Source organism: Serratia sp. JSRIV001 (assembly GCF_019968745.1).
GTDB classification, from domain to species: domain Bacteria; phylum Pseudomonadota; class Gammaproteobacteria; order Enterobacterales; family Enterobacteriaceae; genus Chania; species Chania fonticola_B.
The window spans coordinates 1,035,789-1,958,534 of sequence record NZ_CP074147.1 but is presented as its reverse complement, the minus strand read 5'-3'; the positions used below and the strand labels follow the sequence as shown (position 1 = coordinate 1,958,534).

The 922,746-nt window shown below is 54.2% G+C and carries 825 protein-coding genes, 20 tRNA genes, 3 rRNA genes, 1 other RNA gene, 12 pseudogenes, 2 riboswitches and 2 other annotated features (2 of these 865 running past the window's edge); of the genes and pseudogenes, 392 read left to right on the top strand and 469 right to left on the bottom strand.

Annotation, left to right across the window (positions count from 1 at the left end):
- Both KGP17_RS08935 and araD read left to right on the top strand, forming a co-directional pair.
- Positions 1 to 388 carry the end of an L-ribulose-5-phosphate 3-epimerase gene (locus KGP17_RS08935; protein WP_166734589.1) on the top strand. Its footprint begins 482 nt before the window's first position, so only the last 388 of its 870 coding nucleotides appear in the window; the start codon falls outside the window, past its left edge; its stop codon occupies positions 386 to 388.
- Positions 382 to 1,074 carry an L-ribulose-5-phosphate 4-epimerase gene (gene araD / locus KGP17_RS08930; protein ID WP_021805046.1) on the top strand — a complete coding sequence of 231 codons (693 nt, stop codon included), beginning with the start codon at positions 382 to 384 and terminating at the stop codon, positions 1,072 to 1,074. The genes KGP17_RS08935 and araD overlap by 7 nt, the downstream gene beginning before the upstream one ends.
- Positions 1,075 to 1,282: 208 nt before the next feature.
- On the opposite strand, the gene KGP17_RS08925 is transcribed toward araD, so the two are convergent.
- From KGP17_RS08925 to udk, 4 genes are all read right to left on the bottom strand, one after another.
- Entirely contained in the window at positions 1,283 to 2,287 is a 1,005-nt protein-coding gene (locus tag KGP17_RS08925; protein ID WP_059200312.1) for a LacI family DNA-binding transcriptional regulator, read from the bottom strand.
- 154 nt (positions 2,288 to 2,441) lie between these two features.
- On the bottom strand, positions 2,442 to 4,283 hold the full coding sequence (gene asmA / locus KGP17_RS08920; protein WP_223499185.1) for an outer membrane assembly protein AsmA: 1,842 nt from the start codon (positions 4,281 to 4,283) through the stop codon (positions 2,442 to 2,444).
- A gap of 34 nt (positions 4,284 to 4,317) precedes the next feature.
- On the bottom strand, positions 4,318 to 4,899 hold the full coding sequence (gene dcd, locus KGP17_RS08915; protein ID WP_021805049.1) for a dCTP deaminase: 582 nt from the start codon (positions 4,897 to 4,899) through the stop codon (positions 4,318 to 4,320).
- A 126-nt stretch (positions 4,900 to 5,025) separates the two neighbouring features.
- The gene (udk, locus tag KGP17_RS08910) at positions 5,026 to 5,667 is read right to left on the bottom strand and encodes a uridine kinase (RefSeq protein ID WP_021180590.1); all 642 of its coding nucleotides are present in this window, start codon (positions 5,665 to 5,667) and stop codon (positions 5,026 to 5,028) included.
- Between the two features lie 256 nt (positions 5,668 to 5,923).
- Between udk and KGP17_RS08905 the strand changes: the two genes are divergently transcribed.
- Positions 5,924 to 6,565, top strand: a complete 642-nt coding sequence (locus KGP17_RS08905) for a phosphatase PAP2 family protein (protein WP_021805050.1) — start codon at positions 5,924 to 5,926, stop codon at positions 6,563 to 6,565.
- A gap of 202 nt (positions 6,566 to 6,767) precedes the next feature.
- Here the strand turns inward: KGP17_RS08905 and apbC are convergent, their stop codons facing one another.
- Entirely contained in the window at positions 6,768 to 7,880 is a 1,113-nt protein-coding gene (gene apbC, locus KGP17_RS08900) for an iron-sulfur cluster carrier protein ApbC (RefSeq protein WP_021805051.1), read from the bottom strand.
- Positions 7,881 to 8,040: 160 nt separating this feature from the next.
- Here apbC and metG point away from each other — a divergent pair, with 160 nt between their 5' ends.
- Positions 8,041 to 10,071, top strand: a complete 2,031-nt coding sequence (metG, locus tag KGP17_RS08895) for a methionine--tRNA ligase (RefSeq protein ID WP_071682555.1) — start codon at positions 8,041 to 8,043, stop codon at positions 10,069 to 10,071.
- A 343-nt stretch (positions 10,072 to 10,414) separates the two neighbouring features.
- Here the strand turns inward: metG and KGP17_RS08890 are convergent, their stop codons facing one another.
- Positions 10,415 to 10,732: an endonuclease domain-containing protein gene (locus tag KGP17_RS08890; protein ID WP_371822130.1), complete on the bottom strand. Its 318-nt coding sequence runs from the start codon at positions 10,730 to 10,732 to the stop codon at positions 10,415 to 10,417.
- 276 nt (positions 10,733 to 11,008) lie between these two features.
- Here KGP17_RS08890 and KGP17_RS08885 point away from each other — a divergent pair, with 276 nt between their 5' ends.
- From KGP17_RS08885 to sanA, 7 genes are all read left to right on the top strand, one after another.
- On the top strand, positions 11,009 to 12,082 hold the full coding sequence (locus KGP17_RS08885; protein WP_223499184.1) for a sugar ABC transporter substrate-binding protein: 1,074 nt from the start codon (positions 11,009 to 11,011) through the stop codon (positions 12,080 to 12,082).
- A 135-nt stretch (positions 12,083 to 12,217) separates the two neighbouring features.
- Positions 12,218 to 13,441 carry an MFS transporter gene (locus KGP17_RS08880; RefSeq protein WP_223499183.1) on the top strand — a complete coding sequence of 408 codons (1,224 nt, stop codon included), beginning with the start codon at positions 12,218 to 12,220 and terminating at the stop codon, positions 13,439 to 13,441.
- Positions 13,442 to 13,580: 139 nt separating this feature from the next.
- A complete protein-coding gene (locus KGP17_RS08875; protein ID WP_021805056.1) occupies positions 13,581 to 13,988 on the top strand; it encodes a CidA/LrgA family protein in 408 nt (135 codons plus the stop codon).
- A complete protein-coding gene (locus KGP17_RS08870) occupies positions 13,985 to 14,680 on the top strand; it encodes a CidB/LrgB family autolysis modulator (RefSeq protein ID WP_223499182.1) in 696 nt (231 codons plus the stop codon). Before KGP17_RS08875 ends, KGP17_RS08870 begins: the two co-directional genes overlap by 4 nt.
- Positions 14,681 to 14,817: 137 nt before the next feature.
- Positions 14,818 to 15,702, top strand: coding sequence for a cytidine deaminase (gene cdd, locus KGP17_RS08865; protein WP_021805058.1), 885 nt, complete (start codon positions 14,818 to 14,820; stop codon positions 15,700 to 15,702).
- A gap of 157 nt (positions 15,703 to 15,859) precedes the next feature.
- The gene (locus KGP17_RS08860; protein WP_223499181.1) at positions 15,860 to 17,557 is read left to right on the top strand and encodes an NAD-dependent malic enzyme; all 1,698 of its coding nucleotides are present in this window, start codon (positions 15,860 to 15,862) and stop codon (positions 17,555 to 17,557) included.
- Positions 17,558 to 17,722: 165 nt separating this feature from the next.
- Positions 17,723 to 18,475: an outer membrane permeability protein SanA gene (sanA, locus tag KGP17_RS08855; protein WP_074028798.1), complete on the top strand. Its 753-nt coding sequence runs from the start codon at positions 17,723 to 17,725 to the stop codon at positions 18,473 to 18,475.
- A 99-nt stretch (positions 18,476 to 18,574) separates the two neighbouring features.
- Here sanA and KGP17_RS08850 read toward each other — a convergent pair whose 3' ends face one another.
- The 8 genes from KGP17_RS08850 to KGP17_RS08815 all read right to left on the bottom strand — a co-directional run bounded on the left by KGP17_RS08850 (position 18,575) and on the right by KGP17_RS08815 (position 28,651).
- Positions 18,575 to 19,729 carry an IS481 family transposase gene (locus tag KGP17_RS08850; RefSeq protein WP_371822129.1) on the bottom strand — a complete coding sequence of 385 codons (1,155 nt, stop codon included), beginning with the start codon at positions 19,727 to 19,729 and terminating at the stop codon, positions 18,575 to 18,577.
- 460 nt (positions 19,730 to 20,189) lie between these two features.
- The gene (gene mglC / locus KGP17_RS08845) at positions 20,190 to 21,200 is read right to left on the bottom strand and encodes a galactose/methyl galactoside ABC transporter permease MglC (RefSeq protein WP_021805061.1); all 1,011 of its coding nucleotides are present in this window, start codon (positions 21,198 to 21,200) and stop codon (positions 20,190 to 20,192) included.
- An 11-nt stretch (positions 21,201 to 21,211) separates the two neighbouring features.
- Positions 21,212 to 22,720, bottom strand: coding sequence for a galactose/methyl galactoside ABC transporter ATP-binding protein MglA (gene mglA / locus KGP17_RS08840; RefSeq protein WP_209555385.1), 1,509 nt, complete (start codon positions 22,718 to 22,720; stop codon positions 21,212 to 21,214).
- 127 nt (positions 22,721 to 22,847) lie between these two features.
- A complete protein-coding gene (gene mglB, locus KGP17_RS08835) occupies positions 22,848 to 23,840 on the bottom strand; it encodes a galactose/glucose ABC transporter substrate-binding protein MglB (RefSeq protein ID WP_021180577.1) in 993 nt (330 codons plus the stop codon).
- 257 nt (positions 23,841 to 24,097) lie between these two features.
- Complete coding sequence (gene galS / locus KGP17_RS08830) at positions 24,098 to 25,135, bottom strand: HTH-type transcriptional regulator GalS (RefSeq protein WP_059200304.1); 1,038 nt, start codon at positions 25,133 to 25,135, stop codon at positions 24,098 to 24,100.
- A 129-nt stretch (positions 25,136 to 25,264) separates the two neighbouring features.
- The gene (gene yeiB / locus KGP17_RS08825; protein WP_094983263.1) at positions 25,265 to 26,446 is read right to left on the bottom strand and encodes a DUF418 domain-containing protein YeiB; all 1,182 of its coding nucleotides are present in this window, start codon (positions 26,444 to 26,446) and stop codon (positions 25,265 to 25,267) included.
- Between the two features lie 67 nt (positions 26,447 to 26,513).
- On the bottom strand, positions 26,514 to 27,179 hold the full coding sequence (gene folE / locus KGP17_RS08820; RefSeq protein ID WP_223499180.1) for a GTP cyclohydrolase I FolE: 666 nt from the start codon (positions 27,177 to 27,179) through the stop codon (positions 26,514 to 26,516).
- A 314-nt stretch (positions 27,180 to 27,493) separates the two neighbouring features.
- Positions 27,494 to 28,651, bottom strand: a complete 1,158-nt coding sequence (locus KGP17_RS08815) for a YbfB/YjiJ family MFS transporter (RefSeq protein ID WP_223499179.1) — start codon at positions 28,649 to 28,651, stop codon at positions 27,494 to 27,496.
- A gap of 105 nt (positions 28,652 to 28,756) precedes the next feature.
- Here KGP17_RS08815 and KGP17_RS08810 point away from each other — a divergent pair, with 105 nt between their 5' ends.
- Genes KGP17_RS08810 through fghA form a run of 3 tightly spaced genes read left to right on the top strand, consistent with a single transcriptional unit; the run spans position 28,757 to position 31,681 of the window.
- Positions 28,757 to 29,659 carry a LysR family transcriptional regulator gene (locus KGP17_RS08810; RefSeq protein WP_223499178.1) on the top strand — a complete coding sequence of 301 codons (903 nt, stop codon included), beginning with the start codon at positions 28,757 to 28,759 and terminating at the stop codon, positions 29,657 to 29,659.
- Between the two features lie 39 nt (positions 29,660 to 29,698).
- Entirely contained in the window at positions 29,699 to 30,823 is a 1,125-nt protein-coding gene (locus KGP17_RS08805; RefSeq protein ID WP_021805067.1) for an S-(hydroxymethyl)glutathione dehydrogenase/class III alcohol dehydrogenase, read from the top strand.
- A gap of 15 nt (positions 30,824 to 30,838) precedes the next feature.
- On the top strand, positions 30,839 to 31,681 hold the full coding sequence (gene fghA / locus KGP17_RS08800) for an S-formylglutathione hydrolase (RefSeq protein ID WP_115159877.1): 843 nt from the start codon (positions 30,839 to 30,841) through the stop codon (positions 31,679 to 31,681).
- Positions 31,682 to 31,986: 305 nt separating this feature from the next.
- Here fghA and gsiD read toward each other — a convergent pair whose 3' ends face one another.
- From gsiD to KGP17_RS08770, 6 genes are all read right to left on the bottom strand, one after another.
- Positions 31,987 to 32,892: a glutathione ABC transporter permease GsiD gene (gsiD, locus tag KGP17_RS08795; RefSeq protein ID WP_024485755.1), complete on the bottom strand. Its 906-nt coding sequence runs from the start codon at positions 32,890 to 32,892 to the stop codon at positions 31,987 to 31,989.
- A gap of 12 nt (positions 32,893 to 32,904) precedes the next feature.
- Entirely contained in the window at positions 32,905 to 33,825 is a 921-nt protein-coding gene (gene gsiC, locus KGP17_RS08790; RefSeq protein WP_094982927.1) for a glutathione ABC transporter permease GsiC, read from the bottom strand.
- Between the two features lie 58 nt (positions 33,826 to 33,883).
- Entirely contained in the window at positions 33,884 to 35,419 is a 1,536-nt protein-coding gene (gsiB, locus tag KGP17_RS08785) for a glutathione ABC transporter substrate-binding protein GsiB (RefSeq protein ID WP_223499177.1), read from the bottom strand.
- 25 nt (positions 35,420 to 35,444) lie between these two features.
- Entirely contained in the window at positions 35,445 to 37,322 is a 1,878-nt protein-coding gene (locus KGP17_RS08780; protein WP_021805072.1) for a dipeptide ABC transporter ATP-binding protein, read from the bottom strand.
- A 19-nt stretch (positions 37,323 to 37,341) separates the two neighbouring features.
- A complete protein-coding gene (locus KGP17_RS08775; RefSeq protein ID WP_021805073.1) occupies positions 37,342 to 38,301 on the bottom strand; it encodes an isoaspartyl peptidase/L-asparaginase family protein in 960 nt (319 codons plus the stop codon).
- Between the two features lie 340 nt (positions 38,302 to 38,641).
- A complete protein-coding gene (locus tag KGP17_RS08770; RefSeq protein ID WP_021805074.1) occupies positions 38,642 to 39,178 on the bottom strand; it encodes a DUF924 family protein in 537 nt (178 codons plus the stop codon).
- A gap of 118 nt (positions 39,179 to 39,296) precedes the next feature.
- Here KGP17_RS08770 and moeA point away from each other — a divergent pair, with 118 nt between their 5' ends.
- From moeA to KGP17_RS08755, 3 genes are all read left to right on the top strand, one after another.
- Positions 39,297 to 40,535: a molybdopterin molybdotransferase MoeA gene (gene moeA / locus KGP17_RS08765; RefSeq protein WP_115159242.1), complete on the top strand. Its 1,239-nt coding sequence runs from the start codon at positions 39,297 to 39,299 to the stop codon at positions 40,533 to 40,535.
- Between the two features lie 2 nt (positions 40,536 to 40,537).
- Positions 40,538 to 41,347 carry a molybdopterin-synthase adenylyltransferase MoeB gene (moeB, locus tag KGP17_RS08760; RefSeq protein WP_223499176.1) on the top strand — a complete coding sequence of 270 codons (810 nt, stop codon included), beginning with the start codon at positions 40,538 to 40,540 and terminating at the stop codon, positions 41,345 to 41,347.
- A gap of 302 nt (positions 41,348 to 41,649) precedes the next feature.
- Positions 41,650 to 42,804, top strand: coding sequence for an IS481 family transposase (locus KGP17_RS08755; protein ID WP_371822128.1), 1,155 nt, complete (start codon positions 41,650 to 41,652; stop codon positions 42,802 to 42,804).
- A 97-nt stretch (positions 42,805 to 42,901) separates the two neighbouring features.
- Here KGP17_RS08755 and KGP17_RS08750 read toward each other — a convergent pair whose 3' ends face one another.
- The 3 genes from KGP17_RS08750 to cynR form a co-directional block, all read right to left on the bottom strand.
- Positions 42,902 to 44,494: an ABC-F family ATPase gene (locus KGP17_RS08750; protein WP_021180561.1), complete on the bottom strand. Its 1,593-nt coding sequence runs from the start codon at positions 44,492 to 44,494 to the stop codon at positions 42,902 to 42,904.
- Between the two features lie 378 nt (positions 44,495 to 44,872).
- Positions 44,873 to 45,532, bottom strand: a complete 660-nt coding sequence (locus KGP17_RS08745; protein WP_223499175.1) for a hypothetical protein — start codon at positions 45,530 to 45,532, stop codon at positions 44,873 to 44,875.
- Between the two features lie 448 nt (positions 45,533 to 45,980).
- Positions 45,981 to 46,868 (bottom strand): transcriptional regulator CynR, encoded by an 888-nt coding sequence (gene cynR / locus KGP17_RS08740; protein WP_223499174.1) that lies wholly within the window; start codon positions 46,866 to 46,868, stop codon positions 45,981 to 45,983.
- A gap of 118 nt (positions 46,869 to 46,986) precedes the next feature.
- Between cynR and KGP17_RS08735 the strand changes: the two genes are divergently transcribed.
- On the top strand, positions 46,987 to 47,640 hold the full coding sequence (locus KGP17_RS08735; protein WP_021180560.1) for a carbonic anhydrase: 654 nt from the start codon (positions 46,987 to 46,989) through the stop codon (positions 47,638 to 47,640).
- Between the two features lie 25 nt (positions 47,641 to 47,665).
- On the top strand, positions 47,666 to 48,136 hold the full coding sequence (gene cynS / locus KGP17_RS08730; protein WP_223499173.1) for a cyanase: 471 nt from the start codon (positions 47,666 to 47,668) through the stop codon (positions 48,134 to 48,136).
- A 70-nt stretch (positions 48,137 to 48,206) separates the two neighbouring features.
- Here the strand turns inward: cynS and KGP17_RS08725 are convergent, their stop codons facing one another.
- The 13 genes from KGP17_RS08725 to KGP17_RS08665 form a co-directional block, all read right to left on the bottom strand.
- Positions 48,207 to 49,226: a fimbrial protein gene (locus KGP17_RS08725; protein ID WP_223499172.1), complete on the bottom strand. Its 1,020-nt coding sequence runs from the start codon at positions 49,224 to 49,226 to the stop codon at positions 48,207 to 48,209.
- A gap of 34 nt (positions 49,227 to 49,260) precedes the next feature.
- The gene (locus KGP17_RS08720; RefSeq protein ID WP_223499171.1) at positions 49,261 to 49,881 is read right to left on the bottom strand and encodes a hypothetical protein; all 621 of its coding nucleotides are present in this window, start codon (positions 49,879 to 49,881) and stop codon (positions 49,261 to 49,263) included.
- A 58-nt stretch (positions 49,882 to 49,939) separates the two neighbouring features.
- Positions 49,940 to 50,461 carry a fimbrial protein gene (locus tag KGP17_RS08715; RefSeq protein WP_223499170.1) on the bottom strand — a complete coding sequence of 174 codons (522 nt, stop codon included), beginning with the start codon at positions 50,459 to 50,461 and terminating at the stop codon, positions 49,940 to 49,942.
- A gap of 15 nt (positions 50,462 to 50,476) precedes the next feature.
- A complete protein-coding gene (locus tag KGP17_RS08710; protein ID WP_223499169.1) occupies positions 50,477 to 50,965 on the bottom strand; it encodes a fimbrial protein in 489 nt (162 codons plus the stop codon).
- A gap of 35 nt (positions 50,966 to 51,000) precedes the next feature.
- Complete coding sequence (locus tag KGP17_RS08705) at positions 51,001 to 51,546, bottom strand: fimbrial protein (protein WP_223499168.1); 546 nt, start codon at positions 51,544 to 51,546, stop codon at positions 51,001 to 51,003.
- A gap of 41 nt (positions 51,547 to 51,587) precedes the next feature.
- Positions 51,588 to 52,307 carry a fimbria/pilus periplasmic chaperone gene (locus KGP17_RS08700; protein ID WP_223499167.1) on the bottom strand — a complete coding sequence of 240 codons (720 nt, stop codon included), beginning with the start codon at positions 52,305 to 52,307 and terminating at the stop codon, positions 51,588 to 51,590.
- A gap of 15 nt (positions 52,308 to 52,322) precedes the next feature.
- Positions 52,323 to 54,806 carry a fimbria/pilus outer membrane usher protein gene (locus KGP17_RS08695; RefSeq protein WP_223499166.1) on the bottom strand — a complete coding sequence of 828 codons (2,484 nt, stop codon included), beginning with the start codon at positions 54,804 to 54,806 and terminating at the stop codon, positions 52,323 to 52,325.
- Positions 54,807 to 54,874: 68 nt separating this feature from the next.
- The gene (locus KGP17_RS08690; protein WP_223499165.1) at positions 54,875 to 55,381 is read right to left on the bottom strand and encodes a fimbrial protein; all 507 of its coding nucleotides are present in this window, start codon (positions 55,379 to 55,381) and stop codon (positions 54,875 to 54,877) included.
- A gap of 78 nt (positions 55,382 to 55,459) precedes the next feature.
- Positions 55,460 to 56,017 (bottom strand): fimbrial protein, encoded by a 558-nt coding sequence (locus KGP17_RS08685; protein ID WP_021805087.1) that lies wholly within the window; start codon positions 56,015 to 56,017, stop codon positions 55,460 to 55,462.
- Positions 56,018 to 56,373: 356 nt separating this feature from the next.
- Positions 56,374 to 56,862: a hypothetical protein gene (locus tag KGP17_RS08680; protein WP_223499164.1), complete on the bottom strand. Its 489-nt coding sequence runs from the start codon at positions 56,860 to 56,862 to the stop codon at positions 56,374 to 56,376.
- Positions 56,863 to 56,864: 2 nt separating this feature from the next.
- On the bottom strand, positions 56,865 to 57,683 hold the full coding sequence (locus KGP17_RS08675) for a winged helix-turn-helix domain-containing protein (protein ID WP_223499163.1): 819 nt from the start codon (positions 57,681 to 57,683) through the stop codon (positions 56,865 to 56,867).
- Between the two features lie 206 nt (positions 57,684 to 57,889).
- Positions 57,890 to 58,237: an antibiotic biosynthesis monooxygenase gene (locus KGP17_RS08670; RefSeq protein WP_209524092.1), complete on the bottom strand. Its 348-nt coding sequence runs from the start codon at positions 58,235 to 58,237 to the stop codon at positions 57,890 to 57,892.
- A complete protein-coding gene (locus KGP17_RS08665) occupies positions 58,218 to 59,195 on the bottom strand; it encodes a cytochrome P450 (RefSeq protein ID WP_223499162.1) in 978 nt (325 codons plus the stop codon). Before KGP17_RS08665 ends, KGP17_RS08670 begins: the two co-directional genes overlap by 20 nt.
- Positions 59,196 to 59,274: 79 nt before the next feature.
- Between KGP17_RS08665 and KGP17_RS08660 the strand changes: the two genes are divergently transcribed.
- From KGP17_RS08660 to KGP17_RS08645, 4 genes are all read left to right on the top strand, one after another.
- Positions 59,275 to 59,958, top strand: a complete 684-nt coding sequence (locus KGP17_RS08660; RefSeq protein ID WP_059200291.1) for a helix-turn-helix transcriptional regulator — start codon at positions 59,275 to 59,277, stop codon at positions 59,956 to 59,958.
- A 77-nt stretch (positions 59,959 to 60,035) separates the two neighbouring features.
- Positions 60,036 to 60,743 carry a glutathione S-transferase N-terminal domain-containing protein gene (locus KGP17_RS08655; RefSeq protein ID WP_021805092.1) on the top strand — a complete coding sequence of 236 codons (708 nt, stop codon included), beginning with the start codon at positions 60,036 to 60,038 and terminating at the stop codon, positions 60,741 to 60,743.
- Between the two features lie 138 nt (positions 60,744 to 60,881).
- Positions 60,882 to 62,294 carry an alkaline phosphatase gene (gene phoA, locus KGP17_RS08650; protein WP_223499161.1) on the top strand — a complete coding sequence of 471 codons (1,413 nt, stop codon included), beginning with the start codon at positions 60,882 to 60,884 and terminating at the stop codon, positions 62,292 to 62,294.
- 219 nt (positions 62,295 to 62,513) lie between these two features.
- A complete protein-coding gene (locus KGP17_RS08645; RefSeq protein WP_021180553.1) occupies positions 62,514 to 62,957 on the top strand; it encodes a helix-turn-helix domain-containing protein in 444 nt (147 codons plus the stop codon).
- 99 nt (positions 62,958 to 63,056) lie between these two features.
- Here KGP17_RS08645 and KGP17_RS08640 read toward each other — a convergent pair whose 3' ends face one another.
- From KGP17_RS08640 to KGP17_RS08625, 4 genes are all read right to left on the bottom strand, one after another.
- The gene (locus KGP17_RS08640; RefSeq protein ID WP_059200288.1) at positions 63,057 to 64,088 is read right to left on the bottom strand and encodes a fimbrial protein; all 1,032 of its coding nucleotides are present in this window, start codon (positions 64,086 to 64,088) and stop codon (positions 63,057 to 63,059) included.
- Positions 64,085 to 66,643 (bottom strand): fimbria/pilus outer membrane usher protein, encoded by a 2,559-nt coding sequence (locus KGP17_RS08635; protein WP_059201996.1) that lies wholly within the window; start codon positions 66,641 to 66,643, stop codon positions 64,085 to 64,087. The genes KGP17_RS08640 and KGP17_RS08635 overlap by 4 nt, the downstream gene beginning before the upstream one ends.
- A 74-nt stretch (positions 66,644 to 66,717) precedes the next feature.
- On the bottom strand, positions 66,718 to 67,449 hold the full coding sequence (locus tag KGP17_RS08630) for a molecular chaperone (protein WP_021180550.1): 732 nt from the start codon (positions 67,447 to 67,449) through the stop codon (positions 66,718 to 66,720).
- A gap of 167 nt (positions 67,450 to 67,616) precedes the next feature.
- Positions 67,617 to 68,174: a fimbrial protein gene (locus tag KGP17_RS08625; RefSeq protein ID WP_021180549.1), complete on the bottom strand. Its 558-nt coding sequence runs from the start codon at positions 68,172 to 68,174 to the stop codon at positions 67,617 to 67,619.
- A 471-nt stretch (positions 68,175 to 68,645) separates the two neighbouring features.
- Between KGP17_RS08625 and KGP17_RS08620 the strand changes: the two genes are divergently transcribed.
- The gene (locus KGP17_RS08620) at positions 68,646 to 69,362 is read left to right on the top strand and encodes an EAL domain-containing protein (protein WP_223499160.1); all 717 of its coding nucleotides are present in this window, start codon (positions 68,646 to 68,648) and stop codon (positions 69,360 to 69,362) included.
- A gap of 21 nt (positions 69,363 to 69,383) precedes the next feature.
- A complete protein-coding gene (locus tag KGP17_RS08615) occupies positions 69,384 to 69,974 on the top strand; it encodes a LuxR family transcriptional regulator (protein WP_037375072.1) in 591 nt (196 codons plus the stop codon).
- Positions 69,975 to 70,051: 77 nt separating this feature from the next.
- Here KGP17_RS08615 and KGP17_RS08610 read toward each other — a convergent pair whose 3' ends face one another.
- The 3 genes from KGP17_RS08610 to KGP17_RS08600 are packed head-to-tail and all read right to left on the bottom strand — an operon-like array spanning position 70,052 to position 71,801.
- The gene (locus KGP17_RS08610) at positions 70,052 to 70,342 is read right to left on the bottom strand and encodes a pentapeptide MXKDX repeat protein (RefSeq protein WP_021805098.1); all 291 of its coding nucleotides are present in this window, start codon (positions 70,340 to 70,342) and stop codon (positions 70,052 to 70,054) included.
- Positions 70,343 to 70,402: 60 nt separating this feature from the next.
- On the bottom strand, positions 70,403 to 71,191 hold the full coding sequence (locus KGP17_RS08605) for a molybdopterin-dependent oxidoreductase (protein ID WP_115159220.1): 789 nt from the start codon (positions 71,189 to 71,191) through the stop codon (positions 70,403 to 70,405).
- A 10-nt stretch (positions 71,192 to 71,201) separates the two neighbouring features.
- Complete coding sequence (locus KGP17_RS08600) at positions 71,202 to 71,801, bottom strand: cytochrome b/b6 domain-containing protein (protein WP_021805100.1); 600 nt, start codon at positions 71,799 to 71,801, stop codon at positions 71,202 to 71,204.
- A 150-nt stretch (positions 71,802 to 71,951) separates the two neighbouring features.
- Here KGP17_RS08600 and KGP17_RS08595 point away from each other — a divergent pair, with 150 nt between their 5' ends.
- The gene (locus tag KGP17_RS08595) at positions 71,952 to 72,665 is read left to right on the top strand and encodes a response regulator transcription factor (RefSeq protein WP_223499159.1); all 714 of its coding nucleotides are present in this window, start codon (positions 71,952 to 71,954) and stop codon (positions 72,663 to 72,665) included.
- Positions 72,666 to 72,668: 3 nt separating this feature from the next.
- Positions 72,669 to 74,135, top strand: a complete 1,467-nt coding sequence (locus KGP17_RS08590) for a HAMP domain-containing sensor histidine kinase (protein WP_059200285.1) — start codon at positions 72,669 to 72,671, stop codon at positions 74,133 to 74,135.
- A 77-nt stretch (positions 74,136 to 74,212) separates the two neighbouring features.
- Here KGP17_RS08590 and KGP17_RS08585 read toward each other — a convergent pair whose 3' ends face one another.
- From KGP17_RS08585 to ygbI, 10 genes are all read right to left on the bottom strand, one after another.
- Entirely contained in the window at positions 74,213 to 76,306 is a 2,094-nt protein-coding gene (locus KGP17_RS08585) for a fimbria/pilus outer membrane usher protein (protein WP_223499158.1), read from the bottom strand.
- 89 nt (positions 76,307 to 76,395) lie between these two features.
- Positions 76,396 to 76,884: a hypothetical protein gene (locus tag KGP17_RS08580; RefSeq protein ID WP_021805103.1), complete on the bottom strand. Its 489-nt coding sequence runs from the start codon at positions 76,882 to 76,884 to the stop codon at positions 76,396 to 76,398.
- Positions 76,885 to 77,296: 412 nt separating this feature from the next.
- Positions 77,297 to 77,962 (bottom strand): LuxR C-terminal-related transcriptional regulator, encoded by a 666-nt coding sequence (locus tag KGP17_RS08575; protein WP_021805104.1) that lies wholly within the window; start codon positions 77,960 to 77,962, stop codon positions 77,297 to 77,299.
- 100 nt (positions 77,963 to 78,062) lie between these two features.
- Positions 78,063 to 78,722, bottom strand: a complete 660-nt coding sequence (locus KGP17_RS08570) for a fimbria/pilus periplasmic chaperone (protein ID WP_021805105.1) — start codon at positions 78,720 to 78,722, stop codon at positions 78,063 to 78,065.
- 9 nt (positions 78,723 to 78,731) lie between these two features.
- On the bottom strand, positions 78,732 to 80,375 hold the full coding sequence (locus tag KGP17_RS08565; protein WP_115159217.1) for a hypothetical protein: 1,644 nt from the start codon (positions 80,373 to 80,375) through the stop codon (positions 78,732 to 78,734).
- Positions 80,365 to 82,848 (bottom strand): fimbrial biogenesis outer membrane usher protein, encoded by a 2,484-nt coding sequence (locus tag KGP17_RS08560; protein WP_218520411.1) that lies wholly within the window; start codon positions 82,846 to 82,848, stop codon positions 80,365 to 80,367. Before KGP17_RS08560 ends, KGP17_RS08565 begins: the two co-directional genes overlap by 11 nt.
- Before the next feature lie 115 nt (positions 82,849 to 82,963).
- A complete protein-coding gene (locus tag KGP17_RS08555; protein WP_021805108.1) occupies positions 82,964 to 83,632 on the bottom strand; it encodes a hypothetical protein in 669 nt (222 codons plus the stop codon).
- A gap of 77 nt (positions 83,633 to 83,709) precedes the next feature.
- On the bottom strand, positions 83,710 to 84,300 hold the full coding sequence (locus KGP17_RS08550; protein ID WP_021805109.1) for a common pilus major fimbrillin subunit EcpA: 591 nt from the start codon (positions 84,298 to 84,300) through the stop codon (positions 83,710 to 83,712).
- 943 nt (positions 84,301 to 85,243) lie between these two features.
- A complete protein-coding gene (locus KGP17_RS08545; protein ID WP_223499157.1) occupies positions 85,244 to 86,032 on the bottom strand; it encodes a winged helix-turn-helix domain-containing protein in 789 nt (262 codons plus the stop codon).
- Between the two features lie 728 nt (positions 86,033 to 86,760).
- Positions 86,761 to 87,525 (bottom strand): DNA-binding transcriptional repressor YgbI, encoded by a 765-nt coding sequence (gene ygbI / locus KGP17_RS08540; RefSeq protein WP_021805110.1) that lies wholly within the window; start codon positions 87,523 to 87,525, stop codon positions 86,761 to 86,763.
- A gap of 260 nt (positions 87,526 to 87,785) precedes the next feature.
- On the opposite strand from ygbI, the gene ltnD reads away from it, so the two are divergent.
- The 6 genes from ltnD to KGP17_RS08510 all read left to right on the top strand — a co-directional run bounded on the left by ltnD (position 87,786) and on the right by KGP17_RS08510 (position 93,489).
- On the top strand, positions 87,786 to 88,700 hold the full coding sequence (ltnD, locus tag KGP17_RS08535) for an L-threonate dehydrogenase (RefSeq protein WP_021805111.1): 915 nt from the start codon (positions 87,786 to 87,788) through the stop codon (positions 88,698 to 88,700).
- On the top strand, positions 88,700 to 89,962 hold the full coding sequence (otnK, locus tag KGP17_RS08530) for a 3-oxo-tetronate kinase (protein ID WP_305801148.1): 1,263 nt from the start codon (positions 88,700 to 88,702) through the stop codon (positions 89,960 to 89,962). The genes ltnD and otnK overlap by 1 nt, the downstream gene beginning before the upstream one ends.
- A 2-nt stretch (positions 89,963 to 89,964) precedes the next feature.
- A complete protein-coding gene (gene otnC / locus KGP17_RS08525; protein ID WP_037375203.1) occupies positions 89,965 to 90,597 on the top strand; it encodes a 3-oxo-tetronate 4-phosphate decarboxylase in 633 nt (210 codons plus the stop codon).
- 3 nt (positions 90,598 to 90,600) lie between these two features.
- On the top strand, positions 90,601 to 91,377 hold the full coding sequence (locus KGP17_RS08520) for an HPr family phosphocarrier protein (protein ID WP_223499156.1): 777 nt from the start codon (positions 90,601 to 90,603) through the stop codon (positions 91,375 to 91,377).
- Between the two features lie 111 nt (positions 91,378 to 91,488).
- A complete protein-coding gene (locus tag KGP17_RS08515; RefSeq protein ID WP_021805115.1) occupies positions 91,489 to 92,859 on the top strand; it encodes a GntP family transporter in 1,371 nt (456 codons plus the stop codon).
- Between the two features lie 99 nt (positions 92,860 to 92,958).
- Positions 92,959 to 93,489: a GNAT family N-acetyltransferase gene (locus tag KGP17_RS08510; RefSeq protein WP_179246102.1), complete on the top strand. Its 531-nt coding sequence runs from the start codon at positions 92,959 to 92,961 to the stop codon at positions 93,487 to 93,489.
- Here the strand turns inward: KGP17_RS08510 and KGP17_RS08505 are convergent.
- Positions 93,472 to 94,347, bottom strand: a complete 876-nt coding sequence (locus KGP17_RS08505) for a LysR family transcriptional regulator (protein WP_223499155.1) — start codon at positions 94,345 to 94,347, stop codon at positions 93,472 to 93,474. The genes KGP17_RS08510 and KGP17_RS08505 overlap by 18 nt on opposite strands.
- A 94-nt stretch (positions 94,348 to 94,441) precedes the next feature.
- Between KGP17_RS08505 and KGP17_RS08500 the strand changes: the two genes are divergently transcribed.
- The gene (locus KGP17_RS08500) at positions 94,442 to 95,443 is read left to right on the top strand and encodes a nitrilase family protein (protein ID WP_223499154.1); all 1,002 of its coding nucleotides are present in this window, start codon (positions 94,442 to 94,444) and stop codon (positions 95,441 to 95,443) included.
- A gap of 118 nt (positions 95,444 to 95,561) precedes the next feature.
- On the opposite strand, the gene ompX is transcribed toward KGP17_RS08500, so the two are convergent.
- On the bottom strand, positions 95,562 to 96,080 hold the full coding sequence (ompX, locus tag KGP17_RS08495; protein ID WP_021180522.1) for an outer membrane protein OmpX: 519 nt from the start codon (positions 96,078 to 96,080) through the stop codon (positions 95,562 to 95,564).
- A 393-nt stretch (positions 96,081 to 96,473) separates the two neighbouring features.
- Between ompX and rhtA the strand changes: the two genes are divergently transcribed.
- Together rhtA and nanQ are read left to right on the top strand one after the other, a co-directional pair.
- Positions 96,474 to 97,361, top strand: a complete 888-nt coding sequence (gene rhtA, locus KGP17_RS08490) for a threonine/homoserine exporter RhtA (protein ID WP_059200273.1) — start codon at positions 96,474 to 96,476, stop codon at positions 97,359 to 97,361.
- 133 nt (positions 97,362 to 97,494) lie between these two features.
- A complete protein-coding gene (gene nanQ, locus KGP17_RS08485) occupies positions 97,495 to 97,962 on the top strand; it encodes an N-acetylneuraminate anomerase (RefSeq protein ID WP_021805120.1) in 468 nt (155 codons plus the stop codon).
- Between the two features lie 44 nt (positions 97,963 to 98,006).
- On the opposite strand, the gene KGP17_RS08480 is transcribed toward nanQ, so the two are convergent.
- From KGP17_RS08480 to KGP17_RS08455, 6 genes are all read right to left on the bottom strand, one after another.
- Positions 98,007 to 99,212 (bottom strand): aldose 1-epimerase family protein, encoded by a 1,206-nt coding sequence (locus tag KGP17_RS08480; protein ID WP_223499153.1) that lies wholly within the window; start codon positions 99,210 to 99,212, stop codon positions 98,007 to 98,009.
- Positions 99,213 to 99,482: 270 nt separating this feature from the next.
- Entirely contained in the window at positions 99,483 to 100,016 is a 534-nt protein-coding gene (locus tag KGP17_RS08475) for an AAA family ATPase (RefSeq protein ID WP_094982948.1), read from the bottom strand.
- Between the two features lie 66 nt (positions 100,017 to 100,082).
- Entirely contained in the window at positions 100,083 to 101,045 is a 963-nt protein-coding gene (locus KGP17_RS08470) for an aminoimidazole riboside kinase (protein ID WP_115159212.1), read from the bottom strand.
- 23 nt (positions 101,046 to 101,068) lie between these two features.
- A complete protein-coding gene (locus KGP17_RS08465) occupies positions 101,069 to 102,436 on the bottom strand; it encodes a carbohydrate porin (protein WP_037375082.1) in 1,368 nt (455 codons plus the stop codon).
- A 180-nt stretch (positions 102,437 to 102,616) separates the two neighbouring features.
- Positions 102,617 to 104,050, bottom strand: coding sequence for a glycoside hydrolase family 32 protein (locus KGP17_RS08460; RefSeq protein ID WP_223499152.1), 1,434 nt, complete (start codon positions 104,048 to 104,050; stop codon positions 102,617 to 102,619).
- A gap of 18 nt (positions 104,051 to 104,068) precedes the next feature.
- Complete coding sequence (locus tag KGP17_RS08455) at positions 104,069 to 105,310, bottom strand: MFS transporter (RefSeq protein ID WP_037375204.1); 1,242 nt, start codon at positions 105,308 to 105,310, stop codon at positions 104,069 to 104,071.
- Positions 105,311 to 105,555: 245 nt separating this feature from the next.
- Here KGP17_RS08455 and KGP17_RS08450 point away from each other — a divergent pair, with 245 nt between their 5' ends.
- From KGP17_RS08450 to KGP17_RS08440, 3 genes are all read left to right on the top strand, one after another.
- Positions 105,556 to 106,563, top strand: coding sequence for a LacI family DNA-binding transcriptional regulator (locus tag KGP17_RS08450; RefSeq protein ID WP_223499151.1), 1,008 nt, complete (start codon positions 105,556 to 105,558; stop codon positions 106,561 to 106,563).
- A 365-nt stretch (positions 106,564 to 106,928) separates the two neighbouring features.
- On the top strand, positions 106,929 to 107,432 hold the full coding sequence (dps, locus tag KGP17_RS08445) for a DNA starvation/stationary phase protection protein Dps (RefSeq protein ID WP_021180512.1): 504 nt from the start codon (positions 106,929 to 106,931) through the stop codon (positions 107,430 to 107,432).
- Positions 107,433 to 107,585: 153 nt separating this feature from the next.
- Positions 107,586 to 107,900: a DksA/TraR family C4-type zinc finger protein gene (locus KGP17_RS08440; RefSeq protein WP_223499150.1), complete on the top strand. Its 315-nt coding sequence runs from the start codon at positions 107,586 to 107,588 to the stop codon at positions 107,898 to 107,900.
- Here the strand turns inward: KGP17_RS08440 and KGP17_RS08435 are convergent.
- Positions 107,862 to 109,334 (bottom strand): IS1182 family transposase, encoded by a 1,473-nt coding sequence (locus tag KGP17_RS08435; RefSeq protein ID WP_223499149.1) that lies wholly within the window; start codon positions 109,332 to 109,334, stop codon positions 107,862 to 107,864. The two genes, KGP17_RS08440 and KGP17_RS08435, sit on opposite strands and share 39 nt — an antisense overlap.
- Positions 109,335 to 109,809: 475 nt before the next feature.
- Between KGP17_RS08435 and glnH the strand changes: the two genes are divergently transcribed.
- From glnH to KGP17_RS08415, 4 genes are all read left to right on the top strand, one after another.
- Positions 109,810 to 110,553 (top strand): glutamine ABC transporter substrate-binding protein GlnH, encoded by a 744-nt coding sequence (gene glnH, locus KGP17_RS08430; RefSeq protein ID WP_021805128.1) that lies wholly within the window; start codon positions 109,810 to 109,812, stop codon positions 110,551 to 110,553.
- A 113-nt stretch (positions 110,554 to 110,666) separates the two neighbouring features.
- Positions 110,667 to 111,326: a glutamine ABC transporter permease GlnP gene (gene glnP, locus KGP17_RS08425; protein ID WP_021805129.1), complete on the top strand. Its 660-nt coding sequence runs from the start codon at positions 110,667 to 110,669 to the stop codon at positions 111,324 to 111,326.
- On the top strand, positions 111,323 to 112,045 hold the full coding sequence (gene glnQ / locus KGP17_RS08420; RefSeq protein WP_223499148.1) for a glutamine ABC transporter ATP-binding protein GlnQ: 723 nt from the start codon (positions 111,323 to 111,325) through the stop codon (positions 112,043 to 112,045). The genes glnP and glnQ overlap by 4 nt, the downstream gene beginning before the upstream one ends.
- 134 nt (positions 112,046 to 112,179) lie before the next feature.
- Positions 112,180 to 113,540 (top strand): IS3 family transposase gene (locus KGP17_RS08415; protein ID WP_371822183.1). Its coding sequence is split into 2 segments (ribosomal slippage): positions 112,180 to 112,695 and positions 112,698 to 113,540, totalling 1,359 coding nucleotides; the frame shifts between segments, so codons are not numbered across the junction.
- 69 nt (positions 113,541 to 113,609) lie between these two features.
- Here KGP17_RS08415 and KGP17_RS08410 read toward each other — a convergent pair.
- The 12 genes from KGP17_RS08410 to KGP17_RS08355 form a co-directional block, all read right to left on the bottom strand.
- Entirely contained in the window at positions 113,610 to 114,914 is a 1,305-nt protein-coding gene (locus tag KGP17_RS08410; RefSeq protein WP_223499147.1) for a PAS domain-containing methyl-accepting chemotaxis protein, read from the bottom strand.
- 283 nt (positions 114,915 to 115,197) lie between these two features.
- Complete coding sequence (gene rlmF, locus KGP17_RS08405; RefSeq protein WP_172413989.1) at positions 115,198 to 116,163, bottom strand: 23S rRNA (adenine(1618)-N(6))-methyltransferase RlmF; 966 nt, start codon at positions 116,161 to 116,163, stop codon at positions 115,198 to 115,200.
- Positions 116,164 to 116,256: 93 nt separating this feature from the next.
- Positions 116,257 to 117,276 (bottom strand): glycosyl hydrolase family 8, encoded by a 1,020-nt coding sequence (locus KGP17_RS08400; protein WP_371822125.1) that lies wholly within the window; start codon positions 117,274 to 117,276, stop codon positions 116,257 to 116,259.
- Positions 117,277 to 117,278: 2 nt separating this feature from the next.
- Positions 117,279 to 117,764, bottom strand: coding sequence for a cellulose biosynthesis protein BcsD (gene bcsD / locus KGP17_RS08395; protein WP_021180504.1), 486 nt, complete (start codon positions 117,762 to 117,764; stop codon positions 117,279 to 117,281).
- Positions 117,765 to 117,766: 2 nt separating this feature from the next.
- A complete protein-coding gene (locus tag KGP17_RS08390) occupies positions 117,767 to 121,756 on the bottom strand; it encodes a cellulose biosynthesis protein BcsC (RefSeq protein WP_209555301.1) in 3,990 nt (1,329 codons plus the stop codon).
- Positions 121,757 to 121,792: 36 nt separating this feature from the next.
- Positions 121,793 to 124,219 carry a cellulose biosynthesis cyclic di-GMP-binding regulatory protein BcsB gene (bcsB, locus tag KGP17_RS08385; RefSeq protein ID WP_223499146.1) on the bottom strand — a complete coding sequence of 809 codons (2,427 nt, stop codon included), beginning with the start codon at positions 124,217 to 124,219 and terminating at the stop codon, positions 121,793 to 121,795.
- Positions 124,216 to 126,327 carry a UDP-forming cellulose synthase catalytic subunit gene (gene bcsA / locus KGP17_RS08380; protein WP_059200259.1) on the bottom strand — a complete coding sequence of 704 codons (2,112 nt, stop codon included), beginning with the start codon at positions 126,325 to 126,327 and terminating at the stop codon, positions 124,216 to 124,218. Before bcsA ends, bcsB begins: the two co-directional genes overlap by 4 nt.
- Positions 126,328 to 126,344: 17 nt before the next feature.
- Complete coding sequence (bcsQ, locus tag KGP17_RS08375) at positions 126,345 to 127,151, bottom strand: cellulose biosynthesis protein BcsQ (protein ID WP_037375089.1); 807 nt, start codon at positions 127,149 to 127,151, stop codon at positions 126,345 to 126,347.
- Complete coding sequence (locus KGP17_RS08370; protein ID WP_223499145.1) at positions 127,142 to 127,675, bottom strand: cellulose biosynthesis protein BcsO; 534 nt, start codon at positions 127,673 to 127,675, stop codon at positions 127,142 to 127,144. Before KGP17_RS08370 ends, bcsQ begins: the two co-directional genes overlap by 10 nt.
- A gap of 443 nt (positions 127,676 to 128,118) precedes the next feature.
- A complete protein-coding gene (gene ybiB / locus KGP17_RS08365) occupies positions 128,119 to 129,072 on the bottom strand; it encodes a DNA-binding protein YbiB (protein WP_223499616.1) in 954 nt (317 codons plus the stop codon).
- 37 nt (positions 129,073 to 129,109) lie between these two features.
- Entirely contained in the window at positions 129,110 to 129,742 is a 633-nt protein-coding gene (locus KGP17_RS08360; RefSeq protein WP_059200256.1) for an FMN-binding negative transcriptional regulator, read from the bottom strand.
- A 225-nt stretch (positions 129,743 to 129,967) separates the two neighbouring features.
- Complete coding sequence (locus KGP17_RS08355; RefSeq protein ID WP_223499144.1) at positions 129,968 to 131,386, bottom strand: MFS transporter; 1,419 nt, start codon at positions 131,384 to 131,386, stop codon at positions 129,968 to 129,970.
- Positions 131,387 to 131,484: 98 nt separating this feature from the next.
- Here KGP17_RS08355 and KGP17_RS08350 point away from each other — a divergent pair, with 98 nt between their 5' ends.
- On the top strand, positions 131,485 to 132,315 hold the full coding sequence (locus KGP17_RS08350; RefSeq protein WP_021180495.1) for a helix-turn-helix transcriptional regulator: 831 nt from the start codon (positions 131,485 to 131,487) through the stop codon (positions 132,313 to 132,315).
- Here the strand turns inward: KGP17_RS08350 and dinG are convergent, their stop codons facing one another.
- Entirely contained in the window at positions 132,316 to 134,517 is a 2,202-nt protein-coding gene (dinG, locus tag KGP17_RS08345) for an ATP-dependent DNA helicase DinG (RefSeq protein ID WP_059200254.1), read from the bottom strand. It lies immediately after the preceding gene.
- A 363-nt stretch (positions 134,518 to 134,880) separates the two neighbouring features.
- Here dinG and ompC point away from each other — a divergent pair, with 363 nt between their 5' ends.
- Both ompC and KGP17_RS08335 read left to right on the top strand, forming a co-directional pair.
- Positions 134,881 to 135,975: a porin OmpC gene (ompC, locus tag KGP17_RS08340; protein WP_021805140.1), complete on the top strand. Its 1,095-nt coding sequence runs from the start codon at positions 134,881 to 134,883 to the stop codon at positions 135,973 to 135,975.
- Between the two features lie 192 nt (positions 135,976 to 136,167).
- On the top strand, positions 136,168 to 137,004 hold the full coding sequence (locus KGP17_RS08335) for a GNAT family N-acetyltransferase (protein ID WP_179252484.1): 837 nt from the start codon (positions 136,168 to 136,170) through the stop codon (positions 137,002 to 137,004).
- 45 nt (positions 137,005 to 137,049) lie between these two features.
- Here the strand turns inward: KGP17_RS08335 and KGP17_RS08330 are convergent, their stop codons facing one another.
- The 4 genes from KGP17_RS08330 to KGP17_RS08315 all read right to left on the bottom strand — a co-directional run bounded on the left by KGP17_RS08330 (position 137,050) and on the right by KGP17_RS08315 (position 140,466).
- Complete coding sequence (locus KGP17_RS08330; RefSeq protein WP_021805142.1) at positions 137,050 to 137,361, bottom strand: AzlD domain-containing protein; 312 nt, start codon at positions 137,359 to 137,361, stop codon at positions 137,050 to 137,052.
- Complete coding sequence (locus KGP17_RS08325; protein WP_021805143.1) at positions 137,358 to 138,065, bottom strand: AzlC family ABC transporter permease; 708 nt, start codon at positions 138,063 to 138,065, stop codon at positions 137,358 to 137,360. The genes KGP17_RS08330 and KGP17_RS08325 overlap by 4 nt, the downstream gene beginning before the upstream one ends.
- 70 nt (positions 138,066 to 138,135) lie before the next feature.
- Positions 138,136 to 138,981, bottom strand: coding sequence for an AraC family transcriptional regulator (locus KGP17_RS08320; protein WP_021805144.1), 846 nt, complete (start codon positions 138,979 to 138,981; stop codon positions 138,136 to 138,138).
- Between the two features lie 30 nt (positions 138,982 to 139,011).
- A complete protein-coding gene (locus KGP17_RS08315) occupies positions 139,012 to 140,466 on the bottom strand; it encodes an MFS transporter (protein ID WP_223499143.1) in 1,455 nt (484 codons plus the stop codon).
- A 103-nt stretch (positions 140,467 to 140,569) separates the two neighbouring features.
- Between KGP17_RS08315 and KGP17_RS08310 the strand changes: the two genes are divergently transcribed.
- The 3 genes from KGP17_RS08310 (at position 140,570) to KGP17_RS08300 (ending at position 142,637) form a co-directional block, all read left to right on the top strand.
- Positions 140,570 to 141,223, top strand: coding sequence for a metalloregulator ArsR/SmtB family transcription factor (locus KGP17_RS08310; RefSeq protein WP_021805146.1), 654 nt, complete (start codon positions 140,570 to 140,572; stop codon positions 141,221 to 141,223).
- Between the two features lie 141 nt (positions 141,224 to 141,364).
- Positions 141,365 to 142,276, top strand: coding sequence for a drug/metabolite exporter YedA (gene yedA, locus KGP17_RS08305; protein WP_021805147.1), 912 nt, complete (start codon positions 141,365 to 141,367; stop codon positions 142,274 to 142,276).
- 184 nt (positions 142,277 to 142,460) lie between these two features.
- On the top strand, positions 142,461 to 142,637 hold the full coding sequence (locus KGP17_RS08300; protein WP_021805148.1) for a hypothetical protein: 177 nt from the start codon (positions 142,461 to 142,463) through the stop codon (positions 142,635 to 142,637).
- Positions 142,638 to 142,643: 6 nt separating this feature from the next.
- Here KGP17_RS08300 and KGP17_RS08295 read toward each other — a convergent pair whose 3' ends face one another.
- The 7 genes and pseudogenes from KGP17_RS08295 to KGP17_RS08265 all read right to left on the bottom strand — a co-directional run bounded on the left by KGP17_RS08295 (position 142,644) and on the right by KGP17_RS08265 (position 149,446).
- Complete coding sequence (locus KGP17_RS08295; protein WP_094982965.1) at positions 142,644 to 143,426, bottom strand: phosphate/phosphite/phosphonate ABC transporter substrate-binding protein; 783 nt, start codon at positions 143,424 to 143,426, stop codon at positions 142,644 to 142,646.
- A 5-nt stretch (positions 143,427 to 143,431) separates the two neighbouring features.
- Entirely contained in the window at positions 143,432 to 144,202 is a 771-nt protein-coding gene (locus KGP17_RS08290; protein ID WP_094982966.1) for an ABC transporter permease, read from the bottom strand.
- Entirely contained in the window at positions 144,199 to 145,134 is a 936-nt protein-coding gene (locus KGP17_RS08285; RefSeq protein WP_021805151.1) for an ABC transporter ATP-binding protein, read from the bottom strand. The genes KGP17_RS08290 and KGP17_RS08285 overlap by 4 nt, the downstream gene beginning before the upstream one ends.
- The gene (locus KGP17_RS08280; protein WP_235784848.1) at positions 145,131 to 146,285 is read right to left on the bottom strand and encodes an ABC transporter permease; all 1,155 of its coding nucleotides are present in this window, start codon (positions 146,283 to 146,285) and stop codon (positions 145,131 to 145,133) included. Before KGP17_RS08280 ends, KGP17_RS08285 begins: the two co-directional genes overlap by 4 nt.
- A 100-nt stretch (positions 146,286 to 146,385) precedes the next feature.
- Entirely contained in the window at positions 146,386 to 147,315 is a 930-nt protein-coding gene (locus tag KGP17_RS08275; RefSeq protein WP_021805153.1) for an ABC transporter substrate-binding protein, read from the bottom strand.
- A 29-nt stretch (positions 147,316 to 147,344) separates the two neighbouring features.
- Entirely contained in the window at positions 147,345 to 148,376 is a 1,032-nt protein-coding gene (locus KGP17_RS08270; RefSeq protein WP_223499142.1) for a fatty acid desaturase, read from the bottom strand.
- Between the two features lie 178 nt (positions 148,377 to 148,554).
- Positions 148,555 to 149,446 (bottom strand): annotated as a pseudogene (locus KGP17_RS08265) (LysR substrate-binding domain-containing protein).
- A gap of 139 nt (positions 149,447 to 149,585) precedes the next feature.
- On the opposite strand from KGP17_RS08265, the gene KGP17_RS08260 reads away from it, so the two are divergent.
- The 3 genes from KGP17_RS08260 to KGP17_RS08250 all read left to right on the top strand — a co-directional run bounded on the left by KGP17_RS08260 (position 149,586) and on the right by KGP17_RS08250 (position 152,734).
- Positions 149,586 to 150,230, top strand: a complete 645-nt coding sequence (locus KGP17_RS08260; RefSeq protein ID WP_059200242.1) for a hydrolase — start codon at positions 149,586 to 149,588, stop codon at positions 150,228 to 150,230.
- Positions 150,231 to 150,305: 75 nt separating this feature from the next.
- On the top strand, positions 150,306 to 150,851 hold the full coding sequence (locus KGP17_RS08255) for an antibiotic biosynthesis monooxygenase (RefSeq protein WP_094982970.1): 546 nt from the start codon (positions 150,306 to 150,308) through the stop codon (positions 150,849 to 150,851).
- An 11-nt stretch (positions 150,852 to 150,862) separates the two neighbouring features.
- A complete protein-coding gene (locus KGP17_RS08250) occupies positions 150,863 to 152,734 on the top strand; it encodes an amidohydrolase (protein WP_223499141.1) in 1,872 nt (623 codons plus the stop codon).
- A gap of 87 nt (positions 152,735 to 152,821) precedes the next feature.
- Here KGP17_RS08250 and KGP17_RS08245 read toward each other — a convergent pair whose 3' ends face one another.
- Positions 152,822 to 153,952: a Gfo/Idh/MocA family protein gene (locus KGP17_RS08245; protein ID WP_223499140.1), complete on the bottom strand. Its 1,131-nt coding sequence runs from the start codon at positions 153,950 to 153,952 to the stop codon at positions 152,822 to 152,824.
- A gap of 256 nt (positions 153,953 to 154,208) precedes the next feature.
- Between KGP17_RS08245 and KGP17_RS08240 the strand changes: the two genes are divergently transcribed.
- Positions 154,209 to 154,721 carry a DUF523 domain-containing protein gene (locus KGP17_RS08240; RefSeq protein WP_021805160.1) on the top strand — a complete coding sequence of 171 codons (513 nt, stop codon included), beginning with the start codon at positions 154,209 to 154,211 and terminating at the stop codon, positions 154,719 to 154,721.
- Here KGP17_RS08240 and KGP17_RS08235 read toward each other — a convergent pair.
- Positions 154,692 to 155,114: an NUDIX hydrolase gene (locus tag KGP17_RS08235; protein ID WP_179252476.1), complete on the bottom strand. Its 423-nt coding sequence runs from the start codon at positions 155,112 to 155,114 to the stop codon at positions 154,692 to 154,694. The genes KGP17_RS08240 and KGP17_RS08235 overlap by 30 nt on opposite strands.
- A 94-nt stretch (positions 155,115 to 155,208) precedes the next feature.
- On the opposite strand from KGP17_RS08235, the gene sseA reads away from it, so the two are divergent.
- A complete protein-coding gene (gene sseA / locus KGP17_RS08230) occupies positions 155,209 to 156,069 on the top strand; it encodes a 3-mercaptopyruvate sulfurtransferase (RefSeq protein ID WP_021805162.1) in 861 nt (286 codons plus the stop codon).
- 13 nt (positions 156,070 to 156,082) lie between these two features.
- On the top strand, positions 156,083 to 156,595 hold the full coding sequence (locus KGP17_RS08225; protein WP_223499139.1) for a GNAT family N-acetyltransferase: 513 nt from the start codon (positions 156,083 to 156,085) through the stop codon (positions 156,593 to 156,595).
- On the opposite strand, the gene KGP17_RS08220 is transcribed toward KGP17_RS08225, so the two are convergent.
- From KGP17_RS08220 to KGP17_RS08185, 8 genes are all read right to left on the bottom strand, one after another.
- Positions 156,590 to 157,528 carry a cation diffusion facilitator family transporter gene (locus tag KGP17_RS08220; RefSeq protein ID WP_021805164.1) on the bottom strand — a complete coding sequence of 313 codons (939 nt, stop codon included), beginning with the start codon at positions 157,526 to 157,528 and terminating at the stop codon, positions 156,590 to 156,592. The genes KGP17_RS08225 and KGP17_RS08220 overlap by 6 nt on opposite strands.
- Before the next feature lie 136 nt (positions 157,529 to 157,664).
- Positions 157,665 to 158,129 (bottom strand): DUF1456 family protein, encoded by a 465-nt coding sequence (locus KGP17_RS08215; protein WP_021180467.1) that lies wholly within the window; start codon positions 158,127 to 158,129, stop codon positions 157,665 to 157,667.
- 130 nt (positions 158,130 to 158,259) lie between these two features.
- Entirely contained in the window at positions 158,260 to 159,147 is an 888-nt protein-coding gene (gene phnE / locus KGP17_RS08210) for a phosphonate ABC transporter, permease protein PhnE (protein WP_021805165.1), read from the bottom strand.
- Positions 159,147 to 160,010 carry a phosphonate ABC transporter, permease protein PhnE gene (gene phnE, locus KGP17_RS08205; protein WP_021805166.1) on the bottom strand — a complete coding sequence of 288 codons (864 nt, stop codon included), beginning with the start codon at positions 160,008 to 160,010 and terminating at the stop codon, positions 159,147 to 159,149. The genes phnE (KGP17_RS08210) and phnE (KGP17_RS08205) overlap by 1 nt, the downstream gene beginning before the upstream one ends.
- Positions 160,011 to 160,238: 228 nt before the next feature.
- Positions 160,239 to 161,171 carry a phosphonate ABC transporter substrate-binding protein gene (gene phnD, locus KGP17_RS08200; protein ID WP_021805167.1) on the bottom strand — a complete coding sequence of 311 codons (933 nt, stop codon included), beginning with the start codon at positions 161,169 to 161,171 and terminating at the stop codon, positions 160,239 to 160,241.
- Positions 161,172 to 161,208: 37 nt separating this feature from the next.
- Positions 161,209 to 162,042: a phosphonate ABC transporter ATP-binding protein gene (gene phnC / locus KGP17_RS08195; protein ID WP_021805168.1), complete on the bottom strand. Its 834-nt coding sequence runs from the start codon at positions 162,040 to 162,042 to the stop codon at positions 161,209 to 161,211.
- A 168-nt stretch (positions 162,043 to 162,210) separates the two neighbouring features.
- Positions 162,211 to 163,668 (bottom strand): tagaturonate reductase, encoded by a 1,458-nt coding sequence (locus KGP17_RS08190; protein ID WP_209555409.1) that lies wholly within the window; start codon positions 163,666 to 163,668, stop codon positions 162,211 to 162,213.
- Positions 163,669 to 163,738: 70 nt separating this feature from the next.
- Positions 163,739 to 164,764: a zinc-binding alcohol dehydrogenase family protein gene (locus tag KGP17_RS08185; RefSeq protein WP_223499138.1), complete on the bottom strand. Its 1,026-nt coding sequence runs from the start codon at positions 164,762 to 164,764 to the stop codon at positions 163,739 to 163,741.
- A gap of 149 nt (positions 164,765 to 164,913) precedes the next feature.
- Here KGP17_RS08185 and KGP17_RS08180 point away from each other — a divergent pair, with 149 nt between their 5' ends.
- Together KGP17_RS08180 and KGP17_RS08175 are read left to right on the top strand one after the other, a co-directional pair.
- A complete protein-coding gene (locus KGP17_RS08180) occupies positions 164,914 to 165,819 on the top strand; it encodes a GntR family transcriptional regulator (protein ID WP_021805171.1) in 906 nt (301 codons plus the stop codon).
- A gap of 339 nt (positions 165,820 to 166,158) precedes the next feature.
- Complete coding sequence (locus KGP17_RS08175) at positions 166,159 to 167,388, top strand: MFS transporter (protein ID WP_371822123.1); 1,230 nt, start codon at positions 166,159 to 166,161, stop codon at positions 167,386 to 167,388.
- 36 nt (positions 167,389 to 167,424) lie between these two features.
- On the opposite strand, the gene trpS is transcribed toward KGP17_RS08175, so the two are convergent.
- The 4 genes from trpS to KGP17_RS08155 form a co-directional block, all read right to left on the bottom strand.
- Positions 167,425 to 168,432 carry a tryptophan--tRNA ligase gene (gene trpS / locus KGP17_RS08170; RefSeq protein ID WP_094982980.1) on the bottom strand — a complete coding sequence of 336 codons (1,008 nt, stop codon included), beginning with the start codon at positions 168,430 to 168,432 and terminating at the stop codon, positions 167,425 to 167,427.
- A gap of 203 nt (positions 168,433 to 168,635) precedes the next feature.
- Positions 168,636 to 169,163: a cysteine hydrolase family protein gene (locus KGP17_RS08165; protein WP_021805173.1), complete on the bottom strand. Its 528-nt coding sequence runs from the start codon at positions 169,161 to 169,163 to the stop codon at positions 168,636 to 168,638.
- A gap of 46 nt (positions 169,164 to 169,209) precedes the next feature.
- A complete protein-coding gene (locus KGP17_RS08160) occupies positions 169,210 to 170,313 on the bottom strand; it encodes a suppressor of fused domain protein (protein WP_094982981.1) in 1,104 nt (367 codons plus the stop codon).
- A gap of 126 nt (positions 170,314 to 170,439) precedes the next feature.
- Positions 170,440 to 171,324, bottom strand: a complete 885-nt coding sequence (locus tag KGP17_RS08155; RefSeq protein ID WP_094982982.1) for an oxygenase MpaB family protein — start codon at positions 171,322 to 171,324, stop codon at positions 170,440 to 170,442.
- Between the two features lie 101 nt (positions 171,325 to 171,425).
- Between KGP17_RS08155 and KGP17_RS08150 the strand changes: the two genes are divergently transcribed.
- Positions 171,426 to 171,869 carry an acetyltransferase gene (locus KGP17_RS08150; protein ID WP_094982983.1) on the top strand — a complete coding sequence of 148 codons (444 nt, stop codon included), beginning with the start codon at positions 171,426 to 171,428 and terminating at the stop codon, positions 171,867 to 171,869.
- A 47-nt stretch (positions 171,870 to 171,916) separates the two neighbouring features.
- On the opposite strand, the gene KGP17_RS08145 is transcribed toward KGP17_RS08150, so the two are convergent.
- Positions 171,917 to 172,564 (bottom strand): TetR/AcrR family transcriptional regulator, encoded by a 648-nt coding sequence (locus KGP17_RS08145; RefSeq protein WP_021805177.1) that lies wholly within the window; start codon positions 172,562 to 172,564, stop codon positions 171,917 to 171,919.
- 433 nt (positions 172,565 to 172,997) lie between these two features.
- Between KGP17_RS08145 and KGP17_RS08140 the strand changes: the two genes are divergently transcribed.
- Positions 172,998 to 173,255, top strand: a complete 258-nt coding sequence (locus tag KGP17_RS08140) for a YdgH/BhsA/McbA-like domain containing protein (protein WP_094982984.1) — start codon at positions 172,998 to 173,000, stop codon at positions 173,253 to 173,255.
- A 51-nt stretch (positions 173,256 to 173,306) separates the two neighbouring features.
- Here KGP17_RS08140 and KGP17_RS08135 read toward each other — a convergent pair whose 3' ends face one another.
- Positions 173,307 to 174,605, bottom strand: coding sequence for an SLC13 family permease (locus KGP17_RS08135; protein ID WP_059200226.1), 1,299 nt, complete (start codon positions 174,603 to 174,605; stop codon positions 173,307 to 173,309).
- A gap of 247 nt (positions 174,606 to 174,852) precedes the next feature.
- Between KGP17_RS08135 and amyA the strand changes: the two genes are divergently transcribed.
- Together amyA and KGP17_RS08125 are read left to right on the top strand one after the other, a co-directional pair.
- Complete coding sequence (gene amyA, locus KGP17_RS08130; RefSeq protein WP_094982985.1) at positions 174,853 to 176,343, top strand: alpha-amylase; 1,491 nt, start codon at positions 174,853 to 174,855, stop codon at positions 176,341 to 176,343.
- A 123-nt stretch (positions 176,344 to 176,466) separates the two neighbouring features.
- The gene (locus KGP17_RS08125; RefSeq protein ID WP_021805181.1) at positions 176,467 to 177,318 is read left to right on the top strand and encodes a PA4780 family RIO1-like protein kinase; all 852 of its coding nucleotides are present in this window, start codon (positions 176,467 to 176,469) and stop codon (positions 177,316 to 177,318) included.
- Positions 177,319 to 177,520: 202 nt separating this feature from the next.
- Here KGP17_RS08125 and KGP17_RS08120 read toward each other — a convergent pair whose 3' ends face one another.
- Positions 177,521 to 177,985 carry an isoprenylcysteine carboxylmethyltransferase family protein gene (locus KGP17_RS08120; protein WP_094982987.1) on the bottom strand — a complete coding sequence of 155 codons (465 nt, stop codon included), beginning with the start codon at positions 177,983 to 177,985 and terminating at the stop codon, positions 177,521 to 177,523.
- 76 nt (positions 177,986 to 178,061) lie between these two features.
- Here KGP17_RS08120 and KGP17_RS08115 point away from each other — a divergent pair, with 76 nt between their 5' ends.
- The gene (locus tag KGP17_RS08115; RefSeq protein WP_094982988.1) at positions 178,062 to 178,877 is read left to right on the top strand and encodes an AraC family transcriptional regulator; all 816 of its coding nucleotides are present in this window, start codon (positions 178,062 to 178,064) and stop codon (positions 178,875 to 178,877) included.
- Here KGP17_RS08115 and KGP17_RS08110 read toward each other — a convergent pair.
- Positions 178,853 to 179,446, bottom strand: a complete 594-nt coding sequence (locus KGP17_RS08110; protein WP_094982989.1) for a LysE family translocator — start codon at positions 179,444 to 179,446, stop codon at positions 178,853 to 178,855. The genes KGP17_RS08115 and KGP17_RS08110 overlap by 25 nt on opposite strands.
- Positions 179,447 to 179,677: 231 nt before the next feature.
- On the opposite strand from KGP17_RS08110, the gene yajD reads away from it, so the two are divergent.
- From yajD to KGP17_RS08095, 3 genes are all read left to right on the top strand, one after another.
- Entirely contained in the window at positions 179,678 to 180,019 is a 342-nt protein-coding gene (gene yajD, locus KGP17_RS08105; RefSeq protein WP_021180444.1) for an HNH nuclease YajD, read from the top strand.
- Between the two features lie 336 nt (positions 180,020 to 180,355).
- Positions 180,356 to 180,991: a division plane positioning ATPase MipZ gene (locus KGP17_RS08100; RefSeq protein WP_021805185.1), complete on the top strand. Its 636-nt coding sequence runs from the start codon at positions 180,356 to 180,358 to the stop codon at positions 180,989 to 180,991.
- Positions 180,988 to 181,293, top strand: a complete 306-nt coding sequence (locus tag KGP17_RS08095; RefSeq protein ID WP_021805186.1) for a hypothetical protein — start codon at positions 180,988 to 180,990, stop codon at positions 181,291 to 181,293. The genes KGP17_RS08100 and KGP17_RS08095 overlap by 4 nt, the downstream gene beginning before the upstream one ends.
- Before the next feature lie 121 nt (positions 181,294 to 181,414).
- Here KGP17_RS08095 and KGP17_RS08090 read toward each other — a convergent pair whose 3' ends face one another.
- From KGP17_RS08090 to KGP17_RS08060, 7 genes are all read right to left on the bottom strand, one after another.
- On the bottom strand, positions 181,415 to 182,146 hold the full coding sequence (locus KGP17_RS08090; RefSeq protein ID WP_037375101.1) for a substrate-binding domain-containing protein: 732 nt from the start codon (positions 182,144 to 182,146) through the stop codon (positions 181,415 to 181,417).
- Positions 182,139 to 182,918, bottom strand: coding sequence for an ABC transporter ATP-binding protein (locus KGP17_RS08085; protein ID WP_037375102.1), 780 nt, complete (start codon positions 182,916 to 182,918; stop codon positions 182,139 to 182,141). The genes KGP17_RS08090 and KGP17_RS08085 overlap by 8 nt, the downstream gene beginning before the upstream one ends.
- Positions 182,911 to 183,909 carry an iron ABC transporter permease gene (locus tag KGP17_RS08080; protein ID WP_021805187.1) on the bottom strand — a complete coding sequence of 333 codons (999 nt, stop codon included), beginning with the start codon at positions 183,907 to 183,909 and terminating at the stop codon, positions 182,911 to 182,913. Before KGP17_RS08080 ends, KGP17_RS08085 begins: the two co-directional genes overlap by 8 nt.
- Positions 183,906 to 184,946: an ABC transporter substrate-binding protein gene (locus KGP17_RS08075; protein WP_223499137.1), complete on the bottom strand. Its 1,041-nt coding sequence runs from the start codon at positions 184,944 to 184,946 to the stop codon at positions 183,906 to 183,908. Before KGP17_RS08075 ends, KGP17_RS08080 begins: the two co-directional genes overlap by 4 nt.
- Before the next feature lie 99 nt (positions 184,947 to 185,045).
- Entirely contained in the window at positions 185,046 to 185,969 is a 924-nt protein-coding gene (locus KGP17_RS08070) for a dihydrodipicolinate synthase (RefSeq protein ID WP_021805189.1), read from the bottom strand.
- A 92-nt stretch (positions 185,970 to 186,061) separates the two neighbouring features.
- Positions 186,062 to 188,359: a beta-glucosidase BglX gene (gene bglX, locus KGP17_RS08065; protein WP_037375104.1), complete on the bottom strand. Its 2,298-nt coding sequence runs from the start codon at positions 188,357 to 188,359 to the stop codon at positions 186,062 to 186,064.
- 96 nt (positions 188,360 to 188,455) lie between these two features.
- Entirely contained in the window at positions 188,456 to 189,382 is a 927-nt protein-coding gene (locus KGP17_RS08060; protein ID WP_039995865.1) for a LysR substrate-binding domain-containing protein, read from the bottom strand.
- Positions 189,383 to 189,522: 140 nt separating this feature from the next.
- Here KGP17_RS08060 and KGP17_RS08055 point away from each other — a divergent pair, with 140 nt between their 5' ends.
- Both KGP17_RS08055 and KGP17_RS08050 read left to right on the top strand, forming a co-directional pair.
- Positions 189,523 to 190,677 carry a pyridoxal phosphate-dependent aminotransferase gene (locus KGP17_RS08055; protein ID WP_021805192.1) on the top strand — a complete coding sequence of 385 codons (1,155 nt, stop codon included), beginning with the start codon at positions 189,523 to 189,525 and terminating at the stop codon, positions 190,675 to 190,677.
- A gap of 33 nt (positions 190,678 to 190,710) precedes the next feature.
- Positions 190,711 to 191,493, top strand: a complete 783-nt coding sequence (locus KGP17_RS08050) for an ABC transporter substrate-binding protein (RefSeq protein ID WP_223499136.1) — start codon at positions 190,711 to 190,713, stop codon at positions 191,491 to 191,493.
- A 51-nt stretch (positions 191,494 to 191,544) separates the two neighbouring features.
- On the opposite strand, the gene ddlA is transcribed toward KGP17_RS08050, so the two are convergent.
- On the bottom strand, positions 191,545 to 192,651 hold the full coding sequence (gene ddlA / locus KGP17_RS08045; protein ID WP_094982991.1) for a D-alanine--D-alanine ligase: 1,107 nt from the start codon (positions 192,649 to 192,651) through the stop codon (positions 191,545 to 191,547).
- A 171-nt stretch (positions 192,652 to 192,822) separates the two neighbouring features.
- Between ddlA and KGP17_RS08040 the strand changes: the two genes are divergently transcribed.
- The 4 genes from KGP17_RS08040 (at position 192,823) to KGP17_RS08025 (ending at position 197,165) form a co-directional block, all read left to right on the top strand.
- Complete coding sequence (locus KGP17_RS08040; protein ID WP_024527427.1) at positions 192,823 to 193,026, top strand: ParD-like family protein; 204 nt, start codon at positions 192,823 to 192,825, stop codon at positions 193,024 to 193,026.
- The gene (map, locus tag KGP17_RS08035; RefSeq protein ID WP_021180434.1) at positions 193,023 to 193,817 is read left to right on the top strand and encodes a type I methionyl aminopeptidase; all 795 of its coding nucleotides are present in this window, start codon (positions 193,023 to 193,025) and stop codon (positions 193,815 to 193,817) included. Before KGP17_RS08040 ends, map begins: the two co-directional genes overlap by 4 nt.
- Before the next feature lie 43 nt (positions 193,818 to 193,860).
- On the top strand, positions 193,861 to 195,558 hold the full coding sequence (dld, locus tag KGP17_RS08030) for a D-lactate dehydrogenase (RefSeq protein WP_021805196.1): 1,698 nt from the start codon (positions 193,861 to 193,863) through the stop codon (positions 195,556 to 195,558).
- 233 nt (positions 195,559 to 195,791) lie between these two features.
- The gene (locus KGP17_RS08025) at positions 195,792 to 197,165 is read left to right on the top strand and encodes an NAD-dependent succinate-semialdehyde dehydrogenase (RefSeq protein WP_223499135.1); all 1,374 of its coding nucleotides are present in this window, start codon (positions 195,792 to 195,794) and stop codon (positions 197,163 to 197,165) included.
- Between the two features lie 56 nt (positions 197,166 to 197,221).
- On the opposite strand, the gene KGP17_RS08020 is transcribed toward KGP17_RS08025, so the two are convergent.
- The 4 genes from KGP17_RS08020 to KGP17_RS08005 all read right to left on the bottom strand — a co-directional run bounded on the left by KGP17_RS08020 (position 197,222) and on the right by KGP17_RS08005 (position 201,709).
- Positions 197,222 to 198,400, bottom strand: coding sequence for a MalY/PatB family protein (locus KGP17_RS08020; protein WP_223499134.1), 1,179 nt, complete (start codon positions 198,398 to 198,400; stop codon positions 197,222 to 197,224).
- The gene (gene nhaC, locus KGP17_RS08015) at positions 198,387 to 199,835 is read right to left on the bottom strand and encodes a Na+/H+ antiporter NhaC (protein ID WP_021805199.1); all 1,449 of its coding nucleotides are present in this window, start codon (positions 199,833 to 199,835) and stop codon (positions 198,387 to 198,389) included. The genes KGP17_RS08020 and nhaC overlap by 14 nt, the downstream gene beginning before the upstream one ends.
- 142 nt (positions 199,836 to 199,977) lie before the next feature.
- Positions 199,978 to 200,982: a LacI family DNA-binding transcriptional regulator gene (locus KGP17_RS08010; protein ID WP_223499133.1), complete on the bottom strand. Its 1,005-nt coding sequence runs from the start codon at positions 200,980 to 200,982 to the stop codon at positions 199,978 to 199,980.
- 136 nt (positions 200,983 to 201,118) lie between these two features.
- Positions 201,119 to 201,709, bottom strand: coding sequence for a Yip1 family protein (locus KGP17_RS08005; RefSeq protein WP_021805201.1), 591 nt, complete (start codon positions 201,707 to 201,709; stop codon positions 201,119 to 201,121).
- Between the two features lie 207 nt (positions 201,710 to 201,916).
- Here KGP17_RS08005 and KGP17_RS08000 point away from each other — a divergent pair, with 207 nt between their 5' ends.
- The 7 genes from KGP17_RS08000 (at position 201,917) to KGP17_RS07970 (ending at position 206,687) form a co-directional block, all read left to right on the top strand.
- Complete coding sequence (locus KGP17_RS08000) at positions 201,917 to 202,384, top strand: acyltransferase (protein ID WP_037375107.1); 468 nt, start codon at positions 201,917 to 201,919, stop codon at positions 202,382 to 202,384.
- Entirely contained in the window at positions 202,385 to 202,927 is a 543-nt protein-coding gene (locus KGP17_RS07995; protein WP_021805202.1) for a GNAT family N-acetyltransferase, read from the top strand.
- Positions 202,928 to 203,006: 79 nt separating this feature from the next.
- Positions 203,007 to 203,840, top strand: a complete 834-nt coding sequence (locus KGP17_RS07990) for a DUF1460 domain-containing protein (RefSeq protein WP_021805203.1) — start codon at positions 203,007 to 203,009, stop codon at positions 203,838 to 203,840.
- Positions 203,841 to 203,958: 118 nt separating this feature from the next.
- The gene (locus KGP17_RS07985) at positions 203,959 to 204,771 is read left to right on the top strand and encodes a MetQ/NlpA family lipoprotein (RefSeq protein WP_021180425.1); all 813 of its coding nucleotides are present in this window, start codon (positions 203,959 to 203,961) and stop codon (positions 204,769 to 204,771) included.
- A gap of 287 nt (positions 204,772 to 205,058) precedes the next feature.
- Complete coding sequence (locus KGP17_RS07980; RefSeq protein ID WP_218519664.1) at positions 205,059 to 205,607, top strand: GNAT family N-acetyltransferase; 549 nt, start codon at positions 205,059 to 205,061, stop codon at positions 205,605 to 205,607.
- Between the two features lie 365 nt (positions 205,608 to 205,972).
- On the top strand, positions 205,973 to 206,512 hold the full coding sequence (locus tag KGP17_RS07975; RefSeq protein WP_223499132.1) for a hypothetical protein: 540 nt from the start codon (positions 205,973 to 205,975) through the stop codon (positions 206,510 to 206,512).
- Positions 206,496 to 206,687: a hypothetical protein gene (locus tag KGP17_RS07970; RefSeq protein WP_021805206.1), complete on the top strand. Its 192-nt coding sequence runs from the start codon at positions 206,496 to 206,498 to the stop codon at positions 206,685 to 206,687. The genes KGP17_RS07975 and KGP17_RS07970 overlap by 17 nt, the downstream gene beginning before the upstream one ends.
- Before the next feature lie 121 nt (positions 206,688 to 206,808).
- On the opposite strand, the gene KGP17_RS07965 is transcribed toward KGP17_RS07970, so the two are convergent.
- The 6 genes from KGP17_RS07965 to KGP17_RS07940 all read right to left on the bottom strand — a co-directional run bounded on the left by KGP17_RS07965 (position 206,809) and on the right by KGP17_RS07940 (position 213,007).
- A complete protein-coding gene (locus KGP17_RS07965; RefSeq protein ID WP_223499131.1) occupies positions 206,809 to 207,729 on the bottom strand; it encodes a DUF808 domain-containing protein in 921 nt (306 codons plus the stop codon).
- Between the two features lie 176 nt (positions 207,730 to 207,905).
- Entirely contained in the window at positions 207,906 to 208,835 is a 930-nt protein-coding gene (pbpG, locus tag KGP17_RS07960) for a D-alanyl-D-alanine endopeptidase (RefSeq protein WP_037375110.1), read from the bottom strand.
- Positions 208,836 to 208,991: 156 nt separating this feature from the next.
- A complete protein-coding gene (locus KGP17_RS07955; RefSeq protein ID WP_021180419.1) occupies positions 208,992 to 210,095 on the bottom strand; it encodes an adenosylhomocysteinase in 1,104 nt (367 codons plus the stop codon).
- Between the two features lie 227 nt (positions 210,096 to 210,322).
- On the bottom strand, positions 210,323 to 211,006 hold the full coding sequence (locus KGP17_RS07950) for an outer membrane protein (RefSeq protein WP_024485774.1): 684 nt from the start codon (positions 211,004 to 211,006) through the stop codon (positions 210,323 to 210,325).
- Between the two features lie 109 nt (positions 211,007 to 211,115).
- Entirely contained in the window at positions 211,116 to 211,739 is a 624-nt protein-coding gene (locus KGP17_RS07945; protein WP_021805210.1) for a response regulator transcription factor, read from the bottom strand.
- Entirely contained in the window at positions 211,739 to 213,007 is a 1,269-nt protein-coding gene (locus KGP17_RS07940; RefSeq protein ID WP_223499130.1) for a sensor histidine kinase, read from the bottom strand. Before KGP17_RS07940 ends, KGP17_RS07945 begins: the two co-directional genes overlap by 1 nt.
- A 204-nt stretch (positions 213,008 to 213,211) precedes the next feature.
- Between KGP17_RS07940 and KGP17_RS07935 the strand changes: the two genes are divergently transcribed.
- Complete coding sequence (locus KGP17_RS07935; RefSeq protein ID WP_209523512.1) at positions 213,212 to 213,775, top strand: DedA family protein; 564 nt, start codon at positions 213,212 to 213,214, stop codon at positions 213,773 to 213,775.
- Between the two features lie 2 nt (positions 213,776 to 213,777).
- On the opposite strand, the gene KGP17_RS07930 is transcribed toward KGP17_RS07935, so the two are convergent.
- Together KGP17_RS07930 and KGP17_RS07925 are read right to left on the bottom strand one after the other, a co-directional pair.
- Positions 213,778 to 214,404, bottom strand: a complete 627-nt coding sequence (locus KGP17_RS07930) for a LysE family translocator (RefSeq protein WP_021805213.1) — start codon at positions 214,402 to 214,404, stop codon at positions 213,778 to 213,780.
- Between the two features lie 107 nt (positions 214,405 to 214,511).
- A complete protein-coding gene (locus tag KGP17_RS07925) occupies positions 214,512 to 215,399 on the bottom strand; it encodes a LysR family transcriptional regulator (protein ID WP_223499129.1) in 888 nt (295 codons plus the stop codon).
- A gap of 119 nt (positions 215,400 to 215,518) precedes the next feature.
- Here KGP17_RS07925 and KGP17_RS07920 point away from each other — a divergent pair, with 119 nt between their 5' ends.
- Positions 215,519 to 215,956: a PACE efflux transporter gene (locus KGP17_RS07920; protein ID WP_021180412.1), complete on the top strand. Its 438-nt coding sequence runs from the start codon at positions 215,519 to 215,521 to the stop codon at positions 215,954 to 215,956.
- A gap of 160 nt (positions 215,957 to 216,116) precedes the next feature.
- Positions 216,117 to 217,583, top strand: a complete 1,467-nt coding sequence (gene ansP / locus KGP17_RS07915) for an L-asparagine permease (protein WP_223499128.1) — start codon at positions 216,117 to 216,119, stop codon at positions 217,581 to 217,583.
- 56 nt (positions 217,584 to 217,639) lie between these two features.
- On the opposite strand, the gene KGP17_RS07910 is transcribed toward ansP, so the two are convergent.
- The 3 genes from KGP17_RS07910 to KGP17_RS07900 form a co-directional block, all read right to left on the bottom strand.
- The gene (locus tag KGP17_RS07910) at positions 217,640 to 220,741 is read right to left on the bottom strand and encodes an efflux RND transporter permease subunit (protein ID WP_223499127.1); all 3,102 of its coding nucleotides are present in this window, start codon (positions 220,739 to 220,741) and stop codon (positions 217,640 to 217,642) included.
- 10 nt (positions 220,742 to 220,751) lie between these two features.
- The gene (locus tag KGP17_RS07905) at positions 220,752 to 221,840 is read right to left on the bottom strand and encodes an efflux RND transporter periplasmic adaptor subunit (protein ID WP_223499615.1); all 1,089 of its coding nucleotides are present in this window, start codon (positions 221,838 to 221,840) and stop codon (positions 220,752 to 220,754) included.
- Between the two features lie 159 nt (positions 221,841 to 221,999).
- The gene (locus KGP17_RS07900; protein WP_021180410.1) at positions 222,000 to 222,752 is read right to left on the bottom strand and encodes an SDR family NAD(P)-dependent oxidoreductase; all 753 of its coding nucleotides are present in this window, start codon (positions 222,750 to 222,752) and stop codon (positions 222,000 to 222,002) included.
- A 975-nt stretch (positions 222,753 to 223,727) separates the two neighbouring features.
- Here KGP17_RS07900 and KGP17_RS07895 point away from each other — a divergent pair.
- Entirely contained in the window at positions 223,728 to 224,489 is a 762-nt protein-coding gene (locus tag KGP17_RS07895; protein WP_059201991.1) for an arylamine N-acetyltransferase, read from the top strand.
- Here the strand turns inward: KGP17_RS07895 and dusC are convergent.
- The 3 genes from dusC to rhlE all read right to left on the bottom strand — a co-directional run bounded on the left by dusC (position 224,486) and on the right by rhlE (position 227,894).
- Positions 224,486 to 225,415: a tRNA dihydrouridine(16) synthase DusC gene (dusC, locus tag KGP17_RS07890; protein WP_021180408.1), complete on the bottom strand. Its 930-nt coding sequence runs from the start codon at positions 225,413 to 225,415 to the stop codon at positions 224,486 to 224,488. The two genes, KGP17_RS07895 and dusC, sit on opposite strands and share 4 nt — an antisense overlap.
- 74 nt (positions 225,416 to 225,489) lie before the next feature.
- Positions 225,490 to 226,449, bottom strand: a complete 960-nt coding sequence (locus KGP17_RS07885) for a D-2-hydroxyacid dehydrogenase family protein (protein ID WP_223499126.1) — start codon at positions 226,447 to 226,449, stop codon at positions 225,490 to 225,492.
- Between the two features lie 71 nt (positions 226,450 to 226,520).
- Complete coding sequence (rhlE, locus tag KGP17_RS07880) at positions 226,521 to 227,894, bottom strand: ATP-dependent RNA helicase RhlE (RefSeq protein ID WP_021180406.1); 1,374 nt, start codon at positions 227,892 to 227,894, stop codon at positions 226,521 to 226,523.
- 323 nt (positions 227,895 to 228,217) lie between these two features.
- On the opposite strand from rhlE, the gene cecR reads away from it, so the two are divergent.
- The 6 genes from cecR to dinQ all read left to right on the top strand — a co-directional run bounded on the left by cecR (position 228,218) and on the right by dinQ (position 234,361).
- Entirely contained in the window at positions 228,218 to 228,916 is a 699-nt protein-coding gene (gene cecR, locus KGP17_RS07875) for a transcriptional regulator CecR (protein ID WP_021805219.1), read from the top strand.
- 27 nt (positions 228,917 to 228,943) lie between these two features.
- Positions 228,944 to 229,930, top strand: coding sequence for a secretion protein HlyD (gene hlyD / locus KGP17_RS07870; RefSeq protein WP_021805220.1), 987 nt, complete (start codon positions 228,944 to 228,946; stop codon positions 229,928 to 229,930).
- Between the two features lie 9 nt (positions 229,931 to 229,939).
- Positions 229,940 to 231,676 (top strand): ATP-binding cassette domain-containing protein, encoded by a 1,737-nt coding sequence (locus KGP17_RS07865; protein WP_021805221.1) that lies wholly within the window; start codon positions 229,940 to 229,942, stop codon positions 231,674 to 231,676.
- On the top strand, positions 231,673 to 232,809 hold the full coding sequence (locus tag KGP17_RS07860) for an ABC transporter permease (RefSeq protein WP_021805222.1): 1,137 nt from the start codon (positions 231,673 to 231,675) through the stop codon (positions 232,807 to 232,809). The genes KGP17_RS07865 and KGP17_RS07860 overlap by 4 nt, the downstream gene beginning before the upstream one ends.
- Positions 232,810 to 232,818: 9 nt before the next feature.
- Positions 232,819 to 233,925, top strand: coding sequence for an ABC transporter permease (locus tag KGP17_RS07855; RefSeq protein WP_223499125.1), 1,107 nt, complete (start codon positions 232,819 to 232,821; stop codon positions 233,923 to 233,925).
- Positions 233,926 to 234,277: 352 nt separating this feature from the next.
- Positions 234,278 to 234,361: a damage-inducible type I toxin DinQ gene (dinQ, locus tag KGP17_RS27965; protein WP_363136641.1), complete on the top strand. Its 84-nt coding sequence runs from the start codon at positions 234,278 to 234,280 to the stop codon at positions 234,359 to 234,361.
- A 562-nt stretch (positions 234,362 to 234,923) separates the two neighbouring features.
- Here dinQ and KGP17_RS07850 read toward each other — a convergent pair.
- The 7 genes from KGP17_RS07850 to moaA form a co-directional block, all read right to left on the bottom strand.
- Positions 234,924 to 235,355 carry a DUF2628 domain-containing protein gene (locus tag KGP17_RS07850; RefSeq protein WP_059200189.1) on the bottom strand — a complete coding sequence of 144 codons (432 nt, stop codon included), beginning with the start codon at positions 235,353 to 235,355 and terminating at the stop codon, positions 234,924 to 234,926.
- 198 nt (positions 235,356 to 235,553) lie between these two features.
- Complete coding sequence (locus KGP17_RS07845) at positions 235,554 to 236,261, bottom strand: Bax inhibitor-1/YccA family protein (protein ID WP_021180400.1); 708 nt, start codon at positions 236,259 to 236,261, stop codon at positions 235,554 to 235,556.
- Positions 236,262 to 236,386: 125 nt separating this feature from the next.
- Entirely contained in the window at positions 236,387 to 236,839 is a 453-nt protein-coding gene (moaE, locus tag KGP17_RS07840; protein WP_021805225.1) for a molybdopterin synthase catalytic subunit MoaE, read from the bottom strand.
- Between the two features lie 2 nt (positions 236,840 to 236,841).
- Positions 236,842 to 237,087, bottom strand: coding sequence for a molybdopterin synthase sulfur carrier subunit (moaD, locus tag KGP17_RS07835; protein WP_021805226.1), 246 nt, complete (start codon positions 237,085 to 237,087; stop codon positions 236,842 to 236,844).
- Positions 237,084 to 237,563: a cyclic pyranopterin monophosphate synthase MoaC gene (moaC, locus tag KGP17_RS07830; RefSeq protein WP_021180397.1), complete on the bottom strand. Its 480-nt coding sequence runs from the start codon at positions 237,561 to 237,563 to the stop codon at positions 237,084 to 237,086. The genes moaD and moaC overlap by 4 nt, the downstream gene beginning before the upstream one ends.
- A gap of 3 nt (positions 237,564 to 237,566) precedes the next feature.
- On the bottom strand, positions 237,567 to 238,079 hold the full coding sequence (moaB, locus tag KGP17_RS07825; RefSeq protein WP_021805228.1) for a molybdenum cofactor biosynthesis protein B: 513 nt from the start codon (positions 238,077 to 238,079) through the stop codon (positions 237,567 to 237,569).
- A 138-nt stretch (positions 238,080 to 238,217) separates the two neighbouring features.
- Complete coding sequence (gene moaA / locus KGP17_RS07820; protein WP_021180395.1) at positions 238,218 to 239,201, bottom strand: GTP 3',8-cyclase MoaA; 984 nt, start codon at positions 239,199 to 239,201, stop codon at positions 238,218 to 238,220.
- Positions 239,192 to 239,334, bottom strand: a riboswitch (molybdenum cofactor riboswitch). (Overlaps the previous gene by 10 nt.)
- Positions 239,335 to 239,597: 263 nt before the next feature.
- Between moaA and yvcK the strand changes: the two genes are divergently transcribed.
- Complete coding sequence (gene yvcK / locus KGP17_RS07815; protein WP_021805230.1) at positions 239,598 to 240,515, top strand: uridine diphosphate-N-acetylglucosamine-binding protein YvcK; 918 nt, start codon at positions 239,598 to 239,600, stop codon at positions 240,513 to 240,515.
- Here the strand turns inward: yvcK and KGP17_RS07810 are convergent.
- Both KGP17_RS07810 and uvrB read right to left on the bottom strand, forming a co-directional pair.
- Positions 240,512 to 240,757 (bottom strand): VF530 family DNA-binding protein, encoded by a 246-nt coding sequence (locus tag KGP17_RS07810; RefSeq protein WP_021180393.1) that lies wholly within the window; start codon positions 240,755 to 240,757, stop codon positions 240,512 to 240,514. The two genes, yvcK and KGP17_RS07810, sit on opposite strands and share 4 nt — an antisense overlap.
- A gap of 102 nt (positions 240,758 to 240,859) precedes the next feature.
- On the bottom strand, positions 240,860 to 242,872 hold the full coding sequence (uvrB, locus tag KGP17_RS07805) for an excinuclease ABC subunit UvrB (RefSeq protein WP_021805232.1): 2,013 nt from the start codon (positions 242,870 to 242,872) through the stop codon (positions 240,860 to 240,862).
- Positions 242,873 to 243,934: 1,062 nt separating this feature from the next.
- Here uvrB and KGP17_RS07800 point away from each other — a divergent pair.
- Positions 243,935 to 244,645 carry an ABC transporter ATP-binding protein gene (locus KGP17_RS07800; protein ID WP_223499124.1) on the top strand — a complete coding sequence of 237 codons (711 nt, stop codon included), beginning with the start codon at positions 243,935 to 243,937 and terminating at the stop codon, positions 244,643 to 244,645.
- 25 nt (positions 244,646 to 244,670) lie between these two features.
- On the opposite strand, the gene bioD is transcribed toward KGP17_RS07800, so the two are convergent.
- The 4 genes from bioD to bioB are packed head-to-tail and all read right to left on the bottom strand — an operon-like array spanning position 244,671 to position 248,283.
- The gene (bioD, locus tag KGP17_RS07795; RefSeq protein ID WP_059200186.1) at positions 244,671 to 245,351 is read right to left on the bottom strand and encodes a dethiobiotin synthase; all 681 of its coding nucleotides are present in this window, start codon (positions 245,349 to 245,351) and stop codon (positions 244,671 to 244,673) included.
- Positions 245,344 to 246,111, bottom strand: a complete 768-nt coding sequence (gene bioC / locus KGP17_RS07790) for a malonyl-ACP O-methyltransferase BioC (protein WP_094982705.1) — start codon at positions 246,109 to 246,111, stop codon at positions 245,344 to 245,346. Before bioC ends, bioD begins: the two co-directional genes overlap by 8 nt.
- The gene (gene bioF, locus KGP17_RS07785) at positions 246,095 to 247,246 is read right to left on the bottom strand and encodes an 8-amino-7-oxononanoate synthase (protein WP_218519675.1); all 1,152 of its coding nucleotides are present in this window, start codon (positions 247,244 to 247,246) and stop codon (positions 246,095 to 246,097) included. Before bioF ends, bioC begins: the two co-directional genes overlap by 17 nt.
- Positions 247,246 to 248,283 carry a biotin synthase BioB gene (gene bioB / locus KGP17_RS07780; RefSeq protein ID WP_021805237.1) on the bottom strand — a complete coding sequence of 346 codons (1,038 nt, stop codon included), beginning with the start codon at positions 248,281 to 248,283 and terminating at the stop codon, positions 247,246 to 247,248. Before bioB ends, bioF begins: the two co-directional genes overlap by 1 nt.
- Positions 248,284 to 248,374: 91 nt before the next feature.
- Between bioB and bioA the strand changes: the two genes are divergently transcribed.
- Entirely contained in the window at positions 248,375 to 249,649 is a 1,275-nt protein-coding gene (bioA, locus tag KGP17_RS07775; protein ID WP_223499123.1) for an adenosylmethionine--8-amino-7-oxononanoate transaminase, read from the top strand.
- A gap of 75 nt (positions 249,650 to 249,724) precedes the next feature.
- On the top strand, positions 249,725 to 250,207 hold the full coding sequence (locus KGP17_RS07770; protein ID WP_021805239.1) for a kinase inhibitor: 483 nt from the start codon (positions 249,725 to 249,727) through the stop codon (positions 250,205 to 250,207).
- A gap of 43 nt (positions 250,208 to 250,250) precedes the next feature.
- Here the strand turns inward: KGP17_RS07770 and pgl are convergent, their stop codons facing one another.
- Positions 250,251 to 251,246, bottom strand: coding sequence for a 6-phosphogluconolactonase (pgl, locus tag KGP17_RS07765; RefSeq protein ID WP_059200183.1), 996 nt, complete (start codon positions 251,244 to 251,246; stop codon positions 250,251 to 250,253).
- A 155-nt stretch (positions 251,247 to 251,401) separates the two neighbouring features.
- Between pgl and KGP17_RS07760 the strand changes: the two genes are divergently transcribed.
- Positions 251,402 to 252,223, top strand: a complete 822-nt coding sequence (locus KGP17_RS07760; protein ID WP_223499122.1) for a pyridoxal phosphatase — start codon at positions 251,402 to 251,404, stop codon at positions 252,221 to 252,223.
- A gap of 217 nt (positions 252,224 to 252,440) precedes the next feature.
- On the opposite strand, the gene modC is transcribed toward KGP17_RS07760, so the two are convergent.
- The 4 genes from modC to KGP17_RS07740 form a co-directional block, all read right to left on the bottom strand.
- Positions 252,441 to 253,544: a molybdenum ABC transporter ATP-binding protein ModC gene (gene modC / locus KGP17_RS07755; RefSeq protein WP_059200181.1), complete on the bottom strand. Its 1,104-nt coding sequence runs from the start codon at positions 253,542 to 253,544 to the stop codon at positions 252,441 to 252,443.
- On the bottom strand, positions 253,545 to 254,234 hold the full coding sequence (gene modB, locus KGP17_RS07750; RefSeq protein WP_021180337.1) for a molybdate ABC transporter permease subunit: 690 nt from the start codon (positions 254,232 to 254,234) through the stop codon (positions 253,545 to 253,547).
- Positions 254,231 to 255,004, bottom strand: coding sequence for a molybdate ABC transporter substrate-binding protein (modA, locus tag KGP17_RS07745; RefSeq protein WP_021805243.1), 774 nt, complete (start codon positions 255,002 to 255,004; stop codon positions 254,231 to 254,233). Before modA ends, modB begins: the two co-directional genes overlap by 4 nt.
- A gap of 149 nt (positions 255,005 to 255,153) precedes the next feature.
- Positions 255,154 to 255,297: an AcrZ family multidrug efflux pump-associated protein gene (locus KGP17_RS07740; protein WP_021180335.1), complete on the bottom strand. Its 144-nt coding sequence runs from the start codon at positions 255,295 to 255,297 to the stop codon at positions 255,154 to 255,156.
- Positions 255,298 to 255,476: 179 nt separating this feature from the next.
- Between KGP17_RS07740 and modE the strand changes: the two genes are divergently transcribed.
- The 9 genes from modE (at position 255,477) to gpmA (ending at position 264,619) form a co-directional block, all read left to right on the top strand.
- Positions 255,477 to 256,268, top strand: coding sequence for a molybdenum-dependent transcriptional regulator (gene modE, locus KGP17_RS07735; protein ID WP_021805244.1), 792 nt, complete (start codon positions 255,477 to 255,479; stop codon positions 256,266 to 256,268).
- Positions 256,269 to 256,358: 90 nt separating this feature from the next.
- A complete protein-coding gene (gene modF / locus KGP17_RS07730) occupies positions 256,359 to 257,828 on the top strand; it encodes a molybdate ABC transporter ATP-binding protein ModF (protein ID WP_021805245.1) in 1,470 nt (489 codons plus the stop codon).
- A gap of 120 nt (positions 257,829 to 257,948) precedes the next feature.
- Positions 257,949 to 258,521 (top strand): cysteine hydrolase family protein, encoded by a 573-nt coding sequence (locus KGP17_RS07725; protein ID WP_094982690.1) that lies wholly within the window; start codon positions 257,949 to 257,951, stop codon positions 258,519 to 258,521.
- Positions 258,522 to 258,737: 216 nt separating this feature from the next.
- Positions 258,738 to 259,556: a CPBP family intramembrane glutamic endopeptidase gene (locus tag KGP17_RS07720; protein ID WP_223499121.1), complete on the top strand. Its 819-nt coding sequence runs from the start codon at positions 258,738 to 258,740 to the stop codon at positions 259,554 to 259,556.
- Between the two features lie 264 nt (positions 259,557 to 259,820).
- Complete coding sequence (gene galT / locus KGP17_RS07715; protein ID WP_223499120.1) at positions 259,821 to 260,870, top strand: galactose-1-phosphate uridylyltransferase; 1,050 nt, start codon at positions 259,821 to 259,823, stop codon at positions 260,868 to 260,870.
- Positions 260,870 to 262,021 (top strand): galactokinase, encoded by a 1,152-nt coding sequence (galK, locus tag KGP17_RS07710; RefSeq protein ID WP_021805248.1) that lies wholly within the window; start codon positions 260,870 to 260,872, stop codon positions 262,019 to 262,021. Before galT ends, galK begins: the two co-directional genes overlap by 1 nt.
- A complete protein-coding gene (gene galM / locus KGP17_RS07705; RefSeq protein WP_223499119.1) occupies positions 262,015 to 263,058 on the top strand; it encodes a galactose-1-epimerase in 1,044 nt (347 codons plus the stop codon). The genes galK and galM overlap by 7 nt, the downstream gene beginning before the upstream one ends.
- Before the next feature lie 187 nt (positions 263,059 to 263,245).
- Positions 263,246 to 263,584, top strand: a complete 339-nt coding sequence (locus tag KGP17_RS07700) for a PsiF family protein (protein WP_021805250.1) — start codon at positions 263,246 to 263,248, stop codon at positions 263,582 to 263,584.
- A gap of 282 nt (positions 263,585 to 263,866) precedes the next feature.
- Complete coding sequence (gpmA, locus tag KGP17_RS07695) at positions 263,867 to 264,619, top strand: 2,3-diphosphoglycerate-dependent phosphoglycerate mutase (RefSeq protein ID WP_021180326.1); 753 nt, start codon at positions 263,867 to 263,869, stop codon at positions 264,617 to 264,619.
- Between the two features lie 52 nt (positions 264,620 to 264,671).
- Here the strand turns inward: gpmA and KGP17_RS07690 are convergent, their stop codons facing one another.
- The 3 genes from KGP17_RS07690 to aroG all read right to left on the bottom strand — a co-directional run bounded on the left by KGP17_RS07690 (position 264,672) and on the right by aroG (position 268,318).
- Positions 264,672 to 265,706: a M48 family metallopeptidase gene (locus KGP17_RS07690; RefSeq protein ID WP_223499118.1), complete on the bottom strand. Its 1,035-nt coding sequence runs from the start codon at positions 265,704 to 265,706 to the stop codon at positions 264,672 to 264,674.
- Positions 265,707 to 265,716: 10 nt separating this feature from the next.
- Positions 265,717 to 266,895 (bottom strand): YjgN family protein, encoded by a 1,179-nt coding sequence (locus KGP17_RS07685; RefSeq protein ID WP_094982684.1) that lies wholly within the window; start codon positions 266,893 to 266,895, stop codon positions 265,717 to 265,719.
- A gap of 367 nt (positions 266,896 to 267,262) precedes the next feature.
- A complete protein-coding gene (gene aroG / locus KGP17_RS07680; protein WP_094982683.1) occupies positions 267,263 to 268,318 on the bottom strand; it encodes a 3-deoxy-7-phosphoheptulonate synthase AroG in 1,056 nt (351 codons plus the stop codon).
- 209 nt (positions 268,319 to 268,527) lie between these two features.
- Here aroG and zitB point away from each other — a divergent pair, with 209 nt between their 5' ends.
- On the top strand, positions 268,528 to 269,466 hold the full coding sequence (gene zitB / locus KGP17_RS07675; protein ID WP_223499117.1) for a CDF family zinc transporter ZitB: 939 nt from the start codon (positions 268,528 to 268,530) through the stop codon (positions 269,464 to 269,466).
- Positions 269,467 to 269,499: 33 nt separating this feature from the next.
- Here the strand turns inward: zitB and pnuC (KGP17_RS07670) are convergent, their stop codons facing one another.
- The 26 genes from pnuC (KGP17_RS07670) to sdhC all read right to left on the bottom strand — a co-directional run bounded on the left by pnuC (KGP17_RS07670) (position 269,500) and on the right by sdhC (position 292,413).
- Complete coding sequence (pnuC, locus tag KGP17_RS07670) at positions 269,500 to 270,225, bottom strand: nicotinamide riboside transporter PnuC (RefSeq protein WP_021805254.1); 726 nt, start codon at positions 270,223 to 270,225, stop codon at positions 269,500 to 269,502.
- Between the two features lie 30 nt (positions 270,226 to 270,255).
- Positions 270,256 to 271,317 (bottom strand): quinolinate synthase NadA, encoded by a 1,062-nt coding sequence (gene nadA / locus KGP17_RS07665; protein WP_037375120.1) that lies wholly within the window; start codon positions 271,315 to 271,317, stop codon positions 270,256 to 270,258.
- A gap of 773 nt (positions 271,318 to 272,090) precedes the next feature.
- A tRNA-Lys gene (locus tag KGP17_RS07660) sits at positions 272,091 to 272,166 on the bottom strand.
- A 77-nt stretch (positions 272,167 to 272,243) separates the two neighbouring features.
- Positions 272,244 to 272,319, bottom strand: a tRNA-Lys gene (locus KGP17_RS07655).
- Between the two features lie 166 nt (positions 272,320 to 272,485).
- Positions 272,486 to 272,561, bottom strand: a tRNA-Lys gene (locus tag KGP17_RS07650).
- Positions 272,562 to 272,568: 7 nt separating this feature from the next.
- Positions 272,569 to 272,644 (bottom strand) — tRNA-Val (locus KGP17_RS07645).
- Positions 272,645 to 272,797: 153 nt separating this feature from the next.
- Positions 272,798 to 272,873: transfer RNA gene (locus KGP17_RS07640), tRNA-Lys, on the bottom strand.
- Positions 272,874 to 273,066: 193 nt separating this feature from the next.
- Positions 273,067 to 273,870, bottom strand: a complete 804-nt coding sequence (cpoB, locus tag KGP17_RS07635) for a cell division protein CpoB (RefSeq protein ID WP_021805256.1) — start codon at positions 273,868 to 273,870, stop codon at positions 273,067 to 273,069.
- A 9-nt stretch (positions 273,871 to 273,879) separates the two neighbouring features.
- Positions 273,880 to 274,389 carry a peptidoglycan-associated lipoprotein Pal gene (gene pal / locus KGP17_RS07630; RefSeq protein WP_021805257.1) on the bottom strand — a complete coding sequence of 170 codons (510 nt, stop codon included), beginning with the start codon at positions 274,387 to 274,389 and terminating at the stop codon, positions 273,880 to 273,882.
- 47 nt (positions 274,390 to 274,436) lie between these two features.
- Positions 274,437 to 275,729 carry a Tol-Pal system beta propeller repeat protein TolB gene (gene tolB / locus KGP17_RS07625; RefSeq protein WP_021805258.1) on the bottom strand — a complete coding sequence of 431 codons (1,293 nt, stop codon included), beginning with the start codon at positions 275,727 to 275,729 and terminating at the stop codon, positions 274,437 to 274,439.
- 133 nt (positions 275,730 to 275,862) lie between these two features.
- Positions 275,863 to 277,068: a cell envelope integrity protein TolA gene (gene tolA / locus KGP17_RS07620; protein WP_024483138.1), complete on the bottom strand. Its 1,206-nt coding sequence runs from the start codon at positions 277,066 to 277,068 to the stop codon at positions 275,863 to 275,865.
- Between the two features lie 78 nt (positions 277,069 to 277,146).
- Positions 277,147 to 277,575, bottom strand: a complete 429-nt coding sequence (tolR, locus tag KGP17_RS07615) for a colicin uptake protein TolR (protein ID WP_021805261.1) — start codon at positions 277,573 to 277,575, stop codon at positions 277,147 to 277,149.
- A 16-nt stretch (positions 277,576 to 277,591) separates the two neighbouring features.
- Entirely contained in the window at positions 277,592 to 278,275 is a 684-nt protein-coding gene (tolQ, locus tag KGP17_RS07610) for a Tol-Pal system protein TolQ (protein WP_024483139.1), read from the bottom strand.
- The gene (gene ybgC / locus KGP17_RS07605) at positions 278,272 to 278,679 is read right to left on the bottom strand and encodes a tol-pal system-associated acyl-CoA thioesterase (protein WP_021805263.1); all 408 of its coding nucleotides are present in this window, start codon (positions 278,677 to 278,679) and stop codon (positions 278,272 to 278,274) included. Before ybgC ends, tolQ begins: the two co-directional genes overlap by 4 nt.
- Positions 278,680 to 278,812: 133 nt before the next feature.
- Positions 278,813 to 279,109 (bottom strand): cyd operon protein YbgE, encoded by a 297-nt coding sequence (ybgE, locus tag KGP17_RS07600; protein WP_021805264.1) that lies wholly within the window; start codon positions 279,107 to 279,109, stop codon positions 278,813 to 278,815.
- Positions 279,109 to 279,222, bottom strand: a complete 114-nt coding sequence (gene cydX / locus KGP17_RS07595; protein WP_021805265.1) for a cytochrome bd-I oxidase subunit CydX — start codon at positions 279,220 to 279,222, stop codon at positions 279,109 to 279,111. Before cydX ends, ybgE begins: the two co-directional genes overlap by 1 nt.
- Before the next feature lie 17 nt (positions 279,223 to 279,239).
- A complete protein-coding gene (gene cydB / locus KGP17_RS07590) occupies positions 279,240 to 280,379 on the bottom strand; it encodes a cytochrome d ubiquinol oxidase subunit II (protein ID WP_021805266.1) in 1,140 nt (379 codons plus the stop codon).
- Between the two features lie 15 nt (positions 280,380 to 280,394).
- A complete protein-coding gene (cydA, locus tag KGP17_RS07585; RefSeq protein WP_021805267.1) occupies positions 280,395 to 281,963 on the bottom strand; it encodes a cytochrome ubiquinol oxidase subunit I in 1,569 nt (522 codons plus the stop codon).
- Positions 281,964 to 282,725: 762 nt separating this feature from the next.
- A complete protein-coding gene (gene sucD / locus KGP17_RS07580; RefSeq protein ID WP_021805268.1) occupies positions 282,726 to 283,598 on the bottom strand; it encodes a succinate--CoA ligase subunit alpha in 873 nt (290 codons plus the stop codon).
- On the bottom strand, positions 283,598 to 284,764 hold the full coding sequence (gene sucC, locus KGP17_RS07575; RefSeq protein WP_218519684.1) for an ADP-forming succinate--CoA ligase subunit beta: 1,167 nt from the start codon (positions 284,762 to 284,764) through the stop codon (positions 283,598 to 283,600). Before sucC ends, sucD begins: the two co-directional genes overlap by 1 nt.
- A gap of 119 nt (positions 284,765 to 284,883) precedes the next feature.
- The gene (gene odhB / locus KGP17_RS07570) at positions 284,884 to 286,101 is read right to left on the bottom strand and encodes a 2-oxoglutarate dehydrogenase complex dihydrolipoyllysine-residue succinyltransferase (RefSeq protein WP_021805269.1); all 1,218 of its coding nucleotides are present in this window, start codon (positions 286,099 to 286,101) and stop codon (positions 284,884 to 284,886) included.
- Between the two features lie 10 nt (positions 286,102 to 286,111).
- The gene (sucA, locus tag KGP17_RS07565) at positions 286,112 to 288,928 is read right to left on the bottom strand and encodes a 2-oxoglutarate dehydrogenase E1 component (RefSeq protein ID WP_021805270.1); all 2,817 of its coding nucleotides are present in this window, start codon (positions 288,926 to 288,928) and stop codon (positions 286,112 to 286,114) included.
- 254 nt (positions 288,929 to 289,182) lie between these two features.
- The gene (locus KGP17_RS07560; RefSeq protein WP_021805271.1) at positions 289,183 to 289,899 is read right to left on the bottom strand and encodes a succinate dehydrogenase iron-sulfur subunit; all 717 of its coding nucleotides are present in this window, start codon (positions 289,897 to 289,899) and stop codon (positions 289,183 to 289,185) included.
- A 16-nt stretch (positions 289,900 to 289,915) separates the two neighbouring features.
- A complete protein-coding gene (gene sdhA, locus KGP17_RS07555; protein ID WP_021805272.1) occupies positions 289,916 to 291,682 on the bottom strand; it encodes a succinate dehydrogenase flavoprotein subunit in 1,767 nt (588 codons plus the stop codon).
- Complete coding sequence (sdhD, locus tag KGP17_RS07550; RefSeq protein ID WP_021805273.1) at positions 291,683 to 292,030, bottom strand: succinate dehydrogenase membrane anchor subunit; 348 nt, start codon at positions 292,028 to 292,030, stop codon at positions 291,683 to 291,685. It lies immediately after the preceding gene.
- A complete protein-coding gene (gene sdhC, locus KGP17_RS07545) occupies positions 292,024 to 292,413 on the bottom strand; it encodes a succinate dehydrogenase cytochrome b556 subunit (protein WP_024483149.1) in 390 nt (129 codons plus the stop codon). The genes sdhD and sdhC overlap by 7 nt, the downstream gene beginning before the upstream one ends.
- Before the next feature lie 646 nt (positions 292,414 to 293,059).
- On the opposite strand from sdhC, the gene KGP17_RS07540 reads away from it, so the two are divergent.
- Positions 293,060 to 294,349 (top strand): citrate synthase, encoded by a 1,290-nt coding sequence (locus tag KGP17_RS07540; protein WP_021805275.1) that lies wholly within the window; start codon positions 293,060 to 293,062, stop codon positions 294,347 to 294,349.
- 86 nt (positions 294,350 to 294,435) lie between these two features.
- On the opposite strand, the gene nei is transcribed toward KGP17_RS07540, so the two are convergent.
- From nei to KGP17_RS07480, 12 genes and pseudogenes are all read right to left on the bottom strand, one after another.
- A complete protein-coding gene (gene nei / locus KGP17_RS07535; RefSeq protein ID WP_223499116.1) occupies positions 294,436 to 295,227 on the bottom strand; it encodes an endonuclease VIII in 792 nt (263 codons plus the stop codon).
- Between the two features lie 72 nt (positions 295,228 to 295,299).
- Complete coding sequence (pcp, locus tag KGP17_RS07530; protein WP_021805277.1) at positions 295,300 to 295,944, bottom strand: pyroglutamyl-peptidase I; 645 nt, start codon at positions 295,942 to 295,944, stop codon at positions 295,300 to 295,302.
- Between the two features lie 8 nt (positions 295,945 to 295,952).
- Positions 295,953 to 296,960 (bottom strand): DUF979 domain-containing protein, encoded by a 1,008-nt coding sequence (locus KGP17_RS07525; protein WP_223499115.1) that lies wholly within the window; start codon positions 296,958 to 296,960, stop codon positions 295,953 to 295,955.
- Positions 296,957 to 297,688, bottom strand: coding sequence for a DUF969 domain-containing protein (locus KGP17_RS07520; RefSeq protein ID WP_021805279.1), 732 nt, complete (start codon positions 297,686 to 297,688; stop codon positions 296,957 to 296,959). The genes KGP17_RS07525 and KGP17_RS07520 overlap by 4 nt, the downstream gene beginning before the upstream one ends.
- A gap of 66 nt (positions 297,689 to 297,754) precedes the next feature.
- Positions 297,755 to 298,492 (bottom strand): 5-oxoprolinase subunit PxpA, encoded by a 738-nt coding sequence (gene pxpA / locus KGP17_RS07515; protein WP_115158774.1) that lies wholly within the window; start codon positions 298,490 to 298,492, stop codon positions 297,755 to 297,757.
- A complete protein-coding gene (pxpC, locus tag KGP17_RS07510) occupies positions 298,489 to 299,415 on the bottom strand; it encodes a 5-oxoprolinase subunit PxpC (protein ID WP_218519687.1) in 927 nt (308 codons plus the stop codon). The genes pxpA and pxpC overlap by 4 nt, the downstream gene beginning before the upstream one ends.
- A complete protein-coding gene (gene pxpB / locus KGP17_RS07505; protein ID WP_024483155.1) occupies positions 299,409 to 300,065 on the bottom strand; it encodes a 5-oxoprolinase subunit PxpB in 657 nt (218 codons plus the stop codon). The genes pxpC and pxpB overlap by 7 nt, the downstream gene beginning before the upstream one ends.
- 224 nt (positions 300,066 to 300,289) lie before the next feature.
- A complete protein-coding gene (locus tag KGP17_RS07500; protein WP_024529338.1) occupies positions 300,290 to 301,033 on the bottom strand; it encodes a type 2 GTP cyclohydrolase I in 744 nt (247 codons plus the stop codon).
- A 17-nt stretch (positions 301,034 to 301,050) separates the two neighbouring features.
- A complete protein-coding gene (locus KGP17_RS07495) occupies positions 301,051 to 302,031 on the bottom strand; it encodes an MBL fold metallo-hydrolase (RefSeq protein WP_223499114.1) in 981 nt (326 codons plus the stop codon).
- 22 nt (positions 302,032 to 302,053) lie between these two features.
- Complete coding sequence (phrB, locus tag KGP17_RS07490) at positions 302,054 to 303,478, bottom strand: deoxyribodipyrimidine photo-lyase (RefSeq protein ID WP_223499113.1); 1,425 nt, start codon at positions 303,476 to 303,478, stop codon at positions 302,054 to 302,056.
- Positions 303,479 to 303,501: 23 nt separating this feature from the next.
- Positions 303,502 to 303,667 (bottom strand): annotated as a pseudogene (locus KGP17_RS07485) (DUF1722 domain-containing protein); the annotation flags it as partial.
- A 128-nt stretch (positions 303,668 to 303,795) separates the two neighbouring features.
- Positions 303,796 to 304,002, bottom strand: coding sequence for a YbfA family protein (locus tag KGP17_RS07480; RefSeq protein WP_021805287.1), 207 nt, complete (start codon positions 304,000 to 304,002; stop codon positions 303,796 to 303,798).
- A gap of 431 nt (positions 304,003 to 304,433) precedes the next feature.
- Between KGP17_RS07480 and KGP17_RS07475 the strand changes: the two genes are divergently transcribed.
- The 6 genes from KGP17_RS07475 to kdpE all read left to right on the top strand — a co-directional run bounded on the left by KGP17_RS07475 (position 304,434) and on the right by kdpE (position 312,372).
- The gene (locus tag KGP17_RS07475; protein ID WP_037375124.1) at positions 304,434 to 304,523 is read left to right on the top strand and encodes a K(+)-transporting ATPase subunit F; all 90 of its coding nucleotides are present in this window, start codon (positions 304,434 to 304,436) and stop codon (positions 304,521 to 304,523) included.
- Positions 304,523 to 306,211: a potassium-transporting ATPase subunit KdpA gene (kdpA, locus tag KGP17_RS07470; RefSeq protein ID WP_218519688.1), complete on the top strand. Its 1,689-nt coding sequence runs from the start codon at positions 304,523 to 304,525 to the stop codon at positions 306,209 to 306,211. Before KGP17_RS07475 ends, kdpA begins: the two co-directional genes overlap by 1 nt.
- Before the next feature lie 25 nt (positions 306,212 to 306,236).
- Positions 306,237 to 308,306 carry a potassium-transporting ATPase subunit KdpB gene (gene kdpB, locus KGP17_RS07465; RefSeq protein WP_021805289.1) on the top strand — a complete coding sequence of 690 codons (2,070 nt, stop codon included), beginning with the start codon at positions 306,237 to 306,239 and terminating at the stop codon, positions 308,304 to 308,306.
- A gap of 18 nt (positions 308,307 to 308,324) precedes the next feature.
- Entirely contained in the window at positions 308,325 to 308,894 is a 570-nt protein-coding gene (gene kdpC, locus KGP17_RS07460; protein ID WP_094982674.1) for a potassium-transporting ATPase subunit KdpC, read from the top strand.
- A 76-nt stretch (positions 308,895 to 308,970) separates the two neighbouring features.
- A complete protein-coding gene (gene kdpD, locus KGP17_RS07455) occupies positions 308,971 to 311,664 on the top strand; it encodes a two-component system sensor histidine kinase KdpD (RefSeq protein ID WP_021805291.1) in 2,694 nt (897 codons plus the stop codon).
- 18 nt (positions 311,665 to 311,682) lie between these two features.
- Complete coding sequence (kdpE, locus tag KGP17_RS07450; protein WP_223499112.1) at positions 311,683 to 312,372, top strand: two-component system response regulator KdpE; 690 nt, start codon at positions 311,683 to 311,685, stop codon at positions 312,370 to 312,372.
- On the opposite strand, the gene KGP17_RS07445 is transcribed toward kdpE, so the two are convergent.
- The 4 genes from KGP17_RS07445 to seqA all read right to left on the bottom strand — a co-directional run bounded on the left by KGP17_RS07445 (position 312,369) and on the right by seqA (position 315,784).
- Positions 312,369 to 312,677 (bottom strand): DUF3861 domain-containing protein, encoded by a 309-nt coding sequence (locus KGP17_RS07445; protein WP_021805293.1) that lies wholly within the window; start codon positions 312,675 to 312,677, stop codon positions 312,369 to 312,371. The two genes, kdpE and KGP17_RS07445, sit on opposite strands and share 4 nt — an antisense overlap.
- The gene (locus KGP17_RS07440; RefSeq protein WP_037375215.1) at positions 312,677 to 313,330 is read right to left on the bottom strand and encodes a PadR family transcriptional regulator; all 654 of its coding nucleotides are present in this window, start codon (positions 313,328 to 313,330) and stop codon (positions 312,677 to 312,679) included. The genes KGP17_RS07445 and KGP17_RS07440 overlap by 1 nt, the downstream gene beginning before the upstream one ends.
- A 190-nt stretch (positions 313,331 to 313,520) precedes the next feature.
- Positions 313,521 to 315,164: a phosphoglucomutase (alpha-D-glucose-1,6-bisphosphate-dependent) gene (gene pgm, locus KGP17_RS07435; RefSeq protein WP_071682262.1), complete on the bottom strand. Its 1,644-nt coding sequence runs from the start codon at positions 315,162 to 315,164 to the stop codon at positions 313,521 to 313,523.
- A gap of 77 nt (positions 315,165 to 315,241) precedes the next feature.
- Positions 315,242 to 315,784, bottom strand: a complete 543-nt coding sequence (gene seqA, locus KGP17_RS07430) for a replication initiation negative regulator SeqA (protein ID WP_021805296.1) — start codon at positions 315,782 to 315,784, stop codon at positions 315,242 to 315,244.
- Between the two features lie 241 nt (positions 315,785 to 316,025).
- Here seqA and ybfF point away from each other — a divergent pair, with 241 nt between their 5' ends.
- The 4 genes from ybfF (at position 316,026) to fur (ending at position 318,858) form a co-directional block, all read left to right on the top strand.
- Complete coding sequence (gene ybfF, locus KGP17_RS07425; RefSeq protein WP_172413983.1) at positions 316,026 to 316,808, top strand: esterase; 783 nt, start codon at positions 316,026 to 316,028, stop codon at positions 316,806 to 316,808.
- 247 nt (positions 316,809 to 317,055) lie between these two features.
- Positions 317,056 to 317,343, top strand: coding sequence for a LexA regulated protein (ybfE, locus tag KGP17_RS07420; RefSeq protein ID WP_021805298.1), 288 nt, complete (start codon positions 317,056 to 317,058; stop codon positions 317,341 to 317,343).
- 203 nt (positions 317,344 to 317,546) lie between these two features.
- The gene (fldA, locus tag KGP17_RS07415) at positions 317,547 to 318,086 is read left to right on the top strand and encodes a flavodoxin FldA (protein ID WP_021805299.1); all 540 of its coding nucleotides are present in this window, start codon (positions 317,547 to 317,549) and stop codon (positions 318,084 to 318,086) included.
- A gap of 325 nt (positions 318,087 to 318,411) precedes the next feature.
- Entirely contained in the window at positions 318,412 to 318,858 is a 447-nt protein-coding gene (gene fur / locus KGP17_RS07410; RefSeq protein WP_021805300.1) for a ferric iron uptake transcriptional regulator, read from the top strand.
- A 182-nt stretch (positions 318,859 to 319,040) separates the two neighbouring features.
- On the opposite strand, the gene KGP17_RS07405 is transcribed toward fur, so the two are convergent.
- The 16 genes from KGP17_RS07405 to nagE form a co-directional block, all read right to left on the bottom strand.
- Complete coding sequence (locus KGP17_RS07405) at positions 319,041 to 321,704, bottom strand: beta-N-acetylhexosaminidase (RefSeq protein WP_223499111.1); 2,664 nt, start codon at positions 321,702 to 321,704, stop codon at positions 319,041 to 319,043.
- Positions 321,705 to 321,722: 18 nt separating this feature from the next.
- Positions 321,723 to 322,049: a ChiQ/YbfN family lipoprotein gene (gene chiQ / locus KGP17_RS07400; protein WP_021805302.1), complete on the bottom strand. Its 327-nt coding sequence runs from the start codon at positions 322,047 to 322,049 to the stop codon at positions 321,723 to 321,725.
- 51 nt (positions 322,050 to 322,100) lie between these two features.
- On the bottom strand, positions 322,101 to 323,489 hold the full coding sequence (locus KGP17_RS07395) for an OprD family outer membrane porin (protein WP_115158764.1): 1,389 nt from the start codon (positions 323,487 to 323,489) through the stop codon (positions 322,101 to 322,103).
- Positions 323,490 to 324,088: 599 nt separating this feature from the next.
- Entirely contained in the window at positions 324,089 to 324,823 is a 735-nt protein-coding gene (locus KGP17_RS07390) for an SDR family oxidoreductase (RefSeq protein WP_223499110.1), read from the bottom strand.
- Between the two features lie 4 nt (positions 324,824 to 324,827).
- The gene (locus tag KGP17_RS07385; protein ID WP_021805305.1) at positions 324,828 to 325,076 is read right to left on the bottom strand and encodes an acyl carrier protein; all 249 of its coding nucleotides are present in this window, start codon (positions 325,074 to 325,076) and stop codon (positions 324,828 to 324,830) included.
- Positions 325,077 to 325,093: 17 nt separating this feature from the next.
- Complete coding sequence (locus KGP17_RS07380) at positions 325,094 to 325,894, bottom strand: MaoC/PaaZ C-terminal domain-containing protein (RefSeq protein ID WP_223499109.1); 801 nt, start codon at positions 325,892 to 325,894, stop codon at positions 325,094 to 325,096.
- Positions 325,895 to 325,896: 2 nt separating this feature from the next.
- Complete coding sequence (locus KGP17_RS07375; protein ID WP_179248209.1) at positions 325,897 to 327,147, bottom strand: beta-ketoacyl-[acyl-carrier-protein] synthase family protein; 1,251 nt, start codon at positions 327,145 to 327,147, stop codon at positions 325,897 to 325,899.
- On the bottom strand, positions 327,140 to 328,546 hold the full coding sequence (locus KGP17_RS07370; protein WP_223499108.1) for an efflux transporter outer membrane subunit: 1,407 nt from the start codon (positions 328,544 to 328,546) through the stop codon (positions 327,140 to 327,142). Before KGP17_RS07370 ends, KGP17_RS07375 begins: the two co-directional genes overlap by 8 nt.
- Complete coding sequence (locus KGP17_RS07365) at positions 328,543 to 330,498, bottom strand: ABC transporter permease (RefSeq protein WP_223499107.1); 1,956 nt, start codon at positions 330,496 to 330,498, stop codon at positions 328,543 to 328,545. The genes KGP17_RS07370 and KGP17_RS07365 overlap by 4 nt, the downstream gene beginning before the upstream one ends.
- Complete coding sequence (locus KGP17_RS07360; RefSeq protein ID WP_094982727.1) at positions 330,491 to 331,642, bottom strand: efflux RND transporter periplasmic adaptor subunit; 1,152 nt, start codon at positions 331,640 to 331,642, stop codon at positions 330,491 to 330,493. The genes KGP17_RS07365 and KGP17_RS07360 overlap by 8 nt, the downstream gene beginning before the upstream one ends.
- A gap of 8 nt (positions 331,643 to 331,650) precedes the next feature.
- The gene (locus KGP17_RS07355) at positions 331,651 to 333,789 is read right to left on the bottom strand and encodes a peptidase domain-containing ABC transporter (protein ID WP_223499106.1); all 2,139 of its coding nucleotides are present in this window, start codon (positions 333,787 to 333,789) and stop codon (positions 331,651 to 331,653) included.
- A 24-nt stretch (positions 333,790 to 333,813) separates the two neighbouring features.
- On the bottom strand, positions 333,814 to 334,761 hold the full coding sequence (locus tag KGP17_RS07350; RefSeq protein ID WP_223499105.1) for an ABC transporter: 948 nt from the start codon (positions 334,759 to 334,761) through the stop codon (positions 333,814 to 333,816).
- Positions 334,761 to 335,429 (bottom strand): thioredoxin domain-containing protein, encoded by a 669-nt coding sequence (locus KGP17_RS07345; protein ID WP_179250926.1) that lies wholly within the window; start codon positions 335,427 to 335,429, stop codon positions 334,761 to 334,763. Before KGP17_RS07345 ends, KGP17_RS07350 begins: the two co-directional genes overlap by 1 nt.
- A gap of 208 nt (positions 335,430 to 335,637) precedes the next feature.
- Positions 335,638 to 335,826, bottom strand: coding sequence for a DUF4762 family protein (locus KGP17_RS07340; protein ID WP_021805314.1), 189 nt, complete (start codon positions 335,824 to 335,826; stop codon positions 335,638 to 335,640).
- A 517-nt stretch (positions 335,827 to 336,343) separates the two neighbouring features.
- Positions 336,344 to 338,008 carry a glutamine--tRNA ligase gene (gene glnS / locus KGP17_RS07335; RefSeq protein ID WP_021805315.1) on the bottom strand — a complete coding sequence of 555 codons (1,665 nt, stop codon included), beginning with the start codon at positions 338,006 to 338,008 and terminating at the stop codon, positions 336,344 to 336,346.
- Positions 338,009 to 338,200: 192 nt separating this feature from the next.
- Positions 338,201 to 340,234, bottom strand: coding sequence for an N-acetylglucosamine-specific PTS transporter subunit IIBC (gene nagE, locus KGP17_RS07330; RefSeq protein WP_037375135.1), 2,034 nt, complete (start codon positions 340,232 to 340,234; stop codon positions 338,201 to 338,203).
- Between the two features lie 336 nt (positions 340,235 to 340,570).
- Between nagE and nagB the strand changes: the two genes are divergently transcribed.
- From nagB to KGP17_RS07275, 11 genes are all read left to right on the top strand, one after another.
- Complete coding sequence (gene nagB, locus KGP17_RS07325) at positions 340,571 to 341,371, top strand: glucosamine-6-phosphate deaminase (RefSeq protein WP_021805317.1); 801 nt, start codon at positions 340,571 to 340,573, stop codon at positions 341,369 to 341,371.
- Between the two features lie 18 nt (positions 341,372 to 341,389).
- Positions 341,390 to 342,529, top strand: a complete 1,140-nt coding sequence (gene nagA, locus KGP17_RS07320; protein ID WP_094982651.1) for an N-acetylglucosamine-6-phosphate deacetylase — start codon at positions 341,390 to 341,392, stop codon at positions 342,527 to 342,529.
- A 26-nt stretch (positions 342,530 to 342,555) separates the two neighbouring features.
- A complete protein-coding gene (locus tag KGP17_RS07315; protein WP_147281002.1) occupies positions 342,556 to 343,776 on the top strand; it encodes an N-acetylglucosamine repressor in 1,221 nt (406 codons plus the stop codon).
- A gap of 67 nt (positions 343,777 to 343,843) precedes the next feature.
- The gene (locus KGP17_RS07310) at positions 343,844 to 344,596 is read left to right on the top strand and encodes an HAD-IIA family hydrolase (RefSeq protein ID WP_021805320.1); all 753 of its coding nucleotides are present in this window, start codon (positions 343,844 to 343,846) and stop codon (positions 344,594 to 344,596) included.
- A 476-nt stretch (positions 344,597 to 345,072) separates the two neighbouring features.
- Complete coding sequence (gene asnB, locus KGP17_RS07305; RefSeq protein WP_223499104.1) at positions 345,073 to 346,737, top strand: asparagine synthase B; 1,665 nt, start codon at positions 345,073 to 345,075, stop codon at positions 346,735 to 346,737.
- A 217-nt stretch (positions 346,738 to 346,954) separates the two neighbouring features.
- Positions 346,955 to 347,031: transfer RNA gene (locus KGP17_RS07300), tRNA-Met, on the top strand.
- A gap of 9 nt (positions 347,032 to 347,040) precedes the next feature.
- Positions 347,041 to 347,125: transfer RNA gene (locus KGP17_RS07295), tRNA-Leu, on the top strand.
- 29 nt (positions 347,126 to 347,154) lie between these two features.
- Positions 347,155 to 347,229, top strand: a tRNA-Gln gene (locus KGP17_RS07290).
- A 42-nt stretch (positions 347,230 to 347,271) separates the two neighbouring features.
- Positions 347,272 to 347,346: transfer RNA gene (locus KGP17_RS07285), tRNA-Gln, on the top strand.
- A gap of 35 nt (positions 347,347 to 347,381) precedes the next feature.
- Positions 347,382 to 347,458: transfer RNA gene (locus KGP17_RS07280), tRNA-Met, on the top strand.
- 18 nt (positions 347,459 to 347,476) lie between these two features.
- A tRNA-Gln gene (locus KGP17_RS07275) sits at positions 347,477 to 347,551 on the top strand.
- Between the two features lie 89 nt (positions 347,552 to 347,640).
- On the opposite strand, the gene ubiF is transcribed toward KGP17_RS07275, so the two are convergent.
- A complete protein-coding gene (gene ubiF / locus KGP17_RS07270; protein WP_223499103.1) occupies positions 347,641 to 348,822 on the bottom strand; it encodes a 3-demethoxyubiquinol 3-hydroxylase in 1,182 nt (393 codons plus the stop codon).
- A 176-nt stretch (positions 348,823 to 348,998) separates the two neighbouring features.
- Between ubiF and miaB the strand changes: the two genes are divergently transcribed.
- The 13 genes from miaB to KGP17_RS07205 all read left to right on the top strand — a co-directional run bounded on the left by miaB (position 348,999) and on the right by KGP17_RS07205 (position 361,910).
- Positions 348,999 to 350,423, top strand: coding sequence for a tRNA (N6-isopentenyl adenosine(37)-C2)-methylthiotransferase MiaB (gene miaB, locus KGP17_RS07265; protein WP_223499102.1), 1,425 nt, complete (start codon positions 348,999 to 349,001; stop codon positions 350,421 to 350,423).
- Positions 350,424 to 350,517: 94 nt separating this feature from the next.
- Entirely contained in the window at positions 350,518 to 350,853 is a 336-nt protein-coding gene (locus KGP17_RS07260; RefSeq protein ID WP_021179990.1) for a zinc ribbon domain-containing protein YjdM, read from the top strand.
- Between the two features lie 224 nt (positions 350,854 to 351,077).
- Positions 351,078 to 352,133, top strand: a complete 1,056-nt coding sequence (locus KGP17_RS07255; RefSeq protein WP_223499101.1) for a PhoH family protein — start codon at positions 351,078 to 351,080, stop codon at positions 352,131 to 352,133.
- A complete protein-coding gene (gene ybeY / locus KGP17_RS07250) occupies positions 352,130 to 352,603 on the top strand; it encodes an rRNA maturation RNase YbeY (RefSeq protein ID WP_021179992.1) in 474 nt (157 codons plus the stop codon). Before KGP17_RS07255 ends, ybeY begins: the two co-directional genes overlap by 4 nt.
- An 81-nt stretch (positions 352,604 to 352,684) precedes the next feature.
- Complete coding sequence (gene corC / locus KGP17_RS07245; protein ID WP_021179993.1) at positions 352,685 to 353,563, top strand: CNNM family magnesium/cobalt transport protein CorC; 879 nt, start codon at positions 352,685 to 352,687, stop codon at positions 353,561 to 353,563.
- A gap of 7 nt (positions 353,564 to 353,570) precedes the next feature.
- Positions 353,571 to 355,100, top strand: a complete 1,530-nt coding sequence (lnt, locus tag KGP17_RS07240) for an apolipoprotein N-acyltransferase (protein ID WP_223499100.1) — start codon at positions 353,571 to 353,573, stop codon at positions 355,098 to 355,100.
- A gap of 363 nt (positions 355,101 to 355,463) precedes the next feature.
- Positions 355,464 to 356,360 carry an amino acid ABC transporter substrate-binding protein gene (locus KGP17_RS07235; RefSeq protein WP_223499099.1) on the top strand — a complete coding sequence of 299 codons (897 nt, stop codon included), beginning with the start codon at positions 355,464 to 355,466 and terminating at the stop codon, positions 356,358 to 356,360.
- A 208-nt stretch (positions 356,361 to 356,568) separates the two neighbouring features.
- Positions 356,569 to 357,309, top strand: coding sequence for an amino acid ABC transporter permease (locus KGP17_RS07230; protein ID WP_021179996.1), 741 nt, complete (start codon positions 356,569 to 356,571; stop codon positions 357,307 to 357,309).
- A complete protein-coding gene (gltK, locus tag KGP17_RS07225; protein ID WP_059200136.1) occupies positions 357,309 to 357,983 on the top strand; it encodes a glutamate/aspartate ABC transporter permease GltK in 675 nt (224 codons plus the stop codon). The genes KGP17_RS07230 and gltK overlap by 1 nt, the downstream gene beginning before the upstream one ends.
- Positions 357,983 to 358,708, top strand: a complete 726-nt coding sequence (locus KGP17_RS07220; protein ID WP_021179998.1) for an amino acid ABC transporter ATP-binding protein — start codon at positions 357,983 to 357,985, stop codon at positions 358,706 to 358,708. The genes gltK and KGP17_RS07220 overlap by 1 nt, the downstream gene beginning before the upstream one ends.
- Positions 358,709 to 358,812: 104 nt before the next feature.
- Positions 358,813 to 359,745, top strand: a complete 933-nt coding sequence (rihA, locus tag KGP17_RS07215; protein WP_021805328.1) for a pyrimidine-specific ribonucleoside hydrolase RihA — start codon at positions 358,813 to 358,815, stop codon at positions 359,743 to 359,745.
- A gap of 248 nt (positions 359,746 to 359,993) precedes the next feature.
- Entirely contained in the window at positions 359,994 to 360,953 is a 960-nt protein-coding gene (locus KGP17_RS07210; protein ID WP_059199085.1) for an IS110 family transposase, read from the top strand.
- A 561-nt stretch (positions 360,954 to 361,514) separates the two neighbouring features.
- Positions 361,515 to 361,910: a hypothetical protein gene (locus tag KGP17_RS07205; RefSeq protein ID WP_223499098.1), complete on the top strand. Its 396-nt coding sequence runs from the start codon at positions 361,515 to 361,517 to the stop codon at positions 361,908 to 361,910.
- Positions 361,911 to 361,963: 53 nt separating this feature from the next.
- Here KGP17_RS07205 and KGP17_RS07200 read toward each other — a convergent pair whose 3' ends face one another.
- Positions 361,964 to 362,446 (bottom strand): zinc ribbon-containing protein, encoded by a 483-nt coding sequence (locus KGP17_RS07200; protein WP_021180000.1) that lies wholly within the window; start codon positions 362,444 to 362,446, stop codon positions 361,964 to 361,966.
- A 268-nt stretch (positions 362,447 to 362,714) separates the two neighbouring features.
- On the opposite strand from KGP17_RS07200, the gene leuS reads away from it, so the two are divergent.
- The 13 genes from leuS (at position 362,715) to lipA (ending at position 376,205) form a co-directional block, all read left to right on the top strand.
- Positions 362,715 to 365,297 (top strand): leucine--tRNA ligase, encoded by a 2,583-nt coding sequence (gene leuS, locus KGP17_RS07195; protein WP_065686404.1) that lies wholly within the window; start codon positions 362,715 to 362,717, stop codon positions 365,295 to 365,297.
- 14 nt (positions 365,298 to 365,311) lie between these two features.
- Positions 365,312 to 365,875 carry an LPS assembly lipoprotein LptE gene (lptE, locus tag KGP17_RS07190; RefSeq protein WP_223499097.1) on the top strand — a complete coding sequence of 188 codons (564 nt, stop codon included), beginning with the start codon at positions 365,312 to 365,314 and terminating at the stop codon, positions 365,873 to 365,875.
- Positions 365,872 to 366,906, top strand: coding sequence for a DNA polymerase III subunit delta (gene holA / locus KGP17_RS07185; RefSeq protein ID WP_223499096.1), 1,035 nt, complete (start codon positions 365,872 to 365,874; stop codon positions 366,904 to 366,906). The genes lptE and holA overlap by 4 nt, the downstream gene beginning before the upstream one ends.
- Entirely contained in the window at positions 366,896 to 367,558 is a 663-nt protein-coding gene (gene nadD, locus KGP17_RS07180) for a nicotinate-nucleotide adenylyltransferase (RefSeq protein WP_223499095.1), read from the top strand. The genes holA and nadD overlap by 11 nt, the downstream gene beginning before the upstream one ends.
- A gap of 183 nt (positions 367,559 to 367,741) precedes the next feature.
- Positions 367,742 to 368,059 (top strand): ribosome silencing factor, encoded by a 318-nt coding sequence (gene rsfS / locus KGP17_RS07175; RefSeq protein WP_021180005.1) that lies wholly within the window; start codon positions 367,742 to 367,744, stop codon positions 368,057 to 368,059.
- Positions 368,060 to 368,062: 3 nt separating this feature from the next.
- Positions 368,063 to 368,533 carry a 23S rRNA (pseudouridine(1915)-N(3))-methyltransferase RlmH gene (gene rlmH / locus KGP17_RS07170; RefSeq protein WP_004949595.1) on the top strand — a complete coding sequence of 157 codons (471 nt, stop codon included), beginning with the start codon at positions 368,063 to 368,065 and terminating at the stop codon, positions 368,531 to 368,533.
- A gap of 38 nt (positions 368,534 to 368,571) precedes the next feature.
- Complete coding sequence (gene mrdA / locus KGP17_RS07165) at positions 368,572 to 370,467, top strand: peptidoglycan DD-transpeptidase MrdA (protein ID WP_037375141.1); 1,896 nt, start codon at positions 368,572 to 368,574, stop codon at positions 370,465 to 370,467.
- An 8-nt stretch (positions 370,468 to 370,475) separates the two neighbouring features.
- Positions 370,476 to 371,588 carry a peptidoglycan glycosyltransferase MrdB gene (gene mrdB / locus KGP17_RS07160; protein WP_021805334.1) on the top strand — a complete coding sequence of 371 codons (1,113 nt, stop codon included), beginning with the start codon at positions 370,476 to 370,478 and terminating at the stop codon, positions 371,586 to 371,588.
- A 10-nt stretch (positions 371,589 to 371,598) separates the two neighbouring features.
- Positions 371,599 to 372,678, top strand: a complete 1,080-nt coding sequence (gene rlpA / locus KGP17_RS07155) for an endolytic peptidoglycan transglycosylase RlpA (protein ID WP_179248219.1) — start codon at positions 371,599 to 371,601, stop codon at positions 372,676 to 372,678.
- Positions 372,679 to 372,862: 184 nt separating this feature from the next.
- Positions 372,863 to 374,074: a D-alanyl-D-alanine carboxypeptidase DacA gene (gene dacA, locus KGP17_RS07150; RefSeq protein ID WP_021805336.1), complete on the top strand. Its 1,212-nt coding sequence runs from the start codon at positions 372,863 to 372,865 to the stop codon at positions 374,072 to 374,074.
- A 102-nt stretch (positions 374,075 to 374,176) separates the two neighbouring features.
- Complete coding sequence (gene ybeD, locus KGP17_RS07145; protein WP_021180010.1) at positions 374,177 to 374,443, top strand: DUF493 family protein YbeD; 267 nt, start codon at positions 374,177 to 374,179, stop codon at positions 374,441 to 374,443.
- 135 nt (positions 374,444 to 374,578) lie between these two features.
- A complete protein-coding gene (gene lipB, locus KGP17_RS07140) occupies positions 374,579 to 375,247 on the top strand; it encodes a lipoyl(octanoyl) transferase LipB (RefSeq protein WP_037375143.1) in 669 nt (222 codons plus the stop codon).
- Positions 375,240 to 376,205: a lipoyl synthase gene (gene lipA, locus KGP17_RS07135; protein ID WP_021805338.1), complete on the top strand. Its 966-nt coding sequence runs from the start codon at positions 375,240 to 375,242 to the stop codon at positions 376,203 to 376,205. The genes lipB and lipA overlap by 8 nt, the downstream gene beginning before the upstream one ends.
- Before the next feature lie 95 nt (positions 376,206 to 376,300).
- On the opposite strand, the gene tatA is transcribed toward lipA, so the two are convergent.
- Positions 376,301 to 376,507 (bottom strand): Sec-independent protein translocase subunit TatA, encoded by a 207-nt coding sequence (gene tatA, locus KGP17_RS07130; RefSeq protein WP_021180013.1) that lies wholly within the window; start codon positions 376,505 to 376,507, stop codon positions 376,301 to 376,303.
- Between the two features lie 219 nt (positions 376,508 to 376,726).
- Between tatA and adrA the strand changes: the two genes are divergently transcribed.
- Together adrA and crcB are read left to right on the top strand one after the other, a co-directional pair.
- Complete coding sequence (gene adrA / locus KGP17_RS07125) at positions 376,727 to 377,791, top strand: diguanylate cyclase AdrA (protein WP_021805339.1); 1,065 nt, start codon at positions 376,727 to 376,729, stop codon at positions 377,789 to 377,791.
- Between the two features lie 187 nt (positions 377,792 to 377,978).
- Positions 377,979 to 378,042: riboswitch (Fluoride riboswitch) on the top strand.
- A gap of 72 nt (positions 378,043 to 378,114) precedes the next feature.
- Positions 378,115 to 378,498 (top strand): fluoride efflux transporter CrcB, encoded by a 384-nt coding sequence (gene crcB / locus KGP17_RS07120; RefSeq protein WP_021805340.1) that lies wholly within the window; start codon positions 378,115 to 378,117, stop codon positions 378,496 to 378,498.
- A 247-nt stretch (positions 378,499 to 378,745) separates the two neighbouring features.
- Here the strand turns inward: crcB and cspE are convergent, their stop codons facing one another.
- Positions 378,746 to 378,955: a transcription antiterminator/RNA stability regulator CspE gene (gene cspE / locus KGP17_RS07115; RefSeq protein WP_002210315.1), complete on the bottom strand. Its 210-nt coding sequence runs from the start codon at positions 378,953 to 378,955 to the stop codon at positions 378,746 to 378,748.
- 347 nt (positions 378,956 to 379,302) lie between these two features.
- On the opposite strand from cspE, the gene KGP17_RS07110 reads away from it, so the two are divergent.
- Together KGP17_RS07110 and KGP17_RS07105 are read left to right on the top strand one after the other, a co-directional pair.
- Positions 379,303 to 379,785 carry a cold-shock protein gene (locus tag KGP17_RS07110; protein ID WP_021180015.1) on the top strand — a complete coding sequence of 161 codons (483 nt, stop codon included), beginning with the start codon at positions 379,303 to 379,305 and terminating at the stop codon, positions 379,783 to 379,785.
- A 73-nt stretch (positions 379,786 to 379,858) separates the two neighbouring features.
- Positions 379,859 to 380,020 carry a YnfU family zinc-binding protein gene (locus tag KGP17_RS07105; protein WP_021180016.1) on the top strand — a complete coding sequence of 54 codons (162 nt, stop codon included), beginning with the start codon at positions 379,859 to 379,861 and terminating at the stop codon, positions 380,018 to 380,020.
- A 4-nt stretch (positions 380,021 to 380,024) separates the two neighbouring features.
- Here KGP17_RS07105 and KGP17_RS07100 read toward each other — a convergent pair whose 3' ends face one another.
- The gene (locus KGP17_RS07100; RefSeq protein WP_223499094.1) at positions 380,025 to 381,464 is read right to left on the bottom strand and encodes a GGDEF domain-containing protein; all 1,440 of its coding nucleotides are present in this window, start codon (positions 381,462 to 381,464) and stop codon (positions 380,025 to 380,027) included.
- Positions 381,465 to 382,569: 1,105 nt separating this feature from the next.
- Between KGP17_RS07100 and KGP17_RS07095 the strand changes: the two genes are divergently transcribed.
- The 10 genes from KGP17_RS07095 to dcuC all read left to right on the top strand — a co-directional run bounded on the left by KGP17_RS07095 (position 382,570) and on the right by dcuC (position 391,770).
- Positions 382,570 to 383,238: a DUF3313 domain-containing protein gene (locus KGP17_RS07095; protein WP_021805342.1), complete on the top strand. Its 669-nt coding sequence runs from the start codon at positions 382,570 to 382,572 to the stop codon at positions 383,236 to 383,238.
- 232 nt (positions 383,239 to 383,470) lie between these two features.
- Positions 383,471 to 384,172, top strand: a complete 702-nt coding sequence (locus KGP17_RS07090; protein WP_021180018.1) for a Crp/Fnr family transcriptional regulator — start codon at positions 383,471 to 383,473, stop codon at positions 384,170 to 384,172.
- A 44-nt stretch (positions 384,173 to 384,216) separates the two neighbouring features.
- Positions 384,217 to 384,969: a nucleoside phosphorylase gene (locus tag KGP17_RS07085; RefSeq protein ID WP_059200126.1), complete on the top strand. Its 753-nt coding sequence runs from the start codon at positions 384,217 to 384,219 to the stop codon at positions 384,967 to 384,969.
- The gene (gene pnuC / locus KGP17_RS07080) at positions 384,969 to 385,712 is read left to right on the top strand and encodes a nicotinamide riboside transporter PnuC (RefSeq protein ID WP_059200125.1); all 744 of its coding nucleotides are present in this window, start codon (positions 384,969 to 384,971) and stop codon (positions 385,710 to 385,712) included. Before KGP17_RS07085 ends, pnuC (KGP17_RS07080) begins: the two co-directional genes overlap by 1 nt.
- Positions 385,713 to 385,784: 72 nt before the next feature.
- The gene (locus tag KGP17_RS07075; protein ID WP_021180021.1) at positions 385,785 to 385,991 is read left to right on the top strand and encodes a hypothetical protein; all 207 of its coding nucleotides are present in this window, start codon (positions 385,785 to 385,787) and stop codon (positions 385,989 to 385,991) included.
- A gap of 445 nt (positions 385,992 to 386,436) precedes the next feature.
- Entirely contained in the window at positions 386,437 to 387,483 is a 1,047-nt protein-coding gene (locus KGP17_RS07070; protein ID WP_094983100.1) for a porin, read from the top strand.
- A 22-nt stretch (positions 387,484 to 387,505) separates the two neighbouring features.
- Positions 387,506 to 388,411, top strand: coding sequence for a hypothetical protein (locus KGP17_RS07065; RefSeq protein ID WP_223499093.1), 906 nt, complete (start codon positions 387,506 to 387,508; stop codon positions 388,409 to 388,411).
- 160 nt (positions 388,412 to 388,571) lie between these two features.
- Entirely contained in the window at positions 388,572 to 389,429 is an 858-nt protein-coding gene (locus KGP17_RS07060) for a MurR/RpiR family transcriptional regulator (RefSeq protein ID WP_021805347.1), read from the top strand.
- A 133-nt stretch (positions 389,430 to 389,562) separates the two neighbouring features.
- Positions 389,563 to 390,390: an alpha/beta fold hydrolase gene (locus KGP17_RS07055; protein ID WP_223499092.1), complete on the top strand. Its 828-nt coding sequence runs from the start codon at positions 389,563 to 389,565 to the stop codon at positions 390,388 to 390,390.
- A gap of 9 nt (positions 390,391 to 390,399) precedes the next feature.
- Complete coding sequence (gene dcuC / locus KGP17_RS07050; RefSeq protein ID WP_223499613.1) at positions 390,400 to 391,770, top strand: C4-dicarboxylate transporter DcuC; 1,371 nt, start codon at positions 390,400 to 390,402, stop codon at positions 391,768 to 391,770.
- Between the two features lie 566 nt (positions 391,771 to 392,336).
- Here dcuC and mhpE read toward each other — a convergent pair.
- From mhpE to hcaE, 10 genes are all read right to left on the bottom strand, one after another.
- Positions 392,337 to 393,347 (bottom strand): 4-hydroxy-2-oxovalerate aldolase, encoded by a 1,011-nt coding sequence (mhpE, locus tag KGP17_RS07045; RefSeq protein WP_223499091.1) that lies wholly within the window; start codon positions 393,345 to 393,347, stop codon positions 392,337 to 392,339.
- Entirely contained in the window at positions 393,344 to 394,294 is a 951-nt protein-coding gene (locus KGP17_RS07040) for an acetaldehyde dehydrogenase (acetylating) (protein ID WP_223499612.1), read from the bottom strand. Before KGP17_RS07040 ends, mhpE begins: the two co-directional genes overlap by 4 nt.
- Positions 394,294 to 395,088 carry a 2-keto-4-pentenoate hydratase gene (gene mhpD / locus KGP17_RS07035; protein WP_021805352.1) on the bottom strand — a complete coding sequence of 265 codons (795 nt, stop codon included), beginning with the start codon at positions 395,086 to 395,088 and terminating at the stop codon, positions 394,294 to 394,296. The genes KGP17_RS07040 and mhpD overlap by 1 nt, the downstream gene beginning before the upstream one ends.
- A gap of 14 nt (positions 395,089 to 395,102) precedes the next feature.
- Complete coding sequence (locus KGP17_RS07030) at positions 395,103 to 395,972, bottom strand: alpha/beta fold hydrolase (RefSeq protein ID WP_059200118.1); 870 nt, start codon at positions 395,970 to 395,972, stop codon at positions 395,103 to 395,105.
- A gap of 21 nt (positions 395,973 to 395,993) precedes the next feature.
- Positions 395,994 to 396,938 carry a 3-carboxyethylcatechol 2,3-dioxygenase gene (gene mhpB / locus KGP17_RS07025; protein ID WP_223499090.1) on the bottom strand — a complete coding sequence of 315 codons (945 nt, stop codon included), beginning with the start codon at positions 396,936 to 396,938 and terminating at the stop codon, positions 395,994 to 395,996.
- Between the two features lie 172 nt (positions 396,939 to 397,110).
- A complete protein-coding gene (gene hcaD, locus KGP17_RS07020; protein ID WP_223499089.1) occupies positions 397,111 to 398,310 on the bottom strand; it encodes a 3-phenylpropionate/cinnamic acid dioxygenase ferredoxin--NAD(+) reductase subunit in 1,200 nt (399 codons plus the stop codon).
- An 8-nt stretch (positions 398,311 to 398,318) separates the two neighbouring features.
- Entirely contained in the window at positions 398,319 to 399,131 is an 813-nt protein-coding gene (gene hcaB / locus KGP17_RS07015; RefSeq protein ID WP_021805356.1) for a 3-phenylpropionate-dihydrodiol/cinnamic acid-dihydrodiol dehydrogenase, read from the bottom strand.
- Positions 399,131 to 399,448, bottom strand: coding sequence for a 3-phenylpropionate/cinnamic acid dioxygenase ferredoxin subunit (gene hcaC, locus KGP17_RS07010; protein ID WP_037375150.1), 318 nt, complete (start codon positions 399,446 to 399,448; stop codon positions 399,131 to 399,133). Before hcaC ends, hcaB begins: the two co-directional genes overlap by 1 nt.
- Complete coding sequence (hcaF, locus tag KGP17_RS07005; RefSeq protein WP_071682298.1) at positions 399,448 to 399,969, bottom strand: 3-phenylpropionate/cinnamic acid dioxygenase subunit beta; 522 nt, start codon at positions 399,967 to 399,969, stop codon at positions 399,448 to 399,450. Before hcaF ends, hcaC begins: the two co-directional genes overlap by 1 nt.
- Complete coding sequence (hcaE, locus tag KGP17_RS07000) at positions 399,966 to 401,327, bottom strand: 3-phenylpropionate/cinnamic acid dioxygenase subunit alpha (RefSeq protein ID WP_223499088.1); 1,362 nt, start codon at positions 401,325 to 401,327, stop codon at positions 399,966 to 399,968. The genes hcaF and hcaE overlap by 4 nt, the downstream gene beginning before the upstream one ends.
- Positions 401,328 to 401,463: 136 nt before the next feature.
- Between hcaE and hcaR the strand changes: the two genes are divergently transcribed.
- Positions 401,464 to 402,345 carry a DNA-binding transcriptional regulator HcaR gene (hcaR, locus tag KGP17_RS06995; protein WP_223499087.1) on the top strand — a complete coding sequence of 294 codons (882 nt, stop codon included), beginning with the start codon at positions 401,464 to 401,466 and terminating at the stop codon, positions 402,343 to 402,345.
- A gap of 66 nt (positions 402,346 to 402,411) precedes the next feature.
- Here hcaR and KGP17_RS06990 read toward each other — a convergent pair whose 3' ends face one another.
- Positions 402,412 to 403,356: a DMT family transporter gene (locus KGP17_RS06990; protein WP_021805361.1), complete on the bottom strand. Its 945-nt coding sequence runs from the start codon at positions 403,354 to 403,356 to the stop codon at positions 402,412 to 402,414.
- Between the two features lie 160 nt (positions 403,357 to 403,516).
- Here KGP17_RS06990 and KGP17_RS06985 point away from each other — a divergent pair, with 160 nt between their 5' ends.
- Positions 403,517 to 404,005: a YbaK/prolyl-tRNA synthetase associated domain-containing protein gene (locus tag KGP17_RS06985; protein WP_059200112.1), complete on the top strand. Its 489-nt coding sequence runs from the start codon at positions 403,517 to 403,519 to the stop codon at positions 404,003 to 404,005.
- A 1-nt stretch (position 404,006) separates the two neighbouring features.
- On the opposite strand, the gene KGP17_RS06980 is transcribed toward KGP17_RS06985, so the two are convergent.
- The 7 genes from KGP17_RS06980 to nrfA are packed head-to-tail and all read right to left on the bottom strand — an operon-like array spanning position 404,007 to position 410,321.
- Complete coding sequence (locus KGP17_RS06980) at positions 404,007 to 404,588, bottom strand: hypothetical protein (RefSeq protein ID WP_059200111.1); 582 nt, start codon at positions 404,586 to 404,588, stop codon at positions 404,007 to 404,009.
- Complete coding sequence (nrfF, locus tag KGP17_RS06975) at positions 404,585 to 404,971, bottom strand: heme lyase NrfEFG subunit NrfF (RefSeq protein WP_223499086.1); 387 nt, start codon at positions 404,969 to 404,971, stop codon at positions 404,585 to 404,587. The genes KGP17_RS06980 and nrfF overlap by 4 nt, the downstream gene beginning before the upstream one ends.
- Entirely contained in the window at positions 404,959 to 406,656 is a 1,698-nt protein-coding gene (gene nrfE, locus KGP17_RS06970) for a heme lyase NrfEFG subunit NrfE (RefSeq protein WP_223499085.1), read from the bottom strand. The genes nrfF and nrfE overlap by 13 nt, the downstream gene beginning before the upstream one ends.
- A gap of 31 nt (positions 406,657 to 406,687) precedes the next feature.
- Positions 406,688 to 407,635 (bottom strand): cytochrome c nitrite reductase subunit NrfD, encoded by a 948-nt coding sequence (gene nrfD, locus KGP17_RS06965; RefSeq protein ID WP_202670896.1) that lies wholly within the window; start codon positions 407,633 to 407,635, stop codon positions 406,688 to 406,690.
- The gene (nrfC, locus tag KGP17_RS06960) at positions 407,632 to 408,303 is read right to left on the bottom strand and encodes a cytochrome c nitrite reductase Fe-S protein (RefSeq protein ID WP_021805367.1); all 672 of its coding nucleotides are present in this window, start codon (positions 408,301 to 408,303) and stop codon (positions 407,632 to 407,634) included. Before nrfC ends, nrfD begins: the two co-directional genes overlap by 4 nt.
- Complete coding sequence (nrfB, locus tag KGP17_RS06955; RefSeq protein WP_021180037.1) at positions 408,300 to 408,869, bottom strand: cytochrome c nitrite reductase pentaheme subunit; 570 nt, start codon at positions 408,867 to 408,869, stop codon at positions 408,300 to 408,302. The genes nrfC and nrfB overlap by 4 nt, the downstream gene beginning before the upstream one ends.
- Before the next feature lie 42 nt (positions 408,870 to 408,911).
- Positions 408,912 to 410,321: an ammonia-forming nitrite reductase cytochrome c552 subunit gene (gene nrfA, locus KGP17_RS06950; RefSeq protein ID WP_314733033.1), complete on the bottom strand. Its 1,410-nt coding sequence runs from the start codon at positions 410,319 to 410,321 to the stop codon at positions 408,912 to 408,914.
- A gap of 455 nt (positions 410,322 to 410,776) precedes the next feature.
- Here nrfA and KGP17_RS06945 point away from each other — a divergent pair, with 455 nt between their 5' ends.
- The 3 genes from KGP17_RS06945 to KGP17_RS06935 all read left to right on the top strand — a co-directional run bounded on the left by KGP17_RS06945 (position 410,777) and on the right by KGP17_RS06935 (position 413,087).
- Positions 410,777 to 411,415: a TetR/AcrR family transcriptional regulator gene (locus KGP17_RS06945; RefSeq protein WP_021805370.1), complete on the top strand. Its 639-nt coding sequence runs from the start codon at positions 410,777 to 410,779 to the stop codon at positions 411,413 to 411,415.
- A 3-nt stretch (positions 411,416 to 411,418) separates the two neighbouring features.
- The gene (locus tag KGP17_RS06940; protein ID WP_223499084.1) at positions 411,419 to 412,213 is read left to right on the top strand and encodes a CPBP family intramembrane glutamic endopeptidase; all 795 of its coding nucleotides are present in this window, start codon (positions 411,419 to 411,421) and stop codon (positions 412,211 to 412,213) included.
- Between the two features lie 100 nt (positions 412,214 to 412,313).
- Positions 412,314 to 413,087 (top strand): MipA/OmpV family protein, encoded by a 774-nt coding sequence (locus KGP17_RS06935; RefSeq protein ID WP_223499083.1) that lies wholly within the window; start codon positions 412,314 to 412,316, stop codon positions 413,085 to 413,087.
- A gap of 242 nt (positions 413,088 to 413,329) precedes the next feature.
- Here the strand turns inward: KGP17_RS06935 and KGP17_RS06930 are convergent, their stop codons facing one another.
- Positions 413,330 to 413,536, bottom strand: coding sequence for a hypothetical protein (locus KGP17_RS06930; RefSeq protein ID WP_141234325.1), 207 nt, complete (start codon positions 413,534 to 413,536; stop codon positions 413,330 to 413,332).
- Between the two features lie 143 nt (positions 413,537 to 413,679).
- On the opposite strand from KGP17_RS06930, the gene KGP17_RS06925 reads away from it, so the two are divergent.
- The gene (locus KGP17_RS06925; RefSeq protein ID WP_166734408.1) at positions 413,680 to 414,606 is read left to right on the top strand and encodes an AEC family transporter; all 927 of its coding nucleotides are present in this window, start codon (positions 413,680 to 413,682) and stop codon (positions 414,604 to 414,606) included.
- A 63-nt stretch (positions 414,607 to 414,669) separates the two neighbouring features.
- Entirely contained in the window at positions 414,670 to 416,334 is a 1,665-nt protein-coding gene (locus KGP17_RS06920) for an acetolactate synthase large subunit (RefSeq protein WP_094981144.1), read from the top strand.
- A gap of 77 nt (positions 416,335 to 416,411) precedes the next feature.
- Here the strand turns inward: KGP17_RS06920 and KGP17_RS06915 are convergent, their stop codons facing one another.
- Entirely contained in the window at positions 416,412 to 417,341 is a 930-nt protein-coding gene (locus KGP17_RS06915; RefSeq protein ID WP_021180041.1) for a LysR substrate-binding domain-containing protein, read from the bottom strand.
- A gap of 375 nt (positions 417,342 to 417,716) precedes the next feature.
- Between KGP17_RS06915 and KGP17_RS06910 the strand changes: the two genes are divergently transcribed.
- The 7 genes from KGP17_RS06910 (at position 417,717) to KGP17_RS06880 (ending at position 426,412) form a co-directional block, all read left to right on the top strand.
- Positions 417,717 to 418,322: an ankyrin repeat domain-containing protein gene (locus tag KGP17_RS06910; RefSeq protein ID WP_021805376.1), complete on the top strand. Its 606-nt coding sequence runs from the start codon at positions 417,717 to 417,719 to the stop codon at positions 418,320 to 418,322.
- Positions 418,323 to 418,466: 144 nt separating this feature from the next.
- Positions 418,467 to 419,255, top strand: coding sequence for a DUF2877 domain-containing protein (locus KGP17_RS06905; RefSeq protein WP_371822120.1), 789 nt, complete (start codon positions 418,467 to 418,469; stop codon positions 419,253 to 419,255).
- Positions 419,215 to 420,762 (top strand): acyl-CoA synthetase FdrA, encoded by a 1,548-nt coding sequence (gene fdrA / locus KGP17_RS06900; RefSeq protein ID WP_223499082.1) that lies wholly within the window; start codon positions 419,215 to 419,217, stop codon positions 420,760 to 420,762. The genes KGP17_RS06905 and fdrA overlap by 41 nt, the downstream gene beginning before the upstream one ends.
- On the top strand, positions 420,762 to 422,180 hold the full coding sequence (locus KGP17_RS06895; protein WP_223499081.1) for a DUF1116 domain-containing protein: 1,419 nt from the start codon (positions 420,762 to 420,764) through the stop codon (positions 422,178 to 422,180). The genes fdrA and KGP17_RS06895 overlap by 1 nt, the downstream gene beginning before the upstream one ends.
- A gap of 121 nt (positions 422,181 to 422,301) precedes the next feature.
- Positions 422,302 to 423,921 (top strand): xanthine permease, encoded by a 1,620-nt coding sequence (locus tag KGP17_RS06890; protein ID WP_223499080.1) that lies wholly within the window; start codon positions 422,302 to 422,304, stop codon positions 423,919 to 423,921.
- Between the two features lie 132 nt (positions 423,922 to 424,053).
- Positions 424,054 to 425,004 carry a carbamate kinase family protein gene (locus KGP17_RS06885; protein ID WP_223499079.1) on the top strand — a complete coding sequence of 317 codons (951 nt, stop codon included), beginning with the start codon at positions 424,054 to 424,056 and terminating at the stop codon, positions 425,002 to 425,004.
- Between the two features lie 13 nt (positions 425,005 to 425,017).
- The gene (locus tag KGP17_RS06880; protein WP_115158726.1) at positions 425,018 to 426,412 is read left to right on the top strand and encodes an amidohydrolase family protein; all 1,395 of its coding nucleotides are present in this window, start codon (positions 425,018 to 425,020) and stop codon (positions 426,410 to 426,412) included.
- A 107-nt stretch (positions 426,413 to 426,519) separates the two neighbouring features.
- On the opposite strand, the gene KGP17_RS06875 is transcribed toward KGP17_RS06880, so the two are convergent.
- The 4 genes from KGP17_RS06875 to murQ all read right to left on the bottom strand — a co-directional run bounded on the left by KGP17_RS06875 (position 426,520) and on the right by murQ (position 431,591).
- Entirely contained in the window at positions 426,520 to 428,820 is a 2,301-nt protein-coding gene (locus KGP17_RS06875) for a hypothetical protein (RefSeq protein WP_223499078.1), read from the bottom strand.
- An 84-nt stretch (positions 428,821 to 428,904) separates the two neighbouring features.
- Positions 428,905 to 429,096, bottom strand: coding sequence for a hypothetical protein (locus tag KGP17_RS06870; RefSeq protein ID WP_223499077.1), 192 nt, complete (start codon positions 429,094 to 429,096; stop codon positions 428,905 to 428,907).
- 132 nt (positions 429,097 to 429,228) lie between these two features.
- On the bottom strand, positions 429,229 to 430,680 hold the full coding sequence (gene murP / locus KGP17_RS06865; RefSeq protein ID WP_209523161.1) for a PTS N-acetylmuramic acid transporter subunit IIBC: 1,452 nt from the start codon (positions 430,678 to 430,680) through the stop codon (positions 429,229 to 429,231).
- Positions 430,681 to 430,682: 2 nt separating this feature from the next.
- A complete protein-coding gene (gene murQ / locus KGP17_RS06860; RefSeq protein ID WP_223499076.1) occupies positions 430,683 to 431,591 on the bottom strand; it encodes an N-acetylmuramic acid 6-phosphate etherase in 909 nt (302 codons plus the stop codon).
- Between the two features lie 228 nt (positions 431,592 to 431,819).
- On the opposite strand from murQ, the gene KGP17_RS06855 reads away from it, so the two are divergent.
- The 4 genes from KGP17_RS06855 to KGP17_RS06840 all read left to right on the top strand — a co-directional run bounded on the left by KGP17_RS06855 (position 431,820) and on the right by KGP17_RS06840 (position 437,297).
- Entirely contained in the window at positions 431,820 to 432,680 is an 861-nt protein-coding gene (locus KGP17_RS06855) for an SIS domain-containing protein (protein WP_059200098.1), read from the top strand.
- Positions 432,681 to 432,959: 279 nt separating this feature from the next.
- A complete protein-coding gene (locus KGP17_RS06850; protein ID WP_071682319.1) occupies positions 432,960 to 434,825 on the top strand; it encodes a glycoside hydrolase family 3 protein in 1,866 nt (621 codons plus the stop codon).
- Between the two features lie 18 nt (positions 434,826 to 434,843).
- Positions 434,844 to 435,929 carry a hypothetical protein gene (locus KGP17_RS06845; RefSeq protein ID WP_223499075.1) on the top strand — a complete coding sequence of 362 codons (1,086 nt, stop codon included), beginning with the start codon at positions 434,844 to 434,846 and terminating at the stop codon, positions 435,927 to 435,929.
- A 36-nt stretch (positions 435,930 to 435,965) separates the two neighbouring features.
- Positions 435,966 to 437,297 (top strand): exo-beta-N-acetylmuramidase NamZ domain-containing protein, encoded by a 1,332-nt coding sequence (locus KGP17_RS06840; RefSeq protein WP_223499074.1) that lies wholly within the window; start codon positions 435,966 to 435,968, stop codon positions 437,295 to 437,297.
- A 216-nt stretch (positions 437,298 to 437,513) separates the two neighbouring features.
- On the opposite strand, the gene KGP17_RS06835 is transcribed toward KGP17_RS06840, so the two are convergent.
- On the bottom strand, positions 437,514 to 437,753 hold the full coding sequence (locus KGP17_RS06835; RefSeq protein ID WP_115158721.1) for a DUF1127 domain-containing protein: 240 nt from the start codon (positions 437,751 to 437,753) through the stop codon (positions 437,514 to 437,516).
- Positions 437,754 to 437,918: 165 nt separating this feature from the next.
- On the opposite strand from KGP17_RS06835, the gene KGP17_RS06830 reads away from it, so the two are divergent.
- A complete protein-coding gene (locus KGP17_RS06830) occupies positions 437,919 to 439,370 on the top strand; it encodes a PLP-dependent aminotransferase family protein (protein ID WP_021805391.1) in 1,452 nt (483 codons plus the stop codon).
- A gap of 96 nt (positions 439,371 to 439,466) precedes the next feature.
- Here the strand turns inward: KGP17_RS06830 and KGP17_RS06825 are convergent, their stop codons facing one another.
- From KGP17_RS06825 to KGP17_RS06800, 6 genes are all read right to left on the bottom strand, one after another.
- A complete protein-coding gene (locus KGP17_RS06825) occupies positions 439,467 to 440,039 on the bottom strand; it encodes a helix-turn-helix transcriptional regulator (protein WP_094981152.1) in 573 nt (190 codons plus the stop codon).
- Positions 440,040 to 440,180: 141 nt separating this feature from the next.
- A complete protein-coding gene (locus KGP17_RS06820) occupies positions 440,181 to 441,362 on the bottom strand; it encodes a fimbrial protein (protein WP_021805392.1) in 1,182 nt (393 codons plus the stop codon).
- Between the two features lie 76 nt (positions 441,363 to 441,438).
- On the bottom strand, positions 441,439 to 444,093 hold the full coding sequence (locus KGP17_RS06815; protein ID WP_371822119.1) for a fimbria/pilus outer membrane usher protein: 2,655 nt from the start codon (positions 444,091 to 444,093) through the stop codon (positions 441,439 to 441,441).
- Between the two features lie 77 nt (positions 444,094 to 444,170).
- The gene (locus KGP17_RS06810) at positions 444,171 to 444,872 is read right to left on the bottom strand and encodes a fimbria/pilus periplasmic chaperone (RefSeq protein WP_021805395.1); all 702 of its coding nucleotides are present in this window, start codon (positions 444,870 to 444,872) and stop codon (positions 444,171 to 444,173) included.
- Positions 444,873 to 444,928: 56 nt separating this feature from the next.
- Entirely contained in the window at positions 444,929 to 445,480 is a 552-nt protein-coding gene (locus KGP17_RS06805) for a fimbrial protein (protein ID WP_021805396.1), read from the bottom strand.
- Between the two features lie 113 nt (positions 445,481 to 445,593).
- Positions 445,594 to 445,974 carry a helix-turn-helix domain-containing protein gene (locus tag KGP17_RS06800; protein WP_223499073.1) on the bottom strand — a complete coding sequence of 127 codons (381 nt, stop codon included), beginning with the start codon at positions 445,972 to 445,974 and terminating at the stop codon, positions 445,594 to 445,596.
- Positions 445,975 to 446,642: 668 nt separating this feature from the next.
- Here KGP17_RS06800 and KGP17_RS06795 point away from each other — a divergent pair.
- From KGP17_RS06795 to KGP17_RS06780, 4 genes are all read left to right on the top strand, one after another.
- Positions 446,643 to 447,575 (top strand): GGDEF domain-containing protein, encoded by a 933-nt coding sequence (locus KGP17_RS06795; protein ID WP_059200094.1) that lies wholly within the window; start codon positions 446,643 to 446,645, stop codon positions 447,573 to 447,575.
- A gap of 320 nt (positions 447,576 to 447,895) precedes the next feature.
- Positions 447,896 to 448,231, top strand: a complete 336-nt coding sequence (locus KGP17_RS06790) for a helix-turn-helix transcriptional regulator (RefSeq protein ID WP_094981214.1) — start codon at positions 447,896 to 447,898, stop codon at positions 448,229 to 448,231.
- Complete coding sequence (arsH, locus tag KGP17_RS06785; RefSeq protein ID WP_037375253.1) at positions 448,228 to 448,941, top strand: arsenical resistance protein ArsH; 714 nt, start codon at positions 448,228 to 448,230, stop codon at positions 448,939 to 448,941. The genes KGP17_RS06790 and arsH overlap by 4 nt, the downstream gene beginning before the upstream one ends.
- Positions 448,942 to 449,411: 470 nt before the next feature.
- Positions 449,412 to 450,884 carry a SulP family inorganic anion transporter gene (locus tag KGP17_RS06780; RefSeq protein ID WP_218519742.1) on the top strand — a complete coding sequence of 491 codons (1,473 nt, stop codon included), beginning with the start codon at positions 449,412 to 449,414 and terminating at the stop codon, positions 450,882 to 450,884.
- Positions 450,885 to 450,963: 79 nt separating this feature from the next.
- Here the strand turns inward: KGP17_RS06780 and arsC are convergent, their stop codons facing one another.
- The 11 genes and pseudogenes from arsC to KGP17_RS06725 all read right to left on the bottom strand — a co-directional run bounded on the left by arsC (position 450,964) and on the right by KGP17_RS06725 (position 460,019).
- The gene (gene arsC / locus KGP17_RS06775; protein ID WP_021805401.1) at positions 450,964 to 451,389 is read right to left on the bottom strand and encodes a glutaredoxin-dependent arsenate reductase; all 426 of its coding nucleotides are present in this window, start codon (positions 451,387 to 451,389) and stop codon (positions 450,964 to 450,966) included.
- Between the two features lie 12 nt (positions 451,390 to 451,401).
- Complete coding sequence (locus KGP17_RS06770) at positions 451,402 to 452,691, bottom strand: arsenic transporter (RefSeq protein WP_094981156.1); 1,290 nt, start codon at positions 452,689 to 452,691, stop codon at positions 451,402 to 451,404.
- A gap of 46 nt (positions 452,692 to 452,737) precedes the next feature.
- Complete coding sequence (arsA, locus tag KGP17_RS06765) at positions 452,738 to 454,489, bottom strand: arsenical pump-driving ATPase (RefSeq protein ID WP_094981157.1); 1,752 nt, start codon at positions 454,487 to 454,489, stop codon at positions 452,738 to 452,740.
- Positions 454,490 to 454,506: 17 nt separating this feature from the next.
- Complete coding sequence (gene arsD / locus KGP17_RS06760) at positions 454,507 to 454,869, bottom strand: arsenite efflux transporter metallochaperone ArsD (RefSeq protein WP_021805404.1); 363 nt, start codon at positions 454,867 to 454,869, stop codon at positions 454,507 to 454,509.
- A gap of 48 nt (positions 454,870 to 454,917) precedes the next feature.
- Complete coding sequence (locus tag KGP17_RS06755; protein WP_094981158.1) at positions 454,918 to 455,268, bottom strand: transcriptional regulator; 351 nt, start codon at positions 455,266 to 455,268, stop codon at positions 454,918 to 454,920.
- A gap of 265 nt (positions 455,269 to 455,533) precedes the next feature.
- Entirely contained in the window at positions 455,534 to 456,475 is a 942-nt protein-coding gene (gene pfkB / locus KGP17_RS06750; RefSeq protein ID WP_021805406.1) for a 6-phosphofructokinase II, read from the bottom strand.
- Positions 456,476 to 456,923: 448 nt separating this feature from the next.
- Positions 456,924 to 457,757, bottom strand: a complete 834-nt coding sequence (locus tag KGP17_RS06745; protein ID WP_223499072.1) for a DUF4942 domain-containing protein — start codon at positions 457,755 to 457,757, stop codon at positions 456,924 to 456,926.
- A 114-nt stretch (positions 457,758 to 457,871) separates the two neighbouring features.
- Positions 457,872 to 458,192 carry a TA system toxin CbtA family protein gene (locus KGP17_RS06740; RefSeq protein WP_305801145.1) on the bottom strand — a complete coding sequence of 107 codons (321 nt, stop codon included), beginning with the start codon at positions 458,190 to 458,192 and terminating at the stop codon, positions 457,872 to 457,874.
- A gap of 36 nt (positions 458,193 to 458,228) precedes the next feature.
- On the bottom strand, positions 458,229 to 458,552 hold the full coding sequence (locus KGP17_RS06735) for a type IV toxin-antitoxin system YeeU family antitoxin (RefSeq protein WP_223499071.1): 324 nt from the start codon (positions 458,550 to 458,552) through the stop codon (positions 458,229 to 458,231).
- A 12-nt stretch (positions 458,553 to 458,564) separates the two neighbouring features.
- Positions 458,565 to 458,855: pseudogene (locus KGP17_RS06730) on the bottom strand (JAB domain-containing protein); the annotation flags it as partial.
- Between the two features lie 16 nt (positions 458,856 to 458,871).
- Positions 458,872 to 460,019 (bottom strand): IS3 family transposase gene (locus tag KGP17_RS06725; RefSeq protein ID WP_223499070.1). Its coding sequence is split into 2 segments (ribosomal slippage): positions 458,872 to 459,782 and positions 459,782 to 460,019, totalling 1,149 coding nucleotides; the frame shifts between segments, so codons are not numbered across the junction.
- Between the two features lie 159 nt (positions 460,020 to 460,178).
- On the opposite strand from KGP17_RS06725, the gene KGP17_RS06720 reads away from it, so the two are divergent.
- Positions 460,179 to 464,210, top strand: coding sequence for a helix-turn-helix transcriptional regulator (locus KGP17_RS06720; RefSeq protein WP_223499069.1), 4,032 nt, complete (start codon positions 460,179 to 460,181; stop codon positions 464,208 to 464,210).
- 408 nt (positions 464,211 to 464,618) lie between these two features.
- On the opposite strand, the gene KGP17_RS06715 is transcribed toward KGP17_RS06720, so the two are convergent.
- Positions 464,619 to 465,737, bottom strand: a complete 1,119-nt coding sequence (locus tag KGP17_RS06715) for a hypothetical protein (protein WP_223499606.1) — start codon at positions 465,735 to 465,737, stop codon at positions 464,619 to 464,621.
- Positions 465,738 to 466,352: 615 nt separating this feature from the next.
- A complete protein-coding gene (upx, locus tag KGP17_RS06710; protein ID WP_223499068.1) occupies positions 466,353 to 470,177 on the bottom strand; it encodes an anti-phage protein Upx in 3,825 nt (1,274 codons plus the stop codon).
- A gap of 326 nt (positions 470,178 to 470,503) precedes the next feature.
- Between upx and KGP17_RS06705 the strand changes: the two are divergent.
- Together KGP17_RS06705 and KGP17_RS06700 are read left to right on the top strand one after the other, a co-directional pair.
- Positions 470,504 to 470,760 (top strand): annotated as a pseudogene (locus KGP17_RS06705) (integrase); the annotation flags it as partial.
- Between the two features lie 25 nt (positions 470,761 to 470,785).
- Positions 470,786 to 471,451, top strand: coding sequence for an HNH endonuclease (locus KGP17_RS06700; RefSeq protein ID WP_223499067.1), 666 nt, complete (start codon positions 470,786 to 470,788; stop codon positions 471,449 to 471,451).
- Positions 471,452 to 471,465: 14 nt separating this feature from the next.
- Here KGP17_RS06700 and KGP17_RS06695 read toward each other — a convergent pair.
- The 5 genes and pseudogenes from KGP17_RS06695 to KGP17_RS06675 all read right to left on the bottom strand — a co-directional run.
- Positions 471,466 to 471,654, bottom strand: a pseudogene (locus KGP17_RS06695) (hypothetical protein); the annotation flags it as partial.
- 345 nt (positions 471,655 to 471,999) lie between these two features.
- The gene (locus KGP17_RS06690) at positions 472,000 to 473,214 is read right to left on the bottom strand and encodes an integrase arm-type DNA-binding domain-containing protein (RefSeq protein WP_223499066.1); all 1,215 of its coding nucleotides are present in this window, start codon (positions 473,212 to 473,214) and stop codon (positions 472,000 to 472,002) included.
- Between the two features lie 195 nt (positions 473,215 to 473,409).
- Positions 473,410 to 473,486: transfer RNA gene (locus KGP17_RS06685), tRNA-Arg, on the bottom strand.
- 142 nt (positions 473,487 to 473,628) lie between these two features.
- The gene (locus tag KGP17_RS06680) at positions 473,629 to 473,940 is read right to left on the bottom strand and encodes a hypothetical protein (RefSeq protein WP_209528426.1); all 312 of its coding nucleotides are present in this window, start codon (positions 473,938 to 473,940) and stop codon (positions 473,629 to 473,631) included.
- Positions 473,937 to 474,149 carry a hypothetical protein gene (locus tag KGP17_RS06675; protein WP_223499065.1) on the bottom strand — a complete coding sequence of 71 codons (213 nt, stop codon included), beginning with the start codon at positions 474,147 to 474,149 and terminating at the stop codon, positions 473,937 to 473,939. Before KGP17_RS06675 ends, KGP17_RS06680 begins: the two co-directional genes overlap by 4 nt.
- A gap of 228 nt (positions 474,150 to 474,377) precedes the next feature.
- Between KGP17_RS06675 and folD the strand changes: the two genes are divergently transcribed.
- A complete protein-coding gene (folD, locus tag KGP17_RS06670) occupies positions 474,378 to 475,244 on the top strand; it encodes a bifunctional methylenetetrahydrofolate dehydrogenase/methenyltetrahydrofolate cyclohydrolase FolD (RefSeq protein WP_021805409.1) in 867 nt (288 codons plus the stop codon).
- Positions 475,245 to 475,255: 11 nt separating this feature from the next.
- Entirely contained in the window at positions 475,256 to 475,468 is a 213-nt protein-coding gene (gene ybcJ, locus KGP17_RS06665) for a ribosome-associated protein YbcJ (RefSeq protein ID WP_021180059.1), read from the top strand.
- Positions 475,469 to 475,538: 70 nt separating this feature from the next.
- Here the strand turns inward: ybcJ and KGP17_RS06660 are convergent, their stop codons facing one another.
- Genes KGP17_RS06660 through KGP17_RS06650 form a run of 3 tightly spaced genes read right to left on the bottom strand, consistent with a single transcriptional unit; the run spans position 475,539 to position 478,329 of the window.
- Entirely contained in the window at positions 475,539 to 476,252 is a 714-nt protein-coding gene (locus KGP17_RS06660; protein ID WP_094981159.1) for an MgtC/SapB family protein, read from the bottom strand.
- 8 nt (positions 476,253 to 476,260) lie between these two features.
- The gene (locus KGP17_RS06655; protein WP_021180061.1) at positions 476,261 to 477,496 is read right to left on the bottom strand and encodes an MFS transporter; all 1,236 of its coding nucleotides are present in this window, start codon (positions 477,494 to 477,496) and stop codon (positions 476,261 to 476,263) included.
- Positions 477,497 to 477,507: 11 nt separating this feature from the next.
- Positions 477,508 to 478,329 (bottom strand): MBL fold metallo-hydrolase, encoded by an 822-nt coding sequence (locus KGP17_RS06650; RefSeq protein ID WP_223499064.1) that lies wholly within the window; start codon positions 478,327 to 478,329, stop codon positions 477,508 to 477,510.
- 367 nt (positions 478,330 to 478,696) lie between these two features.
- Between KGP17_RS06650 and KGP17_RS06645 the strand changes: the two genes are divergently transcribed.
- Positions 478,697 to 480,874, top strand: coding sequence for an extracellular solute-binding protein (locus tag KGP17_RS06645; RefSeq protein ID WP_223499063.1), 2,178 nt, complete (start codon positions 478,697 to 478,699; stop codon positions 480,872 to 480,874).
- Between the two features lie 108 nt (positions 480,875 to 480,982).
- Here the strand turns inward: KGP17_RS06645 and KGP17_RS06640 are convergent, their stop codons facing one another.
- Complete coding sequence (locus KGP17_RS06640) at positions 480,983 to 481,708, bottom strand: ankyrin repeat domain-containing protein (protein WP_223499062.1); 726 nt, start codon at positions 481,706 to 481,708, stop codon at positions 480,983 to 480,985.
- 295 nt (positions 481,709 to 482,003) lie between these two features.
- Positions 482,004 to 483,389: a cysteine--tRNA ligase gene (gene cysS, locus KGP17_RS06635; protein WP_021805415.1), complete on the bottom strand. Its 1,386-nt coding sequence runs from the start codon at positions 483,387 to 483,389 to the stop codon at positions 482,004 to 482,006.
- Positions 483,390 to 483,675: 286 nt separating this feature from the next.
- On the opposite strand from cysS, the gene ppiB reads away from it, so the two are divergent.
- From ppiB to purK, 4 genes are all read left to right on the top strand, one after another.
- Entirely contained in the window at positions 483,676 to 484,170 is a 495-nt protein-coding gene (gene ppiB / locus KGP17_RS06630; RefSeq protein WP_021180066.1) for a peptidylprolyl isomerase B, read from the top strand.
- 10 nt (positions 484,171 to 484,180) lie between these two features.
- A complete protein-coding gene (gene lpxH / locus KGP17_RS06625; protein WP_209528419.1) occupies positions 484,181 to 484,903 on the top strand; it encodes a UDP-2,3-diacylglucosamine diphosphatase in 723 nt (240 codons plus the stop codon).
- Positions 484,904 to 485,034: 131 nt separating this feature from the next.
- Positions 485,035 to 485,559, top strand: a complete 525-nt coding sequence (gene purE / locus KGP17_RS06620) for a 5-(carboxyamino)imidazole ribonucleotide mutase (RefSeq protein ID WP_021805417.1) — start codon at positions 485,035 to 485,037, stop codon at positions 485,557 to 485,559.
- On the top strand, positions 485,556 to 486,623 hold the full coding sequence (gene purK, locus KGP17_RS06615) for a 5-(carboxyamino)imidazole ribonucleotide synthase (protein WP_223499061.1): 1,068 nt from the start codon (positions 485,556 to 485,558) through the stop codon (positions 486,621 to 486,623). Before purE ends, purK begins: the two co-directional genes overlap by 4 nt.
- A gap of 58 nt (positions 486,624 to 486,681) precedes the next feature.
- On the opposite strand, the gene ybbP is transcribed toward purK, so the two are convergent.
- Both ybbP and ybbA read right to left on the bottom strand, forming a co-directional pair.
- Complete coding sequence (gene ybbP / locus KGP17_RS06610) at positions 486,682 to 489,114, bottom strand: putative ABC transporter permease subunit YbbP (RefSeq protein WP_223499060.1); 2,433 nt, start codon at positions 489,112 to 489,114, stop codon at positions 486,682 to 486,684.
- Positions 489,111 to 489,797, bottom strand: coding sequence for a putative ABC transporter ATP-binding protein YbbA (gene ybbA / locus KGP17_RS06605; protein ID WP_037375255.1), 687 nt, complete (start codon positions 489,795 to 489,797; stop codon positions 489,111 to 489,113). Before ybbA ends, ybbP begins: the two co-directional genes overlap by 4 nt.
- Here ybbA and tesA point away from each other — a divergent pair.
- The 3 genes from tesA to KGP17_RS06590 all read left to right on the top strand — a co-directional run bounded on the left by tesA (position 489,768) and on the right by KGP17_RS06590 (position 492,148).
- On the top strand, positions 489,768 to 490,406 hold the full coding sequence (gene tesA, locus KGP17_RS06600; protein ID WP_051363221.1) for a multifunctional acyl-CoA thioesterase I/protease I/lysophospholipase L1: 639 nt from the start codon (positions 489,768 to 489,770) through the stop codon (positions 490,404 to 490,406). The genes ybbA and tesA overlap by 30 nt on opposite strands.
- 25 nt (positions 490,407 to 490,431) lie before the next feature.
- A complete protein-coding gene (locus KGP17_RS06595) occupies positions 490,432 to 491,208 on the top strand; it encodes an SDR family oxidoreductase (protein WP_021180073.1) in 777 nt (258 codons plus the stop codon).
- A gap of 85 nt (positions 491,209 to 491,293) precedes the next feature.
- A complete protein-coding gene (locus KGP17_RS06590; protein WP_021805422.1) occupies positions 491,294 to 492,148 on the top strand; it encodes a co-chaperone YbbN in 855 nt (284 codons plus the stop codon).
- A 43-nt stretch (positions 492,149 to 492,191) separates the two neighbouring features.
- Here KGP17_RS06590 and KGP17_RS06585 read toward each other — a convergent pair whose 3' ends face one another.
- The 5 genes from KGP17_RS06585 to KGP17_RS06565 all read right to left on the bottom strand — a co-directional run bounded on the left by KGP17_RS06585 (position 492,192) and on the right by KGP17_RS06565 (position 498,239).
- The gene (locus KGP17_RS06585; RefSeq protein WP_059200055.1) at positions 492,192 to 493,418 is read right to left on the bottom strand and encodes an MFS transporter; all 1,227 of its coding nucleotides are present in this window, start codon (positions 493,416 to 493,418) and stop codon (positions 492,192 to 492,194) included.
- Positions 493,419 to 493,461: 43 nt separating this feature from the next.
- On the bottom strand, positions 493,462 to 494,364 hold the full coding sequence (locus tag KGP17_RS06580) for a carbamate kinase (protein WP_021805424.1): 903 nt from the start codon (positions 494,362 to 494,364) through the stop codon (positions 493,462 to 493,464).
- A gap of 70 nt (positions 494,365 to 494,434) precedes the next feature.
- Positions 494,435 to 495,253: a DUF2877 domain-containing protein gene (locus tag KGP17_RS06575; protein WP_223499059.1), complete on the bottom strand. Its 819-nt coding sequence runs from the start codon at positions 495,251 to 495,253 to the stop codon at positions 494,435 to 494,437.
- Between the two features lie 43 nt (positions 495,254 to 495,296).
- Positions 495,297 to 496,562, bottom strand: a complete 1,266-nt coding sequence (locus KGP17_RS06570) for a DUF1116 domain-containing protein (RefSeq protein ID WP_223499058.1) — start codon at positions 496,560 to 496,562, stop codon at positions 495,297 to 495,299.
- 9 nt (positions 496,563 to 496,571) lie between these two features.
- Positions 496,572 to 498,239: an acyl-CoA synthetase FdrA gene (locus KGP17_RS06565; RefSeq protein ID WP_166734380.1), complete on the bottom strand. Its 1,668-nt coding sequence runs from the start codon at positions 498,237 to 498,239 to the stop codon at positions 496,572 to 496,574.
- Between the two features lie 364 nt (positions 498,240 to 498,603).
- On the opposite strand from KGP17_RS06565, the gene allD reads away from it, so the two are divergent.
- The 4 genes from allD (at position 498,604) to allE (ending at position 503,125) form a co-directional block, all read left to right on the top strand.
- Complete coding sequence (gene allD / locus KGP17_RS06560) at positions 498,604 to 499,653, top strand: ureidoglycolate dehydrogenase (RefSeq protein ID WP_021805428.1); 1,050 nt, start codon at positions 498,604 to 498,606, stop codon at positions 499,651 to 499,653.
- A gap of 120 nt (positions 499,654 to 499,773) precedes the next feature.
- Positions 499,774 to 501,021, top strand: a complete 1,248-nt coding sequence (gene allC, locus KGP17_RS06555; protein WP_021805429.1) for an allantoate deiminase — start codon at positions 499,774 to 499,776, stop codon at positions 501,019 to 501,021.
- Positions 501,018 to 502,295 (top strand): MFS transporter, encoded by a 1,278-nt coding sequence (locus KGP17_RS06550; protein ID WP_059200049.1) that lies wholly within the window; start codon positions 501,018 to 501,020, stop codon positions 502,293 to 502,295. The genes allC and KGP17_RS06550 overlap by 4 nt, the downstream gene beginning before the upstream one ends.
- A gap of 44 nt (positions 502,296 to 502,339) precedes the next feature.
- Positions 502,340 to 503,125 carry a (S)-ureidoglycine aminohydrolase gene (allE, locus tag KGP17_RS06545; RefSeq protein WP_021180083.1) on the top strand — a complete coding sequence of 262 codons (786 nt, stop codon included), beginning with the start codon at positions 502,340 to 502,342 and terminating at the stop codon, positions 503,123 to 503,125.
- A 267-nt stretch (positions 503,126 to 503,392) separates the two neighbouring features.
- On the opposite strand, the gene KGP17_RS06540 is transcribed toward allE, so the two are convergent.
- The 9 genes from KGP17_RS06540 to KGP17_RS06500 all read right to left on the bottom strand — a co-directional run bounded on the left by KGP17_RS06540 (position 503,393) and on the right by KGP17_RS06500 (position 514,320).
- Positions 503,393 to 504,739 carry an MFS transporter gene (locus KGP17_RS06540; RefSeq protein ID WP_094981170.1) on the bottom strand — a complete coding sequence of 449 codons (1,347 nt, stop codon included), beginning with the start codon at positions 504,737 to 504,739 and terminating at the stop codon, positions 503,393 to 503,395.
- Between the two features lie 131 nt (positions 504,740 to 504,870).
- Complete coding sequence (locus KGP17_RS06535) at positions 504,871 to 506,178, bottom strand: uracil/xanthine transporter (RefSeq protein WP_059200047.1); 1,308 nt, start codon at positions 506,176 to 506,178, stop codon at positions 504,871 to 504,873.
- Between the two features lie 71 nt (positions 506,179 to 506,249).
- Entirely contained in the window at positions 506,250 to 507,611 is a 1,362-nt protein-coding gene (gene allB / locus KGP17_RS06530) for an allantoinase AllB (protein WP_223499057.1), read from the bottom strand.
- 74 nt (positions 507,612 to 507,685) lie between these two features.
- Positions 507,686 to 509,140, bottom strand: a complete 1,455-nt coding sequence (locus KGP17_RS06525) for a putative allantoin permease (protein ID WP_223499056.1) — start codon at positions 509,138 to 509,140, stop codon at positions 507,686 to 507,688.
- Positions 509,141 to 509,345: 205 nt separating this feature from the next.
- On the bottom strand, positions 509,346 to 510,227 hold the full coding sequence (gene glxR / locus KGP17_RS06520; RefSeq protein ID WP_021180090.1) for a 2-hydroxy-3-oxopropionate reductase: 882 nt from the start codon (positions 510,225 to 510,227) through the stop codon (positions 509,346 to 509,348).
- 10 nt (positions 510,228 to 510,237) lie between these two features.
- Positions 510,238 to 511,017: a hydroxypyruvate isomerase gene (hyi, locus tag KGP17_RS06515; RefSeq protein ID WP_071682986.1), complete on the bottom strand. Its 780-nt coding sequence runs from the start codon at positions 511,015 to 511,017 to the stop codon at positions 510,238 to 510,240.
- An 11-nt stretch (positions 511,018 to 511,028) separates the two neighbouring features.
- Positions 511,029 to 512,810, bottom strand: coding sequence for a glyoxylate carboligase (gene gcl / locus KGP17_RS06510; protein WP_115158685.1), 1,782 nt, complete (start codon positions 512,808 to 512,810; stop codon positions 511,029 to 511,031).
- Positions 512,811 to 512,944: 134 nt separating this feature from the next.
- A complete protein-coding gene (gene allR, locus KGP17_RS06505; protein ID WP_021805438.1) occupies positions 512,945 to 513,760 on the bottom strand; it encodes an HTH-type transcriptional repressor AllR in 816 nt (271 codons plus the stop codon).
- 68 nt (positions 513,761 to 513,828) lie between these two features.
- The gene (locus KGP17_RS06500; protein WP_209528403.1) at positions 513,829 to 514,320 is read right to left on the bottom strand and encodes an ureidoglycolate lyase; all 492 of its coding nucleotides are present in this window, start codon (positions 514,318 to 514,320) and stop codon (positions 513,829 to 513,831) included.
- A 352-nt stretch (positions 514,321 to 514,672) separates the two neighbouring features.
- Between KGP17_RS06500 and allS the strand changes: the two genes are divergently transcribed.
- The 3 genes from allS (at position 514,673) to KGP17_RS06485 (ending at position 517,146) form a co-directional block, all read left to right on the top strand.
- The gene (gene allS / locus KGP17_RS06495) at positions 514,673 to 515,596 is read left to right on the top strand and encodes an HTH-type transcriptional activator AllS (protein WP_209528400.1); all 924 of its coding nucleotides are present in this window, start codon (positions 514,673 to 514,675) and stop codon (positions 515,594 to 515,596) included.
- Positions 515,597 to 515,779: 183 nt separating this feature from the next.
- Entirely contained in the window at positions 515,780 to 516,685 is a 906-nt protein-coding gene (locus KGP17_RS06490; RefSeq protein WP_021180096.1) for an SPFH domain-containing protein, read from the top strand.
- A 2-nt stretch (positions 516,686 to 516,687) separates the two neighbouring features.
- The gene (locus KGP17_RS06485) at positions 516,688 to 517,146 is read left to right on the top strand and encodes an NfeD family protein (protein WP_021180097.1); all 459 of its coding nucleotides are present in this window, start codon (positions 516,688 to 516,690) and stop codon (positions 517,144 to 517,146) included.
- On the opposite strand, the gene cueR is transcribed toward KGP17_RS06485, so the two are convergent.
- Positions 517,143 to 517,544, bottom strand: coding sequence for a Cu(I)-responsive transcriptional regulator (gene cueR / locus KGP17_RS06480; protein WP_209528395.1), 402 nt, complete (start codon positions 517,542 to 517,544; stop codon positions 517,143 to 517,145). The two genes, KGP17_RS06485 and cueR, sit on opposite strands and share 4 nt — an antisense overlap.
- A 395-nt stretch (positions 517,545 to 517,939) precedes the next feature.
- Between cueR and KGP17_RS06475 the strand changes: the two genes are divergently transcribed.
- From KGP17_RS06475 to ybaK, 4 genes are all read left to right on the top strand, one after another.
- On the top strand, positions 517,940 to 518,503 hold the full coding sequence (locus KGP17_RS06475) for a DUF1440 domain-containing protein (RefSeq protein ID WP_021805442.1): 564 nt from the start codon (positions 517,940 to 517,942) through the stop codon (positions 518,501 to 518,503).
- Between the two features lie 235 nt (positions 518,504 to 518,738).
- Entirely contained in the window at positions 518,739 to 521,450 is a 2,712-nt protein-coding gene (copA, locus tag KGP17_RS06470) for a copper-exporting P-type ATPase CopA (RefSeq protein WP_223499055.1), read from the top strand.
- A gap of 149 nt (positions 521,451 to 521,599) precedes the next feature.
- Positions 521,600 to 522,403 (top strand): TraB/GumN family protein, encoded by an 804-nt coding sequence (locus KGP17_RS06465; RefSeq protein ID WP_223499054.1) that lies wholly within the window; start codon positions 521,600 to 521,602, stop codon positions 522,401 to 522,403.
- Positions 522,404 to 522,624: 221 nt separating this feature from the next.
- Positions 522,625 to 523,104 (top strand): Cys-tRNA(Pro)/Cys-tRNA(Cys) deacylase YbaK, encoded by a 480-nt coding sequence (gene ybaK, locus KGP17_RS06460; protein WP_021805445.1) that lies wholly within the window; start codon positions 522,625 to 522,627, stop codon positions 523,102 to 523,104.
- Between the two features lie 41 nt (positions 523,105 to 523,145).
- Here ybaK and ushA read toward each other — a convergent pair whose 3' ends face one another.
- A complete protein-coding gene (gene ushA, locus KGP17_RS06455) occupies positions 523,146 to 524,798 on the bottom strand; it encodes a bifunctional UDP-sugar hydrolase/5'-nucleotidase UshA (protein ID WP_223499053.1) in 1,653 nt (550 codons plus the stop codon).
- 251 nt (positions 524,799 to 525,049) lie between these two features.
- On the opposite strand from ushA, the gene KGP17_RS06450 reads away from it, so the two are divergent.
- A complete protein-coding gene (locus KGP17_RS06450; RefSeq protein WP_223499052.1) occupies positions 525,050 to 526,270 on the top strand; it encodes an MFS transporter in 1,221 nt (406 codons plus the stop codon).
- Positions 526,271 to 526,495: 225 nt separating this feature from the next.
- Positions 526,496 to 528,187 (top strand): YbaL family putative K(+) efflux transporter, encoded by a 1,692-nt coding sequence (ybaL, locus tag KGP17_RS06445; RefSeq protein ID WP_024484415.1) that lies wholly within the window; start codon positions 526,496 to 526,498, stop codon positions 528,185 to 528,187.
- Between the two features lie 50 nt (positions 528,188 to 528,237).
- Here the strand turns inward: ybaL and KGP17_RS06440 are convergent, their stop codons facing one another.
- The 12 genes from KGP17_RS06440 to KGP17_RS06385 form a co-directional block, all read right to left on the bottom strand.
- Complete coding sequence (locus KGP17_RS06440; protein WP_223499051.1) at positions 528,238 to 529,542, bottom strand: inosine/guanosine kinase; 1,305 nt, start codon at positions 529,540 to 529,542, stop codon at positions 528,238 to 528,240.
- A 111-nt stretch (positions 529,543 to 529,653) separates the two neighbouring features.
- Positions 529,654 to 530,616, bottom strand: a complete 963-nt coding sequence (hemH, locus tag KGP17_RS06435; protein WP_024484413.1) for a ferrochelatase — start codon at positions 530,614 to 530,616, stop codon at positions 529,654 to 529,656.
- Between the two features lie 127 nt (positions 530,617 to 530,743).
- Positions 530,744 to 531,892: a glycerate kinase gene (locus KGP17_RS06430; protein ID WP_059200035.1), complete on the bottom strand. Its 1,149-nt coding sequence runs from the start codon at positions 531,890 to 531,892 to the stop codon at positions 530,744 to 530,746.
- A gap of 135 nt (positions 531,893 to 532,027) precedes the next feature.
- Entirely contained in the window at positions 532,028 to 533,161 is a 1,134-nt protein-coding gene (locus KGP17_RS06425; protein ID WP_223499050.1) for a sugar diacid recognition domain-containing protein, read from the bottom strand.
- A gap of 112 nt (positions 533,162 to 533,273) precedes the next feature.
- Positions 533,274 to 533,918: an adenylate kinase gene (gene adk / locus KGP17_RS06420; protein ID WP_021805452.1), complete on the bottom strand. Its 645-nt coding sequence runs from the start codon at positions 533,916 to 533,918 to the stop codon at positions 533,274 to 533,276.
- A gap of 247 nt (positions 533,919 to 534,165) precedes the next feature.
- On the bottom strand, positions 534,166 to 536,031 hold the full coding sequence (gene htpG, locus KGP17_RS06415) for a molecular chaperone HtpG (protein ID WP_037375256.1): 1,866 nt from the start codon (positions 536,029 to 536,031) through the stop codon (positions 534,166 to 534,168).
- 142 nt (positions 536,032 to 536,173) lie between these two features.
- Positions 536,174 to 536,779 (bottom strand): recombination mediator RecR, encoded by a 606-nt coding sequence (recR, locus tag KGP17_RS06410; protein WP_024484410.1) that lies wholly within the window; start codon positions 536,777 to 536,779, stop codon positions 536,174 to 536,176.
- Positions 536,779 to 537,108 (bottom strand): YbaB/EbfC family nucleoid-associated protein, encoded by a 330-nt coding sequence (locus KGP17_RS06405; RefSeq protein ID WP_021180123.1) that lies wholly within the window; start codon positions 537,106 to 537,108, stop codon positions 536,779 to 536,781. The genes recR and KGP17_RS06405 overlap by 1 nt, the downstream gene beginning before the upstream one ends.
- Before the next feature lie 40 nt (positions 537,109 to 537,148).
- A complete protein-coding gene (gene dnaX, locus KGP17_RS06400; protein ID WP_223499049.1) occupies positions 537,149 to 539,101 on the bottom strand; it encodes a DNA polymerase III subunit gamma/tau in 1,953 nt (650 codons plus the stop codon).
- Positions 537,752 to 537,816, bottom strand: a sequence feature (DnaX frameshifting element). It overlaps the preceding gene by 65 nt.
- Before the next feature lie 324 nt (positions 539,102 to 539,425).
- The gene (locus tag KGP17_RS06395; RefSeq protein ID WP_166734316.1) at positions 539,426 to 540,388 is read right to left on the bottom strand and encodes an Rpn family recombination-promoting nuclease/putative transposase; all 963 of its coding nucleotides are present in this window, start codon (positions 540,386 to 540,388) and stop codon (positions 539,426 to 539,428) included.
- Between the two features lie 190 nt (positions 540,389 to 540,578).
- Positions 540,579 to 541,130, bottom strand: coding sequence for an adenine phosphoribosyltransferase (gene apt / locus KGP17_RS06390; protein WP_021180126.1), 552 nt, complete (start codon positions 541,128 to 541,130; stop codon positions 540,579 to 540,581).
- 147 nt (positions 541,131 to 541,277) lie between these two features.
- On the bottom strand, positions 541,278 to 541,658 hold the full coding sequence (locus tag KGP17_RS06385) for a DUF454 family protein (RefSeq protein WP_059200032.1): 381 nt from the start codon (positions 541,656 to 541,658) through the stop codon (positions 541,278 to 541,280).
- Between the two features lie 147 nt (positions 541,659 to 541,805).
- On the opposite strand from KGP17_RS06385, the gene priC reads away from it, so the two are divergent.
- Both priC and rsmS read left to right on the top strand, forming a co-directional pair.
- A complete protein-coding gene (gene priC / locus KGP17_RS06380) occupies positions 541,806 to 542,342 on the top strand; it encodes a primosomal replication protein PriC (RefSeq protein WP_059200031.1) in 537 nt (178 codons plus the stop codon).
- Between the two features lie 132 nt (positions 542,343 to 542,474).
- The gene (rsmS, locus tag KGP17_RS06375) at positions 542,475 to 542,654 is read left to right on the top strand and encodes a pleiotropic regulatory protein RsmS (RefSeq protein WP_021180129.1); all 180 of its coding nucleotides are present in this window, start codon (positions 542,475 to 542,477) and stop codon (positions 542,652 to 542,654) included.
- A gap of 30 nt (positions 542,655 to 542,684) precedes the next feature.
- On the opposite strand, the gene mscK is transcribed toward rsmS, so the two are convergent.
- From mscK to acrR, 3 genes are all read right to left on the bottom strand, one after another.
- Complete coding sequence (mscK, locus tag KGP17_RS06370; RefSeq protein WP_223499048.1) at positions 542,685 to 546,077, bottom strand: mechanosensitive channel MscK; 3,393 nt, start codon at positions 546,075 to 546,077, stop codon at positions 542,685 to 542,687.
- 97 nt (positions 546,078 to 546,174) lie between these two features.
- Entirely contained in the window at positions 546,175 to 546,528 is a 354-nt protein-coding gene (locus KGP17_RS06365) for a DsrE/DsrF/TusD sulfur relay family protein (RefSeq protein WP_021805459.1), read from the bottom strand.
- 21 nt (positions 546,529 to 546,549) lie between these two features.
- Positions 546,550 to 547,197: a multidrug efflux transporter transcriptional repressor AcrR gene (gene acrR, locus KGP17_RS06360; RefSeq protein WP_021180132.1), complete on the bottom strand. Its 648-nt coding sequence runs from the start codon at positions 547,195 to 547,197 to the stop codon at positions 546,550 to 546,552.
- Between the two features lie 142 nt (positions 547,198 to 547,339).
- On the opposite strand from acrR, the gene sdeX reads away from it, so the two are divergent.
- The 4 genes from sdeX (at position 547,340) to ykgO (ending at position 552,254) form a co-directional block, all read left to right on the top strand.
- Positions 547,340 to 548,521, top strand: a complete 1,182-nt coding sequence (sdeX, locus tag KGP17_RS06355) for a multidrug efflux RND transporter periplasmic adaptor subunit SdeX (RefSeq protein ID WP_223499047.1) — start codon at positions 547,340 to 547,342, stop codon at positions 548,519 to 548,521.
- A 17-nt stretch (positions 548,522 to 548,538) separates the two neighbouring features.
- Positions 548,539 to 551,685 (top strand): multidrug efflux RND transporter permease subunit AcrB, encoded by a 3,147-nt coding sequence (gene acrB, locus KGP17_RS06350; protein WP_094981187.1) that lies wholly within the window; start codon positions 548,539 to 548,541, stop codon positions 551,683 to 551,685.
- Between the two features lie 158 nt (positions 551,686 to 551,843).
- Positions 551,844 to 552,101 (top strand): type B 50S ribosomal protein L31, encoded by a 258-nt coding sequence (locus KGP17_RS06345; RefSeq protein WP_021180135.1) that lies wholly within the window; start codon positions 551,844 to 551,846, stop codon positions 552,099 to 552,101.
- A gap of 12 nt (positions 552,102 to 552,113) precedes the next feature.
- Complete coding sequence (gene ykgO / locus KGP17_RS06340) at positions 552,114 to 552,254, top strand: type B 50S ribosomal protein L36 (protein WP_021805462.1); 141 nt, start codon at positions 552,114 to 552,116, stop codon at positions 552,252 to 552,254.
- Between the two features lie 106 nt (positions 552,255 to 552,360).
- Here ykgO and KGP17_RS06335 read toward each other — a convergent pair whose 3' ends face one another.
- From KGP17_RS06335 to KGP17_RS06325, 3 genes are read right to left on the bottom strand one after another with little or no spacing between them, the layout of a single operon-like run.
- On the bottom strand, positions 552,361 to 553,239 hold the full coding sequence (locus KGP17_RS06335) for a metal ABC transporter solute-binding protein, Zn/Mn family (RefSeq protein WP_059200029.1): 879 nt from the start codon (positions 553,237 to 553,239) through the stop codon (positions 552,361 to 552,363).
- Positions 553,240 to 553,264: 25 nt separating this feature from the next.
- Positions 553,265 to 554,122 carry a metal ABC transporter permease gene (locus KGP17_RS06330; RefSeq protein ID WP_094981189.1) on the bottom strand — a complete coding sequence of 286 codons (858 nt, stop codon included), beginning with the start codon at positions 554,120 to 554,122 and terminating at the stop codon, positions 553,265 to 553,267.
- Positions 554,122 to 554,814: a metal ABC transporter ATP-binding protein gene (locus tag KGP17_RS06325; protein WP_223499046.1), complete on the bottom strand. Its 693-nt coding sequence runs from the start codon at positions 554,812 to 554,814 to the stop codon at positions 554,122 to 554,124. The genes KGP17_RS06330 and KGP17_RS06325 overlap by 1 nt, the downstream gene beginning before the upstream one ends.
- Before the next feature lie 379 nt (positions 554,815 to 555,193).
- Here KGP17_RS06325 and KGP17_RS06320 point away from each other — a divergent pair, with 379 nt between their 5' ends.
- The 3 genes from KGP17_RS06320 (at position 555,194) to KGP17_RS06310 (ending at position 556,326) form a co-directional block, all read left to right on the top strand.
- A complete protein-coding gene (locus KGP17_RS06320) occupies positions 555,194 to 555,547 on the top strand; it encodes a hypothetical protein (protein ID WP_094981218.1) in 354 nt (117 codons plus the stop codon).
- A gap of 156 nt (positions 555,548 to 555,703) precedes the next feature.
- Positions 555,704 to 556,072 (top strand): Hha toxicity modulator TomB, encoded by a 369-nt coding sequence (gene tomB / locus KGP17_RS06315; RefSeq protein WP_021180141.1) that lies wholly within the window; start codon positions 555,704 to 555,706, stop codon positions 556,070 to 556,072.
- Between the two features lie 50 nt (positions 556,073 to 556,122).
- The gene (locus KGP17_RS06310) at positions 556,123 to 556,326 is read left to right on the top strand and encodes an HHA domain-containing protein (protein ID WP_021180142.1); all 204 of its coding nucleotides are present in this window, start codon (positions 556,123 to 556,125) and stop codon (positions 556,324 to 556,326) included.
- 81 nt (positions 556,327 to 556,407) lie between these two features.
- On the opposite strand, the gene KGP17_RS06305 is transcribed toward KGP17_RS06310, so the two are convergent.
- Entirely contained in the window at positions 556,408 to 557,334 is a 927-nt protein-coding gene (locus KGP17_RS06305) for a LysR family transcriptional regulator (protein WP_059200026.1), read from the bottom strand.
- A gap of 137 nt (positions 557,335 to 557,471) precedes the next feature.
- Here KGP17_RS06305 and KGP17_RS06300 point away from each other — a divergent pair, with 137 nt between their 5' ends.
- Positions 557,472 to 559,259 (top strand): adenine deaminase, encoded by a 1,788-nt coding sequence (locus KGP17_RS06300; protein WP_223499045.1) that lies wholly within the window; start codon positions 557,472 to 557,474, stop codon positions 559,257 to 559,259.
- Positions 559,260 to 559,333: 74 nt separating this feature from the next.
- On the opposite strand, the gene ffs is transcribed toward KGP17_RS06300, so the two are convergent.
- Positions 559,334 to 559,430, bottom strand: an RNA gene (gene ffs / locus KGP17_RS06295) — signal recognition particle sRNA small type.
- A gap of 209 nt (positions 559,431 to 559,639) precedes the next feature.
- On the opposite strand from ffs, the gene KGP17_RS06290 reads away from it, so the two are divergent.
- A complete protein-coding gene (locus KGP17_RS06290) occupies positions 559,640 to 559,954 on the top strand; it encodes an MGMT family protein (protein WP_021180150.1) in 315 nt (104 codons plus the stop codon).
- 53 nt (positions 559,955 to 560,007) lie between these two features.
- On the opposite strand, the gene KGP17_RS06285 is transcribed toward KGP17_RS06290, so the two are convergent.
- Positions 560,008 to 560,496, bottom strand: a complete 489-nt coding sequence (locus KGP17_RS06285; protein ID WP_021180151.1) for a YbaY family lipoprotein — start codon at positions 560,494 to 560,496, stop codon at positions 560,008 to 560,010.
- A gap of 235 nt (positions 560,497 to 560,731) precedes the next feature.
- Here KGP17_RS06285 and tesB point away from each other — a divergent pair, with 235 nt between their 5' ends.
- Entirely contained in the window at positions 560,732 to 561,595 is an 864-nt protein-coding gene (tesB, locus tag KGP17_RS06280) for an acyl-CoA thioesterase II (RefSeq protein ID WP_021805471.1), read from the top strand.
- 53 nt (positions 561,596 to 561,648) lie between these two features.
- Here tesB and amtB read toward each other — a convergent pair whose 3' ends face one another.
- The 5 genes from amtB to KGP17_RS06255 form a co-directional block, all read right to left on the bottom strand.
- On the bottom strand, positions 561,649 to 562,935 hold the full coding sequence (gene amtB, locus KGP17_RS06275) for an ammonium transporter AmtB (RefSeq protein WP_223499044.1): 1,287 nt from the start codon (positions 562,933 to 562,935) through the stop codon (positions 561,649 to 561,651).
- A gap of 37 nt (positions 562,936 to 562,972) precedes the next feature.
- The gene (gene glnK, locus KGP17_RS06270; RefSeq protein WP_004949337.1) at positions 562,973 to 563,311 is read right to left on the bottom strand and encodes a P-II family nitrogen regulator; all 339 of its coding nucleotides are present in this window, start codon (positions 563,309 to 563,311) and stop codon (positions 562,973 to 562,975) included.
- 273 nt (positions 563,312 to 563,584) lie between these two features.
- On the bottom strand, positions 563,585 to 565,363 hold the full coding sequence (locus KGP17_RS06265; protein WP_218519775.1) for a SmdB family multidrug efflux ABC transporter permease/ATP-binding protein: 1,779 nt from the start codon (positions 565,361 to 565,363) through the stop codon (positions 563,585 to 563,587).
- A complete protein-coding gene (locus KGP17_RS06260; RefSeq protein ID WP_059200020.1) occupies positions 565,356 to 567,131 on the bottom strand; it encodes a SmdA family multidrug ABC transporter permease/ATP-binding protein in 1,776 nt (591 codons plus the stop codon). Before KGP17_RS06260 ends, KGP17_RS06265 begins: the two co-directional genes overlap by 8 nt.
- Before the next feature lie 80 nt (positions 567,132 to 567,211).
- Positions 567,212 to 567,673, bottom strand: a complete 462-nt coding sequence (locus KGP17_RS06255; RefSeq protein ID WP_021180156.1) for an Lrp/AsnC family transcriptional regulator — start codon at positions 567,671 to 567,673, stop codon at positions 567,212 to 567,214.
- 122 nt (positions 567,674 to 567,795) lie between these two features.
- Here KGP17_RS06255 and KGP17_RS06250 point away from each other — a divergent pair, with 122 nt between their 5' ends.
- Positions 567,796 to 568,845: a PLP-dependent cysteine synthase family protein gene (locus KGP17_RS06250; protein ID WP_223499043.1), complete on the top strand. Its 1,050-nt coding sequence runs from the start codon at positions 567,796 to 567,798 to the stop codon at positions 568,843 to 568,845.
- An 87-nt stretch (positions 568,846 to 568,932) separates the two neighbouring features.
- Here the strand turns inward: KGP17_RS06250 and cof are convergent.
- Positions 568,933 to 569,754: pseudogene (gene cof / locus KGP17_RS06245) on the bottom strand (HMP-PP phosphatase).
- A gap of 131 nt (positions 569,755 to 569,885) precedes the next feature.
- Here cof and KGP17_RS06240 point away from each other — a divergent pair.
- Positions 569,886 to 571,592, top strand: coding sequence for an SgrR family transcriptional regulator (locus KGP17_RS06240; protein WP_115158620.1), 1,707 nt, complete (start codon positions 569,886 to 569,888; stop codon positions 571,590 to 571,592).
- 163 nt (positions 571,593 to 571,755) lie between these two features.
- Positions 571,756 to 572,454 carry a 7-cyano-7-deazaguanine synthase QueC gene (gene queC / locus KGP17_RS06235; protein WP_021805478.1) on the top strand — a complete coding sequence of 233 codons (699 nt, stop codon included), beginning with the start codon at positions 571,756 to 571,758 and terminating at the stop codon, positions 572,452 to 572,454.
- Positions 572,455 to 572,490: 36 nt separating this feature from the next.
- On the opposite strand, the gene KGP17_RS06230 is transcribed toward queC, so the two are convergent.
- From KGP17_RS06230 to bolA, 9 genes are all read right to left on the bottom strand, one after another.
- The gene (locus tag KGP17_RS06230; protein ID WP_223499042.1) at positions 572,491 to 572,904 is read right to left on the bottom strand and encodes a thioesterase family protein; all 414 of its coding nucleotides are present in this window, start codon (positions 572,902 to 572,904) and stop codon (positions 572,491 to 572,493) included.
- Positions 572,905 to 573,100: 196 nt separating this feature from the next.
- Positions 573,101 to 573,478 (bottom strand): ComEA family DNA-binding protein, encoded by a 378-nt coding sequence (locus tag KGP17_RS06225; protein WP_071683011.1) that lies wholly within the window; start codon positions 573,476 to 573,478, stop codon positions 573,101 to 573,103.
- 210 nt (positions 573,479 to 573,688) lie between these two features.
- On the bottom strand, positions 573,689 to 575,569 hold the full coding sequence (gene ppiD / locus KGP17_RS06220; RefSeq protein WP_223499041.1) for a peptidylprolyl isomerase: 1,881 nt from the start codon (positions 575,567 to 575,569) through the stop codon (positions 573,689 to 573,691).
- Positions 575,570 to 575,739: 170 nt separating this feature from the next.
- A complete protein-coding gene (gene hupB, locus KGP17_RS06215; RefSeq protein ID WP_004954599.1) occupies positions 575,740 to 576,012 on the bottom strand; it encodes a nucleoid-associated protein HU-beta in 273 nt (90 codons plus the stop codon).
- A 217-nt stretch (positions 576,013 to 576,229) separates the two neighbouring features.
- On the bottom strand, positions 576,230 to 578,584 hold the full coding sequence (lon, locus tag KGP17_RS06210; RefSeq protein WP_021805482.1) for an endopeptidase La: 2,355 nt from the start codon (positions 578,582 to 578,584) through the stop codon (positions 576,230 to 576,232).
- A gap of 193 nt (positions 578,585 to 578,777) precedes the next feature.
- Positions 578,778 to 580,049 carry an ATP-dependent protease ATP-binding subunit ClpX gene (gene clpX / locus KGP17_RS06205; protein ID WP_021180166.1) on the bottom strand — a complete coding sequence of 424 codons (1,272 nt, stop codon included), beginning with the start codon at positions 580,047 to 580,049 and terminating at the stop codon, positions 578,778 to 578,780.
- 207 nt (positions 580,050 to 580,256) lie between these two features.
- Entirely contained in the window at positions 580,257 to 580,880 is a 624-nt protein-coding gene (gene clpP, locus KGP17_RS06200; RefSeq protein ID WP_021180167.1) for an ATP-dependent Clp endopeptidase proteolytic subunit ClpP, read from the bottom strand.
- Between the two features lie 421 nt (positions 580,881 to 581,301).
- Entirely contained in the window at positions 581,302 to 582,606 is a 1,305-nt protein-coding gene (gene tig, locus KGP17_RS06195; RefSeq protein WP_021805483.1) for a trigger factor, read from the bottom strand.
- A gap of 364 nt (positions 582,607 to 582,970) precedes the next feature.
- Entirely contained in the window at positions 582,971 to 583,285 is a 315-nt protein-coding gene (gene bolA / locus KGP17_RS06190) for a transcriptional regulator BolA (RefSeq protein WP_021805484.1), read from the bottom strand.
- Positions 583,286 to 583,638: 353 nt separating this feature from the next.
- Here bolA and KGP17_RS06185 point away from each other — a divergent pair, with 353 nt between their 5' ends.
- The 8 genes from KGP17_RS06185 (at position 583,639) to KGP17_RS06150 (ending at position 592,587) form a co-directional block, all read left to right on the top strand.
- Positions 583,639 to 584,217 carry a lipoprotein gene (locus KGP17_RS06185; protein WP_021180171.1) on the top strand — a complete coding sequence of 193 codons (579 nt, stop codon included), beginning with the start codon at positions 583,639 to 583,641 and terminating at the stop codon, positions 584,215 to 584,217.
- Between the two features lie 48 nt (positions 584,218 to 584,265).
- Positions 584,266 to 585,744, top strand: a complete 1,479-nt coding sequence (gene ampG, locus KGP17_RS06180) for a muropeptide MFS transporter AmpG (RefSeq protein WP_115158615.1) — start codon at positions 584,266 to 584,268, stop codon at positions 585,742 to 585,744.
- A gap of 445 nt (positions 585,745 to 586,189) precedes the next feature.
- Positions 586,190 to 587,143, top strand: a complete 954-nt coding sequence (cyoA, locus tag KGP17_RS06175) for a cytochrome o ubiquinol oxidase subunit II (RefSeq protein ID WP_037375261.1) — start codon at positions 586,190 to 586,192, stop codon at positions 587,141 to 587,143.
- 4 nt (positions 587,144 to 587,147) lie between these two features.
- Positions 587,148 to 589,139 (top strand): cytochrome o ubiquinol oxidase subunit I, encoded by a 1,992-nt coding sequence (gene cyoB / locus KGP17_RS06170; RefSeq protein ID WP_021180174.1) that lies wholly within the window; start codon positions 587,148 to 587,150, stop codon positions 589,137 to 589,139.
- Entirely contained in the window at positions 589,129 to 589,743 is a 615-nt protein-coding gene (locus KGP17_RS06165; RefSeq protein WP_071683015.1) for a cytochrome o ubiquinol oxidase subunit III, read from the top strand. The genes cyoB and KGP17_RS06165 overlap by 11 nt, the downstream gene beginning before the upstream one ends.
- On the top strand, positions 589,744 to 590,082 hold the full coding sequence (locus tag KGP17_RS06160) for a cytochrome o ubiquinol oxidase subunit IV (protein WP_021180176.1): 339 nt from the start codon (positions 589,744 to 589,746) through the stop codon (positions 590,080 to 590,082). It abuts the gene before it with no gap.
- Between the two features lie 17 nt (positions 590,083 to 590,099).
- Positions 590,100 to 590,990 carry a heme o synthase gene (gene cyoE, locus KGP17_RS06155; RefSeq protein WP_021180177.1) on the top strand — a complete coding sequence of 297 codons (891 nt, stop codon included), beginning with the start codon at positions 590,100 to 590,102 and terminating at the stop codon, positions 590,988 to 590,990.
- A gap of 232 nt (positions 590,991 to 591,222) precedes the next feature.
- On the top strand, positions 591,223 to 592,587 hold the full coding sequence (locus tag KGP17_RS06150; RefSeq protein ID WP_024483938.1) for an MFS transporter: 1,365 nt from the start codon (positions 591,223 to 591,225) through the stop codon (positions 592,585 to 592,587).
- A gap of 33 nt (positions 592,588 to 592,620) precedes the next feature.
- Here KGP17_RS06150 and KGP17_RS06145 read toward each other — a convergent pair whose 3' ends face one another.
- The gene (locus KGP17_RS06145; RefSeq protein WP_021180179.1) at positions 592,621 to 593,112 is read right to left on the bottom strand and encodes a YajQ family cyclic di-GMP-binding protein; all 492 of its coding nucleotides are present in this window, start codon (positions 593,110 to 593,112) and stop codon (positions 592,621 to 592,623) included.
- Between the two features lie 169 nt (positions 593,113 to 593,281).
- Here KGP17_RS06145 and panE point away from each other — a divergent pair, with 169 nt between their 5' ends.
- Positions 593,282 to 594,193, top strand: coding sequence for a 2-dehydropantoate 2-reductase (gene panE, locus KGP17_RS06140; RefSeq protein ID WP_021805488.1), 912 nt, complete (start codon positions 593,282 to 593,284; stop codon positions 594,191 to 594,193).
- Positions 594,156 to 594,746 carry a protein deglycase YajL gene (gene yajL, locus KGP17_RS06135; protein ID WP_021180181.1) on the top strand — a complete coding sequence of 197 codons (591 nt, stop codon included), beginning with the start codon at positions 594,156 to 594,158 and terminating at the stop codon, positions 594,744 to 594,746. Before panE ends, yajL begins: the two co-directional genes overlap by 38 nt.
- A gap of 40 nt (positions 594,747 to 594,786) precedes the next feature.
- Here yajL and KGP17_RS06130 read toward each other — a convergent pair whose 3' ends face one another.
- Entirely contained in the window at positions 594,787 to 595,578 is a 792-nt protein-coding gene (locus KGP17_RS06130; protein ID WP_094981201.1) for a DUF4198 domain-containing protein, read from the bottom strand.
- Between the two features lie 178 nt (positions 595,579 to 595,756).
- Positions 595,757 to 597,205 (bottom strand): tRNA uracil 4-sulfurtransferase ThiI, encoded by a 1,449-nt coding sequence (gene thiI, locus KGP17_RS06125; protein WP_223499040.1) that lies wholly within the window; start codon positions 597,203 to 597,205, stop codon positions 595,757 to 595,759.
- A gap of 284 nt (positions 597,206 to 597,489) precedes the next feature.
- On the opposite strand from thiI, the gene xseB reads away from it, so the two are divergent.
- The 4 genes from xseB to KGP17_RS06105 all read left to right on the top strand — a co-directional run bounded on the left by xseB (position 597,490) and on the right by KGP17_RS06105 (position 601,640).
- Positions 597,490 to 597,753: an exodeoxyribonuclease VII small subunit gene (xseB, locus tag KGP17_RS06120; RefSeq protein WP_024483932.1), complete on the top strand. Its 264-nt coding sequence runs from the start codon at positions 597,490 to 597,492 to the stop codon at positions 597,751 to 597,753.
- A gap of 5 nt (positions 597,754 to 597,758) precedes the next feature.
- The gene (gene ispA, locus KGP17_RS06115) at positions 597,759 to 598,661 is read left to right on the top strand and encodes a (2E,6E)-farnesyl diphosphate synthase (RefSeq protein ID WP_059200010.1); all 903 of its coding nucleotides are present in this window, start codon (positions 597,759 to 597,761) and stop codon (positions 598,659 to 598,661) included.
- 21 nt (positions 598,662 to 598,682) lie between these two features.
- Positions 598,683 to 600,545, top strand: coding sequence for a 1-deoxy-D-xylulose-5-phosphate synthase (gene dxs / locus KGP17_RS06110; RefSeq protein ID WP_209528349.1), 1,863 nt, complete (start codon positions 598,683 to 598,685; stop codon positions 600,543 to 600,545).
- Positions 600,546 to 600,665: 120 nt separating this feature from the next.
- Positions 600,666 to 601,640 carry an aldo/keto reductase gene (locus tag KGP17_RS06105; RefSeq protein ID WP_094981202.1) on the top strand — a complete coding sequence of 325 codons (975 nt, stop codon included), beginning with the start codon at positions 600,666 to 600,668 and terminating at the stop codon, positions 601,638 to 601,640.
- 148 nt (positions 601,641 to 601,788) lie between these two features.
- Here KGP17_RS06105 and thiL read toward each other — a convergent pair whose 3' ends face one another.
- The 5 genes from thiL to nrdR all read right to left on the bottom strand — a co-directional run bounded on the left by thiL (position 601,789) and on the right by nrdR (position 605,410).
- The gene (gene thiL, locus KGP17_RS06100) at positions 601,789 to 602,769 is read right to left on the bottom strand and encodes a thiamine-phosphate kinase (protein ID WP_223499039.1); all 981 of its coding nucleotides are present in this window, start codon (positions 602,767 to 602,769) and stop codon (positions 601,789 to 601,791) included.
- A 45-nt stretch (positions 602,770 to 602,814) separates the two neighbouring features.
- Entirely contained in the window at positions 602,815 to 603,231 is a 417-nt protein-coding gene (nusB, locus tag KGP17_RS06095) for a transcription antitermination factor NusB (protein WP_021180188.1), read from the bottom strand.
- A gap of 21 nt (positions 603,232 to 603,252) precedes the next feature.
- Positions 603,253 to 603,723 carry a 6,7-dimethyl-8-ribityllumazine synthase gene (gene ribE, locus KGP17_RS06090; RefSeq protein ID WP_021805495.1) on the bottom strand — a complete coding sequence of 157 codons (471 nt, stop codon included), beginning with the start codon at positions 603,721 to 603,723 and terminating at the stop codon, positions 603,253 to 603,255.
- Positions 603,724 to 603,843: 120 nt separating this feature from the next.
- A complete protein-coding gene (gene ribD, locus KGP17_RS06085; protein WP_094981204.1) occupies positions 603,844 to 604,950 on the bottom strand; it encodes a bifunctional diaminohydroxyphosphoribosylaminopyrimidine deaminase/5-amino-6-(5-phosphoribosylamino)uracil reductase RibD in 1,107 nt (368 codons plus the stop codon).
- A gap of 10 nt (positions 604,951 to 604,960) precedes the next feature.
- On the bottom strand, positions 604,961 to 605,410 hold the full coding sequence (gene nrdR / locus KGP17_RS06080; RefSeq protein WP_021180191.1) for a transcriptional regulator NrdR: 450 nt from the start codon (positions 605,408 to 605,410) through the stop codon (positions 604,961 to 604,963).
- Between the two features lie 196 nt (positions 605,411 to 605,606).
- Here nrdR and KGP17_RS06075 point away from each other — a divergent pair, with 196 nt between their 5' ends.
- Positions 605,607 to 606,149 (top strand): DUF3251 domain-containing protein, encoded by a 543-nt coding sequence (locus KGP17_RS06075; RefSeq protein WP_037375327.1) that lies wholly within the window; start codon positions 605,607 to 605,609, stop codon positions 606,147 to 606,149.
- 50 nt (positions 606,150 to 606,199) lie between these two features.
- On the opposite strand, the gene ttrA is transcribed toward KGP17_RS06075, so the two are convergent.
- Genes ttrA through ttrB form a run of 3 tightly spaced genes read right to left on the bottom strand, consistent with a single transcriptional unit; the run spans position 606,200 to position 611,065 of the window.
- Positions 606,200 to 609,283: a tetrathionate reductase subunit TtrA gene (gene ttrA, locus KGP17_RS06070; RefSeq protein WP_223499038.1), complete on the bottom strand. Its 3,084-nt coding sequence runs from the start codon at positions 609,281 to 609,283 to the stop codon at positions 606,200 to 606,202.
- The gene (ttrC, locus tag KGP17_RS06065; protein ID WP_021805499.1) at positions 609,276 to 610,334 is read right to left on the bottom strand and encodes a tetrathionate reductase subunit TtrC; all 1,059 of its coding nucleotides are present in this window, start codon (positions 610,332 to 610,334) and stop codon (positions 609,276 to 609,278) included. Before ttrC ends, ttrA begins: the two co-directional genes overlap by 8 nt.
- Positions 610,331 to 611,065, bottom strand: coding sequence for a tetrathionate reductase subunit TtrB (gene ttrB / locus KGP17_RS06060; RefSeq protein WP_021805500.1), 735 nt, complete (start codon positions 611,063 to 611,065; stop codon positions 610,331 to 610,333). Before ttrB ends, ttrC begins: the two co-directional genes overlap by 4 nt.
- A gap of 171 nt (positions 611,066 to 611,236) precedes the next feature.
- Here ttrB and ttrS point away from each other — a divergent pair, with 171 nt between their 5' ends.
- Positions 611,237 to 612,976 (top strand): tetrathionate respiration histidine kinase TtrS, encoded by a 1,740-nt coding sequence (gene ttrS / locus KGP17_RS06055; protein WP_371822179.1) that lies wholly within the window; start codon positions 611,237 to 611,239, stop codon positions 612,974 to 612,976.
- Positions 612,951 to 613,565 carry a tetrathionate respiration response regulator TtrR gene (gene ttrR / locus KGP17_RS06050; RefSeq protein ID WP_223499036.1) on the top strand — a complete coding sequence of 205 codons (615 nt, stop codon included), beginning with the start codon at positions 612,951 to 612,953 and terminating at the stop codon, positions 613,563 to 613,565. The genes ttrS and ttrR overlap by 26 nt, the downstream gene beginning before the upstream one ends.
- A gap of 56 nt (positions 613,566 to 613,621) precedes the next feature.
- Here ttrR and secF read toward each other — a convergent pair whose 3' ends face one another.
- The 5 genes from secF to queA all read right to left on the bottom strand — a co-directional run bounded on the left by secF (position 613,622) and on the right by queA (position 619,107).
- Positions 613,622 to 614,590: a protein translocase subunit SecF gene (gene secF, locus KGP17_RS06045; RefSeq protein ID WP_024483920.1), complete on the bottom strand. Its 969-nt coding sequence runs from the start codon at positions 614,588 to 614,590 to the stop codon at positions 613,622 to 613,624.
- Between the two features lie 10 nt (positions 614,591 to 614,600).
- A complete protein-coding gene (gene secD / locus KGP17_RS06040) occupies positions 614,601 to 616,448 on the bottom strand; it encodes a protein translocase subunit SecD (protein ID WP_071683027.1) in 1,848 nt (615 codons plus the stop codon).
- Between the two features lie 25 nt (positions 616,449 to 616,473).
- Complete coding sequence (gene yajC, locus KGP17_RS06035) at positions 616,474 to 616,806, bottom strand: preprotein translocase subunit YajC (protein ID WP_021180200.1); 333 nt, start codon at positions 616,804 to 616,806, stop codon at positions 616,474 to 616,476.
- Positions 616,807 to 616,839: 33 nt separating this feature from the next.
- Positions 616,840 to 617,964, bottom strand: coding sequence for a tRNA guanosine(34) transglycosylase Tgt (tgt, locus tag KGP17_RS06030; RefSeq protein WP_021805505.1), 1,125 nt, complete (start codon positions 617,962 to 617,964; stop codon positions 616,840 to 616,842).
- A 72-nt stretch (positions 617,965 to 618,036) separates the two neighbouring features.
- The gene (gene queA / locus KGP17_RS06025) at positions 618,037 to 619,107 is read right to left on the bottom strand and encodes a tRNA preQ1(34) S-adenosylmethionine ribosyltransferase-isomerase QueA (protein WP_021805506.1); all 1,071 of its coding nucleotides are present in this window, start codon (positions 619,105 to 619,107) and stop codon (positions 618,037 to 618,039) included.
- Positions 619,108 to 619,224: 117 nt separating this feature from the next.
- On the opposite strand from queA, the gene KGP17_RS06020 reads away from it, so the two are divergent.
- The 3 genes from KGP17_RS06020 (at position 619,225) to ggt (ending at position 622,630) form a co-directional block, all read left to right on the top strand.
- Positions 619,225 to 619,806, top strand: coding sequence for an ACP phosphodiesterase (locus KGP17_RS06020; RefSeq protein ID WP_037375264.1), 582 nt, complete (start codon positions 619,225 to 619,227; stop codon positions 619,804 to 619,806).
- Positions 619,807 to 620,036: 230 nt separating this feature from the next.
- On the top strand, positions 620,037 to 620,639 hold the full coding sequence (locus KGP17_RS06015; protein WP_037375265.1) for a peroxiredoxin C: 603 nt from the start codon (positions 620,037 to 620,039) through the stop codon (positions 620,637 to 620,639).
- Positions 620,640 to 620,866: 227 nt separating this feature from the next.
- Positions 620,867 to 622,630: a gamma-glutamyltransferase gene (ggt, locus tag KGP17_RS06010; protein ID WP_179250780.1), complete on the top strand. Its 1,764-nt coding sequence runs from the start codon at positions 620,867 to 620,869 to the stop codon at positions 622,628 to 622,630.
- A gap of 46 nt (positions 622,631 to 622,676) precedes the next feature.
- Here the strand turns inward: ggt and malZ are convergent, their stop codons facing one another.
- Positions 622,677 to 624,500 (bottom strand): maltodextrin glucosidase, encoded by a 1,824-nt coding sequence (malZ, locus tag KGP17_RS06005; protein WP_223499035.1) that lies wholly within the window; start codon positions 624,498 to 624,500, stop codon positions 622,677 to 622,679.
- A 238-nt stretch (positions 624,501 to 624,738) separates the two neighbouring features.
- Here malZ and KGP17_RS06000 point away from each other — a divergent pair, with 238 nt between their 5' ends.
- Together KGP17_RS06000 and KGP17_RS05995 are read left to right on the top strand one after the other, a co-directional pair.
- Entirely contained in the window at positions 624,739 to 626,004 is a 1,266-nt protein-coding gene (locus KGP17_RS06000) for a mechanosensitive ion channel family protein (protein ID WP_021805510.1), read from the top strand.
- A gap of 133 nt (positions 626,005 to 626,137) precedes the next feature.
- Positions 626,138 to 626,401, top strand: coding sequence for a hypothetical protein (locus KGP17_RS05995; RefSeq protein WP_059199996.1), 264 nt, complete (start codon positions 626,138 to 626,140; stop codon positions 626,399 to 626,401).
- Between the two features lie 97 nt (positions 626,402 to 626,498).
- Here KGP17_RS05995 and KGP17_RS05990 read toward each other — a convergent pair.
- The 7 genes from KGP17_RS05990 to phoB form a co-directional block, all read right to left on the bottom strand.
- Positions 626,499 to 627,859 (bottom strand): IS3 family transposase gene (locus KGP17_RS05990; protein ID WP_179254119.1). Its coding sequence is split into 2 segments (ribosomal slippage): positions 626,499 to 627,364 and positions 627,364 to 627,859, totalling 1,362 coding nucleotides; the frame shifts between segments, so codons are not numbered across the junction.
- A gap of 79 nt (positions 627,860 to 627,938) precedes the next feature.
- Positions 627,939 to 629,342, bottom strand: coding sequence for a proline-specific permease ProY (proY, locus tag KGP17_RS05985; protein WP_021805512.1), 1,404 nt, complete (start codon positions 629,340 to 629,342; stop codon positions 627,939 to 627,941).
- Positions 629,343 to 629,415: 73 nt separating this feature from the next.
- The gene (gene brnQ / locus KGP17_RS05980) at positions 629,416 to 630,735 is read right to left on the bottom strand and encodes a branched-chain amino acid transport system II carrier protein (protein WP_037375329.1); all 1,320 of its coding nucleotides are present in this window, start codon (positions 630,733 to 630,735) and stop codon (positions 629,416 to 629,418) included.
- A gap of 498 nt (positions 630,736 to 631,233) precedes the next feature.
- The gene (locus tag KGP17_RS05975) at positions 631,234 to 632,337 is read right to left on the bottom strand and encodes a cobalamin-independent methionine synthase II family protein (RefSeq protein ID WP_179248286.1); all 1,104 of its coding nucleotides are present in this window, start codon (positions 632,335 to 632,337) and stop codon (positions 631,234 to 631,236) included.
- Between the two features lie 188 nt (positions 632,338 to 632,525).
- Positions 632,526 to 633,464 (bottom strand): PstS family phosphate ABC transporter substrate-binding protein, encoded by a 939-nt coding sequence (locus KGP17_RS05970; RefSeq protein ID WP_094983241.1) that lies wholly within the window; start codon positions 633,462 to 633,464, stop codon positions 632,526 to 632,528.
- A 13-nt stretch (positions 633,465 to 633,477) separates the two neighbouring features.
- Positions 633,478 to 634,794 carry a phosphate regulon sensor histidine kinase PhoR gene (gene phoR, locus KGP17_RS05965; RefSeq protein ID WP_223499034.1) on the bottom strand — a complete coding sequence of 439 codons (1,317 nt, stop codon included), beginning with the start codon at positions 634,792 to 634,794 and terminating at the stop codon, positions 633,478 to 633,480.
- Between the two features lie 24 nt (positions 634,795 to 634,818).
- Positions 634,819 to 635,508, bottom strand: coding sequence for a phosphate response regulator transcription factor PhoB (gene phoB, locus KGP17_RS05960; protein WP_179248288.1), 690 nt, complete (start codon positions 635,506 to 635,508; stop codon positions 634,819 to 634,821).
- A 224-nt stretch (positions 635,509 to 635,732) separates the two neighbouring features.
- On the opposite strand from phoB, the gene sbcD reads away from it, so the two are divergent.
- The 3 genes from sbcD (at position 635,733) to licT (ending at position 641,274) form a co-directional block, all read left to right on the top strand.
- On the top strand, positions 635,733 to 636,962 hold the full coding sequence (sbcD, locus tag KGP17_RS05955; protein ID WP_021805516.1) for an exonuclease subunit SbcD: 1,230 nt from the start codon (positions 635,733 to 635,735) through the stop codon (positions 636,960 to 636,962).
- Positions 636,959 to 640,210, top strand: coding sequence for an exonuclease subunit SbcC (gene sbcC / locus KGP17_RS05950; protein ID WP_223499033.1), 3,252 nt, complete (start codon positions 636,959 to 636,961; stop codon positions 640,208 to 640,210). The genes sbcD and sbcC overlap by 4 nt, the downstream gene beginning before the upstream one ends.
- 206 nt (positions 640,211 to 640,416) lie before the next feature.
- Positions 640,417 to 641,274, top strand: coding sequence for a BglG family transcription antiterminator LicT (gene licT, locus KGP17_RS05945; protein ID WP_021805518.1), 858 nt, complete (start codon positions 640,417 to 640,419; stop codon positions 641,272 to 641,274).
- A gap of 49 nt (positions 641,275 to 641,323) precedes the next feature.
- Here the strand turns inward: licT and mak are convergent, their stop codons facing one another.
- Positions 641,324 to 642,232, bottom strand: a complete 909-nt coding sequence (gene mak / locus KGP17_RS05940) for a fructokinase (protein ID WP_223499032.1) — start codon at positions 642,230 to 642,232, stop codon at positions 641,324 to 641,326.
- Positions 642,233 to 642,472: 240 nt separating this feature from the next.
- Between mak and rdgC the strand changes: the two genes are divergently transcribed.
- Entirely contained in the window at positions 642,473 to 643,384 is a 912-nt protein-coding gene (rdgC, locus tag KGP17_RS05935; RefSeq protein ID WP_021805520.1) for a recombination-associated protein RdgC, read from the top strand.
- 76 nt (positions 643,385 to 643,460) lie between these two features.
- On the opposite strand, the gene ppnP is transcribed toward rdgC, so the two are convergent.
- The 6 genes from ppnP to KGP17_RS05905 form a co-directional block, all read right to left on the bottom strand.
- On the bottom strand, positions 643,461 to 643,751 hold the full coding sequence (gene ppnP / locus KGP17_RS05930; protein ID WP_021180225.1) for a pyrimidine/purine nucleoside phosphorylase: 291 nt from the start codon (positions 643,749 to 643,751) through the stop codon (positions 643,461 to 643,463).
- Between the two features lie 184 nt (positions 643,752 to 643,935).
- Entirely contained in the window at positions 643,936 to 644,865 is a 930-nt protein-coding gene (locus KGP17_RS05925) for a DUF1177 domain-containing protein (RefSeq protein ID WP_223499031.1), read from the bottom strand.
- A gap of 60 nt (positions 644,866 to 644,925) precedes the next feature.
- Positions 644,926 to 646,494: an OPT/YSL family transporter gene (locus KGP17_RS05920; RefSeq protein ID WP_179248293.1), complete on the bottom strand. Its 1,569-nt coding sequence runs from the start codon at positions 646,492 to 646,494 to the stop codon at positions 644,926 to 644,928.
- A gap of 213 nt (positions 646,495 to 646,707) precedes the next feature.
- On the bottom strand, positions 646,708 to 647,481 hold the full coding sequence (locus tag KGP17_RS05915) for an IclR family transcriptional regulator (RefSeq protein WP_071683039.1): 774 nt from the start codon (positions 647,479 to 647,481) through the stop codon (positions 646,708 to 646,710).
- A gap of 404 nt (positions 647,482 to 647,885) precedes the next feature.
- Positions 647,886 to 648,080 carry a YaiA family protein gene (locus KGP17_RS05910; RefSeq protein WP_071683040.1) on the bottom strand — a complete coding sequence of 65 codons (195 nt, stop codon included), beginning with the start codon at positions 648,078 to 648,080 and terminating at the stop codon, positions 647,886 to 647,888.
- A gap of 58 nt (positions 648,081 to 648,138) precedes the next feature.
- Positions 648,139 to 648,528, bottom strand: coding sequence for a nuclear transport factor 2 family protein (locus tag KGP17_RS05905; protein ID WP_166734280.1), 390 nt, complete (start codon positions 648,526 to 648,528; stop codon positions 648,139 to 648,141).
- Positions 648,529 to 648,626: 98 nt separating this feature from the next.
- Between KGP17_RS05905 and KGP17_RS05900 the strand changes: the two genes are divergently transcribed.
- Positions 648,627 to 649,349 (top strand): AraC family transcriptional regulator, encoded by a 723-nt coding sequence (locus tag KGP17_RS05900; RefSeq protein ID WP_179250792.1) that lies wholly within the window; start codon positions 648,627 to 648,629, stop codon positions 649,347 to 649,349.
- 105 nt (positions 649,350 to 649,454) lie between these two features.
- On the opposite strand, the gene aroL is transcribed toward KGP17_RS05900, so the two are convergent.
- A complete protein-coding gene (gene aroL, locus KGP17_RS05895; protein WP_021805524.1) occupies positions 649,455 to 649,979 on the bottom strand; it encodes a shikimate kinase AroL in 525 nt (174 codons plus the stop codon).
- Positions 649,980 to 650,098: 119 nt separating this feature from the next.
- A complete protein-coding gene (locus KGP17_RS05890; RefSeq protein WP_021805525.1) occupies positions 650,099 to 650,617 on the bottom strand; it encodes a GNAT family N-acetyltransferase in 519 nt (172 codons plus the stop codon).
- Positions 650,618 to 650,836: 219 nt separating this feature from the next.
- On the opposite strand from KGP17_RS05890, the gene KGP17_RS05885 reads away from it, so the two are divergent.
- Positions 650,837 to 651,298: a GNAT family N-acetyltransferase gene (locus tag KGP17_RS05885; protein ID WP_021180230.1), complete on the top strand. Its 462-nt coding sequence runs from the start codon at positions 650,837 to 650,839 to the stop codon at positions 651,296 to 651,298.
- Positions 651,299 to 651,575: 277 nt separating this feature from the next.
- Here the strand turns inward: KGP17_RS05885 and KGP17_RS05880 are convergent, their stop codons facing one another.
- Both KGP17_RS05880 and KGP17_RS05875 read right to left on the bottom strand, forming a co-directional pair.
- Positions 651,576 to 651,857 (bottom strand): DUF1471 domain-containing protein, encoded by a 282-nt coding sequence (locus KGP17_RS05880; protein WP_021805527.1) that lies wholly within the window; start codon positions 651,855 to 651,857, stop codon positions 651,576 to 651,578.
- Between the two features lie 335 nt (positions 651,858 to 652,192).
- Entirely contained in the window at positions 652,193 to 653,554 is a 1,362-nt protein-coding gene (locus KGP17_RS05875; protein ID WP_223499030.1) for an esterase-like activity of phytase family protein, read from the bottom strand.
- 423 nt (positions 653,555 to 653,977) lie between these two features.
- On the opposite strand from KGP17_RS05875, the gene aqpZ reads away from it, so the two are divergent.
- Complete coding sequence (aqpZ, locus tag KGP17_RS05870; RefSeq protein WP_223499029.1) at positions 653,978 to 654,673, top strand: aquaporin Z; 696 nt, start codon at positions 653,978 to 653,980, stop codon at positions 654,671 to 654,673.
- A gap of 42 nt (positions 654,674 to 654,715) precedes the next feature.
- On the opposite strand, the gene KGP17_RS05865 is transcribed toward aqpZ, so the two are convergent.
- Complete coding sequence (locus tag KGP17_RS05865) at positions 654,716 to 655,486, bottom strand: class I SAM-dependent methyltransferase (protein WP_209528309.1); 771 nt, start codon at positions 655,484 to 655,486, stop codon at positions 654,716 to 654,718.
- 119 nt (positions 655,487 to 655,605) lie between these two features.
- On the opposite strand from KGP17_RS05865, the gene KGP17_RS05860 reads away from it, so the two are divergent.
- Positions 655,606 to 656,391 (top strand): helix-turn-helix transcriptional regulator, encoded by a 786-nt coding sequence (locus KGP17_RS05860; protein WP_223499028.1) that lies wholly within the window; start codon positions 655,606 to 655,608, stop codon positions 656,389 to 656,391.
- Between the two features lie 34 nt (positions 656,392 to 656,425).
- On the opposite strand, the gene KGP17_RS05855 is transcribed toward KGP17_RS05860, so the two are convergent.
- Positions 656,426 to 656,680, bottom strand: a complete 255-nt coding sequence (locus tag KGP17_RS05855) for a hypothetical protein (protein WP_021805531.1) — start codon at positions 656,678 to 656,680, stop codon at positions 656,426 to 656,428.
- A 179-nt stretch (positions 656,681 to 656,859) separates the two neighbouring features.
- The gene (locus tag KGP17_RS05850; RefSeq protein ID WP_209523069.1) at positions 656,860 to 657,747 is read right to left on the bottom strand and encodes a pirin family protein; all 888 of its coding nucleotides are present in this window, start codon (positions 657,745 to 657,747) and stop codon (positions 656,860 to 656,862) included.
- 125 nt (positions 657,748 to 657,872) lie between these two features.
- Between KGP17_RS05850 and KGP17_RS05845 the strand changes: the two genes are divergently transcribed.
- On the top strand, positions 657,873 to 658,781 hold the full coding sequence (locus KGP17_RS05845; RefSeq protein WP_094983233.1) for a LysR family transcriptional regulator: 909 nt from the start codon (positions 657,873 to 657,875) through the stop codon (positions 658,779 to 658,781).
- On the opposite strand, the gene KGP17_RS05840 is transcribed toward KGP17_RS05845, so the two are convergent.
- Together KGP17_RS05840 and KGP17_RS05835 are read right to left on the bottom strand one after the other, a co-directional pair.
- On the bottom strand, positions 658,782 to 659,165 hold the full coding sequence (locus KGP17_RS05840) for a VOC family protein (protein WP_021805534.1): 384 nt from the start codon (positions 659,163 to 659,165) through the stop codon (positions 658,782 to 658,784).
- A 2-nt stretch (positions 659,166 to 659,167) separates the two neighbouring features.
- Positions 659,168 to 659,950 (bottom strand): DeoR/GlpR family DNA-binding transcription regulator, encoded by a 783-nt coding sequence (locus tag KGP17_RS05835; RefSeq protein ID WP_059199979.1) that lies wholly within the window; start codon positions 659,948 to 659,950, stop codon positions 659,168 to 659,170.
- A gap of 199 nt (positions 659,951 to 660,149) precedes the next feature.
- Here KGP17_RS05835 and KGP17_RS05830 point away from each other — a divergent pair, with 199 nt between their 5' ends.
- Positions 660,150 to 660,755 carry a hypothetical protein gene (locus tag KGP17_RS05830; protein WP_021805536.1) on the top strand — a complete coding sequence of 202 codons (606 nt, stop codon included), beginning with the start codon at positions 660,150 to 660,152 and terminating at the stop codon, positions 660,753 to 660,755.
- Positions 660,756 to 660,768: 13 nt separating this feature from the next.
- On the opposite strand, the gene KGP17_RS05825 is transcribed toward KGP17_RS05830, so the two are convergent.
- From KGP17_RS05825 to pagP, 3 genes are all read right to left on the bottom strand, one after another.
- On the bottom strand, positions 660,769 to 661,029 hold the full coding sequence (locus tag KGP17_RS05825) for a DUF333 domain-containing protein (RefSeq protein WP_037375272.1): 261 nt from the start codon (positions 661,027 to 661,029) through the stop codon (positions 660,769 to 660,771).
- A gap of 51 nt (positions 661,030 to 661,080) precedes the next feature.
- Complete coding sequence (locus tag KGP17_RS05820; RefSeq protein ID WP_223499027.1) at positions 661,081 to 661,578, bottom strand: DUF2501 domain-containing protein; 498 nt, start codon at positions 661,576 to 661,578, stop codon at positions 661,081 to 661,083.
- Positions 661,579 to 661,707: 129 nt separating this feature from the next.
- The gene (gene pagP / locus KGP17_RS05815) at positions 661,708 to 662,298 is read right to left on the bottom strand and encodes a lipid IV(A) palmitoyltransferase PagP (protein ID WP_059199975.1); all 591 of its coding nucleotides are present in this window, start codon (positions 662,296 to 662,298) and stop codon (positions 661,708 to 661,710) included.
- A gap of 258 nt (positions 662,299 to 662,556) precedes the next feature.
- Between pagP and KGP17_RS05810 the strand changes: the two genes are divergently transcribed.
- The 4 genes from KGP17_RS05810 (at position 662,557) to KGP17_RS05795 (ending at position 667,666) form a co-directional block, all read left to right on the top strand.
- Positions 662,557 to 663,264, top strand: coding sequence for a DUF554 domain-containing protein (locus KGP17_RS05810; protein ID WP_021805540.1), 708 nt, complete (start codon positions 662,557 to 662,559; stop codon positions 663,262 to 663,264).
- Between the two features lie 388 nt (positions 663,265 to 663,652).
- A complete protein-coding gene (locus KGP17_RS05805; protein ID WP_021805541.1) occupies positions 663,653 to 665,332 on the top strand; it encodes an alpha-keto acid decarboxylase family protein in 1,680 nt (559 codons plus the stop codon).
- A 129-nt stretch (positions 665,333 to 665,461) separates the two neighbouring features.
- Complete coding sequence (gene tehB, locus KGP17_RS05800; RefSeq protein WP_223499605.1) at positions 665,462 to 666,061, top strand: tellurite resistance methyltransferase TehB; 600 nt, start codon at positions 665,462 to 665,464, stop codon at positions 666,059 to 666,061.
- Positions 666,062 to 666,172: 111 nt separating this feature from the next.
- On the top strand, positions 666,173 to 667,666 hold the full coding sequence (locus KGP17_RS05795) for an aldehyde dehydrogenase family protein (RefSeq protein ID WP_021805543.1): 1,494 nt from the start codon (positions 666,173 to 666,175) through the stop codon (positions 667,664 to 667,666).
- 446 nt (positions 667,667 to 668,112) lie between these two features.
- Here the strand turns inward: KGP17_RS05795 and tynA are convergent.
- Both tynA and KGP17_RS05785 read right to left on the bottom strand, forming a co-directional pair.
- Positions 668,113 to 668,724 (bottom strand): annotated as a pseudogene (tynA, locus tag KGP17_RS05790) (primary-amine oxidase); the annotation flags it as partial.
- A 108-nt stretch (positions 668,725 to 668,832) separates the two neighbouring features.
- Positions 668,833 to 669,030, bottom strand: coding sequence for a DUF4762 family protein (locus KGP17_RS05785; protein WP_021805545.1), 198 nt, complete (start codon positions 669,028 to 669,030; stop codon positions 668,833 to 668,835).
- Positions 669,031 to 669,476: 446 nt separating this feature from the next.
- Between KGP17_RS05785 and KGP17_RS05780 the strand changes: the two genes are divergently transcribed.
- Together KGP17_RS05780 and alr are read left to right on the top strand one after the other, a co-directional pair.
- Positions 669,477 to 669,848 (top strand): VOC family protein, encoded by a 372-nt coding sequence (locus KGP17_RS05780; protein ID WP_021805546.1) that lies wholly within the window; start codon positions 669,477 to 669,479, stop codon positions 669,846 to 669,848.
- 591 nt (positions 669,849 to 670,439) lie between these two features.
- Positions 670,440 to 671,672: an alanine racemase gene (gene alr, locus KGP17_RS05775; protein ID WP_223499026.1), complete on the top strand. Its 1,233-nt coding sequence runs from the start codon at positions 670,440 to 670,442 to the stop codon at positions 671,670 to 671,672.
- Positions 671,673 to 671,725: 53 nt separating this feature from the next.
- On the opposite strand, the gene KGP17_RS05770 is transcribed toward alr, so the two are convergent.
- From KGP17_RS05770 to evgA, 5 genes are all read right to left on the bottom strand, one after another.
- Positions 671,726 to 672,847 (bottom strand): cupin domain-containing protein, encoded by a 1,122-nt coding sequence (locus KGP17_RS05770; protein ID WP_094983047.1) that lies wholly within the window; start codon positions 672,845 to 672,847, stop codon positions 671,726 to 671,728.
- Between the two features lie 232 nt (positions 672,848 to 673,079).
- Entirely contained in the window at positions 673,080 to 674,618 is a 1,539-nt protein-coding gene (gene gadC / locus KGP17_RS05765; protein WP_115158583.1) for a glutamate:gamma-aminobutyrate antiporter, read from the bottom strand.
- A gap of 102 nt (positions 674,619 to 674,720) precedes the next feature.
- Positions 674,721 to 676,121 (bottom strand): glutamate decarboxylase, encoded by a 1,401-nt coding sequence (locus KGP17_RS05760; protein WP_094983045.1) that lies wholly within the window; start codon positions 676,119 to 676,121, stop codon positions 674,721 to 674,723.
- Positions 676,122 to 676,351: 230 nt separating this feature from the next.
- Positions 676,352 to 679,948, bottom strand: a complete 3,597-nt coding sequence (locus KGP17_RS05755; RefSeq protein ID WP_223499025.1) for a response regulator — start codon at positions 679,946 to 679,948, stop codon at positions 676,352 to 676,354.
- Positions 679,949 to 679,952: 4 nt separating this feature from the next.
- Entirely contained in the window at positions 679,953 to 680,567 is a 615-nt protein-coding gene (gene evgA, locus KGP17_RS05750; RefSeq protein ID WP_037375334.1) for an acid-sensing system DNA-binding response regulator EvgA, read from the bottom strand.
- A gap of 414 nt (positions 680,568 to 680,981) precedes the next feature.
- Between evgA and KGP17_RS05745 the strand changes: the two genes are divergently transcribed.
- From KGP17_RS05745 to KGP17_RS05710, 8 genes and pseudogenes are all read left to right on the top strand, one after another.
- Positions 680,982 to 682,151, top strand: coding sequence for an EmrA/EmrK family multidrug efflux transporter periplasmic adaptor subunit (locus KGP17_RS05745; protein ID WP_021805554.1), 1,170 nt, complete (start codon positions 680,982 to 680,984; stop codon positions 682,149 to 682,151).
- 3 nt (positions 682,152 to 682,154) lie between these two features.
- Complete coding sequence (locus KGP17_RS05740; protein ID WP_209524237.1) at positions 682,155 to 683,690, top strand: DHA2 family efflux MFS transporter permease subunit; 1,536 nt, start codon at positions 682,155 to 682,157, stop codon at positions 683,688 to 683,690.
- Positions 683,691 to 683,935: 245 nt separating this feature from the next.
- Positions 683,936 to 684,292 carry a YdiL family protein gene (locus tag KGP17_RS05735; RefSeq protein ID WP_223499024.1) on the top strand — a complete coding sequence of 119 codons (357 nt, stop codon included), beginning with the start codon at positions 683,936 to 683,938 and terminating at the stop codon, positions 684,290 to 684,292.
- A gap of 193 nt (positions 684,293 to 684,485) precedes the next feature.
- On the top strand, positions 684,486 to 685,694 hold the full coding sequence (locus KGP17_RS05730) for an MFS transporter (RefSeq protein ID WP_179249101.1): 1,209 nt from the start codon (positions 684,486 to 684,488) through the stop codon (positions 685,692 to 685,694).
- Positions 685,695 to 686,362: 668 nt separating this feature from the next.
- Positions 686,363 to 687,598, top strand: coding sequence for an MFS transporter (locus tag KGP17_RS05725; RefSeq protein ID WP_094983038.1), 1,236 nt, complete (start codon positions 686,363 to 686,365; stop codon positions 687,596 to 687,598).
- A gap of 62 nt (positions 687,599 to 687,660) precedes the next feature.
- On the top strand, positions 687,661 to 688,527 hold the full coding sequence (gene ydiB, locus KGP17_RS05720) for a quinate/shikimate dehydrogenase (protein ID WP_059199959.1): 867 nt from the start codon (positions 687,661 to 687,663) through the stop codon (positions 688,525 to 688,527).
- A 76-nt stretch (positions 688,528 to 688,603) separates the two neighbouring features.
- Positions 688,604 to 689,356, top strand: coding sequence for a type I 3-dehydroquinate dehydratase (gene aroD, locus KGP17_RS05715; RefSeq protein ID WP_115158787.1), 753 nt, complete (start codon positions 688,604 to 688,606; stop codon positions 689,354 to 689,356).
- Between the two features lie 180 nt (positions 689,357 to 689,536).
- Positions 689,537 to 690,037, top strand: a pseudogene (locus KGP17_RS05710) (CoA-transferase); the annotation flags it as partial.
- A gap of 303 nt (positions 690,038 to 690,340) precedes the next feature.
- On the opposite strand, the gene KGP17_RS05705 reads toward KGP17_RS05710, so the two are convergent.
- Positions 690,341 to 690,883 carry a helix-turn-helix domain-containing protein gene (locus tag KGP17_RS05705; RefSeq protein WP_223499023.1) on the bottom strand — a complete coding sequence of 181 codons (543 nt, stop codon included), beginning with the start codon at positions 690,881 to 690,883 and terminating at the stop codon, positions 690,341 to 690,343.
- A gap of 147 nt (positions 690,884 to 691,030) precedes the next feature.
- On the opposite strand from KGP17_RS05705, the gene KGP17_RS05700 reads away from it, so the two are divergent.
- The 44 genes and pseudogenes from KGP17_RS05700 to KGP17_RS05480 all read left to right on the top strand — a co-directional run bounded on the left by KGP17_RS05700 (position 691,031) and on the right by KGP17_RS05480 (position 723,392).
- Complete coding sequence (locus KGP17_RS05700) at positions 691,031 to 691,300, top strand: helix-turn-helix domain-containing protein (RefSeq protein WP_223499022.1); 270 nt, start codon at positions 691,031 to 691,033, stop codon at positions 691,298 to 691,300.
- Positions 691,301 to 691,357: 57 nt separating this feature from the next.
- The gene (locus KGP17_RS05695) at positions 691,358 to 693,364 is read left to right on the top strand and encodes a Mu transposase C-terminal domain-containing protein (RefSeq protein WP_245398323.1); all 2,007 of its coding nucleotides are present in this window, start codon (positions 691,358 to 691,360) and stop codon (positions 693,362 to 693,364) included.
- Positions 693,365 to 693,374: 10 nt separating this feature from the next.
- Positions 693,375 to 694,262 (top strand): AAA family ATPase, encoded by an 888-nt coding sequence (locus tag KGP17_RS05690; RefSeq protein ID WP_223499020.1) that lies wholly within the window; start codon positions 693,375 to 693,377, stop codon positions 694,260 to 694,262.
- 19 nt (positions 694,263 to 694,281) lie between these two features.
- Entirely contained in the window at positions 694,282 to 694,560 is a 279-nt protein-coding gene (locus KGP17_RS05685; protein ID WP_223499019.1) for a hypothetical protein, read from the top strand.
- Between the two features lie 12 nt (positions 694,561 to 694,572).
- A complete protein-coding gene (locus KGP17_RS05680; protein ID WP_223499018.1) occupies positions 694,573 to 694,791 on the top strand; it encodes a hypothetical protein in 219 nt (72 codons plus the stop codon).
- Positions 694,781 to 695,410: a DUF3164 family protein gene (locus KGP17_RS05675; protein ID WP_223499017.1), complete on the top strand. Its 630-nt coding sequence runs from the start codon at positions 694,781 to 694,783 to the stop codon at positions 695,408 to 695,410. The genes KGP17_RS05680 and KGP17_RS05675 overlap by 11 nt, the downstream gene beginning before the upstream one ends.
- Positions 695,411 to 695,691: 281 nt before the next feature.
- The gene (locus KGP17_RS05665; protein WP_223499015.1) at positions 695,692 to 696,408 is read left to right on the top strand and encodes a DUF2786 domain-containing protein; all 717 of its coding nucleotides are present in this window, start codon (positions 695,692 to 695,694) and stop codon (positions 696,406 to 696,408) included.
- Positions 696,405 to 696,806 carry a DUF4406 domain-containing protein gene (locus KGP17_RS05660; RefSeq protein WP_223499014.1) on the top strand — a complete coding sequence of 134 codons (402 nt, stop codon included), beginning with the start codon at positions 696,405 to 696,407 and terminating at the stop codon, positions 696,804 to 696,806. Before KGP17_RS05665 ends, KGP17_RS05660 begins: the two co-directional genes overlap by 4 nt.
- Positions 696,793 to 697,011, top strand: a complete 219-nt coding sequence (locus KGP17_RS05655) for a hypothetical protein (protein ID WP_223499013.1) — start codon at positions 696,793 to 696,795, stop codon at positions 697,009 to 697,011. The genes KGP17_RS05660 and KGP17_RS05655 overlap by 14 nt, the downstream gene beginning before the upstream one ends.
- On the top strand, positions 697,008 to 697,712 hold the full coding sequence (locus KGP17_RS05650; protein ID WP_223499012.1) for a 3'-5' exonuclease: 705 nt from the start codon (positions 697,008 to 697,010) through the stop codon (positions 697,710 to 697,712). Before KGP17_RS05655 ends, KGP17_RS05650 begins: the two co-directional genes overlap by 4 nt.
- Positions 697,693 to 698,061, top strand: coding sequence for a hypothetical protein (locus KGP17_RS05645; protein WP_223499011.1), 369 nt, complete (start codon positions 697,693 to 697,695; stop codon positions 698,059 to 698,061). The genes KGP17_RS05650 and KGP17_RS05645 overlap by 20 nt, the downstream gene beginning before the upstream one ends.
- Positions 698,062 to 698,331: 270 nt before the next feature.
- Positions 698,332 to 698,748, top strand: coding sequence for a gp16 family protein (locus KGP17_RS05640; protein WP_223499010.1), 417 nt, complete (start codon positions 698,332 to 698,334; stop codon positions 698,746 to 698,748).
- Positions 698,726 to 699,184 (top strand): mor transcription activator family protein, encoded by a 459-nt coding sequence (locus KGP17_RS05635; RefSeq protein ID WP_223499009.1) that lies wholly within the window; start codon positions 698,726 to 698,728, stop codon positions 699,182 to 699,184. Before KGP17_RS05640 ends, KGP17_RS05635 begins: the two co-directional genes overlap by 23 nt.
- A 144-nt stretch (positions 699,185 to 699,328) precedes the next feature.
- A complete protein-coding gene (locus KGP17_RS05630; protein ID WP_223499008.1) occupies positions 699,329 to 699,517 on the top strand; it encodes a hypothetical protein in 189 nt (62 codons plus the stop codon).
- A 126-nt stretch (positions 699,518 to 699,643) separates the two neighbouring features.
- Complete coding sequence (locus tag KGP17_RS05625) at positions 699,644 to 699,985, top strand: phage holin, lambda family (protein WP_223499007.1); 342 nt, start codon at positions 699,644 to 699,646, stop codon at positions 699,983 to 699,985.
- Positions 699,969 to 700,439 carry a lysozyme gene (locus tag KGP17_RS05620; protein WP_223499006.1) on the top strand — a complete coding sequence of 157 codons (471 nt, stop codon included), beginning with the start codon at positions 699,969 to 699,971 and terminating at the stop codon, positions 700,437 to 700,439. Before KGP17_RS05625 ends, KGP17_RS05620 begins: the two co-directional genes overlap by 17 nt.
- On the top strand, positions 700,430 to 700,828 hold the full coding sequence (locus KGP17_RS05615) for a hypothetical protein (protein WP_223499005.1): 399 nt from the start codon (positions 700,430 to 700,432) through the stop codon (positions 700,826 to 700,828). Before KGP17_RS05620 ends, KGP17_RS05615 begins: the two co-directional genes overlap by 10 nt.
- 185 nt (positions 700,829 to 701,013) lie before the next feature.
- Complete coding sequence (locus tag KGP17_RS05610) at positions 701,014 to 701,217, top strand: hypothetical protein (protein ID WP_223499004.1); 204 nt, start codon at positions 701,014 to 701,016, stop codon at positions 701,215 to 701,217.
- Positions 701,217 to 701,717 (top strand): DUF1804 family protein, encoded by a 501-nt coding sequence (locus tag KGP17_RS05605; RefSeq protein ID WP_223499003.1) that lies wholly within the window; start codon positions 701,217 to 701,219, stop codon positions 701,715 to 701,717. The genes KGP17_RS05610 and KGP17_RS05605 overlap by 1 nt, the downstream gene beginning before the upstream one ends.
- A 51-nt stretch (positions 701,718 to 701,768) precedes the next feature.
- Positions 701,769 to 702,509, top strand: a complete 741-nt coding sequence (locus tag KGP17_RS05600) for a DNA methyltransferase (protein WP_223499002.1) — start codon at positions 701,769 to 701,771, stop codon at positions 702,507 to 702,509.
- 1 nt (position 702,510) lies between these two features.
- Positions 702,511 to 704,154: a phage terminase large subunit gene (gene terL, locus KGP17_RS05595; protein WP_223499001.1), complete on the top strand. Its 1,644-nt coding sequence runs from the start codon at positions 702,511 to 702,513 to the stop codon at positions 704,152 to 704,154.
- Positions 704,154 to 705,737, top strand: a complete 1,584-nt coding sequence (locus tag KGP17_RS05590; RefSeq protein ID WP_223499000.1) for a DUF935 domain-containing protein — start codon at positions 704,154 to 704,156, stop codon at positions 705,735 to 705,737. The genes terL and KGP17_RS05590 overlap by 1 nt, the downstream gene beginning before the upstream one ends.
- Positions 705,724 to 706,887, top strand: a complete 1,164-nt coding sequence (locus KGP17_RS05585) for a phage minor head protein (RefSeq protein ID WP_223498999.1) — start codon at positions 705,724 to 705,726, stop codon at positions 706,885 to 706,887. Before KGP17_RS05590 ends, KGP17_RS05585 begins: the two co-directional genes overlap by 14 nt.
- Positions 706,884 to 707,423, top strand: coding sequence for a phage virion morphogenesis protein (locus KGP17_RS05580; protein ID WP_223498998.1), 540 nt, complete (start codon positions 706,884 to 706,886; stop codon positions 707,421 to 707,423). Before KGP17_RS05585 ends, KGP17_RS05580 begins: the two co-directional genes overlap by 4 nt.
- 208 nt (positions 707,424 to 707,631) lie before the next feature.
- Entirely contained in the window at positions 707,632 to 708,726 is a 1,095-nt protein-coding gene (locus KGP17_RS05575; RefSeq protein WP_223498997.1) for a phage protease, read from the top strand.
- A gap of 4 nt (positions 708,727 to 708,730) precedes the next feature.
- Positions 708,731 to 709,129: a hypothetical protein gene (locus KGP17_RS05570; RefSeq protein ID WP_223498996.1), complete on the top strand. Its 399-nt coding sequence runs from the start codon at positions 708,731 to 708,733 to the stop codon at positions 709,127 to 709,129.
- A 14-nt stretch (positions 709,130 to 709,143) separates the two neighbouring features.
- Positions 709,144 to 710,052, top strand: coding sequence for a Mu-like prophage major head subunit gpT family protein (locus KGP17_RS05565; RefSeq protein ID WP_223498995.1), 909 nt, complete (start codon positions 709,144 to 709,146; stop codon positions 710,050 to 710,052).
- A gap of 3 nt (positions 710,053 to 710,055) precedes the next feature.
- Positions 710,056 to 710,469 (top strand): HI1506-related protein, encoded by a 414-nt coding sequence (locus KGP17_RS05560; protein ID WP_223498994.1) that lies wholly within the window; start codon positions 710,056 to 710,058, stop codon positions 710,467 to 710,469.
- A gap of 2 nt (positions 710,470 to 710,471) precedes the next feature.
- The gene (locus KGP17_RS05555) at positions 710,472 to 710,903 is read left to right on the top strand and encodes a gp436 family protein (RefSeq protein ID WP_223498993.1); all 432 of its coding nucleotides are present in this window, start codon (positions 710,472 to 710,474) and stop codon (positions 710,901 to 710,903) included.
- Positions 710,900 to 711,568, top strand: coding sequence for a DUF1834 family protein (locus KGP17_RS05550; RefSeq protein WP_223498992.1), 669 nt, complete (start codon positions 710,900 to 710,902; stop codon positions 711,566 to 711,568). The genes KGP17_RS05555 and KGP17_RS05550 overlap by 4 nt, the downstream gene beginning before the upstream one ends.
- Positions 711,549 to 711,800, top strand: coding sequence for a DUF2635 domain-containing protein (locus KGP17_RS05545; RefSeq protein WP_223498991.1), 252 nt, complete (start codon positions 711,549 to 711,551; stop codon positions 711,798 to 711,800). The genes KGP17_RS05550 and KGP17_RS05545 overlap by 20 nt, the downstream gene beginning before the upstream one ends.
- Positions 711,793 to 713,214 carry a phage tail sheath C-terminal domain-containing protein gene (locus KGP17_RS05540; RefSeq protein WP_223498990.1) on the top strand — a complete coding sequence of 474 codons (1,422 nt, stop codon included), beginning with the start codon at positions 711,793 to 711,795 and terminating at the stop codon, positions 713,212 to 713,214. Before KGP17_RS05545 ends, KGP17_RS05540 begins: the two co-directional genes overlap by 8 nt.
- 13 nt (positions 713,215 to 713,227) lie before the next feature.
- Entirely contained in the window at positions 713,228 to 713,602 is a 375-nt protein-coding gene (locus KGP17_RS05535) for a phage tail protein (RefSeq protein ID WP_223498989.1), read from the top strand.
- Positions 713,599 to 713,997, top strand: a complete 399-nt coding sequence (locus tag KGP17_RS05530; RefSeq protein ID WP_223498988.1) for a hypothetical protein — start codon at positions 713,599 to 713,601, stop codon at positions 713,995 to 713,997. The genes KGP17_RS05535 and KGP17_RS05530 overlap by 4 nt, the downstream gene beginning before the upstream one ends.
- Positions 713,997 to 714,152, top strand: a complete 156-nt coding sequence (locus KGP17_RS05525; protein ID WP_223498987.1) for a hypothetical protein — start codon at positions 713,997 to 713,999, stop codon at positions 714,150 to 714,152. The genes KGP17_RS05530 and KGP17_RS05525 overlap by 1 nt, the downstream gene beginning before the upstream one ends.
- Positions 714,142 to 716,382, top strand: a complete 2,241-nt coding sequence (locus tag KGP17_RS05520; protein WP_223498986.1) for a phage tail tape measure protein — start codon at positions 714,142 to 714,144, stop codon at positions 716,380 to 716,382. Before KGP17_RS05525 ends, KGP17_RS05520 begins: the two co-directional genes overlap by 11 nt.
- Positions 716,382 to 717,734 carry a DNA circularization protein gene (locus KGP17_RS05515; protein ID WP_223498985.1) on the top strand — a complete coding sequence of 451 codons (1,353 nt, stop codon included), beginning with the start codon at positions 716,382 to 716,384 and terminating at the stop codon, positions 717,732 to 717,734. Before KGP17_RS05520 ends, KGP17_RS05515 begins: the two co-directional genes overlap by 1 nt.
- The gene (locus KGP17_RS05510; RefSeq protein ID WP_223498984.1) at positions 717,718 to 718,920 is read left to right on the top strand and encodes a phage baseplate assembly protein; all 1,203 of its coding nucleotides are present in this window, start codon (positions 717,718 to 717,720) and stop codon (positions 718,918 to 718,920) included. Before KGP17_RS05515 ends, KGP17_RS05510 begins: the two co-directional genes overlap by 17 nt.
- 10 nt (positions 718,921 to 718,930) lie before the next feature.
- The gene (locus KGP17_RS05505; protein ID WP_223498983.1) at positions 718,931 to 719,593 is read left to right on the top strand and encodes a phage baseplate assembly protein V; all 663 of its coding nucleotides are present in this window, start codon (positions 718,931 to 718,933) and stop codon (positions 719,591 to 719,593) included.
- A gap of 53 nt (positions 719,594 to 719,646) precedes the next feature.
- A complete protein-coding gene (locus KGP17_RS05500) occupies positions 719,647 to 719,997 on the top strand; it encodes a phage GP46 family protein (RefSeq protein ID WP_223498982.1) in 351 nt (116 codons plus the stop codon).
- The gene (locus KGP17_RS05495; RefSeq protein WP_223498981.1) at positions 719,997 to 721,067 is read left to right on the top strand and encodes a baseplate J/gp47 family protein; all 1,071 of its coding nucleotides are present in this window, start codon (positions 719,997 to 719,999) and stop codon (positions 721,065 to 721,067) included. The genes KGP17_RS05500 and KGP17_RS05495 overlap by 1 nt, the downstream gene beginning before the upstream one ends.
- On the top strand, positions 721,064 to 721,636 hold the full coding sequence (locus tag KGP17_RS05490) for a YmfQ family protein (protein ID WP_223498980.1): 573 nt from the start codon (positions 721,064 to 721,066) through the stop codon (positions 721,634 to 721,636). The genes KGP17_RS05495 and KGP17_RS05490 overlap by 4 nt, the downstream gene beginning before the upstream one ends.
- 506 nt (positions 721,637 to 722,142) lie before the next feature.
- Positions 722,143 to 722,829: pseudogene (locus KGP17_RS05485) on the top strand (phage tail protein); the annotation flags it as partial.
- Positions 722,829 to 723,392: a tail fiber assembly protein gene (locus KGP17_RS05480; RefSeq protein WP_223498979.1), complete on the top strand. Its 564-nt coding sequence runs from the start codon at positions 722,829 to 722,831 to the stop codon at positions 723,390 to 723,392. The pseudogene KGP17_RS05485 and the gene KGP17_RS05480, both read left to right, overlap by 1 nt.
- On the opposite strand, the gene KGP17_RS05475 is transcribed toward KGP17_RS05480, so the two are convergent.
- Positions 723,385 to 723,780, bottom strand: coding sequence for a DapH/DapD/GlmU-related protein (locus KGP17_RS05475; protein ID WP_223498978.1), 396 nt, complete (start codon positions 723,778 to 723,780; stop codon positions 723,385 to 723,387). The two genes, KGP17_RS05480 and KGP17_RS05475, sit on opposite strands and share 8 nt — an antisense overlap.
- Before the next feature lie 555 nt (positions 723,781 to 724,335).
- On the opposite strand from KGP17_RS05475, the pseudogene KGP17_RS05470 reads away from it, so the two are divergent.
- Positions 724,336 to 725,439, top strand: a pseudogene (locus KGP17_RS05470) (CoA-transferase); the annotation flags it as partial.
- 13 nt (positions 725,440 to 725,452) lie between these two features.
- A complete protein-coding gene (locus tag KGP17_RS05465; RefSeq protein WP_021805562.1) occupies positions 725,453 to 726,604 on the top strand; it encodes an acyl-CoA dehydrogenase in 1,152 nt (383 codons plus the stop codon).
- Positions 726,605 to 726,674: 70 nt separating this feature from the next.
- On the opposite strand, the gene KGP17_RS05460 is transcribed toward KGP17_RS05465, so the two are convergent.
- Positions 726,675 to 727,559, bottom strand: coding sequence for an AraC family transcriptional regulator (locus KGP17_RS05460; RefSeq protein WP_094983036.1), 885 nt, complete (start codon positions 727,557 to 727,559; stop codon positions 726,675 to 726,677).
- Between the two features lie 361 nt (positions 727,560 to 727,920).
- Here KGP17_RS05460 and KGP17_RS05455 point away from each other — a divergent pair, with 361 nt between their 5' ends.
- The 5 genes from KGP17_RS05455 (at position 727,921) to fadK (ending at position 733,247) form a co-directional block, all read left to right on the top strand.
- A complete protein-coding gene (locus tag KGP17_RS05455) occupies positions 727,921 to 728,685 on the top strand; it encodes an electron transfer flavoprotein (protein ID WP_094983035.1) in 765 nt (254 codons plus the stop codon).
- A 22-nt stretch (positions 728,686 to 728,707) separates the two neighbouring features.
- Positions 728,708 to 729,658, top strand: a complete 951-nt coding sequence (locus KGP17_RS05450; RefSeq protein ID WP_223498977.1) for an electron transfer flavoprotein subunit alpha — start codon at positions 728,708 to 728,710, stop codon at positions 729,656 to 729,658.
- Between the two features lie 59 nt (positions 729,659 to 729,717).
- On the top strand, positions 729,718 to 731,007 hold the full coding sequence (locus KGP17_RS05445) for an FAD-dependent oxidoreductase (protein WP_059199954.1): 1,290 nt from the start codon (positions 729,718 to 729,720) through the stop codon (positions 731,005 to 731,007).
- Positions 731,004 to 731,297 (top strand): ferredoxin family protein, encoded by a 294-nt coding sequence (locus KGP17_RS05440; RefSeq protein WP_071681226.1) that lies wholly within the window; start codon positions 731,004 to 731,006, stop codon positions 731,295 to 731,297. Before KGP17_RS05445 ends, KGP17_RS05440 begins: the two co-directional genes overlap by 4 nt.
- 264 nt (positions 731,298 to 731,561) lie before the next feature.
- Positions 731,562 to 733,247 (top strand): medium-chain fatty-acid--CoA ligase, encoded by a 1,686-nt coding sequence (gene fadK / locus KGP17_RS05435; RefSeq protein WP_094983033.1) that lies wholly within the window; start codon positions 731,562 to 731,564, stop codon positions 733,245 to 733,247.
- Between the two features lie 4 nt (positions 733,248 to 733,251).
- Here fadK and KGP17_RS05430 read toward each other — a convergent pair.
- Both KGP17_RS05430 and KGP17_RS05425 read right to left on the bottom strand, forming a co-directional pair.
- Positions 733,252 to 733,324, bottom strand: a tRNA-Glu gene (locus KGP17_RS05430).
- A gap of 42 nt (positions 733,325 to 733,366) precedes the next feature.
- A complete protein-coding gene (locus KGP17_RS05425; protein WP_021805569.1) occupies positions 733,367 to 734,686 on the bottom strand; it encodes a hypothetical protein in 1,320 nt (439 codons plus the stop codon).
- Positions 734,687 to 734,895: 209 nt separating this feature from the next.
- On the opposite strand from KGP17_RS05425, the gene KGP17_RS05420 reads away from it, so the two are divergent.
- Complete coding sequence (locus tag KGP17_RS05420; protein ID WP_021805570.1) at positions 734,896 to 735,447, top strand: phospholipase D family protein; 552 nt, start codon at positions 734,896 to 734,898, stop codon at positions 735,445 to 735,447.
- 198 nt (positions 735,448 to 735,645) lie between these two features.
- Here the strand turns inward: KGP17_RS05420 and KGP17_RS05415 are convergent, their stop codons facing one another.
- The gene (locus tag KGP17_RS05415) at positions 735,646 to 736,470 is read right to left on the bottom strand and encodes a hypothetical protein (protein WP_021805571.1); all 825 of its coding nucleotides are present in this window, start codon (positions 736,468 to 736,470) and stop codon (positions 735,646 to 735,648) included.
- A 455-nt stretch (positions 736,471 to 736,925) separates the two neighbouring features.
- Between KGP17_RS05415 and KGP17_RS05410 the strand changes: the two genes are divergently transcribed.
- The 6 genes and pseudogenes from KGP17_RS05410 to KGP17_RS05385 all read left to right on the top strand — a co-directional run.
- Positions 736,926 to 737,483: a fimbrial protein gene (locus KGP17_RS05410; protein WP_115158575.1), complete on the top strand. Its 558-nt coding sequence runs from the start codon at positions 736,926 to 736,928 to the stop codon at positions 737,481 to 737,483.
- A 222-nt stretch (positions 737,484 to 737,705) separates the two neighbouring features.
- On the top strand, positions 737,706 to 740,072 hold the full coding sequence (locus KGP17_RS05405; protein ID WP_245398322.1) for a fimbria/pilus outer membrane usher protein: 2,367 nt from the start codon (positions 737,706 to 737,708) through the stop codon (positions 740,070 to 740,072).
- Between the two features lie 18 nt (positions 740,073 to 740,090).
- A complete protein-coding gene (locus KGP17_RS05400; protein ID WP_021805574.1) occupies positions 740,091 to 740,831 on the top strand; it encodes a molecular chaperone in 741 nt (246 codons plus the stop codon).
- Positions 740,832 to 740,847: 16 nt separating this feature from the next.
- Positions 740,848 to 742,074, top strand: coding sequence for a hypothetical protein (locus tag KGP17_RS05395; RefSeq protein WP_179253319.1), 1,227 nt, complete (start codon positions 740,848 to 740,850; stop codon positions 742,072 to 742,074).
- A gap of 21 nt (positions 742,075 to 742,095) precedes the next feature.
- The gene (locus KGP17_RS05390) at positions 742,096 to 742,602 is read left to right on the top strand and encodes a fimbrial protein (protein ID WP_223498975.1); all 507 of its coding nucleotides are present in this window, start codon (positions 742,096 to 742,098) and stop codon (positions 742,600 to 742,602) included.
- A gap of 330 nt (positions 742,603 to 742,932) precedes the next feature.
- A pseudogene (locus tag KGP17_RS05385) lies at positions 742,933 to 743,062 on the top strand (aldo/keto reductase); the annotation flags it as partial.
- Here KGP17_RS05385 and KGP17_RS05380 read toward each other — a convergent pair.
- Positions 743,023 to 743,175 (bottom strand): hypothetical protein, encoded by a 153-nt coding sequence (locus KGP17_RS05380; protein WP_021805577.1) that lies wholly within the window; start codon positions 743,173 to 743,175, stop codon positions 743,023 to 743,025. The pseudogene KGP17_RS05385 and the gene KGP17_RS05380 overlap by 40 nt on opposite strands.
- Positions 743,176 to 743,586: 411 nt before the next feature.
- On the opposite strand from KGP17_RS05380, the gene KGP17_RS05375 reads away from it, so the two are divergent.
- The 5 genes from KGP17_RS05375 to KGP17_RS05355 all read left to right on the top strand — a co-directional run bounded on the left by KGP17_RS05375 (position 743,587) and on the right by KGP17_RS05355 (position 747,114).
- The gene (locus KGP17_RS05375; protein WP_115158572.1) at positions 743,587 to 743,910 is read left to right on the top strand and encodes a DUF3302 domain-containing protein; all 324 of its coding nucleotides are present in this window, start codon (positions 743,587 to 743,589) and stop codon (positions 743,908 to 743,910) included.
- Between the two features lie 4 nt (positions 743,911 to 743,914).
- Positions 743,915 to 745,051, top strand: a complete 1,137-nt coding sequence (locus KGP17_RS05370) for an HlyD family secretion protein (RefSeq protein ID WP_021805579.1) — start codon at positions 743,915 to 743,917, stop codon at positions 745,049 to 745,051.
- 168 nt (positions 745,052 to 745,219) lie between these two features.
- Complete coding sequence (locus tag KGP17_RS05365) at positions 745,220 to 745,792, top strand: DUF1349 domain-containing protein (RefSeq protein WP_094983028.1); 573 nt, start codon at positions 745,220 to 745,222, stop codon at positions 745,790 to 745,792.
- A 307-nt stretch (positions 745,793 to 746,099) separates the two neighbouring features.
- On the top strand, positions 746,100 to 746,357 hold the full coding sequence (locus KGP17_RS05360) for a YjhX family toxin (protein ID WP_223498974.1): 258 nt from the start codon (positions 746,100 to 746,102) through the stop codon (positions 746,355 to 746,357).
- Between the two features lie 10 nt (positions 746,358 to 746,367).
- A complete protein-coding gene (locus tag KGP17_RS05355) occupies positions 746,368 to 747,114 on the top strand; it encodes a cyclopropane-fatty-acyl-phospholipid synthase family protein (RefSeq protein ID WP_021805583.1) in 747 nt (248 codons plus the stop codon).
- Positions 747,115 to 747,201: 87 nt separating this feature from the next.
- On the opposite strand, the gene proA is transcribed toward KGP17_RS05355, so the two are convergent.
- The 5 genes from proA to gpt form a co-directional block, all read right to left on the bottom strand.
- Complete coding sequence (proA, locus tag KGP17_RS05350; protein WP_223498973.1) at positions 747,202 to 748,455, bottom strand: glutamate-5-semialdehyde dehydrogenase; 1,254 nt, start codon at positions 748,453 to 748,455, stop codon at positions 747,202 to 747,204.
- 9 nt (positions 748,456 to 748,464) lie between these two features.
- A complete protein-coding gene (gene proB, locus KGP17_RS05345) occupies positions 748,465 to 749,568 on the bottom strand; it encodes a glutamate 5-kinase (protein ID WP_021805585.1) in 1,104 nt (367 codons plus the stop codon).
- Between the two features lie 109 nt (positions 749,569 to 749,677).
- Positions 749,678 to 750,079: a sigma factor-binding protein Crl gene (gene crl / locus KGP17_RS05340; protein WP_021805586.1), complete on the bottom strand. Its 402-nt coding sequence runs from the start codon at positions 750,077 to 750,079 to the stop codon at positions 749,678 to 749,680.
- Between the two features lie 60 nt (positions 750,080 to 750,139).
- On the bottom strand, positions 750,140 to 751,387 hold the full coding sequence (gene frsA / locus KGP17_RS05335) for an esterase FrsA (RefSeq protein ID WP_223498972.1): 1,248 nt from the start codon (positions 751,385 to 751,387) through the stop codon (positions 750,140 to 750,142).
- 167 nt (positions 751,388 to 751,554) lie between these two features.
- Entirely contained in the window at positions 751,555 to 752,013 is a 459-nt protein-coding gene (gene gpt, locus KGP17_RS05330) for a xanthine phosphoribosyltransferase (RefSeq protein WP_021805588.1), read from the bottom strand.
- A gap of 336 nt (positions 752,014 to 752,349) precedes the next feature.
- Between gpt and pepD the strand changes: the two genes are divergently transcribed.
- On the top strand, positions 752,350 to 753,810 hold the full coding sequence (gene pepD / locus KGP17_RS05325; RefSeq protein WP_021805589.1) for a beta-Ala-His dipeptidase: 1,461 nt from the start codon (positions 752,350 to 752,352) through the stop codon (positions 753,808 to 753,810).
- 64 nt (positions 753,811 to 753,874) lie between these two features.
- Here the strand turns inward: pepD and KGP17_RS05320 are convergent, their stop codons facing one another.
- The 10 genes from KGP17_RS05320 to KGP17_RS05275 all read right to left on the bottom strand — a co-directional run bounded on the left by KGP17_RS05320 (position 753,875) and on the right by KGP17_RS05275 (position 763,413).
- Complete coding sequence (locus KGP17_RS05320) at positions 753,875 to 754,888, bottom strand: MFS transporter (protein ID WP_094983025.1); 1,014 nt, start codon at positions 754,886 to 754,888, stop codon at positions 753,875 to 753,877.
- An 88-nt stretch (positions 754,889 to 754,976) separates the two neighbouring features.
- On the bottom strand, positions 754,977 to 756,035 hold the full coding sequence (gene dinB, locus KGP17_RS05315; RefSeq protein WP_021805591.1) for a DNA polymerase IV: 1,059 nt from the start codon (positions 756,033 to 756,035) through the stop codon (positions 754,977 to 754,979).
- Positions 756,036 to 756,299: 264 nt separating this feature from the next.
- Positions 756,300 to 756,527: a (Na+)-NQR maturation NqrM gene (gene nqrM, locus KGP17_RS05310; protein WP_021805592.1), complete on the bottom strand. Its 228-nt coding sequence runs from the start codon at positions 756,525 to 756,527 to the stop codon at positions 756,300 to 756,302.
- A gap of 5 nt (positions 756,528 to 756,532) precedes the next feature.
- Positions 756,533 to 757,546, bottom strand: coding sequence for an FAD:protein FMN transferase (locus tag KGP17_RS05305; protein WP_371822112.1), 1,014 nt, complete (start codon positions 757,544 to 757,546; stop codon positions 756,533 to 756,535).
- Between the two features lie 24 nt (positions 757,547 to 757,570).
- Entirely contained in the window at positions 757,571 to 758,794 is a 1,224-nt protein-coding gene (gene nqrF / locus KGP17_RS05300) for an NADH:ubiquinone reductase (Na(+)-transporting) subunit F (RefSeq protein ID WP_021805594.1), read from the bottom strand.
- Between the two features lie 15 nt (positions 758,795 to 758,809).
- The gene (gene nqrE, locus KGP17_RS05295; protein ID WP_021181925.1) at positions 758,810 to 759,406 is read right to left on the bottom strand and encodes an NADH:ubiquinone reductase (Na(+)-transporting) subunit E; all 597 of its coding nucleotides are present in this window, start codon (positions 759,404 to 759,406) and stop codon (positions 758,810 to 758,812) included.
- A 6-nt stretch (positions 759,407 to 759,412) separates the two neighbouring features.
- A complete protein-coding gene (locus KGP17_RS05290) occupies positions 759,413 to 760,042 on the bottom strand; it encodes an NADH:ubiquinone reductase (Na(+)-transporting) subunit D (RefSeq protein ID WP_021181926.1) in 630 nt (209 codons plus the stop codon).
- Positions 760,035 to 760,829, bottom strand: a complete 795-nt coding sequence (locus KGP17_RS05285; RefSeq protein WP_223498971.1) for a Na(+)-translocating NADH-quinone reductase subunit C — start codon at positions 760,827 to 760,829, stop codon at positions 760,035 to 760,037. Before KGP17_RS05285 ends, KGP17_RS05290 begins: the two co-directional genes overlap by 8 nt.
- Positions 760,819 to 762,060, bottom strand: coding sequence for an NADH:ubiquinone reductase (Na(+)-transporting) subunit B (locus tag KGP17_RS05280; protein ID WP_021181928.1), 1,242 nt, complete (start codon positions 762,058 to 762,060; stop codon positions 760,819 to 760,821). The genes KGP17_RS05285 and KGP17_RS05280 overlap by 11 nt, the downstream gene beginning before the upstream one ends.
- A 3-nt stretch (positions 762,061 to 762,063) precedes the next feature.
- Positions 762,064 to 763,413, bottom strand: coding sequence for a Na(+)-translocating NADH-quinone reductase subunit A (locus KGP17_RS05275; protein WP_223498970.1), 1,350 nt, complete (start codon positions 763,411 to 763,413; stop codon positions 762,064 to 762,066).
- A gap of 546 nt (positions 763,414 to 763,959) precedes the next feature.
- Between KGP17_RS05275 and dpaA the strand changes: the two genes are divergently transcribed.
- Complete coding sequence (gene dpaA / locus KGP17_RS05270) at positions 763,960 to 764,730, top strand: peptidoglycan meso-diaminopimelic acid protein amidase (RefSeq protein WP_021805598.1); 771 nt, start codon at positions 763,960 to 763,962, stop codon at positions 764,728 to 764,730.
- Here dpaA and KGP17_RS05265 read toward each other — a convergent pair.
- Together KGP17_RS05265 and lpcA are read right to left on the bottom strand one after the other, a co-directional pair.
- The gene (locus KGP17_RS05265; RefSeq protein WP_024483642.1) at positions 764,668 to 765,468 is read right to left on the bottom strand and encodes a class II glutamine amidotransferase; all 801 of its coding nucleotides are present in this window, start codon (positions 765,466 to 765,468) and stop codon (positions 764,668 to 764,670) included. The two genes, dpaA and KGP17_RS05265, sit on opposite strands and share 63 nt — an antisense overlap.
- Before the next feature lie 84 nt (positions 765,469 to 765,552).
- On the bottom strand, positions 765,553 to 766,134 hold the full coding sequence (gene lpcA / locus KGP17_RS05260; RefSeq protein WP_021181931.1) for a D-sedoheptulose 7-phosphate isomerase: 582 nt from the start codon (positions 766,132 to 766,134) through the stop codon (positions 765,553 to 765,555).
- A gap of 256 nt (positions 766,135 to 766,390) precedes the next feature.
- Between lpcA and fadE the strand changes: the two genes are divergently transcribed.
- Positions 766,391 to 768,847, top strand: coding sequence for an acyl-CoA dehydrogenase FadE (fadE, locus tag KGP17_RS05255; RefSeq protein WP_037375284.1), 2,457 nt, complete (start codon positions 766,391 to 766,393; stop codon positions 768,845 to 768,847).
- 75 nt (positions 768,848 to 768,922) lie between these two features.
- Here fadE and mtnK read toward each other — a convergent pair whose 3' ends face one another.
- Positions 768,923 to 770,122 (bottom strand): S-methyl-5-thioribose kinase, encoded by a 1,200-nt coding sequence (gene mtnK / locus KGP17_RS05250; RefSeq protein ID WP_021805600.1) that lies wholly within the window; start codon positions 770,120 to 770,122, stop codon positions 768,923 to 768,925.
- A 143-nt stretch (positions 770,123 to 770,265) separates the two neighbouring features.
- On the opposite strand from mtnK, the gene mtnA reads away from it, so the two are divergent.
- Positions 770,266 to 771,294: an S-methyl-5-thioribose-1-phosphate isomerase gene (gene mtnA, locus KGP17_RS05245; protein ID WP_059199925.1), complete on the top strand. Its 1,029-nt coding sequence runs from the start codon at positions 770,266 to 770,268 to the stop codon at positions 771,292 to 771,294.
- Positions 771,295 to 771,305: 11 nt separating this feature from the next.
- On the opposite strand, the gene KGP17_RS05240 is transcribed toward mtnA, so the two are convergent.
- From KGP17_RS05240 to KGP17_RS05230, 3 genes are read right to left on the bottom strand one after another with little or no spacing between them, the layout of a single operon-like run.
- A complete protein-coding gene (locus tag KGP17_RS05240) occupies positions 771,306 to 771,848 on the bottom strand; it encodes an acireductone dioxygenase (protein ID WP_223498969.1) in 543 nt (180 codons plus the stop codon).
- A complete protein-coding gene (gene mtnC / locus KGP17_RS05235; RefSeq protein ID WP_166734229.1) occupies positions 771,848 to 772,534 on the bottom strand; it encodes an acireductone synthase in 687 nt (228 codons plus the stop codon). Before mtnC ends, KGP17_RS05240 begins: the two co-directional genes overlap by 1 nt.
- Positions 772,531 to 773,145 carry a methylthioribulose 1-phosphate dehydratase gene (locus KGP17_RS05230; protein ID WP_021805604.1) on the bottom strand — a complete coding sequence of 205 codons (615 nt, stop codon included), beginning with the start codon at positions 773,143 to 773,145 and terminating at the stop codon, positions 772,531 to 772,533. The genes mtnC and KGP17_RS05230 overlap by 4 nt, the downstream gene beginning before the upstream one ends.
- A gap of 105 nt (positions 773,146 to 773,250) precedes the next feature.
- Between KGP17_RS05230 and KGP17_RS05225 the strand changes: the two genes are divergently transcribed.
- Positions 773,251 to 774,408: a pyridoxal phosphate-dependent aminotransferase gene (locus KGP17_RS05225; RefSeq protein WP_094983023.1), complete on the top strand. Its 1,158-nt coding sequence runs from the start codon at positions 773,251 to 773,253 to the stop codon at positions 774,406 to 774,408.
- Positions 774,396 to 775,169 carry an amidohydrolase gene (locus tag KGP17_RS05220; RefSeq protein WP_209528247.1) on the top strand — a complete coding sequence of 258 codons (774 nt, stop codon included), beginning with the start codon at positions 774,396 to 774,398 and terminating at the stop codon, positions 775,167 to 775,169. The genes KGP17_RS05225 and KGP17_RS05220 overlap by 13 nt, the downstream gene beginning before the upstream one ends.
- Here KGP17_RS05220 and hpxK read toward each other — a convergent pair.
- From hpxK to KGP17_RS05205, 3 genes are all read right to left on the bottom strand, one after another.
- Positions 775,112 to 776,431, bottom strand: coding sequence for an allantoate amidohydrolase (gene hpxK, locus KGP17_RS05215; protein WP_071784843.1), 1,320 nt, complete (start codon positions 776,429 to 776,431; stop codon positions 775,112 to 775,114). The genes KGP17_RS05220 and hpxK overlap by 58 nt on opposite strands.
- Positions 776,431 to 777,672 carry an alanine--glyoxylate aminotransferase family protein gene (locus KGP17_RS05210; protein WP_209523797.1) on the bottom strand — a complete coding sequence of 414 codons (1,242 nt, stop codon included), beginning with the start codon at positions 777,670 to 777,672 and terminating at the stop codon, positions 776,431 to 776,433. The genes hpxK and KGP17_RS05210 overlap by 1 nt, the downstream gene beginning before the upstream one ends.
- 191 nt (positions 777,673 to 777,863) lie before the next feature.
- Positions 777,864 to 778,703: a MurR/RpiR family transcriptional regulator gene (locus KGP17_RS05205; RefSeq protein ID WP_021181942.1), complete on the bottom strand. Its 840-nt coding sequence runs from the start codon at positions 778,701 to 778,703 to the stop codon at positions 777,864 to 777,866.
- A 178-nt stretch (positions 778,704 to 778,881) separates the two neighbouring features.
- Here KGP17_RS05205 and KGP17_RS05200 point away from each other — a divergent pair, with 178 nt between their 5' ends.
- Positions 778,882 to 779,061: a transcriptional regulator gene (locus KGP17_RS05200; RefSeq protein ID WP_179249124.1), complete on the top strand. Its 180-nt coding sequence runs from the start codon at positions 778,882 to 778,884 to the stop codon at positions 779,059 to 779,061.
- Between the two features lie 191 nt (positions 779,062 to 779,252).
- On the opposite strand, the gene KGP17_RS05195 is transcribed toward KGP17_RS05200, so the two are convergent.
- Both KGP17_RS05195 and KGP17_RS05190 read right to left on the bottom strand, forming a co-directional pair.
- Complete coding sequence (locus KGP17_RS05195) at positions 779,253 to 780,131, bottom strand: siderophore-interacting protein (RefSeq protein ID WP_179249125.1); 879 nt, start codon at positions 780,129 to 780,131, stop codon at positions 779,253 to 779,255.
- Between the two features lies 1 nt (position 780,132).
- Positions 780,133 to 781,359, bottom strand: coding sequence for an MFS transporter (locus KGP17_RS05190; protein ID WP_115158555.1), 1,227 nt, complete (start codon positions 781,357 to 781,359; stop codon positions 780,133 to 780,135).
- Between the two features lie 133 nt (positions 781,360 to 781,492).
- Here KGP17_RS05190 and KGP17_RS05185 point away from each other — a divergent pair, with 133 nt between their 5' ends.
- The 11 genes from KGP17_RS05185 to KGP17_RS05135 all read left to right on the top strand — a co-directional run bounded on the left by KGP17_RS05185 (position 781,493) and on the right by KGP17_RS05135 (position 796,306).
- The gene (locus KGP17_RS05185) at positions 781,493 to 783,223 is read left to right on the top strand and encodes an IucA/IucC family siderophore biosynthesis protein (protein ID WP_223498968.1); all 1,731 of its coding nucleotides are present in this window, start codon (positions 781,493 to 781,495) and stop codon (positions 783,221 to 783,223) included.
- Positions 783,220 to 784,170: a GNAT family N-acetyltransferase gene (locus KGP17_RS05180; RefSeq protein ID WP_223498967.1), complete on the top strand. Its 951-nt coding sequence runs from the start codon at positions 783,220 to 783,222 to the stop codon at positions 784,168 to 784,170. Before KGP17_RS05185 ends, KGP17_RS05180 begins: the two co-directional genes overlap by 4 nt.
- A complete protein-coding gene (gene iucC, locus KGP17_RS05175) occupies positions 784,167 to 785,915 on the top strand; it encodes an aerobactin synthase IucC (protein ID WP_223498966.1) in 1,749 nt (582 codons plus the stop codon). Before KGP17_RS05180 ends, iucC begins: the two co-directional genes overlap by 4 nt.
- On the top strand, positions 785,912 to 787,237 hold the full coding sequence (locus tag KGP17_RS05170) for a lysine N(6)-hydroxylase/L-ornithine N(5)-oxygenase family protein (protein ID WP_209523802.1): 1,326 nt from the start codon (positions 785,912 to 785,914) through the stop codon (positions 787,235 to 787,237). Before iucC ends, KGP17_RS05170 begins: the two co-directional genes overlap by 4 nt.
- A gap of 22 nt (positions 787,238 to 787,259) precedes the next feature.
- Entirely contained in the window at positions 787,260 to 789,455 is a 2,196-nt protein-coding gene (locus tag KGP17_RS05165) for a TonB-dependent siderophore receptor (RefSeq protein WP_223498965.1), read from the top strand.
- A gap of 573 nt (positions 789,456 to 790,028) precedes the next feature.
- The gene (locus KGP17_RS05160; RefSeq protein WP_223498964.1) at positions 790,029 to 790,484 is read left to right on the top strand and encodes a helix-turn-helix domain-containing protein; all 456 of its coding nucleotides are present in this window, start codon (positions 790,029 to 790,031) and stop codon (positions 790,482 to 790,484) included.
- Between the two features lie 125 nt (positions 790,485 to 790,609).
- Complete coding sequence (locus KGP17_RS05155; protein ID WP_223498963.1) at positions 790,610 to 791,188, top strand: fimbrial protein; 579 nt, start codon at positions 790,610 to 790,612, stop codon at positions 791,186 to 791,188.
- A 72-nt stretch (positions 791,189 to 791,260) separates the two neighbouring features.
- The gene (locus KGP17_RS05150; RefSeq protein ID WP_223498962.1) at positions 791,261 to 791,995 is read left to right on the top strand and encodes a molecular chaperone; all 735 of its coding nucleotides are present in this window, start codon (positions 791,261 to 791,263) and stop codon (positions 791,993 to 791,995) included.
- A 48-nt stretch (positions 791,996 to 792,043) separates the two neighbouring features.
- Complete coding sequence (locus tag KGP17_RS05145; RefSeq protein WP_223498961.1) at positions 792,044 to 794,602, top strand: fimbria/pilus outer membrane usher protein; 2,559 nt, start codon at positions 792,044 to 792,046, stop codon at positions 794,600 to 794,602.
- Between the two features lie 29 nt (positions 794,603 to 794,631).
- Positions 794,632 to 795,750, top strand: a complete 1,119-nt coding sequence (locus KGP17_RS05140) for a fimbrial protein (protein ID WP_223498960.1) — start codon at positions 794,632 to 794,634, stop codon at positions 795,748 to 795,750.
- Positions 795,751 to 795,763: 13 nt separating this feature from the next.
- Positions 795,764 to 796,306 carry a fimbrial protein gene (locus KGP17_RS05135; protein WP_021805622.1) on the top strand — a complete coding sequence of 181 codons (543 nt, stop codon included), beginning with the start codon at positions 795,764 to 795,766 and terminating at the stop codon, positions 796,304 to 796,306.
- A gap of 61 nt (positions 796,307 to 796,367) precedes the next feature.
- Here the strand turns inward: KGP17_RS05135 and speD are convergent, their stop codons facing one another.
- The 7 genes from speD to fepB form a co-directional block, all read right to left on the bottom strand.
- On the bottom strand, positions 796,368 to 797,141 hold the full coding sequence (gene speD / locus KGP17_RS05130) for an adenosylmethionine decarboxylase (RefSeq protein ID WP_223498959.1): 774 nt from the start codon (positions 797,139 to 797,141) through the stop codon (positions 796,368 to 796,370).
- A 36-nt stretch (positions 797,142 to 797,177) separates the two neighbouring features.
- Entirely contained in the window at positions 797,178 to 798,317 is a 1,140-nt protein-coding gene (locus tag KGP17_RS05125; protein ID WP_223498958.1) for a YncE family protein, read from the bottom strand.
- A complete protein-coding gene (locus KGP17_RS05120) occupies positions 798,314 to 800,542 on the bottom strand; it encodes a condensation domain-containing protein (protein WP_223498957.1) in 2,229 nt (742 codons plus the stop codon). Before KGP17_RS05120 ends, KGP17_RS05125 begins: the two co-directional genes overlap by 4 nt.
- A 52-nt stretch (positions 800,543 to 800,594) precedes the next feature.
- A complete protein-coding gene (locus tag KGP17_RS05115) occupies positions 800,595 to 802,616 on the bottom strand; it encodes a TonB-dependent receptor (protein WP_371822177.1) in 2,022 nt (673 codons plus the stop codon).
- Between the two features lie 333 nt (positions 802,617 to 802,949).
- Positions 802,950 to 803,936: an iron chelate uptake ABC transporter family permease subunit gene (locus KGP17_RS05110; RefSeq protein ID WP_223498956.1), complete on the bottom strand. Its 987-nt coding sequence runs from the start codon at positions 803,934 to 803,936 to the stop codon at positions 802,950 to 802,952.
- Positions 803,933 to 804,928, bottom strand: coding sequence for an iron ABC transporter permease (locus KGP17_RS05105; protein ID WP_021805628.1), 996 nt, complete (start codon positions 804,926 to 804,928; stop codon positions 803,933 to 803,935). The genes KGP17_RS05110 and KGP17_RS05105 overlap by 4 nt, the downstream gene beginning before the upstream one ends.
- A 1-nt stretch (position 804,929) precedes the next feature.
- Complete coding sequence (fepB, locus tag KGP17_RS05100; RefSeq protein WP_223498955.1) at positions 804,930 to 805,898, bottom strand: Fe2+-enterobactin ABC transporter substrate-binding protein; 969 nt, start codon at positions 805,896 to 805,898, stop codon at positions 804,930 to 804,932.
- 188 nt (positions 805,899 to 806,086) lie between these two features.
- On the opposite strand from fepB, the gene KGP17_RS05095 reads away from it, so the two are divergent.
- Positions 806,087 to 810,442, top strand: coding sequence for an amino acid adenylation domain-containing protein (locus KGP17_RS05095; RefSeq protein WP_223498954.1), 4,356 nt, complete (start codon positions 806,087 to 806,089; stop codon positions 810,440 to 810,442).
- A 43-nt stretch (positions 810,443 to 810,485) separates the two neighbouring features.
- Here KGP17_RS05095 and KGP17_RS05090 read toward each other — a convergent pair whose 3' ends face one another.
- The 3 genes from KGP17_RS05090 to dnaQ form a co-directional block, all read right to left on the bottom strand.
- Complete coding sequence (locus tag KGP17_RS05090; protein ID WP_223498953.1) at positions 810,486 to 811,808, bottom strand: condensation domain-containing protein; 1,323 nt, start codon at positions 811,806 to 811,808, stop codon at positions 810,486 to 810,488.
- 314 nt (positions 811,809 to 812,122) lie between these two features.
- Positions 812,123 to 812,199: transfer RNA gene (locus KGP17_RS05085), tRNA-Asp, on the bottom strand.
- A 154-nt stretch (positions 812,200 to 812,353) separates the two neighbouring features.
- A complete protein-coding gene (dnaQ, locus tag KGP17_RS05080; protein ID WP_021181966.1) occupies positions 812,354 to 813,100 on the bottom strand; it encodes a DNA polymerase III subunit epsilon in 747 nt (248 codons plus the stop codon).
- On the opposite strand from dnaQ, the pseudogene rnhA reads away from it, so the two are divergent.
- A pseudogene (gene rnhA / locus KGP17_RS05075) lies at positions 813,054 to 813,640 on the top strand (ribonuclease HI). The gene dnaQ and the pseudogene rnhA overlap by 47 nt on opposite strands.
- Here the strand turns inward: rnhA and KGP17_RS05070 are convergent.
- Complete coding sequence (locus KGP17_RS05070) at positions 813,637 to 814,356, bottom strand: class I SAM-dependent methyltransferase (RefSeq protein ID WP_094983000.1); 720 nt, start codon at positions 814,354 to 814,356, stop codon at positions 813,637 to 813,639. The pseudogene rnhA and the gene KGP17_RS05070 sit on opposite strands and share 4 nt — an antisense overlap.
- Positions 814,357 to 814,399: 43 nt before the next feature.
- On the opposite strand from KGP17_RS05070, the gene gloB reads away from it, so the two are divergent.
- Together gloB and mltD are read left to right on the top strand one after the other, a co-directional pair.
- Positions 814,400 to 815,155: a hydroxyacylglutathione hydrolase gene (gene gloB, locus KGP17_RS05065; RefSeq protein ID WP_021805639.1), complete on the top strand. Its 756-nt coding sequence runs from the start codon at positions 814,400 to 814,402 to the stop codon at positions 815,153 to 815,155.
- Between the two features lie 71 nt (positions 815,156 to 815,226).
- The gene (gene mltD / locus KGP17_RS05060) at positions 815,227 to 816,600 is read left to right on the top strand and encodes a murein transglycosylase D (RefSeq protein ID WP_115158538.1); all 1,374 of its coding nucleotides are present in this window, start codon (positions 815,227 to 815,229) and stop codon (positions 816,598 to 816,600) included.
- Between the two features lie 55 nt (positions 816,601 to 816,655).
- On the opposite strand, the gene KGP17_RS05055 is transcribed toward mltD, so the two are convergent.
- Both KGP17_RS05055 and KGP17_RS05050 read right to left on the bottom strand, forming a co-directional pair.
- Positions 816,656 to 817,429, bottom strand: a complete 774-nt coding sequence (locus tag KGP17_RS05055) for an endonuclease/exonuclease/phosphatase family protein (protein ID WP_021181971.1) — start codon at positions 817,427 to 817,429, stop codon at positions 816,656 to 816,658.
- 250 nt (positions 817,430 to 817,679) lie between these two features.
- On the bottom strand, positions 817,680 to 818,855 hold the full coding sequence (locus KGP17_RS05050) for an MFS transporter (RefSeq protein WP_179249142.1): 1,176 nt from the start codon (positions 818,853 to 818,855) through the stop codon (positions 817,680 to 817,682).
- A 105-nt stretch (positions 818,856 to 818,960) separates the two neighbouring features.
- On the opposite strand from KGP17_RS05050, the gene yafC reads away from it, so the two are divergent.
- Complete coding sequence (gene yafC, locus KGP17_RS05045) at positions 818,961 to 819,851, top strand: DNA-binding transcriptional regulator YafC (protein ID WP_021805641.1); 891 nt, start codon at positions 818,961 to 818,963, stop codon at positions 819,849 to 819,851.
- Here the strand turns inward: yafC and KGP17_RS05040 are convergent.
- Positions 819,848 to 820,720: a hypothetical protein gene (locus KGP17_RS05040; protein WP_223498952.1), complete on the bottom strand. Its 873-nt coding sequence runs from the start codon at positions 820,718 to 820,720 to the stop codon at positions 819,848 to 819,850. The genes yafC and KGP17_RS05040 overlap by 4 nt on opposite strands.
- 178 nt (positions 820,721 to 820,898) lie before the next feature.
- Here KGP17_RS05040 and KGP17_RS05035 point away from each other — a divergent pair, with 178 nt between their 5' ends.
- The 5 genes from KGP17_RS05035 to KGP17_RS05015 are packed head-to-tail and all read left to right on the top strand — an operon-like array spanning position 820,899 to position 825,231.
- Entirely contained in the window at positions 820,899 to 822,185 is a 1,287-nt protein-coding gene (locus tag KGP17_RS05035) for a PTS sugar transporter subunit IIC (RefSeq protein ID WP_021805643.1), read from the top strand.
- 1 nt (position 822,186) lies between these two features.
- Positions 822,187 to 823,152: a N(4)-(beta-N-acetylglucosaminyl)-L-asparaginase gene (locus KGP17_RS05030; protein ID WP_021805644.1), complete on the top strand. Its 966-nt coding sequence runs from the start codon at positions 822,187 to 822,189 to the stop codon at positions 823,150 to 823,152.
- Positions 823,145 to 824,605 (top strand): M17 family metallopeptidase, encoded by a 1,461-nt coding sequence (locus KGP17_RS05025; RefSeq protein ID WP_223498951.1) that lies wholly within the window; start codon positions 823,145 to 823,147, stop codon positions 824,603 to 824,605. The genes KGP17_RS05030 and KGP17_RS05025 overlap by 8 nt, the downstream gene beginning before the upstream one ends.
- Position 824,606: 1 nt before the next feature.
- Positions 824,607 to 824,918 (top strand): PTS sugar transporter subunit IIB, encoded by a 312-nt coding sequence (locus KGP17_RS05020; protein ID WP_021805646.1) that lies wholly within the window; start codon positions 824,607 to 824,609, stop codon positions 824,916 to 824,918.
- 1 nt (position 824,919) lies between these two features.
- Positions 824,920 to 825,231 carry a PTS lactose/cellobiose transporter subunit IIA gene (locus tag KGP17_RS05015; protein ID WP_223498950.1) on the top strand — a complete coding sequence of 104 codons (312 nt, stop codon included), beginning with the start codon at positions 824,920 to 824,922 and terminating at the stop codon, positions 825,229 to 825,231.
- A gap of 47 nt (positions 825,232 to 825,278) precedes the next feature.
- Here the strand turns inward: KGP17_RS05015 and dkgB are convergent, their stop codons facing one another.
- The 9 genes from dkgB to rluD form a co-directional block, all read right to left on the bottom strand.
- Positions 825,279 to 826,082, bottom strand: a complete 804-nt coding sequence (gene dkgB / locus KGP17_RS05010) for a 2,5-didehydrogluconate reductase DkgB (protein WP_223498949.1) — start codon at positions 826,080 to 826,082, stop codon at positions 825,279 to 825,281.
- Positions 826,083 to 826,297: 215 nt separating this feature from the next.
- Positions 826,298 to 826,374: transfer RNA gene (locus KGP17_RS05005), tRNA-Asp, on the bottom strand.
- Positions 826,375 to 826,468: 94 nt separating this feature from the next.
- Positions 826,469 to 826,584: ribosomal RNA gene (gene rrf, locus KGP17_RS05000) — 5S ribosomal RNA — on the bottom strand.
- 104 nt (positions 826,585 to 826,688) lie between these two features.
- Positions 826,689 to 829,596: ribosomal RNA gene (locus tag KGP17_RS04995) — 23S ribosomal RNA — on the bottom strand.
- Positions 829,597 to 829,838: 242 nt separating this feature from the next.
- Positions 829,839 to 829,914: transfer RNA gene (locus tag KGP17_RS04990), tRNA-Glu, on the bottom strand.
- Between the two features lie 145 nt (positions 829,915 to 830,059).
- Positions 830,060 to 831,600: ribosomal RNA gene (locus KGP17_RS04985) — 16S ribosomal RNA — on the bottom strand.
- The 16S, 23S and 5S rRNA genes sit together here with 2 tRNA genes alongside, the layout of an rRNA operon.
- A gap of 551 nt (positions 831,601 to 832,151) precedes the next feature.
- Positions 832,152 to 834,725: an ATP-dependent chaperone ClpB gene (gene clpB / locus KGP17_RS04980; RefSeq protein ID WP_223498948.1), complete on the bottom strand. Its 2,574-nt coding sequence runs from the start codon at positions 834,723 to 834,725 to the stop codon at positions 832,152 to 832,154.
- 130 nt (positions 834,726 to 834,855) lie between these two features.
- A complete protein-coding gene (gene yfiH, locus KGP17_RS04975) occupies positions 834,856 to 835,587 on the bottom strand; it encodes a purine nucleoside phosphorylase YfiH (RefSeq protein ID WP_223498947.1) in 732 nt (243 codons plus the stop codon).
- On the bottom strand, positions 835,587 to 836,564 hold the full coding sequence (gene rluD, locus KGP17_RS04970) for a 23S rRNA pseudouridine(1911/1915/1917) synthase RluD (protein ID WP_021182199.1): 978 nt from the start codon (positions 836,562 to 836,564) through the stop codon (positions 835,587 to 835,589). The genes yfiH and rluD overlap by 1 nt, the downstream gene beginning before the upstream one ends.
- A 132-nt stretch (positions 836,565 to 836,696) precedes the next feature.
- Between rluD and bamD the strand changes: the two genes are divergently transcribed.
- The 4 genes from bamD (at position 836,697) to pheA (ending at position 839,577) form a co-directional block, all read left to right on the top strand.
- On the top strand, positions 836,697 to 837,428 hold the full coding sequence (gene bamD / locus KGP17_RS04965; RefSeq protein WP_021808131.1) for an outer membrane protein assembly factor BamD: 732 nt from the start codon (positions 836,697 to 836,699) through the stop codon (positions 837,426 to 837,428).
- 312 nt (positions 837,429 to 837,740) lie between these two features.
- Positions 837,741 to 838,085 carry a ribosome-associated translation inhibitor RaiA gene (raiA, locus tag KGP17_RS04960; RefSeq protein ID WP_021182197.1) on the top strand — a complete coding sequence of 115 codons (345 nt, stop codon included), beginning with the start codon at positions 837,741 to 837,743 and terminating at the stop codon, positions 838,083 to 838,085.
- A gap of 124 nt (positions 838,086 to 838,209) precedes the next feature.
- Positions 838,210 to 838,335, top strand: a sequence feature (Phe leader region).
- Positions 838,211 to 838,258, top strand: a complete 48-nt coding sequence (gene pheL, locus KGP17_RS04955; RefSeq protein ID WP_192958309.1) for a pheA operon leader peptide PheL — start codon at positions 838,211 to 838,213, stop codon at positions 838,256 to 838,258. (Overlaps the previous feature by 48 nt.)
- Before the next feature lie 84 nt (positions 838,336 to 838,419).
- Complete coding sequence (gene pheA, locus KGP17_RS04950; RefSeq protein WP_021182196.1) at positions 838,420 to 839,577, top strand: bifunctional chorismate mutase/prephenate dehydratase; 1,158 nt, start codon at positions 838,420 to 838,422, stop codon at positions 839,575 to 839,577.
- A gap of 39 nt (positions 839,578 to 839,616) precedes the next feature.
- On the opposite strand, the gene tyrA is transcribed toward pheA, so the two are convergent.
- Both tyrA and KGP17_RS04940 read right to left on the bottom strand, forming a co-directional pair.
- A complete protein-coding gene (gene tyrA, locus KGP17_RS04945) occupies positions 839,617 to 840,738 on the bottom strand; it encodes a bifunctional chorismate mutase/prephenate dehydrogenase (RefSeq protein WP_021182195.1) in 1,122 nt (373 codons plus the stop codon).
- A gap of 6 nt (positions 840,739 to 840,744) precedes the next feature.
- Positions 840,745 to 841,818 (bottom strand): 3-deoxy-7-phosphoheptulonate synthase, encoded by a 1,074-nt coding sequence (locus tag KGP17_RS04940; protein WP_021182194.1) that lies wholly within the window; start codon positions 841,816 to 841,818, stop codon positions 840,745 to 840,747.
- Between the two features lie 664 nt (positions 841,819 to 842,482).
- Between KGP17_RS04940 and KGP17_RS04935 the strand changes: the two genes are divergently transcribed.
- From KGP17_RS04935 to KGP17_RS04910, 6 genes are all read left to right on the top strand, one after another.
- The gene (locus KGP17_RS04935; protein ID WP_021182193.1) at positions 842,483 to 843,829 is read left to right on the top strand and encodes an anaerobic C4-dicarboxylate transporter; all 1,347 of its coding nucleotides are present in this window, start codon (positions 842,483 to 842,485) and stop codon (positions 843,827 to 843,829) included.
- 203 nt (positions 843,830 to 844,032) lie between these two features.
- Positions 844,033 to 844,797 (top strand): YdiY family protein, encoded by a 765-nt coding sequence (locus KGP17_RS04930; RefSeq protein WP_021808133.1) that lies wholly within the window; start codon positions 844,033 to 844,035, stop codon positions 844,795 to 844,797.
- A gap of 279 nt (positions 844,798 to 845,076) precedes the next feature.
- A complete protein-coding gene (locus KGP17_RS04925; protein ID WP_021808134.1) occupies positions 845,077 to 845,295 on the top strand; it encodes an HP1 family phage holin in 219 nt (72 codons plus the stop codon).
- Positions 845,279 to 845,833, top strand: coding sequence for a lysozyme (locus tag KGP17_RS04920; protein ID WP_059199889.1), 555 nt, complete (start codon positions 845,279 to 845,281; stop codon positions 845,831 to 845,833). Before KGP17_RS04925 ends, KGP17_RS04920 begins: the two co-directional genes overlap by 17 nt.
- Positions 845,834 to 845,889: 56 nt before the next feature.
- Positions 845,890 to 846,108, top strand: coding sequence for a DNA-binding transcriptional regulator (locus KGP17_RS04915; protein ID WP_021182189.1), 219 nt, complete (start codon positions 845,890 to 845,892; stop codon positions 846,106 to 846,108).
- A gap of 119 nt (positions 846,109 to 846,227) precedes the next feature.
- Positions 846,228 to 846,875: a helix-turn-helix domain-containing protein gene (locus KGP17_RS04910; protein ID WP_051363788.1), complete on the top strand. Its 648-nt coding sequence runs from the start codon at positions 846,228 to 846,230 to the stop codon at positions 846,873 to 846,875.
- Here KGP17_RS04910 and KGP17_RS04905 read toward each other — a convergent pair.
- The 6 genes from KGP17_RS04905 to ffh all read right to left on the bottom strand — a co-directional run bounded on the left by KGP17_RS04905 (position 846,872) and on the right by ffh (position 851,067).
- Positions 846,872 to 847,252 carry a VOC family protein gene (locus tag KGP17_RS04905; protein ID WP_223498946.1) on the bottom strand — a complete coding sequence of 127 codons (381 nt, stop codon included), beginning with the start codon at positions 847,250 to 847,252 and terminating at the stop codon, positions 846,872 to 846,874. The genes KGP17_RS04910 and KGP17_RS04905 overlap by 4 nt on opposite strands.
- 193 nt (positions 847,253 to 847,445) lie before the next feature.
- Positions 847,446 to 847,802: a 50S ribosomal protein L19 gene (gene rplS / locus KGP17_RS04900; RefSeq protein WP_004712521.1), complete on the bottom strand. Its 357-nt coding sequence runs from the start codon at positions 847,800 to 847,802 to the stop codon at positions 847,446 to 847,448.
- Positions 847,803 to 847,879: 77 nt separating this feature from the next.
- On the bottom strand, positions 847,880 to 848,623 hold the full coding sequence (gene trmD / locus KGP17_RS04895) for a tRNA (guanosine(37)-N1)-methyltransferase TrmD (protein WP_021182185.1): 744 nt from the start codon (positions 848,621 to 848,623) through the stop codon (positions 847,880 to 847,882).
- A gap of 52 nt (positions 848,624 to 848,675) precedes the next feature.
- The gene (gene rimM, locus KGP17_RS04890; RefSeq protein WP_021182184.1) at positions 848,676 to 849,224 is read right to left on the bottom strand and encodes a ribosome maturation factor RimM; all 549 of its coding nucleotides are present in this window, start codon (positions 849,222 to 849,224) and stop codon (positions 848,676 to 848,678) included.
- A gap of 18 nt (positions 849,225 to 849,242) precedes the next feature.
- A complete protein-coding gene (rpsP, locus tag KGP17_RS04885; protein ID WP_004932501.1) occupies positions 849,243 to 849,491 on the bottom strand; it encodes a 30S ribosomal protein S16 in 249 nt (82 codons plus the stop codon).
- Positions 849,492 to 849,705: 214 nt separating this feature from the next.
- Positions 849,706 to 851,067 carry a signal recognition particle protein gene (gene ffh / locus KGP17_RS04880; protein WP_021182183.1) on the bottom strand — a complete coding sequence of 454 codons (1,362 nt, stop codon included), beginning with the start codon at positions 851,065 to 851,067 and terminating at the stop codon, positions 849,706 to 849,708.
- Between the two features lie 166 nt (positions 851,068 to 851,233).
- Here ffh and KGP17_RS04875 point away from each other — a divergent pair, with 166 nt between their 5' ends.
- Both KGP17_RS04875 and KGP17_RS04870 read left to right on the top strand, forming a co-directional pair.
- Complete coding sequence (locus KGP17_RS04875; protein ID WP_024530732.1) at positions 851,234 to 852,028, top strand: inner membrane protein YpjD; 795 nt, start codon at positions 851,234 to 851,236, stop codon at positions 852,026 to 852,028.
- 64 nt (positions 852,029 to 852,092) lie between these two features.
- A complete protein-coding gene (locus KGP17_RS04870) occupies positions 852,093 to 853,382 on the top strand; it encodes an HlyC/CorC family transporter (RefSeq protein WP_021808138.1) in 1,290 nt (429 codons plus the stop codon).
- A 253-nt stretch (positions 853,383 to 853,635) separates the two neighbouring features.
- On the opposite strand, the gene luxS is transcribed toward KGP17_RS04870, so the two are convergent.
- From luxS to pncC, 13 genes are all read right to left on the bottom strand, one after another.
- Complete coding sequence (gene luxS / locus KGP17_RS04865; protein WP_021182180.1) at positions 853,636 to 854,151, bottom strand: S-ribosylhomocysteine lyase; 516 nt, start codon at positions 854,149 to 854,151, stop codon at positions 853,636 to 853,638.
- A gap of 164 nt (positions 854,152 to 854,315) precedes the next feature.
- The gene (gshA, locus tag KGP17_RS04860; protein ID WP_223498945.1) at positions 854,316 to 855,878 is read right to left on the bottom strand and encodes a glutamate--cysteine ligase; all 1,563 of its coding nucleotides are present in this window, start codon (positions 855,876 to 855,878) and stop codon (positions 854,316 to 854,318) included.
- Between the two features lie 81 nt (positions 855,879 to 855,959).
- Complete coding sequence (locus KGP17_RS04855) at positions 855,960 to 856,388, bottom strand: YqaA family protein (protein ID WP_039996317.1); 429 nt, start codon at positions 856,386 to 856,388, stop codon at positions 855,960 to 855,962.
- Positions 856,385 to 856,951 carry a fructose-1-phosphate/6-phosphogluconate phosphatase gene (gene yqaB, locus KGP17_RS04850; RefSeq protein ID WP_223498944.1) on the bottom strand — a complete coding sequence of 189 codons (567 nt, stop codon included), beginning with the start codon at positions 856,949 to 856,951 and terminating at the stop codon, positions 856,385 to 856,387. The genes KGP17_RS04855 and yqaB overlap by 4 nt, the downstream gene beginning before the upstream one ends.
- Positions 856,952 to 857,266: 315 nt before the next feature.
- Positions 857,267 to 857,343 (bottom strand) — tRNA-Arg (locus KGP17_RS04845).
- 52 nt (positions 857,344 to 857,395) lie between these two features.
- Positions 857,396 to 857,472, bottom strand: a tRNA-Arg gene (locus tag KGP17_RS04840).
- A 61-nt stretch (positions 857,473 to 857,533) separates the two neighbouring features.
- Positions 857,534 to 857,610 (bottom strand) — tRNA-Arg (locus KGP17_RS04835).
- Positions 857,611 to 857,613: 3 nt separating this feature from the next.
- Positions 857,614 to 857,706, bottom strand: a tRNA-Ser gene (locus KGP17_RS04830).
- 331 nt (positions 857,707 to 858,037) lie between these two features.
- Positions 858,038 to 858,223 carry a carbon storage regulator CsrA gene (gene csrA / locus KGP17_RS04825; RefSeq protein ID WP_004091602.1) on the bottom strand — a complete coding sequence of 62 codons (186 nt, stop codon included), beginning with the start codon at positions 858,221 to 858,223 and terminating at the stop codon, positions 858,038 to 858,040.
- Between the two features lie 254 nt (positions 858,224 to 858,477).
- Positions 858,478 to 861,105, bottom strand: a complete 2,628-nt coding sequence (gene alaS, locus KGP17_RS04820) for an alanine--tRNA ligase (RefSeq protein WP_071682370.1) — start codon at positions 861,103 to 861,105, stop codon at positions 858,478 to 858,480.
- 131 nt (positions 861,106 to 861,236) lie between these two features.
- Positions 861,237 to 861,770 carry a recombination regulator RecX gene (gene recX, locus KGP17_RS04815; protein ID WP_024485176.1) on the bottom strand — a complete coding sequence of 178 codons (534 nt, stop codon included), beginning with the start codon at positions 861,768 to 861,770 and terminating at the stop codon, positions 861,237 to 861,239.
- Positions 861,771 to 861,828: 58 nt separating this feature from the next.
- Positions 861,829 to 862,893 (bottom strand): recombinase RecA, encoded by a 1,065-nt coding sequence (gene recA / locus KGP17_RS04810; protein WP_024485175.1) that lies wholly within the window; start codon positions 862,891 to 862,893, stop codon positions 861,829 to 861,831.
- 112 nt (positions 862,894 to 863,005) lie between these two features.
- The gene (pncC, locus tag KGP17_RS04805; RefSeq protein ID WP_059199884.1) at positions 863,006 to 863,494 is read right to left on the bottom strand and encodes a nicotinamide-nucleotide amidase; all 489 of its coding nucleotides are present in this window, start codon (positions 863,492 to 863,494) and stop codon (positions 863,006 to 863,008) included.
- Positions 863,495 to 863,697: 203 nt separating this feature from the next.
- Here pncC and KGP17_RS04800 point away from each other — a divergent pair, with 203 nt between their 5' ends.
- From KGP17_RS04800 to KGP17_RS04780, 5 genes are all read left to right on the top strand, one after another.
- Entirely contained in the window at positions 863,698 to 865,089 is a 1,392-nt protein-coding gene (locus KGP17_RS04800; protein WP_223498943.1) for an MFS transporter, read from the top strand.
- A gap of 685 nt (positions 865,090 to 865,774) precedes the next feature.
- The gene (locus tag KGP17_RS04795; RefSeq protein ID WP_223498942.1) at positions 865,775 to 887,074 is read left to right on the top strand and encodes an Ig-like domain-containing protein; all 21,300 of its coding nucleotides are present in this window, start codon (positions 865,775 to 865,777) and stop codon (positions 887,072 to 887,074) included.
- 186 nt (positions 887,075 to 887,260) lie between these two features.
- A complete protein-coding gene (locus KGP17_RS04790; protein ID WP_223498941.1) occupies positions 887,261 to 888,658 on the top strand; it encodes a TolC family outer membrane protein in 1,398 nt (465 codons plus the stop codon).
- 25 nt (positions 888,659 to 888,683) lie between these two features.
- Entirely contained in the window at positions 888,684 to 890,822 is a 2,139-nt protein-coding gene (locus KGP17_RS04785; protein ID WP_209528804.1) for a type I secretion system permease/ATPase, read from the top strand.
- A gap of 10 nt (positions 890,823 to 890,832) precedes the next feature.
- Positions 890,833 to 892,002, top strand: coding sequence for an HlyD family type I secretion periplasmic adaptor subunit (locus tag KGP17_RS04780; protein WP_094981414.1), 1,170 nt, complete (start codon positions 890,833 to 890,835; stop codon positions 892,000 to 892,002).
- Between the two features lie 222 nt (positions 892,003 to 892,224).
- On the opposite strand, the gene mltB is transcribed toward KGP17_RS04780, so the two are convergent.
- Positions 892,225 to 893,304, bottom strand: a complete 1,080-nt coding sequence (mltB, locus tag KGP17_RS04775) for a lytic murein transglycosylase B (RefSeq protein ID WP_223498940.1) — start codon at positions 893,302 to 893,304, stop codon at positions 892,225 to 892,227.
- Positions 893,305 to 893,569: 265 nt separating this feature from the next.
- On the opposite strand from mltB, the gene KGP17_RS04770 reads away from it, so the two are divergent.
- The 4 genes from KGP17_RS04770 (at position 893,570) to KGP17_RS04755 (ending at position 898,587) form a co-directional block, all read left to right on the top strand.
- Entirely contained in the window at positions 893,570 to 894,307 is a 738-nt protein-coding gene (locus tag KGP17_RS04770; protein WP_059199878.1) for a carbonic anhydrase, read from the top strand.
- A 201-nt stretch (positions 894,308 to 894,508) separates the two neighbouring features.
- Entirely contained in the window at positions 894,509 to 894,982 is a 474-nt protein-coding gene (locus KGP17_RS04765) for a (2Fe-2S)-binding protein (RefSeq protein WP_021179470.1), read from the top strand.
- Positions 894,979 to 897,249, top strand: coding sequence for a molybdopterin cofactor-binding domain-containing protein (locus KGP17_RS04760; protein WP_371822109.1), 2,271 nt, complete (start codon positions 894,979 to 894,981; stop codon positions 897,247 to 897,249). Before KGP17_RS04765 ends, KGP17_RS04760 begins: the two co-directional genes overlap by 4 nt.
- Positions 897,250 to 897,255: 6 nt before the next feature.
- Positions 897,256 to 898,587, top strand: a complete 1,332-nt coding sequence (locus tag KGP17_RS04755; RefSeq protein ID WP_223498938.1) for a cytochrome c — start codon at positions 897,256 to 897,258, stop codon at positions 898,585 to 898,587.
- A 212-nt stretch (positions 898,588 to 898,799) separates the two neighbouring features.
- On the opposite strand, the gene KGP17_RS04750 is transcribed toward KGP17_RS04755, so the two are convergent.
- The 3 genes from KGP17_RS04750 to KGP17_RS04740 are packed head-to-tail and all read right to left on the bottom strand — an operon-like array spanning position 898,800 to position 902,065.
- Positions 898,800 to 900,143, bottom strand: a complete 1,344-nt coding sequence (locus KGP17_RS04750) for a sigma 54-interacting transcriptional regulator (protein ID WP_115160342.1) — start codon at positions 900,141 to 900,143, stop codon at positions 898,800 to 898,802.
- The gene (locus KGP17_RS04745) at positions 900,130 to 901,902 is read right to left on the bottom strand and encodes an ATP-binding protein (protein ID WP_094983204.1); all 1,773 of its coding nucleotides are present in this window, start codon (positions 901,900 to 901,902) and stop codon (positions 900,130 to 900,132) included. Before KGP17_RS04745 ends, KGP17_RS04750 begins: the two co-directional genes overlap by 14 nt.
- The gene (locus KGP17_RS04740; protein WP_209528809.1) at positions 901,892 to 902,065 is read right to left on the bottom strand and encodes a hypothetical protein; all 174 of its coding nucleotides are present in this window, start codon (positions 902,063 to 902,065) and stop codon (positions 901,892 to 901,894) included. Before KGP17_RS04740 ends, KGP17_RS04745 begins: the two co-directional genes overlap by 11 nt.
- A gap of 153 nt (positions 902,066 to 902,218) precedes the next feature.
- Between KGP17_RS04740 and KGP17_RS04735 the strand changes: the two genes are divergently transcribed.
- The 3 genes from KGP17_RS04735 (at position 902,219) to KGP17_RS04725 (ending at position 905,063) form a co-directional block, all read left to right on the top strand.
- Entirely contained in the window at positions 902,219 to 902,671 is a 453-nt protein-coding gene (locus KGP17_RS04735) for a periplasmic heavy metal sensor (RefSeq protein WP_223498937.1), read from the top strand.
- Between the two features lie 322 nt (positions 902,672 to 902,993).
- Positions 902,994 to 903,461, top strand: coding sequence for a glycine zipper 2TM domain-containing protein (locus tag KGP17_RS04730; protein WP_059199873.1), 468 nt, complete (start codon positions 902,994 to 902,996; stop codon positions 903,459 to 903,461).
- A gap of 147 nt (positions 903,462 to 903,608) precedes the next feature.
- A complete protein-coding gene (locus tag KGP17_RS04725; protein WP_223498936.1) occupies positions 903,609 to 905,063 on the top strand; it encodes a carboxylesterase in 1,455 nt (484 codons plus the stop codon).
- Between the two features lie 44 nt (positions 905,064 to 905,107).
- Here the strand turns inward: KGP17_RS04725 and KGP17_RS04720 are convergent, their stop codons facing one another.
- The 8 genes from KGP17_RS04720 to KGP17_RS04685 all read right to left on the bottom strand — a co-directional run bounded on the left by KGP17_RS04720 (position 905,108) and on the right by KGP17_RS04685 (position 914,319).
- The gene (locus KGP17_RS04720; protein WP_223498935.1) at positions 905,108 to 906,277 is read right to left on the bottom strand and encodes a fimbrial protein; all 1,170 of its coding nucleotides are present in this window, start codon (positions 906,275 to 906,277) and stop codon (positions 905,108 to 905,110) included.
- Positions 906,278 to 906,527: 250 nt separating this feature from the next.
- Entirely contained in the window at positions 906,528 to 907,106 is a 579-nt protein-coding gene (locus tag KGP17_RS04715) for a helix-turn-helix transcriptional regulator (protein ID WP_223498934.1), read from the bottom strand.
- A 122-nt stretch (positions 907,107 to 907,228) separates the two neighbouring features.
- Complete coding sequence (locus KGP17_RS04710; protein WP_059199869.1) at positions 907,229 to 908,413, bottom strand: fimbrial protein; 1,185 nt, start codon at positions 908,411 to 908,413, stop codon at positions 907,229 to 907,231.
- A gap of 122 nt (positions 908,414 to 908,535) precedes the next feature.
- On the bottom strand, positions 908,536 to 909,735 hold the full coding sequence (locus KGP17_RS04705; RefSeq protein ID WP_223498933.1) for a fimbrial protein: 1,200 nt from the start codon (positions 909,733 to 909,735) through the stop codon (positions 908,536 to 908,538).
- A 60-nt stretch (positions 909,736 to 909,795) separates the two neighbouring features.
- Positions 909,796 to 912,444 carry a fimbria/pilus outer membrane usher protein gene (locus KGP17_RS04700; protein ID WP_223498932.1) on the bottom strand — a complete coding sequence of 883 codons (2,649 nt, stop codon included), beginning with the start codon at positions 912,442 to 912,444 and terminating at the stop codon, positions 909,796 to 909,798.
- Between the two features lie 75 nt (positions 912,445 to 912,519).
- Positions 912,520 to 913,221: a fimbria/pilus periplasmic chaperone gene (locus KGP17_RS04695; protein WP_209524124.1), complete on the bottom strand. Its 702-nt coding sequence runs from the start codon at positions 913,219 to 913,221 to the stop codon at positions 912,520 to 912,522.
- 53 nt (positions 913,222 to 913,274) lie between these two features.
- On the bottom strand, positions 913,275 to 913,820 hold the full coding sequence (locus KGP17_RS04690; protein ID WP_059199865.1) for a fimbrial protein: 546 nt from the start codon (positions 913,818 to 913,820) through the stop codon (positions 913,275 to 913,277).
- A gap of 118 nt (positions 913,821 to 913,938) precedes the next feature.
- A complete protein-coding gene (locus KGP17_RS04685) occupies positions 913,939 to 914,319 on the bottom strand; it encodes a helix-turn-helix domain-containing protein (protein WP_059199864.1) in 381 nt (126 codons plus the stop codon).
- Between the two features lie 719 nt (positions 914,320 to 915,038).
- Between KGP17_RS04685 and KGP17_RS04680 the strand changes: the two genes are divergently transcribed.
- A complete protein-coding gene (locus KGP17_RS04680) occupies positions 915,039 to 915,857 on the top strand; it encodes a winged helix-turn-helix domain-containing protein (protein WP_223498931.1) in 819 nt (272 codons plus the stop codon).
- A 149-nt stretch (positions 915,858 to 916,006) separates the two neighbouring features.
- Here the strand turns inward: KGP17_RS04680 and KGP17_RS04675 are convergent, their stop codons facing one another.
- From KGP17_RS04675 to KGP17_RS04665, 3 genes are all read right to left on the bottom strand, one after another.
- A complete protein-coding gene (locus tag KGP17_RS04675) occupies positions 916,007 to 916,396 on the bottom strand; it encodes an SHOCT domain-containing protein (RefSeq protein WP_021179454.1) in 390 nt (129 codons plus the stop codon).
- Between the two features lie 880 nt (positions 916,397 to 917,276).
- Entirely contained in the window at positions 917,277 to 918,236 is a 960-nt protein-coding gene (locus tag KGP17_RS04670; RefSeq protein ID WP_059199085.1) for an IS110 family transposase, read from the bottom strand.
- Positions 918,237 to 918,479: 243 nt separating this feature from the next.
- Positions 918,480 to 918,731: a DinI-like family protein gene (locus KGP17_RS04665; RefSeq protein WP_059199862.1), complete on the bottom strand. Its 252-nt coding sequence runs from the start codon at positions 918,729 to 918,731 to the stop codon at positions 918,480 to 918,482.
- Positions 918,732 to 919,162: 431 nt separating this feature from the next.
- On the opposite strand from KGP17_RS04665, the gene KGP17_RS04660 reads away from it, so the two are divergent.
- Complete coding sequence (locus KGP17_RS04660) at positions 919,163 to 919,738, top strand: tyrosine-type DNA invertase (protein WP_059199861.1); 576 nt, start codon at positions 919,163 to 919,165, stop codon at positions 919,736 to 919,738.
- A 111-nt stretch (positions 919,739 to 919,849) separates the two neighbouring features.
- Here the strand turns inward: KGP17_RS04660 and KGP17_RS04655 are convergent, their stop codons facing one another.
- The 5 genes from KGP17_RS04655 to KGP17_RS04635 form a co-directional block, all read right to left on the bottom strand.
- A complete protein-coding gene (locus KGP17_RS04655; RefSeq protein WP_059199860.1) occupies positions 919,850 to 920,464 on the bottom strand; it encodes a helix-turn-helix transcriptional regulator in 615 nt (204 codons plus the stop codon).
- Complete coding sequence (locus tag KGP17_RS04650; RefSeq protein ID WP_223498930.1) at positions 920,461 to 921,126, bottom strand: hypothetical protein; 666 nt, start codon at positions 921,124 to 921,126, stop codon at positions 920,461 to 920,463. Before KGP17_RS04650 ends, KGP17_RS04655 begins: the two co-directional genes overlap by 4 nt.
- Positions 921,127 to 921,192: 66 nt before the next feature.
- Positions 921,193 to 922,110, bottom strand: coding sequence for a fimbrial protein (locus KGP17_RS04645; RefSeq protein ID WP_059199858.1), 918 nt, complete (start codon positions 922,108 to 922,110; stop codon positions 921,193 to 921,195).
- A 13-nt stretch (positions 922,111 to 922,123) separates the two neighbouring features.
- Positions 922,124 to 922,624: a fimbrial protein gene (locus KGP17_RS04640; protein WP_137751119.1), complete on the bottom strand. Its 501-nt coding sequence runs from the start codon at positions 922,622 to 922,624 to the stop codon at positions 922,124 to 922,126.
- A gap of 21 nt (positions 922,625 to 922,645) precedes the next feature.
- Positions 922,646 to 922,746, bottom strand: the 3' end of a protein-coding gene (locus KGP17_RS04635; protein ID WP_223498929.1) for a fimbrial protein. It continues 427 nt past the right edge of the window; the window shows 101 of its 528 coding nt (coding positions 428–528); its start codon lies off the right edge, out of view — the gene reads right to left on this strand; the stop codon is at positions 922,646 to 922,648.

Here is a 922,746-nt window from a genome sequence, read left to right as displayed (position 1 = left end):
CTTTATCAACAGCATCAGCAAATGGCGCGAGTTTGCCCGGCAGATTGCAAGCCCGTGGTTTACCGTCTATCCCGATATCGGCAACCTCAGCGCCTGGGGCAATGACGTCGATTTTGAGCTGGAGCAAGGCATCGACAAGATCACCGCCATCCATTTAAAAGATACCTTACCGGTGCTGCCTGGCACCACAGGGCAATTCCGCGATGTGCCTTTCGGCAGCGGCTGCGTGGACTTTGCCCATACGTTTGGCGTGTTAAAACGGCTCAACTATCGCGGCCCATTCCTGCTGGAAATGTGGACGCGCAACGATGGTCAGGATATCCAACATATCACCCAGGCCAAGAGCTGGATCGAGCAGCAGATGAAACAGGGAGGCATCACATGTTAAGCGAGTTGAAGCAGCAGGTTTTGGCGGCCAATCTCAGCCTGCCGGGTTATGGTTTGGTGACCTTTACCTGGGGTAACGTGTCGGCGATCGATCGCCAACAGGGGCTGGTGGTGATCAAACCTTCGGGGATCGCCTATGAGGTGATGACGGTAGACGATCTGGTGGTGGTGGATTTGGACGGTGTGATCCAGGAAGGGCAGCGTAAACCGTCTTCGGATACCGATACCCATTTGGCGCTGTATCGCGCCTTTCCCGAGATTGGCGGCATCGTCCATACCCACAGCCGTAATGCCACCATCTGGGCACAGGCTGGCCAGGCGATCCCGGCTCTGGGCACCACCCATGCCGACTATTTTTATGGTGACATTCCCTGTACCCGCCCCATGCGTGAGGACGAGATTGCTGGCGACTATGAGCGGGAAACCGGCCAGGTGATTATCGAGACGTTCCAACAGACGAAGCGCGATCCGCAACAGGTGCCGGGGGTGTTGGTCTATTCTCATGGGCCGTTCGCCTGGGGAAAAACGGCGGCGGATGCGGTGCATAATGCGGTGGTGATGGAGGAAGTGGCGGCAATGGCGATGGCCACGCGGCAATTGACTCCGACGATCCCGCCCATGCAACCCGCGCTGTTGGATAAGCACTTTTTACGCAAGCACGGTAAAAATGCTTACTACGGGCAGTAACAGGATGCGATTAGCCTGATAATTCAGATAATGACCCCTCACCCTAACCCTCTCCCACAGGGAGAGGGGACCGATCGAGTTCGTTGATTGCCCTGAGTAAGACCTTGCCTTTCTTGTTTTTACTCCCTACTTTCCGAAGCTACGCGGGCTACGTATGTGCACCGTACAGCTCCCTCTCCCTGTGGGAGAGGGTTGGGGTGAGGGGCCATCACTCGACAAGCAACATCCCGGTAAAAAATTCCCGTCTTAATGGTTGATCGCTGTGATTATTTTTAATCGCATTAAACAATAACTCCGCCGCGATTTCCCCTAACACCTGCGTATCGTGATAAACCCCGGCAATATGCTGCCCATAATCCCGCGCCTTGGGCGGTTCATCGATCGAGAAGAATTTCACCCGATGGTAAATACCCAGCTGATGGCATAAAGAAATAGCACCCAGCGTGATAATACCGTTGAGGCCCACGATATAATCCGGCTGATGCCGTTCATCGGCAAGATATTCTTTCACCCGTGCCTCTTGTGAAATAAAATCATAGTCGCCATTGATAATGGTGATTTTACTCCCCTTCTCCTCCAGAGCATCAATAATCCCCTGGGTTCGCGCCAAGGTAATTTCCGAGTCGGCCGGACCACCCAGGATCAGGATATTACTTTCCGGCTGCTCGGCCAGATATTTCCCGGCCAGTTTGCCAATCTCTTGGTTGTTGAGGAAAACGCCACTAAGCTGTTGATTATAAATGTCCCTGTCGATCAGGATCAGCGGAGTGTGATAGCGTTCGGCCTGATCAAGGTAGGCGGGTTGATAGTGCCGATCGTCGCGTACGGCAGAGAGCAAGATGCCCCGAGCCTTATAACCGAACAGCGCCTGTACCGCCTGCATTTCAGCTTCTTCACTGCCGTCGGTATCAAACAGCATAATCTGATAGCCCTGCATGCGGGCAATACGCGATACGGTTTGGATCAGGTTGGAATAAAAAGGGTTATACATGCTACTGGTAACAATGCCGATAATTTGGCTGCTGCTTTTCTTTAATCCCTGAGCGAAAGCATTGGGAACATAATTAAGCTCTTTGGCAATAGCGTGAATTTTCTCGAGCGTTTCAGACTTGACCAGTTCGGGTTTATTAAAAGCACGGGAGACAGTGATATTGGTCACGTTGGCTCGGCGGGCAATATCCACAATGGTGGCATTAGAATTCGCTTTTGACACCGTCAATCCTTGCTTTATTCATTAACAGATCCCTTATTGTAGGGAAGCCATCAGCAGTATGCCAGATGAATATCAAAGGTATTGATTTTGTCGTCCGGGGGGCAAACCCGCGCTCATCCAACCTAAAGAGAGCGCGGGCAGTGTTTGATAAGGTTTACAGCTTATCGAGCAGTTTTTTCAGATCCTGGCCATCCTGGGACCCTTTATTCTTCTCCGCCCACTTGTTCAAGGCGTCTTTGGCACGATCCTGCAGCTTTTTACGCAATAGCTGATCGACCTGCAGTTGATAATTGAGCTGATCCCAAGGGCCATAGACGCGCAGAGGGATCGGCGTTTCGCGCAGTTGTGCGATTAACGCATTGTTGCCCTGCCAACCTCCCGTGACCAGAACGTTCATGGTTAAATCGCACTGTTTGCCAGGCATATTGAGCGTACCGCTGCCGGTCAGGTTCATCACCGGTGATTCTGCCTGTAACTCGCTGAGCGTGATCTGCCCCTTGCTCAAGCTGGCCTTGGCGCTCATTTGTTGCACCGCGGTGTAGCGCTGGTTGTTATCCTCACCACGCACGCTACTGTCATTACGCGCCACGGCTTGCTGGATAAGCTGTTGAATATTCAGGCCATGAAGCTGCGCATTCTGCATGGACAACTCCGCCGTTCCTTGCCAACGATGTTCGAAAGCCTTGGCATTGAGGCGGTCGCCGCTCAAATCGCCCTGCATGTTGAACGTGCCGGTCAGCGCCAATGGCATGTCGAAGGCCTTGAGTACCTCGCCCAGCTCAATGTGCCGTAACTGCGGCTGCAGTTTAATCAGCGGCTTATCAGTTCGCGCATCCATCGAACCAGGCAGGGAGAAATCACCGCCGGCCAACTTACCAGACAGCGTACCCACCGTCATTAATCCCTGTTGGTTGCTTGCCTGCACCGCCAACTGACTAATCAACATCCCACGGTAGGTAACCTGGTCCGCCTTCAGCTTGAGCTGTGCGTTGAAGTCACGTAACACCTGTAAATTCTGTTGTGGATCGTCCGCCTGATTGGCGATTACCGGGGATGCGGTCACCGGCTGCGGTAGCTTCTCCTCATCAGGGGTTTTTGTCTGCCAGCCCGAGAGCGCATCCAGATTGAGTTGTGTGGCACTGAGATCCAGGGTGTAAGCAGGCACGGGGCCGAACTGCGCGCTAGCACTCCCCGTCAACTGGCTATCATTGGCACTGAGCATCAGTTGGCTCAAGACAATCTGCTGCGAAGCCTGCTGATAAACCGCCTGTACGCTCCCTTCCCCCTTGATGGCACCGGCAAGAATATCTGCGCCCTCAAGCTGGTAGCTAAACTGCGTGACCTGTGCACCTATCTGGCGGGGAAACTGTTGTAGATCGAGATTAGCCGCCAGGTTGAAGCTCAGATCGCGTTGGTCGCGATTCACCCGACTGGAAAGCTCGATCTGCGCCTGATGCTTTTCATTTTGCTGCAGGGTTAAATTGATATCGCGAACGTTAATCTGCTCGTTGTTGGCTCGTTGCCAGATCAGCAGGCTGTCCACCACCCGCAGGTTGTCGATATCAAATTTCCACAGGGATCCCGAGCCATCATCCGCCTGGTTACCACCGGGGGCGATAGGGGCATCGGGCTGGTTTTGCTCTGCGCTGTCGGGGGTCAGGCGGATAACGGCATTTTTCAGCATCACCTGCTTAACGTAAAGCTGGTGGGAAAGGAGCGGCAGCAGTTTGACATCCAGACGCATATTATCTGCGCTGACCGCCGGAGCCGCTGCCCCTGGCGCCGTCAGCGTCATTCGCCCGGCAAGAATGCTCAACTGTGGCCAGACGTGCCAACGAAGGTCGCCTTCCAGCGTCAGATGATAGCCACTGCTCTGCTCAACCTTCTTGATCATATAGCCGCGGAAATCATTCGGATTAACCAACAGCACCAAGGCAGACATCCCCGCCACCAGCACCACCAGCAAAATCACCAAAGTCGTCAGTAGTCTTCTCATGCCATCCTCGTGTCAGCGTAATACCGGTTCGCTGTTAATCCTTGTCAATACGACTGGCCACGGCCCCTTGCTGATCCCTGTATTTCGCGTCCTGGCGGCTATTGTATGGCCGTGACGCAGGCCCGGAAAGCGGTTCAAAACTCAGCGCACCGATCAACATGCCAGGGCGTAATGCCAACGGCAGCTTACCTGAATTATAGAACTCCAGCACAATACAGCCTTGCCAGCCTGGATCGATACGGTGTGCGGTAACGTGCACCATCAATCCCAGGCGGGCTAACGAAGAGCGGCCATCGAGCCAGCCAACCAGATCGTTGGGGATGGTGACCGACTCCAGCGTCACCGCCAGCGCCAGTTCACCCGGATGGAGGAAGAAAGCTTCGCCTTCCGGCAGCACGATTTCATCGCTCATTACGCGGTCTAGAGCGGCGCTCACTTCATCCTTTGGGCCACTGAGATCGATAAACGCAGCGGTATGGCCACGGAACACGCGGAACTGATTGCCCAGACGGACATCCACTGTGGCCCCGTTAATGCGCTCAATGGGAGGACGCGGTGAAATCACCAGTTTTCCGTTATCCAGCCAGGCTTCGATATCGCGGTCGCACAGTCTCATTATTTTCTCCATTCCATCAAGGCGCATAAACTTATACGAAAATTGCCACACAACGGGCTCAAGGTCTATGTCGGGACTCAAATAGTTCGTTAAAGACCAGCAAAAACAGGCTGGCCTGTTAAGGACTTATTCAAAGAATTGGCTGATTTTTGCCTTCAGGATATCTATCGCGATACGGTTTTTACCCCCGCGCGGTACGATAATATCGGCGTATTGCTTCGAAGGCTCAATAAACTGCAGGAACATTGGGCGGACGGTTTTCTGGTACTGCGCCATTACGGAATCCATGGAGCGGCCACGCTCATTCACGTCGCGCTTCATGCGGCGCATCAGGCAAATATCCAGTGGGGTATCGACAAAAATCGAGAAGTTCATTTCCTGGCGCAGGCGGATATCCGTCAATAACAGGATCCCTTCCAGGATGATGACTTTCTTGGGTTCGAGATGGATCGTCTCTTTCTTACGCGTATGTTCGGTGTAGCTATACAGCGGCAACTCAATCGCCTGGCCGGATTTCAGCATTTGCAGATGCTGGAACAACAGGTTGTGATCCATGGCGCTGGGGTGGTCATAGTTGGTTTTGACCCGCTCTTCCATGGTCAGGTGCGTCTGGTCTTTGTAGTAACTGTCTTCCGGGATCACACCGATATGTTGATCGCCAACCTGATCGCGGAGTTCGCGGTATAACGTACTGGCAATAAGGCTTTTTCCGGAGGCTGATGCGCCAGCTATACCAATAATGACGCACTGATGCGACTTGTCAGTCATAAAATTAAAGACCTGATTTCATATGTGGGGAAAGGGGGTATAAAACAGGTCAATTATAGGGAGTTAGTGCTCTCGGCGCCAGCGTTTAGACGGTAAGGCGGGAGATTATCCCCACAAACCGGCGTAATTGACATACAGAGTATCTTTTGCCGGAGGATTTAAGATTTTTTACGCTACTGCAAATCGGCGACTCAGGGTACAATTCACGCCATCATCAAGACCGTCTTCGATCCTATTTCTTAGAGTAAAACCATACATGAACTGGCATTTCCTGACATTCTTTGGTGACAGCATGCTGCTGCTGCCCTGCGCAGCCATCGTCTTTATTATTTTACTCCTGTCCCCTACCAGCAGAAAACCGACCTGGCAATGGATGCTGCTGTTTGGTGGCGTGGGTGCCGTAGTTTGCGTATCGAAGCTGGCGTTTATGGGCTGGGGTATCGGCAGCAGCCACTGGGATTTTACCGGGTTCAGCGGCCACTCGGCCCTGTCTGCCAGTATCTGGCCGGTGTTGCTGTGGTTGCTCTGTGGGCGTTTCTCGTCGCCGGTCAGGCGCACCGCGGTGATCGTCGGCTATCTGTTGGCCGCCGCGGTAGGGTATTCACGTTTGGTGATACACGCCCATTCCACTTCTGAGGTGATCACCGGTCTGGCACTCGGCTTTATTGTCAGCAGCACCTTCTTAATGCTGCAACGTGGCACGCAGCCACCACGGCTGTCCTACCGCAAAATTGCCGTTACGCTGGCTCTGCCCCTGGTCCTGATCAATTCCGGCACTGCAGCACCGACCCAGGGGTTACTGGAAAGGATTGCCGTGACTATTGCGCCAGTAGAAAAACCTTTTGTGCGGGCTGATTTGCACAAAAAACCACAGGTTTCAGCACCTCAGAGTCGTTAATGCCCCCTCACCCTAACCCTCTCCCACAGGGAGAGGGGACATAACGTGCCACAGCGTTAATTACTACATCTAACCTCAACATCCGTCGAATACGTTTGCCACAGATTGACTCCTGTACGTCAACGCATCTCCATACTGCTCCCTCTCCCTGTGGGAGAGGGTTGGGGTGAGGGGACAAAGCGGGCGCGTAATTCTGGGCGTATTAGAGCGCGCGGAAAGAGATCTCGGTAGGGATGGCTTCCCCCTGCCAGTACATCTGAGCCGCAACGCGCCCCGCCAGTTGACGGTACATTTCGGCAAACTCGCTGTCCGGGCGGCTGACCACGGTCGGTTGCCCGCGATCCAGATCTTCTCGCAACGAGATATGCAACGGCATCTGCCCCAACAGGCGGCTATGGTATTTCTGCACCAGCTTCTCTGCCCCACCGGTACCGAAAATTGGTTCGTGATGACCACAGTTGCTGCACACGTGCATGCTCATGTTCTCAACGATGCCCAATACCGGCACATGCACCTTTTCGAACATCACAATGCCTTTAGCGGCATCAAGCAAGGCGATATCCTGAGGCGTCGTCACCACCAGCGCACCGGTCACCGGGATATTCTGCGACAGGGTCAGTTGGATATCCCCGGTCCCCGGTGGCATATCCAGTACCAGATAATCCAGATCCGGCCACAGCGTATCCTGCAACAGTTGCAGCAGCGCCTTGCTGGCCATCGGCCCGCGCCACACCATGGCGTTGTCGTCGGTCACCAGGTAGCCGATTGAGTTGGTCGCTAAACCGTGCGCCATGATCGGAGCCATATGCTGTCCGTCCGGCGAGGTTGGGCGTTCATGTTCAGTGCCCAGCATGTTGGGGATCGACGGGCCATAAATGTCCGCATCCAGGATACCCACTTTGGCACCTTCGGCGATCAGCGCCAGCGCCAGGTTGACCGCGGTGCTGGATTTCCCCACCCCGCCTTTGCCTGAGCTGACGGCAATAATGTTACGCACACCCTTCACCCCGGCCTGGTCGTTGGCGCGTTTCAAGGTGGTGATATCGTGCTTCAGCTTCCATTCGATAGCCTGAACGCCGGTCACGCGCAGCAGTTCGGCGCTTACCGATTCTTTCAGCGCCTCAAACCCACTTTGCCAGGCAAACGGCATGACTAACTCGATATGCAGGACATTGTCCAGCAGCGTACAGTGGTGAATGGCTTTCAGTGCGGTCAGGTTGTTTTTTAACGTCGGGTGTTCGAAGGCGGCCAATACTCCGGTCACCAGGGCGCGCAGAACTTCAGGGTTGGTCTGCTCAGGGGATTTGGCGTTCATCCCGGCTCCTTGATTTTGAATGGGTAGCAACCCGATAAGCATATCAGAACTGCAGGGTAACTCGCTCGTATAACCCGAAAGAAACCGCCCTAGCAGCAGAGAGCGCGATCGGGTAACATCAAAGACCCTTTTCACTCATTAAAGAAAGCAACTTTTCATTATGGCTCAAGTCGCGAAAAAATTATTGGTGACGTGCGCGCTACCGTACGCAAATGGTTCCATCCATCTCGGCCACATGCTCGAGCACATCCAGGCAGATATCTGGGTTCGTTACCAACGAATGCGCGGCAACGAAGTTCATTTCATCTGTGCGGATGACGCGCACGGTACGCCAATCATGCTCAAAGCACAGCAGATGGGTATCCCGCCAGAAGAGATGATCGCGGAAATGAGCCGCGAGCACCAACAGGATTTCGCCGGTTTTGGCATCAGCTATGAGAATTATCATTCGACCCATAGCGAAGAAAACCGTGAACTGTCAGGTATCATCTATGGCCGCTTGAAAGAGAACGGTCATATCAAGCGACGCACCATTTCTCAGCTTTACGATCCTGAGAAAGGCATGTTCCTGCCGGATCGTTTTGTGAAGGGCACCTGCCCGAAATGTAAATCTCCGGATCAATATGGCGATAACTGCGAAGTTTGTGGCGCAACCTACAGCCCAACCGAGCTGATCGACCCTAAATCCGTGGTTTCCGGCGCCACTCCGGAAATGCGTGATTCTGAACACTACTTCTTCGACCTGCCCGCTTTCAGCGACATGCTGCAGGCCTGGACACGCTCCGGCGCGCTGCAAGAGCAGGTGGCAAACAAGATGCAGGAATGGTTCGAATCCGGCCTGCAACAGTGGGATATCTCCCGCGATGCGCCGTATTTCGGCTTCGAAATTCCGGATGCTCCAGGCAAATATTTCTACGTCTGGCTGGATGCGCCAATCGGTTACATGGGTTCGTTCAAGAACCTGTGCGATAAACGCGGCGATCTGGATTTCGACGAGTTCTGGCGTAAAGACTCCACTACCGAGCTGTATCACTTCATCGGTAAGGATATCGTCTACTTCCACAGCCTGTTCTGGCCAGCAATGTTGGAAGGCAGCGATTTCCGCAAGCCAACCAGCCTGTTTGTGCACGGCTATGTGACGGTGAACGGCGCCAAGATGTCCAAGTCGCGCGGCACCTTCATTAAAGCTGGTACCTACCTCAAGCACCTGGATGCCGATTGCCTGCGTTATTACTACGCCGCCAAGCTCTCTTCACGCATCGACGATATCGACCTGAATCTTGAAGACTTCGTGCAGCGCGTGAATGCCGATATCGTGAACAAAGTGGTCAACCTGGCTTCCCGTAACGCTGGCTTTATCAACAAGCGTTTTGCCGGGCAGTTAGCCGACCACCTGGCCGACCCTGCGCTGTACCAGACCTTTGTGGATGCTGCCACCAGCATTGCGCAGGCCTATGCCAGCCGTGAAACCAGCCGGGCGATCCGCGAAATCATGGCGCTGGCCGATCTGGCCAACCGCTATGTCGATGAGCAGGCTCCTTGGGTAGTGGCGAAAGAAGAAGGCCGAGACGCCGATCTGCAAGCTATCTGTTCGATGGGCATCAACCTGTTCCGCGTGCTGATGACCTACCTGAAGCCGGTTCTGCCTGCGTTGACCGAACGTGCCGAAGCGTTCCTCAACTGCGAACTGAGCTGGGATGGCATTGAGCAGCCGCTGCTGGGCCATCAGGTGAGCACCTTCAAGGCGTTGTTCAACCGTATCGATCTCGACAAAGTGAATGAAATGGTCAATGCATCAAAAGAAGATCTGGCCGCCAGCCAGAAGGTTGTCAGCGGCCCGCTGGCGGACGATCCGATCCAGGACACCATCAGCTTTGACGATTTTGCCAAGGTCGATATGCGTATTGCGCTGATCAAGAGCGCCGAGTTTGTTGAAGGTTCTGACAAGCTGCTGAAGCTGCAGTTGGATCTGGGTGGCGAATCACGCCAGATCTTCTCCGGTATTCGCTCTGCCTACCCTGATCCTTCACTGCTGGAAGGGCGTTTGACGATTATGGTGGCCAACCTGGCGCCGCGTAAAATGCGCTTTGGCGTTTCCGAAGGGATGGTGATGGCGGCTGGCCCTGGCGGCAAGGAGATCTTCCTGCTCAGCCCGGACAGCGGCGCACAGCCTGGTATGCAGGTTAAGTAAACTTCTGTAATATCGAGAAAAGTCCCCTCACCCTAACCCTCTCCCACAGGGAGAGGGGACTGATCGAGTTCGTTGATTTTCCTGAGTCATACCCAACCTTTCTTCTTATTCATTTCTTTCCGATCTAGTAATACCTATCGAGTTCTTTGATTTCTCTGAGTCATACCCAGCCTTTCTTCTTATTTATTTCTTTCCGATCTAGTAATACCTATCGAGTTCGTTGATTTCTCTGAGTCATACCCAGCCTTTCTTCTTATTTATTTCTTCCCGAAGCAGCACGGACTAATTATATGCTCCGGGCAGCCCCCTCGCCCTACGGGAGAGGGTTGGGGTGAGGGATATCTCAGAAGCCAGAATGAGGGGAAACACGATCCTGCAAATGCCATAAAATCACCTGTCTCACACCCTCCCAATTAAGTAAAACCTCATCATTCCAAAAACGAATCACGGTAAAACCTTGCTGCTCTAGAAAATAGGTGCGCTGCTGATCATATGCCACCTGCCCCGAATGCTGACCACCATCCAGCTCAACAATCAGCTTCGCCTGCCAACACGCGAAATCAGCAAAGAAAGGCCCAACCGGAAATTGCCGTCGGAACTTAAACCCCGCCAAGCGGCGATCGCGCAACTGCAGCCACAAAGCTTGTTCTGCCTCTGTCATATCAGATCTTAAACGGCGCGCCTTAATCAGCGTGATTGCACTCTTCATCAGCCAAGATTAGCGCCACCAGCACCGTCGATCTCCCGGTTCCTGCCAAAACTGCGCAACCCATCCAAACCAATCGTTATATCACCTGAGAAAAATTCATAAGCCTGCGGATTCCCAATTGCCAGGCATCTGGTTATGATGCTGCATTGCACCAAATAGACGTCTAGACAGAAAGATATCTAAACATCCAATTTTACCGGGTACTCTTCACCTGCTTCGGAGCCAATAATGAAAACGATAAAGACCTCACTGCTCGCCCTCAGCCTGCTGACCAGCCTGCCCCTGCTGGCCGCTGAAGCCACGCTTGCCCCCGTTCCTGACGCTATTGCTCAGCATCAAGGGCAGATCCGTGTGGCGGTGATCCGTAACCTGGGTTCCGATGACAACACCACCCAGTTTTTGGCCGGAGCAATCCAGGAGGGGCGCAAGCTCGGTTTCAAGGTCGATACCTTCCTGAGCAACGGCGATGACGCGCGTTTTCAGGACTTCGTGAACCAGGCCATCAGCCAGAAATATGACGGCATCATTCTTTCTCAGGGCCGCGCGCCCTATTCCACCGATCTGGTCAAGCGCATCGCTGCGGCAGGTATCGCGGTGTCGGCCTTTGATACCGACGTTAGCGGCGAGATCCCCGGCGTCACCGTTTCCCAACAGGATGATGCCTCGCTGGCCAATCAATCCTTCGGCCAGTTGATCAAAGACTTCGACGGTAAGGCCAACATTATCAAGCTGTGGGTTGCAGGCTTCCCGCCGATGGAGCGCCGCCAGGCCGCTTACCAGCAATTGCTCAAGCAAAATCCAGGCATTCATGAGTTGGAATCGATCGGGGCGGTTTCCTCTGACGTCCAGGGCGATACCGCCAATAAAGTCGGTGCGGTGCTGGCCAAATACCCGAAAGGTAAAATTGATGCCATCTGGGGCACCTGGGATGCCTTCAGCCAGGGAGCCTATAAGGCGCTGCAAGAAAATGGCCGTACCGAGATCAAGCTCTACAGCATCGATATCTCCAACCAGGATCTGCAACTGATGCGCGAAGCCGGTAGCCCGTGGAAGGTCAGCGTCGCGGTAGATACCAAGCTGATCGGAGCCGTCAACCTGCGCCTGATTGCCAACAAGCTGGCGGGTGAGCCAACGCCTGCCACCTATCAGTTTAAAGCCGCGGCCATCCCACAGGCCTTGCTGGTCAGCCAGACCGGTCCAATCAACGTAGCCTCGCTGGGTAAAATTATTCCAGGCTGGGGCAGCAGTGAAGATTTCATCCAACCCTGGTTTGCCACCCTGCAGGCCAAATCCGGCAAATAATGCTGTTTTACCGAGGGGCTACAGACGTAGCCTCTTTTTTTTAAACAATTTTTCCGTTCGCCCCTTCTCAGCACCTCAAAATAAGCTACTGTAGTTGCACTGACGTAATAACTGTATGCATCAACAGGTTTGGTTATGAAGGGATTCCCCCCACTGATTAAGATATTGCTGGCAAGTTCGCTGGTGCTGACCATAGGCCGTGGCGTCACGCTGCCCTTTATCACCATTTACCTGACCGAGCATTTCCACCTGCTGCCGAAAAGCGTGGGGATTATCTTGGGCGTCAGCCTGACTATCGGCATCATCAGCAGCTTTTATGGCGGCTATCTGGTCGATCGCTTTAATAAAAATCCACTGATCCTGCTCGCCATCCTGCTATTTTCACTGAGCTTTTTTGCTATCCCATGGGTCTCGCACCCCGCTGGCGTTATCCTGGTGCTGGCCATCTTACATACCGCCTATGCGGTGCTCAGCATCGCCATCAAGGCCTGCTTTGCCAGTTGGTTGCCGGTAAACCAGCGTATCAAGGCCTTCTCGATCAACTATACGCTGGTGAACGTCGGCTGGGCCGTCGGCTCATCATTGGGCGTGATGGTAGCCGGTTACAGCCCACTGCTGCCGTTCTACCTGTCCGGCGGGTTGGCGTTACTGACTGTGATAACCCTGAGCTTCCGCCTGCGCAGCTATCCATCGCCACCGATAGAAGACACCGGCAACACTCCACCGTCGGTTCTCAACTTCCGCCAGACGTTGAATGTGCTGCGCAGCGATCGGCGGCTGATTTATTTCACTCTTGGCAGCACGTTAGGCGCGGTGGTGTTTGGCCAATTTACCGGCTATCTGTCGCAGTATCTGATCCTCGTTAGCGATGCCGAATTTGCTTACAAAGTGATTGGCGTGGTGATGATCGTCAACGCCTGCATCGTGATCGCCCTGCAGTATCTGCTGAGCCGCGGTATGCGCCAGGACAACATGCTGCGCTGGCTGATGCTGGGCACGCTGTTCTTCGTCCTGGGGCTGATCGGCTTTATGCTGGCAGGGCTTTCGATATGGCTATGGGTGCTGGCCATGGCGATTTTCACCCTGGGGGAAATCATCGTCATTCCGGTTGAATATATGTTTATCGACTTTATCGCCCCGCCGCACCTGAAAGGCAGCTATTACGGCGTACAGAGTCTGAGTAATCTGGGTGGTGCCATCAACCCGGTGATGTGCGGTTTCCTGCTGAGCTATGCGCCACCGCCGGTAATGTTCCTGGTGTTGATCGCCGCCGCGTTGTTCAGCCTGCTGTTCTTCTTCCTCGGCCATCGGTTAGCGGAACAGCAAAAGCCACTAGCCAGCCTGAGCAGCGCGGAATAGCCTGGCCCGCTACACTTAAGGCGGGCCACAATCTTGCCAAAATGGCATGATAGGCATAGCGAGAATTCATGATGCGTTTTGTGGCGTAGCTCACAGTTTAATTGTATGATGAATACGTCAACATCAACGAGAATGCACTATGGGCAACCTATTTAACCTGTGTTGGAAATATGTCAGGGCGATCGTGCTGATCTACCTCAGCCTGTTCGCCGGTAACGCCATTGCGGCGCTGCTGCCGATCGCCATCCCCGGCAGCATTATCGGGATGTTGATCCTGTTTGCCTTGCTCTCCTCACAAATTTTACCGGCCAAATGGGTCAAGCCTGGCTGCCATCTGTTTATCCGTTATATGGTGCTGCTGTTCGTGCCAATCGGCGTCGGCATCATGAAGTATTACGACCAGATAATTGACGATCTGGCTCCGCTGATCGTGTCTTGCCTGATCAGTACGCTGCTGGTGTTTGTGGTGGTTGGCTATACTTCACATTACTTCCATCGCGAGCGTCCCATCCTCGGTAAAGCAAAAAATGCGGAGGATGAACAATGATGCAAAATATCTGGTGGTCCTTGCCGCTGACCCTGGTGGTATTTTACGCGGCACGCAAGCTGGCGCAAAAGCTCAACATGCCATTGCTGAACCCATTATTGGTCTCGATGGCGGTGATTATCCCGCTGCTGTTGCTGACCGGCATTCCTTATGAACGCTATTTTCAAGGCAGCAAAATCCTCAACGATCTGCTGCAACCGGCGGTGGTCGCCCTTGCTTTTCCGCTATACGAGCAGATCCATCAGATCCGCGCGCGTTGGAAATCCATCATCACCGTCTGCTTTATTGGCAGCATGACCGCGATGATCAGCGGCGGTGCCATTGCCCTGCTGATGGGGGCCAAACCTGAAATTGCCGCCTCGATCTTGCCAAAGTCGGTGACGACCCCAATAGCCATGGCGGTAGCCGAGTCGATTGGCGGCATCCCGGCCATCAGCGCGGTGTGCGTGATTTTTGTCGGAATTCTGGGGGCGGTTTTCGGCCATTCGCTGCTTGGCCTGTTACGGATCACCACCAATTCATCGCGCGGTTTGGCGATGGGGACCGCCTCGCATGCGTTGGGTACAGCACGCTGCGTAGAAATGGATTACCAACAGGGCGCATTCAGTTCGCTGGCTTTGGTTATCTGCGGGATTATCACTTCGCTGACCGCGCCGTTCGTATTCCCGATACTGCTGCGGCTGTTTGGTTAACGGCTTAAAACCTGCGATACATCTCGCATTTATAAGTTTCATTGCAGTTGTTTCATTAAAAAATAGATACAAGTCACATTTTGTTGTGGGCCGGTTGCCTAGAATGTTAACCCGTTAACTTGTAGAGAGACTTCCTTATGCATTCTCGCTTTCACTCCGCCTACAGCGAATTGCCTGCGGCCTTGCAATCCGCCCTGCTGCCCTATTTAGATGCGCCTGATTTCGCAGCCATGTTCAAGGCCGAGCAGATTGCGGCGATCAAGCAACAGTGCGGGTTGGATGACGATGCTCTGGCCTTTGCTCTGCTGCCATTGGCGGCGGCCTGCTCGTTAACGCCGATTTCGCATTTCCACGTTGGGGCGGTGGCGCGTGGCGTCAGCGGCAACTGGTATTTTGGTGGCAACATGGAATTCCGTGGTGCACCTATGCAACAAACGGTGCACGCGGAACAGTGCGCTGTCACGCATGCCTGGCTGCGTGGCGAAGCCAAGCTGGTTGCGGTCACCGTCAACTACTCGCCTTGCGGCCACTGCCGCCAGTTTATGAATGAGCTTAACAGCGGCACCGAGTTGGAGATCCATTTGCCTACACGGGCAACCGCCACTCTGGGTGATTACCTGCCTTACTCCTTCGGCCCGAAAGATCTGCAAATCAGCGAGTTGCTGATGGATCCGGTCGATCACGGCTTCCAACTGACGCTGGATGATGAACTGGCGAAAGCGGCTCTGGATGCCGCCAACCGCAGCCATGCCCCTTACAGCACCGCCCATAGCGGCGTAGCGCTGGAAGCCGAAGACGGCAAGGTTTACGCTGGCCGCTATGCAGAAAACGCCGCGTTCAACCCTAGCCTGCCGCCATTGCAGGCCGCACTGATCCTGATGAATGTCTCCGGTGGTGATTGCCAGAAAGTACGCCGTGCCGTATTGGCCGAAGCGGAAGGCGCAATCCTGACCCAGTGGGATGCCACCCGCGCCACCCTGGCGGCCTTGGGCTGCGAAGACGTCCAACGCGTGACCTTCTGATCCCTCAGGCGGAGCCACCGTGCTCCGCCGCAATCCGGCTAAAAAACCAGCAACAAGCGACAATTCCTCATTATTTACTAACAAATGCTGTACATATTTTGCCGATATCTTAGGATCGGCAGTAATAAAGCTTACCCTAGGCAAAGAGTAGAAACTGATGGAACTGGAATACGAAAGCAAACGCCCTCTCTACATCCCCTACGCTGGCCCCATTCTGTTGGAATTTCCGTTGCTGAACAAAGGCAGCGCCTTTTCCGAAGAAGAACGCAGTAACTTCAACCTGCACGGCCTGCTGCCGGAAGCGATAGAAACCATCGAAGAACAGGTGGAACGTGCTTACCGTCAGTATCAGGATTTCAAGAACGATAACGACAAGCACATCTACCTGCGCAATATCCAGGACACCAACGAAACGCTGTTCTATCGCCTGCTGGATTCGCACCTGAGCGAGATGATGCCCATCATCTATACGCCAACCGTGGGCGAAGCCTGCGAGCATTTCTCTGACATCTATCGCCGCGCACGTGGGCTGTTTATCTCCTACCCGAACCGCGATCGCATCGACGATATGCTGCAAAACGCCACCAAGCAGAACGTTAAGGTGATTGTGGTCACCGACGGGGAACGCATCCTTGGCCTAGGCGACCAGGGCATCGGGGGCATGGGTATTCCTATCGGTAAGCTCTCTCTGTACACAGCCTGTGGCGGCATCAGCCCGGCCTATACCTTGCCGGTGGTGCTGGACGTGGGCACCAACAACCCGCAGCGCCTGAACGATCCGCTCTATATGGGGTGGCGTCATCCACGTATTTCTGGCGACGAATATCACGCCTTTGTGGAAGAGTTCATCCAGGCGGTGAAACGTCGTTGGCCGAACGTGCTGTTGCAGTTTGAAGATTTTGCCCAGAATAACGCCACGCCGCTGCTTAATCGTTATCGTGATGAGCTGTGCTGCTTTAACGACGATATTCAAGGCACCGCCGCAGTGACGCTGGGCAGCCTGATCGCCGCCAGCCGTGCCGCTGGCAGCCAACTGCGCGATCAAACCGTCGCCTTCCTGGGGGCAGGTTCCGCAGGCTGTGGGATTGCCGAACAGATCATCGCACAGATGAAATCCGAAGGGCTGAGCGAAGAAGAAGCCCGCTCTCGCGTGTTTATGGTTGACCGTTTTGGCCTGCTGACGGATAAGCTGCCGAACCTGCTCGATTTCCAGAGCAAGCTGGTGCAGAAAAGTGCCAATCTGGATCAATGGCAGGTGGAAAGCGATGCGATCTCCCTGCTGGAAGTAGTGCGCAACGCCAAGCCGACCGTGCTGATCGGCGTCTCTGGCCAGCCGGGGCTGTTTACCGAAGAACTGATCCGTGAGATGCACAAGCATTGCCCGCGTCCGATCGTGATGCCGCTGTCCAACCCAACCTCCCGCGTGGAAGCCCGGCCAGAAGATATCATCACCTGGACCGACGGTGCTGCACTGGTCGCCACTGGTAGCCCGTTCTCACCGGTAACCTATAAAGACCAGCTGTTCCCGATTGCCCAGTGCAACAACTCCTATATCTTCCCGGGGATTGGCCTTGGCGTATTGGCTGCAGGGGCAAAACGGGTCACCGATGCCATGCTGATGGCCGCCAGCCGAGCCCTGGCCGACTGTTCTCCGCTGGCTACCGACGGCCACGGCGCACTACTGCCGAATATCGATGATATTCAAGGCGTATCCAAATGCATCGCGATGGAAGTGGGCAAAGCCGCTCAGTTGCAGGGTGTAGCAGTGGTGACGTCGGAAGAGGCGTTGTCTAAAGCCATCGAGCATAACTTCTGGCGTCCGCAGTATCGTATCTACAAGCGTACCTCGTTCTAAGTTCCTCACCGGGCCTGTTAGTCAGGCCCGGTTATCACGCCAAGACCAGATTTTGCTGAAAAATGCAGCGTAACACCTGCGGTAAACGGCTCATTGCTTGCGTCTGCCGGGCAGGTAAAGTAGCCTTGAGTCTTACTTTAGCCCTCGTTCGCGCAAGGCATCAACATGTGGAAACGCCTGATAATTAGCCTGTTCATCATCATTTCGGTGCTGATGCTGTCGGCTATCGCGCTCGATCGCTGGATAAGCTGGAAAACCGCGCCTTATATTTACGAAGAAATGCAAACGCTACCACATCGTCAGGTGGGGGTGGTGCTTGGCACCTCCAAATATTACCGTACCGGAGTGCTTAACCAATATTACCGCTACCGTATTCAAGGGGCGATCAACGCCTATAACAGCGGTAAGGTGAAGTACCTGCTACTGAGCGGCGATAATGCCCAGCAAAGCTACAACGAACCGATGACCATGCGCCGCGACCTGCTGGCCGCTGGCGTTGCGCCTAGCGATATCGTGCTCGACTATGCCGGTTTCCGTACCCTCGACTCCATTGTCCGTACGCGCAAGGTGTTCGATACCAACGACTTCATCATCATCACCCAGCGATTCCACTGCGAGCGCGCCCTATTTATCGCCCTGCATATGGGTATCCAGGCGCAATGCTATGCGGTACCTTCGCCAAAAAATATGATGACGGTGCGCGTGCGCGAGATCTTTGCTCGCCTGGGTGCCCTGACCGATCTGTATATCCTCAAGCGTGAGCCCCGCTTCCTTGGCCCATTAATCCCGATATCTGCGATGCACAAGGTGCCGGAAGATGCACCGGGTTACCCGGCTGTGTCGCCGGAGCAGTTGGTAGAGCTGGAGCACAAGCTGGCGGCGGAGAAGCTTAAGGCCCAGCAGCAGAAGAAGAGCTGAGTTCACCTCACGCTCCAGCGATTGCCCCTCACCCTAGCCCTCTCCCTGTACAGACCGGGGACATGGTAGACAGGTGTTCAAGGACATGGTGAACACTTTTTAACATCCTTTACCCATGATGATCGACCTATTTCTCAGGTCGATCATCCCCACTTTCGTGCTGTACCACCATATCTCGTAGTAGCCCTCTCTCTCACTTTCCTTCAGCCCGACATATTCACCGATAAAGGCCTTGCCCACTTTCAGACCCATCCCTTTCAGGCTTAGTTTTCCACTGACATCCACTTTCCTGACCAGGACCCCCTCGTCATACTCGGCTGCCGCCGGATTGCCATTGTATTGTCGCGATGAAGGCTGATAACGGGACGCTGGCACCGCCATTGACAGGGCTTCGTGTGGGCGTTCCAGGTTGTAGGTATCTCGCCAGGCGTCGAACACCTCCTGCAACTGCGCGGCATGGGTAAACCACCGTCCCTGCAGGAGCTCTGCCTTCAGGCTGCGGTGGAAGCGCTCCAGCTTACCCTGAGTCTGAGGATGATAAGGCCGAGAGTGACCCACCCGGATACCCTGACGCATCAGCCACAGTTCCAGCGCGGTCCAACTGCCCGTCGTGTCGCCCCAGGGGGCACCATTATCCATGGTCATTCTCTCCGGCAAGCCATAACGTTCGAACACCGCTATCAACTGTGACTGCACGGTGACACGTCGCTCGTCCGGGCAGTGCGCCAGACAGAGCGAGAAGCGCGAATGGTCATCCAGCAAGGTCAGCGGATGACAACGCCCTTCGGCGAAGGGGAAGTGGCCTTTAAAGTCCATCTGCCAGAGTCGGTTCGGGGCGTTATGTTCAAAGCGTCCGACGGTGGGCGCCGGTGACGGACCGCCCGGTAGCAGGTCATGGCGGCGCATGAGGTTATGCACGGTGCTGGCGGCCGGTAACGTATGCCCCTGCATCTCGAGCCACCGCTTGAGCTTGCGTGCGCCCCACATCGGATGGGCCAGGTGTGCAGCGCGGAGATGTTGGACAACGGTGTCAGAGGTTCTGCTGGGGGAATGGTGTGGCACTCGAGAACGTTCGTTCAGACCGGCGCGCCCATCAGAGTGCCAGCGATGTAACCACTTGTATGCGGTAGCAGGCGCTATGCCGAACTGACGGCATAGCGCACGGATATTAGCGCCTTCTTGCGAGGCGAAAAGCACAAACTCGGTACGTAATGACATGGCAGATCTCTCATCCCACGGCATAAGCAACTCCACTCAGAAGTACTCATACCTATGTTGTAAGTGTCTACCATGTCCCCGAACAAGTGTTCATGATGTCCCCGGTCTGTACACTCCCACAGGGAGAGGGGACCGTACGTGCCACAGATTAACTCCTGCGTCTGACCACAACACCGAATGCGTCATGGCCACAAATAAACTCCTGTCCCTGAACGCAGCTCCGTTCTGCCCCCTCTCCTTTTTGGGGAGAGGGGACCGTATGTGCCACAGATTAACTCCTGCGTCTGACCACAACACCGAATGCGTCATGGCCACAAATAAACTCCTGTCCCTGAACGCAGCTCCGTACTGCCCCCTCTCCTTTTTGGGGAGAGGGTTGGGGTGAGGGGGAACAGCGACGAATGGAATAACAGTAAGATGGCATATCTGCCGTGTTACATAGCAAAAGCAAAACGGCCAGCAGATGCTGGCCGTTAACGTAAAGCGCAAAACAGACTTATTTTTTCTTGGCGTACTTCAGGGAGTCCAGCGCTACCGCAAAGATGATAATGCTCCCCTTGATAATGTACTGCCAGTAAGGGTTCACGCCGATATAGGTCAGGCCGTAGTTGATGACGGTAAAGATGATCACCCCGGTCACCACGCCCAGCACCGTACCTACCCCACCGGCGAACGACACACCGCCGACCACACAGGCCGCGATTGCATCCAGTTCATACATAAAGCCGAGGTTGTTGGTGGCGCTACCGATACGGCCTGCCTCCAGTAAACCGCCAAAGGCGTAGAACACCCCGGACAGCGCATAAATCATGATCAGGTTCAGCGGAACGTTGACGCCAGAGACTTTCGCCGCTTCCGGGTTACCACCGATGGCGAAGATATTCTTGCCAAAGCGGGTTTTATTCCACAGCACCCAGACAAAGGCGATCGCAATAATGGCGTAGAAGGTGATATAGGACAGCTTGAAGTCACCGAATCGCAAGAACCCTTGGGCAAAGGTGGAGAATTTCGGATCGAAACCGGCCACCGGTGAAGCCCCCACGTAATCGTAATACAGGGAGTTAATCCCATACACGATGATCATGGTGCCCAACGTAGTGATAAACGGCGTCACGTTGAGATAGGCGATAATCAAGCCGTTGACCAGGCCAATCACCGCGCCCACGGCGCAAACCAGCAAGATCACCAGCGGGATCGACCAGGTTTCCATATGCGGGAACACTTTGTTGACGTTATCCATCGATTGCAGCAGGGTCGCGGCAATTACCGCTGCCAACCCTACCTGACGCCCTGCAGAAAGGTCTGTCCCCTGCGTGACGATCAGCCCGGCCACGCCCAGCGCAATGATAATACGCACCGAGGATTGGGTCAGGATATTACTCAGGTTCATCAGGCTTAAAAAGGTGGGGTCCTGGATAATAATAATCGCCAGTAACACCAACAGGACCAGATAAATGCCACCTTCTTTAAAATAGGTGAACAAGGTTTTTTTATTCAGTGCGCTCATAATTACGATCCTTAAAGATGCAAGGAGGCTAGCCGCAATATTTCATTTTGCGAGGTCTGTTTGGTATTCACAATGCCCGCAACCTGACCATTACTCATCACCAATATTCTGTCGGTAATTCCCAAAAGCTCCGGCATTTCGGAAGAGATTATAATGATCCCCTTGCCCTTCTTCGCCAATTCGGTCATTAACTGGTAAATTTCAAACTTGGCCCCCACGTCGATACCGCGCGTTGGCTCATCCATCATCAGGATTTCCGGCTGTGTCAGTAGCCAGCGGCCAATGATCACCTTTTGCTGATTACCGCCGGAAAGCGAACCGATATTGGTATGGTGGCCCGGCGTTTTCACCCGCATGGCATCGATCACCCATTGGGTGTCGCTTTTCATCCGGTTATTATCCAGCAGGCCCATCTTGTTTTTGTATTGGCGAATATTGGCAATCAACGAGTTAAAGCCAATATTCAGGTAAGCATAAATACCGGTGGAACGACGCTCTTCCGTCACCAGGGCAAAACCGTGGTTGATGGCTTCGTTAGCACTGTTATTGTTGATATGTTTACCGTGCAGCTTGATGGTGCCGGCCACCTTTTCGCGGATGCCAAACAGGGTTTCCACAATATCGGTGCGCTTGGCGCCCACCAGCCCGGCAATGCCCAGGATCTCTCCCTGATGCAGATCAAAGGAGATATCGCGGATCGAAGGCTGGCGCAAAGAGGTCAGGCCTTTCACCTCTAAAATCACCTCACCCGGCGTATTCTGACGATCGGGGAAACGCTGGCTCAGCGAACGCCCAACCATCATTGAGATAATCTTGTCCATATCCAGCCCTTCCAGCGGCTGGGTGGCGATCCATTGGCCGTCGCGCAGAATGGTGATTTCATCGCATAGCTGGAAGATCTCTTCCATCTTGTGCGAGATATACACGATGCCGCAGCCACGTTCTTTCAGCTTACGAATAATGGTGAACAGATGATTCACCTCCTTCTCGGTCAGAGAAGAGGTTGGCTCATCCATAATCACAATTTTAGCGTTGTAGGAGAACGCCTTGGCAATTTCGATCATCTGCATCTGGGATACCGACAGCGTGCCGACTTTGGCACGGGGATCGATATCAATATCCAGTTCGTCGAAAATTTCCTTGGTGTCTTTGTACATCTTGTCCTGATCGACAAACAGCCCTTTGGTGGGATAGCGACCCAGCCACATGTTGTCCATCACGGTACGTTGCAATACCAGGTTCAGTTCCTGATGTACCATCGAAACGCCCTGCTCCAACGCCTCTTTGGAACTTTTGAAATCGACTTCCTGCCCCTGAAACAGAATACTGCCGGAATCTTTATTATAAATGCCAAACAGACATTTTAATAAGGTGGATTTTCCGGCGCCGTTCTCCCCCATTAGTGCATGAATGGAGTTTGGACGTACGCGTAAATTCACTTTGTCTAATGCCTTTACGCCGGGAAACGACTTACTGATATCCGTCATTTCCAGTAGCCACTCACGAGAGTTTTCGGCCATAAATAGTCCTGGCTAATTCTGGAACCAGCACTCTCCCAAGCTGGCTTGCAGCAGTGGAGAATTAACGGGTTCTTCTAATAAGTTCCCCCGCCTAAATACCGGCGGGGGCATTTCTCTCTATCTCGGGTTATTTCACAAACTGAGACAGGTTATCTTTATCTACACCCACGTAAGGAATACGTACGATTTTATCGACGATCTTCCATTGGGTGCCGTCAGCAGCAGGTTTGCCCGCGGCCAGGTTCTTCGCCAGATCGAAGGTCGCCTTTGCCTGATTGTCGGCATCGTTCAGCACGGTACCGGCCATCGCCCCGGACTTCACCATTGCCAGTGCTTCTGGCAGGGCATCGACACCAAAGACCGGAATGCTGCTCTTGTTGTGAGCTTTCAGGGCTTCAACCGCCCCCATGGCCATCGCATCGTTGTTAGCGATTACCACTTCGATCTTGTTGGCGTTAGGGCCAGACAGCCAGGCGTCCATCTTGTCTTTAGCCTGAGCGGTATCCCACATCGCGGTGTCCATCTGCAGTTGCTGAGTCTTATCGCCTTTTTCATTCAGCGTTTTGATCACGTAGGTGGTACGCGCTTCTGCGTCCGGGTGGCCTGGTTCACCTTTCAACAGCACATATTGGATCTGACCGTCTTTGTTCAGATCCCAGGCTGGGTTGGCTTTCCAGTGTTTGGCAATCAGCTCGCCCTGGATCACGCCAGACTCTTTAGAGTCGGTACCAACGTAATAGGCTTTGTCGTAGCTATCCAACGCCTTGCGGGAAGGTTCTTTGTTGTAGAACACCACCGGGATATCGTTGGCACGTGCCTTGTCAATCACCACCGGAGCGGCGGCCGGGTCCACCAGGTTGATCGCCAGCGCTTTTACGCCTTTGGCAATCAGTACGTCGATCTGGTCATTCTGCTTGGACTGGTCATTCTGTGAGTCATTCATCAGCAGCGTGACATCCGGAGAGGCCTTGGCATCTTTTTCGATCGCCTTACGCACCACCGACATAAAGTTGTCGTCATATTTGTAAATCGTGACGCCAATGCGGGTATCAGCATGCGCAGCTGCGCCAAACATCATGCTTGCGGCCAGCGCGGCCAGGGTGAAAACCTTCTTATTCATTGTCTGTCTCCGGTTTGTAGAGGATCGTACTCGGTATTAAGCCTTTAGCCACAATGCACACAGTTGGGCGTGGCAGTTTCAAAAGAATTCCTGTCATCCGTGTTGCTTGTTATTCCTGTGATGCTGTGTCAGCGCCAGATTAAAAGCTTGGCTGGCAAGAGCCTTTGCGCTGGAAAACGACTAGAGCATAGACGGCACTATGTTAATAATCTGTGAATTTTCTCACAGATTGAAAACGGTTACACACTATTAAATGTTCAGAGAGTGACCGAAGCCTCACTTTGCCACGGCGCTACAGAATGGCGGCGTACCAGCGTCGGCATAAACAGGTGTGAAGCCTGAGGTTCAAGCTGCCCGGCAGCGCCCTTCAGCGCCAGCTCGGCAGCCAGGGTGGCCATTGAAACGATCGGATAACGGATGGTGGTCAGCTTGGGGCTGGTATAGCGGGCAATGGGGATATCATCAAACCCCACCAGCGAGAAATGCTGCGGCACTGTGATACCGTTTTCTTTCAGTACCGCCATCGCACCGGCTGCCATGGCGTCGTTATAGGCGAACACGGCGCTAAGGTGCAGGTTGCGACCCAGCAGTTCAACCATCGCTGCCTCACCCCCCTGCAGGTCCGGTGAACCATAGGCACGCCAGCTATCCGGTGGGGAAAAACCTGCCGCGGCCATCGCCTGGCTATAGCCTTGCTGGCGCAGCGGGCCGTCTTCGATGGGGTGATCGGAACCCAGGTAACCGATCCGTTGATGCCCCTGCGAGAGCAGCAAGCGCATGGCAACTTCAGCGCCAAACACATTATTCAGGCCAACGCAGCGGTGCTCGTAGCCCGTTACAATTCTGTTAATTAACACCATGCCCGGGATCTGATCCATAAAGGCGATCAGTTCCGCGTCACCTAACGCTTTTGCATGAACAATCAAGGCATTGCAGCGTTGACGGATCAGCACCTCGATGGCATGGCGCTCTTTGTCCGCCTGATGGTAACTGTTGCCGATAAGCAGGTATTTGTGGTTTTGCTGCGCCACTGTGTCTACCGCTTTCACTAACGCGCCGAAGAACGGATCGGAGACATCCATCACCACCACGCCCAGCGTTTCACTGCTCTGGGTAGCCAAAGCCTGCGCGTTGGCGTTTGGCCGATAACCCAGTTCCGCCACCGCCTTCAGCACCTGTTCGCGGGTCTCTTTGCTGGTCAGGGCACTGTTGTTCAGCACTCGCGAGACGGTAGCGACGGACACACCCGCACGCTTCGCCACATCGCGAATGGTGGTTGAATGCACAGAATTCATGAAACGTCCCGAGGTCGACAGAGTAGACAGTGGCGCTATCCTACCCCGTTTGTCATCCTCCTCAGCGTGAATTACGTCACAGGAAAGAAAACGTTTACATACAATTTTTTAACCTACCTGCGCCAGATCTCATTTTGTCGGCTGACGTAGACTTTCGCCCGCAGCAAGGGAAGTCAGCTTGCGCCATAGCCATTCCATCGGGCCCTGCGCGAAGTACCGCAGCCACAGTGTGGAAAACAGCAGGTTAGCCAGCCACACCAAGGGAACGACCGCCAATAGCTGCAAACGGTCGAGCTGTTGATAGAGGCCAAAATGAAAGAACAGCGTGCTGCAAATCAGGGTTTGTAGCAGATAATTACTTAGCGCCATCCGCCCAACCTGGGTTAACCAGTGGCTGATACGCAGACGGGAAAGCGTTGGCCAAAAACCGTAGACCAGAGCCAGGTAGCCAATAGCCTGCAGCGGCGAGCCCAACTCACGCGGCACCTGCAGCAAAAAGCCACTCCAGCGATAATCCCAATTCAGCTGCCACTGCAGCAGCACACCGGGCAACTGGATCAGCAATGAAAGCGGTATCAGCCAGGCGGCCTGACGGCGGTAATAAGCAGGCGAATAGCTGTTACGCAGCCAACCGCTGCGCATCATGCCTGCACCAAACAGCATCAGCCCGGCCAGTTGCCAGCCATACTGCGCACCGATGGCTATCAGGCTGGAAGAGAGCAGATCCAGACGGCTGCGCCAGGCTTCCGGTCCGCCTTGCAGCTTCCAGAACTTCTCGTACTGCAATTCGGCCACGCTCGGCTGCCAGAAACTGCCCGGCTCACCGTGAGAGATAAACCCTAGCAGCAACAATACCGCCACGCCGATCAGATACAACACCGCCCCTGTTTTCAACAGGGTGAAGGTATTCTGCGCGTCGCGGATCATCCTCCAGCACACCAGGCCGATCAGCCCGTAGGCCAGCAGGATGTCCCCATCCCATAAGAAAATGGCGTGCCCCAAGCCAATCAGGACCAGCCAGGATAACCGGGCACGGATCCAGACTTTGCCCCGCCGTAATAGCAGTTGCAGACCGGCACCAAACAGCAGCGCGAACATGGCCAGGAACTTGACCTGAGCGAACAGATCCAACAGTGCCCAGGTCCAGACATCGCGTGTAGAGGGCATACCCAGATAGGCAGGGTTGAGATAGGCGGCTTTCGGCAGGCCAAACGCGCTGATATTCAGCAACAGAATGCCAAGGATGGCGATACCGCGTACGCAGTCCAGCGTAGCAATGCGTGGTAGCCGGGGAGTTTCGTTAGCGTTCATGTTCTTCCGCTGTATTTCTATCAGTAAAAAGGCGCCCACAGGCGCCTTCATCGTCATAGCTCAGCCATCAACCGTGATGGTGACGCACCGCACGCAGGAACTCCTGGCGCGTATTCTGGCTGGACTTGAACAACCCACCCAGCGACGTGGTGGTGGTAGCACTGGTAGCGTCACGAATACCGCGAGCCTTGACGCAGTAATGTACCGCATCGATCGATACCGCCACGTTGTTGGTGCCTAACAGCGTTTGCAACGCCACCAGGATCTGCTGAGTCAACCGCTCCTGTACCTGTGGGCGACGGGCAAAGAACTGCACGATGCGGTTGATTTTCGACAGGCCAATCACCGAGTCTTTGGGAATATACGCCACGGTGGCTTTACCATCGATGGTGACAAAGTGATGTTCGCAGGTGCTGGTCAAGGTAATATCACGCACCGTCACCATTTCGTCCACTTTCATCTTGTTTTCGATGACGGTGATCTTCGGGAAGTTGACGTAATCCAGGCCGGAGAAGATCTCATCGACATACATTTTCGCAATACGGTGTGGCGTTTCTGCCAGGCTGTCGTCGGACAGATCGAGGTTCAACAGCTGCATGATTTCCGTCATGTGCTCTTTGATACGGCGCTTGCGCGTCTCACGATCCAACACTTCCCCACATAGCGGGGTTTCCAGGCCGCGCGCTTCAAGCGCCGCGTGCACCAGTGCAGCTTCATTACTTAACGATGTCATGGCGATGTATCTCCAGCAGGCGGCCCCGGCAATATCCCCGTGGTCTTTCAAATTGCAGCGTTGTTATCGGCTGTTGGTTACTCGCCCCGAGTGATGAGGAGCAGTATACAGCGCCCCTACAAATCCAGGGAAAGAGCTAACTGCAGCTTGAAAGACGACGGATAGATAACGTGAACCCGATCAATATTTTCCCCCACTCTAGATGAGAGTGAGACGTTTATCCAGTGATTGTGTTTCATCCTGGTATGAAAAATCCGCATCCAGCCCGTAGCAGGCTGGCTGCGGGTATCCCACATTTTTTGTATGTATTTTACTCAAGATAACCTTGGCTTGCTGGCCATGGCCCGCGCCGGGGTATTGATCACCAGCACACCGGCGATCAGCAGCCCCAGCACCGCTACATACAGCGCGGGTTCCAGGCGATGCGTCAGCGCCGTTGAAACCGCCGAGAGCATCGGGCCCACCAACTGACCGATGGCATAACCCGTGGTCAACAGCCCGGCCATATAGCGTGCGTGATTGGGAGCCAACTCCCTACCGTGCTGGATAGATAGCTGGACCACACTGAGGAATCCACCGCCGGTTAGCATGGCCCCTAATGCCAGGCCGGTAACACCCGGCACCACTTCGGCACAAAGCACGCCCAGTGCCTGTACCCACAGCGTGATTGCCAGGCGGGTCTGCGTGGTGAGCCGATGACGGGTTGCAATCCCGATGATAATCCCCAGCACCGCCGCACCGCCAAAAATCGGCCAGACAAACTGGGCGAACAGGCTGTCAGGGAAACGGGCCGCCGCCATCTGTGACAGGAAGGTCGCAGGCAGGATATAGCCAAAACCCGCCAGGCTGTAGCTCCACACCAAACGCCTCAATGCCGGGGTGAGCACCAACGGCTCAGGCTTCACATCGGGGCGATGCAACTCCCCTGCCCTTGGCAAGTTAATGCTTATCGCGGCAATTAACACCAACGCCAATGCGCCATACACCAACCAGGCCTGCGAAGCGCTCAAGCCCCAGCTGTTGATCGCCACCGCCAGCATGCCGCTGATGAATATCCCGGCCCCAGGCCCGGCAAAGACCGCAGCACTTAACGCGGGACGGCCATAATGCGCCAACCGCTCGTTAGTCCAAGCCGCCACCAACACCATCGACCAACCGCTGGCCCAACCAATCGCAAAGCGCACTGCACCATGCAGCCACTCGCCCGACACCAAGGCAGACAGCAGCGTCAGCGCCACTGCTCCCCACACGCCAAGCCACAGACGGCGCTCCACATGGCGGCTGGCACGCATCGCATCATAGGCACCGCACAGGTAGCCCAGGTAGTTCAACGCCGCCACCAGCCCGGCCCCGGTCAGGGTGAACTGGTGCTCAGCAATCATCAACGGCACCTGCGGGGTAAAGGCAAACCGGCCAATCCCCATCGCCACGATCAAAGCAATAAAACCACTCAAGGCTATTTTTAGCGCCATCGCTGTATCCAACCTGTTAAAAGAAAGTTGCGGCTAGCATGCCGCAGTATTACACTCACAAAAACTGAATAATACTCATCAAGTTCATCACGAAAAGAGAAGGTTATGGATCTCACCCAACTGCGCATGTTCTGCTGCGTGGCCGAAACTGGCTCCGTCGCCCGTGCCGCCGAGCAATTGCACCGCGTGCCGTCAAACCTGACCACGCGCCTGCGTCAGCTCGAGCAGGAACTGGGCACCGATCTGTTTATCCGTGAAAAGCAGCGCCTGCGCCTCTCGCCGATGGGCCATAATTTTCTCTGCTACGCCCATCGCATTCTGGCGCTCAGTGAAGAAGCCATGAGCATCACCCATGCCGGGGAACCGGCCGGTAACTTTGCGCTTGGCTCGATGGAAAGCACCGCCGCCACCCGGCTACCTACTTTGCTGGCAGCTTATCATCAGCGATTCCCGCAGGTTTCCCTTTCGCTGGCTACCGGCACCTCAGGAGAAATCATCGAGCGTGTACGCGCAGGAACCCTGGCCGCCGCCTTGGTAGATGGCCCGTTGCAACATGATGAACTGAACGGCTGCGTTGCTTTCCCCGAACGCATGGTGGTGATCACCTGCCTGGACCATCCGCCCATTCACAGCGCCCAGGATGTCAAAGGGGAAACCCTGTTTGCCTTCCGCGCCAGCTGCTCTTATCGCTTGCGCCTGGAGTCCTGGTTCAAGCGTGACGGTTCATTGCCAGGCACCATCATGGAGATCCAGTCTTATCACTCCATGCTGGCCTGCGTGGCCAGCGGTGCCGGGCTGGCGATGATCCCGTATTCGGTGCTCAACCTGCTGCCCGGCTACAAGCGGGTCAAAGTTCATGCACTCCCTGCCGACATTGCCGAAACCGCCACCTGGCTGTTATGGCGGCGTGATGCGTTTGGGCCAAACGTCCGCGCGTTAAAACAACTGATTATAGAACAGGCTGAAAGTTCGGAGGTGGATGCCGACTCCATCCTCCTGACAGAGTAGCCAAAATCTGCACCACTAGAATTTAATGAGGAGAGAATCATGGAATTTATCAAAACCCGTGCTGCCGTAGCTTGGGGACCGAACCAGCCGCTGAAGATTGAAGAAGTCGATCTGATGCCGCCACAGAAAGGTGAAGTACTGGTGCGCATCGTCGCCACCGGCGTTTGCCATACCGATGCCTATACCCTGTCAGGCAAGGATCCGGAAGGCGTGTTCCCGGCGATTTTGGGCCACGAGGGCGGTGGTATAGTCGAAGCGATCGGCGAAGGCGTGACCAGCGTTGCCGTCGGCGACCATGTGATCCCGCTGTATACCCCAGAATGCGGCGAGTGCAAATTCTGTAAATCCGGCAAAACCAACCTGTGTCAGGCCATCCGCGCCACCCAGGGCAAGGGTCTGATGCCAGACGGCACCACCCGCTTCTTTAAAGACGGCAAGCCGATTTTCCACTACATGGGCACCTCCACCTTTGCTGAACGCACCGTAGTACCCGAAATCTCACTGGCAAAAATCAGCAAAGAAGCACCGTTGGAAGAAGTCTGTCTGCTTGGCTGTGGCGTCACCACCGGCATGGGTGCGGTGATCAACACCGCCAAGGTCAAGGCTGGCGATACCGTGGCTATCTTCGGCCTGGGCGGCATCGGGCTGTCGGCGATTATCGGCGCTCAGATGGCCGGTGCCAGCCGCATCATCGGCATCGATCTCAACACCAGCAAGTTCGATCTGGCTCGCAAGCTGGGCGCGACCGATCTGATCAATCCAAAAGATTACGATAAACCTATCCAGGACGTGATCGTCGAACTGACCGACGGCGGCGTCGACTTCTCCTTTGAATGTATCGGCAACGTCAACGTGATGCGTTCGGCGCTGGAGTGCTGCCACAAGGGCTGGGGTGAGTCGGTCATTATCGGCGTTGCCGGCGCCGGTGAAGAGATCGCGACCCGTCCGTTCCAACTGGTGACTGGCCGCGTCTGGCGCGGTTCTGCCTTTGGTGGCGTAAAAGGCCGCAGCCAACTGCCGGGGATCGTGCAGCGTTATCTGGACGGCGAATTCGCACTGAACGACTTTATCACTCATACCATGGGGCTGGAGCAGATCAACGAAGCGTTCGATCTGATGCATGAAGGCAAATCGATCCGTTCCGTGATCCATTTCGATAAATAAGCCAGGAGGCAGAGGATGACGATGTCATTAGAACTTCTCGAAGAGCACCGCATGTTCGGTGGTTGGCAACAACGTTACCGTCACGCGGCGCAGAGCCTGAATTGCAACATGACGTTCAGTATCTATCTGCCACCACCGCGCGACGATAACCCGCCGCCGGTGCTGTATTGGCTGTCGGGTCTGACCTGCAATGATGAAAACTTCACGCTGAAGGCCGGTGCCCAGCGCGTTGCCGCAGAATTAGGGTTGGTGCTGGTGATGGCGGATACCAGCCCGCGCGGCGATGAGGTGCCGAATGACGAAGGTTACGATCTGGGCCAGGGGGCGGGGTTCTACCTCAATGCCACTCAGGCTCCTTGGGATCAACACTTTCGCATGTATGACTACATCAGCGATGAGCTGCCAGCGCTGATTAGGCAGCATTTCAGCGTCAGCGATCGGCAATCCATTGCGGGCCACTCGATGGGCGGCCATGGTGCGTTAATGATGGCAATGCGTAACCCGCAGCGTTTTCGTTCGGCATCGGCCTTTGCGCCGATCGTCAACCCTTGCCAGGTGCCTTGGGGTCGTAAAGCCTTTGCTGCCTATCTGGGGGATGACGAAACGCAGTGGCTGCAATATGACAGTTGCCATTTGCTGGCCAGCGGGGCGGAACCGCTGCCGATGTTGATCGATCAGGGTGATGGGGATCAATTTCTGGCAGATCAGCTGCAACCGGCCAAGCTGGCGGAGTTGGCACGCCAGCGTGACTGGCCGTTAACCCTGCGCATTCAGCCAGGTTACGACCACAGCTACTTCACCATCGCTACCTTTATCGAAGATCATCTGCGTTTTCACGCCGAGCATCTGTTTAAATAGTCGATATCCCCCTCACCCTAACCCTCTCCCTCAAGGGAGAGGGGACCGATCGAGCTCGCTGTTTTTTCTGTGTAATACTCTAACTTTCTTTTTACTTACCAAACACTTACCGAAGCAGCACGATCCCACCCAAGGCTCAGGGCAGCTACCTTTCCCCTCAAGGGGACCGATCGAGTGAGTTTGAAAATGCAGTGACGCACCTTGGATGAAGGAGTGATCGAATTTGCTGAGATAGCCTCTTTAACTTCCAAAAGAGCAGGGACTTTCAGCTCCCTCTCCCTGTGGGAGAGGGTTGGGGTGAGGGGTCATCCCTTCAGCTTCGGATCCAATGCATCACGTAGCCCATCGCCCAACAGGTTAAAGGCCAGCACGGTAAAAAAGATTGCCAGGCTGGGGAAGATCGCCACATGCGGAGCAATCACCATATCCGCCCGCGCTTCATTAAGCATCGCTCCCCATTCCGGCGTTGGCGGCTGCGCCCCCAATCCCAAGAACGACAGGCTGGCAGCGGTAATGATTGAAGTACCGATACGCATGGTGAAATAGACCACGATCGACGAGATGGTGCCCGGCAAGATATGCCGCAGAATGATGGTCCAGTCCGAAGCCCCAATGCTGCGCGCCGATTCAATGTAGGTCAGATGCTTCAGCACCAGAGTATTGCCACGCACCAGGCGCGCAAACGCCGGAATGCTGAAGATGGCCACGGCAACAATCACGTTCGCCATGCCACTGCCCATGATCGCCACCACGCCAATCGCCAGCAGAATACCGGGGAAGGCAAACAGCACGTCACTGATACGCATCACGATGCGATCCCACCAGCCTTCGTAATAGCCCGCCAAGAGCCCGAGCACCGTGCCAATCACGCTGCCAACCAGCACCGAGAACACCCCGGCGGCCAAAGAGATCCGCGCGCCCATCAGAATACGGCTGAAAATATCCCGGCCCAGCGAATCCACCCCGAGCCAGTGCACCAACGAAGGCCCTTCATTGAGCCGATCGTAATCAAAGAAGTTTTCCGCATCAAAAGGCACCAGATGCGGTGCCAGCAGCGCAGCGGCCACCAGCAGCAACACAAACACGCCAGCCACCATTGCGACCTGCTGGCGACGAAAGCGCCGCCAGAACTCATGCCAAGGCGTACGCACCGCGTTGGGATTAATCACCGGCATTGCCTTGAGCGCGGCATTACGTCGCCAATATTTCATCATACGGCCTGCCTATTGGTAACGAATCGAAGGGTTGATTGCCGCATACAGCATATCCACCAACAGATTAATCAGAATAAACTCCAGCGAGAACAGCAGCACTTCGGCCTGGATCACCGGGTAATCGCGCATTTCTACCGAATCCACCAGCAAGCGCCCCAACCCCGGCCAGTTAAACACCTTCTCGACCACGATCGAGCCGCCCAGCAGGAAACCAAACTGTAGGCCCATCATGGTGATCACCGGGATCATGGCGTTGCGTAGCCCGTGTTTGACGACCACCAGTGACTCCGGCACCCCCTTGGCACGGGCTGTGCGCATGTAATCTTCCTGCATCACCTCAACGAACGAGGCGCGGGTGAAGCGTGCCATCACCGCCGCTACCGCAGCGCCCAGCGTGATTGAAGGCAGGATGTAATGCTGCCAGGTATCCGCTCCAACCGTCGGCAACCAACCGAGATTGACCGAGAACACCTGCATCAGCAGCATCCCCAACGCAAAGGCCGGGAAAGAGATGCCCGAAACGGCCAGCGTCATCCCCAACCGGTCCGGCCAGCGGTTACGCCATACGGCGGAAATCATGCCGATCGCCATGCCAAAAATCACCGCCCACACCATGCTGGCGATGGTCAGCCAGAAGGTTGGCATAAAGCGCGAAGCGATCTCTTCACTGACCGGGCGTTTGGACACCATCGACGTGCCGAAATCGCCCTGCAAAATATTGACAAAGAAATGCACAAACTGCTGTGGCAACGGCTTGTCCAGCCCCAGATCCTGGCGCACCAACTGGACGACGGCTTCGTCGGCCTCCGGCCCCGCGGCCAACCGCGCCGGATCGCCCGGCAGCATATGGACAAACAAGAACACCAGCACGGCCACGATCAGCAGCGTCGGGATCAGGCCCAGCAGACGTTTTAGAAAATAATTAAGCATTGCGCATAAATCCCCCTCACACCGCCCTTCCCGTCAGGGAAAGGGCGGCGCTCAGCCCTTATTTCAAATCCGCGTTATCAAAGTTGAACGAGGTGTCCGGCATCACGTAGAAACCGCTCAGCTGTTTGTTGTTGGCAGACAGCAGGCGCTCGGTCACCAGGAAAATCCATGGCGCATCGGCCCAAATGCGATCTTGGGCATCTTTGTATAGCGCCTGCTTCTGGGCACGATCGGTGGTGGCCAACGCTTCGGCCAGATCCTTGTCCACCTGCGGGTTGCTGTAGAACGCAGTGTTGAACTGCTTAGGCGGTGCGGATTGGGTGGCGAACAGCGGCGTCAGCGCCCAGTCGGCTTCCCCAGTTGAGGCAGACCAGCCGGTATAGAACATGCGCACACCGGTATCCTTCACGCCGACGCTCTCTACCTGTGCCGCACGTTGGCCCGCATCCATCGCGGTGACGGTTACTTTAACCCCAACCTGCGCTAGCTGCTGCTGAGCAAACTGCAACACTTTCTGCGCGGTACTGTGGTTATGGGATGACCACAACGTGGTAGTAAACCCGTTCGGATAGCCTGCTTCTTTCAGCAGCTCACGCGCCTTGGCCGGATCGTATGGCCAAGCGTTGTAGAGGGTGGCAAAATCAATGGCCGGAGGCACCGGGCCTTGCGCCGGAACGGCAAACCCAGAAAACGCCACCTTAATCAGCGCGTCCTTGTTGATCGCATAGTTCAGCGCCTGGCGCACCTTCGGGTTATCGAACGGTTTCTGCGTCACGTTCATGCTGATGTAGCGTTGCAGGATCGACGGCGCGGCCACCAGATCCAGCTTGCTGTTTTTCTCCAGCACCTTGGCTTGCTCATAAGGGATGGGGAAGGCAAAGGTCGCTTCGCCGGTTTGCAGCATTGCCGCACGGGTGTTGTTATCCACTACCGGCCGCCAGGTGATGCTGTCCAGCTTCGGTAAGCCCGCTTTCCAGTAGCCGTCGAATTTCTTCACTTTCACATAGTCGGTCTGGTTCCAGGTTTCGAACTGGTAAGGGCCGGTGCCCACCGGGTGGAAACCAATCTCCTTGCCATACTGCTTGATGGCCGCCGGAGAAATCATCGCCGCCGCCGGGTGCGCCAGATTGTTGATAAACGCCGAGAATGGCGCTTTCAGCACGATCTTGACCGTGGTGGGATCGACCACTTCGGTCTTATCGATCATCTTGAACAGGTTATAGCGTTTCAGGCGATTATCCGGGTTACTGGCGCGATCCAGGTTAACCTTGACCGCTTCGGCATCGAATGCGCTGCCGTCGTGGAATTTCACCCCCGGCTGGAGCTTGATGGTGTAGGTCAGTCCGTCTTTGCTGACTTCGTAACTGTCCGCCAAGACGTTCACCAGCTTCATATCCTTATCAAAGCCAAACAGCCCCTGATAGAAGGATTTGGCGACCGCCTGCGACAAGGTGTCGTTGGCATCGTACGGGTCGAGCGTGGTGAAGTTGGACGCTACGGCAATCACCGCATCCTTGGCAGCCCAAGCCGGGCCAGCAGCGGCAGCCAGCAGTACGGCGGCCAAAACATTACGCTTGAATGTGTGCTTAGTCATATTGCTTAACTCTCCTGAGGCAAGGCTAAAAAGCACCGGCGATAGGGTGGCGGGCCACAAAGTGCCCTGGCCCTACCTGCACTAAAGGTGCGGTAACGGGTTCATCGTGCAGCCCACGGATCGGGCTGGGTATTTCATCCACCAGCAACGGCTGGCGTTTATGCGCATGGGTTGGATCGGCCACCGGCACGGCGGCCATCAGCTTACGGGTATAGGCGTGCTGCGGGTTTTCGAACACCGCACGGCGTGGGCCGATCTCCACGATCTGGCCCAGGTACATCACCGCTACGCGATGGCAGACGCGTTCCACTACTGCCATATCGTGGGAAATAAACAGAAATGCGATGCCCAATTCACGCTGTAAATCGAGCAGCAGATTGACAATTTGCGCCTGAATCGACACGTCCAGCGCGGAGACCGCCTCATCGGCAATTACCACTTTCGGATTGAGTGCCAGCGCGCGGGCAATGCAGATACGCTGGCGTTGGCCACCGGAGAACTCATGCGGATAACGCCGCGCATGTTCCGGCTTCAGCCCTACCCGCTCCAATAGCCAGGCGACCCTTTTTTCTGCCTCCGCCCCACGAGCGACATTGTGCACCAGCAACGGCTCCATGATGGAGAAACCAACGGTGAGCCGTGGATCCAGGGAAGCGTAAGGGTCTTGAAAGATAAACTGAATATCACGGCGTAAATGCTGTAAGGCGGAACCTTTCAAGCGGTTGATCTGTTGACCGTTGAAGGTAATGGTGCCGCGTTGGCTGTCTACCAGCTTTAACAGTGAGCGGCCAGTGGTGGATTTACCACAGCCGGATTCGCCGACCAACCCCAGCGTTTCACCGGGATAGAGATCGAAGCTGATATTTTCCACCGCATGCACACGGCGCGTGACGCGGTTGAGAATACCGCTGCGCAGATCGAAGCGCGTAACCAGATTTTCTACCTGCAGGATCGGCGCAGCTCCTGCGGGTATGGTGTCTTGCGGCTGGTCGTTATCGTCAACGCCAGCCAACGGAAATTTTGCCGGGAAGTCTTTATCTGCCATCGCACCCAGCTGTGGCACGGCAGCCAACAAAGCTTGAGTGTAAGGCTGCTGAGGAGCGGCGAACAACGCCCGCACAGCCCCCTGTTCCACTTTTTCGCCTTGATGCATCACCAGAACCCGATCGGCAATCTCCGCCACCACGCCCATATCGTGGGTAATGAAGATCACCCCCATCTGCATTTCCTGCTGCAACACGCGGATCAGTTGCAGGATTTGCGCCTGAATGGTGACGTCCAGCGCGGTGGTAGGTTCATCGGCAATCAGCAGCGCCGGTTTACACGACAGCGCCATGGCAATCATCACCCGCTGGCGCATCCCGCCAGACAGTTGATGCGGATAGCGGCCAAGGACGTTTTTGGCCTCGGGAATGCGCACCAGATCGAGCATACGCAGCGCTTCACGTTTGGCGCTGCGGTGATCCATCCCCTGATGCAGACGCAAAGATTCGGCGATCTGCTCCCCCACCGGAAACACCGGGTTGAGCGAGGTCATCGGCTCTTGAAAAATCATCGCCATATCGGCGCCGCGCAAGGTTCGCAGGGTGCTCTGTTTCGCCTTGGCCAGATCGAGCACCTGGCCGTTACGCCGGCGAAATTGCATTGTGCCGCTGGTCAACTCACCGCCACCCTGCTCTACCAGACGCATCAACGCCAGTGAGGTGACCGACTTGCCGGAGCCGGACTCTCCAACGATCGCCAGCGTTTCGCCACGGTCGACGTCGAAGTCCAGATGACGCACCGCCTCAATGAAGTCGCCTTCTTGACGAAATTGCACGCACAGATCGCTCACTGCCAGTACACGCTCGGGCGGTAAAATCAGCCCACGTTCTGCCTGTGGCTGGATGGCCGTATCGGTCATTTGCCCTCCCGGCAAGCGTTCAGCGGTAGATGCCTACGGAAGGGGCATCGCCGACGTAGCCGAAACCGCGATACATTCCTTCACTGTTAAACGGCAGTGCGACGTTGCCAAAACGATCGATGGCGATCAGCCCACCGCTGCCACCCAGCGCCAACAGCTTTTCCATCACCACTTTATCGCAGGCCTGTTGCAGGGTTAGACCGGCATATTCAATCAATGCAGAAACGTCGTAGGCCGCGACGGTGCGCATAAAGATTTCGCCAGTACCGGTGCTGGAGACCGCTACCGTGGCGTTGTTGGCATAGCAACCAGCGCCAATAATCGGCGTATCGCCAATGCGCCCTGCCGCCTTATTGGTCATCCCGCCGGTTGATGTGGCCGCAGCCAGGTTGCCCAGAGCATCCAGCGCTACCGCCCCCACGGTGCCAAATTTGCGATCGGGATCCAGTGGGTCGCCGCTGAGCGCCGCCGCGCCGTCGTGATCGAGCAACACCCGGCCCTGCTCAGCCTGAGCACGGTGCAGTTGGTCAAAACGTTCCTGGGTAAAGAAGAAATTGGGCTCGACCATTTCCAGGCCATGATTGGCGGCAAATCTTTCCGCCCCTTCGCCGCCAAACAGCACATGAGTGCTGTTTTCCAGCACCGCACGCGCGGCCAGTACCGGGTTGCGTATCCGGCTGACCCCGGCGACCGCCCCTGCATCACAGGTACGGCCATCCATCACGCAGGCATCCAGCTCATGGGTACCCTGGTGGGTAAATACCGCGCCCTTGCCTGCGTTGAACAGCGGGCACTCCTCCAGCAGCCTGACTGCCTCCGTGACCGCGTCCAGTGCGCTGCCGCCTGCGGCCAAAATAGCCTGCCCGGCAGCCACAATGTCGGAAAGCGCCCGGATATAATCTTGTTCTTTCTCTGCACTCAATGCCGCACGGGTAATTGCGCCCGCACCACCATGAATGGCAATCACTGGTTTGCTCATTGACCTGACACCTGTTTCTATCCGCGGCAATTCAAGCAGGTACCGCATGAAAATGGAGAGAGAATTATTATTTCGTGTTTTTCGACTATATTTAGCCCGGCAATCGATGTAAAGCACAAACTGGTCGCCAAGCATTAAGCGTAGCCTGCTTAGACTGTTTTGTGCATAGAAAGAGCTAAACGTTATAAAAACAGTAGGTTATCTGGTTTTTTATTTATCGCTGACAGATTTAACCAGCCTATTGGCGGCAGCAGGAAATAGACCGGTCTGGCTCATGTTTAATAAGCGTTATCCCATGCCCCTTCCCGCTATTCCCCACTTACACGCCAATGAAAAATATTCAGAAACCCGAACCCGGTTGTTGCAGAAATTCCTGCTCCTCAAACGTAGATTCCCGGCCTAATATCTCGTTACGATGGGGATAACGTCCAAAACGATCGATTATGGCTTTATGACGTATTTCAAACTCCAACTGATCACCATTATTTAATTGGCGAAACAGCTCCAACGCCTGCTGGTGGATCAAGGCGGATTCGGAATGCATAAACGGCAAATAAAGGAAGCCGCGCTGCTCAACCGTCAGGTTTTCACATAGCCCAGTGGCGATCGCTTCCTGAGCCAGCACCAGCGCCATTCCGTCACAAGCAAAGGAGCGTGGTGTGTTGCGGAACAGATTACGGCTGAACTGATCGAGCACGATGATTTCCGCCAGTCTGCCTTTGATGGTTGCACGCCAATGTGCCAGTTCCCCCTGGGACGCCGCCTGCCACAGCTGGCCAAAGCGGGTGTGCAGCAAACGGTCGAACTCATCGTCCTTCTTAAACCACATGGCTGGGTCGATCTCTTCGAACCAAAAATCCAGTACGTGCTGATGCATGGCTGTCTCCTGTTATTGATTTCAATGCGTTAACCTGGTTTCTCCACCACGGCGTTATCTGCCATAATAGCCCCACTTTGCCGAAAAATTCGCGCACGCCGATTACGGAGTTTTGTTTATGGATCACTGTCATACTTCTGACCTCATTTCTCTTGAGCAGGCACTGGAGAAAATGCTCTCCCAGATCGCGCCACTGCAACAGAGCGAATCTATCGCCTTGACCAGCGCAGCCGGGCGCATTACTGCCACCCCGGTGGTCTCCCCTATCGATGTCCCGCCCTTCGCCAACTCGGCGATGGACGGCTACGCGGTACGTCTCAGTGACCTGAACGGCAACTCTCCGTTACCGGTAGCAGGTAAAGCCTTTGCCGGGGCTCCGTTTACGGATGCCTGGCCTGCCAACACCTGCGTACGCATCATGACCGGAGCGCCAATTCCCGCCGGTGCGGATGCGGTGATCATGCAAGAACAGGCTGAAGTCACCGAGGCTGGAGTGCGTTTCAACGCCCCGGTAACCGCCGGGCAAAATATCCGTTTGGCGGGTGAAGATATCCTGCGCGGGGCGAGCGTGCTGCCCGCCGGGATCACGCTGGGGGCAGCACAGCTGCCACTGCTGGCTTCTCTAGGCGTGGCCGATGTGCAGGTGATGCGTAAATTGAAGGTGGCGGTATTCTCTACCGGAGATGAATTGCAGCCTGTCGGCCAGCCGCTGCAAGCCGGGCAGATCTACGACACCAATCGCTTTGCCGTACGCCTGATGCTGGAACAGCTGGGCTGTACGGTGATCGACCTGGGGATTATTCGTGATAATCAGGAAGCATTACGCGCGGCCTTTATCCAGGCGGATAGCGAGGCCGACGTGGTGATCAGCAGCGGCGGCGTTTCCGTCGGTGAAGCCGATTACACCAAGCAAATGCTGGATGAACTGGGTAAAGTCAGCTTCTGGAAGCTGGCCATCAAACCGGGCAAGCCTTTTGCTTTTGGCAAACTCCAGAACGCCTGGTTCTGTGGCCTGCCTGGCAACCCGGTCTCTGCGGCTTTGACCTTCTATCAGCTGGTGCAACCGCTGCTGGCCAAACTGGCCGGTCACACCGAATGGCAACTGCCACCCCGCCTGAAAGCTCGCGCCCTGACGCCACTGAAAAAGTCGCCGGGCCGCCTCGATTTCCAGCGCGGCACCTTCACCAGCAATGCCCAAGGCGAGCTGGAAGTGAGCACCACCGGCCATCAGGGCTCCCACGTTTTCAGCTCATTCAGCCAGGGTAACTGCTTTATCGTGCTGGAACGCGAACGCGGCTCGGTGGCCGCTGGTGAGACAGTGGAGATCGAACCTTTCAATGCGTTGCTAAGGAACTGAACATGCTGCCGGAATTAACCGATGCACAAGCGCTGCGCTACAACCGCCAGATCGTACTGCGGGGTTTCGACTTCGAGGGTCAGGAAAAGCTGCAGGCGGCGCACGTGCTGATCGTTGGACTTGGCGGACTGGGCTGTGCGGCGGCGCCTTATTTGGCTGCCGCTGGCGTCGGCCATCTGACGCTGGTTGATTTCGACACGGTTTCCCTCTCCAATCTCCAGCGCCAGATCTTGCACCGGGATGATCGCATTGGTATGGCGAAGGTCGAATCTGCCCGCATTGAGCTGGGCTCCATCAATCCTCATATCCGTATTGACACCCTGGACACTCACCTGGATGACGAGCAAATGGCGGCGCAGATTGCCGCTTGCGACGTGGTGCTGGACTGTACCGATAACGTGGCGACCCGCGATCTGCTCAACCGCCTGTGCCATGCACAGCGTAAACCGCTGGTCTCAGGGGCAGCCATCCGCATGGAAGGCCAGCTCAGCGTCTTTACCTATCAGCCGGAACAACCTTGTTATCGCTGCCTGAGCAGGCTGTTTGGCGAAAATGCGCTGACCTGCGTTGAGGCGGGTGTGATGGCACCTTTAGTCGGCACTATCGGTACGCTGCAGGCGATGGAAGCCATCAAGCTGTTGGCAAACTATGGCCAGCCGTTGATGGGTAAGTTGTTGATGTTTGATGCGATGAGCATGCAGTTTCGCGAGATGAAGCTGCCTAAGGATCCACGTTGTGAGGTGTGTGGTAAAGATGCGGCCCCTCACCCTAACCCTCTCCCACAGGGTGAGGGGACAGATCGAGCTCGTTGATTCTTCTGCGTAATACCTTTCGTTCTCTTACTCATCACGTTCCGAAGCAGTCCAAGCTAATTAATCGCCCTGGACTGCTCCCTCTCCCTGTGGGAGGGTTGGGGGAACAGATCGAGTTCGTTGATTGCCCTGGGTAAAACCTTGCCTTTCTTGTTTTTACTCCCTACTTTCCGAAGCTGCACGGGCTAATTACCTACTCCGGGCAGCTCCCTCTCCCTGTGGGAGTGTACAGACCGGGGACATCATGAACACTTGTTCGGGGACATGGTAGACACTTACAACATAGGTATGAGTACTTCTGAGTGGAGTTGCTTATGCCGTGGGATGAGAGATCTGCCATGTCATTACGTACCGAGTTTGTGCTTTTCGCCTCGCAAGAAGGCGCTAATATCCGTGCGCTATGCCGCCAGTTCGGCATAGCGCCTGCTACCGCATACAAGTGGTTACATCGCTGGCAGTCTGATGGGAGGGCCGGTCTGAACGAACGTTCTCGAGTGCCACACCATTCCCCCAGCAGAACCTCTGACACCGTTGTCCAACATCTCCGCGCTGCGCACCTGACCCATCCGATGTGGGGCGCGCGCAAGCTCAAGCGGTGGCTCGAGATGCAGGGGCATACGTTACCGGCCGCCAGCACCGTGCATAACCTCATGCGCCGCCATGACCTGCTACCGGGCGGTCCGTCACCGACGCCCACCGTCGGACGCTTTGAACATGACGCACCGAACCGACTCTGGCAGATGGACTTTAAAGGCCACTTCCCCTTCGCCGAAGGGCGTTGTCATCCGCTGACCTTGCTGGATGACCATTCGCGCTTCTCGCTCTGTCTGGCGCACTGCCCGGACGAACGACGTGTCACCGTGCAGTCTCAGTTGATAGCGGTGTTCGAACGTTATGGCTTGCCGGAGAGAATGACCATGGATAATGGGGCCCCCTGGGGCGACACGACGGGCAGTTGGACCGCGCTGGAACTGTGGCTGATGCGTCAGGGTATCCGAGTGGGTCACTCTCGGCCTTATCATCCTCAGACTCAGGGTAAGCTGGAGCGCTTCCACCGCAGCCTGAAGGCAGAGCTCCTGCAGGGACGGTGGTTTACCCATGCCGCGCAGTTGCAGGAGGTGTTCGACGCCTGGCGAAATACCTACAACCTGGAGCGTCCACACGAAGCCCTGTCAATGGCGGTACCGGCGTCCCGTTATCAGCCTTCATCGCGACAGTACAATGGCAATCCGGCGGCAGCCGAGTATGACGAGGGGGTTTTGGTCAGGAAAGTGGATGTCAGTGGAAAACTGAGCCTGAAAGGGATGGGTCTGAAAGTGGGCAAGGCCTTTATCGGTGAATATGTCGGACTGAAGGAAAGTGAGAGAGAGGGCTACTACGAGGTATGGTGGTACAGCACGAAAGTGGGGACGATCGACCTGAGAAATAGGTCGATCATCATGGGTAAAGGATGTTAAAAAGTGTTCACCATGTCCTTGAACACCTGTCTACCATGTCCCCGGTCTGTACAGGGAGAGGGTTGGGGTGAGGGGCGTGCGGTAAAGCTCGAAGGGATCAGTTGATACCCTGGCTACGCAGATAGTCTTCGTAGTTGCCGGTAAAGTCGATCACCTTGTTCGGGGTCATTTCCAGAACGCGAGTGGCCAGCGAGCTAACAAACTCACGGTCATGGGAAACAAAGATCAAGGTACCTTCATACATTTCCAACGCCATGTTCAGTGACTCGATGGATTCCATATCCATGTGGTTGGTCGGTTCATCCATGATCAGGATGTTCGGGCGCTGCATCATGATCTTGCCGAACAGCATACGGCCCTTCTCACCACCGGACAGCACTTTTACGCGCTTCTTGATATCGTCCTGGCTGAACAACAGGCGGCCAAGAATGCTGCGTACCGCCTGCTCATCGTCCTTTTCCTGCTTCCACTGGCTCATCCAGTCGAACACGCTCAGGGTTTCATCGAACTCGTATTCGTGATCCTGTGCGTAGTAACCAATTTTGGCGTTTTCGGACCATTTCACCGTGCCGTGATCCGGCTGCAGGTCACCCACCAGCGTTTTCAGCAGGGTAGATTTACCGATACCGTTGGCACCCAGGATCGCCACCTTCTCGCCCACTTCAACCATCAGGTTGAGTTTGCTGAACAGCGGGCCGTTGTCGAAGCCTTTGGCCAGCGCTTCCACTTCCAGCGCGTTACGGAACAGCTTCTTGTCCTGTTCAAAACGGATGAACGGGTTCTGACGGCTAGAGGCTTTCACCTCTTCCAGTTGGATCTTGTCAATCTGGCGGGCACGAGAGGTAGCCTGCTTGGATTTGGAGGCGTTGGCACTAAAGCGGCTAACGAAGGACTGCAACTCGTTAATCTGCGCCTTCTTCTTGGCGTTGTCAGACATCAGGCGCTCACGAGCCTGGGTAGCCGCCGTCATGTATTCGTCGTAGTTACCTGGGTAGACACGCAGTTCGCCGTAGTCCAGATCCGCCATGTGAGTACAAACCATGTTCAGGAAGTGACGGTCGTGCGAAATGATGATCATGGTGCTGTTACGTTCGTTCAGCACCTGCTCCAGCCAGCGAATGGTATCGATGTCCAGGTTGTTCGTTGGTTCGTCGAGCAGCAGGATTTCCGGATCGGAGAACAGGGCCTGAGCCAACAGGACACGCAGTTTGAAGCCGGGAGCGATCTCGCTCATCGGGCCATAATGCTGTTCTACCGGAATACCTACGCCGAGCAGCAACTCACCGGCACGTGCTTCTGCGGTGTAGCCGTCCATCTCGCCATAGGCCACTTCCAGATCGGCCACTTTATAGCCGTCTTCTTCGCTCATCTCCGCCATGGCGTAGATGCGGTCGCGCTCTTCCTTCACCGCCCACAGTTCGGTGTGGCCCATGATCACGGTGTCCAGCACGCTGAACTGTTCAAAAGCGAACTGATCCTGGCGCAGTTTACCCAGGCGCTCATTCGGATCCAGGAACACGTTACCGCCGCTCGGCGCCAGATCGCCACCGAGGATTTTCATGAACGTCGATTTACCGCAGCCGTTGGCTCCGATCAGACCATAGCGGTTACCGCCGCCAAATTTGACAGAGATGTTTTCAAACAACGGCTTACTGCCGAACTGCATAGTGATGTTGTTAGTGCTTAACACAGCGCTCGCTCTTAATTTGATTGGGAATGTGATTTGGCGCGTATTATGCCATAACGGCGTTCAGAGATCGCGAGGATTTTTGGTTGATATTTAAGCACAGTTTTACATTAACCGGAATATGTACAATAACCATACAAGGAGCGATGTCATTATAGGGCTTATTTTTTGTTATTAGCCTATCCCTAGCAGGCAAGCTAATAATTCTTATCAATAGGTATAATGTAAGTTAATGCGATTGAAACAATTATTGTGCCACCGATGTAAAGCACCCTCTCCATTATTGTGTCAAAATGAAAAAAGAAATAAACACATAGCAGAAAACAGATGGAGCCTAGCAAGTGAATCAACGTGTTTGCTATAGTGAAGCACACTTTGTCTTTAAATTTTTTTCCCATTTAGCTCTTTCTCAACAAGTGATACTATTTTATTAAACGGTTCTTGCCCCTGTTTCTGTCTAACAGAGAGCGCATCAATAAACGGATCAACAAATGGTTGAATCAAGAAATAAAGAAAGTCTAAATCGCCTTTATGTCTGAGAGCATAGTACACAGGGAGATTTTTATCTTTCAACTCTTCTGACTTGTAAATGCTTCTTGTCGCCAGGCCACCAGTCAACAAAATAGTGCTAACTGTGCTAATTCTAAACGCTAACAGTCTAGAGTAGACGGCTGTTTTAAGAATTACATTTGCTAATTTACCACTAAGATATGCATTTGTTATCATCCTTCCTGCTATAGAGCCAACAGTTTTTGCATAAATTGAATCTTGTGTTTCTTTAGATGCGTTTTTATCAAATTCATCAAGTACGGTTTTAATGCTTTCTACTAAGTTTTCATTCTCAAGTATACCGCACTTAATAGCTTTCATCATTCGCATCGTGTCACCTTGATTGCGAGATCTATTCTCCGTATCAATGTATCCATAAGCAAGATAACCGTAATCAATAGGTATGCTTGCAACTCCATGTGCTAGTCCTACGAGCATCTCTGGCGTCAGTATCACCTGCACTATTCGCTTAGCTATTGCTTGATATTCCATATCATCTCCTTTTGAAGCGGCCATCATACAATATGATTAATATGTTATCAATTTGTGTCGTTTATCGCATAAACCTGTCTTTATGCCTAGGTATTCACTTTATTTGCTCAGAATAAATTTGTAGTTACCTTCCGAGCATGGACAAACAAGCGAAAATGTTTCGCGAGCAGACTAAGACCATAAAGCATAGCCCTGAAAACATGATATTTATCAGGTATTTTATCTATTATTTTTACATATGAAACAACATTGTGATGTTGTTAGTGCTTAACACAGCGCTCGCTCTTAATTTGATTGGGAATGTGATTTGGCGCGCATTATGCCATAACGCAACACAGAGATCGTGGGAAGTTTTGGTGAAGATTTGCTCGGCGCTCGGGGTGTGGAGATATTCGCCAGCTAAATATCTCCTGCAGAACGAATTAACGGATAACCAAACCAGTCATTTTTACCCCATTTCCTTGACCTGATCTTGCAACATCGCAATAAATGCTCGTGAAGCTGCACTGCGGTAGCCCTCTTTGCGTTGCAACACCACGGCATGGCGTTCGGGCATGGGAACCGACAGCTTGATAGGCAGCAGCAGCGGATTACTCCGCGCTATGGCCTGCGGCAGAATGGTCGCGAGCTGGCCGTGGCGCACAATCTCGACGATGGCGCTAATCGCATTCGCCTCCATGGCAACCTGAGGATAAATCGCGTGTTGCTGGCAATATTCGTCCACGTAATGACGCGTGGCGAAGTCACCGTTGAGTAGCACCAACGGCACCTGCTGCACCTCCGCAACGCTCAAGGCAGCGCGGCGCTTGGCAAGCTGATGCCCCTTCCCCACCATCAGTTGCAGCCGCTCCGTGAACAGCCTGGTCGCGGCTATATCCGCAGAGTGAACCGGCTCGAAGGCAATCCCCAGATCCAATTGGTCATCGCACAATAACGCCTCCATCTTATCCTGCGTCATCTCACGGATGTTGAGCGTAATACCTGGGTAGCGCCGGAAAAAGCCGTCGACCAACGGGCCAATCAGGTAGGAGGTAAAGGTCGGCGTCATCGCCAAACGCAGGTTACCGCGTTGCAACGTCGCGACATCCTGAATGGCCCGCTTGCCTGCATCCAGATCCTGTAACGCCAGCCTGGCATAGCGCATCCACGCCTGCCCCGCATCGGTGAGTTGTACCCTGCGCCCGGAACGGTCGAACAGCTCTACCTGCAGCGTCTCTTCCAACTGCTTGATCTGCTGTGACAAGGTGGGCTGAGAAACATGCAGCACCTCCGCAGCCCGGGTGAAGTTCCCCTGCTCCGCAACCGCCAGAAAGTAACGTATGTGCCGCAGTAACATAACGCCTCAACTATTAGTGATACCTATCGAGGTGATTATAAATGAGTCTTGGACCCTATAGCTAGAAAAGTCCATTCTTGCCTCCATTGAAAGCAAGCCACACATTGATGGAGTCACCATGCAAGAGGTTATTGACGGTTTTCTGAAGTTCCAGCGCGAGGCTTTTGTCGAGCGCACAGAGCTGTTCAAACGCCTGGCCACCAGCCAGAACCCACGCACCCTGTTTATCTCATGTTCCGACAGCCGATTGGTGCCGGAGCTGATCACCCAACGTGAACCGGGCGACCTGTTCGTCATCCGCAACGCAGGCAATATCGTGCCTTCTTTCGGGCCTGAGCCCGGTGGTGTTTCGGCCTCGGTGGAATATGCCGTTGCCGCGCTGGGCGTAGAGGATATCGTGATTTGCGGCCACTCCGATTGCGGCGCCATGACCGCCATCGCCACCTGCAAATGCCTGGATCACATGCCCACCGTAGCCAACTGGCTGCGTTATGCCGATGCCGCCAAGGCGGTCAATCAGGCCAATGAACACGCCAGCGAGCACGATCGTATTAATTCGATGGTGCGAGAAAACGTCATCGCCCAACTGACCAACCTGAAAACTCACCCTTCGGTCGCGCTGGCGCTCGATCGAGGCAATCTGCGACTGCATGGCTGGATCTACGATATCGCTACCGGCTGTATTGATGCATTAGATGGCAATACCCGCCGTTTCGTACCGCTGGCGAGCAACCCAAGCGTCACCGCCAGCCCAGCTATGCAACGTTTCTAATCGACCCAAACCTCTAGGAGTTAACATGACACAATCACTACATAGCGTTTCAGCACGCCAAAGCCTGACCGACGTCATCATGGACGCTAAAGTCCGTAAGGGCCTGACCTTCGAGGCGATTAACCAAGGCACCGGCTTGAGCCTGGCGTTTGTTACTGCCGCGCTGCTCGGCCAGCATCCGTTACCGGAACAGGCCGCCCGTGCAGTAGCGGCAAAGCTGGATTTGGATGAAGATGTGGTGCGCCTGCTGCAAACCATCCCGGTGCGCGGCAGTATCCCCGGCGGTGTGCCGACAGACCCGACCATCTATCGTTTCTACGAGATGGTGCAGATCTACGGTTCAACCCTACGGGCGCTGGTGCATGAACAATTTGGTGACGGAGTGATCAGCGCGATCAACTTCAAGCTGGATATCAAAAAGGTCCAGGACCCCGATGGCGGTGAACGCGCGGTGATCACGCTGGATGGCAAATACCTGCCAACCAAGCCATTCTAGGCCGTTAAGCCACAAAGTAAGCTAAATTCAGCGTCCGGAGAGAGGCGCTGAACTTCCTTTTGGCGCACACTTATTGTACCGACATGATCAAGGTGGCAGATGCCGTGAAACTGCCGGTAATGGACTTGGTCAAATCCCGGGCCACCGGAGCTACCTGTAACTCATCTTGCCCAAAGCCATCAAGCAGCGTAGTACTAAATTTTTGGTTCGGTTTGACCACTTGGCCGTTACGGCTGACCACTATCCCAACGTCATCGGGCAACGTGGTAGCGATCAGCTCTGACGAGAAAGCCGCTGGAGCCGCAATGAGATTAATATCAACATCTTGTGTCACAGCAGTGTTGCAACGGTATTGTAGCGGTATGGTTTTGACATAACGGCTGCCATCGCTGCTAAGCTTGGTATTATCGATATCACCAAAGTCCACCTCAATGGCAGCACCATAGTTAATGGTACATACGACGGGTACTTGAATCAGTTGCCCCGCAGTCGACATACTCATAATTGGAGTGTCATTAACCACAGTCGGTAAGTAATAATCACCTTTACTGACTAAACGGTAGCCTCGGAATAACTTGACCATGGGAGGAACTTGCACCACGCCCCCCAGTTGATCGCGGCGTAAACGCAACGTAATGGTGGATCCCCCGTCACGAGCAAATGTAATCCCTCTGGTATAACGGCGGTTCGGCATGCCATCTCCACCATTCTCTCCATACAGAATTCCTGCCGAGGGAACAACATGATAGCCCTCCCCCAAGAGGTTGATTTTAACATCAAAATCTTCGTTTACCTTATAAAAGCCATTACCAAACTCCGAGGGCGGTAAATCTATCCGAGTAAGGTAATAACTGTATACGGTTGGAGTCGTACCCGCAGCGTAGTTGGACCAGCAATTCACATAATAAAAACTAGGTACGCCACTGTAGTTGAACGCAGCCGTGGCTCCCGCCTTGCTACTAGAAAAACTCCCTTTGGTCAGCGTGACACGGAAATCATTATTCCCATAATATGGCCAACAGGTCTGTTCCACCTCTTTAGCATTCGCTACTATTGGAATAAAGCATAATAAGGCAAGGATCCATTTCACTGATATAGCACCCCTAATGATGTTGGTCATATAGTTAAAGCAACTCTATCGCATTGCGATTATTAAGAATGAAAGAGTAAAGCTCTTTATTATTTTGTAAGTTCAGCTTTTTCATTGCGGTTTTCTTCTGCGTAAAAACGGTCTTGACATTTTTCTTCAATATCCAGGATATGCTGGTTAAAGAGCACTCCTTGGACAGTAGCTTAATAACCTTTATTTCATTAACCGATAGCCGAGACCGACCACAAAAGTGGCATGACTTCGAAACAACACCGTCATGTTCAATGTACTTCATTTTCTCACGGCTTGCCAACTGACGAAAAACTCTTTCCATTACAATGGCCAGGGGCTCATCTCTATATATAACCGGCAGATGTCTTAAGCATTCGCACTCCAGGTTTCTTTCTTTACCATCCTGTTCACGTTCAACAATGGGAAAAAAAATCCCGTTGAAATCATGCTTGATATAAGGCATAGCCAGTAAGCAATCGGCTCTTGGTTCGACTTGGTGAAATATGATATCGGCATGTCGTACTTCACTCGGCCAATCAAAAAATTGAAATAACTTTCCACGACATAAAAGTTCCTGCTCCAGGCAAAGCCTTAGCCCCAATGCAAAGACTGCATTGCTATCCTTTATAATTACTTTCAGCATAATTCCCTCTAGAATGCTACAATGTTAAATTATCCCACTGCAATTTTGTCACCTGTTATTATGGATAAACCAAGGTAAATGCCACATTCGCGGTAAAATCACCCTCAACAATCCCTTGACGTTCAATAGCCACCTCTGATGCACTGACGTAAGCGGCAAATTTCAAGGTACGGCTTCCGTCATGGAGCAAATAAGATTTAACCGTTTTATTAATCTCCAGCGGTTTTCCATCCTCAGTCTCCAAGCCTATCGCAATACCTTCCGCCATCCCGTTTACTGCCAGCAAACCAGGCTGTTGCATGTCCTCAACACCTCTGAAGCCAATCTCAACGCTGTTCCCCAAGCTGATATCACACTCTTCCAAGACAATAGAAAAACCATAACTGTGGGTGCGTTGATGCAGATAAAGCGTATTCTTAATGACATTACCTAATTTAACGGTTTGTTTAACCGATGCCATACTGAGAGTACAGGGTTCTTCGACCAACTCACCGTGTAGATACATATTATGATCCTGCGCCAAACTGACGCTATTGACCCCCACCAGCATCCAGACACAAAATATCATCCGATAAAGCATCACGTTTCCTTCCACTTAAAAGTAGCTAGATACCAATGTTGCCACCGCATTGAATGGCCCTGCCTCCAAAGGCATCGATGCATCCTTTTTTACTGGCACCGCAATAAAACTGAACGTTATTGGGTCTGGTGCATCAAAAAATCGATTTAGAGTAATAGGCTCACCGTGAATATCTTGAATGGCAATACCCAAGTTGTTAACGTTGGTGGTCAATACATTCCCCATTCCACCTAACGTCTCGCCTTGCAGTTGTAAGCGTAATTTTTTATCCCCACCTTGCTTACAATTTAGGGAAACCGCAGTGACTTGTGCATACTTGATACCGTCTACTTTTTTAATCCCCACCCTGTCAAAATTGACGTCAATGGTTTTGCCACCGTTAAATTCACAGGCGGGTTCGAAAATGCGCCCCTTGAAATTCATAACCGTGCCGCCATCGGCTTGTACCTGCGATACGCAAAGCATCAGGAATAGGGATAGCGCAGGCAAAGATTTACATAGCATAGGGCCTCCATCCAGCGTGCGGGATCACAGACTGATTAGTCATAATTCAGCTGAAAATTAACCACTGCGTAAAAAGCGCCGGGAATAAGCCGCTCGGCCGTACGCTGTGGGATAACGTAAAAAGTTAAGCGATTATCACCAGGCATTAATAGTTGAGCCTGACTGGGCATCCCTGGCCATAACTGGCGATGTTGCTCATCCTCCAGTCGTAAAGCCAACCCCCTAGCCTGGCCTGTAACCGCGACCAGCCTCCCTTGCTGCTTTTTGCTGCGCAAGGTGATTGATACCGTTTGCTGGCCCGCTCCCCAGACCAGGTTATTGCCATATGCTGCACGGCGAGTTACCCCACCCCAGTGCCCACAGTCGCGCAACAATAAATGGAATGCTACGGGTGGCGCTTCGTCACCAAACTGGTTTAATGCATGGCTGGCGATCCCCCCCAGGCTGACGGTTTGGTCTTCAGAAACCATCTCGAGCGTACAGGCCGATTCGACGATCGAGCCTTTAACCGCCAATGAAGCAAACATGCCATCCACCTGGGCGTGGTTTTCTGCCAACGTTGGCAATGACCAAGCCGCCATTGTGCTAACCAATCCCCATTTAATGAGATCCAAGGCTTTCATCACCTTGTGCCGTTCACGCTACAGCGCTGCTGCACGCAGGTAAATGCCAGTTCAGGCCGCCCACCGTAATCGTTGATATAGGTGACAACAGGCGCGTCATAGACTGTTGATTTCACATCGGTACGGCTTTTCGGCGCCAAAGTTACCGGCACAAAGCCGTTGTCTTCACGGCCTTTTCCCCGCGCCGCAATCCCCGATACGGTGATGTAGTAAGGCGTCGGGTTTTCAATCTGGTAACCCCTGGCGGTTTTATGCAGCACCAACTGATTTTGCCAAACTGCACCGGGTTTCGTCACAATGGAAGCCGGGCGATAAAACAGCTTCACTTTAGTCTGTAAGGCAATTTGCATCACATTGGATTTATCACTGCGCGGAGGAATTTCGCGTAGATTAAAATAAAATAACGTTTCCCGATCCTGAGGCAACGCTTTAGCCTCAGGCAGGGCTGAAATTCTCACCATACTTTTGGCACCCGGTTCAATACGCTGAATCGGAGGCGTAACCATTAACGGCCCCGCGACTTTCTGCTGTTCATGATCCTCGACCCACGCCTGTGCCAAATAGGGTAATTGCTTATTCTCATTACTGATATTTAAACTAATCGCTTTGCTGCCGCCTTCATAAATCACCCTGGTGCGATCCAGAGCAATCGCGGCATAAGCCGTATGAATAGACGTGATAGAGAGAAAAACAAACGCCATGAAAGCTGATTTACTCATAATATGATCTCTTGATTACTTGATGGTGTGGCACGGTAATAATAAATTCCCTTCAACCAGCAATGGTTTAGGCAGTGATACCTGACACCCTTTTGTGCCATTCCAGTTCACACTGAGCGATTCCCCGGCAGTGATACCCGATAGATAGGCCAGGCCGCCGTCACTGACAATGGCCAGTTCTCGCCCCTTTGGGTTAACCACGCTGGCCCCAAATGGCGGATGCTTGCCGTCTGGCATGACAATTACCGCCAGTGCTTTTTCACCTTTCAGCAAGGAAAAACGCCGATAGCCAATAGCACCCTCGGTTAACGTCGATTCGACCACCCCTTTGCTGACTTCTACATCATCAGCAAGCTGGTTAATATCTACACGGGTATCCGTGCGGTAATAACTATTCATGTTCGCCAAGACGGCGATCCCAAAGCGATTACTGTGAACTGCCCCCCCTTCTATCGGTATACCAGCAATTCCCTCGGTACTTAGCATCAGACGAGTACCACCATTAGTTCCTGCTGGATGCAGTGCAGCCCCTTTTGACGTTGCGGTTAACCCCCCCTGCATGGAAAACCCGGCAGAAGTGGTGCTATTTTGGACGTAAGCCGCATTCAGGCTGATTTCGCTGCTATCACCACGGTGAGTGTAAAAGCCATTCACCTGCGTCGCCGTTTGCTGACCTCCCAGAGTGTTAACCCCGGCGGCAATTCGGTAGTTATTATTGATATCGACGTTATTGGTATAACTCAGCGCCTGATTCAAACGGTTATTTGAACTCTGTCCGCTATACCCCAAACTCTGGCCATTGCCCAACGGCACGGACAGGCTGACAAACACGGCATCGTTATAACGCTGCTGATATTGGCTACGGCTAGCAGACACGTTTAGCGACAGATCCTTATGCCCCATAAAATCAAAGTAACGGCTTACCGACAGGCTATAGCTGTCCTCCGGCTGGCGATCCCAATAGCTTTGGTGGGTATAGGTGGCATACAGGCTCAGTTGGGCAGCCGTAAAGCTTTTATTAGCCGTTATGGTATACATCTCTTTACTGTGTGCGACGGCGCTCCCCCCAAAGCGGCTATCCAGGTATTGCCCCATCGACATAAAATCACGCTCAGAAAAGCGATATCCTGCAAACGTGACCTCACTGTCAAATTCATCAAAGCGCTTGGAATAGCTCAGCCGATAGGACTTGCCTTTCTTCTCGCCGTCTAACCCTGGTAGCCTGGCGATCGACTGGGTCACATCTGCCGACAACGCCCCCAGCATAAACAGATTCCGCCCCAGCCCAACAGAAACGGCCTGATAATCATTTGCCCCAACGGCGCCGCCATAAAGCGACCAGTTGTTGGCTACCCCCCAAGAGAACTCGCCGCTAGCAAACAAAGGCCCTTCTATATGATGCTGATAGGTAGAAGGACGGCCTACGGCGGTTTTATAACGCACCGTCCCCGGCCGTGTCAGATAAGGAACGTTGGCGGTATCCACAGCAAAGGTTTGCTGGGTGCCATCTTGTTCATTCACGCGAACATCCAGCCTGCCGCTGACGGCACGGTTCAAGTCCCGGATACGAAACGGCCCTGAGGCAACGGTAGTTTCATAAATCACCCGCCCTTGTTGAGAAACGGTCACCGTGGCGTTGGTTTTAGCAATACCGCGGACTTCAGGGGCATAACCACGCAGGTTAGGCGGCAGCATACGTTCATCGCTCGCCAAGCCCACACCGGTAAAACGGAATGAATCGAAGATATCGGAATAAAAATAGCTTTCACCCAGCGTCAGCGTGGCATTCAAACGCGGTAACGCCCGGTAAGCGTACCAGCGGCTCCAGTCGAAATGACGTTGCGCCTGACGTGTTGCAGAGGAGAACTCATAGTTACCCTGATAATCTCCCCGAAGCCGCCAAGGCCCGATATTAACCCCTGCGGTACCGCTAAGACTGGCATTTCTTGAGCTTCCCCCCTGGTACATTTTGCTGGTTACTGCGTTGAAGCTATAGTCCAGCAATATTCCCGGAATGCCATTATCCCAGCGGGACGACGGCGACCAATTAGGATCGCTGTATTCCAGAAAGGCCTGAGGAGCACTGACGTAAAGCGTACCGCTGGCGATATCGCCCTTCAGCGTCAAACCCTGTAATGCAGAGAAGTCCGCACACTCTTTCTGGTGCCAAAAAATGACCTTGCTAGCAGCCTCTTCCGTCAGGCCCAGTCGGCCGACCAACTCGGCTGGGAAGCATAGCTTGGTGGTATTGGCAACGTTGGCGTCAGCATAAAAGGGGATGGTTTGTTCACGATCGGCAATATTCTGTTCATTAAGATAAACAGCCATAATATAATTGCCCGGCATCACATAGCCTAGCTGTGAAAATCGTGATAAATCAACGTTATTTCGATCTTCTGCGTCTAACACATCGAGGTTGAATTCTATTGCTTGCGATAGTTTACTGAATCCCAGTAGTGAAATGAAAATCGCCACAGTAATCTTATTGATTCCATTCATAGTTCAATCCAGAAATAAAGGTCCATTTTCAAAATACAAATAAGATTACTTTTAAGAAAAAATGAGGATCATCGATAGCTAACGACTATATTCATCGTGGTGTAGTAGCTCCCTGATGTCACTTCCTTGCCATTAGCCACTAAAAATATATTGTATTTTAATAGCATTTCACCTGAATCAATCGGAATATCAGGCAAAGGAACCCCAGGCGTAATTTTATGGCCTTGTTCATCCTGCACTATGAGTGCAAACCCACGGTCCTGTAAAGGTTCAACATATCCATGACTGCCAGGGCTAAAGGTCACTTCTATTGACTTATTTCCATCCCCGCCATCGTCGGAAAAAACGCAATTAATCAGCCTTATTTTAAATGGATAGGCTTGGCTGATCCCATTGCGCTCAAGCACTTTTAGTGGAATAGTCCCCAATTCAACCGTTTGAAAAGCATTATCCGGAGAGATTGCGCAGGCAGACTCAAAAATAGCCCCTTTTAATTTAACCGTTCCCTGTGCCCATACCGTCGTATTAAAGTTAAACAGGGTCATAAACAACAGAGTCTGGATGACCTTACACATGACAATCCATTGTTAATATCCGCCACTTAAGTCACATAAAATGAAGCATAGGGTATATACCCTATGCTTCCCTATCTATTAAGGGTAAGTCAGCGTAAAGTTGGCAACGCTGGAGAATTCACCTGGCGTTACGGTACCATCGGCTTTATTACCTTGCAGATAAGCAGAGAAGTTCAGTTTGTTATTGCCTGCCAGCAGACCACGTGCCGTAGAAGGCACGCCCAGCGTAATTTGCGTACCGCTGCCATCAGTCAAGGCAACGCCTGCACCTTTGGCAGTACCGGTGATCCCCAGCAACTTATCATTCTCAGTATCTTTAGAACCACCAAAAGTGATGACGACGTTTTTCTTCGTTGTAGTATCACACTTTTCCAAATCAATGGTAAAATTGCGTGGTGTAGAAGTTCCCGCCTTTGCCAATAATGAGTTTGACACCTGGCCAAGATCGACAGTTTGGTTAGAACTCTCAGGCGTAATTGAGCATGGCGCATCAATAATAGAACCGGTAAAGGTAATGTTACCGCTACCCTGATCGGTTTCTTTAACCGGGTCAACTACTGGTTCTGCAGCCATCGCCCCAAACGCAGAAATACCGGAAGCCATCACCATTGCCATTACAATTTTATTCATTTTCATAACTATTTCCATTCAGTTAATTTTGACTTTAAACTTCACTTGATCAAGAAGTGGCCAAGACGCGCACCTTTCTCAATTCATGCACCACAACCGTAATAATCATCTACAAAGCTGCGATGGGGATTATCTTAAGCTGCCAATTATAAAATAGTGCAATGAACTCTTCTTAAAAGATAAAAAGTAAGGTGATTTAATATAAATCACTTTAAAATCAATTACATAGTTAAATTTAAAATGATATTATATCGTTATTTAAGAAAGTTTAAGATACATAAAATAAAAGGCCATGCTCGCGAAATCTGCATGGCCTTAATTGGGGAGTAATAAGCTAATGATAAAAAGGGTTGCGTTTAGGACTACTTAACAAATCGACATAAAAGTTGCGGGATGGGATTCGTCGATATCAGATAGCCATTTTCCCCATTACGTTGAATACCGACATTAGTCCAGCCATTCGGCTCCCTGATATAACTATAAAGAAATTTTTTAGCCAAGGGTTCGGGCAGAGTATCAAATGGCGCAACATTGAGCTTGTCGGTTCGAATGAGAAATGAGTTATTATTGCTCACCGTATAACTTACCTCGGCATCTCGTTTAATGGTATATTCATTGCCTTGGTCGGTGAGTGTTCCACTATAAGAGATTACACCATGTCCATTTGAAAACAAGAAAAATATCCCCGCTTGTATAACAACCGTTTTTTTATCTGAGACATAGTCATATTGCACCTGTGAGTAACAGCTGATGCCTTCCCGAAGCTGTCTTTTATGCATATAGTCAATTAAAATGACAGCTACTGCCGTTAGTGACAGTATAGACGCAATTAAACACCATTTTCTTTTCATGATTAGCTCTCAATAAAGTAGCGATATCTGGACCTACAGCTGCTTCCTTTATCTAAAGCATCACCATCACAAACAATCAAAGACTCTCGCGGCAAACCAGTATAGAGTGAGATATAAACCCGCTCATTATTGTCACAATGTAAATCAGCCTGAATGGGTAAGTTCCCCCCATTGTTTTTCACTTTGTTTATAAAGTAACCATCAACGTATAGCTGACATTCATTATAGTCTCCCCAGTACGAGTAATGATAAAATCTGCTTTGTGTTTTGAGATAGTTACCGTAAGTAAAATCAGTCACTGCGGCAATGACAATAAAAAGTAAAATGCCAAATGAAAATACCAAGCTCACCTTTTTAAGGTTATGATGAAATAGAGTGCCATGACTACTTACATCACCTAGTCCATCATCAGGGGTAGGTGTAGACAACGTGCAACTGGCCATTTCAGCCTCATTGCCTATCCTACTATCAACGCACTCTTCATACTCAGCAATCTCTACCGTATCTGCCACCAGCATACCGCGCCTTGGGATGGTGATAATAATATCCTCCTCAAGACCTAGTTGCCGAAAGGCCTTTCGTATCATGGCAATGTTTTGGTACAGCGTATTGGTGTTAATGGGAATGCCATATTTTTCCCACACTTCCTCAAACAGTTCTTTTTGTGTAGTAATTTCAGGTTTATTTTTTAACAGAATTTGTAAACAGTTATTCGCTGGTGTGGTGAGGACAATTTCATCATGCTTGCTCCCGATATCCGTCAGAGAACCTGAGCTTTTATCGTAGATAACATGATGATTTAAGATGATTTTACTGCTCATGCGCACTCTTCTACATTAGTATTCTTAAAATTTTACTTATACGCATATAGAATAAAGTATGGCTATAGATTAATCAACAATTTACTAGGAAAATTCTCATATCACTATCACGATCTTTAAAGTGTCATTCTGAATATAACAAACCGCGCTGAGCGCGGTTAATTGTGGAGGAGGTATAACGCCAAAGCATAGCTATCAATACGAATTTAATCAGGATGAAAATGGCGGCTATCCGCTGGAGCCTCTTCACGCGGTTCCAACCCATAATCCCGCACCACCTCGGCCACCCGCAGCCGGTAGTATTCCAGCACCTCATGCCTGCCACGCGCCTGGGCCCGACGGTGTTGCTCCAGGTTGCGCCACTGCTGTACCGCCGCCTCGTCACGCCAGAACGACAGCGAGAGCAACTTGTCCGGCTCGCTCAGACTCTGAAAACGTTCGATAGAGATAAAGCCGTCAATTTCTGCCAGCAATGGTTTCAGCTCCGCCGCCAACTCTAGATAGGTTTCCCGCTGCCCAGCGGCAGCCCGTAGTTCAAAAATCACCGCGATCATCATCGTTCTCCTCGGCAGTATAAAATTCGGGTACGCGCGCATTTTGCGAAACGCGCCAACGAAAATGGCTTAACAGTTCGGGCTTAAGGTGGTGATTGAATAAATGGCCGATCCCCTCCAAGGCGATCAACCGTGCCCAACGTTCTCCCGGGCAGCGATGAGCACCATAACCGAAGGCAAAACTTTCCTGCGGCGTTTTCAACTGCACCAATACGCTCTGCCCCACCGCCAGCTCTTGACCATCAAGCAATGTAGCCTGTCGCGCAAACCTGCGGGTAGTCTGGATCGGCGGAGTTTGCTGCAACACCGCCTGGATCAACGCCCATGCCGGTTGATGGCGCTGACTTGTCAGTAACAGCGTCTGGCCGATTAGTCCGGCGGTCCCCTCACAGGCTTGGAACAGTAGCCCGATGGCATTGGCGATCGCCAACGAGCGATCGCCAATGTGTTGGCACAGTTGTTCAAACAACGGTCCATCAGCCAGTTGCATCCGGATCTGCAACTTCCCGGCAGCCGCCGCCCCCACAGCCATCTGCTCTGCGCTGCCGCCAGGAGCAATACAGCGCACAAAGTCCAACACCTCATCCACCAAGACAGATCGATCCTGATGGGCCACGCCCAATAAGTCAGCCAGTACGCAGATCGGCAAAGCGTAGTTAAACCGGGTGAGCTGCTCTGCCGTTGTCAAACTGGCCGCTAACCATTGAGCCACGTAAACCGTGGTCTGGCGGATCTCATCATCGGTGATAGCGGCCAGCGCCACCTCGATCGCTCCCTTTAATTCACGCTGCACGGCACCATCATTCATACGTACCAGAGAGGCGAAAATCGATTGAGCGGGCGTCCCAATTAAAGCTGCGGGCACCGGCTCATCCGTGGGGCGAACGCCGAGTTGAGGATGGGTTAAGGCTTCACGCACCGCTTGCCGCGATGCAACTGAAAAGGGGCAGGCCGTCATGGCAATTTCCTTCCGATAAGCATAGAGAGCAGCCATTGTCGGGTTAGACGAGCAGCAATACTTCGGTTATTCTCGAAGTATGAATGACAATACGCTTGAAGACCGCCTGGCCGCACTGACGGCCGCTATCGCCGATCGCACCCGAGCGCGCATGCTGTGCCTGTTGATGGATGGGCGCGCCTATACCGCAACGGAGCTGAGTGCGGCGGTGGACGTCGCGGCATCCACAGCCAGCAGCCATCTGGCACGCTTGCAGGAACAGAACCTGATCGGCTGCGTCAAACAGGGCCGCAATCGCTTTTACCGCCTGGCGGGCAAACCGGTGGCCGACATGCTGGAAAGCCTGATGGCGTTGGCCGGCGTAGAACGCCCAACGGTCAAAAGCAGCACCCCGGCCTCATTACGTTATGCACGCACCTGCTATGACCACATGGCAGGTGAGATCGCGGTTCAAATACATCATCAGTTGCTGGCGCGGGCCTGGCTAATCGGGGATAACGACTATCAGCTCAGTGAGTCTGGGCAGGCTGCCTTGACACAGTTGGGTATCGACTGCTCCCCGGCCCCGACCCGGCGGCGCTTTGCCTGCGATTGTCTGGACTGGAGCGAACGCAAGGCCCATCTCGGTGGCGCACTGGGCGCTGCCATGTTAGCAGCATTTGAAAAACGCGGATGGGTTCAGCGCCAGCTAGACAGCCGTGAGCTGCAACTGACCGCCACAGGTCGAAAAGCACTGAGCGCACATTTTGGCCTGGCGCTTTGAATACCTGGCGCGCTAGCTTTACTGCCATACTCAATGAGTTTTCCTGTTGACGATCCCGTCGCTTCCGAGGAGTTATCATGTCCGATATTACCCTGTTCCCGATCGCCAAACGTTGGCCCGCCAAACATCCTGAACGGTTACAACTCTACTCGCTGCCGACCCCTAACGGAGTGAAAGTTTCCATCATGCTCGAAGAGATCGGCCTACCCTATGAGGCCCACCTGATCGACATCGGCAAAAATGAAACCTGGACGCCGGAGTTCCTGTCGCTCAACCCTAACGGTAAAATCCCGGCGATCCTCGATCCTGCTGGCCCGGACGGTAAGCCGTTTGCGCTGTTCGAGTCCGGGGCAATCCTGCTATATCTGGCAGAGAAATGCGGCAAGTTGTTACCCAAAGACCCCGCCCAACGTTATGAAACCATCCAGTGGGTATTTTTCCAGATGGCGTCCGTGGGGCCAATGTTCGGCCAGCTAGGCTTCTTCCACAAATTCGCCGGGCGCGAATATGAAGACAAACGGCCGTTTGAGCGCTACCAGAAAGAGTCCAAACGGCTGCTGGGTGTGCTGGAAGAACGGCTGCAAGGGCGTGATTGGATTATGGGGTCGGAATATACCATTGCCGACATTTCTCTACTCGGCTGGGTACGCAACCTGATCGGTTTTTATGAAGCGCGCGACGTGGTGGAGTTCGACAATTTCCCCCTTGTTGGCCAATGGCTGGAACGTGGACTGGCAAGACCAGCCGTACAACGCGGCATTAATATTCCTGCCCGCCAAGTCTGATAACCTATTGGGATTGCCAGGAAAGGCTATCCCTTTTCCCACCTCGCTCGTCATAAAAATGTCACTTTCCTGCTCTACTCTCCGATGTAACAAAATAATGCCAACAATATTTTTGTATTACGACAAGGAGCCCTACCCATGCAACAGTCCGTTTCTCTGATCGCCGGTGCCCTATTATCCGCTCTGTTATGCTCCACCGCCCTGGCTGACAACAATCAACTCAACAACCGCGCGGCTCGTGGCGATATTACCGAACCCGGCGGTGCACGCCGTTTGGCAAGCGATCAAACCGCCGCACTGCAAGCATCGCTGTCGAATAAAACCGCTAAAAACGTGATCCTGCTGATCGGCGACGGCATGGGCGATTCGGAAATCACCGGCGCACGCAACTATGCGGAAGGCGCAGGCGGTTACTTCAAAGGGATCGATGCTTTGCCGCTAACCGGCCAATACACCCACTACTCGCTGGATAAGAAAAGCCATAAGCCGGACTATGTCACCGACTCTGCCGCCTCGGCCACCGCCTGGGCTACCGGCGTCAAGACCTACAACGGCGCGTTGGGCGTAGATGTGAACGGCAAAGATCAACCGACGATTTTGGAACTGGCCAAGGCCGCGGGTAAAGCCACCGGCAACGTCTCTACGGCGGAGCTGCAAGATGCCACACCGGCAGCACTGGTTTCGCACGTAACCTCCCGCAAGTGCTACGGCCCAGAGGAAACCAGTGAGCAATGCGCCAGTAACGCGCTGGAAAATGGCGGACATGGTTCTATCACCGAGCAGTTGATTAAAACCCGTGCCGACGTCACGCTGGGCGGCGGAGCAAAATCCTTCGCTCAGTTGGCGAAAAGCGGTGAATGGCAGGGGAAAACGCTGAAGGCCCAGGCCGCCGCATTGGGCTACCAATGGGTGGAGGATGCCGAAAGCCTGAACGCGATTAACCTCGCCAATCAGCAAAAGCCGCTGCTGGGCCTGTTTGCGCCAGGCAATATGCCTGTACGCTGGAAGGGACCGAAAGCCTCCTACCACGGTAATCTCGATCAGCCTGCGGTGACCTGCGAGAATAACCCAGAGCGCAGCGCCAATGTGCCAACGCTGGCAGCGATGACCGAGAAAGCCATCGAGTTGCTGAAGAACAACCCGAACGGTTTCTTCCTGCAGGTCGAAGGAGCGTCCATCGACAAGCAGGATCATGATGCCAACCCATGCGGCCAATTTGGTGAAACGGTCGATCTGGATGAAGCGGTACAAAAAGCGCTGGAGTTCGCCCGCGCCGACGGTAATACCCTGGTGATCGTCACCGCCGACCACGCTCACTCCAGCCAGATTATTGCCGCCAAAGCTAAAGCACCGGGGCTGACCCAATCATTAACCACCAAAGACGGCGCGGTGATGACCATCAGCTATGGCAATTCGGAAGAAGGCTCCCAGGGTCATACCGGGACTCAGCTGCGCGTTGCCGCTTATGGCCCGCATGCCGCCAACATCGTGGGGCTGACCGATCAGACCGACCTGTTCTTCACCATGCGCGACGCCATGAACATCAAGTGATCCACACGGGCACAGCATGCTGTGCCCCTTCCTATCTCCCTATCCCCCCGCCCAATTCACTATACCCCTAGCCCTTGCGGAGCATTTTTCGCCACGTCAATTATCCAAGTTTACCCTTGCGTAACTGCCGATGCGCGCCTATTATCAAAGAATAATCTTGGATTATTAAGTCCCATTTGACGGTTACCCGAATGTCGTCGCTGCAGGAGAATTAAACCAATGGATCGCGCCAATATCATTCACGATTTGCTGAACTGGATCGAAAACCACCTGGATCAACCGCTGCTGCTGGATAACGTGGCTGCAAAATCTGGCTACTCCAAATGGCATCTGCAACGTATGTTCCGCAGTACCACTGGCCATGCGCTCGGCAGCTATATCCGCGAACGCCGTTTGTCGAAGGCCGCACAGGCATTACGCGCTACCCCCCGGCCGATTCTGGACATTGCCCTGCAGTTCCATTTTGATTCCCAGCCTTCATTTTCCCGGGCCTTTAAAAAGCAGTTTGGTGAAACGCCGGCGGTCTATCGCCGCACGCCGCAGCAAGATGAAGTGGCGCTCTCCTCAGAGCACAGCTATCGGCACAGCACACCGAGCCTGCATTCACTCTACAAACGCCAATGCGTAGACGAAGGCTGCACCAACTGGGTCGGCCAGCGTTAAAAACAAAAAGGCCAACGGGTGTCTAAACCCATTGGCCTTTTCAGCACCCGCTAAACGGGCGCAGCAGCGCTCTTAAGTATTGAACTGGCTGACGTCTTATCAGTTATATTCTAGGGTAAAGGTGGCAATCGACTTGATGGTGCCGCCCTTCATTTTTGCTGCGGTCTGGTAGTAACGCGCCTTGAGCGGCAAGGTGATGGTATTGGTCTGGTTGGCAATGGTATGCCCGGCATATACCGCCGTGCCGCTAGTGATTGGCGTTGAGTTTTTGCCGGTCAGCAGTTGGACACCAACGCCGCTGGCGGCATTGCTATCCTGTACCGGCTGGAGCACACCCGGTGCATTCGAGGTATCGCGGGTATAGTCAAAACGTACGTTCACCAGCCCCTCCCCTGTACCACCAGGCAACAGTTCCGTCCCCGAACCACCTACGCAGTTGATGTTAATCGAAAAGTCCTGCTCTGCGGCAGTACTGCCCACGCCTTTGAACGCCGCAGTAGCTACCGTACTCAGGTTGATCACCTTATTTTTGGAACCGGCGTCCACCGAACAGGATGAGGTGACGATAGTGATACTATTCGCCAATACGTGAGAGATCAGGATCGGTCTGGAAGGCCCCGTCCCATCCGCATAGTAAGAAGAATACTGCCCGGGGGCTAACGAACCGGTACCGGTATTCTGGGCAATTTTGATCACCTCAACCACAAAATACCCCTCAGCCAGATACACCCCGCCGTTGCGGTAGATCTCGTGCGGGTAATAGGCACCTTCCTGCGAGCCGATCTGGCGATAAAGCCGCAGCCCCACCCCCGGTACGTTGGTAGTCCAGATTTTGTCACTGATCGAACTCGGCCCACCTTGTAAAATGCGGCCGTACAACGTGCTATTACCGCTGCAAGAAATATTGTTATCCCGACTGATATCGAATTTGCCAGTGGCCAGGATATCGCCCACCTTGGTATCCGGCGTAATCAATACCCTGCCGACGTTCATGATGATGTCCTGCGGCCTGGTCGTGTTAACCCGGCATTGAGCATAAGCCTGTTGCCCGGCCAACATCAGTAACATAAACAGCATGGCTTGTTTAGGGCGCTGGCGCATGGCGGTGAATTTATGGATAAGGTTGATCATTTGCAGCTCGCCTCGATAATTTCGTAATCAGTGCTGTTTTGTGCTTTGGCCTGGTAGTTCACGGCACACTGTTGTGTCGGCTGAGTCCCCCATTTCACCAATAGCAGCCCCTGTAACGCTTCGGTACGCAGATAGATACGGCTGCCCTGGCCGACGATGCCGACCACCTGGTTACGGGTATCCAATACTTCGGCACCAAAAGGTAACGCCGTGTTGTTCGGGCCTAACGCATGGATAATCAGCGCCTGGCCTTTGATGGTCTTGAACTCCAGCTTGGCAATCGCACCGGCATAAGGCGCAATTTGCTGGCTACTGCTTTCCAGCTCAACATCGCGTGACATGCCGTTAGGATCCAACGTGACGTTGGTCATACGGTAGGGAGCAACATAAGGCACCACCGCATAACCGTTGTCATCTATTCGCACCCCAGGAGAGTTGGTGACGATGGCCCCTGCTGCATCCGGCGCTTCAACCAGCACCATGGTTTGGCCACGCTGAGGCGTCATGGTCACGCCGCCGCTATGGGCCACAATGCTGCCGGAAGCCCCGATCGACGACTGGCGGAAATCTCGGCCATAGCTGTAAGAACCGTTCATGGTGGCGAAACGACTGCGGTATTCCCCATTCACACTGGTATTGGTCCCGCCGCTCTGGTCGTTAGCCAAGGTGGCGCTGTAGCTGATGTTGTTATCCTCCCCGGTGGAGCCGTTAATCCCGATGCGGCTGCTGTCGTAGCCTTGATCGTTGTACGCCAATGCGCTGTTCAGGCTGATGTTTTGCGAGCCAATGTTGAACGGGATCGAGAAGTTCAGGAAGTAACGGGTTTCGTCGTGGTTATAAGTATCGCTGGTACGCATGGCGGACAAACCGTAGGTAACCCGGCCGATGAAGTTGTTGTAACCCACCTGATACTGTTTGGAGGTACCGCCACGGTTCCAGTAATCGCGCACCGAACCGGTGATATACAGCGATCCCAGATTGGCACCCAGCCCCTGGTTCAGCGTGAGCTGATATTCACTGCGCTGGCGGTTAACCGCATCGGCACTTAAGCCCCGGCTCTCGTTATCACGGGCATACACCGCATCACGCAGTGACAGATAGCCGGAAGTCGAGTAGCGGTAGGCCGCAATGGTGAAGTTGGTGTTGGTTTCCGACATCAGCTTGCTGTAGCTGATTTTGTAGCTCTGGCCGGACATATCGCCCTGTTTCAGGCGGGTGTTGGCCTGAGTCACGTCGACGGCAAAAGCCCCCAACGGTGTTGCCACCGCACTCCCCAGCAGCACCGCGCTGTAACCGTCACTCACGGTCGCACCGGTATAGCCGGTCAGAATATTGGTAAACCCGCGCTGATAAGTCGCCTGGAACATCTCGGGCAAGGTATGTAAATTATCATCGCGAACTTGGCCTGCGGTTAACGCATAGCGCTGGATCCCCGGGCGCAACATCTGCGCCACCGAAGCATAGGGAACGCTAAACTGGCGCACTGAACCATCGGCTTCATTGACCGTCACGTCCAGATCGCCGCCGTAGCCGGTAGGGAACAGATCGTTTATCACGAACTCGCCCGGCGCTACCGTGGTTTGGTAGATCAACTGGTTGTTCTGGCGAATTTCTACCAGAGCGTTGCTTTGCGCCACGCCGCGCACTACCGGCGCATAGCCGTTAAGGGAGTCCGGCAACATGCGATCGTCGGTACTCAGTTGCGCACCGCGAAAACCGATCGAATCAAAGAAGTCCCCGCTGGTAAACGCATCCCCCAATGTCAGCATACCGCGCACAGCCGGAATGGCACGCTGCGCATAGGTGGCCGTGTTCTGCCAATGGGTGCTTTCCTGACTACGCCAGTTCACGTTCGAGTCATGGCGCAGTTGCCAACCGGCAATGTTCACCCCGGCGTTCATCGTCAGATAAGCGTTGGTCGAGTCCGAGTTGCCACCGGAATTGGAGCTGTGCGAATTAAAGGCGTTGAAGTTATAGGACAGAAAACCAGCGGTGATGCCGCGATCCCAGAATTTCGGATCGACATAACCCCGTGCGGTACGGCGTAACGCGACCTGCGGAACGCTGACATCCATACGCAAGGTGCTAGTATTGAGGCGGTAAGACGCTTCCGGCACCCATTCCCCCAGCGGCTTGCAGCTGCTGGTCGTCACCGCCGGATCGCTGCCCATTGCCGCAGTATCGACGCCAAACTCTTCCAGAGACAGCAGGTTAAAGCAGGTATCGGCACTGTCTTTACCCGGCACGCTCTTGAATTCGATGTTCTTTTTGCCCTTCCATTCCCCATTGACGTAAACATCCAGAGAATATTTCCCCGCCAATACCGGGTTGCCGTCACGAAAGCGCGAAAGATCCACACCCTGCGCCTGGCCAACCAGGAAATTGCTGTTGAAAGTGGCTTCGACCGGTGCAGCGGCCTGGTTGGCATCGCTTTGAGCCGCTGCCAGGGAAAATGCCGGGGTGGTCAGGCAAAGGGCACTACCGGTCAACAGCAGGATGGATCTGTAATTGAAAAGTGCCGACTTGACGGCGGCAGAGATAGGTAACTCGTTCATATCCATGCATTCCTTTACCAAATTAAGCGTCCCCACCGGCTGACTTCACCTCGTGGCATGGGGCTTTCCAGGAGTTACTTTTGCTGATTTTTGCTGCGTTGAACCCGGCCACCAAAGTCATTGATGGTGGTGTACTCAATATCAGCGATGCGTGAACTGTCACCGGAAAAGGCCAGCGTTTTTTCCTGGCCTGGGGCCAGCATGTCGCCATGCGGTGCCAGCGCGACTTTCTTGCGATTGGCAACGGCATTGATTTCGGTGAAAGAAACATAAAACGGCGTGGGATTTTTCACTTTCACACCGCCCGCCACGAAGCTCCACTGCAGTTTTTCTGGCGCGTCATTGGCTACGCCGCTCAGACCTTCCGGCCGATAGAACAATTTCACACGGGTTCTGAAGGCCACCTGCAGGAAGTTTTCTGGCGTAGTGTCGGCGGCCGTTCCGGTCGGTGCAGGGGGAATTTCCAGCACGTTCAACCAGAACAGAGATTCTTTGTCTTGCGTCAATGCCGAAGTCGTCAGCGAAACACGCAGCGCCTGGCCGCCGTTAGGCTCAATACGGCTGATGGGAGGCGAAATAATAAAGGGAGCCTTGCTGTTTTCTGGCGTCGTTTCCGCGTTGCCCTCATCGATCCAGGCCTGGATCAACGCCGGCGAGGTCCCATTATTGGACAATTGGACGGTCACTTCCCGCTGTTTGGCCGGATAAATAACGCGAGTGCCGTTAACAATAACGCTGGCAAAAGCGCTGCTGCTGAAAAGCACAGCCATCAGCAATACGCTGTATTTCTTAAACGATGTTTTCATTTTAATATCACTACTATAGAAATACAGCGGGGGAAAAGTTTCCACCCGCCAGAATAAATACCCGTGCTTTCACCCCCTGTAATTAGAGGCTATCAGGGCGAAACTATTCGCCCCGAATGCTCACAGGGAGGAAACAACATTTAACTATAAAATGGACGGGTAATAACTTATTGGTAGATGATGGTGTATTGTACGTTTGAGGTTACATCACCGGCGCCCGCAGCGGCAGTTGCGAAATATTCCGCATAGTAGTTCAGGTCTGCTGAATCACCTTCATTGGCAACGGTAACCCACTGGGAGTTGGTCTGTGCGCCGTTGTTGGTGGCAGCCAGAATTGGCAGGAACTGGTTGTTGCTACCCAGCAGCTGGATTTGCACGTTGGTTGCGGCATTGGTTTTGGTTTGGTTATTCAAACGACCCGTTTTGAAATCAACGGTTGAACCTGGTTCGAAATAGGTTGCTACCTGGCCTTTAGAACATTTGGTCAGGTTAATTGCGAATGGAGTACGGCCCGCGGTGGCGCTAACCGCATTCAGGGTAGAAGAAGATACGGTTGGCAGAGTAACGGTAAAATCTTTACCACCTGGGGTGCTGATAGTACAGGTCTGGTCGGTCACTTTACCGTTGAAAGTAATAGTACCATCGGCAGCCTGTGCTGAAAGAGAAGGAATGGCGGTGGCGCATACAGTCAGTGCTAATACAGCGGACAGCTTAGAGATTTTCATATTTTCGACTCTCGGTGAATTAATACATCCGTTAAGTACATTCAACGATGCTACTCCCTGTCAGGAATGAAGCCCGATGAATCCATTGCCCGGCGAAATATAGTCCAAGAACATTCTCATTGATAAATCGTTTAAAACATTCATAACGCCCCTCACGATAGGAAAAAACTATCAACAAATACCTATCGATCGATATTGACGATTTACCCGGTTCGTAATAATCTTAATTAGTCAAGTTTAGCGGTCAAAAAATTCGATAAAACGCCGAAAAACCAGAATATAACTCTGTTAATGCGCTTTCAGCCATCTTGAGCGCAAGCCTGTTCCCTCTGAAATTTCAATCTTTTAGGGGAATTTACCACCAGGTAAGATGATTCTTTTTTTAATAAGATTATTACCAATAAACAGCCATTTTTTTCTTTGTTTATTGTTTAAAATCATACAGATAAATTTCAATCAAAGGATTGAGGAATGCGCAGCGATTTTAACGATAAAAATAACGGCATTAATTATGTTTTTCAGCCTATGTTTGCCAAATCGGGGCAACTGCTGGCCGTTGAATGTTTATCACGCTTCTCTTTTGATAGCGAATTTGCGCATTTCTCTCCAGAACAATTCTTCCAGCAGGCCGACCGGGAAACCCGCGTTGAGATCCTGCATCAACAAATTGAATTGATAGAAAAATACCGAGACTGGTTTCAACAACACCAGATCATTGCCACCATCAATGTCGACGACCATTCGCTGCAGGCGCTGGCAAACGGTGTGTTGGCCGATAAAATCCGCGCGATGAATTACCTGCATTTCGAAATCAACGAGAACGCCAGCAGACTGGTAAAAAACCGTGTCCATAACGATCCTTCTTTGAATAATTATTCATTTTGGCTCGACGATTTTGGTTCCGGCTATGCCGGGTTTTCCGCCTTGTATAACAGCCGTTTCCGCTTCGTAAAACTCGATCGACAACTGCTGTGGGACTTTATGAAAAAGCCCGGCGGTGAAGGGTTGATGCGCGCCTTGCTGCGTTTTTTTCACCTGAATCATTACCGGGTGATTATCGAAGGAGTTGAAACGCATGAACAAAAAAAATGGTTGGACGAAATGCCTTATTATGCACTGCAGGGGAAGTTGTGGCAGGAATCCAGCATCAAAGATTTAAATCAGCTGCTTGCTGCTGAATACTTTTAACTCATTATGGGTATCCCCAATATGTCTAAAAACAATGTCCTGGTGATTAGTGAGTGTAAGTACAGCTATGTCGGGCTTTCAATGCTGTTGAAAAAGCATTATGGCAAGTACGATATCAAGCTGTTTTCGGACTTTATGCACGGTGGTGCGAAGGCGGAGAAAATTATCAAGCATGATATTGCGCTGATTTTCACCTCGCAAAATCTGGAACAAAGCGTCAACGTGATCGAAAGCCTGGTGTCTGTGCATCAGCAACACATGAGCTCAACGCGTATTCTGGTGTTTTATGATGATGAACGGGTGGCCAAACTGTTGGCGATCCTGGGGATCTCGGTGGAACTGGTATCGGCACGTATGCCGCTTTATTTACTAGAAGAAAAAGTGGAAAACCTGTTGGCGAGTGAAGAGTCTGGGCAATTAAAGGTGCAGAAAACCCGCGAGCTCAGCCCAGCAGAAAGCGATGTGATCTTCAACCTGTTGCGCGGCGATAGTCTGCTGAACATTGCGGCCAAGCGAGGCACCCATCCGAAAACCATTTTTTCACAGAAATACAGTGCATTGAAGAAATTGCGTCTGCGAAATATGAGCACTATTTTCGTCGCTGGCAATTGAGCAACAGGGGCGGACTCAGCAATTGAGCGCGCCCCTTGCCGTACCAGAGACAGGATAGCTGGCGGTCATGGCGCCTTTTACTGGCTCATAGCGTCTTTCTTCATACCCTCTTTAGCCATGGAATCTTTCTTCATGCTGTCTTTGGCCATGTGATCCTTCTTCATATCATCTTTGGCCATTGAGTCCTTCTTCACGCAGTCTTTACCCATGCACTCTTTTTTCATGCCCTGTTTAGCCATCCCATCGTGAGACATCTGGCTCATACCGTCCTTTTTCATCGCATCCTTGCCCATGCTATCGGCCGCATTGGCTCCGGTGATACCCAGCATCAGTGCGCTACACATCATCATGGCAAATAACTTTTTCATGGTATTTCCTTTTCTTGGTTAATCGGCACGCGTCGTGCCATGAAACTGCACCGGCGGCAATCAACTACCGCCAAACCAGTTGTAGCCTTGGTCTTCCCAGTAACCACCGGGAAAGTGGTTGGTGACTTCGATCACTTGAATATGTTTGGGATTCTTGTAACCCAGCTTGGTGGGCATCCGCAGTTTCATCGGATAGCCGTATTTACGCGGCAAAATCTGCCCGTCGTAGGTCAGCGCCATCAGCGTTTGCGGATGTAACGCCGTGGCCATATCGATGCTGGTGTAATAGTCATCGGCACATTTAAAGCCGATATAGCGGGCGTTAAGATCTGCGCCAATCGCCTTCAGGAAGGTGGCAAACGGCACCCCACCCCATTTGCCGATGGCGCTCCAGCCTTCGACACAGATGTGCCTGGTGATCTGGCTGATTTGCGTCATCTGGTGCAACTGTGCCAACGTCCAGGGTTGCTTGTGCAGTACCAGCCCCGCCACTTCCAGACGATAATCGTCACCGTTGATATCCGGCGCCTGATCCTCGCTATAGAAGGCATTAAACGGGAATGGCCGAGTGATCATCGATTCGGCATACTCTGGTGCCAGATGGTTGGCATTGAACAGCCAGCCCTGAACCCGATCGTTGAAGCGTGAGATGCGGCTCAAGGCCTGATCTACCTGAGCATTATCACTGAGATCGCAGCCAGTCAGCATCGCCATCCCCCCCAGGGTCAAGCCATTGCGCAGAAAACGGCGGCGCGACGACGATGCCAACTGGCGCGCTAACAGACGTTGCGCTTCTTTAACGATATCCTGGCCTTCGCTCAGGCTGAGAGGTTCTTTTTCCGTTTTCATCGGTGTCTCCTTAGCGTCCACGTAACATGGCCAGCAGCGTACGTGGCACCAGGGCCACCATCACCAGATGGATCACCACGAAGCCAACCAGCGCCGTCATGGCAAAAAAGTGGATATAGCGCGCCGCGTCGTAGCCCCCAAGCAAGGTACGTAGCAGAGGAAACTGCACAGACTTCCACAACACCAGCCCAGAAAGCACCATCAGGATGCTGACCACGATAGCCACCAGATAAGCCACACGCTGCACCATGTTGTAGTGGCGCAGATCGGCGTGTGACAACTTGCCGCACAGTGCGGCCCAGAGATCGGCCACAAACTGCTTGGGGCTGAGCGGCCAGAATTGGCGTTTAAAGCGGCCACTGAACAGGTTGATCAGCAGATAGCACAGGCCGTTGATGCCAAACAGCCACATACCGGCAAAATGCCATTGCAGCGCGCCCCCCAGCCAACCGCCTAGCGTCAGCTCGTTGATAAAACTAAAGTTAAACAACGGGGAAGCGTTATAAATGCGCCAACCGCTGGTGACCATAATCAGCATGGCAAGTGCGTTCAGCCAATGTGTCAGCCTTAGCCACAGCGGGTGGATAAGGGTCTGTTTCGCCGTGATCATCGCTTCTCTCCTGCCCCGTATCGGTTGAATGTCTGCAGTATTCAACGGATTTGTTCCCCAAGACCTCACGCAAAGTTAAATAAAATGTGATCACTTCCAAGGTGGGGGTTGTGTAGACTTCAGGTAGGCCAGTTAACCGCGGTAGAGAAAATGGAAAAGGCAAAACGAATTTTGATCGTCGAAGACGACGGACATATCGCCGAACTGTTGCAACTTCATCTGAGCGATGAAGGCTATGACATCAGCCATGCGGCCGATGGCAATCAGGGTATGGCAATGCTGGAACAAGGGGGTTGGGACGCGCTGATCCTCGATCTGATGCTGCCGGGTATCGATGGCCTGGAAATCTGCCGCCGCGCTCGCAATATGACACGCTATACCCCCATCATTATCACCAGCGCCCGCTCTAGTGAAGTCCACCGGGTACTGGGGTTGGAACTGGGTGCAGACGACTATTTGGCTAAACCCTTTTCCATGCTGGAGCTGGTGGCCCGCGTAAAAGCCCTGTTCCGCCGCCAAGAGGCGATGACCCGTAATCTCCGGATGGAAGCGGGAACGTTAAGCGTGAACGGGCTGGTGATCGATCCCATCGCCCGCGAAGTGTTTCTGAACCAGCAAGCGGTGGAACTAACACCGCGCGAGTTCGACCTGCTGTATTTTTTCGCCCGTCATCCCGGCAAAGTGTTTTCCCGCCTCAGCCTGCTCAATCAGGTCTGGGGCTATCAACATGAAGGGTATGAACACACGGTGAACACCCATATTAACCGGCTACGGATCAAGATTGAGCGCAACCCGGCAGAACCCGAGCACATCCTGACCGTGTGGGGCATGGGCTATAAATTCGCGGCTTCGCCGCAAGGGTAAAAGATGAAAAATCTCACGCTGACACAACGCCTGACTCTGGTTTTCGCCCTGCTGCTGCTCATCTGTTGTTCGATCTCCGGTTGGTTACAGGTGCGCAGCAGCACGCAATATAGCCAGGCGGTGATCCAACAGCTGTCCACCAATCTGGCGCAACATATCGCCACCAGCAACCCCCTGTTGAGTTCGCAGGGCTGGAACGATCGGTCGGTGCATACCCTGTTCGATAAACTGATGGCGGTTAATCCGAGCGTTGAGGTTTATCTGCTGGATAAACAAGGCAATATCGTCGGTAACGCGGCGCCTGCCGGGCACATGAAACGCCAAAAGGTCGATCTGTTACCGATACAGACATTGTTGAACGGGGCCGAAATGCCCCTCTATGGTGACGACCCGCGCAATCTTGATAACCAAAAAGTCTTCAGCGCCGCGCCGCTGCGGGTAAATGGCGAGATTGAAGGCTATTTGTACGTAGTGCTGCTGGGGGAGGATTATGATGCGCTGGCCAATAGCGCCCAGATCAACTCTGCCATTTATACCGCGCTGTGGTCGATGGGGCTGGTGGCGCTGTTCGGCCTGCTGGCTGGGGGCTTTGCCTTCCACTGGGTGACACGCCCGATCCGCCGTCTGACCCAGCAGGTTAGTGCGCTGGATGGCGACGGCATCTCAGCACTGCAAACCTATGCCAATGCCCCTGCGGAGAGTCATAGCCGTGATGAGGTCAGCCAGTTGCAGCAGGCATTCCGCCGTATGGCACAGCGCATTACCGAGCAGTGGCAAGCCCTGTCACAACAGGACCAACAACGGCGCGAGTTTATCGCCAATATCTCTCACGATCTGCGTACTCCATTGACCTCGCTGCATGGTTATCTGGAAACACTGTCGGTGAAATCCGCCAGCCTGACCCCCACCGACCGTCAACGCTATCTGGAGATCGCCCTGGCGCAGAGCCGCAAAGTCGGGCGGTTGGCGCAAGAGCTATTTGAGCTGGCCAGGCTGGAATACGGCGTGGTGAAACCTCAGAAAGAACCTTTCTCTCTCAGTGAGTTGGTGCAGGACGTATTCCAGAAGTTCGAATTGGCCGCCGAGGCTCGCCAGCAGCGCCTGCTTGCCGATATTCAGCCGGGCATTCCCCAGGTGTTTGCCGATCTGAGCATGATGGAACGGGTGCTGACTAATCTGCTGGATAACGCGATCCGCCATACGCCAAGCGGTGGAGAGATCGAAGTGCGCCTGTGGCCGCAGGGTAATAAGGTGATGGTTCAGGTCAATGACAGCGGACCTGGCATTCCCTTGGAACTGCGCCCAGATCTGTTTATCCGCCCGTCAATTCTCAACCATGCCCGCCGCCATGCGGGGGGTTTGGGGCTGATGATTGTCAAACGCATTCTGCAGTTACACGACAGTGACATTACGCTAGTGGATCAGCCGCATGCTGGAGCCTGCTTTCGTTTCTCCGTGTCGGTACTTTAACTAAAGTACCGACGGCCAGTCCCCAGGGAAGGGGGCTTACGGCATGTCGGCGTCCTGTACCTCTTCGGCACAGCGATTTAATTAAGCAACTCATAATAGGATAAGGCCCCTAATGTCGGCACTTTAACGACTTCATTGGCTGGCTCACCAAACTCCCTCTCCTGGCCTATCTCATCATTGACCACGTTGACCTGATAGGGAATGAGATTGGGGATAATGGCATAACCGCGGCTGTCGGTAACCACATCAACCTGCTCAGGGATCGTCGCATTGGGATGCTTTTTGCTATAAACCAGTGCGTTAGTGTCACCTAACGTTGGCCCTAAGGTAATCCCCGCCTGGTGGGCAACCAATGAACCTGAGCTGTTCGCCGAGTAAAGCGCATAGTTTGTTCCAGACTGGTATCTGATCGCAGATTCACCGGCGGCGTAGCGGTAATTGGCACTCGCCTGATAACTTGCCTTGCTCTGTTTGCCCTTGCGGCTAATCACCCGGTAGTTAAGGTTGTTATTTAAATGCCTACCGCTAACGCCAAGCTCAGTTTGATAGTGATCATAGGGGTTATAGCTGTATCCCAGATTCAGACTGGTGTTATCAATCCCCATTCTCTTTAAGGGTACCCTGAAGGTAATACCAAACAGCATTTCATTTTTTTGCGTAGGGTATTGATAGTATGACAGGTCAAGATCATAGGAAACGTTGACGGTGTTTTGCATAAACCTCAGCGAGTAGAACGTCCGCTTGCCTTGATCTTCTTTGTATTTTTCCTGGTTAATATTGAATGACAAGCTCTGTGAAGTATCAATCAACGCACTTATCGAAAAATCAAAACCATATTCTTTTTTATAGTAATCACAGCAATAATAATCTGTTTTAGCATTATAGGCATAACTATTGAAATCATTAAAGTGAGGCTGTAGATAATACTCGCCATTTAACCTGATGCTGGTATTCGCCTTGTTGAAATTAGCCACATACTGTAAACGCAACTTCTCACCGTTTACCTTGCCCTGCTCTGCCGATGTTATACTGCTGTACTGGTGATTAAAGGTGACATCACCGAATTGATTGAGTCTTTGACCAATACCTAATGAGTGGCTGTAGTAATTGGGCGATATCAGCGCTCCGCCAAATAAAGAGCTTTGTGCAGTGAGACCATATCCAGCGCCTCCCTGAAAGAAAATGGGATTAGACTCTTCCATTCTCTCACTACTCATAAACTTGCCGAATGAGACATCATATTTCCACATGTTCTTATCCAGGATATTGTCCAGTCGACTCCAAGGTACATCATAATAAGCGATGCTACCGTCGCTTTCTCTCACCGTCATGGTAATAGAACCCGATTTGTCAAACAGTTTGATATTTCTCAGCACGAAATCCCCAGCTTGAACCATCGTGCGGTAAACCGGTTTGCCGTTCTGCCGGATCTCAACTTCAGCATCACTGGTGGCCACACCATATACCCAAGGCAACACTGGCCCCTGTGACGAAGGAAACATATTATCGTCAGATGACAATTTTATCCCACGATTAGGGAAGGGATCCAGATAGAAAGTATTATTGTAGCCCTCACCAAAATACAGACGAGAGTTTATCGCGGGGATGTCTCTTTCAGCGTAAAGATCGGAAAACCTTATCCGTTTCTGTGGCATACCCTCATTATCATGAAATTGCCGTGATCTTAATCGCCAATGTTGGTAGTTGATGCCAGACTCTAACTCAACGACTAAGTTATCTTTTCTTTTTCTTCTGATATAACGTTCTCCCTGATATTTTTTATAGTTAACATCATAGTTTATCAGGATAGCTGGAATACCCTCATCTCGATACTCGATAGCCAGGCGAGGATCGGCCTTGACCTCCGTTGACTCTAAGAATGTAAAAAAAAGAAAATTCACCTTATCAATTAAGGTAACGGTAATATTTAATGGATAAAGATCTTTAACTTTGATACAGCCGGTTTCTGGTACCTCACTCATGTTTTCTGGTGAGAGGATTTCCCATTCTATAAGCTTTTTTCTATCAAAACACGGAAAACCGTCCTCCGCCATGTCCAATTCAATATGACCGATATCCCGATCCCCTTGGGAGATGTAAAAATACTCACCTGCATGGGCAAAACAGGCTGCCATGAATAGAATAGGAAAAGCGAATAAACTTTTATTCATATTGTTCGGGTGGGAATAATAGAATTTATAAAAATGCACCGGCAGTCATCATTAAACATGCCGGTACATTATTATTGAATTAAAACAGTTTACTTACCTTCGACGGAAGGTAGGATCGCATCCAATTTATCCAACTCACTCATCATGGCACGATAAACATAGAGTTTAGACTGAGCATGGCGCCCATCTAATTTGTTTGTTGCGCCAAGATCACGCAGCTTTTTGAGCAATTTCTGAGTATTTGGTTTGTTGGCATCTGCCTTGGGAATGGCGCTATATTCTGCAAAGAGATCCTGCCACTCTGCTTCCCAAGCCTCTTGCTGGTTGTACCCTGGCGTGATTGCAGTTCTGGTTTTAGCGGCAACGGAACCACAATACTTATGTGCACCACCGCGTGTGCCGTAAATAACCCAGAGAGGCGATTTTTCCCGAGGATCATTGCCATATGACTGGATATCACTGACGCACTTGGTAACTTCATTACGCATATTTTGCTCTTGGCTGCTGATACCAGCAAAAGCATTCGCTGAGAACACCAGAGTACCGAGCATCAAAAGCCCAATTTTGCTTTTATTCATCTATATAGATCCTTCTAGAATAATTAATTAAAAACATGAATACGCCGTTCTTAAAGGCAGAAGGACCTTAATTTATAGCATTTATTAAGACAATAAAATTCAGCTAAAATGTTTTACTTTCGGATCTTTCATGAGAAATTCTTTAATATAACCAGTAAATTCTCAACTTAACACCGGAAATGATAATATTATCACGCTATTAATAACACCAGACTGGTCGTTTTATAGTCACTTGTAATGTAAAACAGCGAACGGTTCGCTTACCAGTGTTATATATATCATTAATATAAATCCTGGAATGAAGAATAAAACCAGAATAAAAGTGATTTGCACTAATTTAAGCCAGGTAGATTGACAGTGGAATTGTTTGAACTAACGCAACTGGCATTACCTGAGAAAGAGCCCTTCTCTCTCAGTGAGGTGGAGCAGGATGTATGCCCGAAATGGCAGTTTCATCCCAGTAGCGGGTTCTGAACGCCAACAGCAGCTGCATAAAGCCAACCTGATTCAGCCCCAACTTGCGCATAATATTCAGCTTATGGGTGCAGACGGTCTTATAGCTGCGCCCGATAACCTGAGCGGCATGCTGTGCATTGGCTCCGGCAACCATCAATCCCAGGATACGCCATTCACAACCTGATAATGGCCGCAGTTCCTGCAACAACAGTTGCCGCATCGCTGGGCTACGATAACTGGCGGTGGGATGAGCCGCCGAAATGGCTGCCAGTAAATAATTCACACTATCGCGCTTGGCCACTAATGAGAGGTGTTTTTGCGTTGCAAGCAGCGACAAAATATCCGGGTTGATGATATCGGTGAAAACCACCAAAGACGCCTTTGGCCAAAGCGTACCGAAGCTCAACACGAATCGCACTACCTGATAAATTTCTTCGGTATGATGGTAGAGCTCCATAATAACCGTTTGCTGTTCATTATCATTGAGTGATGAGACAATATCTTTCAGTCGACTTAGATGGCTGATTTTTTTATTTTTCGGGTCAATCAACGCCTGCAGGCCGATCTTTACCAAAGGATGGGGCTCAAAGAGAATAGACGTCTCGTTATAGAAGGCATACATAATTAATTATCCAATTGAAAATATTTTATTTTTTAGTTTATAAAAACCACCTGAAACCCGCGTTCCTTGCCGAATGGTCAATAAAATCCAATCTGGCTAATTAAATACAACTTTTATCCACGTTGATAAACTTATCGTTATAAATAATAAATTTCTGACCTTGCAGTTTGATACCCGGATGCGACAGCGTATCCCCTGGGCGTAAATACTCGGTGATCCCCTCTTCATCAGTGCTATCACAACCGGGTTTCAGCAGAAACTTAAAAAAGGTATTACCGGTGTTTTTGAGCGTACCGCGCTGCTTGTCAAGCTGGTAGTCAAACAGGGTGACACGCGGTCTGACCACCAGAATGGTATCCATTACCACGATCGGCTCCAGATTGGCACCGGCTTTGTTGCTCTGCCCGGTGGTCAGCAGGTTAGTCGGTACCTCGCGAAATGAGACACGATAATAACGCTCTTTATTATCCTTCGGCCCATGGTAGTAGAACTTGTAATATTCCCCCTGTCCTGCCCGCAGCGTCAGTTGCTTGGGGGCAAACAGCAATTCACCCTCTGCCGGTCGGGTTCGCACCTCTTGCTCCCCTGGCCGATCGATGGCACGAATGGAAACCTGATAAAACCGGGCGCTGGCGTTATTGTTCAACACCCGTTTGGCGACAAAGGACTGATCCTGATCCATCGCAAACGTCATGGTGCCCACGTTGATCGCCCCGGCGGTAAAGGGCAGGAAGATTAGCCATAGCAGCAGAGTTTTCACATCATCCCCTTAATTGATATTGCGCCAGGTTGCCTCAACGTGGATTTCACCGGCGGCATGCACATCACCATACCAGGCGTTACCTTCCACCGTTTTCAGCGAGATCGGTGCGTTCATCGGGATCCTGAACTTGACCTTGGTCTTGTTCATCACCCCCACGTCACCGGAAATATCGTTCCATGGTGTGCTGCTCCACAGGGCGTTGGTCATATCGTGCCACTGGCTGTCACAACCGGCATCAAACACCTGCTCCGTCCCCGTGCTGGTAGTAATACTAAGCTGGGCCGGGAATGGAACCTTCGTGGTATTGTCTGGCGAGGAGAAAATACAGTAGTTGATCCCTCCCAGTGACTGCGTTGGGCCGGTCGCCATAACCCTGACCTGATCGGCATTGGTCTTAGCGCTAGTGGTCACAATATAACCAAATTCCAACGGTGGCTCTGAAGGGCCAACATAGCCTTCCCGGTGCGGGCTGTTATCGAAATCCTCGGAAATAATGCTGATACTGAAATCACGAGGCTTGATGATCAGTTGGTTAGAAGTCGAGAACTCATACCAACCCGATTCCGGCGAGGTGGTGTTCTGGAAACGGAAGTTAATCAGATCGTGCGTACCGCCGTCGGTGATCCCCAGCTTGACCATCTGTTTGAAGAAGTTACTGGCAAAAAACACGTAAACGGCATTGCTGCTCTTCAACTCGTTAAACGTATAGTAGCTGCCGGTACCCGAGGTATTTTTCCAACTGTTGCCATTCAAACTGAATTGCAGATCGGCCGCATTAACCGCCGATGACAGTGCGGCATGGTTGATCGACGGAAAAATATGGATCGAGGTGTTACTGACGCTGCCATCCGTTTGCAGATCGTAGCTGACCATCTTGCACATGATACCGCTGCGGGCACCGACGGTTTGGTTGCGGCAGTCCGCATTACCTTCACCGATGATCGGTATCCCATCGCTGTTGACGAACACTTCCGATACCGCATTGGTATTGATGAAGCGCAGGTGTGCCGCCTTGGCATGGGTGACGGTACGTCGATACCAGGTGCCTGAGCTTTGATCCTTGCAGCGTTCGCCACTGCTGGCACTGTAGACCGCAGAAGTCTGACAGCCGTTGATCTGCATGCTGAATGACTCACCAGCCCCCATCTGCCTGAGGTACTGATAAAAACTCGGTGACATCATGCCGTGCATCCATTTTTGATTCCCGGGAGTAACAACCACCCCATAGAACCCTTTTTCATCGCTGGTCTCTGGCAGGATCAGACTGGTTTCCATATTGCAACCGGTATACCAGTTGATACAGCGCAGGCCAAGAAATGGATTTTTGATCGGCGCATTTTCCAGCCACATATCGTAACGCCAGTTGGCTATCAGACCATAGTTGAAACCATTGTCGACGTAGCCCAGACTTTGTTGATAAATGGTGCCGGATCCGCCATATTTCAGGCCGGTCCATTTATTGGCACCGGTCATACGCGGATCTAGCCCCCCTGCCGGGGTCACAAAGAAGTTATCGTCCGCATTGTTCTCAACAAAGACAAACTTCATCGTGGCGGCATCTCCCAGATTGGTCGGGTTCACCGCCTGCGCCGGGGCGATGCTCAGCAGGCCGCCGATCAACAGCGCCAAACGTATGCTATTAGCCTTCATTGTTCATATCTCCTGGTTGGCCCACTTTGGCGTAGGACTTCAAGCCGCGGCAAACCACGTCGCCTACCCAGACCGCACCCTGTGCCTTGCTCAGATCCAGCGCCACCTCACAGCTTTGATTGTGGCGGTAGGTAAAATCGATTACCGGGAATTTCTTATCCACATCCATCACGAACTCCCCTTTTTCATCCGTACGGGTACGCCCGATATGGTTGTTGATATTGGCGTTGGCCAGCAGCGTGCCATCCTCGGCCTTGATACGGCCAAATACCGTGACCATCTGTTTGATTTGCGGTTCGATGACCGCCACGTTGCCCGGGTACAGCGTCAGGCTGTTCTTACGATTGGTGACGATATCGAAGCTTTCCGCCGAGTTTTTGTTGTTCATCAACTCCACCACATACTGACCATAAGGGGACAGGGGCAGATAGTTCTTGTCGCCGGTCAGCTTGACGACGCGGCCATCCACGCGCGCGGTCAGCATGCCTTCATTTTCCAGGCCGGTATTGATAATAATCCCTGAGTTACCTTCATTGCGTCCACTTGCCGCGATATGACGCCCCTGCCAACCGACGCTGCCGTTAGCGGTCAGGCTGGTATTCACGTAGCCGTCTGCGGAGCTGCTAACGTTGACGGTGCCGGTAGAATACTTGGTGTCAAAACGGGCGTAGGCACCGCCGTTAAAGCTGTTATCCCCGTTGGTATCCCCGGAGATGGCGCGCGACAAATTGGCCCCCACGGTTCGGATCGGCCCATCGGCAATCTCTTTACGCGCCGCAATATTGGCCGTGGTGTAGCCGTTCTGGTTAGAAACCCCGGCGCTGAACCAGTTGCCCAGTGGCAAGGAGAAATCGAGCGCAATGTACTTGCCGGTATTACCGCCGGAATGGCCATTATTGTATCGCTGTACCCCCGCACGTATGCCCAGCGTGCCGTAACGGCCGGTGAACAGATTCTGGTAGTAATCCACGTTGTAATAATGGCTGCTATTTTTCTTGTCGTCGTTATAACTGACGCTGAGCGTGCCGAGGTGAGGCACAATCGCCCCCAAGTTCAGCGAGCCGCCGATCGCCCGGTTATGGGCATCGTTTTGGCGCAGTTTGTTGCCGATCACCGTTTTTTCTTCGTTGGCCCACAGCGTACTGAAACCACCGGGCAGCGTGGCGCTCACGGTGTTGATCAGCGTCCAGGATCGGTCCGTGGCTACCATGCTCTGCGTGCTAACCTGCACCGCATCGATGATCGGTATGCTTAAACGGCCTTCCGCCACCGAAGTACTGTCCAGGGAATAGCCGGACAGCGCCCAGTTAAAGCGAGACAGGTTGCCAGAGGCTGAAGCCCCCAGCAGGTAGCTATCTTTAGCCTCAGCGAAGCGATCGTTGTCGCCATGCCACTCATCCATACGCACCATACCGCCCCAATACTGCCAGAACATCGGCGCACCCGCGGCGTGCAGCGGACTATAGAGTTTGTTAACCCGCTGCATACGGCGGCTGATCACCTGACCATTGACGATCACCTCAACCTGCACATCGTAAATACCGAAAGGCAGCGTGCCGGTATCCACTTCGTGGTTACCCATGGAGAAATTCTGTACGCTGAGCAGGCGGCCATCACGCGACAGGTGAACCTCCCCCGCCGAGGGGAAGAAAGCGACAATCGGCGTTAACGACTGGGTATTATCAAACACCGTCGAATTGGCACGGCTGCCATAGGACATGCCGTAGATTTTGCTCGAATTGATGGTGGTCACTGGACCCAACGATTGCAGGTTCCAACTGTCGAGCATGCCTGCGGCAAAGCGTCGGCCAGCGAAGTCACGCTCATACATCACCTTATACAGCGTCGAATCCTGGTTGCTGCTGCCAATCCCATAGACAGAACCGTTCACTTCCACATGATGCTCACGCAGAGAGGTGACGTTATTCAGCGATAAATAGCTGGAGGTAAAACCTTCACTGGCTTTGGTGCGGTTGTCGTAAACGCCCAGGTTATAGGCTAGCGTGCTGCTTATCTCATCAACACTCGACGCACCAATATCGCTGGCGCGCTCACGCAATACCGTCCCCAGGGCCGATTGCTTCACCACCAATTGCAGGTTCAACTGGCGGAAATCCAACGCCAGCCAAGCATCATCCGACAGCGTGATGCGTTGCTTATCGTCAAAGTTGGCATCATTGAGCGCATTGAGCTGCTTGGTGATCGCGGCGGTCAACTGTGCGCCACCCTCGTTATCTTCCAGGGTAATTTCGCTGATTTTCAGATGGTTATCATCAAGCACCAGCAATGCGCGCCCAATGCGTTGATCGTCTTTCAGGGTGCTGTTTTGTTCAAAATGCAGCAATAACGGGATGCTCATCCCCTCGCGCAATGCCATGCTGAAAGTCTGGGGGATCAACACGCCATCAATTTGGGTTAACCCGGCGGCAAGAGCCGACTGCCCAGGGATCATCACGGCCGGGATAACGCTCATCCCCACCGCTACTGATATCTTGAGTAATGCACTATCCAGTGCTAGTTTCACGTCTAACTCCTTGAACTATTATGCATCCCTTTACTGCAACATCCCGTGGCAGCCCAACTCAGTGTTATTTGACTTGAATAAATTGCTCTCCATACCAAAGCGCAACGTGGCTTTTCTTATCATTGATATCCACTTTGGACAGGCCACGATCTTTACCTGGCATGACAAAATAGTTTTCCTTGCAGTTGCTGCCTTCTTTCTTATTCTTGCAGGGGCCGTAGGCCACCATTTTGAAGGTGGCATTGCCGGTATTGGCGATTTTGTTATTGGCAAACTGATGATTAAAATTAACCTGACGTGGCGTAACCACTAAAATGGTGCCAATACGCGCCGAGGTGGTGGCCACGCCATTGCGTTTGGCGGTATTCTGCCCCGCATCGGTTAATGCCTGATCAAACCAGACAATCCGGTAATAGCGTTCTTGATTATCTTCTGGCCCCTTATAATAAAAACGGATCACGTCCCTGGCGTTGGCTGGCATCATCAGGCTGGCGGGTGACAACAGCATTTCGTCTTTCGTCGCCATCGGGATCACGGTGCCCGATTCCGTCGGGTCGGAAATCCTTTCTATTTTTATATTCACCAGGCGGCCGCTATCCGTCGTATTTTTAATTTCTTTACTTAGCGTCGCGCTATTACTGGGCATAAAGGAACTGATCGCACCAACATCCAGCGCCAAAGCGCTGTGGCACAGAGACAGCAACAGGGGAATAGAAAAATAGAAACGATTCATAGCGGTATTCCAAACTCTTTAGCTGACAAAAACAGGGGGTTTCCCCCCTGTTAGGACGCATTACTCTGGGGAAAAGATTATGCGGTAGTCCAGGTAGCGTTGAACTCTACGCTCACGTCACCACTCCAGATACCTTCAGGCAGGGTGCTGAAATCCGTCACCGCAGTTGTGCCATCAGCAGTTGCGCCGATAATGGTGAAAGTGAACTGGTCCTGCGCGCTGGTACGAACGGCTTTGTCGTAAGCTGCAGACAGTGCGCTCAGGTTACCACCCAGAACACCGGCCTTAACGTCGATCATGGTAGTTTGAGCGGTTTTGCCTACGTTAGCGCCGTTGTAGTCAACGCCGACTTCCAGGGTAGAACCCGAGGTGTCAAGCTGAGTCAGAGTATTGGATACCAACTTGGAGGTCAGTTTAAAATCGGTGGCGGTTCCTTCGCCCTCGATAGTCACGTCGAACAGACCTTTCTGGCTGTTGAAGCCTTTGATGCCTTCAGCATATTGGAAAGACAGGCTGCCGATTGGCGTCACAACCAACTTGCTGGTGGTATCTTTCTTGGCAGTGGCTGACCAGGTAGCCAAGGCTTGTGCGGTAACGTCTGCTGCCTGAGCGGTGCCCACTACTGCGAATGCTGAAACGATTGCCAGAGCAAGTGTGATCTTTTTCATGGTAAAACTCCCTAAGTTATAGATTTCTATTGTCCGTTAAATGTACCGATCTTTGTCATCTCCACTCACTCCGGTATTGCCAGTTGCTAGCGGGATAACGCCAAGTATTGATATGCAACGTGAGTATGCCTCTCGTCCTACTTGGCGAGAAAAATCTTAACCCAAATAAATCTTAAGATAATCATTAACTAGTAAATGTGAAATATTTAGATTTAAATTCTGCATTTAATCTTTTTAATACTCAATTAAGGATAGAAATCCCACCCATGCAAGGCGAGTAGCAGAATTATCCTAGATTAATTCGATCAAACATTAATCACGTTATAACTACCGTTATTCGGCGTCCATTCTGGTGAAAAATCAGCCTGTACAGTTATTGCCTGTCAGTTAAGGCAACCCATTTCCCCTCACCCCACCCCTCTCCCAAAGGGCGAGGGAGCTAGTACGGTGCCGTGTTCAAGTGCAGAGAAAAGCTGCGACAGGGTTGATGCAGAAGCAGTGTGCCGTAATAAAATTGTGGCACGCTCGGTCCCTGCTTCTTTTGGACGAAGGAGCCAGTACGGTGCCACGTTCAAGGTGCAGAGGTGAGCGGAAAGAGGGTTATTGCAGAGACGGTGTGCCGTAATAAAATGGTGGCACGTTCGGTCCCCCTCTCCTTTTGTACGAGGGTGGCGGTACTACAGGTGCAGAAGTGAGCAGAGAGAGGGTTGAGACAGTGTGCCGTAATAAAGTTGTGGCACGTTCGGTCCCCTCTCCTTTTGGGAGAGGGCTAGGGTGAGGGGCATTACTGTTTCGGGATAGTGAGCCAGCGGAATAATAAGGGGGATAAATCACTGTAACGATCGTACTTGAGGGGAGATAACGTTAGTAAAGTGGTTAAATCTCAGGCCACGATGTTCTGGCTGTCGGTCGTTCACCCCGCCAGCCAATCAGCATCATTCAATTACAGGGAGGATTCGCTTTCCAGACCAGAGCAAAGTTCAATCTTATGCTCTCGCAAAATCTTGCAGCGGAGAAAAAATAGCCGTGAGATGCCAGAAATATACGACTTCACCTGATTTCCACGTATCAGCAACAGGTATTCATCCGGCTGGCATTGGATTTTTTGCCTTGCCACCTGCGCCAGCACATCATCGCTGAATACCGGATCTGCCCTAACCGTGGAGTACGACATAAATACCGCGCAGTTACCCGATTTACCCAGATAGCTCTCTTGCCGGATACTTGGATTGAAAATATAGAACGCTATGCCTGCCAACACCACACACACGAAGCCCAGCATCCCCCAACCATAGCGCAAGGAAGCACGGGAGAACACCTTGCCTACCACCACGGGTATGGTTTTAGCGACTGATACCGGCGGTTCGGCACCAAGGATCGGCGTATCCTTATCATCTTCACAAGACACAATCTGGATTTCGCTGTGCAGCATAAAACCCACCTTGGGAACAGTGACGATCACCTCCTCATCAATTCCCAGCGCCTTGATCACTCTACGTAACTTGCTCACGCACTGGTTAAGATTATTGTTACTGGAAATCATCCCATAATCATCCCACACCTTTTTGAAGATCACTTCACGGCTCACAGCATCGCCCTGGTGGACAATAAGTAACTGCAGCAAGCGCTTGGATGGGTTGGAGATGGTGACAGTATCGTCAAACAGATCGCTCAAACTCAGCGTTCCGCTATCGACATCGAAGATAATACGGTCATTAAGCTTATATTTCATTATATTCACGACTTTCACTATAAAAACAGACAGCCCAGGCATTAATCGTTAATAAAATCATTTAATTAAAATTAAAAAAAAGCCTTCGTGAACGTTTTTATCGCTAGTAAATAGACCGCGGGTAATTGTCATTAACTGTGGCATTTTTCCTTCTCCCTGGAATAAGAATTTTCTCATGACCAAAACAAAGATTATCGAAACACGCTGATTATTGATATATTGATTCGTTAAATTTCATAAGGATAGATTTTTATGTTGCCATAAATTTATTTTTAGCGAAAAAATTCACCAAAACACCTTGCAGAGCCTGTTTTAATGTAAAAATATCGCAGATTTAACCATCACTAAGATCTTACAGGACTGGGAAAGTCGATGTTTTCGGCTAGCGTTGATAACCTTTATCATTTAAATCAATGGTTTTAACCTGTCACTCTGCCAGATAACCGCCTTGGCATGACACTGACTTTACATAGCGATATAACCTGGTATTAACCATACTCATTAGGGTGTATATCAGCACCGCATTAAGGTGAATCCATAAAAATAACTCATTAACTTTTTATAGGTAAATATTATGTAGTAGCGGGCTGACGGTGCCACCGGCTGGCACCTGGACGTGATGGAATTATTGCGGCTCAATGCCTGGATTATCTGCTGTGGAGTCTGTAGCCACGATCTTGGGGCAGCGATAACCACCCCGGTGTTTATCAGATTGGCGGGATTGAAAGTCACTGCATCGCAGTAAGCAACGTAATATTTGCCTGCGTAATCGCCTCACGCGCCGCTTCCGGCAGGTGATCGTCAGTGATGATCACCTCAAAGACCGAAATCGGCAGCGCCAGATAGGTGGCCACTTTGCCATATTTGGACGTATCACTTAGCAAAATGCGACGGCGGCTGGCCTCAACGATGGCGTTTTTCACCACCACCTTATCCTCGTTCGGGGTAGACAAACCACGCATACTCCATGAAGAAGCAGAGATAAACGCCAGATCGATAAACAGATTACGTAAAGCCTGAGCCGCAGCGGCCCCCACGCAGGAACGGTTTTCCCGGCATACCGTACCGCCGGTGTGGATCAGCTTGCACTGGCTATGTTCCAGCAGATAGGCGGCAATAACAAAATCGTTGGTCACCACGGTGATATCGTCACGATCGCCGAGCTGACGAGCCAGGGCCAACGTGGTGGTGCCTGCATCCAGGTAGATGCAGCTGTTGGCCGGGATCTGCCGCGCGGCCAGTTGCCCAATGGCAGCTTTCTGCTGGCTGAACATCCCTTCCTTATCCTGATGCGAAGGCTCAATCGCCACTCGTTCGGCCGACTGCACACCGCCAGAAACGGGCAGTACGCTGCCCTGCTCTTCCAGTTTTTGCAGATCGCGCCGGATGGTCATGTGTGAGACCCCGAGCCTTTCGGTCAGTTCAGCTATGCTGACTGCGCCGCGCTCGGACACCAGCGCCAAAATTTGTTGGTGGCGTTCAACAGGTATCACGGTTCCCCCTCTGTGACTACGATGATAATAATTGTGATTTTACGTCAATTTTCGTGCGACGGTAGTAAAGCTTTTCAGGCTGTGAAGTCAGTCATAAACATAAAAAACATTTAAAAGCATTATATTAGCAAGCGTAACCGTTTTTTCGACCGTCTGTTGCATTGTTAATAATTGTGAAGGTGATCACCGATATCCGCGTCAATAACGCTTACATTTAACACATCAAAACAAATAATCACTAAAATTAACAGAGGTGCATCATGGCACAACCAGGAAACTACGCAGTTTGTATCGTCGGTTTAGGTTCAATGGGCATGGGCGCGGCAACGTCCTGCATCAATGCCGGGCTGACTACCTATGGCGTCGATCTCAACCCTCAGGCACTGGCGGCGCTAAAGCAAGCCGGTGCCAAACAGGCCGCCACCAGCGCAGCAGACTTTGCAAACGAACTGGATGCGGTGCTGCTGTTGGTGGTTAATGCCAACCAGGTAAAACAGATCCTGTTCGGGGATAACGGCCTGGCGGCACAGTTGAAACCCAATACGCCGGTGATGGTGTCATCCACCATTGCTGCTGCGGATGCCAAGGAGATCGAACAGAAACTGTTGGCGTATAACCTGCCGATGCTGGATGCCCCGGTTTCCGGCGGTGCAGCCAAGGCCGCGGCTGGCCAAATGACCGTGATGGCCTCGGGCAGTGAGAGCACCTTTGCCCAGTTGCAACCGGTGCTGGATGCCGTCGCCGGGAAAGTGTACCGCATTGGCGACGAGATCGGCCTGGGGGCAACGGTCAAGATCATCCATCAATTGTTGGCAGGCGTACACATTGCCGCCGGTGCTGAGGCGATGGCGCTGGCCGCACGCGCCGGTATCCCGCTGGACGTGATGTACGATGTGGTCACCAACGCCGCGGGTAACTCCTGGATGTTTGAGAACCGTATGCGCCACGTGGTCGATGGCGACTACTCACCAAAATCTGCGGTAGATATCTTCGTCAAGGATCTTGGGCTGGTGGCCGATACCGCCAAAGCGCTGCACTTCCCGCTGCCATTGGCCTCCACGGCGTTCAACATGTTCACCTCCGCCAGCAACGCAGGTTTCGGCAAGGAAGATGACAGCGCGGTGATCAAGATCTTCGCCGGGATCGAACTGCCAAAGAATAAGGAGAACTCATAATGTTACTCGGAGTGATTGCAGACGACTTTACCGGTGCCACCGATATCGCCAGCTTCCTGGTGGAAAACGGTTTACCTACGGTCCAGCTCAATGGCGTACCGCAGGATGATACCCCTGTCGACTCGCAGGCGGTGGTGATCAGCCTGAAATCGCGCTCCTGCCCGGTCGACCAGGCGGTCGAGCAGTCGTTGCAGGCTTTAGCCTGGCTACAGCGCCAGGGTTGCCGCCAGTTCTACTTTAAATACTGTTCTACCTTCGATAGCACAGCCCAGGGCAATATCGGGCCGGTTACTGACGCCTTGCTCGATGCGCTTGGCGAACAGCAAACGGTGATTTCCCCTGCGCTACCGGTAAATGGCCGCACGGTCTATCAAGGCTATCTGTTCGTGATGGACCAGTTGCTGTCGGAGTCCGGTATGCGCAACCATCCGGTGACGCCAATGACCGACAGTAATCTGATGCGGCTGATGGAGGCTCAGGCCAGCGGGCGTTGCGGGCTGGTCAACGCGGCAGAGATGGATCGTGGCGCCGGTGCAGTGCAGGAAAAACTGCAACAACTGGCACAGCTTGGCGTGCGCTACGTGGTATTGGATACCCTGAACGAACAGCATCTGCTGACACAGGGCGAAGCGCTGAAAACCATGAAGTTGGTCACCGGAGGTTCAGGGCTGGCGATCGGCATTGCCCGCCAATGGGCGCAGCCGGGCCAGGAAAAAGCCCAATCTGCCGGAGCACCACAGGGGAAGAAAGCCGTGGTCCTTTCCGGCTCCTGCTCCACCATGACCAACAAGCAGGTAGCACGCTACCGCCAACAGGCTCCGGCACAGAGCATTGATGTCTCTCGCTGCATCACAGCAGGCGAACGCAGCGCCTACGCAGCAGAGCTAAGTTCATGGGTAGAACTGCAGGCCGCACAGCCACTGGCCCCATTGCTGTATGCCACCGCCGAACCGGAGCAACTGCAACGAACCCAGCAGCAATACGGCACCGAAGCCGCCAGCCAGGCGGTAGAAGCCCTGTTTGCCGAAGTGGTTAAACGCCTGCAACAACAGGGTTTCAGCCGCTTTATCGTCGCCGGCGGTGAAACCTCTGGCGTGGTCACCCAGGCATTGGGGATCCGCGGCTTCCATATCGGCCCTTGTATTTCTCCAGGCGTGCCTTGGGTACGCGCAATCGAACAACCGGTATCACTGGCCCTGAAATCGGGCAACTTCGGCGATGAAAACTTTTTCGCCAGAGCACAAACGGAGTTTTCAGTATGACGATGACCGCTGACACTGAACGGCTGGCAAGGGAAGAGATGGTGCGCCTGGGGGCTTCGTTCTTCCAGCGCGGCTACGCTACCGGTTCAGCAGGCAACCTTTCGCTGTTGTTGCCAGACGGTACCCTGCTGGCCACCCCAACAGGCTCCTGCCTGGGGGAGTTGCAGGCAGACAAGCTGTCGAAAGTCAGCCTGAGTGGTGAATGGATTTCTGGCGACAAGCCCTCGAAAGAGATCAGCTTTCACCGCGCGCTGTACCAGAACAACCCGGCGTGCAAGGCGGTAGTGCACCTGCATTGCACCTATCTGACCGCGCTTTCCTGTCTGCAAGGGCTGGATACGGCAAACGCCATCAAGCCGTTCACCCCTTATGTGGTGATGCGCGTCGGCCAGGTGCCGGTGGTGCCTTACTACCGCCCCGGCGATCTGCGGCTGGCGGAAGATCTGGGCAAGCTGGCCCCAAGCTACAAGGCTTTCCTGTTGGCGAACCACGGCCCCGTGGTCACCGGTGAGAGCCTGCGGGAAGCCGCGAACAATACCGAAGAAATGGAAGATGCGGCCAAGCTGATTTTCACCCTCGGCAACCGCCCAATTCGCTATTTAACCGATGATGAAATTGCCGAGTTACGGAGCTGAACCATGCCAAAATTTGCTGCCAATTTATCAATGATGTTTACCGAGCACTCGTTTCTGGATCGTTTTGATGCCGCTGCGGCGGCCGGATTTAAAGCGGTAGAGTTCCTGTTCCCTTATGATTACCCTGCCGATCTACTGGCGGATAAACTGCAACAAAATGGTCTACAGCAGGTGTTGTTCAATACCGCGCCGGGCGATGTGGGCGCAGGCGAATGGGGGCTGGCGGCATTGCCAGGCCGCGAGCAGGATGCCCGTGTGGATATCGATCGCGCTCTGGAATATGCCATCGCCCTCAAGTGCCCTAGCGTTCACGTGATGGCTGGCGTAGTGCCGCCAGGGGAAGATATTGCCCGCTATCGGGAAACCTTTATCAGCAATATCCGTTACGCCGCCGACGCCTTTGCCCCTCACGGCATCAAGGTGTTGATCGAAGCGCTCAGCCCACCGATCAAGCCCAACTATCTGTTCTCCAGCCAGCATCAGGCGGCAGAGCTGGTGGCCGCCATCGATCGCCCGAACGTGTTTATTCAGTTCGACTTCTTCCACGCGCAGCTGGTGGACGGCAATATCGGCAATCTGATCGCCTCATTGGCCGGGCGCTATGCCCATATCCAGATCGCCTCGGTGCCAGACCGTAATGAACCCGATGACGGTGAGCTGAATTATCCTTGGCTATTCGCCCAGTTGGATAAGGTGGGCTACCAAGGCTGGATCGGTTGTGAATATAAACCTCGTGGAGAAACGACGGCGGGTCTGGGTTGGGTGAAACCTTACCTGTAATCAAGCACTCGTAGCGCCAACACCAGTTCCAATAACATAAAAAATAAACGCACCCGTATCGCCCCAGGGCGATCGCGGTGCCGGACTCTTACCTGAATTAAAGGCTATGCTATGTCTCCAACTATGCTACTGATCATTGCCGTACTGGGTGTCGTACTGCTACTATTGATGGTCATCAAGGCGAAGGTTCAGCCGTTTGTCGCCCTGCTGGTCGTTAGTCTACTGGTCGCGCTTGCCAGCGGGATCCCAACCGGTGAAGTCATGAAAGTGATGACCGCCGGGATGGGCGGTGTACTCGGCTCGGTGACCATTATCATCGGCCTGGGTGCCATGCTGGGTAGAATGATCGAACATTCGGGCGGCGCAGAATCCCTGGCGCAGCGTTTCAGCAAAGCGCTGGGGCCAAAGCGCACCATTGCCGCGCTAACCAGTGCCGCATTCGTCCTGGGCATTCCGGTGTTTTTCGACGTCGGCTTTATCATCCTGGCCCCGATCATCTATGGCTTTGCCAAAGTGGCTAAAGTCTCACCGTTGAAGTTTGGCTTGCCAATGGCCGGTGTGATGCTGACGGTCCACGTTGCTCTGCCACCACATCCAGGCCCGGTCGCGGCGGCGGGGCTGTTGAATGCCGATATCGGTTGGCTGACCATTATCGGCCTGGTCATCTGTATCCCGGTGGGCGTTATCGGTTACTTCGCGGCAAAATATCTCAACCGTAAAGCCTACCCCCTCTCCATTGAGGTGTTGGAACAGTTGCAACTGGCAGCCCCTGAGCCAGCACCAGAGGGCAAAGCCCCACTCAGCGATCGGATCAATCCGCCGAGCGCCGGGTTGATTACCGCGCTGATCGTGATCCCTATCGCCATCATTATGCTGGGTACCGTTTCTGCAACCTTGTTACCTGCCGGTTCACCAATCCGTGATGCCTTGTCATTAATCGGCTCACCGGGCGTAGCGTTAATGATCGCCCTGGTGTTGGCGTTCTATCTGCTGGCTATCCGTCGCGGCTGGAGCCTGCAACACACCAGCGATGTGATGGGCGGCGCGTTACCGACAGCGGCAGTAGTCATTATGGTTACCGGTGCGGGCGGAGTGTTTGGCAAGGTGCTAGTCGAGTCTGGCGTGGGTAAAGCGCTGGCAGATGTGCTGACCACCATTGGCCTGCCGTTAATCCCGGCTGCGTTTATCATCTCGCTGGCACTGCGTGCCTCGCAGGGATCGGCTACCGTCGCCATTCTGACGACCGGCGGGTTGCTGTCCGAAGCGGTTATCGGGCTTAACCCGATGCAGCTAGTGTTGGTCACGCTCGCCACCTGCTTTGGCGGTCTGGGGTTATCCCACGTTAACGACTCCGGCTTCTGGATTGTCACCAAATACCTTGGCCTGTCAGTGGCCGATGGCCTGAAAACCTGGACGGTATTAACCACCCTGCTCGGTTTAAGTGGCTTCGTCTTTACCTGGCTGCTGTGGCTGGTAGTGTAACTTCCCGGTATTGCTAGAGCCAAAGCAGTTCGGCTACAGTGGTGAGTATCTTGAGGCGTTGCTCCGGCAGCGCCTTTTCTCTTGTTCAGGAAGCGAGCCATGACCATTCACACCGTTGCCCCCACCTTGATCACCGAACGTCTGATCCTGGATGCCCACCGGCTGGAAGATTTTGACGATTTGGCCGCCATGTGGGCCGATCCTGCGGTGGTGCGCTATATCGGCAGTACGCCACGCGACAAGGAGGACAGCTGGGGCCGCCTGTTACGCTATATCGGTCACTGGAAATTGCTGGGTTACGGCTACTGGGCGGTGCGGGAGAAAAACAGCGGCAGGTATATTGGCGGCATTGGCTTCGCCGATTTTCACCGAGATATTCACCCCGCACTCGATGTCCCCGAAATGGGCTGGACGCTGATCACGGCTGCACACGGTAAAGGCTATGCTACCGAAGCCTTGAACGCCGCGCTGGTCTGGGCCAAAGAGAATTTCTCACAGGACAAAGTCGTTTGTATCATCTCGCCGGATAACCGCCCTTCGCTTGGCCTGGCGAAAAAAGTCGGCTTTGTGGCAAGCCACCGCAGCGAATACCACCAACTGCCAACGGTGGTGTTATACCGACCGCTCTGAGTCCAAGATATCCTGGATAAAATTATCCCGTAGCGCATCAGGCCGCTGCGGGTTCCACGCCAGCCCAACCTGCCACTGCGTCTGCTCGCCGCTCAACGGCAGAATGTCGACCCCAGCCGGAGCAATAAACGCAATGCTATGTGGCAACAGCGCCACGCCTATCCCCGCCGCCACCAGCGCCAGCAAGGTTTGGATGTCCTCTGCCTGCTGCACCACGTTTGCCCGCAGCCCCTGAGCGGCAATAAAACGCAGCGCTTGCTCACTCAACCCTCGGCCACGCGAAGGTTCCAACTGCAACAGAGGCAAACGGTGGAAATCCGCCAACAGGTTCTCCTCCTGCAACGCCATCGTTCGCGGTGCGGCCAGCACCAGCCGATCGTTCAGCAAAGGCAGTGCCTGCAGAGGAGCAACAACGGGCAAACGCACAAAGCCAGCCTGTAGATCGCCACTTAGCAACAATTGGTATTGCCGTTCCGAAGGAAGATCCTCCAGGCCCACCACCACCGTCGGAAAGCGCTGGCGAAAAGCTGCCACCCGTTGCGGGGCCAGATGAAAACTGGAAAGCCCAAAGCCTAAGGCCAGACGCCCGGTTTCCCCCTTCACTACCTGCAACGCATAATGATGAAACTGCTGGTAATGGGTCAATAATTCCCGCGCTCTGGGGAGGAGAGCTGTACCGTTGGCAGTCAGTTGTGCACCTTGCCGGCCCCGTTCAAACAGGCGGGTGCCCAACTGCAGTTCGATGGCTTGAATTTGCTTGCTCAACGCGGGCTGGGTGATGCACAGCCGCTCAGCAGCCAGGTGATAGCGCCCCAGTTCGGCCAAGGCAACAAAGGCACGTAGTTGACGATTATCCATTCCATTAGGTTATCAAAAGAGGATTTTAATTGATTATACAGTAATCGATACGGCTGCTGTAATTAACGGACAAAAAACCCCACAGGAGCTTGCTATGACCACGACCCTTCGTGCTGCGTCGGTACAATTTCAACACCACGCCAACGACAAGAACTACAATCTCGGCGTTATGGAAGACTTTATCGCCCAGGCCGCCGCCGATAACGTGCAGGTCCTCGCCTTCCCGGAAATGTGCATTACCGGCTACTGGCACGTACGCCATCTGGCCGACAGCGAAATCACCGCTTTAGCTGAACCTATCGCCACCAGTCCTTCGTTGGCGCGCATCCGCCCACTGGCAGAACGGTACCAGATGGCCATCGGCGTTGGATTGATTGAGCAGGGTGAAGACGGCCAGCTGTACAACGCTTATGCGGTTTGCCTGCCGGATGGCCAAACCCATGTGCACCGCAAGCTCCATCCTTTTGAACACCCGCTAATCGCTAAAGGCGATAGTTATACCGTGTTTGACACCCCTTGGGGGGTACGCATGGGGATCCTGATCTGCTGGGACAACAACCTGGTGGAGAACGCCCGTGCCACCACGTTGCTGGGTGCCGATATTCTGTTCGCGCCTCACCAAACCGGGGGGACAAATTCACGCAGCCCGCACGGAATGAAGCCGATACCGCTGGCTCTATGGCAGCAACGTAAAGAAAATCCGACGGCTATCGAAGAGGCTTTTCGCGGCGAAACTGGCCGCGGTTGGCTACTGCGCTGGCTGCCTTCTCGCGCCCATGATAATGGCCTGTTTATTTTGTTCAGCAACGGCGTAGGGCGAGACGATGATGAAGTGCGTACCGGCAATGCGATGCTGCTGGACCCTTATGGCCGTATCCTGTCAGAGACCTGGGCGGCGCAGGACGCCATGGTCACCGCCGATCTGGATCTGAGCTTAATCCCCATGAGCAGCGGGCGGCGTTGGATCCACGGCCGTCGGCCAGAGCTCTATGGGCTGCTGACCGAGCCGCAGGGATATGAGCGCGATCCCCGTACGGCGCGTTTTTCATTGCAACCGACCACGGTATTGGGCAAGCCAAATAAATCGATGGATTAACACGTTTGTCTGCAGTTTCAATCTGTTACTGGCAAAAAAAATCCGCCCCTAAGAGGCGGATTTTCATTGAGCATGGCCAGCAAGGCCACGCGCTCATGCCCGAAAGCATGGGGAAATCTTAGAAGCGGTAACCTACGCCCACGTTCCAGGTGCCAACGTCAACGCTGCGGATACGGCTCTGCTCGTAACCCACGTCCAGAGCAACCTGTTGCATTGGGTTGAACTGCAGACCAGCACCGTAGGTGAAGCCGTAGTCGCTGGTGTTGTTGTTGTCAGTACCGTTTTGAGCGTTGGAAGTGAATTTACCATAGCCCACACCGATCACACCGTAGATGCTCGCCCAATCGTTGAAACGATAAGCCGGGCCGGCAGTGATGGAGTTGTATTGTGCTTTGTTGTAGAAGCCGTCTTCAGAACCGTTCTTTTCCAGATGGGTGAAAGAACCGATCACACCCAGTGGGCTGTTGTCGTACTCGTAACGGTACTTCAGGTTGAAACCGTCGGCCTTGTTGGCAACGCCTTGGAGATCGCCCTGGGCATAGCCAGCGGACACGGTGCTCTCACCAGCAAATGCGGTACCTGCTGTTACGGCCAATACACAAGCTGCTACTGCGGAAAGACATGCAATTTTTTTCATAACCACCTCAAACGCGTTTTATTATTAAAGTGCTTCAATTTCTCATACATTGAAAATATAGCAAAAATTAGCGTGAAACTCTGCCTTTAAATGAGTGTCTAAATCTTTGTATCGTGTAACAGAAGATTTCAAGAACACTATAGCATGCTAATTTCCCTACATTTTTCGCGAATTATACTCCTTTTTGTGACGCGAATCACCTATCTGAGTTCCAGAATACTCTTAAAAAAAGCGCACTTATTGCTTGCTTGAACCAAGTTGGCGCATATTTTTGACAGATTCAACTCGGCCCCCCGTTTTTCGCCAACACCTTGCTGCCAATTCCTTTACACTGTGCAACACCTGTACTCAATACCTTCCCAGACGTTGGGGAGCTCCATAAGGCCAGAAAGGATGTCTTCGTCTGTAACCACTAAAGCGTCTTCCACGCTGGTGCCCGTGTGTTTACTGATCATTGCAATGATCTCGATCCAGAGCGGGGCTTCATTAGCCAAAAGCCTGTTCCCGCTGGTGGGTGCCGAAGGCATCACCACCCTACGCCTGAGCATCGGTACGCTGATCCTGTTTATCATTTTCCGTCCGTGGCGCATGCGTTTCGCCGCCGGTAGCCGGTTGCCATTGCTGATCTATGGTCTGTCACTGGGGGCAATGAACTACCTGTTTTATCTTTCATTACGCACGGTGCCACTGGGCATTGCGGTGGCGCTGGAGTTTACCGGTCCGCTGGCGGTGGCAATGTTCTCTTCCCGCCGCCCGATCGATTTTATCTGGGTGGCGCTGGCGATTGCCGGATTGTGGTTTCTGCTGCCGCTTGGCCACGATATGGGCAGTATCGATCCCGTGGGGGCAGCCTGTGCGTTGGGTGCCGGTGCCTGCTGGGCGATATACATTATTTTCGGCCAGAAGGCCGGGGGAGATCACGGACCGGGCACCGTAGCCGTGGGGTCATTGATCGCCGCCATCGTATTCTGCCCGATCGGTGCCTGGCAAACCGGCAGTGCGCTGTTGAACGTGGATATTCTACCGGTAGCGTTGGCCGTCGCGGTGCTGTCTACCGCGTTGCCTTACTCGTTGGAAATTATCGCGTTACCCAAGATCCCCGCCCGTACCTTTGGCACCCTGATGAGTCTGGAACCGGCAATGGCCGCCCTTTCCGGCATGATCTTCCTCAACGAACACCTAAACCAAACGCAATGGTTGGCATTGGCCGCCATCATTACCGCCTCGATGGGGGCCACGCTAACCATCAAACCCAAGCCAAAAGTTGAAAGCCTCTCGTGAGCCCGCTGGCGCCTGGCAGCAAGCCTCCGGCGCCTCGCTCAAAAGGTTGTATGATTGCAAGCCAGTTAACTTTTTTCCTGAACAATAATAGACATACTCTCAGCAGGTCTTTTATTTATTAGGGAGAATCAGGATGATCTATGGCAGTTTGTACAACCCCCGCTTCGGGCGTGGTCTCTCACCCGCTTTAGCCAATATCCTCAATACCGTACGTCAGTATGATTTGCCTAACCTGCCGTTGGGCCGGCACGAGATCGATGGTGATCGGGTGTTTATGAACGTGATGGAGCTAATGACGGAGCCAGCAGAAAGCAAACGCGCCGAGCTTCACCAGGAGTATCTGGATATCCAGATCCTGATCGGCGGCGAAGAGCGGATCGATTTTGGCCTGCCAGACAGTTGGGAAAGCAACGATCCTTACGATGAAAGCAAAGATCTGCAATGGCTGGATATCAAACGCGGCGCGCAAACCCTGAATCTTACGCCGGGCATGTACGTGATCTTTTTCCCATTGGAGCCACACAAGCCCGGATGCCAGATAGCTGGATCAAAAAACATCAAGAAAGTGGTGGTGAAAGTCCACTACGAACTGCTGCTTTGACGCTAAAGAGCCGGTCGCTTGACCGGCCTCCCCCTCACCAGACGCTATTCCACCGCAATTGGAGTATCGACCAGTTTAACGGCACGGTCACCTTGCAGCGTTTTTATCCTGTTTTGGTACTCTTTTACTTGTTCAGCATTTTTCAGCAAAGTGTAAGTCAGCTCGAAATCGGTACTCTTTCCGGGCTGTAACTGTTTGATTCGCCCCTGCTCACGTTCGATTTTTATCGGGTACGCATAGCTGGTCCCTGGCTCGATCCCGGTAACATAGCCCTGACGTTCAGTATCCGTGTTTTTCCACAACGTCAAAACCGGTAACTGGCGGGTATCAAAACCCATTGCCACTCCCCGATCCCCTTTCTTGTTGTTCATCATCGCCAGGGTTTTTCCTTGCGGATCACTGTAAGGCACGATGTTGAACACCATCTCATCGAAGCCTTTGGTAGGCCCCTGGTAAGTATGCCAGTCTTTCAAACCGCCCTTGGCATAATCATTAAACGGAGAAATCTCCTTGATTGCCGCACTGAACACGGCTCCCTCTTCCAGCAGCGGCTTACCGAAGTTACTGTGATAAATAATCTGATAGTCACGCGGATAATCAGCATGATTGGTTAGACGATCGTGAACCGTAAACTGCTGCGTGCCGGGAACGTAACGCAGCTCAGTCCAGGTTTCCAGATTACTTTTCTTAAAGGTATTCTCTTTCAGCAGGCCGCGGATACGGATTTCATACGGCGCTTTTTCAGCAATATCCACCACCACCTTGGAAGCCGGAGTATTTCCTGCACGGCCATGTAACGTATACAGTGTGCCGTTCTCTACGCCCGGATGCCCGGTCCATTCGTAGCCGCAGCGCACCATCATTTCGTTAAAGCCGTCAAGCCAACCCACCCCGTTGCGACTCTCCAGGTTGATATAAGCCGGATTGACCACTTCGGTCACCGGCGAATCCCACCCCAGCCTTACGCCGGAACCGTTGACATGCAGAATATCCATACCGCGCGTTGGGCTAAGAGTGATGGTCAACCCCTCACTCGTCAGGGTAAGGACTTTCGATCCCTCTTGCTTGCCACCATGCAAAATTTGCTGTTGCAAGCTGAAACGCGGAGCGGGAATTTTCAGCTGTGAGCTGTCAATCCGCCAATTGCCAAGTTCAATACCGTTCTCACTGTCGGTCAATACGATAGTTTGAGCACCGGCATAGCCAGAAATCAAGGAGATAGCGAGCGAAAGTACAGTAAGCTTGTTCATTTATTGTTCCTTCCTGGTTAGCTGAATGGTTTTAGCAAAACCATCACAAACTAAGTTCTTAGCCCATTTTAAAATGCGATGAGGGTCACTTTTTCTACAATGAGCATGGAAAAAACAAAATTTGCGTGACTTATAGCGGGAAAAATTATGAATACTGAATCATATCTAACAAATTAATCAGATAAAGATCATGTTTATAGCTGAAGCAATTTCAGCTTAGACAGAGTCACATACCTAGTGAACATAAAAAGCTGAATCGAATAAAGCTCCCTAGCAGAGGCTAGCCAGAAAAGCCGCGGTTTCCGCCGGAGAGCGCAGTTGGATAAAACGAATATGGCGATTGGCGGCATCCTGCTGCTCTGCCAGATACTTTATACGATTCTTGCGGTAGGTTTTGAGGGTCCACAGGATGATCGACTCACGGCTAAAGAAAGACCGGCGAAAGCTCTCGCAATTGCCAGTATCGGGCCATAGCTCAGTCTGGTGCCAAGCCCGCACCGCTGCGCGGCGAACCGCCTGCCACAGCGTGCGACAGAGTCCGTAGTCAACCCAGACAACCCAATCAACGTCCCGCCATTTCACGGCTTTGGTCCGGGTATAGTTGCCATCCAATACCCACCCCGCAGGGGCTGATACCAACGCCTGTTCGACCAGATGCAAAAACTCGTCATCCGAGGCACCTTGCCAGTTTGGCCGCCAGTAAAGCTTATCCATCTCGATATAAGGTACGGCCAGCTTTTGCGCCAATTGGCGGGCAACGGTGCTTTTACCGCTGCCGCTGGTGCCCACCACGTTAATTTTCATGCTTTCCGACGATATCCATTTTAACTGACTTATAGACATCTTATATTACAATAGGTCTGCTGCATTTCACTCAAGAAGGTTTATAGAATTAACCTTAAATGTCAGTCTATGCTCAGATCCAATAAAACGTTTAACCCCCTCCGCATCGGGTAATGCTGATAAAGCTCCTTTTTGTGTCGTCGCCAGCGCGCCACAGGCGCTGGCTTGCGTCAGGGCTAATTTTAATTGTTCAAAATCAAGCAAACCATTTCCAAGAGAGATATTTGCCAATAGCCCAGCGATAAAGGCATCTCCTGCCCCCGTCGTATCTAAACTGTTCACCTTGTACGAGTCTACGTGTATGACCAAGTCTTGCCATAAGACAATAGCCCCTTGGATACCACAGGTGACAATTTTGAGGCTAGAAGGAAATCTCTTTAGTATTTCCAACGCTTTTTCATCATGAGTAGTACCGGTTATCCAGTATAATTCTTCTTCTGAAAGTTTTAAAATATCGGACTGATTAGCAAATTGCGTTACCGTTGCCAGCATCTCCTGTGGGTTTTCCCACATTGTCTCCCGCAGGTTGACATCAAAGCTCAACATGCCACCGCGTTGCTTTATTAAGCTCATCGCCTTGACCAAGGTCTCCCGGCTCTGCTTGGCAACCAGAGCCAACGAACAAAAGTGCAATATATCATCCTCAAAATCGGGTAGATTTTTAGAGGATAAAAACTGGTCGGCAGAAGGATTTACCAGAAATGTAAAACTGCGATCGCCATCATCCCCCAGCGCTACCAGCACGGTACTGGTATGATAGTGCTCATCAAATTGTATATACTGCGTTGCGACTCCCTCTGAATAGAGAGTTTGCTGGAGAAAGTGGCCAAATGGGTCATCACCGACTCTGCCAATAAAACCACAATCACATCCCAAACGAGCTGCACCCACAGCAACATTTAACGGCGCACCACCAGCACAAGCTTTATATTGCCTATCTGGCTGAGGTAATAAGTCGATTACCGCATCGCCAATTGTCCACAGTTTCATAGTGTTTCCTTAACCACCCAATTTTAGAATAAATATTTGAAGCGCACCCTCATGCCATAGCGCATATCGGTGTCACCTGGATTTATCGTCGAAGCATCCAGCCAGGAAGCATAAGCCCCTAGGTAGGTATTAAAGTTTGGCATATCCATAATATTCGGCAGTTGCCAGGAGGTATGAATGGTGTGAATATCGTAGTTTCCCGGTGCCAGGATCGCGCAATCGCTGTCACAGTCAGCATTCACACTGTTCATATTGAAACGGTCGATTTTGTTATGCGCGTAGATATAGCCCAGCTCAACGCGATGCCATAGCGCATTGATACCGGCGCTGAAGTTCTTTTCATCCGTCGCATCAAGATATGCGGTGCTCAGGTTCACCACCGCCCCGTTCTGCGTATCGGTTTTCAGCGTATTCCAGCTCATGGTCATACCGTAGCCGGTACGCCTGGACTGGTCGACCCAAATGCCCTGCTGATTCTGATAGCCGTAGGCATTATTAACGAGGTTGCTCTCCAGCGCTGCAGCCACCGACCACTCGCCGGATTGCCACGCGGCAACAGGGCGCACGTAAACCACGTTTTTACGGCTATCCAGCGCGTTGCCGTGATAGTTCTGGTCGACAAACAGCGAACTGCCGTCCTCCACCAGCGTATTCACTTCAAAATACCAGTTATCAAGTGTTTTACTGAGCAGGAAGTTGCCGCCGCTGCTGCTGCGCCCGCGCCCCTCTTTCATCATGTAAATGTAACCGTAGCCGTCGGAATACAGGTCATTGGCCGTATTACCAGAATATTCAATAAAGGTATCCTGATTAAGCGGAAACATATCAAAGGCCTCAAAACGACCCATTTTAATCTTCCAGTCATCTTGCTGGCCGAAGAAAAATGCCGCATCATCAAGATTCATTTTGCCATTCATATCCGCCAGCGGCTGTACGCTGAAACCGGCATATTTCCCATTCGACCCTTTACGTAATCCATCAAAGCCAAGCAATATACGCCCGTTAATATCCCAGCGTTCTTTATCGCCTGGCGCCCAGTTTTTATTAGCGCTGGTTTTCAACGAGGTCAGGCTGCCGGTACGGCTAGCGCCATCCATATTAAACTCAACGTCACCATAGAATTTTAATTCGCCATAGTCATTAAGCCGTAATGCCGGTTCGGTCGGCGTCGCGCTGGCCACCGTTACCGGTTTGTCCTGCCGTTTCAGCGCACGAATCTCCGTCTCCGCACGGACGGCCCGCTGCTCGGTCTCTTTCAGTCGCTGTTCCAGGTGCGCCAAACGCTCCTCGATAGATAGCGGTGCTTGAGCGTTCGCGCAAGCGCTTGCTAAAAACGTGAGCAAACAGCCGACCCGGACTTTTTTTACCTGTAAACCATCATTATTTTTCATCGTTAATCCATTATTATTTAATTTATATTTATGGGTGAAACTCGATGATGAAGACAATAATTATCCACCCGCTATGACAAACGGGTTGTTAACACATTTAAATCTATGCTTTAAATCGTTCGGGATGCGGTACCAGCATGCGTAATACTTTATTTACCACATCCCTGACATATAAATAGATTATTCGAGCTGCCAGGCCCCCGCATCTGATAGGGAGGCCGAACCGCTCCAGGCAAATAGCATTAGCTCACGGCGCGCAGCGTCCGGGTAAATACGACTGCTGAGGCACGCTTCGCCATCATTAGCAAAAACTTCCACGGAGGAGCTATCAAAGAACAACCGCAGTTTCAGCGATGCTCCGGCTGTCAACGGTACGCTACGTACCCCGCAAAGGCCATACTGCGGATAACGGCGCTCCAGAACCAGACGCTGCATCTGCGCATCGACATAAACGCGCAGCCCCTCGCCGAAGCTGATGCCATACTGTTCTGCGCTGCTGTTAGCACAATCCCAGTTTAGGATCACCTCCATCGCTTCGCAGTTTTCTACCATCGTGGTCTGCTGATTTTTCAACGTACTCACTGGCCATGGGAACCATGCGCCGCGCAGACCTTCTACCTCTTTGGCCGGACGCATTTGCAGACGGTTATCTGCGCCGAGGCTCAGTTCTCGCGGAAGAGAGAGCATTCCCGCCCAGCCATCTTGCTGTTCGGGCAACGGCGATTCCCACATATCCAGCCAGCCGATAACGATGCGGCGGCCATCGGGAGTCAGGAAGCTTTGCGGTGCATAAAAATCGTGGCCGTGGTCGAGTTCAATAAACTCGCTTTTGCGAACAAACGGCTGCCCCGGCTGCCATTCACCGAGCAGATAGCCGCTCTGGAACAGATTACGGTTGTTGAAACCTCCAGCCGCCATCCCCTGAGGAGAAAACATCAGGATGCGTTTATCCCCGAGGGTGAAGAAATCTGGGCACTCCCACATATAGCCCATCTCTTTTTCCGCCTCATCAAGGACACCTGCATCGTGCCACTGATGCAGGTCGTCCGAACGGTACAGGCGCACCTGGCCGGTCTCGCCATCGCGAGCGCCGACTATCATGTACCAGCTATCCCCTTCACGCCACACCTTAGGATCGCGGAAATGGTGCAGACCCGGCGGAGTATCTACCACGATCCCCTGACGCTCAAAGCAGACCCCGTCGCGGCTAGTCGCAAGACACTGCACCTGATAAAGGTTAGCCTCATCGCTGGTGTCGCCATGGAATTTATGCCCGGTATAAATCAACGCCAGAGTATCGCCATCAACAACCGCCGAGCCAGAGAAGCAGCCGTCTTTATCTTCCGGGCCTTCCGGAGCCAACGCGACCGGCAGGTGCTCCCAATGAACCAGATCTTTACTGCGCGCATGGCCCCAGTGCATCGGCCCCCACTGCGTGGAATACGGATGATGCTGGTAAAAAGCGTGATACCAGCCGTCAAACCAGACCAGACCGTTAGGATCGTTAATCCAGCCCGCGCGCGCGGCAAGGTGGTAGCGCGGATACCAACGCAAGTTCAGCGTTTCACGTTTAGCCTGCAGTTCCTGTTCAGCCTTGGATATTGAATACGTCATAGTCTTTACTCTTTTCAATCATATAGCGGAAGGTTGCGACATCAGAGGATCTGAAGATAACTTACTGGAGCGCAACAGGAAGATGGAGATAAAGGTGGTGCAGAACACCAGTAGTCCCATAATCAGATAGGACTGGGCAAAGCCGTATTTTTCGTAGCTATAGCCTGCCAGCGGCGACAGTACCGAGGCGATAACCGAGCTGGTGCAGGCGAACCCCACCAGATAGAGGGTGGCAGACAGGCGTTTGTCGAAATTCAAGCTGTTGTATTTAAAGATAGCGACCAGCAGAATCGGCAGTTCTACCGCGTGCAACAGTTTAGTGATGGAAATCAGCAGCGGCCCTTCGACCAGCCCGGAGGCCACCATACGCAACGCCATCACCATCCCGGCGAAAATCAGGCCATTTTTCGCACCGATGCGGTTAACCAACCACGGGGCGCAGAACATCCCGGCGGCTTCGAGGAATACCTGGAACGAGTTGAGGTAACCGTACATGGCGTTGCCTTCCTGCAACGTGGCGAATTGTGAAGAGAAGTAAACCGGGAACTGCTGATCGTAAACGCCGTAAATACAGGTACCGATGACGAAAAACACCAGCGCCCAGAAGCGCGGTAGCGTCAGCAGACGCAGCACGTCATCCAGCTTCACTTTGCCACCGGACACCGCCTCCTGCATCGCGTGCGGTGCAGAAGACACCCGCAGCCGCGCCAGCAGGATAAAGAACACCAGACCGGCACAGCTGGAGACTGCGAAGTTTAGTTTCGGGTTGATGTTAAACAGAAGTCCTGCGAAGAAGGTCGCTACCGCCCAGCCCAGCGATCCCCACATCCGCGCCTTACCGAATTCGAACTGGCTCTGGCGCGCCACGCGTTCGGTATACGATTCCAGCACGCCGATACCGCCGTTAAAGGTTATGCCGATATAAATCCCACCGAAGAGACTTCCGAGCAATATATTGATTTGTAACAGATAACTAAACAATAAATAGGCTGGTCCGGAAAGGATTAACAACCCGGTAAGGGTCCAGAGCAGGTTTTTACGCAGGCCGAGTTTATCCTGGATAAAGCCGTAGCAGATTTGCGCCAATAGCGCGGAGACGGACAACACCGCGTAGATAATACCGGTATCCCCCGCTTTCAGCCCCACTTCCTGGTGCAACCAGATCGAGAGCAAAGAGCCAGTTGAGGACCAGGACACGAAAAAGAAAAACAGTAATGCACTGAGTAGTGGGTAGCTATGAGAGTGATGCGCTTTCATTATGGCATTCTCGTATTGGAATAATGCTCGCATGGTAACGTTAACAAGTAAAAAACCGCTTGTCGTTTTGCTGAGATTCATGATGTTAATCACAAAAGTTAACGTTAACATCAAAAAAATGAGATCATGATCAAAAATCACTCGCTACGGTTCTTTTAATTTCTACGACAGAATAGCCGCTGAACCTTTTACATCAGCAACGTCGTCGTATAGCCTGTTGCCTGAAGGTAATGACGGGAGTAATAGATATGGCTTCTCTTAAGGATGTGGCGAAACTGGCCAATGTGTCGCTCATGACGGTTTCGCGCGCGCTCAATAGCCCAGAAAGGCTAAAGCCTGAGACCCTGGCACGCGTGCAGGTCGCCATCAAGGAGACCAATTACGTTCCGGACCTGTCAGCGAAAAAAATACGCGGCGCCCATGCCACGCCGAATACTATCGGGGTGCTGGCCCTCGATACTGTGACCACGCCATTCTCGGTGGAAATCACTCTGTCTATCGAAGAGACCGCCCGGGCGTATGGCTGGAACAGTTTCGTGGTAAATATGTTCTCTGACGATAACCCAGATACCATTGTCGACCTTCTGCTTTCACACCGGCCAGACGGCATCATCTACACCACCATGGGGCTACGTCAGGTGCCGCTGCCGACCAAACTACTCACCCTCCCGTGCGTGCTGGCCAACTGTGAAAGTTTGCACGATCCCGTAGCCAGCTATATTCCGGACGACGAACAAGGCCAGTTTGAGGCGGTGCAGGCTCTGCTCGCAGCAGGTAATCGTCAACCACTCTGCCTGCATCTGCCACAACACCATCTTGCCACCTTGCGCCGCCGTCAGGGATTGGAGCGCGCCTGCCGGCAAGCAGGTATCAACCCTGACACTCTCATGCATGTCTATATGGAGCATGGCGATGAGCACTACCTTGATATCCCGGCCATTGTGCTAGCACATATCAAACAGGGTAATCCGATGTTCGACTCGGTCATTTGCGGCAACGATCGTATCGCCTTTATGGTCTATCAGACGCTACTGGCGCAGGGCCTGCGCATCCCGCAAGATGTGTCGATCGTGGGTTACGACAATATGGTTGGCATTGGCGAGCTATTCTTACCGCCGCTCTCGACGGTACAACTGCCGCATTACGAAATAGGTCGCCATGCTGCGCTGCATATTATCCAGGGCAAGACGGAGACTGATACGGTCAAAATACCCGCGCCCTTACTCAACAGAGACTCGATCCATTGCAACCTGTGATGGTACAAAAAAGAGTTACGGCGAACACCCTGGGGATAATTGGCTATCAATATGAATTAATGGGAAAATAATCCCTATTTCGACGTTCAGAAACACTCTGCAATAATTGCGCATTGAAATATCCCTTCAATCGGTGTCTATTATTAGTGGGGGATCTCAACCGTTACCCTCCAAAAGCTTAAAAAACGTTTATTATCAATATCTCACGAATCACCAAATATGTCATACGCCTTTCTGATGAAAATATCCAGCAGTTATCACCTATTTATTTAATCGCCCTTTTCGCCCTGCAAAATAAATTTAAGCTGCTATAATTTCTCCCGTAACAAAATAGGATTACACCCATCAAGAAGAGGATATCTATTATGAGTACCGCTAAACTGGTGAAAACGAAATCTTCTGACCTGTTGTACACACGCAATGATGTGGATGAGAAAACCAAGCAGGCCGCCATCAAGGCGCTGAACCATCAGGTTGTGCAGTTTATCGATCTGTCGTTGATCACCAAGCAGGCGCATTGGAACATGCGTGGTGCCAATTTTATTGCCGTTCATGAAATGCTCGACGGCTTCCGCACCGCCATCACCGACCATCAGGATACTTTTGCAGAACGTGTCGTACAACTCGGTGGCGTTGCGCTGGGTACGGTACAGGTGGTGAATGACAAAACCCCGCTGAAAAGCTACCCGACCAATATTCACAGCGTGCAAGATCACCTGAAAGCGCTGGCCGATCGTTATGCAGCCGTCGCCAACGATATCCGCCAAGCCATCACGGAAGTTCCGGATGAAGACACCGCAGACATGTTCACCGCCGCATCGCGCGATCTGGACAAGTTCCTGTGGTTTATCGAATCCAACATCGAATAAACCAGCCATCCTGGCGCGAAACAACAGGTTGTGGGCCTTGCCCCAGCCTGTTTTTTTATCTGCAAGCAGAGTTGTATAAAAAACAGGCTGGATTACACTGGTTATGATCCAATCAGGATTGCAAGCATTCACAGGTTCAATAGTGAGGTGGGCATGGCAGGCGGATGGACAGCGGACGGCGCGGTGCAGGATCAAATCGACTCAACGGTAGATGATGCCGTACAACGTGCTCGCAAGGCGCTCGGCCACGGCGAAAGCGAACACTATTGCCAGGAATGTGGCACAGAGATCCCCGAAGCCCGACGTCTGGCGCTGCAAGGAGTGCGCTACTGTGTTAACTGCCAGGCGGAAATGGATAAAAAACAGGCTGCCAGCAGCCTGTTCCAGACTGCTGACGAACCCCACATTTTCAGGTGGGGTTCTTCTTTTTTAGCGACCGCAGGTCGCGATCGCGATATTTTTCCATAACCACCTCATTTGCGACGTCTGTTCGCCCAAGGCATCTTGCTGGCCTTCCCAAGAGGCTTTCCACCACCGGTAAAGACAATAAAGTAGCGCCAGTAGCGCTATCTTCTTCATATTCTGCGCCGTGGCCGCAAGCAGGCACTGCATTTGTACTTTCGACAGCCCACGGAACCGCGCATATCGATGACCATGGTGCTGTTTCGCATCCGCGAAGCTTCTCTCCACCGTTTCCTTGCGCCGGGCGTATATCTTTTTGCCCCATTTCGTCAGCCGCAACCTGTTGGCCTCTTCTTTTGACGCCTCCCAGACGTGCCGGGTTATCGTTTTCTGCGCCTTGCTGTTCTGCGTGCACTGTCCTCTCTGCTCGCACCGCTGGCACACTGCCGGGTCTGAACGGTAATGCCGATAACCGTTGCGGTCTGTCGTGCCGTATATCAGCAACTCGTCTGCCGGGCACACATACACATCACGCGCCTCGTCATATCTGAAGTGTTTTTTCTGGAAGTCATTCTGACCTTTGTGCGGTCTGCGATAGCCAGGAACCAACGTGATACCCATTTCCTGCGTCAGATGGCACACCGCTGCGGTGAAGTAACCCGCATCCACACCCACGGCGACCGTATCAAGGTTGAACCGCTCCACCTGCCGTGCCAGCCTGCCGATGAACGGCTGGCTGTCGTGCACATTGCCCGGTGTCACATGCGTATCCATGATGATGCCGTGCTTGCCGTCCACCGTGCGGTGGTCCAGATAGAAGAAGCCCTTTGGCTTGTTGTCCCGGTGCATAAAGCCGCTTTCCGGGTCGGTGGTGCTGACTTTGGTGTTCTTAACGGCGTCGTTTTTGGTTGTTTTTCTTGCGGCGGGTAGCGGCTTTTTTTCGCGTTTCTTCCTGTCGGCCTCCACGGCGTCATTCAACTGTGTGAAGTATTCACTGACCCCTTCAGGGCGCAGTTCATTCACGGCCTTGCGCGGGTTGGCATCGGCTTTCAGGTGGGTACTGTCGGTGTAAAGCACACGCCCGTTGGCCATGCCCTGACCCAGAGCCTGTAACACGATATGGTCAAAAATCTGCTGGAAGACATCGCTGTTGTTGAAGCGACGGATACGGTTCTGGCTGAGAGTTGAGGCGTCCGGGACCTTCTCGGTCAACCCCATACGCAGGAACCAGCGGTAAGCGACATTGACCTGGATTTCCTTGACCAGACGGCGTTCGGAGGGGACCCCGAAGAGGTAGCCCAGCAGCATCATTTTAATCAGGCGAACGGGGTCGATAGCAGGCCTGCCGTTATCGGGGCAATAGAGATGAGCAACGGCATCGCGGATAAATTCAAAGTCGATGGCGGCATCGATTTGACGAACCAGATGGTCTTCGGGAACCAGTTCATCAAGGGTAATGGTTTCAAACTGGTACTGATGGGGAGAAGGTTCTTTGAGCATGGCAGTCAGTCCGTTTTTTGCACTGACCTTATTAGATCAAAGTCCTGGCCTCACGGCCAGGACTTTGTCATCAATCAGAAACAGGCTGCCAGCAGCCTGTTCAATCGCCGGGGCAGCAAAGACAGCCAGCTGCGTTAACCCTACTTCCCTTCAAAACACGCCTGTTTGCACCAAATGAAATCGGACTATGGCTATAAAGTTAGAGTTAGTTATCATTATTGATCGATAATTGTTAATTATCGGTTGTTTCCCGGCTATTGTTTAGTTGATGATAGCTCAATTGCACCACCAAGGTCTCACTGCACCATTTTGGTGCCCGCAAGTGGTGCATAAAAATTATAATTGGCTATCCAAACCCAACATCATAACGCAACCCCTTGTTTTTATAATGATTGCAAACTTGGCACGATTCTTCCATAGCACAAAATGCAACATAAAAAATGGGTAATCCGCAACCTGTACAGGAATTCCTCTCATGAAGTCTATTTTTAAAGTTTCCCTGGCCGCACTTTCCCTGGCCTTCGCCGTTAGCTCTCACGCAGCAGACAAGCTGGTTGTCGCCACGGACACCGCTTTCGTGCCGTTTGAATTCAAACAAGGTGACCAATACGTCGGTTTCGATATCGACTTGTGGGCGGCGATTGCCAAAGAGCTGAAGCTGGATTACACCCTGAAGCCAATGGACTTTAGCGGCATTATTCCTGCGCTGCAGACCAAGAACGTCGATCTGGCGCTGGCCGGTATCACCATTACCGACGAACGCAAAAAAGCGATCGACTTCTCCGATGGCTACTACAAAAGCGGCCTGTTGGTGATGGTCAACGCTAACAATGACAGCGTGAAAGGCATCCAGGATCTGGACGGCAAAGTGGTGGCAGTGAAGAGCGGCACCGGCTCGGTGGATTACGCCAAGCAGCACATCAAAACCAAAGATCTGCGTCAGTTCCCGAACATCGACAACGCCTATATGGAACTGGGCACCAAGCGTGCTGACGCCGTGCTGCACGATACGCCAAACATCCTGTACTTCATCAAGACCGCGGGGGCTGGCAAGTTCAAAACCGTTGGCGACTCCCTGGAAGCCCAGCAGTACGGCATCGCCTTCCCGAAAGGCAGCGACGAGCTGCGTGAAAAGGTGAACGCCGCACTGAAAACGCTGCGCGACAACGGGACTTACAACGAAATCTACAAAAAATGGTTTGGTACCGAACCTAAGTAACTGATGAAGTTAATAAGCCAGTAAGTTATTAATTGAGCACAGGGGAGGTGTACCCGCCCCCTGTGCTTTGTTGTTATTGATCCCCTTGCTTGGGATCACCGGGAGATAACATTATGCAATTCGACTGGAGCGCCATTTGGCCCGCCATCCCAATTTTGTTAGAAGGCGCCAAGATGACCCTGTGGATTTCGGTCCTCGGTCTGATTGGCGGCCTGATCATCGGCCTGGTTGCCGGTTTCGCCCGCACCTATGGCGGCTGGATCGCCAACCATGTGGCACTGGTATTCATTGAAGTGATCCGCGGTACGCCGATTGTGGTACAGGTGATGTTTATCTACTTCGCCCTGCCCATGGCCTTTAGCGATTTCCGCATCGATCCTTTCACCGCCGCCGTGGTCACCATCATGATCAACTCGGGCGCCTACATTGCGGAAATTACCCGTGGCGCGGTATTGTCGATCCACAGCGGTTTCCGAGAGGCCGGCCTGGCGCTGGGGCTGTCACGCCGCGAGACCATCCGCTATGTGATCATGCCGCTGGCACTGCGCCGCATGCTGCCGCCACTGGGTAACCAGTGGATCATCAGCATCAAGGATACTTCGCTGTTCATCGTGATCGGTGTAGCGGAACTGACCCGTCAGGGGCAGGAAATTATTGCCGGTAACTTCCGCGCGCTGGAAATCTGGAGCGCCGTTGCGGTGGTGTACCTGATTATTACCCTGATGCTTAGCTTCGTGCTGCGTCGTCTGGAAAGAAGGATGAAAATCCTGTGATTGAATTTAAAAACGTCTCCAAGCACTTTGGCCCGACCCAGGTGCTGCACAATATCGATCTGCATATCAAACAGGGTGAAGTGGTGGTGATCATCGGGCCTTCTGGCTCCGGTAAATCAACCCTGCTGCGCTGCATCAACAAGCTGGAAGAGATCACCAGCGGTGAACTGGTGGTCGACGGCCTGAGGGTGAACGATCCGAAGGTGGACGACCGCCTGATCCGCCAGGAAGCCGGTATGGTGTTCCAACAGTTCTACCTGTTCCCGCACCTGACGGCGCTGGAAAACGTGGCCTTTGGCCCAATCCGCGTACGCGGTTTGAAAAAGGCCGATGCCGAAAAGCTGGCACACACGCTGTTAGCCAAGGTTGGGTTGGCCGAACGTGCTCACCACTACCCTTCCGAGCTTTCGGGTGGGCAGCAACAACGTGTAGCTATTGCCCGGGCGTTGGCGGTGAAGCCTAAAATGATGCTGTTCGATGAGCCAACCTCGGCGCTCGATCCAGAATTGCGTCACGAAGTGCTGAAGGTCATGCAGGATCTGGCCGAAGAAGGCATGACGATGGTGATCGTGACTCACGAAGTCGGCTTCGCTGAAAAGGTGGCCTCACGCCTGATCTTTATCGACAAGGGCCGGATTGCCGAAGATGGCAACCCTCATGACCTGATCAACAACCCGCCAAGCCCACGCCTGCGTGAGTTCTTGCAGCACGTTTCCTGAAGCGATAATAATAAGCCCCGCAAGGGGCTTTTTATTGATGGCAATGTTGCTCAATTACAGGTTCTGCCGTAGGGGCGCAGCATTGAACTGAACCCCAAATGTTGGACAAACATCTGACATTTGGAGGTACAGTTCTGATGAAGTATTCACTTCAGTTCAAACTTGACGTTGTCCGGTACTATCTTGCCGGACTCGGCGGTCAAAAACAGACCGCTAAGAAGTTTTCTATTGCCCATGTCCAACTACGCAGATGGATTGCCGCTTATCAGCATCATGGGGAACAGGGGCTGCGGTTAGGACGCAAGCAACATTACACACCTGACTTCAGGCTCTCTGTTGTCGAATTCGCGCTTTTAAATCCGCTCTCTTTAGCGACAGTCGCCGCTAAATTCAATATTCCTTCTTACCTTACTGTGGAACGCTGGATTAAACTCTATCGGGAGAATGGGGCTGAAGCCCTCAACCTGAATAAGCGTAGTCGCCAAATGCGTCAGCATCCCAAAACCCCCCATGCCGATAAATCGCCTGATGAGTTGACCCCCGAAGAGATGCGGGAGGAAATCGAGTTTTTACGTGCGCAGAATGATTACATAAAAAAGTTGAGAGCCTTGATGCAACAGAAGGAAGCCCAGACTCGTCGAAAAGGGCAAAAATAATCAGAGCATTGAGGTCAGAACACCGTTTGGAGGTTTTGCTGTGGGCCGGAAAACTGCCGCGCAGTACGTATTACTATTGTTGTAAAAGCCATCAAGCACCGGATAAGTATGGTGAAACCAAGCAGCAAATAATGGCTGTTTTTAACGAGCATAAAGGCCGTTACGGCTATCGCCGGGTGACCAGTGTTCTTCGAAAGATGGGGGCTGTGCTAAATCATAAAACCGTGCAAAAACTGATGGTTGAGCTGCAATTGAAATCGCCCGTTCGCCGTAAAAAATACCGTTCGTACAAGGGACATGTCGGTAAAGTGGCCCCGAATACCTTGCAGCGCGATTTTACCGCTCTGGAGCCTAACCAAAAGTGGGTGACCGATATCACGGAGTTCCGGGTGGCGGATAAAAAGCTGTATTTATCGCCGGTACTCGACTTGTTTAACGGTGAAATCATTGCCTATGAGATGTCCCGTAAACCTGTGTTCAGTCTGGTAAAAACGATGCTGGATAAGGCGCTCAGTACGCTAAAAACGGAAGAAAAGCCGTTGCTGCACAGTGACCAAGGTTGGCACTATCAGATGGCGGCTTATCAGCATCAGTTGCAGGAAAATGGGATAGAACAGAGCATGTCTCGCAAGGGTAACTGCCTGGATAATGCGGTAATGGAAAACTTCTTTGGCCATCTGAAAGCTGAACTGTATTATTTACAACGCTTTGAGAGTGTGGAACAGCTGTCTGAAGAGATAGACATGTACATAGATTACTACAATAACCATCGTATCAAACAGAAGCTCAAAGGCCTGAGCCCTGTGGAGTACAGAACGCAGGCTTTGATGGTTGCTTAATTTTAAACCGTCCAACTTCTTGGGGTCAGTTCACATGTGCACCCGTTTAACCGCATCAGATACCAAACCTCAGTGGATCACATCGCTCTGTTTGACCGAGGTAAACGCCTGCATCAGCTTGACCACGTCCTGCATACCCACATTGACCTGATTGATTACCTCCCCGGCATCCTTGGCTAGCGCCACGCCCCCTCCCGCCTGTTCCACGCAGGTCACCATCTTGTTGATTGCCGCCGTTACCCCTTGCTGAATGGTTTTGGTGACTTGCTCAATCTCGCTGGCCGCTTTACGGGACTGTTCGGCCAAGGTACGCACCTCATTAGCCACTACGGAGAAACCGCGCCCATGCTCGCCCGCATGCGCCGCTTCGATCGAGGCGTTAATCGCCAGTAGATTGGTCTGGGCGGCAATTTTGCGGATCGCCTCAACCATATTGCCAATCTGTTGCGAACAGCGCCCCAAGTCGCTGACTACGTCCGAAGTCTGCCGTGCGGCCATCTCCACCTGCTGCATCCCCTGCACCGCCTGCTGCACAATGATCGCCCCTTGGGCAGCGGTTTTATCGGTCCCCATGGAGAGATGATGGACATTGCGCACCATTTCCTCTTCATGCTGCTGTTGGAAAGTCTGGCGGGTAATGTCCTGGGCGATTTTCACCACCTTTAATACCCGCCCTTCAGTGTCGATGATTGGGTTATAGCTGGCCTCCAGCCATACCCGCTCTCCACGCCGGTTGAGGCGTTCGAAACGCCCGGTCAAAAACTCCCCCTGTGCCAACCGTTGCCAGTGCTGATGATACTCGTCAGAGTCGGCGAACTCTGGCGTACAAAGTATGCTGTGCGCCTGGCCGCGTGCTTCTTCCAGCCGATAGCCCATCAGTTCGAGCATATTGTCGTTGGCATCCAGGATAATGCCGGTTGGCGAGAAGGTGATCATCGCCATTGAGCGATTCAACGCCGCTAACAGACTCTGATGCTCCTGAGCCTGAGTAATACGGCGGGTCACCTCGCTGGCAATCTTGATGATCTCCACCACCTCACCGTGCTTATTTAACACCGGGGTATAGGTTCCCTGCAGCCAGACTACTTCACCATCCTTGCGAATACGCCTGAAATTATCGGTAATAGCTTCGCCGCTATTTAACTTTTGCCAATGCCGCTGATAGGCCGGGCTGGCGACATAGCGTTGATCGCAGAAAATACGATGATGCTGACCAATCACTTCCTGGCGCTCAAACCCCATCGTTTGCAAGAACAGATCGTTGGCACGTATTACGGTGCCGTCGGGCTTAAATACGATCATCGCTACCGCGTCTTCAATGGCTGCCAATTCAGCATGCCACGGGCTATTTGACTGACGGAGGTTTAAAAACATCGGGTAAATCCTTCTGGCAGATGGAGTTAACGGCAAGCACTCTCTATTTTTCTGCATTTCTTGCTCGCCTGTAAGCGCGCTATCGCCCTGAACATTGCGCACGACAATGCTCCAGATTAACTGGATAAAAATGGTTATTAAGCTATGTAATGATTGTTTTTTTAACTAATGAACAGCGTGGGAATTTATTAACAGTATTGAGGATAACGCAAGCCAGACGGAATGAAAGGAACGACAGAATAAATAATCGTTGCCGGCTCGATCGCCGGCAACGGTCGGGCAATTACTGCCAGCGTTCTGCCGCCCAGGCGGCTTGCTGCTCGGCATCAAGGAAGGTCCAGGCCACAAAGCGGCTAATCTTCTGCCCCTGTGCCATTTCGATGGTGCGCACCTCAGCGGCCCCGGCCTGCTTGAGCGCATAATAAATGGCAGGCAGCGTGGTGTTTTTCGAGATCAGCGAGGTGAACCACAGGCAGTTCTTCGCTTTGCCGACGCTCTCTTCCACCATCTTGCGCACAAAGGCCTCTTCGCCCCCTTCGCACCACAGCTCATTGTTCTTGCCACCGAAGTTCTGCACCGGCTTTTCTGCCACCGCCCCTTTGCCCAACTTATGCAACTTGAGGCGGGTGCTGGCGCGCGCTTCCTGCTCGGAACCGTGGAACGGCGGGTTACACAAGGTAGCATCGAAGCGCTCGGCAACGCCGATAATGCCGTTGAAGATACAGTCCTGCTGTTTCTGCTGGCGCAGACGCACGGTATTTTTTAACGTCGGGTTCATGGCCACGATCATCTTGGCAGCCCCCAGCGAGACCGGATCGGTCTCCGAGCCGGTAAAGCGCCAGCCATATTCGCGCTGGCCGATGATTGGATAAATACAGTTGGCTCCCACGCCGATATCCAGGATCGCCACGCCTTTGCCACGAGGGATCTCGCCGCCGTTGCTGGTCGCCAGCAGATCGGCCAGGTGATGCAGATAATCGGCACGCCCCGGGATCGGCGGGCAGAGATAGTCGGCCGGAATATCCCAATGTTCGATGCCATAAAAGTGCATCAGCAAGGCGCGGTTGAGCATTTTCACCGCGGCAGGATCGGCGAAATCCACCGAGATATCGCCCCAGGCGTTGGGCTTCACAAAGGGTTCCAACCCCGGACAGGTGGCGATCAGGGTAGGGAAATCATAGCGTGAGCGATGGCGATTGCGCGGATGCAGGCCGCTTTTCTGCTGCGGGAAACTTTTCTTTTTTTCCACCGTGACGGGCTCTCTGAAAGGGTTTTCTGGCGCGTAAGATAGCATAAAGCCCGGCGAGGCGCTTGCCGCTGAGGTGAAAAGCGCCAAGTTACACTAGAGTTGGCTGCGCTGTGCCCAGTAGGCCAGCAGGTGCAGGCTGGCAGAATAGTAATCCTCATCGGGTGCCAGGCGATCTTTTAGCGGCCCCCGATCCCCCACCGTCAGATCCCTGACCGCCCTCATCCCCTGACTTTGATTATAGTCGGAGCGCTGGCCGCTCAGCACATCCAGCCAGGCCGGTGTCGCCCGGCGATCAAAGCCGCGCCAAAAGCTGGCAAACGGACTCAGTGACAGGCTGTCAGCCTTGTCCCAATAGAGATAGAGCGGAACCCGCACCGCATCAAAACCAAATCTCGGCGCCCAGTCGCTGGCAGGAGCCATTTGCCCATTGGCCTGAAGCGTAACCCAGTCGCTGGGCAGATGCTGTTTGCCAAAGCGCATTCTGCTGACCATCGTCATGCTATCGTCGATGAGCTTTTTCCACGCTGGCAAATGGCTTTCCTGGTAAAACGCGTGCCAGGCAGGAAAGACAAAATAGGAAGGATTAACGATCACCGAACCGTTTTGCCTGAAACCGTTGGCACCAGGTAACATCACCCGATATCCGGCATAGTCGATCACGGTATGTTTGAGCAGGGCTTGCTGAATCTGCGCCGAGGAGGTCAAGTAGGCAGGCACATTCCAGCGTTTCCCCGCCTTCAACAAAGCCCAGGCGATTAAGATATCGCCATCGGTGGCATTATTTTTATCGGCTATCGGCACCGCTTTCCCCGGCTCATAGCGCCAGGAAAACAGGCCGATATCCTGGCGATACAGGGTGTTGCGGGTCCATTGCCAGAGGTTGTCAAACGCGGGGCGGTCGTCATTGTAAACCGCCAGCAGCATGGCGAATCCTTGCCCCTCGGTATGGCTGACATTGTTATTGCCGGTATCGACAATCCGCCCATCAGCTAATAGAAAACGCTGTTTGTATTGCCCCCAACCGCTGTCGGCAGCCTGCGCACCAAGGGAAAACATCAACCCCAGCCAAAGCAGGAGTACGTGGAGCCTACCAAACCTGCTTTTCGTCATCATGTTTACCTGCGTTGCTCGTTTCTGTAGCAAAAGACCAGGGTGTTATCCTTGGCCGGGCTGTGCCAGCGCAGGGAAACATGCGGTTCTCCGCCCTGAGCCAGCAGCCAGGCGTCATAGGCCCCCTCAAGCACCGTGGCAAAAGAGAGTGCCCAGACGTCCTCGTTGGCCGGATCGGCACTGTGCGGGTAGGCATAATGAGTCAGGATCATCTGTTCGCCATTCGCCTCAATCTGCACCCTGCCCCAGTCAAACTGACGTAGTAAGGCATTGAGAGCATCCTCCAACTCTCCCACCGTTTCCGCCTCAGGTAATGGCAGCTTCTTCGCCAGGTTGCTCCCCATCAAACGCAGAAAATCGCGGCTATCCGCAGCATCAGCAGAAGCCAGGATGCCGGAGAACACCACTTCGATCAGATCCTGCCAACCCGCCTTAAACTGACGCTGGCGATAATAATCAAGCTCATACCAGGTAGTGTTAATATCTTGCATGGTTATTTTCCATCTAACAGATATTTAAAATAGAGCAAAGCCGTGCTCTCGGAATAGCTGCCGAAAGTGTCATAACCCAACTGCCCCCCAACCAACACGCTTGGCGTGACCTTATAGGTTCCCCCCGCCTTCAGGCTGTAACCAATGCCACTCTTGTCCTCGCTGGCATATCTGGCCTCTTTGCCGTACCCCTGGCTGACCAGGCTTTCCAGTTGAGACTGGAGATTCGGATCGTTCGGGTAGTACAGGCTTTCCTGATTGTTATAGGTCTGATAACCGACGTTGCCGCTCAGCATATAGGTGAAGTTATTCTGCTTTTTGGTGTACTCCACCGGCAGCGAGATGCTGAGATAGTCCTGCGGGCTGAAGTAACCCCCTTGGCCATAGCTGAAATAGCTGAGGTTTTTGTCAAAATCCATATAGTTGACGTTAACGCCCACCTTCAGCTCGCTATCATCATCCTTATAAGGGCGGATGTAGGCTCCAAGGATGCCGGTCACGCTATGGTTATCTGCCACGTTATCACCCACGTAGCTGTAATATCCCGCGCCACCGTAAGCTCCTAGCACGCCATCATCGTATCCAAGATTTACGCCGCCGCCGTTCTTGGTCACCGCCCCCCATTTCTTGCCGGTGATGGTATCTTCGGTCCCGACATAGGAGAGCAGGCTATCTTTTACCGCGCGGCGTTCAAGCGTCATATCCAGCGTTGAGTGCTCGGTCAGCTTGGGTGACCATTTCACGCCACCCACCACCGAACTGATGCCGCTGCCCATTGGCGTACTGCCCACGTCCAGCTTATAGCTGTCGCCGCTTAACGCTAACGCCAGTTCAACCCCGGTATCTTGCTGCTGTCCCGGTGAGTCGGCATAGATATCGTTAGGGCCAAAGGTTTTCGGCTGCGTCACCAGGCCCGCCAGCGTCTGCCTTTCGTTAAAGGCCTGATCCTGCGCCACCGTGGCGGCGGCGCACTCTGGCGAAGTGGCGTCAATAGAACACAGGCTATCGCGGGTGGCATGCAGTTGCTGATAGCGCAGATCGGCGGCCTGTGCGGCAGCAATCGAGTTCTGTGAGGCAATGACGGAGGCCTGAGTTGCGGCCTCGATAGCCCTGGCCTGTTGCAGCGCCCCGGTACCAAAACGGCTGTTGGCGCTGTCGGATGGCGTCCCGGATTTCAGCATCACCGGCGTCACATCAACACTGAGCCTGCCATTATCGAACGGCATGCCTGACAGAGTGATCGGGCTTCTCACTTCCGTGATATTACTCAGGCCATTTTCACCACTGCTGTTATCGCGCAGAGAAATGTTTCCCTGAACCCAGGTGGCAGTCTTGTCCTGCACCTCGTCCATCAACTTATCAATCTGCTGCAAGGTAGGATTTTTCACCACCGCCGCAGGAGCACTAGTGTAACCCGGGGCAGCAACCTGCCAAGGCAGCACCTCACCGTAAGCCGAGGAGGAGGTATTCACGCTCGACGATACCGTGCTCTGCGAGGCAAACGGGTTATCCGCCAGCCGCAAACCGCCAATCACTGCCGGCCCCCCGCCTGGAGCACCTGTTACGCCATTGACCCGGTTTTTCGCCTCGCGCAGAAACACCATCGCCTGTGGATAGTTGCCGTCCGCTTGAGCAACGCGCGCCGCCAGCAGCAACTGATCCGGCGTTTTAAGCGCAGGCAAGCCGCGCAGCAACTGTTTGGCCCGATCGACATCGCCTTCGGACAATGCGACCCCAACGGCACCTTCGCGCGCCCCCTGGTTCAGACTGTCACGGCTGAGCAGGTAGTTGTAAACCTGCCCGGCCTCTTTGTTCATATTGCCAGACTGATAGAGCCGCCCCATCGCCAGCATGATATCGGTATTTTGCGGGTCATTTTGCAGCGCGCCGATCAGCTTGTCATACGCGGCGCTGTACTGCCCCTGCAAACGCAGTTTATCCGCCTCATTGATCACGCTGCCGTTGCGCAGTTGGCCAATCTCGCGGGTTGAACTGCGCGCCCGCAGCGCCGGGTTATTCAGCCAGGCATCGGCCTCCTGGCTTAACCCAGCCTGATTGAGCACCGCGATCTGGGCCGCGTAATCGCCCGCATTCCCTTTAACCCCCAGGCGCATGTTGTCACGCACCAGTTGGATCGCCGTTGAGGTATCCCCCACCGTCATCAAATCTTTTGCCAGTTCCCCAAGGGCCGCGGGTTCAGTCGGCGGCTTTTGCGCCAACTGCCGCAAGATGACCGCTGCGCTGGCCGTGTTGCCCTGGCGAAGATAACTTTCTGCACTGGCCCGCTGCTGGTTGGCCGATGCAGTGGCCGCCAGAGCCCGCATGCTGCTGTTCTGCCTCCCTTGCGGGATACGCGCCATCAGGGTGGACACGTTCAGCCAGTCGTTACGTTCTGAGGCAAACAGCGCTGCCGCATACAGGCTGTCTGGCGAAGCGCCAACCTGCATCAGCGGGGAGATCAAGGTTTGCGCCTGCAACTCTTGCCCCTGTTTGTTCAGGATGCGTGCCATATCCAGCCGCACCCAAACGTTCGATGGCTGCTTTTCCAGCGCCTGTTGCAGGATCATCATCGCTCGCTGCGGATCGCCATTCTGCATGGCAGCCTCGGCCTGCCTGCGCTGAGGATCGACATTCACTCCCGCCACTGCCTGCGAGACTTTAGGCCGTTGATCGGCTGGAATAGTTTGCAGTATCTGCGCAGCTTCCGGACCTTTATCACGCTGTTGCTGCAACAGATAATACAGCCCCAGCCTGGCATCATTATTCTGCGGATTTTGCGTCAGCAAGCCGCGATACATCTGCTCAGACGCTGTGAAATCCCCTTTCTTGCGAGCCAGGTCGGCCCGGAACAGCGTCGCCGCATTGCCCTTATCCCCGGTGGCTCGGCTCAAGGGCGCACTGATCGCCAAGGCTTCATCCAATTGCCCTGCGTTGGCAGCCTGCTTGGCTTTATCCAATGTCGCATAAAACGCCGCTTCCTGAGCCAACGCTCCCCACTGCGCACTCTGTGGGCCGCCCTGTTTTGCCGCCTGGGTGAGGTAGTTCTCTGCCTGCGCGAAGTCTCCGCTGCGCATCGCCGTAAATCCCATCCCGGCCAAAGCATCCGCATCATTCGGGTTGCTCGCCAGGATAGCGGCAAACTGATCCTTGGCGCCGCCCAGATCCCCTTTATTCAGTTCGGAGAACCCAACGCCTTTGGCCGAACCGGCAATAGTCTGCTGATAATAGCCAGCCACGGCCTTGTCCTCCGGGTGCCGTTGCTGATAGGCATCATACAGCGGCTTGTCTGCCGGCAGCGGAGCCAGCCACAGCAGCGCCTGTTTCAACGCCTGGTCCGCTTCATTATTGTTCGGGGCCATCGCTGCCAACATATCGATCCCCTCACGGCGGGTCGATTCCTGATAGGTCAGCACCTTGCCCAGTACCACGCGAGTTTGCGAGTCATTGGGTTGAATAGTTAGCCGCTGCTTGAGGCCATCAATCGCCTCCTGCCTGCCAGCGGGTGACCCCGCCAAGGTGAGGTAATACTCGTTGGCGAGGTTATCGATTGGTGTCTTGCCGTTGAACACCGCCTGATAGGCCGCAGTTGCCTGGGCAAACTCCCCCTTGGCCGCCAACTGCCGAGCCTGCGCTAACAGATTCTTGGAGACCGATGGAGCGGCTTCGGTGTTACTCAACGCCTGGAGACGGGGATCGTTGGGCGCAACTGCACTCAGTTTTTTGCGCCAGATTTCGGCTTTGGCCTTATCCCCGCCCTGCATGGCATACAGGGATAGCAGATACATTGCCTCGGCGTTGTTCTCGTCGATCAACAGGATTTTCTGCAACGCTCCCTGAGCCAGTTCGTCATGCGATTTGTCATGCCAGTAAGCCGCCTGTTGAAACAGGGCTTTCAGCGCCGGGTTATTGTCATCCGCCAGCGCCGACACCGAAAAAATCGTCAGCCCGGCCAGGGAGACCCAATACAGTTTCTTTTTCAGCAATAGGTTCATTGGCGGCTCCTGTCTAGCTTCTGGTCGAGACGTGCTTTAACGTTCATCTTCTGCATCTCTCCCCAGGCGTTTGGCGGCGTGCTTGCGTAGCAAAATATACAGCCCCAGCCCCAACACCACGGAAATCCCCAAACCAGTCAGGGATAAAAGCACCACATGTTTACTGGCATACCAGATAAAGATCAGATACCAGGGCAGTTCCCCGCTCGGGAACTGTTCGCCAACCTGGAAACTGCGTACGCCGTTCTGATCGGTGATCACCGCCAGATCGCCACGCACCCCAGCGTTGATCCGGGCCGATTTCAGATCGCCATAGATTTTGTTCAAGCCATCGTCGGAAGAGGCGCTAGCCACCACCACCACCCGTTGCGGATCCCAACCGGAACGGAAGCTGAAAAATCCACGCCAGTCCGTCAATGAGGAGAGATAGCGATCGGCGTCGATGCCCTGGGTTCGCCAGTTACCTTTCAGGTAGGACTGCAATTTTTCCAGCGTAGACTGCGCCTTCACCACCAGCCCGCCGCTATCGTTTAGCGCAAAAGGCACCTGTTGCAACAGCCGCTGATAGAAGGCGCTCTGCGCCAGTGAGGCGACCACCAGCACGTCTTTGCCCTTGAAGTCGTCCAACTCGCTCTCGTTGCCCCGCAGGCCAAAGCGGATATCCACGTTGCCAATCGAGCTGCCGGTAGCCGCACCTGAGCGAGCGGTCAGGTTCAACAGCATGCGTACTTCGCTGGCCGTGGGTTTTTCCGCCATTAACAGCACGGTTTGCGAAAAATCTGCCAGCTTGGAGAATGGGAAGGAAGCCCCGACGTAATACGAGAGATTGGGCAACTCGGTGAAATGGTAGGTATCGCTCAGATCAATATACGAGTTGGGCCCGATATGGCTCTTGAGGGTATTACTATCCGCCGGATCGCAGGAGGTACCGTTTTTCGGCACGATAGAGAAATAAAGCTCCAGCATGTTGTCGCCGTAAATCAGATACGGTGGCAGGGCCAAGGTGTATTGTTCCTGGCGAATGTCGCCGCCAAACTGGTGCCACAGCAGCTCCAGCAGTCCGTGTTTGTTCACCGAAAGGTTACGCAGGAAGGTGCCGTTCAGCGTGGCGCTGAGCTGGGATTTATTCTCATCGATCCAGTTGTCGGTGGGGAAACGGTAGTTGATTTGCAGCGGGACGTTTCTGCCATCCCACATAAACAGGTCCGGGGCGGCACGAAAAGCAATGCGCACCGCATCATGGTAAACGCCAGTGACGGTCAGTTCCTCATTACTGGCCACCAGCTTATCAAAGCTGACCGGCTTGCTGGTATCGATCCAGCGCGGGGCGTCATAGGGCTGGCGCAGCGGAATAGTCACCGGCTTCACCGCCAGCGACGCGGTTTTCTCCGGCAACGGCTGGCTGACCAGACGATAGGCGGCCTGGCGCATCTCGGTGGCGTTACGCCCCATTACCAGCAGCAGCTTGTAAACCGGGTTCAGCGGATTATCAATCATCTGGATGGTAGGTCCATCGGCCTGTGGCAGAGTCAACTGGCCAATCTGCTCGCCGGGGCGCGCAAAGATAATGCCGTTCTGCTCAGGCAAGCTGTCCTGCAACACCTGGAAGTTCAGGTTGTTATGGCGCGTAATTTTCCCCAGATAAGAGCTGACGATAGCGGCTGCGGCCACCTCTTCCGGCCGTTTTTCCTGGCCGAAGATCACGTCCACCAGGGTGGGTTGCATGGCCTGAGGATCGAAGAACGGGTTAGGGAATCGGCCAAGGTTCGGGCTGATATTCAGCACCTGGTTTTCCAGATGCAACTGGCTGGTTGGCAGCACCTTGAGCCAATACTTATTGGCCGCCCCCTTTTCGCACAACATGGCCGCATTGCTGCCGTTGCCGATGCTGAAACTCAGGTTGTTGCGCGCCACAATCATCGCGGCAGGGATTGGCACCCGCAAACTCACCTTGGCTTCTTGCAATTGGTTAAGCTTCTGGGTGCTCAAGGGTTGTCCATTGAGCATCAGTTGCAGTTCGGTATCGGTTCCCATCAGCGCTGGGGAGATTTCGAGATCCAGCACCAGATTGCCGTCCGTCACCACCCAATCCGAGGGTAAGGTAAAGGTGAAACCGGACTGCTGCTGCCAGTTGCTCAACGTCAAGCCATTGCTCTGCCCCATCTCGCCCACGCTGAGCGTAGAAGCAACCGACTGGTTGAAAACGGTGGCCGGCGGCGAAGCGATATCAAGCGGAGCTGTTTGCTCAGCACTGCCCGGCACTGCACCCGCTGGTGGAGCATCAGTTGGGCGCGGCAAGGTCGGAAAACCTGGTACCTCAACACTCTCGCTGGCATAAGGCGTTGCAGGCTGCGGATCGGCCGCTATCGCCAGACCAGAAAGCCCCATCCCCAACATCAGGCCGCTGACCAGGGCAATGAACGTAGATCTGCCTGTCGGCAACTTGGTTTTCACCCGACTCATAGGGCTTGTTCCTTATCCCGCTTTAACTCAGGCCGTTTCTGCTGCTTTTTGGCCCGCCGATCGCGCCAGGAAAAATAGAACAACTCGAAAATGCAGCGCAGGACGCCCAGCAACGAACGTAGTGGCCGATCCTGTGGGAAAGGTTTGGTCTGGATCCAGGCATCCGCGCGCGCCAATACCACCCGTACCAACTCCCGCCGTTTTTCAATCGGCATCTCTTTGAACATTAAGCGGGTCACCGACTTGTCGGCATCGATCAGCTCTACCGGGAAACTGACGGCGCCGGACTTGAGCGATATTTCCACCTCTTCGATCGGATCGTTGAGGAAACGTTCGTCCGGCGTTTTCAATTTGACCCCGCCCATCGAAAGATCCAGGGTTTCGGTACGCATCGCCGCGCCGCTGGCAAAATACAGCACCGCAGGCAAAGTGGCATCGATACGGATGGTTTTTCGGACCTGGCGTGTTTCCCGCGCTACGGCAATGGCGGCCAGCAGGATAATCATACTGAAGCTGGCCCAGGCGATGTTCAGCATAATAACCTGCGGGTTGGCTCCATAGTGATCCGGCATCAACAGGCGGATCACCCCCCAGGCGGTACCGATTAACAGCAAGGACACGGCGATAATATGTGGCCGGACAATATGGAAGTCGAAATAGTTAACGTCCAGCAACGCGCCTTTATCCGTCACGTTAAACTTGCCGTGCTTTGGCGAGATCATCGTCAGCAGGGTTGGTATCACCAGATGGAAACACATCACCGTCTCATAGATTTCCCCCCAGAACGAATAACGATAGCGCCCGTTGGCTCTGGAATTGATATAGATAGACATCACCAGATGCGGTAACACATAGGCGAAAATCAGCCCGGCGGAGGAGGCAATGATATTGAGGTTGAACAGCAGATAAACCAGCGGAGCCACGCAGAATATCACCCTGGGTAAGCCGTACTGGAAATGCAGCATGGCGTTCAGATAGCATAAACGCTGCTGCCAGGTCAGGCCGCGCCCCAGCAAGGGATTATCCACCCGGAAGATCTGCGTCATGCCACGCGCCCAGCGGGTACGTTGGATCACGTGCAACCCCAAGCGTTCGGTAGCCAGCCCGGCGGCCAATGGCAATGCCAGGAATGCCGTGTTCCAGCCCCGGCGCTGCATCTTCAAAGCGGTATGGGCATCTTCGGTCACGGTTTCTACCGCAAAACCGCCCACCTCTTCCAGCGCCGAACGGCGGATCACGGCACAGGAGCCACAGAAGAAAGTGGCGTTCCAGTTATCATTACCCTGCTGCACCGGCCCGTAGAACAGTGCGCCTTCGTTAGGGACTTTGCTCGCCTCTGACAGGTTGCGTTCAAACGGATCCGGGGAATAGAAGTAGTGCGGAGTCTGGATCAACGCCAGGCGCTCATCCACCAGGAAGCTGCCGACCGTCGCCTGCAAGAAGGCGCGGGTTGCCACGTGATCGCAGTCAAACACGGTGATCAATTCACCCTGCGTCACTTTCATCGCGTTATTCAGATTGCCCGCTTTGGCATGGTGGTTATTGTTGCGGGTAATATAGCCTACGCCCGCATCGGCACAGAATACGGCAAACTCATTACGTTTGCCGTCATCCAGCACGTAGATTTTCATTTTGTCTTTCGGATAGTCAATGCACTGCGCCGCCAGGATGGTGTCGCGCACCACGTCCATACTTTCGTTGTAAGTAGGAATATAGACATCTACCGTTGGCCATAGCGACGTGTCGTCGGGCAGCGGTTCAATAGTGCGTTTTAATGACCAGGTGGTCTGAATATAACCAAACAGCAATATCACCAGGGCATACAGCTCGGTGATAAACAGGGCAATACCTAGCACAGCCTCCAGAGTACTGTTGAAATGCAGGGTTTCTGTCGCGCGCCAGTAGATGTAACGTAATGACATCAGGGTCGACATCACAATCATTACCAGGGTAACTTTTTTGCTTTTACTTACCCCTAAGATAAATACGATCGCAATGCAGATCAGGCCAAAGATATACTGATTATCACTGCTCATGGGGGCAATGATAATCAACAGGATAAAAGGTAAGGCCAACAGCAGTAAGAAATAAAAGAGTATTTTATTCATAACTAACCAGACAATCCTTACGAAGAGCCATAAATAGACGTAGTATGATGATACGTCCCATCTCCAACACTAAGCCCTAAAATTACTGCGACCTTTTTACTGATCTGCTCAATATCAAATGCAGCAGCCGACACTGGGCTAATATCCATGATCGCCCGTTGCGATGCATTGGCCTCAGGGACACACTCATCGCGGTGGATGGTACCCAGTAGTTTGTCTTGCAAACGCTGCTCAAAGAAATGGGTCACATCCCTGCTCAACGTACGCCGCATGTCACTCTGGTTGACCACATAATACTCGCCGACCTCATTGCTGGCGGGCGCACTCATAAATTTATGCTGCTCAATAGTGGGCAATAAACTGAGCGATGCGGTATCGGCCAGCAACACCATAATGCGCATGTCCGCCGCGACCTGCATGGCCTGTACTGCTGCGTTACGCCCTGGCGGCATATCGGCAATTACCACCATGCCGGGGATCTTCAGCACCGCACTCAGGCCACGTTGGATAAACATTGGCTCATTGAGCAGATTGTCATCGAACTGAAGTCGCTGCTCATCGGTGACGTCACCGTAAGGTAAAACGAACAGGTTCGGCCCAACCTTGAGAATAAATTGGCTCCAATCGGATAAACTCGCCGACTGAGCAACAAAACCTCGGTTATCGGAAATAGGCACGCCAAAATGCAGCCTTAACGCATTCTGCGAGTCGAAGTCGACCACCAACACCTTACTGCCGCTACGGGCCAATGCATAAGCCAAATTAGCAGTAACCGTGGTTTTCCCTACCCCTCCTTTCGGAGAACAAACACAAACTAACGGCATGAGGCAATAGACTCTAAAAGTGGTTTGAGTAATATATTGCGACCGGCATCCATCACCTCACCGGCAGTCGACATTTTCTTGCTGAACATCTGCTTGAAACGTTGATTCTCTGGCTGTGGGGCTGGCGATGGGGTGCTTGCAAGCGAATTAAAAGGGTTACCCTGAGCAGGAAGGGGACGTGAGCTTTCCGGCTGGGCATTTTTGGTAAGCTTAGGCTCCGCCGGAGGAGCGAAACGATCAAAATTATGAGGAATGTGGCCGGGCAAGGCGCTATTTTCTGTTATCACCGTCTTGGGTTGTACAGGTGGTTCGCCCGCTAAAGGTGCGCTGGAAAAAAGATCCGTACCAGCGATCGGCGTTGGCTGCGAGCTGTTGGTAGGGACACCCCCATTGCCTGCTACCTGCTCAACAATAGACCAGCGATACGGCGCCGATGCTACATCGTCTCGGGGAAACTCTTTATAATCAATCCCTTTGAGATTTGTCTTATCTTTAAATCCTTGGACATCATCATATTTACTCATAATCCCGACCTATAAGCTTACGCTTGGCACTGTATGAATACATACAAATCACGAATGTGAAATAGCGTGATCTATAACCCAAATACAGAATGGAAAATCGTCTATGTATTTTAAGCGCTTCTCTTCTTATGATTTAGATAGAGTAGCTTACAAGTCCTTTTTTACAACCAAGATGGAGCAAACCTCCGTCATCGATGGAAAGTCATGCAAGACCCCAAAAGCTGGTGAGCTGAGTGTAATCTACTTCTTTAAAGTTATACACTGAGTTTTAAACGTTTTTATTCCGTCTTATCACATATCCCACCAGCTTATGCCATAATTTAAGTGGTTAGTAATATATAGTCTGGTATTGGAGATTTTTTTACTTAAAATAACCAACATAGCAGTGATAAATACTCGGAGCGAAGGTATTCACCCCGAGTAATAGCAGGTAATAAGGGAGATTATCGCAACCTGACCAGCCCCTGCTCCAATGTCTCCACTTGGCCGGTAGCGACCAGGCAGCAGGCAACCTGCCGAGCGATAGGCTCGGGAATGGCAACCTCACCAGCCAGACAACGCTCCGTCCAACGCGCCGTAGTTGCGGCATCCTTGGCGGCAGGCACCTCAGCCAACGCATCCTGTTCTGGCCGTTCCAGCAAAATCTGCTGCTGACCACCGACGATATAGTGGATTTTTGGACAGCGTTGCGGATTGGCGTAAGCCTCCCCTTCGGTGCCATGCATCAGCAATCCCCGTGCACCGATCTGGCAGAAAAATGAGGCAACGCGCTCGACGTATTCCGGATGAGAAACGCTGGCGATGCGCAGCACGTCCTGCTCACCAAATGGCGTCGCCAATTTTGCCAGGGTGTGGGCACTGTTACGCACGCCCATATTCCAGCGCAGGCCAAGCTGTTTTTCCAACGCTGGCGCCAGCGCCGACACGGGGATAAACACCACATCTCCGCCGTCCAAACGCCGTTGGGCAGTCTGAGGTACTTCAGACCACGGCACCCCAAGCTCACGGAAAATCTCTGCGCTGGTGACACGCGTGCTGTCGTTTACTACGCCGTGAACCACGACCGGCAACCCTACCCTGGCCAGTAACAACGCCAGTAACGGCGTCAGGTTGGCCTGTTTACGAGCGCCGTTGTAACTGGGTAGCACCACCGGCATCGGGCGGCCCTGTGGGGGTTGCAACCGCATCACCTGCTGTTGCATTGCCTGATAGAAGCCAAGCATTTCCTCCTCGGCCTCTCCCTTGATACGCATGGCAATCAGGATGGCTCCCAACTCCAGGGGCGGCACGGCATCGGCCAGCATCGCCTGATAGAGCTCGAAAGCCGTTTGCCGATCCAGATCGCGCGCATGGTTCTTGCCACGGCCTATTTCTTTGATAATTTTGCTGTAATCCATCGTTCGCCCTGCAGATAACATTTGCACTAAGCATACCTTATCCGCGACGGCGCTCAACCTCATCGGCAAGTTGCTGCTGGCAATCGTCACCGGCTCGCAGGCCGTCGATCACCCCGTCGATATCTTCAGCGCTGCGGTTCTGGCTCATTTTCCATTTCCCTTCACGCCGGGTGACGGCGATTTCGATGCCAATAATGCCTTTGATATTGGCGGCAATATACTCCGCAGGCGCATCGTCAAGACGCCAAGGTTGCGGCTGGTTACCTTCATGCACCGCCGTCAGTTCCGTCAGCAACTGACGCAACCAGGCGCTATCTTGCGTGACCGTTGGCGTTCCCCACATGTGTACGGCGGCATAATTCCAGGTCGGCACCGCTTTGCCAGTGCGCCGCTTGGTTTCATACCATCCCGGCGAGATATAGCCTTCGGCCCCTTGGAATACTATCAGGCATTCTTGCCCGGCTTGCAGCACCGACCAATGTGGGTTACCTCGCGATAAATGCGCCCTGAGTGTCAGTTGCCCTTGCTCATCGGTATCTATCAGAAAGGGGATCGGATCCGCCATCAGCCCTTGGGGTCCCTGGCTAATGAGCATCCCCAGTGGGTTGGCACGCACCAAGGCTATCTGGGCGTCCAAATCGTCTTCACGGAATGACGCTATCTGGTACATGGCTGACGTTCTCCTTATTTTATTGCTGAGAGCTTGCGGATATAGCGAGATCTAGTGGATTAAGGAAGTATCCGCAAGCATAAAATAGAATGATGTATTCCCCGTCATACATGGCATGAAAAATGGGGATCTATGTCGCTATAGCAGCGATCGCCGTAGCAGTGGGGTTCCGGTGATAACTGATAAATTACAACGCAGCGCCGGGCAAACCGGCGCAATAATGCTTTAATCGCCCCTAGCTAGCTGCCGATGGGTGAAGATCAGCAAGACCAAAGCAACCAGCATCGCCAACAGGCTGTAACCCATTGCACCAGCAAAGGCGCTGGCATAATGCTGTGGATCTGCGCCCCCGGCCAGCAACGGAACAAAGAACATGCCGCTGGCCGCAATCCCCAGAGCACCGCCTACCTGCTGCACCGTTGACACCAAGCCAGCCGCCATACCGGCCTGATGCTCCTTCGCCAAGCCAAGCACCCAATTAAGCAATGGCGTCATACTCAATGCCTGGCCAAAGCCCAAAATCATCAGGCCGGGTAAAAGTTGTAACGGATGGCTGAACGCTCGCCCCCATAACACCTGTACCACCAGCAATACCATGCCACTGGCGTAGACCACCACCCCGCCTGCCAACACAATATTCCCCCAACGTTGCACCCAGCCCGGAGCCAAAAAGGAGGCCAGCATAAAGGCGGCACTGGCCGGAGCAAACAGGCAACCCGCCTGGAACGGCGTCAGCCCTATTCCGGCCTGTAACAGCAGGGCAAAACAGAGAAAGAATGAGGATGCGGTGGAGTAAATCGCCAGCACAATTACCGTGCCGCGGGCAAAGTGACCTTGGCGAAATAGCGCCGGATCGAGCACCGCATCACCGGAGTGACGGGCAAGTTGCCGTTCCCAACGCACAAACCAGGCTAACAGCGCCACTGCCAGCACCATCATCGGCACGGTCCACCAAGGCCAGTGACGCGATGGGCCTTCCAGTAACGGGAACAGTAGCAGCAGCAAACCGCCAGCGGCCAGCAGCAGACCTTTAGCATCCAGCCGCTGCGCCTGCTCCAGCCTTGACTCCGGAATACGTCGTGCCGCCATCACCGCCAGCACGCCAATCGGCAGGTTGATCAGAAAGATCATGCGCCAACTGCTGCCCAGAATATTGGCCTCGATAATAAAACCGCCCAACACCTGGCCACAAATCGCCGCCAACCCCAGCGTCATCCCCAAACGAGCAAAGGCTCGCCGCCGCTGCTCTTCGCCATACAGTACGCGCAATAAGGCATAAATTTGTGGAAACAGCAGCGCCGCCGCCGCACCTTGCAAAAAGCGGGCAACAATCAGCACCCACAGCGAACCTGCCAAACCGCAAAGCGTCGAGGTCAGCGCAAAAGCCAACATGCCATAGCTAAACATACGCCGCCGACCGAAGCGGTCTCCCAAGCGTCCGCCAGCAATCAGCAAGATGCCGAAGGCCAGTTCATAACCAGCGATAATCAGCCCAACTTCAGCAAAGCTGGCGTTGAACTGTTGCTGGATCACCGGCACCGCTACGTTAACCACAAACAAATCGAACATGGTGACGAACCCACCGAGTAACAACACCGGCAGCCCCGGTAATCCGGCCTTTCTGTCAGACAAGGTATGCTCCATAACGCCTCCTGATAACATGATGGCGGCAGTATGGAACATGCTTTAAACTGTTACTATATAGCCAATTATACTATTACCAAGAGTAACAGGACCCGCCGATGCCACCACGTACCCTTAACCGCACCCGTCAAGAGCTGGCAGATTTCCTGCGTATGAAGCGTGAAAAACTCTCTCCCCAGGCCGTTGGCCTTCCGAGCGGCACGCGGCGGCGTACGCCTGGGCTAAGGCGTGAAGAAGTTGCCGCCTTGGCTGGCGTGGGCCTGACCTGGTACACCTGGCTGGAACAAGGGCGGGAAATCAATGCTTCGGTGGGATTTCTGGAGGATCTGGCGCGGGTTCTGAAGCTGGATGCGACCGAACGCTATCATCTGTTTTTACTGGCGCATCAGCGGCCCCCGGTAATAGCAGGCCACCAGTGGTGCCAGGTCACGCCGTTGGTACGCCGCTTGCTGGACGATCTTACCCTGCGCCCGGCCTATGTGATGAACCTGAGCTGGGATATTATCGCCTGGAACCCGGCGGCAGACCGCCTGTTTGCCATCGCTGAGCGTCAGCCACAGCAGCGCAATATGCTGTGGATGCTGTTTGCCGATCCCGAACTCAATCAACGGTTGATGGGATGGCAGGAGCAGGCCCCGCAAATCCTGGCCAGCTTTCGCCGTGATTACGCCCGCGCCCCGCAAGATGCCACCATGTTGCAACGCATTCAGGCTCTGAGCGAAGTATCCCCTCAATTTCGCCAACTGTGGCAGCAGCACGATATTCATGGCCGCTGCCAGGGGCAACGTACTTTCCTGGTTGCAGGGGCAGGTGAAGTGACGTTTGAACACGCCTCGTTTATTGTCGATGAAGACAACCACCTGCGGTTGGTCATGTACAGCGCACAGCCTGATTGTCCTGCCAGTGCCGCCTTTGAGGCAATGCTGTAATCAGCGGGTACGGCGGCGAGCAAACGGATTCTTACGCTTTTTCTCTTTCTTGGCGGCCTCTGCCGCAGATTTCAATGCCGCCTTGTGGGCTTTGTCCGCTTCCGGCACTTCGCGCTGTTCGATCGGGAACACCGGCAGCGCCGCCAACAGGCGTGAACCATAGCTTTTGGTCAACAGACGGCGGTCATAAATCACGATTTCACCGTGGCACTCGTTGCTTCGGATCAGGCGGCCCACCTGTTGGATCAGGTTAAACGACGCGCTTGGCAGGCTCTGCACCTCAAACGGATAACGATTGAGGGATTTAAGCCATTCGCCCTCGGTGAGGATCACCGGGCTGTCGATCGGCGGGAAGGCAATCTTGTGGATATGCACCTGGGTCAGCAGTTCACCTTTCAGATCCAAGCCTTCGGCAAATGACTGTAGCCCGACCAACACGCTGGCAGTGCCCTTCTCTACCCGCTTACGGTGTTCTTCCACCAGCCGGTAGCGTGGCTGATCGCCCTGCACCAGCAACATCAGACGCAGATCGGTGACATAGCTGAGGAAGGTCTGCATCGCACGGTGGCTGCTGAACAGGATCAGCATCCCTTTATGTTGGCCGCTGGCCTGCTCGCCACGGAAAAAGCGCGCCATCTCTTCCAGATGCTCGGCCTCGTTGGCCATCGCCGGTTCAAAACGCATCTTGGGAATGACGATTTTACCCTGTTCGACGTGATTAAACGGCGAAGACAGCGTTTCGAAGCGATCGCCCGCCTTCTCGCTCAGCCCGCTCATCTCTTGCAGCCGTGAAAAACTATTCAATGAGCGTAACGTTGCCGAGGTGACCACCACGTGTGGCACCTTGCGCCACAGCAGTTTTTCCAACTGATCGCTGACGCGGATGCCCACGCAATGCAGATAAAGATGGGTAACGTTATCGCGCAGTTCACGCGCAATCCATTTGGAGATCGGCGCATTGGAGGATTTATCCATCGCCGCCAGCCGCCACAGCTTGCTCATCGCTTCCAGGTAGCCCAGCGTGCGGCTCATCTGGATGATGGACCGATGCAACCGCACAATATCGTGCTTGCCGGTCTGCTCGGTGAGGTCGTTAAGAATAAATTCGGCCAGGCCGCGCAGGCCGTCCGTCAGTTTGAACAGGCGCGCGCAGATCTCGACCATTTCGGCAGGAAGTTCACCCATTTCGAAGCGATATTCGGCGTTGCCGCTGTCTGGCGGCAGATAGGCGTTGGCCTGGTGCTCAAAAATCTGGATCAGCTCGCGCAATTCTTCACAGTGGTTTTTTAGCCGTTCGCTATTGGCCAACCCCGGCGGGTTCTTTGGCCGGTACTGCGTCATGCACTGTTCCACCTGGCGCACGATCATATCGAGCTGGAGGTTGGTTGACAGCGCGGTGATCTCACCGTCAATCTCCAGCGCATCCCGTGCCACCTCCGGCAGATGATGGCCTTCGTCCAGCACCAGCAGCAACTCTTTCGGGTTCGGCAATACCGACTCGGTTTCCAGCGCCGCCATCACCAGCGCGTGGTTGGCTACCACCACGTCGGCGGTTTCAATTTCTTTGCGGGCGATGTAGAACGGGCATTCACGAATATAGTGGCAGTTGCGCCCCAGGCAGTTGGCCTTGTCGGTACTCAGCTTGCCCCATAGGGGGTCATCGATCGATAGCGGGTAGTGATCGCGCAGGCCATCCCATTCATGGCGCGCCAGGGCTTTCGCCAGCTTTTGGCACAGCGCCTGCTCTTCACCACTGGACGGCGCCAGCTCGTCTTCGTCCAGGTACAGCATCAGATCGCCCTGTTCGACCACGTCGGTGCTCATCGCCGCGAGATTACGCGGGCAAACATAGCGCCCACGGCCAAACGCGCCGGTGAATTTCAGATCGGGAATGATCTTTTTCAACAGCGGTAAATCTTTGCTGTAGATCTGATCCTGCAGCGCCACGTTGGCGGTACTGACCACCAACGGTTTGCTTTCGGCACGGCCAACGGCAATACCCGGTATCAGGTACGAGAGCGTTTTACCCACGCCGGTTGGCGCTTCGATCGCCAGATGGCGAGGGTAATCGCCGGCCAGAGTCTTCGCTACTTCAGCGATCATCTGTCGCTGAGGGGCACGGGAAATAAAATCCGGTATTTGCTGCTGCAGGGCTTTGTACCACTGGCCGATCTGATCTTTAACTGCGGGGGAAAGCGCCATTCAACTCTTATCTATACGAAATGATGGCGCTATTGTCCCACAGACCGCCCGCGGCGTCAGCCCGAGTTACGGTTGGCTTACCAACATTGCGAAACGCACCGCAATGCCCCCCTTCTCTCACAGTGAAACAGTGATTTTTTTGCGTATAACCTCGCATGTTTGCACAATAGGCCCCCCTCCTCTGAAACAAAAAACGCCTCTCCTGGATTATTTTTCACCCTTCGATATCCATTTACCTAACCTGTCATAAATACATCACACAACTGCGGTAAAAAATCTTCGCTGCGCTAACTCCGGCAGTAAAGTAAAACAGCGATACAGCTGATGATAAGCGTCTTTCAATCGTACAAAGCAGGGAACACCATGAAACCTAATCTTCTTGCCGTTATTGCGGCACTTTTTATTGCTCAGACCGCACAGGCAGCAGAGATCTACAATAAAGACGGTAACAAGCTTGATTTTTATGGCCGGGTAAAAGCACTGCACTATTTCTCTGACGATACCAGCAATGATGGTGATAAAACCTACGTACGTATCGGCTTTAAAGGGGCAACCCAGATTAACGATATGCTGACCGGCTACGGCCAGTGGGAATATCAGATCGCCGCCAACCATAGCGAATCGGATGGCACTAAAGACACTAAAACCCGTCTTGGTTTTGCTGGTTTGAAAGTGAAAAACTTTGGTTCATTTGACTATGGCCGTAACTACGGCGTTATTTACGACGTTGCTGCCTGGACGGATATGCTGCCGGAATTTGGCGATGACACCTATATCAAAACCGACAACTTTATGACCGGGCGCGCCAACGGCGTGGCTACCTACCGTAACAACGACTTCTTCGGCCTGGTCGATGGCCTGAAGTTCGCGTTGCAATATCAGGGCAAGAACGAAAACGATGCCCGCGCCAACAGCAAAGCTAACGGCGACGGCTTCGGTCTGTCTTCCAGCTACGAAATCATCGATGGCGTCAGCGTTACGGCCGCCTATGCCTCTTCTAACCGGACTACCGGTCAGAAACAGAGCAGCTATGGCAAGGGGGATAAAGCCGACGTGTGGGCAACCGGCCTGAAATACGACGCCAACAGCGTGTATCTGGCCGCCACCTATGCGGAAACCCATAACCTGACGCCAATTTCCGGCACCGCGACCATTAATAATACCCCTACCTCAGTAAGCGGGTTTGCCAATAAAACCCAGAACGTGGAAGTGGTTGCGCAATATCAGTTCGACTTTGGCCTGCGCCCGTCACTGGCTTATGTCCAATCCAAGGCTAAAGATATTGAAAATATCGGTGACACCGACCTGGTGAAATATATTGATGTGGGTGCTTACTATTACTTCAATAAAAACATGTCCACCTATGTGGATTATAAAATCAACCAACTCGATGACAACAACAAGCTAGGTCTAAAAAACGACGACGTGATTGCCGTGGCTTTGACCTATCAGTTCTGATTTACGCTGTGACACATAACCACTACTGCAATTTATAGCTACGGCTATTTCTGAAGTGACTTCGCCGGGCGAATTCGCCCGGCTTTTTCATCACGATGATTGCTCAAAAATCCGACACAAACAGCTTAATACTTGCCTGATTGGCCAATCGCAGCTAGATATAGAGGTCTCATCGCTGCCTTTGGAACCGCCATGCCTATCGATAGCCAGTTCGAGTTTCACTCCGCCTTGCACTACAGCAGCATGCAGCTGGCGCAAATACTCAGCCACTGTTTCGAGAACTACATTGTTCCCTTTGTGATCGACGGCGAAACCTTTAGCAGCCGCTTTGCCGCCGAAGACCTCAGCCTGAACCACAGCATTGTCGTCACCCACCAGCAGCACCCGGTGGCGCTGGCCCTGATCGCGCGCCGGGGCCAACATAGCCGTGTGGCGGCCTTATCTATCCGCCCGGAAATGCGTGGCAGAGGGTTAGGCAGGACGTTGATGCAACGCATTATTGCGGATGCCCATACGCGAGGCGATCGCCGGCTTTCGCTGGAGGTGATCGCCGGTAATCAAGCGGCTCTGGCACTGTATCAACAGGTGGGCTTAGCCATCACCCGCACGCTATGGGGATTTCACGCCCCCTTGGCAACCCCGGAACCCTCGGCAACCTTGCAACCGATCGACCCGTTGGCACTTGCCCAGCAGATGACCGCCGACGGCCAACATGGCTTGCCGTGGTTAATTGCCCCAGAGTCGCTGTATAAACTGCCCGGCTCCCCGCGCGCCTTCACTCTGGAAAAGCAGGCTTTTGCTTTGGTGATACCGGGCGCACAGCAGTGCCATCTGCGCATGATTTATGTGCCGACAGCGCTTCGCGGCCAAGGCCAGGCACGCCTTCTGTTGCAAGCACTACAAGCACAGTTTGCCCCGCTGGCGCTGTCGGCCAACGTATTTGTTCCGGACGATATCGCCCCCTTCTTCCAGCACCTTGGCTGGCGTGAAGATCCTTTGCGTCAGTTTGAAATGACAATGGCGATCTGATGCTTTCCCCCTGAATTATTCAGGGGGAATATTCTGAGGCACGGGTTATAGCAGTGTACGTAGCAGAATAAACATCAGCATACTCAGCACCACGACCGCCAGCGTATTGCGCAGGAAAACGGCCAGAACAATAGCGAATACGGCTCCCCATAGATAAGGGTTTTCGGGCAGTGCGCGCCACTCATCCCCGTTGAAGGCGATGATTGGTCCGCAGATGGCAGTCAGTACCGCGGGTACCGAGAAGCTCAACAAAGTTCTCATCCGTTGCGATAAGCGCACCGGTAGGCCAGGTGCCAGAAAACAGTAGCGGTTGAAGAAGACGATCACGCCCATTAACACAATGGTCAGCCAGATCATTCTTTCCCCCTGCTGCACAGCAGCCCAACCAACATCGCCACCACGGTGGTAATAATCAAAGCGCCAGGTACCTGATAATGGTGCAAGCCAATCGACAGCACCAAGGATGTCAAGACGCAGGCCAGCACCGGCAGATTACGTATCAACGGCACAATAATGGCGATAAAGGTCGCCGCGATTGAGAAATCAAGACCGTAGCTATCGAGATCAATGCTGCTGGCCGCCACTACGCCGAGCAAGGTGGCCAAGAACCAGCTCAAATAAAACGCCAGCCCTGCCCCCAGTGCATACCAACGGTTAAAGCGCGCTGGACCATGATCCCCCGTCAGAGCAAATAGCTCATCGGTCAGCAAAAACGCCAGTGCTACCCGCCACCGCAGCGGTAGCGGAGCAATACATTCCCGTAGGCGCAGACCGTAGAGGAAATGCTGGGCGGTGACAAAAAAGGTGGAGATCAGGATCGCCAGCATACCGGCACCGGTCTTGATCATCCCCATCGCCACCAGTTGCGAGGCTCCGGCAAACACAATCGCCGACATCCCCAGCCCCTCGGCCGCCGTCAGGCCACTCTGGATCGCCATTGACCCCGCAAGTATCCCCCAGGGCAATACCGCCAGGCACAGCGGCAGAATCGACACGGCCCCTTGCAAGGCCGGACGCAGGCGCAACGTTGGCGGCTCCGTGAGTGTTGATTGGTAAGTCATTCTTTTCTCCTTCGAACGAAGAAGTAGCATAGCGCAGGAAAGAGAGCGAGTATTGTATACGCTTGCGTATTTATCTTAACGATTTGACATAGTCACCGGGCGTCACGCCGATGGACTTGCGGAAATGACGGTGGAAATGGCTCTGATCGTGAAAACCGCAGGCCAGTGCCGTTTCCAGCACGCCATTGCCCGCTTTCAACAGCTGGCGCCCTTTACGCAAACGCGCCTGGATCTGGTAGGCATGAGGCGGTAAACCGGTCACCTGTTGAAACTGACGCAACAAATAATAAGGGCTCAGCCCGGCTTTCTCTGCCAATTCAAGCAGGGAGATATTGGCCTCGGGGAAATCATCCAGAAAGGCTTTGATCCGCGCTATCTGGCTTTGTGCCTTACTTTGCACGGCAGGCACTATGCGGCTTTTGCCGTGGCGCAGCATTAACCAGGTCAGCGCCGAAAACACCAATGTCTCCTTCACCAGACGGTTTTCATTACTGCGCATCATACCAAAGGCTAATCGCAACTGCCCGGCTAGCCCGGCGTCCTGCACCACGGGATTAGGGAAATAGGGCGTAGCCCCGGCGACGGTTTTCAAATCGCGGGATAAGAACGCCAGCAGTTCCGGTTTGGGATACATGGCCTGATAGGACCAGCCGTCTTCGCTGGCAGAGCTGCCGGTATGGATATCATCGGCGTTGACCAGGATCACACTGCCCAACGGCGCGACATGCTCGCCGCCAGTACGGTAAAAACGCTGGGCTCCCTCGTCAATCACGCCTACGCAGAAACCCTCGTGACTGTGGCGGGAGAAGGTCTGGCGGCGATAGGTGGCCTGCAACACTTCCAGCCCGCCGAGATCGTCGACGTGCATGAAATTAGCCTGTTCCTGACGCCCTTTCCGGCTCATGCTCTTCGCCATGCTTACCTTCCCCGCTGAATGAAAAGCATTCTAGCACTCACCTGAACCAGGCGTTTGTACAAAATTGCTCGGATCCTCGGCAGGCTGGCTAATGGCCGCACTGCGCCAGGCGCTGTAGATCGCCAACAGCGGGGCCAAGGCAAACAGCAGGAACAGCCAATGAGCAGCGGAGGACGCGCCCTCGATCCCGCCCGGCGCGGTAAATCCGGCCAGATTGGTGACCATCCCCGCCAATGCCGCGCCAAACGCCGTGGCGAAGAGTTGCACCGTGGTAATGGAAGCCCCGGCAATATCCTTATCGGCCTGAGGGGCCACCTGCAAAATGCGCGTCAGCAGGTGCGGCCAACCAAAACCGATCCCGAAACCGACCAACGTCAAAGCCAGCACGATCGGCCCCAGTGCCTGCCAGTGGCCGTTAGAAGGAATTGGCATCAGCACTGCCAACCCCAGCAAACCAAGCAGCACCAGGATCGGCCCGCTGATTATCGCCAAACGGATCCCCACGCCGCGCCAACCGGAGCTAAGGATTTCTGACAGTGTCCAACCCGCTGCCATTGTGGCGGCAATATAACCGGAAATCAGTGGTGACTGACCATGCAGAGTTTGCAAGAAGTAAGGCACAAAGATCTCGCTGGTCATGCCGATCACCAACAAAGTCACTGTCACGTACAGCGAAGCCAGCGCCGAACCACGACGCAGTGCCTGATGTGGCAACAGACGAGCTCGGGAATGTCCCTCACGCCGGATTAGCCCAATCAACAACAACAACGCCAGCACAATCCCGCCCACGTTTAGCCAACCGCTCTCTGCCAGGCTGCCAGCCGACACCACCAATACCGCGCCAGCCAGCAGCAACAACTGCATCAGCGGTAACGGCGTTGGCCGCTGCTGCGGTTTACCCTTGGGCAGAATACGGAACGTAAAAGCGGCGTACAGCACCATGATCGGCAGCAGAATACCGAACGCCCAGCGCCAGGCGTTCAATTCGGCAAAAATCCCGCCGACGGCTGGCCCCACCAACGTGGCGATCCCCCACATTGCGGAGATCAACGCCATGGCGCGTGGCCAGAGTTTCTGTTCAAACACCAGGTTAATCATCGCGTAGGACAGGGCAAAGATCAGGCCACCGCCAAACCCCTGTACCGTGCGGCCAATCAACATCACCGGCATGGAAGGGGCCAGCGCACACAGCATCGCTCCCACGATGAAGAACAGCGACGCCACCAGATAAGCGCTACGCGCCCCGTAGCCACTCAGCAAACGTGCCGACAGTGCCGAGCCTAATATCGAGGCCACCACAAACAAGGTGGTGTTCCAGGCATAGAGATCCAACCCACCGATGTCCTGCACCACCGAAGGTAAAATGGTGGTCGCCACCAGAATATTGATCGCATGCAAAGCGACGCCAAGCGACAGTGCGATGGCACTGGCGGCATTTTTGCCGGAAAAGAGATCGCTCCAACGGCTGTTCTCATCGGTTATCACGGTTATCGTCCTGTTTTCAGAGGAATGGCATTGAGTTGATCTTGCTATTAGGCTAAATTTAACAAGCAATATCTTGGAATAATTAAGGGCGAGGCGCTGTAATATGTCAAGAATTAACTTGGAAAATGGCGAATGCACCGCACATTCGGTCAGTGACCGCTTGCTGAAGCTGTTGAAAACCCACGGTCCGCAGCAAGCCTCAGAAGCGGGAAAGGTCCTCGGCACCACTGGTGAAGCCGCTCGTCAGCAATTCGTCAAGCTGGCAAAAGAGGGTCTGGTGGAAGCCAAGGCAGAAACCCGTGGCGTTGGCCGCCCGGTACAGCTCTGGCAGTTGACCGCCGCAGGTAACGCCCACTTTCCCGACGCCCATGCCGAATTAACCGCCCAACTGTTGCGCACGGTGCGTGACAAACTGGGTGAACAGGCGATGGACCTGCTGATCGACAGCCGAGAGCAGGAGACCCTAATTAATTATAAACAGGCGATGGTCGGTGCAGCCGATTTACGTGAACGTGTTGCTCGTCTGGCGGCTATCCGTTGCCGTGAAGGGTATATGGCCGAGTGGAGTGAAGAGAAAGACGGCGAGTTTCTGCTGGTGGAAAATCACTGCCCCATCTGCAGCGCCGCGGCGGTTTGCCAAGGATTTTGCCGCGCCGAGCTGAACGTATTTACCGAGGTGCTGCAAGCCAAGGTTGAGCGCAGCGAACATATTCTTACCGGTGCCCGCCGCTGCGCCTACCAGATCTCCCAGTCGTAATCCCTTGATTGTAGGCCAGGGACTGGCAGCCTCCCCCGGTAGCACGACACCACTAAACGAGTAGAAAAGCATTGCTTATCGGCCATGCCTTAAGGTTTACTGAGTGTCCTAACGATTTTTCACCCTACCGAATAATAACCCATGCTGAGCCAACAAAATCGTCATCTCCTGCCGTTAATCGGGGCGCTGTTTACGTTATATATTGTCTGGGGATCGACCTACTTCGCTATCCGAGTGGGGGTGGCAAGCTGGCCCCCCTTGATGATGGCGGGCATTCGTTTTCTGATTGCCGGTATCATCCTGTTCGTTTTCCTGTTGCTGCGGGGCCATGCCCTGCCCACTCTGAAACAGTGGGTCGCCGCTGGCACCATTGGCATTCTGTTGCTGGCCGTGGGTAACGGCCTGGTCACGGTAGCCGAGCATCAGGATGTGCCTTCCGGCATTGCCGCGGTGATGGTCGCTACGGTTCCGCTGTTCACCCTCTGCTTCAGCATGTTTTGGGGGATCCGCAATACCAAGCTGGAATGGACCGGTATCGCCCTTGGACTGGTGGGCATTGTGTTGCTCAACACCGGCAATAACCTGGTGGGCAACCCGACCGGCGCGCTGTTAATCCTGTTGGCTTCCGCCAGTTGGGCCTTTGGTTCGGTACTCGGCTCACGCATTTCACTCCCTGCCGGGCCGATGGCCGGTGCCGCAGAAATGCTGGTGGCCGGCGTGGTGCTGACCATCGCCAGCCAACTGAGCGGTGAGCATTTGGATAAAATGCCCACCTTCAGCGGCTTTATGGCGCTCGGTTATCTGATTGTTTTCGGTTCAATGCTGGCGATCAGCGCCTATATGTTCCTGCTGAAAAACGTACGCCCAGCGGTAGCGACCAGCTATGCCTACGTCAATCCGGTGGTGGCGGTGCTGCTCGGCGTCGGTTTTGCTGGCGAATCCCTGGGCCCGCGCGAGTGGCTGGCGTTGGTGATTATCGTCTCGGCGGTGGTGTTGGTGACGCTGGGTAAATACCTGTTTGCCCGCCCGGCCAAGGCACAACAGGTCAACTAAATGCCCCCCCCTTACCCTCTCCCAACAGGAGAGGGGACCAAATGTGCTACCTATTAACTCCCGCGTCTGAGCACTGCACCGCAACAAAACTTGAAGCAACATACCCCCAATTAAACGAGTGTTGTTTCACCCGCTGAAGGGGCTATAATTCCCGCTGTTCTGGACAACCTGCGAAATCATCATTATGCGGAAAAAAGCGTTCCTCATCGTCATCGCCTTATGCGCCTTCGGCTCTCTGGGCGGCGTGTTTCTGGCCGGGCTGAATATGTACACCCGTTCCACCACGCCACAAGAAGAGACCACAACCACCAGCGATGCCGCTACCGATAGTGCCCCAACGGCCACTATCCAAGCGAAATAACCCGCTTTATAACGCCGTGACGCCAGCGTTGGCCGCCAGCCTTTCAAGCTCGGCCACCCGCTGATAAGCAGTACGCGGCACCAGACTAAAATCGCCGATCAGCAGGCTTTCACTGGCCGTATGGTTGACCATGGCACTGGCCGCGGTGCGCAGGATTGCCAATTGTGAGTCTGGCGTTCCGGCCGCCGTGATCAACGGCAAACCCGGTACCGCAGCGGTACGGCCAATAATCTTCAGGCCAGCAACGGCTTGTGGCCGTGCCCGTTTCAACAGGGCAAAGCTGATACAGTCGATGGCCGCAATATCCGCCTGCCCCTCCAGGATCATCTCCAGTGAACGATAGTGGCTGCCAGAGGCGATCGCCTGGCGGAAAAAATGCCCTTCCTGCGCCAGCGGCGCAATCAAGGCTCGCAGACTGTTATACCCCGACTGTGAATCCCGGCTGTTATACGCCACCACGCGATCGCGGAAATCCTCAAGTCGCTCTGCCGGTTCCCCCTCACGCACCACCAGCCAACTGCTGTAGTTCGCTCCGCTGCAACCTTCCACACGGTAATGGTAAGTCCCCACCAACTGTACCTGTGGTAACACCGTCACCAATGGATAACCGCAAGTCTGGCTAAGTAGCAGATCCGGCCGTTGCCAGTGTTGCGGCAGATCCTGCGGCCAACTCAGCGTCTGGGGAACCTCCGCCATCCCCAGTTGCCGCAGCTTATCGCGTAGCGCCTGCCAGAACGGTTCCACCTGTTGGTGGCTAACGCCGTACATCGGTAAAGAGACTATCGCCATGGAAGTTACCCCGCAGAAGTTGAGACAGTCAGCCGTTGCTGACGCCAGGCGGTGAGGTAGCGTACCCAGCGTTCGAACAGCATGTCGGTAATGATCGCCAACAACGCCACTACCACCGCTCCCTGGATCACATACGCCGTATTGAAGCCACTCAGGCCAATAATGATCGGCGTTCCCAGCGTTTTGGTGCCCACCGTTGAGGCTATGGCCGCCGTGCCGATATTGATAATCACCGAAGTGCGGATCCCCGCGACGATCACCGGGGCCGCCAACGGCAGCTCAACGCGCCACAAAATTTGCCAGCGGCTCATCCCCACCCCTTGAGCCACTTCACGCGTGCCCGCCGGAACCGACTCTATCCCGGTCAAGGTGCCTTGCAGGATCGGTAATAAACCATACAGCACCAGCGCAATAATCGCTGGCTGCTCACTAAAGCCCATTACCGGTACCGCCACCGCCAATACCGCAACCGGTGGAAAAGTCTGCCCAACGGCAACCACGGTTTCCACCAATGAGCGAAACTCCCGCCCGGCACCGCGCGTCACCGCAATGCCAGCGGTTACGCCAATCATTACCGCAATCAGGCTCGATACGGCTACTAGCGATAAATGCGCAACAACCAGCGAGAAAAAGCTGTCCTGCTGATACACCGGCCGCTCCAACTGTGGGAACCAAGCGGCAAACAGGCCGTGCAGATGGTTCATGCCGAAGACCAACGCCACTAGCAGAGCAAATGTCCACGGCAGCGGATCGCGCCACCAGCGCGTGATGTTCATGATAGCGCCTTGTGTGTAATCAAATCGCTGAAATGCAACACGCCAAGCGCTTGCCCCTGTTCGTCAACCACCGGCAAACGTTCGCAGCCTCGGGCAACAAACACCGACAGCGCCTCACGCAGGCTCATCATGGCCTGGATGGGTTCCCCTTCCGCCTCACCCGGCCGCACCCTTTCGGCTACCGTGCCCAACGCCAACAGCTTGATCCCCCTATCGCTGCGGCCAAAGAAGTCACGCACAAAATCATTCACCGGGTTGGTCAGCAACGCCAACGGAGTGCCCTGCTGCACCACTCGCCCCTGATCGAGCAGTACGATCCGATCGGCCAACCCCAGCGCCTCATCGATATCGTGCGTCACCAGTACGATGGTGCGGCCAGAAAGTTGATGAATACGGGCAATCTCAGCCTGCAACGAGGCCCGGGTCACCGGATCGAGCGCACCAAAGGGTTCGTCCATGAGCAACACCTCAGGATCGGCGGCCAGCGCCCGTGCCACCCCAACCCGCTGTTGCTGTCCGCCGGAAAGCTGATGTGGATAGCGGCGGCGGAACAGCTCCGGCTCCAATTGCAGCAGCTCCATCAGCTCAGTCACCCGATCGCGGATCCGTGCTCTTGGCCACTTCAGTAACTGCGGTACCGTGGCAATATTCTCTTCTACCGTCCAATGGGGGAACAGACCGATCGACTGGATGGCATAGCCCATTCGGCGGCGTAAATCCTGCGGTTTGAACTTATGGATCTCCTCACCGGCAAACCTGATCTTGCCTTTATCATGCTCGATCAGGCGGTTGATCATCTTCAACGTGGTGGATTTGCCTGAGCCGGAAGTGCCGATTAGCACGGTAAACTCCCCTTCCGCCATGCTCAACGAGAGATCGTCCACCGCCGGTTTCCCCTGAAAAATTTTGCTTACCCGGTCAAAGTTAATCATCTGGCAGTCACTTCCAACATTGAAATTATGAATTTAAACAGCGAATCGACGATCACCGCCATGGCGATCACCGGGATCACCCCGAGCAACACCAGATCCAGTGCGCTGCTGAGTAATCCTTGAAACACGATCGCACCAAAACCCCCGGCACCAATCAGCGCTGCCACCACCGCCATTCCCACGGTTTGTACCGCCAGGATACGCACGCCGGTCAGGAACAGTGGCATTGCCAGTGGCAGCTGGACGCCAAAGAAAATCTGCCCGCGCGTCATTCCCATGCCGCTGGCGGACTCAATCACGCTGGCGGGCACGCTTTGCAAACCGGCGACCACGCTGCGCACCAGTGGCAACAGGGCATAGAGCACCAATGCCACAATCGCCGGGGCCATGCCGATACCGCTAATGCCTAAGTTCGCCAGCCAAGGTAGCGCCGCCGCCAGCCCGGCCAACGGGGCGATCAACAGGCCAAATAGCGCAATGGAAGGGACGGTCTGGATGATATTCAGCGTGGAGAAGATGGGACCCTGCCAGCGGGTTGAACGAAAACACAGCACGCCCAACGGCACACCAATCAGCAGAGCCGGTACCATGGTAGCCAGCAAGATGGTCAAATGCTGTAGTAATGCAGCGTCAAATACCTCTTGCCGGTTGTGGTACTCCTTCAGCAGGGAAAGCTGGTCCAACTGATGGGTAAACAGCAGCAGCGCGGCAGGTAGCAGCACCAAGACGTTACCCAGAATACGCCACAGGTGCGAGGGAGTGATCCGCATCATGGCATCTGCGGCGATTAGGCCACTCAATGCTGCCATTAGCGCACAGCCGCTGCTCCAGGATGTACGTGCCAGCGGTGAGCCCTGCAATGCCAGTTGCTGCGCGGTATAGCCGCTCAACCAAAAGATCATCGCCAATAGAACAGCGGCAACGCAGGCGGTCAGCAGCGCCCGATTGCGCGTGGGGGTCAACAGGCTGAGCACGGCAAACACCAATAATGGCAGCAGCAGCCACAGCGCGGGGCCGTGCAACAGTGAAATCAGAGAGATACTCTTGCCAGACAGTAGGCGATTAGGAGCATAACTGAGGAACGGCAGGCCAAAGGCCGCAAGCAGCAGCAAAACAAACAGAGTCAGTAATACACGGTTTTTCAAGACAATAATCAAAATCACTCCCCGGTACCCGGGCATCCCCTTGGTCTTTCAGGCGGTAATATTGCCGACTGGGTCGCTCACCGCTGCCCGGTCGGCGGGATCAAGGTTACTTAATCAACCCTTTCTGTTTCAGGTAATTGACCGCCACCTGTTTGGCATCCTGGCCTTCTACGGCGATCTGCGCGTTCAACTGCTGTAAGGTTGGGCCGTCGAGCGTAGCGAATACCGGTTTGAGCAGTTCGGCGATATTGGCGTGCTGTTGCAGCGTTGCCTCACGAACAATCGGAGCCGGGGCGTAAATTGGCTGTACGCCCTGTGGGTCTTCCAACGTTTGCAGGCCCAGCGCGGCCACCGGGCCATCGGTCCCATACGCCATCGCCGCATTCACCCCAGAGGTTTGTTCCGCCGCCGCCTTGATGGTCACCGCCGTGTCACCGCCAGCCAGTGACAGTAACTGATCCTGATTAAGCTTGAAGCCATAAGCATTCTGGAAGGCCGGTAGCGCGTCCGGGCGTTCGATAAACTCTGCCGATGCCGCCAGTTTGAACTTACCACCGTCGTTAATCCACTTGGCCAGATCTGCCAGGGTTTTCAGATGGTTGGCCTGCGCCACGTCCTGGCGGACGGCGATCGTCCAGGTGTTGTTAGCCGGGGCGGCATCCAACCAGACGATCTTGTTCTGGTCATAGTCGAGCTTTTTCACCTTCTCGAACCCGGCCTGAGCGTTTTTCCACGCCGGATCTTTTTCATCGGAGAAGAAGAAGGCACCGTTACCGGTGTATTCCGGGTAGATATCAATCTCGCCGGAAGTGATGGCACCACGTAATACCTTGGTGGTGCCCAATTGCAGTTTATTGGTAGTTTTGATGCCGTTGGCTTCCAGCACCTGCACAATGATATTGCCAAGCAGCGAGCCTTCGGTATCAATTTTAGAACCCACGCGTACCGTATCGGCCGCCTGTACAACACCGCAGGCTCCCGCCAGAACGGTCAATGCCAATGCCAAAAAACGTGCGCGTAATGGGGTAATAGCCATGCTTTATCCTCTTTGATGATACTTTCCGGCTATTTCGCCAGATCGATTGGAAAATCCTGCGCGGTATGGGTCCAGCCTATCACATGCTGCTTCTCGACTCTCTCCTGTTCAAACGGGTGTACTTCAACGGCAATCGGCGTCACGGCATGATCGACAAACCAGTTGCCATAGCCCTGCACCACAAACCCCTGGCTGCGTTGCCGGTAGGCCTGCTGCTCTGCCAGATAGACTTTTCGCAGCCCATACCAAGGCAAACCGGGTAAATCATGGTGCACTAAATGATAGTTCAGATTGAGAAACAGCAGTCGCCAAGGCCAGGAGGCCTCATTAATAATAGAACGTGCCTGCGGAGCGTCCACCGCGCGATGCTCATAAAACGAACGGATCTTGGTCAAACCCAGCGCCGGGTAGCTCACCACCTGCAGATAAAAGGCGGCAGAAATGCCCTGCGTTTGCAGCCAGGCAAGCAGAGCTACCAACAGTGCGCCGTGTACCAGCCACATCGTCAAGGTCCGCAGATCACCAGCCAATATGGCTTTCAGAGCGTTGGACAGCGTGGTGATAATGTCCCAGGCCGGGCCAAGCGTGACCCGGCCAATCAGGGTATTACGCACCTTGGCCAACAGAGGCAGCCAAACAGGAAATCGTTGCCACTGCGCCCGGCTGAAATAGTAACTTTCCGGATCTTCGGCAGGTTGGGTCAGATGATCGTCGCGATGATGCTGAATATGGCTGTCGCGGTACAGCCCGTAGGGATACCACACCGCCAGGGGAAGCAGGCCGAACAGTTGGTTGAGCCGCGGCCACCGGGTGGGATGGCCGTGGATCAGCTCATGCTGCAAAGAGAGATACCAGGTAGTCGCCAACGTCAGCAATGGTGCGCCCAGCCAGGGGCCGAGCAGCTGCCAGTAATGCACCACGCCGAACCAACTACCGTAAACCAGCAGCATAATGCCCCAGGTCGGCAGCTCCAACCGCCAGATCCATTGCCGGTTAAGCTGTTGGATCCAGGCTCGTTGTTCGCCATGCAGATAGTGACTATGGGGTTTGGCTGAGGGCATTTTCCGGCTCGCTGAGGCTATTTTTCTCAGTATCGGCGAAGCGGATCGGCGCTCAAAATAACAAAAGTGGTAAAGCAAAGTTAAAAATCAGCATCATGACGTTAGCTGCGTGGATAACAATCCTGGCGGGCAACAACAGGCTATGCGTTAACCTACCCTGCCTTGCCAACCTTCAGAGTCATTGCCCCGTCACGGCATAAGCTTGCAACCGCTCACGCCACCAGAGGCTGGCCAGGCCGCTGGCACTTTCTCGCCAGCCGAAGTAGGCGGTGTCGCTATCGCGCTCTGCCTCCACGCTTTTCGTGACCAACTGGCCGGTTTTCAGATAAGGTTCTGCCAGATAATGAGGCAGATAGCCACAGCCCAACCCGGCCAGCTGCGCCTGCAATTTGGCCTCAAAACTGAATACCGTCAGTTGATCCTGCTCATCCAGCACGTGCAGACTTTGCGGCGAATTCACCCGCGACGAGTCATGAACCACCACTGCGCGATGCTGGCGGATGCTGCTTTTCTGCAACGGTTCCGGCTGGGCGGCCAACGGATGGTGCGGGGCGACGGCAAACACATACTCCAACTGCCCTAGCGGGCTAAAAGCATAGCCCGCGCGCGAAGGCGGCTCACAAATCGCACCGATGATAATATCGGCACAGCCGTGTATCAGCGCCTCCCAGGAGCCAGCCAGCACTTCGTGGCTGAAACGCAGCCGGGTGTGGTGGTGATTACGGTAAAACTCATCAATCAGCGGTAGCAGCCGGGCAAAAGGGAACGATGCATCTACCGCCAGGGTGAGATCGCTCTCCCAGCCACTTTCCACATAGCGCCTGCTGCTCCAGATCTTGCGCAGCGCGTAGCAATATCCGCCCCTTTTCCAGCATCAGCTTGCCGGTGGCGGTGAACTTGGCCCGGTGGCCGGAGCGATCGAGCAGCGTGATCGCCAGATCGCTCTCCAGTTTCTGCACCATGTAGCTCAGGGCAGAAGGCGTTTTAAACAGCGCGGCAGCCGCTGCAGCAAATGACCCATGACGATCCAGTGCGTCCAGGATCAATAGCGCTTCCAGGTTTAGTCTCACCCCTTTCTCCCATAGATAAAAAAACTTAACAAGAAGGTAAAAATTCTACGCTATCTTTGAAAACGGCACCTACCTACCATTCATTCCATTGATACAGCGCATCCGTCTTATTCACGGTAATACAATTGGAAGGTACATTATGTCGAAGTTTCAACTGCTTGATCCGAAAAATTCCGCACTCATCTTTATCGATCATCAGCCGCAAATGGCTTTTGGCGTGGCCAATATCGATCGCCAACAGCTGAAAAACAACGTGGTAGCGCTGGCCAAAGCCGGCAGCATCTTTAATGTTCCCACTATTTTTACCTCGGTCGAAAGCGAAAGTTTCAGCGGCTATATCTGGCCGGAATTGCTGGCGGTGCATCCAGAACTCACCCCTATTGAACGTACTTCGATGAATTCCTGGGAAGATGCGGCATTCGTTAAAGCCGTCGAGGCCACCGGCCGTAAAAAACTGGTGATCTCCGCCCTGTGGACCGAGGTCTGCCTGACCTTCCCGGCATTGATGGCAATGGAAGCCGGATATGAGGTTTATGTGGTTACAGACACCTCTGGCGGCACCTCAGTGGATGCTCATGAGCGCGCTATCGATCGCATGGTACAGGCTGGGGCGGTTCCGGTGACCTGGCAACAGGTGCTGCTCGAGTACCAACGCGATTGGGCACGCAAGGAAACCTACGATGCGGTGATGGATCTGGTACGTGAACACAGCGGTGCCTACGGGATGGGCGTTGACTATGCTTACACTCTGGTGCATCACGCTCCGGCTCGCAACGGCAAGTAAAACCGCGCAGGGCTCACCTTGACTGACCGCAATACCCTCCCGGCCATGTGCCGGGATTTTTCAGGAGTTGGATCCATGTCCCATCAGCAACACGTTACGCTGGTGATCACTCACCATCTGACACCCGGCCAGGAACCAGCCTATGAAGCCTGGTTAAAACGCATCATGCCCGATGCCGCCCGGTTTGACGGCCATCTAGGCGTTAACGTCATTCGCCCCTCCGGCAGTGAGCAGGCTTATACGGTGCTGGTCCGCTTCGATAATCTGGACAATTTATACCGCTGGATCCACTCGCCGCAGCGTCTGAAATATATCGAAGAAGTCACACCACTGCTGCTGGAGAGCGATCATATTGAGATCCGCCCCGGAGCCGAGTTCTGGTTCACACCTGCCAGCGCCAACGTACGCCCACCGGCCAAATGGAAACAGTTTTTAATCACCCTGCTGGTGATCTTCCCTTCGACCAATCTGGTGCCCTGGTTTTGGGGCAAGTTACTGCCGGGACTGAGCGGCACACTGGCTGGGCATTTACTCAATGATGCCAGCGTTGTCGCCCTGGTGGTCTTCCTGTGGATGCCGTTGGTTACCCGTCTGTTTCACCAATGGCTCACCCGCCATTAAAGGAAAACGTTATGAGTCACACCGCATCATTGATCATCAGCAACGGTAAATTCCATACCGTCGATCGCGAAAATCCCACCGCTCAGGCCGTGGCGATCAAGGACGGTAAGTTTCTGGCCGTCGGTAGTGAGAGCGACGTCATGCAATACGCCGGGCCGGAAACCCAGATCATCGACCTACACGGCCATACGGCGGTACCCGGCCTGAATGATTCACACCTGCACCTTATCCGGGGTGGTTTGAATTACAACCTGGAGCTACGCTGGGAAGGCGTGCCTTCGCTCGCCGACGCCTTACGTATGCTCAAGGAACAGGCGCTGCGTACGCCCAGCCCACAATGGGTCAGAGTGGTTGGCGGTTGGACCGAGTTCCAATTCGCCGAGCGCCGTATGCCTACGCTGGATGAAATCAACGCCGCCGCCCCAGACACGCCGGTATTTATTTTGCATCTGTACGATCGCGCCCTGCTTAACCGTGCTGCGCTGAAAGTGGTGGGCTACACCAAAGATACGCCAAACCCGCCAGGGGGCGAAATCCAACGCGACGGTAACGGCAACCCAACCGGGATGTTAATCGCCAAGCCCAATGCCATGATCCTCTACGCAACCTTGGCCAAGGGGCCGAAGCTGCCGCTGGAACAACAGGTAAACTCCACCCGCCAGTTTATGCGCGAACTCAACCGCCTGGGCCTGACCAGCGCGATTGACGCAGGCGGCGGTTTCCAGAACTATCCCGAGGACTATCAGGTCATCGCGGAACTGCACGATAAACAACAGTTGACCCTGCGTATCGCCTACAACCTGTTTACCCAACGGCCAAAGCAGGAGTTGGAGGACTTCCAGCTGTGGACGGATATGCTCAAACCCGGCCAGGGAACGGACTTTTACCGCCATAACGGCGCGGGTGAAATGCTGGTGTTCTCGGCGGCCGACTTCGAAGACTTCCTGCAACCTCGCCCGGATTTGCCTGAAGGTACCGAGGATGAGCTGGAACGCGTGGTGCGCCATCTGGTGGAACACCGCTGGCCGTTCCGTCTGCATGCCACTTACGATGAATCTATCAGCCGGATGCTGAACGTGTTTGAGAAGGTTAACCGCGAGATCCCCTTTGCCGGTCTGCACTGGATTTTTGACCATGCAGAAACCATCTCAGAGCGTAATATCGAGCGGGTGAAAGCCCTCGGCGGCGGCATTGCCGTACAGCACCGCATGGCGTTTCAAGGGGAATACTTTGCCGAGCGCTATGGCATCGAAGCGACCAAACAGACGCCTCCGGTAGCTAAAATGCTGGCGGCAGAGTTGCCGGTTGGATTAGGCACCGACGCCACCCGCGTCGCCAGTTACAACCCTTGGACAGCGCTGTACTGGCTGGTTTCTGGCCGCACGGTCGGCGGTATGGCAATGTATGACGACCAGGCTCGTCTGGATCGTGAAACGGCATTGATGCTTTGGACACAGGGCAGTGCCTGGTTCTCTACCGAACAAGGCAAAAAGGGCCAGATCAAGGTGGGACAGCTGGCGGATATAGCCGTGCTGTCACAGGATTACTTCAGCGTACCGGAGGAGCAGATCAAGGGAATTGAGTCGGTCATGACCGTGGTGGATGGCAAAGTTGTCTATGCTGCGGGCAGTTTCTCGCCGCTCTCTCCGCCGCCGTTACCGGTATTGCCTGAGTGGTCACCGGTGGTCAACGTATCGGGGCATTATCGCTCAGCACCGCCCGCAACCACCGGCAAGGTGGGTGCATTAAGCCAGGCACACCAGTGTTGCGGCCCTTGTGGCGTTCATGCTCACCAGCATGACATTGCCCGCCGTTCCAGCATTCCCATCGCCAACGAGAATGCCTTCTGGGGCGCATTCGGCTGTTCTTGCTTTGCGTTTTAACCGTTCAAGGGCCTTGCATGTTGCCTAGTGGGTGCAGCAAGCAAGGCCCTACGGGACAGCGCCGCTAGCCGTCTCCCGGTAACAGAGTCAATCGCGGTTGATATCCAACCAGCGGCGCTGTTCGGCAGAGGCGGCAATCGCATCCAGCACGCAGGATACCTTCCAGCCTTCCTCAAAATCTGGCCACATCCGATCACCCGCGGCAATACCATTGACCAGATCGCGGATCTCCACCGTTTTCTGATCGTTAAAGCCGATACCATGCCCGGCGCTGATACAAAACGCAGCGTAATCCGGGTGTTTCGGCCCTACCATGATGGTTTTGAAGCCCTGCCGCTCCGCCGGTTCGTCATGACGATACAGTTTCAGTTCGGCCATGCGTTCCTGAGTGAAACTCAGGGTGCCCTTGGTGCCAGTGACCACATAGGTCAGGCCCATTTTACGCCCGCAGGCAATGCGTGAGGTTTCTATGGTGCCCATTGCGCCATTGGCAAAGCGCACCAGTGCGCTGGCCTGATCTTCGTTTTCGACTTGGCACATCTTGGCCGGGTTGTTCGGATCGGGCCGCTGTTTGATCAGGGTTTGCATATCGCCCGACACCGCGACGATATCCCCCACCAGATAATGTGCCATGTTCACGATATGAGCCGCCAGATCGCCCAACGCCCCCAACCCAGCGGTGGCTTTGCGGCAGTGCCAGTCGATCGGCGTACGAGGGTCGGCCAGATAATCTTCATTATGCGTACCGTAAAAGTGCACCACCTCGCCAATTTCACCGTTGGCGATGATTTCCCGCGCCAGCTGGCTGGTCGGGTTTTTCATATAGTTGAAGCCAACCAGAGTTTTGACCCCTTTGGCGCGCGCGGCCTGCACCATCTCGGCGGCGTCTTGCGCATTCAGCGCCAGCGGCTTCTCGGAATAAACATGCTTGCCCTGCGCAATGGCCGCTAGAGCCATCTCTTTATGCAGAAAGTTCGGGGCACAGATATCCACCACGTCTATGGCGGGGTCGGCCACCAGTTCGCGCCAGTCACCGGTTGAACGAACGAAACCAAACTCCGCCGCACGCTGGGCTGCCAGCTCGGGGGTAACCTCCGCCAGCATCTCCAACACCAACCCCCCTTTCAGAGGGAACACCGTGCCTGCCTGTGCATAGGCGATAGCATGACAGCGGCCAATATAGCCGGTACCGATCAATCCAACGCGCACCTGTTTCATGGTTTTCTCCCTTGCCTGTCATTTGGAAAATAAAAATCATTATGTATTTATATGAAATTTAAATTTCATTAACAAGCCGATAATCAACTTTGCCACGGATCCGTGACTGCCCTCATAAAACGCGGTGGATAAAGAACACAAAGCAAGCAAAGTAGTGGGAAGGTACGGCTGGCATAATGCTAAACCCCGCTGCTATTATAAAGCCGAGCATGTGGCCTTGATGCCACACTTTCGCCCCCTCAACAGAAGACTCCTCATGCCGCCGAAAATCTTGCTCAGTGCCTGCCTGGCCGGTTTCAACGTCCGTTATAACGCCTCCAGCAAAACCGTTATCGATACCACCTTACAGCAGTGGCAAAAGGAGGGACGATTAGTGGTGTGCTGCCCCGAATTGGCCGCAGGTTTCTCTACGCCGCGCCCACCAGCAGAGATTGCGGCCGCAGCTAATGGCGCTGAAGTGATAGCCAACCGGGCCAGAGTGATCGACGCGCAAGGGAACGACGTTACCGACCAGTATCTACTGGGTGCCCATCTGGCGCTGGATACCGCTCGCCTGCATGGCTGCCGCTTTGCCCTGCTGAGCGATCGCAGCCCTTCCTGCGGGAGCCAGACCATCTACAACGGCGCATTCAACGGCCAAACCCAGCCCGGTCGCGGCGTCACCGCTGAGCTGCTACGCCAACATGGCATCGAAGTATTTTCCGAGCACCAGCTCGACGCGTTGATCGAGCGTGTCCGGCTAGTCGAGCTGGGCCAGGCGATCCGCTAGCCGCTGACGCAGATGGGCAATGCCCTGCGGGTGCCGCACAAATTCATCCGCAGGCATCATTTGCCAGCGCTGCCCCTCATTACCGAAGCGGATCGCCGCAATCTGTGCGAGGGTGATTTCCCCCACCATAAACCAGGTAGGCGGCGAGCCAGGGATGATCCCGGCGTAACGCTGCTGCCAGACAATTTGCCGTGCGGGCAATAGAATGCCGAACTCCTCCTCGGTTTCCCGTTGCACACATTGCATCGGGGTTTCATCCCCTTCACGTCCGCCGCCGGGCAAGTCCCAGCAGCCGGGCCAGGGGATTGCCGGGTTGTCATCGCGCAGGTAAACCAGCACCTGGCCGCCGTACAGCAAGGCGATTTTCGCCCCGCCAAAGTCTTGGTCAATCATCTGCCCTGCCCCCTTTCAAACCGCAGCATACCAATATGCAAGATCGTTGAGGTATAGTGAAAACCTTCTTTGTCCTGACAGGCGAACAATAATCATGAACTCTGCTTTTTTAGTGACCGCGCAATGGCTTGAGCAACATATCAACGATGAGAATCTAACGCTGGTTGACGTGCGTATGGCGCCTGTCGGCCAGGTGCCGAAGCAAGACATGTTGGCCGAATTTGAGCGGGGCCATATTCCCGGTGCGGTGTATTTCGATATTGACGACGTCGCGGATAAAAATACGACGCTGCCGCATATGCTACCCACGGCAGAAGCCTTTGCCGCCGCCGTAGGTAAACTGGGCATCAATGACCAGCAGACCATTGTTTTCTATGATGGAGGCAATCAGTTCTCTGCCCCACGCGGTTGGTGGACGTTCCGTAATTTCGGCGCGCAGAACGTATTCGTGCTTGATGAAGGTTTGCAGGGTTGGACATCACGCGGTAACGCCTTGGAGACCGGCCCTGCGCAGCCTACTCCTGCCACCTTCCGCGCGCACTTTAATGCCGAAGCGGTGGTGGATATGCAGCAGGTGGAACAAGCGATGAACGACCAACGGCAGATCCTCGATGCCCGTGCCGCACCGCGTTTCTATGCCCAAGCCCCGGAACCGCGCCCAGGCCTGCACCGTGGCCATATTCCGGGCAGCATCAATATTCCGTATGGCGATCTGCTGGAGAACGGACGTTTCAAATCACTCGAGGCGCTGAAAAAAACCTTCGATGAAAAAGGGGTCGATATCGACGCGCCCACCATCGTCAGCTGTGGTTCTGGCGTCACCGCCGCCGTACTAGCCTTTGGCCTGCAATCACTGGGCGCCAAGCAGGTGAAACTCTATGACGGTGCCTGGAGCGAATGGGGTGCGCTGAGCGGCAAGCAGCCGATCGCCCAAGATGAGTCAACTAACCACTAACAGAGAGGCTGTCGTGTTCAGGATCCGTCAAGCGTTGCCCGCTGACTTAGCAACCGTGAGGGAAATCGGGATTGCCAGCTACCTTGCTCACTTTGCCGAACTTTGGCAAAACCAGCAGGAGTTGCAGGCGTTTCTGTCCAAGGATTTTGCCGAACAAGCGTTGGAGCCCTCATTGCAAGACCGCGATACTTGCTGGCTGCTTGCCTATGAAGAGGAAACACCGGTTGGCTTTGCCAAGCTTAATTTCGACAGCATGCAGGCTGCGACCGCAACCCTCGGGGCCGAGCTGCAGAAGATTTATTTCCTGCCGCAGTTTGCCGGACGCGGCTATGGGGAGCAGCTATTTGCCGAAGTACAGCGACGAGCCGTTGAGAGAGGGCAACCCATCCTGTGGCTGGACGTGCTGAAAAGCAACGTGTCTGGCCAACGCTTTTATCAGCGGCAAGGCATGACGATCGTGGGTGAGGAGAGCTATACCAGCGTCAGCCAATCCGTGGCCATGTGGGTGATGGCAAAAAACCTATAGCCACTTGGCGTTATGGGTAAAGGAGATAGTCAGCCAGCGGTGCGGGCTATCTTCACCAATAGCGTCGGCTATCTGGTCACGGATTTTATCTAGCTTGTGTACGCCGCTGTGTTCCATCTCTGGCGGGATCACGATGTGGATCTCAATAAACAGCCCACGGCCAACGCGGGTGGCGTAATTGGAATAATCCAGGAAGCCATACTCCAGCGTCAGCTGCGCCATGATGGATTCCACCTTGGCATCCAGGTTGTCCGGCGTCATCTGCAATACCTCCTGAATGGCAGATTTTACCGTTTTGATCGGCACCGGGATCAAGACCAGCGTCAACAGTGCCAGCGCGACAGGGTCGGCATAGACGTTGAGGTATTCATAACGGGTGCCTTCCATTAGCCAGGAAAGAATAAAAGCCACTAATAACGCCGAACTGATGCAGGCCGACATCAGCCAGCTTTTGTTATCCAGCGCGATCAGTTCCGATTTAACCTGCTTATTCAGCCGGGTTTGCTTAACGTAGAGGGTAAAGCAGAAAAGGCTGACGGTAACGGCATAGACAATCGCCCAGCCCAGCTCGAGTTCGCGCCCTCCGTCGGCAATGCCTTTGACAGCGTTCACAAAGGCATACAGACACAGCAACGTCAGCAAACTGCCGTTAAATGCCAGCACCAGCGGTTCGACATGCCAGAACCCATACTGAAAACGGCGGCTATGGGGTTGCCCCAACAGGCGGGACACCAGCAAGGATAATGAACACATGCCCGCATCCAACGCCGAGAACATGCCGTCAAACACGATCGACATGGAACCACAGACAATCCCAAACACGATCCCGGCACTGGCAATAAACAGCGTGCAGAAGATCGACCTGCGCAGTATTTTTTGTTCTATTGCCGTGCTGGTTAACACCGGCGGCAACGTGGTGGGTGCTGTCGTCATAATTCCCTCATTTCAGTCGGAAAGTTCGGGCATGTTCTACCGCCAGGCGGCATCGTACTGAGTATGATCGACAAATGCAGGGGGCACAAAAAAAAAGCGCCCTCAATGAGGACGCCTGATGTCGTGATACGCAGGATTATGCGCCGCGTATGCGCTGGGTCAGCCCTTTCAGGAAGTAGCGCAGCATCTGATCGCCACATGGGCGATAGTTTTTGGTGCCTTCTTTGCGGAACAGCGCGCTCAGCTCAGGCTTGGAGATACGGAATTCCACCGCGGTAAAAATCTGGTGCAGATCGACATCTTTCAGTTCAAACGCCACGCGCAGCTTTTTCAGCACCAGGTTGTTGGTGATCGGCAGCTCTACCGCCGGTGCCGGGAATTTATCGTCTTTGCCACGCTTGAAGAACACCAGGCCATTGAGGAAATGCGCCATCACTTCGTCGGGGCAGTTGGCAAAACCCGGCTCGCCTTCCTTGATCATGTAGGTCCCCATGGCTGCGACATCGACGTCAAAACCGTCCAGCTTGACGATCTCTACCATCTTCGCGTCATTAATAGCCAGCATGTAGCGCACGCTGCGCAGCACATCATTGTTAATCATGGAATAGCCTTTCGCTTGTCAATCAGGAGAGGCGTGCAGCGCTGCACACCTTGCATGGCGGCAGTATAGGGATCCGGCGGGGGTTTCTCAATGGAATTTCCACGGGCAAACCAGGGTTTACCCGCAGAGGTTAATGATTTTTCGGGTAAAGCGGAATTTCTTCGCCAACGATATATTTGTTACGTAGCATGGCAGAGATCTTGTCCATCAGCATCACGATCACCACCAGGATCAGGGTGATAAACATCACCACGTCCCAGTTCCACAGCCGCATGTTCTCGGCATAGACCAGGCCGATCCCCCCTGCCCCGACAAAACCTAGCACCGCCGCCGAACGGGTATTGGACTCAATCTGATACAGGCTCAGCGCCAGAAAGGTCGGGAAGGATTGAGTGAAAATGCCGTAACGGTGTTTTTGCAGCCCATTGGCACCCACCGCCGTCAGCCCACGGCTTGGGGATTTATCTACCGCTTCGTGGCCTTCGGCATACAGTTTGCCAAGCAGGCCGATATCCTGCATTACGATGGCCAGCACCCCGGCCAGCGGCCCCATACCGACGGCACGCACGAAAATCAGACCCCAGATGGCCATATCGATGCCCCGCAGAATATCCAGCAGACGGCGTACCAGTGTCGCAATTGGCCGTAGAACAGGCGAGGACATCACGTTGCGCGCGGCAAGAAACGACAGCGGTAAAGCCAGCAGCGTTGCCGTAATGGTGCCAGCAAACACGATCGCCAGGGTGATAAAGATCTGTTGGAAATAATAGCCAAACGGCCAGTTGGCAAAGTCGTGCCAGACAAACATACGCATAAAGTAGCGGCTAATCTGTTGGCAACCGTTGGCAAACTGCGGCCAGGAAATGCCAAACACCAGGAAGAAGAAAACGTAATACAACACAATCGCCACGGTAATCATGCCGAGGGTGCGCAGATAGCGCCCTTGGCGTGAGAAGATTTCCGGGTTCTGCTGCTTGAGCTGCTGCAAATTGGTGGTAGAGATCGGCTGAACGGACATTAGGCTTTCCCCTCGACAACGCGTTTACGTAATTCACCGGAGGCGTAATCCAGCAGCGAAACCACCACGATAATCAGCAGCAGCGTCATGCTGACCTGATCGTAACGGTCGAGTTTGATATTGGTCATCAGTTCCTGACCTATTCCGCCCGCCCCGACCAGGCCGAGGATGGTTGACTGGCGAAAGTTGATTTCCAGCCGCATAAAGCTGTAGGACAGGAAGATCGGTTTGACCTGCGGCCACAGGCCGAAACGCATGCGCTGTAACGGCGTGGCCCCACAGGCGGCCAGCCCGCGCACCGGCTTGTTGGAGGCGGTTTCGATCGATTCATAAAACAGCTTGGTCAGGCTGCCGATGGTGTGTAGCGCCAGCGCCATAAAACCGGGAATGGCACCGATGCCAAACGCCATCACAAACATCACCGCCCAGGCCAGCTCCGGCATGGTGCGCAAGAACGCCACCAGCGTACGAATGGCAAAGCGCAGCGTCGCCGGGCTGTGGGTATTATTGGCCGCCAGAAAGGCCAGCCCGCCCGCCACCAGCACGGAGAGGATGGTGGCCGCCAGCGCCAGCTGTAAGGTTTCCCAAATCAGCGGTAATTGGATATGCAACCGGTAGCCCCAATAGGCGAAGGAGCCTTCGGTATGGCCGTCGGCGAACAGCAGCGGCCAGTGCAGTACCGGGATGGTTTCTGCCAGATAGTCAAAGAAATGGGGGATCGACACCCAGACGGTATGCAGGTTGAACTCGGCAATATTGCCTGCGCCAAGATAAAGCGCTACCAGCCCGAGCGACCAGAGCAAGGTTTCACGCTTCTGCTTACTGCGGATCCGTTGGTAGTAGTGTGCGAAGTCTCTATTCAAAATCGCTTCCAATATTTTATGGCTGGATAAATAGGCCCCTCACCCCAACCCTCTCCCACAGGGAGAGGGAGCTGATTCGGTGACGTAATCAGGGAGGGAGTCTGCCTGTAGCCGGTTTTTCCCTTCAAACCTCGGAGCCACGGTCAGATTCATTAGTCTGGCAGTAGCTCGATCGGTCCCCTCTCCCTTTGGGAGAGGGTTAGGGTGAGGGTCGGGAACGAAGCCGCCTTAGCGATCGCCCTTGGTCAGCTCACGCTTCATATCGATAATGGTCTGGTATTCCGCCAGCTTGACGTCGCCAATGTGCTGCTTGCCGCCCATCGCCTTGATAAAGCACTGATGGTTGTCGGTATCCAGCTTCTTGATGGCGGTAACCACCTTGGCTTTGAAATCCGCAGGCAGGGAGTTGCTCACCAGGATCGGGCCATTCGGGATCAGCGGCGACTGCCAGATAATGCGGATCTGCTTCATCAAATCCGGATGATCCATACGGATCATGCGGTTGAAGGCCCCGCTGGTATAACCGGTGTTGTAATCGCCAATCATCGAGGCCCAGGTGACCGCACCTTCAAACTGGCCGTTCAACACGCCGAGTACGTCCTGCTCATGACCACCGGAGAAAGTGACGCTGGAGAAGAAGTCGTTGTATTTGTTATCCGGCGTGCCGCCAAACTGCTTCTTGAACACCTGGTTTGGCACCAGGAAACCGGAGGTCGAATCCGGATCCGCAAAGCCGAAGGATTTCCCTTTCAGGTCTTCCAGCTTTTTGTAAGGGCTGTCGGCTTTCACCACCACCACCGAGTGATATCCGCGTGACTGATCGGTATCATCCACCGCGATCCCCACCAGATCGACGGCCTTGGGATCCTTGATATACACCGAAGCAAACGACGACGGCGACATGCTCAACACCAAATCGATCTTGCCCCCGAGCAGGCCCTGGATCACGCCAGAGTAGTCGGAAGAGTTACGCAGCTTGGTGTCAACGTTCAGCTCTTTATCGAGAAAATCTTTCACACACTGGTTATCGCCAATCTGTTGAGTGGCGTTCTGCCCACCCAGGATCCCCAGGTTCAACTCTTTCGGCGCATCCGCTGCACCTGCATTAAATACCATCATTACGCCGGCCATCATGGTGGTCAGTGTGAATACTTTTTTCATTGCGCATGCCCTGTGTGTAAAGGTGACGTTCAAGTGATTAATGGATCTGATTGGCTTCTTCGCCATACAGTTGCTGCAAAATACGTTCGTTAAGCTGCGACGGGTGGCCGTCGAAAATGATTTTGCCCTGGGCGATACCAATCACCCGGGTGCAGTATTCCCTCACCAGTTCGACCGAGTGCAGGTTCACCATCACCGCGATATCGTTCTCGCTGACTTTCTGTAGCGCATCCATAATGCGGCGGGTGTTTTTCGGATCGAGCGAGGCGACCGGCTCATCGGCCAGCAGAATTTTGGGGTTTTGCATCAGCGCACGGCAGATGGCGACACGCTGCATTTGCCCACCGGACAGGTTCTCGGCACGTTGCAGCGCATGCGGCAGCATATTCAGCCATTGCAGTAGCTCGATAGCCCGCGCACGGTCAGCATCGTCGAACACTTTGAAGAAGGATTTCAGCGTCGAGGTGTGGCTGAGGCGGCCTAGCAGCACGTTGGTGATCACATCCAACCGGGGGACCAGGCAAAAATCCTGGAAGATCATGCCACAGCGGGCGCGCCACTGGCGCATCTGGCGGGCCGAGAGTTGTGCGATATCCTGTGCCACCCCATCGTCCTCAAAATGCAGCATCTCGCCGCAGCTGGAAGGGATGGTGCCGTTCAGCGTATGCAGCAGGGTAGATTTACCGGCCCCGGAGCGGCCAATCACCGCCACAAACTCCCCGGCGTGCAGATCAAAATTGATGTCGTCGAGGACACGTTGTTGAGATTGGTAAGCCTTACCCAAGCCTTTTACCGCCAATACCTTGCGTAACGGGATGGGTTGCTGACCTGGATAGTCGGTCGGTGCCAGTTTTAACAGTGCCTGCGCCATATGATTTCTCTGATTTCAGTGGCTAATCTTATGGGCACCTATTAACGAATAACTGTATGACACGCAGATGATGGTTTTATGGCCGGGAAATGACGTTCAACGTCATTTCCCGTGATTGGCAGGATTAAAATAAGCGGGTACTCGCTTTTACTGCGAGCCGATTAATTTTTATCGGCGTTCTACTTCGCTCAATGCCGCACGCATCCCGTGGTCAAGAATGGCTTGCAAATCGGTGGTCACGGCAACAGTCAGCCCAGGAACGGCGTTGAGATTTTGCCCCCAGTGCGCCTCATCGGCCAGCACGTTTTCGACCAACGCCGCGAGCGTCATATCGTGATGTTCTACTCCAGCCCACAACGTTGCGAACCTCGTCAGCCAATGGGCATCATCCTGTAATGCATAGCTACCCGCCTGTCGTTCGCCACGATAGAAGGCCAACAACGCGGCCAAGGCAAAGGTCAGCCGTTTCGGCAGCGCGGCATTTTTCTGTTGGCCTGCCAGTAACTGCGGCAAAATACGCGTGCGGAATTTGGTCATGCCGTTCAGCGCAATCGACAGCAACTGGTGCTGAATAAACGGGTTACGGAAACGGTTCTGTACCGCTTCGGCAAATGGCCGTAACTCTTCCTGCGGCAGATCGAGCACCGGCATAATCTCTTCGGCAATGGTGCGTGCCACATAGCCGCCGATCTGCTCGTCGCTCATGGCCTCGCCCACGGTATTCAAACCGGCCAGGAACGCCACCGGCACCAGCGCCGTATGTGCCCCGTTAAGGATCGCTACCTTGCGTTCTTTATAAGGTTTGATGTCATCGACGATGTGGACATTCAGATCCAACTTATCCAGATGCAGCTCTTGCGCCAGCCACTGTGGGCCCTGGATCACAAACAGATAGAAATGTTCCGCCGTGTCGAGGAAGCTATCTTGATATCCCAACTGCCGTTGCCACTGTTCTACTTCATCGCGTGGGTAGCCCGTGACGATACGATCGACCAGCGTTGAGCAGAAGGTGTTGCAATCGTTCAGCCAATCGGTAAAGGCCTGCGGTAACTGCCATTGCTGCGCGTAGCGCAATACGTACTCTTTCAGCGCTTCGCCGTTGTAGTCGATCAGCTCACACGGCAGCAATACCCAGCCCTTGTCTGTAGCACCGTCAAAATGCCTGAAACGCTCAAACAGCAGCCGTGTCAGCTTGGCCGGGAAACTGGCAGCAGGAGCGTCGGTGAACTTATCGTCCGGTAAATAACCGATCCCCGCTTCGGTGGTGTTGGAGAATACGAAGCGGATCGCCGGATCCCGAGCCAACGCCAGATAGCTGTCGTACTGGTGGTAAACGTTGATTTCCCGATTGACCGAGCGGATCAGGCGCGGCTCGCAAACCGCCTCCCCCTGCTCGTTCAACCCACGGATAATGGTGGTGTAAAGGCCATCCTGAGTATTGAGCGAAGGTGGCTGCTGGCTGTCGATTGGCCGCACCACCACCACGCCGGCATTCAGCCCGGTATGCTGGTTTAGCAGGTCGATTTGCCAATCGACAAAGGCGCGCAGGAAATTACCTTCACCAAACTGGATAATGCGATCGGGATATTGCGCACCAGGAAATTCACTACGATTGAGTTGTTTCATTATTGTTCCTTGCATCCGGCGATCCCCCAGGCTGCAAATTACTCTCGGCAAGATCTGGGGAGTCATCGAGTTAGTTAAAATGAATCACGCCTTTAATCAGCTGTTTATTATTAATGACTTCCGCTTCATAAATATCTGCCAGCGTGGAAAACTCGAATTGATGGGAAAGCATCATCCCGGCAGTGATTTTTCCGGCGGCCATTAAGCGCCCAACCTTGATAAAGTCTTCTTTGGTGGCATTGCGGCTCCCCATCATGGTGGTTTCCTTTTTATGGAATTCCGGATCGGAGAACTGCAGATCGCCCTTGAACAGGCCGACAAACGTAATGCTGCCACCATGGCGGATCAGGTTGACGCTATGGTTCATCGCATGCTGATTGCCGGTGGCATCAATGATTTTTGCCGCCAGCATGCCGGAGAATTGGGCTCTTAAGGCAGCGTCAAACCCGGCGTCTGACGGATCTAACGTGGTTAGCCCAAGCATGTTTTCCACATGGCTTCGGCGCTCTGCGCTGGTATCGGCCACGATCACGGTTGCCCCGTCCGCCTTGGCGATAGCCGCAACCCCCAGGCCAATCGGCCCTGCTCCTACCACCAATAGATGATCGCCCTGCTCGATGGCCGCTCGGCGTACGGCGTGAGCACTGATGGAGAATGGTTCAATCAGCGCCGCCGCTTGGGGCTCAACATCATCCACGGCCAGCAGGTTGCTCACCGGCACGCTTAAAAACTCGCTAAAGCCGCCGTCTTGATGCACGCCAATCACCGAGATATTTTCACAGCAATTGGGCCTGCCGCTGGTGCATGCTCCGCAGTGATGACAGGAGACATAAGGGATCACCGCCACACGCTGGCCGACGCGCAATTCACCAACCTGGCTACCGACGCTGACAATCTCGCCGCATATTTCATGCCCCAGCACCCGCGGGTAGCTGAAGAACGGTTGTTGACCAGACCAGGCGTGGATATCGGTACCGCAAATACCTACCGTCAGTATTTTGAGCACCGCTTCATCCGGCGCAGGCTGCGGTATCGGCCTTTGTTGGTAAACCAGCCGGGTCGGCTCCAGACAAACTAGCGTATTCATTGTGGTCATAATCCCTCCTCCTGTGATGTGGCGCTGTTATCCCGCAAAAAGAACAGGTGCATTGCGCTGATGAGGAGAATTTGTGAGTCAGCACAAATTAAACCGGTTTAAATGGGTTTTAAATACTTAAAAAACATCTAAACCCACAGAGGGATCTCATGAGCAGAACGCAAAACCTCCGCCAGAACGTGGTTAATCAGATGATCGACGGCATCATCAAGGGCCATATCCGCTCACCGCTGCCTTCCCAGGCGGGGCTGGCAGAAATGTATAACATCAGTCGCACCACAGTGCGCCACACGCTAACGCATTTGCATCAACGTGGGGTTCTGGAGAAGGTCAAGGATGATTATGTGATCCTGCGTATGCCGCTGGCAGAAGACGGCTTTGAATGCATGAGCCACTCGTTGGACGAGCAAGGCAAGCTGTTTGAGAAAGCGTTCTATCAGATGATTAACCAAAAGCAACTGCGTGCGGGGGATTCATTCACCGAATTGCAGCTTTCACGCGCGGTTAACGTCAGCCCGGTAGTGGTGCGGGAATTCCTGCTGCGCTTCAGCCGCTTTGACCTTATCGACAACGTACGCCGCGGCCAATGGAGCATGAAAAAGTTTGATCAGAACTATGCCGAGCAGCTGTTTGAACTCCGCCAAATGCTGGAAACCCACGCGCTATCACGCTTTATCAACCTGCCCGCACAGGATAGCCGTTGGTTGCAGGCCAAGGAGTTGTTGAACCGTCATCGCGAGTTGCGCGACACCATCAGCGACAATTATCGGCTGTTCTCTCAGCTGGATCGTGACTTTCATACCCTGATCCTGTCGGCCGCCAACAATCCGTTTTTCAATCAGTCGCTGGAAATCATATCGGTGATCTTTCACTTCCACTATCAATGGGATGAAACCGACCTGAAGCAAAGAAATATTATTGCAATTGAAGAGCATATGGCCATTTTAAGCGCCCTGATCTGCCGCAGCGATCAGGAGGCCGCCCGTGAGCTGCACCGCCATCTTGATACTGCCAAACAGTCGATGATCCGTTCCATCAAACAGGATGCCTGCTGATTTTTATTGATAAAAAACCGATGAAAACGGGATTTAAAACCGATTAAAAACAGCAAAATCGTAACCGCCGCACGGAACCGGTTAAAAAAAGCACCATGAGACATTTTCGCCGCCTAGGCTCATTGCCGAAAGACATACCGTTGTTAACACCGAACCAGGGCCATGCCCCGGAAGAATAATTATTATTAATACGGAATATAGAGGCGAGTGATGGAAAAGATAACCACCGTGAGCACTGGGAAAGAACCGGCGGACAGTTATTCAGATAGCATTAATCCTATACCCAAAGGCGGCATAGCGGAGCGCTCAGCAAGAATTAAAAAAATCCAGACTACGGCAATGATCCTGTTATTTTTTGCTGCCGTGATTAATTTTCTCGATCGCAGTTCGCTGTCCGTTGCCAACTCCACCATTCGTGAAGAAATGGGGTTGAGCGGTACCGAGATCGGCCTGCTACTTTCCGCCTTTTCGCTGGCCTATGGGATTGCTCAATTACCCTGTGGACCGCTGCTGGATCGCAAAGGTCCGCGTATCATGCTGGGTCTGGGAATGTTTATCTGGTCTGCGTTCCAGACGATGTCGGGCATGATCCACAACTTTACCCAGTTTATCTGGGTGCGTATCGGCCTGGGGATCGGCGAAGCGCCAATGAACCCTTGCGGCGTGAAAGTCATCAACGATTGGTTCAACATCAAAGATCGCGGCATGCCGATGGGGATCTTTAACTCGGCCTCCACCATCGGGTTAGCCATCAGCCCACCCATCCTCACCGCCATGATGCTCGTGTTAGGCTGGCGCGGGATGTTCATCACCATTGGTTTACTGGGCATTGCCTTGTCCATTGGCTGGTACATGCTGTATCGCAACCGTGAAGACATCAAACTCACCGAGCAGGAGCAAAGCTATCTCAACGCCGGTAGCGTGAGCGCGCGCCGTGAACCAATGAACTTCAAAGAGTGGCGATCGCTGTTCAAGAACCGCACCATGTGGGGAATGATGATCGGCTTTAGCGGCATCAACTACACCGCCTGGCTGTATCTGGCCTGGCTGCCGGGCTACCTGCAGACCACCTACCATCTGGATTTGAAAAGTACCGGTATGTTGGCGGCAATCCCGTTCCTGTTTGGTGCGGCGGGCATGCTGTCAAACGGCTTTGTCACCGACTTCCTGGTGCGCCGGGGCATGGCTCCGCTCAAGAGCCGTAAAATCTGTATCGTCGCCGGTATGCTGCTTTCCGCTGGTTTTACCTCCGTCGTGGCACAGGCCACCACCACCTCCAGCGCGGTGGCATTAATCAGTATGGCGCTGTTCTGTATCCACTTTGCCGGTACCTCCTGCTGGGGGCTGATCCACGTGGCGGTCACGTCCCGTATGACCGCCTCGGTGGGCAGCATTCAAAACTTTGCCAGCTTTGTGTTCGCTTCGTTTGCCCCGGTGATCACCGGCTGGATCCTGGATACCACTAATTCATTCAGCCTGGCACTGACCATTTGTTCCTGCGTTACCCTGATCGGGGCGCTGTCTTACGTGTTTATCGTCAAACACCCGATCACCGACAGCGCGGCCTGATCGTCAGACTTCCCCTCTCCAATCGGAGAGGGATACTCAATCCAAGGCAAAAAAATCCAGACCCAGAGCAGACTTGACCTGTGCCAAGGTGCCCTGGGTCACCTGGTTAGCCCGCTGGCTGCCCTCTTTCAGAATGCGCATCAGCTCGCCCTTATCGGCGCTGTACTCCGCCCGCCGGGTGCGAATAGGCTCCAGCAGCGTTTGCAGGCAATCCTCCAGCAGCCGTTTAATCTTCACGTCACCTAACCCGCCCTGACGATAGTGTTCCTTCAGCTGTGCCACCAGCGCCGCATCCTCGCAAAACGCGTCCAGATAGGTGAACACCATATTGCCTTCCACCTGGCCGGGATCGCTGACGTTCAGGTGGTTGGGATCGGTAAACATGCTCATTACCGCCTTGTGCACTTGGTCAGCGCTGGCCCCCAGCATGATGGTATTGCCGCGTGATTTCGACATCTTGCCCTGCCCGTCCAGCCCCGGCAGCCTTCCTACGCGGCTCAGCAACGGCTGGCACTCCACCAGCACCTCGCGATCGACGATACGGTTAAAGCGCCGGACAATCTCGTTGGTCTGCTCCAGCATCGGCAACTGATCTTCGCCGACTGGCACGTGAGTCGCCCCAAACGCAGTGATATCCGCCGCCTGGCTGACCGGGTAAATCAGGAATCCGGCAGGCAGGCTGCGTGAAAAGTCTTTCTCGATGATTTCGCTTTTCACCGTGGGGTTACGTTCCAAGCGGGCAACAGTGACCAGATTCAGGTAATACATCGTCAATTCGGCCAGCGCCGGAAGCGCCGATTGCAGACACAGCGTGGTCTTGGCAGGATCGATCCCCACCGCCAGATAATCAGCCACCACGTTTAGCACGTTGGCACTGATTTTTTGCGGATTGCTACCGTTATCGGTCAGCCCTTGCAGATCGGCCACCATCACCGTTTGCTGATGATGATGCTGTAGCTCAACACGTTGGCGCAGTGAACCGACATAATGACCCAAATGCAGTGAACCGGTGGCGCGATCGCCAGTCAGAATGGTGTAACTCATAGCCTTGCTCCTGGAAGTAAACAGACCGCCGGATCAACGCTATAAAAATGCCGCCAAAACCGGCGGCATTAAAAAAGAGGGATGAATACCCGTGCCGCCCTTAGAAAAGGCGCCACCAGCTAAAACAAGATGTGAACTGCGGGAAGATATTCATCCGGCTACGGTACACCCCGCTCAGAACCGCGTCAAGGGCGACATCTGGCTCAGAAACTCACTTCGGCTGTAGGCACGGCGCTGATCGCCACGCCAAAACTCTTGATACTCGACAAGGTAGCATTATGGTGAGCACGGATCTGTAACCCACTGGCGTGGGGTTTGTCGTGGCTGGTATGTGCATCTGCCGCCAGCACCACCGGGTAACCCAGGCCAGCGGCCCGGCGGGTGGTGGTATCGACACAGTATTCCGTGGAATAGCCGCAGATCACCAACTGTGTCACCCCTTCAGCAATCAGCAGCTTGCCCAGATTGGTACGTAAAAAGGAGTCTGGCGTGGTTTTATCAACCCGATGATCCCCCGGTTTTACCTGCAATCCCTGATGGATCTGCCAGGCTGCGCTGCCTGCTGATAGCTCTTCATGAGCTGTCTGATGCTGAATAAAAATCACTGGCACACCAGCCTGCCGGGCACGTTCACTCAGCTGATTAATCCGCGTGAGCACCTGCTCGGCCTCTGCTGGCGGGGGATTAAACAAGCCCTGCTGCACATCGATAACTAACAACGCTGACTTCATAGCTGGCTCCAAAAGCGATCGTTAAATAGACAGTACCCCGCCCTCGTTAAACGAGAGGTTGGCGTGGACGGAAGATATGGTCAACGCCCTGTTCACGCAGCCTTGTGACCAAATCGTGGCCACCGTTGGGCGTGGCCTGCGCCAATTCCCGCTCGGTGGCAAACACCGGGCTGGCCCAGAAAATATTCACCGTATCACCGTATTGTTTAGGCAATACCAAGTGCTCACTGTAGGGGTAAAATGACGAAGAGAGCACATAGCCTTCATAGCCCTGCGGAGCCACCGCCGACGCCAGCGTATGCCCTTCGCCAAACCAGGTGATGTTCGCCCAGGGCACATGGGCAAATCCCGCTAACGCGCTGGCCATCTGCACCGCGTTATCTTCGGTCATATACTGCCCATCGATGGCGATTGCCATCTCCATCCTGCGGAACCTGGCGGCATCGTCGTTGAACAGAATCTCTACCCACGGCATCGGCCGGATGCTGGCCCCCATGGTCAGGAAATAGTAAACCCCGTCGCGCTCATGCTGGGTGATGGCCATCGGCGGCCATTTGCCCTGATCGATAGCGTAATACTTCACCGAAGGGCCAAAGTGTTGTTCGTACTGTGCCTGGTACTCACTCTGCATTTTTGGCCAGGGGTTACCCTCTTCCCGCTGCCAGCTACGCCAGAACTGCCGGGTATTTTCCGCCAGCGCATATTGCGTATTGGTAGATGCGGAGCCCAGCGGATAGGCCAATGGATTCTCTTTGATGCAGCTTGCCGAATAGCAGACCGAGTGATCGATGTATAAACTCCAGCCAGGGATCACTGCTAGCAGTTGCCCGTGATACCACAGGGCAGCCCCGTCGTCGCTTTCCGTCCAGATCACCATCAGCCCGGCGGGGTCCAATGGCGCTTCGCCTTCCAGATTACGGCAAAACTCGGCCGCCAACATGGGGGGAAGACCGGCTTCCATAGCGGCGAGATCTTCCTGCTGCGGAGCCGTAGTCAGGTTGCGCAGCCAACAGGCACGTACCTGAAAACGTTCACTGTATTCTTCCGTTGGGTAGATATAAAAATAGGCGGCCCGGCTATCTTGCTGAACCACCGCGACCAGCGTTTGATTCTCGTTATTCACTTCAGCAAGTACGTTTGACTGGTTCATATCACCTCAAGGGGTTGCTGGCGCACAAATAGGCTGCACGCTAAAAATAGAATATTTCTCTGGGCCAGTGTAGAACGCATCATCAATCGGGATCACGGGCAATAGTCTCAAAAGTGGCAGCGCTGGCTAACATTGCGCTGAAGCGCTCTTATTCATACGCCGCATCGCCCGATGGTAGGAGCCATTGCGTACCGAAGCCCGCAGCACCCGCCCAACACCGCCAACGCCAATACGTACGCACCGCCGCCGGGTCACTCCAGGGGTAAATCCCAACTGTTGCTGCGCCCAGTCCGGCAACAGATCGATCCCTGCCTGCATCACCAAAGCGCCGAACGGCCGCGCCAGCGTGCTGGGGGCCGGGGCAGCCAGCAGAATGCGCGCCACTTCCAGTGTGCGTTCATCGCAGACCAACTGAGGGCGCATCTGTTGCAGATAATCGTCAACCGCCGCACAGGATTTTGGGACATCGCGCGCGCCCAAGGCTTCCGCGACGCGAGCCGCTTCACGGTAGTAGGTATCCTGTTGAGCGAGAGACAGATGTGGATTGCGGTAACGCAGGTGCGAGGCCAGGAAACGGCTGCTTTCGGCGACATGGACCCAGGTGAGCAGATGCGGATCGCTGGCGGCATATGGCTGGCCGTTATTGTCGGTGCCGTTGACCTGTAAATGGATGGCTTTGACTTTGGCGATCAGGCGTTGCGCCTCTGCACTGGGGCCAAACGTGGTGACAGAGATAAACTGGCTGGTACGACGCAGGCGCCCCAGCATATCCTCGCGGAAGTTGGAATGATCCCACACGCCCGCCAAGGCCAACGGGTGCAGCATCTGCAATAGCAACGCACTGACGCCGCCGCAAAGCATGGAGGTGAAGTCACCATGCACTTGCCAGGTGACCGACTGCGGGCCAAACAGCCCCGGATCGCCAGCCGGATTTTCAAAATCAATCCCGCCGAGTGCCAGCCCGGTCAGGCTGAGCACCTGTTTCTCTATCGCTGCGCGTATCACTTCCATCCCCCTGTCCACGGCCTATGACGCAGTTTATCATAGTGAGGGGCTGAGTCTGCGCAACTCGCTATGTTGATAGCTTACTTGATAATAGATTGAGAATTTCGATGATAACAATAAGAACCCGCGTGGCTGCGGATAACGCGCAGCTAGTTGAAATCTGGCAGCGTTCGGTGCGCGCCACCCATCACTTCCTGGCCGAAGAGGATATTGCGCACCTGTATCCGCTGATACTCAACGACTATCTCCCGGCGGTCAACGTCTGGGTTGCCGAAGATGCTGCCGGGCAGCTATGCGGCTTTATCGGCCTGGATGGCAACAAAGTGGAAATGCTGTTTATTGATGCCGATCGGCGTGGCGAAGGTATTGGCAAGGCCCTGCTGGCTGAGGTTGAGCCCATGCATCAGGAACTGCTGCTGGACGTCAACGAGCAGAATCCGCAGGCATTGGCGTTTTATCAGCATTACGGTTTTGTGGTGACGGGCCGCAGCGAGCTGGATGGCCAAGGCAAGCCTTTCCCACTACTGCATATGATGCGGACAGCGCGGTAAAAACGGGCCCCTTTCCCGCAATGAGAGAGGGGCTGTCTAGCGGCAGATCAAACTTTGTTACCCACCTGGCTCAAACGCGGCCATACCATCATGGTGGTCTCCAGCAGCCGCAGCAGATCTTCACGGCTGGCCCCTTCACGCGCCTGGGCGGACATGCCTTCAATCAGGCAAATAATATATTTCGCCAACAAGGCTGTATCGGTGCGAGCCAGCAATTCCCCTTGCTGCACCTTACGGTCAAAGCAGGCTTTCAGGCTGGTTTCCTGCGCAAAATGCTTGTTGCGCAGCATCTCGGCCAGATCGTTTGAGGAGGAGGACAAGGCGGCGTTGGCACAAACCATAAAACAGCCGCTAGGGTTTTCCGGATCGGTAAATACCTCTGCCGAGGTGCGCAGATAGGCTTCGACGATATCGGCGATCGGTAACTCCTGGGCCAGCAGGCGGTTGTAACATTCCACGTAGCGGCTCAGATAGCGCTCAACCGCGGCGCGAAACAGCCCCTCTTTGTTACCAAACTCCGCATACAGCGTCGGCGCTTTAGCCCCGGTCGCCTCCACCAGATCGGCCAACGAGGTGGAATCATAGCCATGGCGCCAGAACAGCTCAAGCGCCTGCTCAACGGCCTGATCGCGATCAAACTGCTTCGGCCTGCCGCGTGATTTCTTCGCGCATGCGTCTTCATTATTGATACTCATAGCCCCTCACTTTCCCGGTGGCCCAACTCGGGCGCAATAAATAAATTATCGATCGGTACAAAAAATAGTACGCCGCCGATGATAAGCGAGCAACTTTTAATTAGCGATCGGTAAGCAATGCGGCCAATGGCGCTCCTTACCGGGAAAAAAATAGCATCCAATCCGGGTTGCGTCTGGCTACAAAGCAGGCGAAAGCTATCACCAAATAAAGATAAAGACATTAATTAACAATAATTTATATTGAAATAATGCCATAAACCCCCTTACCTGGCAGCTTACGGCTTAAGTGGAATAGCACGAATTAATTAACGACCACTAAAAAAACATTTGCAATCGCTCGGGCAGGAGCCTAACATTAAGTTATCGACCGTTAAGTAATTAAACGGGCTAACACAAAAATTTTTATTGCTCATCTAGATGATAGGAAACCATTATGAAAAACCTGAAAATGACCCTCACCGCCATCGCACTAGCTTCTGTCTCTTTCGGTAGCTTCGCCGCAGAGTTGGTCAGCAGCCAACCGGCCGATCTGCAACAATCCGGCGTGATCACCGTGAGTGGCGCTTCTGACCTGTCATCGCTGGAAAATAAACTGGCGGCAAAAGCGGATGCAGCCGGCGCCAAATCCTTCCAGATCATCGCAACAACCGGTAGCAATAAACTGCACGGCACCGCGATTATCTATAACTAATCGTTCAACGGTTTTATGCAAAGAGGCGGCCCGGGTGCCGCCTTTTGCTCGTCAGCCAAACCAGCCCAATAACCCGAACCACAGATAATCCAACGGTACCAACAGCCCAAAGGTTAACAGGGCCAGCAGCAGACACAGTTTCAGTCCTTCGCGCGGAGGAACTTTCCCCATCCCCATTGCCACCACAATCGGTGATGCCTGATACGGCAGCAGCGGCGTGGCATAGCCAATCACCTGAGTCATCAGTACCGTGGTTAGCGGCAGGCCGCTCCCCTCTGACAGAACCTGCGCCAGCGGCGTGAACAGCGCGGGTACGCCATTGGCCGTCACCACAAAATTCAACAGCGTCGTAATACCGATCAACATGCCAAAAGCGGTAAATGGCCGATCCTGGGTTTGCGGTATGACGTTCAGCAATGCATTGCCTAACCAATCCCCCAACCCGGAGTGGCTCACTAAAGCCGTCAACCCAAGGATCCCCGCCACATAGAGACAGGTGCGGATGTTGACACCGGCCGCAAACTGCTCACCCGTCAGAAAACCAATACGCGGCAACAGGCAAACGCAGGCGGCAGCCAACCCCACCCAGGCGGGAGCGATGCCGTGCCAGCTATCGGTGATCCACAACAGCACCGTGATCAGCAACAGCGCGATCAACCGCCATTCGGCCACGCTAAGAGCACTCTGCTCAATAGTTTTTTCCACCGGCTGTGGTTTGGCGCGGAACAGCCAGCAGATGCATAACGTGAGCAACGCGCCTTTTGCCAACCCCAGGATCGGCGCATGTAGCAACAAGTAGGACAGATAGGTGAAATGAACACCGTAGGCACTTTCTGCCGCCCCGCTCATCACCAGATTAGGCACGTTGGCCGGCAAAATGCTGGCCGAAAGCTGGAAGGTGCCAAACCCCACCGCTAACGCCAGGCCATAGCGGCCACGCGAGCCTTCCGCCAATCCGGCACGTTCGGCTAACGCCATGATAATCGGCATCAGCAGGGTTATACGCCCCATGTTCGACGGCATGACAAAGGCCAGCGCATAGCTGATGGCCACCACGCCGCCAACCAGCCGTGGCCAGGAACCGGCCAGTAGCGGCAAAATACGGTTGGCCAACCGATCGGCCAGCCCCGTAGAACGAATGGCCGTTCCCAGCACAAAGCCGCTCAATACCAGCCAGAATGCCGATGAGGCAAAGCCGGAAAACACCACGGCCGTCGGCGCTAGCTGCAACACCATTACCGCAGCAAAAAACAGCAGCGCAACCAGATACTCCGGCAAACGCGACGTTGCCCATAAGGCGATCACCACCAAAGTCACCAGCGCGGAAACGCCCATCGGGTAATCCATCATCCCCACTCCCTGTCATCGTTAGCTTTTTGTTATCAACTGGTTATATCTTCACATAACGCAAACGCCCGAACGGTGAAACGGCTCACAGTTCACGGGCGGCGGGTAAATTGGCCATACTCTCCCCGCGCCAAGAGGCTACTCTGCTTACAGGCTGGCGCCACGTATTTTCCCTTTTGCCAAAAGTGGCCCATGCTTAGAGGGGCCGAGCATTTGGCACACGTTTACTGACGAACCGGGGTACTGACTGATGACGAAAAAGACCACGCTGTTACAGTTTTTCCATTGGTACTACCCGGATGGCGGCAAGCTATGGCAGGAAGTCGCCGAGCGTGCCCCTGCCCTGGCCGAGCTAGGTGTGACCGATCTATGGCTGCCACCAGCCTATAAAGGGGCTGCGGGTGGCTATTCGGTGGGGTATGACAGCTACGATCTGTTCGATCTGGGGGAGTTTGATCAAAAAGGTACCCGCGCCACCAAATACGGCGACAAAGAGGCGTTGATACAGGCCGTTAATAGCCTGCGCGAACACCAGATCCGGGTGCTCTATGACGTGGTGTTCAACCACAAGATTGGCGCCGATGAAAAAGAGCAGGTGCACGTCTATAAGGTAGATGAAGATAACCGTAACGATATCGCAGAAGTTGGCATCGACGCGTTAGCCTACACTCGCTTCACTTTCCCAGGACGGCAAGGAGCCTATTCCAAATTTATCTGGGACTACACCTGCTTTAGCGGCGTCGATTATATCGAGCAACCGGATGACAAAGGCATCTTCAAAATTGCCAATGACTACGGCGAAGAGGGGTGGAACGATCAGGTTGACGACGAAAATGGCAACTTTGACTATTTGATGGGCGCTAACGTGGAGTTTCGTAACCACGCCGTCGTCGAGGAGCTAAAATACTGGGCACGCTGGTTGATGGAAATCCTGCCTTGCGACGGGTTCCGGTTGGATGCCACCAAACATATCCCAGCCTGGTTCTTTAAAGACTGGGCAGATCACGTGCGCGATGCGGCACAGCGCGATCTGTTTATCGTGGCCGAATACTGGTCACACGATCTGGCGGCATTACAACAGTATTTAGCACGGGTCGATGGTAAAGTAATGCTGTTCGACGTGCCGCTACAGCTGAAATTCCATCTGGCGTCAAAACAGGGCGATAGTTACGATATGTCGCAGCTGTTTACCGATACGCTGGTCGCCGTCGATCCTGCCCATGCGGTAACTCTGGTGGCAAACCATGATACTCAGCCGTTGCAATCGCTCGAAGCGCCGGTCGAACCCTGGTTCAAACCGCTGGCCTACGCCCTGATCCTGCTGCGTGAACAAGGCGTTCCTTGCCTGTTTTACCCGGATCTGTACGGTGCCAGCTATAGCGATCAAGGTGATGACGGCCAGGAATACCAGATTGACATGCCGGTGATTGCCGAACTGGAGAAACTGATCCAGGCGCGTCAACGCTTTGCCAACGGCGAACAGCACGACTATTTTGACGATCCGCACTGCATCGCCTTCAGCCGCAGTGGCACTGCCGAGCAACCAGGTTGCGTGGTGGTGATGACCAACGGGGCCGAAAGCAGTAAAACCGTCGCACTGGGCGAAAATTTTGCGCATAAATCCTGGCGTGACTTCCTCGGCAACCGCGAGGACGATATCATGACGGATGAGCACGGCAGTGCAGCCTTCCCGGTCAACGGCGGCAGCGTTAGCGTCTGGGTCATGGCCGAAGCAGAGTAAGGACCGCCGGGGAGGCAATGTACCACCCCGGCGGCAAAACCCATTTTTGCCTTTTTGGTCTGATTTTTCATTATGACCATAAGCAAATATTCACAGCGGAGCCTAAATAGGGTACAAGGCTGCATGAAAATTCCAAAACGACTCCAGCCATTGGTAGATGATGGTTTAATCGACGACGTCATCCGCCGTTTGAAAAGTGGCAAAGAAGCCGACGTATTTATCGTGCGTTGCGGTAAAGAGATCCGCTGCGCCAAAGTGTACAAAGAAGCCGATAAACGCAACTTCAAGCAGGCCGTGAACTACCAGGAAGGCCGCAAGGTGCGCAATAGCCGCGACGCTCGCGCCATGAGTAAAGGCTCCAAATTTGGCCGCCAACAGCAGGAAGAGGCCTGGCAAAATACCGAAGTGGACGCGCTATACCTGCTGGCCAAGGCTGGCGTGCGTGTGCCACAGCCGGATATCTGCCTGGACGGTGTATTGCTGATGGAGCTGATCACCGATGAAGAAGGGCTGGTAGCCCCACGCCTGAGCGACGTCACCTTAACGCCGGAACAGGCGTTGAACGATCACGCCTTGATGATGAACTATGCCGTACGCATGCTCTGTGTTGGGCTGGTTCACGGCGATCTGTCAGAGTTCAACGTGCTGATGGATAAAGACGGGCCGGTGATTATCGATCTGCCGCAGGTGGTAGATGCCGCCGCCAACAACCACGCTAAAAGCATGTTTGAGCGCGATATCAACAATATGACTCACTACTACGGCCAGTATGCGCCGCAGTTGCTGGGCAGCAAGTATGCCAAAGAGATTTGGGCGCTGTACCAGGAAGGCAACCTGACGCCGGAGACGGAGTTGACCGGTAAGTTTGTTGAAACCAGCAAGCGGGCCGACGTTGACTCGGTGCTGGAGGAGATCCAGGCGGCCAGTGATGAGCACCAGCGGCAACTGATGGCGCGTAACGAAGAAGAAGATTGATATTCAGCATCAAAATGACCCCTCACCCTAACCCTCTCCCACAGGGAGAGGGGACCGATCGAGTTCGCTATCAGTATAGAAATTTACCTAATCACGGCACTAAATCAGCTCTCTGTTGCAGTGAAATAGCTTGTTCGCAGTACCTGACGACAACGCAGAATCAGCTCCCTCTCCCTGTGGGAGAGGGTTGGGGTGAGGGGCCTCAAAGCCAACGCCTTACCCGCCGGCAAAACGCCTCGTAGTCTTGGCCAAAGTTGGTAAGTAGGAACGCCTCTTCGCGCGGGATCTGCACACGATCCAGGTAGGCAAAAAACAGCCCCCACCATAACCAGACGCCGATACCGCCCAGCAATAGCCCCCAGGCCGCCAACAGCAGGATCTGCCCCAGATACACCGGATTACGGCTGAAACGGAAAACTCCGTTAACCAGCAACGCGCTGACCCGCTGAAATTTTTGTGGATGCAACGTGGTGCCAGCCCGGTGAAAAGCATAACTGGCACTAAACATAATCATCACAGAAGATACCGCCAATACGCCTGCGGCCAAGAGAATAAGCAGGTTATCTTGCCAGTCCCCCTCGGTTAGCCAGCGGGTTGCCGCCATCCCCGCAGCACAAACTGCCATCACTACCGGCGGCAAAGCCAGCCGCTGCAACCACGCTACCATTTTTTGTTCCCTCTCGACCACACAATGCAATTTGAGCTATAACAAGCTCTCCCTGTAATAACGCCAGAGAAAAACAATGAGCCAATATGCCCCACAATTCTGGCGCGATGAACGCCTGCCGTTCGTTGAGGCCCGTCACGTCGAAGATGGCCGCAAGCTTTGTTATGCACTACACAGCCACGAGTTTTTCTGTATTGGCACCATCACCGCCGGTACCAGCACCTATGTTAGCGGCGATCAGCATCTCCAGGTTAACACCGGTGACGTGGTGATCATCAACCCGCAACAGACGCACGGCTGCAATCCCATTGGCGACCAACGCTGGGCCTATACCATGTTTTATATTGACCAGCACTGGTTGGCAACGCTTCAACAGGACCCTGGCGCAGGCTTCGTGCCGTTCAAGCAGATTATGAGCCAGGATAAGACACTGTTTAACGGCCTGAATCAGCTGTATGGGGTACTGACCGATCCGCTCTGTTGCCATCTGGAAAAGCAGATTGCCCTGGTGGATTACTTCAGTAACCTGCCACAGTTACTCGGCGAATCTCCGGTTCCACAGCAGGATATGACCCCTAAATTGGAAATAGCTGCGGCGTTTATCCGCACTCATTGTACCCAGTCGCTGACGTTAGAGGCGATCTGCCAAGCATCGGCCCTCTCCCCTTCTTACCTGATCCGCGCATTCAAGAAGCGCTACGGTATGACGCCTCATGCCTACCTGGTCAATCAACGCGTCCAGCACGGCCAGCGGCTACTGAAACAGGGCTTCTCGATTGCCGCCGCCGCCAACGAAAGCGGGTTTGCCGATCAGGCGCACTTTCAGCGCACCTTCAAACAGCTGCTGGCAGCCACCCCCGGCCAGTATCAGATCCCCTCGGCCAGCAAGTAACAGGCGCTGAACGCCAGCAGCAGCGCCATCAAGCGGTTAAAGCGCCGCAGATTGTGCGCCCGTTGCAACAAGCTGCTCAGCATAGCTCCGGCGTAGGCCCAACAGGCTATCGACAGGTAGCAAATCACAAAATAGAGCCCGGCAAATTGCCACAGCAGCCGCATCTCCCCATCACCGACAAAGGCCCCCATGCTGGCGACAGAAGCCAACCAGGCCTTGGGGTTCAGCCATTGCAGCAAGGCACCATACCAATAAGAAGGGGTTTGCTGCCGATTGCCCTGGCTCAGTGTCCCGTCATCCGCTGCAAGCTGATAGGCCATATAGAGCAGAAAAGCCACGCCAGCCCAAAGGATCACGGTAGTCAGCCCCGGCCATAAGGTAAGCACTTCATGCATTCCCAAACCAACCGACACCAGTAATAACGTGAAACCCAAGGTCGCACCGGTCACATGCCGCAGGCTGGTCGTAAAACCAAACTGCGCGCCACAGCTCAGTGCCACGATGTTCACCGGACCTGGGGTAATGGATGAAGCCAACGCGAAGGCGGCCATAGAGAGGTAAAGCGTCATAGTCAGCACCTGTAGAAGATAATTACAGGTGCCAGCGTGCCGGGTTACAGCGGGAGAGTATTGAACAAAATTGCCCTGCTTCTTCACCTTGATTTTCAGGGAAAGCGTTCAAACTCATAAGACTTGGCGCCGGGAACGGCATCTCTTGTTCATCGGGTGCAGATTGCGCGATCTCCTAGCGGTTTGTGGTAATATTGAGCGCAATATCATTCTGATCCTGTAGGTGCCCACATGGCATACATTCCAAAAAACTACGCGAGACTGGAAACCGGTTACCGCGAAAAAGCACTGAAAATCTTCCCGTGGGTCTGCGGGCGCTGTTCACGCGAATTTGTTTACTCCAACCTGCGTGAATTGACGGTGCATCACATCGATCATGACCACAGCAACAACCCGGAAGACGGTAGCAACTGGGAAATGTTGTGCCTGTACTGCCACGATCATGAGCACTCAAAGTACACCGAAGCCGATCAGTATGGCTCCACAGTGGTGGCAGGTGAAGATGCGCAGAAAGACGTAGGGTTAGCCACACATAACCCCTTCGCCAATCTGAAAAACATGATGAAAAAGTAGCGTTATTCCCCAAGCGGGGCCGCAGCATGCATGCGGTTCCGCCACATCCCTACCTTAATGACTTCACAAAACACCAACCTGTTAAGCTATTAACTTAGTTAAATTCAACGCTCATTTTAGCCCTTTTTCTCAGCCAATAACTCACTAAGCTAGTAAGTTACTAAACAAACAAACCCACAAGTTAAGACTTTCGCTACTTGGCAAGCCACGGCCAATGGGGCATATTGTCGTCATACGCACTTGTTAACTCATTTAACTACCAACCTAGCAAGCGCATTAACTTATTAAGTTAGCTAATTGATAAGTTATCTGCTTGGCAACTTGAGAGATGGCAACATGATTGTTTTGATTGGTTCGCAGAAAGGCGGCGTCGGCAAATCGACCATGGCGGTAAACATCGCCGGATATCTGATCCTGCAACAGAAGAAAACGGCCATTATCGTCGATGCCGACGATCAGAAATCCATCATGACCTGGTTCAACGACCGTCAGAATGTTGAAGGGCTTCCGCAGATCCCGGTGGTGGCAGCCTCAGGCAAGATTAAAGAAACCCTGCTGGAACTGAACCGTCACTACGATTATGTGATTGTCGATACCGCTGGCCGCGACAGCGCAGAATTACGCTCCGGTCTGCTGGCCGCCGATCTGTTCATCTCGCCGTTGCGCCCTTCGCAGATGGACCTGGATACCATCGGCTACCTGTCCGAGATGTTCTCCACCGCCCAGGAATACAATGAAAAGGTAAAAGGCCACATTGTGCTCAACCTGTGCCCAACCAATATCTTCATTAACGAAGCCAACGAAGCGGCCGAAGTGCTAAGCGAATACCCGGAACTGAAGTTGGTGAGCAACCGCCTGTGCGATCGCAAAATTTATCGCGATGCCTGGGGCGAAGCGCTAACCGTGCATGAAGCGCACAATGAAAAAGCGCAGCACGAAATCGAAAGCCTGGTAACAGAGGTGATCCTGTGAAAAAACGTACGCCAACCCACCGCATGTCGGAAGATGAATTTATCAACAGCGCCACTTCGCATACGTTGATTGTTCCCGCTCCTGCCGCCGTTGCCGAAAAGCCCCAGGGCCGTAAGCGCATTTATAAAGCGCTGTCCGTCAGCCTGACGGATAACCACGTGGAGATGATCGACGAAGTGATCGGTCATGCGGCGCGTAACGGCATCGTGCGCATCACCCGTTCTGATGTGATCAAGTTGGCCATCGACACTTTGGCCGACAAGAGCGAGGCGCAGTTGCTGGCCTTGCTAAAGAAGATTTGATCAACTCAATAACTCGCCAGCTTAACAAGTTAACAAACGAGTAAGCTGGCAAGATTAATAAGCAAGTTACCAAGCTGTCACGTTATTAAGCTATTAACTTAATGTTATTGATAGTAAAGCCTTAGTCTAACGCCAACATGCCCATACGCTGTAAAATCCTCTGCCCTCGAACGCCCAGAATAAAGGCTACCAACGCCTGCGCAGCCACGCAGCTTTCATCCAGTAGACACAATCCATAGGTCACTTTGAAGTCGATCACGGCTGGCAATCTACGTACTTTTAGCTGAGCGTAGGAGGCCAAGGTATCTGCATAGCTGGCGTAGCCAAGAAAGATATCTGCCAGACCTTCAGCAAGCAGATATTCCGCCGCCAACCGGCTCGCCGGTATTGGCGCAGAATCTGGCCCACCAACCAACGCCACTGCTCTGCTACGCAATGCGCTCCCCTGCCCCGGCAAGCAATGCTCCAGGCGATCGAACAGCTGTTGCGCATAGTCGCCGGAAGGATCGGCTACCGGTGTCGAGGTGCCAACACGCCATTGTGGGTCGCACAGCAACGTCAGCAAATCCGGCTGCGTTAACTCCGGGGTATTTCGCACCGTGGCGCATAGGCGATTGCGGGTAAACGGCTGTACCGCCTGCGCAAAGCCAAGTGCCACTAACCGCTGTGGATGTTCGAGATTGGCAGAGGCAAACACCTGCGGCCTTTTCCCCCGCTCAATCCGTTCCCGCAGCATCCCTGCCGGGCCAAAGGTGGCCTCGACCCGGTGACCGCTCTCCTGCTCAAACGCCGTCAACAGCGGAGAAAACGCCAGCCTCAGGCTTCCTGCGGCAAAAAGAGTAATGCTATTCACAATTGCGCTCCCGTTGGCTGTGGAAGATGGGCACCAACGTTTCCAACTGGCTGCCTGCAAAGGGAACGGATACCCGTTCAATCGGCAGATGGAACAGCGGCGAAAGATTGTCTGCCGTCAGAACCTGCTGGCAACTGCCCAACTGATGGCTCCCTTCTGCCCCCAGCAAGAGTGCACGGTCTGCCACGGCATGAGCATGATTAGGTTGGTGTGTCGAGAATATCACCGCCATCTGCCGTTCTCGTGCCAGTTGGTCGATCATGGTCAGCACCCGGTCCTGATGATGTAAGTCCAGTGCCGAGGTCGGCTCATCGAGGATCAGCACTTCACAGGCCATCGCCAACGCCCGGGCTATCAACACCAATTGGCGTTGCCCGCCGGAAAGGCTGCCAAACTCACGATCGGCAAATGCCTGCATATCCAGCGAATAAAGGGCCTGTTTGGCTAACTGATGATCCTCAGGCGAAGGCGAACGAAACAGCCCGACATGCCGAGCCCGGCCCATCAACACAATATCCAGCACCTTGTAGGCAAACGGCGGCGTGAAATACTGCGGCACAAACCCTAATCCGCAATGAACGACAACGCTCCCTTGCTGTAACGGCAAAGTGCCCAGCAAGAGTTGCATCAAGGTGCTTTTGCCACGCCCGTTGGGGCCAAGCACTGCCAGCACTTCCCCCCGCTTTAACTGCAAATCAAGTTGTTGGAACAACTTGGGTTGCCCTGGCCAACCAAAGCTCAGGTTGCTGACCTGTAGCAGCGTTTCAACCATTCCAACCCCTTACCTGCGCACGCTTTAACAGCAAGGCAAACAAAGGAGCGCCGATCAGAGCGGTGAGAATACCCAGAGGAATTTCACTGCTGCTTAAGCTGCGCGCCAAATCGTCGATCAGCACCATATACAGTGCTCCAAGGCACATCGCGGCAGGTAATAAACGCCGGTGGTCCGGCCCCACCAGCAGGCGGGCCAAATGCGGGATCAGCAACCCTACCCAGCCAATGCTGCCGCTGACTGCCACCTGTGCTGCCACAATCACCGCACACAGCATCAGGATCAGCCAACGAGTTCGTTCAACGTTAATCCCTAACGCAGCCGCATCCTCATCTCCCAATGAAAGCAGGTTGATACGCCAACGCAGGGCCAATAACAGGCCACCGGCCAGCAGTAGCGGCAGGAATAACATCAGCAACTTATGGCTATCCGCCGTCGCAAAGCTGCCTAGTAACCAGAATACGATGCTAGGCAGCTTCTCTTCGCTATCCGCCAGATACTGCACCAGGCTAACGCAGGCAGAGAAAAAGCCGCTAAGGATCACCCCGGCCAGCACCAAAGAAAGAATATTACGCCGAGCGATGGCGCTGGTGATGGCAAAAATCAGCAACAGCGCCAACATGCCAAAGACGAAAGCACTCAGCAACAGCACCAATACCGGCAGGCCAAGCAGGATCGCCAAAGCGCCACCAAAAGCAGCTCCAGAAGACACGCCGATAATATGTGGATCGACCAATGGGTTACGAAATACCCCTTGCAGTGCCGCTCCACAAAGCGCCAAGGCCGCCCCCGCCCCCATAGCCAACAGCACACGCGGCACACGCACGCCGAGGATCACCTGCCGTTCGATCGCCGTGATATCTGCATGCTGGCCGATAGCCGGTTCCAACAAAATCATCAGGCTATGACCCGCCGTGACCGGATAACGGCCAATACCCAGGGAGAGCAGCGCGCAGCAGGCCGTAAGCAGTAATAACAGCCCCAGTTTCATTTGCCGCTCTGGCAGCAACTGGCGCGGTAATAGCGTTGGTAGTAGGCGTCTACGTGCTGTTGCAGATCAACATCGGTGAAACGCTGTGGGTAGAGCGTTTTTGCCATCCACAATTCCCCAAGCGCCAATGCTTCCGGCATTGGATAGCCCCAGGCTTTAGCATATTCCGGCATCCGGTAAACCCGTTTGTGTTTTACCGCGTCAATCGCCTGCCACTGTGGCGAGGTGAGGATCTGCTGCACCACGTCGGAGTAACGTTCCTGCACAAAGATCACCGCCGGGTTCCACTTCAGCACGTCTTCGATGGAAACCTGCTTAAACCCCTGAATATCTTTGGCCGCTACGTTCACGGCACCGGCATGTTGCATCATCAGGCCGGTGTATTTACCCGAACCGTACGTAGTGAGATCCGGGTTAGCCATATAGACCCGCACCTGTTGATCCTCTGGAATATCATGCAAACGCCTAGCCACCAACGCGCGCTGTTGGAAAACATCTTTCACCATCGCATCCGCCTGCGCCTCACGGCCCATCACCTTGCCAATCAGGCGAATACCATCCTGCAGGCCAAGGTTATAAACCCGATCTTCATTTTCTATTACCGGATTGATTTTCCCAGCCTGAGCCGCTGGTTCACGGCGCAGCGAGATTGCCACCACCGGAATACCGGCACGTTCGATCTGGGCGATCATATCCGCCGGGGCATAGTTGGCCACAAACACGACCTGCGGGTGCAGAGCCAGCAGGCTTTCGATATTGACCGCCGTAAGATCGCCCGGCATGGGCATCTTGGCCAGGCTTGGAGCCAGCCGTAAATAGTTCGGCCCCAGCTGTTTCTGCCAACTGCTGAGCACGCCAACCACTTGCGGCATGGCGTCTAGCTGTACCAGCAGGTTTAACGTCTGATGCTGTAGCACCACGGCACGAGTAATGTGGTCCGGCAACGTCACGGTGCGGTTGAGTTGATCGGTAACCTGGCGATCCGCCAAGGCGGCGGATGAGAAAAGAAGAGCAAGCAGTAATAGACGTTTGAACATGGGCGTTTCCGGCGGGCTATCGTTATATACAAAATAATATAGCGATAGCCGCCATGAAACAATCTACCGGATCAAACAACGCATTGAAAAGGCAAATTGCTAACGGTTAACGGAGCGGGCAATGCGGGTATAGGTGTGGCGTACGCCGCGGATCGCCACGCTGTAGGCAAAGATATTCTCCGGCAACGCCAAGCCAAGATAGCCGGTATCACCAATATGATGCAGATCGGCCCCTGCCATTTTGCTCATCAGAGCAATCTGGCGAATGGTTTGCACATCGGCCCCCTCCTGAGAAGTGCCGATGGCGGTCATCGCCAGCGCGCCCTGTTGCTGAGTAAACGTAATCAGCGAGGCGACCTTTTCCTGCGACATGCCGGGGATGGTGCCCGGTGCTGGCAGCAGAACGATATCAGCTCCATTTTCTACAAACAGTGCGATATCTTGTTCAGTGATCAACTGACTGCCGCTTTCACGCACAATCCCGGCACCGTGCATTTTGCCGGTCACCAGCACCAGCTTATCGCCCACTTCGTCACGAATGTGCTTCAGCGCCTCTGCGATGGCCTGGTTGCTGACGCCGTTATTCGGGTTACCGGTCAAAACCACCATGCGAGCGCCAAGCTCATACAACTTTCGGGCGTTTTCCGCCGTGGCCGCGCGCCCCGCCGTCATCTGCCAGAACTCATTATGCGTGGTGGCAAACGCCGGATCGACGGCTTCCAGATTGACCCCGATGACGCGCCCGGTCAGCCGTTGCAGTTCGCGTATGGCATTCTCAGGCGGCACATCGCCAGGCAGCCCGGCAATGTGCGGCTGATTGACATCAAACAGGTTCAGCAGCAGGATGTCGGCCCCCTGGCTGGCGGCCAGCTCGGCATTGGTAACGTTATTGAGTAGCGGCTGAGTGACCGCGATGCTCTCACTGACCAAGATGCGCCCTTCGCTGGCACGGATGGCGTAGATCAGATCGTCTTTGCTGATGTTGGCCAGATCGCTGGCGCTACAGTCCAGATATCTTTTCATGATGCAATCTCCGGTGATTTTTATCGTGAACCACTTGGTATTTGATGAGGGGACATGGCGTCGGAGCCGGGATACCTTGTCCCCTCACAAACTTATTTCAGGATAAAGCTCTGCTGTTGCAGGTTGTCCGAGTCCAGGCCAACAAACACGTTGAATTTACCCGGCTCCGCGCCCCATTTCAGGCTGGCGTTATAAAACTTCAAATCGTCCTCGGTAATCGGTAATTCCACCCGCTGTTCCTGCCCGGCACGCAACGTCACCTTCTTGAAGTTACGCAGCTCCTTGATCGGGCGGCTGACCGAGGCGGTCACATCCTGCACATACAGCTGCACCACGGTGGCACCGTTATATTTACCGGTATTCTTCAGCATCACGCTGGCGGTGATTTTGCCGTCGCGCGCCATTTCGGGGCTGGAGAGCTTGAAGTCCGACAGGGCAAACTGGCTATAGCTCAGACCATACCCAAATGGATACAGCGGGCCATTCGGCGAATCAAAGTAACGCGAAGTGTACTTGCCCGGGTTTTCCTTGCCGAACGGTCGGCCAGTGTTGAGATGGTTGTAGTAAATCGGGATCTGCCCCACTGAGCGCGGGAAAGTCATTGGCAGCTTGCCGGAAGGGTTGTAGTCACCAAACAGCACGTCGGCGATGGCGTTACCGCCTTCGGTGCCGCTGTACCAGGTTTCCAGCATCGCATCTGCCTGTTCACTTTCCCAGCTCAATGCCAACGGACGGCCATTCATCAGCACCAGAACCAGCGGTTTACCCGTGGCTTTCAGCGCCGCGATCAGGTCACGCTGGCTTTGTGGAATGGTGATATCCGCCCGGCTGGAGGCTTCATGAGCCATCCCCTGCGCCTCACCCACTACCGCCACCACCACGTCGGCCTGTTTGGCGATCTTCACCGCTTCATCAATCATCTGTTGTGGCGGACGCGTGTCAAAGGCTACCGCAGGTTCATACTCGTTCAGATAATCAATAATGCTCTTGTCCTGAGTAATATTGGCCCCTTTGGCGTACAGGATGCTGGCCTTATCGCCCACCGCATTCTGCAACCCTTCACGCACGGTGATCGACTGCTTCACCACGCCTGCGGCTGACCAACTCCCCATAATATCGCGCTGGCTGTCGGCCATCGGCCCGATCAGCGCAATGGTACCCTGCTTTTGCAATGGCAGCGTCTGCTTGTCATTTTTCAGCAGCACCATCGTTTTACGGGCAATCACACGGGCTTCCGCACGGTGCAGACGGCTTTCGGCATTGGTATCCTGCGGGTCGGAACCAACCGGGCCAAGGTGGTTATACGGATCTTTAAACAGGCCCATATCATATTTGGTGTTCAGCACGTCGCGGCAGGCTCGGTCGATCTCACTTTCAGAAACCAAACCCTCCTTCACCAACCCCGGCAAGTATTGGTCGTAATACTCGTCGCTCATGCTCATGTCGACGCCGGAGGTGATCGCCAAGCGCACCGCGTCGCGCGCGTCCGCGGCCACGCCATGCTTAATCAACTCTTTAATCGCGCCGTGATCGCTAATGGTGATGCCTTTAAAGCCCCACTGGTCGCGCAGGAGATCTTTCAGCAACCATGGGTTGGCCGTCGCCGGTACGCCGTTGATTGAGTTTAACGAAACCATCACGCCACCGCTGCCAGCATCTACCGCCGCCTTATACGGCGGCAGGTAATCCTGATGCATACGCAACGGGCTCATATCGACGGTGTTATAGTCACGGCCGCCTTCAACTGCACCATACAAGGCGAAGTGCTTCACGCTGGCCATCACCGAACCCGGCTTGGACGGATCGCCATTCTGGTAGGCATCCACCATCACTTTGGCAATCTTCGATACCAGCCAGGTATCCTCACCGAACCCTTCGGAGACTCGGCCCCAACGCGGATCGCGGGTAATATCCACCATCGGCGAGAAGGTCATGTTCAGGCCGTCATCGCTGGCTTCCTGCGCTGAAACACGTCCGCTCAGGGCGATAGCCTCCAGATCAAAACTCGCCGCCAGCCCCAGGCTGATCGGGAATACGGTACGCTGGCCATGTACCACATCATAGGCAAAAAACAGCGGGATCTTCAGGCGGCTGAGCTGCATGGCCTGATCCTGCATGACGCGGATATCTGGCCGGGTCACGGTGTTGAAGATCGCCCCGATCTGGCCTTTGCTGATGCCGTCACGAATGGCCTCTTTCGGGTTATCTGGCCCAACGCTGATCAAACGTAGCTGGCCGATTTTCTCTTCCAGCGTCATCTGCTTCATCAGGTTGGAGACAAAGGCATCACGCTCCTGAGCATAGATCCCTTGGGTCACACTGCTTTCCTGCGCAAAAACCGGGCTGATAGCCAGGCCAGACAACATACTCACCACACAAAGCCATTTCATAGTTTGATTCTCAGGCACGTCCCCGCCGGCAATGTCGGCCAGGAGGCATTAATAGATGTGAGCACGCAGTTTGCCATACTCTTTTTGTTTGCAGAATCAATTCGTCTGCGTTGTTGTTAGCAGATGATGCAATCTGCTCCGGCTAGCTTGCGCCTCTGCCCCTAGCCACTCCACCAGCCGGGTTAAGGCCGCAGGCACCACCGCATGTTCGGGGTAAACCAGATAATAGGCGGCACCGCTGACCACGCTGATCGGGAACGGCGTAATAATGCGATTGGCCTGAATATCCTCCTCTAGCAGGCACAAATCGCCAATGGCGATACCACAGCCCTGTAATGCGGCGCTCATCGCCAGATCGAGCGTATCAAAATGCTGTGACTTGGCAGAGGGCAACGCCGTCTGCCCCGCCGCTTTCAACCATAGCAACCAATCACGGCGATCGCGCGTAGGATGCAGCAAGGTTGTCTCCGCCAGATCGGCAGGTTCTGGTGGCCGATCCAGGCCAGGCAGATAGTTCGGCGTGCAGACCGGCGTCAGGATCTCATCAAACAGATGGTGCACCACCAGCCGTTTGCCCTGAGGTTTGCCAAACACCACCGCCGCATCAAAATGCTCGCTGCCAAAATCCAGCCCGTGCGATACCGACGCAGTCAGTTCGATATGCATCTCTGGCCGTTCATTCTGCAGGCGAATAATGCGCGGCAATACCCAGCGCATCGCACAGGTTGGGCATTTGACGCGTAGCGTACCCGGCTGCTCCCCGGCCTTGGCCAGCGCTTGCGCCAATTGCTCTAACGCCAGTTGTACCGGTGCCAACAGCAGCGCGCCCTGTGGCGTCAGCGTTAACCCACGCGCGCGGCGGCTAAACAGCGGATAACCCAGTTGCTGTTCCAAACCCAGGATCTGGCGGCTGACCGCGCCCTGCGTCAGATGCAGCGTCTGGGCGGCATGGGTGAAATTGAGACGCTCAGCGACCACCACAAAGGTTTTCAGCACGTCGAGCGACGGTAGCGATGTTTGCATAATAAATCCCGATACCTGCATTTATTTTCACTATCAGCCATGATCTGGCTGCATGGCAAGCATGACGAATTTTCTCTTGTTAGCCCATCCTAACTGATGCTTAATCATTCGACACTCGATTCTTTTGCCAGGAGCCCCCCATGCACAGCGCCTGTTCGCAACGTTCGAAACTGCCGGACGTTGGCACTACCATTTTCACTGTGATTGGCCAACTGAGCGCCGAACATCAAGCCCTGAATCTGTCGCAGGGCGCCCCCAATTTTGCCTGTGATGTGCAACTGGTTGAGGACGTTGCCCAAGCCATGCGTGCAGGTCATAACCAGTACGCCCCGATGAGCGGCGTAGCGGCACTGCGTCATGCACTGGCGGAAAAAGTTGAGCGGCTGTATGGCGCCCACTATGACGCCGACGACGAAATCACGGTGATCGCCAGCGCCAGCGAAGGGTTGTACTCCGCCATCAGCGCGCTGGTCCATCCCGGCGATGAGGTGATCTATTTCGAACCTGCCTTCGACAGCTACGCCCCGATTGTGCGTCTGCAGGGGGCGACCCCGGTTGCCATCAAGCTTTCACTGCAAGATTTAACCATCGACTGGAATGAGGTGGCGGCGGCAATCAACAGCAAAACGCGGATGATCATCGTCAACAGCCCGCACAACCCTACCGGCAGCGTATTCGATGAACACGATATCGAGCGCTTGACTGCCCTGACCCACAATACCGATATCGTCATTCTTTCCGATGAAGTGTATGAGCACGTGGTGTTTGATGGTGGCATTCACCACAGCATGGCCTGCCATCCTGCTCTGGCAGAGCGCAGCGTGATCGTCTCTTCCTTTGGCAAGACCTATCACGTCACCGGTTGGCGCGTCGGTTACTGCATGGCACCGGCAGCGCTGATGGACGAAATCCGCAAGGTGCACCAATTTATGGTGTTCTCTGCCGATACCCCGATGCAATACGCCTTTGCCGCCGCCCTGAATAATCCACAGAGCTACCTGGGGTTGGCGGAGTTCTACCAGCAAAAGCGCGATCTGCTGGCAGCCGCGTTGCAAAAATCACGCTTTGAGTTACTGCCCAGCCGTGGCAGCTTCTTTATGTTGGCCCGCTTTAGCGGTTTCAGTCATGAAAGCGACAACGACTTTGCGGTCCGTTTGATCCGCGAAGCCAAGGTGGCCACCATCCCGCTGTCGGCGTTCTACAGCGACGGCACTGATACCGGCATTATCCGGCTTAGTTTCTCGAAAGATAATGACACCCTGCTGGAAGGCGCTCGCCGTCTGTGTCAGGTGTGATCCATTGATTTTTACCATGGGGAAGCAACAACAATGAAAAAAGCACTGAAAACGCTGATCGCGGCGGGATGTTTACTGGCAGCCGGTTCCACACTAGCGGCAGAGAATAGCCTGCGTTTTGGGCTTGAAGCCCTGTATCCGCCTTTCGAGTCCAAATCCGCCAGCGGCCAGTTGGAAGGCTTTGATATCGATCTGGGTAACGCCGTGTGCGCCGCCGCACAGGTCAAATGCAGTTGGGTAGAAACCTCGTTCGACAGCCTGATCCCGGCGTTGCAGGCCCGCAAATTTGACGTGATTAACTCGGCGATGAACGTCACCGAGCAGCGCAGGCAGGCGATTGCGTTTACCGATTCGATTTATCAGGTGCCAAACCGCCTGATTGCCAAGGCCGACAGCGGCCTGCAACCCGATGCCAAATCGCTGGCGGGTAAGCACGTCGGCGTGTTGCAGGGTTCCATTCAGGAAAACTATGCCAAGGCACACTGGGCACCGGAAGGGATTGATGTCGTATCCTATCAGGATCAAAACCAGGTCTATCTGGATCTGACCGCTGGCCGCCTGGATGCCACCTTGATCATGGCCCCTGCCGGGCAGAGCGGTTTCCTGGCGCATCCGGATGGTAAAGGCTTCGCGTTTGTTGGCGATGCGGTACAGGACGATAAAATCCTGGGCGAAGGGATCGCCTTCGGCCTGCGTAAAGATGACACCGCGACGCTGAAAAAGCTCAACGACGCCATCGCCAAGGTGAAGCAGCAAGGCACCATTGGCGAGCTGTCCAAGAAGTACTTTGGCGATATCGATGTCACGGTGAAGTAAACCGTTGTCTTCTGGCACTCTTCAACTCGGAGAGTGCCAGGAAAACGCCATTTACTTGCTGTCAAATACCGAACTGTTCAACCCGCGATCCTGCTGATGCCGCTCCAGCGCCAGTTCAATCAATATGGTGATCAGTTGGCTATAGCTCACCCCGCTGGCTCCCCACAGTTTTGGATACATGCTGATATTGGTGAAACCGGGCAACGTATTAATTTCGTTGATAATCACGTTATTGTCCGGCGTCAGGAACACGTCGACGCGCGCCATACCCAGGCAATCCAGCGCCTTGAAGGCTTGCAATGCCACCTCGCGGATTTTATCGCTGACGTCCTGATCGATCGCCGCCGGTACCACCACCTGCGCGCCTTGCTCATTAATGTATTTGGTGTCGTAAGAGTAGAACTCATCGCTCAGGACGATTTCGCCACAGACGCTGGCCTGTGGATTGTCGTTGCCCAATACCGCGCATTCGATCTCACGGCCAACAATAGCCGACTCTACCAGCACTTTATGGTCGAAGCTGAATGCCAAGGCGATGGCCTTTTCGAACTCAGCCTGGTCATGCACCTTGCTGACGCCAACGGAGGAGCCCTGGTTCGCCGGTTTAACAAACAGCGGTAACCTCAGGCTCTCACTTAATTGAGCAAAGCTGTACTTGTTGCGGTTGGAACGCGTCAGCGTGACGAACGGCGCTACTGACAGCCCGGCATCCCGCAGCAGACGTTTGGTGACGTCTTTGTCCATGCTGACGGCGGAGCCCAGCACACCCGCCCCCACGAACGGCATATTCGCCATGCGCAGCAGCCCTTGCAGCGAGCCATCCTCCCCCAAGGTGCCGTGGACGATCGGGAACACCACATCAAGCTGCCCCAAAGCACCGGCACCGTCGGCTTCAATCAGTTGCTGTTTCTCATACCCAGGGACCAACGCCACGTTTTTATTCGAGTGGTTCAGCGCGATCAACGCCGGGTTTTCCGCATTCAGCAGGAAGTTGGAGGCATCGTTAAGGTGCCACTGCCCCTGCTTATCAATGCCCAACAGCGTGACGTCAAACTTCTCTTTGTCGATGGCATCCAGAATATTTTTTGCCGACTGCAGCGAAACCTCATGCTCCGCCGATTTGCCCCCAAAGATCACCCCAACACGTAGTTTAGTCACGCCTTAAATCCTTCTTAAAAAAGTCATGGCAACAAAGCCGACGATCACAATAAACGCATTGTGCGACCCCGGCAATGACCATTGGGCCTAAAATGCCTGCGCCACAGAATGCCAAACCCACAGCATCCAAAACGTATACACTCCGTATATTGTTCACTTACGGAGTCGGCTATGGGGATTGTAAAAATCTCGGAGACGCTACATGACGATCTCAGGCTCGCCAGCCTGACCATGTCGCGTTCTATCAACGCACAGGCAGAACACTGGATCAGGATCGGCATGCTGGCAGAGCTGAACCCAGAGCTAACCTATCCTCAACTGGTAAAGAAAATGATGAAAGATAATGCGCTGACGCTGAAGGAGATTGTTGGGTGAAAGATATTGTGATTAAAACGCCGCAGGAGATTGCCATCATGCGCCACTCCGGCGCGCTGCTGGCCAAGGTGTTTGCCATGCTCGATGAGGTGATCCGCGAAGGCATCACCACCATGGAGATCAATGACCGTACCGAAGCCTTTATCGTCAATGAGCTGAAATCACGCCCTGCCAGCAAGGGCCAGTATGATTTCCCCTACGTGCTTAATACCTCGATCGACGAGGTGATCTGCCACGGTATCCCGTCGGCCAGCAAAATTCTGCGCTCGGGGATGATCGTCAATGTCGATATCACTTTGGAAAATAATGGTTTTATTGCCGATTCCAGCAAGATGTATTGCATCGGTCAAACCACCCCGCTCGCCAAGCGCCTGGTCAACAATGTCTACGAGTCAATGTGGCAAGGTATTCGGGCTGTGAAACCCGGTGCTACGCTGGGTGACATCGGCCACGCCATACAGCAACATGCAGAACAGGCGGGTTATAGCGTAGTACGGGAATATTGTGGGCATGGCATTGGCCGTGAAATGCACGAAGGCCCAGCGGTGCTACACTTCGGCCTGCCCGGCACCGGCACGGTGTTGCAGGAAGGGATGGTGTTTACCATCGAACCGATGATTAACCAGGGCGACCACCGCATCAAACAGAAGAAAGATGGCTGGACCGTGGTCACCCGTGATAAAAAACTTTCTGCCCAATGGGAGCACACCGTGGCTGTGACCGCTGACGGCGTGGAGATCCTGACGTTGCGTGCAGAAGAACGTGAGGCGGGATATCAGGAACGCTATTAAACATTAAACCCCGTTGCAACCCGGCGGGGACATGGAGATGGGCATGACGCAGGCATTTATCACTCAGTTGAAGAGTATCGTTGGCAACGCGCAAGTGCTGACCGGCGAGCGTAGCACCGAACGTTATCGCAAAGGTTTCCGCTCCGGCGGTGGCAAGGCATTGGCCGTAGTGTTCCCCACCCGTCTGCTGCAACTGTGGCAGATCCTGCAAGCCTGCGTTGCCGCCGATAAGATTGTCATTATGCAGGCGGCCAACACCGGCTTGACCGAAGGCTCTACCCCCAGCGGCCAGGATTATGACCGTGAGATTGTCATTGTCAGCACCCTGCGGCTCGATCATATTCAAGTATTGGATAACGGCAAGCAGGTGGTCGGCTTCCCTGGCAGCACGCTCAATAAGCTGGAGAGGTTACTGAAACCTTATGGCCGTGAACCGCACTCGGTGATCGGTTCTTCCTGCATCGGCGCCTCGGTGATCGGGGGAATATGCAACAACTCCGGTGGGGCGCTGGTCAAGCGCGGCCCAGCCTATACCGAAATGGCGCTGTACGCCAAGCTGGACGCCGATGGCCAGTTACGGTTGGTCAATCATCTGGGGATTAACCTGGGCGATACGCCGGAAGAGATCCTTACGCGGTTGGAAAAGGGCGATTACCGGCCAACGGATGTTGAACATGGCGAACTGCGCGCTTCGGATAATGAATACGCCAGCCGGGTGCGCGATGTGGATGCCGATACCCCTTCCCGCTTTAATGCCGATAAACGCCGCCTGTTCGAGGCTTCCGGCTGTGCCGGGAAGCTGGCAGTGTTTGCAGTGCGTCTGGACACCTTTGCCAAAGAAGACAAGGAACAGGTGTTCTATATCGGCACCAACGACACCGCAGTTTTGACCGAGCTGCGCCGCCATATGCTGAGCCAGTTTGAAAACCTGCCGGTGGCCGGGGAATATATGCACCGCGATATTTTCGATATCGCCGAGGTGTATGGCAAAGACACCTTTATGATGATCGACAAACTGGGCACCGATCAAATGCCGCGTTTCTTCACCCTGAAAGGCCGGGTGGATGCCACACTGAACAAACTGCCACTGATACCGCACAACCTCACCGATAACCTGATGCAGAAGCTGAGCAAGCTGGCCCCTAACCATCTGCCGCCGCGCATGAAAGAATATCGCCAACGCTTTGAACACCATCTGCTGCTGAAAATGGCCGGCCCAGGCGTAGAGGAAGCCCAGCAGTATCTGCAAAGCTATTTTGCCCAGGCCAACGGTGACTTTTTCGTCTGCACGCCTGAAGAAGGTAAGAAAGCGTTCCTGCACCGCTTTGCCGCAGCGGGCGCCGCCGTGCGCTATCACGCGGTACATGCCGATCAGGTCGAGGACATTCTGGCGCTGGATATCGCCCTGCGCCGCAACGATACCGAGTGGTTCGAAACCCTGCCGCCAGAGATCGACAACCAACTGGTGCACAAGCTGTATTACGGCCACTTTATGTGCCACGTGTTCCACCAGGATTACGTGGTGAAAAAAGGCGCGGACAGCCATGCGCTGAAAGAACAGATGTTGGCGATCCTCAATCAGCGTGGTGCGGAGTATCCGGCCGAGCACAACGTCGGCCATCTGTATCATGCCAAGCCGGATTTGCAGGCTTTCTATCAGGATGCCGATCCTACCAACAGTTTTAATCCCGGCATTGGCAAAACCAGCAAGCAAAAACACTGGGGTAACAACATTCAGTAACATTTTATCCTATCCCCTCACCCCAACCCTCTCCCACAGGGAGAGGGAGCTGGTAGAGCCTGCCCTTTTGGGAGCAAAGGATCATCTCAGCACACTCGTATTAAGCCTCTGCATGCGGGGCGCTAGCGCGTTATCGCTCTTTATGCCCCTGTTCTTCTGCCCAGTCGTCTAGACTTAATGTTCTGAATAAGGCGTCTGTCAGGCGTCAACATGAGCGACGAAAGGAGCACTTCATGCCATACCAGACAGTAAACCCCTTTAACAATCAGCTAATTAAAGAATATACCCCGCATAACGACGATCAGGTGGAGCTGGCGCTGGCCCAGGCCGATGCGCTGTATCATTCCGACTGGGCCAAGGGTGAAATCATCCAGCGCCTACCCGTGTTGCATAAGCTGGCCGATCTCATGGAGAGCCGGGTGGAGGAACTGGCGAACATTGCCAGCGTTGAGATGGGTAAGCTGATCGAGCAAAGCCGTGGCGAAGTAAAACTGTGTGGCCAGATTGCCCGTTACTATGCCAATAATGCGCAAAAATTCCTGGCCCCGGTAAGCTATGAGTCCAGCCTGGGTGAGGCCTGGGTCGAGCATCATCCCATTGGGGTGTTGATGGCGGTCGAACCTTGGAACTTCCCTTTTTACCAACTGATGCGTGTGCTCGCCCCTAACCTGGCGGCCGGTAATCCGGTATTGGTCAAACACGCCAGCATCGTGCCACACTGCGCCGAAGCGTTCGAAAAGCTGGTGCATGAGGCCGGGGCGCCCAAAGGCGCCTATACCAACCTGTATATTTCCCAAGACCAGGTGGCCAATATCATCGCCGACGATCGGGTGCAGGGCGTAGCACTGACTGGCTCGGAGAAAGCAGGTAGCATCGTGGCAGCTCAGGCGGCCAAGAAGCTGAAAAAGGCCACGCTGGAACTGGGAGGTAACGACGTTTTTGTCGTGCTCGACGATTGCGATCTCGAGAAGGCCGTTAAAGTCGGCGCCCAGGCGCGACTGAACAATGCCGGGCAGGTCTGCACCGCCGCCAAGCGTTTTATCGTGCAGGAGAAAGTGGCGAAAGCGTTCCTGCAACAGCTCACGGAGCATTTCAAGAATGTGAAAATGGGCGATCCACTGGATGAAACCACCACCTTAGGGCCGCTATCTTCCAAGTCGGCTCTGGAAGGGTTAACCGAGCAGGTCAATGAGGCGGTGAAACAAGGGGCCAAACTGCACCTGGGCGGCAAGGCGTTACAGCATGAAGGTAACTTCTTTGAACCCACCATTCTCACGCATATCAGCCGCGATAACCCGGCCTATTTCACCGAGTTCTTCGGCCCGGTGGCGCAGGTCTATGTGGTGAGCGATGACGAGGAGATAGTGAAACTGGCCAACGACTCCCACTACGGGCTTGGCGGGGCCATCTTCAGCACGGATATTGAACGAGCCAAAAAGCTGGCCTCACGCATTGAAACCGGCATGGTGTATATCAACTCCTTGACCGATACCGCGCCTGAGCTGCCGTTTGGCGGCGTGAAACGTTCCGGCTTTGGGCGCGAGCTGTCAGATCTGGGGATTAAGGAGTTTGTGAACCAGAAGCTGGTGATGGTAAGCCATAGCTGAGTTTTTATACTCGAGGGACGCTAAGCGGGCGCAGTATCCTGCGCCCACTATAAAAATCAATCAGTTAGTTTAGCCAACCCTGCGACGGCCATTTCAAGATAGGTGCGTGGGCAGCCGAGATTGATGCGGATAAACCCCTCCCCTTGCTCGCCAAATCCACAGCCCATCGAAGGCGCAATTTTGGCCTGTTGACGCATGGCTAGCTGCAAAGCATCATCATCCAACCCCAGCGCACGGCAATCCAGCCAGGCCAGATAGGTGCCTTGTGTTGATATTATCCGGCACCATGGAGCCGCCTGCTCCAATGCCTGTGTAAACCAGCGCCGGTTCTCAGCCAAATAAGCCAACAGGGCATCAAGCCACGGACCGCCCTGCTGGTAAGCCGCCGTTGCTGCCGTCATGGCAAGCGCGTTGAAAACGTCTAACCCATGCGCATTGAGCCGTTCGACAAATTGTTCACGTAGCGCCGTATTCGGGATCAGGAAATTGGAGATGCGCAGCGACGACAACCCAAAGGTTTTACTGGCAGAGGTGGCTACAATCACCCGATCGTGCCACTGCGGCCCCAGGTGTAACACCGAGGTAAAGCGCTCATCTGGCAGGATCAAATCCGCCCAGATCTCATCAGAGATCACCGTCACCCCATGTTGCTGGCATAGCGTCAGCAATTGCGTCAGTTCCTGCGGGTTCCAGCAGCGGCCGGTTGGGTTATGCGGATTGCACAGCACCAGCAACGGCGGCTTTTCCCGCTGCAACATATCGGCCAACTGGATAAAGTCAAAGTGATACTCCCCTTCCCGCTCCTGCAGTGGGTTCTCTAGTACCCGCCGACCATTGAGAGCGATCACCTTCTTGAAGGAGCCATAAAAAGGCCCCTGCACCACGACGCCATCACCGGGCTGGCTGAGCATCTGGATCAGCAGAGCAATCCCCGGCACAACCCCTTCGATCGAGGTAAACCATTGCCGTTCCAGCGGCAGTTGGTGACGTTGGGCAAACCACTCTATAGCCGCCCGGTAGTAAACTTCGTCACGTTCGCTATAGCCAAATACGCCATGATCGACACGCGCATGCAGAGCCTGCTGCACTGCTGGCGGGCAAGGAAAGTCAAAGTCTGATACCCACATCGGCAACAGGTCGGTTTCATGCAATTGCAGATAATGCCCCATGAAATCCCATTTTACCGAGCTGGTATGGTGGCGATCGACCACCTGGTTGAAATCAGGCTGTTTCATTTGGCATCTCCTGCTGTTGAGCCTCTGGCGTCACTCTGGCGATGCCAAAACCGGTAAAGCCGTAAATCAAGGCGAAGAAGACCGCCGCGTAACACTGCACCGCCCAAGGCAGCAGATCCAGCGTGTTCACTCCCAACGTGGTGGCCATATAAACACCGGCCGCTGTCCAGGGAATGAGGGGCTCAATCACCGTACCGGCATCTTCAATGGTGCGTGACAGGTTGGTGTTATCCAATCCCATGCGGCGATAAGCATCCTTATACAGCTCAGCAGGAATGAGCAGCGCCAGTTTGCCGTCGCTGGTCGCTCCGGTGACCAGGATGGTGGTCCCCACCGTGGCGGCAATCAGTTGGCCGGTGGTGCGTACCACTTTCAGCAACCGGTTGATAATCACCGTCAGCGCACCGGTCAAGGTCAGCGCACCGGCAAACGAGAAGGCACAGAGTACCAGCAGGATGGTGCTCATCATTGAGAACATGCCCCCCCGGTTAAGCAAGCGCGGAACATCGGCGATCACACCGCTGATATCATGCCCGCGTTCAGCAAACATCGACAGGTTGAAGCCGTCCATCAGCGCGTTCAGGCCCTGTTTCAGGCTAAAGCCCTGCATCACCACGGCGAGGCCGATCGCTAGCACACAGGCTGCCAGCATGACCGGGATCACCGGTCGTTTGGTTACCGCCCCCCACAGCACCAGCACCGGCGGCAGGATCAGCAGCAGGTTGAAATGATATAGGCTTTCCAGCCCAACAATGATGTCAGTGACCCGCTGTGGCGTGGCAACCGTTCCCACCACGCTGCTATGACCGGCGATCAGGTAAACGGTGGCTGCCAGCACAAAGCTGGGCAGTGTGGTGTACATCAGGTGTTTGATATGCGCATAGAGATCGGTTTCGGCCACGATGGCGGCAAAGTTGGTCGAATCCGACAGCGGAGAGATTTTATCGCCGAAATAGGCCCCGGAAACCACCGCGCCAGCCGCCGCAGCCAACGGCACATCCAGCCCCGCAGCAACGCCCATCAGCGCAACGCCGACGGTCCCCGCAGACCCCCATGAGGTGCCGGTACAGACGGAGATCACGCTGGTGAGGAAAAAGGCCGCGATCAGAATATATTGCGGGCTGATCACTTTCAGCCCCCAGTACACCATATAAGGAATGGTGCCGCTGATCATCCAGGTACCAATCAGCCCGCCGACGCAGATCAGGATCATGATCACCGGCATAGCCTTCGCCAGTTTGCTGACGATCGAGTTGATAATGTCATCCCAGCTGTAGCCCTGCCACAGTGCCAACCCGGCAGCAACGGCCGCCGAAAGCAGTAACAGCGGTTCAATACGTAATTCCCACACCCCATAGCCGACGATCAACAGCGTCAGCATGGCAACGATCGGCAGCAAAGCCAGCCAAAGGTTGAGCGTTTTCTTACCATCCATAGGTCACCCCGAATTGTTATTGATGTGCCGCTAGCGTAGTGAATCCTGATTTCTCGGGGTGTGAGCTAGCGCCTCAAGCCATGTAACCGCTTTCATGACGGATAACTTTGTGAGGCAGATCTCAGAACAACCTCTGGACAAGTTATCCCTGCCAGCGAGTGACCGAATCACGCAGCACCAGTTCAGCGCTAAACATGTTATTTTGCGGCGGCACCCCTTGTTGTTGCTGGCTCAGCAACGCCAGCCTGGCAGCCCGCCTGGCCATACGCTCGATGGGATAATGCATGGTACTTAACGCGGGATACAGATAGCGCGCCAGCACCACATCATCAAAGCCGATAATCGACAGTTGCTGCGGCAAGGGGATTTGGCGCTGGTGCAAGGCTCGCATCATGCCGGCGGCCATCACATCATTAAACGTCACCGCGGCCGTAAAACGATGACGGCTGGAAAGTAACTGCTCTGCGGCCAATTCGCCCCCCTCTTCATCAAAGGGCACGCTGATCACCCATTCACCCGGAACGTCGATTCCCGCCTGTGCCATCGCGTTGCGGTAGCCCTGTAAACGCAGTTTGCGATCGTCGATGGGCAAATCGGCGGTCACACAAGCAATACGCCGATGCCCCTGTTGCAGCAAATGTTCGGTCGAAGCCTGAGCCGCGCTGAGGTTATCCAACCACACGCAGCGGTTGGCAATGGCAGGAAAGTAGCGATTGATGATCACCAAACCGGGGGAATGAGCAGCATAGCGCAGCACATCGGCATCGCTCATGCGGGTGATGTGGGCGACAATCGCCTCACAGCCCTGGTTAATCAGAAAATCCAACCCGGCCTTTTCGCGCTCCGCCTGGTGCCCGCCGCTGCACACCATCAGCTTCGCCCCTTCTTTGCGGGTCACTTCCTCCACACCGCGCGCCAGACGCGAGAAAAAAGGATCGGCCAGATTGCCGGTCAGCAGCCCCAGCATGTTGCCACTGCGTTTGGCTAACGCCAGGGCCGCCGCATTGCGGTGGTAATTGAACTCGCGCATCGCTTTTTCGACACGCTCGCGGGTAACAGGCTCAACATAGGCGGTATTGTTAATCACCCGAGAGACCGTCGCAGCGGAAACTCCGGCTCGCTGCGCCACCTCTTTCATTGTCGCCATCAATTATTCCAGTCGGTATCATTTGATGAGTTGATAATAAGCAGGCGGGAGTAACAAATCCAGATGAGCGAGTTCGGCTCCTTTAAACAAAAGCCCCTCATACCCAAGGATATGAGGGGCAACGATCACGCTAACATCAGAATAACCAGGAACCATATCCCCACATTAATACCGTCAGACCGAGCAACAGCTCAAGCAACAGAATGCCCATAGCCAACGTCGAGCTGGAGAAGATAAATCCCTCTTTACGATCGATATTCAGGAAATGCGGAATGCCGAGATACAGCAGATAGCCCGAATAAGCCAGGCCGATAATCCCGACGAACAGGCACAACCAGACCACCGGGTACAGCGCCACTAATCCGCTGAGGAACATTGGAGTCGCCACATAGCCCGCAAAGACCATACACAGATGCAGACTTGGCCGCGACTCATAACGCCGCGCCATCCAGTGGATCACCTTGCCCATGATCGCCACGCCAGCCAGCATCAACAGATAAAACGCGACGGCGGTGTAGAAAGCGGTGAACATATCCAGGCGAATTGCCTGCCCTTGGCCAGAGAGCCAGCCAAGCTGTGTGGTACCGATAAACGCACTGACCACCGGTATTAACGCCATTAGCAGCACGTGGTGGGTATACAGGTGCGAGACGGATTCATTCTCGCTTTTGATCTGTTTCAACTCGACGTTGGGATGGGTCAGTAGACCCCAGACATGATTGACCATGAGACACCTCCTCACTTCGCCGCCAACCGCGATCGGCGAACGGAAAACACACCACTGGCGGTTCAAACACCGCGCAAGGGTTGCGGCTATCAGGCTCTCTGCCCTGCATCAATTATAGTCTTTGGCTGAAAAAACGTACGCTGTCAGCGGCCTGTGGGTTACTCTGCACTATAATCAATATGTTGCGTTATTTGATGGAGGGAGACCATGACAACCAAGATCCGCACCCGCCAAAGCGGGATTAATAACGTCCAGGCCGGACAGAACGTGATGGTGATAGAACCCAGCAACCTGTATGGCTGCCAGTTGGGGGACGACGTGTTTGTCGGCCCATTTGTCGAGATCCAGAAGAACGTTTGCGTGGGCGCGCGCAGCAAGATCCAGTCGCATAGCTTTATCTGTGAATACGTGACCTTGGGCGAAGATTGCTTTATTGGCCACGGCGTGATGTTTGCCAACGATCTGTTCAAAGGGGGCACCCCAAATGCCGACCCGGCAAGCTGGGGGCACACGCAGCTCGGCAACCGAGTTTCTGTGGGTTCTGGCGCCACCATACTGGCCGTGGAAATCTGCGATGACGTGGTGATTGGTGCTGGTGCAGTAGTCAGCAAAAACATCACCCGCAAAGGTATTTATGCGGGCAACCCCGCCAGGCTGCTAAGGGAGCTGGAATAATTGCATCAGGCGATCGGCATCGAAATTATCAGCGAACTCCCCTTCGGTTACCTGGAATACGGTGATTTTTCCTTTGCCGTCTCCTGTTACGCCCAGCCCTGTTTTGATAAGCCAGTCGAGCTGTGGCCGACCCAGCCAGTGGCTCCTTTCAATAAAGTCTACCCGCTGGCCCCGTTCCTTAATGACGATGGGGAAACCTTCCTCGCTCGCTACCAGGGGGAAGCGGTAGGGCATATCACACTCAGCAAAAACTGGAACGACTATACGCTGATCGAGGAGATTGCCGTTAGCCACCACGCTCGCCGCCAAGGCGTAGCCACGGCGCTATTGGATGCCGCACGTCATTGGGCACGAGAGCAGGACACCGCCGGGCTGATGCTGGAAACGCAAAACAATAATCTGACCGCCTGCCGCTGCTATCAACGCTATGGTTTTGTGCTGGGTGGCATCGATCATTTACTCTATCGTGGGCAACCGGACATTGCCGATCATGAGATCGCGCTGTTTTGGTATCTGCCGTTCAATAATGAAGTGGGCTATTGATCTACCACTTTTTGGGTGACGTTAGGTTTACCTTGCGCACGCCATACTGGCCAAACCAATGATCGCTTGGGAGAGAGGGATGCGTGGCTTGGCCCTGATAATATTGTGTACGACGCTGATGGGTTGCAGTGGTAAACAACCGGCCAAAATCCCGGTAGAATCGCTACCGCAACAGGTGAAACCAATAACAATGGCGATAGCAATGGACGATTACACAGTAAACAAACTGCAGGCAGCGCTGGCTCTGCATGCAGCGGTACCGGAAATCGATAAAGGGCGGGCCATTGAGATGCTCTCGCAGACTTTCCTGGAAACCCCTTACCTAGCCAACCGGCTGATCGGTTCCGCCACCACAGCGGAACAATTGGTGATCGATTTCCGTGGGGTAGATTGCTTTACCTATCTGGATTACGTGCAGGCGCTCAGAACCGCCACCAGCGAAAATGAATTCGTCGAAAATGTGATTCAGACGCGCTATATCAATGGGGACATCAGTTTCCCGCAGCGCAAGCATTTCTTCACCGACTGGGCACACACCCGCCAGATCCTTGCCGATGACGTCACCCCGCAACTCAGCCCGCATACCGTCACCGTGGTAAAACAGCTCAACCGCAAAGCGGATGGCGAGCTCTATCTGCCTGGCATCCCAGTCACCGAGCGCAGCGTCACCTATATCCCTAGCGAATTTATTGATGAGCAGGTGATTAGCCAATTACAGACCGGTGACTATATCGGCATCTATACCAAGCTGCCTGGGCTGGACGTTACCCATACCGGCTTCTTTATCATGACCCCAAATGGGCCGGTACTGCGCCATGCTTCCTCGCGCACGGAAAACCACAAAGTGATGGACTCGGCGTTTGCCAGCTATGTGCTGAATACGCCGGGGATCGTGGTGTTACGACCACGCTGATCGCCGGGTTATGAGCTATAAGAAATTGTGCTTAACCAGGATTTGACTTGGCTACGGCCATAGGTTTAGCTGTTGGCACAACACTGACCGATCTTATTGTTTTTACAGGGAGTCACTCATGGCAATTGTTTGGCGCTGCACCGCTTTGGCCGCAGCATTAGCAGCAACGTTGTTATTACAAGGGTGCGATCAGAAGGCCGATCAAAACCATATCAAGGTTGGCGTCATTAACGGTGCCGAGCAGGACGTGGCAGAGGTCGCCAAACGGGTGGCCAAAGAGAAATATGGCCTGGACGTGGAGCTGATTGGCTTTAGCGGTTCGTTGCTGCCCAATGATGCCACCGACAAAGGGGAACTGGATGCCAACGTATTCCAGCACCGCCCCTTCCTGGAACAGCAAAATAAAGATCACGGCTACAAACTGGTGGTGGTAGGCAATACCTTTGTGTTCCCCATGGCTGGCTATTCGAAAAAGATCAAATCACTGTCAGAGTTGCAGGACGGCGCGGTAATTGCCATCCCGAACGATCCCACCAACCTGGGCCGTGCGCTGTTGCTGCTGCAAAAGGTTGGGCTGATCGAGCTTAAGCAAGGCAAAGGCCTGCTGCCAACCTCGCTGGATATCAGTGCCAACCCGCACAACTACCAGATTATGGAGCTGGAAGGTGCACAGCTGCCCCAGGTATTGGACGATCCGAAAGTCGCGGTAGCGGTGATCAGCACCACCTACATCAACCAGATTGGCCTGACGCCGACCAAAGACGGGATTTTTATCGAGGATAAAGATTCGCCGTACACCAATATCGTGGTGGCGCGCGAAGATAATAAAGATGCACAGAACGTGCAAAACTTCGTGAAAGCCTACGAGTCCGATGAAGTCGCCAAAGCGGCAGAGAAGATCTTCAACGGCGGTGCCGTCAAAGGCTGGTAACTCCCCCGCGATCTGTTGCAGGCGCTGGTTGTTGGTGCCTGCAACGCGCCACAAAAATTCCCCACCTCCCTGCTTGACCCTCACGTAACGTCAGGCTGGCTCGCCAGCTTGGATGAGGGGGTAACACCTAACGCAATGGCATACCTTTCGTCACCTAACACATTTGTCAGCATGAAAATGCCATCATTTTTTCTTATCCCCACCAGACAAAAAGCCAATTTATCTTGTCGCCAGGCGCGGAGCATAATGCCTTGGTACTCTGATTTATCATCATAAAAGGGAGATCTATGTCACTTGCACCCCCACCGCGGGCAACGCTAAGCGTCTCCGATGCCGGCACTGAGGATATGGCTGGCATTCAACAGATATATGCCCATCACGTGCTTTACGGGCCCGCCTCGTTTGAAGAAACGCCTCCGATGCTGGATGAGATGCAACAGCGCCGCCAAAACGTCTTGGCTGCAGGGTTGCCATGGCTGGTGGCGAAGATGGAAGACCGCGTCGTGGGCTATTGCTATGCCACGCCGTATCGGCCGCGACCCGCTTATCGTTATACCATCGAGAATTCGGTCTATGTCGCAGAAGGCCTGCAAGGCCATGGAATTGGCCAGGCGTTACTCGGCGCATTGATTGACCGCTGTGAACACGGCCCGTGGCGGCAGATGCTGGCAACGATTGGCGATGCTGCTGGCAATGCAGGTTCCCTTGCCTTGCACCGCAAGCTAGGCTTCACCAGCATCGGCACCCTAAGCGGCGTCGGGTTTAAATTTGGCGGTTGGCTGGATACTCACATTATGCAGCGGCCACTGAATGGCGGCAGCCATACGCTGCCTTAGGCTCTTTCCGGGCAAGCTGCTGATTTTCATCTATAGTTAATCTTGTCGTGGCTTAGCTATCTCAGCGTGCATTCACGCATTCACTAAACATAAACAGTCGGGAGAGACGGATGAAAATTTTTCTGTGGATTATTGCGATTATCTTTATTGTTGGCCTACTGACCATTACCGGTGTGTTCAAACTGATCTTCTAGTTCTCCCCCCCATTGGGCGCATCAATGCGCCCTGCATCGCTCTGCAGTGATGTAAGCATATCAATGAGCTCAGATTCTTTTCGAGCCGCTTCCCAACTCTCTTATATTATTGTCAAAATCCGCTAAAAATCGTGTTGAATGCCTTCATTGCTACGTTAAAGAGAGCACAGGATGGCCTCAATTCATCACCTAACTCTTCCGTATCCTTTGGAAATCAACCGAGACTACGGAAAGCCCTACGTCACTGGTACCTTTGAAGTTGGAGGCAAGCTATTCCTTGTTGTGTTCAACAAAATAGCCACAGCGACAGAGGCTCGAGCCAAAGGCTACGCTATCAACATGCCTGACATACCTTTTCCGCCCAATGGCATGGTAGAAATCTTTTTCGACGCTCTGAGCGTACCTGAAGAATACGGCCAATTTAGACACGTGCCGTTGCCGGGTGAAAACGGATCCAGGGTCTTGTTCAACGTTGCCAAGCTGGTGAGACTTCATTATAGTGTTTGCAAACCTGGTGGATATTTGTTCTATGCGGCGCCTGATGTTCACAGTGAACGCAAAGTTGATCTGGTCATCATCTATAATAGCCTGCTAGGGTTACGGAACCCGCAAAGAACCCAAAGTGATACCAGACTCTGTCGATTGCCAGCTGGTTGGTACGCTTATAACGGATTGTGTGCAGATGGGAGGGGTTATGTCATTACTTGCTGAAAAACCTGTTGGTAACAAAATATTGGCCCGTCAGCGCCTAATGATGCAGATGGCTGCTACCCAGGTTGTGAACCAGAAATTACTGACCGGGGAGTTTGAGTTGCGTGATGGGAAAATCGCCAAAGGGAAAAACTTCCCTGAGCCCCACCATCCGCAACTTCACCACGAAGGTTAAGCCCACAGGCAAAACGCCGTGTTGCCGACAGCGCCAACGTTAAAAAAGCCCAATCTTTATGAGTTCGCGCTGTCAACACCCGAAAAAACACATTTCGGGTGTTTTTCACTAATCCGCAGTATCAAGCCTTAAAACGAGCCCGCACCGAACCAATCCCAGAGACCACCAGCATCACAACGCCACCTGCGATCAGGCCAAACACTGCATTCAGCAGCGTTGGGGTCAGGCCCCCAAGAATGGCACCAACGCCAGGCACTACCGTAGAATAACTCGCCCAGTCGGTGAACAGGTGATGCACCGGCGGTAAGCCGTGGGTCAAAATACCGCCACCCACCATAAACATGGCCAGGGTACCCACCACCGACAGGGTTTTCATCAGATAAGGTGCCGCACTGACGATACCGCGCCCTAACGATTGTGCTAACGCGCTACTCTTACGGGCCAGGTAGAACCCCAGATCGTCCAGCTTGACGATGCCTGCCACGATGCCGTACACCCCAACCGTCATCACAATGGCGATGCCACACAGCACAATCACCTGCTGACTAAAGGTGGCTCCGGCTACGGTCCCCAGCGTGATGGCAATGATCTCGGCGGAGAGTACAAAGTCGGTACGAATGGCGCCTTTGATTTTGCGCTGTTCATAGACCGCAACGTCCTCACTGGTATCCAGTTCCGCTTTCTCTTCTGCCTCTGCACCCTTGCGGTGCGTCAGGCTGTGGTAAACCTTTTCAAACCCCTCAAAACAGAGGTAAGCCCCACCGACCATCAGCAGCGGCGTAATCGCCCAGGGGGCGAAAGCGCTGATCAGCAATGCCAGCGGTACCAGGATCGCCTTGTTGATAAACGAGCCTTTGGCCACCTTCCACACCACGGGGATTTCGCGATCGGCCTTAACACCACTAACCTGTTGGGCATTGAGCGCCAGATCGTCTCCCAGCACCCCGGCGGTCTTTTTGGCCGCCATTTTCGTCATCAGTGAAACATCATCCAGTAACGAAGCGATGTCGTCGATCAGGGTTAATAAGCTACTGCCTGCCAAAATGCACTTTCCTTATTAAAGGGTGGGATAGCCATACCGGTTTAGCATAGCGGGTTAAAAACATGAAGAGGGGAAATCCTAATGATTTTACTGCAGGTGCAGGCTTAAGTCGTGAATTTTGCACAATGGGAAAGTGATAGCCTGCCGTAACAGACGGCAGACTAATAAGTCACGTTTTATTCCGTGTCGTTCTTCGCCAGGGCGGCATCTTTCTGGCGGCGATAATCCCGCGCCGCCGCGGGGATCGGCGTTACTTTGCCGGTTTCAATCCAGGTGCGCAGGCGGCTAGCATCCGCAAAATGGGTATATTTGCCAAAGGCGTCCAATACCACCAGCGAAACGGATCGGTTGCCGATCACGGTACGCATCGCCAGGCAGTGTCCGGCCTGATTGGTAAAACCGGTTTTGGTCAGCTGGATATTCCATTTCGGGTTGTAGACCAGATGGTTGGTATTGCGAAACGGCAGCGTATAGTTGGGATCCTTGAAGGTCGCCATCCGTTCGGTAGTGGTGCTCAACTGGCCGATCAGCGGGTACTGCTTGGTCGCCAACATCAGCTTGGTCAGGTCACGCGCGGTAGATACGTTATGAATCGATAGCCCGGTCGGTTCAACGTAACGGGTATTAGTCATGCCTAGCGCTTTGGCTTTGGCATTCATCGCCTTGATAAAGGCGTTATAGCCCCCTGGATAATGATGCGCCAAACTGGCCGCGGCCCGGTTTTCCGACGACATCAACGCCAACAGCAGCATATCCTTGCGGCTGATTTCGCTGTTCAACCGCACCCGGGAGTAGACCCCTTTCATTTCTGGCGTCTGGCTGATATCGACCGACAGCATTTCGTCCAGCGGCAGGCGGGCATCCAGCGTCACCATCGCCGTCATCAGCTTGGTGATCGAGGCGATAGGCACCACTTCATCGGGGTTACGTGAATAAATCACCCGATGTGTTTGCATATCCAGCACCATGGCACTGCCAGAAGCCAACTCAGGCTGGGAGGCCTGCACTGCGGCGGTTTTATTGCTGGCTAATGCACTCGGCACCAGGCCAGTACCGGCTTGCAACGCGAGCAGGGTTAGAACCAAAACACGGATTTTCACATGTATTACTCTGTAACGGAGGAGAGAACCGACTGCGTTGAATTATAAGTGAGGGGTATAGAATTGCACTGTGATTGTGAGTAGCTATTTGTGACAAAATCTATCGGCGCAAAATTTATGCAACCCGCGAGCGTACTGGGTTGTACGCCCGCAAGGTAAAAGTTACAGCGCTGGCTGCCAGGCAGATTGCGGCAACAGGTACAATCCGGCAGCATGCTGCTCACCGGCACCGACAATATGTCCGATCCCGGCGGCCATCACGGCCAGGGTCACATCGAAGGCATTCAGGCTGTCGCCGTAGCCTGCCGTCAGGTTGAACATCGACCCGTTGGCCAGCAGATACAGCGTTTTGTCTGCCAGTTGGTAAGCGTTCACAAATGGCATTGGCTCGCTGTGCGGAAGGCCTTGCAGGAAACCGACGTCGATCTCTTCCGCCACATGCCCAACGTTGAGGATAAACACCCCATCCTTGGCCCGTTCCAGATGCCGTGCAGACAGCACGTTTTTGGCTCCGGTGGCCGTGGCAATCACGTCGGCCTGCTCTACGGCAGTGGCTAAATCAACTACCGCCCAACCATCGTAGCGCGCTTGCAAAGCCCGGGCCGGATCGATTTCCGCCACGATAACTTGCCCGCCATAAGCCTTGGCAGAAGCGGCTACGCCCTGGCCCACCAGTCCATAACCAATCACCACCACACATTTTTCATGCAACGTCAGATGGGTGGTCTGGAAGAAGGTATGCCAGGCGGTCAGCCCAACCATGTGGCGATTATGCAGCCCTTCTTTTACCGGCAGGTCATCCCAGTTAAAGATCGGGTAACGCGGTGCAATGCCCCCCAAGCGGCTAATGCCTGAACCGGTCGCTTCCAGCCCAGCCTTGATCTGTGGGCCATTGGCAGATTGATGCAGGCGAGTGGTCAGATCGGCTCCCATCTCACACAGGTGAGTCGGCCCCCAGGCCAGCGCGCGGTCGAAAGATTCAGACCAGTCGGCATCGCTCATATCACGCCAGGCGTGCGCTTGGGCACCGTGACGTTCCAGCCAGGCCACTACGTCATCCTGTACCGTCGTCGGGTTACAGGTGGTGAGATAAATGGCTGCGCCCTTATCCAACAGCCCGGCTACCAGCGGAGCCATTTTCAGATCCAGGTGCATGTTACACGCCAGACGCACGCCGTGCAGGTCCGGTAACGCCGCCACTGCAGCGCGGGTACGCGGCATATGGCGCATGGCCCACTTCAACTCACTGTCAAAATCCTGATACATCGGTTACTCCTCTACTACGCCACGCCGCCAGGGCATGGCAGAATGATTAATCTGCATCGCATGGCGGCTATTATCACTTATCTCGCAGCAAAAAACCGAGGTGACCATCATGGCAGCAGCATGAGTTATGGTTTTTCCGAGCTATCAGGGGGGAGGAACCGCCGAACAGATTGTTCGGCGGTACAGGCCGCGATGGCGCAACTCACGGCCCGATATCAATGATAAGACTAGAAGAGGTAACGCACGCCTAAAGCAAACTCACTGGAAACCAGGCGTGCTTTCATTTGCTCATCTTTTAACCCACGGGCATTGGTAAAGTTATTGTAACCACTTTCAATCTTGCCCATATCCACGTAGCGGTAGCCCAAATCAAGATTGAGCCGCTCCATGGCCGCATAGCTGATCCCTGCGCCAATGGAGTAAGCCAGATTATTTTGCGTGCTTGCCGCGTATTGGCGCGAGGTATTGCCCTGCCAGCCGTCGGATTTTACTTTGGCGATACCCAGGCCAACCGTGCCATAAACCGAGAAGTCATACCCTAGCGCGTAGTCACGATAGGCATTGAGCATCAGGCGCTGAGCGTCCACTTTGTGGTGATTGTAGCTGCTGGCAAAGGTGGTTGAGCCGCTGGTGTATTCGCTTTTCTTTTTGAACACATACTCTGCCTCACTGCGCCAGCCATTGCCAAATTGATAGCCTGCAGCGATAGCCCCGTTATAGAAATTATGTTTTTCGTCACCGCTGACAAAATCACCCACACCTGGGCGGCTGCTGGTATCCATATCTTCTGCGGATTGCCTGGCGTGCAATAGTTTTATCGCCCCATAGTATCCCTCTAAATAATCATCGGCTAAAACATTACCGGAAACAACGGAGAGGGAAACCAGCAGTACCAGAGGTTTAATATTCATGCGTTCCTCGCTTGAAAGGTTATTTATGATGAACAATGAAGGTTCAGCTAAAATAACCAGCACGCAGCGGTGTCGCAATTCGGTTGAATACCTACTGCCCTAGGTATTTTTACTTAACTCTTGGTGGAGAAAACAGCTCACCATAGACTTTCATTAACTTCACCGACGAGTTAATCGCCAGTTTGGCAAATAAATTGGCGCGATGGGCCTCTACCGTGCGCGGCGAAAGCTCTAGCTCCAGAGCAATTTCCTTGCTGGATTTCCCTTGCATAATCAGCCCGGTGACTTCCAGCTCCCGCGCTGAGAGCGTCTTGAGCCTCTCTTGTAACTCGGCGGTTGCTTGCCGCTGTTGTTGCAACGTTCGCTGATGCTCCAATGCCCCAGCGACAGTTTCGATCAGCAGATCGGCATCAATGGGCTTGGTCAGGAATTCAAAAGCCCCGTTTTTGAAGGCCCGCCGGCATAAATCAATATTCCCGTGGCCGGTCATGATGATAACGGGGATATCCAACCCCTGTTGTTGCCACTCTTCCAGTAGCGTGATGCCGCTTTTGCCCGGCATGCGAATATCCAGCAGCAAACAGCCGCACAGCGCCTGCGGCTCCCCCATCCGCTGTTGAAAATCCAGACTATTTTCATAAGCCAGCGTTTGCCAGCCCATGGTTGCCAATAGTGAAGTTAGCGAACTACGGATGGCCCGATCGTCATCAATCAGATAAATAAATTGTTCCATCACTCCTCCTGAGTGTTAAACGGAAACCATAGGGTAAAACGCGCTCCCTGGCCGGCCATATTTTCCACCGTAATAGTGCCGTTCAGGCGCTGAACCAGAGTTTCCGTCAGCGCCATGCCCAGCCCCAATCCCTCTTGGCGAGTCGTGAAGAAGGGAATAAAGACCTGTTGTAATGCGGGTTCAGAAAGCCCTGGCCCACCATCGGTAATCATCAGCTGGATCCCTTGATCCGAGTATTCAGCATCGATTGCCACCCAACCCGGCTCCGGCTGATTGGGCTGTTGTGCCTGAATCGCGTTGGTCACTATGTTATGGAAGATTTGTTCAACCCAGAGAGGATCGGCTCGTAGAGTGGGTAACGCATCGGGCATCCGGTTAACGATCCTGACCTTGCCCTTGTTGATCTCATCTTCCAGCAGCATAGTGACGCGCAACCAGACCTTATGCAGATCGACCTCTTGCAATACTACCTGCTCATGCGCCAACTTTTGCCGAAATTGCAGCAACAAGGTGCTGATGCGTTTGATTTGTATCACAGCCGCATCAAGCAATGGCACGGCTTTATCCTGCTGCTGTTGGTCTAACAGGCGCAGGGCGGCCTGGTTATAACTTAACACCGCAGTCAACGGTTGGTTGAGTTCGTGAACCATACTGGCCGTGATTTCCCCCATAGCGTTAAGCCGAGTCAATTGCGAGAAGTGTTCACGCAAAACGGCAATATTGCGTTGGCGTTTTTGAATACGGTATTGGTCGATAAAATAGACGACAGCAGCCCAGAAAACCGGCAGCAGCAATAACAGCAACCAAGGCAAACGCGCCCAATCAGGGTCGTTTCGGGCGGATAATGCAAAAGGCTGAGAGGCACTGCTGATCCCCTTGTCCCATTGCCAATACGCTGGTTGAGCATGATCCCCCTGCTCAAATAAAGGTTTGTTGTGCCAGCTCAGGCCGATCTGCCGGAAATCATGACGCTGGGGAATGTCCGTAAATAACAGCGCAGGATCGATCAACAGCGCAAAATGTTGGTGGGCCAGCCAGTAAGTTCCCTCTCCCGTTGGCGTCAAGGTCGGGATTGGCTGTGCCTGTGGCATGCGTTTCCATGCCACAATCTGCGGGAATTTTTGCTGGACGATGGCAGGATCGCTGGACACCGACAGTAAGGAAAGCACCGTCTCAAGTTGGGATAATTTAACCGTCACCTCACGATATAAAATACGATAGGTGACTGATTGCTCTTCATATTGCTGTTGCAAAGCATAAATTATCACCCCGCTCCCTGAAAACAGAGATAGAACCAACCAGAGAGCAACCTTGAGCATAATATCTCCATGTCATTGGCAGACGAGTTTATTAATAACGGATTAAACACTATGCGAATGCAAGAATCTATTATTAACATCGGGCCGTTTCAATTCCCCCCGCTGCGGGGACAGGGTGTTATAATCCTATTTCATCGCAATGAAGGAACAACAATGACGGATTTAGCCCACTACATTACCCAATATGGCTACTGGGCACTGCTGATTGGCTGCCTGCTCGAAGGGGAAACCATCACCCTGCTGGGAGGAATTGCCGCACACAACGGATTGCTGCGCCTGCCGCTGGTGATTGCGGTGGTCGCCATTGGCGGCGCCTTGGGCGATCAGGTGCTCTATTTTGCCGGGCGCCATTTTGGTGGACGGGTGCTTGCCCGTATCGAGAGTCAACAAGCACGCATTGAACGCGCCCAAAAGCTGATTGCCAGCCACCCGATTTTATTTGTGATTGGCGTACGTTTTATGTACGGATTCCGGCTTATCGGCCCGGTGCTGATCGGTGCCAGCAAGCTGCCCCCCTCGCGCTTTATCCCGCTGAATATTCTGGGGGCTATCCTGTGGGCCACGCTATTTGTACTGCTCGGCTATTTTGGTGGCCAGGCCATCAGCAGTTTTGTCAGCGGTAGTGACAAAAAGCTGTATAGCCTGCTGTTGTGCGTGGTGGTGATCGCCGCTATTCTGCTGCTTCGCTACTGGTGGCGGCGGCGTCACGCACAATAAGACTATTTGTTGAGCATCAGCTTCAGGCCCAGTAAGGCCAGCACGCTGCCGCCCAGGCGATCGAACCAGGCTTTGAAACGCAGGTAGACGCGGCGCGGGCGCGGTGACGACAGCACAAACGCCACAAAGGCATACCACAGCAGATCGACGGCCAGAGCAATCAACGGCAACACGATATACAGAACCATGGGGATCTTATGGCTAAGCAACGCCGCAAACACGCTGCCGAAGACGATAGCGGTGTTCGGGTTGCCCAGTTGGGTTAGCAGCCCGGTGGTGAACGCCCGGCGAAAGCCTAGCTGCTGGCCGCCAACCGTTTCGATCATCAACGGCTGATTAGCTCCGCGCAGCATTTTGAACGCCAGATAGATCAGATAGGCCCCCCCCAGCATTTTCAGCGTGGTATACAGCCAAGGCAGCGCCAGTAGCAGCGACTGCAGCCCCAACAAGGCGATTAGTGCGAAGATAAAACAGCCGATCCCCATCCCCAATGCCACCGCCATCCCATCGCGCCGTGACGAAGCCACCGCCGTTCGCGCTACCAGAATAAAGCTTTGCCCTGGGCTCATGGCGCCAAGCGTAATAGCCCCGGTAATGCTGAGTACCGATAATAGCGTTTCGTTGATCATGCTCTTTTCCCTTGCCTGATTCCGTTACTCAAATTAACGCGCTGGATAAAATAAAAGCAATAGAAACGTATGGATACGGGAGAAAACTGCGCCACGTTCCCCCCCGGTCAAGCATTGCCCTGCATCATCAACGCCAGCAACTCCCTGGCCGCCTTCTGTTGCGGCTGGTGCTTCAACCAAATCAGGTGCACCGGCAGACGCAGTTCGTTTTTGGTATTTTTAAATTTCAGGCGGATCAACCGGCCCTGCTCCAGCAATGGTGCAGTTAACGACAGCGGAAAGTTGCCCCACCCCAGTCCAGCTTCCACCATGCTTAGCGCCATCGGCAAACTGTCAGTACGCCAGAAGGATTCCGCTACCTGTGGGCGTTTATCGGCCATAGGCAAATCCCCGCTGGCCACCATGATCTGCCGCACGTTGACCAGTTCCTCCAGAAACAACTCGGCACCGCCAGCGTTCAGAGCTGAATGCTGTGCCGCAATGGTTGCCACCAACGACTCGCTACCCACATAGTGAAAATGTTCCTGGCTGTTCACGTCCAGCCCGCCGAATGCCAGGCACAGGCTGACCCGCTGTTGATGCAGCATATGCAAAACATCATCTTGTGGGGCAGTCAGCACCTCGATATCCAACAACGGGTAGCGCTCCGCCAACGCTTTAACCGCCGCCAGTAGACCGCTGCTGTTGATATCCGATGCCACACCGATCGACAGCCTGCTTTCCAGCCCCTGAGAAAGCTCAATGGCGTGGATCTGCAGCTGCTTGAGCTGTTCGGCGATCAAGCGTGCGTGGGGAGCCAGTGCCAATGCCAGCGCGGTGGGCACCGGTTCGCGGTGCGAGCGGTCGAATAGTTGAAAACCCAGCTCCGCCTCCATATTGGCGATCCCCATGCTGACCGCCGAAGGCACGCGCCGCAATGCCCTGGCTGCCGCCGAGAATGATCCGCGATCCAACACAGCCAAAAACAGTTCGATATTGTCACTGGAAAAATTCATCACCTTACCTGTCAGTAAAACTGACAGCTCCTGACTTTTTCTATCAATAGTATTGACGTTATCTTACGCATCGGGTTGCCGGACGTCATCAGGCACGAAAAATAAAGCAGGAGAAAAGCATGCAAGGCGTGAAACGCAAACTGGTCTATGTGACCGCTTATGAAGTTATCGGTATGGTCATTTCGGCCCTTGGTTTGGCACTACTCTCTGGCTCCGCCCCGAGCAGCACCGGGCCGTTGGCGGTGATCATCACCACCATCGCCGTCAGTTGGAACCTGATTTACAACTACTTGTACGAATTCTGGGAAATCCGCCAGGCATCACGCACCCGCACGCTGAAGCGCCGCATTCTGCATGCGGTGGGCTTCCAACTGACGCTGGTGGTTTACCTGATCCCCCTGATCGCCTGGTGGATGGAGATTTCTCTGCTGCAGGCCTTGCTGCTGGATATGGCGCTGATCGTGATTATTCCCTGCTATACCTTTGTATTTAACTGGGCATTCGACAAAATATTCGGGCTACCGACCTCCGCCCTGCCTGCCACCGAATCGGCCTGAGTCAAACACTCTCCCCCTGAACCGCAGTTTTTTTGCCTCAATTCCCTAGAACGGGTAGCATGCCTCGCCGTTATTTAACGGCGCTGGTATCAACCATAAACTGCGGAATGTTGCCATGACCTCATTCCCATGATGCAAACAGACAGGAACAGGACGAATAATGCACTCAGAGAAAACGACTGCACATGACAAGCAGGCGGCCAGAAAACGTTGGTTAGACTCACACGAATCCGGTTACCACAAAAGCATGGGTAAACGGCAGATACAGATGATCGCCATTGGAGGCTCAATCGGCACTGGCCTATTCCTTGGCACTGGCGCACGTCTACAGATGGCGGGTCCGGCACTGGCGCTGGTATATCTGGTATGTGGCGTGTTTTCTTTTTTCATCCTACGCGCCTTGGGCGAGCTGGTATTACACCGCCCATCCAGCGGCAGTTTCGTTTCCTATGCACGCGAATTTCTCGGTGAAAAGGCCTCCTACGTTGCAGGATGGATGTACTTTCTTAATTGGGCGATGACCGGCATTGTCGATATCACCGCCGTAGCGCTGTATATGCATTATTGGGGTACCTTCGCCGAGGTTCCCCAGTGGCTGTTTGCCCTGGGGGCACTTGGGATTGTGGCTACCATGAATATGATCGGCGTGAAATGGTTCGCCGAAATGGAGTTCTGGTTTGCGTTGATCAAGGTTGCCGCCATCTCTCTGTTCCTGGTCGTAGGGGTCATCTTCCTTGGCGTCGGCACACCGGTAGCGGGTAATACAACCGGGATCCACCTGATCACCGATAACGGCGGCATGTTCCCACACGGTCTGTTACCTGCTTTGGTATTGGTACAAGGGGTGATCTTCGCCTTTGCCGGTATCGAACTGATAGGCACCGCCGCTGGCGAGTGTAAAGATCCGGAAAAAATGATGCCAAAAGCGATCAACAGCGTGATCTGGCGTATCGGTTTGTTCTATGTCGGCTCGGTAGTACTGCTGGTTCTGCTGTTACCCTGGAACGCCTATCAGGCTGGGCAAAGCCCGTTTGTCACCTTCTTTTCCAAGCTTGGCGTACCCTACATCGGGACCATCATGAATATCGTGGTGCTGACCGCCGCCCTTTCCAGCCTGAACTCTGGTCTGTACTCAACAGGCCGTATCCTGCGCTCACTTTCCATGGGGGGCTCAGCACCAAAGCTGATGGCTAAAATGAGCAGCCAGCAGGTACCTTACGCCGGTATTCTGGTGACCTGCGGCATCTATGTAATTGGCGTGGTGCTGAATTATCTGGTGCCATCGCAGGTGTTCGAAATCGTGCTGAATATCGCTTCACTGGGCATCATCTGCTCTTGGGCATTTATTATCGTTTGTCAGATGCAACTGCGTAAGGCGATCAAGGCGGGGAAAGCCAAACCGGTGGCGTTTAAAATGCCAGGAGCACCGGTCACCTCGTGGCTGACGCTGTTGTTCCTGTTAGCGGTGGTGATCATGATGGCCTTTGATTACCCGAACGGCACCTGGACTATTGCCACCATCCCCGTGTTGGCCGTGTTACTGCTACTTGGCTGGTTTGGCCTGCGCAAGCGTGCCGCACAGGTGATGCTGGAACAACAGGCTCACGAACAGCATAGCGAGCCTTAACAGCTTCCATTTGCAGGTCTACCCGGCCCCGCGCCGAGTAGACCTGGTCAGCGACTCTAGGCAAACCGTGATTTAACCCATTCGCGCAGCCGTTGAATATGCAGGTACAGCGCAGGAATAAAGAAGATCCCGACCAGGGTTGCCAGTAACATCCCGCCAAACACGGTAATACCGATAATTTGGCGGCTCATCGCCCCGGCACCGGTAGCAAACACCAGCGGCATCACCCCGAGAATAAAGGAAATGGCCGTCATCATCACCGCCCGGAAACGTTGCCGGGCGCCGTCCTGCGCGGCTTCGCGAATGCTGGCCCCCTCTTCACGCCGCGCCTTGGAGAACTCAACGATCAGGATGGCATTCTTGGCCGCCAGGCCGATCAGCAGGACTAGCCCGATTTGGGCGTAAACGTCGTTGGCGAACCCCATCATGCGTAACCCCGCGACCGCTCCTGCCACCGCGAAAATCACCGACAGCATCACCACCAGCGGGATACTCCAGCTTTCATACTGAGCCACCAGGAACAGATAGGCGAACACCAGCGCCGCCAGATAGATCTGCAGGGCTTGGTCACCGGTTTGTTGTTCCTGCCAAGACAGGCCGCTCCAACTATAGCCGTAACCCTTTGGCAACTGCTCGGCCAATAAAGACTCCACGGTTTTCATCGCTTGCCCGGAGCTAACCCCCTCGGCCGCAGAACCGTTCACCGATACCGACGGAAACTGGTTGAACTGGCTGATAAAAGGCGCGCCGATGGAAGGCGTAAGCCGTACCAGATTAGCCAGGCTCACCAGAGCGCCGGTGTCGCTGCGCACGTTCAGGCGATTAATTTGTTCGGTGCGTTGCCGGAAATCCATATCGTTTTGCAACTGCACCCGGAACATACGGTTATTGACCGAAAAATCCCCCACGTTCAGGCCGCCAAGCGAAACTTGCAGCGTATTGAAAATCCGGCTGACCGGCACCTGCAATAGTGCAGCACGTTCACGATCGACCGCTAGATCGATATCCGGCACCACGGCGCTGAAGGTGGTAAATACCCGGCTCAGCTCTGGCCGCTGGTTGGCCGCAAAAATAATCCCCTGGGCCACCTGAGCCATCTGCTGCGGCGTTTGCCCCTCCAGCGCCAGCAGGCGTAAATCAAAACCGGCGGCGTTGCCTAGCCCGGCGATGGCCGGTGGATTAACCACCATGATCATCGCCGAGGGGATTGCTGCCAGCCGGCCCTGAAGATCGGCTAACACCCGGTCAACATGTTCGCGTTGGCCCCAAGGTTTGAGCATCACGATGGCGAAGCCCGCATTGGGCGAATTGCCCCCGCTCAGCAGGCTGAAACCGGTAATTTTGATCACATCTTCCACCGCCGGGTTTTGTATCACCTGCTGATGCATCTGATCCATTACCGCCTGGGTACGTTCAAGGGAAGCTCCATCTGGCAACTGTACGTTGACGAAGAAGTAGCCCTGATCCTCCTCCGGCAGGAAAGAGGTTGGCAGACGGCTATAGCCATACCAGGTGGCCAAGCCAACGACAAAGAGTGCAATCACCGTGGTTAAAGCTCGCTTGCTAGCCAATGCGGTCATGCGAACATAGCCATCGCGCATCCGGTTCATACCCCGGTTGAAACCACCAAAAAAACCGGTTTGCGCCAGCTCACGCCGCCGGATCAGCGTGGCACAAAGCGCCGGGGACAGCGTCAACGCGTTGATGCTCGACAGGATCACCGCCGCCGACAGGGTCACGGCAAACTGACGATACAGCTCACCGGTAATGCCCGGCAGCACCGCAATCGGCACAAACACCGCCATCAGCACTAACGTCGTAGCGACGATCGGCCCGGCAATCTGGCTAATCGCCTTGCGGGTTGCTTCTGCCGGGCTAAGAGCGGGATCTTGGGCCAGCAGACGCTCCACGTTTTCCACCACCACGATGGCGTCGTCTACCACGATAGTCAGCGCCAGGATAATGGCGAACAGGCTCAGGGTGTTGGCGGAGTAGCCGAAAACATACAGCACGGCGAAAGTACCGAGCAATGAAACTGGAATGGTGAGCGCCACGATAAAGGTGGCCCGCAGGCTCTGTAAGAACAGATAAACCACCAGCAACACCACCGCCAGGGTTAACGCCAGCGAAATGGCAATCTCGTGCAGCGTTGCCGTTACCGGGCGGGTAGAGTCATATTTGATGTCATAGCTCATATCGCTGGGGAAGGACTGCGACAAGCGTGCCATCTCCTGGCGTACCGCATTGGCAACATTCAGCGCGTTAGCTCCCGGCGTGGGGTAAACCACCAAAAATGCCGATTCCTGTTGGTTCATTGAAGCATTAACCTGGTAGTTTTGTGCCCCCAACTCGACCCGCGCCACGTCACCCACGCGCACCGTACCGCCATTGGCCCCGCTGCGGATAATCACCCTGGCGAACTCCTGCGGATCGTCTAAACGCCCCTGCCCGCTGATGGTCAAGGTTTGCTGCTGCCGGGAAGGCGAAGGCGCGGAACCGATTTGGCCTGCTGCGGCCTGCACGTTCTGCTGCTGCAACGCTTGCACGATGTCCTGCACGCTGATATTCAGCGACTCCATACGCTGCGGATCGAGCCAGACGCGCATGCTGTAATCCCGGGCGCCAAACACCTGCACATCTCCCACACCGCTGATGCGGGCCAAGGCATCGCGCAGTTGGATACTGGTGTAATTGCTCAGAAACAGCGTGTCACGGCTGCCCTTGGGAGAGAACACGCTAACGCCCAACAACAGATTCGAGGCCCGCTTGCGCACCGAAACCCCGTTGTTATTCACCTCTGCCGGTAGCTGCGCGCTAACCTGTGAAATACGGTTTTGCACCTCCACGGCGGCCATATCCGGATCGGTGCCACTGGCAAAGGTAATGCTCAGTTGATAACCGCCGTTGTTGGCGCTGGTCGATTCCATGTACAGCATGTTGCTGACGCCGTTGACCTGAGCTTCGATGGGCGATGCCACCGCCTGAGCCACGTCACGGGCGCTGGCTCCAGGATAGAGCGCGCTGACGGAAACCACCGGTGGCGTGATATCGGGGTACTGCTCCACCGGGATCACCTTGAGAGAAACGATCCCCACCAGGGTGAACACCAGCGCAATCACGATGGCGAACTTCGGCCGCCGGATAAAGAAATGCAGCATCAACGTCCCCTTATGGTTGCGCGTTGGCGCTGGAAAGAATGGCGTTCACCTGTATTCCGGGCCTGACGTGCTGAACACCGGAGATAATCACCTTTTCGCCAACCTTGAGCCCGGCGTTCACCTGATAATATTGCTCATGCTGTTCACCAAGAGTTACCTCGCGCACCTCCACGATATTCTCCGGGGTGACGACCAACACAAAGTGGCCCTGCTGGTTTTGCTGAAGCGCGGCGATTGGCACCAGCGTGACCGTCTGCGGTTGCTCGGCGGTCAGGATCACGTTCACCACGCCCCCGGGCAGCAGCAGATGATTAGGATTGGCAAAACGGGTCCGTAACGTGACGGTACCAGTGTGGGCATCGATCTGGTTATCTACCGATTCAAAAGTGCCCGGCTCCGGGTAGGATTTGCCGTTGGCCAGTTCAAGACGGGCAGAAAACTGCCCTTCGGCAAGCTTGCCCTCCCCATTCTGACGCTGATAGGCGGCGGTAATATAGTCCCGTTCATTGATGGAGATCGCCACGCGGATCGGATCGAGCTGAATAATGTTGACCAGTGTGCCACTCGCCGCGTTGACCAGGCTGCCCACATGAAAACGGCTGTGGCCGATGCGCCCGGCAATCGGCGCATAAATTCGGGTATAGCTGAGTTGTAACTGCTGCGTATTAAGCAGTGCCCGCGCCTGGGCGACCGCCGCCCTGCTGGTATCACGCTCGGCTGCCGCGGCATCAATATCTGCTCTGCTAACCGCGCGGTTATTGCCTAACTGCTGCAAGCGCGTCAGGTTTACCTGAGCCAGGTTGGCTGTGGCCGTCGCGCTATCCAACTGAGCCTGAGCCTGTGCCACGGCAGAATGGTGTAATGCAGGCTCGATCTCGTACAGTAAATCCCCTGCCTTGACCATTTGCCCTTCGGTAAACGGCCGCTTGGCGATAAACCCTTCGGTACGGGTCTTCACCTCCACGGTTTGTATCGCCTCGATGCGGCCAAGATAGTGCAATGCGCGTTCGGGTTGGCTTTGTTCAATCAGCGCCACGGTCACCGCTGGCAGCGGTGCAGCAACGATCGGTGTGGCTATGGCCAGCAGCCACAGTGCCATAAAACGGGAGAACAGAGATTTTGTCATCGGCAGCAAGATCGCTCATCAATTAATCTAACTTGATGAAAATTATAGTTCACCCATAGCAAGTCAGAATGAGCTCTGCTGACGATTTCTTGCCAAGACGCAAGCTCGCTTACGCCTTAGCCTACCAACGGTTTACTGTGCCGTATAACCACCATCAATGCTGTAAAAGGCCCCGGTGGTGAAACTGCTGTCTATAGAAAGCAAAAAAACCACCGTTTTCGCTACCTCTTCACGCGTAGCCATTCGCCCCATTGGATGAGAGGCCGCCATTTTCTCCCGCACCAAGGCGGGTAATTTGGCCATCGATGGCGTATCGACATAGCCAGGCCCGACGGCGTTGATGCGTATCCCCCGATCGGCAAATTCCAGAGCGGCGGCCCGTGTCAAACCGATAATGCCATGCTTGGCCGCGGTATAAGGTGCAATGCCCGCAATACCGACCATGCCATTGACGGCGGAGAGATTCACTACCGCGCCACCGCCTGCCGCTGCGATAGCGGGTAATCCGTACTTCATCCCATAGAAGGTGCCACTGAGATCGGTTTCAATCACCGCGTGCCAATCTTCGATGGGGTATTCATTCAGCGGCACATCATGCGGCCCGGTGATACCGGCATTATTGACCAGCAGATGCAATTGCCCACCAAGGGCTAGCGTTTGCGCTACCGCACTGCGCACCGATTCAGGATCGCGAGCATCCATAACCAACGGAAATACCGATTTGCCTGTCGGATCTATACGTTGCGCCGTTGCTGCCAGTCTTTCGCTATTTCTGGCGGTGATCGCTACCTTCGCACCGCGATCGACCAACTCTTGAGCAATAGCCTCACCAATCCCGGTGGAAGCACCGGTCACCAGTGCCACTTTACCCGTAAAATCTTGCATAACGCCTCCCGATCGCTTTGAGTTAGGCGTTCAGGCTAAGGCTTGAGCATGACAGTTTCTGGCAGTGGCGTTCCTCCAAAAATGCTGAAGCATCACCCCATTGGCAAAAGGATAAAACGAAAAAGCCCTGACAATATTTGCCAGGGCTTTTAGGTTACTGCATATTTAAAATTCAACATTAATCAACTTACTAACTGGGTACTACTTTCGATACTATTTAAAATGTACTTGTTTATCACAGATAATATTGGGTATTAAAAAGCTAACTACATCCTCCCCTATACTGGCTGATTTACAAATTTTGACTTACCTACCTCATAATAATTAGCCGAGGCAAAGCAAGCTAAACTGGTACATTCCCCCTCGCGATATAAACTATTGACGCATGGCTTTACTTTCATTGCAACAAACTTACAGGATAAAATTAACAAGTTGCAACATTAACACTTGAGAAACAGAGCCTTACATCATCGCGTTATGGTACACACCCTGCGATCGTCGGTACTGACTACGTGGCCTTAAAGCATTGTCCTTGAGCCCGAACTGGCTACTCAACGACGACTTCCCCATACAACAGAACTTCGTGGCCTTTATCGCAATATCACTAAACAACTTATTAAAAGTAATCTTTCAATCTGTTATTTAGCTAAGCAGCTAACTATCAATTTCCTGCTGCTGGATACTAATCTACGACTTTTTCAAACTATGTCAATACTGTTTTTAACAACATACGTTTATTCGCTAAATCGCTAATTTTAAACGGACTGAAATCGATACGCATTTGTCTTTCTGGTTAATTACAGACGGCGTTCACATGCTCGCAAGCTAGGTGGCCACGACCTGTCAGGAAGACGAGTGTATTGCATTGGCACAAGCGGCTTTACGCCAGCGATTTTCAGCACCGCACATATTGCTTCCCCGACTGCCGCAATTCCCGCTAATTTATGCAAAATTTCCCGTCTAGCGAGAATTCTGGTGGACATACCACGCTATCTGCAACACATCGGCTTCACAGGCACACCACAGGCCGATCTGCAAACTCTGCAACAGCTGCATCGCTGCCATATGCTGGCGGTGCCCTTCGAGAATTTGAGCATTATCTATCATCAGGGAATCGATCTCAGCGAGGCCGGGCTGTTCAGCAAAATCGTCGAGCATAATCGCGGGGGGTTTTGCTATGAATTGAACCGGATATTCGCCCTGCTGTTGCAGCAGATCGGCTTTAAGGTGACGTTTATATCCGGGGAAATCCACGCCAGAGACGGCTCTTTTGGTCCGCCATTTGACCATATGGCGCTGGTGGTGACCCTGGATCAGCCGTATCTGGTCGATGTAGGGTTTGGTGATTCTTTCCTCGCCCCGCTGAAAATCACCACCACCGAACAACAACCGCAGGCCAGCGGTACCTTTCATCTTGAGCAAGACGGTGAGTGGTATCATCTCGAGCGCCGCAACGGCGATCGGACCTCCCACGCCAAGACGCTTTATCGCTTTACCCTGCAACCCCGGCAGCCGGAAGAGTTTAGCGACATGTGTCACTATCACAGCACTTCGCCACAGTCGCATTTTACCCAAAAGCTGGTGTGCTCCCGCCCCACAGAGGATGGCCGCATCACCCTCAGCGAGTTAAAGCTGATCGTGACCCAAAACCATCATCGTAAGGAGTCTACGCTGCATTCGGAGGAAGAACGGTTGGAGGCGCTGCGACACTATTTCGCCATTGAAATAAGGAGTTAGCGGCAAATCACCCGTGCAATATCCTTGGAGTTGTTTAACGTGCGGATCTCGGTAAACAGCTCCGTGGCTTCCTGATACTCTTTGCGCAGGTAGCTGAGCCACTGTTTGATGCGGGCGACGTGATATAAACCGGTATCGCCCTGCTTTTCCAGATGCACGTACTTTTGCAATAGCTGCACCACCTGCGGCCAAGGCATACGCGGTTCGTTATATTTCACCACCCGGCTCAGGTTGGGGATGTTCAACGCTCCACGCCCCAGCATTACCGCGTCGCAGCCGGTGGCCTGCATACAGGCCTGCGCACTTTGATAGTCCCAGATTTCCCCGTTGGCAATCACCGGGATGGTCAAACGCTGGCGGATCTCACCGATCGCCTGCCAGTTGATGCGATCGGCTTTATAACCGTCCTCTTTGGTACGGCCATGAATGGTGATTTCGGTCGCCCCCGCTTGCTGCACCGCATCGGCAATTTCAAAGCTGCGGGAATCCGAATCCCAACCCAAGCGCACTTTTACCGTCACCGGCAGATGCGCTGGCACCGCGGCGCGCATCGCTTTGGCACCCTGATAAATCAGTTCGGGATCTTTGAGCAAGGTGGCCCCGCCGCCGCTGCCGTTGACATGTTTGGACGGGCAACCGCAGTTCAGATCGACACCGTAAGAACCCAGTTCAACCGCCTGAGCGGCGTTTTCCGCCAGCCATTCGGGATACTGGCCCAGCAGTTGCACCCGCACCTGGGTGCCGGATGGCGTTCTGCTGGCATGGTGCAGTTCCGGACACAGCCGATAGAAGGATTTGGCTGGTAGCCGCTGATCGATCACCCGCAGGAATTCGGTGATGCAGAGATCGTAATCGTTCACCTCGGTGAGCAATTCCCGCACCAGAGAGTCGAGTACCCCCTCCATTGGAGCCAATAATACGCGCATGCCTACCCCTGCTATCTAAGAGGGCGCAATGATACGGGCGAAAGAGGGAGCCAACAAGCCTCCCGCCGATAAAATTAGCCTAGCTTGCGCAGCGGCTCACCGGCAATAAAGGCCTGGATATCGGCAATCGCTTCCCGGAAATAGGTGCGGTAGTTATCATCCGCGACATAACCCACATGCGGCGTAGCCAGCACGTTGGGCAAACGGCGCAATGGGTGATCGGCTGGCAGTGGCTCTACTTCAAACACGTCCAGCCCGGCACCGGCGATCTGCCCTGTTTGCAGCGCCTCAACCAACGCTTGTTGATCGACAATTGCCGCGCGTGAGGTGTTGATCAGGAATGCACTGGTTTTCATCTGCGCCAGCGCCTGGCGGTCGATCAGCCCACGGCTGCGATCGCTTAACACCAGATGGACCGAAACAAAGTCACTCGCTGCCAACAGCACCTGTTTTGACTCGGCAAGTTGCACACCGAATTCCTGTGCCCTTTCAGCCGTCAGATTTTGGCTCCAGGCCACGACGTTCATACCAAACGCCTGTGCCACCTTTGCCATCTGGCCGCCGATCTTGCCCAGCCCCAGTAAGCCTAACGTTTTCCCATGCAAAGTGATGCCAACATGTTGCTGCCAAGGCCCGTTGGCACGCAATCCGCTGCTTTCAGCCACCAGATGCTTGGCCAAGCCGAGGATCAGCGCCCAGGTCAGTTCCATCGGCGCTTCAGAACCGCTGGCGGTGCCACAAACGGTAATCCCTTGCCGGGTTGCCGCTGGCAGATCGATCGAAGCGTTGCGCATGCCTGAGGTGATCAGCAATTGCAGTTTTGGCAAACGGGCAAGCAATGCGGCGGTGAACGGCGTGCGCTCTCGCATAATCACCACGATCTCGCAGTCGTTGATGCGGCTCACCAGTTGGTCTTCATCATCAATATGCTCGCGCAGGGAGAAGACCTCAACCTGCTCGCCAAGGACGGACCAATCCGCCATCGTCAGCGCTACCCCTTGGTAATCATCAAGAATTGCACACTTCAATTTCATCTGGATCTCCTGAAACAGGCGAAAAAAAACCGCCAATAATTGGCGGTTCAGTATAGATCACTAATCGAGGATCACTCAGAGGGTTTATGGCTACGCGGACGGCGCGATGGAGCACCTGAACGTGGTTTGCCGTCACCCTGCGGGCGAGCACTGCCGCCGCCGCGATTTTCACGCTGACCGCCGCCATTGCCACTACGCTGGCCGCCACCGTTACCGGTACGCGGAGCGCCGCCGCCGTTGCCACGCGGAGCACCACGGCCACCACCAGCCTGACGGCCATTGATGATCGGTTCGGCTTTGATGCTTGGGTCCGGCTCATAGCCTGGCAGCGCAATACGTGGAATTTCACGCTTGAGCAGGCGCTCAATATCACGCAACAGTTTGTGTTCATCCACGCAGACCAACGAGATCGCCTCACCGGTACGTTCGGCACGGCCAGTACGGCCAATGCGGTGGACGTAATCTTCCGGTACGTTTGGCAGTTCGTAGTTCACCACGTGTGGCAACTGATCGATATCCAGGCCGCGCGCAGCGATGTCGGTAGCTACCAGCACACGGATTTTGCCGTCTTTAAAGTCGGCAAGTGCGCGGGTACGTGCGCCCTGGCTTTTATTGCCGTGGATAGCCGCAGCGGTGATGCCATCTTTATTCAGTTGTTCAGCCAAATGGTTGGCACCGTGCTTGGTACGGTTAAATACCAGCACCTGCTTCCAGTCACCTTCGCCGATCATCTGGGAAAGCAGTTCACGCTTACGCTTCTTATCGACAAAGTGAACGCTCTGTTCAATTTGCTCAGATGCGGTGTTGCGGCGAGCCACTTCTACCGAGGCCGGGTTGGTCAGCAGTTTACTGGCCAGCCCTTTGATCTCATCGGAGAAGGTCGCGGAGAACAGCAGGTTCTGACGCTTGGCAGGCAGCTTGGACAGCACGCGGCGGATATCATGGATAAAGCCCATATCCAGCATGCGGTCGGCTTCGTCCAGCACCAGAATTTCAATTTTGGACAGATCAACCGCGTTCTGATGTTCCAGATCCAGCAGGCGACCCGGCGTTGCCACCAGGATGTCGACGCCGCCGCGCAGCTTCATCATCTGCGGGTTGATGCTCACACCACCAAACACCACCAGCGAACGCAGGCGCAGGTGTTTGCTGTAAGCCTCAACGTTTTCACCGATTTGTGCAGCCAGTTCACGGGTTGGCGTCAGGATCAACGCGCGCACCGGGCGGCGGCCTTTGATTGGGTGATCGTGTTTGCTCAGCAGCTGTAATAGCGGCAAGGTAAAACCAGCTGTTTTACCGGTGCCGGTCTGGGCGCTGGCCATCAGGTCACGGCCTGCCAATACCACCGGGATTGCCTGGCGTTGAATTGGCGTAGGTTCGCGATAGCCCTGTTCTTCAACAGCGCGCAGAATTTCAGCACTTAAGCCGAGGGTTTCAAATGACATAGTAGAGAAAAACTCCAGATCCCCCCTAACCTAAACAAATGTTCGGTGCAGTTTCCGGGAGGATGATCAGACGGGGCATAAGGAGGTACTCGCACTTTTTTGCGGCACATCCTCGGCATGACCTCGAGGGATTGGCACAAACTGCAGTGCACCAAGCGCGAGAGTGTAGCAGAAATCGAACAAGAAAAGGCAATTTTACGTGTTCACAGCACTTTTCGCCGAGCAAGCTCACGGAAAAGCAAAATGTTCTGGCCTGTGGTTTACATTTTAGCCCGTCCGGCCTAAAGTTAATCATATGATTGATTAACTTTTTGGGTCAACCTATGTCCTCTGCAGAAAACCCGCCGCTAAGCCCTCTCAAACGGGGTGAGCAAGCGCGCCAACAACTGCTCACCGCCGCGATTGAAGTGTTCGGCGAATATGGCCTTTCGGGTGCCACCACGCGGCAAATCGCCCAGCGTGCCGGGCAGAACATCGCCGCTATCACCTACTATTTCAACTCGAAAGAGGGATTATACCTGGCGGTAGCCCAGTGGATTGCCGACTTTATCCAGCAAAGTTTCCGCCCACTGAGCGAAGAAATCGAACGTTTCTATCAACTGCCCGCGGAGCAACGCCAGCCGGAGCGTTATCTCTACCATCTCAAAAGCGGGTTGCTGGCCTTCAGCCAACTGATGACCGAGCCCCACACGCTCAATCTGAGCAAGATTATGTCTCGCGAACAGCTTTCGCCAACCGATGCTTATCCGCTGATCCACCAGCAAGTGATAGCCCCGTTGCATCACTTACTGTGTCGCCTGTTAGCGGGCTACACCGGCATCGATGAGCGTTCCACCAAAATCGTCTTGCATACCCATGCGCTGATCGGTGAGGTTCTGGCATTCCGCGTTGGCCGGGAAACTTTGCTACGCCAGGCAGGCTGGCATCAGATCGCGGCAGAAGAAGCCGAGCAAATTAGCGAGGTGCTGGCCGAACATATCGACATTCTGGTTAACGGGCTACGCCAGCGTTACGCCGTCTAACTTTCCGTCTTGCAGTCAAGGAACATTATGAACAAGAAAAGAGTTGCCATTGTGGGTATAGCGATCGTGCTGATCGCCGCTGCGGCCTACGGTTTCTGGTCTTACCAACGCCAGCAGGACAAGCCTTTGACGCTGTATGGCAATGTAGATATCCGCACGGTCAACCTGGGTTTCCGCGTTAATGGCCGGTTGGCCTCACTGGCGGTAGACGAAGGGGACAGCGTGCAACAGGGGCAGCTGCTGGGCAAACTGGACGATGCCCCTTACCAGAACGCGTTGCTACAGGCACAGGCCAACGTTGCCAGCGCCAAAGCCAAACTGGATTTATTGCAGGCAGGCTACCGCAACGAGGAGATTGCTCAGGTACGATCCGAAGTGGCGCAACGGCAGTCGGCCTTCAGTTATGCCGACAGCTTCTTCCAACGTCAGCAGGGGCTATGGGCGAAAAAGGCCACCTCTGCCAACGCCCTGGAAGATGCCCGCACCGCGCGTAATCAGGCGCAGGCAAATTTGCAGGCGTCGAAAGACAAACTGTCGCAATACCTGACCGGTAACCGCCCACAGGAAATCGAACAGGCCAAAGCCAATCTGGCACTAGCCGAGGCAGCACTGGCGCAAGCCCAGTTGGATCTGCATGACACCACCCTGCTCTCACCGTCCGTTGGTACGGTAATGACGCGAGCCGTGGAGCCAGGCACCATGCTCAGCGCTGGCAGCACAGTGTTTACCCTATCGTTGACGCGGCCGGTATGGGTTCGTGCCTACATCAATGAAGCCAGCCTGGGTAGCGCTACGCCAGGTACCGAAGTCTTGATCGAGACCGACAGCCGCCCTGGCAAGCCTTATCACGGCAAGATCGGCTTTGTTTCCCCCACCGCGGAGTTCACTCCCAAAAGCGTAGAAACGCCAGATTTGCGTACCGATCTAGTCTACCGCCTGCGGATCATCGTCAACGATGCCGATGATGCCTTGCGTCAGGGGATGCCGGTTACCGTCCATTTCACACAACCGTAAGGAACCGTGATGGCACAGGCACATACGATTGAACTGGTGGCGTTGGAAAAACGCTTTCCATCACTCGATAAACCAGCGGTAGCCAGCCTGACGACCACGTTGCGCAGTGGCGCGGTGACCGGGCTGGTTGGCCCCGATGGCGCGGGCAAAACTACTCTGCTGCGCATGTTGGCAGGTTTGCTGCTCCCCAGCAGCGGCAAGCTGACCGTCGCCGGGTTGGATCCGATCGCACAGGATCGCCAGTTGCACGCCATTCTCGGTTACATGCCGCAAAAGTTTGGGCTGTATGAAGATCTGACGGTGATGGAAAATCTCACGCTTTATGCCGATCTGCGCGGAGTCACCGGCGATCTGCGTAAGCAAACCTTTGAGCGGTTGCTGACGTTTACCGATCTGACCCGCTTTACCGAACGTCTGGCGGGTAAGCTTTCCGGCGGGATGAAGCAAAAGCTAGGGCTGGCCTGTACGCTGCTTGGTCAACCTCAGGTGCTGCTGCTGGATGAGCCCGGCGTCGGCGTCGATCCCATTTCACGTCGTGAACTGTGGCGAATGGTGCATGAGCTGGCCAACGACGGCATGCTGATCCTGTGGAGTACCTCCTATCTAGACGAAGCTGAGCAGTGCCGCGAAGTGCTGCTGATGAACGAAGGTGAGTTGCTGTTCAGCGGCGCGCCACAGGATCTTACCCAGCGCATGGCTGGCCGTACCATTTTGATCGACACCCCAGCCGGTAGCCACCGATCGCTGTTGCAGAGGGCGATCTGCCTGCCTGCGGTTAGCGACGGTGTGATCCAGGGGAAATATCTGCGGCTGATCCTCAAGCCGGGTGAAGATCACCAGCAGGTATTGCGGGATCTGGATCTGCCACAGGCCGAATTAACCGAGGCCGATCCGCGTTTTGAGGATGCGTTTATCGATCTGCTGGGCGGCGGCCCGAACAGCAAATCCGCCCTGGCCGAGATCATGCCTACGGTAACGGGCGACAACTCGGAAACGGTGATCGAAGCACAGGGGTTGACCAAAAAATTCGGCGACTTTGCGGCCACCGATCATGTGGATTTCAAGGTGCAGCGCGGCGAGATTTTTGGCCTGCTTGGCCCCAACGGCGCGGGCAAATCCACCACCTTCAAGATGATGTGTGGCCTGCTGGTACCTAGCGATGGCAAAGCGCTGGTGCTCGGTATGGATCTAAAAACCAGCTCCGGCAAAGCGCGCCAGCATCTGGGCTATATGGCGCAGAAATTTTCGCTGTATGGCAACCTGACGGTGGCCCAGAACCTGAAGTTTTTCTCTGGCGTTTATGGGCTAAGCGGTAAGAGCCAGCGCGATAAAATCGAGGAGATGTCTCGCGCCTTCAACTTCGCCCCGATCCTCAACCAAACGCCGGATTCGCTTCCGCTCGGTTTCAAACAGCGGCTGGCGCTGGCCTGCGCGCTGATGCATGAGCCAGATATTCTGTTTCTTGATGAGCCCACCTCGGGCGTCGATCCCCTGACCCGGCGCGAGTTCTGGCTGCACATCAACGGCATGGTGGATAAAGGCGTGACGGTGATGGTCACCACCCACTTTATGGATGAAGCGGAATACTGCGATCGTATCGGCCTGGTGTATCGCGGCAAAATCATCGCCGCCGGTACGCCAGACGATCTCAAACAGCAGATAGCCAGCGAGCAAAACCCCAACCCTTCGATGGAAGAGGCGTTTATCGAACTGGTGCAGGGTTACGATCGGGAGGAGACAGCATGAGCAGCGACAACGGCTTTTCCTGGCGGCGGCTGCGGGCATTGTGCCTGAAAGAAACCCGGCAGATATTGCGCGATCCCAGCAGCGGACTGATTGCCTTCGTCATTCCGTTGATGCTGCTGTTTATCTTTGGCTACGGCATCAATCTGGATTCCAGCAAGCTACGGCTGGGGATCCTGATGGAGCAGCAAAGCGAAGAGGCTCGCGATCTGGCCAATGCCTTTATCGGCTCGCCCTATATTGAACCGACCGTCAGCGATAACCGCCAGCAGCTGATCCAGATGATGCAGGCTGGCAGCATCCGCGGCCTGGTAGTGATCCCCAGCGATTTTGCCGAGCATTTGGCAAGGCCCAACGACCGCGCTCCGTTGCAGGTCATTACTGACGGCAGCGAGCCCAATACCGCCAACTTTGTGCAAGGCTATACCCAGGGGATCTGGCAAATCTGGCAGCAACAGCGCGCCACCGATCTGGGGCGTGATGACAAGCCACTGATTGAAGTCCAGATGCGCTACTGGTTTAACCCGGCGGCCATCAGCCAGCACTTTATTATTCCGGGGGCCATCACCATTATCATGACGGTGATCGGTGCCATTCTGACCTCGTTGGTAATCGCCCGCGAATGGGAGCGTGGCACCATGGAGGCACTGCTTTCCACCCAGGTCACACGCAGCGAGCTGCTGCTGTCCAAGCTGGTGCCGTACTATTTCCTGGGCATGATCGCCATGGTGCTGTGTATGGTGGTTTCGGTATTTGTACTCGGCGTGCCCTACCGTGGCTCCCTGCTGCTGCTGTTCGTGATCAGTAGCCTGTTCCTGGCCAGCACGCTCGGCATGGGGCTGTTAATCTCGACCATCACCCGCAACCAGTTTAACGCGGCAATGGTAGCCCTGAACGCCGCCTTTTTACCTTCAATTATGCTGTCTGGATTTATCTTCCAGATCGACAGTATGCCCGCCGTGGTGCGTGCGGTGACCTATATCATTCCGGCGCGCTACTTTGTCAGCACGCTGCAAACACTGTTCCTGGCGGGCAACATCGGCACCGTGTTGGTGATTAACCTGCTGTTTTTGATCGCCTCGGCGGTGGTGTTTATCGGCCTGACGGCCTGGAAAACCCAGCGGCGGCTGGATTAAGGGGAAGCCATGTATCACCGTCTCTGGACGTTGATCGTTAAAGAAATGCAGTCGTTGCTGCGCGATCCGCAGACCCGCGCGATCCTGATTATGCCGGTGTTGTTGCAGGTGGTGTTGTTCCCGTTCGCCGCCACGCTGGAAGTCACCAACGCCACCATCGCGGTGTACAGTGAGGACAGCGGCCAGCACTCCATTGAGCTGACTCAGCGCCTCGCCAAAGCCAAAGCCTTTTCTCACGTGCTGTTGTTACGCAGCCCGCAGGAGATTAGAACCACCATTGATAATCAGAAGGCGCTGCTGCTGGTCCGCTTCCCGGCCAACTTCTCACGGGATATCGCCAGCGGTAATACCGCGCCGTTGCAGTTGATCCTCGATGGTCGTAACTCCAACAGCGCGCAGATCGCCGCCAACTATGTGCAACAGATCGTGCAGGACTACCAGAATGAGCTGATTGGGCAGCGTACCAAGCCCAACAACAGCGAACTGGTGGTGCGTAACTGGTATAACCCGAATCTGGATTACAAATGGTTCGTGGTGCCTTCGCTGATCGCGATGATCACCACCATCGGCGTACTGATCGTTACCTCACTTTCCGTCGCGCGTGAACGTGAGCAAGGCACGTTAGAGCAGTTATTGGTTTCGCCTTTAACCACCTGGCAGATCTTTATCGGCAAGGCGGTACCGGCCCTGATCATTGCCACCTTCCAGGCTTCGATCGTGTTGTTTATCGGTATCTTTGCCTATCAGATCCCGTTTGCCGGTTCGCTGCTGCTGTTCTATGGCACCATGCTGGTTTACGGGCTGTCTTTGGTGGGCTTCGGGCTGCTGATTTCTTCGCTGTGCGCGACGCAGCAGCAGGCATTTATCGGGGTGTTTGTGTTTATGATGCCGGCGATACTGCTTTCCGGCTATGTCTCGCCAGTGGAGAATATGCCGGTTTGGCTACAGCATCTTACCTGGGCCAACCCTATCCGCCACTTCACCGATATCACCAAGCAGATCTACCTCAAGGATGCCGGTTTCGGCATTATCTGGCACAGCCTGTGGCCATTACTGGTGATCACCGCCACCACCGGCAGCGCGGCCTATGCCATGTTCCGGCGCAAGATTGCCTGAATTTCGGGCGTAAAAAAACCGACGGGTGAGGTCGGTTTTTTTACTTTCCGGCACTGAGTTGGTGGCTCTAGCCGGAGTGAGGCAGTCCACATCTAACGTAATCAGTATACGCAGGATTTGATTGATTTTCAAACTACCGCATAGACGATATAATCAGCAGGTTAGCTCTGTTTGCTGCGGAACTCTGGTCTGCGAGGGAAAGTATTCAAGTCCTGGCTGGAGTGACGGGTGGTGCCGGTTCTGGTGCTCTAGCCAGAGTGAAGCAGTCCACATCTAACAATGAAGGGCAACCCCTATAACAGGCAGTGTAAGGGCAAGTAGGGGGCTTTCACTCCATTTATGGAGAAAACGGGTGAAAGCTTTAATCGATAAAGTTCTCATCGTTCTGAAAGCGCTGGTTGCGCTGCTGGAACTGATCCGCCGGTTCATCGATTGATGATGGTGGAAACGTAGCTAAGGCCGGGGAGTTAACCACTCTCCGGCTTTTAATATTTCTGTGCAACGGTGAAGTGAAGCGCTATGGAAATGATGTTAAACCGTAAACAGAATGCGTAGAATATGCGTACTGTAATTTAATTGCTTATGGAGGGCGATTTGACGGAATCGGCGGTAGTTAAGGACAACACTTTTGACAGCATGGTCCGTTTTGGGTTGAAGATGGCCTGGTTCAACCTGTTAGCCTTGGTCATTATACTCATGGTAGCCTCTTTCGTGCCTGACGAAACGGCGGAGTGGATCGTTCTCGTAGTGAGTATCCTCTGCTTCATCAATATAACGATGAATATCCTGGTATTTTGCTTTGCTTTGGTTGGACTATTTAAATCCAGATTAAAGTGGTCAGCATTGCTAGCTATGTTTATCGTTTTAGTGAGTTTTGCACTTTATCTTATTGTAATAATAGCATCTTTCCAAACCAGCTAGATTTTAAATATGCAGGGCAATATCTAGCTGATTGCCCTGCTCGCTTAACCTTTCAAATATTCATTAGTTAGTAATGTTTAGGATTGCGCAATTTTTTCAGCCGATTTCTTGGTAAAACCTTCTATCGGGTTCCAACCATCCAACCCTTTGACTTCTTTGAGATAGTAGGCATAGTTGGCAATCATGGCACAAGTACCTGCATAGGCAATATTAATACCGCGGATCGCTGGTTCCAGATTCATTGCTGTCCCAGCATCAATAATTATCAGAATCACATTAAGCACTACAACCGCACCGAATAGCACCAACCCTTTCTTCCATAAACCAAGAATGCAGAAATAAATAATACCAAAGAAAAAAGCATAAAAGTTAAAGACATATTTAGTACGGGCGAGGAATTTCATATTTTTTATCGTGTCTTTGTATTGCTGTGAGTGGATATTTCCAGCCACACTGTCAAACAGAGCAAAACGATCTTTCCATTTTTGACTTAATTCGGTCTTATCCATGATAGCTTTTCACAATCCATATTATTATCATCCTAAGTAAAAGACAGATATGACTTTTACCCTCCCTATCCATCGGATATTAAACAAAAAAAACCTTATAGATGTCAAGGTGATAATTTTTCAACCAGAAACCAGAAAAATCCCATAAAAAAGCCCCGTGTTAAAACGGGGCCAGATATTTATTGCTGAGCTAGCGTATTAGCGGCGGTTGCCGAAGATACGCAGGAGCATCAGGAACAGGTTGATAAAGTCGAGATACAGCGTCAATGCGCCAACGATAGCGTATTTGCGGAAGCTGTCTTTATCATCGGCATTCAGCTGTTCACCCATCGCTTTCAGTTTCTGGGTGTCATACGCCGTCAGGCCCACAAATACCAGCACGCCGATATAGGTGATTGCCCACATCAGCGCCGGGCTTTTCAGCCAGATGTTCACCAGTGAAGCCAGCACAATACCAATCAGCCCCATAAACAGCATACTACCGAAACCGCTCAAATCGCGTTTGGTCGTGTAGCCGTACAGGCTCATCGCGCCGAACATACCCGCAGTGACCACGAAGGTGCTGGCGATCGAGCTATAGGTGTAGGCAATGAAGATGCTCGATAGCGTTAACCCGGTCAGCGCCGAGTAAAGCATAAATAGCCCAGTGGCCATGGTGCCGCTCAGGCGGTTAACCATGCCGGAAATCACAAACACCAGGCCCAACTGCAGGATAATCAGCCCAAAGAAGGTGATCTGGCTAGAGAAAATAAAGTTGATGATCGCAGGCGTATGCGCTGCATACCAGGAAACAAATGCGGTCAACAGCAAGCCACAGGTCATCCAGCCATACACCTGCGCCATATAAGCCTGAATGCCGCTGTTGGCACGTTCAACGATCGAACCATTACGTGGATATCGGTCCATGACGGTTACCTTTTACATGTGAGCCAAGTTTCGGGGAACTTCCCCTGCCAATAGTAAGCGTATCACAGAAAACGCTACGCGAAACGGGCAAAGGTATTGATTTATTTCCGCTGTTGAGGCGCGATTTACCAACGCTTGGCGGCTTGTTTATCCGTATCGCGAGCCTCTACCCAGCGGTCTCCCTGCCCGGTCGCCTCACGTTTCCAGAAGGGAGCTCGGGTTTTCAGGTAATCCATAATAAATTGTGCCGCCTCAAAGGCCATACTGCGGTGGGCGCTGGTCACGCCGACAAACACAATTTCATCACCAGGAAAGAGATCACCGATACGGTGGATCACCGTTACCCGTTGCAATGGCCAACGGGTTCTTGCCTCTGCAACGATCTCTTCAAGGGCTTTTTCAGTCATGCCAGGGTAATGCTCCAACGACAGCGCGCTGACGTCATCCCCCAGATTGTGATTGCGTACCTTGCCGGTAAAGGTCACCACCGCGCCGTCATCATCACACTGTGCCAGCCACTGGTATTCTTCACCTACGCTAAAAGTTGCCTGGCCAACGCGGATACGAGTATTTTCCACTGTTAACCTCCGGTTACCGGTGGAAAGAAAGCCACTTCATCACCGGCTTGCAGCGGATGCTCTGCGGCCACCAGCGATTGGTTGACCGCCGTCAGCAATTTACCGGGCTCCAGCGCCAGCGCCCAACGATCGCCACGCTCGCACAGCGATTTACGCAGCTCTTCAACCGTAAGATACTGCGCTGGCAGGTTCAGCGTGCTGGTGCCGACCAGTTCACGCACCTGGGCGAAAAACAGAATAGTGATCATAATTCCACCTTAAAATCACCGGACTTGCCGCCGCTTTTTGCCAGCAGCCGCACCGGGCCAATGACCATATCTTTCTGTACCGCTTTGCACATGTCGTAGATGGTGAGCGCGGCCACCGAAGCGGCAGTCAACGCCTCCATTTCAACCCCGGTTTTACCGGTCAAACGGCAGCAGGTTTCGATACGCACGCGGTTAAATTCCGGCTGCGCTTCGAGCTGTACTTCCACCTTGCTCAGCATCAACGGATGGCAAAGGGGGATCAGTTCCCAGGTACGCTTCGCGGCCTGAATACCGGCAATACGCGCCGTGGCGAATACGTCGCCTTTATGGTGGCTGCCGTCGATAATCATCGCCAGCGTTGCCGCCTGCATTTCAACAAAAGCCTCGGCACGGGCTTCACGTACCGTCTCCGCTTTGGCAGAGACATCGACCATATGGGCCTCGCCAGCGGCGTTAATGTGGGTTAGCTGCGTCATGGATTATTTCTTCAAATGGGGTAAGAAGTTGCACGGGCGATGGCGCGCGTCCAACTGTTCTTCAATAATACGTTCCCAGGCGGTACGACAGGCGCGGGTGGAACCCGGCATGGCGAAGATCACCGTCTGGTTGGCAATACCGGCCACCGCGCGGGACTGGAGGGTCGCGGTGCCGATCTCTTCGTATGACACCATGCGGAACAGTTCGCCGAACCCTTCCACTTCACGGTCAAACAGCGGCAATAGCGCTTCTGGCGTATTGTCCCCGGAGGTAAAGCCGGTGCCACCGTTAATCAACACGGCCTGCACGTCATCGCTGGCAATCCATGCGGAAACCTGCGCACGGATCTGATAAATATTGTCTTTGACCAAGGCACGAGCCACTACCTGATGGCCGGTTTCCTGCGCGGCTTCCTGTAGATATTGCCCGGAGGTGTCGTCCACTTCAGTGCGGCGATCCGAAACGGTCAGAATGGCAATCTTTGCCGCAATAAATTCACTGCTGATTTGGCTCATTGTGTGTTGTGCTCCTGCTCATTGGATGCTCGGTTAGACTTGGCGTTGCCCCCTCACCCTAACCCTCTCCCACAGGGAGAGGGGACCGATCGAGCTCATATTAATCATCTGGCGTTCCCCGAGGCTATAGGGGACGTGTTAACCGCCGATAAACGATAAGTTCTGCGTGAGACCGCTATTGCCCTGATGCAGGAAGTGGGTCTGCTTTTTGGTTTGCAGCCCGCTTTGAATGCGCATTTTCAGCTGTTCCAACTGGCCGTCATCCGCCAGCAGATCGCGTAGGGTAATCCCTTGCTCACCAAACAGGCACAGATGCAGATTGCCAATGGCGGAAACCCGAAGGCGGTTGCAACTGGCACAGAAATCTTTTTCGTACGGCATGATCAGCCCAATCTCGCCCTGATAATCCGGGTGGCTGAATACCTGCGCCGGGCCATCGCTGCGGCCACGGACTTGGCGCTGCCAGCCCTGCTGCTCCAACTGCAGGCGGATCACTTCGCCAGACACATGGTGCTTGCGGAACAGATCGCTGCCATCGCCGGTTTCCATCAGTTCGATAAACCGCAGTTGGATTGGCCGATCCTTGATCCAGTTAAGGAAGCTGCCCAGCTGCTGGTGATTGACATCACGCATCAGCACCGCATTCACCTTCACCTTGCTGTAACCGGCGGTAAAGGCGGCATCGATGCCCTCCATCACCTGGCGGAACTTGTCCTGGCCGGTGATGGCATGAAACTGGCGTGCATCAAGGCTGTCTACGCTAACGTTAATCGCCGTGAGGCCCGCATCACGCCAACTGGCCACATCACGTGCCAGACGATAGCCGTTGGTGGTTACAGCCAAGGTTCGGATGGCCGGGTTTTCGCGCACGGCGGCAATAATGTCGGTAAAATCGCGGCGTAAAGAAGGCTCACCGCCGGTCAGGCGTACCTTTTCGGTACCCAGTTCGGCAAAGGCACGGCTAACGCGCCGAATTTCATCCAGAGAGAGGAAGGTCTTGGGGCTGCCGCTCGGTTTATAGCCATCCGGCAGACAGTAGGTGCAACGAAAGTTACACACGTCGGTGATCGACAGGCGCAAATAGTAGAATTTGCGCTCAAAAGCATCAATAAGTTGCGGCACCTGTAACACCTTCCAAATACGGGAGATGCGAGCGTTTCCACTCTGCACCCTGGTGGCTGACTTCGCCACGGCCAAGATACCCTATCGCTCCAAAGAACAACGTAGGTACCAAGGCTAGGAGTTTTGATCCCATCCCCGCTACCTCAAGTAGCCGGAACGAAACCGTGGTTTTCCAGAGAATTCTAGCGCTAAACAGCCGCGATAGCCAATGTGGATTAACGCTATATACTTGTGTATACAGCGAATTTTCACCCTCTCAAGTCTGGATAACCATAATAAACAACCGTTACGCCAGCGAATTGACCAGAATCACGCAAATCGCACTCTTTATCGCGTTTTTGTGTCAAATCCGCTACTTTATGCAGGCAGTCTACCTACCCTGAGTTAAGGAATTTTATGCGCAACCGTACCCTGGCCGATCTTGATCGCGTCGTGGCATTAGGTGGTGGTCACGGTCTTGGCCGTGTGATGTCTTCGCTGTCGTCGTTGGGCTCTCGCCTGACCGGCATTGTCACCACGACCGATAACGGCGGTTCTACCGGCCGCATCCGCCGTTCTGAAGGCGGCATTGCCTGGGGTGACACCCGTAATTGCCTCAATCAGCTGATTACCGAGCCTAGCGTCGCCTCGGCGATGTTTGAATACCGTTTTAGCGGCAACGGCGAGTTGGCGGGGCATAACCTGGGGAATCTGATGCTGAAAGCCTTGGATCACCTGAGCGTGCGCCCACTGGAGGCGATCAATCTGGTTCGTAGTCTGCTAAAGATCGACGCGGCGCTGATCCCGATGTCGGAGCAACCGGTCGATCTGATGGCCCACGATCATGAGGGGCACCAGGTCTACGGTGAAGTCAATATCGATCAACTGAGGATCATGCCGCAAGAGCTGATGCTCTCACCGCCGGTACACGCCACCCGTGAAGCGGTTGAGGCAATCGCGCAGGCCGATCTGATCCTGATCGGGCCAGGCAGTTTTCTTACCAGCCTGATGCCACTGTTGCTGCTAGAAGATCTGACTCAGGCCCTGCGACGCAGCAGCGCCAATATGGTGTATATCGGTAACCTGGGCCGCGAGCTGAGCGTCGCCGCAGCCGCACTGACGCTGCAAGACAAACTGGCGCTGATGGAAGAGAAGATCGGCCGTAAAATGATTGACGCCGTGATCGTTGGCCCGGCGGTGGATACCAGCGCCATGCAGGATCGCATTGTGGTGCAACAACCGCTGGAAGCCAGCGATATCCCGTATCGCCACGATCGACAACTATTACGCCAGGCGCTGGATACCGCATTGGAACAGCTAGCTAGCCGCGGTTAATCTTGACCACGGAGCCAAGGATTGTCGCTAACGCTGTCGATGTAGAGATCTTCCACCTGCTTGCGTGCCCACGGGGTACGGCGCAAGAACTTGAGGCTGGATTTGATGCTCGGATCGCTGCTGAAGCAGTTGATGCGAATACGCTCTGCCAGCCCGTTCCAGCCATATTGGGCTACCAGCTTGTTCAGCAGTTGCTCCAGCGTAATGCCGTGTAACGGGTCTTTGGATGGGGTTGCGGTCATGGCGGCTACTCGTCTCAATACTTGGGGCGCACACCTTAATCAGCAAACGGGCGTACGGCAAGAAAATTTACCGGGGCGTGCATACCACGCCCCTTGGGTTCATTATGATAGCGCGATAAATTGCTCGCGCAGCTGGTGAATTTCATCACGCACCGCAGCAGCCTGTTCGAACTCCAGATTCTGCGCATGAGAATACATCTGTGCCTCCAGCTCCTGGATTTTTTGCTCCAGCGCTTTGGGGGTGAGCAGTTGGTATTGCGCCGCGCTCTCTGCCGCTTTGCCCTTCCCTTTGTGCTTGCCACGGCTGCTTGGTTGCCCAAGCTGCAGAATATCCGCAACCTTCTTGTTCAGGCCCTGAGGTACGATACCGTTGGCTTCGTTATGCGCCTGCTGCTTGGCGCGGCGGCGTTCCGTTTCACCGATCGCCTTGGCCATGGAATCGGTGATCCTGTCGCCATACAGGATCGCTTTACCGTTGAGGTTACGCGCCGCTCGGCCAATGGTCTGGATCAGTGAGCGCTCAGAACGCAGGAACCCTTCCTTGTCTGCGTCCAGGATCGCTACCAGCGACACCTCTGGCATGTCCAGGCCTTCCCTTAACAGGTTGATGCCCACCAGCACGTCAAACTCGCCCAGACGCAAATCACGGATGATTTCGACACGTTCTACCGTATCGATGTCCGAGTGCAGATAACGCACCCGCTCCCCGTGCTCTTCCAGGTATTCTGTCAGGTCTTCTGCCATGCGTTTGGTCAACGTGGTGACCAGTACGCGCTCGTTGATAGCCACGCGCTTGCGGATCTCGGAAAGCAGATCGTCCACCTGAGTGGTCACCGGGCGCACTTCCACGATCGGATCCAGCAGGCCGGTTGGGCGCACCACCTGATCGATAATATCGCCGCCGGATTTCTCCAGCTCATATTTGCCCGGCGTGGCGGACACGTAGATGGTCTGCGGTGCCGCAGCGGCAAACTCTTCAAAACGCATTGGCCGGTTATCCAGCGCCGAAGGCAGGCGGAAGCCATATTCCACCAGCGTCTCTTTACGCGAGCGGTCGCCTTTGAACATGCCGCCGATCTGCGGGATGGTGACGTGGGATTCATCTACCACCAGCAACCCGTCAGCCGGCAGATAGTCGAACAAGGTTGGCGGTGGCTCGCCCTCACCGCGCCCTGAAAGATAGCGCGAGTAGTTTTCGATACCGGAGCAGTAACCCAGCTCGTTCATCATTTCCAGATCGAACTGGGTACGCTGCGTCAAGCGCTGTTCTTCCAACAGCTTGTTGTTTTCCAGCAGCACTTTGCGCCGCTGAGCCAACTCCACCTTGATCTCTTCCATCGCCTGCACGATACGTTCACGCGGGGTGACGTAGTGAGATTTGGGATAAATGGTAAAGCGTGGCACCACCTGCTCAATCTGGCCGGTTAGCGGATCGAACAGCGACAGGCGTTCGACCTCTTCGTCGAACAGTTCAACGCGCAGCGCCAGCTCATCCGATTCCGCCGGGAAAATGTCGATCACTTCGCCACGCACGCGGAAGGTGGCGCGCTGGAAGGCCTGATCGTTGCGGGTATATTGCAGCTCGGCCAGACGGCGCAGGATCGAACGCTGATCGATGATCATGCCCTTGGTCAGGTGCAACATCATTTTCAGGTACAGATCCGGATCGCCCAGGCCGTAGATCGCGGAAACCGAAGCCACCACTACCACGTCACGCCGTTCTAGCAGCGCTTTGGTGGCCGACAGGCGCATCTGCTCGATATGTTCGTTGACCGAGGCGTCTTTCTCGATAAAGGTATCGGAGCTAGGTACATAGGCTTCTGGTTGGTAGTAATCGTAGTAGGAGACAAAATATTCCACCGCATTCTCGGGAAAGAACTCTTTCATCTCGCCATACAGCTGGGCCGCCAGGGTCTTGTTGGGCGCCAGCACCATGGTGGGCCGGTTGAGATCGGCGATCACATTGGCGATGGTAAAGGTTTTACCCGAGCCGGTAACCCCCAGCAGCGTTTGGTGCGCCAGGCCGTCTTCCAGCCCCTCTTCCAACTTTTGGATGGCTTGCGGCTGATCGCCGGCCGGTTTGAATTCGGAATGCAGTTTGAAATGTTTGCTCATATCCCCATCATCTTTCAGGTTTGCGGCCAGACGGTAGCGGCCTAATTATGGAAAGACCGGAAGATTTCCGCCAGTGCCCATGATACTGGATATAAAACCAGCTTCAAGCGGATTTACGCTATTACGGCCGTTAACGGGGCGCGAACGCACCGGCAAGGTGACAATACCATGACATTTTTATTGTCAATCACCCTGTTATCCCCAGAATGCGATACAAATTAACTTTTGGCCCGGATTGCGCTGAAAAACTGCCCATCGACACATTAACGATATCCGTTGGCTTGATTTTAATTAACCTGTTGATATTAAATTACTTTAATAAAAAGACGAGAATGCGGACAACCTGCGCACAACCCGCGCCCGCTCTCTGTTCACACCGCTTTTCTAAGTATAATGCACAAGGTTATCCACAGGAATAGTGGATAACTCTCACTACCCCATGGGGGGCGGGAGTTGCGGAAAGAACGCTTTTCCCAATGAAACGTCAACTGAGTCGGTTTTTTAGTTATTTTTTTACAATAATTCTGCTTTGGTTATGCCGATTAATGCTAAAAGCCGTGATAACTAAAACGCTCTTTTCGCTATTTTGCTTTTCAGGGGTTGCAAGTTGCGGCAACAACCTTTAGGGCTTGCACCAACAGTTCGCCGTGCCGCACGGTAACGGTGCAAAAAACGCCCAAGTTAACTTTATTGCCCTGACAGCCCCCTGCATACCGGGCTTAAATCAGTTAACAAAACACTAACAAACCACCTTTTTTGTTGCGCAACACCTGATGGCCTAGGAATTGCATATCCTGGTTCAGGGGCGTTACCTTGCAGAAGAACCGGCAAACTCTGGCGAAAATCGGCCGCAGCCAGCTCGGTTATCTTCGGCGAAAAAGTTCATTGCATACCAAAACCCCCCCCTAGAGCCGCCAAACGACCGGTAGCGGCCATTTTCCAATTTTTAGCCTGAGCCGCGATTAGGGTAATCAGCACAGCATTTTCCACACCCGGGAGAGACACCGCTTGCTGCGGTCAACGTTATCCATACGTGAATATCGGTCTTGGAGGAGATGCCAAATGTTAAGCTTAAGGGCGGTAAACCAATATTATGGGCAACAGCATACGCTGTGGGATGTCAGCCTTGAGTTACCTCGTGGGCAATGCACCCTGTTGCTTGGCCGCAATGGAGTGGGCAAAACCACGCTGATCAATTGCATCATGGGACACCTGCCGATCGTCAGCGGCAGCATGACCTGGCAGTTGGCGGATGAGCCACCGCAAAACCTGTTGCCACAGCCGGTAGAAAACCGGGCGTTACTGGGCATTGGTTACGTGCCACAAGGGCGGCAAATCTTTTCCCAACTCAGCGTTGAAGAGAACCTGCAGGTGGCCTTGCTGGCCGGGCGTGACAAGGTCCGCCGTATGCCACCCATCATTTACAATCTGTTCCCCCGGCTGCAGGCGATGCGTATGCGCCGTGCGGGCGACCTGTGCCAAAGTGAGCAACAGCAGTTGGCATTAGGCCGCGCTCTGATGCTGGAGCCGGAACTGCTGATCCTGGATGAACCCACCGCCGGTATGTCACCTTCCCTGGCGACGGAGATCGGCCAGGTACTCCGTAAGCTGAATCAGGAACTGGGCATGACCATTTTGCTGGTTGAGCACCAACTCCCCTTTGCCCGCCATCTGGCCGACCGCTTCTACTTGATGGATAAAGGCCGTAACGTGGCCAATGGCACGCTGGGGCAGTTGGATGAGGGGCTGATTGATGCCTATCTGACGGAGTGATTTGGCCCCTCCGTGGGCCATCAGGTTAAGGGTTCAACCTGGTTAAATCGAGATACTGTCCCAATGCCTGCTGTTCTACCTGCGGTAAATGTGGGATCTCGCCCAACAGGGGAGCGGGCAATAGGCGGCAAAGAGTGGCAAGGTACTCTTGATGGCGTTTTCCTGGCGGGGTAACGTCATTGGCGATCCAGCCTGCCAGGGTCAGACCTGACTGTTGGATCGCCAACGCAGTCAACAAAGCATGATTGATGCAGCCAAGCTTGATGCCCACCACCAGGATCACCGGCAGCTGCTCCTGCTGTGCCCAGTCGGCAAAGGTTTCATGCTCAGAAAGTGGAGTGAACCAACCGCCGGCACCCTCTACCAACAGCCAGTCCGCACGTTGTTCAAGATGACGTAAACCGGCGGAAAGCCGTGCCAGCGAGATAGGCCGCCCTTCGGCCTGGCTGACAATATGCGGCGAAGTCGGTTCGGCAAAGGTGTAAGGGTTCACTACGGCGTAATCCAGCGCTACGCTGCTGTTTCTCTGCAGCGACAGCGCATCGCCGTTGCGTAACCCTTCATCGGTCATCTCACTGCCTGACGCCACCGGTTTATAGCCAGCACAGCGCCATCCCGCCGCGCTGGCGGCCTGTAGCAAGGCGCTGCTGGCCACGGTTTTTCCCACTTCGGTGTCGGTTCCGGTAACGAACCAGCGCTTAATCACGATAAATCACTCCATAAACCAAATGATAACTGAGAGGAAACTGCCCGTCCCGGCAAGGATAGGCAGCCTGCAATGCGGCAAGCCGCTGGCGGGAAAGCAGGCCAGCCTCGCGTCCTTGATGCAGGTGAGTCGCACCGATGCCCTTTAGCGATCGCATCAACGTCATCACGTCGGGATAACTGAGCGTTTGCCAATTTGCCGTAAGCTGGTGCCGGTAGGGATGACAGGCGGCGGCGATCTGAGTTGGCGGCAGGAAGTCATTAACATGACGCTCGCCATCGACTTGCTGCCAGGCGTCGCCTAACTCGTGCAAAGCCCCTTGTGCCAAAGTAGCGAACAGGATCAGTCCACCGGGCCGCGTCACCCGATACAACTCAGCCAGCGCCAGAGGCAAATCGCTGCACCACTGCACCACCAGGCTGCTAAAACAGATATCCACCGAGGCGGTCGGCAAAGGGATATGTTCGATATCCCCCAGCAAATAGCGATCCGCCGCTTGCTGCTGACGGGCAAATGCCAGCATGCCCGGAGCCAGATCCAGCGCGCTGACCTGCTTGCCCAGCTCGCGCCAGCGACGGCTGAAATAGCCCGTGCCGCAACCGGCATCCAACACCTGTTGGCCTGGATGAGACAGCCCCATCCCCAGTAAGCGTTCACCAACCTCCCGTTGCAGCACGGCTGCGGTATCGTAGCTCGCCGCTGCCCGGCTGAAGGCCGCCGCCACCGCCTGCTTGTTCACCGTATCAATGGCAGACGTCATGCAGTACCTCCAACAAGCGATCGATATCCTGTGGCTGGTGTGCCGCAGTGAGCGTAATACGTAACCGCGCCCCCCCCGGCGGCACCGTCGGCGGACGAATGGCGCTGACCCACAATCCCTGCTCTCGCAGGCGCTGCGCCAAATCCAGCGCCTGTTGGTTATCCCCCACCAGCAACGGTTGGATAGCGGTATCCGACGCGGTTAGCGTTAACGGCAGACCCGCCACCCCGGCACGAAAATGCTGGATGTGTTTTTGCAGCCGACTACGTAGTTCATCCCCTTGCTGAATACAGCTTAACGCGGCCTGCAAGGCACAGGCTTGGGCGGGCGGCATCGCGGTGCTGTAAATCAGATGGCGGGCGAATTGCAGCAGATATTCCGCCAACGGCTCATCGCAGAGGATCGCCGCGCCGCTGACGCCAAATGCCTTGCCAAAGGTGACGACCAGCACTTCCGGGTGCACACCTTGCTGCCAGCAACTGCCGCGCCCCTGCTCGCCACGTACGCCAATCCCGTGCGCATCATCCACCATCAGCCAGGCACCTGCCTGCTGCGTCAACCGATGTAGTTCGACCAACGGTGCGCTATCCCCGTCCATGCTGAACACCCCTTCGGTGATCGCCAACTGTTGGCCTGCACAGTTTTTTTGCAGCAAGGTGGCCAATGCCTGGGGCTGGTTATGCCGAAAACGCCGCAGTTGCGCCGGTGAGTGAGTGGCCGCTTCCAATATAGAGGCGTGGCTGAGCTTATCCGCCAAAATGCGATCGTCGGCCTGCATCAGGGCAGCCAGCAATGCCTGATTGGCCGCGTAGCCGGAAATAAACAGCAGCGCACGCGGGTAGCCGAGCCACTCCGCCAGTTGCTGCTCCAGCTCATGATGAGCATGGCAAAAACCGGTGACGTGGCCGGAACCGCCGCTGCCAACGCCGTAACGCTGCGCCCCCTGCTGCCAGGCGGCAATCACCTCAGGATGTTGGCTCAGGCCCAGATAGTCGTTGCCAGAAAAATTCACATAGCGCTGGCCGTCGAGTTGCAGATAGCGGCCATTACCGCCTTGATTCACCTGACGTTGCCGATAAGCAGCGGCTCCTCGCCGCTCCTCAAGCGCCTGTTCGATCCGTTGCTGCCAGCTCATTACAGCGCCGCGTTGTAGAATTCGGCGGTATCGGCGTGCAGCAACTGCTCGGTCAGCACCTGTTGCTGCTGATTGTCGCCCTGTTCGGTGGCGGTTTGCTGCGGATTCAGGCCCAGCTTGCGGAACAGTTGCAGATCCTTGTCCTCTTCCGGATTAGGCGTGGTCAGCAGTTTGCAGCCATAGAAGATGGAGTTGGCCCCAGCCATAAAGCACATCGCCTGAGTCTGCTCGCTCATCTGTTCACGGCCTGCCGACAGGCGGACGTAGGACGTCGGCATCATGATGCGGGCAATGGCAATGGTGCGGATAAAGTCGAACGGATCGACATCGTCATTATCGGCCAATGGCGTGCCTTTCACCTTCACCAGCATATTGATCGGCACGCTTTCCGGGGGTTTGGGCAGATTGGCCAGTTGCACCAACAACCCGGCGCGGTCACGCACCGTTTCGCCCAGCCCGACAATCCCACCGGAGCAGACTTTGATCCCGGCGTTGCGCACCTTATCCAAGGTATCCAGACGTTCCTGATAGCTGCGGGTGGTGATGATGTTGCCGTAGAATTCCGGCGAGGTGTCCAGGTTATGGTTGTAGTAATCCAGCCCCGCTTCGGCCAGCCGTTCGGCCTGCGCGCCATCCAGCGTGCCCAGCGTCATGCAGGTTTCCATCCCCATCGCCTTGACGCCCTGCACCATCTGTTGCAGATAAGGCATATCGCGCTCATGCGGGTTTTTCCAGGCAGCCCCCATACAGAAACGGCTCGAACCGGCCGCTTTGGCCTTGCGCGCCGATTCCAGCACCTGTTCCACCTGCATCAGCCGCTCGGATTCCAGGCCGGTTTTATAACGCGAACTTTGCGGGCAGTACTTACAGTCTTCCGGGCAGGCACCGGTTTTGATCGACAGCAGCGTACTGACCTGCACCTGTTGCGGATCAAAATGTTGGCGGTGAATAGTCTGTGCTTCGAACAGCAGTTCGAGTAAGGGTTTATCAAACAGGGCCTGGGCTTGCCCCACTGTCCAGCGAATGCGGTCGGCCATTTACGGCGTCTCCAAAAGGGAAAAAAGTGTCGTCAGTGTAGAGTTTGCGATTATACTGTCAACCATTCTATTAAAATTTGGTTTACGGTTAATGTCTGTTTCCCCCTGCGATATTGAATTCGATCGACGCCACATCTGGCACCCTTACACCTCCATGACCCAGCCCTTGCCTTGCTATCCGGTGGTGTCCGCCAGCGGCGTCGAGCTGCAACTGGACGATGGCCGCCTACTGGTGGATGGCATGTCTTCCTGGTGGGCGGCGATCCACGGTTACAATCATCCACAGTTGAATCAGGCAGCCGTACAGCAGTTGGAAAAAATGTCGCATGTGATGTTCGGTGGCATCACTCATCCTGCCGCTATTGAACTGTGCCGCAAGCTGGTAGCGATGACGCCGGAAGCGTTGCAGTGCGTATTCCTGGCAGATTCCGGATCGGTGGCGGTCGAAGTGGCGCTAAAGATGGCGCTGCAATATTGGCAGGCCCGTGGTGAACGGCGGCAGCGCATTCTGACCTTACGCCATGGCTATCATGGTGATACCTTTGGCGCGATGTCGGTCTGCGATCCGGACAACTCCATGCACAGTCTGTATCAGGGCTATTTGGCCACCCACCTGTTTGCCACCGCACCGCAATGCCGTTTTGACCAGCCTTGGGACGAACAGGACATTGCCCCGTTTGCCGAATTACTGGATCAGCACGCCGGGGAAATAGCCGCTGTGATCCTGGAGCCAGTGGTGCAAGGTGCCGGTGGAATGCGCATCTATCATCCAAGTTATCTGCAACGCGTGCGGGAGCTGTGCGATCGCCACCAAATCCTGCTGATTGCCGACGAGATCGCCACCGGTTTTGGCCGCACAGGCAAAATGTTTGCCTGTGAACATGCCGGCGTAGTGCCGGATATTCTTTGCCTGGGCAAAGCGCTGACCGGTGGCTATATGACCCTTTCCGCCACCCTGACCACGCGCCACATAGCAGAAACGATCAGTAACGGAGCCGCAGGCTGCTTTATGCATGGGCCAACCTTTATGGGCAACCCGCTAGCCTGTGCCGTAGCCTGCGCCAGCCTGTCCTTGCTCGAGGAAAATCACTGGCAACATCAGGTCGCCGCCATTGAAACACAGCTTAAACAGCAGCTCTTACCGCTGGTGGCATCACCCAAAGTGGCCGACGTGCGGGTGCTTGGGGCGATTGGCGTGGTGGAAATGCATCAGCCGGTGGATGTGGCGTTGCTACAACGTGGCTTTGTCGAACGCGGCGTGTGGATCCGGCCCTTCGGTAAACTGATCTACCTGATGCCGCCTTATATCATTACGCCAGAGCAGCTCACCCGGCTGACGGCAGCAATCGCCGTGGCGGTGGAGTAACGGTTTTAAGGTTGTATTGTGGCGGCAAACCGATCTAGCTTAGGGGTTCGGTATTTTAGACAACTGGGAGTCATTATGGCTTTTCGTTTGTACAGCAGCGATCTGCAAGACGGCGCAAAAATGCCTGAACGGCAGGTATTTAACGGCATGGGCTACCATGGGGATAACCTCTCCCCTCATCTGGCCTGGGAAGATGCACCGGCGGGCACCAAGAGCTTTGCCATCACGGTTTACGATCCCGATGCCCCTACCGGCTCCGGCTGGTGGCACTGGGTGGTCGCCAATATCCCGGCAAACGTGCATGAACTGCCGCCAGGTGCGGGTTCCGGCAAACCGGGGCTACCCGCTGGCGCAGTGCAAACCCGTACCGATTTCGGTAAGGCCGGTTACGGTGGTGCGGCTCCGCCACAGGGTGAAAGCCATCGTTATCAGTTCACCGTGCATGCGTTGGACGTGGAAAGCATTCCAGTGGACGCAGAAGCGAGTGGCGCGATGGTCGGTTTTAACATCCACTTCCATAGCCTTGGCAAAGCGACGTTGACGGTAAAATACAGCTGAGAAACGTTGAGGGGCGAAGCGCTTCGCCCCGATTTTTAACCCATTATTTTGCCAGTACGCTCACCCACATTGGGCCTTTGCCCACCGGGTAACGCGCCAGATCCGTCAGCTCACCGCTGTTTTGGTCAATCTGATACACGCCGATATGACCAGATTTCTGCCCTGCCGCAATCACGAAGCGACCGCTGTGATCGATATTGAAACCGCGTGGCTGCTCTTCTGTGGCATGGTGGCCAACCACCGCAATCTTGCTGCCGTCTTCCGAGACGCTGAACACGGTTAAAATGCTGGCGGTGCGATCGCTGGTATACAGGAAACGGCCGTTTGGCGTGAGGTGGATATCCGCCGCCCAGCGGGTGCCGGTGAAATCGGCAGGCATCATGTCCAGGCTCTGCACCAGCGTATATTTGCCACCGTTGGCTTCGATAGCGAACACATCTACCGTGCCATCCAGTTCATTGACGCAGTAAGCGAATTTATCGTTACCATGGAATGCCATATGGCGCGGGCCTGCACCGCTTGCCGTGGCTACGGCTTCTTGGCCGTGTGGCGTCAGTTGGCCCTGTTGGCTCAGATTGAACAGACGGATGCGGTCCTCTTTCAGACATGGCACCAGCAGCAATTGATTGGTCGGGTCAATATTGGCCGAATGCGGCGCGGTCAGGCCATCGATCTGCTGGGTAGGCGCAAGCACTACGCCATCATGGCCAATCGGGCTGATGCTGGCACAGTTGCCGCTGTAAGACGCGGAGAACAGATAACGGCCCTGCAAATCGGTGGAAATATGGGTTGGGCTGCCTGGCAGTGGTGCCATCCCTGCCTCATGCAGCGTGCCATCTTCGGCGATACGGTAGCTGACAATGCCAAACGCCGGACGTACCCCAACATACAGATGAGTCTTGTCCGGGTGGATCGCCATCGGCTGTACCTGCCCCGCGACCTCGACCGTTTGCAGCAGCGCCAGTGCGCCCTTGTCGTCTAACTGCCATACGTGGATCTGCTGGCTCTCCGGGCTGGCGACATAAACGATTTGCTTCATTTGCTCTCCTTAATGAGAAAGGGTAACCGGTTTCAGTTTGTTCTAGCTTACGCGACATTTGTGACATGGCAACCCTGGCAGGTTACGCAGTTTTATCGAACGGTTATCCGGTGTACCATCGAGGTAATTTTCTTGCTAACTATAATGAGACCGCTATGAGCTACCGTGTTATTGCCCTCGATTTAGACGGCACTTTGCTAGACAACCAGAAACGTATCTTACCGCAGTCGCTGGCCGCGCTGGAGGAAGCCCGCGCCGCCGGGGTGAAAGTCGTAGTGGTCACCGGCCGTCATCACGTGGCTATCCACCCGTTCTATCAGGCGCTGCAAATCGATACGCCAGCCATTTGTTGTAACGGCACCTATCTGTACGACTTCCAGCAGAAAAAGGTACTGGCGTCCGATCCGTTGGCAAAAGAGCAGGCCAAGCAGGTACTGCAACTGCTCAAGCAAAACGCTATTCACGGCCTGATGTATGTGGACGACGCCATGCTGTATCAGGAAACAAGCGGTCATGTGATCCGTTCGCTGGCTTGGTCTGAGACTTTGCCGGTAGCCCAGCGCCCAACGTTGTTGCAGGTCAACAGCCTGATGCAGGCGGCGGATGACGCGCAGGCCATCTGGAAGTTTGCCACTTCACATAGCGATCTCCCAGCGCTGCGCAGCTTTGCCGAAATGGTAGAAAAAGAACTGGGCCTGGCCTGTGAATGGTCCTGGCACGATCAGGTGGACATTGCCAAAGGCGGTAACAGCAAGGGTAAACGCCTGCAGCAGTGGGTGGAGTCACAGGGGTTGAGCATGGATCAGGTGGTCGCCTTTGGTGACAACTACAACGACCTGAGCATGCTTGAAGCCGTTGGGCTGGGCGTTGCCATGGGTAATGCCGATGATGCCATCAAGGAACGTGCAGACCTGGTGATTGCCGATCACCTGCAGCCGGGTATTGCCGAAGTGATCCGTTCTCGTGTGCTGAATTAACAAAAACGACCCCTCACCCTAACCCTCTCCCACAGGGAGAGGGAACAGATCGAGCCGCTATTAATTACAGAAAACTACCCTACCACGGCCCTGTATCAACTCACTTTTCGTAGGGAAAGGGACCGATCACGTTGGGTTGAAAATTCGGTAACGCACCTTGCATGAGGGAGCGGTCGAGTTTGCTGAAGTGACCTCTTTATTTCCAAACGAGCAGGGGCTAATAGCTCCCTCTCCCTGTGGGAGAGGGTTGGGGTGAGGGGCCATCGCGGCTGATCGACACGCTCTTGACCTGTGCATACAGCCACTGACCGGGCCTGATAGCCAGATCGTCACGTGCCCATGGGGTGATGCGCGCCCAGAGGATGTTTTCCCCGACCATCAGCTTCACTTCAACCTGCCCTGCCACATCCAGACACTCCGCCACCTTGGCGGGCAAAATATTACGAATGCTGCTGTTGGCTGGCGGTTGCAGCACTAAAGAAACGTCGGCAGCGTTGATACGAATACGCATCTGGCTACCGACCGGCGCTTCAATACCGCCGACCCACAGCCGCTGATCGCCCAGTGCCAGCGCGGTCATGGCATAGCGCGGGTGATGTTCAATCACGCTCACGCTCAACACGCTGCTCTGATCTTCTCGCTGTAGCCAAGGCCGCAGCGCGCTGCTGGCCCAAACCTCCTCCAACCCGCCGTACGCACGCACCTGGCCGTGATCCAATACCATCACCTGCTCTGCCAGGCGCAAGATCTCGTCCATGCTGTGGCTGACATAGAGAATGGGGATATTGACGTCCTGCGCCAGCCGCTCCAGATATGGCAGCAGCTCACGCTTGCGTGGCATATCGAGCGAGGCCAGCGGTTCATCCATCAGCAACAGTTCCGGCGCGGTCAACAGCGCCCGACCAATCGCGACACGCTGTTTCTCTCCGCCGGACAGGGTCAAAGGCAAACGGTTCAGCAATGGTGCAATCCCTAACAGCTCGACAATGCTGTCAAACTGGCCGCGCATATTGGCCGCCATACCGTATTGCAGGTTGCCACGCACGCGATAATGCGGGAACAGGCGCGCATCCTGGAAAACATAGCCAACGCGGCGTTTTTCCGGCGGCAAACAGACACCACTGGCGGTATCTACCAGCGTGCGGCCATTAAGCACAATACGCCCCTGCTGCACCAGCGTCAGGCCGCCGATAGCATTGATCAAGGAAGTTTTACCGGCCCCGGAAAGCCCGAAGATCGCGGTGATCCCCTGAGCCGGCAGATTAGCCTGCACGTTGAGATTGAGATCGCCAAGCTGCTGGGAGAAATCCAGTTCTAACATCTATAAGCCCATACGCTTGCGGCCCCAGCGGGCCAGCCATTCGGAAACCATCAGGGCAGCCAGGGCCAGCACGATGGCAATCACGCACAAACGCGCCGCCGCCGCCTCGGCCCCTGGCGTTTCGATCAGGGTGTACATTGCCAGCGGGATGGTACGGGTTTCACCAGGGATATTGGAAACAAAGGTGATGGTGGCGCCAAACTCGCCCAAAGAGCGGGCAAAGGCCAGCACCACGCCAACGATCACACCGGGAAGCGAAAGCGGTAAGGTGATGGTGAAAAATACCCGCCACGGGTTGGCACCCAGGGTACGGGCCGCCTGTTCCAAGCGGATATCTACCGCTTCCAGCGACATGCGGATAGCACGTACCATCAGCGGGAATGCCACCACCGCCGAAGCCAGGGCGGCACCGCGCCAGCTGAAACTGAAGCTGAAACCAAACCAGTTATATAACCATTCACCGATAAAGCCGCGCCGCCCCATGGCAATCAGCAGCAGATAGCCCACCACCACCGGTGGCAAGACTAACGGCAGATGAACAATGCTATCCAACAACGATTTACCGGGGAAATTGCAGCGAACAAGGATCCAGGCCATTAAAATACCTAGCGGCAAACTGCAGATCACCGCCAGGCTGGAGACTTTCAGGCTCAGTTCGACCGCCTGCCATTCATACTCACTTAATATCATTTACGCGGGGTGAATCCATAACGTTCGAAGATAGCCGCAGCGGCCGGAGTCTTCAGGTAATCGTAGAAAGCCGTCACGGCTGGCGTCTGGTGATCTTTAACGATGGCCATTGGATACTCAACCGGCTTGTGGCTGTCTTCCGGGAAGATGGCAATCACTTTGACCTTGTCGCTGGCCACGGCGTCCGAGCCGTAAACGATACCCAGCGGGGCTTCTTCGCGCTCAACCATGGCCATAGCGCTGCGCACGTTATTGGCCCGCGCCAGCTGCGGTTCCAGCGTGGTCCATGCCCCGAGGTTCTGCAACGCTTCTTTAGCATAGATGCCCGCGGGAACATGATCCGGATCGCCTACGGACAGGCGGCCACCGTTGAGCAATTTGGCCCAGTCGGTTTGCTTGTTGATAGTGATTTTATCTTGTTTGGCCGATTTGGCGGCGATCAGCACCAGTTCGTTGCCTAGCAGAGTATAACGAGTGTCTTTCACTATCTGCTGCTTATCAATGGCATAATCCATCCATTGCTGATCGGCAGAGATAAACATATCCGCAGGCGCCCCTTGCTCAATCTGGCGTGCCAGCGTTGAGGAGGAAGCAAAAGAGGAGACGACTTCGACGTCTTTGCCTTTCTGGTATTCGGTGGCGATATCTTGTAAGGCGTTGGTCAGCGAGGCTGCGGCAAACACGGTGATTTTCTCCGCCGCAGAAACCTGTGCCACCAGCCCGCAAGCCAATGCCACACCGCCAACCCAGTTAATCCATTGCTGTTTCATTGTTTTCTCCGCAAGTTAACCATCATCACATCGCTATGTAAAAAATAATATAACGCAGCGAGAACGATTGTCATGCGGTTTATCGGCAAAGCGAGAGATAACTTGAGAAATACCCGCCAAGAGAGCTCGGCGGGCATTTGGGAGGGGGATTAGCTGCGGTTTTCTTTAGGATGGCCAACTTTGGAGAAGATGTTGAACACCTCGCCCAAGCCATAAATCAAGCCTAAAATAATGGCCATCACTACCGGCACCATGACCACGGCAAACAACAGACTTTTCAATAATTCTAACATCGTAGCCTCACTTGACTGCTTTAAACCGCTGCGTAGGCTTCACTGTAAACCAAAACGCAGGCGAAAACGCGGTTATTTTACCGACTGCGGGAAATTTGTAACCGGCTAAACGTGCTCAGTTGGCGCTTTGCGGCAAATCGGCGACAATAGCCTGACTTACTGCCTTATAAGGACCCATCATGCAGGCCGAGATCCTCCTTACCTTAAAGCTGCAGCAGAAACTGTTCGCTGACCCACGCCGCATCGCGCTGCTCAAGCAAGTGGTGCATACCGGCTCGATCAGCCAGGGAGCCAAACTGGCGGGGATCAGCTACAAAAGCGCCTGGGATGCCATCAACGAGATGAATCAGCTGGCCGAGCAGACGGTGGTCGAACGCGCTACCGGCGGCAAAGGCGGCGGCGGCGCGCAGGTGACCCGTTATGGCCTGCGGCTGATCCAACTTTACGATCTGCTGGGCCAAATCCAGCAGAAGGCCTTTGACGTGTTGCAGCAGGACTCTCTGCCGTTGGACAGCCTGTTGGCCGCCATCGCCCGTTTTTCCTTGCAGACCAGCGCCCGCAACCAGTTTTTCGGCACCGTGATTGAACGCGACCATCAGCAGGTCCAACAGCATATCAGCCTGCTGCTGGCCGACGGCAACACCCGCCTGACCGCTGCCGTGACTCAGCAAAGCGCCGACCGGCTACAGTTGACGCCGGGCAAAGAGGTGTTAGCCCTGATTAAAGCGCCTTGGGTGAAACTCAGTACCGATCCGGCTTCGACCGGCCTGGCCGATAATGCGCTGCCGGGAAGCGTAGCCAGTATTCAGCCTGGTAGCGATCACAGTGAGGTTCTGGTCACGCTTAACGGCGGAGAAACGCTATGCGCCACCGTCAGCAACCAGGAACTGGCACAGTTGAAACTGAGCGTCGGCACGCCGGTACACGCCTTGTTCAATGCCGATCGGGTGATTGTCGCGACGTTGTGTTAAACGCAACGTCACGTTGCAGTATTGCCGATTGACATCTTTTCCGCTTGCGCCTATTTCTAAGGAAATTAATTGCAGAATAGGGAACATAGGATGTCGTCGTTGCACATTTCGCAAGGTTCATTTCGTCTAAGCGATACCCGCACGCTGGAGCTGGATCGGCTTGATATTCAGTCCGGCGATAGCTGGGCATTCGTCGGGGCTAACGGCAGCGGGAAATCCGCGCTGGCCCGGGCGCTGGCCGGTGAGCTGACGTTGCTGAAAGGCGAACGCCACAGTGATTTTCGTCAAGTAGTGCGGCTCTCCTTTGAGCAGTTGCAAAAGCTGGTCAGCGACGAATGGCAACGCAACAATACCGACCTGCTTAGCCAGGACGAAGACGACACCGGGCGCACGACGGCGGAAATCATTCAGGAAGAGCTCAACGATCCCGCTCGCTGCACACAGTTGGCTGAGCAGTTTGGTATCACGCCGCTGCTTACGCGCCGTTTCAAATATCTCTCTACCGGTGAGACCCGCAAAACTCTGCTGTGCCGTGCCCTGATGGCCCAGCCCGATTTATTGATCCTCGATGAGCCGTTCGACGGGCTGGACGTCAATTCACGCGCTCAGCTCGCCACTCTGCTTGGCGAACTTTCACAGCAAGGTTATACCGTGGTCCTGGTGCTCAACCGGTTTGATGAAATCCCAGACTTCATTGAGCAGGTCGGCGTACTGGCCGATTGCACCCTCACCAGCCAGGGGCCACGGCAACAGGTGATGGCCGATGCGCTAGTCGCCCAACTGGCGCACAGTGAAAATCTCAACGGCTTGACGCTGCCAGAAACCGAAGATCCCACACAGGTCATCAGGCTGCCGGACGATCGGCCACTGATCGTTCTGCGTGATGGCGTAGTCAGCTACAACGATCGCCCCATCCTCAACCAACTCAGTTGGCAGGTTAACCCCGGTGAACACTGGCAGATCGTCGGCCCGAACGGGGCGGGAAAATCCACCCTGCTCAGCCTGATCACCGGCGATCATCCGCAAGGCTACAGCAACGATCTGACGCTGTTTGGCCGCCGACGCGGTAGTGGAGAAACCATCTGGGATATCAAACGCCATATCGGCTACGTCAGCAGCAGCCTGCACCTGGACTATCGGGTCAGCTCCAGCGTGCGTAACGTGATCCTGTCCGGTTTCTTTGATTCGATCGGTATTTATCAGGCAGTTTCCGATCGTCAGCATCAGTTGACCTCACAATGGCTGGCGCTGCTCGGGCTTGGCGCTATGGGCGATGCTCCCTTCCATAGCCTGTCCTGGGGCCAGCAACGCCTGGCGCTGATCGCCCGGGCATTAGTCAAACATCCGGCGCTGCTGATCCTCGATGAGCCACTGCAAGGCCTGGATCCGCTAAACCGCCAATTGGTAAGGCGCTTCGTAGATGTGTTGATCCAACAGGGCTCAACCCAGTTGCTGTTTGTTTCACACCACGCAGAAGACGCGCCGCAATGTATCACCCACCGTTTCTCCTTCATCCCTGAAGGCGATGGCTACCGCTATCAGCAAGACGTCCTGGCGTAACATACTCGGGATGAGTGCTACAGCGCTCATCCTGAGGACATATCCGGCAACACTTCCTCCACTACGCATCACATTTGGCCTTTTATCCTTAAAGGGTACAGAAACGTTTTGGGAGAAGGTATGTCCGCCGCGCTGATTATGATTGACCTGATTGAAGATCTGGCTGGCCCTAAAGGGCGGGCGAATCACTGCCACGAACAGCTCGTAACGCGTGATGTGATCGCGCACGTCAATGCTGCTGCGGCCTACGCGCGGGTGCGTAAAATCCCGGTGATTTGGTTGCGCACCGGTTTTGCCGACAATTACCACGATATTCCCCGACACTCGCCGCTGTTCAATCAGCTCAAACATATCGGCGCACTGCGTTTAAGTAACGGGGGATGCCATTGGCTGGCCGGTCTGGAGGTAAAAACCGAGGATCTGTGCCTGGAAAAGAAAGGGCTCAGCGCGTTTGCCGGTAACAATTTGTTAGCCTGGTTACAGCAGCACCGCTGCCACCACCTGTTATTGGGCGGTATCAGCACCCCGCTTGCCATTGAGAGTACCGCCCGACAGGCGCACGATGCAGGCTTACAGGTAACGGTGCTACAAGATCTGTGCGCCGCCCCAACGGAAGAGATCCACCAGCAGAGCCTGGAGACCTTGCAGAACCTTGGGGAGGTTATGCGTTCGCAGGCGTGGATGCGCGGTTAAAACCACGACACCATAAGTTTGAGACAGGAGGGAGTCATGCAGCACAATTAGAAACAGCTAGTTAGCCGTTATAAGCACGATTAACTACTGTCCCGACCTTTATATTCATCCTGTTGTGCTACTATCCCATTTAGTGCTCATTTATATTTAACCAGACATTAACACGCCGGATTTCCGGCATTGAGCGCCGTGTATCTATTTAAAGGGATAGCTATTATGTGGGGCGTACTTTCGGCTTCGTTGTTTTTTTTGCCATTTAACCGGCTGATTGCCTCAGTAGTATTGGCGGCGGCTGCTGCAATGGGGGTTTACCATCATGTCCTGACGCCCGTCGGGCTGGGCTATCTGGCGGTTATCGCCATTGCCATCTGGCTTCATCAACACTATCGCCAGCAGCGCAGCATCGCGCTACCGCTGGAGGTATTTTTAGTCGCCTGCTCAATCGCTCTGTTTTATCACCTGATACCGGGCTTCAATAACCAATTGATGGTCGATCAGGTCAAAGTGGGCCCGATGAGCTCGCTGTATTCCATGTATTACAACTTCGATAAGGCACTGGTCCCCTTTCTGCTGTTAGCCTGCCTGCCAACGCTATTTAACGCGGACAAGCCTGACAAACAAGTAGGCGTCAGCGCCTGGCTGATCCTGGTGCTCTGCATACCTGCGGTGCTGCTGTTGGCGGTGGCGCTCGGTGGGCTGAAAGTTGAGCTGCATCTACCCTCCTGGATCCTGGCCTTCATTATGGCCAACCTGTTTTTTGTTTCGATGGCCGAAGAAGCGCTGTTCCGTGGCTATTTGCAGCAGCGTCTGCGCCAGTGGCTGGGTGCCTATCCGGCACTGATTATCACCGCCCTGCTGTTTGGAGCCGCTCACTTTGCCGGTGGCATGTTGATGGTGGCATTTGCCACGCTGGCAGGGGTGATTTATGGCCTGGCCTGGATGTGGAGCGGCCGTCTGTGGGTGCCCATTCTCTTCCACTTTGGGCTAAATCTGGTCCATTTGCTGTTCTTTACCTACCCGGCTTACCAATATTAGTCCCCCTCCAGGCCGGCAAAGTTCTCTGCCGGCCTGTCCAGTGTAATCGCTACCACTTAACCCACCCCGCTGCCTTGCCTACCTCAACCGAATTAAAGCCTCAATCGATGTAAGCGATTCCATTTTTCGCGCTAGATCACCTTTTTCTCACCGCGGCCGTGCTATCTTCTAGCCATTATTTTCCAAAATGCACTCGGCTATAGTCGGTCACGCAGCAGGTGAAAGCGATTACAATTAGCCCCGTCGCTAGATAAAGGAAGCGCAATGCCTGATTTCAATCCTATCGATCATCCACATCGCCGTTTTAATCCCCTTACCGGGCAATGGGTGCTGGTATCTCCGCACCGGGCCAAACGCCCGTGGCAGGGCCAGCAGGAATCCCCCGCTCAGGAAACACTGCCAGCACACGATCCCGACTGCTTCCTTTGCCCCGGCAACACGCGCGTAACCGGTGATAAAAACCCTTACTATCCAGGCACCTACGTGTTCACCAATGATTTTGCCGCCCTGATGCAAGATACCCCGCAGGCGCCGGAAAGTGACGATCCGCTGATGCGTTGCCAAAGCGCCCGTGGCACCAGCCGGGTGATCTGCTTCTCCCCCGATCACAGTAAAACGCTACCGCAGCTGACGCTACCCGCACTGGAACAGGTGATCGCCACCTGGCAGGAACAGACCGCCGATCTGGGGCGCACCTACCCCTGGGTACAGGTGTTTGAAAATAAAGGGGCCGCGATGGGCTGTTCCAATCCTCACCCGCATGGTCAGGTATGGGCCAACAGCTTCTTGCCGAATGAAGCCGAACGAGAAGATCGCCTGCAACAGGAGTATTTCAGCCAGCATCAGTCCGCCATGCTGGTGGACTATGCTCAGCGCGAGCAGGCCGACGGCAGCCGTACGGTGGTGGAAACCGAGCACTGGTTGGCGGTTGTCCCTTACTGGGCAGCCTGGCCGTTTGAAACGCTGTTGCTGCCAAAAGCGCCGGTACAGCGCCTGACCGACCTTAGTGCAGCACAAAGCCGCGATCTGGCCATTGCGCTGAAGAAACTCACCAGCCGCTATGACAACCTGTTCCAATGCTCTTTCCCTTACTCCATGGGCTGGCACGGCGCGCCCTTCAACCAGGCCGATAACCGCCACTGGCAACTGCATGCCCACTTCTACCCGCCGTTACTGCGCAGCGCCACGGTGCGTAAATTTATGGTGGGCTATGAAATGCTGGCGGAAACCCAACGCGACCTCACCGCAGAACAAGCCGCTGAACGCCTGCGTGCGGTCAGTGATATCCATTACCGCGAAGCCGGAGTGAAATAATGAGTCTGAAGCAACTTACCCAAGCCCTGTTTACCGAACACTTTGGCTACGCACCCACCCTGACGATCCAGGCTCCGGGACGAGTCAATCTGATCGGCGAACACACCGATTACAACGACGGCTTCGTCCTGCCCTGCGCCATTGATTATCAAACCGTGATCAGCGGGGCTCCACGTAACGATCGCCAGATCCGCGTATTGGCCGCCGATTACGAGAACCAGCAGGATCAGTTTTCGCTGGATGAGCCTATCGTCAGCCACGCCAATCTGCGCTGGGCCGACTATGTGCGCGGCGTGGTGAAACACCTGCAGACCCGCGATGCCAATTTTGGCGGTGCCGATCTGGTGATCAGCGGCAACGTCCCGCAGGGCGCCGGGCTCAGCTCTTCCGCCTCACTGGAAGTGGCCGTCGGGCAGGTGTTGCAGGCGCTCTATCAATTGCCGTTGGACGGCGTAGCGCTGGCGCTGAATGGCCAGGAAGCGGAAAACCAGTTTGTCGGCTGCAACTGCGGCATTATGGATCAGCTGATTTCTGCGTTGGGCAAGAAAGATCACGCCCTGCTGATCGACTGCCGCTCTTTGGAAACTCGGGCGGTGCCAATGCCAGCCGATGTCGCCGTGGTGATCATCAACTCCAACGTCAAACGCGGCCTGGTCGACAGCGAATACAACACCCGCCGGCAACAGTGCGAAGCGGCGGCTCGCTTCTTCGGCGTCAAGGCGCTGCGCGACGTCAGCCCGGATCTGTTCTTCCCGATCCTGCACGAACTGGATCCGATCGTGGCCAAACGGGCGCGCCATGTGATCACCGAAAACGATCGCACCCTGGCCGCTGCCGATGCCTTGGCCGCTGGCAACCTGAAGCTGATGGGCAAACTGATGGCTGAATCACACGCGTCGATGCGTGATGATTTTGAAATTACTGTGCCCCCTATCGATACGCTGGTCGAGATTGTGAAAGAGGTCATTGGCGATCGTGGCGGTGTGCGTATGACCGGAGGGGGCTTTGGGGGGTGCATCGTGGCCTTGATGCCGCAGGATCTGGTAGAGTCGGTACGTACGGCGGTAGCCCGCGAATATCCACTGCGAACCAACGGCCTGCAAGAAACCTTCTACGTCTGCAAAGCTTCACAAGGATCCGGTCTATGCTGAGTGATAACTCCGCCGTTGCCCCAGACGGCCAGCCCTTTATTCTCACCACCCTGAAAAATGCCGCGGGAATGACGGTCACGTTGATGGATTGGGGCGCAACCTGGCTTTCCGCCTTGCTACCGTTGAAATCAGGAGAGCAACGTGAGCTGCTGCTGGGATGCCAAACCCCGCAGGACTATCTGCACCAGGGGGCCTATCTGGGGGCCACGGTCGGGCGCTATGCCAACCGTATTGCACATGCCAGCCTAAACATCGATGGCAAGCCACACCCGCTGATCGCTAATCAAGGGGAGCATCAACTGCACGGCGGGCCAAACGGCTTCCACGCTCGCCGCTGGCAGATTGTGAATCAGGATGAGCAGCAGGTGGTTTATCAACTCCATTCGCCAGACGGTGACCAGGGCTTCCCTGGCAACCTCGACGTTACGCTGACTTATCGACTCACCGCCGAACACCGGCTGGAGATTGAGTATCAGGCACAGACCGATCGCGCCTGCCCGGTCAATCTGACCAACCATGCTTATTTCAATCTGGATGGCGCAGGCCACGACGCCCGACAACAGCGCTTGCAACTGTTCGCCGACCGTTATCTGCCCGTGGACGGCGATGGCATCCCCAGTGCCGAACTGACGGCGGTTGCAGGAACCGGGATGGATTTCCGCCAGCCGAAAACCCTGCAGCAAGATTTATTACGCGACCGCGATCAGCAACGGGTTAAGGGTTACGACCATGCTTACCTGTTACACGATACCTGCCACGGGTTGGCAAGCCCGGCGGCTCACCTGTGGTCTGCCGACGGCAAGGTCGCGATGACGGTGTTCACCACCGCGCCAGCGCTCCAGCTCTACAGCGGTAATTATTTGGGTGGCACACCGGCGCGCGACGGCGGTAGCTACCAAAATTACGCCGGCATAGCGCTGGAAAGCGAGTTCCTACCGGACAGCCCGAACCACCCGGAATGGCCACAGCCGGACTGTTGGCTACAGCCTGGGCAGCGTTATCAGAGCGCAACGCACTATCAGCTTATTCCTATCTGAGCCGCCACGCCCCTTGTCATGCGGTAAGGGGCGTGATTGTTATAATTGCTTACATTGCACCCCCAGGCCGTTACCTTTCCTTATTGCCAACCCCGCACTAGAATCAGGCTACCGTGGTATACACAAGCCCGTGAGTGATATCACAATTTTCGGCCTGCTGGCCGTTCAATAGCTGAAGGAACACCTAATGCGTCTGATTACTGCACTTCCATTACTGGCAGGTTTATTGCTGAGCACCAACCTGATGGCTGCCGACACCGCAGCAAAAACGCCTTCTCCGGCGCAGGCTGCCCAGCAAAAACGCATGACCGATTGTAATCAACAGGCTACCACCCAATCGCTGAAAGGTTCTGACCGTACCACCTTCATGAGCACCTGCCTGAAGGCCGAAGGCCACCATACCGAGAAGGCCCTGACACCACAGCAGCAGAAGATGAAAGACTGTAATGCCGACGCCGCTAAAAAGAGCCTGAAAGGTGACGAGCGTAAAACCTTTATGAGTAGCTGCCTGAAAAAAACCTCCTGATACATTAACGCTGTGGCGCGGATGAATAGCTCTCGTTCGCGCCCTTCGACCAGCCTGAACGATTCAGCTTTTTCCTTTGCGCCCCTCTTACCTTGCGGCCAAAAATTGGCTATGGTTAACACTATGCCTAGTGGCAGTAAGGGTTAGACAATGTCGCACGTCGTACGAAACCCTCGACTTTTAGTGGATATATTCACGGGTATATCGATTGCCGAGTAAGTAGCAGCAGAATATAATGATATTCGTTATCATTAAACCTTCAGATTATTAAGGAGTTAAGCTATGGCTGTAACTAAGCTGGTTCTGGTGCGCCACGGCGAAAGCCAGTGGAACAACGAAAACCGCTTCACCGGTTGGTATGATGTCGATCTGTCCGACAAAGGCCGTACCGAAGCAAAAGCAGCGGGCAAGCTGTTGAAAGACGAAGGTTTCTCTTTCGATTTCGCTTACACCTCCGTACTGAAGCGTGCTATCCACACTCTGTGGAACATTCTGGATGAGTTGGACCAGGCCTGGTTGCCTACCGAAAAGTCCTGGAAGCTGAACGAACGCCATTACGGCGCGCTGCAGGGTCTGAACAAGGCTGAAACCGCAGAAAAATACGGTGACGAGCAGGTCAAACAATGGCGTCGCGGCTTCGCAGTCACCCCCCCAGAGCTGACCAAAGAAGATGAGCGCTACCCGGGCCACGATCCGCGTTACTCAGCGCTGAGCGAAAAAGAGTTGCCGCTGACCGAAAGCCTCGCGTTGACCATCGATCGCGTTATCCCTTACTGGGACGAAGAGATCCTGCCACGCATCAAGAGCGGTGAGCGCGTGATCGTCGCGGCTCACGGTAACTCCCTGCGTGCACTGGTGAAATATCTGGATAACCTGAGCGAAGACGAGATCCTCGAGCTGAATATCCCAACCGGCGTGCCGTTGGTGTATGAGTTCGATGAGAACTTCAAGCCAATCAAACGTTACTACCTGGGTAATGCCGATGAGATCGCAGCCAAAGCTGCGGCCGTCGCCAACCAGGGTAAAGCGAAGTAAGATTTCGCCTCTGAAATGCAACAAGCCCCCGGTGTTGAGCCGGGGGCTTTTTTTATTGCTCTTTGATCCTCGCTGCTTCGATAGCCTGCAAACGCGCCTGCATCTCTGGATGAGTGCTTAACCACTCCGGCACCTCCAGTGCCACGGTTGACGTGCTTGCCGCCTGCTGCAATGCGCGGTAAAGATCTTCCATCGCCAATAACGAACGCCCCTGGCGCTGCATTTCCGCGATTGCCCAGTCGTCTGCCTCACGCTCCACGCTGCGGGAGAACTGCATTTCATGCATAAATGAGGCCGATTGCAGCAAAGTATCGCCGATGCCGCTGACATCGCCGGTCATCCACATAAACGTCAGTGCCACCAGTGATGAACGCACCACCATGCGCATAGGATGACGGTACGCATGATGTCCCATTTCATGGAGCATCACCGCGGCCAGGCCGTCTTCATTGGTCGCCAACTTGGCAAGATCGTCGGTGATCACCAAAGTCCCGTCAGGTAACATGAACGCATTGGCAACCTCTGGCACCGCCAGTAATTTCAATTTGAGCGGAGTGCGCTCGTGCCGCATCTGCTCCGGCATCACCTGCAAGAATAGCTTCTGTATCGCCTGCTGTTTCTCGGCAGGCAATTGCGACGGCTTGAAGCCACTGGTTTGCAGGAAATCGAACGTATGTTTACCCAGCTTCTGTTCGGCCGCGGTAGGAATGCGCATGGCGATTTCACTGCTCGCCCAGGGGAGAACCAGGAAAACATAGGCCAGGGTCAACAGGACGGTTAGCAACAACGTCAGCAACACGCCACGCTTATAACGCTCTAAGCGGTGCACCAACCCCGGTGAACGGCGTTGATAAAACCACTGGCGGAATGACGCATCATTGGCGGGTACAAACCGGCCACCGTCTGGAAAGGTCAGCGTCAGAGGAATGCGTCCCAATGACTCGGATACGGTAATTTGCGCTAACGAAAAATAGCGATGCTCGCCATCATATTGCAGCGTTACCCCATCGCCCATATCGTTTAACAGCAGCCGGGCCGCCTGTTGGGCGGCCCGGCCAGGGCACTGATAGTGTCCTTCAAGGATCATCAGTCTTTACTCAAAAACTGGTGCCCAGATCGAGCGCCTGTACGGCTTCTTCAGCGATAGCGGTATTGGCCGTATCGTGATGAGCCTGTACCGACAACAGCGACAGATCGCCTTCAACCTGGGTTGACTCAGCAATATAGCGAGCATGACGTACGTGTGCCACCGGAGCTGCAAGGCCCAATGAGAACACGGTGATCAGGCTGTTGGTGATCAACAATCCCATATACGGCAGAGTCTGCATGGAAGAACGCAGTTTAACCTCACCTTGCAAGGTGGTTTGGTTGAACACGTAGTTACGCTGAGCGACAACCATATAACTGCTGGAAACCATCACACCTAGCAACAGCACCAACATCATCATGAACAGGCTACCAATATTATTTGCCATCTGGGCTTGCAGCATTGCATCGGACATACCGCCAAACAGCGCCATTTGGAATAAGCTGACAAAGAACGAGCCAACCAGGACCAAGGCGATGACCAGGAATGGCAAGAAGATCAGCAGGCTGAACAGTGCAATCTTAATGAACTCTGCTTTCTTGAATTCGGCCACAAAAGGTGAAGTACCAAAACGCAGGTTGTTCACATACAGATCATGTTGCAGGGTAGCCAGGATACCATTGATAGCGGCCAGCATCGGTACAAACAGGATGACCGTAATAGCTGCCAGCACAAGGATCGCAGTCGGGCTGCCCAGACTGCTGCCAATCAAACCTAATACGATCATAACCGCATACAGGCCAATCACTAGCAGTATCGGGCAGAACAGTAATACCCAGTAGGCACGCCCGGTCTGGCATAAGTAATTGAAGCGAACACCACGATAGCTAGACATAATAGCGTTATAACGCCAGCTACGGATGATAATCCAAGGGATCAACGCAAGGAGTGCCAGCATGGCAATCATGCCAAGCAATGGGCTGATAAATAAAAGAATATAGAACAGGATCACGGCGCCGATCACCAGCAGACGGCCCTTGAGGATTTGCATTGGCTGCGCGTGGTAATCAAAGCGGTCGCCATTCAATTCGGTATTGCCATAAAAATAACGACGACGGCGCACCGTTGCCCAGGCTGAGTATATTCCCAACGTAATAGCCGTCAGTAATATGTTAACCAACCAGATTGCGAAATACTCCCCACCCGTACCACGAAAATAAATTTGATGCCGAGAACTATTGTTTTCCATCAGCTATTCATCCTGAAATTAAAGTCATTCACCATCATGCCCTTATTTTTAGATTGGGTATTTTGGTTGTAAAAAACGCATCATCATAATCATACCGTGCGGCAAGAGCAAATTGTGTGTGACTAGTAACAGTTACGCGAGATGAAAAACAGCGGCGGACAAATAAGATGTTTCCTGGAAATAAAAATTATGGGCGGTAATACCAACTTATTATCATCAAAAAAGGCCCAACGGAACGAGGAAAGCTCTACGAAATTAGTATAATGTCAGATTTTATTCTGGCGTTATTGTTGCAGGAGTCAATTCTTAAAATCACCCTAAGGGTTGGGCCCCGCAGCAATGCTGCAGGGCCACAAACACGGGTAGCTTATCGGCTACGGCGCGCCTTCACCGCTGCGGCCAGATCGCGCAGTACGGTTTCGGTATCTTCCCAGCCAATGCAGGCATCGGTCACGCTTTTGCCGTAAACCAGCGGCTCGCCGCTTTCCAGGCTTTGATTTCCTTCCACCAGGTGGCTTTCGATCATCACCCCGATAATGGCTTTTTCACCACCACGCAGCTGCTGGCAAACGTCCGCGTTCACCTCCAGCTGTTTTTTAAACTGCTTGCTGCTGTTGGCGTGGCTGAAGTCGATCATCACCTGTGCAGGTAAGCCCGCTTTGGCCAGCCCCTCTTTCACTTCTTTCACATGGGCCGCGCTGTAGTTTGGCTCTTTGCCGCCACGCAGAATAATGTGGCAGTCGCCATTGCCGCTGGTGTTAACAATCGCGGAATGACCCCATTTGGTGACGGACAGGAAACAGTGCGGTGCGCCAGCGGCATTGATAGCATCGATCGCGACCTTGATGGTGCCGTCGGTGCCGTTTTTGAAGCCCACCGGGCAAGACAGGCCAGAGGCCAGTTCACGATGCACCTGGGATTCCGTGGTGCGTGCGCCGATCGCTCCCCAGCTCATCAAATCTGCCAGGTATTGCGGAGTGATCATATCCAGGAACTCGCCCGCAGCAGGCAAACCGCCGTCATTGATATCCAACAGCAGCTTACGCGCCAGGCGCAGGCCTTCGTTAATCTGGAAGCTGTTATCCATTTGCGGATCGTTGATCAGCCCTTTCCAGCCAACGGTGGTACGTGGTTTTTCGAAATAGACGCGCATCACTACTTCCAGCTCACCACTGAGCTCCTGGCGCAGGGTCATCAGGCGCGCGGCATACTCTTTCGCCGCTTTGGTATCGTGAATGGAACAAGGCCCAATCACCACCAACAGGCGATCGTCATTGCCACGCAGGATGTTGTGGATCGATTGGCGAGCCAGTGACACCGTCTCTGCTGCCTGAGCCGAAGCCGGAAACTTTTCCAACAGGGCCACCGGCGGCAGGAGTTCCTTGATTTCTTTAATGCGTAAGTCGTCGTTTTGGTAATTCATCACTTTTCCATTCGGTATCGGGTGTATCGCACAGCGCGTAGAGTAGATTTCACCAATCTAGCTTGTGAGGCTGGCGCTGTAAATCACCTTTAGATCCCATAATCACCATCGGCAAATATTCAGCTCTCTACCAGGGCAGCCTATAATGAGCTAAGTAACGGCCAAGATTGGACTTTGGCACCCGACAAACTTTGCAATAAGGATAAGTAATGACTGGAGCTTCCCATGTCCATCAACCTAAAGACGGCAACAGTAAGCGCCTACTAGCCGCATTTTTAGTCACCACCCTCTTCATGGTTGTCGAGGCCGTGGGCGGGTTGCTTTCTGGTTCACTGGCGCTGCTGGCAGACGCCGGGCATATGCTGACGGATTCCGCAGCCCTGCTCGTCGCGCTGATGGCGGTGCACTTCTCACAGCGAAAACCCAACGCCCGCCATACTTTTGGCTATCTGCGCCTGACCACGTTGGCCGCCTTTATCAATGCTGCCGCATTACTGCTGATCGTCGTATTCATCCTGTGGGAGGCCATACGGCGTTTCTTCGACCCACAGCCAGTGATGGGTACCCCAATGCTGGTGATCGCCGTAGCAGGTCTGCTGGCTAACCTGTTCGCCTTCTGGCTGCTGCACCGCGGCAATGAAGAGAAAAATATCAACGTGCGTGCCGCTGCCCTACATGTTCTTGGTGATCTGCTCGGCTCAGTCGGGGCGATCGCAGCAGCCATCATCATTCTGACAACCGGTTGGACCCCCATCGATCCGATACTCTCGGTCCTGGTTTCCTGCCTGGTATTGCGCAGCGCCTGGCGCTTGCTGAAGGAGAGTTTCCATGAACTGCTGGAGGGAACACCGCAGGAGGTTGATATCAAAAAGCTGCAAAAGGATTTGTGCCTGAATATTCCGGAAGTCCGTAACATCCATCACGTGCATGTCTGGCAGATTGGCGAGCAAAAGCTGATGACGCTCCACGCCCAAGTGATTCCACCACACGATCATGACGGGCTGTTACGCCGCATCCAGGCCTATTTGCTAGAGCATTACCAGATTGGCCATGCGACGATCCAGATGGAGTACCAGCATTGTGATACCCCTGACTGCGGCATTGCGAGTGACCACTCACACTCCAGTCATCTGGGGCATCATCATTAACATCCAGGGGCGCTTGTTGCGCCCCCTGACGTATTAAGGTGCAGAAGAAAACGGCTGGGAGTGATTCTTCGCGGCACTGCGTATCCATAGCCAGGAGCCATTGAGCGCAATCAGCGTCAAAATGACGTATTCCAGCGCCATGGCGTACACGCCCTGGTAAGCAAAGATCGCCACGCTGATCACATCAATCACTACCCACAGTAGCCAGTTTTCGACGTATTTGCGCGTCATCAGGATCATGGCGACGATAGACAGTACCATCATGGCTGAATCCCAGAACGGGAAAGCGTCCGGTTGCAGTTCTGGCATCTGTACGTTAAGACCCAGCCCCTGCATCACCGCCACCGCAATTTGCGTCAGATAGGCAAATACCCGGTCGATATTAAACGTCATCAACGCAATACCAACTACGCACACCGCCCCCCATGCCAATGCTTTAGGCAGCGGCAACCAACGGATCTGCAATTCGGCCTGATTATCCTGCGTCTGGCGGCTCCAGGCGTACCAGCCGTAAATATTGGCCACGAAGAAAAACAGCTGCAACAACAGGCTGGCGTACAGCTGGATCTGAAAGAAGATCACCGCAAACAGCGTGACGTTGATCAGGCCAAACAGATAGTTGATGATTTTCTCTTTGCTGGCATACCAGATACAGAGTAAACCAAACAGCGTGCCGATAGCCTCAATCCACGACAGGTCATAACCCCCTGCGCCAATCGGAATATGGACCAGAATGTTGCCGGTGCTGAAAAAGCTCATGTCTATTCCTTAAAAAACGTAAGCCTGGATTCAGGCGTTGCCTTTAACCTGCATTTTCAACTGCGCTGCAAAGTCCAGCATGCGGTTGAGCGGGATCAGCGCCTGGTCACGCAGTGCGCCATCAACAAAAATCTCATGCTGTGAGCCCCCTTGTTCCAGCCCTTCGGCAATAGCCTTCAGGCCGTTCATCGCCATCCACGGGCAGTGGGCACAGCTACGACAGGTGGCCCCCTCACCGGCAGTAGGAGCTTCAAACAGTTCTTTATCCGGACAAGCTTGCTGCATCTTGTAGAAAATACCGCGATCGGTGGCCACGATCAGTTGCCGGTTGGGCAAGGTTACCGCCGCCTGGATCAGTTGGCTGGTCGAACCGACGGCATCAGCCAGATCGACGATCGCCTGCGGTGACTCTGGATGCACCAGTATCGCAGCCTCCGGGTATAAGGCTTTCATACGTATCAGCGCCTGGGTTTTAAACTCGTCATGGACGATACAGGCCCCCTGCCAGCACAGCACGTCCGCCCCAGTCTGCTTCTGCACATAATTGCCCAGATGGCGATCCGGCGCCCAGATGATTTTCTCCCCCAGGCTATCGAGATGTTCAATCAGCTCAACGGCAATGCTGGAAGTAACCACCCAATCGGCACGCGCTTTGACGGCTGCTGAGGTATTGGCGTACACCACCACGGTCCGATCTGGATGGCTATCGCAGAACGCGGCGAACTCTGCCTCAGGACAACCGAGGTCCAGCGAGCACTCGGCATGCAGCGTTGGCATCAGCACCTGTTTTTCCGGGCTGAGGATTTTGGCCGTCTCCCCCATAAAACGCACGCCAGCAACCAGCAAAGTAGACGCAGGATGTTGGCTGCCGAAACGCGCCATCTCCAGTGAATCGGCGACGCAACCGCCGGTCTCTTCGGCCAGCGCCTGGATCTCCGGATCGGTGTAGTAATGGGCCACCAGGACCGCATCACGCTGCTTGAGCAAGGTTTTGATCTTCTGCCGATAAAAAGCCTTCTCTGCGACGTCTAACGGCACCGGTTTCGGCGGGAATGGATATATCGCCGCATTGACATCAAACATTTCACTCATCGCTGTTATCTCTATGCTAGGCTGTGGGTCTGCTTTTTAGGCTGTATCTTGCCGCTTGCTCAACCGCCTCGTTTTATATACTAAACAAAATACCTAATTTTTGACTAAAAGTCGCTTAACATTTCTTTCTATGGATAGATTTGTTTAATGGGCTGAAATTTTGGTTGAAATGAGAAGCTTTGAGCTCAAAAGATAACGGCTAGGTGCAGTGATTTATAGGAGAGTGGGTCTGGCAGGATGACCGGCCGCCGCCGTTGTCTCGCAAGCGAGACTCGAACCTGAGCGCAGGATCTCACCCACACGACTGGTGCGATATGGTGCGCTGGAGTTTAGAGTTTAGTACTTTGGAATTTTTAAGATGGTGGGTCTGGCAGGATGACCGGCTGCCGCCGTTGTCTCGCCAGCGAGACTCGAACCTGAACGCAGGATCTCACCCGCACGACTGGTGCGATATAGTGCGCTGGAGTTTAGAGTTTAGTACTTTGGAATTTTTAAGATGGTGTGTCTGGCAGGATGACCGGCTGCCGCCGTTGTCTCGCAAGCGAGACTCGAACCTGAGCGCAGGATCTCACCCGCACGACTGGTGCGATATGACGTGCTGGAGTTTGGAGTTTAGTGCTTTGGAATTTTTGAGATGGTGGGTCTGGCAGGATGACCGGCTGCCGCCGTTGTCTCGCAAGCGAGACTCGAACCTGAGCGCAGGATCTCACCCGCACGACTGGTGCGATATGACGTGCTGGAGTTTGGAGTTTAGTGCTTTGGAATTTTTAAGATGGTGGGTCGTGCAGGATTCGAACCTGCGACCAATTGATTAAAAGTCAACTGCTCTACCAACTGAGCTAACGACCCACTGATGTGGTTTACTGCTGAACCGCGTTAGCAACGAAAGGAGCTCGACTGCAATTCTTTACCAACTCATCAAGAATTGGTGGGTCGTGCAGGATTCGAACCTGCGACCAATTGATTAAAAGTCAACTGCTCTACCAACTGAGCTAACGACCCACTGACGTGGTTTACTTCTTAATACAAGAGCAACGAGGAAGGACTCGACTGCACATAATGGTGGGCCTGGCAGGATTATCGGCTTTTGCCGTTGTCTCGCTTCGCTCGGCTCGAACCTCTAACAGTTCTTATCCTCACGATTTGACTCACAATTAAATCTTAAAAATGGTGGGTCGTGCAGGATTCGAACCTGCGACCAATTGATTAAAAGTCAACTGCTCTACCAACTGAGCTAACGACCCACTGTCGTGGTGGGTGATGACGGGCTCGAACCGCCGACCCCCTCCGTGTAAAGGAGATGCTCTACCAACTGAGCTAATCACCCACTGTCGTGGTTACTACTCCACTCTTTACCAATTCGCTATGAATTGGTGGGTCGTGCAGGATTAGCGGCCATGCCGTGGTCTCCCTACGGTCGGCTCGAACCTTTGACGGTTCTCATCCTTCACGATTCCAGCTTTACCAACTCATTAAGAATTGGTGGGTCGTGCAGGATTCGAACCTGCGACCAATTGATTAAAAGTCAACTGCTCTACCAACTGAGCTAACGACCCACTGTCGTGGTTTACTACTAATTTCCTTGCTGCTTTAACATCTTGCAAGTTGTCTTGGCAACGGCGGCATATATTACTAATTTATCTCAGCAGCGCAACCTAAATTTTGGCGCAATAGGTTCAACTGCTTGTTCTTCACGCGAATGAGCCCAGAATTCGGTCAAATCGACTAACTTCTGGGCTCGATTTTTACTTACAAACTCGCTTCGCGTTTCTTGGCCTGCTTGGCCGCATCGCTGGTCGGGTACGATTTGATCACCTGCTGGTAAACGGCTTTGGCTTTATCAGCCTGCCCTTTTTCCTGCATGATCACCCCAACTTTATACATCGCGTCCGGCGCCTTGGGTGATTTTGGGTAACTCTTAACCACCACTGCATAATAGTATGCCGCGTCCTCCTTCTTACCCTTGTTGTAGTACAACTGGCCCAGCCAATAGTTGGCATTAGGCAGGTAAGTGGATTTCGGATACTGCTTTATGAAAGCCTGAAAAGCGGAGATCGCCTGGTCATACTGCTTTTTTTCCAGCGCCAGTGAAACAGCGGCGTTGTAGTCGCTGTTTTCATCGCCCGTACTAGCCGCAGCGGCTGTCGCACCCGCAGGGGCGCTGCCAGCACCGTCAGAGGACGCCGCGGCGGCTGTACCACCTGCGGCCCCCGCTGCTGCACCAGCGGAATTCTGTGCGCCACCCTGGCTAAGGCTATCCATCTGTTGATAGATCTGTTTCTGGCGTTCAACCACCTGATTCAACTGATACTGACTTTCCTGGATCTGCCCACGGAGCGTATCGATATCGCGTTGGTTGTCAGAGAGTTGTTGCTGGAGTTGGTTTAAAAGCTGGCCCTGAGCATTACTGATACGCTCAAGTGATGTGACACGGTCTTCGACCGAGCCGGACCCGACATTACTGATTGGCGCTTGGGCAGTAGCGGCCCATGGGACCGCTACGCCAACCAGTAACGCCAGACTCAACAGGTGACGTCTGAAGTTACTGTTCATGCGATTCTCTTAGTAAACCAGAACGGCACGACGGTTTTTAGCATAGGCTGCTTCGTCGTGGCCCAGTACTGCTGGTTTTTCTTTACCGTAAGAAACGATAGAGATTTGGTCAGCAGAAACGCCTTTGCCTTGCAGGTACATTTTAACTGCGTTAGCACGACGCTCACCCAGAGCGATGTTGTATTCTGGCGTGCCGCGCTCATCCGCGTGACCTTCAACAGTCACTTTGTAGGATGGGTTGTTACGCAGGAAAGCAGCATGCGCATCCAGCATCTGAGCGAACTCAGAGCTGACGTCATATTTGTCCAGGCCGAAGTAAACAATGTTGTTACGTTGCAGTTCTTGCATCTGCAGACGTGCTTGTTCTTCAGAAGACAGGTTGCTGCTGCCGTTTTCTGTACCAGTGCCAGCGCCCATACCGGATTGATCGTTATTAGCGCTTTTGTTAGAACTACAAGCTGCTACAGCCAGAACTGGCAGTGCCAGCAGAAGCCCTTTCAGCACTTTGTTCAGTTGCATTTCTTTGATCCTTTTATAGTTTTTGCCATACATATTTTAAACATGCATCACAGATACGGCGACCAGGCAGGGAATTTGACCTGTCCATCGGTTGCCGGAAGACGCGCTTTGAAGCGCCCATCAGTCGATACCAACTGCAGCACGGAGCCCATACCTTGCGTGGAGCTATAGATCACCATGGTGCCGTTTGGTGCGATACTAGGCGTTTCATCCAGGAACGTGTCCGTTAACATTTGAACGGCTCCCGATCCAAGATCTTGTTTGGCGATATGCTGAACTCCATTGTTGGAGCTCACCATCACCAGGAATTTACCGTCGAAGCTGACATCAGAGTCCTGATTCTGGGCACCTTCCCAGGTCAGACGCTGTGGTGCGCCGCCGTTAGCGCCAACCTTATAAATCTGTGGGCGACCGCCCTGGTCAGAGGTATAAGCCAGAGATTGACCATCTGGGAACCAGCTCGGTTCAGTGTTGTTGCTACGGCCATCGGTGATCTGGCTGATTTGGCCAGAACCCAGGTTCATCACATACAGATTCAGACTGCCACTTTTGGACAGCGCGAATGCCAGGCGGCTACCGTCTGGAGAGAAGGCAGGTGCACCGTTGTGACGAGGGAACGAAGCTACCTGACGGATTGCGCCATCAGACAGGTTCTGGATCACCAGCGCTGATTTACCGCTCTCAAAGGTCACGTAGGCCAGTTTGCTGCCATCCGGCGACCAGGCCGGTGACATCAGTGGCTCTGGTGAACGATGCACTGGAACCTGGTTATAGCCGTCGTAATCCGATACGCGCAGTTCGTACGGGAATTTCCCGCCGTTGGTCTGCACCACGTAAGCGATGCGGGTACGGAATGCGCCCTTGATACCGGTCAGCTTCTCAAACACGCCATCGCTGGCGGTATGAGCCGCATAACGCAGCCACTGTTTGGTCACTTTAAACTGGTTTTGTGCCAATACGGTGCCAGGTGAACCTGAAGTATCGACCAGTTGGTAGGAAACCAGATAGCTGCCGTCGGCACCAGGCTGAACCTGGCCAACCACTACGGCATCGATGCCCAGCGCAGTCCAGGCCGCTGGCGTCACTTCAGACGCGGTGGTAGGTTGCTGCGGCATACGTGCCACATCAATCGGGTTGAATTTGCCACTGTTACGGAGATCTGCACCAACGATCTGGCCAACATCTTCCGGAGGCGTGCCTGGGCCCGCCCATTTAAATGGCACCACGCCAATCGGGCGAGCGGAGTCGACCCCTTGGGTGATTTCAATGCGAACTTCCGCATGCAGCACGGATGCCCACAGAACAATAAGACCTAACGCTACTCGAAATGCCTGCTTCATCTCATCTCCCTTATCCAGGCGGTATGCCTGCGATAATTTAGCAGAATTTTAACAAACCAACGCCAACAACACTACATATTCCCTGTTGGTTACCTTGGTACATCCATGCGTTTAACTCGGTTTAAGACAATCATTATTGAGGCTTAAATGTAAGAGGAGCATTCTTAAACGCCTCATACACCGCCTGGCTAGGTGGCTTTGGAATACGAGCCTGCTTAGCTGCCGCCAATGCGGCCTGACACAAGGCAGGATCCCCACCTTCAGCCTTAACATCAATCAACAAGCCATCCGGTGCCAATTTAATCCGTAAATCGCAGGTCCTTCCTTTGTAAAGATCGGCATCGTAAAACTTGCTCTGTATTGCGGCGGTAATCTGCCCCAGGTAACCATTAATCTCGGCACCGCTTGCCCCCGCAGTTTTGGCATTACCCTGCCCTGCCGGTTTACCGTCACCTTTAGCCTTGGCACCGCCACCTTTCGGCGCATTTTTGCCATCGGCCAAGCTACCGAATAAATCATCTACATCAGCAGACTGTTTAGCTGCTTCAGCAGCGGCCTTCTTCTTAGCGTCTGCGGCTTTCTTGGCGGCAGCAGCCTTCTCGGCAGCGGCGGCTTTTTTAGCTTCCTCTGCTGCCGCTTTCTTCTCGGCGTCAGCAGCGGCTTTCTTCTCTGCGGCTTCAGCAGCCTTCTGTTCTGCGGCAGCGGCGGCTTCTTTCTTCGCCTCTTCCGCCTGCTTTTTAGCAGCGGCGGCAGCGGCAGCTTCTTTCTTGGCTTCCGCTTCGGCTTTCTTCTGTGCGTCTGCCTGCGCCTTGGCTATTTTATCCGCCTCGGCTTTGGCTTTCGCCGCAGCTTGCTCAGCTGCCTTCTGTTGTTCTTTGGCCTTCGCCGCAGCGGCTTCTGCTGCTTTCTGCTGCTCAGCGGCCTGTTGTTGCTGCTCGGCAGCTTTCTTCTGCTGTTCGGCCTGTGCCTTGGCGTCCTGCGCGGCTTTTTCCTGCGCGGCCAAACGCTCTTGTTCCAATTCTTTCAGGCGCTGCTGTTCCGCCGCCTGCTTCTGCTGCAGCTCTTCAGCCTGCTGCTCCGCCTTCTTCTGGCGCTGCTTTTCTGCACGCTGTGCATCGCTGCTCTGTTGCTGTTGGCGATTGTACTGCTCTACCACCGCCCCTGGATCGACCATCACGGCCCCGACCACGGAACCATCACCGCCGCCGCCTGCACTACTCATTTCAGTATTTTCGTACAGCGAACCCCAAATCAACAGGGCAATCAATAGAATGTGCAGAACCACCGATACAATCACGGAGCGGTTCAGCTTATCATTTTGCTCAGTTGCCTTTACCAAAATAGAATCCCAAAAACTGCTGCTTAAACGGGGTTCCTGCGCCACAGGGCAGGAACCGGGTTGCCACTGACCTTACGGTTAGATTGGCTGGGTCATCAACCCTACGGAAGCGACACCCGCCTGATGCAGAATATTCAATGCCTTGATAATCTCATCGTACGGTACTTCCTTGGCCCCACCGATCAAAAACACCGTCTTCGGATTAGCTGCCAGACGCGACTTGGCTTCGGCCGCCACCTGCTCAGGCGGCAACAGCTCCATACGGTTGTGATCCACCACCAGGGTGTACTGACCTACGCCGGAAACTTCAAGGATCACCGGTGGATTATCGTCGCTGGACACCGTCTTGGAATCGGTGGCATCAGGCAAATCAACTTCAACGCTTTGGGTGATGATTGGCGCAGTTGCCATAAAGATCAGCAACAGCACCAACAAGACGTCCAGCAGCGGAACAATGTTGATTTCCGACTTCAGCTCACGCTTGTTACGACCACGAACTCTCGCCATGCTACCCTCCTACTTCTTATTTGCTGTCGCTGGAGAAGGCCTGACGATGCAGAATAGCGGTGAACTCTTCCATAAAGTTGTCGTAATTCTGCTCAAGCTTGTTAACGCGCTGATTTAGGCGGTTATAGGCCATAACGGCAGGGATCGCGGCAAACAGACCGATGGCCGTAGCGATCAACGCTTCGGCGATACCCGGTGCTACCATCTGCAAGGTGGCTTGTTTTACCGCACCCAAGGCGATAAAGGCGTGCATGATCCCCCACACGGTACCAAACAGGCCGATATACGGGCTGATGGAACCCACGGTGCCGAGGAAAGGAATATGGTTTTCCAGCGTTTCCAGCTCACGATTCATCGAAATACGCATCGCACGCGTTGCGCCTTCGATCACCGACTCCGGCGCATGGCTGTTGGCACGGTGTAAACGGGCAAACTCTTTGAAACCGGAATGGAAAATCTGCTCTGAGCCAGTCAGGCTATCGCGACGTGCCTGGCTTTCCTGATACAGACGGGAAAGCTCGATACCAGACCAGAATTTGTCTTCGAAGGCTTCGGCGTCGCGAGTGGCCGCATTGAGGATGCGGGTACGCTGGATGATGATCGCCCAAGAAGCCACTGAAAAGCATATCAAAATCAGCATGATAAACTTGACCAGCAGGCTCGCCTTCAAGAATAGATCTAGGATGTTCATGTCAGTCACTGCTTAAACTCCGCGACAATAGACTTAGGAAGCGCTATCGGCTTCATTTGGTGTGGATCAATGCATGCAATCAATACATCGGCCTGACTCAAGAGAGTACCGTCAGAATTAACAATGCGTTGAGCAAACGTAAGAGAAGCCCCGCGTATTGAGGTGATTTTGCTCTGCACTTCCAGCAGATCGTCAAGACGAGCTGGTGACAGATAATCCACCGTCATACGCCGGACAGCGAAAGCGACATGTTCTTCACTGAGCAGCTGCTGTTGATGAAAGTTATGTTGACGCAGCATCTCGGTGCGCGCTCTTTCATAAAAAGCGACGTAACGGGCATGGTAGACCACACCACCGGCATCGGTGTCTTCAAAGTAAACACGAACCGGCCATCGAAACAACTTATTACTCACGAGACTTCCAAACCAAGGCAATTGAACGATTGCTACTATACGCAAGACGGATCGGGTTGGGAATGGGTTACTGAATGGGAATGAAAATAATTATGGGCCTGAACGGCCCATAACCGGGGGGATGCGTAATAGATTATAAAGAAACGTAAAGTAATCCTGCGGCCAGGATCACAATTGCAGGTAATGGCGCGAAAAATGCACGCCAAAACGTGCTCTGTGATCGGAAGCCGACACCGTGAACAATGCCTGCACATACTGCCCAGATCAGCAAGATACCCTGCCAAATCTCTAATGAGCTGGTACGTGCTGCAAAGCGGCTAGGATCCCAAAAGATACATCCCGCCAAAATCACCGCCAGCACCAATGAAAGGGCCCGAACCGGGCCCTTGTCGGTGATAGCGTACAGCTTATCCACCAGTGACGAACTCATCACTTACCGTCTTGCTGCGCTTTTGAATCTTCACTGTGCTCAAGCGCCAGCGCCGTGATGATACCGAAGGCACAGGCAAGAAGCGTTCCGAGGATCCAGGCAAAATACCACATGGTTTAGCTCCTTTTGCTTAGTACAGCGAATGCTTATTTTTTTCGATGAAGTTCTTATCCAGGCGACCAAACATTTTGTAGTACGCCCAAGCGGTGTACGCCAGAACGATTGGCACGAAGATAATGGCAACAACGGTCATCACCTGCAGTGTGAACAGGCTGGAAGTCGCATCCCACATGGTCAGGCTGACGTTAGGCACGGTGCTTGATGGCATAACGAACGGGAACATGGTTACCCCAGCCGTCAGGATCACACAGGCAATCGTCAGTGATGAACTCAGGAACGCCATCGCAGCTTTGTCCAAACGGGCAAACAGGATAGTGAACAGTGGCAGAACCACGCCCAACGCTGGCAGTGCCCACAGGGATGGATACTTGTTGAAGTTGATCAACCAGGCACCCGCCTGATGAGCGACTTCTTTACGCAGTGGGTTGGATTCCGCTGCCGTATCCAGTGCTGAGGTGATCACGAAACCGTCGATACCTTTCACCAGCCAGATACCCGCCAACAGGAAGCATACGCCCATCACCAGCGCAGAAATCTGCGCTGCAGCGCGTGAGCGCAGGTGAATCTCGGCAGTGGTACGCATCTGCAGGTAGGTTGCCCCCTGAGTCACCAGCATGGTCAGGCTGACAATACCGGCCAGCAAACCAAACGGGTTCAGCAGTTGGAAGAAGTTGCCGGTATAGAACAGACGCAGATATTCATCGATATGGAACGGTACGCCCTGTAACAGGTTACCGAACGCCACGCCGAACACCACCGCAGGCACGAAGCTACCGACAAAGATGCCCCAGTCCCACATGTTACGCCAGGTGCTGTTTTCCAGCTTCGAGCGGTAGTCAAAACCGACCGGGCGGAAGAACAAGGCAGCCAGCACCAGGATCATGGCCACATAGAAACCAGAGAACGCGGCAGCATAAACCATTGGCCAGGCGGCAAACAATGCGCCACCGGCGGTGATCAACCACACCTGGTTACCGTCCCAGTGCGGGGCAATGGCGTTGATCATGACCCGGCGCTCGGTATCGGTTTTACCGATAATGCGCATCAGTATACCGACACCCATATCGAAACCATCGGTGACGGCGAAACCGATCAGCAGGATGCCAACCAGGAGCCACCAGATAAATCGCAGTACTTCGTAATCAAACATATCTTGGACTCCTGTTTAGCGCGCTTCCTGCACGGCGGCAGTCGGTTGTTCAAAGTGGTAGCGGCCAGTTTTCAGGCTGCTTGGACCCAGACGTGCAAACTTGAACATCAGGTACATTTCAGCCACCAGGAACAGGGTATACAAGCCGCATATCAGCCCCATCGAGAACAGAATGTCGCCTGCGGTCAGCGAAGAGGTGGCGACTGCGGTTGGCAGCACCTCACCTATCGCCCACGGCTGACGGCCATACTCCGCCACGAACCAGCCCGCTTCAACGGCAATCCAAGGTAATGGCAGGCCGAACAACGCAGCGCGAAGCAGCCATTTCTTCTGACCGATACGACCACGTACCACGCTCAAGAATGACAGGCCGATAATAAACAGCATCAGCACACCACAGGCCACCATGATACGGAAGGCGAAGTACAGTGGAGCAACGCGCGGGATAGAATCTTTGGTTGCCTGCTGGATCTGTGCTTCCGTTGCGTCGGTGACGTTTTCGGTATAGCGCTTGAGCAGCATGCCGTAGCCCAGATCCTGTTTGGTATCGTTGAATGCGGTGCGCACTGCTGGATCGGTATTACCGCCACGTAGCTCTTCCAGCAACTGGTAAGCTTTCATACCGTTACGGATACGCACCTGGTGCTGTGCCATCAGTTCGCGCAGGCCGATAACCGGGGTGTCGATAGAACGGGTAGCAATCAGGCCGAGCGCCCAAGGAATTTGAATCGCGAAGGAGTTCTCCATTTTCTCCTGGTTCGGGATCCCGAACAGGGTAAATGCGGCCGGAGCCGGTTGAGTTTCCCATTCCGCTTCAATGGCAGCCAGTTTGGTTTTCTGCACGTCCCCCATTTCGTAACCGGATTCATCACCCAGCACGATAACAGAAAGGATCGCAGCCATACCGAAGCTGGCAGCAATGGCGAACGAACGCTTGGCAAAAGCAACGTCACGCCCTTTCAGCAGATAGTAAGAGCTGATACCCAGCACGAACATCGCACCGGTGGTGTAGCCTGAGGCCACGGTGTGAACAAACTTCACCTGAGCGACCGGGTTCAAAACCAGCTCGGAGAAGCTGAGCATCTCCATGCGCATGGTTTCAAAGTTGAAGTCGGAGGCGATTGGGTTTTGCATCCAGCCGTTGGCGACCAGGATCCACAACGCAGACAGGTTTGAGCCGAGGGCAACAAACCAGGTGACCGTCATGTGCTGGATCTTGCTCAGGCGATCCCACCCGAAGAAGAACAGACCGACCAGCGTCGATTCCAGGAAGAACGCCATCAGACCTTCGATAGCCAGCGGGGCCCCGAAGATGTCACCGACGTAATGAGAGAAGTACGACCAGTTGGTCCCGAACTGGAACTCCATGGTCAACCCGGTGGCCACACCCAGAGCAAAGTTGATTGCAAATAACTTGCCCCAGAATTTGGTCATATCTTTATAAATTTGTTTGCCGGACAGCACATATACCGTTTCCATAATTGCCAGCAAAAACGCCATACCCAGCGTTAATGGGACAAATAGGAAGTGGTACATCGCCGTTAAAGCAAACTGTAAGCGCGACAGTTCGACAATATCAAACATCTTGACTCCTTGCTCCTCGCAGGAAGACTCCGACTTGCGGTTATCGGTATTACTCCCGAAAGAGTAGCCGGTAACGCCCCGCAGTGAATGCCCTTAAACACAACAAAATTTGATCCAGCCTCTCCGCTTTCAACCGCACGTTCAGAGCCAGACCACGAGGGACGGGAGCAAAACGCACCAATGAAAACCGACAGCGGGTAACAAATGCAACAAGATCAACCATCCGTAATTACACAATGGCATGATACTCGCCAAAGCCCATACAATAAATAGGTATTTGCGTGACACAGGTTGGACTTTTGGCTACAGGTCAAAAATCAGCCTAAATAGGTAGCCAGGCCAATATTGATCTAAAACAATTTAAGCCTATCTGCATATTATTGCTAGGCTCATTACGCAATTTGCTGTAATTTCCCAGCGCCCATGTTAAGCAATGGTTTAATTGTTTTTTATTGATATCTTTGTGTTAAATAAATGTAATTTAAAATACCCCCAATTGTATTACTTCAGCATTACCATTCGATAGATATTAACTTTTTATTTCCAATGACGATTGCAGTGAGTTAACTCACAAATCTGCTTTTTGCTAAGTAATCATAGACCATGTTGCGAGGTTGATCCCAGAACCTGCAAGCACTGAGTGGTCGGCTCGCACCTCCAGCAACAATGCCTTGCAAAACGCCCTTCTCTCTCAGTGACATACAAAAAAGGCCGCCCAAAGGCGGCCAAACATGTCGAGATATTATTATTTGCTATACGGTACTAACGATTCAGGATCGCCTTCACTGCATCACCGATATCAGCCAGGCTGCGTACGGTTTTCACCCCTGCCGCTTCCAGAGCCGCGAACTTCTCATCCGCAGTCCCTTTGCCGCCGGCAATGATGGCGCCAGCATGGCCCATACGCTTGCCTTTCGGTGCAGTAACACCGGCGATATAGCCGACTACCGGCTTGGTGACGTGCTCTTTGATATAGGCTGCCGCTTCTTCTTCCGCGCTGCCGCCAATCTCACCGATCATCACGATAGCTTCGGTCTGCGGATCTTCCTGGAACAACTTCAGAATATCGATAAAGTTGGAACCCGGGATCGGGTCACCGCCGATACCTACGCAGGTAGACTGCCCCAGACCGGCGTCAGTGGTTTGTTTTACCGCTTCATAGGTCAGAGTACCTGAACGGGAAACGATACCCACCTTGCCTGGCAGGTGAATATGGCCAGGCATGATACCGATCTTGCATTCGCCCGGGGTGATCACACCTGGGCAGTTCGGGCCGATCATGCGCACACCGGCTTCATCCAGCTTCACTTTCACGGTCAGCATATCCAGAGTTGGGATGCCTTCGGTGATGGTGATGATCAGTTTGATGCCTGCATCGATGGCTTCCAGAATGGAGTCTTTGCAGAATGGCGCTGGCACGTAGATAACAGACGCGGTAGCACCGGTCGCTTCAACAGCTTCACGCACGGTGTTGAACACTGGCAGACCCAGGTGCTCAGTACCGCCTTTGCCCGGAGTCACGCCCCCCACCATTTTGGTGCCGTAAGCGATAGCTTGTTCGGAGTGGAAGGTACCCTGGCTACCGGTGAAACCCTGGCAGATTACTTTGGTGTTTTTATCGATTAAAATGGACATTATTTACCCTCCACTGCCGCAACAACTTGCTGAGCCGCATCAGTCAGGCTGGTCGCAGCAATGATATTCAAACCGCTGTCCGCCAGTTTCTTGGCGCCCAGTTCGGCGTTGTTCCCTTCCAGGCGCACGACCACCGGGACGTTAACGCCCACTTCGGCTACCGCGCCAATGATACCGTCAGCGATCAGATCGCAACGCACGATGCCACCGAAGATGTTCACCAACACCGCTTTCACCTTGTCGTCAGACAGGATGATTTTAAAGGCTTCGGTCACGCGCTCTTTGGTTGCACCACCACCCACGTCCAGGAAGTTGGCTGGTTCGCCACCGTGCAGTTTCACGATGTCCATGGTACCCATCGCCAGACCGGCACCGTTCACCATGCAACCGATGTTACCGTCGAGGGCAACATAGTTCAGCTCCCACTGGGCCGCACGGGATTCACGCTCGTCTTCCTGAGAAGGGTCACGCATTTCACGCAGTTCAGGCTGGCGGAACAGGGCGTTGCCATCGGCACCCAGCTTACCGTCCAGGCAGATCAGATCGCCCTGCTTGGTCACTACCAGCGGGTTGATCTCAACCATCGCCAGATCGCGCTCCAGGAACAACGTTGCCAGGCCCATAAAGATTTTGGCAAACTGGCCGACTTGCTTACCGGTCAGGCCCAGTTTGAACGCCAGCTCACGCCCCTGGTAAGGCTGTGGGCCTGCCAGTGGGTCGATGGTCATTTTGTGGATCAGTTCCGGGGTCTCTTCCGCAACTTTCTCAATTTCAACGCCGCCTTCAGTAGAAGCCATAAACACTACGCGACGGCTGGCACGGTCAACTACCGCCCCCAGATACAGCTCTTTGTCGATATCGGTGGCCGCTTCTACCAGGATCTGGTGAACCGGCTGGCCCAGCGCATCGGTCTGGTAAGTCACCAGGCGTTTACCCAGCCAGGCTTCGGCAAAAGCACGGATATCTTCTTTGCTGTTAACGACTTTAACGCCACCAGCTTTACCACGGCCGCCAGCATGAACCTGACATTTTACCACCCACGGGCCGGAGCCGATTTTAGATGCGGCTTCTTCTGCTTCACGCGGAGTGGTACAGGCGTAACCGGTTGGTGCTGGCATGCCATACCGAGCAAACAGCTGTTTTGCCTGATATTCGTGTAAATTCATGATGTTCTATCCATTCAGGTCAGAAAGTTTTAGCCGGGTCACTTTCGCGGTATTCCGCATGACTTATCGGCCACATAGCACAGGGTGTGGGCGCGGCAAAAACCACGCCCTTGCAAGGATTAAACGTCCAGCAGCAGACGAGCCGGATCTTCCAGCATGTCTTTCACCGTTACCAGATAACTCACCGACTCTTTGCCATCGATCAGACGATGATCGTAAGACAGAGCCAGATACATCATCGGCTGGATCACGACCTGACCATTGACCGCCATCGGGCGATCCTTGATGGCGTGCATACCCAGGATGGCGCTCTGCGGTGGGTTGATGATCGGGGTGGACATCAATGAACCGAAGACGCCGCCGTTGGTAATGGTGAAGTTACCGCCGGTCAGTTCTTCCACGGTCAATTTGCCGTCACGGCCTTTGATCGCCAGCTCTTTGATTTTCTTCTCGATGTCCGCCATGCTCATGGAGTCAACGTCACGCAGTACCGGGGTTACCAGGCCGCGCGGGGTCGAAACCGCAATGCTGATATCGAAGTAGTTGTGGTAAACCACGTCGCTGCCGTCGATAGAGGCGTTCACTTCCGGGAAGCGTTTCAGCGCTTCGACTACCGCTTTGATGTAGAAGGACATAAAGCCCAGACGTACGCCGTGGCGTTTTTCGAAGGCTTCACCGTACTGCTTGCGCAGATCCATGATCGGCTGCATGTTGATTTCGTTGAAGGTGGTCAGCATCGCGGTGCTGTTCTTCGCTTCCAACAGGCGCTCGGCCACGCGTTTGCGCAGGCGGGTCATAGGAACACGTTTTTCGCTACGACCGCCCAAGGCTGGCTGAGGTGCCGCCGCTGGGGCTGCTGCAGCCGGTGCCGCTTTCTTGCTGGCAGCCAGGTGCGCTTCTACGTCTTCACGCGTGATACGGCCACCCACGCCGCTGCCTTTGATGGCGGCAGCATCGAGATCGTGTTCGGCAATCAGGCGGCGGATCGCCGGGCTGAGTGCGTCGTTGTTCTCTTCTTCCAGGCTGGCGGTTGCACGCTGTGCCGGAGTTGATTCAACGCTCTGAGCTTTCGCTTCGGTCGGCTTGCCAGAGCTGTCACCCTGACGGATACGCCCGAGAAGCTGACGTGAAGTCACGGTTGCGCCTTCGTCTTCCAGGATCGCTTCCAGTACGCCGGCTTCACTGGCAGGCACTTCCAATACGACTTTGTCGGTTTCAATTTCAACCAGCACTTCGTCACGCTGAACGGTGTCACCCGGTTTTTTATGCCAGGTGGCGACGGTCGCATCGGCAACGGATTCAGGGAGGTCAGGAACCAGAATATCTACGCTACTCATTAGCTTTCCTTTAAATTTTTTCTTCAATATTCAGCGCGTCATTCACCAGAGCCTGCTGCTGCTTCTGGTGTACGGACATATAACCCACCGCCGGAGAGGCAGAGGCTGGACGTCCTGCGTAACGTAAAGAGGCCCCAAACGGGATCACTTCACGGAAATTGTGTTGGCTGCAATACCAGGCACCCTGGTTCAACGGCTCTTCCTGACACCAGACGAAATCATGCACGTGGGCATACTGTTCCAATACCGCTTGAACGGCCTGATGCGGGAACGGATACAGCTGCTCGATACGTACGATGGCCACGTCTTTCTGGTCGTTCTTGCGGCGTTGCTCCAGCAGATCGTAATAAACCTTACCAGAACACAGCACCACGCGTTTTACCGCTTTGGCATCCAGCTCGTCAATTTCGCCGATGGCCGGTTGGAAGGTGCCGTTTGCCAGCTCTTCCAGGGAAGAGACTGCCAGCGGATGACGCAGCAAGGACTTCGGTGACATCACCACCAGCGGACGGCGCATACCGCGCAACGCCTGACGGCGCAGCATATGGTAAACCTGTGCCGGAGTGGACGGGATGCACACCTGCATGTTCTGTTCTGCACACAGCTGCAGGTAACGTTCCAGACGCGCAGAGGAGTGCTCTGGGCCCTGGCCTTCGTAACCATGCGGCAGCAGCATCACCAGGCCACACATACGGCCCCATTTCTGCTCACCGGAGCTGATGAACTGGTCGATCACGACCTGAGCACCGTTGGCAAAGTCACCAAACTGCGCTTCCCAGATGGTCAGGGTGCGCGGCTCTGCGGTGGCGTAGCCATATTCGAATGCCAGAACGGCTTCTTCAGACAGCACCGAGTCCCAGACTTTGAATTCGCCCTGGCCGCTGTGGATATTCGCCAGCGGGACATAGACAGAACCATTTTTCTGGTTGTGCACCACCGCATGGCGGTGGAAGAAGGTGCCACGGCCAGCATCTTCACCGGAAATACGGATTGGGATGCCTTCATCAGCCATGGTGGCGTAAGCCAGCGTTTCCGCTGCGCCCCAGTCAAACGGCTTGTTGCCTGCGGCCATCTCGGCACGATCGCCGTAGATTTTCGCCACGCGCGACTGCATTTCGATCGCTTCCGGTACGCTGCTGATGCGGCGAGCCAGTTCCTGCAGGCGCTTCATCTCAACCTTGCTTGGGTACTCTTCGTCCCACTCATGATTCAGGTATGGCGACCAGGTAAAGGAGTGCAGGTTCATCGGACGCCACTCTTCAACCACGCAGTCACCGCGATCGAGAGCATCGCGATACAGGTTGACCATTTCCGTGGCATCTTCCAGGCTGGCAACCTTCTGTTCGGTCAGTACGTCAGCGTAGATTTTGCGTGGCGTTGGGTGTTTCTTGATCTTCTGGTACATCACCGGCTGGGTAGCACTTGGCTCATCGGCCTCGTTATGCCCATGGCGACGGTAGCAGACCAGATCGATCATCACGTCACGTTTAAAGGTGTTACGGAAATCCAACGCCAGACGAGTGACAAAGGCCACCGCTTCCGGATCATCGGCATTCACGTGGAAGATAGGAGCCTGCACCATCTTGGCAATATCGGTACAGTATTGGGTAGAACGCGCATCCAACGGGTTGGAGGTAGTGAAGCCAACCTGGTTGTTGATGACGATACGCACCGTACCGCCCACTTCATAACCGCGAGCCTGCGACATGTTCAGGGTTTCCTGAACCACGCCCTGCCCGGTGATTGCTGCGTCACCATGAATGGTGATTGGCAGCACCATGTTGCTGCGCGCTTCGTCCAGACGGTCGCGGCGGGCACGTACAGACCCCATGACAACCGGGCTGACGATTTCCAGGTGCGACGGGTTAAACGCCAGCGCCAGGTGAACCATGCCGCCTTCGGTTTCCACGTCGGAAGAGAAGCCCTGGTGATATTTCACGTCACCGGTGCCCAGGTGTTCTTTATGCTTGCCGGCAAACTCGTCGAACAGGTCGGCCGGTTTTTTACCCAGCACGTTGATCAACACGTTCAGACGGCCACGGTGGGCCATGCCCAGCACCACTTCACGCGTGCCGTTTTTGCCTGCGTGACGCACCATTTCTTTCAGCATCGGCACCAGCGCATCGCCACCTTCCAGCGAGAAACGTTTGGCCCCAGGGAATTTGGCACCCAGGTAACGCTCCAGCCCTTCGGCCGCCGTCAGTTCGCTCAGGAAACGGCGTTTCTCATCGGTGGTGAAGCTGGCACGCCCCGCTACCGATTCAATGCGCTGCTGGATCCAGCGTTTCTCTTCGGTGTTGGTGATGTGCATATACTCGGCACCGATCGAACCGCAGTAGGTCTGCTTCAGCGCCGCGTACAGATCGCTCAGCTTCATGGTTTCTTTGCCGATGGCAAAAGAACCCACGTTGAAGGTTTCCTGGAAGTCGGCTTCGGTCAGGTTGTGGTACGCCGGATCGAGATCGGGAACGCGCTCCTGCTTCCACAGGTCTAACGGGTCGAGGTTGGCGTGCTGATGCCCACGGAAGCGGAAGGCGTTGATCAGCTGCAATACTTTGACCTGCTTGGCATCGGTTTCAGGATCGTTGATGGTGGTGTTATAACGAGCAGAATCTTTCGCCAGGCGGCGGAAGTAATCTCGCGTTTGGGAGTGGAGCTGATCGGGTTTGACACCCGCAGTTGGTAGTTGCTGGAAAATCGAACGCCAACTATCTTCAACGGAACTCGGATCGGTTAAAAAGTCTTCATAGAGCTGCTCTATGTAGGACTGGTTCGCGCCCGCCAGATAGGAGGAATCCAGCCAGGCCTTCATTGCGCCGTTCTGCATTTTGATCCCTTAAGCTTTAAAGCTTCAGTTTTCGCCGTGGTTAACATAATTACCGTAATGGTACGCTTAACGGTTCACTAGACGTGCTTATACAAGTGCACGTTCTGTTTTGGACCTTGCGGCCCCATACAAGGAACCTCTAAAAACCGGCGGGACAAACCTGATTGCCTTTAACCACAATCACGGGTCAGTTTTTAGAGATACCCTCTTGGGATGTGCGCCGGTAAAGCCACCGGCGCAGCATCTCGTTCTGTTTATGCGCCTCGTTGCAGCAGCATAGACTTGATATGGCCAATTGCACGGGTCGGATTCAAGCCCTTAGGACATACACTGACACAATTCATAATGCTATGGCAGCGGAAAACACTGAAAGCGTCGTTCAGATCGTCCAATCGTGCTTCAGTTTCCGTATCACGGCTGTCGATCAGGAAGCGGTACGCCGCCAACAGACCGGCCGGGCCAACAAACTTGTCAGGGTTCCACCAGAACGATGGGCAAGAGGTGGAGCAACAGGCACAGAGAATACATTCGTACAATCCATCCAGTTTTTCCCGCTGATCCGGCGTTTGCAGGTGCTCACGCGCCGGAGGATTCTTGCCATCATTAATCAAGAACGGCTTGATTTTTTCATACTGGGTATAGAACTGCCCCATATCCACCACCAGATCACGTACCACCGGTAACCCCGGTAGCGGGCGGATCACAATCTTGTTGTTGCCTTTACGCAACGACGAGACCGGGGTGATACAGGCCAGACCGTTCTTACCGTTCATATTGATGCCGTCTGAACCGCACACGCCTTCACGGCAAGAGCGGCGGAAAGATAAGGTCGGGTCCTTTTCTTTCAGCTGGATCAACGCATCCAGCAGCATCATGTCACGGCCCTCTTCCGCTTCCAGGCTGTAGTCCTGCATGTGCGGGGCGCTATCGACATCCGGATTGTAGCGATAGATAGAGAATTCAAGTTTCATCAATCGAGCTCCGCAATTAGTAAGAACGCACTTTCGGCGGGAATGCCGCGCGCAGCTTCGGTTGCATGTTCACTTCACGACGCGTCATGCTTTCCGATTGCGGCAGATACAGCGAATGGCACAGCCAGTTGGCATCATCACGCTCCGGGAAGTCGAAGCGGCTATGCGCGCCACGGCTCTCGGTACGGAAGTTAGCCGACACGGCGGTGGAATACGCGGTCTCCATCAGGTTATCCAACTCCAGGCATTCGATGCGCTGGGTGTTGAATTCGCTGGAGGTATCATCCAGGCGTGCGTTCTTCAGACGTTCACGGATCACTTTCAGCTCTTCCAACCCTTTCGCCATCGCATCACCTTCGCGGAACACCGAGAAGTTATGCTGCATACAGGATTGCAGTGCCTTACGAATTTCCACCGGATCTTCACCAGAACGGGTGTTGTTCCAACGGTTCAGACGATCCAGTGAAGCTTCGACGTCCGATTCGCTGGCTTCGCGGCTATCGCCCTGCTCTGCCAACGACTCTTGCAGGTGCATACCGGCAGAGCGACCAAATACCACCAGATCCAGCAGCGAGTTGCCGCCCAGACGGTTGGCACCGTGTACCGATACGCAGGCAATTTCACCTACCGCGAACAGGCCCGGGATCACCACGTCTTCGCCTTTCTCATTCACGGTCAGCGCCTGGCCGGTCACTTTGGTCGGAATACCGCCCATCATATAGTGGCAGGTAGGAATGACCGGGATCGGCTCTTTCACCGGATCGACGTGGGCAAAGGTACGGGACAGTTCCAGAATACCCGGCAGGCGGGACTCCAGCACTTCTTTACCCAGGTGGTCCAGTTTCAGCTTGGCATGTGGGCCCCAAGGACCGTCACAGCCGCGGCCTTCACGGATCTCAATCATGATCGAACGTGCCACTACGTCACGGCCCGCCAGATCTTTGGCATTTGGCGCATAACGTTCCATGAAACGTTCGCCATGTTTGTTCAGCAGGTAACCACCTTCACCGCGACAACCTTCGGTGACCAGTACACCAGCCCCGGCAATGCCGGTTGGGTGGAACTGCCACATTTCCATATCCTGCACCGGTACACCGGCACGCAGCGCCATACCGACACCGTCACCGGTATTGATGTGGGCGTTGGTGGTGGATTGGTAAATACGGCCTGCCCCACCGGTAGCCAGAATGGTTGCCTTGGCCTTGAAGTACACGACTTCACCGGTTTCGATACAGATAGCGGTGGTACCGACTACCGCACCATCCTGGTTTTTCACCAGATCCAGCGCATACCACTCGGAGAAGATGGTGGTGTGGTTTTTCAGGTTCTGCTGATAAAGGGTGTGCAACAACGCGTGACCGGTACGGTCCGCCGCCGCAGCGGTACGGGCCGCCTGCTCGCCACCAAAGTTCAGTGACTGGCCGCCAAACGGGCGTTGATAAATGCGGCCATCGTCCAGACGGGAGAACGGCAGGCCCATGTGTTCCAACTCCAGAATCGCTTCCGGGCCGGTTTTACACATATATTCAATGGCGTCCTGGTCACCGATATAGTCGGAACCCTTCACCGTGTCGTACATATGCCATTCCCAGTTGTCTTCGTGGTTATTGCCCAAGGCTACGGTAATGCCACCTTGTGCAGACACGGTATGGGAACGGGTCGGGAATACTTTGGAAAGCAGGGCACAGGTTGAGCCCGCCTGGGAAATCTGCAGCGCCGCGCGCATACCTGCGCCACCAGCACCGATAACAACTGCATCAAACTCTCTGATTGGCAGTTTCATTTATGCACCCCACACGACGATTGTTCCGTACAGTAAATAGACCAGCAACGTGACGACAATCGCCAGTTGCAGCACCAGACGTAACGCCAGTGGCTTGATATAGTCCGTCAGCACCTGCCACATTCCCACCCAGGCGTGAACCAGGATCGACAGCAATGTCAGCAAGGTGAATACTTTCGTAATGGAGGTGGCGAAGAAGCCGCGCCAGATTTCATAGGTGATGTCCGGAGCCGTAACGACGAAGCCCAGGATATAGAGCACATACAGGGTGATGACGATGGCGGAAGCACGCAGTAACAACCAGTCGTGTACGCCGTTACGTCCTAATGCAGAAACGTTGCTTACCATACGAGGACTCCAGCCAGAATTGACAGCACGACGGTCAGACCGAACGCCACCTGGGCAGAACGGGTACCTGCGGCTAAACTCTCTTCGATATAGCCAAAATCCATTAACAAGTGACGAATGCCACCGCAAATGTGATAGGCCAACGCGGTGAGGATCCCCCAGAAAATGAATTTCACGAAGAAGCTATTCATGATGGCGGCAGCGTGCAGGAAGCCCTCTTGAGAAGAGAGAGAGATACCCAGCAGCCAGAGGAGAATGCCCACGGCAACGAAAGTAATTACGCCAGAGACTCGGTGTAAGATGGACGCTATCGCAGTTACAGGAAACCGGATCGTTTGCAGATCCAGATTGACAGGTCTTTGTTTTTTCACGGTTTTGCCCACACAGCTCTTATTATTTTCCTTCCTCCGGGCCTGGGTGGGGATCAGACAGCGTCCAAGAGCTTTCACTCTTACACCTCACGCGCTCAAACATCGACATCCTAGTGCTTAAACGGCGCGTAGTGATAACGCTGGGTGCTCCTACTTCAGGGTAATCCGGAGACCTGGCGGCAGTATAGGAGGTTCACATTCTTATTACAATTCCCATACAATCCCTTTGGTCACATTTCCCCAGAACAGTGATTTAGATCACGATTATTACATTTAGCACGAAATTAATTATCTGATTTGACAAGAGATCAACATTTCCATTACAAATAGGGCAGCAATCAACCCTATGATGCACTAGCGGTCACCGGATACACTTCCCCCTAAGCACAAGTTATGCAACAGTGTAGCGATAGTGTATGTGGTTAACATTCCAAACAGATCGTAGGTAATGATTAAAAGAAAATAACGAATCCCGATGAATCGTTAACGGCTGCTAACCCGTCTTGTTCGCCTGGTGCAAACTCTGTCCCCTACCGGCGCAAATGCGCTGTCGCTCACAGAGTTAGCGTTCGCTCGACTTTATTGCGGGCAACCTGCGGAGATTTAAGGTATTTCAGTTGTTAGAGGTTTTTAAAATAAGGCGTTAAGGAGACTGTAAATGACTGATAAGAAAGCGACGCTAAGCATCAACAACGGCGAAGCTCCGATCGAACTGGGCGTGCTCACCCCTTCACTGGGCCCTGATGTTATTGACGTACGCGCCCTGGGCTCCAAAGGTTATTTCACATTTGATCCCGGCTTTACTTCTACCGCTTCCTGTGAATCCAAAATCACGTTCATCGACGGCGACAAAGGTATCCTGCTGCACCGCGGCTTCCCGATTGAGCAGTTGGCAAAAGAGTCCTCCTACCTGGAGGTGTGCTACATCCTGCTGTACGGCGAAACCCCGAGTGCTGAAGAGTTCGAAACCTTCAAAACCACGGTAACCCGTCACACCATGATCCACGACCAGATCACCCATCTGTTCCGTGGTTTCCGCCGTGACTCGCACCCAATGGCGGTGCTGTGCGGGGTAACAGGTGCCCTGGCTGCGTTCTATCACGATGCGCTGGACGTCAACAATGAACGTCACCGTGAGATCACCGCTTTCCGCCTGCTGTCCAAAATGCCTACCGTGGCAGCGATGTGTTACAAGTATTCCCTTGGCCAGCCGTTTGTTTACCCACGCAACGACCTGTCCTACGCCGGTAACTTCCTGCGCATGATGTTTGCTACACCTTGCGAAGAGTACGTGGTGAACCCAGTGCTGGAACGCGCCATGGATCGTATTCTGATCCTGCATGCCGACCATGAGCAGAACGCGTCCACCTCCACCGTACGTACCGCCGGTTCATCCGGTGCCAACCCGTTTGCCTGTATCGCGGCCGGTATCGCTTCCCTGTGGGGGCCAGCGCACGGCGGTGCCAACGAAGCGGCACTGAAGATGCTCGAAGAGATCAAAACCGTTGAGCACATCCCTGAGTTCATCAAACGTGCCAAAGACAAGAACGACTCGTTCCGTCTGATGGGCTTTGGCCACCGCGTGTACAAAAACTACGATCCACGCGCCACCGTGATGCGTGAAACCTGTCACGAAGTGCTGAAAGAACTGAACAAGAAAGACGACAACCTGCTGCAGGTCGCGATGGAACTGGAACACATCGCGTTGAACGACCCGTACTTCATCGAGAAGAAACTGTACCCGAACGTCGATTTCTATTCAGGTATCATCCTGAAAGCGATGGGTATTCCTTCTTCCATGTTTACGGTGATCTTCGCGATTGCCCGTACCATCGGCTGGATTGCCCACTGGAACGAAATGCATGACGAAGGCATCAAGATCGCTCGTCCACGTCAGCTGTATACCGGCTATGCCGAGCGTGAGTTCAAGTCTCAGGTTAAAAAGTAAGCTTTAGCGGGGCGTCATAGTCGCCCCAACTCGGCTAATGACCCTATCGACTTAACGCTGCCTCACTGGCAGCGTTTTTTTATGGCTTACTGCTGGCAAACCGGGCACCAATAGAACGGCCGCGAAGATAGCGCCGTTTTCTCGATCATCGCGCCACAGCGCGGGCAAGGCTCACCGCTGCGATGAAACACCTTGAAGCTGAACAGCGTACCGTGATGGCGATTTTCATCTACCTGACCACGGGTCTGATATGAAATGCGTGGAATATCCAACAGCGCCTGCGCCAACTGATGCAGCGCATCAGGGGTGAGATCCTGCGGCTTATGCTTGGGTGCCAGTTCTGCCTGCCACAAAATTTCGGCTCGCAGGTAATTGCCCAGGCCAGCCAGAAAAGACTGATCCAGCAGCATTCCGCCCAACTGGCGCTTACAAAACGTCGGCGATAACAGCCGCTGTTCCACCTGCTCTACGGTCAAATCCATATCCAGCACGTCAGGACCAATACGTTTTAAGAACGGGTGTTGCTCGATCTCACCGCGCGGCGCAATGGTGATATCCGAAGCGCTATACAACAAAATCGCCCACTCGGCCGTCTCCAGTCGCACGCGCAGATCGCGCTTGGTTTCTGGTGTTTCGCCCGCTCGCACCACCTTCCACACGCCGTAAAGCTGGTTGTGGCTGTACATGGTCAAACCGTTGGAGAAATCGGTTAACAAGGCTTTACCACGCGGTTCGATGGCAGTGATACGTTCACCGACCAGCTCGGCCTGATAGTGTTTCAGTTGCGGGAAAGCAAACCAGACTTCGGTCAGTGGTTGCTCGATCATCACCGCCGCCAGCTTATCTGCCGCCCGGCGGATCTCCGGCCCTTCTGGCATGGACAACTCCTTGATTGAAAAGGGTCCGGCAAGCCGAACCCTAGGGTTAACATGGAGGTAGCATAAATGACCTTAGTGCGTGGCGCCACCCACCACTTTCAAGTCATGCTCCACCTGCAAGGCGATCGAAATTGCCATTTCCAAAGCAAACAGCACCGTCTGGGCTGCCATACTCGGCGCACCAGGATGCTGTGCCGCCTGCTCAGGCAGGTAAGGGATATGGATAAACCCGCCCTTCACCGCCTGCTGCCCGCTTAAGCGGTGCAACAGACCGTACATCACATGGTTGCAGACATAGGTCCCGGCGGTTTGTGATACCGAGGCCGGAATGCCAGCCTCACGCATCGCATTCACCACCGCCTTGATCGGCAAGGTGCTGAAATAGGCCGCAGGACCATCTGCCACAATGGCCTGATCGATCGGCTGCTGTCCCTGATTGTCGGGAATACGCGCGTCATCGACGTTAATAGCGACGCGTTCCAGTGTGATGTCAGTGCGCCCGCCCGCCTGGCCGATCGCCAGTACCATCGCTGGCTGAACTTCATCAATGGCCGCGTTCAGCACAGTTAATGCCTCACCGAAGACGCAAGGTAGCTGGCGCGCGATAATGTGCGCCCCGCCAAGCTCCAGATCGTTAAGCTGCTTCACCACCTCCCAGGATGGGTTGACACGCTCGCCGCCAAACGGCTCAAAGCCGGTAATCAATACTTTCTGCATGCGTTCTCCTAGAGGAACATCAGGAAATAAAGCAGGAATACGTTAACCAGCAGCAACGTGACCCCGGTCGGTATCTGCGCCTTGATGACCGCATTCTTGTCCGGTAACTCCAGTAACGCTGCCGGTACAATATTAAAGTTAGCAGCCATTGGCGTCATCAACGTGCCGCAATAGCCGGAGAACATGCCGATAGCCGCCATCACCGCGGGGTTACCGCCGTGTTGCAGTACCAGGATCGGGATACCGATACCCGCAGTGACAATCGGGAAAGCCGCAAACGCGTTCCCCATGATCATGGTTAATACGGCCATGCCGATGGCATACACCGCTACGGCGATAAAGCGGTTATCTACCGCCAGGTATTCCTGCGTTAAATGGGAGATGGCAGTGCCAACGCCCGCAACGGTGAACAGCAGGCCAAGAGTCGCCAGGATTTGCGGCAGGATGAAGGCCCAGCCGATGGAATCCAGCAGACGACGAGCTTCCTGCACTGGCTGCGACATTTTCTCACGGGTCATCTTCACCGCAATCACCAGGCCAAGCAAACAGCCGAGGGTCATGGAGAACAAGGTAATCAAGGTGGAGTGGCTACCGCTGCCAAACACCGCCTGTTGCAAGGCCGGGATGTTATTGAACAGCAGCACGCCGATCACCGTGACGACCGGGATCGCCAGCGCCGGGATAAACAGACGGTTGCCCAAGCGTTTGGCACTGGTTTCGCGCTCTTGCTGGCTGCGCTGATGATAGCTACCAAGACGCACACCGCCAAAACCGGCGATCAGAGCCATCACCACCACCAATACGCCCACGGTGATATGCAGTTGACGCTTGGCTTCAGCCCCTGAGCCAAATAGCCCATAGGTCCAATCCCCCACCAGGAAGATCAATCCGTATAAGGCCCAGAACAGGCCGGTAGAAATACGGCGTGGGTTGGCCTTATCGCGAAACGACATTGCGGCGACGATCAGTAATACCGCACCCGCCAGCCAATAGAGATATTGTTGTTGGAATATCATTGGCCTTCTCCCTTGGCCTGCAACGCAGCCTGGTTAAGTTTGCTCAGTTCAGCGTTGAGTTGTTTGTCCATGCGGTACAAACGGAACGAGTGGATCAGAAAGGCAAAGATCGCCGTTGGGATCCCCCACAGCGCAATGTGCAGCGGTTCGGTCTGAATGCCGCCGGATTCCAGCATAAAGTTATGCATAAAGATGATCGCGCCAAAGGCGACAAAAATATCTTCACCAAAGAACAGCCCGACGTTATCGGTCGCGGCAGACATTGCCCGCAGACGATAGCGCACACGTTCCGGCAGTTCCCCATAGCGGTTTTCCGTGGCCCCCTCCGCCATCGGTGCCAACAGCGGACGTACCATTTGAGGTTGGCCGCCCAGGCTGGTCAGCCCCATTGCCGCCGTTACTTCACGCACAAACAGGTAGACGATCAGTAAACGCCCGGCGGTGGCGCTTTTGATTTTGGCAATCCACGCCTGCGCACGTTCTTTCAAACCGTGGCGCTCTAACAGCCCGATAATCGGCAGCGGCAACAGCAGGATCAGCGGCAGGTTACGGGTATTGAGGAAGCCCTCGCCAAGCTTTTCCAAAATGACATCCAGCGGCATCAACGCCGCCAGCCCGGTGATAATACCGGCGGCGATCACCACCAGCACCGGGTTAAAACGTAATACAAATCCAACCACGATGGCAGCGATGCCTATCAGTGGCCAGAGGTTTACCGCTTGTTCCATATTCACTTCCCTCTTGTCGCCCTCGGTCTTGCGGGCAATGTTGTGTTTGCTGTAGTCATTATTTTTTTATGCGGCGCTGACGCCAATCTGCTGCTGAGCAAAGCTCTCTCTCAGCTTCCTGGCATAGGCCAGCGCATGTTCCCCGTCGCCGTGCAGGCAAACGGTTTCAGCCTTGACGGAGGCCCAGCCCCCCTCAACGGTTCGTACACGCTGGTGGCGAACCATTTCCAGCGTCTGTTGCAATGCCAGTTCATCACTGGCAATCAGTGCTCCTGGTTGCCCACGCGGCACCAATGTTCCATCGGCCTGATAGCCGCGATCGGCAAACACTTCCTGCCGCGTCGCCAACCCCAGCTTTTCACCTGCGCGGATCAGTTCACTGCCGGCCAACCCCACCAGACGCAACGAAGGGTCTACCGCCAACACCGCGCGGGCAATGGCTTCCGCCAATTCCGGCTCCACCGCCGCCTGGTTGTAGAGCATGCCATGCGGTTTCACATGGGCCATCACGCCGCCTTCAGCCCGGGTAATGGCGGCCAGCGCCCCCAGCTGATACACCACTTGGGCATACACCGTTTCTACCGGTAACTGCATCCGAGTGCGGCCGAAGTTTTCCCGATCCGGGAAACTGGGATGGGCACCAATCGCCACACCGTATTGCAACGCCCAGCGCACCGATTGGCGCATGGTCTGGGCATCCCCGGCATGGAAGCCGCAGGCAATATTGGCCGAGCTGACCAACTGCAACAGCGCTTCGTCATTGGCGCAACCTTCACCGAGATCGGCATTTAAATCGACGATCATTTAACCCCCCAGGCAATCTGTTGAATAAAGTGATCCTGCTCAGCCTTGGCGCGCTGCGCCTCTGCCAGGGTGCAGGGGATAAAGTGAAGTGCATCCCCCAGACGGATCTGCGCCAAGTGGAAGAGATCCGCCTCGATTACGCAGGCAATTCGCGGGTAACCTCCGGTAGTCTGAGCATCGGCCATCAAGACGATCGGCTGGCCGTTGTGTGGGACCTGGATGACGCCGGGTATCAGGCCGTGGGAGAGCATTTCCCGTTCAGTGGTGCGCGTCAGGGCGCTGCCGCCGTGCAGGCGATAACCCATGCGGTTACTCTGCGGGCTAAGCTGCCAGGCGGTACGCCAGAAGTCGTCCTGCGCCTGTTGGCTGAACTCGTCATATTCTGGCCCGGTCAACACTCTGATCCGGTTGCTGAACAGCGGCTGTTTCACGCCGATGACCGTGGTCGGCAGCGCCTGGGGCTTACCCGCTGGCAACACGTCGCCCTCTTTCAACTGCCGGCCTTCCAATCCACCAAAGCCCGCTTTCAGATCGGTGCTGCGTGAGCCCAGCATCTCCGGAACATTGATGCCGCCAGACACCGCCAGATAGCTGCGCATCCCGCGTTTAGGCATCTTCAGCGTCAGTTGCTGGCCTTTTTTTACCGGATAGCGCCAGCCCGTCCATAAAGATTTGCCGTCCAACTGAGCATCGCAGCCCGCGCCAGTCAGCGCAATCCACCCATTATGGGTAAATTCGGCACTGAATTGCCCCAGCGTGATCTCCAACCCAGCCGATTCGGGCGAATTGCCCACCAGCAGGTTGGCTATTTTCAGCGCGGGGATATCCAGAGCACCGCCCTGGCTGATGCCCAAACGCCGGAAACCGTTACGCCCCAGGTCCTGGACGGTGGTGTAAATACCGGCTCGCAAGATCTTCAGCATACGCCCCCCTTTTGCGGTACAAAGCGCACGTTATCGCCCGGGCGCAGCAGCGTCGGCGGCATTTCATTCGGATTAAACAGCGCCAACGGCGTGCGGCCAATCAGTTGCCAACCGCCCGGCGTGACCAGCGGATAGATCCCCGTCTGGCCGCCACCGATCCCCACAGAACCCGCAGCAACAGACAAACGAGGTTCCGCACGGCGTGGAGTGGCCAGACGCTCCGGCATCCCCCCCAGATAGGTAAAACCAGGTTGGAAGCCCAGGAAATAAACCACATACGCGGTGGACGAATGGCATTCCACCACCTGTTGCGGCGTCATACCGGTATGGCGCGCCACCTCATCCAGGTCGGGGCCATATTCGCCGCCATAGATCACCGGGATATCGACATCGCGGGACTCTGGCACCAGGCTTTCGTTGCCCTCCCATCCTTGACGCAGCAGCTCCAGCATCGCCTCGGCATCAGCCTGCGGCGTATACAGCAACAGCGTCAGGTTATTCATTCCCGGCACCACTTCCCGTACGTCAGTGTGGTGATTCAACTTTTCTGCCAATGCCCAGATGCGCTGCTGACTTTGCAGCGTCACCGGGGGTGCCAATTCAAGCACTACAGCGCGTTCCCCTAGCAGGTAATATTGTGCTCGTTGCACCCCTATCTCCTTATACTCGTCGTGTTTCAAGCCGCAGCATGACTGACCGCTCACGAACGAATGAGCGGGTCACTGGGTAGCAACTTGAAGTTCACAGGGTATTTTATTATTTGAAAAGCGTATCAGTTATGCGGGACGTAACGTCGGCTGTCAAGAGAGCAACCTTCGGGAATATAAGGGATTAGCGGCGCTAAAGGGTTCGTTTTACCGAACCCATAGGCAAATTAGGCCGGATTGGGGATATCGATAAAGGTGACGTCAAAGCCGTGATGTTGCGCTAACCACTCGCCTAACGCCTTGATCCCACCACGTTCCGTCGCGTGATGGCCGGCGGCAAAAAAGTGCACGCCCATCTCCCGCGCCGTATGAATAGTTTGCTCAGAAACTTCTCCGCTGATAAACGCATCAACGCCAAATCGCGCCGCGCTGTCGATAAATCCCTGGCCGCCACCGGTACACCAGGCCACCCGACGGATTGCCTGCGGGGCATTATCGCCACAGTGCAACACCGCTCGGCCAAGACGGCTCTCGATACGCTGTTGCAATTCACCCGCACTGAGCGGTTGCTCAAATTCGCCGTGCGGCACCAAAGGTTCGATCTCACCGATCACGCGGATGCCCAACGCCTTTGCCAACTGCGCGTTATTCCCCAGTTCCGGGTGTGCATCCAGCGGCAAGTGGTAGCCATACAGGTTGATATCGTTGCTCAGCAGAGTTTTCAGCCGGTTACGCTTCATGCCGCGCACCGCGGGTGCTTCGTTTTTCCAGAAGTAACCATGATGCACCACTATGGCATCCGCCTGATGTTCCACCGCCGCATCCAGCAACGCCTGGCAGGCCGTCACTCCCGTCACGATACGCTGCACATGTGCCCGCCCTTCCACCTGTAGGCCATTTGGCGCGTAGTCCTGGAAGGCCGCACAGTTGAGTTCGCTGTTGATCAGATGTTCCAGATCGAGGTTATGCATAGTCATCTCACTCTCATTCAAAATTGTTGCCGATCGCCCTGTTCCATCAGGATAAATTTCACCCCCAGATCGTTGCCCTGATCCAGCTGTTGCTTGATGGTAGCACGCACATCTTCCCCCTGTTTCAGGCTGGGCTTGATGTGGCTGATGATCACCGGCAGATCTTTTAACGATCCCTCTCCGCCGCTGTACTGCTGGAGGTTTTTCAGCTCCTTCAGTAGCCAGGCCGGGGTCAGATGTCCATACAGATGCTTGTCATCCACCTCGTTCGGGTAAGAGGTTTCGATAATCATGCCCTTCAGCTTCTTCTGCTCAATCAGCGGCCCCAGTACGCGCCAGGCGCCATCCAGATTGCGTGACTGTTCCAGCGCATCCGGCCCGGTATCGCCAAAGTAGGCAAATGACCCTTCACGGTCGGCCACCAGCAACATCGAAGAGGGGTAGCGATCGTGGCTAAGTGGGTACATCACCCCGCTCAAACCGGTCAGGCCCAGGGTCACACGCTGCAGCGGGCGCACCGTTTGCAAGCGGTAAGTGCCTAGCCGCGAGCCATTACCGGCATCGGTAAAATTGGGCCAGGCTTTCCAGTTAAAATAATGATTGCGCAGCGTCAATACGGTATCAGCCTGTGCATAAACGGTTTTTTTACTGTCTTCCGGTGAAGCAAGGATCAACCCAGCCACGTGATCCAGATGGCCATGGCTAATGAAGTAACCGCCAATCAGCTGACGGAAAATATAGCCCTGCGGAGTTAAGGGAGCGGCCAGCTCGGGCGTGACCTGCGGAAAACTGCCCTTTTCCAGCCCTTTGGCAATCCCCGGCAGCAACGTCCCGGCATCCAGTGCCAGATACTGCGTCTGGTTATCACTGCGGATCAGATAAGAAGTCAGATTACCGTCACTGACGCCACCGTCGACGCCCAGCGCCACTACGTCAAAACCGGCCACGGCCAATGCGGAATAGCCGCCCAGGCACAAGGCCAGTAGTTTCTTCATCATCAGGAAGCTCCTTGCTGTTACTTTAATGTCCCCCTCGCTTGGCCGCTTCAAAAGCCGCCAACGTCTCCAGCCGAGCCTGCTGGTGTTGGACTATCGGCGGCGGATAATTCAGAACCTGCTGCTGCTTTTCCGCCCAGCGATGGGGTTGATGGAGCTCATTGTCCGGTACATTCGCCAGTTCAGGCAACCATTTACGGATAAAAGTGCCTTTTGGATCAAAACGTTCGCCCTGAGTGGTCGGGTTAAAGATGCGGAAATAAGGTGCGGCATCGGTGCCGGTAGAGGCGGCCCACTGCCAGCCACCGTTGTTGGCGGCCAGATCGCCATCCAGCAATTGGGACATGAAATACTGTTCACCGGCGCGCCAATCGATCAGCAAGTCCTTGACCAGGAAGCTGGCCACGATCATCCGCAGGCGATTATGCATCCAGCCGGTTTGATTGAGCTGACGCATGGCAGCATCGACAATCGGGTAACCGGTATTGCCCTGTTGCCAGGCCAGTAACGCCGCGTCGTTGCGTTGCCAGCATACCTTATCCGTCCAGGCGATAAAGGGACGGTGCTTGCATAACGCAGGATACGCTACCATCAGGTGACGATAAAATTCTCGCCAGATCAGCTCATTAAGCCAACTGAAAGCACCGCTTTGCGGATTTTCCAGCACATCGGGGCACTCGACGCGCAGACGGTTGACACACTGGCGGGGAGAGATAACGCCAATAGCCAGGTAGGGTGACAGATTGCTGGTGCCGGCAATGGCGGGCAAATCGCGCTGTGTCGCATAGTCTTGCACCCGCTCTCGGCAGAAAGCGCGCAACCTGTGTAATGCAGCCTCTTCACCTGCGGGATAGCCCTCTCCCACCTCAGCCAAAGGATAATCGAATGCCACCGCTGCGGTAAAACCAACGGCTTCCCCACGCGGGCGTGGTGCTGGCAGAGAGCTCACGTCGGTCTCGGCCAACCGCTGGAGAAAGGCTTTGCGAAAAGGCGTATACACCTTGTACATCTCGCCGTTGCCGGTTTGCACGCTACCGGGAGGCAACAGCAGGCTATCATCAAAGCTGTGGAACCTCACCTGCCCGGCCAACGCCTGCTCAAGGCGGGCGTCACGTTGACGCTCATTGATTTCATACTGACGATTATAATATAGGGCCGTAACCTGCTGGCGCTGGCAGAACTCCACCAGCCAGTTAACCGAACCGGCAAAATCGTCGCCCTGATGGCAAATCAGTTCAATGCCCCGAGCCGCCAGCACCGCTTGCACCTGCAACAGATTGGCGTGGATAAACGCCGCCTGACGTGGCGCCATATGGTGCTGGCGCCATTGCGCGGGGGTAGCGATAAATACCGCCAGCACCTTGGCTTGCGGATCGCTACAGGCGGCAGAGAGGGCTTTATTGTCGGTAATGCGTAGATCGTTACGCAACCAGACCAGATGCGTGGTCATAACACTCCTTGCAGGTTAATGGCCTAGCGCAGGCACAACGCCTCCGGATAGGGCTCAAAATAGCGCTGTTGCGCCAGATAGCTATCAGGATATTCGGCCATGTCATGTTTTAACAGCGTAATCGGTAATCGGTGCCAGCAGCGGTTGCATCCCCTGGCGATAGTGGTCGATAAGCCTGGCCAGTTCCTGCGCTATATCTTGTCTCCCACCAACGGGTTAATGCTAGAAGTGTAGAGGATTTAGTGCGTTAGTGCGGCCTAAAACGCAAAAACCCCCGCCAAAGGGGCGAGGGTTCGTAGTAGTGCAACGGGCCAGGATTAATAAAAATCGCAGGACGCCGTTTCTGCCTGTTGCAGCCAGACCGGTTTATTGCTGGTTTTTGACCAGACGCGGTGTAAATAGCTGTAAAAACGTGCGCGATCGGCACGGAACAGCATCACCGGCAAGGCAAGAACACCGATCAGAATCACTGCGCTACGGCGCAGGAGGACCCGATGCAACGGATAGGCTTGGTAGTTAGACATACGAACCTCCTTAAAAACATCCGCGCCAGGTTGTCAGGACCCGACGCAATGCGAAACGATAAATGATGACCAAATGGAAACTGAGCAAAATATTACCGCATAGGTTGTAATTTTACAACTCATCCGACCACTAAAATGCGCAAAAAGAGCACAAAAAAGGCCTCCGTAACGTAATTTTGTTACATCAAGGTTAATAACTAACTTAACATTAGTTACATTGTGGTTTCTTGGCGTTGCTGGGATCATTTAACGGATTTTTACGCCAACAACCCATCCGCCCACGCCCTTCCTGCGTATAAAACCGCCAATTTCTGCCGTTATTTCAATCATTTTTATACTTTTTTTACACCCGGCCCCGCTATTTTTTCATCTTCTTTCTACTGCCCTCCCTACACTCAGGCTATCAAAAACAACACCTCTGGAGGTGTCCCGTGAGTTTCAGCGTTATTGGTGGTGCGCTGTTGGTTCTGCTGCTGTTGGGCTATCTGGTTTATGCCCTGTTTAATGCGGAGGACTTCTGATGGCAGCTTCAGCCTTCTTGTTGATCGCCAGCTTTGTGCTGGTGCTTCTGGTGCTGGCTCGTCCCCTGGGCAGCTTTATAGCTCGCCTGATCGAGGGAGAGCCACTACCGGTCCTGCGCCATGTGGAAGCAGCCGTCTGGCGTTGCTGCGGTAATGACACCGCCGAGATGACCTGGTGGCAATACGCACTGGCGATCCTGTGGTTCAATATCCTCGGTTTAGTGCTGCTGTTGGTACTGCTGATGGCACAGGGTTCCTTACCGCTCAACCCACAAGGGTTCCCCGGTTTATCTTGGGATCTGGCGTTCAATACCGCCGTCAGCTTCGTCACCAATACCAACTGGCAGGCCTACAGCGGGGAAAACACCCTCAGCTATCTCAGCCAGATGGCCGGGTTGACGGTGCAGAACTTCCTGTCTGCCGCCACCGGTATCGCCGTTGCCTTTGCCCTGATCCGGGCCTTTGCACGCCGTTCCAGCGCCACCATTGGTAACGCCTGGATCGATATCCTGCGCATTACCCTGTATGTGCTGTTGCCACTGTCTCTGCTGATCGCGCTGTTCTTCGTCAGCCAGGGGACGTTGCAGAACTTCCTGCCTTACCTGCATGTGACCACGCTGGAAGGGGCACAGCAGACCTTGCCGATGGGACCCGTAGCCTCGCAGGAAGCGATCAAGATGCTCGGCACCAACGGTGGCGGCTTCTTCGGTGCCAACTCGGCGCATCCGTTTGAAAACCCAACCGTATTGACCAACTTTGTACAGATGCTGGCGATCTTCCTGATCCCTTGCGCCCTGTGCTTCGCCTTTGGTCAGGTGGCCGGTGAAAACCGCCAGGGTCACGCGCTGATCTGGGCCATGGCACTGATCTTTATCGTTGCGGTGATCGTGGTGATGAATGCTGAGCTGGCTGGCAACCCGCATCTGAGCGCGCTTGGCAGTAGCAGCAACATCAATATGGAAGGTAAAGAGTCCCGCTTTGGCATTCTCGCCAGCAGCATGTTCTCGGTGGTGACCACTGCGGCCTCCTGCGGTGCCGTCAACGCCATGCATGACTCCTTTACCGCGCTGGGTGGCATGGTGCCGATGTGGCTGATGCAGATTGGCGAGGTCGTGTTCGGCGGCGTCGGTTCCGGCCTGTACGGCATGCTGCTGTTCGTGCTGCTGACGGTATTTATCGCCGGGCTGATGATTGGCCGCACGCCGGAATATCTCGGTAAGAAGATCGATGTTTATGACATGAAGATGACCGCGCTGGCGATCCTGGTGACGCCGACCTTGGTACTGCTGGGCACCGCGTTGGCGATTGCTACCGACGCCGGCCGTACTGGCATCCTCAACCCAGGGGCGCATGGCTTCAGTGAAGTGCTGTACGCCTTCTCTTCGGCAGCCAACAACAACGGTAGCGCCTTTGCTGGTCTGAGCGTCAACACGCCGTTCTACAACCTGCTGCTGGCCTTGGCGATGTTTGTTGGCCGCTTCGGGGTGATCCTGCCAGTGCTGGCCATTGCGGGTTCGCTGTGTGTCAAAAAACGCCAACCGGCGGGCAACGGTACGCTGCCAACCTACGGGCCACTGTTTATCGGCCTGTTGGTCGGCACCATCCTGCTGGTCGGTGCCTTGACCTTTGTCCCTGCACTGGCGCTAGGCCCGGTAGCCGAACATTTACAACTGTGGTTGGCCAATTAACAGTCATAACAGAGAGAAGAACAAGATGACTCGCAAACAACGCGCACTGTTTGAACCGGCACTGATGCGTACCGCGCTGATCGATGCGGTGAAAAAGCTGGACCCACGCGTTCAGTGGCGTAACCCGGTGATGTTCGTGGTGTACCTCGGCAGTATCCTGACTTCGGTCATTTGGCTGGTGGTGCTTTCAGGCAACGCCGAAGGTAGTGCGACCTTTACCGGCAGCATCGCCATGTGGCTGTGGTTTACCGTGCTGTTCGCCAACTTCGCCGAGGCGCTGGCGGAAGGACGCAGCAAGGCTCAGGCAGAAAGCCTGAAGGGCACCAAGAAAACCAGTTGGGCAAAGAAACTCGCCACGCCGAAGCGTGATGGCGCTACCGAGAAAGTCTCGGCCGAGAGCCTGCGTAAAGGGGATATCGTGCTGGTGGAAGCCGGTGACACCATCCCTTGCGACGGCGAAGTGCTGGAAGGCGGCGCCTCGGTCGATGAAAGCGCCATCACCGGTGAATCTGCACCGGTGATCCGTGAATCCGGCGGTGACTTCTCCTCCGTGACCGGCGGGACGCGTATTCTGTCCGACTGGCTGGTGGTGCAGTGCAGCGTCAACCCGGGGGAAACCTTCCTCGATCGCATGATCGCGATGGTCGAAGGTGCCAAACGCCGTAAAACCCCAAACGAAGTGGCACTGACTATTTTGCTGGTGGCGTTGACTATCGTGTTCGTACTGGCGACCGCAACCCTATTCCCTTACTCGCAATACAGCGTGGAAGCCGCAGGCAGCGGCAGCATAGTGTCGATCACCGTGTTGGTGGCCTTGCTGGTCTGCCTGATCCCGACCACCATTGGTGGGCTGCTGTCCGCTATCGGCGTCGCCGGAATGAGCCGTATGCTGGGTGCCAACGTGATCGCCACCAGCGGGCGCGCCGTTGAGGCCGCCGGTGACGTTGACGTATTGCTGTTGGATAAGACCGGTACCATCACCCTAGGTAATCGTCAGGCGTCCGAATTCCTGCCGGCACCGGGGGTAAAAGAGCAAGAGCTGGCCGATGCCGCCCAACTCTCTTCGCTAGCCGATGAAACGCCGGAAGGCCGCAGTATCGTGGTGCTGGCCAAGCAGCGCTTCAACCTGCGCGAACGTGATTTGCAGGCGTTGAACGCCACCTTCGTGCCTTTCTCTGCGCAAACCCGCATGAGCGGCGTCAACGTGCAGGACCGGATGATCCGTAAAGGGGCTGTAGATGCCATTCGCCGCCACGTCGAATCCAACAATGGCCACTTCCCACGTGCGGTAGATGAGTTGGTGGAAAGCGTCGCTCGTACCGGCGGTACGCCGTTGGTGGTCGCCGAAGGGCCACGCGTATTAGGGGTGGTGGCGCTGAAAGACATCGTCAAAGGCGGGATTAAAGAACGCTTTGCCGAACTGCGCAAGATGGGCATCAAGACGGTGATGATCACCGGGGATAACCGCCTGACCGCCGCCGCCATCGCAGCCGAAGCCGGTGTGGATGACTTCCTGTCGGAAGCCACGCCAGAGGCCAAACTGGCGCTGATCCGTCAGTATCAGGCGGAAGGACGCCTGGTTGCGATGACCGGCGACGGCACCAACGACGCCCCTGCACTGGCGCAGGCCGACGTGGCGGTTGCCATGAACTCGGGGACGCAGGCGGCCAAGGAAGCGGGCAACATGGTCGATCTCGACTCCAACCCGACCAAGCTGATCGAAGTGGTGCATATCGGCAAGCAGATGCTGATGACGCGCGGTTCACTGACCACCTTCAGTATCGCCAACGACGTAGCGAAGTACTTTGCCATTATTCCGGCAGCCTTCGCGGCAACCTATCCGCAGTTGAATGCGCTGAACGTGATGCAACTGCACTCCCCCGCCTCGGCGATTATGTCGGCGGTGATCTTCAACGCTCTGGTGATCGTCTTCCTGATCCCACTGGCGTTGAAAGGGGTGAGCTATAAGGCAATGAGCGCCGCCGCACTGCTGCGCCGTAACCTGTGGCTGTATGGTGTGGGTGGCCTGCTGGTGCCGTTCGTGGGCATCAAGCTAATCGACCTGCTGCTGACCGCGCTGAATATGGCCGGCTAAGATAACGAGGAATTTATGATGTCTTATTTACGTCCTTCTCTGGTTATGCTGATCCTGCTGACGGCGATCACCGGTATTGCTTACCCATTACTCACTACCGGGCTGTCACAGTTACTGTTCAGCGGTACGGCCAATGGATCGCTTCTCTATCAAGGGGATAAAGCAGTCGGCTCGGCATTGATTGGCCAGAACTTCACCCAACCGGGGTATTTCTGGGGTCGCCCTTCTGCCACCAGCGATTCGGCCTATAATACGCTGGCATCCGGCGGCAGTAATCTGGCCGCCACCAACCCGGCGCTGGATAAAGCGATCGGTGAGCGGGCAACGCAGCTGCGCCAGGCTAACCCGGCGATGAGCGGGCCGATCCCGGTCGACCTGCTGACCGCCTCCGGCAGTGGCCTGGATCCACAGATTTCACTGGCGGCCGCCAAGTACCAGTTAGCACGTGTCGCCAACGCTCGTCAGTTGCCGCAGGAACAGATTGCCAAACTGATTGATGAAAACACCGATCGCGCCACGCCTAATTTTATGGGGGAATCGGTGGTCAACGTGCTGAAGCTGAATATGGCGCTGGATGCGTTGAAATAACGGCAAACGTGATAAAACGTCGCTAAAGGGTTCGGCATTGCCGAACCCGCTTTGCATGGGTAAACAAGGAACTTTGATGGTGGATGACGAACTGCAACGCCCCGATCCAGACAGCCTGCTGGCGTTAGCCAATGAAAAGCCACGCGGCAAACTGAAGGTCTTCTTCGGTGCCTGCGCCGGGGTAGGTAAAACCTACGCCATGTTGCAGGAGGCTCAGCGGCAACGGGCGCAAGGGCTAGACGTGCTCATTGGCGTTGTGGAAACCCACGGGCGCCAGGAAACGGCGGCGTTGCTACAAGGGCTGTCGATCCTGCCAGCAAAACGCATCCAACATCGTGGCCGCCAGGTGCAGGAATTCGACCTCGATGCCGCTTTGGCACGCCATCCGGCCCTGATCCTGATGGATGAGCTGGCACACAGCAATGCCCAGGGTTCACGCCATCCCAAACGCTGGCAGGATGTGGACGAACTGCTGGATGCCGGTATTGATGTGTTGACCACGGTGAACGTCCAGCATCTGGAAAGCCTGAATGACGTCGTCGGCGGCATCACCGGGGTGCGGGTCAGGGAAACCGTGCCTGACCACGTGTTTGACGAAGCGACCGAAGTGGTGTTGGTAGACCTGCCCCCTGACGATCTACGCCAACGGCTCAACGAAGGCAAGGTCTATATCCCCGGCCAGGCCGAACGCGCCATCGAGCATTTCTTCCGAAAGGGTAACCTGATCGCCCTACGTGAGCTGGCACTACGCCGCACCGCCGACCGTGTTGACGACCAAATGCGGGCCTTCCGCGATAACCAGGGGCGTGAAAAAGTCTGGCACACCCGAGACAGCATCCTTCTGTGCGTCGGCCATAACAGCGGTAGCGAAAAGCTGGTGCGCATTGCTGCAAGGCTCGCGGCACGCCTTGGTTGCCACTGGCATGCCGTGTATGTCGAAACCCCCAAGCTGCACCGCCTGCCGGAAAACCAACGGCGATCCATCCTGCGTGCCTTGCGGCTGGCGCAAGAATTAGGGGCTGAAACCGCCACCCTTTCCGATCCTTCTGAAGAACGCGCGGTACTGCGCTATGCCCGGGAACATAACCTGGGCAAAATCATTATTGGCCGCCGTGGCGAACAGCGCTGGAAGCTGCGCGGCAGCTTTGCCGATCGTCTTGGCCAGCTTGGGCCGGATCTCGACCTGGTGATTGTCGCGCTGGAAAACGATACGCCGCAGCCGCAGGCCAAAGAGCATGATAACCGCGCCTTTAGCGAAAAATGGCGATTCCAGCTGCGGGGCTGTGCCGTTGCCGTGGCTTTGTGCGCGATCATCACGCTGCTGTCGCAATGGTTACTGCCGGGCTTTGATTCGGCCAACCTGGTGATGGTTTATCTGCTGGGCGTGGCGATTGTCGCCCTGTTCTTTGGCCGCTGGCCTTCGGTGCTGGCCGCGGTGATCAACGTCGCCAGCTTCGATTTGTTCTTCGTGCAGCCCGAATGGTCGTTCGCCGTCAGTGATATGCAATACCTGCTGACCTTTGCCGTGATGCTGACCGTCGGTATCACCATTGGTAATCTGACCGCCGGGGTACGTTATCAGGCCCGAGTTGCACGCTATCGTGAACAACGGGCGCGGCACCTGTATGAGATGTCCCGTGGGCTCAGCCAGGCATTGAGCAGAGAAGATATTGCCAAAACCAGCCGTCATTTTATCTCCAGCAGCTTCCAGGCCAAAACCGTGCTGCTGCTGCCGCAGGAGGATGGCTCCCTGCAACAGATGGTGGGAGAAGAAGGTGGCTTGCTGTCGGTGGATGAAGCCATCGCCCGCTGGAGCTATGGCAAAGGCTTACCCGCCGGGGCCGGTACCGACACCCTGCCCGGCGTGCCATACCAACTGCTGCCGCTCAGCACCTCCAAACAGACCTTTGGCCTGCTGGCGATTGAACCGAACAATCTGCGTCAGTTGATGGTGCCGGAGCAACAGCGGCTGTTACAGACCTTTGCGGTGCTGATCGCCAGCGCGCTGGAGCGCCTGCATCTGGCCCGCAGTGCCGAAGAGGCCAAGCTGGATGCCGAACGCGAACAGCTACGTAACTCGCTGCTGGCCGCCCTCTCTCACGATCTGCGTACTCCGCTTACCGTGCTGTTTGGTCAGGCAGAGATCCTGACGCTGGATCTGGCCACCGAAGGCTCCAGCCACGCCCCACAGGCCAGCCAAATCCGCCAGCAGGTGCTCAGTACCACCCGCCTGGTAAACAATCTGCTGGATATGGCGCGCATTCAGTCCGGCGGTTTTAACCTGCGCAAAGAGTGGCAATCGCTGGAAGAGATCGTCGGCGCCTCGCTGCATATGCTGGAACCGCTGCTGGTATTGCACGAAATCAAGGTGGAGTTGCCGCAAGAGATGGTGTTGATCAACTGTGATGGCAGCCTGTTAGAGCGGGTGTTCACCAACCTGGTGGAAAATGCCAATAAATATGCCGGTGCCGATGCTATCATCGGGATCCGCGCCCACGCAGTTAAGGACTGGCTGGAAGTGGAGGTTTGGGATAATGGCCCCGGCATACCGGAGGAACAGACCCAACTGATATTTGACAAGTTCTCCCGTGGTAATAAAGAGTCGGCGATCCCCGGCGTCGGTTTGGGGTTAGCGATTTGTCGTGCCATTATTGAAGTACACGGCGGCCGCATCTGGGCGGAGAACCGCGCCGAAGGCGGAGCCAGCTTCCACTTTATGCTGCCGTTGGAAAAGCCACCCGAACTGGATGGAACAGATTTTGACTTATAACCCAAGAGTAGAGGCCCCGTGACCACATCGCCGACTAACATTCTGATTGTGGAAGACGAGAAAGAGATCCGTCGCTTCGTGCGCACCGCGCTGGAGAGCGAAGGGTTACGGGTGTTTGAAAGTGAAACCTTGAAGCGTGGGCTGATAGAGGCCGGCACGCGCAAGCCGGATCTGATCATTCTTGATTTGGGGTTACCCGATGGCGACGGGCTGGACTACATTCGCGATCTGCGCCAATGGAGCGCGGTGCCGGTGATTGTCCTTTCCGCACGCCATGCCGAAGAGGACAAGATTGCCGCGCTGGATGCGGGTGCCGATGACTATCTCAGCAAGCCGTTCGGCATTGGTGAACTGCTGGCTCGGGTGCGGGTTGCGCTACGCCGCCACGCCAATAGCCAACAGGAAAGCCCACTGTTCAGCTTCTCCGATATCACCGTCGATCTGATCAACCGCAGCGTCTTGCGTAACGGTGAAGATCTGCATCTGACGCCCATCGAGTTCCGTTTACTGTCCGAGTTGCTGGCCAACTCCGGTAAGGTGATCACCCAGCGGCAGCTACTCAGCCACGTCTGGGGACCCAATTACGTCGAACACAGCCACTATCTGCGCATCTATATGGGCCATCTGCGGCAAAAGCTGGAAGCCGATCCGGCGCGGCCCAGGCATCTGCTCACTGAGACCGGCGTCGGTTATCGGTTTATGCCTTAATCCTGCGACGATGTGGGCCCTTTCTTCAGTCCGATCATAAACGCCTTAAACGAGTCACGCAGGGGCTCAAACAGCGGATGCTTGCGGTTTTCTATCATCACTTCTGAGAACAGCTTGAGCCCGACGGCAAAGGCCGCGCTGTTCTGTTCGCCAAAGTTCAGATCCTCTCGCCCTTGAATGCGCTCAACAATGGCCAGAATATCGTCGTGATTTTCTACCTCAAACACCAACTCCGGCTTGTCGACGGGTTCGCCTTTACGGTCTGTCAGGGCTTCTACGGTAATGCGGAAACGGTGGCCTGGCATCAGTTATCCTCCTGTGGCTGTTTTGGCGATACCATTTCGGCTTCGATAGCCTCCACGGCGGTCAGCAGTGCCTGATTGATACGCCCGACCTGCTCCTGAGACAAATCCGCACGCATCATGTTGCCGCGCAGCAGATAGCGCAGGCGATTCATCACTTCGGAGATCCCGTCGGCCAGATTACCCTCATGGCGATGATCGCGCCCCGCGCCAGCCAGACGAGCAAAAATCACTTCGATGGCTGCCTGATGCTTTTGCAGTTCCTGCTTGCCGAGTTCGGTAATTTGGTAGCTCTTACGGCCATTGCCAGCCACCGCGGGTTCCAGGAAGTCTTGCTCCTCCAACAGCGTGAGGGTTGGGTAAATCACGCCTGGGCTTGGCACATACAGGCCGGAAGAAGCCTCTTCGATCGCCTTGATCAGTTCGTAGCCGTGGCTAGGTTTACGCTCTACCAGCGCCAGCAGCACCAGGCGCAGATCGCCATGCTCAAACAGGCGATGACGCCCGCGCCCGCCCCGGCCATGTTCTTCACCACCACGGCCGTGTTCCCCGCGGCCAGCAAAATGATGACGGCCGCCACGGCGGTGGTGGCAATGCCCCTCTTCCCGTTGGTCGTGGTGACCATACGAAAGGTGACGTGCAAATCGATTAAACATCATGGTTGTTACCTCTTGATTGATGATATGAGCATCGATGCATTTAGATATATCTAAAATACGTCGATGGCTCTAATCTAGATCGATATATCTAAATGCGCAAGAGGTAACCTGCAATTTAGATATATCTAAATTGCAGGCATAAAAAAAGCGCTGTAAAAACAGCGCCTTTTCATTATCGAAAGAGAGATTACTTGGCTGAAGCTAACACTTCGCTGACGATCTCGACTGCTTCATGCTCGATCTTTTCGCGGTGCTCGGCACCCAGGAAGCTTTCGCAGTAGATCTTGTAGGCCTCTTCGGTACCCGAAGGACGAGCGGCAAACCAGCCGTTGTCGGTCATCACTTTCAGGCCGCCGATAGATGCGCCGTTACCCGGAGCTGCAGTCAGACGCGCGGTGATAGGATCGCCCGCCAGAGTGCTGGCCTTGACCATTTCCGGAGACAGCTTGGACAACGCCGCTTTCTGTGCGGAGGTTGCCGGAGCCTGGATACGGTTGTAGCTTGGCGCACCGAAGCGTTTGGCCAGATCGTTATAGTGATGCTGCGGGTTTTCACCGGTGACCGCGGTGATCTCGGCCGCCAGCAGGCACATGATGATGCCGTCTTTATCGGTAGACCAAGGCGTGCCGTCGAAGCGCAGGAACGAAGCACCGGCGCTCTCTTCGCCGCCGAAGCCGAAGCTACCGTCGAACAGGCCATCAACAAACCATTTGAAACCGACCGGCACTTCCACCAGTTTGCGGCCCAGATCGGCCACAACGCGGTCAATCATCGCGCTGGAAACCAGCGTTTTACCCACGGCAACGTTGGCACCCCATTGCGGGCGATGCTGGAACAGGTAATTGATGGCAACGGCCAGGTAGTGGTTCGGGTTCATCAGGCCCGCAGGCGTGACGATACCGTGGCGGTCATAGTCAGGATCGTTGGCAAACGCCAGATCGAACTTGTCGCGCAGGGCCAGCAGGCCAGCCATTGCCGATTCGGACGAACAGTCCATGCGGATGATGCCGTCATGGTCCAGGTGCATAAAGCGGAAGGTCTGATCGATGGAGTCATTCACCAACGTCAGATCCAGCTTATAGTGCTCGGCAATGCGCTGCCAGTAGGCAATGCCGGAACCGCCAAGCGGGTCGACGCCCAGCTTCAGGCCCGCACGCTGAATGGCTGGCATATCGACAATGTCCACCAGCCCTGCCACGTAAGGCTGCACCAGATCCTGCGCATGCAGATGGCCGCCAGTCCAGGCTTTATCCAGCGATTGACGCTGCACGCCCTGCAGCTTGAGGCTCAGCAGTTCGTTGGCACGCTTTTCAATCACGGAAGTCAGGTTGGTATCGGCTGGGCCACCGTTTGGCGGGTTATATTTGATGCCGCCGTCTTCAGGTGGGTTATGCGAAGGCGTAATCACGATGCCGTCTGCCTGCGCGCCCCCTTTACGGTTGAAGCACAAGATGGCGTGTGACACGGCAGGGGTTGGCGTAAAGCCGTTGTTTTCCTGCACCACCACGTCAACGCCGTTGGCGGTCAGCACTTCCAGCACGGAAATAAAGGCGGGTTCGGACAGCGCATGGGTGTCTTTACCCACGTAGCAAGGGCCAGTGGTGCCCTGTTGACGACGCACTTCGGCAATGGCCTGAGCGATCGCCAGGATATGTGCTTCGTTAAAGCTCTGACGAAGCGCGCTGCCGCGATGCCCTGAGGTGCCGAATTTCACCGCGTGTGCAGCATTACCGGCCTCTGGTTGCAGCACATAATACTGCGACGTCAGCTGGGCTACGTTGATCAAATCACTTTGCTGAGCGGGTTGCCCGGCACGTGGGTCATTAGCCATCGACTACTCCCTAAAATGCCAGTACTGTGGCCGGGCAATGAGTCGCTTACGGCCACCGTGACGGGCTGTTCGCTAAATTAGACGGTGCCGCAAACTTTCTCGATCAGTTCCGCAGGGAACTGCATGGCCTGCATGATGTGTTCGATCATGCTGCGTTTGCGGCCGGTGTTGGTATTGGTGATCACCCAGTAAGGCGTACCTGGCACATGCTTGGGCTTGGTATGCGTTCCGTTGGCCAGCAGCGTTTGCTGATCGCCAGCAAAATAGGTACGGGTACGGCCATGCAACGAATCCGTTGCCGCGGCAAAGCCCGCCGCATCGAGGGTGTACAAGGTGGAAAGTACCAGCATAAAACGATTTACAGCTTTGCTCTGTTCGGCATATTCGTCCGACAGCAGCAGCTCGCGCACCGCACGCACGCGATCGCGCGGACGCTGTGCTGCAACAGCAGCCGCTGACGGCTCTGCCTGGCCACTGGCAACCACAGGGGCCGTGCGCACAGGCTGGCCTGCTGTAAACTTCAACATACGCCGTAAAATATCAGACGCACTTTCACCGATATGTTGCGTGTGGCTGGCAATATAGCGGTAAAGTTCTTCGTCGACTTCAATAGTTTTCATCTTTATCCAGTACGTTTTTTCTACTTATGAACCTGAAGCCAATTGGTGCATTCAAGCCATGGGATTATAAGGTTAAAAGCGCGGGCGCGAACACTACAATGTTCTCCCAAACGGCAAAAGCAGACTTTAGCCAATCGCCCTGGCCGCCAACCCCTCACCATACCATGAAATATCGGCAAAATTCTGCGAACCAACCAATAATCTCTCTGGTCATGTTAACCTAACTCATTATCTCAAGATCATGAACTTCACCATGAAATTACATTATCAATTACTGGCCGCAGAGGCTGCCACGCCAGCGAACCTACCGATCGTGCTGATCCACGGCCTGTTTGGCAATCTGGATAACCTGGGCGTACTGGCGCGCGACCTGAACCAACAGCATACGGTGATCAAGGTCGATCTGCGCAATCACGGGCTGTCACCACGCGCAGCAGAGATGACCTACCCGGCGATGGCGCAGGATCTGTTGACGCTGTTAGACGACTTGCAAATCGAGCGAGCCATCGTGATCGGCCACTCAATGGGCGGCAAAGCAGCGATGGCATTGACCGCGCTAGCCCCGGAGCGGATTGAACGGCTGGTGGCGATCGATATCGCCCCGGTGGATTACGACATCCGCCGCCATGATCAGATCTTTACCGCACTGCAAGCCGTCACCGATGCGGGTATCACCCAGCGTCAGCAAGCTGCGCAGCTCATGCGAGCCACGCTGCATGAAGAAGGCGTGATCCAGTTTCTGTTGAAATCTTTCCATGCTGGCAGTTGGCGGTTCAACCTACCAGTGCTGATCGAGCAATATGAGAACATTATCGGCTGGCAAGAGGTTCCACCCTGGCCGCACCCGACGCTGTTTATCCGTGGTGGCCTCTCGCCTTACGTGCAGGATAGCTACCGCGATGACATAGCCCGCCAGTTCCCGCAGGCACGCGCCTATGTGGTTGCAGGTTCCGGCCACTGGGTCCATGCGGAGAAGCCGGACGCTGTATTACGGGCAATCCACCGCTTTATTGACCAGCCCTGAGCCCAAGTGGCGAAAAAACGCGCTAGAGAGAATAGCTTAGCGCGTTTGTAGCTAAGTTAGGCATTGTCGTCGCTCCATCTGCTGGGGTAATATGGCGCGCTATAATTTTGCCACCCTGTCCAGGTGTGAAGCTGCGCTTGGCTGGGGGTGAATTTGGGTTAGGGTTAATTGGCCCGAATTGTGTAAATCGAACCGTCTGGAAGCGTAAACCGCTTTTTGATGCAAACTCCCTTGCAGTAGCGCAACAATGGCAAAAGAACAAACGGATCGCACGACGCTGGATCTGTTCGCAGATGAACGCCGTCCAGGGCGCCCGAAAACCAACCCGCTTTCCCGAGATGAACAGCTTAGAATTAATAAGCGCAATCAGCTACGACGGGACAAAGTGCGTGGATTACGGCGTGTGGAGCTGAAAATCAACGCAGACGCGGTAGATGCTCTCAACAAACTGGCCGACCAGCGCAATATCAGCCGCAGCGAATTGATCGAACAAATGCTGTTGGCCCAACTGGCAGAAGAACAGCCAGAACACTGATCTCTGCTGCCGCACGCGCGGCACGGCGTTAAGGATGACGCCAGATCGGTTCCACCTCCGCAGAGGCATCGCATAAACGCGATAAAACCTCAGGGCAAATTTCTGGCATGATACGCATTTACGGCTGAGCAAGCCTGCCCTTGGCAGCGCCTCAGGCCGCGTTTACGCAACACATTCATTTGAATTAAAAGGTTATCTTTACTATGGCTCATGTAGGCATTTTCTTTGGCAGCGACACTGGCAATACCGAAAACATTGCCAAGATGATCCAAAAGACGCTTCAGCAAAAATTCGGCAACGACGTGGCAGAAATCCACGACATCGCCAAAAGCAGCAAAGAAGATCTGGCAGCGTTTGATATCCTGCTGCTCGGTATCCCAACCTGGTACTATGGCGAAGCCCAGTGCGACTGGGATGATTTCTTCCCGACGCTGGAAGACATCGACTTTAACGGCAAGCTGGTGGCGCTGTTTGGCTGTGGCGATCAGGAAGACTACGCGGAATATTTCTGCGATGCGATGGGCACCATCCGCGACATCATTGAACCACGCGGTGCGGCCATCGTCGGCCACTGGCCAACCAAAGGCTACCATTTTGAAGCCTCCAAGGGTCTGGCTGATGATGATCACTTTGTCGGGCTGGCCATTGACGAAGATCGTCAACCTGAGCTGACCAACGAACGTGTAGACGCCTGGGTCAAGCAAATCAGTGAAGAGCTGAGCCTGGCCGAGATCGTCGGCTAAGCCTCTGCCCCGGCGGATACGTAGCACATAGTAAGGGCGCCGTAGAGCGCGCCCTTCTGTTATCGGCATCACGGATTAGAGCAATAGAAGCTACAAGTTTGTAACTTCCTACCTCGCCACGGTAGACTGAGATATCGGTTTATCCCATCCATCAAAGCTTTGCATGATTACCCTGTAAACGTGCAAAGATAGGTTTGTTAACAACCGGCGGTTTCTATTTGCAGCAACCGGTTCTATAATGAGACGCAATTAACGCTTTGTGCCAACCGATGCCATAGGCGAGAACGCCTCAACTTGATTAGCATAGTAACAGGACTGAATCCGCATGACTGATAACAACTCCGCATTGAAGAAGGCTGGCTTAAAAGTCACTCTTCCGCGACTCAAAATCCTGGAAGTCTTGCAGGATCCGGCATGCCATCACGTCAGTGCGGAAGATCTGTACAAAAAACTGATAGATATGGGTGAAGAAATTGGCCTGGCCACGGTATACCGCGTGCTGAACCAGTTTGACGACGCAGGTATTGTGACCCGCCACAATTTTGAAGGTGGCAAGTCGGTTTTCGAACTGACTCAGCAGCACCACCACGATCACCTGATTTGCCTGGACTGCGGCAAAGTGATCGAGTTCAGCGACGAATCTATCGAAGTGCGTCAGCGCGATATCGCCAAGCAACACGGTATCAAGCTCACCAACCACAGCCTGTACCTGTACGGCCACTGTGAAACCGGTGATTGCCGCGAGAACGAAACGCTGCACAACAAGAACTGATCCTGGCCCGCCAGAACGCGAAAACCGCCTACACGGCGGTTTTTTTATGCCTAAATGACAGATAAAAAAATCCCCGGACAGGCCCGGGGAAAAATATCCACTCAATTATCACAATTGCAGTTTTCTCTCACCTCGCACTATCTCAGCCCACCTACCGACACGTAGGCGGGCGGAGTTCTCACTTACGCTTTTACTGGCTCGGCACGGCTGAAGCGTTTGCCATCCGGGCTAATCGCGCGGATTTGCACATCTCCCGCTACCGCAGGGCGCGCTTTATCGTCATAACGCTGCCACTGTTTGCCGCCGTCGGTGGAATATTCAATTCCCAGGCCCGGCAGAGCAATATTCGCCTCCAACTTGCCACCGATGATGCGTGCACCTGGGACCGGCAGGCGATAACTCACCCCCGCTTTATCCATCTTGGCCAGCTCACGTTGGCCAATCAGGTTGGCAAAGCGCAGCCAGTCCTGATCCAGGGTTTTGGTATCGACCTGATGGGTTTCGCCACCTTTGTACTCACGGCCAGCTTTGTAATCCTGTTCCCAGCTTGCACGGTGCCATGCACGTTCTGCAAGCGACACGGCACGTGGGTAAATCATGTATTCCATCTGCTGGTCGGTACGTACCACTTCGCTCCACAGCTGGGCGGAAAGACCATATGCGCCCGGCCATGGTTTGTCGCTCTTGGCGGTGAAGTGGTTACCGTCACGGTCCACCGAGGTTTCGGCGTTCTGCGGCAGGTTGTTCGGCGCAAAGCTGAAGATCTTCTGCTCGTCACTGAAACGGGTGCCCCAATAGTAACCATGCTCGTCCGGGCTGACTTCATACGGGAAGTCCATGTAGACGTAGTCCGGGTTAGAGATCACCACGTCATAACCCTTGTTCGCCCAGTCGTTAGCCGAGTCGAAACCACCCCAGTACAGGGTATCCCAGAAGTTCACCGCCACATGGTTGGTCGCGAAGGCCTTCGAGTCTTTGGCATCTTTCAGGCCGTCCTGCCACGCCTGCATTCTGTCAATGCCGTGTGCTTTCACCAACTGGCTGACTTCCAGACCGAAGTAGCTTGGCAAGTGTTCCATATCTTCCACTTTGCCGTCTTTGATGATGGCCTGGCAAACCTGCGACTTGGCCCACGGCTTGTCTTCTTTGCTCAGATCGAGGATGCCCTTGCCCGCTTCCGGGTTTTTCACGTCGGTATAGCCAGCGCCCAGACGGATGTTCTTCGCTTCGTCCCCACCAAAGTGCCAGGTTTTCAGCGGTTGGCCGGCCTCTTTGTGCATCTGGGCCACTTCGCCAATCACTTTGTCCACGAAGTTTTTGGACGAATCCAGGCATGGGTTCAGGTAGCTCTGGCGGTTGAAGTACTGCACCGAGGTGGTATTGGAGGTATCGGTCGGATCCACCAGGCGGAACTCGTTGGCTTCTTTCTCTTTCCCTTCGGCAAGCAGTTTCTTGTAGCGAGCTTCCATGGAAATTATCGCCGCACGGGCGTGCGCCGGCATGTCGATCTCAGGGATCACTTCAATCTGGCGTGCCTGAGCATATTTAACGATGTCGATATAATCCTGACGGGAGAAGAAGCCGCCATGCGGTGCCGGGCCAGAGCCGTATTGTGGCATCAGGCAGGTGGTCTCGCTCAGGTCATGACAACGCTGGCCTCCCACTTCGGTCAACTCAGGCAGGCCAGGGATCTCAATGCGCCAACCTTCGTCATCGGTCAGGTGGAAGTGGAATTTGTTCAGCTTGTAGGCTGCCATTTGATCCAGCAGGCGTAATACGGCGTCTTTTTGGTGGAAGTTACGCGCCACGTCCAGGAAGATGCCGCGGTATTGGAAGCGCGGTGCATCTTTGGCATCCAGCGTCGCGATCTTCTTGCTGCCATCCGAAGGGATTAACGACAGGATGGATTGCAGACCATAGAACACCCCAGTCTGATCGAAACCGACGATCTCGGCACCTTTCTCGCCGATCTTCAGCTGGTAGGCACCAGGCACGGCCTGATCGCCTTTGAATGCCGCTGGCTTGATATCCGTCTTGATTGGATAACCGTTCGCATGGCTCTCAATGCCCAGCAGTGCAAAACGCTCGGCTGCTGCATCTGCCGCTGGCTTGGTCAAGGCACTCAGTTCCAGCGCCACGCCTTTGCTCAGGTCAATATCCTTCGCGTGGACTTTAACTTCCATCGGGGTTGGGATGATTTGCCCACGCAGCGATGCCATCGGCAACACTTTCAGATCCTGGTTCTTGGTGAAGCGGCTTTCCGGCACCATCAGAATGTTGTTGTCATCCTTGGTACGCTTCCACTGGTCGCCGGTGAACGGGGCAACAAACTGGTGAACATCTTCCGTATCGGTATTCGACAGGATCTTCGGCTGAGCATCGCCGGAAGTGGCATACCAGCGCGGCAGGAAGTCGGTGCGGAACAACTGCCAGTATTCAGCGATAATCGGGATTTCCACCGCCTGATTGGCCGGGAAGCTGGTGAATTTGTCCGTCGGTTCCAGCTTATACAGATCGCCGGTAATGTGGGTGATTTTGAACTGGTCGTTATCGACCTTCAGCGTCTGGCGCGGGCTGTGGAAATAGATCGCCCAGTCTTTATCTTTGATTTCCTGATTGCCGTTGGTCAAGGTGATCAGCACCTTGTGGCAGGACGCCCAGTCGGCACCCAGCTTGGCACAGTCTACGCCGTTCTCGGCGGCACGGTTGTCCAACATCTTCAGATTGACCTGCAACTGGCTGAGTTGATCAACCACCTGCTGGTTGGCCATGGCAGAACCCACGCTGCCCAATAACCCAACGGTAGCCGTCAGGGCGGCGAGAGCACTCATCTTAAACTTGTTCATCTGCAACCTCTTGCGTAATCAGTTGTTGTTAGCGCGAATTTCTTTCCACAGCTTGCCGCATTTGGCGTCATACGCCTGGCCATTGCCGGTATGGGCGGCCTGGATGCAGCTTTGGTAATCCAGCACCCGCACGGTTTCCTGCTCAGCGAACTGTTGGTGCTGTTTCTCTTGCTTCAACACGTTCAGCACCGCCTGGCAGGCCTGCAATTTCTCTGGTGAACCTTCCGCGGTATTGATACAGGCGCTGTAAGCCTGGCGCAGCTTGACGTCTTCCGGTGGCGCGGCCGACTGCGAGCAGGCGCTAAGCCCGGCAACCGCGACCATAATCAGCATCAGTTTTTTCATGGTTAAAGTCCTGTGGCATTTCCCCGGCAGCCTGGCCACCGGGGAGGCGCATTAGAAGATGGTGAACGGTGCGATAACGATGAATTTGACGTCTTTCTCGTCCTGGAAGATGTTGCCGTAACCTCCGCCCCAGCTTGGGATATCGGAATGGTTGTCATACTGCGTGAAGTGCAGTTTGAACAGGGTGCCTTTGGCGCGCCCGTCCTGCATGGTGTACATCGCATCCAGGCTGTAAGCGCTCTCTCTCAGACGCTGGCTCTGATCGTATATCGGGTTGGTGCTTGGCTTGGCGTCCCAGGCGTAAACGTAGGAAGCGCCGACGGCCATGCCAGGCAGGTTCCAGTTGCTGAGGTCATACATCACGCCACCGAACACGGCTTTTTCGCCGTTGGCGTTAAAGTCGGAGCGGTTATCCCACCAGATATCGAGGCGGCCGTTTGAGGAGGCGTAGGTCGGGGTCATACGCTGCAGGAAGAAGCCTTGGTTACCTTCCGCCTTGACCATGGTGCCTTCCAGACGCCAGTTGAACTGGCCGGTGGTATAACCGAAGGTCAGCGCCTGCAACCATGCCAGACCATCATAGATGCTGTTCGGATCGCGATTATCACCGATGCGGTCTTCTGCGCCGTAGAACTGGTAGCTGGTGGTCATTGGGTTGCCAGCCAGGTCAAACTTGTAAGACGCCTTGGTGAAATACTGATTCACGTAGCCTTGCGCCTGGCCAAACGCGGCTTCCAGCACCAGGTCGTTTTTGAAATCGTATTTGGCACCCAGCGAGTGCAGGTAGGACACGTTGGTCTTGCGATCGTTCTGACGGAAATCGTCCATCTCGATGTGCCAAGGCGCCTTGTACTTGTTGGTCCACATGTAGGAGAAACTCAACGCACCTGAATCGCCATAGTCAAAATTGGCACCGGCTTCAGCCCCCTGGTAGGTACCCGGCATAAAGCTCCAGTGCGGGGCCAGCAACGTTTGCCCGGTTGGCTGGATATAACCGGCACGCGCCCAGACCGGGCCATACTTGAACTTACCGGCCGCTTTATACAGGCTGATACCGCTTTTATCGCCGGAGTAATCTTCGTCATAGGTACGGTTACGGCTGGAGAACGCGATTTCGTTCGGGTGGCCACTCTCGCTGGATTCGGCCATTTCGATGGCGGTGAACGCCGCCACATCGATACCAAACATGTCCGCCGCATAGCCGGAGGTGAAATCCAGGTTGGCGTTCCAGGTAGAGTGAGAGAGGTTGGTTTTAAAATCACCGGTTTCAACGTCTTTACGATCGCGTTGACGTTGCCAGTAATAGACCCCACCGGTCAGCGTAGAATCGTCGATAAACCCTTCCGCTTGCGCTTCTGGGGCCAGAACGAATCCGCTTCCTAATAGTGCACCCGCGACTGCGAGCGCCAGCGTTTTACGCTGAGCACCGTGCGTACCCATAAGAAAATTCCTCTTTGACTTTGACTTTAAAGTGCGCCCGCCTGCGTTCACCACTGCCCTGCACGGTCGCTAATATAAAAACCCTAATCGGGTAAAATTGTGCCGGGTGATAAAATTCACCTCGGCCTTGATACTGTAGCTAGACTATTTTTCGCGACGCGAATTATCAAATGAAAAGTGAGAGAGATTTGTCAAAGTATGACAAGGTGCACACATTGATGATAATTCGTTACAATAATGAGCAAGGTCACTATTTATAAATAATTTCCAATAAAATCAGATAATAAAATCTTAAAAAAGCTAATTCCCTGTGGATTGAAAGGTTTCAGCAAGCGAAAAACGCCGATTGGCGCTAAAAATGAGAGCGCTCTATAAATGATATTAATTCGCATCGCGAATATATAAGTCGAGATGATGAAAAATGACACGCAGTGATAACCAAGTTAATTCTTAGAAAAAAACAAGCGTGATCACCGCTAACAACACAGCGCAAGGGAGGGTTGGTTTTAGGGATAAAAAAAGCCGAAACGGGCGCAGCCTGTGTGCACGGGACTAGGTGCGGAAATTTGTAGGGGACGAACATGTTCGTCCCAAGTGGGTCAGGCAGTTAACCCTCCGTCGAGGATCAGGCTCTGTCCTGTCATATAACGACTGTCATCGCCGATCAGAAATACAGCCGCCCTGGCGACCTCGCTGGCCTTGCCCAAACGCCGCAGCGGGATTTGTTTGCGCAGCGCCTTCAGCGCCTCCGGTGGGATCGCGTCTGTCATCTCGCTGTGAATGATCCCCGGCAGCAGGCAATTCACCCGGATGTTAAAGCGCGCCACCTCCAACGCCAGCGACTTGGCCAGGCCTATCATCGCCGATTTACTGGCAGCGTATGCCGTCTGCCCCACATTGCCCTTGATCCCCGTTACCGAAGACATCAGTACGATAGCTCCTTCCCCCTGCCCCATCATGGCTGGCAGCAGGTGCCGGTTCCAGTAGAATACGGCATTGAGGTTAGTGTCGAACACTTGCCGCCAGCGCTCGCTAGTTTGTTGGATATGCAAACTGTCTTGGGTGATCCCTGCATTATGGATCACCGCCACAGGCGCTCCGAGGCGGATCAACAGTTCTGGTGCTACAAGGTTCACCGCCTGCTCATCACTGCCATCGCAAACAACGCTTTCCACCCAGCCAGGCAAGCCGGCACAGGCCTCAATCACCTCGGCTGAGGGCGATCGATCGCTACGGCAGGTCAGCACCACGTTCCACCGTTTGGCCAACTCTTCCACCAGCGCGCGGCCAATCCCCCGGCTACCGCCGGTCACTAAAACCCATTGTCTGGTCATAGGCTTATTTATGCTGTTCGGCCAGAGATTGGCACAGTTCACCCAGTGTCATATTGGGTTTATCGATAAACATTTCGGCACTCAACGTGGCGCCAAATTCACGCTTGGCCAGCACCATCAGTTCGACGTAATCCAGGCTATCGAGTTTTAGCTGATGCAAGGGCATCTCTGGCGAGAGGTCGTCCATCTCGAGATCTTTGGCGTCACAGATCATTTCGCTGACGGTGAGGTAAATTTGTTGGTACTTTTCCATGGTATATCCTTATGTTTTTAACTGGCCAACGGCCAGGTTTTCAAGGTGACTGCCGTTGTTATCAGCGGTTGCGACAGCGTGTTAGCCTGGATCTCCGCCCGTAACACCCAGCCGCTGTGTTTATCCCCCATGATCAACATTGGCGAAATCTGGTAGTACAGCCGCTCGGCAAGGTGAAAATGGGGATCGGGAGTAAAAAACTGGGCGCTAAAGTGGGTTTCATGGTGTGTCTGCACCACCGGGATCTGCGCGAACACGTCGAGCAGCGTCTCGGCAGCCAGTTCGGGAAACGCTGCGCTCAGCGTCGCCAGCGTTGCCGGCGATTGCACCAACATCTGAAATAACAGCGCATCAAAGAACCCCCAAGTCTGAGTGATATCCGAGACCTCTCCGGGAAATCGGCGGGCTAATGCCATCACTTCAGCCATCGTCAGCGAGTGTTCCTTCACGCCAACACTCAATGGCAAGAGTGGTGCCGAAGTCAGCGTGCTGCTAAAACAGCGTTCCTGCGTGGTACTGTCCAGCAGCGTACCGGTCACCGAGCTTCCCTTGCTGGCTATCTGCAACTGATAGGACGTCTGGCACAACACTGGCTGGCGCAAACGTGCGCGGAAGGTATAGCCATCCTGATCCGGCGCTGCAGCCAGCAGGGCTGTGCTCAGGTGGCGTTTCATATCCAGCATCGCACGCATCCCATGTACGCTCAGCTGCGCCACACCGATTTTGCGCGCCTGTTGCAGATCAAAATGGATCGGATTGTAATCGCCAGAAAATGCGGCCCAGGCTTCAGCATCTTGCACGGTATAAGTGAGGTCCATACTCATGCCTGCCCGATTACCAAGGCCGCATTGGCACCGCCAAAACCAAAGCTCAGATTCAGCGTATTTTGTAACGATGCAGAGCGATGCCCCTCACCGATGTAATCCAGATCGCATTGTGGATCGGCATTCGTCAGGTGACAGGTCGCAGGCATCACCTGATGCTGCATGGCTTGCAGGCAAATAATGGATTCAAAACTGCCCGCCGCCGCAATCAGATGCCCGGAGTAAGATTTGGTGCTGGAAAGCGGTGTGCTAAAAGCGGCTTCACCGAAGGCCAGTTTGATGGCCTGTGTTTCGTTCAGATCGTTGAGCGGCGTAGAAGTGCCATGCGCATTGATATAGTCGATATCCGCCGCCGCCAATCCCGCCTGATCCAATGCTCGCGCGATAGTCTTGACCCGGGCAAGCTTGTCTTCGGCTGGGGCAGTAAAATCGACGGCATCGGAATAATTACCGTAACCTTTGATTTCGCCAAGGATAGTTGCCCCGCGAGCCAGCGCGGCTTCCCGCTCCTCCAGGCACAAAACGGCCGCCCCTTCGGATAGCACAAAACCGTTGCGATCCAGGCTGAACGGGCAGCAGGCCTTGCGGATATCTTCCTGCTCGCTCGCCAACGCACGAAGGATGTCGATGTTCCACACTGCGGCATCGGTACGCAGCGACTCCCCGGCCCCGGCAAGCATCATGGAGGCGCGACCACTGCGGATCACCTCAAAAGCATCACCGATGGCGATCGTCCCGGTCGCACAGGCCGCAATCGGGCTGTTTTGATAACCGCGCAGGCCCCAGAACAGGCTGCACGCCGCCGTAGCCGCATTCGGCATCGACAGGAAACAGCCAAACGGTGACCCCAAACCCGTGCGCAGATAGCCTTCATAATTCATATGGGTTTCATCCTGCCCCGCCCAGCCGCTGCCCATAATCGTGCCGCACTCCAGCAGATCGTAATGGGCCGCCGGGCTGTCGCCCTGAAACGCCATGCCCATAGCCTCACGGGCCGCTGCCAACACCAGCCGGGCAAAACGCGGCAGACGGCGACGGATCGCCGCAGGAACCCCTTTCAAGCTAGGCTCCTCGTCGATCAGCCCCAGAAAACGCGACTGGATCCCGACGCTGGATTTATCGTAATAACGGTAACCTAGCTGATAATCCATGATCGCCGCCCAGCTTTGCGCTGCATTCATTCCCAGCGGCGTCACCGCCCCGTAACCGGTGACCACCACTCGGCGCGGCATTAAACCTTTATTCATGATTTCCCCTTTCCCTGTCATTGTCTTTTGCCACACCACCACCCAATGCCAGCCAGAGTTTCATGGTGGCATTGAGGTAGCCGTACTGCAGATCCGCCAGATTATTTTCAATGGTCAGCAGGGCATCTTCTGCATCCAGCAGAGTCTGGAAAGAAACGGCTCCCGCCTGGTATTGGCTAGTCGCCAGCGCTAAACGCTGCTGGCCTAGCTGCAGATTCTGCTGCTGGTTTTTTCTTTGCTGCTGATAGCCAAGCCGCTGCGTCATGGCGTTATCCACATCGGATAAGGCGCTGTAGACCGTGCTGCGAAACACAATCGCCGCCTGCCTGACATCCAGATCCGACTTTTCGATGGTCAGTTGTACGGTGTTCCATTCCACAAACGGTAAGGCAGCGTTAGCGCCCAGTGTTCTGGCCGGGTTACTGAACCACTGCTGGAAAACATGACTGGCAGCCCCGAGTGAGGCACTCAGCGAAAGCGTCGGATAAAAGCCAAGGCGGGCCACATCCGAACCTGCCAACGCCGCGCGCAGCTGGCTTTCCGCCGCTTTCACATCCGGGCGGCGGGCGATAACCTCAACCGGCAGCATCTTGGCTATCGGTACATCCTGGTGGGTGTCCAGAGAAGATCGCTCTACCTGACGATCGGTGGGCGAACGGTTGAACAGGATGGCCAACGCGTTGCGGGCCTCCTCGCGCTGTTGTTGCAACAGGCGCAGACGGTTTTCACGCTCGATCACCGATTGCTGAGCCTGCAATACATCAAGTTGCCCAGCCGCGCCTGCTGCGTAACGGGACTGCACCATGTCGAGCGTCTGCTTACTGATTTCCAGCCCGGTTTGCTGTTGCGTGATCTGCTGATTGAAGCTGGCGATCTGCCAGTAATAGCGCGCGGTATCACCGATCAATATCAGCGCGGTGTTTTGCCGATCCTGCTCCGAGGCCTCAACCTGCCACTGAGCCTGCTCTCTGGCCCGCGCCAGCTTGCCCCACAAATCCAGTTCATAGCTCAGATCCAGCGAGGTGCGGTAAGACTCCGTCGGGGTGGTATTGCTGCGCAGGTTTTTTTCATTGCTGGCGCCGCCGCTAACCGCCACGTCCGGCGTCAGGTTGGTATTCGTTAACCCCGCAGCCAGCCGCGCCTGCTGTAGCTGCAATCCGGCAATCGCCAGATCGTTGTTACTGGTCAGCACCCGACCAATCAGTGTCGAGAGCTGTGGATCGTCAAAGCTGTCCCACCAGCGTTGGCTGTGCTGTAAATAACCTGCCCCGCTCTCCTGCTGCCGCCATTCGGAGGGCACAGAAAGCATGGGCTGCTGATAGTCACTTTTGACTAATGAGCCACACCCCGTCAGCAATAAGGGGAATAGCAGTATCCAGGAAAGTTTGCCCATCATCATTCGCGTGCCAGCGCCTCCGTAGGGTGAAGGCGCGCTGCATTACGCGCTGGGAAAAAGCCAAATCCCAGGCCGATCAGCGCCGAGAATCCGCAGGCCAGCACCATCGGTGGCCAGGTAAAGATCATGGAAAACTCCTGCGTTACCCAGGAGAAAATCACCCCGGCCAGCCCGGCACCGATAATGCCAATCAGCCCACCCAGCGAACAGATCACCATCGCTTCGATCAGGAACTGGCGCATAATATCCGCAGGACGCGCCCCAACCGACAGGCGGATGCCGATCTCATGGGTTCGTTCGGTCACGGAGACCAGCATGATATTCATCACGCCAACGCCCCCCACCAGCAGGGAAATTCCGGCGATGGCGGTAATTAGCAGCGTCATGGAGTCCGACGCCTTGCGGATGGCCTGCGTCATCTGGTCATTGGTCTGGGTGAAAAAGTCACGCTGGCCATGCGCCTGCTCCAGTAATGCTTCTACCCGGCCTTGCACCTCACGCAATGAAATACCGTCATTGACCCGCAGGGTTATCGATTCGATCGGCATATTGCCGGACATACGTTCCAGCAACGCGGTGTATGGCATCCACGCCCCAAGCATCATGCCGCTGAACTTGCCGCCTTTACGCTCGGCAATACCGATCACCCGATAAGGCGTCCCCGCCAACTGGATGATCTCCCCCTCGGGCAGTTCATCCGGTTCAAACAGCGTGGCGCGCAGTTCTGGATCGATGATCACCACCGGTTCACGCTCGTCCAGATCGCGCCCGGTAAAGCCGTTGCCGGAGAGGAAATGCAGGCCCTGCACGCGAAAATACGCGTTGCTGATGCCGGAAATCGACACCATGGCCTGCTTGCCTCCCCGTACCGCTTTTACCGTATTGCTGACCAACGGCGACACGCTATCGACATAAGGTTGCTCCGCCAGCAGTTCGACATCGGACACCGTGAGCGCCCGCGCAAAATCGGGGCGGAGATTATCCCAGCCCAGTCCCGGCCGGATCTCCAGCGTACTGGTGCCCAGCTGGCTGATCTCATTGAGAATACTTTGCCTAGCCCCTTCCCCGACCGCCATGGATGACACCACCGAAGAGATACCGATGATGATGCCCAGCATCGACAGAAAGGCCCGGGCGCGGTGCCCCAACAAGGCCCGCCAGGCCATCTTGACGGCCTCTTTCACGCTTTGCCAAAACCTTGTACGGCCAGTAGCCACCGCAACCGGCAGCGCTGGCGGGGCCTCCAACGGCGCGACGGCATGATTGGCCTTATCGGAAATAATCTCACCGTCGCTGATTTCAATGATGCGCTGTGCCTGGTTGGCGATATCACGATCATGGGTCACGATAATCAGAGTGTGTCCTGCCTGGTGCAGCGCGTGCAGGATCCCCATTAACTCCTGGCCGCTGGCACGATCGAGCGCCCCCGTCGGTTCGTCAGCCAGAATGATTTCCGCCCCGTTCATCAGTGCCCGGGCAATACTGACCCGCTGTTGCTGGCCACCGGAAAGCTGGGCCGGTTTGTAATGGATACGCTGCTGCAACCCAAGCCGGGTCAGTAAATACTCGGCCCGTTGCTGACGTTCAGCCGTCGGCATCGCCGTATACAGAGCCGGGATGGCGACGTTTTCAGCGGCGCTGAGGTACGGCATCAAATGATAGCGCTGGAAAATAAATCCAATGTACTGGCTGCGTAATTGAGCCAACTGTTCGCTACTGGCCTGGAGGGTGGAAATACCCTTGATGGACATCTCCCCCTGCGTCGGCTTATCCAGGCAGCCGATAATATTCATCAGCGTGGATTTACCCGATCCGGAAGCGCCAATGATCGCCACCATTTCACCCCGCTGAATGGTGAGTGAGATAGATTTCAACACCGCCACCGTCTGCAATCCGGACACAAAATGGCGGGATACGCCGCGCAGGGCGATCAAAGGCTCATTATGTTCAGCCATGATGATCGCTTCCCGTCACCGAGGAGCTCAACACCACGCGATCTCCCTCGTTGAGCCCTTCTTTGACTTCGGCAAACTGCCGGTCATTAAGCCCAATACGGACCCAACGTAGCTCAAGCTGCTTGCCATTCATCACCTGCACCTGATAGCGGTCTGCATCCCGCTGTGCACCAAAGGCGGCAACCGGCACTCGCAGGATATTCCTGGCCTGTTCGGTGATGATAAACACCTGGGCAGTCATTGAGGTTCGTAGCAAACGCTGGGCGTTGGCGATCACAAATACGCCGTTGTAATACACCGCAGAGGCTTGTTGGCTGGAGGAAGTCGCAAGGCTGTCGTCCAGCAAGGCCTCGCCAGGCGCTTCCTGGATCGATCCCATCACACTCTCATAGCGCTTTTTCGGATCGGCAACCACGTAAAACCACAGGGGCTGCCCAACGCGAACCTTGAGGATGTCCGTTTCTGAAATACGGGTATGCACTGACATGGTATCGACATCCGCCAACACCAAAATGGTGGGTACGGTTTGAGAAGAGACAATGGTTTGCCCCTCTTTGGTGACAATCCCCAACACTTCACCATCAATCGGCGCGACAATGCGGGTAAAGCCCAGGTTGGCGCGGGCCGTTTCCAGCTCCATCTGCGCCTGAACGATTTGGGCATCATTCACCTTTAGCTGGGCGACCTGCGTCTGGAGCTGGGCCTGGGCTTTCTGCAACTCACTTTTTATGCCGGAGCCTTCGCGATCCATTCTGCGCTGCCGGGTCAGTTCCTGCTGATACTGTTTAAGCATCGCCTGAGTGACCTGTTTCTGCGCCTGCGCGCTTTGTAATGCCGCTTCTGATTTACGCAGCGCATTCTGCTGCAACGTAGGATCAATCTCCGCCAACAGTTGCCCGCGAGTGACGCGATCCCCCTGTTTCACATACAGCTTTTGCAGTTGCCCGTTGACCTGCGCCCCGACGCTGACTTGCAGCAACGGTTTAAGTACCCCGGTAGCCAGCACCGTTTTCTCAATGTCACCACGGGTAATTTCGGCAGTATTGAGGGCACCCTCTGATGTTGGCGTCATGAAATACCAGACAACCGCACCGCTCAATGCGGCCAATGCCAATACCACCATCAGCAACTTCGTCCCTGTCATTTTAATTTTCATGAGTATGCTGCCGCTGTCAGGTCTGGTTGCGATGCGAACAGGGTATCAACCTGCGCCATCCCCCCATTGTCCATGCGATAAACCCGATCAAACATCGACAGCACGCTTTCGCTGTGTGTCACGGTGATCAGCGTTTTTTGATGTTCACGGCAATGGGCAAGCAAGGTCGTCATCACCTGATGCGCCGTATTTTCATCCAGGTTGGCCGTGGGTTCATCCAGCACCAGCACCGGGCAGTTGCTGTACATTGCCCGTGCCAGCAACAGGCGTTGGCGCTGCCCCAGGGATAACCCGGCATGGCTTTCACGGATCAGGGCGTTGAGGCCACCCGGCAGTTTTTCAACGACCGAGTGCAGATTCAGCCCCTCAAGGGAACGTTTAATCCGCTGGTGTTGATGCTCATCCACGTTCTCATCAAACAGCGTGATGTTCTCTAGCACCGAGGCATTGAACAAAATATCTTCCTGACTTTGCAGGAAGAACAAGGTGTGTAGCTGCCGATAATCGACCGGTTGACCATCGACCACCACCTCACCTTGCTGCGGAGCCATCAGGCCGGTCATCACTTTCAGCAGCGTGCTTTTGCCCGTCCCCGACTCCCCGACAATGGCAATCCGTTGGCCGGGTTGCAGCGATATCGACAAATCATGCAGCACCGGCAACTGGGCATCGTAGGCAAAGACAATATGGCGAAAACTCAACCGAGAGCTGAACTGCGGGAGCGTTTTAGGTGCCGCTTCATGCTCTGAACTGGAAGGAAACAGATCCCGCGCACGGGTATCAATGACGTGCAGCTGGTTCTTTTGCAAAATGGCGTAGAATATTTTGGTGATATACGAGGTGAAAATCTCCCGCACAAAACTGTAGGCAAAAAACTCCCCCAGCGTCAGGCCCCCCTTTTTCAACAATGGCAACGCCAGCAGCATGAAAAACACCATCTCCAGGCTACCGATCAACTGATACAGGCTGCTTTTGACCTGCTCATAGATCCTCTGCTGCTGCTGGCAGGTAAACAGAGACAGCGCGTAGCGGGCAAACACGCTTTTGCGCTGGCTGTCCAGCCCAGCGGATTTGATGGTGGAAAAACCCTGAATGCTTTCCAGAATAAAATCGCTTTGCTCCGCCGTTTTTACCTGCAACTGCTGGGTGTAATAGCGATCGCGATAGATGGCCCAGATGCTGATCAATCCCATTAGCGTCACGCCAACGCCAGAGACCATCGCCAGCAGCGGGCTCATGTAACACATAACGCCTAACGCGATAGCACCGATAATCCAATCGGTACGCAGGCCGTTATCCAGCTCAATCTTGATGCCGGACGCAAGCTGCCAGTTGGAAAAGCGGCTGAACACGTCGCCCGGTGCGCGTTTGGCAAAGAAGTTGAGCGAATTACCGAGTAACCGCGAGAAACCGGCAACGCTGTTGACCACCACAAAGCGTTTGATAAACCGCTCCGTAACCCAACGCACGGCGAAGGCTAGCAGGGTAGAAACAAAAAACGCCAGCAGGAAATAGAAATACGGGAAGTCGGCGTCACCCGCCGAGGAGTAAACCTGATTGATGGCGCTGCCTACCATCGTCGGCATGATGAACAGGGTTAAGGAAATCAAAAAGGCCAGCACCATCAGCCGATAGATACCCGGCATTCTGGCGGTCTCTTTCAGGCTCATGCACTCCAGGGCTTTAAAACCCGTACTGCGCTTTTTATCAGCCTGTGCCTTTGGGTCGGGTTGTCTTTCACTGTCCAGCACCAGCGCGTAGCCGCTGATTTCCAGTTTTAATGCATCGATGGGCAACAGCTGCTGGCCTATCGCCGGGTTCATCACACAAATATAGTTGCCTTGGCGGTACGCCAACAGCACATAGTGGCTGGCACCGTAGTGTAAAATGGCAGGCAACGGCAGCTCCGCCAGCTCACCATGGTCGAAAATCACCGGGTAAGCGGGTATGGCCAGCTCAGAGAGAATGGTACATAACGTGGTCAACGAGGTGCCATGCTGCGACGCTGGATAGCGTTCACGCAAGTTCTCCAGCGGGGCATCGATGCCCTGCGTCTGCGCCAGCATGGCGATGCAGGCCAACCCACACTCATTGGTTTCACCTTGAAAAACCTGCGTCGGGATTATCTTTTCCATGATCTGACTTCTTCAATTTCCAGATTATTCATTGATAAAAAATAACGAATGCAAGTGCCATAACAGCCAGTCTTCAGGATGCCGAGCTATCGACGCTTCAATGATTTCCGGCAGCCTGGCCTTCAGGCTGCGAGCCTGAACCGGTGGCTCAATATGGATTTTGAGTTCCTGGTCGTAATACAGGTAATAAAAAACCACCTGCGCCGATAACGCCCGGGCAATGCGTATCACTCCGCTGTGCAGATTGGCAGGGCGATCAAAAAGCCGACAAGGTAGTTTTGCCGTTGCTGCCGTATTGGCATTGACGGTGTAATCGGGGGTGATATCAGGGAAGATCATGATGTTCCGCTGATGATCCGCTGCCTCCATGATCGCCGCCATCAGGTTGCCGGCAATTTCCCGGCTATCGTCATGGATCGAACAATAAGCAAGATTGACCTTTCCTAGCTGACGGACTTGTTCCTGATAGATTTCCACACTGCTGGAAACGATCACCGTTGCCTGACCAGGGAAAGCCGCGCCCCCAACCATCCCGGCCAACACATCGGAAACCATATGCAACGGAGCTAGCACCACCGGCGAACCAGCTTGATGCAAAGGCTCCACCACGGCATTCAACTGTGCTTTACAACGCTCCATCTGAGCCTGTATCTGTGGGCTTTGCCCATAGGTAGCGGCCAGATCCAATAGCCGCCGACGATAGCTCATCCCGGCAAAATCCAATTTACGGCCATCGCCAAGCAAGCACTGCTTATTGGCGGCGGCCACGAAAGCACGCCTACGCTCCCCTCGGTCTCCCAGCCGCAACCTTCTGCCCCACGCCGCCAGCACAAGAAACCAACGATAATCACCGTGCTGCAATAACCAACAGACGGCACCTCTCTGTGCTTTGCGCAAGGGCGCCAGACTACGCATCAGCGTTGCCAGGCTATTTCGCCATGCCAGATAGGCCCACACAGCAAAGAAACGCATTAGGGCTCCAGCGGTTTGTCATGCTGTAACAGCGACAACAGGTGGTCAGCAAACTCGGGGAACTCACGATCCTGCAGTGCCAACCATTTCCTGTTGACGATAAAGCTCGGCGTTGCGTCTATGTTGTAATAGCGGGAGACCTCGGTCATATAGCTCAGCAAGGCTTTCACCTGCGGGGTCTGGCTAACACGGACGTACTCCGCGGGATCGATGTTTTGCTCCTGAAGCCAGATATCACGATTTTTAGGGTTACTCAGATCGACCTTGTCCCGGATAATTGCGTCATAAGCGCTTTGACGGTGCTGCGGTTCAATGCCCATTATCGTTAACGTCGCAAACAACGAGGAAAAACTGGCCAAACCATTCATCTGCTCGTTATTGATATGCAAACGGACCAACTTGCTCCCGGCAGGCATCCGCGCTTCCAGCTTATCCAGGTTTTCTTCATTCAGGGCGCAGTAGTGGCAGCCATAAGAGAAGAGTTCGATAAGGGTATTGCCTTCTTTGATCGGACTATTATTAACCTTATTATTATCGAAAGCGATCAGGCTTTGCTGATCGTCATTAGTATTCAATACAAAATAGTGAAAATAGGCTGTCGTCATAAGTGATGAAACAATAATAACCACTAACGTATACAGGGTAATAAACAGAGGGGTTCTGAACATAAAAACTCGTCCTAAAAAGGCCTGCTAATTAGCTTTATCGTTGCGAAACAGGCTGACACGAAAAAGTCGCATCAGCACTGAAATAAACGCTGAATAAGGGTCCACGTTATCCGCCCTTACTGGACACAGGCTTGAGCGTAACTCGGACTCAACACCCCTCTATTCAAAGGTAGTAAGGACGGTGGCAGCAGGAAACCTTTACTCAGTATTACTGCTCAATAATACCGCAATTGGCCAGCGCAGTAGGTTTAGAGTCCTGGCTGATGACTTTACCGGTTTTGTCGGTACAGGTTGTTACCATATTGCACTTAAAACCAGAGGCGACATATTTGGTAGTACAGGTTTTACAGGTACCGCCGACGATTGAGTTGGCTTGAGAAACAGTAAGCTTTTTCACAACATAATCCTTATATAGTGAGTATAAATCAGCCTTGGCATTATCTATCTTGATAGAAAATAACCATGCTTAGTATAAAGACACAATAAAATATGCCTTTATTAAAGCATGCTGATTATTATTTACCACCCTGTATTTCGGGCAAGAATAGCCGATCAACAAACGCAGATCAATGAATTTATGGCTAATACGCAGAGCGCCAAAATATAAGTATAAGTGGTCGCAACCTTTCGTTATTTCGATATTTAGTAATAGGAATAAGCCAAGGTGAGCGACTCAAAATTTACGCAAAATAAAATGCAGGCCAGATAAATCCCGCGAGTTTATTACCCTGATTTTATTATGGGCGTAGAGTGACAGTTAACAGCACGCAGGCCAAATGACCAAAATCAGGGACAGTCAGCGGGAAGGGAAACGACATGAGGGTAGCATTCAAAGCAAAACAGAAGATGTCTCTTGACCAGAAGATCCGATCAAGAGACAAACAGGCAAGGAAACACGCTAGGCTTGGCTAAGCTTAAGCGCCAATCTTGGCCCAGGTGTCACGCAGGCCTACGGTGCGGTTAAACACCAAACGATCGGCCGTAGAATGGCGGCTGTCGGCGCAGAAATAGCCTTCACGCTCGAACTGGTAGGCTTTCTCCGGCTGGGCAGTTGCCAGGCTTGGCTCAACAAAGCCTTGCTTGATAATCAGCGATTCCGGGTTGATGGTGGCGAGGAAGTCCTCTGCCGCCGCCGGGTTAGCCACGCTGAACAGACGATCGTACAGGCGAATTTCTGCCGGTAAGGCGTGTGCAGCAGACACCCAGTGGATCACGCCTTTCACCTTGCGGCCATCGGCAGGATCTTTGCTCAGCGTATCGGGATCGTAGGTGCAGAAAATGGTGGTGATTTCACCCTCTGCATCCTTCTCTACGCGTTCAGCCTTGATCACATACGCATTGCGCAGGCGCACTTCTTTGCCCAGCACCAGACGTTTGTACTGCTTGTTGGCTTCTTCACGGAAGTCTGCACGATCGATATACACTTCGCGGCTGAACGGCACTTCACGGCTGCCCATCTCCGGCTGGTTCGGGTGATTAGGCATGGTCACCATTTCCACGTCTTGCGACATGTTCTCGATGATCACCTTCACCGGATCCAGCACGGCCATGGCGCGCGGTGCGTGCTCATTCAGATCGTCACGAATACAGGACTCCAGCGCCATCATCTCGACGTTATTGTCCTGTTTGGTGACGCCGATACGCTGGCAGAACTCGCGAATGGAGGCGGCCGTATAGCCACGACGACGCAGGCCGGACACGGTTGGCATACGTGGGTCATCCCAGCCTTCAACGATCTTCTCGGTCACCAGCTGGCTCAGCTTACGCTTGGACATGATGGCGTATTCGAGATTCAGGCGTGAGAACTCGTACTGACGCGGATGGCAAGGGATGGTGATGTTATCCAGCACCCAGTCGTACAGACGGCGGTTATCCTGGAACTCCAGGGTACACAGCGAATGGGTGATCCCTTCCAGCGCATCGGAAATGCAGTGGGTGAAATCGTACATCGGGTAGATGCACCATTTGTTCCCGGTCTGGTGGTGTTCCGCAAACTTGATGCGGTAGATCACCGGATCGCGCATCACGATAAACGGCGAGGCCATATCGATCTTGGCGCGCAGGCAAGCGGTACCCTCGGCAAACTCGCCGTTACGCATCTTCTCAAACAGCGCCAGGTTCTCTTCAACCGTGCGGGTACGGTACGGGCTGTCTTTGCCCGGAGCCGTCAGCGAGCCACGGTATTCACGGATTTGCTCGGGAGAAAGCTCGTCAACATAGGCCAGGCCTTTGTTGATCAGCTCAACCGCATACTGGTGCAGTTGATCGAAATAGTCCGAGGAATAACGAACGTCGCCGCTCCAGGTAAAGCCTAACCACTCCACATCGTGCTTGATGGAGTCGACAAATTCGATGTCTTCTTTTACCGGGTTGGTGTCATCGAAACGCAGGTTACATTGGCCCTGATAATCCTTGGCGATGCCAAAGTTCAGGCAAATGGACTTGGCATGGCCGATATGCAGATAGCCATTAGGCTCCGGTGGGAAACGTGTATGAACCGACGTATGCTTCCCTGATGCCAGATCTTCATCAATGATCTGACGGATAAAATTGGTTGGGCGGGCTTCTGCCTCACTCATGTCACTATTCCTCAAATGCAAAGCGCTACACATATAACCTTCTATGTTCCAATAAGCCGCGCCCAGAAACAACCGTTATTCGTCAAGTTCCCGTGCTGCAAAAACAAAAAAAGCGGGAAAAGATCGCTCTTTTCCCGCTGATACTGCTTACCGCCCGTTTAACGCCCGGGCGGAGCCAGGGTTAAACCCAACTTATTTCTGGATCTCAAACAACTTGGTTTGACCAGCAACCACATTGCCGGTTGCCAGCGCCGTCAGGCCAGCATAGTCGTCAGCATTGCTGACCACTACCGGGCTGATCATCGAGCGCGCGTTGGCGTTCAGGTATTCCAGATCCATTTCCAGGATAGGTTGGCCTGCTTTCACCTCAGCACCCTCTTCCACCAGGCGTTTGAAGCCCTGACCGTTCAGCGCCACGGTGTCGATACCCATGTGCACGACGATCTCCGCGCCCTTGTCTGTTTCCAGGCAGAAAGCGTGGTTGGTGTTGAAGATCTTCACCACGGTGCCATCAGCTGGCGCCACGACGGTTTTATCGGTTGGGCGAATAGCCACACCGTCACCGACCGCTTTGCTGGCGAAGGCTTCGTCCGGCACCTGATCCAGAGCCACCACTTCACCGGTTACCGGCGCCACCAGCGCTTCCAACACGGTTTTAGCAACGTTAGGAACAGCCTGCGGTTTAACTTCTGCCGCAGCGGCTGCGGCGGCTGGAGCAGAGGCTGCCGCTACCGGGCCTGCTGCAATCACTTTAGTCATCGCACTGGCAATCAGTTCGGCACGAGTCCCGACAATCACCTGCACGCTTTGCTTGTTCAGACGGATCACGCCAGAAGCACCCAGGCGTTTAGCCAGAGCATCGTTCACCAACGCAGAATCTTTGACGTTCAAACGCAGACGGGTGATACAGGCATCAATCCCGGTCAGGTTGTCAGAACCCCCGATGGCGCTCACATAGCGACGAGCCAGGGTAGTGGTTTCATCTTCGTTTTTACCCGCAGCGGTATCCACGTCATAACCGTCGGTTTCGTCACCGGCAACCGCCAGTTCACGGCCTGGGGTCATCAGGTTGAATTTTTTGATGGTGAAGCGGAACACCACGTAGTAAATAGCGAAGAACACCAGGCCTTGCGGGATCAGCATGTACCAGTGAGTCGCCAGTGGGTTACGCGTTGACAACGCCATATCCACCAGACCGGCACTGAAGCCAAAACCGGCAATCCACTGCATGCTGGCCGCGATGAACACGGAGATACCGGTCAGAATGGCGTGGATCACATACAGCACAGGCGCAACGAACATGAAGGAGAATTCCAGCGGCTCGGTGATCCCGGTGAAGAAGGCAGCAAACGCCCCCGCCATCATGATACCCAACACTTTCGCTTTGTTCTCAGGACGCGCGCAGTGGTAGATGGCCAGTGCTGCACCTGGCAGACCGAACATCATGATTGGGAAGAAGCCTGCCTGGTAACGGCCGGTGATACCGACAGTGGCTTTACCCGCTTCGATAGACTGCGAGCCACCCAGGAAGTTAGGAATATCGTTAATACCGGCAACGTCAAACCAGAATACCGAGTTCAGCGCATGGTGCAGACCGACCGGAATCAACAGACGGTTGAAGAAAGCGTAGATACCGGCACCGGCAGAGCCGAGCTTTTGGATCTGTTCACCGAAGCTGACCAGACCGTTGAACACCACCGGCCAGATGTACATCAGGATGAAGGCAACCAGGATCATCAGGAAGGAGATCAGGATTGGCACCAGACGGCGGCCGCTGAAGAATGACAGCGCTTTCGGCAGTTCAACACCGCTGAAACGGTTGTAGACTTCGGCAGAAATGATACCCACCAGGATACCCACGAACTGGTTCTCAATTTTGCCAAAGGCGGCTGGAACCTGATCGAGAGGGATCTTCTGAATCATTGACACGGCGGCAGGTGAACACAGCGTGGTCACTACCAGGAAGCCGACAAAACCGGTCAGTGCAGCAGCACCGTCTTTGTCTTTGGACATACCGTAAGCCACACCAATGGCGAACAGGACCGACATATGATCGATAATGGCCGCACCAGATTTGATGAACAAGGCTGCCAGAGCATTGTCCCCACCCCAGCTAACCGGGTCAATCCAGTAGCCGACACCCATCAGGATGGCCGCGGCAGGCAGTGTGGCTACCGGAACCATCAAGGCCCGACCCACCTTTTGTAAATAACTAAGAATGTTCACCTTTTCCCCCTATTCGTCCGATGCCGGACCCTATTGGCAGTTTATTGAGATAACTCACTACCTTTTTAGAAATAACGCTTGGCACGTATCACTCATGCGGAGTGTAAAAAAATTATTTCGTATCGCAAATTAAAACCTCCTTTTTTGTGACAAATGTCACCAAAAAGTAGTGTTAAACTGCCACATTGCTAGCCATCGCACAAAACTTATTTTATCATTCAAAAAATCAACGAGCAGTAATCCCGAATACCCGCTTCACAAAGCTGAGTTACGCTTTAAGCTACGGTTGTTGCCCGTACCAGTATAGACACAGTTTATTCTACCTAGAGGTGTACGATGAGACTTATCCCACTACAAGACACTACTCAAGTCGGCAAATGGGCCGCGCGCCATATCGTTCAGCGTATCAACGCCTTCAAACCGACCGCAGATCGCCCGTTCGTCCTTGGCCTGCCAACCGGTGGCACCCCGCTGGAAGCCTACAAACACCTGATCGCGATGCACAAAGCCGGTGAAGTCAGCTTCAAGCACGTCGTGACCTTCAACATGGACGAGTATGTTGGCCTGCCGCAGGAACACCCGGAAAGCTACCACACCTTCATGTACCGTAACTTCTTCGACCACGTTGATATCCCACGTGAAAATATCAACCTGCTGAACGGCAACGCACCAGACGTTGACGAAGAGTGCCGTCAGTACGAAGCCAAGATGAAATCCTACGGTAAAGTTAACCTGTTCATGGGCGGCGTAGGCTTCGATGGCCACATTGCGTTCAACGAACCAGCCTCTTCACTGGCTTCACGCACCCGTATCAAAACGCTGACCGAAGAGACCCGCATCGCCAACTCCCGCTTCTTCGACGGTGACGTGAGCCAGGTGCCAAAATATGCCCTGACCGTTGGCGTAGGTACCCTGCTGGATGCGGAAGAAGTGATGATCCTGGTCACCGGCCGTGGCAAGGCACAGGCGCTGGAAGCCGCAGTGGAAGGCAGCATCAACCACCTGTGGACCATCAGTTGCCTGCAGCTGCATGCCAAAGCCGTGGTAGTTTGTGACGAACCGTCCACCATGGAACTGAAGGTGAAAACCGTTAAGTATTTCCGCGAGTTGGAAGCGGAAAGCGTTAATAGTCTTTAATTTTTTGCAGGGGGCTACATGTTCGCTTTAACCCAATGCCGGATTTTTACCGGCCACGACGTGCTTGATGACCATGCGGTAGTGATTGCTGATGGCCTGATTGAACGAGTCTGCCCACTGGCCGAGCTGCCAGCAGGCATCGAAACGCGCGATCTGGGTGGCGCCATCCTAGCCCCCGGTTTTATCGACGTGCAGCTTAACGGCTGCGGCGGCGTGCAGTTTAACGACTCACTGGAAGCCATCTCGGAAACCACGCTGGAAATCATGCAGCATGCCAACGAGAAATCCGGCTGTACCAGCTATCTGCCAACGCTGATCACCTGCAGCGACGATTATATGAAGCACGGCATCAACGTGATGCGCGCTTATCTGAAGAACCATCCCAATCAGGCCCTTGGCCTGCATCTGGAAGGGCCGTACCTGAGCCTGGAGAAGAAAGGCACCCACAACCCGGCGTTTATCCGCAAGCCTACCAGCGAGATGATCGACTACCTGTGTGCCAATGCCGACGTGATCAGCAAAGTGACCCTGGCGCCAGAAATGGTGGAACCACACTTTATCAAACAGCTGAGCGACGCCGGGATCGTGGTGTCCGCAGGCCACTCCAACGCCACTTACGATCAGGCACGCGTGGGTTTCGCCGCAGGCATTACCTTCGCCACCCATCTGTACAATGCCATGCCGTACATCAGTGGCCGCGAGCCGGGCCTGATGGGCGCGATCTTCGACACGCCAGAAGTGTATACCGGCATCATTGCCGATGGGCACCACGTGGCCTGGGCGAGTATCCGTAACGCCAAGCGGGTAAAAGGTGATAAATTGGTGCTGGTCACCGATGCTACTGCACCAGCAGGCGCGGATATCGATCAGTTTATTTTCGCGGGTAAAACCATTTATTATCGTGACGGCCTGTGCGTTGACGAAAACGGCACACTGAGCGGTTCCGCACTGACCATGATCGAAGCGGTGCAGAACAGCGTAGAGCATGTCGGTATCGCACTGGACGAAGCGCTGCGTATGGCAACGCTCTACCCGGCTCGCGCTATCGGTGTCGAACAGCGTTTAGGCACCATCGAAGCAGGCAAGGTCGCCAACCTGACCGCCTTTACCCGTGATTACCAAATCACCAAGACCCTCGTTAACGGCAACGAGGTTTAATCCATGAACAGCGAGTAGAATTATTGATGAGCACTGGCGGACAAGCACAAATAGGGAATGTTGACTTAGTTAAGCAACTTAACGGCGCAGCAGTATATCGCCTGATCGACCAGCAAGGCCCGATCTCGCGCATTCAGATTGCCGAACTCAGCCAGCTAGCCCCCGCCAGCGTCACTAAAATTACTCGCCAACTGTTGGAGCGCGGGCTGATCAAAGAGGTCGATCAGCAAGCCTCCACCGGTGGCCGCCGTGCCATTTCCATTGTCAGTGAAACCCGCAATTTCCACACCGTTGCCGTCCGCCTGGGCCGCCATGATGCCACCATCACCCTGTACGATATGGGCGGTAAGTCGCTCGGCGAGGAGCACTACCCTCTGCCGGAACGCACCCAGGAGACACTGGAAAACGCACTGCTCAACGCCATTGCGCAGTTTATCGAAAGCTACCAGCGCAAACTGCGCGAACTGATCGCCATTGCCGTGATCCTGCCCGGCCTGGTCGATCCGGCTTTAGGTGTAGTGCGCTATATGCCGCACATCAGCGTCGATAACTGGGCGTTGGTCGAAAGTCTGCAGCAACGCTTCAACGTCACCAGTTTTGTCGGCCACGATATCCGCAGCCTGGCCTTGGCGGAGCACTACTTCGGGGCTACCCGGGATTGTGAAGACTCCATTCTGGTGCGCCTGCACCGGGGCACCGGGGCCGGGATCATCGTCAACGGCAAAATCTTCCTCGGCAATAACGGCAACGTGGGGGAGATTGGTCATATTCAAATCGATCCCCTCGGCGAGCGCTGCCACTGCGGTAACTTCGGCTGCCTGGAAACCGTGGCGGCCAACGCTGCTATCGAACAACGCGTACGCCACCTGCTGAGTCAGGGCTACCCAAGCAAAATGACGCTGGAAGACTGTAGCATTGCCGCCATCTGCAAAGCCGCCAATCGCGGAGATTTGCTGGCCAGCGAAGTGATCGAACACGTTGGCCGCTATCTGGGCAAGGCGGTAGCCATCGCCATCAACCTGTTCAACCCGCAAAAAGTGGTGATCGCCGGTGAAATCACCGAAGCGGACAAAGTGCTGTTACCCGCCATCCAAAGCTGCATCAACACCCAGGTGCTGAAGGATTTCCGCAGAAACCTGCCGGTGGTCACTTCCGAACTCAATCATCGTTCAGCGATCGGCGCTTTTGCCCTGGCAAAACGGGCAATGCTCAACGGTGTACTTCTCCAACGGCTGTTAGAAAGTTAAACTGCCTGTTTGGCAGGGATGCACTTCTGGCTTTTTTGCCCTGCCGTTTATCATGAGACCAGCAACAATGACTATCAAAAACGTGATATGTGACATCGACGGCGTGCTGCTGCATGACAATACCCCGATCCCTGGAGCCGATCTGTTCCTGGCTCGTATTCAGGAGCAGGGAATGCCGCTGGTGGTGCTAACCAACTACCCATCGCAAACCGCCCAGGACCTGGCCAACCGCTTTGCCGCCGCTGGCCTGGACGTGCCAGAAAGCGCTTTTTATACCTCAGCGATGGCGACGGCCGATTTCCTGCGCCGCCAGGAAGGTAAAAAAGCCTATGTGGTGGGCGAAGGCGCACTGATCCACGAACTCTACAAAGCCGGCTTTACCATCACCGATATCAACCCGGATTTCGTGATCGTGGGTGAGACCCGTTCCTACAACTGGGACATGATGCATAAAGCGGCCTTCTTCGTGAACAACGGGGCACGCTTTATTGCCACCAACCCGGATACCCATGGCCATGGTTTCACACCGGCCTGTGGGGCTTTGTGTGCGCCGATCGAGAAGATCACCGGCCGTAAGCCGTTTTATGTCGGCAAGCCTAGCCCGTGGATTATCCGCGCCGCGCTGAACAAGATGCAGGCACATTCGGAAGAGACGGTGATTGTCGGGGACAACCTGCGCACCGATATCCTGGCTGGCTTCCAGGCCGGGTTGGAAACCGTGCTGGTGCTGTCTGGTGTCTCAAACCTGGACGATGTTGAATCCATGCCGTTCCGCCCGAGCCATATCTTCCCTTCCGTGGCGGATATCACCATTTTTTAAGCCGCAAGCAATGGCCCCTCACCCTAACCCTCTCCCACAGGGAGAGGGGACCGATCCAGTTCGCTGATGTTTTGGCGTTCTTCCCTCAGTAGCAAAGGTTCGCCTTAAACATCCCCCTTATTGCAGATCAAACTTCTGCACGTGACAACGACTCTGCGCTGGCTCCCTCTCCCTGTGGGAGAGGGTTGGGGTGAGGGGAAACATCGATCATCAAAATGTCTGAAAATTTATCTCGCCCTCGCCTCATTCGGTAATAAATTAGATATTCGTCAATTTTTACCGCTAAAAAATGCATATCCGCTAATTTTAGCACCCCACCCCAAGACTATTTTTCAGCGTAACGTTAAATCGCTTGCATCTACCTCAGCTTTTGACGCATTTTCATTATCAGAAGGCAGCAAAGCCGCACCGTTACTGAACATGCAGGCACGCTGTACATCACATCACCGCCATAAAATGTCGTTAGGAGAGTTTGTATGTGTTCTATTTTCGGTGTGCTCGATCTGAAGTCCGATCCGGTTGAATTGCGTAAAAGAGCGTTGGAACTGTCGCGCCTGATGCGCCATCGCGGCCCAGACTGGTCCGGTGTTTTCGCCAGCGATAAAGCCATTCTGGTTCACGAGCGCCTGTCGATTGTTGATGTGAATAACGGTGCACAACCGCTGTACAACGCTGCACACACCCACGTATTGGCGGTTAACGGTGAAATTTATAACCATCAGGCCCTGCGTCAGCAACTGGGTGAACATTATCAGTTCCAGACCGGCTCCGACTGCGAAGTGATCCTGGCGCTGTATCAGGAAAAAGGCCCGAACTTCCTGGACGATCTGCAAGGTATGTTTGCCTTTGCCCTATACGACACTGAAAAAGACGCCTACCTGATTGGCCGCGACCACCTCGGCATCATCCCGCTGTATATGGGGCATGATGAGCACGGCAACCTGTATGTCGCTTCTGAGATGAAGGCGCTGGTGCCGGTCTGCCGCAGCATTAAAGAGTTCCCGGCGGGCAGCTACCTGTGGAGCCAGGACGGTGAAATCCGCGAATACTACCAGCGTGACTGGTTCGACTATGACAACGTCAAAGACAACGTCACCGATGCCAACGCCCTGCGCAACGCGCTGGAAGAGTCGGTCAAAAGCCACCTGATGTCCGACGTGCCTTATGGCGTGCTGCTCTCCGGCGGGCTGGATTCCTCGGTGATCTCCGCCATCACCAAAAAATATGCCGCACGCCGGGTAGAAGATGATGAGCGCAGTGAAGCCTGGTGGCCACAGCTGCACTCCTTCGCCGTCGGGCTGGAAGGTTCCCCGGATCTGCGTGCGGCTCAAGAGGTCGCTAACCACCTTGGTACCGTCCACCATGAAATCCACTTCACGGTACAGGAAGGCCTGGATGCCATTCGCGATGTGATCTACCACATCGAAACTTACGACGTCACCACCATCCGCGCCTCCACGCCGATGTACCTGATGTCACGCAAGATTAAAGCGATGGGCATCAAGATGGTGCTGTCCGGCGAAGGGGCTGATGAGGTGTTCGGCGGCTACCTGTACTTCCATAAGGCGCCAAATGCCAAAGAATTCCACGAGGAAACCGTGCGTAAGCTGCTGGCGCTGCATATGTACGACTGCGCTCGCGCCAACAAAGCGATGTCTGCCTGGGGTGTAGAAGCCCGCGTGCCGTTCCTGGATAAAAGCTTCCTGGACGTGGCGATGCGCATCAACCCACAGGATAAAATGTGCGGCAACGGCAAGATGGAGAAGCACATTATTCGCCAATGCTTCGAGTCTTACCTGCCAGCTAGCGTGGCCTGGCGCCAGAAAGAACAGTTCTCCGACGGTGTCGGTTACAGCTGGATCGATACGCTAAAAGAAGTCGCTGCCAAGCAGATTAGCGATCAACAGCTTGAAACCGCACGTTTCCGCTTCCCGTACAACACGCCAAACAGCAAAGAAGGCTACCTGTACCGCGAAATTTTCGAAGAACTGTTCCCACTGCCAAGCGCAGCGGAATGTGTCCCTGGCGGCCCTTCCGTAGCCTGCTCGTCGGCAAAAGCCATTGAATGGGACGAATCCTTCAAAAAGATGGACGACCCATCAGGCCGCGCCGTAGGCGTACACCAATCCGCTTATAAGTAAACCGTCAGCGCTTAACCTTCGGCGGGCCTGATGGCCCGCTTTTTTGTGGATGTTTTCAACCGTTAATGGCCTAATCTGCCGAATTTATCACCATAATGTTCACAACCCAGTCAAACAACCCGTTCAGTCGCTTTTTCGGGAAAAAACTTGTTGACGCAAATCGGCCATATACGCATAATGCGCCCCGCAACGCCGATGAAGGTTGAGCGAAAAAGATGGCTACGTAGCTCAGTTGGTTAGAGCACATCACTCATAATGATGGGGTCACAGGTTCGAATCCCGTCGTAGCCACCAATCTTTTTTGCGGGAGTGGCGAAATTGGTAGACGCACTAGATTTAGGTTCTAGCGCCGCAAGGTGTGCGAGTTCAAGTCTCGCCTCCCGCACCATTTTCTTTCATCGTCGTGCATGCAGCAGGTGGGGTATCGCCAAGCGGTAAGGCACCGGTTTTTGATACCGGCATTCCCTGGTTCGAATCCAGGTACCCCAGCCATCTTTTTCAGGATGGGGCGCTGTAACAATTTGATTGTGTTATTGGGGTATCGCCAAGCGGTAAGGCACTGGTTTTTGATACCAGCATTCCCTGGTTCGAATCCAGGTACCCCAGCCATACAACGCAATTGAAAGTCACAAAGATTAGTGAATGGCTACGTAGCTCAGCTGGTTAGAGCACATCACTCATAATGATGGGGTCACAGGTTCAAATCCCGTCGTAGCCACCATGCTGTCTGTTTTACATTTGGGGTGTCGCCAAGCGGTAAGGCTCTGGTTTCTGATACCAGCATACCCAGGTTCGAATCCTGGCACCCCAGCCAAATTTAGAAAAGCTCGCTTCGGCGGGCTTTTTGCTTTTCTGAGTTCCTACGTTTGGATAAATGGGCGCAACATTCGGCGCCCCATGTCATCACAGACCTAATGCATACTTCAGCGCCCGCTCTTTCAGCTTGCCCGCCCTTTCCGCCACCATCAACGCCAGATTGCGCGCCACGCCCAGCGGAGCCAGGTTATTGCTGAACGCGGTATAAAACAGATCCATGCCGCTTTGCATCAGCAGGTTATCGGTACGACGGCGGCGCTGATAGCGCATCAGCACCTCTTCACTCGCCCAATTTTCTCCCTGCTCACGGGCGTCGGCCACGATCTCCAGTAACGCATCCACATCGCGATAGCCAAGGTTCACCCCCTGCCCGGCCAGCGGGTTGATGGTATGCGCAGCATCGCCGAGCAGCACCAGCCCGGATTGCACATAGCGTTGCGCGTGACGGCGCACCAGCGGGAATGATCCGGCGGCATGAGCCTTCACCGTGCCCAAGCGGGAGGGGAAAGCCGCCGCAATCTCTTGTTCGAGTTGCGCCATAGGTAACGCCTGCAACTGGCGAATACGCTGCGGACTGTCATACCACACCAGCGTTGCCCACTGGTCGTACAACGGCAGAAACGCGCGTGGGCCAGTGGGGAGGAATTGCTGCCAGGTCACATCCTGCTGCGGTTGATCGGTTTCCACGGTGATCAACATGCAAGACTGACGGTATTGCCAACCGCTGGTGCCAATCGCCGCCAACTTGCGCACCTGTGAGTGAGCACCGTCGGCACCCACCACCAAACGCGCCTGTATGGCCTCTGACGAGCTTAATGTCACCTGCCATTGGTCATCGGCTCGATGCATCGCCTGCAGCCTGGCAGGGCAGTACAGCGTTAAATTCTCGCACTGTACCAACTGCTGCCATAGCGCGAGCTGCAAAATACGGTTCTCGACCATAAAACCCAGTTCTGGCAGTCCCAGCGTGGCAGCATCAAACGCCACCCGTGAGGACTCCCATTCCCAGGTTTCCAGCCTGCGGTAGGGTGCCGATCTCATCTGCAACACCGCAGGCCAGGCATCAAGCTGCTTCAACAAGCCAACGGAGGTGCAGCCAATAGCGGAGATCCGCAGGTCCGGCGGGCTTTGGGGATCGAACGTATTGGGAGCCTCATGCTCTAACAAAGCGACCGATAACCCGGCGCGAGCCAGCCCCAGTGCGGCAGCGGCTCCCACCATCCCACCGCCAACCACCACGGCATCAAAGCATTTTTGTGAAGTGTTCATTTTGGCTATACTTTTGGTTAAAAGGGCATCTTGGTTCAGTGTACCGGATTTTTAATCTGGCTTCAGGTCGCATGCTACTGCCACTCCGCTGGTCACCAGCGCGCCAAATGATTACAATGGCCTTCCTGCATGGCGCGTAACGCAACTTTCTCTCCGCACTGAGTAATGGCAAGTCAATGACGAAAAAACTACATATCAAAACCTGGGGTTGCCAGATGAACGAGTACGACTCATCGAAAATGGCAGATTTACTGGGAAGCACACACGGCTTCGAGTGGACTGAAAACGCTGAAGAAGCGGATGTGTTGCTGCTCAATACCTGCTCGATCCGCGAGAAGGCGCAGGAAAAGGTTTTCGCGTTGTTGGGCCGTTGGAAGCAACTGAAAAAGAACAACCCCGATCTGATCATTGGCGTCGGCGGCTGCGTTGCTTCACAGGAAGGGGAACATCTGCGCCAGCGCGCGCCCTGCGTTGACATCGTTTTTGGCCCGCAGACATTGCACCGCCTGCCGGAGATGATCAACCACGTGCGCGGTTCGCATAGCCCGATCGTGGACATCAGCTTCCCGGAAATCGAAAAGTTCGACCGCCTGCCGGAACCCCGTGCCGACGGGCCAACCGCCTTTGTCTCAATCATGGAAGGCTGCAACAAATACTGTACGTTCTGCGTGGTGCCTTACACCCGCGGTGAGGAAGTCAGCCGCCCAAGCGATGATGTGCTGTTTGAAGTCGCTCAGTTGGCCGCCCAAGGCGTACGTGAAGTGAACCTGCTGGGCCAGAACGTCAACGCCTATCGTGGCGCAACCTTTGATGGCGGCATCTGCTCATTTGCCGAACTGCTGCGCCTGGTGGCCTCCATCGACGGGATCGATCGCATCCGCTTTACCACCAGCCACCCGATTGAGTTCAGCGATGACATTATCGCGGTGTATGAAGATACGCCCGAGCTGGTCAGCTTCCTGCATCTGCCGGTACAAAGCGGTTCAGATCGCATTCTGACCATGATGAAACGCGCCCACACGGCGCTGGAATACAAAGCGATTATCCGCAAGCTGCGTCAGGCTCGGCCCAATATCCAGTTCAGCTCCGATTTCATTGTCGGTTTCCCAGGGGAAACCCAGGCCGACTTTGAACAGACCATGAACCTGATTGCCCAGGTGAATTTCGACACCAGCTTCAGCTTTATTTACTCTTCGCGCCCCGGCACTCCGGCGGCAGACATGGTTGACGACGTCAGTGAGGAAGAGAAAAAACAGCGACTGTATCTGCTGCAAGAACGGATCAACCAGCAGGTGATGCAATTCAGCCGCCGTATGCTGAGCACCGTGCAGCGTATTCTGGTCGAGGGCACCTCACGCAAGAGCGTGATGGAACTCTCTGGCCGCACCGAATGCAACCGGACGGTCAACTTTGAGGGCACCCCAGATTTGATCGGCCAGTTCGTCGACGTCGAAATTACTGAAGTGTTAACCAACTCTCTGCGCGGTACCCTGGTCCGCACCGAACAGCAGATGGAACTGCGCGTGCACCAATCCCCTCAAGTGGTGATTGCACGTACCCGTAAGGAAGATGAGCTGGGCGTCGGTAGCTACCAACCCTGATCGCCCCGCCACCTTGGCATTTTCCTTTTTCTCTGCCGGGCAGTCATTGTCCGGTAATTTTGTTTTTTTATTTTGATTATGAGGCGACACAATAATGCAACTCCCACACTGCCCGAAGTGCAATTCCGAATACACCTACCAGGATAACGCCCTGTTCATCTGCCCTGAGTGCGCCCATGAGTGGAGCGACAGCGCGGCCGTTGAAGATGCCGATACCCTGATTGTCAAAGATGCCAACGGTAACCTGCTGGCCGATGGCGATGCGGTGACCGTGGTCAAGGATCTGAAGGTCAAAGGCAGCTCTTCCATGTTGAAGATCGGCACCAAGGTGAAGAACATCCGCCTGGTCGAAGGCGATCACAACATCGATTGCAAAATCGACGGCTTTGGCCCGATGAAGCTGAAATCCGAATTTGTGAAGAAGAGCTGATTTCCGCTGTTAACCTGCTGTTGGGCCAAACTATTTGGCCCAATTCTGCCCCCTCCCCCCTTGAATTCCCTTCGCTGCGCACAGATAGATCAGAGGTAAACTTGCGCCAGTGCGGTACACCATGAATAATTCAGGGTAGAGCTGTTCGGGGGTTGCCCTGAATGCCCGCGCTGAAATCGCGTTACGTGACATCAACCAGGCCCTGTTGAGCCTTGAGGAATCGTTTGAACGTCGCAACACAAGAAATCCTGTTGGAGCCCGCAGACAACCAACGCCTGTTGAGCCTGTGCGGCCCGTTTGATGACAACATCAAACAACTCGAACGTCGGCTGGGGATTGAAATCAACCGCCGTGACAACCGTTTCAAGCTGGTCGGTAAAAACCTGTGCGTGGTTGCCGCCGCCGATATTCTGCGCCATCTGTATGTAGATACCGCGCCGATCCGTGGCGTGACCCCAGATATCGATCCGGAACAGATCCACCTGGCCATCAAAGAGAGCCGGGTGCTGGAGCAGGTGGCAGACAGCGTGCCGGATTACGGCAAATCGGTCACCATCAAGACCAAGCGCGGCATGGTGAAGCCCCGCACGCCGAATCAGGCGCAATACATCACCAATATTTTCGCCCATGACATCACCTTTGGCGTTGGCCCGGCGGGTACCGGTAAAACCTATCTGGCGGTTGCGGCTGCGGTAGATGCGCTGGAGCGCCAGGAAATCCGGCGTATCCTGCTGACCCGCCCGGCGGTTGAAGCTGGCGAGAAGCTGGGCTTCCTGCCGGGTGATCTGAGCCAGAAAGTCGATCCGTATCTGCGCCCGCTGTATGACGCCCTGTTTGAAATGCTGGGCTTCGAGCGCGTGGAAAAGCTGATCGAGCGTAACGTGATCGAAGTTGCGCCGCTGGCCTACATGCGTGGCCGTACGCTGAATGACGCCTTTATCATTCTCGATGAAAGCCAGAACACCACCATCGAACAGATGAAGATGTTCCTGACGCGTATCGGTTTCAACTCGAAAGCGGTGATCACCGGCGACGTGACCCAGATCGACCTGCCACGTAATCAGAAATCCGGCCTGCGCCATGCGGTTGAAGTGCTGTCTGAGGTGGAAGAGATCAGCTTTAACTTCTTCCACAGCGAAGACGTGGTGCGCCACCCGGTAGTGGCCCGTGTGGTGGTCGCCTATGAAGCCTGGGAAGCCGCCGAACAAAAACGCAAAGACGCCATCGCCGAACAACGTAGACGTGAGGCACCGGTTGCCTCTGAACAGGAAACACCATGAGCCAGGTTATTCTGGATTTACAAATTGCCTGCGCCAGCAGTGAAGGATTACCGGATGAAGCCACCTTCCAGCGTTGGCTGGAAGGGGTATTGCCACAGTTCCAGGAAGAGGCCGAAGTCACCATCCGCCTGGTGGATGAGGCGGAAAGCAATGAGCTGAATCTGACCTATCGTGGTAAAGACAAGCCGACCAACGTGTTATCATTCCCGTTCGAGGCACCACCGGAAGTCGAACTGCCGCTGTTGGGTGATTTGATTATTTGCCGTCAAGTGGTTGAACAGGAAGCGGTTGAGCAACAGAAAGCGCTGGAAGCACACTGGGCGCATATGGTTGTTCACGGTAGCCTTCATCTGCTAGGGTATGACCACATCGAAGACGATGAAGCCGAAGAAATGGAATCTTTGGAAACCGAGATAATGCAGGAGATGGGTTACCCAGACCCTTACCTCGCGGAAAAAGATCCCACCTGATGTTAGCTGAGCACCCCGCAGCCCCGATTGGGGCTGTCGCTAATTTTGATAACTCAATAGAGTGATATTAACTAAAACGCCATGAGCGACGACCATTCACAAAGCAATGACAGCCCCAGTCCCAAGAAGGGGTTCTTTACTCTTATCCTTAACCAGCTGTTCCATGGTGAACCCAAAAACCGTGGCGATCTGGTAGAGCTGATCCGTGATTCCGAGCAAAACGACCTGATCGATCCCGATACCCGTGACATGCTGGAAGGCGTGATGGATATCGCCGAGCAGCGCGTGCGCGACATCATGATCCCGCGCTCCCAGATGGTGACGCTCAAGCGTAACCAAACGCTGGAAGAGTGCCTGGACGTGATTATCGAATCCGCCCACTCGCGCTTCCCGGTGATCAGCGAAGATAAAGATCACATCGAAGGCATTCTGATGGCCAAGGACCTGCTGCCGTTTATGCGCGCAGACTCCGAGCCGTTCAGCATCGACAAGGTGCTGCGTACCGCCGTGGTGGTACCGGAAAGCAAGCGGGTTGACCGGATGCTCAAGGAGTTCCGCTCCCAGCGTTATCACATGGCGATTGTCATTGATGAATTCGGCGGCGTCTCTGGTCTGGTGACCATCGAAGACATTCTGGAGCTGATTGTCGGAGAAATTGAGGACGAATATGACGATGAGGAAGATCGTGACGTTCGCCAACTGAGCCGCCACATGTTCACCGTGCGGGCGCTGGCGCCGATCGAAGACTTCAACGACACCTTCGGCACCCATTTCAGCGACGATGAGGTGGACACCATCGGCGGTCTGGTGATGCAAGCCTTCGGCCACCTGCCTGCGCGCGGGGAAACCATTGAAATCGAAGGTTACCTATTTAAAGTTGCGATGGCCGACAGTCGACGTATCATCCAGGTTCATGTCAAAATTCCGGACGACGCCCCGCAACCGAAACTGGAAGAATAACTTATCCATGGCTAAAGCCTTATTACTTGATCGCCAGCGGGTTCGCGCCCTGCTGGCGCTTTTGACCGGTGCCTGTGGCACGCTGGCCTTCTCCCCTTACGATATCTGGCCTGCAGCGATTGTTTCGCTGTGCGGCCTGCTGGCCGTGACCCTCAACCGCACTACCAAACAATCCGCCCTGCTCGGTTTCTGCTGGGGTATGGGGCTGTTCGGTAGCGGCGTGAACTGGGTTTACGTCAGCATTGCCGATTTCGGCGGTATGCCGTTTGCCATCAATATCTTCCTGGTCGTGCTGCTGGCCGCCTATCTTTCGCTTTATACCGGGTTGTTCGCCGGTTTACTGACGCGGATCTGGCCACGTACCACCTGGTGGCGGCTGGCCATTGCCGCTCCGGCGCTATGGCAACTGACCGAGTTCCTGCGCGGTTGGGTGCTGACCGGTTTCCCCTGGTTGCAATTTGGTTATACCCAGATCGACGGTCCGCTGAAAGGCATTGCACCATTGCTCGGCGTGGATGCGATCACGCTGATCCTGATGTCCCTCAGCGGCCTGCTGGTCTTTGCCCTCAATCAGCGGCGCATCACCCCGGCGGTCATTGCTATCGCCATGCTGTTGCTGCCGTGGCCGTTGCGCCAGATCCACTGGTTTACGCCGCAGCCGGATAAAGCGGTGAACGTCGCCATGGTGCAGGGCAATATCGAGCAGTCGATGAAATGGGATCCGAAGGCGTTGCTCAGTACGCTGCAAACCTATCTGGATGAGAGCCGTCCGTTGATGGGCAAAGTGCCAATCATCATCTGGCCAGAGTCGGCTATTCCCGATGTAGAGAGCAATCAGAACGCTTTCCTGACCATGATGGACGATCTGATGCGCGCCAAGAACAGCAGCCTGATCACCGGTATCGTGGACGCTCGCGCTACCCAGCAAGGCACGCAGTTCTTCAACAGCGTGATCGTGCTTGGCGAGGAACAGCCTTACAGCTACCCGGCAGCCAATCGCTATGACAAACATCACCTGGTGCCTTTTGGTGAGTTTGTGCCGTTGGAAACGCTGCTGCGCCCGTTGGCTCCGTTATTCGACCTGCCGATGTCCTCGTTCAGCCGCGGTAACTATGTGCAGCCGCAGCTCAGCGTACGCGGTTATAACCTGACGGCAGCCATCTGCTATGAAATCGTGCTGGGCCAGCAGGTACGCGATAACTTCCGCCCGGATACCAACTTCCTGCTGACCGTGTCCAACGATGCCTGGTTCGGCCACTCCATCGGCCCATGGCAGCACTTCCAAATGGCGCGTATGCGTTCATTGGAACTGGGCAGGCCGTTGCTGCGTAGCACCAATAACGGTATCACCGCCGTCGTTGGCCCAACCGGCGAAGTGTTGGCATCCATCCCACAGTTCACCCGCAAAGTGCTGGAAGTGAAGGTGACACCCACTACCGGCATCACGCCATATGCCCGCTTTGGCTCTGCGCCAGTGTGGATCATCACCGTGCTGCTGGGTGGCATCGCGCTGCTCATTAGCTGGCGCCGCAGATAAGTTCTCTTTGGGCACGGTGCCTTACCGTGCCCTCTTCATTTCTTGTTGCCCCCTCCCTTCTGATGTTTCTGGCATGCTCCTTGCTTTAATTACCCTGTAGAACGTTGCTGATTTACTTTAACTGACATCTTGTCGCATCCGTGCACAACTCCAGCGCAAGTCTCGCACCTCGGTGGTGCATCAGGGGTTTATTGCATTCATTTGGTGCGCGTGATGTCTCAAAAAATGAAACAACTTAGTTTCATCTTGTTCACAATCGGTTATTTTCTATCGTAAATCGGCATTAGGACTATCTTTATAGCTCAGCCGTATAAACTCGCTCTCCCTGAGTGCGGGCAATCACAACAGCATAGGAGTTGGACCATGCAAATGCGCAAATTGGCGTTATCGTTACTGCTGATCGGAATGGCGAGTAGCGAAGCCCATGCGGAAGAACTGACCGGTACGCTGAAGAAAATCAAAGATAACGGCGTGATTGTTGTTGGCCACCGTGAATCCTCAGTTCCGTTCTCCTACTACGATAATCAGCAGAAAGTTGTGGGTTACTCCCAGGACTATTCCAACCAAATCGTTGATGCCATCAAGAAGAAATTGAACGAGCCCAATCTGCAGGTGAAAATGCTGCCGATCACCTCGCAAAACCGCATTCCACTGTTGCAAAACGGCACCTTCGATTTTGAGTGTGGCTCGACCACCAACAACCTCGAGCGCCAGAAACAGGCTGCCTTCTCTGATACCATCTTCGTCGTCGGTACCCGTCTGCTGGTCAAGAAAGGCTCCGACATCAAAGACTTTAAAGATCTGGCCGGTAAAGCCGTGGTCGTCACTTCAGGCACCACTTCCGAAGTGTTGCTCAACAAGCTGAACGACAAAGATCAGATGAAAATGCGCATCATCAGTGCCAAAGACCACGGCGATTCCTTCCGCACCCTGGAAAGTGGCCGTGCAGTGGCGTTTATGATGGATGATGCCCTGCTGGCGGGCGAGCGCGCCAAGGCCAAACAGCCGGATCAGTGGGAAATCGTTGCCACTCCACAGTCCAAAGAAGCCTACGGCTGTATGATGCGTAAAGACGATCCACAGTTCAAAAAGCTGGTGGATGACACTATCGCTCAAGCTCAGACCTCTGGCCAGGCAGCCAAATGGTTTGAGGTTTGGTTCAAACAGCCAATCCCACCAAAAAACCTCAACATGAACTTCGATCTGTCCGACGACATGAAGCAGTTGTTTAAAGAGCCGAACGACAAAGCACTGAACTAATAAAAAAATCAAGCCAGCCAAGCTGGCTGCTGTAGATGACCGTAATAGGACAGACAGGTATGCGGGAGGCCGTTCCCCTCCCGCATTCTTTCCTAGACACGATTCAAGGCACACCAAAAAGCCAGCCTGACTGGCATGCGCCACGATTGCACGGTCATCAAGTTGTAAGGTTTGTAAGGTGTTTTGCACCTGTTTGCCGGAGTTAGTTATGTCAATAGATTGGAACTGGGGTATCTTTCTGCAGCAGGCCCCGTTTGGGAATACCACCTACCTAGGCTGGATCTGGTCCGGCTTTCAGGTTACGGTCGCCCTCTCCGTCTGTGCGTGGATTATTGCCTTCTTTGTCGGTTCACTGTTCGGTATCTTGCGTACCGTGCCCAACCGTTTTCTCTCCTCACTAGGTACCTGTTACGTCGAACTGTTCCGTAACGTGCCGCTAATCGTGCAATTCTTTACCTGGTATCTGGTGATGCCGGAGCTGCTGCCAGCCGATATCGGCATGTGGTTCAAGAGCGAGCTCGATCCCAACGTGCAATTCTTTGTTTCTTCCATGCTGTGCCTTGGGTTGTTTACCGCTGCGCGCGTTTGCGAGCAGGTGCGTGCCGCAATCCAATCCCTGCCCCGCGGCCAGCAGGCTGCCGGGCTGGCCATGGGCCTGACGCTGCCACAAACCTATCGCTATGTGCTGCTGCCCAACGCCTATCGAGTGATCGTGCCACCGATGACCTCGGAAATGCTCAACCTGGTCAAAAACTCCGCCATTGCCTCAACCATCGGGCTGGTGGATATGGCCGCTCAGGCCGGGAAGCTGCTGGATTACTCCGCACACGCCTATGAATCCTTTACTGCCATCACCCTCGCCTATGTCGCTATCAACGCGGTCATCATGCTGTTTATGCGTATTGTCGAGAAGAAAGTGCAGTTACCTGGCCATATGGGGAGTAAATAATGTACCAATTTGATTGGGGATCGATTGTCCCAAGCTTCCCGTATCTGCTGCAGGGGCTGGTCGTCACGCTGAAAATTACCGTGACGGCTATTGTGTTCGGTATCCTCTGGGGCACCGTTCTGGCGGTGATGCGCCTGTCGTCGATCAAGCCGATCAGCTGGTTTGCGGCGCTGTACGTCAACCTGTTCCGCTCCGTACCGCTGGTGATGGTGCTGCTCTGGTTCTATCTGGTGGTTCCAAGCTTATTACAACAAGTTCTTGGGCTGTCACCGAAAACCGATATTCGCCTTATCTCGGCTATGGTAGCCTTTTCGCTGTTTGAAGCCGCGTACTACTCGGAAATTATCCGGGCAGGCATTGAAAGCGTCTCGCGCGGTCAGTCCTCTGCCTCACTGGCGTTGGGCATGACCCAGTGGCAATCGATGCGGCTGGTGATCTTGCCGCAGGCGTTCCGCGCCATGGTGCCGCTGCTGCTGACCCAAGGGATCGTGTTGTTCCAGGATACCTCGCTGGTGTACGTACTTAGCCTGGCCGACTTCTTCCGCACCGCGTCAACCATTGGTGAGCGTGACGGTACACAGGTGGAAATGATCCTGTTCGCCGGTTTGGTCTATTTTGTTATCAGTCTCGCCGCCTCGGCGCTGGTAAGCTATTTGAAGAAAAGGACTGTTTGATGATATCCCTGAAAAATGTTTCTAAGTGGTACGGTCACTTTCAGGTTCTGACCGACTGCACCACCGAAGTCAAAAAAGGCGAAGTGGTGGTGGTCTGCGGTCCTTCCGGCTCAGGCAAATCGACCCTGATTAAAACCGTCAACGGGCTGGAGCCGATCCAGAAAGGCGATATCGAGGTTAACGGTATTCAGGTCAACAACAAGAGCACCAACCTGGCGCAACTACGCTCCAAAGTGGGGATGGTGTTCCAACATTTTGAACTGTTCCCTCACCTGTCGATCATTGAAAACCTGACGCTGGCGCAGGTTAAAGTCCTCAAGCGCGACAAGGCCGCCTCACGCGATAAAGCCTTGAAGCTGCTGGAGCGCGTGGGCCTGTCGGCACATGCCGAAAAGTTCCCAGGGCAGCTCTCTGGTGGCCAGCAGCAGCGCGTGGCGATTGCCCGTGCGCTGTGTATGGATCCGATCGCCATGCTGTTTGATGAGCCCACCTCCGCGCTCGATCCAGAAATGATCAACGAAGTGTTGGACGTGATGGTCAAGCTGGCGCAGGAAGGGATGACCATGATGGTGGTGACCCACGAAATGGGCTTTGCCCGTAAGGTAGCCCATCGGGTGATCTTTATGGATGAAGGGAAGATTGTGGAAGACACCAATAAGGATGACTTCTTCAACAACCCGCAGTCAGAACGTGCCAAAGACTTTTTGGCCAAAATCCTGCATTGATTTACCAGATGCGCCCTGCCCCCCAGGGCGCATCAATAGTGCTTGTTTCTTTCGCACTTTCCCCCGATCCTCAAAGCATAATGATAACGCTGAAGGAGAAAGTGATGTCCCGCCCTATTATTATCGATTGTGATCCAGGCCTTGATGACGCTATTGCCCTTGCCATGGCGCTACGTGCCCCTACGTTGGATGTTAAAGCCGTCACCACTTCCGCCGGTAACCAGACACCGCAAAAAACCCTGCATAACGCACTCGGCCTGCTGACGCTGATGCAACGGCAAGATGTCCTGGTCGCTGGCGGTGCCGCCAAGCCCTTGATGCGCGATCTGGTCATTGCCGATTACGTGCACGGTGATACCGGGATGGGCAACACCCATCTGCCAGTACCGGATTTTCAGCCAGTCAAGCAAACTGCGGTCGAGTTAATTGCCGATCTGCTACGTACCAGCCCAGAGCCGATTACGCTGGTGGTCACCGGCCCGATGACCAATATTGCCTTGCTGCTGTCACAGCACGCAGAGTTGAAAAGCAAGATTGAACGCATCGTGTTTATGGGCGGTGGGCTGAATGCTGGCAACACCACGCCGGTGGCCGAATTCAATATCTACGTCGATCCGGAAGCGGCCGAAATTGTGCTGCAATCCGGCGTGCCTCTAACCATGGCCGGGTTGAACGTCACCCATCAGGCATTGGTGTTACCGCAGGATATCGAACGCATCCGTAGCATTAATAATCCGGTGGCGGCAGCGGTAGCCAGCATGCTCGATTTCTACCTGCCGTTGTATCTCAGCCACCCGCGCGGCCTGCCGGGTGCCGCCATGCACGATCCTTGCACCATCGCCTGGCTGCTGGCCCCGGAGCTGTTTGAAAGCCGTGAGCTGTGGGTGGGTGTGGAGACCCAAGGTCACTACACCGTGGGCATGACGGTAGTGGATGAGTTTGGCCAAAACGGTAAACCGGCGAACGTCGAGGTGTTGACCCATATCAACCGCCAGGGCTTTATCGATCTGATGGTCGAGTGTGTTTCACGTTATTAAATGCCCCCTCACCCTAACCCTTATGTCTTGATCTTCTCCGCCTTAGCGGAGAAGATCCCCGACTGATCATCGGGAGATAGCCGGTGAGCTCCCCCTAACCCTAGTGCCTATGAGCCCGTGGGAGAGATTGTGCCCCGGCTGTCTATTTCCCTGTCGCCTTGTAGACCGAACGGTATCCTGTGCCTATGAGCACCTACATATAAGGATGGTCCGGCGATAAATTTCAGACATGGTTATGGAGTGCCATAATGCGTAGAACCCCTGTCGGCGTTGATATCGCTAAACACAAATTTGATGTCGCCGTACTGCTGGACAATCAGAAGTATAAAACCAAAAAGTTTGCCAATACCCCTTCTGGATGCCGCGAGTTCGCAGCCTGGTTGAGCCGCTTTGGCGACTGTCATGTCTGTATGGAAGCCACCGGGAGCTACAGCACGGAACTGGCCACTTATCTGGCAGACAACAACTACCACGTCAGTCTGATGAACCCGGCGTGTATCCATTCCTTCGGCAATACAGAACTGGCCCGGAACAAAACGGACAAAAGCGATGCAGCGATGATAGCCCGCTACTGCGCACTGCATCAGCCTGCCCCGTGGTTCCCAGCCCCGTTGAGCGAGCGCCAGTTGACCGCGTTGGTCAGGCATCTTAAGAACCTGGAAGAGATGCGTCAGATGGAAGAAAATCGCCTGGAGGTGGCCGAAGCAGTCATCGTCCCTTCACTCAATGAGCACATCGCCACGTTGGATGAACTGATACGAGAAACGAAAAAGAAAATCAGTCAGCACATCGATGATAACCCTGACCTGAAACGGGACAGCGAGTTGCTAAAAAGTATCCCTGGAGTGGGAGAGATGCTGAGCTCCAGCCTGCTGGCCTTCGCAGGAAACCTGCGTCGGTTCACCAGCAGCAAGGCCCTGGTAGCGTATGCAGGACTGAATCCACAGCGATGTGAGTCGGGGATGTTTAAAGGGAAAAGCCGGTTATCGAAAGTGGGGCACGGTGAGCTGCGAAGTGCGTTATACATGCCCGCGGTAGTGGCAGGCCAATACAATGTTGTGGTTAAAGACTTAACAGAAAGGCTGAAGTTGCGTGGGAAGTCGGGCAAAGAAAGAGTGTGTGCGGCGATGCGAAAGTTGCTGCAACTGGCCTATGGTGTGGTGAAATCAGGAAAGACATTTAATGCGGAAATACCGCTTGCCGGATAGCCGACAAGACGGTATCTCTCCCATAGGGAGAGGGAACCGATCGAGTGTGCTGATTGCCCTGTGTAATACCTTGGATTTCTTGTGCTTATGCCCTACTTTCCGAAGCTGCACAGCCTTATCAAAGATGCCGAACAGCCCCCTCGCCCTTTGGGAGAGGGTTGGGGTGAGGGGACAGAACGTGCCACATCCTCAACTACGTTATCTACATCAGTCCTGTAACAAACTAACACCTGCAACTGAGCACAACTCCGAACCCGCTTTTTACCGCTACGCCGAGGCCTCTGGCAGGTGGGGCTCATGCAGGTTAGCCAACCGCTGAGCGCATGGAGGCGCGATTGCGAGCCCCCATGAACGGGTTTACGGCGTGTCGGCGTTCTGCATAATCCCCAGCTGAAGTACCGTCACAATCAGCTACTCACCGTAGACATCATACCGACGTCAAGGTGCTAGCCCATATCAACCGATTGGGCTTTATCTCGACATAGAGCAATAACTCCGGACTGGTTTACTTTCGTCCGATAAAACAAGACAATGCAGCCACAATGATACAGGGAGAGACGAATGAAAGGATATTTTCGCAAGTTACTGATCGGTTTGCTAGCCGTCGTTATTGTGGCCGCGGCACTGTTTTTTTGGGTCCGGTATGAACTTAAGCAGGATGCCACACTAGCTTTTAACCAAAACAGCATCGTCAAAGAACATCTAGGTGAAGTGACCGTGGAAGAACTCGGTCTGAGTCAGTTTTCGGCCCTGCCACAGTGTCAGGATGGTTGCGAGCACTATCTGGTTACGTTAGAGGGTGAAAAAGCTAGCGCTACTGCCGTTATGGACTTTGCAAAAGGGGATACTGAACTCTCCAATGCGATATTGTGTCTGGCTGACGGCACCAATATCGCTCTGACAGAAGATGCAGTGGCTTTGGTACAAAACGACACCGAAGAAACGCACTGCCAGTGATGCTTTCTCAATAAGCTGTAAATTCCCCTCATGCAACATGAGGGGAAATAGCCTTAAGGCTCAAACGGCCGGCGTTGGAACTGATCGTGGCCGCACTTCGGGCACAAAGGCAGCACTTCCGGGGTATAGAAAGCCAGATGGTGATGGCATTTCTCACACACCAGATTGCCCAGCCCGACCACCTCGCCGCTGTGGTAGACGCCGTGATGGCTGACATCCTTAAACACCTCTCGCCACTCTAACTGGGTTTTATCGGTGATATCCGCCAGTTCCTGCCACAGGCTTTCTTTAATCACGCGCATAAACACGCTGTCGGTGAATTCCTCCCGGCTCTCTTGATAGCTGCGGGCGAACTCTTCCAAATCGCGGCGCACCGCCCGGGTCAACTGCTCCACTTCCGTACGGCTGAGTTCCTCCACCTCATTCAAACGTTTCTCGGCGCTGGCGACCAATTGGTCAATGTCACGCTCACCGTTCTTTAAACGTTCCGTCAGTGACGTCACCAACTCGCGGTAATACTGAGCAACCTTGTTCATAGCTTCTCCTCGATGAACTACTGCGACAGGACTTCTCCCCTAAAACTACTCGTTATTATTTTAGTCGTAAATCACTGATGTGGCTTGGCTAGGTGAGGTTTTGGCAGATTGTGAGTCACATCATGGCACAGATATTTTTTTAATACGTCGAGTCAGACCGCTTGGTGTTGTTGCTGGCAGGTCTTATCAGCTATGCTATGCAGATCTAAAGATACTCACAGAATGCTACGGATGTAGCTGTTACACACCTACAGGACCATCGGCCGCCATGCAAGAGCAATACCGCCCCGAAGAGATAGAATCGAACGTACAGCTTCACTGGCAAGAGAAGCAAACTTTCAAGGTTACCGAAGACGCCAGCAAGGAAAAGTATTACTGCCTATCCATGCTGCCATACCCTTCTGGTCGTCTGCACATGGGTCATGTTCGGAACTACACCATTGGCGACGTGATCTCCCGCTACCAGCGTATGCTGGGCAAAAACGTGCTACAGCCAATTGGCTGGGATGCGTTTGGCCTGCCAGCCGAAGGCGCGGCGGTAAAAAACAAAACCGCACCGGCCCCTTGGACCTACGACAACATCGAATATATGAAGAACCAGCTGAAACTGCTGGGCTTCGGCTATGACTGGGATCGCGAGATCGCCACCTGCGATCCTGACTACTACCGTTGGGAACAGTGGTTCTTCACCAAGCTGTACGAAAAAGGCATGGTCTACAAGAAGACTTCGGCGGTGAACTGGTGCCCACACGATCTGACCGTACTGGCCAACGAACAGGTTATCGACGGCTGCTGCTGGCGCTGTGATACCAAGGTTGAGCGTAAAGAGATCCCACAGTGGTTTATTAAAATCACCGATTACGCCGATCAACTGCTCAACGATCTGGACACGCTGGAAAGCTGGCCAGAGCAGGTGAAAACCATGCAGCGCAACTGGATTGGCCGTTCCGAAGGGGTAGAAATCACCTTCGACGTTGCCGACAGCGCTGAGAAAGTCACCGTTTACACCACCCGCCCAGACACCTTTATGGGGGCTACCTATGTCGCCGTTGCCGCAGGTCACCCGCTGGCACAGCAGGGCGCGGTCAACAACCCGGCGCTGACAGACTTCATCGACGAATGCCGCAACACCAAGGTTGCCGAAGCCGAAATGGCCACCATGGAGAAGAAAGGCATGGCCACCGGCCTGTTTGCCATCCATCCGTTGAGCGGTGAGAAGCTGCCAATCTGGGTCGCCAACTTCGTCCTGATGGAATACGGCACTGGCGCGGTAATGGCCGTCCCTGGCCACGATCAGCGTGACTGGGAATTCGCCACCAAATACGATCTGCAGATCAAACCGGTCATTTTGAACCTGGATGGCAGCAAGCCAGACGTCAGCGCCGAAGCGATGACTGAAAAAGGCACCCTGTTCAACTCCGGTGAATTCGACGGCCTGGATCACCTGGCAGGCTTTAACGCCATCGCCGACAAGCTGGTGGCCAAAGGCGTCGGCCAGCGCAAGGTGAACTACCGTCTGCGCGATTGGGGCGTGTCCCGTCAGCGCTACTGGGGGGCTCCAATCCCAATGGTCACTCTGGAAGACGGCACCGTAATGCCAACGCCAGAAGACCAGTTGCCGGTCATCTTGCCGGAAGATGTCGTGATGGACGGCATCACCAGCCCGATCAAAGCCGATCCCGAGTGGGCAAAAACCACCGTTAACGGCCAGCCGGCGCTGCGTGAAACCGACACCTTCGACACCTTTATGGAATCTTCCTGGTACTACGCGCGCTACACTTGCCCGCAGTACGATAAAGGCATGCTGGATCCGGCTGCGGCCAACTACTGGCTGCCGGTCGATCAATATGTTGGCGGGATCGAACACGCCATCATGCACCTGATGTATTTCCGCTTCTTCCACAAGCTGATGCGTGATGCTGGCCTGGTCGATTCAGACGAGCCTGCCAAACGCCTGCTGTGCCAAGGCATGGTGTTGGCCGATGCCTTCTACTACACCGGCACCAGCGGCGAACGCGTCTGGGTATCTCCGGTTGATGCCACCGTCGAACGCGACGAGAAAGGCCGCATTGTCAAAGCAACCGATCCTGAAGGCCGCGAACTGGTCTATGCTGGCATGAGCAAAATGTCGAAGTCGAAGAACAACGGCATCGACCCGCAGGTGATGGTAGAAAAATACGGCGCGGATACCGTGCGTCTGTTCATGATGTTTGCTTCCCCAGCCGAAATGACGCTGGAATGGCAAGAATCTGGCGTTGAAGGGGCAAACCGCTTCCTCAAGCGCGTCTGGAAACTGGCTTACGACCACGTTGAGCAAGGGGCGGTTCAGCCACTGAACGTCAGCGAGCTCAATGAAGATCAGAAAGCCCTGCGCCGCGACGTGCATAAAACCATCGCCAAAGTCACCGACGATATCGGCCGCCGCCAGACCTTCAACACCGCCATCGCCGCCGTGATGGAGCTGATGAACAAACTGGGCCGTGCGCCGCAGGAAAGTGAACAGGATCGCGCGCTGCTGCAAGAGGCCTTGCTGGCCGTGGTACGTATGCTGTATCCGTTCACGCCACACGTCTGCTTCACCCTGTGGCAGGCGTTGAACGCCGAAGGCGACGTAGACACGGCACCATGGCCGGTAGCAGACGAAGCCGCCATGGTGGAAGATTCCAAACTGGTGGTGGTACAGGTTAACGGCAAAGTGCGGGCAAAAGTCACCGTGCCAGCCGATGCTACCGAAGAACAAGTGCGTGAGCGCGCCGCCCAGGAACATCTGGTGGCCAAATATCTGGAAGGGGTCACGGTACGTAAAGTGATCTATGTTCCAGGCAAATTGCTTAACCTGGTTGTGGGTTAACTCAAGGAGGCTTTGTGCGACATCGTATTCTGACGTTGTTGCTGGGGTTGGCGGTGCTTGTCACCGCCGGCTGCGGTTTTCATCTGCGCGGCACCGCGCAGGTGCCCACAGAATTGCATACGCTGATCCTGGATAGCTATGATCCCTTTGGCCCACTAACCCGTGCCGTGCGCGAGCAATTGCGTCTAAGCGGGGCTACCGTGGTCAAATACGATCCGGCCCACAAGGAAGTCCCGTCACTGCGCATCGTCAATTCGACGCAGAGTCAGGATACGGTTTCGATCTTCCAGGACGGTAAAACGGCCGAATTTCAATTGGTGATGACGGTTCAGGCCCAGGTATTGATCCCAGGGCATGATATCTACCCGATCAACGTCAAAGTCTTCCGCTCTTTCTTTGATAACCCGTTAACCGCCTTGGCCAAAGACGCCGAGCAGGACATCATTATGCAGGAAATGCGTGAGCAGGCTGCCCAGCAAATTCTGCGCAAGATGCTGGCGGTGCACGCAGCGGTGCAAGAAACGCAAAAAAAAGCCGCTATCGCTGGTGAAAAAGCGGCCAGTGCCCCAGCACAATGATCCGTCTTTATCCTGAACAACTTGCCGCGCAGCTCCGAGAGGGGCTGCGCGCTTGTTATTTATTGAGCGGTAATGAACCCTTGTTGCTGCAGGAAAGCCAGGATCTGATCCGCCAGGCTGCCCAACAGCAACAGTTCACCGAGCACTACAGCATTTCCCTGGATGTTCATACCGACTGGGATGCCATCTTCAGTATCTGCCAAGCCATGAGCCTGTTTGCCAGCCGGCAAACCCTGTTGCTGATTTTCCCCGAGAACGGCCCAACGGCCCCGATCGGCGAGCAACTGGTCAAGCTGTCCGCTTTGCTGCATGACGATATCCTGTTGGTACTGCGCGGCCCACGCCTGACCAAAGCCCAGGAGAACAGCGCCTGGTTCAAGGCTCTCAGCGCCAATGGCGTCATGGTCAGTTGCCAAACGCCGGAACAGGCACAGCTGCCGCGTTGGGTTGCCCAGCGAGCCAAATCCATGCAGCTGGATCTCGATGACGCAGCCAATCAACTGCTGTGTTACTGCTATGAAGGCAACCTGCTGGCACTATCGCAGGCGTTGGAACGACTTTCGCTGCTGCATCCCGATGGTAAACTGACGTTGCCCCGCGTAGAGCAGGCGGTAAACGATGCAGCCCACTTCAGCCCGTTCCATTGGCTGGATGCCGTGCTGGCAGGCAAGAGCAAACGTGCCTGGCATATCCTGCGGCAACTCCAGCAAGAGGATGTCGAGCCGGTGATCTTGCTGCGTACCCTGCAACGGGAACTGCTGATGCTGCTGAACCTTCAACGCCGCATGGCGCACACCCCACTGCGTACGCTATTCGATCAGCTCAAGGTCTGGCAGAACCGCCGTAGCCTGATTACTCAGGCTCTACAACGCCTTTCGGGTGAACAATTGCGGCAGGCAGTGCACCTGTTGGCGCAAATTGAGCTCACCCTCAAGAAAGACTACGGCCAGTCGGTTTGGCCGGAGCTGGAAACCCTGTCGATGCTGCTCTGCGGCAAACCTCTGGCCACGAGTGTCACCGATGCCTACTAGCCCGCAACAGCCACATACCCTGCACGCCTTTTTCGGTGGCACCTTTGACCCAATCCACTACGGCCATTTGCGCCCAGTGGTGGCCTTGGCTAAAGAAGTCGGCCTTGATAAGGTCACGTTGTTGCCCAACCATGTGCCTCCCCATCGGCCACAGCCGGAAGCCAACGCGCAGCAGCGGCTAGCCATGGTTGAGCTGGCCATCGCAGGTACCCCGTTATTTGCCGTGGACGATCGTGAATTGCACCGCACCACCGCGTCCTACACCATCGAGACTTTCGAAACGATTCGTAAAGAACGTGGCGCCGCAGCGCCTCTGGCGTTTATTATTGGCCAGGACTCGCTGCTGAGCCTGCACAAATGGCATCGCTGGCAAGACCTGTTGCACTTCTGCCACCTGTTGGTGCTGGCGCGCCCGGGTTATAACCAGCAGATGGATACGCCAGAACTGCAACGCTGGCTGGAACAGCACCAAATCACCGATGCCGCCCTGCTCAGCCGCCAGCCGCACGGGTTTATCTACCTGGCAGATACCCCTTTACTGGAGATATCCGCCACCGAGATACGCCAGCGCCGTCACCAAGGCATCAGCTGTGACGATTTACTGCCGCGCCCGGTGCAGCGTTATATCGAGTTACAGGGTTTATATCGATAGGCCGCATGCTATACTGCGCCGCTATTTTTCAGGTATCCGCTGAAAACCCCAAGGATCTTGGCTAGCTGGGCAAAACCAGCAGGCTTTCAGCGGCATCCTGCCGAAACCATCACGATTCAGGCCAGTGACTTTGGGCAGTTGCCCTCAGCTTCCTGATGAACAGAACAACCCGAGGGGGAACCTTTGCAAGGTAAAGCGCTCCAAGATTTCGTTATCGATAAAATTGATGACATGAAAGGCCAGGATATTGTCGCTCTAGATGTTCAGGGCAAATCCAGCATCACCGACTGCATGATCATCTGTACCGGCACTTCAAGCCGCCATGTGATGTCGATTGCCGAACACGTCGTGCAAGAAGCCCGCGATGCCGGTATGGAACTGTATGGCATGAAAGGCCAGGCCGTTTCCGATTGGGTAGTGGTCGATCTGGGCGAAGTGATTGTGCACGTGATGCAGGAAGAAAGTCGCCAATTGTACGAACTGGAAAAGCTCTGGGGTTAAGCGGTGAAACTGCAATTGGTTGCAGTCGGCACCAAAATGCCCGACTGGGTGCAGACCGGCTTTATGGATTACCTGCATCGCTTTCCGAAAGATATGCCGTTTGAACTGACCGAGATCCCGGCGGGCAAACGCGGCAAGAATGCGGATATCAAACGCATTCTGGAAAAAGAAGGCGAGCAGATGCTGGCAGCGGTGGGCAAAGGTAACCGCATCGTTACGTTGGATATCCCTGGCACCCCGTGGGAAACGCCCCAGTTGGCACAACAGCTCGAGCGCTGGAAACAGGATGGCCGCAACGTCAGCCTGTTGATTGGCGGCCCTGAGGGGCTGGCTCCGGCCTGTAAAGCCGCCGCTGAGCAAAGCTGGTCGCTTTCCCCGTTAACGTTACCGCATCCTTTAGTGCGTGTTTTGGTGGCAGAGAGCCTCTACCGCGCCTGGAGTATTACTACAAATCATCCTTACCACCGGGAGTAACCGGTGGTGACAGTAACAGAGTGAAAAAAAGCAGCGGGATGAAAATAGAACGTAACCCTTTTCGCGACTATACGGCCGAGTCCGCCCTGTTTGTACGCCGCGCCGTGGTGGCGTTTTTTATCATTCTGGTGCTGACAGGCATCCTGATTGCCAATCTGTATAATCTGCAAATCGTGCGTTTTGAAGATTACCGCACCCGCTCCAATGAAAACCGCATCAAGCTGCTGCCTATCGCCCCCAGCCGCGGCATAATTTACGATCGTAACGGAACCCCGCTGGCGCTTAACCGCACCATTTACCAGTTGGAACTGATGCCGGAGAAGGTGGACGATCTAAAAGCCACGCTGGAGGCCTTACGCCCGGTAGTCGATCTCACCGACGACGATATCGCCAACTTTGAAAAAGAACGCAAGCGCTCGCGCCGTTTCGTCTCGATCCCGGTGAAAACCCCACTGACCGAAGTGCAGGTGGCCCGTTTTGCCGTCAATCAATTCCGCTTCCCCGGCGCGGAAGTCAAAGGCTATCAACGCCGCTATTATCCTTATGGGTCTGCCCTCACCCACGTGATCGGTTACGTGTCGAAAATTAATGACCGCGACCTCGAGCGCCTGGACAAAGACGGCCAGCTACGCAACTATGCCGCCACCCATGATATCGGCAAGCTGGGTATCGAACGCTATTATGAAGATGTCCTGCATGGCAAAACCGGCTATGAGGAGGTTGAAGTCAACAACCGTGGCCGGGTGATCCGCCAATTGCATGAGCAACCCCCTTCCGCCGGTAAAGACGTTTATCTGACGCTGGATCTCAACCTGCAACGCTATATCGAGCAGTTGCTGGTGGGTAGCCGTGCCGCCGTCGTGGTCAGCGATCCGCGCACCGGGGGAATTTTGGCGATGGTTTCCAACCCTAGCTACGATCCCAACCTGTTTGTTGATGGTATCTCCAACAAGGATTATCAGGGGCTGCTCAACGATCCGAACCGCCCGCTGATCAACCGTGCCACCCAAGGGGTGTACCCTCCGGCCTCCACGGTTAAACCCTATATTGCCGTTTCCGCCCTAAGTGCCGGGGTGATCACCAAAAATACCGTCGTGTTCGATCCGGGCTGGTGGCAATTGCCAGGGTCAGAGAAACGCTTCCGCGACTGGAAAAAATGGGGCCATGGCCGCCTCAACGTCACCAAAGCGCTGGAGGAATCTGCGGATACCTATTTCTATCAGGTAGCGTACGACATGGGGATCGATCGCCTATCCACCTGGCTGACCAAATTCGGCTACGGCGAATATACCGGTATCGATCTTTCCGAAGAGCGTTCCGGCCTGATGCCAACCCGCGACTGGAAATTCAAACGTTACAAGAAACCGTGGTATCAGGGCGACACCATTCCGGTGGGCATCGGCCAGGGCTACTGGACCGCTACGCCAATCCAGATGGCCAAGGCGCTGAACACCCTGATTAACGACGGCAACGTCAAAGATCCGCATCTGCTGCAAAGTACCAAGATCAACGGCGTATTGGTGCCGTTCAAGCAAAAAGAGAGCAAGCAGATCGGCGATATCCATTCAGGCTTCTGGGAAATAGCCAAAGACGGCATGTACGGCGTTGCCAACCGGCCTAACGGCACGGCGCGCAAGTTCTTTGACAAGACACCGTATAAAGCCGCGGCAAAATCGGGTACCGCGCAGGTATTCGGCTATGAAACCTATAACGCCCACAAACTCGCTGAACACCTGCGGGACCATAAATTGATGACCGCCTTTGCGCCCTACGATAACCCAACGGTTTCGGTGGCCATCATTTTGGAGAACGGCGGTTCAGGCCCGGCGGTAGGTACCATTACCCGCCAAATCCTCGACCACATCCTGTTGGGCGACAACAATACGCAATTACCGGATGCAGTACCGCTGCCGCCAGGTATAGAAGGTGATTAAGGTAGAACATGACTGAAAGCCAACAAAAGGGCTCTATCTGGACCAAAATCCATATCGACCCGACATTTCTGCTGTTTATTCTGGCCTTGCTGATCTACAGCGCCGTGGTGATGTGGAGTGCCAGCGGCCAGGATATGGGCATGATGGAGCGCAAAATCGGCCAGATCCTGATGGGGCTGATCGTGATGGGCGTGATGGCGCAAATCCCGCCGCGGGTTTATGAAAGCTGGGCACCCTACCTGTATATTTTCTGCGTGATATTGCTGATCCTGGTGGATGCCTTTGGCCAAATCAGTAAAGGGGCGCAGCGCTGGCTGGATCTGGGCTTTGTGCGTTTCCAGCCTTCGGAAATCGCCAAGATCGCCGTGCCACTGATGGTGGCACGCTTTATGAACCGTGACGTGTGCCCGCCTTCGCTGAAGAATACCGGCATCGCGCTAGTGCTGATCTTCCTGCCCACTTTGCTGGTTGCCGCACAGCCCGATCTGGGCACCTCGATCCTGATCGCCGCCTCTGGCCTGTTTGTGCTGTTCCTGTCGGGAATGAGCTGGAAGCTGATCGCTGTGGCTGCCGTAGCGCTGGCCGCCTTTATCCCGGTGTTGTGGTTCTTCCTGATGCACGGCTATCAGCGTGACCGCGTGATGATGCTGCTCGATCCGGAAAGCGATCCGTTAGGGGCCGGTTACCATATTATTCAGTCGAAAATCGCCATCGGCTCTGGTGGCCTATCGGGTAAAGGCTGGCTGCACGGCACTCAGTCTCAGCTGGAATTCCTGCCGGAACGCCATACCGACTTTATCTTCGCGGTGTTGGCGGAAGAACTTGGCCTGATCGGCGTACTGGTGCTGCTGGTGCTGTATCTGCTGGTGATTATCCGCGGGTTGATGATTGCCGCCCGGGCACAGACCACCTTTGGCCGCGTAATGGTCGGTGGGCTGATGCTGATCCTGTTTGTCTATGTGTTTGTTAACATTGGTATGGTCAGTGGCATTTTACCGGTAGTTGGCGTACCTTTGCCTTTGGTCAGTTACGGGGGGTCGGCGCTGATCGTACTCATGGCTGGGTTCGGCATCGTGATGTCGATCCACACGCATCGGAAAATGTTGTCTAAAAATCTATAAGAGGTGTGCAATGCGTAAGGAATGGCTTTGGGTCGGCGCGGTTGCTGCTGCGGTATTACTTTCCGCCTGTACCACGACGGAAGAAACACAGGCTCCGGTGCAACAAGCCTACAACGGGCCGGTGACCGAAATCGGCGGCGTGGAGCCTCACTATGAACCCTATAACCCTGGTACCCTGCAGGATTATAAGGTTAATGGCGACACTTATCGTATCGTGCAAGATCCGCAGAACTTCTCGCAAACCGGCCTGGCGGCCTGGTACGGTGAAGAGGCCAACGGCAACACTACCGCCATTGGTGAGCGGTTCGATCCCAATGCGCTGACCGCTGCACATCCCACCTTGCCTATTCCTAGCTATGTACGCGTCACTAACCTGGCCAATGGTCGTCAACTGGTGGTACGCGTGAACGATCGCGGCCCTTATACTTCTGGCCGGATTATCGATCTGTCCAAAGCTGCCGCCGATCGCCTCAACCTGTCCAGCAACACCAAGGTGAAGGTCGACTTTATCAAGGTTGCTCCAGACGGCACGTTGAGCGGCCCTGGTACCGTGGGTACCGTCGTCGCCAAACAGAGCTACGCCCTGCCTCCACGCCCGGATCTCAGTTCCGGCAGCGGTATGGATGCACCGATGCAGCAATCAGCACCGATTGCCGCCCCTGCCGCTCAAACGATTGACAACGGCAGCATGAACTACAACGACAACAGCACTACCCCTGCCGCCTCCACTGGTCGTAGCGGTGGTTTCCTTGGTGCGCCGCAGCCGTTAGCCCCTGGCGTATTGGAAGGGACAGAACCCCAACCGGTCATCAGCGCGCCAACTGCAACCCCGGTTGTGGCCACCGCAGCCGCAGCCAGTACCAGCGGTAGCTATGTCGTACAAGTAGGTGCCCTGAGTAATGCCGAGCGTGCGCAAAGCTGGCAACAACAGCTGAGCCAGCAGTTTGGCGTTCCTGGTAAGGTCGCCGCCAACGGCGCCGTCTACCGCGTGCAGCTTGGCCCGTTCAGCAATCGTCAACAGGCCGCACAGCTGCAACAGCGTCTGGCCAGTGAGGCACAACAACAGTCCTTTATCACTGCCGCACCCTAGTCGTGAAACTCGGCAGGCCGATGCCGCCGACAGCAGGTCGTTGACTTATCTGAAACATTTTCTTTCAGGTAAATCTGTGTAAACCCCCTACTGTCGGCCGAATGGCTAATGCCTGCCGGGGCCCCGTCTGCTATAGTGTGACTCGTTTTTTAACTTAACTTTTACGGATGTTGTAGTCCCGATCATGAAACAGGTAACCTCTTTTCGCTTAATCAAAAGCCTCACGCTTGGCACTGCCATCGCGCTCAGCGCAGCGTCAGTTGCCCACGCAGACGACGTTAATATTAAAACCATGATCCCAGGTGTGCCGCAGATTGATGCCGAGGCCTACATCCTGATTGATTACAACTCCGGTAAAGTGTTGGCGGAATCGAACGCCGACGCACGCCGCGACCCTGCCAGCCTGACCAAAATGATGACCAGCTACGTCATCGGCCAGGCGCTGAAATCCGGCAAGATTGGCCAGGACGATCTGGTCACCGTGGGTCAGGATGCCTGGGCTACCGGCAACCCGGTGTTCAAAGGTTCCTCACTGATGTTCCTCAAGCCGGGGGACCGCGTACCGGTCTCCAAGCTGACTCGTGGTATCAACCTGCAATCCGGTAACGATGCCTGTGTCGCCATGGCGGACTACGTCGCAGGTAGCCAGGATGCGTTCGTGAACCTGATGAATACCTACGTCAAACAGCTCGGCCTGCAAAACACCCACTTCCAAACCGTGCACGGCCTGGATGCGGAAGGTCAGTTCAGCTCGGCGCGTGATATGGCGTTGATCGGCCAGGCGCTGATCCGCGATGTGCCAGACGAATACGCTATCTATAAAGAAAAAGAGTTCACCTTCAACAATATCCGTCAGATGAACCGTAACGGTCTGCTGTGGGATACCAGCCTGAACGTCGATGGGATTAAAACCGGCCACACCAATTCGGCGGGTTATAACCTGGTAGCTTCAGCGACGGAAGGCCAGATGCGTCTGATCTCCGCCGTGCTGGGTGGCCGTACCTATAAAGGCCGCGAAACCGAGAGCAAAAAACTGCTGACCTGGGGCTTCCGCTTCTTTGAAACCGTCGCACCACTGAAAGCAGGCAAAGAGTTCGCTTCTGAACCCGTTTGGTTCGGCGATGCCGATCGCGTTGAGCTGGGCGTAGACAAAGATGCCTACCTGACCATCCCACGCGGCCGGATGAAAGATTTGAAAGCCAGCTATGTGCTGAACACCCCGGAAATTCATGCTCCGCTGGCCAAAAACCAGGTCGTTGGTACCATCAATTTCCAGCTGGATGGCAAAACCATCGATCAGCGCCCGCTGGTGGTGCTGAACGAAGTGAAAGAAGGTGGCTTCTTTGGCCGCATCGTGGATTATATCCGCCTGATGTTCCATCACTGGTTCGGTTAACCCTTGAATCGGCTGAGTTCGGCCCCATATAACAATTAACACTAACTCCCGCCCCGGCGGGAGTTATAATTTAGAGATCCGCCACAGCTGGAGCGCACCTACATGCAAAAGACTAAACTGAACGAACTGCTCGAATTCCCTTGTACCTTTACCTACAAGGTAATGGGTCTGGCACACCCCGAGCTGGTAGACCAGGTGGTTGAAGTGGTGCAACGCCATGCTCCAGGGGATTACAATCCTCAGGTCAAACCGAGCAGCAAAGGCAATTACCACTCCGTTTCCATCACCATCACCGCCACCCATATCGATCAGGTGGAAACGTTATATGAAGAGTTGGGCAATATTGAAATTGTCCGTATGGTGCTGTAATTACAGCATAACTCCCTGCCAGCCAACCTGGTTCAGCGCCACCGCTGTCCGGGTTGCTCTGGTTCGCCAGGGATAAATGCTGGTCGCGGGCCAGAGCGCCCGGTATAATGTTTTTACCACTTCTGTAACCTGACGATGCCCCGCTTGCAACACAATAAGATCATTCTCCGTCAGCTAGGGTTGCAGCCCTATGAGCCTGTATCCCAAGCCATGCACAGCTTCACCAATCACCGCGACGAATCCACGCTCGATGAATTGTGGCTGGTGCAGCATCAAGCCGTGTTCACCCAAGGGCAGGCCGGTAAGGCAGAACATCTGCTGATGCCAGGCGATATCCCGGTGATCCAGAGCGATCGCGGCGGCCAGGTCACCTATCATGGCCCCGGCCAGCAGGTGATGTACGTGATGGTGGATCTGAAGCGCAACAAGGTGGGTGTTCGCCAACTCGTCACGGCCTTGGAAGAGACCGTTATCAATACCCTCGCCCATTTCAAGATCGAATCACGCGCGCGCCCGGATGCGCCCGGCGTGTACGTGGGTGAACAAAAGATTTGTTCATTAGGCTTGCGGATCCGCAAAGGTAGCTCATTTCATGGCCTGGCCCTGAATGTCGCTATGGATCTCACCCCTTTCCAACGCATCAACCCCTGCGGTTATGCCGGAATGCAGATGACACAAGTCAGCGCGCTGGCACCAGGTGTCGGGATCGCCGATGTGCATCCCATTCTGGTACAGGAATTTGTACATTTACTCGGCTACCAGACGGTCGAGCTTCGTAACTGGAACCTGCACGATTATGAGTAAACCGATTCAGATGGAACGCGGCGTCAAATACCGCGATGCAGACAAAATGGCGTTGATCCCGGTAAAAACGGTCATCACCGAGCGCCAGGAATTGTTACGCAAACCCGAGTGGATGAAGATCAAGCTCCCTGCCGACTCTACGCGCATTCAAGGCATCAAGGCCGCGATGCGCAAAAATGGCCTGCATTCGGTCTGCGAAGAGGCGTCATGCCCCAACCTGTCTGAGTGCTTTAACCACGGTACCGCCACCTTCATGATCCTGGGGGCCATCTGTACCCGTCGTTGCCCATTCTGCGACGTGGCCCATGGCCGCCCGGTGGCTCCCGATGCCAACGAGCCGGAAAAGCTGGGGCAAACCATTGCCGACATGGCACTGCGCTATGTGGTGATCACCTCGGTTGACCGTGACGATTTACGTGACGGTGGCGCGCAGCACTTTGCCGACTGCATTACCGCCATCAGAGCCAAAAGCCCGAACATCAAGATCGAAACCCTGGTGCCAGACTTCCGTGGCCGTATGGATCGTGCGCTGGAAATCCTTACCGCCACGCCACCAGACGTGTTTAACCACAACCTGGAAAACGTGCCGCGTGTTTATCGCCAGGTACGTCCCGGGGCTAATTACGAGTGGTCATTGAAGTTGCTGGAGCGCTTTAAGGAAGCTCACCCCTCGATCCCGACCAAATCCGGCCTGATGGTGGGTTTGGGTGAAACCAACGCGGAAATCGTGGAAGTGATGCGCGATCTGCGCCGTCATGGCGTAACCATGCTGACGCTGGGGCAGTATCTGCAACCAAGCCGTCACCATCTGCCAGTGCAGCGCTATGTCAGCCCGGCGGAGTTTGACGAAATGAAAGAAGAAGCGATGGCAATGGGCTTTACCCATGCTGCCTGCGGCCCGTTTGTGCGCTCGTCCTATCATGCGGACTTGCAGGCCAAAGGCTTGGAAGTGAAGTAACCGCGGTAATCTTTTGTTACGCTTCCCCCGCGATTAACGCCAAAAAACGGATGTCCTTGCGGCATCCGTTTTTTATGGCTCAACAGCAGGGGCGCTTAAACGTCTTTCTTTTCGACGCTCTGCTGCGCGGTAGGCGTTTCAGCCGTATTCTGTGCAGGAGGGGTGTCATCGCCCACCGCTTTTTTAAAGCCTTTCAGCGCAGCACCCAGATCCGCGCCCAGAGTACGCAGTTTGCTGGTGCCGAACAGCAAGACGATCAACACCGCAATGACCAGCAGCTTGGTAATACTGATACCTTCCATATTCACCTTCTTTATTCATTTATGGCTGCAGGACGCAGCGCTGGAACAAACTTTGTCTATGGGTATTTAGCGACTTTATTTCGGCTATAACAACAACCAGTTGTAACAAGGTGAGATCTACCCAAGATGTTCTATGCTTAGATTATAGGGCATATTCTTAGCTATTCGCTTTTTTCCGGCTCCAGGCCGGCTGCATAATTCATCACAGGGATACATGGGATGCCAACAGCTCTATCGGCTATTAACACCCGGCGTGCGGGCCTCAACTTCGCCAGGCGCCTCTACCTGCCACGTATTGTCGGCCTGGGGATTGGTTTCTTGTGCGTACTGACGGCGCTCTATCCAGTTCATCAGCCGGTTGGCGTGTGGATCTTGCTGGCAGTGAATGGCTTTATCTGGCCACATGTCGCTTATCAATGGTCTATCCGCAGCGAAGCCCCCTACGCCACCGAGATCCGCAACCTGCTCATCGATGCACTGCTAGGTGGGATGTGGGTTGCCATCATGGGTTTCAATGCGCTCCCCGCCGTGGTGATCCTGTCGATGATGGGGATGAATAATATCGCTTCCGGTGGGCCGTCTCTGTATTTCAAAGGCCTGATAGCGCAAATTATCGGGGCGCTGGTGACCAGTGCGATACTGGGCTTCCCCTTTACGCCACAATCCACACCGCTGCAGGTTTATCTGTGTCTGCCGATGATCTTCATCTACCCAGTCTTCCTGGGTTATGTGACCTACCAAACCGCCAAGCGGCTGGCAGAAAAGCAACAGGAGTTATTGCGCATCAGCACGCGTGATGGCTTGACCGGCGTGTTTAACCGCCGCCATTGGGAACACCTGCTGCACAATGAGTTTGATAGCTGCCGGCGCTATAATCATCCGGCTACGCTGATCCTGATGGATATTGACCATTTCAAAGCCATCAACGACACCTTCGGCCATGGGCTGGGGGATGAGGCGCTGATCGTTCTGGCGGAAGAATTGGTGTTAGGGCTTCGGGCGATGGATATCGTGGGGCGCTACGGCGGTGATGAGTTTGGCGCGGTGTTGCCAAATACCAGTGCCGAACAGGCCAGCCTGGCGCTCCACCGCATTCAGGAGCGCCTGAACGAGGTCGTCTTCCGTGAAGCCCCTGGGTTAAAGCTGAATATCAGCGCCGGGGTCGCCGATTACCAGCCCGAAATGCCCGGCTACCAGGAATGGTTGAAGGCCGCCGATACCGCACTGTATCGGGCAAAAAATAATGGCCGCAACCGGCAGGAACTCGCCGTACATCAATGCTAGCCCACTAGTTTATTAAGTTGATAGCTTAATGACTTGATAAATTGGTTGGAGAAATGGCGTCGAGAAATAGCGTAACAGGTGTGCGGCGTTAACTGCGGTTATTGAAGTGAGTCATTCCTGTCTGGCTGAAGCTACTACAAAACCACAGCGACAAGGTGTAAAATCTGCCCCGCGCGATTGTTTCGCGCCAACAAACGGAGATGACATTCCTCCATAACCGCCTTTCACAGGCTGATGATGTCTACGTAACCTCTCAGAGAGGTGCGTAGGCGCTTGCCTGAACCTTTCTGAGCATCTTCCATCTTTAGATAGGGTTTATCACCATGTGGAGTTCTTTACTGGCTGTATTTATTGGCGGTGGTTTGGGTAGCGTCTTGCGCTGGGCAGTGAGCCTTAAGCTCAACCCTGTACATCCTCATATTCCCTTGGGCACTTTGACCGTAAACCTGGTGGGGGGGTTTATCATCGGGCTGGCCTTGGCGTTGTTTATCCGTATGACACACATTGACCCAGTTTGGAAACTGCTGATCACTACCGGCTTTTGCGGCGGGTTGACTACCTTCTCTACCTTCTCGCTTGAAGTGGTTTATCTGTTGCAGGACGGGCGCGTTGTCTGGGCCATCACCAATATGCTGCTCAACCTGGCGGGTTCGCTGGCGATGACGCTGTTGGCCTTTATGCTGGTCAGAGCGTTCTACGGCCAATGAAATCTCGGGGCTTAATGTTTTCTTAATCTGCCATCGGGATAATCCTCGCTCAGTAACCTGTGCTGAGTGAGGAATTGAATGTTTACCCTGCCAAAAACCACTACTGAATGGATTGTCACCCTGACGTGCGTGCTGATCGTCCTGGCCTTCATCAAGGTTTACCTGTTCTCTTAACCTCCCTGGACTGAAAAAAAAGCATAAAAAACCCGCTCATGGAGCGGGTTTTAACAATTTTGGCTACTGTAGCTTAGATAGCGATAACGTTAGCAGCAGATGGCCCTTTGGCACCGTTCGTGATTTCAAATTCTACACGCTGGCCTTCAGCAAGAGTTTTGAAACCATTGCTAGCGATGGCAGAGAAGTGAACGAAAACGTCCTTGCTACCATCTTCAGGAGTAATGAAACCGAAACCTTTAGATTCATTAAACCACTTAACGCTACCTTTAATCTTAGACATCAAACTTACCTTTAACGTGAATGTAAGACACAAAATGTGTGTCCAATACAGTACAGCAATTAGACGGGATTTTGTCCACAACACAGATCACATAAAATCGATAAAAAGTGAAAAAGTCGGTTATTTACCCTGTAAATTGATGTCCGCGGTTACCAGAGACGGCCAAGGCAGCCCAATCAGCCAAAAAACCGTTGAGCGACCGATTAAACACCTATGTGGCCCATTGTTGCCCCTGAACCCGCCGTTTTTAGGTTTTCGTCTTGCTGATGAAACACCGTCCCCCCTGTCACTGCAAGGCATTACGCGTTATCATTAGCGCTGTTACGAACGACCTGATGAGAATGACCATGAACGGCAAGATAACGACTTTTTTTGAAGACAAAGGCTTCGGTTTTATCACCGACGAGAACGGGGAAAATCGTTATTTTCACGTGATTAAAGTGCAAAACCCAGAGCTGATTAAGAAAAACGCGCTGGTAACCTTTGAGCCAACCAACAATACCAAAGGGCCATCGGCCTATGCGGTAAAGGTACAAGCACCAAGCAAGTACATCACCATCGCCAACGAGAGAATCAAAATCTCCAGCATCAAGTCCTTCGATACCTTCACCAAAGAAGTGCCGGTCAAGGTGGAGGTCGATAAAGAGAACACCGTGTTGTCCGTTGGGTTGCTGATGAACCGTATCCGTCCGCAAGTCGCCGAAGCGCCACAAACCGCCACGGAAACGCTGCGTATGCTCTCAATCACCACCTTCCAGAACGCGACTCACGTCTTCTCTGAGCATGAAATCGATATCGATGAAACCGTGCAGGCGTTGAAGACCCTATAGCCCCTGAAAACATTGGAAGCTATTTAATAGCACCTGTGTTAGCGTGGGTTTTCACCTGACACAGGTACGCGATATGTCTGAATCCACCAGCGTTAAAGGTTACAATAACCGCACCACTCAAATTGCCTGCCCAAAGTGTGCTTATGTTACCGAACAGCAATGTTCAAAACTGCGTAAACTCAGTACCTTGATTTGCCCTAACTGCGGCACGCAATTCGCACCAAAACAGGGCTGAAACGCTATTTGAATATGACATGGTTGAGGCTGTTGCCGCTGACCATGTTAAACGATTCGACGCAGTTACGGCCCTGGGACTTGGCACGATAAAGCGCAATGTCGGCCATATTCATCAGCTGTTCCAGTGATTTATCCTCATTCATTGCCAAACTCGCCACGCCCACACTAATCGTGATCCGCAATGGCGCCTTGCCGTTGGGGTTCAGTTCGGCGCTTTCTATCCGCCGGCGCAAATGTTCCCCTAAGGCCACGGCCTGCGTCCCCAGCGCCCGCGGCAGCATAATGGCAAACTCTTCGCCCCCCAGACGGCCAAATAACTGGTCGTGGCGCAGTTCACGCCGCAAAATATGAGCGAATGCCGCCAGGACGTGGTCACCGATGGCATGACCATGGGTATCATTGATCAATTTAAAGTGATCGATATCGATTAACAGCAACGACACCGCCTCTTTCGTACGCTGCTTCTGTTCCAGCATTTCCTTGCCTTTGCGCGTTAAAGCACTACGCGCCAGAGTCCCGGTAAGGAAGTCGTGATTCGCACTGTGTTCCAGCCGGCGCAGCAGTTTACGGCTAACGGCAATCGAGCTGGACAAAATCAGCGGCCCCATCACCAGCATGGCGATGCCCAAACGGGCTGACATCAGGCTGTCCATCACCGCCCCTCGCGCTCCCGGCGTTTCATACAGCATCAGATTGGCAGAAATGCTGACAATCTCCGTCACGCCGGTAAGAAACGTCAGCAAGGTGACGGTAAATAAATGATAACGCACGGCACACCATAACAGTGCAGGGATGGGGAAGGCTATGGCGCCCGGTCCACCGATATACACGCTAAGCGCCAATGAAAGCAACAACGCCAGCAAAGGCAGGCTGGAGCGCAATTGCCAGCCAAATTGCAGGCTCAGCAATTGTTTTAAGCGTGGGGCGGCAAGCACGACCGGCAGGATTAACAGGTTGGTCGAGAACTGTTCGCTAAACCAGGACATCCAGGCAATGATCAGCGTATTGTTGTATTGACTGTCAGTGCGTAACACCGACAGCGTTGCCGACAGCGCGGCCCCAAGCAGACAGGCAGTAAACATATACAAAATTGCCTGGGGCTTGCCCATACGCCGTTGAGACTTGGGCAGCATCGACATCACGGCATAGCCGGTGGCAATCAGCGCCATATTGCAGGCATTTAGCCAAAGTGCCAATGGCCAGTTTTCGCCGGTGCTGAGATCGGCAGCGATCATGCCAAGATAGGTACCTATCCACCCCAACATCGTCGCATAGCTAGGCTTACGCAGCATCAAGCCAAGCAAAATAGCATTCACCGGCCAAAACAGGGAGAGTGACCCTAACGGACGGGTGAAAATACCAAACAAGGAAAGCAGGTAAGCCAATAAAAATACATTGACCAGCAGAACCGTCGCTGGCAAACGCTGTCTTTCTGCGCTCATGAAATAACCTGCGAGGCAATAATAACAACACTGACTATAAGCATGCTTTCTTTCCCCAAAAAAGTCACAACGAACCACAACGCCCATTAAAATGGTCAATTAAATCAATCAAAAACCTTATCTTGTCTTATTAGCTTAATTCGCCGCTGAAAATTTAAAATCCTGTTCGCCAGACTCATCCCTTTAACGAAAGCGATTGTTAACAGCATAGTCTAAATTGTTAACGCTATTGAAATAACAAACTATGAGAAATTATAAGGGTATAAGGTTAAGACTCTTCTTACTTATGGGTTATTTTCCTGCAACGCCAGCAGAAGCGCAATGAGAAAAGCCCGTAAAGCGCTGCGGGCTGGCTGGAGATCGACAACTAAATTGACAGTTACGGCGCAGGCCCACAGGCCAGTACGGGTAGTGATGGTAAAACAGCAAGCTTAAGCAGACCCTAGGGGGAAAAAAGCCCGGCTAGGAACCGGGCATAAAGTAACGAAATGCAGTGTTAGCCCAAACGGGCTAATAACTGGCTTATCATAACCCTCAATTGTGCAGAAAAAGTGGATCACTCTAAGCTCCCCCCTCTCTCTTGAACAGCAAGTCACCTCGCTATCTAACCGCTGCCAGCCGGGGTAATACCTTGAGCACACTGGACGCGCAAAAAAAATCCCGCACAAGGCGGGATAAAATCAAAGGGATGGTAATACACTACAGGACTAACACAACATCATCGGGCTGGAATAACCTTACCAGCGCGAGTGTATAGAAATGTCATGCTTGGGTAAGGATGATGTGCCAGATGTAACGCCTGATAGAAGGCACTGACAAACTAGTAGTTTTACTCTGACAGAACATTAATTGTAACCAATGGCAACATGGTTTTTTATGGTGTGTGCAGCATACCAATCGCCGCTTAACGGGTAAATTGCAGACCTTGCATTACAAACCCCTTGGAAACGCCATTGCGTCAAGGTTTATTAATGAGCTATCTCTGCCGTAATAAAAACCAATCTGTAACAACGCTATTTTTCTGTAAGAGCTCTCCCATGTCCTATTTTGCAAGTTAGTGCTATATTTTTTAGGCCCCCCCCCCCTACTTCATGATGAGAAGTATATGAAAAAAAATCGTTTTGGCGTTGCCGCGGCCGCTTTGGCTGCGGGTATGTTGCTGGCGGGATGTACCTCCAAGGTTGCAGAAACTACGCAGTATTCCGGATTCCTGCAGGACTATAGCAAGCTGCAAAAAACGGAAACCGCCAGCGGGCATCAGGTATTGCGCTGGGTAGCTCCCGGTTTTAAAGAGTCTGACTATCGTGGCATCTATATTACCCCGTTGGTCTTCTACCCACCGGCAAAACCCACTGCTCGGGTGAGTCAGCAAACGCTGGATCAGATCAGAGAATACGCCAGCACCTCACTAAGAAACGCCGTTGCACAACGTACAACGCTATTGCCTACCCCATCAGGCTCACGCGTCCTGGTCGCTAAAGTCGCCATTACTGCGGTAACGGCTGAAAACGAAGGGGTGCAATTCTATGAAGTTGTTCCTATTGGAGCCGTCATTGCCACCACCATGGCCGCCAGCGGACACAGAACGCAAGACACCGCGTTATTCATGGAAATCAAACTGATCGATCAAGATACCGGTAAAACGGTCCTGGCCGTAGTCCGTAAAGGCTTGGGTAAAACGGTCAATAATGAAAATGCCCCAATCACCTTGGCCGACGTGAAGAAAGCCATTGATGATATGGTGACGGATATTGTGAACTTTCCGAAACTATAATTAGTGCTGCAAAAGAGGGGGAAATAGTTTTCCCCCTCTTTTCCCCTGCTCCCTCTTTCCCATTTAATATGTGAGCACCATCACATTCCCCCGTTGTCGATAAACAAGCTGGGACAAATGTCCCGAGCAATATTCTAATATCAGAGCCAGCTTCCAGTTTTACGCCCTTTTTGACATTGCCGTCGGACCGGCGTCCTGTCCTTACCTGCCGAGGAACTTTATAGTTAACGCTATGCAGAACGACAAAAAAAACAGTGAATGGTTGAGCGTTGTCGAGCTGGTTACCGGTGATGCCATACTTTACGACCTGCTGAAATATTGCCCGTTGGCTATTTTACGCCGTTGGCAGTTGCAGCAAGTCAGGCCAGGTACGCTGATATGTCAACAACATGAAATTTGTCATGAATTTCACCTGATAGCGCAGGGTAATGTGGACGTATTTATTCACGCCGACGATGGGCGTAAATATTTACAGGCACGCTACCACGCCGGAGACATGCTGGGTGAGCTCGAGATCTTTGAGCAACGGCCGTATATCTGCTCGGTAGAAGCGACCAGTGAAGTGACGTTACTGACGCTTTCACGCAGCGATTTTTGCCACTGGCTGACGGTCGACAATTACTTCAACCAGAAAATCATTCAGTCGTTCAGCAGCCAGTACTATCAGCTGTCGAAAAAAGCGGGCGAAGACAGTCTCTATTCATTGCACCAGCGCGTCTGCCATGCGCTGTGGCAAAGCTACCAACACCAGGGGGCCAAAAATGAAGGAGAAATCACCATTAATAAACAACAGCTCAGCGAACAGTTTGCCGTGGCCCCACGCAGTATCAACCGCATCCTGTTTGAACTGCGCGAGCAGCAAATTATTACGGTCAACGGTGAACGGATTGCGGTAATCGATCCAGTCCGGTTACACCAACAGGCCGAGTTTTAATTTTTGGCCTTAGTGCCAACCAGTATAAAACACAGGTAAGTTCCATGACTCAACTACAACCGCATATCCGGCTTAGCCGGCAGATGACACACGCCCATTACGCGCTGTTACCGGGCGATCCACAACGCGTCGAACACGTTGCCCGCTTTCTGGAGCAGGTGGAGGATTTTGGCCAAAATCGCGAATACCGGGCGCTGCGCGGTTGGTTTCGTGGTGTGGAAGTCCTGGTGATTTCCACCGGCATGGGTGGCCCTTCTACCGCCATCGCCGCCGAAGAGCTACATCAGATCGGCGTCGACTGCCTGGTGCGTATTGGCAGCTGCGGCGCGATGCAAAGTTCAATGAAGCTGGGCGATCTGGTGATTGCCAGCGCGGCAGTGCGCGATGAAGGCACCGGCAATGCCTATATCCCCGCAGCCTACCCGGCCAGTGCCGACTGCGGCCTGGTTTATCTGCTGCGCCAACAGGCACAAAAACTGGGATACAGTACGCACTGTGGCTATGTGCGTAGCCATGACAGTTTCTACACCGACCGCGAACAGGAGATCACCGATTTTTGGTCGGCCAAAGGTATTCTCGCCGCCGATATGGAAACCGCCCCGCTGATGGTCGTTGGCGCACTGCGTAATATGCGCATTGCCTCTATCCTGAACGTGGTGGTGGAACACCAGGGCTGCCTGGAACAGAGCATCAACGACTATCAACAGCAGGAGCATTCCTGCCAACGTGGCGAGGAACGCGAAATTGTGCTCGCGCTCGAAACGCTGTATCAGGATCATCTTGAGAGGACGCAATAATGGATTTTTTCAGCATCAATAACGTCATGGTCAACATTCCTCTGGGGGAAGGTGGCTATGCGCTGTCATGGATCGAAGCCATAGGTACGGTGTTTGGCCTGCTGTGCATCTGGTTTGCCAGCAAAGAGAAGATTATCAACTACCTGTTTGGTTTGATTAACGTCACGCTGTTTGCCGCTATCTTCTTCCAGATCCAGCTGTATGCCAGCTTGCTGTTACAGGTGTTTTTCTTCGCCGCCAACCTGTACGGCTGGTATGCCTGGAGCCGTCAGAACGAAAATAATGAAGCCGCGCTGAAAATCCGCTGGTTGCCACGGCAAAAGGCTCTCACGCTGCTGGTGGTTTGCGTGGTGGCCATCGGCCTGATGTCGCTGTTTATCGATCCGGTATTCGCCGTGCTGACGCGCATTGCCATCGGCATTATGCAGGGAATGGGGCTTTCGGTGGTGATGCCTGAACTGCAACCAGACGCCTTCCCACTGTGGGATTCCACCATGCTGGTGCTGTCGATCGCCGCCATGGTGCTGATGACGCGCAAATACGTCGAGAACTGGCTGCTATGGGTGCTGATTGACGTGATCAGCGTAGTGATTTACGCCATCCAGGGGGTTTATGCCATGTCGTTGGAGTATATTTTACTGACGGTGATTGCGCTGATGGGGTCGTTTGCCTGGATCAACAGTGCGCGCCAACATGGCTCAAAGCCGTTGCAACAAGAGACAGCACTCAAGGCAATGCCTTGAAAATGGCGGATATCCCCCCCATGTAACCTGTGTTGTCTGCCATTTCGGTAGGTCTAGCGAAAGGAAATGAACATGTTAGAGAATTATTTTGGCTCTGGGATCGCTCCAACGGAAGAGCAAAAACGCAGATTACTGGCGGTGCAGGCAGCACTGGAACTGTTGAAGGCAACGCTGTCTGACACCAACGACGGCAACGGTGTCGAATACCAGTTGAAAACGGCAGAAAAGCACGTCAGCTCTCTGGCAGATGCCATCCAGGCAGCCGTAGAGAAGAAGTAACGTCCTTGCCTTGCCGAAACCCCTGCACAATCCACGTTGTGCGGGGGTTTTTATTGTCTGCTCTCCTCAAAAAAACTGCTTACCTCCCCCCGATGTCTTTATCCGTAATATATATTTGTGCCAGCACTCACATATTTAACCAGGGAATTTTTGATTCCCATTCACAACATATCCCCTCTTCCTATAGTGTAAAAATCAATCACCAAGACGGCGATAACTAAAAAATCAAACCTGGACTTTCTTATCAGCATTAAATCATGTGCGGCGTAGGTTGCTCATTGGCTCGCTATTTTCTGTTTATTATTAAATAAATTACCTCAAGCACAAGTCGTTAGAGAGATTAATGCATCCAGCTCAACTCATTATTTTTTAGTGAGTCGCTTTAGTTCGCCTCATATTAATAAAAAAACAAGAAAAATGACTTACCTTACACAGGATCATAATAATGAAAACAATACCTCTGGCATTACTCCTTCCTGCCCTGCTAGCCACCAGCGCCGCCGAGGCGGTGACGGTCTATAACAGTAAAGGAACACAACTCGATATTTATGGCCGTATCGAGGCACAAACCGGCAATGAATGGACAGATGAACACACCAATGCCACCAACCTGACCGGCCGTCTTGGCTTTGAAGCCAAACAAAAGCTCGATGAGCAATTCGGCCTGTTTGGCAAGTTGGAATGGCAGGTTAATACTCAGAAGAACGATACCGAAGTCGCCGAAGATAACTGGGATATTCGTTATGGCTATATCGGGATTGACGGTAAGGATCTGGGGAAACTGATGGTTGGCCGTACGCGCAACCCGATGTACCAGTGGATGGGCATCACCGATCGTTACATGAACTACACGGCTAACGTTTACTCCAACTGGGTCGGCACGCGTATCGACTCCTCCTATCAATGGAACCGTCAGGACGGCACATTACAATATGAATACACCTATGGCGGGCTGGACGTTCGCACCGCCTACGTGATGGGTAACGGTGCAAGCGATAGCACCGTTGACGATGGTTATATGGCCAGCCTCGGCTACGCTTTTGAATTCCCGGTGATGGGTACGCCACTAAAAATCAAACCGGTGATTGCCTGGCAGAAAATGACCAAAGACCCCAAAAATACCAGCCTAAGCGGCAACTACACCGATTATACCCAAAAAGGGATTGGCATACGCCTCAGCTACGACAAGGCTTATCTTGGTATCAACGTTGGCCGACAAACCTACGAGCAAACCGGCAAGCCAGATAAAGATTATGATGCCTTCGACTCGCTGGCCGAATACTGGTTTACCAGCAAAGTCGCGCTACGTGGTGGCTACTCGCAGTTGATCGAGTCTGAAAATGATTACGCCCACCGCAAACAGTGGATCTCTGAACTGGAATATCGCCTGAAAAAAGATGTGCATCTTTCTGCCACCTACATTTATGACGATCGGCAAAGCTACGATTCGGCAGAAAACCTGTGGGTACTTGGGTTACGTTACGAATTTTAATCACTGCGCAAGGATGGAAAACATGAACAATTTTATCAGTTTATTCGCCGTGTTAGCGTTGAGCGCCAGCGCCAGCCACGCAGCCGTGCTGCCAAAAGAGAGCGGTAGTTTCGATTTTACCGTGCCACAAACCGGCAAGAAGATGGAGGTCTTCAGCTACCAGCCTCCTGGTGCCAATGCCAACACCCCAGTGGTATTTGTCCTGACCGGGCTGAACCGTAATGCCGATGAGTACCGCGACTCGTGGGTAGAAAATGCCAAGAAAAACAAACTTATCGTCATCGCCCCGCTGTTCTCCGAAGCCGATTATCCCGGTAACGACGGCTATAACCTGGGGAATATCGAGAATGCCAAAACCCACCAGGTCAACCCTAAAGGGGAATGGGCTTTCACGGTCATTGACGATCTGTTTGCCGATATGCAAAAACAGGGGATCACCAAACAACAAGACTATTATTTATTTGGTAACAGCGCTGGCTGCCAGTTTGTTCACCGAATGCTGACCTTTGTCCCTGAGGCGAATGTCAAAGCCGCCATTTGTGCGGCAGCCGGATGGTGGACCATGCCAGATGTGGAAAACCCCTGGCCCTATGGCCTGGACAATGCCCCGGTGAAAGTGACGCAAAAACAGCTGGCCGACTACTTTGCCAAACCCGTGCTGATCACCGTCGGTGAAAAAGATAACGATCCGTATCACCCTTTGCTGCGCCGCTCTTATGAAGCCATGGCACAGGGAGATAGCCGGTTAACCCGTGCACAAAGCTATTTCCTGACGGCGCAGCAGAAAGCCAAACGCTATAAGGTCGACTTCAACTGGCGCTTTACGACCTTGCCCGACGTTGGGCATAGCGGCTCGAAGATGTCTGCCTATGGCGCAGAGCAATTTGCCTGGTTTGAACAGCATGGCGAGTTCAAGGTACAACCGTAACTTGAGGAGAACGCGCTACTGCCAAAGCAAGCGGTAGCGCGGGTCAGAAGGGAATGAGAGATGACACACACTTCTGACAAGGGAATTTTTGATTCCCCTTTTTTCTCCCTTGGGTTTTGTTATTAATGAAGGAAGAAATGGCGTAGAGGGGAAAACTGACATGAACAGAGCGGAATTCACTCAACGTATTGCCAGCATTGATAATCTGACCGAAACGGATCGGCGTATCATCGACTATTTTGACAAACACTTTGAGTCCATTCCCTACAGCAAAGTGATCGATGTTTGCCATGAGATCAACATAGCCAAGTCAACCTTGGGGCGATTTATGATGAAGCTCGGCTTCACCGGCTTTCGTGACTTCAAAGAGTCCACCATCGAGCCAGAGCAGCGCAGAAACATCTCCCCCATAGAACGCTTCGACAACAGCAAAAACAGAAAAAACGGCATCGAATTCATAGAAAAACACTGCGGCGAGATCACCGATAATATCAACAATACGTTGAAAAACATCAATCGCCAGCATTTGGAGAAAACCATCGCGCTGATTTGCGATCCGGAAAAAAGGCTGTATGTGATTGGCAGCGCAACGGCACATGCCTTGGCCGAGTATTTTTATCTGCTTGGCCGCTATATCAAAAAAGACATTGTGCTACTGGATGCCAATATTGCCAATTTACCGCATAAGCTAATCGACTCGAGAAAAGGCGATGTGCTACTGGCGATTTCTTATTATCGTTTTTCCAGCGTGACGACAAGGTTGATAAAATGGTTTTATCAACATCGTGGCGATACCATCGTTATCACCGATAATGCCGTCAATCCGTTCAGCCACTTCGCCACGGCGATGTTGCTGATGGAGAGCCAGCATAGCGGGCTGTTCAGCAGCCGCAGCGCGGGCTTCGTATTAATCGAGGCGCTGGTCAATTATATGGGCGAAGTGAAAAGCAACGAATTAAACGAGAACTTCAACGTCATGGAGTCGTTATTCGAGGCATTTAACGTTTTCAATAAATAACACCAACACCAGGCAGTATTAATATTCAACAACCATCTTTATAGCCCTGTTGCTTCAGGGCTAAGCATTGACTTACCAGAATGCCATGTAGCAATCCATCTCTGGCGTTTATTTAATGAAAAGAGGCTTTATCATGAGCAGTGAAAACAGCGCAATCCCTGTTTGCCCTGAGCAGCAAATTCTACGTACCTCACAGGGGAATTTATCTTTCCGCGCCTGCGGTAAGGGCGAAACCCTGATCTTTTTACACGGTATTCTGGGCAGCTCAAAAGCCTGGCCATTCCAGTTTGCCGCCTTTTCTCCCCGCTACCGCGTCATGGCCTGGGATGCACCGGGTTATGCCGACTCCGCGCTGGTTCCGGCAGAGATCGACGCTTTTGTGCTGATGCTGCATGAGTGGGTGCAACACTGCGGGGCAGAGAAAGTCTCCCTCGTCGGGCATTCAATGGGCGGCACCGTTGCCAGCCGCTACGCCGCCCGCTATCCAGAGCGGGTAAAAAACCTGGTGTTGTCCTGCACCCATCCCGGCTATGGCGCGCCAGAGTCGGCCCCAAGTTCGGAAAAGCTGGAAAAGCGGCTGCAAGAGCTTGCCGAAATCGGCCGCGAAGCCTACGGCAGAAACCGCGCTCGAGATCTGCTGCCCTTCCCGGATGTGCCCACAGCGGTGCTGGACTATGCGGCAGACATTGCGGCAGGCACCAATCTGGAAGGCCTGAGGCGTGCCACTCGCATGTTGCAACTCGCCGACAACCGCCCGCTACTGCCCCAGCTCAAGATGCCAACGCTGATCCTCACCGGTGAAAAAGACGCCGTGGTGCAACCACAGCTCAAAGCCGATCTGCTGGCGCTGGTGCCTTATACCCAACATATCGAGATGCCCGGTATGGGCCATGCGCCTTATTTCCAGGCTCCGGATTATTACAACACGCTATTGCATGAGTTTTTTGCCAAACACTCATAAGGGGAAATGATGACTGGATTTATCATCGGGATGATCGTTACCGTATTGGCGGCCTGGTTTATTATCAAAAACTACCAGCCGCAAACCGTGTTACTGCTGGCGGGGCTGAGCCTGCTGCTGATCACGGCGGTGTTCTTCCCCGAGCAATCGATATTGTACGGCAAGGCCAAATCCATCGGCTGGGTTGGCGGGGATATTTTCGCGTTCGTGAAAGAGTCTTTGACCACCCAGGTGGCGGGCATCGGTTTGATCATTATGGCGGCGGGCGGTTTTGCCGACTATATGGATCACATCAAAGCGTCGAACTCGATGGTAAATCTGTGCATCAAACCCTTGCAGATGATCAAGGCTCCTTACCTGATCCTGGCGATCGGCTACATCTTATCCCAGTTGCTGCACGTGGCGATTTCCAGCGCGGCCGGTCTGGCGATGCTGCTGTTAGTCACCTTCTTCCCGGTGTTGGTGCGGCTTGGTGTCAGTAAAGCCGCCGCCGCCTCGATGATCGGCATGTCGGCGTTTATGGATCTCGGCCCGGCGGTGGGCACCGCCAACCTGGCAGCCAAACATGCCGGTATGGAAACCGCCGTCTACTTTGCTCACTACCAACTGCCGGTCGCCACCGGCGTGATGCTGGCGGTAGCGGTACTGATCTTCTTCACCGCACGCTACTTTGACGCCAAAGACGGGCATATCGTCACCCAACAGCAGGTGGAACAGTCAACCAGCGAAGATACAGCCAAGGTACCGGCATTCTACGCTTTCCTGCCGGTGTTCCCGGTGATACTGGTGATCGTCTTCAGCCCGCTGGTGATCAGCAGCATCAAGATTGACGTGGTGACAGCGATGATTATCGGCACTCTGTTGGCATTTTTCTGCGAGTTGCTGGTACGGAGAGATTTCAAAACCGCCTGCAAAGGCATCCAGGTGTTCTTCAAAGGCATGGGCACCATGTTTACCAGCATCGTTTCCCTGCTGGTGTGTGCCGACGTTTTCGCCCAAGGCTTACAGATCATCGGGGCCGTTGACTTCATTATTCACACCGTTCAGGCCGCGGGCTTTGGCTTTGGCAATATGACGATCGTGATGGCCCTGCTGGTCTGCGTGACCGCGGCGCTGACCGGCTCCGGCGTGGCGGCGTTCTTCTCCTTCTCTGGGCTGGCTCCAGGCATTGCCGCCAAGTTTGGCGAAAGCGCCGTCAGCATGATCCTGCCAATGCAACTGATGGCCGGTATGGGAAGATCGATTTCCCCGGTGGCAGGGGTGATCATTGCCGTCAGCAAGGCCGGTGAATGCTCGCCGTTTATGATTGTCCGCCGTACGCTGATCCCCGCTGTAGGCGGGATGATCACCATGCTGGTGCTAAACGGCATCTTGAATTAACACCCTGTTAAAACTCGGGGCAGGGAACTCTCTGCCCTATCATCAAATCCTCGCCAACTGTCCATTTCCTGACCATAAACCTGGTCTTTTCTGAAATGTTTCACCGCCTCTATATCGCCTGGTTTTCCCTCTGTACACTGCCTGAAATTACCCCTCACCCCAACCCTCTCCCACAGGGAGAGGGAGCTGTCTGGAGTCTGCGGTTAGCCCGCGCAGCTTCGGAAAATTGGGTGTAAGAACAAGAAAGGCAAGGTATTACGCAAGGCAATCAACGAACTCGATGGGTCCCCTCGCCCTTTGGGAGAGGGTTAGGGTGAGGGGAACCAAAAACACCAAACCAAAACGTCGAATTTATTAACAAGGAGTGTTGATATCATGTTCTCAAAGATCATGTTTATTCTGTTTGCCGCCACCGTGGTATTGGTGCTGATTAACTGGGAACGCCTGTGGGACTATATCCGCCCAATGGTGTAATTCAACATAACCCTGCCCCTGCAAAAAAGGGGCAGGTAATTCACTGAGCGCTAACGATGGTACAGTCCCATTGCTGGTTTACCTCGCTCTGATTAGCGGGAACGCAGATCTAGCGCCACGTCGACGATCATATCTTCCTGGCCGCCCACCATGCGGCGTTTACCCAGCTCGACCAGAATATCCACCGTGTTGATACCGTATTTCACCGCGGCCACTTCACAGTGGCGCAGAAAACTGGAGTAAACTCCGGCGTAGCCCAGCGCCAACGTTTCACGATCGACACGAACGGGCCGATCCTGCAATGGGCGCACCAGATCGTCAGCCGCATCCATCAAGGCATACAGATCCGTGCCATGGTGCCAGCCAAGTTTATCCGCCGCCGCAATAAACACCTCAAGCGGCGCGTTACCGGCTCCTGCCCCCATCCCTGCCAAGCTGGCATCCACGCGATCGCACCCTTCTTCCACCGCCACCATCGAGTTGGCGACCCCAAGGCTGAGGTTATGGTGCGCATGGATACCGGTATGCGTTTCTGGTTGCAACACCGCTTTCAAGGCTCGGAAACGGGCACGGATATCGTTCATATTCATCGCGCCGCCAGAATCCACCACGTAGATGCAGGTTGCCCCGTAGCTTTCCATCAGCTTGGCCTGGCTGGCCAGATTTTCCGGCGTCGTCATATGGCTCATCATCAGGAAACCCACGGTATCCATGCCCAGCTCACGGGCATAGGCGATATGCTGTTTGGAGACATCGGCTTCGGTACAGTGAGTGGCGACACGCACTACCCGCGCCCCGGCGTTATAGGCATCCTTCAAATCGTGAATGGTGCCAATGCCCGGCAGCAGCAAGGTGGCGATTTTAGCGTGGGTGGTCACGTCCGCCGCCGCCGCAATCCATTCCAGATCGGTATGTGCGCCAAAGCCGTAGTTGAAGCTGGAGCCCTGCAGACCATCGCCATGCGCCACTTCAATCGAATCCACCTTCGCCGCATCCAGCGCCCTGGTAATGTCCTGCACATTTTGCAGCGTATATTGGTGACGGATCGCGTGCATCCCGTCGCGCAGGGTCACATCCGAGATAGTGATTTTTTTCTCGTTCATAGCCGTTCTCCAGCAACGTGTGCCATGGCCTGAGCCATTCGCTCGGCGGTCGCCAGCGCAGCGGAAGTCATGATATCAAGGTTGCCTGCATAGGCAGGTAAGTAGTGCGCCGCGCCTTCAACCTCCAGAAACACCGAGGTTTTCAGGCCAGAAAAACGGCCAATCCCCGGTAAGTTAAGCGGTGCATCGGCAGGGATGACATCAAACTGCACTTGCTGCTTCAGCCGATACCCCGGCACATAGGCCTGCACGGCCGCCGCCATTTCGTTGATTGAAGCTTCAACCTTGGCCTGATCGACGGCTTCACTCAACACATAGACGGTATCGCGCATCATTAAGGACGGTTCCGCCGGGTTCAACACGATAATCGCTTTGCCCCTCTCTGCCCCGCCAACCACCTCGATGGCCTTGCTGGTGGTTTCGGTAAACTCATCGATATTGGCGCGGGTGCCCGGCCCGGCAGACTTACTGGCAATGGAGGCGATAATTTCGGCGTAATGAACTCTGGCCACCCGAGCTACCGCAGCCACCATAGGGATGGTCGCTTGACCGCCGCAGGTCACCATATTGACGTTGACCTGGCTGAGATTTTGCTCCAGGTTCACTACCGGCACGCAATAAGGGCCAATCGCCGCAGGCGTCAGATCGATCAGCCGGATCCCCGGTTTGGCCGCCCGCAGGATGGCATCATTTTTAACATGAGCACTCGCGCTGGTGGCATCAAAGACAAAATCAATGTCGGCGAACTCAGGCATCAGGATCAGCCCGTTAACGCCGGTATGACAGGTTGCAACCCCCATCCGGCGAGCACGAGCCAGGCCGTCCGATTCAGGATCGATCCCCACTATCGCCCCCATCTCCAGATGCTTGGCGTTACGCAGGATTTTAATCATCAAATCGGTACCGATATTACCGGAACCGATGATCGCCACTTTTCTCTTGCTCATCATTGGCTGTCCTCATAGAAGTGGGCAGAAACCGTGCCGACGCCTTCAATTGTTGCCGTAAAACTGTCACCTGCTTGCACCGGCACCATCGGGCCCAGTGCTCCAGTCAGCACAACATCACCCGCTCGTAACGGCGTGCCGAGGCTGGCCATTTTGCGTGCCAACCAGACGGCAGCATTAATCGGATGCCCAAGACATTCACTTCCACGCCCGCTAGACACCACCTCGTGATTGCGCGTCATGCTCATGCCGCAATGTTGCAGATCCACCTCATCGATGCGACGCACCGGGCCACCCAGCACATACACGCCACAGGAAGCGTTATCCGCCACGGTATCGACAAACGCGATCGACCAGTCCTTGATGCGGCTGCCCACCACTTCCAGCGCTGGCAATACCCACTCCACTGCGCTACATAACTCATCGAACGTGGTATCGGCATGCGGTAAATCACGATCCAGCACCAACGCAATCTCCGCTTCGATACGGGGCTGCATCACCCGCGAAAATGGAATGTCCTGGTTGGTGCCGTAGCACATGTCGGCAAACAGGGTGCCGAAGTCCGGCTGGTCAACTCCCAGCTGTTGCTGAACCTTGGGATGGGTGAGCCCTACTTTGCGCCCCACCACTCGGCGGCCAGCAGCCTGCCAATGCTGTACGTTCAACTGCTGGATGGCATAGGCCGCCTCGCCGTTGTCGAGGCCGAGGCGATCGCGCAAGGGCTCAATCACCTTGCCGCTGAACTCGGACTGCCGTAGCGCCGCAGCCAATTGCTCCAAATTGTCATCACTCATCATTTGCTCCCTGATTAATGCTTGAGGAAATCCACGACCATGCGGTTAAAGCTGTCGGCATGTTCCCATTGCGCCCAATGCCCACAGTTGCTGAACACATGCAGTTGTGACCCGGCAATGCCTGCCAGCAGGCGCAGCCCGGTATCCATCGGCACAAAACGATCGTTACGCCCCCAGACGATCAGCGTCTGGGCTTTGATTTCACCCAGGCGCGGGCTGAAATCCGGGAACTGCTTCGGATTGACCGACAGGCTCTTGACGAAGTTCTCCAGGTGGTCACGGTGCGCCAGAATATTGTCGAGGCGGGTTTTGAACAGCGCTTCAGTCAGATCGCTGGGATCGTAAACAAAAATGTTCATCATTTTGCGCAGGTTCTCGATGTTTGGCTCACGGTAGAGCCCCTGCAGCAGCTTGATCCCTTCCGTTGGCATCGGCACAAACGGGCTAGCACCACCGGTGCCGCCCCCCATCAACACCAGTTTGCCAACGCGCTCAGGCCAGCTCAGGGTAAACGCCACGGCGCTGTGGCCGCCCATCGAGTTCCCCAGCAGATGTACCTGCTCCAGATCCAGCGCGTCCACCAGCCCTTTCAAAATGCGGGCATTGAGGTCCGAACGGGAACCGGTACTGACGATCGAATCGCTCTTGCTCCAGCCAGGGAAATCCAGCAGGATCACGCGATAACCCGCCGTCACCAGCGGTTGAATATTACGGCTGAAGTTCGCCCAGCCGCTGGCTCCGGGGCCGGAACCGTGCAGCATGACCACGGTTTGCGCGCCGCTGCCGCAGTCGTTGTAATGGATACGCAGGCTGGCTTCACCCTCTTGGATCTGCACGAAGCGGCTGGTATTTTCTTCAGTAAGGTCAAAAGATTGCGATGTCATGATGGTGTTCCTTTATCGTTATTATTTCCGCGGTGCGGCGCTAATTGAGCCGAACCCGGTGATCCACTCGGGAAGCTCGCGGTAATAGCGCCCCTCGCTCTGATAAGGACCAAACGCCGATAGCGCAGCAAAGGCGGCCATCCAGGCTTTAACCTCATGGGTTGAGCGGCCAGCGATCGCCGACAGTTCGTCATTGCCCAGCCCATCCAGTTCCGCCAACTGTCCGCCGGAAAGAATGTCCATAAACTGGTTGTCCCAGAGCGGGTTGAGAGGATGTAAGGTGCTCTGATCCTGCACAAAAGCACGGGCAGCAGAGATAACGCGGTGCTGGCGTAATTGGCGCTCGTCTGCCGGTAATTGGCGGCCACTGCCCAACAGGCGGTCACGCATATGAGCGTCAGCCTCGGCCAACTGAGGTACCGGCGGCTGGTGCGAAAGCCCACCAGAGCCCAGGATCAATACTCGTTTATCCAGGCCACGGGCAAAACGCCCGATAGCTTCACCCAGCAGGCGCGTTCGCTTGAAGCCAGGCAAGGGTGGCGCGACCCCATTGATAAATACCGGCAGCACCGGGTAGTTCGCCAGGCCACCGAGCAAATACTCCAGCGGCTGGGCAAAACCATGATCCACCTGCATGCAGTAGGAAACCGCAACGTCGACCCCCGCATCCAACACCGATTGAGCGCAGGCCTCAGCCAGCTTCGCAGGCACCGGCAGCTCGCCAGCGGCACTGCTGAAGTCACCTATCGCCGTAGCGGCCATACCAATGCAGAACGGCGGCATGATGTCGTAGAAAAAGCCGTTGTAATGATCTGGCGCGAACAGGATCACCAGTTCAGGATCAAATGCCTGGATCCGCTGCCGTGCGTCGGCAATAGTTTTTTCCACTTCGGCCAGCACCGCTGGGGCCGGATCAACGTAGCCCACTAACGGGGAATGAGAGAGACAATGAAGATAAGCGTTCATATCAAGCCACCTTGTTTTTAATCATTAGCGTGTTTAGCGCGGAACGGCTATTCCAGACGGTCCAGGTTCCGGGCGTAAAAGCCCCCCCTCACCTGCTCGCGACACCAGATCAACTCCCTCTCCTGCGTAAGAGAGTGGGGTGAGGAGGGGAAACCGGTTAGCCATGACAGGGCTAAATCAAGCTCTTTAATGCAACCTGTGGATCAACCAATAGCCTTTCATCTATCTGGCTACCTTGCTGGATCAGCCTGCGAAGATGGCGCATTTCCCGCCCCTGGTTCAGCGTGATGGCCCCCACCAGCCGACCCTCTTGCCACCCAAACCAGATGGCGCTGTGCGCCTCAACGCTGCCGCGCACCAACCAATATTCGCTCTGCATGGCCCCGATAAACTGAATATTGCTGTCGAACTGATCGGTCCAGAACCACACCGGCACCGTGGGCGGTAACGGCTGATCCAACATGGCACAGGCCGCCACCAGTGCCTGCTGGTTGGCGTTATCCCAGGTCTCCAGGCGGACAAGTTGCTCACCCTGACGGCGTAAGGTGACATCTCCAGCCGCATAAATATTGGCAACCGAAGTACGGCAATGGTCGTCGACAATGATGCCGTTGGCAGTCGCTAACCCTGCCTGGATAGCCAGACGATCGTTGGCTTCAATGCCGATGCCATAAATCACCGCGTCACCCATCAGCCGTTCACCGTCCTGCAACGTCAGCACTACGTTTCCCTGTTCCAGAGCGGCGTGCTCAATCTGGGCATTAAGGCAAAGACGCACCTGATGCTGTTGATGCAGGCTCATCAGATAATCGCGCACCGGCGGTGGAGCATTGCGCCCCATCACCATCGCCGCCTGCTCAATCACCGTCACCTCACAGCCACTCTGCTTCGCACTGGCTGCCAACTCGAGGCCAATGGTGCCGGCACCGACAATCAGGATCCGTTGGTTGGCAGTCAGTGCTTCACGTAACCGCCTGGCATCTGCCGCAGTACGCAAGGTATGCGATTTATCACCCAACGCATCCAGCGATATGAGCCGTCGAGCCTTGGCCCCAGTCGCCAACAGCAACCGGTCCCACTCCAGTTCTTCACCATCAGCCAGTAGCACCGTGTGCTGTAAGGTATCGACCGCGACAACCTGCGTATTGCGGCGCAGGACAATGGCATTCTCCTCATAGAAGGAAGCAGGCAGAATGTCTTGCAACTGCGGGGTGGGCGACAGCAACATGGCTTTCGACAAAGGGGGACGTTCGTACGGAATTTCCGGCTCTTCGCCGATCAGGGTGATGCCACCGGTAAACCGTTGTGCGCGTAGGGCTGCGGCCGCCATAGCTCCGGCCTGACCACCGCCGATAATCACTATCTGTTTCATGTTGGCTCCTATAGCTGCAATCCACCCACCACGTGGCGAATACCCCGAATGGCCAGGCCCGCATCGGCATTGATCATCACGCCGCTCAACGTCCGGTTGTTACGGCGCGAGGCCAGCATCAGGTAAGGGCCGGTAAAATCTTCCGGCGCAGGGGAAAATTGCAACGGCAAAATGGCGGCAATCTTTTCCGGCGTCAGCGATTGCATAATCGAGGTGTCGTGCTGCCCAAGCGCCTGTGGACCACGCAAGTCACTGGCCATGCCACAAGGCCCGACGCCATTGACCCGAACCTTGGGGGCCAGTTCATAAGCCAACTGACGGATCAGCCCTACGTCAGCATGCTTGCTGGCGGTATACAGCGGGCCGCCGCCGCCGGGATACCAGGCCGCATTGGAAAGCGTGAAGATCATACTGCCGCAGGAGTGGATCAATGCCGGAGCACTGGCTTTGGCGCCCAACAGATAGCCTTTGACGTTAACGGCAAACAGCTCGTTAAAGCCGGACTCCAACTGCTCCGCCGGTGTCGCCAGCAACGAGGCATTATGATCCCAGATACCGGCATTGCCGATAAAACAGTCCAGACGCCCAAAGCGGGACAGCGCCATCTCCACCGCACGCTGATTATCGGCAAAGGAAGTCACGTCACCCTGCACAGCCACAACCTGCTCGCCAAACTGCTGCTGTAACCGGCTGACCTTTTCCGCTGAACGTTCCAGGGTCGCCACCCTGGCACCCTCCTCGATAAATCGCGCCACCAGAGCCAGCCCCAAGCCTGAGCCGCCACCGGTTATCAGCACTACGTCATCTTTAAGATCGGACATCAGACGCCCTCCGGTAAATCGATAAACACGGCCCCCTCTAACACGGTGACCTGGTAGGTTTGCAGCGACTCCGTGGCGGGCATGCACAATGCTTTACCGGTCTTCAGGCAAAAGCTGGCCGAGTGCAGTGGGCATTCCACGGTCGCGTCATCCTCGATATAGCCCTCAGACATCGACGCATTGCCGTGGCTGCAACGATCGTTGATCGCGTAATATTCACCGCCCACGTGAAACAACGCGATCGTCGGCTCAGTATCGAGCCGGAGAGCTTCCCCCTCCGGCAACGCCCCAACAGCACAAGCATGGATTCGTTTCATCAGAACAGGATGCTCATGTTGTGGGAGGTGATAACCGCCTGATCGAGAATGATTTCACGCCCACACAGTCCCCAGCCCTCTTCGGTTGAACGGCGGCGCAGCAGATCGGTACGGGTGCCAACGTAGATGGTTTCATCACGCTCTTTTTGCGACCGGTAAAGCAGGTAGTTCACTCGCACGGAGAACACATCGGCCTGTGCCGTTTCGCTGATAATGCAGTTGTTGACCATATGGCGAGTGCGGGACGGCGGCTCTTCAGCCCAGGCCATCCCGGTTTCCAGACGCGCGATCCGGCGTTCAAGCTGTGATTTGGTGTCGTTGAAAATCCAGGTGGTCGGTGGTTGAACGCCTTTGCGCCGATCGCGAGTCTGGGCATTGACCCTAGTGCGCATGGTGTAGCTCAAATCATCGTCAAGCAGTTCCAGCCAGGCACGGAACGCCCAATCATCTAACAGGGCGGCTTCGCGGTAGAGAAACTGGGTAATCTGATGCTGGAGTTCCATAGAGATCGGATGGCTCATTTCATCACCTCCTGCTGGTAGGCTGCGGTTTTCTCTTGGACTTCCTGCCAGGTATCGCTGCTCAGCAAATCCGCCCAACGTTGGTACATGCCGCGCGCGGCGGTTTCAGAAAAGATGTAGTTGGTAATACCGGGGATACCGTCTTCACGGCGTTTTTCCTGATTCAGCCCCATCTCCAGGCATAATGGATTGTGACGGGCCTGGTGGCCTTTGAGCAGTTTCTGGATCTCAGCCCAGTTTTCCGAATCATCCTGCTCAAGGAAACCGGCAGGGCCAAAGGCTCGAGTGGCGCTATTTTCAAACGCCGCTTTGGTTTCCGGCGAGGCGGCCTTGTCGGCAATGCAGAACGCCCAAACCTCAACCTGATCTGGCCCACGGGGATGCCAGACACGCATAGTGGCGGTGCCATTGAGCCAGGAAAGCGTAGGGAAAATATTGTTATGCCCGGCCAGGCGCAAAGCACGGATCTTGCCCAGACGCTGCTCGGCTTCGGGGTAGCTTTCCCGGTAGTAGCGCGAGACTTCACCATCAACCCACACGTTGGCGTCCGGCTTTTCGGTAAAGAAGAAGCCGCAGCCGTGGCCATCCTGACCGAATTGCACCGCGTCTTTGGCGGTTTCCCACACCGGGCGTGCGGTCTGGTCATTACCCAGTTTTTTATCGCTGCCATCCTGCATGCCGCCCAGTACCTGTACCGCCGAGACATGGCTGAACAGGGCATGATACTGATCGCTGGCGAACTGCTCGGCCGGGAACTTCCAGTTGCAGTTAATTACCCACTTCTGCACGCCACCGACAATTTCGGTGCCGCCTTCCCGCCGATCCAGCAAACCATCCAGATACCAGGCCATATCACCCAGATACTCTTTGAGTGGCGGAGCACTGGTATCCCAGTTGCCAAATATCAGGCCTTTATAGCTTTCGACACCAGGCACTTCCTTCAGCCCCCAATGCGATTTGCACAAGCCTTGTGGATAGGCGCGCGGCTCCAATGGCACCTCAGTCAATTCGCCATCGATGCCATAAGACCAGCCGTGGTAAGGGCAGGTAAAAGCGCGGGTATTGCCGCTATCTGCGTAGCTGACACGCATCGCACGGTGGCGGCACTGGTTGAGAAACGCCTTGATGGAGCCATCTTTCTGACGGATGACGACTACCGCGTCTTCACCCATGTAGGTGTTAAAGAAATCGCCGGATTTGGGGATCTGACTTTCATGGGCCAGAAACAGCCAGCAGCGGCCAAATATACGCTCAAGCTCTAATTGATAAATGTCCGGATCGGTGTAGAACCGTGGCAGAACTTGTCCATTCCGGGTGTCGATCAGGCTATAAACATCTAATTTTGCGTTGGTGGTCATATTATTTGATCCTCATCCAAGAGATGTATTGACCTTCGTAGGGGTTACGCAAAGGATGTTGCTTTCCAGTTACTATTTTGTGAAATAGTAAAAAACGACCGTACCAGACATTTTTTCTATGATGGGAGAAAAAGGCATGGAGCTAAGACACTTACGTTATTTTGTCGCGGTAGCCGAAGAACTCAATTTCACCCGGGCCGCCGAGAGGCTACATACGTCGCAGCCCTCATTGAGCAGCCAGATAAAAGATCTTGAGGGCTGTGTCGGCGCGCCATTATTAATAAGAAATAATCGTCAGGTTTCGCTAACCCGCGCCGGAGAGGTGTTTTTACATCAGGCGATCAATATTCTTGAATTGTCAGAGCAGGCAAAACAGCTGGCGCGTAAGGCCATGGAGCAACAGGTTCGGCTGATCATTGGCTTTGTACCCTGTGCGGAAGTGAATATCCTGCCCGACGTTCTGCCCCAGTTACGCCTAAGGCTACCGGCGTCCAGTATCGAACTGGTGAGTATCATTACCACTCAGCAAGAAGATAAGTTATTGAAAGGAGAGATTGACGTTGGTTTTATGCGCCGCCCGATTATCAGTAATCAACTGAACTATCGGGTGGTTTATCGTGAGCCCTTGGTAGTGGTGATGCCCATCGATCATCCACTAAGTCAAGAATCGCAGCTAGAACCGCACCATCTTGATGGCGAAAATTTTATCAGCACCGATCCGGCCCACTCCGGCGCGTTACACCAGATGGTGACAGCCTATCTCGCCGAGGCCCGGTGCAAGCCCAATATCGTGCAGGCAGCAACCAATATTCTGGTCACCATGAATCTGGTGGGAATGGGACTGGGCCTGTCCATTGTGCCGCGCTATGTCAGCCATTTTCAGTCATCGAACGTGGTCTTCCGCCCGCTACCGGCCAGTGCACCACAGATCGAATTATTGATGGCGTGGCACAGAGAGAACAGCAGCCCGGCGCTGGCACAAATGATTGACCTGGTGGAAGAGCAACCTGAGGTTTAGCAGCATCCAGACCTTTTTTCTTTCAGTCTCAGAACCCACCACTTGGGGCGGGTCTTTGAGAGATTGCTAGGCGACAGCTTCGCGCTTTTCCTTACGCACCACGTTGACCCGCCAGATGCCAAAGCACACCAGCACCAGCGCCACGGCATAACGCCATTCCATGATGCTTTCCTGTAAGAAAATGGCCGACAGCACCGCGCCGGAAACCGGGATCAGGAAGTTGAACGGCGCAATCATGCCCACGCGGTTATATTTCAGCAGCAGGCTCCAGAGCGCAAAAGCGACCGAGGACAGCAGCGCCAGGTAGCTCAGGATCGCCACCGATGCCCAACCGTGGAACTCTAACCGCCCCCCCGCCAGATATCCCCCTACCGTCAGCATCACGCCGCCGATGGCCAGTTGCCAGCCGGTCATGATAGTCGGATCGACGGTCTGCGAAATCCGCTTGCCATACAGCGTTGCGGCCGAAAGGATAAATGCGGCGATCACCACAAAACCGTCCCCCAGCCAGCTAAAGCTGAAGTCCATCAGTTGACTGTTGAAGTTCACCACCATCACCCCGGCAAAGCCCACCACGCAGCCGACGATTTTATTCATGCTAAGACGATCGTTTTTATAAATGAAATGCGCCAGCAACACGCTAAAGAAGGTGCCGGTCGCGTTCATGATCGATCCTTTTACTCCAGTGGTGTAAGCCAGACCGATATAGAAGAAAACGTATTGCAGCGCCGTTTGCGTGCTCCCTAACACCACCAACTGTGAATACTGGTGCCGTGACAAACGGCCGATGGGTTTACCCTGCAAGATGGCAAACAGCAGCAGCAAGGCCCCGGCAATCACAAAGCGGTAACCGGCAAAAACGATCTTGCCGGGGAGATCGTCGGTGGCAATCTGGAAAATGTCATAACCGTTTTTAATCGCCGGGTAGGCACTGCCCCACAGCAAACAGCAGAAAGCCGCACACAGCCAGACGAACTTCGGCTGGGTAAACAACGACAGGTTAGTCTTCACGCCCCTTTCCTTTCAAAAAATTAAAATCCCGTTTCATAATTGCGTATTATCCGTCAAAACAAAAAAATAGCCCGCTGTTTAATCAATAATTTGGCTGATCTCTTCGCCGTCACAACGCGTTATGATAGGGCAGGATAATCAACACTCAGGAGAACATGGCGTGTCTACCGCAACCTTTAGCCGTTTAACTTCCCTTCTTGACCAACACCAAGCCCGCTATCGCGTGGTTGAGCATCCCACGGCAGGGAAATCAGAAGAAGTCGCCAAGATACGCGGCACCCAGTTGGGGCAAGGGGCGAAAGCGTTGGTGTGCCACGTCAAGGGCAACGGCATCAAGCAGCACGTGCTGGCCATCCTGCCCGCCGACCAACAGGCCGATCTCGGCGCGTTGGCACAGGGTGTTGGCGGGACTCGCGCCTCTCTGGCCAGCCCGGTGGAAGTCGACCAACTGACCGACTGCGTCTTTGGCGCGATCCCGCCGTTCAGCTTCCACCCGGATTTGCTGCTGGTGGCCGATCCGCTGCTGTTTGAGCGCTTTGACGAGTTGGCCTTTAATGCTGGCACGCTGGAGCGTTCGCTGATCCTCAACACTGGGGATTATCAGCGCATTGCTGAGCCTAGACTGGTGAATTTCGTCCGCATGGCGTGATTTATTGTTGGCGCAGTAGCAGCTTGGCCATATTGATGGCCTCAATCAGCTGTGGCCGATTAACCCGTGGTGATTGGCTGTCCAACAGGCGTTGCCACAAGTTTATCGCCTTGGCATATTCCGTATGCAAAAAGGCATCGGCAGCCAGCAGCATCAGCGCCGAGACCTCATCCTTATCCAGTGCCAAGGCCTTTGCTATATTGCTCTCCACCTGTGGGGTAATCCGCTGCCCCGCCTGGTAATAAAGCACCGTTGCCAACGCCGAGTACAGTTCAGCATTCGCCCCCCGCAGAGCCAAAGCCCGCTGATAGGCAACCTGCGCATCGGCAAAATTATCGTTAAACAGATAATATTCTGCCAGCTGCGCCCACAACACGCTGTCTTGCGGTGACTGCTCGATCTGTTGCTGTAACTGCTGTAACTCGCTTTCGGCCTGCTGCTGAGGCGTGAGCGGTTGGACAGGCAAGCTGCGCATATGCTGTTCGGCCAACACGGTGGCCGGGCGGCCGCTGGCCACATACCAACCCGCGGTGAGGCCAAGCACCAGCACGATAAACAGCAGAGGGTAAGAGCGCGATTTCATTCCGCTTTCCTCCGCCGCCATAACACCAGCCCGATCGCCCCCAACATCAGCGGTGGCAGCCCCCAAAGTAACAACGTAGAGGACTCAAAAGCCGGTTGGTAGCGGACAAAGTTGCCGTAGCGTGCCGTCATAAAATTCATGATTTCCGCCTGCGTTTTGCCTTGTTCGGTCATGGCGAACACCTCATGGCGCATGGCGACCGCCGCAGGGGCATTGGACTCCAGCAGGCTCTGATTCTGGCATTGCGGGCAACGGATCTGGCCTGCCACTGCCAGCGCCCGCTCCTGCATTTCCGGCGAGGTGAATGCCCAGGTATCGACGATCTGGGCCGCCAGCGGCAACGTGATGCTCCCCCACAACAGCAGAGCGATTAACCAGCGCATGCTTGCCTCCTTTGGCAACCGGTAGCCAACACGCCAATCATCATCAGCGCCCCTCCCCACCAGATCCAACGGATGCCGGTCTGTACATAAAAACGCATGGCGTAACGCTGCTCGCCGCTTTTTTCACCCATCACCACGTACCAGTCATGGAAAGCGTTCCAGTCGATGCCGGGCTCAAACATCTGTTGGCGGCGGGCGGTATAAAACCGCCTTTCAGGCGTCAACTGAGCCACGGGCTTGCCTTGCTGGGTAACCTCAATCACCGCCTGTTCACTGGTGAAATTAGCCTGAGCCAGTAGATCTACCGAACGCAGCGTAAATTGGTATCCCGCCAGGCTGACCGTCTCACCCACGGTGACGTTCAGGCTGATTTCATGGCGTTGCAGCGCCGAACTGGCGATGCCTAACGCCGTCAGCAGCACTCCGGCGTGAGCGATCCACTGGGCATAGCGCCGCCGCCTAAATCCGCCGTAACACATCAACACCAAACCCAGCAGCCCAAACGGCAGCAGCACCAGATTGAAATAAGGCGCGCCGACCGAGATCTGCCCCCATCCCATCATCCGATAGAGCATCGGGTACAAAGTACCCACCAGCACGATCAGGGCGGCGGAGCTGAGAAGCAACAGCGCGCCGAGCAACGCAGGTTTCACCGGGAACGTAACGGTTTTCCCCCGGTTGGCGCGTAACGCATAGATTAAAAATGACGACCCGCTAAGAAAGGCAAACAGGATAAACAGCGGCAAGGCGCGCTGCTCATCCAGCGCAAAGGCGTGTACTGAAACCAGAATGCCAGAACGCACAATCAGGGTGCCCAACAGGCTGAGAACAAAGGTGCCCAACGTCAGCAATAGCGACCAATGCAGCAATCCTCCAGTACGCTGGCCGACCGCTAAACTGTGTAACAAAGCGGTCGCGGTCAGCCAAGGGAGCAGTGAAGCATTCTCCACCGGATCCCAGAACCACCAGCCGCCCCAGCCCAGTTCGCTGTAAGCCCACCAGGACCCCAAAATGATCCCGGCGGTAAGGAAACACCATGCCGGTTTGGCCCAGCGCAGGCACTGCCCGGCAATCTCGGCGCTAAACTCCCCTTGCAGCAAAGCAGCCAGCATCAGAGCACTACAGGTGGCAAACCCGGCATAGCCCAAATAGAGCAGCGGAGGGTGCAGGATCAGGCCGATATGTTGCAGCATCGGGTTCAGATCGCGCCCTTGAAGCGCGGCGGGAAAGAGCCGAACGAAAGGATCGGAAAAGAACAGGATGAAAAGCAGAAAACAGCCGACGATCAGCGCCAGAATGGCCAGCGTGAGCGGCTGTAGTGAGCATAGTGATTTGGGGCTGAACAAGGTAAAACAGGCAGACCAACCAGCCAGGCACAGCAGCCAGAGCAGCAGCGAGCCTTCGTGCCCACCCCACAGCGCCCCGGCCTTCATCAACGGTGGCAACTGGCTGTGACCATGTTGGGCTACGTACATGACCGAGAAGTCATTACTCAAAAACAGCTGTAGCAGAATGGCGAAAGACAGTGCGATTAACACAAAAATGCTCAGGCTCCAGCCACGCGCTGGCAACAGCCCACCCCAACGGCGATCCATCAACGTCAACAGCGTGATGCCAGCCAGCAGCAGCGACGCCGTGCAGGCCAGCAATAACGCAATAAATCCCAGCTCGGGTAACCACAACACATCTACCGCCTTATTCTGCTACAACATGCCTTCAGGCAACCGTCATCTGCCCGGCATACAGAATGAAATAACGCAGCAACAGCACACCACACAGGCTGGCGCCGCTGATCAACAGGATATGGAAATGCGCTTTCCCCCAGCCCAAGGCCTTCAGCAGCAATGGCATAATCAGCCCACAGCCGACGACGCCCAACCAGAACCACCAGGACCAGAACCCACCGCCAAGCGCGGCCGACAAGGCACGGAGTTTGCCGTCATCCCCCAGCCACAGGCCGATGAAGAACGCCGCCAGCAGGAAGATCTCCAGCCACACCACCGGCGTCTCCAGGCGATGCAGGAAATGCACTTCCCGGCTGTGCAGATGACCTTTAGGGCCGAAGGCCGCCACCAGCAGTGCCACCGCGATCCCGGACGAAACGCCCGAGAACAGGAACAACACCGGTAACAACGGGTTATTCAGCATCGGGTAGGACTTCAGCGCCGAAAGCAGGAAGCCGGTATAAGCCCCCAACAGCACCGCCAACACCAGCATCACCGTTTCTATTGGCCGCAACAACGGCAGCAAGCGCTGCAGCAGGCGCGGGATCACCGCCAACTTTGGCAACCAACGCTGTTGTAGCGCCGCCACCTCGTCACGGAAAATCAGCGCCAGCCAGACCACCAACACCACCATGTAGACCTGGAACAGCATCACCCCCATCGACATCACCGAGGTGAAGCTATAGTGGAACATCAGTTTCCAGAAGGTCCACGGACGGGTCAGGTGGAAAATCAGGATCACCAGCCCAAGCATGACCGAGGTTGGCGCGACAAACAGCGTGGTCAACATTACCCGGCTGTTAGAGGCCCCCTCCTCTGGATGATAGCGGCGCAACAGAATAGCCAGGGTGACCAGACCGGCGGAGATGCCGATCAGGAACAGGTAAATCGCAATGGGCCAGTCCCAGACCAGAGAGTCAAAATGAAAGGCAGAAGTCATTGACTTGTCTCCCCATATTTAAACGGCACGCGATACATTTTTGGCCGTGTCCCTAACGCTATCTTGTAGCGATAAGTGGTCTTTTGCTGCAACAGACGCGAAATATCACTGTGCGGATCGTCGAGATTGCCAAAGGTTAATGCCTTGGTGGGGCACGACAATACACAGGCTGGCTGCTTGCCCTGACGCAGGTTGGTCTTGCGGCAAAAATCGCATTTATCCGCCGTTTTGCTCACCGGATGAATAAAGCGTACCCGGTAAGGGCACGCAGCGATGCAGTATTGGCAACCGACACAGAGATCCGGGTTGACGTCGACAATGCCGCTGGCGGCATCGATAAACGAGGCACCCGTTGGGCAGACATGCACACAGGGAGCGTCATCGCAATGCTGGCACGAATGGCGGAAAAACCGGTACTTCACGTCCGGAAATTGGCCTATCGGTTCGCTACGAACGATCTCCAGGCGTGAAACGCCCACCGGCACCTGATTGACTTCGCGGCAGGCATCGATACAGGCGGTACAGCCGATGCAACGCGATTCATCGTGGATCATGCCGTAACGGATGCCATTGACGTTCATGGTGCGCGCCAACAGCTTTTCCGTCAGGGTCGAGCCAGCCGCCAACACGCCAATGCCTACGATAAAACGGCGCCGTGAGCAGCTCATGGCTGCCCCTTATCCAGCCTTACGGACGCTGGATTAAACGCGGGATCATCCTGTTGTTGACGGTGGCAGTCCACGCAGAGCTTGATCCGCCCCTTGTCGCTCAGGCCTTGTACCTTATCTTGCTGCGGGTGCAACGTATGGCAGCTGGCGCAGCTCACCTTGGCCAAATGCACATCATGTGGCCAGAAGGCTTTTTGCAACGTCTCTGGCAAATGACAGGACATGCAAACGCTGTTTTGCTGTTCCACGCCGAACATGGGCTCGTTGAAACGCATCACATCCTTCACGCCCTCACGGTGATGCAGCGAAGGTGAGCCGTGACAGTTGGTGCAGGTCAGCGGCAATTTGTTATTCGGGTTAATGGCTCCCGCATGTTTACCGTGCATCGCATTCTGTTGCGGCTTGTGGCAGCGCAGGCAGGCCTCATCCGGATTACGTTGCAAGGTGACTTCCGCCGATTGCTGTTGAACCGCGGGGCTGTCGGTCTGGGCCGATACCGGTAATACTGTCAGCCAAAGGCTACAGGCAAGCACCCCGGTAGTTAATAACGAACGCAGTACGCTCATATTGACTCCATTTGTTTACGCCCCACACACGGGGCGGAGGGGTTATTTGCCTAACAGCCCGGTTTTACGTGCCTGTTCTTCCCACTGCGGTACCACCGTCTTGAGGAATTCCTGCTTTTCGGCGTTCAGCTGCGGCATGTCCATACCCAGCGCCAACTGTGCCTTTTCCTTGGTGGAGATGTCCGGCAGCTTGACTTCGGTGGTGATGCCCTTGGTCGCTAACAGACGGATCAACTGAGTACGAGCCTGCGCCGCCTGATCGAGCGCGGTGCCCAAAATGCGCAATGCCACTTCTGGCGCATGCATTTGAATACCGTGGGAAGCGATGGCAAAGTCCCAACGCCACTGTGCATGACGGATATGGGTCAAGATAGGCTTCATCTCGGCTTCGGTCGCTCCGGCATCCCAGGCCGCTTTCGCTTCAAAGTGCGCGTGAACCAGTTGGTCTTCTACCTTCAGCTTGATCTCGTTGATATCCTGCTTACGTTTTTCGACCACCGCCTGCATGCTGGCTTTATCCTGGGTGTGGCAGTTCTTGCAGGTTTGTTCGAAGTTATCGAACGGGTTGCCAATTTTGTGATCGGTATAGATCTTGCCTTGGGCGTTTTGCACTTTCGGCATATGGCAGTCGATACAGGTGACGTTGTTCTTGCCATGAATACCCGCGCTCCAGGTTTCATATTCTGGATGTTGGGCTTTTAGCATTGGCGTCTTGGACAGCGGGTTGGTCCAATCGGAGAATTCGATATTGTCGTAATACACTTCCATGTCATCGACCGTGGTGCCCTTGTCCCAAGGGAATTTCACCGCTTTGTCTTTACCATCAAAGTAATACTCAACATGGCACTGCCCACACACCATCGATTGCTGATCGAAGCGGCCTGCCTTGTCAAACGGCTTACCTATCGTTTCCATGGCACGAGCCGCGTAAGGGCGGGAAAGGTGTAGCGCAGGTTTACCAGCGGCAAAATCAGCGGAAGCGGTATTGTGGCAATCCGCACAGCCGAGGTTATTGACGATTTCCGGCCCGCCACGCGCCCATTTACCGTGGAAGTAGGCCGCTTCGCCCTGTTCGGCGATCACCCTGGCAACGTCCGGGCTTTTGCAGCTCCAGCAGGCCATTGGCAACGGCCCATCTTCTGCCGTTTTCGGTGCACCGGTACGCAAGGATTCACGAATATCCGTGATGGCATAGGCGTGACCACGTGGTTTGTTGTAATCCTTGGCAAACGGGTACCCGGCCCAGAGAATAACCAGGCGCGGGTCGCCAGCCAAAGCATCTACCCGATCTGACTGCTCGGAGGTCGCCTGCCAGGACTTATATTGGTCAGGGTGAGGTGCAGAGAAGGTTTCATTCTTGGCTTCAACCTTCTGCGGTGTGGCGGCAGGTGTCGCCTCTGCCTGTACCGAGAAAGAGAGAAAAACCGCGTACATCCCTGCCAGAAATAGCATCAATAACTTGCTTACCTTATTCATAAGCATCCCATCCATTTTGCCTGCTTGAGAGCAGTGCTTTTATTAGTCGTTAAGTTCTTGTTAGAACAGATTTTCGCCATTACACCGTGCGTAGGGATACCATAGACCACACAAAAAATGTTGTCTTTGGTCAAGTTCCGGCAGGTTGTTCAGTTGTTGATTGAATTTTGCGAGGCAGCGCAAACTCGAACTAACTCTAATGAGTTATTGAAAGATAAGGGGTTGGATGGGGAAACAAAATGATGACACGTACTCGATGTTACTCCTCCCCCCCCCCCCAAAAAAGGAGAGGGACGAGTTCGGATCGGTAGTCAGAATCTGCGGCATGTTGCCCCTGGCCATCGCGTGCAAAAAAACCGCATTTTTTAATTGACTGACCGTCAGTCAATTACTACCGTAGCGCTACTCCATACAAAAAAGAGGGATTTAATATGGTACGTACAGTGAAAACACCAGAGGTGCGCCGGGCTGAAATTTTGCAGGCGGCAAGCGAGCTGTTTCAGGAAATCGGTTATGAGTCGACCTCTGTTGATTCCATCGTCCGCAGCGCAGGTATCGCCAAGGGGACGTTTTATTACTATTTCAAATCCAAAGATGAAGTCCTGGCAGCGCTGGCACAGCAACTGTGTGCCGAGATGGTTACCCGCTCACAAATCATTGCTGACGATCCGCAACTGGGGGCGATTGAAAAGTTCTGCGCCATCATAGCCTCGCAGAATCAAACCGTAGAAGCCGGGCAGGCTTTGGTTGAGGACTTACACCGCCCAGAGAACCGCGCATTGCATGAGCGCAGCAATATTGAAACGGTGTTGGCATTTGGGCCGATCCTGGCAGCAGTGGTGGAGCAAGGAAACCAGGAAGGCGTTTTTCAGGTTGATGATCCGCTATCGACAGTGCAGTTCATTCTCGCCGGTTCGCTGTTCCTGTTCGGCCACCAGATGTTTAGCTGGACGCCAGAAGAGCAAGCCGCACGTATGCAGGCCATGTTGTTGCTGATTGAGCGCGCCTTCGGTGCCGTTGCCGGGTCTTTTGCCGCCGTATTAGGAGCCAGTATCCAAGGAGGGGAATAAGCTATGATCCCGGTGATCCGTTATTCTCCGCTACGCTTTTTTGGTCTGGTTTTTGCGTTTTCATGGTTACCGTGGGCCATAGCAGCCTATCTGAGCCATTCGCCGGATAGGCAGCAGTCGACGCTCTTCGTGGCTCTGCTGGGATTACTTGGCCCAGCCCTGGCAACAGGGGTGATGATATGGACGGCCCAAGACCGGCGGTTGTGGAGGGATATTCGCAGCAGAGTATTTTCTTTGGCAGGGATAACGCTGGGCCGCACGCTAACCCTATTGGGATTAATTCTGCTGCCGTTACTGACGGCCATTTGGCTGTCAGTGCGGCTAGGTTTGGATACCACCCAGTTTGCTTTTTCCAGCGGCTTTCTGCCCATGCTACCGCTGGCACTGATCGCCTCGATGCTGGAGGAACTAGGCTGGCGCGGTTATGGCGTCGATAGCCTGAGGAGCCGTTGGCCAATGCTGTTGCCCACCTCGTTGATATTTTTTGGGCTATGGGCACTCTGGCATTTACCCTTATTCTTTATTGCAGACACCTATCAGCATCAACTATGGCAGGCCGGGGGAATATACGTTACCAACTTTTTTATCAGCATGTTTCCTGCCGCCGTGCTGGCCAATTGGTTCTACTATCGTTGTCAGCGTAGCATTCCGGCAGCCATTTTATTTCACTTTACCCTGGTGATGGCGGCAGAGCTTATGCAGGTTGCACCGCTGACCAAATGTATCTGGACGGCCCTATTATTGTTGATAGCCACTTTACTTATTGCCATTGAACAAGAGCTATTTTTTAAAGAGTAAGTAACATTACGTCATTAACACCTTAAAAAGAATTAAATTTCAGTTGTCAGCTTATTAGCGGCTGATGGCAACCTTTTGACCTAAATCTGGAATATCTATCATGATGGAATATAATATTATATCTGTTCGTAAGCCACTTTTCTCAGTTAATGCCCTATCGCTGGCGGCCATATTATTAACGGGCAATGCCTATGCTGGCGACTGGTCGGTAGGCGCTGCCGTTCTGGCAGAACAGTTACCCTATCGCAACTATGACGCACAATATATACCGCTACCGATTGTGACTTATCAAGGAGAGCAGTTTTTTATTAATAGCCAAGGGATCGGCATTAATCTATTGCGTTCAGAAAAGCACAATCTGCATTTGGCAGTTAACTACTCCCCGCTAAGCTTTAAGCCTGCGGATAGCGACGATCCGGCGATGAAGACGCTGGACAAGCGGCGAGCGACCGCCATGGCAGGCATCGGTTATCAGTATCATGCCGATTGGGGGAGCCTCAACGCTGATATTGCTACCGACGTGCTAGGCTATAGCGATGGGGTGATTGCCGATGTCGGCTATCAGTATCGCTTCCAGTTTGGCAAATTGCAGCTGGTACCCGGTTTCGGCATGCGCTGGCAAAACCGCGCCTTCAATAATTACTATTTTGGTATCAACGAAGGGGAATCACAGCGCAGCGGGATGCCACAATACCGGGCGAAAAGTGGCGTCACATCTTACATTTCTCTCGCCAGCTATTATGCCATTAATAACGACTGGCAGCTGTTCCTGATGGGATTTAATGAGCAGATGAGCAACACGGTGAAAGATAGCCCGATGACCGACCGTGATTATAGTATCAATGCCGTGGCCGGTGTTTTATATAGTTTCTAACAGTCCTGAAAATGCGGCAATATTACTGAATTTGTAGAGACGAACCTATCCGCCTCAAGTTAACCTATGGCTCACTTTACGGGCACAGCATACTGCTGTGCCCCTTGTAGTCAGGTCAACTGATTAATGTCTACAGTCTCGACCTTTACTTATCAGAGATTATGATAAGTTTAAAAATGATTTTTAAGGAAATCTTTCATTTTATCTTTCAACTCAACAAGCTTGGTCTTTGGAGACTGTTTTCACTCGGCAATAATCTTTGGCGTCACCGCGACATCAACCTCATGAAAATTGACGGTATCACCATGTTTGTACTGAGCATCATCATTCAAACCCCAAAACGCAACTGGGGTATAAGAAATTGAAATATAATTAACCGACCGAATGTGTAACAACAATAGAGCAATTGACTTAACACCAACAACAGAGCAATCGGAAATTAATGTCATACAATTCCTACACGTGAAGGCTCCCGCCTACAGCACAATATGAACGAACCGATATCTCCCGCTGCGGCACAACGCTATATTCTCCCACCCGAAAATATTGATAACGACTTTATTTATTCATTAGAGATAACAGAGAGGGTTTAGTGACTGAAACAATTATTGCCGCGCTACTGCCAATTGTCGTGACGCTTATGCTGGGTTTTTTAGCCGGTTGGCATCACGACTTTGACGCCAAGCAGGGCACGATCCTCAATCGCATGGTAATGCTCTATGCACTACCATTGACATTGTTCGCCGGGATGATGGGACTCACACGCTCCGTGTTACTAGAGCAAGGGAGCATGGCGATCGTGATATTGATTGGTATGGTGGGGGGATATGTTGTCATCTATCAACTTGCGCGTCATGTTTTCCGCCAACCGAGTAAGATCGCTGCACTGTTGGCACTGGCGATTAGCGGCCCTGCAGTACCTTTCGTCGGTGTGCCAGTGCTGGGACATTTGTTCGGCGATCTCAGCACTATCCCTATCGCACTATGTAGTATCATCATGAACCTGTTCCAGGTACCGGTAACGATACTGATTCTTTCGTCCGGTAATGCCGATGGCACTAAAACAACGTTCAAAGACAGCCTTATTCATACCTTAAAAGAACCCGTCGTGTGGGCTCCTATTTTGGCGCTGATTTTATTGCTGTGCGATCTGCATATTCCAGCGCAAATCCGTTCGTCTTTACAGCTTCTCGGTGGAGCAACCGGCGGAGTGGCCCTTTTCGCTTCGGGTATCATTCTATATTCCTTCCACGTGGCGTTCAATCGTACGATTGCAATGGCCATTTTGGCAAAAAATATCCTACTCCCGTTAGCAGTGCTAGGGGTGGCATTATTATTTAAAGTTGATACCACTACGTTAAGCCTTTCAGTCATTAGCATTGCGATCCCAACGGCATCTATCTGCGTAATACTGGCTGTGCAATACAAAACAGCAGAACAAGAGATGGCTTCGACACTCTTTTTCAGTACGCTTTTATCCATCCTCACCATGGGCGGATTCTTGTATTACCTTCATTGAGCGCTCAATTATCAATAAATACCAATACATTTAAATTGCCGTTAATTAATCAGGAGTCTTACCATGTTGAATGACCAGCAGAACGTCGCCGAGTTTATTGTTTCCTGCCTTGAAGCCGAAGGCGTTGAGTATGTCTTCGGTATTCCCGGTGAAGAAAATATTAAGTTAGTGCGCGCCATCACTGCGTCTGAAAAAATTCGCTTTATTCTGGTACGTCATGAGCAGGGTGCCTCCTTTATGGCTGATATCTATGGCCGCTTAACCGGGAAAGCGGGCGTATGTACTGCAACGCTTGGCCCAGGTGCCATCAATCTGCTGCTGGGCGTAGCCGATGCACAAACAGACTCCAGCCCTCTGGTCGCCATTTCTGCACAGGTGGGCCTGAACCGTATTTATAAAGAATCACACCAGATCGTCGATCTGGTCGCCATGTTTAAACCCATCACCAAGTGGGCGGATACCATCCTGACGCCAGCTGCGGTGCCAGAAATGGTGCGCAAGGCATTCAGTCTTGCTCAGCAAGAACGTCCAGGGGCCACTTATCTCGCCATCCCGCAGGACATTGAAGCGATGCCCATGCCAGCGGCACTCACCCCAATTCAACCGGGGAACGCGGTTAATACCTATCCCGCACCAGAGCAGATCCAACAAGCCGCTGAACTACTGCGTAATGCGCGTTACCCGGTGATTTTGGCTGGCCATGGCGTGGCCAGAACCAAGAGTTCTGATGCACTCACCGCCTTAGCAACGCGCTACCAGGTTCCGGTTGCCACCACCTTTATGGGCAAAGGCGTTATCAGCGACAAGAGCCCGCATGCGTTGGGCGTGATGGGCTTTATGCGTCACGACTATGAGAACTTTGCGTTCGATAAGGCCGATGTCATCCTGGCCATTGGCTATGAATTACAAGAGTTTGCGCCAGAGCGGATGAATCCGCATGCAGATAAAAAAATCATTCATATCAATACGTTCAGCGCCGATACGGACGAACATTATCGTGTCGATGTCAGTATTGAATCCGATATCGCACAGGCAATCGCGGCGCTGACCGCCGAGCTGGGTAACGCTCCACTGCATACCGTGCCGAGTACATCCAACATTCGCAAACTGCGTCTGGAAGAGCTGGATAAAGGCCAAAAAAGTTGCGATTTCCCCCTGAAACCACAACGTATTGTCGCCGATATCCGCAACGCGATGGATGATAACGACATTGTGTTAGCCGACACTGGCGCAATCAAAATGTGGATGTCACGCCTCTATCCGACCTATCAGCCGCTGACCTGTCTAACGTCAAACGGCCTGTCCACTATGGCCTTCTCTCTGCCAGGTGCGCTGGGTGCCAAACTGGCCTATCCCGAACGTAAAGTGCTAGCGGTAATGGGTGATGGCAGCTTTATGATGAACTCACAGGAAATTGAGACCGCGGTACGTGAAAACATCCCGTTGGTGGTACTGGTTTGGGTGGACGGCAGCTACGGCCTGATTAAGTGGAAGATGGATATCGAAGAAGGCGCGCACGACACCGTCGACTTTGGTAACCCTGATTTCGTGAAGTATGCGCAAAGCTTTGGTGCCAACGGTTACCTTATTAATAGCGCAGAGGAGTTATTGCCAACGTTGAACAAAGCCTTCAGTGAGAGTGGCGTGTCTGTTATTGCCTGCCCGGTGGATTACAGTGAGAACATGAAATTGGTGAGCAAACTCGGTGAACTGACTATTTCACTTTAAGTCTCTGACCGCCCTTGCTCTCGCAGGTTACTGGGGGCAAGGGAAACATTCACTATGGCTCTTGGTTGATACCCACATCACTCCCGATAAAGCAAATCCCCATAAATCCCAGTCAGCACCCCACCCGGAGCAAACTGCTTTTTGATCCACTGGGTCACCTGCCCGGTTGCCGCATGCTGTGTCGCCAGCAACATGCTGGAATCCTGCCGTGGGTTATGAATGGCGCGGGTCGCCAATAGCCCTTCCGCTACCGGCTCACGCGCCATATATTCCGGCAGGAATCCAATCCCCTCCCCTAAAATCTGGCATTGGCACTTGGTGTTAAAGTCCGGCACCAGGATTGCTTCCTGCCCGTGCAGCAACCAGCCCACCTTCTTGTTGATGGTATGCGCAGTGTCTTCCACCATGATGTTGGGATAAAGCCGTAGCTGGCTCTCGGAGATCGGCTCTGGCATAAACGCCAAGGGATGATCGGGCGCAATGGCGAACACCCAACGGATGGCGCCGATTTCGGTGTAATCAATGCCGCCGCCGTCCAGTAACGTATCCGGTGCGCCAATGGCGATATTGGCCTGGTTGTTGATGATGGAATCCCAGACGCCGTTGTATACCTCGGTGGTCACCGTGATATGGCAGGTGGGGAATTGCTTCTTCAGCACCTGTAACAACCGAGCGGTATGCCGTGGGGTATAGAGCAACTGATTGATACAGATGCGCACACGCGCCTCTATGCCCTGAGAGATAGTATCAATACCGCGCTTGATGGCATGGAAGTCGTTGAGCAGGTCGGTCGCTTTACGGTAGAAGTAAAAACCGGACTCGGTGAGTTCGATGCTGCGCGTGCTGCGGTTAAACAGCACGACGTCCAGCCCGGTTTCCATCCGTTTGATGGTATAGCTGATGGCCGAGGTCGTCAGATCCAGCTCTTTGGCCGCCTTGCTGAAGCTGCCAAAACGCGCCGTGGTGGTAAATGCCAATAGGTTTTCTTCGGTAAAAATAGAATTCATGACTCCTCCTCCCCCCTGGGCGCATTGTTGAATGTATTTGTAAATCCTATGACACGCAACCAGTATTGAACAAAATTTAACACTGCCATTACAACTGATTTGAAGACAATCACACTTCTGATTATTAGTTTGGAGCCTGATGTGGCGGGAGGTGACAGCCTATTGCCCGCAGAGACGTTTGCCGCGACAAAAGGCGTAAAACATAAGAGAAAGATTGCGCCGACGCACAGTTTGCCTTTATTGTTGAATTACTTTCAATAATTACACCCTTTGCGATGAATGATTCTTAAGCGGATGTTTTTATCCAGCATCTGTTGCTATTCTCAGTAGCAATGAAAGCATCCAAAGCCCACTGGAAAAATAGGGAGCTAGAATATGTCTGATAAAGCGCTAATCACAGAATTTCTTTTTGCGGCGGAACAGGGCGACAGCGACGCGCTGAAAAGCTGCCTGAGTAAAGGGGCAGATATCAATGCCACCAACCGCCAAGGCCGCACCGCAATTACGCTGGCCAGCCTGAATAAACATTACGACTGCGTGGAATTATTAATCGCTGCCGGTGCCGATATTGATAAGCAGGATCAGACCTGTTTTAACCCCTTCCTGCTGAGCTGCCTGAATAATGACTTAACGCTGCTACGCCTGGTATTGCCAGCCAACCCGGATTTGGATCGCTTAACACGCTTTGGCGGTGTGGGTATTACCCCAGCCAGTGAAAAAGGCCACGTCGACATTGTGCGTGAATTATTGACGCGTACCGAAATTAACGTCAACCACACCAATTTTGTCGGTTGGACGCCGCTGCTGGAAGCTATTGTGTTGAATGATGGTGGTGCGAAACAGCAAGAGATTGTCAAATTACTGCTCGATCACGGTGCCAATCCGCATATGACCGACAAATATGGTAAATCTCCCCTGACGCTGGCCCGTGAAAAAGGCTATCACGAAATTGCTGAACTGCTGGTTGCCGCCGGCGCTTAACAGAGGAGAAATGCCATCGCACAGCCGCAGCGGCAGTGCATTACAGCGTTATCGGCGGAGGTGGCGTTCCCCCGCCAGCGGCTAAGTGGGCAGGTCGAACAGGTTTTTTCTCGCGCGGTAAACCTGTTCGTTCCCGAGCAGAACATGCTCTACACGTTATTAAGCGACGAGTACGATAACGCCCCCAATAGTTGCCGCATAGCGCTCAGGCACTGTGACCAGATATTTAGCCCAGGAGATCGCGTCGAGTTTTCTCAGGGTGGCATTGAAATAGGTCAGCATAGTTGGATTGATTTTTCCCACTGTCAGACATGGCAACAGCCTGACCTGTATTTAACCGAAGCAAGCAGAGCATCTATTGCTTGGCACCAATGGGGGGCATGCATTAACCAACAGGCTTCATCCGGTAATTCGCTGTTTAATTACCGTGGCGAGAATATATTTTATCGGGAAATGGCCAGATTATTACAACTGCATCGTGATGCGTTATTTCTGGCGATACGGCACAATGAAGATCCCTACGAAGCCTTACATTCTCTCATTGGTTTTGGAATTGGCCTGACGCCTTCTGGGGATGATTATCTGGTTGGGCTTTGCTCTATATTACTGCTGCCCGGTCATCCAGCGCAAAAGTATCGCGAGGTTTTTCTGGCGGTGCTGAAAAAAGTACAACATAAAACCACGTTGCTAAGCGCTATTACATTAGAGGCGGCAATCAATCAGCGTTACCGACAGGTGATAAGTCACCTGTTAGAAAAATTAGTGCACGACGATCGTCACCTTATTATCGATACCATTAACAAGATTAAACAGATTGGTTCAAGTTCGGGCTGCGACATGCTGTATGGCATGGCCGATGCCTGCCTCTTGACCTCATATTTTGGAGAAAAATATGTCCATCAGGATAGTGGTAAAAAACAACACCTGGTTTGACTCTGTTTCGCTGATGTCTATTTCCACCAAAGCGAACAAACTTGAAGGCGTTGAACAAGCGTTTGTGGCCATGGCCACGGAGATGAACAAAGGAGTGCTGGAAAACCTGGGCTTGTTAACCCCAGAGCTGGAAGCCGCCAAAAACGGCGATCTGATGATCGTGATTAAGGGGGCCAGCGATGAAGCTAACGAGGCCACCCTACAGGCGATCGAAGCCTTGTTCACCCACAAAGATAAAGGTGGCCGCCACGAAGCGCGCTATGCCACTCTCGCCAGTGCGAAAACTCATATTCCGGAGAGCAACCTCGCGGTGATCTCGGTAAACGGGTTGTACGCGGCACGTGAAGCCCGTCAAGCGCTGGAAAACGATCTCAACGTGATGCTGTTCTCCGATAACGTCTCCATCGAGGATGAATTGGCGCTGAAACAGTTGGCGCATGAAAAAGGCCTGCTGATGATGGGGCCAGACTGCGGCACCGCCATCATTAATGGCACCGCTTTGTGCTTTGGTAACGCGGTTCGCCGTGGCAACATCGGTATTATCGGCGCATCCGGCACCGGTAGCCAGGAGCTGAGCGTGCGTATCCATGAGTTTGGCGGCGGCATTTCGCAGCTGATTGGCACCGGCGGGCGCGATCTGAGTGAGAAGATTGGCGGCCGGATGATGCTGGATGCGATAGCGATGCTAGAGAACGACAACGATACAGAAGTGATTGTACTAGTCTCCAAGCCCCCTGCCCCAGCCGTGGCACACACCGTGCTCGAACGTGCCCGTGCCTGCCGTAAACCCGTAGTGGTTTGCTTCCTTGGGCGCAATGAGCCACCAGCCGATGAGCCAGGATTGCAGTTTGCGCGTGCAACCAAGCAGGCAGCGTTAAAGGCCGTGCTGCTTACCGGCATCAAAGAAGAGTCTCTCGACCTGCATCCACTGAACTGGCCGCTGATTGAAGAAGTGCGTGCCAAACTGACACCGCAGCAAAAATACATTCGCGGTCTGTTCTGTGGCGGCACCCTGTGCGACGAAGCGATGTTTGCCGCACTGGAAAAATACGACGACGTCTACAGCAATATTCAACCTGACCCGGCCATGCGCCTGCAAGACCTCAACCGCAGCGTGGCACACACCTTCCTCGACTTTGGCGATGACGACTTCACCAATGGCAAACCGCACCCGATGATCGACCCAACCAACCGCATCCAACGTCTGTTGCAGGAAGCGCGCGATCCCGAAGTCGGCGTGATCGTGATGGACTTCGTGCTTGGCTTTGGATCTCACGAAGATCCGGTGGGCGTAATGATCGAGGCGATCAAAGAGGCTAAGGCGATTGCGGCCAGCGAGGGCCGACCGTTGGAGATCCTCGGCTATGTGCTAGGTACCGATCTCGATACGCCGTCGCTACAGCAGCAGTGCCAGATGCTCACCGATGCGGGCGTGATCTGGGCTAGCAGCAGCACCAATACCGGATTGCTGGCGCGTGAATTTGTCTGTAAAGGAGGGAAAGCCTGATGAGCCACTCATTATTTAACCAACCGCTGAACGTTATTAACGTCGGTATCGCCATGTTCAGTGATGACCTGAAAAAACAGCATGTGCCAGTAACCCAGCTCGATTGGACTCCGCCAGGCCAGGGCAATATGGCGGTGGTTGAGGCGCTCGATCAGATTGCCTCCCCAAGCCTTGCCGAGAAAGTGGCTGCCGCCAACAAACTGGCGCTGGAACGCATTATTCAGTCGCATCCGGTGCTGGTAGGTTATGACCAGGCGATCAACGTCGTCCCAGGTATGACGCGCAACACTATTTTACATGCAGGCCCGCCGATCACCTGGCAGAAGATGTGTGGTGGGATGAAAGGCGCGGTCACCGGTGCGTTGGTGTTTGAAGGACTCGCAGCCAACCTCGACGAAGCAGCAGAATTGGCAGCTTCTGGCGAAATCATCTTCTCGCCGTGCCATGAGCATGACTGTGTCGGTTCGATGGCGGGTGTGACGTCTGCATCGATGTTCATGCATATCGTAGAAAACAAAACCTACGGCAACCGCGCTTATACCAATATGAGCGAGCAGATGGCGAAGATCCTGCGCATGGGAGCCAATGACCAGAGCGTGATCGACCGCCTGAACTGGATGCGCGATGTGCAAGGACCGATGCTGCGCGATGCCATGAAGCTGGCCGGTGAGATCGACCTGCGGCTGATGCTGGCGCAGGCGCTGCATATGGGCGACGAGTGTCACAACCGCAACAATGCGGGCACCACGCTGCTGATCCAGGCGCTGACGCCGTGGATTATCCAGGCGGGCTACCCGGTTGAGCAGCAGCGCGAGGTCTTCGACTTTGTCGCCAGCAGCGATTACTTCTCCGGCCCAACCTGGATGGCGATGTGCAAAGCGGCGATGGATGCGGCACACGGCATTGAATACAGCACCGTGGTCACCACCATGGCGCGCAACGGCGTTGAGTTTGGTTTGCGCATCAGCGGGCTACCGGGCCAGTGGTTTACCGGCCCGGCACAGCAGGTTATCGGCCCGATGTTTGCAGGCTATAAACCTGAAGACTCGGGGTTGGATATCGGCGACAGCGCCATCACCGAAACCTACGGCATTGGCGGTTTTGCCATGGCGACCGCCCCAGCCATCGTTGCACTGGTAGGGGGCACGGTGGATGAAGCGATCGATTTCTCGCGCCAGATGCGTGAAATCACCTTGGGCGAAAACCCCAACGTCACCATTCCCCTGCTGTCGTTTATGGGGATCCCAACGGCGATCGATATTACCAAGGTCGGCAGCAGCGGCATCCTGCCGGTGATCAACACCGCCATTGCCCATAAAGATGCGGGGATTGGCATGATCGGTGCCGGGATTGTCCATCCACCGTTTGCCTGTTTCGAGAAAGCAATACTGAGTTATCGCGACCACTACTGCCAATAAAAAAATAACGGGGCTAACCCAGCGTTAGCCCCACCTGACACCAGAGAGTTGTTCACCTGCAGGACCAATGGCGATCCCGTGGATCGTCGAGAGTTGTTAAACGACCTGTGAAGGATTTTCCATGAACAAAATGAAATTAGAATGGAAACGCGGTGACTGGGCAGCCTACTTCGGGCTGATGACCAATAACCTGACCAACCTGCTCACCATGATGGGGCTGCTCATCTTCGTAGTGGGTATCCCAAAAGAGATCGTCTACGGGCGCATAGCCCCGGCCTTTGGTCTGGCCGTGATGATGGCCAGTATCTGTTACACCTGGTTTGGGCTGCAAATGGCTCGCCAGACCGGGCGGAGCGATGTGACCGCGCTGCCGTCTGGCCCGAGCGCACCGTCTATTTTTACCGTGACCTTCCTGGTGCTGATGCCGGTATATCAGTCCACCGGCGATGCGGACTTTGCCATTTCGATCGGCCTGGTGTGGTGCTTTGTTGAAGCGCTGATCCTGGTGGGCGGCTCTTTCCTCGGCGAAACCATCCGCAAGATGATCCCGCGCACCGTGCTGCTCTCCTGCCTTTCCGGCTTGGGGCTGTTGCTGCTGGCGATGAACCCGATGCTGCAAGCGTTCGAAGCGCCAACCGTTTCGTTCATCGTGCTGCTGCTGATCTTTATCAACTGGTTTGGCAAAAAGCCCATATTCGCCCGCATTCCGACCGGTTTGCTGCTGCTGATCGCCGGTACCGCGCTGGCGTGGATCTCCGGCCTGCAAAGCCCAGATGCGATTAAAGCCTCGATGTCTTCCTTTGGCTTTAACCCGCCGGGATTCCATGTTGACAGTTTTATGCAGGGTCTGCCACATGCGCTGCCGTATCTGGCCTCCGCCGTCCCGCTGGGGCTGGCGAACTACATCTTTGACCTGGAAAACATTGAGAGTGCCCATGCTGCCGGTGATGAATACAACACCCGTAAGGTAATGATGGCTAACGGGCTTTCCTCCATGTTCGGCTGCCTGCTGGGCAACCCGTTCCCGGTGACCGTGTATGTCGGCCACGCCGGTTGGAAAGCCATGGGGGCCAGCATTGGTTACACCTTGGCTTCTGGCTTGACGATGTTCCTGGTACCGCTGTTCGGGCTGGGTGCCTTTATGTTGGCGGTGATCCCGATGACGGCGATCGTGCCTATCCTGGTGTTTATCGGCGTGGTTACCGCCAACCAGGTGGTGAGGGAAACGCCGAAAATCGAAGTCCCGGTGATCTTCATCTGTCTGTTCCCGTGGATCGCCAACTGGGGTTTAACCGTGGTTAACAGCGTGCTGGGGGCGGCGGGCACCTCGGGAGCCAAGCTGGGTGCAGAGTTGCTGCATAGCAAAGGCGTGTATTACCAGGGGCTGGTGCATTTGGGTAGCGGTGCGCCGCTGGCCAGTATGCTTTGGGGATGTGTCGCGATTTTCGCCATCATCAACAAACCGCTGCGTGGTGCGGTAGCGGCGGCAACCGGTGCGCTGCTGGCGCTGTTCGGCGTGATCCATGCGCCAGCCGTGGGCTTTGCCGAGGGAAGCTCATTGCTGTTCACACTGGCTTACCTGATGATGTCGGCCATGTTTGTACTGAAGCATTTTCTCGATAGCCGTGAAACGGTGGCCGCCCCGGTACAAGAGCCCCCTCACCCCAACCCTCTCCCACAGGGAGAGGGAGCTGCCCCGAGATCACAACTAGTCCGTACAGCTTCGGAAAGTAGGGAGTAATAAAAGCCAGGTATTACACGGGAAAATCAACGAACTCGATCGGTTCCCTCTCCCTGTGGGAGAGGGTTAGGGTGAGGGGCAATCATCAGCTCCCGCCCCTGTTTAAACGGCCTTTTTAATCGGAAAACCCAGATGAAAGAACTCGTCGTCGTCGCCATTGGTGGCAACAGCATTATCAAAGACAACGCCAGTCAGACCGTAGAACATCAGGCCGAGGCGGTGAAAAAGGTCGCAGACTCGGTGCTGGAGATGCTGGCATCGGATTACCACATCGTACTCACCCACGGCAACGGCCCGCAGGTGGGGCTGGAGTTGCGCCGTGCCGAAGTGGCTCACGAACATGAAGGGCTACCGCTGACCCCGCTGGCCAACTGCGTGGCGGATACCCAAGGCGGTATCGGCTATCTCATTCAGCAGGCACTCAATAACCGCCTGGCGCAGCATGGCGGGCAGAAAGCGGTAACCGTCATCACGCAGGTTGAAGTGGATAAACAGGATCCCGCCTTCACCACCCCAACCAAGCCGATTGGCGCTTTCTTTAGCGAACAACAGCGCGATGCGTTATTGCAGCAATACCCAAGCTGGCGGTTTGTCGAGGACTCTGGCCGCGGCTATCGCCGGGTGGTCGCCTCACCGGAACCCATCAGGATCGTGGAAGCCGACGCAATCAAGGCACTCACGCAGCAAGGGTTTGTGGTGATCGGCGCGGGTGGCGGTGGCATCCCTGTCGCGCGTGATCCACAAGGGGATTACCAAAGCGTCGATGCGGTGATCGATAAAGATCTCTCCACTGCCCTGCTCGCCAGGGAAATCCGCGCCGACGTGCTGGTGATCACCACTGGCGTAGAGAAAGTGTGCATTCACTTCGGCAAACCGAATCAGCAGGCGTTAGGCCAGGTGAACGTGGCCGAAATGACCCGCTATATGGCAGAGGGGCACTTCCCTGCTGGCAGCATGCTGCCGAAGATCGTCGCCAGCCTGGCGTTCTTGCGCGATGGCGGCAAACGCGTCGTCATCACCTCGCCGGATTGCCTCCCCGCCGCACTGCGCGGTGAAACGGGCACCCATATCGTTAACCTCTGAGAGGGAAGAACAGATGAATGAGAACAAAAGCCGCCGTGAGTTTTTGAGCCATAGTGGCAAAGTGGCTGCGGCCTGCGCACTATTGGGTGCAACCTCCTCCGTCGGTTATGCTGCTACCCCGGCAACCGCGAACTGTGAGACGGACCAGCGCATGAAAATTAGCGACAAACACTATTATCTGGATAACGTACTGCTGGAGGCGGGTTTCGAATTTGACGGAGCAACGCCGGTCAGTACCCACACCGAACTGAAAACGCTGGAAATCAACCAGGGCAAGATCGTTGCCCTGCGCGATAACCGCCAGCATGCGGACAGTACGCTGCCGGTCTACGACGCTGGCGGCAAACTGATGCTGCCCGCCATGCGTGATATGCACATCCATCTGGACAAAACCTTTTACGGTGGCCCATGGCGTTCGCTGAATCGCCCGGCAGGCACCACCATCAAGGATATGATTCGGCTGGAGCAGAAACTGCTGCCGGAGCTGCAACCTTACACCCAAGAACGGGCCGAAAAGCTGATCGATCTGATTCAGTCCTACGGTTCCACTACCGCTCGCAGCCATTGCAACGTTGAGCCAACCTCCGGCCTGAAAAACCTGGAGAATCTGCAAGAAGTGCTGGCACGTCGCAAGTCTGGCTTTGACTGCGAAATTGTCGCGTTCCCACAGCATGGCCTACTGTATTCAAAATCAGAGCCGCTGATGCGTGAGGCAATGCAGGCAGGAGCACACTACGTCGGTGGCCTGGACCCGACCAACGTCGATGGCGCAATGGAAAAGTCGCTCGATAGCATGTTCCAGATCGCGCTGGATTATAACAAAGGGGTGGACATCCACCTGCACGAAACCAGCCCGGCAGGCATTGCGGCGGTGAACTACATGGTGGCAACCGTCGAGAAAACGCCACAACTCAAGGGCAAACTGACCATTAGCCACGCCTTTGCGTTGGCGATGATGAATGAACAGCAGGTCGATGAAATCGCCACCCGCATGGCGGCGCAGCAAATCACTATTGCCAGCACGGTACCGATTGGCACTATGCATATGCCACTCAGCCAACTGCGCAAGAAAGGCGTGTTCTTGATGACCGGCACCGACAGCGTGATCGACCACTGGTCGCCGTATGGCCTGGGTGACATGTTGGAGAAAGCCAATCTCTATGCCCAGCTCTACATTCGCCCGAATGAGGGAACCTTATCGCGCTCGCTGGCTATCGCCACCGGTGATGTCTTACCGCTGAACGATAAGGGCGAACGCGTATGGCCGAAAGCCCAGGACGATGCCAGCTTCGTGCTGGTTGATGCTTCCTGCTCCGCCGAGGCGGTAGCGCGTATTTCCCCAAGGACCGCCACGTTCCATAAGGGCGAGATGGTTTGGGGCCACGTTGGACAAGGCAGTAAGGCTTGAGGGTTTTTGTGGGATTTTAAATTGCATTAAGCCCCCTTGCCGATAGAGAGGGGGCCACGTCAAAAACCTTAGGACGCTAGTTTTAAAGCGTATTTAAGTTACCCTCATTACGGCTCAGGAACCTGCTGCAATGGCTGATGGTTCCGCCAATCTTTCACCTGACGCAGATCGAAAAAGGTGCAATGGCGCAGATCCGGAGCCCACATCTTCAGATAGTCACCCTGCACGTCATAATCTCCGTATTTGGGAGGAAGGATGATCTCTCCCTGCTCGCTGAATATCCCCAAATGCCGCTCGTTGCTGTCGGGTTGTGAGACCATAATGGCATAACCATCAATTTCAGGAAGATAGCTCAACTGGCTACCGGGATGGTTAAACAGCACTCGTCCTTGCCGATTAATCAGGCTGACCTGTTGTTTTTCCCCAACTACCATCAACTTATCGCTATCCTTAATGATATCAATACGCTTACCCGTTGCCAGTACCTTTCCCTCAACATCGATCAGGTACTGGCGCTCCACATTTCTGGCATACTTGTCTTTGCCAGGGGTGAGATCGTTAGCTATAAAGATACCATCCTGCCATTGCAGTTCGTCCCAAGTGGGCTTCACCAGCCAGCGGAGACGGCTGAGATCATAGAGCCCCAGATTGTCACCCTCGCCAGCAACCATCAGCCGATTATCAATAAGGTCTTCGAAGACTGGCATATGCAGCAGCAGCTTGCCCCGCTCATCAAAGATAAAGCCGTCCGGCGTTTGGCTGTAACTAAAATCCCCATGATCTTGCCATTTCCTGGCTACAATAAAGGACTGATGCTCGCTGAATTCAAAATAACCGTCCGTCGGATTTGGGATCAGCAAGTTACCCCTGCTATCAATCAAGCCTTCATTTATCACAAAAAACCGATCGGTCGGCTCGCCTGGGACATACCGCTTGATACTATACTTAAATAAATTTTTTCGCTCTTCGGCGGGAATTTTTAACAGCGTAGTAGTGTCAAGTTGGCGAAGCACCGATATTAGTAGTATCCGCTCTGCCAAGTTACTTACCTCATTAGGCACGGTAAATTTCAGCGTCAGCCCATTACCCGCATCACGATAATAGTCATAACCTTCTTCGCCTGTATCACCATAAACCAAGATATCTCCGAATTGTTTACCTTCTGGGTGCTCCCGCTGAGCTTCACTCATCAGTTCGGCTACAGGCTTGGCAAACAACGCAATATCAATATCACGCTTAAAGTCTTGAGAGCTAAATTTTATTGCTACCCTCCCCATCGATGACCCAGGATCAACAAATCGCAAGGGTTTTTCCAAATTATTTTCCACGGCTTGGCGAATAGCCTGATGAATCTCAACAATGTCAAACAGCTCACTCACCTTTGCCTGATACTTCTTCTCCAACTCTGCCTGTGGCAGGATGATATCGGCCATCGAAATCAGGTTGTTGCCACGATAACGCCAGTCCATGGTACGTAAAAAAGAAAATGCGGTTGCCGCATCGTTGAGCGATTTTGTATGGCTCAGACCGATAAAATAGCGTTTCGCCACGTCGTCGTATTGAACATAAAGCGATTCCAAAGCGCCAGACTGGTTATAATAAACGGCCCCATTGGCTGACTGGAACACCACCCCACGCTCTTCAGACAACCACGTCACCAAGCTGAAGTCCTCTCTTTTGCCGTTAACCACCATCAGGTCTCCTTGGATCCCCAGCGACGGATCGGCGAAGCTATAGATCAGGGTATGCTTATCATCCTTATCGATAACCAGCCGATTCATTCGTCGCAGGTAGATCCCGGACTCTCTGCGGTTCAGCGACGCTTCAACCTTCAAGGGCAACTTAATGTCAAAACCACCAGAAGGGGAAAACAGCAGCCCAGCAAAATCAGCCATCGGGATTTGCTTGAATTCTTCACGCTCATGATCAAGCTGCACCTGCCAGGCTTTGACCTGCTGTGCAAAATTCTGTTTTAGCTCCACTAATTTTGGTGACGCAGTATCCGCTTTTTTTAACGTTGAGGTAATCTCACAAGAATAAAAACCGCAAGCCCAGGTTTTGTCCGATACTAGCGTGATGGTATGATTACGTCCGGGCTTGATATTGTACCAGACATCGTTTAACTCCACTCGCCCACCCTGCACCTTGCTGCTGGTTTTACGGCCATCCATATACCAAGCTATCTCTTTCGCAGTCACACTGAAATAGACGTCATCCAGAGAGTTCTTCAGTGAAGCAACCATCTGTTTTTGAAACCCATCACGATCGCTGCTATCGTCTTGGTCGTGACTATTATCAAACTTGATTTGAACATCTTCAATCAGGTAATCACCGGCTTCACTATTATTTTCTCCATCGCATCCCGTCAGGAGTAATACTACCATTGCAATAGTTACATACTTCTTCATCACACGCTCCCTATGGACTTCTTTTAAAAATTCACCACGCGTTACTCTGATAAAAAACCGTATGAACGAGGCTAGTCAGGCACATCAATGGAAAAGCCACCAATAGGCCGTACCCAACACGCAAAAAAATGCCGATACCGAGATTAGTATCCGCACCCACATGCGGCCTTTAGTCAAAGAAAAAACGAAATGGGCAATGTTATAAGCTAATTCAACGAAAAATGAAATAACCCCTATAACAAGCCTGAATAATACCTCACCGATAATCTCTAACATTCCATGTCCTTACTATCCAGAAAGGCCACACCGTATCAGCTAGCCGAACAATAAGCCACTAACTGACCGGGAAAAACAAACGCAAAATGGCCCCGCAAGCAGGACCATTCATTACACGACACAAGCAGTAAATCAGCTTAAATCCACATCCTTGCTGCCAAACAGCCAGGTCAGAATAAATCCGGCAATATAGGAGATCAATATACCGGCGACATACACCAGCATGCCCGCGAAAATCCCCTTGGCTGAGGTCATTAATGGAATCGACACCAGACCCGAAGGACCAAACACCGTATTCAGCCCCACCGGCAACCCCATCCAAGCAACCAGACCGATAAAGAAACCACCGACCGCGCCCCCCAGACAGGCGGTAACGAATGGCTTCAGGCGCGGTAAGGTGACACCATAAATCAGCGGCTCACCAATCCCCAGCAGGCCGGGGAAAATGGCCCCCTTAATCTGGGTACGCAGCAGAGAGCCTTTAGGCGAGCGAGCAAACAGTGCCAGCGACGCCCCCACCTGCCCTGCACCGGCCATCGCCAGAATAGGGAACAGCGAGTTAAAGCCCTGCGCATCCATCAAGGCAAAGTAAACCGGCACAAAGCCCTGATGAATGCCAAATACGACGGCAATCAGGAACAACCCGGCCAGAATGGCGGTGCCGAACGGGTTGCCGTTCAGGTGCATAAACAGCCATGACATGCCCTTAAACAACTCACCGCCAACCGGCATGATCACCACAAAGGTAATAGCGCCAGTGATCAGCAGGGTAATTGACGAGGTCAGGATCATATCCAGATTATCGGGGATCACCCGACGTACCTGCCTTTCGATCCATGCGCCCAAGATACAGGCCAGTAGAACCCCAATGATGTTACCGCGTGGGTCGATCGCCAGCCCAAAAAAGTCGCTCATCCCTGCGTAGTAGCCGGTAGTCCCTTCTGGTACATAGCGTAAAACAAACAGCGAAGCGATGATCGCACCGTTAACCCCGGTGCCACCAAAGGCCTTCTGAGTGTTAAAGCCAATCAGGATACTGAGGAAGGTAAACAAACCGATGCTGAACACTTTCATGTAAGCGATCAGACCTTTGAGCCATGCGGCCGGCGCCACGCCCTCCACGATCAGCGTTTGCTGCATCAGGGTAGCGATCCCCAACAACAACCCTGCGGCAATAAAACCTGGGATCAACGGCGTAAAAATCGTGGCAAACTTAGTCAGAAAATTATGCACCGCACTATTTTGCTTGGCTTTCATCTGCTGCTTGTTTTCACTTGCCAAGGTCTGCAAGTCAGCTTGCTCGGCATTTCCCCGTTCCTGCTGCGGCTGCGCCGTTAACAACGCATTCATCATCTCGCTGGCAGTTTGCGCTTTGCCAGGACCAAGGATAACCTGCAGTTGATCGTCGCCGTTAACTACCCCCATTACGCCAGGGATCTTCTTCAACTCATCGACTCGTATTTGCTGACGATCTTTTAACGTCAGACGCAGCCTGGTCATGCAGTTACCGCAGATAATGATATTTTTACTGCCACCCACCAGGAGTAAAATTTGCTCTATCATAGGAACGGTGATTTTCGCCATGGTTATGCCTGTATCCCTTGCAGTGCTTGACGGATAAATCCTTTGTTTTTACTCAAAACCGCGCTGGCCTCAGGTGCAGACAAGCCGCCGAGGATCATGACAATCGCGGTTTTGCAGTGGCGCTGACATTGATTAAGTGCCTCTTCCGCCTCTTCCGGGCTGCACTCCGTGGCTTCGACCACGATATTAACCTGGCGCTGTATAAGCTTGGCGTTGGTGGCCTCCACATCGACCATCAGGTTGCTGTAAACCTTGCCGCTGCGGATCATCGTACCGGTGGTGATCATATTCAGAATTAACTTCTGCGCCGTTCCCGCTTTCATGCGCGACGACCCCGTCACCACTTCTGGGCCCACCACCGGTTCAATGGCGATATCCGCCGCCTGGCTCATTGCGCTATTTGGATTGCATGAGATGGCCACGGCAGTCGCCCCAACGCTACGAGCATACGCCATAGCCCCCAGTACATAAGGGGTGCGGCCACTCGCTGCGATACCAACCAGCACATCACGTGCATTGAAACCGAGATTACGCAGATCCTGTTCGCCCATTTGCGGATTATCTTCGGCATTTTCTACCGCCTGTAAAATCGCGGTATGGCCCCCAGCGATCAGCCCAACCACCTGCTCACGCGGTGTACCGTATGTTGGTGGGCACTCACTGGCATCCAGGATCCCCAACCGGCCAGAAGTCCCCGCACCGCAATAAATCAATCGGCCACCGCAGGCAAAAGCGTCTACCACCAGATCCACTACCCTGGCGATTGCTGGCAAGGTAGCAGCTACCGCCAGCGGCACTTTTTGGTCTTCGCTGTTGATCACGGCGAGCATATCCAGAGTGGGCAACGTATCAATTTGCGAACTGGCCGGGTTGCGGCTTTCCGTCACCATCTGGCTTAAATTTATCTTCATAGGGGCTTCCAATGGGTTAAGATTTTCGACAATGTTAAGGAATTATTTATTCGGCAAATGTGATAATCGTCACGGTAAGTCGATTCCAGGCGCGAGGTAAAGCAGGAATAAAGCGCAAAAAAAACCGCCATTTAAATTTTAATTTTCAACAATTTCAAATGAATAAGTCAAAGGAATGAAAAGACCCCGAACTGGAATAATCTATTACACACAGTGGAGATATTGTTGATGTCAGTCCTGAACGAAATCACCTGGTTGCTGCCAAGCCTGGCCGAAAACCAGCAAAAAATCGCTAAATATATCCTTGATAACCCGGAAGCCGTCCTGAGCATGTCTTCATCCCAGTTTGCTGAAGATGCTGGTGTCAGCCAGTCAGCCATCGTCAAGTTTAGCCAGAAAATCGGCATGAAAGGCTTCCCCGCACTGAAAATTGCCATCAGTGAGGAGCTGGGCAGAAATAACCTGTTCAAGTCCTCTCCGCATAAGGCCTTGCATAACGCCATCTCGTCGGAAGATTCTTTGATGGTGGTGGCACAAAAACTGGCTCATGAGAAAAATACCGCCATCGTAGAGACGACAAAAAGGATCGATTTCCCCATTTTCCAACGGGTGGTTGATATCATCGATAACGCTCAACGCGTGCAGATCGTGGGTATTTGGGGCTCGGGCCTCACCGCCAAAGATTTGAGCTACAAATTACAAAAGATCGGTATCCTGAGCCTGGTGGAAGCCGACCTTCACGTCCAGATCGCCACCGCACAGGCGCTAACCCCCAAAGACGTTCAAATCGTTATTTCTTTCAGTGGCCGCAGGAAAGATATGCATATCGCCGCCTCGATGGCAAAAGCACAGGGAGCGACGGTGGTCGCCATAACCGGCAGCAAGGACAATCCTTTAGCCAAAATAGCCGATTATGTATTGGAAAGTGTCTCTGATGAAAACGAGTGGCGGAGTTCTTCGATTTCGTCCAGAACCGCACAGAATACCCTGACGGATTTGATTTTCCTGGCGTTAATGCAACGACGCAAAGAGATAGCCAAACCTCTGGTGCTGAATGCGAGCATGACCATTAATAATCTGGACGACTGACCAGCAGAAAAAACCGAATACCATTAAAACAATGACAAGAATTATCTTAACTTTTTATGACAGGGTTAAAATAATTACCGCAAGATATTCTTGCCCTTAAAGGGTTATTCTTTGCTCGCCCCCTTTACCAATCAAGCTGGTCGATACAATGCCGGTATAAAAAACCGGCATTATTCCTTTACGCATCACAAACACGAATCGATCAACTGTGATAATTATCACTTTATTACCTGATTTGGAATGTACAATCGCCGGAAATTGATACCTCGGAGTCATCCCATGAAAAAAATAATACCGGCCATCTTTTTATTTAGTGCCGGAAGCTACGCGGCCGCTATTCCAGAAGCCCAACTAAAAGAAATGTGGCTTTCCCCCAAAGACGCGGCTGAAAAGCTCAGTACCGACATGAGTTTTGCAGAAAAACTCGGGCAAATGTTGATGGTTGACATTCGTTCCTGGGATGAAAACAGTAGCGAAAGTAAAACGCCTTTTATTGAGATGAATACCCACGTCAGTAAAATGATGACTGACTATCATTTGGGCTCAGTGATCCTGTTCCGTGAAAACCTGATTAACACCCCACAAACGGTTGAGTTGATTAATAATTTCCAGCATGCACGGACTAATTTACCGCTGTTTATCAGTACCGATCAGGAAGGCGGATATGTTACTCGTCTACGTGTGGGCACCGAGATGCCGGGCAATATGGCCTTGGGGGCTACCGGTGTGGCCGATTTAGCCAAACAGGCTGGGAATATTCATGGTTATGAGTTAACCAGCCTTGGGTTTAACTTTAACTTTGGGCCGGTAGTGGATGTGAATAACAACCAGAATAATCCAGTCATCGGCGTTCGCTCTTATTCCGACGATCCGATTCTGGTTGGGCAATTAGCTCGCAGCTATATCGAAGGTATTCACCAATATCCGGTGCTCACCTCTCTGAAGCACTTCCCTGGGCACGGCAACGTCGCCTCGGATACCCATTTTGCCCTCCCCAGCGTCAACACGGATAAGGCTTCATGGCAACAGACCGAACTGAAACCCTTTGTCGACGTGATGCCCGATACCGATGCCATCATGACCGCCCATGTGGTGGTGCCAGCGCTTGATAGCACCCTCCTGACCAACATCAAGGGAGAGAAAATCGGTACCCCGGCCACCTTATCCAAAGCAATCTTGACCGATACCCTGCGTAATCAACTCAAGTTTGATGGGCTGATCCTGACGGATGCCATGGACATGGGGGCCATTACCGGCAATTTTGACCGTCATTGGTCCATCAAGCAGGCTATTTTAGCCGGTAATGATATTGTCTTGATGCCTATAGGGATTAAAGACAGCGCCAGTATTGAACAACTCGGCGAACTGTATGCTTATTTGCAGGCCGAAGCGGAAAAAGATCCGGTGCTGAAGCGACGCATTGAAGATTCTGCGCAGCGGGTGATTTATACCAAGCTCAGCAAACGCATCTCCCCTGCGCCTCATGATGCTGCCACGGCTGAAACCATTGTCGCCTCCAAGGCGCACAAGGATCTGGAAAACGCCATTTCGGAGCAGGCCATTACGCTGATCAAAAACGACCGGGTGCTGCCTTATGCGCTTAAAGCACAAAACAACATCATGGTCTTTTCGGACGAAGGCCCGCGCAATGAGTTAATCAACAAGCATTTAGCTCAGATTGCCAATGAGTTGAAAGTGGGCTTAAACGTCAAAGATCAGGTGGTTAAACTGGATCAGGACACATTAACAACGGAAGAAATTGAGCAGCAACTGCAAGATCAACAGTTGGTTATCCTGGCCACCTACAACCTGAAGCTCAACCCGGCCAACGCCCAACGCATCATCGACGTCGCCAATAAGCAAAATATCCCTCTGGTGGTGATTGCAACGCGTAATCCCTATGACATCGCTTATTTATCGGGCGTAAAAGCCAATATTGCGATTTATGGTATTACCGGTTTTGATGTGACCAATAACGTCCGTAACAGCCTGGAAACCAACATCCGCAGTGGTTTAAGAACGCTATTCAAGGGGCCAACAGGGGAGAGCCTCGCAACGCCTCACGGTAAATTACCGGTTGATATTAAAACACCAGATAATAATAACGTGCTCTACCCACGCGGTTACGGATTAACAGCATTATAATATCTCTGAAGGTAAAACATGAAGATCTTAACAGGGCTAGTGATTTTCAGTGCTGTTCTCATGGCACAACCGGTATTGGCTGATGAGTCTGAGTCGGATTATGATCAGGAGATCATCAAACTCAATAAACGTATTCAGCAAATCGAAAAAGAAAAGAAAGCAGCACAGGATAAGCTTAAACAGCAAACCTGGCGCTTCGATACCTATATTGGTACCGAGCAGGAGATAGACAGTGACGATCGCTGGAAATATATTCGCGGGAGTGTAGCGACCTCGCCTTATGTCGGTGCCTTTATTTACCAGAATGATTCATTATGGCTGTATGACGTTCAGTTTTTGAAAACCTATCTGGATAATACGCCAGAATATGACCGCACACGTTGGCAAGCAGGCGTCACCAGAACGTTTCCATTCACTCTGGCGGGGAAAAATGGCAACACCAAATTGCGCCTCGGTTATCGTAACGACAACTGGCATTATCCGTCTATCAGCAACCCAGCTCTGGCAGCACCGGAATACAAAGGGGATATCCGCAAGGGCGAGGAGCGGCACGAGATCTGGATCCGTCCACAAGCCTATTACAAGTACTCTGATAGCCTGAGCTTTAATGCCAGCCTCTCCTTCCGCCTGATTGACCGCAAGTTGGATTATGCGCGGGCAAAAGGAGATTATGGGGTTTATAAACGCGATTGGAGCCAGATCAATGAGCACTTCGCGGGGGCGAACCTGACGTTTAACCAGAAAAACTCCCTCTGGCTGAACTATCTGTATATCGATGAGCAACTGGTCAATACGCTGTATAACAAGGAGCATTTCTTGTGGGCGATTTACCGTTACAAGTTCGATAGTGGCGTGATGTTAATGCCTTATACCCGCCAGGCGCTGACCAAAGGGACACAAAGCTTCCGCGACTCCAGAAACCAGGAAACGGTTTATAAAGAGAAAGACCGAAGCCGCTACGGCTTCCAGGCAATCTATCCGTTTACCAAGCAGACGTCGCTGTTTGTCGACAGTTACTACCGCCCGGAACAAACCTGGATGAATGGTGATAAAACCAGCAACAACTTCTGGTTCTGGGCGCTGGAACTGCGGCATAACTTCTGACGGGTATTTGACCCTATTAATGGAGGGAAACAAGGAATGAGACACCTGCTACTGACGGTATTATTCCTGTGCTCGTCGTTGGCTATCAGCGCTGGCTATGCCAGCGCTGTACCAGGCATAGTGCTAGGCGTCGATCGGGAACAAATCTATGGGCCACTGCTTAAAAATAAACGCGTCGGCCTGATGGTGAACCAAAGCTCAATCAATAAACAGGGCCGGCACACCATCGATAAATTGCTCGCCGAGCAGGAGAAATATCAATTTACCGTGACCACCCTGTTCTCGGTAGAACACGGTATCCGTGGTAATGCCGATGCCGGGCTGGGCGACGATAACCATATCGATAAGCACAGCGGCCTGCCTATCGTGTCTTTGTATGGCCGGGATGAGGATGGGCGGTCTCGCGCCCATCCCACCGAGGCACAGTTAGCCAATGTCGATATCGTTATCTACGATCTGCAGGATGTGGGCGTGCGTTTCTTTACCTACACCATTTCCCTGCACCACATGCTGGAAAGCCTGCAAAAATATCATAAGAAAATGATGGTATTCGACCGGCCCAACCCGCTAGGCAGCCATGTGTATGGCCCTATTCTTGAGGAGGCAAATATCTCGGGGATTGGTATGCATCCAATACCAATGGTGCACGGGCTCACCTCGGGGGAGTTTGCCCGCATGATCACCGGCGAGGGTTGGCTGACGAATTTCAATGATACCAACTGGCAGGCCTTTGGCATCAAAGAGTATCAGTTCCCCGCTGAAGACCTGATGGTTATCAGCATGGCTAACTACCGGCATGACACCCCATATTCACTGCCAGTACGGCCATCGCCGAACCTGCGCAGCGATCTGGCTATCCAACTCTACCCTTCTTTGGGGCTGTTTGAAGCCACCAGCGTCAATATGGGCAGAGGTTCAGACCATCCGTTTGAACAACTGGGTTTTCCTACGCGTCAGTTTTACGTCAATACCTGCTATCAGGTGGATATCAACCAGCAGAAAACCGGCTGGCCACAGGCAGGCAAGGAAGTGTGCGGGGAGATTTTGACCGCTACAGATATCAGCCAGGTTAAACCAACGATACGTTACCTGGTCGACTGGTGGTTCAAATTCAAGACTGCGGGCTATGAGATGGTGATCCCTGCGGCAAAAGAAGCGCAGTACCTGGATTATCAGGAGGAGTTCTTCTTGATACGCCCTCAGTGGCTGGCCAAGCTCACCGGCACCAGCAAACTGGTGACGCTGCTCAATGACGCAAGCGAAAGAAAACTGTCTGTTGATGAAACGGTCCAGTTCATCGAGGCCCAGTGGCAACCCGAAGTGGATAGCTATATGCAACTGCGGGAGAAATATAAGCTTTACCCTTAACGAACCTGCAATGACACAAGGGGCGTAGCATGTTACGCCCCTTACAAACTCAGCCATTATCACGTTATCAAGCTTTCCCTTTTCCAATGTCTTTGACTTTTGGTGGCGGTAGTCTTTGCCACCATTTTTTTGTGAGTCACCGTTCAATGGGCGCGTCATGCCATCGAGATGAGGTTTCTATGGCCCCCTCTTATGTTCTACTCACCTTACCCTGACTCAGCGCCAGAACGGACGGCTGTAGTCTCGCTTGATATCATCCCGGCGTAGACCGATATCCTTTAGCTGATCGCTATTCAGCCTTGCTAGCGTATTGGCAGCTTTGCGCCGCTCATTCCATCGATTTGCCCATCTGTATGCTTTTAACCATAAACGGACAAAAATATGACGGCGTTTGTTTTTTGTTCCCTCAGCTGACAAGCAGCCACCATCAATTTGATTTTCAATAACATTACTCATAATCAGCTCCCCGTCAGTCGATGAGCCTTTAGCATGATGCTTGGGTGAAAAACATTACAGATGCAAAGCCCGGCTATTATTTCCATACAGATATGTGCTAAACAGTCTGAATGGTAAAAATCAGCGCCATCTGTACTGGTCCCCTCTCTTTATCAGGTGTTATCTATGACTCGCTACCAACAATTAGCCGATATCCTTAGCCAGCGCATCAAAGAAGGGTTGTATGTGCCCGGAGAGCGGCTGCCTTCCGTTCGGGTGTTGAGTGACGAGCACGGGGTCAGTATCAGCACCGTACAGCAGGCCTATCGGCAGCTTGAAGAGTGCCTGCTGATCGAAGCGCGGCCGAAATCGGGATACTTCGTGCGCTGTAGCTCAAATCTTCCAGCGTTACCCGCGCTATGCAGCCATGCACAAAGGCCGGTCGAGATATCTCAGTGGGAAAATACGCTGGAGTTTTTGAAGGCCAGCGCGCAAGACAATGTGCTACATCTGGGCGTCGGCACGCCGGACCTGTCTGGCCCAGGCCTGAAAATACTCAGCCGTTTGCTGGCCCGTATCAGCCTGCATCAAAGCGAGGAAGTGCTGGATTACGACAGTATTTACGGCACCACGGTGCTACGTGAGCAGATTGCCCGCCTGATGCTGGACAGTGGCAATCATCAATCGGCAGACAATATCATCATTACCTCTGGCTGCCATGGTGCACTGGCTATTGCCTTAGGGGCCGTTTGCCAACCTGGCGATATTGTGGCGGTGGATTCCCCCAGCTTTCATGGCGCGATGCAAACGCTGAAAGGGATGGGGATGAAGGTGATTGAAATCCCCACCGATCCGGTGGTGGGGATCAGCCTGGAGGCGTTGGAAATGGCGCTGGATCAGTGGCCGATTAAAGCCATCCAGCTGACGCCAACCTGTAATAATCCGTTGGGTTACAACATGCCGAATGAGCGCAAGAAAGCGCTGTTGACGCTGGCGCAGCGCTATGACGTGGCGATTATTGAAGACGATGTGTATGGCGCGCTAGCTTATCAATACCCACGCCCGCCGACCATTGCCTCCTTCGATGAGGATGGCCGCGTATTGCTATGTAGCTCCTTCTCTAAAACCGTTGCGCCCGGTCTGCGGGTTGGCTGGATTTCTCCAGGGCGTTACTTAGAGAAAGCGTTACATATGAAGTACATTTCCGCCGGGCGGGTCCCTACCTTACCGCAATTGGCTATGGCTGAATTTATTAAGCAAGGACATTACCTCCAGCATTTACGCCGCATGCGCCGCCAGTATCAACGTAATCGCGACATTATGACGGGTTGGATCATGAAGTATTTCCCGCCGAATACCTGCCTGAGCAGACCGCAAGGGAGCTTTATGTTATGGGTGGAGCTGCCTTATGGATTCGATAGCCTGCGCCTGAACCGCTGCTTGTTGCCACAAGGTATACAGATTGCCGTCGGATTTATCAGCTCTGCGGCAGGAAAATACCGCAATTGCCTACGGCTCAGTTACAGCAAGCCCATGACCCGCGAGATTGAGCATGCGATTCAAAAGGTGGGTAACACGATTTATGAATTGCTGGAGGTGGAACAGCCAGCAATAGCGGCGGAAAAGCAAAACCAATAAGCCAGTTATCAGTAGGATGCTTGGTGCCACCGGCCCACACGGCGATGGCCCATATCGTTGCTAACGATCCGAAAATGGAACTCAAGATGGTAAATATCAATAAATCGCCATCCTGAGCACCTCTTTTCTCACTGGCCATATTTCGAACATATTTCGCCCCCCAAGCTTAATAAAAGCATTCCGCCGGTGTGTATAGACTGTTTTTATCGAGATACATAAAAACTGGCTAATAGAAGTGGCATTCATACCATTAATCGTATGAGTGAGTATGGTTTTTTCTCTTTTGGTTAACTTCCCTTTTTGCAAATCTATCGAAGGTTTCTCATGCTCAAAATCTTCAGTTATCTTATCTAGAATATTTTCAATGTTCGCATAGGGATCCAGTAAAATATTTTTTTCAAAAGCAATGTTGAAGTTTGATCTATTATTTACCGGAATGACAATCAGTCGACCAGGAAGTGGGTTGCTTGAAATTAATAGCAATATTTCATTAATATAATTTGATGTATAGAAAATGTATACATCGTCACTTTTTAAATTATTTCTTGGGATGCTATTCAACTCATGGAAGTCTATATTGCTCACTTCTCTTTCATCGTTTTGGAGATATGCTTTAAGCCCAATGAAGAAATAGTGATTTTCAGTAATGACTTTAATATTCATTGACATGTCATTAGTCCTTATGGTTTATATGTAAAATCCGTTGATATAAACACTTACCGACGGTTTGCCAAGCCCCTAAACAGTATTAATTTTTATAACGGATGACGACGCTCGGGCTGTTTGTTATTTCGGCGTCGTCTTTTATTGTTAATAATAGCTAATGGTAAACGTCACTTTGCCATTCGCTTTGCCCGGTGTAGGCGTTGTCGCCGTTTGAATATAGCGAGCAGCCAGAGGCACACGTATCGTCGAGGTGCCGTCCTTAGGTAAAGTTACGGTTTGTTCAGCCGCAAAATTAAACAGCGTCGGCGTTTGACTGCTCTCTCCCCAACCGAGCTGAATACCTACACCTGAAGCGGCCCCAGCTACCGTCGAATCAATGGCCATAATCCCGTTGGCGGAATCCACAACGGACGTTGCAGGGGTTAATCGCACACCAATAGTGTTATTGAGTGAGGTCGTTGAGGTGCCTGCTCCGGTATTGTAATTCATTAACAATGGCGCATTAGTCGAATTATAAAAACCGTAGAATTTAGGGCAATGAGTCAGGGCAATGGAAGCATCGATCCAGGGGGTTGTTGAATTTAATGCTCTAAAATTCTCAGCGATTGCATAAGTTCCCAATGTCACAGCGACATCCGGCGTCGTGCAGGTTTGCGCTGATACCGTGATTGACCCTTGAAAACTGAAAATCCAATTATATACCGGCAGCCCACTGGTTGCGGCGGCATTAGTGTGGCTGGTTTGTGAAACGTCCATACCCTGCGTAACGGTAGGAAAATTGGCACCACTGGCAGTGTAAATTCCGGGTGTAAGCGGGCCGGTTTTAATCAGCGCGATATTTCGTATATTGCTCTCACCTGATTGGATAAGTAGTCCACCTAATTCTGACCCAAGAAGGTTCTGCGCCTCTGCATAACGCTTGGTTGTTGTTAAGGGGGTTCCCGAGGCACTCAAGATTGCCACGCCGATACCGGGAATACCGGTTTGATAGACTCCGCCTGCATAAGGGCCCGTTGTCAGATTAGCAGAAGGCTGCGGAGTATTTGATACAAACGCTGTGGAAGTATAATAAAGGTATTTTCCAACATCCGACGCTGGCCATTTTATGGTAAAAGTCCCATCTTTCATAATCAGACTCGCCTGGTAGAGCACGGTCCCCACCGGTACATCTACACCGGCAGAAATCTGTGGCGGGCTCAAGGGAACGACTACTGTTTGGACACCGGTGTTTAACGTCACAGTCACAGCGGCCCAGTTAGCAGGGCTGGCTGTCGTTAAAAAAACTCCCCCCAGCACACCTAACAGGTTATTGATCGATAACTTCATACGTCATTCTCCCTCTTTCTGACCGGCCCCACCGGACCTATGTCAGAAAGAAAAAATAGTTGTGATGCTTCGGCGGTTAACCGTTGTCAACGACCGATTCTGTGCTGTTCTTGGCCAATTTCGACTTATGGGTACCGGGGAGGGAACCCGCAGTGCACGGGGAGGTGAATCTCTGTATCTGGCTCTGTTGTTGCCCTTTGACCATGGGCAGCAAGATATAACTGACGGTGCACTGCATCTCACCACCTTCGCCCCATTTCACCCGCAGTTGTCCCTTGTCTTCTGCTACCCGTGCGTACAGTTGCCCCCCCTGTCCAACCGACCCCACGTTATTACCGGTGCTGTCAAAAATATCCGCCCCGAACGGGACCGGCTCCCCTCTATAGGTCGCAATCACCAGGATTGGCGTGCCCTGCTTGGTGTTGTATTTCAGCCTCACCACAGCCCCGAAGTACGGCGCCACTTTCTGACTGGTATTGTCCAACTCCACATTGGCCGCAGTACCTGTCGGATCGATACTGACTTCATTCATCTGGTATGGGTTCAGGTAAGGCACCACCGCATAGCCACGTGAGTCGACACTCACCCCTGGATACGAGGAGACCTTGGCCCCTTCGGCTCCTTTAGCTTCCACCAAGGCAAAGGTGTCCGAACTGTAAGGCGTAAAGGTCACTCCTCCCGCATGCGCAATAACCGTGCCATTCATCCCGGCCGACGCACTCTGGTAACCTTTACCGGTGCTGACCGTGCCGCTCAACGCCGTAGCCGAGCTGCGGTAACTACCGCTCAGCGACCCACTGGAACCCATGCCCTGGTTGGCGTTCATCGCCGTCACGCCATAGCTAAACTGGTTATCCTGCCCTGCGGTACCGGATACCGTAGCCTGCTCGCCATAACGCCCACTGCTGTCATGCGATAAATCCATGCGTAGCTGAGGCGTGTGGGTTTCATCATTACGCCCCAACGGCAGGCTGAAACTCAGCAGATAGTTGGTCTGTGACCCACCCAGACTGGAGAAACTGCGGTTGATACTCAGGCCATACGACAGGTTTTTGTATCGGTTGTTGTAACCCATCTGGTACTGCTTCTCAGTACCGTCTTTGTTCCAATAGTTCTGCAACGATCCGCTGACATACAGTTGGCCCCAGTTTTCTGGCAATCCCTGTGCGGCGGTGACCGTCAGGCGATTTTTCGCCCGCCAGATAGAATCCGGCGAGAACCCCTGCGCTACCGCATCGCGGGTCTGCATCGCAGTCATAAAGTCCATGTAGCCACTGGTTGAGAAGCGGTATGCCGCCAGCGTCAGGTTGCTGTTGGTTTCACTGATCAGCTTGCTGTAACTCACCTGATAGCTTTGCCCACTCAGGCTGTTACCCGGCTGATGCCGGCCACTCGCATTAGTGGCGTTACCCAAATGGGTGCGTGCCTGTGTGGCATCAAAGGCCAAGGCCCCTATCGGCGTCCCCACCGCAGCACCCAGTTGCAACGCATAGTAATCCTGGCTGGCTTGCATGCCGCCATAACCCGTAACCGAGTTGGTCAATCCAAGCTGGTAGGTTGCCTGGTAAAGCGCAGGTTTCTCACGCAGGTTATCGCTGCGTACTTCACCCGCAGTGATCGAATACCGTGATGAACCTGGGCGTAAGAGCTGTGCGACCGAGGCATACGGCACGCTGAAAGTCTGCTCGGTGCCGTCTGACTCACGCACGGTGACGACCAGATCCCCACCGTACCCGGTCGGGTACAGATCGTTGATCAGAAACTCGCCGGGGGTAACGTTGGTCTCATACAGCACCTGCCCCCCCTGGCGTACGGTGACACGAGCGTTGGTGCGGGCAATGCCACGGATATCCGGCGCGTAACCACGCAGGGACTCCGGCAACATCCGATCGTCGGTCGTCAGTTGAATGCCGGTAAACGGCAGCGTATCGAACAGTTGTCCGGTGGTGTTCGACTGCCCCATCAGCACGCGCGCCTTGAGCTGCGGAATATCGCGCTGCAGATAAGTATTGAGGCTGGTGTACTGGCTCTCACCGTTGTCCGTCCGGGTGTAAGAGCCGTTATGGCGCAGGTACCAGGCCCCGACGTTCACCCCGGCATTCACCCCGGCATACATAGAATTAAAGGTGCTACCATGCGACTCACTGGTGTAACCATTGACGTTGTAGCCCAGCAATAATGCCGGTACACCACTGTCCCACAGTTCCGGATTCACGGTGCCCCGGGCCGTACTCAGCGTGTAAGCCTGTGGGATCATGATATCCAGACGCTGTTCATTACTGTCATAATTAACTTTGGACTCCGGCAGTTTACGCACCAGATCCATACATAATTCGCCCTGGCCTTGCGGACCTAAAAAATCCGCCGGCAGCCTATCATAATTGAATGGTATATTTTTAATCAGCTCGCGGGTCAGGCAGGGATACACAGATTTGTCCGCCCGTGCCTTGAATTCAATATCGGTATTACTGACAAGTTGATTGTTAATGTATAAAGCAGTTTTATATACCCCAGGCAATCCCGTAGACCCATTGGCAAAACGGCTAAGATCCACTGACTTCTGATCGTCAACATTCAGGAATGAAGCATCAAACTCCAGATTTTTTGCGATCTCGGTCGGAGGGTTAATGGAATTTTCAGCACTGGCGCCACCCACGATAAACGTCGATAAGATAGCCATCGCGAGAGGGGTTAATTTTCTCTGGGATCCATACTGCAAATTTTTTGACATAACGCATCCCTTCATAACTCATTCCTGAATAGTGACAATCCTGTCACGCCGAATAGAGTATTTATGCAGCGAAACTATTATTTAATGATGGCATTGAAAGAATTAACTGCACCGTAGTCATTAACAAAATTCCCTGTCACGTTATTGCCCGCCTTCACTGGCAACGTAAATGTCTGTGTTCCATGCGGGGCCACCATCTCACCTTCCACCGTTTTCCCATTCACCGTAATGCTCGCAAAGGAGACATGATAAGGGGTTGGATTGATGGCCTGAAGGCTATTTCCTTTTGCACTCCAGGTGACAGCTTTGACGGCATCATTGGCGTTCCCCACCAACCCGACGGGCCGGTAGAACAGCTTGATGCGCGAGCGGAACGCCATCTGCAACAAATTATCCTCGGCTTTGGCCATTTTTTTGGCCGGTATCTCGAGCACGTTGAGCCAGAATACCGATTCTCTGTCCATCGGCAATGCACCGCCGGTGTAGCTGATACGCAAGGTCTGGCCTTTGCTGGGTTCCACACGGTTCATTGGCGGGGTTAACACAAAAGGTACCTGAATAGCGGCGGGTTTAGCCGCGGTATCGCCAGTATCGATCCAGCTTTGTATCAGCACAGGAGAAGGGCCGACATTGTTGAGTTTGACACTCACCTCTTTTGCATCAGACGGATAGATCACCCGAGTGCCGGTGATCACCACACTGGCCAGGCTGCTGGTCGTAAACAGGGCTACGGCTACCAGACAGAAGGCATGGGCGGTGTTCCGGGGAAAAAACGACATGATAAGCTCCTTGCTGACATGCTGAATGGGGGAGGGTTTCCCCTCCCACCAACGTATTACTTGTACTGAATGGAATAAACAACGTTACTCAGTACGGTACCCGCAGTGGTTGCACCGTCTGCATAGTACTCCACGGCATATGGCAGGTTGGCCGTACCCGCAGTCAGGTCATATGGAACATAAGTGGTATTCAGTCTCTGGTTCTGGTTACCCGCCTGGATCACAGCTTGAGTGGAGCTTGAGCCGTCACGCAGTTGCAGGCTGACATTACTCGCCGTACCGCCCATGTTTTTCAGGTGGCCGGTCACCAGATCAACAGAAGTTCCTGCTTCGAAGAAGGCAGAAACCGTCTGCAAGGTACCTGCGCAATTGCTCAGTGCCATGTTGAAGCCTGTACGTCCTGCGGTCTGGGCAGCGGCTGTCAATTGGTTGATCCCGATGGTTGGCAATTTCACGGTTGCGTCTGCCGCTTGACCATCAACAATAACGTCGCAGGTTGTTGCCGTCAGTTCACCATTGAATGTGATAGTCCCAGTAGAAGCAGCCTGAGCCAGGCCAACAGAGCCAAATAAAGCGACGAGAGATGCAACGATTGTTAACTTTTTCATATATATTCCTACATACCTTGTGTTGTTAAACCATTCTAATGTCCATTAGAATGACGGGGTCATCCATGTGATATGGATATATCTATATATGCTTTATCAATTACAGGAGAAACTCATTCGATAATTAAAGACTTGACCCTTTCATTATCTACAGAGTAGCCGATACCACGCACGTTGATTATCAGATTATCACGAAGACCAATTGATAACAGCTTGCTTTTTAGCTTTTTAATTTCTTGCCAAAGTCGTTGATTAGATGATGATAGACCAAACTCATCCCAAACGTTTCTCATAATGTTATTTTTGCTGATGACTTCTATTCTTCTATTCTTAAGTAAAAATGCTAATAATCGGGGTTGCATTTCATTCAAAAGAACAAGCCTGAAAGACAATGGGCGTTCCTCATCTTCATTGATGAAATACATCAGCCTTCTGTGATTTACATTGAAGTAAATATCTTCATCGATTAGGAATCCATGCAAATTATCTTCCATAACTATCTCGGCTAATTTTTAGATTTTAAAAACCACCCATAATGTGGAGCTATTATAGCTGCAAATTGGCGTATAACAATCCATTCTAAATAATGAAAATCCCATCCATTAAAAATGGAAATCGAGATTTTATTTTTAAAAAACCAGGAATAACAGAGTTTATATCTACTTAATTTTTAAAAATGAATCTTTCAACCAATTTCACTTATTCCGTTTTATTAGCTAAATATATTGAATGTACAATCTTATCGGATTTTTCTGCCATGGCGTTGAATTTTATAATATTATTCATATAGATACACCAATTTCATCATTAGGATTTATCTAACACCACCTCCGTCAAAATGAGCAAAATTGCGCATCATGTCGCTATACAGTCCGTGATGGACCAGTAATTTTTGGCGCCTGAATAGCCCGTTAATGAACGGACTACGTTTGGCCATGATCCTGTCTAGCCCCGTACGGCCGTTGTGCTGGGATATTAAGAGCCGGGCGTTGACCCGAGCAGCCGTTATCTCAGTATCTGAACGTTTGTGACAAGGTCAAAAAACGGACATGCACCTTTCTCAACGACTACACTTGTAAAATTGGTTTGATCGCGTGTGTTCTCTTGATGTTGCGTTGTTTACGAACAACGTTCTCCCTACGATCCCACTAACGGACTTGGTATGAAGATTGAAATTCTTAAACAGGCGGTTATGGATTCGCGAGACGGCATCACCATCTCTGACAATGCCATAGACGACAATCCTTTGATTTTTGTAAACCCGGCTTTCGAGAGAATGACCGGCTACTCCTTCGAAGAAATTACCAACATCAACTGCCGATACCTACAAAATAACGATCGGGAACAGCCAGAGCTGGAGATTGTGCGCAACGCCGTTAAAAATGGCGAGTACTGCCTGGTAACCTTGCGAAACTACCGCAAGGATGGAACCATGTTTTGGAATGAGTTAAGCATATCGCCAATTCATGATGAGAGTGGGGCTGTAACCAATTTTATCGGGATCCAAAAAGACGTAACACCAAGAATGATAATCCAGCAACAGCTTCGTGATGAGCATCGGTCCCTCGAGGAAATGAAAATACACTTCGAGCAACTCTCCATAAAGGATGGACTCACCGGGATTTATAATCGTCGCTTTTTTGATACGCAGTTCGACATTCAATGCAAAATTGCCATCCGTAATGGTGACTCATTGATGCTCGCCATGATTGATGTCGATCACTTCAAATCATTCAATGATATTTATGGGCATCAGGCAGGCGATGCCGCGCTAATACGTGTCGCTGATTGCTTGAGTCAGTCTTTCAAGCGGGGGTCTGATTTTGTAGCCAGGTATGGCGGCGAAGAATTTGTCATTCTCTCCAATGGGATGACCAAAGACCAGGCAACGCTGTATGTGCAGACGCTATGCCAACTCGTACGGGATTTGAGAATACCGCACTCCGCATCCAGCACTGGGTACTTGACTATAAGCATCGGTTTTTCAGTTCATACATTTGGCCAACTGCCCTCGCCTAACGTACTACTGACACATGCCGATAAAGCGCTTTACGTAGCTAAAGCCCGGGGCAAAGATCAGTTTTTCAGTCTTTAGCAAAACCCGCCGTAAACCCTCGACAAATACGGACGGGGATATAAGGCAAAAAGCCCGAAGGGATTTAAAGATCGGTCAGGCGTTGACTGACTCTGAATGTAGGCTCCGAGAGTCTAAATAGTTGCCCCTCCTGCGTTACAGACAAAGTACGATCTTGACCACAACAGCCCTGACACTTGCAGAATTTGTGGGCCGACGGCCGGTCACACCGTATCCGCACGACCTCCTCCCTATAACAACGCGGAGCGTTTATGTTCTTGGTCTTTCGAGAGGAACAGGTTATATTTCCATTATTCTGGAAATATAGAATAAAGGTGTTTATGGAGCTTTCAAAAGCAGCGGATACCCTGAAAGAACTGGGGCATCCAACACGTCTGAGTGTGTACAGAGAGCTGGTTAAAGCCGGGCATCAGGGGCTACCTGTAGGAGAACTGCAAAAGCGGCTTGAGATCCCTGCTTCAACATTAAGCCATCATCTGTCAGCGCTGATTTCAGTTTCCCTTGTGCATCAGGAACGGCAAGGACGAATACTTTTTTGCCATGCTCACTATGAAAGTCTGGACGCACTGATCGCCTTCCTTACTGAGGAATGTTGCACTGGTAGCGCTGATTGTTCCACTACTGCCATAAATCTAAAAAATGGAGAGATAAAATGACGGACGAGCTTAAGAACGTTGACAGAGGTTTATTCGACACGTCAATTAACGAGGGGAGATTCGGTGTTCCTGCCATTCAACATCCTGCCCGCATTCTGATGCTTTATGGTTCTGTACGCGAACGTTCATACAGCCGACTGGCAACTGAGGAAGCAGCAAGATTATTGACTGCGATGGGCGCAGAGGTGCGGATCTTCAATCCTTCTGGCTTGCCTCTTCCTGATGATGCACCTGAATCGCATCCTAAAGTGATGGAGCTACGCGAGCTGGTTCGTTGGTCTGAAGGGATGGTGTGGTGCTCACCTGAGCGGCATGGTGCGATGACCGGCATCATGAAGGCCCAGATTGACTGGATACCCCTATCGGAAGGCGCAGTTCGTCCTTCTCAGGGTAAGACGCTGGCCGTTATGCAGGTCTGCGGTGGCTCTCAGTCTTTCAATGCCGTAAACCAGATGCGCATTCTTGGCCGTTGGATGCGGATGATCACCATTCCAAATCAGTCCTCAGTGGCGAAAGCCTGGCAGGAATTTGATGAGGATGGCCGTATGAAACCATCATCTTTTTACGACCGCATTGTAGACGTGATGGAAGAACTGATGAAGTTTACTCTTCTGACCAGAGGGAGTTCAGCTTATCTCGTTGATCGCTACAGCGAACGAAAAGAGTCGGCAGAAGAGCTTTCCCGGCGAGTCAATCAGAGCAAGATTTGAGGCCTGACATGAGTGATTTGATTGCTTTCAATTCGTGTGTGGCGTTTTTTCAGGCGGCAACATGAGACTGGGCTATCCCACGTTTTGACATCAACCCACCGGAAAATGGCGAAGTAACATAAAAAAAAGCAGGGGGGAGTTACTTCTCCCCTATTTTCCTAAGCCTGTAGTTTTGGGTTTGAAATTCCTTGTTTTTTTATTATAGTTCCCGCATAGCTCATGTGACTGGGCTTGATTTGATGGCTGGATGAATGTGTTTTTACTGGCTACACACTCTTCTGAAAGTAACTAAAGCAGACCTGAGGCCTAAATTTTATCATGTGTATTACGCCACCCTGAGTTTTCCCTTCCTTCGTCGTACTGAGCCAGCCTCTGCACGCACTCAATAACGTCCCGTCTGCGGATGTGTTTTACCGTACATAAATTTTTGCCCTCAAGGGCTGACTGTATCTAAAAACCGAGAAATAACCATGTTGCTGTCCTCAACGCGTAAGGACTGGCTGGGTAACGTCCGTGGTGACGTACTGGCCGGAATTGTTGTCGCGCTCGCACTCATTCCAGAATCGATCGCCTTTTCCATCATTGCCGGTGTCGATCCCCAGGTAGGGCTCTACTCTGCTTTCTGTATCCCGGTAGTTATGGCTTTCTTTGGCGGGCGTCCGGCGATGATTTCTTCATCCACAGGTGCAATGGCGCTGCTGATGGTGACGCTGGTTAAAGACCACGGCCTTCAATATCTGTTGGCGGCTTCCATTCTGACGGGGGTCTTCCAACTGATAGCGGGTTATCTGAAATTAGGCAGACTGATGCGTTTTGTCTCACGCTCAGTGGTAACCGGATTCGTCAACGCGCTGGCAATTCTGATCTTTATGGCGCAATTACCTGAACTGACTAATGTGACCTGGCATGTTTATGCCATGACTGCGGCGGGTCTAGGAATTATTTATCTCTTCCCGTACCTTAACAAAACCATTCCTTCACCACTTGTCTGCATCGTGGTGCTGACTGGCATTGCCATGTGGCTGCATCTGGATGTACGAACTGTAGGTGACATGGGTAAACTTCCAGACAGCCTGCCTGTCTTCCTGCTTCCCGACGTGCCGCTAACTATCCAGACACTGCTCATCATCCTGCCATATTCTGCGGGGCTTGCGGTTGTTGGCCTGCTTGAGTCAATGATGACCGCTACTATCGTGGATGACATGACCGATACCCCCAGTGACAAGAACCGGGAATGCAAAGCGCAGGGTATCGCCAATATTTGTGCGCCCTTTGTCGGAGGAATGGCTGGGTGTGCGATGATCGGGCAGTCGGTTATCAACGTAAAATCAGGCGGGCGTGGGCGACTTTCTACTCTCACGGCTGGCTTAGTGCTGCTTTGCCTGATTGTGTTCCTACGTGACTGGGTATCTCAGATCCCCATGGCAGCGCTCGTCGCGGTGATGATTATGGTATCCATCGGAACGTTCTCCTGGCGCTCGATTATCAACCTGCGTACACATCCACTTTCAACCAGCGTGGTCATGCTCGCCACTGTCGCTGTCGTGGTTGCAACACATAATCTGGCCTTTGGCGTGCTGACTGGCGTACTGATAGCCTCTCTCAACTTTGCCACAAAAATATCCCGGTTCATGAGAGTCACTTCTGTTCTTGAGGATTCGAGCCGAACCTATACCGTTACCGGCCAGGTTTTTTTTGCCTCGGCAGACCGCTTTACCAGACACTTTAATTTCCGCGAAACCATTGAGCATGTGGTGATAGATGTTTCACATGCCCATTTCTGGGACATCACATCCGTCAGCGCTCTGGATAAGGTGGTCATTAAGTTCCGCAGAGAAGGCACGGAAGTTGAGATCCGTGGGATGAACGAAGCTACCAGCACCATCGTTGACCGTTTTGGTGTTCACGATAAACCCGAAGCACTCGAAAAAGCAGGCTTCTGATACTTCGTTAACACGGGTCCCCAGAAAAAAGGGCGAGAACTCTCGCCCTTTCATCATCTCGACTATTTTACCTACACAATCAACTTAAGCGATGCCCCTTTTCATCAACCACCTTCTCACCGTCTTCCTTGGTAAACGCACTTTTCTGCGCCTCCGGAAGAATATCCAACACGACTTCTGAAGGGCGGCACAGCCGGGTTCCCAGCGGCGTCACGACAATGGGACGGTTAATCAGGATCGGATGCTGCAACATAAAGTCGATGAGTTGATCGTCAGTAAAACGGTCTTCGGCAAGCCCTAACGTTTCATACGGCTCAACGTTTTTACGCAGCAGAGCCCGTACTGCAATGCCCATATCGGCAATAAGTTTGCCCAACTCATCGCGTGATGGTGGTGTCTCAAGATAATGAATAATAGTCGGTTCGGTGCCGCTGTTACGGATCATCTCCAACGTATTACGCGAGGTGCCGCAGGCCGGGTTGTGATAAATGGTAATGTTGCTCATATCAGGATCTCATTACAGAGTAACAGAGAGACGTAGCGCCAGCGCGGCCAGCGTTACAAACAGCACAGGCAGCGTCATGATAATACCGGTGCGGAAGTAATATCCCCAAGTGATCGTCATGTTCTTCTGTGAAAGTACGTGCAGCCACAACAGCGTTGCCAGGCTACCAATAGGAGTTATTTTAGGCCCCAGATCGCAGCCAATCACATTGGCATAAATCATTGCTTCCTTGATAACCCCTGAAGCGGTGCTGCCATCAATCGACAATGCGCCGACCAGCACGGTAGGCATGTTGTTCATGATAGATGACAGGAATGCGGTCAGGAGCCCTGTGCCAAAGGTTGCGGCCCAAAGCCCTTGGTCTGCCAGTAAACTCAACACGCCAGAGAGATATTCTGTTAGTCCGGCATTACGTAAACCATAGACAACCAGATACATCCCCAGTGAGAAAATCACAATCTGCCAGGGCGCACCGCGCAGCACTTTACCGGTGTTAATGGCATGTCCTCTTTTAGCGACGACAAACAGGATAGCGGCTCCAACAGCCGCAATAGCGCTAACCGGGATCCCTAATGGTTCCAGCACAAAAAAACCGACCAGCAGAAGAAGTAATACAATCCAGCCGGTTCTGAACGTCGTCGGGTCCTTGATTGCGAGTGCGGGTTGTTTCAGACGTTTCAGGTCATAGGTCGGTGGAATATCTTTACGAAAGAACAGATGCAGCATCACCAGTGTGGCAATAATGGCGGCAATATCCACCGGCACCATCACTGAAGCGTATTCAGTGAAACCCAGATGGAAGAAGTCTGCCGAAACAATATTGACCAGGTTCGACACAATAAGCGGTAGGCTGGCGGTATCGGCAATAAACCCAGCGGCCATAACGAAAGCCAACGTAGCGCTTTTACTGAACCCGAGAGCCAGTAGCATAGCGATAACGATCGGTGTCAGAATGAGAGCCGCACCATCATTGGCAAATAGCGCTGCCACCGCCGCACCGAGCAGAACGATATAGGTAAACAACAGGCGACCACGGCCATTTCCCCAGCGGGAAACGTGCAGAGCTGCCCACTCAAAAAAGCCAGACTCATCCAGCAGCAGGCTGATAATAATGACGGCAATAAAGGTTGCGGTGGCGTTCCAGACGATATTCCACACTACCGGGATATCCGCAATGTGTACCACCCCCGACACCAGAGCCAGTATCGCGCCCAGAGTGGCACTCCAGCCGATCCCTAACCCCTTCGGCTGCCAGATTACCAACACGATGGTCAGGATGAAAATTGCTCCTGCCAGTAACATAAAACCTCCTGACAGGGCAGCGTAACTGCCCTGTATCTGTTAAAAATCAACCTGCGAGCTGTTTGAGTTTGTCGATACCTGTTGGCTCTACTGCAAGAACAGGAACCAACGCAACACGGTTAGTATGCTGGCGCTTAACGGCCTCTATTTGAGGTAGCTCCTGCTGCGCACGCTGACGAAGCAGCGGTGAATGAGTTTCCGCGATGGAAAGACTGTTATTGATAATCCAGCCCCAGGGATGGATCCCCGCCCGTTCAAGATCGGCCTGCAAATTTGCCGCCTCCAACACGGGGGTAGTTTCAGGCAGCGTGACCAGTAAGACTTTGGTGCGCTGCGAGTCCTGAAGCTGCATCATCGGCGTCGTGAAATGAGCTTTATCTCCCATTTTCTTTGCTATCTCCCGGTGATATGCCCCGGTGGCATCAAGTAACAACAATGTATGCCCGGTCGGTGCCGTATCCATGACAACGAATCGTTTACCCGCTTCCCGGATCACCCGCGAGAAAGCCTGGAAAACAGCAATCTCTTCAGTACAGGGAGAGCGTAAATCCTCTTCCAACAGATGTTTCCCCGCCTCATCCAAGTCACGTCCTTTGGTTTCAAGGATATGCTGACGATAACGTTCTGTTTCAGCATGAGGGTCTATTCTGCTGACCTGCAGGTTATTTAGGCTTCCATTGAGGGTTGTACTGAGGTGCGCAGCAGGATCTGACGTCGTGAGATGCACATCAAATCCCATCTCGGCCAGCCTGACTGCTATTGCAGCAGCCATGGTTGTTTTACCCACGCCACCTTTGCCCATCAGCATAATCAGGCCATGTTCACTGCGGGCAATCTCGTCAACCAAAGTGGACAGTGACGGGAGCGATGGTTGTTGCAGCGAGTGTTCTTCAGCGAAGGAAACTGTTTCAGGCCCGGAGGCGAGAAGCCCCCTTAGTGCAGGAACGCCAACCATATTTACTGGTTGAAGGAATAAGGTGTCCGTTGGCAGACCGGCCAGACCGACAGGAAGGGTTGCCAATGCCTCCTGCTCCCGGCCCCATATTGCAGCCGCCAATGCATCGTTTACCGCTGCTGTTTCAGGTAAAACACCGTTGATGACCAGATACTGATTTTTGAGGCCAATCGCCGCAAGCTCATTATGAGTACGGGCGACCTCCTGCAGCGTGGATTTTTGCAGTCTTGCCACTAAAACCAACCGCGTACGCTCCGGGTCAGACAAAACCTTAACGGCGTGCGAATATTGCTCACGCTGTTTTTCCAGCCCTGCCATCGGGCCAAGACAGGAAGCCCCGTCTGGATTGCTCTCAATAAAGCCACTCCACGCTCCAGGTAACTGGAGAAGGCGAATGGTGTGGCCCGTAGGCGCGGTATCAAAAATGATATGGTCAAAACGGGTCAATAATGATGCGTCAGTCAGCAACCCGGTAAATTCATCAAAAGCTGCAATTTCTGTGGTACATGCACCTGAGAGTTGCTCGTTAATACTGTTAACGACATCATCAGGCAGAATGCCTTTGATGGGATCAACAATTCTGGCTCGATATTCCTGGGCGGCTGCCTGTGGATCGATTTCCAGCGCTGAAAGTCCTGGTACAGAGATCACAGGCAGAATGGTGTTGCCAATAGTCTGGTCAAAGACCTGGCCGACATTTGAAGCCGGATCGGTGCTGACAAGCAGAACCCGCTTGCCCTGCTCCGCCAGACGGATAGCCGTGGCGCAGGAAATAGAGGTTTTACCGACGCCCCCTTTACCGGTAAAAAACAGGTAAGGGGGAATATTCTGTAAGAATTTCATCTGTCCTCCAGACATGTTCAGCAACAGGAAGTCTTACCGCCACAGCAACCCGTAGGAGCTAATCCTATCTTCTCCAGTGGTATACTAAACCAGCGAGCCAACTCGGCACGTTTCGGGTATCGCCCTGCCATTACCGTTTCTCCGTCCAGTAACAGCAGTGGCAGTCCTTCAGCCCCCGATGCCTCAAGGAACGCTTTAGCTTTCTCGTTTTGTACAAAGTTCATGGGTTGCTGCGCCAGGTTATAACGGTCAACCTGGACGCCTCGCTGTTTCAGCCATTGCACATCCGCAGAAAAATCAACCAGAAACTGCTCGACCTCAGTACCGCAAACGCCGGTACTACAGCACATCGCTGGGTCAAACACCGTTAACGTTTTCATTTTTAACACCTCACATTCGAAAAAACATATGTGTATAGGTAAATTTTTTTAAAGACAAATAGCCTTGCCGCTGCCAGAGCAGTTGGCTGATACCAGCTTGCGAGCAATGCTCTGAACGTCTTCTTGTTGGCTTAACCAGGCCTGCTCGATAACCTGAGCAGCCCAGGAAGGAATATGCGGAGATAATCTGTAGTGAACCCATTTCCCCTGCTTACGATCCAGCAACAGTTCGCTTTCCCGTAACATTGCCAGATGGCGGGAGATCTTGGGCTGCGACTGCTCCAATGCTGCGCAAAGATCGCACACACACAACTCCCCCATCTCCTTGAGCAGGAGCACGATACCCAGACGGGTTTCATCGGATAGGTTTTTGAAGAGCTGTAAGGGGGTAAGCGGCATAGTTATCTCCTGATGATCGACCTTAATCATAATCGGATTGGATATGGAGTCAATTATATATTCGAATTTTCATATGTGAAATCACGAATAACCGCAAACGTTGATGCCAGTTTGCCTTGTAACGTGATAGCACGGCACAATTTTATCACTGGCTGAGCAAAGTAAATGATCCATACCCGCGAATATCCCTGATTGCGTAGGCTTAAGCTTTTTATGGATGATTGATCCTATTGCAAAATAACCCGCGTCGTAGAGTTTTCCAAACTCAGCCACGCGAACTTTTGCAAATGTAGTCATACAGGCGCTGGGTATCCGCCAGTGAACAGAGCCGCGTTCCAAGATTAAGCGTGGCTGCACTGCCTGCTGCAACGCCGAACCGAACCATATCCACCAGCTCTGCCCCGTTCGCCAATTTCAGCACCATCGCGCCTACCATGCTGTCACCTGCCCCGACGGTGCTAAGTTTCTTCACCGGTGGCGGGACTATCTGTATACAGGTATCACTATCAACCGCGAGAGCCCCTTGAGGGCCGAGTGATACAATAACCCGCTCAGCTCCGCCCTGTTGTACCAACGCCTTAGCGGCAGCCCGGACATCATCAGGATGCTCCAATGACCGCCCGATAAGCGCAGACAGTTCATTCTGATTCGGTTTTACCAAAGCCAGCCCCCCTACATCCAGGCAGGCCTGTAAAGCATCCCCGGAACTGTCGACGATACACTGCAATCCCATGGCTTGCGCCTGCTTAATCAGGTCGGTTAATTTTGCCAGCGTGGTGCCCGGTGGCAAGCTGCCACTCACCACCAGAATCGAACCATGGGGGATCTTCTGCACCTTCAACAGAATCTGGTCAAACTCGGCATCATTAACCCTTGCCCCTGGCATAACAAAACGAAACTGTTCACCGCTATTATCCACATGGACATGCAGGTTCTGCCTTGTCCAGTCCTGAGCTTTCAGGGTTTCTGTAACAATGCCTTCCCGATCAAGCAACTCTTTTAAATGCTCACCCGTTGGCCCACCAATGGGAAAAATCGCACTGGCTTGCCCACCAAGATAAACAACGGCACGGGCAACATTGATACCGCCCCCACCAGGTTCAAAAATGGGGGTGGTGCAGCGCAGTTTCCCTTCAGGGTAGATCTTGGGAGTGGTCGTCGCACTATCGAGAGAAGGGGAAAGTGTTAAAGTAAAAATCTGAGTCATGATGGTCAAATCCTCTTTTTCTGATTTTACTTTGTTGATTTGGTTGAGGAGCAAAAGGGAAAATGTGGGTCATGCACCGAAACTGGGAGCATTTATCCGAGCCTGAATATATCCGTACACCACAAGTATATACCCTAGTTGTCTTGAGCATCAGGCGGGCGGGAAACGCTGTTTGAAGAAGCGATATCAGCATCTCTTATCGAATCCATTAGTGTATAAAATTTCATCGAACGGGGAACCCGTCAGTTGGTGTGGATTGATACAGGCAAAATCAGTTAGCGTCTTGACGCGCTAAAATCAGCTAATCCACTGAATTTCAGGCATAAAAAAACCCTACAGGATTCGAATACATCAAGTATTGATATGTTTTATATGGATAAAATCGTGTTCGATAAAATTTGTACCAACATTTATACCAACAGATAAATTTGTTAGAAAATACAGCCTATTATCGCTGGACTAGCATGCCCGGATAATGCTTGGCAATGATATCATTCATTCTCTCAGTCAGCTCAGGTCGCTTGAATGTCAGATGAGCGGTTCCTTTCTGAAAGTAACGAATGCTGAAAAATGCATCTTCGTAAACATCCTTCGAAGGGTTATCACGAATATGCTCCATCAACCGAGTAGTAACATCACCACGGTTGTCAGGGATGGGTTTTCCATCCAACAGAAACAGCATTCGCTCCAGGTCCGCCAGTTGATCCCGCCGCCAGCCCCAGTTCAAACTAAAGCCCCAGCGGCTATGCGTCACCAGATTGTTGACGATGATCTTTTTACCAAAGCTGCAAGGACTATTGGTTTTGTAATCCCACGACAGCCCTTTAAAGACATTGATAATTCCGCGCTCAAATACATCCATTTTGTTCAGATGTAGCTGCTCAAAAGTACTCAGGACATTCGCTTCGCTGATGGCAGGCAGATCCCCCTCCTCCAGGTTCTTATGCCACTGATCGCGAGCCTGAGCATCCATCAAGGCCATAATGCCAGACTTCAACATTAAATCGCGCCAGATACTGCGATCGATATTGCGGGTGATCGCAGGCAGCGCTTTATCAACCTTTTCGGTCATCCAGCTATCGTAACGGTGCCCGGCTTTCATCGCCCAGTCTTGCGCTGTGCCACCGCCAATTTCTGAGGTTAGCCGTGATATGGCATCAAGCTGCTCAATGATCTGTTGAATCTGCATAAGCGCGGAATCGCGACCAGTAACAATGCGCTCGATACTGGTAGAAAGGATGAGTTCATTATGTTCCGTCAACACGTCGGGTTCTGTTTGCATCGTTAATCGCCCATAAAAGCAAACACGCCTGCCAGGAGTAGCAGGCGCATTATGCGATGAATAAAAAGAGTGGAAAGTGCGGAGGTAAAAATCAGGAATGAGGCTCGAAAAAATTTACGTATTCATCAGCCCGGTAGCACGCCTTGCTCTGAGAATATCGGTGGCGGTCAGGAATGGCGTCTGCTCCTGCCAACTGAAACCCTTACGATCAGTGCGCACCAGTTCATAGCGATTCACCAGGAAATTCACTGCATCGGCAAGCGTGATCCCTGCCTCGATATGTTCCTGGATGGCCGTGTCATCATGGAATGGTGTGTCGTTGAGTGTGAGGCCGTAATGGTGCTCCAGCAGATACGTTAACAGTTGCTGCCAGACCTGTACGGGCGACGGGCGTGACGAAACCGGCACCGAGGCCGGTACAGATGAAATCTGCATGAGTTGAGTCCTGATAAAAGAAGAAGAGAGAAGGTGTTACTGGGTTGGATAAATAGAAATGTAAACGTAGCCGCAGCTACCACGGGTATCAGCGATGCAGGTTAAACTCGCAAGCTGAATGGTCACCTGATGTTGCTGACGTGGATTTAGCTCGCCGGAGCGCAGCAAATTTTCCAGTTGTTCTATAAACAGCGGGAAAGCCTGATCCAGTTTCTGTAATTGCTCCGGGCTGAAGCTCCCCGTCAACCCAGCCCTGTCAGTCAGGTAATGCAGCCGGTTACCTTCCTGAACCAATCTTGCGCCAAATTGTGGGGTGATATCGCTTTGTAACCCCCATTCATGAGGTGGTGTTAATGGCATGAAAACCTCCGTTTAAAGCAAACCCTGCTCAGCAAAAGAAACCACTTTATTCCCAACCACAAGATGATCCAGCACTCGCACTTCGACCAGTGCCAACGCTTTTACGATCCGCTGAGTAACATGTTTGTCCTGCTGGCTGATTTCTGTCGTACCTGACGGATGGTTGTGTGCCAGGATTACTGCAGCGGCGTTGTGGCGCAGAGCCGCTTTCACCAGCTCACGGGGATGTACTTCTGTATGGCTGATGGAGCCCGTAAACAACGCTTCGTGCTCAAGCAGGCAATGCTGGTTATCAAGATACTGAATCGCCACGGATAATCTAGACACTTCTGAGCCGTTGATAATATTGATTTTCATATTCCGTCGGTGACATATGATCACTCGAACCATGCCGACGCTTACTGTTATAAAACATTTCGATGTAATCAAAAATATCACTGCGGGCTTCTTCCCGCGTTCCGTAGATCTTTTTCTTTATCCGTTCACGCTTCAGTAGCTGGAAAAAACTTTCTGCAACTGCGTTATCGTGACAGTTACCACGACGGCTCATACTGCCCTCCAGTCCAAGTGATTTCAGGAATGACTGCCATTCATGGCTTGTATACTGACTACCTTGATCAGAATGAACCAGCACCTGTTTTTGAGGATTACGCCGCCACACGGCCATCAGAAGCGCATTCAGGACAATATCTTTTGTCATCCGGGGTTGCATTGACCAGCCGATAACTTTGCGCGAAAACAGGTCAACAACCACGGCCAGATACAGCCAGCCCTCGTGGGTTCGGATGTAAGTTATGTCCGTTACCCAACGTTCATCCGGTGCTTCCGAGTTGAACTGCCGCTGGAGCCTGTTGGGTGTCACGATACTGGCCTCCCCTTTACGAGCTCTTGGGCTTCGGTATCCGACCTGAGCCTTTATCCCGGCACGCTTCATCAGCCGCCAGACCCGGTTAATCCCGCACTGTTGACCGCTATCTCGCAGGTCGAGATGGATCTTACGATAGCCATAAACGCAACCGGACTCCAACCAGAACTGTTTGATTTGTCCTGTCAGCCTCATATCTGTCTGATGCCGTGGTGAATGTGGCTGCTGAAGCCAGGTGTAAAACCCACTTGGATGAACATCCAGCACCCGACAGAGCAGACGAACAGGCCAACAACAGGTGTTATCACGGATAAAGGCGTACCTCAGTCGGACAGCTTTGCGAAGTACGCCGCGGCTTTTTTTAATATGTCCCGTTCGTCAGTAACTCGTTTCAGCTCTTTTTGGAGTCGGCGGATCTCGGCCTGAGCATCTGACTGTTCTTTGTTGGTGGAAGAGTCAGGCCCGTACTTCTTTATCCAGGCGTAAAGGCTGTGGGTGGTGATGTCGAGACGTGTTGCAACGCTGGAAACAGAATGGCCACGATCAACAACCTGTTTGACCGCTTCAATTTTAAACTCTTCAGGATAACGCTTACTGCTCATGTGCACCTCTCTTTAGGCCATTTTAAATGACTCTGAGGTGTCTGTTAAACCCGTGGCGATTCATCGTAACAGGTCTGGCCTACCCCCACCCGATTGTGCATTGACGCTCATCTTTTAGACAGATATTGTGATGTCATATTAAAAATATGAGGTTTTGTAATGAATGAGCTCCTTTTACCAGAGCAAGTTAAAGCTGCAAGAGCTCTTCTCGCTTGGTCTCAACAAGAACTGGCCTCCAAAGCAAATGTGGCAACATCTACACTTGCGGATTTTGAGCGTGGCTTTCGTACTCCAGTAGCAAATAATGCACAAGCTATCCGTGATGCCTTAGAAGCTGAAGGTTTGCAGTTTATAGCTGGTGGGGTAGTTGAAAGGGGTATGTTGCAGCAACCTGAAAATGTAAAACCTGGTTCTTTGATGCGCTGGATTAATGCAACTCACCTTTCACAGTGGGGTGAACGGAGAGATGGTCAGAGTGGTATTCCTGAATTATTACGACGTTTAATTTTTGCAACGGTAGGTCCTGCCGCAAAAGTTCATTTCCCATCAGATGAGAGTGTGCAATATCCTGGTTGGGATGGTGAGTGTAAAACGAATTTGGGTTTGGGCTTTGTTCCTGAGGGTGATTCTGTTTGGGAAATTGGTGCTCAACGTACCTCTATCCGCGCTAAGGCAGAAGAAGATTTTAATAAAAGATCTGGGAATCCACTCGGGTATAGTCCAGACAAAACAACGTATGTATTCGTTACTCCACAACGCTTTCCTGGTAAAAATAAATGGGTAGAGGAGAAAAAATCTCTCAATATTTGGCTGAATATCTGTGCCATTGACGCTGATGATCTTGTCCATTGGTTAGAAATTTATCCTGCGGTCGCTCAGTGGTTGTCAGTAAAAATAGGTCATCGGCCACAAGGATTACGTAATATTGAAGAGTCATGGAACGAGTGGATTCACGCAACGAGAACACCTCTCACTCCTGATGTTATCTTGGCCGGACGTGATGAAGAACAAACAAAAGTCCTTAGATGGTTAAGAGATTCACCGCAACAACTATCGGTGCAAGCCGAAGCTCCCGATGAAGCACTAGCTTTTCTTTATGCATCTATAAGTCCTCTGCCTGAAGAGTATAAGCTGTTCTATTGGAGCAAATGTGTCGTAGTTGACAACGCAACAACAGCCCGGCAACTAGCTGGTTTAGGCACGCCATTAATCATTGTTCTCACTATTTCAGAACCGGGGATTGCACAATCTCTTGTTAATAATGGTCACCATGTCTACGCTATCTATGGTTCAGATGTGTCTCATCTATCCGGTCATTCAATACGCCTCCCCCGCCCCTGGAGATTTGAGCTAAAAATAGCATTAACTCATGCTGGATTAAATGAGGAGGATGCTCATCGTTATGCCCACGCATCAGGTCGCAGCATTACGGTATTAAGGCGTTTAATGCCCATAGCCCCAAACTATAAACCACAATGGGCTGAACATGTTTCATCTGAGCTTATTGCCGCAATGTTCGCGGGGGGTTGGGATGAAACCTCATCTCAAGATCAAAAAATTATTAGTGATTTAGCTGGTTGCTCTTATAAGCAGGTAGAAGAAATCTTGGCACCGTTAGCATCCACTTTTGGTGGTCCATTAATTCGTTCTGGTAATCTTTGGAAAGTAGTTTCATTACGAGATCTTTGGACTCAAGTAGGTAATCAGCTAACTTCCAACCAACTAAAGCGCTTTGAGAATACGTTCCGTTCGGTGATGAGCGCCATTGACCCCCATTTTGAGACTCAACCTAATACCGATACCTTCTATGAAGATAATAGCGTAATGAAACCATCAGGTAGTATCAGACGTGGCTTAACAGAATCGATGATTGCCTTGGCTGTTTTCCCAGAGGTAGCAACGCTTATTACGGATGTATCTTTTCATGTGAATAGTGCGGTGTATAAGTTGCTTAATAATGCAACTGGGCCACTTTGGTGGTCTTTGTCTCAGGATTTCCATAATCTTGCAGAAGCAGCCCCAACGGTATTTCTAGACGCTGTAGAAGCTGGGTTGGAAGGCGATTCACCTCAAATTTTGTCATTATTCCGAAGTGATGAGGGGATAATGCAACCCACAGAGTATCTTTCAAATTTGTTATGGGCATTAGAGATGTTAGCACGTAGCCCGCGTTATCTAATGCAATCTGCACTTTTACTGGCTTGGTTAGATGATGTTGATCCTGGAGGTCGATGGGGAAACCGTCCGGCAGTTTCTTTAAGGCGGATTTTTGTTAGTTGGTCACCACAAACTTATGCTAATTCATCACAACGTATTAAGGTCATTGATCGGATCATCTCGCTGCATCCAATTGCTGGTTGGAAGTTATTGCTCGCATTAGCACCTCGTTCACACGATACTTCAGAACCTTCTTCTATGCCAAATTGGCGTGATTTCACTCCTAATGAGCCGGAGTCGATTACCTGGTCCTCTGTTGCAACAGCAGCATGTGAAATCGGTGACAGATTATTAATGTATATAAATGGGAGGTGCGAACGGTGGTTTGAACTTTTTCACCTTTGGGGGAATTTTGATTCAAACTGGAAATTTTCAGCAACTAAGCAATTAGCTGATTACTCCCTTAACCTCACATCTTCTGATGAAAAAGAAAGGTTGTGGAATGAGTTACGGCGTTTTTTACAGAGAAACCGTGGCTTCAAAGATGCTCCATGGGCTCTGTCTGAAGAAGAATTAACACCGTTGGATGCTATATTTCTTTCACTAACACCAGAAAATGTCGAGGAGCGTTTTCGCTGGCTATTTTGTGCAGGGGCCAATGAGCTAGGCGAAAATTATGATTGGCAAACACAACGAAATAGGCTCGAAGAGAGACAATCGGAAGCAGTAGAATTTTTACTTGCAGAACTTGAAGTTGAACAAATATTTCATTTCTCTTCAACAATTACGCTGCACTACGATTTTGGTCTTGCTTTAGCACGATCCTCAACAAAGTGTGGGTATAAACATATTCTAATGAAAAAAGCCCTAATGTCTGGTGATTCAGATATAGCAAATATTGGTTTAGGCATTCTTTATGGACTCAAAGCCACGAAAGGTTCAGAAAGCGAAACTTGGGTTCAAACATTATGGGAACAAGCTATAACTGCGAATTGGGGGGAATTAGCGGAAGTACGCATTGCCCAAGTATTACCAACTGTAATGTCGCTTTGGCTTAAAATTGAGTCAAGACCAGGCAATATTAGTAAAATATATTGGGAAACGCTCCCTGTATTTATGATTTCCGGAAATGTAGAGGCTAAATATGTCATTGACTATTTACTTTTGGCAAATCGGAGTCACGATGCCCTTGCGTGGCTTGCTAATAATCTAAAAACGAAACCAGATGGTTCGCTTATTATTAGAGCAATGCATGCTGCTGTAAGCGCCAAAGAAAAATTCAATAATGATAATACGATGTCGAGCTATTATATCGGTATTCTCCTGGATTATTTGGAGAGTGATGTAAATACTTCAAAAGAAGAAATTGTGAGGCTCGAATGGATCTACTTCCAAGTCTTACGCCATTCACGACATCCAGCTAGGAACCTACATCAGGCTCTAGCCCAAGATCCTGTATTTTTTACTTCCCTAATGAAATTACTCTACCTGCCTAAAGAAGATAGTGATGTGGTTGAACCTGAACCAACAAATCCTAAGCAAGCCCGTGATATGGCAAGCCAGGCATATCAAGTTTTGCATGATTGGAGCATCGTACCTGGAACAGATCAACACGGGACTATTGACTCTTCTGCGTTGATGTCGTGGGTCAAACAAGCTCGTCAATTATTGAAGGCTGCAGGTCGTGGTGAAATTGGTGATGACAAGATAGGCATGATTCTCTCTGCCGCAAAACGAACAAAAAATGAAGCATGGCCGCCAGAACCTGTTCGAGAAGTTCTTGAGTATGCACGGAGCAGAGCAATGGACGATGGTTTTAAAGTTGGGGTTTACAACCGTCGTGGCGCAACTATACGTATGCCACATGATGGAGGGGAGCAAGAACGAATACTGGTAGAGCGCTATAAACAAGATGCTGATGATCTTCGATTTGAATGGCCTCGTACGGCAGCTTGCCTAGACCATATTGCTGCAAGTTATCAACAAGATGCAATTCGGGAGGATCTCAGTGCGGATCAAGGAGATTGGTTATAAGTTTTTTAAAAATTCCCTAGTTAAAATAATCGAAGGAAATATATATTTTTCAGTAAGATATATATTTTCCAACTGAGAGTTCTCCAGACGCCATTTGAACAACAGATTGACGTTGATACCGTTCTCGAGCTCCAGTTTTGATATGTATCCGTTGGGTTCACAGTAGGGACAACAAGCCGTTGCCTAAATTCAGGAACATAGTTGTACTTGCCACGGACACTGTTCTTATTCGCATGCTTAAGCTGTAAGATGATATATATTAGCTCAGACTTGAGCTGACAGTTTTCTCAGGCAGCGCACAATATAATCTGACAGTTGGTTTTGAGCGAGAAACGGACATTTTCCTCCAAGAGGAGGAGGGAACATATCTAAAAGTGAACGGTGCGGTTTTCATGGATACTTACAGTGTTAATCTGGTAATAAAGATTGCCACCACTTATTCAAAATGGAATGGGTCATAAAGTTGAATGTGTTTAAATTAATAGGAACATCCTCATCCACCCATGTTCCACCTAAGGTTGAACATCCTCTCGCTCGCTCAGCATACCCATCCCATACTTCAGGGTGGGAACACATCGGCTCAGGGAATGGCTGCCCTCCATGTAATGCCTTAGAACGGTAGCTATATATTTTTTTAAAAATCGCTGACAACGATTCTATTTTCCAATCAATTCTTCCTGATTTTGGCCTCGCTTGAGGTTCATCTGGAAGGAAATAGAGGCAAAAATCTACAAACTTCTTTGTCGCCCCAAATGAATCTTTAAACTCGTTAGCAATAATAGGAATTAAATGTCTAAATTCATTGGTATCCAAGTTTTCATATAATTCAGGTTTGGCATGTTTAAATCTTTCTTCTTTAGATGCATTGGATTTTGCCCACTGGCTGGCCGCACATTCTAGGGCTGACACCATCAATAGCCAACTCATGTTTGGAGATGACTCGCATATCCATAATGCATTTTGATAACTTCTGGCTGTTCTAATTAAATGATTGAAATTCCTTTCACTTAAGATATGTAAATCGTTAAGTACCTTAAGGTTATTTATATCAATATCTTTGATAGCATTAGGTACTATGGGTACGTTATGTTTAAACGCTAAGACAGGTGGAAAAGAACTCTCTGCTTGAATCCTTCCGAAATCACCTGTGTGGTTATCATAGTGACGATTAATTGATCCAGCATGAAAACGGACACCAAGTAATAAACTTGAAAGCGCAGCTATTTCATCATTATACCACCCACCATGATAATCCTTTGTATGACTTTGAGAGCTAGAAAGAATCATATTGTTTAGGTTACTATACCACTTTGTGCGCACTGTAATTGAAGATGCAACAGTGGATGGTTTGGTTCTCCTGGGTAGCATATTCAGAAAACAGTAAACAGAATTATCATCAACCTCCCCAATTGGTTGACTGTCGGAATAGAGAGAAAACTCAGTAATACACCATAAGTCACTTCCTTGATGTGCCAAGCTTAAGTTTTTGTAAGATAATAGACTTGCATACATATGATTAATGGGCATTTTCACTAGATTAATTTTTAGTAGGAAGTAGGAGGTAGGAGGTAGGAGGTAGGAGGTAGGAGGTAGGAGGTAGGAGGTAGGAGGTAATCTAAGGGATTGTGTTTACAAACGCAAACAGTAGAGGAAATTATTCCTCCAAACAGTGATTTGCTCCCCACAGATTGATGCAGATAGATGTTAACAATGTCCGCTGGCACAGAGCGAACATTCATTGACGCCATGCCAGTGTCGATGCAATCGCTCGCCTGGACGTTCAGGTTATTCTGTCCAGCGCTGGCAATTCATCACCACCGGCTACGCGGGCAGCTCCACATCTGCTGGCAACCGTTTAAGGGGGTTGGTGGCACACTGTGCCGTCTGATAGTATTTATACCTCCCGGCGTTTCCCCTCCATAATGAGTAATTCGTGCCATGATTTTTTATACCCCTTGAAATCGAAAACGGGATATATGTTTATGAACGCGCTGACCGCCGTGATTTCAGCACTTTTGTCTGTTTTCCTCTCAGTGCAAAAACAAATAATTTTGAGCATGTGAAATCATCCTTGATTTAAAACTATCAGTAGTAGGAACGATTAACTCAGTTGCCAGGGCGTCTTATCGCACAGCATTTGTATCAAAAGTTCAAAAGATCACTTGGGCGGCCAACATTAGTTCCTGCCAAAGCCTCAATTTTGGATTGAGCATAGGCAATGGGAGAGGCACCACTGAAAACGAGCCACGATACAATCTCGGGATTCGCTATCGAAGTGAACTGGGCAAAATTATCGATGTTTTCTTTGGCTAATAATACGCGCTTGAGGTGTTTCTTGAGTTTATCTGGTTTGCCCTTTATGTCATCACCTTGATATTCAGATAGCTGCGAGGCAACTTCTGAGTAATTACGAGCAAGTGAGAGGTCCTTACATTCGATGACGAGAATTTGATTGCGGTCTGAGCGCCAGGCAAGAAGATCAATATCCCCCGGATCACCGGGGAGATTCCTGCGAAGAATTTCAGGAAATCCTATGCCACGTCGAACTGTCCAACCTGTTTCACGAAGTTCTCTCTCCAAAGTTTTTTCGAATGTGTGTCCTTCCCGCGCTCCACCTAACCAAGTGTCTCTCATGCCCTCTGTGCGAAAGAAGTCACGCTTAAATTGCCCAGTGTATGCACCATCGAAAACGTATTTAAGGGACAGGTTCAAGAGTCCTGGTGCGATAACAATTAGTGGATCGTGACTCTCTTCAATCTGTAACAAGGGACGAACAGCAACTGAAAGGCGCCGGCCAAACCTCCAGGGATATATATCAGAAAGGTTAAATCCATCGGGCACCACATCCCATTTCGGACGCGCGCTGAGGGTAAACTGGTTGAGGAACGCATCAATAATTTCATTTGCGAGCCCAGCCGATTTAGCAGCATCCGCTAGTTGGCTTCTTCTCATCTCGAAGATCGCTGATTTTTGCTCTATTCCGATGGACTCAAGGAACTGGATAAATCGCATTCCATCCTCGAGAGTGAAGCCCATTTCTGCTTTCCAGAATGCAAGGAAAATATCGGTTTCGTCCTCGGTCGTTTCAGCCGCAACACTATCTTGTTTGTTATTCTCATCATCCCCTCCGGCAGTTTTCACATTCACATAGTGCTGCTCAAATTGTGCCGCTTGTTCCTCAAACCGTTCGTTAGTAACTTTTGAAAGCATCGGTTCAAGCACCATTTTGCCGAGTTCATCGCGAAAGAGGAGATCACCTAAGGGGGAGATGCGAATATCAGCAGGCAAAGCACCGAAACGTACGGCATCTGACATACCACCTATGCGAAAAAGCAGTGATGCCCGTGCAAGAAGTTTACTGAGTGCCATATCAGAAGGTTCAATTCCGCCGTTTGTCGGGCATACACAGATGGCCAGTTCAATGATTAGCCGGGAAGTTAACGCTGCGCCCGCATAACGACTCATTTCTTGAGCTATCGTCTCTTCGACAGCCTCTTCTCCTGCATGCAACCCAAGGACCGCTGCTGCAGTACTACGCCAGTGCGCCTCTTCACAACGTGCCTTTACAACGTTTTCAAGTAATCGCATTACTGTCTGTTTACGGTCAAATCTTGAAAGTTCGCTTTGTAAGTCTTGGAGCAGCACATCAACCACATCATTAAGGAGCTTTCCAACTGCCTTTTTACCCTGATATCGTGATGGTGCATCTGCCGAAACAGCACGCCATGCTAGCTCAATTCGGGCTGCGGCTGAGTCGATATCTTCAATAGCTAAAAGGCGTTTAGTTAGTGAACGGCCTAAATACTGGTTGAAGTCAGATGCCTGCATTATGTGGAAGCTGCGAGCTCTGTCATTGGGCACCGCTATCTGCTCAACAGCGACCCCTTTGTCTACTGGCTCTTTCATCCGAAGAAGTGTGGCAAACGCCGTACCGAGTGCGCGCACCAGAGCTCGTTCTGCACGGTTATCCGGTAGACGAAAACCTGCAAGATACCCATCTTGAAGAACCACGCGAATCGCCCCATGCTCATGGATTCGTTCAAGTCGCCAAAATGTATTCATATCATCAGGAAATTTCTCACCATCAAATCGGTCGATATTGTCGTTACCATCAAAATGCAGATACACCTTTAATGATTTTTTTATTGGTTGCTTTCTCAAGACCTCCAGTGCCTCGCCAATCCGCCCAATCCATGTTCGAACCATTTTGGCAAGTTCAACGAGGAGCATCCAATCTTCCATTTCTGGGGCTTCGAGCGTTACCCAAAGATTACCCTGCCCCTCATATACACAGGTCAGCCGTTGCGCTTCAAGATCATCAATTGATGCGTAGCACTTGCTCTCACGTTCGGTTGGAAAGAAATCTTCTGCCGAAGGCCTCATCACTCGATGCCATTTACCAGTGTTGTCACTAATGCGATGCCGGTCATACCCTGTGTCTGCCGCTATTCGTATATCACGGAGTAAATTCGTGGGAATCATTAACATTAGCGGGTGTTCCGGCGTGATACGGTCATCTGGTAACTGGCCATGAGGAACCATATGGCCATCATTGGCACGTATCCACCCAAGAAGATTGAGAGTTCCGCTCATATTGATTAACCGAACACCAGCTTGCTTGATCATTTCGACTGCGTCTTGCACACGCCAGAAGGCAATTGGTGACATATCGGGTAATGCCCCGAACCGGACAAAGTCCGCACCAGACATCCATTCAAATTGCCAACCATCTGGCAGTTGGGGGGGCACACCCACAAAACCCGCCCCCCACCCACACTCAACGCGCACGACTATGCCACGCTGGAAGCCGGGTTGTTTGGCGAGGTCAACTGTAATTTGTTCAGCAGAGTTATCTAGAAATTGCGTGGTCTCCTCATCTAGCTGTAGCAAGTTGTTGAAACCGGTATCGGCGTATTGCTGTATAGAAGGCAAGACGAACTGAAGTACCATCAAATGACCAGCATCCACGAAGGAGGTTACCATCGTTGTTCGGCTCATTTTGTACTTCTGCCATGTCAGTCTTCTTAACCTTCTGCCATTGCCGAAGACCGGCATCTCGGAGAAGGTGCGGCTATAGACGTTAGCTAACGCTTTGTCTAGCTCGCTCAATTCTTCTGTGCGCTTTGCAAATGTTATCACTGCCTGGCGAAGTGCAATGGTCATGGCGGTAGGAAGTACAACCACAATACCATCGCGTGTGCGGAGCAATGGCCGTTGTTCAAGCATTCCCTCCCCAGGGACCTGATTTCCAAGCGTACTTATATGAGAGGGTTCAAGAATGAAAGGTGCTAAGTCAGCGACTTTGATCCCCTCAGCTCGAAGAGAACGCTCGGACAACGTTACCCTTGAACTGAGCGTTTTCTCATCAAGACCAGCTGTGTCAAGAGAGTCAGGGAATTCGTCTGTTCCTTCCTGAAAGCGATGAAGGCCAGAGCGAGCACAAATGGCATCTGAGAGACGGAGAATTGCCTGTATAGCGAGTTTCAGCGAGCGATAGCGGTGCGTATCCGGCATGTCGGATACAATTTCGACCATTAATTGTGTATAAAAACCTGCTGCCTCCCAAACCCCCTCTAGCACACGGTAATCACCTTTTTTATTATCAACAAGGGAGACGAAGACGTCCTCAGCAGGATCTTCTCCAACGATACTACTCGACTCGCCAATAGCGACATACCAGCGTTTCACGTCATCGATATTTGCTATCTGCTGACCTTTGCAGTGAATTAGTGCAAGGCTCGCCAGGAGCTCGAAGCGCAAACACTGAGATTGGTGTGCCGGGAGAGTAAGAAGGCTGGCGAGTAAAGCTACTGTGCTGTCACGCTCAAAATTGACAAACTCAGTGACAACCAATGCGTTGCTCTTTGCTATGCCATCAAATGAGCATTCAAGCGTTATTCCATTAGCCTGCTCGTCCATTTCTTCAAGCAAGGTATGTACATCCATATGAGAGAGATGCTCGTTCACGGGAACTCCTGGCTAAACGTTTTTCAACTTGGATTGAGGGCTAATAGCAAAGATGAGAACTTTAAGTCAATGTATAACAGCTTTTTTTTTGATTTTAGTCTCTTTTACCGTACCTTTTAAAGATGACTAATATCCATAAGCAGCATTTTGAAATTTTTTCCGACTCTTGTTGGTTTTAGTTCGTATTTTTAATTCAACCAAACTGCCCCTTCAAAGCAGTACCGGACAATGCCAAGGGTAATGTGCTGCTCTGCTCCCTTACAGTCGACTCAGTGCGGGCTTACTAACGTCCGCTCCTGGCACGGAGCGGACAGAAAACAAGCTCAGAAGGCCAGTTCTACTCTCAAGCGTTCACCAGGCTACGCCGTCGTGCTTTGCCTACCGCTACAGATCGTCAATGCTTTCACAGCTTGCGCGGAATATTCATCACCTGCTTAGACCGTGCAGGAGTGCCAGAACAACGGATCGAAGCCATAACTGGACATACGCGAAAACGGAGGCTTTCAGAACGTACAGTAAAGGAGCAGGGATTATTGAGCTATCGAAGTATGTAGAGTTGGTGAGTTATGACGGGATAATATAGGTAAACGGAATCAAGGAGGTTATTGATGGCTCACGCATTCTACTACGGTAAACGACCTGGTCGAATGGTCGATTTATTGAACCAAGAAGCGGTTAACCATATCAACGATATGGAAACGGGTATGTGTGCTTTCTGGCATCGAGGATTTGTGCGGCTTCGCTATCCAGATGGTTCATGGGTGAGCTTATACCTGAGTAGCAATTTTGGAAGACGGGATGGTTTCTGGTGTGAGCTTCAACCTTCAAATGAGCGTTGGTTCTCTTCTTACTATCTTGAACCAACACTAATGGGAAGCATTCATTGCCAAGCCTTAAATGAAGATTTGGTCAGAAATATTTGCGATGGTGAGTTAGTCCCTGAAGTTCTGGAACTTATTGAAATGCAAGACTCAGAGAAGACAAAGCAAGTAATGGCGAAGCAGCGTATTCAGCAAACAAAATGGGCAAGTGCAGTTAAAGCCCTCGCGGGTTTCAGGTGCCAAGCTACTGGAACTGAATATGCCCTTGAAGCCTGCCATATAAAACCATTCTCGGAGTGTAATAATCAAGAAGCGTGGGATATTATGAATGGCATCTGCCTTACTGCCAGTGTTCACTCTTTGTACGATTCTGGGATTTATGAGGATTTATCTCCTGATGATCCATTAACCACTATTATCGACATAAAAATATTACAAAAAAGCCGGGATTAACCTGGCTCTTATGACTAACCGCCTGAACTGTTTTGACCACTGCTCATTGAAAGTGTGAGTGCTTGGGTGAAGCTGGCTTGTGAGGCTCTCGCCTGAAAATCCACATAATCAGCAAGTCTGCTCGAATCGCTGACGATGGTGAGCGGTACGGATGCCTCAAAGTTTAAGTTAAACACTGGTGCAAGGTTGTATGCTGGCGCATTGCCGCCAAGAGACATAGTACTATCACGCAGAGATTGCCCTGATAGGCCGTATTGATTAGCCGCCGTCCCTGCTTGCTGATTACCAAATCCGAGCCAATCAGCTACAGCTGGGCCAAACGATCTTGTGTCCACCCCTGTTTTTTGTTGTAGCCAATCAGCCACCGCATTCGCAGAACCGCCCACAGCACCATCGTATACCGCCTGAATCGCTGGCTTATCTTTATCAGCAAACCAATCAGAAACGTTTATTTCGTCAAAATTCACAAAAAATAAGCAGCAGAAAAAACCGGCAATACCAGCATCACTACTGGCACTGCCGCTCCCCTTCAGAAAAACCACCTCACCCTAAGCACGACGCCCAAATTCACCATGCACCACATTCCCATCACGCTCCAAGTTATCCATATAATCAGCATACCACTGCATCATTTCACGCCTGTCGTCCAGATACTGCGCATGGTTGTAAGTACCACGAATCGTATTCTTATCGACGTGAGCAAGCTGTAACTCAATCCACGCCGTGTTATAACCCTGTTCATGCAGAATGGTGCTCATCGTGTGGCGGAAACCGTGCCCTGTAGCCTTTCCATGGTAACCAATGCGTTTCAGCACTTGGTTGACACTTGCCTCACTCATTGGCTTTGTAATGTCGTTACGGCCAGGAAAGACAAGCTTAAAACGTCCAGTAATTGCCTGTAGTTGCTTTAACGCATCCTGCACTTGCTCAGATAGCGGGACCATATGCGGGCGTCCCATTTTCATACGTTCGACAGGAACTTCCCAAATACCACGCTCAAGGTCGAACTCTTCCCACTCGGAAGCACGTAGCTCAATAGTCCGAACTCCTGTCAGAAGCAAAATACGTGTTGCAAGCCGAGTAATCGGGCTGCCACTGTATTTAGTTAATGCGTTCAGGAACTCAGGTAATTCGTTAGCCAAGAGGTGAGGATAATGTTTTGACTTCGCGGTGGTAAGTGCTCCCGCGAGCTCTGATGCTGGGTTGTTCTCCGATCTACCGGTAACAATCGCATAGCGGAAAACCTGATTGCAGGCTTGGCGGATTTTCCGGAGCTTATCAAAAACACCCCGCTTTTCCAGCTTGCGTAGGGCTTCCAGCATTTCCAGAGGTTTGATTTCGGCAATCGGTCGTTTACCAACATAAGGAAAAATATCGTTCTCAAACCCTTCCATCAGGTCTTCAGCGTATCCCTTCGACCAGTTAGGACGTTTGTATTCGTGCCACTCTAACGCTATGGCCTTGAAGTTGTTTTCAATACCTGCTTTACGAGTTTGCTTATCAACCTTCTTCTGCTCGCCAGGGTCAATGCCTGTGGCAACCTGCCTTTTGGCCTCATCCCTGCGTTGGCGAGCATCCGAAAGTGTAATTTCAGGATAAACGCCCAGCGCCAATGTCTTCTGCTTCCCATCAAAGCGGTACTGCAAACGCCAATACTTGGAACCATTAGGATGCACCATCAAATGCATACCTTCACCATCAGTAAGCTTGTAAGGCTTATCCGTTGGTTTTGCACTTCTTACCTTCACATCGGTAAGCGCCATTTGCTGCCCTCCGTTGCTGGTTATTGGTATAAGATTTCATTGAACAGGAATGTACCATCACATATACCAACAGATAGTACTTGATGTGTGTTGATACGGGTAGAATCAGGTAGAGTTTCGACGCGCTAAAATCAGCTAATTCACTGAATTTTAGGCATAAAAAAAGACGTCTATTGACGTCTGTTTACTTCAAAATGGTACGCCCTACAGGGCTCGAACCTGTGACCTACGGCTTAGAAGGCCGTTGCTCTATCCAACTGAGCTAAGGGCGCATTGAAATGCGGATGCGGCAACCGAGGTTGCGGAGTTGGATTATACGGTCAGAGGTTATCGAGTCAATGCCTTTTGACAATGTGACGGCGGCAGAGGTGTTTTATGGCGATTTTTCGCACACAAAAGCTATGATAAGTCACCCTAACGCGATGATCTGGCTACGCTAATCCCCTGCCACAATACCTTCTCATCAACCGCTTGTGGTTCAGCCGCCGGTGCCAATAAGCGTGGGCGTGGGTTTGGCCCCTGCCCTGCTTTTTGCGACAAGCAGGCACGAGCCGATCGCACCACGGCGTTAATATCCCCCCAATCGGCCTGCGGAACGTTTAGCACATTACAGGTCCGCGCCAGCATTGCCCTCGGCAACTCACTGGCTGGCAAGACATTCATCGATGCCAGGCAAAGTGGCGTAGCAAGCAGCAATGCCAACAGTAAAAGAGCGCTACGCATCATTGGCGGCCCCTTTTGTAGCACTGCACCATGCGCTGGCTCCAGGAAGGACGGCCCTCTTTCGGCTTACAAAGCCGATGTAATGCCTGCAACAACGCCACCTGCGTCGGATGCAGTGAGGAATCAAACACCGTTTCACCAATATGCCGCTGTTCATCTGGTGGATTTCCACCAGCTTGATGCAATGGATAGAGCCGAGTAATCGTCTGCATGATCCTGCCTCCATAGGCCCCAAACACTAGGGGCAATGGGTAAAGCCTAAAAGACTGTGGGTAAAAAAAGCGTAGAGGATCATTCCGTTGGTGTAAAAAATGTCTAAACCGCGACGCAATCGTGTGCTTATTCTCTGCATTAACCCGATCGAAAGCCTGACAGCGCGCCTCTCTTCTGCCAAAATAGCGCCATCCCCCGCTTTTCTTAAATGATGGATTTCCTCACTGATGGCAGCAAAGATTATTGATGGCAAAACGATTGCGCAGCAGGTTAGAAACGAAGTGGCTGAGCAAGTGAAACAACGTCTGGCAGCTGGCAAGCGTGCGCCGGGCCTGGCGGTGGTACTGGTTGGTGAGAATCCGGCTTCGCAGATTTATGTCGCCAGCAAGCGCAAGGCCTGTGAGGAAGTGGGCTTTATCTCCCGCTCTTACGATCTGCCCGCTTCCACCACCGAGCCTGAACTGCTGGCGCTGATCGACAAATTAAACGCCGATAAAGAGATCGACGGCATTCTGGTGCAACTCCCTCTGCCTGCGGGCATTGATAACGTGAAGGTGCTGGAGCGCATCAGCCCGGATAAAGACGTGGACGGTTTCCACCCTTACAACGTCGGCCGCCTGTGCCAGCGTGCGCCTAAACTGCGCCCTTGCACCCCACGCGGTATTGTCACCCTGTTGGAACGCTATAACATCGATACCTATGGCCTGAATGCCGTGGTAGTGGGTGCCTCCAACATCGTTGGCCGCCCGATGAGCATGGAGCTGCTGCTGGCGGGCTGTACCACCACCGTCACGCACCGCTTTACCAAAAACCTGCGCCACCATGTAGAAAATGCCGATCTGCTGATCGTGGCCGTGGGCAAACCTGGGTTTATTCCAGGTGATTGGATCAAACCGGGTGCGATCGTGATCGATGTCGGCATCAACCGCCTGGAAAGTGGTAAAGTAGTCGGCGACGTAGACTTCGAAGCCGCAAGCGAACGTGCGGCCTTCATTACTCCGGTCCCAGGTGGCGTCGGCCCCATGACCGTTGCTACACTGATCCAAAATACCTTGCAAGCCTGCGAGGAATTTCACGACGTTCAACCTAACTAAGTTAAGGCAGTATGGAAATTTTCAATCTGGAAGGTCACCCTCATGTCGAACTGTGCGATCTGCTGAAGTTCCAGGGCTGGTGTGACAGCGGCGGTGCCGCGAAAGAAGTGATCGCCGAAGGGCAGGTCAAAGTAAACGGTCAGGTCGAAACGCGTAAGCGCTGCAAGATCGTTGATGGCCAGAAGGTCAGCTACAAAGGCATGAACGTCACGGTTAAAGCCTGATTGTTCAAGCGCCAGGAAAAAAATGCCGGGTTGGCTAAGCTACCCGGCATTTTTGATCTACTCAAACCTGTTAATGCTCCAATGCAACGAAGCACACGTGTTGCATAGCACGCAACGTGCCATACAGTTCGTCCAGGGTCGTCCTTTTCCTTACCGTTAGCTTAAAGTTAACTTCAATCTTGTGCTTTTTGACGTCACGTATCGTCATTGCATCAATCAGGTTTCTTTGCTGATTGAGCTGGGCCATCAAGCTGGCTAGCCCTGCCTGCTCATCGAGTATCAGCCGTACTTTGACCTTCCCCAGATAGTGATCCCTCGATTGCAGCAGGAAAATATAGGGGCTGATTTTTATCGCCAGTAAAAACAGTGCAGTAGCCAAGATTGCGTGCAAATAAAAACTGGCTCCGCAGGCAATCCCCACTCCCGCCGATGCCCAAACGATCGCGGCGGTCGTCAGACCGGAAATGGCGTCATCACGGCGGTGCAAGATCACCCCAGCACCCAGGAAGCCCACCCCACTGATAATCTGTGCGGCCAACCGCATGGGATCGCTGCGAATATTGACGGATATCTCGGCGTAATACTCCGCAGACTGAATCGACACCACCGTTAATACGCAGCTGGCGACGGCAATAATCACACAGGTTTTAAACCCAACGGGCTTGCCCTTGGATTCACGTTCCAGGCCAATCACGCCCCCCAGAACAAACGCCGCGACTATTTTGCCTACCGTCGCCAGATGGAGCGGCCCCAACCCGCCCAGCACCGATAACCAGCTGTCCATGTTGCTTCCTATTGCTGCGCAGGCTTCATTGCCGCCGGCGTTTTCTGTTTAGAAAGATCGTCCTTAAAGAAAATAAAGAAGAACACCGAGACAACGGCGGCGATAATCGCCGAGAACAGCCAGAAGCTTTCCCACTGCGGTAATGCCTGCGGGCCCTGCTCAGTCACGGTGCTGTTGAAGATCTGGCCGCAAATGGTGGACGCGAACAACAAACCAAAACCATTGGAGACGATAAAGCGCAGACTCTGGGCCTGAGCTTTGATTTCGGGCCGTGCTTTACGGTCGACATAGATGTCCCCTACCGTAAAGAAGAAGTCCCAGCAGAAACCTTGCAGCATCAGGCCAATGAGGACAAACGTCATGTTGGCGTCAAGCGCCGCCTGAGAGAACAGCACCGAGCGGATGATCCAGCACACCGCGCCCATCATCAACGTCACCTTGAAGCCCGCTTTCAGTAGGAAGAACGAAAGCAGGAACATAAACACCACTTCACAGGCGATCCCTACCTGCATCATGGAGGCGGCGTTATCAAACCCGAGCGCTTTCAGGAACACAGGTATATAAGCGGAATAGGCGGTTTTGGGGATCATCAACACAAAGATGCTCAGCATCAGAATGGAGAAGTTACGATCTTTAAATAACGACAGCGCATCCAGGCACAGCAGATCGCGCAGGGTGAAGGTGCTGCCCTTGGCCTTCGGCGGTGTATCCGGCAAGGTAAAGCAGTACAGCCCCAACCCTACCCCAGCGGCCGAAGCAATGTACCAGGTCATGGTATCGCCGGAATATCCCATCTGCCCGATGATGAAACCTATCGCCATAAAGCCGAAGGTGCCAAACACGCGGATCACCGGGAAGTACTTCACGCCGTTGATATGGCTAAAGCTGATGCTGTTGGCCAGCGCGGTAGTCGGATAGAACAGCAACCCGACCAGGAAGATCATCACCAACGTCATGGTAGTGTCCTGCGCCTCGATAAACTGCGGTACACACAGGATCACCCCGGCGTTGATCAGGTGCAGGATCGCCATGACTTTCTGAGAAGCAAAGAAGCGATCTGCAACCATGCCGATAAACAGCGGCGAGAGTATCGTTGCCAACCCCAGCAGCGCATAGGATGAACCGATAATGGCCGCCATACCGTAGGTACTCAGCACCAGGCCCATCGTCATATTCCAGGCACCCTGCATGAAATACTGCACAAACATCATGATCAGCAGGCGAGGAGTCTTGTTAAAGTCCATGAGATCTCCCCCTATGCCACGTTAACGGTCAGGCCGTCATACGCAACGGTGATGTTTTTATCACGACAGGCCGCCACCAGTTCCTCATGCAGCAACTTGCCGCTGTGAGAAATATGTGACACCACGATCTGGCTGTCTGAATGCAGGCACTCCATCGCACGCAGCTTCTCTTGGGCGGCAAACACGGTTTCCAGGCTCATATGATTGTCAGTGCGATCGTCGCCGTTGAAACCGTAGGTGCATTCCAGCACCACCAAATCCAACGCTTTGCCCTGTAGCCACTGCCAGGTGAGTTCAGGGAACCAGCCAGAATCATGACCATAAAAAATCGTCTGGCCGTCTTTTTCGATCACATACACGTAGCACAGCTCCCACTTGGCATGGTTAGCCAGCAGCGGTGTGATCTTGTAGCCATGGCTTTCTACGGTGACAAAAGGCACCAGGCAGTGGAAACCAAAACGCTGTTTGCTGTAACCCGGTAATACCGCAGCACAACCGTTGATCGCCCGGTCGTTACCAAAAATCTCCAATGGATGGTCGATATCGAAGCCGTAGCCCTCCATGCGGCTAAACAGCTCACCGACGTTGAAGTGATCTGGATGTGTATGGGTAAACAGCAGGTCGGTGAAGCCACTCGCGTCCAGCCCATCACGCAACAGCTGTTGGCTGAACTCCGGGGCGACGTCGATCAACATCACATCATCAATAATCGCCGAAGAGTGGGTACGCAGATCTTTCCCCTTGAGAAAACGGGCCTGTTGGCAATGTTCACAGCGGCAAAACGGATTAGGGATCCCTTCAGAGGCAGCCGATCCCAGGAAATGTATTTTCATTTTTTATCCTTTTTATTCAGTACATTACTGACCTATCGTTCCTATCGCCTTCGTTAAGGTGAACCATGAAGGTGATTTTGGAACGTGTCAATCATAATCCCGAGGCCAAAAAACGGTTAACACTGCAATGCATATTGGTGATCGGCTTCAAAAATTTAATTTAATATTCAGCAAAATCAATTCACTAAAAATAACATTTGGTCATTATTACGTTTTTCATCAATTTAGTGACATCGGTTTAATTAAGTACAAATAACAGTCACTTAATTATGGAACGATCCAAATTTCATGCTTGGATAGAAATCGAGATAGCGGAGCGCTCATGCCGGTGTTAGCATCAAAACAGGCGGCTCAAAGCGGTGGGAAAATGGCAACTATCAAGGATATAGCGAAGCTGGCGGGGGTATCTCATGGCACCGCTTCCAACGTGCTCAACGGGCGCGGCAATGTCAGCGTTGAAAAGATCGAGGCGGTCAAACAGGCCGCCCAGCAAATGGGTTATCAAATTAATGCCCAGGCGCAGTCGCTACGCGCCAGCAAAAGCAGTGGCGTTGCGCTGATCCTGCCCGATATCAACAGTGAGCAGTATCACCAGCTCTACCGCGGGCTTCAGCAATCGTTACGATCTTCTTTCCCAGGCGATCTGGATCTTTACGTCACTAACGATCTGCCCTCTGCCGAAAGAGATATCTTGCAGACGCTGGCCGCAAAATCCTACCAAACCATCGTTACGGTCTCCTGCCTTGCCGACAGCGAAAGCTATTATCAGACGCTGCGGCTGCCAGCGGAGCAGATCCTGTTTGTCTATCGCCATCCAGCGCAGGCCAAGGCCACATTCAACCTGAACTTTTGCCTGGCTGGCCAAGCCATTGCCAGCGAGATCGCCCGCGATCAGCCCGCACACGTTGGCGTGCTTTGTGAGCCACTCGCTTATACCAACGGCCAGTGTTTTGTCGAGGCATTGAAAGCTACGCTGGCACAGTTAAGCCCATCGACCCAGCTCACTGTCGTGCCATCACCGGCCAGTGAATGTCACACCGCCGCTTTCGCTTTTTTTGCTGGCCAGCCGCCACAGGTACTGATTGCTCAAGACAGCGATAAAGCCCGTTGCCTGACGCAGGCGGCCTATCTGGGGAGCGCGGTCCCCTGCCCGCCGATCTGGCAACTCAGCGATAACGAACCCGCCGTAGTAGCCAATCAGTACCACTATCAGATGGATTACGCCCGGCTGGGTCTGGAAATCGCCCGTTATATCTGCGGATTAGTGACACTGGCCGATGAGCAGATACTGGATAGCCGCGGCTTTGCTCTCGACGTTCAACCCATGCCCGCCTTTTCTGAGCAGTGTGAAACGCTGAACATGCTGATCTTGCCTAGCCCCTCCACCGATGCGCTGAAAAAACTGTTGCCGCATTTCTATCGCCAGACCGGTATCAAGGTGAATCTCGCGGTTTATCCTTATGATGAAGTGTTTGAGATCCTCTCGAATCTGCATCTGCATCCTTATTACGATTTGCTGCGTATCGATATGGCCTGCCTCCCCTGGTTTGCAGAAAAGGCCCTCACGCCGTTGGCAGAAATTGCCCCAGCGCTACCGGAACTACTGGATAACTTCTCGGAAGAAATTGGCCATCATTTCAGCCAGATTGACGGCAAAGCCTATGCGTTGCCGTTTGATGCCAGCACCCAGTTGCTGTTCTATCGCCGCGATCTGTTTGAAGACCCCACGGTCAAACGCATGTTCTATGAGAAATCCGGCAAGGAACTGAAGATCCCGACCAGTTTCGACGAATTTGATGACATTACGGCCTTTTTCACGGCAACTCATCAACCCGGTAACCCGCAGCGTCCGATAGGTTCATCAACGACTCTCGGTAGTTCCGGGTTAATTGCTACCGAGTTTCTGCTGCGCTATTACGCATTAGGTGGGCGGCTAGTGCACCAAGACAAACCGGTGCAACTGGAGGCAACATCAGCCATCGAAGCGTTGCGGCAATATCAGCAACAGCTTACCGTCACCACCAATCTCAACAGTGAATGGTGGAACGCTGCGGTGGCCCAGTTTGAGCAAGGCCAAGTGGCGATGCTGATCATGTATATGAATCTGTTCAACGACGTCGCCCACAGCCCTCTATCACCGGCAATAGGTTTCGCGCCAGTTCCGGGCAACATCCCGCAGATGGGCGGTGGCTCGTTAGGCATGTCTCGTTTCAGTGATAAGAAGGCGCAGGTAGAACAGTTCTTCCGTTGGCTGTATTCGGCTGAAATTACCGAGCATCTGGTGCTTTTGGGCGGTAACAGTGCCCACCGCAGCATCTATCAGAATCAGCGCATCCTGCATCTCTATCCGTGGTTCAACCTGCTACGGGATAATCCTAGTACCGGCATCCGTGAATCTCGGGGTTTACAGGGCGAGTTGTTCAACCTGCGCCATGCGGAGATCATTATCGGCCAGGGCGTGACCAACGTGGTGAACAAGATAATGGATCCGCAGCAAGCCATTGATTACATCAATCAGCGACTGGTCAATGAAACTCAAGCCTGAAGGAAGCCATGTTTGCCACCTTACCTGTAAGAATGGGCCGTGCCAAGGAGAGGTATTTTCCAACTGCGGCGAGATTGGCCGCAGTTGGAAATCTATTACCTATAATCCTTACTCACAGCTGGATTTACCGGTTTTATGATTGATGGCACCTTTGGATATCAACAGATTAGCAACATCAGTAAACCCATTTTCACAGGCACCACTGAGAGGACTGGCGTCAATTTTTGGATTTTCGTTCTTCGCCACCACATTTATATCCGGGTTAAACTGCAGAATGTATTTTACCACCTCAAGTCTTCCATCCACTGCGGCGACCATAAATAAAGTTTCACCATCTTGCTCGACAGCATCCCAGTCGACATCACCCTTTAAGCGCTCATGAAGATATTTTACAACCTCCGCGTTTTTCCCCATGACGGCTGATTTGACCGAATGATAAACATCAGCCCTATCCGTTGCTCGAATATCAGCACCCTGTTCGGTAAGATACTTAACCATATCCAAATAACCAATAAAGGCAGCCCATCCTAAAGCGGTCTGTCCCAGGGAGGCTTCATCCTTCGCTTCCAGATTCTGCCCGGCCTCCACCATTTTTTTTACCTCTGACAAATTTCCCTGTTTAACTGCATCGAACCAGGCTGCATCAGGGCCTTCTGACGGTTTCTCATAAAAGATACGATGTGACAGCAATTTATCATTGGCGATTTCATGCATCTCTTCATAGCTAAATCTAAATTTTGATAAATCAACTGCAGATTTATTTTCCTGAGCATGTAAGCCAAGGGGTAAAAATGTAAAAAAGGCGGCTGTAAATATAATATTTTTTAAGTTCATAATTAACTCCATGTAATATAATTAATTTGAGCGCATTCCTAAACAATAGCTCATCCAACATATCCGTTATGTGCCGTTCTTATAAAGATTAAAGATACTAGTATTCCCACAAAATAATCACAACGCATAATTTTGCACAATAAGTTCAAAAAAACTGATTAGCTATAACGATTTATGCAGGGGTGTTTTTAAGCCACCCGCTTGGCGAAAATGAGATTTGATGGGTAAACCAAAGGAGAGATCCTAGTGGCAAGGACCCACTTGTAAAAAAGTGGGTCCTTGCTCTGATTACTATTTACTTACGACGCCAGCTGGTCCCCTGCGGGCCATCTTCCAGCACGATATTCATCTCGTTCAACCGATCGCGAGCGGCATCTGCCAGCGCCCAGTCTTTGGCGGCACGCGCGTCGTTACGCTGTTTGATCAACGCTTCAATCTCTGCCACTTCCGAGTCGTCCGCTTGCGCGCCACCTTGCAGGAACTGTTCTGGTTCCTGTTGCAGCAGGCCCAAGACCTTGGCCAGCTTACGCAGCTCTGCCGCCAACCCATTCGCCGCCGCCATGTCTTCGCTCTTCAGACGGTTTACTTCACGCGCCAGGTCGAACAACGCGGAATAGGCTTCCGGGGTGTTGAAGTCGTCGTCCATGGCTTCACGGAAGCGCGCTTCAAAGGCTTCACCGCCAGCAGGTTTGGCATTAGCGTCGGTGCCACGCAGTGCGGTATATAAACGCTCCAGCGAAGCGCGAGCCTGCTTGAGATTCTCTTCGCTGTAGTTCAGTTGGCTGCGGTAGTGGCCAGACATCAGGAAGTAACGCACGGTTTCGGCGTCGTAATAACCCAGCACGTCACGGATGGTAAAGAAGTTGTCCAACGACTTCGACATCTTCTCTTTATCAATCATCACCATCCCGGAGTGCATCCAGTAATTGACGTACGGGCCATCATGCGCGCAGCTGGATTGGGCAATCTCGTTCTCGTGGTGCGGGAACATCAGATCGGAACCACCGCCGTGAATGTCAAAATGGGTGCCTAGCTGTTTGCAGTTCATGGCCGAGCATTCAATATGCCAGCCAGGACGGCCTGGACCCCAAGGTGATTCCCAGCTTGGTTCGCCCGGCTTGGACATCTTCCACAGCACGAAGTCCATCGGGTTGCGTTTTACATCGTCGATTTCCACGCGCGCACCGGCTTGCAGTTGCTCCAGATCCTGACGGGAAAGCAGGCCATATTGTGGATCGCTATCGATGGAGAACATCACGTCGCCGTTGCTGGCCACATAGGCATGATCGCGTGCCAACAGGCGTTGGGTGATCTCGATGATTTCTTCGATATGATGGGTGGCTCGCGGCTCCTGATCCGGGCGTTCGATCAGCAGCGAATCAAAATCGGCGTGCATCTCTGCCAGCATACGCGTGGTCAGTTGATCGCAGGTTTCACCGTTTTCTGCCGCACGACGGATGATTTTATCGTCCACGTCGGTCACGTTACGCACGTAGTTCAGCGAATAGCCGAGGTAACGCAGGTAGCGCGCTACCACGTCGAAAGCAACAAAGGTACGCCCGTGGCCGATATGACACAGGTCATAAATGGTTACCCCGCACACGTACATACCGACTTTACCGGCATGAATGGGCTTAAATTCCTCTTTTTGACGACTCAGGGTATTAAATATCTTTAGCATCAGGGCTGTCCGTGGTGTGCGTGATAACAAACATATCCGCATATTGAAACCCGAAGGCTGTTCTATTGCAAGGTCAAGCCCAAGGATTGCTGAATTGATCGGCAGAAAATTGCGTGGGATCGGAATTAACCTGATCCTGACTAAGATAACAACACGTGTATTTCTGCCGCGAAACTGCCACCCTAGCCACTGCTGACTGATTAATTGAGATATGTTATAAAGTCGGTCTGATTGCTCACACGCCTTCCTATGTGACAGCTCATTTCATCTTGCTAGGACTAAAACTATGGTTACTTTCCACACCAATCACGGCGATATCGTTATCAAGACCTTTGCTGACAAGGCACCGGTTACCGTTGAAAACTTCCTGAACTACTGCCGTGAAGGCTTCTACAACAACACCATCTTCCACCGTGTCATCAACGGCTTTATGGTTCAGGGTGGTGGTTTTGAACCTGGTATGCGTCAGAAAGACACCAAAGCAACCATCAAGAACGAAGCTAACAACGGCCTGAAAAACACCCGTGGCACCCTGGCAATGGCTCGTACCAACGATCCACACTCTGCCACCGCCCAGTTCTTCATCAACGTGGTAGATAACGACTTCCTGAACTTCCGTGCTGAAAACTCCCAGGGTTGGGGTTACTGCGTATTTGCCGAAGTGGCAGAAGGCATGGACGTGGTCGAGAAGATCAAAGCGGTAAAAACTGGCCGCAGCGGCATGCACCAGGATGTACCGGTTGAAGATGTCGTGATCACCAGCGTTACCGTCAGCGAGTAATCGCGGCTGCATGAGCACGCTGTTCATCGCAGACCTGCATCTATGCGTACAGGAACCGGCAATTACTGCCGGTTTTCTGCGTTTTTTGCAGCGTGAAGCCGTTCACGCCGATGCGTTATATATCTTGGGCGATCTGTTTGAAGCCTGGATTGGCGATGACGACCCCGAGCCGTTACATCGCGAAATTGCCGCCGCACTAAAGGCGTTGCACCAGGCCGGAGTGCCCTGCTACTTCATTCACGGCAACCGCGATTTCCTGTTGGGTAAGCGCTTTGCCAGGCAGAGCGGCATGATCCTGCTACCGGAAGAGCAAGTCGTCGAGCTGTATGGCCGCAAGATCCTGATCCTGCACGGTGATACCCTGTGCACCGACGATCAGGCCTATCAAGAATTCCGCAAGAAAGTTCATAACACCTGGATCCAACGTGCTTTTCTGGCTCTCCCCCTGCGCTGGCGCTTGAAGATCGCCGCTAAAATGCGTGCTCGCAGCCAACAAAGCAACCAATACAAATCCACCGCGATTATGGACGTCAACCCGCAGGCCGTTGAGCAGGCCATGTTGCGCCACAACGTCCACTGGATGATCCACGGCCACACCCATCGCCCAGCAGTCCATCCGCTGGCATTACCAAACGGTAAAGCCCATCGCGCGGTGTTGGGAGCCTGGCATACACAAGGCTCAATGATTAAAGTCACGGCAGATGCCGTGGAACTTATCGAGTTCCCCTTCTAGGCCGTTTTCCAGCTTTTGATGGTAAAAACCGTCGACGCAACCGTTTTCCTCTCCCTGTACCCATGATATGCTCTACGCCCTCATACGGCCTGCCAGCCGACGTTTGTCCACATCACAGGAGCCATGCACTCATGGGAGCCACCGCTACTTCAGCCGCCAACGCTGGGGTTAAAATCGCAATCGTAATGGGTTCAAAAAGTGACTGGGCCACTATGCAGTCCGCGGCCGAAGTTCTGACCACGCTGAATGTCCCGTTCCATGTCGAAGTTGTCTCCGCCCACCGCACGCCGGACAAGCTGTTCAGCTTTGCCGAACATGCCAAGGCCATGGGTTTTGACGTGATCATCGCCGGTGCCGGTGGTGCTGCGCATCTGCCAGGCATGTTGGCGGCCAAAACGCTGGTTCCGGTGCTGGGTGTGCCGGTGCAAAGCGCTGCATTGAGCGGTGTCGATAGCCTGTATTCCATCGTGCAGATGCCACGCGGCATTCCGGTGGGTACGCTCGCCATCGGCAAAGCCGGTGCGGCCAACGCCGGGTTGCTGGCAGCACAAATCCTGGCGCTGCACGATGCCGGGCTGGCACAGCGGTTGGCACAGTGGCGTCAGGCACAGACCGACGAGGTGCTGAACCATCCAGACCCACGGGAGGATGCATGAAGCCGGTTTGCGTACTGGGTAACGGCCAGTTAGGGCGTATGCTGCGCCAGGCCGGTGAGCCGTTGGGCATTGCGGTTTATCCTGTCGGTCTGGATGCCGAGCCGGAAGCGGTGCCCTATCAAAACGCGGTGATCACCGCAGAGATCGAACGCTGGCCAGAAACCGCCCTGACCCGCGAGCTGGCGACACACAATAACTTCGTCAACCGCGATATCTTCCCGCGTCTGGCCGATCGCCTGACGCAGAAGCAACTGCTCGATCAACTTCATCTCGCTACCGCGCCTTGGCAATTGCTGGCAAATGCTGGCGAATGGCCCCAGGTGTTTGCCACCTTGGGTGAGTTGGCGATCGTTAAACGCCGCATGGGTGGTTACGACGGCCGCGGCCAGTGGCGTTTGCGCCCGGGCCAAGAGGCTGAGTTACCGGCGGATAACTATGGTGAATGCATCGTCGAGCAGGGGATTAATTTCTCTGGCGAAGTGTCGTTGGTGGGTGCCCGTGGTCACGATGGCCTGTCGGTATTCTATCCGCTGACCCACAACCTGCACGAAGAAGGCATTCTGCGTACCAGCGTGGCGCTGCCACAGCCCAACCCGGCGTTGCAACAGCAGGCCGAGCAGATGTTGGCTGCGATCCTCGATGAGTTGAACTACGTGGGTGTAATGGCGATGGAGTGCTTTATCGTCGGTGACAGCCTGTTGATCAACGAACTGGCTCCGCGTGTCCACAACAGCGGTCACTGGACGCAAAATGGCGCTTCCATCAGCCAGTTTGAGCTGCATTTGCGGGCTATCCTGGGGCTGCCGCTGCCTAAGCCAGTGGTGAATACGCCTTCGGTGATGGTCAATCTGATCGGCACGGCGGTGAATCAGCAATGGTTAGCCCTGCCGCTGGTGCATTTGCACTGGTATGAGAAAGAGGTGCGTGAGGGACGTAAGGTGGGTCACCTGAATCTCAACGATCCCGATGCGGCCTCTTTGCAACAGGCGTTGCAGGCATTAGCGCCGCTGCTGCCAGCCGAGTATCAAAGTGGCTTGGCCTGGGCACAGCAAAAGCTGGGATAATCCGTTCACAACTGCAAATTAAGGGTTCAGCCACGCTGAACCCTTTTTTATTCGCCGCTTACCCTTCGTAGCTGCGAAACAACGCCCGGCCGCGCAGCAGGCGCACGCCAAGCCAGCCGCCACACAGCGAGAGCAGCAAGGCACTCAGCAGCGGTAACGCCCACCACAGCACCGGCGTAGGTGCCCACGGGAAGTCGAACACCTTGGTCTGCAACAGCCAAAGCGCCGCTTCTGCCCCCACCGCCGCCGCGATCCCGGCCACCAGCCCAAGCAACGCAAACTCGCACCACAGCGTACCGCGCAACAGGCGTTTACCTGCGCCTAGCGTGCGGTAAACCACCAGCTCCTGCCTACGTTGCCGCATCCCTACCTGTACCTGTGCCAGTAACAGCAGACCGCCGCAGATCACCACCAGCACCACCATCACCTCCAGCGCCCTGCTCACCTGCTGCAACACGCCGCCGACCTGCTTGAGGATCGAACCGATATCCAGCAGGCTCAGGGTTGGGAACTGGCGGTTGAGCTGGGTCAGCACCTTGCCGTCACCGTCATAGCGGAAGCTGGTCAGCCAGGTTTGTGGTTGGCCGTCCAATGCACCCGGCGGGAAGATAAAGTAAAAGTTCGGCTTCAGGCTTTCCCAATCCACCTGCCGCAGGCTGGTGACTTTGGCGCTGAACGATTGAGTATCGCCGCTGAACGTCAAGGTATCGCCCAGCTGGATCTTGAGCCTGCCGGCGATCCCTTCATCCATCGAGACCTCGCCGGTTTTCGGCGGCCAGGAGCCTGCCGTCAACGGGTTATGGTCCGGCAGATCGCGTTGCCAGGTCAGATTCAGTTCACGGTTCACCGCCTCGCCACCGGGATCGTCTTCATGCACCCGCTCCGTCGCCACCTGCTGGTTAATTTCCGACAGGCGTACACGCACGATGGGATAAAAGGTTTCCTCATGCAGCTGATGCTGTTGCAAGAAGGCTTTCACCTGTGGAACCTGTGCCGTGGTCATATTCAACAGGAAATAGTTCGGGCTGTCTGGCGGTAACTGTTGTTGCCAACGATCGAGCAGATCGCCACGCAAGACCAGCAGCAGGGCCAGTAACATAAACGACAGCGAGAACGCCGCTAACTGGCTGATCGTCACCCAAGGCTGATGCAACAGACGATTCACCGCCAACCGCAGCGCCAGATTTTTCAGCGTGATGCGCCGCAGCAGCAACAGGCTGCCCCAGCCTATTCCCCCCAGCAGCAAGGCCAGCACCACCATACCGGCCAGAATGGCCCACAGTAGCGTACTTGCCCCCATTAATACCGTCAGTAGCCCGACCACAATCACCGCAGTAGCTGGCAGGAAGTAACGCAGCGGCCAGACGTTGGCTACCACATCCCGGCGCAGTACGCGCAGTGGCTGAGTCGCCAGCAGTTGCCGGTACGGGCGCAACCCAACCAGCAGAGAAATCATGACCAGAGCCCCCATCGCCCACAGCCACGGCCAGCCCCCGGCTGCGGGGAGTTCCCCCGGCAACACCGGTGCCAACAAGCGGATTAACACCGCTTCAAACCCGAGACCAATCACGCTGCCGCAGGTTCCCGCCAGCAGTAACACCGCCAACCACTGGCCAATAATCAGCTTGCTGAGCGCCTTTCTGCCAGCCCCCAGGGTTTTCAGCACCGCAATCAGGTCATAGCGGCTGCGGCAATAGTGACTCATGGCTACCGCTACGGCGGCAATCGACAGCAGCAAGGTCAGCAATGCCGAAAGCAGCAGGAACTGTTGGGAACGCTGTAGCGATTTGCCTAACGCACTGCCGGACTCCTCTAACCCATACCAGCGCTGATCGGGTTTGAGCTGCGGTTTGAGACGTTCTTCATAGCGTTGAATATCGGTTGGCGCACCGGCAAACATATAACGGTAGGTCAGGCGGCTGCCCGGCTGTACCGCTCCGGTTTTATCCACATCGGCCAGATTGATGATAATGCCAGGTGCAGTCTGGAACGGATTGAAACCGGAGTCCGGCTCCTGCACGATTTCACCGGCGATGCGTAACGTGGTATCCCCCACCTCCAGATTGTCGCCGACCTTGATATCCAATAATGCCAACAGACGCGGAGCCACCAGCACGCTGCCCGGCACAGGTTTGAGATTGGCTGGCAGGGTTTCCAACTGCCCATACAGCGGATAGGCCGCATCGGTAGCCTTGACGTTGGCCAGTAGCGGACGATCCCCTGCGTAGGTCATGGTAGTAAAAGAGAGCTGGCGGCTGACTTTCAGCCCCTGTTGTTGGGCATCGAGCAGCCAGCCTTCCGGCACCGGGCGCGCGGTACGCAATACCCGATCCCCGGCGATAAAGTCGCGGCTTTGCTGGCTCAAGCCTTTGTCCATGCGATCGCTGATGCTGCCCAGTGCCAACACGCAGGCCACCGACAGCGTCAGCGCCAGCCAGACGATCAGCAGCGAAGGCGAACGCCATTCACGCCAGAACCAACGCCAAATCATGCTTCCTCCCACAGCTTGCCTTCACGCAAGCGCAGCCGCCGCTGACAGCGAGCCGCCAGGGTCTCGTCATGGGTGACCAGGATCAGTGTGGTGGCGAAATCGCGGTTGAGGGAGAACAGCAGATCGGCAATGCGCTCACCAGTCTGGCGATCCAGGTTGCCGGTGGGTTCATCGGCGAACAGCACCCGAGGGCGGCCACTGAACGCCCGTGCCAACGCCACACGCTGTTGCTCCCCGCCGGAAAGTTGCGCTGGCAGGTGATTAAGACGCTTGCCTAATCCCAGCTGTTCCAACAGTTGCACCGCTTGGTCCCGGCTTTGACGATCGCTTTCACCACGCAGCAGCGCAGGGAGTTGTACGTTTTCCAACGCGTTCAAGGTGGGGACCAGCATGAAAGACTGGAACACAAAACCGACGTTTTTTGCCCGCAGCGCAGCTCGCCCTTCTTCATCCAGCGCGGTCAGCGATTCCCCCAGCAGGCTAACTTCGCCTTCGCTGCCGTCGTCCAGCCCGGCAAGGATGCCCAACAAGGTCGATTTCCCCGAACCGGACTCGCCGATCAGCGCAATTGTCTGCGCGGGTTTGACAACCAGCTCGACTCCGGTAAGGATGGTAAGCTGATGCTCACCCTGACCAACGTGTTTACTAAGATGATGAACTTCAAGAACGTTTTCCGCTGGCATCTTCCCTTCCTTTTGCTGTTGGGATTATTCAGTTTACGTGCTGTCGCGGCCGATACCTTATTGATTTTGGGCGACAGTTTAAGTGCTGGCTATCGGTTGCCGGTAGCGCAAGCCTGGGCCACTCGCCTGGCCGATGAGTGGCAGAAACAACCTGGCCACCCGACCGTGGTCAATGCCAGTATCAGCGGTGACACCGCCGCTCAGGGGCTGGCACGCTTGCCCGAGCTGTTGAAACAACATCAGCCCCGCTGGGTGCTGATCGAGCTGGGGGCCAACGATGGTCTGCGCGGCTTCCCGGCTGCGGATATCGAGCGCGACCTCAACCAGATTATCACGCTGGTTTTGCAGGCGGGGGCCAAACCGCTGCTGATGCAAATTCATATTCCGCCAAACTATGGCCGCCGCTACACCGAGGCCTTCGGGGCGCTGTATCCTGCGTTGGCCAAGCAGTTCAACATCCCGCTGCTGCCGTTTTATATGGAACAGGTGGTGATCAAACCGGAATGGATGCAGGATGACGGTTTGCACCCCAATCAGGATGCCCAGCCGTTTATCGCCACCTGGATGGCGCAACAGCTGGAACCACTAGTTAAACATGAGTCTAACTGAATAGGGTTAGCTACTAGGTAAAGTTATGCAAAAAGCGGTATTGATAACCGGCTGTTCCAGCGGGATAGGATTGATTGCAGCGCAAGATCTGCGTAACCGTGGCTATCGCGTGCTGGCCGCCTGCCGTAAGCCGGAAGATGTGGAAAATATGCGCCAGCTTGGGCTGGAAGGCATTGAGCTGGATCTGGACGATAGCGCCAGCGTAGAACGCGCCGCCGCGCAGGTGATCGAGCTGACCAACGGGCGGCTGTACGGACTGTTCAACAATGCCGGTTTCGGCGTTTACGGGCCACTCAGCTCGGTTTCACGCCAACAGCTGGAACGGCAATTCTCCGCCAACCTGTTTGGCACCCACCAGCTCACCCAGTTGCTGCTGCCAGCCATGCTGCCGCATGGTGAAGGACGCATTATTCAGACCAGTTCGGTGATGGGGTTAATCTCCAGCGCCGGGCGTGGGGCCTATGCCGCCAGCAAATTTGCGCTGGAAGCCTGGTCGGACGCATTGCGCATGGAGCTGCACGGCAGCGGCATTCAGGTCAGCCTGATCGAGCCAGGCCCGCTGACGACCCATTTCACCCAGAACGTCAATCAGGCGCAGAGCGATAAACCGGTGCACAATCCAAGCATCGCCAAGCGTTTGACGCTGCCTGCCGAAGCGGTGTTACCGAAGCTGCGCCACGCGCTGGAAAGCCCCAAAGCCAAGCTGCGCTACCCGGTTACTCTGCTGGCGCATACCATGAGCATCCTGCGCCGCCTGCTGCCGGGCCGTGCACTGGACTGGTTATTGCGCAGTAATGGTTAAGCAAACGGGGGCCAAGGGTTGAAGCGCGCCGCTTTGCCCCCATCTAGAGTAGATTGGCTCCGCAAGATCAGATTAGAGAGAAACCATGCTAGCTCAAGCCGTTGTTGATATTAACGAAACTAACCTGCACCAGACTCTGGAACAGTCCATGTCCCAGCCGGTGCTGTTCTACTTCTGGTCGGATCGCAGCCAGCACTGTCTGCAGCTCACCCCGATACTGGATAAACTGGCGGCGGAATACGCGGGTCAGTTCGTTCTGGCGAAGGTGGATTGCGATGCCGAGCAGGCAATCGCCGCCCAGTTTGGCCTGCGTTCCCTGCCAACCGTCTATCTGTTCAAGGATGGCCAGCCGGTTGATGGTTTCCAAGGGCCGCAGCCGGAAGAGATGATCCGCGAATTCCTGCAGCGTTTCCTGCCAAAAGCCGAAGACCTCAAGCTGGCGGAAGCCACTGAGCTGTTGCAGGAAGACCGTGCAGCAGAAGCTCTGCCTTTGCTGAAAGATGCCTGGAGTCTCAGCAATCAGCGCAGCGATATCGGCCTGACGCTGGCGGAAACCCAGATCGCCCTGAACAAGACGGATGATGCCGAAGCGGTGCTGGCGACCATTCCATTGCAGGATCGCGATACCCGTTACCTCGGCCTGGTAGCGCAGATTGAGCTAATGAAGCAGGCTGCCGATACGCCAGAAATTCAGCAGTTACAGCAGCAGGTTCAGCAACAGCCGGAAAACGTCGAGCTGGCCGTGCAGCTAGCCTTGCAACTGCATCAGGTTGGCCGCAACGAAGAAGCGCTGGAATTGCTGATGGGTCATCTGAAAAAGGATTTGGCGGCGGCTAACGGTAGCGCCCGCAAGACCTTGATGGATATTCTGGCCGCACTGGGGACTGGCGATGCGCTGGCCGCCAAATACCGCCGCCAGCTGTATTCACTGCTGTATTAATCGAACATGGGCGCAGCCGCACGGTTGCGCCCCGCATGAAACATCAAGCCTCCTGCGCCGGTTTCCCCTCTTTGACAAACAGCATGGCGATAAAACCCACCACCGTGATCATCGCGGCAAAGTAGAACCCCGCATTCAGCGTCCCCGTGCTGTCGGCAATAAAGCCGGTCACGTAAGGCGCAAAGATCGACGCCGCCATACCAAAGAAGTTATACAGCCCGAAAGCGGTGCTGAGCGCGGCACGCGGTGCGTTGTCTGCCACCAGTGCGATCAGTACCGGGTTGAGGCTGATTTTGCCGATAAACCCATACAGCACCAATACGCCAATCAACGCCGCTTCACTGGTGGAATAGACGATGCCGAAGATCGCCAGCAGTGAGAAAGGCAGCATAAACAGCACCACCGGTTTTCTGCGGCCCAGCTTGTCGGAGATATAGCTGCAAATCAGCGTCCCCAGTACCGAGATCCACGGTACGATGGAGGCGATGCTGGCGGCGTGCACAATATCCATGCCGCGTTCTTTTTGCAGGTAATACGGCAGCCAGGTAATGATCACGAAGAAGCCGTAGATCGAGCAAAAGATGGTGATATAGGCCATCAGCAGGTTACGGTTTTTAAACAGATCCAGGAAACTGAATTCGCTCTTTGTTGCTGTAGCGGCTGGGGTATCGCCCGCACTTTGCGGCGCTTTTTCCCGAATGAAAAACAGCATCAGCAGCGCCACAATCAATACCGGAACCGCCATCGCCAGGAACGGCATCTTCCACGAAGTATGAAAATGCTCGATCATAAAGCTGGAAAGGTAATACCCCAGCGCGATACCAAACGACATCCCACTGCCGATCACCGCACTGCCCAAGGTGATCCATTTCTTGGGGATGGCCTCGGAAGAAAGCGCATACTGCGGGCCATAATAGACGCCTTGCGAAGCGCCGGTCAGCATCCACAGCACGATAAAAATCAGAAAGTTGGATGAGATGCTGACGGCAGCGATAAACAGCGCAAACAGCATAAAGCCGCTAACCAGAATGCGTTTTCTGCCCAAGCGGTCGCCCAATAGTCCGGCAGGCACCTGTAAAAGGGTGTAGGTCAGAAAGAACAGGCTGCTGATTAAGCCCAGATGGCTTTTTGACAGCCCGAACTCGGTTTGGATCTGCGGCATGATGGGGCTAAGTACCGAACGCCCGGCATAGATAACCACCCAGCCGAGGAAGAAGATCACGACGGTTTTAATCCAATAGGGCACTCGCTCTGTTTTTATAGTTTGCATATTCATTTTCCCTTGGTTGATGGGCCGCTAGGCCCACCCAGTATTACGGCGTAATTAATGTCCCCGCGGTGCCTGCCAGTACCGACTCGATATCTTGCAGAGCACCGATATGTGCCACCTTGCCGCTACGCTGTACAAAGCGGCTGACCGCCATGATTTTTGGCCCCATCGAACCATCGGCTACCGCCATCGGGGCCAGCTCTTGGGTGGTGGCCGAGCGAATGGCTTTTTGCTGCGGCGTGCCCCAGTGCTGATACACCGCATCCGCATCGGTGAGGATCACCAGGTGATCGGCATCCAGGGCTTCGGCCAGTAATGCAGAGGCCAGATCCTTGTCGATCACCGCTTCGCTACCGATCATTCCCTGTGCGCTGGCCACCATCGGAACGCCGCCACCGCCGTTGCAAATCACGATGTGGTTTTTCGCCAACAGCAGATTGATCGCTTCAATATCGACGATCTTTTTCGGTTCAGGGGAAGGCACCACCCGGCGCAGGTATTTCCCATCCAGCTTCATGCTCCAGCCATACTTTTGTTCCAGCTCGGCTTGCTGCTGTGGCTCATAAACCGGCCCGATAAATTTGCTGGGTTCCCGATACGCCGGATCTTCGCTGTCTACCAAGACGCGAGTCAGCAACGTGGACACCGGCTGAGCAGGATGGAACGCCCCTAGCTGCTGGGCCAGCATATAGCCGATCATGCCCTGGCTTTCCGCCACCAGAATATCGAGCGGATAAGGAGGAACATCGCGATAGGCCAGGTTTTGCAGCGCCAGCAACCCTACCTGCGGGCCGTTACCGTGCACGATGGCGATGCGGTATTTCTTGGCCAGCTTGCCAATGGCATCGGCAATTAACGCAATGCTCTGGTACTGATTCTCTGCAGATAACACCGCGCCACGCTTTAACAGGGCGTTGCCCCCCAAGGCAATAACTAACGTTTCCATTCGGATATCCATTTTTTAAGTAATAACAGCCCATACCGAACGACACTTGGTATGGTTTTGCGCTGATGAATTAATAAAGACGATTGATAACCATGACGCCCAGTAAAACGCCCAATAGCGTATCCGCACCGGAAAAATGGCCGGTTGCCAACATGTCGTTGATGGCTGCGGGTAATTCTTGGGGCCTGAGTAAGGCATGTGCCAGAAGTTGTACCGGGGTGGAGAAGATCCCCTGCTCGGCAAACTGCAAATAGTGGACGCTGACCAGGGTGGTCAGCTGGTTTAAAGGTTGGCTGGCGGCAAAAAAGGACGGCAACCTTGCGACATCCACGCGGATATCGAGATGAGCCGCCAGCAACATGCCCAGCACCGTGTCATCATTGCTTGGCGTCAAGCCAGGGCCTTTGCCAAGCACGAGGCTCCAGTCTACTTTCTGCCCCAACAACCAGGCGGTAAAGTGCTGCTGTAGCTCGCGAATTTCCAGGCAATGCGGCTGTTCAACCAGGCTATCCAAGCGACCAAACAGACCGGTCTGGGCATCAACATCGGCCAGCGCGGTAGCCAATGGCGGCAACGCAATTTCTCCGCTCACCTTCAGGCAGAGATCCAAACACCTCCCCTGGCGGTAGATGGCAATGTCCTCAAGCTCAATCCCCGTCGCTGAAAGCTGGCAATGCTGGGCTGCAGGCAGGCTGTCAAAGATTTCATCGAAGTCGTCGTCGCCAATTTCCCAGCCCATCGGGCTAAGCCCACGTCCTTCACGGTGCAGCGTCAGTAACCGATCGTTGGGCGAGAGAAAGTTGATGGCATTGTTAAAACGCCCCACGCAGCGTAACGGACCGTAATCTTGCGTGGCATAGCGGCTGATGGCTAACGCGGTGATGTCCATAACTTGCTCCCTAGCCCGGAGTTACCTCCGGGCGAACCGGTTGTTACGCGCTGATGCCCAGCTTTTCTGCCAGCGCTTCGATGGCTTTTTCAAAGCAGCCTAATGGAGCACGCACGGTACCGGCACCAATCTGCCCAACCCCGGCTTCACGGTGTGCAATCCCGGTGTTGATCAACGGCGTGATACCGGTTTCCACCACCCGACGGGCATCCAGACCCAAGCAGGCGCCTTGGAAGTCCCAGGTTGGGATTTGCAGCATCATGTTGCGTTCCAGGTAAATCTCGGCCATCTCTTCGGAGATATCGGTCGCGGCACTCATGCCACCGGCAGCACCGACAAAGCGGGTCACGCCTGGTGCAGCGACCATGGCCGCGCCGCCAATGCCGAAGGTCTCGGTAATGGCGCTATCGCCAATATCCGGGTTGGCGTCGGCCTGGCTATAGCCGGAGAAGAACAGGCCTTCCGGCGTATTGACCGGCGCGGTAAACCATTGGTCGCCCATGCCGCTGATCTTGATGCCAAAGTTTTTGCCGTTACGGGTCATCACCGTCACGATGGTGCCTTGTTTAATCTCGGCCCCGGCATCCATGGCCGCCTTGCAATAGGCCATCGCCAGGTTGAGGAAGAACTGATCGGTGATGCTGAGGAATTGCATGACCTTGGCCAGTTCAACGTTGTCCCGCTCAAGCAGGCTGATTTTCGGGGCCAGCAAACGCATCAGCAGCGCCGACGCTGCGATATTACGCTGGTGGAACTCGTCCCCCATGGTGATGGCCTGAGCCATGACGGCGGTGAGGTCAATCCCCTCATCGAAGGTGGCCAGCACTTCTTTCAGTACCGGTGCCAGTGAGTCACGCATCCAGCGCAGGCGCGCCTGCACGTCTGGCCCATAGGCACCAAAGCGCATCACCTTACCGATCCCTTCGTTCAGGTTGCAGTAGGCATGGTTGCCATGAACGGTGTTTTTCACCACCACCAGCGGCATATGCGCCGAGGTGATCCCCCCCATCGGGCCAACGGCACTGACGTTATGGCAAGGGATAAACTCAATCTCGCCGTTCTCCAGCAGCGCCAGCGCCTGTTGCTCGCTGTCAGCCCACTGCTCAAACAGGCAGGCCCCAATGCAGGCACCGCGTACCGGGCCGCTCATTTCCGCCCAGGTGACCGGCGGCCCGGCATGCAGCAGTTTTCTCCCCTGTGCCAACTGCGGGATCAGGTTTTTCGCTAAATCAACATCCTGCCAATGTGGGCGGGCTTCACGGATCCTGGCGATAACGGCAGCGTTTGCTTGTTCAATAGTTGCGGTCATATCAATCCCTTACTTTAAATTTTTCAGTATGTTAGCCAATCGTTGATTACCACCGGCCACCGGAGCCCATTGGTAATGCACCACTGAAATTTCGTTGGTTTGCAGATCGTCGGCAAAGCTACGCAAGCCTGCATTGATCACGGAAACACCGGCCAGCATGGCGGGTGCGGGTTCGTTAGTACCCTGCGCTGGAGGGGCGATTAACTGGCAGGCCAGCGCTACCGCTTCAGGCAACGAATTCATCACGGCAATGCCCGCCTCGTTGAGCGTGGCAATCTGTTTGGAGCGCTGCTGGGGATCTTGTTCGGTGCCTGTCACCGTGGCGATAACTGCCAGCGGATGGGCCGTACCACGCTGTTCGCGTACGCGTTTGACTTCGGTAGCCAAAGAATCTGCGGGATCTTCCTGGGCGCCATAGCCAATCACCACATCCAGCAGCAACACGCCAATCTGCGGCTGCTGAGCAAGGCGAGCGATTTCCTGATTACGGGTAGACGGGTCGATCATCGGGTGCGGTTTACCCTGGGTGTAGAAATCGTCCCCCATATCGATAATGCGGTGCCCGTCGGCGTTGAGCATTGAGCCATGCTGATGCTTGCTGTCGGCCTCCACGCCCAACCGATCGGCCAGCAACATGGCGCATTCCGCCGCCAGCGTGCCACCGGCATACAGACCGGAGATTTTGCCACCGCATACCGCAGGTTGCTGTGCGGCCATTTGCTGCACGTTTGCCAACATCGCTGCCAGGCGGGCGGCTTCATCCAACGTCGCGGCAAAGGTGATGTTATCTTCCTGCTTCAGTGCGTTCTTGGCACCAAGGAACAACGCGATAACCGGCTTGCCAAGGGTCTTCATCTCATTGATAACCCGTTGACGTACCGCTTCGGCCGGGGGCTTGGAGACAAACGCCAACACCTGGCTTTGCGGATCGGCCGCCAACATACGCAGTGCGCTGATAGCGCTGATGCCACCGATTTCGGCGGTTAAATCACGCCCACCCAAGCCAATGGCATGAGAGACACCCTGCCCGGCCAGGGTAATTTGTGAGGTCAGCTCCTGGATACCCGTTCCCGAAGCGCCAATGATGCCGATCATGCCTTTAGGAGCGACGTTGGCAAAGGCCAGCGGTGCCCCGGCAATATTGGCCGTGCCGCAGTCTGGCCCCATCACGATCAGGCCCTTGTCACGCGCCTTGGTTTTTAGCGCCACTTCCTGCTCAACGCTGACGTTGTCGGAAAACATCATCACGTTGCAGCCATCGTCCAGTGCCTGATCGGCCAGTTGCGCGGCATATTCCCCGGCAATGGAGATCAGCACCATATTGGCATCCGGCAGCTTCTGCCGCGCCATGCGCCAACTGCGTGCCTTGAGCAGGCGTTTACCCCCCTGCTGCCCCTGGGCGATGGCTTTCAACGCCAGGTCTAACGCTTCACCGATTTGTGCGGTGATGCTGTCATCGGCAGATTCCGCCTTGATCGCCACGCAAATATCATTGGGAGTCGCTTCACTAAATTGCGGATGCCAGAAGCCGGTCGCTTCAAGTAAGGATTTATTGGCCGGCGTCCCCATCATGACCGATATTTCTTCGACGTTGGGTGATTCACTGAGCTTACGGGAAATTAGCATCAGGCTGACGGAATCCTGAAAGCTCCCTTTTTTTATAAAAGCATGGATCATAGTGATATCCTTAAAACAGCATGTGAACTTCGCAATGGGCGTTCTCAGATATTTTTAGTCACCTAGTTATTTCAAACCCCATATTCTTATTGGCCAAGCTACAAATAAAACCCGTTGACGAAGGTGAGTCTCATCACACTTTGCCCATTGTTAGAAAAAATCATCAAGTCCGGCGGGGATTAATTGAATTCAATCGTCAGAAAGACGGCGCTTTGTTAAAAATAATCTAACAATGGTAATGCCATTCAACGAAAATTTAAGCCAATAAAATAATAGCCGTCTGGATCACATTATTACAGCCCCAGGTTTATACAGTAGGCGTTAGAGATAGTTTAAATAAACCGTAGTAATGAAAGGACTGTCTATGAAAGTCTCTAAGCAGCAACTGCATCAACTGATTCAAAATAAAATTCATTCTGCAGGCCTAAGCCAGGAACACGCCGGGATTGTCGCGGACGTTTTGGTCCATGCGGATGCGCGCGGGATCCATTCCCACGGCGCGGTGAGGGTAGAATATTATTCTGAACGCATCAGCAAAGGCGGCACCAATAACAACCCGCATTTCACCTTTGAAAAAACCGGCCCTTGCAGCGCAGTTTTTGATGGCGACAACGGTGCCGGGCACGTCGCGGCCAAACTGAGTATGGATCGCGCCATCGAAATGGCGAAAGAGAACGGCGTAGCGGTGGTAGGCGTTCGCCGCATCGGCCACAGTGGTGCGCTGTCTTACTTTGTGCAACAGGCCGCCCATGCGGGCATGATTGGCATCTCAGTGTGTCAGTCGGATCCGATGGTCGTCCCTTATGGCGGCGCAGAGGTCTATTACGGCACCAATCCCATCGCTTTCTCGGCACCGGCCGAAGGCGACGACATCATGACCTTCGATATGGCCACCACGGTTCAGGCCTGGGGCAAGGTGCTGGACGCCCGCTCACGCAACGTGCCAATCCCGGATACCTGGGCGGTAGATAGCGAAGGCAATAACACCACCGATCCTTTCGCCGTCAGCGGGCTGTTGCCTATCGCCGGGCCAAAAGGTTACGGCCTGATGATGATGGTCGATATTCTATCCGGCGTGTTGCTTGGCCTGCCGTTCGGTAAACACGTCAGCTCGATGTATCACGATTTAAGCGCAGGCCGGGAGTTGGGCCAGCTGCATATCGTACTCAACCCAAGCTATTTCACCAATGAAGTGACCTTCCGCAAACATATCAGCCAGGTAATGAGAGAACTGAACGAAATCAAACCGGCACCTGGCGTGAAACAAGTGCTCTATCCTGGCCAGGGTAGCCATATGCGTGAAATAGAAAATGAAAAGAATGGCATCGATATTGTTGACGACATTTATCAATATCTGATTTCTGACGATATTTACCAGCGTTCCTACGACCATAAAGATCCGTTTGCCAGTTAATCGTCAGATTAATTAAATCAGGCGGAGAAAAGCTATTTTCACCGCCATTTTCCTTATCAACCCTCCCGACAAAGCTGAATTGGCGCATGTCTCAGGGACGTTACAAGCAGGCAGATAAATATGAAGAATTTCCAACAAGAAATTAGTGAAACTTCTGGCTGGTTATCCAAGATCGGGGCAGATCCCAGCGGTGGCATGACGCGCTTGCTGTATACCCCTGAGTGGGTGGAAGCCCAACGGGCGCTGAAGCAGGCTTTTGAAACCGCCGGTCTGACAACCTCTTTTGATGCCGTCGGCAATTTATCCGGCCGCCTGCAGGGCAGCAAATATCCCGATCAGGTGATCCTTTCTGGCTCGCATATCGATACGGTCGTCAACGGCGGCAACCTTGATGGTCAGTTTGGTATCGAAGCCGCCTATCTGGCGATCAAACATCTGAAAGAGACTTACGGCGCTCCGTTGCGCACGCTGGAAGTCATCTCGCTGGCCGAGGAGGAAGGCAGCCGTTTCCCTTACGTTTTCTGGGGCAGTAAAAACATTATCGGCTCCGCTCGTCCGGAAGAAGTCAAAAGCATCTGTGATGCCAAAGGCGTGAATTTCGTTGACGCCATGCATAGCGCAGGCTTTGACTTCCGCCCGCAAGACCAGCCGCTGCGCAAAGATATCGCCGCCTTCGTTGAACTGCATATCGAGCAGGGCAAAGTGTTGGAGACCGAAGGTAAAACCATTGGTGTGGTCACCAGTATCGTCGGCCAGCGCCGCTACGATATCAAACTCAAGGGCGAGGCCAACCACGCAGGCACCACGCCGATGGGCTACCGTAAGGACACCGTTTATGCCTTCAGCCGGATCTGCTGCGAATCCATCGCCAAGGCCAAAGCGGAAGGCGACCCGCTGGTGCTGACCTTTGGCAAGGTCGAGCCCAAGCCTAACACCGTCAACGTCGTGCCTGGTTTCACTCATTTCACCCTGGATTGCCGCCACACCGACAAAGCGACGCTGCTGCGTTTTACCCAAGAAATCGAAGCCGATATACAGCGTATCTGTGCCGAAATGGGCATTGAGGTCGAGATCGACCTGTGGATGGATGAAACGCCGATCCCAATGGACAAACAGCTGCTGGCCTGCGTCAGCCATCTGTGTGAAAGCCATAAGATGAACTACCGCATGATCCACAGCGGTGCAGGTCACGACTCACAGATTTTTGCCCCACACGTGCCGACGGTGATGATGTTTGTGCCAAGCATTGCCGGTATCAGCCATAACCCGGCGGAAAAAACCGAACTGTCCGATCTGGCCGAAGGGGTGAAAATTCTGGCGCATACCTTATATCAACTGGCCTATACCGAGCAGGGAGCCCGCCTATGAGCAACAGCAAAACCGCCTCCAACACCGGGTTTGATCCGCTGTACTGGAAAAAAATCGTGGTGGTCCTGTGCCTGGGCTGGGCGGTGATCTGGATTTACCGCACGGTGCTGACACCGATCTTCCCTGAGATCCAGGCGACCATCGGCTCGCATTCCAACGCCGAGATGGGCCTGATCGCCAGCTTCTACTTCTTTGCCTATACCGGGATGCAGATCCCGGCCGGGATCCTGGTGGATAAGTTCGGCAAAAAGGTGGTGCTGATCCCAGGCTTTTGCCTGTTCATCATCGCTACCTTGCTGATCGGCAACGCCACCAGCCTGACTATGATCTACGCCGGTAGCCTGCTGGCCGGCATGGGCTGTGGCTCTTACTATGGCTCGGCTTACTCGCTGTCATCAGAAAACATTCCGTTGGAACGCCGTGGTTTAGCCACCGCCATTATCAACAGCGGTTCTGCGCTGGGGATGGCCATTGGCCTGATCGCCTCCAGCCTGCTGGTGAAAAGCATGGGGATGGACTGGCAAATCATGCTGTTTATCATCACCGGCCTGCTGGTGGTAATGACGGTGGTGTTCTTCCTGGTGATCAAGGGGGGCTCCTACACCGCTTCTCTGGCCGCCAGCCCGGCGGCCTCTGCGGCCACGCCAGTGGAAGAGACCGAAGAAGCCAGCGGGTTGTTCAGCCTGCGGATGATTTCCGCCTACGTGATGTATTTCGCCACCTGCTATGGCTACTACATGATCGTGACCTGGCTACCTTCCTTCCTGCAACAGGAACGGGGGTTCGAAGGCGTGGCCATCGGCTTCTCTGCCGCACTGGTGGCCTTTGCCTCCGTGCCCGGGGCGCTGTTCTTCAGCCGTATGTCTGACCGTTTCCGCGCCAAGAAAGTGCAGTTGATCATCTTCTTGCAAATCTGTGCCGCCGTGACGCTGGTCTGCACCGTGATCTCACCGGACTCCACTACCCTGCTGGTCAGCCTGATCCTTTACGGACTGCTCGGCAAGCTGGCGGTGGATCCGATCATGATCTCCTTCGTGGCAGATAACGCTCCGAAGAAAGGCTACGGCACCAGCTTTGGCGTGTTTAACTTTTTCGGCATGTCCTCTTCGGTGATTGCTCCATTCCTCACCGGGGTGATCTCCGACAGCACCGGCTCCAAGGTGATGGGCTTCTATATCTCGGCCGCCATCCTGCTGATCGGCACCGTGATCTTCTTTACCGTCAACGTATTGATGAAACAGAAAAACAATCGCCAAACGGCGGCACAAGCATAATTTTTGTTGTAGGGCTGCGGCCCTGACTAATCAGGAGAATTAACGTGGGTTATATCAATAATCAGATTGGCTATCCAAAAGATATCCTGGCTTCGCGCTCCATTATCAAACGCGACAACTATGCCGTGATCCCACCCGATGGCCTGGTGCGTAACATCATTCCTGGCTTCGAGAATTGCGACGTCACCATTCTTGCCACCCCGAAACTGGGCGCCACTTTTGTCGATTATCTGGTGACGCTGCATGATGGCGGCCGTAACCAGCAAGGCTTTGGCGGTGAGAATATTGAAACCTTGGTCTACGTTATCGAAGGTAACATCACCGCGTCAGCCGACAGCACCGATTATCCACTCACCACCGGCGGCTATCTGTATTGTCCTGCTGGTGTGATGCTGCGCCTGGAGAATACCAACGGCGGCAAGCCAAGCCAGCTGTTCCTCTACAAGCGAGTCTACAACCGCATCAAGGGCTATGAAGCCCATGTGGTGAGCAACAACGTCAACAAGCTGGAAAAAATTCACTATGAAGGGATGAGCGATGTGATCCTGCAAGATCTGCTGCCTAAGGATCTGGGGTTCGATATGAACATCCACATTCTTTCCTTCAAACCAGGTGCCAGCCATGGCTACATCGAGACCCACGTGCAGGAACATGGGGCATATATTCTCAGCGGTGCTGGGGTGTATAACCTGGATAACGAGTGGATCCCGGTCAAGAAAGGGGATTACATCTTTATGGCTGCCTACGTTCCGCAAGCCGGTTATGCGGTGGGCCAGGAAGAGTTTAGCTATATCTACTCGAAAGACTGCAACCGCGACGTCGATTTCTAACCCCGCTTCAAGGCCACGTTGAGTTTCGCGTGGCCTATTTGATTGAAACAGAGTCTTATTGTTCATTCAGCAATCAATCTTCCCAACACCGGGTCACCTATTATTCTCCCCACTTTTAATATCACCACCATAAACATTATCCTCTTCACCATTAGGCAATAAAAAAACCATACCCATCTGCCAATGAAATAGATCACCACATAGGCAGAGAGAGCATGGTTTTTTATCAATCGGAGCGACTATCAGTAACCGATATTCTATCGGCTATTATTTATTAACCAGTTTTGCCGGAACGCTATAGGTCAGTATTGCCCCCAGTATCATCATACTGGATAGCACACACATCGCGACCAGATTACTTTCCGTAGTATTTTTAAAGTAACCAATAATATAAGGAGAAATAAAGCCCCCTATATTGGCAATCGAGTTAATTAACGCTATCCCAGCGGCAGCGCAGGTACCGGTAAAGATAGCATTTGGCAAACTCCAGAACAGGGGCGAAGGCACCAGGCTGGAGGCGACGGCAATACATAATGCCACCATTACGATGACTTTATTATCTGGGAACAGGCCGATAAAGATCAGCGAAACCGCAGCTATACAGAAAGGAACAATAATGTGCCAACGCCTTTCTCGATGTTTGTCAGAGCTGCGCGCAGCCATTAGCATAGCGACAACGGCCAGCATATACGGCAGCATGGTCAGCAAACCGATATCCAACACCGAGCTTACCCCCGTATCACGGATCATGGTTGGCACCCAGAAGGCCAAGCCCCCTTGCCCCATCACCGTGCAGAAACAGATCAACCACATTTTAGTGAAGGCAGAAGACTTCAACATGGTCTTCATTGTCCACTCCTGCGCTGCGCCATCGGCACCTATCTTTTTCGATGTTCCCTGCACCATATCTTGGGTGATCATCTCTTTTTCTTGTGGACTGAGCCACTTAGCACTCTGATAGGTATTATCCAGGAAGAAGAAAATGACGACCGCAATCAGTAATGCACGCGGCCCACTGATAAAGAATAACCATTGCCAACCGGACAGCTCAAACATGCCATTCATGTTTTCAATAATCCAACCGCAAAGTGGCCCACCAATGATGTTACTTACCGGTATCCCGCAAACAAACAACGCCGTCATTTTTGCCCGCTGGCTTGAAGGGAACCACAGTGTCAGATAGAGGATCACCCCCGGATAAAAGCCGGCTTCGGCTAACCCCAGCAGGAATCGTGCCAGATAAAACTGTGTGGGATTGGTAATAAAAATACTCAGCATTGAGATCGTGCCCCATACCAACATCAACAGGGCAATGACCTTCCGCGCACCATACTTACTCAGTAAGATATTACTGGGTACACCGGCGATAATATAACCAATAAAAAATACGCCGGCACCGAGGCCATAAACCGCCTCCGCCATCGACACATTACCTTGCAGAATATCCGGCATCATTTGGAACTTTGAAAATGATATCCCCACGCGATCAAGATAACCGACGATATAGCTAATCAGTAATATCGGCATAATTCGCCAGGCTATTTTACGGTAGAGTTTAGCCTTGTCGGGACTGGCCAGAATAGCTTGATCAATCGCAGCATTATTGGTCGCCATATCGGATCTCCTTGGTTGGCATCCTGCTATTTCAGATTTTATTTCAGTATCATTGGATTAACTCGCCCTGGTTATTAAAGACAGGGCGGTGGGAATTTAAACAATATTGATTAATTGCTGTATTATAAATGCTAACGTGGTTTTACCTTATCCCACGGAATACTATTCTCAACCAACACCGCCAGCAGCACACCAACCAACAGGCCATTGCTGAATAGCGGCCTGATGGTGATCGGTACCCCCTGCCAGAAGGAGGAAGGCATACTCATCAGGAATACGCCCAAAAACAGCGGTAGCGCCAGCCGATAAATGTTGCGGCTATTCAATTCGATCTTGTTGATAAACAGCACCGAGGAGAACAGCAGAGGCAGATAAGAGGCCAACATAACGGCACTGCTGACCGTGAGCGGAATACTGCAGAAAAATTGCGCTAGCGGCGTCAACATCCCCACCAACAGGAATACCACGCTGCCAATAATAAACGAGCGCTGGCTGCTGTCTTGTGTCTGGGTCAGCAGGCCAATGGAAGAGACAAAAGGCGAGAAAGGCACCACGCCTAGTGGAGCAGCCAGGCAAGTCAGTCCGCCTGAAACCATAAAGCTACGCCGGAACAGGCTTCTGCCCGCCGGGCCGTCCGCATAAAAAATATCGGTGCCGCGAATGGCGGCAAAGTTATTCGACACGTTGACCAAACCGGTCAGGACGGCGCTGATCACAATTCCCCCATGTAATTCCTGCGGCCACCCGAGTGGGAACAGCACCCAATCGCTGCCCGTGATAGGCGTTCCGGTGGGTGCAAACCACCAGCTGTAAACGCCCCAGCCAACCAGGGTGCCGATTAACAGCGCATATTTGCCGATCGCCCGCGGTAAAAAGGCAATAATGGCGATAATCAGCAGCAACACCGTCAACGCCCAGTAAAAGGCCGGGTAGTTAATGGTCACGACGCCGGTATAAACGCCAAAAGGTAACCCCAGCATCCCTTTCATAAAGATGGTGATTAACTGCGCCCCCAGCAAAAACATAAACGTAGCCATCACCGCCGGACGGAACAGGCGTGCCAGGTGAAACCCCAAGCCGCTAACCCCAATCAGGATGGTCAAAATGCCAGAGATCAGGATCCCCACCGCAAGGCTGCCACCAATTTCTGGCAGCGGCGTGCCGTTGGCCGCTTCCGCCAGGGTCAGAGTTAAAATGGTCACCCACCATAACCCCGTTGGCCCTTCCATAATGGCTCGCCGATGGCCCAAAAACACCTGCGCCAGGCAGGCCAGCGCCGTTGAGATAAAGGTATATTGGGTAATACAAAAGGTCACGCCGGCGGAGAGGTTGAATGCCGATTGCAGGGTCGGCGGGATCACCACCGTATTGCAGAAAATGAAAAAGAACCACTGCAGGCCCGATAACCAACTGCTACGACTGGCACATAACCCGTTCATGGGTGCTTCCTTCATATCCAATATCTCATCATTCATGCGCCCGCCCGGTGACGGGCGCTGATTAACATCTGTTATTGCTGATGTTTAAGCACAAATTTACCGATCGGACGAACGCCAAAGCCCGCCTTGATATCGTAAATCACTTCGCCACGCAGGAGGGTTTTGGCCACCCGGGCGTTGATTTTCCGCCCCACATACGGGCTGACCTTATGGCGATACTCGAGATCGCCGCTAGCCAGTACGTAGCTACTGTTGGGTTGAATGAACACCAGATCGGCATCTTTCCCTACAGCAATGCGCCCCTTATGCTTCAAACCAAAAATATCGGCGGCGTTGGTCGCCATCAATTTGGCAAACACCGGCAGTGACATGCCCCTTTTCTGCACCGCTTCATCGAACATGATATCGACGCAGTTTTGTATCCCGGCGATCCCGCCCCAGGCCTGCATGATATTGCCCGCTTTCATATCCGGTGGGCATGGCGAGTGGTCAGACACCAGGCAGTCTATCTCACCGTTAAACAGCTTATCCCACAGCCCTTTTTGGTTCTGCGCATCGCGGATCGGCGGTGAACACTTGGCCAGGGTGCCAATTTCCTCAAACTGGTCGGTATCCAGCACGAAGTAGTGCGGGCAGGACTCACAGGTGACCTGTTGCCCTTCCAGACGAGCGCGAGTCACTTCTGCCACCCCTTCCGGGCTACTGACGTGGCAAATATGCAAGCGGCAACCCGCGACCTTGGCCAGATACAGCACCCGGCGGATCGCTTCAACTTCGGTAAATACCGGGCGAGAGGCAACATAATCGTGTGCCGTTACGCGTCCTTCCGCCTTGGCCTCTTCCCCCAACGCATCGCAAATCAGGGCGTTTTCGGCGTGTACCGCCACCAACTGATCCAGCTTGGCCAAGGTCTGCAAACCTTTGAAGTATTCAAAGTCGTTCACGTCGCGGAAGTCATTGCTGACGCTGCGATCGCCACAGGTCGCTACAAAGCATTTATAGGCCACCACGCCAATCTCATCGAGTTCATGTAGCCGATCCAGGTTGTAGGAAACCAGGCCACCAAACTGGGCCGCATCGATGGTGAGCTTGCCTTCTGCGGCCGAGAACTTCATTTCTATCGAGGCTCTGTCTACCGTGGCTGGCAACTGGTTGAGCGGCATTTCGACCATGGTGGTGATACCGCCCTTGGCCGCAGCTCGCGTACCGGTTTCATACCCTTCCCAATGGGTACGGCCCGGTTCGGACATATGCGCATGGGCGTCGATCATGCCCGGTGCCACCACCATTCCGCTGGCATCAATCTCCGTTTTAGCGCCGGTAAGACCATTGCCGACGGCAGCAATCTTGCCCTCTTTAACCGCAATATCGGTAATGATGGCATCATGTTCTAAAACAACCTTACCGTTCTTGATAATTAAATCATATGACATAATCATGCTCCTTCGTGAAATTAAAGTATCATATTATTACGCTTAGGGTTATTGACTTCTTTCTCATATTCACTTCAGGTATATTCTTGCCGATTAACTACTGTTCTACTTTTGAGTAGCGCATATAAACAGAATGCGCTGATAACGCCAACAAACCAGGAAACCCGTGATAAAGGTTCGAGTATCTCAATGAACTTACCGCCCAACGACAGCAACACGGCAAACAGCGTTACAATAAACGCCACGCTGTTAAAGCCGTTATCGTAGTATTTATAATTACCGGGTTCGATATATAAGGTGTCTAGATCGATCTCGCTGCGCATCACGATGAAATAATGCGCCATCATCACACCAATCACCGGCCCTAAAATTCCGCCGATCACATCCAGGAACAGGTAAATACTTTCCTGATTCTCCATCAGTTTCCACGGGCAGATAATCAGGCTGATGATGCTGGCAATCACCACGCCATTTTTGTAGGTGAGTTTTTTCGGTGCGATGGCGGCAATCTGGTAGCCCGCAGGAATGATGTTACCGGTCGCGTTGGTTGAGATGGTCGTCATCAGGATCACCAGCACCGCAAACACCGAGGCGAAAATACTGTCCCATTTCTGCACGATATCCAGCACGTTCCAGGTATCAACCCCGTAATGAATACTGGCCCCGGCCAGGATACAGACGCTGGCGACGGCAAATAATAGATATCCCACAACCAGACCCAGCGTTTGCCCCCAAGCCTGCTGGCGGAAGCTGCTGGCATTCTGGGTAAAGTCCGAGGCGCTGACCGCCGGAGCGGCCCATACCGCCACCACCGCATTGATCACCACCAGGAACATGAAGCCGCCGTTGTTAGTCGTTATAGCATTGGCTGGAACATAGGCGATGATGTTGTCCAGGCCAGCGATGGAGATAGCCCAAATGGCCATGCCGCCAAACACCACGTAGATGCAGGGGTTGAGGATCGCGGTAAACTTGTTAAGAATGCTGCCACCACCCAGGCCGATAGCCACGTTCACCGCCCAGAAAATCAGGAAGGCAATCAGCCCAGGCAGGCCGATCCCCAACAGGTTGAAATCCCCACCCAAGGTCAGAAACTGTGGCCACAGTTTGCCAATCAGGATCAGGAAGGCCAGCGAGCCTGCGTAACACTGCAAGCCAAACCACATGATGGCGGCCACGCAGCCTCTGAGGATCCCTGGAAACAACGCGCCACGCACGCCATAAGAGGCACGTAGGATCATGGCAAAAGGAATACCGTATTTCGAACCGGCAACGCCGTTCATCACCATCACAAAGGCAATAATAAAGGCGCTGAGAATAATGGCGGCCATAATGCTTAAGGTGGAAAGCCCAAGAATAAAGAAGCCCCCGACGGCCACATAGTTGGGAACGTTATGTACCGAACCCATCCACAAGGTAAAATAGTTAATTCCCTTCCAGGTTTTTTTATCCGCTTCTTTGGGTAATAGATCCTCATGATAGCCGCGCCGTTGGTAAATCTCTCTCTGCTTATTGCTAATAGATTCCATGACAGGTCCTTCTTATATTATATAAGAAAATAGCGTAGGTAATTTTTTGCTTATTATCACTACAACAAACCGATGTTCTAATCTTTATATTAGTCAAATACCAATACGGCCAAGACAGACAGGAATATAACCATTAAACAAATATACGGTAACCAGAATTCAAGTTGCAGGCGGAAGGCACCTGCAACTTGTTAAGCCTTACTCTTTAGCCAGCCACTTTATGGTTAGCCATAATTTCCAACGCCTGTACCAACGCGGAATGGTCCAGATCTTTGGCCCCATTGGCCGCACAGAGATTGAACAGTTCCTGGCAAGTGGCGGTATTTGGCAAACTGAGCGCCAACGACTTCGCACCCTGTAGCGCCAGATTGAGATCCTTTTGATGCAGGGAGATACGGAAGCCCGGCTCAAAGGTCCGTTTAATCATCCGCTCACCGTGCACTTCCAGAATGCGCGATGAGGCAAAGCCGCCCATCAGCGCTTCACGGACCCGTGCCGGATCGGCACCCGCTTTGGCAGCAAATATCAGCGCTTCGGATACCGCTTCGATCGTCAGGGCCACAATAATCTGGTTGGCGACCTTGCAGGTCTGGCCGTCGCCATTGCCGCCGACCAGCGTAATGTTTTTCCCCATCAGGGCCAGCAACGGTTTTACCCGCCCAAATACGCCTTCGTCACCGCCGACCATAATGGTCAAGCTGCCCTGCTTGGCCCCGACTTCACCACCGGAGACCGGCGCATCCAGGTAATCGGCGCCCAGTTGGTTGATACGTTTGGCAAACTCCTTGGTCTCCAGCGGCGAGATAGAACTCATATCCACCAGGATCTTGTTTTTGAGCGGCGCTTCGGCACAGCCATTGGCCGCAAATAACACCTCTTCCACCTGAGGCGTATCGGGCACCATAATGAAAATGACGTCAGCCTGCTCGGCCACCTGCTTGGGAGTAGCACAGGCGATGGCCCCTTTTTCCACCAGCTCCGGCGGAACCTGATGCAAGGTGTTGGCATACAGCTGATGGCCGCCTGCGATCAGCTTATCCGCCATTGGCGTGCCCATGATCCCTAAACCAATAAAGCCTACTTTCATGATGTGTCCCTCAATGTTGATATTGCTTAATCCATGACAGGCCGGCAGCGGTCGTTGTCGCAGGTTTGTATTCGCAGCCAATCCAACCGCGATAGCCCATCTTGTCCAGCGCGCGGAACAGATAGTCGTAATTGATTTCCCCGGTGCCTGGCTCATGGCGCCCCGGATTATCGGCAACCTGGATATGCGCGATTTTCTGTAACAGCGTTTCCATGGTTTGGGCCAGTTCGCCCTCCATGCGCTGCATGTGATAGATATCGTATTGAATAAACAGGTTAGGGCTCGCGACCCAATCCATCAGCTCCAACGCCTGACGAGTGGTTTGCAGATAGAAGGCGGGCATATCGTATTTATTGATCGGTTCAATCAACAGACGAATATTCGCCTTGGCCAACTCCCTTGCCGCATAGCTCAGGTTAGCGACCACAATCTCATCGGTCTTATGTTTGGCGACGGACTTATCCGGGTTACCGATCAGGCAGTTGATCTGCGCACAGCCCAGCGCACGGGCATATTCCACCGCCAGACCTACGCCATCACGAAACTCGGACTCGCGCCCTGGCAGGCAAGCGATACCCCGCTCACCCGCAGCCCAATCCCCGGCTGGCAGGTTTTGTAATACCTGCGTGAGTTGATTCTCTTCCAGAGCGCCCCTCAACGCCTGCACGGAATAATCGTAGGGAAACATATATTCAATCGCCGTGAATCCCTGCTCTTTGGCACAACGAAAACGCTGCATAAAATCGACTTCGTTAAACAACATCGATAAGTTGGCTGAAAACTTCGGCATGAGCCTGCTCCTTACTGATAGTTGAAGTAGCTGACCGAGGTCGGCGCATCTTCTGGCGACTCGGCAACGGGTTCGAATTCATTGACGTTGTCCAGCTCGGTCCCCATCGAGATGTTGGTGACCCGCTCGAGGATAATCTCCACCACCACCGGAACCTGATGCAGACGCATCAACTCTTGCGCCTGTTGGAAGGCCGGAGCGATATCCTCAGGCTTAACAACGCGGATTGCTTTACATCCCAACCCTTCGACTACCTTGACGTGATCCACACCGTATTCGCCCACTTCCGGGTTGTTGATGTTTTCATAGGACAGTTGGACGCAGTAATCCATATCAAAACCGCGCTGCGACTGGCGGATCAGCCCCAGATAGGCGTTATTGACCACCACGTGGATGTACGGCAGCTTGAACTGCGCGCCAACGGCCAACTCTTCGATCATGAACTGGAAGTCGTAGTCACCCGACAGCGCAATCACTTTGCGCTGCGGATCGGCGGCACACACGCCCAAAGCAGAAGGAAGAGTCCAACCTAATGGGCCCGCCTGCCCGGCATTAATCCAATGGCGTGGTTTGAACACGTGCAGCATCTGTGCCGCCGCGATCTGCGAAAGCCCGATAGTGGTGACGTAGCAAGCATCACGCCCGAACGCCCGGTTCATCTCTTCGTAAACGCGCTGAGGTTTGATTGGCACGTTATCGAAATGCGTTTTACGCAGCAGAGTTTGTTTGCGCTGGAGGCAGGTTTCCACCCACTGTGAGCGATCTGGCAGCGTCCCTTGATCCGCACGTTCACGAGCTCTTGCCACTAACATTTGCAGGGCGATTTTGGCATCGGAAACAATGCCCAGATCCGGGCAGATCACGCGGCCAAGCTGGGTTGGTTCGATATCGATGTGGATCACCTTACGCCCGGCGGTGTATTTATCTACCGAACCGGTATGGCGGTTAGCCCAGCGGTTGCCAATGCCAAACACCAGATCGGAATCCAGCAGGTTGGCGTTACCGTAACGGTGTGAAGTTTGTAACCCGGCCATCCCTGCCATCAACGGGTGATCGTCCGGGATACAGCCCCAGCCCATCAGCGTTGGGATCACCGGTACGTTGCAGGTCTCCGCCAGCTCTTGCAGCAGGTCGGCCGCGTCCGCGTTGAAGATCCCGCCACCGGCAATGAACAAGGGTTTGCTTGCGGCACACAGCATGTCCAGGGCTTTGTCGATCTGCGCTTCAGTGGCCGCCGGTTTGTAAGCCCCCAGCGAGGAATAGGTTTCCGGATCAAACTCAATCTCGGCCATCTGTACGTCATAAGGCAAATCGATCAGCACCGGGCCTGGGCGGCCAGAGCGCATTAAATGGAATGCCTGCTGCAGCACGCGGGGCACCAGCGCCGGCTCCATGACCGTCACCGCCATTTTGGTGACCGGCTTGGCGATCGATTCAATATCTACCGCCTGAAAATCTTCCTTATGCAAACGTGCCCGGGGAGCCTGGCCGGTGATGCACAAAATGGGAATGGAATCGGCAGAGGCGGAGTAAAGCGCGGTGATCATGTCCGTTCCCGCAGGCCCCGAAGTCCCGAGACACACCCCGATATTGCCGGCTTTGGCTCTGGTGTAACCTTCCGCCATATGGGAAGCGCCTTCAACATGACGCGCCAGATAGTGTTTGATGCCGCCGTGTTGACGCATCGCGTTATAGAAAGGGTTGATCGCCGCGCCAGGCACGCCGAATGCGGTATTCACGCCTTCCTTTGCCAACACGTACATTGCCGCATCTACTGCTCGCATAATTGCCATCTCAACGTTCTCCTAAATTTTGGAAAAATTTTCCAAACTTAAAATAAGTTCAAAAAAACCCGTTCAGGTAATAAACGGGGAGGTAACCTCATCCTGCAGCCGCGATCGCGGCTACAGGTTTTGCTTTAAACGTGCTATTTCTTGCTGCGCGACTCGCCTAGCGCGGTACTGATGTCGTTGGCTACGTCACGCACCAACTCCCCCAGTTCCTTGAAACGATCGCTGCTAACGCGCGAACTAGGCCCTGAAATAGAGATGGCCGCAATGACGTTGTTGTTACGGTCAAAGATCGCCGAAGCCAGGCAATTCAGGCCAAGAGCGTGCTCTTCAGCATCAACGGTATAGCCCTGCGCCTGCGATTGCGCTAAATCCTTACGTAATAGATTTACGCTGGTCAGGGTCTTCGGGGTAAACGAGTGCAGCCCCGAACGTACAAACAAATCCAGCATCTCCTCTTCCGCCAGCGGATACAGCAGTGCTTTCCCTGCCCCAGATGCGTGCAGCGGTAAGCGGCTGCCAAGTGGCGCGCACATCCGCACCATGGCCTGGCACTCACATTGACGGATCAGCACGGCGTCAAAGTTATTCCTGATGGCCAGATTGGCGGTTTCCCCTGATAGCAACATCAGCCGCCGCATGTAAGGGCCCGCCACCGAAACCACGTCCCGGTCATTCATATAAGCCGCACCGACGGTAAACGACTGGATGCCAATATGCCACCAGCCAAGCTGGGGATCCTGAAAAACGAATTCCGATTTCTCTAATACTTTCAATAATCTGAAAGTCGTTGATAGCGGTAACTCCAACTTCTCGGATAGCACGGAAACGGACGAACTTCCTCCGGCATTGGCCAGAAACTGCAGGATCTCCAACCCACGATCCAACGCCTGCGCGCCTTTCGTCGCCCCTGCTTCTGTCGTTGGTCTTCCCTTTCTGCGTACTTCGTTCATTCAGGCTTTCCTTATTTAGCTCAAGGTTTCTCCGCTATAATAAACAGCCTGTGCGCTTGGGGACAGCGCTATCCAAGCACAACCCGGTAAGTCTCTGGCAATGCTTTGACGATACAGTTGTCGGCACCGCCACGATCGACCGTGAAAAAGTCTGTGATCGCGCCATAAGCAAACAGCGGATGGTGCCAAACATTGCGGTGATAATTCACCCCTTGCTTACCGTTGGTGATAAAGGCGCGCAAAGTATGTAACGGAATTTCATCCCCTTCCCCGGCTTCAGCAACAATCACCACAAAGCGTTCTCCCTTCATCGGCATAAAAGCCTGCGAGGACAACGGGTGTTTCTCCAACACGGAGAACTCCAACGGCAGATCGCAAGGCTCAGATCGGTTGATGCTGACCAGCACCCGATGGTCATCGGCGACCTCCACCTTGGCAAGGTCATGATATCGTTCTGTTTTCCCACCATTAATATGGAAAAAGGGCGCGCCCTCGATCTGCAATACATTCCCATAAGGTGCAAAGGCTTCAGGCGTTAACTCAACGGCAATCAGGTCCATCAGTTTCTCCAGGATCGTTTCAAAAAGGAACATGACTGAATGGGTTCACTCTAGACAGGTCGCCTGAATTTTAAAAGTTAATATTGGAAAAATTTTCCACAACACGATCTGCTGCACATTTTTTGTGCCGAGCAGAAAATATTTAATTAATAATCAAGGCATTAAAAAAAACACCTCCGCGATACAGTTCGTTAACAGAGTTGTCACTTTCAGCGGTATTCAGCAGAGGAAGGGCAATAAAACGTGAGCGAGATCACGGTAAGCGGCTTTATGACTAACCCAAGGCAACTAAGGTAAGTAAATTCTTTTGCAACACTAGGAGAACGATGGCCGCACCGGTTAAGGAATCGATATGCTGGATCACGAAACAATTAGATCGTTTATCAAAGTCGCGGAATGCCAGAGCTTTTCCCGCGCCGCCGAATTACTGCACAAGACCACTGCCACCATCAGTTACCGCATCAAAACGTTGGAAGAAAGCATCGGCACCCAGCTGTTCATCCGCACCACCCGCAGCGTAAACCTGACACCCGCAGGTGAATACCTGCTGGAACGTTGCCGCCAATGGCACAACTGGCTCGACTCCATGCCCGATGAGCTACGCCAGATCAACGACGGCGTGGAGCATCAGGTCAACATCGTAATCAACAACCTGCTGTACAACCCGCTAAGCGTCGCCCGGCTGTTGGCCTACCTGCAACAGCGTTATCCCTTCACGCAGTTTCATATCTCGCGTCAGGTGTATATGGGAGTATGGGATTCGTTGTTACACGGGGATTTTCAGCTGGCCATTGGCACCACCGGCTCTGAATCACTGGCCAATGACGTCAGCGTCTTGAAATTGGGGGGGATCAGTTGGGCTTTTGTGGTCACGCCAGATCATCCGCTCGCGGCCTGCCAGGACACGGCACTGCACGAAGATCGGCTGCGCAGCTACCCGGCAATCAACGTGGAAGATACTTCGCGCAACCTGACCAAACGCGTTGCCTGGCTGCTGCCCGGCCAAAAAGAGATCAAGGTGCCTGATCTGCGCAGTAAACTCGAATGCCACCTGCAGGGGCTGGGCGTCGGGTTCTTGCCGAAAAATCTGTGCCAACCCTATCTGGATAGCGGCCAGTTGATCACCCGTGACGTCGTCAATCAGCGGCAACCGTCACCGCTCTCTCTGGCCTGGCGTAACGACTGTGGTAAAGCCGTGGAAGAAATTGTCACGCTGTTCCAACGACGCGATGAACGCATCACCGGCTTTCTGCAAGGTATTGATTTACCCGTTTAACACGCGATTTTATCGCTTCTGGGCCTGAAGTTACCTAATCGGCAGCAAACCTGATAGAAACGGCGTATTCGCCGTGAGATCCTGAGGTTTTCTGCAAAAAACAGTCTTATCCTGGTGATGTATTAGGCATTCCCTCTGTCACTGGCGTAATATCTAGCAATATGTCTGACAGGAGGTTGTGCCATGTTTACCATTATTCCGATCGTGATCGTTGTCGCGCTGATTATCGTCTTTTCAAGCATCAAAATTGTCCCGCAAGGCTTCCAATGGACGGTAGAGCGCTTCGGCCGTTATACCAAAACGCTGATGCCGGGTTTAAACCTGGTAGTGCCTTTTATGGATCGTATTGGCCGCAAGATCAATATGATGGAGCAGGTGCTGGATATCCCTTCCCAGGAAATTATCTCGCGCGATAACGCCAACGTGTCAATCGATGCCGTTTGCTTTATCCAGGTGGTCGATCCGGCTCGTGCCGCCTATGAGGTCAGTAACCTCGAGCAGGCGATCGTTAACCTGACCATGACCAACTTCCGTACCGTGCTCGGTTCCATGGAGCTCGACGAAATGCTGTCACAGCGCGATAGTATCAACAGCCGCCTGCTGCATATCGTCGATGAGGCCACCAACCCTTGGGGCGTCAAAATTACCCGTATCGAAATCCGTGACGTTCGTCCACCGGCCGAACTGATTGTGGCGATGAACGCCCAGATGAAGGCCGAACGAACCAAACGTGCCGACATTCTGGAAGCGGAAGGGGTACGCCAAGCCGCGATCTTGCGCGCCGAAGGGGATAAGCAATCACAGATCCTGAAAGCCGAAGGCGAGCGCCAGTCGGCGTTCTTGCAGGCAGAAGCGCGTGAACGTGCCGCCGAAGCAGAAGCACGGGCAACCCAACTGGTATCTGACGCGATCGCCACCGGTAATATCCAGGCGATTAACTACTTTGTAGCCCAGAAATACACCGACGCATTGCAGAAGATTGGCTCGGCCAATAACAGCAAAGTGATCATGATGCCGCTGGATGCCAGCAGCCTGCTGGGCTCTATCGGCGGTATTACTGAATTGCTGAAAGACAGCAAAGGTAAGTAATTATGCTGGAACAGATCGCAGCAAACCCACAATGGTTCTGGATCTCGCTAGGCGGGCTGCTGTTGGCCGCGGAAATGCTCGGTGCCAGCGGCTATCTGCTGTGGAGCGGCGTTTCTGCGGTGATTGTCGGGGTGATTATCTGGCTGCTGCCGGAGTTGAGTTGGGAGTGGCAAGGCTCGCTGTTTGCCGTGATGACCATCGCCGTGGCCTATCTATGGTGGTACTGGCTGCGCAAGCGGCCAACGGCAACCAGCGGTTCACCGGTACTCAACCAGCGCAACCGTCAACTGATCGGCACCCGCGCCACGCTGACCGAGGCGATGCATAACGGCCATGGCCGCATCAATATCGCCGACAGCAGTTGGCGCGCGCAAGCCAATGAGGATCTGCCAATCGGCACCGAAGTTGAAGTGGTGGCGGTCGAAGGCACCACCTTGGTGATCCGCGCCATTATCCGCTAGCCTTGGTGGCAGCAGCCTGCCAGATTATTAATGATCGGGCACTCTGCGCCTTCATCGCCAGGGCATTGATCCGCCAGCGCCAGCAGGCGTTGGCGCATTTCCCCCAGTTCGCTGATGTGCTTTTCGATATCGGCGACTTTCTGCAGCGTGCGGGCTTTGACATCGGCACTGTGCCGCGCCGGATCGTTGAACAACGCGACCAGTTCACGGCACTCGTCAAGGTTGAACCCCACCTGGCGAGCCTGGCGCAATAACGTCAGTTCTTCAATATGCCTGGCGCTGTAGCTGCGGTAGCCGTTGTCCGTACGGATCGGGGCGGTCACCAATCCTTTCTCTTCATAAAAACGGATGGCTTTGCTGGTCAAACCGGTTTTTTTGGCAACGTCGCTGATATTCACTTTATCCCCCTTGACCTTACCCTTGCAGGAAGGTCCATGTACCCCACTGCACCCAAGTGACAGTAGTAACTCAATAAATTATAACCCCATTACTCCCCAATTACCCCCTTTTGACCTTCTATCTGTGGACGCAGGGACATGCTAGCAAGAGGATTTAAACTTATCGCATCCGTCCGGATCCCCACGTTTTGATAATATCGTCAACCTCCTGGGAAATAGGGTTGCGGCAACGGGGGCGAAGACACAAGGCAAATACTCACCAAATACAGTCCGTATATCGCCTGACGGGGCTGTACCTGAAAAGATTGTCATATCTCGATGCTTTCAGTAATACGCAGCAACACGCTCGTAACATATAATCAAACCTCATTTTTCCTTTTCACGGACGTGGAGTTATGAACATTTGTAGTAAAGTTAATTTACGTATTTTTTTGTGGGCAACCTTCATCGGTGGCGCGATCAGTTCGCTGGTGAAGTCAGGCTCAGAGGCTAATATGCCGCCGCGCATCGTCGGTGAGGCATCGCCGCCCGCCCTTAACATTGATGCCTGGCTTGGCTGGCTGGGAATTAACTCCCATTCTATGGATTATGTTTATCAGAGCGTAACGATCCCCGGCGCAGTGATGCTTTATCACTGGATGTTCAGCTTCATCTTTGCGGGCCTTTACGTTCTGGTTTCGGCTTATACGCCCAAAATCAGGCTCTGGTATGGTGCGGCTTACGGTATTGTGATCACGCTGGTCATGCACGGTTTCCTCATCCCGGCGCTAGGATTCAGGCATCCCGCCTATCTCTCAGGTGAAACTGGCTGGCTCTGGAACCTGAATGGGTATGAGTTCTGGAGTGAACTGATCGGCCACATTTGCTGGTCAATCTCCATTGAAGTGAGCCTTATCGCTGTGCTGGCGTTGTTTGCCCGACCAATCACGGGGATGTGGTCAGCGAACAACATGAAGTAAAATATTGCTAAGACGCTTAAACCAGCCTTCGGGCTGGTTTTTTTATACCCAAAGAAAACCCCGCAAAATTCGGGCCTGATGTCGGAGCGTGGCCGAGTTGTAGACAGCGTTAATACAAATCCTTTTCTATCAAAATAATATTCTATTGACCTTCCCCTTGCTGGAAGGTTTAAGATCATTCTCAATCAAAAGAACCTAGGCGGTCCACCGCCATTATTTTGCGAGGAAAACCATCATGTCACAAACTACCGTGCTGGCGTTGCAGGGGCTCTCCTGCATGAACTGCGCGCAAAAGGTGAAAAAAGCCTTGGAAAGTCGCGCGGACGTCGAACAGGCCAACGTCAACGTTCACTACGCTAAAATCACCGGTGCAGCCCCGGCTACCGAGCTGATTGACAGCGTCGTTGCCGCTGGCTACCAGGCAGAAATCGCCCATCAGGCAGACACCGAGTTACAACTTTCCGGCCTCTCCTGCATGCATTGCGTGGGCAGCACCCGTAAAGCGCTGGAAGCGGTGCCGGGCGTGATCGCCGCCGACGTGACCATTGAGGGGGCCAAAGTCTATGGCGATGCCACTCCAGAACAGCTCATCGCAGCGGTCGAGGATGCGGGCTATCACGCCAGCCAGGCGGGAGCCAATAGCCACCCAAAAACTGAGCCGCTGACTGAATCTGCCCCAACCTTGCCGGAAACCCAGGCAGCGGCCCCCTCTTCACTTCCGGCAAGCGAGACTGACGATAGCATCCAACTGTTGCTCAACGGCATGACCTGTGCCAGCTGCGTCAATAAAGTCCAGACGGCGTTACAGAACGTCCCGGGCGTTGAGCTGGCGCGGGTAAACCTGGCGGAACGCAGCGCACTGATCACCGGTAAAGCCACACCGCAGGCGTTGGTCGCGGCGGTAGAGAAAGCTGGCTATGGCGCAGAGATGATCCAGGACGAAACCAAGCGCCGTGAACGCCAACAGCAAACCGCACAGGCTAATATGAAACGTTTCCGTTGGCAGGCCGCATTAGGCTTGGCGGTGGGCGTGCCGTTGATGGCCTGGGGCGTGTTTGGCGGCAGTATGTCGCTGACGCCAGAAACCCAGCGGCCGTGGCTGATAGTCGGCATCATTACTCTGGCGGTGATGGTGTTTGCCGGTGGCCACTTCTACCGCAATGCCTGGCGATCGTTGATGAACGGCAGCGCCACTATGGATACGCTGGTCGCCTTGGGGACAGGTGCCGCCTGGTTATACTCCATCAGCGTCAACCTGTGGCCAGACTTCTTCCCCATGGAGGCACGGCACCTGTATTACGAAGCCAGCGCGATGATCATCGGCCTGATCAACCTTGGTCATGCCATGGAGCAGCGCGCGCGGCAGCGTTCTTCCCAGGCGCTGGAACGGCTACTGGATCTCACTCCGCCAACCGCCAGGCTGGTCACAGAACAGGGGGAGCAAAGTATCCCGCTGGCAGAGGTGCAATTGGGCATGACCTTGCGCCTGACGACTGGCGATCGCATCCCGGTTGACGGCGAGATCGTGCAGGGCGAAGTGTGGATCGATGAAGCCATGCTGACCGGCGAAGCGTTGCCGCAGCAAAAAGGCGTCGGCGATACGGTGCATGCTGGTACGGTGGTAGACGACGGCAGCGTACTGTTTCGCGCGGCGGCCATTGGCACCCAAACCACGCTGGCACGTATTATCAAGCTGGTGCGTCAGGCGCAAAGCAGCAAACCGGAAATCGGTAAGCTGGCAGACCGCATCTCGGCGGTATTTGTGCCCACCGTGGTCGCCATCGCCCTGTTCAGCGCCGCCATCTGGTATTTCTTTGGCCCACAACCGCAGTTGGTCTACACCCTGGTGATCGCCACCACGGTGCTAATCATCGCCTGCCCTTGCGCCTTGGGGCTGGCAACGCCGATGTCAATTATCTCTGGCGTTGGCCGGGCCGCGGAGTTTGGCGTGCTGGTGCGTGACGCCGATGCGCTGCAGCAGGCCAGCAATCTCGATACGTTGGTGTTCGATAAAACCGGTACTCTGACGGAAGGCCAGCCGCGCGTGGTGGAAATCATCACCTTTAACCAAGTGGATGAACAGCAGGCCTTGCGTTGGGCCGCAGCACTGGAACAAGGGGCTAACCACCCGCTGGCCCGTGCCATCGTCGAACAGGCTAAAGGGCAGACACTGCCTACGGTAGAGCAATTCAGGACGTTGCGCGGCTCCGGCGTCAGCGGTGAGGTTGAGGGCGTACAGCTGTTGCTGGGTAACGCCAAGCTGTTGCAAGAGAATCAGATCGCGACCGATGAGCTCACGCAGCAGATACAGCAACAGGCTGAACGCGGTATCACGCCGGTGCTGCTGGCCGCCAACGGCAAACCTGCCGCGCTGATCGCCATCCGCGATCCGTTACGCAGTGACAGCGTGAGCGCGCTACAGCGCCTGCATCAGCAAGGCTATCAACTGTTGATGTTAACGGGCGATAACCCGGTAACCGCCAACGCGATTGCCAAAGAGGCCGGTATTGACCGCGTGATTGCTGGCGTGTTACCCGACGGTAAGGCCGAAGCGATCAAGCAGTTGCAGGCTCAGGGCCACCGGGTAGCGATGGTCGGTGACGGCATCAACGACGCCCCTGCTCTGGCTCAGGCCGATGTCGGGATCGCCATGGGCGGCGGCAGTGATATCGCCATCGAAACTGCGGCGATCACCCTGATGCGTCACAGCCTGAACGGCGTGGCGGACGCGCTGGCCTTGTCGAAGGCAACGCTGCGTAATATGAAGCAGAACCTGCTCGGGGCATTTATCTACAACGCACTTGGCATTCCCATTGCCGCCGGTGTGCTGTATCCGCTGACGGGCACCCTGCTCAGCCCAGTGGTCGCTGGCGCGGCAATGGCACTCTCCTCCATTACCGTGGTCAGCAACGCCAACCGATTGCTGCGTTTTAAACCCAAGCAGTAACCCTCAACCGGGGCGCAACCCATCGCGCTCCGGCCTTTTGAGATAATTCCTCTGCCCTCGGGCTTTATTGTCAGCCACTTAGCGTTTAGCATGGGGAAAAGCCAGCAGCCATCCTGCACGCTGGTGGAAAGGATCAGGAGCCACGCTGTATGGGTCAACTGTTACGCCGCATTGCTACCTTTCTCGGTATTATTTCCCCGCAGAGCTACACCTACCCGGCCTTGGACATCAAGCTAACGGGAAATCGCCAACTGCATTTGGTCGGCAGCATTCATATGGGCACCGTCGATATGTCGCCCCTGCCTGCCCGGTTGGCAACACGCCTGCGCCAGGCCGATGCGCTGATCGTTGAGGCCGATATAACCGGCTCCTCCTCGCCATTTGGCCACGCTGAACCCCAACTCGAACTTGAAGAGCGTCTTGGCGATGAAGAATTCCAACGGTTACGGGTGCTATGCCAGGAGCTGGGGGCGGATGTAGAGAGCTTCTCTGCCCTTCCCGGCTGGCAGGTAGCGCTGATGATGCAAGCGCGGCAGGCACAGCGGCTGGGTTTACGCGCCGAATACGGAATTGATTATCAGCTATTGCAAGCCGCTAAAGTACAGCAGATGCCAGTGATCGAACTGGAAGGGGCCGAAGAACAGCTAAGCATGCTGGAACAACTGCCAGAAGGCGGTATGGCCCTGCTGCACGATACGTTAGAGCACTGGCACACCAACGCCCGTTTGCTGCAAACCATGGTGAGCTGGTGGCTGGACGCCAAACCGAACGCCACGTTGGAAACGCTACCCTCCACCTTCAGTGCCGAGTTGTACGACGTCTTGATGCACCGCCGCAATCGCCACTGGCAGCAAAAGCTGGAAGCGTTACCGCCGGGCAACTATGTGGTGGCGGTCGGCGCTTTGCATCTGTATGGCGAAGACAATTTACCGGCCATGCTGCAGGCACGATAAAAAAGTGGCCAATATCGCTATTGGCCAGTCAAAGAGGAATTTTTCATATTTTAGTTATACGCATTGTAACCGTGTTAACGATTACAATAGACAGGGTAGCAACCTGACGAACCTATTGGCAACTGCCTTTCATCCTCCTTGGCACAGGTTGCTCATTCGGCTCCATTTTTATCGTTTCGTTGCCACCGATGACAACTTCCCACAGTTTTGGAAAAGAAATTATGACACCCGCAGTGGTTCTGCTTGAAAAACAAAAGGTGGCCTTCACCCTCCACGCGTATCACCACGATAGCGAAGAAACCAACTTTGGTGACGAGGTGGTAAAAAAGCTGGGGTTGAACGCCGAACAGGTCTACAAAACGCTGTTGGTGGCCCTCAATGGTGACGCGAAAAACCTGGCCGTTGCGGTAACGCCAGTAGCGACCCAGTTGGATTTGAAGAAGGTGGCGAAAGCGCTAGGGGCCAAGAAAGCCGAAATGGCCGATCCGACAGTGGCTCAACGGGTGACGGGTTATCTTGTCGGCGGGATCAGCCCACTCGGGCAAAAGAAACGTTTGCCCACGGTAATCGACAGCCCAGCGCAACAGTTTGCCACCATTTTCGTTTCAGGCGGCAAACGCGGGTTGGATATTGAATTGGCGGCCAGCGATTTGTGCCGTCTGTTGTCCGGCACCTTCGCCGAGATCGCCAAACGGGACTGAACACAGTAGGCCGTTACCTTACTCAGCAACGGCCTAGTACCTTACTTGTAAACGATCTCGCCTTTAGGCTCGTACGCCGCAGCATCCAGCGGTGAGTGCTTTTCGATATACTGCTTGAGCACTTCCGCATCGATAAAGCCGGTATTGACGTAGCTTGGCAGGGTATCAATCTTCGGATAACCATCGCCACCCAGGGCATTGAAGTTCAGTGTCGCCATACGATAGGTCTTGTCTGCCTGTAAGGGTTCTCCCTTGATCTTGACGTCGCTAACGCCTTTGCCGTCCGCCACCAGGCTGACGTTGGCGAACTGCGCATAGGCCCCGGAATCCACCTTCATATTGGCTACCGCTGCCAGATATGGCTCAACCTCGCTGCCTTTCATTTCGACATACACCAGCGTGTTGCCAAACGGCTGCACCTTGAGCACGTTTTTATAGGTGATATCACCGGCCTCGATCGAGTCACGCACGCCACCACCGCTCATCACGGCAAAGTCTGCGTTGGCGCGTTCCATCTGTGCAGCTAACAGCACGCGCGAAAGGTTGGTCTGCACGAAGCGGACTTTACTGCGATCCCCTTCCAGTTTGCCGTTGACGCTGCCCACCTTCACTTCCAACTGAGCCTTGCCCTTGTCCTGGAACGGCGTCAGCAACTTCATCATCGACGGATCTTCCTGGATCTGTTGGGTGTAATACACCCGCTCGCTGGTGCCGTCGGCTTTCTCTACCTTTTTCTTCAGGTTGATCGGGATCAGTTGGTAATGCATCAGTTTCAGTTCGCCGTTGCGGAACTGGAAGTCGGCACGACCAACGTATTTACCCCATTCGTGAGCCTGGACGATCCAGGTACCGTTTTGGCGATCTGGCGCGCAAGGCGTGCCCGGTACGTAATCCACCTGTTTGTGGTTTTCACTCGCCATACAGACCGGATCTTGCGAATGCCCACCGACAATCATATCCAGGTAGCCCGTAGGCAGGCTACGTGCCATCTCCACGTCCCCCGGCGCGTTAGAGCCATGGTTACCATCGTCGTAGTGGCCCATGTGGGTAGCGGCGATAATCACGTCCGGCTTTTCATCTTTGCGCAGCTGTTCCACCACCTGCTTGGCTTCTTGCGCCGGAACACGGAATTCGATATCGGTAAAGTATTCCGGGTTGCCGATTTTTGCAGTGTCATCGGTGGTCAGGCCGATCACCGCAATCTTCACCCCTTGCTTTTCAAACAGGGCATAAGGCTTGAACAGGCGTTGCTGAGTGCTTTTTTGATAAATGTTGGCGGACAATAGCGGGAAAGAAGCCCACTTCTCCTGCTGGCGCAACACGCTGAGCGGGTTGTCGAATTCGTGGTTGCCGATCGCCATCGCGTCGTAGCCGATCAGCGTCATGCCACGGAAATCGGGTTCTGCATCCTGCAAATCCGATTCTGGCACGCCGGTATTGATGTCCCCACCGGACAGCAACAGCACGCTACCGCCTTTCGCCGCCACTTCCTGACGGATGCTGTCCACCAGCGTCTTTTGCGCCCCCAGGCCGTACTCGCCATGATCGTTCTGCCAGAAATGGCCGTGATGATCGTTGGTGTGCAGGATGGTGATATCGTAGGTTTTATCCTTTTCCCAAGCACTGACTGTTCCTGAAAACAACGTCAGGGAAACAGCCAACGCACATGCGGAGGTGTGAAGCGAAAAGCGCATGGCAGATCTCCATGGTTAATAATGGGTATTTTTTGATAAGGACGAAATTGTAACGCGAATCGGCTGCAACTAATTTCAAATTTTTGCGACATACGTCAAATTATGTCGGAAAGGCACGGCCGGTTCGAATTTTATCGGCACTCCCAATAGCACATAATGATCGAGAGAGAATCTGCTACCCCGTTGTCGGACGAAAGATGAACGTTATAAGATGTCAGCTTTCTCCTCTCACTTACCAGGCTAATAATAATATGACTGACCGTAGTGAAACGGACATTCCACCGGTAACCCGCAGCGCGGCCAAAGGCACGGCGTTCTCTATTCTCGGTGCTATCAGCGTTTCCCACCTGCTCAACGATATGATGCAATCGCTGATCGTGGCGATTTACCCGATTTTGCAAGCCGATTTTAGCCTCAGCTTTGTGCAGATCGGGATGATCACCCTGACCTATCAGCTCACCGCCTCACTGCTACAACCGCTGATTGGTTATTACACCGATAAACACCCGCAGCCTTATTCGCTGCCTATCGGCATGGGATTCACCCTGTCGGGCTTACTGCTGCTTTCGGTGGCCAACACTTTCCCTCTGGTGCTGCTGGCGGCCGCTTTGGTGGGCACCGGTTCCTCCGTATTCCATCCTGAGTCATCCCGCGTGGCGCGCATGGCATCCGGTGGACGGCACGGTTTGGCCCAGTCGCTGTTCCAGGTGGGCGGCAACTTCGGCAGTTCCCTCGGCCCGCTGTTGGCCGCGCTGATTATTGCCCCCTACGGCAAGGGCAATATCGCCTGGTTCTCACTGGCTACGCTGCTGGCCATTGTGGTCTTGTTGCAGGTCAGTAAATGGTATAAGCAGCAACATCGGGCGGCCCAAGGCAAGCCAAAAGCCGCTTCTCTGGTCAAACCGCTGCCAAAACGTACCGTAGTGTTCTCCTTAAGCATCCTGCTGGTGCTGATCTTCTCCAAATACTTCTACTTGGCGAGCATTAGTAGCTATTACACCTTTTATCTCATACATAAGTTCGGCGTTTCGGTACAGAATGCCCAATTCCATCTGTTTGCCTTCCTGTTTGCCGTAGCGGCAGGAACCATCATTGGCGGGCCTTTGGGTGATAAGTTTGGACGTAAATATGTCATTTGGGGCTCCATCCTGGGTGCTGCTCCCTTTACCTTGGCTTTACCCCATGCTTCTCTCTACTGGACCGGGGTTTTGACGGTGATCATCGGGGTTATTCTGGCCTCGGCCTTCTCGGCCATTCTGGTGTATGCGCAGGAGCTGATCCCCGGCAAAGTGGGGATGGTTTCCGGGCTATTCTTCGGTTTTGCTTTCGGTATGGGCGGGTTAGGTGCGGCAGTTCTTGGTTATGTCGCCGATTTGACCAGCATCGAGCTGGTTTATCAAATCTGTGCATTCCTGCCGCTTATCGGCATTATCACCGCATTGCTACCAAATATGGAGCATAACCAGCAATAACCCTGATACAACCCCGGTTTAGCGCAGAAGTTAAACCGGGTTATCCACTCCGAAACCCCATTTAATCCGGTCAATTACGCCATAATTCCCCTTCCTTCTGCCAAAATAGACGAATAGTCTGGTTTTTTACAAAAAACCCTAAATTAGCTAAGCAATGAAAGCACAAATGCAATAAACTAAATGTATCCTTTCGTAACACCCGTGAGCACAACCAGAGGAGTATGGATGCATAATTCAACACCCTTGATCACCACTATTGTTGGAGGGTTAGTACTCGCCTTCCTCTTCGGAATGCTGGCAAACCGCCTGCGCATCTCCCCGTTGGTAGGGTATCTGGCCGCAGGCGTTCTTGCCGGCCCGTTTACCCCCGGTTTCGTCGCTGATACCTCGTTAGCGCCGGAACTCGCGGAGATTGGGGTGATCCTGCTGATGTTCGGTGTTGGTCTCCATTTCTCGCTTAAAGATCTCCTCGCTGTAAAAAATATCGCTATCCCTGGGGCCATTGCCCAAATCGCCGTCGCGACGGTGTTGGGGATGGGGTTGTCCAAACTGATGGGCTGGGATTTGGTTTCCGGCCTGGTGTTCGGCCTGTGTCTGTCCACCGCCAGTACCGTGGTACTGCTGCGCGCCCTGGAAGAACGGCAACTGATCGACAGCCAACGCGGGCAGATCGCCATCGGCTGGCTGATTGTCGAAGATTTGGCCATGGTGTTGGCCCTGGTGCTGCTGCCGGCGTTTGCCAATATGCTCAACAGCGATACCGCCAGCACCACACAGCTGCTCACCGAGCTGGCCATCACCATTGGCAAGGTTATCGCCTTTATCGCGCTGATGATTATCGTTGGCCGCCGAGTGGTGCCTTGGATCCTGGCAAAAACCGCCAGTACCGGCTCGCGCGAGCTGTTTACGCTGGCAGTGTTGGCACTGGCGCTGGGTATTGCCTACGGCGCTGTCGGCCTGTTTGACGTCTCGTTTGCCCTGGGTGCCTTCTTTGCCGGTATGGTGCTGAACGAATCGGAACTGAGCCACCGCGCAGCACACGATACGCTGCCGCTGCGTGACGCCTTTGCGGTGCTGTTCTTTGTCTCGGTCGGTATGCTGTTCGATCCGATGATCCTGATCAACCAACCGCTGGCGGTGTTGGCAACGCTGGCGATTATCCTGTTTGGTAAATCGGTGGCGGCCTTCGCGCTGGTCAAAATGTTCGGTCACTCCAAGCGTACCGCGCTGACCATTTCCGCCAGCCTGGCACAGATTGGTGAATTCGCCTTTATCCTGGCCGGATTGGGGGTCACGCTAGGCATGATGGATCAGCATGGCCGCAATCTGGTGCTGGCCGGGGCGATCCTGTCAATCATGCTCAACCCGCTGCTGTTTACCTTGCTGGAACGCTATCTGGCCAAGACGGAAACCATCGAGGATCAGATCCTGGAAGAAGCGGTGGAGGAAGAGAAGCAGATCCCGGTCGATATCTGCAATCATGCCGTCGTAGTCGGTTATGGTCGTGTTGGCAGCCTGTTAGGGGCAAAGCTGACCGAAGAAGGCGTGTCGATGGTGGTGATAGAAAACTCTCGCCCACGGGTTGAAGCGCTGCGCGCTCAAGGGATCAAAGCGGTGTTAGGCAATGCGGCCAATCCCGAGATCATGGAACTGGCGCGGCTCGACTGCGCACGCTGGCTGCTGCTGACCATTCCCAACGGTTATGAAGCCGGTGAGATCGTGGCCTCGGCCCGCACCAAGCGCCCTACTCTGGAGATTATCGCCCGCGCTCATTACGACGACGAGGTTTCGTATATTTCCGACCGGGGTGCCGATCAGGTGGTGATGGGTGAACGCGAGATCGCCAACAGCATGTTGAATATCCTCAAGCTCGATTCGCTGTCGGACGAAGAGAAACTGGCCGCCTGCCCAATCTGACGCCATTAAGCCGGTAAGAGCGCTAAAACAGCGCTCTTACCGGTTGTTGGTTACCGTTCCCAGTAAGACTCTTCCAGACTGTCTTCCCGCTCCGGCAACCCACGGGTCAAACGTGGAGAGTGCTGGTTAAGTACCTGATAGCTAACGCGGTTAGCATATTTGCAGACCTGCGCCAATGAAGAATAGGTCAGGTAGCTACGCACATGCTTGCTGGAGTTTGGCACGTTGTTACGGTGATAGCCGTTAGCGGCGATATCATGCAGCAGCGCAGACAGCGCACCGTCGCCCGCACCGTTGGTATTCATGATCTTTTCCGGGCCGCCCATATACGGGGCGATATGCGAATAGACCTTGAGCGCGTTTTCGCAGCTTGCACGGCGCATCGCACGGCTGAATTCAAAGCGGTTAAACTCGGCGATATGGCCCGGCAACAGCGGATGCTGGGTTTCACGCTTGTTGGCCTCTTCGGTGTAACCTGCCATATACAGACCGTTTGGCCCAGCGGTACACAACACCAAATCTACCCAGTCCAATGCCATCTCTGAGGCCATCAGCGGATCGCTCAACCCAGTGAGTTCCAACGCCTCATCTTCGTTCATCGCCAGAATGGAGACATGCTCTCTGAGAAAATCACGCCACCACAACGGATTATCCGCAATGACGTACTTGGTGCCCAGCGTCAGCACCACCGGCACATCATGCTTTTTGGCAAACGTGATCGCCTGCCTGGTGGCTTCCGGCATGGGTTCACCGGGTTTGCAACGCACCAGATAGGAGGTCAGTACCAACGCGGCAGCCCCTGCGATCACCTCTTCAGGAATGCTTTCCGGGCGTAGCTGGTTCATCTGGCCTGGGCTGATGGCAAAGGTGCGCTCGCCGCTCTCGCTAATCAGCGTAAAGCAGCGGCCAATGGCTCCATCCACCGCTTGCAGGTAGTTGAGATCGGTACGGCTGGAGGTGTTGCACAGATAGCGATAGGCATAGCTGCCAATTTTGACGTTGCTGCACATCACGCCGAGCAGCACGGAACGATCGTCCGCCAGTACCGAGTAGTTGTGCAGGGTGTTACCGATGGTGCCACCGGCAAATTGATGGGTGATCAGGTTATTGTCGCTCAGTTCCTGATACAGCGCCTCGGCAACGTCGTCTTCAATGACCAGCGAATGGCCCAGGCTAAGTCCGTAGCGTTCGACAAACGCGTCATCCACTTTAGCTTCGATATCCACCAGCGTCTGATCGATACCGACGACATAAGAGGTACTGACTTCATTTTCAGGCTGTGTCTGCTGCAATAACGGATCGCGAGCGTTGACCGGAAAATAATGTTTGGATTTACGTTTACCAGGAAATTTCATGTGATTGGCGGTGAGTTGCGGTGAACAGGCAGGAATGTTAGCACATTCCTGCCTGATTGCTGCGTTTTCACGTGAGCATTTTGCCAGCCGAGCGGTGAAAAGCCGGCTTGATTACAGGCGTTGCCCCACCAGCTGTTGCATCATATCGATATGGGCGGCGTCATCATTGAGTGCCGGGATGTATTCAAACTTCTCGCCACCCGCCTCCAGGAAGATTTCGCGGTTCTGCTCTTTGATCTCCTCCAGCGTTTCCAGGCAATCCGCAGAAAAGCCGGGGCAGATCAGTTGGATATGCTTCACGCCTTGCGCTGGCAGACTCTTCAGGGTTTCGTCGGTGTACGGCGTCAGCCAGGGCTCCCGACCGAAGCGCGATTGATAGGTCATCATCACCCGATCTGGGGCCAGCGGTATGGCCGCCGCCAACGCGCGGTAGGTATCTTCGCAACGTTGCGGATAATCATCACCCAGCGTGGCGTAGCGTTTGGGAATACCGTGGAACGACATCACCAGGCGGTCGGGCTTACCGTGTTCGGCGAACGCCCGCTCAACGCTTTGCTGCAAGGCCAGGATATACGCTGGGTGCTCGGCATAGTCACGGATAAAGCCAATCGATGGCAGGCGGCGATAGCCTTTCAGCACCCGCGCAACACCATCCCAGACTGCGGCGCTGGTCGAGCACGAATATTGCGGATACAGCGGCAACACCACCAGATTGGTCACGCCCTGTGCCAATAGGCTGTCGATCGCCTGTGCCAGACTGGGTGATCCGTAGCTCATACCCAGTTCCACCGGGGTATTCGGCATACGCGCCGCCAGCTCCCGCTGTTGGCGACGGCTGTAGACCAGTAACGGTGAACCTTCGTCCATCCAGACAGATTGATAAAGCTTTGCCACACGCGGTGAACGGATCGGCAGAATGATGCCGTTAAGAATTGGCCACCAGATCAGCGGCGCAGTGTCGACCACCCGGTTGTCACTGAGAAATTCTTTCAGATAGCGTTTTACCGCCTGCGGGGTAGGTGCCTCTGGCGTCCCCAGATTCACCAGCAATACCCCGTGTTTCTCTTGTTTCATTCCGATCCCCTTGTCCTTCCCGGCAAATACCCTGTTATTTCTCAGCGTATTAACAGCCACTCATGCGGCCTATTGTAACGGAAAAGCGCCGGACCGGAACCTATATCAGTAACAGGTAAAACGGGGGTTATTTTTGCGCCAACTGCCAGACGGCAGCCACGTTGCGCGCCGTGACTTCCAGGTTATGGGCCGCGTCCGCCAGCGCCTCTGGCAGCGTCACGATGCGGTCGATCACCGAGAAAGCGGCATCGATGCCGTGTTGATGCACCACCTGATAGTCTTTTGACAGGCTACCGGCAATGGCAATCACCGGTAATTGGTGGCGCTTGGCTACCCGCGCAACGCCGATCGGGGTTTTGCCGTGGATCGACTGGCTGTCGAGCCGCCCTTCGCCAGTGATCACTAAGTCAGCATTACGTACCGCGTCTTCCAGATGCAGCGTTTCGATTACGATTTCGATGCCTGGCCGCAGCTCAGCTGCCAGAAAACCGATCAGTGCCGCTCCCATGCCCCCGGCAGCACCCGAGCCGGGCACCTGCAATACCTTGCGCCCGGTGCTCTGCTCCAGGAGCGTGCCGTAATGATGCAGCGCCTTGTCCAGTTGCCGCACCTTCTCCGGCGTGGCCCCTTTTTGTGGGCCGAAGATTGCTGAAGCCCCGTGATCGCCACACAGCGGGTTATCCACGTCACAGGCTACCGTGATCTTCACCTGCTGCAAGCGGGGATCCAGTTGGCTGAGATCGATATGCGCCAGTTGCGCCAACGCCGCACCACCGGGCCGTAATTCTTGATTGCGGTGGTCGAGTAGCTTAGCGCCCAGCGCCTGCATCATGCCCGCCCCGCCATCGTTGGTTGCGCTGCCGCCGATCCCCAAGATGATCGAGTCTACACCTTGTTGCAGTGCCGCCAGGATCAGCTCACCGGTGCCAAAACTGCTGGTCACTAACGGATCGCGTTCGTCACCCGCCACCAGATGCAGCCCGGACGCGGCTGCCATTTCGATCACTGCGGTTTTCCCTTCCCCCAGCAGACCATAAAATGCTGCTGTAGGTTTGCCCTGCGGCCCGCTAACCTGCACATTGATGATTTCCCCACCGGTAGCGGCCACCATCGCATCGACGGTGCCCTCGCCTCCGTCCGCCATGGGCAGCAACACATAGTGCGCCTGCGGATAGATTTGCCGGAAACCACGCTCGATCGCTTCTGCGACACCCTGAGCACTCAGGCTCTCTTTAAAGGAGTCGGGGGCAATTACCACTTTCTGTAGGGTGTTCATCGACAGCGCCTTAATCTTCAGAGGATGCCACTGCATCGGTTAGTGAATACCATACCCTGCCGACATCGGAAATTCTTTAGCGATAGACACAAACAAAAGGGTAAAAAACAACGTTATTTTGTGCATTCACACAATTCAATCCTGCATTAACATCCCGATATACAGTTGCAAGACGTCCGCCAATTGGTTGATCTTCAGGCCAGTCGTTTTTTCTACGCGCTGTAGGCGGTAACGCAGGGTGTTAACGTGAATATGCAGCTGTGCCGCAGTCTTGGTTTGGTCACAATTCTGATTGAAATAGTGGCGCAGCGTGTTTCTCAGCATCCCTTTTTCATCCTGGGCGCTCAATTGCCGCCAGGGCCGTGAAAGCTCCTGCGCTCGCCAATCCTCTCCTAAATCGCACAGCAGCGAGGGCAGCGGGTAGTCATCATAAAACAGCGTGTGCTGGACCAGTTTGAGACGGTGCGCCATGGTTTGCACTGCTCTTGCGGTCTGAATGGAGCGATAGACGCCCTCCTCACCACTGTAAAAGCCCCCGACGATCAACCGCAGGCCAAAGCGTTGCTGGATCTCATGCTGGAGCTGCTGGGCCAGCTTGCGCTCCTGCTGTACGTCCCACACGCCCTGTTTCATACAGGCCGGGCGCAAGAGCACAAGTTCATTAAAGCTGGTCATGGTGATCAGCGCCTCACGCTGGGTGATCTCCAGCTCTGCCAGCAAGCCTCTCAGTACCTGCGGCTGCGGTTCATACAGCTCTAGCAGCCAGACAATGCGTGGCTGTTGCAGATCCAGCTCTAAATAGGCCGCCATCGCCTCGCGCGAACCAGGTTCACTGTGCCCTTGCAGCAGTTGGTTGGCCAGTTCTTCCCGGTAACGCTTTTCCCACTGATGTTGATCGAGCATCGCAGCCTGTTCCACCATCAGCTCTGCCGCCATTTTCACCAGCTCACCATAGGCTCGCACCTGGGCCGGATCGCCGGAAACCCCAATCGCTCCCACCAGTTGATTACGAAAGCTGAACGGCAGATTGATGCCGGGCTGCACGCCCTTCAGATAGTGTGCCGTTGCCTCATCAATCTCCACCACCCGGTTTTCGGTCAGGGCCAATACCGCCCCTTCGTGGCGCTGATACAGGCGCGAGGCGTTGCCGGAAGCAATAATGACGCCGTTGCTGTCCATCACGTTGACCGAATGGTGAATGATGCTCATCGCACGTTGCACGATCTGGCGCGCGGTCGCTTCTTGCAAAAAATTTGTCTGCCTGGACATGCGGCTCTTCCTGTCGAGCGAAACGGTAGCACTGATAACCTAGCATGAAGCGGCAAAAAAAAACGCCGGGCAGCAACCGCAAGCCCAGCGTTTTCTACAGCCTTGACACCGATTAGCCCAGAATGGCCGCCAGCTCAGCGCTCACTTCCGTCACCTTACGGGTGCCATCAATCTTGTGGTAAGACGTATTACCCGCCTCGGCTTCTTTATGATAGTAAGACACCAGCGGCGCGGTCATCTGATGGTATTCCACCAGGCGCTTACGCACGGTCTCTTCCTGATCGTCTTTACGGGTGGTCAGCTCTTCGCCGGTGGCGTCGTCTTTCCCTTCTACCTTCGGCGGATTGAATTTGATGTGGTACACGCGGCCAGATGGCGCATGCACGCGGCGGCCAACGATACGATCGACGATCAGTTCGTCCGGCACGTCGAACTCCAGCACGTAATCCACTTTAATGCCGGCTTCTTTCATCGCATCGGCCTGTGGAATGGTGCGTGGGAAACCGTCCAGCAGGAAACCGTTACGGCAGTCTTCCTGGGTAATACGCTCTTTGACCAGCGCAATAACCAGCTCATCGGTCACCAGCTTGCCGGCGTCCATGATTTCTTTCGCCTTTTTGCCCAGCTCAGAACCGGCCTTAACGGCTGCGCGCAACATATCGCCCGTGGAGATTTGCGGAATGCCGTATTTCTCCATGATGAATTGAGCCTGAGTGCCTTTACCAGCGCCTGGAGCGCCCAGCAGAATGATACGCATTGCGTAAATCCCCTTGCTATGTATTTCCCTTCATTCTTCGGGCCGCGGCCGGAAGTCTATCGGGTTTGAGTTTTTATTAAATTTCGAAAACACTCAACCTTACCATTTCTGAGGGGGGTGGCTCAAGGTAGCGAGAGGAAATCGGTTGCGGAAAGATCGGGCTGAAACGAGGCAAGCAGGAGAAAAATTTGACGGGAATAGAAGAGATTACGCCCCAAACCCTAAGGTCTGGGGCGTATTTTGCTGATTAAGCGGACAACAGCTTATTCATGCGGCGGATAAACTGGTTTGGATCTTCCAGCGTCCCACGCTCTGCCAGCAGGGCCTGATCCAACAGCAGATCGATCCATTCGGCAAATTGTTCGTTATCGCCCACATCGGATGCGCGTTTGACCAACGCATGCTCCGGGTTCAGCTCGAAGATATACTTCACTTCCGGCGCAGCCTGCCCCGCAGCGGCAAACAGTTTGGCCATCTGGGTGCTCATCTCGTCGGCATCGGTGGTGACGATGGCAGGGGTATCCGTCAGGCGGTGCGTCAGACGCACGTCCTTCACGCGCTCACCCAACAGCGTCTTGACCCGCTCGATAAACGGCTCCAGCTGCTTCTCGGCCTCTTTCTGCTCTTCGGTTTCATCCGCCAGTTTATCCAGCGCTTCATCCGCTTTGCTGACCGACTGGAACACCTTACCGTCAAACTCGGTCAGGTAGCTCATCATCCACTCATCGATACGGTCAGACAGCAGCAGAACTTCGATGCCTTTCTTGCGGAACAGCTCCAGGTGCGGGCTGCTCTTGGCGGCGGCATAACTGTCGGCGGTGATGTAGTAAATCTTGTCCTGGCCTTCGGTCATGCGGCCAACGTACTCTTCCAGCGAGACGGTTTGCGCCGAGCTGTCATTGTGCGTAGAAGCAAAGCGCAGCAGTTTGGCGATGGCCTCTTTGTTGCCGCCGTCCTCCGCTGGGCCTTCTTTCAGTACCATACCGAATTGCTGCCAGAACTTCTGGTAGGCTTCCGCGTCGTCTTTGGCCAGCTTGTCCAACATCTGCAACACGCGTTTGGTCAGCGCGCCACGCAGGTTCTGGGTAACACGGCTGTCCTGCAGGATTTCACGCGAAACGTTCAGTGGCAGATCGTTGGAATCGATCAGGCCACGCACAAAGCGCAGGTAGTTCGGCATGAACTGCTCGGCGTCATCCATGATAAACACGCGCTGAACGTATAGCTTCAGGCCGTGTTTGTGATCGCGATTCCACATATCCCACGGCGCCTGGGCCGGGATGTACAGCAGGCTGGTGTACTCCTGCTTACCTTCCACCCGGTTGTGGCTCCAGCTCAGCGGATCGGTAAAGTCATGGGCAATGTGCTTGTAGAACTCTTTGTACTCTTCTTCGGTCACGTCAGCTTTGCTGCGAGTCCACAACGCTTGCGCCTTGTTGATTTTCTCCCAGGTGACGGTGCCGTCTTCTTCATTCTTGGTTTCAATCTCTACCGGCAGTGCAATGTGATCGGAATATTTACCAATCACCGAGCGCAGACGCCAGCCGTCGAGGTATTCGTCTTCGCCTTCACGCAGGTGCAGGGTAATTTCGCTGCCGCGATCGGCCTTGCTGATATCGGCGATGGTGTAATCACCTTCACCGGCAGACTCCCAGTACACCCCTTGATCTTCCGCAGCACCGGCCGCGCGGGTACGCACGGTAACTTTGTCCGCCACGATGAACGCCGAGTAGAAGCCCACGCCGAACTGACCGATCAGTTGGCTGTCTTTCGCCTGATCGGAGCCGATAGACTCTAAGAAGGCCTTGGTACCCGATTTGGCAATCGTCCCCAGGTTTTCGATCACTTCTTCGCGGCTCATACCGATGCCGTTATCGGCAATCGTCAGGGTACGCTTCTCTTTGTCGAAAGACAGACGCACACGCAGCTCGCCATCACCTTCATACAGTTCCGGTTTGGAAAGCGCGCGGAAACGCAGCTTGTCCGCCGCATCGGAGGCGTTGGAAATCAGCTCACGCAGGAAGATTTCTTTATTGGAGTACAGCGAATGGATCATCAAATGAAGCAGTTGTTTGACTTCAGACTGGAACCCACGGGTTTCTTGACCTTTCATACTCATTGATTACCTCAAAGACAGTAATGACCAAATCATGCAATGAGGATCAAATGGGGTTAACTCTGTGGTTTTTCAAGCGGCTGGCGGGGAATTTTTTGTCAACGGATTACGGGGCAGAGGACTGCCCCGTACAGAATCATCAGAATTTGATCGCGTGGCGTCCGGCCAGGGAGTGCGACAGCGTGGTGCCATCCACCATTTCCAGTTCACCACCCACCGGAACCCCGTGGGCAATGCGGCTGGCAAGTACGCCATATTGGCCACACATCTCGGCGATGTAGTTGGCCGTGGCGTCCCCTTCCACCGTCGGGTTGGTGGCCAGGATCACTTCAGTGATGGTTTCCTTCTCCAGCCGTTGCTCCAACCGATCCAGGCCGATATCGCCTGGGCCAATGCCGTCTAACGGTGACAGATGGCCCATCAGCACAAAGTAGCGCCCGGCAAACTGGCCGGTCTGCTCGATGGCGTGAATATCCGCCGGGCTCTCCACTACGCAAATCTGGCCGTTTTGCTGGCGGCGCACATTATTGCAGATGGTGCAGGTATCCTGCTCGGTGAAGGTACGGCAATCGGCACAGTGTCCGATCTCCGACATGGCACGGGTCAGCGCCTGTGCCAGCCGCATACCACCGCTGCGATCGCGCTGCAGCAGTTGGAAAGCCATACGCTGCGCCGACTTCGGGCCAACGCCCGGCAGACAGCGCAGTGCCTCCATCAATGATTCAAGGAGCGGGCTGGTTTGCATCAGAACGGCATCTTAAAGCCTGGCGGCAACTGCATCCCGCTGGAAACCGACGCCATCTTCTCTTTCTGGGTTTCTTCGATGCGACGTGCTGCGTCATTGAAAGCGGCAGCGATCAGATCTTCCAGCATCTCTTTGTCGTCTTCCATCAGGCTTGGGTCGATTTCTACCCGGCGGCAGTTATGTGCCCCGTTGATGGTCACTTTCACCAAGCCTGCCCCGGATTCACCCGTCACTTCCAATTTGGCAATTTCTTCCTGCATCTGCTGCATCTTTTCCTGCATTTGCTGGGCTTGCTTCATCAGGTTACCCATACCGCCTTTACCAAACATAGTCGTCTCTCATAGCATTGGCCGCGCACCGTGCGCCGCGTTAAATAGGGCGAATACTCTCTTCATCCAGATCTGCATCGAAGAACCGACGCAAGGTCTGGATATTGGTATCCGCAACGATGGACTGGCGAGCCTGCGCCAGTTTTTCTTCATAAATGGCTTGCCGCCACTCCAGCGGAGTCCGCTCCGCCGGATTATCGTCTTCCACCACGCTGAGTTCAACCGTGCGGCCATGTAACTCACTGAGTGCCTGCGCCAGTGTCTTCTGTGCCGAAGGCGAATTCAGATGACGCTGCGAAGACCGCAGGTGGAGACAAATGCTGTCCGGAGCCAGTTGCTGCTTAAAGGCGTTTAACGCCAGTTGCTGCACCAGTTTCGGTATTTTTAGCTGGTCGATCTCTGCCGCCCAAGGATCGCGCTCGATGGACTCAACCACCAGTTTAGCCGACAGCTCAGGCGTTTTTTCATGTTCGAGCGCCGTACGCAACGCTTTTGGCGTGGCCAGCGGTTCCGGCGCGGCTTCAGGTTCGGTAAGCGCACGCCAGCGATAGGCCTCCGGCTTGGCCGGCTTCTCCGTCACGATCCTTTCGGCCTGACGCTTCTGGCTGCGTTCGGTTACCGAGGCTAAACGCTCTAGTGCCGAGTTAGCCGGCCGCGCTATTCCTGGCGCCGCCGGCTCATTCTTTTTTGCGGTGGATGCCCCCTGTTGCCGCAGCAACTGGGTTCGCGCTTTAAGTAACTGCGCGGTAGCATCCGGTAAATTTGTTGGTTGAGTATTCTGCACTGACGCAGCCTGCCCCAAGGGAGGTGGGGCATCTGGATAGGGAGAAGGTGGCGCAACGGCCATATTCCCCTGCGGCTGTGCGGGCGCGGTCTGTACCATGGCCACCGGCTCTGGGATCACCGCTTTGGGGTGAAACGCCAGCGCGCGCAGCAGGGTCATCTCTACGCCCATACGGCGATCCGGGGCAAAGGCCAACTCTTTGCGGCCAACCAGCAAGGTTTGATAATAAAGCTGTACGTCCGTTGGCGGCAGGGTACGCGCCAGCTCACGTAACCGCTGCTCAATCGCAGCGTAATGATTGTCCAGCACCGAGGGCAGCAGTTGCACCATCGCAATGCGGTGCAGCAGCGCCAGCGTCTCCACCAGCAGGTTTTCCCAATCCACGCCGCGTGACGCTGCCTGGGCGACCTGCGCCATCACTTTTTCACCGTCGGCACTCACCAGGGCTTCCAGGATGGCCAGCGGCTGCTCATCATCCAACGTCCCCAGCATCTGGCTGACGGTGTCGGTCGTCACCTGCCCCTGCCCCATGGCAATCGCCTGGTCGGTCAGGCTGAGGGCATCGCGCATACTGCCATCGGCGGCGCGTGCCAACAGTTGCAACGCGCGGGCATCGCTGGTGATGTGCTCTGCCAGCAAGACGGTTTCCAACTGGGTGCGGATTTGTTCCACGTCCATCGCTTTAAGATGGAATTGCAGGCAGCGAGAAAGAATAGTGACCGGCAGCTTCTGCGGATCGGTGGTTGCCAATAGGAACTTGACGTGCGCAGGCGGCTCTTCCAGCGTTTTCAGCAACGCATTGAAGCTGTGGCGCGAGAGCATGTGGACTTCATCGATCAGGTAAACCTTGAAACGGCCACGCGCCGGGGCGTATTGCACGTTATCGAGCAGATCGCGAGTATCTTCCACTTTGGTTCTGGAGGCGGCATCGATCTCGATCAGATCGACAAAGCGCCCCTGCTCAATTTCACGGCAGTTATCACATTGGCCGCAGGGCGTCGCAGTGATGCCTGTTTCGCAGTTCAAACCTTTGGCCAACAGACGCGCAATGGTGGTTTTACCCACGCCACGCGTGCCGGAGAACAGATAGGCGTGATGGATCCGCCCCAGAGAGAGGCCATTAGCCAGCGCCGTCAGGACATGCTCTTGTCCGACAACCTCTGCAAACGTTTGGGGGCGCCACTTACGGGCAAGAACCTGATAGCTCATTAAGACTTCATCACTGATTTATGGAGTAATTTCAACCCAAGTAGTACACCACAACGTCGAGGACATTGCCATGTGGGCGGCCTGCTGGTACCGAGGTTGAACCGATACCCTTTATCGTCCGATGGCCACTCACACTTTAGTGTAACAGTACGCCCGCCGTCATTCCTATAACTTTGCATCATGCCTGCCAGACGCGAGCTTGGTGGCCAGTCAATGACAGGAAAACACCTTGGCGAAGGTTAACCACCTGAAAGAATTTATACTGTGTTTGACAGGGAAGAGCTATCGAGTTGAAACGGCCAACGAACGCCAGCCGTTAAAGCTTTAGTGACGAATCTGGGCCAGCTCGTCTTCGGTCAAACCCGTTGCCTCAAGCACGGCCTCACGAGCCATGCCCATTTTGAGTAGGCTACGAGCGACGTCCAGCTTACCTAGCAGAACACCTTCTTCGCGGCCTTCTTCACGTCCTTCTTCACGTCCTTCTTCAAGCCCAGCTATTCGGCCCTCTTCTCGACCTGCAATTCTGCCTTTCTGCTCCAGCTGTTGTGCGATCGTCATTAGTTCGTCTCCGTGTTCGGGCACTCGTTGTGCCAGCTCGCGTACAAAGGCTTCGGCGTCAGCGGTTTCGCCAGCCTGTACTAAATAGTGTACCAACGATATCACCTGTTGCGAAGAAAGATATCCCGCCAGCAAGATGGTCGCTAGCCGGTCGGTCAGTTCTGTGATGTCGCGTTGGTGGATATGTTTCTGCAACAGCGTCAGTGCGGCCATGCTGCGGTGATTCATAATTTCATCATCGGGAATAACGGTGACATCCACCACAGGAAAATCAGCACCGTAGAGTTTTTTCGCCAGCTCAGGAGCGTCAAACTCCTGCAACCAATTGGTTGAATACGGGTACGGGCTACGTTTGCCAGCGTAGAACAGTATAGGAATAACCAGTGGTAGCTTTTTGTGCCCGGCCACAAGATGACGCTGCATGGCGGCGATGGCATAACGCAGCAGCCTGAAGGCCATATGTTGATCTGGCGTTGACTGATGTTCGATAAGCACATGAATATACCCATCGCCCGCCACGGTTTTCAGACTATAGAGAACATCACTGAAATACTGGCGTAAATCGTCCTCAACAAAAGAACCGGATTCAAGCTTCAGAGTGCTGAGGTCGCAAATCTTGCGTAGTTCTGCTGGCAGATGGATTTCGAGGAAATCCTGTGCTGTCCCTGGGTGCATTAGAAACTGTTTGAATACCGCATCGTGTAAATTGAGTTTGCTGTTTTTTTTCATAATCGCTCGCTTTTCAACCAAACCTGAATGGACCTTATCATATGAAGCCGCAGGTTAAAATGTTGTCGCGAGCCAAAGTATTGGCGTTTTCAGTAAGGAAATTATGAGGATAGAAGGCAGTAGAGCGCGCGGGGATGTGGCTGTTATACGTCAACCCCGCAGCGAACCACGGGGTTGTCTATCGAAGGTATCAATGCCCGGCGAAGTCGAGCAGGCAGTAGCAATTAATACCCAGATTATTCAGGCGCGTTTCGCCCCCGAGGTCCGGCAGGTTGATGATAAATGCCGCATCTGTCACTTCACCACCCAAACGGCGGATCAGCGTGGCGGTGGCTTCGATCGTGCCACCGGTGGCCAGCAAATCGTCAACGACCAGTACTTTGTCGCCAGCAACGATGGCATCGGTGTGAATTTCCAGCTTGTCGGTGCCGTATTCCAGCTCATAGCTTTCGCTCAGCGTCGCACGCGGCAATTTACCCGGTTTGCGTACCGGCACAAAGCCAACGCCCAGCGCCAACGCCACTGGTGCCCCGAACAGGAAACCACGCGCTTCAGTACCCACCACCTTGGTGACGCCCGTATCGCGGTAACGTTCGACCAGCAGTTCAATACTGGAAGCATACGCCAGCGGGTTTTCCAACAGGCTGGTCACATCACGGAACAGAATACCCGGCTTCGGGTAGTCGGGAATGGTTTTGATACTGTCTCTAATATACTGAAGCTGTTGCGCAGTCGCGGTCATAGTTATTGCCTGATAAAACTACCTGATAACTTCCACACAGGCCTGCAACCACCACGCTTTGAACAAAAAAACGTCGGGAGGAAACCTGCGCACGAAAACGCCCAAATCTATGCAAAAAGGCGGATAAATGCAACTGACGCCGCACGATCAGCGCTGTTTTTGTTGCGGCAGGTCAATAACTGGCAGCCTGAGCATAAAGGTCAGCAAAATAACCAGGATCGCCAGCAGTACACCTCGCACCCACCAAAGGTTCACCAACCAGAGGGAAGCGGCAAAAGTCAGGACAATAACCAGCACCGCTTTCCACTTGGCTCCTGGCGGTAACGCCTTATGCTGTTGCCAATGCCGCAAATAAGAACCGAACCAGGAGCGATACAGCAACCAATGATGAAACCGCGGTGAAGAACGTGCAAAGCACCAGGCAGCCAACAACAGAAATGGGGTCGTTGGCAGCAGTGGCAGCACCACGCCCAACGTTGCCAGCACCACGGCTAACCAACCCAGTATAATCAACAACCAACGAGTCATGCCTGTCCTTACCTATCATGATGGCCCGTTTACTGTAGCATCCTTGGCCATAATGCTGCCAGTTGGCGGCTTTATCCATCCGAAGCTTGTCTGATCTCTCTTTCACGGGCAAGCTTAGGCACTTACTGCCTTATCAAAGGATCTCACGTGACTACGCAACGCTTATTACAGGCGCTTGAACAACAGATCGCCGCCCTGGCCAGCGAAATCCAACCGCGAGGTGATACTCCGATCTCGCAGGCGCGGTTTGACGTTGCCCTGTTCTCCAACCACGGCACGCGGTTACGAGATTATCTGGCCGAGATACAAAAGAACTTTGCCCAGCTACAAACGGCGGTCAAAGACAACCGTACCGCCCACGTCGCCTTTCTGGCAGAAAAGCTGGTGGCACAGCTCACCGCGTTACAGCGCGAAATGGCGACCCAGACGATACGGCGTAAAAATCAGCCGAAGGAAGTGGCGGTGGTCGATTTGTACCATAAGCTCGCCGAACATCAGGATTATGAACGCCGCCTGATCGCCATGATCCAGGACCGCGAAAGTCTGTTAGGGCAACAAACCACCTTCGCCGCGCAGAAGAAATTACAACAGGAACTGGCCGCATTCGAGGGCAGATTAGTGCGTTGTCGGCAAGCGTTGGCGCGCATAGAGCGCAGTATCGAGCGAAAAGAAAACGGTTTTTGAATATTTGTCACAATATTTTAATGATTATTCCCCTCCCCGCGCCAGGTTCACTATACTCAGCCAAAGCACAATCTCGTCTCTCCTGCGTTTAAAACACGGGAAGATCCCTTTACTCACACCAACGTTGGACTTATGTCGCTAGAGAATGCCTCCCCAGAATTACAACTGGCGGTAGACTTGATTTACCTGCTGGAATGCAACGAGATCGATCCGGCAACGGCGCTGGCCGCGCTGGACATTGTCAGAAAAGACTATCAGGAAAAGATGCAGCGTGCAGGCATCACCTCACCATATTTGCCCGCGGGCCAATGATCATGGCCCGCTAGCGTTATCACCAGGTTCCTACACCGCAGGGTGATCACCGATGCCTGGAACCTGCGCCCGCTTGACCTCCTGCACTTCGTTGCCCTGCTGGTTATGCAGGTACACTTCCAACTGGTTGAAGGCGATATTAATGTCGTTCTCACGGCATAGGCGGTCAATCGCCCGGTTCAGTTCATCCACGGTATAGCTGCGATCGCGCAGCTCACGCACGTACAACCGCAGCTCATGATCCAGCGTGCTGGCACCAAAGTTGAGGAAAAACACCATCGGCTCAGGATCCGTCATCACGCGCGGGTTTTCATGCGCCGCCTGCAACAGCACCGCCTTGACCTTGTCCAGATCGGAGCCATAGGCCACTCCCACTTTAATCAGCACGCGGGTAATGGTGTCTGACAGTGACCAGTTAATCAGCCGCTCGGTGACAAACGCTTTGTTAGGAATGATCACTTCTTTACGGTCAAAGTCCGTAATGGTGGTAGCGCGAATCCGGATCTTGCTGACCGTCCCGGAGTACGTGCCGATGGTGATGGTATCGCCGATCCGCACCGGGCGTTCAAACAGAATGATCAGGCCGGAAACGAAGTTGGCAAAGATTTCCTGTAAACCGAAGCCCAAACCTACCGACAGCGCCGCCACCAGCCACTGGAGCTTGTCCCAAGAGACGCCCAGCGATCCTAACGCAGTGATGGTCCCTACCGCCGTGATCAGATAGGTCAGAATGGTGGTGATGGCGTAAGACGCCCCCTGCCGCAACTGCAGGCGGGATAACACCAACACTTCCAGCAACCCCGGCAGGTTACGCGTCATGACGTAAGCGACGATCACCGCCAGGACGGCCACCATCATATTACCCAACGTTACCGCCTGCGGTATCACACTGCCCGCCACGTTGCTGGAGTAATGCCATAGGGTAACGCTGTCGAGGTAGGAGATCACCGTGACCAGATCCGACCATATCGCATAAAACGCACTGGCGAAGATCAGAAACAGCACCATGGTGGTCAAACGCAGCGACTGCTGGTTGATTTGATCCAGCGCCAGTGGGGGTTCCTCTACCGGCTCGTTACCTTCGGCCCCCTCTTTCTCTTTGGCCTGGTTTTGTCGGCGCGCAAGGGCACGGCGATAGGCCAACCGACGAGCGGCCACGCTCAGGCCACGGATCGCTGCCAGATAAACGATATTCCACAGGAAGTACAGATAGAGGCTATCGATCCAACGGCCAGCCAAACGTAACGTGGTATAGAAGTAACCGGCAAACATCAGCCCTAGCAGGATCACCGGTGTGGCAGCCAGCGCAGTGACCATCAGCAACCGCACTTTATGGGAGTCTTTTTCACGCCAATGGTCGCGGCAGATAGGGAACACCAACACCGATAATAGCGCCAATGTTAGGATCACCACCACCTGGCCAATAACATCTTCGACCAATCTCAGCGGGGCTTTTTCGCCCAGCACTGACCAGAAGATCAGTGGTAACAGGGCAAGTCCCAACCTGAAGGTCTGGCGGCGATAGTGCGCACAGCGATCGGCCGGGATATTAAAATGCCGCTGCGAAATACCTCCCGGGGCCAGCATGCGGAAAGTGAAGCCAAACACCAACCAGAATAACGCCAGCTGTTGTGACAAGGCCCAGATAAAATCGCTGATGCTGAAATCGGCCCGATAGAACCAGAACCCGGCACCGAGCAACAGTAAAGAGCCCGGTAACACCTTTAATAAGGTGAGCAGAATGGCTTTCGGCGTATGCAGTTGGCTATCGCGCTTTAGCTGGCCGACATCATTGGCCAGCTTTTGCAGATGCCTGTCAATCAGGCGGTAGCGCCAGCGCAGTAGGCCAATCACTACCAGCAACGGGATCAGGAACACCAGGGCATGCAGTCCGCCCAACATCAACTGTCCGGGTTCGAATTTAAAATCCAGCCCGGCCAGCTGTTCTTTCACCGCGCCAGGCAGCCCCTTGAGCCAAGCGAAATCGATAGGCTTGTTGCTGTTAACCCAGAAAATCTGCTGGGTCAGCGTGTCCTGTACCGAGTTATAAACGCTGGTCAGTTGCTGCTGATTAATCTGCAGGTTGATGGCCAACGACAGTTGGTTATTGAGCTGTTTATTCAGTTGATCGAGCAGCTCACGGCGCATATCGACAATTTCATTCAACGCGTCAAGCACGTCGCCGTTGGCCTTTTCCTTACTGTCCGCCACCAGCTTATTGATGAAGTCATCGCCCTTGAACAGCTCATCGCGCTGCTGGTTGATCTCAAACTGCTCCAGCCGTAAATCCGCGATCTGGGTGCTCATGTCCGCCACCAATGTGCCCGGCGGCAGGTTTTGCTGCTGCTGATAAAGAATGCGCGATAACACCAGGCTGCCCTTCAGCACCTGGATCTGCTCTTTCAGGTTTTGTTCCGATTGCAGGCCGCGATCGAGCCAGTTTTTCACCTGAATATTTTGCTGGAACAGGGTATTACTTTCTTGCGTGGCGGTGATCAGCCGCTGGCTGATTTGCCGGTTGATGTTCAGCTCTTTGCTCACCAGTTTGTCGCTCTGGATATCGCTGGTATCCTCCGGATTCTGCGCCTCTTTCGCCGTTTTTTCCGACAGCGTCAGCCGTTTGCTGTTTACCACATCCTGCAACATCTGCACTCGGTGATCCAGGGCATCGATGTTCATGGTGGTGTAATCACGCTGCTTCTGGAGCAGGTCTTGTAACGTTGTGTTGGCATCCAGGCTTCTGCGTTGCAGGTCTATCTCAGCATTGAGCAACACCTGCTCCGTATTGAGCATGACCTGCTGGGTGCTGCGTAATACCTGCTGCCCCGGTGCACGATCGCTTAGCAGGTTACGGATTTCCTGCAGGCGCTGGGAAGCCGTGTACATACTGCTCTGTACGCGCTCTGGCTGGGTCTGCAGTGAGATAAGCTGGCTGTTGTAGGTGGAGAGGCTTTCCTGGGTGTCCTGCAGTTCGTCCAACGTCTGATAGAGGCGGCTTTCCAACTGACGCAGGGAAAGCGGTAGCAGTTCGGCTCGCGTCACCGCTTCATCAGCCGGATTTTTCAGCGACTCCAGATCCCGTGTGACCTGTTGTAACTTGGCTGGGGCCTGCTGAACCTGCTGTTTAAGCTGATTGACCTCTTGCTTGATACGATCGATGCCGTCAAGCAGTTCCAGCGTGCGATTTAAGTCCTGTAGAGAGAGCTTTTCGACCGGCGTCAGGTTTTTCTGTTTGTTCAGCGCCTCTATCTGGCTCTGAATGTCACTGCGCGCAGGGAGGTCGCCGCTTTGTGCCGCGAACGCGCCCAAAGGCAGAACCAGCGCCGCCAACAACAAAAACCATAGCGTAATAATGCGGAATTGGCCCGCAGCGTAAGACAGGGAAACAGTTTGTACTACGGGGAGAATACGCCTGCGACTCATGATTTAGCGTCGGTTTAACCATCAAGCGTCAAGGTTATCACGATCGCAGGTCGGCGATGAATAAGAAAAGCATTGCAGGACATGAATCGCCTGGGACTCAGAAAGTCAGCACTTTCTCTGCCGCCAGCGTCCACTGGGCCAATTCCACCAGCGTGCCAATTTCTACGCCATCGGCCAGCTTCAGTTGGCTGACGCCACGGGCATCGGCACAGGTTTTACAGAGTTTGACCGGTACCTGCTGCGCCGTCAGAATTTCCAGCATCTGCTGCAAATGATAACCTTCACGCGGCTGCTGCCCGGCAATGCCCGCCACGACCGCATCGGACATCAGAAACAGTTTTAACTGCAGCTTGGGCTGCTGTTCTTTCAGGGTGATCGCCAGACGTAGCGCATTGAACAACGATTCCTGGCCATAAGCCGCACCATTGGCAATCAGTAACAGAGATGACATTTGGATTCTCCTTATCGAGGTCTACCGGGCTGGCGCGTTCACACGTAGAGAAGGGCTAAGCTGCGCCATTTCGAGGAAGCTGTCGACCAAGATACTCGCCTCGGCTTTGAGATCAAAGCTTTCCGGCATAAACAGCCAGTTCTCCATCAGGCCGGTGATGTAAGCACGCAGGATGATTGCGGCCCGGCGGGTATGCAGATCGGCAGGGAGTTGCCCGTGATCCATACTGTTGCGTAAAACGCGCTCGATACGATCATAGCCTTCAAGGTAAAGCACCTTGCGAGCGTCATGTAACGGCATCATTTCGCCAATAAATTCGCATTTATGGAACACGATCTCCATCAATGCCCGGCGCCGACAGTCATCGACCGTAGCGGTCAGAATATAAATCAGAATCTCTCTTAAAATACGCAGTGGATTATCGGGATACTTTGCCTGATACTCTATCTCCAGATCGCCTATTTTCGACTCTGAGAGCTCCCAAACTTCATTAAACAGGTCTACCTTGTTCTTGAAGTGCCAGTAAATTGCACCACGCGTAACCCCGGCAGCGGTTGCGATATCAGTCAAAGAGGTTGCCGAAACGCCACGCTCGGAGAATTCCCTCACTGCGGCGTCGAGGATCTGTTGTCGTGTTTCTTGCGCCTGCTGTTTGGTTTTTCGTGCCATGATGTTGTTTTTTAGGGGCGGTGTGATTTACATACATTCGCGAATGTATGTACCATAGCACGCAGATAAAATTAACGCAGCAATGGGTTTTAAAGCTTGTGATCCATTGATCAATTTGAAATCGGACACTTGAGGTTTTTCTATGAACAAAAACAGAGGGTTAACGCCTCTGGCGGCAGTTCTGATGCTTTCAGGCAGCTTAGTGCTTACAGGATGTAACGATAAAGAAACCCAGCAACAGGCCCAACACCAGGCTCCTGCCGTGGGTGTGGTGACGCTGAAGGCTGAACCTCTCAATATTACTACCGATCTTCCTGGCCGTACCGCAGCATACCGCATCGCCGAAGTTCGCCCTCAGGTTAGTGGCATCATCCTGAAACGCAACTTTACTGAAGGCAGCGACATCAAGGCGGGTGTTTCACTGTATCAAATCGATCCAGCGACCTATCAAGCCGCTTATGACAGTGCCAAAGGCGACCTGGCCAAAGCCCAGGCCGCGGCAGAAATCGCGCGTCTGACGGTCAACCGTTACAAGCCTTTACTGGGTACTAGCTACATCAGTAAGCAAGACTTCGATAATGCCAACTCCACCCTGCTGCAGGCTAACGCTTCCGTGATCGCTGCCAAGGCCGCAGTAGAAACCGCGCGTATCAACCTGGCTTACACCAAAGTGACTTCCCCAATCTCTGGTCGTATCGGCCTTTCATCGGTAACCGAAGGGGCGCTGGTGACTTCCGGTCAGGCCAATGCGCTGGCTACCGTGCAACAACTGGATCCGATGTATGTCGACGTGACCCAGTCAAGCAACGACTATCTGCGCCTGAAACAGGAATTGGCTAACGGCACCCTGAAACAGGAAAACGGCAAGGCCAAAGTGAAACTGCTGCTGGAAAACGGCCAGGCCTATGCGCAAGAAGGAACGCTTGAATTCTCCGACGTGACCGTTGATGAAACCACCGGTTCCATCACTATTCGTGCCATCTTCCCTAACCCGAACGATGCCTTGCTGCCAGGTATGTTCGTGCGCGCCCGTCTGGACGAAGGCGTGCGTACCGATGCCTTGCTGGTTCCGCAACAGGGCGTCACCCGTAACCCGCGTGGCGAAGCTACCGCGATGGTTGTAGGTGAGGACGATAAAGTGGAAGTGCGTACGCTGACCGCCGCGCAGGCGATTGGCGACAAGTGGTTGGTGACGGCTGGTTTGAAACCGGGCGATCGCGTCATTGTTTCTGGCCTGCAGAAAATCAGACCTGGCGTTCAGGTGAAAGCGCAAGAAGTTGATAGCAAGCCACAGACTGCGTCTGAACCCGAGAAGAAGTCATAAAAAGGAGCCGGTAATACATGGCTAAGTTCTTTATAGATCGCCCCATATTTGCATGGGTAATCGCCATCATCATTATGTTGGCGGGCATCTTGTCGATCATGAAGCTGCCTATCGCGCAATATCCGACCATTGCGCCACCAGCAGTCACGATCTCCGCCAACTACCCGGGCGCTGACGCCAAAACGGTGCAGGATACCGTAACGCAGGTTATCGAACAGAATATGAACGGTATCGATAACCTGCTGTACATGTCCTCCAACAGTGACTCGTCCGGTAACGTCCAGATTACGTTGACCTTCAACTCTGGTACTGACCCTGATATCGCTCAGGTACAGGTACAGAACAAGCTGCAGCTGGCAATGCCGCTGCTGCCGCAGGAAGTACAGCAACAGGGCGTTAGCGTTGAGAAATCAAGCAGCAGCTTCCTGATGGTAGCAGGCTTTATTTCCGAAGATGGCAGCATGACGCAGGAGGATATCGCGGACTATGTAGGTTCCAACATCAAGGATCCTATCAGCCGTACCTCTGGTGTGGGTGACGTTCAACTGTTCGGTGCCCAGTACGCGATGCGTATCTGGCTTGATCCCAACAAACTGAACAACTACCAACTGACCCCGGGCGATGTTATCGCTGCGATCAAGGTTCAGAACAACCAGGTTGCTGCAGGCCAGCTCGGTGGGACTCCACCGGTGAAAGGCCAACAGCTGAACGCCTCGATCATCGCGCAAACCCGCCTGACCTCACCGGAAGAATTCAGCAAGATCCAGCTGAAAGTCAACCCGGACGGCTCGCAGGTACGCCTGAGTGATGTGGCCAAGGTTGAACTGGGCGGTGAGAGCTACAACGTCATTGCCCGTTATAACGGTAAGCCTGCTGCCGGTATCGGTATCAAGCTGGCAACCGGTGCCAACGCCCTGAACACGGCGTCAGAAGTGAAGGCAGAACTGGCCAAACTGGAACCGTTCTTCCCTGCAAGTCTGAAAGTTGTTTACCCTTATGACACAACCCCATTCGTTAAGATTTCCATTAACGAAGTGGTAAAAACCCTGATTGAAGCGATCATCCTGGTGTTCCTGGTGATGTATCTGTTCCTGCAGAACTTCCGCGCTACGCTGATCCCAACGATCGCCGTACCGGTAGTATTGCTAGGGACGTTCGCCATCCTGGCAATGTTTGGCTTCTCGATAAACACCCTGACGATGTTCGGCATGGTGTTGGCGATAGGCCTGCTGGTGGATGACGCCATCGTGGTGGTAGAAAACGTCGAGCGTGTCATGGCTGAAGAAGGCCTGCCGCCAAAAGAAGCCACCAAGAAATCGATGGAACAGATCCAGGGCGCATTGGTGGGTATCGCCATGGTGCTGTCAGCGGTATTTATCCCGATGGCCTTCTTCGGTGGGTCAACCGGGGCAATCTATCGCCAGTTCTCGATCACCATCGTTTCCGCCATGGTGCTGTCGGTATTGGTGGCGTTGATCCTGACGCCTGCGCTGTGTGCCACCATGCTCAAACCGATCCCGAAAGGCGATCACGGCATCAAGACCGGCTTCTTCGGCTGGTTCAACCGCCTGTTTGAGAAGAGCACCCACCACTATACCGATAGCGTAGCGAACATTTTGCGTAGCACCGGGCGTTATCTGGTGATCTACCTGCTGATCGTGGTTGGTATGGCGGTGCTGTTCATGCGCTTGCCTTCCTCGTTCCTGCCGGACGAAGACCAGGGCATCCTGCTGACCATGGTACAAATGCCAGCGGGTGCCACTCAGGAACGTACCCAGAAAGTCCTGGACGAAGTTAACCGCTACTACCACGAGAAAGAAGGTAACAACATTAACTCGGTGTTCACAGTTAATGGCTTCGGCTTCAGCGGCCAGGGTCAGAACACCGGTTTGGCGTTTGTCAGCCTGAAAGACTGGTCTGAGCGTAAAGGTGAAGAGAACAAGGTACCGGCAATTGCTGCTCGTGCAATGGGAGCTTTCTCGCAGATTAAAGACGGCTTGGTATTTGCCTTTAACCTGCCAGCGATTGTGGAACTGGGGACGGCGACCGGCTTCGACTTCCAGTTGATCGATCAGGCTAACCTGGGTCACGAAAAACTGACCGCAGCACGTAACCAGCTGTTGGGCATGGCGGCAGAACATCCTGATTTGCTGGTCGGCGTACGCCCGAACGGCTTGGAAGATACGCCTCAGTTCAAACTGATCGTCGATCAGGAAAAAGCACAAACGCTGGGTGTTTCCCTGAGCGATATTAATACGACTCTCGGCACCGCACTGGGCGGCTCGTATGTGAACGACTTTATCGACCGCGGTCGTGTGAAGAAAGTGTACGTGCAGGCTGATGCTCCGTTCCGTATGCTGCCTGATGATATCAATAACTGGTATGTGCGAGGTAGCACCGGGCAGATGGTTCCGTTCTCCGCCTTCTCCACGGCGAAATGGGAGTTCGGTTCACCGCGTCTGGAACGCTACAACGGTCTGCCATCAATGGAAATCCTTGGCCAGGCTGCCCCGGGTAAGAGTACCGGTGAAGCGATGGACATGATGGAACAGCTGGCGGCGAAACTGCCAAACGGCGTCGGCTATGACTGGACCGGTATGTCCTATCAGGAACGTCTGTCCGGTAACCAGGCTCCGTCACTGTACGCCATCTCATTGATCGTGGTGTTCCTGTGTCTGGCTGCTCTGTATGAGAGCTGGTCGATTCCGTTCTCCGTTATGTTGGTTGTGCCACTGGGCGTCATCGGTGCTCTGTTGGCCGCGACCATGCGCGGGCTGGAAAATGACGTTTACTTCCAGGTAGGCTTGTTGACAACCATTGGGTTGTCGGCGAAGAACGCGATATTGATCGTGGAATTCGCCAAGGACCTGATGGATAAAGAAGGTAAAGGGCTGATCGAATCAACGTTGGAAGCGGTACGTATGCGTCTGCGTCCAATCCTGATGACGTCACTGGCCTTTATCCTCGGGGTTATGCCGCTGGTTATCAGCAGCGGCGCAGGCTCCGGCGCTCAGAACGCGGTAGGTACCGGCGTAATGGGCGGGATGGTGACAGCTACCGTCTTGGCAATCTTCTTCGTACCGGTGTTCTTCGTGGTGGTTCGCCGCCGCTTCAGTAAAAAGACTGAAGATATGGAACACGCCCATCCGGTTAAGCATCACTGATGCTTTCCTACTGACAACCAAGGCCGCGCAAGCGGCCTTTTTTATGCCTGCTAGTTAGCCAATAGACCCAACGCTGATCCACGCAATTTTGAGGTTGATCCCGATCCCAGAGAGGTGCATAATAATTGTTATAGTATAACATAACAATTGAGGTTATCATGAAGGCAGGCATCCATCCAGACTACCGCACCGTGGTATTTCACGATCTTAGCGCCGATACCTACTTCAAGGTGGGGTCGACCATCAAAACCGATCGCACTATCGAGCTTGAAGGTAAAAGCTGGCCCTACGTCACCATAGATGTCTCTTCCGCTTCGCATCCGTACTACACCGGCAAGCAGAAAGAGTTCTCAAAAGAAGGCAGCACCGCGCGCTTCCAGCAGCGGTTTGGCCATTTGGTTAACAGCAGAAAATAATCGGGGTTGATGATGCAAGTATTGAGTTCACTGCGTTCGGCGAAGGGTCGCCATCCGGATTGCAAAGTTGTGCGCCGTCATGGCCGCGTCTTTGTGATTTGTAAGTCCAACCCGCGTTATAAAGCGGTACAGGGACGTAAGAAGAAGCGTTAAGCCAAAGTGTCACTGGTAACCAAAGCCCCGTTGCTGCTCAACGGGGCTTTTTTATTGCCAAATGCCACTGCAAAGGGAAAACCACCGCACGCGGTGGGGATAAAACTTACTTCATGCTGCCAACAATGGCCTCGACGTTGTGTTTGAATGCCTGCACATAGCTGGCTGCCGGGCCTTGCGGTTTGGATAGTGCTTCAGGATACAACTCACCTCCCGCTTTCGCCCCCGTTGCCGCCGCGATCTGCTGCACCAAGCGCGGATCCGTTTGGTTCTCAATAAAATAGGCTTGGACTTTTTCCTGCCTGATCTGCTTGATCAACCCGGCGACATCGCTGGCGCTGGCTTCAGCCTCGGTAGAAAAACCGACCGGGGCAAGGAAAGTGACGCCGTATTCTTGGCCAAAATAGCCGAAAGCATCATGGCTGGTCAGCACCTTGCGCTTTTGCTGTGGCACCGCTGCGAACTGTGCTTTGGCCCAACCATCGAGCTGCTGAAGCTGTTGAATATATTCACCACCACGTTGGCGGAAATAGGCGGCATCTTCAGGATCCGCAGCGATCAGCGCATGCATCACGTTGGTCGCATACTGCACGCCATTGTTCATGCTGTTCCAGGCGTGTGGATCGGTGACCTGTTTGCCCTCTTCTTCCATGCTGCGCGACTCGATCCCTTTGGATGCGGTGATCACCGGCCCCTGATAACCGGAAGCCTTCACCAACCGATCGATCCAACCTTCAAGCCCCAATCCGCTGACAAACACCACATCGGCCTGCGCCAGCTGCTTGCTGTCTTGCGGCGATGGCTCAAAACTGTGCGGATCGCCATCAGGGCCAACCAGCGTGCTGACCTTTACATGTTCACCCCCCACCTGTTTGACGATATCGCCAAGAATAGAAAAGCTGGCCACGGCCTCAACGGTTTTCGCCTGCGCTAACGGGCTGGCGAGCAGAGCAGCTGCCACCAGCGTTATGGGTAAAGATTTCATGTTTTCTCCTTGCAGATAGCACTTCTCAATGACGCGCACGGCGCAACATCCCGCCACGCGTCCCAAACAAAATCGACATTAAAAACATCACGCTGGCACTGAGGACAATCGCCGGGCCTGCGGGCAATGAAGCGTAGTAGGACCACTCCAGACCAACCAGGCTAGCGAGCAGCCCAATCCCCATAGCCACGGCTAATGTCTGCGGTAAATCTCGCGCCCAAAACCGGGCGCAGGTCGCCGGTAGCATCATCAGACCTACCGACATCAGGGTGCCAAGGATTTGAAAACCGGCCACCAGGTTGATCACCACCAAAGCGAGAAAAAGCCCGTGGATCCACGCCAGCGAGCCTGGTGCACTGACGCGTAAAAAAGTGCTGTCAAAGGATTCAATCACCAGAGCCCGATACAGCACTGCCAGCATCATCAACGAAATACTGGCGATAATGCCTACCATAACCAACGCCTGCGCATCCACCGCCAGGATCGAGCCAAACAGGACGTGCAGCAGATCAACGCTCGAGCCGCGTAAAGAGACCAACGTGACGCCCAACGCCAGCGACCCCAGATAGAAACCCGCAAAGCTGGCGTCCTCTTTTAACGGGGTTTTGCGGCTCACCAGCCCGGACAGCATGGCTACGGCCAACCCGGCAATAAATCCCCCTACGCCCATGGCTACCAGTGACATGCCAGAAATCAGATAGCCGATTGCTGCACCGGGTAATACCGCATGGGAAAGCGCATCACCCACCAGGCTCATCCGGCGCAGCAATAAAAACACGCCTAGGGGTGCAGCGCTCAGCGATATTGCCAGGCAGGCAACCAATGCCCGGCGCATAAAACCGAAAGAGATAAAAGGATCGAGCAACAGATGGAGTAGCGTCATTACGCTACCCCCCTCTGATTAGCCGCCGTCGAATAATGCGCTAACACGCGCTCGGCGTTATCCCAATGGCAGAGTTCAGGGGTGAGCAACAACGCTTCGGGGAAATGGTTGGCTACGGTAGACATATCGTGCAATACGGCAATCACCGTTCTTCCCTGCCGGTGTAACTGCGCAATGACCTGCAGCAACAGTTGAGTGGTTGCCGCATCGATGCCGGTGAAGGGCTCATCCAGTAAAATCAGTGGCGCTTGCTGGACCAGTAAACGGGCAAATAGTACGCGTTGCAGCTGCCCACCGGATAACTCCCCCACAGCCTCACGCGCCATGGAACTCATGCCCACGGTGTCTAACGCGCCAGCAATAAGCTGCATGGAGCGTTTATTCACACCGCCAAACAGACCGCTTTGTGGCCAGCAGCCCATAGCGACCAAATCCTGAACCAGAATAGGAAATTGACGATCCAGCTCCGCCAGTTGTGGCAAATAGGCCTTCGCCGGAGCCTTCCCGCCCGCAAAATGTAGCTTGCCGCCCAGCAGCGGGTGCAACCCGACCAACGACTTCATCAACGTAGATTTGCCGGCGCCGTTAACGCCAATCACCGCCGTTAATGAACCGGCGGCAAAACGACCGCATAACGGCGGAAACAGAGGAACGTGGTCATAACCCACGATGGCATTTTGTAGCGTTATCATGGCAGCGCAACCGCCCACGTAATGGCTAGCCATAGTAAGGTCAGCAATACGCTAACGGCTCCGCAGCGCAAGACTGCGGCTGAGGTAAACAGGGTAACGGGAAGGAAAGGCAGCATGGTTATCGCCAAAAAGATGACACAAATGTGATAATATAACATCACACAATCTAGAGATCCTCAAGTCGTTCAAGTGCCAATAATGCAACGGAACGTAACATTTCCAGGTTATCGAGCCGATGCTGCTGGGTGAGCGGCAGAACTATCGAGCGGTAAAAATCTCAAAGCTGGGTAAAAAAGCGTTAATCAGTGAAAAGTTTGCCCATCAAGGCTGGAAAAGGAGTAAGATAGAGGCATAGAATGTGATACAACCAGATATCCAAATGCTAGTAACGCTAAGCCGTTGTTCCGAAGTAGACACACTTTCTGTGAAACAATTAAGGAAAGTGGTCGATAATCAATTATCTGACTTGGTACCGGCGCTCACCAGTGGGCTAAGCTTTTACTCCGAGAATGCACGCTATGTGGAAGGCTCATTAGAAATTATTGAGATTAACTGCATCGGTAATAGCGAGTATTCAATGAGTTACCGCTATCAGTGGTCGATTTTTAACGCATGCCTGGATATCAGTGGTGACGAATACATAAATGATTCTGTCACTTTTACCGTGACGGAAAAGGGTTTGGTGTTTGAGGTTATCGACAACTCACGGCCATCAACCGCTGACGAATTGTAAGTTTCGGTAATAGTAACAGGCTAAATGGCAAAAAATGATTTATATTTAATATGCTGAAAGTTTATTAAGCCTGAGCTAAGCTTCACAACATATGATGTAAATCAATGTACTCACAGAGTGTTATCAACACCGAAATTAAGACTGACGGGGGATGATATGGATGAGTATTCGCCTAAAAGGCACGATATTGCTCAACTCAAATTTTTGTGTGAAAATTTGTACGACGAAGGCATCGCTACCCTGGGTGACAGCCATCACGGCTGGGTAAACGATCCAACGTCCGCCGTCAATCTGCAGCTTAATGAGCTGATCGAACATATTGCTTCGTTTGTAATGAGTTTTAAAATTAAATACATGGACGAAGGTGATTTATCGGAACTGGTCGAAGAGTACCTCGACGATACCTACACGCTGTTTAGCAGCTACGGTATTAATGACTCCGATTTGCGTCGCTGGCAAAAAACCAAGGCACGCACATTCAGATTGTTCTCAGGAGAGGGCGTCTGTACCACAATGAAAACTTAGGGGATAATTATCCTCAAATAAATTTATGGTTAATAAGACTAAAGGTTATCATGACAAAAATTGACTATCTGATGCGTTTGCGTAAATGCACCACGATTGAAACCCTTGAGCGCGTGATCGAGAAAAATAAGTACGAACTTTCTGACGATGAGCTAGAGCTGTTCTACTCTGCCGCCGATCATCGCCTGGCCGAACTGACCATGAACAAGCTATACGATAAAATTCCGGTCGCCGTTTGGAAATTTGTAAGATAATCAAAGTAGCCTTGCGTTGAGCCGATAATATTATCGGCTTCAATGGTCGCTCAGATTAAGCATTATCTTAAAAACTCAAGTTTACTTGCCCCTGAGTTGAAAATCGTGCAGTAGCAACTGGAAACAGTTTTCAATTAAAGGTGAGTGATTTTGTTTTGCGCTGCGCATAAGTGCCACAGTGCGGTTAAGTAATGGCTGTTGTAATTGAATAACGGTTAATTCTTCATCGTTTAAATGCGTCGTATAAAGCTGCGGCAAAATAGCCACCGCTAATTGTGACCGCACCAAACCATACAGCGTTTCCAGAAAATCGACCTGATAACGCGCCGTTAAGTTCAGACGATGGCTTTCCGCCAGTGCCGATACCAATCGACTGCTATTCCCTTTCGAAAATACCGCAATATCTCTGTTTGCCAATTGCCGCCAGGGCAGATGATATGGATCCGCCAAGGGATCGTCCCGGCGCATCACCGCCACAAACGGATCTTCCTGCAACGGATAAATCTCAAGCCGATCTGGCACCGAGCTGTCCAAAGCCCCTATGCCGAAATCTATCTGCCCATTTTCCAACTGTAGCAGCAGGGAATCATTGGTTTGATCGTGGAATTCTACGCGTAACCGCGGGAAATGTTGCGCCAGCAATCGCGGTACCGCAGGAAACAGCAGGTTGCTCACCGAAGGCACCAGACCGATACGTAACGTGCCATCCCCTCCGGCCAACATGACGCGCTGCATATCATCAAAGGTAGCGTGAGCCACATTCAGCAGCCGTTGCGCATGCGGCAGGATCGCCGTGCCTAGTTCCGTCAGGGTCACTGCAGAGGCCGTTCGATTGACTAACTTCCCGCCAAGCACGGTTTCGACTTGCCGCAGCGCACTGCTTAACGCGGGCTGGCTGATCGCCAGACGGCTGGCGGTATCAGTGAAATGTCGTAGCTGCGCCAGGGTTACAAAGTACTGAATTTGCTTGAGGGAAAGCGCGGGTAACCGTCGCCATGGCTCGGACATAGGCCTAACCTGCCAGGAAAAGAGGTAAACGTTTGCCACAGCATAAACGTTTCTTATCACACAATAAATTAAATCATCTGTGCAAAGCTTACGCCCCCGCCTACAGTAACTCCCTTACTCTTATTCCGGGGATTATCATGACCACCTTTTCTGTCAGTAACGGTGAACGCCAACGTGCCGTACAGGCTGCGCTGGGGAATACGCCGTTTGATCTCTTGCTGAGCAATGCCAACCTGATCGACATGGTCACCGGGGAAATCCGCCTGGTTGATATTGGCATTGTCGGCCCGCTAATCGCCAGCGTTCATCCTTGTGGTTCCTTGCCAACGGCACATCGGACGCAAGACCTGGCGGGAGCCTACCTTAGCCCTGGTCTGATTGATACCCATGTGCACGTTGAGAGTTCCCACCTGCTGCCAGAACGCTATGCCGAGATCGTCGTCGCACAGGGCACCACCACCATCTTCTGGGACCCGCATGAATTGGCGAACGTGCTTGGCGTTGCGGGAGTGCGCTACGCGGTAGATGCCAGCCGCAACCTGCCTCTGCGGGTGATCTGCGCGGCGCCCTCCAGCGTGCCTTCGACGCCTGGGCTGGAAATGTCAGGTGCCGACTTTGGCGGCAACGAGATGGATACCATGTTAGCCTGGCCCGAAGTGGGCGGCGTGGCGGAAGTGATGGATATGCACGGCGTGCTGCACGGCAGCGAACGAATGCAGGAGATCCTCAACGCCGGGCTTAACAGCGGCAAATTGATTGAAGGCCACGCGCGCGGTTTGAGCGGTCCGCAGTTGCAAGCCTATCTGGCCGCAGGCGTAACCTCCGATCATGAACTGACCTCTGCTGCCGATGCTCTGGAGAAACTACGCTCTGGGCTGACGCTGGAGATCCGAGGTTCTCATCCTTATCTGTTGCCTGAAATTGTTGCGGCATTAAAATCGCTGCCGCATTTCTCCTCTCAAATCACTCTCTGCACTGATGATGTACCACCCGATATGCTGCTGGAGAAAGGCGGCGTTATCGCCCTGCTCAATCTGCTGATTGAACACGGATTACCGGCTACCGATGCACTACGGATGGCTACGCTCAATGCCGCCATTCGCTTGCAGCGAAACGATCTTGGCCTGATTGCCGCAGGAAGGATCGCCGATCTGGTCGTCTTTGACTCCCTGGAATACCTCCAGGCCAGCCGGGTTTACGTTGCTGGTCAGTGTCTGGCAGAGCAGGGAAAAATGCTGGCTCCAGTACAAGCTACTCCAGGCGTATCCGCACCACGTGACACGCTCCATCTGCCACCATTGACCGCAGATGATTTCATCATGCGGGTTGCGGCCATTCGTCACGGACAGGCCACGTTGCGCCATATCAAAGGGGCACGTTTCACCCAGTGGAATGAAACCACGGTAGAAGTCCGCGACGGCAAGGTACAGCTCCCGCCGGGATTCAGTCTGATTTGGGTACAGCATCGCCACGCCCGACACCCAGCCAAGCCTCAGTTGGCATTGCTGGAAGGTTGGGGCGAACTACGGGGGGCGATTGCCACCAGCTACTCTCATGATTCGCATAACCTGGTGGTGCTGGGCCGCGATCCTAATGACATGGCGCTGGCCGCTAACGCGCTGATCGCTACCGGCGGCGGCATGGCTCTCAGCCAGAACGGTGAAATATTGGCGCAGGTGGCCATGCCGATCGCCGGTATGCTTTCCGATCTCCCCGCTGCACAGTTGGCGCAGCAGTTTAAAAACCTGCGCGATCTGAGTGCCAAGGTTGCAGACTGGGAACCACCCTACCGGGTGTTCAAAGCGATTGAGGGCACCTGCCTGGCATGCAATGCCGGACCGCACCTGACGGATTTGGGCCTGACCGACGGCACAACACGCCAGATCGTTGATCCGCTGGTTGCCTGCTGGGAAACCCCGGCATAAACATCATATAGGTAAGGCATCGGCGGCTTGTCGGTGCTTTTATTGGGGGGGAGAAAGCTAGAAATTGGTGGAGGCCCTGCCAGCTACATCCCGGCACACACGTCACTCGCTACGGCTGCTTCCTTCCGGATCTGACCGAGTTCACCAGTTAGTGTTGCGGGAGAACCAACAGGGCCCCCATTGACGGCTTCTTGAATTGCGAAGCGGTGGGCATTATCGGTGATGGCCAGGCAAATAGCAAGCCAACCGGGAGCAACCGCTGTTTTCTTACCCATCTCCCCCTATCGCGCACTCGTTTGGATTGGTTACCAAGCAGCAATGTTGCTAAATTGTCAGGAGCGAAATATTCGCCGCCCAACTCATCACGCAGGAAGAGAGCCATGCAACCAGAAGACGCAACCTTCAGCCAGCGCGTATTTCATATCCTGGCCGCCATTCCTCCTGGCAAGGTCACCACCTACGGCGAAGTTGCACGGCTGGCAGGCTCACCCCGGGCGGCACGCCAGGTTGGCGGCGTATTACGGCGTTTACCAGAGGGCAGCACCCTACCCTGGCACCGGGTCATTAACCGCCACGGGCAGATCTCACAGCAGGGTGAAGATTTTCAGCGCCAACGGCAGGCGTTACTGGCAGAGGGAATTATTTTCGGCCCGCAGAGCACGGTTGATTTTGAACTGTATGGCTGGCACGGGTAAAAACACAGCCTTTGGCCAGGGGCGCAAAGGCTGAAAGATGCAGGCATTACTGCTTACGGAGCTGGGGTCGGAGTGACCTGAACCGGAACGTTTTGTACCGGTACCAGCAGCAGATCGGCCTGGGTCCCATTGCGGTTAATCACTTCCTGGATCGTGTCGGTGATAAACATCAACTGGCCATTCACCGTAATCGCCGCGCTCAGGATGATACGCGCATTAGGCTGAATGTCCGCAGGGTTATACGGTAGCGTAAAGCGGAACGGACTCTGCATACCCTCGGTACGTATCGCCTGCTGTGAAATCACTCGTGAAGGGGCATCAGCAAGTGATGCATCGGACAGGGTCACGGTCAGTACCGCATCCGGTGGCAGCGCGATACGCTGACGAATATTAACTGAGCCCTTGACCACCGGGCCTTGGATCTGCGTTTGCGAGGCCGCAGCGTTAGCCGTCTGCGTTGGCACATCCGCATTCTTGTGGGCACAGCCTGCCAGTGTGATCGTCAATGCAGCTGCTCCCCCTACCATTTGCCAGAGTTTCATGGGTCGGTCTCCTTTATTATTAGTTACATGTTAGTGGCTTAAACCACCACACTGATTAAACCTAGCACAAAATACTAACAAATGCCTATCGGACTAGACCTAAATAGCCCGAAGGGCTCATGACGCATGCCTCTGGCTGCAACAGCTTCCTTCGCCGAAATAACGCAATATATTGACGTCCTGCCATCATATTCAGCACACTGCGCAACATGATAACTAAAAGGATCGCCACTTTATGAGCCAGGCACTGCACAACCTCCTCGAACTGCTGGATTTGGAAAAAATTGAAGAAGGTTTATTTCGTGGCCAAAGCGAAGATCTGGGGTTACGCCAGGTCTTTGGCGGTCAGGTGGTCGGCCAGGCGCTGTATGCTGCCAAGCAAACCGTTCCTGCGGAGCGTATCGTTCACTCCTTCCACAGCTATTTCCTGCGCCCTGGGGATAGCAGCAAACCGATTGTTTATGACGTAGAAACCCTGCGCGACGGCAATAGTTTCAGCGCGCGGCGCGTTAGCGCCATTCAAAATGGCAAACCCATTTTCTATATGACGGCCTCTTTCCAAAGCCCCGAGCAGGGTTTTGAGCACCAAAACACCATGCCGGATGTTCCACCGCCGGAAGGATTGATGTCGGAGTCAGAAATTGCACAAAAGCTGTCGCATATGCTGCCGGAAAAGGTGCGCGACAAATTCATTGGCCCGAAGCCGATCGAAATGCGCCCGGTGAAATTCCACAACCCGTTGAAGGGCAGCGTGGAAGAGCCTTATCGCCATGTCTGGTTCCGCGCCAATGGCACCATGCCGGACGACCTGCGGATCCATCAGTATCTGCTTGGCTACGCCTCTGACTTCCACTTCCTGCTGACGGCGCTACAGCCGCATGGTGTCGGTTTCCTAGAACCGGGAATGCAGGTGGCGACCATTGACCATTCAATGTGGTTCCACCGTCCGTTCCGCATGGACGATTGGCTGCTGTATGCGGTAGAAAGCACCTCAGCCTCAGGTGCCCGTGGCTTTGTGCGCGGCCAGTTCTACACCCGCGACGGTGTGCTGGTAGCCACGACAGTGCAAGAAGGCGTGATCCGCAAGCGCGATATTTAAATGAAAAAGGGGCGATGTTTCCATCGCCCCCTCAGGGTTTAATTCAACGTATTTTACTGGTTGTAAGCATTCTCGCCGTGGCTGTTCACATCCAGGCCTTCGCGTTCCTGCTCTTCCGATACACGCAGCCCCACCACGGCCCCGGCGACCTTAAAGGCGATAAACGCGGCCACGCTTGACCACACCAGCGTCACAACAACGCTCATCAACTGGACCCATACCTGATGCCCCATGGTAACGCCATCGGCATAGCCCGTTCCGCCCAGTGATGAGGCGGTAAAGACACCGGTCAACAGACAGCCAACGATACCGCAAACCCCGTGCACACCAAACACATCGCAGGTGTCGTCTACTTTCAGCCATTTCTTCAGCGTAACCACGCCCCACAGACCAGCAATACCACCTACCAGGCCGATAATCAGCGCACCGCCTACACCCACGGTACCTGCCGCTGGCGTAATCGCAACCAGACCCGCGATACAGCCCGAGCAGGCTCCCAGCAGAGAAGGTTTGCCCCGTACGACCCACTCGGCAAAGGTCCAGGAGAGGATTGCACCGGCAGTGGCTATTACCGTATTGAGGAACGCCAGCGCTGCAATACCGTTGGCCGCACTGGCTGAACCGGCGTTGAAGCCAAACCAGCCGATATACAGGATCGAGGCTCCGGTAAATACCATCGGCAGGTTGTGTGGCTTGAAGGCCTCTTTACCATAGCCGGCACGTTTACCCAACAGATAGGCCCCCACCAGACCAGCGCTCGCGGCGTTGATATGCACCACGGTACCGCCCGCAAAATCCAACGCGCCGTCGGTTGCCAGGAAACCACCGCCCCAAACCATGTGCGCGATTGGCAAGTAGGAAATCGTGAACCAGATGGCGGCAAAAATAACCACCGCAGAGAAGCGGATGCGCTCAGCAAAGCCGCCCACCACCAACGCCACGGTAATGCAGGCGAAGGAGCACTGGAACGCCACGTGGATCATCTGGCTAAAGGTGCCGGTCAGGCTATCTATCCCGATCCCTTTGAGCATCACCGTCTGGAAACCACCGAAGAACGCGTTACCTTCGCTGAACGCCAGGCTGTAGCCGTAAATAACCCATAGCACACACACCAGGGCAAAGGTGACGGTCACCTGAGTCAACATTGAGAGGACGTTCTTCGAGCGCAACAGACCGCCGTAGAACAGCGCCACACCCGGTAAAGTCATAAACAGCACCAGCGCGGTGCAAATCATCATAAAGGCGTTGTCCGCCTTGTCTGCCACCGCCGGAGCGGCCAGAGCCAAAGAAGGAACCAGGGTTACCAAACTCAGGCCCAACGTGGATAACAGTCTTTTCATTATCAATCCATCCCCATTCAGTTGACTGAGCCTGCGATCACAGAGCCGCTTCGTCGGTTTCGCCGGTACGAATTCGAATCACACGTTGCAATTCGGCAACGAAAATTTTGCCGTCACCGATCTTGCCGGTGTAGGCCGCCTTGCTAATCACATCAACCACTTCATCCAGTTGGTCATCGGCAATAGCGATATCAATTTTGACCTTAGGTAAGAAATTGACGCTGTACTCTGCTCCGCGATAGAGCTCGGCATGACCCTTCTGGCGGCCAAAGCCTTTGACTTCGGTTACGGTCAGCCCCTGAATACCTACAGAGGATAAAGCTTCACGCACGTCCTCTAACTTGAATGGTTTGATCACCACGGTAACCAGCTTCATATTGCCTCTCCACGATTAAGCCCAAAAACTTACCCCCGGTACGAGTCACATAAAGCAAAGGCTGTGCCACAAATTATTTTTTATTTAAATTCAATTGATTATATAGAAATACCCACAACCAGAGGCCAGCACTGGACGAAAGCAGAGATCGCAGCCGGAAGATTGCGCACTTTTTTGGTGCATTACGCGTTGGGAAAGTGCAGTAGGAGGGAGTTGAAAAGCGCTATTGCCTGTTGGTGGTGCGGGCTCCTGGAGCGGAGCCCTTGCTTAAGATTATGCGGGCTGAGTTTCGTCGCGCGTCGTGGCTGCCAACTCTTCACCCACCAGTTGTAGCTGATACATTTGGTAGTAGCGACCCCGCTGTGCCAACAACTGCTGATGGTTCCCCTGCTCCACGGCATGACCGCGATGCAGTACCAGAATAGAGTCGGCATCCACAATGGTTGAAAGGCGGTGGGCGATCACCACCAGCGTCGTCTGCTCGCGGATCAGCCGTAGGGCGCGTTGGATCGCCTGCTCGGTGCCGGAATCTATATTGGCGGTCGCTTCATCCAGGATCAGGATCTGCGGTGCCTGGACCAACACACGCGCCAAGGCCAACAACTGCTTCTGTCCTACGGACAGGTTATTCCCCTGCTCTCCCAGGCGCGTATGGATCCCCTGAGGGAAGTTACGCACCAGTTCACCCAGTTGCACCGTTTCCAGCGCCTGCCAGACCGCCTCTTCACCGATAGAGCGACCAAGCGTGACGTTTGCCAGCACCGATTCCGCCATTACCACCGGATCTTGCTGCACCATGGCAATGCCTTGGCGCAGGGTACGATGTGAAAGGCTGGACAACGGGCGGCCATCCAGACGAATTTCCCCTTCGCTCAGCGGGTAATAGCCCATCAACAGGTTAGCCAGGGTGCTCTTTCCGCTGCCGGTATGGCCCACCAGGGCAACAAAACCCCGTGACGGCACCTGCAACGAGATATGTTGCAGCACTTTTTTGTCGCTGCGGTAGGCAAAACTCAGGTCGCTGATATCAATACGGCCGCTCGCCAACGGGCGATCGTCACTGCCATAGCTCTGCTGGCTGCGATCCATCAGCTCGAAAATACGCTCACCGGCCACCACGGCCTGCTGCAAAATCGATTGCTGGGCGGTCAGCTCAATCAACGGTTCGTTCAAACGGCCAAGATAGTTGATGAAGGCATACAGCACCCCCACGCCAATCGCGCCTTCACCGCTGAAGCCAAACAGCATCAACAGGCCACATAGCACCAAGGCAGAGAACAGGCTAAGCAGTGGCCGTAACAGAAAACCATCCAGGCGCAGCGTCTGCATCCGGGCGGTGTAATGCGAGCGGCTGGCCGCACTCATGCGCTCGCCAAAACGGATCTGCTGACGGAACTGCTGGATCACCCCCATGCCGCTGATCACTTCGTTGAAGCCATCGTTGATATCCGCCAGGTAGCTACGCATCCGCCTCACGATCGGCGTGCTGTAATATTGATAGATCCCCATCACCACCATCACCGCCGGGAAAATGCAGATCGCCACCAGCGCCATGCGCCAGTCCAGGCTGAACATCGCCACCAGCATCGCCCCGATCAGCGCCGCACTTTTCAGTACCGTGGACACCACCATCACATACAGATCTTTGATCACTTCGGTATCGTTGGTCACCCGCGAGATCAATTGCCCAACAGGCTGGGTATCAAAGGCGCTCAGCGGTTGGCGCAGGGCTGCATCCATCACATCGGTGCGTAACCGTTGTACCACCCCGACCGCCACCCGATTAAACAGGATGGCCTGGAAATAGTGCAACGCCGCAGCAAGCAGTTCCAGCAGGATATAAGCCACCGCCAGGGAGCTGACGATCATCAGCGGCAGCTGTCCTTTGGCAACGTAGTTATCAATGAAGTAGCCGATCAGAATTGGCCCGGCGACTTCCGCCGCCGCCGCTACCCACAACATCAATACCGCCAATCCCAGGGGTTTACGATAAGGCGAGCCATAAGCCAGCAAACGTTTCAGCGTTGGCCACATAGTTTGTATCTTACTCATCGGCCAAAACCTCCTCGGAGCTATCAGGAGCCTCATCCAACGCCGCTTCCAATTGCTGATAACGATGCATGTCGCGATACCAGCCAGGCTCACTAGCCAATTTCCCATGCTGCCCGCGCTGTACCACCGAGCCGTGTTGCATCACCAGGATTTCGCTGGCTTCCGTCAGGGCCGAAAGGCGGTGCGCGCTGATGATCACCGTGCGGTTTTGCCCCCAACTGCGCAGGTTATGCAGGATCTGGTGTTCGGTGCGCCCATCCACCGCCGAGAGGGCATCGTCGAGGATTAGAATTTCCGCCTCCAGCAGTAGCGCCCGCGCGATGGAGATACGCTGTTTTTGGCCGCCAGAAAGCATCACGCCGCGCTCACCCACCTCGGTCTCGTAACCCTGAGGCAAACGCAGAATATCTTCATGCACGCTGGCCAGGCGCGCGGCCTGTTCAATCTGTTCCTGAGTGGCCGCCGGGTTGCCCAAGGCGATATTATTGGCCACGCTATCGGAGAACAGGAACGGCGTCTGGCTAACGACCGACAGGCGTGAACGCCACTCGTCGAGCTTGATCTGGGTGAGTGGCAAGCCGTGATAGCTGATATGGCCGTCATCAATATCAAACTGACGCTGGATCAACGAAAGCAACGTCGATTTACCCGAACCGGTAGGCCCACACAATCCCAACATTTGCCCAGGCTGCAGCTGTAACGCCACGTCATGCAGCGCGGGTTTGTTGGTTTGCGGATAATGGAAAGCGTTGATTTCCACACTCAGGTTGCCGCGCCCGGCGGGCAGATCGAGTTCACCATCCTTCACGGCCGGTGCCTCTTCCAGCAGGCTGCGGATACGGCTATAGGCGGCACTGCCGCGCTCGACGATGTTGAACATCCAGGCCAGCGCCAGCATCGGCCAAATCATCAGGCCGAGGTACATGACAAAGCTGGTCAGCTGCCCCAGCGTGAGGGAACCGTTAACCACCATCCAGCTACCGCCGCCGATCGCCAGCAGGTTAGCCGCACCGATAGCGATGTAAATCGTCGGATCAAAGCGCGCATCAATTCGCGCCACGTGCATATTCTTCGCGCCGGTTTGCGCTGCCACTTCGGCAAACTGGTTGGACTGATGATCCTCCAGGCCAAAAGCCTTGATCATACGGATGCTGGTCATGCTCTCCTGTGCCTGATCGTTAAGGCTGGAGAACGCGGCCTGCGCCGACTTGAAACGCTGGTGCAGTTGATCGCCATAGTATTTGATGACGATCGCCATGATCGGCATCGGGATCAGCGAAAGCAGGGTCAATTGCCAACTGATCTGGGTGCTCATCACAATCAGCACCGCCAGCCCCATCACCAAAGAGTCCACCAGCGTCAGCACGCCTTCACCGGCCGCAAACACTACGCGGTCAACGTCATTGGTCGCTCTGGCCATCAGATCGCCGGTACGGTGGCGCAGATAGAAGGCCGGGTTCTGGCGGCTGAGTTGGCGATAGAAGTTTTCCCGCAGTTCAACGGCCAACTGGTAGGAAGCCCCAAACAGCAGCACTCGCCACACGTAGCGCAGCAGATAAACCACAATGGCGGTACCAATCATCAACCCAAGCCAGGCCATCAGTACCTTGTTGGACATCTGATCCTTGGTGACACCATCAACAATGATGCCAACCAGCTTAGGCGGCAGCAGTTGCAGGATGGCAATGGCAATCAGTAGCACCACGGCCCCGAGGTAGCGGCGCCACTCGCGGCGGAAATACCAGCCGATTTGAGCAAAGAGTCTCACGCAGTTTTATTCCAGACAGTATCCGACAAATTCCCGGCTGCAGCCCTGCAACCTTAACATTCAACAGTAGAGTGACGATTTCACTCTGGCACGGGTAGCGCCGTGGTGTATTTGATTTTTTCCATCGCGAAGCTGGAAGTGACATCAATCAGCCCCGGCACGCCGGTCACCAGGCGTTTATAGAAATTGTCATAGCTTTTCATGTCCGCTACCTCGACCTGCATCAGGTAATCATACTCCCCCGCCATACGGTAAAACGCCAACACTTCCGGCATCTGGGCGGTGAGATCGACAAATTTCTGATACCACTCGCTGCTGTGCTGCTGGGTTTTTATCAGCACAAACGCCGTCAGGCCAAGCCCGAGCTTTTCATTATCCAGCAGCGCGACACGCGCGCGAATGTAACCTTCATCTTCCAGCCTTTTTAGCCGTTTCCAGCAAGGCGTTGAGGTCAGATTCACCGCTTCGGCCAGCACTTGCAGCGATTGCGTACAGTCCTGTTGCAGCATGCACAACAGTTTACGGTCTGTTTTATCCAACATAAGGTGATTTCATAGAAAATATTTCTCCCATTAGGCGATTAAACAGGAAAAATGGCAATCCTTTTTTCTCGCTGAACCGCTATGCTACTGCATAAATTAAGACCCTATTTTGAGGCCAGATCATGACAAACGCTTGGGTAAAATATGCTATTGGTGAAATAGAAGCGGATTTCCAACGCTCCGCCGATACGCACTTGATCCGCTTGAACCTGCCGGAATTTCCCGGCATCTATCTTTACCTGAAAGATGAAAGCACCCATCCCACCGGCAGTCTGAAACACCGCCTGGCGCGTTCGCTGTTTCTTTATGGGCTCTGTAACGGTTGGATCAACCAGAACACGCCGATTATTGAAGCCTCATCGGGCAGCACGGCGGTATCTGAAGCCTATTTTGCTCGCCTGCTCGGCCTGCCGTTTATCGCGGTAATGCCTTCCTGCACGGCTAAACGTAAGGTCGAGCAAATCGCCTTTTACGGTGGCCGCAGCCATTTTGTCGATCATGCTGCCCAGATTTATGCGGTGTCAGAGGAGTTGGCCAAAGAGCTAAACGGCCATTATATGGATCAGTTCACCTTTGCCGAACGCGCCACCGACTGGCGTGGTAACAACAATATCGCCAACAGCATTTTCCGCCAGATGGAGCGCGAACCGCACCCGGTTCCGAAACACATCGTGATGAGTGCAGGTACTGGCGGCACTTCGGCAACGCTTGGGCGCTACATTCGCTATCAAGGGCATGATACGCAACTGACCGTGGTCGATCCGGAAAACTCGGTGTTCTACGACTGCTTCCATCATGGCGATCGCACCCTCATCGGCAGCTGTGGCAGCCGCATCGAAGGGATTGGCCGCCCACGCGCCGAACCGTCGTTTATCCCTTCGGTGATCGATAACATGCTGCGCGTGCCAGATGCCGCCAGTATCGCCACCATTTATTGGCTGGAAAATATTCTTGGTCGCAAGGTTGGTGCTTCAACCGGGACCAACGTCTGGGGAGCACTGCAACTGGCCAGGCAGATGCGGGATAAAGGCGAGCAAGGTGCCATCGTCACCCTGCTATGCGACAGCGGTGAACGCTATCTGGATACCTATTACAACAGCGACTGGGTCAGCAACCATATCGGCGATCTGACGCATTACAGTACCCAACTGGCTAACTTGTTAGAAAAATAAGTTATTAAGTTATTAAGTTATTAATGCGAAGTTCAGGGGATAAAAAAAGCCGGGTAGTCATACCCGGCCGGCTGTAATGCTAATACCTCAGAATTCGGGGGAATAGGTGAGGTGTGGTGAACGCAGCCAATGTTGTAAATAGTGAGCCACCGCCTGCTGTTCGCAGTGGCCGATAACCTGTAGTTGGGGCAGTAACGATTTCAACTGTGGCAGGGCATTGCCCATCACCACGCCGTGCCCGACTCCCGCCAGCATTTCCTTATCATTCATCGCATCGCCAAAGGCCATGCAATCAGCCAACGTCAGCCCCAGATGGCGGCTCAGCTTGTCCAATGCTGCACCCTTATTGCAACCCTTTGGCAGCACCTCGAGGCAATCATAGGCCGAGAAGCACAGATCGGCACGGGTGCCGAAATGTTCACTCAACTGTGCCTGCAGTTTGACCAGTTCTTCATGAGGGGCACAGAAACAGACTTTGCTGTTGCCAAACGCGGACAGACGACGCAAATCGGTGAGTTGGAAATGAAAGCCACTGAGATGATGTGCAGCCAGCATTTCCGGCACCGCGGTTTCGGTCAACCATCCCTCATCACGAAACACGTGCATGCTGGCAGAGGTGCGCCAGTGGGTATGCAACACCTCTTCGGCAATCTCAGCCGGTAAGTCGGTAGCATGCAGTTGCTACCCTTGCTGATCATAGACGCGAGTACCGTTACCGGTGATCAGGTAACCTTGTAAACCCAGTTGCGCCATGATCGGCTGGGCATCGAGGTAATGCCGCCCGGTGGCAAAGGTCACCACCATTCCCCTGTCGATAAGCTGCTTTAACGCGCTCAGCGTTTCCGGCCCGACACGGTGATCGGGGGTCAGCAGGGTGCCGTCCATATCGAAAGCGGCCAGGCGATACATAGGAACCTCGTAAATGTGAGCACAATGGCAATCAACGCAGTATGGGGTGGTATTTGCGGAAGTAATAGTGAACAATTTGCCTAAACGCTTCCTGATTTATCTTTCATCACTTGTCCCCTTAGGATAACGCTATGCGCCTGGTTCATCGCCTCGGTCAGTATCAACGTTTGTACCACCAGCTAGGCAGCGCGCCGGTGGCGATCACGATCGGTGAATTAGCTGCGATCTTCTATTGTAGCGAGCGGCATGCACGCACTCTGGTGCAGCAGTTGCAGCAACAAGGCTGGCTAAGTTGGCAATCACAGGCCGGCAGGGGGAAACGCGCGCAGTTGCAGTGCCTGAAAACCCCCGATGAACTGCGGACTGCGCATCTCCAACGTTTACTGCAACTGGGCGATCATCAGGGGGCCTTGGAAATGGCGCAGCTGGCGCCACAGCATCTGCAAGAGTTGCTAAGCCCCCACCTCGGCGGCCAATGGCAGGAGGGCAGCCCTACGCTGCGTATCCCTTATTACCGCACATTGGAAAAGCTCGATCCGTTGACGCTAAGCGGCCGTGCGGAACAGCATCTGGTGGCGACCGTTTATGCCGGTTTGACGCGCTTCAATACCGGTTGCCCCGAGCCACAGCCCGATCTGGCCCATCATTGGCAGATTAGCGAAGACGGCCTGCGTTGGCAGTTCTTTCTGCGCAGCCAGCTGCGATGGCATAACGGCGAGGCCTTGACGGGCCAACAACTATTGCAAACCCTCAACGCCCTGCAACACCATCCGCGCAGTCAGCCATTATTGAGCAGCGTGGCGGCAATCAGCCTGCCGCATGCGCTATGCGTCCAGTTCGATCTGCAAATGCCCGATTATTGGCTGGCGCACCGGCTGGCGGAACTGCCCTGCCTGATGACACATCCAGAGTTACCGAGCCTCGGCGCAGGCCCGTTTAAGCTGGCACTAAACGAGCCGCATATGGTACGGCTGGAACAGCATCCTTACTACCATCTGCAACATCCTTATCTTGAAAGCATCGAATACTGGATCACGCCAGAGCTGCCAACCCGCAGTACCGACACCAGTTGCCAGCACCCGGTACGCATCACGATCGGCCAGCAGGAAGAACTGGCACAGGCGCGGCCGGTACAACGCAGTATGAGCCAAGGGTGGTGCTACCTGGCAATTAACCAGCGCCGTGGCGTACTGAGTGAGGCACAAGGGCAAAAGCTGCTGATGCTGATCCAGCGCTCAGGGCTGCTGGCCAGTTTGCCCATCCAGCAAGGCGTGATCATGCCAAGCCATGAAATGCTGCCGGGCTGGGCGATCCCTGAGCATGATGTCAGACAGGATGTTGAGCTGCCCCCTCGGTTGACGCTGCTGTACCATCCACCGATCGAACTAGAGAGCGTGACTCAGGCTTTGCAACAATTGCTGGCGGAGCATGGCTGCCAATTAGAGGTCCGCTATTATTCCGGCAAACGTTGGCAAAGTACCGAGCAGGTAGCCCAAGCCGATCTGTTGCTGGCCGATAACCTGATTGGTGAAGCTCCGGAAGCGACGTTAGAAAGCTGGCTACGTCGCGATTTGCTGTGGCAAGGGATTTTGCGAGAAGAGGATTGGCAATACCAACAGCGAACCCTGCAACAGATCCAGCAATGCCCAGCACCACTGCAACGCTACAGCCAGCTAAAAGCGTATTATCAACAGTTGATGGGGGCGGCGATCCTCACGCCCCTATTCAATTATCAGTATCAGGTCAGTGCCCCTCCCCGCATACAGGGCGTGATGCTCACCGCCTACGGCTGGTTTGATTTTTGCCAGGCTTGGCTGCCACCACCGCTGGATGATTAGGTTGCCCTACGCTGTGGCGAGCATTTCTGATAGCATCCCGCATGTGTGTTATGAAGCCCAATAGCGCCAGGTTCAGGCCAGTAACGCTTTAGCCTGGGAGTAAAGGGCATAAACCGGCCGCCCGAATGTGCATCGGGAATGGCCCTAGCCAGAAGGTAGATTTATGAAACGCGCAGTCGTCGTTTTTAGCGGTGGACAAGACTCCACGACCTGCTTGATCCAGGCATTGCAACAGTATGATGAAGTTCACTGCATCACGTTCGATTACGGCCAGCGTCACCGCGCCGAAATCGAGGTGGCCCAGGCCCTATGCCAAACCCTGGGAGCCAAGGCGCACAAGGTTTTGGACGTTGGGTTGCTCAATGAGCTGGCCATCAGCAGCCTGACTCGCGATAACATTCCGGTCCCCACCTACGACAGCTCGCAGACCGATGCCTTGCCAAGCACCTTTGTGCCTGGGCGCAACATCCTGTTCCTCACCCTGGCGGCGATTTATGCCTACCAGGTGGAAGCCGAAGCCGTGATCACCGGCGTGTGCGAGACGGATTTCTCGGGCTATCCGGATTGCCGCGACGAGTTTGTTAAGGCTCTGAATCAGGCCATCGTGCTGGGGATCGCCCGTGATATTCGCTTTGAAACTCCACTGATGTGGCTCAACAAGGCTGAGACCTGGGCGCTGGCGGACTATTATCAACAATTGGAACGTGTTCGCCATGAGACGCTCACCTGTTATAACGGCGTTCAAGGCGACGGTTGTGGTGAATGTGCGGCCTGCCACCTGCGCGCCAACGGATTGCAGCAGTATCAACAGGACAAGGTCGGCGTGATGGCCAGCCTGAAGCGGAAAACCGGCTTGGTTTGAACTCGTTTATGGGCGGCGATAGCGTCGCCCAGTCAATCAGGACTGCTGATCCTTTTGTTGTAGTGCCACCAGGTGTTCACGCAGTGCGCCTTCAATCGGCAGTGCCCGCTGGGTTTTCAAATCGATACAGACAAAGGTCAGCGTCGCGTCGGCGACCACGGTCCCCTCCGGCTCCAGCAATACCTGCTGGCTCAGCACGCCGCTCTTGCCATTGAGTTGCAGCATCTGGCTATCGATGCGTAGCTTATCCCCCAATACGGCAGGCTTACGATAATTGATATTGATGTTCACCACGATAAACGCGATGTTGTTTTGCGTCATCCAGTGGAAAGCATCCAGATCCTCCAGCCATTCCCAGCGCGCCTCCTCCAGGAATTCCAGATACCGGGCATTATTAACGTGTTGATAGACATCAAGATGATAGCCACGAACTTTGATATAAGTCTGCATAGTGAAACAACCGCTCCTGCTCTGGTGATAGCGAATTAATACCGGCATACCCGTTCAGTATTATCCCTCCTTGCTGGCAGCATGCTTGTACCGCAGGGCTTGGCAAAGAGTTTGCGATGGACGACTGGTATGACCTGTAAAATGTAGCAGAGCAGCGCGGCTGCGAGGGCACTTTGCCACGCAGCCGCGAGCGGGATCACATTTTCAGCCGATCACGATTTCTTTCCACCAGGGAGGGGCCGATCCCCGGCACCTCCTGTAGCTGGTCTATTTCGCTAAACGGCCCGTTCTGTTCGCGGTAGCGCACTATGGCCTCTGCCTTTTTCAGCCCTACGCCGTTCAACACGGTGGCTAGCGCCTCTGCATCTGCCTGGTTAATACTGACCTTGGCTTCACCTTCGCCTGGCGCTTCAGGGCTGACCTTAGGCGACACCACCGCGGCCTGTGGTTGCCCCTGAGAGGGTTTCTCTGCGGCAATGGCCGAGCTCCCTATCAGGCCAAACAGCGCCGCCGCCAAGAGTAGCTGGCGGATAACGGTAAAACGGATAATGGCTTTATTTTCGCTAAGTTGCATGCTGTATCCTCCTTGTGTTTGACAGCTTGGATACCTTGCCGCAGCGGCGGAAGATCGGCAAATGGCAGAGTTTAAATGTGGAAAAGGCCGCGAAAGCGGCCTTTGAATATTGCAAGCTGTTGCAAAGAAATGCGGTGCTTATTCCCGTCCACTGCAGGGAGGAATACGGGCGCAGCATGCTGCGCCCCCTACAAAACCAGAGAGCGGAGATTACGGCTGTTGCTGCTCAGCGGCACCCATTTTGATCTTGGCTTCTTTGCGCAGGTTAGTCAGCAGGGCATCGAAGGTCACGCTAGCGCTTCCTTTCTCCATGTTGCTGACGAAGGTTTTCATTTCGTCTGCTGGCAGAGTGCCTGGCTTAACGCTATCCAGAGCGATCAACACCACGTTCCCTTGAGCATCCTGTGACATGCCGTAAACCACTTTACCGGCTTCCGGGTGCGGCAGTGCGAAAACGGCTTCCACAAGTTGGCTGTCTTCCGGGGCGCGTGCCATTTTCTGTACGCTGCCGAAGCTCAGACCAGCGGCTTTCATCACCTCATCGCCTTTGCCCTGCTTCAGCTCAACCAGCAGTTTTTCACCCTGCAGCTTGGCTTCTTGCAGTGCCTTGTTGTGTTTGACCATCGCGGTTACGCGATCTTTCACCTTGTCGAAAGGTTCAATCCCTTCCGGCTGATGGGCCACAACGCGAACCACGAATGCACGGTCACCGTCAACGGTGATGACGTCAGAGTTGCTGCCTGGTGCGCCGTTCTCGCCAATCAGCGAACCATCGAAGATGGCCTGCACAACCGGCTTGAAGTTCAACGCAGCAGGTACCGAGTCACGGGTAAACCATTCGGTGTTAGCCGCCTTGATACCCGCAGCTTCTTCCGCTGAGGCCAGGGACTCGTTATCGCTGGTCGCCGCCTCGCTGACTTTCTGCTGCAGCGCATAGTAGGCATCTACCGCTTTTTCCTGCTTGAGCTGCTTGGCGATAGCATCATGCACTTCGCTCAATGGCTTCACCAGCGCTGGCTTGATATCGTCCAGGCGCACGATCAGGTAACCCACTGAAGACTTCACTACGCCAGACAGTTGGCCTTTCTCGGTCAGGTTTGCCTGTTTCAGTTCGTCTGCCGTGGTATCTGGTTCCATCCAGTCCATTTCGCCACCGGTACGGCGCGAGATGATGTCGGTAGATTTCTCTTTCGCCAACGCAGCGAAATCGCCACCGTTTTTCAGCTCTTCCAATACCGCTTTGGCATCCGCTTCGGTTTTAAGCTGGATCACGCTGAATTTTTTGCGTTCCGGCTGGCCAAAGCTGCTCTGGTGCCCATCGTAATAGGCGCTGATATCCGCTTCGGTAACGGTCACAGTATCCTGCAATGCCGCGGCATCCAGCGGGATAAAGCTCACTTTCACCTTCTCTGGCGCGATGAAGCTGTTTTTATTCTGCTCGAAGAAGGCCTTCAGCTCTTCGTCGGTGACGGTTTGCTTGGCCATCATGGCATTGAGATCGATCGTCGCCAGACGCACATCGCGCTCTTGCAGAACCAGGGCAACCATAGACTGTGCTTCGCTTGGTGGGACGATATCGGAACCGCCAAAGCCCTGGATCATCTGCTGGTTGATTAACCGCTGGCGTGTATATTGCGCATATTGATCGGCGCTAAAGCCCGAACGGGTAATCAGGTCGAGATATTTGGCGTTGTCGAACTTGCCGTCCGTCTGGAAATAGCTTTCTTGACGGATGGCCTCTTTCACCTGATCGTCACTGGCGCTCAGGCCCAGCGTCTTCGCGTACTGGTCCAGCAGCGACTTGTCGATCAGTTGAGACAGCACCTGCTGGCGCATCTGCTGCATGTAGCCTTCGTTGCCAGCCATAGCAGAGAAACGGTCACCCAGTTCCTGCTGCATACGGCTACGTTCACTCTGGAAAGCCTGTTCCAGCTGGGCGCGTTCGATCACCTGGCCATTTACTTTCGCAGCGTAATCGCCGGCACTTCCCTGATAGCTGACTACTCCAGTCAAAAGAAATGACAAGATAATCAGCCCCAGGATGATTTTTAGCACGACGTGGTTAGCAGCCGCGCGTAAATTGTCCATCATAGTGTGACAACACTCCGCTGTGATGTGGATTAACAACCCTTGTGCAGGCGCGTTCCCTGCGACAAAAATAAAAAAAGCGCATCAACCTGATGCGCCTTATATCTTACCTTACCAATACCGCTGCGTCAGGTGATTGTTTACCGGCGACGCGATGCGATTAAACGCCGTAATCAGTTTACTGCGTCTTTCAGGGCTTTCCCTGCACGGAAAGCCGGAACTTTGGCTGCCGCGATTTTGATCTCTTTACCCGTTTGCGGGTTACGGCCGGTACGAGCTGAACGCTCACGCACGGTGAAAGAACCGAAACCAACCAGAGCCACGTCATCCCCTTCTTTCAAGGAATCGGTAACGGAAGCAATAATGGCGTCCAAAGCACGCCCTGCTGCCGCTTTAGAAATATCAGCACCCGCGGCAATTTTGTCGATCAGTTGTGACTTATTCACTCTATCATCCCCTCTAGAATTCAAAACGTCGCACCGAAAAAATCCCTACGGTTACGACAGCGCTGCTGTTATATCAATCCCGTCGTGCCTTGGCAAGCCACCAAACGGCAGCGAAACGCGAGCCGACAGGGATCTAACTTAGCGGCACAAAAAAATACTGGCAAGTCCGAATTGGCTTGCCAGCATGAGTTTTATCAATGGTTTTTGCTATACGTCACTATTTTACCGCTACCGGCTGTGCGCCGAAGGCCGGATTGACCAGTGCGATGTTCAAAACTTCATCGATCCGCTGTACCGGATGGATCTCCAGATCGGCAATGACGTTGTCCGGGATCTCTTCCAAATCGCGCTTGTTCTCGTAAGGGATCAGCACGGTTTTGATACCGCCACGGTGTGCCGCCAGCAGCTTCTCTTTCAGGCCGCCAATCGGCAACACATGACCACGCAAGGTGATCTCGCCGGTCATCGCCACATCGGCGCGCACCGGGTTGCCTGTCAGGCAGGAAACCAGCGCGGTACACATGGCAATACCGGCGCTTGGGCCGTCTTTCGGCGTCGCCCCTTCCGGCACGTGGACGTGGATATCACGTTTTTCATAGAAATCGGCGTTGATGCCCAACTTCTCTGCACGTGCACGTACCACGGTCAACGCGGCCTGGATCGACTCCTGCATCACTTCCCCCAAAGAACCGGTGTAGGTCAGCTTGCCTTTGCCCGGTACGCAGGCAGTTTCGATGGTCAGCAGATCGCCGCCCACTTCCGTCCACGCCAGCCCGGTTACCTGGCCTACGCGGTTTTCGGTGTCTGCACGGCCGTAATCAACACGCTGAACGCCCAGATAGTCCTTGAGGTTCTCGCCGTTGATCTCGATGTGTTTGAGCTTCTTGTCCATCAGCAGCGACTTGACCGCTTTACGGCACAGCTTGGAAATTTCACGCTCCAGGCTACGCACCCCGGCTTCACGGGTGTAATAGCGGATGATGCCGATAATGGCACTGTCATCTACCGTCAATTCGCCTTTCTTCAACGCGTTGCGTTCAAGCTGCTTCGGCAACAGGTGCTGTTTGGCGATGTTCAGCTTTTCGTCTTCGGTGTAGCCAGAAAGACGGATCACTTCCATACGGTCCAGCAGCGGTGCCGGGATGTTCATCGAGTTCGAGGTCGCCACGAACATCACGTCGGACAGATCGTAATCCACTTCCAGATAGTGATCGTTAAACGCCACGTTCTGTTCCGGATCCAGCACTTCCAGCAGGGCTGAAGCCGGATCGCCACGCATGTCGGATGACATCTTGTCGATCTCATCGAGCAGGAACAGCGGGTTTTTCACCCCAACCTTGGCCATTTTCTGGATCAGTTTACCCGGCATGGAGCCGATGTAAGTCCGGCGGTGACCGCGAATCTCTGCTTCGTCACGTACGCCGCCCAGCGCCATACGGACATATTGGCGGCCGGTCGCGCGAGCGATCGACTGCCCCAGCGAGGTTTTACCCACGCCAGGAGGCCCTACCAGACACAGGATCGGACCCTTGATTTTGCTGACGCGGCTCTGCACTGCAAGATACTCAAGGATGCGGTCTTTGACGCGTTCCAGGCCGTAGTGATCGGTATCGAGCACTTCCTGCGCCTTGAGCAGGTCTTTTTTCACCTTGCTGCGCGCATTCCACGGCACCTGGATCATCCAGTCGATATAGCCACGCACGACGGTCGCTTCCGCAGACATCGGCGACATCATTTTCAGCTTTTGCAGTTCCGCTTCGGTTTTCTCACGCGCTTCTTTCGGCATTTTGGCCGCTTCGATCTTGCGCTTCAACGCCTCGTGTTCATCCGGCGTGTCGTCCATCTCGCCCAGTTCTTTCTGAATCGCCTTCATCTGCTCATTCAGATAGTACTCGCGCTGGCTCTTTTCCATCTGTTTCTTGACGCGGTTACGGATGCGCTTCTCAACCTGTAGCAGGTCAATTTCCGACTCCATCATCGCCATCAGGTACTCAAGACGCTCGGTGATATCGAACATTTCCAGCACCGACTGCTTGTCGCTGAGCTTCAGCGGCATATGCGCAGCGATGGTATCCGCCAGGCGTGCAGCGTCGTCGATGCTGTTCAATGACGTCAGCACCTCCGGTGGAATTTTTTTGTTCAGCTTGATGTAGCCTTCAAACTGATTGATCGCCGTGCGCACCAGGACTTCCTGCTCACGCTCGTCGATAGCCGGTGATTCAAGATATTCAGCCTGGGCAGCGAAGTGTTCGCCGCTGTCGGAAAGCGTGGTAATACGCGCACGCTGTAAACCTTCGACCAGCACCTTGACCGTGCCGTCCGGCAGTTTCAGCATCTGTAAAATCGATGCAACGGTACCGACCGAGAACAGATCGTTAATGCCAGGTTCATCCGTCGAGGCCTCTTTCTGCGCCACCAGCATGATCTTTTTATCGTGATCCATTGCGGCTTCGAGGCACCGAATCGATTTTTCCCGGCCAACAAACAACGGGATCACCATGTGCGGATAAACCACCACGTCGCGCAATGGCAACACGGGGATTTCAATGCGTTCGGAACGCTCAGGGTTCATAGAGCTCTCTCTTAGTTTAATTTCCGCCAGGATTAGGGGGATCTCATGAGACGCCAGCATCAAACGTTTCACAAAATCTGGATTATGAGTATATGGGGATGAATCTCTGACATTCAACGGTAACAATGTAGAGAAAAAGAAAAGGGGGATAAAATCCCCCTTTTACGATTAACTTTCTGGTTTGACTGGCTAATTATTCGCCAGAAGCCTGCGCTTCCGGTTTGCCGTAAATCAATAACGGCTTGGATTGGCCAGCGATCACCGATTCGTCGATCACCACTTTATCTACGCTTTCAAGCGACGGCAGATCGTACATGGTGTCCAGCAGCGCGCCTTCGACAATCGAACGCAGACCACGGGCACCCGTTTTACGCGTCATGGCCTTCTTGGCGATGGCGTTCAGCGCTTCCTCACGGAATTCCAGATCGACCCCTTCCAGATTGAACAACGCCTGATATTGCTTGGTCAAGGCGTTTTTCGGCTCTTTCAGGATCTGGATCAGTGCCTCTTCGCTCAGTTCGCTGAGGGTGGCAACCACCGGCAGACGACCGATGAATTCCGGGATCAGGCCAAATTTGATCAAGTCTTCCGGCTCTGCCTGCAACAGCAGTTCGCCTTCGGTGGCTTTTTCAGATTCACCCTTCACCGTGGCACCAAAACCGATACCGGAACCGGTGTTAACACGCTGGCCAATCACCTTATCCAGGCCGGCAAACGCACCGCCACAGATAAACAGGATCTTGGAGGTGTCCACCTGCAGGAATTCCTGCTGCGGATGTTTACGCCCACCCTGTGGTGGAACCGCCGCAATCGTGCCTTCGATCAGCTTCAGCAGCGCCTGCTGCACGCCTTCGCCCGAAACGTCACGGGTGATGGACGGGTTGTCTGACTTACGTGAAATCTTGTCAATTTCATCGATATAGACGATGCCGCGTTGGGCTTTCTGCACGTCATAGTCGCATTTCTGCAACAGTTTCTGGATGATGTTTTCCACGTCCTCACCCACGTAACCGGCTTCGGTCAACGTCGTGGCATCGGCCATGGTGAAAGGCACATCCAGGAAACGTGCCAGCGTTTCTGCCAGCAAGGTTTTGCCGCTACCGGTTGGGCCGATCAACAAAATATTGCTTTTACCCAGTTCGATGCCATTGCTGGTATCGCCGTTACGCAGGCGTTTGTAGTGGTTATAGACCGCCACCGCCAGCACTTTTTTCGCCTGTTCCTGGCCGATAACATAATCGTCCAGGTGGTGACGAATTTCGTGCGGTGTCGGCAATGAATTACGCTCGCGATGCGGCGCAACTTCTTTAATCTCTTCGCGAATAATGTCGTTACACAGATCAACACATTCATCGCAGATATACACTGACGGACCGGCAATCAGCTTACGCACTTCATGCTGGCTTTTGCCGCAGAAAGAGCAGTACAGCAACTTTCCTGAACCGTCTTTGCGCTTATCTGTCATGAGTCAAACCTCTTCTTTTGTCTTTGTCCCGCACCATTACGCGGCGACAATGCGCCCAAACTTTATACCGGGAACGCCGATAACGCTGTTTAAAGCGAGCCAGGCTCGCTCTGAATACTATAGCCTATCGGCCCGCAAGCCGCGCGCTACCCATAACCCTTCAGGCGGCAGGTACGCTCTACAGCTTGCGGCCCTTTGGGTATAGTTTTAGCTGCGGTGCGTCAGAATGCTGTCGACCAGACCGTATTCTACCGATTCTTCCGCCGTCATGAAGCGGTCACGTTCGGTATCACGTTCGATCTGCTCCAGCGATTGGCCGGTATGTTGTGCCATCAGCTCATTCATCCGAGCCTTCACCTTCAGGATCTCACGCGCATGGATTTCAATATCCGTTGCCTGGCCCTGGTAGCCGCCCAGCGGCTGGTGGATCATCACTCTGGAGTTTGGCAGGCAGAAACGCTTGCCCTTGGTGCCTGCCGTCAGCAAGAACGACCCCATGGAACACGCCTGCCCCATACAGATGGTGCTGACGTCCGGTTTGATAAACTGCATGGTGTCATAGATTGACATACCCGCCGTGATCACGCCGCCCGGTGAGTTGATATACAGGAAAATATCTTTTTCTGGGCTTTCTGCCTCGAGGAACAACATCTGCGCCACGATCAGATTAGCCATATGATCTTCAACCTGGCCGGTCAGGAAGATAATGCGCTCTTTCAGCAGGCGGGAATAAATATCGTAAGAACGCTCCCCGCGCGAAGTCTGCTCTACCACCATCGGCACCAGTGCCATGTTAGGTGCAAATTGGTCTCGTTCGCCACTGTATGACATTACCGTCTCCTAATAGAAATTGCCTTGGCGCCATTGTCTGTCGATTCTACTTGAGAACGGCCATCATGACTACGTTCAAGCCATCGACAGGCTCCACACTGATTTGACGGCGCTATCATTCCGCCAGGCGGATAAAGCGGCCCATACTGTTGTAGGAATTGGGGGGTCACAGAGCGAATTTCAAGCCCGGTGAACAATTTCACCAACATCCCTGTGTGGCAGGCAAGGTCACAACCACTGGCCTTCCGCTACCGCCACTCATCCTCGTCCCAATAAATATAGTGCATATTGCCACAGTTAAGCCGAGATTAATCAGTCACGTGGCAAAAGAAAAGCCCGTAACCAAAGTTACGGGCCTTGTAAGGAACTCCCTGCTACGGCAATGGACCTGCCATCAGGCCGTTCCTGGCATCAACCAGCATTAAGCTTGTTGAGTCTGGTTCATCAGCTCGCTGAAGGTAGTGGCTTTTTCGGTCACTTTCGCTTTAGCCAGCAGGGCTTCTACCGCTTGTTCTTCCAGAGCAACGTTACGCATGTTGTTCATCAGTTCTTTATTTTTGCTATAGAACTCAACAACTTCGCTCGGATCTTCGTAGGCGGAAGCCATTTCTTCGATCAGGGTCTTAACGCGCTCTTCATCGGCTTTCAGATCGTTGGTGCTGATCACTTCGCCCAACAGCAGGCCGACCACAACGCGACGTTTGGCTTGCTCTTCGAACAGTTCGCGTGGCAGTTCCAACGCTTGCTTCTCGTTGCCACCAAAACGCTGTGCAGCCTGACGACGCAGAACGTCGACTTCGCCGTCGATCAGTGCCGCTGGCACGTCGATTTCGTTAGCGTTGACCAGACCGTCGATAGCCTGAGTCTTGATGCGGTTACGCACGGCGCCTTTCAGTTCGCGCTCCATGTTTTTACGCACTTCGGTACGCAGACCGGCGAGAGAACCATCAGCCACGCCGAAACGCTTGATGAACTCTTCAGTCAGTTCTGGCAGCTCGCGCTGTTCAACTTTCTTCAGCACGATAGCGAACTTGGCCGCTTTCCCTTTCAGGTTTTCTGCGTGGTAATCTTCTGGGAAGTTGACGTCGATGGTGAACTCTTCACCGGCTTTATGACCCACCAGACCTTCTTCGAAGCCTGGGATCATGCGGCCCTGGCCCATAGCCAGAACGAAATCGGCGGCTTTACCGCCTTCAAACTCTTCACCGTCGATAGAGCCGGTGAAGTCAACGGTCACGCGGTCTTCAGCAGTGGCTGCGCCGTCGGTGTCTTTCCAGGTCGCCTGCTGCTTACGCAGAGTTTCCAGCATGGTATCAACATCGGCGTCGTTAACTTCAACTACAGGTTTTTCAACCTCGATGCTTTCCAGGCCTTTCAGCTCAACTTCTGGATAAACTTCGAATTCCACGGTGAAAGCGAAATCTTCGCCTTCTTTATACTCGCCCGGTACGTAGTTTGGTGCACCGGCCGGGTTGATTTTCTCTTTGATGATCGCGTCAACAAAGTTGCGCTGCATCAGATCGCCCAGCACGTCCTGACGGACGGAGGCGCCATAACGCTGTTCGACGATGTTCATTGGCACTTTGCCTTTACGGAAACCGTCGATACGTACGCTTTTAGCTGCGTTGATCAGCTCTTTCTTTACTGCCTGATTGATAACATCAGCGGGTACAGTAATAGAGAGACGGCGCCCAAGGCCTTGAGTGGTTTCTACTGAAACTTGCATCTTGTTACCTCAAAAAAATCACAGTGCTCGGTCAACTCCGTTCCAAGAACCAGGACGGCTACATTAAAAACCGAGTTCCCTGATGTCGAGAGCGTTCCGAAACCATTCCGGAAAAAATAGACGCGACATTATAGCGGCGCAAGCGTAGCTAGTCGAGGATGGCAAGGCAGCACTGGCGCGTTAAAAATCACACTTTTGCCGATTTTTCGCCCAAACACCTTGATGCCATGGCCATCAGAGCTGCAAACGCCTTCGGCTTTGTCGTCGTCAAAAACAGCAACGGCCCGCAGGCCGTTGCAAAATTCGTCAGTAGTAATACCTTAAATACGGGTAAAAGTTCCACTGATACCGTAAATTTTAGGTATTAAGCCAGTGTGCCCGCCCCACGACAAGGTGGTGAAGCCGGAACGGTATCCTGCAGCCCTTCCCACTCTTTCAAGGTATAGGTATGCAATGCCAGCGCGTGTACGCCGTTTTCCAGTTCCTCCGCCAACACGCCATAAATGGAGCGATGGCGGGTCAGGAACCGTTCGCCGACAAAGCGGTCGCTCACCAACACCACTTTGAAATGACTTTCGGATCCAGCGGGAACATTATGCCGATAGCTCTCATCAGTCACTTCCAGATACGCGGGTTCAAACGCCGCCCTTAACTTTGCTTCTATTTGCTCGCGGATCATAGGATCTCCTTACAACACCGGCAGGCTACCAGGTTCTACTTTAATATTAGTCGGTTTTGCCCCCTGCAGAACATGGCTATCGTAAATCCCACCGCTCTTTGCTGTAAAAAGCATCAACAAAAGCGGCTCAGTTGAGGTTTATCCGATTGAGCCTCGCAAAAAAGCCTGTTTTTATTCTGGTTGAGGAAAAATTTACGTCACGGCCACCTTCAACACTTCCCCCCGTTGTTGGCAATGCTATGATGGCGGCAATTTATCGTTGACTCTAGCGCTTTGATTATCAAGCACCCACAACCCTGCCCGCGGGCTTGAACAGCACCGGGTATAAAACCACGATTGATGAGACAGTCATAATGTTAAAAAAACTTTGTCTTCCGCTGCTGGCTGCACTGCTGTTGGCTGGCTGTGCTACCAGCACCAATACCCTGAACGTAACCCCGAAGATCGTGTTGCCACAGCAGGACCCAACCCTGCAAGGGATCACCATCAGCATTAACGGTGCCGATCAACGCCCAGACCAGGCGCTGGCCAAAGTGAACCGTGACGGCCAACTGATCACCCTGACCCCATCGCGCGATCTGCGCTTCCTGCTACAAGAAGTGCTGGAAAAGCAAATGGGCGCGCGTGGCTATATGATTGGGCCATCAGGTGCGGTTGATTTGCAGATCGTGGTGAATACGCTGTTTGCCGACGTTTCCCAAGGCAACCTGCGCTACAACATCACCACCAAAGCGGATATTTCAATCATCGCGCAGGCCAAAAACGGCAACAAGCAGGTGAAGAACTACCGTTCTACCTATAACGTGCAGGGTGCCTTCACCGCCAGCAATGAAAAAATCACCGATGCGGTCAACACCGTGCTGGGTGACGTCATCGCCGATATGGCTCAAGACACCAGCGTCAACGACTTTATCAAGCAAAACGCACGTTAATCAGGCAATGCGTTGCCTGTACTTCCGGGCAACGCAGACCAGGATCTCATGTCGAAACAGTATCTGAATATTTTTACCCAGCGTAACTCCGTCATCCTGTTGGTGTTGGGCTTTGCCTCGGGGCTGCCGCTGGCATTGACCTCCGGCACGCTGCAAGCCTGGATGACCGTCGAAGGCCTAGATCTGAAAACCATTGGTATCTTCTCACTGGTAGGTCAGGCCTACGTGTTCAAGTTCCTCTGGTCTCCGTTTATGGATCGCTACACTCCCCCGTTCCTTGGGCGGCGGCGTGGCTGGCTGTTGATCAGCCAGTTGCTGCTGGTAGTGGCCATCGTGGCGATGGGGTTTATGAATCCGTCACAGCACCTGTGGTGGCTGGCCACGCTGGCGGTGGTGGTGGCATTCTGTTCTGCCTCACAGGATATTGTTTTTGACGCCTACAAAACCGATCTGCTGGCGGCCGAAGAACGCGGTGCCGGGGCCGCAGTCTCGGTACTGGGTTATCGCCTGGCGATGCTGGTTTCCGGCGGGCTGGCCCTGTGGCTGGCCGATCGCTATTTCGGCTGGCAGGCGACTTACTGGTTAATGGCCGGGCTGATGCTAATTGGCGTAGCCGCTACGCTGATGGCACCAGAACCGGACGACAGCATTCCTGCACCGCGCACCCTCGAGATGGCAGTAGTCGCTCCGCTGCGTGACTTCTTCGCCCGTAACAATGCCTGGCTGATCCTGTTGCTGATCGTGATGTATAAGATGGGTGACGCCTTTGCCGGGAGTTTGAGTACCACCTTTCTGATCCGCGGCGTCGGCTTCGATGCTGGCGAGGTCGGCCTGGTGAACAAAACGCTCGGTCTGTTTGCCACCATCATCGGGGCCCTGTTCGGCGGCGTCTTGATGCAGCGTCTCAGCCTGTTCCGGGCGCTGATGCTGTTCGGCATTTTGCAGGCAGTGTCCAACATCGGTTACTGGCTGTTGGCGATCACCGCTAAAAACATCCTGACGATGGGCAGCGCCATTTTCCTGGAAAACCTGTGTGGCGGTATGGGCACGGCAGCCTTTGTCGCCCTGCTGATGACCCTGTGCAACAAATCCTTTTCCGCCACCCAGTTTGCCCTGCTCTCGGCGCTCTCCGCCGTTGGCCGTGTTTACGTCGGGCCGATTGCCGGTTGGTTCGTGACCGCCCATGGCTGGCCACTGTTTTATCTGTTCTCCATCGCGGCTGCGGTTCCAGGCCTGTTGCTGCTGTTAATCTGCCGCCAGACATTGGAGTACACGCAACGTACCGACAACTTCATGCCACGCACTGAGTTTCGTGCCGCCTACCGCTGGGCATTGCGTCTGTTGGGCATCGGCTGCTCGCTGCTAGGCGTATGGCTGCTGTTGCTGATCGCCAACGCGCTGAATTGGACCAACTGGCCCGACCTCGCCGTGCAGCTCCTGCAAACCGGTGCCATGCTGAGCCTGGTGGGGATTATCATGGGCAGCCTGTTGGACTACCTGGCGTTGCGCCGAACGCAATTAGCGTGATTTTTTTGTTGGCCGATAAAATTCGGCCAACAAAAAAGCATCAGAAAAACGAATTTATTTCGTTAAAAATTTAATATTTTCGCCAAAGCTATTTTTTTACCCGAGTAAAACGCTCGGAAATAGATTTTAATTCACCTCAACAAAACAAAAATTTTACATTAAATAAACCTTTTTGCGCCTATTCAAACATCGCCACCGCTGACGCCATATCCTGACATACCCTTGGTTTTCCATGACATAGCATCCCCCCGGAACGATTCAGCTCGCCAACACGTTGTTGCCATTAGTAAATTGTCACCTTACGTTACATGTGTGACCCCCTTAACAGAAAGTGTCAACAAGCCGCTGACACTCTCTTAAGTATGTTTACAGTACTGCAACCTTCCCGTAAAATGCCCGCACACATGAAACGACAATATAGAGCCTTGGTAATTGGGGTCGTTAGATGAGACTTAAGAAATACAATAAAAGTATTGGGATGTTATCCTTAATTGTCGCCACCGTTCTGCTAAGCGGTTGCGATATGGTGTTGATGGATCCCAAAGGAGCAATAGGTGTTGAGCAACGAAGACTGATCCTCACGGCAATCGGCTTGATGCTGATCGTTGTGGTGCCAGTGATCTTCATGGCATTTGCCTTTGCTTGGAAGTATCGTGCTTCCAACAAGAGCGCCAAGTACAGTCCGAATTGGTCACACTCCAACAAGATTGAAGCGGTCGTCTGGACCATTCCAATCATTATCATCGCCATCCTTGGCACCATAACCTGGAAAACAACCCACGCGCTGGATCCATTCAGGCCGATTGTCGCCGACAAAAAGCCAATGACCATCGAAGTGGTATCGTTAGACTGGAAATGGCTGTTCATCTACCCAGAGCAGGGGATCGCGACCGTTAATGAGCTGGCTTTCCCGAAAGATGTTCCCGTCGAATTCAAAGTCACCTCTAACTCGGTAATGAACTCGTTCTTTATTCCTCAGTTAGGTGGGCAGATTTATGCGATGGCCGGGATGCAGACCAAACTGCACCTGATCGGCAACGAAGCAGGCAAATACGATGGTATTTCCAGCAGCTTCAGTGGCCGTGGGTTCTCCGGCATGAAATTCACCGCCATTGTCACCCCGACCGAAGGCGACTTCGATCAGTGGGTAGCCAAGGTGAAAGAATCGTCTAATACCCTTAACGCCACCAGCGATTTTAACAAACTGGCAGAGCCGAGTGAAAACAACCCGGTTGAGTACTTCTCCAGTGTCAAACCGAATTTGTTCAAAGAGACAATTGGCAAATTCATGGGTGATATGCACATGCACAAAGGCGCAGAAGCTTCCGCGCATCAGGGCATGGACATGAGCCAGGGTATGGACATGAGTGAACATGCTCACGCCGGAGCCGAGGAATAATCTGATGTTGGGAAAATTAACACTTGATGCGGTTCCGTTGCATGAACCGATCATCATGGTCACCGTTGCTGCAATCATCGTTGGCGGGCTGGCCCTGCTGGCGCTGATCACGTATTTCGGCAAATGGAAGTGGCTGTGGAGCGAATGGCTGACTTCGGTCGACCATAAAAAAATCGGTATCATGTACATCATCGTGGCTATGGTTATGCTGCTGCGTGGTTTTGCTGATGCCATCATGATGCGTAGCCAGCAGGCGCTCGCGTCTGCCGGTGAGGCCGGATTCCTGCCGCCGCACCACTACGACCAGATCTTTACCGCGCACGGCGTCATCATGATCTTCTTCATGGCGATGCCTTTTGTGGTAGGTCTGATGAACGTGGTAGTGCCGTTGCAAATCGGTGCGCGCGACGTTGCCTTCCCGTTCCTGAACTCCCTGAGCTTCTGGTTCTTCGTGGTCGGCGTAGTCTTAATCAACATCTCGCTGGGTGTCGGTGAATTCGCGCAGACCGGCTGGTTGGCCTATCCACCGTTGTCGGGTAAGGAATACAGCCCTGGCGTCGGGGTCGATTACTGGATCTGGAGTCTGCAGATTTCCGGTCTGGGTACCCTGTTGACCGGTGTGAACTTCTTCGCCACCATCCTGAAGATGCGTGCCCCTGGCATGCCGATGATGAAGATGCCTGTATTCACCTGGGCAGCACTGTGTACCAACGTGCTGATCATTGTCTCCTTCCCAATTCTGACTGTCACCGTCGCGTTGCTGACCCTGGATCGCTATCTGGGCACCCATTTCTTTACCAATGATATGGGCGGCAACATGATGATGTACATCAACCTGATTTGGGCCTGGGGTCACCCAGAGGTGTATATCCTGGTTCTGCCAGTGTTCGGTGTGTTCTCTGAAGTTACCGCCACCTTCTCGAAGAAACGCCTGTTCGGCTATACCTCACTGGTATGGGCAACCATCGCGATCACCGTCCTGTCGTTTATCGTTTGGCTGCACCACTTCTTTACCATGGGGTCAGGCGCCAACGTTAACGCCTTCTTCGGGATTGCCACGATGATCATTTCCATCCCGACCGGGGTGAAAATCTTCAACTGGCTGTTCACCATGTACCAGGGCCGTATTCAGCTTAACTCCGCGATGCTGTGGACCGTGGGCTTCATCATCACCTTCTCCATCGGTGGGATGACCGGCGTGCTGCTGGCGGTACCGGGTGCCAACTTCGTGCTGCACAACAGCCTGTTCCTGATTGCCCACTTCCATAACGTCATTATCGGTGGTGTGGTGTTCGGTTGCTTCGCTGGCCTGACCTACTGGTTCCCCAAATCCTTCGGCTTCCGTCTGAATGAGACCTGGGGTATCCGCGCATTCTGGTTCTGGATCATCGGTTTCTTCGTCGCCTTTATGCCGCTGTACGCACTGGGCTTCATGGGGATGACTCGCCGTATCAGCCAGAATATCAATCCTGAGTTCCACCCTCTGCTGCTGGTTGCGGCTGGCGGTGCAGCGCTGATTGCCTGCGGTATTCTGTGCCAAGTGATCCAGGTTTACGTCAGTATCCGCGACCGCGAGCAAAACCGCGATCTGACCGGTGACCCGTGGGGTGCACGTACGCTGGAGTGGTCAACCTCTTCACCACCTCCGTTCTATAACTTCGCCGTAGTGCCAGAAATTCACGATCGTGATGCGTTCTGGGACATGAAAGAAAAAGGCGAAGCCTATAAGAAACCCGCGAAGTACGAGCCGATTCATATGCCGAAGAATACCGGCGCCGGTGTGATTATTGCTGGCTTCAGCCTGGTATTTGGTTTCGCGATGATCTGGGATATCTGGTGGATGGCGATTGCTGGCTTCGTCGGCATGATCGTGACCTGGATCGTCAAGAGCTTCGATGAAGATGTTGATTACTATGTGCCGGTTGATGAGATCGAGCGCATTGAAAACCAACACTATGAACAAATCAGCAAAGCAGGCGTGAAACATGTCAACTGATACTCTGACCAACCATAGCGCAGCCCATGCCGAGCATGGGCACCACGACGCAGGAGAAACCAAGGTCTTCGGATTCTGGGTTTACCTGATGAGCGACTGTATTTTGTTTGCGAGCTTGTTCGCAACCTATGCAGTACTGGTGAACGGGACCGCTGGCGGTCCCACTGGGAAAGATATCTTCGACCTGAATTTTGTACTGGTTGAAACTTTCCTCCTGCTGTTCAGCTCCATCACCTACGGTATGGCGATGATCGGCATGAACAAGGGCAAGGTCAGCAGCGTTAACACCTGGCTGTTCCTGACCTTCCTGTTTGGCCTCGGCTTCGTGGCGATGGAGATCTATGAATTCCATCACCTGATCGCCGAAGGTTACGGCCCAGACCGCAGTGCGTTCCTCTCCAGCTTCTTTGCGCTGGTAGGTACTCACGGTCTGCACGTAACCACCGGCCTGATCTGGATCATCATCATGATGATTCAGGTGAGCAAGCGTGGCCTGAACCCAACCAATAAAACCCGTCTGATGTGTCTGAGCCTGTTCTGGCACTTCCTGGACGTGGTCTGGATCTGCGTATTTACCGTTGTCTACCTGCTGGGGGTAATGTAAATGAGCCATTCATCCCATGATACCTCTCACGGCGGCGCAAGCCACGGTAGCGTGAAGTCATATCTGACCGGCTTTATCCTGTCGGTCATCCTGACGGTAATTCCATTTGCGATGGTGATGAGCGGCAGCGCCTCTCACTCCACCATCCTGGCGGTTGTGGTCGGCATGGCGGTTATCCAGGTGATCGTTCACCTGGTTTACTTCCTGCATATGAACACCTCATCGGAAGAGCGCTGGAACCTGGTGGCATTGCTGTTCACCGTTATGATCATCGGTATCGTTGTTGTGGGTTCACTCTGGATTATGTACAACCTCAACATCAACATGATGGTCGATTAAGAGCAGAGCTGGACGTGATGATTAAGCAATACCTGCAAGTAACTAAACCAGGAATTATTTTCGGTAATTTAATTTCTGTCGTCGGGGGATTCCTGCTCGCTTCCAAAGGGAGCATCGACTATCCCCTGTTTCTCGCCACCCTGTTAGGGGTCTCGTTGGTGGTTGCCTCGGGCTGTGTATTTAACAACTACATTGACCGCGACATCGACAAGAAAATGGAGAGAACGAAGAACCGGGTGCTGGTAAAAGGCCTGATCGCGCCGAGTGTGAGCCTGGTTTACGCTACCTTGCTGGGTATTGCTGGTTTTGCACTGCTGTATATCGCAGCCAACCCGCTGGCCATGTGGCTGGCGGTGATGGGCTTTGTGGTTTATGTCGGCGTTTACAGCCTGTACATGAAACGCCACTCGGTATATGGCACGCTGATCGGCAGCCTGTCTGGAGCTGCGCCACCGGTTATTGGCTACTGCGCGGTCACTAACGAGTTTGACGCTGGTGCGTTGATCCTGCTGGCTATCTTTAGCCTGTGGCAGATGCCGCATTCTTATGCGATTGCCATCTTCCGCTTTAAAGATTACCAGGCAGCCAATATCCCGGTGCTGCCGGTGGTGAAAGGCATCTCCGTTGCCAAAAACCATATTACGCTCTACATCCTGGCGTTTATGATCGCCACGCTGATGCTGACCCTGGGCGGTTATGCTGGCTACAAATACCTGATCGTCGCAGCGGCGGTGAGCGTGTGGTGGCTGGGCATGGCGTTACGCGGCTACAAAGCGGAAAATGACAGCGTCTGGGCGCGCAAACTGTTTGTGTTCTCAATCGTGGCCATTACTTCACTTAGCGTAATGATGTCGATCGATTTCAGTGCCAGTGCTACACCAGAAACCCTGTTAACCTACGCTTGGTAAACAGCGGATGTCTGCCCTACGCTTGGTAAACAGCGGATGTCTGCGAATGGGCCGCTCAGCGGCCCATTTTATTTGTTTCAGAGAAAAGCACGCCAACTGTAATATCTGTTAAACAACATTCGATTTACCCCCCCTGCCCTTCGCACTAGAATGACGCAACTTTGCCGAGGCTATTCCAACAGGCTAAGTCCCCCCTACTTAGCCCGTTGGAATAGGCTTTACTGAGGTCAAGATGAACGACAATATAATGACGCCCCAAGAACGCCGTGCGACCTGGGGCTTGGGAACCGTATTCTCACTGCGCATGCTTGGCATGTTTATGGTGTTACCGGTACTGACCACCTATGGGATGGCGCTGCACGGTGCCAGCGAGGCCCTGATCGGCCTGGCTATCGGTATTTATGGCCTGGCGCAGGCGGTATTCCAGATCCCCTTCGGCCTGATTTCGGACCGCGTTGGCCGTAAGCCACTGATCGTCGGCGGGCTGCTGATCTTCGCCCTTGGCAGCGTGATCGCAGCCTTAAGCGACTCTATCTGGGGCATCATTCTTGGCCGTGCATTGCAGGGTTCCGGGGCGATAGCCGCTGCGGTAATGGCGCTGCTGTCGGATTTAACCCGCGAACAGAACCGTACCAAGGCGATGGCGTTTATCGGCATCAGCTTCGGTATCACCTTTGCTATCGCCATGGTGGTGGGCCCGATAGTGACCCATGCTTTCGGTTTGCATGCGCTGTTCTGGATGATTGCCGTGCTGTCACTGGCTGGTATCGCGATTACCTTACTGGTCGTCCCTTCTGCCGACGAACACGTGCTGAACCGGGAATCGAGCATCGTGCGGGGCAGTTTTAGCAAGGTGCTGAACAATTCGCGGCTGTTGAAACTCAACTTTGGCATCCTGTGCCTGCATATCTTGCTGATGTCCAGCTTCGTTGCCTTACCGTTGGCGATGGAAAAAGCTGGGCTGGCCGCTGCGGACCACTGGAAAGTCTATCTGGTCACCATGCTGGTTTCCTTCATTGCCGTAGTGCCGTTTATCATCTATGCGGAAAAATACCGCCGTATGAAGCAGGTCTTTATGGGCTGCGTGGCGGTACTGTTTTGCGCCGAGGTGGTGCTGTGGTTTTCTGGCCAGCATCTATGGGGCATCATTGCCGGAGTGCAGCTGTTCTTTATGGCGTTTAACGTCATGGAAGCCATCCTGCCTTCGCTGATCAGCAAAGAGTCCCCGGCGGGTTATAAAGGCACGGCGATGGGGGTTTACTCTACCAGCCAGTTTATTGGCGTGGCCATCGGCGGCAGCGTGGGCGGCTGGTTATATGGTTTTCAGGGAGCAGGGTTGGTCTTTATCGCCGGTGCGGTACTAGCCGCCGTCTGGTTTGTGGTCAGCAGCACCATGAAAGAGCCGCCTTACGTCAGCAGCCTGCGTATCACGTTGTCTGAACTGGCGGTAAAAGATTCGGCGTTGCAAAGCCGTTTGCTGGCTCAGCCGGGGGTAGCGGAAGCGGTCGTAGTTCCCGAGGAACGCAGCGCTTACGTGAAGGTAGATACCAAACAGACCAATCGCGGTCAGTTGGAAGCCCTGATCGCAGCGCTTTAAAACAATAGGGCCGGTTTACCGGCCCTGCACAACTTAATCGCGGAAGTTTTTAAACTGGAACGGCTGTCCCAGATCGGCACCACGGATCAGCGCCATCACGCTTTGCAGATCGTCGCGTGCCTTACCGGTAACGCGGATTTCATCACCCTGGATCTGCGCCTGTACCTTCAGCTTGCTGTCTTTGATCAGCTTGACGATCTTCTTCGCCATTGAGCTTTCGATCCCCTGCTTGAGCTTGGCATCCACGCTGTAGGTTTTGCCACTGTGGGTCAGTTCTTCCGGGATTTCCAGCGCACCGCCTTCAATGCTGCGTTTCATCAGTTTTTCGCGCAGGATATCGAGCAATTGCTGCACCTGGAAGTCAGACTCGCTGGCGACCTTAATGCTTTGGTCTTTCTCGTTCAGCTCAAAGCTGGCCGGTACGTTACGGAAATCCCAACGGGTGCTGAGATCGCGGGTAGCGTTATCAACGGCGTTGCGAACTTCCTGCATATCAATTTCGGAAACGATGTCGAAAGATGGCATACTTCTCTTCCTCCTGAATGGGTGCTGTATGATTTCGTTGCCGTGCATGATACCCGCTTTGCGGTTTCAGGCAAAATTCAGATATACGCCTGAACAAGACGTTCAACAACAGAAAAGCCTATAATCAAAAGGATGCATCAGTGGTCTTTCCGAAAACCAGGGAGATGAAATGAAAATAACCATTCTTGGTTGCGGCGCGCTCGGACAACTGTGGCTAGCCAAACTCTATCAGCAGGGCCACGATGTACAGGGATGGTTACGGGTGCCCCAGCCATTTTGTGCGGTCAACGTCATTGAACCCGACGGCACCTCGTTTAACCGTAATTTACCCACCAACGATCCTGAACACCTGCGGCAAAGTGAGTTGCTGCTGGTCACGCTGAAAGCCTGGCAGGTTTCCAGCGCGGTGACGGCATTACTGCCCAAATTAAACCCTCGCTGTGCCATTTTGCTGCTGCATAACGGCATAGGAACTCAAGAGGAATTGCCACCGCACAGCCAGCCGGTGCTTCAGGGAATTACCACCCATGCCGCACGCCACGATGGTAACACCATTGTGCACGTCGCCAACGGCACCACCCACATCGGCCCAACGACCCAGCAAGCCACCCATCTCAGCCATCTGGCAGAGATCCTGCACCAGGCTCTGCCCGACGTTGCCTGGCATAACAATATTGCTTCTGCCAGTTGGCGCAAGCTGGCGGTCAACTGCGTCATTAACCCGCTAACCGTGCTGTATGACTGCCGTAATGGCGATCTGCAACGCTATCCTGAGCAGATAGAGCTTATCTGCCGTGAAGTGGCTAGCGTGATGGAGATGGAAGGTCACCACACCTCGTGCGAAAGCCTGGTGTTCTATGTGATGCAGGTGATCCAGTCAACGGCGGACAACATCTCCTCAATGCTCCAGGATATCCGTTCTCAAAGGCACACCGAGATCGACTACATTACCGGTTATTTGCTGCGTCGCGGACGCAGCCACGGCATTCCGCTGCCAGAAAATACCCGGCTGTTTGAAATCATTAAACGCAAGGAAAATAGCTATGAGCGCATCGGTATTGGTCTGCCTGGCACCTGGTAGTGAAGAAACCGAGGCCGTAACCACCATCGACCTGCTGGTTCGCGCCGGTGTCAAAGTAACGACCGCCAGCGTTGCCAGTGATGGTGGCCTGACCATCGTCTGCTCACGCGGCGTCAAGCTGCTGGCAGACGCCCCCTTGGTGGCAATTGTTGATGACCACTTTGACGCCATCGTCTTACCAGGTGGTATCAAGGGAGCAGAGTGTTTTCGCGATAGCCCGTTGCTGGTGGAAAAAGTTCGCCAGATGCATCTGCAAGGCAATATTGTCGCCGCCATCTGTGCGGCACCGGCCTTGGTATTGCAGCATCACCAACTGTTCCCGATCGGCAATATGACCGGCTTCCCTGGCCTGAAAGAGCAAATCCCGGAAGAGCAGTGGATGGAAAGACGCGTCGTGTTCGACCCACGCGTCAACCTGCTCACCAGTCAAGGGCCAGGCACCTCGATGGAGTTTGCCCTGAAACTGATCGATTTGCTGTTGGGTAAGGCCAAAGCGGCTGAGATAGCGGCACAGCTGGTACTGATCCCCGGCATGTACGACTTCCGCGATTGAAGCAATATTGGCAGGCCGGCTGGCCTGCCAAGCCAATGGCTTATTCGCTGATGGTAAAGGTCAGCGTTGAAAGCAACACGGATTCATCACATTTCGCCTTATCCGCATAAGGCAGTTTATGTTCGGTTTCGACTACCCAATATCCTGCCTTCAGCGGGTAAACGTTGACTTTGCCCTTGCCGTCGGTCTGATTCAAAAAGGCTTTGGCATGACTATGCGTATGCCCGTGGTGCTCGTGTTGGTCGCCAAAACCGGCAAACGTCGCCGTCACATCGGCATTCTTTAGCGGTTTCCCGTCATACAATACCTGTATTGGCAACGGCTGCCCTGGCTTGATGGTGGCCGGGTTGGCTAACGGGATAATTTCCAGCTGCAACCCCTGCGGCTGGCTGATGACTGCGGTCTCTGTCGCCCCATCGATGTTCACAATGGTTTTGCCAAACATGGAGGCCCGCTCGCAGTAAAGCGCGTCTGGCATTTCCGTCCTGCTCTGCTGTTGCCATCCCGATTTATTTTTCGACCAATAGGTGGGGTTATAGATAGCGATAGCGGCATAGCTACCCTTGGCTAACGGTTTATCCGTCACGAACTGGTAATTCTCTTTACCAGGCTTCAGCATCAGATCCCCATTCTTACCGATCAGCTGTGCCGGTGCGAAAATGTGCAGGCGATCTTCAGGGATCGCTTCTGCGGTAGGGAACTCATCTCCATAACCGAGCTCTATCGTGCTCTGCCCGCCCGCAGCGGGTAACGCATTAACCCATAACGAATGGGCCTGCGAATGGCTGACAAACCAAAAAGGCAGTATCGCCACCAACTTTTTCAACTGCATTAACCTGCTCCTTTCCCAATCCACACAAAAGATATGTTATAACGTAACAATAAATAAACCAAAGTAAGCCACTATGTCAAAGTTATTCGAGGGGAAAGAGAAAAAAAGAGGATCAAGCAGAGGAAGTGGTCAAGGATAGCAACACCAGAGAAACGGCATTGCTACCCTGCAACGCAGATTACGGGCGGTAGACTTTAACGTTAGCGTAGCCCTGCTCCAGCAGGTACAGCGCTTGCAAACGGCTCATTACGCCGCGCTCACAGTACAGCAGATAGGTTTTGCTCTGATCGAGATCGGCAAACTGCGTGCCTAACTTGTAGAACGGCAGCAGTTTGACTTCCACCTGCGCCAATTGCAGCGGCTTCTCTTCCTGCTCGTCCAACGAGCGGATATCCAGGATCACTTCGTTAGCGCTGAATTCAGCCACGGTTTCTACTTCGGCGACCTGCTGACTGGTTTCTTCTGCGATAGTGCGGATATCGACGTTACGCGCTTCGCGCACCACGCGATTGAGGATCTCGAAGTCAAAGTGCCCTTCTTCCTCTTCAATCCTGGTTTTGATTGCCTTGACCGTCGGGCTTTTTGAGATCACACCACAATATTCCGGCATGGTCTTGGCAAAGTCTTCAGTGCCGATTTCACGCGCCACGTTGATGATGTGCTCTTTATCATGCGAGATCAGCGGGCGCAGGATCAGGGTATCGGAGGCGTTATCGATCAGACGCAGGTTGGTCAGGGTCTGGCTGGAAACCTGGCCCAGCGCTTCGCCGGTCACCAAAGCCTGCACATCATAACGTTCAGCAACCTGGGAAGCGGCACGTACCATCATGCGTTTGAGCACCACGCCCATTTGACCATCGTCGACCTTTTCCAGGATCTCACCGACCACCGGTTCGAAATCGATCGCCACAAAGCGCACCTTGTGTGAGCTGCCGAAGCGGTTCCACAGATAGTAGGCAACCTGCTTGACGCCAATTTCGTGCGCCGCGCCACCCAGATTAAAGAAGCAATAATGTACACGGCAGCCACGGCGCATCAGCATATAACTGGAAACACCAGAGTCAAAACCGCCGGAAATCAGTGACAGCACATCTTCCTGAGTGCCAATCGGGTAGCCGCCAATGCCTTCGCGGCGCGCCTTGACCAACATCAGCTTGTCGTCATCGATCTCCAGATTTACCGTCACCTGAGGGCGAGAAAGTTTGACGCGCGCGCTTTCAATATGCTGGTTCAAACCGCCACCAACGTAACGCTCTACATCCTGCGAGCTGAACTCATGCTTGCCGCGGCGTTTCACCCGCACGCAGAAGGTCTTGCCTTCCAGTTGCTCGCGGTAGGTTTCCAGCGTCTGCTCAAAGATGTGGTGGACATCGGTATAGGCGCGATCTTCCACTTCCAGGATATGGTGAATGCCGGGAATACGCGTCAGGGCATCGGCAATCACCGGGCGCTGATCTTCGTTTTTGGCACGCACCTCGATAAAATCCCAGTGACGGACAACCGCCAGAGTTTCATCATACTGCTTCAGGACGTTACGGATGTTGGTAGTCAGGATCTTAATGAAGCGCAAGCGCACAGATTGACTCTTGATGGTGATTTCCGGGAACAATTTAATGATAAACTTCATGGCGGTCTTTATAGTCTGATGAAAATTAGGCAATACCTCTGCCCTATGGGTTTCAGCGGCCGTGGTTAGCTGCCACTGCAAGGCTATTAGGTATACAATGGCGATAAGATTGATAAAATCGCGGGCTGGCCGAGCTTTTATCAATCTTATCTGGGCGCGAAGTATATCACTATCTGCATGCGCGCCGTGCACAAAACCACATAGACGTGCCATGATTTGCTAATCAAGATCCGCTAGGATAGGCTCGGGCCCCACTGTTCACATGATGATGTAAAAAGAAAACTATGGCGAAAAAACCTGCACAATCAGACAGTAAAGAGCAAAGCATCAGCTTTGAGAATTCTCTGAGCGAACTCGAGAGTATCGTAACCCGGCTGGAATCTGGCGAGTTGCCTCTGGAAGATGCGCTTAATGAGTTTGAGCGTGGCGTCCAATTGGCTCGCCAGGGCCAACAGAAGCTGCAACAGGCGGAGCAGCGAGTACAGATCCTGCTCAACGACCAGAACGACGATGCCGCACTGACCCCTTTTACCCCGGACGCTGAGTAATTACGATGTCTGAGTTCCACGATCAGTTACAGGCCTTCCATCAGCGCAGCGATCGCGCACTGCTTGGCTATATCGCTCCGCTGCCGTTCAATGATGGCAAAATGGTTGAGGCGATGCGTCACGGCGCCTTACTGGGCGGTAAACGACTACGGCCTTTCCTGGTTTACGCCACCGGGCAAATGTTTGGCCTGAGCCTGGAGAATCTGGATGCCCCAGCGGCGGCGGTGGAATGCATCCATGCCTATTCGCTGATCCATGACGATCTGCCAGCGATGGATGACGACGATCTGCGCCGCGGCCAGCCAACCTGCCATATCAAATTCGGGGAAGCTAACGCGATTCTGGCGGGCGATGCCCTGCAAACGCTGGCTTTCTCGATCCTGGCCGACGCAGACATGCCCGATGTAGCCCTGCGCGATCGGCTGGCGATGATTTCCGAACTGGCCAAAGCCAGCGGCGTTGCCGGTATGTGCGGTGGCCAGTCGCTGGATCTGGAAGCCGAAGGTAAGCAGATCGATCTACAGGCACTAGAACAGATCCACCGCCATAAAACCGGCGCGCTGATCCGTGCCGCGGTTCGCTTGGGGGCTTTGGCCGCCGGTGAGCCGGGCCGTGCTGCACTCCCTGAACTTGACCGTTACGCGGCCGCCATAGGGCTGGCGTTTCAGGTGCAGGACGATATTCTCGACGTCGTGGGCGAAACCGAAAAAATCGGTAAGCGCCAAGGCTCCGACCAACAGCTTGGCAAGAGTACCTACCCTGCACTACTTGGGCTTGACAGCGCCAAGTTAAAAGCGTGGGATCTCTATCAGGAAGCCTTGGCCGCATTAGACTCGTTGGCCACACAATCTTATAACACCGCACCGTTACGTGCATTGGCCAACTTCATTATTGAACGCGACAATTAACTCCTCTGATATGAGTACTGAATGAGTCTTGATATAGCCAAATACCCGACCTTGGCCTTAGCGGAAAATCCTGAAGAGCTCCGCTCATTGCCAAAAGAAAGCCTGCCGAAGTTGTGTGATGAACTGCGGCAATACCTGCTGGACAGCGTCAGCCGCTCCAGTGGCCACTTTGCGTCTGGGCTGGGTACCGTCGAGCTGACGGTGGCACTGCATTACGTCTACAACACTCCTTTCGATCACCTGGTTTGGGACGTTGGCCATCAGGCTTACCCACACAAGATCCTGACCGGTCGGCGTGACCGCATCTCGACCATCCGCCAGAAAAACGGCCTGCACCCTTTCCCGTGGCGCGCCGAAAGCGAATATGACGTGTTGTCCGTTGGCCACTCTTCAACCTCGATCAGCGCGGGTCTTGGTATGGCCGTGGCCGCCGCGCGTGAGGGCAAAAACCGCCGTACCGTCTGCGTGATAGGCGACGGTGCCATCACCGCAGGCATGGCGTTCGAAGCCATGAACCACGCTGGCGACATCACCCCGGATATGCTGGTGGTGCTGAACGATAATGAAATGTCGATCTCCGAAAACGTCGGAGCGTTGAATAATCATCTGGCGCAGCTGCTGTCTGGCAAGCTCTACTCCACGCTACGCGAAGGCGGCAAGAAGGTACTCTCCGGCGTACCGCCGATCAAAGAACTGCTCAAGCGTACCGAAGAACACCTCAAAGGCATGGTGGTCCCCGGCACGCTGTTTGAAGAGCTGGGCTTTAACTACATTGGCCCGGTAGACGGGCATGACGTGCAGGGATTGGCCGCTACGCTAAAAAACATGCGTGACCTGAAAGGCCCGCAGTTACTGCATATCATGACCAAGAAAGGCCGTGGCTATGCTCCGGCAGAAAAGGATCCGATCAGCTTCCACGCGGTGCCAAAATTCGATCCGGCCAGCGGCACCCTGCCAAAAAGCGCTGGCGGCCTGCCAACCTATTCCAAGATCTTTGGTGAATGGCTGTGTGAAACGGCGGCCAAAGACAGCCAACTGATGGCGATCACGCCAGCCATGCGCGAAGGTTCCGGCATGGTGCAGTTCTCTCGTGACTATCCGCAGCAATATTTCGACGTGGCGATCGCCGAGCAGCATGCGGTGACTTTCGCCGCCGGATTGGCGATCGGCGGTTACAAGCCGGTGGTGGCGATTTACTCTACCTTCCTGCAGCGCGCCTACGATCAGGTGATCCACGACGTAGCGATCCAGGAGCTGCCGGTGATGTTTGCCATCGACCGCGGTGGGATTGTCGGTGCAGATGGCCAGACCCACCAGGGCGCCTTTGATCTTTCGTTCCTGCGCTGCATCCCTAACATGGTGATCATGACGCCAAGTGATGAAAACGAATGCCGCCAGATGCTGTACACCGGTTATCACCATAACACGGGCCCAAGTGCGGTACGCTACCCACGGGGCAACGGTACGGGTGCAACGCTGGAACCTCTGGCCCCATTGCCGCTCGGTAAGGGCATCGTGCGTCGCGAAGGGGAAAAGATTGCCATCCTCAACTTTGGTACCCTGTTGGCGGAAGCCGCTCAGGTCGCCGAAGCGATGAACGCTACGCTGGTAGACATGCGTTTTGTCAAACCACTGGACGAACAGCTGGTGCTGGAAATGGCCGCCAGCCACGAAGTGTTGGTGACGCTGGAAGAGAACGCCATTATGGGCGGCGCTGGCAGCGGGGTTAACGAACTGCTGATGGCCAAACGTCGTGTCGTGCCCGTACTGAATATTGGCCTGCCGGATGAATTTATCCCACAGGGCGGCCAGGAAGAGATCCGCAGCGATCTGGGCCTGGATGCGGCCGGTATTCAGCGCCAGATCGAAACCTGGTTGGCATGATTTAACCAAAAGGGCGTCCCACTGGGCGCCCTTATCAATCCCACCCTTCAACGCCACGCCCATCATTTCTGCATCATTTTCCGCTACAGTTATTTTTTGAACGGTACACAGGAGAGAGGCATGAAATATCTAAAGTTAGGTAACACCGATCTCAACATTTCCCGCATCTGTTTGGGTTGTATGACCTATGGAGAACCCTCACGTGGCAACCACGCCTGGACGCTGCCAGAGGAAAGCAGCCGCCCGTTGATCAAGCAGGCGCTGGATGCGGGCATCAACTTCTTTGATACCTCCAACAACTATTCCGATGGCAGCAGCGAGGAGATCGTTGGCCGGGCAATGCGCGACTTTGCTCGCCGCGACGAGGTGGTGATTGCCACCAAAGTCTATAACGCCATGAGCAACCTGGAGCGCGGCCTGTCACGCCCCAAGATCATGCAGTCGATCGACGACAGCCTGCGGCGTTTGGGTACCGACTACGTCGATTTACTGCAAATCCACCGTTGGGACTATGAAACCCCGATCGAAGAAACGCTGGAAGCCCTGCATGACGTAGTAAAAGCGGGTAAAGCACGCTATATCGGGGCCTCTTCGATGTACGCCTGGCAGTTTGCCAAGGCGCTGTACACCGCCGATCTGCACGGCTGGACACGTTTTGTCAGCATGCAGGATCAGTACAACCTGATCCAACGGGAAGAAGAGCGCGAAATGCACCCGCTATGCGCCGCCGAAGGGATTGCCGTACTTCCCTGGAGCCCGCTGGCTCGTGGCAGACTCACACGCCCCTGGGGCGAAACTACAGCGCGTCTGGTCAGCGACCTATATGGCAAAACCTTGTATGACGCTACCGAAGGGGTTGATGCCCTGATTGCCGAGCGCGTAGCCACTATTGCTGAAGAGCGCAGCGTTTCGCGAGCGCAAATCGCCCTGGCATGGCTGCTGAGTAAACCAGTGGTTACCGCGCCGATTATTGGTGCCTCACGCAGCGAACACTTGGTCGATGCCTTAGCCGCCGTTGATCTGGAGCTAACATCGCAAGAGATTGCAGAGTTAGAAACGGCCTATGTGCCACATCATGTGGTCGGCTTTGAATAGCAACTGAGGCGTACTCAAAAATGCAAAAACCCGACTGGTGAGGTCGGGTTTTTGCGTTTCGGCCGATACTCTGACCAGGGTGGTAGAACTATCCCTAACTAACAGTCTCAGTATGAGACCAAAGAGACTCATACCGCAATACTAATGGCTATTGAGCGGCACCGAAGTGATCGTAACCACTCCAAGGCAGTTCAACCTCTTGCTGATCGCGGTAGAACTTCATCCCTTCAGATTGCGGGCCAATCTGGCCAATACAGGTGTAGTCCGCACCTAAATGGCTTAATGCCACTTCCAGCGCACCCCGATTGATCTCTGGCACGGTGAAGCACAGTTCATAATCTTCACCGCCGGTCAGCGCCCAGCGCAACGCCTGATCTTCATCGGTATTGCTGGTCAGCGTCTGCGACAGCGGCAACTCATCCAGCTCGATACGGGCACCGCACTCAGAGGCGTTCAGCACGTGTCTCAGATCGGAAATCAGGCCGTCGGAGATATCGATCGCCGAGCTAGCCAAATCACGCAGCGCCTGGCCTTGCAGCACACGCGGATGCGGGCGCAGATGGCGCGCCAACAGATATTGTTGAGCAGCCCGATCGCTCACTTGCAAACGATCCTGCAGGATTGCCAGCCCGGCGGCGCTGTCGCCCAGCGTACCGGTCACGTAAATCCAATCGCCAATGCGTGCGCCACTGCGGGTTAGCGCCCGCCCGACCGGGATATGGCCGTGGATCGTCAACGTCATGCTCAGCGGGCCACGGGTGGTGTCACCGCCAATCAGCTGCATGCCGTAATAATTCATCTGTTCGAACAGGCTATCGCTAAACGCCTTGAGCCACTCTTCGTCCACTTCCGGCAACGTCAACGCCAGCGAAAGCCACGCGGGATCGGCGCCCATTGCCGCCAGGTCGCTCAGGTTAACCGCCAGGGCTTTGTAGCCGAGATCGGCGGGATCGATATCCGCCAGGAAGTGAATACCCGAAACCAGGGTATCGGTACTGATGGCTAAAAGCTGTTTTTCCGGCACTGTAAGCAGTGCGCAGTCATCGCCAATGCCGAGCTGTACGTCGCGGCGCACACTTTTGAACCGGTCAAAATAGCGGGCAATGAGATCAAATTCGCCACATGCCATAATTGGTCTTCCAAAGAAGTAAGGCCGGTTTCCCGGCCTTACATTTTATTTTTTCCTACGGATGCTGGGGGCTGCTTTATCCAGCACGCCATTGACAAACTTGTGGCTATCTTCTGCGCCGAAGGTTTTCGCCAGTTCGATCGCTTCGTTGATGGCCACTTTGTAAGGGACGTCTTCACGCATTTTCAGCTCGAACAGCGCAATGCGCAGTACGGCTCTTTCCACCTGGCCCAATTCTTCGAGCTGACGCGACAGGAAGGGGGCCATCAGGCCATCCAGCATACCTGCGTTGACTGCCACACCGGACAGCAGCTCACGAAAATAGGCGACGTCAACATCTTTGACATCCTGCTCCGTCAGGAACTGGTGTTCAACATCGGCAATGTCATTTTTAGACAACTGCCAAGAGTAAATCGCTTGAACAGCGCACTCACGAGCGCGACGACGAGCAGCAGGTTTCACGGAATTCCCCTTAAACTAAATTCAGGCTTTAATAGCTTTGATTACATTAATCATTTCAAGTGCGGTCAGGGCGGCTTCTGCGCCTTTGTTGCCCGCTTTGGTGCCGGCACGCTCGATCGCTTGTTCGATGCTTTCGGTGGTCAGCACGCCAAAGGCAACCGGGATCTCGGTATTCATGGAGACTTGGCCCAGACCGGAGCTGGCTTCGCCCGCCACATACTCGAAGTGCGCGGTGCCCCCACGGATCACCGTACCCAGAGCAATCACCGCATCATATTTGCCGGTGTTAGCCAGCACGCGTGCGGTTAATGGCAGCTCGTAAGCGCCTGGGACCCAAACAACGGTGATGTTGTCATCAGCAACCTGGCCGATACGCTTCAGTGCATCAATGGCACCTTGCAACAGGCTGTCGTTGATGAAATTGTTAAAACGTGCAATTGCGATCGCCACACGGGCATTTGGAGTAGCAACAACACCTTCGATAACTTTCATGGGCTTTCCTTAAAAATGGGTTCAATACCCCGCAGGGGGGCGGATTCTATCATATTCTTTGCCCGCCTGCGCGGCGCTTTTGTAAAACGCGGCTGCACCGGCAGGTAAAGGTTATATTCTCTATTTGGCGGTTAAGCGCAGGCGCAGATCGGGGCCAATCTGGCGCACCTCGCTAAAGACAAACTCCGGCGCATCGGCCAACTGCGTCAAACCCGGCAGTTGGCACAGCCCGCGGGCATTATCCCCCAATAATTTGGGCGCGATGTACACAATGAGCTCATCCACCAGCCCGGCCTGCAGCAGCGCACCGGCAAGCTGTGCGCCCGCCTCGACCCAGATGCTGTTCACCTGGCGTTTGGCCAATTGCATCATCATCACCACCAGATCGATACCGCCGCCGTGCAGTGGGAAGGTTAATTGCTCCACGCCCGCAGGCCAAACCCGATCGTCTGGCTGCTGGCGTGCCAACCAGGTCATCCCCGGTTGCTGCACGACCCGGTGCTGCGGCGTAACCCGATTCTGGCTGTCTAGAATAATCCGCAGCGGCTGACGTAGGTTGTCACGCGGGTAAATCTGCTGGGTTTCACTGCTCAGTTCATCCCAGCGCACCGTCAGCGCGGGATCGTCGGCCAACACGGTCGCGCTGGTGCTGAGGATCGCCGAACTGGCCGCCCGCAGCTCCTGTACATCCCGCCGGGCCTGTGGTGAGGTGATCCATTGGCTTTCACCCGAGGCCATCGCCGTACGGCCATCCAGTGAAGCGCCCAGCTTGAGCTGTACATAGGGAAACCCGGTGCGCATACGCTTGAGGAACCCCAGATTGACCGCTTCCGCCTCTGCCAGCATTACGCCGTGGCGCACTTCGATACCCGCCTGTTGCAGCTTGTATAGCCCACGCCCGGCAACCTGCGGGTTGGGATCTTGCATGGCGGCAACCACGCGGCTGACTCCCGCGGCAATCAAAGCATCTGCACAAGGTGGCGTACGGCCATGGTGGCTACAAGGTTCCAGCGTGACATAGGCCGTGGCCCCCCGCGCCTTTTCCCCCGCCATGCGCAAAGCGTGCACTTCCGCATGCGGCTCACCGGCCCGCAAATGGAAACCTTCACCCACAATGCTGCCATCGCGCACGATAACGCAGCCCACGTTCGGGTTCGGCGTGGTGGTAAAACGCCCCAGGCGCGCCAGCTCAAAGGCGCGCGCCATATAGAATTCGTCGTTTTGCATGCGGATCCTGTTAATCCTGCAGTTTGGCGATCTCTTCGCCGAATTCGCGAATGTCTTCAAAACTGCGATATACCGAAGCGAAGCGGATATACGCGACCTTATCCAGCTTCTTCAACGCATCCATCACCAGGTTGCCGACCATTTTGGTGGGCACTTCACGCTCGCCGGTAGCACGCAGCTGGGATTTGATGTGGTTGATGGCGTTTTCGACGTCGTCGGAGCTGACCGGGCGCTTTTCCAGCGCTTTCAGCATGCCACGGCGCAGTTTATCTTCGTTGAACGGTTCGCGAACCTCATCACTTTTGATCACTCGTGGCATTACCAGTTCGGCCACTTCAAAAGTGGTAAAACGTTCATTACACACCAGACATTGGCGACGACGGCGCACCTGCGATCCATCACCCACCAGGCGGGAATCAATCACTTTGGTATCAACGGCAGCGCAGAAAGGGCAATGCATAACTCGTCCTGATAAGCGTTTACATAGTTGAGCACAGTTTACCCCGAACTAACGCCACAACAAAGACCGCCGGGCATTTGTTGCGAATTGCGTCCATCATTGAGTAATAAAGCACCCCTAAAAGGCACTGGACATGACTTTGGCCAGCGATCGGTCTAAGCTGGTAGCCAGTGTGATTGAAGAGGAAATTGCCGTTATGACAATCCGTTATCGTCAGGTTTGTCTGCTCACCGCCATGATCCTGCTGGCCGGTTGTGCACAGAACCGCGAAGTGCCGAAACTCACCAACCAGGTGGTTGAGCTGAAACAGGTGCTGGGGGAGTTGACCGAGCAGGCGACCGCCCTGGAGCGCCAAAATCGGCTTAACCAAAGCTCAACCAGCGGCGTCTACCTGCTGCCAGCCGCCAATAATGCCGCCAGATTACACAGCAGCGTGGGTGAGCTTAGCCTGTCGCTCAACTATGTGAAGAGCGAGGCCAACGGCAGCCAGGCAATACTGTATGTGCGTACGCTCTCAGGCCAATATCTGCCAGGCTTTACCGCTACGTTGGAGTGGGGCCAGCTGGATGCCGCAACCGGTATGCCTCTGACCGCGCAGGCGCAGTCGCAACAAATTCAGAGCGCCAGTTCGCTGCTGCCAAAAACCGAGCAAATCTTTGAACTGCGCCTGAGTGGCGTAACGCCATCGCAACTGGGCTATATCCGTGTGCATAGCATAGAGCCCATTGCTCAACGTTGATACGACGAGTCACCCAATCCCCGCTGTTCACGGGGATTGGGCCAGCAAGATTAACCCAAACGCTGCAGCTTTGCTGGTAACCCCTGCCGTACCGCCGCCCCGCTGACCCAGTCCAGCCAGCTATTGCCGACTTCGCGAGTCGGATCGGCCAATCCCAGATCGTTGAGGTTGATCCCTGCGGCAATGCGTGGATCCGCCGCCAATGCCTGCCCATCCAGCGAATGAACCCTTGCCCCCATCTCTCGATGCCCATAGCCATGTTCAATGGCAATCACACCCGGCATCACCCCGTCGAGCAAGCTGATTTGCGCTTCCACGCTGCCGCCCGGCGTCTGCAACCTGACCCGGTCGCCATGTTGTAGCCCATAGCGCTCGGCATCTAGCGGATTGAGCGCGACCAGATTAACTGCCTTCACGGCCCGCAAACGCTCGATAGGAGCAGTTGAGCTGCTCATCAGGTGCGACTTGAACGACATCAGCCGGAACGGCCACGCCTCGCTCGGGTAGTGCTGCGCCACGTCGGAGCCGTCGGCAAAACGTGGTGGATAATAGGTTGGACAGCCGCTATAGCGCTCCCCGGTCATGGCATGGCGATGGCGTGCCACCTCTTCATTCCAGATATTCAGCCCCTGCTTCCACTGCGGACCGGTCGCCTCCCCTTGCCAAGCCTGCTCATGAGGCGCGAAACGGCCACCACGCGCCAGCACATAGCCCACCCGCAGCCGCTCGTCCGGTTTCAACACCTGATTCAGCGCCGGTTGCAGACGATCAACGCCGGTCAGGCGCAGCTCGCTCTCCGTCGCCTCAGGCACTGGCTCACCGGCAAACGCCACGTTGGCCGCTGCACGCAGGTAGTAATCTTCGGCACAATGCAGCCCGCAAGGGTTACCTTGCGCATCCTGCAACGCCCCGTCGCCGAATCCCGGCAGCCCCATGGCCTTCGAGAGCGCAATAACAAAGCTCTCCAGCGCGATCGGCTGCCCATCCGCCGTCTTGGCTGTTCGCGCAGGCACCACTGGCCAACGGGCGGTACTGGCCTTGACCATTACGCCAGACCAAGGGGAGGTAAATCCCCAACTTTCAAAGTTATGCGTATCCGGCACGATATAGTCCGCCAACGCGCTGGTTTCGTTAATAAAGGCGTCGACGGAAATGAACAGCGGCAGATGCTGCGGATCCTTCAGCCTGCTCTCCACCACGTCGCGCAACCCAGCTACACCATAGAGCGGGTTGCCCATGTGATTGATCCAGGCTTTCAGCGGATAAGGGTATCCCATCAGCGCCGGAGCTAGCTGCTCGGTAAACTGACCAGCCACAAAGGGATACCACGGCCCCCGCGCCGGATAAGGATTGACACCTTGTTCCACCTTGCGGCGATATTCATCTGACTTTTCGTACGCCTGCTTACTGCGCGACAGCACCAATCCTTTCGGCTTCACCATCTCACGGAAAGTGGCGAGATTGTAGCGTGGCCCTTCGGCAAACTCCTTGAACTTGCCGCCGCCTACTGAAACGCCCCCCTTGAGATTAAGGTTACCGATCAGCGCATTGAGCATCATCACCGCCCAGCTGCTATAGAAACCGTTGCCGCTCATCATACCGCCATGGGAGATCACTGCCGCCTGCCGCTGATAGGACGTAAACTCCTTGGCCAACGCCGCAATGGTTTCAGCGCTAACGCCACACTGGGCGCTGTATTCAGCCAGCGTAAAGCGTTGCGCCGCCAATTGTAGACAACGCAAGCTGGAGCGCACCCGTACCGATGAGCCATCGGCCAGTTGAACCTGCTGCTCAACCAGCAGTTGTCCACGCATGGCCTCGGTGGCGGGTATTGGTTCGTTTCGCTGTGCGTCCCACACCAAGGCAGGGCTTTCCTCATCACCGCCAGCCCCACCTACCAGATGTGACTTACGCAGGAACTGGCCGCACAGAGGATGATCGTCATCGATCACCACCAGATGCGTGGCATTCGACCAGCTTTTTTCACCGGCCGCCTGCATGGCCGCCTCTGCGGGTAACGCCAGATAATCGGCGTTATAACGCTCCTGGTCGATAATCCAACGGATCATGCCCATCGCTAGCGCTGAGTCCGTCCCCGGCAGTACCGGCACCCAGCGGTTATGATCGTTGGCCAGCGTGGTGGTTAACGGCAGCGCCGGGGCTACCACCACATAGCGGAACTCATCGCGCAGGCGGGCATTGGCTAACTGACGCCCCTGCCGTTTGAACGGGTTACCGGACTGTGCGGGTGACGTCCCCAGAAACAGTGCAAAGCGCAGATGATCCCAGTCGGGTTTCACATGGGCGTTTTTGTCCAGATCGCCCATCAGCGCTCCGGAACCGGCCCGATAGGCTAGACCACAGTAAGCGCCATGATGGCCGAAGTTGCGCGTGCCAAAGGCGTTTTGTGCAAAGCGTTTGATAAAGGTATCCCGCCCCTCATCACCTGCGTTGGTGACCAGCAGTTGGTTAGCCTTCGGCCCAAGCGTTGGCTGTGCCGGATCGAGCGGCGTTTGCAGATCGCGGATGGCACGTAATCCCTCCACTGGCCCTTCACCAAACAGATCGCCGCCTTCAACCACTTCCTTGATCAGTTGTTCAAAACTGATGCGCTGCCACTGCCCGCCACCGCGCGGCCCTACCCGTTTCATCGGTTCCAGCACCCGGTAGGGGCTGGTCAGCCCTTCCAGCAGAGTAGCACCGCGAGCACAAGCGGTTGAGCGCTGTTCCAGACCAGCATCACCGCCTAGCCGGTTGAGCGCATCACTCACGGGCAAACGATAAGGAAAATGATGATCGTGCGACAGCGGATGATAAGGGTTACCCGCTACGCGCAGTATCTGATTGCTGTCACGATCGACCCGCACCCGTAGGCCGCACAGCGTCCAGCAGCCAAAACATTGCGTCATGGAAACTGCCTGCTGCGGATTGGCCTGCCAGCCTTCGGGATGTTGGCGGCCTTCTGGCGGTAACGCATTGGCACTGATCCGGTCCAGCGTCAGTTTTCCACTGCTGCCGTCACGCAGGCCGGTAAACACCTTCTGCACCATTTCGCTGTAGCTGGCACCAAACACGGCCAGCCCACCCAAAGCGAGCCCGCCTTTCAACCACTGACGACGCGTTGACTTAGCCATAGCGTTTTTTCTCCATCAACCCATGCTGTAATTCACGAACCCCGATGATCAATGCCAGCCACAGCCCGAAGGTTCCGAGGATGGCCAATAGCCCCTCGCTGCCGAGCGGTAACACATAGGGGTTGAACAATATATTGAACTTGGGCAGTGTCTGGGTTTGCATCAGCAGCATCCAGCGCACGCCCCAACAGAGCAACAACGCTGCCACGCATTGTGCTAACAGACCTGCCGTCCCTAGCGCCCGATGACGCGATCGCCAAGCCGAAACCAGCAATAGCAGGATCAAGACAGCAAATGTGCTGCCAACCCATGACCAAGCGCTCCCCTGGGTGGGTAACTGACGCAACGCAGCAGCGGAGTCACTACCGTCCAACCACCAGCCCAGGCTGGAGAGGCACAGCAACAGCAGAGAGATCCCTTGATAGCGTGCCAAGCGCGATTGCCATTGCGGTTCGTGACGTAACCAGTAGGCCAGCATTGGCGGAACGGCCTGCATAGCGGTGAGCAGCAATAGCCAAGGCAACCACAGGCTGTACCACAACGGTTGTGAACGCAGCACGGACACTTCGCGGCCGGTATAGAGCAAGATGCTGACGGCTGAAAGCAGCGTGGCCAAGGCTATCCAGCGCAACCATTTCTCTTCTTGCCAAGCGGGCCAGATCTGTAACCAGCGCGCCCAAAATGGCAGGGCTTTTGCCCTCAGTTGGCAACGCAGCAGCAAAATGAAATAGGCCATTACCAGCAAGGTAAACAGCGGCAAAAACACCGAGCCAAGAGACATCCACGACCAAGGTGCAAAATGGGCATAGAAGTGCCAGATTCGAGCGGGCTGATGTAAATCCGCACTCAGAGCCAACGGAGCCACGGTGCCGCTCACCACCGCCAACGAAACGGCGGTCAACTCCAGCCGAGATGCCTCAGACGCTGAACGCCAGCGTAGCCAGGCCGCAATGGCAATGCTGCTACATGCCAGGCCGATGAAAAAGAAATACTGTACCGCCCAGGGCAACCAGGCGATCTCCTGTGGGCGAGCCATCACTTCACGGATCATGAGTGTACCTCCTGCCACAGCGCCGGTTGTCCCCGGACATGGCTGACAAAAGCCTCATCCAGCCCCAGATAAAACACCTGCGGGTGCGTCCCCTGCTCGGGTTTCAGCACCTTTAGTTCCCCTCGATGCTGTTCCAGCATGCGCCTTAAAGTGCCTTGTTCATCGTTGAGATCGCCAATCATGCGCGCACCGCCGACGCAGGATTCCACGCAGGCAGGCAACAGTCCGGCATCCAGGCGGTGGACGCAGAAGGTGCATTTATCCGCGGTTTGGGTTTCATGGTTGATAAAGCGCGCCTCATAGGGGCAGGCTTGCACACAGTAGGCGCAGCCGACACAGCGCGTGTTATCAATCACCACAATGCCGTCCTCACGCTGGAAGGTCGCCTGTACCGGGCAGACCGGCACGCATGGCGGGTTATCACAATGATTGCACAGGCGCGGTAGCAGCACGTTGGTGGGGATACGCTGGCTATCCGTGACGACCTGATACTGCAGCACACTGGTGCGAAACTGCCCCTGCGGCAGCTGATTTTCTATCGCGCAGCTAACCGTGCAGGCCTGGCAGCCAATACAGCGGCGCAGATCGATCAACATTGCCATACGCTTTTTGCCGTCGCCTTCACGCCGCTCGGGTTGCAGCTGCCAGCCGGAGTGCGCCAGCGGTACCAATGCGGCTCCTGCGGTCAGGACACCGAGGCGTTGTAAAAATTGCCGTTTTCCACTATCCATTGATTTCTCCCAAAAAGTATCAACCGGGGAGCTGATACAAAGGAGTGTAAAAGTGGCGTACGACCGCCCATATTGTGGTTTACCACATTCCCTACTGCGGCTTGATCCAGGACAATTCCTGCTGGCGATCGAGATCATAAAAATGGAGATGATGTGAAAAAGGCAGTACTGATGATCTTGCTATGCGGTTGGTTGAGCCCGGCCTTGGCGGGGCAATGGACTATCGCCGTGCTGGCATTACGCGGCGATACACATGCGCTGGCCCAATGGCAGCCGTTAATTAACCATCTTAACCGTCAGTTCCCAGACGAAAGCTTTCAACTGTTGCCGCTGAACCTGGCCGATATGGGGGAAGCCGTCAGCAACGGCCAGGTCGATTTTCTGCTCACCAACCCGGCGCAGTATATTCAGTTGGACAATAGTTATCCGTTACGCTGGTTGGTGTCCTTACGCTCCGGGAAAAATCAGCAGAACGCTTCAAACAACGTAATAGGCAGCGTGATATTGGTACGCCGCGATAGCCCAGTAATCAACGCCGATCAGCTCACCGGAAAAAAAGTGGGCGCGGTCTCCCCTGACGCCTTTGGCGGCTATCTTCTGGGCTATAAGGAACTGTTGGCCGCCGGCGTACATCCGGAAAAAGATCTGCAACTGCACTTCAGCGGTTATCCGGTGGACGCCCTGCTTTATCTGCTGCGCGATCGGGCACTGGACGCGGCCATCGTGCCGGTTTGTCTACTGGAAGAGATGGAGAAAGAGGGATTACTCAAAGCCAATGATTATCGTGCCCTGCTGGCCAAACCCAGCGCACAGCCCTGCCTGACCAGTAGCGTGCTTTATCCCAACTGGTCGTTTGCTGCCTTGAACCACGTCCCCGATCCCCTGGTCGACGAGCTGACCCGCCAACTGTTGCAAATGGATACCCCAGGTCTCCCTGCCTGGGGCGCTCCCGCCTCATCTCGCCAGGTAGATCAATTGCTGCGCGATCTGGATCGCCATCCGGCACAGCGTTCACTCTGGCAAGAGATACACAGTTGGGCATTGCAACATCTGCTCCTGCTTGGCGCGCTCGCCGGGGGCATGCTACTGCTTGGCACTAACCACCTGTGGATCGGCCACTTGGTACGCCAGCGTGGGCGCGAGCTAGAACAAATGCATCTGACGCTGCGGGCCAGAGAAGCGGCGCTAGCCCGGGCGCAACGTCTCAGCACTCTGGGTGAGATGGCCTCCGGCTTTGCTCACGAACTTAACCAGCCTCTGGCGGCAATACGTCACTATGCCGAAGGCTGCCGTATTCGCCTTGAACGCAGCGATCCGCAGCACGAGCTGTTGCCGATCCTCGAACAGATTGGCCAACAGGCGCAGCGCGGGGCAGAAATCATCGTCAATCTGCGCCAATGGGTCAACAAAACGCCACACCATGAGAGCGCACAATGGCTAACGCTGCGCCCCCTGGTGGAAAACGTCATCAAGCTGATGCGCATCGAACAGCATTACCCTCAGTGCCAGTTGGCCATCATCATCGCCCCGAAAAGCCAGTTGTTTAGCCAGGCCACGCTGTTGGAGCAGGTGCTCACCAACTTGTTAAGTAACAGTCTGCAGGCCGGTTCACAGCAGATCACCCTGAGGCTGGAAACCGATGGCGATCGCCAGACGCTGATACTGGAAGACGATGGCGGCGGCCTCAGCGCCGAACAGTTAGCACAGCCGTTCGTGCCTTTTCGCAGCACTAAATCTGAAGGTCTTGGCCTGGGGCTGGTGATCTGCAAGCGGCTGCTAAGGAGCCAGCAGGGGGAGCTGACGCTGGAAAATTATTCGATATCGCCACAACGGCAGGGGCTACGCGTTACCCTGCTCTTCCCTGGGATCAAAAAGGAAACACGCCATGGCGCTGATACATCTGGTCGATGACGATCTGGCAGTCACCGACGCCAGCCGCTTTTTACTCGAAGGGTTGGATTACCGGGTGAAGATCTGGAACGACAGCCAAAGCTTTATCGACCAAGTCGACCCTTACCAATGCGGCGTCGTGATGCTGGATATTCGCATGCCGGGGATCGATGGGCAGCAAATCCATCAGCGGCTACGCGAGCGGGAAAGTACGCTGGCAGTAGTGATCGTTACCGGCCATGGCGATATCGCCATGGCGGTAGCAGAGATGAAATTGGGGGCGTTGGATTTCCTGCAAAAGCCGATTGCCACCGCACCGCTGATCGCCGCGTTGGAACGGGGGATCGCCCATTCTCAACGCCAAGTGGAGCGCTACCAGTTGCAGCAGCGTTACAGTACGCTAACCTCACGCGAGCGTGATATCGCCAGCGCCGTTGCCGCCGGTATGACCAACAAGGCCATTGCCGATCGTTACTTCGTCGCCGTACGCACCGTAGAGGTACACCGCTCTAAAGTGATGGAGAAGATGCAGGCCGCCAGCCTGGCGGAATTGGTGAGCTCGCTGAATCTGTTGGCGACCCAGGAGCAAAAAAAATGCCGGTCAGCGTAAACTGACCGGCATCTGGTTCAGACGGTGTGTGGCTTATTCAGCCACACACCGGGCAATCACGGCAGGATCGAAGGCTGATCGGCGCCCTCTTTCTCCACTTTCTGCTGCAGCATGTGTTCGCGTTTCATACCCAGTTTCAACGCCAACGCAGAGGCGACGTAGATAGAGGATATGGTACCGATAGACACACCGATCAGCATGGTCAGGGAGAAGCCCTGCAGCATCGCGCCGCCGAAGATGTACAGCATCAGAACCACCATCAGCGTAGTGGCGGAGGTCATGATGGTACGGCTCAGCGTCTGCGTCAGCGAGACGTTCATGATTTCGTAAGGCGTACCGCGACGGATCTTGCGGAAGTTCTCACGAATACGGTCAGATACCACGATACTGTCGTTCAGCGAGTAACCGATCACCGACATCAAGGATGCCACGATGGTCAGGTCAATCTCGATATGGAACAGCGACAGCACGCCCATGGTGATGACCACGTCGTGCGCCAGGGCGATAACGGCCCCCGCGGCCAAACGCCATTCAAAACGGAAGCCCACGTAAATCAGGATACAGATCAACGCCACCAGCAGCGCCATGCCGCCGGTTTGTGCCAGTTCTGCCCCTACGCTCGGGCCAACGAATTCAATACGCTTGACGGACGCATTCTTATCGACCGATTCGTTGATCACGCCAATAACTTTGTTACCCAGTTCCTGGCCTGCAGTACCGACCGCCGGTGGCATACGCACCATTACGTCACGGCTGCTGCCAAAGTTCTGGATAATCGGGTCCTGGAACCCGGCTTTTTCCAACGTATCGCGCATCAGGTCCAGATTCGCGGGTTGTTCCAGAGTAATTTCAATCACCGTACCACCGGTGAAATCCAGACCCCAGTTAAACCCACGCACGGACATGGTGGCGATCGACGCGACCAACAGCACCAAAGAGATGCCGAAGGCCACGTAATCCCAGCGCATAAAGTCATAGACTTTACGGCCGTAGTTGAGTTGTTCAACAGTATAATCCTGTGCCACAACGCACTCCTCAGATAGACAGCTTGTTAATGCGCTTGCCGCCGTAAAGCAGGTTGACGATGGCACGGGTACCGACAATCGCGGTGAACATGGACGTCGCCACACCGATTGCGGTGGTAATTGCAAAGCCCTTGATCGAACCGGTACCGACTGCGTACAGAATGATCGCGGTGATCAACGTCGTAACGTTGGCATCAACGATACTGGAGAACGCGCCTTTATAGCCCTCATGGATCGCCTGCTGAATGGATCGCCCATTCTTCAGCTCTTCCTTGATACGTTCGTTTATCAGTACGTTGGCGTCAACCGCCACCGCGAGCGTCAGCACGATCCCGGCAATCCCCGGCATGGTTAGCGTCGCCCCTGGTAACAGAGACATCACGCCAACGATCAGCACCAGGTTAGCCATCAACGCGGTAGAGGCGATCAGGCCAAACTTGCGGTACCAGACCACCATAAAGACGATCGAAGCCACCAGGCCCCACAGGCAAGCTTCCAGGCCCTGGGTGATGTTCTGTTGCCCCAAGGTTGGACCTATGGTCCGCTCTTCCACGATCTGGATAGGCGCAATCAACGCACCGGCACGCAGCAGCAGCGACAGCTGACGTGCTTCGTTCGGGTTGCTGATACCGGTGATACGGAAGCTGTTACCCAGACGTGACTGAATGTTCGCCACGTTGATCACTTCCTCCTGCTTCACCAGCACGGAACGGCCGTTGGCATCTTTCTTGCCGCTGTCTTTATACTCCACGAACAGCGTCGCCATTGGCTTGCCAATGCTGTCTTTGGTGAAGTTGGACATGGCAGTACCACCAGCGCTGTCCAGCGAGATATTGACCTGCGGCTGGTTGTACTCATCGGTGCTGGAGGTGGAGTCTGTAATGTGGTCACCGGTCAGGATAACACGCTTGTACAGCACAACCGGTTGGCCTTCACGGGTGTATTTCACCTCGGAGTCACCCGGCACACGGCCATTGGCCGCAGCGGTCGCATCCGCGTTGGTATTTACCAGCCGGAATTCCAGCGTAGCGGTCGCACCCAAAATTTCTTTGGCGCGCGCGGTATCCTGGATACCCGGCAACTCAACGACGATACGATCGGCACCCTGGCGCTGTACCAACGGTTCGGCAACGCCGAGCTGGTTAACACGATTACGCAGGATGGTAATGTTCTGCTGCACCGCATACTCACGCGCTTCGCTCAGGCGAGCGTCGGTCATCGTTGCTTTCAGGGTGTTGGTGCCGTTGGCAGAAAGCACCAGATCGCGCTGACGTGGCGTCATGTAGCTGATGGCTTGATCGCGAGCGGCATTGTCACGGAAGCGGACTTCCACGCCGTTGTTGTCCAACTTGCGGATCGCAGCGTAAGGAATGCCCTTTTCACGCAGTTCGCTGCGCAGGGTATCCATGGTTTGTTCTTGCAACTTGCTCAGCGCGGTGTCCATGTCGACTTCCATCAGGAAGTGCACGCCACCACGTAAATCCAGACCCAGCTTCATCGGCTCAGCGTTGAGCATCGCCAGCCAGGCAGGCGTTGCCGGGGCAAGGTTCAATGCGACGACATATTTGTCACCCAGCTCCGCCATCAAGGCTTCACGGGCGCGCAGCTGAACGTCAGGATCTTTAAAGCGAGCCAGGATGGCGCCGTTTTCCAGCGCAATCGACTTGCTCGCAATATTGTCTTTTTCTAATACAGAACGGACTTGGTCCAGCGTAGTTTCACTGGCGGCGACTCCGCGCGCGCCAGTGATCTGTACGGCCGGATCCTCTCCGTAAATGTTGGGAAGCGCATATAGCAGTCCGACGAGGATCACCACGATCAACATCAGATACTTCCACAGAGGATAACGGTTTAGCACGGCAGTTCCCTTAGGGAAAACAAAATTACAGGGCCTTCATAGTACCTTTCGGCAGAACGGCCGCCACGAAGTCACGCTTGATCATCACTTCCGTGGTGTCATTCAGCGCGATGGCAATGATACCGGTATCTGCCACTTTAGTGACACGGCCAATCAGGCCACCGGTGGTCAACACTTCATCACCCTTGCCGATGGAGTCCATCAGTTTTTTGTGCTCTTTAGCACGTTTCTGCTGTGGGCGCAGGATCATGAAATAGAAAATCAGGCCAAACACCACCAGCATAATGATCAAAGAGTACGGGCTACCCTGAGATGGAGCCCCTGCTGCTGCCACTGCATCGGAAATGAAAAAGCTCATTAAAATTCCCTCATTAAATTTTCAATTATTAATTCAAGCGTTTAAAGGTGGTATCGGTTTACCGATCCGACCATAAAAATCCGCCACAAACAGCTCTAATTTACCCTCTTCAATGGCCTGGCGTAAACCCGCCATCAAACGTTGGTAATAGCGCAAGTTATGGATGGTGTTCAATCGGGCACCGAGAATTTCGTTGCAACGATCGAGATGATGCAAATAGGCACGACTATAATGGCGACAAGTATAGCAGTCGCATTCACTGTCCAGCGTGGAGGTATCATCCTTGTGCTTGGCATTACGGATTTTTACCACACCGTCCGTCACGAACAAATGGCCGTTACGGGCATTACGCGTTGGCATCACGCAGTCGAACATGTCGATGCCGCGACGCACGCCTTCAACCAGATCTTCCGGCTTGCCAACCCCCATCAGATAGCGTGGCTTATCTTCTGGAATTTGTGGGCAAACGTGTTCAAGAATGCGATGCATATCCTCTTTTGGCTCACCTACCGCCAAACCGCCCACAGCGTAACCATCAAAGCCGATCTCCACCAGCCCTTTTACCGATACATCACGTAAATCTTCGTAAACGCCGCCTTGGATAATACCGAATAACGCATTGTTGTTATTCAGTTCATCAAAACGCTGGCGGCTGCGCTGCGCCCAACGCAGAGACATTTCCATCGAACGCTTGGCATAGTCCCAATCCGCCGGGTAAGGCGTGCATTCGTCGAAAATCATCACGATGTCAGACCCCAGGTCGTACTGGATCTCCATCGATTTTTCCGGGCTGAGGAACACCTTATCGCCGTTGATTGGGTTACGGAAATAAACGCCTTCCTCTTTAATCTTGCGCATCGCCCCCAGGCTGAACACCTGGAAACCACCGGAGTCGGTCAGGATCGGCCCGTGCCACTGCATAAAGTCATGCAGATCGCCGTGCAGCTTCATGATCTCCTGCCCTGGGCGCAGCCACAGGTGGAAGGTGTTACCCAACAGGATCTGCGCACCGGTGTCTTTCACTTCTTCCGGCGTCATACCTTTGACCGTGCCATAAGTCCCCACCGGCATAAAGGCCGGGGTTTCCACTACGCCACGCTCAAAGACCAGGCGGCCGCGACGAGCACGGCCATCGGTTGTCTGTAATTCGTACTTCACAAAACCTCCAGCGTCAGAGATACAGTCTGACGTCATTAAAACAGGACCACGCATTGTGCGTAGCCCGGGAATTTATTCCCCGACGGATTCGCTTTCCGCCAGTGGATTACGGCTGATAAACATCGCATCGCCGTAGCTGAAGAAACGGTACTGCTCGGCCACCGCCTGATGATAGGCGTTCATGGTGTTTTTATAGCCGGCAAACGCCGAGACCAGCATGATCAGGGTGGATTCTGGCAGGTGGAAATTGGTTACCAGCGCATCGATCACCTGATAGTGATATCCCGGATAGATAAAGATGCTGGTATCGCCGAAGAAGGGCGCGATCAGCGCATCCTGGCAGGCATTAGCCGCGCTTTCCAGCGAACGCACCGACGTGGTGCCCACGGCAACCACCCTTTTGCCCCGCGCCTTACAGGCTAATACCGCATCCACTACATCCTGCGGCACTTCGGCGTATTCCGCATGCATCACATGCTCTTCAATGGTTTCTACCCGCACCGGCTGGAAGGTGCCAGCGCCAACGTGCAAGGTGACAAACGCCATCTCAATGCCCTTGGCGCGCAGCGCAGCCAACAGCGGCTCATCAAAATGCAGGCCAGCAGTCGGGGCCGCTACGGCACCTGGCTTTTCGCTGTAGACGGTCTGATACAGTTCGCGGTCGGCGTCTTCATCCGGACGATCGATATACGGCGGCAGCGGCATATGGCCCACCGCGTTGAGGATGGTGAACACGTCACGATCGTCGTTAAAGCGCAGTTCGAACAGCGTGTCATGGCGCGCGACCATGGTGGCGGCAATGCTTTCGTCATCGCCCAGCAGCAGTTCGGTACCCGGCTTGGGGGATTTAGAGGCACGCACATGGGCCAGCACCCGATGATCGTCCAACACCCGCTCGACCAGCACTTCTATCTTGCCGCCGCTGACCTTGCGGCCAAACAGGCGCGCCGGGATCACGCGGGTATTGTTGAACACCAGCAGATCGCCCGCTTCCAGGTTATCCAGCAGATCGGTGAACACACCGTGCGTCAGGCCTCCGCTTGGCCCGTCCAGCTGCAGCAAACGGCAACCGCTGCGCTCAGGCTGTGGATAGCGGGCAATTAAAGACTCGGGGAGCTCAAAAGAAAAATCGGCGACGCGCATGGGTATTCACTTCTTCAGCTAGCTAATTGGGAAAAAACAGGCGGTACAGTCTAAAGCCGCGGGCGACAAGCAGCAAGGAATAAGGAGGAATTGCATGACTTGGGTTATAGTTGGCAGATGAATTTTCTCGCTCATCTCCATTTGGCCCAGCTTGCGGAAAGCTCGCTGCTTGGCAACCTGCTCGCCGATTTCGTGCGCGGCAACCCCGCAGGTGATTACGATCCGGCGGTCGTGGCTGGCATCATGATGCATCGGCGCGTCGATGTTCTGACCGATATTCAGCCGGAAGTCAAAGCCTGCCGTGACTTTTTCAGCCCGCAATTCCGCCGCGTAGCCCCTATTACGCTCGACGTGGTCTGGGATCACTTTCTGGCTCGCCACTGGCAACAGCTTGAGCCAACCTGCAGCTTACGTACCTTCACCCAACAAGCTCGCAGCGTGATTGTGCCGCACCTGCCGCAAACGCCGCAGCGTTTCCAGAATCTGAACAGCTATCTTTGGCCCGAACGCTGGCTGGAACGTTACGCCGAGCTGCCGTTTATCAGCGATGTATTGGCAGGCATGGCTAGCCGCCGCCCACGGCTGGCCGCATTGGCTGGCTCCTTTGCCGACGTGGAACGCCAGTATCATCAGCTTGAAACACAGTTCTGGCAGTTTTATCCTCGTATGATGGAACAGGCCAGAAACAAGTCATTGTGATCGCCGGATAAAAAACCCTATTACTCATCCAGTTAACGGAATGTGGCTTTTTGTCCTTGCCCTTTTGTACGAAAAGGTTATTTTGAAAGACTGCTGAATTTATTCTCTCGGTTTGATAGGTGGAAGCTATCTCATTGATTGGTCTTTCACCCTTCCCTCACCGAGTGGTGGCCCTTATACTGGCCCCTGCTTTTACATCAACCCATTGAACTACTATTACAGGAGTAATTATGGTCCTGGTAACTCGTCAAGCCCCTGACTTCACCGCTGCAGCCGTTTTAGGCAATGGCGAAATCGTAGAAAACTTCAACCTGAAGAAGCACCTGAACGGCAAACCAGCCGTACTGTTCTTCTGGCCGATGGACTTCACCTTCGTATGTCCTTCTGAGCTGATCGCTTTCGATCACCGCTATGAAGAGTTCCAGAAGCGTGGCGTTGAAGTTGTAGGCGTTTCCTTCGACTCAGAATTCGTCCATAACGCATGGCGTAAAACCCCTGTCGACAAAGGCGGCATCGGTGAAGTGAAATACGCAATGGTTGCTGACGTTAAGCGCGAAATTCAGAAAGCTTACGGCATCGAACACCCAGAAGCGGGCGTTGCCCTGCGTGGTTCTTTCCTGATCGACAAGAACGGCGTTGTTCGTTCCCAGATCGTGAACGACCTGCCAATCGGCCGTAACATCGACGAAATGATCCGTACCGTTGACGCGCTGCAATTCCACGAAGAGCACGGCGAAGTGTGCCCAGCTCAGTGGGAAAAAGGCAAAGCAGGTATGGGCGCATCTCCAGACGGCGTAGCTAAATACCTGTCTGAGAACGCTTCCAAGCTGTAATTTCAGCCTGTAAGTGTCAGAACCGGTCAGCCCTGCTGGCCGGTTTTTTTTATGCCCAAAATCGGTGCAACCGCCCCCCTCCTGTGCAATATTCCCCTGTTTCGCTTCACATTTTTCACTCTGCCGACCGCCGCATCGCCTATTCGTAGCTACTCTTCATAGGTTGGCCTGCGCTTTGCAGCACCTGCGGGACAAATAATAAAACAGGGATCAACACAGGAGTCGTTATGTTTTTACAAAAATGGAGTCAACCGCTGACCTTGGCAGCCTTGCTGGTCAGCAGCCAACTGTATGCCGCATCAACCCCGGCGGTGGAAGCGCAAAATGGCATGGTGGTCACCTCGCAGCATCTGGCCTCTCAGGTCGGCGTCGATATTCTCAAGATGGGGGGCAACGCGGTGGATGCGGCGGTCGCGGTCGGCTATGCCCAGGCGGTGGTTAACCCCTGCTGTGGCAATATCGGCGGCGGCGGTTTCATGACCCTGCACCTGGCCGATGGCACCGATACCTTTATCAACTTCCGTGAAACCGCTCCGGCGGCGGCCAGTGCCGATATGTATCTGGATGCGCAAGGCAAGGTGAAAAAAGACGCCAGCCTGTACGGTTATCTGGCCGCTGGCGTGCCGGGAACGGTGCTGGGGATGGAGACCGCACGTAAAAAGTACGGCAAGCTGAGCCGCGAACAGGTGATGGAACCGGCTATCAGGCTGGCCCGTGAGGGCTTTATCCTGACGCGGGCCGATACCGATATTCTCGACACCACCGTCGCACGCTTCAAACAAGACCCGGAGTCGGCCAAAATCTTCCTGCGTAAAGACGGTTCTGCGCTACAACCGGGCGATCGCCTGGTGCAAACCGACTTGGCTAACACGCTGGAAGCCATCGCCAAAGAAGGCCCCTCCGCATTCTATCAGGGCAAAATCCCGCAGGCGGTTGAAGCCGCCGCCAAACAGGGGGGAGGCATCCTCACCGCCGCCGACTTCGCCAACTACCAAGTGACCGAGGCTACGCCGATAACCTGTAGCTATCGCGGTTATAAATTCGTCTCTGCGCCACCACCTAGCTCCGGCGGCGTCACGCTGTGCGAGATCCTCAATATCGTTGAGGGTTACGATCTGAAAAGCATGGGCTTTAACTCGGCTGCGACGATCCATACCATGACCGAGGCGATGCGCCATGCCTATATGGATCGCAATACTTATCTCGGCGACCCCGAGTTTATCAAGAATCCGATCGATCGGCTGGTGAGCAAAAGCTACGCCGATGAGATCCGCAAGAAAATCGTCGCCAATCAGGCTACGCCTTCTGTCAATGTACAACCGGGGATGGAGCCGCACGAAAAGCCGGAAACCACCCACTATTCGATTGTCGATCATGAAGGGAATGCGGTGTCGACCACCTATACCGTCAACGGCCGTTTTGGTGCCGTGGTGATCGCACCGGGTACCGGTTTCTTCCTCAACGATGAAATGGATGACTTTACCGTCAAGGTTGGCGAGAAAAACCTCTATGGTTTAGTGCAGGGAACGGCCAACGCCATCGCCCCCGGTAAGCGCCCACTATCCTCCATGAGCCCTACGCTGGTGACCAAAGACAACAAAATCTTTATGGTACTCGGCTCGCCAGGCGGTTCACGCATCATTACCATCACGCTGCAGACCGCGCTGAACGTGATCGATCATGGCATGGCGCCGCAGGAAGCGGTGGATGCGCCAAGGATCCATCATCAATGGTTGCCGGATGAGGTCTATTACGAGCAGCGCGGTGTCTCTGCCGATACGCTAAAAATCCTCAAAGAGATGGGCTACAAGATGGTTGAGCAAACCCCTTGGGGCGCTGCGGAGCTGATTCTGGTGGGATTACCGGGTGCAGCGGGTGTCACCCCGGCCAACTCGGGTAACGACTCTGCCGTTTCTGGACGCGTACGTGAGGGCTACCTGTACGGAGCCAACGACGTACGCCGCCCGGCAGGATCTGCAGTGGGATACTGACGGATCGGGTTTACCCGCCAATTGGCGGGTAAACCTTTAGCCAACTTTAACCACGTAGCCGCCACACGCTGGCCGACTCGGCCGCTAACTGCAACCGCAGGCCACCTTCCTGTGCAATAAGTTCACCTTCCCCTTCCACAAGCTGCCATTTCCCCTCTCGCAACAGCGGGCTATAAGGCAGTTCGACTTCTCCGCTATCACTTCGCTGCAACGCCACCAGCACCTGCTCCCGCTGGTAAGTACGCACAAACACCAGCGTCTCCCCCTGCGCATACAGCACCTGGCAGCCGCCACGGCGTAACGCCTTGCTCTGCTTACGCAGTGCCGTCAGGCGGCTGAACAAGGCCAACAGCGGCCGATCCCATTGGCTTTCATCCCAAGGGAACGTCTTGCGGCAGAAGGGATCGTTGCCGCCATCCAGACCAATCTCATCACCGTAATACAGACAAGGCACGCCAATCCACGCCAGCAGCCACACCGCCGCCATCTGCATCCGGCGCGGATTGTTATCCAGCAAGGTCAAGAAACGCGCCGTGTCATGGCTATCCAACTGATTGAACTGGATCAGTTGGCGGTTATGGGGCAATCCGGCCCGGTAACCGTCCATCCAGTGCGCACAGTCTGCCGCATCCAGCAGTACCGGATGATAAGCCACGTCGACACCGGCCAGAAACGCCCTAACCGGCAAGGCAAAGCCCATATAGTTCATGGCAGCGTCTTCAACTCCGGCATGCAGCCAGCGGCGCGCGTCGCCAAAATGTTCGCCCAGCACATAGGCATCCGGGTTCTCTTGCTTGATTGCCTGATACATTCCGGCCAGGTGATGGAGGTTTCCCGCTGCACCGCCGTTTTCCCCCAGCATATGCACCACGTCCAAGCGCCAGCCGTCGATGCTGTACGGTGGGCGTAACCAATGGCGTACCACGCTGTTGTCCGCCCGATAGATAGTATCGACCACCTGCGGTTCGGCAAAGTTGAGCTTGGGCAGATTGGTATTACCCTTCCAGCTCAGCACGTTACCGTCCGGATAGAAGTTGAACCAGCTACGATACGGGGAATCGGGATGATGGCATGCACCACCCTCTGCCTGTTGATAACGATCGAACCACGGATGGGAGTCTCCGGTATGGTTGAATACGCCGTCCAGCACCAGTTTCATTCCCATCTTGTGAGTGCTTACTCGCAAACGCAGCAAGGCGTCGTTACCGCCGAAGTAGGGATCGACCTGATAGTAATCTTCGGTATCGTACTTATGGACGCTGGGTGAGGTGAATATCGGGTTCAGATACAGGGCGGTGACGCCAAGCCGCTGCAAGTAGGGCAGCTTCTCGCTGATGCCGTCCAGATCGCCACCGTAAAAGGTCGAGGCAGCATGCTCATCTGCCAACGGGTGTTGCCAGTCACGACGTATCACGTCACTTCCGGCAGCATGATGGTGATAACTGCCATTCTGGATGCCATGCTCCCCACCGCTGCTGGCAAAGCGATCGGGGAAGATCTGATAAAACACCTGATCGGCTACCCAACCTGGGCTGCTATCCGGCTCATCCACGGCAAACTGAGCCAGTTGCCCCGGCGGGGTCAGCGACCAGCCCTGCGGGCCAAACCACTGCTGACGATCGGCCCATAGCAGTTTAAAACAGTAGCGCCGTACCGGCTCCCCTTCGTGCAGCGTCAGGCTGGCCTGATAGCGCCAGAGCCCGTCTACCGCCTTCGGCTTCATGATCAACAGCCACTCTTCATTGTCCGGCTCGACGCGTAGAAAGACCTGTTCGGGCAACTCGTCACTTTGTAACCACAAAGCGATCTCCAGACGCTGCCCCTTATTCACCATGAAAGGTGGAACCGGCTGATGCCAGGCATTTAGCATGAATTTTCTCCTGATGTAGCAAACCCAATCGACGACGAATGCAATGCCACGCACCATGCCACGTTGAGCACCGTTCTCCCTCATCTTTGAGTGATAAACTCGGGGATGAGCCGAGGGGTGGAGATGCTGATTTACAATGTAAAAGTGGGTAAACAGACACATATCATGCCCGATAACCTTTAGGCTAACGGGTTTTAGATTTATTGGATGTTTTTTAAGTACTTTGGAGGGAGCTAGCATGCAACAACAAATAAGGCACTGGTTGGAAAGTATTGGGCTGGAATTCACCGACATGATGTCACTGGCGATGGTGCTTGGGCTGATTGCACTGATTTCCGTGGTGATCCATCTGGTACTGCACCGCGTGGTACTGACCGCTATCCAGCGCCGTGGCCAGCATTCACAGCATCTCTGGCAGCAGGCCATCACCCAGCATAAACTCTTCCAGCGCGCCGCCCTGCTGCTGCAAGGGGTGATCATCAACGTGCAGGCGGTACTGTGGCTGCATAATGGCAGCCAGACTCAGGCAATTATCGTTACTGCGGCGCAGGTGTGGATCCTGTTATTCTCACTGCTGACGTTGTTCTCACTGCTCGACACGCTGTTGGCTCTGATGCGCCAAAGCCAGCTTGCCAATCAGCTCCCGCTGCGTGGCATCTTCCAGGGCGTGAAACTGGTCGCCGCGATCTTTATTGGCATCATGATCATCTCACTGCTGATGGGCCGCTCACCGCTGCTGTTACTCAGCGGTTTGGGGGCCATGACGGCCGTCTTGATGTTGGTGTTTAAAGATCCCATTCTCGGCCTGGTCGCCGGGATCCAGCTTTCCGCCAACGATATGTTGAAAATCGGCGATTGGCTGGAGATGCCTAAATACGGTGCCGATGGCGCGGTGACCGACATCGGCTTGACCACGGTCAAGGTCAGAAACTGGGACAACACCGTCACCACCATTCCCACCTACGCACTGATCTCTGATTCGTTCAAGAACTGGCGTTCAATGTCTGAATCCGGTGGCCGCCGCATCAAGCGCAGCATCAATATCGACACCACCAGCGTCCACTTCCTGACGTCAGAGGAGCAGGAACGCCTCAACCGTAACCCCCTGTTGCAACGCTATCTGAACGATAAAACCCAGGAGCTGGGTAAGTACAATCAACAGAGCGAGGTGGATCTCAGTTCGCCGCTCAACGGCCGCCGCCTGACTAATGTCGGTACTTTGCGTGCCTATTTGGTGGCTTATTTACGTTCGCACCCGGGGATCCACCAGAATATGACGCTGATGGTGCGCCAATTGGCCCCAACGCCGGAAGGGTTACCGCTGGAGATTTACGCCTTTACCAACACCACTGTGTGGGCAGAGTACGAAGGAATTCAATCGGATATCTTCGATCATCTGCTGGCGGTGATCGGCGAATTCGATCTGCGCATCCATCAGACACCAAGCAGCAACGACATGCGCAGCATGCTGGCAAACCTGCAGCCCGCGCCCAACAATTCCTAACGTAGCCTGACGAAATTATTTCTGTTGGTAATTATCTTCAACCGATTGCCAACAGATATCTCCCCTGACTTTCTTTCTGCCGCCGAATGGCTATTAATACTCACACGCCATTTTACCGTTCGGAGCAGGCATCTTGTTAACATCGTCAAAACACCGTCTGATCACCCTATTGGCCACGCTGATGTTTGCTGGCTACCTGCACAGCGCCACGCTGGACGAAAGCCAGATGAGCCGCACATTGCAACCGGCGCTCAGTGCCTTGAGCAGCAATATGATGGATATTCGTGAAGTGCTGGCGCGCTGCTCTGGAGAAGGGAAGGAAGAACGGTTATGCGAAAGCAATCTGGTGATGGAGGCCAGGGCCACCGGAGGGGACGATCCCGAGGAACACAGTTAAAAAAACACCGGTTCAAGGCCGGTGTCCGCTTGCTGACAAAGTCGCAATATAAGGGCGCAGCATGTGAACTGACCCCAAGAAGTTGGACGGTTTAAAATTAAGCAACCATCAAAGCCTGCGTTCTGTACTCCACAGGGCTCAGGCCTTTGAGCTTCTGTTTGATACGATGGTTATTGTAGTAATCTATGTACATGTCTATCTCTTCAGACAGCTGTTCCACACTCTCAAAGCGTTGTAAATAATACAGTTCAGCTTTCAGATGGCCAAAGAAGTTTTCCATTACCGCATTATCCAGGCAGTTACCCTTGCGAGACATGCTCTGTTCTATCCCATTTTCCTGCAACTGATGCTGATAAGCCGCCATCTGATAGTGCCAACCTTGGTCACTGTGCAGCAACGGCTTTTCTTCCGTTTTTAGCGTACTGAGCGCCTTATCCAGCATCGTTTTTACCAGACTGAACACAGGTTTACGGGACATCTCATAGGCAATGATTTCACCGTTAAACAAGTCGAGTACCGGCGATAAATACAGCTTTTTATCCGCCACCCGGAACTCCGTGATATCGGTCACCCACTTTTGGTTAGGCTCCAGAGCGGTAAAATCGCGCTGCAAGGTATTCGGGGCCACTTTACCGACATGTCCCTTGTACGAACGGTATTTTTTACGGCGAACGGGCGATTTCAATTGCAGCTCAACCATCAGTTTTTGCACGGTTTTATGATTTAGCACAGCCCCCATCTTTCGAAGAACACTGGTCACCCGGCGATAGCCGTAACGGCCTTTATGCTCGTTAAAAACAGCCATTATTTGCTGCTTGGTTTCACCATACTTATCCGGTGCTTGATGGCTTTTACAACAATAGTAATACGTACTGCGCGGCAGTTTTCCGGCCCACAGCAAAACCTCCAAACGGTGTTCTGACCTCAATGCTCTGATTATTTTTGCCCTTTTCGACGAGTCTGGGCTTCCTTCTGTTGCATCAAGGCTCTCAACTTTTTTATGTAATCATTCTGCGCACGTAAAAACTCGATTTCCTCCCGCATCTCTTCGGGGGTCAACTCATCAGGCGATTTATCGGCATGGGGGGTTTTGGGATGCTGACGCATTTGGCGACTACGCTTATTCAGGTTAAGGGCTTCAGCCCCATTCTCCCGATAGAGTTTAATCCAGCGTTCCACAGTAAGGTAAGAAGGAATATTGAATTTAGCGGCGACTGTCGCTAAAGAGAGCGGATTTGAAAGCGCGAATTCGACAACAGAGAGCCTGAAGTCAGGTGTGTAATGTTGCTTGCGTCCTAACCGCAGCCCCTGTTCCCCATGATGCTGATAAGCGGCAATCCATCTGCGTAGTTGGACATGGGCAATAGAAAACTTCTTAGCGGTCTGTTTTTGACCGCCGAGTCCGGCAAGATAGTACCGGACAACGTCAAGTTTGAACTGAAGTGAATACTTCATCAGAACTGTACCTCCAAATGTCAGATGTTTGTCCAACATTTGGGGTTCAGTTCACATGCTGCGCCCCCTAAATGAGTCTCGTTCAGTCCTGCTGCGTCAGCACGACCTGCTTTTTCTGGCGGTTCACCTTGATGTAGTAGCCCAGCAGCAGCACCGCGACCCATACCAGCCCGGCATACAGGGAAATACGCGTCGTTGGGAAGTAACCGATCAGGCCGATGATAAACACCAGGAAGATGATGGCAACCACCGAGGTGAATACCCCACCGCGCAGTGGGAACGCCAGCTTGCTAACCTGATCCTTGCTCAAGCTGCGGCGGAAAGCGATCTGCGAGAACAGGATCATGATCCACACCCACACGGTGGCAAAGGTCGCCAGTGAGGCAATCACCAGGAACACGCTTTCCGGCATGATGTAGTTGAGATACACGGCGATCAGCATGGCCGCCATCATCACCACTACAGTCACCCACGGAATACCGCGTTTGGAGATTTTGCTGAACACCTGCGGGGCATGCCCCTGCTCCGCCAACCCATGCATCATACGGCCAACGCCGAATACATCGCTGTTAATCGCCGACAATGAAGCGGTGATCACTACGAAGTTAAGAATACCAGCCGCAATGGTGATCCCCATATGCTGGAAGGTCAGCACAAACGGGCTACCGTTGGTCCCCACCTGGTTCCACGGATAGATGGACATGATGACGAACAGCGTCCCGACGTAGAACACCAGGATACGCCAAGGCACCGAGTTGATGGCTTTAGGGATCGACACTTTAGGATCTTTGGCTTCACCGGCGGTAATGCCAATGATTTCAATCCCACCGTAGGCGAACATCACCAGCTGTAGCGACAGGATCATGCCAATAAAGCCGTTACTGAAGAAGCCGCCGTTGACCCACAGGTTATGTATCCCGGTCGGTTGCCCTCCGTTGCCGATGCCCCAGAAGATGATGCCGATACCGGCGACGATCATGATGATAATAGTCGCCACCTTGAAGAACGAGAACCAAAACTCCAGCTCACCGAACACCTTCACGCTCATCAGGTTGATGGCACCGATGATCAGCACCACGCTCAACACCCAGATCCAATGCGGCACTTCCGGGAACCAGACGCCCATGTAGATGCCGAAGGCCGTCACGTCGGCAATGGCAACGATCAAGATCTCAAAGCAATAGGTCCAACCGGTAATGTAACCTGCCATTGGGCCGAGATAATCCTGGGCATAGCGCGAGAACGAGCTGGCCTGCGGATTATTCACCGACATTTCGCCCAGTGCGCGCATGATGATAAAGGCAATGATACCGCCGATCAGGTAAGCCAGCAGGACGCTGGGGCCAGCCATTCTGATGGCCTCTGCGGAGCCGTAAAACAGACCGGTACCAATGGCCGAACCCAGGGCCATAAAACGAATGTGGCGCGTGCTGAGGCCACGCTTGAGCTTATTGGCTGGAGCTGCGGTGGGTGACTGTTGTTGCATGAAAATGACCCGTCTTTATTTAAACGTAAAAAAGCCACGGACAAGTCCGTGGCCTAAAATTCAGACCGTAGGTTTAAGGGTGAGCAGTCACTTGGCTGCGTGCAAAAACCCGATCATAAATCGCGACCAGTACCAGCATCAGCAGCGAAGGTGGCAACCATGCCAGCCCCTGCGCCGCCAGCGGCAGGTGATTAGTCCATTCTGGCATCAAATGCTGGAAGTTGGACGCTTTCACCGCATCAAGGATACCAAACAACAGGCTGACTAACATCACCGGCGCAACAATACGTGATGCACTGGTCCACCAACGCAGGGTGAAACTCAGCAGCACCAGCACAATGCAAGGTGGATAGATCGCAGTCAGCACCGGGATCGAAATCTGGATCAGGTGGCTCAGGCCGAGGTTGGAAACCACCATCGAGAACAGGCCGAGAATGAATACCAGCGTTTTGTATGAGAACGGCAGGTATTGTTCAAAGAACTCCGCACAGGCACAGGTCAGGCCCACCGCGGTCACCATACAGGCGATGAAGATCAGCGCCGCCAGGAAGAAGCTGCCCAGGCCGCCGAAGGTATTTTGCACGTAGGCATGCAGCACTACCGCACCATTGGTGGCATCTGGCGTCAGCACGCCGCTGCCGGAGCCCAGTTTGAACAGGCTCAGGTAGACCAGCGTCAGTCCCACACCGGCGATCAAACCGGCCAGGATGGTATAACGGGTCAGCAGACCAGCGTCCTTCACCCCACGAGAACGTGCGGCGTTAACGATAACGATACCGAACACCATAGCGCCCAGCGTATCCATCGTCAGATAGCCGTTAACAAAACCGGAAGAGAACGGCACGGTTTGGTAGGCATCCACCGCCGGGATCGGCGTCCCAGCAGGCCACAACACTGCGGCAATACCCAGCACGGCCAATGCCACAATCTTCAGCGGAGCCAGAATATGGCCCACGGTGTCAAGCAAGCGGCCCGGATAGAGCGAGATGCCAATCACCAGTGCGAAATAGACCAGGCTGTAGATAAACAGCGGCATGGCACCGTCACCGGTCAACGGCGCAATACCCACTTCAAAGGAAACGGTCGCGGTGCGCGGGGTGGCAAACAGCGGGCCAACGGCCAGATAGCACACCGTTGCCAGCAGCAAGCCAGCGCTACGGCCAATCGGTGAGCTTAATGCATCAACGCCGCCGCCAACGCGAGCCAAGGCAATCACGGTGAGAACCGGTAGACCGACGGCGGTGATCAGGAAACCAATTGCCGCAGTCCAGACGTGTTCGCCAGACTGCAAACCCACCATCGGCGGGAAGATGATGTTCCCGGCTCCGACGAATAAGGCAAAGGTCATAAAACCCAAAGCCAGAATATCTTTTGACGCTAAACGATGACTCATAATCTGTTGTGCTGCCTGTTGAAATAAAAAATTGCCGATAAGCATGGTGGCAAAAGTGCCCCACTTCGGTTCGGTTGCCGGCCTGCTCTCTCATCGTAATACTCATGGGCAACAGACAGCGCGCAATAGCGGCGTCTGACCTTGATAAAGGCGAATACGCATGATGACGAGCAGATTTTTAGACGTTTTTTCCCGTGCTGAATTCCAGGCCGCAATCACCGCGGAATGCTGAGGAAAATGGAGGTTTAGTCCGGCAATAGGGGGATAGTTAAACGTTTATAGTGCCAAAAGGCAATACGCAGGACAGAAAGCAGAGTGATCGTCCAGATAATATTGCTCATCCAGTCGAACATAGGGGTTATCAATAAATATGCACTACATGATTTGTATTATTTTTGAGCACATCACTCACGAAATGTGAAACAAATGGTTACATAGTGCGTGAAAACACCAATAACCAGACACTAAACGCGTGTCATGTGCTCATTTTACTGGCGTTTACCAGACCGACGCTGCGATATTGACCACGCTACGCAGCTTATCCCACTGCTGCTGCTCACTCAGGCTGTTGCCCTCTTCGGTAGAGGCAAAGCCACACTGCGTGCTCAAGCATAGCTGTTTGATATCGACGAACTGCGTTGCTTCCTTGATACGTTGTTGCACCACCGCCGGATCTTCCAGCTCACCGGTCTTGGTGGTGATCAACCCTAGTACCACCTGCTGTTTGCCCGGCCTGATAAAACGCAGTGGCTCAAAACCGCCAGATCGTTCGTTATCATATTCCAGGAAGAAGGCATCAATATTGACCTGGCCAAACAGGATTTCCGCTACTGGCTCGTAACCGCCTTCCGAGATCCAGGTGGAACGGAAGTTACCACGACAAACGTGCAGACCAATGGTCAAATCATCCGGTTTTCCGGCAATGGCTTTATTCAGCACCTCTGCGTAGGTTCGGGCCAATTGCTCAGGATCTTCACCCCGCTCACGGATCTGGCGCTTCTGATCGTCGGAGCACAGATAGGCCCAGACGGTATCGTCAAGCTGCAGGTAGCGGCAGCCAGCGTCGTAAAAGGCTTTGATCGCATCGCGGTAGGTTTGTGCCAGATCGTCAAAGTAGCTATCCAGATCCGGGTAAACCAGCGGGTCGATCGCCTTACGGCCACCACGGAAATGCAGCACGCTCGGGCTCGGGATGGTCATCTTCGGTACAGCATCACCGGCTACGCTTTTCAGAAAACGGAAATCCTCCAGCATCGGATGGTTGCTAAAACCCAGTTTGCCGGTCACCTTGATGCTGCGGGCTTTGGTTTGCACGCCGTTAAACTGAATGCCCTGCTCAACGTCGTAGCCTTCTACACCATCAAGCCCTTCAAGGAAGTCGAAGTGCCACCAGGCGCGACGGAACTCGCCATCTGTCACGACCTGTAAGCCTATCTCTTGCTGTTTGCCAACAATATGGCGGATTTGCTCGTTTTCTACTGCGCGCAACTGAGCCGCATCGATCTCACCATTCTGGAACTGCTGACGGGCCGTTTTCAACGCCGCAGGGCGCAACAGGCTACCGACAACGTCGGCGTGAAAGGCATGGCTGGCTTTGGACATGTTCTGCTCCGATGATGCACTGAGGGCTTACCGCCGTCAGTTCCAATCATTGACAAGTTGAATTATTACGCCGGGTTACAAATGGACATCCAGACGTCTACACTGCTTGGGTGCATCCTTTCATGTCACCGGTCACCCGGCAATGGAGAAATTTTCATTGGTGTTGAATTAAATTCAAGTTGGCCGGACTACTCCAACCCCAATAGAGCGCGGGTTTTGCGCAGCGTATCTGGCGGCAACGGCAGATAGCCGTCGTGATTTACCAGATCCTGTCCCTGCGCAGACAGTACACGGTCGAGGAATGCCGCCGTCAGGGGCTCCAGCGGCTGGTTGGGAGCTTTGTTGATGTAGATATACAGATAGCGCGCCAACGGATAGCTACCGTTACGCACGTTGGTTTCGCTAGGTTCAATATAACGGTCACCCGTTTCTGCCAGGGGCAACAGCCGCACCCCGCTGGCACGAAAACCAATGCTGGCATAGCCAATGCCGTTTAACGATCCGGCCACCGCCTGCACCACCGAGGCCGACCCCGGCAGTTCATTCACCCGCGCCATAAAATCACCACCGCATAACGCACGCAGCTTGAAATACCCATAGGTACCCGAGGCGGAGTTGCGGCCAAAACGTTGCAAGGCACGCTGCTGCCAACCGCCCTGCAGCCCCAGCTCTCCCCAGCGGTTAATCGGCGTGTTTTCCCCGCAGCGGCGGGTAGCGGAAAAGATTTGATCCAGCTGTTGCAGATTCAACCCACGTAACGGATTGTCCTGATGCACCAGCACCACCAGCGCATCAACCGCGACCGGCACCGCCAGCGGAGCATAGCCATAGCGGTGCTCAAATGCCGACACCTCCGCCGCCTTCATTGGCCTGCTCATTGGCCCAAGCTGCGCCGCTCCTGCCGCCAATGCGGTGGGTGCCGTCGAGGAACCGGCAGCCTGCAGTTGCAGGTTCACGTTGGGATAGTGTCGGCTGAAATCCTGCCCCCATAGCGCCATCAGGTTGGCAAGGGTATCGGAGCCCACGCTGGACAGGTTGCCGGAAAGCATGCCATCCGGAGCAGCCACGGCCCCGCGGCCAACCAACAACAGTAGGCAAAGCAGCAAAGCTTGGGTAAATCGATTCATGGCGGGCGACCTGTTAATTTTTCACCGCATTCTCTGCTAAAGCCGCGGGAACAATCAACCGGTTAGGCAAGGTAAAGATAAAACGGGTGCCGATGCCTGGCTCGCTGAGGATCTCCAGGCGTGAATCATGATGGCTGAGCGCATGCTTCACGATCGCCAACCCGAGCCCACTGCCGCCGGTCTGGCGCGAACGTGCTTTATCCACGCGATAGAAACGCTCGGTCAGGCGCGGGATATGCTCGGCACCGATGCCCGGCCCGTTATCGCTGACCTGGAACTGAGCCCCGTGCGGCGTCTGCTGCCAGCTCACTTCGATGTTGGTACCCGCCGGAGTATGGTTGACAGCGTTGTACACCAGATTGGAAACCGCGCTGCGCAGCTGATCCTCATTACCGAACACCTGCAGATTTTCATTCACCCGGAAATTGATCTGGTGATTACCACTGCTGAGCGACTGCGCCTCACGCTGCAATACCCGCAGCATTAACGGAATATCAACCTTCTCGTTCATATCCACGTTTGGCGCGGCCTCTATCCTGGAAAGCGTGAGCAACTGCTTTACTAACCCATCCATGCGTTTGGTCTGCTCTTGCATGGTGCCCAAGGCTTTGCCACGCAGCGAACCATCCAGCTCTTCATCGCTCATCATCTCCAGATAGCCTTGCAGCACCGTTAGCGGCGTACGCAGCTCATGACTGACGTTGGCAAAGAAGTTGCGTCTGGCCCCCTCCAGTTGACGCATCTGGGTCACATCACGGGCCACCATTAGCAATTGGCCTTCGGAGTACGGCATGATACGGAATTCGACAAAGTGCTCGTTATTCAGCTGTAGCGTCAGCGGCCGGGTAAATTCTTGCTCTTGCAGATAATGACTGAATTCCGGATAGCGCAGCAGGTTGAGAATGTGTTGGCCGTTATCTTCCGGCCAGCGAAAGCCCAGCAGATGCTGTGCCAGGCCGTTACACCAGAAGATATTGCCCTCAACGGTGGTCATCACCACCGCATCCGGTAAGGATTCGGCCCCACTACGGAAGCGTTTGATCAACAGCGCCAGCTCACGGCGGCGGCGACGGTTACGCTGCTGCATCTGGTACAGACCATAGAACAGCGGCTCCCAGCTCCAGCGGCCAGGCGGCGGCGTCATGCTGCGGTCCACCCACAGCCAATGGGAGAGTTTGAGTTGGTTATAGAAGTTCCAGGCCAGCGCAGCCAGCACCGAAACCAACAGCAGCCAGGGCAGATAACCGAAAATCAGCCCCAGCAATAAGGCGGGCAGGCAAAAAAGGGCCAGCTCCAGCGACAGCCTCTTCCACGATAAACGTTCTAGCACGGTAACCTCTCCAGCGCAGTGCGATCAGTAGCGCGTTGAGAACCGATAACCGGTGCCGCGAACGGTTTGAACCATCTTGTCATGACCACTGCTCTCCAGCGCCTTACGCAGCCGGCGGATATGCACATCAACGGTGCGGTCTTCCACATAAACGTTAGTGCCCCAGACGTGATTAAGCAACTGTTCGCGGCTATAAACACGCTCCGGATGAGTCATAAAGAAGTGCAGCAGCTTGAACTCGGTCGGCCCCATCTCCAGCGCCTGCTCATTGGCCATCACCCGGTGTGAGGAAGGATCCAAGCTTAGCCCCTGCATTTCAATCACTTCTTCTACTGCCATTGGTGAAATACGGCGCATTACCGCCTTGATACGTGCCACCAGCTCCTTGGGGGAGAAAGGTTTGGTGATGTAATCATCCGCCCCAACTTCCAGGCCACGTACCCGATCTTCTTCTTCACCGCGCGCGGTCAGCATCATTACCGGGATATCCCGGGTCATCGCCTCACGCTTCATATGCTTGATAAACTGAATGCCGGAACCTCCCGGTAACATCCAGTCCAGTAACACCAAATCAGGGAACGGCTCAGACAGGCGCGTGACGGCACTGTCATAATCCTCGGCTTCCAACGGTTGGTAACCATTCTGTTCCAACACAAAGCACACCATCTCACGGATCGGCGCTTCGTCTTCCACCACCAGTATGCGTCTTGCCATCGTCAATCCTGCCAATGTGTTAGCGATCTCAGTTGATTGCGGTCGCCATTATGCGTCAGTTTTGTGACACTTTTATGAAAAAATAGCCCGTTCGAACGCAGTAAGCATAGCGATTATTTCTGACGGCAAACAAAAATCATTCGGCTCTCTACTTGATTGAGCCACGACAGGAGAGATCCCCCCCTTTATAATCGTCGCCATTATGTTGTCGCCCTGGGAGTTTTATGCGCCTGATCCATACCTCCGACTGGCATTTGGGCCAGTACTTTTTCACCAAAAGCCGCGCCGCCGAGCATCAGGCCTTTTTAGGTTGGCTGATCGAACAGGTGGAACAGCAGCGGGTGGACGCGCTGATCGTCGCAGGCGATTTGTTCGATACCGGCTCTCCGCCAAGCTACGCACGCGAGCTGTACAACCGCTTTGTGGTGGAGCTGCAACGCACCGGCTGCCAGCTGGTGGTGCTGGGCGGCAACCACGACTCCGTAGCCACGCTGAATGAATCGCGTGAGCTGCTTTCCTGCCTGAACACCACCGTGATTGCCAACGCGCAAAGCGAGCTTGAGCAGCAAATTGTGGTGCTCAACCAGCTTGATGGCCAACCTGGTGCGGTGCTCTGCGCCATTCCGTTCCTGCGCCCACGAGATCTGCTCACCAGCCGCGCCGGTGAGTCTGGCAACCAAAAGCAGCAGGCCCTGCAAGAAGCCATCGCCGAACATTACCAAAACCTGTATCAGGCAGCTTGTGCGCGCCGCGATGCGTTGGGTTTGCCACTGCCGATCGTCGCCACTGGCCATTTAACCACCGTGGGCGTCACCACCTCGGATTCGGTGCGGGATATCTATATCGGCACGCTGGACGCTTTCCCGGCTCAAGCGTTCCCTCCTGCCGATTACATTGCGTTGGGGCATATCCATCGTGCGCAGAACGTCGCCAAATCGGAGCATATCCGCTACAGCGGCTCGCCAATCCCACTGAGCTTTGACGAGTTAGGCAAAGCCAAAAGCGTGTTTATGGTCGATTTTGCCGACGGAGCATTGCAACAGATCACGCCACTGGAGATCCCTACCTTCCAGCCCATGCAGCTGATCAAAGGTGATTTGCAGCAAATCGAGGCGCAATTACAGCAGTTTGCCGATTATCAGGGCGAACTCCCGGTTTGGTTGGATATCGAAGTGGCCACCCAGGATTACCTCAGCGATATTCAGCGCCGCATCCAACAGTTGGCGGAAGATTTACCGGTTGAAGTGGTGCTGCTGCGGCGCAGTAAAGAGCAACGTAGCCAGACCCTTGCCCAGCAGGATAAAGAAACCTTGAATGAATTAAGCGTGGGCGAAGTCTTCGAGCGCCGGTTGGCGTTGGAAGCCGAGATGGCCGAACCGCGCCAACAACAGATGCGGCAGATGTTCCAGCAGGTGGTAGAAACCTTGCATCACCATGAGGAGCCATCAGCATGAAGATCCTGAGCCTAAGGCTGAAAAACCTGAACTCGCTACAGGGCGAGTGGAAAATCGACTTCACGGCGGAACCCTTCGCCAGCAACGGCCTGTTTGCCATTACCGGCCCCACCGGAGCGGGTAAAACCACCCTGCTGGACGCCATCTGCCTGGCCCTCTATCACCAGACACCACGCCTGGAAGTTAGCGCCAGCCAGAACGAATTGATGACCCGCCACACCGCCGAATCGCTGGCCGAAGTGGAGTTTGAGGTCAAAGGCGTCGGCTATCGCGCCTTCTGGAGCCAACGCCGGGCGAAAAACGATCCGGACGGCAACCTGCAGGCACCCAAGGTGGAGCTGGCACTGCGGGCAGACGGCAAAATCCTGGCGGATAAAATTTCCGATAAAAAAGAGCTGATTGCCGCGATCACCGGGCTGGATTTTGGCCGCTTCACCAAATCGATGATGCTGTCACAGGGCCAGTTCGCCGCCTTCCTGAACGCCAAGGCCAACGAACGTGCCGAACTGTTGGAAGAACTGACCGGCACCGAAATTTATGGACGGCTATCGGCACAGGTATTCGAACAGCACAAACAGGCGAAAAACGATCTGGACGCTTTGCACCACCGTGCCAGTGGGATTGAACTGCTTAATGATGAGCAGCGCCAGGCGTTGGAAAACCAGCTCAACGAGCTCGGCGCTGAAGAGCAACTTCTCAGCCAACAATCACAGCGGCAACAACATCAGTTGAGCTGGCTGCAACGCTGGCACGCCATCCAGCAACAGACTCAGGATTATCAGCAACAGCTGTCTGGCGTGCAGCAGGAGTATCAACTGGCCGAACCGCAGTTGCAGCAATTAGCTCGCAGTGAGCCCGCCGAGAAACTGCGCCCGTTGCTCAATGAGCGTAATCGTTGTCAGCAGGATCGTTTGGCGTTACAGCAACAGATCGAACAGTTGGCTCAGCAGCAAGAGCGTCAATTGGCCGAACTGACCCCGTTACAACAGCAGTTGGAGCAGGCGCAAAAGGCCAGACAGGCCCAGGCGGAACATCAGCAACAGCAGCAGACGCTGATGGATGACAAGGTGTTGCCGCTCGATCATCAGATTGCTCAGTTACAAAACCAACTGGCAGAAGCGCATAAACAGCATGCAGAGAGCCAGCGGCAGAGCGATGAGCTGCGGCGCACGCTGGAACAACTCACCGAAAGACGCGGCCAACTGGCTACCCTGGCGGGTCAATATCAGACCAGACAGCTTGAACTCACGGCAGCGCTGGATAGCCAACTCCAGCAGCAAGCCACGTTAGAGGCGCAATCCCCTCTGGAGAAACTGCGTCACCGCCAGGCCGAACTGAGTGGCTTGCGCCCGGTTCGCCAACAGTTGTCGAAACTGACCTTACTGTTCCAGCAGAGCCAGCAGCGCCTTGAGCAACAGCGGCTCGAATTCACTTCGCGCCAAAAACAGCTGACCGAAGTAGAAACCCAGCTCGATGCGGTGCGCCAGCAGTATAAACAGCAAAAAGCGCACCTGACAGACGTTGAGAAGACACTCGAACTGGAAAAACGCATCGTCAGTCTGGAAGCCGAACGGGCGCGTCTGCAAACCGATGCCCCCTGCCCGCTGTGCGGCTCCACGCACCATCCGGCGATCGAGCAATATCAGGCTGTCAAACCGTCAGAAACGGAGCAGCGCGTCGCTCAATTGCGCGCCCAAACCGAAGAGCTGCACACTAAAGGAACAGAGCTGCGTGCACGCAGTGAAAGCCTGAAAGAGCAGCAGCAACGCTTGCAAACACAGTTGAACCAGGAACTCGAGCAGCAGGAAAGCTATCTGCAAAACTGGCAAACCCTCAGCGCGCCCTTGGCCTTCGACTTTACGCTGCAAGACAGCGCCCGGTTAACCGCTTGGCTGGAGGCTTGCGATAGTGAGGAACAGGCCGGTCAGCAACTGCTGTTGCAACACGAACGGCTCGCCAAGGCCGTGCAACTGGCGAAGGATGCCCTGAATGCCCTGCAAACCGAACAGCAGAGTTCGCAACAGGAAGCGGCACGGTTGAATGAGCGCTTTGAACTGCTGCAGAAAAACCAGCAGGAAACTCAACGCCAATTGGCGCAGTGGCAACAGCAGTGCCTGACGAATGAAACTCAGCTGCTGGCACAGCGTAACGAACGCATCGCGCTGTTTGGTGAGCGAACGGTGGTTGAAGCCCGTGAGCAGCTACGCACGGCACAAATCGCCGCAGAGCACGCCCTGCAGCAGGCCACGGAGCAATTGCACAAAGCGCAGGAGCAGCGCGATCGCCTGGCTGGCCAGTGGGTCGGTTTGCAGCAACAGCAACAACAGCAAGCCGAACGGGGGCAACAGGCCGAACAGCAATGGCAGCAGGCCTTGGCCAGCAGCACCTTCGATGATGAGGCCGCATTCAACGCCGCGCTGCTGGATGACGACGTACGCCAGCGCTTACAGCAGCACAAAGAGCAGTTGCAGGAGCGTCAGGTGCGGGCCACAACGCTGTTGGCGCAGGCCGTACAAGCTCTGGAACAGCACCGTCTGGAACGCCCTGCGGATCTGGATGAAAACCAGGTCAATATTGAGCAACTCACCACCGCGCTCAGCGAACTGGCAGAGCGGCTGAAAACATTACAGCTGCGCCAGGGCGAGGTACGTAACCAACTGAGCAGCGATGCCGAGCGCCGCCTGAATCAACAGTCCCTGTTCGAACAGATCGCCCAAAGCCAGCAGCAGTACGACGACTGGAGCCTGCTCAACCAGCTTATCGGTTCCAAAGAGGGCGACAAGTTCCGCAAGTTCGCTCAGGGCCTGACCCTGGATCATCTGGTGTACCTGGCCAACAACCAGCTTGGCCGCCTGCACGGGCGCTATCTGTTGCAGCGCAAAACCAGTGATGCGCTGGAGCTACAGGTAGTAGATACCTGGCAGGCAGATGCTCTGCGCGATACCCGAACCCTTTCCGGTGGTGAAAGCTTCCTGGTGAGTCTGGCGCTAGCGCTGGCCTTGTCCGATCTGGTCAGCCACAAGACCAGCATCGATTCGCTGTTCCTGGATGAGGGCTTCGGCACGCTGGATGCCGAGACGCTGGATACCGCGCTAGACGCCTTGGACAGCCTTAACGCGACTGGCAAAACCATCGGCGTGATCAGCCACGTTGAGGCAATGAAGGAGCGCATCCCGGTGCAGATTAAGGTGAAAAAGGTCAATGGCCTGGGGGTCAGCCGACTGGACGCGCAGTTTCGCATCGAATGACTGCTACTGAGGTTTACGTCAAGAGGTAACTACGGCCAGAAGTGTGATCGTGGCGACAGTACAGGCTGAAAAGCATTGAGCCCGCGCCGACAACGGTTATCATGATAATGATTACAGGATTGTCACTGTGCATACAGGCAAAACCTGACCTCCGGGATCGCTCCTGGGCGTCGGGTTTTTTCGTTTTCAGCGGGCCGGGAATAGCCATGAAAATCGCTAAAATACTCAATAATAACGTAGTGATTACGCTGAATGACCATCAGGAAGAAACGGTGGTTATGGGGCGTGGCATTGGCTTTCAAAAGAAAGCCGGGGAAAGTGTGGATGAAAGCCTGATCGAAAAGGTGTTCACCCTCAACAGTGGCGAAATGAGCGAACGCTACAAAGAACTGCTGGCGGAGATCCCGCTGGCGTGTGTCACCACTGCCGACAAAATCATCACCCTCGCCCGCGAGCGGCTGCCGGGGAAACTGCATAACATTGTCTACATCACGTTGACCGACCATATCCATTTTGCGCTGCAACGCCACGCGCAAGGGTTGGATATCAAGAACGCGCTGCTGTGGGAGATCAAAAAACTCTATCCAAACGAGTTTGCCATCGGGCTTGAGGCGCTGACCATCATCGCCCAGCGTCTGGAAACCACGCTGCCGGAAGACGAGGCCGGATTTATTGCCTTGCACCTGGTCAACGCGCAGCTCAATGACGAAATGCACAACACCCTGCATATCACCCGCGTGATGCAGGAGATCCTCAATATCGTCAAATACCATTTCCGTTTTGACTACAACGAGGAGTCGCTCAGCTACCATCGCTTTGTCACCCACCTGAAATTCTTTGCCCAGCGCCTGTTAGGCAAGAATTACGTCAACAGCGAGGACGATTCGCTGTATCAGGTGGTGAAGGAGAAATACCGCGAGTCATTCGCCTGTGCCGGCAAGATCAACCAGCACATCGAGAAGAGTTACCAGCATCAGCTGACCAGCGAAGAGATGCTGTTTCTGACCATCCATATCGAGCGGGTACGCAGCGAAAGCGAAAAGAATTACACGCCGAAGGAGTGAAGCTGGGGATCACAACGGGCACTGCATGCAGTGCCCCTACGAAGGTATGTTACACCTGAGGCCAGAGCCAGGCGGCACCGCGCACACCGCTCGAATCACCGTGAATTGCCTTACGGATTGGCGTTTCGCACTCGCCGCCAAATACCCAAGGTTTTACCAGTGACGGCACCGTTTGATACAGCCGTTCCACGTTGCTCATCCCGCCTCCCAGGACAATCATATCGGGATCAAAGAGATTGATAACGTGCGCCAGAGACTTTGCCAGCCGCATTTCGTAACGCTGAATAGCCAACTCTGCCACCGCATCCTGTTGTGCAGCCAGCGCCATAATTTCGTGACCTTTTCGCGCCTGACCACTCAGCCGCGCATAGTCGGTGGCGAAACCGGTCCCGGAGATAAAGGTTTCAATACAGCCTTGCTTGCCACAGTAACAGGGCACCTCGGAGCGAAAACGCAGTTCATCCTCATCCAGCCACGGCAACGGGTTGTGTCCCCACTCGCCGGAAATGCCGTTGCCCCCGGCATGCACCTGGCCGTTTATCGCAACTCCAGCCCCACAGCCGGTGCCAATGATCACCGCAAACACGGTTTTTTTTCCGGCAGCGGCCCCATCCGTGGCTTCCGATACCGCCAGACAGTTGGCATCGTTGGCTAGCCGCACTTCGCGCTGCAGCATGGCAGAAAGATCTTTATCCATCGGCTGGCCATTCAGCCAGGTAGAGTTGGCGTTTTTTACCAGGCCGGTAAAGGGCGACAACGTGCCTGGGATCCCCACGCCCACCGAGCCTTGCTGGCCTGTTTTTTCCTCCGCCAGTGTCACCAGCCCGCAGATAGCCTCCAACGTCAGCTGATAATCATGACGAGGGGTGGCAATGCGATGACGGAACAGTTCTGCCCCATCGTTAGCCAACGCAATCACTTCAATTTTGGTGCCACCCAGATCGATACCAATACGCACAATTTCTCTCCCCAATTCAGCACGACAACAAACTTGCCGCCCAGTGTAGCGCATAGCCCGGCTCACGCCACGCTCACCGAATGTGACACCAATGGCAATTCCCCTATCTGGCTGTATGAAACGCGGCAGCGGACGCAAATCAACGGGAATGAGGCGATTTTTCAGCGTCAATTCGTTATTATGCCGCCCTGCTTTTGATGAATCTGCGTGCCAAATGCACGCCCAGCCTGGGATAACATTATGCTGTGGTTTAAGAATTTGATGGTTTACCGTTTGAGCCGCGACGTTGCGCTAACTGCGGATGAAATGGAAAAACAGCTCAGCGCCTTTGCCTTCACCCCGTGTGGCAGCCAGGACATGGCGAAAACCGGCTGGGTTTCCCCGATGGGCTCTCACAGCGACGCACTGACGCACGCGGTTAACGGCCAGATCATGATTTGCGCCCGTAAAGAAGAGAAGATCCTGCCCTCTCCGGTACTGAAACAAGAGCTGCAGGCCAAGATCGAAAAGCTGGAAGGCGAACAGCATCGCAAACTGAAAAAAACCGAGAAAGACTCCCTGAAAGATGAAGTGCTGCATAGCCTGCTGCCACGCGCCTTCAGCCGCTTCAACCAGACCTATATGTGGATCGATACCGTTAACGATCTGATTATGGTCGATGCCGCCAGCGCCAAGCGCGCCGAAGATATGCTGGCGCTGCTGCGTAAGAGCCTGGGTTCTCTGCCGGTAGTACCTTTGACCATGGAAAGCCCGATCGAGCTGACGCTGACCGAATGGGTCCGCTCCGGCGAACTGCCAGCAGGCTTTATCATTCAGGATGAGGCCGAACTGAAAGCCATTCTGGAAGAAGGCGGGGTGATCCGCTGTAAGAAACAGAACCTGATCAGCGACGAGATTGCCGTGCATATCGAAGCGGGCAAGCTAGTGACCAAGTTGGCGGTAGATTGGCAGGAACGCATTCAACTGGTGCTGGCCGACGACGGCTCACTCAAGCGCCTGAAGTTTGCCGATACCCTGCGCGATCAGAACGATGATATCGATCGTGAAGATTTTGCCCAGCGTTTCGACGCCGACTTCATTCTGATGACCAGCGAACTGGCGGCCTTGATCAGCAATACCATCGAAGCCTTGGGTGGCGAAGCACAGCGCTAATAAACAAAAGGGGCGCAACGTTGCGCCCTCTGGGGAATGCCGGGGAAAATCTTCATCCCCGGCCAAACAACACTGATTACTTACTCAGATAACGACACAGGTAGGCCGTCGCATCGGCAACCTGAACGTTGAATTCACTCTGCGCAGGCACAAAGAACTTCTCGCCTGGCGTAAACACCTGCCAATCCGGTGCGCCCGGTAACAGCACTTTCAATGCCCCGGTGATCACCGTCATCTCTTCCGGCTGTGCGGTACCGAAGGTGTATTCACCCTCTTCCATCACCCCGACGCTGGTACGACCGATGCTGCTACTATCGTAACCGATAGACTTCACTTTCCCGGCAAAATACTCGTTCACTTTCAGCATAGACTGGCACCTGCGTAATCATCTTTGAGGGATCTCCATATTGGGGGATGAAACCGGGTCTGTCACTGGTTTTTGATGCGAAATGCGATCGTTACGCATGGCAAAACATGAGCGGGATCAAACAATGGGTTCGGCGGCCAACGTTCGGCGTTCTATTGCTCATTCCATCTGGCGGAGATCACGGTTATTTCCGCTGTTGAAAATGGCTCAGGCTGCCATAAAGCGCCAGCAGACGGTCATATTCAGCAGGATCGTAGAAACTGCAGGTACCACGCCCAAACTCTTTGGCCACTTCCACGGCAAACTTCACCGCCAGCGCGATATCCACCTCATGGCTGGCACCGGTGCCACAACCCGGCACTACCGATTCAGTACAGATTGCCACACCTACTACTGGCGCTGCCGTAGCAGTTGAGGGTTGCAGGATACTGTTGAGGTGATGAACGTCATTACCATAGGGCGTAATGTCCTGCATGGTGATCGGGAAGGTCACTGCCGGGCGGCCACTGGTCATTTCCATGATACGCAAAAGGTCTTCCGACACCCGCAGGATGTAGCCCTGTTTCACCGTCGGTGATAGTGCATAGCCCTTGTGGTTGATAATACGATTGCCCTTGGTGGTATCGATCGACAAAATGGCATCGGCTTGCGGCACCACTTCGTTATCATTCATCGTGACGTCATCGATGGGCGAATCCATAAAATCGACCGGATCGTGTGGGCGAGTGGGTGCGTTCGGGCAAATATGCGTAGTGATCACCACGTCACCAGGCAGAACGTCACCTTTGCGCTGCATTTCTGCCAGCTTTAGCGCACTGGCGATCGCCGCAATCGCCCCATCACCGTCTGACACCAATCCTATACGCGTGGGGCGAGCTCCAATGCCGCCCAACCGGCCAATAATTCCCAACGTTGGCGCATCACCACCGGATTGCTTGCCTGCAATGCCAGGGATCTCGATGCGGACAAAGTCCGTGGTGCCCTTCTCACCGCTGACACGATGAGTGCTGGCCTTGACCGACGGGTAGTGGGCAAACAGATCGACCACGTCCTGCCCTTTGACATAGGCATTATCAATCAGCTCAAAGACCTGCAGCGTTTGTTGCAAACTCATGTTAATCCCTCGCAAATGTTGCCTGATAGGTTTATGCCTCCCGCAATTGCAGGCACGGCGTTATTTTCCCTTGCTGGAAAAGATCGAGTTGAAGAAGTTGTATAGCGCATCACCGGCAATAAACCCGGCAGCCATGATCTCCATCGGCGCGCGGCCTTTATCCCCCCAGCGTTTGATGATCAGAATGCGCAGCGCGATACCGGCAAGCACCGCCCATCCTGCCAAGGCATTATTAATCAGCAAACCTGTCGCAAGCAGCACGCCGAGCTGGCGTTTAGGCCCCCCAATAAACTGCACTATCGCGCCTGGTATGGCCCAAATCAGCAGGCTGGACGCAATACCGGGCTGGGCTCCTGCCTCGATGGTTTTGGCATATACCCGGGCCACCGGTGGGATCAACTCCTGCAGGAAATAGCTGGTGTAAGAGAGATAAACCACGGGAATGGCGATCACAAAAGCAATCATGGCGGCAATCAGCTGAATACGCCGCCCCAGCAGTTCCTGCTGTAAATCCTTACCGTAACCCCGCAAGATAAAACCGGCTTTAAGATCAAAGCCCATATCGGCAAACGCTGGCCCGGTCGCTGCGGTAAACCCAGTGAGAATGCACAGCGCCAGAGGAGGGAAACCAAGCATGATCCCAACGATCAGCGTGATCAACGCCACCGCAAACGCCGGAAACCAGCCGGAATGCATCGCCGCAATGCCGACGATAAGTTCATGTACAAAGGCAGCAAACGCGGCATAGATGACAAACAGCACCAGCATGGTCAGCGACATTTCGCTGTATAACCCGCCCCCCAAAGCCAGCATCCCGGCAATCACGACATATCCGACAGCCCCCAGACCCAAGGCCTTGCGTACTTCGCTGTCAGGTTGGGTATAGGTAGAGGTCGAACTTTGATTTTTGTTGCGGATCACCTGCACCACCTGGATCAAGGCCACCAGCCCGGCACCGACCATCACGCCATGCGGAATATAGTGCGCATTGATGTCGACACCGGTCAGCGGCTGGCCATAAGCGCGCAGCAACAGGCCAACACCGAACATGCTCAGCGCCCAGATATTGCCAATAAATGCGGTACCGAAGGCCGCCATAGGGATCTTCAACATGGAGCCTGCAATCCCCACAGCAACGCCGACAACCAGCAACCAGGCCTGTTTACCACCACGGTCACCGGCCTTGATAGCCTCCGCCGCCGCGACTCCCGGGGGCCAGGCATTCGCCGCCGGGAACACTTTAGTGTCAAACATCCGGTACAGCAGGTAAGCATCCAGCAGCATCGCCGCCGCTACGCCGCAAAACATCGGCAGGATCAATTGCGGTTGTCCCATGACATAAGGCACGGCAATCGGCATCAGCAGGCTATTGGCCGCCCCGAAGGTGGCTGAGGAAATTACCGTTTGGGCCAGATTCTGAGTGTGTATCGAACGATAGCGTTGGAACATGCGCAGCGGGATCCGCGCCAGCAACATGGCGATCAGCGCACCGATAATCGAAGTATTAGGCGTCACGCCCAAGGTGGTGATCAACTGTACGCCAATTATCGCCCCGACGACGGATAACAGCACCATCACCAGTAACGTACCGATATCTTTCAATGGATTACTCGTTATATCTGGTTTCATAAATCCACCCTGTGAATATCCCTGCTAAATGGCAAAAATAATATTTCGGACACAGATTGCCGATAGAGTTCCATTATTCGAAACTCTACGCGGTGAAATAAATTATTTAGTGCCTGCCTTGGCCGCATTAATGGTAGAACGACTCTCTCTACCATTAACTCATCAGCGAGATGCCCTGGTGTTGGCGCGCTAATCAAGCCGGTTTACGGTGAGCTAATTGATCTGTTGCCAATAGTCATCACCGAGTTTTTCTGCCAGTTGCCGGGAAACCGTCATTAATGCCTCAAGCACCTGGGGAGAATAAGGCTGCTCCTCGGTCTGAGAGGGGAAAGAGAGACATAACCCCACAGTCTCACTACGGTGCTTATTCCTCACCGAGGTTGCCAATGAACTGATACCCGGCAGCGTTTCATTACGGGCCAATGACCAGCCCTGCTGCCGAATGGTTGCCAACTTTTGCAGCAACGCCTCCAGCGTTTTGGGAGAGTTTGCCGAAGCGACCTGGTAGCCAGCTGCGAAACGCTCACGCACCTGCTCATCACTTTCCCGCGCCAATATCGCGCGCCCCACAGAGGTTTCTGCCGCTGGCGAACTGGCCCCCACCGGTGTCACCACCTGTAAGAAATGGCGGCCAGGCAGCGTACGCATCACCCAATTCTCCCGCCCCTCCAACACCGATATATAGCCGGTACAGAAGGTTAACTGATTAAGCTGCATCATCGCTGCCGTGGCACTTTCCACCAGCGGAGTGGAAAGATAATGGCTGGCCACCCCAAGCAGCAGATAGCCAATATGGTACTGACGGCTTTGCGGATCCCGCTCTAACAGCCCCTGGCTTTCCATCGTTTGTAGCAGGCGCGATACGGTGCTTTTTGGCAGCCTCAACCTTTCGACGACATCAGTAAAAGAAATCCCCCCTTGGCCATGCGTTATCTGCCGTTGAGAAAATAGTTTTAATACCGCAGCCGCATTTTCCAAGGTAGTCATGGCTCGCCTTGTTCCACTATATGGAACCTAGTTCCCAATCGATATTTAGAAACCTAAAACCCACACCTCTTATCGTCAAGCAGTTTATTTTTATTACACGGTGAAATCACAGCGAATGATGCTTTAATATTGAAAATACTGCACAGATCGCCAAGTTATTTTTCGAGCGAGTTGGTTTATATCCGTCTTACAGCGTTAATATCAGCATAAGATACCAATATTCACCAAATCATCAGCGCGGCGGATGCCGCTATTAAAAGATTGCGCAAGATATAAATCGCGAGAAGTCTCGAACAGAATGATGAGGATGGACCCAAAGGCGGGGAAAAACCGGTCATGGATAGTAGAACGCAGTTGAAAAAATGAAGCCGGTTTATACCGGCCACTTGTTGTTACACCGCTGGCTATTCGCCCAGGCTTTCATCTTCGTAACGCCGCTTGGCGTCTAACGCTTCTTGCTCGGTTTCATGCTCGCTGATCAGCGTATCGGGTTTGGGGTGATCGGCCCGTAGCTCATACCAACGAACCTGCTTGCCCACTTCGCCCTTGTCTACGGCCTTGATACGCGCCGCTCTCGGGTAGGGAGGTTTACTCGGCATAGTGCTCTCCAATGTGATGACCTGCGGTTAAGTATAGACAACCACACGGAAATGCCAGTTATCGGCGCGCCCCCAAATCCCGATCCTGGTGTTCACCGGCCAGCAACTGCGTCAATTCAACACAGGACTGGATCTGGCCATCACGCACGGTGAAATGAGCCAACACCCTGATCTGGCTCTGGCTGCCATCACGTTTTTCAATATTCACCCAATGATGGGTGAAGACATTTTCCCCATCAGCGGCGATGGCGAGGATCTGAAGCTGCATGCTGCAGGTGATCTGTTTAAGCAAGGCCATATGCTGGATAAACTGCGGGTAATCTAGCGTATGACCATCCACCGTCTGGTGATAGTGGCGGCTGAACAGATTGGCAATCAGCTCGGGCTGGTGTTCAGGGTTAGCTACAATTTGCTGTAAAGCCGTAAGGACAAGGGTTTGGTGGATCATGCTGTTTTCTCCGGTGTGATAACGCCCGAAGAGCATAAAGGCAATCAGCAATGGCATAATAACCGTATCAAGCTATTCAATAACGCTAATCGGCCAATCTGATGAAACTGCACAGCGAACGTTTGTTGCACGCTAAAAAACACCTGACACCCTGGCATCAGCATCAACAGGGGCAGGTCTATCTGTTAAGCCACGGCATGATGATGTTGGAAACCGCGGGGCGGCAGTGGGCAATGACCGCCGGTAACCTTGGCTGGCTGCCGCCCCACTGTCCTCATCAGGCACTGGCCTGCGGCAAAGTGATCGGCTGGATCCTCTATTTACCCGAGAGCTGCTGCAATACACTGGCGGCAACGCCACGCTTGACCGCTGCCAACGCCTTAAGCTCGGCGCTGGTTGAACGCATTGCACAGTTTTCCGCGCCGCTTGAGATGGCGCAACAGCGTTTGGTGCAGGTTCTGCTTGATGAGATGCGAAGCGAGGAGGCCGAGCCGCTGCAATTACCGCTGCCGCAAGATGCCCGGTTGCTGAAGATTGCCTATGGCTTATTGAACGATCCCGCCAATGTGCGCCAACAAAGTGAATGGGCTGCATGGGCGGGCTTAAGCCCCCGCACCCTTAGCCGACGCTTTATGCAGGAAACCGGCATGAGTTTTTCCCGCTGGCGTCAGCAAGCCAGGGTGATCCGTTCGTTGGAGGCGCTATCGGCCGGTATGCCCGTTGCTAACGTCGCCAACGAATGTGGCTATGATAACGTCAGCGCCTATATTGCCGCCTTCCGTCAGCGATTTGGCATAACGCCAGGGCTTTATTTTACTTAGCGGCATACAGTTAAGCGGGCGCAGCATGCGGCGCCCCCTACAGCACATAGCGAGTTGGTTGGGGTTGGTCAGTGAGATCGTGGCACAAGGTGTGGCCTGGGTAAATTACTTCACCGCCTCGCCTTGCAAGACCGCCAAGATTTGCTCGACTACCTGCTGGGGATTAGCGGTGCCATCCATAACATGGTGCGCGGCCTCCTGATAGAGAGCCTCACGTACCGCCAGCACTTCCAGCATTTCTTCGGCGATGGGACGGCCAGTGAGCGTTGGGCGCTGCCCCTCTTCCGGAAACTCTGCCAGCCGTTGCGCCAATACGCTGGCTGGGGCACGCAGGTAGATCACCGTGCCATGCTGGCGCATAAAACGCCGGTTCTCTTCGGCCAGGATCGCCCCGCCGCCAGTGGCAACTATGGTTGACGGTTGGGTCACCGCTTGCAGGGTCTGGGTCTCGCGCTGACGAAAACCCTGCCAACCCACCTGTGCGACCATTTCCGCTACGTTCATTTGCGTGGTTTGCTGCATAAACAGATCGGTATCGATAAACCGATAGCCCAGCGCCTGCGCCAATGCACTGCCGACCGTGGTTTTACCTGCTCCACGAGCTCCTACCATAAAAATGGCTTGTGTCATTACGGGTTGTCCCTTTTGCGGTGACTGAATGCATTAGATTGCCTGCGAACCTGCCCGCAGGTCGATCGAGCGTTGGCGTTGTAACTGCATCATACCGCCCTGAATCTGTATTTCAATCTTTACGATAGTGTAAATTCCATAGCACAGCGGCTATTGGCAGCAAACCCATGCTTTACCTCCTGCGCCAGAAGATGCTGTAGATACGCATCCAACCGTGCAACAGGAATGGTGCGAAAGCCAAGGCGCTGGTAATAAGGTGCATTCCATGCCACTTGTACGAAAGTCGTTAGCGTTAACCGTTGGATGCCTTGGTGCAAGGCCAGCCCGGCAATCTCTTCGACTAGGCGCTTGCCCACGCCTTGCCGCTGCCAATCGGCCGCGACCGAAAGCTCGGCGATATGCCAGCTGTGCGCAAAAGGCTGAACCGCGATAAAACCGGCGATCTGCTCAGTTGGACTAGCCATCACCCACTCCCGCTGCTGAGCAATAAAATCGACGTGCTGCTGCGGGCTCATCACCTCGCCTTCGGCAATAAACTGTAACTCTGGCTGCTGGCGAAACAGTTGGGCGGCGGAACGTTCAACCGCGACCAACTGCGGGATATCCTGCGGTTGTGCCAAGCGTAGCTTCAGGTTCATGTCTGGCTCCTGGTTAGCGGCCGGCTATTTAAACAGATTTTGCCGCAGGCAGAAATCACCAATAGCGCCATATGATAATGACTCTCATTTAAATATTCAATCAACAGCGAAGATACGGCATCCTCTTCCCTGAACAACCTCAGCAGATAAAAAGCCAAAAGCAGTCGCCACACGGCGGCCTTGCAGGCTAAATTGGTATCTCAACACCGGGGGATAAATATGGCTCAACAGATTGTTACGCTGACAGACTACCCACACTTTGCCGATGTCTGTGCCGCTTGGGCATTCGGCCAATGGGGTTCACAACGAGGTGGCACGTTAGAACGTACCCGCCAACGCTTTGCTTTGTGCAGCAAACCCAGCGAGGACTTCCTGACGCTGCTGCTGATTGATGGCGAACGCCCACTGGGGATGGCCAGCCTGTGGCCAAGTGACGACCATCATCGCATGGATCTCTCCCCCTGGTTAGCCGGTGTCTTCGTGCACCCAGATCATCGGCGGCAGGGTATTGCCCAGCGCCTGGAGCAGGCGATCGTCAGCGCGGCGCAACAACGCGGCCATCCCGTTCTGCATCTGATCACCGATCACAGCGAGGCGTTGTACGCCGGTTGGGGCTGGCAGACTATTGAGCGCCGCCAGCAATATGGCGACGAAGTGGTGGTAATGGAAAAGCGATTGTGACCGGTAATCAAGTGTCACCAGGCATCATAAAATAAAAACCAAAAAGGCTGCGATAATAATCAACCAACACAGTATTGGACAGATTATTATCCGCAGCCGTCTATACCCGTCGCCTTTCAAGCTGCAGCGTTGTTACCTGCACTTACACACCCCAGTCACTTACTAAACGTAAGCTCCTGGGGATGAGTAAGTTTGTCGCCTAGCTGCAGCTTGAAATTCATAGGGTAATTTATATTGGCCGAGCTAACTGACCACTTAACTATTTATCGTGACTTAATTAACGATAAACTTCTGCAGTACCGCGCCAAGCGCTGGAATCCCCTGGATTATCCAGGCCAATGATTCGATAGTGCGTTGCACCGTCTTCAGTCGCTTTTTGTTTCAACGCATGGATAGCGTCATCCGGTGAGCCGCTGATACCGGAAACTGACACCACGCCGATGCTCTGCATGCTGCTGGCTTGAGCGCTATCAACCTGTTTGGCGCCCATGGTTGCGGCCATGGTGGAGAATGAAGCGGTGGCGATCAGTGCTGCTGCAATGCATGGTAATAGTTTCATGATTGACTCCGTTATTTTCATTTGAACTCGTTCTCAGTGAGGTTAATTATGAGTTAACCATTGAAAACAGACGTCATCCAATGTAAAGAAGCTCAATCATTGTGAGCAAAATAAGGAGAAAGTGAGAGTGGGTATTTCCTGATAGCGCATAACTTTATTTATAGCGCAAATTTTACGCTCTATTTGAAAAAATTAATAATTATATTTAGTCAACTGAGGTAACCCGGTTTATTTTAAAGCAATTTTCCTTCTCTCTGCCCACGCTTAACGGATAATTAGGCCAAACCTGGCCCAATTATCCGGCAGACATTCCTCTATCGACTTGCTACACCCGCTCAGCGTAATGGCTCTGGCAGGGTTAACACCCACAGTTCACTCAAGGACTCTGGCTGTGCCAATGGCCGCAATTCAATCGTCGTGTTTACCGGTTTACCTGCCAAACTCAGTTTCCCTTGCTGATCCAGCTGATAGTCGCCAATCTTCTTCCCTTCAGGCTCGGCGTTGACCAGCTTGGCCTGCAAACCAAAATCATTGTCGTTAATCACCGCCAGTGTGCGGTTATCGATCAGCGCCAATCCTTCCACCTTCTCCTGCTGCCAACCCAGTTTACGCAGATCGACCACTTCACGTTTCTGAGCCAGCTTCACTCCGCGCTTGGCCAATTCGCTGGCATCAGCAAATTCCAACGCCTTACCCTGGCCGTCGAACGACGTCAGATCGCTGGCCTGGCTGAGATCAGCCAGATAGATCTTGTTCATCATCTGTTTGTCTTTGTCACTGCCCTGTTCGATCAGCAGGATGTGTTGATTATCGACCGCCACGATATCGCCAATCTTGGCATCTTTGGCTTTCTGGTAACGGGTGATATCGATCGGATAACCATACATGGCCGTTTTGCCACTGGCAGGGTCAAAGCTGACCAAACGGGTAAACTGCGCCTGGTTTTTACTCTTGCCATCGATATCCAGCGTGCTCTGCACCGCGGCCAGGATCCGCCCATCCGGCAACCGGGTTACGCCTTCAAAACCCCGGTTCGGTTGACGCCATTTAATGATGTTAGGCAGACCGCTGGCAACCGCCTGCTCACCCGCTAACGGCGTTGGGCCATATTTCGCCAGGATCTTACCCTGGCCATCGATATGGATCAGGAAGGGGCCATATTCATCACACAGCCAATAGCCTCCCTTGCCGTCTGGCGTGATCCCTTCGGTATCCAACCCGCGTTTGTCACTCGGCAGCGGCTTGAGCGTATCCGTCAATGCCACTTCATTGGTTGAGCCAATCAGGTTGCCAGGCAACGGCAAGCCGCTAATAGGGCCTTTATCATCGTGCAGAGGACGGGCTTGGGTGGCAACGGCCTTACCGCCACCAATACGGATTTCCATCAATAAGGGAACAAAAGCCGGATTGGCAAAAATCTTGGCCTCCTGTTTGCCGACTGCTGGTGCATCGGCGTTCGGGCCACGATCGGTCACGGTAGTCAGCAGTAGATCCCCCCCTTCCTGGCCATTAAATACCAGCCCGGAACCAATCCCTACCGGTAGCCCATTGGGAAACTGGCTGGCAAAAGCGCCGGAATAGCCCACGCGATCGCCATCAGGAAAGCTGACGTTGTAACGAGCAACGCCAATATCGGCAGCATGGGACAACAGCGGTAATACAGAGGCCAACAACACGCCAAGCGGTTTGATTCTCATAGCATTAACTCTTTGTAAGGGAAAGTAACAGCCTGAGAGCCTAACCATCGACAGTGACACTTTCATGACAGCAGGATCTAAATGAGCGGATAACAAATAGAAATAAACAATCAGCCCATCATTATTGAGTGATAAAAACAAATTGAAAAATAAGAATTAACCAACGAGATAAATAAAACAGATGATTAATCCTATAAGAAATAAGAAAATTACCTACCGCCAAGATAAAAAAACAGCAAAAGGAGGATAATTTCTTAAAATAATCGCTTTCGCATAGACAAAATAAAAAGATAGGGCTTTAATACCGGCCGTCATCGAAGGTGTGCGCGAAAATTTATGCTATAGGCCACTACAATATTAAAAAGGTGCTCTATAGTTTTAGTGCTAACGCCCGTTAGTTTTTTCCCCAGCAGGATGGAGTCTATGTCAAAGCGACTTTTTGCCGAATTTTTCGGTACTTTTTGGTTGGTGTTCGGTGGTTGTGGTAGCGCAGTGCTGGCCGGAGCGTTTCCTCAATTAGGTATTGGTTTTGCTGGTGTGGCTTTAGCGTTCGGCCTTACCGTGGTAACCATGGCCTACGCTGTCGGCCATATTTCTGGTGGGCACTTTAACCCAGCGGTCACAATGGGATTATTTGCAGGCGGCCGTTTCCCTGCCAAAGATGTTATTCCCTATGTGGTTGCTCAGGTAATTGGTGGTATTGCTGCCGCCGCGGTACTTTATTTTATTGCCAGCGGAAAAGCCGAGTTTGATGCAACTGCCAGCGGTTTAGCCTCTAATGGCTACGGTGAGCATTCACCGGGTGGCTATTCTTTACAGGCCGCCATCGTTATTGAATTAGTACTGACCGCATTCTTCCTGATCGTTATCCATGGTGCGACCGATAAACGCGCACCGGCAGGCTTTGCGCCCTTGGCCATCGGCCTGGCGTTGACGCTGATCCACCTGATCAGTATTCCTGTTACCAATACCTCAGTTAACCCGGCACGTAGTACCGCCGTGGCAATCTTCCAGGGTACCTGGGCGTTGCAACAACTGTGGGTATTCTGGCTGGTACCGCTGATCGGCGGTGTTATCGGTGGTTTGATCTACCGTTGCCTGTTAGAAGACAAGAAGTAAGCGTGGATTTTCAGGGCAGCCCACAACGGCTGCCCTGAAATTTTAACCTTTCACCGCTTCAAACATCATGATGTCACTGGTAAATGTGCCGTCGGCCTGAATCGCAAAGTGTTGGCGAACATCTTCTGCTACCCCCTGCTGTAACGCACGGATCGCCGTGACAAAATGCTCAGGCGTCCGCATCCGCGCCACCCAACTGCTGAACTCCAGATCCAAACGATCGGTCGTGACTTCCCGCACCAACAACCCAGACTCGGTCAACATGCTTAGCCACTCACCTGGTGCATAGTTGCGCACGTGTGAAGTATCCCGCAGCACTTCGACCGTTTGCAGATAGATATCCAATAACGGATGCCCCGGGGAGACCACATCCATAAAGATGGCTCGCCCGCCTGGTTTCAATACCCGTTTAACTTCACGCAGTGCCCGACCCACATCGTGCCAATGGTGTGCCGAGTAGCGGCTGATCACCACGTCAAAGCTGGCATCATCAAAGGGTAACGACTCCGCTACGCCCTGCTGCAGCTGAATATTCTCCAATCCCTTTTCCTGCGCCGCGTTGCCAACCACCGTCAGCATCTGCGCCGACAGATCGTACGCCACCACCTGCCCGACATGGGCCGCAGCGGTAAAGCTGGCGTGCCCTGCCCCACACCCCAGATCGAGCAAGCGGGCCTCGGTACTCCCTGCCAACAGCTTGGCCAGGCGTTGCAGGTCTTTCCCTTGCGCATGTACCGCACTGGTCAGGTAGGCATTGGCCTGTTCGCCAAACTGGCGGTCGACCGCATTTTTATGGCTGTTGCTGATGCTCATAGCTGCTCCCATTATTATCTGGCTTACGCCGGTGCCGAGATGGCTGGTAATGACTATAATCAAGCAGCTATACGGGTACAATATGAGCAGTTATCCTAGTATAAACAGGTACCACCCTAATGGAATCAGACGCAATATCCAGCCAGAAAGCCCTAGGTGCCTTTTTGCGTGCGCACCGCGAGCGGATCACGCCAGAAATGCTGGGCCTGCCCACCGCAACACGCCGCCGCACCAGTGGTTTGCGCCGTGAAGAGCTGGCACAAATCAGCGGCATTAGCGCCACTTGGTATACCTGGATAGAACAGGGGCGCGAGGTGTCAATTTCCCCCTGTACGCTGGCACGCATCGCCACGGCGTTACGGCTGGGCCATGCCGAGCGGCACTACCTGTTCACCCTGGCACATATCACCGATCCTGAAAAAGAACAGCCGCAGGAGACGGTTAATGCCGCCGTGCTGCAAAGCGTGCATCAAATAACCGTGCCCTGTTATCTGCTCGATCTCACCTGGAATATGGTGGCCTGGAACCCACAGGCGGAGGAGCTGTTCTGCGATTGGCTTAAGCAGGCAAAAACCCCCAACCTGCTGCACTTCATGTTTTTTCACCCTCAGGCGAAGGTGCTGGTCAGTGACTGGGAAAATCGGGCTCGACGAGTGGTGGCCGAATTTCGTGCCGAAACCAGCCATCATCAGGGAACGGAAGAGATACGCGCCTTTGTGCGCAATATGACCCACAACAGCGAAGCTTTTCACCATTGGTGGAAGCAGCAGGACGTGATGGCCCGTGAAGGTGGTGAACGTACCTTCAGCCACCCACAGCAGGGGGAGCGGCATTTTCAGCAGGTCACGTTCTACCCGGCGGAGCACAGCGGGTTGAAGTTGGTTATGTTAATGCCGTTATGCTAGCCCGCTAAAAAATTATTGCGCCTGGCAAACGGCGTTAGCGGGTTTGGTCACTGTCAATCTTCGCCAGAACCTGGCGGTAGGCTTTGACTTTCTGACGTTTTTTCAGCCAGGTAGTGGTTGAAACAACAAAAATGGCACCGGACATGGCCAATACGCCGGTAGGATGACCATAAAACGCCATCAGAGCAAAGTAAGCGGCTGAAACAATTGCCACCCATTTCGCCGAATTGCCGACGGCATTTTTTTCTAGACTCAACCGACGGAGAGCTTCTTCTTCACTGATCCCCATACGCGCTCCTTGTGAAATTAACACTCCATTATATGTGGAGATCCCGCTGAATTTTCAATCGGTTTCTCAGTAAAGATGCGTAAATTTCAATACGTTGTTCGCAGCAGGAACGTTCGCGGTCGGGAAATTTGAGTATGACGCCCGGCACGGAGAGCATTTTCTGTACCGGGACATCAATTTTACAGATTGCTGCCTGAGGTAGTCAGCGGCATCGCGCCAAACTGACCGCTGTTGAAATCACGGAAAGCCTGTTGGATCTCCGCCTCGTTATTCATCACGAAGGGGCCGTAACCGACGATGGGCTCATCGATAGGCTCACCACTCAGCACCAGCAAGCTGACGTCACCATTTGCCTCAAGGGTGATGGAGTCGCCAGCGCGATCCAGCAGCACCATTTGCGTTTCCCGCACAATCTGCTCGCCGTTAACCAGAATCGCCCCATGCAGCATAACCACGGCCAGCGTATGCCCTTCTTCCACCTGCAAGGTGGTGGTATGCCCGGCGTTCAGCTTCATATCCCACACGTTGATCGGGCTGAAGGTACGCGCTGCGCCAGCATGACCGCCGTAGTTCCCGGCAATCACCCTGACCTGCCCGGCGTTATACGCCAGAGGCACGACAGGAATATCCTGGTTGAGCAAAGTCTGGTAACCCGGCGCCGCCATTTTGTCTTTGGCTGGCAGGTTGACCCAAAGTTGTACCATTTCTATGGTGCCCCCTTTCTGCGAAAAGTCTTTGGAATGAAACTCTTCGTGCAAGATGCCTGACGCTGCCGTCATCCACTGCACATCGCCAGGGCCGATCACCCCACCGCTGCCGGTGGAATCGCGATGCTCTACTTCGCCCTGATAGACAATGGTGACCGTTTCAAACCCGCGATGGGGATGCTGCCCCACGCCACGTCGGCCACTGTGCGAACGGAATTTGGTTGGCGCAGCGTGATCCAGCAGCAGGAACGGGCTCATCTCTGCGCCCAGCTCGTTATATGAGAACAGGGAATTCACCAGAAAACCGTTGCCGACCCAGTGAGCTTCCGGGCTGTTATAAACACCAAGGATCTTTTTCATCTTAAACTCCTGTTGCAGGCCTCGCGGCCTAACGTTGATGACAGAAGTTTAGTCCAAGGCGATTTGCCGCAGTAGTCGGCAAGATATACACTCAGTGTTCTATCAATAGAACGATAAGGGCACCGATGCAGACAGACCTGAACGATCTGTATTTCTTCGCCAGCGTGGTAGACCATCAGGGATTTGCCCCCGCAGGGCGTGCGCTGGGCATTCCCAAATCGAAGCTCAGCCGCCGCGTGGCGCAGTTGGAAGAACGGCTCGGCGTACGCCTGATCCAGCGTTCAACCCGGCGTTTCTCGGTGACCGATTTGGGGCAAAGCTATTATGTGCACTGCAAGGCGATGCTGGTTGAGGCCGAAGCGGCACAGCAGGCGATCGAACAAACCCGGGCGGAGCCTTGCGGCACGGTACGCATGTCTTGCCCGGTGGCGATGTTGCATACGCGTATCGGTAGCATGGTGGCCAGGTTTATGGCGGATTATCCACGGGTGACGGTACATCTGGAGGCGACCAACCGCCGGGTCGATGTGGTGGGTGAAGGGTTGGATCTGGCGGTTCGCGTCAGGCCACCGCCGTTAGAAGACAGCGACCTGGTATTGAAAATCCTGGCTCAGCGCAGCTGGTGCATCGCAGCCAGCCCGGCATTGGTACGCACCATCGGCGCTATCGATTCACCTGCTGGGTTACAGCACTACCCAACGCTCGATCTCGGCCCGGCGAGAACGCAGCATCAATGGCAACTCAGCGGCCCAGAGGGGCAAACGTTTCAGTGGGAGCATCAGCCCAGACTGGTCACCGACGATATGCTGATGCTGCGTACCGCGGCGATTGCTGGGGCCGGTATCGTTCAACTGCCGACCATGATGATGCACGACGAGATCCTGCGGGGCGATCTGGTGCAGCTGTTGCCCGGCTGGCAACCTCAGGGCGGCGTGATCCACATTGTCTATCCCTCACGCCGTGGCATGCTGCCAGCGGTACGGCTGCTGATAGATTTTCTGGCTCAGCAGTTTGCCACCCTGGAGGAAGCGTGATCAGGCGGTGATTTCGATCGCGTTGCCGTCTGGATCGCGAATGATGGCCTCATAAAAGCCATCACCGGTCCAGCGCGGTGCCGCCTGCAAAATCCCCTCTTGGCTGGCCCGCTGTGCCAGTTCATCCACCAACGCCTCGCTTCCGAGCGACAGTGCAATATGGGCCCAGCCAACGCGTTCCTCCCCTTTCCCCCCCGGCAACAAGCCAGGCACGCACATGATCTCCAGCGCGGGGCCATCCGCCAGTTGAACAAAACGCGAGGTAAAGCCTGGGCGATTCTTGCTCACATACTCCTCCCCTGCTACGCCATTGAAATAGCGCTGCCAGAAGCCGACCTGAGCCTCAATATCCTCTGTCCATAGGGCAACATGGGCGATTTTCATCCTCATTCTCCATCATCTGCGGAAATATACAGCACGCTACCGCCACTGAGAGTGACCTGCTGCTCGAGCTGCGCATGGCCGCCACGGGCAATCACCAGATAATCGACCTGGTTGGCGGGCATGAGCGTATAAGGCGCATAGGTATTGAACTTGTCGCGGGTACACAGCACCGCGACGTTGCCAGCGCGTGCCAGCATTTGCTTCTTGAACTGCGCCTCCTGATAGCGCAGCGCGGTAAAGCCACTGTCGGGATCGTAAGCACAAACGCCGGTGAAGGCGATGTCGAAACGAAACGCGGCAATCTCGGCCAATGCCTTGGCATCGACGCTGCCGCCGATTTCTGCATCTAGCTCACCGCCTATCAAAATAGTACGTATCCCAGGGCGTTCCAGCAGGCGGCTGGCCACGCTTAGCGCATTGGTCACCACGGTGAGTTGCCGATCGCGGGGCAGCAGATCGGCCAGATAAAGATAGGTACTGCCCGCATCAAGAAAGATCACCTGCCCGGTCTGGATCAGAGGCAAGGCTGCCTGGGCCAGCCGATGTTTTTCATCGCCACTAATCTTAACCCGCTCGGCCATATAGCCACCGGCAGGCGTGAGCGCCAACGCCCCACCATAGATCCGTTTGCACAGGTTTTGCGCCGCCAGTTGGCGCAGATCGCGGCGGATGGTGGCCTCGGTGGTATGCAGTTGCGCCGCCATTTCAATCGCCAGCACTCGCCCCTGCTGTTGCAAGGTGGCGAGAATGGCTTGGTGGCGCTCATTGGGCAGCAGTTTTGACATTCTGAAGGTCCGGCAAAGTAACAACGAGCACAAATGTATACAAACGAACACAAACGTACAATCGTTTTCTATAAAAAGCGCTTTTGGCGATTTTCGCCGCCAGGATGTTGGCTATACTGGAAAAAGTTACGTTAACGCAGATGTAACGCTCTGATTAATCACCCATTGAAAGGCAAGTTGCGGCTTGAAAGGAAAAACAATGCTATTGAGAGTTGCAAGCTGGCTGTTTCAACTGCCTGGAAGGCTATTGGCACCGATCTTCCGCAATCGACTGACCCTGTTGATCTTCTTTATGCTGGTTGCAGCTGGGGTTTTGCTGGCTAAACGCCACTTGAGTGAAGGGGAACAGGAGGAGAGTTTTACCCTTGCCGCCCCCCAAAATTACGTGATCCAACGGGAAGCCCCATTACGGGAGGCACGCCAACACTGCGTTGGGCCGTTGCCAGATAATCAGGGCAGCCCATGGCCCGCTTCGGCAGGTTATCTCCATGAGCCAGATTGGCAAGCAGGCAGCAAATTGCAGACGTTGACGCTGGATAATCAGCACAATGAATTTGCCGTGTTGGTCAAACTGGAGAACACCACCAAGCAACTGCTGGCCGAGGTGTTCCTCCCGGCCGCCAGCAGCTTCAATATCAAGCTGGAGCCCAACGGCCGCTATGTGATGAAGGTGAAAAACATCCACAGCGGTTGTAGCTTCCGTAAGGCCCTCTCGGTGGCAGATCGGCCCGATGGCAGACTGCCATTAACCTTTTCAGAGGAGGGGCCAAACCAATATCATCCAATCAGTGATAGGGAGTTCTAGCACGGTTATCGGGTTACTTTTTCGCTGGATGGTCGCGGCGGAACAGCTCCCAGCTGTCAATCTCTTGCCCATCAGGCAAAGTGCAGGTGGAATACTGCCCCTGAGCATTCTGTTTGGGGTTAAGCTTGCCGCCAATCTGGCTGCAATACACATCTGCCGGATTCGCCATACCAATCACCTTTGGCGGCGCAGGCGCATCATCATTGGTTTTCGCCGTACACCCCTGTAACAAAGCTACACTAGCGAAAAGAGAAAGTATCAGCATCTTGCTCATTGAGATTATCTTCACCGTGAGTTGAGTAGGAGCATCGCTGACCCCAGGGGATCAGGAAATAAAGGACATACCCTGCTTGAGCACCAGATCGCAGGCTTTCTGCTTCACCTTCTCGGTGATTTGCGAGGTGCCAAGGCTATTGAGATCCAGCGTGTTGCCCTTGCCGGTAAGCAACAGGCCACCCAGACCTTGCTGATAATCTTCACTGTTGGCATTGGCCGTGCTGGTGATGCCCAGTTTATTCAGCAGTTGGTCTTTCACCGCTTCGGTGCCGTTCGCCGATAGAACGTTATTCTGCACGCAGTACTGCAAGATCCCTGCGGCGTTGGTCATGCTGGAGGAGCTCAATGCTTTATCACCGCCGTTGAGTAATCCACTCAGCGAAGACAGCGACATGCCACCGCTGCTGGTGCTGGTGCTGCCACCCGATTTGCTCAGTTCTGTGGCGGCACTGCCAAGGGAGTCCATCAACCCGGCGGCCTGGGCACTGCCCGTAGCCATTACCGTGGTCAAGCTCAGGGCCAACAATAAGCGATGTTTGGTATTCATAACGGCAAGACTCCTGTTTAACTGCAAAATGATGGCGTAATTAACACCACGCTTAGCTCGGACGCCGTGCCAACCGACAAGTTCCGTTTATTCGGACTGCCGCGCATTTTTCAGAACATCGGCAAGTCATCACAACTGCCAGCGTAACCAAGCGAAGAACACGTTACCGTTGTTGTAAGTACCCGGAATATAGGTGGCCTGGAAGGTCAGTTGCTTATAGCCGATCGAGGCCAACGGCAGCGGCGCGGGGATCGGGATATATTTCCAGTTGTCACGAGCGGTCACGCTGGCGGTAAATCCCAGCCCCAGACGGAAGTCCTCCCCTTCAATCGGTCGCCAGATCTTCTCATAGGCATAACCGCCGATCGGCTCCCACTTGTTGAAGGAGTCCTTGAACGCCATCAGGTAGATCGCGTGCCAATCACCATCGGCATCAAACCGTGAGATGCCATAGCCAGCCCCCCAAGGGCGCTCGTTATACTCGTCGGTCTTTTCCTTGTCGTAGGTCCAGCGGTTGTGCCAAGTGATCGCCGGGAGATAGAGCTCCTTATTGGGCGAGTTGTTCCAGGTTTCCGCCACGTTGCCGGTAAAGCGCCCCCACCAGCCTGGATCTTCTGCGTGCGCGGCATTGCTATTTTCCGCACTAACCTCGGCGTAGGAAGGCAGTGCAGGAAATATCAACGCCAACCCCCCGGCTAACAAGATCCTTTTAACCACCATTTCACAACTCCTGTAAAAATAAAACCGGGGATTCTTACCGATCGTCCTATCCTGAGCAAGCCGTATCTTACTGGTCCGATGCTTTTATCGCCCCTCGTTGAGAGAAGGTTAAGTTTGGTGCGCGATGGCGTGCTAGCGGCATACGTGCTCAAGTTATGCGCCTGGATACGCGTTGTCTGTCAGAAAACTCCGGTTATCCTGCTTGCACCTCAACGACTTATGGAGGAACCTTAGCTTTTATTTGCCGGGGGGATAAGTATGGTTATTGGTCCATTTATTAATGGTGCAGCAATATTGGCCGGTGGCATTGCAGGGGCAATGTTGGGCCATAGACTACCGGAGCGGGTGCGCCTGGCATTGCCAATGACCTTTGGTATTACCTCCATGGGGATGGGCATAGTGCTGATTGGCAAGGTAGCTCATATGCCGGTGATGGTATTGGCGCTGGTGCTGGGAGCGCTGCTTGGCGAGCTTTGCTACATCGAACGAGGCATCAGCCGCATCGCAGGCTGGGCCCGTAATCTGATGTCTCCCAAAGGCGCTGTCAGAGAGGACCAGAAAGAGTTTCTGGAGGCATATGTCGCCATTATCGTGCTGTTTTGTGCCAGCGGCACCGGCATCTTTGGCTCGATGCACGAAGGGATGACCGGGGATGCCAGCGTGCTGATTGCCAAATCTTTCCTTGATCTGTTCACCGCGCTGATTTTTGCTTCCACGCTTGGCCTGGCCGTAGCGCTGATCGCCGTCCCGCAGTTGGTCATCCAGTTAGCGCTGGCGTTTGGTGCCGTGTTCATTTTGCCGCTGACCACACCGGCAATGCAGGCCGATTTCTCTGCCGTTGGCGGATTAATGATGTTGGCCACCGGCTTGCGCATCTGCGGCATCAAGCTGTTCCCGGTAGCCAATATGCTGCCAGCATTGGTGTTGGCGATGCCGATTTCGGCAGCCTGGATTATGTTCTTCTGAGCGCCACTCTCCCACTCTAAATTATCTTCCTCCTGGCGTAGCGAAAAATTGACGCCCAGCCAGGAGAGAAGTGAAGATGGCGGAAAGTACCTATCTGGCGTTCCCCTTCTGCCCTTGCCGCGATTTTCAGCGGCCATCAATGCAAGAAAAGTACCGCCCCCTGCGAAAACCGTTCTTGCTACCCCCTTGGGGTCGTAAACTCCTTGATACGATAAGCAATCCTTCCCCAAACCCGCTCAACTTGAACAAGCCACCACTTTCACCAACTGTTAATGCTGACGCCCTACAAGCGACTCGCATTTTCAACGATTAACCGCGCGACATCGCCAGCCGTTCCCTGCTGCGCACGGTTAAATAACAATAAATTGACGTGAATGTGGAGCAATCAATGAGGATCACCATAGGTTCATTCATCCTGCAACAGCTGCGTGCCCTGAAAGTGGATCGCATCTACGGCGTGCCCGGCGATTACAACCTGGCGCTGCTGGAAACCATCGAGCATGACCAAGAGTGCGAATTCATTGGCAACTGTAACGAGCTTAACGCCGCTTACGCCGCCGATGGCTATGCCCGTCTCAAAGGCGCCGGGGCGTTGATCACCACCTATGGCGTGGGCGATCTGGCGGCCCTTTCCGGCATTGCCGGAGCCTATGCGGAATCAGCTCCGGTGATTTGCATTGCAGGTACACCACCGCTGCACGCCATGCAGGGCAATGCGCTGCTGCACCACTCTCTGGCAGACGGCAATTTTGATAACGTGATGAACTGTTTCCGGCAGTTTACCGTGGCGCAGGCGCTCATCACCCCGGAAAATGCCGCAACGGAGATCCCGCGGGTCATTGCCTGCGCTTGGCAACGTAAGAAGCCGGTTTACCTGCAGCTACCTTCAGACATTTGTGAAGTGGAAATTGAGGTTGCCGATAACCCCGCCCCATATCGTTTGCCAAGCAGCGATGCCAGCCATCTTCAGCTTGCCAGCGCAGCCCTGCTCGCACGGATTAGCCGTGCTAAACGGCCAATCATCCTGATCGATCAGATGGTCGAACGATATCACCTTCAAACGCAGGTGTTAGCGTTGGCGGATAAATTCGCCATCCCGCTAACCAATATGCCCACGGCAAAATGTGCGATCTCAGAGAACACGCCGGGCTGGCAAGGCGGCTACAACGGCGATCTGTCTCGCCCCGAGTTGTTTGAGCTGATGGCCGAGTCAGATTGCATCCTCAGCTTTGGCGTACGCCTGGTGGATTCCACCACCGGTTATTTCAGCCAGCAGATCCCAGAGCAGTCAGTGGTGGATATTCAGCCTTTTTCGCTGAAGCTGGATAATCTGTCCTATCCGGCGGTAACGGCAAGCGAGCTGCTGCAAGCGCTATTGGAGAAAGTTCCTGCCACCAGCCTGCCGCCGCTGAAGCCACTATCCCGGCCGCAACAAAAACTGGCGCAGCCAAGCAGCGAACCGCTCGATCAGGACTATTTCTGGCAGCGGATACAGCGCTTTATTCAGGCGGATGACGTGCTGGTCGTTGAAAATGGCACCTCTGGGGCAGCGATCGGCGGCATGCGGATACCAAATGGCGTTACGGTGGTCAACCAACCAATATGGGGATCGATCGGCTATACCTTACCGGCATTACTCGGCACGATGATGGCCGCGCCCCAACGGCGGCAGTTGCTGTTTATTGGTGATGGCTCCTTCCAGCTCACCGCCCAGGAACTCTCAACGCTGTTACGCCATCAGCAAAAGCCGATCGTCTTTCTGATCAATAACGACGGTTACACCATTGAGCGCTATATCCTTGGCGAAACGTCATCTTATAACGATATCGGCTCGTGGGATTACGCAAGACTCCCGGCGGTGCTAAGCCCGCAGACCCAGGCGTTTTGCGTCGCGGTAGCAACCAGCCAACAGCTGGAGATGGCGCTGGAGCAGGCTTCGCGTCAGGACCAGTTGGCGTTTATCGAGGTGAAATTGCCGAGGATGGACTCCCCACCGGCGATGAAAGAGTTCTGCCGCCGCTGCAACAGCTTTAACTTTGGGCTGCACAACCCAAGGCGCATTGGCTGATAAAACCAGGGCCTGGCGCAGGGATACCGCCAGGCCAAACTGAACGGGTATACTGTGATCCTATCAACGGCTAGGCAAAAGGCCATTAAAGATGTATTTTATATACATCAAATATAGAGGAACACCATGATGGATCAGCAGCCCACCCTGCCAGAAAACTACTACACCCAAAAATACTCCCTGACGGCCACCCATTCCGAAGTCCTTGAGGCAGCCAAACTGATCGCGCCCGGCAAGACGCTGGATCTGGGCTGTGGCAGCGGTCGCAATGCGCTGTATCTCAACCTGAAAGGTTTTGACGTTACCGCCTGGGACAAAAATGCTGCATCAATCGCCGCGATAAACCAGATCATAGCCACCGAGCAGCTTGCACATATCAGCGCCAGTGAGCAGGATCTCAATACTCACCGCTTTAGTGGCCAGTACGACTTTATCCTGTCTACCGTGGTGTTTATGTTCCTGGACCGCCAGCAGATCCCACACATCGTGCGCAATATGCAAGACAGCACGGTCAAAGGAGGCTACAACCTGATCGTCGCGGCCATGGATACGCCAGATTATCCCTGTACGGTGCCCTTCTCATTCACCTTCAAACCGGATGAGTTAGCAGACTATTATCAGGATTGGGACATCATCAAATATAACGAGAACCCCGGCGAGCTGCACCGCGTCGATGCCGAGGGCAACCGCATCAAACTGCGTTTCGCTACCTTGCTGGCGCGTAAATAGCCCGCAAGTGTCACGCAGTACAAACCCATTGTCAGGCAGATGAAAACCGCGTTGGGCATAACGCTATAGACTGTTAAGGGTAACGAACCGTTTATTCCCTTAGGAGGGCGTATGCCTAATGTGACCATACTGGACAGCGTAGTCCGTTTCCTCGATCGTCAGCACGGCCTGTATATCAACGGCCAATGGCAAACCTCACAGGCCGAATCGCGGCTGGCGGTCTATAACCCAGCCGACGGCAAACAAATCTCCTGCACCGCCGATGCCAACGCCGCCGACGTGGAGCTGGCGGTCACCTCGGCCCATCAGGCCTTTACCACTGGCGTTTGGGCACAACGCCTGCCCGCCGAACGTGAGCGCATTTTACTGCGCTTCGCCGATCTGGTTGAGCAACACGCCGAGGAGTTGGCCCAGTTGGAAACCCTGGAACAGGGGAAATCCATCAACATCTCCCGCGCCTTTGAAGTGGGCTGCACGCTGAACTGGATGCGCTATACCGCCGGGCTGACCACCAAGATCGTCGGGCAAACCCTGGATGTCTCCATTCCGATGCCGCCGGGAGCCAAATATCAGGTCTATACCCGCAAGGAGCCGATCGGCGTAGTCGCCGGGATTGTCCCCTGGAACTTCCCGCTGCTGATTGGCATGTGGAAGGTGATGCCAGCGCTGGCTGCGGGCTGTTCCATCGTCATCAAACCGTCTGAAACGACGCCTCTCACCCTGCTGCGTATAGCTGAGCTAGCCAGCGAGGCAGGAGTACCACCGGGCGTGTTTAACGTGGTGACCGGCAAAGGAGCTATCTGCGGTAAGGCGCTGACGGAACATCCGCTGATCGCCAAAGTGAGCTTTACCGGCTCCACGCCGGTGGGGAAAGGGATCGCACGCGCGGCGGCGGATCGGTTGACCCGCGTCACGCTGGAGTTAGGCGGTAAAAACCCGGCCATCGTGCTGAAAGATGCCGATCTGCAGCAGGTGATCGAAGGGTTGATGGCCGGCAGCTTCCTCAACCAGGGGCAGGTCTGCGCCGCCAGCTCACGTATCTATATTGAAGCCCCGATTTACGATCGGCTGGTCGCCGGTTTTGAGCAGGCAGTGAAGTCGCTTTCTGTCGGGCCGGGGATGGATGGCAACGCCCAGATCAACCCGCTGGTGTCCAAAGAACACCGCAACAAGGTGGCTGCCTATCTGGATGACGCCCGCAACAAACACGCCGAGTTGATCACCGGAGCCGCCGGGCCTGACTTGCAAGGCTTCTATATTCCCCCGACGCTGGTGATCAATCCCGATGACAGCCTGAACCTGGCGCGGGAAGAAGTGTTTGGCCCGGTCGTCAACCTGATCCGCGTAGCGGATGCCGAAGAGGCGCTGCAGAAGGCCAACGATACCGACTATGGCCTGACGGCCAGCCTGTGGACCACCAGCCTGCAAGCGGCGATGGCTTATACGCCACGCATTCAGGCGGGCACGGTGTGGGTCAACACTCATACGTTAATTGATGCCAACATGCCGTTTGGCGGCTTCAAGCAGTCTGGCAGCGGCCGTGATTTTGGCCCGGACTGGTTGGATGCTTATACCGAGTCCAAATCGGTGTGTATTCGCTATTAGTTAGCACTGCATTGAAAGAGTCAGGGGGGCGAATCGCAGAGTTCGCCCCCCTGTGTTATTTGCCGTCACACGATATCGCTGCTTCCCCTCACCCCAACCCTCTCCCACAGGGAGAGGGAGCTGGTACGGAGTTAGGCTCAGGTGCAGGAGTCGTTCTTTGGCATACTGCTGACAAACGCCAACAGAACCAAACCATAGGGGTGCTGCATGCTGCGCCCGTCTGGATAATCAATAGATTGCCGGAGCTCGCTGTTCCTCTACTCCTTCAATCTCTCTCACAGGGAGAGGGAGCTGGTACGGAGTTAGGCTCAGGTGCAGGAGTCGTTCTTTGGCATACTGCTGACAAACGCCAACAGAACCAAACCGTAGGGGCGCTGCATGCTGCGCCCGTCTGGATAATCAATAGATTGCCGGAGCTCGCTGTTCCTCTACACCTTCAATCTGGCTTACTGCTGCTTTTGCCCGTTCAGATTCAGTGTTGGCGTTTCATCGAAGAAGTTCCATGGTTTCAGCAAGGCGTGCACCCACTCAGTTGGCATAATCGGCCACTCTTCCGCTCGCGCCACATGGGTGGTGCCGGTGGTGAGCCAGACCACGTCGTCGGTATTGTCTATCGGCTGGTTGTCCGCCGTGTACTTGCCCAGCCCGGTATCGTGGATCGAGCGGTTGGGGTATTTGCCTTCCGGATAGCGTTCATTCGGGTTGTAGCGGATCACCCACAGTTGCCGATCCATAAAGCTCAGGCGGTGGTAAATCCATTCGTCATTGCCAAAATTGGCCCCCTTGGCGATCGGGTGCGTACCGCCCGCATACGGGATCAACTGATAGGAAACCGGGTTACCCATCTTGTTCAACCGGCTCGGGTTGCTCAGCAAACAGAGGGTAGAAGGATCGAATTTCTGTGCCGCCTGCTGTTCGGTAGTCACTTTCACCTGATCGACCTGCATGGTGCTGGTGCGCGGGCCGCTCCGATCGTTAGGCTTCACATCTGGGTTCAACTCCACCAGGCTGTTATTTTCGCCATCCACATCCATATCCAGCCGGAAGTTGTAAAGGATAGCTTTCGTCGCGGGGATATAAATAATCGCAGAAACAAGAAGAGAATATGGGGGAAAAGGAAAGGTACGACACCATCCATATTGCCGTACCTTGACTATTACTTGCGATTAAGCGCCGCAGCGAGCCAGATCGGCTGGTTCACGAGTCAAAAATTCACCGAACTTGCCTTGGCAGGTGGCAACGCGACGGCAAACGGTTACCGCAGAGGTACCGGTACCTGTGGTTTGACGCTCATAGGTAATAACACAGCCAAGTACATAACCACCAATAACATTTGAAACTTCAGATGCGTTTAATTTCTTCATAAATATATCCTTATAGTAATTACCAAAATGAACTTGCAATATTTTTCTAGAAAATAACTTTAATTTAACGAGATATTATCGTCTTAAAGCGATTAAATTATAATAATAGAATAAATCCACAGTCAACATTAAAGCCTTACCTATCCCACGTTATGGATTGGTCTTGATTAAAAACAAGAATAATCCATCATTAACCCCCTAAACATACATTCATTATATGATTAATAAAAAATTATCTGGTGTAAGATATTACAATATCGGCAACAGGAATAAACCCAGCTGACCAGTTATCATCGCATTGGGCTTTATTGAATAGAGTTCATCCTGGTAAGTCCCCAACAGCAGAACAAACACGAGTTGATTACGTGATCTTTATCACTGTATAAATAAACAGCACATATAACATAACCAATCAGGAACAACAATCAATACCACTGGAGAATACCATGAATAAAAATATCGTTAGCTGGTTTGAAATTTATGTTACTGATATGCCACGAGCAAAGAAATTCTATGAGGCAGTATTCGACACGCAGTTAGAAAAACTGGAAACCGAGGGCATGGAATACCTGATGTTCCCTTACCAGGAAGGGGGGGAAGGGTCTGGCGGCGCACTGGTTAAAATGGCTGGCGTGCCAGTTGGAACGGGCGGCACCATGGTTTATCTGTCATGTGAGGATTGCGCCGTAGAAGAAAGCCGCATTGTGCCAAACGGCGGTGAAATCCTGAAAGAAAAATTTGCCATCGGCGAACATGGTTTTATTTCCATCGCCAAAGACAGTGAAGGCAACGTGATTGGCCTGCATTCCATGAAATAATACCCCTCACCCTAACCCTCTCCCAAAGGGAGAGGGGATCAGATCGAGTTCGTTGATTGCTCTGCGTAATACCCTATCTTTCTCCTGATAGGGTTATGGAAATTCGGCGACATACTATGGATGAGGGACGATCGAGTTTTCTGAGATTATCTATTTACTTCCAAAAGAGCTGGGGCTATCAGCTCCCTCGCCCTGTGGGAGAGGGGATCAGATCGAGTTCATTGATTGCTCTGCGTAATACCCTATCTTTCTTCTTCTTACTCCCTGGTGTGGTTCTTAAAATTAGCAGACACACCATGGATGAGAGAGTATTAGAATATTCTGAGATTATCTATTTACTTCCAAAAGAGCTGGGGCTATCAGCTCCCTCTCCCTGTGGGAGAGGGTTGGGGTGAGGGGACAACCAAATAGCTACATTATTTATTACCCGCATCGTTTCCCTCCCCTGTAGCTTATTAATAAATTTGACAAAAAGTCAGTTTTGTCATTTATTGAATGCCGCTGATCGCTCAGCCACACCCGCCGTCAAATCAGATAAAAAAACTGACTGAGGCCGATAAAAACTCTTTTTTATTTCACCAGGAAAGGAATATGCCGCTGCATTTACGCCATTTAGTCTTAATACCGCTATTAACGTTGGTGGCTTGCCATCAACCTGCTGCCACCAATCCCACTCATTCTCTTACCGCTACGGTTAAAAGTTCACCGGCGGCGGTGGTAAGCAATGCCCGGTTGGAAATCTCACAAAGCGCGCTGGAATATAACACCCACAAAATTCAGCAACTGTTGGGCGATAAAACTACCCTTTGCGCCATTCTGAAAGGCGATGCCTACGGGCACGACCTTTCGTTGGTGGCACCCGTGATGATCAAGAATCACGTGCAGTGCATTGGCGTGGCCAGTAACCAAGAGCTGCAAACCGTGCGCGAACTCGGCTTTAAAGGCCGCCTGATGCGCGTGCGCAATGCCACTGAAGCAGAGATGCGCCAGGCTACCGACTATGACACCGAAGAGCTGATCGGTAATCTGGAGATGGCGAAACGCCTGGATGCCATTGCCGCCCAACAGGGCAAAACCCTGCGCTTCCATTTGGCACTGAACTCTGGCGGTATGTCACGTAACGGCCTGGAAGTCAGCGAAGCTGCCGGATTGACTGAAGCCAAGGCTATCTCTGCATTACCCCATCTGAAAATGGTCGGCATCATGTCCCACTATCCTGAGGAAGATGCAGCGGCGGTGCGCAAGGATCTTGCCCGCTTTAAGGTGCAATCCCAGCAGGTGCTAGACATTACCGGGATCAAACGCAGCGACGTGACCTTACACGTTGCCAATACCTTTGCGACCCTCACCGTGCCGGAGTCCTGGCTTGATATGGTGCGCGTTGGCGGGGTGTTTTATGGCGATACCATTGCCAGTAATGACTATAAACGCGTGATGACCTTCAAGTCATCCATCGCGGCACTCAACCATTACCCTAAAGGCAATACCGTCGGTTACGATCGTACCTACACCCTGAAACGCGATTCAGTATTGGCGAACATCCCAGTGGGTTATGCCGACGGTTATCGCCGTGTGTTCAGCAATGCCGGTCATGTATTGATCCAGGGGCAGCGGGTGCCGGTGGTGGGTAAAACCTCGATGAATACCGTAATGGTGGATGTGACCGACGTGAAAGGCGTCACTCCTAGTGATGAGGTGGTGTTCTTCGGCAAGCAGGGTAATGCAGAGATCACCGCCACTGAAGTTGAAGACATCAGCGGTGCGCTGTTTACCGAGATGTCGATCCTTTGGGGCGCGACCAATAAGCGTGTTCTGGTGGATTAATTAACTCCCCCAGGCAAAGGCTTGCGCCGAGACCTGGGGGAAATCTATACCGTTTACTCGTCGAAGAACCAATACCCCTGATTAACCAGACCCGTTAACTCGGCAACGAACGCCGGGTTTTGCAGCGCCTCACCTAACTCTTGCTTACCGACGATAGTGTAACGGCATAGGGCATCGGCGGCTTTAGGCTCGACGGTATCCAGACGCTCGCTGTTGATAAAGAAGCTGCCGCCAACCTCCAGCACCCTTAAGCCACTCAGGCGAGTCAGGACGGCACCGTCCATCAACGCTTCGATAACCTCATCTTGCTCGTAAGGCGGTTGCGCTGGGGCAATGTCCAACTCGTGGCGCGGCGTGGTCACGAAGCGGCCAAACCACTGTTTGAAATCTTCCGGCTGATTAATCATCTCGGTCATCATGCTGCGCAGGCGATCGAGCTCATACTCTTCAACCCGGCCCGGATGTTCCCGGCAGGTTAAATCAGGATCGCTGTAATGCTCGCCCCCGAGATCGTTTTCCAGCGCATAGTCCGCAAAGCTGCTGATTAAATCCCTGCCGTTAGGGCCACGGAAGCCAACGGAGTAGTTAAGCGCGGTTTGGTGGGTAAAGCCGTCGTGCGGGAAGCCCGGTGGAATATACAAGATATCGCCCGGTTCCAGATCTTCATCGATAATCGGCTCGAAAGGTTCCACGTGCAGCAGTGCCGGATGCGGACAAAACTGCTTCAGCGGCAGTTTGTCACCCACGCGCCAGCGGCGGCTCCCCATGCCCTGGATGATAAAGACGTCGTACTGATCGATATGTGGCCCTACGCCGCCGCCAGGGACCGAGAAGGAGATCATCAGATCGTCCAACCGCCAGTCCGGTAATACACGGAACGGGGTAACCAACTCCGCTGACGGAGCATGCCAGTGGTTAACCGCCTGGGCCAACAGTGACCAGCCGGTTTCCCCCAGATTATCAAAATGCTCGAACGGCCCGTGGCTCGCCTGCCATTGACCATGGGTTTGGCTGACCAGACGGCTGTCTACCTCAACCTCCATCGCCAGACCGGCCAACTCGTCCGGAGTAATCGGATCGACAAAGTTCGGGAAGGCATTTTTTAATACCACAGGTTGTTTTTGCCAGTATTTCTCTAAAAATTCGGGCCAGTTAAGATTCAGTTGATAAGCCATGGGTCCACACCAGTGAGAAGACAAACGGGCCTGATTATAAAGAGGCTGCCACTCATGCCGCCTTGTCATTGGTCAATGACTGGGCGTTAAACTGGGCAAAAAGAAGGTATTGGGGGATATTGGTGAATGGGCAGGGACGAACAGGTTCGCCCATGTCTAACATATTGAATATATTAACGGGCGCTGCATGCAGCGCCCGTTATTGCAAGTTCAGTGCACAGTGAAGAAACGATTAATGCACTTGCTTGTCATCGACAAAAATATGGTGCGCAGAGCGTGCACGCGGGTGGATAAAGAAGTGCCCTTCTGGCGCAGAATCCGTGCTTACAGGCACCAGCTTGAGGTTGGTCGCCTTCAAGCGTTTATCATGCAGCGCATAGATAATGAACGGGATAGCCACAACCACCAGGAAACACACCACCAGCATAGTCACGTACATATGGTCGGCTTCAAGCCCGGCCAAACCTGAGGGCGGGAAGAATGAGACCACAAAGGCAACCGCAGAGGTGAGTAAACCAATCGTAGCCACGGTAAGCTTGACCACATTACCCCCCGGAATATTGAAGACACGTTCGTTTTCCGGCTGTTTGCGTACCAGTTTGATGTAGCCCAGGAACAGCAGGAAATAGCTGCACAGGTAGATCACCACGGTCAACGCCAGCGCAATCAGGAAGGACATGTTATTGCCGCCCCCGGTGTTGGTCAGGACAATCAGCGCAATCGACGTAATCACCAGTTGAGAAATCACCAGTGCAACCGGCACACCATTCTTGTTCATTTTGGCAAAGCGAGCAGGCAAGATCCCTTGTTGTGCGGTAACCAACATGCCGCGAGACGGCCCAACAATCCAGGCGGCGATTTCTGCCAATACCCCTAACAACAGCAGTGCAGCAATGACGCGAACAGCCCATTCAAACTGCGGACCAAAGTGCGAGATCAACACGCTGAAGGTTTGCATTACCCCCGCAGAAAGGTTGATTTCACCATGAGGGATCACCGCTGCGATAGACAGACCGCCGACAGAGCTTAAACAAATGGCCGCCGCCATCAGTAACAGCATGGCAAGCGGGTAATCCCGGCCTGGATTTTTCATCTCGTTGACGTGAGTCGCCGAGGCTTCAACGCCCATATAGCTCAGGATAAACGCTACGAACACCACCAGCGTGCCCATTTGGGTAAAGTCTGGGAAGAAGGTAGAGGCGTTCATTTCGATGGCCAGTGGCGCACCAGAATGCAGATAGCTGACGGCCAGGATCACCAGGACAGCCGCCGGTAATAGGATGCCGGCAAAGAAGCCAATCTTGGCAATACGCGCAGTGTTTTTGGTGCCACCGAACTGGGTGAACGCCAGACCCCACAAGATAACCAATGCCGCGACGGTTTTAACGACCGGGTCTTCGTTCAGTTCAGGCCACTTGAGGATATAAGACAGCGCCCCCAGCACAAAATAGAGCATAGGGATAAAACCTATGGCAATTTGCAGATAGCCAAAAGAGATGGCGGCAAAGCCCCATTTCTCACCCAGCGTTTTAGACACCCAGGTGAATACCCCACCTTCCTGCCATCCTTTTACCGTCGCCATCTCGGCGGCGCATAGGCCAACGGGAATGAACCATAGGAACCCACCTAACAGCAGGAAGAAGATGAGAGAAAAACCCGAGGTTGCAAAGGTCGGATATTCATAAACCGCCATTACCATAGATGCGGTAATAGCAAAAAACCCTAACAACGTTAATTGCTTTGGAGCGGCGCTTTTTTCTGTGCTCGCCATAACGATTCTCCTGCAGGAAGAGGTTACTCTTCCCAACGAATATTGGTGGGGGAAAAAGCGGGGCTGGCATCGACGCCGCCCCGATATAATAAAGCTCTGGCCTTAGCCGTGATGGAATCCGCTACCTTGTTGCGCAGACACTGGGTTGATGACAGGGTGATTCTCGAATTCAATCAGTGCCCTTTTGATATCGTCGATCAGCAGGCAACCGAGGTCGTAGCTCACGCCGTGACGCACCAGGATGCGTTGAATAACCAGATCTTCACGGTGTGTCGGCATCGAATAGGCCGGAACCTGCCAACCGCGAGCGCGCAGTTTTTCCGCCAGATCGTAAAGGGTATAACCACCGATCGCCGCGCCGTCTTTCAATTTCCACGCCAGCGCCGGGATGCCTTTATCGCTGTCACCATCAAACAGGATTTCAAACGGTCCTAACTTGCCAATCTCGGCCGCTAAATGCTGAGCCGTGGCGTAGCAAGCGTTGTGAATTTTGGCGTACCCTTCGCGGCCAAGGCGCAGGAAGTTGTAATACTGCGCAACGATCTGGCCACCGGGGCGTGAGAAGTTCAGTGCGAAGGTTGGCATGTTGCCACCGAGATAGTTGACGTTGAAAATCAGCTCTTCGGGCAAATCCGCCGCTTCACGCCATACCACCCAGCCAGCACCCAACGGCGCCAAACCAAATTTATGACCGGATGAATTAATGGATTTCACCCGTGGCAGGCGGAAGTCCCACTCCAGTTCTGGCGAGCAGAATGGAGCCAGGAAAGCGCCGCTGGCACCATCGATGTGCATCGGAATATCCAGGCCAGTTTCCTGTTGCAGGCGATCCAGCGCATCACTGACCTCTTTCACCGGCTCGTACTGGCAGGTGAAGGTCACGCCCAGGGTTGGCACGACACCAATGGTGTTTTCGTCAACGCGCTTGAGCACTTCTTCCGCATTCATGATCAGACGATCGCCTTCCAGCGGGATTTCACGCAGCTCTACGTCAAAGTAACGAGCAAACTTGTGCCAGCAGATCTGTACCGGGCCACAAATCAGGTTTGGTTTATCGCTAGGCAGCCCCTGCTCGGCACGCTTTTTGCGCCACTGCCATTTCAGCGCCAACCCTCCCAACATGGCGGCTTCTGAGGAACCGATGGTTGAACAGCCAAGGGTGGTTTCCGGCGTTGGCGAATTCCACAGGTCGGCCAGCATTCTGACGCAGCGGGCTTCAATTTCGGCCGTTTGCGGATATTCATCTTTATCGATCATGTTCTTGTCGATAGACAGATCCATCAGTTCGCGAATTTCGTCATCCACCCAGGTCTGGCAGAACGTCGCCAGGTTTTGGCGGGAATTACCGTCCAGCATCAGTTCATCGCGGATGGCATTAAAGACGTTACGTGGATTGCGCTCGGTAATTGGGAAGGTTGACTTAGGTAATTCACCCGCCAAATCTTGTGACGCGTAAACATCATCATTTTCATTATAAGCTGGGGTGTTATTTGCCTTGTTCATAATAATAACCTTTTAAGATAGACCTATTAATCAAGAATTAAATTCGCGATATCAGGTAGCATAAATAGCGTTATTATTTGAACGCTACGTTCGCCACAAAACTTGATAAGGATATTAAAACAGGACTCATAACGAAGATATCAGAGCGATTGGTAAATACTGTAGGCGCGGGACTACACCCGTAGGCTTGTATCAAGGGGCGCAGCGTGTAGCGCCCCTTGTAAATATATCTATGGGTGGGAAAATGCCTCAATAGCTGCATTCAGCCCCTTCAGCAACTTTTCCAGCTCGCGCATGCCTTCTTCGATCACCGCCTCATGCTGTTGTGTCGCCAGCGCATTTTCCAGTTCTTCGCTAAGCAGATGTAACGACGTGGCCCCCAGCAGTTGAGCCGTACCATTAATGCGGTGTAAATGGGATTGCAGAGTCGGCCAGTCCTGAGAGTGGAGTGCCTTTCTCGCTGCCGCCAAATCTTGGTCATTTTCCAGGCGGGATTGTTCAAGCATCTGGCGCATCAGGGCGCTGTCACCCAGGCTGAGTGCCTGCAGCGTTGCCATATCGATAAACTCGCTGAGTGGATCGGCCTGCGAAGGGCCTGTCACACCTTGTAGCGCAGCTTCCAACTTCGGTAAATCTACCGGTTTAAACAGGCACAGGTTCATGCCCATCGCCAGGCAGCGCTCTTTCTCTTCGGCCTGTGCGTTGGCAGTTAACCCCCAGATAATAATGTCCCGATTGAATTCACGTACCCGGCGGGTCAACGTTATGCCATCCATATTAGGCATGTTGAGATCGGTGATGAGCAGATCGTACGGATTGGCCTCGATCAAGGCCAGAGCTGCCACACCATCAATGGCCTCATCGACCCGATAGCCAAGCGTAGCCAACTGACGACGCAACAGAAGCCGGTTGGTGGGGTGATCGTCCGCAATCACAATCCTCAGAGCTTTAGGGCCACTGACGGGCGATTTTGGTGTAAATGAAATGGCGGCAACCTTTTCCAGGTCCGTAACCGCGGTGGTGAGCGTCACCGTCATGGTGGTGCCCCTGCCCGGCTGGCTGGCCATGTCTATGGTACCAGCCATGCGTTCAACCAACTCACGGCAGATCGTCAAACCCAATCCCGATCCGGTCTGTTGTTTACCCCACTTGGTCTGACTAAAGGGCTTGAACAGATGTTGCTGTTCCTGCGGGCTAATGCCCGCCCCGCTATCTTTCACGCTCAGCGTCAGGCAAGTGCGGTCGGTGCCCTGCGCATGCGTTTGCGCTATCACTTCGATCCCACCCTCAACGGTAAATTTGATGGCGTTACTGAGGAGATTGGCCAGCACCTGTTTTACCGCCTGCGGATCGAGCCACAGCGCCTGCGTTTTTTCCAGGCGGTAATCGACCGACAGCCGCAGGTTTTTCAGCGTGGCCACCCCTTCAAAACTACTGACCGTCGTAGTTAACAACGAGGCCAGATCTACCCATTCTGGCGCCAGCTCAAAGTTACCAGACTCAATTTTTTCCATATCCAGCACATCGCCAATCAGGCCGAGTAGTGACTGAGCGGTGGAATAAGCCAGTTGAATAGATTCCTTCTCTGCTGCCGGACTTTGGCTATGGGTGGTCAGTAACTCCAGGAACCCCATGATCGCACTCACCGGCGTACGGATCTCATGGCTCATGCTAGCAAGGAAAGTGCTTTTGGCTCGATTGGCATCAATGGCCTTGTCTTTCTCCACCTGCAACGCCTCCATCAACTGCCTGGATTCAGTAATGTCCTGCCAGCCACAAATCAGCGTGGGCGGCGTGTTGGCGGGTAGTTGGCACAGCGTTAACCAGTGCAGGATCAGGCGCTCTTCCGTGCCATTATTCAACACCAGTTGATGAGGGATAACCTGGTTGATTTGCAGCCCTTGCTGGATATTGGGTTGAAGCGCTGCGAAAATGTCTGCCAGAGGATGACGGCGATCGAACAATGAATGATGCATCGCGGCATGTAACTCGGGGGTGAAGAAGGCCCCGAAGGCGCTGTTGTAGCTTTCGAGCTCACCTTCCACCGAAATAACGTACACCGGCACGGGGATCGAATTGAATAAGGTCTGGCGAAAACCGAGCTGATACTCAAGCGCAGCCTGTGCCTCTTTGCTTTTACGGATGGCCCGCAGCAGATAGGCTCCCCACAGCAAGCTGCTGACAACCAGCAGCGTAGCCAGAACGATCACCAGGTAAAAAGGCCGGTTATAGAGATTCCAGGTGTCAATTTTCACTTCGGGGGTTTTTACCCACTTCCCGGCCAAATTCATCAGCTCTTTGGGGGGAATATCGTCGATGGCCTTATTCAGAATGCTTTGTAATTCTTGCGAGCCACGTGGAATGACAAAGGCGATCTGGGCGGTGCGCTCGTCGGGAATACGGAAATAGCTCAGCCGATTGGGATAGTAGTGATCGATGATGTAGCGCGAGGCGAGCTGTGTGGACACCACTGCGTCAATTTCCCTCCGATCCAGCATGCTCAGCGCTGCGCCGGTGTTCTCTACCTCAACCCATTGCACACCCGGATATTTGGCTTTTAGTTTTTCCGATAACGTATGGTAGGCCGGAATAGCGACTTTCATGCCAGGCTTCATCGTTTCGGTCTGCTTGACCGCAGCGCGGGTGACGATCACAAAAGGAGTAGCCAAAAACGGATGAGTAAAGGCCGCCTGTTCTTCCCGCTCTGGGCTGTACGTGGCCGAGGACAGGATATCCCAATTGCCACTACGTATTATGCTGGCCATCTCTTCATTGGAATTGGCAATCACCGGTTCAAAGGTCAAACCGGTTTGCAGCTGGATCAGGTTAAGGATATCGCCAACTATCCCGCGTATTTCCTGGTTTTCATCCACCATGCTAAACGGGGCGTAATAGGGATTTATCACTATGCGCAATTTGCGGTTTTTTTCCAGCCAGCGCGTTTCCTGTGGGGTAAAAGCCAGGTCCCTGGTTAAAAAGGTGAGGTTACCCATATCAATCCAGGACTGAGCAATCTGGCTATGCTGAGGTTCGGTCAGTGAACTGATAAATCTGTCGACAATGTTGACCAATTGCCGCTGACTATCGAGCGCAATAAGCACGTCGCCGCTTTGCGGTGCTCGCCAGAACTTCACCATTCCCAGCGTCTGGTAGAAATCGCGCGCGATAATAAAACTGGTGGTGAGGTTATTGCCGAGAAAGTAGTCACTCTGATGACTGGCAACCGAGGCCAACGCCTGATATTCATCGGCAAAAGAAATGACGCTGGCGTTAGGAAATGCCTGTTTAATAAATGATTCTGGGGGATAATCCCGGGTGATCGCTATCTTGAGCTTATCGCTATTATCGTGAAACGGCTTCATCACCTCGGCAAGCCGCGTCACCAGGGTTGGATAGCCTTGCACCAGCGGCAAGCTGGCAATAAAGGGAGCCTTTTGCGGGCTAATCCTACCGGGCGTAGTGAGAACAAGATCGACGCGGCCCGCAAGCAGTGCCGCCAATGCCTGTTGCTCATCGGCGTAGAGTTTGACGTTTACATTGATATTCAGAGCTTTTCCAAACAGCGCAAGGTAATCCGCATTCATTCCCCAATAGCGTCCGGTGACGCTATTCATACTCAACGGTTGGGATTCAACTCCATACACCGCAACGGTAAGACTGTGCTTTTGCGCCAGCCAGATAAAGTCGTCGTGGCCCAAGTAGATGGCCGGAGGCGTGACCAGGTGGTTAGTCGCCAGCGCTAACGTGATCGGCCCGTTGATCACAGCCTGTGCAGGCAGCATCAGACACAGTAAAACCAGCCAAAACCCCAGTACCCGTTTTAGCATGCACTCACCCAATTTTATTACGGTTGGCGAAAGCAAACAGATCGGCCAACGAGCTACAGCCGAGCTTCTCCATTAAACGGCTTTTATAGGTGCTGACCGTTTTATTGCTGATAAACATCGCCGCCGCAATCTGCATATTATCTGCACCGCCGAGGAGGGAACGCATCACCTTAATCTCCTGGCTGGAGAGCGACAGCAGCATTTCCTGTTCCGAAGAAAGGCTGCCGACAAAACCGTTTAGTGAGAAAGGAAAATAGCTGTAGCCATTCTGGGCAGCATGCACCGCGGCGATAATATTGGTCATCCCCTCTTTTTTACTGATAAAAGCATTGGCCCCGGCATCCGCGCTACGCTTGCCGTAGAACAGATCGTTTTTGGCGGAAACCACGATAATGATTTGGCTGAACTGCTGCTTTCTGAGTTTTTCAACCACCTCAATGCCGCTCATGATGGGAATATCGACGTCGACAATCACCACGTCTGGCTGCTGCTGCGCCACCTGCAGCAGCGCCTCTGCCCCGTCCGCTGCCTCGCCAATAACGCTAATACCTTCACTTTCCAGCAGGTTCTTGATCGCCATACGAGCCAGAGGGTGGTCGTCAACAATTACGGCGCGCAAAGACTTGGTTTCACTCATTGTCGTTTCCTGGTGATATAAAAAACACGGGCAGCGTTGGTCAGCGATGTTTCTTCGCTCACGCTATATTTTAAGGATTTCAAGCTATCTACGAGCTTATAGCATAACCCTGTTTATAGTTCTAATTCGCTGTTGCCCCAACTCCTGTAGTCACGGGGTGGACTTCACGTGTAGGACGCTGCCTGCAACGATTTCCGATGTCTCTGCTGGGTTACGGCAACGCCCGCTTTTATAATCACTACGAACCTTCAGCGTTTCCTCCCATAGGCCTATGCCGCTTTAAGCTGAAGGTGATTAACCAAGCCATTCAATGATTAAATTACGCGCTGTGCTTATTGCCCACAGCAGCGTAATGGTTTGCTATTGCTCATAAAACAGACAAGCAAGGGTTTTGCCATGCCACAATTACCGCAGCCAGACAGTAACCAGGTGAAAACACCATTAGAAAAAAGAAAGCAGTGGCTGCTCATTTTTCTAATGGTGATTATTATTGCGGCCATGGCCAGTGCAACCTGGTGGTATTTCAATTCGCGCAATGTGCAAAGCACCGATGATGCCTATGTGATGGGCAATCAGGTCACTATTTCTTCGCAGGTTAACGGCAGCGTGGTCAGCGTAAATTACACCAATACCGATTTAGTCCAGCAAGGGGATGTCTTGGTCAATTTAGATGATACCGATGCCAACCTCAACTTTAAAAAAGTCAAAAATAAGCTGGCGGAAACGGTGAGAAAAACCAAACAGATCTATATCAACGACGCCCAATATAACGCCAATATCGCCCAGGCTAAAATCGCTTATCAGCAAGCGCAGGCCGATTATCTACGCCGCACCAAGCTGATGGGAGCGGGGGCCTTTTCAAAAGAAGACCTGCAACATGCGCGTGATGCCGTTAACAGCAGCAAAGCGGCGCTGGACGTCGCTATCGAACAATATCGCGGCAATCGTATCCTGATCCAGAACTCCACGCTTGAACAGCAGCCGGCCATCCTGTTGGCGGCAGAACAAATGCGCGAAGCCTGGCTCGCGCTACAGCGCACCAAAATTCGCAGCCCGGTGACCGGCTATGTCGCTCAACGCAATGTGCAGGTGGGTGAAACACTCAGCGCTGGCCAGGCCTTATTATCCATCGTCCCGGCCGATCAGCTGTGGATTGACGCCAACTTCAAGGAAACCCAGCTCAGCGGCGTGCGCATTGGGCAAAAGGTGAGCGTGGTGAGCGATCTCTATGGCAGCAATGTGGTATTCGACGGCGTGGTTGAAGGCATCAATATGGGAACCGGCGGTGCGTTCTCGGTGCTGCCCGCGCAGAATGCCACCGGTAACTGGATCAAAGTGGTTCAACGCCTGCCGGTGCGTATTACCCTGGATGCGGAACAGCTCAAGGCATACCCATTGCGAATTGGCTTATCCACCACGGTGACCTTGCGCGAAAACAACACCAACGGCCCTGCGCTATCTACCACCCAACGCCTGAAACCGGCTTACCAAAGCCAGGCGCTGGTGCTCGATACCTCCAGTATCGACGCGGAAATCCAAGACATCATCAAAGCCAATGCGATGTGATTTATGAGCAATAACAACACACTGCTGCCGTTAAAAGGCTGGTCGTTGATCCTGGTGACGCTGTCGCTTTCGATGGCGACCTTTATGCAGATGTTGGACTCCACCATCTCCAATGTCGCCATTCCCACCATTTCCGGGTTCCTGGGGGCCTCTACGGACGAAGGAACCTGGGTGATCACCTCGTTTGGTGTCGCCAACGCGATCTCCATCCCGATAACCGGGCGTCTGGCGCAGCGGTTCGGTGAGCGTAAGCTGTTTTTAGCTTCGGTGACGTTGTTTGCACTGGCGTCGCTGTGCTGCGGGTTCTCCACCAATCTCGATATGCTGATCTTTTTCCGCGTCATTCAGGGATTGGTCGCAGGCCCGTTGATCCCACTATCGCAAAGCCTGCTGCTGCGTAACTACCCGCCAGAGAAGCGTAATATCGCGTTGGCGCTGTGGTCGATGACGGTGATTATCGCCCCGATCTTTGGCCCGATTATTGGCGGCTATATTTGCGATAACTACGACTGGGGCTGGATATTTTTAATCAACGTTCCGTTCGGCATCATCGTCGTTGCCATTACCGCATGGAAGCTGAAAGGAAGAGAAACGCCCACCGAGCCGGTAAAAATCAACCTGTTCGCCCTGAGCCTGCTGGTGCTCGGTGTGGGTAGCCTGCAAATCATGTTGGATAAAGGCAAAGACCTCGACTGGTTTAACTCTACCACCGTGATCGTGCTGGCCGTGATCGCCGTGGTCGCGCTGATTTTGCTGATTATCTGGGAAGCCACCAACGATAACCCGATCATCGATCTGAGCCTGTTCCGCTCACGTAACTTCAGCATCGGCATCCTGTGCATCAGTTGTGCGTATCTGATTTATGCCGGAGCAATTGTGCTGATGCCGCAGCTGCTACAGACGGTGTTTGATTACACCTCGGTGTGGGCAGGGCTGGCCTATGCCCCCATCGGGTTGATGCCGCTGCTGATCGCGCCATTGATTGGCCGCTACGGCGATCGTATTGATATGCGGGTATTGGTGACCTTTAGCTTTATCGTGTATGCCGGTTGCTATTACTGGCGTGCGATGACGTTTAATCCGGCGATTGATTTTACTGCCGTGGTGCTGCCGCAGTTGATGCAAGGCTTCGCCGTGGCTTGCTTCTTCCTGCCGCTGACCACCATTTCATTGTCAGGGCTCGCACCAGAAAAATTCGCTGCGGCCACCAGCCTGAGCAACTTTTTCCGAACGTTATCTGGCTCGATCGGCACGTCACTCACCATGACCCTGTGGAGCCACCGGGAGTCATTTCACCATGCGCAACTGACGCAGTCAGTGACGCAATTCAACCCGGCTGCGATCAGCCTGGATCACCAACTGCAACATCTGGGGTTCAATCAGCAGCAAGCCGCGACCTATATCAACGATCAAATTACCCAGCAGAGCCTGCTGATGTCGGCCAACGATATTTTCTATCTCTCTGCCGGGGTATTCCTGATGCTGACCTTGCTGGTGTGGTTCGCCAAGCCGCCGTTTAATACGGCCAAGGCCGGGTGACTAGCTCTTGAAAGAGTTACCCTCCCGGTCCCGCTTTAGCAAATGAACTTGGGCTCAAAACCAATACAGCCGTCCGCTCGGGCGGCTTTACAATTCCCCACAGTAAAATCTCATAATGCGGTAATATATTCACACCCCGGCAACAAATAATATTGCACCCAATAGTGTGAGCCTGTTCAAGACGAAAAACGCCCAATAATGCTATTTATTCTGCATGGTTTTCTCTAACGTGGATCTGCGTCATCATGAATCATTTAGAACTGCAGGCACTGCGTCAGCTTTTTTTTATGACGGTCGAAGAGTGTGCGACCTATATTTCATCTGACAACAATTTAGCTACATGGCTGCAATGGGAGCGTGGTGAAAGTGAAATACCGGCCGCTATTATTGATACATTCACAAAAATGATTAAAAAAAGAAAAAACCACATCAATGCCATCATCGACAAGATCAACAATCGCATTGGTAATAACACCATGCGCTTCTTCCCCGATTATGCGTCCTTTCTGGCTGTCTACGCCCAAGGTGATTATCTGGAATGGAAAATTTATCAGTCGGTCGCCGCACAACTTTATGCTTATGATCTCGAGCGGCTATGTTAACCCTGACTAATAGGACACATCGCGCTCATTAATCTGGATGGGATTTAATAAGGACGGCTTATCAACACCGCCTGCCCATAGTTTTGACTGACTATCACTCCTGACCGCAGGTTAACGCCTGTAACAATCTCGTGCCCAACCGTTTTTCCCGGCACGAATTATTTATTATGAACGAGTTTCAGAGCAACAACCTATGGAAAACAAGTATGTACCAACGGCCTTGGGGCTGTATCTGAATTATCTGGTGCACGGTATGGGGGTGATATTAATCAGCTTGAATATGCCTTATCTGGCAGAACAATGGCATACCGATGCCGCAGGCATTTCGATCGTCATCTCTTCTTTGGGCATTGGCAGGCTCAGTGTGTTATTAATCACCGGCATGTTATCCGATCGATTTGGCCGCAGACCCTTTATTTTTCTGGGGATAGTGTGCTATTTGGGCTTCTTTTTTGGCATTCTGCTTAGCCCCACCATTATTGTCGCTTATGTATTTGGTTTTTTAGCTGGCGTTGCCAACAGTTTTCTCGACTCGGGCACCTACCCTACGCTGATGGAGGCGTTCCCCAAGTCGCCAGGTACCGCCAATATCTTGATCAAAGCCTTTGTCTCCGGCGGCCAGTTTATGTTGCCGATGGTCATCAGCCTGCTGGTCTGGGCTGAGGTCTGGTTTGGCTGGTCGTTCCTGATCGCTGCTGGCATTATGCTGCTCAATGGCCTGTTCCTGCTGCGCTGCCCATTCCCCACTCATCCGGGGCGACGAGTGGCCACCGAACCCGATTTGAATGCGGATGACAACCCTCGCTGTTCCATCGTTGATCTCATCAGCTATACCCTATATGGCTATATCGCCATGGCCACCTTTTACCTGATCAGCCAATGGCTGGCACAGTATGGCCAGTTTGTGGCGGGTATGAGCTATACGATGTCGATCAAGCTGCTGAGCATCTACACCATCGGCTCACTGATGTGCGTGTTCATCACCGCCGGGCTGGTAAAGAAAAGGTTTAAATCAACTACCTTTCTGATGCTGTATACCTTTATCTCCTTCATTACCTTACTCACCGTTTGCCTGTATCCCAACATGTACGTCGTGATGGTTTTCGCCTTTGTTATCGGCTTCTCTGCCGCAGGCGGGGTCATGCAGCTAGGGCTGACGCTGATGGCGACCCGCCTTCCCCACGCGAAAGGCAAAGCCACCGGCATCTATTACAGCGCTGGCAGCCTGGCAACGTTCACCATTCCTTTGATTACCGCCAAGATTTCCGAAACCAGTATCGCCAACATTATGTGGTTCGATACCGCTATCGCAGCCTGCGGCTTTCTGCTGGCGCTGTTTATTGGTTACCGTAGCCATAAAGAGGCCAACCGTCCCCTTAAGATGGTACAGATGGCCAGTTAATCCCACCAAATTACCTTCTCTGACTGTTAACTTTCTTATGCTGTATCTCCCTCTCCCCAAGGAGAGGGAATTGATCCAGTGCAGTGTTCAGGTACGGTTTCCACAACTCATTACGAACTCGATCGGTCCCCTCTCCTTTTGAGAAAGGGTTAGGGTGAGGGGCCATTATTTAGATATAGAAACCTGGCTTTATTCCTCCGACCGACACCACATACAATATTATTATGACCGCGTGCAATATCAGACAGTATTCCGTCAGCAGCTGATCTCCAGACAAAGTAAATAGCTTGTTAATAACCATTCGCCTTCACCACGCCCAAAAAGGAAACACCGTGCAGCAGCCTTCCATACCTGATTTAACCAGCGAAATATCGGCACAATTCGGCAACACCATCAAGCGCCATCTCAGCATCTTCCCCTGCAATAAAGTTGAAAACTAAAACGGCATATTACGTATTTATCACCTACTGCATTACCTATACTCAGCACACGTCAGGTTGCCGGTGTATTGGCGGTTATCCATGACCCAAGTTATTTACCACAGTGTGACTTATCGGGATGTTTTCACCCATTACTTTCCCGCAATGATTAATTAAAAAGAAAGGCCACCAGAACAACAGGTCCCTGGATCCAAAAACGTAAAAAATTAGCGACAAGCGGAGAACAGCATGAGCCAGAGCAAGGCCTTCAAAGCGCCATTTTTATTAGCGGTCATCAGTATCTATTTGAGTTATTTTCTCCATGGTGCCAGCGTCATTACGCTGGCACAAAACATGACGCCACTGGCCGAGAAGTTCGGCACCGACAACGCGGGCATTGCCTACCTGATATCTGGCATTGGGTTAGGTCGGCTAGTCAGCATTCTGTTCTTCGGCGTGATATCGGATAAGTTTGGCCGCCGCGCCGCCATTTTGATCGGCGTCGCCCTGTATATTCTGTTCTTCTTTGGCATCCCGGCCAGCCCTAATCTGATCGTCGCCTTTGGCCTGGCGGTGTGCGTTGGCGTTGCCAATGCGGCGCTTGACACCGGCGGCTATCCGGCCCTGATGGAGAGCTATCCCAAGACGTCCGGCTCGGCGGTGATCCTGGTGAAAGCCATGGTCTCTTTCGGCCAGATGTTCTATCCGATGCTGGTCAGCTACCTGCTGGTCAGCCACATCTGGTACGGCTACGCGATGGTCATCCCGGGGATCCTGTTCGTCCTGATCACGTTGCTGCTGCTTAAAAGCAAGTTCCCCAGCCAGCTGGTTGATGCCTCCGTGGCTAAAGAGTTGCCGCAGATGAACAGTAAGCCGCTAGCCTGGTTGGAGGGCGTCTCCTCCGTTATCTTCGGCGTAGCCGCATTCTCTACCTTCTACGTGATCGTGGTCTGGATGCCGAAATACGCAATGGCATTTGCCGGTATGGCGGAGGCCGACGCGCTGAAAACCATCTCCTGGTATAGCCTTGGCTCGCTGATGTGCGTGTTTATCTTCGCCCTGCTGTTAAAGAGCACCGTGCGCCCGGTATGGGCCAACGTGTTTAACGCCGGTGTCTCGGTGATCGCGGCAACCATTATCTATCTGTATCCCTCACCGCTGGTTTGTAACCTTGGTGCCTTTGCGATTGGTTTCTCCGCCGCCGGTGGGATATTGCAGCTTGGCGTCTCCGTCATGTCGGAATTTTTCCCGAAAAGCAAAGCCAAGGTCACCAGCGTTTATATGATGATGGGCGGGTTAGCCAACTTCTTGATCCCATTAATCACCGGTTACCTCTCCAACATTGGTTTGCAATACATCATCCTGCTGGATATTGCCTTTGCCCTGCTGGCCTTTGTTACCGCCATCATCGTCTTCATTCGCTATTACAAAGTATTCAAAGTCCCGCAAAGTGACCTGCGATTGGGCGAGCGCTTTTTCCAATAACGCAAAACAGCAATTACGCAGGTTTGCGTCCCACACGAACATGGTTAGACAAGGAGTTTAGAATGGATGTAACCGCAAAATATGAGCTTATCGGGCTGATGGCCTATCCGATCAGACACAGCTTATCGCCAGAGATGCAAAATAAAGCGTTGGATAAAGTCGGGCTACCTTTTACCTATATGGCTTTCGAAGTCGATACCACCACCTTCGCCAGCGCGATTGAAGGGCTGAAGGCGTTAAAAATGCGCGGCACCGGCGTCTCGATGCCTAACAAGCAGTTTGCCTGCCAGTATGTCGATGAATTAACGCCAGCGGCCAAACTGGTTGGCGCTATCAACACCATCGTCAACGACGACGGCTATCTGCGCGGCTATAACACCGACGGTACCGGGCATATTCGGGCCATCAAGGAAACCGGTTTTGATATCAAGGGCAAAACCATGGTGCTGGTCGGTGCGGGTGGCGCTTCTACCGCTATCGGCGCACAGGCCGCCGTTGAAGGCATCAAAGAGATCAAGCTGTTTAATCGTAAGGACGAGTTCTTTGAACAGGCGCTCGACTTTGCCAAACGGGTCAACGACAACACCGACTGCAAGGTAACCGTGACCGATCTGGCAGACCAGCAAGCGTTTGCCAGCGCCATCGCCAGCGCGGATATCCTGACTAACGGCACCAAAGTCGGGATGAAGCCGCTGGAAAACGAGAGCATCGTTAGCGACATCGCCATGCTGCGCCCGCAACTGCTGGTGACGGAGTGCGTGTATAACCCGCACATGACCAAGTTGCTGCAAATGGCCCAACAGGCAGGTTGCAAAACGGTGGACGGTTACGGCATGTTGTTATGGCAAGGCGCCGAACAGTTCAAACTGTGGACTGGCAAAGATTTCCCACTGGAATACGTTAAGCAGGTGATGGGATTCGAGGCGTAGCATTCCCGTAGCGCGTGGTGATGGGCTTAAATCACCACCTTATTGATTGCGGCAAAACAGCATGCAAAAGGTAAAAATGAAAACCATAACCGTAAAAAACATTGTGTTCGGCGAAGGCGCGCCAAAAATCATTGTCTCGCTGATGGGCAAAGATATCCCTGCCGTGGTGGCTGAGGCGCAGGATTATCGTCACGCTGATTTCGATATTCTGGAGTGGCGCGTCGATCATTTTGCGGATGTCGCCACGCTCAGCAACGTGCTAGCCGCCGCCCGTCAGATCAAAGAGATCATTGCCGACAAGCCGCTGCTGTTTACCTTCCGCAGCGCGCAGGAAGGCGGTGAGCAGGCGTTGCCCCCACAGGCCTATATCGCGCTCAATCTGGCGGCGGTGGACAGCGGCCTGGTCGATATGATCGATCTGGAGCTGTTTACCGGCGACGAACTGCTCAAAGAGGCCGTGGCCCATGCCCACGCCAAGAACGTCTTGGTCATCATGTCGAATCATGATTTCCATAAAACGCCGCCGCAGGAGGAAATCGTCAAGCGCCTGTGCAAAATGCAGGAATTGGGAGCCGATATTCCGAAAATCGCCCTGATGCCGCAAAACAAAAGTGACGTATTGACGCTGCTGGCCGCGACGCTGGAAATGCACGAAAAGCATGCCAACGGGCCGATAATCACCATGTCGATGGCCAAAACCGGCATTGTATCCCGGTTAGCGGGCGAAACCTTTGGCTCTGCGGCCACCTTTGGCGCGGTCAAGAAAGCCTCCGCGCCGGGGCAAATCTCCGTCACGGATTTACGCACCATATTAACGATACTGCATTAATTCAGTGGCGTACTGATATTACTGTCGGCGGGAATAATCGTCTTTCCGCCGAATAAAACAAGTCACTAAAAAGAGCAATCAATTTTTCATGCAGCTTAATTGCGGCATCCGCGCGCCTGCGTGCGAGTTTGGTTGCCCCGCAAAATAAAATAAATGCATCGGTCATTAACAGGAGTAATTATGGAACTGGTAAAACCGAAAAGAATTAATGGCAGAGTCCCGGTATTATCGGCACAAGAGGCGGTAAATTATATTCCTGACGAAGCCACCTTATGCGTATTAGGGGCCGGTGGCGGTATTCTGGAAGCCACCACCTTAATTACCGCGCTGGCAGACAAATATCAAACCTCGCAAACCCCGCGTGACCTGTCATTAATCAGCCCGACAGGGTTAGGCGACCGCGCCGATCGCGGTATCAGCCCACTGGCACAGGTTGGGCTGGTGAAATGGGCACTGTGCGGGCATTGGGGACAATCCCCACGCATCTCCGATCTGGCCGAACAGAACAAGATTGCGGCCTACAACTATCCCCAAGGCGTGTTAACTCAGACCCTACGGGCCGCAGCGGCGCACCAGCCGGGGATTTTAACCGAAATCGGGATTGGTACCTTCGTCGATCCGCGCCAGCAAGGCGGCAAACTCAATGAGGTGACCACAGAAGATCTTATCAAGCTGGTCGAGTGTGGGGGGGTGATCAATTCTGGATGGTGGGAAAAATCGAAACTTCGACACGACGCCAAGACTGGCGCGGGTTTTGAGGGATTGGTTGATTTTGGACTGCCTCCGTCAAAATAACCAAAAATACTTTTTTATGCGGTAAATTCTGGACTGAATAACCTCTGCATTAATCACGTTTAAACTTCATTTAAACGCATATCATTAAACCATGATCTATACTAATTTATCCCTTTATCTCAATGAGTAACGAGCGAAACGACTTTATTAATAAACCCCACTCAGCATTAGCCGAACAGCATGCGGGGTTTAGCCAGCTTGCTTGTGAACCGGCAGGTTCAGCTCATTGGTTTTACTATCCTCAGGTGCCCCCTTTTTAATCTCGCCATGAAGTTGCATTAGTTGCAGCCTTTCGTTCTCAGGGAGCAATGAAAACTCAGCGATTGACTCAATGCTCTGTAAGGCTCTCATAATGCCAGATATGCCATGTTGAACGATGACCTGTGCTAGTTGCTGGCGCTGCTCATCAGTCATCACCTCAATCACCCCCATCAACTTACTATCGTAATATATTGCGATGCTATCGTTTTTATCAGCTTCTACATCTCCTGTAATGAGCCATTCCATTGGAGCACTACACGCCTGTGCTATGGCCTGAATCTTATCAATGCCTGGGTAGCTGCGCCCTTTAAGGTAACTTCTCACCGCAGACTCTGAGATGCCACATACGTTGGCCAAGGCCACATTAGTCATGGCGCCCATCGCAATTTTTAACCGTTCTGAAAAACGGTTTATTCCTGGCATCGAAATAAACCGCTTTCGGTCTTTCGCTGTACTATCAGTTTTATTCATGTAACACCATGATTCATATCAAGATTAATTTATTCGGATTAATTTGCGAATAAACCACTTGAAATCGGTTTATTGTGCGATTAGATTGTGTGTAAGCGATAATCATATTTAATTATCGTTTTAGATAAACGAGGAAGGATATCAACGATGCAGTTGCTAACACAAGACATGGCGAATCTGTTTGTTTGCGCCGGTGAGGACTGGTCAAGCAAAGCGATAATCGCAGCTCTCGATCGCAAGGGTGTCAGCCTGAGCGATTTAGAAAGCGAACTGGGCGTAGGTAAAAACGCGATTCGTAATGTTTTCTACCGTAAGTGCGGCCGTTACGAAGATGCAATCGCACAAAAAATCGGTGTATCTCCAGAGCTTATCTGGCCGAGTCGTTACATTGAAACCGTTTTTCGGATTAGGGGATAAGGAATGTCTATCTGGTTGACTGTTCAGGAATGTGCAAATTTGCCCGGCTTTCCGAGCATGCTTCACAATATCCGTAATAATCTGAATAAACGTGCAGGTGGAAATTCTGACCTACGCCGTCGTCGTACAGGTTCAAAGGCTTTCGAATATCACGTTGATTGTTTACCACGTGAAGCCCGTGAGGTTGTCCTTGCCCGCCATTACCAACAGGTTGTCGAAGTGGCCAGCGATACTGCTGTGGTTACCACTGTCACGGCTGAGCGCAAGACTGGTATTAAACCCCGTGAAGAACTCGACATCCTGAACCAGTGCCCGGCCCTGCTGGAGCGTGAGGTCAGCCAGTTGACCGACAAGCAAAAAGCCGTGGCAGATGCACGTTCGGCGCTGGCACTGGAGGTGTTAAAACTTTATGACCAAGCTGGTCTGAGTCGTCTCGCTGCTGTCAATTACATTGTCGACGGTTCCCGCGCCGGAACACTGCCGGGGCCACTGATGCAAATGGCTGAACTGGCGAACGCTCGCAAAGGTAAACGCCTGGGCGTCAGCCGTAGCAGTTTGCAAGAATGGTATTCCGTGTATCTGCTGACGGTTAACGACACCGAAAAACGCCTGGCCATGTTGGCACCCGGTCACCATAAAGCGAAGAAGCCGGAGGACGTCAGTTGGTTGCCGCGCTTCCTGGCGTACTGGCGCAGCCCCAACGGGCCAACCATGCGTTTTTGCTACCGTGATTTCGAGGCTGACTGGAAACACGAATTTCATGACCAGCCCGCCATGCTGGCGGTGATGCCGTCTTATGACGCCATTTGCCGGGTGATGAAGAAGCTTCCAAAGCGGGAACGGCTTCGCGGTCGTGTCAGTGGTTCCGCTGCACGGGCGCTGGAAGTTTACAGCCGCCGTGACTGGTCCTGTATGCCGGTTAATGGCTGCTGGATTTGCGATGGGAAATCACTGGATATGAAAGTGAAGCACCCTATCAGCAAAACAGCATTTACCCCGGAGTTGACGCTGGTTATTGATGGTCGTTCACGTTTTGTTGTGGGCTGGAGCCTGTCCTATTCCGAGAACGTGCGCGGCGTTTCTGAGGCGTACCGCTATGGCATACAACGCTATGGTAAACCGTTGTTTGTCTATACGGATAATGGTTCAGGCCAGAAAAACAAGACGCTGGACGCGGAAACAACCGGTATTTTCCCTCGCATGGGGATCGAGCACATGACCGGTATTCCCGGTAACCCGCAGGCTCGTGGCATCATCGAGCGGCTGAACGGCGTCATTCCATACGCCATCGCTCAGCGTGTACCGACATTTAATGGACGCGGCGCAGATCGTGACAACCTCCGCCGTCTGATGGTGGCGGTTGAGTCAGCCGAGAACGCACAGAGCCAGGGTAAGCCACTTAACGTCCGCCAACGGCGGGCAACAGAAGCGGTGCCTGAATGGGAGGATGTGCTGGCAATCATCCAGGAGGAAATCGAGCGTTACAACAACAGCCACGAACACAGTGAGCTGCCCAAGTACAACGGCAAGCACCTGACCCCGGCCCGTTACCGCGAAGCGGTTCTGGCCACGGAGGGCGACGAAATCGAGTATCTGACCGAAGTGGAACTGCGCGAGATGTTCATGCCGGAAGAAAAACGCACCGTTGACCGTGGCTGGATCCGCCTCAGCAATAACCGCTATTTCTCTCATGGCCTGGCTGATTTTGATGGCGTTGAAGTCCGTGTCGCTTATGACCCGCGCAACGCTCAAGAAGTCATTATCCGCAGGATGGACGGTTCTTATATTTGTAAGGCTATCTGGAACGGCAATACAAACGCCGCAGTTCCTGAAACTAAAATGGCTCAGGGTATTCAGGAGCGTGCCAAGCGTCAGGTGGCTCTGCTGGACAAGAAAAAACAGCGTGTCATTGAACAGGCTACCCCGGTCATTGAGCATAAACCAATGCCCGACTTTGGGATGCTTCTCCAGGGGGAGATACAGCAGGCAGAACAGCACGATTACCATTTTTTAGAAGTTGATCGGGAACAGCATTTAAAGAAGACCGGCACACACCATGAATAACGAGGTAACTATGATTGCTCAATTATCAGAATTAATGGCCCGTCGTAACTGGTCACAGACACAAGTCGCCCGCGCGTTGGGTAAAAGTCCGGCCACGCTTAATCAGTATTTACAGGGGAAATATAACGGCGACGTTAAAACCCTTGAGCTGGATATCGTTGCATTGATTGCTAGAGAAGCCGAAAAGGAAAAGAGCCAAAAATTAACAGTTTCTTTTATTCGTACCTATACCGCCAGCAAATGCCTTGAGGTTATTCGTATGGCCCACCTGGACGGCGATATCAACGTTATTTATGGCGATGCAGGGATGGGGAAAACCATGGTGATGCGTCAGTATGCCGCCGATAACCGCACAGCCCTTTTGCTTGAAGCGGATCCGGGCTATACCGCCCGCGTGGTGCTTGAGGAACTGTGTGCCCGTCTGGGCCTGAACAAGCGCGGCAACATGCACGAGCTGAGCGAGGCCATCATTGTGGCGCTTAAAGACTCCGGGCGTATTTTGCTGATTGATGAGGCGGAGAACCTGCCACATCGTGCGCTCGAAACCATTCGACGCATCCACGACAAAGCCGGGATCGGCGTTGTACTGGCAGGGATGCCCCGCCTGATTATTAACCTCAAAGGTAAACGCGGCGAGTATAAGCAGCTTTATAGCCGCGTTGGTTTTGCGCTGCCGCTGGGCGACGTTCTACCACGTGAAGACATTGACTCCATAGCAACGAGTGTCCTCGAAGATGCCAAGGACTCAGCGGTCAGTGATGCACTGTTCTCTGCCTGCAAGGGCAACGCCCGCCGCTTGTTTAAGCTGCTGCGCGGCGTCAATCGCTACAGCCTGCTGAGTGGCGAGCATGTTGACGCTGGGGCTGTCCGTAAGTTCTCGGAGATGCTAATCAACTGACTTTTTTGAGGTGATAGTCATGTTTAACGGCTTAAAAAATGAAGAGTTGGTCGAGTTAATGGAACGTGCAAGCAATGTCGTTAAGGCACTCAGCATTCAGGGCGTGACCGTGAAATCGATCACACTGGCTAGCAATAAACCCGTGATCCGGGTTCAGCCCTGCGGTTATTGCGATCAGCAGATCCACAGTGGTCGAGCTGTTTATCATGAATTTGGTTATTCCGCTGAGGGGCGTTACCGTCAAGGGCAGTTTACGTCGGGCGGCTGTAGGGTCGTCTGGTCTGAGTCGATTCACTAAAGAGAGGATGCAATGGCTATTATTTTAAAGATAACCATCCAGGAAAATAAAACTGGCGTTAATACGAATATTTATGCTGAAGGTCCATGCACTACAGCAGAGTCAGGACAAGCCAAGTTTATTTATAACACCATAATTGGCGCATTAAGTAATCAGCCCGGTTATAAAAATTCCGGGGAAGATGTTTGTAAAACCATTCATATCAATAGGAGTAATGACAATGTCCACTAATGCCCCTGAAAACACCATTCCAGACGGTTACTGGAAAGATGCTCGCGGCGTACTGACGCCTGAAAGCCTGGTTAAACCGGTAGATAAAGAACGTGATGCCCTGGTCAAGGCCATTGTGGAACGCGCCAAACCGTTGCAAGAGGCGCTGCGTGATTTTAAACAGGATACATTTGCTGACATTCAGGCACTGGTTGACCTCTCTGCGGAACAGTACGGGGCCACTATTGGCGGTAAAAAAGGCAATGTCACCCTGTACAGCTATGATGGTCGATTCAGAGTGCAGCGGGCCATGCAAGACCGCATCGCCTTTGATGAGCGTATTCAGGCCGCCAAGGAGTTGATTGATGCTTGTGTGGCTGAGTGGACGAAGGACGCCCGTCCGGAGCTGCTAGCCATCATTGATCGGGCATTCTCTACCGATAAGGAGGGCGAGATCAACCCTGGTCGCGTGTTACAACTCCGTCGCCATGATATTACCGACCCTCGCTGGTTGCGGGCAATGGATGCGCTTGCAGAGGCTGTCCAGGTTATCAGCAGTAAAAGCTATATCCGTCTCTATGAACGTGTCGGAGATTCCGATAAATACGTGCCAATTTCTTTGGATATTTCAGGGGTGTAAACGCCATGAACGCCGCAAAATTTAACCAGGCGCACTCAGTCGGGGCCGCATTCATCCACCAGGTACATCCTGATCCGTGTGGTGGCACCGTGGTCAGAACGGTAGACGTGGCTCGTGATTTCAAATGTGGTTGCGTAGTGGAAATAAACCGGGAGCCTTATTTCGTCAAAGTGGAAACACTGACTCCCACACACTGATTTAATTATTTATTAACTTGCCCTTTAAATATTGGCGTAAACCCGCAGGGACTGACTTACGCCAAATTCAGGAAAATAGAGAAAATGAATAAAGAAAAGTATTTATCAAAAATTAAAAAACTTCTTAATTTGGCGCGTAAAGCAACCAATGCCAACGAAGCCGCCGCCGCGCTGCGTCAGGCGCAGAACTTGATGAAGCAACACGGTGTAAGCGAGTCAGACGCCGAATTCATCGATATTAGCGAAGCGAGTACCAAAGGCTCCCCCAGCAATGCGCAGACACCGCCTAAATATTTGGGCTGGCTGGTTGAGGTTATCAATCGCGCTTTCGGTGTTCAGGCCATGTTTGACTGGCGTTATGGCAAGTACGGCACCCCTCGTCGGATCATGACGTTCTACGGACCAGACAGTCGCCCCCAGATTGCCGCCTATGCCTTTGATGTTTTAGCCAGGCAAATGACCGCAGCCCGTAAGGAGTTTATCGCCAAGATCCACAAGAACACCAAACCTGCGACCAAAATCGCCCGGGGCGACCTTTTCTGCGAGGGCTGGGCTAACGGTGTCTATCAGATTGTGGCTGAACTGGCCCCGACAGAGTCCGAGACCACATTAATGGCCGCCTATAAGCAGCGCCAGATGGACTCTGGCGCGATTAAAACCAGCGCTTACAGAGAGGCTCGTGAATGCAGTCGTAGCAACGAGGCTTCAATAGCGGGCTATATCTCTGGCCGAAATGCAACATTGAGCCACGCCGTCAACGGCACAGCAACCGAGACCAAATTGATTGGCGGTGCAGCATGAAAAGCATCATCGCTCCGCCTGTAGACCTGAAAATCATGATTTCAGGGCCGATGACAGGACTCCCCGATTTTAATCGTCCTGCGTTCAATGCAGTGGCAGAGAGTCTGCGCCTGTCAGGCTTTACGGTATACAACCCCGCCACGCTGACCGACGGTTGGACACATGAGCAGTATATGGTCACCACTCTCCAGTGGGTTGATGAAGTCGACGCGCTGTACATGTTGGACGGCTGGGAGCACAGCAAAGGCGCAGTCATGGAGTTTGATCGCATTCTACGTCACCGGGTCCCGCTATTTAAATTCCAGTCACTGGGCGCGTTCAGGGCAGCAATGGCGCGTAGCAAGATCCTGATCCAGTCGCTTACTCATAAAGACGGAGGTCAACATGTTGAATGTTAAGGGCTGTGAATATCGCGATAACGGCAAATCCCGTGTTTACACCATGAGTAATCTCTCCACAGCAGTGGAAGTCCCGGAATACCCAGGGAAGGCACGGATCAGGTTTTACGACATTCGGGGTTATGCCATCCACAAAGGGGCGGTGAAACAGGAAATGAAGGCCGCCATCGAGCGCTACAAAACCAAATGGAGATTAGCCAAATGACCAACATCATGATCGATATCGAAACCTTGGGTAAAAAACGCGGGTGTCCGGTCCTTTCCATCGCCGCCGTAGAGTTTGATCTACAGACCGGTAATGTGGGCGAAACCTTCTACGAGCGAATGGGTTATGACGCGGCTCTCGCCTATGGTTTGCCAGAAATAAGCACCCTGGAATGGTGGGGTAAACAGAGTGCAGAAGCTCGCGGCGAAGCGTTTAACGGTAAGCGATCCCCTGTCAGTGTTGCGTCTGAGTTGCGGGCTTTCCTGCATAACTCCGGTGGTGGTCGCTGTATCCAGTGGGGTAATGGTTCGGTCTTTGACATCAGTATTCTTGAAGGATGGTTTGACCGCGTTGATCCAATGGTTGAGGCCAAGGGCGACGACATCTACCCCTGGAAGTTTTGGGATGTTGCAGACCTGCGCACCCTGGTGCGCCTGTCTGGAATTGATGTAAAAGCGATCCCGTTTGCCGGTGAGAAGCATAATGCGCTGGCCGATGCCCTGTATCAGGTGAAAGTTGCTCATGCCGCCTATAGCGCCCTTCCATCATCAAGCCGTGCCGCTCGGCGTATCAAGGAGTTGGAAGCCATCGCCACCGACAACGCCCTTAGATTCCAGAAGGCACAAGATGCGCTGAAGCACATGGCCCTGATGAACCGTCCCGAACATCAAGGAGGAGAAGATGGCCAAGTCAGCAACTGACCGCAAGGCAGAACAACGCGCAAAACTGGCCGCCAGCGGGGGGCTGAGGCACGAATTGGTACTGACTCAGCCAGAGACCGAAGCGCTGGAGAGAAACCGCCAACGCCGAAACCCGGGGCGCTCTGCCTACAGCCGCAATGAGTATATAAGCCTGCTGATCCTCTGTGACGATCAGCGTCTTGAGCGGCAAGAGAAGGCGCTGGGGAGCTGCCAGCGCTGCGGCAAGGTTCTGCCTGGTGGCTGTAACGGTGACTTCAAAGGTGAAGCGGCCTGTTGGTTTACCCGTGACTGTCTTTCGATGAATTTAACCAGCGCCGTGACCGGTCACGCCAACTTGCAGGGGGAATGACACAATGAACGCTCGCTATATCCCGACAGATAACGCATTGCTGGACGTCATTTCAAACCATCCATTATCAGAAGATTGGAATGGAAATTACAGTTTGGCAACGTGGAGGATCCGAAACACAATCAATAGGTTACACCCGAACATGTACGCAACGACGACAACGTTACGTCAACACCTTCATGGTATGGCCCTGCGTGGGCTTCTGACATCGGCAAACAGCCATGGAAATAATATTATCTGGACACTGGTCACACAGGGGCGGGAGGGATAATGGCGAATCTCATTAAAGTGATCCACACAGGGAAAAAAGCCCTGGGTTGGGACGATGAGACCTACCGTGCCGTGCTCTACCGCATCGCCGGACGTACCAGTTCAACACTCTGCACGGAGGCACAGCTGGAGCGCGTCATCGCCCATATGCGAGAAAGTGGATTTACCCCGGTATCGTCAAAGCGTCATGGCCGCCGTCCCTCAGTGGCCAGCAGCCATAAAGGGCTTTTAAGCAAGGTCGAGGCGCTGCTGGCTGATGCGGGCCGTCCGTGGTCTTATGCGGTCAGCATGGCGAAGCACATGTTTAACCGTGAGCGCGTGGACTGGTTGACAACGGACGAACTCACCAGGCTGATGCAAGCCCTGGTTATCGATGCCAAACGCAGGGGGAAACATGAAAATCACCGTCAACCATGAGGAACTGGCGAGAACAGAAGCCCTCCTGCCCGAGTCGGCCAAAGTGTTGTTGCTCATTCTGGGGTATCCCGCGACAGCCAGGCTGATTGACCGTTTTGGCGGTGTCACATTATCGGCTAAAAGTGGCGCGGCTCAGGAGCGTTCCGGCGGCGTTCATTCGCTGTTACGTGAGGTGCTCAGCGATGAGGAATTGAAGAAATTAATCGCCTACCTGGGGGCCGCGCAGTTTTATATCCCCCGTTGTGATGCGGCACTGAGGCAACTGCGCAACACCCGATTTGTGGCGGCGGTTGCGGAGCGCCAGGAGGCGGGTCTTTCAATTCGCCAGGCGATGGCGGTATTATGCCCGCAATTCGGGATCAGTGACCGCATCGGCTGGCAGCTAATCAGTAAGCGACTTAACCAGGATAAACAGACGCAACCCGGGCTGTTCTGATGAACATGCGCCCCTCTGGCGACACTGACTCACTCTTGCACTGGAGATTTATCATGACAAATTATGCCGCGCTGGGCGAATATAACGCGTAATCCCAGCAGGCTAGCGATGCTGCCAGCCGCCGTTTTGCGTTTATGAAGAAGCATGGCTACCATGCTTAACCAGCAGGCAGAACAGTATGAGACCGTTTTAGACACCTCACTGTTAAAACGTTCTCTTGACGACGTCACCTCAGCCGAGCGCGAAATGCGGGCGGCTGTCGAAAGAGCCAATCAGGCCGCTGCATTGTGTAACAAACCCATCATCACCCTGCCTTCCCTGTCAACATTCTGATTAATCAGCGCCCCGGTAAAAGGGGGCGCTGAAGCCTTTCCAGCGTTTCTCCCCCTCACTTTATTCCACAATCCCCCTACTTGTTAACGTGGCATTGCCATCCGATAACCATCAAGCGAGAAAAGTATGAGCGATCAGGGATTCTGGGAAGACTCATTGAAATGGATAGCTGACAACGCCCCCGCCCTCTATGCAGGTCTGGCGGCTATTGGCGTGTCGTCGATGATGAACATAAAAGATGGACAACCCAAAAAATACACCATTACCAGCGCCATCGTGTGCGGGATTGTTGCGACCAGCCTCAGTGGACTACTGGAACATGTTGGCTTGCCATCAAGCGCCGCTGCGCTGGTCGGCGGGATCATTGGCTTCATTGGCGCGGACAAGCTGCGCGATATCGCCAACACCCTCGCAAACCGACGGCTCAATGGGGCCACTCAGGACGGGAAAAATGAAAATAAGCAATAACGGCCTGGCCTTGATTAAAGAATTTGAAGGCCTGTCGCTGAAGGCTTATCCCGATCCGGGGACAGGAGGAGCGCCCTGGACGATTGGCTGGGGTCATACTGGGCCGGAGGTTAAACCCGGCTTAACCTGGACTCAGGCGCAGGCTAAACAGGCGTTAAACGATGACGTGGCTCGGTTTGAGCGTGATGTAAGGACGCTCGTCAAGGTCGAGATCAATCAGAACCAGTTCGACGCGCTGGTCAGCTTTGCCTTTAACGTTGGGAGCGATATCGACGAGGACGACGTGCCCGAGGGACTGGGGGACAGCACGCTGTTACGCAAGCTCAATGCTGGTGACTATGAGGGTGCTGCGAATGAGTTTGTGAAGTGGAACAATTCCGCAGGCAAGGTCATGAAGGGCTTAACCCGTCGCCGCGCCGCTGAGCGGGATTTGTTCCTGAAACCATGCCGCTAATCACAAAAGGCCTGTTAGTGCTGGCGACGATCACGGTGGGGTATTTCGCTGTGGACAGCTACTTCACCACGAAAGCAACGGTGAAGACGCTCAGGGATGAGAATACAACCCTCTCCGACGCCTTGACCGCCAGCCGTAAGCAGCACAACGCGGAGCAGGTTACCGGTCAACAGGGTGTGACATTCAGCCAGCAGGGAACGGCAAAGCAGGAGAAAGCACAGATTGAAATCCGTCAACAAATCATCCGGGAACCCTGCGCGGGCCAATCTGTTCCTGATGCTAGTGCTCAGCGGTTGTGGCGGTACGCCGAGCAAACCCGCGCCGCAGCCCTATCAGATGCTGCCCGCGAACCTGACCGCGTCCCGGCTGGCTCCGCTTCCCGGAAATAATCCCGGGCGGCTGACCTACGGGGAGTCAGTGACGTGGAACATCGGGCTGCTTGAGGCACTCCGCCAGGGAAACTGTGACAAAGCATTGATCCGGCAGATTGAGCAAATCAGGGCCAGCGGGGAAACCGGCAAAACGTTACCCCCTCCGCCTGAATGCAAATTATTAACCTCAGAGGATGAATAACATGGCTTTCATTAGTTTTCAGTCATACGGATATAGCGCTGAGCCTGTTCGCGTCATGGCTGAGCGCATCACCCATTTTTATGGAGTTGATTACAACGGCAGAGCCGGGACCACCCTCGTATTAGACACGGGGAACGAGGTGATTGTCGGTGAATTCTCCAGCGACGTCCAACGCAAGATTGAAGAAGCTCAGAAGGGGCGCTAATGGCCTGGCCGAAGGAAACACGGGACAAAGTCCGCACGGGCTACATCTTTGATCAGCTCACACTTGAGATGGTCGCGCTGAAGCACTCGGTCCCGTATGACACTGCGAGACGTTGGAAGATGCTGGCCGCCAAGGACGGTGACGATTGGGACAAACTGCGGGTTGCCCACACCCTCGCCGGGGACGGCCTGGAGAACGTGGCCAGAACAGTCCTGATCAGTCTCGTTATCAAATGCCAGACCACGATGGATCAACTTAACCAGAACCCGGACGTTCACCCGAAAATGGCCGTCGAGTTACTGGCCAGTCTGGCGGACAGTCTCAGTAAAGCGGTATCGAGCAGCAAGAAGATCCTTCCGGAAACGGACCGACTCGCCACCGCGCTGGAGGTTATCCAGAAACTGGGGGCGTTTATCAGCGACAAACACCCGACGCTTTATGCCTCGTTTCTAGACGTGCTGGAAGGCTTTGCCTCATCGCTGGAGTCTGATTTTAGTTAACGTTTAACCCCAGTCCAGGTTAACCCGGGCTGTATACCTTTTGGGGGTGTCATGCAAAAGCAAATCATAGGTAATGCAACGCTGTACTGCGGCGACGTTCTGGAGGTATTGCCGACGCTTACCCCCGGATTTGATGCGGTCATCACTGATCCGCCATACAGTTCCGGCGGTCTGCACAAAGGCCAGCGGGCAGCAGCGCCTTCTGAAAAATACACCGGTAATAACAATTATGCCGAGTTCAGCGGCGATAACCGGGACCAGCGCAGCTGGGCGTTCTGGTGTTCCCACTGGCTGGGCATGACGACGCGACTGGTTCGCCCGGGGGCCTATTTCATGATTTTTTCCGATTGGCGACAGTTGCCAACGCTGACCGATGCTATTCAGGCCGGTGGCGTTCTCTGGCGGGGTCTTATCGTCTGGGACAAAACACTGTCCTCACGCGCTCCCCATACCGGCTATTTTCGCCACCAGGCCGAGTATGTGGTCTGGGGAAGCCTCGGCAAGCTGGATCAGTGTCAACACGGTGGCCCGTTCCCGGGCGTCATCGTTGAGCGGGTCAACCCAGCGGAGAAACTCCACATGACGGCGAAACCGGTCCGGGTCATGGAGCAACTCATGAAGCCGCTGGCTCCCGGGGCGCACGTTCTGGATCCGTTTATGGGGTCTGCGTCGACAGCCATCCCTGTGCTGGCGCGGGGCGACAGCTTCACCGGGATTGAACTCTCACAACACTATTTTGATATTGCCTGCGCCCGCATTGAGAAGGCCGTGGCAGAACAGGCTCAGGTGTAACGTGGCAAAGCGGAAAATATCGATAAAGGAATTTCAGAAGGAATTACAGGAGTATATCGCCAACCTTCGCCAGACCATCGAAGCCGAGTGTCTGGGTTTCGCTGTCGACCCGCAGGCGACCAACGCGCGATGCGCTGCCGTGGCCGATCCGGTCACCGGGTATGATTATTTTGTGGAGACGTATTTCCCGCACTACGTCCGTAACCCGGCAAAAAGTGAACTGCACAAGTATTTATTCAAGCGACTGCCGCAGATTATCGCCAGCCCTGACGGTGAGAACGACGCCATCGCGGCCCCGCGTGGCGAAGCAAAATCGACGCTGGTCAGCCAGTTGTTCGTTTTGTGGACCCTTATTCGAGCTATCAAGCATTACCCTGTCATCATTATGGACTCGATAGACCAGGCGTATCCGATGCTGGAAGCCATCAAGGCGGAACTGGAGTTTAACCCACGTTTAAAAAACGACTTCCCGGAGGCGTGTGGCCAGGGACGCGTCTGGCGGATGGGGACCATTGTCACCGCCAACAATATCAAAGTCACGGTCGCGGGTAGCGGTAAAAAGCTGCGTGGTCTGCGTCATGGCCCGTACCGTCCTGACCTGGTTATCCTGGACGATATCGAGAACGACGAGATGGTCCGCAACCATGAGCAGCGGGACAAGCTTCACGACTGGTTAACGAAGACCGTCATGCCGCTCGGGGAAGCGGGCGGGAAAACCGATATCGTCTACATCGGTACTATTCTCCACTACGATTCCGTTCTCTCCCGAACGCTGGATAACCCGATGTGGAAAACTGCCCGATTTAAGGCTGTGATCCAGTGGCCCGCCAACATGAAGTTGTGGGACGAGTGGGAAGAACTGATCCGCAACAAGCAGGTACAGGAAGCCGAACGCTATTACATCGAGAATGAGGCCGCCATGCTGAAGGACGCGATCGTTTCATGGGCGGCGCGTCCGCTGCTGGCACTGATGAAAATCCGCGTTCGTGACGGTCACGACACCTTCGACAGTGAATACCAGAACGACCCGGTCAGCGGCGAGGATGCGCTGTTCGTGGGCTGTATCAATTTCTGGGTGAACCGGCTCAACGAATGGGTATTTTATGGCGCGGTTGACCCGAGCCTCGGCAAGAAGAACAAGAAGCGTGACCCGTCCGCCATTCTGGTCGGGGGCTTTAATCGCTACACCGGGATCCTGGACGTTGTGGAGGCCGATATCCGTCGCCGTTTACCCGATAAAATTATTGAAGACACCATCAAGTACCAGCGCGAATGGCACTGCCTTTGCTGGTCCATTGAGGCGGTCCAGTTTCAGGAGTTTTTACGCACCGTGTTAGTTGAACGTTCCGCCAAATTAGGCGTCCCGGTTCCGGCGCTGCCGGTCATTCCGCTGGAAGATAAGGCCCTGCGTATCGAGTCGTTACAGCCGCACATGGTCAACGGCCTGATCCGTGTCAGTCCGGCACACCAGACCCTGATTGACCAGCTCAGACACTACCCGAAGGCAGACCACGACGACGGCCCGGACTGTCTCGATATGCTCTGGCGGCTTGCGGTCTCACGCAGTGCGAAATTTCAGGTCCACACGCCACGCGGTGCTTCGCGTGATCGTGATGGTCGTTTTGGTTCAGGAGGGGGCTGGTAATGGCCATTGTTGACAGGTACGGGCAACCGTTACAGCGCGAGGCCCTGAAGACGGCGCAGACGGTGAAGGTGGCGGAGCGCCTGCGCATTTATCCCGATCACCCGTCACGCGGGTTGAATATTCGCCGCCTGCCGCGCATTCTGGAAGCCGCCGAGCAGGGCAACCTGTCCGCTCAGGCGTGCCTGTTCGGCGATATGGAAGAACGCGACGGCCACCTGTTCGCCGAGATGGAGAAGCGGCGCAATGCGCTGTTAACGCTGGACTGGTCCATCGAGCCGCCCCTGAATGCCAGCGCTGAGGAGTTGAAACTCACCGCCGCCGTGGCCGATTGGATGGGCGGGATCCCCAATATGGAAGACGTCATCCTCAACGGCATGAGTGCCGTCGGCTATGGCTTCAGCTGTCAGGAGATGGCGTGGGAACGGGTCGATAACATCTGGTTGCCGGAGTCGCTGACCAAGCGCCCTCACCACTGGTTTAACACCTTGCCGGACCAGGGCGACGAAATTCGTCTCGACGATGGCAGTTATCAGGAGGGGAAAAGTGGATCGGCGCTGTGGCCGTTTGGCTGGCTGGTTCACCGCAACAATGCCCGGTCTGGTTTCATCGGCTCGTCGGGACTGTTCCGCGTGTTGGTCTGGCCGTATCTGTTCAAGAACTTTGCGCTGCGCGACCTCGCCGAGTTCCTGGAGATTTACGGCCTTCCTGCACGTATTGCCTACTACGCTCAGGGGACCAGCGACGAAGACCGCGACCAAATCCTTCAGGCGTTGGTCCATCTCGGTCATGAGGCCGTGGCCGCCATTCCGCAGGGGAATGAAATCAAGTTTGAAAGTGCGGCGAGCGGGCGTGAAACGCCCTTTATGGCGATGATCGACTGGTCGGAACGTACCGTCTCCAAAGCGATTTTAGGCAGTACGCTGACTAGCCAGGCCGACGGTAAAACCTCGACCAACGCGCTGGGGAACGTCCACAACGAGGTCCGCCACGATATCCTGACCGCCGACGCCCGTCAGTTGGAGGGGATGTTTCTAAGCCTCACCCAGATGATGGCCGCCCTCAACGGCTACGGCCATATCAGAACGCGACGCCTCCCGCGTTTTGTCTTCGATACCCAGGAAGAAATCGCGTTTAAAGACTGGGCCACGGCCCTGGCCACGCTGGTGAACGATGTCCGTCTGCCGGATATCCCGCAGTCGTGGGTCCGCAAAAAAATCGGCATCCCGACACCGAAGGATGGCGAGCCGGTGCTGGCGCTGCCTGCGGTCAGCGATAACACCGCCAGCCTCAGCCGTATTCGTGAGGACCTGCGCCTGGCCGCGTTGAGCCAGGCGAAGGAAGACGACGACCCGGCACAACGCGCCATCGACCGCGCCGACCTCCCAGCAGAGGCGATTAATCAGGGGATGCAGGCGTTACTGACCCCACTGGTTGCCGCACTCCAGCAGGGCCACAGCGCGGATGAGGCAATGAACATCCTGGCGCACGCGTGGCCGACCCTCCCGGATGCAGCACTGCGGCAGTTGCTGGAGCAGGCCCTTTTTGTTTCGGATATCTGGGGGCGACTGAATGCCGACAGCTGACGATGTTGATCTGGGGTACGCCTACACGCTGGCCCCAGAAGAGGCGATCCGTTATTTCGAAAGCAAGGGCTACGCCATCGGTTTCAACTGGCACGACGTGCAGACGGTGGCCCATGCCCGGGCGTTCACGGTCGCGGGCGTTCTGAAACTCGATGTGTTGCAGGATATCCGGGGCGGGTTGCACTCGGCACTGAAAAACGGCGACACCTATCAGGAGTTTGTGAAGACCCTGCAGCCGGTACTGGAGGCGAAGGGCTGGATGGGGAAAGGACTGGTCGCCGCTCCTGATACCGGGGAACTCCAGGGTAAGCAGTTAACGCCGCGCCGACTACAGACCCTGTTCAACACCAACATACAGTCCAGCTATAACGCAGGCCGTTACGTTCAGCAGATGGCCAACGTGGCCGACCGTCCCTATTTTGAGCGCGTCGCCGTGATGGACATCCACACCCGGCCCAAACATGCCGCGCTGAACGGTTTCACCGCCCCCGCAGACGACCCGGTCTGGGAATTCCTCTACACCCCCGACGGGTACGGTTGCCGCTGCCGTATACGCGCCCGCTCGCAGTCTGACGTCGACAAGTATGGTCTCAACGTTCAGCGCAGCGAAGGTCGCCTGGTGGAGGTTGAGCAAGAATACTGCCAGCCCGGGAAGACCATCAAGACGATGGGTCTCACGATGCCGGATGGCAGCGTCTACACCGCCGACCCGGGGTTCGGGTTCAATCCGGGCAAGGTGGCCTATCAGCCGCAACTGGAAAAGTATGATTACCTGTCGGCGCGTCAGTACGTTACCGGCTCCCTGACCGGTCCCGATTTTGCACAGGGCCTGAAGAACGTCACGCAGTTGGACAAACAGCAGCACTACCCGGTCGCCGTGCTCTCCCCGTCCCAGGTCAGGCAGACCGCCGCCGAGTTTCAGGCGGTCAACATCGGTGCAACTGTCATGCAGCAGTTAGCCAGCACTGGCGCACCGCCCAGGCTGTCAGATTACGTCCTGATGCAACAGACCATCGAGAACGCGCAGCAACTCACGCAGGACGGTAAAGCCTGGCGCTATGCGATGAAATCAGGCGACCGCTGGTCGGTGGCCACTGTCGATGGTGACGAGCTGATCGCCTGGTCAATGCAGGACACCCCGGGGACATGATGGACATTAAAATAGACCTGACCGCCTATAACACCACGCTGGGAAAACTCATCCGCTCAACGACCCAGCGGCATGACCTGATGACGGCGCTGGCGGGCACCCTGCTCGATGTGGTGGAAACCAATTTCCAACACGAGGGCCGCCCCAAGTGGATGGGCTGGAGTCCTGCCTATGCCAGGCAACGCGGTTCCGGACAAATCCTCCAGAAGTCCGGGCGACTGGCGGCCAGTATCCGCGCCGCCGTAACGAATGACGACGCCACGGTCGGGACAAATGTTCGCTACGCGAGGATCCACAACGAGGGCGGCGAGATTAAGCACTCGGCCAAAAGCCAAAATCTCTATTTCAAGCAGTACAAGAACGGCAGCGTCAGCCGCCAGTTCGTCAAAAAGCGTAACAGTAATTTTGTGCAAAGTGCCACGGTCGGTGCCTATACCGTGAAGATGCCAGCGCGTCCATTCCTGCAAATTGTTGACAGCGATATTACTGATCTGGAAGACACCGCCAATCGCTATTTTGCCCGAGTGATTGACTAAGTGCATACAAACGCGCTGTAATCCCCGCTACGCGTTTTTGTCCCCTTGAATGCAGTCCGATGGCTCTGACCCGGTTAAAACCGCGCAGGCGCGTTTTTAAAAAGGGTTTAAAAGCGGTTTGGCCTCCAGTCCCCCCTGCATTAAACACACCTAAGCGCTGAACCCTCTCAGCCGCTACCGATATTCCAGGCGCGTCATCATGCGTGTCATGAAAACACGTATCGCGGCTTTAGCCCTCGAAATCAACAGCACCGCCAACGAGATCCAGCTGTTCCCCGCCGGGGAGTTTGCTGGCGTCGATGGTCGTCCCTTCGATGTCGACGGCGGCAAATGGATCATTAACGCCGAGTTGGCTGCCGCTCTGGTGGCGCAGGTCGACGCGGCAAAAAACCCTTTCGTCATTGACTACGAACACCAAACGCTGCACAGCGCCAAGAACGGCAAGCCCGCCCCGGCTGCGGGCTGGTTCAGCAAGGTGGAATGGCGTGAAGGCGATGGTCTGTATGCGATAGGCGTCGAATGGACGGCCAACGCGGCGGCGATGATTGCGGCAAAAGAATACCGCTTTATTTCCCCCGTCTTTAGCTACAACAAACGTGGCGAGGTTCGCCAACTGCTTCACGCCGCGCTCACCAACACCCCCGCGTTAGACGACATGGACGAGGTGATGCTTGCCGCTGCCAGTCGTCTGGCGTCCTTATCAACCGAATCGGAGACCACAACCGTGGACGAAGAATATTTAGCAGAGCTACTCACCAGCATTCGCTGGATGCTGAACCTGCCCGTCACTGCAACCCCGGAAGAAATCAAAGCCGAACTTCAAAAAGTGATCGACGCGATTTCGACGGGCCAGGGAACAGCTGCCGCCTCTGTCGGGCTGCTTGCGCTGCTGGCTCAACGCGATGAACAAATCGCCAGCCTGTCAGCCAATGCGTATGACCCCTCGAAACACTCCCCGATTGAGGTCGTCACCGAATTACAGACGCGCCTGGCGGCAATGTCGCAAACCTCCAGCACCGCTGAAGTCGACACGCTGGTTCAGGCCGCACTGTCGGATGGCCGCCTGTTGTCGGTTCAGGAGCAATGGGCGAAGGACTACGGCAAAAAGGACCTGGCCGCGCTCAAGTCCTGGCTGGGCAACGCCCCGAAAATTGCCGCCCTGACTCATCAGCAGAGCGAGGATTTTATTCCACCGAAGCCGGAAGACAAAATCAGCGTGGCGCAGTTAACCGCCGAACAAATCGCACTGTGTAACCAGTTCGGCAACGACCCGGCAGAAATGGCCAAATTACTGAAGGATTAACACTATGGATCGTAATACGTGGCGTAAAGACGGGCTGCGCATCGCCTTAAAGGTCGCCAGCGGTGTGAAAATTTACGGGGGCCATATGGTCGCCATCAATGAGGAAGGTTTCGCCGTGCCCGCCGACAGGGGCAGCGACACCGATAATCTGGCGGTCAGCGGTGTTTCCGACGAGTTCGTGGATAACACGGGCGGCGCAGACGGCGACGTGATCGTGCTAATCCGGCGCGGTGGGGCTTTTTGCCTGGCTAACAGCGCATCCAAACCGGTGACGCAGGCGTTGGTCGGCAGACGTTGCCAGGTGCAAGACAGCGTGACCGTCGCCGTTGATGCCACCTCGAAACGCACTGCCGGTACTGTGATCGAAGTGTCTCCAGACGGCGTCTGGGTTTACATCTCTTAAGGAGTCATAAAAAAATGATTGTTAACAAGGCGAATATTCAGCTGTTTTTCGTCAACCTTAAAACCACGTTTAACGGGGCATTAAAAACCGCCCCGACGCAGTGGCAAAAGGTGGCGATGAAAATCCAGTCAACGGGGCGCGCCAATGATTACAGCTGGCTGTCCAGCTTCCCAGGTATGCGTAAGTGGATTGGTGACAAGGTCATCAAATCACTGGCGGCCTTTAAATACACCGTCATTAACGATGACTGGGAAGCCACCATCGAGGTCGACCGCAACGACCTTCAGGACGACCAGACCGGGATTTATGCCATCCAGGCCAAATCCGCGGGAGAATCGGCGGCACAGCTGCCTGACGATCTGGTCTTTGGGCTAATTAATACGTCGTTCAGCACCCCGTGTTACGACGGCCAGTATTATTTTGACACCGACCACCCGATGGGCGATGGCGTCTTCTCCAACAAAGGGACAAAAGCGCTGTCCTGCGCCTCTCTTGCAGCGGCTCAAGCGTCGTTCGGGGTGGCGCGTACCCAAATGCGCAAGGTCAAGGACGATGACAATCGACCGCTGAATGTGAACCCGAATATTCTCCTGGTCCCGGTAGCCCTGGAAGACACCGCTCGCACTCTGATGACGGCTGACCGCCTGGAGGATGGCAAGGTCAACATATACAAGGGGACCGCCGAGGTTGTCGCCGAGCCGCGTTTAACCAGTGACACCGCCTGGTTCCTGCTGGACACCAGCAAAGCGATCACGCCGTTCTTCTATCAGGAACGTGAAGCCCCGCACCCGGTTGAACAAACCGATCTCAATGCGGACGATGTTTTCAACCGCAAAAAATTCAAATTCGGCGCAGAAGCTCGCGGCGCGGCAGGTTTTGGTCTGTGGCAACTGGGCTACGGTTCTATCGGAACGGAGGCATAAGACATGGAAAAGGTTATCGACATCACCGCCAAACGCGACGGTTTTCGCCGTTGCGGTATGGCCCACAGCGACACCACTCAGACCTGGCCGCTGGATACGTTCACGCCTAAACAGATTGCGGAGCTTCAGGCCGAGCCGATGCTGGTCGTGGCCATCCGTAACCAGGACGATACGGCAAACAGCGGAGGCGGCCAGCTCGATGTGCTAAAGCAAAAGGTTCTCCAGCTTGAGGGGGATATTCAAATCCTGGTGACGCAGGAGTCCACCGCCAAGGATGAGATCGCCACGCTGACCAAAGACCTGGAAACGGCCCGTCAGTGCGTGACTGACCTGACTGCTGCACTGGACACCGAACGTCAGACATCTGCTGACCTGGCGACGCAGTTGGCGGCCGCCACTGAGAAGAAAGGGAAATAACCATGCCCTACGCCACACCAGAGCAGTTCGTTAAAACCTTCAGCGAACGGGAGACCGTTTCACTGACCGACGAAAAGCGCACCGGCACGGTCGACAACGACAAGCTGACCTTTGCGCTGGAGCGTGCCAGTAACGTCATCGATGGCTACCTGGTGGGGCGTTACAAAACACCGTGGCCGGACAGCCCGGGGATCCTGATCGGCTACTGCTGCGACATTACCCGCTACCAACTGGCCACGGATCACCGGATTTTGTCCGAGGAAATGCGCCTGCGTTATGACGACGCGATCAAGTTTCTGGAGAAAGTGGCCAGCGGCAAGATAAACCTCGGGCGCGACACGTCCGGTGGCGTGATCCCGTCATCGTCTCAGATGCGGATTTATTCGGGTGTTCGCCAGTTCGGTCGTGAGTCTACTGACGGGGGGGCGTTTTGATCACCGATATTGAACTGGCCCTGGTCGACCGTCTGCGTCGTGGTCTTGGGCAGATGATCCTCGATGTCACGACCTACGCAGGCGAACTGGACGACGACATGGGGAAAATCCTCCGTCGCCTCCCTGGTGTCTGGGTCACGTTCGGCGGGATCCAAAAGACCGAGCGTTGCAGCACATCTCGCCAGAAGCGGAGAGTGACGGGCCGTTTTGTGGTCGTGGTCGGCGACTACAACACCCGTGACGAACAGAGTACCCGGCACGGCGGCGTCAATCTCAATGAGGTGGGGACCAACCTCCTGGTGGAGTCGGTGCGCCGACTCATCACCGGGCAGGATTTGGGGATGAAAATCGACTATTTCGAGCCTGGTCGGGTCCGCACCTTGTTTAACTCGAAAACGGAAGACAAGGCGGCATCGGTCTTTGCCTGTGAATTTGATACGACGTGGATTGAACTGGCGCTGGAGAATGGCCAATGGCCTGAGCGATCGACAGACGCGGACGCACCGGATGCCGCGTTTAATACCTACAGGAGTCAACTGTCTGACCCAGACCCTGATTTACTGCATATCGGGATGCGCTATCACTCATCAGGAACGGTAGCGGCAGATGACCCCGAAGACCTGCTCGAACTGAGGAAAGAGAACAATGGCAACAATCAAGGTTAAAGCAGCCCCGGGGGTGGATAAATTCCCGAAGGAGCGCGACGTAAAAAACTACATCACCGGGGAGCCGGTCGAGGTTGAAAGCTCGGCCTATTACCGCCGCGCCCTCAAAGAGGGCGATTTGCTGCGGGTTAATGAGGTTACACCGCCAGCGACGTCCGGCAGACAGGCTCCGGCCAGCAAAGCCGACACCGCGCAGGATAAAGCAACCAAGAAGGCGTCAGAAAATGAGTGAGATCCAGTTTGACACCATCCCGAACAGCATCCGCAAACCGGGAGTATACATTGAGTTTAACACCCGTCTGGCGGTTAACACGCTTCCGGGGAACCCTCAGCGGGTTCTGGTGATCGGGCCGATGTTACCCTCCGGCACTGCCGAGCCGCTGACCCCAGTCTCTGTGTTCTCTGACGACGAGGCCGCGACTTATTTCGGCGCGGGTTCGCTGGCAGCCAACATGGCCAGCGCGGCCATTACCGCCAACCGCTACCTTCAACTGGATGTTATCGGTATTGAAAATGGAAACGCCGGGGTGGCCGCGAGCGGTGGCTTGAAGATTGCAGGCACCGCCACAAAGAGCGGGACGATCACGGTGTGGATTGCCGGGAAACAGGTTGCGGTGAACGTGGGCAGCGGCGACAAGCCCGACACTATCATTCCAGCCCTGGTGGCAGCGATGGCGCAGGATCCGACGCTCCTGGTCTCCGGTGCGTATGACTCACAGGACAGCCAGCTTACGCTCTCCGCCCGCACTTTTGGCGAATGGGGTAACGGTATCACGCTACAGGCCAGCACCACCGCCAGCGGCCTGACGCTCACCCTCACTCCCATGGCGGGCGGTGAAATGGACCCCGATATTCAGCCCGCGCTGGATGCCGTCTTTGCGGCGGGCCATAACATCCTGATCTGCCCGTTCAGCACCGATGACGCACTGGCGGCGCTGAGTGAACACCTGACCAGCACCGGTAGCGCAATGGAGCAACGTGGCGCGGTCGGTTGTGCGGGCTGGGTCGGCAGTCTCGGTACGGGGACGACGCTCGCCGCCCAGGTGAACAACGGGCGAGTGTCCATTCCCTGGTATCGCGGGTCGCAAAAGTTGCCCGCCATCCTTGCGGCAACGTATGGCGCAGTGATGGCCAGCGAAGAAGACCCCGCCCGCCCACTCAATACCCTCCCGCTGAAAGGGATGGATATTGTTTCCATGACGCAGCGAGAAGGCCGCAATGAACAGGAAAGCGCCTTGTATAACGGTCTTACCCCGATTGAGGTCGGCCCGGGTAATACGGTGCAGATTGTCCGTGCGGTCAGTTCGTACATCGTCAATCAGCAAGGCGTCGAGGATCCGGCCCTGCTGGATATTACCTCTATCCGTACGTTGGATTACACCCGGAAAGCCTGCCGTGAACGTATGAGCCTGCGCTTTCCGCGTGAAAAACTCAATATACGCACACCGCCAAAAGTTAAAAGCGAGCTTTACGACGTGCTGACCAAGCTGGATGACGCGGAAATTCTGGAGAACGTGGCCGCCAACAAGGACAAGCTTATCGTCAAGCCAAGTGAGTTTGATCCAAACCGCTGTGATTCGGTCATCCCGGTTGACGTCGTCAATGGCCTGCATGTTTTCGCAGGCCGTATCGATATGATTTTGTAAGGAGGGTTACCGCATGGCGCTTGAAGAATACGTCGGTTCGATTGTGCTGGAGATTGACAGCCAGGAAATCGAAATCACCGACCTGGATGTACAAATCGCAACGGGCCGCAAGCTCGTTAAAACGATGAACAAAACCGGCAAGGCAAAAGGCTTCTCCCGGGGTATCGCGACCTATGAGCTGTCTGTATCGGCGGTTATTCCTGATACCGACGAGCCGGACTGGGAGGGTCTGGAAGGCGTGAAGATCTCCATTTACCCCCTGAATAACAGTGGTAAACGGACGTCATACCTGGATTGCTTCACCCTGGATGTGGGTGAGAAATATACGGTCGACAATGAAGCTAAAGTCGATATCAAACTGGCTGCTTTGAGGAAGGTTGACGCATGACACAGGTCAAGACAGAGACCGGGACCCTGCTGGATGGGATCCCGTTCGGTGACACCGTCCATTGTGAATTTGAGATCCGCTTGCCGGTGATGAAGATGACCGGCCAGGCCCTCGAAGACACGGAGGAAAAATACGGCACCATTGAAGGCTACGCGGCTGATTCGTTCTACAGAACGGCGGTTTTTGCGTTGGCGCTTATTCGCCTTGGCGATATTCCTGCTGAGGCGCTGACGGCGGAGCTGTTAAACGACAATCTGACCGAAGACGACTATGACGTACTGAGTGCAGCGATTAAGCGACTGAAGGTAAAGCGGAACGGCGGGAATCCCGGCTCGCCGGGATCAGACTCGCCGCCCTTGCCCTCGGGCGATACGGCATCACCGAAGAACACATAATGCAGATGAGCCGTCCGGAACTGGACGGCAGACTGGCGGCCCTCAGCAAACTGAACGGCAACAAGCCCGGTAAAAAGGATCCTGCCGTCACTCACAAGTCCTTTAAGTCCCGCAGAACGAAACGTAAAAAAGGGAAAACGCGCAATGGCCGGTAACTTCAAAGTTGGCATGACCCTGACGGCAAAGGATGACGCCTCTGCGGTACTGGCCAAGGGCCTGAAACTCACCACCAAAGCCGCTAGCGATGCGGAAAAGGCGGTCGGAAGCGCTGGCGACGCGGCGAAGAAAAGCAGCGAGCAAGGTGCTCGAGGGGCCAGAACAGCGGCGGATGAGTCCCGACGCGCTGCGGCAGCCCGTGAAAATCTTGGCGTTCGTGCCGAGCGTACCATCCAGCGAGAAATAGCCCAGACCATCGCCAGTTACAACCGACTGACGCGTAGCGGCGTTGTATCCGCCCAGGAGCAGGATAAAGCCTTCAGGTCGATGAAAGGCCGCATCCGGGAACTGCGCCAGGAAATGCGCGGATTCAGCCGGGTGGCTGAAGCCAAACGCATTGGCGGTAATACCATGAGCATTGCGGGAGGGCTGGCCGCTGGTGTCGCCATGACAGCCGCCCCCGTAAACCGTCAAATGGTTTATGAACGCCAGCTCTCCATGATGGCGAATACTGCATTCAGCGACGGCGGCCAGGCCGGGCGGTTGGCGGGACGTGACAAGCTGAAAACCAGCATTCGCCAGGCTGTCGGTTACGGTGGTGGCACCAAAGAAGACGCCTCGGAAGCGATGAACCAGATGCTGGCCAGCGGCGTGGTGTCTTATGACTCTGCGAACACGCTACTGCCGGAAATTATGAAAAGCGCCACCGCCTCCGGTGCGTCTGCGCTCGACCTTGCCACGCTGGCCATCAAGGGAAAGCAGTCTTTCGGCCTGAAGGATGAAGACATTTCCACCATGTTGAATATGTCCATCGCCGCAGGTAAAGCCGGTAACTTTGAACTCAAAGACATGGCTCGCTGGCTGGCACCACAGATGGCCACTGCGGGGGCTGCGGGGATGAAGGGCATGGACGACTTCGCCAAGCTGTTGACCCTGAACGAAGTCGCCGGGGTCACGGCAGGCAGCAGCGACGAAGCCGGGAATAATGTCGTCAACCTGCTGGCCAAACTCACCAGCCGTGAGGCGGCAGACTCCGCTGCCCGTATCAAGATCAACGGCCACGGCATCGACTTGCCTGGCACACTGGCGAACGCCCGTGAAAAAGGGATTGACCCTATCGAAGCATTCTCCCGGGTAGTGGATAAGGTTGTGGGCAGCGATAAACGCTATCAGCAACTCCAAGCGAAGATGGCCAGCACGAAAGACGATGGCGAACGCAGAGCCGTGATGGAGTCGATGGCCAGTCTTCTGGAAGGGAGCGGCGTTGGTAAAATCATGGCAGATCGCCAGGCGCTGATGGCCTTGCTGGCTTACCGTAACAATCCGGAATACCGAAAACAGGTCGAGGCTGAGATTAACCAGCAGCGCACCTTGCCTGTCGGCAAACGGGCCGGGGATGAAGATTTTGCTTTTATTACAAGCACCAACGATTACAAGGTTGAGCAGGCAAAGAACACGGCCGATTTTGCGCAGATGGACAGCGTAAAAAGTCTGGCCGATGCGGCGGGGGCAGCGTCGGGAAAATTGACAGACCTGGCGCAAGAATTCCCGGGGTTGGCGACTGCCGCCGCCGGGGCGGCGACCGCTATCCAGTCGATGACCGCTGCGGCAGTGGCCTTTGCAGGACTCAAGTTTATTAGCGGAGGGGGGAAAGGTGATGGCGGGTTATCAGACACCGTCGACAGTCTGAAAGACACCGCTGGCGTCGCGGAAACACTGGGCATAGGCGTTTCGGGTGCGCTCGGGGCAGCGTCAAAAATAGCCGGTCCCGCCATGGCCGTGACCTCTATTGCCACGTTTACCACGGATGAGGAAGATACCGCATTAAACGGCAGCGAGGAACGCTGGAAACAGATCCGCGCCAACTACCCGCAGTCCACCATCGACGCCGCCCGGAAAAAATACCAGCCCTGGTATCAGTTCGGAGAAGGTTACTCAACGGAAAACGAGCAATGGATCCAGCGTTATCTGGCCGACCAGCAGAGCAGCGCCGGGAATGCGTCCGTTTCGCCAGACCAGGTCACTGCCGTCACGCAAGGAGGGAGCGGTCAAGGTACGACACCCGGGGTGAGGAACAACACGCCCCCTCAGCAGGCACAAGCCGGATCACCGCCCACGACCCCGGTTAATGTCACGACACAGTTGGTCGTTGATGGCCACGTTCTGGCGGAGGCGGTCAACGCCTACAACGTGCAGGACGGTAACAGAGGCACAGGAGGATCCCAATAATGGGCTGGGCTGACAATCTGCAAATCGCATCATTCAGGGGCGTGACGTTTGACGTCACGGCCACAAACGAACAAATCAGCCGCGACCACGCGCAGTATGAATACCCACACGTCGACGGTGCAGACGTGAAGGACCTGGGGCGCAAGCCAAGGACGTTCCGCTTGACGGCGTTTCTGTGGGGTAATACTTACGAATACCGGTTACAGCGCTTGATGGCGGTCCTGGACGAGCCTGGCGACGGCGAACTGATCCACCCGGTCTATGGCTCTGTCCCGTCAGTCATCGTCACCCGTTACGACATCCAGCACGATGCAGAGGCTCCTGACAGCTGCACGGTGGAGCTGAACTTCCTGGAGAACAGAACCGGGTTCAGGCTGTTCAGCACGGCATTACCGGAGATGTTCGGCAGTGCATTATTCGACGAACTAGACCAGCTCACCGACGAGTTGGGCGACTTTTTCGCCGCGATCACTGCGCCATTAAATACCGTTAACAGTCTCATTAAACGGGGTAAAACCATTGAGTCCGCACTCATTAACACGCTGTTGACCTTTAAAAGCGACGTGCGCTTTAGCGCCGAGCAGTGGGTCGGGCTGGCCAGTGCCCCTGATACGTTTATTCAGGAGCTGGGCAACGTTCTGGAGGTTCACACGGCGAACGTGGCCAGCGCAGTGCCCTCACTGGCACTGTCCGCTCCCGTGACGACACTCGGGATAGCTCCCCGCGCCCCTGACGTGGCAACGCCATCGACCGTGATCTCCAGTTGGAATGAGATTGTCAGCGACATGGACAGCCTGGTCGACTTGCCGGAGTCCTTTATTAATGGCGACGTGACCCCGAGCGTCCCGCTGCCATCGGGTTCGTCGCTGTCTGACGTGCAGGACGTTAAAGCGGCGTATTCCATTTCAGCCGTGGCGGAGTTGGCCAGCGCGGCCTGTGCGATATTATCAGATGAAGCACAGACAACCTTACTCACACCTGACGATATCGAACGGCTGGTCCACGACGTCCGCACCCGGATCCAGTCTGCCATCACGTTCTTGCGTTCACGTTACGAGCCAGCGCGGGCGCTGATAACCGAAACCACGGCACCGGTCGGGATCATGTGGCTGACGCTGGTCGACCGACTGGAGACCATCGGGCTGGCCGTACAAGGTTTAGGTCTGCTGGTCCTGTCGCGTCGACCACCGCTGACGCGTAAACGCGTCCAGACCGATAGCTGTCTGCGCCTTCTGGCGCATGACTGGTACACCGACCACAACCGCGCAGCAGAGTTGCTTCGCCTCAATCCACAGGTTCGGGATCCGAACCTCATCACCGCCGGGATGGTTCTCAATGCCTACGCAAAATGATGACCGGGAAGTGATCAGCCTGGTCATTGCTGGCCGATCTCACGCCGACTGGTCAAGCTATCGCATCGACAGCGATTTTCTAAAGCCTGCGGACGCCTGGCAATTATCGCTTGGCCTGCCGGATAAGGTCTTTCCGGCGGACATTGTGCGCGGCGCGATCGTCAGGCTACAGGTGGGCGGTGAGACCGTCCTCAGTGGTCGGATTGATACAGTCAGCCGCATTGTCTCCCGGCAAAACTATTCGCTGGCACTGAGCGGGCGCGATGACGCGGCCATTCTGGTCGACTGCGCCGCGCCGGTGTTCAGTGCCAACCAGCTTGGCCTGGACGACGTGATCGAGAAGATAGTTCGCCCCCTGGGGATCGGTAATATCCGCATACAGGCCGACAGTGCGCCACGTAACGACAAGGTGACGATCGAGCCGGGAACACGCGCATGGGACGCACTGGAAAAAGCCGCCGCCGGTCGCGGTCTCTGGCCCTGGATGGCGGCTGACGGGACGTTAATCGTCGGTGGCCCTGACTACTCGGCAAGCCCGGTCGCTACGCTGGTTCTGAAGAATGACGGTGCGGGTAATAACGTATTATCCCTGGAAGATAACCGCTCCATGAATGGCTGTTTTTCAACGCTGACCGCGCTGGCACAGAGCCACGCCCGCAGCGCAGACAGTCAGAGTGATACCGCGCCGCTCCCCATCGATATCTGGGACGATAACGGTGGCGTCAGACGCAACGCCGTCAGCGACAATACCGTTGACAGCCAGACAGGCACCCACAATATGAAGGCCGTCGCCACCGACCCAACGGTGTCGTATTACCGTCCGCAGATCATCACCCTCGGGGACACCAACAACAGGGAGCAGGTGAACTACAGAGCAAAAAAAGAGATGAGCGACGCCCGTCTGTCAGGCTGGGATATCAGCGCCGAGGTAGCGGGCCACAGAACCCCGGAGGGCATCCTGTGGGAACCTGGTCAGCGGGTCCGCATTGTCAGTGAACCCCACGGACTGGACGCCATTTTCTTCCTGATGGGTCGCCAGTTCAGTGGAGGGCGCAATGGCCAGACCACCCGCCTCAGATTTAAAGAGGATGGCGTGTGGATCCCCGACGCGTTCCCGCGTGAGAAAAAACGCCGCCACCGCCGTGGCAAGAAAGACAATAACGACGTGGCCATTGTGGACGTATAAGGGGATTACGATGTGGCAAAAAGTGAATCAGCGCATTGCGCAGGCGCTCCAGAACATCCGTCAGGCGTTCCGTGTGGTCACCGGCTCAGCCAACAGCACAACGAAGGTCCAGATGATCCAGCTCAGTGGTCTGGCCGGGGAGCGGCTGGACGGGGCGGAGTATTTTCAGCACTACGGCTACACCTCCAACCCGCCCGCCGGGTGCATGGGAATAGCTGTCCCGCTCAATGGCCAAACGTCCCACACCGTCATCGTGGCGACTGAGCACGGCGGCTACAGACTGACGGCGCTCAAGACCGGCGAGGTGGCACTGTATACCGATGAGGGCACCCGCATCGTCCTCAAGCGCGGGAAGATTATCGAGGCGACCTGCGACGTCTACCGCGTCAAGTGCAAAACATATGAGGTGGACGCCGAAGAAAGCGCCGACTTTACGACGCCTAAAGTCACTGCCAGTCAGCAGGTTATCGCAACGGGGAAAATCAGCGGTAACGGCGGTATGGACATCAAAGGCGGTGGTGATGGCGCAACGGCAACGTTTGAGGGTACACTCCGCCAGACCGCTGGCAATTATGAGACAGATGGCGACGTGAAAGCCGGAACCATTTCACTGACGGGTCACGACCATCCAAACGGCAACGGCGGCAAACCCACTGGTCACCCCATCCCCTAAACGCTGAACCCCCTCAGCCGCTACTCCCTGGTCCATGCTGCCACACTGGCAGCATGGACCAGAATATTTCCCCCACGACCGGCGATTACACTCACAGCCGGATTGACTCACTTCAGAACGCGGTTTATCTGCGCCTTGAAACTCCGCTCGGGAGTTACTGGGCAGACCCCGCGCTGGGGTCGCGTCTCCATGAACTGAAGCGGGATAAAGACCTTCCCCAGGTCAGGCTGCTGGCCATTCAGTATTCAGAGCAGGCGCTTCAGCCATTGTTGAATGACGGACGTGCGCAATCCATTACCATCGACGCGCAAAAGGGTCCGAAGGGGTGGCTGTTCTTGAGCGTCACGGTTCAAGACAGCGCTGGCTCGCCCCATACGTTCAAACACCCCGTAAGGATCACCTGATGACGTTCCCTGTCCCTACTGTTGCAGAAAGCACAGCCCGCCAGCTGCGTGATATTAAAAACGCGCTCCCGGATGAAAACATCGATACCGGCACCGACAGCGATTATGGCGTCCGCGCCAATGCAGTGTCCGGCGTAGCGGATGGTCTCTATGCTCACCAGGGCTGGATCGTCCGTCAGATTTTCCCCGATACCGCCGACACCGAAAATCTGGAGCTGCATTGTCGACAGCGTAATATTTACCGCAAAAAAGCCACCCATTCGTCAGGCAACGTCACGATCACCGGCACGGTCGGTGAGGTGCTCGAAACAGGCGCACAAATCCGGGGGGAAGGCGTCAGCGTGTCGACCACTGAAACCTGCACCATTGGCGATGATGGCACTGGCCAGGTCGCAGTAAAAAGCACGGCAACCGGCGTCAGCACCAACACGACAACGGCAAAGACAGCGACGCTGGTCAGCCCGCCTGAAGGCATTAACACTACGGTGACGGTTAATCCTTTGGCGGGTGGCACCGAGACAGAATCGGACGCCAGCCTGCTGGCGCGTTACCTGGACATCCTGCGCAAGCCTCCTGCGGGCGGGAACAAGTACGACTACAAGCGCTGGGCGTTAGAGGTCGAGGGAGTCACATCTGCCTATGTAGCGCCGCTACGGCGAGGGCTTGGAACCGTGGACGTGGCCATTACGTCAAATAATGAACTGCCGCCGCAGGCGCTGATAAACGCCGTTCAGTCCCATATTGATGAAATTCGCCCGGTCACCGCGAAGGATACGTTGGTACTGGCTCCGACGAAAAAGGCGGTTGATTTTGTGGTTCAGTCTGCCGTCACTGGTCTGACGATAGCGCAGGTCACGCCCTTGGTTCAGTCGGTCATTACTGACTTTATGAACCGATTGGAGCCTGGGCAAACACTTATTGTTTCCCAGCTCGAAACCGAAATTTCACTCATTAGCGGCATAACCGACAGGAAAATAATAACGCCTGCCGGAAATGTCCCGGCAATGATTGACGCGACAAAATGGGAATGGCTGCGCCCCGGGAATATCCGCGTGGAGCCACTGAAATGAACACGGTTGATTTATTCCGAGCCTTGTTGCCGCCGCTCAGTTATGACCCTAACGGTCAAAATCTCTCTGCTGAGTTAACGGCGGAGGCGAATTTGATGGACACGGTTCGAGCGTCAGCGGCCAGCGTTCTGGCATCCATTACGCCATTTTATTCATCGGTGACGCTCTCTGATTGGGAGCGGGTTTATGACGTGGTCCCGCGTGATGGGGCTACGCAGCAGGAACGCCGCCAGAATGTGTTGGTCAAGATGGCCGCCACAGGGGGGCTGTCTATTGCGTACTTTACCAGCCTGGCCGCCAGTCTCGGTTACACCATCACTATCAGCGAACCCCGAGCCTTTCAGGTCGGGGTTAACCGGTGTGGTGAACGTCTTTATATCGAAGGGATGCGCTGGGTATGGCAGGTGAACGTTTTGCAGGCCGTTACCCCGAAATACCGATTCCGGACGGGAGCATCGGCAACGGGTGAGCCATTGTTAGCGTTCGGTGAATCTATTTTAGAAAGCACATTTAAGGACCTTAAACCGGCCTTTACAGATTGTTATTTCACGTATGAGGATGACAAATAATGCAAGGCTTAATGCCACCGGTCAATACGCCGGATAAACTGTTCCACGATGGCGATCCGACGCAGGGGATTGAAGGAACCATCGTCACCGCTGAATGGATGAATAACTCACAGGGTGCAGTCCGTGACGCTCAGCAGGAAATAATCAACGTGCTGAAGTCTGCGGGTATTGAAGCTGACCCCGCCAAACAAGACCAATTACTGGCGGCAATCAAGAAAATCACCGGCACGGCTACGGAAGGTTATATCAAACGTGGTGAGTTTGGTATTGGTGGCGAGACGCAAGAGGTTTCTAAAGAAGATACATTAACAGTGATTAAAGGGATGGCAAGCGGCAACTATGCTGTCAATGCGCCTTCACTTGACATGCCTTCAACAGCCGTTTCCTATGAGCTGGATTGGTCATTAATGTCAGCCATTGGTAACCGGTCTGGGGTTTTGATTGCCAGAGCATTGACCGATAAGGGACAGGTTAACGATAAACACTGGCGAAACTCGTTGCGTAATGGAGTTTGGCAAGGGTGGATAATGATTTTCGATGAGGCTAACCCACCTCCGGCTCCTGATGGATTACTGCCTGTTGGCTCACCTATCCCTTGGCCAAGCGATACGCTTCCTGCGGGTAATGCGTTTGCATTTATGCAAGGTCAGACGTTTGACAAGGTCAAATATCCTAAACTTGCCCTTGCCTATCCTGGTGGTGTAATCCCGGATATGCGCGGATGGATGATTAAAGGTAAACCGGCCAGTGGACGAAATTTATTAAGCCAGGAGCAAGATGGCATTAAGTCGCACACGCACGGTGGTACAGTCAATGCGACAGATTTGGGAACAAAGACAACGTCAGCTTTCGACTATGGTTCAAAACAAACAACGGCGTTTGATTACGGTAGTAAAGGTACTGATGTTCAAGGAAGTCATGCGCACACATATTACCAACCAAATTATCCTGGAGGAAATGGTGCGTCAGGTAGCCAGTTTTCTTTATCATCTACTCCAGCAACAACGTCATACGCAGGAGAACATGCCCATGCCATCTATATTGGCGCTCATGATCATTGGGTCGGTATAGGTGCACACAGTCATACTTTAGCTCTTGGAAGCCATACACATGGATTGACCATTAGTGCAGTGGGTAATGTGGAAAATACCGTCAAAAATATCGTCTTTAACTATATTGTGAGGTTAGCATAATGTTTGAAATGTCAGGTGAAGCGCAAACCATTAAAGTTTATAATTTCATGGCTGATACAAAGGAGTTTCTCGGTGTCAGCGACTGTTATATTCCTGCTGGTACAGGACTCCCCGCTTATTGCACAGTTATAGAAGCTCCCAAAGCCGCTGAAGGCTGTGTTGTTTGCTTTGACAACGATGAGTGGCAACAGAAAGAAGATCATCGAGGGAGGATAGTTTGGGAGAAATCCACGCGTAGAGAGATGGTTATAGAAAAGCCAGGCCCAATCCCTGATGCTTTAACGACACTGAAGCCCACATCAGATTATGATGTTTGGGACGGGAAAGTATGGGTTAAAGATGAACAGGTCGAAAGAAATCAGATTATCAGTAATGCTGAAGGTAAAAAGAGAATGCTTTTAGCTATTGCGACAGAGAACATCAATACCCTTACTGATGCTGTTGAGTTGGAGATGGCTACAGATGAAGAGAAAACGCAACTCATCGCCTGGAAAAAACACCGTATTGAGTTAAGTAGAGTTGATGTAAATGAAGCACCAAATATTGACTGGCCCGTCATTTAATGCATCGTTTGAACACTGCCGGACTTCCTGCCCATAATTCGTTGGATGGGATGTCTGATTTTACGACGCTATTTGCTGCAATTACACTATTATCACCGATAGTTACACCAGGTAAAACAACGACACCAGCGCCGATCCACACATTTTTACCAATTGATATAGGTTGTGAAGTTGTTCTGTGTTCCCCTAACCGTCCATCAGCTGAGACAGGGTGAGTAGGAGTACACAATTTAACCTGCGGACCTAATAATGAACTATCACCAATGATAATCGATGCGTTATCAAGGAATACGCATCCAGTGTTGATATATACGTTTTCTCCCAATGATATGTTACCAAACTCAAAGTAGAAAGGAGGCGTGATAGTGAACTCTTTACCTACAGTCACGCCTGTTTTCTTGAATAATTCGCGCCTGCGCCTTCCGGATAAATTGACGCTGTTAAAAATCAAACAACATTTTTTCGGAGATAATTTTTTCCGAAATATCGATAAGAAGTGTTGCAACAATGTACCCTCTGCTATCTAGATAGAAACCATAGCATTCTAATGGAAAGTGGAAGGGGGAGCCAGTGTTAGAGCATCTTTACGTTGCGGCATACCTTTATAGGCTTTTGTACTCTACAATCTCCCGCCTACGCCTTTGTGCATTACTCAATGCCTTTAGAACCGCTCCATCTTTTGCTACATCAGGCTTAGGTATCGCACCTTTGAGTCAGGCCACTCGAACCATTCATGGGAAACGGAACGCCCGGCGTTGCCGCAGTGACGTCAATGTGACGCTTTATTGGAATGAAAATTTGATGTGGATTGCACGAGAATTGAGGAAGCCCCTCAGTAAATTTAATTAGTGCATTCAATCCCGGACTGTCCGAAATTTACTTTTTTTCGCACTCTGAGGCAGTCCAGAACTTATTGCAAAACAGTCCAGAAAATTTCGCCGCGCTACACGAGATCGATAACCAGGAATACCTCTACTACAAGGCTATTGCGCCCAACGTCGCCTTTATTCGCGCCACCACCTGCGACAGCGAAGGCTATGCCTCGTTCGAAGATGAGGTGATGTATCTGGACGCGCTGGTGATTGCCCAGGCGGTGCATAACAACGGCGGCATCGTGATGATGCAGGTGCAAAAAATGGTCAAGAAGGCGACGCTGCACCCTAAATCGGTGCGCATCCCTGGCTATCTGGTTGATATCGTAGTGGTCGATCCACAGCAGACGCAGCTGTATGGCGGCGCCCCGGTAAACCGCTTTATTTCCGGCGATTTCGTGCTCGATGACAGCACCCAAATCGCCCTGCCCCTTAACCAGCGCAAACTGGTGGCGCGACGTGCACTCTTTGAGATGCGTAAAGGAGCGGTGGGCAACGTTGGGGTGGGCATTGCCGATGGCATTGGGCTAGTCGCCCGCGAAGAGGGATGTGCCGATGATTTCGTGCTGACGGTCGAGACCGGCCCCATTGGCGGTATTACCTCGCAGGGCGTGGCCTTCGGCGCGAACGTCAACACCCGTGCCGTCCTGGATATGACCTCCCAGTTCGATTTCTACCATGGCGGTGGGCTAGATGTCTGTTACCTGAGCTTTGCCGAGGTGGATCAACAGGGCAACGTTGGCGTGCATAAATTCAACGGCAAAATCATGGGCACCGGTGGCTTTATCGATATCAGCGCGACGTCGAAAAAGATTGTGTTCTGCGGCACCCTCACCGCCGGCAGTTTAAAAACCAACATCACCGACGGCAAGCTGAATATTGTGCAGGAAGGGCGCGTCAACAAATTCATCAAGCAATTACCAGAGATCACCTTTAGCGGCAAAATCGCGCTCGAACGGGGATTAGACGTGCGCTACATCACCGAACGCGCCGTCTTTACGCTCAAAGCCGATGGTCTGCACCTGGTTGAAATTGCCCCCGGCGTCGATCTGGAAAAAGACATTCTGGCAAAAATGGATTTCGCCCCGGTTATTTCCCCGCAGTTAAAACTGATGGACGAAAGACTGTTTATCGACGGCGTCATGGGTTTCACTTTACCTGAAGCGGTATATTAAAAGGAGTAAGGCTATGGACTTTTCTTTAACTGAAGAGCAGGAACTGCTGCTTGCCAGTATTCGGGAACTGATCGGCAATAACTTTTCGGAAGAGTATTTCCGCACCTGCGATCAGACCTCAACCTACCCTACCGAGTTTATGCGCGCGCTCGCCGATAGCGGTATTTCCCTGTTAGGTGTGCCAGAAGAATTCGGCGGTATTCCGGCGGACTATGTCACCCAGATGCTGGCGCTGATGGAAGTCTCCAAATGTGGCGCACCGGCGTTCCTGATCACCAACGGCCAGTGTATTCACAGCATGCGCCGTTTTGGCTCAGCCGAACAGCTACGCAAGACAGCAGAAAGCACGCTGGCCACCGGCGATCCGGCCTATGCGCTGGCCCTGACCGAACCGGGCGCAGGTTCGGACAATAGCGCCGCGACCACTACCTACACCCGTAAAAACGGCAAGGTGTATCTGAACGGGCAAAAAACCTTTATCACCGGTGCCAAAGAATACCCGTATATGCTGGTTCTGGCGCGCGACCCCGAGCCCAAAGATCCGAAAAAGGCCTTCACCCTGTGGTGGATGGAATCCAACAAGCCGGGCATTAAGGTCAATCCGCTGCACAAGATCGGCTGGCATATGCTGAGTACCTGCGAAGTTTACCTCGATAACGTTGAGGTGGATGAGAGCGATAGGGTGGGTGAAGAAGGCATGGGCTTCCTCAATGTGATGTACAACTTTGAAATGGAGCGCCTGATCAACGCCGCACGCAGCGCCGGTTTCGCCGAGTGCGCGTTTGAAGATGCCGCCCGTTATGCCAACCAGCGTATCGCCTTCGGCAAGCCGATCGGCCATAACCAGATGATCCAGGAAAAGCTGGCGCTGATGGCGATCAAGGTCGACAACATGCGCAATATGGTGATGAAAGTGGCCTGGCAGGCGGATCAGAAACAGTCACTGCGCACCAGCGCCGCGCTGTGTAAGCTCCACTGCGCCCGTACGGCGATGGAAGTAATTGATGACGCCATCCAGATCATGGGCGGGCTGGGCTATACGGATGAGGCTCGGGTTTCCCGCTTCTGGCGTGACGTACGCTGCGAAAGGATTGGCGGTGGCACCGATGAAATCATGATTTATATTGCTGGCCGCCAGATCCTCAAAGACTACCAGAGCAAATAAGGCACTAAAACGCCAGGAGGTAGCCAATAAGCCAACCTCCTGGCGCATTATCAATAAGCCACCAGCAGATTCAACCCGGTAAACATGCCTGTTCCACCAAGTTATTATTGAACTGCTTACGATAATCACTTGGGGAACAACCGACATGACGCATAAATAATTTGGCAAAATGGTCGACGTTTTCGTACCCAACCCGCCAGGCGATCTCATTGAGGCTATTATCGGTATTGGTCAGCGTAAACTTGGCCTCGGTGATCCGGCGTTGAATAACGTAATTAATCGGTGATATATGATATTCACGAGCAAACTCATGGCAAATATAGCTGACACTGGCGCGGAATTTTTTAGCTAGCTGTTCGAGCGTAATCTTCTCACGATAGTTATTATTCAAATAAACCAGTACATCCTTCACCAGCACATCTTTCTTTATGTATCCCAACTCTGAACGGTAAGCGTTTTTAAAGTTTTCATAAAACAGTGCGGTGAGGGCATAACCATAAGCATCATAAATCGATGAGGTTAACTCGTTTTTCTGCTGGGGCAATCTCACGCCGAGTTCATGAAGGATCGCTTTTATCACCTCCCCCCCTTGCCCAACGGAAACTACCGGGCAGGAGTGAGGCTGTAAAATCTGATTCTCTTCCCAGCCCTGAAACTTGAAGCCATGGACGGCACAGGTATAGGTGGTAGCCGGAGAGGTGCAGTCTGATGCTACCGCATGGAGCCGACCAGGCTCAATAACCACGATATCACCAGCGTGTGCCACGTAGTAAGAGGAATCGATGACCAGCCTGGCCACCCCCTGCTTAACGTAAATCAGCTCGCTCTCATCATTATGCACATGATGCCCAGACTCCCAGTTGGGATCGTCACTGATGACGAACCGCGAGAGCTTTGGCGTCATCCCCTGCGCAAAAAGGGCTTCTTTTTTATTATCGAAACAGCGCTGAAACATGGCAACCTCCACACAAAAACGTTGGCTTTGGCAAAATGATCAGTGGCTAAAATAGAGCGACAGAAAACAATATACAATATGAGCCCAGACGACTAAAACAAGATAGTTTGCCCCACGTGCAAGATGGCACGAAAATAAAATCACCACGATCGCGCCGCCAGCTTACCTTGCTCATTGGCAAACCATTTTCCCGCACAACAATCCATCCGTTATTAGCCGTTTTTTTGCAAGATTGTTAGCAACAAAAACAGATTATCCAGTCGTAAATCCCCCTGCGCACTCGCAATATATTGTCATGCTTTTTGTCCTTTCCGCTGATAGAACGCTCTCTGCCGCCAGCGAGCGACCCACAGGAGATACCATGAAAATAATAACCTGCTTTAAGCTGGTCCCCGAAGAGCAAGATATTGTGGTTACCGCACAACGTACGCTCGATTTCGATCACGCCGAAGCCAAAATCAGCCAGTTCGATTTAAATGCGATCGAGGCCGCCACCCAGCTGGCAACAGAGAACGATCACATTACCGCACTCTGCGTGGGCGGCTCGCTGCTGCAAAACTCCAAGGTGCGTAAGGACGTGCTGTCGCGCGGCCCTCATGAGCTTTATCTGGTGCAGGATGCGCAACTGGAAAATGCGCTGCCGATGGATACCGCACACGCGCTGGCTGCCGCCGCAGACAAAATCGGCTTTGATCTGATGCTGTTTGGTGAAGGTTCCGGGGATTTATATGCCCAGCAGGTGGGCCTGTTGGTTGGGGAAATCTTGCAGCTCCCTACCGTTAATGCCGTCAGCCAGATCCAATTTGCCGGTGAACGTGTACTGGTTGAGCGCACGCTCGAAGAAGAGGTCGAGGTGCTTGAACTACCACTTCCAGCGGTTATCTGCGTGACCTCAGATATTAACGTTCCCCGCATTCCGACGATGAAGGCGATCCTCGGCGCCGGCAAAAAGCCGGTCAATCAGTGGCAAGCCAATGACATTGCCTGGAGCCAGACGCCGCCTTTGGCCGAGCTGGTCGAGATCACCGTACCGCCGCAGAAACAGCGCCAACGAATCATTCTGGAAAACGACTCGCCGGAAGCCATTGCCGAGCTGGCGGACCATCTGAAAAAAGCGCTGAACTAACCCACGACTGGAGAAAATCATCATGAGTAAACTGACAAACGTATGGGTGTTCAGCGACAACGTTGAGCGCTACGGCGAACTGATGGCAGGCGCACGCCAGTGGGGCGAGCATGTTTATGCCATCGTGCAGGACAGCGAACAGGTTGCCAGGCTCAAGTCACTGGGTGCCGATGGCATCTACGTGCTGGAGAAAACCTCCACACTGCAGCGCATTGAAAATTATGCTGAAACCCTGGCGGACATCTTGAAAGAGGTCAACGGCGAACAGACTCCGGCCCTGGTGCTGATGGCAGCCACCAAACGCGGTAAAGCACTCACCGCCCGCCTGGGTGTGTTACTGAACGCAGCGGTAGTGAACGATGTGACCGCCGTGCACGTCGACGGGGCTGATTTCATCGCCGAACACCGTATGTACGGCGGATTGGCCTTCGGTAAGGAAAAAATCAATACCACCACTGCCATCATCACCCTGGCTCCCGGCGTGATGGAGCCTGCCGCCGCCGACCCGGCTCATGACTGCCTGGTCACTCAACTCAGCTATGTTACCCCGCGCCAGGAAATCCTCTGCAAGGAGCGCCGTGCCAAAGCGCTGAGCAGCGTCGATCTCAGCAAGGCCAAACGCGTGGTTGGTGTCGGACGTGGGCTGGCTGCACAGGACGACCTGAAAATGGTCCATGAGTTGGCAGCCCTGTTAGGAGCAGAAGTTGGCTGCTCTCGCCCTATCGCCGAGGGCGAAAACTGGATGGAACGCGAGCGCTATATCGGGGTATCTGGCGTGCAGTTGAAATCCGATCTCTACCTGATGTTGGGCATTTCCGGGCAGATCCAGCATATGGTCGGCGGCAACGGCGCCAAGATCATTGTCGCGGTGAACAAGGACAAAAACGCCCCGATCTTCAACTATGCCGACTACGGCCTGGTGGGCGACATTTACAAAGTGGTCCCAGCCCTGATCGACCAGTTAGGTCGTTAACCCTTTGATTCACTGCACGCATCTCGCCGCACACCCGCGGCGAGATAGGGAGCATAAGCATGTCGGACGATAAATTTGATGCCATCGTGGTCGGTGCTGGCGTCGCTGGTGCCGTAGCCAGCTACGTGATGGCGCAGGCCGGGTTGGATGTGCTGGTCATCGAGCGTGGCAACAGCGCTGGCAGTAAGAATATGACCGGAGGCCGCCTGTATGCCCATAGCCTGGAACGCATCATGCCTGGGTTCGCACAGGAGGCGCCAGTAGAGCGCAAGGTCACCCGCGAGAAGATCTCATTCATGACGGAGGAAAGCGCCGTCACGCTCGATTTTCACAGCGAGAAACCGGATATTGCCGCCCAGGCGTCTTATACCGTGCTGCGCAACCGGTTCGATCCCTGGTTGATGGAAAAAGCCGAACAGGCGGGAGCACAGTTTATCTCGGGCGTCCGCGTCGACGCGCTGATACGGGAAGGTAATCAGGTCACCGGCGTGCAGGCGGGCGACGATATCCTGAAGGCTGACATAGTGATCCTGGCTGACGGCGTGAATTCCATGCTCGGCCGCTCGATTAACCTGTTGCCCCCTTCTTCGCCACATCACTATGCCGTAGGCGTCAAAGAGCTTATCGGTTTATCCCCCTCGGTGATCGAAGATCGCTTTAACCTCTCTGGCAATGACGGGGCCGCCTGGCTGTTTGCCGGTTCCCCGTCCAACGGCCTGATGGGGGGAGGATTTCTCTATACCAACCGGGACTCCCTCTCTCTAGGGCTGGTATGCGGTCTGGGAGAGATTGGCCACGCGGGGAAAAGCGTGCCCCAGATGCTGGAGGACTTTAAGCAGCACCCATCCATTCGCCCGCTGATCCAGGGGGGAAAGCTGCTGGAGTACGGTGCTCACCTGGTTCCGGAAGGTGGCAAGGCGATGATACCCACGCTGGCTGACGGCGGCGTAATGATCGTCGGCGATGCGGCAGGATTCTGCCTGAACCTGGGCTTTACCATACGCGGCATGGATCTGGCCATTGCATCGGCACAGGCGGCTGCCAATACGGCCATCGCGGCCAAGCAGCGGCAGAACTTTTCCGCCAGTAGCCTAGGAGAGTATAAGCACGCTCTGGAGCAAAACTGCGTGATGCATGAGGTGCACCACTTCCGCAAAATCCCTGCGCTGATGGAAAACCCGCGCCTGTTTACGCAGTATCCGCGCATGGTCGCGGACATCATGGGGGATATGTTCACTATCGATGGCAGCCCTACCCAGCCCGTGCGCAAGGCTCTAATGAAAAGGGTGAAACAGATTGGGCTGATGAATTTATTGAAAGACGGCATCAAGGGGGCGACAGCGCTATGAGCAGCGAAAATCCGGTCAACGTAGACGTCAAACTGGGCATCAACAAGTTCCATGTTAATGAAGGCCATCCACACATCATTCTGGTGGATAACCCCAACATGGAGGAGTTCCGTAAGCTGATGCTGGCTTGCCCTGCCGGGCTGTATAAGCAAGACAGCACAGGCAATATCCATTTCGATTCTGCCGGTTGTCTGGAATGCGGAACCTGCCGCGTGCTGTGCGGCGACACCATTCTTGAGCAGTGGGAATATCCTTTGGGGACGTTTGGCGTCGAGTTTCGCTACGGCTGATCCTGTTAGCGTCTGTCTGAAAGAGCGTGCCAGCCCCTCACCCCAACCCTCTCCCGTAGGGAGAGGGAGCTGATAGCCCTTGCACTTTTGGCAGTAAAGAGACCCTCTCAGCAAACCGCTCCTCACTCATCAAAGGTGAGTCACTACAATTTCAAACACGCTCGATCGGTCCCCTCTCCCTGTGGGAGAGGGTTAGGGTGAGGGGCAATGTTTACCGGACCAGAACAGTTCACCCCCCCAGAAATAATGAATAGAGATAAACCAATGAGTGTCACGATAAAACTCAATCTTGAGCGCCGGGCCAAATACCGGCAACAGGGTTTTTGGGGCGATGCCTCGCTTGCCGATTACTGGCATCAAACCCAGCAGGCCATGCCGGAAAAGATTGCCGTGATCGACAATAGAGGAACTTCCTATACCTATGCCGCCCTCGACCGCGCGGCAAGTAGCTTGGCAGCATGGCTGATCTCCTGCGGTATTCAACCGGGTGACCGCATCGCCTTTCAGCTTCCCGGCTGGTGTGAGTTTACCGTGATCTACCTGGCCTGCCTGAAAACGGGGGCGGTTTCCGTTCCCCTGCTTCCCTCCTGGCGAGAGGCAGAGCTGGTCTGGGTGCTGAACAAATGCCAGGCCAAGGTGCTGTTCGCGCCAACCTCGTTCAGAAATACCCGGCCAATTGAGCTCATCTTGCCGCTATGCGATCAAATACCTGGCCTGCTTGAGGTGGTGGCCGTTGATAAGCTTTCCCCCGCAACAACCGTCCCCGCACTTAGCCAGTTGCTACGGGATGTTCCACCACTGATTACACCGGTCAGCGTGCATGGCGATGAGCTGGCCGCCGTGCTGTTCACCTCCGGTACCGAAGGCAAACCCAAAGGCGTGATGCTGACGCACAATAATATTCTGGCCAGCGAGCGTGCCTACTGCGCGCGGCTTAATCTCACCTGGCTGGATACCTTTCTGATGCCCGCACCGCTGGGGCATGCGACCGGTTTCTTGCACGGCGTGACGGCCCCCTTTCTGATTGGCGCACGCAGCGTTCTGCTGGATATCTTTAATCCGCTCGATTGCCTTGCCCTGCTGCAACAAGAGCGCTGTACTTGCGTGCTCGGAGCAACGCCTTTTGTCTATGACCTGTTATGCACCCTGCAACAACAGCCGCACGACATCTCATCGTTACGCTTCTTCCTGTGCGGCGGCACCACCATCCCGAAAAAAATTGCCCAGGATTGCCTGCAAATGGGCATTAAACTACTCAGCGTCTACGGCTCGACGGAAAGTTCGCCACACGCGGTGGTCAACCTGGACGATCCCCTTTCCCGCGTGATCAACACCGACGGTTTTGCCGCACCTGGGATAGAAATCAAAGTGGTGGATAAAGAGCGTAACCCACTCCCCAACGGTGAAGAAGGCGAAGAAGCCTCACGTGGCCCCAACGTATTTATGGGATATCTGGATGAGCCCGAGCTGACTGCCCGATCGCTGGATGAGGATGGCTGGTACTACAGCGGTGACCTGTGCCGCATGGATGCCGACGGCTACATTAAAATTACCGGCCGCAAGAAGGATATTATCGTGCGTGGCGGGGAAAATATCAGCAGCCGCGAAGTGGAGGATATCCTGATGCAACATCCACGTATCCATGATGCCGCGATTGTCGCCATGCCGGATGAACGATTAGGGGAAAGATCCTGCGCCTACGTGGTGCTGAAGGCCGCTTACGGCTCACTCACCCTGGAGGAGGTCATCGCGTTCTTTGGCCGCAAGCGGGTCGCCAAATACAAATACCCTGAACACCTGGTGGTGGTGGACAACCTGCCGCGTAACGCCTCAGGCAAGATACAAAAATTCCTGCTACGTCAGGATATTATCCAGCGTCTTGGCAAAGAGGTTAAACAGGCAGCCATGGGAAGAAGAGACGATGTTCGCGTTACGGAACAAGCAAAATGAAAGGCTCTGGCAACAGGGCTCGAACCTGTGTCCAGTCGGATGGAGAGCCGACTGCTCTACCACTGAGCTATACCAGAGTTTGGGCTATTATCTACGAGCCGTCAGCCCGGTCAAGCGGGCTAACCGCCTTTACCGGAAAAATAGCCCGCCTTGCGCAGTATCAGGGCGATCTCCGGCTTATCCACCACCACGCCATGAACCAGCTCCGGCGTTGGCACAAAAGGCACTGCCTGCCGATTGCGGCGTGGGCCGATCCAACCCTTGTTATAAGGATCGACGCCAAACTGCGCGCAGACCCGCTGCACATCGGCTTTGGTACAACTGCTGGCACCAGAAAACACTTCCCAAGGCAACGGCAGATGCGCCCACACCTGAGTATCCGGCTCCAACCCACCGCCAGTCTGATAGTGCCAGGCGGCGACGTCCCCAGCCATAAGGCGTAGCACTTTACCTAGGCACATCTGTTCGACCATCTCCTCCATGCCTAATACGACAGCCAGCGCAAGCCAACCTTGCCTGGCGCTGTTCCAGGCTCCAGCCAGGGCATTCCAGGTAGAGGAGTCATCGCCACGCTTTACTATCATGGTCTGGCGATTGAAGGTATTGCGTTGCCAGATCAATTGCAGCAATCCGGCCAGCTCGTTGAGCTGTGCCAGATAGAGAGTGAACAAGCTCAGCTTTTGCCGATCGTCGAGGTGCTTTACGATGTCACGTTCCGGCATGATATGGGCAATGGCGTACCAGCCCGCCGATGTCGGCGCCTGTTGTACCCGCGCCAGCAGCATCTCGCCAATCTGGTCAAAAGCACGATCCTGAGCCTGGTTGGTAAACACGCTGCGGCGGTTCATGCGGGCGGAAAGCCAGGCAATAAAGCAGGCAACGTCCGGCGTGGAAGCAAAATCCTCATAGCGGATCATCATTGCCAGCCCCGATTTGGCCATCCGGGTCGCCTGGTATTTTTGCGTTTCCAGTTGGTAGGTCGCCAGCTTGCTCTCAAAGCGCTGCAGAAAACGGAACAGCTTGTTATAGCGCCGTTTGGAGATATCCATGCCCGCCTGTCGCCGCTGCGCACGGCTGAAACGGTCGACGATAAAATTATTACTGCCTGGAGCTTTCTGGATCTCCACCGACAGTTGCTCAATCAGTTGGCGAACCTGTTGAATATCGCTGCAATCAACGCTGTCCAACACCGGGGCACCAGCAAATAACTCTCCTGCCTTCGCCACCTGTTTCTCTGGAGCGACCGGTTGACGAAATTCCTGCATCATCGAGGTCATCTGTACCAGGCCGGACTTCAGTGACCCAGTCGCTGCCTGCCGTAGCTGAGCCGTTTCCACTGGAGTCAGGGAATCTCCCAACTGCGTGAGGATCAGTTCAGCCACGTCTTCCGGCCGTAAGCGTTTTTGCAGGGAGGAGAACAGCTGAGCAAGGTTATCCATCAGGCTTAATCCGTTAAAAAGTTAAAATCTTGTGAGGTCAGGTGACGCTGGCTTCAGCCTGAGCATCTTCCAGATGACATATTGTTGACTATTTTGATAGAGGTCAATTGATCAACCCGTTTAGTCGTGAAATGTCCCCTGCGACCAAGTTAAACTCAGCGAACCTGGCCGCTTTGTTATTCCTACCGCGTTCACCGTGGAGCACAAAATTGTTTAAATACCGGATCAATTGGCTAGCGCTGATCGCTGTCGTCGCCTTGCCCACCGCTGCCAATGCGGCCACACACGTGCAAGTGGGATTTTCGCCAGAAGGCTCGGCGCGGGCGTTGGTGCTGAATATTATCGGCCACGCACATCAGTCCATCCAAATGATCGGTTATTCTTTCCAGGCACCCGATATCACCCAGGCGCTGGTAGCGGCGCACAATCGTGGAGTGGAGGTGCGCGTGGTAGTCGATAAACGCCGGAATCAGGGCAAAGCCAGCCAGGCTGCAATTAACTACGCGGCCACTCACGGCATACAGATGCGCATCGATGGGCATTATCATATTCAGCACGACAAGACGATTATTGTCGATGGCAAGACGGTGGAAACCGGCTCGTTTAACTATGCTCCCTCAGCTGAAACACAAAATAGCGAAAACGTGGTAGTACTGCGCTATATGCCCGACGTTACCAGGCAGTTCATCGCGCACTGGCAAAGCCGCTGGGATTTGGGCCTGCCTTACAAAGTGAGGCTTGAAGCCACGAAACTGCCATAATAAGTTCATCTGCAAGCGTTGCCACTTCGGGCAAGATACAAAAATTTCTGTTACGTCAGGATACTATTCTGCGCCCTGGTGAAGATGTATGCTCTGAACTCACCCACTGATAGTCAAAGCGGGCGCAGCATGCAGCGCCCCTACGGTCGAATATGTGAGACCCTACCATTCAGTTAAGGCTGGCATGCCTGGACCCGATTAACGCGCCCCAAAAACGCCATATTCCACGCTCGCCAGGTAAAAACAGAAGGCCTCTCTGACCATATCGATAAAACGGGGTTTAAGCTCAATGGTCTTGCCATCTTGCCTCAAGTTCAATAAATCTAACCGCTCGGCTGCCTGAAAACATCGCTTGATATGTGAGCGGGATACCGAAAACTCCGTCGATACTTTTAAGTAATTATATTGCACCGTTAACGTTCTTTGCCTGAGACTTTCCATATACAGGTGAAACATCATCATATGCCCCCCATCCTTGGTCAAAAATGCACGGCTATCTGGCACAACGTCATACACAAACATTTCTTTCCCTATGACTTGTATATAATTTTTGAAAAAATCCGCCATGAAATCATCGTGATCAAACCTCTGTGCAAGAGCGAACTCAGGGTAGATCATCGCGTAAGCCAGCAGCAGGGTATCAATCAACTCACGAACCTCATTTACCCCTTTGGCTGTCGGTTGGTAAGTTAATTTGCGTTTATCCTGTTCATCACGCCTGATCGCCAAGCGCCCTCCTACCTGCAAGAAAGAGATGAATGAATCCAAGGCATTAGCACTTAACAATTCATGGTTAATGCAAAGCTTCTTAACCCCTTTAAAAGAAGGGTTTTTAAAGGTGTAATAACCACCTAACATGGACCAAAAAATAATATTCCGATTGGCTTTAAACATCACTTTAAAATAGAGAGGATGAGTCATATAAATTTTATGAATCGCATTATAATAAATCTCCACTGCAGCATCTAAATCCTCACTTAGACCAATCTCACGCCTCCTACCATTGATTATTGAAACGACCACACAACAAACTCCACTCTCAGTTTATTTATCGCTAAAAATACGCAGAAAATCAAAAAACACATAACCTACCGATAATACCAAATAATGTCAATGATTGTAAAAATTATTAAAAATTATAACATAAAAAACAAACTAACAGATTGAATTAAAAGGGTTTAATAAATATTGCCACTATAATTATAACTCCTCTAATTTATAATTAATAATAATTATTACATATACCAAAATTAACAACAAAAATGGACAGTGAGTAATCCAGGATACTGTGTAAGTCTGCCTATCCTCAAGGGAAGACAAGCTAAAAAGGACACCTAGCTAATGATTTACGGTGTTTAAGAGATCTCACACCTGGCAACAAGATAAGGCGCTATGTGTGAGGTCTTTTATATAAGTAACCTCAAGGAAAGGTATAGCCGATTTATACCAAAGACAGCATGTAAATATGGAGATTAAAAATGACTATCAAGAAAACCCTGCTAGCCGCTACCGTATTAGCCTCTTTAGCGCTGAGCGGTACCGTTCTGGCTGAGGTTCCCCCTGGTTCCCAAGGCAATGGCCAGATCCTGTTCAAAGGTTCGGTGTTAAAAGCCCCTTGCGGTTTAGCTCCAGGTATTGATGGCGACAACCAATCGATCAACTTGGGACAGGTTGCCGACTCCCAGTTGACCACTATCGGTTACAGCACCCCTATCGAGTTTAAAATCAAACTTATCGGCTGCACATTTGATCCCAAGGCTGCCGCCGAAACCAAAGTCAACGTCCGCTTCGATGGCATGTCTGTCGGTGGTGCCAATGGTTTCCTGGGGGTCACCGGTGATGCCAAGGGTTTGGCCATCCGTCTGTTAGATGCCGCCAACAAGCAGGTTAAGATTGCGACAAAATCCGAGCCTTATAGCTTGCGCACCGGAGACAACACCCTGCAATTCTCCGCTCAGGTCGTTGCCTTGGATGGGGAAGCGGTTATTGCCGGTCACTATGACGCATTGACCAGCTTCTCTCTGACCTATCTCTAAAACCCCCAAATCCAGTAGTAATTATCACCTAGCAGGTATGGCTTGGCCAAGCCTGCTACTTACCGACGTTCAGAAACTATTATCATGAACAATAAGAAAAATTACTCACCCGCTTCATCCCTATTGTTTTTTATCATTGTTGCACACTCAGCCTATGCAAAAAACAATGATATTGAGTTTGAGACCAGAGCCTTGGACATCCTCGATAAACAGAGTATCAGCTTGAGTAATTTTTCACGTCCTGATTATATTCCAGCGGGAAACTACCTGCTGTCGTTAAAGTTGAATAATAGAACTGTTGGCACCCTCCAGTTCCAGTTAATCGACATCGAGGGGGACAGCAAGGTTTGCTTTACCCCGGAACTGTTGCAGAAATTTGATTTAAAAAGTAGTGCCTTGCAGGGAATAATGGAACACCACGCACCAGGGGATAGCACCTGCATTATCGTTGAGGATTATGCAGGCAGCACGGTGAGAATCGATCGTAAAAAGAGCGAACTGCTGCTGACGATCCCGCAGGCAGCGTTAAAGTATAACGATCCCAACTGGATACCACCGGCGCAATGGGATGAAGGCATTCCCGGCATCCTGCTTGATTATAACGCCAGTGGCAACGTCTATCAGAATAAGCAGGGTTCAAACTACCTGTCATTATCTGGCTACGGGACTGCCGGTGTGAACTACGGTTCCTGGCGCCTGAGAAGTCACCATCAGGCATTTTTATATAAAGGCCGGCAGGGCGAAAAGCAATCGCGCTTCAGCACGCCAACGGCTTACCTGGCGCGCTCACTCAATGATGCCGGTGCTCATTTAACTCTCGGCAGAAACTTTCTTTCATCCGATGTTTTCGACGCCATTGACTATACCGGGGTTGCCATTGTCAGCGACGATCGCATGCTGCCACCGGCATTGCGTGGCTATGCGCCGGTCATCGAAGGAGTTGCCAACAGCAACGCCAAAATTATCATCACCCGGGGTGATAATAACGTTATCTATGAAAAGTTGGTGCCGCCCGGCAACTTTATCATCAACGATCTCACCGACATGACCTCTGGCGAGTTAAAAATAACCATCCGCGAGGAAAATGGTGAGGAGAGAACGTCAACCATTCAAACCTCCAACGTTCCTTTCCTGACGCGTTCCGGTCATGTCAGATATAAAGTCATGATGGGGCAATCAAATAACAATGGAAGTTTCAATCCGTATCTCGCCACCGGTGAAGCCTCTCTCGGCATCTTTTCAGGAACGTCACTGTTTGGCGGCTTTATCCTTACCGATAAACAGTACTACGCTATCAACGGGGGTATTGGTTACGATATGGGCATACTGGGTGCCCTATCCTTCGACTTGACCCACACCGATGCACAGCTGACAGACTCCCGCCCGCGGGGCCAAAGCTACCGTTTCAACTACTCGAAAATGTTCGACAGCATTGATAGCCAAATTACCTTTGCGGGCTACCGTTTCTCAGAGGAAAGCTTCCTGACGCTCAATGATTTTATCACACTGAAAACTAGCCCGGATTATATCAGCACCAGCAAGGAAAGTTACAATATCGTCGCCAGCAAGAGCTTTAGCGATCTCGGGTTCTCACTGAACGCCATTTATACCAAGCAAACCTACTGGCAGGACGTTTCCGACAGTAATACCTACGGGTTAAGCGTGTCAAAATCCTTTGACTTCGCCGGCCTGAAAAATATCAATACCTATCTCTCGGTAAACCGCACAGAGTATAAGAAAAGCTTTTATTCACAGAGCCAGAAAAACAACAACTCAATCTACCTGAGTTTTAATATCCCATTAGGTGCCAAAAGCTATATGAATACCGCTATGCGTACCAATAACGGTAAATTATCACCGAGCCTGTCCTATACCAATAATGTTGACCCCAATAATACCTGGTCCGTTGGCGCCAACGCCTATGAGGGCTTGCGGCAAGGTAAGATCAATGCCAACTCCTCGCAAAAAATGGCCAAGGTCGCCACCACCTTAAACGCATCGATGAGTGACGACGATTACTATCTGGGCGGCAGCATCAAGTCCGGGTTCACGACCACCGCTCATGGCACCGTTATGCACCGTGACGGCTACGCCGGAAACTCAAGACTGCTGCTCGACACTAAGGGTATTGCCGGTGTTTACGTTGGCAATGGAGACCGCAACGAGCCCACCAACGCCCAAGGCTTGGCCATCATCAACGACGTCCCGGAATATTACCGTACCGATTACTCGATTGATACTAAACGACTCCCCGATGATGTTGATGGTTCAGTCGCCAACATCCAAACGGTGCTAACCAAAGGGGCGATTGGCTATCGCAGACTCAAGGTTTACCGGGGGATCAAAGCCTTTATTCGGTTAACCGATCCCCAGGGCCGACCGATCCCGTTTGGCACCACCGTTGAAGACGCTGCTGAGAAGAGAAGCGTTGGCATGGTGGGTGAAAATGGCGAGGTCTATATTTCCGGAGTCAGCAGTGATTCCACCCTAAAAGCGATGGATGCGGCTGGCCGACACTGTTTCTTCAGCCTGCAGGGCCAGAATGTATCGCTGTCTTTCACCTCTTCTACGGTATGTAAAACCCAATAATCTCACAAGGATATTCCCATGTTCCCACAGGCTACCAAGCTATTTTTTATCCTGATGCTAGCAGGTTTTAGCGTCTCCCAGGCCAACGCGGCGATCTCTATTGATAGAACTCGCGTGATTATGATGGGTGATGAAAAATCGGCACCGGTTAATATTATTAACCACAGTAAAAAATTACCTTATCTGGCACAAAGCTGGCTAGAAAATGAAAATGAAGAAAAAATAAACTCCCCCCTTACCGTGCTGCCACCGCTACAACGGCTGGAACAAGACACTACAGTGCAGGTAAACATTACCCCGTTGCCGGCTGCGGCTCAATTACCTCAGGATAGAGAGTCATTGTTCTTCTATAACCTGCAGGAGATCCCACCAAAATCTGAAAAGAGCAACGTCGTGCAGTTAGCTTTACGGATTAAAATAAAGGTCTTCTACCGCCCTGCGAGCCTGAAAAAAATGGCCATGGAGGTTTGGCAAGAGAAGTTAGTGCTTACCCCCGTCAATAATGGCGTGAAGATCGTCAATCCTACGCCTTTTTATATCGTTATCCCGACCCTCAGCGTAGCGAGCAAACCGCTATCACTGTCGGATGAGGCTATAACGCTTAAGCCGCTGAGTGACGTCACTGTGCCAAACGCGCTGGTAAAAAACCAGGCCATCCAACTACAGTACATTAATGATTATGGCTCTTATAACGCAATAAATTATCATTGCACAGCGAGCCAGTGCGATGTGGTAAAAGACGATAAAAGTCGCCCTTGATATTGAGGCTATTATTATGATCAAGTTTATCCTGAGCTTCTGTATAGGGCTTTTCTCTGTTAACACCGCCTGGGCTGAGTCAGTTATTGCCTGCGATTGGACGCCAAGCCCTAGCCTCATTCCTGCCGTAAGCCTCGGTAGCCTGATCAAGGGAAGGATCCAAAGGGGCACTGAAGATATTAATTGTTATCAAGACGAAGAGGGTATTAAGCATTGTGACAAAAAAGATATCTGGAAAATTCCCAACGGCATCTACTCCACCAGCCAAACCGCCAGGGTAATCTGCATCAACTTTGGCGATAAAGCAGAGATGATCACCTATAAGTTTTCCAAGGCCAGCGATCTGGATATTCCCATCCCTGCCAATTCTAACGTATGGAAAAACCTGACCTTAACGATCTCCGGTGCCGGTTCGCAGAGAACCTTTAGCAATATTGAAAACATGGAACACGATAAGCAGTTTACCTGGAACGATACCACTTTGGCACCATGCCAAAAAACTTGCTGGGATCTGGAGCTCGCCACGCCACGCTATACCAAGAGTTTAACGTTTAATTTTCGCGTACAACCCAAAATATTTAAAACCGATTATAACGTTAACCCTTTCTATGATCTGCAAGACTCGGTCGGCGCCCTGTGGATAATTTCTGGCTCGGATACCGATATGGCCTGGTCAACAACCAGCACCCCCTACTTGATTATCTGCGGCCTAAACGGAAATGACGGATCGACTTCCTGCGGTACTAACAGCAGCATCGGTAGCGGAGGCGGGGGCGGTTCGATGAGACCACCGATCAAGCAGTGTACCTTGACCGTTGTCACCCCGGATGTGGTGGCATTCCAGCCGATCTCCTCTGACGATCTCAGCCGTGGCAGAGTCCGTAGTGAGGACTTCACCATGACCGTGATAAAAGGACCAGACCAATCCACCACCTGTATGGGTAGCGCCTATAATCTGCCCGGTGAAATCAAAACCCAAGGCGGTTACCCAATCAGCTCGACCTTTTGGGGGATTAGCCATAGCTCAGGAGCGCCACAGGGTATCGGCCTCAAGCTGTTTGATTTAGGTAAAGGTGCATACTTGAAATTCAACCAAAAATACTCCAGCTTTATTAGTGATATCAGCAGCATCAGCGAATCAAAAAGGATGCGGGCTGAAATATCCGCCACCACCAAGGATCTAAAAAAAATCAAGGATGGTGAATACAGCCAGGTGCTGACCTTCGAAGTTGCCATGCCGTGAATGTTATTGGGAAGGAAAGCAATGATGAACAGCAAATGTTTACTTCTATTTGCCGCAACGCTGTTGCCCACCGCTGCTCATGCGGAAATCAAGGCGAGCAGTAGCACTCAGTTTGTGGGCAGGATTACTGTCGCCACCTGCAATATCGTGGTCGGTGATGATAATCAAACGATCAACATGGGCGAAATATCCAGCTCCGAGCTTGATGCCAAAGGGAAATCTACACCGGTGCCCTTCCTCATCAATTTATACGGCTGCGATACAGAAAATAAGAACGTCAAGATTGCGTTCGACAGAACGGGGACCGGCGCATCTGGCAGTTTGATTCCGGTTGATGGCATGAGTGGTATCGCGTTAGGGCTGCTGGACAGTGATGGCAGCCCGCTGTATTTTGGCAAAAAGAATAGCGGCCAAAAAATTAAAAAAGGCGATAACACCCTGCTTTTCTCGGCTTACATCGCTAAAACGGGGCCGATTAATTCAGGATCATTTAGCCGCTTGCTGCACTATACGCTGTACTATGATTAACCTTATGTGTGCAGTCTTTACCTTGCTCAGTTGAGCTTGGGCCAATTCGCCTGCCAGGCTAAGATTGCCGACCAGGTCAGCCACAAAAAATCCGCAGTACCAGCACAAACAGCAGGGTTCATTCGCTTATTAATGAATCCTGCTAATTAACCCTAGCGAATTACTCCCTCTAATCAATTAAATCACGCCGAGTAAAACTTTTCACACACCACAGATCGGCCGATCGATACCGCGACCAGCGCTTTCTTCTCGCATCGCGATCCGGCCAGGGTGGAATAGCTAGCCAGCCGCAAACTCGACGTTTAACGATAAAATAGGAGGAACTCCCGAATGCAAACACGTTATCTCGGTAAGTCCGGGCTGGAAGTGTCAGCGCTCGGCCTGGGCTGCATGGGGTTGAGCTTCGGCAACGGATACGCGTCAGGCCGTTGAACTGATCCGCGCAGCCGTTGAGCGTGGCTGGCACCGTGATAGCAGGCTGCGCACCGCATGTTCGCCCGCCGCTTTGGTAAAAACTCTCTCCCTCGCCACGGCGAGAAAAACCTGTAGCTCATTGAAGTTTTCTTTCAGCATGCGTATTTCCTTGGTTGACGTAAACCTTGCCAGTTCGCACAGAACTTATGAAATGGGTTCATAGACACTACCATTTTAGCCCCGTTAACGACCAAGGTTGCTGATAAATCGCCAACAAAAATGTTCTCATACCGCCAGATTTTTTGGATGGTGCTATATTTTATGAACTGACCTCTCCCCACCGAGAGGATATATGAAAAGACATCCTTTTAGCATTGCCTTAGGTGTTTTATCTACCGACATGTCATTGTCGGCGTGCACTGCCAAAGTAGATGAAAAATATCACTATTCATAAATTATTATCCACTACAGTCAATGATAACCCACTACTACACGCCTAACAGACAAGGTGGCGCAACCCATAGCGCACGTACCTAATCCGTCGGGTGAGTTTACTTAGCCGAGGCCACCATGTTCTTAAATTACTTTGCGTTAGGCGTACTCATTGTTGTTTTCCTCGTTATTTTTTACGGGATCATTATTCTCCATGACATTCCTTATCTGATTGCAAAATCACGCAATCATCCGCATGCAGACGCGATCCATGTTGCGGGTTGGGTCAGTTTGTTTACTCTGCATGTGATGTGGCCTTTTTTATGGATATGGGCCACGTTGTATCGCCCAGAGCGCGGTTGGGGCATGCAAGGCCAGCAAGATCCCTTTGCCCGCTTAGAGCAAAGAATAACCGAGCTGGAACAGAGCATCAGCGAAACCAAAACACCTTCTGCGGAGTAACTGCATGGACTTGCTCATTATTCTTACCTATGTCGCGTTGGCCTATGGCATATTCAAAATATTTAAAATCCCGGTAAACAAATGGACGGTCCCCACCGCAGCATTGGGTGGCGTTGTTTTAGTCGGCGCCCTGATTTTATTAATGAATTATAACCACCCTTATACTTTTCAAGCACAAAAGGCCGTGGTTTCCATTCCCATTACTCCGCAAGTTACCGGCATTGTCAGTGAGGTCACTGATAAGCAGAATACCTTTATAAAAAAAGGGGACGTACTTTTTAAAATAGAGCCCACCCGATACCAGGCACGTGTCGATAGATTACAGGCCGATTTAATGACGGCAATCCATAGCATCCAGGTGCTCCAGGGGCAATTAGATGAAGCCGTCGCCCATACCTCGGGGGTGATTGCCGAACGCGATCGTTTATATAAAGACTACCAGCGCTATCTTAGAGGAAGCCGGGCCAGGGTAAACCCGTTCTCCGAAAGCGACATTGATAACGCCAGGCAAAATTTTCTGGCGCAGGATGCGCTGGTGAAAAGTTCATTGGCTGAACAGGCACAGATAAAAAGCCAGTTAAGCAGCGTCGTCAACGGAGAACAGTCGCAGATAGTCAGCCTCCGTGCCCAGTTAACAGAAGCCAAATACAATCTCGACCAAACCGTGGTTCGCGCCCCCAGTAATGGCTATGTAACCCAGGTGCTTATCCGCCCAGGAACCTACGCGGCAGCGCTGCCACTGCGCCCGGTGATGGTGTTTATCCCGCAGCAAAAACGGCAAATCGTCGCGCAATTCAGACAAAATTCGCTGTTACGCCTGAAATCGGGCGATCAAGCCGAGATCGTCTTCAATGCGCTACCTGGCCAGGTGTTTCAGGGGAGACTGACCAGCATACTTCCCGTCGTTCCCAGCGGGACGTACCAGGCGCAGGGAACCCTGCAATCATTGAGCATGATACCCGGCTCCGATGGCGTGCTGGCGGTGATTGAGTTAGAGCCGAATGCGGATGTTGATGCTTTGCCAGATGGGATATTTGCCCAGGTGGCGGTGTATTCCGACCACTTTACCCATGTTTCCGTAATGCGTAAGGTGCTGCTGCGCATGACAAGCTGGATGCACTATCTCTATCTTGATCATTGATCGTAACAACGCGGCCGGATGAATGGATAGCGATAGTCCAATTTATGACGCTGATCTGGCGCATCATCTCGTAGAAAGACGATGGGCTTTGGGGAAGTCATTGTATCGACAAAGGCGTAAACTGATTTCCGGTAGACAAACGTGTATTTTTTGCCCCTGGGAGGCCTGATGCTTGATTCCTTTTACTGGATTAATGAACCTGAACAATGGCAGTGCGATCACGGTAAGTTAAGCGTTGTCACAAATGACAAAACCGACTTCTGGCAAAAAACCTGGTACGGGTTTGAGCGTTTTTCAGGGCACATCTTCGCCACCGACGTCAGTGAAGATTTCACTTTTCAGGTAAAGGTCTGCGCGGACTTCACCACGCTGTATGACCAGGCCGGGATCATGTTCATGACCGATGACCAGCACTGGCTTAAAGCCGGTATTGAGTTTAACGACGGTGCCCCCGCAATAGGCAGCGTGCTGACGCTGGAGAACTCAGACTGGGCAACCGGCACCTTTGCGGGGGATCCACGTGAGTTCTGGCTTCGCTTGACCCGCAAAGGCAACAGCCTGCGATTACAGTACTCAATGGAGGGTCATCACTGGCCGCTGCTACGCTTATGTTATTTTCCGCAAGGCGCAGCGAAAATCGGTGTGATGTGCTGCACGCCTGAACGTCGTGGGTTATCGGTGGACTTCCTGAATATCACGCTGACTCCACCGGTGGATAAAGCCTTGCATGACCTAAGCTAATCGTTCGAGTCTATGCGATTCAGTATGCTGGATCGCCTTCACTGCCCGCGCGACAACATTAACGCTGATGTATCAAGGATCACACTTTTCAGTGCCAGCTTATTCCCATACAAATAATGTGTGTTACTATTCCCGCCGTAAAACCCTTTCAACTCATACCGAGGCTTTGATGCTGGAGAATGTAATCATCCGATAATCAGCTGCCCGACCTTTCCAGGCCGGACTGATTATCAATGCGCCGAAATCGAATGCGGACACCGCTGGGTGTTTGCACGTTTTGCACATGATGATTAACAGGTTTTTCAGCATGAATTTATCCCGTCAGGAACAACGTACCTTACACGTTCTCGCCAAAGGTGGACGTATTGCGCACGTCCGAGATGCCTCCGGCCGCGTCACTTCCGTTGAATGTTATAGCCGCCAAGGGCTGTTGCTCAGCGACTGCACGCTAGCCGTATTCAAAAAACTCAAAACCAAAAAGCTGATCAAGTCCGTCAATGGTCAGCCATATCGCATCAATACCAGCGGGCTGAACAATGTTCGCGCCCAGTTGGACAACCGCTAAGGAGAGTGTCATGGATATCCCACGTATTTTCACTATCAGCGAAAGTGCTCACCGCATCCATAATCCGTTCACACCCGAGAAGTACGCGACTCTCGGCGCGGTGTTACGTATGGAACCAGGTACGCGAGTGCTCGACCTCGGCAGCGGTTCGGGGGAGATGCTCTGCACCTGGGCACGCGATTACAACATCACCGGTACGGGTATCGACATGAGCCCGTTATTCAGTGCACAAGCCAGGCTGCGAGCAGAGGAGCTCGGTGTCGCCGAACGCGTTGAGTTTATCCATAACGACGCTGCCGGTTACGTAGCCGATGAAAAATGTGAAGTAGCGGCCTGCGTCGGTGCTACCTGGATAGCCGGAGGTGTCGCCGGGACTATCGAACTGCTGAGTAAAAGCCTCAAGCCTGGCGGGATCATCCTTATCGGTGAACCTTATTGGCGTCTGTTGCCACCGACGGAAGAGATCGCCAAAGAGTGTGGCGCTACTGCCCTTGCCGACTTTCTCCCCCTGGCAGAGCTTGTCACCTCTTTTGACACGCTCGGTTACGACGTCGTAGAAATGGTGTTGGCAGATCAGGAAGGTTGGGACAGGTACGTAGCGGCCATGTGGCTGACGATGCGCCGATGGTTGGAGGCAAACCCCGATGATGAGCTCGCAGAGGAAGTTCGGACGCAGTTGACGAGCGCGCCTAAACGCCACGTGGCGTACACGCGTGAATACCTTGGCTGGGGAGTTTTTGCGTTGATGGCTCGATGATCAAAAGCTGCGAGTGAGCCAATAGCCAGAAACAATAAGGGCGCAGTATCTACACACTGCGCCCTTTAGCATCATTTAAACCTGAACCTAGCTGCGCACCAAATCGTCGCCGTAGCCAATCCACTTATAGGTGGTCAGCGCATCCAGCCCCATCGGGCCGCGGGCGTGTAGTTTTTGGGTGCTGACCGCAACTTCTGCGCCCAAACCAAACTGGCCGCCGTCGGTAAAGCGGGTGCTGGCGTTGACGTATACCGCAGAAGAATCCACCGCACGGACAAAATACTCGGCGTTGCTCAGCGAGCGCGTCAAAATGGCATCGGAATGGCTGGTGCCGTGGGTGCGAATATGATCGATGGCCTGATCGATATCTTCCACCAGCGTCACGTTCAAATCCAACGATAGCCATTCGTCATCGTAATCTTCTGCGGCCACTGCAACCACCTTCGCTGGCCCTTCCTGCAACAACGGCATGGCGTTATCGCTGGCGTGCAACGTTACCCCAACGGCGGCCATACGCGCGCTCAATGCAGGCAGGAAGCTGTTAGCGATAGTCCGATTAACCAGCAGGGTTTCGACCGAGTTACAGGCGCTTGGCCGCTGTATTTTGGCATTTTCGATGATGGTCAGCGCCTTGTCGTAGTCTACGCTGTCGTCTACATAGATATGGCACACGCCGATACCGCCGGTGATCACCGGAATGGTCGATTGCTCGCGGCACAGCTTATGCAGCCCGGCACCGCCCCGTGGGATCAGCATGTCTACATAGCGATCCATTCGCAGCAGTTCATTCACCAACTCACGATCCGGGCTTTCGATCGCCTGCACCGCCGCCGCTGGCAGCCCGCACTGTTCCAGCGCCTGCTGGATCACTTTCACCGTCGCCTGATTGGTGTGGTGAGTCTCTTTACCGCCGCGCAAGATCACCGCATTACCGGTTTTCAAGCACAGGCTGGCGACGTCAATGGTGACGTTGGGGCGCGCTTCATAGATCACGCCAATCACCCCGAGCGGCACACGACGGCGCTCCAGCTTCAGGCCGCTGTCCAGCAGATTGCCGTCCAGCACGTGGCCAACCGGATCGCTCAGGCGGCAGACCTGGCGCACATCGTTGGCGATCGCCGCCAGACGCGCTGGAGTCAACAACAGACGATCCAACAGGGCTTCAGTCATCCCGGTGGCACGCGCCTGCGCCATATCCTGCTCATTCGCCTGTAGAATTTCCTCGCTGCGGGCTTCCAACATGTCGGCCATCACCGCCAACACCTGGTTCTTTTTCGCCGTGCTCAGTACCGCCAACTGCCAGGAAGCCTGTTTGGCGGCTTTCCCCATCTGCTCGAGCATGTTCACTCCTTAACTTACGATCATATCGTCGCGATGCACGGCCACCGGGCCATATTCATAGCCCAGGATCTCGCTGATTTGCTGCGAGTGGTGCCCGGCAATCATGCGCATGGCATCGCTGTTATAACGGCTGACGCCATGAGCCAGATCGCGCCCCGCCAGATTGCGGATGCGGATCACCTCACCACGTGAGAAATCACCTTTAACATCGCGGATGCCCTTCGGCAGCAGTGAACTGCCACGGGCCATCATGGCTTCTACCGCTCCATCGTCAACGGTGATCTCACCCGCAGGCGGTGCACCAAAGATCCAGCGTTTACGGTTCTCCAATGGGGTTTCCAGCGCATGGAAGCGTGTGCCCACCGGGTTGCCTTCAATCACATCTGCCACTACGCCCGGCTTGCTGCCAGCAGCGATAATCACATCAATGCCAGCACGGCAGGCCACATCGGCGGCCTGTAGCTTGGTACCCATGCCGCCGGTACCCAAACCGGAAACGCTGTCGCCCGCAATGGCTCTCAGCGCATCGTCAACGCCATGCACTTCACGGATCAACTCGGCTTGCGGGTTATTACGCGGGTCAGCGGTATATAAGCCCTGCTGATCGGTCAGCAGCAGCAGTTTATCCGCCCCGGCCAAAATGGCAGCCAGTGCAGACAGGTTATCGTTGTCGCCGACTTTGATTTCTGCGGTGGCAACCGCGTCGTTCTCATTAATCACCGGGACAATGCGGTTGTCCAGCAGCGCGGTCATGGTGTCACGCGCGTTGAGGAAGCGCTCGCGGTCTTCCAGATCGGCACGTGTCAGCAGCATCTGCCCGATATGAATGCCATAGATCGAGAAAAGTTGTTCCCACAGCTGGATCAGCCGGCTTTGCCCCACCGCCGCCAGCAACTGCTTGGAAGCGATGGTAGCGGGCAATTCGGGGTAGCCCAGGTGTTCACGCCCGGCAGCAATCGCCCCGGAAGTAACAATAACAATGCGGTGGCCCGCTGCATGTTGCTGGGCGCATTGGCGCACCAGTTCGACAATATGGGCACGGTTCAGACGCAGCGAACCGCCGGTCAACACGCTGGTACCCAATTTCACAACCAATGTCTGGCTGCCGTTCATAATAGTTCTGCCGTTGGAGTTAAAAGGAATGCATGACGTTGTAACAGGAGAGACGCGTTATGCCAACAGGCACAACGCGATTTCGGCGTAAATTTGCGGGGGAATTGATTTAGGCGGAGAGTTTTATCGGCTGTTCAATGAAATCATCGGCGGGTTCAAGCTTCAGCTCCATGGTGGCAAGCAGTTCACCCAGGCGACGATGGAACACGCGCAGCGTGGTTTCCAGCTTCTCTTTCACTTCAGCGTCTTTAATCTTTTCCTCGTTCCAACGCCCTTCCTTGTCAAACAGACCAAAGTGGTAGCTATAGGTGAAACGGGAATTATCGGCCTGCAGTTCGATCCACCAGCCCCAGAACTCGCGTTTTTCCGGTACTGGCTTGACGTTGACGCAGACCGCCAGGCAGTCAAAGAAAAAGCGGTCGTTCTCACATTGCCCTTCGCGCAGGTACGGCCCCAGGCTGGCAAAGCGTTTCATTAGTCGGCTTTTAGGGTGGCCACTCGGTAGCGTCATTTTTCAACCTCCACAATGTAGTCCACCCTTTTTAACAAACTGTTAAAAATTAGCAACTAGTTAGCGCATTTTATCTCTTAGCCAATCACAAATTTGCAGTAAGGATTGATGGAAACTCTGATAAACCGGCGTACGCGGGATGGCGATCAGTTTGCCGCTCAGCGAAGAAGACGCGATCAGCTGCGACTCTTCTTTGGGGCTAAGCGGATCCTCATCCCAATAGGCGGCCAGCATCGGCGTTGGGCAGCGGCGGCCCAACAGCCCCTGGGTTTTCAGGGAATAACGGTTCAACTCGGTTTTCAGCACGCTGTCAGAAGCGTTGGCCATACCCATGCGGCTAGCCAGCACGTCCATATACATATCCGGCACGTGGTCCTGGCATTTCAACTCACAGAGCAGGCTATGCACCACCGGCCCAACGCAGGCCACACCGCGCAAACGCTGCGACTCCAGATAGGCCAGGCGTACCGCCACGTTGGCACCAAAGCGGAAGCCGAAGGCGCTGACACGCGTATGGTCAACCCAGGGCACGGAAGGCAGTTGAGCCAACACCTGCTGATGCAGGAAGCTGGAGTCTTGCGTCAGCTTCCACTTATAGGATGAACCGATGGACGGCATATCGATGGTCAGCATCGCAATGCCGTACGGCGCCAGATAATCACGGAACAGGCGGTGGTAATCGGTCTGCAAGGTATCCAGGCTACCGCACATCAGTACCGTTGGATACGGCGCCTGGCCGTTATCTGGCATATGCAGGAAGCCGGTGATGGAACTGCCGCCCTCAATGGCGAACTCCAGCTCTTTTAGCTGGTACGGCAGCAGCAATGCGGCTTCTTCATAGGCGCGATTGGAGAGCACCTCTGCCTGTTCGGCCAGCTCATCCCCTTTCAGATGCGGATAACCAGCAATGCTGTAGAGATTGGCGGCATTGAGCCAATACTGCCCGCCGACCAGCGGATCTTGTTGCTCTAATGCCCGCTGCTGCCACAGCATCCCCTGGCGCACCCATTCGTAGATCCAGTTGCCGTTTCGGTAACCGACCACGGTATCCAGCAGGTGATCGTCGCTATGCTCTGCGTTAGAGGCCGCAATGCGCGCCAACACTTCGCTGATCTCCAACGGATCGGTGCCGCGCCAGGTCCACAGCAGATGGTTGAGCATGCGATACCAGTTGCCATCGGTGTCCCCCTCCAAGGCGGAGTGCATATCAGCACCTACCGCATGATGGGCACGGGTGACTAACGTCGAGGTTTCGACATGTTTAAATGAAGGTTTGAACAGTACTTCGGAAAGGTTGGCCTGTGCCATGGTAACAACAGCCTCCTGAGACTTACATCAAGGCTTGAATAGCCGGGATATCTAGGTGCTAGTGTACCTAACTCTGGAGGTAGAAGGCGGGGAATTTACCGAATTTGACGAAACCGCTGGATAAACAACAACGCCCGGTATTGCCGGGCGTTTGAAGCAGAAGCTGATTAACGGCCGCCGATTGGTGGCACGAAGGTCACCGCCATATCCCAAGGCTGCTCGATCCAGGTGTCCTGCGGGATATCAACCACGTAATCGTCAACCAGCGGGCGGCCAGCAGGCTTGGCGAAGATGGTCACGAAATGGGCTTTCGGGTACATGTCGCGGATCGCTTTGGCGGTGCCGCCGGTATCCACTAAATCGTCAACTACGATAAAGCCTTCACCATCGCCCTCGGCGCGCTTGAGCACCTTCATTTCGCGTTGGTTGTCATGGTCATAGCTGGAGATGCAGACGGTATCCACATAACGGATGCTCAACTCACGTGCCAGCAGTGAAGCAGGCACCAGGCCGCCACGGCTTACGGCAATGATGCCTTTCCATTGATCGGCAGGCAGCAGGCGGTGAGCCAGTTTGCGCGCTTGCATTTGCAACATATCCCAGGTAACAACGTATTTTTCGCTCATAGAATGGTGTCCCAGCCAGCAATGATGTGGCTTACTCAGTAGTTCAGGGGGAAAAAAGGTTGCGCGAGATTATAGAGACTGCGCGCCACGAATACCAGTTGAACCGAGGCGTTGATGCGTTTTTCCTGTGAATATCCTTGTGACGAGCCGCGTGGCTTATCGGCGCAACCGCCCGTAAAACGGGGAACCCAAGCCGATAAACAGCGTCATACGGGGCGCGCACAGCCGCGAATAAAATGATATTCTCAGGCTCACGTGCCTGAAGCACAGATAGCTACTCACCCTAACCGCACAGCATTCACTCCTTGCTGAAAATGCTGTCACAGGAGACTTATAGTGTCTGAATTGTCTCAACTTTCGCCACAGCCGCTGTGGGATATTTTTGCCAAGATCTGCTCAATCCCACACCCTTCTTACCATGAAGAAGCGTTAGCGCAGCACATCCTCGACTGGGCCAAAGAAAAGAACCTGCATGCCGAGCGCGACCAGGTCGGCAATATTCTGCTGCGCAAGCCTGCCACCAAAGGTATGGAAAACCGCAAGCCGGTAGCGCTGCAAGCGCACCTGGATATGGTGCCACAGAAGAACAACGATACGGTTCACGATTTCACCAAAGACCCGATCCAGCCTTATATCGACGGCGAATGGATCAAGGCTCGTGGTACCACGCTGGGTGCCGATAACGGCATCGGTATGGCGTCTGCGTTGGCGGTGCTGGCCGATGACAGCGTAGAGCATGGCCCGCTGGAAGTCCTGCTGACCATGACGGAAGAAGCCGGTATGGACGGTGCCTTTGGCCTGCAGCCAAACTGGTTACAAGCCGACATCCTGATCAACACCGACTCCGAAGAAGAAGGCGAAATCTACATGGGCTGCGCCGGGGGGATTGATTTCATCACCACCCTGCCGCTGCAACGTGAAGCACTGCCAGCCGGTTACCAAACGCTGAAGCTGACCCTGAAAGGGTTGAAAGGCGGCCACTCCGGTGCCGATATCCATCACGGTCTGGGCAACGCCAACAAGCTGCTGGCCCGTTTCCTGTTTGCCCATACGCCTGAGCTGAACCTGCGTCTGCTGGAGCTGAACGGCGGTACGCTGCGTAATGCCATCCCACGTGAAGCCTCTGCCGTAGTAGCCGTTCCGGCTGCCAAAGCGGATGCGCTGAAAGCCCTGAGCCAGCAATTCCTGGCTACGCTGCAAAACGAACTGTCTGCCAAAGAGAAGAATATTACCGTTCTGCTCGAGCCAGCCACCACCGCTTTGCAGGCACTCACCACAGACTGTCAGAGCCGCTTGGTGGCACTGCTCAACGGCACCCCTAACGGCGTGATCCGCATGAGCGACGAAGTGAAAGGCGTGGTAGAAACTTCGCTGAACGTTGGCGTGGTGACCACCAGCGAGCATGAAGCCGAAATCATTTGCCTGATCCGCTCCCTGATCGACAGCGGTAAAGACTATGTGGTGGATATGCTGACCGCCTTGGGCCAACTGGCCAACGCCAAAGTGGCCCCGAAAGGCGGCTATCCGGGCTGGCAGCCAGATGCCAAATCTCCGGTGATGCAACTGGTACGCGAAACCTACCAGAAGCTGTTCAACAAGACGCCAAACATCATGGTGATCCACGCCGGGCTGGAGTGTGGTTTGTTCAAGAAGCCTTACCCACAGATGGATATGGTGTCGATTGGGCCGACCATCACCGGGCCGCACTCGCCGGATGAGCAGGTGCATATCGCCAGCGTTGGCCAATACTGGACGCTGCTGACCGCCTTGCTGAAAGCGATTCCTGAGCGCGGATAAGATATTGGGCCCAGTTTAACGCTGGGCCCAATAACTCAGTTGAAAAAACTATCGGCCCTACCTGTCAGGATTGCGTTTCCTTGTTAGCCAGATTGCCGCTAATTTCATTCATCTGCGACTGTATCAGCGCTGCGCTAACCGGTGGCAGCAGGAAAGCAAACAGGATTATCAGCCAGGTCTTATACCTTGCTTGTTGCCCATGGCTTTCAATTATCGCCCGAAGAGTATCGTTTAGCGTGGAGAAAATTGCTGGCGTGACAATAGGCACAACAAAAGCCGACCACCCAGCCCCTCTAGGGGTTAGTAGTGTCGCAGATTGGCTATAGTTTCTGATTTCCGCATGTATTTTTACCAACCAATAAATATTGTAAAACGGCACAAAATACAGCAGGAAGGTCATTCCAGGTTCGCGGTATGTCGGCGTAAGAGGAGCAGCCTGTCGTATCGGCGGCGCCACATTAAATAACTGTGGTTTCATCGGCATCAACAACAATGTGCCAATGATCGCCGGTGTCGCTAATACTGCAAAAAAGTATGTTGGATTGCCAAGCAACAGATCCATATCAAAAACCCATCCTGCCAGAGGCGCAATGGATAAATTATTCAACAACTTCAATGTTGCCATCAACCCAAATGCCAAGACATAAGTTTCTGTACTGCCGACTGCACCAGCAATAAATGCAGGGATGATCAGTATGATAGCCCCTATCCCCAGCCCTATCAGCATCTCTCCGGCCATCAGCGCAACAACGTTTTCCACATTGAAACAGAATAATGCTATACCCAGTAAATAGAAGGCACTAAACAGGTACAGTAAATAGTAGCTTTTCATCCGGCTGGCTATCCAGGCCAGAATCACACCAAATAAAAAACCGGCCTGTTGGAATGAAAATGCGACGCCAATCGTTGAATAGGACAAACCTGAACTTTGCTTCATATAAAGCGCCGAATATATGCTCAAGATATATTGACTCGAAGCAATAAAAACAAAATAAAAAACCAGCCCCCAAAATCGATAGCTACTGTGTAAATCGGCCCACGTCCATTTTGTTGCGGACGCCTGGTGATTCTTTTCCATTGTTCCTGCTTCCCTGTAAGGATATAACCCAAAAAAATAAGCGTTGATTGTACCTAGGCTAGTGCTTTAAACATACTCGTTTTTTACCTCACCACGTCAGTACCAACTGCCGCTCCAACTGAGGATCGAGCAGCGTTACGTGTAGGCCAACCAGGCGCACACCTCGCCCTTCCCGCCGCTCCTGCCATGCCTGGCGGGCCACGTTAAGCAAATCCTCAATATTGAGCACCGGCCAAACGTGCTCCTGGGTGGTTTGCTGGAAATCCTGGAACTTCAGCTTCACTCCCTGGCGGGCGATATGCAGATCTGGTTTGACCTTGCGCAGCCGCATTTCCAGCTCGGGGTAGAGCTTTTCAACGATCAACGCCTCGCAATCTTCCCACTCATGAATATCGGCCACCAACGTTCGCTCAACCCCTACCGATTTGCGTAAACGATCGGGAGACACCTCACGCTCATCGATACCCTGGCAGCGTTCCCACAGCACCCGGCCAAACTTGCCGAAGCGCTTTAACAAATCGGCCAGATTATAGTTCTGCACATCGGCGCAGGTGATTAGCCCCACCTCTTCCAACCGTTTGGCGGTGACCTTGCCCACGCCGGGGATTTTACTTAGCGGCAGCTGCTGCAAGAAAGCGGGTACCTGCGCCGGTGTGATGACATATTGGCCGTTTGGCTTGTTCAACTCGGAGGCTATCTTGGCGAGGAATTTGATCGGGGCAATGCCTGCCGAGGCGGTCAGGTTCAATTCAGCAGCAATTTCCTGGCGGATCTGTTGGGCAATCAGGGTGGCGGAGCCGTTGCATTGGGTGCTGTTGGTCACGTCCAGATAGGCTTCATCCAGAGAGAGCGGTTCTATCAGCGGGGTATAGCGGGCAAAGATTTCACGGATATGCAGCGAGGCTTCTTTATAGGCCGCCATGCGGCCCGGTAATAGCGTCAAGTGCGGGCATAGCTTGAGCGCCGTGGCGGTGGGCATAGCGCTATGCACGCCATAACGGCGCGCCGGGTAGTTGGCGGTGCTGATCACACCACGCCGATCGGCGCTGGCACCGATAGCCAGCGGGATATCGCGCAGGCTGGGGTTGTCGCGCATTTCTACCGCTGCGAAGAAGCAGTCCATATCGACATGAATGATTTTACGCATCGCGCCTCCAATAACACTGTATAAGTATACAGCCAATTATTAAAAGCTCAATATGGAGAGTGTAGACTAGTGACGCCCCTCACCCTAACCCTCTCCCACAGGGAGAGGGGACCGAACGTGCCACAAATTAGCTCCCGCACCTGACCGCAACTCCGCACTAGCCCCCTCTCCCCAAACAAGTGTTCATGAGGTACTCGGTATGTACATTGGGAGAGGGTTGGGGTGAGGGGCTGTGCAGCGCCCCTACATGGAAAACCAGTGTGGCTAGAGAATTCGGTGTTTTTCCAGCATCTCGCGGCGTTGCGCTTCCTTCGCCATACGCTTTTTGCGCGCATCGCAAGGCTCCGGGCAGTCGCAGACCTTCTCCACCCCCAGCGCGGTAATGCCGCCACAGCTGCCCTGCAAGGTTTTGCGCTTGAACACATAGCCCAACGACATTCCGCCAACTACCAGCAGAAACAGCACAAAGGATGCAGCGAACATCGTCAACATAACGTCTACCCTTTCTTCAGATAGGGTTTGAACGCGTCGGAATAGCGCTCCTCAAACCCCTTGGCGGTTTTCACGATCATAAACACCGGGATCCCCAGCAGGTTGGCCAGTGCCATACCCCGCTCCGGCCCCATCACGTTTAACCCGGTAGAAAGCCCGTCCGCCGTCATACACAGCGGGCTGATCACCGTGATCGACACTAAGTTGTGGCGGATCGGTTTACCGGTGAGCGGGTCGATAGTATGAGAATAGCGCACTCCGTCCTGCTCGAAGTAGTTTCGGTAATCCCCGGAGGTCGCCATCGCCATCTCACCCGGTTCGATCACCAGTTGCGCCTGCTGCTCCCCCCCGGCGGTTGGCCGTTCGATAGCAATGCGCCAAGGCTTCTTCTCACCGTTATGGCCACGGGTACGAACCTCCCCGCCAATATCAACCATGTAGTTTTTGACGTGCTGCGATTGCAGGTACTGGGCAATCACATCAACGCCGTAGCCTTTGGCAATGGAAGAGAGGTCGACATAAAGTTCAGGAATGCGCTTGACCAGCGCATTACCTTCCACCGCCAGCTTGTCGATCCCCGTCCAGTTGCGGCGCTGTTCCAACTCGGTGGCGCTCGGCACTTTATCCGACCGCCCTTCCGGGCCAAAACCCCACAGGTTCACCAGCGGCCCGACGGTCACGTCCAGCGCGCCGTCGGTCACACGGTTGATGCGCAGCGCTTCCAGCACCACTTCCGTGGTGGCAGCAGAAACCGGGAAAGGCTTGTCTACTTCCCGGCTGGCGTTAAAGCGGCTCAGCTCGGAATCAGGTTGATAGGTCGACATCTGATCGTTAACCTGCACCAGCCGTTTGTCGATCTCCGCTTGCAGCGTTGCCACCGGGGGCGTTCCGTCCCCAGGGAGATAACTGATCGAGTACGACGTCCCCATGGTTTTGCCACGCAGGTTTTCCTGCTGCGGTTTACAACCGGTCAGCAATACTGCGGTGGCCAGGGCCACCACCATCATCCAAGCCTTCATTCCATCGCCGCCTACAGCTCGCATTTAACCACCAAAGTCATCGAGCATGATGTTTTCATCTTCCACGCCCAAGTCCTTCAGCATCTTGATCACCGCCGCGTTCATCATCGGCGGCCCACACATATAGAATTCACAATCTTCCGGCGCTGGATGGTTACGCAGATAATTTTCCAGCAGGACATTATGAATAAAGCCGGTGTAGCCCGTCCAGTTATCCTCTGGCTGTGGATCGGAGAGCGCCACATGCCAGGTGAAGTTTTCATTCTCTTCTTGCAGGTGGTTAAAGTCGTCCTCATAGAACATCTCACGCAAGGAACGCGCACCGTACCAGAAGGTGATCTTGCGCTTCGACTTCAGGCGCTTCAACTGATCGAAGATGTGTGAACGCATCGGCGCCATACCGGCCCCGCCGCCGATAAAGACCATCTCGGCGTCGGTGTCTTTGGCAAAGAACTCGCCAAACGGCCCGGAGATGGTCACCTTATCCCCCGCCTTCAGCGACCAGATATAGGAAGACATAATGCCCGGCGGCACGTCCGGGTTGCTCGGCGGTGGCGTAGCGATACGCACGTTGAGCATGATGATGCCTTTCTCATCGGGATAGTTGGCCATTGAATAGGCGCGCACCGTCGGCTCTTTGACTACCGAACGGTAACGGAACAGATTGAATTTATCCCAGTCGCCACGGTATTCCTGCGGCACGTCGAAATCGGCATAGCTGACTTCATGCTCGGGCGCTTCGATCTGGATAAAGCCGCCAGCGCGGAAAGGTACATCTTCCCCATCCGGAATGCGCAGTTTCAGCTCTTTGATAAAGGTGGCTTTGTTATCGTTGGAGATCACCTCGCAGTCCCATTTCTTCACGCCGAAGATCTCTTCCGGCAGCTCGATTTTCAGGTTCTGCTTCACGTTAACCTGGCACGCCAGGCGGCAGCCCTCTTTGGCTTCACGCTTGCTGATATGGGAAAGTTCGGTTGGCAGAATATCGCCGCCGCCCTCTTTGATCACCACCCGGCACTGGCCGCAGGAGCCGCCGCCGCCACAGGCCGAGGAAACAAAAATCCCCTGGCTGGACAGCATGTTCAGCAGCTTGTCCCCCGCTGGGGCGGTAAAACTCTTGTCTTGATCGCCGTTAACCTCAACGGCAATGTCACCGGTGTTCACCAACTTGGATTTGGCAAACAGGATCAGTAACGCCAGCACCATCACGATGCAGGTAAACATCACCACGCCTAAAATAATTTCCATAAATGCTTCCTGCCTTTACAACTGGACGCCGGAGAACGACATAAAGCCCAATGCCATCAATCCGGTGGTAATAAAGGTAATGCCCAGGCCACGCAACCCGGCTGGCACATCGGCATACTTCAGTTTTTCACGGATCCCCGCCATGGCAACAATCGCCAACATCCAGCCAGTGCCGGAGCCAAAGCCGTACACCACGGATTCCATAAAGTTGTAATCACGCTGGACCATGAACGACACGCCGCCGAAAATGGCACAGTTCACCGTGATCAACGGCAGGAAGATCCCCAAGGCGTTGTAGAGCGCCGGGAAGAAGCGATCGAGGATCATCTCCAGGATCTGCACCAGCGCCGCAATCACGCCGATAAAGGTAATGAAGTTGAGGAAGCTCAGATCGACGCCTTCCACCAGCGCCCCATCACGCAGGATCAGGTTATAAACCAGGTTGTTGACGGGTACCGAGATGCCAAGGACCAGCGTCACGGCAATCCCCAAGCCAAACGAGGTAGAGACCTTCTTCGACACCGCCAGGAAGGTACACATCCCCAGGAAGAACGCCAGCGCCATGTTCTCAACGAACACCGCACGCACAAACAGGCTGATATAGTGAGCCATCGGCGGTTACTCCTTTTCTATCTGCGCTGGCTTGAGGGAACGCAGTCCCCAAATCAGCAGGCCGATGATAAAGAACGCACTCGGCGCCAGCAGGAACAGGCCGTTGGGCTGATACCAGCCGCCGTTCTGCACCGTTTCCAACACCGTAATGCCAAACAGCTTGCCCGAGCCGACCAACTCGCGCAGGAAGCCCACCAGGATCAGGATCACGCCATAGCCCAGCCCGTTGCCGATACCGTCCATAAAGCTCTCAATCGGTGGCGACTTCATGGCGTACGCCTCGGCGCGGCCCATCACGATACAGTTGGTGATGATCAGCCCGACGAACACCGAAAGCTGTTTGGAGATTTCAAACGCATAGGCACGCAGCAACTGATCGACCACGATCACCAGCGAGGCGATGATCGTCATCTGCACGATGATGCGCACGCTGTTGGGGATATGGTGGCGGATCAGCGAAATAAAGAAGCTGGAAAACGCGGTGACCAGGGTGACCGCAATCGTCATCACCACCGCCGTTTCCAGCTTGGTGGTCACCGCCAGCGCCGAACAGACGCCAAGCACCTGCAGCGCGATCGGGTTATTGTCAAACAGCGGCCCCAGCAGGACCCGTTTAACCTCTTTGGAATCAGCCATTTTTCAGCGCTCCTTCACGAACTTTCTGCAGGAATGGGCCAAAGCCGTGCTCGCCCAACCAGAAATCAAACGTATGCTGTACGCCGTTAGCGGTCAGCGTCGCGCCGGACAGGCCATCCACACCGTGGATATCCCCTTGCCGCGCTCCGCCCTTCACAATGCGGATTGCCGGGTTGCCGTTGTCATCAAACAGCTGCTTGCCAATCCACTGTGCACGCCAGTTGGCGTTCTGGATCTCGCCGCCCAGCCCCGGGGTTTCACCATGCTGATAGAAACTCAGCCCGCGCACCGTATTGCCATCAGCATCCAGCGCGACAAAGGCGTACATCATCGACCATAGGCCAGTGCCGTAAACCGGCAACACAATCTTGTCCACCGCTCCGCTTTCGTCGCGCACCAGGTAGATTTCCGCCTGATTGCTACGGCGGCGGATACCGGCCAGATCCTGCTCGGCGGTCAACGCCCGACTCTTGGCATCGCTGCGTAGCGCGGCGGCCAGATCGAAGGTGCCCGCATCGCCAGGCACAAACTCACCGCTGTCCAGATCCAGCAAACGCGGTTCGATGCGCTTGCTAAAGGTGGCTTTCACCTGTTCGCCAGTCATCCCCGGTTGCAGTAAACCGGCTACGTCCAGGATATTGCGCTGCTTATCCAGCAACCGCTGTTCCTGCTGTCTGGATTGCAACCCAACGGCGGAACCCGCGACCACCACAGAACACACCAGACACAGCAGCAGCACTACCAGCAGCGTTTTGCCAATGCTGTCATTTTTAGATTCATTCGCCACGTGCTTTTCTCCGCTTGATGTTGGCCTGCACCACCAGGTAATCGAACAGCGGTGCGAACAGGTTGGCGAACAGGATCGCCAGCATCATGCCTTCCGGATAGGCCGGGTTGACCACCCGTATCAGCACGCACATCACGCCGATCAGGATGCCGTACCACCACTTCCCTTTGTTGGTAAACGAGGCGGAAACCGGGTCGGTAGCCATAAACACCATACCGAAGGCAAAGCCGCCCAGAACCAGATGCCAGTACCAAGGCATGGCAAACATCGGGTTGGTGGTTGAGCCAATGGCATTGAACAGATACGCCGTGGCGATCATGCCAATCATCACGCCAGCCACGATGCGCCAGGAAGCGACACGGCCAAACAGGATAATCGCCCCACCGATCAGGATCATCAGGGTTGAGACTTCCCCGATCGAACCAGGGATGTTACCGATAAAGGCGTCCATCCAACTGATGGATTGTCCGGTGGTGACGTTGGTCAGGCTGTGAGCTCCGCCAGCGCTCCATTGCGCCAACGGTGTCGCACCGGAAAAGCCGTCTGCCGCGGTCCACACCAGATCGCCAGAAATCTGCGCCGGATAGGCAAAGAACAGGAAGGCACGCCCCGCTAAAGCCGGGTTGAGGAAGTTACGCCCGGTGCCGCCAAAGATCTCCTTGGCGACTACCACACCAAAGCTGATGCCCAGCGCGGCCTGCCATAACGGCAGGGTTGGCGGCACAATCAGGGCAAACAGAATGGAGGTGACGAAGAAGCCTTCGTTGATCTCATGTTTGCGTACCATCGCAAACACCACTTCCCAGAAGCCGCCCACCAGGAATACCACGGCGTAGATTGGCACGAAGTAGGTCGCACCGAGCACCATCTTGCTGATCCAGCCCGCATCCGCGCCGAGCGTTGCCCCAAGCATCTGCGCCAACCGGTAATGCCAGTCCCCCGCCAGCACCTGTTGCAGCTGATCGCCACTGTACAGATGGTGCAATGCAGGAATGGTCTGCTGGCCCACGTTATACATGCCCCAGAACATGGCCGGGAACACCGCCAGCCACACCAGGATCATCATGCGTTTCAGATCGATGGCATCACGTACGTGCGAAGCCCCGCGCGTTACCGTGCCGGGGGTGTAGAACACCGTCGCCGTTGCTTCAAACAGCGGGTACCACTTTTCCAGCTTGCCGCCCGGCGTGAAGTGATGCTCAATCTTGTCAAAAAAATTCTTCAGGCCCATCGGTTATCCTTCCTGCTCAATCTTGGTCAGCACTTCGCGCAGCACCGGGCCATATTCATACTTGCCGGGGCAAACGAAGGTACACAACGCCAGATCTTCTTCATCCAGCTCCAGACAGCCCAGCGCCTGGGCACTGTCCGTATCGCCCGCCAGCAGATCGCGCAGCAGATGCGTCGGCAGAATATCCAGCGGCATCACCCGCTCATAATTGCCGATCGGCACCATCGAACGCTCACCGCCGTTGGTGGTGGTGGAGAAAGCGAACAGCTTGTGCTTGAGGAAATGGCCCAGCGTGGTACGAGTGATGGAGAACTTGTCCGATGCCGGAGCAATCCAGCCGAACAGCTCTTTCTCCCGGCCTTCCAGCAACACCGAAACCTGGTTGTGGAAACGGCCAAGCCAGGCACTCGGGCCGCTGGCATGGAAGCCGCTCAGCACCGAGCCGGAAATCACCCGGTTCTCACCGGCCTTCAGGCGGCCCGCCGTCAGTTGATCCAGGCTAGCCCCTAAACGGGTGCGCAGCAGCACCGGCTGTTCCACCTGTGGCCCCGCCAAGGCGACCACGCGCTGGGTATCCAGCTTGCCGGTAGTAAACAGGGTGCCGATGGCGATCACGTCCTGATAACCGATATGCCAAACGGTTTTCTTCAGGCTGACCGGCTCCAGGAAGTGAATATGCGTGCCCACCAACCCCGCAGGGTGCGGGCCAGCAAACTCGTTGTAATCAATCTGCGCGCCGGCAGCCGTATCCAGCCGAGTACCCGCTGCGTGGCAGACGTGCACCTTGCCGTCTGTCAGGCGTGCCAATACCGTCAGCCCGGCATTGAATGCCGCCAATTGCTCGTTGATGATCACCAACGGATCCGCTGCCAGCGGCTGAGTATCGATAGCGCTGACGAAAATAGCGCGCGGTGAAATGCCAGGCCGGGGGGTTCTGCTAAATGGGCGAGTACGCAGTGCGGTCCACAGGCCACTGGCGATCAGATCGCTTTCAACCTGTTGGCGCTCCAGCATCGGCAAATCGGCCTGCTGATAATAGGCCAGTTCCACCTGCTCTTCGCCGCCGTTGTCGATGTCAATCACCACCGATTGCAGCATGCGGCGTTCGCCGCGATTGATAGCGGCGATCTGCCCGCTGGCCGGTGCCGTGAAGAAAACCCCAGGGATCTTCTTATCTTCAAACAGCGCCTGGCCTTTTTTAACACGATCGCCAACCTGTACCAACATGGAGGGGCGCATACCAACATATTCCTGGCCGAGCAGCGCCACTTGCGTGACCGCTGGGCCATCCTGGATCGCCTGCGAAGGGGCCCCAGCTATTGGCAGATCTAACCCTTTTTTTATTTTGATCATAGGATTTTTACGATGTTTTGAATTTTTACACGCCCAACCAACCCAGAGGCAGGCACAAAGCATGCAGGATGATGAGGTGACCCAAGCCCCCTCCGGATGAACACGATGACCTCATGCCCAACTTGAAATATTCACACTGACCGCCGACATCAAGGTCAATGATTAAGCCAATACTGCAAAATGTTAAAACATTGCTATCAACGATGGTGGAATTGTTGCTATTTCACACAATATCCCCGTACTGATCACCGATTAATAACGCTGCAGCATGGGTAAGATATTAACATTTTCGACGGAATTTTTCCGTGCTATCTAGTGACCTGAGTCGAGGAAATGCAATTAAACAGCTGTTATACCTTGACACTACTCGTTAAAAACGTGGGTTCATTTCACTTTTACCGAAGATTGTAGTTTTTTTATACACTTCGCATATTGCTAAAAAACAACACGCTGGTAATCTGACGGGGTTAAATACGACATCTCGTCAGTGGCATGCTGGCTACGTTCTCTACACCAGCAAATAAATATAAGCAGGATAAATTAAGAATGAGCAAAATCGCGCTGTTGTTTGCGATGCTATTTTGTACGCCGCTGATCACGGCGTGCAGCGCCAGTGAGCCAGCCCCGGCTCCCCAGTCCCCTTTGGTTGCACAGCAGTTATTAGGTTCACCGGTCTATATCCAGATATTCAAAGAAGAACGCAAGCTGGAGTTGTACGCCAAGATGGGTAACGAATTCCGTCTGGTGAATAGCTTTCCTATCTGTAACTTCTCCGGAGGGCTTGGTCCGAAGCGCCGTGAAGGGGATTTTAAAAGCCCCGAAGGCTTTTATAGCGTCGACACCCGCCATCTGAAACCAGACAGCAAATATTATCGCGCCATCAATATCGGTTTCCCGAATGATTACGATAAAGCGCAGGGATATTCCGGTGCCTATCTGATGATCCACGGGGAATGCAAATCGATTGGTTGCTACGCGATGACCAACACCTATATGGACGATATCTATCGTTACGTTGAGGCGGCGTTTGCCCATGGGCAAAGCCGGGTGGACATCAGCATTTATCCGTTCCGCATGACCGAACAGAATCTGCAACGCCACCGTTCTTCAACCTACATCAGCTTCTGGCGTCAGTTGAAACCGGGTTATGACTACTTCGTCAAAAACCGTCAGCCGCCGCTGGTTAGCGTAGCCAACGGCCAATATGTGTTGGCACAGCCGGTGATTGGCAGCGGTCAGCCAACGCAGTACGCCTCAACGATTGAGACCAGCAACAACCCGTTCGCCCGCAGCCAGCCGCTCACCGTAGTGAAATAACGCAAACTCGCCTGGTGCAATCTTGTGCCAGGTTTCATTGCCCGTCAGCGGTTGAGTCGCAATGACCGTGACCACGTCATCCGGCGTGGTCTGCCGCTGAAAATCAATCTCTACGTCCTGATCGAGCAAGGTGGCTTTGCCAAACGGTGCTCGCCGGGTGATCCAGTAAAGGTTGGTGGAGCAATAGGCCATCACAAAGCGCCCATCTGACAACAGCATATTAAATACCCCTTTCTCTCTGAGCCGGTCGGCCAATAACGCGATATAGCGAAATACGGCTGGCCAGTTGCTGGGAGTGCGTGGGTATTTCAGTGCCAGCTGGTGTAACAGCCAGCAGAAGGCATATTCACTGTCGGTCTGCCCTACCGGACGGAAGTTGCCGGTCGCCAGTTGGCGATAGCCTTTCAGTTGCCCATTGTGAGCGTAAGTCCAGTTGCGGCCCCACAGCTCACGGGTAAAGGGATGGGTATTTTCCAGCGCCACTTCACCGCGATTAGCCTGGCGGATGTGGGAGACCACGGCACAGGACTTGATCGGGTATTCCTGCACCAGGCGGGCAATAGGTGAATTAAAGCTGGGTTGGGGATCCTTGAATGTGCGACAACCGTTGCCTTCATAGAAGGTAATGCCCCAGCCATCTTTATGTGGCCCGGTTCGGCCACCGCGCTGTACCAGCCCGGTAAAGCTAAAGCAGATGTCGGTTGGTACGTTGGCGCTCATCCCGAGCAGTTCACACATCGATTGCCACCCCTTGAGGACTACTGACATTGGTATAAGGGCGCAGCTTTAAGCCACGCCCTAGATTTAATGCTGATCTCGCTATTAAGCCTTAACCATCTCTTTTTCGATCAACAGGATCAAGATGTGGATCGCTTTAATATGGATTTCCTGGATACGGTCGGCGTAGCCAAAGTGCGGTACGCGGATTTCCACGTCGGCGCTACCGGCCATTTTGCCACCGTCTTTGCCGGTCAGGGTGATCACTTTCATCCCCTTGGCACGGGCTGCTTCAATGGCTTTGATGATGTTGCCAGAGTTGCCGGAGGTGGAGATCCCCAGCAGCACGTCGCCTTCGCGGCCTACGGATTCCACATAGCGGGAAAACACGTATTCATAGCCAAAATCATTGCTGACGCAGGACAGGTGGCTAACGTCAGAAATCGCGATGGCCGGATAGCCCGGGCGATTCTCACGGTAGCGGCCAGTCAGCTCTTCTGCGAAGTGCATCGCATCACAATGCGAGCCACCGTTACCGCAGGAAATCACTTTCCCGCCGGCTTTAAAGGAGTCCGCCAGCAGCACTGCCGCGCGTTGGATAGTATCAATGTTGGCGTCATCGCTGAGGAATTTCGCCAGAGTATCAGCCGCTTCATTCAGTTCACTGCGAATTAAATCGTGGTACATAGAGATCGCCTCAAGTTGTGCGGTGGCATCGTCAATCTTTCGTCTTGCAGTGTAACGGATTGCAGAAAAACCTAGAAGCGTTGCGAAGCAAACAGCGCTAGTGTGAACCGACCCGGCGATTTTTTGACAATTGATGCTGTCAGTTTGTGACTTAAGTTGTAATTAAAGTGTAAATACATTGATAAAAAAATGGGTATGGACTAAAACCATTAGATATACACAACAGGTCAGACCTCTTACTACTTCGGAGCTTCTTATGATGGTTCTTAGTATCGTTGTTCTACTCGCGCTCATTGGTGTGGTGTTTTATCACCGAGTGAACCTGGCTCTCAGCAGTCTGCTGCTGTTGGCCTTTACTGCGGCCATGGGCGCTATCGGCCTCTGGACCTACTGGATGCTGGTACCGCTGGCAATCGTGCTGCTGCCGCTGAACATCGTTTCGCTGCGCCGCTCGCTGCTTTCTGCCCCTGCACTGCGCGCTTTCCGCAAAGTGATGCCGCCAATGTCCACCACGGAAAAAGAAGCCATCGACGCCGGGACCACCTGGTGGGAAGGCGATCTGTTCCGCGGCCAACCGGATTGGAACAAGCTGCACAACTATCCGCAGCCTAAGCTGACGGAAGAAGAGCAAGCCTTTATCGACGGCCCGGTAGAAGAAGCCTGCCGCATGGCCAATGACTTCGAGATCACCCACGAACTGGCCGATCTGCCGCCGGAGCTGTGGGCCTATCTGAAAGAGCACCGCTTCTTTGCGATGATCATCAAGAAAGAGTACGGCGGGCTGGAATTCTCCCCTTATGCTCAGGCCCGCGTCCTGCAAAAACTGGCGGGTGTCTCAGGTATTCTGGCGATCACCGTCGGCGTGCCTAACTCCCTCGGCCCAGGCGAACTGCTACAACATTACGGCACTGAAGAACAGAAAGATCACTATCTGCCAGGCCTGGCGCGCGGCGACGAAATTCCTTGTTTCGCCCTGACCAGCCCAGAAGCAGGTTCCGACGCTGGGGCCATCCCGGACGTAGGCACCGTGTGCATGGGCGAATGGCAAGGCAAGCAGGTGCTGGGCATGCGCCTGACCTGGAACAAACGCTACATTACCCTGGCGCCGATTGCCACCGTACTGGGGCTGGCCTTCAAGCTGCATGACCCAAGCCGCCTGCTGAGCGATAACGAATCCCCCGGGATCACCTGTGCGTTGATCCCAACCAACACCCCAGGGGTAGAGATCGGTAACCGTCACTTCCCGCTCAACGTGCCGTTCCAGAATGGCCCAACCCGCGGCAACGACGTGTTCGTGCCGATCGATTACATCATTGGCGGGCCAAAAATGGCCGGTCAAGGCTGGCGGATGCTGGTTGAATGCCTGTCGGTTGGCCGTGGTATCACACTGCCGTCCAACTCCACCGGCAGCCTGAAATCGGTGGCTTTGGCGACCGGTGCTTACGCCCATATTCGCCGCCAGTTCAAAATCTCTATCGGTAAGATGGAAGGGATTGAAGAACCACTGGCACGTATTGCCGGTAACACCTACGTAATGGATGCAGCCGCCTCGCTGATCACCTATGCGTTGATGCAGGGCGAAAAACCTGCGGTGCTGTCTGCCATCGTGAAATACCATTGTACCCACCGTGGCCAGCAGGCCATCATTGATGCGATGGATATCACCGGAGGTAAAGGCATCATGCTGGGCGAAGCCAACTTCCTGGCCCGTGCCTACCAGGGCGCGCCAATCGCCATCACGGTAGAAGGTGCCAATATCCTGACCCGTACCATGATGATCTTCGGCCAGGGCGCGATCCGCTGCCATCCTTATGTACTGACCGAAATGGCAGCCGCGCAGAACAACGATCTACACAGCTTCGACCAGGCTCTGTTTGGCCACCTCGGCCACGTCGGCAGCAGCAAAATGCGCAGCCTGTGGCTTGGCCTGACCAATGGCCGCACCAGCAGCACGCCAACCAAAGATGCTACACGCCGCTACTATCAGCAGCTCAACCGTCTGAGCGCCAACCTGGCGTTGCTGTCTGACGTTTCCATGGGCGTGCTGGGCGGTAGCCTGAAGCGCCGCGAGCGTATCTCTGCCCGTCTGGGTGACGTGCTGAGCCAGATGTACCTGGCCTCGGCCACGCTGAAACGTTTTGAAGATGAAGGGCGTCAGAAAGAAGATCTGCCATTGGTTCACTGGGGCGTGCAAGACAGCCTGAACCAGGCAGAGCAAGCGCTGGACGATTTGCTGCGCAACTTCCCTAACCGCTTTATCGCCGGGGTGATGCGCCTGGTGGTGTTCCCATTCGGTCGCGTGCATACCGCACCTTCGGATAAGCTGGACCATCAGTTGGCGAAGATTATCCAACAGCCTTCTGCCACCCGTAGCCGCCTTGGCCGTGGCCAATACCTGACGCCAAGCGAGCATAACCCGGTTGGCCTGCTGGAAGCCGCGCTGCTGGACGTGATAGCCGCAGAACCTATCCACCAGCGCCTGTGCAAGCAAGCGGGTAAGAACCTGCCGTTCACCCGTCTGGATCGTCTGGCACAGCGTGCACTGGATGAAGGCAAAATCAGCGCCGACGAAGCCAAGATCCTGGTGAAAGCGGAAGAGAGCCGTCTGCGTTCAATCAACGTCGATGACTTTGCGCCAGACGCGCTGGCGGCGCAACAGCCGGTAAAGCCAGTAAAGCTGGAAAAACGCCAGAAGCAGACTGAAGCCGCATAACCTTCAGCGGCCGTAAATGCCAAAGGGGCGATACCGTTAAGGATCGCCCCTTTTTCATTGCAGATTCAGATTGGCTCAGCCATGTTGGCGGATACGGGCCAGCAAGGCATCGATGTGTTCTATGTGCGGCGCGTTGACGATCAGCGCACGGCCCAGATTGAGGGCGTTGCGCTGACATTCGGCACGCATTTCCACATCGGTGATACTGTCCAGATCGGCCACGTGCGCCAGCCCGATAGTGCGGCGTATCAGCTCCGTACCGCAGTAGCCCACCGCATCCGTCCATACCTGTTGCAGGAACTGCTCGGCATAGCCCGGCAGCGCCAGCGTTGCATCACGACTATGTTGGTGACACAGCGCCAGAAAGCGATCGGCAAAGATCAGCCACAGCTCACGCACATCCTGCAACCGCTGCTCACGCCCAGCCGCCGCATCACGCGGGCCAAACAGCCCAGGTAACCCGCAATAGTTCAGCAGCAGGTTGCCCAATGCAGTGCCAATATCAAAACCGATCGGCCCGTAGAAGCCGAACTCGGCGTCGATCGCCTTCAGCTTGCCTTCCGCGACAAAGATCGAACCGCTGTGAATATCACCGTGCAGCAGCGCTTCGGCCTTGCTCAGGAAACGATGTTTCAGCCCGGCCACCGCCAACTTCAGCGCCGCGTCATTGCGTAGCGCCTGCACCTGCGGCAACAGCGCCTCGTCAAACTGATTACGCTCATGATCCTGGTAAGGATCGCTGAAAAACAGATCTTCGGTGATCTGGCACAGCTCCGGGTTGGTGAAACGGCTGACTTCGGCCTTTTTCAGCTGTGCGGTCTGGTAAAAATCAGAGGTGTGGAACAGCGTTTGCGCCAGGTATTCCGCCAGTTGCCCGGCAGCCAGCGGATAGTAACGCCCCTTCACCAGTTCGCTGCGCCAGATGTGATGGTCAGAGAGATCTTCTTGCACCATCACCGCCAGCTCAGGATCGTGATGCAGCACCTGCACCGTGTGGCGCGGGCACAGCGCCCCGTGGATCAGCAGCGTTTCCGCTTCGATACGCGCCCGATCCAGCGTCAACGGCCAGGATTCCCCCACGCAACGCACGTACGGCAGCGCCTGTTTGACAATCACCCGGCTGACGCCGTCAGCATCACGGATTTTAAACACCAGGTTCAGATTGCCATCGCCGATCTCGTCGGCGCTCACCAGCGCCTGTGGATCGGCCAGTTGACCATATTGGCGCGCGTATTCAACGGCATCGGCAGCAGTAAACGTACGATATTGTGACATCCCCCAACCCCTCTGTTCTTTCCCATAGCGATGATTTTTTTATTTTTAGCCGCAAAAACGTTTGGACGTCTATACATCCGGATGTCATGTTGGCAGAATGGGTTCACAGATGCAATAAGAAACACACAAGGATTTAACCACTGATGCAAGCACTTAACACCACCAGCCTGAGCCTGCAAGACAACCGCCTCCAGATCCTCGACCAGCAAGCTTTGCCGCAGGAAACGTGCTGGCTGCCCTGCGACAGCGTGGACGAATTGGTTGGGCATATCCGCGCCCTGCGGGTGCGTGGCGCACCGTTGATCGGGCTGTCTGCCAGCCTGCTGCTCGCCCTGTTGGCCGAGCGTGGCCTGTCGCAGGCAGAGTTGGAGCAGGCATTACAGACGCTACGCGCCTCACGCCCGACCGCGGTGAACCTGATGAACAATCTGGATCGTATGAAGCAGGCTTTGGCACAACCAGATTGGGTGAGCGCGATGGCCGAAGAGGCGCTACGCCTGGTAGAGGAAGATCGGACCCTGTGCGATCGCATCGCCGATAACGGGGCCGAGTGGGTGAAACCGGGCAGTCGCCTGCTCACCCATTGCAACACCGGGGGACTGGCGACGGCGGGCGTGGGCACGGCGATTGGCGTTCTATTGCGAGCGCATCAGCAAGGCAAGATCGCCCAGGTTTGGGTCGATGAAACTCGTCCGTTGCTGCAAGGGGGCCGCCTTACCGCCTGGGAACTGGGTGAGCTGGGCATTCCTTACCGCTTGATCTGCGATTCCATGGCCGCCAGCCTGATGGCTACGGGCCAGGTCGATGCCGTCTGGGTAGGCGCAGACCGCATTGCGGCCAACGGTGACGTGGCCAATAAAATCGGCACTTACAGCCTGGCGGTGCTGGCCCATTACCACCGTATTCCGTTTTACGTGGCCGCCCCACACACCACGCACGATCCTCATTGCCCGAACGGTGCGGCCATTCCTATCGAACAGCGCGCGGCAGAGGAAGTGACGGGGGTCAGCGGTAGCTTTGGTTCCTGCCAGTGGGCACCGCTCAATGCGCCAACCTACAACCCGGCATTCGATGTCACTCCAGCAGCATTAATCAGCGGCTGGGTGTTGGATAGCGGCGTCATTACGCCAGAGCAGGTTGCCGACGGCATTTTCCAACGCGCATTGGCGTAACCTTTTGCCCCTCAATCTAGCTTTGGATATGCCTTGGCAATCTGGTCGCCGGTGAAATGGGCCACCCAACCTTCCGGATTATCAAATACGCGGATGGCGGTGAAGTTGGGGGCCGAGCCCATATCAAACCAGTGGCGAGTATTGGCTGGCACCGAGATCAGATCGTTTTTCTCGCACAGGATTTGGAAGATTTTGCCTTCGAGATGCAGGCAAAACAGCCCTGCCCCTTCAACAAAGAAGCGCACTTCATCCTCGCCATGAGTATGCTCGGCCAGGAATTTTTCCCGCAGCACTTCACGCTGGGCGTTGTCCGGACGCATGCTGATCACATCCCAGCTCTGGTAGCCCTTTTCCGCCACCAGCCGGTCGATCTCATGCTGATAGGCGGCAATCACCGCTTCTGGCTGTGGGCTCTCGCCCAACTCACGATCGGCCTGCCAGCGCTCAAAACGTACGCCAATCTGCGCCAACTGCTGCTGAATAACCTGTGCATCCTGGCTCTGCCATAACGGCTGCTGCGGCTCTTTATCGCTAAAAATGGTCAATCCACTCATTAGACAAACTCCCCTAACTCGATGTGATCAAAACGGTTAACCTGCCGGTGCTGGCTTTGTGGATCGGCAGCGTCACGGATCAGTTGGCAGGTATGCCAACCTGCCAGCCGCGCCGCGTCCAGTTCCTGATGGATATCGGACAGGAACAACAGTTCAGTTGGCTCCAGGCCAATAGCCTTAGCGATATTCTGATACGACTGGCTTTCACGCTTGGCCCCCACGTGCGTATCAAAGTAACCGCTGAACAGCGGTTGCAGATCGCCCGCATCGCTGTAACCAAACAGCAGCTTTTGCGCTTCAACCGAGCCGGAAGAATAGACGAACAGTTTCAATCCTTGCTGCTGCCAAGCGGCCAGCTGTTCGGCCACCTCCGGGTAGAGATGCCCCTGAAAATCGCCGTTCAGGTAACCGCTGCGCCAGATAATGCCCTGCAAGGCCTTCAGCGCGGTCGATTTGCGATCTTCGTCCATAAAGCGATAAAGGGTGGTAATAAGCCGCTCATTATCGGCGTCCGGCTGCGCAATCTCTGCACGCAATGCCGCAAGCGGAGCCGCAACTTCGGCGTCGTTGGCATGGCTGCGGATAAACTCCCCCAGCCGCTCACGGGCATAGGGGAACAGCACCTGATGCACAAAACGGATATCGCTGGTGGTGCCTTCAATATCGGTGACGATGGCGCGGATCATTTAGCCTCCAGTAAACGGCGTTGCAGTTCGCACTGGAACAGGAATTCCAGCCCTTCAAGGTGGCGGCGCGCTTCCTCCACCTGTTTGCCCCAGCAATACAAGCCGTGGCCGCGCACCAGAAAACCGTACTGCAAGGGCGTTACCTCGGCATATGCGGCAACACGCGCAGCCAGCGCCGGAATATCCTGGTCGTTATCAAAAATGGGGATGCTGACGCTGTCGAGATGGCTCTTCTGCCCGCTAAGGGATTTCTGCATTTCATATCCTTGCAGCACCAGCGCTTCACTTTTCTCCACGCGGGAAAGCACGGTGGCATTGACCGAATGGGTATGCAGGATGGCACCGACGGTGGGATAAAGGCGGTAGATCAACGTGTGCAGGCCGGTTTCCGCCGAAGGCGTACGGCCGCTGGGGACATGGTTGTTTGCCGTTTCCACCAGCAATAAATCCTGTTCGCTCAGGCTGCCCTTGTCTTTGCCGGACTCGGTTACCAGGCAATGTTGGGTATCAAGGCGCAGCGACATATTGCCGCCGGTTGCCGGGCACCAGCCTTTCTCACCGATCCAGTGGCAGGCGGCCAATAGGGCAGATAATTGCGGGTTTTCTGTCATTCCGTCTTGTTTCCTGATGGCTACGGACGTCTAAACGTCTTGATTGCTAAACATTAACATCGTGCTATATTATTCGCAACATAAGCGCCAGGAGAAAGAGCCTGAATGAGTACCGCACCTGTCCCAGCCAGCAAGTTACCCGACCTCGGCACCACCATCTTTACCCAGATGAGCGCTCTGGCGCAGCAGCATCAGGCGATCAACCTGTCGCAGGGCTTCCCGGATTTTGATGGCCCGGAGTATTTAAAACAGCGCCTGAGCTGGCACGTCAGCCAGGGGGCAAACCAATACGCACCGATGACGGGCGCAGCGCCGCTGCGTGAGGCCATTGCGGAGAAAACCGCTCAGCTCTACGGCTGGCAACCCGATGCCAATAGTGAAGTGACCGTCACTGCGGGTGCAACCGAAGCGTTGTTCGCTGCAATCAGCGCCCTGGTACGCTCCGGCGACGAAGTGATTTGCTTCGACCCAAGCTACGACAGCTATGCGCCAGCGGTACAGCTTTCCGGCGGCGTTCTGAAACGCATTGCCCTGCAACCGCCAGCCTTCAAGGTCGATTGGCAACGGTTTGCCGAACAGCTTTCACCGCGCACGCGACTGGTGATCCTCAACACTCCGCAGAACCCCTCCGCCACGGCATGGTCGGCAGAGGATATGCAGCAGCTATGGGCCGCCATCGCCGATCGTGAAATCTATATCCTCAGCGATGAGGTTTACGAACATATCTGTTTTGCCAAAGGGGGGCACGCCAGCGTGCTGGCCCATCCGCAACTGCGTCAGCGGGCGATCGCCGTTTCCTCGTTTGGCAAAACCTTCCATATGACCGGCTGGAAAGTGGGTTATTGCGTGGCCCCGGCAACGTTAAGTGCCGAGGTGCGCAAGGTTCACCAGTATCTGACGTTCTCGGTCAACACCCCTGCCCAGTTAGCCTTGGCCGATATGCTGCGCAATGAGCCAGAACACTGGCAGCAGCTACCCGCGTTCTACCGAGCCAAACGCGATCGTTTTGTGCAGGCGTTAGCTAACAGCAGGCTGGAAATTCTGCCCTGTGAAGGCACTTACTTCTTGCTGGCCGATTACAGCGCCATTTCCGATCTGGATGACGTCGCCTTCTGCCATTGGCTGACCGAGCACGCAGGCGTGGCGGCGATCCCGCTGTCCGTTTTCTGTGCAGATCCTTTCCCCCATAAACTGATCCGGCTGTGCTTCGCGAAGCAAGATGCCACGCTGGATGCCGCTGCGGAGCGCCTATGTCGACTCTAAAAATCACCCTGTTGCAGCAACCGCTGGTCTGGCGCCAAGGTGAGGCCAATCTGCGCCATTTCGATGCCTTGTTGCCCTCAATGACCGGCCGCGATCTGATTGTACTGCCGGAAATGTTTACTACCGGCTTTGCTATGGATGCCGGGGAAAGCGCATTGCCTGAACAACAGGTGATCGACTGGTTACACACTTGGGCGGTGAAAACCAACGCCTTGGTGGGTGGCAGCGTAGCGTTGAAAACGGCCGAAGGGGCGGTTAACCGTTTCCTGCTGGTGGAACCCGGCGGCAAGGTGCATGGCTATGATAAACGCCATCTGTTCCGCATGGCCGGTGAACACCAACACTATCAGGCTGGGAAACAGCGCACCATTTTCGAATGGCGCGGCTGGCGTATCCTGCCGCAGATCTGCTATGACCTGCGCTTCCCGGTGTGGTCACGCTATCAGCAGGATTACGATCTGGCCCTGTACGTGGCCAACTGGCCTGCGGCGCGCAGCATGCACTGGCAAACGCTGCTGGCAGCACGGGCGATTGAAAACCAGATTTACGTGGCGGGGTGCAACCGCGTGGGCGAGGACGGTAACGGCCTGAGTTATAGCGGTGACAGCCTGATTATCAGCCCGCAAGGGGAACGGTTGGCCAGCGCAGAACCAGGCCAGGCGGCGAGGCTGGATGCCGAGCTTTCGCTGGAAACGCTACAAACCTACCGCAACGCGTTCCCTGCCTGGCGTGATGCGGATGGCTTCCAACTGCATGACTGAGTAGGGGATATCGCGGGCCAATTCGCCACGATTTGGCAATAAGCCTGAACTGCCTGCGCTACGTCGCAGGGGGTTACAGCCTCATCAGGATGATGGCTGATCCCCCCAGCACAACGGACAAACAGCATCCCCACCGGCCAACGGGCGGCGACAGCAATGGCATCATGCCCCGCACCGCTAGGCAACATCGGGCTGCTCCCTTGTACCTGCACTACCGCGTCATACCAACGCTGCTGTAACTGAGGGTCACAAGCGGTAGCCGGTATACGGTAGAACTCCTCGCTGTCGAAGCCGACTCCGCGACGCGCACCAATGTTCTGCGCATGTGCCAGTAATTCGGCCAGCAACGCGTCTAGCGGCACATCCTGCGGGCCACGCACGTCGAGGGATAACCTGACCTGCCCAGGGATCACATTAACAGCCCCCGGTAAGCTTTCGATCTGACCGACCGTGGCAACCACATGCGGATCGTATTCCATGGTGTGCCGCTCAACCGTGACCATCCATTCAGCGGCGGCAGCCAGCGCATCCCGGCGCTGCCCCATCGGCACGGTCCCTGCATGACCAGAATGTCCGGTAAAAGTACAGTTGAGGCGGCGAGCACCGTTAATCGCCGTGACCACTCCCAGAGCCTGACCGGCGGCCTCAAGACAAGGCCCTTGCTCAATATGCAGTTCGAGATAGGCGCAGATCGAGTCTTGTGCACGCTCGGCAGAACCCACAGCCTCAGGATCAAGGCCCACGTCACGCATAGCCTCGGCCACGCTGATACCCTCAGCATCGGTACATGCCAGCCAATCCTCTGCCCACTGCCCGGTGATCCCTTTGCTGCCGAGCAAGGTAATGCCAAAACGCGTGCCCTCTTCGTCGGCAAAACCGATCACCTCGATCGCCTGCGGCAAACGCCGATTACGGCTATGCAACAAGGCGACAACCTCGAGCGCGGTCAAAACCCCCAGCATGCCATCATAGCGCCCCGCGTTGCGCACCGTATCCAGATGAGAGCCAAGCAGCAGCGCCGGTGCGGCCGGTTGCCGCCCTTCGTAACGCCCACAGATATTGCCCACGCCGTCTTGCCAGACCTCCATCCCCAGCTCACGCATCCAATTCCCAACCAGCTGGTTGGCGCGTAAATGTTCTGGGGAGAGATAAACCCGCGTCAGTTGGCCCGGCGTGCTGCTGATGGCCGCCAGTTCGTCGCAGCGAGCCATCACTCTGGCCGCGGCTCGTTCCGCTTCCAGAGGGGTCAGCAGCATTGCCATCAGTTCTGCTCGGCCTGGTAAATGTTCCATGCTGCCTGCATAGCTTCACCTTGCCGGCTAACAAAACCGAGACGGTTGAGTACCGCTTCCAGCGCGGCCAACGTTTGCAGCACGCAGTCTTTCCGCGCGTTATACCCCATGGTGCCAATCCGCCAGATCTTGCCCTGTAACGGGCCAAACGAGGTGCCGATTTCGATGGCGAAGTCATTGAGCATCATCTGGCGTACCTGCTCGCCATGGATGCCCTGCGGGATCACCACGCCCAGCACGTTGTTCATCTTGTTGGCGATATCGCCAAAGACCTCCATCCCCATTCCCTGGATCCCGGCCAACATCGCCGCGCCATGCAATTTATGGCGGGCAATAGCGTTATCCAGCCCCTCCTCCAGGATCACCCGAGCACATTCACGCGCAGCAAACAGCATGCTGGTGGCTTCCGTATGGTGATTCAGGCGCTCCGGCCCCCAGTAATCCATGATCATGCCGAGATCGAAATAGTTGGAGTAGATCATCTCGTCGTCACCGTCTGTGTGATCGACGGTACGGATCCCCTCTTCAACGCACTTACGGCGGCGCACGATCTCTTCAAACTGCGGGCTAAGGGTGATTGGAGAACTGCCGGAAGGGCCACCGAGGCATTTTTGCAGCCCTGCTGACACCGCATCCAAACCCCAGGCATCGGTTTCCAACTCGTTACCGGCGAACGAGGCGGTAGCATCGGTATAGAACAGGACGCCGTGGCGGCGGCAGATATCCCCCAATTCTGCCAGCGGTTGCAGCATGGTGGTGGAGGTATCTCCTTGCACCGTCAGTAATAGCCGTGGCCGTACTTTTTTGATCGCATCCTCGATCCGATCGGCACTGAATACTTCACCCCAAGGCGCTTCGATGGTGTGCACTTCGGCACGGCAGCGGCGGGCGATTTCACACAACAGATGGCCAAAACGGCCAAATACCGGCACCAGCACTTTATCGCCAGGCCGAATGGCAGAGACCAGCATCGCCTCGATACCGGCACGCGAAGTCCCGTCTATCAGCATCGTCCAGCGGTTCTGCGTTCGGAACAGGGCGCGATACAGCTCCATCACCTGATTCATATAGCCGGTCATGGCCGGATCGTATTGGCCAATCAACTGGCTGGACATGGCACGCAGCACACGCGGATCGGCATTGATCGGCCCTGGGCCCATCAGTAGGCGGTGCGGTGGATTGATTTGATCGAATTGGTTGATAGCTAGCATGTTCATTCCTTGTCAACTTAATAACTTAGCCTCGAGATTGCTACGTCTGCGACCGGCCGGTTTTTTGTTATTGCTAGATTATCGTCAAGCGAGAAAGGATGAAACAAAAGATTCTTAAATTATTTATCTGCAACTAAAGAATCAATAGACGCAGCATGCAGCACCCGTTTAGCCGCGTGAAAACCAACGCTTCAGCGCTGCTCCAACTCCTCCAGATCGCTGAACAGATTGGCGACCTGATGAATACGCTGCCGCCCTTGCGACAACCTGTCATGCAGCAACGCATTGCTCAGCAGGCTCGCCAGGCTCATGGCGCTGGAGTAACTGTCAAACGCCGAGACGCTATCGAGCGGCGTCATCAAATGCCAGCTAGCCAACGGGATCAGCGCCTGGGCCTGTGGTTCGCAGATCAATAACGTTGGCACCTGCTTGATCTGCAACTGTTGCAATATCTCTCGCGCCAGGCGTGGACGGCGGCGAAACGCGACTACCACCACCATATCCTGTGGCCCCAGATCCACCAGATCTTCGGCCAAGGTCTGGCCCGGCTGCGGTATTAACAAAACCTGCTCACGTACCTGCATCAGTTGCTGGCGCAAATGCATCGCGACGGGATAACTGTTGCGCATCCCCAACAGCAGCAGCCGCCGGGATTGCCCCATGGCCGCGATCACCGCGCCAAACTGTGCCGCATCAATCTGCTGCACCCAGTGCGTCAGATTGGCCATTTCCTGCTGGTAATGGCGAGCCAGCAAGGTATTGCCCTGCACCGCGTCACGGTTCTCGGTCAATGGCATACCGCTTTGGCGCAGGGTGCGCAGCTCGTCACGCATTGCGCGATAGCTGGCATAGCCCAGGCGTTTGAACAAACGGCTGACCGTGGCCTTGGACACCCCGCTCAGGCGCGCCAACTCGGTGCTGTTATAGCTAATCAGGTCGTCAAAGTGATCGAAGATAAAGTCGGCCACCCGCTGCTCTTGAGGGGCCAATTGCGGATATTCGCTGCGCAGGCGCTCATCAATCTGTTTCATTGCCATGTTCCGCTGTAACTTTTGTTTCAGCGGAACATAGCACAGCAGCCAAAGCGGCTGCCAGCGTTGAAATCGGAATAACAATGACGCGATTATGCGTTGTTCATAAACCAGACAAAAACTGTTAAAACGATTTATTGTAGGCAATGAATTTGCCTCTCACGACTTAGGACGACTTATGGCGACGATAACCCCGATCAAAGTTGATGATGACCCCAGACAACGCTTGCATTTGGATCTGTTACAAGCATGGGAAACCTACCAAACCGAAGGTAACTTTCTGACAATGGAAGAAGCTGATCACTGGCTGGCTAAATTGGAGAATGGTGAGGACACAGAGATCCCGCTGATGGCATAGGCTGTAAGATAACGGTGTTTATACCGCGACACATTAAGCCTGAAACAGGTGGGAGTCATGCAGGTTAACCGACCGTTGAGCGCATGGATGCGCGATTCGAGCCCCCAGGGACGGGTTCACGGCGTGTCGGTGATCTGCATGACTTCCACCTGTAGCGCTATTAGACAAAGCAATTTAGTAGGCTCAGAAACTTAACACCAGTACGCCATAAAGTTCACCGTGGAACGGTCCAGATCGCGTTCGCCAATCAGGTAACGTCGCAACGTTTTCACCACCGAAGACTCAGCAGCCACCCAGGCGTAAAAGGTCTTAGCCCCTTCGGCACGCTCCCACAGCAAATCCCCGCCGAGGCTGTTTTCAGCCAGAGACTGCGCTTCAGCCCGTGCCGAGGCGGGGATGTTAACTCGCTGACGCACCGCCTCCACCAGCAGCGTGCCATGCAGTTGCTGATGCCCAACGTCCCGTGGCAGCCAGTAAACCTCGGCAAACGGGAAGTGCGCCATATCGAGGCAGTCCCCCGCTACCGGCACTTCGAAGAAAGCCTGCACACGCGGCGGGTTAACCTGCTGCGCCAACTGCTCGAGGATACCCATCGCCGCCGGCAGTGCCGTTTCATCGGCGATCAGCAGCGCCTGCCGGGTTTGCGCCGGAGGGGCCCACTCATAGCCGCCGCTGTCCTCAGCAAAATCGGCATTCGGCGCTACAGCCTGCAGTTTATCTCCCGCAACGGCATGCGTTGCCCAGGCAGAGGCCGGGCCATTAATGCCATGGAGCACGAACTCCACGTCCATTTCATTCTCAGCAGCACGCAATGCCCGCAACGTGTAGGTACGCATCACGGGCCGTTGCTCCTTCGGTATCGCCATGTAGTTACGGTACCAATCGTCGCTATTCGCCAACGGCTGGATCGGCCCTTCCGCTACCGGGAACAACAGCTTGATCCGCTGATCCGGGGCTTCCAACTTCATGCGCTGGACCTCTGGGCCGGTAAACACGCAGCGCAGCAGCGAGGGGGAAACGTTTTCCTTGTGCTTCAAGGTAAGATCAAAGATGCGATAGCTTGCGGACATATCACTCACTCTCCCGTGCAATGTCTGCCATTCGATGCTGGCACCATAGCCAGCTGCTAATGCCGCCCAACAGGACGGCGGCTACCAGTGCCGCCGCCACCAACTGCGACTCACCGTAAAATTTACTCACCACCGGCACCATCAGCGCGCTCGCGCCGTAGCCCAGTGTATGGCTGGTGGCGATCGCTCCCGCCCCTTTGCCGGTAGATAACTTATCGTTCAGCATCAGTTGATAGCCCGGCGTCGCCATCGCGGCCCCAAACGAAGCCAGCGCACAGCCAAGATAAAACAGCGCCAGCGGAGCGGTACACATCAGCCCCAAGCCAGCGATCATCAACCAAGCGGCAACCATCAGTAGCTGCGGCGGAGTAAGGCGCTGCGGTCGCACCACCAAAAACTGCGCCAACAACGTGCAACCTGCCGCCACGCTGAGCAATACCGCCACATGGTGGCTGACGGTCGTCGCCGAATGACTGAACAGCTGCTGCAAATGCGGAGCCAAGCCCAACTGCATCAGGCTGACACAGCCCGCCAGCAGCAACGCACACAATAAATAGGGCATCATCGTCAGCCGCAGGCGGTTTTGCTGATGTGCCACAGCAGGCAGCGGAGGATCGTTATGCTGGCGGCAGATCACCAACAGCGCGATCAACGGCGCAATCGCCATCAACCACAGCGGAGCCATCGGGTGCAAAGACAGCGCCAGGGCCGCACACAGCGGGCCAAGCAACCGGCCACAGCTCAGGCCGGAACTGATAGTGGCCAACGCCGCCATACGTTGTTCATACCCAGCGCGTTGCAGCGCCCAAGTCTGGCTGGCGGGCACCATGCCCGATACCGTCAGGCCGTAGATAATGCGCGCCACAATCAAGCCACCCAGCCCCGCCATTTCAGGCAGCCAGCCAGCAGCCAGCCCCCACACGGCCAAGGCCAATAACACAAAGCTGAGCAGGTAACCCGCCAGGGCCATAAGCACCACGTATTTACAGCCGCGAATTTCTGCCTGTCGCCCCCACCAGGGAGAGCCGACCAGAAATAACATCGATCCCAGCGTCAGCAAGCCAGCCCACACCGACAGCGAGAGCTGGGTCAGGCTGACCAACACGGGTAATGCGACCAGCAAGCCATTTTGCCCAATGCCCAATAGCCCGGCACAAAACGCCAGCGGCCAGTTTGAAGGAGAATCATTACCAATTGCAACGATTTTTGAACCCGAAAATAAGCGCATTAAGTAAAATAACCGTTAAAAAAATGATGTTTTTATGTGTAATTAATCAAAAAATTGTATCATGCGGTGATTGATAATAATAAGAACTATTGATATAAGAATCATTCTCAATCGCTCCAGAGTGACAAGGGTCATGACCATCCAGTTAGCAAGCGCAGCAACCGATGTGGCAGCGCAATGTTTCCTCAACGCACTAATGCGTGAAACCCGGGACTGGCACATCGTTCCGGCAACCGATAGCCAACAACCTCAGCTACATCTCCCACTTTCGGATAGCCAGTTCATTCGCATTCCATTACGGCACATCTCGCCAACCCAACATCATCAATATCAGTTCCCCGCCAGCCTGAATGGCAACGGTGAAGCGCTGAGTTTTGAGCGGTTGGTTACGTTGTTGCTGGCCAAACCGGCGATAAAAGGCCATCTGGGTGAGGAGGTTTTGGCACGCTTTCGCCAGCGAGTGCTGGAAAGTCATGACAATACCCAACAGTCGATCGCCATCCGGCTGGACTGGCCAAAGCTACGTGACCAGCCGCTGAATTTTGCTCAGGCAGAACAGGGGTTATTAGCTGGCCATGCCTTCCACCCGGCTCCGAAATCCCATGAGCCCTTCGATCAACAGCAGGCACAGCGCTATCTGCCAGATTTCGCAGGCAGCTTCCCCCTACGCTGGTTTGCGGTAGATAAACACCACCTGTGTGGTGACAGCCTGGATCTAACGTTACAGCAGCGCCTGCAGCGCTTTGCCGCAGAAAGCGCGCCGCAGTTGTTAGGCCATTTTACCGATGACGTCTGGCTGCTGCCGATGCATCCGTGGCAGGCCGATTATCTGCTGGCACAAAGCTGGTGCCGCGAGTTGGTCGAACAGCACAAGCTGAGCGTTCTGGGTGAGGCCGGTGAGCGTTGGCTGCCAACCAGCTCTTCACGTTCGCTGTATCACGCGGGTAGCCGCGACATGATCAAGTTTTCCCTTAGCGTACGGTTAACCAACTCGGTGCGTACCCTGTCGGTCAAAGAAGTGAAGCGTGGCATGCGTCTGGCACGCCTGGCACAGACCTCCCGCTGGCAGGAGTTGCAAGCTCGTTACCCAACGATGCGTGTGATGCAGGAAGATGGCTGGGCCGGGTTACGTTCCGCAGACGGCACGATCCAGGAAGAGAGCCTGATGGCGCTGCGCGATAACCTGCTGTTCGGCCAGGCACAGAACCAGACCAACGTGTTGGTTACCCTGACACAGGCAGCGCCAGACGGTGGCGATAGCCTATTAGCTGCGGCAGTGCGCCGCCTGGCTGCCCGCCTGAACTTACCGTTGCAGCAGGCCGCCCATTGCTGGCTGGATGCTTACTGCCAGCAGGTGCTGCTACCGCTGTTCAGCGCCGAAGCCGACTACGGCCTGGTGTTGCTGGCCCATCAGCAAAACATTCTGGTGGAAATGCAGCAAGACTTGCCGGTGGGCATGCTGTACCGCGATTGTCAGGGCAGCGGCTTTACCCGCGATGCCACGCCTTGGTTGGATGAAATCGGCGAAGCCGAAGCGGAGAACCGCTTTAGCGAGCAGCAGCTGTTGCGCTACTTCCCTTACTACCTGCTGGTGAATTCTACGTTGGCCGTGACCGCCGCAATGGCGGCAGCAGGGTTCGACAGTGAAGAGAGCCTGATGAGACGAGTACGGGATGCGTTAACCACGCTGCGTAACACGGCGAAAAATACCCGCTGCCTGGACTATGTGCTCGACAGCCAACATTGGAACTGCAAGGGCAACTTCTTCTGCTATCTGCACGATCACAATGAGAACACCATTGTCGATCCGGCGGTGATCTACTTTGATTTCACCAATCCGCTGCGCGTGGAGGCCGCCCAATGATGCCCGTTGCCAAGATTGTTCACGCCACCAGCGGATTCCGCTGCGAACTGCTGGGGAAAAACCTGTCCCTTAGCCTGGGATTGGACGGCAGCGCTGCGTTGCATTATCCAGGCTCACTACCGGCAGGCTGGTTGATCCAGGCATTGGATCAGTTGCTGATCGCGGCTCCACAGCTGAGCGGCATTGCCCTGCCCTATGCCGAATGGCGCGAGGAACTACAGGCTCTGGCACTGTTCGCCCAGGCCTGCGGTGATTACCTGGCCCGTGAAACCTTCTATCAGTTGCCGCTGTGGCTGATCGCCGAACGCCAAACCGCTGGCGGCCAGATGCAATACGACGCCGAGCGCGAGCTGTGGTTCCCGCAGCGCCCTGCCAGACCTAGCGGTGAGGTTTATCGCCGCTACGATCCACAAATCAAGCGCAGCTTGAGTTTCCGTTTGCCCGAAGTGGAACGCGACGCCGAGCAGTTCACCCGTTGGATGAACTCCCCCCGCGTTGACGCCTTCTGGGAAATGAGTGGTCCGCTCGAGGTTCAGGCCGCCTATTTACAGCGCCAGTTGGATTCCAGCTATTGCTACCCGCTGCTGGGCTGCTTAGACGACCAGCCGTTTGGCTATTTCGAAGTTTACTGGGCACCCGAAGATCGCATTGGCCGCCACTATCGCTGGCAGCCGTTCGATCGCGGCCTGCACATGCTGGTCGGTGAAGAGGACTGGCGTGGCGCGCAGTACATCCGCAGCTGGCTACGTGGCCTGACCCACTATTTATACCTGGATGAACCCCGCACCACTCGCGTCGTGGCCGAGCCACGCGCAGACAATCAGCGGCTGTTCCGCCATCTGCCCACTGCTGGCTACCACACGCTGAAAGAGTTTGATTTCCCCCATAAGCGTTCACGGCTGATCGTGAACCAGCGTGATGACTTCTTCCGTGAGGGACAGGTATGAGCCGCCACGATTACGCCGATTGGCAACGCGTTAACCTGCAGATGACCGCAAAAATCCTGGCGGAACTGGAGTACGAGCGCACCTTGCAGGCCGAGGAACACGGCGGCCAATGGCAAATAGCCCTCGGTGACGCGACTTACAGCTTTAACGCCAAACGCGGGATCTGGGGTTGGTTGCACATCGACGCCAACAGCCTGAGCTGCGATCGCCTGCCGCTGGCCGCCGATCAAACGCTGCGGCAGCTGGCGCAGGTGCTGAAGATGGACGACGCACAGATCGCCGAACATTTGGAAGATCTGTACGCCACCCTACGCGGTGACATGCAGTTACTCACCGCTCGCCACGGGATGAGCGCCAACGCTCTGATTGCGCTGGATGCCGACGCGCTGCAATGCCTGCTGGCAGGCCACCCGAAGTTCGTCTTCAACAAGGGGCGCCGTGGCTGGGGGCTGACGGCGCTGCAACAATATGCGCCAGAATATCAGGGCCAGTTCCAGCTGCACTGGGTGGCCGCCAAACGCAGCAGCTTTGTCTGGTGCATTGACGAGGACTTCCCGCTAGAAAACTTGCTCAACAGCGCGATGGACAGCGGGGAACGCCAACGCTTTGACCGCCGTTGGCACGACCTGAAGTTGGACAACGACTGGCTGCCGGTGCCGCTGCACCCATGGCAATGGCAGCAAAAAATTGCGCTGCATTTCCTGCCACAACTGGCCAGCGGTGAACTGGTTGAGCTGGGCGAGTTTGGCGATCGCTATCTGGCTCAGCAGTCCCTGCGCACCTTGACCAATACCAGCCGCCGGGTGCCCTTCGATATCAAGCTGCCGCTGACCATTTACAACACCTCCTGCTATCGCGGCATTCCGGGCAAGTACATCAGCGCCGGGCCTGCGGCTTCACGCTGGTTACAGCAGATTTTCGCTGGTGACAGCACCTTGCAGGCCAGCGGCGCCCAGATCCTGGGTGAACCGGCGGCGGGCTATCTGGCCCACCCAACCTACGGCGCGCTGCCCAAGGCTCCCTACCGTTATCAGGAAATGCTCGGGGTGATCTGGCGTGAAAACCCGTCCTGTTATCTGCAACCGGACGAGCAGGCGATCCTGATGGCAACGCTGATGGAAACCGACAATCAGGGTGAGCCGCTGATTGCCGCCTATATTGCCCGTTCCGGCCTGAGCGCAGAGGCGTGGCTGACCCAAATGTTCCAAGCGGTGGTGCTGCCGATGTACCACCTGATGTGCTGCTACGGGGTGGCACTGATCGCCCATGGCCAGAACATCACGCTGGTGATGAAAGACCATGTGCCGCAACGGGTGCTGCTAAAAGATTTCCAGGGCGATATGCGCCTGGTGGATCAGGACTTCCCACAGGCCGCGTCACTGCCGCAGGTGGTAAAAGACGTCACGGTGCGCCTGCCTGCCGACTATCTGATCCATGACCTGCAAACCGGGCACTTCGTCACCGTGCTGCGCTTCATTTCGCCGCTGATGAGCGGCTGCGGCATAAGCGAACCGCGTTTCTATCAAGTGCTGGCACAGGTGCTGGAGCGCTATATGGCGCAGCATCCGCAGTTGGCCGACCGCTTTGCCCTGTTCGACCTTTTCAAACCACAGATTATTCGCGTGGTACTCAACCCGGTGAAACTCACCTATTCAGAGCAGGATGGCGGCAGCCGCATGTTGCCGAACTATCTGCAAGATCTGGATAACCCTCTTTATTTGGTCTCCAAGGAGTTTGCCCAATGAATCAGCCTCTGGATTTCATCGGCATCGGCGTCGGCCCATTCAATCTGAGCATTGCCGCACTTGGCAGTGAGGTTACCGGCTTTAACAGCAAGTTTTTCGAACGCAAACCGCACTTCTCCTGGCACCCGGGCATGATGGTGCCGGACTGCCATATGCAGACCAGTTTCCTCAAGGATCTGGTCAGCGCGGTTTCGCCGACCAACCCGTACAGCTTTCTCAACTACCTGGTGAAAAGGAAGAAGTTCTACCGCTTCCTGACCACCGAGCAGCGCACGGTCTCCCGCGAAGAGTTCGCCGACTATCTCGATTGGGCGGCTAACGGGCTGGAGACGCTCGAGTTCAGCCAAGATATCCGCAGCGTGGATTTTGACGACCAGCAACGCCAATTTGTTGTCACCACCCAGCGTGATGTCTACCGGGCTCGCCATATCTGCTTGGGGATAGGCAAGCGGCCCAAGCTGCCGGACTGCGTCAGCGAGCAGAACGATCGCTGCTTCCATGCCAGCGAAATGAGCCTGCGTAACCCGGATCTTACCGGCAAACGCGTCACCGTGATCGGCGGCGGCCAAAGCGGTGCCGATCTGTTTTTGAATATTTTCCGCGCCGAGTGGGGCCAGCCCAAGCAGTTGAACTGGATCTCGCGCCGCAACAATTACAACGCGCTGGATGAGGCCGCCTTCGCCAATGAATACTTCACGCCAGAATATGTAGAAAGCTTCTACACCCTGAGCGACAGCGCCAAACAGCGCATGCTGACCGAACAGAAAATGACGTCGGACGGCATCACCAGCGGATCGCTGCTGGCGATTTACCGGGCGATGTATCACCGCTTTGAGGTATTACGTGAAAAGCCTTGGGCCCACCTGCTGCCTAGCCGTTCATTGGCCGCGATGCACGCATCCGGCAATGGCTATCAGCTGGTCACCCATCACCATCTCGATCAGGGCAAGGAAACCTTCGACTGCGACGTGGTGATCTTCGCCACCGGTTATCAGCAAGACCGCCCGGCGTTTCTCGCACCGCTAGCCAATCGCCTGTTGACCACGGCGAACGATGAGTATCGCATCACGCCGGATTTCACCCTGGAATGGCAGGGTCCGAGCGAAAACTGTCTGTTTGCCGTCAACGCCGGCATGCACAGTCATGGCATTGCCGAACCCCAGCTCAGCCTGATGGCCTGGCGTTCGGCCCGTATTCTCAACCGGGCATTAGGACGCGACCAGTTCGACTTAACGTCCACCCCGGCTGTGATCCAATGGCGTAGCCAGCAGGCAGCGGTCACCGCCCAAACTGCACACGACGCCATCTTTAACTTTAACTAACCATGGAAACGTTTGAACAACAATGAAACGCAGACACCTCTGGGTACTAAACCCTTGCCTGTTGGCCATGCTCGCACCAACGGCCTGGGCAGAAGAACAAAAAAATGATGACCAACTGGTGGTTTCCGCCAGCCGCTCTCACCGCAGCGTAGCGGAAATGGCCCAGACCACCTGGGTGATCGAAGGCCAGGAAATTGAGCAGCAGGTGCAGGGCGGTAAAGAGATCAAGGATGTGCTGTCGCAGCTGATCCCGGGCATGGACGTCAGCAGCCAGGGCCGTACCAACTACGGCATGAACCTGCGTGGCCGCTCGATGATGGTGATGATCGACGGCGTGCGCCTGAACTCATCGCGCAGCGACAGCCGCCAGCTAGATTCAATCGATCCGTTCAACATCGCCCATATTGAGGTGATTTCCGGGGCTACCTCGCTGTACGGCGGCGGCAGCACCGGTGGCCTGGTCAACATTGTGACCAAGAAGGGCCAGGAAGAAAAACAGGTTGAGCTGCAGCTTGGCGGTAAAACCGGCTTTAACAGCAGCAGCGATCACGATGAAAACGTGGCGGCAGCGGTCAGCGGCGGCACCGATAAGGCTTTCGGGCGCCTGTCGGTTTCCTATCAGCGTTACGGCGGCTGGTATGACGGCAAAGGCGACGAGGTGCTGATCGACAACACCCAAACCGGCCTGCAATATTCCGATCGTATTGACCTGATGGGCACCGGCACCATCAACATCGACGATCACCAGCAGTTGCAGCTGACCACGCAATATTTCAACAGTGAGTCAGACGGTAAGCACGGCCTGTATCTGGGGCAAAACTTCTCGGCGGTGACCGGCAAGGGGCAAGCCTACAACAGCGGCAATCTGGATTCGGATCGCATTCCAGGCACCGAGCGCCATCTGATCAACCTGCAATACTCCAACACCGATTTCTGGGGCCAGGATCTGGTGGCGCAGGTGTATTATCGTGATGAATCGCTGACCTTCTATCCGTTCCCGACCCTGAGTGGCGGCAAGGTAACCAGCATCGGCGCTTCGCAACAGAAAACCGACTTCTACGGCGGCAAGCTGACCCTGAACAGCAAACCGATCGATAGCCTGACGCTGACCTACGGCTTTGATGCCGACCATGAAAGCTTCAATGCCAACCAGCAGTTCTTCAATCTGGTGCAGGCCCAGCAGTCTGGCGGTATGACGCTGCAAAATGCCTACAACGTCGGCCGCTATCCGAGCTATACCACTACCAATCTGGCACCGTTCATGCAGGCCAGCTACGACATCGATCCGATGTTTACCCTGAGCGGCGGCGTGCGCTACCAGTACACCGAAAACAAGGTGGATGATTTTGTTGGCTACGCACAGCAACAAGGGATCGCCAACGGCCTGGCGACCTCTGCCGATGCCGTGCCGGGCGGTAAAACCGACTACAATAACGCGCTGTTCAACGCCGGTTTGCTGGCCCATCTGACAGAACGCCAGCAGACCTGGTTCAACTTCTCACAAGGGTTTGAGATCCCGGATCTGGCCAAGTATTACGGCTCCGGCACCTATAAGCTGGTGAATGGCCACTATCAGCTGCAAAAAAGTGTCAACGTCAATGACTCCAAGCTGGACGGCATCAAGGTTGACTCCTACGAGCTGGGCTGGCGCTACAATGGCGACAATCTGCGTACCCAGGTTGCGGCCTACTATTCCCTGTCAGACAAGACCATCACCATCAACAAAACCGACATGACCATCAACATGAACGCTGACAAACGTCGGATTTATGGCATGGAAGGCGCGGTGGACTACTTCTTCGACGACAGCGAATGGAGCACCGGTGCCACCTTCAACCTGATCAAGTCCGAAACCAAGACCGATGGCAAATGGGAGAAGTTGACCGTCGACACCGCCAGCCCGTCGAAAGCCACCGCTTACGTCAACTGGGCACCGGGTGACTGGACGGTGCGCGTGCAGTCGCAGCAGACCTTCGACGTTTCCGACAGCCAGGGCCGCAAGCTCGACGGCTATAACACCATTGACGTCCTCAGCAGCTATGCCCTGCCGGTCGGCAAGGTCAGCTTCAGCGTAGAGAACCTGTTGGACAAAGACTACACCACCGTGTGGGGCCAACGTGCGCCAATCCTGTATAGCCCAACCTACGGCGCGCCGGAGTTGTACAGCTATAAAGGCCGTGGCCGCACCTTTGGTTTGAACTACTCAGTGCTGTTCTAAGACCTCTCCGATATCACCAGGCCGAATTCCTCTATTCGGCCTGCTTATCATCCACACAAGGTATGCGTGCCCCACCAATACTAAAATCATAAATAAAAAAACATAGATATGTTCAACATCTATACACACCTGTTATTATTGCGATTTATCCTACTTGCGAATGGCAAGAATAAAATATAAGATAAAAAGTCATTAGGATTCCTCCGAATACAAAATCCGTCAGTTTCGCAGACTATTTCAACTTGACTTCACTCCGCGACTTTTAAAAGAAAAAACAAAAACAATAGGCAATAACGCCACCAAAACAGCATATTATGCTTATGCATTAAATTCCCTACAGCAATAACATTAAACATCAAAATACAACCAATAAACAGACAAAAACAAACGAAAATATCAAAAAGCATCCAATAAAAAGATTTAAATTCTTTTTATTTCGGTTATTTTTTTATTCTTATGAATTGACATTAAGTCTTCAGGCAATAATATATAAAGCCAATGTGTGGAAATGACAGTTCCAATTAACGAAGTCAGAGCCAGACAGTTTTAGCAGCGGATGCGGCGGAGTTGATAATGGATGATACGATTCAAATTAAATATGTAGCAACCCCTATCACCAAGACGAGTGAGAGTGGGTTATTGCTTTTTGGTTACATCATCAATGATGAGTATCAGGTAGATATCAAATCGGGTTCCGTAATCAAACTCTATAACACGATAGAGTACCACCAGCATGGTGACGACCGATTTACCAACTATCTAAAACTGCGTGAAACAATGCTGCGCTTACTGATATATCTATTGGCACACGCCAACTGTGGCTATGTTTCCAACCAGGAGTTACTGGTACAGGTTTGGGAGAATTATAACCTCTCCTCCTCAACCACCAGATTGACCCAAGTTATTTCCGAGCTTAAGGCGAGGTTAAGTAAAATTGGTATCGCCGATGACTTTATTAAAAGCTCGCGAGGAAAAGGATATACCTTACGTGGGGCTTCTGTAACTCCGCTGTATATAAAAAAAATATGATTTGATTGTTTATCACCGCCAAAAAAGGGAACAGTATTTTCACTGCCATAGTGAAATGACGGCTCTGTTGTTACTCCATGTAACGTTCAGAGTATTTTAAGGATAATTAACAAGGATCATATGCAATGAAAAAAACCACATTAGTAATGGCTCTCTCACTGGCTATCGGCGGCTTTGCCGCAGTTCCGGCTTCTGCCGCCATCACCGTAGCGGGTGGTAATATCAATTTCACCGGTGAAGTCACTGACGCAACCTGCCTGATCAACGACCAGACGCCAAATGGTGCTGTCGATCTGAACGTGCCTTTGGAAACGGTCAGTGCCAGTGAATTAAGCTTTGCCGGTGCCACAGCCAAGCCTGCGCCGTTTACCATCAGACTGGGCGGCCCTTCTGATTTAAACTGCACCAACGGTAAGATTGCTTCAGTGTATTTTGAACCAACTAGCCCGGCTATCGATAGTGCGACCGGTTGGTTGAAAAATACTTCAGCAACCGATCCTGCGGCCAATGTTCAGGTACAAATTCTGAACGGCGAAACCAACAGCCCGATCAACCTGGTATCCGGCAATAACAACCATGCGCCGAAAACCATCGTCAATCAAACTGCCGAATATACCTACTTTGGCCAGTATGTTGCTGTGGGTGGCGCGGCAGGCCCAGGCCAAGTTGCCTCTACGGTTAAATACAGCATCGTTTATCAATAAAACCTGACTGAATAGGTTATGGCCCTGTTACCACAGGGCCATATTTGCCACGTCTATACTGACGAGATTGTTATGCGCTTGATTAAAAAATATTGGCTACTGCTATCGCTGCTGTTAAGCGGATTTTTTTCCTCCTCTTTGTATGCCGGTATTGTCATATCTGGTACGCGCGTGATCTACCCAAGTGATGCCAAAGAAGTCACGCTGAAGCTGGAAAATAAAAGCCGTTTTCCGCTATTGGTTCAATCCTGGATAGATGCAGGCGATGCGAATTCAGCCCCTGAGGACAGCGATGTTCCTTTTATGATCATGCCTCCGGTTTCACGAGTTGAGCCCGCCAAGACGCAAACCTTACGTATTACCTCAACGCAGCTGGTAAGCCACGCCACCGACCGCGAGACGCTATATTGGATCAACGTGCTTGAAGTCCCTCCCCAGTCGAAAGGGGATCAGAATTACCTCTCCATCGCCTATCGCAACCGCCTGAAGGTATTTTACCGCCCTTCCACGTTGCCAGGGCTGTCATTGGAAACCCTGGATAAGGTGAGTTGGCAACGGCAAGGGGAAAAACTGCTCGCTAAAAACCCCACGCCATACCATATCAGCTATGCCTCCGTGCAGTTATCTGGCTATGGCATCGCCTCGGTAGCCGGCACTGATGGCGGTATGATCGCCCCCTTCTCAGAGCAAACCTTTCAACTAAAACGCGATAACAAGGTCATTGCGGCGCCGCCAAATAGCGTAATCACCAAGGCGATTAATGACTACGGGGCTTTTATTGAAAAAACATACCCGTTAGGCCACTGACATAACCCTTTTTCAGAGTATTGGCTTATCTGAGTCATCAAGGATGCTATGACTAGGTGTAAACCGACAATAAAGACCACGCTGAAGTGGTTTCTTTCATGCGCCATGGTTTCGGCCACTTCCAGCTATGCGGCAGACACGCCGGAAGAAGTGACATTCGACCCCAGTTTTTTCCCTGGCGGTAAGGTCGGAACATTCGATCCGGCCCAATTCAGCCGCAGTAACGTCGTTGTTCCTGGTATCTACACCGTGGCGATCGAGCTTAATGGCCAGCGGATCGGCAATGAAAAAATCCAGTTTAAGGCCCAGCCGGGCAATAACCTGCAAACCCTTCCCTGCTATCCGGGCAGTTTCTTTTCGTTGCTCAATTTGAGCACAGAGAAACTGTTGGCTCAGATCCCTGCCGTACAATTAGCGCCATTAGTGCAAGAGGGCTATTGCGGTTCACTCAGTGCACTCCTGCCCGGGGCCACCGTCAGCTTTGATATCGGCGAGCAAAAGCTGACGTTGACGATACCGCAGTTGCTCCTCACCAAGACACCGCGTGGCTATGTCAATCCCGAGCTGTGGGAGGATGGCTTAACCGCCTTGATAGTGAACTACAACGCCAACGTTTATCAGTCAAGACAGCGGGAAAACAGCAACACCTACGGCTATCTCGGGCTGCGTAACGGTCTGAACGTCGGCCCTTGGCGCGTGCGAAATAACGGCAGCATCAATTGGTCATCGGGAAAGAGTGGCGGGGATTACAAAAGCACATCTTCCTATATCAGCCGCGATGTTACCGCGCTGCAATCTCAATTGATCCTGGGTGACGCCTTTACCAGTGGCGAACTGTTTGACGGCATACGTTTCCGAGGGGTCAGACTTTATTCTGATGACCGCATGCTACCTGACGCTCTACGTGGCTACGCCCCCGTAGTACGTGGCATAGCCAATACCAACGCCAGAGTGATCATTACTCAGAATGGTTACACGCTCTATACCACTACGGTATCTCCAGGGCCTTTCGAGATCGACGATCTCTACCCCACCAGCTATGGAGGGGAATTGACCGTACAAGTAGAAGAGGCCAATGGCCAAGTGAGATCCTTCACGGTTCCCTATGCTTCAGTGACTCAAATGTTGCGGCCAGGGATAAGCCGCTACGAAGTGGCTGCAGGTAAAGTGAATAGTGATGGGTTGGCAAACAAGCCTGAATTTGGCAGCCTGACCTACCAGTTGGGCCTGAGTAATTTCATTACCGGCTACACCGGCGCGACCGCCAGCAAAGGGTACCTTTCGGCCTTATTGGGTGGCGCTATGAACACGTTTATCGGCGCCCTCTCATTCGATGTCACCCAGGCGAAAACCCGGTTGCCCGGCCAGCACCCGCGTTCAGGGCAAAGCTATCGTATCGGCTTCAGCCAGATGTATCCAGAAACACAAACCAGCTTCTCAGTGGCCGCTTATCGTTACTCAACCGACGGTTTCCTGAGCTTGAATGACGCTGTGCAGCTGCGCGATCTGGCCCTGCGTAATGGAAATATCGATGCCTATGGCCGTCAACGCAGCCTGTTTACGCTTTCGGTCAACCAGCAACTGGGAGAAGGCTGGGGAAGCCTGTATGCCACCGGCAATCATACCTCTTACTGGAACCAGAGCCGTTCGCAACAGAGCCTGCAGCTAGGCTATAGCAATTTCTGGCACAATCTCAGCTATACCCTCTCGGTCAACCGAACGCTAAGCGGGCAACTCACAGGAAATACAGAAGAGAGAACGCCGGATCGGCGGGAAACCCAATACGCGTTGACGCTCTCGTTACCGCTAGGTTCGAACCTCCATGCGCCAACGCTCAATGCTACCGGCACTACCGACGATAAGGGGAACACTGGCCTGATTGGCCTGTCAGGCAATATGGGTGAACAGAATCAGTTTAACTATGTCGTCAGCACCAGCCGGAATACCGAAGGCAATAGCAACTTTTTCAACGGTGGCATTGGCTACCGATCATCCCTTGCCCATATGGGCGCAAACTATAGCTATGGGCAGGGAAACCGGCAGGTTTCAGCAAGCATGGATGGTGCCCTGGTGGCCCACCGTGGCGGTATCACTTTAGGGCAATCACTTGGCGAAACAAGCGGTCTGGTGCGGGCGCCTGGTGCTGAAGGCGCTCTCGTTACCAGCGCTCCGGGCGTTCAGATCGACCGTTTTGGCTATGCCATCGTCCCTTACCTGCGGCCCTATTATCTCAATCAGGTCGATATCGATCCCAAGGGCAGTTCACAGGACGTAGAGTTGCTGTCTACCCGCAATACCACGGCCCCCCGCGCCGGTGCCGTGGTCCTGCTTGATTATGAAACCAAACGCGGCAAGGTGACCTACATCAGAGCCAAGCGACCGGACGGTAGCCCACTGCCCTTCGCTGCCAACGTCTATGATGCGCAGAACAACGCCGTGGGGGTTGTCGGCCAGGCCAGCCTGGTGGTGGCTCGCGATCTCGACCTGAAAGGCGTGTTGCAAGTGAGATGGGGGGATAGTCAGGCAGAGCATTGCAGCATCCACTATTCGCTGCAGCCAAGCACCGCTGAAGACAGCAGACAGTTGATCCAAGGAGTCTGCCAATGACAAACGGCCCACACGAATTGAGAAACAACATGAAAAGAATATTCGCCTCAGCAATAGCGATATCACTGATGCTCTGCGGCGGCCTGTATGCGCAGAATGCGCTCGCAGCAAGTGCGGGTTGTGATTGGGATAGTTCCTCTGCTGTCAAAGCTCCCCTTGATACCCGATTGACCATCGGCGGCTATGTTACCGTGGGGGAGGATCTTCCCATCGGCAGTGTCATCTATTCCCAACGTATCCAGACCAATGGCAACGGTGCCAGTCTGCTGTGCCGCGCGGGGGTTTATGATCTGGTTAACACCGTAATCAGTGCTCCCCATGGCCAATCCAGTTACCGTGACGCGACGTTTCCCACCGTGTTCAATACCAATATTTCTGGCGTCGGGGTAGCCCTGTGGCAAGGTACCCCCGATGGTAACAACGGCGCCCATCTACAGCTCCCTGGTAGGCTTACTGCCTTCTTTTCACCCAGCAGCGACAGCGTTTTCAACTTTACCGGTCAGGACGATGCCGCAGTCAGTTTTAATATTGCAATGATTAAAATCGCCGCCAACACCGGCAGCGGGACTATTAGCAGTAGCGATCTCCCCAGGTTCAAAACCTCATTCGACGGCAATGGTGAGAGCTTTATCTATCAACAAGCGAGGATAGTGGGCAACCTGACGGCAATCCCGGCAACCTGCAACGTTGGCAACAATTATTACCTGCCGCTCGGGGAGCACTATCCTGATGAGTTCAACGGTATCGGCAGCACGGCAGGCAGCGCCGAGACTCAGATTGTGCTATCGGGTTGCCCCGCTTTCTATGGTTCAACCTCTTACGGCGTGTTCAAGCCCAATGTTATCAGCCTCAAGCTGACGCCGCGCAACGGATTTATTGATGCCGAACGCGGGATCTCGAAACTGAACACCACCGCCGGTGACGCAGCCTCAGGGGTAGGTGTCCAACTGAGCTTGAGGCAGGAAAATGGCAACTACCAATGGGCCAAATTCAACCAGAGCATCAATCTGGCAAATTACATTACCTTCCTTGAGGACCGCGGCAGCGATTACAGCCTGGGCGTCAAGGCGACTTATGTTCAAACCTCAACCCCCATCCGGGCGGGCAGGGCTGATGCCCAAATAGAGTTTATGATCACTTACCAATAACCGGGAGTGGAGAATGAAGATAACAAATACGCAGAGAATACTGTCTCTGCTGGTGCTGATTTGCTGCGGCAACAGCGTTGAAGCCGCCTCGACTGGCATACTGAACGTTACTGGCTCCATCAAGCTCGCGACCTGTTATTTTGACAGCGTCGAGGGGCAAGAACACAAGGACTACGACTGGATGATGCCGCAGGTCTCGGCGGGGAGCCTACGCGCAGCCGGTATGACTTATGGCCGTTCGCTAGGCAGTATCCATATCGGCGGGGTGCATTGTACCAATGGCTACACGCCCTATATTACGCTGGGAAATGGGCCGACGGTCAGTTCGGATACCGGCAATCTGGTCAATACGCTGAACGGCGAGGCCGAAAACGTCGAAATCAGGCTGCTGATGAATGACAAGCCGCTGGATTTACGCACTGCCCCACGCGTTGGCTGTGCCGTTATTACCGATAACCGCAGCCAATGTGATATCGGCTATGAGTATTATGCAACCGGGCGCGCAACCCCCGGAAAAGTGAAGAGTGCGGTACTGTTTAATATCAGCTATGACTGATTTCTTCAGTGCACCAAGCAAATTGATGCCTGCGCTTGTCCGTTAGCAGGCATCCCCCCGTCTACGGCATATTTCGTCCAGAGTAAATCTCCTGCATCTCTTTACACAACAGCTTGCTGATCTCCAGTTGTCGGGCCTCGCTGAGGGTGTGCAACCTGGTACTGAACAGGTAATCATGCAAATCGAACGCTTTTAGCAACATCTTGGTATGGAAGATATTTTCCTGATAAACGTTCACATCCACCAGCTGGTATAGCGACTTTATCTCTGGCGAAATGAAGTTTTGGATCGAAGTGATCTCATGATCGATGTAATGTTTCACCCCATACACATCCCGGGTAAAACCTCTGACCCGGTAATCGATCGTCACAATATCTGACTCCAACTGCTGGATCAGGTAGTTGAGGGCTTTCAGCGGCGAAATCACCCCACAGGTCGAGACGTCGATATCGGCACGAAAGGTGCAAACCCCACACCCAGGGTGACTTTCCGGGTAGGTATGAACACAGATATGGCTTTTGTCCAAATGCGCCACGACGGACTCTGGCTGGGGAGGCTTGACGCCATTTGGCTTGACCGGCTCCTCACTGGCGAGAATAGTCACGCTGGCACCTTGCGGCTCATAGTCCTGGCGGGCAACGCTCAGCACGTTGGCCCCAATCAGCGAACAGGTTTCCACCAGGATCTCGGTCAGACGGCTGGCATTATATTGCTCGTCTATATAAGCGATATAGCCGTCGCGCTCGGCTACCGTCTCGGCGTAACAAATATCGTAGATACAAAAACTCAGACTCTTGGTCAGATTATTGAATCCATGCAGCTTGAGCTTTGGCAATTGACTTCACCTCCCTTATCCCTTCACCTGCGGCCACTACCACAATGGCATACGGGCAACACATTCCGGCAGCCCGGCCTTAATCATGGTTTCATCATTTTTGACGGTGATAAACAGGCACTGCTTATCCTCACCAAACGCCAGGCTGTTGGGATGCGGAGCCATAGGTATGGTCTGCAGCAGGCAATAGCGGGCTGTATCAAATACCGTTAGCGTGCCTTCGCCAATATCCACGCGAACTCCTTTGCGATTGGCGACGTACAGCCTTTGCCGCTCGCTATCCCATGCCAGGCCGATAGGCACTTCATCCGTTGCCATACATGCGATAACGTCGCCATTGTCGGCGTTCAGAACGAAGACCTGATGACCCGCGCTACGGGCAACATATTCACGTTCCAGATGATTGTTACGCCAATCGCTGCGGTCAATGCCCTGATCGACACCGAAGATCCGGTTTTGCTGTGGGTCATAGACCATATTAAGCAGTTGATCGACTTCGATCTCCCATTGGGAAACAACCGCCAAGCTGTCTGGGTCCACCACAAACAGCTGGCCTTGCATGTTAGAAACGAAGACGCGGCGCCCCATTTCATCCAGCGTGATGCCCACCACGTTATAGCCGAAACCGTGAATAATCTTCTCCAGCTGACGCTTGCGGGTATCCACCACAAACAGCACGCTATCGATACCCAGCCCCAGCCCTGGCAAGAACAGGCGCTCACTACGTGGATCGAAAACCAGCTCCCGCAGCTTCCATGGGAAGCCTTCACTCACGCCAAAGCGCGCCAATTCCCGTAATAAAAAAGCCTGACGCTCGCCGACAATCCCCTCCCGTTGATACAGCTGATGGAAAGCAATCTCCTGCATCAACGCAATGGTGGCGATCGACCGATTGGTGGCAATATCCACTACGGCGACGGTGCCGTTAAACCCCTGTGAGAGGTAAAGATGCCCGCGGCGATCGTCCAGCGCCACGCCAAACCCTTTGACCTGTAACGGGATCTCCTTCTCAACGGCCAGGGTTTGCGGATTTATCCGCAGTACACGGGATTGCCGCTCATCCTCCCAATCGGGAGAGCTGACAAACAAAGCCTGCTGTGAGGCGCTATAAACCAGCTCTACCAGGGTTTTGGCCGGATAGATGCGCTGAATATCGTCCAACGGTTCCTGCTTCATAATCCCCCCCTGTTATGGCGTAGCGCATCAAGCCGTAGCGCCGGTTGACCGACGGAATCGGCCATAGCGGCAAACACCTGACGTGTCGTTTGGACGATCTGCTGGACCTGATCGCATGAATAGCGGTCAGAGCGGTAGCTCAACATGACGCGCACAGAAGGCTCGCCGTCGATTTGCTCTTCCATCACCTCAAACTGCAACCCCAGCACCGATTCTGATTTCTCAGGATCGATCTGGCGAAAGCGGATCTGCTGGCCCGCGCCCAAGCTAAACGCTCCGTTAAGCTTATTTTTGGCATGAAGCTGAATGAAGACCTCAAACATATGGCTGCCGTGCGGCGCCCGATCGCCAAACAGCCCTTCTTCGACCAGATCGATCGGGATGTCGCTGAAAGGCAGTGAATCATTTATCTGCCGCTTTACGTCATCGATCAGCGCGTTCAGCGTGATGCCGTCGGCAAAACCGATCCGATGGGCGACGACGGTGGTGAAGTAACCGATGGTATCGAAAAATTGCGCGTCGTTACGGCCAGATGCCGAGGTGCCAATGACCAGATCCTTCGCACCACCCAGCAGATGGAGCGCCGCAGCAATTCCGCTGTATACCACGTTAAACAGTGAGGCGCCCTGCTGTTTCGCCAGGCGGTAAAGCCCGGTGGAGACAGCGTGCTCCAACTTGAACTCAACCCAGTTGCCGGAGTGAGAAGCCGCATCGGCCTGTTGCGCTTCGCTGGCGAAAATCGACGCCCCAGACGGCGCATGGTGCAAACGTTCCAGCCAGAACTGCAGATGTCGATCGTTGACCCCGGCCTGTTGCTGTTGGATTGCGAACGCGTGGAACGGTGCCGGTGTCTGCGGCCACTCCGGTGCCGATCCGGCGGAACGGCTTGCCATCGCCAGGGCCAATTCATCCATCAGGATATTCACCGACCATTCGTCCAACACAATATGGTGGAACAAGAGCGAAACCACCTGTTGACCATTTTCCTCATCCCGCAGGAAAGTGATTCGTACCGGTAACTCATCGTCGAGCTCAAAGTGGTGGCTGGCTGCGCGCTGTAGCGCCTGATCCAGCGGCGCATCCTGAGACTGCGAATGCCAGAACCATTCGTACTGAGAGAGCATCTCCGGCGGAACGATCTGCTGATAAACCTCGCCGGAAATGTCGACAAACAGGGTGCGCAAAGCCGGATGACGCAGCAAAATATCCTGGAAGGCCTGGAAGAAAAGCCCTTCATCAATCGGGTCGAGAAAGCGCAGCGCAAAGGGAATATTGAAAGCCTCGCCGCAGCCTAACGCCTGATAGATTTTCCACAATGACCGTTGTGCCAGCGATAACGGAGCCTGCGGGCTTAGCGAGGCCAAATTCTCCGCTTGCTTACCCGGCGAAGCGGCCACGTTATTAGCGATATAGGCATAGCGAGCCAGTTGAGCCGCGCTGGGGTAGCTGAAAAGATCGTTGATATTGATCTCAAGATGCTGCTGGCTCTTCAAGCGGCCAATAATTCGCGTGGCAATCAGCGAGTGCCCGCCGAAATCGAAGAAATCATCATCTTCCCCCATCGTGGGCACGGCGAGCGCCTCGCGGAAGGCTTGCAGGATATGTTGCCGTATTGCCGCATCAGATCCCTGCGTGACAGGGGAATCCACTTTCCCCGCCAAGACCTCCACCGAGGTCTGCCGAGCGGAACAATCTGGTAGCGGCAATTGCTCCATAATGAATGGCTCAGATGAGGGCGAGGCAACTTGTTGCTGGTACAGTGCACTGACCTTTTGCGGTATATCCTGCCACTCCAGTGATGCTGACAGAATCTGATGCACCACCATCCCCAGCATGCCGCCCCTGTCGCCGGAAAACAGCATAAAGCGCAGCGGCGGAGCCTGCTCCAGGTCAAAAGGTATCGCTTTGGCGCTTAACAGGGCGTCAATAGCTTCTTGGGGATGGCGGATCGTTTGGATGGTCACCGCAGGCGGTGAACACGGATTGTTGCTGCGCAACAGCCCGTTCTCACCATAAACGTAACGGACGTTGATACCTGGCAACTGCCGCTGGGTTTCTTCCAGCACCCTGACCAAGCGACCATAATCCACAGCCCCGGTTAACTGCCAGGCCCACACCTGTTGGCCTTCCCCATGTAGCTGTTGCTGGTGTTCGAACCAGGCCTGCTGCTCAAACTCGCTGGCGGCATCTTCTTCAGCGCTGAACTCGCTAAAACTAGTGTTCACATTTTCCTCCCAGACAAAAAACTGCTGCACCTTTGATTGGCGATAGATGGCCTTAGAAATCCAGTTGGACGACGGCACCAACCAGGCGTGGCCGCTGAATAACCGCGGTAGAAACGTCGTTATTCATCACCATGACGCGTTTATCAGAATCAAACAGGTTTTGTGCAAACACGCTGACGCGCCCCTGCTTGAAGGTGTAAGCCAACTGCATATTGGCAATCACTCTGGAAGGGATTTTCCCGCGTGGATCGTTGTCGTACTGGGAATAATAGGTATCGGAAAGCGTCACATTACCGCTTAACTCCAACCCCGGCATAAGATTATATTTCGCCCCCAAATTGGCGGTAACTGCTGGCGCGCGCGGTAATTCATGACCATCGATTCTGCTGTCGGAGAATTTCTTGATTTTGGTTTTTAATAACCCTACTGAGCTATTCAGCTCAAAATTCCCCGTCGGTTTCCAGATAGCCCCAAGTTCAGCGCCATAGGTTTCGACCTTATCTGCATTGCGGATCATCATTGAGTTCATAGTGGAATCCAGATAATACGGCAGCTGCATGTCTTTATAGTCGTTATAAAACAGGTTGGTGATCACCTCGAGATTAAGATCTTCAATGCCATGGCGGCTATACAGCTCATAGTTCCAGACATATTCAGGATCGTAGGTATAGTTGATCAAGGGGGCGGAAAACGTCATCCCAGCGCCACCGCCGTTATAGCCGCGAGCCACCTTGGCACCAAAGGTTTGCCGCGATGAAGGCTTCCACGCAACATCCAGCTTGGGCAGGAACACATCCCAGGTTTCATCAAAATCGACCTTACGCGCCTTGCCACCCTTACGTTGACGGTGCTCTCTTTCCACCCGGCTGGCAGCGGTAATATCGATGTGTGGCAACACGGCCCAGGTCACTTCGCCAAAGGCGGCGTAGGTATCCGTTTTATCCTTGAATGGGCTACCACCAGGGAAAAGATTCACAAACTCATCCTGCGTCGCATGAAAGTAACGCGCACCAACCAGGCCACGCCAACGATCGTTTGGTGTGCCGAAAAGCACCAGCGGCTCCATTTGGAACTCTTTACCTTCAATGTCGGCCCACGGCAGCGCTTCTGCGGTACGGCGATGGTTACTGAAATCGGTATAAATAAACTTGTTCTGGACGCTTAACTGCTCCGACGGCTCCCAGGCAATATCCCAAATGCCACTGGTGGATTGGGTCTCAACGACTGGGCGACGCCGGTCAAAACGGGAACTGGCGTGGTTGGCCGGGCTTAGCGCTTCATTCTGCGGTGCCTGACTTTCATAGTGATTTATCGACAGTTTAGTGGTGAGATCGCGTAGCCCGGCAGGGTTAAACAACAGCTTCCCACGGATGTTGGTCACTTCGATTTCGCGCGGGTTACCCACCGGCTCGTAGGAAATCAGATCGACAAAACTCTCCCGCCGCTGGCGGTCGGCACTCAGGCGAAACGCCAATTGGTCCTCAACAATCGGCCCCGATAACATGGCAGAGGCCTGGGTAGAATCCTGATTTCCGCCCCCGGCCCTGACCGCCGAAGTCCAATCAAACGTCGGATCCTTGCTGCTCATCACCACCGCACCGGCAATCGCATTACGCCCCTGAATGTAGTTTTGCGGCCCCCGGTATACTTCGACCCGTTGCATATCCCACAGGGATTGCGGCCCGACGGCCAGTTCGTTATAGGTTAAGGAACGCCCATCGAGCGAGAGGTTCATGCGTGGCCGTGTACCGCTAAGGAAGGCATTGGCGCCATTGGCTGGCCCTGAACCATCAATACCGCGAATGGTGGGAATATCGTTACCAATGCCCGTATCCAGGACGTTGGCCGTCATTTTTAATAAATCGGATACCTGCGTCGCACCGGGCAGTGAATCGATCCGTGCATCGTCAAACACCTCAATACTGGATCCGGTATCGTAAATAGTGCGTCTTACCTTTTCCCCGGTAACAATAATGGTTTCAGGCTCATTATTCTCATTGCGTATTGGGGCATCATCGGCAGCAATAGCATCCGCTGCGGCGAAAACACACAACCCCAGAATAACGGAGGGCATATGATATTTTTCAGAAATGCGTTGGGGCCCATTACATAATGAAATCGGGCATTTTTTATCACCCTTTAGTTCGCTCATTGATATCTCCTTTGCCAAATTCGCACTGAATTTTTAGTTTTTTCAACTGAGCGACAAAGAACACACTGCTTAATAACTGGTCTTTACGACCTTATGATTAGTTTTTCACTTAATAACTGCGTGTAATACCGCGCCCCCCAAAGCTTGAAATAGGGGAGTCATTACAGCAAGCTAGCCAATGGTCATAAACGATAATCATTTACAATATTGAATGCAAATCAATTTGATCACATTTGCGACAACCATCCCTTAGCCTTAGCGGCAGCCGCCACGCAGTAACAGAGCCAGCAAGTACCCGCCACCTATCACTCCTGTCATTAATCCTACCGGCATCATCAGCCCTGATGGCTGTATCTGGGCGACAATATCGGCCCCCAACAACAGGCAGCCGCCTACCAGACCCGCACTGACCACCGGCAGGTTCGGACTGCGTGTCAGGCGTATTGCCAACTGTGGTGCCATAAGCGCGATAAAGGCAATCGGCCCCGCCGCGCTAGTTGCTACCGCAGCCAAAATCACGCCGCAGAACGTCATAATCTTGCGGGTGAGTTCGATACGGACACCCAGTTGGTGGGCTACCTCATCCCCCATGGTCATGATGTTCTGCTCCCTGGCACACATCAGCACCACCGGCAATAACAACGCGATGCTGCTGGCCACCGGGATAACGTGCAGCCAGTTTCGCCCCTGTGTGGTTCCCGCCAGCCATAAAGTGGCCATCACGGCGTTATCAATATCACCTTTAACCAGCAGCAAACCATTGAGGGCACTGAGTACCGCACCGACGCCAATGCCCATCAATATCAGGCGGTATCCCTTCACCACGCCGTGATGATGGGCTAACCAATAGACCAGCAGCGACGTCGCCAGCCCCCCGGCTATGGCCGACAGCACGATCGCTACGGTGTTACCGTTGAGCAGGACAATCTGCACAATCGCACCGGTTGCCGCACCGGTGGTGAAGCCAATGACGTCTGGCGATCCAAGCGCATTGCGCGATACGGACTGAAAAATCGCCCCGGAGATGCCCAAGGCGCCCCCGACTAAAACCGCCGTCAACACGCGCGGCAGGCGGATCGCCCTGACAATTTGCTGCGCCATGGGATTACCTTCCCCCGCGATGGCTTGCAGCACGCTCGATACCGGCAACGTAAAGCGCCCCACCGTCAGAGCGAAAGCGGCAGCAACCAGCAGCAAAGAGGCCAAAGCCAGGCATACCAGCACCGTCCTGTTAACGCTCATACCCGCCCCCCCTGCCAACGTTTCACCAGCAACACAAAACAGGGGCCACCGATCAGCGCCACCATGACGCCAACGCTGACTTCACCGGGATAGCCAACGATGCGCCCCAGAATATCGGCCAACAACACCAGCATGGCGGAAAACAGCATGGCCCAGGGCAATAGCGCGCGATGCTGCAATCCGGCAACGGCACGGGCAAAATGCGGTGCGGTCAGGCCAACAAAAACGATTGGCCCAGCCGCCGCCGTGGCTGCACCGGCCAGTATCACGATAATCAGAGCGGACATCACCACCAGCCAGCGCGGATTAACGCCGAGCGCCAGGCCGGCATCCGAGCCGAGTGCCGCAATATCCAGCATTTTGCTGCTGGCCAGCGCCAGCAACAGCCCCACGCCCACCAGCATGGCAACCGGGAGCAGTACGTCGAACCCTCTTCCCTGTAACGATCCAATCACCCAGTGCCGGAAGCGATCGAACGCTTCTGGTTCACTGTTGACGATGACGAGCTGAGTCAGGCTAAGCAGCACAATGGTCAGCGCGGCCCCGGCCAGCACAATCCTTACCGGGTTATTGCCATCAATGCCGCCAACCAGCAACACCGCAACGCTGACTATCGCCGCACCGGCCACGCCAAACCACATAGTGCTAAAGACATCCGCCACATTAAACACCGCGATCGACAGGACGATCGCCAACGTGGCACCGGCATTCACACCGAGCAGGCCGGGATCCGCCAGAGGATTACGGGTGAGCGTCTGCATGATGACGCCAGCCGCGCCAAGAGCCGCTCCAACCACCACGGCCAATAAGGTGCGCGGCAGCCGTAGATAACAGACCAGTAAATGCTCGCTATTGTGTGGATCAAACTGCGTGAGCGCCTGCCAAATCACCGCTGGAGGAATGGGGCGAGCGCCGAAATAGAGGCTGAAGCCACCGAGAGCCAGCAGTAAAAACAGGCCAGGGATCAGGCCAGCCAGTCGCCAGACACGCATTTCACCGCTCCTGCGTTGGGCTACCGGCAAAATGGCGGACAATGTCTGCCACCATCTCACTGGCACTGTAGTAATCCACCCGGAACGCATGCGCGCCAAGGCTGTAAACCCGGTGTTGTTGTACCGAAGGTAAGCGCTGAAGCAGCGGGTCATGCAGAAACTCGTTAATCCTGACGTCGCCTGCGCTCAACAGAAACGTGGTGCCCGCCGTTAACTGCGTCAGATTCTCATATTCAGCCCAGATAAAGTCACCGGAGCGGGTGAGATTGCTTTGCCAGGCCGGGTTTGGCGCTTCGATAGAAAACCCTAATGACTCGAGTAAACGGGCATGCACGCTGGCCGGTGTCGCCACGGGATTGACCGTTCCCGGGCCGTTAAAATTGATAATATTGGCTTGTCCGTCAGGCAGGTGGATTTGCTGACGGGCGTTGGTCAGCAGCGCGTCAAAACCGCCGATCCGCTGTTCAACCTGAGCCTCAAGCCCCAGTGCGGCTCCCAGCTCACGGGCAAGAGCTTGCCAGGTCTGATTGCCATAATTCACGATAATGACCGGCGCAATGGCCCGTAGCTCAGCCAAATAGGCGCGCGATGAGTCTGCACCATTGATTGAGACGACGATCAAATCGGGGGCCATGGCATAGGCCAGTTCAAGATCGATACTGCCCGCGGGCCAGACTTTAGCGATGTGGCGCTGCTCGGCCACCTTGTCCCATTGCCCAAAGAACTGGCCGTTCACCGCCGTCGCGCTGGCGACAACCGGAGCATCGATCGCCAGTAGCGTTCCGGTGACGCTGACGGAGGTAGAGAGAATACGGCCAGGAGGGGCCGGGATCTGAGTGACGGAGCCATCCGCGTTGTGAAACGCCCTGGGCCAACCTTGGGCCAAACCATGGCCGCTGCCCATCAGCAAGGCAAGTAATAATAAAAACCCCAACACGGAATGACGACATTTACCCGGTAACAACCTCATCTTCTGCTTACTCCCTATGCATAACCCCGAGGTGCCATCTCAGTGGCCACGGAGTGAACTTATGTGCCTCGCATAACCTTACCCTGCTCAATGTATCGCCAACAACATAAAAAAGAATAATTTTCATTCGCATTAAGCTCTGTTATATAGTTAGGCGGCTTCCGTTGGCCAATCAGGAACGATATGCGATGAAATCATTGACTCCAATGCAGGCAGCTTCATGGGTAGGCAGGCACTCTGCGCAGGCATTAGGCGGCGTTGCCGCGCATTTGTACGCAGAATTCGATGGCACCATCACCGATATCCCCCGCTTTCGGCACGCTGTAGACGCGCTATATCGCGCGCACCCAATGCTGCGTCTTCATGTCACCGCAGAGGGGCTACAGCATGTGGCTGCCAGTCATCCACCACTGGGTATCGATGATTTTTGTTATTACCCACCAGCCGAGGTACAACGATTACTGGCTGGCAAGCGGCGGCGCATGGAGAACCAGCAGTTGCTGCGCGATCAAGGCTACCCGTGCGAAATCAGCCTGACGATATTGCCAGGGCAGGCCAGCCGGTTGCATATCGATCTGGATATGATCGCCGCGGATGCCCTCTCCTTTCGTATCGTGATGGAAGATCTCGCCCGCTTCTACCACCAACCACCGCCACAGAGCGCCCCAGTGATGGAGGTCGCCTGGTTTCGCTATCTGGCACAGCGTACCCACGATCCGCTGCTGCTTAGCGCCAGAGAGCGAGATCGCGCCTGGTGGCGGCAACGTTTACCGGACATCCCCCCTGCTCCCGCCATTCCCTATACGGACAGGCAGTGTCAAACCCGCAGAATGGCAATCCAGCTTAATCCCCAAATCAGCCATGCCTTGCAGCGCTGCGCACGTCACCACCATCTGACGTTAAGCTCGCTTTTCCTTGCCTTGTTCAGCCTGACGATGATGGAAGGTTTCAGGCAGCCCGCGTTGCGCATCAACGTACCGACCTTTTTCCGCACTCCTGAGATTGCGGGTGTTAACGACATCGTTGGTGATTTTTCCGATCTGTTGTTGTTCAGCGCTGGGCTGCGCCCCGATGAAACGCTGCTGCATTATTGCCAACGCACCATGACGCAGTTGCACGAAATCCTTGGCCACGGCGGCTATTCCGGGGTGAGCGTGATGCGCGATCTTTCGCGCCTGCGTGGCCAGCTGCAATACTCCCCCATCGTCTTTACCGCCGGGTTCGGTATCTCCGGTGGCGTGCTGTTCTCTGAGCGGGTCGGCGGGCAATTGGGTGAACTGGCGTGGGTCATCTCTCAGGGGCCGCAGGTCGCGTTGGACGCGCAGGTAGCCTGGATTGGCGATGAAATTCTGATCAACTGGGATGTGCGTGAAGATGCGTTCCCCCCCGGCCAACTGCATCAGCTCTTTACGCGTTTTCACACGCTCGCCGAACGCCTGGCAGTGGCACCGCAACACATTGATGACAGCGTTTCCGGCTGGTTGGCACCGCCAGCGGCAGTACGGCAAAAGGAGAAGCGAATGGGGAAACCATTAACGTCGCTCCAGCAGGCTTATCTGCTGGGAAGCGGCGAGCAATGGCCGCTCGGTGGCGTTGCCATGCACGATTTCAGGACCTTTAGGGGGGTCATCGATCCTGCGCACTTCCGCCGTCGGCTGGCAGAGTTGGTTAATCACTTCGCCGCGTTACGCACCTGGATCGACGAGGAAACACAGCAGCAGCACATTCTGCCTGAGCTGGAACCTCACCTGGAAGAGATCGACCTGCGCGATGCCAGTGAAGCAGACGCGGCTAAAAAAGTGCAACAGCTGCGGCAGCATTACCAACAGAGCCGCCACGATCCGTCGTCACCTCCTTGGCGGATCATTCTGATTACCTTGCCTGGCGCCACCGAGTACCAGATTTTCACCAGCTTTGATGCGCTGATCCTCGACGGCCAAGGGATCTCGCATATCGTCGCCCGGCTATTTGATGAACAGCCGCTTGCCGCACTTGAACATGACGCAACACCGAACGAAGTAGATGAAAAAGAACGGGAACGGGCAAAAGCCTGGTGGCAAGACAAGCTGGCGCAGGTCGTTACCCCTTCCCGGCTTCCCTGGCAGCAACCTTTGGGCGAGATCGTGCATCCCCGCTGGCGGCGTGAACAACAAATTCTGGATGCCAGCCACCTGAAGCAGCTCACCCGCCTTGGCACATCTCGGGGACTGTTTGCCAACACCACTCTGTCGGCTATCGTGCTCGACACGTTGGCGCTCTGGTCGGAAGATGAAGCGCTCACGGTAGGCATCCCCGTTGCCTTCGCGGCCAAAGAGGGGCAACCCACCAATCGTTCGACATTTATTGCCATTCACTACGTCCGACATTGTCGGCCGTTAGGCGAGAATGCCCAACGTCTGCAGGAAGACATTCTTGGCGGATTGCAAAACCTTGCCTGGTCAGGTGTGGAGCTGGCTCGCCAGTTGTCACCGCGAACCGCGCGTGCCCCCGCGCTGCCGGTGATCCTGACCAACTGCCTGGGCTGGGAAACGCTACCGGCTAACGCGCCAATCCGTGCCGAAAGCGGTCTGACCCAAACGCCGCAGGTCGCGTTGGATATTCGCCTAATGTACGATGAGCAGCGCAATTTACTGATGATTGCCGACTATGTTGAGCAGGCTCTCGCGCCCGAACAGGTCAGCGCTATATTGAGCGCAATCTACCAGCGCATGCAGCATATAGTCTCTCAGGGCTCGCTGGATATCCCCGTCCACGAAACGATGAATTACCCGCATTACCGGGCAAACACTCCCGCCAGCGCCGCCGTGAGCAACGATTTTCTGGGCCACATCGCAAAAAATCTGTTTTCCGGCTCTCGTGATGGGGTGGCCGTTATCTGCGGCGAACAACAATTGCGCTGGCAGGCGCTGGGTGAGCTCGTCGCCAGCATGGCCAACGGACTGCTCGAGCGCCAGTTGGAGCCGGGGAGCGTGGTGGCCATTTATCTTCCACGCAACCTGGAGCATATCGCTATCTCACTAGCCTGCTCCCTGTTAGGGATTATCCGGGTGCCGATAGATATTAATTCTCCTACGGCACGGACGGCGTATTTACTGGAAAATTGCCAACCCAAGCTGGTGATATGCGATGAAGACGCCGTAATCCCAGGCTCGGTCACGCCTGATGCGCTCAAATCCATCAACGTCAGCCCACCTCGTTTTGACGCTCGAAGCGACAGCTCCCACCCCGCCTATTATCTATATACCTCCGGCACCACGGGCAAACCGAAATGCGTCGTGCTGAATAATCGGGCAACGGCCAACGTGATTGGGCAAACCCTCGCTCACTGGCAGATCACCGAGCGAGATGTCTTTATCTCGGTGACGCCGCTGCACCACGATATGTCGGTGTTTGACGTGTTTGCCTCACTCAGCGTGGGCGCAACGCTGGTGCTGCCAGCCAGGCATGAGGAAAAAGACGCCATCAGTTGGGGCCGCCTGGTGGCACAACACCGGATCACGCTGTGGTGCTCTGTGCCAGCGATCCTGGAAATGTTGCTGGACTGCGCAACGCCAGAACAGCTCTCCTCCCTGCGGCTAGTGGCCCAGGGCGGCGATTACATTAAGCCCGCCACCATCCGGTTATTGCGTTCAAGGCATCCTCAACTGCGGTTGATATCACTCGGCGGCCCGACGGAAACGACTATCTGGAGCATCTGGCACGAGATCACCACTAGCGACACGGCGCAAATTCCCTATGGTAAGCCGCTGGCGGGCACTCAGTATTTTATCTGTCATGACAGCGGTGAACATTGCCCTAGCGGCGTTGCTGGGCGCATCCACACTGCCGGGGCCAATCTGGCCTGTGGCTATCTGGAACATGGGGCGTTGGTGCAGCACGACTTTGTTGACGTGATGACTCCAGATGGCCTTAGCGAGCGAACGTTCCGTACCGGAGACATTGGCTATTACCGGCCTGACGGCGTCATCATGTTTGCCAACCGCATTAATGGCTACGTTAAAATTCGCGGCGTACGGGTTTCACTGCCGGAAATCGAGGAGGCGTTGCGCCAGCATCCAGCCATCGAGGATATTGTGGTGCTCGACTACGCGGTGGACGATACGCCAGAAAAGTCGCTGGGTGCGGTCTATCTGTCCGCTCATCAAGTCCCGCCGAGCACGTCGGAGCTGCGTATCTTCGCGCAGCGCTATTTGCCCTGTACTCACATTCCTGGCCGCTTCATAGTGCAAACCTGCTTTCCCCTCTCGGCAAATGGCAAAATCGATCGCCATGCGCTGCGTACCGAGCTGGAGCAATCTCATTCGGCAACGCTCGCCGCCCCGGTGACACCTCAACAAACGGTGCTGGCAATCTACTGCGCCGTAATGGGTCAGCCGCTGCGGCCTGAATGGCATCCGCAGACCCCGTTTCTTGCCATGGGTCTGAAACTCAGCCATATGCCAACGCTGAGGGAGAGGATAAGCGTGGAACTCGGCGTTTCACTGCCAGCAGCGGCCTTGATTAAGTGCAAAAACGCCGAAGAGGTTTGCTCTCTGCTGCAATAAAAAGCCAATCTCCGCCAGCGGGCCAGCCCGTTGGCGGAAGATCTTACTGGTTTAGCAGTGGGTAAACCGGCTGCTGCCACGCTTCGGGCATCATCGCCCTACTCAGGAAGCTGTGCAGGTGGGTGAACATCTCCTCGACGTTCAGGGAAGCATACATCGCAGGATCGGCGTCAATATCGATATGCAGTTCGCTAGCATCCGTTCGGCCACGCCAGGTAATGTTAAAGCCATCCCCTGGGCCGCTCGCCATGACTTCGCGCTCTGCTTCACAGCCTGCAAACAGCGGAGGATCGAAGGGAAGTACGTTGATCAACGGAGAGAAAAAGTAACGAGTTCCTTTTCCCAACCCTTGATCGGCGGCCAGGGTCTCAATGCGATAACGCCCGTGAGCACGCAGATCGCGTAACGTTTTCGCGGTGCGTTTGACGTAGTCCACAACCTTCTCCTGTGGTTCGACATGAACAAACAACGGCAGAATATTCACCGCCAACGCCGGGACGCTGGCGGCCACCCTGCCACGGCGGTTCATGACGGGCACCCAGATTGGCTGTATCTCAGCCTTATTCTCCCCATAAAGCCGAAACGTCAGCCAGGCAGCGGAAAGTGCCAATAGCAAATCCGGCCAACCTGTACCGCAGCGCTCGGAAAAGGCGCTCAACTGCTGGCTAAAATGTTCAGGTAGTACCGCTTCGCTGTGTAGACACTCCGCACCGTAGTCCTCCCCTCCCTTTTGCAGAACCGGGAGCGAAGGCCCATCGGTAACATACCGGCGCCAATACTCGGCATCCTGCCGCGATTTTTCGCTACTGGCGTAGTGCTGCTCTTCAGCCAGAAAATCATAAAATGCATGGAAAGGTTGGCTAGCGGTGGTTTTTTGCAGGCGGGCGCGATAAAGCTCAGCGAGGCGATGTTCGATCAGCGCCATACCGAAACCATCAATAATGATGTGATGCGCCCGAATATAAACGGTGTAATGCGAAGGTGAAAAGCGGATCAACCAGACGACCGCCAAAGGCTGGCTCAGTAAATTGAGCTGGCGCTCGATGTCGGCCTGCATTATCGATTCGGCAACGTCGGTCTGTTGTAACTCAATCAGGTGTACCCGAGGACGCCGTTGGGGATTGCAGCGCTGCAACGGTAGCTCGTCATTGTCAGCCAGTTGAAACTGGATGGTAAAAACATCGGTTTCAGCAACAACCTGCTCCAACGCCGCCAACAACGCAGGTTCATCAAGCTCGCCGCGTAGCGTGATGCGGTGGGCGACGGTAGAGACGGGCTGATGCGGATGAAAGCTAAACTCCTCCCAAAAATCAAACTGTGCCGGTGTCAGCGGCAACCAACGGACTGACTGAACGGTTTCCAACATGTTCCATCCCTTTTCAGTTTTTCAGTGTTGTGAAACAGCGACGTTGTATTCACCACCCGGTGAACGCCCTGCTTCATCCCAGAGAACGATGTATGGCTCACGACATGCTCAGCACTGAAAATAAAAAGAAGAGTTTGTTCGATCTGACAGGATGAGTAGCCCATCCATTAATGGAAATAGTAATCATTATCAATAAAAAATGAAATATCTTTGCTGTATTTTCAGCAAAAGCCAACGAGGGGAGGAAGGATTGAAGATGGCACAATAGAAAAGACGAAGCCCTGAGTTATTGCTAACTCAGGGCTTCTGAATGTTGGCGGAACGGACGGGGCTCGAACCCGCGACCCCCTGCGTGACAGGCAGGTATTCTAACCAACTGAACTACCGCTCCGCAACGTTCCCTCTTGCGGGGGAACGAGCCGAATATTACGGTTGCCTCGCCATTCCGTCAACGTCTTTTCTTATAAAAAGAGTCGTTTGCACAGTTTTTCAACGAACACGCAATGATTATGCCACTTAACCGCCATTTCTATCCTGCGAGGCCGTTATTCGGCTGCTGCGCCACCACGCCACAGACAGCTACCGCCCTTCTTTTGCACCAGATCCAGACGTGATTCGTGAGCCTGCAATTCTGCGTCACTGGCATAGATCACTTTCATCGCCGTTGCCGGGCGTTGGATGCGCTGGATATCCTGGGCAGAATCCGTCTGCTGGGTGTCCCCTTCCATCTGGAAAGCCATCGAGGTCTGGCCACCGGTCATCGCCAGATAGACTTCCGCCAGGATCTCGGCATCGAGCAAAGCGCCGTGCAGCGTTCGCTTGGTGTTGTCTATCTCGTAGCGGTTGCACAACGCATCGAGGTTGTTACGCTTGCCTGGGAACAGGCGGCGCGCCATCAACAGGCTGTCGGTGATGGTGCAGAAGGTCTCCGTCTTCGGGATATCTCGCTGCAACATGCGGAACTCGTGATCCATAAAGCCGATATCGAACGCTGCGTTATGAATGACTAATTCGCCACCACGGATAAAGTCGATAAATTCAGCGGCGATCTGATCGAAAGTAGGCTTATCCGCCAGGAACTCATCGCTGATACCGTGTACGCCGTAGGCTTCCGGATCCACCAGCCGATCCGGCTTGACGTAAACGTGGAAGTGGCGCCCGGTCAGGCGGCGGTTGATCACCTCAACGGCCCCGATCTCAATGATGCGGTGACCTTCGTAGTGAACCCCTAGCTTGTTCATACCGGTGGTTTCGGTATCGAGAACGATCTGTCTGGTTGGTGTAGAGATCATAATGCTGTGCTCATGGCGCTGGTTTATGTCAGACTTGGTTTTTATAAAACTGATAGGAAGAGTCTACCAGAGATGCTTAAACAGGTAGAAATTTTCACCGACGGCTCTTGCCTTGGTAATCCAGGCCCCGGCGGTTACGGCGCAATTTTGCGTTATAAACAGCACGAGAAACTGTTCAGCGCGGGTTATTACCTGACGACCAATAACCGCATGGAGCTGATGGCCGCCATTGTGGCGCTCGAAGCCTTGACCACCCCCTGCGAAGTGGTGCTGAGCACCGATAGCCAATACGTACGCCAGGGGATCACCAGTTGGATCCACAACTGGAAAAAGCGCGGCTGGAAAACCGCCGACAAAAAACCGGTGAAGAACGTCGATCTCTGGCAGCGCCTGGATCTGGCGATTGCCCGCCACACCATCCGTTGGGAATGGGTCAAAGGCCATGCCGGGCATCCGGAAAACGAACGTTGCGACGTGCTGGCACGCGATGCAGCTGGCAACCCGACGCAGGACGACGTTGGCTACAAGCCCGAAGCTTAAGGTAGTTTGCGGTAACTCTTGGTCGCGCCCACTGCGCGGCTGAGTGAGTGCTTTCTTGCCCCGACTTTCATCGGCGTTGGCGTCAGCGGCAAGGTTCGCTTGCGGGCTACAATCACGCTCATACAGCCAAGCGCCGGTAAATGCGTACTCAAGAAAGTCCCTCCCTTGCGCTGCCAAGGCAACACGTGGAAGCGCGTCTGATCCAACACCTCATAATTGAGCAGGCTGAGCCAATCCAGCAGGCGCATCTGGGTAAACATCCGGCTGACGTAAGGCTGGCGTTTGCGCAACCGGGGGATCAGCTTCCCCAAGCCTAGCAGGCTAAAAGGGTTGAAACTGCTGATCACCAGCCAGCCATCGTCGATCATGACGCGATCGACCTCACGCAGCAAACGGTGTGGGTCATCGGCATAAGAGAGCGTATGGGCCAATAGACAGGCATCGACGGACTTGGCCGCAAAGGGCAACTGATAAGGATCGGCCTGCACATGCAGGTTATCCCCGGCCAATCCCACGTTAACCTGATGCGAGATGGCGCACTTTTCGCTATCCAACTCGGCGCTGAGATTGCCGATCTTCAACAGATGGAAACCAAACATCTTGGGCCACCAGGGCTGCAACTGCTGCTCCAACGCTTCACGATAGTATTCCCCCCACGGCAACCCGGCCCAGGAGTAGGGGCTAGTGAGCTTTTCTAGAGTCTGGGCTGGTTTCATGGTTTAGTATCTCTTTCAAGCCGTTGCCAACGAGAGGTGTTCCATGAATCTTATCAGCATTCCCGCTTTTCAGGACAATTACATTTGGTTATTGGCTAACCAGCAAGGGCGCTGCGTGATCGTCGATCCCGGCGAAGCTGGCCCGGTATTGGCGGCGTTGTCCCAACGGCAACTCACCCCCGAGGCCATATTATTAACCCACCACCACCACGACCACGTCGGCGGCGTAGCGGAAATCGTTGCGCAATATCCGGATCTGCCGGTGTATGGCCCTCAGGAAACCGCTAATAAGGGAGCAAATCGGTTGGTTCAGGATGGCGATATCCTGGAAATTGGCGGGCGTAGCTACACCACCATCGCAGTTCCCGGGCATACCCTAGGTCACGTGGCATTCTACAGTGCACCTTATCTTTTCTGTGGGGATACGCTTTTTTCTGCGGGCTGCGGACGGCTTTTTGAAGGGACGGCAGAGCAAATGTACCACTCATTTCAACGGCTCGCGCAACTTCCCGACGAAACCCTAATTTGTTGCGCACACGAGTACACGCTCTCAAACCTTAAGTTTGCCAGGACAATTTTGCCGCAAGACCGCCAAATTGAAACATATCAGCAACAAATTGAGCAATCAAGGGCAAAAGGAGTGCCTAGCCTGCCCACAACGTTGCAATTAGAGCGTAAAATTAATCTATTTTTACGCTGCCATGACACTGATTTACAAAAGAAAATAGGCTTTAACTCACCACCGAGCCAGCTTCATTCGGTTTTTTCCGAATTACGCCTGCGCAAGGATGCCTTCTAAGCTTTTAGTTGTGTTTTTTGGCGAAGTAAAGTATCCTTGCTCGTCTTTTAAGCAACTATATTGACACACACATGAAGGCTAAAGCGATACTTCTCGCCTCGGTCTTGCTGGTAGGTTGCCAGTCATCCTGGAAGGATGCACCGGCCCCAAAGCAGCATGCACAGAGTCTGTCTTCGGCAGGTCAAGAAAGTGAAGCAGGAGAGTACACAGCGAGTTCGGCACGGTGGCTAGACAGTAACAGTAGCGCCGCTCAGCAGAACCTGTGGAACTTCATTAGCGACGAGCTGAAGATGGAGGTTCCGGAAAACGACCGGATCCGTGAACAGAAAAGAAAATATTTAAAAAGTAAGAGCTATCTCCACGATGTAACACTACGGGCAGAGCCGTACATGTACTGGATAGTCGGGCAGATTAAGAAACGCAATATGCCGATGGAACTGGTACTGCTACCCATAGTGGAGAGCGCTTTTGACCCTCACGCCACGTCAAGTGCCAATGCCGCAGGGCTATGGCAGATCGTGCCGCAAACGGGTCGCAATTATGGTTTGAAAAACAATCAGTGGTATGACGGGCGCCGTGATGTTGTGGCCTCGACGACTGCTGCGCTTAACATGATGGAGCGTTTGAACCGCATGTTTGACGGTGACTGGTTATTGACCATCGCCGCCTATAACAGTGGTGAAGGCCGAGTCATGCAAGCGGTTAAGGCGAATAAACGTCAGGGTAAGTCCACTGAGTTCTGGGCATTGTCGCTTCCGCGTGAAACGTCAATCTATGTCCCGAAAATGCTGGCACTGAGCGATATCATCAAGCACAGCAAAAAGTACGGCGTCAAGTTGCCAAAAACTGACGAAACCCGTGCACTGGCGCGTATTGATGTCGGGCAGCAGATCCAGCTGACTCAGGCGGCAGAGATGTCTGGGCTTTCTCTCACCAAGATGAAGGCTTATAACCCTGGCTACAAGAAAGGCGTTACGGCACCTAATGGGCCCCATTACATCATGGTTCCCAAAAAGAATGCCGCACAGTTGAAAGACTCGTTGGCCGACGGACAGATAGCTGCAACATTACCAACCACCCAGTTGGCAAAGAACAGCGGCCTGTCAGGCGGAAGTGCGTATAAGGTTCGTTCCGGCGATACGTTATCCACCATCGCCAAACGGCTGAACGTTAAGACCAGCGATTTGCAGAGTTGGAACAATTTGCGTGGCAAGAGCACGCTGAAAGTTGGGCAAACCCTGCAAGTGGCCAGCAATGCCAGAGATAACAGCAGCATCACCTACCAAGTGCGTAAAGGTGATTCGCTTTCCAGCATTGCACGTCGTCACGGCGTCGAAATTAACGACGTGATGCGTTGGAACTCAACGCTCGGCAAAGCCAGCAGTTTGCAACCTGGTGTGAAGCTGACGCTGTTTGTCAGCAACAAATCGTCGCCGGAAACCTAAGTTTTCGCTACAAAAAAAGCATCCCTCGGGATGCTTTTTTATTGGCCAAATTTCGCTACCAGACCGGTTGATCGGTTTGCGAATGGAACTCCACCAGCAGCGGATTGTGGTCTGAGGCCTGAGTCACCAGCACCGAGGCCTCTGTAACGCCCAGGTTGCGGTAAAAGATAAAATCCAACGGGCGGCCAAAGGCTTTGCGGCGATGATCGTCGGCGAAATTGACCTCGTGCAACGCCATATCGCTGGCAAATTGATACAGCGCGTTGATGCGCTTGCGGCTCCAGGCGTTAAAATCTCCCGCCATAATCACCGGCCCCCGATGAAGGGCGATCTGCTCGCCAATCGGGCCAAGCTGCTTGCTGTAAACGTCCACTCCCAGGCTAAAGTTCACCGCGTGGATATTCACGACCATTAACAGTTGGCCATCTAATAGAGGGTAGACGGTGATCAACGCCGACTTGGCCAAACGCAGCAGCGGCTCCCGTTCGCGCAGCGGGCAACAATACACCGGATGTGCAGCCGCCAGCGTCATCACGCCGGAAGGGTGTTGCGGCAACACAAAGGCGGGCACCTGATCGGCCGCCAGATAGTTAGAGGTGGCAAAGCTGACCAATTCCGGCGTGGTCTGCGCCTCCTGCAATAGCACCAGCTGCGCATCTTTACCGAAGTCTTTCAATACCGAAAGCCAATCGGCACGCTGCTGTTTGAAAATATTCCATACCATCACCCGCAGCGCACCAGACGTAGGCAACGCGGCCCCGGGCGGTAGCGGCTGATTGATGGCACCAGGGAAAATCCGTTCAACTGGCTGGCCCGCAACATACCTCATTGCATAAGTTCGTTTCGGCACGTTATTCGCCTATTTCCCGTTCGGATGAAAATCACGTTGATAGCAACCTGGCTACCAAGACTCAATTCAGTATACGCCTGAGCGGCTCTGCCAACATGGCTTTTAGAGATCCAGTTATAGGGGCAAGGCGGGCCGATTTCAATCAATGCCGTGTATGTGTCTGTAAAGGTTCGCGCTGAATGCGCAAAGGCCCGCCAATGCGGGCCAAGAAGAAAGGTACAAGATGGGATCAGGCGAACTGCCGTGGGTGTTGTTTATCCAAGCGGCCACTGAGGCCAATCAGTAAAAACGCCCCCACGACAATCAGCGCACCGATCCAAGGCGTTTGTGCCAACCCTAGCGAAGCCACGGTCTGCCCGCCAATCACGGAGCCCAATGCTATCCCCACGTTAAAAGCCGCGATATTCAGGCCTGAAGCAACGTCCACCGCGTTCGGCGTGTACTGCTCGGCCTTCTGCACCACATAAACCTGCAAGCCTGGGACATTGCCAAAGGCAAATACCCCCATCACCACTACAGTCAGCAGCGCGGCGGTGCTGTGGCTGGCGGTAAATTGAAACACCAACAGCAAAGCGGCTAACGCGGCAAAGATAAAGCTCAGTGCCCGCACCGCGCCATGACGGTCGGCCAGCTTGCCGCCCCAAATGTTACCGATGGCTACCGCTATGCCATAGGCCAGCAAAATCCAACTGACGGCCGGAGCCGAAAAGCCAGCCAACTCCTGCATCATCGGTGCCAGGAAGGTGAAGGTCGTGAACACCCCGCCGTAGCCCAGCGCGGTAACGGCGTAAATCAGCAGCAGGCGCGGGTGTGTCAGCACTTGCAGCTGATCGCGGATGCTGGCACTGGCCTGGTTCTTGATGTTGTTCGGGATCAGGATCAGGCTGGCAATAATCGCCACCATGCCAATCAACGACACCGCCAGGAAGGTCTCACGCCAGCCGAAGTGCTGGCCGATAAAGGTGCCTAACGGCACGCCGGTCACCAGCGCAACGGTCAAGCCACCAAACATGATGGCGATCGCCATTGCCGCCTTCTCTTTGGCTACCAGGCTAGTGGCAATCGTCGAACCCACCGAGAAAAACACCCCGTGCGCCAGGCCAGTCAGTAAACGAGCAACTACCAGTGACTCATAGCTCGGTGACTGCCAGGCCAGCAGGTTGCCAAGGGTGAACAGCACCATCAGGCCCACCAGCAGCATCTTGCGCGGCACGCGGCCGGTTAAAGCGGTCAGTACCGGCGCCCCGATCGCCACCCCAATGGCGTACAGGGTCACCAGCAGCCCTGCGGACGGCACGGTGACGTTCAACTGCTCGGCGATGGTCGGGATCAAGCCGACAATCACAAACTCCGTGGTGCCGATGGCATAGGCACTGATGGTCAAGGCAAGTAAAGCGAGAGGCATTGCTAACTCCAAAATAGCGTTCGGGTTGATAGCGGTGATTATCTGCCTGTGCTTAAATGATAAAAATGCTCAAAATTTCAAATAAATTTTGCTGAAGGAGCAACAATGAAGGCAAATTCGGATGAACTGATCACCTTTGTCACCGTGGTGGAATGCGGTAGCTTCAGCCGTGCGGCGGAGCACTTGGAACAGGCGAACTCGGTGGTCAGCCGTACGGTTAAAAAGCTGGAGAGCAAGCTGGGGGTCACGCTGCTCAATCGCACCACCCGCCAGATAAGCCTGACGCAGGAGGGAGAAAACTATTTCCGCCAGGTGCAGAAAGTCCTGAGCGATATGGCTGCGGCGGAAAATGCGCTGATGGAGAGCCGCCAGCGGCCCCAGGGCCTGTTGCGCGTGGATGCCGCAACGCCGGTCGTGTTGCACGTGCTGACCCCGTTGGTTGGCGAGTTTCGTGCCCGCTACCCGGAAATGTCGCTCTCGCTGGTCTCTTCAGAAACCTTTATCAACCTGATTGAGCGCAAGGTCGACATTGCCATCCGCGTGGGGGAACTGACAGACTCAAGCTTGAAGGCGCGCAAACTGATGACCAGCTATCGAAAAATTGTGACGTCACCGGCCTATCTGCAGCAGTTCGGTACCCCGCAAAGCGTAGAGGAGCTGGCGCAACACTGCTGCATCGGCTTCAACGATCTGCCCAACCTGAACCGCTGGCCATTAGCCTGCGCCGATGGCCGGCAGGTGGAGATTACACCGGGGCTGACTACCAACAGCGGAGAAACACAGCGCCACCTTTGCCTGCATGGCAACGGCATCGCCTGTCTGTCGAACTTTATGATCGATGAGGATATTCAGCGTGGGGATTTAGTGCAGATCCTGGTTAAGGAGACGCTGCCGGTTGCCATACCTGTGAACGCGGTTTATTACAGCGACAGCGCCGTAAGCAACCGCCTGCGCAGCTTTATTGACTTTCTTAGCGAAAGCCTGACACCCCACTAACCTGGCCGATGCTGCAACCAGAATGCGGTGGGCGTCAGGCCACCCAGCTTCTTCTGCGGCCAGTGCTGGTTATAGCTGGCACAGAGCGCCTGCAACACGTTATCCAGCGATGAGCTCTCCGCCGCTGGTAGCAACTGCGCCAGTTGGCTTTCGAGCCGCAGCACAATCTCCATTTGCGGTAACGCGGGTTGTTGCAACTTTATCCCCTGCTCCCGGCACCATAGCTGTAAGGGATGGGTTTGAGACTCGCTATTGCCGAACAGCTTTTTATTTTCAGTCTCAATAGATTGTATATCACCTGGGCAGTGCGGTAACAGTTCCTTCAGCCAGTTGACCACCAGCATCGGCGAGGCTCCCGCAAAGGCTCGTGCACTCAGCCAGCCGCTGACCTTCTCTTCGGCCCACAAGAGGTGCTGCTCGCCGCCATCTTCGGCCGATAGGCTAATTCGTTGATAAAAAAGAGCGAGATTCCCCGGCCGTTCACCAGCCTTCACCGCCTTTTTACCTCGTAGCGCCCTATTTTCTGCCTCACCACGTTGGCCCACACCTCGCAGATAGCGATCCAATCCTGCACGGGAGATCGGCTGTTGCATGCCCTGAACCACCACCACCAGCAGCTCATCCAGCGGCAGCTGTAATTTTTGTCTCAGCCAGTTGATAAGCAAACTTTGCTCATCCGTCAGCGCCTTGCGAAGGGTCTTGGGCACCGTATGGCGATCGGCGACATCCTGGCGCTGCCGCCAACGGCGTACCGTCGCCACGGAAATGCCCAGCTCCTGCGCCAATACGCGGTCACTTTTATCCGATTGCTGGATATAACGCCGCACTCGTGGGGTGGTGGTCGCATTCGCATGCAGCTTGATTTCCATCGTGGACTCCACACTAGAATTGATGCTCTATCATAACCAATCTTGTGAGATATTTTATAAATTCACCTCACACTGTGAACTGATTCACCTTTCTTTAAAATCCATTCCCTGATAATCCCAGCTAATAAGTCGCCACCCTTACCTGTTTTCTCCAATAAGCATACCTACGGGGTTTACCATGAACAACGCTCTGGGATTTCTTGAAGCCAAGCTGATGCCTCTGGCGGCCAAGGCCGCACAGCAGCGGCATTTGTGTGCCATCCGCGGTGCCTATGTTTCCTTTATGCCGTTCATTATCGTCGGCTCGATCCTGCTGGTGATCTCGTCATTCCCCAATCAGGGTTACCAGCAGTTTATGGCAGGCCTGTTTGGCGCCAGCTGGAGCAATATCATCGAGATCCCGTTCAACGCGGTGTTCTCCACCATGTCGCTGTTTGTCAGTTTCCTTACCGCTTACCGCCTGGCGGAACATTATGACGAGGATCGCGTCTCCAGCGGTATTCTGTCGCTGGTGTGCTTCCTGATCCTCACGCCGTTTATCAAGGTAGAAGCCTTGGGCAATATCAATGTGATCCCAACCGAGTGGATCGGCAGCAAGGGGCTGTTTGTGGCGATGATCGGCTCACTGCTGTGGACCGAACTGTTCTGCTACCTCAAGCGCCGCAAGCTGATTATCAAAATGCCCGAAGGCGTACCACCGGCGGTACAGGAATCCTTCGCCGCTCTGCTGCCTGCGCTGTTCGTGATTATCCTGGTGCTGGCGATCCGTATTCTGTTCGAACACACCAGCTACCAAACCATTCATCAGTTTATTTATAACGTAGTCGCCACGCCGGTACGTCACTTTGGCACTTCCTATATCGGTGCGCTGCTGACGGTATTGAGTATCACCATCCTCTGGTCGGTGGGGATCAACTCCGGTTCGATGGTCAACGGCATCATTCGCCCGCTGTGGATGGAAAACCAGACCGACAACATCGCCGCTATCCAGGCCGGGGTCACGCCACCGCACATCGTTACCGAACAGTTCTTCGATATGATCTGGATGGGCGGCGCTGGTGCCACCCTGTCGCTGGTGATCGCCATTCTGTTCTTTGCCCGTAGCAACAGCATCCGCGAAGTAGGTCGCATGGGGGCTGCGGCTTCAATCTTCAACATTAATGAACCGATCCTGTTTGGCCTGCCGGTGATCATGAACCCTATCATGCTGATCCCCTTCAACCTGGTCCCGGTGGTGTTGGTTACCGTGCAATACGTGGCGATGAAGGTGGGGGCCGTCGCCGTCACCACCGGGGTATTTATCCCCTGGACGCTGCCGCCGGTGATCAGTGGCTTTATCGTGACCGGCCATTTGAGTGGCAGCCTGATGCAGATCGTTAACCTGCTGATCGGCGCCATGCTTTATCTGCCTTTCCTGCGCATTTTGGACAAACAATATCGCGCAGCCGAAACATCAGGAGTTTGATATGTGGGGAATGATTGCAACCTGGCGTATGGCACTGGAAGGTGTCACCCAGGCCAGTGAAACACTGAAAGCCGGAGCAAGCGCCGCACAAAGCGTGGTTAGCGCGGTGGCGGAAGTGGAGGACTTTCCGTTTTATAAATCTGTCGGTTTCGGCGGTCTGCCTACCGAAAATGGTGAGGTAGAACTGGATGCAGCCTTTATGGATGGCGATACGCTGGCCTTTGGTGCCGTTGGTAACCTGGTGGATATCGCCAACCCGGTGAAGGTTGCCCAGGCGCTGAGCCGCGAACGCTTCAACAGCGTCCTGGTGGGCGCTGGCGCACGTGAGTGGGCCCTTAGCCAAGGTTTTGCCGACAAGACCATGCTCACCGAGCGAGCAACCCAGCACTATCGTAAACGTTGCCGCGAAACCATCGATAAGGGCCTTAGCCCCTACGATGGTCACGATACCGTCGGCATTATCGGCCTCGATTTGCATGGCTCAATGAGCGTGGCCACATCTACCAGCGGCTTGTTTATGAAACGCCGTGGCCGCCTGGGTGATTCACCGGTGATTGGCTCCGGTTTCTACTGTGACAGCCAGATCGGTGCGGCAACCGCCACGGGCGTGGGTGAAGACCTGATGAAAGGCTGCACCAGCTATGAGATCGTGCGCCGTATGCAGCAAGGTATGACACCACAACAGGCGGCCGATTCGGTCGTCTTCGAGCTGGAAGACCGCCTGATTGCCCGCTTTGGCCGGGTGGGCGATCTCTCCGTAGTCTGCATGAATCGGCAGGGGGAATTCGGCATCTCTACCAATATCAAAACCTTCTCGTTTGTGGTCGCCAGCGCCATCCAGCCACCGACGGTGTACCTGGCAGAACGCCGTGCCGAGCATACCCACTACACTCCAGCCAGCAAGCAATGGCTAACCGACTATGCCGAGCGCATTCGTGCGCCGATTGAGGAGATCCATTTTGATTAATTATCGATTACTGAGTGAAATCCCCTCATGGGAAGTTAACAGCCATGTGATTAGCTATCCCGGCAGCCCACTGCAATTACCCTGCAATGCTGCCCTGTTACAGGAACTACAGGCCACCGCCCAACAGCAAACCGCCGACTGCGCCTATGGCTGTGCTCCGGCAGGTCGCGTCACACTGTTGCCAAAAACGTTCTGGCTCGATGGGCAAACCAGCAAGCTGGTCACCGCACTGCGTCCTCTACTACGCAGCGGTACTAGTACGCAGTTGATCGTCGACTGCACGGCGTTTGATCGCCGCAGCCTGCCGGCACTGAACCCTCTGCTGCACTTCCTGTTCAACCTGGATTACCAACTGAGCGATCTCGGTCTGAAAAAGGCAGACGCGTCACCCACACCGCGTATCCAGGAGTTGGTGTTCTATTGCCAGCCGGAGCAACGAGCCACTCTCGAGCAGCGGCTGTCTCAAGCGGCTGCCACCGCCATGGGGATGAAGGCAGCACGACGCATTGCCGACATGCCAAGCGATCGTTGCACCCCGGCATTTTTCGCCAGCGAGATCGCCCGCCAGATTGCACCCTATCCCAGCCTGAGCTGCGAAGTGTTGGATGAACAGCAGATCGCTGAACAGGGTCTTGGCTTGCTACAGGCGGTTGGTAAAGGTGCCGATAATCCTCCGCGTCTGGTGGTGATACGTTACCAGGGGAGCGACACTGGCCCCTTCAGCGCCTACGTGGGCAAAGGTATCACCTTCGATACCGGCGGCCTGTGGCTAAAAGGTGGCGATGGCATGTACACCATGAAATATGACATGTGTGGCGCTGCTAACGTCTTTGGCCTGATGCTGGCCGTGGCAGAACTCAAGCTGCCGGTCCGTCTGGTAGGCGTACTGGCGCTGGCCGAAAATATGATTGGTCCGGCAGCGATGCGCCCAGGCGATGTCGCAACCAGCTACAGCGGCTTAACTGTGGAAATCAATAACACCGATGCCGAGGGGCGGCTGGTGCTGGCCGATGGCATCGCCTACGCCAGCAGGTTGACCCATAATCAGCAGCCGCCAGAATACGTGATCGATCTGGCTACGCTCACCGGCGCGGTGGTCAAAGCCTTGGGTTACGATCTTAGCGGCCTGATGACCGAGGATGAAAACCTGCGTCACGATCTCACTCAGGCAGGCTTGCGTAGTGGAGATCCTCTGTGGTCGCTGCCTTTGGATGATCGCTTCAGCAAACAGGTCGAGAGCCATATTGCCGATCTGTGCAACACGCCGACCAACAATGCGGCTATCAGTACCTCTGCCGCCTACTTCCTAAGCCGTTTCAGCCCGGCGGATATTCCCTGGGCGCACCTTGATATCAGCGGTACCGCGCTGTGGCGCGAAAATGGCCGTAGCGTGGCCTCTGGCCGACCGATCCCACTTTTAATCCAGCATTTGCTGGAACGCCTGGAGAAATAACATGAAAAAGATCCTGTTAGTGTGTGACTTGGGTATGTCCACCAGTCTGCTGGTGAAAAAGATGCAGGAAGCAGCCATTGCGCGTGGTATTGATGCCGAGATCTGTGCCAAGTCGATCCGCGAATACAAAACGGCGGTAACCGAATTTGACGTCGCGCTGCTGGGGCCGCAGATCCGCTATAAGCTGGCCGAGTGCGAGAAGATTGCCCAAGAGCACCATAAAAAAGTCGCCTGCATCGATATGATGGCCTACGGCACCATGAAGGGTGACAAGGTATTGGATCAAGCCCTGGCACTGATTGAGGAGGCCTGAAATGGATTTGGAAAACGAGGTGATGGAACTGATTGCCAATGCGGGTTACGCCCGCAGTCTGGTGTTTCAAGCCATGCGCTGTGCGCGCGAAGATGAGGATTTCGTGCTGGCTGAACAGTATATGCAACAAGCGCAGGAGGCACTCTCTGGCGCTCACCACGTGCAGACCAAACTGATCGAAATGGACGAAGGCAGCGGTAAAATCCCGGTTCATCTGGTGATGGTCCATGCACAGGACCATTTGATGAACGCAATTATGTTGATGGAAATGGGCCGTGAGATTATCGCCCTACACCAAAAGATCGCTCGTTAAAACAAGCTAAGCCGTTTGTGGCCTCAAAGCCACAGACGGCCAACCTATCAATCCCAGTTTGGTGCCAGGCCTTCCGGGCTAACCAGACGGCCATTGCATTCTAATGCAGCAATCTCAGCCATTTCATCATCAGACAGCGTCAGTTGCTGGGCCAACAGATTGCTCGCCAGGTTTTCACGCTTGGTCGAGGACGGGATCACCGCATAACCCAGTTGCATAGCCCAAGCCAGGATCACCTGAGCCGCGGTCACATCACGACGCTTGGCGATATTGTTGATGACTTCATCCTGCAACGCCTTGCCATAAGCCAACGTCATATAGGAGGTGATGGCAATGCCATGCTGTTGTGCAAATTCAACCACCTGACGGTTTTGCAGATACGGCGAGAGTTCGATTTGATTGGTGGCGATCGCATCAGCACCCACCGCATCAATAGCACGCTGCATCAGTTCAACGGTGAAGTTGGAAATACCAATCTGGCGCGTCAGTCCGAGTTCCTTAGCCTTCACCAACTCCGCCATCGACTCGGCAACCGAGATTTCATCGTTCGGTGACGGCCAATGGATCAGAGTCAGATCCACATAGGAGGTTTGCAGCTTTTTCAAGCTTTCTTGCAGACTTGGGATCAGTTGGTCTTTGCCCAGGTTGGCGATCCAGATTTTGGTGGTGATAAATAGCTCTTCACGTTTCACGCCGCTGGCTACGATAGCTTGGCCAACGGCCGTTTCGTTCTCATAGATTTGTGCGGTGTCGATGGCACGGTAGCCCAGTTCCAGAGCGGTGCTCACGGAATCGATCACCACTTGATCTTGTAGACGGAAGGTACCTAAGCCAAATGCAGGGATGCTCATAATTATGTTCTCTCGGTTTGTTTATCAAAACAGCTTGAGAGGATTATGGCAGCAGTTTTGTTGATCAAAAACGCCCTATTGTGCATAAGACTTTTGATTAATTGGCAACAATAATCAGAAATTGACGCTAATTGAGGCAGGAATAAACCATTGGGGTGTTCAATTTAAGCAAATGAAAAAGCCCTGAGTCAGAGACTCAGGGCTTATCAATTAAGTGGCGGAACGGACGGGGCTCGAACCCGCGACCCCCTGCGTGACAGGCAGGTATTCTAACCAACTGAACTACCGCTCCACCGATTCTTTTACGTCGCATCTTTCGATGCTGGCAAAACCACCTGGGTGATTTCGCGCATTATCAGGTGTCATACTGATAACGTTTAATTGATGCCTGGCAGTGTCCTACTCTCGCATGGGGAGACCCCACACTACCATCGGCGCTACGGCGTTTCACTTCTGAGTTCGGCATGGGGTCAGGTGGGACCACCGCGCTATTGCCGCCAGGCAAATTCGTTTCATTCCAACCGCTTCACTCTCGTGTCGCCATCGAAACCAATCTCGGAACTTCACTGAAAATTGTCGTCTACTCTAAAACACCTTCGGTGTTGTAAGGTTAAGCCTCACGGATCATTAGTACTGGTTAGCTCAATGCATCGCTGCACTTACACACCCAGCCTATCAACGTCTTAGTCTTAAACGTTCCTTCAGGGGCCTTAAAGGCCCAGGGAAGACTCATCTCGAGGCAAGTTTCGCGCTTAGATGCTTTCAGCGCTTATCTTTTCCGCACTTAGCTACCGGGCAGTGCCATTGGCATGACAACCCGAACACCAGTGGTGCGTTCACTCCGGTCCTCTCGTACTAGGAGCAACCCCTCTCAATCTTCCAACGCCCACGGCAGATAGGGACCGAACTGTCTCACGACGTTCTAAACCCAGCTCGCGTACCACTTTAAATGGCGAACAGCCATACCCTTGGGACCTACTTCAGCCCCAGGATGTGATGAGCCGACATCGAGGTGCCAAACACCGCCGTCGATATGAACTCTTGGGCGGTATCAGCCTGTTATCCCCGGAGTACCTTTTATCCGTTGAGCGATGGCCCTTCCATTCAGAACCACCGGATCACTAAGACCTACTTTCGTACCTGCTCGAGCCGTCACTCTCGCAGTCAAGCTAGCTTATGCCTTTGCACTAACCTCACGATGTCCGACCGTGATTAGCTAACCTTCGTGCTCCTCCGTTACTCTTTGGGAGGAGACCGCCCCAGTCAAACTACCCACCAGACACTGTCCTCACCCCGGATTACGGGGCCGAGTTAGAACATCAAACATTAAAGGGTGGTATTTCAAGGTTGGCTCCATGCAGACTGGCGTCCACACTTCAAAGCCTCCCACCTATCCTACACATCAAGGCTCAATGTTCAGTGTCAAGCTATAGTAAAGGTTCACGGGGTCTTTCCGTCTTGCCGCGGGTACACTGCATCTTCACAGCGAGTTCAATTTCACTGAGTCTCGGGTGGAGACAGCCTGGCCATCATTACGCCATTCGTGCAGGTCGGAACTTACCCGACAAGGAATTTCGCTACCTTAGGACCGTTATAGTTACGGCCGCCGTTTACTGGGGCTTCGATCAAGAGCTTCGCCTTGCGGCTGACCCCATCAATTAACCTTCCAGCACCGGGCAGGCGTCACACCGTATACGTCCACTTTCGTGTTTGCACAGTGCTGTGTTTTTATTAAACAGTTGCAGCCAGCTGGTATCTGCGACTGGCTTCAGCTCCGAGAGCAAGTCTCTTCACCTACGCGCCAGCGTGCCTTCTCCCGAAGTTACGGCACCATTTTGCCTAGTTCCTTCACCCGAGTTCTCTCAAGCGCCTTGGTATTCTCTACCTGACCACCTGTGTCGGTTTGGGGTACGATTTGATGTTACCTGATGCTTAGAGGCTTTTCCTGGAAGCAGGGCATCAACTACTTCTGCACCGTAGTGCATCGTCATCACGCCTCAGGGTTAGTAAGTAACCGGATTTACCAGGTCACTCCCCCTACACGCTTAAACCGGGACAACCGTCGCCCGGCTAGCCTAGCCTTCTCCGTCCCCCCTTCGCAGTAACACCGAGTACAGGAATATTAACCTGTTTCCCATCGACTACGCCTTTCGGCCTCGCCTTAGGGGTCGACTCACCCTGCCCCGATTAACGTTGGACAGGAACCCTTGGTCTTCCGGCGAGCGGGTTTTTCACCCGCTTTATCGTTACTTATGTCAGCATTCGCACTTCTGATACCTCCAGCAAACCTCACAGTTCACCTTCAACGGCTTACAGAACGCTCCCCTACCCAACAACGCCTAAGCGTCGCTGCCGCAGCTTCGGTGCATGGTTTAGCCCCGTTACATCTTCCGCGCAGGCCGACTCGACCAGTGAGCTATTACGCTTTCTTTAAATGATGGCTGCTTCTAAGCCAACATCCTGGCTGTCTATGCCTTCCCACATCGTTTCCCACTTAACCATGACTTTGGGACCTTAGCTGGCGGTCTGGGTTGTTTCCCTCTTCACGACGGACGTTAGCACCCGCCGTGTGTCTCCCGTGATAACATTCTTCGGTATTCGGAGTTTGCATCGGTTTGGTAAGCCGGGATGGCCCCCTAGCCGAAACAGTGCTCTACCCCCGAAGATGAGTTCACGAGGCGCTACCTAAATAGCTTTCGGGGAGAACCAGCTATCTCCCGGTTTGATTGGCCTTTCACCCCCAGCCACAAGTCATCCGCTAATTTTTCAACATTAGTCGGTTCGGTCCTCCAGTTAGTGTTACCCAACCTTCAACCTGCCCATGGCTAGATCACCGGGTTTCGGGTCTATACCTTGCAACTATTCGCCCAGTTAAGACTCGGTTTCCCTACGGCTCCCCTATACGGTTAACCTTGCTACAAAATATAAGTCGCTGACCCATTATACAAAAGGTACGCAGTCACACCACGAAGGTGCTCCCACTGCTTGTACGTACACGGTTTCAGGTTCTATTTCACTCCCCTCGCCGGGGTTCTTTTCGCCTTTCCCTCACGGTACTGGTTCACTATCGGTCAGTCAGGAGTATTTAGCCTTGGAGGATGGTCCCCCCATATTCAGACAGGATGTCACGTGTCCCGCCCTACTCATCGAACTCACAGTTAATGCATTTTAGTGTACGGGGCTATCACCCTTTGCTGCGCGACTTTCCAGACGCTTCCACTAACACAAGAACTGATTCAGGTTCTGGGCTGTTCCCCGTTCGCTCGCCGCTACTAGGGGAATCTCGGTTGATTTCTTTTCCTCGGGGTACTTAGATGTTTCAGTTCCCCCGGTTCGCCTCGTATGGCTATGTATTCACCATACGATAGTGTGTCGAAACACACTGGGTTTCCCCATTCGGGTATTGCCGGTTATAACGGTTCATATCACCTTACCGACACTTTTCGCAGATTAGCACGCCCTTCATCGCCTCTGACTGCCTAGGCATCCACCGTGTACGCTTAGTCACTTAACCTCACAACCCGAAGGTGTTTCTGTAAACAGAGACACTGTCGTGCTGTTTATTTGAGAGACTCTATGACAGGTTAATCCTTACCCCAATAGTTCTACGGAGGGATAAGTTTCAGCTGTCATGTTTCAATTTTCAGCTTGTTCCAGATTGTTAAAGAGCAATATCTTAAACACGACTCGCAAGAGTCATCTTTAAGATAATCAGTCACGAATGACCGGTGATAATGTCTTTCACTCATTATCGGATGGCGTCCCCAAGGGGATTCGAACCCCTGTTACAGCCGTGAAAGGGCAGTGTCCTAGGCCTCTAGACGATGGGGACACAAAATCCGATTAAACCCAGGGTTTAACCGTTTCTCGTATCAGCATGAGTCCAGAAGACTCATTACATCAACAGGTAGCGCTTTGCTCATTACTTTTCATCAGACAATCTGTGTGGACACTGCACGCAACTGCATATCTTTAGGTAAGGAGGTGATCCAACCGCAGGTTCCCCTACGGTTACCTTGTTACGACTTCACCCCAGTCATGAATCACAAAGTGGTAAGCGCCCTCCCGAAGGTTAAGCTACCTACTTCTTTTGCAACCCACTCCCATGGTGTGACGGGCGGTGTGTACAAGGCCCGGGAACGTATTCACCGTAGCATTCTGATCTACGATTACTAGCGATTCCGACTTCACGGAGTCGAGTTGCAGACTCCGATCCGGACTACGACATACTTTATGAGGTCCGCTTGCTCTCGCGAGTTCGCTTCTCTTTGTATATGCCATTGTAGCACGTGTGTAGCCCTACTCGTAAGGGCCATGATGACTTGACGTCATCCCCACCTTCCTCCGGTTTATCACCGGCAGTCTCCTTTGAGTTCCCGCCATGACGCGCTGGCAACAAAGGATAAGGGTTGCGCTCGTTGCGGGACTTAACCCAACATTTCACAACACGAGCTGACGACAGCCATGCAGCACCTGTCTCACAGTTCCCGAAGGCACCAATCCATCTCTGGAAAGTTCTGTGGATGTCAAGAGTAGGTAAGGTTCTTCGCGTTGCATCGAATTAAACCACATGCTCCACCGCTTGTGCGGGCCCCCGTCAATTCATTTGAGTTTTAACCTTGCGGCCGTACTCCCCAGGCGGTCGACTTAACGCGTTAGCTCCGGAAGCCACGCCTCAAGGGCACAACCTCCAAGTCGACATCGTTTACAGCGTGGACTACCAGGGTATCTAATCCTGTTTGCTCCCCACGCTTTCGCACCTGAGCGTCAGTCTTTGTCCAGGGGGCCGCCTTCGCCACCGGTATTCCTCCAGATCTCTACGCATTTCACCGCTACACCTGGAATTCTACCCCCCTCTACAAGACTCTAGCTTGCCAGTTTCAAATGCAGTTCCCAAGTTAAGCTCGGGGATTTCACATCTGACTTAACAAACCGCCTGCGTGCGCTTTACGCCCAGTAATTCCGATTAACGCTTGCACCCTCCGTATTACCGCGGCTGCTGGCACGGAGTTAGCCGGTGCTTCTTCTGCGAGTAACGTCAATGAACAGTGCTATTAACACCGAACCCTTCCTCCTCGCTGAAAGTGCTTTACAACCCGAAGGCCTTCTTCACACACGCGGCATGGCTGCATCAGGCTTGCGCCCATTGTGCAATATTCCCCACTGCTGCCTCCCGTAGGAGTCTGGACCGTGTCTCAGTTCCAGTGTGGCTGGTCATCCTCTCAGACCAGCTAGGGATCGTCGCCTAGGTGAGCCATTACCTCACCTACTAGCTAATCCCATCTGGGCACATCCGATGGTGTGAGGCCCGAAGGTCCCCCACTTTGGTCCGAAGACGTTATGCGGTATTAGCTACCGTTTCCAGTAGTTATCCCCCTCCATCGGGCAGTTTCCCAGACATTACTCACCCGTCCGCCGCTCGTCACCCAGGAGCAAGCTCCCTGTGCTACCGCTCGACTTGCATGTGTTAGGCCTGCCGCCAGCGTTCAATCTGAGCCATGATCAAACTCTTCAATTAAAAGCTTGATTTGCTTCAACTCGTGAAGCGATGCTCGAAAATTAACTTTCGTAATCATTCATTCACATGAATGACTGCTTGGTCACTCTTCAAGACTTGATATTTTTTTGCTACCGAAGTAGCTGGATATCGTCTTGTGAGTGCCCACACAGATTGTCTGATAAATTGTTAAAGAGCAGTGAGTTACGCGCTTTCTCTTGCTAACTCGAGGAGGCGTATACTACGCGATTCCTCTGAAGAGTCAACCTTTATTTCGGTGTTTTCACCGGCTTGACACTTCCTGGCTGGGCGACTGGTTCTCGTTAGAGGAGTCGTTGTTCCCGGTCAGTGGAGGCGCATTATAGGGAGTTCTCAGAACGCCGCAACCCCTAAATGCAAAAAACTTTTCAAGCGCTCAAATATCAGCCAAAACGGACGTTTTAGGATAATTATTAGTCTAAAAGACGCTGATTTCATGTTGTTGAACACCGAAAACCCGTCAACCAGGCTAAACCCAAACAAAAGGGGGCGGTAAAAACCGCCCCCTTCTATATAGCTACCAGCAACTACTTTTATTGCTTGGCAACGATATGGTCGTTTTCCACGTCCAGCGTCACCGGTTTGCCTGGGATCAACTTGCCAGACAAGATTTGCTGTGCCAGCGGGTTTTCGATTTCCTGCTGGATAGCACGTTTCAACGGCCGCGCACCATACACTGGGTCGTAACCCGTTTTGCCCAACAGCTCCAAGGCTGGCTCCGTGATACTGACTTCGTAGCCACGCTCTTCCAGACGCTGGTACAGACGAGCCAACTGGATCTTGGCAATCTGCGCGATATGTTTCTGACCGAGCGGATGGAACACCACCACTTCGTCGATACGGTTGATGAATTCCGGACGGAAATGTTGGCTCACCATCTCCATGACCGATTCCTTCATCTGTGGATAGCTCATCTGACCGAAATGCTCCTGGATCAGATCGGAACCCAGGTTAGAGGTCATGATCACCACGGTATTACGGAAATCAACGGTACGACCTTGTCCGTCTGTCAGACGTCCGTCATCCAACACCTGTAACAGGATGTTGAACACGTCTGGGTGCGCTTTTTCCACTTCGTCCAACAGGATCACTGAATATGGACGACGGCGCACCGCTTCTGTCAGATAACCGCCCTCTTCATAACCGACATAGCCTGGAGGCGCACCCACCAGCCGCGATACGGAGTGTTTCTCCATAAACTCGGACATGTCGATACGCACCATCGCGTCATCACTGTCGAACAGGAACCCAGCCAACGCCTTACACAGTTCGGTTTTACCCACCCCGGTAGGACCCAGGAACAGGAATGAACCGATCGGCCGGTTTGGATCGGAAAGACCGGCACGGCTACGGCGAATGGCATTGGACACCGCGTTCACCGCTTCATCCTGGCCAATCACCCGTGAGTGCAGTTCCTGCTCGAGACGCAGCAGTTTGTCGCGCTCACCTTCCAGCATTCTGGCCACCGGGATACCGGTCGCTTTCGCCAATACTTCGGCGATTTCGGCGTCGGTAACGCGGTTACGCAGCAGCTTCATGGTTTTGCCTTCTGCCTGCGTGGCCGCCTCAAGCTGTTTTTCCAGCTCAGGGATTTTGCCATACTGCAGTTCAGACATGCGCCCAAGGTCACCTACGCGGCGCGCCTGCTCCAGCGTGATCTTGGCCTGCTCCAGTTCCGCCTTGATATTCTGGGTACCAGACAGCGAAGCCTTTTCCGCTTTCCACTCTTCTTCCAGTTCTGAGTATTCGCGCTCTTTCTGCTCCAGCTCGCTACTCAGCATTTCCAGGCGTTTCTTGCTGGCGTCATCCGATTCCTTGTTCAGTGCCTGCTCTTCCAGTTTTAACTGGATGATGCGGCGCTCCAGGCGATCGAGCGATTCCGGTTTGGAGTCCATCTGCATGCGAATGCTGGAGGCGGCCTCATCGATCAGGTCGATGGCCTTATCCGGCAACTGACGGTCGGAAACATAGCGGTGCGACAATGTCGCCGCTGCTACGATCGCCGGGTCCGTTATCTGCACGTGGTGATGCAGCTCATAGCGTTCTTTCAGGCCACGCAGGATGGCGATGGTGTCTTCCACGCTCGGTTCCGCGACATAGACTTTCTGGAAGCGGCGCTCCAGCGCAGCATCCTTCTCTATATATTGGCGATACTCGTTTAGCGTGGTCGCCCCTACGCAGTGCAGTTCCCCACGGGCAAGCGCGGGTTTGAGCATGTTGCCAGCATCCATCGCGCCATCGGCTTTACCGGCACCCACCATGGTATGCAGCTCATCGATGAACAGGATGACGCTGCCCTCCTGTTTGGAAAGATCGCTCAGCACCGCCTTCAGGCGTTCTTCAAATTCGCCCCGGTATTTCGCCCCGGCAATCAACGCGCCCATATCCAGGGAAAGCACACGTTTATGCTTCAGCCCTTCGGGAACTTCGCCGTTGATAATGCGCTGAGCCAAGCCTTCAACGATGGCGGTTTTACCGACACCAGGCTCACCAATCAGTACCGGGTTGTTTTTGGTACGGCGTTGCAGCACCTGAATGGTGCGGCGGATCTCTTCATCACGGCCAATCACCGGGTCAAGCTTGCCCTGTTCCGCACGCTCAGTGAGATCGATAGTGTATTTTTTCAGAGCCTGACGCTGATCTTCAGCACCTTGGTCATCCACGCTGTCTCCCCCCCGCATTTGTTCAATGGCTTTGGTTATTTTGTCCGCTGTAGCACCGGCTGCTTTCAGCAGATCGGTCAAGTTACCGCGATCTTCAAGCACCGCCAGCACAAACAGCTCGGATGAAATAAACTTGTCTGCCCGCTTTTGCGCCAGCTTGTCGCAAAGGTTGAGGACACGTACCAGTTCGTGTGAGGGTTGAACATCCCCACCGGTACCTTCAACCTGCGGCAGACGAGACAATGCCTGATCGATGTCGGTACGCACTCGCGCAGCATCAATCCCGGCTGAAGTCAGTAATGGACGAACCGTCCCCCCATCCTGATTGAGCAGGGCGCTCATCAGATGTAACGGTTCAATAAATTGATTGTCGCGCCCAAGGGCCAAAGACTGGGCATCGGCGAGGGCAAGCTGGAATTTGTTAGTAAGACGATCCAGACGCATAACACCTCCAATGTAGGTCAAAATTGCTACTGGAGATTAAATGAGGTCATCCCTCAAATTTTCAAGGTTATCTCGACACTATATTATGAGTACAACGTCATGCATCAGTGGATCGTCCTAGGGCAGTAGGTTATCTCACCCAGATCAAACTTGCCATACGTCCGGTTGTTCCGTCGCGCCGATAGGAGAAAAAATGACTCATTTCGTTCATTGTGCAACGATTACCGCCATAAATGGCGAAAATACCAGCACCTTGCAGGCGCTGACGAGCCAAAAGATAGAGGTCTGCGAGGAATTTTTCACCGTGGGGAGTAAAAGCGGCGGCGGCGGCGCTATCAATATCCATAAATGCCGCACGCACTTCAGCCCCAACTTCGAACCGGCTTGGGCCGATTGCCGGGCCGAGCCAGGCAGTGATGTTTTCTGGTGCGGCAGCAAAGCGCGCCACGGTATTTTCCAGCACGCCATGACATAAGCCACGCCAACCGGCATGCGCGGCGGCAACTTCATCCCCCGCTTGTGAAGCAAACAGTACCGGTAGGCAATCCGCCGTCATCACTGCGCAGACCAACCCGGCCACATTGCTGTAAACCGCATCGGCGCGCAAATCTTCAGGCGTTTGGCCATCCAGCGTCAGTACACGAGTACCATGTACCTGCTCCAGCCATAGCGGCATCTGCGGCAAGCCAGCGGCCGTTACCAAACATTGGCGGTTACGCGCCACGGCCTGTGCATCATCACCAACGCGCTCACCCAGATTCAGCGAGTCGTAGGGAGGGAGGCTGACACCGCCATGACGAGTGGAGCTGCAGGCTGTTACCCCTGCAGGCAGCGGCCAATCGGGTACAATCAGCGAACTCATTACCAATTCATCTGATCTTTGAATTCTTCGGTATCGAGCTTCAGCGCGTTGATCAGATCGACCATATCCTGTGGGATTGGCGCATGCCATTCCATCTGGATACCGCTGATCGGATGATACAGGCGCAACATGGTTGCGTGCAGTGCCTGACGGTCAAAGCCGCGCAACGTGTTGATAAAGGCCTCTGACGCCCCTTTTGGCGGACGTGGACGGCCACCGTAGAGTTGATCGCCCACCAGCGGATGGTCGATATACGCCATATGCACACGGATCTGGTGCGTACGGCCGGTTTCCAGGCGCAAGCGCAAACGGGTATGGGCGCGGAAATGTTCCATAATGCGGTAATGGGTCACCGCAGGTTTGCCCATTGGGTGCACAGCCATGTGAGTCCGTTTGGTGGAGTGGCGGGCAATAGGTTGCTCCACCGTGCCACCCGCGGTCATGGTGCCAATCGCTACCGCTTCGTACTCACGGGTGATCTCACGCTCCTGCAATGCCTCAACCAGGCGGGTTTGCGCCGGAACGGTTTTGGCAACCACCATCAGGCCGGTGGTATCTTTGTCCAAACGGTGAACGATACCGGCACGCGGTACGTCGGCAATCTCCGGGAAATAATGTAACAATGCATTAAGCACCGTCCCATCCGGATTACCCGCACCTGGGTGCACCACCAGGCCGCGAGGCTTGTTGATCACCAGAATATCGGCGTCTTCATAGACGATATCCAGCGGGATGTCTTGCGGTTCCCAACGGGCATCTTCTTCAATCTGTGCATCAATGGCGACCGTCTCTCCCCCCAGTACCTTCTCTTTCGGCTTGTTTATCGTTTTGCCATTGACCTGTACCCTGTCTTCCAGGATCCATTCTTTTATGCGAGATCTTGAATAATCAGGGAACAATTCGGCCAAAGCCTGATCTAAACGTTGTCCGAGTTGAGTTTCGGCCACCGTTGCGGTGAGTTGTACTTGTTGTGCCATATGCAGCTTCTTCGTTAACGTTGGGTTTTCACGGCGATGCCGTTTAATATAATGTGCTATTGTAACTGGTCTTTTGTCGGGAGCTTAACGGACAGTCTCCCAAAATAACACCCTGAGGATAATCTAAACGTCATGACGCGTATGAAATATCTGGTGGCGGCAGCCACGTTGAGCCTGGCGCTGGCAGGTTGCTCCACATCCAAGGATACGGTTCCCGACAGCCCGCCTTCGGAAATCTATGCTACTGCCCAGCAAAAACTGCAGGACGGTAACTTTAAGGGCGCGATTACGCAACTCGAAGCGTTAGATAACCGCTATCCATTCGGGCCGTACTCTCAGCAGGTCCAATTGGATCTGATTTATGCCTACTATAAATCTGCCGATTTACCTTTGGCACAGGCCTCTATCGATCGCTTTATGCGTCTGAACCCAACGCATCCGAACATCGACTACGTCATGTACATGCGCGGTCTGACAGATATGGCGTTGGATGACAGTGCACTGCAAGGCTTCTTCGGGGTTGACCGTTCTGACCGAGATCCACAGCATGCCCGCGCCGCATTCCGCGACTTCAGCCAGCTGATCCAGCAGTATCCGAACAGCCAATACGCGACCGATGCCTACAAGCGTCTGGTATTCCTGAAGGACCGTCTATCCAAGTACGAGCTCTCAGTGGCGGAATACTACACTAAACGTGGCGCTTACGTCGCGGTAGTTAATCGCGTTGAGCAGATGATGCGTGAATTCCCGGATACCAAAGCGACGCGCGATGCGCTGCCGCTGATGGAAAACGCCTATCGCCAGTTGCAATTGAATGCTCAGGCCGACAAGGTAGCGAAAATCATCGCCGCCAACGCGTCTTGAGTCTTTGATATGGGCACAAAAACAAAACGGCAGCTTCGGCTGCCGTTTTCATTTGCTGCAAATTCAGCCGTTTTAAGGATAAATACACAAGCAAAAACACGGTGTTAGCAAGGCTGCACCACCGGTTAACCTATCGATAATGCGCGTTCTGCTGCCAAGACTCAAGCGTTAGATGGCAGTTTCAGACGCTAAATCACAGATTGAACTAACTTTGCAAAAAGTGACAAAAATTTGTGTTTTCCATCACGCATTTCGGCAAAAAGAGCGGTATGCTGAATCTATCCAAGACGGAAAGACAGAGAGGTAAGTTATATGACACTCAACATTACCAGCAAACAAATGGATATCACCCCCGCAATCCGTAATCATGTCGAAGACCGTCTCAGTAAACTGGAAAAGTGGCAGGCGCAGCTGATCAACCCACACATCGTCTTATCTAAAGAACCTAAAGGGTTTGCCGTCGACGCCACCATTACCACGCCTAACGGTCCGCTGGTTGCCAGCGCCAAACATGAAGACATGTATACCGCCGTTAATGACCTGATTGCCAAACTTGAGCGTCAGTTGAACAAGGTACAACACAAAAGCGAGGCACGCCGCGCTTATGCCAGCGTGAAAGACCTAGCTCCAGTAATCACGCAGGAAGAAGAGGAATAACTCTGCAAGTGATTGTTTCACATCAAACGCGCCCGAGGGCGCGTTTTTTGTCTGCCGGTTTCTATTGACACAATGAAAAGCCAGCGGTTACTTTAAACCCTGATTTACACACATTTTGGAACGCCATGAGCCGTAAACCGTTTTTCTTCGCATTCTTTTTTACCTTCCCCTGATTGGGAGGCGTTTCGTCGTGTGAGAAAGAATGCGAAGACGAACAACCAAGCCTCCTCAAGCAGGGGGCTTTTTTTATGGCTATTTGACAACCCGCCCCGCTGGGCTTCAAGCTGCGGCTTGCAAGACGACGGGATTAGAAGAATACAAGGCAAAGCTGATTATGACTGATAACCCGTTACTCGTGCTGCGCGAACGCATCAGCGCACTGGATATGAAATTGCTGGCCCTGCTGGCAGAGCGCCGTGAACTGGCGGTGGAAGTGGGCAAAACCAAACTGCATTCGCACCGCCCGATCCGCGATAAAGAGCGTGAGCGCGATCTGTTGGACGCCTTGATCAGCGCGGCCAAACCTTATGACCTCGATGGTTTTTACGTCACTCGCCTGTTCCAGCTGATTATTGAAGACTCCGTGCTGACCCAGCAGGCCCTGTTGCAGCACCAGCTTAACCAGACCAGCCAACATTCCGCACGCATTGCCTTCCTGGGGCCAAAAGGCTCTTACTCACATCTGGCCGCCCGCCAGTACGCCGCCCGCCATTTCGATCAGCTCATCGAATGCGGCTGTCAGAAATTCCAGGACATCTTTACCCAGGTGGAAACCGGCCAGGCGGATTACGCCATTTTGCCCATCGAGAACACCAGTTCCGGCTCTATCAACGATGTGTACGACCTGCTGCAACATACCAGCCTGTCGATCGTGGGTGAGTTAACCTTGCCGATCGATCACTGCGTACTGGTAGCCAGCGACACCGATCTGCAGCAGATCGAAACCGTCTATAGCCACCCGCAACCTTTCCAGCAGTGCAGCCAGTATTTGAACCGCTATCCACACTGGAAGATCGAGTATTGCGAAAGCACCGCCGCCGCTATGGAGAAGGTCGCCAAGCTGAACTCGCCAAAAGCTGCGGCGTTAGGCAGCGAGGCCGGTGGTGCGCTGTACAATCTGCAGGTACTGGAACATAACCTGGCTAACCAGCAGCAGAACATCACTCGCTTCATTATTCTGGCGCGTAAGGCGATAGAGGTTTCCGAGCAGGTTCCGGCCAAAACCACGCTGATCATGGCCACCGGTCAACAATCCGGTGCTCTGGTGGAAGCTCTGTTGGTGCTACGTGACAATGGCATCATCATGACCAAGCTGGAATCACGCCCGATCAACGGTAACCCGTGGGAAGAGATGTTTTACATTGATGTGCAGGCTAACCTGCGTTCTGTGGCGATGGAGAAGGCGTTGAAAGGGCTGACACCGATCACCCGCTCGCTGAAAGTGCTGGGCTGTTATCCAAGCGAAAACGTGGTGCCGGTCAATCCGTCTTAAGTAGCAAAAAGGGTTCGGCTATGCCGAACCTTTTCCCCTCTATTGACGGCTATCGTTCGCCTGGCGCAGCAAAGAACGGCTCTCAACCAGGAAGCGCTGGGCATAATCACCAAACCAGTGCTCCACCTTCTGGAAGCTTTGAATAAAGGCCTGCTTGTCGCCCTGTTCCAGTAGCTTGATCGCCTCACCAAAGCGCTGATAGTAGCGTTTGATCAGATGAATATTGTCTTCAGAAGACATGATGATATCGGCGTACAGCTGCGGATCCTGAGCAAATAGCCGCCCCACCATTGCCAGTTCCAACCGATAGATCGGCGAAGAGAGCGCCAGCAACTGCTCCAGCTGTACGTTCTCTTCGGCCAGATGCAGGCCGTAAGCAAAGGTAGCAAAGTGGCGCAGCGCCTGGATAAAGGCCATGTTCTGATCGTGTTCGACGGCGCTGATACGATGCAAACGCGCGCCCCAAACCTGCAACTGCTCCAGCAACCACTGGTAGGCTTCTGGCTGACGACCATCGCAGTACACCACCACCTGTTTGGCCACGCTGCCAACATCCGGGCCGAACATTGGGTGCAACCCCAGTACCGGGCCACCGTGTACGGCCAGCATCGCCTGTAACGGTCGGTTCTTCACCGAAGCCAGATCGACCAGAATACAGTCCTGCGGCAGCGGCGGCAGTTGGGCGATCACCTGCTCGGTAATATGGATCGGCACGCTGACAATCACCATACCGGCATCTGCCAGCAGGCTATCCGCCTGCGGCCAATCCTCTTGATCCAACACTTTGACCTGATAACCCGACAGCGTAAGCAACCGGTTAAACAGGCGGCCCATCTGGCCATTACCGCCAATAATGACGATAGGGCGCAGCTGTGGGCACAGCGTTTTGAAGCCTTTATCGTTCTCGCTAGTGTAGGATTCACGCATCACACGGCGAAGCACGTCTTCGATCAAATCTGGTGGAACGCCGAGGCTTTCCGCTTCCTGGCGGCGAGAGGCCAACATTGCCGCCTCCCGCTCAGGTACGTAAACCGGTAAACCGTAGTGGCTTTTGACTTCCCCTACTTCCGCCACCAGCTCCAGGCGTTTCGCCAACAGGGCCAGCAGCGCTTTATCCACTTCGTCAATTTGATCGCGCAATGCGGTCAGTTCAGCCACCATAACTCACTACTCTCCAGTGCGTGCCATCAGCGCAGCGCCGAGTTCCTGATGCATTTGGCGCAGCAGCGTCTCCGTGCTTTCCCAGTTGATGCAGGCATCGGTCACCGATACGCCGTAGCGCATATCCACACGCGGCTGTTCAGAAGACTGGCTGCCCTCGTGCAGATTGCTTTCCAGCATGATGCCGGTAATCGAACGGTTACCCGCTCTGATCTGCTCAACGACGGATTCGGCAACCGCTGGCTGACGGCGATAGTCTTTATTTGAGTTGCCATGGCTGCAATCTATCATCAAGGACGGATGGAGTCCCGCATCCTGCATCTGTTTTTCGCAGGCAGCAACGTGCTCAGCGCTGTAGTTAGGCGTTTTACCACCGCGCAGGATCACATGGCCGTCTGGGTTACCCTGGGTTTGCAGCAGGCAAACCTGGCCAGCCTGATTGATACCGACAAAACGGTGCGCCATGGATGCAGCGCGCATCGCGTTGATGGCCGTGCCCAGGCTACCGTCCGTACCGTTTTTGAAGCCCACTGGCATTGAGAGGCCGGAAGCCATTTCACGGTGCGTCTGAGATTCTGTAGTACGCGCACCGATCGCCGACCAGCTGAACAGATCGCCCAGGTATTGCGGGCTGTTCGGATCCAACGCTTCGGTCGCCAACGGCAGGCCCATACCGACCAGATCCAGCAGCAGGCGACGCGCAATGTGCAAACCCGCTTCTACATCAAAGGATCCATCCATATACGGATCGTTGATCAGGCCTTTCCAGCCGACGGTGGTTCTTGGTTTTTCAAAATAGACGCGCATAACGATATACAGCTGATCGCTCAATTCAGCCGACAGGGTTTTCAGACGGCGCGCGTAATCCAGCGCGGCATCAGGATCGTGGATCGAACATGGCCCACAGACCACCAGCAGACGGTGATCTTGCCCTTTAAGGATATTGGCAATGGTTTGGCGGGCCGTCGCGATTTCCGTTTCATCGTTGGCACTGAGTGGGAACTGGTTCTTCAGCTCTTCCGGGGTGATCAGAACCTGTTCTGCACTGATATGTACGTTGTTGAGCGCGTCTTTTTGCATGATCCTATTCCTGTCGTTTGCCGTTATGCGTGTGCGTAGTGAAAACATTGAGCGTTACAGGTGCTACCTTAACCACTCCTTGTAAAGTTTTCAATCCATTTGCTGTAAATAAAAAATTACCACCATAAGCAGCGAAGAAAACCATCGACAACAGGAAATAAAAAACAACTTAACAAACTGTTTTATTTAAATAAAAAAGAAAAACACCAATAACAAACAGCGAAGAACAACCAACAGCGCCCTCCTTGAAAATCACAGGCCGTAAACAAAAATGAACACAAAAATAGATTACTCATTGGCCCTGGTGCGATCAAAAAACCACCTCTTCGGCGTGTAGTGGCACTGCATGCCACGCCCGCGTAGCCAACAAGTTCCTTGGCAAACCCGCCCCATCCATCGCCAAATTAAACAACTATAAAACAATTGTCATACATTTAACTGGCAATTGATTTTCATTCTTTATTCATTTGAATCTATATCAGAAATAATAGTCACTCTATTGAATAAATATTGCGGGATCTCACAGTTATCCCTCGCCAAATAAATAACTATGGCATAAATCGCTCACACCTCTTTAGGGTTACTCTGCGAAGACAGAGCCCGTACTGCCTGCATTGAGGAGCGATGGGCGTTAGCAGTTATTTCTTTCTGACAAGGGACTCTCATGATCACATTGCAATTCGCAATTATTATTATCTGCCTATTAGTCGGCACCCGATTTGGCGGTATGGGGCTAGGTTTAATAAGTGGTATTGGCTTATTTCTGCTGTGCTTTATTTTCGGTTTGGAACCAGGAAAACCTCCTGTAGATGTCATGCTCACCATTTTGGCGGTGATCGGCTGTGCCTCGGTGTTACAAACCGCTGGCGGCCTGAATGTCATGATGCAATATGCCGAGCGACTACTGCGCCGCCACCCACAACACATCACCTTACTCGCCCCTTTTACCACCTGGACGCTGACCTTTCTGTGCGGTACCGGCCACGTGGTCTACACCATGTTCCCGATCATTTCTGATATCGCCATCAAAAAAGGGATCCGCCCAGAACGCCCTATGGCCGTCGCCTCTGTTGCCTCACAGATGGCTATCACCGCATCCCCGGTTTCCGTGGCCGTAGTATCACTGGTTTCGATCATTGCCGCCGGTCATGGGATCGGTAAAGCCTACTCGCTGCTGGAGATCCTGGCCGTTTCTATCCCGGCTTCGCTGGTCGGCGTATTGATGGCAGCATTGTGGAGCCTGCGCCGCGGCAAAGATCTGGATAAGGATGCGGATTTCCAGGCCAGGATCCAGGATCCGGAGCAGCGTGCCTATATTTATGGCGGCACCGAAACCCTGCTCAATCAAACATTTCCCAAGCAGGCTTACTGGTCAACGCTGATCTTCTTCGGCGCTATCGCTATCGTGGTTATGCTCGGCGCCTTTGCCGATCTGCGTCCTTCCTTTGCCGATGCCAAGGGTGTCTTGAAACCGCTGTCGATGAATCTGGTGATCCAGATGATGATGCTGATCGCCGGTGCCGTGATCCTGATGGGCTGTAAAGTCAAACCTAGCGATATCGCCAACGGTGCCGTATTCAAAGCGGGAATGGTCGCCATCTTCTCGGTATTCGGTGTGGCATGGATGAGTGACACTTTCTTCCAGGCACATATGGGGGAGTTAAAAGTGGTGCTGGAAGACGTGGTGAAAAGCCAGCCCTGGACTTACGCCATCGTCTTGTTCCTGGTTTCCAAACTGGTTAACAGCCAGGCCGCTGCTCTGGCCGCCGTTGCTCCAATGGCCTTGCAGCTAGGCGTCGAGCCTAAAATGTTGCTGGCCTTCTTCCCGGCGGCCTATGGCTACTTCGTGTTGCCTACCTACCCAAGCGATCTGGCCTGCATCGGCTTTGACCGCTCTGGTACCACTCGCATCGGTAAATTTATCATCAACCACAGCTTCATTATCCCTGGCCTGATCGGCGTGCTGTGCTCCTGCATCACCGGTTATCTGCTGGTGATGACCTTCCTTTAATCACGTTTCTGCCGGCAACGGACGCTCCCCGTTGCCGCAGCTAACACCGCCGCAAAAAGCCAACGGTATCACTAGACGAAAAGTGCATAAGCCCCCTGTTTAAACTAAAAACATAAGCTAACCAGGCCTATTTTTGTCCCCTCGGCGAATCGATATAATGTGACCGCTATCACTTATAATCACACTTAACTACTGGATCCAAAATGCTCTCTTTACGCGCTCGTCGCGCCATTCCGCTGTTTTTTAGCTGCTTGACCGCCTTCACCAGTGTTTCCGTGTTCGCCGACAATACCCTCTTCACCGCGATGGACGATCCGGCCACCGCCAAAAAGCCGTTTGATGGTAACGTCCAGGCTGGCTATAACGCCCAGTCAGGCAACACACAGAACTCGACCCTGTTGGCCAACACCACCATGACCTGGTTTAACAGCGATACGGCTTACAGCCTGTGGGGCTCGGCGAACAACACCACCTCCTCCAACGTACGCTCCTCGGAGAAATACCAGGCCGGTGGCCGTACCCGTTATAATCTGTCGGCTCGTAATTATATGTTTGGCCAGGTTGGCTGGTTGAACGACCGTTACAACGGGTACGATTCACGCTCTACGCTAACCGGGGGTTACGGGCGCCAGATCTTTAGCGACCCACGCCAAGATCTGCGTGTCGAATTCGGGCCAGGCGTTCGCCATGATGAATACCACGGCGGTGGCCGCACCACCCGCGCCCTGGCCTATGGCGCAGCCAACTATTCCTACAGGCTGACAGACACGGCCCGCCTATCCGAAGGTCTATCCGCTTTGGCGAACGACGAAACCACCGTTAACTCCGAAACCGCGTTAAACGTCGCCATCAATAACGACTTTGCCCTACGGCTGGCCTACACGGTGGTCTACAACACCAAGCCACCTGCCTCGGCACCGAAAAATACCGATACCACGACGTCAGTAACGCTGGTGTACGGTTTGTAATCTCGTCTTACCGCTCCGCGCCGTCCTCCTCTAAGCCCATAATTAATGGGCTTTTTTTATTCCCATTCCCATGTTGACCATTTTGCTAAAAATAGTCCTATCCCCGCTTGACGACTTTAGCATTTTGATTAATACTGTATGCATATACAGTAATTATTGCTAAGGTAAAAACCATGATAAACCCGGCAAATGAGGCCAATATCGACCCGCTTATCGTGGCCGACAGTCGCGTTATCCTACAAAACAACCCGCTGCGACAGCAGATGTGGGGTTAATGGGATGGAGAGATTAACCTCATTCATTACCTACTCCGCGGCGCTATTTCTCGCCTGGCTTGGCAAGCTCTCACCGCAGGATGTGGCCTTTCTGATCGGCGCGGCCGTAGGAATCGGCACCTTCCTGGTTAATTGGTACTACAGACGCAAGAGTCTGGAGATCCTCAAAAGCATCGAACGCGATGCGGCAGCACGGAGACTTTTTGATGAACTCAATCGTTAAGCGTTGCAGCGCCCTGGCCATTCTGGCGATCGCCATGCTGCTGCCGCAGGCCAATCACATTAAAACCTCCGAACAAGGGCTATACCTGATTGCCGATTTTGAGGGGTGCCAGTTAACCCCGTATCAATGCGCAGCAGGGGTTTGGACGCAAGGTGTCGGCCATACGGCTGGCGTTATTCCAGGTAAGTCCATCACGCCAGTTCAGGCGGCGGAAAACCTGCTGGAAGATATCCGCCGGGTAGAGAGCCGCATGGCGGTCTGTCTGCCACAGCAGATGCCCCAGGCCACTTATGATGCCGTCATGGCGTTTGCCTTTAACGTTGGTACGGGAGCCGCATGTCGCTCTACCCTGGTTTATTTCCTTAACCATGGCCAATGGCAGCAGGCTTGCGATCAGTTACCGCGCTGGATTTATGTCAATGGCGTCAAAAACCGCGGGCTGGAACGCCGCCGGGCCGCCGAACGTGAGCTGTGCCTAAAAGGTCTCAGCACGCCGAACACCACCAGTTTCCCAGGGAAAGAACAGCTCGCTCAGTAACTTTTCGAGCATTGCTGACGAATAGTTTTTCACCGTTTTATCAAGAGGGGGTCTCTATGATGCATTGTCCACTGTGCGGTAGCGTGGCACACACTCGCTCCAGCCGCTATCTGAGCGAGTCGACCAAAGAACGCTATCATCAATGCCGTAACATTAACTGCAGTTGTACCTTTGCCACCCATGAATCCGTGGCCCGGGTCATCGTTTCACCCGGCGACATCATTCCTGCGCAGCCGCACCCGCAAGAAAGCAAACAACGCGCCGCTGCGATGTAATGAAAAAAGGGGTTACCATCTGGTAATCCCTTGGTTTCACCAGAATAACGATAATCCAACCAGAGGGAATAGATGGTAAGCTTTGGAAAACCGGGTCCTTGAGATGATAGGGAGATCAAATGCAACAGCTGGTCTTGGAACACTGGAGTTTTCATGCGCCAAAAACGACACGGCAAATTGTTGTTCCTGATGGCTGTCGGGATTTAATTTTTCTGACTGACGGGAATGGGCAGCAGGAGATGAAGATCACTGAGATCGACACCTGTGCCTATAGCGTGGAAAGCGCCGCAGGTGACCAATATGATGGTTTCCGGTTTCGGCCAGATTGTGTTATCGATGAAGGCAAATTATTTCATTACCTCAACGCATCCCGATTAACACCGGAGCATCCAACATTAGTGTCTATCATTCACGATACCGTTCGTGTGGATACGCAGCTTGCCGAAACATTGCAGTCGTTACGGCTTGCCAACTCTCTGACTCAGGCAAGCCTGGAGTTGGGGATTAGCGTTCGTACTCTGGAACGACTGGTGAAGAATAAAACCGGCAAGAGCCCGTTATTCTGGCTTCGTCTATTACGGATGAGAAGAACTGCATCAATGCTAACTGCCTGCGATCGTGTGTCCCTAACAGAAATCGCACTAAACGGTGGTTATTGTGACCAGTCGCACATGAATAGGGAGTTCCAGCACTGGTTAGGGATTACGCCTGCCGCATTCTGTATTAATCCCCATTGGCAACAGGCGTTTGGCGAAGGCTACGATTAGGCCATTACGGAACAGATCTCGACGAGGTTATGCTCTGGATCTGCCACGTAGCATATCGTTTGCCCCCAGGGCATGTGCTGAATATCTTCAACCAGTACCGCACCGGCATCCAACGCGGTTTTCAGCGCTTTCGGCACATCGTCGGTAGAGAGGGCAATTTCAAACACCGGATGGTGATAATCACTTTTAGCGCTCTTTTTACCCTGCCCAGCCAGCAACTCTCTTGAGCAAAATGACAGTCGCGTGGCACCGGTAGCCAACTCTCCCCAGTCCCCGCTTTCATGCAAACAATGGATCTCAAAGCCAAAGGCTCGATGATAGAAATCCATCGTTTGTTGCACGTTATCAACATATAAAATCGTATAGGCAAATTGCATCGCAGGCGCTCCATTCAGTGATCAGTGGCGGTAGTTTTACAAATCCGCCTTCCCGCGTATTGGATAAATACGACAGACGAATTAACGAGTGTGGCCATCATCGTCAAACCGCAACGCCATTCCGGCGCACCATAAAAAAAGGGGATTACCATGACGGTAATCCCCTTATAACTATTAACTTTTGGATGCAGCGTTAGTTAACGCGGTTCAGACGCTCTTTGATACGAGCAGACTTACCAGTACGTTCACGCAGGTAGTACAGTTTGGCTTGACGAACGGCACCACGACGTTTAACAGTAATGCTGTCGATTACTGGAGAGTGAGTCTGGAATACACGCTCAACACCTTCGCCGTTGGAAATCTTACGAACAGTGAATGCAGAGTGCAGACCGCGGTTACGAATAGCGATAACCACGCCCTCGAATGCCTGCAGACGTTTTTTGCTACCTTCAACGACCCATACCTTCACTTCCACGGAATCACCCGGACGGAATGCAGGTACGTCTTGCTTCATCTGCTCTTGTTCAATTTGCTTAATAATGTTGCTCATAATATGTCTCTTACCCTAGGTAAACTGATATATCGGTCTCGTCGAGACAACGCTCAGACGTTCCCTTCATAGTCCTGTTACTTAGCTCGATGTTCCCGTTGGAACTCGGCCAGCAACACCTCTTGCTCGTCAGTCAGAGCTAGGCTTTCTAGAAGTTCAGGTCTTCTAAGCCAGGTACGGCCCAGCGACTGCTTTAAGCGCCAGCGACGTATCTCGGCATGGTTGCCCGACAGCAGAACTGGCGGAACCTCCATCCCTTCTAACACCTCCGGGCGGGTATAGTGCGGACAGTCCAGCAATCCCTCAGCGAAAGAATCTTCTTCTGCCGAAGCCTGATGGCCCAGAACACCCGGTATAAAGCGGGCGACCGAATCGATCAGGGTCATTGCCGGTAGTTCACCGCCACTGAGAACGTAATCGCCGATTGACCATTCTTCGTCAATTTCGGTTTGGATCACGCGCTCGTCTATTCCTTCGTAGCGGCCACACACCAGGATCATCTTCTGGTTAGCCGCCAGTTCGCGCACACCGGTTTGATCCAGCTTGCGCCCCTGAGGTGACAGATAAATCACCTTTGCTCCCTCGCCTGCCGCTGCTTTTGCTGCATGAATAGCTTCCCGCAAGGGTTGCACCATCATCAGCATTCCCGGGCCGCCGCCGTAAGGGCGATCGTCCACGGTACGATGCCGGTCGTAGGTGAAGTCACGCGGACTCCAACACTGCACGCTCAGCAGGCCATTTTTTACTGCCCGGCTAGTTACCCCGTAATCGGTGATTGCGCGAAACATCTCAGGAAACAGGCTTACGATACCAATGAACACCAGCCAATCCCCATTTTGTTATTCCACTTGCTTCGACCATGAAATCCGGAGGTCAAAAACCAGGATCCCACTCAGCCTCGATAATCTTGGCGGCGAGATCGACTTTCTTGATAACCTGCCCATGAAGAAACGGGACCAACCGCTCCTTCATACCGAATGCATCTTTCAGGTTTGCCCGCACGACCATAACGTCGTTAGAACCGGTTTCCATCATATCGATGACTTTACCCAGTTCGTATCCGGAAGTGGTGACTACCTGGCAGCCCATAAGGTCTTTCCAGTAGTAATCATCGCCTTCCAACGGAGGCAACTGCTCGGAATCTACGACAATTTCGCAATTGGTCAGTAAATTCGCGGCATCCCGATCGTCAATGCCTTTGACCTTGATGATCAGATCCTGACTGTGGCGTTTCCAGTCTTCCAACTCGACAAACTGCCACTGACCAGAGCGCTGGATTAACCAGGGCTGATAGTCAAATATGCTTTCGGCGTTCTCGGTGGATGAAAACACTCTGAGCCAACCACGGATGCCGTAAGTAGACCCCATCTTACCGAGTACAATCGGCTGCTTAGGTGCTACCGGTTTGAGTTGCTTGCTCATTGCCACCACCGCGACAGATTAAGCTGCTTTCTTAGCGTCTTTGATCAGCGCGTGAACGCGATCAGAAACGGTAGCACCCAGACCAACCCAGTGCTCAATGCGATCCAGGTCCAGACGCAGTGCTTCAGCCTGACCAGATGCGATTGGGTTGAAGAAACCTACACGCTCGATGAAACGACCATCACGAGCATTGCGGCTGTCGGTCACTACTACTTGATAGAACGGACGCTTTTTAGCGCCGCCACGTGCCAAACGAATTGTTACCATAACATCCTCTTTAGTTAATAAAACAGCCGGGCCCCATTGAGGGACGGGGCCCGGTTGCAATATAAAAAGCCCGAAAATTTTACTCATTTTGGCGCAAAAAGCAATCTAAAGCGTAGATTGCCGGTAATTCGTTTTTGCACCATCACGCTCTCGGACAGGTTTTACCGTGATCGGTAAATCGGCAAACCCGCCACAGCCTTGCTGCGGCGTGGTTTTAACGGCCTGGGAAGCCCGGCGGCATCATACCTTTCATGCCACGCATCATCTTCGCCATTCCGCCTTTTTTCATCTTTTTCATCATGCGCTGCATATCGTCGAATTGTTTTAACAACCGATTAACATCCTGCACCTGCATGCCGGAGCCCATCGCAATACGACGTTTGCGTGACCCCTTGATAATTTCCGGCTTGGCACGCTCTTTCAGCGTCATTGAGTTAATGATCGCCTCCATGCGTACCAGCACTTTGTCATCCATCTGCGATTTAACGTTGTCTGGCAGTTGGCCAGCGCCCGGCAGTTTGCTCAGCATGCTGGCCATACCGCCCATATTACGCATCTGCTTAAGCTGGTCGAGGAAGTCGGTCAGATCGAAACCGTCGCCCTTCTTCAGCTTGCTAGCCAGTTTTTCCGCCTGTGCTCGGTCAACCTTGCTTTCGATATCTTCGATCAACGACAGCACGTCGCCCATGCCGAGAATACGTGAGGCCACGCGATCCGGATGGAATGGCTCCAGCGCGTCGGTTTTCTCGCCCACGCCGAGGAATTTGATCGGCTTGCCGGTAATGTGGCGAATAGACAACGCCGCACCGCCGCGCGCATCACCATCGACCTTGGTCAGCACTACGCCGGTCAACGGCAGCGCTTCGTTAAAGGCCTTGGCGGTGTTGGCCGCATCCTGGCCGGTCATGGCATCGACTACAAACAGGGTTTCCACCGGCTTGATCGCCGCATGTACCTGTTTGATTTCGTCCATCATCGCTTCATCTACGTGCAAGCGGCCCGCGGTATCGACGATGAGTACGTCGTAGAACTTCAGCTTGGCCTGTTGCAGCGCACGGTTAACGATGTCGATCGGTTTTTCTTTAACGTCAGACGGGAAGAAGTCGATGCCGACGCCTTCCGCCAGGGTTTCCAACTGCCGGATCGCCGCAGGGCGATACACGTCGGCAGAAACCACCAAGACTTTTTTCTTCTGCTTTTCTTTGAGGAATTTGCCGAGCTTGGCCACGCTGGTGGTTTTACCCGCACCTTGCAGGCCGGCCATCAGCACCACCGCCGGTGGCTGCGCCGCCAGGTTCAGCTCGGTGTTCACTTCGCCCATCGCGGCAATCAGCTCGCTCTTGACGATTTTGACGAATTCCTGGCCCGGCGTCAGGCTTTTGTTAACTTCATGCCCAACCGCGCTCTCTTTTACACGGTTGATGAAGTCACGCACGACCGGCAGCGCAACGTCCGCTTCCAGCAATGCCATACGCACTTCACGCAGGGTTTCTTTAATGTTCTCTTCGGTCAGCCGCCCGCGGCCGCTGATATTGCGCAGGGTGCGCGACAATCGATCGGTTAAATTTTCAAACATCGTCTCATGCTCAACGTAAGAGTCAGGCCGCAGTGGCGACACAATTGCGGCGATTATAACACGTTGCTACAACGATCTCTGCCTCAGCGTTGGAGATTGGTTGGAGTAGGGGCCGCTCAACGTTATACTGGCATTCCAATTAACCATGCCGATGCTAAATAACGCTATGCCAGTATTCTCTCTTGTGGCTTTGATGGCCTACCTGCTCAGCCTTGGACTGATCATTCCCAGTTTGTTGCGGAAGAATAGCGCATACCGTCGGCTGGCGCTGGTCTCGGCCGTAGTGGCGCTGGTTTGCCATGCCATTGCCCTCCAGCAGCGCATTTTTGACGTCAGCGCCGGGCAAAATCTCAGCCTGCTAAACATCGGTTCCATCGTTGGCCTGATTATCTGTTCGGTGATGACCTACGTCGCCTCCCGCGATCGCGGCTGGTTCCTGCTGCCGATCGTCTACAGCTTTGCCATGATCAACCTGGCGTTTGCCAGCTTTCTGCCTGGGGAGTTTATCACCCATCTGGAAGCCAGCCCGGAGCTGATGGTGCATATCGGCCTGGCGCTGTTCTCCTACTCCACCCTGATTATCGCCACGCTGTACGCCCTGCAACTCGCCTGGCTTGATTACCTGCTGAAACATAAAAAACTCAGTTTCAGTGCCGATATGCCGCCGCTGATGAGTATTGAGCGTAAGATGTTTCATATCACCCAAATCGGTGTGGTGCTGCTGACGCTGACGCTGTGTACCGGCCTACTGTATATGGACAACCTGTTTAGCAAAGAGAACGTGCACAAGGCCGTGCTGTCCATCATGGCGTGGTTTGTTTATATCGTGCTGCTGTGGGGCCATTATCACGAGGGCTGGCGTGGCCGCCGCGTGGTCTGGTTCAGCTTTGCCGGCTCTTTTCTGCTTACCATGGCCTACTTCGGGAGCCGCCTGCTCCAGGAACTGATGATGGTGCGCTAAGTCTGGCCTGGCGCTCCATCGCCCTGCTGAGGCACTCTTCTCCCCCAACATAAGGAATACCGCGTTGGAGCACGTTTCGACAGAGACCCTCATTTTCATTTTGGTGATTATGGTCGTGGTCTCCGCTTATTTTTCAGCATCCGAAACCGGCATGATGACGCTCAACCGCTATCGTCTGCGCCACCTGTCTAAGCAAGGCAACCGTGCCGCACGCCGGGTAGAGAAGCTGCTGCAAAAGCCTGACCGCCTGATTGGCCTGGTGCTGATTGGCAACAACCTGGTCAATATCCTGGCCTCTGCGCTGGGAACCATTGTCGGGATGCGCCTGTATGGCGATATTGGCGTGGCAATCGCCACCGGGGTGCTGACCTTTGTCGTACTGTTGTTCGCCGAAGTGTTACCCAAAACCTTTGCCGCTCTCTATCCTGAACGAATTGCCTTCCCTAGCAGCTTCCTGCTGGCCCCGCTGCAAAAAGTCATGCTCCCACTGGTATGGCTGCTCAATGGCATTACCACCCTGGTGCTGCGGATTTTCGGCATCCGCACCAACGTACGTATCAGCGGCGCATTGAGTAAAGAGGAGTTACGCACCATTGTGAACGAGTCCCAGTCGAAGATTTCGCGCCGTAATCAGGACATGCTGATTTCTGTGCTGGATCTGGAGAAGGTGACGGTGGAAGACATCATGGTGCCGCGCAATGAGATCGTCGGGATTGATATCAACGACGACTGGAAGTCGATCATGCGCCAGCTGACACACTCTCCACACGGCCGCATCGTGTTGTATCGGGATTCATTGGACGACTCCATAAGCATGCTGCGCGTACGCGAAGCCTACCGGCTGATGACCGAGAAAAAAGAGTTCAACAAAGAGAACCTGCTACGGGCAGCCGATGAGATCTACTACGTGCCAGAGGGCACACCACTCAATGTGCAACTGGTGAAATTCCAGCGCAACAAAGAGAAGGTCGGCATCGTGGTCGATGAGTATGGTGATATCCAGGGGCTGGTGACGGTTGAGGATATTCTCGAAGAAATCGTCGGCGACTTCACCACCTCAATGTCACCTACGCTGGCGGAGGAAGTGAATCCACAGAGCGATGGCTCGGTATTGATCGACGGCAGTGCCAACGTGCGTGAGCTGAACAAGGCCTTCAACTGGACGCTGCCAGCCACCGAGGCCAGAACCATCAACGGCATGCTGCTTGAAGAGCTGGAGGAGATCCCCAGCATCGGGACCAGGCTGCGTATCAGCCACTATGATATCGATATCCTCGACGTGCAGGATAATATGATCAAGCAGGTGCGCGTCACACCGATTAAATCCTTACAGGCCAGCGTACAGAACCACTAGTCCCCTCACCCTAACCCTCTCCCACAGGGAGAGGGAACCGATCGAGTTAGGCTGAAAGTAGGGTGATTCTCCATAAGCACCGAAGGTTGAAGGGGCGAGCGGTTAGGTTGAAAGAGTTGTGATTGTTCATGAACACCGGCTGACTGACCTTACTCATCCTGGTTAAAGAGACGTTGCTTGATCACCTCTTTACTTCCAAAAGAGCAGGGACTATCAGCTCCCTCTCCCTGTGGGAGAGGGTTGGGGTGAGGGCCTAGATGTGCAGCTCTTGCAGCTTATCTTTCGGCAGCGCCAGCTCTTCGTTATGGTTCACTACCACACCGTGCTCAAGAATATGCTTGGCAATTTCCTGCGCCTCTTCCAGCGAGTGCATATGGTAGGTACCGCATTGGAACTCATTGAGTTCAGGGATCTTGCGCTGGTCAGTCACCTTCAGCACATCGGCCATAGCGGCTTGCCAGGCATCGGCCACGCGCTGCTCTTCCGGTACGCCAATCAAGCTCATATAAAAGCCGGTACGGCAGCCCATTGGTGAGATATCGATGATCTCCACGCCGTTACCGTTCAGATGGTCGCGCATGAAGCCAGCGAACAGATGTTCCAAGGTATGGATCCCTCGCTCTGGCATCACTTCCAGATTCGGGCGACAGAAGCGCAGATCGAATACGGTGATGGTATCTCCATGAGGAGTTTGCATGGTTTTAGCAACGCGGACAGCCGGAGCCGCCATGCGAGTATGATCTACGGTAAAGCTATCCAGCAGTGGCATGTCATCACCTCTTGGTAAAATGAATTTATTTCGAAACTTTTTTCGTACCGATGAAACCTTTTACAACCCTGCGGGTCTTAATCTATGAAAGACGCGCATTTGTTATCATCATCACTGTTTTCAGAGATGTGTATTTGGCCACAGTGATGTGGCCTTTTTCTTTTTCAGCCCCCGCCGTTTTCCTTCAGGAACTGTTCAAAGCTTAGCGTATCACTGGCTTCTATGTCGCGCTGGCGCTGCCATGAGGCTTGCTGCTCCTGAGCGAGTTGCTCTTCGGTCAGCAGCTCCAACGGTTCCTCTATCAGCATTTTGCGATATTTTTCCGCCAGTTCCAGGCCAACGTTACCGGTGCCCTGCGCTTTCATTTTCTTGAGGATACGGGCCGAGAAGGTCAGCTCCGGATCGTCAAACGCCGCCACCAGTTGTTCACACACCTGCTGATATTGCCGATCGCCCGCTTCGCTATCCAACACCTCAGCCACGCGCTTCAGATCGTCAAACAGCGCCTTACCAACCTTATCCAACGGTTCACGGGTATCGTTACAGCCGATGCCAATGGTCTGGCCTGGCTTACGCCCTTCCAGGATCACCCGGTTCCAGTTTTTACGCGTGCACAGCAACTCATCGCTGCTCATTTCTGGCGCATCCGCCAATACGCACCACACCAGGAACAGATCCAGGAAACGCGCCTGCACCGCATCCACACCGATTGGCGAGAATGGGTTGATGTCCAGCGAGCGCACCTCGATATATTCGATACCGCCGCGTAACAGCGCATCTGACGGTGTCTCACCGCTGTGGGTGACACGTTTTGGTCGGATCGGGGCATAGAGTTCGTTTTCGATCTGCAACACGTTGCTGTTCAGTTGCAGATAGCGATCGCCCTCTTTCACTCCCAGCTTGGCATAGTCTTCTGAAGGCGTCGCAATAGCGCGTTTCAGACCTTGCACATAGGTTTGCAGATCGTTAAAGGTAATGCCCAGATTGCTCTGCGACTTATTGGTATAGCCCAGATCGCTCAGGCGCAGCGAGGTGGCATAAGGCAAATAGCACATGCCCCGTTCATTGCGCTCAAACGGCAAATCGGTTTCCCGGCCTTTGAGGAACGAGGAACAGATGGCGGGCGATGCCCCGAACAGATACGGGATCACCCAACCAAAGCGATAGTAGTTGCGGATCAGGCGGAAATATCCCGCAGAGATCTGCTCTTTACCACTCTCTTCATCCTCAACACCGGCCCACGCCTGCCAAAACTGCAGCGGCAGGGAGAAGTTGTAGTGCACACCGGAAATGGTTTGCATCAACGCGCCGTAGCGGTTCTTCAACCCTTCCCGGTACAGCGTTTTCATCCGGCCAACGTTGGAGGTGCCAAACTGCGCCAGCTCGATATCCTGCTCGGCGTTGATAAAGCACGGCATGCTCAGCGGCCACATGCGCTCATCACCCAGATTGCGCGCCACGTGACGATGGATATCGCGCAGGAACGTCAGCAAGTGATCGAGATCATCATCAACCGGTGTAATAAATTCTAACAGCGCCTCGGCAAAGTCCGTAGTGATCCAATGGTGCGTTAATGCCGCCCCCAGTTGTTCTGGATGACCCGTGCTGGCAAGCGTGCCATCCGCGGTTACCCGCAGTGTTTCACGCTCAATACCGCGCCGGATCCCTTTTAATGCATGAGGGTGGGCTTCCAACCAAGAAAGCGCCTGTGATACGTCCGGGATCAAATTGACCTCCCGCTTCTAAAAACGATAGCTGTAAGCATACTGAATCCGCTCCCTAGAGAATATTGAGTTATATTCACTTGGTTAATGCCACCAGGCGATACCCTGCAGCGTGATCATCGTCAAGATGATGTAACGCAACGCTTTTCCGATACACAGAAACAGCGTGACAAAGCCCCATGGCATGCGCAGCCAGCCTGCCAACACGCACAATAAATCGCCCACAACCGGCACCCAACTGAGCAACAGCGCAGCCGGGCCAAAGCGTTGTAACCAACCAAGAGCCGTTTCCAGCCCGCGTTGTGGTTTCAACGCCGGTAACAGGCGCCCGATAATGACGTTGGTCAACCCACCCAGGGTATTTCCCAACGTTGCAGCCAGCACCAGTAAACCTGGTGAAGCGCTGCTGTTGGTCAACAACGCAACCAACACGATCTCTGAATTGCCAGGCAACAGCGTCGCACTAAGGAAGCTGCTGCCAAACAGCGACATGACCGCCAGCGTACTACTCACAACGTGCGAACGTCCACCACGGCCATATTGGCGCTTCTGGCGGCCTGAATGCCGAAATCGGCATCCTCAAACACCACGCAGTGCTCCGGAGGAACGCCGATCAACTCCGCACAGCGCAGGAAAGTATCCGGTTCCGGCTTGTGGCGTTGAACATCATCAGCCCCGACGATGGCATCAAAGCAGTCGAACAGCCCTAAATGACGCAGCAACATCTCCGCCATCCGGTGCTCACTGCCAGTCCCTACCGCCATGGGACGACGGCCATGATAAGACTTCACCACCTCAATCAGCGGTAACGGACGCACCGTGTCTAATAGCATGCTTTCTACCGCGCGGGTTTTCTCGGCGGCCAGTTGATGAGGATCGAGATCGGCCTGATGTACGGCAATCACCGCCTGAGCAATACGCCAGGTAGGTGAGCCGTTCAGCCCTGTCATGGCGGCCGCATCAAACTTCATTCCGTAACGTGCCAACACCTCGTGCCATGCCTTGAGGTGCGTTGGCTCGGTGTCCAGAATGGTACCGTCCATGTCGAAGATCAGACCCTGATAGCGATCGTACATCGTGACTCCATGACCATTGAGCAAAGAAAGCTACTTTAGCGTAAAGCCGAAAGGTTGTCGCTGCCAGAGCATGACGGAAAATGCGGTGTAGATAAGAGGTTGCGTAAGACAGAAAACAGAAGGTGGGAACTTAGAAATGAAAAGTAAAAAACCCGCCGAAGCGGGTTTCTCTAAGAAGATGGTGCATCCAGGAGGATTATTCAGCGCAAGCGCTTCACCCGTTGGGCCGTTGCAGTGCAACGTTATCCTCCCTAGTGCTACCTTCCATATTGTATCTATCTACGAGTTAGCGTTCGCGATAGGTACATTATAATATGGTGCATCCAGGAGGATTCGAACCTCCGACCGCTCGGTTCGTAGCCGAGTACTCTATCCAGCTGAGCTATGGATGCAATCTAATTTTTTTAGCGAATATGTTTCGTTCCGTGAAACGTCACTGAAGAATGGTGCATCCAGGAGGATTCGAACCTCCGACCGCTCGGTTCGTAGCCGAGTACTCTATCCAGCTGAGCTATGGATGCACAGGAATTCTTTTTTGATACCGTATGGTATGTCGTTACTACCCCACCATACTGCAAAATATGGTGCATCCAGGAGGATTCGAACCTCCGACCGCTCGGTTCGTAGCCGAGTACTCTATCCAGCTGAGCTATGGATGCAAATGGCGGTGAGGCGGGGATTCGAACCCCGGATGCAGCTTTTGACCGCATACTCCCTTAGCAGGGGAGCGCCTTCAGCCTCTCGGCCACCTCACCAGTACGCTTCTTGCGAATCGTGCCTAACTTACTTTAGAGAAGCTCATCGGCACTGCGTGGCGCACATATTACTTTCGTGGGTTTATAAGTCAAACAATTTTTCCCAACTCTCGCGCGTTTGCACAAATCACAGGCAACATGAGTGATTTCGCGGCAAAAAGAGTGCTTTATCAACAAGAAAATGCCGTGCTACCGCGGATAGGTGTTTGATCGCAGGAGAAAGTTATTGGCAAAAAATGGGGGGAGATAACAGTTAGTGTGAAAAGAAGGGGGAAAGCGGGTCAAGAAAAGCAAGAAGCGTCTCGTTGTAGAACGAGACGCTACTTAGAAATCAGTAAGTCGTCTGTTGAGACTTCTCGGCCTGGATGCGCTGGTAGATTTCTTCGCGGTGAACAGACACCTCTTTGGGGGCATTCACACCAATACGAACTTGGTTGCCTTTAACCCCTAGCACTGTGACCGTAACCTCATCGCCAATCATGAGGGTTTCACCAACTCGACGAGTCAGAATTAACATTCTTTGCTCCTTGAAAGATTAAAAGAGTCGGGTCTCTCAGTTTCCCCGCCATTATCCATTATATGCAGTGAAAACGTAAGTCAAGAACCCACAATAAATGTAAGCAGACTTGGTGTCACTCCAGATTAAGAATAAGTTTAGCCGACCTGGAAAACTTTGTTCCCGCAATTGTCACTACATTGTGTTAGCACAGTCTAAAAACGCCATAAGCCACAGTGGCTTACGGCGTCAGTAACGCGCCTATTTATTTATATTCACAGTTTCGCGGCCACCCAGGCCTCTACGCTGTTTAATGCCGCAGGCAAGGCGTTGGCATCACTGCCCCCAGCCATTGCCATATCAGGGCGTCCACCGCCCTTGCCGCCAACCTGCTGTGCGATGTTGCCGATCAGCTCGCCGGCCTTAACCCGGTCGGTCAGATCTTTGGTAACCCCCGCAATCAGGCTGACTTTGCCTTCTTCCACCGTGGCCAACACGATGATCGCAGAACCCAGCTGATTTTTAAGATCGTCAACCATGGTACGCATGATCTTCGGCTCAACGTTATCCAGCTGGCTGACCAGCAGCTTCACACCATTGACCAGCTTGGCTTGACTCGACAGCGAAGCACTTTCCTGCGCAGCTTGCTGATCTTTCAGCTGTTGCAGCTCTTTTTCCAGCGCACGAGTGCGATCGAGCACCGCACGCACTTTATCACTCAGGTTATTGCTGTCCCCCTTCACCAGGTGAGCAACATCCTGTAACAAGTCACTCTGTTGATGCAAGGTCGCTATCGCCCCTTCACCCGTCACAGCTTCAATACGACGGATACCAGCTGCGGTACCAGACTCACTCTGGATGCGGAACAGGCCGATGTCACCGGTGCGGTTGGCATGCGTACCGCCACACAGTTCGGTAGAGAAATCGCCCATCGTCAGCACACGCACGTGGTCATCGTACTTCTCGCCAAACAGTGCCATCGCGCCCTTCTCTTTGGCATCATCCAGCGCCATCACTTCGGTCTGCACCGACAGGTTACGACGGATCTGCTGGTTAACCAAATCTTCTACCGCGCGGATTTGTTCTGGCTTCATCGCTTCGGAGTGCGAGAAGTCAAAACGCAGGTACTTGTCGTTAACTAACGAGCCTTTTTGCGCGACGTGCTCACCCAGGATCTGGCGCAATGCCGCATGCAACAGGTGAGTGGCGGAGTGGTTCAGGCGGATACGGTTACGGCGTTCGCTGTCGATCACCGCATCAACGCGGTCATTCAGCTTCAGCGAGCCGCTAGCCAACTTGCCCAGGTGACCGATAGCCTGGCCATATTTCTGCGCATCGCTCACCACGAACTCGATGCCGGCCGCTTTAAGCACGCCTTTATCGCCGACCTGGCCACCCGATTCGCCATAGAATGGCGTTTCGTCCAGCACCACAACGGCCTCTTCACCCGCATGGATCTCATCCACCGGCTGACCATCACGGAACAAAGCGGTCACTTTCGCCTGTTGCTCTTCGCGATCGTAACCATTGAACTGGCTTGCGCCGTCAACACGGATCAGGCTGTTGTAGTCCGCGCCAAAACCGCTGGACTCACGCGCACGGCGGCGTTGAGCCTCCATGGCCTGCTCAAAACCTTGTTCATCAACCTTAAGACCACGCTCACGGCAGACGTCGGCGGTCAGATCCACCGGGAAACCGTAGGTATCATACAAACGGAATGCCGTTTCGCCATCCAGGGTATCGCCCTGCAGCTTGGCCAGTTCGTCATCCAGCAGCGCCAAACCGCGCTCCAGCGTACGGGCAAACTGTTCTTCTTCTGATTTCAGTACCTGCTCAACCTGTGCCTGCTGACGCTTCAGTTCGTCGGCAGCCGGGCCCATCACTTCGATCAACGGAGCAACCAGCTTGTAGAAGAAGGTATCCTTCGCACCCAACATATTGCCATGACGGATCGCGCGGCGAATGATACGGCGCAGCACGTAGCCACGGTTTTCATTCGACGGGATCACGCCATCGGCGATCAGGAAGGCACAAGAACGGATATGGTCCGCAATCACGCGCAACGACTTGTTACCCATATCGGTTGCGCCGGTCAGTTTGGCGACGGCGGCAATCAGGGTGGTGAACAGATCGATTTCGTAGTTGGAATTGACATGTTGCAGCACCGCAGCGATACGCTCGAGGCCCATGCCGGTATCCACCGAAGGCTTCGGCAGCGGCAGCATGGTGCCATCCGACTGACGGTTGAACTGCATAAACACGATGTTCCAGATCTCGATATAGCGATCGCCATCTTCTTCCGGGCTACCCGGAGGACCACCCCAGATATGGTCGCCGTGATCGAAGAAGATCTCGGTGCACGGACCGCATGGGCCGGTGTCGCCCATCTGCCAGAAGTTATCGGAAGCAAAGGCCGCGCCTTTGTTATCGCCGATGCGGATGATGCGTTCCGCAGGCACGCCAATCTGCTTCTGCCAGATGTCGAAGGCTTCGTCATCGGTCTCATAGACAGTGACCCACAGCTTTTCTTTCGGCAGGTTGAACCAGTTTTCACCGGTCAGTAGTTCCCACGCGTAGCTGATGGCATCGTGCTTGAAATAGTCACCGAAGCTGAAGTTGCCTAACATTTCAAAGAAAGTATGGTGACGGGCGGTATAGCCGACGTTTTCCAGATCGTTGTGCTTGCCACCGGCACGCACGCAACGCTGTGAAGTGGTGGCACGCGAGTAGGCGCGCTTGTCCAGCCCCAGGAAAACGTCTTTAAATTGGTTCATGCCGGCATTGGTAAACAGCAATGTCGGATCATTGTTAGGTACCAGGGAGCTGCTTGCTACAACCTGGTGGCCTTTACTATGAAAGAAATCGAGAAACGCTTGACGGATCTCAGCGGTGCTCTTGCTCATAATTTTCCCGGAAAGACTAGAATAACGATGCGTGAACGAGGCTCGACATCCTGACGATATCCTCTGGTTCACGAACTAAATGTGGGGATAAGATAAATTTTCTTCGGGGGGAAGTAAAACGCCGTGTGCATTCATTGCGCAAAATCACGATAAATCGACTGAATTTCCTCCTGGAAGAAGCCGCGATAGAGCAGATAGCGCAACACCTTGGCTTTCTCTTTCCATTCTACCGGTAACGGATCGCCAAATTTGCGCAGCGCGATCTCCCTGGCTTGCTCACACCAGTCGATTTCGCATTCCGCCAGGGCGTCCTGCACTATTTCTTTATCTACGCCCTTTTGCATCAGTTCTGAGCGAATGCGTTGCGCGCCATATCCCTTGCGGCTGCGGCTGGCAATAAAGCTATTGGCGAAACGCCGATCGTCCAGCCAGTTATGCTGGTAGCAATAGCTAATCACCTGTTCAATGATTGCAGGATCGACGGGTTCTTCGGGGGGTTCTGTAGGGGATTTGCTACCGAATCTGGCGTTAGCCATAAATGGCGGCGCCGCAAGTTTGCGGCGCAGTTCGGCTTCACTATGATCGCGTTGGGACAATAGCCGCATCGCACGGCTAATCAACGTATTTTGCTGATTACCAGCAGATTGGGAACCTACATCATTCATATCTGCAAGCCTTGGTGATCGGTATACGCCCTAAGGGGCGTATACCCACCGGCAAAGATTAAAACTCTTCGCTGGTTTCTGCTTCGTTGTCATCGGCCTTCTCGGCACTGGCAGCAGCCGCTTCACCATTGCTATGCAGCAACAGGTCGCGCAGTTTTTTATCCAGTTCCGCAGCAATGGCCGGGTTTTCTTTCAGGAAGTTACAGGCATTGGACTTACCCTGACCGATCTTCTCACCGTTGTAGCTGTACCAGGCACCGGCCTTCTCGATCATCTTGTGTTTCACGCCCAGATCGACCAGTTCGCCACGGCTGTTGATCCCTTCACCATACAGGATCTGGAACTCTGCCTGTTTGAACGGTGCAGCGATTTTGTTCTTCACCACTTTTACGCGGGTTTCGCTGCCGATCACTTCATCACCTTCTTTGATCGCACCGATACGGCGGATATCCAGACGGACAGAAGCGTAGAACTTCAGGGCGTTACCCCCGGTGGTGGTTTCCGGGTTACCGAACATCACGCCAATTTTCATACGGATCTGGTTGATGAAGATCAGCAAGGTGTTGGCGTTCTTCAGGTTACCGGCCAACTTACGCATGGCCTGGCTCATCATACGTGCCGCCAGCCCCATATGGGAGTCACCGATTTCGCCTTCGATTTCCGCTTTCGGCGTCAATGCCGCTACGGAGTCAACGATGATGACGTCAACCGCACCAGAGCGGGTCAACGCATCACAGATTTCCAGCGCCTGCTCACCGGTATCCGGCTGAGAACACAGCAGGTTGTCGATATCCACGCCCAGTTTCTTGGCGTAGATAGGATCCAGCGCATGCTCGGCATCGATAAACGCACAGGTTTTACCTTCGCGCTGTGCAGCGGCAATAACTTGCAGAGTCAGGGTGGTTTTACCGGAGGATTCCGGGCCATAAATCTCGACGATACGGCCCATTGGCAAGCCGCCTGCGCCCAGTGCGATATCGAGTGACAGCGAGCCGGTGGAGATCGTTTCTACGTCCATGGAGCGGTCTTCACCCAGACGCATGATGGAGCCTTTGCCGAACTGTTTCTCAATCTGGCCCAGTGCTGCAGCTAACGCCTTTTGCTTGTTCTCATCAATAGCCATTTTTGCTCCTTCGTTGCGCAATGTCAGTGTGACTCACATTGCCGCTGAATGTATGTTGTGCAGGAAATTGCTGCTAATTATACTGTATGGTCATACAGTATCAAGCCTAATTTTACAAAAATTCATCAAGCGCCGTTTGCAGCGCAAAAAGGGTTGCCTGCAGGCGCACCGCATCGCGATCGCCGGTAAATTGCATTTTGCGCGCCAGCACCCGGCCGGAACGTTCGGCAAAACCAAACCAGACGGTACCCACCGGTTTTTCCACACTGCCACCGTCTGGGCCGGCAATGCCGCTGACCGAGAGCGCAAGATCGGCTTTGGCCGCGTGCATCGCGCCCTGCGCCATCTCGCGCACCACTTCCTCACTGACCGCGCCATGAGCCTGCAAGGTCGCTTCCGCCACCCCTAGCAGTTCGTGCTTTGCCGCGTTGCTATAAGTGACAAAGCCGCGATCGAAATAGGCCGAGCTGCCGGCGATATCGGTAATTGCCTTGGCAATACCGCCGCCCGTACAGGACTCTGCACAGCTGATCCAACGCCCATTGGCCTTTAGCCTTTGTCCGACGGCAATACTGAGCTCACGCAACCGCTTCTCACTCATGGACTCTCCTTTGAATCAATCAAGGTATATGCGCCTGATGGTAGCATTTATCAAGCCTCTACGGCATTTTACCGGCCGAAATGCCATGCGCTTCGCAGTGCTGCGGTTTTAAGCTGTTGTACTAACTGCTAGTATCGGGGATACGTCCAGCTTGTTGCGGCAAACCCGTTTGCCTCAATCTTCGACTAAAACAGGAAGGCCGAGTGAAAAAAACGTTAGGTGTATTCTTTCCGCTGTATACCACCACCCTGCTGATGCTGCTGGGTTCAGGGTTACTGACCACCTACATTTCCCTGCGGTTAACCTCCATCAACGTCAGTGGCGCCCTGATCGGGGCCATTATCGCCGCCAACTACATCGGCCTGGTGATCGGCGGCAAGGTCGGCCACTTTCTGATTGCCCGCGTAGGGCATATCCGCGCCTATGTCTCCTGCGCCGGGATCATTACCGCTGCGGTGCTGGGCCACGGCCTGACGGAATACATCCCGGTTTGGGTGGTGCTGCGGCTGATTATCGGCCTGTGTATGATGTGCCAGTACATGGTGCTGGAGAGCTGGCTGAACGATCAGTCCGAATCCAATCAGCGCGGCATGGTATTCGGCTTTTATATGGCGGCCTCCTACCTTGGCATGTCGCTGGGGCAGATTGTGCTTATGCTACAAGCCAACCTTGGCATCAGCACGCTGCTGCTCATCGCGCTGTGTTTTTCCCTCTGCCTGGTGCCGATCGCCCTGACAACCCGTACCAATGCCCGGCATATGTCGCCCGCCCCGATGGAGCTGCGCTATTTTGTGCATGCCATTCCTAAAGTGTTGGCCACCACGCTGGTGATCGGCATGGTGGTAGGCTCCTTCTACGGGCTGGCACCGGTATATGCCAGCCAGCAGGCATTGACCACTCAGCAAACCGGTCTGTTTATGGCCATAGCTATCTTTGCCGGGCTGGTGGCGCAGTTTCCGCTGAGCTGGCTGTCAGACCGTTACAACCGCACGCTGCTGATGCGGGTTAATGCACTACTGCTGGTGATTGCCGCCTTACCGCTGGCCCTGTTGCCCCATATCGATTTCCCGGTGTTACTGATCGTCGGCTTCATAGTCAGCATGTTGCAGTTCACCCTATATCCGCTGGCGGTAGCGCTGGCCAACGACATGATTGAGCCAGAGCGCCGCGTCTCCCTGGCTGCCTGTCTGCTCATGGCATTTGGCGTGGGGGCCAGCATCGGGCCGCTGGCCGTCGGTGCGCTGATCCAGCCTTTGGGTGGGAATATCCTGTACGTGTTTTTCGCACTGTGTGGCCTGTTGATTATGGCCTTCAGCAGAACGGTCAAACAGGATGAGTCGCAGTTTGTACAAGATGCGCCAGTGCCCCATATCGCCATGCCAGACAGCCTCTCCAGCTCCCCACTTTCCCCGGCATTAAACCCGACGTTCGATGAGCAGACCATTCAAGATACGATGCCAGCGCCGGAGGCCGCTCCCGACCCGCTAGCAGAAGCTCCGTTGGCGAAACTGCTGCCTGAAGAAGAGCCCGCCCATCCCCAAGGTGCAGATCCCGAAGAAGACACCGGGCTGAAAAAAGCCTACACCATGCTATAGGTCAGCCAGGCGTGGTCCGCCACGCCTCCTCACCCCAGAATATGAAGATTTTCTTATTACGCATAGAGAAATCAGTAGCATAACTAATAAATAAAAAGCATTAGCCTCACACTTTCAAAAAACATCTCTTTATTAGCCCGCAAAGACACGCCAATAAAACCCGTAAAAACCGTTAACTTTGTAATGTAATTATCTTATTTATTCCACCCGGTAGCACCAGTTATAAAATAAGTAAAACCTTTGACGCAAATAAAATTAACCTATTGATTTTAATAAATTAACTATGTAATGGCAGCTAATTTAAATGGTAATTAAAATACAAATTATCTAATTTAAAATTAAAACACCCCGCTGAATTAAGAAACCATCAATTATCCATGGGTACTTACCCACCTTGGTAAATAAGAATTTTTATCAATAGCAAATTCGCACAATAATCATTACTACGTATGGCATTTTTATCAAAGCTCGCTTATACCTTACCTCACAGATAAATTAGGAAGATTAATCTCAAAACCCTTTCAGGGATGAGTTTAGTGTTAACTTTGTATTAATTAGTCATCTAAACACCAGGTTAAATTTAGCTCTAGGGCACCCCCTCGGGCATTCCAGCGCGCCTACAAAAGCCACACAAACGGCTTTGGCGCGCTATGCAAATTAACTTTGGCGTTCAGAGGCTAACCACATGGCACAATCCAATTTTACCCTTGGGGCTGTTGATATTATTGCTCGTCATGGCGGCGCGAAAATCGCTGACGTAGCAACCGGTACCCGTTCCGTCAGCCTCACACAAAGCAGTATTGTGCGGATCCATGGTACTCAGGCTTTGGTGAGCAGCTATGAACGCCAAGGTAACGACCTGATCGTGCATATGAAAGATGGCACCACGGTACGTTATCAGAGCTTCTTTGAAGTGGACGCCGACGGTAAACACAGCGAATTGGTGTTTGATGATGGCAATGGCGCCATCCAGCACGCGATATTCCCGGCAACCGCCGCTACCACTGAACCAATGCTGATCACGCCGCAGTTTGAATCACTGTCTGACGTTTCACCTCTGCTAATTGGCAACCATGATTTATCCAACGGTGCCATCGCCGCCATTCTAGCCGGCCTGGCGCTGGGGGCTGGCGTCGCCATAGCTACCGGGACGGGGAAGAACGACCACAACAATGACGAACCGTCCGTACCACCAGAACAACCTACCCTGACCGTAGGAAAACTGGGTCAGGACAACGTTCTCAACGCCAGTGAAGTTAAAATTGCCCAGTTACTGAGCGGCCTGACCACCGGCGTTGCCGCAGGCGTGACCATCACGCTGACGCTCAACGGCAAAAGTTACACCACTACCGTCGGGGCCGATGGTAAGTGGAGCTTTGATTTCAGCTCCGCTGCGCTTGCTGGCCTAAAAGACGGCAATTATCAACTGACGGTTAAACTGACTAACCAGGATGGGATCAGCGTCGAAAAAACGATCAGCGTACTGGTCGATACCACCCCGCCTGTCTTGACCGTCAACAAGCTGACCGGCGATGACCACCTGACCGGTGCCGAGTTAAAAGCGGCGCAGGCGCTGAGCGGTACCGGCGAGGTCGGGCTGACAATTACCATTACCCTGAACGGTAAAACCTACACCACGACGGTGGGTAGCGACGGCAAATGGAGCCTGCAACTGCCTGCGGCAGATCTGGCTTTGCTGAAAAACGGTAACTACGAGTTAATCGTGACCTCCGTCGATAAAGTGGGCAACCAAACCACGGTCGATCATCAGATCTCGGTTGATACCACCGTAGTTAATCCTACCCCGCAGATCACGATTAACGCCCTGACCGGCGATAACGTAATCAACGCCAACGAAGCGAAAAGCACCCAAACGCTGAGCGGCCATACGCAAAATGTTCAAGCAGGGCAAACCGTTACCATCACCTTGAACGGCAAAACCTATAGCGCAGTGGTTCAAGGCGATGGCAGTTGGTCGCTTTCACTGCCTGCCGCCGATCTGGCCGCGCTGGCCAATGGCTCGATCACGCTCAATGCCACCGTCACCGACAAAGCAGGCCAAAGCGCCAATGCGCATGAGAACATCACCGTCGATTTGACCGCCCCGGTGCTGACCGTCAACAAACTGGCCGGAGACGACGTACTCAACGCCGCCGAGGCGCAAACATCACAGACCCTGAGCGGCACCAGCAATCCTGGCCAGACCATTGTCGTTACCCTGAATGGTAAAACCTACACGACAGTCACTGGCGGGGATGGCAAGTGGAGCCTGGTACTGCCTGCCGCAGACCTGCAGGCGTTGGCTCAAGGGGATAATACCCTCACCGTGACGGCTACCGACGCCGCAGGCAACAGCACTACCGTGACGGAGCACTTGCAGGTAGATACCGTGCCACCGGTGCTGACGTTGGATAAATTTACCGGCGACGATTTGATCACCGTCGACGAGCAAAAATCGGCGCAAAACATCACCGGCACCGCTTCCGTCAGCGAGGCTGGGCAGGTGGTCAGCGTTTCCTTCAATGGTAAAACCTATACCGGCATCGTAGGTGCCGATGGCAAATGGAGCATCAGCGTGCCAGCCGCGGATATGGCCGCGTTGATCGACGGTAGCTATCAGATGATCGCCACGCTCAGCGATCAGGCAGGCAATACCACCACTGCCGCGCCACAAGTGATCACCGTAGACAGCAATGCTTCGGCAATCAATATCGGTATTGTCTCTTCAGACGATAAACTCAACGCCGTCGAAGCCGGGCTTCCTCTTGCCATCAGCGGCACCACGGCCAACGTCGCCACCGGGGCTACCGTTACCGTCACGCTCAATGGCAAAACCTATTCCGCGCTGGTATTGGCAGACGGCAGTTGGACATTGCAGGTGCCTAGCGCCGATCTGCAACTGCTGGCCGAAGGCAGCAACACCATTTCTGCCAGCGTGACAGGCAACGATGGTTCTACCGTGACCACCACGCACAATCTGGACGTTTACACTCATGATTTGCCTGCGGTGACTCTGGACACGCCGTTTGGTGATGGCATCCTGAATGGCGCAGAAGCGGGTCAGCCACAGACGCTTACCGGCACCACCGGCATCACCAGCCCGGGCCAGACCATCACCATCACCCTGGGCGGTAAAACCTATACCGGCACCGTGGATGGCAGCGGCCATTGGAGCGTCACCATCCCTGCCGCCGATCTGCAAGCGTTGCCAGACGGCACGCCGGCCTTGACCATCACGGTTACCGATGCGGCGGGCAACAGCAATACGCTGAACACCACCGTCACCGTCGATGAGACCGCGCCAACCCTCACCATCAACACCATCGCGGGCGACGATATCCTCAACGCTGCTGAGGTGCTGGTGGCGCAGACCGTCTCCGGCACTGCGTCCGTTGCCGATGCGGGCCGCACCGTCACCCTGACCTTGAACGGCAAGACCTACACCGCTGTGGTACAAGCGGACGGCACCTGGAGCGCTTCACTGCCAGCAGCTGACCTCGCCGCTCTGGCCGACGGCAACCATAATCTGGTCGCCACCCTCACCGATGCGGCAGGCAACAGCACCAGCGTCACCCACGGCATCAACGTCGACGCCAACCCGACCAATCTGCCAACGCTCAGCATCGGCGTGTTCGCCGGTAACGACATTGTCGACGGCGCAGAGGTGAAAACCGCTCAGACCCTGACCGGTACCACCACTCATGTGGAAGCGGGCCAGACCGTCACCATCACACTAAACGGCAAAACCTACACCGCCACCGTGCTGGCAGACGGTTCCTGGAGCACCAGCGTACCGGCTGCCGATCTGGCGCTGCTGACCAACGGCCAGACCACCATCACCGCCACCGTTAACGACAGCGCCGGGAACCCGGCCAGTGCCAGCCATGACGTGACCGTCGACACCAGCCTGAGCGGGCTGTCTATCGCCGTCATTGCCGGTGATGACAAACTCAGCCTGGCAGAAAGTCAGTCTCCATTGGTCATCAGCGGCAGCAGTGCCAACCTGGCCGTCGGAACTACGGTCACCCTGACCCTGAACGGTAAAACCTACACCGGCACTACCCTGGCGAACGGCTCCTGGAGCGTCACCGTGCCTGCCGCCGATCTGGCGTTGCTGGCCGATGGTTCCGCCTCCGTGACAGTGAGCGCCGTCGATCAGGCCGGTAACCCGGTTAGCGACAGCCACAACCTGGACGTATTTATCCATGGCCTGCCGGACGTCACCCTGAACACGCCGTTTGGCGATGGCATCCTGAACGGCGCAGAGGCGGGCCAACCGCAGACATTGACTGGGACGACTGGCATCACCACGCCAGGCCAAACCGTCACCGTCTCACTCGGCGGTAAAACCTATACCGGCACCGTGGATGCCAACGGCAACTGGAGCGTCACCATTCCTGCGGCCGACCTGCAAGCGCTGCCAGACGGCACGCCAGCCTTGACCGTCACGGTCACCGATGCGGCGGGCAACAGCAACACCTTGAACACCACCGTTACCGTCGATACGACGGCACCAACTCTGACCGTGGGCCTGATTGCTGGCGATGATGTGCTGAACGCTGCCGAAGTGCTGGTGGCACAGACCGTGTCTGGCACCGCTTCCGTGGCCGATGCGGGCCGCACCGTGACCCTGACCTTGAACGGTAAAACCTACACCGCCGTGGTGCAGCCAGATGGTTCATGGAGCACCAGCCTGCCTGCGGCCGACCTCGCCGCCCTGGCCGACGGTAGCCACAATCTGGTCGCTACCCTCACCGATGCGGCGGGCAACAGCACCAGCGTCACCCACGGCATCAACGTCGACGCCAACCCGGCCAATCTGCCAACCGTCAGCATCGGCATCTTCGCCGGTAACGACATTGTCGATGGCGCAGAGGTGAAAACCGCCCAAACCCTGACTGGTACCACCACCCATGTGGAAGCGGGCCAGACCGTCACCATCACCCTGAACGGCAAAACCTACACCGCCACCGTGCTGGCAGACGGTTCCTGGAGCACCAGCGTACCGGCTGCCGATCTGGCGCTGCTGACCAACGGCCAGACCACCATCACCGCCACCGTCAACGACAGCGCCGGGAACCCGGCCAGTGCCAGCCATAACGTGACCGTCGACACCAGCCTGAGCGGGCTGTCTATCGCCGTCATTGCCGGTGATGACAAACTCAGCCTGGCAGAAAGTCAGTCGCCATTGGTCATCAGCGGCAGCAGTGCCAACCTGGCCGTCGGAACTACGGTCACCCTGACCCTGAACGGTAAAACTTACACCGGCACTACCCTGGCGGACGGCTCCTGGAGCGTCACCGTGCCTGCCGCCGATCTGGCGTTGCTGGCCGATGGTTCCGCCTCCGTGACAGTAAGCGCCGTCGATCAGGCCGGTAACCCGGTCAGCGACAGCCACAACCTGGGCGTGTTTATCCATAGCCTGCCGGACGCCACCCTGAACACGCCATTTGGCGATGGCATCCTGAACGGTGCAGAGGCGGGCCAATCCCAGACGCTCACCGGTACCACTGGCATCACTACGCCGGGGCAGAGCGTTACCGTCACCCTGGGCGGTAAAACCTATACCGGCACCGTGGATGCCAACGGCAACTGGAGCGTCACCATTCCTGCGGCCGACCTGCAAGCGCTGCCAGACGGTACGCCAGCCTTGAGCGTCACGGTCACCGATGCGGCGGGCAATAGCAATACGCTGAACACCACCGTCACCGTCGATGAGACCGCGCCAACCCTCACCGTGAGTCTGGTTGCAGGGGATGACGTGCTGAACGCAGCCGAAGTGTTGGTGGCGCAGACCGTCTCCGGTACCGCCTCGATTGGTGATGCGGGCCGCACCGTCACCCTGACCTTAAATGGCAAAACCTACACCGCCGTGGTGCAGCCAGATGGTTCATGGAGCACCAGCCTGCCTGCCGCCGACCTCGCCGCCCTGGCCGACGGTAGCCATAACCTGGTCGCCACCCTCACCGATGCGGCGGGCAACAGCACCAGCGTCACCCACAACATCAACGTCGACGCCAACCCGGCCAATCTGCCAACGCTCAGCATCAACGTGTTCGCCGGTAACGACATTGTCGACGGCGCAGAGGTGAAAACCGCCCAAACCCTGACCGGTACCACCACCCATGTGGAAGCGGGCCAGACCGTCACTATCACCCTGAACGGCAAAACCTACACCGCCACCGTGCTGGCAGACGGTTCCTGGAGCACCAGCGTACCGGCTGCCGATCTGGCGCTGCTGGCCAACGGCCAGACCACCATTACCGCCACCGTCAGCGACAGCGCCGGGAACCCGGCCAGCGCCAGCCATGACGTGACCGTCGATACCGACCTCAGCGGGCTGTCTATCGCCGTCATTGCCGGTGATGACAAACTCAGCCTGGCGGAAAGCCAGCTGCCGCTGGCGATCAATGGCAACAGCCAGAACCTGGCCGTCGGGACTACGGTTACCGTGACCTTGAACGGTAAAACCTACACCGGCACCACGCTGGCAGACGGCTCCTGGAGCGTCTCCGTGCCTGCCGCCGACTTGGCCTTACTGGCCGATGGCACCACCACCGTGACCGTCACCGCCGTCGACCAGGCCGGTAATCCGGTCAGCGGCAACCACGATCTGGGCGTGTTTATCCATAGTCTGCCAACCGCCACCCTGAACACACCGTTTGGCGATGGCATTCTGAATGGCGCAGAAGCGGGTCAGCCTCAGACCCTCACAGGGTCTACCGGCATCACCACGCCGGGGCAGACCGTTACCGTCACCCTGGGCGGTAAAACCTACACCGGCACCGTGGATGCCAGCGGCAACTGGAGCGCCACCATTCCGGCAGCCGATCTGCAAGCGCTGCCAGACGGCACGCCTACCCTGTCCGTAACCGTTACGGATGCCGCCGGTAACAGCAATACGCTGAACACCACCGTTACCGTCGATGAGACTGCCCCAACCCTCACCGTTAACGTAGTGGCTGGGGATGATGTGTTGAATGCCGCGGAAGTACAGGTGGCGCAGACCGTGTCCGGTACCGCCTCGGTCGCCGATGCGGGCCGCACCGTCACCCTGACCTTGAATGGCAAAACCTACACCGCCGTGGTGCAACCAGATGGATCGTGGAGCACCAGCCTGCCCGCCGCCGATCTGCAAGCGCTTAGCGATGGTAGCCATAACCTGGTCGCTACCCTCACCGATGCCGCGGGTAACAGCACCAGCACTACCCATGTCCTCGGTGTGGATGCCAACCCGGCCAACCTGCCGACGCTCGGCATCAACGTGTTCGCCGGTAACGACATTATCGACGGCGCAGAGGTGAAGACCGCTCAGACCCTGACCGGTACCACCACCCATGTGGAGGCGGGCCAGACCGTCACCATCACGCTGAACGGCAAAACTTACACCGCTACCGTGCTGGCCGATGGCTCCTGGAGCACCAGCGTACCGGCTGCCGACCTGGCACTGTTGGCTAACGGCCAGACCACCATCACCGCCACCGTCAGCGACAGCGCCGGTAACCCGGCCAACGCCAGTCATGACGTGACCGTCAATACCAATCTCAGTGGGCTGTCCATCTCCGTGATCGCAGGAGATGACAAACTGAATCTGGCCGAAAGTCTGCAGCCGCTGACGATCTCCGGCGACAGCGCCAACCTGCCGCTCGGTGCCATCGTCACCGTGACGCTGAATGGCAAGATTTACATCGGCCTAACCCTGCCAGACGGTTCCTGGAGCGTTCAGGTCCCAGCCGCCGATTTAGCGCTGCTGGCCGATGGCACCGCCACCGTCAGCGTCAGCGCCGTCGATCAGGGCGGCAACCTGGTCAGCAATAGCCATAATCTGGGCGTGTTTATCCACACTCTGCCGGACGCCACCCTGAACACGCCGTTTGGCGATGGCATCCTGAACGGCACGGAAGCGGGCCAACAGCAGACCATCACCGGCTCCACCGGCATCACCACGCCGGGGCAGACCGTTACCGTCACCTTGGGCAGTAAAACCTATACCGGCACCGTGGATGCCAACGGCAACTGGAGCGTCACCGTCCCTACTGCCGATCTGCAAGCGCTGCCAGACGGTACACCGACCTTGTCTGTAGTGGTCACCGATGCCGCTGGCAACAGCAATACGCTGAATACCACCGTCACCGTCGATGCAACCGCGCCAACCCTGACCGTGGGCCTGATTGCTGGCGATGATGTGCTCAACGCCGCCGAAGTGCTGGTGGCACAAACCGTATCCGGCACCGCCTCAATTGGTGATGCTGGCCGCACCGTCATCCTGACCTTGAACGGCAAAACCTACACCGCCGTGGTGCAACCGGATGGTTCGTGGAGTGCGTCACTGCCCGCCGCCGATCTGCAGGCGCTCAGCGACGGTAGCCATAACCTGGTCGCTACCCTCACCGATACTGCGGGCAACAGCACCAGCGTCACCCACAGCATCAACGTCGATGCCAACCCGGCCAACCTGCCGACCATCAGCGTCGGTGTATTTGCTGGTAATGACATTATCGACGGCGCAGAGGTGAAGACCGCTCAAACCCTGTCTGGCACCACTGCCCATGTGGAAGCGGGCCAGACCGTCACTATTACCCTGAACGGCAAAACCTACACCGCTACCGTGCTGGCCGATGGCTCCTGGAGCACCAGCGTACCGGCTGCCGATCTGGCACTGCTGGCCAACGGCCAGACCACCATTACCGCCACCGTCAGCGACAGTGCCGGGAACCCGGCAAGTGCCAGCCATGACGTGACCGTCGACACCAACCTCAGCGGCCTGTCGATTGCCGTGATTGCCGGTGACGACAAGCTGAATCTGGCCGAAAGCCTGCTGCCACTCACCATCAACGGCGGCAGTGCCAACCTGGCCACGGGGACAACCGTGACCGTCACGATCAATGGTAAAACCTACACCGGTACCACGTTGGCAGACGGTTCCTGGAGCGTCACCGTGCCTGCCGCCGACTTGGCGTTGCTGGCCGATGGCACCGCCACCGTGACCGTCACCGCCGTCGATCAGGCCGGTAACCCGGTCAGCGGCAGCCACGATCTGGGCGTGTTTATCCATAGCCTGCCAGACGCCACCCTGAACACGCCGTTTGGCGATGGCATTCTGAATGGCGCAGAAGCGGGTCAGCCGCAAACCATCACGGGGTCTACCGGCATCACCACGCCGGGGCAGACCGTGACCGTGACCCTGGGCGGTAAAACCTATACCGGCACCGTGGACGGCAGCGGCAACTGGAGCGTCAGCGTCCCTTCTGCCGATCTGCAAGCGCTGCCTGACGGCACGCCAGCCTTGACCGTTACGGTTACTGACAGCGCAGGTAACAGCAATACGCTGAATACCACCGTCACCGTCGATGCAACCGCGCCTACCCTCACCGTGGGCCTGATTGCTGGCGATGATGTGCTGAACGCCGCCGAAGTGCTGGTGGCACAGAGCGTCTCCGGCAGCGCCTCGATCGCGGATGCGGGTCGCACCGTGACCCTGACCTTGAACGGCAAAACCTACACCGCCGTGGTGCAGCCGGATGGTTCGTGGAGCACCAGCGTACCCGCTGCCGATCTGCAGGCGCTCAGCGACGGTAACCACAATCTGGTGGCAATCCTCATCGATGCGGCTGGCAACAGCACCAGCGTCACTCACAGCATCAATGTCGACGCCAACCCGGCCAACCTGCCAACGCTCAGCATCGGCATTTTTGCCGGTAACGACATCATCGACGGCGCGGAAGTGAAAACCGCTCAGACCCTGTCAGGCACCTCCACCCATGTGGAAGCGGGCCAGATCGTGACCATTACGCTGAACGGTAAAACCTACACAGCCACCGTGCTGGCCGATGGTTCCTGGAGCACCAGCGTACCGGCTGCCGACCTGGCGTTGTTGGCCAACGGCCAGACCACCATTACCGCCACCGTCAACGACACTGCAGGTAACCCGGCCAGCGGCAGTCATGAGGTGACCGTCGATACCGACCTCAGCGGGCTGTCGATTGCCGTGATCGCCGGTGATGACAAACTCAACCTGGCGGAAAGCCAACTGCCGTTGGCAATCAGCGGTAGCAGTACCAATCTGGCCGTCGGCGCCACGGTTACCGTGACCTTGAACGGTAAAACCTACACCGGCACCACACTGGCTGATGGTTCCTGGAGCGTCTCCGTACCTGCCGCCGACTTGGCATTGCTGGCCGATGGCACCGCTACCGTGACCGTCACTGCCACCGATCAGGCCGGTAACCCGGTCAGCGACAGCCACAACCTGGGCGTCTTTACCCATAGCCTGCCAGAAGCTACCCTGAATACGCCGTTTGGCGACGGCATTCTGAACGGTGCCGAAGCGGGCCAGCCTCAGACCCTCACAGGGTCTACCGGCATCACCACGCCAGGGCAGACCGTCACGGTCACCCTGGGCGGTAAAACCTACACCGGCACCGTGGACGGCAGCGGTAACTGGAGCGTCAGCGTTCCTTCTACCGATCTGCAAGCGCTGCCTGACGGCACACCAGCCTTGTCCGTAGTGGTCTCCGATGCCGCCGGTAACAGCAATACGCTGAACACCACCGTCACCGTTGATGCCACTGCGCCTACCCTCACCGTGGGTCTGGTTGCCGGGGATGATGTGCTGAACGCCGCCGAAGTGCTAGTGGCACAAACCGTGTCCGGCACCGCCTCGGTCGCGGATGCGGGTCGCACCGTGACCCTGACGTTGAACGGCAAGACTTACACCGCCGTGGTACAGCCAGATGGATCGTGGAGCACCAGCCTGCCTGCCGCCGATCTGCAAGCGCTCACCGACGGTAGCCACAATCTGGTCGCTACCCTCACCGACGCGGCTGGCAACAGCACCAGCGTCACCCACAGCCTCAATGTCGATGCCAACCCGGCCAATCTGCCAACGCTGAGCATCGGCGCATTCGCCGGGGACGATATCGTTAACGGGGCCGAAGCGCTGGTCACTCAGGCCCTGTCCGGTACCACCACCAATGTCGAAGTCGGCCAGACCGTGACGCTAACCCTGAACGGCAAAACCTACTTCGCCACCGTGCAGGTGGGCGGCGGCTGGAGCGTTAACGTTCCGGCGGCGGATATGGCGCTGTTGGCCAACGGCCAGGCTACCATCACCGCCAGCGTCAGCGATCGGGCAGGCAACCCGGCCACCGGCAGCCATACCATCAGCGTTGATACGGCGGTGGAAAGCATCGCCATTAACCTGATTGCCGGCGACGATAAGCTGAACCTGACCGAAGCCTCACAGCCGCTGACCATCAGCGGGACCACGGTCAATGTGAACGCAGGCCAAACCGTTACCGTAACCTTGAACGGTAAAACCTACACCGGCGTCGTTCTGGCCAACGGCAGTTGGAGCGTTTCGGTGAACAGCGCCGATCTGCTGGCCCTGCAAGACGGCCTGACCACGGTCACCGCCAGCGTCTCCAACCCAGGAGTCGATCCGGTCAGCAACAGTCATTCGCTGGATGTGCATATCCATACCCTGCCAGAGCCAACCATCAATCTGCCGTTTGGCGATGGTTTCCTCAATCAGGCTGAAGCCGCCACGGCACAACTGCTGAGCGGCAGCACAGGCATCCCTGGTGCAGGACAAAGCGTGATCGTCACTCTGGGTGGCAAAACCTATACCGCAACCGTGGATGGCAGCGGTAACTGGAGCGTTTCCATCCCATCGGCCGATCTGCAAAACCTGCCAGCGGGCAGCAATACCATTAGCGTATCCGCTACGGACTCCGCGGGTAACAGCGTACCTGGCAGCACTACGGCACAGGTCGATCTGGTGCCACCCACTCTGGCGGTCAAGCCGTTTGCCGGGGATGACAAGGTTAACGCCCTGGAAAGCCTCAGCGACCAGGTGGTTTCCGGCACAGCTTCCATCGGTGACGCCGGTCGTACCGTCACGATAACCCTCAACGGTAAGTCCTATACCGGGGTGGTCGCCAACGACGGCACCTGGAGTGCCACCATCCCAAGCGCCGATCTGCAAGCAATTGGCGATGGCAGTTATCCATTAACCACCACCCTGAGCGATGCGGCGGGCAACACCACTACCGTCACCCATACCGTGACGATCGACGCCAATCCGCTGGATCTGCCAACCCTGAGCATCAATGTGTTTGCCGGTAACGATATTATCGACGGCGCAGAGGTGAAAACCAGCCAGACGCTGAGCGGCACCACCACCCACGTGGAAGCAGGCCAGTTGGTGACCATCACGCTGAATGGCAAAACCTACACCGCCACCGTGCTGGCAGACGGTACCTGGAGCACCAGCGTATCCGCCGCCGATCTGGGCCAACTGGCTCAGGGCAACAGCACCATTAACGTCACCGTTAGCGATACTTCCGGCAACCCGGCTACAGCAACGCACAACGTGCTGGTCAACACGGCCCTGAGCGGCATCGCCATCGACGTGATTGCCGGTGACGATAAGCTGAACCTGGCCGAAAGCCTGTTGCCATTAGCCATCAGCGGCAGCAGCCTCAATCTGGCCATTGGCGCAAGCGTGACCGTGACGCTGAACGGCAAAACCTACACCGGTATTACGCTGGCGGACGGTTCCTGGAGCGTGCTGGTACCACCGGCCGATCTGGCGCTGTTGGCAGACGGCAATATCAACCTGAGCGTTTCCGCTGTCGACCAGGCCGGTAACCCGGTCAGCAGCAGCCATACCTTGGGCGTATTTATCCATAACCTGCCAGACGCCACCCTCAATACGCCGTTTGGCGATGGCATCCTGAACGGCGCGGAAGCGGGCCAGCCGCAGACCATCACCGGCTCCACCGGCATTACCACGCCGGGGCAAACCGTGACCGTGATCCTTGGGGATAAAACCTACACCGCCACGGTGGACGGTAGCGGCAACTGGAGCGTCACCGTTCCGGTTGGCGATCTGCAGGCATTGCCGGATGGGACGCCATTGCTCAACGTTGTGGCCACCGATTCTGCGGGCAACAGCAACACCCTGAGTGGCACCGTCGTGGTCGATAAGGTCGCTCCGACCCTCACCATCGGCGTCATTGCCGGGGATGACGTGCTTAACAGCGCAGAAGTGCTGCTTAACCAGACCGTCTCAGGCACCGCCTCCATCGGCGATGCTGGTCGTACCGTAACGCTGACGTTGAACGGTAAGACTTACACCGCAGTGGTTCAGCCTGATGGTTCGTGGAGCACTTCACTGCCAAGCGCCGATCTCACCGCACTGTCCGATGGCAGCTATAACCTGGTCGCCACTTTGACCGATAGCGCCGGTAACAGCACTAGCGTCACCCACGCCATCGGGGTTGATGCCAGCGCGTTGAACGCACCGGTGCTGACCATCGGCACCTTTGCGGGCAACAATATTATTGACGGTGCCGAGGTGCAGGCAACGCAAATCCTGAGCGGCAGCAGCCTGAACGTTGAAGCCGGGCAGATCGTTTCCATCACCCTCAATGGCAAAACCTATACCGCCACCGTGCAGGCAGACGGTTCCTGGAGCACCAGCGTACCGACGGCCGATCTGGCTCTGCTGACCAACGGTAACTTAACGATCACCGCCGACGTCACCGATAAAGCCGGTAACCCGGCCAGCGCCACCCATGATGTTACGGTCGATCTCACCCAGAGCGCCCTGGCGATTGCTCCAATCACTGGCGATAACCAGTTGAACGCCATCGAAGCCGCCGCAGGGATCAGCATCAGCGGGAGTTCCACCAACGTTGCCGCCGGTGCAACCGTCACTATTGCACTGAACGGTAAGTTCTACGAGGCGACAGTCCAGGCCGATGGCAGTTGGACGACGACCATTCCTTCAGCCGATCTGACAATTCTGGGCGATGGCAAACTGACCGTCACCGTCAGTGCCACCGACGAAGCGGGCAATCTGGTCACCGGTTCGCAGCAGTTGGGCGTACTGATCAACAGCCTGCCGGTTGCCACCCTGAACACACCGTTCGGTGATGGCTACCTCAACAAGGCGGAGTCCACCAGCGATCAAACGCTGAGCGGCACCACCGGCATCAGCGGTAGCGGGCAAACCGTCAGCGTGGTGCTGGGAGGAAAAACCTATACCGGCATTGTCGATAACAACGGCAACTGGAGCGTGAGCGTACCAAGTGCCGATCTGGCGGCCCTGCCTGACGGCCCAACCAGCATTGGGGTCACCGTCGGTGATATCGCTGGCAACACCTCCAGCATCAACTCCAGCGCCACAGTCGATCTGACCGTGCCGGTGCTGACCATCAACACCATCAGCGGTGATGACATCATCAACATCGCCGAAAGCCAGCAAGCGCTGCAAATCACCGGTACTGCACCGATCAACGACAGCGGCCAGCCTGTGGTGGTGAAAGTCACCATCAACGGCTTGACCTATAACGGGCTGGTGCTGGCGGATGGCAGTTGGAGCGTCACCATTCCGGCTGGCGATCTGGCGAACCTGCCGAACGGTGCCTCCTCCATCACCGCCACCTTGACCGACGCCGCTGGCAACACCGGCAGCGTCAGCCACGGCATCACCCTGGATACCGACCCGGCCCAGGCGCCGCTGTTGACCATCAACACCCTGTCCGGCGATGACTACCTCAGCCTGGCGGAATCCAACCTGCCGCTGACCATCAGCGGGGGTAGCCAGCGCGTCGAACAGGGGCAACAGGTCACCGTAACGCTCAATGGCAAAACCTACACCGCCATCGTCGGCGCGGACGGCAGTTGGAGTCTGCAGGTTCCGGCTGTGGATGTGGGGGCCTTGCCAGACGGTAAAGACACCCTCACCGCCACGGTTAGCGATACCTCTGGCAACCAGGCTACCGCCAACCACAACCTCACCGTGATCACCGATGCGGGCAATCTGCCACAGCTGTCGGTCAACGTGATTGCCGGTGATGACATCATCAACGCCAATGAGGCGAAAGCTGCCATCATCATCAGCGGGGGATCCAGCCACGTGCAGCCTGGCCAGGTGGTCAGCGTGCTGCTTAACGGCAAAACCTACACCGCCGTGGTACAAGCAGACGGCAGTTGGAGCGCAACGGTGCCATCAGCCGACGTGCAGGCATTGCCGCAAGGTTCGCAGACCGTGACTGCCTCGGTGACCGATATCGCCGAGAACCCGGCCAGCGCTACCCATAACGTCACTGTTGATACCGTGCCGCCGTTGCTGGAGATCGATATCTTCGCTGGTGACGGCATCCTGAACCTGGCGGAAGCACTGCTGGGGCAAGTGTTGAGCGGGCATACCGATCCGGGCCTGACCGTTACCGTCACGCTGGGTGCCAACGTTTATACCGCCCTGGCGGATCCGACGACCGGCGCGTGGAGCGTCAATATCCCAAGCAATATCCTGCAAGGGCTGTTGGATGGTAGCGTGACCATCGGCGTGAGCGTCACCGACGCCGCAGGTAACGGCGTGTCAGACTCCATCACGGTGGCGGTCAATACCCATACGCTGCCATCACTGACGTTGAACCCGCTGTTCGGTGACAATATTCTCAATATTGCCGAACTGGGCATCGCTACGCCAATCGGTGGTGCAGCGGCCAACCTGCTGGTTAACACCCCGGTATTGGTCAAGATTGGCACCTACGTGGTGAACGGTATCGTGAATAACGATGGTACCTGGAGCGCGCTGATCCCAGCCAATGCCCTAGCCTTGCTGGCAGACGGCACCGTGCAGGTGGTGGTCTCCGCCGTGGATGCGGCCGGTAACCCTGCCAGCGCCGGTGGTTCACTGGAGATCCTGTCGCATATCCTGCCGAATCCAACCATTAACCTGCCGTTTGGCGACGGCGCACTGAACCTGGTGGAAGCCGGGGTCAATCAGCTGCTGACCGGCACCACCGGCATTATTGGCAACGGTCAAACGGTGGTAGTCAGCCTCAACGGTAAAGACTACAACGCCACGGTCGGCAACAACGGCCAATGGAGTGTCACACTGCCAACCGCCGATCTGCTGGAACTGTTGGATGGGCCGCACACCATCAGCGTGGTCGCTACGGATAAAGGCGGCAACAGCCACGGCGCGACGTTGGACTTTGACAGCATCCTCACCGGGCTGCCGGTGGCCGGGTTTGACACGCCGTTTATCGATGGCATTGTCAACCATGCCGAAGCCTTGTTGGGCGGAGCCCTCACCGGTTCCACCGGGCTTGCCAGCGACGTAGGCCAGAAAGTGATGGTCAACGTCAACGGCCTGAACCTGGCCGCTACGGTAAATGCCGACGGCAGTTGGACGCTGCCACTCGACAGTGCCACCCTGCTCGGCCTGCCGGATGGCAACTGGCCGATCACGGTGACGGTTACCGATGCAGTGGGTAACACCAGCAGCACCAACGGCGCGCTGGAGATCCTGGTCAACAAGCTGCCGTTGCCAACCCTGGACCTGCCCTTTGGCGATGGCCTGCTGAATATTGCCGAAGCCGCGCTGACGCAAACCCTGACCGGCAAAACCGGGCTGATCGGCGGCGGCCAGATCGTCACGGTGACGGTGGACGAAGGCCTGCCAAATCAGCAGACCTTTACCGCTCAGGCCGATGGGCTGGGTGGCTGGTCTCTGCAACTCACCGCAGCACAACTTGCCGTGTTCACCAACGGGCAACATACCATTGAGGTCACCGTCGAGGATCGTGGCGGCAATATGGCCACCACCGCGCCGCTGGACGTTAATGCCCTGCTGACGCTGCCGACTCCTACCATAGTTCCGCCGTTTGGCGTTGACGGTGTGCTGAGCATCAGCGAAGCCGCCGGTGCGCTGACGATCACCGGCACCACCGGGGTAAATGGCTCAGGCCAGGCGGTGAAAGTGGTTATCGATGTCAATGGCGTCAGTTACAACGCGCAGGTTGATATCAACGGCAACTGGTCGTTACCGCTGCCTGCAGCCACCCTGAGCACCTTGCTGGATGGGCCACACGTGCTGACCGTCACGGCGACCGACGCCGCGGGCAACACCAATAGCAGCAGCCTGAACTTCACCAGCGATCTCACTGCACCGGTGCCAACCATCAACACACCGTTCGGTGACGGTTTCCTCAACCTGGCCGAGGCCAACCTGGGGCAAATTCTCACAGGCAGCGCAGGTGATGCGACTACGGTCAGCGTGAAGATTGGGACGCAAACCTTTACCGCACAGGTCAGCGGCGGCAACTGGAGCCTGGCGCTGACTACGCCGCAGTTAAAAGCGCTGGCCGAGGGCGATAATACCATCACCGTGACCGCCACGGATGCCGCTGGCAACCAGGGCACGGCCGGTTCTTCAGTACATATTTCCGTCAACTCGCTGCCGTCTGTCACCATCAGTAACTTTACGGCGGATAACATCATCAACTATGCCGAGAGCCAATCGGTACAGTTGATAACCGGTACCTCCACCAACGTCGCGGTTGGGCAACAAGTGACCGTTACGCTCAATAGCAAAACCTATACCGGTGTGGTGTTGGCCGATGGCAGTTGGAGCGTGTCTGTCCTGCCTGCCGATCTGAAAGCCCTGAGCGGGACGCCAAGCATCACGGCTCAGGTCAGCGATCAGGCCGGAAACGTCGCCGTCGACAACCACAACTTCACCGTTAACCTGACGCCTCCGGGCCAGATCATCACTCTCGATCCGGTGACAGGCGATAACATCGTTAACGCCAGCGAAGTTGGGCTGATCATCAACCTGACCGGTAAAGTGGTTGGCGGGATCGGGCTTGGTCAGGTTGTCACCATTATCGTTGGTGGCTTGCCACTAGGGATCCCGGTGACCACCCTGGCGGATGGCACCTTCAGCACCGTGGTGACCTTCCCGGTTGACGGCAATATCGTGGTTTCGGCCAGCACCACGTTGCTGACACCACTGCCAACGGTATTTACCGCCAGTGAAACCGTGTTGGTCGATCGCATTCCACCAACGCTCACCATCAATACCTTCGCGGGTAACGACGTGTTGAACGCCAGTGAAAGCTCAGTCGCCCAGGCGATCTCCGGTACCGCTTCGGTTTCGGAAGCGGGCCGCATTGTCACCGTCACGCTGAACGGCAAAACCTACAGTGCGCAGGTCAGTGGAGCCGGCACCTGGTCGGTCAACGTGCCACCGGCAGATCTGGTTAACCTGCCGCAGGGCAGTAGCACCATTAATGCCACCCTGTCCGACGCGGCAGGCAACACCACGCCAGCAACGCATGTCATTACTACCGATACCACGGCACCACTGCTGTCGGTCGATCTGCTGACCGGGGACAATATCCTGACGCTGGCAGAAGCCCTGCTCGGCCAGACATTGACCGGGACTGGCGGCATTGGCGAAACCGTCACCGTTACGTTAGGGCCGTTGACCGCCAGCGTGGTGGTTGGCCCGGATGGCAAATGGAGCATTCCGCTGCCGTCGCTCAATCTGCAAAGCTTGACCGATGGGCCGCAGATCATCGGCGTCACGCTGACCGACACCGCTGGCAACAGCAGCCATACCGACGTAACGCTGAACGTGGCGTTGAACAAAACGCTCGGCGCGGGGGTTAACGCCCTGTTTGGCGGTGATGGCGTGCTGAACCTGGCCGAATCGCTGCTGACTCAGGTGATCAGCGGTAACGCCACTGGCGATTACAACGGTGCGGTGGTGCATGTCACCGTTGCCGGGATAACGCTGGATGCCAACGTGGGCGGCAACGGCCAGTGGAGCGTCTCACTGCTGCCAAGCCAACTGAGCCTGTTGGGTGACGGTCTGGCACAGATACAGGTGCAAATCGTTGATTCCCACGGCAACGTGGTCAACGACCTGATCGATATCGATGTCCTTACGCAGAACCTGCCGGTGATCGGCCCGGTCACCGCTTTTGGCGATGGCCTGCTGAATGCGGTTGAAGCCGGTGTGTCTCAGACCATTAGCGGGGTGATTAACGGTCTTGGTATCGGCGGCGGCAGCGTTAGCGTCAGCCTGGGCACCAAAACCTATACCGCTAGCGTGGGCGCGGGCGGAGTCTGGAGCCTGTCGATCCCACCGCTGGATCTGGCTGCCCTGAGCGACGGCAATCTGGCGTTGGGCGTCTCGGTAACCGACTCTGCTGGTAACGTGGTGAGTAAAAACATCGATATCACCGCTATCATCCACAATCTGCCGCATATCGTGCTGGATCCGATCTTTGGCGACGGTATCCTCAACGTGGCCGACCTGCTGCTTAACCAGACCATCAGCGGCACCGTCACCAATCTGGCGAAGGGTGCCACCATCAATCTGGATATTGCCGGTTCGCAAACGCTGACGGCCACCGTAGGCGACGGCGGCAAATGGAGCGCCACCGTCACGCCGGATATCCTCGGTATCCTGCAAGGGCTGGGCAACGGTAACTTTACCGTCACCGCCTCGGCGACCGACTCGGTGGGTAACACCACCAGCGCCACCGCCGGGCTACAGCTGGATGTCAAACTGCCGGTGATCACGCTCGATCCGCTGTTTGGCGGTGATGGCTTCCTCAACGCGGCGGAAGCGTTGGTGGCACAAACCGTCAGCGGTACCGTGGCCTTCGCCAGCGCCGGTGCGCAGGTGCAGGTTTCTCTTGGCGGTAAAAACTTCCTGACCACCGTCGGTACCGACGGCAAGTTCAGCCTGGTGCTGCAACCTGCCGATCTGCATACCCTGCTGGACGGCAATATCAACGTTGGCGTTTCGGTGCTGGATGGTTCCGGTAACACCGGCGTGCTGAATACGGCGATTGATGTGATCGTCAACAAGCTGCCAACGCTGGCGCTGAACCCGCTGTTTGGCGGCGACGGCTTCCTCAATGCGGCCGAAGCGTTGCTGACCCAGACCATCAGCGGGACCACCACCAATGCGGCGGCAGGTTCCCAGGTGGTGATCAAGGTCGGTACGCTGCAACTGAACGCCACGGTCGGTGCCGACGGTAGCTGGAGCGCCACCATCAATCCGCTGCAGTTGGCGGATCTGGCGGCGGGCAATCTGATCGTCAGCGCCACGGTCACCGATCCGGCAGGTAACTCCAGCGGTGCCAGCGTAGGCCTCAACGTGGCGACCATTCTGCCAACGCTGACGCTGAACCCTCTGTTTGGCGACGGCACGCTGGATCTGAGCGATCTGCTGTCACCGCAGATCCTGAGCGGCAACGCTGGTAACGTGTCGGCCGGGACCACCATCACTCTGACGCTGGGCAGTCACACCTACACCACCAGCGTCGATGCCACCGGCAAATGGCAGTTGCCGATCCCAGCTCTTGATCTGCAAGGGCTGTTGGATGGCCTGACCAACGTCACCGCCAGCCTCACCGATGCGGCAGGTAACACCGTGAGCAAGGTCAGCCCGCTCAACGTGCTGATCAACGCCCTGCCAACCCTGACGCTGGATCCGCTGTTCGGCGGCGATGGCCTGCTGAATGCGCTGGAAGCGACCGGCAACCAGATCATCAGCGGGCACGCTACCAACGCACCGGGCTCTACCATTCAGGTTCATCTGGGCAGCAATACCTTCACCACCCAGGTGAAAGCGGATGGTAGCTGGTCACTCAGCCTGACGCCGCTCAACCTGTCCAGCCTGCTGGACGGCAATCTGTCACTGGGCGTTTCGGTCACCAACTCCGCAGGAAAAACCGGCAGCATCAGCGCCGATCTGGGTGTGGGTATCCACAACCTGCCGACCGTCAGCCTGGGCAGTCTGTTTGGCGATGGTTTCCTCAACCTGAGCGAAGCCAACCTGAACCAGCTGATCGGCGGCACCACCACCAACGCCATCGGCGGTAGCGTCAGCGTTAATGTGGGGGGACTGGTATTGACCGCCGCCGTAGGCAACGACGGGAAATGGAGCGTCAGCGTTCCTACCCTGAACCTGGTCAATCTGGCTGATGGGCCATTGTCGGTCGGCGTTACCGTCACCGACCGCTACGGTAACACCAGCTCGGCCAACGCCAACGCTACGGTGAAAATCCACGCGCTGCCGCTGTTGGGTATTGATGCTCTAGGGACTCTGACGGGTGCGCTGGGCATTCTGACCAACGGCCTGACCGTCAGCGGTACCAGCCTGAACGTGCAGCAAGGCGCGAAAGTCAGCGTCACCTTGCTGGGCAGTACGCTGCTAGGCACCGTAGACGCCACCGGTCATTGGTCGGTGAAATTCGACACCACCAACGCCCTCAAGGGTCTAAATGTGCTCAACCTGATCCCTACTCTGTTGGGCACCGTAGTGGCAGCTTCGGTCACCGACCTGGCGGGTAACGGGGTTAGCGTCTCTGCAGGGCTGACATCCGGTATCGAATTGCCACTGCTGCTGACGGCCAACGCGGCGGTCGAAACGCTGTCACTGGATACGTCGGGTGCCGAAAACACCAGCACCGACAGCGCGACCGATCTCACTACAGTACAGCATGCTCAGGTAGCCGCCGTGCAACACACCACGACAGAAACCAGCACGCCAACCAGCGAGGTCAGCAGTACCCAGACCACCACGGAGACCAGCGAGCCAGTCACCAGCACGCTGGTGGTGAACCCAACGCTGCCGGTTGATACCGCTGGTGTTACCACGGTTGAGGACACCACCTTCAGCATTGGCGGCGTCACCATCAATCTGGCGGATGGCACTACTGCCAGCGGCGACACCATCCACGGCAGCAGCGGTAACGATGTGATCCACGTCAACGCCCTCGACTTCCTGTCGATCGACGGCGGCGCGGGTATCGACACCCTGGAGCTGGATGGCAACAACCTCAACCTGGATCTGACGGCGCTGGGCCTGAAGGTGCAACACATCGATATCTTCGATTTGGGCACCAGCGGCACCAACAGCATCACGCTGGATCTGCACGAGGCGCTGAACGTCAAGGATGCGGCCAGTGACAACCTGCTGATCAAGGGCAGCGTCGGTGACCAGGTCAATCTGACCCAGGCCGAAGGCGGCACCTGGAGCTCGGTGGGCCAACGGACGGTCGATGGCCAAGTGTTCGACGTTTACCACAACTCCGCCCTTGAAAGCGGCAACACCCTGGGAGATGTCCTGGTGCAACAAGGCCTGCACGTCAATCTGGTGTAGTACCCGGCCCATCCGTCAGCCACTGGCTCGTACGCAGCGAGCCAGTGGCATGGGAATGACAGAGTTCAGGCCAAGGCAGTGCGGCGGTTCCGTTCGGGAGACGGGCCGCCGAAATTAACGATCGTCACAATAACAAAGCCGAAACGGCAACCCAGCGCAGTTATCGGCATAGATGTGGTAGCGATAATGAAAAGACACCTTTATGGCATGGATGGAACTCGGCTCACGCTACGGCGTGCGGCCACAATCGGACTGTTTTTGGGCGGATTAGGCGGGCTGACTGGTCAGTCTCTCGCCGCACCGCAGGTCGAATTTAACTGGCAAGCCGCACCAACAGAACGTTCGGTCATGACGCTGACGTTACAGGATGCGATCCTGCGAGCCTTTGCTCGTAACCCGCAGATCGCCCAGGCTTCGGCGCAGATTAACGTGGGTAAGGCCGATCTGGCGCTGGCACAAAGCGCCTGGTTCCCGCAAATTGCCCTCAACAGCAATTTTGGCAAATCCAGCCAGACCGACTCCTCTGGCACCTTGAACAACAACGCCTCGGCAGGCGTAACCCTGAATCAGTTGCTGTATGACTTCGGCAAAACCAGCGGCAGCATTGAGGAACAAAATAACCTCTCCGACGCCTATCGCTACACGCTGTACCAAACCATGACCGAGGTGGGCCAACAAACGCTGCAGGCTTACCTACAGGTCAAGCGCTATCAGGACTTGGGTACAGCGGCGGAGCGCAACCTGGTGTCACTGAACCGGGTCAAGGAAATTGCCGAGCTGCGGGCCAATGCTGGCCTCAGTTCACAATCCGACGTGTTACAGGCGCAAACCCGCATCGCCGGGATGAACGCCACGCTGGAACAGTATCGCGCCCAACACCGTTCGGCCCTGGCGCAGCTTTCCGTACTGACCGGCGTCGTGCCGGATAAATTGCCCGACTTGCCGCAACAACTGTTGCAACAGAAAATCACCCTCAAGTCGCTACCCTATCAAAAAAGCAATGCGGTGCTCAGCGCGCAGGCCAAGCAGGAAGCCGCGACCCAGCGCATCCGCCAGGCCGAAGCGCAGCACTGGCCTACCATCTCGGTTCAGGCAGGCCGCACCCGCTATGAGAGCGATGGCAACGATGCCCAATCCTATTGGAACGATCAGCTGCAGCTCGTAGTGCAGGCACCGATCTATCAGGGCGGCGCGGTCAATGCCAAGGTCGATGCCGCCGAGGGCGATCGCCAGGCGGCACAGGCTCAGGTCGAGGCCGCCAAGCTGGATATGAACCAGAAAGCCTCCACCGCCTATGCGGACCTGATCGGTGCCCAGCAGCGAGAGCTTGCCGGTGCACAGCAGTTGAGCAGCGCGGACTATACCCGCAGCGTTTATCAGGACGAGTACAAGCTCAGCAAGCGCAGCCTGAACGACCTGCTCAGCGTGGAACAAGACGTGCTACAGGCAGAAAGCTCACGCGTTATCGCCCTGTACGACGGCTGGGACGCGGCGGTGCGCTACGCCTCCGCGGTCGACAACTTATTGGATATGCTGGGTATCGAGCGCCAACGAGCCAGTGGCGACAGCTTACCGTCGCTGTAGTCTGAATGATTTGCCAGGAGCGCTTATGTCACAACCTGCTTCACTCGAAGCCTGGATCGCAGCCATGGCCCGAGCGGCCAACGGCTACGGTCTGGCTGTCGATATCAAATCCGTCCGCCAGCAAATGCGCTGGTATGAACAACTGCCAGCCCCGCGCCGCCTGGAACGTCTGGGCCACCTGATGGGGCTTAGCGTCAGCTTGCAGCCACGGGAGAAAGTCCGCTGGCGCAACGAGATCCTGCCCGCGCTGATCGAGATCGACGACGGCGGCCTGATGGTGATCGAATCCCTCGATAGTGAGGGTAAGGCGCTGTATTGGCTCAACGACAGCGGCGACGTGCAACGAGAGGCCGAGCTGGTAGAGCTCCTGCTGAAAGGGCAAGGCACCATTGTGCTGCTGGGGGCGGCGAAGCGCGGGCAGGATGCGCGCATCGACGACTTCGTACAGCCCTATCGCAAACACTGGTTCTGGCAACATTTTCGCGGGGCAAAACGGCAAATCGGCGAGATCTCGCTGGCATCGATCATCAGCAACGTGCTGGCACTGGCCGGTATTCTGTTTTCGATGCAGGTCTATGACCGGGTTATTCCGGCCCAGTCTTACTCCACCTTATGGGTACTGTTCTTTGGGGTGCTGATCGCGGCGGCGCTGGAGTATGCCATCCGCCTGTCGCGCACCGTGATCTCCGATCTGATGGGCAAGAAAATCGACCTGAAGATCTCAGGCATGCTGTTTGCCCGCGCCCTGGCGATCAAAAACGAAGCGCGGCCAAAATCGACAGGCTCGTTTATCTCGCAGTTGAGGGAGATCGATCAGGTACGGGAATTGCTGACTTCCACCACCGTGGGCGCGGCGGCGGATATGCCCTTCGTGCTGCTGTTCCTCGCCATTATGGCGCTGGTTGGTGGCCCGCTGGTGTTTATCCCGATGCTGGCGATCCCGCTGATCGTCATTCCTGGCATCTTGCTGCAATGGCCGATGGCCAAGCTGGCGAAGGAAGGCATGCGGGAAAGCGCACTGCGCAATGCGGTGCTGGTTGAGTCGATCGAAGGGGTTGAGGATATCAAGGCACTACAAGCCGAGCCCTACTTCCAGCGCCAATGGGAGCAGACCCACGCGGTCAGTGCCAACATCGGTATGCAGCAGCGGCTGTGGGGGGCGCGGCTCAGCGGTTGGGCCTCGACGGTACAGCAGTTGACCTATGCCGGTATGCTGGTGTTTGGCAGCTATCTGGTGCTCGCGGGCGATATCACGACCGGTACCATGGTGGCCTGTAGCCTGCTTTCCTCACGCACCATCGCCCCCCTGATGCAGTTGACCATGGTGTTCTCACGCTGGCAGCACGCCAAAACCGCCATGACCGGCCTTGACGATCTGTTGAAGAAGCCGCTCGATAAACCGGAAGAGGGCAAGATGGCTCATTGCCCGGTGCTCAGCGGCCATTTCCAACTGCGCAATCTGCAATACAGCTACGACGTGGAGAAAGGGGAAAACTCGATCACCGTCAATAATCTGGAGATCAAACCCGGCGAACGGGTAGCGATCCTCGGCAAGGTCGGCGCGGGGAAATCGACGCTGCTGAAGCTGCTCTCCGGTCAAGCCAGCGCCACCCGGGGCAAGGTGATCATCGACGGGGTCGACATCAGCCATATCGATCCCAGCGATGTACGCCGCCAACTGGGCTTTCTCTCGCAGGAGTCGCGGCTGTTTTTCGGCAGCCTGCGCCAGAACCTGATGCTCGGCCACCCTCATGCTACCGAATCGGAAATGCTTCAGGCGCTGCGGATCTCGGGGGCACTGAGCCTGGTGCAACAAGATGCCGCCAGCCTGGATCGCATTATTCATGAAGGAGGCCGCGGCCTGTCCGGCGGCCAGCGCCAGATGGTGTTGTTGAGCCGTATGATCCTGCGTAACCCGCAAATCGTGCTGCTGGATGAACCCACCGCCTCCATGGATGAACAGTTGGAAGAGTACGTGATCCGCCAGATGCACGGCTGGCTCAGCGGCCGCACGCTGGTGCTGGTCACCCATCGGCCAGCGCTGTTGAAGCTGGTAGATCGCATTGTGGTGCTGGATAACGGCCGCGTGGTGGCCGATGGGCCAAAGGATCAGATCCTGCAGGCAGCCAATAAGCCGATCAATAAAGAACAGGGCGTAGCATGAGGAGCAGGCAATGAGCAATATCACCATGCAAGACGATCTGGCACGCCAGGGGCGGCGGCATTCCTCGGTACTTTGGTTGACGCTGTTGGGGATGATCCTGTTTGTGGTCTGGGCCTATTTTGCCCTGCTCGATGAGGTCACCGTCGGCACCGGCAAGGTCACGCCCTTAAGCCGGGCGCAGCTGATTGAGAGCCTGGACGGTGGGATTATCGACCACCTGTATGTGCATGAAGGGGATATCGTCAACAAGGGCCAGAAACTGGCGCAGTTGGATGTGAAACGCTTCCAGTCCAACTATGGCGAGGCCTTTTCCCGCGTACGCACCCTGCGCGCCTCCGCCGAACGCCTGCGTTCCGAGCTGACCGGCGAGCCACTTCAGTTCAGCGCCGATACCTTGAAGGAGCCAAGTCTGGTGGCCCGTGAACGCCAGCTGTATGAATCCCGCAAGCGCAACCGCGATGAGACCGTCAGCAACCTGCAACAGTCGATGCAGTTGGTCCAGCAGGAGTTACGCATGACCGAACCGCTAGTTGCCAAAGGGGCTGCCGGCCAGGTTGAAGTCATCCGTCTGCGGCGGCAGGTCAGCGAACTGCGCGGTAAGATCGACGAAGCAAAAAACCAGTATGCCGTGCGGGCGCGTGAGGAGCAGGTAAAAAACAACGCCGATCTCGACGCCCAGTTAGAGCTGGTGAACGGTAAGGAAGATCAGTTGGATCGCGCCACCATGCTCTCGCCAGTGCGTGGGATCGTGAAGGATATTCAGGTGACCACCGTGGGCGGCGTGTTGCAGCCGGGCGGCAAGCTGATGGAGATCGTGCCGTTGGAAGATCAGTTGCTGATCGAAACCCGCATCAACCCACGGGATATCGCCTATATCCGCCCTGGCCTGCCCGCCACCGTCAAGGTAACCGCCTATGATTCGTCGATCTACGGCAACCTGAATGGCGAGGTGGAGAACGTTTCCCCGGATACCCTTCAGGACGAGGTCAAACGTGACCAGTATTACTACCGGGTTTACGTGCGCACCAAGCAGGCGGAGCTGATGAATAAGGCGGGTAAGAAGTTCCCGATCGTGCCGGGAATGGTGGCCAGCGTGGAGATCAAAACCGGGCAGAAAAGCGTGCTGGATTACCTGATCAAGCCGCTGAACAAGGTGAAAGAGTCGTTGCGGGAACGTTGATGCCCCCTCACCCCAACCCTCTCCCACAGGGAGAGGGAGCTGATAGCCCTTGCTCTGTTGGGAGAAGGAGGTCATTTCAGCAACCTTTGATTGTCACTTCAACCACCGGTGCTTATGTAGAATCACTACATTTTAAGTCCCACTCGATCGGTCCCCTCTCCCTGTGGGAGAGGGTTAGGGTGAGGGGCAGCTCTCCGAGCTAAAATCAATCACCCAAAAAACTCACTGCCCGCGCCGAGCCCTGCCCACCGCTTCACCCAACTGCCACACCGCCATCGAATAATGCACGCTGTGGTTATAGCGGGTGATGGCGTAGAAGTTCGGCAGGCCGTACCAGTATTGATAACGGTTTCCCATATCCAGGCGCAGCAGGCTGACCTGCTGATTACCTTCCAACGAGCCTTGCGGCGTCAACCCAGCCGCAGCCAGCGTAGCGACCGAATAATTGGTTTTAAAACCGGTCTCTAAACCAGGAGCCTGGCCATTAGCTGGCACCGCCACCGTTGCCCCACGCGTCCAGCCATGAGCTTTGAAGTAGTTGGCTACGCTGCCGATGGCATCCACCGGATCCCACAGGTTGATATGGCCGTCGCCGTTGAAGTCAACCGCATAGCTCTTGAACGACGAAGGCATGAACTGGCCATAGCCCATCGCACCGGCGTAGGAGCCGCGCAGGGAAAGCGGATCGTCACCTTCGGCACGCGCCATCAGCAGGAAGGTAGCCAACTCACCGCTAAAGTACTCGGCACGGCGTGGGTAGTTAAACGACAGCGTCGCCAACGCATCGATAATGCGCGTTTTGCCCATCACCCGGCCCCAACGGGTTTCCACCCCAATAATGCCCACGATAATTTCTGGCGGTACACCGTAAACCTGATAGGCGCGCTGGAGATCCGCCTCATATTTATTCCAGAACACCACCCCGTTCTGCACGTTATCCGGCGTCAGGAACTTGTTGCGATAGCGGATCCAGGCGCCGTTTGGCGACGTCGCTGGCTTGCCTGCGGGTGCCTGCTTATCCATCAGAGCCACCACCCAGTCCAACTGTTTGGCCTGGGCCAGTACGTCATGCAACTGCTGGCGTTCAAAGCCGTGATCCTGCACCATCTTGTCGATAAAGCGCGCCGTCGCCGGATTATTGGCAAAGTCGCCGCCCAGCGGATGAATGGCATGCTCCGGTTCAAGCACAAAGCCACTCTGCACCAGACTATCTGGGGGGGCCAATTGCTCGGTAGGTTTAGGCTCGCTGCTACAGGCAGCCAGCAAAGGGATCAGGGGTAAAAGCGTAACCAGGTGACGCATCGGATATCCATATAGGCCAGGCAAAAAAGTTGTCACTATGTTAAGCCATTGTCTGGCGCGAACAAACAGGAATCTGGTCCCCGGCAGCCTCATTTTGTTCACAAAATACCCAGCTGAAAAGCAAGGGCGCATATACACTTACTAGTGCTTACCTTTATCAAGGCGATACCCGTTCAACGCCACTACGCCAGGTTGTTTCATTGCCCCTGGGAACTGGCGTAATCAACGAGTTTTCTCTTCAAACAGCACACGAGGAAAAACGTATATGAGTAAGCTCCCCGATCAAGAACCGCCACGCCGTGCCCTGCTAAAACGTACTGCAGCCCTTTCAGTATTAGCTATGACCGGCATTGCCGGTTTCACCGCACCTTCAGTGGCCTTTGCCGCCGCGATGACCAAAGAACAGCGCGATAAAATGACGCCTGACGACATCATCGCCAGCTTTAAACAAGGCAATATGCGCTTTCGGGAAGGCAAAATGCAGCAGCATGACTATGTCGCCCAGAAGCAGGCCAGCGCTCAGGGGCAGTTCCCAGCAGCGGTCATTTTAAGCTGCATTGACTCACGCGCCCCGGCAGAAATTCTGTTTGACGTCGGCATTGGCGAAACCTTTAACGCACGCGTTGCTGGTAACATTCAGAATGACGACATTCTGGGCAGCATGGAGTTTGCCTGTGCTGCTGCCGGAGCAAAAGTGGTCCTGGTGATGGGGCACACCGCCTGTGGTGCGATAAGAGGCGCTATCGAGAATGTCGAGCTGGGTAACCTGACCGGATTACTCAACAAGATCAAACCGGCCATCGACAAAACCGAATTCAAAGGCGACCGCAGCGGTAGCAACTATGATTTTGTTGATGCCGTCGCCAAAACCAACGTCGAGCTGACCATCGCCGATATCCGCAAAAACAGCCCGGTGCTGAAAAAGCTGGAAGAGGAAGGAAAAATCAAGATTGTGGGCAGCATGTACCATCTGGACGGCGGCAAGGTTGAGTTTCTCGCTTAACCCCTAGGTAACCCCTCACAACAGCGGCGGGCATTAGCTCGCCGCTGCTTATAACTCTTCTTGAGTATCAATGCATTACATCACATTCTGTTTCAATAATTATTCTGCTAATTATTGAAAACCCCTCTTTTGATCAAACAAGCCCCCAGCCATCAACATAGAATTCACAAAAAATTAAACTCATCAAGGATAGGGTTTTACATGGAAATTAAGGTTAATGGCCGTTTGGTCGCACTGAGCAACATCCCACCAGAGACTCCCCTGCTGTATGTCCTACGCAACGATCTACAACTCAACGGCCCCAAGTATGGCTGTGGCCTGGGCGAATGCGGCGCCTGTACCGTACTGATCGACGGCGTTGCGACCCGTTCTTGTTCCACCCCGTTGTCTGCTGCCCAGGGGAAAGCGGTCACCACGCTGGAAGGGCTAAGCCATGAAGGCCATTTACACCCGGTGCAACAGGGCTTTATCGATGAACAGGCCGCACAGTGTGGCTACTGCACCAACGGCATGATTATGACGCTGGTGGCGCTGTTTGAACGCGATCCCCAAGCCAGCGAGCAACAGATCAAAAACGAATTAGCCTTCAACCTGTGCCGTTGCGGTACCCATCTGGAAATTCTGGCTGCGGCGCAACAGGCCAAGCGGCTTCTGGCCGAGCGCGGTGCCCAATGATGGAGATGCAAATAACCCGTCGCCGCCTACTGCAGGCGGGTGGCGTAGTGATGGTCAGCAGTCTGTTACCCTTCAACGCCCTGGCGAGCAGCCCTGCAGCCACTGGTAAAGCGATCCCCCTGGACCGTATCAGCAGCTTTATTGCCCTCAGTGCCGATGGCAAAGTGACCGCGTTTAACGGCCACGTCGATCTCGGCACCGGCATACGCACCTCACTGGCACAGATTGTCGCCGATGAACTGGACGTGGCTTTCGACGATGTCACGCTGATCCTGGGCGATACCAATCGCACGCCCGATCAAGGCCCAACCATCGCCAGCGCCACCATTCAGGTAACCTCGGTTCCCCTGCGTCAGGCGGCTGCGCAGGTGCGACAATTGCTGGTGGAACTGGCCGCTATTGCCTTCAAGCGCCCGGCCACACAGCTGACAACCGCCAATGGCTTCGTGTTTGCCCCAGATGCCCCCTCAGCCCGCCTGAGCTACGCCGAACTGGCGCGTGGGCAGGATCTGCATCTGCCGCTGGACAGCAATGTGGTGCTGAAAAGCCCGCAAAGCGGCCAGTATGTGGGCAAACCGGTGGCACGCGTCGATATTCCAGCCAAGGTTCGCGGCCAACTGACCTATGTGCACGATATGCGCCTACCAGGCATGTTACATGGGCGGGTAGTGCGCCCGCCTTATGCCGGAGCAGACAGCAGTGCACCATTGGGAAAAGCGATGATTTCCGTCGATCGGGGATCCATCGCCCACCTGCCCGGTATTGTCAAACTGGTGGTCATCAATGACTTTATCGGCATCGTCGCCGAGCGTGAGGAGCAGGCGATCGCAGCCATGCGCCAACTAAAGGTGCAATGGCAACCCTGGGCCGGGTTACCGGATCTGTCTTTGGATAAGCTGCACGCGACGCTGGAAGCCATGCCGAAAGCCGAGCGAATTCTGCGCGACGATCCTGGCACCACCGACGCCCTTGCCGCAGTCGCAACGCAGGTCAATGCCGACTACGTCTGGCCTTATCATTTGCATGCCTCTATCGGTCCTTCCTGTGCCGTGGCCGAGGTAAATGCGCATCAGGTGGAAATCTGGTCTGGTACGCAAAACCCCCACGACCTGCGCAAAGACATTGCCAAACTGCTTGGACGTGAGCCGGAGCAGGTGCATATCAACCGCATGGAAGCTTCCGGCTGCTACGGTCGTAACTGTGCCGACGACGTTTCGGCAGATGCGGCCTTACTGTCACATGCCACCGGCAAGCCAGTGCGGGTGCAGTTGATGCGCGAGCAGGAAGCGGGTTGGGAACCAAAAGGTACCGGGCAATTGATCCGCGTACGTGGCGGGCTGGATGCCAATCATCAGGTCGCCGCCTACGAGCTGAGAACCAGCTATCCCTCCAACAATGCCGTCACCCTGCCGCTGGTATTAACCGGCATGGTTGCCAATCGGCCAGACGTACAGCAGATGGGGGACCGTACTGCCGTGCCGCAATATGAATATCCGCATATGCGGGTGATTGCGGAAGATGCAGCGCCCATCGTGCGGGCTTCCTGGATGCGTGGCGTGTCGGCGCTGCCGAACGTGTTTGCCCATGAAAGCTGGATCGACGAGTTGGCCTACCTCGCCAAACAGGATCCGATCGCCTATCGGCTGCAATATTTAACCGATCCGCGCGCCATTACGTTGATCCACGCGCTGAAAAAACAGGCCAACTGGCGGGATGGGCCAGCCCACCGTAATCCGGCGGCCGAGGATCAAGAGGTGGTCAATGGCCGAGGTTTCGCCTATGCCCGTTACTTCCACAGCAAATTCCCCGGGTTTGGTGCCGCCTGGGCGGCCTGGGTCTGCGATCTCAGCGTTAATCGCCGCAACGGGCAGATCACACTGAACAAGATCTACGTGGCCCACGACTGCGGGCAAATCGTCAATCCGGCCGGGGTGCGCCATCAGGTGCATGGCAACATCATCCAGTCTGCCAGCCGGGTCCTGAAAGAGTTTGTCACTTTTGACCACAGCGGAGTGACCTCACTGGATTGGGGCGGTTATCCCCTACTACGGTTTGACGAACTGCCAGAGGTGAATATCCAACTGCTGGATAACCCGCATGAACCGCCGATGGGAGCAGGGGAATCCGCCTCCGTACCGAGCGCTGCCGCCATCGCCAATGCGTTATTTGATGCGCTGGGCGTCAGGCTGCGCGAAGTCCCCTTCACCCCGGAACGGATCCTGAAGGCTTTAGCTACTGCCACCTCTTCCAGCCATGCAAACGGGTAACACATTATGCACAAGATAAAGAAAATCGCCGGGCTGGGCGCGCTGGCCGTTGCCATCATCGTTGCCGTGGGGGCGATTGCCACCTGGCAGCCAGAAATGGTGCAAATCGATCGTCTGGATACCCATACCTTCAGCCAGGCGCAGATTGAAAAAGGTGAGCGCCTGGCCGCACTAGGCGATTGCGCGGTTTGCCACACGCGCCCCGGTGGAGAACGCAATACCGGCGGGCTGGCGATGGAGATCCCGTTCGGTACCATCTACACCAGCAATATTACGCCCGACCTGGAAACGGGGATTGGCGGATGGTCCTATCCCGCCTTTGAGCGCGCCATGCGCCACGGGGTCGATCGCCAGGGCAATTACCTCTACCCGGCTTTCCCCTATACCGCATTTACCCGCACCAGCGACGAAGATCTCAAGGCACTGTACGCCTACCTGATGACGCAGCCAGCGGTGCACTACCAGCCGCCAAAAACCTCATTACATTTCCCGTTCAATATCCGTCAGGGGATCGTGACCTGGAACTGGCTCTATCTGACACCCGGAGCCATGCAGCCAGACGCCAGCCAGAGTAAAGAGTGGAACCGGGGGGCCTATCTGACGGAGGGACTGGGCCATTGCAGCGCCTGCCATTCGCCACGAAACTTCCTGTTTGGGGAGCAAGGGGGCAGTAAACATTTGAGCGGTGGTGTCGCAGAGGGCTGGACCGCTCCGGCCCTGACCGCCAACGCTCAGTTACCGCTGGCCTGGAGCCAGCAGGATCTGCTGACCTTTATGCAAACCGGCTACTCCGCTAACCACGGTGTGGCTGCTGGGCCGATGGCACCGGTGATCGAGGAAGGTCTTTCTCAGTTACCGCCAGAGGATTTGCAGGCGATTGCCACCTATTTACGCTCTTTCCATCCTCAGGATGAAAGCCTCCCGGGTAAGGCCGCAGAGATCAACCGGTTGGCGGAACAAAGGGTTGAGCCACTGACTTCGCAGGGAGCACGGATTTTCTCCGGTGCCTGTATGGCTTGTCACTCCCAGGAGAAAGGCGCGCAGATGCAGGGCGTACGCCCTTCCCTGGCCCTGAACAGCAACCTGTATAGCAGCAGCCCGGATAATGCCATCCGCGTGGTGCTTTCCGGTATCCAGCAGCCGGCCAAAGGCGAGTTAGGCTATATGCCTGCGTTCCGTTATAACCTCAACGACGAGCAAATCGCCGCGCTGCTGAACTATCTACGGCAGGACTTTACCAAGCAGAAACCGTGGCCTGATTTGCAGCAGCGGGTGACTGAACTGCGGGCGGAGACTGACCCCTCACCCCAACCCTCTCCCACAGGGAGAGGGAGCTGAACGGAGCGCGTGGCAGGGTGCCAAGTTATTCTGTAACTATTTGATAGTTAATTTGTAGCACGCTTACTCCCATTCCCAATTGACACTGCGTTGTCGTCAGCACAGGAGTTAGTCAGTAAACAATTGATGTAAAGACAATTTACTATAATTAAGTGGTGGCTCGATCGGTTCCCTCTCCCACAGGGAGAGGGTTAGGGTGAGGGGTCCAAAAGCTACTTCTGTAACTTGGCCAACAGCGTTTTACGGGTAATGCCGAGCTGTTTGGCCGCCTCGGTCTTGTTACCGGCGGTTTGTTCCAGCGCCGCCAAAATCGCCTGTTTCTCGACCTGCTCCAACGGCTGGATCGCTTGGCCACATTGGCGATCCGGCTGCACATCGACGCACTGGCTGATACTCAGCGGCAGCTCTTTTTCACTGATAAAGTCCCCACTCAGCAGGATCACCCCGCGCTCAACGCTGTTCTCCAGCTCACGCACGTTGCCCGGCCAGGGGTATTTCAGCAGCATATCCATCGCAAGCGGGGTGAATCCTTTAACCGGCTTACGGTTACGCTCGGCAAATTTGGCCAGAAAATGCATTGCCAACAGGGGAATATCTTCGCTGCGCGCCCTCAGCGGCGGGCTGTCCACCGTCACCACGTTCAGCCGATAGTAGAGATCCTGGCGGAACCTGCCAGCCTCCACGTCCGCCAACAGATCCCGGTTAGTCGCTGCGATCAGACGTACATCCACCGACAGGGTCTGATTACTGCCCACCCGCTGGATCTCCCTCTCCTGGATCGCCCGCAGTAATTTTGCCTGCATCAGCGGCGAGACTTCTCCAATCTCGTCCAGGAACAGCGTACCCTGGTCAGCCTCCATAAATCGCCCTTCCCGGCGTTTATCGGCACCGGTAAATGCCCCTTTCTCATGACCGAACAGCTCCGACTCCAGCAGAGATTCGCTCAAGGCGGCGCAGTTAATGCTCACCAATGGCCGCTCCTTGCGCAGGCTGTTGGCGTGTACGGCCCGGGCTATCAGCTCCTTGCCGGTGCCGGATTCGCCGCTGATCAACACCGTCGCTTCGGAAGGGGCGATCATGGCGATCATTTCCAGCAGCTTGCGCATCGGTTCACTGCGGCCAATAAAATTTTGCTGATCGAACCGCAAACGCTGCTTCAGATCCTGGTTCTCGCTCTTTAACGAGGTATGCTCCAGCGCGCGTGCCAGCGTGAGCTGCAACGTATCGAAATCGAGAGGCTTGGTCAGATAGTCATAAGCCCCCGCCTTTATCGCTTCCACGGCAGACTCCACGTTGGAGTAGGCGGTCATGATCAGGATCGGGATCGCCGGGTTATAGCTTTTGATGGCCTTCAGCGCCGCGATGCCGTCCATTTCCGCCATCCGCACGTCGCTCAGGATCAGATCGAACGGCTGTGCCCTGACCTGTTCCAACGCTTGTCGGCCGTTATGCGCCACGCTGACCCGGTAGCCCCAGCCGTTTATCAGAGCCTCGAGGATAGTGCAGTGGCTGAGATCGTCCTCAACCAGCAAAATATGTGCATTAGACGTCTGCATGAGCCTCCCCTTGTTGATTGTTGTGCCTGAGCGGGATCACCATTGTAAAGCAAGTGCCCGCTGGCTGGCCGCTGGTGACAGCGATCGTCCCCTGGTGCTCCTCGATCACTTTCTGCACCATGGTCAGCCCCAGGCCGGTGCCCGTCGCCTTGGTGGTGAAGTAAGGGTTAAAGATTTTTCCCAGGTCGTCAGGTGGGATACCAGCCCCCGAGTCGCTGACGGTAATGCGCATCGCCCCCTCCTTGGTCGCTTCAACGTCAACCTCGAGTACGCCATCCGAGCCAATCGCCTGGATGGCATTGAGATACAGATTCAACAACACCTGAGTGAGGCGATCGGGGTCGATCTCCACCAGCGGCAAAGCTTCATCACAACGGGAGCGGAGGTCGATATTATTACTCTCTGCATCCTGACGGATCAGGTGCAGCGAATGTGCGATCACCTCGTTAATCGCCACCCGTTGCAAACGCAGATCTGCAGGGCGCACCAGCGCCAGCAACTCGGTGATCACCCGGTTGAGACGATCGACCTCTTTCGCCATCACCTTGGCCAGTTCATGCTGTTCGCTACCCGCAGGCGAGCGGTCGGCAAAATACTTGGCGAAGCCTTTGATGGAGGAAAGCGGGTTGCGGATTTCGTGGGCTACGCCAGCCGCTAAATCGCCGATAGCCGCCAGCTTTTCTTTGCGGCGGATCTCCGCTTGCAGTTGGCGAATCTCCCGCATATCGCGGAAGATAAACACGTTGCCCAGAAAATGGCCGCTGTGATTAACAATATTCGCCACGCTGATGCTCAACGGCAGGCTCTGCCCACCAGCCAGACGATGGTCAATATCCTGTTCGATAATAGGCTGGCCGTGGCTACTTTTCTGCGCCAGCTGCTGCCATTCGGCTGGCAGCGCCTGATGGCTAGGCTGGCCAAACAGCTCGGCGGCACTACAACCCAGCATCACTTCTGCCGCATGGTTAACCACCCGGATCTGGTGCTGATCATTGGTGGTGATCAAGCCCATCGGCAAGTTACTGATAATTTCGCTGGAGAAGGCCCTTGAGTCCTGCAACTGTTGGCTGGAACGTTGATAACGCCGCCCCCAGAACAGCGCCAACAAACTGGCTAACGCCAGCAACAGCAGGATGGACAGCAAAATGGAGGTGTTGCGCATATCCTTTGCCTGGGCGGCATCCAGCGCGACAGTGTCTAACGCCGCAAAAATGACGGCCTGCTCATCATCCTGAGGCTCGGCAGCCTCCTGCATACGCGATCGGTTCATCATATGGCCGGAGTGGCCGCTACCGCGCTTGAGCGGCTTAAACCAACGGTAGGCTTCGAAAGCATTCTGCTGCTGAGCCTGCGGCTCATCAAAGGTCGTCATATGCCACTGTGCATCGCTGGAAATCTTCAGCTCAGCCATCTGTTGCGGGCTATACAGCTGCTGGCCAACACGTTGCGGATCGCTGTGCGCCAGAATGCGGCCAGAGCGATCGGTAATGGCGATGTACAGCACGTTCGGCTGATAGGCCATCTCCTCCAACAGGGTTTGACGCTGATCGTGACGCCAGCGCATGCCCATACCGGTACGAGCACCGGATTCAAACGAACTCATCAACACCGCGCTTTTTTCTCGTAGCGTCTGGATCTCCACCTCACGCCCACGCTGCAGATCTTTAATGGCCAGCGTGATGATAATGCCAAGCAGTAACGCGACCGCGGCGATCGCAATCCAGGCAGGTAAGAGCGTCGATTTGGTTTTAAATTCCATTGGCTTCCTCTGCAACCGGCACGCCAGCGTGCGGGTAAGTATTACCCACACTATCAGTATGGCGAGTAAAAATAACCCACTTTATCTCTGGATGGCGACCAGCAAACGGCCATCCTCCACCATCAGTTATTTTTATTACTGTCATAAACTTAACGCGCTGCATGCTGGAGTTCCTTGGCTGGCGCCCGTTGGCTGAGATAGCCAAGCCCTAACGGCGATCCTGGATCTATACAATTCCCATGCCAGCCTGAAGCTGGCACGACGGTTGCAACTAAAGAAATGGAATCCATGAACCCTCAACCAAAGGAAATCAATCATGACGCTAACTAAAACCACCTTCGCCGCCATTATCTCCGTTGCCCTGCTGGCCGGTGTTAGCACTACCGCGCTGGCGCAAAATGGCAACCGCGCAAACATGACCAATGCACAGGGAACTCATCAGGGGATGGGTTATCAGCACGGTAACCGCGCGAACTTGACGCCTGAACAGCAAGCCGTCAGCCAGAAAGCCTTTGATGAATTCCAGTTGAAAACCGCCGATCTGCGCCAACAACTGATGTCCAAGCAATACGAATATCAGGCATTGCTGACCAGCAAGCCTTTGGATGAGCAGAAGATCTTGGCCGTGAGCAAAGAAATCACCGCATTGCGTGATAACCTGTACCAACAGCGTGTGGCGCTCGATACCGATCTGGCCAAGGCTGGCGTACCGATGATGGGCCACGGGATGGGTGGAGCGGGGATGCACGGCGGACGTGGCTGTCGTTAAGCCTTAACGTTATCCTCAGATAACATCGGGAGAACACCAGATCTGTTCTGGCTTCTCCCGTCAATTCTTCCCCCTTCCCGGATCGTTCAGGCTGTCACCCCCGCGATACATTTATCCCCTGCTGAACAATTAACAACACTGATTAATGAGAATATTCTTGGTTAATTGACGTAAAACAACACACTAAAACGCTTAATCCTTATTCTTACGCCCGATTATAATTTTTTTTCGTACCGCCTGAATAAAATCAAGTTCCTGCCATACTTATTTGCATGAGACAGCGACTGTCTCTTTGCGCACTTAACTTGCCCGGAGTTTTCTCATGAATAAAACCATCATTGTTGTCGCTCTTGCTGCCGCCGTTCTCAGCGGATGTAACGCTAATCGCACCGCTTCCGGCGATACCTTTACTGCAGCACAGGCCAGGCAGGCCAACTTCGTCACTTATGGCACGCTGGTGTCCGTGCGGCCGGTCACCATCCAGGGGGGTGATGGCACCAACGCCGCTGGGGCTATTGGCGGGGCCGTAGTCGGTGGCTTCCTGGGTAACACGGTAGGTGGTGGCACCGGACGCAATCTGGCAACCGCAGCGGGTGCCGTCGGGGGCGCAGCCGCTGGCTCAGGTATCCAAAGTGCCATGAATCGCAGCGCCGGGGTGGAACTGGAAGTGCGCCGAGATGATGGCGTGAATATCGTGGTCGTTCAGGCACAGGGCTCAACCCAGTTCCATACAGGGCAACGCGTTGCACTGGTGACCAATGGCACCACCACCACCGTCTCACCACGCTAAAAGGAATAGGTTACTTCAAGGTTTAGGAGCCAGACCGCAATATGGCTCCTTACTACTGCGATACCGGCTCCAGGGACGATCTCTCCTTGCGGGATAATAGCGAGTTTTCCGGCTCGGCCATTACAATAAAAAACGGAGTTAAACCTGATGTTTATCAAATGGATTAAACGCATTGCCCTGCTGCTGGTGGTGTTAATCGTCGGAGCGCTGGGCATGCGAGTTTATGATACTCAGCGTGGGCCATCGTTACAGCTTTGGCATACCTTTGTCCCCAATGAAATGCGCGCCGATGAGATCGATAAGGCCAGTTGGGCGGATTATCTAACTGCCGAGGACGCCATTTTCAAAGAGGTCCGCCAGAATGTGACCGACAAGCTGGACAGCAGCCAGCAGACCTCGTTGAACCGCTACTATGTCAACAGCCCAATCTATCCCGAAAAGTTTCCTACCGACTGGAACCGCTCCTACATTATGATGCCGGAAGGCAAACCGAAAGGCGCCGTGGTGCTGTTACATGGTTTGACCGATACCCCTTACAGCCTGCGGCATATCGCAGATAATTACCGTGAATATGGTTATGTGGCGGTCGGTATTCGTTTACCCGCGCACGGTACCGTACCGGGTGCGTTGACCGACGTAGACTGGCAGGATTGGATGGCAGCCACTCGCCTGGCGATCCGTGAAGCCAAACGCCTGGCGGGTGACGACGTACCGCTGCATATCGTTGGCTTCTCTAACGGCGGCGCATTGGCGATGAAATACACGCTGGATGCGTTGGATGACCCCCGCCTGACGAAACCCCAGCGTGTAGTGCTGATTTCGCCGATGATCGGCGTCACCAGCTTTGCTCGTTTTGCCGGTATTGCCGGTTGGCCTGCCATCTTCCCGGCGTTTGCCAAGGCGGCCTGGTTGGGGATTGTGCCGGAGTTTAACCCGTTCAAATACAATTCGTTCCCGGTAAATGCGGCACGCCAGTCCTTCCAGCTTACCCAGGCATTGCAAAAGCAGATTGCCGCCGATTCACGCAACGGCAAAATGGGCGAATTGCCGCCGATCCTGACGTTCCAATCGGTGATGGATTCTACCGTCAGCACCCGTGCGGTAATCACCGCCCTGTATAACCACCTGCCAGCCAACGGCAGTGAGGTGGTGTTATTTGATTTAAACCAGGCGGTGGCGTTTGGGCCGTTACTCAGAAGCTCATCCTATACCGCGCTGCCGCGGCTGCTACCACCGCCTCCGCGTAACTATACGGCCACCATAGTCACTAACGTAACGCCAGAAACTACCGATACCGAGGCTCGTACCATCGTCGCAGGGCAAACGGCAGAGACCACGGATCTGCTCGGTATCACCTACTTGCCGGATATCTTCTCGCTGTCGCACGTGGCCTTGCCATTCCCGTTGAGTGATTCCCTGTACGGGCGTTACCCGGAACCACGCAATCAGTACGGTATCAGCCTGGGGACCTTTGCGGCACGTGGCGAGCGGGCAGTGCTGGTGGTCGGGCTGGACTCACTGATGCGTCTGTCCTCAAACCCGTTCTTCCCTTATATGCTCAAGCGTATTGATGACAACATCGGCCCGGCACCAACGAAATAAGGTCGGTTAACCACGGCCAGCACCCAATCGGCGCTGGCCGCAACTCAATAATAGTTAATGGTAAACACCACTTTGCCATTCGCCTTGCCCGGAGAAACGCTCGTTGCGGTTTGAATATAGCGGGCAGCCAGCGGGACACGAATGGTTGGGCTACCGTCTTTCGGCAGCGTCAACGTCTGCTCCCCTGCAAAATTAAACAAGGTTGGCGTTTGGCTGCTATTGCCCCAGCCGATCTGGATACCTACGTCCGCTGCCGCACCGGAAACCGACGAATCGATAGCCATAATACCATTTGCTGCATCAATCACCGAGGTGGTTGGGGTCAGGCGCACACCGATGCTGTTATTGGTTGAATTGGCAACCTTCCCGCCGCCAAGAGTGTAATCAAACATCAGCGTGCTGTTGGCGACGTTATAAAAACCGAAAAAGGTCGGGCAATTGGTTAATGCGATCGATGCATCTACCCACGGAGTCGTAGCCCCCCGACCGGTGAAATTTTTATTGATATCAAAACTACCTAAATTGACATTCACATCCGGTGTCGTACAGGTCTGCGCCGATACCGTTAGCTGGCCTTGAAGTTTGACAATATAAGCTTTGATAGGTAGCCCGGTAGTCGCCGGATGAGATAATGGATTTGTTATCGATATGCTAGGGGTCGGTAACTTTGCTGAGTCGAGAATATAATTTCCCGGCGCGATAGTGCCTATTTTAATTAGCGACACATAGATATCCCGGCTTGTCAGATAAGGCTCATACGAACCGCCGGTCACCGGACTGCTCGTGTCAGATGGGAATCGATAAAAAGGTTGACCCAAGATGAACGCTTCACTGTCCGGGCTGCGCGAGATGGCAACGCCGACCCCTGGAATATTAGTTTGATAAACCGCGCCAGCGAAAGGGCTACCGCTCCAGTTGGCCAGCGGCATCGGTGCCTGATCAATACTCCACGCAATATTAAACCACATTGAGGTATCGACCGCCGAGGCACATTTCATCACGCTGAGACCGGTTTCACCACTTATCCATCGCCCTTGATAAATCACCGTCCCAACGGGAATATCTGTCCCTGCTGAAATTGCTGGCGGGCTTAGTTGAACGGTATCGGTACGCGGTGCACCATTCAACGGTGAGCACACCACCGCAGCCCAAGCACTATTGCCGACAGCCATGCATACCAGCACACCTGTCATATATTGCAATATTTTGTTCATTTTACTTCCTCTGACACAGTGGTGTAACACACTTGCGACGTTAAATAAGGCTAAGATACCCCACCGTTAAGTTGGTCTGCACCGTGCCTAGGCTGGAGAAACTGCGGCTTGACTCGGGCCATAAGACAGGCTGTTGTACTAGTTATTGTAGTCCAGTTGCTTCTGCTTCTCGCATGACAATATCGGCCCGGCACCAGCGAAATAAGGTAGGTTAACCACGGCCAGTGCCCAATCGGTACTGGCCGTGGTTTCAACCGGAAAAAATGGCTGAATTGAGCACGTTGGGTTTAATTGGGCATGCCTGAAACAGGTTACGCACCCCCAGCTTTTGCAAGGCATTACGCCGGTGGGTATACACGGTTTTGGTTGAGATACGTAAACTGTGGCCGATGGCCTGCATATTCATGCCATCGATCATAGACAGCAGCACGGCCTTCTCTCTGCGGGTTAAGCTATCCTGGAGAAAAGTAGCAACAGGAAGCTCCCCACCGACTATGTTGACTAACTCATTAAACACCGCGTCTACATCAGCATCCTCTGCCAAGGCAATATGCCGCTCAACACTCAGATTGAACTTTATTTTCATTGCGGTTGGCAAAAAAATTATTTTCCCAGGGAATTTGGCAACGGCAATCAAGAACGACATTTCACTGATTGAATTCAACATATAAAACACCAGCACATCCTCTTTACCAAAGCTACTGGCACTGGTGTTTTTCAGTTCATTGAGTGCCATTTGGTTAATCACTCGCCCCTCGGCATGCAAATACGCCTTGAGCCCAACAAAAAAATAATAGTTATCAGTAATGATATTAATTTTCCCAGGCATAGTAATGGCGCTCCTTTATAAAAACACATCTCCATCTCATCGCTGTCACAGCAAACCGAGGCCCAAATATGGCGAGTGGAACGTTCGTATAGTTATGAGTTATGCTATCTACGGGCCACAACTCAATAATAGTTAATGGTAAATACCACTTTGCCATTCGCCTTGCCCGGCGTCGGTGTTGCAGCCGTTTTAATATAGCGGGCAGCCAGGGGGATCCGAACGGTTGAGCTACCGTCTTTCGGTAATGTGATGCTCTGCTCTGCCGAGAAGTTAAACGGCGTCGGTGCTTGAGCACTCTCCCCCCAGCCGAGTTGGATGCCCACGCCGCTGGCCGCTCCGGATACCGTTGAGTCGATAGCCATAATGCCATTGGTGGCATCCAGCACCGTGGTTGTTGGCGTTAGGCGCACACCCAGGCTGTTATTCAGCGAAGTGGTAGTCGTGCTGCTCCCGGTATTGTAATTCATTAATAGCGGCGCATTTGTCGAATTATAAAAGCCGTAGAATTGAGGACAGTTAGTCAGGTTAATTGATGCATCAACCCAGGGAGTGGCGGCATTCGCCGTGCTAAAATACTCATTTATATCGTAACTCCCCAAGTAAACAGCAACAACAGGTGTGGAACAGGTCTGTGCTGATACCGTTATACTGCCTTGAAAACTGAAGATCCAATAATACAATGGTAACCCAGTGATCGTTACGGCATTAGTGTGGCTAGTGGGTGAATAGTCAATCGCCTCCTGAGTGGTAGGGAAATTTGCACCATTGATGCTGTAGGTTCCTGGTACCAGAGGGCCCGTTTTAACCAATACAATACTTCTCGGTGAGCTTGCGCCGATAGGGGTAATTCTAATACCTAATGATGAGTCTAATAAATTCTGCCCCTCAGCATAAAGTTTGGTGGGGGTTATCGCTCTATTTGACACGCCGGTGATAATCGCCACACCGATACCTGGGATACCGGTTTCATACACTCCATTGGCATAAGGTCCGGTTGTCAGGCCGGAGAGCGGTTTTGGCGTAGTCTTTAAACTCAATGATGTCGCATAATACAGATATTTTCCAACATCGGAGGCAACCCATTTCCCTTCAATATAGGTATCTTTCATGGTCAAGCTTGCCTGATATATTACCGTCCCCACTGGCACATCTACACCGGCCGAAATCACCGGTGGGCTCAAGGGAACGATGACGGTTTGCTGGCCGCCTGTCAGCGTCGCGGTAAACGTTGCCCAGCTTGGGCAAGAGATAACCGCTAGCACTATTCCCACCAACAATCCTGATACTTTATCTGTCGATCTTTTCATGAGTAATATCCTCTTTCTCATAATCTATGTAGGCCATGACAGAAAGAATAAAGTTGGAATTGGTGGCTGCGCTAACTAGGGTCAACCGTCTTTATTTATCCGAGAGGCAAATTTTTTGTTGCTCAATAGTAATTAATCGTAAACGTCACTTTGCCATTCGCCAGACCCGGCGTAGGGTTCGCAGCCGTTTGAATATAACGGGCAGACAAAGGGATGCGAATGGTTCGGCTGCCATCTTTCGGCAGTGTCACCGTTTGTTCCGCGGCAAAGTTGAACATCGTCGGCGCCTGGCTACTTTCACCCCAGCCAATCTGGATGCCTACGCCTGAAGCCGCGCCAGATACCGTCGAATCAATAGCCATAATCCCATTGGCAGCATCGATCACCGACGTTGTCGGGGTTAATCTCACACCAATATTGTTATTCAGTGCATTGGAAACCGTCGCCAATCCCGTGTTGTAATCCATCAGTTTCGTGGTATTGGTCGCATTATAAAAACCGTAAAATGTCGGGCAGTTGGTCAGATTGATAGACGCATCAAGCCAAGGAGTGGCCGCTCCCACTCGGCCAAAATACTCGCCTATTTCATAAGCCCCCATGTAAACAGCAACCACCGGGGTGGTGCAAGTTTGCGTAGAGACCGTCAGAGTCCCCTGGAAATTGATATTATAAAAAGTAAACGGCAGCCCGGTGACAGCGACGGAGCCAGGATGGCTATTCACCGGTTGTTCAAGCATAGTCTTGATACTCGGGAGATTTGCCCCGCTTAATGTAAAGCTACCGGGGGTGATCGGCCCTGTTTTAATTAGCGAGATATAACGTGTTGAACCGGTAAAGTTAAGCGCTCCACCTAACTCATTGCCAACCTGCCTGATAGGGTTCTCTACATCGGTGGTCACTGCTGGCCGATTAGGTATTATCGGGCTGCCATCAGGAGTACGTGAGATAGCCACGCCAATCCCGGGAATATTCGTTTGATAGACTGCGCCCGCAAACGGGCCGGTCATCAAGCCGCTCAGAGGCAACGGAGCATTGCTAATCAGCGTTGAGCTACTGTACCAAAATGATTTACCCACGTCGGCCTGTGCCCACTGGCAGCCCATCTTGGTGTTTTTCATCAACCAACTGCCTTGATAAAGCACGGTCCCCACGGGAATATCAACCCCAGCAGAAATCACCGGCGGGCTCAGCGGCACCGTTTCCGTTTGGGTTGCACCAGCATCAAACGAGCAATTCGCCACAGCCCAACTATTGGCGCTGATAACACTTAACAAAATACCGCCGAGCAGACCCGACACTTTATTTATCGATAATTTCATCATTCATTAACCCTCTTTCTGGCAGGCGTTACCAGAAAGGAAAACAGTTGTCATGCCTGGCTGTTAACCCTCGTTAACAGCCGATAGCGTGTCATTGTTCGCCAGTTTCGACCGCAGGGAACTGGCAGGGGCCATCGTCGTGCAAGGCGAATTGAATTGTTGTATCTGCTCTTGGCCCTTGGCCATAGGCATCAGCATATAGCTGACGGTACATTGCATCTCACCACCTTCTCCCCATTTCACTTGCAACTGGCCCTTGTCTTGCGCCACACGCGCATACAGTTGCCCGCCCTGGCCCACTGAGCCTACGCTGTTGCCTTTGCTATCAAAGATATCGGCCCCGAACGGTACCGGCTCCCCTTGATAGGTTGCGTTCACCAGAATTGGCGTCCCCTGCTTAGTAGTATATTTCACCTTCACCACCGCACCGGAATATGGCGCCACTTTCTGGCTGGTGTTATCCAATTCCACACCGGCCGCCGTCCCTTTCGGATCGAGACTGATCTCGTTCATCTGGTACGGATTCAGGTAAGGCACTATCGCGTATCCTCGTGAATCAATGCTCACGCCGGAATATGAGGAAACCTTAGCACCCTCTGCACCTTTGGCTTCCACCAGCGCGAAGGTGTCCGACGTGTACGGTGTAAAGGTCACCCCGCCAGAGTGGGCGATCACCGTACCGTTCATCCCGGCAGAGGCGCTTTGATAGCCTTTACCCGTGCTGTAAGTACCGCTCAATGCCGTGGCCGGGCTACGGTAGTTACCGTTCAGCGAGCCGCTGGAACCCATACCCTGATTGGCATTCATCGCCGTCACGCCATAGCTGAACTGGTTATCCTGCCCTGTGGTGCCGGATACCGTAGCCTGCTGGCCATAACGGCCGCTGCTGTCATGGGACAAGTCCATCCGCAACTGTGGCGTGTGGGTTTCGTCGCTACGCCCCAACGGCAGGCTGAAGCTCAACAGATAGTTGGTCTGCGCCGTACCCAGGCTGGAGAAGCTGCGGTTAATGCTCAGGCCGTAGGACAGGTCCTTGTAGCGATTGTTGTAACCTATCTGGTACTGCTTCTCGCTGCCGTCTTTGTTCCAGTAATTCTGCAAGGAGCCGCTGATATACAGCTGGCCCCAGTTCTCCGGCAGACCTTGTCCCGCAGTCACCGTCAGGCGATTTTTGGCTCGCGAGATCGACTCCGGCGAGAACCCTTCTGCTACCGCGTCACGAGTCTGCATCGCGGTCATAAAGTCCATAAAGCCATCGGTTGAGAAGCGGTACGCTGCCAGCGACAGATTGCTGTTGGTTTCGCTGATCAGCTTGCTGTAGCTCACCTTGTAGCTTTGCCCACTCAGGCTATTACCCGACTCATGTCGGCCATTGGCATCGGTGCCGTTCCCCAAATGAGTACGCGCCTGGGTAACATCAAATGCCCAGGCACCAATCGGCGTGCCTACCGCCGCACCCAACTGCAGTGCGTAGTAATCCTGGCTGGCCTGCAGGCCACCATAGCCAGTGATGGCGTTAGTTAACCCCAACTGGTAGGTGCCCTGATACAGCGCCGGTTTCTCACGCAGGTTATCGCTACGTACTTCACCTGCGGTGATCGAATACCGTGATGACCCAGGCCGCAGCAGTTGGGCCACCGAAGCATAAGGCACGCTGAAAGTCTGCTCGGTACCGTCGGACTCACGTACAGTGACCTGTAGATCCCCGCCGTAGCCGGTCGGGTACAGATCGTTGATCAGGAACTCGCCCGGGGTGACCGTGGTTTCATACAACACCTGACCGCCCTGGCGTACGGTAACGCGGGCGTTGGTACGGGCAATGCCACGGATATCCGGCGCATAACCGCGCAGGGACTCCGGCAACATCCGCTCATCAGTAGCTAACTGAATACCAGTAAACGGCAGCGTATCGAACAGTTGCCCGGTGGTGTTCGATTGGCCCATCAACACGCGCGCCTTGAGTACTGGAATATCGCGCTGCAAATAAGTATTGAGGTTGTTGTACTGGTTCGGTCCGTTGTCCATCCGGGTATAAGACCCGTTGTGACGGAGATACCAGGCGCCGACATTCAGCCCGGCGTTCACGCCAGCAAACAGCGAATTGAAGGTATTACCGTGCGATTCGCTGGTGTAGCCGTTGACGTTGTAGCCCATCAAGAGTGCCGGTACGCCGCTGTCCCACAGCTCCGGGCTAACGGTGCCGCGGGCGGTGTTGAGCATGTAAACCTGCGGCACCACAATATCCAGACGTTGCTCATTACTGTCGTAATTCACCTGAGCTTCCGGTAACTTGCTTTGGAGATCGAAGCAGACATCCCCTTTGTCCAGCGAGGTTAAAAAATCCGCTGGCAGCTTGGCGTAATCAAACGCAATGTTTTTAATCAGTTCGCGGGTCAGGCAGGGATAAACGCTTTTATCTGTCCGCGCTTTGAATTCAATGTCAGTATTGCTGATCGGTTGATTATTAACATATAAAGCCGTTTTATAGATCCCAGGCAATCCCGAAGAGCCATTGGCAAAACGACTGAGGTCCACGGACTTCTCATCATCCACATTCAGGAATGACGCATCGAACTCAAGATTTTTGGCGATGTCTTGTGGTGCAGAAACCGCGTTCTCAGCATTAACGTTAGCCGCAAAAAAAGTTGATAAAATAGCTATGGCCAGTGGCGATAACTGGCTACACAGGCCATATTGAAAATATTTAGACATAGATATCCCTTCAAGAACTGATTCCTGAATAGCGGTCAACCGATTAATGCGAGAGTGTTTTATATAGCGGGGGCGTTATTTTATCACTGCATCAAAAGTATTAACCGCACCGTAATCATTTACGAAACTCCCTGTAACCTTACTACCTGCACTGCCCGCCAAGTCCAATGTCATTGTGCTACGGGGGGCCACCATCGCATGGTCAAGTTTTTTGCCATTAACCGACAGGTTGACCAACGAGACATAATACGGCGTTGGGTTGCTGGCCTGTACCCGGTTACCCTGGCTGTTCCAGGTTAGCGCTTTAGCCGCTTCATTGGCGTTACCTTGCAGACCCGCAGGGCGATAGAACAGCTTGATGCGCGAACGGAAAGCCATCTGCAAGCGGTTCTCGGTCACTTTAGCCTGGGTTTTGGCCGGAACTTCCAGTACGTTCAGCCAGAACACCGATTCTTTATCCATCGGCAGCGAGCCACCGGCGTAGCTGATACGTAACGTCTGGCCCTTGCTCGGCTCCACACGGTTCATCGGGGGCGTCAGGACAAACGGCACCTTGATCGCGGCCGGTTTGGCGTCGGCGTCACCGTTATCGATCCAGCTTTGCAACAACACCGGTGATGGACCGCCATTACTGATTTTGACGCTGACTTCTTTGGCATCAGAGGGGTAAATCACCCGCGTACCACTAATCACCACGCTGGCCAGGCTACTGACGCTGAACAAGGCTGCGGCGGCAACAACGCCAACTTTTAGCACATTAGTAGAGAGTAATTTCATCATAAACTCCGGGAACTGACAGATTGGGAGGGGCGTACCCCTCCCACAGTCCATTACTGGTACTGAATAGAATAAACAACGTTGCTGACTACGGTACCCGCAGTGGTTGCTGCCTCTGCGTAGTAGCGAACGATGTACGGCAGTGTGGTGCTACCGCTGGTAACGTCTTTATACGTCATCGCGGTGGTCTGCTCTTGGCTACCGGCTTTGATCACGGCCTGAGTCGGGCTGGAAGCGTCCAGCAATTGCAGGCTGACGTTGGTAGCCGTACCAGTCGTGTTAAACAGGCGGCCAGTCACCGTATCAACAGAAGAACCCGCCTGGAAGAAAGCGGAGGCAGTCTCCAGGGTCCCTGAACAGTTGCTCAGGGACATCACGAAACCGGTATCACCTGCTGTGCGAGCAGCGTTTTGCAGTTGGTTGGTGCCGACGGTTGGCAGAATGACGGTCGCGTCCGCACCCTGGCCATCAACTACGACGTCACAGGTGTTGGCAGTCAGTTCACCGTTAAAAGTGATGGTACCGGTAGAAGCTGCCTGGGCCAGGCCAACAGTACCGAAAACAGCGATCAGGGATGCAGCGATTGCTAACTTTTTCATATATATTCCTACTTACCTTGTATTATGAATACCATTTTAATATCCATTAAAATGGCCTGGTGAATACCCATGGGGATGGATATAGCTAGATGACTCCAGCATTTATATTAACAACAACTTACTTAACAAATAGCGAAGAGACTCGCTGGTTATCGACGGAGTAGCCAATACCATGAACGTTCGCTATAAAATCTTCCGGGAGCCCAAGTGACGCCAGTTTCTTACGCAATTCATTTATTGCATGCCATAAACGCTGGCTGGACGAAGATAAATTAATCTCCTCCCAAACGTTTTTCATTATGTCATTTTTATAGATGACGGCATCCCGGCTATTCGCCAGCAAATAAATCAGTAATCGGGTCTGGATCTCGTTTAGAGAGATAACCTTGAAAAACAGGGTGCGCTCAGAAGCTCCATCAGAGTAATAAAGGAGTCTTCGATTGGCAATATCGAATTGAATGTCATCATCAATTAGGAATCCATAAAGTCTATTTTCCATATGCATCTCGGATTATTATTTTGGTTTAATAACAAAAATAACAAACCTCCCTTAGGTGAGACATTATAGGAGCAATTTCCACTATGGCAACCGCGCCAAGATGATCACATTGCTATCTCTAAAAGTCTCGCAACAGCCTTAAATACCGAAAAACAAAGCTCGATCAGCATTTAACGCTAGCTGACGCGAATCATCCTGGTGTTTTTCATATCTCATTACTTCACCTCATTTTAGTAGTCATAAATGTCAAAGATTTTTATCTTGCGACATTTATCGCTGGCTATTATTTTTTACTCATTAACATTCAATCAATTACCTACAAACCTACGATTAAGATTTATCTGTTACGCCGATATATAAAAGACGCTACCGGTGAATCTATCCTTTACCTCAGTAAGATGAAGCCGCTTTACTTCGCTCCCCCTTGCTGATGGAACAAATACTAGGTCATTGATGGGATTATTCTGAGTGAAGTAGTTTTATTATTGATAAAAAACAAAAATACACTTAAAATTCAAGAAATTAATAAAAAATATCAAATCATAACGGAGCGTTCTCAATCGTTCTTAAATGACAGCGACTCTCATTTAAGATTTTTCATTAACACTTTGTTTTTTTAATGAGTATGAAATGTTACTGATTTTTCACGCCTGTTAAGACTTATAATCTATACTTAAACAAGCTGAGCATTGAGACAATCAAAATTTAATATATTGAAAATGAATAAAAAAATAATCATTAACGATACCGTTCTGTACCTTCCCGAAGAGCACCGTCTGTGCCCGCTGCGCGCTCGAGGCAAAGAAACCGTTTTAAACGTTCCTGCAAGCCGTTGCCTGCAATTAATGTTGCAACGCCCGGGCGAGGTAATCAGTCAAAGCGACTTTTTCAATGAAGTCTGGCAAAAACATGGCCAGTATGTCACTGCCAATACCCTCTATCAGAACATCTCATTGGTAAGAAAAGGGATGCGGGAAGCCGGGCTGAGCAAAAACATCATCCGCACGGTTCCCAAAGTCGGAGTGGTTTTTTCCGGCACCGTTGAAATACAGCAAGAAGAGAGCGCCAACGTCATAGTGCAGCAAAGCAATAAGCCAGATCCGCTCCCAGTCGAGAGCTCACAGGCCGAAACTCTGCCGCCAGAACGCACGGTTTTAAACCAGAACAAGCTATTGCGCTATGGCCTATTTACGGCGTTCATCCTGGTTATGCTGATCCTGCTGGTCAGCAATCAATCGCAAAGCGCACGTTTTTTTGACAGCCACAATAGAGTTGCCACGATCAATCAATGTTCTGTCTATATTGATAGAGACGATCTGGAAACCAATGTGGCCGACTACAAGGAGTATTTAACCGTTAACAATGTAGTCTGTAATCCGGATGAGTTTGTCTACATTACCCGAACCCCGGCAAACCACAACACGCTGGTATTATTTTGCGATACCACTGCACAAGGCGATCTGAGATGTTCCTCACGATTTCAAATCGATAATCAGCACGACCCTCTTGCCGGCCTACGACCAGCAGGGAGGCAATAGCGGTTCAGCCATATAATGACCAACGGCGGCGCTTGGTTGAACGGTAGATTGCAAGAGATCTCAAGGTGGGTTCACTGCCGAATATGGGTTATTAGGGGAGCTTGCGGCCCCCCTTCTCTCTCATGTCATATTTCCTGCCCACTTCAACCTCAGGCCAGTGCTTTAGCCTTCAACTGCTGGTATTCACTTTCGGTGATCACACCGTCATCCAACAGCTTTTTGGCGTCTGCAATCTGCTCGGCTGGCGATTTACCCGCGACACCGCGGATATATTCGTTGGTGGCAGAGACGGATTTTTGCACCTGCGCACGATGCCGCTCGGCCATGCCTTTACCACGGGCAATCAGATAGACCAGGGACGTTAACAGCGGGATGAACAGCAGGAACACAATCCATACTGCCTTATAAAAGCCGCTCAGTTGGTGATCGCGAAACAGGTCGGAGACGACCTGGAACAGGATAAACAGGTAGGCGATGAAAAAGAAAAATGAAAACGTGGTAACCAGAATATCCCACAGGGTAAGTAGGTGATAGGTCATTAGCGCTCCTTATGGTCTAGCAAAACCAGGATAAAACGGCTTTCAATAACAAATTGATGTTTTGCACCATAAGTATATGTCGAACTTTCATTTTTTCCATGTTGGGCGGGAAAAATACGGCACAGGGAGAGCATCTGGATGGGTAAAGCACGGGCCCTCACCCTAACCCTCTCCCACAGGGAGAGGGAACCGATCGAGTGGGCTGAAAATGCGGTGATATATCTTGGATAGGGGGCGTTCAAGTTTACTGAGATGACTTCTTTACTTCCAACTGAAAGCTCCCCTCTCTAGAGAACCGATCGAGTGGGCTGAAAATGCGGTGATGTGTCTTGGATGGGGGGCGTTCAAGTTTACTGAGATGACTTCTTTACTTCCAACTGACAGCTCCCCTCTCCAGAGAACCGATCGAGTGGGCTGAAAATGCGGTGATATATCTTGGATAGGGGGCATTCAAGTTTACTGAGATGACTTCTTTACTTCCAAAGAGTAGGGACTAACAAGCCTCCTCTCCCTGTGGAAGAGTTTGCTGAGTTTATCGCTTTACTACCAAACGAGCAGGGGCTAACAGCTCCCTCTCCCTTAGGGGATTTACTTTGGATGAGAAAGAGATCGAGTGTGCTGAGCTTATCGCTTTACTACCCAACGAGCAGGGGTTAACAGCTCCCTCTCCCTTAGGGGATTCACTTTGGATGAGAAAGAGATCGAGTGTGCTGAGTTTATCGCTTTACTACCAAACGAGCAGGGGCTAACAGCTCCCTCTCCCTTAGGGGATTCACTTTGGATGAGAAAGAGATCGAGTGTGCTGAGCTTATCGCTTTACTACCCAACGAGCAGGGGTTAACAGCTCCCTCTCCCTGTGGGAGAGATACCGTCTTGTCGGCTATCCGGCAAGCGGTATTTCCGCATTAAATGTCTTTCCTGATTTCACCACACCATAGGCCAGTTGCAGCAACTTTCGCATCGCCGCACACACTCTTTCTTTGCCCGACTTCCCACGCAACTTCAGCCTTTCTGTTAAGTCTTTAACCACAACATTGTATTGGCCTGCCACTACCGCGGGCATGTATAACGCACTTCGCAGCTCACCGTGCCCCACTTTCGATAACCGGCTTTTCCCTTTAAACATCCCCGACTCACATCGCTGTGGATTCAGTCCTGCGTACGCTACCAGGGCCTTGCTGCTGGTGAACCGACGCAGGTTTCCTGCGAAGGCCAGCAGGCTGGAGCTCAGCATCTCTCCCACTCCAGGGATACTTTTTAGCAACTCGCTGTCCCGTTTCAGGTCAGGGTTATCATCGATGTGCTGACTGATTTTCTTTTTCGTTTCTCGTATCAGTTCATCCAACGTGGCGATGTGCTCATTGAGTGAAGGGACGATGACTGCTTCGGCCACCTCCAGGCGATTTTCTTCCATCTGACGCATCTCTTCCAGGTTCTTAAGATGCCTGACCAACGCGGTCAACTGGCGCTCGCTCAACGGGGCTGGGAACCACGGGGCAGGCTGATGCAGTGCGCAGTAGCGGGCTATCATCGCTGCATCGCTTTTGTCCGTTTTGTTCCGGGCCAGTTCTGTATTGCCGAAGGAATGGATACACGCCGGGTTCATCAGACTGACGTGGTAGTTGTTGTCTGCCAGATAAGTGGCCAGTTCCGTGCTGTAGCTCCCGGTGGCTTCCATACAGACATGACAGTCGCCAAAGCGGCTCAACCAGGCTGCGAACTCGCGGCATCCAGAAGGGGTATTGGCAAACTTTTTGGTTTTATACTTCTGATTGTCCAGCAGTACGGCGACATCAAATTTGTGTTTAGCGATATCAACGCCGACAGGGGTTCTACGCATTATGGCACTCCATAACCATGTCTGAAATTTATCGCCGGACCATCCTTATATGTAGGTGCTCATAGGCACAGGATACCGTTCGGTCTACAAGGCGACAGGGAAATAGACAGCCGGGGCACAATCTCTCCCACGGGCTCATAGGCACTAGGGTTAGGGGGAGCTCACCGGCTATCTCCCGATGATCAGTCGGGGATCTTCTCCGCTAAGGCGGAGAAGATCAAGACATAAGGGTTGGGGTGAGGGCTATGCGTTACGCCAGTGGCCATGCAGGATGACATCGTCGACAATTTCCTGCACGGTCAATTTTGCCTCAACGTCGTTAAAAAAATCACTGGTCACGATCTCAGTCTTATCATTCAGCCCAGCAATCACCGTGAGGTGACTAGCCGGGTAGACCTCATGGACGCGAGTTTGCAGTTCGTCCAGCAACGCCTCACGGGCTTTCTCAGAGAGGTTGTCGAACAGATTGTTATCAACTTTTATTTGAATATTCATTTGGTAGTCTCTAGCAAGGGGCTTGGGGTTATCCTTATCATGATAGGCTCAATGTACAATTTTTGGCTAGTGCCGGTTCACTACGCTGTACATCAACTTTTTATTCTGACAAATGTGAAATTCATTACACTTTACTCTATTAAGAAACCCAATATTCATTATGTTTGCGGGAAACAGTCAAATTATAGACTGTATTATCAATGCTAATTAAACAGTGCAATTGCCCTCCCCCGTAAATGCTGGATATTGACGGTAGTCACCTGTAACATCACAATAAACATCAAATAGGAATTATCCTATGAAATTACCTCCAACTGCACTTTTAACAAACTTTTATTGCACTCTTTGGATTTAATAACGGTAGGTAAGAATTTTATTCTATTTAATCCTAACTCTGGCGTTTTTTAAGCGAAAAAAAATAGGAGTTTTCTTTGGTACAGCGTAAATTTCTCACTCTAACAGAAGTCCGCAAACTGATGAGTGCTGCCAGAAATACACCGACTGGAGTACGAGATAGCTGCCTGATCTTACTGGCTTTCCGCCATGGATTCCGTATCAGCGAACTGCTGCGCCTGCGCTTTCGCGATCTTGAAATGGCCGAAGGACGGATAAATATACGCCGGCTTAAAAATGGATTCTCTACCGTTCATCCTCTGATGAATGACGAATGCGAGGCAATTCTGGAATGGAAGCAGCACAGGGCCCAATGGAAACCCAGTGCAGACCCGGACATTATCTTTATTTCTCAGCGAGGAACCCAGCTATCGCGTGCTCAAGCCTGGCGCATTATCCGCCAGGCTGGCGAACTGGCGGGCACGGTCATCAATACGCATCCCCATATGCTACGCCATGCCTGCGGCTATGAACTGGCGGAAAGAGGTGCCGATACCCGTTTGATCCAGGACTATCTGGGGCACCGAAATATTCGCCATACCGTACGCTATACCGCCAGTAATGCGGCACGATTCGCAGGCATATGGGAAGCGGGTAAACGAAAAAACGGCTGAAGCCGCCGAAATAACCTTACTTTTAGTGCATTATTCAGCAAACCATGCTCCACCACCGCCGGAGATCGCTGATGACAGCGATCTCCAAATCAGGCGGTAACCGATATAGGGCTATTGATTAAAACAGGCATAGAGCTCGACTTCACTCTCAATGCCAAGCTTGCCCATCATGTTACGTTTATGTGCACTCACGGTCTTGACGCTGCGGGAAATCTTCTTCGCTATCTGCGAGATACTGAAGCCCTCCTGCAATAAGCTATAAACCTTTATTTCCGAGCGGGAAAAAGGTCTGGCATCGGCGTTGGGCAGACTGGCCCCCTGTTCACTACGCAGAGACGGACTGATAACAATCTTGCCAGCCAGAACCTGATCGACCTGATTAACTAGCTGCCGAATATCCTCAGATAAAGCAATATAGGACACCCCTGGTAGATAACCTGGGCAATCCAGCACCTGTTTTCCTGGCACATCGGTCATAATCAGTAACGGTTTATCCTGCCTGACTGATTGAACAAACGACAGCAGCTTCGCCCCCATAGTGATATTTTCATTCAGGCCATAGAGTTCACTGACGATCAGATCAACATCAGATAAATCATCATCAAATACCACATCATAGATGGAGTGCGCCGGTACGATCTCAGCGTCAGGCAGTTTGCGCCTGAATAACTGATGCAAACCATGCCAGGTAACAATACAGGGATGCATAATCATTATTTTTTTCATCGAGTCTCACCACTCAGTCCGTTTATCTTGGTTAAATAAACCAGCTTACCCGCCAGCAGGTAGAGCTCCTCATTGGTTGTCATCTGTAACTTTCTAATGATCGATTTCTTCTGCGTGCTGATGGTGCGTACATCTTTGCCGGTCACATTAGCGATAGCCGTGGCACTACGCCCGCGCAGTAAGGCCAGCGCAATTAATCTTTCCTGCTTACCTAATAAAGCCGCATTTTTGGGCGCTTTGTCAGTCTGATCGCTGCCTAAACATTGGGTGATTTGATAAAGGTTAACCGGATCGATCAATACCGTATCTACGCCGAAGGCGTGGAGAAGTTGCACCATCCAGGCCATATCATGCTGCAACCAGATCACCGAGTTGGTTTTATGATGATAACTGGCAATATCTGACAAAAAGGATAATAACGACAGATAGTCAGTGCCACGAGATAATGAGCTAAACAAGATCACATCAGGTTTAAATTCATAAACTTTCTTTTTGGCATCGGTCAATTTACTGACCCGGCAAAAACTTAACTCCGTGCTGCCCGCGTCCCCCAGTAACCGCTGCAGCCCGATCCAATTGATCCTGGATGGCTCAACAACCAGAATTCGCTTGCGGCTTTCCGCTGTCGCATGCTCGGCTTGCTGATGATTTGCCTGCTGCATTTTTCCTCCTAAATAACCGTGTCTAGCGCCGTTCTCCCAAGCTTGAGGCCTTGTTCAAAAGCACATTCAAGGATACAAAAAGGTCACACCCACCACGGCTTTGACATTACCCGCCACTACCTGACCGGTAGTGCGTGCATAGTTGGCGGTCAAACCTAAACTGACTGCGGAACTCCCGACGGTCCCCAGCGCGACGTTCCTGTTGGTCGGAATAGCGCCATTGCGGTTGGCAACCTGAATACCAATCCCCTGAGCCACCGGCGCTGAAGCGGTGTTGGCAAAAATCGTGGACGCGGCATCCGTGGTTGGCCCAGTCAGGTAATAGGCCAGGTTTTGGTTCTGGGCACAGCGCACCGTCAACGGTATCGATACCGTTCCCGGATATTCTGGCAGATTCACGGTAACGTCGCGGGAAGAGACATCACAGCCACCGGTAGGGATCACCACGCTATTGCTGGCATAGATATTCCAAATATACGCATGCGATTCCCCCACGTTATTGGTTTGATGCATATTTAACACCGCAATCAAAGAACCACTGGTTATCGCCACGCCACCTGCAGTGCTGATAGGCGTGAGATAAAGCACGGCGGGCCATGGCGTCATAGTGGTGGTTCTATAGACAACGGACTTGGTTTCAGAGGTTGTCGGGAATGGGTAAGAAGTACCGTCATACACAAAGCTACCGGTGAAACTTGCCAGTACGCCACCATAGGCCGAGCCTCTTTGCAGAGAAACGTAGTCTATTCGAGTATCTGGATAATCATTTCGGCAGGATATCTGACGGGACAAATCAACGATCAGGTTTTGGCCGACCCCGATCTGCGGAGTCAAATCAACAAACACGTTGGCGCTGCCGCCACCGATAGGGATGGTCGCCCCGGCCGCCGTTCGGCAAGCAAAGGCATGGGCACTGGATGAATAGCCAATCAAGAGCGCAGCTGCACCCAGATATTTCAGAAATACGCGGATTAAGTCTTTCATATGTTCTTCATCATCAGGAATAGGTGTAAGTCACGTTGATCAGGGATTGAATCGACCCCTGCGTCACATTGCCGCTGGGCGTGATGGCCCTCACTTGCAAAACCAGGCTGGCGGCCAGCGATGCGTCATTCACCGCCACGACTTTGGTACTGCCGTTGGGCAGATTTACCCCGCCGCTATCGGCCAGCTGCAACGCAATATTGCGGGCCGCGCCCTGATTGGCGTAATAGTTCCGGGTGCTATCGGCCGTGCCGGAAAAGGTCGCGGTCACCTTTGAGGTCCCTACCGGGCAGTTGGTGAGGTTTAATGTCACCGAATGCCATGGCGAAGTGGCACCTGCCGCCAGCAGGTTGAAGGTATATAAATCACCCAGTTCTACCGTGGTAGACACGGTGGATACCGTGCAGGGTTTTGCCACCACCTTGCCATTGATGGTGATGTTGACATCTGCCGCATGCGCCAGGGGGAGTACCATCATCAGTAACCACCCCGCGATCGGGACCAGCTTGCTCATGTTCATAGCCCTTTTCTCCGGTTACTGAAATTCCAGGGTGAAGTTTGCCGTCGCTCTGACCTGCCCGGCAGTCACCGGGGCGCGGGTTGCCATCAGGCGCGCATAGAAATACAGCGTATTGG

Bases quoted from the DNA above. Each gene is read 5' to 3' on its own strand.
- araD (WP_021805046.1), top strand. From the start codon at position 382: ATGTTAAGCGAGTTGAAGCAGCAGGTTTTGGCGGCCAATCTCAGCCTG.
- asmA (WP_223499185.1), bottom strand. From the start codon at position 4,283: ATGAGAAGACTACTGACGACTTTGGTGATTTTGCTGGTGGTGCTGGTG.
- dcd (WP_021805049.1), bottom strand. From the start codon at position 4,899: ATGAGACTGTGCGACCGCGATATCGAAGCCTGGCTGGATAACGGAAAA.
- udk (WP_021180590.1), bottom strand. From the start codon at position 5,667: ATGACTGACAAGTCGCATCAGTGCGTCATTATTGGTATAGCTGGCGCA.
- KGP17_RS08905 (WP_021805050.1), top strand. From the start codon at position 5,924: ATGAACTGGCATTTCCTGACATTCTTTGGTGACAGCATGCTGCTGCTG.
- apbC (WP_021805051.1), bottom strand. From the start codon at position 7,880: ATGAACGCCAAATCCCCTGAGCAGACCAACCCTGAAGTTCTGCGCGCC.
- metG (WP_071682555.1), top strand. From the start codon at position 8,041: ATGGCTCAAGTCGCGAAAAAATTATTGGTGACGTGCGCGCTACCGTAC.
- KGP17_RS08890 (WP_371822130.1), bottom strand. From the start codon at position 10,732: ATGACAGAGGCAGAACAAGCTTTGTGGCTGCAGTTGCGCGATCGCCGC.
- KGP17_RS08885 (WP_223499184.1), top strand. From the start codon at position 11,009: ATGAAAACGATAAAGACCTCACTGCTCGCCCTCAGCCTGCTGACCAGC.
- KGP17_RS08880 (WP_223499183.1), top strand. From the start codon at position 12,218: ATGAAGGGATTCCCCCCACTGATTAAGATATTGCTGGCAAGTTCGCTG.
- KGP17_RS08875 (WP_021805056.1), top strand. From the start codon at position 13,581: ATGGGCAACCTATTTAACCTGTGTTGGAAATATGTCAGGGCGATCGTG.
- KGP17_RS08870 (WP_223499182.1), top strand. From the start codon at position 13,985: ATGATGCAAAATATCTGGTGGTCCTTGCCGCTGACCCTGGTGGTATTT.
- cdd (WP_021805058.1), top strand. From the start codon at position 14,818: ATGCATTCTCGCTTTCACTCCGCCTACAGCGAATTGCCTGCGGCCTTG.
- KGP17_RS08860 (WP_223499181.1), top strand. From the start codon at position 15,860: ATGGAACTGGAATACGAAAGCAAACGCCCTCTCTACATCCCCTACGCT.
- sanA (WP_074028798.1), top strand. From the start codon at position 17,723: ATGTGGAAACGCCTGATAATTAGCCTGTTCATCATCATTTCGGTGCTG.
- mglC (WP_021805061.1), bottom strand. From the start codon at position 21,200: ATGAGCGCACTGAATAAAAAAACCTTGTTCACCTATTTTAAAGAAGGT.
- mglA (WP_209555385.1), bottom strand. From the start codon at position 22,720: ATGGCCGAAAACTCTCGTGAGTGGCTACTGGAAATGACGGATATCAGT.
- mglB (WP_021180577.1), bottom strand. From the start codon at position 23,840: ATGAATAAGAAGGTTTTCACCCTGGCCGCGCTGGCCGCAAGCATGATG.
- galS (WP_059200304.1), bottom strand. From the start codon at position 25,135: ATGAATTCTGTGCATTCAACCACCATTCGCGATGTGGCGAAGCGTGCG.
- yeiB (WP_094983263.1), bottom strand. From the start codon at position 26,446: ATGAACGCTAACGAAACTCCCCGGCTACCACGCATTGCTACGCTGGAC.
- folE (WP_223499180.1), bottom strand. From the start codon at position 27,179: ATGACATCGTTAAGTAATGAAGCTGCACTGGTGCACGCGGCGCTTGAA.
- KGP17_RS08815 (WP_223499179.1), bottom strand. From the start codon at position 28,651: ATGGCGCTAAAAATAGCCTTGAGTGGTTTTATTGCTTTGATCGTGGCG.
- KGP17_RS08810 (WP_223499178.1), top strand. From the start codon at position 28,757: ATGGATCTCACCCAACTGCGCATGTTCTGCTGCGTGGCCGAAACTGGC.
- KGP17_RS08805 (WP_021805067.1), top strand. From the start codon at position 29,699: ATGGAATTTATCAAAACCCGTGCTGCCGTAGCTTGGGGACCGAACCAG.
- fghA (WP_115159877.1), top strand. From the start codon at position 30,839: ATGACGATGTCATTAGAACTTCTCGAAGAGCACCGCATGTTCGGTGGT.
- gsiD (WP_024485755.1), bottom strand. From the start codon at position 32,892: ATGAAATATTGGCGACGTAATGCCGCGCTCAAGGCAATGCCGGTGATT.
- gsiC (WP_094982927.1), bottom strand. From the start codon at position 33,825: ATGCTTAATTATTTTCTAAAACGTCTGCTGGGCCTGATCCCGACGCTG.
- gsiB (WP_223499177.1), bottom strand. From the start codon at position 35,419: ATGACTAAGCACACATTCAAGCGTAATGTTTTGGCCGCCGTACTGCTG.
- KGP17_RS08780 (WP_021805072.1), bottom strand. From the start codon at position 37,322: ATGACCGATACGGCCATCCAGCCACAGGCAGAACGTGGGCTGATTTTA.
- KGP17_RS08775 (WP_021805073.1), bottom strand. From the start codon at position 38,301: ATGAGCAAACCAGTGATTGCCATTCATGGTGGTGCGGGCGCAATTACC.
- KGP17_RS08770 (WP_021805074.1), bottom strand. From the start codon at position 39,178: ATGCATCAGCACGTACTGGATTTTTGGTTCGAAGAGATCGACCCAGCC.
- moeA (WP_115159242.1), top strand. From the start codon at position 39,297: ATGGATCACTGTCATACTTCTGACCTCATTTCTCTTGAGCAGGCACTG.
- moeB (WP_223499176.1), top strand. From the start codon at position 40,538: ATGCTGCCGGAATTAACCGATGCACAAGCGCTGCGCTACAACCGCCAG.
- KGP17_RS08745 (WP_223499175.1), bottom strand. From the start codon at position 45,532: ATGGAATATCAAGCAATAGCTAAGCGAATAGTGCAGGTGATACTGACG.
- cynR (WP_223499174.1), bottom strand. From the start codon at position 46,868: ATGTTACTGCGGCACATACGTTACTTTCTGGCGGTTGCGGAGCAGGGG.
- KGP17_RS08735 (WP_021180560.1), top strand. From the start codon at position 46,987: ATGCAAGAGGTTATTGACGGTTTTCTGAAGTTCCAGCGCGAGGCTTTT.
- cynS (WP_223499173.1), top strand. From the start codon at position 47,666: ATGACACAATCACTACATAGCGTTTCAGCACGCCAAAGCCTGACCGAC.
- KGP17_RS08720 (WP_223499171.1), bottom strand. From the start codon at position 49,881: ATGCTGAAAGTAATTATAAAGGATAGCAATGCAGTCTTTGCATTGGGG.
- KGP17_RS08715 (WP_223499170.1), bottom strand. From the start codon at position 50,461: ATGCTTTATCGGATGATATTTTGTGTCTGGATGCTGGTGGGGGTCAAT.
- KGP17_RS08710 (WP_223499169.1), bottom strand. From the start codon at position 50,965: ATGCTATGTAAATCTTTGCCTGCGCTATCCCTATTCCTGATGCTTTGC.
- KGP17_RS08705 (WP_223499168.1), bottom strand. From the start codon at position 51,546: ATGGCGGCTTGGTCATTGCCAACGTTGGCAGAAAACCACGCCCAGGTG.
- KGP17_RS08700 (WP_223499167.1), bottom strand. From the start codon at position 52,307: ATGAGTAAATCAGCTTTCATGGCGTTTGTTTTTCTCTCTATCACGTCT.
- KGP17_RS08695 (WP_223499166.1), bottom strand. From the start codon at position 54,806: ATGAATGGAATCAATAAGATTACTGTGGCGATTTTCATTTCACTACTG.
- KGP17_RS08690 (WP_223499165.1), bottom strand. From the start codon at position 55,381: ATGTGTAAGGTCATCCAGACTCTGTTGTTTATGACCCTGTTTAACTTT.
- KGP17_RS08685 (WP_021805087.1), bottom strand. From the start codon at position 56,017: ATGAAAATGAATAAAATTGTAATGGCAATGGTGATGGCTTCCGGTATT.
- KGP17_RS08680 (WP_223499164.1), bottom strand. From the start codon at position 56,862: ATGAAAAGAAAATGGTGTTTAATTGCGTCTATACTGTCACTAACGGCA.
- KGP17_RS08675 (WP_223499163.1), bottom strand. From the start codon at position 57,683: ATGAGCAGTAAAATCATCTTAAATCATCATGTTATCTACGATAAAAGC.
- KGP17_RS08670 (WP_209524092.1), bottom strand. From the start codon at position 58,237: ATGATCGCGGTGATTTTTGAACTACGGGCTGCCGCTGGGCAGCGGGAA.
- KGP17_RS08665 (WP_223499162.1), bottom strand. From the start codon at position 59,195: ATGACGGCCTGCCCCTTTTCAGTTGCATCGCGGCAAGCGGTGCGTGAA.
- KGP17_RS08660 (WP_059200291.1), top strand. From the start codon at position 59,275: ATGAATGACAATACGCTTGAAGACCGCCTGGCCGCACTGACGGCCGCT.
- KGP17_RS08655 (WP_021805092.1), top strand. From the start codon at position 60,036: ATGTCCGATATTACCCTGTTCCCGATCGCCAAACGTTGGCCCGCCAAA.
- phoA (WP_223499161.1), top strand. From the start codon at position 60,882: ATGCAACAGTCCGTTTCTCTGATCGCCGGTGCCCTATTATCCGCTCTG.
- KGP17_RS08645 (WP_021180553.1), top strand. From the start codon at position 62,514: ATGGATCGCGCCAATATCATTCACGATTTGCTGAACTGGATCGAAAAC.
- KGP17_RS08640 (WP_059200288.1), bottom strand. From the start codon at position 64,088: ATGATCAACCTTATCCATAAATTCACCGCCATGCGCCAGCGCCCTAAA.
- KGP17_RS08635 (WP_059201996.1), bottom strand. From the start codon at position 66,643: ATGAACGAGTTACCTATCTCTGCCGCCGTCAAGTCGGCACTTTTCAAT.
- KGP17_RS08630 (WP_021180550.1), bottom strand. From the start codon at position 67,449: ATGAAAACATCGTTTAAGAAATACAGCGTATTGCTGATGGCTGTGCTT.
- KGP17_RS08625 (WP_021180549.1), bottom strand. From the start codon at position 68,174: ATGAAAATCTCTAAGCTGTCCGCTGTATTAGCACTGACTGTATGCGCC.
- KGP17_RS08620 (WP_223499160.1), top strand. From the start codon at position 68,646: ATGCGCAGCGATTTTAACGATAAAAATAACGGCATTAATTATGTTTTT.
- KGP17_RS08615 (WP_037375072.1), top strand. From the start codon at position 69,384: ATGTCTAAAAACAATGTCCTGGTGATTAGTGAGTGTAAGTACAGCTAT.
- KGP17_RS08610 (WP_021805098.1), bottom strand. From the start codon at position 70,342: ATGAAAAAGTTATTTGCCATGATGATGTGTAGCGCACTGATGCTGGGT.
- KGP17_RS08605 (WP_115159220.1), bottom strand. From the start codon at position 71,191: ATGAAAACGGAAAAAGAACCTCTCAGCCTGAGCGAAGGCCAGGATATC.
- KGP17_RS08600 (WP_021805100.1), bottom strand. From the start codon at position 71,801: ATGATCACGGCGAAACAGACCCTTATCCACCCGCTGTGGCTAAGGCTG.
- KGP17_RS08595 (WP_223499159.1), top strand. From the start codon at position 71,952: ATGGAAAAGGCAAAACGAATTTTGATCGTCGAAGACGACGGACATATC.
- KGP17_RS08590 (WP_059200285.1), top strand. From the start codon at position 72,669: ATGAAAAATCTCACGCTGACACAACGCCTGACTCTGGTTTTCGCCCTG.
- KGP17_RS08585 (WP_223499158.1), bottom strand. From the start codon at position 76,306: ATGAATAAAAGTTTATTCGCTTTTCCTATTCTATTCATGGCAGCCTGT.
- KGP17_RS08580 (WP_021805103.1), bottom strand. From the start codon at position 76,884: ATGAATAAAAGCAAAATTGGGCTTTTGATGCTCGGTACTCTGGTGTTC.
- KGP17_RS08575 (WP_021805104.1), bottom strand. From the start codon at position 77,962: ATGTATGCCTTCTATAACGAGACGTCTATTCTCTTTGAGCCCCATCCT.
- KGP17_RS08565 (WP_115159217.1), bottom strand. From the start codon at position 80,375: ATGAAGGCTAATAGCATACGTTTGGCGCTGTTGATCGGCGGCCTGCTG.
- KGP17_RS08560 (WP_218520411.1), bottom strand. From the start codon at position 82,848: ATGAGCGTTATCCCGGCCGTGATGATCCCTGGGCAGTCGGCTCTTGCC.
- KGP17_RS08555 (WP_021805108.1), bottom strand. From the start codon at position 83,632: ATGAATCGTTTCTATTTTTCTATTCCCCTGTTGCTGTCTCTGTGCCAC.
- KGP17_RS08550 (WP_021805109.1), bottom strand. From the start codon at position 84,300: ATGAAAAAGATCACACTTGCTCTGGCAATCGTTTCAGCATTCGCAGTA.
- KGP17_RS08545 (WP_223499157.1), bottom strand. From the start codon at position 86,032: ATGAAATATAAGCTTAATGACCGTATTATCTTCGATGTCGATAGCGGA.
- ltnD (WP_021805111.1), top strand. From the start codon at position 87,786: ATGGCACAACCAGGAAACTACGCAGTTTGTATCGTCGGTTTAGGTTCA.
- otnK (WP_305801148.1), top strand. From the start codon at position 88,700: ATGTTACTCGGAGTGATTGCAGACGACTTTACCGGTGCCACCGATATC.
- otnC (WP_037375203.1), top strand. From the start codon at position 89,965: ATGACCGCTGACACTGAACGGCTGGCAAGGGAAGAGATGGTGCGCCTG.
- KGP17_RS08520 (WP_223499156.1), top strand. From the start codon at position 90,601: ATGCCAAAATTTGCTGCCAATTTATCAATGATGTTTACCGAGCACTCG.
- KGP17_RS08515 (WP_021805115.1), top strand. From the start codon at position 91,489: ATGTCTCCAACTATGCTACTGATCATTGCCGTACTGGGTGTCGTACTG.
- KGP17_RS08510 (WP_179246102.1), top strand. From the start codon at position 92,959: ATGACCATTCACACCGTTGCCCCCACCTTGATCACCGAACGTCTGATC.
- KGP17_RS08505 (WP_223499155.1), bottom strand. From the start codon at position 94,347: ATGGATAATCGTCAACTACGTGCCTTTGTTGCCTTGGCCGAACTGGGG.
- KGP17_RS08500 (WP_223499154.1), top strand. From the start codon at position 94,442: ATGACCACGACCCTTCGTGCTGCGTCGGTACAATTTCAACACCACGCC.
- ompX (WP_021180522.1), bottom strand. From the start codon at position 96,080: ATGAAAAAAATTGCATGTCTTTCCGCAGTAGCAGCTTGTGTATTGGCC.
- rhtA (WP_059200273.1), top strand. From the start codon at position 96,474: ATGTCTTCGTCTGTAACCACTAAAGCGTCTTCCACGCTGGTGCCCGTG.
- nanQ (WP_021805120.1), top strand. From the start codon at position 97,495: ATGATCTATGGCAGTTTGTACAACCCCCGCTTCGGGCGTGGTCTCTCA.
- KGP17_RS08480 (WP_223499153.1), bottom strand. From the start codon at position 99,212: ATGAACAAGCTTACTGTACTTTCGCTCGCTATCTCCTTGATTTCTGGC.
- KGP17_RS08475 (WP_094982948.1), bottom strand. From the start codon at position 100,016: ATGAAAATTAACGTGGTGGGCACCAGCGGCAGCGGTAAAAGCACCGTT.
- KGP17_RS08470 (WP_115159212.1), bottom strand. From the start codon at position 101,045: ATGAAACTGTGGACAATTGGCGATGCGGTAATCGACTTATTACCTCAG.
- KGP17_RS08465 (WP_037375082.1), bottom strand. From the start codon at position 102,436: ATGAAAAATAATGATGGTTTACAGGTAAAAAAAGTCCGGGTCGGCTGT.
- KGP17_RS08460 (WP_223499152.1), bottom strand. From the start codon at position 104,050: ATGACGTATTCAATATCCAAGGCTGAACAGGAACTGCAGGCTAAACGT.
- KGP17_RS08450 (WP_223499151.1), top strand. From the start codon at position 105,556: ATGGCTTCTCTTAAGGATGTGGCGAAACTGGCCAATGTGTCGCTCATG.
- dps (WP_021180512.1), top strand. From the start codon at position 106,929: ATGAGTACCGCTAAACTGGTGAAAACGAAATCTTCTGACCTGTTGTAC.
- KGP17_RS08440 (WP_223499150.1), top strand. From the start codon at position 107,586: ATGGCAGGCGGATGGACAGCGGACGGCGCGGTGCAGGATCAAATCGAC.
- KGP17_RS08435 (WP_223499149.1), bottom strand. From the start codon at position 109,334: ATGCTCAAAGAACCTTCTCCCCATCAGTACCAGTTTGAAACCATTACC.
- glnH (WP_021805128.1), top strand. From the start codon at position 109,810: ATGAAGTCTATTTTTAAAGTTTCCCTGGCCGCACTTTCCCTGGCCTTC.
- glnP (WP_021805129.1), top strand. From the start codon at position 110,667: ATGCAATTCGACTGGAGCGCCATTTGGCCCGCCATCCCAATTTTGTTA.
- KGP17_RS08410 (WP_223499147.1), bottom strand. From the start codon at position 114,914: ATGTTTTTAAACCTCCGTCAGTCAAATAGCCCGTGGCATGCTGAATTG.
- KGP17_RS08400 (WP_371822125.1), bottom strand. From the start codon at position 117,276: ATGATGACGAAAAGCAGGTTTGGTAGGCTCCACGTACTCCTGCTTTGG.
- bcsD (WP_021180504.1), bottom strand. From the start codon at position 117,764: ATGCAAGATATTAACACTACCTGGTATGAGCTTGATTATTATCGCCAG.
- KGP17_RS08390 (WP_209555301.1), bottom strand. From the start codon at position 121,756: ATGAACCTATTGCTGAAAAAGAAACTGTATTGGGTCTCCCTGGCCGGG.
- bcsB (WP_223499146.1), bottom strand. From the start codon at position 124,219: ATGAGTCGGGTGAAAACCAAGTTGCCGACAGGCAGATCTACGTTCATT.
- bcsA (WP_059200259.1), bottom strand. From the start codon at position 126,327: ATGAATAAAATACTCTTTTATTTCTTACTGCTGTTGGCCTTACCTTTT.
- bcsQ (WP_037375089.1), bottom strand. From the start codon at position 127,151: ATGCCGTTAGTTTGTGTTTGTTCTCCGAAAGGAGGGGTAGGGAAAACC.
- KGP17_RS08370 (WP_223499145.1), bottom strand. From the start codon at position 127,675: ATGAGTAAATATGATGATGTCCAAGGATTTAAAGATAAGACAAATCTC.
- ybiB (WP_223499616.1), bottom strand. From the start codon at position 129,072: ATGGATTACAGCAAAATTATCAAAGAAATAGGCCGTGGCAAGAACCAT.
- KGP17_RS08360 (WP_059200256.1), bottom strand. From the start codon at position 129,742: ATGTACCAGATAGCGTCATTCCGTGAAGACGATTTGGACGCCCAGATA.
- KGP17_RS08355 (WP_223499144.1), bottom strand. From the start codon at position 131,386: ATGGAGCATACCTTGTCTGACAGAAAGGCCGGATTACCGGGGCTGCCG.
- KGP17_RS08350 (WP_021180495.1), top strand. From the start codon at position 131,485: ATGCCACCACGTACCCTTAACCGCACCCGTCAAGAGCTGGCAGATTTC.
- dinG (WP_059200254.1), bottom strand. From the start codon at position 134,517: ATGGCGCTTTCCCCCGCAGTTAAAGATCAGATCGGCCAGTGGTACAAA.
- ompC (WP_021805140.1), top strand. From the start codon at position 134,881: ATGAAACCTAATCTTCTTGCCGTTATTGCGGCACTTTTTATTGCTCAG.
- KGP17_RS08335 (WP_179252484.1), top strand. From the start codon at position 136,168: ATGCCTATCGATAGCCAGTTCGAGTTTCACTCCGCCTTGCACTACAGC.
- KGP17_RS08330 (WP_021805142.1), bottom strand. From the start codon at position 137,361: ATGATCTGGCTGACCATTGTGTTAATGGGCGTGATCGTCTTCTTCAAC.
- KGP17_RS08325 (WP_021805143.1), bottom strand. From the start codon at position 138,065: ATGACTTACCAATCAACACTCACGGAGCCGCCAACGTTGCGCCTGCGT.
- KGP17_RS08320 (WP_021805144.1), bottom strand. From the start codon at position 138,981: ATGGCGAAGAGCATGAGCCGGAAAGGGCGTCAGGAACAGGCTAATTTC.
- KGP17_RS08310 (WP_021805146.1), top strand. From the start codon at position 140,570: ATGTCAAGAATTAACTTGGAAAATGGCGAATGCACCGCACATTCGGTC.
- yedA (WP_021805147.1), top strand. From the start codon at position 141,365: ATGCTGAGCCAACAAAATCGTCATCTCCTGCCGTTAATCGGGGCGCTG.
- KGP17_RS08300 (WP_021805148.1), top strand. From the start codon at position 142,461: ATGCGGAAAAAAGCGTTCCTCATCGTCATCGCCTTATGCGCCTTCGGC.
- KGP17_RS08295 (WP_094982965.1), bottom strand. From the start codon at position 143,426: ATGGCGATAGTCTCTTTACCGATGTACGGCGTTAGCCACCAACAGGTG.
- KGP17_RS08290 (WP_094982966.1), bottom strand. From the start codon at position 144,202: ATGAACATCACGCGCTGGTGGCGCGATCCGCTGCCGTGGACATTTGCT.
- KGP17_RS08285 (WP_021805151.1), bottom strand. From the start codon at position 145,134: ATGATTAACTTTGACCGGGTAAGCAAAATTTTTCAGGGGAAACCGGCG.
- KGP17_RS08275 (WP_021805153.1), bottom strand. From the start codon at position 147,315: ATGGCTATTACCCCATTACGCGCACGTTTTTTGGCATTGGCATTGACC.
- KGP17_RS08270 (WP_223499142.1), bottom strand. From the start codon at position 148,376: ATGCCCTCAGCCAAACCCCATAGTCACTATCTGCATGGCGAACAACGA.
- KGP17_RS08260 (WP_059200242.1), top strand. From the start codon at position 149,586: ATGTCGAAGTTTCAACTGCTTGATCCGAAAAATTCCGCACTCATCTTT.
- KGP17_RS08255 (WP_094982970.1), top strand. From the start codon at position 150,306: ATGTCCCATCAGCAACACGTTACGCTGGTGATCACTCACCATCTGACA.
- KGP17_RS08250 (WP_223499141.1), top strand. From the start codon at position 150,863: ATGAGTCACACCGCATCATTGATCATCAGCAACGGTAAATTCCATACC.
- KGP17_RS08245 (WP_223499140.1), bottom strand. From the start codon at position 153,952: ATGAAACAGGTGCGCGTTGGATTGATCGGTACCGGCTATATTGGCCGC.
- KGP17_RS08240 (WP_021805160.1), top strand. From the start codon at position 154,209: ATGCCGCCGAAAATCTTGCTCAGTGCCTGCCTGGCCGGTTTCAACGTC.
- KGP17_RS08235 (WP_179252476.1), bottom strand. From the start codon at position 155,114: ATGATTGACCAAGACTTTGGCGGGGCGAAAATCGCCTTGCTGTACGGC.
- sseA (WP_021805162.1), top strand. From the start codon at position 155,209: ATGAACTCTGCTTTTTTAGTGACCGCGCAATGGCTTGAGCAACATATC.
- KGP17_RS08220 (WP_021805164.1), bottom strand. From the start codon at position 157,528: ATGACGACAGCACCCACCACGTTGCCGCCGGTGTTAACCAGCACGGCA.
- KGP17_RS08215 (WP_021180467.1), bottom strand. From the start codon at position 158,129: ATGATTAACAATGATGTGCTGCGCAGCGTGCGCTACATGCTGGCTATT.
- phnE (WP_021805165.1), bottom strand. From the start codon at position 159,147: ATGTCCGTTCAGCCGATCTCTACCACCAATTTGCAGCAGCTCAAGCAG.
- phnD (WP_021805167.1), bottom strand. From the start codon at position 161,171: ATGAAAAAAGTATTCACACTGACCACCATGATGGCCGGCGTAATGATG.
- phnC (WP_021805168.1), bottom strand. From the start codon at position 162,042: ATGGCGCAGGCACTGTTAAAACTGGCACCGACCGACTATCCAGGTCAG.
- KGP17_RS08190 (WP_209555409.1), bottom strand. From the start codon at position 163,668: ATGAAACAACTCAATCGTAGTGAATTTCCTGGTGCGCAATATCCCGAT.
- KGP17_RS08185 (WP_223499138.1), bottom strand. From the start codon at position 164,764: ATGACCACAATGAATACGCTAGTTTGTCTGGAGCCGACCCGGCTGGTT.
- KGP17_RS08180 (WP_021805171.1), top strand. From the start codon at position 164,914: ATGAGCAGAACGCAAAACCTCCGCCAGAACGTGGTTAATCAGATGATC.
- KGP17_RS08175 (WP_371822123.1), top strand. From the start codon at position 166,159: ATGATCCTGTTATTTTTTGCTGCCGTGATTAATTTTCTCGATCGCAGT.
- trpS (WP_094982980.1), bottom strand. From the start codon at position 168,432: ATGAGTTACACCATTCTGACTGGCGATCGCGCCACCGGTTCACTGCAT.
- KGP17_RS08165 (WP_021805173.1), bottom strand. From the start codon at position 169,163: ATGAAGTCAGCGTTGTTAGTTATCGATGTGCAGCAGGGCTTGTTTAAT.
- KGP17_RS08160 (WP_094982981.1), bottom strand. From the start codon at position 170,313: ATGAACCAGTCAAACGTACTTGCTGAAGTGAATAACGAGAATCAAACG.
- KGP17_RS08155 (WP_094982982.1), bottom strand. From the start codon at position 171,324: ATGGAAGTGATACGCGCAGCGATAGAGAAACAGGTGCTCAGCCTGACC.
- KGP17_RS08150 (WP_094982983.1), top strand. From the start codon at position 171,426: ATGATAACAATAAGAACCCGCGTGGCTGCGGATAACGCGCAGCTAGTT.
- KGP17_RS08145 (WP_021805177.1), bottom strand. From the start codon at position 172,564: ATGAGTATCAATAATGAAGACGCATGCGCGAAGAAATCACGCGGCAGG.
- KGP17_RS08140 (WP_094982984.1), top strand. From the start codon at position 172,998: ATGAAAAACCTGAAAATGACCCTCACCGCCATCGCACTAGCTTCTGTC.
- KGP17_RS08135 (WP_059200226.1), bottom strand. From the start codon at position 174,605: ATGATGGATTACCCGATGGGCGTTTCCGCGCTGGTGACTTTGGTGGTG.
- amyA (WP_094982985.1), top strand. From the start codon at position 174,853: ATGACGAAAAAGACCACGCTGTTACAGTTTTTCCATTGGTACTACCCG.
- KGP17_RS08125 (WP_021805181.1), top strand. From the start codon at position 176,467: ATGAAAATTCCAAAACGACTCCAGCCATTGGTAGATGATGGTTTAATC.
- KGP17_RS08120 (WP_094982987.1), bottom strand. From the start codon at position 177,985: ATGGTAGCGTGGTTGCAGCGGCTGGCTTTGCCGCCGGTAGTGATGGCA.
- KGP17_RS08115 (WP_094982988.1), top strand. From the start codon at position 178,062: ATGAGCCAATATGCCCCACAATTCTGGCGCGATGAACGCCTGCCGTTC.
- KGP17_RS08110 (WP_094982989.1), bottom strand. From the start codon at position 179,446: ATGACGCTTTACCTCTCTATGGCCGCCTTCGCGTTGGCTTCATCCATT.
- yajD (WP_021180444.1), top strand. From the start codon at position 179,678: ATGGCATACATTCCAAAAAACTACGCGAGACTGGAAACCGGTTACCGC.
- KGP17_RS08100 (WP_021805185.1), top strand. From the start codon at position 180,356: ATGATTGTTTTGATTGGTTCGCAGAAAGGCGGCGTCGGCAAATCGACC.
- KGP17_RS08085 (WP_037375102.1), bottom strand. From the start codon at position 182,918: ATGGTTGAAACGCTGCTACAGGTCAGCAACCTGAGCTTTGGTTGGCCA.
- KGP17_RS08080 (WP_021805187.1), bottom strand. From the start codon at position 183,909: ATGAAACTGGGGCTGTTATTACTGCTTACGGCCTGCTGCGCGCTGCTC.
- KGP17_RS08075 (WP_223499137.1), bottom strand. From the start codon at position 184,946: ATGTTCAAACGTCTATTACTGCTTGCTCTTCTTTTCTCATCCGCCGCC.
- KGP17_RS08070 (WP_021805189.1), bottom strand. From the start codon at position 185,969: ATGAAAAGATATCTGGACTGTAGCGCCAGCGATCTGGCCAACATCAGC.
- bglX (WP_037375104.1), bottom strand. From the start codon at position 188,359: ATGAAATGGCTTTGTGTGGTGAGTATGTTGTCTGGCCTGGCTATCAGC.
- KGP17_RS08060 (WP_039995865.1), bottom strand. From the start codon at position 189,382: ATGCAAACATCGCTACCGTCGCTCGACGTGCTGAAAACCTTTGTGGTG.
- KGP17_RS08055 (WP_021805192.1), top strand. From the start codon at position 189,523: ATGCACAGCGCCTGTTCGCAACGTTCGAAACTGCCGGACGTTGGCACT.
- KGP17_RS08050 (WP_223499136.1), top strand. From the start codon at position 190,711: ATGAAAAAAGCACTGAAAACGCTGATCGCGGCGGGATGTTTACTGGCA.
- KGP17_RS08040 (WP_024527427.1), top strand. From the start codon at position 192,823: ATGGGGATTGTAAAAATCTCGGAGACGCTACATGACGATCTCAGGCTC.
- dld (WP_021805196.1), top strand. From the start codon at position 193,861: ATGACGCAGGCATTTATCACTCAGTTGAAGAGTATCGTTGGCAACGCG.
- KGP17_RS08025 (WP_223499135.1), top strand. From the start codon at position 195,792: ATGCCATACCAGACAGTAAACCCCTTTAACAATCAGCTAATTAAAGAA.
- KGP17_RS08020 (WP_223499134.1), bottom strand. From the start codon at position 198,400: ATGAAACAGCCTGATTTCAACCAGGTGGTCGATCGCCACCATACCAGC.
- nhaC (WP_021805199.1), bottom strand. From the start codon at position 199,835: ATGGATGGTAAGAAAACGCTCAACCTTTGGCTGGCTTTGCTGCCGATC.
- KGP17_RS08010 (WP_223499133.1), bottom strand. From the start codon at position 200,982: ATGGCGACAATGAAAGAGGTGGCGCAGCGAGCCGGAGTTTCCGCTGCG.
- KGP17_RS08005 (WP_021805201.1), bottom strand. From the start codon at position 201,709: ATGGTCAATCATGTCTGGGGTCTACTGACCCATCCCAACGTCGAGTTG.
- KGP17_RS08000 (WP_037375107.1), top strand. From the start codon at position 201,917: ATGACAACCAAGATCCGCACCCGCCAAAGCGGGATTAATAACGTCCAG.
- KGP17_RS07990 (WP_021805203.1), top strand. From the start codon at position 203,007: ATGCGTGGCTTGGCCCTGATAATATTGTGTACGACGCTGATGGGTTGC.
- KGP17_RS07985 (WP_021180425.1), top strand. From the start codon at position 203,959: ATGGCAATTGTTTGGCGCTGCACCGCTTTGGCCGCAGCATTAGCAGCA.
- KGP17_RS07980 (WP_218519664.1), top strand. From the start codon at position 205,059: ATGTCACTTGCACCCCCACCGCGGGCAACGCTAAGCGTCTCCGATGCC.
- KGP17_RS07975 (WP_223499132.1), top strand. From the start codon at position 205,973: ATGGCCTCAATTCATCACCTAACTCTTCCGTATCCTTTGGAAATCAAC.
- KGP17_RS07970 (WP_021805206.1), top strand. From the start codon at position 206,496: ATGTCATTACTTGCTGAAAAACCTGTTGGTAACAAAATATTGGCCCGT.
- KGP17_RS07955 (WP_021180419.1), bottom strand. From the start codon at position 210,095: ATGTATCAGGATTTTGACAGTGAGTTGAAGTGGGCCATGCGCCATATG.
- KGP17_RS07950 (WP_024485774.1), bottom strand. From the start codon at position 211,006: ATGAATATTAAACCTCTGGTACTGCTGGTTTCCCTCTCCGTTGTTTCC.
- KGP17_RS07945 (WP_021805210.1), bottom strand. From the start codon at position 211,739: ATGGAACAATTTATTTATCTGATTGATGACGATCGGGCCATCCGTAGT.
- KGP17_RS07935 (WP_209523512.1), top strand. From the start codon at position 213,212: ATGACGGATTTAGCCCACTACATTACCCAATATGGCTACTGGGCACTG.
- KGP17_RS07930 (WP_021805213.1), bottom strand. From the start codon at position 214,404: ATGATCAACGAAACGCTATTATCGGTACTCAGCATTACCGGGGCTATT.
- KGP17_RS07925 (WP_223499129.1), bottom strand. From the start codon at position 215,399: ATGAATTTTTCCAGTGACAATATCGAACTGTTTTTGGCTGTGTTGGAT.
- KGP17_RS07920 (WP_021180412.1), top strand. From the start codon at position 215,519: ATGCAAGGCGTGAAACGCAAACTGGTCTATGTGACCGCTTATGAAGTT.
- ansP (WP_223499128.1), top strand. From the start codon at position 216,117: ATGCACTCAGAGAAAACGACTGCACATGACAAGCAGGCGGCCAGAAAA.
- KGP17_RS07910 (WP_223499127.1), bottom strand. From the start codon at position 220,741: ATGCTGCATTTCTTTATCCGGCGGCCGAAGTTCGCCATCGTGATTGCG.
- KGP17_RS07905 (WP_223499615.1), bottom strand. From the start codon at position 221,840: ATGGCACTGTGGCTGCTGGCCATAGCCACACCGATCGTTGCTGCACCG.
- KGP17_RS07900 (WP_021180410.1), bottom strand. From the start codon at position 222,752: ATGCAAGATTTTACGGGTAAAGTGGCACTGGTGACCGGTGCTTCCACC.
- dusC (WP_021180408.1), bottom strand. From the start codon at position 225,415: ATGCGCGTATTATTGGCTCCAATGGAGGGGGTACTCGACTCTCTGGTG.
- KGP17_RS07885 (WP_223499126.1), bottom strand. From the start codon at position 226,449: ATGAAATTGAAGTGTGCAATTCTTGATGATTACCAAGGGGTAGCGCTG.
- rhlE (WP_021180406.1), bottom strand. From the start codon at position 227,894: ATGTCATTTGAAACCCTCGGCTTAAGTGCTGAAATTCTGCGCGCTGTT.
- cecR (WP_021805219.1), top strand. From the start codon at position 228,218: ATGTCCTCTGCAGAAAACCCGCCGCTAAGCCCTCTCAAACGGGGTGAG.
- hlyD (WP_021805220.1), top strand. From the start codon at position 228,944: ATGAACAAGAAAAGAGTTGCCATTGTGGGTATAGCGATCGTGCTGATC.
- KGP17_RS07865 (WP_021805221.1), top strand. From the start codon at position 229,940: ATGGCACAGGCACATACGATTGAACTGGTGGCGTTGGAAAAACGCTTT.
- KGP17_RS07860 (WP_021805222.1), top strand. From the start codon at position 231,673: ATGAGCAGCGACAACGGCTTTTCCTGGCGGCGGCTGCGGGCATTGTGC.
- KGP17_RS07855 (WP_223499125.1), top strand. From the start codon at position 232,819: ATGTATCACCGTCTCTGGACGTTGATCGTTAAAGAAATGCAGTCGTTG.
- KGP17_RS07850 (WP_059200189.1), bottom strand. From the start codon at position 235,355: ATGGATAAGACCGAATTAAGTCAAAAATGGAAAGATCGTTTTGCTCTG.
- KGP17_RS07845 (WP_021180400.1), bottom strand. From the start codon at position 236,261: ATGGACCGATATCCACGTAATGGTTCGATCGTTGAACGTGCCAACAGC.
- moaD (WP_021805226.1), bottom strand. From the start codon at position 237,087: ATGATCACTATTCTGTTTTTCGCCCAGGTGCGTGAACTGGTCGGCACC.
- moaC (WP_021180397.1), bottom strand. From the start codon at position 237,563: ATGACGCAGCTAACCCACATTAACGCCGCTGGCGAGGCCCATATGGTC.
- moaB (WP_021805228.1), bottom strand. From the start codon at position 238,079: ATGAGCCAAATCAGCAGTGAATTTATTGCGGCAAAGATTGCCATTCTG.
- yvcK (WP_021805230.1), top strand. From the start codon at position 239,598: ATGCGCAACCGTACCCTGGCCGATCTTGATCGCGTCGTGGCATTAGGT.
- KGP17_RS07810 (WP_021180393.1), bottom strand. From the start codon at position 240,757: ATGACCGCAACCCCATCCAAAGACCCGTTACACGGCATTACGCTGGAG.
- uvrB (WP_021805232.1), bottom strand. From the start codon at position 242,872: ATGAGCAAACATTTCAAACTGCATTCCGAATTCAAACCGGCCGGCGAT.
- KGP17_RS07800 (WP_223499124.1), top strand. From the start codon at position 243,935: ATGTTAAGCTTAAGGGCGGTAAACCAATATTATGGGCAACAGCATACG.
- bioC (WP_094982705.1), bottom strand. From the start codon at position 246,111: ATGACGTCTGCCATTGATACGGTGAACAAGCAGGCGGTGGCGGCGGCC.
- bioF (WP_218519675.1), bottom strand. From the start codon at position 247,246: ATGAGCTGGCAGCAACGGATCGAACAGGCGCTTGAGGAGCGGCGAGGA.
- bioB (WP_021805237.1), bottom strand. From the start codon at position 248,283: ATGGCCGACCGCATTCGCTGGACAGTGGGGCAAGCCCAGGCCCTGTTT.
- bioA (WP_223499123.1), top strand. From the start codon at position 248,375: ATGTCTGTTTCCCCCTGCGATATTGAATTCGATCGACGCCACATCTGG.
- KGP17_RS07770 (WP_021805239.1), top strand. From the start codon at position 249,725: ATGGCTTTTCGTTTGTACAGCAGCGATCTGCAAGACGGCGCAAAAATG.
- pgl (WP_059200183.1), bottom strand. From the start codon at position 251,246: ATGAAGCAAATCGTTTATGTCGCCAGCCCGGAGAGCCAGCAGATCCAC.
- KGP17_RS07760 (WP_223499122.1), top strand. From the start codon at position 251,402: ATGAGCTACCGTGTTATTGCCCTCGATTTAGACGGCACTTTGCTAGAC.
- modC (WP_059200181.1), bottom strand. From the start codon at position 253,544: ATGTTAGAACTGGATTTCTCCCAGCAGCTTGGCGATCTCAATCTCAAC.
- modB (WP_021180337.1), bottom strand. From the start codon at position 254,234: ATGATATTAAGTGAGTATGAATGGCAGGCGGTCGAACTGAGCCTGAAA.
- modA (WP_021805243.1), bottom strand. From the start codon at position 255,004: ATGAAACAGCAATGGATTAACTGGGTTGGCGGTGTGGCATTGGCTTGC.
- KGP17_RS07740 (WP_021180335.1), bottom strand. From the start codon at position 255,297: ATGTTAGAATTATTGAAAAGTCTGTTGTTTGCCGTGGTCATGGTGCCG.
- modE (WP_021805244.1), top strand. From the start codon at position 255,477: ATGCAGGCCGAGATCCTCCTTACCTTAAAGCTGCAGCAGAAACTGTTC.
- modF (WP_021805245.1), top strand. From the start codon at position 256,359: ATGTCGTCGTTGCACATTTCGCAAGGTTCATTTCGTCTAAGCGATACC.
- KGP17_RS07725 (WP_094982690.1), top strand. From the start codon at position 257,949: ATGTCCGCCGCGCTGATTATGATTGACCTGATTGAAGATCTGGCTGGC.
- KGP17_RS07720 (WP_223499121.1), top strand. From the start codon at position 258,738: ATGTGGGGCGTACTTTCGGCTTCGTTGTTTTTTTTGCCATTTAACCGG.
- galT (WP_223499120.1), top strand. From the start codon at position 259,821: ATGCCTGATTTCAATCCTATCGATCATCCACATCGCCGTTTTAATCCC.
- galK (WP_021805248.1), top strand. From the start codon at position 260,870: ATGAGTCTGAAGCAACTTACCCAAGCCCTGTTTACCGAACACTTTGGC.
- galM (WP_223499119.1), top strand. From the start codon at position 262,015: ATGCTGAGTGATAACTCCGCCGTTGCCCCAGACGGCCAGCCCTTTATT.
- KGP17_RS07700 (WP_021805250.1), top strand. From the start codon at position 263,246: ATGCGTCTGATTACTGCACTTCCATTACTGGCAGGTTTATTGCTGAGC.
- gpmA (WP_021180326.1), top strand. From the start codon at position 263,867: ATGGCTGTAACTAAGCTGGTTCTGGTGCGCCACGGCGAAAGCCAGTGG.
- KGP17_RS07690 (WP_223499118.1), bottom strand. From the start codon at position 265,706: ATGATCCTTGAAGGACACTATCAGTGCCCTGGCCGGGCCGCCCAACAG.
- KGP17_RS07685 (WP_094982684.1), bottom strand. From the start codon at position 266,895: ATGGAAAACAATAGTTCTCGGCATCAAATTTATTTTCGTGGTACGGGT.
- aroG (WP_094982683.1), bottom strand. From the start codon at position 268,318: ATGAATTACCAAAACGACGACTTACGCATTAAAGAAATCAAGGAACTC.
- zitB (WP_223499117.1), top strand. From the start codon at position 268,528: ATGACTGGAGCTTCCCATGTCCATCAACCTAAAGACGGCAACAGTAAG.
- pnuC (WP_021805254.1), bottom strand. From the start codon at position 270,225: ATGAGCTTTTTCAGCACCGGCAACATTCTGGTCCATATTCCGATTGGC.
- nadA (WP_037375120.1), bottom strand. From the start codon at position 271,317: ATGAGTGAAATGTTTGATGTCAATGCGGCGATATATCCATTCCCGCCG.
- cpoB (WP_021805256.1), bottom strand. From the start codon at position 273,870: ATGAACAGTAACTTCAGACGTCACCTGTTGAGTCTGGCGTTACTGGTT.
- pal (WP_021805257.1), bottom strand. From the start codon at position 274,389: ATGCAACTGAACAAAGTGCTGAAAGGGCTTCTGCTGGCACTGCCAGTT.
- tolB (WP_021805258.1), bottom strand. From the start codon at position 275,729: ATGAAGCAGGCATTTCGAGTAGCGTTAGGTCTTATTGTTCTGTGGGCA.
- tolR (WP_021805261.1), bottom strand. From the start codon at position 277,575: ATGGCGAGAGTTCGTGGTCGTAACAAGCGTGAGCTGAAGTCGGAAATC.
- ybgE (WP_021805264.1), bottom strand. From the start codon at position 279,109: ATGAGTTCGTCACTGGTGGATAAGCTGTACGCTATCACCGACAAGGGC.
- cydX (WP_021805265.1), bottom strand. From the start codon at position 279,222: ATGTGGTATTTTGCCTGGATCCTCGGAACGCTTCTTGCCTGTGCCTTC.
- cydB (WP_021805266.1), bottom strand. From the start codon at position 280,379: ATGTTTGATTACGAAGTACTGCGATTTATCTGGTGGCTCCTGGTTGGC.
- cydA (WP_021805267.1), bottom strand. From the start codon at position 281,963: ATGTTTGATATTGTCGAACTGTCGCGCTTACAGTTTGCTTTAACGGCG.
- sucD (WP_021805268.1), bottom strand. From the start codon at position 283,598: ATGTCCATTTTAATCGATAAAAACACCAAAGTAATCTGCCAGGGTTTC.
- sucC (WP_218519684.1), bottom strand. From the start codon at position 284,764: ATGAATTTACACGAATATCAGGCAAAACAGCTGTTTGCTCGGTATGGC.
- odhB (WP_021805269.1), bottom strand. From the start codon at position 286,101: ATGAGTAGCGTAGATATTCTGGTTCCTGACCTCCCTGAATCCGTTGCC.
- sucA (WP_021805270.1), bottom strand. From the start codon at position 288,928: ATGCAGAACGGCGCAATGAAGGCCTGGCTGGATTCCTCCTATCTGGCG.
- KGP17_RS07560 (WP_021805271.1), bottom strand. From the start codon at position 289,899: ATGAAACTTGAATTCTCTATCTATCGCTACAATCCGGATGTCGATAGC.
- sdhA (WP_021805272.1), bottom strand. From the start codon at position 291,682: ATGAAACTGCCAATCAGAGAGTTTGATGCAGTTGTTATCGGTGCTGGT.
- sdhD (WP_021805273.1), bottom strand. From the start codon at position 292,030: ATGGTAAGCAACGTTTCTGCATTAGGACGTAACGGCGTACACGACTGG.
- KGP17_RS07540 (WP_021805275.1), top strand. From the start codon at position 293,060: ATGACTGATAAGAAAGCGACGCTAAGCATCAACAACGGCGAAGCTCCG.
- nei (WP_223499116.1), bottom strand. From the start codon at position 295,227: ATGCCAGAAGGGCCGGAGATCCGCCGGGCGGCAGATAAGCTGGCGGCG.
- pcp (WP_021805277.1), bottom strand. From the start codon at position 295,944: ATGCAGAAAGTATTGATTACCGGCTTTGAGCCGTTTGGCGGCGAGCGT.
- KGP17_RS07525 (WP_223499115.1), bottom strand. From the start codon at position 296,960: ATGATATTCCAACAACAATATCTCTATTGGCTGGCGGGTGCGGTATTA.
- KGP17_RS07520 (WP_021805279.1), bottom strand. From the start codon at position 297,688: ATGGAACAAGCGGTAAACCTCTGGCCACTGATAGGCATCGCTGCCATC.
- pxpA (WP_115158774.1), bottom strand. From the start codon at position 298,492: ATGATCGTCGATTTAAATGCCGATCTCGGTGAAGGTTGCGCCAATGAC.
- pxpC (WP_218519687.1), bottom strand. From the start codon at position 299,415: ATGCTGAAGATCTTGCGAGCCGGTATTTACACCACCGTCCAGGACCTG.
- KGP17_RS07500 (WP_024529338.1), bottom strand. From the start codon at position 301,033: ATGCATAACCTCGATCTGGAACATCTGATCAACAGCGAACTCAACTGT.
- KGP17_RS07495 (WP_223499114.1), bottom strand. From the start codon at position 302,031: ATGATGAAGAAACTACTGGCCTTGTGCCTGGGCGGCTATTCCGCATTG.
- phrB (WP_223499113.1), bottom strand. From the start codon at position 303,478: ATGACCACGCATCTGGTCTGGTTGCGTAACGATCTACGCATTACCGAC.
- KGP17_RS07480 (WP_021805287.1), bottom strand. From the start codon at position 304,002: ATGTCTAACTACCAAGCCTATCCGTTGCATCGGGTCCTCCTGCGCCGT.
- kdpA (WP_218519688.1), top strand. From the start codon at position 304,523: ATGGCAGCTTCAGCCTTCTTGTTGATCGCCAGCTTTGTGCTGGTGCTT.
- kdpB (WP_021805289.1), top strand. From the start codon at position 306,237: ATGACTCGCAAACAACGCGCACTGTTTGAACCGGCACTGATGCGTACC.
- kdpC (WP_094982674.1), top strand. From the start codon at position 308,325: ATGTCTTATTTACGTCCTTCTCTGGTTATGCTGATCCTGCTGACGGCG.
- kdpD (WP_021805291.1), top strand. From the start codon at position 308,971: ATGGTGGATGACGAACTGCAACGCCCCGATCCAGACAGCCTGCTGGCG.
- KGP17_RS07445 (WP_021805293.1), bottom strand. From the start codon at position 312,677: ATGCCAGGCCACCGTTTCCGCATTACCGTAGAAGCCCTGACAGACCGT.
- KGP17_RS07440 (WP_037375215.1), bottom strand. From the start codon at position 313,330: ATGTTTAATCGATTTGCACGTCACCTTTCGTATGGTCACCACGACCAA.
- pgm (WP_071682262.1), bottom strand. From the start codon at position 315,164: ATGGCTAATGACCCACGTGCCGGGCAACCCGCTCAGCAAAGTGATTTG.
- seqA (WP_021805296.1), bottom strand. From the start codon at position 315,784: ATGAAAACTATTGAAGTCGACGAAGAACTTTACCGCTATATTGCCAGC.
- ybfF (WP_172413983.1), top strand. From the start codon at position 316,026: ATGAACTTCACCATGAAATTACATTATCAATTACTGGCCGCAGAGGCT.
- ybfE (WP_021805298.1), top strand. From the start codon at position 317,056: ATGGCAAAAGAACAAACGGATCGCACGACGCTGGATCTGTTCGCAGAT.
- fldA (WP_021805299.1), top strand. From the start codon at position 317,547: ATGGCTCATGTAGGCATTTTCTTTGGCAGCGACACTGGCAATACCGAA.
- fur (WP_021805300.1), top strand. From the start codon at position 318,412: ATGACTGATAACAACTCCGCATTGAAGAAGGCTGGCTTAAAAGTCACT.
- KGP17_RS07405 (WP_223499111.1), bottom strand. From the start codon at position 321,704: ATGAACAAGTTTAAGATGAGTGCTCTCGCCGCCCTGACGGCTACCGTT.
- chiQ (WP_021805302.1), bottom strand. From the start codon at position 322,049: ATGAAAAAACTGATGCTGATTATGGTCGCGGTTGCCGGGCTTAGCGCC.
- KGP17_RS07395 (WP_115158764.1), bottom strand. From the start codon at position 323,489: ATGGGTACGCACGGTGCTCAGCGTAAAACGCTGGCGCTCGCAGTCGCG.
- KGP17_RS07390 (WP_223499110.1), bottom strand. From the start codon at position 324,823: ATGACCAGACAATGGGTTTTAGTGACCGGCGGTAGCCGGGGGATTGGC.
- KGP17_RS07385 (WP_021805305.1), bottom strand. From the start codon at position 325,076: ATGGAAAAGTACCAACAAATTTACCTCACCGTCAGCGAAATGATCTGT.
- KGP17_RS07380 (WP_223499109.1), bottom strand. From the start codon at position 325,894: ATGGACCTCACTTATACCGTGCAAGATGCTGAAGCCTGGGCCGCATTT.
- KGP17_RS07375 (WP_179248209.1), bottom strand. From the start codon at position 327,147: ATGAATAAAGGTTTAATGCCGCGCCGAGTGGTGGTCACCGGTTACGGG.
- KGP17_RS07370 (WP_223499108.1), bottom strand. From the start codon at position 328,546: ATGATGATGGGCAAACTTTCCTGGATACTGCTATTCCCCTTATTGCTG.
- KGP17_RS07365 (WP_223499107.1), bottom strand. From the start codon at position 330,498: ATGGCTGAACATAATGAGCCTTTGATCGCCCTGCGCGGCGTATCCCGC.
- KGP17_RS07360 (WP_094982727.1), bottom strand. From the start codon at position 331,642: ATGACAGGGACGAAGTTGCTGATGGTGGTATTGGCATTGGCCGCATTG.
- KGP17_RS07355 (WP_223499106.1), bottom strand. From the start codon at position 333,789: ATGGAAAAGATAATCCCGACGCAGGTTTTTCAAGGTGAAACCAATGAG.
- KGP17_RS07350 (WP_223499105.1), bottom strand. From the start codon at position 334,761: ATGCGTTTCTTTGCTGTGTGGGCCTATCTGGCATGGCGAAATAGCCTG.
- KGP17_RS07345 (WP_179250926.1), bottom strand. From the start codon at position 335,429: ATGTTCAGAACCCCTCTGTTTATTACCCTGTATACGTTAGTGGTTATT.
- glnS (WP_021805315.1), bottom strand. From the start codon at position 338,008: ATGAGTGAGGCAGAAGCCCGCCCAACCAATTTTATCCGTCAGATCATT.
- nagB (WP_021805317.1), top strand. From the start codon at position 340,571: ATGAGACTTATCCCACTACAAGACACTACTCAAGTCGGCAAATGGGCC.
- nagA (WP_094982651.1), top strand. From the start codon at position 341,390: ATGTTCGCTTTAACCCAATGCCGGATTTTTACCGGCCACGACGTGCTT.
- KGP17_RS07315 (WP_147281002.1), top strand. From the start codon at position 342,556: ATGAGCACTGGCGGACAAGCACAAATAGGGAATGTTGACTTAGTTAAG.
- KGP17_RS07310 (WP_021805320.1), top strand. From the start codon at position 343,844: ATGACTATCAAAAACGTGATATGTGACATCGACGGCGTGCTGCTGCAT.
- asnB (WP_223499104.1), top strand. From the start codon at position 345,073: ATGTGTTCTATTTTCGGTGTGCTCGATCTGAAGTCCGATCCGGTTGAA.
- ubiF (WP_223499103.1), bottom strand. From the start codon at position 348,822: ATGAACACTTCACAAAAATGCTTTGATGCCGTGGTGGTTGGCGGTGGG.
- miaB (WP_223499102.1), top strand. From the start codon at position 348,999: ATGACGAAAAAACTACATATCAAAACCTGGGGTTGCCAGATGAACGAG.
- KGP17_RS07260 (WP_021179990.1), top strand. From the start codon at position 350,518: ATGCAACTCCCACACTGCCCGAAGTGCAATTCCGAATACACCTACCAG.
- ybeY (WP_021179992.1), top strand. From the start codon at position 352,130: ATGAGCCAGGTTATTCTGGATTTACAAATTGCCTGCGCCAGCAGTGAA.
- corC (WP_021179993.1), top strand. From the start codon at position 352,685: ATGAGCGACGACCATTCACAAAGCAATGACAGCCCCAGTCCCAAGAAG.
- lnt (WP_223499100.1), top strand. From the start codon at position 353,571: ATGGCTAAAGCCTTATTACTTGATCGCCAGCGGGTTCGCGCCCTGCTG.
- KGP17_RS07235 (WP_223499099.1), top strand. From the start codon at position 355,464: ATGCAAATGCGCAAATTGGCGTTATCGTTACTGCTGATCGGAATGGCG.
- KGP17_RS07230 (WP_021179996.1), top strand. From the start codon at position 356,569: ATGTCAATAGATTGGAACTGGGGTATCTTTCTGCAGCAGGCCCCGTTT.
- gltK (WP_059200136.1), top strand. From the start codon at position 357,309: ATGTACCAATTTGATTGGGGATCGATTGTCCCAAGCTTCCCGTATCTG.
- KGP17_RS07220 (WP_021179998.1), top strand. From the start codon at position 357,983: ATGATATCCCTGAAAAATGTTTCTAAGTGGTACGGTCACTTTCAGGTT.
- rihA (WP_021805328.1), top strand. From the start codon at position 358,813: ATGTCCCGCCCTATTATTATCGATTGTGATCCAGGCCTTGATGACGCT.
- KGP17_RS07210 (WP_059199085.1), top strand. From the start codon at position 359,994: ATGCGTAGAACCCCTGTCGGCGTTGATATCGCTAAACACAAATTTGAT.
- KGP17_RS07205 (WP_223499098.1), top strand. From the start codon at position 361,515: ATGAAAGGATATTTTCGCAAGTTACTGATCGGTTTGCTAGCCGTCGTT.
- KGP17_RS07200 (WP_021180000.1), bottom strand. From the start codon at position 362,446: ATGAACAAGGTTGCTCAGTATTACCGCGAGTTGGTGACGTCACTGACG.
- leuS (WP_065686404.1), top strand. From the start codon at position 362,715: ATGCAAGAGCAATACCGCCCCGAAGAGATAGAATCGAACGTACAGCTT.
- holA (WP_223499096.1), top strand. From the start codon at position 365,872: ATGATCCGTCTTTATCCTGAACAACTTGCCGCGCAGCTCCGAGAGGGG.
- nadD (WP_223499095.1), top strand. From the start codon at position 366,896: ATGCCTACTAGCCCGCAACAGCCACATACCCTGCACGCCTTTTTCGGT.
- mrdA (WP_037375141.1), top strand. From the start codon at position 368,572: ATGAAAATAGAACGTAACCCTTTTCGCGACTATACGGCCGAGTCCGCC.
- mrdB (WP_021805334.1), top strand. From the start codon at position 370,476: ATGACTGAAAGCCAACAAAAGGGCTCTATCTGGACCAAAATCCATATC.
- rlpA (WP_179248219.1), top strand. From the start codon at position 371,599: ATGCGTAAGGAATGGCTTTGGGTCGGCGCGGTTGCTGCTGCGGTATTA.
- dacA (WP_021805336.1), top strand. From the start codon at position 372,863: ATGAAACAGGTAACCTCTTTTCGCTTAATCAAAAGCCTCACGCTTGGC.
- ybeD (WP_021180010.1), top strand. From the start codon at position 374,177: ATGCAAAAGACTAAACTGAACGAACTGCTCGAATTCCCTTGTACCTTT.
- lipB (WP_037375143.1), top strand. From the start codon at position 374,579: ATGCCCCGCTTGCAACACAATAAGATCATTCTCCGTCAGCTAGGGTTG.
- lipA (WP_021805338.1), top strand. From the start codon at position 375,240: ATGAGTAAACCGATTCAGATGGAACGCGGCGTCAAATACCGCGATGCA.
- tatA (WP_021180013.1), bottom strand. From the start codon at position 376,507: ATGGAAGGTATCAGTATTACCAAGCTGCTGGTCATTGCGGTGTTGATC.
- adrA (WP_021805339.1), top strand. From the start codon at position 376,727: ATGCCAACAGCTCTATCGGCTATTAACACCCGGCGTGCGGGCCTCAAC.
- crcB (WP_021805340.1), top strand. From the start codon at position 378,115: ATGTGGAGTTCTTTACTGGCTGTATTTATTGGCGGTGGTTTGGGTAGC.
- cspE (WP_002210315.1), bottom strand. From the start codon at position 378,955: ATGTCTAAGATTAAAGGTAGCGTTAAGTGGTTTAATGAATCTAAAGGT.
- KGP17_RS07110 (WP_021180015.1), top strand. From the start codon at position 379,303: ATGAACGGCAAGATAACGACTTTTTTTGAAGACAAAGGCTTCGGTTTT.
- KGP17_RS07105 (WP_021180016.1), top strand. From the start codon at position 379,859: ATGTCTGAATCCACCAGCGTTAAAGGTTACAATAACCGCACCACTCAA.
- KGP17_RS07100 (WP_223499094.1), bottom strand. From the start codon at position 381,464: ATGAGCGCAGAAAGACAGCGTTTGCCAGCGACGGTTCTGCTGGTCAAT.
- KGP17_RS07095 (WP_021805342.1), top strand. From the start codon at position 382,570: ATGAAAAAAAATCGTTTTGGCGTTGCCGCGGCCGCTTTGGCTGCGGGT.
- KGP17_RS07090 (WP_021180018.1), top strand. From the start codon at position 383,471: ATGCAGAACGACAAAAAAAACAGTGAATGGTTGAGCGTTGTCGAGCTG.
- KGP17_RS07085 (WP_059200126.1), top strand. From the start codon at position 384,217: ATGACTCAACTACAACCGCATATCCGGCTTAGCCGGCAGATGACACAC.
- pnuC (WP_059200125.1), top strand. From the start codon at position 384,969: ATGGATTTTTTCAGCATCAATAACGTCATGGTCAACATTCCTCTGGGG.
- KGP17_RS07075 (WP_021180021.1), top strand. From the start codon at position 385,785: ATGTTAGAGAATTATTTTGGCTCTGGGATCGCTCCAACGGAAGAGCAA.
- KGP17_RS07070 (WP_094983100.1), top strand. From the start codon at position 386,437: ATGAAAACAATACCTCTGGCATTACTCCTTCCTGCCCTGCTAGCCACC.
- KGP17_RS07065 (WP_223499093.1), top strand. From the start codon at position 387,506: ATGAACAATTTTATCAGTTTATTCGCCGTGTTAGCGTTGAGCGCCAGC.
- KGP17_RS07060 (WP_021805347.1), top strand. From the start codon at position 388,572: ATGAACAGAGCGGAATTCACTCAACGTATTGCCAGCATTGATAATCTG.
- KGP17_RS07055 (WP_223499092.1), top strand. From the start codon at position 389,563: ATGAGCAGTGAAAACAGCGCAATCCCTGTTTGCCCTGAGCAGCAAATT.
- dcuC (WP_223499613.1), top strand. From the start codon at position 390,400: ATGACTGGATTTATCATCGGGATGATCGTTACCGTATTGGCGGCCTGG.
- mhpE (WP_223499091.1), bottom strand. From the start codon at position 393,347: ATGAACGAGAAAAAAATCACTATCTCGGATGTGACCCTGCGCGACGGG.
- KGP17_RS07040 (WP_223499612.1), bottom strand. From the start codon at position 394,294: ATGAGCAAGAGAAAAGTGGCGATCATCGGTTCCGGTAATATCGGTACC.
- mhpD (WP_021805352.1), bottom strand. From the start codon at position 395,088: ATGAGTGATGACAATTTGGAGCAATTGGCTGCGGCGCTACGGCAGTCC.
- KGP17_RS07030 (WP_059200118.1), bottom strand. From the start codon at position 395,972: ATGACATCGCAATCTTTTGACCTTACTGAAGAAAATACCAGCCGCTTC.
- mhpB (WP_223499090.1), bottom strand. From the start codon at position 396,938: ATGAACGCTTATCTTCATTGTCTCTCTCATTCCCCGTTAGTGGGCTAC.
- hcaD (WP_223499089.1), bottom strand. From the start codon at position 398,310: ATGAAACAGATAGTGATTATCGGCGGTGGTCAGGCCGGAGCTATGGCG.
- hcaB (WP_021805356.1), bottom strand. From the start codon at position 399,131: ATGTCCGATCTTAAAGATGACGTAGTGCTGATAACCGGTGGCGGCTCA.
- hcaC (WP_037375150.1), bottom strand. From the start codon at position 399,448: ATGAAACGAATCCATGCTTGTGCTGTTGGGGCGTTGCCGGAGGGGGAA.
- hcaF (WP_071682298.1), bottom strand. From the start codon at position 399,969: ATGAGCCATCCGATCTCTATGGAACTCCAGCATCAGATTACCCAGTTT.
- hcaE (WP_223499088.1), bottom strand. From the start codon at position 401,327: ATGACCACCAACGCAAAATTAGATGTTTATAGCCTGATCGACACCCGG.
- hcaR (WP_223499087.1), top strand. From the start codon at position 401,464: ATGGAGCTAAGACACTTACGTTATTTTGTCGCGGTAGCCGAAGAACTC.
- KGP17_RS06980 (WP_059200111.1), bottom strand. From the start codon at position 404,588: ATGAAATCGCGCTCTTACCCTCTGCTGTTTATCGTGCTGGTGCTTGGC.
- nrfF (WP_223499086.1), bottom strand. From the start codon at position 404,971: ATGCGCTGGTTAATCGCTCTGCTGTTGTGGGGGAGCATCACGTTGCCG.
- nrfD (WP_202670896.1), bottom strand. From the start codon at position 407,635: ATGACTTCTGCCTTTCATTTTGACTCTCTGGTCTGGGACTGGCCCATT.
- nrfC (WP_021805367.1), bottom strand. From the start codon at position 408,303: ATGAGCTGCTCACGGCGCCGTTTTATCGTAGGCATTGGCGTGTTGGCG.
- nrfB (WP_021180037.1), bottom strand. From the start codon at position 408,869: ATGAGCGTACTGCGTTCGTTATTAACTACCGGGGTGCTTGCCTGTAGC.
- nrfA (WP_314733033.1), bottom strand. From the start codon at position 410,321: ATGCTATTTCTGGCAGGGATGTACGCGGTTTTTCTCTCTTTCTCGGTA.
- KGP17_RS06945 (WP_021805370.1), top strand. From the start codon at position 410,777: ATGGTACGTACAGTGAAAACACCAGAGGTGCGCCGGGCTGAAATTTTG.
- KGP17_RS06940 (WP_223499084.1), top strand. From the start codon at position 411,419: ATGATCCCGGTGATCCGTTATTCTCCGCTACGCTTTTTTGGTCTGGTT.
- KGP17_RS06935 (WP_223499083.1), top strand. From the start codon at position 412,314: ATGATGGAATATAATATTATATCTGTTCGTAAGCCACTTTTCTCAGTT.
- KGP17_RS06930 (WP_141234325.1), bottom strand. From the start codon at position 413,536: ATGACATTAATTTCCGATTGCTCTGTTGTTGGTGTTAAGTCAATTGCT.
- KGP17_RS06920 (WP_094981144.1), top strand. From the start codon at position 414,670: ATGTTGAATGACCAGCAGAACGTCGCCGAGTTTATTGTTTCCTGCCTT.
- KGP17_RS06915 (WP_021180041.1), bottom strand. From the start codon at position 417,341: ATGAATTCTATTTTTACCGAAGAAAACCTATTGGCATTTACCACCACG.
- KGP17_RS06910 (WP_021805376.1), top strand. From the start codon at position 417,717: ATGTCTGATAAAGCGCTAATCACAGAATTTCTTTTTGCGGCGGAACAG.
- KGP17_RS06905 (WP_371822120.1), top strand. From the start codon at position 418,467: ATGCTCTACACGTTATTAAGCGACGAGTACGATAACGCCCCCAATAGT.
- fdrA (WP_223499082.1), top strand. From the start codon at position 419,215: ATGTCCATCAGGATAGTGGTAAAAAACAACACCTGGTTTGACTCTGTT.
- KGP17_RS06895 (WP_223499081.1), top strand. From the start codon at position 420,762: ATGAGCCACTCATTATTTAACCAACCGCTGAACGTTATTAACGTCGGT.
- KGP17_RS06890 (WP_223499080.1), top strand. From the start codon at position 422,302: ATGAACAAAATGAAATTAGAATGGAAACGCGGTGACTGGGCAGCCTAC.
- KGP17_RS06885 (WP_223499079.1), top strand. From the start codon at position 424,054: ATGAAAGAACTCGTCGTCGTCGCCATTGGTGGCAACAGCATTATCAAA.
- KGP17_RS06880 (WP_115158726.1), top strand. From the start codon at position 425,018: ATGAATGAGAACAAAAGCCGCCGTGAGTTTTTGAGCCATAGTGGCAAA.
- KGP17_RS06875 (WP_223499078.1), bottom strand. From the start codon at position 428,820: ATGAAGAAGTATGTAACTATTGCAATGGTAGTATTACTCCTGACGGGA.
- KGP17_RS06870 (WP_223499077.1), bottom strand. From the start codon at position 429,096: ATGTTAGAGATTATCGGTGAGGTATTATTCAGGCTTGTTATAGGGGTT.
- murP (WP_209523161.1), bottom strand. From the start codon at position 430,680: ATGGCGAAAATCACCGTTCCTATGATAGAGCAAATTTTACTCCTGGTG.
- murQ (WP_223499076.1), bottom strand. From the start codon at position 431,591: ATGAAGATAAATTTAAGCCAGATGGTGACGGAAAGCCGCAACCCGGCC.
- KGP17_RS06855 (WP_059200098.1), top strand. From the start codon at position 431,820: ATGTCAGTCCTGAACGAAATCACCTGGTTGCTGCCAAGCCTGGCCGAA.
- KGP17_RS06850 (WP_071682319.1), top strand. From the start codon at position 432,960: ATGAAAAAAATAATACCGGCCATCTTTTTATTTAGTGCCGGAAGCTAC.
- KGP17_RS06845 (WP_223499075.1), top strand. From the start codon at position 434,844: ATGAAGATCTTAACAGGGCTAGTGATTTTCAGTGCTGTTCTCATGGCA.
- KGP17_RS06840 (WP_223499074.1), top strand. From the start codon at position 435,966: ATGAGACACCTGCTACTGACGGTATTATTCCTGTGCTCGTCGTTGGCT.
- KGP17_RS06835 (WP_115158721.1), bottom strand. From the start codon at position 437,753: ATGAGTAATGTTATTGAAAATCAAATTGATGGTGGCTGCTTGTCAGCT.
- KGP17_RS06830 (WP_021805391.1), top strand. From the start codon at position 437,919: ATGACTCGCTACCAACAATTAGCCGATATCCTTAGCCAGCGCATCAAA.
- KGP17_RS06825 (WP_094981152.1), bottom strand. From the start codon at position 440,039: ATGTCAATGAATATTAAAGTCATTACTGAAAATCACTATTTCTTCATT.
- KGP17_RS06820 (WP_021805392.1), bottom strand. From the start codon at position 441,362: ATGAAGTTATCGATCAATAACCTGTTAGGTGTGCTGGGGGGAGTTTTT.
- KGP17_RS06815 (WP_371822119.1), bottom strand. From the start codon at position 444,093: ATGTCAAAAAATTTGCAGTATGGATCCCAGAGAAAATTAACCCCTCTC.
- KGP17_RS06810 (WP_021805395.1), bottom strand. From the start codon at position 444,872: ATGTCGTTTTTTCCCCGGAACACCGCCCATGCCTTCTGTCTGGTAGCC.
- KGP17_RS06805 (WP_021805396.1), bottom strand. From the start codon at position 445,480: ATGAAAAAGTTAACAATCGTTGCATCTCTCGTCGCTTTATTTGGCTCT.
- KGP17_RS06800 (WP_223499073.1), bottom strand. From the start codon at position 445,974: ATGGAAGATAATTTGCATGGATTCCTAATCGATGAAGATATTTACTTC.
- KGP17_RS06795 (WP_059200094.1), top strand. From the start codon at position 446,643: ATGAAGATTGAAATTCTTAAACAGGCGGTTATGGATTCGCGAGACGGC.
- KGP17_RS06790 (WP_094981214.1), top strand. From the start codon at position 447,896: ATGGAGCTTTCAAAAGCAGCGGATACCCTGAAAGAACTGGGGCATCCA.
- arsH (WP_037375253.1), top strand. From the start codon at position 448,228: ATGACGGACGAGCTTAAGAACGTTGACAGAGGTTTATTCGACACGTCA.
- KGP17_RS06780 (WP_218519742.1), top strand. From the start codon at position 449,412: ATGTTGCTGTCCTCAACGCGTAAGGACTGGCTGGGTAACGTCCGTGGT.
- arsC (WP_021805401.1), bottom strand. From the start codon at position 451,389: ATGAGCAACATTACCATTTATCACAACCCGGCCTGCGGCACCTCGCGT.
- KGP17_RS06770 (WP_094981156.1), bottom strand. From the start codon at position 452,691: ATGTTACTGGCAGGAGCAATTTTCATCCTGACCATCGTGTTGGTAATC.
- arsA (WP_094981157.1), bottom strand. From the start codon at position 454,489: ATGAAATTCTTACAGAATATTCCCCCTTACCTGTTTTTTACCGGTAAA.
- arsD (WP_021805404.1), bottom strand. From the start codon at position 454,869: ATGAAAACGTTAACGGTGTTTGACCCAGCGATGTGCTGTAGTACCGGC.
- KGP17_RS06755 (WP_094981158.1), bottom strand. From the start codon at position 455,268: ATGCCGCTTACCCCCTTACAGCTCTTCAAAAACCTATCCGATGAAACC.
- pfkB (WP_021805406.1), bottom strand. From the start codon at position 456,475: ATGACTCAGATTTTTACTTTAACACTTTCCCCTTCTCTCGATAGTGCG.
- KGP17_RS06745 (WP_223499072.1), bottom strand. From the start codon at position 457,757: ATGCAAACAGAACCCGACGTGTTGACGGAACATAATGAACTCATCCTT.
- KGP17_RS06740 (WP_305801145.1), bottom strand. From the start codon at position 458,192: ATGCAGATTTCATCTGTACCGGCCTCGGTGCCGGTTTCGTCACGCCCG.
- KGP17_RS06735 (WP_223499071.1), bottom strand. From the start codon at position 458,552: ATGCCATTAACACCACCTCATGAATGGGGGTTACAAAGCGATATCACC.
- KGP17_RS06720 (WP_223499069.1), top strand. From the start codon at position 460,179: ATGAATGAGCTCCTTTTACCAGAGCAAGTTAAAGCTGCAAGAGCTCTT.
- KGP17_RS06715 (WP_223499606.1), bottom strand. From the start codon at position 465,737: ATGCCCATTAATCATATGTATGCAAGTCTATTATCTTACAAAAACTTA.
- KGP17_RS06700 (WP_223499067.1), top strand. From the start codon at position 470,786: ATGGCTCACGCATTCTACTACGGTAAACGACCTGGTCGAATGGTCGAT.
- KGP17_RS06690 (WP_223499066.1), bottom strand. From the start codon at position 473,214: ATGGCGCTTACCGATGTGAAGGTAAGAAGTGCAAAACCAACGGATAAG.
- KGP17_RS06680 (WP_209528426.1), bottom strand. From the start codon at position 473,940: ATGATGCGTAGCGCTCTTTTACTGTTGGCATTGCTGCTTGCTACGCCA.
- KGP17_RS06675 (WP_223499065.1), bottom strand. From the start codon at position 474,149: ATGCAGACGATTACTCGGCTCTATCCATTGCATCAAGCTGGTGGAAAT.
- folD (WP_021805409.1), top strand. From the start codon at position 474,378: ATGGCAGCAAAGATTATTGATGGCAAAACGATTGCGCAGCAGGTTAGA.
- ybcJ (WP_021180059.1), top strand. From the start codon at position 475,256: ATGGAAATTTTCAATCTGGAAGGTCACCCTCATGTCGAACTGTGCGAT.
- KGP17_RS06660 (WP_094981159.1), bottom strand. From the start codon at position 476,252: ATGGACAGCTGGTTATCGGTGCTGGGCGGGTTGGGGCCGCTCCATCTG.
- KGP17_RS06655 (WP_021180061.1), bottom strand. From the start codon at position 477,496: ATGGACTTTAACAAGACTCCTCGCCTGCTGATCATGATGTTTGTGCAG.
- KGP17_RS06650 (WP_223499064.1), bottom strand. From the start codon at position 478,329: ATGAAAATACATTTCCTGGGATCGGCTGCCTCTGAAGGGATCCCTAAT.
- KGP17_RS06645 (WP_223499063.1), top strand. From the start codon at position 478,697: ATGGCAACTATCAAGGATATAGCGAAGCTGGCGGGGGTATCTCATGGC.
- KGP17_RS06640 (WP_223499062.1), bottom strand. From the start codon at position 481,708: ATGAACTTAAAAAATATTATATTTACAGCCGCCTTTTTTACATTTTTA.
- cysS (WP_021805415.1), bottom strand. From the start codon at position 483,389: ATGCTAAAGATATTTAATACCCTGAGTCGTCAAAAAGAGGAATTTAAG.
- ppiB (WP_021180066.1), top strand. From the start codon at position 483,676: ATGGTTACTTTCCACACCAATCACGGCGATATCGTTATCAAGACCTTT.
- lpxH (WP_209528419.1), top strand. From the start codon at position 484,181: ATGAGCACGCTGTTCATCGCAGACCTGCATCTATGCGTACAGGAACCG.
- purE (WP_021805417.1), top strand. From the start codon at position 485,035: ATGGGAGCCACCGCTACTTCAGCCGCCAACGCTGGGGTTAAAATCGCA.
- purK (WP_223499061.1), top strand. From the start codon at position 485,556: ATGAAGCCGGTTTGCGTACTGGGTAACGGCCAGTTAGGGCGTATGCTG.
- ybbP (WP_223499060.1), bottom strand. From the start codon at position 489,114: ATGATTTGGCGTTGGTTCTGGCGTGAATGGCGTTCGCCTTCGCTGCTG.
- tesA (WP_051363221.1), top strand. From the start codon at position 489,768: ATGAACTTCAAGAACGTTTTCCGCTGGCATCTTCCCTTCCTTTTGCTG.
- ybbA (WP_037375255.1), bottom strand. From the start codon at position 489,797: ATGCCAGCGGAAAACGTTCTTGAAGTTCATCATCTTAGTAAACACGTT.
- KGP17_RS06595 (WP_021180073.1), top strand. From the start codon at position 490,432: ATGCAAAAAGCGGTATTGATAACCGGCTGTTCCAGCGGGATAGGATTG.
- KGP17_RS06590 (WP_021805422.1), top strand. From the start codon at position 491,294: ATGCTAGCTCAAGCCGTTGTTGATATTAACGAAACTAACCTGCACCAG.
- KGP17_RS06585 (WP_059200055.1), bottom strand. From the start codon at position 493,418: ATGCAAACTATAAAAACAGAGCGAGTGCCCTATTGGATTAAAACCGTC.
- KGP17_RS06580 (WP_021805424.1), bottom strand. From the start codon at position 494,364: ATGGAAACGTTAGTTATTGCCTTGGGGGGCAACGCCCTGTTAAAGCGT.
- KGP17_RS06575 (WP_223499059.1), bottom strand. From the start codon at position 495,253: ATGGACATCACCGCGTTAGCCATCAGCCGCTATGCCACGCAAGATTAC.
- KGP17_RS06570 (WP_223499058.1), bottom strand. From the start codon at position 496,562: ATGACCGCAACTATTGAACAAGCAAACGCTGCCGTTATCGCCAGGATC.
- KGP17_RS06565 (WP_166734380.1), bottom strand. From the start codon at position 498,239: ATGATCCATGCTTTTATAAAAAAAGGGAGCTTTCAGGATTCCGTCAGC.
- allD (WP_021805428.1), top strand. From the start codon at position 498,604: ATGAAAGTCTCTAAGCAGCAACTGCATCAACTGATTCAAAATAAAATT.
- allC (WP_021805429.1), top strand. From the start codon at position 499,774: ATGAAGAATTTCCAACAAGAAATTAGTGAAACTTCTGGCTGGTTATCC.
- KGP17_RS06550 (WP_059200049.1), top strand. From the start codon at position 501,018: ATGAGCAACAGCAAAACCGCCTCCAACACCGGGTTTGATCCGCTGTAC.
- KGP17_RS06540 (WP_094981170.1), bottom strand. From the start codon at position 504,739: ATGGCGACCAATAATGCTGCGATTGATCAAGCTATTCTGGCCAGTCCC.
- KGP17_RS06535 (WP_059200047.1), bottom strand. From the start codon at position 506,178: ATGAACGGGTTATGTGCCAGTCGTAGCAGTTGGTTATCGGGCCTGCAG.
- allB (WP_223499057.1), bottom strand. From the start codon at position 507,611: ATGTCATATGATTTAATTATCAAGAACGGTAAGGTTGTTTTAGAACAT.
- KGP17_RS06525 (WP_223499056.1), bottom strand. From the start codon at position 509,140: ATGGAATCTATTAGCAATAAGCAGAGAGAGATTTACCAACGGCGCGGC.
- glxR (WP_021180090.1), bottom strand. From the start codon at position 510,227: ATGAAAGTAGGCTTTATTGGTTTAGGGATCATGGGCACGCCAATGGCG.
- hyi (WP_071682986.1), bottom strand. From the start codon at position 511,017: ATGCCGAAGTTTTCAGCCAACTTATCGATGTTGTTTAACGAAGTCGAT.
- gcl (WP_115158685.1), bottom strand. From the start codon at position 512,810: ATGGCAATTATGCGAGCAGTAGATGCGGCAATGTACGTGTTGGCAAAG.
- allR (WP_021805438.1), bottom strand. From the start codon at position 513,760: ATGAACGAAGTACGCAGAAAGGGAAGACCAACGACAGAAGCAGGGGCG.
- KGP17_RS06500 (WP_209528403.1), bottom strand. From the start codon at position 514,320: ATGGACCTGATTGCCGTTGAGTTAACGCCTGAAGCCTTTGCACCTTAT.
- allS (WP_209528400.1), top strand. From the start codon at position 514,673: ATGCTGGATCACGAAACAATTAGATCGTTTATCAAAGTCGCGGAATGC.
- KGP17_RS06490 (WP_021180096.1), top strand. From the start codon at position 515,780: ATGTTTACCATTATTCCGATCGTGATCGTTGTCGCGCTGATTATCGTC.
- KGP17_RS06485 (WP_021180097.1), top strand. From the start codon at position 516,688: ATGCTGGAACAGATCGCAGCAAACCCACAATGGTTCTGGATCTCGCTA.
- KGP17_RS06475 (WP_021805442.1), top strand. From the start codon at position 517,940: ATGAACATTTGTAGTAAAGTTAATTTACGTATTTTTTTGTGGGCAACC.
- copA (WP_223499055.1), top strand. From the start codon at position 518,739: ATGTCACAAACTACCGTGCTGGCGTTGCAGGGGCTCTCCTGCATGAAC.
- KGP17_RS06465 (WP_223499054.1), top strand. From the start codon at position 521,600: ATGGGTCAACTGTTACGCCGCATTGCTACCTTTCTCGGTATTATTTCC.
- ybaK (WP_021805445.1), top strand. From the start codon at position 522,625: ATGACACCCGCAGTGGTTCTGCTTGAAAAACAAAAGGTGGCCTTCACC.
- ushA (WP_223499053.1), bottom strand. From the start codon at position 524,798: ATGCGCTTTTCGCTTCACACCTCCGCATGTGCGTTGGCTGTTTCCCTG.
- KGP17_RS06450 (WP_223499052.1), top strand. From the start codon at position 525,050: ATGACTGACCGTAGTGAAACGGACATTCCACCGGTAACCCGCAGCGCG.
- ybaL (WP_024484415.1), top strand. From the start codon at position 526,496: ATGCATAATTCAACACCCTTGATCACCACTATTGTTGGAGGGTTAGTA.
- KGP17_RS06440 (WP_223499051.1), bottom strand. From the start codon at position 529,542: ATGAAATTTCCTGGTAAACGTAAATCCAAACATTATTTTCCGGTCAAC.
- hemH (WP_024484413.1), bottom strand. From the start codon at position 530,616: ATGAAACAAGAGAAACACGGGGTATTGCTGGTGAATCTGGGGACGCCA.
- KGP17_RS06430 (WP_059200035.1), bottom strand. From the start codon at position 531,892: ATGAACACCCTACAGAAAGTGGTAATTGCCCCCGACTCCTTTAAAGAG.
- KGP17_RS06425 (WP_223499050.1), bottom strand. From the start codon at position 533,161: ATGTCCAGGCAGACAAATTTTTTGCAAGAAGCGACCGCGCGCCAGATC.
- adk (WP_021805452.1), bottom strand. From the start codon at position 533,918: ATGCGTATCATTCTGCTGGGCGCTCCAGGCGCTGGTAAAGGCACTCAG.
- htpG (WP_037375256.1), bottom strand. From the start codon at position 536,031: ATGAAAGGTCAAGAAACCCGTGGGTTCCAGTCTGAAGTCAAACAACTG.
- recR (WP_024484410.1), bottom strand. From the start codon at position 536,779: ATGCAAACCAGCCCGCTCCTTGAATCATTGATGGAGGCACTGCGCTGT.
- KGP17_RS06405 (WP_021180123.1), bottom strand. From the start codon at position 537,108: ATGTTTGGTAAAGGCGGTATGGGTAACCTGATGAAGCAAGCCCAGCAA.
- dnaX (WP_223499049.1), bottom strand. From the start codon at position 539,101: ATGAGCTATCAGGTTCTTGCCCGTAAGTGGCGCCCCCAAACGTTTGCA.
- KGP17_RS06395 (WP_166734316.1), bottom strand. From the start codon at position 540,388: ATGAAAAAAAACAGCAAACTCAATTTACACGATGCGGTATTCAAACAG.
- apt (WP_021180126.1), bottom strand. From the start codon at position 541,130: ATGACCGCGACTGCGCAACAGCTTCAGTATATTAGAGACAGTATCAAA.
- KGP17_RS06385 (WP_059200032.1), bottom strand. From the start codon at position 541,658: ATGACTCGTTGGTTGTTGATTATACTGGGTTGGTTAGCCGTGGTGCTG.
- rsmS (WP_021180129.1), top strand. From the start codon at position 542,475: ATGTCGCTAGAGAATGCCTCCCCAGAATTACAACTGGCGGTAGACTTG.
- mscK (WP_223499048.1), bottom strand. From the start codon at position 546,077: ATGAGTCGCAGGCGTATTCTCCCCGTAGTACAAACTGTTTCCCTGTCT.
- KGP17_RS06365 (WP_021805459.1), bottom strand. From the start codon at position 546,528: ATGTCATCTCTGTTACTGATTGCCAATGGTGCGGCTTATGGCCAGGAA.
- acrR (WP_021180132.1), bottom strand. From the start codon at position 547,197: ATGGCACGAAAAACCAAACAGCAGGCGCAAGAAACACGACAACAGATC.
- sdeX (WP_223499047.1), top strand. From the start codon at position 547,340: ATGAACAAAAACAGAGGGTTAACGCCTCTGGCGGCAGTTCTGATGCTT.
- acrB (WP_094981187.1), top strand. From the start codon at position 548,539: ATGGCTAAGTTCTTTATAGATCGCCCCATATTTGCATGGGTAATCGCC.
- KGP17_RS06345 (WP_021180135.1), top strand. From the start codon at position 551,844: ATGAAGGCAGGCATCCATCCAGACTACCGCACCGTGGTATTTCACGAT.
- ykgO (WP_021805462.1), top strand. From the start codon at position 552,114: ATGCAAGTATTGAGTTCACTGCGTTCGGCGAAGGGTCGCCATCCGGAT.
- KGP17_RS06335 (WP_059200029.1), bottom strand. From the start codon at position 553,239: ATGAAATCTTTACCCATAACGCTGGTGGCAGCTGCTCTGCTCGCCAGC.
- KGP17_RS06330 (WP_094981189.1), bottom strand. From the start codon at position 554,122: ATGACGCTACTCCATCTGTTGCTCGATCCTTTTATCTCTTTCGGTTTT.
- KGP17_RS06325 (WP_223499046.1), bottom strand. From the start codon at position 554,814: ATGATAACGCTACAAAATGCCATCGTGGGTTATGACCACGTTCCTCTG.
- KGP17_RS06320 (WP_094981218.1), top strand. From the start codon at position 555,194: ATGCTAGTAACGCTAAGCCGTTGTTCCGAAGTAGACACACTTTCTGTG.
- tomB (WP_021180141.1), top strand. From the start codon at position 555,704: ATGGATGAGTATTCGCCTAAAAGGCACGATATTGCTCAACTCAAATTT.
- KGP17_RS06310 (WP_021180142.1), top strand. From the start codon at position 556,123: ATGACAAAAATTGACTATCTGATGCGTTTGCGTAAATGCACCACGATT.
- KGP17_RS06305 (WP_059200026.1), bottom strand. From the start codon at position 557,334: ATGTCCGAGCCATGGCGACGGTTACCCGCGCTTTCCCTCAAGCAAATT.
- KGP17_RS06300 (WP_223499045.1), top strand. From the start codon at position 557,472: ATGACCACCTTTTCTGTCAGTAACGGTGAACGCCAACGTGCCGTACAG.
- KGP17_RS06290 (WP_021180150.1), top strand. From the start codon at position 559,640: ATGCAACCAGAAGACGCAACCTTCAGCCAGCGCGTATTTCATATCCTG.
- KGP17_RS06285 (WP_021180151.1), bottom strand. From the start codon at position 560,496: ATGAAACTCTGGCAAATGGTAGGGGGAGCAGCTGCATTGACGATCACA.
- tesB (WP_021805471.1), top strand. From the start codon at position 560,732: ATGAGCCAGGCACTGCACAACCTCCTCGAACTGCTGGATTTGGAAAAA.
- amtB (WP_223499044.1), bottom strand. From the start codon at position 562,935: ATGAAAAGACTGTTATCCACGTTGGGCCTGAGTTTGGTAACCCTGGTT.
- glnK (WP_004949337.1), bottom strand. From the start codon at position 563,311: ATGAAGCTGGTTACCGTGGTGATCAAACCATTCAAGTTAGAGGACGTG.
- KGP17_RS06265 (WP_218519775.1), bottom strand. From the start codon at position 565,363: ATGAGTAAGATACAAACTATGTGGCCAACGCTGAAACGTTTGCTGGCT.
- KGP17_RS06255 (WP_021180156.1), bottom strand. From the start codon at position 567,673: ATGTTGGATAAAACAGACCGTAAACTGTTGTGCATGCTGCAACAGGAC.
- KGP17_RS06250 (WP_223499043.1), top strand. From the start codon at position 567,796: ATGACAAACGCTTGGGTAAAATATGCTATTGGTGAAATAGAAGCGGAT.
- KGP17_RS06240 (WP_115158620.1), top strand. From the start codon at position 569,886: ATGCGCCTGGTTCATCGCCTCGGTCAGTATCAACGTTTGTACCACCAG.
- queC (WP_021805478.1), top strand. From the start codon at position 571,756: ATGAAACGCGCAGTCGTCGTTTTTAGCGGTGGACAAGACTCCACGACC.
- KGP17_RS06230 (WP_223499042.1), bottom strand. From the start codon at position 572,904: ATGCAGACTTATATCAAAGTTCGTGGCTATCATCTTGATGTCTATCAA.
- KGP17_RS06225 (WP_071683011.1), bottom strand. From the start codon at position 573,478: ATGCAACTTAGCGAAAATAAAGCCATTATCCGTTTTACCGTTATCCGC.
- ppiD (WP_223499041.1), bottom strand. From the start codon at position 575,569: ATGATGGACAATTTACGCGCGGCTGCTAACCACGTCGTGCTAAAAATC.
- lon (WP_021805482.1), bottom strand. From the start codon at position 578,584: ATGAACCCTGAGCGTTCCGAACGCATTGAAATCCCCGTGTTGCCATTG.
- clpX (WP_021180166.1), bottom strand. From the start codon at position 580,049: ATGACAGATAAGCGCAAAGACGGTTCAGGAAAGTTGCTGTACTGCTCT.
- clpP (WP_021180167.1), bottom strand. From the start codon at position 580,880: ATGTCATACAGTGGCGAACGAGACCAATTTGCACCTAACATGGCACTG.
- tig (WP_021805483.1), bottom strand. From the start codon at position 582,606: ATGCAAGTTTCAGTAGAAACCACTCAAGGCCTTGGGCGCCGTCTCTCT.
- bolA (WP_021805484.1), bottom strand. From the start codon at position 583,285: ATGATCCGCGAGCAAATAGAAGCAAAGTTAAGGGCGGCGTTTGAACCC.
- KGP17_RS06185 (WP_021180171.1), top strand. From the start codon at position 583,639: ATGTTAAAAAAACTTTGTCTTCCGCTGCTGGCTGCACTGCTGTTGGCT.
- ampG (WP_115158615.1), top strand. From the start codon at position 584,266: ATGTCGAAACAGTATCTGAATATTTTTACCCAGCGTAACTCCGTCATC.
- cyoA (WP_037375261.1), top strand. From the start codon at position 586,190: ATGAGACTTAAGAAATACAATAAAAGTATTGGGATGTTATCCTTAATT.
- cyoB (WP_021180174.1), top strand. From the start codon at position 587,148: ATGTTGGGAAAATTAACACTTGATGCGGTTCCGTTGCATGAACCGATC.
- KGP17_RS06165 (WP_071683015.1), top strand. From the start codon at position 589,129: ATGTCAACTGATACTCTGACCAACCATAGCGCAGCCCATGCCGAGCAT.
- KGP17_RS06160 (WP_021180176.1), top strand. From the start codon at position 589,744: ATGAGCCATTCATCCCATGATACCTCTCACGGCGGCGCAAGCCACGGT.
- cyoE (WP_021180177.1), top strand. From the start codon at position 590,100: ATGATTAAGCAATACCTGCAAGTAACTAAACCAGGAATTATTTTCGGT.
- KGP17_RS06150 (WP_024483938.1), top strand. From the start codon at position 591,223: ATGAACGACAATATAATGACGCCCCAAGAACGCCGTGCGACCTGGGGC.
- KGP17_RS06145 (WP_021180179.1), bottom strand. From the start codon at position 593,112: ATGCCATCTTTCGACATCGTTTCCGAAATTGATATGCAGGAAGTTCGC.
- panE (WP_021805488.1), top strand. From the start codon at position 593,282: ATGAAAATAACCATTCTTGGTTGCGGCGCGCTCGGACAACTGTGGCTA.
- yajL (WP_021180181.1), top strand. From the start codon at position 594,156: ATGAGCGCATCGGTATTGGTCTGCCTGGCACCTGGTAGTGAAGAAACC.
- KGP17_RS06130 (WP_094981201.1), bottom strand. From the start codon at position 595,578: ATGCAGTTGAAAAAGTTGGTGGCGATACTGCCTTTTTGGTTTGTCAGC.
- thiI (WP_223499040.1), bottom strand. From the start codon at position 597,205: ATGAAGTTTATCATTAAATTGTTCCCGGAAATCACCATCAAGAGTCAA.
- xseB (WP_024483932.1), top strand. From the start codon at position 597,490: ATGGCGAAAAAACCTGCACAATCAGACAGTAAAGAGCAAAGCATCAGC.
- ispA (WP_059200010.1), top strand. From the start codon at position 597,759: ATGTCTGAGTTCCACGATCAGTTACAGGCCTTCCATCAGCGCAGCGAT.
- dxs (WP_209528349.1), top strand. From the start codon at position 598,683: ATGAGTCTTGATATAGCCAAATACCCGACCTTGGCCTTAGCGGAAAAT.
- KGP17_RS06105 (WP_094981202.1), top strand. From the start codon at position 600,666: ATGAAATATCTAAAGTTAGGTAACACCGATCTCAACATTTCCCGCATC.
- thiL (WP_223499039.1), bottom strand. From the start codon at position 602,769: ATGGCATGTGGCGAATTTGATCTCATTGCCCGCTATTTTGACCGGTTC.
- ribE (WP_021805495.1), bottom strand. From the start codon at position 603,723: ATGAAAGTTATCGAAGGTGTTGTTGCTACTCCAAATGCCCGTGTGGCG.
- ribD (WP_094981204.1), bottom strand. From the start codon at position 604,950: ATGCAAAACGACGAATTCTATATGGCGCGCGCCTTTGAGCTGGCGCGC.
- nrdR (WP_021180191.1), bottom strand. From the start codon at position 605,410: ATGCATTGCCCTTTCTGCGCTGCCGTTGATACCAAAGTGATTGATTCC.
- KGP17_RS06075 (WP_037375327.1), top strand. From the start codon at position 605,607: ATGACAATCCGTTATCGTCAGGTTTGTCTGCTCACCGCCATGATCCTG.
- ttrA (WP_223499038.1), bottom strand. From the start codon at position 609,283: ATGGCTAAGTCAACGCGTCGTCAGTGGTTGAAAGGCGGGCTCGCTTTG.
- ttrC (WP_021805499.1), bottom strand. From the start codon at position 610,334: ATGATCCGTGAAGTGATGGCTCGCCCACAGGAGATCGCCTGGTTGCCC.
- ttrB (WP_021805500.1), bottom strand. From the start codon at position 611,065: ATGGATAGTGGAAAACGGCAATTTTTACAACGCCTCGGTGTCCTGACC.
- ttrS (WP_371822179.1), top strand. From the start codon at position 611,237: ATGATCTTGCTATGCGGTTGGTTGAGCCCGGCCTTGGCGGGGCAATGG.
- ttrR (WP_223499036.1), top strand. From the start codon at position 612,951: ATGGCGCTGATACATCTGGTCGATGACGATCTGGCAGTCACCGACGCC.
- yajC (WP_021180200.1), bottom strand. From the start codon at position 616,806: ATGAGCTTTTTCATTTCCGATGCAGTGGCAGCAGCAGGGGCTCCATCT.
- queA (WP_021805506.1), bottom strand. From the start codon at position 619,107: ATGCGCGTCGCCGATTTTTCTTTTGAGCTCCCCGAGTCTTTAATTGCC.
- KGP17_RS06020 (WP_037375264.1), top strand. From the start codon at position 619,225: ATGAATTTTCTCGCTCATCTCCATTTGGCCCAGCTTGCGGAAAGCTCG.
- KGP17_RS06015 (WP_037375265.1), top strand. From the start codon at position 620,037: ATGGTCCTGGTAACTCGTCAAGCCCCTGACTTCACCGCTGCAGCCGTT.
- ggt (WP_179250780.1), top strand. From the start codon at position 620,867: ATGTTTTTACAAAAATGGAGTCAACCGCTGACCTTGGCAGCCTTGCTG.
- malZ (WP_223499035.1), bottom strand. From the start codon at position 624,500: ATGCTAAATGCCTGGCATCAGCCGGTTCCACCTTTCATGGTGAATAAG.
- KGP17_RS06000 (WP_021805510.1), top strand. From the start codon at position 624,739: ATGCAACAACAAATAAGGCACTGGTTGGAAAGTATTGGGCTGGAATTC.
- proY (WP_021805512.1), bottom strand. From the start codon at position 629,342: ATGCAACAACAGTCACCCACCGCAGCTCCAGCCAATAAGCTCAAGCGT.
- brnQ (WP_037375329.1), bottom strand. From the start codon at position 630,735: ATGAGTCATCGTTTAGCGTCAAAAGATATTCTGGCTTTGGGTTTTATG.
- KGP17_RS05975 (WP_179248286.1), bottom strand. From the start codon at position 632,337: ATGTCCAAAGCCAGCCATGCCTTTCACGCCGACGTTGTCGGTAGCCTG.
- KGP17_RS05970 (WP_094983241.1), bottom strand. From the start codon at position 633,464: ATGAATCGATTTACCCAAGCTTTGCTGCTTTGCCTACTGTTGTTGGTT.
- phoB (WP_179248288.1), bottom strand. From the start codon at position 635,508: ATGGCAAGACGCATACTGGTGGTGGAAGACGAAGCGCCGATCCGTGAG.
- sbcD (WP_021805516.1), top strand. From the start codon at position 635,733: ATGCGCCTGATCCATACCTCCGACTGGCATTTGGGCCAGTACTTTTTC.
- sbcC (WP_223499033.1), top strand. From the start codon at position 636,959: ATGAAGATCCTGAGCCTAAGGCTGAAAAACCTGAACTCGCTACAGGGC.
- licT (WP_021805518.1), top strand. From the start codon at position 640,417: ATGAAAATCGCTAAAATACTCAATAATAACGTAGTGATTACGCTGAAT.
- rdgC (WP_021805520.1), top strand. From the start codon at position 642,473: ATGCTGTGGTTTAAGAATTTGATGGTTTACCGTTTGAGCCGCGACGTT.
- ppnP (WP_021180225.1), bottom strand. From the start codon at position 643,751: ATGCTGAAAGTGAACGAGTATTTTGCCGGGAAAGTGAAGTCTATCGGT.
- KGP17_RS05925 (WP_223499031.1), bottom strand. From the start codon at position 644,865: ATGAGTTTGCAACAAACGCTGCAGGTCTTTGAGCTGATTGATAATGCC.
- KGP17_RS05920 (WP_179248293.1), bottom strand. From the start codon at position 646,494: ATGAAACCAGATATAACGAGTAATCCATTGAAAGATATCGGTACGTTA.
- KGP17_RS05915 (WP_071683039.1), bottom strand. From the start codon at position 647,481: ATGACTACCTTGGAAAATGCGGCTGCGGTATTAAAACTATTTTCTCAA.
- KGP17_RS05910 (WP_071683040.1), bottom strand. From the start codon at position 648,080: ATGCCGAGTAAACCTCCCTACCCGAGAGCGGCGCGTATCAAGGCCGTA.
- KGP17_RS05905 (WP_166734280.1), bottom strand. From the start codon at position 648,528: ATGATCCACCAAACCCTTGTCCTTACGGCTTTACAGCAAATTGTAGCT.
- aroL (WP_021805524.1), bottom strand. From the start codon at position 649,979: ATGACACAAGCCATTTTTATGGTAGGAGCTCGTGGAGCAGGTAAAACC.
- KGP17_RS05890 (WP_021805525.1), bottom strand. From the start codon at position 650,617: ATGAACCTGAAGCTACGCTTGGCACAACCGCAGGATATCCCGCAGTTG.
- KGP17_RS05885 (WP_021180230.1), top strand. From the start codon at position 650,837: ATGGCTCAACAGATTGTTACGCTGACAGACTACCCACACTTTGCCGAT.
- KGP17_RS05880 (WP_021805527.1), bottom strand. From the start codon at position 651,857: ATGAAACTATTACCATGCATTGCAGCAGCACTGATCGCCACCGCTTCA.
- KGP17_RS05875 (WP_223499030.1), bottom strand. From the start codon at position 653,554: ATGAGAATCAAACCGCTTGGCGTGTTGTTGGCCTCTGTATTACCGCTG.
- aqpZ (WP_223499029.1), top strand. From the start codon at position 653,978: ATGTCAAAGCGACTTTTTGCCGAATTTTTCGGTACTTTTTGGTTGGTG.
- KGP17_RS05865 (WP_209528309.1), bottom strand. From the start codon at position 655,486: ATGAGCATCAGCAACAGCCATAAAAATGCGGTCGACCGCCAGTTTGGC.
- KGP17_RS05860 (WP_223499028.1), top strand. From the start codon at position 655,606: ATGGAATCAGACGCAATATCCAGCCAGAAAGCCCTAGGTGCCTTTTTG.
- KGP17_RS05855 (WP_021805531.1), bottom strand. From the start codon at position 656,680: ATGGGGATCAGTGAAGAAGAAGCTCTCCGTCGGTTGAGTCTAGAAAAA.
- KGP17_RS05850 (WP_209523069.1), bottom strand. From the start codon at position 657,747: ATGAAAAAGATCCTTGGTGTTTATAACAGCCCGGAAGCTCACTGGGTC.
- KGP17_RS05845 (WP_094983233.1), top strand. From the start codon at position 657,873: ATGCAGACAGACCTGAACGATCTGTATTTCTTCGCCAGCGTGGTAGAC.
- KGP17_RS05840 (WP_021805534.1), bottom strand. From the start codon at position 659,165: ATGAAAATCGCCCATGTTGCCCTATGGACAGAGGATATTGAGGCTCAG.
- KGP17_RS05835 (WP_059199979.1), bottom strand. From the start codon at position 659,950: ATGTCAAAACTGCTGCCCAATGAGCGCCACCAAGCCATTCTCGCCACC.
- KGP17_RS05830 (WP_021805536.1), top strand. From the start codon at position 660,150: ATGCTATTGAGAGTTGCAAGCTGGCTGTTTCAACTGCCTGGAAGGCTA.
- KGP17_RS05825 (WP_037375272.1), bottom strand. From the start codon at position 661,029: ATGAGCAAGATGCTGATACTTTCTCTTTTCGCTAGTGTAGCTTTGTTA.
- KGP17_RS05820 (WP_223499027.1), bottom strand. From the start codon at position 661,578: ATGAATACCAAACATCGCTTATTGTTGGCCCTGAGCTTGACCACGGTA.
- pagP (WP_059199975.1), bottom strand. From the start codon at position 662,298: ATGGTGGTTAAAAGGATCTTGTTAGCCGGGGGGTTGGCGTTGATATTT.
- KGP17_RS05810 (WP_021805540.1), top strand. From the start codon at position 662,557: ATGGTTATTGGTCCATTTATTAATGGTGCAGCAATATTGGCCGGTGGC.
- KGP17_RS05805 (WP_021805541.1), top strand. From the start codon at position 663,653: ATGAGGATCACCATAGGTTCATTCATCCTGCAACAGCTGCGTGCCCTG.
- tehB (WP_223499605.1), top strand. From the start codon at position 665,462: ATGGATCAGCAGCCCACCCTGCCAGAAAACTACTACACCCAAAAATAC.
- KGP17_RS05795 (WP_021805543.1), top strand. From the start codon at position 666,173: ATGCCTAATGTGACCATACTGGACAGCGTAGTCCGTTTCCTCGATCGT.
- KGP17_RS05785 (WP_021805545.1), bottom strand. From the start codon at position 669,030: ATGAAGAAATTAAACGCATCTGAAGTTTCAAATGTTATTGGTGGTTAT.
- KGP17_RS05780 (WP_021805546.1), top strand. From the start codon at position 669,477: ATGAATAAAAATATCGTTAGCTGGTTTGAAATTTATGTTACTGATATG.
- alr (WP_223499026.1), top strand. From the start codon at position 670,440: ATGCCGCTGCATTTACGCCATTTAGTCTTAATACCGCTATTAACGTTG.
- KGP17_RS05770 (WP_094983047.1), bottom strand. From the start codon at position 672,847: ATGGCTTATCAACTGAATCTTAACTGGCCCGAATTTTTAGAGAAATAC.
- gadC (WP_115158583.1), bottom strand. From the start codon at position 674,618: ATGGCGAGCACAGAAAAAAGCGCCGCTCCAAAGCAATTAACGTTGTTA.
- KGP17_RS05760 (WP_094983045.1), bottom strand. From the start codon at position 676,121: ATGAACAAGGCAAATAACACCCCAGCTTATAATGAAAATGATGATGTT.
- KGP17_RS05755 (WP_223499025.1), bottom strand. From the start codon at position 679,948: ATGCTAAAACGGGTACTGGGGTTTTGGCTGGTTTTACTGTGTCTGATG.
- KGP17_RS05745 (WP_021805554.1), top strand. From the start codon at position 680,982: ATGCCACAATTACCGCAGCCAGACAGTAACCAGGTGAAAACACCATTA.
- KGP17_RS05740 (WP_209524237.1), top strand. From the start codon at position 682,155: ATGAGCAATAACAACACACTGCTGCCGTTAAAAGGCTGGTCGTTGATC.
- KGP17_RS05735 (WP_223499024.1), top strand. From the start codon at position 683,936: ATGAATCATTTAGAACTGCAGGCACTGCGTCAGCTTTTTTTTATGACG.
- KGP17_RS05730 (WP_179249101.1), top strand. From the start codon at position 684,486: ATGGAAAACAAGTATGTACCAACGGCCTTGGGGCTGTATCTGAATTAT.
- KGP17_RS05725 (WP_094983038.1), top strand. From the start codon at position 686,363: ATGAGCCAGAGCAAGGCCTTCAAAGCGCCATTTTTATTAGCGGTCATC.
- ydiB (WP_059199959.1), top strand. From the start codon at position 687,661: ATGGATGTAACCGCAAAATATGAGCTTATCGGGCTGATGGCCTATCCG.
- aroD (WP_115158787.1), top strand. From the start codon at position 688,604: ATGAAAACCATAACCGTAAAAAACATTGTGTTCGGCGAAGGCGCGCCA.
- KGP17_RS05705 (WP_223499023.1), bottom strand. From the start codon at position 690,883: ATGAATAAAACTGATAGTACAGCGAAAGACCGAAAGCGGTTTATTTCG.
- KGP17_RS05700 (WP_223499022.1), top strand. From the start codon at position 691,031: ATGCAGTTGCTAACACAAGACATGGCGAATCTGTTTGTTTGCGCCGGT.
- KGP17_RS05695 (WP_245398323.1), top strand. From the start codon at position 691,358: ATGCTTCACAATATCCGTAATAATCTGAATAAACGTGCAGGTGGAAAT.
- KGP17_RS05690 (WP_223499020.1), top strand. From the start codon at position 693,375: ATGATTGCTCAATTATCAGAATTAATGGCCCGTCGTAACTGGTCACAG.
- KGP17_RS05685 (WP_223499019.1), top strand. From the start codon at position 694,282: ATGTTTAACGGCTTAAAAAATGAAGAGTTGGTCGAGTTAATGGAACGT.
- KGP17_RS05680 (WP_223499018.1), top strand. From the start codon at position 694,573: ATGGCTATTATTTTAAAGATAACCATCCAGGAAAATAAAACTGGCGTT.
- KGP17_RS05675 (WP_223499017.1), top strand. From the start codon at position 694,781: ATGTCCACTAATGCCCCTGAAAACACCATTCCAGACGGTTACTGGAAA.
- KGP17_RS05665 (WP_223499015.1), top strand. From the start codon at position 695,692: ATGAATAAAGAAAAGTATTTATCAAAAATTAAAAAACTTCTTAATTTG.
- KGP17_RS05660 (WP_223499014.1), top strand. From the start codon at position 696,405: ATGAAAAGCATCATCGCTCCGCCTGTAGACCTGAAAATCATGATTTCA.
- KGP17_RS05655 (WP_223499013.1), top strand. From the start codon at position 696,793: ATGTTGAATGTTAAGGGCTGTGAATATCGCGATAACGGCAAATCCCGT.
- KGP17_RS05650 (WP_223499012.1), top strand. From the start codon at position 697,008: ATGACCAACATCATGATCGATATCGAAACCTTGGGTAAAAAACGCGGG.
- KGP17_RS05645 (WP_223499011.1), top strand. From the start codon at position 697,693: ATGGCCAAGTCAGCAACTGACCGCAAGGCAGAACAACGCGCAAAACTG.
- KGP17_RS05640 (WP_223499010.1), top strand. From the start codon at position 698,332: ATGGCGAATCTCATTAAAGTGATCCACACAGGGAAAAAAGCCCTGGGT.
- KGP17_RS05635 (WP_223499009.1), top strand. From the start codon at position 698,726: ATGAAAATCACCGTCAACCATGAGGAACTGGCGAGAACAGAAGCCCTC.
- KGP17_RS05630 (WP_223499008.1), top strand. From the start codon at position 699,329: ATGGCTACCATGCTTAACCAGCAGGCAGAACAGTATGAGACCGTTTTA.
- KGP17_RS05625 (WP_223499007.1), top strand. From the start codon at position 699,644: ATGAGCGATCAGGGATTCTGGGAAGACTCATTGAAATGGATAGCTGAC.
- KGP17_RS05620 (WP_223499006.1), top strand. From the start codon at position 699,969: ATGAAAATAAGCAATAACGGCCTGGCCTTGATTAAAGAATTTGAAGGC.
- KGP17_RS05615 (WP_223499005.1), top strand. From the start codon at position 700,430: ATGCCGCTAATCACAAAAGGCCTGTTAGTGCTGGCGACGATCACGGTG.
- KGP17_RS05610 (WP_223499004.1), top strand. From the start codon at position 701,014: ATGGCTTTCATTAGTTTTCAGTCATACGGATATAGCGCTGAGCCTGTT.
- KGP17_RS05605 (WP_223499003.1), top strand. From the start codon at position 701,217: ATGGCCTGGCCGAAGGAAACACGGGACAAAGTCCGCACGGGCTACATC.
- KGP17_RS05600 (WP_223499002.1), top strand. From the start codon at position 701,769: ATGCAAAAGCAAATCATAGGTAATGCAACGCTGTACTGCGGCGACGTT.
- KGP17_RS05590 (WP_223499000.1), top strand. From the start codon at position 704,154: ATGGCCATTGTTGACAGGTACGGGCAACCGTTACAGCGCGAGGCCCTG.
- KGP17_RS05585 (WP_223498999.1), top strand. From the start codon at position 705,724: ATGCCGACAGCTGACGATGTTGATCTGGGGTACGCCTACACGCTGGCC.
- KGP17_RS05580 (WP_223498998.1), top strand. From the start codon at position 706,884: ATGATGGACATTAAAATAGACCTGACCGCCTATAACACCACGCTGGGA.
- KGP17_RS05575 (WP_223498997.1), top strand. From the start codon at position 707,632: ATGAAAACACGTATCGCGGCTTTAGCCCTCGAAATCAACAGCACCGCC.
- KGP17_RS05570 (WP_223498996.1), top strand. From the start codon at position 708,731: ATGGATCGTAATACGTGGCGTAAAGACGGGCTGCGCATCGCCTTAAAG.
- KGP17_RS05565 (WP_223498995.1), top strand. From the start codon at position 709,144: ATGATTGTTAACAAGGCGAATATTCAGCTGTTTTTCGTCAACCTTAAA.
- KGP17_RS05560 (WP_223498994.1), top strand. From the start codon at position 710,056: ATGGAAAAGGTTATCGACATCACCGCCAAACGCGACGGTTTTCGCCGT.
- KGP17_RS05555 (WP_223498993.1), top strand. From the start codon at position 710,472: ATGCCCTACGCCACACCAGAGCAGTTCGTTAAAACCTTCAGCGAACGG.
- KGP17_RS05545 (WP_223498991.1), top strand. From the start codon at position 711,549: ATGGCAACAATCAAGGTTAAAGCAGCCCCGGGGGTGGATAAATTCCCG.
- KGP17_RS05540 (WP_223498990.1), top strand. From the start codon at position 711,793: ATGAGTGAGATCCAGTTTGACACCATCCCGAACAGCATCCGCAAACCG.
- KGP17_RS05535 (WP_223498989.1), top strand. From the start codon at position 713,228: ATGGCGCTTGAAGAATACGTCGGTTCGATTGTGCTGGAGATTGACAGC.
- KGP17_RS05530 (WP_223498988.1), top strand. From the start codon at position 713,599: ATGACACAGGTCAAGACAGAGACCGGGACCCTGCTGGATGGGATCCCG.
- KGP17_RS05525 (WP_223498987.1), top strand. From the start codon at position 713,997: ATGCAGATGAGCCGTCCGGAACTGGACGGCAGACTGGCGGCCCTCAGC.
- KGP17_RS05520 (WP_223498986.1), top strand. From the start codon at position 714,142: ATGGCCGGTAACTTCAAAGTTGGCATGACCCTGACGGCAAAGGATGAC.
- KGP17_RS05515 (WP_223498985.1), top strand. From the start codon at position 716,382: ATGGGCTGGGCTGACAATCTGCAAATCGCATCATTCAGGGGCGTGACG.
- KGP17_RS05510 (WP_223498984.1), top strand. From the start codon at position 717,718: ATGCCTACGCAAAATGATGACCGGGAAGTGATCAGCCTGGTCATTGCT.
- KGP17_RS05505 (WP_223498983.1), top strand. From the start codon at position 718,931: ATGTGGCAAAAAGTGAATCAGCGCATTGCGCAGGCGCTCCAGAACATC.
- KGP17_RS05500 (WP_223498982.1), top strand. From the start codon at position 719,647: ATGGACCAGAATATTTCCCCCACGACCGGCGATTACACTCACAGCCGG.
- KGP17_RS05495 (WP_223498981.1), top strand. From the start codon at position 719,997: ATGACGTTCCCTGTCCCTACTGTTGCAGAAAGCACAGCCCGCCAGCTG.
- KGP17_RS05490 (WP_223498980.1), top strand. From the start codon at position 721,064: ATGAACACGGTTGATTTATTCCGAGCCTTGTTGCCGCCGCTCAGTTAT.
- KGP17_RS05480 (WP_223498979.1), top strand. From the start codon at position 722,829: ATGTTTGAAATGTCAGGTGAAGCGCAAACCATTAAAGTTTATAATTTC.
- KGP17_RS05465 (WP_021805562.1), top strand. From the start codon at position 725,453: ATGGACTTTTCTTTAACTGAAGAGCAGGAACTGCTGCTTGCCAGTATT.
- KGP17_RS05460 (WP_094983036.1), bottom strand. From the start codon at position 727,559: ATGTTTCAGCGCTGTTTCGATAATAAAAAAGAAGCCCTTTTTGCGCAG.
- KGP17_RS05455 (WP_094983035.1), top strand. From the start codon at position 727,921: ATGAAAATAATAACCTGCTTTAAGCTGGTCCCCGAAGAGCAAGATATT.
- KGP17_RS05450 (WP_223498977.1), top strand. From the start codon at position 728,708: ATGAGTAAACTGACAAACGTATGGGTGTTCAGCGACAACGTTGAGCGC.
- KGP17_RS05445 (WP_059199954.1), top strand. From the start codon at position 729,718: ATGTCGGACGATAAATTTGATGCCATCGTGGTCGGTGCTGGCGTCGCT.
- KGP17_RS05440 (WP_071681226.1), top strand. From the start codon at position 731,004: ATGAGCAGCGAAAATCCGGTCAACGTAGACGTCAAACTGGGCATCAAC.
- fadK (WP_094983033.1), top strand. From the start codon at position 731,562: ATGAGTGTCACGATAAAACTCAATCTTGAGCGCCGGGCCAAATACCGG.
- KGP17_RS05425 (WP_021805569.1), bottom strand. From the start codon at position 734,686: ATGGATAACCTTGCTCAGCTGTTCTCCTCCCTGCAAAAACGCTTACGG.
- KGP17_RS05410 (WP_115158575.1), top strand. From the start codon at position 736,926: ATGACTATCAAGAAAACCCTGCTAGCCGCTACCGTATTAGCCTCTTTA.
- KGP17_RS05400 (WP_021805574.1), top strand. From the start codon at position 740,091: ATGTTCCCACAGGCTACCAAGCTATTTTTTATCCTGATGCTAGCAGGT.
- KGP17_RS05395 (WP_179253319.1), top strand. From the start codon at position 740,848: ATGATCAAGTTTATCCTGAGCTTCTGTATAGGGCTTTTCTCTGTTAAC.
- KGP17_RS05390 (WP_223498975.1), top strand. From the start codon at position 742,096: ATGATGAACAGCAAATGTTTACTTCTATTTGCCGCAACGCTGTTGCCC.
- KGP17_RS05380 (WP_021805577.1), bottom strand. From the start codon at position 743,175: ATGCTGAAAGAAAACTTCAATGAGCTACAGGTTTTTCTCGCCGTGGCG.
- KGP17_RS05375 (WP_115158572.1), top strand. From the start codon at position 743,587: ATGTTCTTAAATTACTTTGCGTTAGGCGTACTCATTGTTGTTTTCCTC.
- KGP17_RS05370 (WP_021805579.1), top strand. From the start codon at position 743,915: ATGGACTTGCTCATTATTCTTACCTATGTCGCGTTGGCCTATGGCATA.
- KGP17_RS05365 (WP_094983028.1), top strand. From the start codon at position 745,220: ATGCTTGATTCCTTTTACTGGATTAATGAACCTGAACAATGGCAGTGC.
- KGP17_RS05360 (WP_223498974.1), top strand. From the start codon at position 746,100: ATGAATTTATCCCGTCAGGAACAACGTACCTTACACGTTCTCGCCAAA.
- KGP17_RS05355 (WP_021805583.1), top strand. From the start codon at position 746,368: ATGGATATCCCACGTATTTTCACTATCAGCGAAAGTGCTCACCGCATC.
- proA (WP_223498973.1), bottom strand. From the start codon at position 748,455: ATGCTCGAGCAGATGGGGAAAGCCGCCAAACAGGCTTCCTGGCAGTTG.
- proB (WP_021805585.1), bottom strand. From the start codon at position 749,568: ATGAACGGCAGCCAGACATTGGTTGTGAAATTGGGTACCAGCGTGTTG.
- crl (WP_021805586.1), bottom strand. From the start codon at position 750,079: ATGACGCTACCGAGTGGCCACCCTAAAAGCCGACTAATGAAACGCTTT.
- frsA (WP_223498972.1), bottom strand. From the start codon at position 751,387: ATGGCACAGGCCAACCTTTCCGAAGTACTGTTCAAACCTTCATTTAAA.
- gpt (WP_021805588.1), bottom strand. From the start codon at position 752,013: ATGAGCGAAAAATACGTTGTTACCTGGGATATGTTGCAAATGCAAGCG.
- KGP17_RS05320 (WP_094983025.1), bottom strand. From the start codon at position 754,888: ATGGAAAAGAATCACCAGGCGTCCGCAACAAAATGGACGTGGGCCGAT.
- dinB (WP_021805591.1), bottom strand. From the start codon at position 756,035: ATGCGTAAAATCATTCATGTCGATATGGACTGCTTCTTCGCAGCGGTA.
- nqrM (WP_021805592.1), bottom strand. From the start codon at position 756,527: ATGTTGACGATGTTCGCTGCATCCTTTGTGCTGTTTCTGCTGGTAGTT.
- KGP17_RS05305 (WP_371822112.1), bottom strand. From the start codon at position 757,546: ATGAAGGCTTGGATGATGGTGGTGGCCCTGGCCACCGCAGTATTGCTG.
- nqrF (WP_021805594.1), bottom strand. From the start codon at position 758,794: ATGGAAATTATTTTAGGCGTGGTGATGTTTACCTGCATCGTGATGGTG.
- nqrE (WP_021181925.1), bottom strand. From the start codon at position 759,406: ATGGCTCACTATATCAGCCTGTTTGTGCGTGCGGTGTTCGTTGAGAAC.
- KGP17_RS05290 (WP_021181926.1), bottom strand. From the start codon at position 760,042: ATGGCTGATTCCAAAGAGGTTAAACGGGTCCTGCTGGGGCCGCTGTTT.
- KGP17_RS05280 (WP_021181928.1), bottom strand. From the start codon at position 762,060: ATGGGCCTGAAGAATTTTTTTGACAAGATTGAGCATCACTTCACGCCG.
- KGP17_RS05275 (WP_223498970.1), bottom strand. From the start codon at position 763,413: ATGATCAAAATAAAAAAAGGGTTAGATCTGCCAATAGCTGGGGCCCCT.
- dpaA (WP_021805598.1), top strand. From the start codon at position 763,960: ATGAGCAAAATCGCGCTGTTGTTTGCGATGCTATTTTGTACGCCGCTG.
- KGP17_RS05265 (WP_024483642.1), bottom strand. From the start codon at position 765,468: ATGTGTGAACTGCTCGGGATGAGCGCCAACGTACCAACCGACATCTGC.
- lpcA (WP_021181931.1), bottom strand. From the start codon at position 766,134: ATGTACCACGATTTAATTCGCAGTGAACTGAATGAAGCGGCTGATACT.
- fadE (WP_037375284.1), top strand. From the start codon at position 766,391: ATGATGGTTCTTAGTATCGTTGTTCTACTCGCGCTCATTGGTGTGGTG.
- mtnK (WP_021805600.1), bottom strand. From the start codon at position 770,122: ATGTCACAATATCGTACGTTTACTGCTGCCGATGCCGTTGAATACGCG.
- mtnA (WP_059199925.1), top strand. From the start codon at position 770,266: ATGCAAGCACTTAACACCACCAGCCTGAGCCTGCAAGACAACCGCCTC.
- KGP17_RS05240 (WP_223498969.1), bottom strand. From the start codon at position 771,848: ATGAGTGGATTGACCATTTTTAGCGATAAAGAGCCGCAGCAGCCGTTA.
- mtnC (WP_166734229.1), bottom strand. From the start codon at position 772,534: ATGATCCGCGCCATCGTCACCGATATTGAAGGCACCACCAGCGATATC.
- KGP17_RS05230 (WP_021805604.1), bottom strand. From the start codon at position 773,145: ATGACAGAAAACCCGCAATTATCTGCCCTATTGGCCGCCTGCCACTGG.
- KGP17_RS05225 (WP_094983023.1), top strand. From the start codon at position 773,251: ATGAGTACCGCACCTGTCCCAGCCAGCAAGTTACCCGACCTCGGCACC.
- KGP17_RS05220 (WP_209528247.1), top strand. From the start codon at position 774,396: ATGTCGACTCTAAAAATCACCCTGTTGCAGCAACCGCTGGTCTGGCGC.
- hpxK (WP_071784843.1), bottom strand. From the start codon at position 776,431: ATGGCAATGCTGCTGACCCCTCTGGAAGCGGAACGAGCCGCGGCCAGA.
- KGP17_RS05210 (WP_209523797.1), bottom strand. From the start codon at position 777,672: ATGCTAGCTATCAACCAATTCGATCAAATCAATCCACCGCACCGCCTA.
- KGP17_RS05205 (WP_021181942.1), bottom strand. From the start codon at position 778,703: ATGAAACAGATTGATGAGCGCCTGCGCAGCGAATATCCGCAATTGGCC.
- KGP17_RS05200 (WP_179249124.1), top strand. From the start codon at position 778,882: ATGGCGACGATAACCCCGATCAAAGTTGATGATGACCCCAGACAACGC.
- KGP17_RS05195 (WP_179249125.1), bottom strand. From the start codon at position 780,131: ATGTCCGCAAGCTATCGCATCTTTGATCTTACCTTGAAGCACAAGGAA.
- KGP17_RS05190 (WP_115158555.1), bottom strand. From the start codon at position 781,359: ATGCGCTTATTTTCGGGTTCAAAAATCGTTGCAATTGGTAATGATTCT.
- KGP17_RS05185 (WP_223498968.1), top strand. From the start codon at position 781,493: ATGACCATCCAGTTAGCAAGCGCAGCAACCGATGTGGCAGCGCAATGT.
- KGP17_RS05180 (WP_223498967.1), top strand. From the start codon at position 783,220: ATGATGCCCGTTGCCAAGATTGTTCACGCCACCAGCGGATTCCGCTGC.
- iucC (WP_223498966.1), top strand. From the start codon at position 784,167: ATGAGCCGCCACGATTACGCCGATTGGCAACGCGTTAACCTGCAGATG.
- KGP17_RS05170 (WP_209523802.1), top strand. From the start codon at position 785,912: ATGAATCAGCCTCTGGATTTCATCGGCATCGGCGTCGGCCCATTCAAT.
- KGP17_RS05165 (WP_223498965.1), top strand. From the start codon at position 787,260: ATGAAACGCAGACACCTCTGGGTACTAAACCCTTGCCTGTTGGCCATG.
- KGP17_RS05160 (WP_223498964.1), top strand. From the start codon at position 790,029: ATGGATGATACGATTCAAATTAAATATGTAGCAACCCCTATCACCAAG.
- KGP17_RS05155 (WP_223498963.1), top strand. From the start codon at position 790,610: ATGAAAAAAACCACATTAGTAATGGCTCTCTCACTGGCTATCGGCGGC.
- KGP17_RS05150 (WP_223498962.1), top strand. From the start codon at position 791,261: ATGCGCTTGATTAAAAAATATTGGCTACTGCTATCGCTGCTGTTAAGC.
- KGP17_RS05145 (WP_223498961.1), top strand. From the start codon at position 792,044: ATGACTAGGTGTAAACCGACAATAAAGACCACGCTGAAGTGGTTTCTT.
- KGP17_RS05140 (WP_223498960.1), top strand. From the start codon at position 794,632: ATGAAAAGAATATTCGCCTCAGCAATAGCGATATCACTGATGCTCTGC.
- KGP17_RS05135 (WP_021805622.1), top strand. From the start codon at position 795,764: ATGAAGATAACAAATACGCAGAGAATACTGTCTCTGCTGGTGCTGATT.
- KGP17_RS05125 (WP_223498958.1), bottom strand. From the start codon at position 798,317: ATGAAGCAGGAACCGTTGGACGATATTCAGCGCATCTATCCGGCCAAA.
- KGP17_RS05115 (WP_371822177.1), bottom strand. From the start codon at position 802,616: ATGCCCTCCGTTATTCTGGGGTTGTGTGTTTTCGCCGCAGCGGATGCT.
- KGP17_RS05110 (WP_223498956.1), bottom strand. From the start codon at position 803,936: ATGAGCGTTAACAGGACGGTGCTGGTATGCCTGGCTTTGGCCTCTTTG.
- KGP17_RS05105 (WP_021805628.1), bottom strand. From the start codon at position 804,928: ATGCGTGTCTGGCGACTGGCTGGCCTGATCCCTGGCCTGTTTTTACTG.
- fepB (WP_223498955.1), bottom strand. From the start codon at position 805,898: ATGAGGTTGTTACCGGGTAAATGTCGTCATTCCGTGTTGGGGTTTTTA.
- KGP17_RS05095 (WP_223498954.1), top strand. From the start codon at position 806,087: ATGAAATCATTGACTCCAATGCAGGCAGCTTCATGGGTAGGCAGGCAC.
- KGP17_RS05090 (WP_223498953.1), bottom strand. From the start codon at position 811,808: ATGTTGGAAACCGTTCAGTCAGTCCGTTGGTTGCCGCTGACACCGGCA.
- dnaQ (WP_021181966.1), bottom strand. From the start codon at position 813,100: ATGATCTCTACACCAACCAGACAGATCGTTCTCGATACCGAAACCACC.
- KGP17_RS05070 (WP_094983000.1), bottom strand. From the start codon at position 814,356: ATGAAACCAGCCCAGACTCTAGAAAAGCTCACTAGCCCCTACTCCTGG.
- gloB (WP_021805639.1), top strand. From the start codon at position 814,400: ATGAATCTTATCAGCATTCCCGCTTTTCAGGACAATTACATTTGGTTA.
- mltD (WP_115158538.1), top strand. From the start codon at position 815,227: ATGAAGGCTAAAGCGATACTTCTCGCCTCGGTCTTGCTGGTAGGTTGC.
- KGP17_RS05055 (WP_021181971.1), bottom strand. From the start codon at position 817,429: ATGAGGTATGTTGCGGGCCAGCCAGTTGAACGGATTTTCCCTGGTGCC.
- KGP17_RS05050 (WP_179249142.1), bottom strand. From the start codon at position 818,855: ATGCCTCTCGCTTTACTTGCCTTGACCATCAGTGCCTATGCCATCGGC.
- yafC (WP_021805641.1), top strand. From the start codon at position 818,961: ATGAAGGCAAATTCGGATGAACTGATCACCTTTGTCACCGTGGTGGAA.
- KGP17_RS05040 (WP_223498952.1), bottom strand. From the start codon at position 820,720: ATGGAAATCAAGCTGCATGCGAATGCGACCACCACCCCACGAGTGCGG.
- KGP17_RS05035 (WP_021805643.1), top strand. From the start codon at position 820,899: ATGAACAACGCTCTGGGATTTCTTGAAGCCAAGCTGATGCCTCTGGCG.
- KGP17_RS05030 (WP_021805644.1), top strand. From the start codon at position 822,187: ATGTGGGGAATGATTGCAACCTGGCGTATGGCACTGGAAGGTGTCACC.
- KGP17_RS05020 (WP_021805646.1), top strand. From the start codon at position 824,607: ATGAAAAAGATCCTGTTAGTGTGTGACTTGGGTATGTCCACCAGTCTG.
- KGP17_RS05015 (WP_223498950.1), top strand. From the start codon at position 824,920: ATGGATTTGGAAAACGAGGTGATGGAACTGATTGCCAATGCGGGTTAC.
- dkgB (WP_223498949.1), bottom strand. From the start codon at position 826,082: ATGAGCATCCCTGCATTTGGCTTAGGTACCTTCCGTCTACAAGATCAA.
- clpB (WP_223498948.1), bottom strand. From the start codon at position 834,725: ATGCGTCTGGATCGTCTTACTAACAAATTCCAGCTTGCCCTCGCCGAT.
- yfiH (WP_223498947.1), bottom strand. From the start codon at position 835,587: ATGAGTTCGCTGATTGTACCCGATTGGCCGCTGCCTGCAGGGGTAACA.
- rluD (WP_021182199.1), bottom strand. From the start codon at position 836,564: ATGGCACAACAAGTACAACTCACCGCAACGGTGGCCGAAACTCAACTC.
- bamD (WP_021808131.1), top strand. From the start codon at position 836,697: ATGACGCGTATGAAATATCTGGTGGCGGCAGCCACGTTGAGCCTGGCG.
- raiA (WP_021182197.1), top strand. From the start codon at position 837,741: ATGACACTCAACATTACCAGCAAACAAATGGATATCACCCCCGCAATC.
- pheA (WP_021182196.1), top strand. From the start codon at position 838,420: ATGACTGATAACCCGTTACTCGTGCTGCGCGAACGCATCAGCGCACTG.
- tyrA (WP_021182195.1), bottom strand. From the start codon at position 840,738: ATGGTGGCTGAACTGACCGCATTGCGCGATCAAATTGACGAAGTGGAT.
- KGP17_RS04940 (WP_021182194.1), bottom strand. From the start codon at position 841,818: ATGCAAAAAGACGCGCTCAACAACGTACATATCAGTGCAGAACAGGTT.
- KGP17_RS04935 (WP_021182193.1), top strand. From the start codon at position 842,483: ATGATCACATTGCAATTCGCAATTATTATTATCTGCCTATTAGTCGGC.
- KGP17_RS04930 (WP_021808133.1), top strand. From the start codon at position 844,033: ATGCTCTCTTTACGCGCTCGTCGCGCCATTCCGCTGTTTTTTAGCTGC.
- KGP17_RS04925 (WP_021808134.1), top strand. From the start codon at position 845,077: ATGGAGAGATTAACCTCATTCATTACCTACTCCGCGGCGCTATTTCTC.
- KGP17_RS04920 (WP_059199889.1), top strand. From the start codon at position 845,279: ATGAACTCAATCGTTAAGCGTTGCAGCGCCCTGGCCATTCTGGCGATC.
- KGP17_RS04915 (WP_021182189.1), top strand. From the start codon at position 845,890: ATGATGCATTGTCCACTGTGCGGTAGCGTGGCACACACTCGCTCCAGC.
- KGP17_RS04910 (WP_051363788.1), top strand. From the start codon at position 846,228: ATGCAACAGCTGGTCTTGGAACACTGGAGTTTTCATGCGCCAAAAACG.
- KGP17_RS04905 (WP_223498946.1), bottom strand. From the start codon at position 847,252: ATGCAATTTGCCTATACGATTTTATATGTTGATAACGTGCAACAAACG.
- rplS (WP_004712521.1), bottom strand. From the start codon at position 847,802: ATGAGCAACATTATTAAGCAAATTGAACAAGAGCAGATGAAGCAAGAC.
- rimM (WP_021182184.1), bottom strand. From the start codon at position 849,224: ATGAGCAAGCAACTCAAACCGGTAGCACCTAAGCAGCCGATTGTACTC.
- rpsP (WP_004932501.1), bottom strand. From the start codon at position 849,491: ATGGTAACAATTCGTTTGGCACGTGGCGGCGCTAAAAAGCGTCCGTTC.
- ffh (WP_021182183.1), bottom strand. From the start codon at position 851,067: ATGTTTGAAAATTTAACCGATCGATTGTCGCGCACCCTGCGCAATATC.
- KGP17_RS04875 (WP_024530732.1), top strand. From the start codon at position 851,234: ATGCCAGTATTCTCTCTTGTGGCTTTGATGGCCTACCTGCTCAGCCTT.
- luxS (WP_021182180.1), bottom strand. From the start codon at position 854,151: ATGCCACTGCTGGATAGCTTTACCGTAGATCATACTCGCATGGCGGCT.
- yqaB (WP_223498944.1), bottom strand. From the start codon at position 856,951: ATGTACGATCGCTATCAGGGTCTGATCTTCGACATGGACGGTACCATT.
- csrA (WP_004091602.1), bottom strand. From the start codon at position 858,223: ATGTTAATTCTGACTCGTCGAGTTGGTGAAACCCTCATGATTGGCGAT.
- alaS (WP_071682370.1), bottom strand. From the start codon at position 861,105: ATGAGCAAGAGCACCGCTGAGATCCGTCAAGCGTTTCTCGATTTCTTT.
- recX (WP_024485176.1), bottom strand. From the start codon at position 861,770: ATGAATGATGTAGGTTCCCAATCTGCTGGTAATCAGCAAAATACGTTG.
- recA (WP_024485175.1), bottom strand. From the start codon at position 862,893: ATGGCTATTGATGAGAACAAGCAAAAGGCGTTAGCTGCAGCACTGGGC.
- pncC (WP_059199884.1), bottom strand. From the start codon at position 863,494: ATGAGTGAGAAGCGGTTGCGTGAGCTCAGTATTGCCGTCGGACAAAGG.
- KGP17_RS04795 (WP_223498942.1), top strand. From the start codon at position 865,775: ATGGCACAATCCAATTTTACCCTTGGGGCTGTTGATATTATTGCTCGT.
- KGP17_RS04790 (WP_223498941.1), top strand. From the start codon at position 887,261: ATGAAAAGACACCTTTATGGCATGGATGGAACTCGGCTCACGCTACGG.
- KGP17_RS04785 (WP_209528804.1), top strand. From the start codon at position 888,684: ATGTCACAACCTGCTTCACTCGAAGCCTGGATCGCAGCCATGGCCCGA.
- KGP17_RS04780 (WP_094981414.1), top strand. From the start codon at position 890,833: ATGAGCAATATCACCATGCAAGACGATCTGGCACGCCAGGGGCGGCGG.
- mltB (WP_223498940.1), bottom strand. From the start codon at position 893,304: ATGCGTCACCTGGTTACGCTTTTACCCCTGATCCCTTTGCTGGCTGCC.
- KGP17_RS04770 (WP_059199878.1), top strand. From the start codon at position 893,570: ATGAGTAAGCTCCCCGATCAAGAACCGCCACGCCGTGCCCTGCTAAAA.
- KGP17_RS04765 (WP_021179470.1), top strand. From the start codon at position 894,509: ATGGAAATTAAGGTTAATGGCCGTTTGGTCGCACTGAGCAACATCCCA.
- KGP17_RS04760 (WP_371822109.1), top strand. From the start codon at position 894,979: ATGATGGAGATGCAAATAACCCGTCGCCGCCTACTGCAGGCGGGTGGC.
- KGP17_RS04755 (WP_223498938.1), top strand. From the start codon at position 897,256: ATGCACAAGATAAAGAAAATCGCCGGGCTGGGCGCGCTGGCCGTTGCC.
- KGP17_RS04750 (WP_115160342.1), bottom strand. From the start codon at position 900,143: ATGCAGACGTCTAATGCACATATTTTGCTGGTTGAGGACGATCTCAGC.
- KGP17_RS04745 (WP_094983204.1), bottom strand. From the start codon at position 901,902: ATGGAATTTAAAACCAAATCGACGCTCTTACCTGCCTGGATTGCGATC.
- KGP17_RS04740 (WP_209528809.1), bottom strand. From the start codon at position 902,065: ATGCAGCGCGTTAAGTTTATGACAGTAATAAAAATAACTGATGGTGGA.
- KGP17_RS04735 (WP_223498937.1), top strand. From the start codon at position 902,219: ATGACGCTAACTAAAACCACCTTCGCCGCCATTATCTCCGTTGCCCTG.
- KGP17_RS04730 (WP_059199873.1), top strand. From the start codon at position 902,994: ATGAATAAAACCATCATTGTTGTCGCTCTTGCTGCCGCCGTTCTCAGC.
- KGP17_RS04725 (WP_223498936.1), top strand. From the start codon at position 903,609: ATGTTTATCAAATGGATTAAACGCATTGCCCTGCTGCTGGTGGTGTTA.
- KGP17_RS04720 (WP_223498935.1), bottom strand. From the start codon at position 906,277: ATGAACAAAATATTGCAATATATGACAGGTGTGCTGGTATGCATGGCT.
- KGP17_RS04715 (WP_223498934.1), bottom strand. From the start codon at position 907,106: ATGCCTGGGAAAATTAATATCATTACTGATAACTATTATTTTTTTGTT.
- KGP17_RS04710 (WP_059199869.1), bottom strand. From the start codon at position 908,413: ATGAAAAGATCGACAGATAAAGTATCAGGATTGTTGGTGGGAATAGTG.
- KGP17_RS04705 (WP_223498933.1), bottom strand. From the start codon at position 909,735: ATGATGAAATTATCGATAAATAAAGTGTCGGGTCTGCTCGGCGGTATT.
- KGP17_RS04700 (WP_223498932.1), bottom strand. From the start codon at position 912,444: ATGTCTAAATATTTTCAATATGGCCTGTGTAGCCAGTTATCGCCACTG.
- KGP17_RS04695 (WP_209524124.1), bottom strand. From the start codon at position 913,221: ATGAAATTACTCTCTACTAATGTGCTAAAAGTTGGCGTTGTTGCCGCC.
- KGP17_RS04690 (WP_059199865.1), bottom strand. From the start codon at position 913,820: ATGAAAAAGTTAGCAATCGCTGCATCCCTGATCGCTGTTTTCGGTACT.
- KGP17_RS04685 (WP_059199864.1), bottom strand. From the start codon at position 914,319: ATGGAAAATAGACTTTATGGATTCCTAATTGATGATGACATTCAATTC.
- KGP17_RS04680 (WP_223498931.1), top strand. From the start codon at position 915,039: ATGAATAAAAAAATAATCATTAACGATACCGTTCTGTACCTTCCCGAA.
- KGP17_RS04675 (WP_021179454.1), bottom strand. From the start codon at position 916,396: ATGACCTATCACCTACTTACCCTGTGGGATATTCTGGTTACCACGTTT.
- KGP17_RS04670 (WP_059199085.1), bottom strand. From the start codon at position 918,236: ATGCGTAGAACCCCTGTCGGCGTTGATATCGCTAAACACAAATTTGAT.
- KGP17_RS04665 (WP_059199862.1), bottom strand. From the start codon at position 918,731: ATGAATATTCAAATAAAAGTTGATAACAATCTGTTCGACAACCTCTCT.
- KGP17_RS04655 (WP_059199860.1), bottom strand. From the start codon at position 920,464: ATGAAAAAAATAATGATTATGCATCCCTGTATTGTTACCTGGCATGGT.
- KGP17_RS04650 (WP_223498930.1), bottom strand. From the start codon at position 921,126: ATGCAGCAGGCAAATCATCAGCAAGCCGAGCATGCGACAGCGGAAAGC.
- KGP17_RS04645 (WP_059199858.1), bottom strand. From the start codon at position 922,110: ATGAAAGACTTAATCCGCGTATTTCTGAAATATCTGGGTGCAGCTGCG.
- KGP17_RS04640 (WP_137751119.1), bottom strand. From the start codon at position 922,624: ATGAGCAAGCTGGTCCCGATCGCGGGGTGGTTACTGATGATGGTACTC.